This is a genomic window from Albirhodobacter sp. R86504 (assembly GCF_042466415.1).
In the GTDB taxonomy this organism is placed as follows: domain Bacteria; phylum Pseudomonadota; class Alphaproteobacteria; order Rhodobacterales; family Rhodobacteraceae; genus Albirhodobacter.
In genome coordinates this window covers 742209-1660864 of record NZ_JAXHCH010000002.1, presented here as the reverse complement: position 1 = coordinate 1660864, position 918656 = coordinate 742209, and the positions used below count along the sequence as shown (strand labels likewise).

At 59.4% G+C, this 918656-nt stretch carries 838 protein-coding genes, 14 tRNA genes, 1 other RNA gene and 11 pseudogenes (1 of these 864 only partly in view); 455 read left to right on the top strand and 409 right to left on the bottom strand.

What is annotated here, in order from left to right:
* Positions 1–41: 41 nt before the first annotated feature.
* From SJY32_RS09955 to lipB, 4 genes are all read right to left on the bottom strand, one after another.
* The gene (locus tag SJY32_RS09955) at positions 42–710 is read right to left on the bottom strand and encodes a DUF2244 domain-containing protein (protein ID WP_376874391.1); all 669 of its coding nucleotides are present in this window, start codon (positions 708–710) and stop codon (positions 42–44) included.
* A 32-nt stretch (positions 711–742) separates the two neighbouring features.
* On the bottom strand, positions 743–2422 hold the full coding sequence (gene ctaD / locus SJY32_RS09950) for a cytochrome c oxidase subunit I (RefSeq protein WP_376874389.1): 1680 nt from the start codon (positions 2420–2422) through the stop codon (positions 743–745).
* A gap of 252 nt (positions 2423–2674) precedes the next feature.
* Positions 2675–3094 carry a c-type cytochrome gene (locus SJY32_RS09945; protein WP_376874387.1) on the bottom strand — a complete coding sequence of 140 codons (420 nt, stop codon included), beginning with the start codon at positions 3092–3094 and terminating at the stop codon, positions 2675–2677.
* A gap of 344 nt (positions 3095–3438) precedes the next feature.
* The gene (gene lipB / locus SJY32_RS09940) at positions 3439–4095 is read right to left on the bottom strand and encodes a lipoyl(octanoyl) transferase LipB (RefSeq protein WP_376874385.1); all 657 of its coding nucleotides are present in this window, start codon (positions 4093–4095) and stop codon (positions 3439–3441) included.
* Positions 4096–4413: 318 nt separating this feature from the next.
* Between lipB and SJY32_RS09935 the strand changes: the two genes are divergently transcribed.
* The 5 genes from SJY32_RS09935 to SJY32_RS09915 all read left to right on the top strand — a co-directional run bounded on the left by SJY32_RS09935 (position 4414) and on the right by SJY32_RS09915 (position 9761).
* Positions 4414–4500 (top strand) — tRNA-Leu (locus SJY32_RS09935).
* A 456-nt stretch (positions 4501–4956) separates the two neighbouring features.
* On the top strand, positions 4957–6060 hold the full coding sequence (locus SJY32_RS09930) for an ABC transporter ATP-binding protein (RefSeq protein WP_376874383.1): 1104 nt from the start codon (positions 4957–4959) through the stop codon (positions 6058–6060).
* Positions 6061–6181: 121 nt separating this feature from the next.
* Positions 6182–7255 (top strand): ABC transporter substrate-binding protein, encoded by a 1074-nt coding sequence (locus SJY32_RS09925; RefSeq protein ID WP_376874381.1) that lies wholly within the window; start codon positions 6182–6184, stop codon positions 7253–7255.
* 216 nt (positions 7256–7471) lie between these two features.
* Positions 7472–8725 (top strand): ABC transporter permease, encoded by a 1254-nt coding sequence (locus tag SJY32_RS09920; protein ID WP_376874379.1) that lies wholly within the window; start codon positions 7472–7474, stop codon positions 8723–8725.
* A gap of 76 nt (positions 8726–8801) precedes the next feature.
* A complete protein-coding gene (locus SJY32_RS09915; protein ID WP_376874377.1) occupies positions 8802–9761 on the top strand; it encodes an ABC transporter permease in 960 nt (319 codons plus the stop codon).
* 36 nt (positions 9762–9797) lie between these two features.
* On the opposite strand, the gene SJY32_RS09910 is transcribed toward SJY32_RS09915, so the two are convergent.
* The 7 genes from SJY32_RS09910 to SJY32_RS09880 are packed head-to-tail and all read right to left on the bottom strand — an operon-like array spanning position 9798 to position 16337.
* Positions 9798–10745, bottom strand: coding sequence for an AEC family transporter (locus tag SJY32_RS09910; protein ID WP_376874375.1), 948 nt, complete (start codon positions 10743–10745; stop codon positions 9798–9800).
* Positions 10742–11539, bottom strand: a complete 798-nt coding sequence (locus tag SJY32_RS09905) for an MBL fold metallo-hydrolase (RefSeq protein WP_376874373.1) — start codon at positions 11537–11539, stop codon at positions 10742–10744. The genes SJY32_RS09910 and SJY32_RS09905 overlap by 4 nt, the downstream gene beginning before the upstream one ends.
* The gene (locus SJY32_RS09900; protein ID WP_376874371.1) at positions 11536–12387 is read right to left on the bottom strand and encodes a TatD family hydrolase; all 852 of its coding nucleotides are present in this window, start codon (positions 12385–12387) and stop codon (positions 11536–11538) included. The genes SJY32_RS09905 and SJY32_RS09900 overlap by 4 nt, the downstream gene beginning before the upstream one ends.
* Before the next feature lie 25 nt (positions 12388–12412).
* Positions 12413–13528, bottom strand: coding sequence for a DNA polymerase III subunit delta' (locus SJY32_RS09895; protein WP_376874369.1), 1116 nt, complete (start codon positions 13526–13528; stop codon positions 12413–12415).
* On the bottom strand, positions 13525–14157 hold the full coding sequence (tmk, locus tag SJY32_RS09890; RefSeq protein WP_376874367.1) for a dTMP kinase: 633 nt from the start codon (positions 14155–14157) through the stop codon (positions 13525–13527). The genes SJY32_RS09895 and tmk overlap by 4 nt, the downstream gene beginning before the upstream one ends.
* A gap of 5 nt (positions 14158–14162) precedes the next feature.
* Complete coding sequence (locus SJY32_RS09885; RefSeq protein ID WP_376877671.1) at positions 14163–15356, bottom strand: D-alanyl-D-alanine carboxypeptidase family protein; 1194 nt, start codon at positions 15354–15356, stop codon at positions 14163–14165.
* 54 nt (positions 15357–15410) lie between these two features.
* Positions 15411–16337, bottom strand: coding sequence for an SPOR domain-containing protein (locus tag SJY32_RS09880; RefSeq protein ID WP_376874365.1), 927 nt, complete (start codon positions 16335–16337; stop codon positions 15411–15413).
* 203 nt (positions 16338–16540) lie between these two features.
* Between SJY32_RS09880 and SJY32_RS09875 the strand changes: the two genes are divergently transcribed.
* Positions 16541–16630: transfer RNA gene (locus tag SJY32_RS09875), tRNA-Ser, on the top strand.
* 195 nt (positions 16631–16825) lie between these two features.
* On the opposite strand, the gene SJY32_RS09870 is transcribed toward SJY32_RS09875, so the two are convergent.
* Positions 16826–17683 carry a hypothetical protein gene (locus tag SJY32_RS09870; RefSeq protein ID WP_376874363.1) on the bottom strand — a complete coding sequence of 286 codons (858 nt, stop codon included), beginning with the start codon at positions 17681–17683 and terminating at the stop codon, positions 16826–16828.
* 239 nt (positions 17684–17922) lie between these two features.
* On the opposite strand from SJY32_RS09870, the gene SJY32_RS09865 reads away from it, so the two are divergent.
* Positions 17923–18249 (top strand): hypothetical protein, encoded by a 327-nt coding sequence (locus SJY32_RS09865; protein ID WP_376874361.1) that lies wholly within the window; start codon positions 17923–17925, stop codon positions 18247–18249.
* A 107-nt stretch (positions 18250–18356) separates the two neighbouring features.
* Here SJY32_RS09865 and SJY32_RS09860 read toward each other — a convergent pair whose 3' ends face one another.
* Together SJY32_RS09860 and SJY32_RS09855 are read right to left on the bottom strand one after the other, a co-directional pair.
* The gene (locus tag SJY32_RS09860) at positions 18357–19130 is read right to left on the bottom strand and encodes a hypothetical protein (protein ID WP_376874359.1); all 774 of its coding nucleotides are present in this window, start codon (positions 19128–19130) and stop codon (positions 18357–18359) included.
* A 28-nt stretch (positions 19131–19158) separates the two neighbouring features.
* On the bottom strand, positions 19159–20451 hold the full coding sequence (locus SJY32_RS09855) for a hypothetical protein (protein WP_376874357.1): 1293 nt from the start codon (positions 20449–20451) through the stop codon (positions 19159–19161).
* A 144-nt stretch (positions 20452–20595) separates the two neighbouring features.
* Here SJY32_RS09855 and SJY32_RS09850 point away from each other — a divergent pair, with 144 nt between their 5' ends.
* A complete protein-coding gene (locus tag SJY32_RS09850) occupies positions 20596–21738 on the top strand; it encodes a 2-dehydro-3-deoxygalactonokinase (protein WP_376874355.1) in 1143 nt (380 codons plus the stop codon).
* A 70-nt stretch (positions 21739–21808) separates the two neighbouring features.
* Complete coding sequence (locus tag SJY32_RS09845; protein WP_376874353.1) at positions 21809–22315, top strand: GNAT family N-acetyltransferase; 507 nt, start codon at positions 21809–21811, stop codon at positions 22313–22315.
* A 17-nt stretch (positions 22316–22332) separates the two neighbouring features.
* Here SJY32_RS09845 and SJY32_RS09840 read toward each other — a convergent pair whose 3' ends face one another.
* A complete protein-coding gene (locus SJY32_RS09840; protein ID WP_376874351.1) occupies positions 22333–22800 on the bottom strand; it encodes an Lrp/AsnC family transcriptional regulator in 468 nt (155 codons plus the stop codon).
* Between the two features lie 111 nt (positions 22801–22911).
* Between SJY32_RS09840 and putA the strand changes: the two genes are divergently transcribed.
* The gene (gene putA / locus SJY32_RS09835) at positions 22912–26403 is read left to right on the top strand and encodes a bifunctional proline dehydrogenase/L-glutamate gamma-semialdehyde dehydrogenase PutA (RefSeq protein ID WP_376874349.1); all 3492 of its coding nucleotides are present in this window, start codon (positions 22912–22914) and stop codon (positions 26401–26403) included.
* 77 nt (positions 26404–26480) lie between these two features.
* Here putA and SJY32_RS09830 read toward each other — a convergent pair whose 3' ends face one another.
* A complete protein-coding gene (locus SJY32_RS09830; RefSeq protein WP_376874347.1) occupies positions 26481–26906 on the bottom strand; it encodes an Lrp/AsnC family transcriptional regulator in 426 nt (141 codons plus the stop codon).
* A 220-nt stretch (positions 26907–27126) separates the two neighbouring features.
* Here SJY32_RS09830 and rocF point away from each other — a divergent pair, with 220 nt between their 5' ends.
* From rocF to SJY32_RS09795, 7 genes are all read left to right on the top strand, one after another.
* On the top strand, positions 27127–28089 hold the full coding sequence (gene rocF, locus SJY32_RS09825; protein ID WP_376874345.1) for an arginase: 963 nt from the start codon (positions 27127–27129) through the stop codon (positions 28087–28089).
* 113 nt (positions 28090–28202) lie between these two features.
* Complete coding sequence (locus SJY32_RS09820) at positions 28203–29297, top strand: lipid A-modifier LpxR family protein (protein WP_376874343.1); 1095 nt, start codon at positions 28203–28205, stop codon at positions 29295–29297.
* A gap of 137 nt (positions 29298–29434) precedes the next feature.
* Complete coding sequence (locus SJY32_RS09815; RefSeq protein WP_376874341.1) at positions 29435–30520, top strand: Hint domain-containing protein; 1086 nt, start codon at positions 29435–29437, stop codon at positions 30518–30520.
* A gap of 302 nt (positions 30521–30822) precedes the next feature.
* Complete coding sequence (gene rpsD, locus SJY32_RS09810; RefSeq protein WP_376874339.1) at positions 30823–31443, top strand: 30S ribosomal protein S4; 621 nt, start codon at positions 30823–30825, stop codon at positions 31441–31443.
* 229 nt (positions 31444–31672) lie between these two features.
* Positions 31673–32770: a histidinol-phosphate transaminase gene (gene hisC / locus SJY32_RS09805; protein WP_376874337.1), complete on the top strand. Its 1098-nt coding sequence runs from the start codon at positions 31673–31675 to the stop codon at positions 32768–32770.
* Complete coding sequence (locus SJY32_RS09800; protein WP_376874335.1) at positions 32770–33708, top strand: prephenate/arogenate dehydrogenase family protein; 939 nt, start codon at positions 32770–32772, stop codon at positions 33706–33708. The genes hisC and SJY32_RS09800 overlap by 1 nt, the downstream gene beginning before the upstream one ends.
* On the top strand, positions 33705–34487 hold the full coding sequence (locus SJY32_RS09795; protein WP_376874333.1) for an extensin family protein: 783 nt from the start codon (positions 33705–33707) through the stop codon (positions 34485–34487). The genes SJY32_RS09800 and SJY32_RS09795 overlap by 4 nt, the downstream gene beginning before the upstream one ends.
* A gap of 43 nt (positions 34488–34530) precedes the next feature.
* Here SJY32_RS09795 and SJY32_RS09790 read toward each other — a convergent pair whose 3' ends face one another.
* Positions 34531–35490, bottom strand: coding sequence for a DUF2125 domain-containing protein (locus SJY32_RS09790; protein ID WP_376874331.1), 960 nt, complete (start codon positions 35488–35490; stop codon positions 34531–34533).
* Between the two features lie 60 nt (positions 35491–35550).
* On the opposite strand from SJY32_RS09790, the gene SJY32_RS09785 reads away from it, so the two are divergent.
* The 3 genes from SJY32_RS09785 to SJY32_RS09775 all read left to right on the top strand — a co-directional run bounded on the left by SJY32_RS09785 (position 35551) and on the right by SJY32_RS09775 (position 38721).
* Positions 35551–36084: a gamma-glutamylcyclotransferase gene (locus SJY32_RS09785; protein ID WP_376874329.1), complete on the top strand. Its 534-nt coding sequence runs from the start codon at positions 35551–35553 to the stop codon at positions 36082–36084.
* A 66-nt stretch (positions 36085–36150) separates the two neighbouring features.
* A complete protein-coding gene (locus SJY32_RS09780) occupies positions 36151–37365 on the top strand; it encodes a biopolymer transporter ExbB (RefSeq protein ID WP_376874327.1) in 1215 nt (404 codons plus the stop codon).
* 3 nt (positions 37366–37368) lie between these two features.
* A complete protein-coding gene (locus tag SJY32_RS09775; RefSeq protein WP_376874325.1) occupies positions 37369–38721 on the top strand; it encodes a peptidoglycan -binding protein in 1353 nt (450 codons plus the stop codon).
* A 9-nt stretch (positions 38722–38730) separates the two neighbouring features.
* On the opposite strand, the gene SJY32_RS09770 is transcribed toward SJY32_RS09775, so the two are convergent.
* Both SJY32_RS09770 and clpA read right to left on the bottom strand, forming a co-directional pair.
* Complete coding sequence (locus tag SJY32_RS09770) at positions 38731–39651, bottom strand: M23 family metallopeptidase (protein WP_376874323.1); 921 nt, start codon at positions 39649–39651, stop codon at positions 38731–38733.
* Positions 39652–39713: 62 nt separating this feature from the next.
* Positions 39714–42047 (bottom strand): ATP-dependent Clp protease ATP-binding subunit ClpA, encoded by a 2334-nt coding sequence (gene clpA / locus SJY32_RS09765; protein WP_376874321.1) that lies wholly within the window; start codon positions 42045–42047, stop codon positions 39714–39716.
* Between the two features lie 394 nt (positions 42048–42441).
* Between clpA and SJY32_RS09760 the strand changes: the two genes are divergently transcribed.
* Complete coding sequence (locus SJY32_RS09760; RefSeq protein ID WP_376874319.1) at positions 42442–43812, top strand: chloride channel protein; 1371 nt, start codon at positions 42442–42444, stop codon at positions 43810–43812.
* 11 nt (positions 43813–43823) lie between these two features.
* Here the strand turns inward: SJY32_RS09760 and gloB are convergent, their stop codons facing one another.
* The gene (gloB, locus tag SJY32_RS09755; protein ID WP_376874317.1) at positions 43824–44591 is read right to left on the bottom strand and encodes a hydroxyacylglutathione hydrolase; all 768 of its coding nucleotides are present in this window, start codon (positions 44589–44591) and stop codon (positions 43824–43826) included.
* 63 nt (positions 44592–44654) lie between these two features.
* On the opposite strand from gloB, the gene SJY32_RS09750 reads away from it, so the two are divergent.
* From SJY32_RS09750 to SJY32_RS09720, 7 genes are all read left to right on the top strand, one after another.
* Positions 44655–45434, top strand: coding sequence for a methyltransferase domain-containing protein (locus SJY32_RS09750; RefSeq protein ID WP_376877668.1), 780 nt, complete (start codon positions 44655–44657; stop codon positions 45432–45434).
* Positions 45435–46104: 670 nt separating this feature from the next.
* The gene (locus tag SJY32_RS09745; protein ID WP_376874315.1) at positions 46105–46665 is read left to right on the top strand and encodes a F0F1 ATP synthase subunit delta; all 561 of its coding nucleotides are present in this window, start codon (positions 46105–46107) and stop codon (positions 46663–46665) included.
* On the top strand, positions 46665–48194 hold the full coding sequence (gene atpA / locus SJY32_RS09740) for a F0F1 ATP synthase subunit alpha (RefSeq protein ID WP_376874313.1): 1530 nt from the start codon (positions 46665–46667) through the stop codon (positions 48192–48194). The genes SJY32_RS09745 and atpA overlap by 1 nt, the downstream gene beginning before the upstream one ends.
* Positions 48195–48214: 20 nt before the next feature.
* Positions 48215–49087, top strand: a complete 873-nt coding sequence (locus tag SJY32_RS09735) for a F0F1 ATP synthase subunit gamma (RefSeq protein ID WP_376874311.1) — start codon at positions 48215–48217, stop codon at positions 49085–49087.
* Between the two features lie 19 nt (positions 49088–49106).
* The gene (gene atpD, locus SJY32_RS09730) at positions 49107–50528 is read left to right on the top strand and encodes a F0F1 ATP synthase subunit beta (protein ID WP_376874309.1); all 1422 of its coding nucleotides are present in this window, start codon (positions 49107–49109) and stop codon (positions 50526–50528) included.
* A gap of 11 nt (positions 50529–50539) precedes the next feature.
* Positions 50540–50938 carry a F0F1 ATP synthase subunit epsilon gene (locus tag SJY32_RS09725; RefSeq protein ID WP_376874307.1) on the top strand — a complete coding sequence of 133 codons (399 nt, stop codon included), beginning with the start codon at positions 50540–50542 and terminating at the stop codon, positions 50936–50938.
* A gap of 196 nt (positions 50939–51134) precedes the next feature.
* Positions 51135–51485: an H-type lectin domain-containing protein gene (locus tag SJY32_RS09720; protein WP_376874305.1), complete on the top strand. Its 351-nt coding sequence runs from the start codon at positions 51135–51137 to the stop codon at positions 51483–51485.
* Positions 51486–51567: 82 nt separating this feature from the next.
* Here the strand turns inward: SJY32_RS09720 and SJY32_RS09715 are convergent, their stop codons facing one another.
* From SJY32_RS09715 to SJY32_RS09705, 3 genes are all read right to left on the bottom strand, one after another.
* On the bottom strand, positions 51568–52827 hold the full coding sequence (locus tag SJY32_RS09715; RefSeq protein WP_376874303.1) for an EAL domain-containing protein: 1260 nt from the start codon (positions 52825–52827) through the stop codon (positions 51568–51570).
* Positions 52828–53041: 214 nt separating this feature from the next.
* Positions 53042–54688, bottom strand: a complete 1647-nt coding sequence (gene groL / locus SJY32_RS09710) for a chaperonin GroEL (protein WP_376874301.1) — start codon at positions 54686–54688, stop codon at positions 53042–53044.
* Positions 54689–54772: 84 nt separating this feature from the next.
* Positions 54773–55060, bottom strand: a complete 288-nt coding sequence (locus tag SJY32_RS09705) for a co-chaperone GroES (RefSeq protein ID WP_376874299.1) — start codon at positions 55058–55060, stop codon at positions 54773–54775.
* Between the two features lie 382 nt (positions 55061–55442).
* Here SJY32_RS09705 and SJY32_RS09700 point away from each other — a divergent pair, with 382 nt between their 5' ends.
* From SJY32_RS09700 to SJY32_RS09670, 7 genes are all read left to right on the top strand, one after another.
* Positions 55443–56525 carry a TraB/GumN family protein gene (locus tag SJY32_RS09700; RefSeq protein WP_376874297.1) on the top strand — a complete coding sequence of 361 codons (1083 nt, stop codon included), beginning with the start codon at positions 55443–55445 and terminating at the stop codon, positions 56523–56525.
* 109 nt (positions 56526–56634) lie between these two features.
* Entirely contained in the window at positions 56635–57555 is a 921-nt protein-coding gene (locus SJY32_RS09695) for a manganese-dependent inorganic pyrophosphatase (protein ID WP_376874295.1), read from the top strand.
* 236 nt (positions 57556–57791) lie between these two features.
* On the top strand, positions 57792–58670 hold the full coding sequence (locus SJY32_RS09690) for a TIGR01459 family HAD-type hydrolase (RefSeq protein WP_376874293.1): 879 nt from the start codon (positions 57792–57794) through the stop codon (positions 58668–58670).
* A 208-nt stretch (positions 58671–58878) separates the two neighbouring features.
* Positions 58879–59322, top strand: coding sequence for a MaoC family dehydratase (locus SJY32_RS09685; RefSeq protein ID WP_376877665.1), 444 nt, complete (start codon positions 58879–58881; stop codon positions 59320–59322).
* 30 nt (positions 59323–59352) lie between these two features.
* Entirely contained in the window at positions 59353–60327 is a 975-nt protein-coding gene (locus SJY32_RS09680) for a bifunctional riboflavin kinase/FAD synthetase (RefSeq protein ID WP_376874291.1), read from the top strand.
* On the top strand, positions 60320–60784 hold the full coding sequence (locus tag SJY32_RS09675; RefSeq protein ID WP_376874289.1) for a YcgN family cysteine cluster protein: 465 nt from the start codon (positions 60320–60322) through the stop codon (positions 60782–60784). Before SJY32_RS09680 ends, SJY32_RS09675 begins: the two co-directional genes overlap by 8 nt.
* A 9-nt stretch (positions 60785–60793) precedes the next feature.
* Complete coding sequence (locus tag SJY32_RS09670) at positions 60794–61849, top strand: threonine aldolase family protein (RefSeq protein ID WP_376874287.1); 1056 nt, start codon at positions 60794–60796, stop codon at positions 61847–61849.
* Positions 61850–61968: 119 nt separating this feature from the next.
* Here the strand turns inward: SJY32_RS09670 and SJY32_RS09665 are convergent, their stop codons facing one another.
* Both SJY32_RS09665 and SJY32_RS09660 read right to left on the bottom strand, forming a co-directional pair.
* Positions 61969–62796, bottom strand: a complete 828-nt coding sequence (locus SJY32_RS09665) for an alpha/beta fold hydrolase (protein ID WP_376874285.1) — start codon at positions 62794–62796, stop codon at positions 61969–61971.
* Complete coding sequence (locus SJY32_RS09660) at positions 62796–63422, bottom strand: 2-hydroxychromene-2-carboxylate isomerase (protein ID WP_376874283.1); 627 nt, start codon at positions 63420–63422, stop codon at positions 62796–62798. Before SJY32_RS09660 ends, SJY32_RS09665 begins: the two co-directional genes overlap by 1 nt.
* Before the next feature lie 117 nt (positions 63423–63539).
* Here SJY32_RS09660 and SJY32_RS09655 point away from each other — a divergent pair, with 117 nt between their 5' ends.
* Together SJY32_RS09655 and SJY32_RS09650 are read left to right on the top strand one after the other, a co-directional pair.
* Positions 63540–64559 carry a ribose-phosphate pyrophosphokinase gene (locus tag SJY32_RS09655; RefSeq protein WP_376874281.1) on the top strand — a complete coding sequence of 340 codons (1020 nt, stop codon included), beginning with the start codon at positions 63540–63542 and terminating at the stop codon, positions 64557–64559.
* A 152-nt stretch (positions 64560–64711) separates the two neighbouring features.
* Complete coding sequence (locus SJY32_RS09650; RefSeq protein WP_376874279.1) at positions 64712–65563, top strand: DMT family transporter; 852 nt, start codon at positions 64712–64714, stop codon at positions 65561–65563.
* A 74-nt stretch (positions 65564–65637) separates the two neighbouring features.
* On the opposite strand, the gene SJY32_RS09645 is transcribed toward SJY32_RS09650, so the two are convergent.
* The 4 genes from SJY32_RS09645 to SJY32_RS09630 form a co-directional block, all read right to left on the bottom strand.
* Complete coding sequence (locus tag SJY32_RS09645; RefSeq protein ID WP_376874277.1) at positions 65638–66636, bottom strand: YHYH protein; 999 nt, start codon at positions 66634–66636, stop codon at positions 65638–65640.
* 170 nt (positions 66637–66806) lie between these two features.
* Positions 66807–67871, bottom strand: a complete 1065-nt coding sequence (locus SJY32_RS09640) for a 5-(carboxyamino)imidazole ribonucleotide synthase (RefSeq protein WP_376874275.1) — start codon at positions 67869–67871, stop codon at positions 66807–66809.
* Positions 67872–67873: 2 nt separating this feature from the next.
* The gene (gene purE / locus SJY32_RS09635) at positions 67874–68359 is read right to left on the bottom strand and encodes a 5-(carboxyamino)imidazole ribonucleotide mutase (RefSeq protein ID WP_376874273.1); all 486 of its coding nucleotides are present in this window, start codon (positions 68357–68359) and stop codon (positions 67874–67876) included.
* 81 nt (positions 68360–68440) lie between these two features.
* Positions 68441–68659, bottom strand: coding sequence for a YdcH family protein (locus SJY32_RS09630; protein WP_376874271.1), 219 nt, complete (start codon positions 68657–68659; stop codon positions 68441–68443).
* Positions 68660–68938: 279 nt separating this feature from the next.
* On the opposite strand from SJY32_RS09630, the gene SJY32_RS09625 reads away from it, so the two are divergent.
* Positions 68939–69352: an Hsp20 family protein gene (locus SJY32_RS09625; RefSeq protein ID WP_376874269.1), complete on the top strand. Its 414-nt coding sequence runs from the start codon at positions 68939–68941 to the stop codon at positions 69350–69352.
* Positions 69353–69362: 10 nt separating this feature from the next.
* Complete coding sequence (locus tag SJY32_RS09620) at positions 69363–69638, top strand: DUF1150 family protein (protein WP_376874267.1); 276 nt, start codon at positions 69363–69365, stop codon at positions 69636–69638.
* A 90-nt stretch (positions 69639–69728) separates the two neighbouring features.
* Here the strand turns inward: SJY32_RS09620 and trxB are convergent, their stop codons facing one another.
* Complete coding sequence (gene trxB / locus SJY32_RS09615) at positions 69729–70670, bottom strand: thioredoxin-disulfide reductase (protein ID WP_376874265.1); 942 nt, start codon at positions 70668–70670, stop codon at positions 69729–69731.
* 317 nt (positions 70671–70987) lie between these two features.
* Between trxB and SJY32_RS09610 the strand changes: the two genes are divergently transcribed.
* Positions 70988–71488, top strand: a complete 501-nt coding sequence (locus SJY32_RS09610) for an Lrp/AsnC family transcriptional regulator (protein WP_376874263.1) — start codon at positions 70988–70990, stop codon at positions 71486–71488.
* Between the two features lie 82 nt (positions 71489–71570).
* On the opposite strand, the gene SJY32_RS09605 is transcribed toward SJY32_RS09610, so the two are convergent.
* Both SJY32_RS09605 and SJY32_RS09600 read right to left on the bottom strand, forming a co-directional pair.
* On the bottom strand, positions 71571–72548 hold the full coding sequence (locus SJY32_RS09605; protein ID WP_376874261.1) for a Gfo/Idh/MocA family protein: 978 nt from the start codon (positions 72546–72548) through the stop codon (positions 71571–71573).
* A gap of 162 nt (positions 72549–72710) precedes the next feature.
* Positions 72711–72953 (bottom strand): accessory factor UbiK family protein, encoded by a 243-nt coding sequence (locus tag SJY32_RS09600; protein WP_376874259.1) that lies wholly within the window; start codon positions 72951–72953, stop codon positions 72711–72713.
* A 248-nt stretch (positions 72954–73201) separates the two neighbouring features.
* Between SJY32_RS09600 and lgt the strand changes: the two genes are divergently transcribed.
* The 5 genes from lgt to SJY32_RS09575 all read left to right on the top strand — a co-directional run bounded on the left by lgt (position 73202) and on the right by SJY32_RS09575 (position 77572).
* Complete coding sequence (gene lgt, locus SJY32_RS09595) at positions 73202–74104, top strand: prolipoprotein diacylglyceryl transferase (RefSeq protein WP_376874257.1); 903 nt, start codon at positions 73202–73204, stop codon at positions 74102–74104.
* Between the two features lie 26 nt (positions 74105–74130).
* Positions 74131–75216 (top strand): class I SAM-dependent methyltransferase, encoded by a 1086-nt coding sequence (locus tag SJY32_RS09590; protein WP_376874255.1) that lies wholly within the window; start codon positions 74131–74133, stop codon positions 75214–75216.
* Between the two features lie 77 nt (positions 75217–75293).
* Positions 75294–76070: a peptidoglycan editing factor PgeF gene (gene pgeF / locus SJY32_RS09585; RefSeq protein WP_376874253.1), complete on the top strand. Its 777-nt coding sequence runs from the start codon at positions 75294–75296 to the stop codon at positions 76068–76070.
* A 169-nt stretch (positions 76071–76239) separates the two neighbouring features.
* Positions 76240–76401, top strand: a complete 162-nt coding sequence (locus tag SJY32_RS09580; protein WP_376874251.1) for a hypothetical protein — start codon at positions 76240–76242, stop codon at positions 76399–76401.
* A 295-nt stretch (positions 76402–76696) separates the two neighbouring features.
* A complete protein-coding gene (locus SJY32_RS09575; RefSeq protein ID WP_376874249.1) occupies positions 76697–77572 on the top strand; it encodes a Hint domain-containing protein in 876 nt (291 codons plus the stop codon).
* Between the two features lie 49 nt (positions 77573–77621).
* Here SJY32_RS09575 and SJY32_RS09570 read toward each other — a convergent pair whose 3' ends face one another.
* Both SJY32_RS09570 and SJY32_RS09565 read right to left on the bottom strand, forming a co-directional pair.
* Complete coding sequence (locus SJY32_RS09570) at positions 77622–78620, bottom strand: hypothetical protein (protein WP_376874247.1); 999 nt, start codon at positions 78618–78620, stop codon at positions 77622–77624.
* A 4-nt stretch (positions 78621–78624) separates the two neighbouring features.
* Positions 78625–80463: a M3 family oligoendopeptidase gene (locus SJY32_RS09565; protein WP_376874245.1), complete on the bottom strand. Its 1839-nt coding sequence runs from the start codon at positions 80461–80463 to the stop codon at positions 78625–78627.
* 357 nt (positions 80464–80820) lie between these two features.
* On the opposite strand from SJY32_RS09565, the gene SJY32_RS09560 reads away from it, so the two are divergent.
* From SJY32_RS09560 to SJY32_RS09545, 4 genes are read left to right on the top strand one after another with little or no spacing between them, the layout of a single operon-like run.
* Positions 80821–82227, top strand: coding sequence for a circularly permuted type 2 ATP-grasp protein (locus tag SJY32_RS09560; RefSeq protein ID WP_376874243.1), 1407 nt, complete (start codon positions 80821–80823; stop codon positions 82225–82227).
* Positions 82228–82233: 6 nt separating this feature from the next.
* A complete protein-coding gene (locus SJY32_RS09555; protein ID WP_376874241.1) occupies positions 82234–83187 on the top strand; it encodes an alpha-E domain-containing protein in 954 nt (317 codons plus the stop codon).
* Positions 83184–84017, top strand: a complete 834-nt coding sequence (locus tag SJY32_RS09550) for a transglutaminase domain-containing protein (RefSeq protein WP_376877662.1) — start codon at positions 83184–83186, stop codon at positions 84015–84017. Before SJY32_RS09555 ends, SJY32_RS09550 begins: the two co-directional genes overlap by 4 nt.
* A gap of 42 nt (positions 84018–84059) precedes the next feature.
* Positions 84060–84791 carry a peptidase gene (locus SJY32_RS09545; protein WP_376874239.1) on the top strand — a complete coding sequence of 244 codons (732 nt, stop codon included), beginning with the start codon at positions 84060–84062 and terminating at the stop codon, positions 84789–84791.
* Between the two features lie 37 nt (positions 84792–84828).
* On the opposite strand, the gene SJY32_RS09540 is transcribed toward SJY32_RS09545, so the two are convergent.
* The gene (locus tag SJY32_RS09540) at positions 84829–85200 is read right to left on the bottom strand and encodes a DUF6476 family protein (RefSeq protein WP_376874237.1); all 372 of its coding nucleotides are present in this window, start codon (positions 85198–85200) and stop codon (positions 84829–84831) included.
* Here SJY32_RS09540 and SJY32_RS09535 point away from each other — a divergent pair.
* Together SJY32_RS09535 and rpoH are read left to right on the top strand one after the other, a co-directional pair.
* Complete coding sequence (locus tag SJY32_RS09535; RefSeq protein WP_376874236.1) at positions 85190–86239, top strand: RluA family pseudouridine synthase; 1050 nt, start codon at positions 85190–85192, stop codon at positions 86237–86239. The genes SJY32_RS09540 and SJY32_RS09535 overlap by 11 nt on opposite strands.
* A gap of 340 nt (positions 86240–86579) precedes the next feature.
* Positions 86580–87479, top strand: a pseudogene (gene rpoH, locus SJY32_RS09530) (RNA polymerase sigma factor RpoH).
* A gap of 92 nt (positions 87480–87571) precedes the next feature.
* Here rpoH and SJY32_RS09525 read toward each other — a convergent pair.
* Complete coding sequence (locus SJY32_RS09525; RefSeq protein WP_376874234.1) at positions 87572–88540, bottom strand: alpha/beta fold hydrolase; 969 nt, start codon at positions 88538–88540, stop codon at positions 87572–87574.
* A gap of 3 nt (positions 88541–88543) precedes the next feature.
* Positions 88544–88831 carry an SCP2 sterol-binding domain-containing protein gene (locus SJY32_RS09520; protein WP_376874232.1) on the bottom strand — a complete coding sequence of 96 codons (288 nt, stop codon included), beginning with the start codon at positions 88829–88831 and terminating at the stop codon, positions 88544–88546.
* Between the two features lie 87 nt (positions 88832–88918).
* Between SJY32_RS09520 and SJY32_RS09515 the strand changes: the two genes are divergently transcribed.
* The 5 genes from SJY32_RS09515 to SJY32_RS09495 all read left to right on the top strand — a co-directional run bounded on the left by SJY32_RS09515 (position 88919) and on the right by SJY32_RS09495 (position 94301).
* The gene (locus SJY32_RS09515) at positions 88919–89590 is read left to right on the top strand and encodes a hypothetical protein (RefSeq protein WP_376874230.1); all 672 of its coding nucleotides are present in this window, start codon (positions 88919–88921) and stop codon (positions 89588–89590) included.
* 40 nt (positions 89591–89630) lie between these two features.
* A complete protein-coding gene (locus SJY32_RS09510) occupies positions 89631–92462 on the top strand; it encodes a helicase-related protein (RefSeq protein WP_376874228.1) in 2832 nt (943 codons plus the stop codon).
* A gap of 3 nt (positions 92463–92465) precedes the next feature.
* Positions 92466–92840 (top strand): RNA-binding S4 domain-containing protein, encoded by a 375-nt coding sequence (locus SJY32_RS09505; protein WP_376874226.1) that lies wholly within the window; start codon positions 92466–92468, stop codon positions 92838–92840.
* A gap of 194 nt (positions 92841–93034) precedes the next feature.
* The gene (fdxA, locus tag SJY32_RS09500; protein WP_376877659.1) at positions 93035–93373 is read left to right on the top strand and encodes a ferredoxin FdxA; all 339 of its coding nucleotides are present in this window, start codon (positions 93035–93037) and stop codon (positions 93371–93373) included.
* Positions 93374–93785: 412 nt separating this feature from the next.
* Positions 93786–94301: a CarD family transcriptional regulator gene (locus SJY32_RS09495; protein ID WP_376874224.1), complete on the top strand. Its 516-nt coding sequence runs from the start codon at positions 93786–93788 to the stop codon at positions 94299–94301.
* A gap of 79 nt (positions 94302–94380) precedes the next feature.
* On the opposite strand, the gene SJY32_RS09490 is transcribed toward SJY32_RS09495, so the two are convergent.
* From SJY32_RS09490 to SJY32_RS09470, 5 genes are all read right to left on the bottom strand, one after another.
* The gene (locus tag SJY32_RS09490; protein ID WP_376874222.1) at positions 94381–96243 is read right to left on the bottom strand and encodes a monovalent cation:proton antiporter-2 (CPA2) family protein; all 1863 of its coding nucleotides are present in this window, start codon (positions 96241–96243) and stop codon (positions 94381–94383) included.
* A 178-nt stretch (positions 96244–96421) separates the two neighbouring features.
* Positions 96422–100381 carry a hypothetical protein gene (locus SJY32_RS09485; protein ID WP_376874220.1) on the bottom strand — a complete coding sequence of 1320 codons (3960 nt, stop codon included), beginning with the start codon at positions 100379–100381 and terminating at the stop codon, positions 96422–96424.
* Between the two features lie 241 nt (positions 100382–100622).
* Positions 100623–101906, bottom strand: coding sequence for an O-acetylhomoserine aminocarboxypropyltransferase/cysteine synthase family protein (locus SJY32_RS09480; protein ID WP_376874218.1), 1284 nt, complete (start codon positions 101904–101906; stop codon positions 100623–100625).
* Between the two features lie 106 nt (positions 101907–102012).
* Positions 102013–103116: a hypothetical protein gene (locus SJY32_RS09475; protein WP_376874216.1), complete on the bottom strand. Its 1104-nt coding sequence runs from the start codon at positions 103114–103116 to the stop codon at positions 102013–102015.
* A 327-nt stretch (positions 103117–103443) separates the two neighbouring features.
* Positions 103444–103527, bottom strand: a tRNA-Tyr gene (locus tag SJY32_RS09470).
* Between the two features lie 203 nt (positions 103528–103730).
* Here SJY32_RS09470 and rlmB point away from each other — a divergent pair.
* Both rlmB and SJY32_RS09460 read left to right on the top strand, forming a co-directional pair.
* Positions 103731–104513: a 23S rRNA (guanosine(2251)-2'-O)-methyltransferase RlmB gene (gene rlmB / locus SJY32_RS09465; RefSeq protein ID WP_376874214.1), complete on the top strand. Its 783-nt coding sequence runs from the start codon at positions 103731–103733 to the stop codon at positions 104511–104513.
* Between the two features lie 239 nt (positions 104514–104752).
* Positions 104753–105190, top strand: coding sequence for a CoA-binding protein (locus SJY32_RS09460; RefSeq protein ID WP_376874212.1), 438 nt, complete (start codon positions 104753–104755; stop codon positions 105188–105190).
* Positions 105191–105234: 44 nt separating this feature from the next.
* Here SJY32_RS09460 and SJY32_RS09455 read toward each other — a convergent pair whose 3' ends face one another.
* The 8 genes from SJY32_RS09455 to SJY32_RS09420 all read right to left on the bottom strand — a co-directional run bounded on the left by SJY32_RS09455 (position 105235) and on the right by SJY32_RS09420 (position 112832).
* Positions 105235–106548: an NAD(P)/FAD-dependent oxidoreductase gene (locus tag SJY32_RS09455; RefSeq protein ID WP_376874210.1), complete on the bottom strand. Its 1314-nt coding sequence runs from the start codon at positions 106546–106548 to the stop codon at positions 105235–105237.
* Between the two features lie 6 nt (positions 106549–106554).
* Positions 106555–107913, bottom strand: coding sequence for a glutamine synthetase family protein (locus SJY32_RS09450; RefSeq protein WP_376874208.1), 1359 nt, complete (start codon positions 107911–107913; stop codon positions 106555–106557).
* 30 nt (positions 107914–107943) lie between these two features.
* Positions 107944–108636 (bottom strand): type 1 glutamine amidotransferase, encoded by a 693-nt coding sequence (locus SJY32_RS09445; protein ID WP_376874206.1) that lies wholly within the window; start codon positions 108634–108636, stop codon positions 107944–107946.
* A 93-nt stretch (positions 108637–108729) separates the two neighbouring features.
* Positions 108730–109566, bottom strand: a complete 837-nt coding sequence (locus SJY32_RS09440) for an ABC transporter permease (RefSeq protein ID WP_376874204.1) — start codon at positions 109564–109566, stop codon at positions 108730–108732.
* Entirely contained in the window at positions 109563–110444 is an 882-nt protein-coding gene (locus SJY32_RS09435) for an ABC transporter permease (RefSeq protein ID WP_376874202.1), read from the bottom strand. Before SJY32_RS09435 ends, SJY32_RS09440 begins: the two co-directional genes overlap by 4 nt.
* 41 nt (positions 110445–110485) lie before the next feature.
* Positions 110486–111199, bottom strand: a complete 714-nt coding sequence (locus SJY32_RS09430; protein ID WP_376874200.1) for a transporter substrate-binding domain-containing protein — start codon at positions 111197–111199, stop codon at positions 110486–110488.
* Between the two features lie 120 nt (positions 111200–111319).
* Entirely contained in the window at positions 111320–112090 is a 771-nt protein-coding gene (locus tag SJY32_RS09425; RefSeq protein WP_376874198.1) for an ABC transporter ATP-binding protein, read from the bottom strand.
* A gap of 295 nt (positions 112091–112385) precedes the next feature.
* A complete protein-coding gene (locus SJY32_RS09420) occupies positions 112386–112832 on the bottom strand; it encodes a TerB family tellurite resistance protein (protein WP_376874196.1) in 447 nt (148 codons plus the stop codon).
* A gap of 231 nt (positions 112833–113063) precedes the next feature.
* Between SJY32_RS09420 and secG the strand changes: the two genes are divergently transcribed.
* Both secG and SJY32_RS09410 read left to right on the top strand, forming a co-directional pair.
* A complete protein-coding gene (gene secG, locus SJY32_RS09415) occupies positions 113064–113411 on the top strand; it encodes a preprotein translocase subunit SecG (RefSeq protein WP_376874194.1) in 348 nt (115 codons plus the stop codon).
* Positions 113412–113595: 184 nt separating this feature from the next.
* Entirely contained in the window at positions 113596–115239 is a 1644-nt protein-coding gene (locus SJY32_RS09410) for a CTP synthase (RefSeq protein WP_376874192.1), read from the top strand.
* Positions 115240–115423: 184 nt separating this feature from the next.
* On the opposite strand, the gene SJY32_RS09405 is transcribed toward SJY32_RS09410, so the two are convergent.
* Positions 115424–116794, bottom strand: a complete 1371-nt coding sequence (locus SJY32_RS09405; RefSeq protein WP_376874190.1) for an L-serine ammonia-lyase — start codon at positions 116792–116794, stop codon at positions 115424–115426.
* Positions 116795–117049: 255 nt separating this feature from the next.
* Between SJY32_RS09405 and rpiA the strand changes: the two genes are divergently transcribed.
* The 5 genes from rpiA (at position 117050) to SJY32_RS09380 (ending at position 123173) form a co-directional block, all read left to right on the top strand.
* Positions 117050–117835 carry a ribose-5-phosphate isomerase RpiA gene (rpiA, locus tag SJY32_RS09400; protein WP_376874188.1) on the top strand — a complete coding sequence of 262 codons (786 nt, stop codon included), beginning with the start codon at positions 117050–117052 and terminating at the stop codon, positions 117833–117835.
* 209 nt (positions 117836–118044) lie between these two features.
* Positions 118045–119400 (top strand): glutathione-disulfide reductase, encoded by a 1356-nt coding sequence (gorA, locus tag SJY32_RS09395; protein WP_376874186.1) that lies wholly within the window; start codon positions 118045–118047, stop codon positions 119398–119400.
* A gap of 104 nt (positions 119401–119504) precedes the next feature.
* Positions 119505–120623, top strand: coding sequence for an FtsH protease activity modulator HflK (gene hflK / locus SJY32_RS09390; protein ID WP_376874184.1), 1119 nt, complete (start codon positions 119505–119507; stop codon positions 120621–120623).
* Positions 120623–121492 carry a protease modulator HflC gene (hflC, locus tag SJY32_RS09385; RefSeq protein WP_376874182.1) on the top strand — a complete coding sequence of 290 codons (870 nt, stop codon included), beginning with the start codon at positions 120623–120625 and terminating at the stop codon, positions 121490–121492. The genes hflK and hflC overlap by 1 nt, the downstream gene beginning before the upstream one ends.
* A gap of 196 nt (positions 121493–121688) precedes the next feature.
* Positions 121689–123173 carry a DegQ family serine endoprotease gene (locus tag SJY32_RS09380; protein ID WP_376874180.1) on the top strand — a complete coding sequence of 495 codons (1485 nt, stop codon included), beginning with the start codon at positions 121689–121691 and terminating at the stop codon, positions 123171–123173.
* Between the two features lie 127 nt (positions 123174–123300).
* Here SJY32_RS09380 and SJY32_RS09375 read toward each other — a convergent pair whose 3' ends face one another.
* The gene (locus SJY32_RS09375; protein ID WP_376874178.1) at positions 123301–123831 is read right to left on the bottom strand and encodes a hypothetical protein; all 531 of its coding nucleotides are present in this window, start codon (positions 123829–123831) and stop codon (positions 123301–123303) included.
* Positions 123832–123959: 128 nt separating this feature from the next.
* Positions 123960–124535, bottom strand: coding sequence for a peptidoglycan-binding protein (locus SJY32_RS09370; RefSeq protein ID WP_376874176.1), 576 nt, complete (start codon positions 124533–124535; stop codon positions 123960–123962).
* A 187-nt stretch (positions 124536–124722) separates the two neighbouring features.
* Between SJY32_RS09370 and SJY32_RS09365 the strand changes: the two genes are divergently transcribed.
* From SJY32_RS09365 to purU, 3 genes are all read left to right on the top strand, one after another.
* The gene (locus tag SJY32_RS09365; protein WP_376874174.1) at positions 124723–125046 is read left to right on the top strand and encodes a 2Fe-2S iron-sulfur cluster-binding protein; all 324 of its coding nucleotides are present in this window, start codon (positions 124723–124725) and stop codon (positions 125044–125046) included.
* The gene (locus SJY32_RS09360) at positions 125046–125732 is read left to right on the top strand and encodes a hypothetical protein (RefSeq protein ID WP_376874172.1); all 687 of its coding nucleotides are present in this window, start codon (positions 125046–125048) and stop codon (positions 125730–125732) included. Before SJY32_RS09365 ends, SJY32_RS09360 begins: the two co-directional genes overlap by 1 nt.
* Before the next feature lie 213 nt (positions 125733–125945).
* The gene (gene purU / locus SJY32_RS09355) at positions 125946–126839 is read left to right on the top strand and encodes a formyltetrahydrofolate deformylase (protein WP_376874170.1); all 894 of its coding nucleotides are present in this window, start codon (positions 125946–125948) and stop codon (positions 126837–126839) included.
* A gap of 121 nt (positions 126840–126960) precedes the next feature.
* On the opposite strand, the gene purD is transcribed toward purU, so the two are convergent.
* The gene (gene purD, locus SJY32_RS09350) at positions 126961–128223 is read right to left on the bottom strand and encodes a phosphoribosylamine--glycine ligase (RefSeq protein WP_376874168.1); all 1263 of its coding nucleotides are present in this window, start codon (positions 128221–128223) and stop codon (positions 126961–126963) included.
* A gap of 202 nt (positions 128224–128425) precedes the next feature.
* Between purD and SJY32_RS09345 the strand changes: the two genes are divergently transcribed.
* Together SJY32_RS09345 and xseA are read left to right on the top strand one after the other, a co-directional pair.
* Positions 128426–128626 carry a hypothetical protein gene (locus SJY32_RS09345; protein ID WP_376874166.1) on the top strand — a complete coding sequence of 67 codons (201 nt, stop codon included), beginning with the start codon at positions 128426–128428 and terminating at the stop codon, positions 128624–128626.
* Between the two features lie 106 nt (positions 128627–128732).
* On the top strand, positions 128733–130310 hold the full coding sequence (xseA, locus tag SJY32_RS09340) for an exodeoxyribonuclease VII large subunit (RefSeq protein ID WP_376874164.1): 1578 nt from the start codon (positions 128733–128735) through the stop codon (positions 130308–130310).
* A 73-nt stretch (positions 130311–130383) separates the two neighbouring features.
* Here xseA and SJY32_RS09335 read toward each other — a convergent pair whose 3' ends face one another.
* Both SJY32_RS09335 and SJY32_RS09330 read right to left on the bottom strand, forming a co-directional pair.
* On the bottom strand, positions 130384–131022 hold the full coding sequence (locus SJY32_RS09335; RefSeq protein WP_376874162.1) for a hypothetical protein: 639 nt from the start codon (positions 131020–131022) through the stop codon (positions 130384–130386).
* Positions 131023–131194: 172 nt separating this feature from the next.
* Complete coding sequence (locus tag SJY32_RS09330; protein WP_376874160.1) at positions 131195–132622, bottom strand: fatty acid desaturase; 1428 nt, start codon at positions 132620–132622, stop codon at positions 131195–131197.
* Between the two features lie 208 nt (positions 132623–132830).
* On the opposite strand from SJY32_RS09330, the gene ftsY reads away from it, so the two are divergent.
* From ftsY to SJY32_RS09295, 7 genes are all read left to right on the top strand, one after another.
* A complete protein-coding gene (gene ftsY, locus SJY32_RS09325; RefSeq protein ID WP_376874158.1) occupies positions 132831–134084 on the top strand; it encodes a signal recognition particle-docking protein FtsY in 1254 nt (417 codons plus the stop codon).
* Between the two features lie 31 nt (positions 134085–134115).
* On the top strand, positions 134116–135015 hold the full coding sequence (locus SJY32_RS09320) for a DMT family transporter (protein WP_376874156.1): 900 nt from the start codon (positions 134116–134118) through the stop codon (positions 135013–135015).
* Between the two features lie 17 nt (positions 135016–135032).
* Positions 135033–135662, top strand: coding sequence for an inner membrane-spanning protein YciB (locus tag SJY32_RS09315; RefSeq protein WP_376874154.1), 630 nt, complete (start codon positions 135033–135035; stop codon positions 135660–135662).
* Between the two features lie 82 nt (positions 135663–135744).
* Positions 135745–136947 carry a multidrug effflux MFS transporter gene (locus SJY32_RS09310; RefSeq protein WP_376874152.1) on the top strand — a complete coding sequence of 401 codons (1203 nt, stop codon included), beginning with the start codon at positions 135745–135747 and terminating at the stop codon, positions 136945–136947.
* A gap of 156 nt (positions 136948–137103) precedes the next feature.
* Positions 137104–138282 carry an aminotransferase class I/II-fold pyridoxal phosphate-dependent enzyme gene (locus SJY32_RS09305; RefSeq protein ID WP_376874150.1) on the top strand — a complete coding sequence of 393 codons (1179 nt, stop codon included), beginning with the start codon at positions 137104–137106 and terminating at the stop codon, positions 138280–138282.
* A gap of 197 nt (positions 138283–138479) precedes the next feature.
* Positions 138480–139574 (top strand): GTP cyclohydrolase FolE2, encoded by a 1095-nt coding sequence (gene folE2 / locus SJY32_RS09300; RefSeq protein ID WP_376874148.1) that lies wholly within the window; start codon positions 138480–138482, stop codon positions 139572–139574.
* A gap of 125 nt (positions 139575–139699) precedes the next feature.
* Entirely contained in the window at positions 139700–142090 is a 2391-nt protein-coding gene (locus SJY32_RS09295; protein ID WP_376874146.1) for an ATP-dependent helicase, read from the top strand.
* A 130-nt stretch (positions 142091–142220) separates the two neighbouring features.
* Here SJY32_RS09295 and SJY32_RS09290 read toward each other — a convergent pair whose 3' ends face one another.
* Positions 142221–143276 (bottom strand): Mrp/NBP35 family ATP-binding protein, encoded by a 1056-nt coding sequence (locus SJY32_RS09290; protein ID WP_376874144.1) that lies wholly within the window; start codon positions 143274–143276, stop codon positions 142221–142223.
* Between the two features lie 260 nt (positions 143277–143536).
* On the opposite strand from SJY32_RS09290, the gene SJY32_RS09285 reads away from it, so the two are divergent.
* From SJY32_RS09285 to recN, 23 genes are all read left to right on the top strand, one after another.
* Entirely contained in the window at positions 143537–143752 is a 216-nt protein-coding gene (locus SJY32_RS09285; RefSeq protein WP_376874142.1) for a DUF1127 domain-containing protein, read from the top strand.
* A 701-nt stretch (positions 143753–144453) separates the two neighbouring features.
* Positions 144454–145230, top strand: a complete 777-nt coding sequence (gene rlmJ / locus SJY32_RS09280) for a 23S rRNA (adenine(2030)-N(6))-methyltransferase RlmJ (protein WP_376874140.1) — start codon at positions 144454–144456, stop codon at positions 145228–145230.
* Between the two features lie 761 nt (positions 145231–145991).
* Positions 145992–146507: a division/cell wall cluster transcriptional repressor MraZ gene (gene mraZ / locus SJY32_RS09275; protein WP_376874138.1), complete on the top strand. Its 516-nt coding sequence runs from the start codon at positions 145992–145994 to the stop codon at positions 146505–146507.
* A complete protein-coding gene (rsmH, locus tag SJY32_RS09270) occupies positions 146507–147496 on the top strand; it encodes a 16S rRNA (cytosine(1402)-N(4))-methyltransferase RsmH (protein WP_376874136.1) in 990 nt (329 codons plus the stop codon). Before mraZ ends, rsmH begins: the two co-directional genes overlap by 1 nt.
* The gene (locus SJY32_RS09265) at positions 147496–147876 is read left to right on the top strand and encodes a cell division protein FtsL (RefSeq protein ID WP_376874134.1); all 381 of its coding nucleotides are present in this window, start codon (positions 147496–147498) and stop codon (positions 147874–147876) included. Before rsmH ends, SJY32_RS09265 begins: the two co-directional genes overlap by 1 nt.
* Complete coding sequence (locus SJY32_RS09260; protein ID WP_376874132.1) at positions 147873–149660, top strand: peptidoglycan D,D-transpeptidase FtsI family protein; 1788 nt, start codon at positions 147873–147875, stop codon at positions 149658–149660. The genes SJY32_RS09265 and SJY32_RS09260 overlap by 4 nt, the downstream gene beginning before the upstream one ends.
* Positions 149661–149853: 193 nt before the next feature.
* Entirely contained in the window at positions 149854–151368 is a 1515-nt protein-coding gene (locus SJY32_RS09255) for a UDP-N-acetylmuramoyl-L-alanyl-D-glutamate--2,6-diaminopimelate ligase (protein WP_376874130.1), read from the top strand.
* Positions 151368–152780 (top strand): hypothetical protein, encoded by a 1413-nt coding sequence (locus SJY32_RS09250; RefSeq protein ID WP_376874128.1) that lies wholly within the window; start codon positions 151368–151370, stop codon positions 152778–152780. The genes SJY32_RS09255 and SJY32_RS09250 overlap by 1 nt, the downstream gene beginning before the upstream one ends.
* Positions 152780–153862, top strand: a complete 1083-nt coding sequence (mraY, locus tag SJY32_RS09245; protein WP_376874126.1) for a phospho-N-acetylmuramoyl-pentapeptide-transferase — start codon at positions 152780–152782, stop codon at positions 153860–153862. Before SJY32_RS09250 ends, mraY begins: the two co-directional genes overlap by 1 nt.
* A gap of 148 nt (positions 153863–154010) precedes the next feature.
* The gene (locus SJY32_RS09240) at positions 154011–154691 is read left to right on the top strand and encodes a DUF2161 domain-containing phosphodiesterase (RefSeq protein ID WP_376874124.1); all 681 of its coding nucleotides are present in this window, start codon (positions 154011–154013) and stop codon (positions 154689–154691) included.
* Positions 154692–154793: 102 nt separating this feature from the next.
* On the top strand, positions 154794–156209 hold the full coding sequence (gene murD, locus SJY32_RS09235; protein ID WP_376874122.1) for a UDP-N-acetylmuramoyl-L-alanine--D-glutamate ligase: 1416 nt from the start codon (positions 154794–154796) through the stop codon (positions 156207–156209).
* Between the two features lie 166 nt (positions 156210–156375).
* On the top strand, positions 156376–157539 hold the full coding sequence (ftsW, locus tag SJY32_RS09230) for a putative lipid II flippase FtsW (RefSeq protein WP_376874120.1): 1164 nt from the start codon (positions 156376–156378) through the stop codon (positions 157537–157539).
* Complete coding sequence (locus tag SJY32_RS09225; protein ID WP_376874118.1) at positions 157539–158648, top strand: glycosyltransferase; 1110 nt, start codon at positions 157539–157541, stop codon at positions 158646–158648. Before ftsW ends, SJY32_RS09225 begins: the two co-directional genes overlap by 1 nt.
* Positions 158645–160063 carry a UDP-N-acetylmuramate--L-alanine ligase gene (gene murC, locus SJY32_RS09220; RefSeq protein ID WP_376874116.1) on the top strand — a complete coding sequence of 473 codons (1419 nt, stop codon included), beginning with the start codon at positions 158645–158647 and terminating at the stop codon, positions 160061–160063. The genes SJY32_RS09225 and murC overlap by 4 nt, the downstream gene beginning before the upstream one ends.
* Positions 160064–160297: 234 nt before the next feature.
* Positions 160298–160543, top strand: coding sequence for a DUF2484 family protein (locus tag SJY32_RS09215; protein ID WP_376874114.1), 246 nt, complete (start codon positions 160298–160300; stop codon positions 160541–160543).
* A 255-nt stretch (positions 160544–160798) separates the two neighbouring features.
* A complete protein-coding gene (locus tag SJY32_RS09210) occupies positions 160799–161905 on the top strand; it encodes a Hint domain-containing protein (RefSeq protein ID WP_376874112.1) in 1107 nt (368 codons plus the stop codon).
* A 93-nt stretch (positions 161906–161998) separates the two neighbouring features.
* Positions 161999–162919, top strand: a complete 921-nt coding sequence (gene murB / locus SJY32_RS09205; RefSeq protein ID WP_376874110.1) for a UDP-N-acetylmuramate dehydrogenase — start codon at positions 161999–162001, stop codon at positions 162917–162919.
* 328 nt (positions 162920–163247) lie between these two features.
* Positions 163248–164792: a cell division protein FtsQ/DivIB gene (locus SJY32_RS09200; RefSeq protein ID WP_376874108.1), complete on the top strand. Its 1545-nt coding sequence runs from the start codon at positions 163248–163250 to the stop codon at positions 164790–164792.
* Positions 164789–166111 (top strand): cell division protein FtsA, encoded by a 1323-nt coding sequence (ftsA, locus tag SJY32_RS09195; protein WP_376874106.1) that lies wholly within the window; start codon positions 164789–164791, stop codon positions 166109–166111. The genes SJY32_RS09200 and ftsA overlap by 4 nt, the downstream gene beginning before the upstream one ends.
* A gap of 256 nt (positions 166112–166367) precedes the next feature.
* Complete coding sequence (ftsZ, locus tag SJY32_RS09190; RefSeq protein WP_376874104.1) at positions 166368–168092, top strand: cell division protein FtsZ; 1725 nt, start codon at positions 166368–166370, stop codon at positions 168090–168092.
* A 356-nt stretch (positions 168093–168448) separates the two neighbouring features.
* Entirely contained in the window at positions 168449–169432 is a 984-nt protein-coding gene (gene lpxC, locus SJY32_RS09185) for a UDP-3-O-acyl-N-acetylglucosamine deacetylase (RefSeq protein WP_376874102.1), read from the top strand.
* Between the two features lie 139 nt (positions 169433–169571).
* The gene (locus SJY32_RS09180) at positions 169572–170414 is read left to right on the top strand and encodes an outer membrane protein assembly factor BamD (protein ID WP_376874100.1); all 843 of its coding nucleotides are present in this window, start codon (positions 169572–169574) and stop codon (positions 170412–170414) included.
* A gap of 9 nt (positions 170415–170423) precedes the next feature.
* Positions 170424–172073 carry a DNA repair protein RecN gene (recN, locus tag SJY32_RS09175; RefSeq protein ID WP_376874098.1) on the top strand — a complete coding sequence of 550 codons (1650 nt, stop codon included), beginning with the start codon at positions 170424–170426 and terminating at the stop codon, positions 172071–172073.
* Between the two features lie 24 nt (positions 172074–172097).
* Here recN and SJY32_RS09170 read toward each other — a convergent pair whose 3' ends face one another.
* Positions 172098–172484 (bottom strand): SgcJ/EcaC family oxidoreductase, encoded by a 387-nt coding sequence (locus tag SJY32_RS09170; RefSeq protein WP_376874096.1) that lies wholly within the window; start codon positions 172482–172484, stop codon positions 172098–172100.
* On the opposite strand from SJY32_RS09170, the gene SJY32_RS09165 reads away from it, so the two are divergent.
* A complete protein-coding gene (locus SJY32_RS09165) occupies positions 172483–172611 on the top strand; it encodes a hypothetical protein (RefSeq protein ID WP_376874094.1) in 129 nt (42 codons plus the stop codon). The two genes, SJY32_RS09170 and SJY32_RS09165, sit on opposite strands and share 2 nt — an antisense overlap.
* A 56-nt stretch (positions 172612–172667) precedes the next feature.
* On the opposite strand, the gene SJY32_RS09160 is transcribed toward SJY32_RS09165, so the two are convergent.
* The 4 genes from SJY32_RS09160 to cobS form a co-directional block, all read right to left on the bottom strand.
* Positions 172668–174494, bottom strand: coding sequence for an aminopeptidase P family protein (locus SJY32_RS09160; RefSeq protein ID WP_376874092.1), 1827 nt, complete (start codon positions 174492–174494; stop codon positions 172668–172670).
* Positions 174495–174564: 70 nt separating this feature from the next.
* On the bottom strand, positions 174565–176442 hold the full coding sequence (cobT, locus tag SJY32_RS09155) for a cobaltochelatase subunit CobT (protein ID WP_376874090.1): 1878 nt from the start codon (positions 176440–176442) through the stop codon (positions 174565–174567).
* A 173-nt stretch (positions 176443–176615) separates the two neighbouring features.
* The gene (locus SJY32_RS09150; RefSeq protein WP_376874088.1) at positions 176616–177074 is read right to left on the bottom strand and encodes a hypothetical protein; all 459 of its coding nucleotides are present in this window, start codon (positions 177072–177074) and stop codon (positions 176616–176618) included.
* Positions 177075–177385: 311 nt separating this feature from the next.
* Positions 177386–178357, bottom strand: coding sequence for a cobaltochelatase subunit CobS (gene cobS, locus SJY32_RS09145; RefSeq protein ID WP_376874086.1), 972 nt, complete (start codon positions 178355–178357; stop codon positions 177386–177388).
* 233 nt (positions 178358–178590) lie between these two features.
* On the opposite strand from cobS, the gene SJY32_RS09140 reads away from it, so the two are divergent.
* Both SJY32_RS09140 and SJY32_RS09135 read left to right on the top strand, forming a co-directional pair.
* Positions 178591–179553: a DUF808 domain-containing protein gene (locus SJY32_RS09140; protein ID WP_376874084.1), complete on the top strand. Its 963-nt coding sequence runs from the start codon at positions 178591–178593 to the stop codon at positions 179551–179553.
* An 8-nt stretch (positions 179554–179561) separates the two neighbouring features.
* A complete protein-coding gene (locus SJY32_RS09135) occupies positions 179562–180260 on the top strand; it encodes a TetR/AcrR family transcriptional regulator (protein ID WP_376874082.1) in 699 nt (232 codons plus the stop codon).
* 81 nt (positions 180261–180341) lie between these two features.
* Here SJY32_RS09135 and SJY32_RS09130 read toward each other — a convergent pair whose 3' ends face one another.
* From SJY32_RS09130 to gatB, 3 genes are all read right to left on the bottom strand, one after another.
* Positions 180342–180968, bottom strand: a complete 627-nt coding sequence (locus SJY32_RS09130) for a J domain-containing protein (protein WP_376874080.1) — start codon at positions 180966–180968, stop codon at positions 180342–180344.
* Positions 180969–181175: 207 nt separating this feature from the next.
* Positions 181176–181571 carry a DUF4177 domain-containing protein gene (locus SJY32_RS09125; RefSeq protein WP_376874078.1) on the bottom strand — a complete coding sequence of 132 codons (396 nt, stop codon included), beginning with the start codon at positions 181569–181571 and terminating at the stop codon, positions 181176–181178.
* Positions 181572–181738: 167 nt separating this feature from the next.
* Positions 181739–183253 carry an Asp-tRNA(Asn)/Glu-tRNA(Gln) amidotransferase subunit GatB gene (gene gatB, locus SJY32_RS09120; RefSeq protein WP_376874076.1) on the bottom strand — a complete coding sequence of 505 codons (1515 nt, stop codon included), beginning with the start codon at positions 183251–183253 and terminating at the stop codon, positions 181739–181741.
* A gap of 356 nt (positions 183254–183609) precedes the next feature.
* Between gatB and SJY32_RS09115 the strand changes: the two genes are divergently transcribed.
* Positions 183610–184443 carry a transglycosylase SLT domain-containing protein gene (locus tag SJY32_RS09115; protein WP_376874074.1) on the top strand — a complete coding sequence of 278 codons (834 nt, stop codon included), beginning with the start codon at positions 183610–183612 and terminating at the stop codon, positions 184441–184443.
* Positions 184444–184467: 24 nt separating this feature from the next.
* On the opposite strand, the gene SJY32_RS09110 is transcribed toward SJY32_RS09115, so the two are convergent.
* Positions 184468–184893 carry a hypothetical protein gene (locus SJY32_RS09110; RefSeq protein WP_376874072.1) on the bottom strand — a complete coding sequence of 142 codons (426 nt, stop codon included), beginning with the start codon at positions 184891–184893 and terminating at the stop codon, positions 184468–184470.
* Between the two features lie 169 nt (positions 184894–185062).
* Positions 185063–187651 carry an aminopeptidase N gene (gene pepN / locus SJY32_RS09105; protein ID WP_376874070.1) on the bottom strand — a complete coding sequence of 863 codons (2589 nt, stop codon included), beginning with the start codon at positions 187649–187651 and terminating at the stop codon, positions 185063–185065.
* Between the two features lie 178 nt (positions 187652–187829).
* On the opposite strand from pepN, the gene SJY32_RS09100 reads away from it, so the two are divergent.
* Together SJY32_RS09100 and SJY32_RS09095 are read left to right on the top strand one after the other, a co-directional pair.
* A complete protein-coding gene (locus SJY32_RS09100) occupies positions 187830–188105 on the top strand; it encodes a hypothetical protein (protein ID WP_376874068.1) in 276 nt (91 codons plus the stop codon).
* A gap of 281 nt (positions 188106–188386) precedes the next feature.
* Positions 188387–189160: a gamma-glutamyl-gamma-aminobutyrate hydrolase family protein gene (locus SJY32_RS09095; protein WP_376874066.1), complete on the top strand. Its 774-nt coding sequence runs from the start codon at positions 188387–188389 to the stop codon at positions 189158–189160.
* A gap of 22 nt (positions 189161–189182) precedes the next feature.
* On the opposite strand, the gene SJY32_RS09090 is transcribed toward SJY32_RS09095, so the two are convergent.
* The gene (locus tag SJY32_RS09090) at positions 189183–191480 is read right to left on the bottom strand and encodes a molybdopterin cofactor-binding domain-containing protein (protein WP_376874064.1); all 2298 of its coding nucleotides are present in this window, start codon (positions 191478–191480) and stop codon (positions 189183–189185) included.
* A 71-nt stretch (positions 191481–191551) separates the two neighbouring features.
* Positions 191552–192013: pseudogene (locus SJY32_RS09085) on the bottom strand ((2Fe-2S)-binding protein); the annotation flags it as partial.
* 259 nt (positions 192014–192272) lie between these two features.
* Here SJY32_RS09085 and aroQ point away from each other — a divergent pair.
* From aroQ to ilvN, 7 genes are all read left to right on the top strand, one after another.
* Complete coding sequence (gene aroQ, locus SJY32_RS09080) at positions 192273–192713, top strand: type II 3-dehydroquinate dehydratase (protein WP_376874062.1); 441 nt, start codon at positions 192273–192275, stop codon at positions 192711–192713.
* Positions 192714–193156: 443 nt separating this feature from the next.
* Positions 193157–194728, top strand: a complete 1572-nt coding sequence (locus SJY32_RS09075) for a Re/Si-specific NAD(P)(+) transhydrogenase subunit alpha (protein WP_376874060.1) — start codon at positions 193157–193159, stop codon at positions 194726–194728.
* A 15-nt stretch (positions 194729–194743) separates the two neighbouring features.
* A complete protein-coding gene (locus tag SJY32_RS09070; RefSeq protein WP_376874058.1) occupies positions 194744–196192 on the top strand; it encodes an NAD(P)(+) transhydrogenase (Re/Si-specific) subunit beta in 1449 nt (482 codons plus the stop codon).
* A 155-nt stretch (positions 196193–196347) separates the two neighbouring features.
* On the top strand, positions 196348–197475 hold the full coding sequence (gene tgt / locus SJY32_RS09065; RefSeq protein WP_376874056.1) for a tRNA guanosine(34) transglycosylase Tgt: 1128 nt from the start codon (positions 196348–196350) through the stop codon (positions 197473–197475).
* Between the two features lie 144 nt (positions 197476–197619).
* On the top strand, positions 197620–197946 hold the full coding sequence (locus tag SJY32_RS09060) for a hypothetical protein (RefSeq protein WP_376874054.1): 327 nt from the start codon (positions 197620–197622) through the stop codon (positions 197944–197946).
* A gap of 415 nt (positions 197947–198361) precedes the next feature.
* Positions 198362–200116 carry an acetolactate synthase 3 large subunit gene (locus SJY32_RS09055; RefSeq protein ID WP_376874052.1) on the top strand — a complete coding sequence of 585 codons (1755 nt, stop codon included), beginning with the start codon at positions 198362–198364 and terminating at the stop codon, positions 200114–200116.
* Between the two features lie 79 nt (positions 200117–200195).
* The gene (ilvN, locus tag SJY32_RS09050) at positions 200196–200756 is read left to right on the top strand and encodes an acetolactate synthase small subunit (RefSeq protein ID WP_376874050.1); all 561 of its coding nucleotides are present in this window, start codon (positions 200196–200198) and stop codon (positions 200754–200756) included.
* A gap of 169 nt (positions 200757–200925) precedes the next feature.
* Here ilvN and SJY32_RS09045 read toward each other — a convergent pair whose 3' ends face one another.
* The 9 genes from SJY32_RS09045 to SJY32_RS09005 all read right to left on the bottom strand — a co-directional run bounded on the left by SJY32_RS09045 (position 200926) and on the right by SJY32_RS09005 (position 209705).
* On the bottom strand, positions 200926–202686 hold the full coding sequence (locus tag SJY32_RS09045; protein ID WP_376874047.1) for a TRAP transporter large permease subunit: 1761 nt from the start codon (positions 202684–202686) through the stop codon (positions 200926–200928).
* Positions 202683–203279, bottom strand: coding sequence for a TRAP transporter small permease subunit (locus SJY32_RS09040; protein ID WP_376874045.1), 597 nt, complete (start codon positions 203277–203279; stop codon positions 202683–202685). Before SJY32_RS09040 ends, SJY32_RS09045 begins: the two co-directional genes overlap by 4 nt.
* 312 nt (positions 203280–203591) lie before the next feature.
* Entirely contained in the window at positions 203592–204335 is a 744-nt protein-coding gene (gene tpiA / locus SJY32_RS09035; RefSeq protein ID WP_376874043.1) for a triose-phosphate isomerase, read from the bottom strand.
* A gap of 139 nt (positions 204336–204474) precedes the next feature.
* Positions 204475–204834, bottom strand: coding sequence for a HesB/IscA family protein (locus SJY32_RS09030; RefSeq protein ID WP_376874041.1), 360 nt, complete (start codon positions 204832–204834; stop codon positions 204475–204477).
* A gap of 124 nt (positions 204835–204958) precedes the next feature.
* Positions 204959–206035: an alkene reductase gene (locus tag SJY32_RS09025; protein WP_376874039.1), complete on the bottom strand. Its 1077-nt coding sequence runs from the start codon at positions 206033–206035 to the stop codon at positions 204959–204961.
* Between the two features lie 224 nt (positions 206036–206259).
* Complete coding sequence (locus SJY32_RS09020) at positions 206260–206646, bottom strand: SUF system Fe-S cluster assembly protein (RefSeq protein WP_376874037.1); 387 nt, start codon at positions 206644–206646, stop codon at positions 206260–206262.
* Positions 206647–206805: 159 nt separating this feature from the next.
* Positions 206806–207912 carry a TRAP transporter substrate-binding protein gene (locus tag SJY32_RS09015; protein WP_376874035.1) on the bottom strand — a complete coding sequence of 369 codons (1107 nt, stop codon included), beginning with the start codon at positions 207910–207912 and terminating at the stop codon, positions 206806–206808.
* Between the two features lie 251 nt (positions 207913–208163).
* Entirely contained in the window at positions 208164–208994 is an 831-nt protein-coding gene (locus tag SJY32_RS09010) for an arginyltransferase (protein WP_376874033.1), read from the bottom strand.
* Positions 208995–209216: 222 nt separating this feature from the next.
* Complete coding sequence (locus SJY32_RS09005) at positions 209217–209705, bottom strand: DUF2852 domain-containing protein (protein ID WP_376874031.1); 489 nt, start codon at positions 209703–209705, stop codon at positions 209217–209219.
* Positions 209706–210026: 321 nt separating this feature from the next.
* On the opposite strand from SJY32_RS09005, the gene SJY32_RS09000 reads away from it, so the two are divergent.
* Positions 210027–210677 carry a Crp/Fnr family transcriptional regulator gene (locus tag SJY32_RS09000; protein WP_376874029.1) on the top strand — a complete coding sequence of 217 codons (651 nt, stop codon included), beginning with the start codon at positions 210027–210029 and terminating at the stop codon, positions 210675–210677.
* Between the two features lie 359 nt (positions 210678–211036).
* On the opposite strand, the gene SJY32_RS08995 is transcribed toward SJY32_RS09000, so the two are convergent.
* Positions 211037–211876 (bottom strand): AAA family ATPase, encoded by an 840-nt coding sequence (locus SJY32_RS08995; RefSeq protein ID WP_376874027.1) that lies wholly within the window; start codon positions 211874–211876, stop codon positions 211037–211039.
* A gap of 346 nt (positions 211877–212222) precedes the next feature.
* On the opposite strand from SJY32_RS08995, the gene dksA reads away from it, so the two are divergent.
* From dksA to SJY32_RS08970, 5 genes are all read left to right on the top strand, one after another.
* Complete coding sequence (gene dksA, locus SJY32_RS08990) at positions 212223–212645, top strand: RNA polymerase-binding protein DksA (RefSeq protein ID WP_376877656.1); 423 nt, start codon at positions 212223–212225, stop codon at positions 212643–212645.
* Positions 212646–212793: 148 nt separating this feature from the next.
* Complete coding sequence (locus SJY32_RS08985) at positions 212794–213996, top strand: FAD-dependent monooxygenase (protein WP_376874025.1); 1203 nt, start codon at positions 212794–212796, stop codon at positions 213994–213996.
* A 229-nt stretch (positions 213997–214225) separates the two neighbouring features.
* Positions 214226–214780, top strand: a complete 555-nt coding sequence (locus SJY32_RS08980; RefSeq protein WP_376874023.1) for a fasciclin domain-containing protein — start codon at positions 214226–214228, stop codon at positions 214778–214780.
* 114 nt (positions 214781–214894) lie between these two features.
* A tRNA-Gly gene (locus SJY32_RS08975) sits at positions 214895–214968 on the top strand.
* 169 nt (positions 214969–215137) lie between these two features.
* The gene (locus SJY32_RS08970) at positions 215138–215497 is read left to right on the top strand and encodes a RidA family protein (protein WP_376874021.1); all 360 of its coding nucleotides are present in this window, start codon (positions 215138–215140) and stop codon (positions 215495–215497) included.
* A gap of 166 nt (positions 215498–215663) precedes the next feature.
* On the opposite strand, the gene SJY32_RS08965 is transcribed toward SJY32_RS08970, so the two are convergent.
* A complete protein-coding gene (locus tag SJY32_RS08965; protein ID WP_376874019.1) occupies positions 215664–216089 on the bottom strand; it encodes a SufE family protein in 426 nt (141 codons plus the stop codon).
* A gap of 241 nt (positions 216090–216330) precedes the next feature.
* Here SJY32_RS08965 and SJY32_RS08960 point away from each other — a divergent pair, with 241 nt between their 5' ends.
* Complete coding sequence (locus SJY32_RS08960; RefSeq protein WP_376874017.1) at positions 216331–216816, top strand: hypothetical protein; 486 nt, start codon at positions 216331–216333, stop codon at positions 216814–216816.
* Positions 216817–217025: 209 nt separating this feature from the next.
* Positions 217026–219059 (top strand): ASKHA domain-containing protein, encoded by a 2034-nt coding sequence (locus SJY32_RS08955; RefSeq protein ID WP_376874015.1) that lies wholly within the window; start codon positions 217026–217028, stop codon positions 219057–219059.
* A gap of 134 nt (positions 219060–219193) precedes the next feature.
* Here SJY32_RS08955 and xth read toward each other — a convergent pair whose 3' ends face one another.
* Both xth and SJY32_RS08945 read right to left on the bottom strand, forming a co-directional pair.
* Positions 219194–219973 carry an exodeoxyribonuclease III gene (gene xth / locus SJY32_RS08950; RefSeq protein WP_376874013.1) on the bottom strand — a complete coding sequence of 260 codons (780 nt, stop codon included), beginning with the start codon at positions 219971–219973 and terminating at the stop codon, positions 219194–219196.
* Positions 219974–220022: 49 nt separating this feature from the next.
* Positions 220023–220352, bottom strand: a complete 330-nt coding sequence (locus tag SJY32_RS08945) for a HesB/IscA family protein (RefSeq protein ID WP_376874011.1) — start codon at positions 220350–220352, stop codon at positions 220023–220025.
* Positions 220353–220481: 129 nt separating this feature from the next.
* Here SJY32_RS08945 and SJY32_RS08940 point away from each other — a divergent pair, with 129 nt between their 5' ends.
* Positions 220482–221678 (top strand): deoxyguanosinetriphosphate triphosphohydrolase, encoded by a 1197-nt coding sequence (locus tag SJY32_RS08940; protein ID WP_376874009.1) that lies wholly within the window; start codon positions 220482–220484, stop codon positions 221676–221678.
* A gap of 71 nt (positions 221679–221749) precedes the next feature.
* Positions 221750–222172: an OsmC family protein gene (locus SJY32_RS08935; protein ID WP_376874007.1), complete on the top strand. Its 423-nt coding sequence runs from the start codon at positions 221750–221752 to the stop codon at positions 222170–222172.
* Between the two features lie 302 nt (positions 222173–222474).
* Here the strand turns inward: SJY32_RS08935 and SJY32_RS08930 are convergent, their stop codons facing one another.
* Both SJY32_RS08930 and SJY32_RS08925 read right to left on the bottom strand, forming a co-directional pair.
* Entirely contained in the window at positions 222475–224070 is a 1596-nt protein-coding gene (locus SJY32_RS08930; protein ID WP_376874005.1) for a peptide chain release factor 3, read from the bottom strand.
* A 100-nt stretch (positions 224071–224170) separates the two neighbouring features.
* A complete protein-coding gene (locus SJY32_RS08925; RefSeq protein ID WP_376874003.1) occupies positions 224171–225187 on the bottom strand; it encodes a Hint domain-containing protein in 1017 nt (338 codons plus the stop codon).
* Positions 225188–225579: 392 nt separating this feature from the next.
* On the opposite strand from SJY32_RS08925, the gene SJY32_RS08920 reads away from it, so the two are divergent.
* A complete protein-coding gene (locus SJY32_RS08920; protein ID WP_376874001.1) occupies positions 225580–226716 on the top strand; it encodes an ABC transporter ATP-binding protein in 1137 nt (378 codons plus the stop codon).
* A gap of 47 nt (positions 226717–226763) precedes the next feature.
* On the opposite strand, the gene SJY32_RS08915 is transcribed toward SJY32_RS08920, so the two are convergent.
* From SJY32_RS08915 to ccmI, 3 genes are read right to left on the bottom strand one after another with little or no spacing between them, the layout of a single operon-like run.
* A complete protein-coding gene (locus SJY32_RS08915) occupies positions 226764–227000 on the bottom strand; it encodes a DUF1289 domain-containing protein (RefSeq protein WP_376873999.1) in 237 nt (78 codons plus the stop codon).
* Positions 226997–227473 carry a Holliday junction resolvase RuvX gene (gene ruvX / locus SJY32_RS08910; protein ID WP_376873997.1) on the bottom strand — a complete coding sequence of 159 codons (477 nt, stop codon included), beginning with the start codon at positions 227471–227473 and terminating at the stop codon, positions 226997–226999. The genes SJY32_RS08915 and ruvX overlap by 4 nt, the downstream gene beginning before the upstream one ends.
* A complete protein-coding gene (ccmI, locus tag SJY32_RS08905) occupies positions 227470–228738 on the bottom strand; it encodes a c-type cytochrome biogenesis protein CcmI (protein ID WP_376873995.1) in 1269 nt (422 codons plus the stop codon). The genes ruvX and ccmI overlap by 4 nt, the downstream gene beginning before the upstream one ends.
* Positions 228739–229050: 312 nt before the next feature.
* On the opposite strand from ccmI, the gene SJY32_RS08900 reads away from it, so the two are divergent.
* From SJY32_RS08900 to SJY32_RS08865, 8 genes and pseudogenes are all read left to right on the top strand, one after another.
* On the top strand, positions 229051–230295 hold the full coding sequence (locus SJY32_RS08900; protein ID WP_376873993.1) for a sarcosine oxidase subunit beta family protein: 1245 nt from the start codon (positions 229051–229053) through the stop codon (positions 230293–230295).
* A 154-nt stretch (positions 230296–230449) separates the two neighbouring features.
* On the top strand, positions 230450–230596 hold the full coding sequence (locus SJY32_RS08895) for a hypothetical protein (RefSeq protein WP_376873991.1): 147 nt from the start codon (positions 230450–230452) through the stop codon (positions 230594–230596).
* Positions 230597–230647: 51 nt separating this feature from the next.
* On the top strand, positions 230648–230971 hold the full coding sequence (locus tag SJY32_RS08890; RefSeq protein WP_376873989.1) for a sarcosine oxidase subunit delta: 324 nt from the start codon (positions 230648–230650) through the stop codon (positions 230969–230971).
* The gene (locus tag SJY32_RS08885; RefSeq protein ID WP_376873987.1) at positions 230968–233922 is read left to right on the top strand and encodes a sarcosine oxidase subunit alpha family protein; all 2955 of its coding nucleotides are present in this window, start codon (positions 230968–230970) and stop codon (positions 233920–233922) included. Before SJY32_RS08890 ends, SJY32_RS08885 begins: the two co-directional genes overlap by 4 nt.
* Positions 233915–234466 (top strand): sarcosine oxidase subunit gamma, encoded by a 552-nt coding sequence (locus SJY32_RS08880; protein ID WP_376873985.1) that lies wholly within the window; start codon positions 233915–233917, stop codon positions 234464–234466. Before SJY32_RS08885 ends, SJY32_RS08880 begins: the two co-directional genes overlap by 8 nt.
* A 144-nt stretch (positions 234467–234610) precedes the next feature.
* The gene (locus SJY32_RS08875; protein ID WP_376873983.1) at positions 234611–235210 is read left to right on the top strand and encodes a superoxide dismutase; all 600 of its coding nucleotides are present in this window, start codon (positions 234611–234613) and stop codon (positions 235208–235210) included.
* Between the two features lie 125 nt (positions 235211–235335).
* A pseudogene (locus SJY32_RS08870) lies at positions 235336–238110 on the top strand (glutamine-synthetase adenylyltransferase).
* Positions 238111–238149: 39 nt separating this feature from the next.
* Complete coding sequence (locus tag SJY32_RS08865; protein WP_376877653.1) at positions 238150–238419, top strand: hypothetical protein; 270 nt, start codon at positions 238150–238152, stop codon at positions 238417–238419.
* A 117-nt stretch (positions 238420–238536) separates the two neighbouring features.
* On the opposite strand, the gene eda is transcribed toward SJY32_RS08865, so the two are convergent.
* Positions 238537–239181, bottom strand: a complete 645-nt coding sequence (gene eda, locus SJY32_RS08860; RefSeq protein ID WP_376873981.1) for a bifunctional 4-hydroxy-2-oxoglutarate aldolase/2-dehydro-3-deoxy-phosphogluconate aldolase — start codon at positions 239179–239181, stop codon at positions 238537–238539.
* Positions 239182–239291: 110 nt separating this feature from the next.
* The gene (edd, locus tag SJY32_RS08855; protein WP_376873979.1) at positions 239292–241106 is read right to left on the bottom strand and encodes a phosphogluconate dehydratase; all 1815 of its coding nucleotides are present in this window, start codon (positions 241104–241106) and stop codon (positions 239292–239294) included.
* Between the two features lie 539 nt (positions 241107–241645).
* On the opposite strand from edd, the gene SJY32_RS08850 reads away from it, so the two are divergent.
* The 6 genes from SJY32_RS08850 to pgi all read left to right on the top strand — a co-directional run bounded on the left by SJY32_RS08850 (position 241646) and on the right by pgi (position 248115).
* Positions 241646–242293, top strand: a complete 648-nt coding sequence (locus tag SJY32_RS08850; RefSeq protein WP_376873977.1) for a DUF6778 family protein — start codon at positions 241646–241648, stop codon at positions 242291–242293.
* A gap of 105 nt (positions 242294–242398) precedes the next feature.
* Positions 242399–243640, top strand: coding sequence for an RSP_2647 family RNA methyltransferase (locus tag SJY32_RS08845; protein ID WP_376873975.1), 1242 nt, complete (start codon positions 242399–242401; stop codon positions 243638–243640).
* Positions 243641–243651: 11 nt separating this feature from the next.
* Positions 243652–244194 carry an RSP_2648 family PIN domain-containing protein gene (locus SJY32_RS08840; protein ID WP_376873973.1) on the top strand — a complete coding sequence of 181 codons (543 nt, stop codon included), beginning with the start codon at positions 243652–243654 and terminating at the stop codon, positions 244192–244194.
* 172 nt (positions 244195–244366) lie between these two features.
* Positions 244367–245836, top strand: a complete 1470-nt coding sequence (zwf, locus tag SJY32_RS08835; protein WP_376873971.1) for a glucose-6-phosphate dehydrogenase — start codon at positions 244367–244369, stop codon at positions 245834–245836.
* Complete coding sequence (gene pgl / locus SJY32_RS08830) at positions 245833–246504, top strand: 6-phosphogluconolactonase (RefSeq protein ID WP_376873969.1); 672 nt, start codon at positions 245833–245835, stop codon at positions 246502–246504. Before zwf ends, pgl begins: the two co-directional genes overlap by 4 nt.
* The gene (gene pgi, locus SJY32_RS08825; protein WP_376873967.1) at positions 246505–248115 is read left to right on the top strand and encodes a glucose-6-phosphate isomerase; all 1611 of its coding nucleotides are present in this window, start codon (positions 246505–246507) and stop codon (positions 248113–248115) included.
* 159 nt (positions 248116–248274) lie between these two features.
* Here the strand turns inward: pgi and SJY32_RS08820 are convergent, their stop codons facing one another.
* A complete protein-coding gene (locus SJY32_RS08820; RefSeq protein WP_376873965.1) occupies positions 248275–249492 on the bottom strand; it encodes an MFS transporter in 1218 nt (405 codons plus the stop codon).
* Positions 249493–249604: 112 nt separating this feature from the next.
* On the opposite strand from SJY32_RS08820, the gene SJY32_RS08815 reads away from it, so the two are divergent.
* The 3 genes from SJY32_RS08815 (at position 249605) to SJY32_RS08805 (ending at position 251723) form a co-directional block, all read left to right on the top strand.
* On the top strand, positions 249605–250231 hold the full coding sequence (locus SJY32_RS08815; RefSeq protein ID WP_376873963.1) for a DNA-3-methyladenine glycosylase family protein: 627 nt from the start codon (positions 249605–249607) through the stop codon (positions 250229–250231).
* Positions 250232–250273: 42 nt separating this feature from the next.
* Positions 250274–250930: an alpha/beta hydrolase gene (locus tag SJY32_RS08810; RefSeq protein ID WP_376873961.1), complete on the top strand. Its 657-nt coding sequence runs from the start codon at positions 250274–250276 to the stop codon at positions 250928–250930.
* A gap of 196 nt (positions 250931–251126) precedes the next feature.
* Positions 251127–251723: an HNH endonuclease gene (locus SJY32_RS08805; protein ID WP_376873959.1), complete on the top strand. Its 597-nt coding sequence runs from the start codon at positions 251127–251129 to the stop codon at positions 251721–251723.
* A gap of 7 nt (positions 251724–251730) precedes the next feature.
* Here the strand turns inward: SJY32_RS08805 and SJY32_RS08800 are convergent, their stop codons facing one another.
* From SJY32_RS08800 to SJY32_RS08775, 6 genes are all read right to left on the bottom strand, one after another.
* Positions 251731–252417, bottom strand: coding sequence for a DUF1638 domain-containing protein (locus tag SJY32_RS08800; RefSeq protein WP_376873957.1), 687 nt, complete (start codon positions 252415–252417; stop codon positions 251731–251733).
* Between the two features lie 21 nt (positions 252418–252438).
* Entirely contained in the window at positions 252439–252597 is a 159-nt protein-coding gene (locus tag SJY32_RS08795) for a hypothetical protein (protein WP_376873955.1), read from the bottom strand.
* A 92-nt stretch (positions 252598–252689) separates the two neighbouring features.
* A complete protein-coding gene (locus tag SJY32_RS08790) occupies positions 252690–253379 on the bottom strand; it encodes a corrinoid protein (RefSeq protein ID WP_376873953.1) in 690 nt (229 codons plus the stop codon).
* 160 nt (positions 253380–253539) lie between these two features.
* A complete protein-coding gene (gene bmt / locus SJY32_RS08785) occupies positions 253540–254571 on the bottom strand; it encodes a betaine--homocysteine S-methyltransferase (protein ID WP_376873951.1) in 1032 nt (343 codons plus the stop codon).
* A 251-nt stretch (positions 254572–254822) separates the two neighbouring features.
* Entirely contained in the window at positions 254823–257063 is a 2241-nt protein-coding gene (locus SJY32_RS08780) for a phosphatidylglycerol lysyltransferase domain-containing protein (protein WP_376873949.1), read from the bottom strand.
* A gap of 262 nt (positions 257064–257325) precedes the next feature.
* The gene (locus SJY32_RS08775) at positions 257326–257640 is read right to left on the bottom strand and encodes a DUF1476 domain-containing protein (protein ID WP_376873947.1); all 315 of its coding nucleotides are present in this window, start codon (positions 257638–257640) and stop codon (positions 257326–257328) included.
* Positions 257641–257900: 260 nt separating this feature from the next.
* Between SJY32_RS08775 and purC the strand changes: the two genes are divergently transcribed.
* A complete protein-coding gene (gene purC / locus SJY32_RS08770) occupies positions 257901–258662 on the top strand; it encodes a phosphoribosylaminoimidazolesuccinocarboxamide synthase (RefSeq protein WP_376873945.1) in 762 nt (253 codons plus the stop codon).
* 105 nt (positions 258663–258767) lie between these two features.
* On the opposite strand, the gene SJY32_RS08765 is transcribed toward purC, so the two are convergent.
* The 8 genes from SJY32_RS08765 to SJY32_RS08730 are packed head-to-tail and all read right to left on the bottom strand — an operon-like array spanning position 258768 to position 267779.
* Positions 258768–259742 (bottom strand): hypothetical protein, encoded by a 975-nt coding sequence (locus tag SJY32_RS08765; RefSeq protein WP_376873943.1) that lies wholly within the window; start codon positions 259740–259742, stop codon positions 258768–258770.
* Complete coding sequence (locus tag SJY32_RS08760) at positions 259739–261091, bottom strand: DUF3131 domain-containing protein (protein ID WP_376873941.1); 1353 nt, start codon at positions 261089–261091, stop codon at positions 259739–259741. The genes SJY32_RS08765 and SJY32_RS08760 overlap by 4 nt, the downstream gene beginning before the upstream one ends.
* Positions 261088–262920, bottom strand: a complete 1833-nt coding sequence (locus SJY32_RS08755) for a glycosyltransferase (protein ID WP_376873939.1) — start codon at positions 262918–262920, stop codon at positions 261088–261090. Before SJY32_RS08755 ends, SJY32_RS08760 begins: the two co-directional genes overlap by 4 nt.
* Positions 262917–264068: an acyltransferase family protein gene (locus SJY32_RS08750; protein ID WP_376873937.1), complete on the bottom strand. Its 1152-nt coding sequence runs from the start codon at positions 264066–264068 to the stop codon at positions 262917–262919. Before SJY32_RS08750 ends, SJY32_RS08755 begins: the two co-directional genes overlap by 4 nt.
* Entirely contained in the window at positions 264065–265801 is a 1737-nt protein-coding gene (locus tag SJY32_RS08745) for a DUF3131 domain-containing protein (RefSeq protein WP_376873935.1), read from the bottom strand. The genes SJY32_RS08750 and SJY32_RS08745 overlap by 4 nt, the downstream gene beginning before the upstream one ends.
* A 49-nt stretch (positions 265802–265850) precedes the next feature.
* Entirely contained in the window at positions 265851–266258 is a 408-nt protein-coding gene (locus SJY32_RS08740) for an ATP-binding protein (RefSeq protein WP_376873933.1), read from the bottom strand.
* Positions 266255–266599: an STAS domain-containing protein gene (locus SJY32_RS08735; protein ID WP_376873931.1), complete on the bottom strand. Its 345-nt coding sequence runs from the start codon at positions 266597–266599 to the stop codon at positions 266255–266257. The genes SJY32_RS08740 and SJY32_RS08735 overlap by 4 nt, the downstream gene beginning before the upstream one ends.
* A complete protein-coding gene (locus SJY32_RS08730; protein WP_376873929.1) occupies positions 266577–267779 on the bottom strand; it encodes a PP2C family protein-serine/threonine phosphatase in 1203 nt (400 codons plus the stop codon). The genes SJY32_RS08735 and SJY32_RS08730 overlap by 23 nt, the downstream gene beginning before the upstream one ends.
* Positions 267780–268240: 461 nt before the next feature.
* Between SJY32_RS08730 and SJY32_RS08725 the strand changes: the two genes are divergently transcribed.
* Together SJY32_RS08725 and SJY32_RS08720 are read left to right on the top strand one after the other, a co-directional pair.
* Positions 268241–268780, top strand: coding sequence for a heme NO-binding domain-containing protein (locus tag SJY32_RS08725; protein WP_376873927.1), 540 nt, complete (start codon positions 268241–268243; stop codon positions 268778–268780).
* Between the two features lie 14 nt (positions 268781–268794).
* Positions 268795–270561 carry an ATP-binding protein gene (locus SJY32_RS08720; protein ID WP_376873925.1) on the top strand — a complete coding sequence of 589 codons (1767 nt, stop codon included), beginning with the start codon at positions 268795–268797 and terminating at the stop codon, positions 270559–270561.
* A gap of 27 nt (positions 270562–270588) precedes the next feature.
* Here the strand turns inward: SJY32_RS08720 and SJY32_RS08715 are convergent, their stop codons facing one another.
* From SJY32_RS08715 to SJY32_RS08635, 17 genes are all read right to left on the bottom strand, one after another.
* Positions 270589–272295 carry a hypothetical protein gene (locus SJY32_RS08715; protein WP_376873923.1) on the bottom strand — a complete coding sequence of 569 codons (1707 nt, stop codon included), beginning with the start codon at positions 272293–272295 and terminating at the stop codon, positions 270589–270591.
* Positions 272296–272598: 303 nt separating this feature from the next.
* A complete protein-coding gene (locus tag SJY32_RS08710; protein WP_376873921.1) occupies positions 272599–274077 on the bottom strand; it encodes a mannitol dehydrogenase family protein in 1479 nt (492 codons plus the stop codon).
* 94 nt (positions 274078–274171) lie between these two features.
* Positions 274172–274945, bottom strand: coding sequence for an L-iditol 2-dehydrogenase (locus SJY32_RS08705; RefSeq protein WP_376873919.1), 774 nt, complete (start codon positions 274943–274945; stop codon positions 274172–274174).
* A complete protein-coding gene (locus SJY32_RS08700) occupies positions 274942–275946 on the bottom strand; it encodes an ABC transporter ATP-binding protein (protein ID WP_376873917.1) in 1005 nt (334 codons plus the stop codon). Before SJY32_RS08700 ends, SJY32_RS08705 begins: the two co-directional genes overlap by 4 nt.
* A gap of 10 nt (positions 275947–275956) precedes the next feature.
* The gene (locus tag SJY32_RS08695; protein ID WP_376873915.1) at positions 275957–276787 is read right to left on the bottom strand and encodes a carbohydrate ABC transporter permease; all 831 of its coding nucleotides are present in this window, start codon (positions 276785–276787) and stop codon (positions 275957–275959) included.
* Between the two features lie 12 nt (positions 276788–276799).
* The gene (locus tag SJY32_RS08690; protein WP_376873913.1) at positions 276800–277666 is read right to left on the bottom strand and encodes a carbohydrate ABC transporter permease; all 867 of its coding nucleotides are present in this window, start codon (positions 277664–277666) and stop codon (positions 276800–276802) included.
* A 156-nt stretch (positions 277667–277822) separates the two neighbouring features.
* Positions 277823–279139 carry an ABC transporter substrate-binding protein gene (locus SJY32_RS08685; RefSeq protein WP_376873910.1) on the bottom strand — a complete coding sequence of 439 codons (1317 nt, stop codon included), beginning with the start codon at positions 279137–279139 and terminating at the stop codon, positions 277823–277825.
* Positions 279140–279250: 111 nt separating this feature from the next.
* Positions 279251–280288 carry a LacI family DNA-binding transcriptional regulator gene (locus SJY32_RS08680; protein ID WP_376873908.1) on the bottom strand — a complete coding sequence of 346 codons (1038 nt, stop codon included), beginning with the start codon at positions 280286–280288 and terminating at the stop codon, positions 279251–279253.
* Positions 280289–280448: 160 nt separating this feature from the next.
* Positions 280449–281354, bottom strand: a complete 906-nt coding sequence (locus SJY32_RS08675; protein ID WP_376873906.1) for a LysR family transcriptional regulator — start codon at positions 281352–281354, stop codon at positions 280449–280451.
* 187 nt (positions 281355–281541) lie between these two features.
* The gene (locus SJY32_RS08670; protein ID WP_376873904.1) at positions 281542–282918 is read right to left on the bottom strand and encodes an NAD-dependent succinate-semialdehyde dehydrogenase; all 1377 of its coding nucleotides are present in this window, start codon (positions 282916–282918) and stop codon (positions 281542–281544) included.
* A 182-nt stretch (positions 282919–283100) separates the two neighbouring features.
* Positions 283101–284285: a sn-glycerol-3-phosphate import ATP-binding protein UgpC gene (locus SJY32_RS08665; protein WP_376873902.1), complete on the bottom strand. Its 1185-nt coding sequence runs from the start codon at positions 284283–284285 to the stop codon at positions 283101–283103.
* A complete protein-coding gene (locus SJY32_RS08660) occupies positions 284285–285127 on the bottom strand; it encodes an ABC transporter permease subunit (RefSeq protein ID WP_376873900.1) in 843 nt (280 codons plus the stop codon). Before SJY32_RS08660 ends, SJY32_RS08665 begins: the two co-directional genes overlap by 1 nt.
* Positions 285128–285130: 3 nt before the next feature.
* Positions 285131–286123, bottom strand: coding sequence for a carbohydrate ABC transporter permease (locus SJY32_RS08655; RefSeq protein WP_376873898.1), 993 nt, complete (start codon positions 286121–286123; stop codon positions 285131–285133).
* Between the two features lie 73 nt (positions 286124–286196).
* Entirely contained in the window at positions 286197–287495 is a 1299-nt protein-coding gene (locus SJY32_RS08650; RefSeq protein WP_376873896.1) for an extracellular solute-binding protein, read from the bottom strand.
* Between the two features lie 215 nt (positions 287496–287710).
* Complete coding sequence (locus SJY32_RS08645) at positions 287711–288928, bottom strand: ABC transporter substrate-binding protein (RefSeq protein ID WP_376873894.1); 1218 nt, start codon at positions 288926–288928, stop codon at positions 287711–287713.
* Positions 288928–290463 carry a sensor histidine kinase gene (locus tag SJY32_RS08640; RefSeq protein ID WP_376873892.1) on the bottom strand — a complete coding sequence of 512 codons (1536 nt, stop codon included), beginning with the start codon at positions 290461–290463 and terminating at the stop codon, positions 288928–288930. The genes SJY32_RS08645 and SJY32_RS08640 overlap by 1 nt, the downstream gene beginning before the upstream one ends.
* Positions 290464–290553: 90 nt before the next feature.
* Positions 290554–291225, bottom strand: coding sequence for a response regulator transcription factor (locus SJY32_RS08635; protein ID WP_376873890.1), 672 nt, complete (start codon positions 291223–291225; stop codon positions 290554–290556).
* Between the two features lie 300 nt (positions 291226–291525).
* Between SJY32_RS08635 and SJY32_RS08630 the strand changes: the two genes are divergently transcribed.
* From SJY32_RS08630 to SJY32_RS08620, 3 genes are all read left to right on the top strand, one after another.
* On the top strand, positions 291526–292515 hold the full coding sequence (locus SJY32_RS08630) for a Bug family tripartite tricarboxylate transporter substrate binding protein (protein WP_376873888.1): 990 nt from the start codon (positions 291526–291528) through the stop codon (positions 292513–292515).
* Between the two features lie 191 nt (positions 292516–292706).
* Positions 292707–293138, top strand: coding sequence for a tripartite tricarboxylate transporter TctB family protein (locus tag SJY32_RS08625; protein WP_376873887.1), 432 nt, complete (start codon positions 292707–292709; stop codon positions 293136–293138).
* Between the two features lie 12 nt (positions 293139–293150).
* On the top strand, positions 293151–294683 hold the full coding sequence (locus SJY32_RS08620; RefSeq protein WP_376873885.1) for a tripartite tricarboxylate transporter permease: 1533 nt from the start codon (positions 293151–293153) through the stop codon (positions 294681–294683).
* Positions 294684–294759: 76 nt separating this feature from the next.
* Here the strand turns inward: SJY32_RS08620 and SJY32_RS08615 are convergent, their stop codons facing one another.
* The 8 genes from SJY32_RS08615 to SJY32_RS08580 form a co-directional block, all read right to left on the bottom strand.
* Entirely contained in the window at positions 294760–295092 is a 333-nt protein-coding gene (locus SJY32_RS08615; RefSeq protein WP_376873883.1) for an AzlD domain-containing protein, read from the bottom strand.
* Positions 295085–295927 carry an AzlC family ABC transporter permease gene (locus tag SJY32_RS08610; protein ID WP_376873881.1) on the bottom strand — a complete coding sequence of 281 codons (843 nt, stop codon included), beginning with the start codon at positions 295925–295927 and terminating at the stop codon, positions 295085–295087. Before SJY32_RS08610 ends, SJY32_RS08615 begins: the two co-directional genes overlap by 8 nt.
* Before the next feature lie 90 nt (positions 295928–296017).
* Positions 296018–296779 (bottom strand): SDR family NAD(P)-dependent oxidoreductase, encoded by a 762-nt coding sequence (locus tag SJY32_RS08605; RefSeq protein WP_376873879.1) that lies wholly within the window; start codon positions 296777–296779, stop codon positions 296018–296020.
* 102 nt (positions 296780–296881) lie between these two features.
* On the bottom strand, positions 296882–297832 hold the full coding sequence (locus SJY32_RS08600; protein WP_376873877.1) for a 2-hydroxyacid dehydrogenase: 951 nt from the start codon (positions 297830–297832) through the stop codon (positions 296882–296884).
* Between the two features lie 143 nt (positions 297833–297975).
* A complete protein-coding gene (locus tag SJY32_RS08595) occupies positions 297976–299412 on the bottom strand; it encodes a mannitol dehydrogenase family protein (RefSeq protein WP_376873875.1) in 1437 nt (478 codons plus the stop codon).
* Positions 299384–300160 (bottom strand): 2-dehydro-3-deoxy-D-gluconate 5-dehydrogenase KduD, encoded by a 777-nt coding sequence (gene kduD / locus SJY32_RS08590; RefSeq protein WP_376873873.1) that lies wholly within the window; start codon positions 300158–300160, stop codon positions 299384–299386. Before kduD ends, SJY32_RS08595 begins: the two co-directional genes overlap by 29 nt.
* Positions 300157–300981 (bottom strand): 5-dehydro-4-deoxy-D-glucuronate isomerase, encoded by an 825-nt coding sequence (gene kduI, locus SJY32_RS08585; RefSeq protein ID WP_376873871.1) that lies wholly within the window; start codon positions 300979–300981, stop codon positions 300157–300159. The genes kduD and kduI overlap by 4 nt, the downstream gene beginning before the upstream one ends.
* A 71-nt stretch (positions 300982–301052) precedes the next feature.
* Entirely contained in the window at positions 301053–301358 is a 306-nt protein-coding gene (locus SJY32_RS08580; RefSeq protein WP_376873869.1) for a cupin domain-containing protein, read from the bottom strand.
* A 437-nt stretch (positions 301359–301795) separates the two neighbouring features.
* Between SJY32_RS08580 and SJY32_RS08575 the strand changes: the two genes are divergently transcribed.
* Together SJY32_RS08575 and SJY32_RS08570 are read left to right on the top strand one after the other, a co-directional pair.
* The gene (locus tag SJY32_RS08575) at positions 301796–302494 is read left to right on the top strand and encodes a GntR family transcriptional regulator (protein WP_376873867.1); all 699 of its coding nucleotides are present in this window, start codon (positions 301796–301798) and stop codon (positions 302492–302494) included.
* Positions 302494–303363 carry a sugar kinase gene (locus SJY32_RS08570; RefSeq protein WP_376873865.1) on the top strand — a complete coding sequence of 290 codons (870 nt, stop codon included), beginning with the start codon at positions 302494–302496 and terminating at the stop codon, positions 303361–303363. The genes SJY32_RS08575 and SJY32_RS08570 overlap by 1 nt, the downstream gene beginning before the upstream one ends.
* Before the next feature lie 48 nt (positions 303364–303411).
* Here the strand turns inward: SJY32_RS08570 and SJY32_RS08565 are convergent, their stop codons facing one another.
* From SJY32_RS08565 to SJY32_RS08530, 8 genes are all read right to left on the bottom strand, one after another.
* Positions 303412–304950, bottom strand: a complete 1539-nt coding sequence (locus SJY32_RS08565; protein ID WP_376873863.1) for an MFS transporter — start codon at positions 304948–304950, stop codon at positions 303412–303414.
* Positions 304951–305209: 259 nt separating this feature from the next.
* A complete protein-coding gene (locus SJY32_RS08560; protein ID WP_376873861.1) occupies positions 305210–305953 on the bottom strand; it encodes a TspO/MBR family protein in 744 nt (247 codons plus the stop codon).
* Between the two features lie 301 nt (positions 305954–306254).
* On the bottom strand, positions 306255–307547 hold the full coding sequence (gene serS, locus SJY32_RS08555; protein ID WP_376873859.1) for a serine--tRNA ligase: 1293 nt from the start codon (positions 307545–307547) through the stop codon (positions 306255–306257).
* A gap of 126 nt (positions 307548–307673) precedes the next feature.
* Positions 307674–308051: an ArsR/SmtB family transcription factor gene (locus SJY32_RS08550; RefSeq protein ID WP_376873857.1), complete on the bottom strand. Its 378-nt coding sequence runs from the start codon at positions 308049–308051 to the stop codon at positions 307674–307676.
* A 4-nt stretch (positions 308052–308055) separates the two neighbouring features.
* Positions 308056–308580 carry a hypothetical protein gene (locus SJY32_RS08545; RefSeq protein ID WP_376873855.1) on the bottom strand — a complete coding sequence of 175 codons (525 nt, stop codon included), beginning with the start codon at positions 308578–308580 and terminating at the stop codon, positions 308056–308058.
* 52 nt (positions 308581–308632) lie between these two features.
* A complete protein-coding gene (locus SJY32_RS08540; RefSeq protein ID WP_376873853.1) occupies positions 308633–308905 on the bottom strand; it encodes a hypothetical protein in 273 nt (90 codons plus the stop codon).
* Positions 308906–309043: 138 nt separating this feature from the next.
* Positions 309044–309625 (bottom strand): TIGR02281 family clan AA aspartic protease, encoded by a 582-nt coding sequence (locus SJY32_RS08535; protein WP_376873851.1) that lies wholly within the window; start codon positions 309623–309625, stop codon positions 309044–309046.
* A gap of 74 nt (positions 309626–309699) precedes the next feature.
* Positions 309700–310329: a MarC family protein gene (locus tag SJY32_RS08530; protein ID WP_376873849.1), complete on the bottom strand. Its 630-nt coding sequence runs from the start codon at positions 310327–310329 to the stop codon at positions 309700–309702.
* A 275-nt stretch (positions 310330–310604) separates the two neighbouring features.
* On the opposite strand from SJY32_RS08530, the gene tatA reads away from it, so the two are divergent.
* From tatA to SJY32_RS08510, 4 genes are all read left to right on the top strand, one after another.
* On the top strand, positions 310605–310820 hold the full coding sequence (tatA, locus tag SJY32_RS08525) for a twin-arginine translocase TatA/TatE family subunit (RefSeq protein ID WP_376873847.1): 216 nt from the start codon (positions 310605–310607) through the stop codon (positions 310818–310820).
* A gap of 117 nt (positions 310821–310937) precedes the next feature.
* Positions 310938–311582, top strand: a complete 645-nt coding sequence (gene tatB / locus SJY32_RS08520; protein ID WP_376873845.1) for a Sec-independent protein translocase protein TatB — start codon at positions 310938–310940, stop codon at positions 311580–311582.
* Entirely contained in the window at positions 311579–312445 is an 867-nt protein-coding gene (gene tatC, locus SJY32_RS08515; RefSeq protein ID WP_376873843.1) for a twin-arginine translocase subunit TatC, read from the top strand. The genes tatB and tatC overlap by 4 nt, the downstream gene beginning before the upstream one ends.
* 47 nt (positions 312446–312492) lie before the next feature.
* Positions 312493–313290 carry an ATP-binding protein gene (locus SJY32_RS08510; protein ID WP_376877650.1) on the top strand — a complete coding sequence of 266 codons (798 nt, stop codon included), beginning with the start codon at positions 312493–312495 and terminating at the stop codon, positions 313288–313290.
* A gap of 77 nt (positions 313291–313367) precedes the next feature.
* Here SJY32_RS08510 and SJY32_RS08505 read toward each other — a convergent pair whose 3' ends face one another.
* From SJY32_RS08505 to gltX, 6 genes are all read right to left on the bottom strand, one after another.
* Positions 313368–314564 (bottom strand): peptidoglycan DD-metalloendopeptidase family protein, encoded by a 1197-nt coding sequence (locus tag SJY32_RS08505; RefSeq protein WP_376873841.1) that lies wholly within the window; start codon positions 314562–314564, stop codon positions 313368–313370.
* A gap of 85 nt (positions 314565–314649) precedes the next feature.
* On the bottom strand, positions 314650–315348 hold the full coding sequence (locus tag SJY32_RS08500; RefSeq protein ID WP_376873839.1) for a protein-L-isoaspartate(D-aspartate) O-methyltransferase: 699 nt from the start codon (positions 315346–315348) through the stop codon (positions 314650–314652).
* Positions 315345–316133, bottom strand: a complete 789-nt coding sequence (surE, locus tag SJY32_RS08495; RefSeq protein WP_376873837.1) for a 5'/3'-nucleotidase SurE — start codon at positions 316131–316133, stop codon at positions 315345–315347. The genes SJY32_RS08500 and surE overlap by 4 nt, the downstream gene beginning before the upstream one ends.
* Before the next feature lie 141 nt (positions 316134–316274).
* Positions 316275–316979 carry an SDR family NAD(P)-dependent oxidoreductase gene (locus SJY32_RS08490; protein WP_376873835.1) on the bottom strand — a complete coding sequence of 235 codons (705 nt, stop codon included), beginning with the start codon at positions 316977–316979 and terminating at the stop codon, positions 316275–316277.
* A gap of 265 nt (positions 316980–317244) precedes the next feature.
* Positions 317245–318537, bottom strand: a complete 1293-nt coding sequence (gltA, locus tag SJY32_RS08485) for a citrate synthase (protein ID WP_376873833.1) — start codon at positions 318535–318537, stop codon at positions 317245–317247.
* Positions 318538–318614: 77 nt separating this feature from the next.
* Entirely contained in the window at positions 318615–320015 is a 1401-nt protein-coding gene (gene gltX / locus SJY32_RS08480) for a glutamate--tRNA ligase (RefSeq protein WP_376873831.1), read from the bottom strand.
* Between the two features lie 82 nt (positions 320016–320097).
* Here gltX and SJY32_RS08475 point away from each other — a divergent pair, with 82 nt between their 5' ends.
* From SJY32_RS08475 to trpE, 4 genes are all read left to right on the top strand, one after another.
* Positions 320098–322539 (top strand): ComEC/Rec2 family competence protein, encoded by a 2442-nt coding sequence (locus SJY32_RS08475; protein WP_376873829.1) that lies wholly within the window; start codon positions 320098–320100, stop codon positions 322537–322539.
* A gap of 197 nt (positions 322540–322736) precedes the next feature.
* Positions 322737–323921, top strand: coding sequence for an aminotransferase (locus SJY32_RS08470; RefSeq protein ID WP_376877647.1), 1185 nt, complete (start codon positions 322737–322739; stop codon positions 323919–323921).
* 189 nt (positions 323922–324110) lie between these two features.
* Positions 324111–325964 carry a SurA N-terminal domain-containing protein gene (locus SJY32_RS08465; protein ID WP_376873827.1) on the top strand — a complete coding sequence of 618 codons (1854 nt, stop codon included), beginning with the start codon at positions 324111–324113 and terminating at the stop codon, positions 325962–325964.
* A 10-nt stretch (positions 325965–325974) separates the two neighbouring features.
* Positions 325975–327480 (top strand): anthranilate synthase component I, encoded by a 1506-nt coding sequence (gene trpE / locus SJY32_RS08460; protein WP_376873825.1) that lies wholly within the window; start codon positions 325975–325977, stop codon positions 327478–327480.
* A 76-nt stretch (positions 327481–327556) separates the two neighbouring features.
* On the opposite strand, the gene SJY32_RS08455 is transcribed toward trpE, so the two are convergent.
* Positions 327557–329146, bottom strand: a complete 1590-nt coding sequence (locus SJY32_RS08455) for a divergent polysaccharide deacetylase family protein (RefSeq protein WP_376873823.1) — start codon at positions 329144–329146, stop codon at positions 327557–327559.
* A gap of 312 nt (positions 329147–329458) precedes the next feature.
* On the opposite strand from SJY32_RS08455, the gene SJY32_RS08450 reads away from it, so the two are divergent.
* From SJY32_RS08450 to lexA, 6 genes are all read left to right on the top strand, one after another.
* Complete coding sequence (locus tag SJY32_RS08450; protein WP_376873821.1) at positions 329459–330052, top strand: anthranilate synthase component II; 594 nt, start codon at positions 329459–329461, stop codon at positions 330050–330052.
* 11 nt (positions 330053–330063) lie between these two features.
* On the top strand, positions 330064–331083 hold the full coding sequence (gene trpD / locus SJY32_RS08445) for an anthranilate phosphoribosyltransferase (RefSeq protein ID WP_376873819.1): 1020 nt from the start codon (positions 330064–330066) through the stop codon (positions 331081–331083).
* On the top strand, positions 331080–331871 hold the full coding sequence (gene trpC / locus SJY32_RS08440; RefSeq protein WP_376873817.1) for an indole-3-glycerol phosphate synthase TrpC: 792 nt from the start codon (positions 331080–331082) through the stop codon (positions 331869–331871). Before trpD ends, trpC begins: the two co-directional genes overlap by 4 nt.
* Positions 331868–332344, top strand: coding sequence for a cyclic pyranopterin monophosphate synthase MoaC (moaC, locus tag SJY32_RS08435; RefSeq protein WP_376873815.1), 477 nt, complete (start codon positions 331868–331870; stop codon positions 332342–332344). The genes trpC and moaC overlap by 4 nt, the downstream gene beginning before the upstream one ends.
* On the top strand, positions 332341–333510 hold the full coding sequence (gene glp / locus SJY32_RS08430) for a gephyrin-like molybdotransferase Glp (protein WP_376873813.1): 1170 nt from the start codon (positions 332341–332343) through the stop codon (positions 333508–333510). The genes moaC and glp overlap by 4 nt, the downstream gene beginning before the upstream one ends.
* A gap of 121 nt (positions 333511–333631) precedes the next feature.
* On the top strand, positions 333632–334384 hold the full coding sequence (lexA, locus tag SJY32_RS08425; protein ID WP_376873811.1) for a transcriptional repressor LexA: 753 nt from the start codon (positions 333632–333634) through the stop codon (positions 334382–334384).
* 95 nt (positions 334385–334479) lie between these two features.
* Here lexA and gpt read toward each other — a convergent pair whose 3' ends face one another.
* Genes gpt through fabI form a run of 3 tightly spaced genes read right to left on the bottom strand, consistent with a single transcriptional unit; the run spans position 334480 to position 336476 of the window.
* Positions 334480–334989: a xanthine phosphoribosyltransferase gene (gene gpt, locus SJY32_RS08420; RefSeq protein ID WP_376873809.1), complete on the bottom strand. Its 510-nt coding sequence runs from the start codon at positions 334987–334989 to the stop codon at positions 334480–334482.
* 10 nt (positions 334990–334999) lie between these two features.
* Positions 335000–335620, bottom strand: a complete 621-nt coding sequence (locus SJY32_RS08415; RefSeq protein WP_376873807.1) for a LysE family translocator — start codon at positions 335618–335620, stop codon at positions 335000–335002.
* 19 nt (positions 335621–335639) lie between these two features.
* Positions 335640–336476: an enoyl-ACP reductase FabI gene (fabI, locus tag SJY32_RS08410; protein ID WP_376873805.1), complete on the bottom strand. Its 837-nt coding sequence runs from the start codon at positions 336474–336476 to the stop codon at positions 335640–335642.
* A gap of 168 nt (positions 336477–336644) precedes the next feature.
* Here fabI and pdxH point away from each other — a divergent pair, with 168 nt between their 5' ends.
* From pdxH to SJY32_RS08365, 9 genes are all read left to right on the top strand, one after another.
* A complete protein-coding gene (pdxH, locus tag SJY32_RS08405; protein WP_376873803.1) occupies positions 336645–337274 on the top strand; it encodes a pyridoxamine 5'-phosphate oxidase in 630 nt (209 codons plus the stop codon).
* A 132-nt stretch (positions 337275–337406) separates the two neighbouring features.
* Positions 337407–337940: a cold-shock protein gene (locus SJY32_RS08400; protein ID WP_376873801.1), complete on the top strand. Its 534-nt coding sequence runs from the start codon at positions 337407–337409 to the stop codon at positions 337938–337940.
* 95 nt (positions 337941–338035) lie between these two features.
* Positions 338036–338536 (top strand): DUF192 domain-containing protein, encoded by a 501-nt coding sequence (locus SJY32_RS08395; RefSeq protein ID WP_376873799.1) that lies wholly within the window; start codon positions 338036–338038, stop codon positions 338534–338536.
* 127 nt (positions 338537–338663) lie between these two features.
* Positions 338664–338740 (top strand) — tRNA-Pro (locus SJY32_RS08390).
* A gap of 186 nt (positions 338741–338926) precedes the next feature.
* Complete coding sequence (locus SJY32_RS08385; RefSeq protein ID WP_376873798.1) at positions 338927–340234, top strand: glycosyltransferase; 1308 nt, start codon at positions 338927–338929, stop codon at positions 340232–340234.
* A gap of 183 nt (positions 340235–340417) precedes the next feature.
* Positions 340418–341149 (top strand): MotA/TolQ/ExbB proton channel family protein, encoded by a 732-nt coding sequence (locus SJY32_RS08380; protein WP_376873796.1) that lies wholly within the window; start codon positions 340418–340420, stop codon positions 341147–341149.
* A 45-nt stretch (positions 341150–341194) separates the two neighbouring features.
* Positions 341195–341575: an ExbD/TolR family protein gene (locus SJY32_RS08375; RefSeq protein WP_376873794.1), complete on the top strand. Its 381-nt coding sequence runs from the start codon at positions 341195–341197 to the stop codon at positions 341573–341575.
* Entirely contained in the window at positions 341572–342036 is a 465-nt protein-coding gene (locus SJY32_RS08370) for an ExbD/TolR family protein (protein ID WP_376873792.1), read from the top strand. The genes SJY32_RS08375 and SJY32_RS08370 overlap by 4 nt, the downstream gene beginning before the upstream one ends.
* Positions 342033–342866: a TonB family protein gene (locus tag SJY32_RS08365; RefSeq protein ID WP_376873790.1), complete on the top strand. Its 834-nt coding sequence runs from the start codon at positions 342033–342035 to the stop codon at positions 342864–342866. The genes SJY32_RS08370 and SJY32_RS08365 overlap by 4 nt, the downstream gene beginning before the upstream one ends.
* A gap of 62 nt (positions 342867–342928) precedes the next feature.
* Here the strand turns inward: SJY32_RS08365 and SJY32_RS08360 are convergent, their stop codons facing one another.
* Complete coding sequence (locus SJY32_RS08360) at positions 342929–343552, bottom strand: YitT family protein (protein WP_376873788.1); 624 nt, start codon at positions 343550–343552, stop codon at positions 342929–342931.
* Positions 343553–343691: 139 nt separating this feature from the next.
* Complete coding sequence (locus tag SJY32_RS08355; protein WP_376873786.1) at positions 343692–344210, bottom strand: YbjN domain-containing protein; 519 nt, start codon at positions 344208–344210, stop codon at positions 343692–343694.
* Between the two features lie 383 nt (positions 344211–344593).
* On the opposite strand from SJY32_RS08355, the gene SJY32_RS08350 reads away from it, so the two are divergent.
* On the top strand, positions 344594–345691 hold the full coding sequence (locus tag SJY32_RS08350) for a Hint domain-containing protein (protein ID WP_376873784.1): 1098 nt from the start codon (positions 344594–344596) through the stop codon (positions 345689–345691).
* Between the two features lie 293 nt (positions 345692–345984).
* Positions 345985–346998: a tRNA dihydrouridine(20/20a) synthase DusA gene (dusA, locus tag SJY32_RS08345; RefSeq protein ID WP_376873782.1), complete on the top strand. Its 1014-nt coding sequence runs from the start codon at positions 345985–345987 to the stop codon at positions 346996–346998.
* Positions 346999–347005: 7 nt separating this feature from the next.
* On the opposite strand, the gene mazG is transcribed toward dusA, so the two are convergent.
* Positions 347006–347878, bottom strand: coding sequence for a nucleoside triphosphate pyrophosphohydrolase (mazG, locus tag SJY32_RS08340; protein WP_376873780.1), 873 nt, complete (start codon positions 347876–347878; stop codon positions 347006–347008).
* Positions 347879–347945: 67 nt separating this feature from the next.
* Between mazG and SJY32_RS08335 the strand changes: the two genes are divergently transcribed.
* The 10 genes from SJY32_RS08335 (at position 347946) to SJY32_RS08290 (ending at position 355809) form a co-directional block, all read left to right on the top strand.
* Entirely contained in the window at positions 347946–349109 is a 1164-nt protein-coding gene (locus SJY32_RS08335) for a M20 aminoacylase family protein (RefSeq protein ID WP_376873778.1), read from the top strand.
* Positions 349110–349349: 240 nt separating this feature from the next.
* Entirely contained in the window at positions 349350–349679 is a 330-nt protein-coding gene (gene yajC, locus SJY32_RS08330; protein WP_376873776.1) for a preprotein translocase subunit YajC, read from the top strand.
* A 120-nt stretch (positions 349680–349799) separates the two neighbouring features.
* The gene (secD, locus tag SJY32_RS08325) at positions 349800–351464 is read left to right on the top strand and encodes a protein translocase subunit SecD (RefSeq protein WP_376873774.1); all 1665 of its coding nucleotides are present in this window, start codon (positions 349800–349802) and stop codon (positions 351462–351464) included.
* Positions 351465–351476: 12 nt separating this feature from the next.
* Positions 351477–352481, top strand: coding sequence for a protein translocase subunit SecF (gene secF, locus SJY32_RS08320; protein WP_376873772.1), 1005 nt, complete (start codon positions 351477–351479; stop codon positions 352479–352481).
* Positions 352481–352855 (top strand): Mth938-like domain-containing protein, encoded by a 375-nt coding sequence (locus tag SJY32_RS08315; RefSeq protein ID WP_376873770.1) that lies wholly within the window; start codon positions 352481–352483, stop codon positions 352853–352855. Before secF ends, SJY32_RS08315 begins: the two co-directional genes overlap by 1 nt.
* Before the next feature lie 123 nt (positions 352856–352978).
* Positions 352979–353659, top strand: coding sequence for a heme ABC exporter ATP-binding protein CcmA (ccmA, locus tag SJY32_RS08310; RefSeq protein WP_376873768.1), 681 nt, complete (start codon positions 352979–352981; stop codon positions 353657–353659).
* Positions 353656–354312 (top strand): heme exporter protein CcmB, encoded by a 657-nt coding sequence (gene ccmB / locus SJY32_RS08305; RefSeq protein ID WP_376873766.1) that lies wholly within the window; start codon positions 353656–353658, stop codon positions 354310–354312. The genes ccmA and ccmB overlap by 4 nt, the downstream gene beginning before the upstream one ends.
* Before the next feature lie 54 nt (positions 354313–354366).
* Positions 354367–355095, top strand: coding sequence for a heme ABC transporter permease (locus SJY32_RS08300; RefSeq protein WP_376873764.1), 729 nt, complete (start codon positions 354367–354369; stop codon positions 355093–355095).
* Positions 355092–355283 (top strand): heme exporter protein CcmD, encoded by a 192-nt coding sequence (ccmD, locus tag SJY32_RS08295; protein WP_376873762.1) that lies wholly within the window; start codon positions 355092–355094, stop codon positions 355281–355283. The genes SJY32_RS08300 and ccmD overlap by 4 nt, the downstream gene beginning before the upstream one ends.
* Entirely contained in the window at positions 355276–355809 is a 534-nt protein-coding gene (locus SJY32_RS08290; protein WP_376873760.1) for a DsbE family thiol:disulfide interchange protein, read from the top strand. Before ccmD ends, SJY32_RS08290 begins: the two co-directional genes overlap by 8 nt.
* 37 nt (positions 355810–355846) lie before the next feature.
* Here the strand turns inward: SJY32_RS08290 and SJY32_RS08285 are convergent, their stop codons facing one another.
* Positions 355847–356167: an NINE protein gene (locus SJY32_RS08285; RefSeq protein ID WP_376873758.1), complete on the bottom strand. Its 321-nt coding sequence runs from the start codon at positions 356165–356167 to the stop codon at positions 355847–355849.
* Positions 356168–356420: 253 nt separating this feature from the next.
* Positions 356421–359111, bottom strand: coding sequence for an aconitate hydratase AcnA (gene acnA, locus SJY32_RS08280; protein ID WP_376873756.1), 2691 nt, complete (start codon positions 359109–359111; stop codon positions 356421–356423).
* A gap of 371 nt (positions 359112–359482) precedes the next feature.
* On the opposite strand from acnA, the gene SJY32_RS08275 reads away from it, so the two are divergent.
* Complete coding sequence (locus tag SJY32_RS08275) at positions 359483–360604, top strand: DUF1223 domain-containing protein (RefSeq protein WP_376873754.1); 1122 nt, start codon at positions 359483–359485, stop codon at positions 360602–360604.
* A 58-nt stretch (positions 360605–360662) separates the two neighbouring features.
* On the opposite strand, the gene SJY32_RS08270 is transcribed toward SJY32_RS08275, so the two are convergent.
* Positions 360663–361625: a lysophospholipid acyltransferase family protein gene (locus SJY32_RS08270; protein WP_376873752.1), complete on the bottom strand. Its 963-nt coding sequence runs from the start codon at positions 361623–361625 to the stop codon at positions 360663–360665.
* A 143-nt stretch (positions 361626–361768) separates the two neighbouring features.
* Complete coding sequence (gene tkt / locus SJY32_RS08265) at positions 361769–363787, bottom strand: transketolase (protein WP_376873750.1); 2019 nt, start codon at positions 363785–363787, stop codon at positions 361769–361771.
* Between the two features lie 232 nt (positions 363788–364019).
* Between tkt and SJY32_RS08260 the strand changes: the two genes are divergently transcribed.
* Together SJY32_RS08260 and SJY32_RS08255 are read left to right on the top strand one after the other, a co-directional pair.
* A complete protein-coding gene (locus tag SJY32_RS08260) occupies positions 364020–364652 on the top strand; it encodes a hypothetical protein (RefSeq protein ID WP_376873748.1) in 633 nt (210 codons plus the stop codon).
* The gene (locus SJY32_RS08255) at positions 364645–365022 is read left to right on the top strand and encodes a cell division protein ZapA (RefSeq protein WP_376873746.1); all 378 of its coding nucleotides are present in this window, start codon (positions 364645–364647) and stop codon (positions 365020–365022) included. The genes SJY32_RS08260 and SJY32_RS08255 overlap by 8 nt, the downstream gene beginning before the upstream one ends.
* An 84-nt stretch (positions 365023–365106) precedes the next feature.
* Here the strand turns inward: SJY32_RS08255 and purF are convergent, their stop codons facing one another.
* The 11 genes from purF to pyrC form a co-directional block, all read right to left on the bottom strand.
* Entirely contained in the window at positions 365107–366588 is a 1482-nt protein-coding gene (gene purF / locus SJY32_RS08250) for an amidophosphoribosyltransferase (RefSeq protein ID WP_376873744.1), read from the bottom strand.
* A 211-nt stretch (positions 366589–366799) separates the two neighbouring features.
* Positions 366800–367390, bottom strand: a complete 591-nt coding sequence (locus SJY32_RS08245; RefSeq protein WP_376873742.1) for a CvpA family protein — start codon at positions 367388–367390, stop codon at positions 366800–366802.
* Positions 367391–367427: 37 nt separating this feature from the next.
* Positions 367428–368798, bottom strand: coding sequence for a DNA repair protein RadA (radA, locus tag SJY32_RS08240; protein WP_376873740.1), 1371 nt, complete (start codon positions 368796–368798; stop codon positions 367428–367430).
* A 58-nt stretch (positions 368799–368856) separates the two neighbouring features.
* Positions 368857–369342, bottom strand: coding sequence for a paraquat-inducible protein A (locus SJY32_RS08235; RefSeq protein ID WP_376873738.1), 486 nt, complete (start codon positions 369340–369342; stop codon positions 368857–368859).
* Between the two features lie 48 nt (positions 369343–369390).
* Positions 369391–370191, bottom strand: a complete 801-nt coding sequence (locus SJY32_RS08230) for a DNA repair protein (RefSeq protein ID WP_376873736.1) — start codon at positions 370189–370191, stop codon at positions 369391–369393.
* Between the two features lie 123 nt (positions 370192–370314).
* Entirely contained in the window at positions 370315–371061 is a 747-nt protein-coding gene (locus SJY32_RS08225) for an ABC transporter ATP-binding protein (protein ID WP_376873734.1), read from the bottom strand.
* Positions 371058–371870, bottom strand: coding sequence for an MlaE family ABC transporter permease (locus SJY32_RS08220; RefSeq protein WP_376873732.1), 813 nt, complete (start codon positions 371868–371870; stop codon positions 371058–371060). Before SJY32_RS08220 ends, SJY32_RS08225 begins: the two co-directional genes overlap by 4 nt.
* Positions 371867–372949, bottom strand: a complete 1083-nt coding sequence (gene alr, locus SJY32_RS08215; RefSeq protein WP_376873730.1) for an alanine racemase — start codon at positions 372947–372949, stop codon at positions 371867–371869. The genes SJY32_RS08220 and alr overlap by 4 nt, the downstream gene beginning before the upstream one ends.
* Before the next feature lie 340 nt (positions 372950–373289).
* Positions 373290–374768, bottom strand: a complete 1479-nt coding sequence (locus tag SJY32_RS08210; RefSeq protein ID WP_376877644.1) for a replicative DNA helicase — start codon at positions 374766–374768, stop codon at positions 373290–373292.
* A gap of 424 nt (positions 374769–375192) precedes the next feature.
* Positions 375193–375873, bottom strand: coding sequence for an orotate phosphoribosyltransferase (locus SJY32_RS08205; RefSeq protein ID WP_376873728.1), 681 nt, complete (start codon positions 375871–375873; stop codon positions 375193–375195).
* 102 nt (positions 375874–375975) lie between these two features.
* Positions 375976–377016 (bottom strand): dihydroorotase, encoded by a 1041-nt coding sequence (gene pyrC / locus SJY32_RS08200; protein ID WP_376873726.1) that lies wholly within the window; start codon positions 377014–377016, stop codon positions 375976–375978.
* Between pyrC and SJY32_RS08195 the strand changes: the two genes are divergently transcribed.
* Both SJY32_RS08195 and SJY32_RS08190 read left to right on the top strand, forming a co-directional pair.
* Positions 377000–377581, top strand: a complete 582-nt coding sequence (locus tag SJY32_RS08195) for a hypothetical protein (protein WP_376873724.1) — start codon at positions 377000–377002, stop codon at positions 377579–377581. The genes pyrC and SJY32_RS08195 overlap by 17 nt on opposite strands.
* A 327-nt stretch (positions 377582–377908) precedes the next feature.
* Entirely contained in the window at positions 377909–378133 is a 225-nt protein-coding gene (locus SJY32_RS08190; protein WP_376873722.1) for a hypothetical protein, read from the top strand.
* Between the two features lie 132 nt (positions 378134–378265).
* Here the strand turns inward: SJY32_RS08190 and SJY32_RS08185 are convergent, their stop codons facing one another.
* From SJY32_RS08185 to SJY32_RS08170, 4 genes are all read right to left on the bottom strand, one after another.
* Positions 378266–379243, bottom strand: coding sequence for a phosphoadenosine phosphosulfate reductase (locus SJY32_RS08185; protein WP_376873720.1), 978 nt, complete (start codon positions 379241–379243; stop codon positions 378266–378268).
* A 210-nt stretch (positions 379244–379453) separates the two neighbouring features.
* Positions 379454–380497: a glycosyltransferase family 2 protein gene (locus SJY32_RS08180; RefSeq protein WP_376873718.1), complete on the bottom strand. Its 1044-nt coding sequence runs from the start codon at positions 380495–380497 to the stop codon at positions 379454–379456.
* A gap of 57 nt (positions 380498–380554) precedes the next feature.
* The gene (locus SJY32_RS08175) at positions 380555–381136 is read right to left on the bottom strand and encodes a DUF1190 domain-containing protein (RefSeq protein WP_376873716.1); all 582 of its coding nucleotides are present in this window, start codon (positions 381134–381136) and stop codon (positions 380555–380557) included.
* 52 nt (positions 381137–381188) lie between these two features.
* Positions 381189–382415, bottom strand: a complete 1227-nt coding sequence (locus tag SJY32_RS08170; RefSeq protein ID WP_376873714.1) for a glutathionylspermidine synthase family protein — start codon at positions 382413–382415, stop codon at positions 381189–381191.
* Between the two features lie 202 nt (positions 382416–382617).
* Here SJY32_RS08170 and SJY32_RS08165 point away from each other — a divergent pair, with 202 nt between their 5' ends.
* From SJY32_RS08165 to SJY32_RS08155, 3 genes are all read left to right on the top strand, one after another.
* Positions 382618–383070 carry a PACE efflux transporter gene (locus SJY32_RS08165; protein ID WP_376873712.1) on the top strand — a complete coding sequence of 151 codons (453 nt, stop codon included), beginning with the start codon at positions 382618–382620 and terminating at the stop codon, positions 383068–383070.
* 159 nt (positions 383071–383229) lie between these two features.
* Positions 383230–384501: an SLC13 family permease gene (locus tag SJY32_RS08160; protein ID WP_376873710.1), complete on the top strand. Its 1272-nt coding sequence runs from the start codon at positions 383230–383232 to the stop codon at positions 384499–384501.
* 9 nt (positions 384502–384510) lie between these two features.
* On the top strand, positions 384511–385086 hold the full coding sequence (locus SJY32_RS08155; RefSeq protein ID WP_376873708.1) for an SLC13 family permease: 576 nt from the start codon (positions 384511–384513) through the stop codon (positions 385084–385086).
* Positions 385087–385168: 82 nt separating this feature from the next.
* On the opposite strand, the gene SJY32_RS08150 is transcribed toward SJY32_RS08155, so the two are convergent.
* Positions 385169–386521 carry an esterase-like activity of phytase family protein gene (locus SJY32_RS08150; protein ID WP_376873706.1) on the bottom strand — a complete coding sequence of 451 codons (1353 nt, stop codon included), beginning with the start codon at positions 386519–386521 and terminating at the stop codon, positions 385169–385171.
* A gap of 277 nt (positions 386522–386798) precedes the next feature.
* On the opposite strand from SJY32_RS08150, the gene SJY32_RS08145 reads away from it, so the two are divergent.
* Entirely contained in the window at positions 386799–387458 is a 660-nt protein-coding gene (locus SJY32_RS08145) for a class I SAM-dependent methyltransferase (RefSeq protein WP_376873704.1), read from the top strand.
* Between the two features lie 231 nt (positions 387459–387689).
* On the opposite strand, the gene SJY32_RS08140 is transcribed toward SJY32_RS08145, so the two are convergent.
* Together SJY32_RS08140 and SJY32_RS08135 are read right to left on the bottom strand one after the other, a co-directional pair.
* Positions 387690–388382 carry a methyl-accepting chemotaxis protein gene (locus SJY32_RS08140; protein ID WP_376873702.1) on the bottom strand — a complete coding sequence of 231 codons (693 nt, stop codon included), beginning with the start codon at positions 388380–388382 and terminating at the stop codon, positions 387690–387692.
* The gene (locus SJY32_RS08135; RefSeq protein WP_376873700.1) at positions 388358–389980 is read right to left on the bottom strand and encodes a HAMP domain-containing protein; all 1623 of its coding nucleotides are present in this window, start codon (positions 389978–389980) and stop codon (positions 388358–388360) included. The genes SJY32_RS08140 and SJY32_RS08135 overlap by 25 nt, the downstream gene beginning before the upstream one ends.
* Before the next feature lie 220 nt (positions 389981–390200).
* Here SJY32_RS08135 and SJY32_RS08130 point away from each other — a divergent pair, with 220 nt between their 5' ends.
* From SJY32_RS08130 to SJY32_RS08120, 3 genes are all read left to right on the top strand, one after another.
* The gene (locus SJY32_RS08130) at positions 390201–390842 is read left to right on the top strand and encodes a DUF3047 domain-containing protein (RefSeq protein ID WP_376873698.1); all 642 of its coding nucleotides are present in this window, start codon (positions 390201–390203) and stop codon (positions 390840–390842) included.
* 215 nt (positions 390843–391057) lie between these two features.
* Entirely contained in the window at positions 391058–391372 is a 315-nt protein-coding gene (locus SJY32_RS08125) for a hypothetical protein (protein ID WP_376873696.1), read from the top strand.
* Between the two features lie 59 nt (positions 391373–391431).
* Entirely contained in the window at positions 391432–392148 is a 717-nt protein-coding gene (locus tag SJY32_RS08120) for a L,D-transpeptidase (RefSeq protein WP_376873694.1), read from the top strand.
* A 61-nt stretch (positions 392149–392209) separates the two neighbouring features.
* Here the strand turns inward: SJY32_RS08120 and SJY32_RS08115 are convergent, their stop codons facing one another.
* Both SJY32_RS08115 and SJY32_RS08110 read right to left on the bottom strand, forming a co-directional pair.
* Positions 392210–392878 carry a glutathione S-transferase family protein gene (locus SJY32_RS08115; RefSeq protein WP_376873692.1) on the bottom strand — a complete coding sequence of 223 codons (669 nt, stop codon included), beginning with the start codon at positions 392876–392878 and terminating at the stop codon, positions 392210–392212.
* 220 nt (positions 392879–393098) lie between these two features.
* Complete coding sequence (locus SJY32_RS08110) at positions 393099–393869, bottom strand: IclR family transcriptional regulator (protein WP_376873690.1); 771 nt, start codon at positions 393867–393869, stop codon at positions 393099–393101.
* A gap of 210 nt (positions 393870–394079) precedes the next feature.
* Between SJY32_RS08110 and SJY32_RS08105 the strand changes: the two genes are divergently transcribed.
* The 10 genes from SJY32_RS08105 to SJY32_RS08060 all read left to right on the top strand — a co-directional run bounded on the left by SJY32_RS08105 (position 394080) and on the right by SJY32_RS08060 (position 402709).
* Positions 394080–394916 carry a cyclase family protein gene (locus SJY32_RS08105; protein ID WP_376873688.1) on the top strand — a complete coding sequence of 279 codons (837 nt, stop codon included), beginning with the start codon at positions 394080–394082 and terminating at the stop codon, positions 394914–394916.
* A 68-nt stretch (positions 394917–394984) separates the two neighbouring features.
* On the top strand, positions 394985–395335 hold the full coding sequence (locus SJY32_RS08100; protein WP_376873686.1) for a cupin domain-containing protein: 351 nt from the start codon (positions 394985–394987) through the stop codon (positions 395333–395335).
* Complete coding sequence (locus SJY32_RS08095) at positions 395332–396141, top strand: SDR family NAD(P)-dependent oxidoreductase (RefSeq protein WP_376873684.1); 810 nt, start codon at positions 395332–395334, stop codon at positions 396139–396141. Before SJY32_RS08100 ends, SJY32_RS08095 begins: the two co-directional genes overlap by 4 nt.
* Complete coding sequence (locus tag SJY32_RS08090) at positions 396141–397070, top strand: 3-hydroxyacyl-CoA dehydrogenase family protein (RefSeq protein WP_376873682.1); 930 nt, start codon at positions 396141–396143, stop codon at positions 397068–397070. The genes SJY32_RS08095 and SJY32_RS08090 overlap by 1 nt, the downstream gene beginning before the upstream one ends.
* A gap of 54 nt (positions 397071–397124) precedes the next feature.
* Entirely contained in the window at positions 397125–398402 is a 1278-nt protein-coding gene (locus SJY32_RS08085; protein WP_376873680.1) for an ABC transporter substrate-binding protein, read from the top strand.
* A 59-nt stretch (positions 398403–398461) separates the two neighbouring features.
* Positions 398462–399190 (top strand): ABC transporter ATP-binding protein, encoded by a 729-nt coding sequence (locus SJY32_RS08080; RefSeq protein ID WP_376873678.1) that lies wholly within the window; start codon positions 398462–398464, stop codon positions 399188–399190.
* Positions 399183–399890: an ABC transporter ATP-binding protein gene (locus SJY32_RS08075; protein ID WP_376873676.1), complete on the top strand. Its 708-nt coding sequence runs from the start codon at positions 399183–399185 to the stop codon at positions 399888–399890. The genes SJY32_RS08080 and SJY32_RS08075 overlap by 8 nt, the downstream gene beginning before the upstream one ends.
* A gap of 1 nt (position 399891) precedes the next feature.
* Positions 399892–400755 (top strand): branched-chain amino acid ABC transporter permease, encoded by an 864-nt coding sequence (locus SJY32_RS08070; RefSeq protein ID WP_376873674.1) that lies wholly within the window; start codon positions 399892–399894, stop codon positions 400753–400755.
* Complete coding sequence (locus SJY32_RS08065) at positions 400752–401774, top strand: branched-chain amino acid ABC transporter permease (protein ID WP_376873672.1); 1023 nt, start codon at positions 400752–400754, stop codon at positions 401772–401774. The genes SJY32_RS08070 and SJY32_RS08065 overlap by 4 nt, the downstream gene beginning before the upstream one ends.
* Before the next feature lie 2 nt (positions 401775–401776).
* Complete coding sequence (locus tag SJY32_RS08060; RefSeq protein ID WP_376873670.1) at positions 401777–402709, top strand: 3-keto-5-aminohexanoate cleavage protein; 933 nt, start codon at positions 401777–401779, stop codon at positions 402707–402709.
* A 65-nt stretch (positions 402710–402774) separates the two neighbouring features.
* Here SJY32_RS08060 and SJY32_RS08055 read toward each other — a convergent pair whose 3' ends face one another.
* On the bottom strand, positions 402775–404010 hold the full coding sequence (locus SJY32_RS08055; RefSeq protein ID WP_376873668.1) for a multidrug effflux MFS transporter: 1236 nt from the start codon (positions 404008–404010) through the stop codon (positions 402775–402777).
* Positions 404011–404141: 131 nt separating this feature from the next.
* Here SJY32_RS08055 and SJY32_RS08050 point away from each other — a divergent pair, with 131 nt between their 5' ends.
* Positions 404142–404720, top strand: a complete 579-nt coding sequence (locus SJY32_RS08050; RefSeq protein ID WP_376873666.1) for a TetR-like C-terminal domain-containing protein — start codon at positions 404142–404144, stop codon at positions 404718–404720.
* Positions 404721–404733: 13 nt separating this feature from the next.
* Here the strand turns inward: SJY32_RS08050 and SJY32_RS08045 are convergent, their stop codons facing one another.
* The gene (locus SJY32_RS08045; protein WP_376873664.1) at positions 404734–405651 is read right to left on the bottom strand and encodes a LysR family transcriptional regulator; all 918 of its coding nucleotides are present in this window, start codon (positions 405649–405651) and stop codon (positions 404734–404736) included.
* A gap of 122 nt (positions 405652–405773) precedes the next feature.
* On the opposite strand from SJY32_RS08045, the gene SJY32_RS08040 reads away from it, so the two are divergent.
* The 8 genes from SJY32_RS08040 (at position 405774) to SJY32_RS08005 (ending at position 412616) form a co-directional block, all read left to right on the top strand.
* Complete coding sequence (locus SJY32_RS08040) at positions 405774–406328, top strand: carboxymuconolactone decarboxylase family protein (RefSeq protein WP_376873662.1); 555 nt, start codon at positions 405774–405776, stop codon at positions 406326–406328.
* Positions 406329–406339: 11 nt separating this feature from the next.
* Complete coding sequence (locus SJY32_RS08035; protein ID WP_376873660.1) at positions 406340–407542, top strand: MFS transporter; 1203 nt, start codon at positions 406340–406342, stop codon at positions 407540–407542.
* A gap of 204 nt (positions 407543–407746) precedes the next feature.
* Positions 407747–408865: a DUF6152 family protein gene (locus SJY32_RS08030; protein ID WP_376873658.1), complete on the top strand. Its 1119-nt coding sequence runs from the start codon at positions 407747–407749 to the stop codon at positions 408863–408865.
* A gap of 60 nt (positions 408866–408925) precedes the next feature.
* Positions 408926–409384 carry a hypothetical protein gene (locus SJY32_RS08025; RefSeq protein WP_376873656.1) on the top strand — a complete coding sequence of 153 codons (459 nt, stop codon included), beginning with the start codon at positions 408926–408928 and terminating at the stop codon, positions 409382–409384.
* A 12-nt stretch (positions 409385–409396) separates the two neighbouring features.
* Positions 409397–409894, top strand: coding sequence for a DUF6644 family protein (locus SJY32_RS08020; RefSeq protein WP_376873654.1), 498 nt, complete (start codon positions 409397–409399; stop codon positions 409892–409894).
* Positions 409878–410609 (top strand): HupE/UreJ family protein, encoded by a 732-nt coding sequence (locus SJY32_RS08015; protein WP_376873652.1) that lies wholly within the window; start codon positions 409878–409880, stop codon positions 410607–410609. The genes SJY32_RS08020 and SJY32_RS08015 overlap by 17 nt, the downstream gene beginning before the upstream one ends.
* Positions 410610–410622: 13 nt before the next feature.
* Positions 410623–411267, top strand: coding sequence for a hypothetical protein (locus tag SJY32_RS08010; RefSeq protein ID WP_376873650.1), 645 nt, complete (start codon positions 410623–410625; stop codon positions 411265–411267).
* Positions 411268–411389: 122 nt separating this feature from the next.
* Positions 411390–412616, top strand: a complete 1227-nt coding sequence (locus SJY32_RS08005) for an MFS transporter (RefSeq protein ID WP_376873648.1) — start codon at positions 411390–411392, stop codon at positions 412614–412616.
* Between the two features lie 41 nt (positions 412617–412657).
* On the opposite strand, the gene SJY32_RS08000 is transcribed toward SJY32_RS08005, so the two are convergent.
* On the bottom strand, positions 412658–413629 hold the full coding sequence (locus SJY32_RS08000) for a sodium-dependent bicarbonate transport family permease (protein ID WP_376873646.1): 972 nt from the start codon (positions 413627–413629) through the stop codon (positions 412658–412660).
* A gap of 117 nt (positions 413630–413746) precedes the next feature.
* Here SJY32_RS08000 and SJY32_RS07995 point away from each other — a divergent pair, with 117 nt between their 5' ends.
* From SJY32_RS07995 to SJY32_RS07985, 3 genes are all read left to right on the top strand, one after another.
* The gene (locus SJY32_RS07995; protein WP_376873644.1) at positions 413747–414664 is read left to right on the top strand and encodes a LysR substrate-binding domain-containing protein; all 918 of its coding nucleotides are present in this window, start codon (positions 413747–413749) and stop codon (positions 414662–414664) included.
* A 154-nt stretch (positions 414665–414818) separates the two neighbouring features.
* Positions 414819–416054, top strand: a complete 1236-nt coding sequence (locus SJY32_RS07990) for an efflux RND transporter periplasmic adaptor subunit (RefSeq protein ID WP_376873642.1) — start codon at positions 414819–414821, stop codon at positions 416052–416054.
* On the top strand, positions 416047–419172 hold the full coding sequence (locus SJY32_RS07985; RefSeq protein WP_376873640.1) for an efflux RND transporter permease subunit: 3126 nt from the start codon (positions 416047–416049) through the stop codon (positions 419170–419172). Before SJY32_RS07990 ends, SJY32_RS07985 begins: the two co-directional genes overlap by 8 nt.
* 64 nt (positions 419173–419236) lie before the next feature.
* Here the strand turns inward: SJY32_RS07985 and SJY32_RS07980 are convergent, their stop codons facing one another.
* The 5 genes from SJY32_RS07980 to SJY32_RS07960 all read right to left on the bottom strand — a co-directional run bounded on the left by SJY32_RS07980 (position 419237) and on the right by SJY32_RS07960 (position 424799).
* Positions 419237–420256, bottom strand: coding sequence for an ABC transporter ATP-binding protein (locus tag SJY32_RS07980; protein ID WP_376873638.1), 1020 nt, complete (start codon positions 420254–420256; stop codon positions 419237–419239).
* Entirely contained in the window at positions 420253–421221 is a 969-nt protein-coding gene (locus SJY32_RS07975) for an oligopeptide/dipeptide ABC transporter ATP-binding protein (protein ID WP_376873636.1), read from the bottom strand. The genes SJY32_RS07980 and SJY32_RS07975 overlap by 4 nt, the downstream gene beginning before the upstream one ends.
* A 9-nt stretch (positions 421222–421230) precedes the next feature.
* The gene (locus SJY32_RS07970) at positions 421231–422148 is read right to left on the bottom strand and encodes an ABC transporter permease subunit (protein ID WP_376873634.1); all 918 of its coding nucleotides are present in this window, start codon (positions 422146–422148) and stop codon (positions 421231–421233) included.
* A gap of 10 nt (positions 422149–422158) precedes the next feature.
* Positions 422159–423082 (bottom strand): oligopeptide ABC transporter permease OppB, encoded by a 924-nt coding sequence (oppB, locus tag SJY32_RS07965; protein ID WP_376873632.1) that lies wholly within the window; start codon positions 423080–423082, stop codon positions 422159–422161.
* A gap of 97 nt (positions 423083–423179) precedes the next feature.
* On the bottom strand, positions 423180–424799 hold the full coding sequence (locus SJY32_RS07960) for a peptide ABC transporter substrate-binding protein (protein ID WP_376873630.1): 1620 nt from the start codon (positions 424797–424799) through the stop codon (positions 423180–423182).
* A 457-nt stretch (positions 424800–425256) separates the two neighbouring features.
* Here SJY32_RS07960 and SJY32_RS07955 point away from each other — a divergent pair, with 457 nt between their 5' ends.
* Together SJY32_RS07955 and SJY32_RS07950 are read left to right on the top strand one after the other, a co-directional pair.
* Complete coding sequence (locus SJY32_RS07955) at positions 425257–426183, top strand: LysR family transcriptional regulator (RefSeq protein WP_376873628.1); 927 nt, start codon at positions 425257–425259, stop codon at positions 426181–426183.
* A gap of 78 nt (positions 426184–426261) precedes the next feature.
* Entirely contained in the window at positions 426262–426495 is a 234-nt protein-coding gene (locus SJY32_RS07950; protein WP_376873626.1) for a hypothetical protein, read from the top strand.
* 2 nt (positions 426496–426497) lie between these two features.
* On the opposite strand, the gene SJY32_RS07945 is transcribed toward SJY32_RS07950, so the two are convergent.
* Entirely contained in the window at positions 426498–427397 is a 900-nt protein-coding gene (locus SJY32_RS07945; RefSeq protein ID WP_376873624.1) for a LysR substrate-binding domain-containing protein, read from the bottom strand.
* A gap of 136 nt (positions 427398–427533) precedes the next feature.
* Between SJY32_RS07945 and SJY32_RS07940 the strand changes: the two genes are divergently transcribed.
* Positions 427534–428547, top strand: a complete 1014-nt coding sequence (locus SJY32_RS07940; protein ID WP_376873622.1) for a zinc-binding alcohol dehydrogenase family protein — start codon at positions 427534–427536, stop codon at positions 428545–428547.
* A 45-nt stretch (positions 428548–428592) separates the two neighbouring features.
* Here SJY32_RS07940 and tcuB read toward each other — a convergent pair whose 3' ends face one another.
* From tcuB to SJY32_RS07925, 3 genes are read right to left on the bottom strand one after another with little or no spacing between them, the layout of a single operon-like run.
* Positions 428593–429675, bottom strand: coding sequence for a tricarballylate utilization 4Fe-4S protein TcuB (tcuB, locus tag SJY32_RS07935; protein ID WP_376873620.1), 1083 nt, complete (start codon positions 429673–429675; stop codon positions 428593–428595).
* Entirely contained in the window at positions 429665–431086 is a 1422-nt protein-coding gene (gene tcuA / locus SJY32_RS07930; protein ID WP_376873618.1) for an FAD-dependent tricarballylate dehydrogenase TcuA, read from the bottom strand. Before tcuA ends, tcuB begins: the two co-directional genes overlap by 11 nt.
* Positions 431087–431758: a GntR family transcriptional regulator gene (locus SJY32_RS07925; RefSeq protein ID WP_376873616.1), complete on the bottom strand. Its 672-nt coding sequence runs from the start codon at positions 431756–431758 to the stop codon at positions 431087–431089.
* A 72-nt stretch (positions 431759–431830) separates the two neighbouring features.
* Between SJY32_RS07925 and SJY32_RS07920 the strand changes: the two genes are divergently transcribed.
* On the top strand, positions 431831–432862 hold the full coding sequence (locus SJY32_RS07920) for an AbrB family transcriptional regulator (RefSeq protein ID WP_376873614.1): 1032 nt from the start codon (positions 431831–431833) through the stop codon (positions 432860–432862).
* Here the strand turns inward: SJY32_RS07920 and SJY32_RS07915 are convergent.
* The 4 genes from SJY32_RS07915 to SJY32_RS07900 form a co-directional block, all read right to left on the bottom strand.
* Positions 432843–433799, bottom strand: coding sequence for a D-2-hydroxyacid dehydrogenase family protein (locus SJY32_RS07915; RefSeq protein WP_376873612.1), 957 nt, complete (start codon positions 433797–433799; stop codon positions 432843–432845). The two genes, SJY32_RS07920 and SJY32_RS07915, sit on opposite strands and share 20 nt — an antisense overlap.
* A gap of 11 nt (positions 433800–433810) precedes the next feature.
* A complete protein-coding gene (locus tag SJY32_RS07910; RefSeq protein WP_376873610.1) occupies positions 433811–434905 on the bottom strand; it encodes a 4-oxalomesaconate tautomerase in 1095 nt (364 codons plus the stop codon).
* A 61-nt stretch (positions 434906–434966) separates the two neighbouring features.
* On the bottom strand, positions 434967–436964 hold the full coding sequence (locus tag SJY32_RS07905) for a tripartite tricarboxylate transporter permease (RefSeq protein WP_376873608.1): 1998 nt from the start codon (positions 436962–436964) through the stop codon (positions 434967–434969).
* Between the two features lie 119 nt (positions 436965–437083).
* Positions 437084–438184, bottom strand: a complete 1101-nt coding sequence (locus SJY32_RS07900) for a tricarboxylate transporter (protein ID WP_376873606.1) — start codon at positions 438182–438184, stop codon at positions 437084–437086.
* A gap of 133 nt (positions 438185–438317) precedes the next feature.
* On the opposite strand from SJY32_RS07900, the gene SJY32_RS07895 reads away from it, so the two are divergent.
* The 5 genes from SJY32_RS07895 (at position 438318) to SJY32_RS07875 (ending at position 442017) form a co-directional block, all read left to right on the top strand.
* Positions 438318–438989, top strand: coding sequence for a response regulator transcription factor (locus SJY32_RS07895; RefSeq protein ID WP_376873605.1), 672 nt, complete (start codon positions 438318–438320; stop codon positions 438987–438989).
* Positions 438989–440008, top strand: coding sequence for a sensor histidine kinase N-terminal domain-containing protein (locus SJY32_RS07890; RefSeq protein WP_376873603.1), 1020 nt, complete (start codon positions 438989–438991; stop codon positions 440006–440008). The genes SJY32_RS07895 and SJY32_RS07890 overlap by 1 nt, the downstream gene beginning before the upstream one ends.
* Positions 439980–440360, top strand: a complete 381-nt coding sequence (locus SJY32_RS07885; protein ID WP_376873601.1) for a sensor histidine kinase — start codon at positions 439980–439982, stop codon at positions 440358–440360. Before SJY32_RS07890 ends, SJY32_RS07885 begins: the two co-directional genes overlap by 29 nt.
* Positions 440361–440450: 90 nt before the next feature.
* Complete coding sequence (locus tag SJY32_RS07880) at positions 440451–441002, top strand: YaeQ family protein (protein ID WP_376873599.1); 552 nt, start codon at positions 440451–440453, stop codon at positions 441000–441002.
* A 76-nt stretch (positions 441003–441078) separates the two neighbouring features.
* Positions 441079–442017: a LysR family transcriptional regulator gene (locus SJY32_RS07875; protein ID WP_376873597.1), complete on the top strand. Its 939-nt coding sequence runs from the start codon at positions 441079–441081 to the stop codon at positions 442015–442017.
* 89 nt (positions 442018–442106) lie between these two features.
* On the opposite strand, the gene SJY32_RS07870 is transcribed toward SJY32_RS07875, so the two are convergent.
* Positions 442107–442592: a RidA family protein gene (locus tag SJY32_RS07870; RefSeq protein ID WP_376873595.1), complete on the bottom strand. Its 486-nt coding sequence runs from the start codon at positions 442590–442592 to the stop codon at positions 442107–442109.
* A gap of 283 nt (positions 442593–442875) precedes the next feature.
* On the opposite strand from SJY32_RS07870, the gene SJY32_RS07865 reads away from it, so the two are divergent.
* The 8 genes from SJY32_RS07865 to SJY32_RS07830 all read left to right on the top strand — a co-directional run bounded on the left by SJY32_RS07865 (position 442876) and on the right by SJY32_RS07830 (position 451220).
* Positions 442876–444267, top strand: a complete 1392-nt coding sequence (locus SJY32_RS07865) for an amidase (RefSeq protein WP_376873593.1) — start codon at positions 442876–442878, stop codon at positions 444265–444267.
* A 136-nt stretch (positions 444268–444403) separates the two neighbouring features.
* On the top strand, positions 444404–445393 hold the full coding sequence (locus SJY32_RS07860; RefSeq protein WP_376873591.1) for a TRAP transporter substrate-binding protein: 990 nt from the start codon (positions 444404–444406) through the stop codon (positions 445391–445393).
* A 21-nt stretch (positions 445394–445414) separates the two neighbouring features.
* Entirely contained in the window at positions 445415–445924 is a 510-nt protein-coding gene (locus tag SJY32_RS07855) for a TRAP transporter small permease (protein WP_376877641.1), read from the top strand.
* A 10-nt stretch (positions 445925–445934) separates the two neighbouring features.
* Positions 445935–447209, top strand: coding sequence for a TRAP transporter large permease (locus SJY32_RS07850; protein WP_376873589.1), 1275 nt, complete (start codon positions 445935–445937; stop codon positions 447207–447209).
* 236 nt (positions 447210–447445) lie between these two features.
* Complete coding sequence (locus tag SJY32_RS07845; RefSeq protein ID WP_376873587.1) at positions 447446–448249, top strand: prephenate dehydrogenase/arogenate dehydrogenase family protein; 804 nt, start codon at positions 447446–447448, stop codon at positions 448247–448249.
* A gap of 177 nt (positions 448250–448426) precedes the next feature.
* On the top strand, positions 448427–449401 hold the full coding sequence (locus tag SJY32_RS07840; RefSeq protein ID WP_376873585.1) for an LLM class oxidoreductase: 975 nt from the start codon (positions 448427–448429) through the stop codon (positions 449399–449401).
* An 11-nt stretch (positions 449402–449412) separates the two neighbouring features.
* Positions 449413–450201: an SDR family NAD(P)-dependent oxidoreductase gene (locus SJY32_RS07835; RefSeq protein WP_376873583.1), complete on the top strand. Its 789-nt coding sequence runs from the start codon at positions 449413–449415 to the stop codon at positions 450199–450201.
* A gap of 32 nt (positions 450202–450233) precedes the next feature.
* On the top strand, positions 450234–451220 hold the full coding sequence (locus SJY32_RS07830; protein WP_376873581.1) for a zinc-dependent alcohol dehydrogenase family protein: 987 nt from the start codon (positions 450234–450236) through the stop codon (positions 451218–451220).
* Positions 451221–451327: 107 nt separating this feature from the next.
* Here SJY32_RS07830 and SJY32_RS07825 read toward each other — a convergent pair whose 3' ends face one another.
* Positions 451328–451993: a FadR/GntR family transcriptional regulator gene (locus SJY32_RS07825; RefSeq protein ID WP_376873579.1), complete on the bottom strand. Its 666-nt coding sequence runs from the start codon at positions 451991–451993 to the stop codon at positions 451328–451330.
* A 225-nt stretch (positions 451994–452218) separates the two neighbouring features.
* Here SJY32_RS07825 and SJY32_RS07820 point away from each other — a divergent pair, with 225 nt between their 5' ends.
* The 4 genes from SJY32_RS07820 to SJY32_RS07805 all read left to right on the top strand — a co-directional run bounded on the left by SJY32_RS07820 (position 452219) and on the right by SJY32_RS07805 (position 455936).
* Entirely contained in the window at positions 452219–453133 is a 915-nt protein-coding gene (locus tag SJY32_RS07820) for a fumarylacetoacetate hydrolase family protein (protein WP_376873577.1), read from the top strand.
* Positions 453134–453232: 99 nt separating this feature from the next.
* Positions 453233–454264 (top strand): ABC transporter substrate-binding protein, encoded by a 1032-nt coding sequence (locus SJY32_RS07815; protein WP_376873575.1) that lies wholly within the window; start codon positions 453233–453235, stop codon positions 454262–454264.
* Positions 454264–455073, top strand: coding sequence for an ABC transporter ATP-binding protein (locus SJY32_RS07810; RefSeq protein ID WP_376873573.1), 810 nt, complete (start codon positions 454264–454266; stop codon positions 455071–455073). Before SJY32_RS07815 ends, SJY32_RS07810 begins: the two co-directional genes overlap by 1 nt.
* Positions 455070–455936, top strand: a complete 867-nt coding sequence (locus SJY32_RS07805; protein ID WP_376873571.1) for an ABC transporter permease — start codon at positions 455070–455072, stop codon at positions 455934–455936. The genes SJY32_RS07810 and SJY32_RS07805 overlap by 4 nt, the downstream gene beginning before the upstream one ends.
* A 335-nt stretch (positions 455937–456271) precedes the next feature.
* On the opposite strand, the gene SJY32_RS07800 is transcribed toward SJY32_RS07805, so the two are convergent.
* Positions 456272–458674, bottom strand: a complete 2403-nt coding sequence (locus tag SJY32_RS07800; protein WP_376873569.1) for a beta strand repeat-containing protein — start codon at positions 458672–458674, stop codon at positions 456272–456274.
* Positions 458675–459227: 553 nt separating this feature from the next.
* Here SJY32_RS07800 and SJY32_RS07795 point away from each other — a divergent pair.
* A complete protein-coding gene (locus SJY32_RS07795; protein ID WP_376873567.1) occupies positions 459228–461609 on the top strand; it encodes a response regulator in 2382 nt (793 codons plus the stop codon).
* Between the two features lie 188 nt (positions 461610–461797).
* Complete coding sequence (locus SJY32_RS07790; protein ID WP_376873565.1) at positions 461798–462427, top strand: LuxR C-terminal-related transcriptional regulator; 630 nt, start codon at positions 461798–461800, stop codon at positions 462425–462427.
* A 98-nt stretch (positions 462428–462525) separates the two neighbouring features.
* On the opposite strand, the gene SJY32_RS07785 is transcribed toward SJY32_RS07790, so the two are convergent.
* The 7 genes from SJY32_RS07785 to SJY32_RS07755 form a co-directional block, all read right to left on the bottom strand.
* Positions 462526–463497: a response regulator gene (locus SJY32_RS07785; protein WP_376873563.1), complete on the bottom strand. Its 972-nt coding sequence runs from the start codon at positions 463495–463497 to the stop codon at positions 462526–462528.
* A gap of 335 nt (positions 463498–463832) precedes the next feature.
* On the bottom strand, positions 463833–465242 hold the full coding sequence (locus SJY32_RS07780; RefSeq protein ID WP_376877638.1) for a BamA/TamA family outer membrane protein: 1410 nt from the start codon (positions 465240–465242) through the stop codon (positions 463833–463835).
* A 92-nt stretch (positions 465243–465334) separates the two neighbouring features.
* Positions 465335–466504 carry an HlyD family efflux transporter periplasmic adaptor subunit gene (locus SJY32_RS07775; RefSeq protein ID WP_376873561.1) on the bottom strand — a complete coding sequence of 390 codons (1170 nt, stop codon included), beginning with the start codon at positions 466502–466504 and terminating at the stop codon, positions 465335–465337.
* Positions 466501–468636: a type I secretion system permease/ATPase gene (locus tag SJY32_RS07770; RefSeq protein ID WP_376873559.1), complete on the bottom strand. Its 2136-nt coding sequence runs from the start codon at positions 468634–468636 to the stop codon at positions 466501–466503. Before SJY32_RS07770 ends, SJY32_RS07775 begins: the two co-directional genes overlap by 4 nt.
* Before the next feature lie 53 nt (positions 468637–468689).
* Positions 468690–469988: a TolC family protein gene (locus tag SJY32_RS07765; protein WP_376873557.1), complete on the bottom strand. Its 1299-nt coding sequence runs from the start codon at positions 469986–469988 to the stop codon at positions 468690–468692.
* Positions 469985–470968 carry a hypothetical protein gene (locus SJY32_RS07760; protein ID WP_376873555.1) on the bottom strand — a complete coding sequence of 328 codons (984 nt, stop codon included), beginning with the start codon at positions 470966–470968 and terminating at the stop codon, positions 469985–469987. The genes SJY32_RS07765 and SJY32_RS07760 overlap by 4 nt, the downstream gene beginning before the upstream one ends.
* 348 nt (positions 470969–471316) lie before the next feature.
* A complete protein-coding gene (locus SJY32_RS07755) occupies positions 471317–473404 on the bottom strand; it encodes a hypothetical protein (RefSeq protein ID WP_376873553.1) in 2088 nt (695 codons plus the stop codon).
* A 301-nt stretch (positions 473405–473705) separates the two neighbouring features.
* Between SJY32_RS07755 and SJY32_RS07750 the strand changes: the two genes are divergently transcribed.
* A complete protein-coding gene (locus SJY32_RS07750) occupies positions 473706–475223 on the top strand; it encodes a catalase (RefSeq protein WP_376873551.1) in 1518 nt (505 codons plus the stop codon).
* Positions 475224–475351: 128 nt separating this feature from the next.
* Here SJY32_RS07750 and SJY32_RS07745 read toward each other — a convergent pair whose 3' ends face one another.
* The 6 genes from SJY32_RS07745 to SJY32_RS07720 form a co-directional block, all read right to left on the bottom strand.
* Positions 475352–476992, bottom strand: coding sequence for an FAD/NAD(P)-binding protein (locus SJY32_RS07745; RefSeq protein ID WP_376873549.1), 1641 nt, complete (start codon positions 476990–476992; stop codon positions 475352–475354).
* Positions 476993–477227: 235 nt separating this feature from the next.
* Positions 477228–478004 (bottom strand): MetQ/NlpA family ABC transporter substrate-binding protein, encoded by a 777-nt coding sequence (locus tag SJY32_RS07740; RefSeq protein WP_376873547.1) that lies wholly within the window; start codon positions 478002–478004, stop codon positions 477228–477230.
* Positions 478005–478043: 39 nt separating this feature from the next.
* The gene (locus SJY32_RS07735) at positions 478044–478718 is read right to left on the bottom strand and encodes a methionine ABC transporter permease (protein ID WP_376873545.1); all 675 of its coding nucleotides are present in this window, start codon (positions 478716–478718) and stop codon (positions 478044–478046) included.
* A complete protein-coding gene (locus SJY32_RS07730; RefSeq protein WP_376873543.1) occupies positions 478708–479778 on the bottom strand; it encodes a methionine ABC transporter ATP-binding protein in 1071 nt (356 codons plus the stop codon). The genes SJY32_RS07735 and SJY32_RS07730 overlap by 11 nt, the downstream gene beginning before the upstream one ends.
* A gap of 274 nt (positions 479779–480052) precedes the next feature.
* A complete protein-coding gene (locus SJY32_RS07725) occupies positions 480053–480436 on the bottom strand; it encodes a thiol-disulfide oxidoreductase DCC family protein (protein ID WP_376873541.1) in 384 nt (127 codons plus the stop codon).
* 256 nt (positions 480437–480692) lie between these two features.
* Positions 480693–481025, bottom strand: a complete 333-nt coding sequence (locus SJY32_RS07720) for a DUF2322 family protein (protein WP_376873539.1) — start codon at positions 481023–481025, stop codon at positions 480693–480695.
* A gap of 305 nt (positions 481026–481330) precedes the next feature.
* Between SJY32_RS07720 and rlmF the strand changes: the two genes are divergently transcribed.
* A complete protein-coding gene (rlmF, locus tag SJY32_RS07715; protein WP_376873537.1) occupies positions 481331–482266 on the top strand; it encodes a 23S rRNA (adenine(1618)-N(6))-methyltransferase RlmF in 936 nt (311 codons plus the stop codon).
* Positions 482267–482290: 24 nt separating this feature from the next.
* On the opposite strand, the gene SJY32_RS07710 is transcribed toward rlmF, so the two are convergent.
* The 6 genes from SJY32_RS07710 to SJY32_RS07685 all read right to left on the bottom strand — a co-directional run bounded on the left by SJY32_RS07710 (position 482291) and on the right by SJY32_RS07685 (position 488333).
* Positions 482291–483133 carry an alpha/beta hydrolase gene (locus SJY32_RS07710; RefSeq protein ID WP_376873535.1) on the bottom strand — a complete coding sequence of 281 codons (843 nt, stop codon included), beginning with the start codon at positions 483131–483133 and terminating at the stop codon, positions 482291–482293.
* A gap of 5 nt (positions 483134–483138) precedes the next feature.
* Complete coding sequence (locus tag SJY32_RS07705) at positions 483139–484758, bottom strand: AMP-binding protein (RefSeq protein WP_376873533.1); 1620 nt, start codon at positions 484756–484758, stop codon at positions 483139–483141.
* A 215-nt stretch (positions 484759–484973) separates the two neighbouring features.
* The gene (locus tag SJY32_RS07700; protein WP_376873531.1) at positions 484974–485672 is read right to left on the bottom strand and encodes an ABC transporter ATP-binding protein; all 699 of its coding nucleotides are present in this window, start codon (positions 485670–485672) and stop codon (positions 484974–484976) included.
* Positions 485663–486430: an ABC transporter ATP-binding protein gene (locus SJY32_RS07695; protein WP_376873529.1), complete on the bottom strand. Its 768-nt coding sequence runs from the start codon at positions 486428–486430 to the stop codon at positions 485663–485665. The genes SJY32_RS07700 and SJY32_RS07695 overlap by 10 nt, the downstream gene beginning before the upstream one ends.
* Positions 486427–487413: a branched-chain amino acid ABC transporter permease gene (locus tag SJY32_RS07690; protein ID WP_376873527.1), complete on the bottom strand. Its 987-nt coding sequence runs from the start codon at positions 487411–487413 to the stop codon at positions 486427–486429. Before SJY32_RS07690 ends, SJY32_RS07695 begins: the two co-directional genes overlap by 4 nt.
* On the bottom strand, positions 487410–488333 hold the full coding sequence (locus SJY32_RS07685) for a branched-chain amino acid ABC transporter permease (RefSeq protein ID WP_376873525.1): 924 nt from the start codon (positions 488331–488333) through the stop codon (positions 487410–487412). Before SJY32_RS07685 ends, SJY32_RS07690 begins: the two co-directional genes overlap by 4 nt.
* 688 nt (positions 488334–489021) lie before the next feature.
* On the opposite strand from SJY32_RS07685, the gene SJY32_RS07680 reads away from it, so the two are divergent.
* The 3 genes from SJY32_RS07680 (at position 489022) to SJY32_RS07670 (ending at position 491986) form a co-directional block, all read left to right on the top strand.
* Complete coding sequence (locus SJY32_RS07680) at positions 489022–490260, top strand: flavin-dependent oxidoreductase (protein WP_376873523.1); 1239 nt, start codon at positions 489022–489024, stop codon at positions 490258–490260.
* A 25-nt stretch (positions 490261–490285) separates the two neighbouring features.
* Positions 490286–490729, top strand: coding sequence for a cupin domain-containing protein (locus tag SJY32_RS07675; protein WP_376873521.1), 444 nt, complete (start codon positions 490286–490288; stop codon positions 490727–490729).
* An 81-nt stretch (positions 490730–490810) separates the two neighbouring features.
* Entirely contained in the window at positions 490811–491986 is a 1176-nt protein-coding gene (locus SJY32_RS07670) for an ABC transporter substrate-binding protein (RefSeq protein WP_376873520.1), read from the top strand.
* Between the two features lie 164 nt (positions 491987–492150).
* On the opposite strand, the gene SJY32_RS07665 is transcribed toward SJY32_RS07670, so the two are convergent.
* The 3 genes from SJY32_RS07665 to SJY32_RS07655 all read right to left on the bottom strand — a co-directional run bounded on the left by SJY32_RS07665 (position 492151) and on the right by SJY32_RS07655 (position 494757).
* Positions 492151–492696, bottom strand: coding sequence for a hypothetical protein (locus SJY32_RS07665; RefSeq protein WP_376873518.1), 546 nt, complete (start codon positions 492694–492696; stop codon positions 492151–492153).
* An 11-nt stretch (positions 492697–492707) separates the two neighbouring features.
* Complete coding sequence (locus SJY32_RS07660; RefSeq protein WP_376873516.1) at positions 492708–493901, bottom strand: DUF3500 domain-containing protein; 1194 nt, start codon at positions 493899–493901, stop codon at positions 492708–492710.
* A 259-nt stretch (positions 493902–494160) separates the two neighbouring features.
* Entirely contained in the window at positions 494161–494757 is a 597-nt protein-coding gene (locus SJY32_RS07655) for a TetR family transcriptional regulator (protein ID WP_376873514.1), read from the bottom strand.
* A gap of 77 nt (positions 494758–494834) precedes the next feature.
* Between SJY32_RS07655 and SJY32_RS07650 the strand changes: the two genes are divergently transcribed.
* The 3 genes from SJY32_RS07650 to SJY32_RS07640 are packed head-to-tail and all read left to right on the top strand — an operon-like array spanning position 494835 to position 500467.
* Positions 494835–496007 (top strand): efflux RND transporter periplasmic adaptor subunit, encoded by a 1173-nt coding sequence (locus SJY32_RS07650; protein WP_376873511.1) that lies wholly within the window; start codon positions 494835–494837, stop codon positions 496005–496007.
* A 3-nt stretch (positions 496008–496010) separates the two neighbouring features.
* Entirely contained in the window at positions 496011–499118 is a 3108-nt protein-coding gene (locus SJY32_RS07645) for an efflux RND transporter permease subunit (protein ID WP_376873509.1), read from the top strand.
* The gene (locus SJY32_RS07640; RefSeq protein WP_376873507.1) at positions 499115–500467 is read left to right on the top strand and encodes an efflux transporter outer membrane subunit; all 1353 of its coding nucleotides are present in this window, start codon (positions 499115–499117) and stop codon (positions 500465–500467) included. The genes SJY32_RS07645 and SJY32_RS07640 overlap by 4 nt, the downstream gene beginning before the upstream one ends.
* Positions 500468–500736: 269 nt before the next feature.
* On the opposite strand, the gene SJY32_RS07635 is transcribed toward SJY32_RS07640, so the two are convergent.
* The 3 genes from SJY32_RS07635 to SJY32_RS07625 all read right to left on the bottom strand — a co-directional run bounded on the left by SJY32_RS07635 (position 500737) and on the right by SJY32_RS07625 (position 504586).
* Complete coding sequence (locus SJY32_RS07635) at positions 500737–502149, bottom strand: UdgX family uracil-DNA binding protein (protein WP_376873505.1); 1413 nt, start codon at positions 502147–502149, stop codon at positions 500737–500739.
* Positions 502149–503384 carry a putative DNA modification/repair radical SAM protein gene (locus tag SJY32_RS07630; RefSeq protein ID WP_376873503.1) on the bottom strand — a complete coding sequence of 412 codons (1236 nt, stop codon included), beginning with the start codon at positions 503382–503384 and terminating at the stop codon, positions 502149–502151. Before SJY32_RS07630 ends, SJY32_RS07635 begins: the two co-directional genes overlap by 1 nt.
* Before the next feature lie 122 nt (positions 503385–503506).
* Positions 503507–504586, bottom strand: a complete 1080-nt coding sequence (locus SJY32_RS07625) for a LuxR C-terminal-related transcriptional regulator (protein WP_376873501.1) — start codon at positions 504584–504586, stop codon at positions 503507–503509.
* A gap of 265 nt (positions 504587–504851) precedes the next feature.
* On the opposite strand from SJY32_RS07625, the gene SJY32_RS07620 reads away from it, so the two are divergent.
* On the top strand, positions 504852–505376 hold the full coding sequence (locus tag SJY32_RS07620) for a hypothetical protein (protein ID WP_376873499.1): 525 nt from the start codon (positions 504852–504854) through the stop codon (positions 505374–505376).
* 54 nt (positions 505377–505430) lie between these two features.
* Here the strand turns inward: SJY32_RS07620 and SJY32_RS07615 are convergent, their stop codons facing one another.
* The 12 genes from SJY32_RS07615 to atzF form a co-directional block, all read right to left on the bottom strand.
* Positions 505431–506177, bottom strand: coding sequence for an aspartate/glutamate racemase family protein (locus SJY32_RS07615; RefSeq protein WP_376873497.1), 747 nt, complete (start codon positions 506175–506177; stop codon positions 505431–505433).
* Positions 506168–506809, bottom strand: a complete 642-nt coding sequence (locus tag SJY32_RS07610) for a flavin reductase family protein (RefSeq protein ID WP_376873495.1) — start codon at positions 506807–506809, stop codon at positions 506168–506170. The genes SJY32_RS07615 and SJY32_RS07610 overlap by 10 nt, the downstream gene beginning before the upstream one ends.
* 38 nt (positions 506810–506847) lie before the next feature.
* Entirely contained in the window at positions 506848–507342 is a 495-nt protein-coding gene (locus SJY32_RS07605; RefSeq protein ID WP_376873493.1) for a nucleoside deaminase, read from the bottom strand.
* A 9-nt stretch (positions 507343–507351) separates the two neighbouring features.
* Entirely contained in the window at positions 507352–508470 is a 1119-nt protein-coding gene (locus SJY32_RS07600) for an ABC transporter ATP-binding protein (protein WP_376873491.1), read from the bottom strand.
* Positions 508467–509261: an ABC transporter permease gene (locus SJY32_RS07595; RefSeq protein WP_376873489.1), complete on the bottom strand. Its 795-nt coding sequence runs from the start codon at positions 509259–509261 to the stop codon at positions 508467–508469. The genes SJY32_RS07600 and SJY32_RS07595 overlap by 4 nt, the downstream gene beginning before the upstream one ends.
* The gene (locus tag SJY32_RS07590; protein ID WP_376873487.1) at positions 509258–510169 is read right to left on the bottom strand and encodes an ABC transporter permease; all 912 of its coding nucleotides are present in this window, start codon (positions 510167–510169) and stop codon (positions 509258–509260) included. Before SJY32_RS07590 ends, SJY32_RS07595 begins: the two co-directional genes overlap by 4 nt.
* Positions 510169–511293, bottom strand: a complete 1125-nt coding sequence (locus tag SJY32_RS07585) for a PotD/PotF family extracellular solute-binding protein (protein ID WP_376873485.1) — start codon at positions 511291–511293, stop codon at positions 510169–510171. The genes SJY32_RS07590 and SJY32_RS07585 overlap by 1 nt, the downstream gene beginning before the upstream one ends.
* 229 nt (positions 511294–511522) lie before the next feature.
* On the bottom strand, positions 511523–512245 hold the full coding sequence (locus tag SJY32_RS07580; RefSeq protein WP_376873483.1) for a GntR family transcriptional regulator: 723 nt from the start codon (positions 512243–512245) through the stop codon (positions 511523–511525).
* A 165-nt stretch (positions 512246–512410) separates the two neighbouring features.
* Positions 512411–514381, bottom strand: a complete 1971-nt coding sequence (locus tag SJY32_RS07575; RefSeq protein WP_376873482.1) for an ABC transporter permease — start codon at positions 514379–514381, stop codon at positions 512411–512413.
* A gap of 2 nt (positions 514382–514383) precedes the next feature.
* Positions 514384–515397: a glycine betaine/L-proline ABC transporter ATP-binding protein gene (locus tag SJY32_RS07570; RefSeq protein WP_376873480.1), complete on the bottom strand. Its 1014-nt coding sequence runs from the start codon at positions 515395–515397 to the stop codon at positions 514384–514386.
* 79 nt (positions 515398–515476) lie between these two features.
* Positions 515477–516418, bottom strand: a complete 942-nt coding sequence (locus SJY32_RS07565) for an ABC transporter substrate-binding protein (RefSeq protein ID WP_376873478.1) — start codon at positions 516416–516418, stop codon at positions 515477–515479.
* Positions 516419–516841: 423 nt separating this feature from the next.
* The gene (atzF, locus tag SJY32_RS07560; protein WP_376873476.1) at positions 516842–518638 is read right to left on the bottom strand and encodes an allophanate hydrolase; all 1797 of its coding nucleotides are present in this window, start codon (positions 518636–518638) and stop codon (positions 516842–516844) included.
* Positions 518639–518799: 161 nt separating this feature from the next.
* On the opposite strand from atzF, the gene SJY32_RS07555 reads away from it, so the two are divergent.
* The 9 genes from SJY32_RS07555 (at position 518800) to SJY32_RS07515 (ending at position 527266) form a co-directional block, all read left to right on the top strand.
* On the top strand, positions 518800–519705 hold the full coding sequence (locus SJY32_RS07555; protein ID WP_376873474.1) for a LysR family transcriptional regulator: 906 nt from the start codon (positions 518800–518802) through the stop codon (positions 519703–519705).
* Between the two features lie 158 nt (positions 519706–519863).
* Complete coding sequence (locus SJY32_RS07550) at positions 519864–520985, top strand: BMP family ABC transporter substrate-binding protein (RefSeq protein ID WP_376873472.1); 1122 nt, start codon at positions 519864–519866, stop codon at positions 520983–520985.
* A 1-nt stretch (position 520986) separates the two neighbouring features.
* Positions 520987–522090, top strand: a complete 1104-nt coding sequence (locus SJY32_RS07545; RefSeq protein WP_376873470.1) for an ABC transporter permease — start codon at positions 520987–520989, stop codon at positions 522088–522090.
* Complete coding sequence (locus SJY32_RS07540; RefSeq protein ID WP_376873468.1) at positions 522090–523016, top strand: ABC transporter permease; 927 nt, start codon at positions 522090–522092, stop codon at positions 523014–523016. Before SJY32_RS07545 ends, SJY32_RS07540 begins: the two co-directional genes overlap by 1 nt.
* Before the next feature lie 25 nt (positions 523017–523041).
* Positions 523042–524052, top strand: a complete 1011-nt coding sequence (locus SJY32_RS07535; RefSeq protein WP_376873466.1) for a formamidase — start codon at positions 523042–523044, stop codon at positions 524050–524052.
* Positions 524049–524729: a cysteine hydrolase family protein gene (locus tag SJY32_RS07530; protein WP_376873464.1), complete on the top strand. Its 681-nt coding sequence runs from the start codon at positions 524049–524051 to the stop codon at positions 524727–524729. The genes SJY32_RS07535 and SJY32_RS07530 overlap by 4 nt, the downstream gene beginning before the upstream one ends.
* Positions 524726–526255, top strand: coding sequence for an ABC transporter ATP-binding protein (locus SJY32_RS07525; protein WP_376873462.1), 1530 nt, complete (start codon positions 524726–524728; stop codon positions 526253–526255). The genes SJY32_RS07530 and SJY32_RS07525 overlap by 4 nt, the downstream gene beginning before the upstream one ends.
* A 2-nt stretch (positions 526256–526257) precedes the next feature.
* On the top strand, positions 526258–526923 hold the full coding sequence (locus SJY32_RS07520) for a cysteine hydrolase family protein (protein ID WP_376873460.1): 666 nt from the start codon (positions 526258–526260) through the stop codon (positions 526921–526923).
* Entirely contained in the window at positions 526916–527266 is a 351-nt protein-coding gene (locus tag SJY32_RS07515; RefSeq protein ID WP_376873458.1) for a cupin domain-containing protein, read from the top strand. Before SJY32_RS07520 ends, SJY32_RS07515 begins: the two co-directional genes overlap by 8 nt.
* 73 nt (positions 527267–527339) lie before the next feature.
* On the opposite strand, the gene SJY32_RS07510 is transcribed toward SJY32_RS07515, so the two are convergent.
* From SJY32_RS07510 to SJY32_RS07490, 5 genes are all read right to left on the bottom strand, one after another.
* Positions 527340–528848, bottom strand: coding sequence for a tripartite tricarboxylate transporter permease (locus tag SJY32_RS07510; protein ID WP_376873456.1), 1509 nt, complete (start codon positions 528846–528848; stop codon positions 527340–527342).
* Positions 528849–528858: 10 nt separating this feature from the next.
* Positions 528859–529401 carry a tripartite tricarboxylate transporter TctB family protein gene (locus SJY32_RS07505; protein ID WP_376873454.1) on the bottom strand — a complete coding sequence of 181 codons (543 nt, stop codon included), beginning with the start codon at positions 529399–529401 and terminating at the stop codon, positions 528859–528861.
* 66 nt (positions 529402–529467) lie between these two features.
* Positions 529468–530463 (bottom strand): Bug family tripartite tricarboxylate transporter substrate binding protein, encoded by a 996-nt coding sequence (locus tag SJY32_RS07500; protein WP_376873452.1) that lies wholly within the window; start codon positions 530461–530463, stop codon positions 529468–529470.
* Positions 530464–530496: 33 nt separating this feature from the next.
* Positions 530497–531339: an SDR family NAD(P)-dependent oxidoreductase gene (locus SJY32_RS07495; RefSeq protein WP_376873450.1), complete on the bottom strand. Its 843-nt coding sequence runs from the start codon at positions 531337–531339 to the stop codon at positions 530497–530499.
* Between the two features lie 107 nt (positions 531340–531446).
* On the bottom strand, positions 531447–532631 hold the full coding sequence (locus SJY32_RS07490; protein WP_376873449.1) for a mandelate racemase/muconate lactonizing enzyme family protein: 1185 nt from the start codon (positions 532629–532631) through the stop codon (positions 531447–531449).
* A gap of 144 nt (positions 532632–532775) precedes the next feature.
* On the opposite strand from SJY32_RS07490, the gene SJY32_RS07485 reads away from it, so the two are divergent.
* From SJY32_RS07485 to SJY32_RS07455, 7 genes are all read left to right on the top strand, one after another.
* Positions 532776–534422, top strand: coding sequence for an SMP-30/gluconolactonase/LRE family protein (locus SJY32_RS07485; RefSeq protein WP_376873447.1), 1647 nt, complete (start codon positions 532776–532778; stop codon positions 534420–534422).
* Positions 534423–534435: 13 nt separating this feature from the next.
* Complete coding sequence (locus SJY32_RS07480; protein WP_376873445.1) at positions 534436–535314, top strand: SMP-30/gluconolactonase/LRE family protein; 879 nt, start codon at positions 534436–534438, stop codon at positions 535312–535314.
* Between the two features lie 255 nt (positions 535315–535569).
* Entirely contained in the window at positions 535570–536193 is a 624-nt protein-coding gene (locus SJY32_RS07475) for an ImuA family protein (RefSeq protein WP_376873443.1), read from the top strand.
* Positions 536108–537574, top strand: a complete 1467-nt coding sequence (locus tag SJY32_RS07470) for a Y-family DNA polymerase (RefSeq protein ID WP_376873441.1) — start codon at positions 536108–536110, stop codon at positions 537572–537574. Before SJY32_RS07475 ends, SJY32_RS07470 begins: the two co-directional genes overlap by 86 nt.
* Positions 537571–540900 carry an error-prone DNA polymerase gene (locus SJY32_RS07465; RefSeq protein ID WP_376873439.1) on the top strand — a complete coding sequence of 1110 codons (3330 nt, stop codon included), beginning with the start codon at positions 537571–537573 and terminating at the stop codon, positions 540898–540900. The genes SJY32_RS07470 and SJY32_RS07465 overlap by 4 nt, the downstream gene beginning before the upstream one ends.
* A gap of 276 nt (positions 540901–541176) precedes the next feature.
* Positions 541177–541761, top strand: coding sequence for a 3'-5' exonuclease (locus SJY32_RS07460; RefSeq protein ID WP_376873437.1), 585 nt, complete (start codon positions 541177–541179; stop codon positions 541759–541761).
* Between the two features lie 424 nt (positions 541762–542185).
* The gene (locus SJY32_RS07455) at positions 542186–542536 is read left to right on the top strand and encodes a RidA family protein (RefSeq protein ID WP_376873435.1); all 351 of its coding nucleotides are present in this window, start codon (positions 542186–542188) and stop codon (positions 542534–542536) included.
* Between the two features lie 605 nt (positions 542537–543141).
* On the opposite strand, the gene SJY32_RS07450 is transcribed toward SJY32_RS07455, so the two are convergent.
* A complete protein-coding gene (locus SJY32_RS07450) occupies positions 543142–543363 on the bottom strand; it encodes a DUF2061 domain-containing protein (RefSeq protein ID WP_376873433.1) in 222 nt (73 codons plus the stop codon).
* Between the two features lie 117 nt (positions 543364–543480).
* Between SJY32_RS07450 and SJY32_RS07445 the strand changes: the two genes are divergently transcribed.
* Entirely contained in the window at positions 543481–544329 is an 849-nt protein-coding gene (locus tag SJY32_RS07445; RefSeq protein WP_376873431.1) for a helix-turn-helix domain-containing protein, read from the top strand.
* A gap of 105 nt (positions 544330–544434) precedes the next feature.
* Entirely contained in the window at positions 544435–545430 is a 996-nt protein-coding gene (locus tag SJY32_RS07440) for a 2-hydroxyacid dehydrogenase (protein WP_376873429.1), read from the top strand.
* A gap of 92 nt (positions 545431–545522) precedes the next feature.
* Here SJY32_RS07440 and SJY32_RS07435 read toward each other — a convergent pair whose 3' ends face one another.
* The 4 genes from SJY32_RS07435 to SJY32_RS07420 form a co-directional block, all read right to left on the bottom strand.
* Complete coding sequence (locus SJY32_RS07435) at positions 545523–545963, bottom strand: hypothetical protein (protein WP_376873427.1); 441 nt, start codon at positions 545961–545963, stop codon at positions 545523–545525.
* On the bottom strand, positions 545964–546167 hold the full coding sequence (locus tag SJY32_RS07430; RefSeq protein ID WP_376873425.1) for a ParD-like family protein: 204 nt from the start codon (positions 546165–546167) through the stop codon (positions 545964–545966).
* Between the two features lie 354 nt (positions 546168–546521).
* On the bottom strand, positions 546522–547598 hold the full coding sequence (locus SJY32_RS07425) for a rhamnan synthesis F family protein (RefSeq protein ID WP_376873423.1): 1077 nt from the start codon (positions 547596–547598) through the stop codon (positions 546522–546524).
* Between the two features lie 314 nt (positions 547599–547912).
* On the bottom strand, positions 547913–549016 hold the full coding sequence (locus SJY32_RS07420) for a Hint domain-containing protein (RefSeq protein ID WP_376873421.1): 1104 nt from the start codon (positions 549014–549016) through the stop codon (positions 547913–547915).
* Positions 549017–549398: 382 nt separating this feature from the next.
* Here SJY32_RS07420 and SJY32_RS07415 point away from each other — a divergent pair, with 382 nt between their 5' ends.
* Positions 549399–549602: a hypothetical protein gene (locus SJY32_RS07415; protein ID WP_376873419.1), complete on the top strand. Its 204-nt coding sequence runs from the start codon at positions 549399–549401 to the stop codon at positions 549600–549602.
* A gap of 705 nt (positions 549603–550307) precedes the next feature.
* On the opposite strand, the gene SJY32_RS07410 is transcribed toward SJY32_RS07415, so the two are convergent.
* A complete protein-coding gene (locus tag SJY32_RS07410) occupies positions 550308–551216 on the bottom strand; it encodes a LysR family transcriptional regulator (protein WP_376873417.1) in 909 nt (302 codons plus the stop codon).
* A gap of 96 nt (positions 551217–551312) precedes the next feature.
* Here SJY32_RS07410 and SJY32_RS07405 point away from each other — a divergent pair, with 96 nt between their 5' ends.
* The 5 genes from SJY32_RS07405 to SJY32_RS07385 all read left to right on the top strand — a co-directional run bounded on the left by SJY32_RS07405 (position 551313) and on the right by SJY32_RS07385 (position 554898).
* Positions 551313–551603 (top strand): DUF2218 domain-containing protein, encoded by a 291-nt coding sequence (locus SJY32_RS07405; protein ID WP_376873415.1) that lies wholly within the window; start codon positions 551313–551315, stop codon positions 551601–551603.
* A gap of 109 nt (positions 551604–551712) precedes the next feature.
* On the top strand, positions 551713–552555 hold the full coding sequence (locus tag SJY32_RS07400; RefSeq protein WP_376873413.1) for a nuclear transport factor 2 family protein: 843 nt from the start codon (positions 551713–551715) through the stop codon (positions 552553–552555).
* A 59-nt stretch (positions 552556–552614) separates the two neighbouring features.
* Entirely contained in the window at positions 552615–553109 is a 495-nt protein-coding gene (locus tag SJY32_RS07395) for a nuclear transport factor 2 family protein (protein ID WP_376873412.1), read from the top strand.
* A 26-nt stretch (positions 553110–553135) separates the two neighbouring features.
* Positions 553136–554149, top strand: coding sequence for an MBL fold metallo-hydrolase (locus SJY32_RS07390; protein WP_376873411.1), 1014 nt, complete (start codon positions 553136–553138; stop codon positions 554147–554149).
* A gap of 152 nt (positions 554150–554301) precedes the next feature.
* A complete protein-coding gene (locus tag SJY32_RS07385; RefSeq protein ID WP_376873409.1) occupies positions 554302–554898 on the top strand; it encodes a sulfite oxidase heme-binding subunit YedZ in 597 nt (198 codons plus the stop codon).
* A 575-nt stretch (positions 554899–555473) separates the two neighbouring features.
* On the opposite strand, the gene SJY32_RS07380 is transcribed toward SJY32_RS07385, so the two are convergent.
* Complete coding sequence (locus tag SJY32_RS07380) at positions 555474–556424, bottom strand: SDR family oxidoreductase (RefSeq protein WP_376873407.1); 951 nt, start codon at positions 556422–556424, stop codon at positions 555474–555476.
* A 160-nt stretch (positions 556425–556584) separates the two neighbouring features.
* Between SJY32_RS07380 and SJY32_RS07375 the strand changes: the two genes are divergently transcribed.
* The 3 genes from SJY32_RS07375 to SJY32_RS07365 all read left to right on the top strand — a co-directional run bounded on the left by SJY32_RS07375 (position 556585) and on the right by SJY32_RS07365 (position 559265).
* On the top strand, positions 556585–557469 hold the full coding sequence (locus SJY32_RS07375) for an AraC family transcriptional regulator N-terminal domain-containing protein (RefSeq protein ID WP_376873405.1): 885 nt from the start codon (positions 556585–556587) through the stop codon (positions 557467–557469).
* A 271-nt stretch (positions 557470–557740) separates the two neighbouring features.
* Complete coding sequence (locus tag SJY32_RS07370) at positions 557741–558331, top strand: TetR/AcrR family transcriptional regulator (protein ID WP_376873403.1); 591 nt, start codon at positions 557741–557743, stop codon at positions 558329–558331.
* Between the two features lies 1 nt (position 558332).
* Positions 558333–559265, top strand: coding sequence for a DMT family transporter (locus SJY32_RS07365; protein ID WP_376873401.1), 933 nt, complete (start codon positions 558333–558335; stop codon positions 559263–559265).
* A gap of 590 nt (positions 559266–559855) precedes the next feature.
* Here the strand turns inward: SJY32_RS07365 and SJY32_RS07360 are convergent.
* Positions 559856–560878 (bottom strand): alpha/beta hydrolase family protein, encoded by a 1023-nt coding sequence (locus SJY32_RS07360; RefSeq protein ID WP_376873399.1) that lies wholly within the window; start codon positions 560876–560878, stop codon positions 559856–559858.
* A gap of 133 nt (positions 560879–561011) precedes the next feature.
* Between SJY32_RS07360 and SJY32_RS07355 the strand changes: the two genes are divergently transcribed.
* Positions 561012–562103 (top strand): helix-turn-helix domain-containing protein, encoded by a 1092-nt coding sequence (locus SJY32_RS07355; RefSeq protein WP_376873397.1) that lies wholly within the window; start codon positions 561012–561014, stop codon positions 562101–562103.
* Between the two features lie 216 nt (positions 562104–562319).
* Here the strand turns inward: SJY32_RS07355 and SJY32_RS07350 are convergent, their stop codons facing one another.
* Positions 562320–562520, bottom strand: coding sequence for a hypothetical protein (locus SJY32_RS07350; protein WP_376873395.1), 201 nt, complete (start codon positions 562518–562520; stop codon positions 562320–562322).
* Positions 562521–562600: 80 nt separating this feature from the next.
* On the opposite strand from SJY32_RS07350, the gene SJY32_RS07345 reads away from it, so the two are divergent.
* The 4 genes from SJY32_RS07345 (at position 562601) to SJY32_RS07330 (ending at position 565315) form a co-directional block, all read left to right on the top strand.
* A complete protein-coding gene (locus SJY32_RS07345; RefSeq protein ID WP_376870856.1) occupies positions 562601–562984 on the top strand; it encodes a transposase in 384 nt (127 codons plus the stop codon).
* Positions 562981–563328 carry an IS66 family insertion sequence element accessory protein TnpB gene (tnpB, locus tag SJY32_RS07340; protein WP_376870854.1) on the top strand — a complete coding sequence of 116 codons (348 nt, stop codon included), beginning with the start codon at positions 562981–562983 and terminating at the stop codon, positions 563326–563328. Before SJY32_RS07345 ends, tnpB begins: the two co-directional genes overlap by 4 nt.
* Before the next feature lie 62 nt (positions 563329–563390).
* Positions 563391–565019: an IS66 family transposase gene (locus SJY32_RS07335; RefSeq protein ID WP_376870851.1), complete on the top strand. Its 1629-nt coding sequence runs from the start codon at positions 563391–563393 to the stop codon at positions 565017–565019.
* Positions 564974–565315 (top strand): hypothetical protein, encoded by a 342-nt coding sequence (locus SJY32_RS07330; protein WP_376870849.1) that lies wholly within the window; start codon positions 564974–564976, stop codon positions 565313–565315. Before SJY32_RS07335 ends, SJY32_RS07330 begins: the two co-directional genes overlap by 46 nt.
* Here SJY32_RS07330 and SJY32_RS07325 read toward each other — a convergent pair.
* On the bottom strand, positions 565304–566311 hold the full coding sequence (locus SJY32_RS07325; RefSeq protein ID WP_376877635.1) for an MFS transporter: 1008 nt from the start codon (positions 566309–566311) through the stop codon (positions 565304–565306). The two genes, SJY32_RS07330 and SJY32_RS07325, sit on opposite strands and share 12 nt — an antisense overlap.
* Positions 566312–566420: 109 nt before the next feature.
* Between SJY32_RS07325 and SJY32_RS07320 the strand changes: the two genes are divergently transcribed.
* From SJY32_RS07320 to SJY32_RS07295, 6 genes are all read left to right on the top strand, one after another.
* Entirely contained in the window at positions 566421–567317 is an 897-nt protein-coding gene (locus SJY32_RS07320) for a LysR family transcriptional regulator (protein WP_376873393.1), read from the top strand.
* Positions 567318–567451: 134 nt separating this feature from the next.
* Positions 567452–567727 carry an ArsR/SmtB family transcription factor gene (locus SJY32_RS07315; RefSeq protein ID WP_376873391.1) on the top strand — a complete coding sequence of 92 codons (276 nt, stop codon included), beginning with the start codon at positions 567452–567454 and terminating at the stop codon, positions 567725–567727.
* Positions 567724–568722: a permease gene (locus tag SJY32_RS07310; RefSeq protein WP_376873389.1), complete on the top strand. Its 999-nt coding sequence runs from the start codon at positions 567724–567726 to the stop codon at positions 568720–568722. Before SJY32_RS07315 ends, SJY32_RS07310 begins: the two co-directional genes overlap by 4 nt.
* 11 nt (positions 568723–568733) lie before the next feature.
* Entirely contained in the window at positions 568734–568961 is a 228-nt protein-coding gene (locus SJY32_RS07305) for a thioredoxin family protein (protein ID WP_376873387.1), read from the top strand.
* Positions 568958–569365 (top strand): OsmC family protein, encoded by a 408-nt coding sequence (locus tag SJY32_RS07300; RefSeq protein ID WP_376873385.1) that lies wholly within the window; start codon positions 568958–568960, stop codon positions 569363–569365. The genes SJY32_RS07305 and SJY32_RS07300 overlap by 4 nt, the downstream gene beginning before the upstream one ends.
* A 238-nt stretch (positions 569366–569603) precedes the next feature.
* Positions 569604–570611: a YHYH protein gene (locus SJY32_RS07295; RefSeq protein WP_376873383.1), complete on the top strand. Its 1008-nt coding sequence runs from the start codon at positions 569604–569606 to the stop codon at positions 570609–570611.
* Positions 570612–570996: 385 nt separating this feature from the next.
* Here SJY32_RS07295 and SJY32_RS07290 read toward each other — a convergent pair.
* From SJY32_RS07290 to proC, 3 genes and pseudogenes are all read right to left on the bottom strand, one after another.
* A pseudogene (locus tag SJY32_RS07290) lies at positions 570997–572184 on the bottom strand (IS3 family transposase).
* Between the two features lie 852 nt (positions 572185–573036).
* A pseudogene (locus tag SJY32_RS07285) lies at positions 573037–574323 on the bottom strand (glutamate-5-semialdehyde dehydrogenase).
* 37 nt (positions 574324–574360) lie between these two features.
* Positions 574361–575140: a pyrroline-5-carboxylate reductase gene (proC, locus tag SJY32_RS07280; protein ID WP_376873381.1), complete on the bottom strand. Its 780-nt coding sequence runs from the start codon at positions 575138–575140 to the stop codon at positions 574361–574363.
* Between the two features lie 273 nt (positions 575141–575413).
* Here proC and proB point away from each other — a divergent pair, with 273 nt between their 5' ends.
* Positions 575414–576574 (top strand): glutamate 5-kinase, encoded by a 1161-nt coding sequence (gene proB, locus SJY32_RS07275; RefSeq protein WP_376873379.1) that lies wholly within the window; start codon positions 575414–575416, stop codon positions 576572–576574.
* Between the two features lie 194 nt (positions 576575–576768).
* Here proB and SJY32_RS07270 read toward each other — a convergent pair whose 3' ends face one another.
* The 3 genes from SJY32_RS07270 to SJY32_RS07260 all read right to left on the bottom strand — a co-directional run bounded on the left by SJY32_RS07270 (position 576769) and on the right by SJY32_RS07260 (position 579295).
* Entirely contained in the window at positions 576769–578112 is a 1344-nt protein-coding gene (locus SJY32_RS07270; RefSeq protein WP_376873377.1) for a DUF6538 domain-containing protein, read from the bottom strand.
* Between the two features lie 121 nt (positions 578113–578233).
* Positions 578234–578308 (bottom strand) — tRNA-Asn (locus tag SJY32_RS07265).
* 69 nt (positions 578309–578377) lie between these two features.
* Positions 578378–579295 (bottom strand): MBL fold metallo-hydrolase, encoded by a 918-nt coding sequence (locus SJY32_RS07260; RefSeq protein ID WP_376873375.1) that lies wholly within the window; start codon positions 579293–579295, stop codon positions 578378–578380.
* 58 nt (positions 579296–579353) lie between these two features.
* Here SJY32_RS07260 and SJY32_RS07255 point away from each other — a divergent pair, with 58 nt between their 5' ends.
* The 9 genes from SJY32_RS07255 (at position 579354) to SJY32_RS07215 (ending at position 587703) form a co-directional block, all read left to right on the top strand.
* On the top strand, positions 579354–580814 hold the full coding sequence (locus SJY32_RS07255; RefSeq protein ID WP_376873373.1) for an ATP-binding protein: 1461 nt from the start codon (positions 579354–579356) through the stop codon (positions 580812–580814).
* A 746-nt stretch (positions 580815–581560) separates the two neighbouring features.
* Positions 581561–583975, top strand: coding sequence for an endopeptidase La (lon, locus tag SJY32_RS07250; protein WP_376873371.1), 2415 nt, complete (start codon positions 581561–581563; stop codon positions 583973–583975).
* 310 nt (positions 583976–584285) lie between these two features.
* Entirely contained in the window at positions 584286–584714 is a 429-nt protein-coding gene (locus tag SJY32_RS07245) for an HU family DNA-binding protein (RefSeq protein ID WP_376873369.1), read from the top strand.
* Between the two features lie 19 nt (positions 584715–584733).
* Positions 584734–584808: transfer RNA gene (locus tag SJY32_RS07240), tRNA-Val, on the top strand.
* Positions 584809–585056: 248 nt separating this feature from the next.
* Positions 585057–585132: transfer RNA gene (locus SJY32_RS07235), tRNA-Val, on the top strand.
* A 265-nt stretch (positions 585133–585397) separates the two neighbouring features.
* Positions 585398–585931 carry a hypothetical protein gene (locus tag SJY32_RS07230; protein WP_376873367.1) on the top strand — a complete coding sequence of 178 codons (534 nt, stop codon included), beginning with the start codon at positions 585398–585400 and terminating at the stop codon, positions 585929–585931.
* A gap of 181 nt (positions 585932–586112) precedes the next feature.
* A tRNA-Asp gene (locus SJY32_RS07225) sits at positions 586113–586189 on the top strand.
* 58 nt (positions 586190–586247) lie between these two features.
* A tRNA-Asp gene (locus tag SJY32_RS07220) sits at positions 586248–586324 on the top strand.
* A 119-nt stretch (positions 586325–586443) separates the two neighbouring features.
* Positions 586444–587703 carry a glutamate-5-semialdehyde dehydrogenase gene (locus tag SJY32_RS07215; RefSeq protein ID WP_376873365.1) on the top strand — a complete coding sequence of 420 codons (1260 nt, stop codon included), beginning with the start codon at positions 586444–586446 and terminating at the stop codon, positions 587701–587703.
* An 83-nt stretch (positions 587704–587786) separates the two neighbouring features.
* On the opposite strand, the gene SJY32_RS07210 is transcribed toward SJY32_RS07215, so the two are convergent.
* Positions 587787–588482, bottom strand: a complete 696-nt coding sequence (locus tag SJY32_RS07210; protein ID WP_376873363.1) for a histidine phosphotransferase family protein — start codon at positions 588480–588482, stop codon at positions 587787–587789.
* A 32-nt stretch (positions 588483–588514) separates the two neighbouring features.
* On the opposite strand from SJY32_RS07210, the gene SJY32_RS07205 reads away from it, so the two are divergent.
* From SJY32_RS07205 to SJY32_RS07195, 3 genes are all read left to right on the top strand, one after another.
* The gene (locus SJY32_RS07205; protein ID WP_376873361.1) at positions 588515–588694 is read left to right on the top strand and encodes a DUF3553 domain-containing protein; all 180 of its coding nucleotides are present in this window, start codon (positions 588515–588517) and stop codon (positions 588692–588694) included.
* A 224-nt stretch (positions 588695–588918) separates the two neighbouring features.
* Entirely contained in the window at positions 588919–589701 is a 783-nt protein-coding gene (locus SJY32_RS07200) for a GNAT family N-acetyltransferase (protein WP_376877632.1), read from the top strand.
* Between the two features lie 15 nt (positions 589702–589716).
* Positions 589717–590592, top strand: coding sequence for a lysophospholipid acyltransferase family protein (locus tag SJY32_RS07195; RefSeq protein WP_376873359.1), 876 nt, complete (start codon positions 589717–589719; stop codon positions 590590–590592).
* A gap of 18 nt (positions 590593–590610) precedes the next feature.
* Here the strand turns inward: SJY32_RS07195 and SJY32_RS07190 are convergent, their stop codons facing one another.
* From SJY32_RS07190 to SJY32_RS07165, 6 genes are all read right to left on the bottom strand, one after another.
* The gene (locus SJY32_RS07190) at positions 590611–590841 is read right to left on the bottom strand and encodes a ribbon-helix-helix domain-containing protein (RefSeq protein WP_376873357.1); all 231 of its coding nucleotides are present in this window, start codon (positions 590839–590841) and stop codon (positions 590611–590613) included.
* The gene (locus SJY32_RS07185; protein ID WP_376873355.1) at positions 590838–591035 is read right to left on the bottom strand and encodes a DUF4169 family protein; all 198 of its coding nucleotides are present in this window, start codon (positions 591033–591035) and stop codon (positions 590838–590840) included. The genes SJY32_RS07190 and SJY32_RS07185 overlap by 4 nt, the downstream gene beginning before the upstream one ends.
* 210 nt (positions 591036–591245) lie before the next feature.
* A complete protein-coding gene (fumC, locus tag SJY32_RS07180) occupies positions 591246–592640 on the bottom strand; it encodes a class II fumarate hydratase (RefSeq protein ID WP_376873353.1) in 1395 nt (464 codons plus the stop codon).
* A 151-nt stretch (positions 592641–592791) separates the two neighbouring features.
* Positions 592792–593253: an SspB family protein gene (locus SJY32_RS07175; protein WP_376873351.1), complete on the bottom strand. Its 462-nt coding sequence runs from the start codon at positions 593251–593253 to the stop codon at positions 592792–592794.
* Between the two features lie 240 nt (positions 593254–593493).
* Positions 593494–593853, bottom strand: a transfer-messenger RNA (tmRNA) gene (ssrA, locus tag SJY32_RS07170).
* A 140-nt stretch (positions 593854–593993) separates the two neighbouring features.
* The gene (locus SJY32_RS07165) at positions 593994–595037 is read right to left on the bottom strand and encodes a PotD/PotF family extracellular solute-binding protein (RefSeq protein WP_376873349.1); all 1044 of its coding nucleotides are present in this window, start codon (positions 595035–595037) and stop codon (positions 593994–593996) included.
* 196 nt (positions 595038–595233) lie between these two features.
* Between SJY32_RS07165 and SJY32_RS07160 the strand changes: the two genes are divergently transcribed.
* The 7 genes from SJY32_RS07160 to SJY32_RS07130 all read left to right on the top strand — a co-directional run bounded on the left by SJY32_RS07160 (position 595234) and on the right by SJY32_RS07130 (position 603229).
* On the top strand, positions 595234–596727 hold the full coding sequence (locus SJY32_RS07160) for a cryptochrome/photolyase family protein (protein WP_376873347.1): 1494 nt from the start codon (positions 595234–595236) through the stop codon (positions 596725–596727).
* Between the two features lie 102 nt (positions 596728–596829).
* Positions 596830–597324 carry a TrgA family protein gene (locus SJY32_RS07155; RefSeq protein ID WP_376873345.1) on the top strand — a complete coding sequence of 165 codons (495 nt, stop codon included), beginning with the start codon at positions 596830–596832 and terminating at the stop codon, positions 597322–597324.
* Positions 597315–598466 (top strand): NUDIX domain-containing protein, encoded by a 1152-nt coding sequence (locus tag SJY32_RS07150; RefSeq protein WP_376873343.1) that lies wholly within the window; start codon positions 597315–597317, stop codon positions 598464–598466. Before SJY32_RS07155 ends, SJY32_RS07150 begins: the two co-directional genes overlap by 10 nt.
* Before the next feature lie 94 nt (positions 598467–598560).
* Positions 598561–599592, top strand: a complete 1032-nt coding sequence (locus SJY32_RS07145) for a cysteine synthase A (RefSeq protein ID WP_376873341.1) — start codon at positions 598561–598563, stop codon at positions 599590–599592.
* Positions 599589–602111 carry a DUF3772 domain-containing protein gene (locus SJY32_RS07140; protein ID WP_376873339.1) on the top strand — a complete coding sequence of 841 codons (2523 nt, stop codon included), beginning with the start codon at positions 599589–599591 and terminating at the stop codon, positions 602109–602111. The genes SJY32_RS07145 and SJY32_RS07140 overlap by 4 nt, the downstream gene beginning before the upstream one ends.
* The gene (locus tag SJY32_RS07135) at positions 602108–603037 is read left to right on the top strand and encodes an alanyl-tRNA editing protein (RefSeq protein ID WP_376873337.1); all 930 of its coding nucleotides are present in this window, start codon (positions 602108–602110) and stop codon (positions 603035–603037) included. The genes SJY32_RS07140 and SJY32_RS07135 overlap by 4 nt, the downstream gene beginning before the upstream one ends.
* A gap of 102 nt (positions 603038–603139) precedes the next feature.
* Positions 603140–603229, top strand: a tRNA-Ser gene (locus SJY32_RS07130).
* Between the two features lie 331 nt (positions 603230–603560).
* Here the strand turns inward: SJY32_RS07130 and SJY32_RS07125 are convergent.
* From SJY32_RS07125 to SJY32_RS07100, 6 genes are all read right to left on the bottom strand, one after another.
* A complete protein-coding gene (locus SJY32_RS07125; protein WP_376873335.1) occupies positions 603561–603893 on the bottom strand; it encodes a hypothetical protein in 333 nt (110 codons plus the stop codon).
* A gap of 13 nt (positions 603894–603906) precedes the next feature.
* The gene (locus SJY32_RS07120; protein ID WP_376873333.1) at positions 603907–604419 is read right to left on the bottom strand and encodes a hypothetical protein; all 513 of its coding nucleotides are present in this window, start codon (positions 604417–604419) and stop codon (positions 603907–603909) included.
* Positions 604409–604675, bottom strand: coding sequence for a hypothetical protein (locus SJY32_RS07115; RefSeq protein WP_376873331.1), 267 nt, complete (start codon positions 604673–604675; stop codon positions 604409–604411). The genes SJY32_RS07120 and SJY32_RS07115 overlap by 11 nt, the downstream gene beginning before the upstream one ends.
* Positions 604672–604989: a hypothetical protein gene (locus SJY32_RS07110; RefSeq protein ID WP_376873329.1), complete on the bottom strand. Its 318-nt coding sequence runs from the start codon at positions 604987–604989 to the stop codon at positions 604672–604674. Before SJY32_RS07110 ends, SJY32_RS07115 begins: the two co-directional genes overlap by 4 nt.
* 12 nt (positions 604990–605001) lie before the next feature.
* Positions 605002–605184 (bottom strand): helix-turn-helix transcriptional regulator, encoded by a 183-nt coding sequence (locus tag SJY32_RS07105; protein ID WP_376873327.1) that lies wholly within the window; start codon positions 605182–605184, stop codon positions 605002–605004.
* A 433-nt stretch (positions 605185–605617) separates the two neighbouring features.
* Entirely contained in the window at positions 605618–606796 is a 1179-nt protein-coding gene (locus SJY32_RS07100; RefSeq protein WP_376873325.1) for a tyrosine-type recombinase/integrase, read from the bottom strand.
* A 524-nt stretch (positions 606797–607320) separates the two neighbouring features.
* Between SJY32_RS07100 and SJY32_RS07095 the strand changes: the two are divergent.
* The 7 genes and pseudogenes from SJY32_RS07095 to SJY32_RS07065 all read left to right on the top strand — a co-directional run.
* A pseudogene (locus SJY32_RS07095) lies at positions 607321–607515 on the top strand (hypothetical protein); the annotation flags it as partial.
* A 53-nt stretch (positions 607516–607568) separates the two neighbouring features.
* A pseudogene (locus SJY32_RS07090) lies at positions 607569–607787 on the top strand (DUF2793 domain-containing protein); the annotation flags it as partial.
* Between the two features lie 310 nt (positions 607788–608097).
* Positions 608098–608817 (top strand): site-specific integrase, encoded by a 720-nt coding sequence (locus SJY32_RS07085; RefSeq protein ID WP_376873323.1) that lies wholly within the window; start codon positions 608098–608100, stop codon positions 608815–608817.
* Positions 608818–609063: 246 nt separating this feature from the next.
* Positions 609064–609264: a transposase gene (locus SJY32_RS07080; protein WP_376873321.1), complete on the top strand. Its 201-nt coding sequence runs from the start codon at positions 609064–609066 to the stop codon at positions 609262–609264.
* 84 nt (positions 609265–609348) lie between these two features.
* Positions 609349–609675, top strand: coding sequence for an IS3 family transposase (locus SJY32_RS07075; RefSeq protein ID WP_376873319.1), 327 nt, complete (start codon positions 609349–609351; stop codon positions 609673–609675).
* Positions 609672–610156 (top strand): annotated as a pseudogene (locus tag SJY32_RS07070) (integrase core domain-containing protein). Before SJY32_RS07075 ends, SJY32_RS07070 begins: the two are co-directional and overlap by 4 nt.
* A 662-nt stretch (positions 610157–610818) precedes the next feature.
* The gene (locus SJY32_RS07065) at positions 610819–613350 is read left to right on the top strand and encodes a Hint domain-containing protein (protein WP_376873317.1); all 2532 of its coding nucleotides are present in this window, start codon (positions 610819–610821) and stop codon (positions 613348–613350) included.
* A gap of 90 nt (positions 613351–613440) precedes the next feature.
* Here the strand turns inward: SJY32_RS07065 and SJY32_RS07060 are convergent, their stop codons facing one another.
* Positions 613441–613569, bottom strand: coding sequence for a hypothetical protein (locus SJY32_RS07060; protein ID WP_376873315.1), 129 nt, complete (start codon positions 613567–613569; stop codon positions 613441–613443).
* Between the two features lie 253 nt (positions 613570–613822).
* Between SJY32_RS07060 and SJY32_RS07055 the strand changes: the two genes are divergently transcribed.
* Both SJY32_RS07055 and SJY32_RS07050 read left to right on the top strand, forming a co-directional pair.
* On the top strand, positions 613823–613960 hold the full coding sequence (locus SJY32_RS07055; protein ID WP_376873313.1) for a hypothetical protein: 138 nt from the start codon (positions 613823–613825) through the stop codon (positions 613958–613960).
* A gap of 507 nt (positions 613961–614467) precedes the next feature.
* Positions 614468–615621 (top strand): IS3 family transposase gene (locus SJY32_RS07050; protein WP_376870199.1). Its coding sequence is split into 2 segments (ribosomal slippage): positions 614468–614735 and positions 614735–615621, totalling 1155 coding nucleotides; the frame shifts between segments, so codons are not numbered across the junction.
* A gap of 196 nt (positions 615622–615817) precedes the next feature.
* Here the strand turns inward: SJY32_RS07050 and SJY32_RS07045 are convergent.
* Together SJY32_RS07045 and SJY32_RS07040 are read right to left on the bottom strand one after the other, a co-directional pair.
* Positions 615818–616531 (bottom strand): hypothetical protein, encoded by a 714-nt coding sequence (locus SJY32_RS07045; RefSeq protein WP_376873311.1) that lies wholly within the window; start codon positions 616529–616531, stop codon positions 615818–615820.
* Positions 616532–616661: 130 nt separating this feature from the next.
* A pseudogene (locus SJY32_RS07040) lies at positions 616662–617175 on the bottom strand (transposase); the annotation flags it as partial.
* A gap of 511 nt (positions 617176–617686) precedes the next feature.
* Here SJY32_RS07040 and SJY32_RS07035 point away from each other — a divergent pair.
* Together SJY32_RS07035 and SJY32_RS07030 are read left to right on the top strand one after the other, a co-directional pair.
* Complete coding sequence (locus tag SJY32_RS07035; protein WP_376873309.1) at positions 617687–618148, top strand: GDSL-type esterase/lipase family protein; 462 nt, start codon at positions 617687–617689, stop codon at positions 618146–618148.
* A 43-nt stretch (positions 618149–618191) separates the two neighbouring features.
* Positions 618192–618638 (top strand): HGGxSTG domain-containing protein, encoded by a 447-nt coding sequence (locus tag SJY32_RS07030; RefSeq protein ID WP_376873307.1) that lies wholly within the window; start codon positions 618192–618194, stop codon positions 618636–618638.
* Between the two features lie 445 nt (positions 618639–619083).
* Here the strand turns inward: SJY32_RS07030 and SJY32_RS07025 are convergent, their stop codons facing one another.
* The 5 genes from SJY32_RS07025 to SJY32_RS07005 are packed head-to-tail and all read right to left on the bottom strand — an operon-like array spanning position 619084 to position 626270.
* Positions 619084–622185 (bottom strand): HsdR family type I site-specific deoxyribonuclease, encoded by a 3102-nt coding sequence (locus SJY32_RS07025; RefSeq protein ID WP_376873305.1) that lies wholly within the window; start codon positions 622183–622185, stop codon positions 619084–619086.
* Positions 622178–623410: a hypothetical protein gene (locus SJY32_RS07020; RefSeq protein WP_376873303.1), complete on the bottom strand. Its 1233-nt coding sequence runs from the start codon at positions 623408–623410 to the stop codon at positions 622178–622180. Before SJY32_RS07020 ends, SJY32_RS07025 begins: the two co-directional genes overlap by 8 nt.
* On the bottom strand, positions 623411–624538 hold the full coding sequence (locus SJY32_RS07015) for a restriction endonuclease subunit S (protein ID WP_376873301.1): 1128 nt from the start codon (positions 624536–624538) through the stop codon (positions 623411–623413).
* Positions 624535–626082: a type I restriction-modification system subunit M gene (locus SJY32_RS07010; protein ID WP_376873299.1), complete on the bottom strand. Its 1548-nt coding sequence runs from the start codon at positions 626080–626082 to the stop codon at positions 624535–624537. The genes SJY32_RS07015 and SJY32_RS07010 overlap by 4 nt, the downstream gene beginning before the upstream one ends.
* On the bottom strand, positions 626079–626270 hold the full coding sequence (locus SJY32_RS07005; protein ID WP_376873297.1) for a helix-turn-helix domain-containing protein: 192 nt from the start codon (positions 626268–626270) through the stop codon (positions 626079–626081). The genes SJY32_RS07010 and SJY32_RS07005 overlap by 4 nt, the downstream gene beginning before the upstream one ends.
* A 94-nt stretch (positions 626271–626364) precedes the next feature.
* Here SJY32_RS07005 and SJY32_RS07000 point away from each other — a divergent pair, with 94 nt between their 5' ends.
* From SJY32_RS07000 to SJY32_RS06985, 4 genes are all read left to right on the top strand, one after another.
* A complete protein-coding gene (locus tag SJY32_RS07000; RefSeq protein WP_376873295.1) occupies positions 626365–626658 on the top strand; it encodes a hypothetical protein in 294 nt (97 codons plus the stop codon).
* A 96-nt stretch (positions 626659–626754) separates the two neighbouring features.
* A complete protein-coding gene (locus SJY32_RS06995) occupies positions 626755–626982 on the top strand; it encodes a hypothetical protein (RefSeq protein ID WP_376873293.1) in 228 nt (75 codons plus the stop codon).
* A 5-nt stretch (positions 626983–626987) separates the two neighbouring features.
* Positions 626988–627497 (top strand): metallophosphoesterase, encoded by a 510-nt coding sequence (locus SJY32_RS06990; protein WP_376873291.1) that lies wholly within the window; start codon positions 626988–626990, stop codon positions 627495–627497.
* Between the two features lie 24 nt (positions 627498–627521).
* Positions 627522–627791 carry a hypothetical protein gene (locus tag SJY32_RS06985; protein WP_376873289.1) on the top strand — a complete coding sequence of 90 codons (270 nt, stop codon included), beginning with the start codon at positions 627522–627524 and terminating at the stop codon, positions 627789–627791.
* Positions 627792–627988: 197 nt separating this feature from the next.
* On the opposite strand, the gene SJY32_RS06980 is transcribed toward SJY32_RS06985, so the two are convergent.
* From SJY32_RS06980 to SJY32_RS06950, 7 genes are all read right to left on the bottom strand, one after another.
* The gene (locus SJY32_RS06980) at positions 627989–628162 is read right to left on the bottom strand and encodes a hypothetical protein (protein WP_376873287.1); all 174 of its coding nucleotides are present in this window, start codon (positions 628160–628162) and stop codon (positions 627989–627991) included.
* A 21-nt stretch (positions 628163–628183) separates the two neighbouring features.
* Positions 628184–629884: a hypothetical protein gene (locus SJY32_RS06975; protein ID WP_376873285.1), complete on the bottom strand. Its 1701-nt coding sequence runs from the start codon at positions 629882–629884 to the stop codon at positions 628184–628186.
* The gene (gene mobC / locus SJY32_RS06970; RefSeq protein WP_376873283.1) at positions 629881–630237 is read right to left on the bottom strand and encodes a plasmid mobilization relaxosome protein MobC; all 357 of its coding nucleotides are present in this window, start codon (positions 630235–630237) and stop codon (positions 629881–629883) included. The genes SJY32_RS06975 and mobC overlap by 4 nt, the downstream gene beginning before the upstream one ends.
* A gap of 318 nt (positions 630238–630555) precedes the next feature.
* The gene (locus SJY32_RS06965; protein WP_376873281.1) at positions 630556–631374 is read right to left on the bottom strand and encodes a hypothetical protein; all 819 of its coding nucleotides are present in this window, start codon (positions 631372–631374) and stop codon (positions 630556–630558) included.
* Positions 631375–631791: 417 nt separating this feature from the next.
* Positions 631792–632490 carry a hypothetical protein gene (locus SJY32_RS06960; protein ID WP_376873279.1) on the bottom strand — a complete coding sequence of 233 codons (699 nt, stop codon included), beginning with the start codon at positions 632488–632490 and terminating at the stop codon, positions 631792–631794.
* Entirely contained in the window at positions 632483–633676 is a 1194-nt protein-coding gene (locus SJY32_RS06955) for a tyrosine-type recombinase/integrase (protein WP_376873277.1), read from the bottom strand. The genes SJY32_RS06960 and SJY32_RS06955 overlap by 8 nt, the downstream gene beginning before the upstream one ends.
* Positions 633677–633825: 149 nt before the next feature.
* Positions 633826–633915, bottom strand: a tRNA-Ser gene (locus tag SJY32_RS06950).
* Between the two features lie 277 nt (positions 633916–634192).
* Here SJY32_RS06950 and SJY32_RS06945 point away from each other — a divergent pair.
* Complete coding sequence (locus SJY32_RS06945; protein ID WP_376873275.1) at positions 634193–635125, top strand: hypothetical protein; 933 nt, start codon at positions 634193–634195, stop codon at positions 635123–635125.
* Between the two features lie 30 nt (positions 635126–635155).
* On the opposite strand, the gene SJY32_RS06940 is transcribed toward SJY32_RS06945, so the two are convergent.
* From SJY32_RS06940 to SJY32_RS06910, 7 genes are all read right to left on the bottom strand, one after another.
* Positions 635156–635767: a TetR/AcrR family transcriptional regulator gene (locus SJY32_RS06940; protein ID WP_376873273.1), complete on the bottom strand. Its 612-nt coding sequence runs from the start codon at positions 635765–635767 to the stop codon at positions 635156–635158.
* Positions 635760–636650 (bottom strand): polyphosphate kinase 2, encoded by an 891-nt coding sequence (gene ppk2, locus SJY32_RS06935; RefSeq protein WP_376873271.1) that lies wholly within the window; start codon positions 636648–636650, stop codon positions 635760–635762. Before ppk2 ends, SJY32_RS06940 begins: the two co-directional genes overlap by 8 nt.
* A 72-nt stretch (positions 636651–636722) precedes the next feature.
* Entirely contained in the window at positions 636723–637664 is a 942-nt protein-coding gene (locus tag SJY32_RS06930) for an alpha/beta fold hydrolase (RefSeq protein WP_376873269.1), read from the bottom strand.
* Positions 637639–638559 carry a homoserine O-succinyltransferase gene (gene metA / locus SJY32_RS06925; RefSeq protein ID WP_376873267.1) on the bottom strand — a complete coding sequence of 307 codons (921 nt, stop codon included), beginning with the start codon at positions 638557–638559 and terminating at the stop codon, positions 637639–637641. Before metA ends, SJY32_RS06930 begins: the two co-directional genes overlap by 26 nt.
* 164 nt (positions 638560–638723) lie before the next feature.
* Positions 638724–639587, bottom strand: a complete 864-nt coding sequence (locus SJY32_RS06920) for an ATPase (RefSeq protein ID WP_376873265.1) — start codon at positions 639585–639587, stop codon at positions 638724–638726.
* Positions 639588–639645: 58 nt separating this feature from the next.
* Positions 639646–640650, bottom strand: coding sequence for a DMT family transporter (locus SJY32_RS06915; RefSeq protein ID WP_376873263.1), 1005 nt, complete (start codon positions 640648–640650; stop codon positions 639646–639648).
* An 88-nt stretch (positions 640651–640738) separates the two neighbouring features.
* Entirely contained in the window at positions 640739–641620 is an 882-nt protein-coding gene (locus SJY32_RS06910; protein ID WP_376873261.1) for a DMT family transporter, read from the bottom strand.
* 312 nt (positions 641621–641932) lie between these two features.
* On the opposite strand from SJY32_RS06910, the gene SJY32_RS06905 reads away from it, so the two are divergent.
* Both SJY32_RS06905 and guaB read left to right on the top strand, forming a co-directional pair.
* The gene (locus tag SJY32_RS06905) at positions 641933–642955 is read left to right on the top strand and encodes a tellurium resistance protein (protein ID WP_376873259.1); all 1023 of its coding nucleotides are present in this window, start codon (positions 641933–641935) and stop codon (positions 642953–642955) included.
* 149 nt (positions 642956–643104) lie between these two features.
* On the top strand, positions 643105–644556 hold the full coding sequence (gene guaB, locus SJY32_RS06900) for an IMP dehydrogenase (RefSeq protein WP_376873257.1): 1452 nt from the start codon (positions 643105–643107) through the stop codon (positions 644554–644556).
* Positions 644557–644631: 75 nt separating this feature from the next.
* Here the strand turns inward: guaB and SJY32_RS06895 are convergent, their stop codons facing one another.
* Both SJY32_RS06895 and SJY32_RS06890 read right to left on the bottom strand, forming a co-directional pair.
* Positions 644632–644775, bottom strand: coding sequence for a hypothetical protein (locus SJY32_RS06895; RefSeq protein WP_376873255.1), 144 nt, complete (start codon positions 644773–644775; stop codon positions 644632–644634).
* Between the two features lie 415 nt (positions 644776–645190).
* A protein-coding gene (locus SJY32_RS06890; RefSeq protein ID WP_376870199.1) for an IS3 family transposase occupies positions 645191–646344 on the bottom strand; the annotation gives its coding sequence in 2 pieces (ribosomal slippage) (positions 645191–646077 and positions 646077–646344; 1155 coding nt in all).
* A 130-nt stretch (positions 646345–646474) separates the two neighbouring features.
* On the opposite strand from SJY32_RS06890, the gene SJY32_RS06885 reads away from it, so the two are divergent.
* A complete protein-coding gene (locus SJY32_RS06885) occupies positions 646475–647029 on the top strand; it encodes a hypothetical protein (protein WP_376873253.1) in 555 nt (184 codons plus the stop codon).
* 165 nt (positions 647030–647194) lie between these two features.
* On the opposite strand, the gene SJY32_RS06880 is transcribed toward SJY32_RS06885, so the two are convergent.
* Positions 647195–647518 (bottom strand): hypothetical protein, encoded by a 324-nt coding sequence (locus SJY32_RS06880; protein ID WP_376873251.1) that lies wholly within the window; start codon positions 647516–647518, stop codon positions 647195–647197.
* A gap of 209 nt (positions 647519–647727) precedes the next feature.
* Here SJY32_RS06880 and SJY32_RS06875 point away from each other — a divergent pair, with 209 nt between their 5' ends.
* Complete coding sequence (locus tag SJY32_RS06875; RefSeq protein WP_376873249.1) at positions 647728–648936, top strand: RsmB/NOP family class I SAM-dependent RNA methyltransferase; 1209 nt, start codon at positions 647728–647730, stop codon at positions 648934–648936.
* A 107-nt stretch (positions 648937–649043) separates the two neighbouring features.
* Positions 649044–651392: an ATP-binding protein gene (locus tag SJY32_RS06870; protein WP_376873247.1), complete on the top strand. Its 2349-nt coding sequence runs from the start codon at positions 649044–649046 to the stop codon at positions 651390–651392.
* On the opposite strand, the gene SJY32_RS06865 is transcribed toward SJY32_RS06870, so the two are convergent.
* A complete protein-coding gene (locus SJY32_RS06865) occupies positions 651389–651883 on the bottom strand; it encodes a hypothetical protein (protein ID WP_376873245.1) in 495 nt (164 codons plus the stop codon). The two genes, SJY32_RS06870 and SJY32_RS06865, sit on opposite strands and share 4 nt — an antisense overlap.
* 310 nt (positions 651884–652193) lie before the next feature.
* Between SJY32_RS06865 and recA the strand changes: the two genes are divergently transcribed.
* The 4 genes from recA (at position 652194) to SJY32_RS06845 (ending at position 657211) form a co-directional block, all read left to right on the top strand.
* Positions 652194–653261 carry a recombinase RecA gene (gene recA, locus SJY32_RS06860; RefSeq protein ID WP_376873243.1) on the top strand — a complete coding sequence of 356 codons (1068 nt, stop codon included), beginning with the start codon at positions 652194–652196 and terminating at the stop codon, positions 653259–653261.
* Between the two features lie 130 nt (positions 653262–653391).
* Entirely contained in the window at positions 653392–656043 is a 2652-nt protein-coding gene (gene alaS, locus SJY32_RS06855; RefSeq protein ID WP_376873241.1) for an alanine--tRNA ligase, read from the top strand.
* Position 656044: 1 nt separating this feature from the next.
* On the top strand, positions 656045–656332 hold the full coding sequence (locus SJY32_RS06850; protein WP_376873239.1) for a DUF1330 domain-containing protein: 288 nt from the start codon (positions 656045–656047) through the stop codon (positions 656330–656332).
* Positions 656333–656410: 78 nt separating this feature from the next.
* Entirely contained in the window at positions 656411–657211 is an 801-nt protein-coding gene (locus tag SJY32_RS06845; protein ID WP_376873237.1) for a class II glutamine amidotransferase, read from the top strand.
* A 167-nt stretch (positions 657212–657378) separates the two neighbouring features.
* Here SJY32_RS06845 and typA read toward each other — a convergent pair whose 3' ends face one another.
* The 4 genes from typA to SJY32_RS06825 all read right to left on the bottom strand — a co-directional run bounded on the left by typA (position 657379) and on the right by SJY32_RS06825 (position 661584).
* Positions 657379–659199, bottom strand: a complete 1821-nt coding sequence (typA, locus tag SJY32_RS06840; protein WP_376873234.1) for a translational GTPase TypA — start codon at positions 659197–659199, stop codon at positions 657379–657381.
* Positions 659200–659269: 70 nt separating this feature from the next.
* Positions 659270–659614 carry a DMT family transporter gene (locus SJY32_RS06835; protein ID WP_376873231.1) on the bottom strand — a complete coding sequence of 115 codons (345 nt, stop codon included), beginning with the start codon at positions 659612–659614 and terminating at the stop codon, positions 659270–659272.
* Between the two features lie 12 nt (positions 659615–659626).
* The gene (locus SJY32_RS06830; protein ID WP_376873228.1) at positions 659627–660247 is read right to left on the bottom strand and encodes a YitT family protein; all 621 of its coding nucleotides are present in this window, start codon (positions 660245–660247) and stop codon (positions 659627–659629) included.
* Positions 660248–660369: 122 nt separating this feature from the next.
* Entirely contained in the window at positions 660370–661584 is a 1215-nt protein-coding gene (locus tag SJY32_RS06825; protein ID WP_376873225.1) for an NADP-dependent isocitrate dehydrogenase, read from the bottom strand.
* Between the two features lie 168 nt (positions 661585–661752).
* Between SJY32_RS06825 and SJY32_RS06820 the strand changes: the two genes are divergently transcribed.
* On the top strand, positions 661753–662457 hold the full coding sequence (locus SJY32_RS06820) for a hypothetical protein (RefSeq protein WP_376873222.1): 705 nt from the start codon (positions 661753–661755) through the stop codon (positions 662455–662457).
* Between the two features lie 21 nt (positions 662458–662478).
* Here the strand turns inward: SJY32_RS06820 and SJY32_RS06815 are convergent, their stop codons facing one another.
* The 4 genes from SJY32_RS06815 to SJY32_RS06800 form a co-directional block, all read right to left on the bottom strand.
* A complete protein-coding gene (locus SJY32_RS06815) occupies positions 662479–662835 on the bottom strand; it encodes a hypothetical protein (protein WP_376873219.1) in 357 nt (118 codons plus the stop codon).
* Entirely contained in the window at positions 662832–663434 is a 603-nt protein-coding gene (locus tag SJY32_RS06810; protein WP_376873216.1) for an HD family hydrolase, read from the bottom strand. Before SJY32_RS06810 ends, SJY32_RS06815 begins: the two co-directional genes overlap by 4 nt.
* 99 nt (positions 663435–663533) lie before the next feature.
* Positions 663534–663758 carry a hypothetical protein gene (locus SJY32_RS06805; RefSeq protein WP_376873213.1) on the bottom strand — a complete coding sequence of 75 codons (225 nt, stop codon included), beginning with the start codon at positions 663756–663758 and terminating at the stop codon, positions 663534–663536.
* A complete protein-coding gene (locus SJY32_RS06800) occupies positions 663758–664417 on the bottom strand; it encodes an alpha/beta hydrolase (RefSeq protein ID WP_376873210.1) in 660 nt (219 codons plus the stop codon). Before SJY32_RS06800 ends, SJY32_RS06805 begins: the two co-directional genes overlap by 1 nt.
* Positions 664418–664627: 210 nt before the next feature.
* On the opposite strand from SJY32_RS06800, the gene SJY32_RS06795 reads away from it, so the two are divergent.
* From SJY32_RS06795 to SJY32_RS06750, 10 genes are all read left to right on the top strand, one after another.
* Positions 664628–665086, top strand: a complete 459-nt coding sequence (locus SJY32_RS06795) for an Rrf2 family transcriptional regulator (RefSeq protein WP_376873207.1) — start codon at positions 664628–664630, stop codon at positions 665084–665086.
* A gap of 88 nt (positions 665087–665174) precedes the next feature.
* Entirely contained in the window at positions 665175–666254 is a 1080-nt protein-coding gene (locus SJY32_RS06790) for a cysteine desulfurase family protein (protein ID WP_376873204.1), read from the top strand.
* A gap of 97 nt (positions 666255–666351) precedes the next feature.
* A complete protein-coding gene (sufB, locus tag SJY32_RS06785; RefSeq protein ID WP_376873202.1) occupies positions 666352–667860 on the top strand; it encodes a Fe-S cluster assembly protein SufB in 1509 nt (502 codons plus the stop codon).
* The gene (locus SJY32_RS06780) at positions 667860–668036 is read left to right on the top strand and encodes a hypothetical protein (protein WP_376873199.1); all 177 of its coding nucleotides are present in this window, start codon (positions 667860–667862) and stop codon (positions 668034–668036) included. The genes sufB and SJY32_RS06780 overlap by 1 nt, the downstream gene beginning before the upstream one ends.
* A gap of 7 nt (positions 668037–668043) precedes the next feature.
* Positions 668044–668358 carry a YbjQ family protein gene (locus SJY32_RS06775; protein ID WP_376873196.1) on the top strand — a complete coding sequence of 105 codons (315 nt, stop codon included), beginning with the start codon at positions 668044–668046 and terminating at the stop codon, positions 668356–668358.
* A gap of 9 nt (positions 668359–668367) precedes the next feature.
* The gene (sufC, locus tag SJY32_RS06770; protein ID WP_376873193.1) at positions 668368–669138 is read left to right on the top strand and encodes a Fe-S cluster assembly ATPase SufC; all 771 of its coding nucleotides are present in this window, start codon (positions 668368–668370) and stop codon (positions 669136–669138) included.
* The gene (gene sufD, locus SJY32_RS06765) at positions 669138–670358 is read left to right on the top strand and encodes a Fe-S cluster assembly protein SufD (protein WP_376873190.1); all 1221 of its coding nucleotides are present in this window, start codon (positions 669138–669140) and stop codon (positions 670356–670358) included. Before sufC ends, sufD begins: the two co-directional genes overlap by 1 nt.
* Before the next feature lies 1 nt (position 670359).
* Complete coding sequence (locus tag SJY32_RS06760) at positions 670360–670854, top strand: Yip1 family protein (RefSeq protein WP_376873187.1); 495 nt, start codon at positions 670360–670362, stop codon at positions 670852–670854.
* Complete coding sequence (locus SJY32_RS06755) at positions 670854–671471, top strand: YIP1 family protein (protein WP_376873184.1); 618 nt, start codon at positions 670854–670856, stop codon at positions 671469–671471. Before SJY32_RS06760 ends, SJY32_RS06755 begins: the two co-directional genes overlap by 1 nt.
* A gap of 3 nt (positions 671472–671474) precedes the next feature.
* The gene (locus SJY32_RS06750; RefSeq protein ID WP_376873181.1) at positions 671475–672695 is read left to right on the top strand and encodes a cysteine desulfurase; all 1221 of its coding nucleotides are present in this window, start codon (positions 671475–671477) and stop codon (positions 672693–672695) included.
* A 71-nt stretch (positions 672696–672766) separates the two neighbouring features.
* On the opposite strand, the gene SJY32_RS06745 is transcribed toward SJY32_RS06750, so the two are convergent.
* The 4 genes from SJY32_RS06745 to SJY32_RS06730 form a co-directional block, all read right to left on the bottom strand.
* Positions 672767–674065, bottom strand: coding sequence for an HlyC/CorC family transporter (locus SJY32_RS06745; protein WP_376873178.1), 1299 nt, complete (start codon positions 674063–674065; stop codon positions 672767–672769).
* 93 nt (positions 674066–674158) lie between these two features.
* Entirely contained in the window at positions 674159–675103 is a 945-nt protein-coding gene (locus SJY32_RS06740; protein ID WP_376873176.1) for a site-specific tyrosine recombinase XerD, read from the bottom strand.
* Entirely contained in the window at positions 675100–676761 is a 1662-nt protein-coding gene (locus SJY32_RS06735) for a hypothetical protein (protein WP_376873173.1), read from the bottom strand. Before SJY32_RS06735 ends, SJY32_RS06740 begins: the two co-directional genes overlap by 4 nt.
* Positions 676748–676888: a hypothetical protein gene (locus SJY32_RS06730; protein ID WP_376873171.1), complete on the bottom strand. Its 141-nt coding sequence runs from the start codon at positions 676886–676888 to the stop codon at positions 676748–676750. The genes SJY32_RS06735 and SJY32_RS06730 overlap by 14 nt, the downstream gene beginning before the upstream one ends.
* 330 nt (positions 676889–677218) lie before the next feature.
* Here SJY32_RS06730 and SJY32_RS06725 point away from each other — a divergent pair, with 330 nt between their 5' ends.
* Together SJY32_RS06725 and aroB are read left to right on the top strand one after the other, a co-directional pair.
* Positions 677219–677809, top strand: coding sequence for a shikimate kinase (locus SJY32_RS06725; RefSeq protein ID WP_376873168.1), 591 nt, complete (start codon positions 677219–677221; stop codon positions 677807–677809).
* Between the two features lie 83 nt (positions 677810–677892).
* The gene (gene aroB, locus SJY32_RS06720) at positions 677893–679002 is read left to right on the top strand and encodes a 3-dehydroquinate synthase (RefSeq protein ID WP_376873165.1); all 1110 of its coding nucleotides are present in this window, start codon (positions 677893–677895) and stop codon (positions 679000–679002) included.
* 41 nt (positions 679003–679043) lie between these two features.
* Here the strand turns inward: aroB and SJY32_RS06715 are convergent, their stop codons facing one another.
* Positions 679044–679571 carry a component of SufBCD complex gene (locus tag SJY32_RS06715; RefSeq protein WP_376873163.1) on the bottom strand — a complete coding sequence of 176 codons (528 nt, stop codon included), beginning with the start codon at positions 679569–679571 and terminating at the stop codon, positions 679044–679046.
* A 254-nt stretch (positions 679572–679825) separates the two neighbouring features.
* Here SJY32_RS06715 and hemB point away from each other — a divergent pair, with 254 nt between their 5' ends.
* Entirely contained in the window at positions 679826–680824 is a 999-nt protein-coding gene (gene hemB, locus SJY32_RS06710; RefSeq protein WP_376873160.1) for a porphobilinogen synthase, read from the top strand.
* A gap of 173 nt (positions 680825–680997) precedes the next feature.
* On the top strand, positions 680998–681555 hold the full coding sequence (locus tag SJY32_RS06705) for a YSC84-related protein (protein ID WP_376873158.1): 558 nt from the start codon (positions 680998–681000) through the stop codon (positions 681553–681555).
* Positions 681556–681631: 76 nt separating this feature from the next.
* Here the strand turns inward: SJY32_RS06705 and SJY32_RS06700 are convergent, their stop codons facing one another.
* Positions 681632–682243, bottom strand: a complete 612-nt coding sequence (locus SJY32_RS06700; protein WP_376873155.1) for a lytic transglycosylase domain-containing protein — start codon at positions 682241–682243, stop codon at positions 681632–681634.
* A gap of 283 nt (positions 682244–682526) precedes the next feature.
* On the opposite strand from SJY32_RS06700, the gene ssb reads away from it, so the two are divergent.
* The 3 genes from ssb (at position 682527) to SJY32_RS06685 (ending at position 686946) form a co-directional block, all read left to right on the top strand.
* Positions 682527–683045, top strand: coding sequence for a single-stranded DNA-binding protein (gene ssb, locus SJY32_RS06695; protein WP_376877629.1), 519 nt, complete (start codon positions 682527–682529; stop codon positions 683043–683045).
* A gap of 174 nt (positions 683046–683219) precedes the next feature.
* Positions 683220–686744: a transcription-repair coupling factor gene (mfd, locus tag SJY32_RS06690; protein ID WP_376873153.1), complete on the top strand. Its 3525-nt coding sequence runs from the start codon at positions 683220–683222 to the stop codon at positions 686742–686744.
* A 125-nt stretch (positions 686745–686869) separates the two neighbouring features.
* Positions 686870–686946 (top strand) — tRNA-Arg (locus SJY32_RS06685).
* A gap of 233 nt (positions 686947–687179) precedes the next feature.
* On the opposite strand, the gene SJY32_RS06680 is transcribed toward SJY32_RS06685, so the two are convergent.
* Together SJY32_RS06680 and SJY32_RS06675 are read right to left on the bottom strand one after the other, a co-directional pair.
* Positions 687180–687326, bottom strand: a complete 147-nt coding sequence (locus SJY32_RS06680; protein ID WP_376873151.1) for a hypothetical protein — start codon at positions 687324–687326, stop codon at positions 687180–687182.
* A gap of 91 nt (positions 687327–687417) precedes the next feature.
* Positions 687418–687576 (bottom strand): hypothetical protein, encoded by a 159-nt coding sequence (locus SJY32_RS06675; RefSeq protein ID WP_376873148.1) that lies wholly within the window; start codon positions 687574–687576, stop codon positions 687418–687420.
* Between the two features lie 356 nt (positions 687577–687932).
* On the opposite strand from SJY32_RS06675, the gene SJY32_RS06670 reads away from it, so the two are divergent.
* The 5 genes from SJY32_RS06670 (at position 687933) to SJY32_RS06650 (ending at position 691045) form a co-directional block, all read left to right on the top strand.
* Positions 687933–688154, top strand: coding sequence for a hypothetical protein (locus SJY32_RS06670; RefSeq protein WP_376873145.1), 222 nt, complete (start codon positions 687933–687935; stop codon positions 688152–688154).
* A gap of 67 nt (positions 688155–688221) precedes the next feature.
* Positions 688222–689049: a hypothetical protein gene (locus tag SJY32_RS06665; protein WP_376873143.1), complete on the top strand. Its 828-nt coding sequence runs from the start codon at positions 688222–688224 to the stop codon at positions 689047–689049.
* A gap of 81 nt (positions 689050–689130) precedes the next feature.
* A complete protein-coding gene (locus SJY32_RS06660) occupies positions 689131–689295 on the top strand; it encodes a hypothetical protein (protein WP_376873141.1) in 165 nt (54 codons plus the stop codon).
* Between the two features lie 448 nt (positions 689296–689743).
* Positions 689744–690013 (top strand): hypothetical protein, encoded by a 270-nt coding sequence (locus tag SJY32_RS06655; RefSeq protein WP_376873138.1) that lies wholly within the window; start codon positions 689744–689746, stop codon positions 690011–690013.
* Between the two features lie 6 nt (positions 690014–690019).
* Positions 690020–691045, top strand: a complete 1026-nt coding sequence (locus SJY32_RS06650; RefSeq protein ID WP_376873136.1) for a sensor histidine kinase — start codon at positions 690020–690022, stop codon at positions 691043–691045.
* A gap of 86 nt (positions 691046–691131) precedes the next feature.
* Here the strand turns inward: SJY32_RS06650 and SJY32_RS06645 are convergent, their stop codons facing one another.
* Positions 691132–691692: a YcbK family protein gene (locus SJY32_RS06645; RefSeq protein WP_376873133.1), complete on the bottom strand. Its 561-nt coding sequence runs from the start codon at positions 691690–691692 to the stop codon at positions 691132–691134.
* A gap of 107 nt (positions 691693–691799) precedes the next feature.
* Positions 691800–692039 carry a hypothetical protein gene (locus SJY32_RS06640; protein WP_376873130.1) on the bottom strand — a complete coding sequence of 80 codons (240 nt, stop codon included), beginning with the start codon at positions 692037–692039 and terminating at the stop codon, positions 691800–691802.
* Positions 692040–692066: 27 nt separating this feature from the next.
* Here SJY32_RS06640 and SJY32_RS06635 point away from each other — a divergent pair, with 27 nt between their 5' ends.
* The 4 genes from SJY32_RS06635 (at position 692067) to SJY32_RS06620 (ending at position 696377) form a co-directional block, all read left to right on the top strand.
* Positions 692067–693674, top strand: a complete 1608-nt coding sequence (locus SJY32_RS06635) for a murein L,D-transpeptidase (protein WP_376873128.1) — start codon at positions 692067–692069, stop codon at positions 693672–693674.
* Positions 693675–693801: 127 nt separating this feature from the next.
* Positions 693802–694893, top strand: coding sequence for a UDP-3-O-(3-hydroxymyristoyl)glucosamine N-acyltransferase (locus tag SJY32_RS06630; protein WP_376873125.1), 1092 nt, complete (start codon positions 693802–693804; stop codon positions 694891–694893).
* A gap of 12 nt (positions 694894–694905) precedes the next feature.
* Entirely contained in the window at positions 694906–695169 is a 264-nt protein-coding gene (locus SJY32_RS06625) for an acyl carrier protein (RefSeq protein WP_376873123.1), read from the top strand.
* On the top strand, positions 695169–696377 hold the full coding sequence (locus SJY32_RS06620) for a beta-ketoacyl-[acyl-carrier-protein] synthase family protein (protein WP_376873120.1): 1209 nt from the start codon (positions 695169–695171) through the stop codon (positions 696375–696377). Before SJY32_RS06625 ends, SJY32_RS06620 begins: the two co-directional genes overlap by 1 nt.
* A 101-nt stretch (positions 696378–696478) precedes the next feature.
* On the opposite strand, the gene SJY32_RS06615 is transcribed toward SJY32_RS06620, so the two are convergent.
* Entirely contained in the window at positions 696479–697111 is a 633-nt protein-coding gene (locus SJY32_RS06615; RefSeq protein ID WP_376873117.1) for an invasion associated locus B family protein, read from the bottom strand.
* Between the two features lie 536 nt (positions 697112–697647).
* Here SJY32_RS06615 and SJY32_RS06610 point away from each other — a divergent pair.
* Entirely contained in the window at positions 697648–699246 is a 1599-nt protein-coding gene (locus SJY32_RS06610; RefSeq protein WP_376873114.1) for a helicase HerA-like domain-containing protein, read from the top strand.
* A gap of 71 nt (positions 699247–699317) precedes the next feature.
* Here the strand turns inward: SJY32_RS06610 and SJY32_RS06605 are convergent, their stop codons facing one another.
* Positions 699318–699623 carry a DUF6477 family protein gene (locus SJY32_RS06605; RefSeq protein ID WP_376873112.1) on the bottom strand — a complete coding sequence of 102 codons (306 nt, stop codon included), beginning with the start codon at positions 699621–699623 and terminating at the stop codon, positions 699318–699320.
* 254 nt (positions 699624–699877) lie between these two features.
* Here SJY32_RS06605 and SJY32_RS06600 point away from each other — a divergent pair, with 254 nt between their 5' ends.
* Positions 699878–701011, top strand: a complete 1134-nt coding sequence (locus SJY32_RS06600) for a DUF6456 domain-containing protein (protein WP_376873110.1) — start codon at positions 699878–699880, stop codon at positions 701009–701011.
* An 86-nt stretch (positions 701012–701097) separates the two neighbouring features.
* Here SJY32_RS06600 and SJY32_RS06595 read toward each other — a convergent pair whose 3' ends face one another.
* Positions 701098–701646 carry a peroxiredoxin gene (locus SJY32_RS06595; RefSeq protein WP_376873108.1) on the bottom strand — a complete coding sequence of 183 codons (549 nt, stop codon included), beginning with the start codon at positions 701644–701646 and terminating at the stop codon, positions 701098–701100.
* A 245-nt stretch (positions 701647–701891) separates the two neighbouring features.
* Here SJY32_RS06595 and lipA point away from each other — a divergent pair, with 245 nt between their 5' ends.
* Complete coding sequence (gene lipA / locus SJY32_RS06590; protein WP_376873105.1) at positions 701892–702845, top strand: lipoyl synthase; 954 nt, start codon at positions 701892–701894, stop codon at positions 702843–702845.
* Positions 702846–702873: 28 nt separating this feature from the next.
* On the opposite strand, the gene SJY32_RS06585 is transcribed toward lipA, so the two are convergent.
* A complete protein-coding gene (locus SJY32_RS06585; protein ID WP_376873103.1) occupies positions 702874–703056 on the bottom strand; it encodes a hypothetical protein in 183 nt (60 codons plus the stop codon).
* A 126-nt stretch (positions 703057–703182) separates the two neighbouring features.
* Here SJY32_RS06585 and SJY32_RS06580 point away from each other — a divergent pair, with 126 nt between their 5' ends.
* A complete protein-coding gene (locus SJY32_RS06580) occupies positions 703183–703650 on the top strand; it encodes a type II toxin-antitoxin system RatA family toxin (RefSeq protein ID WP_376873101.1) in 468 nt (155 codons plus the stop codon).
* 63 nt (positions 703651–703713) lie between these two features.
* On the opposite strand, the gene SJY32_RS06575 is transcribed toward SJY32_RS06580, so the two are convergent.
* The 4 genes from SJY32_RS06575 to SJY32_RS06560 form a co-directional block, all read right to left on the bottom strand.
* Positions 703714–704892 (bottom strand): ammonium transporter, encoded by a 1179-nt coding sequence (locus SJY32_RS06575; RefSeq protein ID WP_376877626.1) that lies wholly within the window; start codon positions 704890–704892, stop codon positions 703714–703716.
* A gap of 165 nt (positions 704893–705057) precedes the next feature.
* On the bottom strand, positions 705058–705549 hold the full coding sequence (locus tag SJY32_RS06570; RefSeq protein ID WP_376873098.1) for a CinA family protein: 492 nt from the start codon (positions 705547–705549) through the stop codon (positions 705058–705060).
* Positions 705546–706028 carry a phosphatidylglycerophosphatase A gene (locus SJY32_RS06565; protein WP_376873095.1) on the bottom strand — a complete coding sequence of 161 codons (483 nt, stop codon included), beginning with the start codon at positions 706026–706028 and terminating at the stop codon, positions 705546–705548. Before SJY32_RS06565 ends, SJY32_RS06570 begins: the two co-directional genes overlap by 4 nt.
* A 1-nt stretch (position 706029) precedes the next feature.
* Positions 706030–707178, bottom strand: a complete 1149-nt coding sequence (locus tag SJY32_RS06560) for a bifunctional 2-C-methyl-D-erythritol 4-phosphate cytidylyltransferase/2-C-methyl-D-erythritol 2,4-cyclodiphosphate synthase (RefSeq protein WP_376873093.1) — start codon at positions 707176–707178, stop codon at positions 706030–706032.
* A 272-nt stretch (positions 707179–707450) separates the two neighbouring features.
* Here SJY32_RS06560 and dusB point away from each other — a divergent pair, with 272 nt between their 5' ends.
* The 11 genes from dusB to tsf all read left to right on the top strand — a co-directional run bounded on the left by dusB (position 707451) and on the right by tsf (position 721617).
* A complete protein-coding gene (gene dusB / locus SJY32_RS06555) occupies positions 707451–708464 on the top strand; it encodes a tRNA dihydrouridine synthase DusB (protein ID WP_376873091.1) in 1014 nt (337 codons plus the stop codon).
* On the top strand, positions 708461–709525 hold the full coding sequence (locus SJY32_RS06550; RefSeq protein WP_376873088.1) for a nitrogen regulation protein NR(II): 1065 nt from the start codon (positions 708461–708463) through the stop codon (positions 709523–709525). The genes dusB and SJY32_RS06550 overlap by 4 nt, the downstream gene beginning before the upstream one ends.
* Before the next feature lie 14 nt (positions 709526–709539).
* Positions 709540–710919: a response regulator gene (locus SJY32_RS06545; protein WP_376873086.1), complete on the top strand. Its 1380-nt coding sequence runs from the start codon at positions 709540–709542 to the stop codon at positions 710917–710919.
* A gap of 129 nt (positions 710920–711048) precedes the next feature.
* Positions 711049–713319, top strand: a complete 2271-nt coding sequence (locus SJY32_RS06540; protein WP_376877623.1) for an ATP-binding protein — start codon at positions 711049–711051, stop codon at positions 713317–713319.
* Positions 713312–714715, top strand: a complete 1404-nt coding sequence (locus SJY32_RS06535; RefSeq protein ID WP_376873084.1) for a sigma-54-dependent transcriptional regulator — start codon at positions 713312–713314, stop codon at positions 714713–714715. Before SJY32_RS06540 ends, SJY32_RS06535 begins: the two co-directional genes overlap by 8 nt.
* 136 nt (positions 714716–714851) lie before the next feature.
* On the top strand, positions 714852–716228 hold the full coding sequence (gene trkA / locus SJY32_RS06530) for a Trk system potassium transporter TrkA (protein WP_376873081.1): 1377 nt from the start codon (positions 714852–714854) through the stop codon (positions 716226–716228).
* Positions 716228–717814 carry a TrkH family potassium uptake protein gene (locus SJY32_RS06525; protein ID WP_376873078.1) on the top strand — a complete coding sequence of 529 codons (1587 nt, stop codon included), beginning with the start codon at positions 716228–716230 and terminating at the stop codon, positions 717812–717814. Before trkA ends, SJY32_RS06525 begins: the two co-directional genes overlap by 1 nt.
* Positions 717815–718068: 254 nt before the next feature.
* A complete protein-coding gene (hfq, locus tag SJY32_RS06520) occupies positions 718069–718302 on the top strand; it encodes an RNA chaperone Hfq (protein ID WP_376873076.1) in 234 nt (77 codons plus the stop codon).
* A gap of 56 nt (positions 718303–718358) precedes the next feature.
* The gene (gene hflX, locus SJY32_RS06515) at positions 718359–719630 is read left to right on the top strand and encodes a GTPase HflX (RefSeq protein WP_376877621.1); all 1272 of its coding nucleotides are present in this window, start codon (positions 718359–718361) and stop codon (positions 719628–719630) included.
* A 229-nt stretch (positions 719631–719859) separates the two neighbouring features.
* Complete coding sequence (gene rpsB, locus SJY32_RS06510; RefSeq protein WP_376873074.1) at positions 719860–720615, top strand: 30S ribosomal protein S2; 756 nt, start codon at positions 719860–719862, stop codon at positions 720613–720615.
* Between the two features lie 123 nt (positions 720616–720738).
* Positions 720739–721617, top strand: coding sequence for a translation elongation factor Ts (gene tsf, locus SJY32_RS06505; protein ID WP_376873071.1), 879 nt, complete (start codon positions 720739–720741; stop codon positions 721615–721617).
* 516 nt (positions 721618–722133) lie between these two features.
* On the opposite strand, the gene SJY32_RS06500 is transcribed toward tsf, so the two are convergent.
* The 4 genes from SJY32_RS06500 to rpe form a co-directional block, all read right to left on the bottom strand.
* Entirely contained in the window at positions 722134–723030 is an 897-nt protein-coding gene (locus SJY32_RS06500) for a helix-turn-helix transcriptional regulator (protein ID WP_376873068.1), read from the bottom strand.
* A 209-nt stretch (positions 723031–723239) separates the two neighbouring features.
* Entirely contained in the window at positions 723240–723677 is a 438-nt protein-coding gene (locus SJY32_RS06495) for a TIGR01244 family sulfur transferase (RefSeq protein WP_376873066.1), read from the bottom strand.
* 104 nt (positions 723678–723781) lie between these two features.
* Entirely contained in the window at positions 723782–724483 is a 702-nt protein-coding gene (gene gph, locus SJY32_RS06490; protein ID WP_376873063.1) for a phosphoglycolate phosphatase, read from the bottom strand.
* 11 nt (positions 724484–724494) lie between these two features.
* The gene (gene rpe, locus SJY32_RS06485) at positions 724495–725199 is read right to left on the bottom strand and encodes a ribulose-phosphate 3-epimerase (RefSeq protein ID WP_376873060.1); all 705 of its coding nucleotides are present in this window, start codon (positions 725197–725199) and stop codon (positions 724495–724497) included.
* 249 nt (positions 725200–725448) lie between these two features.
* Between rpe and SJY32_RS06480 the strand changes: the two genes are divergently transcribed.
* On the top strand, positions 725449–726417 hold the full coding sequence (locus tag SJY32_RS06480) for a quinone oxidoreductase family protein (protein ID WP_376873057.1): 969 nt from the start codon (positions 725449–725451) through the stop codon (positions 726415–726417).
* Positions 726418–726603: 186 nt separating this feature from the next.
* On the opposite strand, the gene SJY32_RS06475 is transcribed toward SJY32_RS06480, so the two are convergent.
* Both SJY32_RS06475 and SJY32_RS06470 read right to left on the bottom strand, forming a co-directional pair.
* Positions 726604–728244, bottom strand: coding sequence for an alpha-D-glucose phosphate-specific phosphoglucomutase (locus SJY32_RS06475; RefSeq protein ID WP_376873055.1), 1641 nt, complete (start codon positions 728242–728244; stop codon positions 726604–726606).
* A gap of 123 nt (positions 728245–728367) precedes the next feature.
* Complete coding sequence (locus SJY32_RS06470; RefSeq protein ID WP_376873053.1) at positions 728368–729402, bottom strand: ATP-binding protein; 1035 nt, start codon at positions 729400–729402, stop codon at positions 728368–728370.
* Positions 729403–729679: 277 nt separating this feature from the next.
* Here SJY32_RS06470 and SJY32_RS06465 point away from each other — a divergent pair, with 277 nt between their 5' ends.
* Complete coding sequence (locus tag SJY32_RS06465; protein ID WP_376873051.1) at positions 729680–730099, top strand: hypothetical protein; 420 nt, start codon at positions 729680–729682, stop codon at positions 730097–730099.
* 19 nt (positions 730100–730118) lie between these two features.
* Here SJY32_RS06465 and SJY32_RS06460 read toward each other — a convergent pair whose 3' ends face one another.
* The 4 genes from SJY32_RS06460 to SJY32_RS06445 are packed head-to-tail and all read right to left on the bottom strand — an operon-like array spanning position 730119 to position 732191.
* On the bottom strand, positions 730119–730637 hold the full coding sequence (locus SJY32_RS06460) for a gamma carbonic anhydrase family protein (RefSeq protein WP_376873048.1): 519 nt from the start codon (positions 730635–730637) through the stop codon (positions 730119–730121).
* A complete protein-coding gene (gene gmk / locus SJY32_RS06455) occupies positions 730634–731269 on the bottom strand; it encodes a guanylate kinase (protein ID WP_376877618.1) in 636 nt (211 codons plus the stop codon). The genes SJY32_RS06460 and gmk overlap by 4 nt, the downstream gene beginning before the upstream one ends.
* A 24-nt stretch (positions 731270–731293) precedes the next feature.
* Complete coding sequence (locus SJY32_RS06450) at positions 731294–731737, bottom strand: endoribonuclease YicC domain-containing protein (protein ID WP_376873046.1); 444 nt, start codon at positions 731735–731737, stop codon at positions 731294–731296.
* The gene (locus SJY32_RS06445) at positions 731724–732191 is read right to left on the bottom strand and encodes a YicC/YloC family endoribonuclease (RefSeq protein ID WP_376873044.1); all 468 of its coding nucleotides are present in this window, start codon (positions 732189–732191) and stop codon (positions 731724–731726) included. Before SJY32_RS06445 ends, SJY32_RS06450 begins: the two co-directional genes overlap by 14 nt.
* A 232-nt stretch (positions 732192–732423) precedes the next feature.
* Here SJY32_RS06445 and SJY32_RS06440 point away from each other — a divergent pair, with 232 nt between their 5' ends.
* Positions 732424–733197 carry a PAS domain-containing protein gene (locus SJY32_RS06440; RefSeq protein ID WP_376873041.1) on the top strand — a complete coding sequence of 258 codons (774 nt, stop codon included), beginning with the start codon at positions 732424–732426 and terminating at the stop codon, positions 733195–733197.
* A gap of 88 nt (positions 733198–733285) precedes the next feature.
* On the opposite strand, the gene SJY32_RS06435 is transcribed toward SJY32_RS06440, so the two are convergent.
* Positions 733286–734647 carry a class II 3-deoxy-7-phosphoheptulonate synthase gene (locus SJY32_RS06435; RefSeq protein ID WP_376873039.1) on the bottom strand — a complete coding sequence of 454 codons (1362 nt, stop codon included), beginning with the start codon at positions 734645–734647 and terminating at the stop codon, positions 733286–733288.
* 228 nt (positions 734648–734875) lie between these two features.
* On the opposite strand from SJY32_RS06435, the pseudogene SJY32_RS06430 reads away from it, so the two are divergent.
* From SJY32_RS06430 to SJY32_RS06390, 9 genes and pseudogenes are all read left to right on the top strand, one after another.
* Positions 734876–735883: pseudogene (locus SJY32_RS06430) on the top strand (GlxA family transcriptional regulator); the annotation flags it as partial.
* Between the two features lie 340 nt (positions 735884–736223).
* Positions 736224–737405, top strand: coding sequence for an ABC transporter substrate-binding protein (locus SJY32_RS06425; protein WP_376873036.1), 1182 nt, complete (start codon positions 736224–736226; stop codon positions 737403–737405).
* A gap of 126 nt (positions 737406–737531) precedes the next feature.
* Positions 737532–738314: an ABC transporter ATP-binding protein gene (locus SJY32_RS06420; protein ID WP_376873033.1), complete on the top strand. Its 783-nt coding sequence runs from the start codon at positions 737532–737534 to the stop codon at positions 738312–738314.
* A 52-nt stretch (positions 738315–738366) separates the two neighbouring features.
* Entirely contained in the window at positions 738367–739071 is a 705-nt protein-coding gene (locus SJY32_RS06415) for an ABC transporter ATP-binding protein (protein WP_376873031.1), read from the top strand.
* 2 nt (positions 739072–739073) lie between these two features.
* The gene (locus tag SJY32_RS06410; RefSeq protein ID WP_376873028.1) at positions 739074–740084 is read left to right on the top strand and encodes a branched-chain amino acid ABC transporter permease; all 1011 of its coding nucleotides are present in this window, start codon (positions 739074–739076) and stop codon (positions 740082–740084) included.
* On the top strand, positions 740081–741400 hold the full coding sequence (locus tag SJY32_RS06405) for a branched-chain amino acid ABC transporter permease (RefSeq protein WP_376873026.1): 1320 nt from the start codon (positions 740081–740083) through the stop codon (positions 741398–741400). Before SJY32_RS06410 ends, SJY32_RS06405 begins: the two co-directional genes overlap by 4 nt.
* A gap of 55 nt (positions 741401–741455) precedes the next feature.
* The gene (locus SJY32_RS06400; RefSeq protein WP_376873024.1) at positions 741456–741815 is read left to right on the top strand and encodes a DUF1304 domain-containing protein; all 360 of its coding nucleotides are present in this window, start codon (positions 741456–741458) and stop codon (positions 741813–741815) included.
* 95 nt (positions 741816–741910) lie between these two features.
* Positions 741911–743476 carry a glutamine-hydrolyzing GMP synthase gene (guaA, locus tag SJY32_RS06395; RefSeq protein WP_376873022.1) on the top strand — a complete coding sequence of 522 codons (1566 nt, stop codon included), beginning with the start codon at positions 741911–741913 and terminating at the stop codon, positions 743474–743476.
* Between the two features lie 67 nt (positions 743477–743543).
* Positions 743544–744305 carry a GNAT family N-acetyltransferase gene (locus SJY32_RS06390; protein ID WP_376873020.1) on the top strand — a complete coding sequence of 254 codons (762 nt, stop codon included), beginning with the start codon at positions 743544–743546 and terminating at the stop codon, positions 744303–744305.
* Between the two features lie 57 nt (positions 744306–744362).
* Here the strand turns inward: SJY32_RS06390 and SJY32_RS06385 are convergent, their stop codons facing one another.
* Positions 744363–745229, bottom strand: a complete 867-nt coding sequence (locus SJY32_RS06385; protein WP_376873018.1) for an NAD(P)-dependent oxidoreductase — start codon at positions 745227–745229, stop codon at positions 744363–744365.
* A 159-nt stretch (positions 745230–745388) separates the two neighbouring features.
* On the opposite strand from SJY32_RS06385, the gene SJY32_RS06380 reads away from it, so the two are divergent.
* From SJY32_RS06380 to SJY32_RS06365, 4 genes are all read left to right on the top strand, one after another.
* Positions 745389–747860: a penicillin acylase family protein gene (locus tag SJY32_RS06380; protein WP_376873015.1), complete on the top strand. Its 2472-nt coding sequence runs from the start codon at positions 745389–745391 to the stop codon at positions 747858–747860.
* An 87-nt stretch (positions 747861–747947) separates the two neighbouring features.
* Positions 747948–748874, top strand: coding sequence for a PfkB family carbohydrate kinase (locus tag SJY32_RS06375; RefSeq protein ID WP_376873012.1), 927 nt, complete (start codon positions 747948–747950; stop codon positions 748872–748874).
* Positions 748871–749761, top strand: coding sequence for a pseudouridine-5'-phosphate glycosidase (locus SJY32_RS06370; RefSeq protein WP_376873010.1), 891 nt, complete (start codon positions 748871–748873; stop codon positions 749759–749761). The genes SJY32_RS06375 and SJY32_RS06370 overlap by 4 nt, the downstream gene beginning before the upstream one ends.
* Before the next feature lie 174 nt (positions 749762–749935).
* Complete coding sequence (locus tag SJY32_RS06365; RefSeq protein WP_376873007.1) at positions 749936–750652, top strand: DUF502 domain-containing protein; 717 nt, start codon at positions 749936–749938, stop codon at positions 750650–750652.
* A 3-nt stretch (positions 750653–750655) separates the two neighbouring features.
* On the opposite strand, the gene SJY32_RS06360 is transcribed toward SJY32_RS06365, so the two are convergent.
* Positions 750656–751723: a patatin-like phospholipase family protein gene (locus SJY32_RS06360; RefSeq protein WP_376873004.1), complete on the bottom strand. Its 1068-nt coding sequence runs from the start codon at positions 751721–751723 to the stop codon at positions 750656–750658.
* 95 nt (positions 751724–751818) lie between these two features.
* The gene (locus SJY32_RS06355) at positions 751819–752613 is read right to left on the bottom strand and encodes a 3-hydroxybutyrate dehydrogenase (RefSeq protein ID WP_376873001.1); all 795 of its coding nucleotides are present in this window, start codon (positions 752611–752613) and stop codon (positions 751819–751821) included.
* Between the two features lie 660 nt (positions 752614–753273).
* Here SJY32_RS06355 and SJY32_RS06350 point away from each other — a divergent pair.
* Both SJY32_RS06350 and SJY32_RS06345 read left to right on the top strand, forming a co-directional pair.
* Positions 753274–755163 (top strand): extracellular solute-binding protein, encoded by a 1890-nt coding sequence (locus SJY32_RS06350; protein ID WP_376872998.1) that lies wholly within the window; start codon positions 753274–753276, stop codon positions 755161–755163.
* 385 nt (positions 755164–755548) lie between these two features.
* Positions 755549–755869 carry a hypothetical protein gene (locus SJY32_RS06345; RefSeq protein WP_376872995.1) on the top strand — a complete coding sequence of 107 codons (321 nt, stop codon included), beginning with the start codon at positions 755549–755551 and terminating at the stop codon, positions 755867–755869.
* A gap of 108 nt (positions 755870–755977) precedes the next feature.
* On the opposite strand, the gene SJY32_RS06340 is transcribed toward SJY32_RS06345, so the two are convergent.
* On the bottom strand, positions 755978–756601 hold the full coding sequence (locus SJY32_RS06340) for a helix-turn-helix domain-containing protein (RefSeq protein WP_376872992.1): 624 nt from the start codon (positions 756599–756601) through the stop codon (positions 755978–755980).
* A gap of 85 nt (positions 756602–756686) precedes the next feature.
* Here SJY32_RS06340 and SJY32_RS06335 point away from each other — a divergent pair, with 85 nt between their 5' ends.
* From SJY32_RS06335 to SJY32_RS06325, 3 genes are all read left to right on the top strand, one after another.
* A complete protein-coding gene (locus tag SJY32_RS06335) occupies positions 756687–758321 on the top strand; it encodes a class I adenylate-forming enzyme family protein (protein ID WP_376872989.1) in 1635 nt (544 codons plus the stop codon).
* An 84-nt stretch (positions 758322–758405) separates the two neighbouring features.
* Positions 758406–759080, top strand: a complete 675-nt coding sequence (locus SJY32_RS06330) for a DsbA family oxidoreductase (protein WP_376872987.1) — start codon at positions 758406–758408, stop codon at positions 759078–759080.
* A 193-nt stretch (positions 759081–759273) separates the two neighbouring features.
* Positions 759274–760497 carry a multidrug effflux MFS transporter gene (locus SJY32_RS06325; RefSeq protein WP_376872985.1) on the top strand — a complete coding sequence of 408 codons (1224 nt, stop codon included), beginning with the start codon at positions 759274–759276 and terminating at the stop codon, positions 760495–760497.
* Between the two features lie 51 nt (positions 760498–760548).
* Here the strand turns inward: SJY32_RS06325 and SJY32_RS06320 are convergent, their stop codons facing one another.
* Positions 760549–761199, bottom strand: coding sequence for a thiamine diphosphokinase (locus SJY32_RS06320; RefSeq protein WP_376872983.1), 651 nt, complete (start codon positions 761197–761199; stop codon positions 760549–760551).
* A 143-nt stretch (positions 761200–761342) separates the two neighbouring features.
* Between SJY32_RS06320 and SJY32_RS06315 the strand changes: the two genes are divergently transcribed.
* On the top strand, positions 761343–764096 hold the full coding sequence (locus SJY32_RS06315) for a hypothetical protein (RefSeq protein WP_376872980.1): 2754 nt from the start codon (positions 761343–761345) through the stop codon (positions 764094–764096).
* Positions 764097–764186: 90 nt separating this feature from the next.
* Here SJY32_RS06315 and SJY32_RS06310 read toward each other — a convergent pair whose 3' ends face one another.
* From SJY32_RS06310 to SJY32_RS06275, 8 genes are all read right to left on the bottom strand, one after another.
* Entirely contained in the window at positions 764187–764411 is a 225-nt protein-coding gene (locus SJY32_RS06310) for a DUF2842 domain-containing protein (RefSeq protein ID WP_376872977.1), read from the bottom strand.
* Positions 764412–764513: 102 nt separating this feature from the next.
* The gene (locus tag SJY32_RS06305; protein ID WP_376872974.1) at positions 764514–765806 is read right to left on the bottom strand and encodes an adenylosuccinate synthase; all 1293 of its coding nucleotides are present in this window, start codon (positions 765804–765806) and stop codon (positions 764514–764516) included.
* A gap of 177 nt (positions 765807–765983) precedes the next feature.
* Positions 765984–767546: a trimethylamine methyltransferase family protein gene (locus tag SJY32_RS06300; RefSeq protein WP_376872971.1), complete on the bottom strand. Its 1563-nt coding sequence runs from the start codon at positions 767544–767546 to the stop codon at positions 765984–765986.
* Positions 767547–767638: 92 nt separating this feature from the next.
* Positions 767639–768724, bottom strand: a complete 1086-nt coding sequence (locus SJY32_RS06295; protein ID WP_376872969.1) for an ABC transporter ATP-binding protein — start codon at positions 768722–768724, stop codon at positions 767639–767641.
* Positions 768725–770353: an alpha-amylase family glycosyl hydrolase gene (locus SJY32_RS06290; RefSeq protein WP_376872966.1), complete on the bottom strand. Its 1629-nt coding sequence runs from the start codon at positions 770351–770353 to the stop codon at positions 768725–768727.
* Positions 770354–770357: 4 nt separating this feature from the next.
* A complete protein-coding gene (locus SJY32_RS06285) occupies positions 770358–771488 on the bottom strand; it encodes a carbohydrate ABC transporter permease (protein WP_376872964.1) in 1131 nt (376 codons plus the stop codon).
* On the bottom strand, positions 771485–772483 hold the full coding sequence (locus SJY32_RS06280; RefSeq protein ID WP_376872961.1) for a carbohydrate ABC transporter permease: 999 nt from the start codon (positions 772481–772483) through the stop codon (positions 771485–771487). Before SJY32_RS06280 ends, SJY32_RS06285 begins: the two co-directional genes overlap by 4 nt.
* 85 nt (positions 772484–772568) lie before the next feature.
* Positions 772569–773921, bottom strand: coding sequence for an ABC transporter substrate-binding protein (locus SJY32_RS06275; protein ID WP_376872959.1), 1353 nt, complete (start codon positions 773919–773921; stop codon positions 772569–772571).
* A 403-nt stretch (positions 773922–774324) separates the two neighbouring features.
* Here SJY32_RS06275 and SJY32_RS06270 point away from each other — a divergent pair, with 403 nt between their 5' ends.
* From SJY32_RS06270 to SJY32_RS06230, 9 genes are all read left to right on the top strand, one after another.
* Positions 774325–775446, top strand: a complete 1122-nt coding sequence (locus SJY32_RS06270; RefSeq protein ID WP_376872957.1) for a LacI family DNA-binding transcriptional regulator — start codon at positions 774325–774327, stop codon at positions 775444–775446.
* 85 nt (positions 775447–775531) lie between these two features.
* Positions 775532–776965, top strand: a complete 1434-nt coding sequence (locus SJY32_RS06265) for a GH1 family beta-glucosidase (RefSeq protein WP_376872954.1) — start codon at positions 775532–775534, stop codon at positions 776963–776965.
* Positions 776966–776973: 8 nt separating this feature from the next.
* Positions 776974–777933, top strand: coding sequence for an ROK family protein (locus SJY32_RS06260; RefSeq protein WP_376872951.1), 960 nt, complete (start codon positions 776974–776976; stop codon positions 777931–777933).
* A gap of 227 nt (positions 777934–778160) precedes the next feature.
* Positions 778161–778436, top strand: coding sequence for an STAS domain-containing protein (locus tag SJY32_RS06255; protein WP_376872948.1), 276 nt, complete (start codon positions 778161–778163; stop codon positions 778434–778436).
* Positions 778433–778798, top strand: coding sequence for a response regulator (locus tag SJY32_RS06250; RefSeq protein WP_376872946.1), 366 nt, complete (start codon positions 778433–778435; stop codon positions 778796–778798). The genes SJY32_RS06255 and SJY32_RS06250 overlap by 4 nt, the downstream gene beginning before the upstream one ends.
* A 10-nt stretch (positions 778799–778808) precedes the next feature.
* Positions 778809–781088, top strand: a complete 2280-nt coding sequence (locus SJY32_RS06245) for a chemotaxis protein CheA (protein WP_376872944.1) — start codon at positions 778809–778811, stop codon at positions 781086–781088.
* The gene (locus SJY32_RS06240) at positions 781085–781552 is read left to right on the top strand and encodes a chemotaxis protein CheW (RefSeq protein ID WP_376872941.1); all 468 of its coding nucleotides are present in this window, start codon (positions 781085–781087) and stop codon (positions 781550–781552) included. The genes SJY32_RS06245 and SJY32_RS06240 overlap by 4 nt, the downstream gene beginning before the upstream one ends.
* Positions 781549–782421 carry a CheR family methyltransferase gene (locus SJY32_RS06235; protein WP_376872938.1) on the top strand — a complete coding sequence of 291 codons (873 nt, stop codon included), beginning with the start codon at positions 781549–781551 and terminating at the stop codon, positions 782419–782421. Before SJY32_RS06240 ends, SJY32_RS06235 begins: the two co-directional genes overlap by 4 nt.
* Positions 782421–782807: a response regulator gene (locus SJY32_RS06230; protein WP_376872936.1), complete on the top strand. Its 387-nt coding sequence runs from the start codon at positions 782421–782423 to the stop codon at positions 782805–782807. Before SJY32_RS06235 ends, SJY32_RS06230 begins: the two co-directional genes overlap by 1 nt.
* 1344 nt (positions 782808–784151) lie before the next feature.
* On the opposite strand, the gene SJY32_RS06225 is transcribed toward SJY32_RS06230, so the two are convergent.
* From SJY32_RS06225 to SJY32_RS06180, 10 genes are all read right to left on the bottom strand, one after another.
* Positions 784152–784679, bottom strand: a complete 528-nt coding sequence (locus SJY32_RS06225) for a chemotaxis protein CheD (protein WP_376872934.1) — start codon at positions 784677–784679, stop codon at positions 784152–784154.
* The gene (locus SJY32_RS06220) at positions 784676–785872 is read right to left on the bottom strand and encodes a chemotaxis response regulator protein-glutamate methylesterase (RefSeq protein WP_376872932.1); all 1197 of its coding nucleotides are present in this window, start codon (positions 785870–785872) and stop codon (positions 784676–784678) included. The genes SJY32_RS06225 and SJY32_RS06220 overlap by 4 nt, the downstream gene beginning before the upstream one ends.
* Positions 785873–785951: 79 nt before the next feature.
* Positions 785952–789131, bottom strand: a complete 3180-nt coding sequence (locus SJY32_RS06215) for a methyl-accepting chemotaxis protein (protein WP_376872930.1) — start codon at positions 789129–789131, stop codon at positions 785952–785954.
* A 115-nt stretch (positions 789132–789246) separates the two neighbouring features.
* A complete protein-coding gene (locus tag SJY32_RS06210; RefSeq protein ID WP_376872927.1) occupies positions 789247–790062 on the bottom strand; it encodes a squalene/phytoene synthase family protein in 816 nt (271 codons plus the stop codon).
* Positions 790059–791711, bottom strand: coding sequence for a citramalate synthase (gene cimA, locus SJY32_RS06205; RefSeq protein ID WP_376872925.1), 1653 nt, complete (start codon positions 791709–791711; stop codon positions 790059–790061). The genes SJY32_RS06210 and cimA overlap by 4 nt, the downstream gene beginning before the upstream one ends.
* The gene (cysS, locus tag SJY32_RS06200; RefSeq protein WP_376872922.1) at positions 791708–793102 is read right to left on the bottom strand and encodes a cysteine--tRNA ligase; all 1395 of its coding nucleotides are present in this window, start codon (positions 793100–793102) and stop codon (positions 791708–791710) included. The genes cimA and cysS overlap by 4 nt, the downstream gene beginning before the upstream one ends.
* A gap of 182 nt (positions 793103–793284) precedes the next feature.
* A complete protein-coding gene (locus SJY32_RS06195; protein ID WP_376877615.1) occupies positions 793285–794361 on the bottom strand; it encodes an ABC transporter ATP-binding protein in 1077 nt (358 codons plus the stop codon).
* Positions 794362–794423: 62 nt separating this feature from the next.
* Complete coding sequence (locus tag SJY32_RS06190) at positions 794424–795242, bottom strand: ABC transporter permease (RefSeq protein ID WP_376872919.1); 819 nt, start codon at positions 795240–795242, stop codon at positions 794424–794426.
* The gene (locus SJY32_RS06185) at positions 795239–796123 is read right to left on the bottom strand and encodes an ABC transporter permease (protein ID WP_376877612.1); all 885 of its coding nucleotides are present in this window, start codon (positions 796121–796123) and stop codon (positions 795239–795241) included. Before SJY32_RS06185 ends, SJY32_RS06190 begins: the two co-directional genes overlap by 4 nt.
* Before the next feature lie 142 nt (positions 796124–796265).
* Positions 796266–797705 (bottom strand): PLP-dependent aminotransferase family protein, encoded by a 1440-nt coding sequence (locus SJY32_RS06180; RefSeq protein ID WP_376872917.1) that lies wholly within the window; start codon positions 797703–797705, stop codon positions 796266–796268.
* A gap of 87 nt (positions 797706–797792) precedes the next feature.
* Here SJY32_RS06180 and SJY32_RS06175 point away from each other — a divergent pair, with 87 nt between their 5' ends.
* Positions 797793–797999, top strand: coding sequence for a DUF1127 domain-containing protein (locus SJY32_RS06175; RefSeq protein ID WP_376872915.1), 207 nt, complete (start codon positions 797793–797795; stop codon positions 797997–797999).
* Between the two features lie 174 nt (positions 798000–798173).
* Here SJY32_RS06175 and SJY32_RS06170 read toward each other — a convergent pair whose 3' ends face one another.
* The 4 genes and pseudogenes from SJY32_RS06170 to SJY32_RS06155 all read right to left on the bottom strand — a co-directional run bounded on the left by SJY32_RS06170 (position 798174) and on the right by SJY32_RS06155 (position 800791).
* On the bottom strand, positions 798174–798428 hold the full coding sequence (locus tag SJY32_RS06170) for a hypothetical protein (RefSeq protein WP_376872912.1): 255 nt from the start codon (positions 798426–798428) through the stop codon (positions 798174–798176).
* A 113-nt stretch (positions 798429–798541) separates the two neighbouring features.
* Complete coding sequence (locus tag SJY32_RS06165) at positions 798542–799177, bottom strand: M10 family metallopeptidase C-terminal domain-containing protein (RefSeq protein WP_376872909.1); 636 nt, start codon at positions 799175–799177, stop codon at positions 798542–798544.
* A 22-nt stretch (positions 799178–799199) separates the two neighbouring features.
* Positions 799200–800480 (bottom strand): annotated as a pseudogene (locus SJY32_RS06160) (IS3 family transposase).
* A 29-nt stretch (positions 800481–800509) separates the two neighbouring features.
* On the bottom strand, positions 800510–800791 hold the full coding sequence (locus SJY32_RS06155) for a hypothetical protein (RefSeq protein WP_376872906.1): 282 nt from the start codon (positions 800789–800791) through the stop codon (positions 800510–800512).
* A gap of 243 nt (positions 800792–801034) precedes the next feature.
* On the opposite strand from SJY32_RS06155, the gene SJY32_RS06150 reads away from it, so the two are divergent.
* The 6 genes from SJY32_RS06150 to SJY32_RS06125 all read left to right on the top strand — a co-directional run bounded on the left by SJY32_RS06150 (position 801035) and on the right by SJY32_RS06125 (position 808078).
* Entirely contained in the window at positions 801035–802063 is a 1029-nt protein-coding gene (locus SJY32_RS06150) for an N-acetylneuraminate synthase family protein (RefSeq protein ID WP_376872903.1), read from the top strand.
* The gene (locus SJY32_RS06145) at positions 802060–803250 is read left to right on the top strand and encodes a capsular biosynthesis protein (RefSeq protein ID WP_376872900.1); all 1191 of its coding nucleotides are present in this window, start codon (positions 802060–802062) and stop codon (positions 803248–803250) included. Before SJY32_RS06150 ends, SJY32_RS06145 begins: the two co-directional genes overlap by 4 nt.
* 2 nt (positions 803251–803252) lie before the next feature.
* On the top strand, positions 803253–804014 hold the full coding sequence (locus tag SJY32_RS06140; RefSeq protein WP_376872897.1) for a glycosyltransferase family 92 protein: 762 nt from the start codon (positions 803253–803255) through the stop codon (positions 804012–804014).
* 290 nt (positions 804015–804304) lie between these two features.
* Entirely contained in the window at positions 804305–805426 is a 1122-nt protein-coding gene (neuC, locus tag SJY32_RS06135; RefSeq protein WP_376872894.1) for a UDP-N-acetylglucosamine 2-epimerase, read from the top strand.
* A complete protein-coding gene (locus tag SJY32_RS06130) occupies positions 805419–806741 on the top strand; it encodes a 3-deoxy-D-manno-octulosonic acid transferase (RefSeq protein WP_376872891.1) in 1323 nt (440 codons plus the stop codon). Before neuC ends, SJY32_RS06130 begins: the two co-directional genes overlap by 8 nt.
* Positions 806738–808078, top strand: a complete 1341-nt coding sequence (locus SJY32_RS06125; protein ID WP_376872888.1) for a 3-deoxy-D-manno-octulosonic acid transferase — start codon at positions 806738–806740, stop codon at positions 808076–808078. The genes SJY32_RS06130 and SJY32_RS06125 overlap by 4 nt, the downstream gene beginning before the upstream one ends.
* Before the next feature lie 3 nt (positions 808079–808081).
* Here the strand turns inward: SJY32_RS06125 and SJY32_RS06120 are convergent, their stop codons facing one another.
* The gene (locus SJY32_RS06120) at positions 808082–808780 is read right to left on the bottom strand and encodes an acylneuraminate cytidylyltransferase family protein (RefSeq protein WP_376872885.1); all 699 of its coding nucleotides are present in this window, start codon (positions 808778–808780) and stop codon (positions 808082–808084) included.
* 75 nt (positions 808781–808855) lie between these two features.
* On the bottom strand, positions 808856–810058 hold the full coding sequence (locus SJY32_RS06115) for an acyl-CoA dehydrogenase (protein WP_376872882.1): 1203 nt from the start codon (positions 810056–810058) through the stop codon (positions 808856–808858).
* Positions 810059–810156: 98 nt separating this feature from the next.
* Here SJY32_RS06115 and SJY32_RS06110 point away from each other — a divergent pair, with 98 nt between their 5' ends.
* The 4 genes from SJY32_RS06110 (at position 810157) to SJY32_RS06095 (ending at position 815057) form a co-directional block, all read left to right on the top strand.
* Entirely contained in the window at positions 810157–811047 is an 891-nt protein-coding gene (locus SJY32_RS06110; protein WP_376872879.1) for a LysR family transcriptional regulator, read from the top strand.
* Positions 811048–811212: 165 nt separating this feature from the next.
* Entirely contained in the window at positions 811213–812994 is a 1782-nt protein-coding gene (locus SJY32_RS06105; protein ID WP_376872876.1) for a sugar phosphorylase, read from the top strand.
* 53 nt (positions 812995–813047) lie between these two features.
* Complete coding sequence (locus SJY32_RS06100; protein ID WP_376872874.1) at positions 813048–813833, top strand: HAD-IIB family hydrolase; 786 nt, start codon at positions 813048–813050, stop codon at positions 813831–813833.
* A 9-nt stretch (positions 813834–813842) separates the two neighbouring features.
* Entirely contained in the window at positions 813843–815057 is a 1215-nt protein-coding gene (locus SJY32_RS06095) for a glycosyl transferase (RefSeq protein WP_376872872.1), read from the top strand.
* A gap of 460 nt (positions 815058–815517) precedes the next feature.
* Here the strand turns inward: SJY32_RS06095 and SJY32_RS06090 are convergent, their stop codons facing one another.
* The 5 genes from SJY32_RS06090 to SJY32_RS06070 all read right to left on the bottom strand — a co-directional run bounded on the left by SJY32_RS06090 (position 815518) and on the right by SJY32_RS06070 (position 820248).
* On the bottom strand, positions 815518–816612 hold the full coding sequence (locus tag SJY32_RS06090; protein ID WP_376872870.1) for an L-idonate 5-dehydrogenase: 1095 nt from the start codon (positions 816610–816612) through the stop codon (positions 815518–815520).
* A 13-nt stretch (positions 816613–816625) separates the two neighbouring features.
* Complete coding sequence (locus tag SJY32_RS06085) at positions 816626–817903, bottom strand: TRAP transporter large permease (RefSeq protein WP_376872868.1); 1278 nt, start codon at positions 817901–817903, stop codon at positions 816626–816628.
* Positions 817903–818403, bottom strand: coding sequence for a TRAP transporter small permease (locus SJY32_RS06080; protein ID WP_376872865.1), 501 nt, complete (start codon positions 818401–818403; stop codon positions 817903–817905). The genes SJY32_RS06085 and SJY32_RS06080 overlap by 1 nt, the downstream gene beginning before the upstream one ends.
* Positions 818404–818511: 108 nt before the next feature.
* Positions 818512–819489: a TRAP transporter substrate-binding protein gene (locus SJY32_RS06075; protein WP_376872863.1), complete on the bottom strand. Its 978-nt coding sequence runs from the start codon at positions 819487–819489 to the stop codon at positions 818512–818514.
* Positions 819490–819513: 24 nt separating this feature from the next.
* Positions 819514–820248: a GntR family transcriptional regulator gene (locus SJY32_RS06070; RefSeq protein ID WP_376872861.1), complete on the bottom strand. Its 735-nt coding sequence runs from the start codon at positions 820246–820248 to the stop codon at positions 819514–819516.
* Between the two features lie 138 nt (positions 820249–820386).
* Between SJY32_RS06070 and uxuA the strand changes: the two genes are divergently transcribed.
* Positions 820387–821598 (top strand): mannonate dehydratase, encoded by a 1212-nt coding sequence (uxuA, locus tag SJY32_RS06065; RefSeq protein ID WP_376872858.1) that lies wholly within the window; start codon positions 820387–820389, stop codon positions 821596–821598.
* A 60-nt stretch (positions 821599–821658) separates the two neighbouring features.
* Here uxuA and SJY32_RS06060 read toward each other — a convergent pair whose 3' ends face one another.
* Positions 821659–822696 carry a nickel/cobalt transporter gene (locus tag SJY32_RS06060; protein WP_376872855.1) on the bottom strand — a complete coding sequence of 346 codons (1038 nt, stop codon included), beginning with the start codon at positions 822694–822696 and terminating at the stop codon, positions 821659–821661.
* On the bottom strand, positions 822684–823400 hold the full coding sequence (locus SJY32_RS06055) for a DUF1007 family protein (protein WP_376872852.1): 717 nt from the start codon (positions 823398–823400) through the stop codon (positions 822684–822686). Before SJY32_RS06055 ends, SJY32_RS06060 begins: the two co-directional genes overlap by 13 nt.
* Before the next feature lie 199 nt (positions 823401–823599).
* Here SJY32_RS06055 and SJY32_RS06050 point away from each other — a divergent pair, with 199 nt between their 5' ends.
* Complete coding sequence (locus SJY32_RS06050; RefSeq protein WP_376872849.1) at positions 823600–824316, top strand: ZinT family metal-binding protein; 717 nt, start codon at positions 823600–823602, stop codon at positions 824314–824316.
* Between the two features lie 51 nt (positions 824317–824367).
* Here the strand turns inward: SJY32_RS06050 and ade are convergent, their stop codons facing one another.
* Positions 824368–826062 (bottom strand): adenine deaminase, encoded by a 1695-nt coding sequence (gene ade, locus SJY32_RS06045; protein WP_376872847.1) that lies wholly within the window; start codon positions 826060–826062, stop codon positions 824368–824370.
* 361 nt (positions 826063–826423) lie between these two features.
* On the opposite strand from ade, the gene SJY32_RS06040 reads away from it, so the two are divergent.
* Together SJY32_RS06040 and SJY32_RS06035 are read left to right on the top strand one after the other, a co-directional pair.
* The gene (locus SJY32_RS06040) at positions 826424–826909 is read left to right on the top strand and encodes a hypothetical protein (RefSeq protein ID WP_376872844.1); all 486 of its coding nucleotides are present in this window, start codon (positions 826424–826426) and stop codon (positions 826907–826909) included.
* 1 nt (position 826910) lies between these two features.
* On the top strand, positions 826911–827498 hold the full coding sequence (locus tag SJY32_RS06035) for an NTP transferase domain-containing protein (RefSeq protein WP_376872842.1): 588 nt from the start codon (positions 826911–826913) through the stop codon (positions 827496–827498).
* Between the two features lie 9 nt (positions 827499–827507).
* On the opposite strand, the gene SJY32_RS06030 is transcribed toward SJY32_RS06035, so the two are convergent.
* The 6 genes from SJY32_RS06030 to SJY32_RS06005 all read right to left on the bottom strand — a co-directional run bounded on the left by SJY32_RS06030 (position 827508) and on the right by SJY32_RS06005 (position 840556).
* A complete protein-coding gene (locus SJY32_RS06030) occupies positions 827508–830030 on the bottom strand; it encodes a Hint domain-containing protein (RefSeq protein ID WP_376872840.1) in 2523 nt (840 codons plus the stop codon).
* 295 nt (positions 830031–830325) lie between these two features.
* A complete protein-coding gene (locus SJY32_RS06025; protein ID WP_376872837.1) occupies positions 830326–831081 on the bottom strand; it encodes a Hint domain-containing protein in 756 nt (251 codons plus the stop codon).
* 193 nt (positions 831082–831274) lie between these two features.
* Positions 831275–833083 carry a Hint domain-containing protein gene (locus tag SJY32_RS06020; RefSeq protein WP_376872835.1) on the bottom strand — a complete coding sequence of 603 codons (1809 nt, stop codon included), beginning with the start codon at positions 833081–833083 and terminating at the stop codon, positions 831275–831277.
* Positions 833084–833530: 447 nt separating this feature from the next.
* Positions 833531–838306, bottom strand: coding sequence for a Hint domain-containing protein (locus SJY32_RS06015; protein ID WP_376872833.1), 4776 nt, complete (start codon positions 838304–838306; stop codon positions 833531–833533).
* 1005 nt (positions 838307–839311) lie between these two features.
* Positions 839312–839395: transfer RNA gene (locus tag SJY32_RS06010), tRNA-Leu, on the bottom strand.
* A 309-nt stretch (positions 839396–839704) separates the two neighbouring features.
* The gene (locus SJY32_RS06005) at positions 839705–840556 is read right to left on the bottom strand and encodes a neutral zinc metallopeptidase (RefSeq protein ID WP_376872831.1); all 852 of its coding nucleotides are present in this window, start codon (positions 840554–840556) and stop codon (positions 839705–839707) included.
* A gap of 251 nt (positions 840557–840807) precedes the next feature.
* On the opposite strand from SJY32_RS06005, the gene SJY32_RS06000 reads away from it, so the two are divergent.
* From SJY32_RS06000 to gluQRS, 6 genes are all read left to right on the top strand, one after another.
* Positions 840808–841392, top strand: a complete 585-nt coding sequence (locus SJY32_RS06000) for a YqaA family protein (RefSeq protein WP_376872828.1) — start codon at positions 840808–840810, stop codon at positions 841390–841392.
* Between the two features lie 7 nt (positions 841393–841399).
* Positions 841400–841891 (top strand): disulfide bond formation protein B, encoded by a 492-nt coding sequence (locus SJY32_RS05995; protein WP_376872825.1) that lies wholly within the window; start codon positions 841400–841402, stop codon positions 841889–841891.
* Positions 841892–842024: 133 nt separating this feature from the next.
* Positions 842025–844832 carry a DNA gyrase subunit A gene (gene gyrA, locus SJY32_RS05990; protein WP_376872822.1) on the top strand — a complete coding sequence of 936 codons (2808 nt, stop codon included), beginning with the start codon at positions 842025–842027 and terminating at the stop codon, positions 844830–844832.
* A gap of 210 nt (positions 844833–845042) precedes the next feature.
* Positions 845043–845789 (top strand): hypothetical protein, encoded by a 747-nt coding sequence (locus SJY32_RS05985; protein WP_376872820.1) that lies wholly within the window; start codon positions 845043–845045, stop codon positions 845787–845789.
* A 130-nt stretch (positions 845790–845919) separates the two neighbouring features.
* Positions 845920–847272, top strand: coding sequence for a methylenetetrahydrofolate--tRNA-(uracil(54)-C(5))-methyltransferase (FADH(2)-oxidizing) TrmFO (gene trmFO / locus SJY32_RS05980; RefSeq protein ID WP_376872818.1), 1353 nt, complete (start codon positions 845920–845922; stop codon positions 847270–847272).
* A complete protein-coding gene (gluQRS, locus tag SJY32_RS05975; RefSeq protein WP_376872816.1) occupies positions 847251–848099 on the top strand; it encodes a tRNA glutamyl-Q(34) synthetase GluQRS in 849 nt (282 codons plus the stop codon). The genes trmFO and gluQRS overlap by 22 nt, the downstream gene beginning before the upstream one ends.
* Here the strand turns inward: gluQRS and polA are convergent.
* Together polA and SJY32_RS05965 are read right to left on the bottom strand one after the other, a co-directional pair.
* The gene (gene polA, locus SJY32_RS05970) at positions 848096–850957 is read right to left on the bottom strand and encodes a DNA polymerase I (RefSeq protein WP_376872814.1); all 2862 of its coding nucleotides are present in this window, start codon (positions 850955–850957) and stop codon (positions 848096–848098) included. The two genes, gluQRS and polA, sit on opposite strands and share 4 nt — an antisense overlap.
* Positions 850958–851097: 140 nt before the next feature.
* Complete coding sequence (locus SJY32_RS05965; RefSeq protein ID WP_376872811.1) at positions 851098–851283, bottom strand: zinc-finger domain-containing protein; 186 nt, start codon at positions 851281–851283, stop codon at positions 851098–851100.
* Positions 851284–851361: 78 nt separating this feature from the next.
* Here SJY32_RS05965 and SJY32_RS05960 point away from each other — a divergent pair, with 78 nt between their 5' ends.
* Positions 851362–852318, top strand: a complete 957-nt coding sequence (locus SJY32_RS05960; protein ID WP_376872808.1) for an ABC transporter ATP-binding protein — start codon at positions 851362–851364, stop codon at positions 852316–852318.
* A 76-nt stretch (positions 852319–852394) separates the two neighbouring features.
* Here SJY32_RS05960 and hisI read toward each other — a convergent pair whose 3' ends face one another.
* On the bottom strand, positions 852395–852760 hold the full coding sequence (gene hisI / locus SJY32_RS05955) for a phosphoribosyl-AMP cyclohydrolase (protein WP_376872805.1): 366 nt from the start codon (positions 852758–852760) through the stop codon (positions 852395–852397).
* Between the two features lie 65 nt (positions 852761–852825).
* Here hisI and SJY32_RS05950 point away from each other — a divergent pair, with 65 nt between their 5' ends.
* A complete protein-coding gene (locus SJY32_RS05950) occupies positions 852826–853263 on the top strand; it encodes an iron-sulfur cluster assembly scaffold protein (RefSeq protein WP_376872802.1) in 438 nt (145 codons plus the stop codon).
* Positions 853264–853435: 172 nt separating this feature from the next.
* Here SJY32_RS05950 and SJY32_RS05945 read toward each other — a convergent pair whose 3' ends face one another.
* The 5 genes from SJY32_RS05945 to SJY32_RS05925 form a co-directional block, all read right to left on the bottom strand.
* Positions 853436–853558: a hypothetical protein gene (locus SJY32_RS05945; RefSeq protein ID WP_376872799.1), complete on the bottom strand. Its 123-nt coding sequence runs from the start codon at positions 853556–853558 to the stop codon at positions 853436–853438.
* Between the two features lie 126 nt (positions 853559–853684).
* Entirely contained in the window at positions 853685–855781 is a 2097-nt protein-coding gene (gene recG, locus SJY32_RS05940) for an ATP-dependent DNA helicase RecG (RefSeq protein ID WP_376872797.1), read from the bottom strand.
* The gene (gene ligA, locus SJY32_RS05935; RefSeq protein WP_376872794.1) at positions 855778–857913 is read right to left on the bottom strand and encodes an NAD-dependent DNA ligase LigA; all 2136 of its coding nucleotides are present in this window, start codon (positions 857911–857913) and stop codon (positions 855778–855780) included. The genes recG and ligA overlap by 4 nt, the downstream gene beginning before the upstream one ends.
* 62 nt (positions 857914–857975) lie before the next feature.
* On the bottom strand, positions 857976–858689 hold the full coding sequence (gene ctrA / locus SJY32_RS05930; protein WP_376872792.1) for a response regulator transcription factor CtrA: 714 nt from the start codon (positions 858687–858689) through the stop codon (positions 857976–857978).
* Between the two features lie 95 nt (positions 858690–858784).
* Positions 858785–859063, bottom strand: coding sequence for a DUF1153 domain-containing protein (locus tag SJY32_RS05925; protein ID WP_376872789.1), 279 nt, complete (start codon positions 859061–859063; stop codon positions 858785–858787).
* Positions 859064–859225: 162 nt separating this feature from the next.
* On the opposite strand from SJY32_RS05925, the gene mnmA reads away from it, so the two are divergent.
* Complete coding sequence (gene mnmA / locus SJY32_RS05920) at positions 859226–860365, top strand: tRNA 2-thiouridine(34) synthase MnmA (protein WP_376872787.1); 1140 nt, start codon at positions 859226–859228, stop codon at positions 860363–860365.
* Positions 860366–860401: 36 nt separating this feature from the next.
* Here the strand turns inward: mnmA and lpxB are convergent, their stop codons facing one another.
* The 14 genes from lpxB to pyrH form a co-directional block, all read right to left on the bottom strand.
* Positions 860402–861544 carry a lipid-A-disaccharide synthase gene (gene lpxB, locus SJY32_RS05915; protein ID WP_376872784.1) on the bottom strand — a complete coding sequence of 381 codons (1143 nt, stop codon included), beginning with the start codon at positions 861542–861544 and terminating at the stop codon, positions 860402–860404.
* Positions 861541–862410: an LpxI family protein gene (locus tag SJY32_RS05910; protein ID WP_376872782.1), complete on the bottom strand. Its 870-nt coding sequence runs from the start codon at positions 862408–862410 to the stop codon at positions 861541–861543. The genes lpxB and SJY32_RS05910 overlap by 4 nt, the downstream gene beginning before the upstream one ends.
* Before the next feature lie 26 nt (positions 862411–862436).
* Positions 862437–863258 (bottom strand): acyl-ACP--UDP-N-acetylglucosamine O-acyltransferase, encoded by an 822-nt coding sequence (gene lpxA, locus SJY32_RS05905; protein WP_376872780.1) that lies wholly within the window; start codon positions 863256–863258, stop codon positions 862437–862439.
* 1 nt (position 863259) lies between these two features.
* Positions 863260–863730 carry a 3-hydroxyacyl-ACP dehydratase FabZ gene (fabZ, locus tag SJY32_RS05900; RefSeq protein ID WP_376872778.1) on the bottom strand — a complete coding sequence of 157 codons (471 nt, stop codon included), beginning with the start codon at positions 863728–863730 and terminating at the stop codon, positions 863260–863262.
* Positions 863731–863765: 35 nt separating this feature from the next.
* Positions 863766–863936, bottom strand: coding sequence for a hypothetical protein (locus tag SJY32_RS05895; protein WP_376872775.1), 171 nt, complete (start codon positions 863934–863936; stop codon positions 863766–863768).
* Positions 863937–864093: 157 nt separating this feature from the next.
* A complete protein-coding gene (locus SJY32_RS05890; protein ID WP_376872772.1) occupies positions 864094–864789 on the bottom strand; it encodes an OmpH family outer membrane protein in 696 nt (231 codons plus the stop codon).
* Between the two features lie 4 nt (positions 864790–864793).
* Positions 864794–867190 carry an outer membrane protein assembly factor BamA gene (gene bamA, locus SJY32_RS05885; protein ID WP_376872770.1) on the bottom strand — a complete coding sequence of 799 codons (2397 nt, stop codon included), beginning with the start codon at positions 867188–867190 and terminating at the stop codon, positions 864794–864796.
* Positions 867191–867366: 176 nt separating this feature from the next.
* Complete coding sequence (locus tag SJY32_RS05880) at positions 867367–867537, bottom strand: hypothetical protein (RefSeq protein WP_376872768.1); 171 nt, start codon at positions 867535–867537, stop codon at positions 867367–867369.
* Between the two features lie 123 nt (positions 867538–867660).
* Positions 867661–869013 carry an RIP metalloprotease RseP gene (gene rseP, locus SJY32_RS05875; RefSeq protein ID WP_376872766.1) on the bottom strand — a complete coding sequence of 451 codons (1353 nt, stop codon included), beginning with the start codon at positions 869011–869013 and terminating at the stop codon, positions 867661–867663.
* Positions 869014–869064: 51 nt separating this feature from the next.
* On the bottom strand, positions 869065–870234 hold the full coding sequence (gene dxr, locus SJY32_RS05870; RefSeq protein ID WP_376872764.1) for a 1-deoxy-D-xylulose-5-phosphate reductoisomerase: 1170 nt from the start codon (positions 870232–870234) through the stop codon (positions 869065–869067).
* A 2-nt stretch (positions 870235–870236) separates the two neighbouring features.
* Positions 870237–871013, bottom strand: coding sequence for a phosphatidate cytidylyltransferase (locus SJY32_RS05865; protein ID WP_376872761.1), 777 nt, complete (start codon positions 871011–871013; stop codon positions 870237–870239).
* Positions 871013–871801 (bottom strand): polyprenyl diphosphate synthase, encoded by a 789-nt coding sequence (gene uppS / locus SJY32_RS05860; RefSeq protein WP_376872759.1) that lies wholly within the window; start codon positions 871799–871801, stop codon positions 871013–871015. The genes SJY32_RS05865 and uppS overlap by 1 nt, the downstream gene beginning before the upstream one ends.
* Before the next feature lie 15 nt (positions 871802–871816).
* Positions 871817–872380 (bottom strand): ribosome recycling factor, encoded by a 564-nt coding sequence (gene frr / locus SJY32_RS05855; protein WP_376872755.1) that lies wholly within the window; start codon positions 872378–872380, stop codon positions 871817–871819.
* Positions 872381–872578: 198 nt separating this feature from the next.
* On the bottom strand, positions 872579–873313 hold the full coding sequence (gene pyrH / locus SJY32_RS05850; RefSeq protein WP_376872753.1) for a UMP kinase: 735 nt from the start codon (positions 873311–873313) through the stop codon (positions 872579–872581).
* Positions 873314–873484: 171 nt separating this feature from the next.
* Between pyrH and miaA the strand changes: the two genes are divergently transcribed.
* Together miaA and SJY32_RS05840 are read left to right on the top strand one after the other, a co-directional pair.
* Positions 873485–874372, top strand: a complete 888-nt coding sequence (gene miaA, locus SJY32_RS05845; protein ID WP_376872751.1) for a tRNA (adenosine(37)-N6)-dimethylallyltransferase MiaA — start codon at positions 873485–873487, stop codon at positions 874370–874372.
* Between the two features lie 143 nt (positions 874373–874515).
* Entirely contained in the window at positions 874516–875481 is a 966-nt protein-coding gene (locus tag SJY32_RS05840) for a helix-turn-helix domain-containing protein (protein ID WP_376872749.1), read from the top strand.
* A gap of 15 nt (positions 875482–875496) precedes the next feature.
* Here SJY32_RS05840 and SJY32_RS05835 read toward each other — a convergent pair whose 3' ends face one another.
* The 6 genes from SJY32_RS05835 to SJY32_RS05810 all read right to left on the bottom strand — a co-directional run bounded on the left by SJY32_RS05835 (position 875497) and on the right by SJY32_RS05810 (position 881487).
* Entirely contained in the window at positions 875497–875841 is a 345-nt protein-coding gene (locus SJY32_RS05835) for a DUF779 domain-containing protein (protein WP_376872747.1), read from the bottom strand.
* 83 nt (positions 875842–875924) lie between these two features.
* A complete protein-coding gene (gene adh, locus SJY32_RS05830) occupies positions 875925–877451 on the bottom strand; it encodes an aldehyde dehydrogenase (RefSeq protein WP_376872745.1) in 1527 nt (508 codons plus the stop codon).
* A 196-nt stretch (positions 877452–877647) separates the two neighbouring features.
* The gene (locus SJY32_RS05825) at positions 877648–878604 is read right to left on the bottom strand and encodes a helix-turn-helix domain-containing protein (RefSeq protein ID WP_376872742.1); all 957 of its coding nucleotides are present in this window, start codon (positions 878602–878604) and stop codon (positions 877648–877650) included.
* Between the two features lie 447 nt (positions 878605–879051).
* Positions 879052–879843, bottom strand: a complete 792-nt coding sequence (locus SJY32_RS05820) for an RlmE family RNA methyltransferase (protein WP_376877609.1) — start codon at positions 879841–879843, stop codon at positions 879052–879054.
* A 152-nt stretch (positions 879844–879995) separates the two neighbouring features.
* A complete protein-coding gene (locus SJY32_RS05815) occupies positions 879996–881114 on the bottom strand; it encodes a Ppx/GppA phosphatase family protein (protein WP_376872739.1) in 1119 nt (372 codons plus the stop codon).
* 166 nt (positions 881115–881280) lie between these two features.
* Positions 881281–881487 carry a hypothetical protein gene (locus tag SJY32_RS05810; protein ID WP_376872736.1) on the bottom strand — a complete coding sequence of 69 codons (207 nt, stop codon included), beginning with the start codon at positions 881485–881487 and terminating at the stop codon, positions 881281–881283.
* Here SJY32_RS05810 and SJY32_RS05805 point away from each other — a divergent pair.
* The 11 genes from SJY32_RS05805 (at position 881486) to SJY32_RS05755 (ending at position 891846) form a co-directional block, all read left to right on the top strand.
* Positions 881486–881794 carry a virulence factor gene (locus SJY32_RS05805; RefSeq protein ID WP_376872734.1) on the top strand — a complete coding sequence of 103 codons (309 nt, stop codon included), beginning with the start codon at positions 881486–881488 and terminating at the stop codon, positions 881792–881794. The two genes, SJY32_RS05810 and SJY32_RS05805, sit on opposite strands and share 2 nt — an antisense overlap.
* 32 nt (positions 881795–881826) lie before the next feature.
* Entirely contained in the window at positions 881827–882741 is a 915-nt protein-coding gene (locus SJY32_RS05800; protein ID WP_376877606.1) for a methylenetetrahydrofolate reductase, read from the top strand.
* Positions 882742–882743: 2 nt separating this feature from the next.
* The gene (locus tag SJY32_RS05795) at positions 882744–883727 is read left to right on the top strand and encodes a methyltetrahydrofolate cobalamin methyltransferase (protein ID WP_376872732.1); all 984 of its coding nucleotides are present in this window, start codon (positions 882744–882746) and stop codon (positions 883725–883727) included.
* Between the two features lie 607 nt (positions 883728–884334).
* The gene (locus tag SJY32_RS05790) at positions 884335–885990 is read left to right on the top strand and encodes a DUF2927 domain-containing protein (protein ID WP_376872730.1); all 1656 of its coding nucleotides are present in this window, start codon (positions 884335–884337) and stop codon (positions 885988–885990) included.
* 102 nt (positions 885991–886092) lie between these two features.
* Positions 886093–886257, top strand: coding sequence for an apolipoprotein acyltransferase (locus SJY32_RS05785; protein WP_376872728.1), 165 nt, complete (start codon positions 886093–886095; stop codon positions 886255–886257).
* Complete coding sequence (locus tag SJY32_RS05780; protein WP_376872726.1) at positions 886257–887438, top strand: VWA domain-containing protein; 1182 nt, start codon at positions 886257–886259, stop codon at positions 887436–887438. Before SJY32_RS05785 ends, SJY32_RS05780 begins: the two co-directional genes overlap by 1 nt.
* 4 nt (positions 887439–887442) lie before the next feature.
* Positions 887443–887784 (top strand): hypothetical protein, encoded by a 342-nt coding sequence (locus tag SJY32_RS05775; RefSeq protein ID WP_376872723.1) that lies wholly within the window; start codon positions 887443–887445, stop codon positions 887782–887784.
* Between the two features lie 43 nt (positions 887785–887827).
* A complete protein-coding gene (locus SJY32_RS05770) occupies positions 887828–888493 on the top strand; it encodes a DedA family protein (protein ID WP_376872721.1) in 666 nt (221 codons plus the stop codon).
* A gap of 33 nt (positions 888494–888526) precedes the next feature.
* Positions 888527–889210 (top strand): M48 family metallopeptidase, encoded by a 684-nt coding sequence (locus SJY32_RS05765; RefSeq protein WP_376877603.1) that lies wholly within the window; start codon positions 888527–888529, stop codon positions 889208–889210.
* A 54-nt stretch (positions 889211–889264) separates the two neighbouring features.
* On the top strand, positions 889265–890479 hold the full coding sequence (locus SJY32_RS05760) for a hypothetical protein (protein ID WP_376872718.1): 1215 nt from the start codon (positions 889265–889267) through the stop codon (positions 890477–890479).
* Positions 890476–891846, top strand: coding sequence for a cytochrome P450 (locus tag SJY32_RS05755; protein ID WP_376872716.1), 1371 nt, complete (start codon positions 890476–890478; stop codon positions 891844–891846). Before SJY32_RS05760 ends, SJY32_RS05755 begins: the two co-directional genes overlap by 4 nt.
* Positions 891847–891922: 76 nt before the next feature.
* On the opposite strand, the gene SJY32_RS05750 is transcribed toward SJY32_RS05755, so the two are convergent.
* The 3 genes from SJY32_RS05750 to SJY32_RS05740 form a co-directional block, all read right to left on the bottom strand.
* A complete protein-coding gene (locus tag SJY32_RS05750) occupies positions 891923–893392 on the bottom strand; it encodes a carboxypeptidase M32 (RefSeq protein WP_376872713.1) in 1470 nt (489 codons plus the stop codon).
* A 27-nt stretch (positions 893393–893419) separates the two neighbouring features.
* Positions 893420–894610 (bottom strand): heme A synthase, encoded by a 1191-nt coding sequence (gene ctaA, locus SJY32_RS05745; protein WP_376872706.1) that lies wholly within the window; start codon positions 894608–894610, stop codon positions 893420–893422.
* 183 nt (positions 894611–894793) lie between these two features.
* Entirely contained in the window at positions 894794–895621 is an 828-nt protein-coding gene (locus tag SJY32_RS05740) for an RNA methyltransferase (protein WP_376872705.1), read from the bottom strand.
* Positions 895622–895745: 124 nt separating this feature from the next.
* Between SJY32_RS05740 and SJY32_RS05735 the strand changes: the two genes are divergently transcribed.
* Positions 895746–896363: a thiamine phosphate synthase gene (locus tag SJY32_RS05735; protein ID WP_376872703.1), complete on the top strand. Its 618-nt coding sequence runs from the start codon at positions 895746–895748 to the stop codon at positions 896361–896363.
* Positions 896364–896394: 31 nt separating this feature from the next.
* Positions 896395–897099, top strand: coding sequence for a nucleoside/nucleotide kinase family protein (locus tag SJY32_RS05730; protein WP_376872701.1), 705 nt, complete (start codon positions 896395–896397; stop codon positions 897097–897099).
* Between the two features lie 186 nt (positions 897100–897285).
* Here SJY32_RS05730 and SJY32_RS05725 read toward each other — a convergent pair whose 3' ends face one another.
* The 6 genes from SJY32_RS05725 to SJY32_RS05700 all read right to left on the bottom strand — a co-directional run bounded on the left by SJY32_RS05725 (position 897286) and on the right by SJY32_RS05700 (position 904242).
* The gene (locus SJY32_RS05725) at positions 897286–898674 is read right to left on the bottom strand and encodes a TRAP transporter large permease (RefSeq protein WP_376872698.1); all 1389 of its coding nucleotides are present in this window, start codon (positions 898672–898674) and stop codon (positions 897286–897288) included.
* A 3-nt stretch (positions 898675–898677) separates the two neighbouring features.
* Positions 898678–899361, bottom strand: coding sequence for a TRAP transporter small permease (locus SJY32_RS05720; RefSeq protein WP_376872696.1), 684 nt, complete (start codon positions 899359–899361; stop codon positions 898678–898680).
* Positions 899362–899436: 75 nt separating this feature from the next.
* On the bottom strand, positions 899437–900447 hold the full coding sequence (locus SJY32_RS05715) for a DctP family TRAP transporter solute-binding subunit (protein WP_376872694.1): 1011 nt from the start codon (positions 900445–900447) through the stop codon (positions 899437–899439).
* 230 nt (positions 900448–900677) lie between these two features.
* A complete protein-coding gene (locus SJY32_RS05710) occupies positions 900678–901901 on the bottom strand; it encodes a sigma-54-dependent transcriptional regulator (protein WP_376872692.1) in 1224 nt (407 codons plus the stop codon).
* Between the two features lie 4 nt (positions 901902–901905).
* Positions 901906–903663, bottom strand: coding sequence for a sensor histidine kinase (locus tag SJY32_RS05705; protein WP_376872689.1), 1758 nt, complete (start codon positions 903661–903663; stop codon positions 901906–901908).
* Positions 903664–903780: 117 nt separating this feature from the next.
* Positions 903781–904242 (bottom strand): Lrp/AsnC family transcriptional regulator, encoded by a 462-nt coding sequence (locus SJY32_RS05700; RefSeq protein WP_376872687.1) that lies wholly within the window; start codon positions 904240–904242, stop codon positions 903781–903783.
* A gap of 147 nt (positions 904243–904389) precedes the next feature.
* Here SJY32_RS05700 and SJY32_RS05695 point away from each other — a divergent pair, with 147 nt between their 5' ends.
* The 5 genes from SJY32_RS05695 to SJY32_RS05675 all read left to right on the top strand — a co-directional run bounded on the left by SJY32_RS05695 (position 904390) and on the right by SJY32_RS05675 (position 908584).
* On the top strand, positions 904390–904689 hold the full coding sequence (locus SJY32_RS05695) for a DUF2849 domain-containing protein (RefSeq protein ID WP_376872684.1): 300 nt from the start codon (positions 904390–904392) through the stop codon (positions 904687–904689).
* Complete coding sequence (locus tag SJY32_RS05690; RefSeq protein WP_376872681.1) at positions 904689–906353, top strand: nitrite/sulfite reductase; 1665 nt, start codon at positions 904689–904691, stop codon at positions 906351–906353. Before SJY32_RS05695 ends, SJY32_RS05690 begins: the two co-directional genes overlap by 1 nt.
* Positions 906328–907164 (top strand): phosphoadenylyl-sulfate reductase, encoded by an 837-nt coding sequence (locus tag SJY32_RS05685; RefSeq protein WP_376872678.1) that lies wholly within the window; start codon positions 906328–906330, stop codon positions 907162–907164. The genes SJY32_RS05690 and SJY32_RS05685 overlap by 26 nt, the downstream gene beginning before the upstream one ends.
* On the top strand, positions 907161–907532 hold the full coding sequence (locus SJY32_RS05680; RefSeq protein WP_376872675.1) for a DUF934 domain-containing protein: 372 nt from the start codon (positions 907161–907163) through the stop codon (positions 907530–907532). The genes SJY32_RS05685 and SJY32_RS05680 overlap by 4 nt, the downstream gene beginning before the upstream one ends.
* Positions 907533–907768: 236 nt before the next feature.
* A complete protein-coding gene (locus SJY32_RS05675; RefSeq protein ID WP_376872672.1) occupies positions 907769–908584 on the top strand; it encodes a ferredoxin--NADP reductase in 816 nt (271 codons plus the stop codon).
* 320 nt (positions 908585–908904) lie between these two features.
* Here the strand turns inward: SJY32_RS05675 and SJY32_RS05670 are convergent, their stop codons facing one another.
* Positions 908905–909762, bottom strand: a complete 858-nt coding sequence (locus SJY32_RS05670; protein WP_376872669.1) for a translation initiation factor 3 — start codon at positions 909760–909762, stop codon at positions 908905–908907.
* 251 nt (positions 909763–910013) lie between these two features.
* Between SJY32_RS05670 and infC the strand changes: the two genes are divergently transcribed.
* Positions 910014–910553: a translation initiation factor IF-3 gene (gene infC / locus SJY32_RS05665; protein WP_376877600.1), complete on the top strand. Its 540-nt coding sequence runs from the start codon at positions 910014–910016 to the stop codon at positions 910551–910553.
* Positions 910554–910677: 124 nt separating this feature from the next.
* Positions 910678–911088: a YqaA family protein gene (locus tag SJY32_RS05660; RefSeq protein WP_376872666.1), complete on the top strand. Its 411-nt coding sequence runs from the start codon at positions 910678–910680 to the stop codon at positions 911086–911088.
* A 213-nt stretch (positions 911089–911301) separates the two neighbouring features.
* Here the strand turns inward: SJY32_RS05660 and SJY32_RS05655 are convergent, their stop codons facing one another.
* The gene (locus SJY32_RS05655) at positions 911302–913536 is read right to left on the bottom strand and encodes a hypothetical protein (protein WP_376872663.1); all 2235 of its coding nucleotides are present in this window, start codon (positions 913534–913536) and stop codon (positions 911302–911304) included.
* A 287-nt stretch (positions 913537–913823) separates the two neighbouring features.
* Here SJY32_RS05655 and SJY32_RS05650 point away from each other — a divergent pair, with 287 nt between their 5' ends.
* The 3 genes from SJY32_RS05650 to SJY32_RS05640 all read left to right on the top strand — a co-directional run.
* The gene (locus SJY32_RS05650; protein WP_376872660.1) at positions 913824–916427 is read left to right on the top strand and encodes a glycosyltransferase family 2 protein; all 2604 of its coding nucleotides are present in this window, start codon (positions 913824–913826) and stop codon (positions 916425–916427) included.
* A gap of 343 nt (positions 916428–916770) precedes the next feature.
* Positions 916771–917706 carry a siderophore ABC transporter substrate-binding protein gene (locus tag SJY32_RS05645; protein WP_376872657.1) on the top strand — a complete coding sequence of 312 codons (936 nt, stop codon included), beginning with the start codon at positions 916771–916773 and terminating at the stop codon, positions 917704–917706.
* 193 nt (positions 917707–917899) lie between these two features.
* Positions 917900–918656, top strand: partial view of an ABC transporter permease gene (locus SJY32_RS05640; RefSeq protein WP_376872654.1) — the 5' portion only. The gene runs 263 nt beyond the window's last position; only the first 757 of its 1020 coding nucleotides appear in the window; its start codon is at positions 917900–917902; its stop codon lies off the right edge, out of view.

Sequence of the window (918656 nt, the reverse complement as noted above, 5' to 3'; positions counted from 1 at the left end):
CAGATTGAAATAGTGTGGGCGCCGCCCGTTGGGGCGGCGTTTTACGTTTCGGGGACAGCGCCCTGCCGCGCGGCTTTGAGAAGAATCGCGAGTTCAGCGCTCAGCCTGCGACGTTCCCCGGGGGTCAAAAATGCCCCAAGTTCGACGGAACGCGACCCGCCCTCAAGGGTGAGGTAATCTGGCAGGGGTTTTTCATGGGTGCGAATGCGGACCCAATAGGGATTCGCCTCCCAATTCTGGGCCGGAATCGCGCGGCCCCGTTGCCGCCGTGCCACGCGGCGGCTGAGATGCATGTCACCATGGCTGATGCGCAAAACTTCCAAGATCTCGCCGTCGCGGTAGCTGCGCTGTAATGCGAACCAGATCGCCCAAACCGCAGCGGCCAGAAACGGCAAGACCACCCAAAGCGCGGTGAGGCCAATCAGCGCCGTGAGTGGCAGCGCGAGGAAGGAGCAGGTCAGCCCGATGAAGATCACAAACCCACTGCGCGGGAGCGACCGATACGGCCACAGGTGCACTTCAGCGGGCAATGAGAGCGGTGCGTCGCGCAGCCGCTCCGCCTGCAGGGGAGGCGCGGTGCGCGGGGCGTCAGGCGTGTCGCGAACGGTTCTTGGGGTAACCCATTCATAGGGCATAGCGGGCTCGGGATTGGTGATGCTGCGCTCAAGATAGAGCCATAGCGCAAAAGCAAAACCCCCCGATGTTGCCATCGGAGGGTTTTTTTATCAGTCAGGCAATCGCCTTAGTGCTTGTGGGCGTGATCCCAATCCGACTGCTTGGGGAGCTGCTCGAAAGTATGCTCCGGCGGCGGGCAGGGAAGTGTCCATTCCAGCGTATCTGCGTATTCGTTCCAGTAGTTGTTTTCTGTCACGCGCTTGCCGCGGGTGATCGTCCAGAAGACAACGCCGATGAAGAATACGAAGGACGCGAAGGAGATGAATGCGCCGATCGACGAGATATAGTTCCAGAAGGCAAAAGCCTCGGGATAGTCGATGTAGCGGCGTGGCATACCTTGGCGACCCAAGAAGTGCTGCGGGAAGAAGATCAGGTTCGAGCCGAGGAACATCGCCCAGAAGTGCAGCTTACCTGCCCATTCCGGATACTGACGGCCCGACATCTTGCCGATCCAGTAGTAGATGCCCGCGAAGATCCCGAAGACGGCACCCAAGGACATCACGTAGTGGAAGTGTGCAACGACGTAATATGTGTCGTGGTACACGCGATCCAGCGGAGCTTGGCTGAGAACCACGCCGGTTACACCGCCGAGGGTGAACAGGAACAGGAAGCCGAACGCCCAGAGCATCGGGGTTTTGAACTCGATCGAGCCGCCCCACATCGTAGCGATCCACGAGAACACCTTCACGCCCGTCGGGACGGCGATGACCATGGTGGCCATCATGAAGTAGCTCTGTTGGGTCAGCGACATGCCCACTGTATACATGTGGTGCGCCCAGACGACGAAGCCCAGAACACCGATTGCGACCATCGCGTAAACCATTGGCAGGTAGCCGAAGACCGGCTTGCGCGAGAAGGTTGCGATGATGTGCGAGATGATCCCGAAGGCTGGCAGGATGATGATGTACACTTCCGGGTGCCCGAAGAACCACAAGATGTGTTGATACAAGATCGGATCGCCGCCGCCAGACGGATCGAAGAAGGTGGTGCCGAAGTTACGATCCATTAGGAGCATCGTGATCGCGCCTGCAAGAACCGGCAGAGCGAGCAAGATGAGCCATGCCGTCACGAAGATCGACCAGCCGAACAACGGAACCTTGTGCATCGTCATGCCCGGTGCGCGCATGTTGAGGAAGGTCGTGATGATGTTGATCGCGCCGAGAATCGACGATGCGCCCGAGACGTGCACTGCGAAGATCGCGAGATCCATCGAGATCAGTTCAGCGTTCTGCGTCGAGAGCGGCGGGTAGAGCACCCAGCCGACGCCGGAGCCGAGCTGACCATCCGACGAGCCTGGCGTCAGCATGGAAGCAACCCCGAGCGCGAGGCCCGCGACATACATCCAGTAGCTGAGGTTGTTCAGGCGCGGGAAGGCCATGTCCGGAGCACCGATGTGCAGCGGCATGAAGTAGTTCCCAAAACCACCGAACAGCGCGGGAATCACGACGAAGAACATCATGAGCACGCCGTGATACGTGATCATCACGTTCCACAGGTGACCGTTCGGGGTACATTCCTGCGCGGCATCCGCGATGAAGCGGGCGCCCTCGAGGCACATATATTGGACACCGGGCTCCATGAGCTCGAGGCGCATGTAAACGGTGAACATAACCGACAAAAGCCCTGCGGCCCCTGCGGTGAACAGATAAAGGATACCAATATCCTTGTGATTGGTGGACATGAACCAGCGGGTGAAGAACCCGCGCTCGTCATGTTCCCCAGCCGCGTGATGGGCTGCGTCGGCCATGCTAGTCTCCCTAATACCGTACTGGCGCACGATCTCCCGAGCGCGCGCCTGCATGGGTAAACAATAGAGAGCAAACGCAGGAACGGCAACTCATCAGGACACGGCAATTTGAAAAATAACGGCGCTTTTGGGGTCTCTTGCGGGTTGTTTTCAAAAGAAAAGCCCCCGATCCGGCGGGATCGGGGGCTGGCGTTGCGCGATTTGTCGCAGCCACGAGAGGCTCACGCGCGCGTAAGCCGCGCGGTGACTCGCTTACTGGCTCAAGGATGCGATGTAGGCGACGACGTCCTCGGGCACTTTGAGGGACTGCTTCACCATGCCGGATTTGGCCGAGCTATCACCGAGCTTGTCCTTGAGGAAGCCGTTGGGGTCGACGACATATTCGGCAATCGACGCCTCGTCCCAAACGAATCCGGTCTCGCCCAGAGCAACGATCGAATCCTTGTAGCGGAACCCTTCAACCGATCCTGCCGTACGGCCGACGACGCCGTAGAGGTTCGGGCCGGTCTTGCCGCCCTTGACCAACGCCTCGCCCGAGTCGTCAACGATGGAGTGGCAGGCTTTGCATTTGCGGAAATCCTTCTCACCGGCCGCGATGTCCCCTGCGATGGCGGGGGCGGAAAGCGTGGCGAAAGTCAGGGCAGTCAGAGTGGCGATTAGGCTGGTCTTCATTGCGTGTCTTCCTTTTGTCTCAACGAAACTGTGTTGTCGCGCCGTTGCGCCGCTGGCGCGCCGGCGGCACTGGTAATAACGTGTCGGGCCTGCGTGTCGTGCCTACGTTTCAGGCCGGATCTTAGCTTTTGCCGTCGGCCTTGGCTTTGTGGCGGCTTGTCGCAGCGCGTGTGGTGCGGCGTGGTGCGCCGCCTCGAACATCTCCGGCCTCACGCTTTTAGATATAGGGCGCGGAGCGGCGGCGAAAAGGGCGTGAGCAGGGTTTGACGCGGCGTGACGCCTCAGTGCGGGCAGGGGCGTGCCAGCGCGCGGGCCGCCCGCGCGCCCAGCTTTCAGAGGTCACCTCACGGCGCTTCCGGGAAGGCTTGATCAAACTCGCGCATCAAGGCGATGTCCAGATCGGCCAGCGTGACGGGCAGCCCAAGGTCGACAAGGCTCGTGACGCCATGTTCGCGCAGCCCACACGGAACGATGCCGTCGAAATGGCTCAGATCTGGCTCGACATTGATCGAGATGCCGTGGAAAGACACCCATCGCCGGAGCTTGACGCCGATCGCGGCGATTTTGTCCTCGCGCGGGCTTCCGTCAGGGCTGGCGGGCTTGTCGGGCCGCGTCACCCAAACGCCGACGCGTCCGGTTCGGCGCTCGGCGGTGATGTTGAACTCTTTCAGCGTGCCGATAACCCAATTCTCTAATGCGCAGACGAACTTGCGAACATCCCGCCCGCGACGGTTTAGATCGAGCATCACATAGATCACGCGCTGACCGGGGCCGTGGTAAGTATACTGGCCGCCACGCCCGGCCTCAAAAACGGGAAACCGTTCGGGGTCCATCAGATCACTGGCCTGCGCTGACGTTCCGGCGGTGTAGAGAGGGGGGTGTTCGAGCAGCCAGATCGTCTCTGGCGCGTCACCCGCCGCGATCTGTGCGACTCGCGTTTCCATGAAACGCAACGCCTCGTCATAGGGCACGAGATCGGTTGCGGTGATCCATTCGACCATTGATGTCTCCCCCGTCGTAAGAATGTCCGGCCCGAGCGTTCACGGCCCGCGCCTGCCCGATCTAAGCCTGAACCGTGCGATACTTCGCTGCGCCCGGCATCTTGCGAGTCATAAGGCGGCGGAGGGGGGCAGATCAAGCGCGTGCCTCAAAATGAGGGCATAACGCCGGTTCGCGCCTGATAGACGCCAACACCTTTAAAATAAGGCCGCTTTTTAGCGGGGTGCAGCGCGCGTGAAAAATTTTTAGAAAACTCGCAAATAGCCTCTTCACATCCCCAAATCCCTCGGCTAGAAGCCCCCTCACCAAGTCAAGACAGTGCGGTCGTGGCGGAATTGGTAGACGCGCAGCGTTGAGGTCGCTGTGGGGTAACACCCGTGGAAGTTCGAGTCTTCTCGACCGCACCAACTCTTCTCAAGAGGCTCAGCCTTCGAAGAGTTAGACAAAAAATCCTCAAATATCACAAAGACGCAAGACCGGCAGAGATGCCGGTTTTTTGGTCTTTGGAATAGCGCGTTTTAGCCCCTTTCTTGTCTGGCTTTCGAAGCGATTGCGCGAGTCGGTTGTGGGCGCGGGACGGGTAATTCTCGCGAGATCGAGCACCGCGAGGCGTTGAAAAAATCCGCGATTGCCCGCCCGATTTATAATCAAAAATTATGCCGTTACGCCAAAATGCACGAAATTTTGCGCGAAATGGCGAAAAGCTGCGCGGCATATAGCAACTTGCGCCGAATTATTTGGCGAAATGAAGCCACATCGAACTGCGCGCACCGCCCTCCGTTTTATTGCTTGAAACTTCGAAACGCATTCGTTTTGATGTGATCACGGGAAAACAATGAAAAAATAAATCTGGGGAGCCCGCTTTGACCAACGCCGCCACTAATGATGGCTTCGTCACATTCGATCGCGTTCAAAAGAGCTACGACGGGGAAACGCTTGTTGTAAAAGACCTTAATCTTTCGATCGGAAAAGGCGAATTTTTAACCATGCTCGGGCCTTCAGGTTCTGGCAAAACCACCTGCCTGATGATGTTGGCAGGTTTCGAGACGGCCACCAATGGTGAGATCCGTCTGGATGGACAGCCCATCAACCAAGTCCCGCCGCACAAACGCGGAATCGGTATGGTTTTCCAAAACTACGCTTTGTTCCCGCATATGTCGGTGGGGGAAAATCTTGCTTTCCCTCTCGAAGTGCGCGGAATCGGCAAATCAGAGCGCGAGGAGAAGATCATGCGCGCTCTGGATATGGTGCAGATGGGTGACTTCGTGAATCGCCGCCCCGCGCAATTGTCGGGCGGCCAGCAACAGCGGATTGCGCTTGCGCGGGCACTGGTGTTCGATCCCAAGCTTGTTTTGATGGATGAACCGCTGGGCGCGCTCGATAAGCAACTCCGAGAGCACATGCAATTTGAGATCAAACATTTGCATGAAAGCCTTGGGATCACAGTGGTTTACGTTACCCACGATCAGGGCGAAGCGTTGACGATGTCGGATCGTGTGGCGGTCTTTAACGATGGCCGTATCCAACAGCTTGCGCCCCCTGACGAACTCTATGAGCGCCCGAAAAACAGTTTCGTGGCGCAGTTCATTGGCGAGAATAACAAGCTACCGGGCAAGGTTGAGACCCTATCGGGTGATCGTTGCACGGTGCGCTTGGCCTCGGGCGAGTTGATTGATGTGACGCCTGTCAATGTGCGGTCCGTCGGTCAGGAAACGCTTGTGTCGATCCGGCCGGAACGGATCGAGTTCAAGCCCGAGATGATGCCCGAGGGAGCTCACATGATCAGCGCCGAGGTGTTGGAGGTCGTCTATATGGGCGATATTTTCCGCACACGGATGCGCGTGGCAGGGTCTGATGATTTCGTCATGAAAAGCCGCAATACCATCGGCCAGACGAAGCTCACGCCGGGCGAACGGCTCAAAATCGGCTGGCATCCCGAAGACGCGCGCGCGTTGAATGCCAACTGACATCGCTATTTGGCGCGGCCCAAAACTGCGCCCGATCAAAACCTGACAGCCCATCTTGGCGCTAGATCGGGAAAAATGACGCAAAGTCATGAACATAAGTAAACAACAACGGGAGTTACCTATGAAAAAGACACTTATTCTGACCACGGCGCTGACCAGCGTAGGCTTCGCCGCAGTAGCTCAGGAACTTAACATCGTTTCTTGGGGCGGCTCTTACACAGCGAGTCAGGTTGAGGCGTATCATAAGCCGTTCACCGAGATGACCGGTGTCAAAATCAACTCGATCGACGCAGACAATCCTGCGACGCCGCTCAAGGCGCAGGTCGAAGCGGGCAACGTGTCGATTGACCTTGCGGATGTCGAGCTGTCCGATGCTATCCGGCTGTGCGATGAAGGGCTGTTGGAAGTGATTGATGCGTCGATCCTGCCCGATGGTGCCGATGGCACGCCTGCGGCCGAAGATTTTGTGGATGGTGCGCTGCAAGATTGCGCCGTTGCGAATATCGTGTGGAGCACGGTGATCGCCTATGACAAATCCAAATTTACCGATGCCGCCCCGTCGACCCTCGCTGATTTCTTCGATCTCGAAGCGTTCCCGGGCAAGCGCGGTCTGTTGAAATCCGCAAAGCGGTCGCTCGAGATGGCGCTGATGGCGGACGGTGTCCCTGCGGATGAAATCTACGATATGTTGGGCACAGATGAGGGCGTTGCACGGGCGATGGCCAAGCTCGACACGATCAAGGATTCGGTCGTGTGGTGGGACGCCGGAGCGCAGCCGCCGCAGCTTTTGGCGGATGGCGAGGTGGTTATGACCACCGGCTATAACGGCCGCTTCTTCAACGCGATGATCGCGGAGGAAAAACCGTTCGAGATTATCTGGGATGGCCAATACCTCGATTATGACCTCTGGGTCATTCCGAAGGGCGCACCGAACCTTGATAACGCGATGGAATTCCTGAAGTTCTCGACCGATACGCAGCGTCTCGCGGATCAGGCGAAATACATCTCCTATGGTCCCGCGCGTAAATCGTCGGCGGCTCTTGTCGGGATGTATCAAGACGGCAAAACCGAGATGGCGCCGCATATGCCGACCAATCCGGCGAATATGCAAAACTTCATCGCAACGGATCCGATCTTCTGGGCTGATCATGATGTCGAGCTGTCCGAGAAGTTCAACGCTTGGCTGGCAAGCTGATCTAATGTGGCGCGGGACTGTCCCGCGCCACACTTTCCCCGATCTGAGCGATGATCTGCGTTGGGCGGCCCTGCCGCGCACGGTCTTGTGCCTTCCTACGAGGGCGGGGGCCCGCGTGCTTGATTGCCGTGTCGCACCCCTCTCTCGCGTACTGATCGGGTGCCTGAAGGACTGCCTCTTAAGACAAGCCGCGCTCTTGGCCAAAAGGACCGATAGATGACCGACGCCACCGCCCAACCCATCGTTACCGCCGATGGCCAGCCCCTCAAAGCGGCGCTGGTCAAGTCGCAAAAACTGGCACGCCGTCGCGCCTTTCTTCTCGTCGCGCCTCTATTCCTATTCGTGTTAATCACCTTCATCGTGCCAATTGGCAAAATGCTGGTGCAATCGGTCTATAATGATGGGTTTTCCAAATCGGCGCCGCATCTGGCGGTTTGGTTCGATGAAAACCCCGCCGGCTCCGAGATAACAGAGGAGGCCTATGCCGCTCTCGCGCTCGACCTGATCCAGATGAAAGAGGATCGCACGGCGGGCGAGGCGGGCACGCGGATCAACTATGATGTCTCGGGCACGCGGTCACTCTTTACGGGGACGGCGCGCAAGGTCGACAAATTCGAGCCGCCCTATAAGGAGGCTTTCCTCGATGCGGATGAAGAATGGGGAGAACCGATCATTTGGCGCGCGATGCGCTCGGCCTCCAATCCGGTGACGATCGATTTCTATCTGGCGGCCCTTGATATGACACGCGACGATTCGGGTGCGATCACGGGCGTATCGGAGGGGCAGGCGGTGTATAAAATGCTGTTCGGGCGCACGTTGATGCTATCCCTGACGATCACCGTTCTGTGCATGTTTCTTGCCTATCCGATTGCGCATCTTCTGGCGACCCTGCCGATGGCCAAGTCCAACCTGCTGATGATCTTCGTTTTGCTGCCGTTCTGGACGTCGCTGCTCGTGCGCACAACGTCATGGATGGTACTGTTGCAATCGCAGGGCGTTTTAAATGATGTGATGGTCTGGCTCGGCGTGATCGGCGAGGATGGGCGCATTCAGATGATGTATAATCAACTGGGCACCTTGATCGCGATGACGCATATTTTGCTGCCGTTTATGGTGCTGCCGTTGTATTCCGTGATGCGGCAAATCCCACCCGCCTATGTGCGTGCGGCGCGCTCGCTCGGAGCAACATCTTGGACAGCGTTCCGCCGGATTTACCTGCCGCAGACCCTACCGGGGATCGGCGCGGGGGCGATGCTCGTGTTCATTCTCGCGGTTGGGTATTACATTACGCCCGCGCTTGTCGGCGGGGCGGATGGCCAGCTGATCTCCAACTTGATCGCGTTCCACATGCAAAAATCGCTGAACTGGTCCTTGGCCGCTGCATTGGCGTCTTTGCTGCTCGCTGCGATTTTAATCCTCTATTGGGTCTATGACCGCGTTGTCGGCATCGACAACATGAAGCTGGGCTGACCGCGCCCGATACGACAGGTTTCGAAGCAGCGCAGGCCCTGCCGCGCCCCGTTCCAAGCAGAAAAAGAGATCCGATATGGCCCTACCCACCTACGCTGATCCGATTGAACGAATTTGGCACTACGTCTACCTCACGCTTTGCGGCGCGATTTTCCTGTTCCTGATCGCGCCGATTTTGATCGTGATGCCTCTTTCGTTCAACGCCGAGCCGTATTTCACCTTCACCGAAAAGATGCTGGCCTTCGATCCCGAGGGGTATTCCACACGCTGGTATCAAAGCTTGCTGACGTTCGGCACCGAGATCGAGGAAGGCACGCGTGGCGGGGCGTTTTGGTCGGCGGTCTGGGCGGATGCAACTTGGGTGAAGGTTGCAAAAAACTCGATTATCATCGGGTTCTTCGCGACAATCCTCGCGACGGTCTTGGGGACGATCGCAGCCTTGGGGCTTGCCCGTTCGGAAATGCCGTATCGTCGCCTGATCATGGCGATCATGATCTCACCGATGATTGTGCCGATCATTATCTCCGCGACGGGCATGTTTTTCTTCTATTCCTCCGTCTGGATTCCGTATCCGGCCTTTGATGGCGGATTGCATATGGAATGGACACGCCTGCAAGGCACCTATATTGGCGTCATCATGGCGCATGCGGTTTTGGGCATTCCCTTCGTTATTATCACGGTCACGGCGACGATGGTCGGTTTCGATCAATCCCTGATCCGTGCCGCGGCGAGCCTTGGGGCGGATGCGCGCACGACTTTCTTCCGCGTTGTGATGCCTTTGATCTTGCCGGGCGTCATTTCCGGCGCGCTTTTCGCCTTTGTCACGTCATTTGACGAGGTTATCGCGGTTCTGTTCATCGCGGATTTCGATCAGCAGACCATCCCGCGGCAAATGTGGAACGGTATTCGCGAACAAATCTCGCCCGCAATTTTGGCCGTGGCAACGATCCTTGTGATTTTGTCGATCTGCTTGCTCACAACCGTTGAGTTGCTGCGCCGCCGGTCGGAGCGGCTGCGGGGGGTCTCGCCTCGGTAAGACCAAAATAGGGAGGGGCTCACCGCGCCTCCCCGTTTAGGGCAGAATTGCGAGCCACGCCCAGATCGACAGGATCGACAAGGCCGTTGCCATCAACACGGCCGAGGCGGCGACCCTGCGCCCGACGCCGTAAATATTTGCGAAAATATAGGCATTCACGCCGGGAGCCATTGCGGCCGTGATAACACCGGAGCGCAAAGCGGGGGTTCCAAGATTGAACACCCAATGCCCCAAGACGTAAGTGATGGTCGGGTGGATGACGAGAGACAGCACCGTTACCATCACGATTGCCCTCAGATCCCCCTCGGGACGATACCGGAACAAGATACCGCCGAGCCCGAAGAGGGCCGCGGGAAGGGCGGCGCGGGCGAGCATATCCATTGCGTCCGTGATGGCCGTGGGTAAGGGCGCGCCGCTTATGGCGGTGAAACCTTGAATGGCAAAGCCCGCCGCAATGCCGATCACCATCGGCGTGCGCACCACCCCCGTCAGTGCATTGAGCGCGACCCGACCCAGAGAAAGCGATTGTCCCCGCGCACGCACGGCCTCCATCACGACGATTCCCGCCGTATAGAGAAGGGGGGAGTGGACCGAGATGATCGTGAAATTCGCCGTCAACGCGTCCGGCCCGTAGGCCCGTTCCGTGATCGGAACGCCCAACAAAAGCGAGTTGCCAAACAGGCAGCAAAAGCCGATCGCGACGGCCTCTTGCCCTGTGCGCCCCATGAGCCGCGCGCCGATGATACCCAAGCCAAAGGCAATAAACGCGCCGCTGTAGAAGCTCGTCATCAGGCCCATATCGTAGCTGACGGATAGGTCGAGGTTGGCGATGGATTTGGCGAGCAAAACGGGCACGGCGAAGGTTTGTGCAAATCGCATTAAGCCGTCGACGGCGGATTCTGAAAACATCCCGCGCCAACTGACAAGATACCCGAACCCGATGATGAGAAAGACGGGAAGGATAACGTCAATTAGCGTGCTCACGCGGTTTCCAATTCCAAGATCATGCCGTCATAGGCGGGGTGGATATGTGGGGGCGTTTCGGCGGCGACGGCGTCATAGTCGAGGTCGATATGCATATTGGTCAGGACTCCGGCCTTGGGGGCGGCGCGCTCCATCCATTCCAACGCCAACGCGAGATGCGCATGGGTCGGGTGTGGCGCGCGGCGCAGCGCGTCGAGCACCCAAATATCCAGACCCGTCAGATGCGCCCAAGCAGCCTCCGGAATTGCGCTGACATCGGGTAAATACGCCAAGCCTTCAATGCGAAAACCGAGCGCATCGATATTGCCATGCTCCACGGTGAAGGGCTGGAACGCGATCGTCCCGCCTGCGCCGTTGATCTCGAACGGGCCCTTGATGCTGCGCAGATCACAGATCGGGGGATAGTTACTGTCCGGCGGCTGCACGAACGCATAGCCAAAGCGCGAGAGTAGCGCATCTTGCGTTTCGGCATCCGCCCAGACGGGCAGTCGGGCGCGGGTGTTAAAGGCGATTTGGCGTAGATCGTCGATCCCGTGCACGTGATCGGCGTGCGAATGGGTGTAAACGACCGCATCCAGCGCCCCGATGCCCGCCGTCAAAAGTTGATCGCGCATATCCGGCGATGTGTCGATCAGCGCACGGGTGACGCCGCTCGCGCCAATTCGCTCGACCAGCATGGAGCACCGGCGGCGGCGGTTCTTCGGGTTTTCGGGGTCACAATCGCCCCAGTTGCCGCCAATGCGCGGCACACCACCTGAGGAGCCGCACCCCAGTATCGTAAACCGCAGCGTCATGCGCGCGCCGCAAGCGAAATTGCGGCACTTTCGGTATGCGCGGCGGCTTTGCTGAACAGACGGTCGAAATTGGCGGAGGTCGCGGCGGCAAAATCGGCATAGTCCAGCCCGAAGACCTCCGCTCCTTTGCGTGCGGTATGCGCGGTATAGGCAGGCTCGTTGCGCTTGCCCCGGAACGGCGGCGGCGCGAGGTAGGGCGCATCCGTCTCAACCAAAACGCGATCAAGCGGCGCTGCGGCGAAAATGTCGCGAATTTCTTGCGATTTAGGGAAGGCAGCGATGCCCGACATGGATAGATAAAACCCGAGATCCAGCGCCGCGCGCGCAAGCTCGGGAGACGATGAGAAGCAGTGCATCACGCAAGGATAGGCGCCATTGCGATGTTCCTCGGTGAGGATCTGCGCCATATCCTCATCGGCGGCCCGTGAATGGATGATCAAGGGCAGGCCCGTCTCGCGCGCCGCGGCAATATGATTGCGCAGCGACGTCTTTTGGATCTCGGCGCTTTCAGCGGTATAATGATAGTCGAGCCCGGTCTCGCCAATGCCGACAAATTTCGGGTGCTGGCTCAGGGCGATCAATTCGTCCGTGCTCACGAGCGGCTCATCTGCGGCGGACATCGGATGGGTGCCGGCGGCGAAAAACACGCCGCTATGGGCCTCTGCGATGGTGCGAACAGCGGGCAAGTTGCGCAGTTTGGTGCAGATCGTCACCATCCGCATGACGCCGGCCTCTTTTGCGCGGGCGACAACCTGCGGCAGTTCCTCGGCAAAATTAGGGAAGTCCAGATGGCAATGGCTATCGACGATCTGCGGGGGGGTGGTGATCGGTGCGGCGGTCTCGGTCATCGGAAATCCTGCGGTTTGGCCCCGTCTACGCGGAGGCCGAGAGTTCTAGGAACATATCCATGACCAAAGCGGCAGGGTCAAGGTTGACGGCCCGCCCGTGACGCACACGTGCGCCCATGGATTGATGCAAGGCGGCCCATTTTAGAGCGCTGGCGTGATCTGGCGAAAGCCGTGCGAGCAGGGCGGATTCGCGCGGTGCGGCTTCGGGTTGGGGCGGCCCTGCAACGCCCGCGCGCGCGAGCCGCGAGAGTAACAGATCCATCAACCCCAGCATCAGATCATATTGGGTTTCGCGGCCCTTTCCGGCCACCGATTCCGCCAGTTTGAGGGCCGCCGGACGATCAAGCTTGGGAAGGGTTGAGGCAAGCCGCACAAGATCGGCATAGGCGTCCAGCCCGCCCAGATTAACCAACCGGAGCGCCTCACCCACCGATCCGCCCGACAAAGCCGCCAGCGCGCCGGCGTTTTCGGCCACTTCCGCGGGATCTGCGCCGGCTGCGGCGAGCGCTTCCGCGATATCCAGTGGCTCCAACCGGCCTAGCCGCAACTCCCTCACCCGTGAGCGGATCGTGGGCAGGAGACGCGCGGGTTGATGGGCGACAAGCAAAATGATCGCGCCTGCCGGAGGTTCTTCGAGCAGCTTCAAAAGGGCATTGGCGGCGTTGGAATTCATCTCATCCGCGCAATCAATGATCGCAACGCGGCGACCACCATCCGCGGAAGAAAGTTGGAAAAAGCTTTTGAGCTTACGGATTTCCTTCACGGTGATTTCGGTTGGAATCCGCTTTTTTTCCTCGTCATATGCCCGCCGCACAAGCGCCAGCCGCGGCTCCGCCAGCGCGCGAATACGGCGCGCGACCGGCACTTCGGGATCGATGTCGAGGCTTTCGGGTTTGGGGGGCGCGAACATGCCGCCATCGTCATCGGGCGTGGCCAGCAAAAACCGCGCAATGCGCCATGCGAGTGTCGCCTTGCCAATGCCGCGTGGCCCCGTGAGCATCCAGCCATGATGTAGCCGGCCGGTGTTGAACGCCGTCAGGAAGGTTTCCTCCGCGCGCGCCTGCCCGATCAGGGCTTCGGTTTCGCGCGGATGGGGGGCGCCGTCGACGCGGTCGGTTTCGACCTCGGCCAGATCGCTCATTGACGCGCCTCATTGGCGCGCGTGGTGAAAGTCGTGAGAACATCTTGCGCCACCGATTGCGGGTCGCGCGCCCCATCGATCACCCGAAAACGCGGCGCGAATTCTTGCGCGAGGGCCAAAAAACCCTCTCGCATCCGCGCTTGCATCGAGACACCCATATCCTCAAACCGTTCCTCATGCCCTTCGCGCCCCTTCGCACGCGCAAGGCCGACGGAGGGATCAATGTCGATCAGCATCGTCAGATCGGGCTCGCGCTGGATCACGGCTGCGTGCAGCTGATCGACGAGCGGTCGCAATCCCGCGCCGCCATCGCGCGACAGGCCTTGATACATCCGCGTGCTATCGGCAAACCGGTCACAGATAACGACCGCGCCACGTTGCAAGGCAGGGTCGATCAGCCGTTCGATATGATCACGCCGCGCGGCGGTAAACAGCAAAAGCTCCGTCATCGGCGACCAGCGATCGGTGGCCCCCTCCAGCACAAGCTTCCGGATTTCCTCGGCGCCCTGAGAACCACCCGGTTCGCGCGTCAAAACCACCTCACGGCCTTGCGCCCGAAGCGCATCGGCCAAAAGGCGGGCTTGAGTTGACTTGCCCGATCCGTCGATCCCCTCAAACGTGACGAACATCCGCCTTAGCCGTTTACAGCGCTGAGCGCTTTGCTCGACAAGCGATTGAAGGCGGCTTTTGCCCGCACACCAAAGCCGCCTTCTTCAACGGCTTCGCTTGCGACCAGCGGCACACGCTTCTCGCCCACGCCTTCGATCTGCAACACGAGCTCGCCAAGCTGCTGTCCCGCCTCGATTGGCGCCGCGATAGGGCTGTTGAACACAGCCGCGCCCTGAATTGTTTTCGTCGCCGCACTTGGCACCAACAGCTCAAGATCCTCTGCCGCAACAAGATTGACACTTTCCTTCGCGCCCAACCAGACCGGCGCCTGCGTCACGGTTTCGCCCGCTTTCACTGGGTTGCGGAGCTGAAAGTTGTTGAAGGCCCATGTCGCAACATTGCCCGCCTCCTTTGCGCGGTTCGCATCGCTGTCGATGCCGGATACGACAAACACGATCCGGCGGCCGTTTTGCACCGCCGAGCCCACAAGCCCGTATCCCGCCTCATTCGTGTGACCGGTTTTCAGACCATCCGCCCCGATATTGAGCTTGAACAAAGGGTTCCGGTTGTTGGCATTCGCAGGCGCGCGATTTTGATAATCGTATTTCAGTTGCGAGAATACCGGATAAAGGTCTGGATATTCCTCGATAAGATGCACGGCAAGGCGGCCGAGATCCGCCATGCTCATGCGCTGGTTCGGGTCCGGCCAGCCGCTGGAATTGGCGAAGGTGGATTGATCGAGACCCAACTCGCGCGCCCGTGCTGTCATCTTTGCCGCGAAGGCCTCCTCCGAGCCCTCAAGCCCTTCGGCAACCACGACGCACGCGTCATTTCCGGAATTCACGATCATCCCTTGGATCAGCTCTTCCACGGTGGGGCGGTCGCCCGTTTGTAGATACATCGTCGAGCCGCCGCGCGCGGTGAAACTGACCGCATGGGGTGAGACGCCGAATGTGGTGTCCATCTGGACGCGGCCTTCTTTCAGCGCCTTGAACAATAATTCGATGGTCATCAGTTTCGACATCGAGGCCGGAGGCAACGCGACATCGGCTTCTTTCTCCAGCAAAACCGTGTGCGTCGTCACGTCAAACACCCAAGCCGACTGAGCGCCGGTATCAAACGCGAAGGCAGCCGAGGCGCCACCAAGCGCGGTCGATAGCGCCAGCAGACCGCCGATCAAACTGCGGCGCAATTGGGCACGCAAGCGTGGATGGCGCATGAAAGTGGCGGTCGAGAGGCGGGGGGTATGGGACATCAGATCTCGTCTCTTCGGTTATTTGGAAACAGCATAGGAATCGGGGAAGCCCATGCCCTTGATTTTGGTGAGCAGCGCATCGCGATCGGCGTTGGAGGTGGCGGGGCCGCCTAGGACACGCCAGAAGGTCTTGCCCTGCCAGTCTTCCTTGACCAGCTTTGCGCCGATGCCCGCTTTTTGCAGGCTCGCTTGCGCGCGGGTCGCATTTGCTTCGACCGAGAAGATACCAAGCTGGATAAACGGCTTGGAAGGGCCGCTGCCGGAGGGCGCCGCCTGACTTGGGGCTGGGGCGGCGGGTTTTGCGGCGCTTGTGTTTGCGGGTTTTGCGGCGGGCTTGGTTTGCGAGGTGGTCTCGGCTTTCGCGATGGCAGCGCTCGCGGAGGCGGCAATGTCGCCCGCAGGTTTGAGCGGCGCCGTTGCAATTGTTTCCGCGCCGATTGCGCTGGCCGGCGCGGTGGCAGCGTCGGCGACCGGCGCATCCACCAACAGCGATTGCGCGGCTGGGGCTTCTTCGCGCTTCAGGGCGATCACGGAAAGCTCGACCGGCGCGCCCGCCAACATCCCGAGCGCCTCGGCCGCGTCGGAGGATACCTGAATTTTCGGCCCGGGCGTTGCACGCTCCCGACGGAAGAGGGCGCCGACGACAAATTTATCTGATCCGGCGTTGCGGATGATGACCCGTTCGGGGTCTTTGACATCCGGATGCGCGACCCATACCCCGCCCAGCGATGGCCGCCCGTCCCATAGGCCGGGGCCGGTTTCGCTGAAAATTTCTGGGGCCTCTACGTCCCGCTCCACAGTTTTCGACGCCGGCGCGGTCGCGCTCGCGTCTTCGCCCGTGCTCGGTGCCGTCAAGAACGAGAGCGATTGCCCTTCCTCACATGCCGCGAGAGCGACGACGCCCCCCAGCAAAAACACCGTTCGGATCACAGACTGCCTTGCCATCTTGCCCCTTTCGCGCGGTTTAAGCCGCGTCTGCTATACCTCGTTGCCCGTCTTGATCCACAATCGGGACCAGCGTCGGGCGAAGATTTGCCGCGACTTTATCGGAGCCGCGCCCTTAAGAAAAGTGCGCCACGCATTTGATAGCGGAATTATGCGGAGATGGGCTTTCAGAATCGCGTGATCCGGTCTAAGTGGCGGCCCATGGAAGTGTGGCCGAGTGGTTTAAGGCTCTAGTCTTGAAAACTAGCGTAGGGGGAACTCTACCGTGGGTTCGAATCCCACCGCTTCCGCCAATCGCCCATTGTGCAACTTTATTCGCCGCCGTTTACTCCCGCACACTTGCTGTTTAGTGCGCCTTGGGGCTGGCGCGCCGCGCCCTTAATTTGCATTGCAACGTATCACGGATTGCGCGGCTGTTTTCGTGTTGCTGGGTAGGCTCCGCCCGTCTCGGCTCGTCTCGGCTCGGCTCGGCTCGCGGCGTGCGCCGCTCACGTCAGTTGCGCGGGAGGTAAAAACGATGCTTTCTCAGTATCGAATGCAGAGGAGAGCGCGGCGAGTTTTTCGGCTTGCCAGAGCAGGTAATCTTGCGCGAGCTGCGCGTTGAGCCAGCATTCGCCGCGTCGCATCGGGCGGGACCACCCGATGGCCCCAAGTGCGCAGGCTCGGGTTAATAATCTGGCGATATGAGCGGGTGAAACCTGATAGCGCGCGGCCAATGATCTGGCCGAGAACGCGCCGATCCAAAGTCTTCCGTCCTCACTGGGCTGATGGGAACGGGTGGAGAGCACAAGCTCGTGCAATATGCTGCTGCCAGAGGCGCTATTGGTGAAACATTGTATCGCTTCGGGAGGGCTGTACCACGCGACGGACCGACAAATCCGCTTGGCGAAGGTCGGTTGAAGATAGCCTAAAAAGTCCGGGTTTTGTTGTAAAAAGGCAGAACGATGAGAGCCGTCGATTGTGTCGAGCGCGCGCAGGTGGATATCCAGATACACCCGCATCAATCGCTCGCTCTTGGCTGACGCCCTCGTCACACGTTGGCGGATGGCATTGGGGGCGGACGCTTCGATGAATTTCACGCGGGTCAGTTCGCGTAAGAAAGCCTGCACGGTGTTGCGACTGACGATGCGACTCTCGGCGAGCGCCGTCGTGAGGGATTTGGGCGAAGGGGCGGGATTGCTGGGGGACAGACTGTGATCAAAATGCAGCGCCAGCGCCATTTGGATCATCATCCAGCGACGTGTATCCGCGAGATAGTGCACCTCCGCGGGGATTGATGTGTGCACCGTGAGCAAATCCTGTGTCTGACGCATCATTGCCTGCCAAAATTGCGGGGCGATGACCAACTGCGCGGCATCATCGGTGCGGAGATCCTCGCATAGCATGGCTAATGTCTTTCTAAACAAAGGATTGGGCGAAACAAAGTTTGGAGCAAACCTATGCGCAGCTTACTGGCATCGCCATCTCATATTTGGGCTTAACGTAATATTTCTATGCATGTTTGCGGCTGTGTGTAACTTCGTTGCGTGAAGCCGTTTGGATTGATGCGCTAAGGGCATCAGCGGTTTAAGGGATGAGAACTCAAATGAATGTAAAATTTATTGCAAGCGTCGCGTTTGTATTGGCGCAGCTTGTCGCGACAGCATCACATGCTGCTGATCGCACGGTCACGATCGTGAACAAATCTGGCTATGCGATTGTGATGTTCCAAGGGTCGAATGTGGGGACGGATTCTTGGGAGGAAGATATCCTCGGTCAGGACATCTTGGCGCATGGCCAATCTGTTGACATCAATTTTGACGATGGCACAGGGCACTGCAAATTCGATTTTCTCGCCACTTTTGAAGATGGCGATGAGTTGAAGGAAGAAGATATCGACGTGTGCAGCATCGGCACGTTTACAATCGAATAAACGGCGTTTTGTATTTCTCCAGCTTGAGCGGATTTCCTGCTCAAGCTGGCATTGCTCGCCCAACCGCGCAGGTGCCACAGACGCGTGAAGATGTCGAAAATACTAGCCTAATCAGAGGTTTGATCGGCCTGCGCATCAGGGGTGAAGATCATCCGGTACTCTGTTAACTCCTCTTGCATCAGAACGTAAATCTCATCGGGAGGGGTGATCAGGGCATGCTGCATGATCAGAGGATCGATCCCCATCTCATTGAGGTAAGCCATGACCGCGCCTTGCCCGCGTTGAATATCCTCAACGGCAAGGAAGGCGGGTAGGACGGTATTCACGTCGAAGAAATGCTGGTGGACGCCGACTTGCGCATCGATATCGACCGCGCGCGACACACCTGCGGCAAGAATATAAGGGCAGGCGGAGAGGCAAATGTCGCCTTCCTGCAAGGCCGTGTTGATCTCCTCTTGGCGCAGCCGTTGGCCGATGGCCAAGGCGTCCGACACCGAACCGCCGGGCGAGTTAAGGCGCACCGTCTCAAAGTCGGTTCCTTCCGCGTCCAGAAATGCCTCAAAGCGGTCTGCATCGCCCGGGGAAATGGTGCCGGTCATCGTCAGGCTTGGGCCGTCTTTGCCAAACACCAAACGGCTCGGCATATCGCTTGTGGACGTGAACGGACGGCGCGGATTTCCATCGCGCGCGGGCGCAAGTGGCATATCTGCAGGTCGATAGCGCCGTGTCTGGTCGCCAGGCTGCACGGGTTGGTCAAACCGTGGCTGGTTTGACGGCAATCCGATGCTCGGGAAGGCGCGCCATAAATCCCCGCCCATGAGCAAGCCCGCCAAAACCAGTTGAATGGCGAGCACCCCGTAGATTGCCGATTTGACCGTCATCTTACGTCGCTTGTCTGGCCTGATTGCATCAGGCATTGGCGGGCTTGTCCAGCTCGGATGGGGCGGTCTGGGCGGGGGCGCTGGGCGTCTCTTGCGCCAGACGCAAAGCGCCGTCCATTTCGGTCACCGCACTCAGCGCGGCGCGCAATTCGGCAATGGTCATCGTATCCTCAACCCCGACGCGTGACTTACCGGACCGGATGGCGGCGTGCGTAATCGCGAGGATGAAGACCAGCACTGCTGGCAGGAGGTCGATCGCGATGGCGCCCGCCCAGCTGGGCGCAAAATTGCCAGCGTAGCGGATCACCGCATCGGCCGTGCTGATCGGGGTATACATGATTTCATTGGGCGGAGGCATCGCAATCACCGTATCAGCCGCGCGGCGCAGTGTTTCCGCCCGTTGGCCGAGCACCTGCAAAACAGACCGGATCGTCGATTGCTGTCCCGCGCGGGTTTCTTCGGTGCGTCCGTCAAGCTCAGGCAGCACGACCGATGCGCTGAGATCTTCCGCCGCGCGATTGACGAGTGGGGCCACGGAGAGCTGGCGCAGCTGTGTGATCACACCCGATAAACGGACCGCTTCCTCGCTAAACTGTACCGAGCGCACCTCGATCGGGCCGGGTTCAACGGTCAGCGCCCGCATGCGGCTCAAGATCTGATTGCCCTCGATAAAGGCCGCGGCAACGAGGGGTTGCTGTGTCGCGATCTGGGTCTCCAAACTTTGCAGCTCATCCGACTTTTGGCGCAAGACACGGAAGACCGCCCCCCGACCCGCAAGGCCCGACAGATCGCCCGTGGCTTCTTGCTCGGACAGATCTTCAAACGATTGACGAACGCGCGAGACATCGCGTTCCAAGCCTTGGGCGCTGACGGCGATCTCGTTTGCCCGCTCAAGGGCGGTTTGATACTCTTGGACGGTCGTTGCGAGATGCTGCTCCACCGCCGCAGCGCCCGCCAAAGCGGCCGCATTGAGCCATGATGACATCGCGATGATCGCTGCCGAGCCTAAGAGCATCGACACGAATAACCCCAGCCGCGCGCCGACCGTGCGTACGGCCGGTAGCAGTCGCATGAGATAGGACCAGAACACGAAAATGCCCACCGATACCGCAATGGAATAGCTGATCGCGGCGAAAAAGCTCAACGCGCCATTGTCGTCCAACAGCGACGAGACGCCGAGGTAGGTGTAGATCCCCGATGCAACCGCAAGAACACCGAGCGCCGCCGCCGAGAAGCTATCCAGCCAGCGAATATGGGCCTCAAGCTCTGCCGCATATCGCACGCCCTGCGCCTCGGCGCGCGTCAGTTTCTCGTTATCCATACAAATCCCACCCTATTCCGACATCCAGAATATGGAATTTTAGGCGGCTGTTTCCAGTAACAGTCTTATCAGGTTTTCGTCAGAGAGACGGCAAAGCGGTGCGGCGGCGGCTCTTGGACGCGCGCAACGCGGTCTCGGCGTTGCATGTCTGCCCCTGAAAACCGCGCCTTTGGTGAGAGCCCGCGCGCGTTGATCGCGTGGTCGATGACGCCGCAGACGACCTCGCAGGCGTCTTCTCTCGCAGGTTTGGCTGCGCGCGGAGCATTCAATTTGCCGCAGCTCTTTGGTAGGGAGGGGCGAAGCGGACGTTTTGGGGCGAGGGGCGAGGCGATGAGCAAGGCGGAATGGTTCGGGGCGCAATGGGACGGCGCAGGTTTGCGGCTCTGGGCGATGCGCGGGACTGATGTGATCGCGCAAGGGGATCGGCACATCGACCTTCGTTCGGCGAAAGACCAGGGATTCGCGCAAGTCCTCTCGGCCGAGCAAGGTCTTTTGATCCGTAAGATTGAAGAAGGGGCCGCCTATCCGGCCGAGCAATGGGGCGATGCGCCCACGGTTATGTGCGGTGAAATTGGCGGGCGAGAGGGGTGGCTGGAGACGCCGTTTTCTGACGTGCCGACAAAGGCCTACGGGCCTTTGATGCAAGTGCGCGGCGCCCGCGTGTGGATCGCCTGCGGGATGCGGCAAGCCGACCCTGCGGATGTGATGCGCGGCAATGAGACACGGATTTCGGGGTTGCTCGCCGCGCGGCCAGAGTTTGATGGCGTCGTGTGCCTGACCGGCGCACAGACACAATGGGCACGCATTTCGGCGGGTGAACTGTGTTATTTCCAAAGCTTTATGACGGGCGAGCTGTTTTCCTTCATGGCGCAAGCCTCGTCACTGCATCCGTTGATCGCGCAGGCGGCGGGTGACATGGCCGATACCGCAGGCGCAGAGGATAGCGTTGCCTTTGATCGCGCGGTTGAGGAGGGCATGACCCAGCCACACCGCGCCTTCGGGCGATTGGCGCAGTTGCGAGCGAGCGTCTTGGTGGGCGATCTCACCCCCAAGGCGGCGGCTGCGCGCCTATCGGGTTTGTTGGTCGGGTTAGAGCTGGCCAGTGCAAAGCCCTATTGGCTGGGCGAGGAGGTCGTCTTGATGGGCGCGCAGGCCGGTCGCATGGCGCGCGCACTTGAATCGCAAGGCGTGGTGACGCGTCAGGCCGATGCGGAGGCTGCCTTGTTGGCGGGTTTGCACCGCGCTTGGATGGGCCTTGACGCGGTCGCATCCGGCGCAAGGGGCTAACCCGTCGCAATGGGGCTTGCTGCGGCGCGCGGGGGGCGGCAATCTACACATCCCAGTCAGGAGAATTGCCATGGAATTGCGAGCGGCCAACGCGGCGGATGCAGCAGGTATCACGTTGATCTACAACGATGCCGTCACGAATACGACGGCGATCTGGAATGATTTCACCGTGGATGCCGCCAACCGGATCGCATGGATGGCGGACCGCGAGGCGCAAGGCTTTCCGGTGCTGGTGGCGATGGAGGCGGGGGAGGTTCTGGGCTATGCCAGCTACGGCACGTGGCGGGCGATTGACGGCTTCAGGCGAACGGTCGAGCATTCGGTCTATGTGAGTGCGCAGGCGCGTGGGCGCGGGGTTGGGGTTGCGCTGATGGAGGCGCTGATCGCGGAGGCGAAAACGCGCGGTGTGCATGTCATGGTCGCGGCGATTGACGCTTCAAATGCGGTCTCGATTCGCCTGCACGAGAGGCTGGGCTTTCGCCAGACAGGCGTGATGCCGCAGGTCGGGATGAAGTTCGGGCGCTGGCTTGATCTGGCGTTTTTGCAATTGCAGCTCGACGATGCGCCAAACCCGTAAGCCTTTGCCCACGCGGATCAGCTGATCGCGAAGGCGCCCTGTTCAATCACGGCTTCCATCGCGACATAGGTTGCGGTGGCATTGACATAGGGCAGGGCGGAGATTTTCTCGCCCATGATTTTGCGGTACTCGGCAATGTCACGCGAGCGCACCTTCAGCAGGTAATCAAATCCGCCGGCAATCATGTAGCACTCCTCAATCTCCGGCACGAGCTTCACGGCGGCGTTGAATTTCTCCAACGCGGCTTGACGTGTGTCGGTCACGCGCACCTCAACATAGGCGACGTGGCTTAGACCCATTTTCATCGGATTGAGCACGGCGCGGTATCCTGTGATCAAACCGATTTCTTCGAGATACTTGATCCGTGCCGCGACGGGCGTTTTTGACAGCCCGACGCGCCGCGCGATCTCCGCGACCGGTTGGCGCGCATCCGATGTCAGTTGATCGATAATTTTGTAATCGATCTGATCTAATGTATATGTCATCGGTCTGTTATTTCCAAAATCTACGCTCATATCGACTGTCATAATCATCATATTTGGTCAATCGGACTAATTGCTTTTCGCTAAGAAGGGCTATCATTCACGGAGTTCCAGATGCCCCACGCGTTGCCTTCCATGTCGAAATTCCCCACGCAAACCGCCCTGATTGAGGATCTGATCCGGCAGGCGGATATGAGCGCCGAGCTGCGCGCGCAGATATCGACCCGAGCGGCGACACTTGTGCGGCGCATTCGCAGCGAGGCTGAGCCCTCGATGATGGAGCATTTCCTGAGCGAATACGGCCTTTCCACGCGCGAAGGTGTGGCGCTGATGTGTCTGGCGGAGGCGATGCTTCGGGTGCCTGATAAAGGAACGATTGACGCGCTGATCGAGGATAAAATCGCGCCCTCCGATTGGGGGCGCCACTTGGGTGAGGCGTCCTCGCCCTTGGTCAATGCCTCGACTTGGGCATTGATGCTGACGGGGCGGGTGCTGGAGCAGCCGGAACGAGGCATCGCGGGCACGCTTCGCGGCGCGATCAAGCGTTTGGGGGAACCGGTGATCCGCGCTGCCGTCGGGCAGGCGATGAAGGAGATGGGCCGCCAATTCGTTTTGGGGCAAACGATTGAGGGCGCATTGACGCGGGCGCGGAAAACGGAAGCGCAAGGCTATACCTATAGCTACGATATGCTGGGCGAAGCGGCGATGACGCAAGCGGATGCCGACCGCTACGCGAAAGCCTACGCCGATGCGATCACCGCGATCGCAGGGGCTTGTAACAAAGGGACAACCGCGGCCAATCCGGGCATCTCGATCAAGCTTTCCGCGCTGCATCCGCGCTACGAACTCGCGCAAGAGGCCCGCGTTATGGCAGAGTTGGTGCCGGTTGTGCGCAATCTCGCGCGCCAAGCCGCGAAAGCGGGCATGGGTTTGAACATCGACGCCGAGGAACAAGCCCGTCTGACAGTGTCGATGCGGGTGATTGAGGCGGTGCTTGAGGACCCGCAGCTGACGGGTTGGGCAGGGTTCGGCGTCGTGGTGCAGGCCTACGGCAAGCGTGCGGGGGCGGTGATCGACTGGCTCAACGATACCGCCCTGCGCCTTGATCGCAAGATTATGGTGCGCTTGGTGAAGGGCGCTTATTGGGACGCGGAGATGAAACTCGCGCAGGTCGAAGGCCATCCCGATTTCCCGCTGTTCACGTCAAAAGTCGCGACGGATATCAGCTATCTTGCGAATGCCAAAACACTGCTGGGCTATGCGGGCCGGATCTATCCGCAATTTGCGACGCATAACGCCCATACCGTCGCGGCGATCTTGGAGTTGGCCGCCGATATGGGGATAACAGGGCGCGACGCGTTCGAATTCCAACGCCTGCACGGCATGGGGGAGCGTTTGCACGATATGGTGCTGCGCGACTCGAAAACACGTTGCCGCATTTACGCGCCGGTGGGGGCGCACCGTGATTTGCTGGCCTATCTGGTGCGGCGCTTGCTGGAAAACGGAGCGAATTCGAGCTTTGTGAACCAGATCGTGGATGAGGATGTCACGCCAGAGGAAATTGCCGCCGATCCGATGACAATGACGCGCGAAGCGCCGACGGGTCTCTTGCCGCCTGCGATGATCTTTGGCGCGGACCGCGTGAACTCGAAAGGGTTCGATATCACGGATGAGGACACTCTGGCCGAAATCTACGCGGCGCGCGAGGTCGCATTGCCCGAGGCCGGCCCGATTGTGGCGACAGCTGGCGCCGTTGGCGCTGCGGTTGCGGTCACGAACCCTGCAACGGGCGCACAAATCGCCTCGGCGCAGCAGGCGGATCTCGACTGTGTGGCGCGGGCGATCGATGCAGCCGCGCCGTGGGATGCACCCGTGGCCGAGCGCGCCGCCGTGCTGCGCCGTGCGGCGGATCTGATGGAAGCCGATTTCGGCCTGATCTTCGCGACATTGGCCCGCGAAGCAGGGAAAACACTGGCCGATGCGGTGGGTGAGCTGCGCGAAGCGGTTGATTTCTTGCGCTATTACGCAAGCGAGGCCGAAACGGCCGACCCCACACCGCGCGGCATCATGACCGCCATCAGCCCGTGGAACTTCCCGCTGGCCATTTTCTCGGGGCAGATCTCGGCGGCTTTGGCGGCGGGGAATGCCGTGCTTGCCAAACCGGCCGAACAAACGCCGATCATCGCGGCCATCGCCGTGCGGCATTTCCTTGCGGCAGGGGTTCCGGCGCGGGCGTTGCAGCTTTTGCCCGGCTCGGGTGCGGTTGTGGGCGCGGCGCTCACCTCCGATCCTCGCGTTTCAGGCGTTGTGTTTACGGGGTCGACAGCGACCGCAATGCGCATCCGGAACACCATGGTCGAGAACCTGCCCGCAGGTGCGCCGCTCATTGCGGAGACGGGTGGCCTCAATGCGATGATCGTGGATAGCACCGCGCTGCCCGAGCAGGCGGTGCGGGATATCGTCGCCGCATCCTTCCGCTCGGCTGGGCAGCGCTGCTCGGCGCTGCGGTGCCTCTATCTGCAAGAAGACGTGGCGCCCCACGTGATCGAGATGATCAAGGGCGCAATGAACGAGTTGCGTGTGGGAGATCCTTGGGATCTTGCGACCGATGTCGGCCCCGTCATTGACGAGCAGGCCCGCAGCCAGATCGCCCAATATGTCGACGCTGCACGCGCGCAGGGGCGTGTAATCCACGAGGGCAAACTCCCGCAAGGTGAGGCTTTGCAGGCAGGGCATTACATTGCGCCCGTGATGCTGCGCGTGGGCGGGATCGCGGAGATGGAGCGCGAAGTCTTCGGGCCGGTGCTGCATGTTGCGACGTTCAAAACGGGCAAGGTCGCAGAGGTCATCGAGGCGATCAATGCGACCGGCTACGGCCTGACATTCGGCTTGCACACACGCATCGACACGCGCGTGCAAAAGGTGTTTGACGCGGTGAATTGCGGCAACATGTATGTGAACCGCAACCAAATCGGGGCCGTCGTCGGCAGTCAGCCGTTTGGTGGCGAGGGTCTTTCGGGGACAGGCCCGAAGGCGGGCGGCCCGCACTATCTTGCGCGGATGTGCGCGCGCCCTGCGCCACAGCTCGCAGCGGATAAGCCTTTTGCGAAAGAGGCCTCACCGGTGGATCTCGCCGCGCGGATCAAATCGGCGCAGCCGGCGGCGATCATTGTGTCAGAAACCTTGTTGCCCGGGCCCACGGGCGAGTTGAACCGCCTGACCGCGCGGCCGCGCCCGCCGGTCTTGTGCCTCGGCCCATCGGAAGCGGCGATGCGCGTCCAGATCGCTCTGGTCGAGAGTTTGGGGGGCTGCGCTGTCGGTGCGCAAGGTCGGGTAGATCCTTCGCTCCTTACGACCCTGCGAGGGATTTCCGCCGCGATCTGGTGGGGAGATGCGGAGCAGGGCCACGCGTTTGGGAAGGCGCTCGCAGCGCGGGAGGGGGCAATCGTGCCATTGATCACGGGCGCGCCGGATGCGGCACATGTGTTGCTTGAGCGCCATATTTGCGTGGATACGACCGCCGCGGGCGGCAATGCCGCGTTGCTGGCGGGCGAGGTCGAGCCTGCGACACCTGTCGATGAGGTGGATGCCGGGCCCGCCCTCTGAGGCACCTGCAAACACGCATTTGAAGGCGGGCCACTTGGCCCGTCTTTATCATTGACCGCGCCGGGTTCACGCCATGTTTAAGAGACGGGGCTGAGCAGCAGCGAGGTTTCCGAATTGAGCACGCCCGGAACTTCGCGAATCTCGCGCAGGACGCGATCAAAATCAGGCAGCGAGGCGGCATTCAGTTCGACCACGAGATCCCAAGCTCCATTGGTTGAGTGAATCTCCGTGACCTCGGGGATCGCCCGCAACGTGCGCACCACACCGCGCGACATCCTGCCTTGCAATTCAATCATCGTAATGGCCCGCACCTCGCCCGCCACATCGGTATCGGTCTCGATCGTAAATCGCCGAATTCGTCCCTCCGTGACCAGCGTATCAAGACGGAGCTTCGCGGTCGTGCGCGATACGTTCGCGAGTTGCGCAAGTTCGGTAATCGAGGCGCGGGAATTCTCGCGCAGGGCTGCGATGAGGCGTCGATCCGTGGGAGAAAGCTCGGGCATTCAAGATCTTTCGTAGGGAAGGATGGTTGTGCAATTTGCGAACATACCGTGACAATTTGCAAATACATATGTCTGAATCGACCAGTTTTATCCGCGACAAATGCGCACTTTTAAGGAATGCTTGCGGCGAAGGGCCTTTGGCGCCATCATCGAGCGTGATTGACCCCGCGCGCCCCGTATTCCGTGCGTGCCGGTGCGCACGCCCCCGCAAGGAGCTTTCATGTCACACGTCTTCTCCTCCCAAGACACCGCCCGCACTTCCCGAACGACCCGCCTGATTGGCGCCCCTGTCCAGACGGGCGCTTCGCAAGGCGGGTGTTTGATGGGGCCAGATGCCTTGCGCACTGCGGGGCTCGCCAAGGTTCTGGCGGAGCTCGGCTGGGCCGTCGAAGATATGGGCGATGTCGCGATCGAGCGTCAAACCCCGCGCGCCCATGCCAACCCTTCGTTGCACGACCTTGCGGAGACCTGTGCTTGGATTGAGGCGTTGGAGACGGCGGCGTTTGAGGCGGCGCAGGCTTGCGATCTGCCGATCTTTATGGGGGGCGATCACTCGCTCTCCGCTGGAACCGTGGCAGGGATTGCGCGGCATGCCCAAACACAAGGCCGACCGCTTTTCGTGATATGGCTCGATGCGCATCCTGATCTGCATACGTTGGACAGCACGACCAGCGGCAATCTGCATGGCACGCCGATGGCGTATGTCACGGGGCAGAACGGGTTTGACGCTTACCCCCCGCTGAAGGCGTCGGTCGCGCCCGAAAATGTGTGCTTCATGGGGATTCGTTCGGTTGATCCGGCAGAGCGCGCGTTGATTTCGGCGCAAAGCTTCGAGGTGTATGATATGCGCGCGATCGACGAGACGGGGATCCTCGCACCGCTGATGACATTTTTGGACCGTGTGCGCGCGGCGAACGGGCTGTTGCATGTCTCTTTCGATGTCGACTTTCTTGATCCCGCGATCGCGCCGGCGGTTGGCACAACGGTGCCCGGCGGGGCGACCTTCCGCGAGGCGCATCTGGTGATGGAGGCGCTGGGCGATAGCGGCTTGGTGTGCTCGCTTGATCTGGTGGAGCTGAACCCGTTTTTGGACGAGCGTGGCCGCACTGCGACCTTGCTGACAGATCTCACGGCGAGCTTGTTTGGCCGTCGCGTGTTAGGGCGGATGACAACCCGCTTTTGACGGGGGCTCTTGGCGAGCCAATTCGGCGCGCCGCAAAGTTGCCTTAATTCATAGGGTGTTATCGGAGAACTGTGGCGCATCTGCACTATCCCGCGCCCGCGGATCAAGGTTACATGGCACAACTCTTTGTGACAGGAATTTCCATGCGCCTTGCTCCGATCTTCGCCCTTTCGACCCAAGCCCTGCGCGCGGCGCGCGCGCGCTTGGCTGGTTTTGCGCTGCTTGGGGCGGCGGCGTGCGTGTCGACCACGGCCGCCGTTGCGGACACGGTGGACGCGTTTGGGGGCGAGGCGCGTCAGGTCTCGTCCCCCGTGATCGCGTCGGCGCCCCAAGCACCGCAGCGTTATGAGGCGCCAAGCTTTACGGCGGGGCGGCGGAACTTGGGTTGGGCGCATATGTTCACCAACGATTATCTGGGGGACCGGAAGGATCGTTGGCAAACGGGGTCTTACATGGTTTCGGTCCTCCGCGGGCCGCATTGGAAGGGCGCTTTGCCCGAGGTTCCATTCGAGATCATGGAATACCGGATGAGCTTCGCGATTACCTCGCCCACCGATTTGTCGCGCGCGCCTGACTGGGATCGTCGCTACGCGGGGCGCGCGCAATTTATGGCCGCGACGCATTGGCAAGCCCACGCGTTGGAGGCGATGGCGGGTATTGGCCTGACGAGCACGGGCGAGGATAATGGGGTGGGCCAACTGCATAACACATTGCACGAATGGGTCTCCGCGCCGGCGGTGCGTGTGCGCGAGCAGCAGATCGGGAATGGCGTGCACCCCTTTATTACCGGCGAGATTGGTCACGAATTCGCTTTGGGTGCGAGTGTCGTGCGGGTTTTCTCCGCCGCGCGGGCGGGCGATGAAACGTGGATGCGGGCAGGGTTTGATATGCAATTCGGGGCGCGTGAGCTGGGCGCGCTTTGGGTGCGGGACGAGATCACGGGCCACCGTGTTGTTGGGATTTCGGGCAACTCTGGCCCCGGCGCGTGGTTTACGATCGGGGCCGATATCGGTCATGTCTGGTCGTCGGTCTACTTGCCAGAGGAAGAAATCGAGTTGAGCGAAACCCGTGCGCGTCTGCGCGCTGGCGTGAATATCCGCCATGGCGATATGGGGATATTCTACGGTCTGACCTATCTCTCAAAGGAATTTGAAGCCCAACCCGAAGGCCAGGTTTTGGGAAGTTTGCGCCTGCGTCTGAATTTCTAACGGCGGTCAGTTAGCCGCGGCGATGGTCGCGGCAGATGGCCATTTTCCTTTACGGTAAGGGGCAAAAAGTTAACGAACAGGTTTTCAAGTCGGATTCCCCATGTTAGCGTCAAGCCAAGGGCCAAAAGAGCCCATGTATGAGTGGCAGGATCGAGACAGGGATGAAAACGGGCTATCAAGGCACGTTCGTGGTCGCATGGACGCAGACCGAGGTTGATGGTGTGGAAAACGCGCCGGTCAACTCCTTATGCGTTGGTGCGTCATGGCGATATAGTGGCGAGGTTGTCCAAGTCGACGGGCCACGCGATCTTCTTATTTTGACCGACGCCCAAGGCGAGACTGAACGCAGGCAGTCGGCGGCGCGCAAGGTTCGCAAACTCCTCGGGGCGGCGGTGTCGGGGCAGCCCATCGCGAGCATTGAGGCGGGCGATGACCTGCCGGATCAGAGCTTTACCGTTACGAACGGGTTTGATGCTTTTGTCATCACCGTTGTCGATTTGCCCGATAACAGTGCGCGGCTTTTGATGTTTGCGGGGCGCGTGCCGCCCGCGCAAACCGATCTTTGGATCGTGGATCGCACCGTGGATGTGCGGCCAGCGGTGCGCAATGCCTCTGACTTGGGGGTGATTTGCTTCACGCCTGCGACGATGATTGATACACCCACCGGAAAGCGCCGCGTCGATGCGTTGCGTCCGGGTGACAAGGTGACGACCCAAGATGATGGCCCGCAAGAGCTTCTGTGGATCGGATCGCGACAAATGACGGGCGCGAGACTTTATGCGATGCCTGCGCTTCGGCCTGTGCGGATACGGGCAGGGGCCTACGGGATCGGGCGCCCGGATGACGATTTGATCGTCTCGCCGCATCATAGGATGGTGCTGCGCGGGGCAGCGTCCGAGGCTTTGTTCAATACGCCGGAGGTTCTGGTGCGGGCGTGCGATCTGGTCAACGGCGGGTCCGTGCGGGTCGACGACCGCCTTGCACAGACGCAGTACATTCATTTGATGTTCGAGCGGCATCAAGTGATCCGCGCGAACGGATTTGAAACCGAAAGCTTCCATCCAGGAGCGGCCGCGCTTGACATGATTCCGTCGGCGCAACGCGATGCCCTTTGGTCGGCGTTTCCCGAGTTGGTGGATGATCCAATGCGCTACGGCAGCCACGCGCGCCGCACGCTTTCGGCCTCCGAGGCGGCGATTCTCTTGCATCGGCTGGCGGCCTGACCCCTGCGGCCCGATCAGATGGCGCCGCGGATTTCTTCTGGTTTTCAATGCTCTGCGCGGTGGGCTTTCGGCTCTTGTTTGGGCGTTGACACCTGTATGTCACCCTCCTATAAGCCCGCATCCGGTAACGCATGTTGCCGCGATATTCATTGGTGTTGGTGGACCCCGTGAGGGGAACCCTGTCGCCCGAAGATGTTAGCCGCGCAATCGGTCGGGTATTTGCCCAAAACATCGGGGGAAAGGACAACGCCCTTCTATGCCAAGGCTTCGGCCGCGGCAGATTTTAGTGAAGGAGATCAGCCGTGACCAAACGCACGTCTGCCAAGTACAAACTCGACCGCCGCATGGGCGAAAACATCTGGGGCCGCGCGAAATCGCCGGTCAACAAGCGCGAATACGGCCCGGGCCAGCACGGTCAGCGCCGCAAGAACAAGCTGTCGGACTTCGGTACACAGCTGCGCGCTAAGCAAAAACTCAAAGGTTACTACGGCGACCTGACCGAAAAGCAATTCCGCCGCATCTACGGCGAAGCTGAGCGCGTCAAGGGCGACACCGGTGAGAACCTCGTTGGTCTGCTCGAGCGCCGTCTCGACGCTGTTGTGTACCGCTCGAAGTTCGTACCAACCGTGTTCGCTGCACGTCAGTTCGTGAACCACGGCCACGTGACCGTAAACGGTCAGCGCGTGAACATTGCTTCGTACCGTGTCAAAGAAGGCGACGTGATCGCTGTTCGTGACCGTTCCAAGCAACTCGCGATCGTTCTGGAAGCAGTTGCATCGTCCGAGCGCGACGTTCCGGATTACCTCGAAGTCGACCACTCCAAAATGACCACGACGTTCGTGCGCACCCCAACACTGGGCGACGTACCGTATCCGGTCGTTATGGAACCGAACCTCGTTGTCGAATTCTACGCAAAGAACTGATCTTTCAGTCTTTGCCGATCCAAAGAAAGGTCGCCCGCTCGGGCGGCCTTTTTTCATGTCTGGCGCGGGCGCGTCTCAAGGCGGGTGCGCCTGCTGCCGATTGTCACAGTTTCTTTTTGCCGCGATTGATCGCGCAACTTGCGCTAGTATTACCCAATCGTGACCGCTAGAAAGCGGCAAGCCCGTGCGGTCTTGAGCGTGCGCGGGATAGGCTCAAGAGGATAGAACGATGTCTGATCTGATTTCTCCGCAACCCGGGATCATGGATATTGCGCTTTACGAGGGCGGTGCCGCGCATGTTGCGGGGCGCACAGATGCGGTCAAACTCTCCTCCAACGAGAACTTTGCAGGGGCCTCCGACAAGGCGCGTGAGGCTTTCGCCCGCGCCGTGCATTCAATGCATCGCTACCCCAACACCGATCACGCCTCGCTGCGCGCTGCGATTGGTGATGTGCATAAGATCAACGCGGATCAGATTATCTGTGGCGTCGGATCGGATGAAATCATTCACTTCCTCGCGCAGGCTTATGTGGGGCAGGGCGATGAGGTCGTGTTCACCGAGCATGGCTTCTTGATGTATAAAATCTCGACAATGGCGGCGGGGGGCACTCCGGTATCGGTGAAGGAACGCGATCGCGTCACCGATGTGGACGCGATCTTGCAAGCCTGCAATGAGCGCACAAAGCTCGTCTTTATCGCAAATCCAAACAATCCTACCGGCACGATGGTGCCTCTGGCGGAGCTGGAACGGTTGGCGTTGGGCCTCCCCGCGCAGGCTATTCTAGTTATTGACGGCGCCTATGCCGAATATGTCGAAGGCTATGATGGCGGCGCAGAGTTGGCGACCCGCCTGCCCAACGTCTTCATGACGCGCACCTTCTCGAAAATCTACGGTCTGGGCGGTTTGCGGGTTGGCTGGGGCTACGGCCCGAAGGCGATCATTGATGTGCTGAACCGGATCCGTGGCCCGTTCAATCTCTCGACCGTTGCATTGGAAACCGCAGAGGCTGCCGTGCGCGATCAGGATTACGTGGATCGCTGCCGCAACGATAACATGCGCTTGCGCACCCTGTTGGCCGAAGGTCTGGCCGAGCGCGGTGTTCCGTCCGATACGTCGACGGCTAATTTCGTGCTGGCGCGGTTCGCCTCGCCCGACGAGGCGGCGGCGTGTGACGAGTTTTTGAAGGCGGAGGGGCTGATCGTGCGTCGCGTCGCCAGCTACGGCTTGCCGCAATGTCTGCGGATCACTGTTGGGGATGAGCCCTCGTGCCGCCGTGTTGCGCATGTGGTAGGTCAGTTCAAAATTCGCGGTAAGGCAGTGGTTTGATGGCTAAGGCGGAGGCGCCCGTTTTCAATCGCGTGGCTTTGATTGGATTGGGGTTGATTGCATCGTCGATGGCGCATGCGATGCGGTGGAAGGGGTTGGCCGGCGAGATCACCGGCCATGCGAGATCCGCCGAGACGCGTGCGACGGCAACCGAAATCGGGCTTGTCGATCGGGTCTTTGAAACCGCCGCCGAGGCCGTGAAGGGCGCGGATCTGGTCGTGCTGTGCGTGCCGGTTGGGGCGATGGGCGCGATTGCGGCGGAGATTGCTCCGCATCTCGCGGCAGGCGCAATCATCACGGATGTCGGCTCTGTCAAGCAAGCGGTCATCGCGGAAGTTGCGCCGCATCTTCCTGACACTGTGTTGTTTATTCCCGGCCACCCGTTGGCGGGGACGGAGCATTCCGGCCCGCGTTCTGGGTTTGCGACGCTATTTGTGAACCGTTGGTGGATTTTGTGTCCGGTCGAGGGGACGCCGCCCGAAGCGACAGCCAAGCTCCGCGCGCTTTGCGAGGGGATGGGGGCGAATGTCGATGAGATGGATGCGCCGCACCACGACGTCGTTCTGGCCGTGACGTCGCACACGCCGCATTTGATCGCCTATACGATGGTGGGTGTGGCTGATCACGTCCGCCGCGTATCGCAATCCGAAATCATCAAATACTCAGCCTCGGGCTTTCGTGATTTCACACGGATCGCCGCCTCTGATCCGGTGATGTGGCGCGATGTGTTCTTGACGAATAAAGAGGCCACACTCGATATCCTTGGCCGCTTCACTGAGGAGCTTTTTGTCTTGCAGCGCGCGATCCGTATGGGTGATGGCGCGTATTTGCAGGAGTATTTCACCCGCACTCGTGCGATCCGCCGCTCGATTATCGAGGCGGGGCAAGACACCGCAGCGCCGAATTTCGGGCGCGGGGTTTCGGAACCCGACGCGTGAGGCGGGCATCCGTCGCGCCGTTGCTGTTGGCGCTTTTGGGATCGGGTGCGCTGGCTGTGCCGCTCGCTCAGTCGCCGCGGCCACAGGCCAACCCGCGCGCGGCGATGCAAACGCAAAGCCTCGATATGCACGCCGAGGCGGCGCCTATATCGCAGGCGGCGATCGCGGTCTCATTGCGTCCCGCGCCACGCCCCGTTTCCCTTAACACCTCCATCCCCTCCTCCACGTCTCCCGCACCCGCCGTGCGCCGTGCGCCTGTCAAAGGCCAGCTCTGCGGCGTGGCGGGGATCGAGGGCAAGCCAATCGCGCCCATCTCCGGCGCTGCAAAGGGCTGCGGCTTGCAAGACGGTGTGCAGGTGACGGCCGTATCGGGCATCAAGCTTTCGATACCGGCGCAGGTTGATTGCCCGACGGCCAAGGCCTTAAAAAACTGGGTTGATACCGGGATTGTCCCGAGTATCGGGAATACGGGCGGCGGGGTGAAGCGTCTTGAGATCGCCGGTAGCTATGCGTGCCGCCCGCGCAATAACCAACGCGGCTCGAAAGTGTCCGAACATGGTCGCGGGCGCGCAGTTGATCTGGCGGGGATAACGCTGAAGGACGGTAGAACGTTGACCGTTTTGCAAGATTGGAAGCGTAATCCGAAGATCATGCAGTCAATACACCGCGCCGCCTGCGGAACATTCGGGACCGTGCTTGGCCCGAAATCGGATAGTTTCCACCGCGATCACTTCCACGTCGATACCGCCCGCCACCAAAATGGTGCCTATTGTCGGTGATGTGCGCCTGCCGCGACTGTGTCAGCAGGCGCCGTTGAAAGTGTCACGGCAAGCGCGGCGCAGGCCCGATGCGGAACAGGCCCGCCAACATGGTTTGCCCGCCCGCAAATCGTAACGGCACCGAGACCGACCCATCGCCGCGCCCAATCGCGCGCAGGGCGCGGTCAATCAGATCAATCTGCGACGCGGGCATGATATTGCTCTCGCGCAGCAAGGCGATGACCTGATCGATGTTTTGTAACTCCAGATCGACAGGCCCGTCGAGATAGCCCGAAGGCAGGACGGTCAATTGACCCGACGCGGCCACAGACGCACCCGCCCAATCAATGGTGAGCTTTGTCAGATCAATGCTTTGCGCCCTTGGCAGGACGCCAGATTGTAGCATCACGCGGTCAATCGGGGCGGGGAGGGCGATCTGTGCGTCCCACGCCACATTTGCGGGCGTCACCGCATCGGATGTCAGACTTTCGCTCCGAACATTCGTCAGCGCCCCGCCGATGCGATAACGGGCGGAAGCTTGGGTCGTTTCGTCAGCACCGTCCGGAATGGATTGCAACGCCAGCCGCGCTTGGTCGGCCACAAGCCCGCTGACCTGCGGGGCCTCCATCACGGCGATGACTTTTTCCAGCGGCAACGAACCGCGCGCCGCAAAATCGACATTGGCGCGCATGTCCTGCGCGTTGATCTCGAATGTCTGTCCGTAGACGCTCAGCGTTTGCGGCACACCCGCCCAGACAATCAATCGCGTCGGGGCCCATGCCATCGCCATGATTTCAGCCTGCGGCACGTCCCACTGCCAGTTTGGCCCGCGCAGTTGCGCCTCGCGGATATCGATATCGAACCGCGAAGGGAAACCTTGCGCGGACCAATCACCTAGCGTGACCCGATCAGGGATTTGCGCGAGCCCCTGCGTGACGGCGCTGCGCAATTGGGTGATGCCAAACCACCAGTATCCGGCCCATAGACCCGCAAACAGCACCACCACCGTCATCAACCGTTTCATCGCAACCCCTTTTCATCGCGCCACAGGACCCTTAGGTGACACTCAAAGAGGAATTGCGCAATGACGACACCGCTTTGGATCTTCGGATACGGCTCACTTCTGTGGGATCCGCAGTTTACACCCGTCGAAACCTGCCGCGCGCGGTTGTCTGGCTGGCACCGCTCGTTCTCGATGCGCTCCATACATTACCGCGGGACGGAACAAAATCCGGGCCTTGTTCTTGCGCTGGATGCGCGGGAGGGGGCGGCTTGCGACGGCGTCGCAATGCGCGTTGATCCGGTGGACGAGGCGGATGTCATGGCGATGTTGCGTGCGCGCGAGTTGGTATCGGACGCCTATCTCGAGGTGCGCCTTCAGGTGCGGTGTATCAAGGGGCGAGAGCTTGACGTCGTGACCTATGTGATTGATCCGCAAGGACCGCAATATTGCGACCTTTCCTTGGAGGAGCAGGCGCAGATCATCGCGCAGGCATCGGGCGCACGCGGGGCGAATGCGGATTATCTGCGCAACACGACCGCGCATCTGTTGCAAATGGGTGTCGAAGACCCTGACCTTGTGTGGTTATGCGCACGCGTTGGTGAGATTAACGCTTAGCACTTGGCAGGGGGGGCGTTGCGCGGCTAGAGTTCGGGCAAACAGGTAGACAACAGGCCTCCCCCCATGAAACCGTCGGCCAACGCGGCACGTCCGCAATTTTCGCAACCCGTGCGCCAGATTACCTTGATGCTGATCGTGATCGGTCTTGTCGCGGCGGGCGGCACATTCGCCTATGCGCGGATCTTCCCGATTTTCATCGCAAATCCATGGCTTAACGGCCTGATCCTGCTTGTCTTTGCGGCCGGCGTTCTTGCGTGTTTCTGGCAGGTTGTGCAGCTTGTCAAAGGCGTCAGCTGGATTGAGAGCTTCGCCTCCGCACGGCCGGGCCATGAAATTGGCCTGAACCGCGCGCCGCAGATGCTCGCCCCTCTGGCGGCGCTTTTGTCAAACGGCGCGCAACGGCGGACAATCTCGACATCGTCCTCTCGCTCCATCCTTGAGTCTGTGGCGACACGGATCGATGAGGCGCGCGATATCACACGCTATCTGGCCGCCTTGCTCATTTTCCTCGGGCTGCTCGGAACGTTCTACGGGCTGGCGACAACCGTTCCCGCGGTGGTTGATACGATCCGCGCCCTTGCCCCCCAAGAGGGCGAGAGCGCGATGTCGGTCTTTGACAAGCTCATGACAGGTCTCGAGGCACAATTGGGCGGCATGGGCACGGCATTCTCGAGTTCGCTCCTTGGCCTTGCCGGCTCGCTTGTCGTGGGGCTCTTGGAGCTGTTCTCGACCCATGGCCAGAACCGTTTTTACCGTGAGCTCGAGGACTGGTTGTCCTCGATCACGCGGCTGTCCTTCACGGGAACAGACGGGGAGGGAGTCGAGCAGGGCTCTGTTGTGGGCGTGCTCGATCACATGGCCGAACAGATGGAAGTCTTGCAAAATATTTACATGCAATCGGACATATCGCGTGCGCAGACTGATGAACGAATGGCGCAAATGGTGGCGTCCGTTACGACATTGACCAAGCGCCTCGACCAGATGGCGAGCGCGGAGCAAAACGACGCCACCGCTTTGACGCATGCACTGACGCGGATTGCGGAGGGGCAGGAGCGCCTCGCGCAGGCGTTCGAGACAAAGCGCCTGATTGTGCCAGAGGATAGCGAGGCGCGGATGCGGCTGCGGTCGATCGACGTGCAGCTTTTGCGCCTGTTGGAGGAGGTTGCGGCCGGACGACAAGAAAGCATGGCCGAAATCCGTGGCGATATCGCGGCGCTCATTCGCGCGACGATGGCCCGCGAGGGAATTTCCGCCGCGCGTCATAATCGCGAGGGTTGATCGATGGCACTTGCGCGACGTGGTTCCGGCCAGAGGTTCTCGGCCAATATCTGGCCCGGGTTTGTGGACGCGATGACGGCGCTTTTACTGGTGCTGATGTTTGTTCTAACCATTTTCATGGTGGTGCAATCTGTGCTTCGGGAGACAATCACGACGCAAGATGCCGAACTCTCCTCTCTCTCGGCGCAGATTTCGGGCCTCGCGGATGCGTTGTCGTTGGAGCGCGCAAAGGTAGGCGAATTGCAGACGGCGCTTGAAGGGTCCGAGCAGGCCCGCGAGACGCAATCGCAACTGGTCGCCTCGCTCACATCACAGATCGCCGCGCAGGCCGCCGCATTGGGCAAGGCCAATGACCAGATTTCCGATTTCGAGGCGCGCTTGGCGGCTTTGGTCAACCAAAAGCAGGCATCCGATGCCGAGATTGAGGCTTTGCGGGACAAGCTTCTGTCTTCGGAGGATGAAGTTAAGGCGATGACACTCGCTTTGGAACAAGCGCGGCAGGAAGCGGAAGATACGCTGACATTGCTGGCCGCGGCGCAGGCAGCGAAGGAGGGGCTCGAGGCCTCGGCCCAAGTGCAATTGACCGAGGCGGAGAAGCAAGCCGCCCTTCTGGCGCTTGCCCAAAGCGAACTCGCCAAACAAGAGACCGCCTCCGCGGAGGCCGCGCGGAAGGTTGCCTTGCTCAATGAACAAGTTGCGGCGCTGCGTGGTCAGTTGGCGTCGTTGCAAGCTGTTTTGGATGAGGCGGCGGATCGCGACGAGCAGGCGAAGGTGCAAGTCGATGCTCTTGGCACACAGTTAAACGCGGCGCTGGCGCAGGTCGCGGCCGAGCAGCGCGCACGTGCGCAGCTCGAAGAAGCGGAAAAGCTTCGGGCGCAGGCAGAAGCCAAGGACTTGGAGCGGTATCGTTCGGAGTTCTTCGGACGGCTCTCGCAACTTCTCGCGGGACGTGAAGGTGTCCGCGTGGTGGGCGATCGGTTTGTGTTCTCGTCCGAGGTGCTCTTTGATCCGGGTCGTGCGAGCCTTGCGGGTGAGGGGCGCGCGCAAATCGCGTCCGTTGTGCAAATTCTCAACGATGTCGCGGGAGAAATCCCACCAGAGCTCGACTGGATCATCCGCGTGGATGGCCACACTGATGACGTGCCGCTCTCGGGTTTAGGTGAATATGCGGATAACTGGGAATTGTCTCAGGCCCGCGCTCTATCGGTTGTGCGCTTCATGATGGATGATCTGGGGATGGACCCAAAGCGCCTCGCCCCCACCGGTTTTGGGCAATACCGTCCGGTTGCTGAGGGCACTTCGACCGAAGCGCGCGCGCAAAACCGCCGGATCGAATTGAAGCTGACCGAGCGGTGAGCGGCGCGTTTACTGCGCGACTGCGGTGAGGGACCGGCTGGCAAGCGTCTCACCCTCTCGGGTCAATGTGACGCGCGCGTTGTAGCGGCCTGCGGGCAAACCCGCCTTTGCGAAGCGCTTGCCGATGTAGCGCATGGCGATGGCTTGGTCTTTGTCGAGAACCTGTGTTGCGTTAATCGCGAAATCATCGGGGCCAAGCAGGTCAAAGACCAATTGATCACCGGCGCGAAACCCCCAGCCATACGCCACGAGGTGAATTTGGCGCGCCCGTGAGATCAGCGCTTCCGCGGCGCCGCCCTGCCTAAGTGATTGATAATCAGGCGTATCGACCGTCAGGCCGACCGAAATCAGGCCAGCAGGCTGATAAGGAATAGGCTCCCGCCAAAGACTTTGCGCGACGAAGTTTTCCACCGCGGTGCCATGGGCGTTCGTTTGATCGCATGTCGCCCCTCCGGACGGGGCGAAGGGATCAACGTCGAGGCCATCGCGGCGAACCGCGAGGTGCAGATGCGGGAATTGTGTGCGGCCCGAAAGCCCGATGAGGCCGAGCGGCGCGCCTTGCTCGACTTGGTCCCCCACATGCACTTTCAGGGAGCCGGACCGCAGGTGACAATATTGCGTCTGCCAGCCCTCTCCGTGATCTAGCAAGACGCCATTGCCGCAATCTTGCCCGTGAAGATCCGCCTCGGCTGTATATATTTTGTCAGTCACATCATCTCGCACGCCAACCACCGTTGCTTTTGCAACAGCCGTCACCGTGACACCGCTTTCCATTGCGAATAGGTCAGGTAGGGCGAAATCCGTGCCGCGATGGCCGTCATAGGCGAGATCACCGTACGCAAAATCTGCGACTGCGGCGGTTGGGTCGTGGTCCATATATTGCTGGATATAGCAAGACTGGCCCAAAACACAGTCGACTGGGAGAGCCATCGTAAAATCATTCGCGGCGGCCGTTGGGGCCGCCGCGATCAGGAGTAAAGGCAGACGCCACATTAGTCCGCAGTCAGGAGCGGCGGCTTTTTACTCGAAAGCCGTGCTTTTTGCGGCTCTTGCACCTCGATTTTGAGTGCGTCGTCCTTCACGGTAATCTTCGCAACGCCGCCCTTCATCAATTTGCCGAACAGCAGCTCCTCCGCGAGCGGCTTTTTGATGTTCTCTTGAATGACGCGTCCGAGAGGCCGCGCCCCCATCCGCGCATCATAGCCTTTCTCGGCCAACCATTCGGCCGCTTCCGGCGTCAAATCAATATGCACGTTGCGATCAATCAGTTGCGCTTCGAGTTGGAGCACAAACTTATCGACAACTTTCAAGATGACCTCACGTGGCAGAGGCCCGAAGGAAACCACCGCGTCCAGACGGTTGCGGAATTCGGGTGTGAAGGTCCGCTCGATCGCGGCGGTATCCTCGCCTTCGCGACGGTCCCGTCCGAAACCGATGGCCGATTTGGCTTGCTCGGCCGCGCCCGCATTCGACGTCATGATCAAAATCACGTTCCGGAAGTCGACTGTACGACCGTTATGATCCGTCAGCTTCCCGTGATCCATCACTTGCAACAAAATATTGTAGACGTCCGGATGGGCTTTTTCCATCTCGTCCAGCAAAAGAACGCAGTGCGGATGCTGGTCAATGCCATCGGTTAACATGCCGCCCTGATCAAACCCAACATAGCCTGGAGGCGCGCCGATCAGGCGAGAAACCGCGTGTTTCTCCATGTATTCCGACATATCGAAGCGCAGAAGCTCAACGCCCAATGTGTCGGCCAGTTGTTTGGCGACCTCGGTTTTGCCGACGCCCGTTGGCCCCGCGAACAGGTAGTTTCCGATGGGCTTCTCCGGCTCGCGCAACCCCGCCCGTGCGAGCTTGATCGCTGACGAGAGCGCCTCAATCGCCTTATCTTGTCCGAAGACAACACGTTTGAGCGACTTCTCAAGATCGCGAAGCACCTCGGCATCGTCTTTCGAAACATTCTTCGGCGGAATCCGCGCGATTTTCGCGACAACAGCCTCGATTTCTTTCGGCCCGATCGTTTTGCGCTTACGGCTTTCGGGCAGGAGATGTTGCGCGGCGCCAGCTTCGTCAATCACGTCAATTGCCTTATCGGGCAGTTTGCGGTCATGCACATAGCGCGCGGCCAACTCTACCGCAGATTTGATCGCATCATTCGTGTACCGAATATCGTGATGCTTCTCGAAATACGGTTTCAACCCCATAAGGATTTTGACGGAATCCCCGACAGAAGGCTCGTTTACGTCGATTTTCTGGAACCGGCGAGCAAGCGCGCGATCCTTTTCGAAATGCTGACGGAACTCCTTGTACGTCGTCGACCCCATGCACCGCAGCTTGCCGCCCGACAACGCAGGCTTGAGCAGGTTCGACGCATCCATAGCGCCGCCGGATGTCGAGCCCGCGCCGATAACTGTGTGGATTTCATCGATGAACAGCACCGCATCAGGGTGATCTTCAAGCTCTTTGACGACAGCCTTCAAGCGCTCTTCGAAATCGCCCCGATACCGCGTACCCGCCAACAGCGCGCCCATATCGAGGGAGAAGATTGTCGTCTTTGACAAAATCTCGGGCGTCTCGCCGCGCGAGATTTTCAGGGCCAAACCCTCCGCAATTGCGGTCTTGCCCACGCCCGGGTCGCCTACGAGAATCGGGTTGTTTTTACGCCGACGGCACAGAACCTGAATCGCGCGCTCGACTTCCTCCTCGCGACCAATCAGCGGGTCGATGTCCCCCTTGACGGATTTGGCATTCAAATCGACGCAATATTTCGACAGCGCGGATTCTTTTTCCTCGCCGCCCGACCCTGCTGCGCCGCTTTTATTTTCGGAATGCGTTTCATCCTCCGCGCCCAAGACGGGGCGGGCTTCGCCGAATTCCGGATCTTTCGCGACACCGTGCGCGATGAAGTTGACCGCGTCATAGCGTGTCATGTCCTGCTCTTGCAGGAAGTATGCGGCGTTGCTTTCACGCTCTGCGAAGATCGCGACGAGCACATTTGCACCCGTCACCTCGTTCCGACCAGACGATTGTACATGGATGGCGGCACGTTGGATCACGCGCTGGAATGCGGCTGTAGGCACCGCCTCGGACCCCTCGACGTCGGTAATCAACGTCGCGAGATCTTCGTCAATGTGATCCGTCAGCGTTTTGCGCAGTTCCTCAATATCAACGGAACATGCGCGCATGACGCGGCTGGCATCGGGCTCGTCGATCAACGAGAGCAAGAGATGCTCAAGCGTTGCGAGCTCGTGGCGCCGCGCGTTGGCGAGCGCGAGAGCACCGTGGATTGCTTGTTCGAGCGAAGTCGAAAACGAAGGCATGGCGGCTCCTTTCCTTACGGGGGCGTTTCACCCGTCATCGAGCGTGACCCCATATGGTTAAAGTTCGGTGGATTGGGCGTAGGTTCAAGGGGAAATCGAACATTTTGTGTTCGCGACCGCGTGAACGCACCAAGTTTCTTGTTCTGGATCAATCTAAGCACGCGAGAACGAGACCAAAAGAGGGGATGCATAAATTTTATGCAAATAGGGTTTGGTCGCCGGATGCGGTGGGAGCGTGGTGCAGGATTTGGGCGCCGGACCGTGATGCAAGCAAGCTGCCGCTGAAAACCCGAAAGAATCCCGGTCCCGCGGGTTGAAATGTGGTGGCTGAGGGTCCAAGGGGGAGGGGTAGCGATAGGCAGGGAGCATCATGGGCCCGTTCAGGATTTCTCGCATGGCAACGGTGCGCCGCTCGCGTGCACTCATGCGGTCGCCACGGCTGTGGAAGTCTCGCTTGGTGTTCTGGATTGGTGCATTGGCCATTGGCGCGATTTCGGCGGGCTTTGCCCTTGCGGCCGACGAGGCGCAGCATTTCTTTATGCGGATTACCACGGGTTCGGGGCGCGCGTGGCTCCCCTTGCTGATCACGCCGATCGGATTTGTTCTTTTGGCATGGGCGGCGATCCGCTGGTTTCCCGGGGCCCAAGGCTCAGGTATTCCCCAAGCGATTGCCGCGCGACATATTGGGATCAAGGGTGATCTCTCGAAGCTGCTTTCGCTAAAGCTTGCCGTCGGTAAAATCGTGATGACGGTGTTCGGCATGGGGTGCGGCGCATCGATCGGCCGCGAAGGCCCGACCGTACAAGTCGCGGCGGCGATCATGCTGCAATCTGCCAGCCTCGGCGGTATGAAGCACGCGCGCGGCCTCATCTTAGCAGGATCGGCGGCGGGGGTATCAGCGGCGTTCAACACGCCCCTCGCGGGCATCGTGTTCGCGATTGAAGAGTTGAGCCGCTCGTACCATGTGCGCTCGAACGGGGTGGTCTTGTCGGCGGTTGTGATCGCGGGCGTCTCCTCGCTCTGGTTGTTCGGAAGCTACACCTATTTCGGGGTTACGGATGTGCAAGTGACCTTCCCTGATAACGGGATCTTGGTTCTCGCCTGCGGGCTGTTGGGCGGGCTGTTGGGTGGATGGTTCTCGCGCTGGACGATCGCGCTTACGCGCCAGTTCCGCCGCTGGCGCGCCGCTGATCCCTTGCGTCGTTCGCTTTTGATCGCATTCGGTGCGGGCGTGATTTCTGCCGTGATCGGCGTGGCTTACGGCGGCGCGACCTTCGGGACGGGGTACGAGCAGGCCCATTCCGTCATTGAGGGCGACGCCGCGCCTGTGACCCTGTTCATCGCCAAACTGATCGCAACACTCGCTGCGACTGTTTCTGGGATTCCGGGCGGTTTGTTTGCGCCCTCTCTTACGGTCGGGGCGTCGCTCGGTTCCTCCATCGGCGTGCTGCTGAATGAGGATATCGCGATGGCGGCTTTGTTGGGGATGGCGGGGTATTTCGCAGGCGTGACGCAAGCACCGATGACCGCCTTCGTGATCATTTTTGAAATGACCGGCAATCACGACAATGTCGTGCCGATTATGGCGGCGGCGATGCTGGGGCATGGCGTGTCGCGCTTTGTTGCGCCCGAGCCGCTCTACCACGCGCTTTCGCGTCTGTTCATCGCGGATGCGCTGCGCCAAAAACGCGCGGCAGAGGCGCAGGCACGCGAAACTGAGGCCAATCAGGGCGCCGCGCCGCCGGCGCCCCCTGCGACGTCCTAAATCTCTCGCGTTTAGAACCGATCCTTGCGCGCGCGCGTCTCCGTGAACACCTCAAGCGGTGTCGCGCCTTCCATCCCAAGCGCCGCTGCGAGGGCGGGCTCGTGGCAACGCAGGTAAGGGTTCGTCGCGCGCTCTTCTTTCAGCGTGACCGGGACCGTCGGCTTTCCCTGCGCGCGCAGGGCTTTCACGCGGTCCATCCGTTCGAGAAGGGCAGGGTTATTCGGCTCAATCGACAAGGCGAACCGGCCGTTGGCTTCGGTATACTCATGGCCTGAGCATATCACCGTCTCATCGGGCAGGGCGCTCAGGCGCCCCAGTGCGGTGAACATATCCTCCGGCGTGCCTTCAAACAGACGCCCGCATCCCCAACTCATCAAACTATCGCCCGTGAAGACCAAGCCTGCGCGGGCGAAATGGTAGGCGACATGTCCCAATGTATGGCCCGGCACATCCACCACCTGAACCTCATCCATGCCGACGTGGAAAGCCTCCCCCACAGTGACCTGTTCGGTCAGGGGCGGTAAGCGATGCGCATCCGCCGCCGCGCCGATCACACGTGCACCGGTGGCTGCCTCCAACATGGGGACGCCGTCGGTGTGATCGCTGTGATGATGCGTAATGAGGATATGGCTCAGCTTCCATCCCCGCTCGAACAAGACGGCGAGAATAGGGGCCGCTTCCGGCGCATCGATGAGCGTGACGGTTTCAGTGCCGCCATCATGGATCAGATAGGCGTAATTGTCCTTGAGGCAGGGGATCGTGACGAGTTCGACAGGCATGGTCTTCCGGATTGTTTTGCGTATGGTGGAGAGCAACCTTCACCTATGGAACCCGCGCGCGCAATGCATCTCGACGTTCTGGACCTGAGAAACTTCTATTACCGCACACAGCTGGGCCGCGCGGCGCAAAAGGCGATCCGCGATCAGGTCGTGCGAATGTGGCCTGCGGGGGCGGGGGATGTTGCGGGGCAAACCATCGCGGGATTCGGGTTCGCTGTGCCGCTTTTGCGGCCCTACCTTGCCCATTCCCGCCGTGTCATCGGGCTGATGCCCGCCCAGCAAGGGGTTATGCCATGGCCCGCAGGGATGCCCAACGTTTCGGTTCTGTGCGAGGAGGCAAGCTGGCCTTTGGAGACGGGCTTCGCGGATCGTCTCATCATGATGCACGGGTTGGAGACCTCCGAGCAATCGGATGATCTGATGGCGGAGGCCTGGCGGGTGCTGGGGCCGGGGGGGCGCGCGTTGATCATCGTGCCATCGCGCACGGGGCTCTGGGCGCCGCGGGAGACGACTCCGTTCGGCTTCGGGCGGCCCTATACCCTTGGTCAGCTGGACGCGCAGGCGCGAAGGGCGGGGTTTGTGCCTGAACGCCAAGCGGCGGCGCTGTTCATCCCGCCATCGCAGCGCAGGTTCTGGCTACGCTCTGCCGCGCTTTGGGAAAGCATTGGCCAGAAGATCCCCGCCTTCCTCGCCGCAGGTGTCGTTATGTTGGAGGTGTCCAAGCAAATCCACGCGCCACGCAGGCCGGGGCTTGGGGTTTCGGTGCGCTCTCCGCTATCCGTCTTGGAGGGGATGGCCAAGCCACGCCCCGAGGCGGGTTTGTCAGGGTCGCGCCGGACTTGAGGGCGTCCGCGCTGCGACGCGCCGGTTCTCGCGCGTCGACGATGCAGCACTGCGCGACTCTCTCGCGCGTCTGCTCCGATGAGCGCCTGCAGGCATCCCCCTGCGCAGCCCGTCGCGGGCGGCCATGATCTCCGGCTTTTTGCGCGTAAGTCGATAGCCCTGCGGCGAAGTGACGCAGGTCACGGTGGGGCGGGGTTGCTGCAGGTGCTCGGCACGCCCGCCCTGCCACGTCAGTGATCGGGGACGACGCAGAATCGTCGTGTAAATGTTGGGCTTTTCCCACGAAGCGATTCTGCTCGTCGGGCGGAGGATCCGGGCCGAGATGCCGTAAACTCCGCCGAGACGCCCGCCTCATGCGGCAGTGCAGCAAGTTTACACCTCTCGACAACGTTCCATTTCGCGCGTTTCCTCCCCTCAAATGCGCGTTTTGGCGCCCCGACTGCCTATTTCCCGTCCCCAGTGCCCGATCTTGTCGCCTGAAGTGCGATTTGAGGGTGTTCAGTTCACATTCTGTTGTCTGAGAGTGTTGCGAGGCATTCATACCTCTGCTACATGCTCCCCCGATTGACGCGTTCGGAGGCCCCGAACGTCATTGGGGGGCCTTCGGCCTGATGCGAGGAAGAGTCTTCGTCTCGGGAGCCTTAGGCAAGATGATATCGGAAGGGTGGACGTGTCCGAACCAGCTTCGATTTCCGCAAGCATCGCCGCGCGCTATGCGACGGCTGTTTTTGAAATTTCGCGTGAGGCCAACGGGCTCGACGCGCTTGAAAAGGATCTCGACGCATTGCGTGGAGTTGTCTCAAGCTCGTCCGAACTTCGTGATCTGATGACATCGCCGCTTTATTCGCGCGATGATCAATCGGCGGCTATCGGCGCGATTGCTGCCAAGATGGGGCTGGGCGATACGCTCGCCAGCACGCTTCGTCTCATGGCAAGCAATCGCCGCCTGTTCGCGCTTCCTGCGCTGGTGACAAGCCTGCAAGGGATGATCGCGGATGCGAAAGGCGAGGTGACCGCGGATGTCACTGCCGCCACCGAGCTGACTGCGGCACAAGCCGACAAGCTCGCGGGCGTACTCGCAAAACAAACGGGTAAAACTGTAAAACTTAACCTTGCTGTTGATGAATCTCTCATTGGCGGCATGATTGTAAAGCTGGGCTCGAAGATGGTCGACACCTCGGTCGCTTCGAAACTGGCATCACTCAAGAACGCCATGAAAGAGGTCGGATAATGGGCATCCAAGCAGCCGAAATTTCTGCTATCCTCAAGGAGCAGATCAAGAATTTTGGGCAGGACGCCCAAGTCGCCGAAGTGGGGCGTGTGCTCTCCGTCGGTGATGGTATCGCGCGCGTTCACGGGCTCGATAACGTCCAGGCCGGTGAGATGGTCGAATTCCCCGGTGGTATCCGCGGGATGGCACTCAACCTAGAGACCGACAACGTTGGTATCGTTATCTTCGGCGCCGACCGCGACATCAAAGAAGGTGACGTTGTTAAGCGCACCAACTCGATCGTGGACGTTCCGGTTGGTCCGGGCCTTCTCGGCCGCGTAGTTGACGGTCTGGGTAACCCGATCGACGGCAAAGGCGCAATCGAGTCGACCGAACGCCGCGTGGCAGATTCCAAAGCACCAGGCATCATCCCGCGTAAATCGGTGCATGAGCCAATGGCGACCGGCCTCAAGTCGGTTGACGCAATGATCCCGGTTGGCCGTGGCCAGCGTGAATTGATCATCGGTGACCGTCAGACAGGCAAGACCGCAATCGCGCTCGACACCATTCTGAACCAGGCATCGTACAACAACGCGAACCCTGACAACAAACTGCATTGCTTCTACGTTGCAATCGGTCAAAAGCGTTCGACGGTTGCTCAGCTTGTGAAAAAGCTCGAAGAAACCGGCGCAATCGCCTACACCACCGTGATCGCCGCAACCGCGTCCGATCCGGCACCGATGCAGTTCCTCGCGCCTTACTCCGCGACTGCAATGGCGGAATACTACCGCGACAACGGCCAGCACGCTTTGATCATCTATGATGACCTCTCGAAGCAAGCTGTGTCTTATCGCCAGATGTCCTTGCTTCTGCGTCGCCCGCCGGGCCGTGAAGCTTACCCAGGCGACGTTTTCTACCTTCACTCGCGGTTGTTGGAACGTTCGGCAAAGCTCAATGAAGAATACGGCTCGGGCTCGTTGACGGCTCTGCCGATCATTGAAACCCAAGGCGGCGACGTTTCCGCGTTTATTCCGACCAACGTGATCTCGATCACCGACGGCCAGATCTTCTTGGAAACCGAACTCTTCTACCAAGGGATCCGTCCCGCAGTGAACACCGGTCTGTCGGTTTCGCGCGTGGGTTCGTCGGCTCAAACCAACTCGATGAAATCGGTTGCTGGTCCGGTGAAACTGGAGCTCGCTCAGTACCGCGAGATGGCTGCTTTCGCTCAGTTCGGTTCGGATCTCGATGCCGCAACGCAAAAGCTGCTGAACCGTGGCGCACGCCTCACCGAGTTGATGAAGCAGCCGCAATACGCGCCGCTCACCAACGCGGAAATCGTCGCTGTGATCTTCGCAGGCACCAAGGGCTTCCTCGATGCTCTGCCAGTTAAAGATGTTGCACGTTTCGAGCAGGGCCTTCTGGCGCACCTGCGCGGCGCACGCAAAGACATCCTTGAGTGGCTGACCAAAGAAGATCCGAAGATCAAGGGTGAAGCTGAAGACAAGCTGAAAGCTGCGATCGAAGAATTCGCCAAGACCTTCGCGTAATCGCCTGAAAGGACGGGGACATGCCTAGCCTTAAGGACCTAAAAAACCGGATCCAAAGCGTTAAAAATACGCGGAAGATCACGAAAGCGATGCAAATGGTCGCGGCGGCTAAACTCCGTCGCGCCCAAGAAGCCGCTGAAAACGCTCGGCCTTACGCCGAGCGCATGACGGCTGTCATGACGGGGCTTGCTGCCTCGGTTGGCGGCTCTGATAGCGCGCCCCGGCTTTTGGCCGGGACGGGCTCGGATCAGACCCACCTTTTGGTGGTCATGACCGGTGAGCGCGGGCTTTGCGGTGGCTTTAACGGCAACATCGCGAAACTGGCAAAGGCACGGGCGACCGAGCTGCTGGCGAAAGGAAAAACGGTGAAAATTCTCACCGTCGGCAAGAAGGGCCGTGATGCTCTTCGCCGCGATTTTAGCCAGTATCTGGTCGGCCATGTCGATCTCTCCGAGGTCAAACGCATTGGCTATGTCAACGCGCAGGATATCGCTCGCGATATCTTCACGCGCTTTGATGCCGGTGATTTCGATGTGGCAACGATCTTCTTTGCTCGCTTCGAAAACGTGATCTCGCAGATCCCGACCGCGCAGCAGATCATTCCTGCGACGTTCGATTCCGCGGCGGCATCTTCCGATGCCTCCTACGAATACGAACCGAACGAGGAAACGATCTTGGCAGACCTTCTGCCACGCGGTGTTGCGACGCAAATCTTCGGCGCGCTTCTGGAAAATAACGCCTCCTTCAACGGGGCCCAGATGTCGGCAATGGATAACGCGACGCGCAATGCGGGTGACATGATTGACAAGCTGACGGTCGAGTACAACCGCTCGCGTCAGGCCGTGATCACCAACGAGCTGATCGAAATCATTTCGGGCGCGGAAGCGCTCTGACGGAACCGGAGAAACGAACATGGCACAAGCAAAAGGCAAAGTGACGCAAGTCATCGGCGCCGTCGTGGACGTTCAGTTTGAAGACGCCCTCCCGGCGATTCTGAACGCTCTCGAAACGGACAACAACGGCAAGCGTCTCGTGTTGGAGGTTGCGCAGCACCTCGGCGAGAACACTGTCCGTACAATCGCAATGGATTCGACCGAAGGTCTCGTCCGTGGCGCAGCAGTGAGCGACCTCGGCGCACCGATCTCGGTACCCGTTGGCACCGGCACTCTGGGTCGTATCCTGAACGTCATCGGCGAGCCCGTTGACGAACAAGGTCCGGTCAAATCGACAACACAGCGTGCGATCCATGGCGAAGCGCCTGCTTTCGACCAGCAGTCGACCGCTACGGAAATCCTCGTCACCGGCATCAAGGTCATCGACCTTCTCGCCCCCTACACGAAAGGCGGCAAAATCGGCCTCTTCGGCGGTGCGGGCGTGGGTAAAACCGTTCTGATCATGGAATTGATCAACAACATTGCAAAAGTGCACTCGGGCGTGTCCGTGTTCGCTGGTGTTGGCGAGCGGACCCGTGAAGGTAACGACCTCTACCACGAGATGATCGAATCCGGCGTTATCGTTCCTGATGACCTCGAGAAGTCGAAAATCGCACTGGTTTACGGCCAAATGAACGAGCCTCCGGGAGCACGTATGCGCGTCGCCCTGTCGGGTCTGACCTTGGCAGAGCAGTTCCGCGACGATACCGGTTCGGACGTTTTGTTCTTCGTGGACAACATCTTCCGCTTCACCCAAGCAGGTTCGGAAGTGTCCGCACTTCTCGGCCGTATCCCGTCCGCTGTGGGCTACCAGCCAACGCTGGCAACCGACATGGGCGCAATGCAAGAACGCATTTCGTCGACCAAATCGGGTTCGATCACCTCGGTGCAAGCCGTGTACGTTCCCGCAGATGACTTGACCGACCCCGCGCCGGCAACCTCGTTCGCCCACTTGGACGCAACGACGGTTCTCGACCGCTCGATCTCGGAAAAAGGCATCTACCCGGCTGTGGATCCGCTCGGCTCGACTTCGCGCCTGCTCGACCCGCTGGTGATCGGCGAAGAGCACTACAAAGTTGCAACGGACGTTCAACAGATCCTTCAGCGCTACAAATCGCTGCAAGACATCATCGCCATCCTTGGCATGGACGAACTGTCGGAAGACGACAAAATGACCGTGACGCGCGCTCGCAAAATCGAGCGTTTCCTGTCGCAGCCGTTTGACGTTGCAAAAGTGTTCACCGGCGCAGACGGCAAACAGGTTCCGCTCGAAGACACCATCAAGTCGTTCAAGGCTGTGGTTGCTGGCGAGTATGACCACCTGCCGGAAGCCGCGTTCTACATGGTTGGTGGCATCGACGAAGTGATCGCCAAGGCTCAACGCCTCGCTGACGCAGCGTAAGGGGTAGGGTCATGGCCGATACGATGCAATTCGATCTCGTGTCCCCTGAACGGAAGCTCGCTTCTGTTCAGGCCCTCGAGGTCCGTATTCCGTCCGCGGAAGGCGACATGACGGTGATGCCGGGCCACACGGCCCTCATCACCACCCTGCGCCCTGGCGTGCTGACGGTTGTCGGCTCTGACGGCACACATGACTATGCAGTGACGGGTGGCTTTGCCGAAATCAGTCAGGAAAGCGTAACCGTGCTCGCTGAGCGCGGTTTGCCGACCAAGGAACTGACTCGTGAAATCCATGCGGAATTGGTCGCGTCCGCGAAAGAGGCGCATGCCTCGGCAGCGTCGGATGCGGTTGCACATGCTGCGAAACTGCTGGCGGATATGGAAGCCTTGGGCGACCACATCACAGTCTGAGTGCGACATCTTCAAATTTGAAAAGCCCCGTGCCCAAGGCGCGGGGCTTTTTTCATGCGGCAAGGCGCCATGTCAGAACGTTTTGTTCTGGGCGCGCAGCCTCACCACCGACCTTTTTGCGCAACCCTTACGCGAATTCGGGGTTTTCTTTTAAGACATCGAGGTTAAATCTTTCCTTCAAGTTTCAGGGGGCATTATGCAGCGATTAGACAGTTTGACGGTTGGGGTTGATCAAGGATCGCTCGTCCTGTTTTCAGATTACCAAGATGGCGGCACCATGTGGACGGGGGAGGGCCCGCGCGAGCTGCGCCGGATCGTCGAGTTCGCCTCGCGCTATCGCACCCCACCCGCCGTGCATGTGTCGCTCTCGATGTGGGATATCGATCAAAAGGCCAATAGCCGGATGGATATCAGCGCAGATATGATCACAGAGGAAGGCTTTGTTATCGTTTTCCGGACTTGGGGCGACACCCGCGTCGCGCGGGTCCGTGCAGATTGGATGGCGATCGGTGGATTGCGCCACGATGATGATTGGGACGTTGACTAACTTTTAAACGACTGCCGCCGATCCCGTGTCGTCGGGACCATTCCAGAGGCTTGAGCGCGGTCAAATGCCGTCCAGGGTGGGGTCAGCTAGCCATTTGTGCGACTGGGGGCGTCACGCGCTCTTGCTTGGCCGCAGGGAGGGATGCGGGGCGCCCGAGAAGGAAGCCTTGCCCCATCGATGTCCCCAAGCCCCGCAGGATATTCAGCTGCTCGGAGGTCTCGATTCCCTCGGCGATGATCTCGCAATCCGTCTGCGCTCCGTAGCTGTTCAAGGCCGCCATCATCGCGCGGCTGGCCGTATGGGTCTCAATCCGCGCTGTGACCGAGACGTCGATTTTGATGATATCGGGTTCCAGCATCAAAATATGCCGAAGGCCAGATTGTCCCGCGCCGACGTCGTCGATTGCGATCTTCAGGCCGGCCTGCCGCATACGCACCAAGGCTGTGCGCAGCTCGCAGAAATTCTCCACCGCTTCCGCCTCGGATATTTCGACAATGTAACCGTTCTTGGGAACGCCTTCGCAGCCGCGCTCATATAAGACTTGGAGCGTCTCCATCTGCAACACGGACTGTGAGAGGTTGAAGGAGACGAATCCCAATTCATCGAGGCGGTCGTGCGTTTGCGTAATCAGTTGGCGCACGGCTTGGATTTCCAGTTCGGGTCCGAGGCCTGATCGATGCGCAGCGTCGAAGACTGTCTGCACGTTTTGCTGCCGTAAGGCGGGAAAGCGCGAAAGCCCTTCGAAGCCGCGGGTCTTCATATCCTGTAGCCCGATAATCGGTTGAAACAGCGGGGTGATATTGTTGTGCGCCAGTGTGAGGGCGATGTCCTTGCTCTCATCAACGGGGGGGGCGGCTGCCGTTTTTTTGAGGGCGGGCGGGGCCGAGGCGGGACGCGAGGGCGATGTGGGGGCAGGGGCATCGTCTGCGTCGCCAAGTGCCTCAATGACGGAGATCTGCGCTGCGATCAGTTCTGAGACTGCGCGGAGCAAACGGTGATTGGAGTCTGTGATCGTAGGCAACCCCGCGTAAAATGCGCCGTAGATCGTACCAAGCTGTGCACCGTTTGGATGTTTGATGGGCAGTCGGATATGGGGCAGAGGGTCATCTTGCGTGGCGATTGGTGGTGAGGCGCCGATCGTAAGCTCTGGCAGGAGCGTTCCGGTGTCATGGAAGCATATGATCCGTTCGCCGGCATCGCGTACCTGCGCGATATACATGGACTGCAGGGAAAGATGTGCGGTTAAGACATCCATGCATTGTTGCAGCATCGATGAGAGGTCTTCAGCGGAGCGGCACGTAACGCGCATAAATAAATTATGAATATCAGATTCATCTAACATAAATTGCTCCAACCAATGGTTAGGTAACATTGTCGTCATTATGACAATATCAACCTGAGATTGTGCAACAAAATTTATCAGATCAGCTGATTATTTAGCGCAATTGGATATTTCGTATATCCGTTCGGGGAGTTTCTAAATGTTTTATCACGTTGGATGAGAAAAGGGCGACCCAACCGGGCCGCCCTTCCGAATCGTTCGGCGTGGCCGATGATTACATCATGCCGCCCATGCCGCCCATGCCGCCCATATCGGGCATGCCGCCGCCTGCGCCTTTTGGCTCTGGCTTCTCGGCAACCATGCATTCGGTGGTGATCAAGAGGCCTGCAACCGATGCCGCATCTTCAAGAGCGGTGCGGGTGACTTTCGCCGGATCGATAACGCCGAAGGAGAACATGTCGCCATATTCTTCGGTTTGTGCGTTGAAGCCGAAGGTCAGGTCGTCGGATTCACGAACTTTGCCCGCCACAACTGCGCCGTCGACGCCTGCGTTGTCAGCAATCTGACGCAGCGGTGCTTCGAGTGCGCGACGAACGATAGCGATGCCTGCGTTCACGTCGGAGTTCGCGCCGGTCAGACCTTCAAGGATCTTGCCAGCCTGAACCAGAGCGACGCCGCCGCCAACGACGATACCTTCTTGAACAGCAGCGCGAGTTGCGTTGAGAGCATCGTCCACACGGTCTTTGCGCTCTTTAACTTCAACTTCGGTCATGCCGCCAACGCGGATCACAGCAACGCCGCCTGCGAGTTTCGCAACGCGCTCTTGCAGCTTCTCTTTGTCGTAATCCGAGGTGGTTTCTTCGATCTGGGTGCGGATCTGTGCGACGCGCGCTTCGATCTCGGCCTTGTCACCAGCGCCATCAACGATGGTGGTGTTTTCTTTGGTGATCGTGATTTTCTTGGCCGAGCCGAGCATGTCCATCGTGACATTTTCGAGCTTCATGCCGAGATCTTCGGAGATCACTTGGCCGCCGGTCAGGATCGCAATGTCTTGCAACATGGCTTTACGACGATCGCCGAAGCCCGGTGCTTTGACTGCTGCGATTTTGAGGCCGCCGCGCAGTTTGTTCACAACGAGAGTTGCCAGCGCTTCGCCTTCAACATCCTCAGCAATGATGAGGAGCGGCTTTTGCGACTGGATCACTTGCTCCAACAGCGGAACCATTGGCTGCAGCGACGAGAGTTTTTTCTCGTGCAGCAAAACGATGCAGTCTTCGAGATCCGCGATCATTTTGTCAGGGTTGGTCACGAAGTAAGGCGAGAGGTAGCCGCGGTCGAACTGCATGCCCTCAACGACTTCAACTTCCGTTTCCATGCCTTTGTTTTCTTCGACGGTGATCACACCTTCGTTGCCAACACGCTGCATCGCGTCTGCGATTTGACGGCCGATGGAAGCTTCGCCGTTTGCCGAGATGGTGCCGACTTGCGCAACTTCGTCAGTGCCCGAAACAGGACGTGCAGCCGCTTTGATCGCTTCAACGACTTTGAGGGTCGCTTGGTCGATGCCGCGCTTGAGATCCATCGGGTTCATGCCGGCGGCAACCGCTTTCATGCCTTCTTTGACGATCGCTTGTGCGAGAACAGTCGCGGTTGTGGTGCCGTCGCCTGCTTCGTCATTGGTGCGCGAGGCCACTTCTTTGACCATCTGCGCGCCCATGTTTTCGAACTTGTCGGAAAGCTCGATCTCTTTAGCGACCGAAACACCGTCTTTGGTGATCCGCGGTGCGCCGAAGGATTTTTCCAAAACGACGTTACGGCCTTTTGGGCCGAGGGTCACTTTAACAGCATCTGCGAGGATGTTGACGCCGCGCAACATACGGTCGCGGGCTTCAGTCGAGAATTTTACTTCTTTAGCTGCCATGATTGAGGCTCCTAAATAGAGTTACGTTTGAAAGAGGCTAGATGAGGGGGCAGAGGGTCATCCCTCCGCGCCGCATCGGCTGGATCAGCCGATGATCCCCATGATGTCGCCTTCTTTCATGATCAGAAGTTCTTCGCCGTTGAGCGTCACTTCGGTGCCCGACCATTTGCCGAACAAAACGATATCGCCAACTTTTACGGAAGGTGCGATCAGCTCGCCCGAGTCCTTGCGTGCGCCTTCGCCCACTGCGACGATTTCGCCCTCAGCCGGTTTTTCTTTGGCGCTATCGGGGATGATCAGGCCGCCCTTGGTTTTCTCGTCCGATGCGACGCGCTTAACCAGCACACGGTCATGAAGCGGTTTGAATGCCATCTGGGTCACTCCCTAAGGTTCCAGGTTGTTGGATTTAGCACTCACAGGAGGCGAGTGCTAACGATGCGGGAGTTAGTCACTACACACCGTCACTGTCAACACCTTAGCGCGGCAAAATTTATGAATTTTTTGCGGCAGGTTCTGATGCGTCGCTTCACCGGAAATACCAAAGGAAATTGGGCGTAAACGCGGTATAGGCGGGTTACATAGTCACGATTTGATCAAGTTAAACCCCCGATGGACAAACCCGCAAATTCTCCGCGCGCAGGATGCCGCCGATGGCTGGTCAAGGCGCCATGAAACTGCGAGTGTCTGGGGATCACACACCGTCGCCTGCGCTGTCGTGGGACGGGCGCGGCGATGATGCACGGAGGGTTTGAGGATGCGGATAGGTTTGATCGGGCGACTGCGCCGGTTTGGTTTGCCAAAGCGCCGTTCCGGCCTCGCCGCGTCAGTTTTCTCATTGGCGGTGGGTTGGGGATTGGCCGCCGACGCCAACGCGCATTGCGCAGGTGTGAACTTGATGGATCAACTCCCGCCTGCGGAGCTCGCGCAGATCCGTGCTGCCGCCGATGCGGCGCCCTATGCCAAAGGGCTGGTGTGGCGCGCCACAAAGGCCGCGCCTCTGGGTTCGGCGGCGTCTAAAGAGCAAAGCGCGATCATCATTGGCACATATCATCTGGATGATCCGCGCCACGCCGCACTGCTGGCGCGTATCGCTCCTGTGCTTGATCAGGCCGCGAGCCTTCTTGTCGAGGCGGGCCCGAAAGAGGAGTCGCGGTTGCAATCCGAACTCGCGAGTCGCCCTGATCTGATGTTCGACCTTGATGGTCCGACGCTCCCCGAGCTGCTCGATCCGGCGGATTGGGAACGCCTCACAGTGGCGTTGGAGGCGCGCGGTATCCCGCCGATTTTCGGCGCGAAGTTCAAGCCTTGGTATGCGGCAATCGTGATTTCGATGAGCCCTTGCGCAATGCAGGCGATCGCTGAAGGTGCGGAAGGCTTGGACAAACAGATCATGCATGCCGCGCAATTGCGGAACCTGCCAATCCGCGCGCTCGAATCCTACGACACGGCCTTCCATCTGTTCGAGGACCTCCCCGAGGCGGAGCAGCGCGATCTGGTCGTGGGGGCGCTGGCGGTTGAGGGCAAGAATGACGACATGACGACAACCCTCGCGGATGCCTATTTCAAAGGCGAGACGCGGTTGATTTGGGAATTTTCCGATTGGCTGGCACGTCAGGATACAACGTTGCCGCCAGAGGTGATTGAGCGGCAATTGGCGCTTTCAGAGGATCAACTCATGGTGCAGCGCAATCATGCATGGGTTCCGGTGATTGAGGCGGCAGCGGCCACGGCCGCAGGCAAACCTGTGGTGATGGCGGCGGGCGCGCTGCATCTGGCGGGGGAGGACGGGGTCTTGAACCTGCTCGCGCAGCGCGGATGGACGATTTCGCCTTACTGAACGGCCATCAGGGGGTTGTCGGCCCGTTGCGTAAGCGTCGCGAGGCGTGACAAGGATGAACGGCGCGCCTATAAGGCAGCAAACCTGTCTTTGTTAAGTGAGAGCGCATATGACCATCAAGGTTCTGGGCCATAAATCCCCCGACACCGATTCCACCGGCTCCCCTATTATTTGGGCTTGGTATCTCAGCGAAATCAAAGGCGTGAAGGCCGATCCGGTCTTGCTGGGCGAGCCGAATACCGAGGCCGCTTTCGTGCTTCAACATTGGGATCTGCCAAAACCCGCGATTATCGCAGATCTGGGCGCGGGCGAGCAGGTGGTCATCGTTGACACCAACAATCCCGCTGAATTGCCCGCAGGCATCCACGGCGCCGATATCCTTGCGATCATCGACCACCACAAACTGGTTGGTGGCTTGGAAACCAAAGGCCCAATCGATATCACGATCCGCCCTCTGGCTTGCACCGCAACGATCATGTTTGATCTGATCGGCGACGATTTGGCGAAGGCGCCGCGCGGGATCAAAGGCGCGATGCTGTCGTGCATCCTGTCCGATACGCTGGAATTCCGCTCACCGACAACGACGCCGCACGATAAGGAAGTTTGCGAAATTCTCGCAAACGATCTGGGCGTGTCGATTAATGAATTGGCGAGCGCGATGTTCGAGGCGAAATCAGATGTTTCGGCGTTCTCGGATGCGGAGCTTTTGCGGATGGATTCGAAAGAATACACCGTGGGCGCGACCGATCTGCGTGTCTCCGTTCTGGAGACGACCGCGCCGAAGCTTCTTTTGGACCGCAAAGACAGCTTGATGGCGTCGATGCCTGCTGTGGCAAAAGAAGACGGGGCCCAAGAGGTCTTGTTGTTCATTATCGACATCTTGAAAGAAGAAGCCACGTTGCTCGTGCCGAATGAAACCGTGAAAATGATCGCGGAATCGTCGTTCGGGTGCACGGTCACTGGCGATACGGTCGTGTTGCCGGGCGTCATGTCGCGCAAGAAACAGATCATGCCTGTCCTCAAGGCGTAAGCGTCTCAGCCTTTAACGACGTGAAGGGCGGGGTTATCCTCGCCCTTTTGCTATTCGGGCGCGCAGGCGGGGGGCTTCCCTCGGCGTCATCGCGCAAAAGGTGCTCGTAGACTATGACGCGCCCCCGAAAATCGATGCGCGCGCGCGGCTGCGCCTCTGTTGTGCGTTGGTAATTGTTATGCGCCTGTCCTATATCTCTGCCAAGCAGGGCGCACCGCCGCATTGAGAGGACCGATATGACCCAGATTATCCAATCGCTAGAAGATGTTTCCGCCCATTACGACGCCGTACTTTGTGACCTTTGGGGATGCTTGCACAATGGCGTGGAGGCTTTCCCCGACGCCGTCAAAGCGTTGCAGTCTTACCGTGCGCAGGGCGGGACTGTTGTGCTGCTTACCAATGCGCCACGTCCGGAAATGTTTGTCGCCGAACAGTTGGATGCGATGGGCGTACCGCGCGATGCATGGGATTTAATCGTCACATCAGGTGACGCGGCGCAAGACGCGATGCTCGCAGGCGCTGTGGGGCGCAAGGTCTGGCATCTCGGGCCAGATAAGGACGAGGGATTCTTTACCGCGATTCCGCAGGCTTGGGCGGGGCAGGAGGGCGTTGAGCGCGTAAGCTTTGAGGAGGCGGAGGGGATTATTTGCACGGGGCCGTTCGATGAGGTGAACGAGGTTCCAGAGGATTATCGCCCTAAATTGCTCGCAGCGAAAACGCGCGGCATGCCGTTGCTCTGCGCAAATCCCGATATCGTCGTGGATAAGGGCGAGACGCGGATCTACTGCGCGGGCGCGATCGCGGCGCTGTACGAGGAAATGGGCGGCGTATCGCTGTATTTCGGCAAGCCTCACCCGCCGATTTATGACATGGCGCGGCGCAAACTGGCCGCGCATGGTTTGGCCGAAGGCGTGACGCTTCTCGCGATTGGCGACGGGATCAATACGGATGTCGCCGGAGCGGCGGGCGAGGGGATGGATGTTTTGTTCGTGACGGGCGGTTTGGGGCACGATCAGTTCGGGCCGGATGTTCAGAACCCCGACACCGCTTTGTTGGAGCCTTGGCTCGCCATGCGGCAACAAAATCCACGCTATTCGGTCGGCAAGCTGCGCTAAGCGCGCCTGATTTGACGGTTCATCGCGACATTTTAGCTAAGAAGGGGGGCAAGCTGCCTCCCTTTTTCTTTGGGTGTGCATTTTCCGCAGGGCTAGTATTGGGGGAAATAATAATACAACATACGGCCATAAATCGTAAATAACTTGCGCGGTGGATTTTTTGCGTGCTATGCTGCAGTGCAACATGAACCCAAGGGACGCCATGACCATGCTCGATAATTTCCCGCGCGGCACGATTTGCATCGAAGATCTTGAAATTGGGATGCTGCGATATCTCCGCAAGGAGATCACCGATCGCGATATCGAGCTGTTCGCGGAAGTCTCGACCGATAGGAACCCTGTCCACCTCGATGATGCCTACGCCAAGGATACAATTTTCGAAGGGCGCATCGCGCATGGGATGCTGACCGCCGGCCTGATTTCAGCGGTCATTGGCGAGCAACTCCCGGGCCACGGCACGGTGTATCTCGGGCAGTCGCTTAAGTTCATGGCGCCGGTGCGTCCGGGCGATATCGTCTATGCAGAGGTCAAGGTCGTCGCAATTGACCATTCCCGGCGGCGCGTGACCCTTGAAACCCACTGCGCGGTGGGCGATACCGTGGTCTTGAAAGGCGAGGCGCTGGTTCTGGCACCCTCGCGTAAATTCGACTGATCGGCGGCTCCGCCGACAAAGGCGGACCCTATGCAGAGCTTTACCGATTGGCGAAATATTCCGACAGATGCGCGCGGCGCATCCGTTGCAATGGGCAATTTTGACGGGGTCCATCGCGGGCACCGATCCGTAATTGATCTGGCGCGGAAGGTGGGCGAGGGCTTCGGGCATTTGCCGACGCAGCCGCTCGGGATTATCACGTTTGAACCCCATCCCCGTGCGTTTTTTGCGGCGGCTGCGGGCAAAGAACAGTCCCCCTTCCGCTTGATGAACGCCCAAGCCCGCGCACACCGCTTCGAGATGCTCGGGGTTGAGCGCCTGTTTGAATTGCAATTTGACGCGGCCATGGCTGCGATGTCTGCGGAGGATTTTGCCCGCGACGTTCTGGCGGGCGGCCTCGGGGTGGCGCATGTCACCGTGGGGGCCGATTTCCGGTTTGGCGCGGGTCGCAAGGGCGGCGCGGAAGATCTGATGCGGATGGGCAAGGAGTTCGGCTTCGAAGTCACGATCGCCGATCTGTTGCATGATGGACCCGTCGAGGTCTCCTCCACCGCGATCCGTGCGGCTCTAACGGAGGGCCGCGTTCAGGATGCGGCCTCCATGCTGGGGCATTCCTACCGGATTGAAGGGCCTGTCTTGCACGGTGAAAAGCGGGGCCGTGATCTTGGATATCCGACGGCGAATATGTCCGTCGCGGGGCTCCATTTGCCGCGTCTTGGCGTCTACGCGGTCAAGGTCGATGTCTTGGATGGGCCACATGCAGGGACATATAATGGCGCGGCGTCCCTTGGCGTGCGGCCTATGTTTGGTGAGAACGCGCCCAATCTGGAAAGCTACCTGTTCGATTTCGCGGGCGATCTTTACGGCGCACAGCTCTCTGTCGCTTTGATCGAATTCTTGCGGCCGGAATTGAAATTCTCCAACCTCGATGCCTTGATCGATCAGATGGCGGCGGATTGCGATCGCGCCCGGGGGATTTTAGGGCGGAGCGCATTGCATGGCTAAACCTGCTGACGAGACGAAGCGCCCCGAATTCTGGCGATTGCCAATACGCTCGCTCAACACCACCGAATGGGAAGCGTTGTGCGACGGATGCGGGAAATGCTGTCTCAACAAACTCGAATATGAGGACACAGGCGAGGTCGAGTTTACACGCGTCGCCTGCCGTCTCCTTGACGGGGAAAGCTGCCGGTGCGCGAATTACGAAATTCGCCATCAGTTCGTGCCCGAATGCGTGCGCCTCAGCCCGAAAAATATTACCGAAATCGCCTATTGGATGCCCGCTACATGCGCCTACCGATTGCGCTTTGACAACAAGCCGCTGCCGGAATGGCATTATCTGATTTCCGGCGATCCCGAAACGGTCCATGCGGAGGGCCATTCGGTGCGTGGCTGGACTGTGCCGGAGTTCGAAATTCCCGAAGACGAATGGGAAAACTACGTGATTGAGGATCTATCCTGAGAGGCTCCCATGGAATTCGCATCCGATAACGGCTCGGGCGTGGCGCCCGAGATCATGGCCGCTTTGTTTGAAGCCTCCAACGGGCATGCTTCGGGCTATGGCAATGACGAGATCACAAAGCGCGTGGTCGAGCGCCTGCGTCAGGTGTTTGAGGCGCCGATGGCCGCGGTATATCTCGTCGGCACGGGCACCGCGGCCAACGCTCTCGCATGCGCGACGCTCACCGATCCGTGGGGCGCGATTTTTTGTCACCGTCACGCCCATATCGAGGCCGATGAATGCGGCGCGCCGGAATTCTTCTCGGGCGGCGCGAAACTGGTGCTGATCGATGGCGATCATGGGAAAATCGATCGTGACGCGGCGCGGGCCACGATCTCGGCGACGGGTCAAATGGGGGTGCACGGCGTGCAGCGCGGGATGCTGTCGCTCAGCAACACGACCGAGGCCGGCACAATCTACACCGCCGATGAGGTTGCGCAGTTAGCGTCCATCGCCAAAGACTTCGACTTGCCAGTCCACATGGACGGTGCACGGTTTGCCAATGCCTTGCTGACGTCTGGCGCGTCACCTGCGGATCTGACGTGGCGCGCTGGCGTCGACTGCTTGTCGTTCGGGGGCACGAAGAACGGCTGTATGGGGGTTGAGGCGGTTATCTTCTTCGATCCGGCAAAAGCGCAGGAATTTGAGTTCCGGCGCAAACGCGGCGGCCACCTGTTCTCCAAACATCGCTACCTCGCGGCACAGATGGAGGCTTATCTTGCTGACGATCTGTGGCTCACTCTGGCAGCGAAAGCGAATGCGCGCGCAGCGCAGCTCTCAGCGGGAATTGCTGCGCTCGAAATGTGCCATCTGACCCATCCGACCCAAGCAAACGAGGTCTTCGCCCATCTGCCGCGCGGCACACACCGCGCGTTGCATGAGGCGGGCGCTCATTATTATCTGTGGCCATTTGATGCGCCGCTCGACGGTGACGATACCGAGCTTCTAGGCGCGCGCTTCGTCTGCTCATGGTCAACCACGGAAACCGAGATCCAAGCCTTCCTCAGCGCCGCCCAGCCGAGATAAACCTTCCTCGGTCCGGGCTTCCGGTTGCCCTAAATATCCCGGGGGGAGGCCGCAGGCCGATGGGGCAGAGCCCCCCTTGCGCGGTGAAGGCGCAGGGGAAACTCGATAGATCAGGCGGCTCAACTGCGCTCGATATTCATCGCGATGAGGTCCGTGAGAATACTTTGATGCGTGACGGGCAACATATGGCCCGCGTCCGGAATGGTCGCTGTCGCAACATCCTGACAGCGATCCGCGATTGCGGCGCAGACCTCTTGTGTGATCGGCGGTGATTGATCGCCTTGCAAAATCATAACCGGAGCATCGATCATCTCGATCCCGCCATCGCGCAGGATATTCCCGTTATCCGCAAAATTCCCCTTGGAGCAATTCGCGACCATTGGCATCTGCGAGATAAATCGTGCGCGGCGCTGTTCGTCCCAACTGTCCCATGATCCGCCCGCTCCCCATCGTTCGATAAAGGCGCGTGCGGCATCCTCGGCCAAGCCTGCGTGCAGCAGTTCTTCGAACCGCGTCTGCTCGCGGCGAAGATCATCCATCACGGCGCTCTCTTGCGGCGCTGCGGCGAAGAGCACGGGCTCGATCAAGGTCAGCGATCGGATCGCCTCGGGGGCCGCCACAGCGATACGCAGCGCGATAACGGCGCCGAGGCTATGGCCGATCAGATCAATTGGCCGATTGATGAAACTGGCGGCGATTTGTGTCGACAATCGTTGGCAATCGGGGTGTGCGGCGGGGTCCCACATCGCGGATTTGCCATGGCTTGGCAGGTCCGGCGCGGTGACATCAAGCGCCAGATCGCCCTTTAGCGGCGCCAGCACAGGCTCCCACATCGCGCTTGACCCGAGCGTGCAATGGATTGCGATCGCGGGGCGCGCAGCGGTGGCCCCGCCTGTGGTGAACTGACGGAAATGGGTTGCGTGGCCTGCGCGTGTCTCGACTGGCATCAGGTGTCCGCCCGCGCGAGCTCATCAAGCGCATCCGCGAGCAAATCCAGACGATCCTGCCCCCAGAACCGCTCATCCGTTTCGCGCAAGATATAGAAAGGCGCGCCAAAGACGCCGCGCTCGACCGCTTCTTCCAGATTGCGCTCATAGGTCACGGCGCCGTCGAACAGGCCGGTTGTGACAAGTTTGGGGTCGAATCCGTAGCTTTCCAACGCGCCGCGCAGAACGTCATCGTCAGCAATGTCGCGTTCCTCGGCCCAAACGGCCCGGGTAATCGCATGACACAAACCGCCCAGATCGCCCGCGCCCGTTTCGGCCTTCGCCTTTTGCGCCGCGATAATCGCATAGGCCGCAGGCGCGGGGTTGGGTGGATAGCCAGTTGGGGCGAAGTTCATCGGCATCTCCAGATGCTTTGCCCAGCGCTTGAGCTCTTGCATCCGGTATTCCATCCGGCTGGGGTGGCGCGCGGCCGGACGAATGCCGCCCGTGCGATCAAATAGCCCCATCAGATCGAGTGGTTTATACGTGATGGTCGCGCCGTATTTTGCGGCGATTTTTTCCAACCGTTCGCCTGCCAGATAGGTGTAGGGCGAAAATGTTGCGAAAAAATAGTCGATATGGGCCATTGATAGCGCTCCCGTGGTGATCAAAGTTTGCGGGCAAGCTAGCTGGGTGTTAAGGCGGGTGCAATCACGCGAATCCGGCCGCAGGTTTCCCTCGGCCCTGCCTTGAGGACCCAATCCATGGCCGCCATGACCGAACCCAAACTGATTTCCGGCAATGCAAACCGCCCGCTTGCAAACGCCATCGCCCGCCGGATGTCGATGCATCGCGGCATGTCTGTGGGGCTTGTCGAAGCCCGCGTCGAGCGTTTCAACGATCAGGAAATCTTCGTCGAGGTTTACGAAAACGTGCGCGGCGAGGATATGTATATCATCCAGTCGACGTCCAATCCCGCGAATGACAACCTTATGGAATTGTTGATCATGACGGATGCGCTCAAGCGCTCGTCGGCGTCGCGTATCACGGCTGTGATCCCCTATTTCGGCTATGCGCGCCAAGACCGCCGCGCGAAGGCCCGTACGCCGATTTCTGCAAAGCTGGTGGCAAACCTGCTGACCGAGGCGGGCGTTGACCGCATCCTGACGCTTGATCTGCACGCGACGCAGATTCAGGGCTTCTTCGATATTCCGGTGGATAACCTCTATGCTGCGCCTGTCTTTGCGCTTGATATCTTGCATCATTTCAAAGGGGCGACGGACGATCTGATGGTGGTGTCGCCCGACGTGGGTGGCGTGGCGCGTGCGCGTGAACTGGCCAAACGGATCAATGCGCCGCTGTCGATCGTCGACAAGCGCCGTGAAAAAGCCGGCGAAGTCGCGGATATGACGGTGATCGGGGATGTGTCGGGCAAGAAATGTATCATCGTTGACGACATGTGCGATACCGCCGGGACGCTTTGCAAAGCGGCCGAGACATTGATGGAAGCGGGCGCAACCGAGGTTCACGCCTATATTTCTCACGGCGTCATGTCCGGCCCGGCGGTTGAGCGGGTGATGAACTCGGTGATGAAATCTTTGGTGATTACCGACTCCATCGAGCCGACACAGGCCGTGAAAGATTGCCCGAATATCCGGATCGTGCCGACCGCGCCAATGTTTGCGCAGGCGATCTTGAACACATGGAACGGCACATCTGTGTCGTCCTTGTTCGAGACGGATACGCTGATGCCGATTTATGAGGGCATGTATTCGGCAGGCTGATTGGCCACGATCAAAAGCTTTGGCGGAGGGGGCTGCGGCCCCCTTTTTCGTATCTCGAGGGACCGTTGATCGACGTTGTGACGAGGGGCCGTGTGTGAGCGGCGGTGACACGGGCTCTTGCGGCGGAATGTGCCATGTGTATGCCTTGCGCCATGCGTATTTTTCTCCTCACCGCCCTCACCATGGTCGCCTTCGCGGCCAATTCTGTTTTGAACCGCATGGCGGTCAGCACGGCGGGGCTGGACCCGGCCTATGTGTCGCTGTTGCGGCTGGGGTCGGGGGCGGTGGTGCTGCTGATCCTGACGCTCATGCTGCGCGGCGCGAAAGCGCTCCGTGTTGCGCCGCGCATCCCCCTCATCGGGATGGCGACGCTCTTTCTCTATGTCTTCGGGTTTTCCATCGCGAGCGGTCTGATTGACGCGGGGACTGGCGCGCTGACTTTGTTCGGATCGGTTCAGATCACGATGTTTGCAGGCGCTTTGGTGATGCGCGAGAGGATCACGCGCTTGCGCTGGATCGGGGCGGTGCTCGCCTTCTCGGGCCTGTTCGTTCTCGTTGCGCCGATTGGCACGCAGGGCGCTTCGGTGGCGCAACTCTCAACGGCAGGGATCGCAATGATGGTCATCGCGGGGATCGGCTGGGGGCTTTATTCTCTCAACGGGCGTCGGGCACATGATCCGTTGGCGCTCAGTGCGTTGAACTTTGCGCTGGCGACTGTGCCCGCGCTGATATGGTTTGTCGTCGCGAATGCGCCGCAACAGGGGGAGGCGTGGGGAATATGGCCTGCGCTTGCATCGGGTGCAATCACGTCGGGGTTGGGCTACGCGTTGTGGTATCAAATCCTGCCCAAATTGCAGGCGTCCATCGCGGCCGTCTCGCAACTCACCGTCCCGCTGCTGGCGGCTGCGGGGGGGGCGCTGGTCTTGGCGGAGACGCCCGATCCGCGCTTTTGGATCGCTTCCGCGTTGGTTCTGGGCGGTATCGGGCTAAGCTTGAAAAAGTAGACGCGACGAGCACTTACCTCCCCCGCGGCCTTCTTCTCGGCGCGGGGGAATGCGGGCGTCTTGTCGGCGTGGTGTTACGGGCGCGCAGGGCGGGCCGATGCATCACACACGGCGTCAGGATCCTCAGAAACACAGCCGGCCTGCGCGGTCATGCAGCCAAGGATGGCGTTCGATCCCGCCTCGCCCGCATGGTAGTGATACCCTAGCCCCTCTACCTCGTGGCCGCCGCACATATCGAGCCCCTCAGGCGCGGTGCCATCGGCCATCAAGTTTTTGAAAATACCATACCCGTCCATTGCGATGCCAATCTGCGCGGGCTCGTTCGAAGCCTCCTCGCTGGCCTGAAGACCCGTCAGACAGTCGGTCGCCGCGTGGTAGTGATAGCCGACGTGGATGTTCACATGGCCGCCGCAATCGTCGAAAGGCGCGATTGTTTTCGCGCCGAGAATTGCGTCAACGGGGGCGGGGCCGTCCAGACGGATCCCGTTATAGGCAACGCCGGACCCTGTCATATTCGTCGGTGCGGACCCCTCAGCGGCCTGTGGCTCAAGGGGGATGACATAGGTCACCGATGCGCCTTCCTCCATGTATTCCGGCAAACATTGGACGCAGTAGTTTTGGTACTCAGGATCAACATCGGGCCGCGCGGCAGCCTCGCAGGCCGATTTGCTATCCGTGACGCGGATCTTTCCGGTCTCGGCATCATACATCTGCCAATCGCCGTCTTTGTAAAACGCCGAGAGGTTGGCGACAAACGCGCCATCAACGTCATTCACTTTGCCATCTTGCAGCCAAATCCCGCCCTTGTCGGCGCCGTCAGTGATCGACGTCGGGCACCATGGCCCCGGGGTATAGGCCTTAGGCTCGGCCTTCACTGTGATCGAGAAACATTCAGTCTGTGCCCCGCCCGAGAGCGTGCAATCGACGATGGATGGCCCTGAAATCACCTGCGCTTCCTCAAAGAAATGCGCAATTTCATGCAGTTTATCGGAGGCTTGAGCGTGATCTGTCGCATCGTGATCCGCGAAGGCAGGGGCAGCAAGTACGCAAAGCGCGAGAGTCGTACAACGCATCAGACATCCGATCATTTTAGGTAGAAACATGTGATCTGTATCATACGCGAAAATGCCGCATTTCCGTCGGCATTTTGAAAAGAAATTTGCTGCACAGCGTGGAATCGCAACAAGGGGCCGCATGGCCCCCTGTTTTGAACGGTTATTTCAGACGCTAAAGGGGGGTGCCGTTAGACGATCTTGTTCACGTGGCCCATTTTGCGGCCCGCTTTTGCTTCGGCTTTTCCGTAAAGATGGATTTGCGTGTTCTTGGCTTTTGCAAGCTCGGGCACCGTCTCGACGTCATCCCCGATGAGGTTGAGCATCTCGACATTCGCATAGCGCGTCCCGTCACCCAAAGGCCAACCTGCGACGGCGCGGATGTGCTGCTCAAACTGATCAACCGCGCAGCCCGCCTGTGTCCAATGGCCCGAATTATGCACGCGCGGCGCGATTTCGTTGACCAGAAGCCCCTTCGACGTGACGAAAAGCTCGACGCCCATGACGCCGACGTAGTCCAAAGCGTTCAGGATTTTTGCCGCGGTCAGGACAGCATCCATTTGCTGCGCCGAGGTGATCTGGGCAGGGACGGTTGTGGTGTGGAGGATTCCGTCCTTGTGAACATTTTCGCCCGGATCATAGCACGACACCTCGCCAGACGGGCCCCGCGCCGCAATCACCGAAATCTCGCGGCTGAAGTCGACGAACCCCTCCAACACGCAGATCGCCCCCTGCATCGACGCCAAGGCCGCAGAGCCCTGATCGGGTGACATGATCCGCACCTGACCCTTGCCGTCATACCCGTTGCGCGTCGTTTTCAAGATCGCGGGGGTTCCGACGGAGGCCATTGCCGCCTCCAGCGAGGCCGCGTCCGTCACTTCGGCCCAAGGCGCGGTTGTCAGATCGAGATCATTTAGAAACGTCTTTTCGATGATCCGGTCTTGTGAAACGGCCAAGGCGCGTCGGGCAGGGCGGACCGGCGCGATGCTTTCCAGCACGTCGAGCGCGGAGGTCGGGATATTCTCGAACTCGAAGGTAATCACGTCGACACTGTTCGCGAAGGCGGTGAGCGCGGCCGTATCGTCATATCCGGCGGTTGTGACCTGATGCGCCACGTCCGCGGCTGGCGGATTGGGCAGCGGCTCGAAAATGTGGGTTTTGAACCCGAGGCGTGAGGCCGCAACCGAGAGCATCCGACCCAATTGACCGCCGCCGAGGATTCCGATCGTCGCGCCGGATTTGAGGGCGTTATCCATGTTTATTCGTCCTTCGGCTCGTCTGGGATCGACGCCGAAAGCGCCTCGCGCCATGCATCCAAGCGGGCAGCCAGAGCATCATCTTGCAGCGCCAGAATGCCCGCCGCCATCAGGCCGGCATTCGCAGCCCCCGCAGAGCCGATCGCCATCGTTGCAACGGGAAAGCCCTTGGGCATCTGCAAAATCGAGTAAAGGCTATCCACGCCGGAGAGCGCGCGCGTTTGCACAGGCACGCCGACGACGGGAACACGGGTTTTTGACGCCATCATCCCGGGAAGATGCGCCGCGCCGCCAGCACCGGCGATGATCACCTGCAAGCCGCGCCCGACTGCTTCCTTGCCATATGTCCAAAGACGATCTGGCGTGCGATGCGCGGAGACGATTTTCGTTTCATAAGCGATCCCGAGCTCATCCAAGAGAAGAGCCGCCTCGCGCATGGTTGGCCAATCAGATTGGCTGCCCATGATGATTCCCACTTTAACGCCCATATCGGCCCCCTTGATATCAAGCGCTTATCATAGCGGGCGCGGGGCGGGGTGCAACGGGGCGGCGCTACGTGCTGGGCGAATTCAGGCGATAATATCGGGTGTCAGCAGGTCTTCCAGCCGCGCGATGTGATCTTTCAACGACAGCTTTTGCTTTTTCAGGCGCCTGAGCATGAGCATATCATTGCGCCCTGAGTCCTGAAGCGCGGCGATCGCAGCATCAAGGTCGCGGTGCTCGCGACGGAGCACTTCAAGCCGCACGCGGGCGACTTCCTCGGGATTCATTTCGCAATGGGCATTCATATTCTGACCGAACCGTCTGAAAACGCGGGGTGAATCGCCCGCTCATGGTAGTATAGCAAACTTCGGCGCCTTTTGGTGGAAAATCGCGCAGTCATATCGGCGCTCTTCAAGGCGCGTTCACATGGCGGGTGTCGGCGAACTTGTGATGTCTGCCAGCATCGTGATGCGCGGGGCGGTTGGGGGCTTGCGGCGCGGCGATTGGCTTCCCATATTAACATTACGGCCGCCAGAGATCGGGGCCGATGACACCCGCATGCTGCTTGTGAGAGGGCTTGCCTGATGACGAAATTGACTTTTGGCGCGCATCCCCATCTGCTGGGATTTGATCAGCTCGAACGGCTGGTCGAGCGCACCGCTAAAACGGGATCGGATAGCTATCCGCCCTATAATATTGAGCAATCCGCACCCGATGCCTTCCGCATCACGCTTGCCGTGGCAGGGTTTTCGCAGGCGGATCTGTCGATCACGATAGAGGACCGAGCGCTTGTCTTGCGCGGTCGTCAGAGTGAGGAGCCGCAAGACAGGATCTTTTTGCACCGCGGAATTGCGGCGCGTGCCTTCCAACGCAGCTTTGTGCTGGCGGACGGGGTCGAGGTTGTCGGCGCGGCATTGGAAAACGGCTTGTTGCACGTCGATTTGACGCGACAGAAGGCCGATCCAGTGGTGCAAACCATTGAGATAAAACGCGGATAAGGAGAGCGAAATGGACAGTAAATTCGATTTTGAATCATCCGATATTGAGGGCGTCGAGGCGTTGAACGAAGATCAGGCGGGCGCTATGGCCCAGCGCCGGATCGTCTATGTGCGCCCAGTCGAGACGGCGTCGCTTCCTGATGACGTGCGCGCGCAAGTCGGGTCTGTGGCGACGCTCTATGCGGTGCATGATGCGGCGGGCGAACGATTGGCCTTGGTCAACAATCGCAATCTGGCGTTCGCTCTCGCACGGCAACATGATCTTGCGCCCGTAAGCGTGCACTGACGCGCCACTGGATTTGTGGCCCGATTTGTGGTCATGACATAAAAAAGGCGCCCGTTCGGGGCGCCTTTTGTTTGACGGGGGGGGCGAGGCTTAGGCCTGCTCTGCCAGATACCGCTCCGCATCCAAGGCCGCCATGCAGCCCATACCTGCGGAAGTTACGGCTTGACGGTAGACGTGATCCGTCAAATCGCCCGCGGCGAAGACACCCGGAATGGAAGTGCGGGTGGTGCCGGCTTCTACCTTCACATAACCACCATTGTGCAACTCGAGCTGCTCTGCGACGAGGCTGGAGGCAGGCGAGTGGCCGATTGCGACGAAGAAACCTTCGCAAGGGATGACTTTTTCCTCGCCCGTGTTCACGTCCTTTGTGCGCACGCCGGTGACGCCGAGCGGATCCGTATCGCCCAAGACTTCCTCGACGGTGACATTCCAAACGATCTCGACCTTCGGGTGCTTGAACAGTCGATCTTGCATGATTTTTTCGGCGCGGAGCGTGTCGCGACGGTGCACCAAGGTCACTTTCGAGGCGAAATTGGTGAGGAACAGCGCCTCCTCCACGGCCGTATTGCCGCCGCCGATCACGACGATTTCCTTGCCGCGATAGAAGAACCCGTCGCATGTCGCACAGGCCGATACGCCGAAGCCTTTGAACTTTTCTTCTGACTCGAGCCCGAGCCACCGCGCCTGCGCACCCGTTGCGAGGATCACGGCATCGGCAGTGTAAACCGTGCCCGAATCGCCGATTGCGGTGAAGGGGCGGTTTTGCAGGTCGAGGGAACTGATATGGTCCGAGATGATTTCCGTGCCCATCGCCTTGGCGTGCTCTTCCATTTTAACCATGAGGTCGGGGCCTTGCACATGGGTCTCGCCCGGCCAATTCTCGACCTCGGTTGTGATGGTCAGCTGGCCGCCCGGTTGGATACCTTGCACGAGGATCGGTTTCAGCATCGCGCGGGATGCGTAGACGGCGGCGGTATAGCCCGCAGGCCCCGAACCGATGATCAGGACGGGTGTGTGTTTGGTCTCTGTCATGACTGTCCCTCAGGTTGGCCGGCCCATACGCGCGGCCTTGGTGAACTGCCGTGCGGGTATCGGCCCGACGGAGTGAACTGGATTGGGAGGGGATATAGGCATGATGAGGCAGGGCGAAAACCCCTAAGCGCTGCGCCGTTGGGGAAAAGCGCCCCGTTGAGCAAAAGCTTAGGAAGGCGGCGGCCGTGCCGGTAGGGATCTGCGGCGATGTTCTTGGCGTTTAAGCCGATTGCGTTGCGGGAATCTGCGGAGTTGCGAAACATTATTGCGCATTTTCCGCAAGGCGGGTAAGTTCCGTCGAAACGCGGAGAACAAGCATGGCCGGAAATAAACTCGACGAAATCGATCGCAAGATCCTTGCAGAGCTGCAGGCCGATGGCCGGATGACCAATGTCGAGTTGGCCAAACGCGTGGGGATTTCCGCGCCGCCATGTCTGCGCCGTGTCCGCACGCTGGAGGAGGCGGGCTATATCCGCGGGTATCACGCCGATGTAAATCCGCGCGAATTGGGCTTTGAAGTTCAGGTTTTCGCGATGGTGCGATTGCATTCGCAGGCGGAGGTTGACCTTTCGGCATTTGAAAAGCGCTGTCAGGAATGGCCTTTGGTGCGCGAGTGTCACATGCTCAATGGCGAGATTGATTTCGTGCTCAAATGCGCGGCCCCCGATCTCTCGACCTTCCAGAGCTTCCTGACGGGGCATCTCACTGCGGCTGATAACGTGGCGAGCGTGAAAACAAGTCTCGTGATCCGTTGCGCGAAGGACGAGCCGGGCGTGCCGTTTGATGTCCTCGAAGAACGGCTTGCCCGCCACGCGTGAGACAGTCAAAGGCCGGTTCACTGCATCGATGTTGAGCGGGGGAACGGGGCATGTCTGCCCCGTCTCACATTTGAAGGGCGCTTTAAATCTCCGAGGCGAAGACCTGATCGATCATCGCTTGCGTTCCGCGGGAATCCTCCAATGTCCACGGATACGCCTTACCGTCGCGGATTGAGGCGCAGAACGCTTCGACTTGGTTGATATATTGCCGCGCGCCGTTGAAGCGGTGGACTTGGATCGGCTCGCCCTTGCGGATCAGGTGCAACTCCGGCTCGGCGTAGACTTCTGCGTTGAACGGAGCGGTCATGCGGATCGTGCCGTCCGATCCTTGGAAGGTGATTTCCTGCCGGTTCGACAGGCGGATCGCGGTTAGCGCGCCGTAGGTGAACCTGTGCCCGTTGCCCGCCATCTCTCCGATTACGGTGCAATGAACATCGATGCCATTTTCCCAACGGATGATGGATCTCAACGTGTCTGGTTCCGCGCCCGTCGCGAAACGCACACTGGAATAGGTATAGACGCCGATGTCTCGCACGCCGCCGCCACCGGTTTCAGGACGGTTGCGAATGTTGTCGGGTTCATCGCCTTTATCAAACGTGAACGCCGTATCGACATGGCGCAGCGCCCCGATCGCGCCCTCCGCAATCAGGCGGCGGCACGTATGCCATTGCGGGTGGTGCACGATCATATAGGCCTCGGCGGCCAGTTTCCCCGTGGCGTCGCGCAGGGCGATCAGCGCGTCAATCTCCTGCGCGTGCATAGCGATCGGCTTTTCGGTGAGAACATGCTTCCCTGCTGCGAGTGCCTTCTTTGTCCATTCAACATGCAACATATTGGGCAGGGGGACATAAACCACGTCAATGGCGGGATCTGCCAGTAGGTCGTCATAGGATTGATACACGCGCAGATCGGGGTTGATTGCGCGGAACGCATCGGCTTTCGCGTCTTGTGACGTCGCCAATGCGGCAAGGCGCGTGCCCTTGGCGGCATGGATTGCCGGACCCATGTGATCGCGCGCGAAAGCTGCGGCCCCAAGTATCCCCCAATTGATTGTCTGCATCTTGGCCTCCTCACCATGATTATTCGGGCGGAGCCTAGGCGGCGGGATCGGCGGCGGCAAGGGCGCGAGCCCCTGAACGGGGACATCCCGAAAATAGATCAGGCGCGCAATGGCGCGCGCCTGATCCAGCCATTGGTTTACGCCGAGACGTAGAAAAGGGGCTTACTTCTTGGTTTCCAGCGCCGCAAGACGGGCTTCCAGCGCGATATTTTCCTCACGGGCTTTCGCGGCCATCGCGCGCACAGCGTCGAATTCTTCCCGCGTGACGAAATCGCGTTCAGCCAGCCAGCGGTCCATCCAGCTTTTCATGGCGGTCTCTGCCTCGGTTTTCGCGCCTTGCGCGACGCCCATGGCATTGGTCATGATCTTGGACATCTCGTCGAACAGCTTATTTGGGGCGGTCATGGCAATCTCCATCGGTAGGCGCGGGCCGCAGATGCGGAGGAACGCGGTGCTTTGCCCTTATATGGGCGCGGTTTGGGTTGGGGGCAAGGGTGGCGTGGCGGGTTCATTGTCGCACCAATGCACCCGATGCGCACGCGCCGCGTCGCAAGGCCCCCGCGCAAATGTGAGCGCCGCCGCCTGCGGAGCGGTTGACAGTGTCGCGCGCGAAGGGTCTTTGTAACGCCAACAAACCGAGCAGCGACAGGCCCATGGCAATCCCATTTCCCAATATCACTCCCGAAATCCTAACGATTCCGCTCGGCCCGATGAGCTTGACGCTGCGGTGGTATGCTTTGGCTTATATCGCGGGTCTGGTGATCGGTTGGCGGGTGATTATGGGGCTAATGCGCCGCCCGAAAATTTGGGGCGGGCAGGCGCCGATGTTGGCGGAGGGGGTCGAGGACCTTCTGTCGTGGGTGATCCTCGGTGTCATCGTGGGCGGGCGCCTTGGTTTCGTCCTGTTCTATGAACCGGCCTACTACCTCGCCAATCCGGCCGAGATCGTGCAGGTTTGGAAGGGGGGCATGGCGTTCCACGGCGGGTTGATCGGGGTTGTCGTGGCGGGGCTGCTCTACTGCCGTAAACACGGTATCGCGCCGCTGAGCATCGGGGATTCCTTTGCCTTGGTCGCGCCCTTCGGGCTGGCGCTTGGGCGTGTGGCGAATTTCATTAACGCCGAGCTTTGGGGCCGGCCGACGGACGTGCCTTGGGCGGTTATCTTCCCTGGCGAGGCGGCGCAGACCTGTCTGTCGATTGCGGGTCAGATTGACGGGCAATGTGGCCGCCATCCCTCGCAACTCTATGAGGCGGGATTGGAGGGCATTGTTCTGGCGTTGATTTTGTGGGGCTTGCTGAAGGCAGGCGCCTTGATGCGGCCTGGTTTGATCATGGGCGTTTTCATCGCGGGTTACGGTTTGGCGCGGTTCGCGGTTGAGTTTGTCCGGCAGGCGGATGCGCGGTTTATTACCTATGACAACCCGATGGGGTGGGTCGTTCACCTTGGCGGGTTTGGTCTTTCGATGGGGCAGGTGTTGTCCTTGCCGATGATCGCGATCGGGCTTTGGTTCGTGTGGCGCGCAAAACGCGGGTCTGTCGTCGCCTCGCGCGGCTGACGGGATCATAGGGGGACGGGGCCGATATGTCGCTGACCGACTATCTCATCGCGCGGATTTCTACGGATGGTCCGTTGTCGATTGCGGATTATATGACAGCCTCTTTGCTGCATCCGGAATTCGGGTATTACGCAACGCGTGATCCCTTTGGCGCGGCGGGGGATTTCACGACCGCGCCAGAGATCAGCCAGATGTTCGGTGAACTCGCGGGGCTGTGTCTCGCGCAGGCTTGGATGGATCGGGGCGGCGCGGCACAAGGCAAGATGTTGCTCGTCGAGCCAGGGCCGGGCCGAGGCACTTTGATGGCCGATATGTTACGCGTGCTCGCCAAAGTGCCAAATCTGACGCCGGAGGTTCACCTGATCGAGGCCTCCGCGCATCTGAAAGCTGTGCAGCGCGCAACGCTCAGCGGCGTTGATGTGACGTGGCATGACACCGTTTCCAGCCTGCCCCAAGGCCCCGTTTACATGGTTGCGAATGAGTTTCTCGACGCGCTGCCGATCCGGCAATTCGTGCGCGAGGGCGAGATGTGGCGCGAGCGGCAGGTCGGTGTGGTTGAGGGCAAGCTTGCCTTCGGGTTGGCGCCGCCCAGTTTCAACACCGGCCTGCGCCACGTCGAGGGGATCACGCCGCAAGGGGGGATGGTCGAGCTTTGCCCCGCCGCATCCGGTTTCGCCTCCGACATCGCAACGCGCATCGCAGCCGCTGGCGGGGTTGCGATCTTCATAGATTACGGCGGGTGGGTCAGTCAGGGCGATACGCTGCAAGCATTGCGCGACCACGCGCCCGTCGACCCCTTATCGGATGCCGGATCGGCCGATCTCACGGCGCATGTCGATTTTGAACGGATCGCCGCGGCCGCGTCGCATGCGGGCGCGCAGGTCTCGCCGCTTCTGACGCAGGGGGCTTGGTTGAGGCGTTTGGGGATCGATCATCGCGCGCAGGCTTTGGCGGCGAAGTTGCAAGGCGACGCCCGCGCGGACCATCTTGCGGCGCATCACCGATTGACCGATAGTGCCGAAATGGGACAGCTGTTCAAAGTGCTCGCGATCCACGCGACAGGCACGCCGCCCGTTCCGGCATTCGAGACCCCGGATCCGGCTTTTGATTGATGGCGCCAAGCGGCGTAGATGTTACTTTGTTGTCCAGACTGTCACCTGAGACCGAAATAAAGCGAGAGTTGATCACCGTGCCCCATTCCCAGCCCGCGTCGCTCGATATTTTGACTTCTGATGCGCTGCACGGGGCGCGCCACGGCTTCTTCACGCGGCGGGGCGGCGCATCCTCGGGGGTGTTTCAAGGCTTGAATTGCGGTGGCGGGTCCTCGGATCAGGCGGAGGCGGTCAAGATCAATCGTGCGCGGGTGGCGCAAGCGATGGAGGTGGAGGCGGATCACCTGATCGGTGTGTATCAAGTGCATTCGCCCGATGTTGCGGTGGTGACGGGCCCTCACGCGGGCGATTTGCCTAAAGTTGACGCGCTGGTGACGTCAACACCCGGGCTTGCGCTGTCGATCCTGACGGCCGATTGCCAGCCGGTGTTGTTTCACGACGCGCAAGCGGGGGTCATCGGGGCGGCGCACGCCGGATGGCGCGGCGCGCTTGACGGCGTTTTAGAAGCTACGCTCGATGCGATGGAAGGGTTGGGCGCACAGCGCGCCCATATCTCCGCGGTGATTGGTCCGTGCATTTCGCAGCGCGCCTATGAGGTCGGGGATGATTTCATGGAGCGTTTCCTCGCCGAAGATCGGGACTCAAGCCGCTTCTTCGCCGGTGGCCCTGCGGGGAGGCCAATGTTCGATTTGCCGGGCTTCGGACTTGCGAGATTGCGCGATGCCGGTGTCGGAAGCGCCGAATGGACAGGCCATTGCACATATGGTGATGCGGATCGCTTCTATTCCTACCGCCGCACCACCCATCGCAACGAAGCCGATTACGGGCGTCTGATCTCGACGATCCGTCTGTAACGGGGCGCCGGCGTTGCGGGGTCAGCGTAAGGCACTTACGATCTCGTGATCGTCTAACTTCTTCACGAGTTTCGCCGCATCCATGCCGCATTGCGCGCCGATAAGGGGGCATCAAACAGTCATCCCGCCGCGCGGGCCTGTACAAAAAAAATCGATGAGGAGCACTCGCATGGCAGAACAGATCAAATCACGTCGCTGGATGAAATCCATGCTCGCACAGGCCGATCAGCAGCATCCCGCGCTGCCTTGGGCGCGCGGTTCTGCGCGCGCAGCCATGATCGCGCGCCGTGAAGATACGCAAAGCCAAGACGCTGAGCGCCGCAGCGCATAATCGCGCATTTATCGAATTGAATAAGCACAGGCCCGCCCGCGTTTCGACGCAGGTGGGCTTTTGTCTTTTTGCGTTTCAGGCCGTTGCGCGACCGATTCGCGATGTTGCAAGCCCTGATCCTTTCGATTGTTGAGGATGGCATGCCAATCGTATCGGTCGCCCGCGCATTGGTGTGTAAGAGCCCATCAATCCGGCGAAAAAATTGACTTCAGCTATTTGATAGGCCATGAAAAGTGATCGATCTGCATCGGTGGGGGCCAAGCAGTCGTGACCAGACCTGAAGGGGGCTGATCGCATGAATATTACCCACCGTCTCTCGGCGCAGGACTCTGCGCCAAACTCCGCCTATCAGTCTGCGCGCAAGCGCTTGAAATCGGCTCCAAGCTTCGGCGGTCTTGCGCAGCAACCAACGCGCCTGCGTGGGTCGCCCGCGACTGCGACACCCCATTCCCCGGTGCTAGAACAGGTTGATGCGCGGCCCAAAGCCTTAATGCGGCGCTACAACACCCTATGGTTGTCCGCCTCAGGCGATATCGAAGACAGCACACGCATCGCGCCCGCAACCCCCTTGTTTGAGGAGGCCTTCTCGGCGCTCGCGAGAGGGTCGGTTTTGCAAACCGAGGAGGGGCGCATTGCGATTGAGGATATCGTGCCGGGGATGCGGGTTTTGACGGCTGAAGGCGAGGCGGTCCGCGTGATGTGGATCGGATCGATGATGGTCTATTCCGGCGCGGTTGCCGAGGGGCTTGATCCGGCGAAGCTCACGCGGTTCACCGCCGATGCAATGGGCCACGGGCGCCCGATGCAAGACGTCATCTTGGGGCCGCGCGCTCGGCTCTTGCTGCGCGATCAGCGCTGTGCCGCTTTCACCCAATCACCCACCGCCTATGTTCCCGCCCGCAGCTATCTGGACGGGGTTTCGGTCATCGAGGTCACACCTGCCGCGCCGATCTGCGTGTTTCATCTTGCGCTGGAGCGGCACGGAACGCTTCGGGTCGGGGGGCTGGAAGTTGAAAGCTACCATCCGGGCACAGGGCTCGAGGCGATGATGGAGCCAAGGATGCTCTCGCTGTTCAAAGACCTGTTCCCGCATGTGGGCGGTTTGGAAGGGTTCGGAGAGGCCGCGCATCAGCGCCTCACGAAGTTCGAAGTCGATCAGCTTATCGGGTGAGGGGCGGCGGGCGACTGAAGTGTCGTCCCCCACACACATACTTAGGCGCCTATCCGTCAGCCTGAGGCAGGTTGAAGCGCGCGGGGTCAATCCCGCGTTGCGCGAGCTTTGAGGCGACTTGAGCGCCCAGATCCTCGCGCCAGAAATTTAGCATATGCTCGTCAAACAGCCATGAGAGGAAGGCCCCATAGGGCCAATCGGTTTGCAAGGCGGTCTCTCGCGCGGCAGGCCAGTCTTGCGCGCGCGTCACCGAGGTTGCGCAGTGATGGAAATCCGTGCGGCCAAACACAATCGATGGCTTCTCGTGGATCATCCCCTCAACACCCACCGATGAGCACACCGAGACCGTCATGGCGCAGGCATCAAGGATGTCATGTATATTCGCGAAGGTGATGGTCACATCGGGGCGGTCTGCCAAGGCCGCCAGCCTGTCGAATGTCTCGATGTCTCGCGTATTGGGATGCGGCTTGATGATGACAGGGCGGCCGCCCGTGTCTTTGAGGACCGCCGCAAGCATATCTTCCTCGGAGACGTATTTGAGGCGCTCGACAGGGCCTGAATAGCCTTGAAGAAACACCGCGATGGCATTTTTCGGGAAGGTTTCGGTCTCTTGCGGTTGCGGGATGCGGCTCTCGCGCTTGTCCTTGAAAAACCGTTTCAACATCCGCATCCGCGCTTGTGCTTGCTGGGCGGGAACGTCGCTTGCTTGAAACGCTTTTTGCGCGAGACTCGAGGCGCCGTAGACGCCTCGCGGATCAAAGTAACAAAAGGGCGGCAGGTAGGCGGGCGCGAGGTTGAACGCGCCTGTGGTTGGTGCGCTGACATCCCAAACGAGGTCGAGCGCGCCCTCAGCCAAGGCGATGGGCGTTTGCGGCACGGTGACGCGCTCGACCACGCGGTTGCCTGCGGTCTCGAACAGGGTGTGAAGTTTACGAAAGGCGAGAGGGCGTTCCGCAAAAGGTTTTCGCAAAACGTAGCTGGAGAGGTGGAAAACCACCTCTCCAGAAGCGCGTCCGGTTGGGGTCACGGAGGCGTCGCTGCCCGCCACGGGATCAGTCCTCCATCGCTTCCAATTCGTCGATGAAGCCCGAGATCATATCGAGCCCCTTGTTCCAGAACGCCGGATCGGACGCATCCAGGCCGAACGGGGCCAGAAGCTCCTTGTGATGCTTCGATCCGCCGGCCTTGAGCATATCAAAATACTTGGCTTGGAAATCGGGCGTGCCTTCCGCATAGGCCGCGTAAAGCGCATTCACCAGTCCGTCGCCAAACGCATAGGCATAGACGTAGAACGGGGAGTGGACGAAATGCGGGATATAGGCCCAGAACGTCTCATACCCGTCCATGAATTCGAACACCGGCCCCAAGCTTTCGCCCTGAACCGACATCCAAAGCTCGTTGATGGCTTCAGGTGTAAGTTCGCCTTGCGCCCGCGCGGCGTGAAGTTTGCATTCGAAATCATAAAACGCGATCTGGCGGACCACGGTGTTGATCATGTCCTCCACCTTCCCCGCGAGGAGGGTCTTGCGTTCGGCCTTGGTCTTGGCCTTGGCAAGCAGGGCGCGGAAGGTCAGCATCTCGCCAAAGACGGAGGCTGTCTCGGCCAAGGTCAGGGGCGTGGACGACAGCATCTCGCCTTGATCCGCGGCGAGCACCTGATGCACCCCGTGCCCCAGTTCATGCGCCAGCGTCATCACATCACGCGGTTTGCCCAAGTAATTCAGCATTACATAGGGGTGCACCGTGGTCACGGTCGGATGCGCAAATGCACCGGGCGCTTTGCCGGGTTTGGTTGCGGCATCAATCCAGCCTTTCTTGAAGAACGGTTCCGCGATGGCAGCCATCTCGGGCGAGAAACCGGCGTATGCGTCCATCACGGTGCGTTCTGCTTCCGCCCAGTCAATCACGCGCGGTGCTTCGGTGGGCAGGGGGGCATTACGATCCCAGACCTGCATTTTCTCCAACCCCAGCCATTTCGCCTTGAGCGCGTAATAGCGGTGCGATAGGCGCGGGTAGGCCGCCACGACCGCATCGCGCAACGCTTCGACGACTTCGGGTTCGACGTGGTTGGACAGGTGGCGGCCCATCTGCGGCGATGGCATCTTACGCCACTTATCCTCGATTGCCTTTTCTTTGGCGAGGGTGTTGTGCACGCGGGCGAAGAGCTTCACTTGTTTTTGTAAGCCCGCAGCAACCGCGCGCGCGCCGGTTTCGCGCTTGGCACGGTCGTGATCCGACAGCATGTCGAGGGTGGATTCGAGGTTTTTCATCTCGCCATCGACATCGAACTCCATCGCTGCGGTGGTTTCGTCGAACAGACGGTTCCACGCGGCGGCGCCAACGGTGGATTGATCGTGGAGGAACTTTTCCAACTCGTCGGAAAGCTGGTGCGGGCGCATGGAGCGCATCCGGTCAAACACGGGCTTGAACCGCGCGACGCGCGCATCTGCGAAGACGGCCTCATATTGCGCATCGGGAATGCGGTTGAATTCGAGCGAGAAGAAGACGAGGGGCGTGGTGAATGTCGTGATTTTGTCTTGCGCGTCCGCCATGAATTTGGCGATCCCGCCATCAACGGTGTTCTGATAATAGCGCAGGCCGGCGTAGGACATGATCCGCCCTGCTGCGGTCTCGATGGCTTCATAGCGTCCGATACATTCAGCCATACCTGCCGCGTCGAGTGACGCGAGCTTACCCTCATAGTCGCGCGCGAAGGCGGCGCATTCGGTTTCGACGAAGGCCATATCGGCGGCGAATTCCGGTGCGTCGGGGGCGGGGTAGAGGTCGGTCAGATCCCATTCCGGCAACTCTCCGAAGGCACCTGCGCCGCCGGATGCTGTCGCGTCGAATGTCGGTTGAATGCGGAGCGGGAGGGAGAATGACAGGGGCATAGCGGTCCTTTTGATTGGCTTGCACCAGAGGTAAGGGGGCGGGGGCCGTGAAGCAAGGGGGTGGCCGTGAAGCAAGGGATCACTCGCCTCTATGCGATCCAGCTTTTGAGTGCGCTCCCGATTGCCCTAGCGTCATTTGTTGCGGGGCGGCTTGCAGAATTTTGTAGAAATTTCGCGCAGCTTCTTGGCAATGCCTAATTTCTATGCGCTTGATTGCGGAACGGGCAAAAACGATCAGGCGCTCGGGCCGGACCCTCGAAGTTTCTTTGGGAACGCACGGCCTCCCTTCCATCTCGCGGATCGTGTGCGCAAACTTGTGTTAATGGCGTCCTATTATTGCGCCAAACCGGAGGGATAATGACGTTCAACGAGATGTATGATGCCGGTAAAGTTCGCGAACCCTACGCGCGGCTTGAGGATTGGACACGGTCGATGCCTGCCGAATTGCGGCAGATGAAGCAGGCCGAGGCGGAGGCGCTGTTCCGACGTATCGGAATCACCTTCGCGGTTTATGGCGAGGGCGGTGATCCCGATCGGTTGATCCCGTTTGATATGTTCCCGCGCGTTTTCGCGCAGGCGGAGTGGCGCAAGTTGGAGCGAGGCGTCAAACAACGTGCGCGCGCGCTCAACGCGTTTTTGGCAGATGTTTACGGGCGCGGGGAAATCGTGCGCGCGGGCCGTATTCCGGCGCGGCTGGTCTATGACAATGAGGCGTATGAGCGGTGCGTCGCGGGGTTCATGCCGCCGCGCGGCGTGTTCAGCCATATCGTCGGCGTGGATCTGGTGCGCACCGGACCTGATGAGTTTTTCGTATTGGAAGATAACTGCCGCACGCCCTCTGGCGTGTCGTACATGCTTGAGAATCGCGAGATTATGATGCGGATGTTCCCTGCATTGTTCCGCGAGAACCGGATCGAGCCTGTCGATGGATATCCGCAATTGCTGCGGCGCACGATGGCTTCTGTCGCGCCCAACAAATGCGAGGGGGAGCCGACGGTGGTGATCCTCACGCCTGGACATTTCAATTCCGCCTATTACGAGCACAGCTTCCTTGCCGATCTCATGGGGGTCGAGCTGGTCGAGGGGCCGGATCTTTATTGCGAGGGCGGATTTGTCTGGATGCGGACGACGGAAGGTCCGAAGAAGGTTGATGTCATCTACCGCAGGCTGGACGACGCCTATCTTGATCCGTTGTGCTTCCGCCCCGACTCGATGCTCGGTGTGCCGGGATTGATGGATGTTTACCGCTCTGGCGGGGTGACGATCGCGTCCGCGCCGGGGGCGGGGGTGGCCGATGATAAGGCCGTTTACACCTACGTGCCCGAGATGATCCGCTTCTATCTCGGCGAGGAGCCTATCTTGAATAACGTGCCGACATGGCAATGCTCAAAAGAGGACGATCTGAAATATGTTCTCGATAAACTGCCTGAGCTGGTCGTGAAGGAAGTCCACGGGTCGGGTGGCTACGGGATGCTGGTGGGGCCTAAATCGACCAAAGAGCAGATCGAGGCCTTCCGGCACAAGATTACGGAAGATCCCGATAACTATATCGCGCAACCGACGCTGGCGCTGTCGTCGACGCCGACCTTCGTCGAGGAGGGAATTGCACCGCGGCACGTCGATTTGCGGCCCTACTGCCTTGTTGGGGAACGCATTGAATTGGTGCCGGGGGGGCTGACGCGGGTCGCCCTAACGGAGGGGTCGCTCGTTGTGAACTCATCGCAGGGCGGCGGCGTAAAAGACACTTGGGTTTTGGCGGAGTAACACATCATGCTTAGCCGGACGGCGGATAATCTTTTCTGGATCGGGCGCTATATGGAGCGCGCGGAAACTATGGCACGGCTTTTGGAGGTTGGGTCACGGATCACTTTGATGCCCTCGGCGGGCGAGGGGTATCGATCCGAATGGGACAGCTTGCTGAAAGCCTCTGGCACGGCGGCGGGGTTTAAAGCGAAGTTCAAGGACCCTGTGCAGCGCAATATCGAGAGTTACCTATTCTTTGATCGCGACAACCCGTCCTCGGTGGCGTCTTGTCTGGAGCGTGCACGTGAGAACGCGCGGATCGTGCGCACCGCGCTCACAACCCAGGTTTGGGATGCAATCAATATGGCGTATCAAGAGATGCGCCAGCTGGAGCGTCGCCCCCGCTCGGAGTTGCAACTCACCGAGATGACGGAATGGACGATGCGGCAAGGGGCCTTGATGCGCGGCGCGGTCGAGGTTTCGATGCTACGCAATGACGGGTATGATTTTCTCGGCTTGGGCTATGCGTTGGAGCAAGCCGATAACACGGCCCGCTTGATGGACGTGAAATACTACGTTTTGCTCCCGAAGGTGGAATTCGTGGGATCGGGGCTTGATAACTACCAGTGGGAAACACTGTTGCGCGCGATGTCATCGCACCGCGCCTTCCACTGGGCCTATGGCGGCGATATCACCGCCAAAAAGGTCGCGCATTTCCTGATCTTGAACCCGCAATGTCCGCGCTCTCTTATCTCATCGGTGCGTGCGGCGATGAACCATCTCGAGCGATTGGGGCGCGGGTATAAGCGCACAGGCACGCCGCAGCTTCTGGCGCAGGGTTTGGTATCCAAGCTTGCTGAGCTCGAAGTAGATGACGTTTTCGACGAGGGTTTGCATGAATTCCTTGGCCGGTTTGTCGGAGAGGTGAGCGTGCTTTCCGCAGCGATCGGCAAAACATATTTGAGCGGGGAGGCGGCCTGATGCTGAAAGTGTCTCATGTAACGACCTACCGCTATGAATTCGCGGCGCGGGGAACCATCCAGAGTTTGCGCATGTTCCCATCGGTGTTTGACGGGCAGATCGTCCATGACTGGTCTGTCCGCGTCACCACGCCTTCGGGCGACGGGATTCGCGGGGGATCGTACCGCGACGGGGCGGGCGATAAGGTTGAGGGCTGGTCGGTGCGCGGCCCGGTGACGGAAGTCTCTGTGATCGTGGAGGGCACAGTCGAGACCAAAGACTTGGCAGGTGTGTTGAGCGGGCACCGTGAGATCGTCCCACCAGGGGTTTATCTGCGTGACACGGGCGCCTTCACCCGCGCAGATCCGCGGATTTCCGAGTTGGCGCATGAGGCGGCGGCGGGCATCTCGGGCCCGCTGGATACGGCACATGCCTTGGCGCAGGCCTGCTCGAAAGCGATTGCCTACCGCGCGGGCGTGACGCATGGCAATACCACCGCGGCAGAAGCAATCGCGCTGGGCGGCGGGGTATGTCAGGATCATGCGCACGCTTTGATCGCGATGGCGCGGGTGATGGGCCTCCCTGCGCGCTATGTCTCTGGGTATCTCCATGCGTCTGAGGATGGAAATCTGCACGAGGCGGCGCATGCGTGGGGTGAAATCTTCATAGATGCGAAGTTAGGGTGGGTCGGATTCGATCCTGCGAACAACTGTTGCCCTGATGATCGGTATATCCGCCTCGGGTCAGGCTATGACGCGCAGGATGCGGCACCGGTAAAAGGGCTAGCGCTGGGCGCAATTGGTCGTGAAACGATGGATGTGGCAGTTGCCCTTGACGCGGTGCAGCAATAAGAAGCGCGGTAACTAACGAGGCAAGGCACCTCAGGAGCTAACATGACCTATTGCGTTGGACTGATGTTGGAAGCGGGCATGGTTTTGCTCTCTGATACGCGCACGAATGCGGGGCTCGATAATATCGCGACCTATCGCAAGATGTTTCACTTCGAGCAGCCCGGCGAACGGATCATCACCGTTTTGACAGCGGGATCGCTCTCGGTCACGCAGACGACTCTGGCGCGCCTGCAAGAGGCGATCGATGATCCTGACGCGACGCATGAGACATCAATCCTGATGGCGCCGTCCCTGTTGAAAGTGGCGGAGATCATTGGCGATACCTTGTCGACCGTACGACAAGATATCGTGCATAAAATGAATGCGTCGAAAGTGTCGACCGCCGCGTCGATGATCGTGGCGGGACAACGCGCAGGCGGGTTGATGCGGATGTTCCTCGTCTATCCAGAGGGCAACTTCATTGAGGCCACCGAGGACACGCCTTATCTTCAGATCGGTGAACATAAATACGGCAAGCCGATCCTTGACCGTGTTGTGACGACCAAGACCTCGCTTGAAGACGCGCAGAAGGCGGCGATCTTGTCTATGGATTCGACGCTGCGATCCAACCTCTCGGTGGGGATGCCGCTGGATCTGGCGGTCATCAAATGCGACGATTGCAAAGTGACGATGCAACGCCGCATCGAGGCCGGCGATGAAGACTTCGCGCGCATGTCGAACGCTTGGTCGGAGGCCTTGCGCGACGGATTCTCGCAGATTCCACTAAAAACCTGAGGTCACGCGCGGTTTCGCGCAGGCTTTGGGCGACGGGTCAGGGGGTCAGCGTGAGTGCGAAGGCCCCGATCGACTCGCCCGTGTGGTCAAACACCAACACATCATCATCCGTCGTCAGGATCACAATCCGGTTCGCGCTATAGCTGACAGATTGCGCGGTTTTGCCCTCCGGAAGGAGGAGGCTCTCGGGCAGGGTAAGAGCTTGCGAGCCGCTCAGCCCGGCGGGGAGCGCTTGCTGCGGGTTATTTTGTGGCCCCAGCCGGATGACAAGCAGCGCAATCACCGCTATGAGACCGACAATCATCGTGCCGGCCAGCACCGTCACAAGCGTTTTAAGAAATTTGAGTTCCGGCAGCGGTGCGGTATCCGCCTGCGGTTCGGTTCCATCGGAAGGCATCATGTCGGACATTGAACAGCAGATCCTTCGGGTCGTTATCGGGGAAAACCCGCCTGATCGCCTTGATAAGGCGCTCGCGCAGGAAGTTCCAGAGGAAGCAGCCCTTTCGCGCTCGCGTCTGGCCAAGCTCTTGGCGGATGGCATGATCACCCGCAACGGTGTGGTCGAGACCAACCAGAAGGCGCGCGTTGAGGAGGGGGATGTTTTCGAGATTACGGTCGAGGTTGCCCGCGCCGTGGCAACTGTTGCCGAGGATATCCCGCTGACAGTGCTGTGGGAAGATGAGGATCTCATCGTGATCGATAAGCCCGCCGGGATGGTTGTGCATCCCGCGCCGGGCACCCCGGGCGGAACGCTGGTCAACGCGCTTTTGCATCATTTCGGCGGCAAGCTTTCCGGTATCGGCGGCGAGGCCCGTCCAGGCATCGTTCACCGCATCGACAAAGAGACCTCTGGCCTTTTGGTCGTCGCAAAATCCAACCGTGCGCATCACGGTCTGGCGAAGCAATTCGAGAAACACACCGTGCACCGTCATTATATGGCGGTGGTCCACGGCGTTCCTGATGCCGCTGATCCGCGGCTTTTGGGGACGCGCGGAGTTTCGTTCGAGGCGGGGAACATCTTGAAGGTGCAATCGTTCCTCGCGCGTCACAAATCGGATCGGCAGAAGCAGGCCGTCTATTTCGATCAAGGGCGTCATGCGATCACGCGCGCGCGCATCGTCGAAGGGTTCGGCACGCCCGCCTCTGCGGCGCTCATCGATTGCTGGCTAGAAACGGGCCGCACGCATCAGATTCGCGTGCACATGGCGCATGCGGGGCATGGGCTGATCGGCGATCCGACTTACGGCGGACGGCGCAAGATGAACGAAAAGGCTCTCGGTGCGCTGGGCGTGTCAACCGCGGAAGGCTTCGCACGTCAGGCCTTGCATGCGGCGACATTGGGTTTCACGCATCCGGTCACGGGCGAGGAACTCTCTTTCACCTCTGATTTGCCCGAGGATATGCAAGCGTTGATCGCAGCCCTGCGCGGCGAGCCATCAAGCGACTAAGCCGCACTCCGGTATCGAGCGGGTTTGCTCGGAAAGCGCGTAAAATTGTCACATCACCGTGAGGTGGTGACGGATAGGCATTTACCATACGTTAAGCTAGTGTTGCGACAGTCAAGCAGGTGTCGGCGGCTCACCGCTGGCGGCCCTCCGAGATTAAGGTGTCGTAATGCAATGTGATGTGCAGTGGCGCGAAATCGTGCGGTAATTGCGGGTGTTTTGTGTGAATTCGCACATCTACCACCCTTGAACCCGTACTGGCCGCACGCCATCTTGAGTAGGTACGGGGGTTTGTCCCCCAATCCGCGGCATCTGGCCTCGGAACAGGAGAGATCAGGACGAGATGACGAGTTACACCAATCTTCCCGCACCCAGCCCCGAACAAGGGTTGAACCGGTACATGCAAGAAATTCGCAAGTTTCCGCTCCTAGAGCCGGAAACCGAATACATGCTGGCGAAGCGTTGGGTGGATCATCAAGACACTGCCGCCGCGCATCAGATGGTGACGTCACACCTGCGTTTGGCGGCGAAGATCGCGATGGGGTATCGCGGTTATGGCCTACCGCAAGCCGAGGTTATCTCGGAGGCGAACGTCGGTTTGATGCAGGCCGTGAAACGGTTTGATCCCGAGAAGGGCTTCCGCCTTGCGACCTACGCAATGTGGTGGATTAGGGCGTCGATTTAGGAATATATCCTGCGCTCGTGGAGCCTTGTTAAGCTTGGAACGACGTCTGCGCAGAAGAAACTGTTTTTCAACCTGCGCAAGGCAAAATCCAAGATCGGTGCCTATGAGGATGGCGATCTGCATCCCGATCACGTTGCGCGCATCGCCAAAGATTTGTCGGTGACCGAGGATGAGGTGATTTCGATGAACCGCCGCCTGTCGGGCGGGGATGCTTCCCTCAATGCGCAAGTGGGCGCGGCGGATGGCGATAGCTCGGCGCAGTGGCAGGACTGGCTCGAAGATGAAAGCGCGGATCAGGCCGGCGATTATGCCGAGGCGGACGAATTGAGCGCGCGGCGCGAGATTTTGGAAACCTCGATGGAGGTTCTCAATGAGCGCGAGCGCGATATTTTGCAAAAACGCCGCCTTCGGGATGAGCCGCTGACACTCGAGGATCTCTCGAGCGAGTATAACGTGTCACGCGAGCGCATTCGTCAGATCGAAGTGCGCGCGTTTGAGAAATTGCAAGAACGCATGACGGAGCTCGCGCGTGAGCGGGGAATGCTTGAAACAGCCTAGGATATCGGGGCCGCACCCTGCTAGGTAACGGATGATAGAGGTGCGGTTTGTCCCGCGCCTCTTTTCCTTTTCAGGACGCGTGAACGGGGCGCTTACTTAAGCTGTGCGATGAAAAGCTCGACCGTGCGCTTCAAAAACAGGTCACGTTCGGCTTGTGGGCCCATCATCACCTCATGCTCGCCGGCCTCAAATTCGATGAGCGTCCCCAGCGGCCATGCGGCCATGCGCGTGCGGATCGGCTGCGCGTCGACGATGCGTTCATTCCCGCCCAAGGCTGTCAGTGCCGGAAGATTGGGGGAGGGAAGGGCTTTGAGGGTAGCGCATTCCGCCAGCGCAGTGGAGATCCATCCGAAGGTCGGTCCCGCGAGCGTAAGCGCGGGTTGTTCCGAAAGATGCGTGATCATCATCGCCCACATCTCGGGCGCACGGGTCAGCATGTTCTGCTCGAAGGCGGCGCCGTGAGGGTAGGGTGTCTTGCCCGTACCAAGCGCATATCCCTCGCGCAGGGGTGTTCTGGCCAGACTATGCGCCATCGCGCAGGCTATCGGCGCCGCGGGGAGGGCAATCCCCCACATCGGGGCGGAGAAGGAGGCGGCTTTAAACGCAGGGCCAGCCTCAGCTTGGCCAGCGGTCTCGGTTGCCTCCGCATCGATCAGGTGCCGCAGGGCGATTGCACCGCCCATCGAATGTGCGAGCACAAACCACGGTTGCTGCATGCGCATCCCCGCAGCGTAGGATCGCATCGCGCGCAGATCAGTTTGATAATCGGCCATATCATTGACGTGCCCTTTGTGCGGATCCTCCAGCGCGCGATCGGACAACCCTTGACCGCGCCAATCTATGATCAGCGTCTCAAAGCCTGCTTTTGCGAGCTGGCGCACTGCATCGCCGTATTTTTCGATATATTCTGTGCGACCGGGCAATAGGAACACAGTGCCCTTCGCCGCGGTCACATTCCAATGTGCAAGACGCAAACGCACCCCGTCCGATGTCGTCACCCATTGCGCCTCGCCCCCTTCAGGGACGAGCGCGAGCGTTTCAAAGAGCGGGGCGCCCTGCATCGCTTACGAAAGCGCCGCGCCGAGTTGCATCGCGAGGCCCATATTGCCGTCAACCGATAGCTTGCCGGTCATGAAGGCGGCGGTTGGGTTCACGTCGCCCGCGAGCATTCCTTGGAAGGTTTCAGCGGAGGCGGTCAGGGTCACTTCGGCTTCGTCGTCGCCTGCGCGTGCGCCATCGGAATCGATGATGATCGAGCCTTCATCCTTGATGATGAACTTCGCGGTGGACGAAAAGCCCTCAGGCATTTTCGCGTTCAGGGCGGCGACGGCGGTATCGATTGCGGTGCTCATGTAGTGTCCTCCGGTAGGATGGCGATGATGGCTGGAAAGTGAGAAAGCAACTCTCGCAATCTCCGGCCTATGGGTTACAACATAGTTATGATGAAGCTTCGCGCCCATAACAAATGTGCCGTCACGGCATTTTCGGTTTTGCTCTCGCTGGCTGCGCTTGCGGGCGGGCGGGGCGCTGCGCTCGCGCAGGAGGCCGCGCCCCGAAATGAGGCGCCGCAAATCGAGGTGGAGGCCGAAAACCCTGCATCTGATGCGGGCGACCTTGCTAATCAAGGGTCGCTTTCCGCGCGGATGGAGAGATGGTTCGCGGAACTCGCCGACCCCGATTACGCAGGCTGGGCGCGTGCGCAGACAGATATTGAGCGCGAATGGTCCAAGTCAGGATCGGCGGCGATGGATCTCTTGCTCATGCGGGGCGAATTGTCTCTGGATGAGGGGGATCTCGCCGGGGCGATTGACGACCTCACGGCGCTCACGGATCACGCGCCTGAGTTTCCTGCCGGATTTGCCGCGCGCGGTGTGGCGTTCTATATGGCGGGGGAGCATGGTCCGGCTTTGGCGGATCTTGCGCAGGCCGTCGCATTGGAGCCACGCCAGTTTGCAGCGCTTGCGGTGATCGGCCAGATATTTGAGGAGATGCGTCAAGATGCACGTGCGATCGCGGCTTATGAGGCGTCTTTGGCACTGAACCCACATCAGGCAGATGTATCCGACGCCATCGCGCGGCTGAAAAAAACGCAAGAGGGGATCGCGCTCTAGGCGTGAGTCTCGAAAGACATCAGAAAAGTCGAGGCATGGAATGACGGGGCGGATTACGGCCGTTTTGGGGCCGACCAACACCGGCAAGACGCATTACGCGATTGAACGGATGCTGGCACATCGTACGGGGGTGATCGGCCTGCCGCTGCGGCTTTTGGCGCGCGAGGTCTATGACCGGATCGTCAAGGCGCGGGGGCCGTCTTGTGTTGCTCTCGTGACGGGCGAGGAGCGTATCGTGCCCGAACGCACGCAATATTGGGTGTGCACAACGGAGGCCATGCCCGAAGGGCTGGGCGCTGATTTTGTGGCGCTCGACGAGATCCAGCTCTGTGCCGATCCCGAACGGGGGCATGTGTTCACAGACCGGCTCTTGAACAAACGCGGCTGGCACGAGACGTTGTTTCTCGGGTCGGAGACGATGCGGCCGACGATTGCGGCGCTTGTGCCGGGGGTGCAATTCACGCGTCGCGAGCGATTCTCGGAATTGACGTGGTCGGGATCTAAAAAGACATCCCGCATGCCCGCGCGATCCGCCATCGTCGGTTTTTCTGTCGATAATGTCTATGCCATTGCCGAATTGCTACGCCGTCAAAAGGGCGGCGCGGCAGTGGTGATGGGGGCGTTGAGCCCGCGCACCCGCAATGCGCAGGTCGAACTCTATCAAAATGGCGACGTGGATTACCTTGTGGCGACCGATGCAATCGGTATGGGGCTCAATCTGGACATCGAACATGTTGCATTTTCAGCAACATCCAAATTTGATGGGCGCCGTATGCGGCCGCTGTTTCCGCATGAACTAGGCCAAATTGCCGGCCGTGCAGGGCGGCATACGCAAGATGGCACATTCGGCGTGACGGGCGAGGCGCGGCCCTTGATTCCGGAGGTTGTGGAGGCGGTTGAAAACCACCGGTTCGCCCCCATCCAGCGCTTGCAATGGCGTAATCCTCGGTTGGAATTCGGAACTGTTGCGCGGCTTATTGCCAGCTTGGAGGATAGCCCAAGCCACGAGCTTTTGACGAAAGGTCGCGAGGCTGATGACCTTATCGCCTTGAAAACATTGTCTGAATATCCAGAAATTGCCGATCGGCTCCACCATCCGGCGGATGTGAAGCTGCTTTGGGATGTGTGTCGTATCCCCGATTTTCGCTCGATTTCCGGCGCGGAACATGCGACGCTTCTGTCGCGGATTTTCGGATTTTTACAAAGCGGAAAAGGGGTCCCCACGGAATGGCTATCTGGCCAGATCGCGCGGATCGACAAAGTGCAGGGCGATATTGACGCGCTGTCAAAACGCCTCGCCTTTATCCGCACATGGACCTACGTCGCCCAACGCAAAGGTTGGGTCGATGACGAAAGTCATTGGCGCGGGGAAACTCGCGCGGTAGAAGATCGCCTGTCAGATGCGCTTCACGGCGCGCTGACCCAACGATTTGTGGACCGGCGCACGTCAGTGCTGTTGCGGCGGCTCAAGCAGAAGGAGACCCTCGTGGCCGAGGTGAACGATAAGGGCGAAGTGACGGTAGAAGGCGAATTTGCTGGCCGTCTTAAAGGGTTCCGGTTCCAGATGGACGGAACGAATTCGCCCGATGAGGCGAAAATGCTGGCGCGTGCAGCCTATGAGGCGCTCAAACCAGAGCTAAGCCTCAGGGCTGACCGATTCTATAACGCGCCCGATACGGAGATGGATTTCACCGAACAAGGTGGCCTGATGTGGGGCGAGATCGCGCTTGGCAAGCTGGTTAAGGGCGGTGATCCGCTCAAGCCGGTCGTCGAGGCGTTCGTTGATGAGGAAGCGGGACCGGAGGTGGCCGAGAAGGTCAAACGCCGTTTGCAGCACTTCATCGACCGAAAGATCGCCGCTCTGTTCGAGCCATTGCTCGCGATGTCTCGCGACGAGGCGTTGACGGGTCTGGCGCGCGGCTTTGCGTTCCGACTGGTCGAAGGGATGGGCATCTTGCCGCGCGAAGGCGTGGCGAACGAGGTCAAAGAGCTCGATCAAGAGGCCCGTGGGAGCCTGCGCAAGCATGGTGTGCGGTTTGGTCAATACACGATCTTCCAGCAACAGTTGTTGAAGCCGGCGCCGACACGCTTGCGCCTCGTGCTGCATTCGCTTTGGGCTGGTTTGCAAGAATTCCCCGAGAGCCCGCCTCCGGGCTTGGTGACAATTCCGAACATCACGGAAGTTCCTGCGATTGCTTACACGCTGTCTGGCTATCGTCAGTCTGGCGCGCGTGCGATTCGCATCGACATGCTGGAACGTCTCGCGGATCTGCTGCGCGGTCAGGATAGCCGCGGCGGGTTTGAAGCCGTTCCCGACATGTTGTCGATCACGGGCATGACGTTGGAGCAGTTTGCTGATCTGATGGGCGGTCTGGGCTACAAAGGCGAGCGCGGCGAGCGGGTAAAAGTCAAGGCAGAGGCCGTTGTTGCGCCAAAGCCTGCGGACGACTCCAACGCCAATCCGATTCCGGAGGAAGCCTCGCCCGTCGCTGAGGACGAGGCGGCTAAGGCAGCTGCGGCGGCCGAGGCGGCCGAAGCAGCCCCTGAGATGGAAGTTTTCTATACCTTCACTTGGGCGCCTCGCCCGCGTGGCGGTCAGGGCGATCGCGGCAACCGTCGTGAGGGTAGCCGCGAGTCCAACCGTGAAGGCGGCGAGCGCAAGCAAGGCGGCGCGCCGCGCGGCGACAAAGCCGGCGGAAACCGTGGTGAGAAGGGCGATCGGAAAGGTGGCGGCAAGCCGCGCGGCAAAGACAACCGCAAGCCGAAAACCGAGAACACCTATCACTTTGAGGCCCGCCCGCCGAAAAAGGAAAAGCCAATCGATCCTGACAATCCATTCGCTGTGCTGATGGCATTGAAAGACAAAAAATAAGCGATGCGAGAGCGTCTGCGAAATCGAAAAGCCGCGCCCAAATCGGGCGCGGCTTTTTATATGCCGGACACCGAGGCCGAGCGAATCCGCCTCGATAAGTGGTTGTTTTTTGCACGTTTCTTCAAATCGCGCGGTCTTGCAGCGGGTGCGATTAGCGCCAATGCCGTGCGTGTGAACGGTGCCCACGCTGGCCGTGCGTCGAAAATGGTCGGGGCGGGGGATGTCTTGACCTTTGTGATGGGGGGCGATGTTCGCGTGGTCAAACTGCTGGCGTGCGGGGCGCGTCGGGGGGCACCATCTGAGGCGCAAAAGCTCTACGAATGGCTGTCGGACGCGCCAAGCGATTGGGGGCGCGCGGCTTGGGAGGATACCGACTGAACGTGCGGGCGCGCGGGATCGATCTGTCCGGCTTCGATGTGCCGTTCGTCTGTTCTACGGCAGTGGGCTAAAGGCGAACAGATGTCGCCTCCGCGTCCAGATCGTCACACGGTTTCCTTTGTTGCACTGCCACGCTTGAATGATGACGCTTGCGCGGCTACTTAGACCCGAACAACCTTCAGACGGGTATGAAAATGACCTATGTCGTGACCGACAATTGTATCGCCTGCAAATTCACCGATTGCGTGGAAGTTTGCCCCGTGGATTGCTTCTACGAGGGGGAAAACACGCTGGTGATTTATCCTGACGAATGCATCGATTGCGGCGTCTGCGAGCCGGAATGCCCTGCCGACGCAATCCGCCCGGACACTGAGCCGGGTATGGATGTGTGGGTCGAGTTCAATCGGAAATATTCCGAGCTGTGGCCGGTCATCACGCAGAAGAAAGATCCGTTGCCCGATCATGAGAAGCATGATGGCGAGGAAGGCAAATTGGAGAAATACTTCTCCGAGAAGCCGGGTGCTGGCGACTGATCAGGCCGGTTGCCACGGCTTGCGCTGCGGCGTTGCCTCGCCTCGGCGAATCACAGGCTTCCCTCCCAGACCGATTCGCGAATCGGTCTGGTGTTTTGCGTGTTGGCGGGGCTCGCCCTGCGGTGGCGCGTTGAAATACCCCACACCATCATGTGAAAAGGTGTAATTCCGGCTTGTTTTTCGACGGTTATCCCCTGCGCGAGGGGCGCGGCACGATGGCTCTGCTTTAAATGGCTCGTTTTTTGTGCTATATATCCGTTACAAAGGAATACGGACCTGCTGACCCTTGCGGACGCTGCTCGCCCGCGTAGGCACTCAATCGGACACTTTTGACACCGAATTCGGCAACCAATCCTGCCGAACGGGTGTTTTTGCGTCTGATTGTCGGGTTCATTCGTGAGGATGCGACTGAATGACCAAGACTAAGAAATCCGATTTCCACCCCGACCAATTCGTAGTTTACCCCGCGCATGGCGTGGGCAAGATTCTGCAAATTGAGGAGCAGGAAATCGCAGGGCTGCGTATGGAACTCTTTGTTATCTCGTTCGAGAAGGACAAGATGACCCTTCGCGTGCCAACTTCCAAAGCGACCGAAATCGGGATGCGCGAGTTGAGCTCGCCCGATGTCGTCTCGAAAGCGTTAGACACGCTGAAGGGCAAGGCGCGGGTTAAGCGCGCCATGTGGTCGCGTCGCGCACAAGAATACGAGCAGAAAATCAACTCCGGCGACCTTCTCGCGATTGCGGAAGTCGTGCGCGATTTGCATCGTTCGGATGATCAGCGCGAACAAAGTTATTCGGAACGTCAACTCTACGAGGCAGCGCTTGAACGGCTGACGCGTGAGGTTGCGGCCGTTTCTGGCACAGACGAAGCGGGCGCGCAAAAGCGTGTTGGCGATGTCCTGGTCGGGCGCGCTGCGGCGGCCTGAGGCTGACCGAGACTAATTTTAAAAGGCCGCGCATAAATGCGCGGCCTTTTTGCTTAGAACGTCTTCAATGCGAGGGCCGTTAACTGCGGCCTACATCGCGCTCGTCGTCGTCGGACTCGCCGCGGCGGCTTGCCATCAGCGCGCTTTCCATCTCGCTGTTGAGCTTGTGCGAGAGCGCTACGTATTCCGGATTTTGATCCAGTGGCACACGAGGTTTCCAGACCTTGGCAAGGTCACGAACCCCTTGGCGATCCATTTTGAAAAACATTTTCTCCGCCTCGGCCGCCTCAAATTCCGACAGGCCGACATTCTCCAGCACATAGCGCGCAGCCCGAAGCGAGCCATCGAACATCTCGCGGATAATGTCATCTGCGCCCGCCGAATAAAGCTCGAAGACGTGCAGCCTGTCGCGCGCCCGTGCGATGATATGCAAATCAGGCCGTGTGCGGCGGGCATATGCCACGAGGCGCGTGATTGAGGCCTTGTCGTCGAGGCAAACCACGAGGACGGTCGCCTTATCGATCCCTGCCGCGGCGAGAAGGTCGGGGCGCGTTGGATCACCGTAATACCCTTTAAACCCGAATTTCCGCATCAGCTGGATCGTTTGCAGGTTGTTGTCGAGGACGGTGGTTTTAAACCCCGACATCGTCACCATGCGGTTCACGACCTGCCCGAAGCGTCCAACGCCGGCAATAATCACCGGTTGCTGGTCGTCGATCTCGTCGGCCTCTGCGCTTTCCTCGTCGCTCAGGTGCCGCGCGATGAAATCTTGCAGTAAGAACAAGAGGGGGGTGATGAGCATTGAGAGCGCGATCACGAGAAGGACGACCTCCGCCAGATCCCGCGGCAAGATGTATTGAGCGGCGGCGAACGACACGAGGACGAAGCCAAATTCGCCCGCTTGAGCAAGTGAGAGCGTAAACAAAACACGGTCGCGCGGCTTGAGGTTGAAGGCGACCCCCAAGCCGTAGAGAACCCCTGCCTTGAGGCCGACAAGCGCGATGACCATGCAAATAACCAGGGCCGGTTCCGCCGTCAGGGTGGCAAAATTCATTCCGGCGCCGACGGTGATGAAGAATAGCCCCAACAGCAGCCCCTTGAAGGGCGCGATATCGCTTTCGAGCTCATGACGAAACTCGCTATCGGCCAGAACAACCCCCGCGAGGAATGTCCCCAAGGCGGGTGACAAGCCGACGAGCGTCATGAGAAAGGCGATGCCAACAACGATCGCCAAGGCGAGCGCCGTATTTACCTCGCGTAGGCGGGCCGTGTGGACGAAGCGAAACGCGGGCTTGAACAAGTAGTGCCCCGCGAGGACAACGCCGATCACCGCGCCAATGGTCACGAGCGTCACGCCCCACCCGGGGAGGCTTTCGATCAAGCGCCCTGCGGCGGTTTCGGGCGTCGATTTTGCCAAAGCGCGTGCACCGGGGGATGCGAGCAATGGCATCAGGGCAAGCATCGGGATCACCGCGATATCTTGCATCAAAAGCACGGAGAACGCAGATCGCCCGCCGCTCGTGGTCATAAGTTTCTTCTCGTCGAGGGTTTGCAATACGATCGCGGTGGAGGAGAGCGCGAAGATCATCCCTATGGCCAGCGAGACGCGCAGATCTTCCCCCAACGCCATAGCCAGCCCCGTGACGAGGGTCATCGTGATCACGACCTGCGCTCCGCCCAGCCCGACGAGTTTGTCACGCATCGCCCAAAGCGCGCGCGGCTCAAGCTCCAACCCGATCAGGAACAGCATCATCACGACGCCGAATTCGGCGAAGTGCTGCAGATCGTGCATCTCAGAGCCTACAAATCCGAAAACTGGCCCGATCAGAATGCCTGCGCCGAGATAGCCGAGGACAGACCCAAGCCCGAGGCGTTTGGAAATCGGCACCGCGATGACCATAGCCAATAGATAAAGTGTGGCTTGAGAGAGAAATCCGTCCATCGTTAAACTTGCCCTTACATTCGCCGGAGAGACTTTGTGACCCGCCGTCACCCCATGCTAAGCGCCGCGGCGCGAACCGCCAAGCCCTCAGCCGTGGATCGGCAATAAAACTACGGTGTGGTCGAAGGTTAACGTCGTTGGCACGGGCGCGATGCGCGCGCGTCAGAGGGGGCTGGGATTAACCGCCCGCCAGCAATTGCAGGGTCACATCGCGGCTGCCTTTACGGTAGCTGAGCTGTGCATCACCGATCGCCGTCACCGTTCCGCCGTCAAGACGATCCCCCACTTGCACGCGCGTGAACGAGCCATTGGGCATCCGCACGAGGGCGCGCCGATTGCTTTTCGATCCGAACAAGCCGATCAAATTAACCTTGCCGAGGTTGATTGCGTTTTTTTCTGTCGCTTGCCCTGCAACGGTTGCGGTGGTGCTGCCGCCGCGAGTGGGCTGGGTGGGCTCCGGCTCGTCGAGCTCGTCGATTGCGGCGCTTTCCTCTGGAGCAGAGGGCGATTTCATAACTGTGGGCGCAGGCGCGGGCGACGGGGTGCGCCGCGTGGGCGTTGCCGCGGCGACTTGGACTGGTGCAGTGGCGACAGGTGCGGCCACAGGTGCGGCAGGTGCCGCGACAGCGGGCGTTGCGGCGGCTTCGCGCGCGGCGCTGGCCACGGCGGCGGCGACTGCGGCGTCAACCGCGCTTGCGAAATTGCGGGGCTTGGTTGAGGGGCGGCGCGATGTTTCCACGGCCTGCGCGGTTGCATCGGCAAAACGCTGTGCCTCGGCTTCTGCGGCGGCGCGGGCGGCCTCCTCGGCGAGTTGCGCCGCCTCGGCCTCGGCGCGTGCAGCCTCTGCGGCGCGGTCGGCGGCGGTGGTAATCGCGGTTGGGCGGGTTTTAGGGCGCGTCGCTAGAAGTGTGGCAATCTCGGCACGTTCTTCGTCGCTAAGCGCGGGCGTTTCCGGCGCTTCGGCCACATTTGGTGCTGTGGCGTCGTCAGTTGTCGTTTGACCCGCAGGTTGCCCTGAGGCTTGATCCACTGCCTCCGGCTGCGCCTCTGCGGTCGTTACGTTTGCCGTGTCTAGCGGTGCGGGGGCAGTCACCTCTGCACGATCGTCTGCGGCGGCGGCGGCTTCTGAGACCGAAGCAGGGCGCGCGCGCGGCCGACGGCCTGCTAAAGCCGGATCGGCATTCGGGAACGCGGCTTTCGCGGCGGCCTCGGCCGCGGCACTCTCGACCGATGTCGGGCGCGCAGGAGGCACGACGCTCGGGCGACCTGCGTAGATGATGGTTCCCGTCGGCGTGACGGTGCCGCTGACGGTCGGGATGACGGGGGGCGCGTTTTGCTCGGGCGTCGGCGCGGCCGTCGTGGGGGTGGTCGTTTGAGCAGGCTGCGGCGCGGTGTCCGCGGGCGGTGATTGCGCGCCGTCGACGGCGGGCGGGGTCGCGAGCGCGGTCAGCCTGTCTTCTTGCAATGGCGAGACGGGCAGGGCCGCCGGCGGGGTTTCCGGAGCGGCGGAGGCCATTTCGTCGGCCTCGCGACGCGCCTCTTGCTCGGCCGCTGCCTCAACGGCAGCAGCATCGGCATCGTCGCTTGTGTCTCGAGGGACGGCCTGAACCGGGGCGCCGGTCTGCGTATTTGCGGCAGGCACGGCATCCACGACGGCGACTGGAAGTGTGGCCGTGCCGGAGGGCTCGTCAGATCCGAGGTAGCTTTCCCAGACCAAAACGCCGCCCATAAACAAGACCAGCGCCCCGACCAGCTTTGCCATCAGGTATTTTGATCTGGTCGCCGGAGCTGCCGCCGCGGTGGCGGATTTTGCGGCAAAAAAGCCGAAGATGTTGCGCTTGCGGCGTGCGTCTTGGGGTGCGAACCCTGTCCCGCGCCCTTGGGGTGTGGGCGCGCTCGGCAGGGGCGGGAGCGGCTCGACATCGGCGGCGAAGGGGGCCTCATCGTAGACGGTGTCGGAGGGCTCGTCTGCGGCAAAGGCGGCGTCAGATGTTTCATCACCCAAAGGCGCATCATAGACCGTCTGGGTGACGGGCTCCACCGACGGATCGCGCGCGTCCGACGCCGGCGCGGGGGGAATGGAGGAAGGCTCCTGCGGCGCGTGATGAACATCATGGCTAACGATGTCGGCCTCATCGAAGGCAGGCAAATCGTCGGGCGTGTCCGCAAACGCATCGTGTGCAATCGTTGCTTGCGCAGGCGCACTGGCGGCTAGCGACACTGCGGGACGGTTCATTGGCGGCGCATCACGGCGCAAAAGTGGTTGCGATTTAGCCGCATCGCGCGGTGCGCTGACGGGGCTCGCCGGATCGCGGCGCTTGAATTTCTCGCCAAGGCGAATCGCGGATTGCGCCGTTTTGGAGAGGGCCGCGCCCGATGTGGCGAGTTTGGCGGCTGCACCGCTCAGGCGTTGCGTGATCAGTTGCGCGACGCGTTCAGGCGCCGTTGCGACCGCGTCTTTCGGAGCGCGCTCGCCTGTTTCGCCAATCTGCGGTGCGGGCAGTTTCGCGCGTGGCAATTCGATCCGCGGCGGGGTTGGGGAGAGGCGCGGGATTGCTGCACGTGCGGCCTCGGACAGGCTTTGCTCGGGCGGAACGGCCAAGGATGGATCGGTCGCGGATGTATCTTGCGCCGTTGCGGCCTCATCGGCCGTCGCGGGCGAAGCAACTGGCGCAACGGTGGAAGTTTGCTTGCGTTTGGCGAAGGTCGGACGCGCCAGAACAGGCGCGGCGGGTTCGACGGCGGGTTCGACGCCGGGTTCGATGGCGGGCGCAACCGACGCATCCGTCGTGCCTGTATCGATCCCGAATTCCGCGATCAGATCCGCCGTGAGGTCGTCTTGTGTCGGCGTTGCGTCCGTTACCTCAATGGGCGCAGTCGGTGCGGGGAGGGGCGCGGCGGGCGAAGGAAGCTGCGCATCGTCATCCTCCGCAGCGTCTGCTGCGATCTCCTCGGCGACAGGCGTCTCGAACGACGCGCGGTCGAGCCAGTGCTGGCTTTCGGCCTCTGGTGCTGCGCTCAGGCTTTCATCCACTGGCGTGGCGGTCTCGGATGGCGCATCCTCAAGCGACGGGATGTCGTCGAAGGAAAGCTGGTCAACGACCGTGCCCATCACATGCGGGCTCTCCTCGGTTTCCGGCGCGCTCGCGGTATCCTCATCGGGATGTTGCGCCGCGTCCGCTGCCATGATCGCCGGATCAGCATCGAGCGTCACGATCGACGGGCTGTCGACCGAGGCGGCATCGGGCTGGTGATCTGCAAGGCGATCAAAAGGCTCCGGCACAATTGCGGTGGGGGCATCGATATCATGAGCCGGCGGCGCTGGGTCTTCTTGCGGGCTACCCTCGGGCGCGGCGTCCTGAATGACGTCCCCGCGTTCCGCAACGGCCGGTATGTCAATCGGCGCCGCCGCGACGTCCGGTGTTTCGGATGGTGGGCTCATCTCGCCGGACGTGGTGTCGCTGAACGCATCGTCGCTGATTGGCTCTGATGTGGGGCTCTCATCGATCGGTTCGGCTGCTGGCACCGCCGTTGCGATTGCCGCTGCAATTGACGTCTCTGGCGCACGATCTTCATCGGCAAGATCCGTCACTGTGCCCGAAACTTGGACAGGGTCTTGATCTCGCTCGACGCGCTCGCCCTCATTGAGGTATTGCGCGGCCATCGCGGTGGGGCCGAACCAAGGCTCGCCTGCAAATTGATCGGCCTCGGGTTGCGCAACGAAAGCCATCGCGGCAAACCCGTAGGTGCGGGCGAAGTCCTCGGCCTCCGCGAGGGTTTCCTTCGCGACGACGGCGACCATGACTTCAGCCCCCGTGCCGGACCAATCGAATTTCAGATCGGAGACGGCATAGGGCGTCACGCCGTCGAGCGCGTGCGCGATCTGGCGTTTGCGTTGTGCGGCGGAGGGGCCGGGCGCGTGGACGCGGGTGTAAAGCACCTGCGAGGCGGGGATGATGAGTTTGGCAAAGACGCCTTTGGGGCTGCGCCGTTCGGCGGCCCGGCGCAAGGCAGCAAGGTCGCCGTCCAGATCCGCGCTTTCAAGCGAGACCGAGCCAAGCGTCAACCATTGCGCTCCAGCCCTCTCGAAGAGGTCGATCCCGTGATGGGTCATATTCAGCGCGTAATTGGGCTTCATTAGCTTGGCCTTGCACAAATCGAACATACGCCCTGTCGGGCGCTTGGGTGCGACATTGCTACCGCAGATTTAGGGTAGATAAAAGCCAAAGCCCCCCAATATGGGCGGGCGATTGCCGAAATGTGAAGCGGGCCGCCCGCCTTTGAAAGGGGCGCGCGCGGCGGGCTCGTCCGGCAGGGGATGGGGCAGGAGATTGGATGTGGCGCGGGCCGGATTTCGTCGGCGCGCGCCCATTCGTTTCTTACGCCGTTGCGGCGGTCAAGGCTTGGTCAAGATCCGCGATCAGATCGTCCGCGTTCTCAGTGCCAATCGACAAACGGACGACGTTTGGCGCCGCGCCCGCTGCCTTTTGCTGTTCCTCCGAAAGCTGGCGATGGGTGGTCGAGGCCGAGTGAATAATCAAGGATCTGGCGTCGCCCAAGTTGGCCACATGCGAGAAGAGCTTGAGATTATTGACCAATTTCACGCAAGCGTCATACCCGCCTTTCACGCCAACGGTGAACAAGGCCCCTGCGCCCTTCGGGCAGACGGTTGCTACGCGTTTGTTCCAAGGCGAGCTTGGCAGACCGGCGTAAGTTACGAAGTCGACGCGCGGATCAGCCTCAAGCCATTCCGAAACCGCTTTCGCATTGGCCAGATGTTTTTCCATCCGCAGGCTCAGCGTCTCGATGCCCATCAGTGTGTAATGCGCGCCCTGTGGGTTCATCGTCATGCCCAGATCGCGCAATCCGATTGCGATCGAATGGAAGGTGAAGGCCATCGCGCCCAAGGCCTCGTGGAACTTGAGGCCGTGATAGGCCGGTTCCGGCGCGGACAGCGACGGGAATTTATCGGAAGCGGACCAATCAAACTTGCCTGAATCCACAACCACCCCGCCGGTTACGGTGCCATTACCTGTCAGATATTTTGTGGCGGAATGGACAACCAGCGTCGCGCCGAGCTCAATGGGGCGGCACAGATACGGCGTCGCAAGGGTGTTGTCGACGATGAGCGGAACCCCCGCTGCATCTGCGATCTTCGCGACCGCAGGAATGTCGGTGATGTAGCCACCCGGGTTCGAAATCAACTCGCAAAAGATCGCCCGAGTATTGTCATCAATCGCGGCCTTCAGCGCCGCTTCATCGTCAAAGTCGACGAATTTTGCGGACCAGCCGAAGCGCTTAAACGTTTGGGAAAACTGGGTAATCGTGCCGCCGTAAAGGCGTGTGGAGGCGATCACGTTGCAACCGGGCATCATCAACGGGAACAGGGCCATGATCTGGGCCGCGTGCCCGGACGAGCAACAGATCGCGCCAGCGCCGCCTTCAAGCGCGGCCATACGCGAGGCGAGCGCCGAAATCGTCGGGTTGGTGAGGCGCGAATAGATGTATCCAACTTCTTGCAGGTTAAAAAGCCGAGCCGCATGATCGGCGTCTTTAAACGCATAGGCTGTGGTCTGGTAGATCGGCACTTGCAAAGCGCCCGTCGCGGGATCGGGCTCTGCGCCTGCGTGGATTTGCAGCGTATCGAAAGCGTGGTCAGTCATGGTCATCTCCCTAATTTCGGAGGGACCGTAGCGCGCCTAATTTAAAAGGGGAAGTAGGCGCGGCCGCGCGGAGAAACGCAAAACAATCCGCGCCGGGCCTTGGCATTTAGCGCATCCAGAAGCCCGCGCGTTTGATCGTATTGCGCAAGACGCGTTCGCGCTTTGGCAAATCGTTCTGATCGAACAGCGCCCTCACGCGCTCGCCCTTGCGTTGGAGAACAAGCTTCTTGATCGGTTCATATTCTTTGATCACGCGTTTTACGGGGTTGGGCGCGACGACCTCTTGCATCATGGCAATCGCGGCATCCGACTCGCGCGCGTAGAGCAAGGGGATGAAACGGTAATGGCATGTGATCGCGCCATCGAGCCCGTCGAGCCCCGCGTCGGGACGACCGCCGCCGAATGAATGGATGACCAGCGGCAGGGCGACTTGATCAAGCCACGGATCGAGGCTCTGACACGCCAACTCGTCCGGCGGGTCGTTGCGGATCGAATTTGCAAAGCTCAAGAAGCGTTCCCCGAATTGTTTGGGGCTTTCGCCGAAGAACCATCCGGCCGAGAAGTAGATATAGCGCTCCCAATATTCGTCAGGTTTGCTCAGATCGAGCGTGCTTTCGAACTCCAGATCAAACCGGTCGTAGAGCGATTTCCAGATGCCCGCATATCCCGGACCGTAGAGCGGGGGTTCGGGCCACGTGCCTTCGCGCCGCATCGAGGCGGAGGGGCGCGCAAAATCGATCTTGAGATCCGCGAGTGATCCCATGAAAATCGTATCGGTGTCGAAGAAGATGAACGGCTCATCGGGCAAGGCGGAGAGCATCTCAATCTTGTTTCCATGCGGATAGCTTTGGCCGAAATGCTTGTTTTCGAACTCGACGAAGGTGACGCCCTCGGCGCTGAGAAGCTCATGGATCGCTGCGGGCAGGGCGGTGACCCCGTTCCATCGTGCGCCGGTCGGCGTTGCGACGATAAGCTTGCCTTTGAAATCGGGGTTGGTGGCGCGGAAAGATCGAACGAATATCACCGCCTCATAAGCCAGCCGCCCCGCTTGCGCGACGCAGACGACATTAAATAGTGGCGTGCTCTGGTCAGGTTTTTGCTGTCGCGCGGCCGTCGTTTTGGCGCCGGTTTTGTCCGCAGTCGCCTTGGCGGAGGGCTTGCGGCTTTTCGCGGTCGCTGATCCAGCGGTGTTTTGCGGCAATTTCGTCATGACAATACTTTCGTAACGCGCCCCGCGCGAGCGCCCCTGAGGGCTAGGCGGTAAAAAGACCATCCACTCGCGCCGTGTGAGTCTAATGAGGTGGGTCAGGTTTGATCCGGTAAGTATGTGCCTAAATCTTTGATAAGAAAAGCTTAGACAATGGGGATTGTGCGCATTTTGGAAACGCAACGCCGATGCGCCAAGCCCTATCCGGCGGGATAGGTCAGCGTCGATGACGCTATCTATTTGATCTTACTAAGAACTGCCGAGTTTGATTAAGGAGATTGCATCGGCCTTATCAGGCAAAACACCAACCCAGCCTCTCAAAGGGGGGTATGGTGGGCGACCCTGGAATCGAACCAGGCGTGGGTCTCCCCGGCGGAGTTACAGTCCGCTGCCGCACCTTGCAGCACGTCGCCCTGACGCTGAGCGGGGGAATACCCAAGGGGGCGGGGGGCGTCAAGCGGATATTCTGAATTATTTTCAACGATCCGTTTTGAGGCACCCCGAACCCGCACGTTCGCCCAATATTTGCAGGCAAATGCGGACAAACAAGGTGAAGGGCTTGCAAAATCCCGCCAATTGCGCGCAGGAAAGGACAGGATTTTTGGAAGGCCGGATCAATGGAAAAACCGAAATGGGTTGTCGATAAAGAACGCGCGAAACGTGCGGCTGCTGCGGAGACCGTCTGGCTGTTCGGCCTGCACGCTGTTCGTGATGCGTTGATGAACCCTGCGCGTGAACGGATGCGCTTGGTGGTGACCAAGAATGCGGCGGATAAGCTTTATGATGCGATCATCGCCTCGGGGATGGAGCCTGAGATCGTCGACCCGCGTAAGTTTGATAAAGCGGTCGAGATTGATACCGAATCTGTCCACCAAGGGGCCGCGTTGCATGCGCGCCCGTTGAGCTGGGGATCGGTGGAGGATGTGTGCCTCACGGGGGCAGGTGCGCCTTTGGTGGTTTTGCTCGACCGTGTGACCGACCCACATAACGTGGGCGCAATTTTGCGATCGGCGGAAGTCTTTGGCGCGCGCGCCGTCATCGCGCCCGCGCGCCATTCTGCGCCAGAGACGGGTGCATTGGCGAAAACCGCATCGGGCGCGCTGGAGCGCCAACCGTATCTTCGTGTGCAAAACCTCGCGGATGCGATGGAAAGCCTGCGCGAGATGGGATTTGAGCTGATCGGGCTGGACGGTAAGGCGGAATTGACCATCGCGGAAGGCGTGGCGCAGGCGGGGACACGCCCGATCGCGTTGGTGCTGGGCGCTGAGGGGCCAGGACTGAGAGAGAAAACGCGTGAGACCTGTGATCGCTTGGTGAAAATTCCTTTCGCGACCGATTTCGGGTCGCTCAATGTCTCGAACGCGGCGGCAATCTCGCTTTATGCGGCGGTGAACCGGTAAGCTGGCCTGTCCTCACGTGGCCTCACATCCGCGCGAGATAGGGGGCGGCGGGGTTTAACGGGCGCTTAACGAGCCTATGTTATCAAGTGAAGCCGGTGACGGAACTGCCGGTTTCACGATCACTGTCCCTCGTTCCGCACTTTGCGCCCAAGCCATATGGCTTTGGGCGCTTTTTCTTTTGTCCACCCCCTTGGAATTACCGGCCATGACGCGCAGGTTAGGGAAAAAGGGAGACTGCTATGACTGATGGATTGTCCGACGACCAAATTGAGGATGTGTTGGATACGATGCATGTTATCGCGCTGGTCGGGTATTCCGAGAAGGAAGAACGCCCATCGAACCGCGTGGCGAAGTTTCTCAAATCGCGCGGATACCGCGTGATTCCGGTTAATCCCGGTTTGGCGGGGCAAGAAGCGCTGGATGAGGAAATCGTCGCAAGCCTGAGCGACATTCCTGCTGAATTCGGCGTTGATACGATTGATATTTTCCGCGCATCCGATGCTGTGCCGGGGATCATCGACGAGGCGCTCACAGCGTTGCCTGCCTTGCAAACGGTCTGGATGCAGCTTGGCGTGATTTCCGAGGAGGCCGCGCAAAAGGCGCGGGCGGCAGGGAAGGTCGTTGTGATGGACCGCTGCCCGAAAATCGAGATCCCGCGCCTCGGCTTAATGGGGTAAAAAATGGCGCTCCGTTGCGAGATTGGCGGGGCGCTTTCGCATGGCTAGCGGCCGAGTTTGTCGCGCAGGGAATACCATGTCATCGCGGCAACCAAGAGCGGCCAGCGCAGGGCGACCCCACCAGGGAAGCGCGCTTGCGGCAGGCTGGCCATCAGGTCGAACCTTTCCGCCTGGCCCGCGATCGCATCCGCCATCATCTTGCCTGCCAAGGTTGCCATCGCAACACCGTGGCCGGAAAAACCCGATGCCGAGAGCGCATTGGGGTGCGGGCGCATGAGGCATGGCATACGGTTCATCGTGATGGCTAAAGTGCCGCCCCAAGCGTGGGTAATTTTCACATCCCTTAGGCTGGGGTAAACCTCAAGCATCGGTTTCATAACGGTTTTTTTGATGTCGGGGAACCGATACCCATAGCTTTCACCGCCCCCAAAGAGCAATCTTTGATCCGGTGTCATCCGCCAGTAATTCACGACGAATTTTGTATCTGCGACGGCAATATCCGCGCGCAAGACCTCTGCTGCGCGCGCGCCAAGCGGCTCTGTCGCGATGATGAAATTGTTAATCGGCATGACGCGCGCGGCGACTTGCCCCTCTAACGCGCCGAGATATCCGTTCGCGCTAATCACGACATGGTTGCACGTGACTTTGCCTTGGGGCGTCGCGACGGTTGATCGCTGTCCGCTCGCACCGTGATCGATGCGGTGCACCTCCGCGCCCTCAAAAATCTGGACGCCCGCCTCTAGCGCGGCTGACGCCAAGCCGAGCGCATAATTGAGCGGGTGCAGATGCCCCGCGCCGCTATCTATATCGCCGCCCTGATACGCCTCCGACGGGAGAATCTCGCGCAGGGCGGATTTATCGAGCGGGGTGATTTTGTCGTAATTGTAATGCTTTGCGAGATGATCGGCATAATGGTGCGCGTGCTTCACCTCCGCCGCTGTCCAACAGGCATGTGCGATGCCGGCGCGGTAGTCAGCGGGAATCGTATGGCGGGCGATACGGTCTTGCACCAACGCTTTCGCGGCCTCGCCCATCTCCCAAAGGGCCAGCGCGCGGGTCTTCCCGACGAGTTTTTCAAGTTCGTCTTGCTCAAGGCGCTGGCCCGACCCGACTTGCCCGCCATTGCGCCCGGAGGCGCCAAAACCAACGCGTTGCGCCTCCAAAAGGACGACGCTAAATCCGCGTTCTGCCAGTTCAAGCGCGGCTGAAAGGCCAGTGTAGCCGCCGCCAATTACACAAACATCGGCGCTCACCTCCCCGCGCAGGCTCGGTTGCGCGGGGAAGGGGGTGGCCGTGGCCGCGTACCAAGAGTGCGGATATGCGCCGTTCGTGTCGTTTGCATGCAGCAGATTGAGCATGAGCTATCAGACGTTGAGCAAGAGGTGCTCACGCTCCCACGGGCTGATGACTTGTAAGAACTCTTTGTATTCGTTGCGTTTTACGGCTTCGTAGACCGAGCAGAAATCTTCGCCCAGAACCGCGCGCACCGGATCGGAGCCGCCCATCAGATCCAGCGCGTCGCCCAAGTTATAGGGCAGATCTTCGGCGCTCATATAGGCGTCGCCCTTGCATTCAGGGTAGGGCGCTTTTTTCTCTTTGAGGCCGAGATAGGCGCAGGCCAAGGAGGCGGCGATGCCGAGGTAGGGGTTGCAATCCATCCCCGCGAGACGGTTCTCGATCCGGCGCGCCTCGGGGCCGGAGATCGGCACGCGCAGGCCGGTGGTGCGATTGTCCCGGCCCCACTCGAGGTTGATCGGCGCGGCGAAATCAGGAACGTAGCGCCGATAGCTGTTCACATAGGGCGCAAGCAGGGCGATCACGGCGGGCAGGTGGTTTTGCAGGCCAGCGATGCAATGCATGAACGCATCCGTCTCGCTCCCGTCCGGGTTTGAGAAGATGTTCTTACCGGTTTTTGTGTCGATCACCGATTGGTGGATGTGCATCGCCGAGCCGGGCTCGCCCTCAATCGGCTTTGCCATGAAGGTCGCGAAGCAATCATGGCGCAACGCCGCCTCACGGATCAGCCGCTTGAAGTAGAAGATCTGGTCCGCAAGATTAACGGGATCACCATGCGCGAGGTTGATTTCAACCTGTCCAGCGCCTCCCTCTTGCAAAATCCCATCGATTTCCAAGCCTTGCAGCTCGGCAAAATCATAAATGTCGTCAATGACTTTGCCGTATTCATCCACGGCAGACATCGAATAGGCCTGCTTGCCCGCCACACGGCGGCCAGAGCGGCCCATCGGCGGGATAATCGGCTGGTTCGGGTCGATGTTGCGCGCGACAAGGAAGAATTCCATCTCCGGCGCGATGATCGGCTTCCAGCCTTCCGCCTCGTAGAGCGCGACGATTTGCTTGAGCAGGTTACGCGGGGCGAGGGGGACGGGATTGCCCTGCTGATCGTTAACGTCATGGATGACTTGCAGCGTGATATCTGCGGTCCAAGGCGCTGCGGTCGCGGTGGTGAAATCCGGCGTCAGGATCATGTCCGGCTCGGTGAAGGCCCCCATCGGGTTATCCGTCCACTCACCGGTGATGGTTTGCAAGAAAATGGAGTTGGGGAGGAAGAACTGCTCCTGAAACGCGAATTTGGAGGCAGGCATAGCCTTTCCCCTCGCCACGCCTGCAATATCTGCGACGATGCACTCGACCTCGTCGAGCCGCCGTTCTGCGATATAGTCACGGGCAGCTTGCGGAATTTTATCGTGCCAAGCGTGGGACATGGGAACCTTCAAAGTTATGAGCTTACAGGATTAAACGGCAGCGGTGGGGGCGTGAGCGCGGAAAAACGCGCCAATCCGGTCCGCGATTTTGGCGTCTAAATTGGGGATGCCGAGACGCTCATTCGCGGCGTCGAGCAAGTCGTCGGGAACAACGCCGCGACCGCGGGTCTCCATCAAGCCCTTCACAAAACCATCCTTAAATTCCGGGTGCGCTTGCACGGTGAAAACCGTATCGCCGTAGACCAGCGCCGCATTCGCACAAAACGCGTTTGTGCCAACCACGCGCGCCTCTGGTGGCAAGGCTGTGACCTGGTCTTGATGCCATGCGTTGAGGGTCACGGTATCGCCCTCGAAATCGTAGGTTTGCGGACCGACGGCCCAGCCTTGCGCGAATTTCTCGACTTTGCCGCCAAGCGCTTGCGCGATGATCTGATGGCCAAAGCAAATTCCGACGATCGGGCGTTGCGCCGCATAGGCCGCGCGGATGAAATCCTCGAGCGGCGGTATAAAGGCGTGATCCTCGTAGGCGCCGTGGCGTGATCCGGTGATCAACCAGCCGTCGCACGCGTCGATTGAGCTGGGGAACTCCATCTCCTCGACAAGATAGGTTTTAAATTCAAGACCTTGCTCACTTAGAAGACGAGTGAACATGTCTGGGTAATCGCCAGCCTCCGCCCGAAGGATATCGGGGGCTTGACCGGTTTGCAGGATGCCGATGCGCATAGGGCCTCACATAAGAGAATGTCTGAGCCTAGACCGCGCCGCAGGGCGGGGCAAGGGGGGCCGCGCGTCTGCCCCCGCCTGCCGCCTTCGCGTTTATCGCACCAGCTGTGGGCGGATTCTCAGGCGCGGCGCTGCACTCGGCAGGTGGCGGTTCAGACGGCGGTTCGCAGCGCTGTAAATTCCGATGACGGCGAGGGTGAGAATCACGAAATAGGCGGCGACAATCGGGTATGCGATGAACGGGTTGAACGTCTTTTCGGCAAAATATTTGGCGTAGTAGAGCGCGTCACCCTCTTGGCGATAGGCCGGGAAGCCCGAGAAAAACACCAAAGTCGTCGCATGGAACAGGAAGATCGCCTCATTGGTATATGCGGGCCACGCGAGGCGCAGCATCGTCGGCCATTGGATCCGGCGGAATTTCTTCCAGCCCCACAGCCCGTAAGCGTCGGCGGCCTCCAGATCTCCCTTCGGGATGGTTTGAAGCGCGCCGTGGAAAATCTCGGCCGAATAAGCCGATGTGTTGAGCACCAGAACAAGAAGCGCCCCCGCCCAAGCACGCGTCATCCATGCGGTATCGAGATGGATGGTGCCGAGCCCGACCCACAGATCAACGCCGCCGCGCGGTAGCATCGAGAGCGCCTCGTAAGCAAGGAAGAACTGGATAAAAAGCGGCGATCCGCGGAACAGATAGATGAACCAATCGGCGGGTTTTGATAGCCACACGGGCCCTTGGAATTTCGCCACTGCCAACGCCTGCGCAAAGAAGAACCCGATGATGAGGGCCAATGCGCCGAAATAGACGTTCCAGATCATGCCTGATCCGATCAGTGTTACCTGTTCGCATAGCGAGATGTCGGCCTTTGGCAGGGCGCGCTCGCCAATGCCGATTGCCCGCAATCCGTATGCTTGAATGGTTTCAAAGCAGCTCATTGCGCGGCCTTTCGTTGCGCTTCGCCCAGAGCTGTCGCCTGTCCGCGCGAGAGTTTAACCGTCAGACGCGACAGGACGCGTTCGGAAACGGAGGTCATCGCGAGATAGAAGCACAAGAGGCCAAGGAAATACCAAAGGCGCCAATCGGGGTGGGGATAGGCGTAGATATTTGATTTCGTCGCGCCCAATTCACGTGCCCAATAGACGATGTCCTCGACACCGAGCAGGAACAAAAGCGGCGTCGCTTTAATCAGGATCATCCACAGGTTCGAGAGACCGGGGAGCGCATAGCTCCACATCTGCGGGATCAAGATGCGGCGGGTGATCTGGCGCTGGCTCATCCCGTAGGCCTCCGCGGTCTCGAGCTGCGCACGCGGCACGGCGTTCATCGCGCCGCTCAGAACATTGGCCGCAAACGCGCCAAACACCAAGGCAAAGGCGATCACGGCGAGGGTGAAGCCGTAAATTTCATGGTAGACTTGCGGCGAGGACGACAAGGGGAGCTTTGCTTGGGAGCACACGAGGAAATCTGCGCCTTGGCGAATTGGTTGATCCCAATCGGGGCATTTCACCTTGTGACGAAGCCATTCGAACCCTTGGTCAAGCGCCACCGGCACGAATAGGAAGAACACGATGTCCGGCACACCGCGCACCATCGCCGTGTAGCCTTTGCCGAGCCAACGTAAGGGCGCGTTGCGCGATCGCGAGGCCAAAGCGCCGCCGAATCCGAACAGCAACGAGACAGGCGCCGCGATTGCGAGCAGCAAAAGCACCGTCAGGAACGAGGCATAAAACATCAGGTGCTTGCCTGTGAACAGGTAGCACATGAGCCATGAAAGCCCGTTGAGCGAGGAAGGGTCAGCGCAGGATGCGAACATGGGGGGGATCGGGCGCTTTCACGCCCGACCTTTCCTGTAGATCAGAATGTTTTTGCTTCTTCACCGAACCATTTGGTGATCGCGGTGTTGAGCGTGCCGTCATCTTTCATCGATTGGATCGCGGCGTTGAGCTTCTCTTTCAGCTCGCTATCGGATTTGCGCAGACCGAGGCCGATACCATCGCCCAGCGGAACGTCATCGCCAGCCCAGACCAGATCCTGACCTTCTGCGAAGGGCGCGAGCGCGTCTTTATCTGCAAAGACGGCGTCTGCTTCGCCCGATTTAACGGCCGCAATCGTGTCGTCAAGCGTTGCGAACTCGATCAAGGTCGCGCCTGATTTCGCTACGTAATCCGCTTGGATCGTGCCGGTTTGCGCGGCAACTGCGCCCATCAGATCGCTATCTTCGCCCGGTGCGAGATAGGCCGATGCGGCTGGCGGGAAGTAGTTTTGCGTGAAATCGATCGTTTCCTTGCGCTCGTCTGTGATCGACATGCCAGCGATGATCGTATCGTAGTTGCCGCCGGTAAGGTTGGGGATGATGCTGTCCCATTCGTTGGTGACCCACTCGCAAGTCAGCTCGGCGCGCTTGCAAAGCTCGTCGCCCACTTCGCGCTCGAACCCGTCGACTTCCCCTTTATCATTGATGAAGTTGTAGGGAGGGTAGGCGCCCTCGGTGCCCATGCGAACAGTGTCTGCCATTGCAAAGCCAGCCGTGAGGGCAAATGCGGCCGTGGTCAGGATCAATTTTTTCATTGTTTACGTCCCTGTCGTTAAGGTTGGTTCTCGAAGTGTTACGCCTAGTTTGGCGCGGGAATGAAGCGCGGGCGTTTGGGCCTGTCGCTTCCTACGCCTCCGATTTTACGGCACTTGTCGTCAATGTGCCATGGAGGCGGATAGAAACTGTTGCAGACGTTCGGATTTTGGCGCGCCGAAAAGGGCTTCGGGCGCGCCTTCTTCCTCGATCCTGCCTTGATGCAGGAAAATCACATGCGACGACACGTCTGCCGCAAGTCGCATGTCATGCGTGACGAGAATCATCGTGCGGTTTTCCGCAGCGAGATCCTTGATCACCTTAACCACTTCTTGCTGCAACTCTGGGTCGAGCGCGGATGTTGGCTCGTCAAACAAGAGCGCTTCCGGCTCCATGCACAGCGCGCGCGCGATCGCGGCGCGTTGCTGCTGCCCGCCCGATAGCTGCGCGGGGAAGGCATCGGCCTTGTCACCAATACCCACCTTGGCGAGCAAGGCGCGGGCACGCGGCTCGACCAGCGCAGGAGATTCGCCCAAGACCTGCACAGGCGCTTCCATCACGTTTTGTAAGATCGTCATATGCGACCACAAGTTGAACTGCTGGAACACCATCGCAAGATTTGTTCGGATCTTGCGGATTTGGTCGCGGTCGGACGGGCGGCGGGCGAGGCCTTCGCCCGTCCAGCGCACCGGCTTGCCGTTGAACAGAATCTCGCCGCTTTGGCTATCTTCAAGCAGGTTGCAGCAGCGCAAAAGCGTTGATTTCCCAGAGCCCGAGGACCCGATCAGCGAGATGACCGACCCTTTTGGGGCAGAAACCGAGACGCCTTTGAGGACCTCAAGCGGGCCGTAACTTTTGTGGAGATCATGAATTTCAATTACAGGTGTCGTCACGTGTTACTTTCATACAGATCTCTAGGCGCGGTGCGTCGCGCGGGCGGCGTCGGTTGAGAGCTTTGATGCGTCAAGCCCGACGCATCTTGCATTCTTGCGCACAATTTGTCCCGAAATCGCAGGCCTTGGCAACCAGATCGTCGCCATGACGCGTCGTGATGAGGGCATTCCGCAGGGTAAAGCCTGTTTCAAAGGCGGTCTTTGTACGGCGCAGCCGCCCCAAAGGTTGGGCACTGGCGCGGGGGCGGCGTGACGGTAGGCGGCATAACGGGGCGGCGTGCGCGGTTGGCGGCGTTTATACGCCCATATCTTTGGCAACCTTTTGGCGTGCATGGGCCGAATCGCGGTCGCTGACCCCCAAAAGAGAGGCTGCCAGCCGAATTAACGCCTCCTCATTCGCCTCACGCGTTCCATCCGCCAAAGCGACTTCCCAAAGCGCCTCGATGACGCCGGTGCGATCCTCATAGGCGACCTTCTCCTTCAGCGCGCGCGTGAACCGAACGGTGTCGGGGGCTTCGGCCTCAACAGCCTCGGCGCGCTGGCGCAGATCGGCAGCCTCCTCGGCGCTCAACCCGCGGCGAACGGCGAGAACATGCTCAATCCGCATCTGCTCGGCAGAATCGTAGTCATCATCGGATTTCGCCAGACGCACCAACAGCGCCGCGAGGGCCAGTTCGGCATCGGGCGCGGTGAGAGGGGCAGGGGACGGGGCGCTGAGTGCGCGCATGAGAGAAGCAAACATAAGGGTAAGCTAGCGCGGTGTCCCCCGCGCGCCAAGGGGGAAGGCGAGATGAGGTGGGCTTGATTGAACCACGGTTGCGTGATCGCGCGCAAAAGCGGGGTCGGTCACATCTGACGGGCCTTCGGGGGGCGCAATGTGAGAAGTAATCGTATCCTTTTCCCAAAACGCCTTGCACGTTTGGGCGCATCCGCCTAATTAGGCGCGTCATTCGTCAAAAAGGCCTCAAGGTTCATGGAAAACGTCATTCTCACCGTACACCTGATCCTCGCGCTGCTGCTGATCGGCGTCGTGCTGTTGCAACGCTCCGAAGGCGGCGGCCTCGGTATGGGCGGCGGCGGCGGTGGTGGCGCTGGTGGTGTCATGACCGGTCGTCAGGCCGCCAATGCCATGACGAAGCTCACATGGCTGTTCGCTGCGGCATTCATCGGCACATCGATCGCGCTGACTGTGATCGCCGCGCAAAAAGCTGATGGTGGTTCGGTTGTCGATATCGCGCCTGCGGAAGTTACCGCGCCGGCAGAAGCCCCCGTCACACCGCCAGCGCTTGATGCGCCTGTCACGCCGCCTGCGGCTGAATAAGCGCCGCGCCGCGCGGGATTGAGCGCGGCCACAAGTTGTAGCGGGTTTACGCTAAACTAACCCAAATACTTGCGGTCCGGTTGCGGGCCGCATTCGAATCTGTTATTTCTCAAATCCCGTGATGCCACGCATTTTGCGTCGGCAGATCTTTGGATTTGTATTCACTCACGGGAGCACTCCGCTAATGGCAAGATATGTTTTCATCACCGGCGGTGTGGTGTCCTCGCTGGGAAAAGGCCTCGCGTCTGCGGCGCTTGGCGCGTTGCTGCAAGCGCGCGGTTTTTCCGTTCGGTTGCGCAAACTTGATCCCTACCTGAACGTCGATCCGGGGACGATGTCGCCGTTCGAGCATGGCGAAGTGTTCGTGACGGATGACGGCGCGGAAACCGACCTTGATCTTGGGCACTACGAGCGGTTCACCGGCGTATCCGCGCGCAAGACCGATTCCGTTTCATCAGGCCGGATCTATTCGACCGTGTTGGAGCGTGAGCGCCGCGGCGAATATCTGGGTAAAACCATTCAGGTGATTCCGCATGTCACCAACGAGATTAAAGATTTCATCAATGTGGGCGATGACGAAGTCGACTTCATGCTGTGCGAGATCGGCGGAACGGTGGGCGACATTGAAGGTCTGCCGTTCTTCGAGGCGATCCGTCAGTTCGCGCAAGACAAGCCGCGTGGCCAATGTATCTTCATGCATCTCACCTTGCTGCCGTATCTCGCGGCCAGCGGTGAGTTGAAAACCAAGCCGACACAGCACTCGGTGAAAGAGTTGCGCTCGATCGGCTTGCAGCCTGACGTTCTGGTGTGCCGCTCCGAGCATGAGATCCCGGAGAAGGAACGCGCAAAGATTGCGCTGTTCTGCAATGTGCGGCCTGAGGCGGTGATCCCCGCTTACGATCTGAAGTCGATCTATGAGGCGCCGCTCGCGTATCACCGTGTTGGCCTTGATCAGGCGGTGTTGGATGCGTTTGGCATTTCACCCGCGCCCAAGCCGGATATGAGCCGCTGGGAAGATGTGATGGACCGTCTCAATCATGCCGAGGGCGAGGTTCGTGTCGCCATCGTCGGGAAGTATGTCCAGCTTGAAGATGCCTATAAATCGATCGCGGAGGCTCTCACCCATGGTGGTATGGCGAACCGCGTTAAGGTGAAGGCGGAATGGATCGACGCGGAGATTTTCGAGAAAGAGGACCCATCGGCCCAGTTGGAGCGGTTCCATGCGATTCTCGTTCCGGGTGGCTTTGGTGAACGCGGCACGGAAGGCAAAATCCGAGCGGCGCAATTCGCGCGCGAGAAGGGGATCCCCTATCTCGGCATTTGCCTCGGGATGCAGATGGCGGTGATTGAGGCCGCGCGCAACCTTGCGGGCATTTCGGATGCGGGTTCCGAAGAATTCGATCATGAGGCGGGCGGCAAGCGCTTTACGCCCGTGGTCTACCACCTGAAGGAATGGATTCAGGGCAACCACCGCGTCGAGCGGAAAGTGGGCGACGACAAAGGCGGCACGATGCGTCTGGGCGCCTATTCGGCCTCGTTGAAAGAGGGCACGCGCGTTGCCGAAGTCTACGGCGCGGCTGACATCGAGGAACGTCACCGTCACCGTTATGAGGTTGATGCGAAATACATGGAACAGCTGGAAAGCTGTGGCCTTGTGTTCTCGGGCATGTCACCTGACGGGCGTTTGCCTGAGATCGTGGAGCACAAAGGCCATCCGTGGTTCATCGGTGTGCAGTTCCATCCGGAGCTGAAATCCAAGCCTTTCGCGCCGCATCCGCTGTTCTCGGGCTTCGTGAAAGCGGCGCTGGAGCAAAGCCGTTTGGTCTGACCCTGTAGGGGCGGGCCCCCTCAGTCGGCTCTGCCATTAGGAGATCTGATATCGAAAACGCCCGCAGGAGACTGCGGGCGTTTTGTGTTCCAACGACTGCAAGGGGGGCGGGCCGTCTCTGAGCGCAGGCCCTCCGCGCGATCTGTTGCAGGGCGGTCCCCCCCGGGGGCGGGGATCAGCAAAGTCAGCAGTTCGGGATGTTGACCGCCAAGCCACCGAGAGAGGTTTCTTTATATTTTTCGTTCATATCGGCTCCGGTCTGACGCATAGTCTCGATCGCACTGTCGAGAGGGACGAAATGTGTCCCGTCGCCGCGCAGCGCGAGCGAGGCGGCCGAAACGGCCTTGATCGCGCCCAAGCCGTTCCGCTCGATGCAGGGGACTTGCACCAAACCGCGCACCGGATCGCAGGTCATCCCCAGATGATGTTCCAAGGCGATTTCGGCGGCATTCTCGATCTGCGTCGGCGTGCCGCCCATCACGGCCGCGAATCCCGCCGCCGCCATCGCTGCCGCCGATCCCACCTCTGCTTGACAGCCGCATTCGGCGCCAGAGATGGAGGCGTTGTGTTTGATCAATCCGCCGATCGCCGCCGAAGTCAGCAAGAAATCCCCGATCAGGCGATCAGAGGCATCAGGCACATGATCGCGCCAGTATCGGATCGTGGCCGGTAGAACGCCCGCCGCACCATTCGTGGGCGCGGTGACGACTTGCCCGCCGGCGGCGTTTTCTTCATTCACCGCCATCGCGTAGGTTGAGATCCAGTCGTTGATGATATGGGGCGCCACGTAGTTCAATCCGCGCTCGGCCTGAAGCCGCTCGTAAATCGCGAAGGCGCGGCGCTGGACCTTCAGGCCGCCCGGCAGGATACCACCGGTCTGCAAGCCGCGATCCATACAGTCGCGCATCACTTGCCAGATGCGCGCAAGGCCCGCGTCAATCTCTGCGTCATTGCGCAGGACGCGTTCATTCGCGCGCTTCATCTGCGCAATCGTCAATCCGGAAGCTGCCGCCATCTCAAGCATCTGCGCGGCGGATTTGAACGGGTAGGGGATGTCAGGGCCCTGCGCCTTGCTTGCATTGGCCTGTTCGGCAGGCGTGAGGATAAAGCCGCCACCGATTGAGAAATAGGTTTCCTGCGCGATAATATCGCCCTGTTTATCGAGCGCCATCAGCACCATGCCATTGGCGTGACCGGCCAAGGGCGGCCCGTAATCGAAAATCAGGTCGGTATCGGGCCGGAAGGCGAGGGCGTTGCAATCAGGAGGCGTCAAAAGGCCGGTTGCCGCGTTTTGTTTCAAGATCTCCTCGGCCTGATCCGCGTCATAGGTCTCAGGCTCCAACCCCGCGAGGCCGAGGATCACGGCGCGGTCTGTCGCGTGACCCTTACCGGTAAAGGCGAGCGAACCATGCAGGCGCGCGCGAAGGCCATGTGCCGCGAACGGGAGGGCGCGCACGATCTCCAAAAACCGTGCGCCTGCCAGCATTGGCCCCATTGTATGCGATGAAGACGGGCCGACCCCGATTTTGAACATATCGAAAACGCTTAGAAACATCGCATGGCTCCCTTTTTGTGCAACATGCCAGAACCTGCGCGTCAACTATATGCGAAAACGACATTTTCCGTGCAAATGCGCCGCGGCAACCGCATGACGCCCGAACCCGCGTAAAGTGATCCGCAGATATATCAAAGCAAATAGCGTGACGGCGGCCGCGTTTTTTGCACCTTCGCACCCAAGGGCGAGCGGATTTATCTCGCCTCATGCGGGCGAAGTTCGTATAAGCCACGCGAACATATGAAGGAGCTTCCCATGGCCGCCGAACTCTCCCCTATCGACAAAGCAAAATTCGCCGCTGCGAAAAGCGCGGTGAGTTATATCGAGGACGGGATGCGGGTCGGTATGGGGACGGGATCGACGGCTGCGTGGATGGTGCGCTTGCTCGGCGAACGGATCCGCGAGGAGGGCCTCAAAATCACGGGCGTTCCGACTTCTTCGCGCACCGCCGACCTTGCGCGCCAAGTCGGAATCAATGTGATCGGCCTCGACGAAGCGAAGTGGCTGGATCTGACGATCGACGGCGCGGATGAGTTTGATGACGAGCTGAACCTGATCAAAGGTGGCGGCGGGGCTTTGTTACAAGAGAAAATCGTGGCAACGGCTTCGGACCAGATGATCGTGATCGCGGATGCGGCGAAATCGGTGAAGGCGCTCGGCGCCTTTCCGTTGCCGGTCGAGGTCGTGCCGTTTGGTTGGCAAACGACGCGCGCATTGATCGAGGAGATGCTTGTGTCGCTCGACGTGTTGGGGCGCAACACGACACTTCGTCTCAACGGCTCGCAGCCCTATGTGACGGACGAGGGTAATTATATCGTCGATTTGCATCTCAACCGCATTGGCAGCCCGCGCCAGCTTGGCCTTGTCCTGAACCAAATCCCCGGCGTGGTGGAAAACGGTTTGTTCATCGACATCTGCGATATCGTGATTATCGGCGGTGGCGACGGTAAAATCGAAATCCGCGATATCAACGCGGGCAAGGTGACCCATGACCAGATTGATTTTCTGGAGGATGAGAACATCTTCAAAGATCTGGACTAAGATTTGACAGACGCAGAAGATCGCGGGAAGCCTCGCGCTTCCCGCTTCCAATCCGCCCATCCTTCCTGTTCGGGCAGTCCCGATGGGGAAGGGTGGGCGCTTTCATATGGGGCTTGCCGTTAGGGCAGGGCCTTTGATCCGTGAAATCAGCGCGCCGCGCCCCTATGTTGCGCAGAGCAGTTTGACTAGGCAAAAAAGCGAGAGACAAGATGTCCTTTGATTATGATCTATTTGTCATCGGCGGCGGTTCGGGTGGCGTGCGCGCGGCCCGTATTGCGGCGTCCGAACATGGCGCAAAGGTCGCGTTGGCGGAAGAATACCGCATGGGCGGAACCTGCGTGATCCGGGGCTGTGTGCCGAAAAAACTCATGGTATTTGCCTCGTCCTTCCCGGCAGCCATTGCCGAAGCGCAGGCCTACGGTTGGGACGCGCAGATCGGCGGCTTCGACTGGACAGCGTTCCGGGGCAAGCTCGATGCGGAGCTGGACCGGCTCGAGAAAATCTACCGCGCTGGTTTGAATGGCGCAAATGTCACCGTTTATGACACGCGCGCCACCATCAAGGATGCGCATACCGTATGTCTGGCCAGTGGCGAGGAGGTCACCGCGAAGCACATTCTCGTCGCGACGGGCGGCCGACCCTTTGTGCCGGAGTTTGATGGCTGCGAACATGTTCTGACGTCTAACGACATCTTTAAAATGGAGAGCCTTCCGAAATCGGTTCTCATCGTCGGTGGCGGCTATATCGCATGTGAGTTTGCTTGTGTCCTCAACGGGCTTGGCGTGGAGGTCACATTGATGAATTGTTCGCCCCTGCTGCGCGGGTTCGACGCGGGGGCGCGCGACCTCGTTGTGGCGCAGATGGAGGCGTCGGGCATCAAGATTGTCACCGGTATCGTCCTTGATAAGGTCGAGAAAACCGATGACGGCTTCGCGGTGCATGGATCGGATCTACGCGATGCACAATTTGGCGCGGTAATCTACGCGACGGGCCGTATTCCGTTGACGGAAGGTCTGGGTCTTGAGGACGCGGGTGTGACCCTCAACCGGAACGGCTCGGTTAAAGTGGATGAATGGTCGCAAACCAACATCCCGTCGATCTATGCGGTGGGGGATGTGACTGACCGGATCAATCTGACGCCTGTCGCAATCCGCGAGGGCCATGCCTTCTCCGATACCGTTTTCGGTGGCAATCCGCGTCATTTCGATCATGAAATGGTGGCATCCGCCGTCTTCACGCAACCCGAATTCGCGAGCTGCGGGATTACCGAGGAGCAGGCGCAAGAGCAAGGCGGGGCGGAGATCTATTGCTCGGCGTTCAAACCGATGCGCTCCTCCTTCGCAGGGGCGCAGGACCGTGTGCTGATGAAGCTGGTTGTCGATAAATCATCGCGCCGCGTTCTGGGGTGCCATATCGTCGCACCTGAGGCGGGCGAGATGATCCAGATGGTCGCGATTGCGATGAAGATGGGCGCCACGAAAGAGCAGTTTGACGCAACCTGCGCAGTGCATCCGACAATGGCGGAAGAACTTGTGACCATGCGCAAACCGTCGCGAAGCTACTGATCTTTTTTGTGGTGAAAGCATGGGCATTTTCCCGCTGGGACGCTTGTAATTCGGCGGGATAATGCCCATTTTTGCCTAGGAACTCTTAAGTGTAAGGAACGAGCATGAGCAATCAGGGCCCCTGGGGTGGCGGCGATGACGAGGATAAGGGCAAGCGCGAGCGGCCAAACAACCGTCCGAATGGCGGCGACATCCCCGAGATCGACGAAATCATGAAACGGGGCACAGAACAGCTCAAGGTTTTGATGGGCGGGCGTCGGGATGGCGGTAAAAATGGCGGCGGTCGTGGACCATCGTCGTCGCAAGGTCCCGCGTTCAACGGCGTCACGCTTGCAATTGCCGCGGTCGCAGGACTTGCGCTGTGGTCTTACGCCTCATTCTACACGGTCAAACCGGAAGAACGCTCGGTCGAATTGCAGTTCGGGAAGTTCTCGTCGATTGGCGATCCGGGCCTGAATTTTGCGCCTTGGCCGATCATCACGGCGGAAAAACTGCAAGTTACGCGTGAGCGCAACACCGATATCGGCATGGGGCGCGCAGGCGTCGAAGACACCGGCCTGATGCTGACTCGCGACCAGAATATCGTGGATATCGAATTCCAAGTCGTGTGGAACATCTCCGATCCGCAGAGCTACCTGTTCAATCTCGCGGACCCTGAAGATACCATCCGCGCTGTGTCGGAATCTGCGATGCGTGACATCATCGCGCGCTCCGAGCTTGCTCCGGTTCTGAACCGTGACCGTGGCGTGATCGCCGCTGACCTGCGCTCCGCGATCCAAGGGACGCTTGATAGCTACGGCGCAGGCATCAAAGTTGTCCGTATCAACTTCAACCGCGCCGACCCGCCCACCGAAGTCATCGATAGCTTCCGCGAAGTTCAAGCCGCGCAGCAAGAGCGTGACCGTCTGGAGAAAGAAGCCGACGCCTACGCCAACCGTGTAACGGCGGGCGCGCGCGGTGAAGCGGCGCAGGTGCTCGAAGAGGCGCAGGCCTACCGCGCCCAAGTTGTGAACGCCTCCGAGGGTGAAGCGGCGCGCTTTACCTCCGTTTACAATGAGTATGTCAAGGCACCCGAAGTGACACGCCGCCGCATGTATCTGGAAACGATGGAAAAAATTCTCGGTTCTGTCGATAAGGTGATCCTTGATGGCACCACGGGCGAGGGCGGCGTTCTGCCGTATCTGCCGCTCGAAGGCCTGACATCGCAGGGGAGCAAAAAATAATGAAAAGTCTCAATATTCTGATCCCCGCCGCTATTATCGCGGGCGCTGTCGCGCTATCGGCCGCCTTTGTTGTGGACGAGCGTGAGAAGGTTCTTGTCTTGCAGTTCGGTCAGGTAAAGGCCATCCGCGAGACGCCGGGTCTCGCGTTCAAAATCCCCTTCGTGCAAGACATCGTGCGCTATGAAGACCGGATTTTGTCGTTGCCGACAGAGCCGATCGAGGTGACGCCGCTCGACGATCGCCGCCTTGTTGTGGATGCGTTCGCGCGGTGGCGGATCACTGATCTGCGCGTCTTCCGTGAATCGGTGGGTGTGTTCGGGGAGGCCGCCGCGCGCGACCGTCTCGACAGCATCATCAACGCGTCAATCCGCGAAGTCTTGGGGTCCGTCCCTTCGACAACCGTGCTTTCGGACGATCGAACCCCGTTGATGAACCGGATCCGCGATCTGGCGCGGCGCGAAGCTGCATCCTTGGGGGTCGAGGTGATCGATGTGCGCTTGACGCGCACCGATCTGCCAAAGCAAAACCTTGCATCGACCTACGCCCGTATGCGCGCAGAGCGGGAGCGCGAGGCCGCAGACGAAATCGCGCGCGGTAATGAGGCGGCGCAGCGTGTGCGTGCCGCAGCCGACCGAACCGTTGTGGAACTGACGTCCGAGGCGCGCAAGAACGCGGATATCATCCGCGGTGAGGCCGATGCCGAGCGCAACGCGGTCTACGCAGAGGCCTATGGCCAAGATGCCGAGTTCTTCGCCTTCACGCGTTCGCTGACGGCATATGAGCGGTCTTTGCAGGCGGGCAACACGTCGATGGTGATGAAGCCTGACAGCGAATTCTTCGACTATCTCAAAAGCGATTCCGCGCGTTGAGCAGAGGGCAACCTCTCAAAAATTAACGAAAAAGGCGGCTTTCGGGTCGCCTTTTCTTTTGCGTCCTCGGGGGGAGTGTGCTCACATCGAAGTGAGGCGCCGAGATCGGGGTTTCATTTGCGCCAGCGCCGCTGGAGGTATCTAAAGAGTGCCATCATGCCTCCGGTGCATGAAGAAGACTAAACGGGAGTTTGCGATGTCGCACCAAAGCCAAACTATGGCCCTGTCCCAGCCCGCCACTGCGCGCGGATTGCTTCGGGCTTTATCCATTCTCACCCTGTCAGCGATGGTTGCGCTTGGCGCGGCCCAGTCCGAGGCGCGCGCCGCCCCCGAGAGCTTCGCTGATCTCGCGGAACGGGTCAGCCCGTCTGTTGTCAATATCACGACCTCGACGACCGTGGCCGCCCCCGTCAATCGCGGGCCTGTTTTCCCTGACGGGTCTCCGTTTGACGAATTGTTCCGCGACTTCGGCCTGCCGAGCCCTGGCCAACAGCAGGGCGAAACCCGCCCGCGCCGCTCGAACGCATTGGGGTCGGGCTATGTTGTCTCTGAAGATGGCTATATCGTCACGAACAACCACGTGATTGAGGGCGCTGACGAGATCGAGATCGAGTTCTTTGAGGGCCAACGCCTTCCGGCGAAGCTGATCGGCACAGATCCGAAAACCGATGTTGCCGTGTTGAAAGTCGAAAGCGACAAGCCCCTGAAATTCGTCAAGTTTGGTAATTCCGACGAGGCGCGTGTGGGCGAGTGGGTTATGGCGATGGGCAACCCGCTCGGGCAGGGCTTCTCGGTCTCGGCGGGGATTATTTCCGCGCGGAACCGCGAGCTGTCGGGCACTTACGATGACTATCTGCAAACCGATGCGGCCATCAACCGTGGCAACTCGGGCGGTCCGTTGTTCAACATGAACGGCGATGTGATCGGGATGAACACCGCGATTTTGTCGCCCAATGGTGGCTCCATCGGGATAGGCTTCTCGATGACGTCGAACGTCGTATCGAAAGTTGTCGCGCAGCTTAAAGAATACGGCGAGACCCGCCGCGGTTGGCTGGGCGTCAAAATTCAGGACGTCACCCCTGATATGGCGGAGGCCATGGGGCTAGGCGACACGAAGGGCGCCCTTGTGTCCGAGGTTCCCGAAGGTCCTGCGATGGATGCGGGTATGAAGGCGGGTGATATCATTACCTCCTTCGACGGCGGCGTTGTGTCTGACGTGCGCGAACTGGTGCGCCGCGTTGCCGATGCGCCTGTGGGCGAGGCGGTTCGTGTGACTGTGCTGCGGGAAGGAAAGTCGCAGACGCTGTTGGTTACCTTGGGGCGTCGCGAATTGGCCGAGGGCGAGCCTGTTCCGGCGGCTGTGCAAGCGCCACAAGAATCCGAGGGCGAGATCCTTGGGTTGACCGTAACGCCGGTTACGCCTGCGCTTGCAAACGAGCTTGGCTTGCCATCTGGCACGGCAGGTTTGGTGATCAAGGAGATCGCAGAGGATAGTGATGGTTATGAAAAGGGCCTGCGCGCGGGCGATGTCATCACCGAAGCGGGCCAGCAAACGGTTACTCAGGTCTCCGATTTCGAAGATCAGATCTCCGCGGCAAAGGATGCGGGGCGCAAATCCTTGCTTCTGTTGATCCGCCGTGGCGGCGAGCCGCGCTTCCTTGCGCTTCCGATCGAAGACTAACTGACGGTTTCATGACGTTGGCAAAGGGCGCTTTCGGGCGCCCTTTTTCGTGGCGCGCGCGCAAGCTACTGGCCTGTGAGCTGTGCTTTGCGGCGGGTTCAGTCGCGCGCCTTGCGTTTTTGCGCCCTCATCTGGCGCGCTGCTGCTCGGTGGTATGGTCGACGGGGATGGCGGGGGAGCCGAACATGCCCGCCTCAAAAATTGCAAAAGCGATTAAGCACATCGTTGCTACCGCCAAGACGGCCCAGATCCTGCGCGAGTGGGGGGCTTCGGCCTCGTGCTCGCCGGAATTGCGACGAATCCACGGATAGGGCGAGCGCCGCGGCAGCGCGGAATGCGCCGCAGGAGCTACGGGCGTGTCGCAAAGAGGTTGCTCGGGGGGCGCCGCCGCTGTCGGGGCGAGATCGGGCTCCTCCCGCATCGTCATCGCGCAGACGGGCGCTGCGAGCGTGTCACCCACCTCGATCATCACGCGCAAAATCCGGCCGGCGATCGGCGCCCGCATCACGCGCACCCGACCATCCGCATCACGGAAGGTCATCATCGGCTCGCCCGCAGTTATGAGGGCGGCCGACACAATCGACACGGTTTCAATCGTGATCGGGTAGAGCGAGGCTGGTTCGGGGGTGAAGAGCCGCTTTTGCTTCAGGCGAGGCATTCTGGAGTTCCTCTGCACAGCACGCGCACCGCGCCGCAGGTTTCATCCCGCGACAGTAGGCAAGATGCCCAGATACGACAACTGGACTTCGGGGGCGATGTCTTTTGCGCGCCGTCAGCCACCCCGCCTTACGGCGTTTCCCAGCGCAAAAGCCCGAGGATCTTCGCGCTTTTCAAGGATAATGTTGCGCTGTCCAAGCCGCGCGGGCGTTGCCAGTTTCGGATCGCAGAGTTGGTATTGCGGTCCATCACGCCGGTGGCGCTGCCTTTATAGAGACCGCGTGCCGCGAGCGCGCGCTGCAATGTGGTGATGAAATACTCGGAGAAGACATCTTCGCAGGGCGTGCGAAAATATTCCATCTCGCCATCGCCCAAGATCCGCTGGCGCGTGTCGCTGCGGTAGGTGGGGGGCGTGATGGTGCCGTCCTCGGCGACGATCTGTGGGGTGAGTTCAACTTGTTCGGTGACGGTTTCGATCACAGCAGGTTTCGATTGGCTGGCCCAGCACAAGCCAGAGATCGTTTCTGGCGGCGCTTGATTTGTGATCTCGTCGCGCAACACCAATTCGGGCGCGATGGTCGTCAATGTCTGCGCCTCGACGCAGCCTGATACGAGCGTCGCCCCTATGAGCGCGCCGATCGCCCGCATCTTGAGACGGTATGCCACCTTGTTACAGCCCATCAACGCCCTCGCTTTCAGCGTCACGCTTTAATCGTTTCTGCCGCTTGGTGGTTTGCCGTCGGGCAGTCCGGTTCTCCATACAGGCAAAATCTGCGGCATTAAAGCGCCGATCCCCCACTGGAATTGCGCTGCACTTTGGCCTAATCCTATGCGAAGCCCACCCTGTGGCGCCGCATAAGCCCTGAGGAGGGCGCAGATAAGGAGCCTGACCTTGGCCAAAATTACCTACGTAGAGCATAACGGCACGAAGCATGTCGTGGACGTCAAGACGGGCATGACCGTCATGGAAGGTGCGCGTGACAATGGTGTCCCGGGGATTGATGCGGATTGCGGCGGCGCTTGCGCCTGCTCGACCTGCCACGTGTATGTGGCGCCGGACTGGGTTGAGAAAATCCCCGCGAAGGATTCGATGGAGGAAGATATGCTCGATTTCGCCTATCAGCCCGATCCTGAAACATCGCGCCTGACGTGCCAGATTAAAGTGACGGATGCGCTGGATGGACTGGTCGTGAACCTGCCAGAAAAGCAGATTTGATGCGCCTCGGTCGCGTGTCGATCAAAAGCCTCGCCGTTGCGGCGGGGCTTTTTATGTTTTCAAAAGGTGCGGTCTTCGCCGCCGATCCAGCCCCCCGTTACGTTCAACCGGATGCATCCTACGGCCACGGCGCGGTTGCAAACGGGGAATGGGCGTTTTTGGAACTGGCGAATGGAGCGCGGATCGCGCCGCCTGCGGGGGCTGTGTTTGAGGGCATTGCGCCGCTTATCGCCCCGGATGGCACTCTTTACGCCGTCGAAAGCAGTCAGTCTGAAGGCTCGCGGATCGTGAAGATGTCGCCGCAGGGGGCGTTGATTGCCGCAGGCGATTGGATCGGCACGCGCCACCGCTGGCTGTCGCTGGCGGGGTGGGGCGTCGAACAGGGCCAGACCTATGTCATCGCGGTGGACCGCCCGCATCTTCGCGGCGATTTGCTCAGCGTGCGGCAAGACGGCGATCGCCTGATCTCGCAGGTGATCTACCAAGGCGTCACCAATCATCAATATCGCTCCGCAACGCTATGGGGCGGGATGCGCGATTGCCCGCAAGGCGGCAATTTCGTCTTTGCGACAATGGATTGGCAGACTGCTGTGCGGTTGGAGGTCACGGCGTTCTCTGCGCGTGCCGTCGGCCAAGTGGCGGGGGCGGGGCCGCGTGCGCTCTCGGCTGCGATGGCCTGCGATTAACCGAATAGATCGGGTGTGAGGAGGCTGCACCGGATCGGGGCACGGTGCCACTATCGGAAACCTTTGTCGCAATCGGCTCCCTGTCGTCTTTAATTCTTTCCGCGTCGTATCCGTAGCGGCGCATTTGGGCCCAAGCGCGGATTGTGAGGTCTGTCGCTGCGCGCTAGGCATTTTTCAAATGCTCCATGCCAGATGTAAGAAGAAGGAAAACAGATGACTGCGCCCTCTTATGTGTTGACTGTTAAATGCCCCTCCACGCGCGGGATCGTTGCCGCTATTGCGAACTACCTCTCGGATCTGGGGTGCAACCTCACGGATTCGCACCAGTTTGATGACCCGTTGACGGGCCAGTTTTTCATGCGTGTGACCTTCGCCTCTGAGGGCGGGGCGTCTTTGGACAAGATCGTAGAGGGGTTTGCCCCTGCGGTTGGGGACGGGTTCGCGATGGAATGGGCCATCCGCCCGAGTGCGGAGAAGATGAAGGTCATCTTGATGGTGTCGAACTTCGGCCATTGCCTGAACGATCTGCTCTATCGTTGGCGGATCGGGGCGTTGCCGATTGATATTGTCGGGGTGGTGTCGAACCATCTTACCTACCAAAAGGTCGTGGTGAACCACGATATTCCGTTCCATCACATCAAAGTCACGAAAGAGAACAAGCCCGAGGCCGAGGCCAAGTTGCTGTCTGTGGTCGAGGAAAGCGGAGCTGATCTCGTCGTGCTTGCGCGCTATATGCAGATCCTGTCGGACGCGCTTTGTGCCAAGATGTCGGGGCGGATCATCAACATCCACCACTCGTTCCTGCCGTCGTTCAAAGGCGCAAACCCCTATAAGCAAGCCTATGAGCGCGGCGTGAAACTTATCGGGGCGACGGCGCATTATGTGACTGCGGATCTGGATGAGGGTCCGATCATCGAACAGGACACTGTGCGCATCACCCATGCCCAATCGCCAGATGATTACGTGTCGTTGGGGCGGGATGTGGAGGCGCAGGTCCTCGCGCGCGCGATCCACGCGCATATCCATCACCGGACATTCATTAACGGTAATAAAACCGTGGTCTTTGCCGCCTCGCCAGGTGGCTATGCCTCGGAACGTATGGGCTGACGCTCGTCCCGTTTACGCGGATGGTGGCCGCTGACGGTGACTTGAAAATGGTCTGATCTGGCGAAGCGATCTAAAAACTAAAAGAGGGGGCTGAATTGCCCCCTCTATTAATTCGCGTGCTTTAAAGTGCCCGCCAACCGATGTCGCGGCGGCAGAAGCCCTCGGGCCAGTCGATCGCATCGACCATCGCATAGGCGCGCTCTTGCGCGTCTTGCAAGGTCGCCCCGCGCGCGGTGACGTTCAAAACGCGCCCGCCATTCGACGTGATCATACCGTCTTTCAGCGCGGTGCCTGCATGGAAGACCATCTCGTTCGAGCTCTCGTTGAGCGCGTCGAGGCCTTTGATCACGGTCCCTTTTGCGTAGTCGCCCGGATAGCCGTTCGCGGCCATGACGACGGTCAGCGCGTGATCCTCCGCCCAATTGACCTTGATCTGATCCAGACGCCCCTGCGCGCAGGCAAGCAGCAAATCGAGGATCTGCCCGCCCAGACGCATCATCAGAACCTGACATTCCGGGTCGCCGAAGCGGACATTATACTCCACCAGACGCGGTTGCCCGTCTTTGATCATCAGGCCGGCGTAGAGAACGCCTTTAAACGGCGTGCCGCGCCGCGCCATCTCGTCCACGGTGGGCTGCACAATCTCGCGAATGGCAATTGCCTCAATCTCGGCGCTGAGCACGGGGGCGGGGGAATAGGCGCCCATACCGCCGGTATTTGGGCCGGTATCACCTTCGCCAACCCGCTTGTGATCTTGTGCGCCGCCAACGGTGAGGACGTTTTTACCGTCCGAGAGGATAAAGAGAGAGGCTTCCTCGCCTTCCATGAATTCTTCGATGACGACCTCTGTGCCGGCCGCCCCGAATGCGCCACCGAAGATTTCATCAATCCCGCCGAGCGCCTCATCCATGGTCATCCCCATGATGACCCCTTTGCCCGCAGCAAGCCCGTCGGCCTTGATGACGATGGGCGCGCCTTGCGCGCGGACATAGTCCTTCGCGGCTTGTGCATCGGTGAAGCGGGCATAGCCAGCGGTCGGCGCGTTGCACGCATCGCAAATTGCTTTGGTGAAGGCTTTGGAGGCCTCTAGTTTTGCGGCCTCGGCCGAGGGACCAAATGCGGGAATGCCGGCATTTTCCAACGCATCTGCAACACCCGCTGCCAAAGGTGCTTCCGGCCCGATCACGACGAAATCGACGGCATTCACTTCGCAGAAGGTGACGACGGCCGCGCCGTCATTGATGTCAAATTGCGCACATTCCGCCAATTGCGCGATTCCCGCGTTGCCGGGCGCAACGATGAGACGGTCACATTTCGGGTTTTGTTTGATTGCCCAAGCCAACGCATGTTCGCGTCCGCCGCTGCCCAATACCAGAATATTCATTCGCGTCGCCTCTCGGTTTTTTGTGCGCATAGGGAAAAAACCCGCGCCTGTCTGTGTCTTGCCTCTTAAAACCTGCTTTCCCGCGCGGCAAGCATTCCTGCGCGTTTCCAAAAATTTGCCACAATTATGTAGGAGATTGGCGTCAATCGAGGCTTGCTTCGGTGATTGTTGAGCAAACGCGTAACCAGTGTTGGAGTTAATTATGATCCGCATGATGTCCATTTTGATGGCGTTGTCCCCGCTGTGCTTGATCGGGCCTGCGGACACGCACGCGCCTGTTACCCACATCTGGGAGAGCACGCGCGCCGATGCGTTTGGGTTCAGTCTGGGTCTTGGATCCGTCGATCCGGTTGAAAGCCTCCTTTACAGCATCGAAACCTATAGCCACGGCGCAGCGATTTGATTTCATCAGCCATGCACGACGAGCACGCGAGACGCGCGGATGTGCTGGGGCGGGCCTGTCGTGATGGGGCGCTTGCCCTGACAACTGGCTCTGATAGAACGCTGTTATGGACCTATTAGATGATGAGACGCCCGAGGGCGCGCCGAAATCCAATGCGCATGAATTCACCGTGTCGGAGATTTCCGGCGCCGTAAAACGCGTGATTGAGGACCAGTTCGGGCGGGTCCGTGTGCGCGGGGAGATTGGTCGCGTGTCGCGCCCATCGTCGGGGCATATGTATTTCGATCTCAAGGACGACCGCTCGGTTGTTGCCGCAATTTCTTGGAAAGGGCAGGTCTCCAAGATGCAGATCCGCCCTGAGGAAGGGATGGAGGTCATCGCCACGGGGAAGATGACCACATTCCCGGGGCAGTCCAAATACCAGATGATCGTCGAGACGATCGAGCCTGCGGGGGCGGGCGCGTTGATGGCGATGCTGGAGGCGCGTCGGAAGGCTTTGGCGGCGGAGGGGCTATTCGCGCCCGAACGCAAGCGGCCTATCCCGTATCTGCCAAAGGTGATCGGGGTCGTGACATCGCCGTCCGGCGCGGTGATCCGCGACATCTTGCATCGTTTGCGCGATCGTTTTCCCCGTCACGTGGTGATCTGGCCCGTTGCGGTTCAGGGGCAGGCCTGCGCGGGCGAGGTTGCGCGGGCTATTCGCGGGTTCAATGCGCTGCCATTTGATGGCCCGATTGCGCGTCCTGATTTGCTGATCGTGGCGCGGGGCGGTGGCTCGTTGGAGGATCTGTGGGGCTTTAATGAGGAAATCGTGGTACGGGCGGCGGCGGAAAGCGAGATCCCGCTGATCTCTGCCGTGGGTCACGAGACCGACACCACGCTGATCGATTTTGCGTCCGACAAACGCGCGCCCACGCCCACCGCGGCGGCGGAGATGGCGGTGCCGGTGCGTGCGGATTTGATCGCTTGGCTGCGCGAAGGTGAGGCGCGTATGCAGCGCTCGACACGCGCAAGGATGGAGATGCGCGCCCAGCGTCTCACCGATCTCGCGCGCGGATTGGGCCGCCCAGAGGCGCTCACCGCGCAAGCGCGGCAACGTTTTGACGCCAGCGCAGATCGACTCGGCCCCGCGCTTTTGGGCTTCACACAGCGTAAGCGGACGCGGTTCGGGCCCGTGGCGGCTTTAATCCGGCCACAGCTTTTAAACAATTTCTTGCGCGACGAGCGTAAGAAACTCGCCGGTCTGACGGATCGTGTCACCTCCGCCTTAACACGCAATCGCGTCGATGCGCTGCGCAAGATCGAGGCGGACCGTGCCAAGCTGACGGGTCTGACCGACCGGTTGCGCGCGGCACCGCAGATGCGGCTTAACGCGCTGGGGGATCGGCTCGACGGGTTGGACCGGATGCGACAAACTCTCGGCTATACCGAAACGCTCCGTCGTGGCTACGCGGTCGTGCGTGCCGGGGCCACAGGCGCGGACGGGCTGGTGACAACCGCTCAAACGGCAAGCGCCACGGCGAGCCTGCAGATTGAATTTGCAGATGGCCGGCTCAGCGTAGCGCCCGAAAACGGGCAGGGAGGGCAGCAGTCCTTGCCCCCCGCGCAAGACACGCCGCCGAAGCCCAAATCTGCGCCACGTGCAGGAAAGAAGAAAGCGCCAGAGCAGGGGAGCTTGTTTTAACCGCCCGCGCCGCCGTACCAATAGATAGCGGCGCGGAATGCTATCCCGCGCCGCAACTCAGTTCCCTCAGATTTTAGACGCCGAAATCGATCATCTCGCAATCAAGAGGCACAGTCGTCTCTGATGTCGAAATCAGCGGCGTATCCGCAAGGTTGCCCTTAAACCATGCCATCAGACCTTTGGGTTGATCCGCGAAAATCCAGCATTGGATTTCCTCGTCGCCGTCATATTCAAAGCAGATCTGGTTACCGGCTTGATACCATTCCCCCATCTTGCACTTTCCTTCGGAGAAGATCCATTTGACCTTGTTTCCGGGGAGATATTCCTCAACCCCGTAATCGACGCCGTTGGATTGGAAATGGATCGTGCGGCCTTGCGTGCGGGCGTCAAATTCCTCCCCCGTCATCGGCGTGATCGCAACCTTCGTTGCGGCGGCCGTTGTTGGTGCGGGCGGGGTCGTTGCGGCGACGCGAGGGGGCAATGCAAGCGGCGGGAACCGTTGGGTTTGCGCGTCTTGCGTCGTGGGGATATCGGTTGAGCGGGCGAATGTTTCGGGCGCCGCGATAAGCAAACCGCCCGCCACGATCGCGAGGCCGAGCAACTGACGCGCCCGCCCGTGTGACGCGCGACGGGACATGCGACCGATCTGTGATGAATTCGTTTCAAGATCCGTTTTCGAGACGGATTGGGGCCGTGATTTAAAGCCACGCATTGTAAACTCCCTACTGTCGCGGGCCTAGCTACATTGGCTTTGGCCCTGCTGATTGACGTCAGCTTGGCAGAGGTCTTTCGAGAGTTCCAGTCACATTTTTAGCGCCTGCCGTAAGGGAGATTGCACGGCGTAAACGCGTTGCGGGCAAGGGCAGCGGCCATGATGCCTGCGATCACGCGCGGTGGGGGGCGGCGGTTTCGGGCGCTGGCGGCACGCCTTTGGAGACGGTCTCGGCGGCGGCTTGGCGTGCTGCGCGCAGCGCAATCACCCGCTTGTCCATGACCTTGCGCCAGAGTGTCGGCATGAGCGCCAAAGTCGCCATCACCGGCAGGGAGCGGGGTAGGATCGCACGAGTTGAGTCGATCTCTCCCAAGCGCAGCGCGGGATAGGCGCGGTTTGGGTTGGCGTGGTGATCCGAATGGCGGGGCGCGTTCATCATCCAAAGCGACGACAGCGGCGCGCGCGCATCCCATGAGTGACTTGCGTTGACGGGCTCGTAGGTGTTGGGGCCGATTGGCGCGCGTTCCAACCCGTAATGTTGCACGTAATCCGATAGCATCAACTGAACTTGGGCGTAAAACGCCAAGGCGAGATAGGCGAGCAGGCCAAGGAAGCCTGTCAGGGAAAAGACGATCACGATGATGGCGAAGCTGCCCAAGATATAGACGAAATACGGATGGACGGCGCGTTTTCCTGCGTCTTTGCGCTTTTGCGTGCGCGCCTCCTCCATCTCGTATCCGCTGACGAAACTGTCCGCCCAAGCGCGCGGGAAGAACGCGTAAAAGCTTTCGCCCAAATCGGCGGTATTGGGATCATAGGGCGTCGCGACGAAGCGGTGGTGCACAAGGCGGTGCGCGGAGGTGTGATGCCCGAACAGGAGCGAAATGTAGATCCATTTGCCCAAGGCAAAGAGGCGCCTGTTCTTACTATGGATTAATTCATGCGCGGTTGAATTGGAGACTTGGCCGAAGAACAGGCCAAAGCCGAGGAAAACCGCCAGTTTTGCGCCAAAGCTGAGGCCCGTGCCGCCCGAAATCGCGACGATGGCAAGCGCAAGCGCCGCGAAATGGGCGATGCCGATGGCGACCAGTAGGCGGTCTGCGGCGGGAAATTCGGCCCCTTCGGGCGCATCGGGGTAGGCGCGGCTTGCGAGCTCGTCGAACAGCGCGGAGAGCACCGTGACGTAGAGTAGGGCCGCAATTGCGAACACCCCGCCGAACATCGCCGCGAGGGCGAGAAGTGCCAGCGGCGCTAAGGTCGCCAGCGCAAAGAACGCAACCGGCGCGCTCGGCTTCGCGGCGGGTGTTGCCTTGCCACCGTGATCTGCGGCGAGCGATTGGAAGGCGGATTTGACGCGGTCGCTGCGTTTGTTGTGCGCCGGCGCTGCGGAAGGTGACGGTTGCGAGGCAAGTGAAGGCTTGGGGGAAGGGGACGCGGTCGAGGAAAGGGTTGCAGTCTTCGAGACGGACTGGGCTGATCGCGGCGACGGCGCGACTGGCGCAGAGAGGGGACTTTGCGATGCACCTGTTTTGGGGGCGCCATTCCTCGGTTCGCTCTCCCTGAGCGCCGCCCGAACGGCGTTTTCAATCGCTTCACTCACGTTCACATTCCTTCACTTCGCAGCATTGCATCCCGTATGCTTTACCACGGCGCAAATATTCGCGCCCAATCGGGCACATTCAAGCCACTAAAATACGGCAGTAGTGAGGCCAAGCCCATGCCTGAGGGGCGCAAACCCTTCCCATTGGCGGTGCGATTGATTAGGTGGGGAAGTATCACATCTTTCTGGCGGCTTATCAGGAGCGCTCATGTCGTTTTTCAACAAGCTGAAATCTCGTTTGACGCGGTCCTCATCCAAGCTTGAAGAGGGGCTTGAGGCGATCGTTGACGAGGCGGTGGAAAACACACCGCAAGATGATATTGCGCAAGACGCCTCCCGTCACGATCAGTCCAATCAAGACGGGCCCAATCAAAACGGGCCCGATCAAGACGAACCAAGTCTGATGGCCGAGGTCGAACTCGCGCCCGAGCCGGATACCGCATCGGGTGGCGGGCCGCAGGCCGCAGCGCTGGAAGCGATGCGTGCACAGTTGCAGGCCGACGGCGAGGCCAGCGATGCGCCTACGGTGGCAGAGACCCCGAAGAAGACGAGCTTCTTAGGGCGTCTGATGGGGCGCGGGGCGGAGGATGCGGCCACATCGCCGTCAACGGCCCGCGATGCACCGCGCCGCGCGTTGGACGATGCGATGGTCGAGCGCCTCGAGGAGTTGCTGATCGCCTCCGATATGGGGGTCGAGACGGCGCTGCGCGTGGCGGCGAATTTGGCTGAGGGGCGGATGGGCAAAAAGCTCTCGGTCCGCGAGATCCAGTCGCTGCTGGCGGATGAGGTTGCGCAGATTATGGAACCCGTTGCCAAGCCGATGCCCATTTTCACCAAGACACCGCAGGTCGTTTTGGTGGTTGGCGTGAATGGATCGGGGAAAACGACGACGATCGGCAAGCTCGCCAGTCAGTTCCGCGCCGCGGGGAAAACTGTGATGGTTGCGGCGGGCGATACCTTCCGCGCGGCCGCGGTCGAGCAGCTTAAAGTGTGGGGCGAGCGCGCCGGCGTGCCGGTCATGACCGCGCCCGAGGGATCAGACCCCGCCTCGCTGGCATTTGACGCGATGACGCGCGCCGAAGCGGAAGGCGTCGATCTGTTGTTGATTGATACCGCCGGCCGCTTGCAAAACCGTAGCGATCTTATGGAAGAACTCGCGAAAATTGTGCGCGTCATCCGCAAGAAGGATGTCACCGCGCCGCATAACACCTTGTTGGTTTTGGATGCAACGACGGGTCAAAACGCGTTGAATCAAGTCGAGATTTTCACCAAGATCGCATCGGTCTCGGGTCTTGTTATGACGAAGCTCGATGGGACAGCGAAGGGCGGCGTGCTCGTCGCGCTGGCCGATCGTTTCGGCCTGCCGATCCATGCGATCGGCGTGGGCGAGCAGATAGACGATCTGCAAGCCTTTGATCCGCAAGATTTCGCCCGCGCCCTTGTCGGGCAAGAGGCCAGTTGATGCGAGCTGACCGCGTCAGGGAGGCGCTGGCGTGAGTGGATATCTCGCCGCGCTGGAGGGAACGGAAGCGGGGCATACGGCCGCGCTTTTCCTCGCCCTCATGGCGGCGGTATTGCATGCGATTTTCGGTGCGTTGCAAAAGGGCAAGCACGATCCATGGCTTTCACGCGCGGCGATTGATGCGTGCTACGGCCTGATCGCAGCCCCGTTCGCGCTGTTTGTTGTGCCGTGGCCCGAGCCGCATATGTGGGCGATCTTCTTTGGCGCGTGGGTCATTCATGTGGGCTACAAGCTCGCGCAGGCAATGACCTATGATCGCGGCGCTTACACGGTGGTCTATCCGGTGGTGCGCGGCACAGGGCCTTTGTTCACCGTAATCGGCGCGGGATTCGTCTTTGGCGAGCATTTTTCCCCTGCGCAATGGTTCGGCGTGGTGGTTTTGCTCGCGGGGATTTACGGGCTTGCGGTTTACAACCTGCGGACCATCACATTGGACCGCGCGAAAATGCCCGCCGCATTGGGGTTTGCCGTGCTCACGGGGTTGTTCGTAGCACTTTACACCACATATGACGCATATGGGATCCGAGCGACCCAAGACCCGTTCACCTTCCTTGCGTGGTTTTTCTTTATCGACGGGGTTTTCATGCCCGTTATCACGCGCAAACGCTGGCTTGCCTTGCCGCGCGCCGATTTCGTGCCTTTGTTCAAGCGTGGCTTGCTTGGGGCATTCGTTGCCTTCTTCTCCTTCGGCTCGATCATGATGGCAACACGTCTGGATAAGGTCGGGGAGGCGGCCGTGCTGCGCGAAACATCGACCGTGTTTGCGGCGCTGATCGGGTGGCTGGTTCTAGGAGAGAAGGTCGGCCCGCGCCGCACGGCCTTAATGGCGTTGATTGCGCTGGGCGCAGTGATTGTTGAATTCGCAGGATAGGCAGAGCAGGATTGACCATGGCTAAGAAACTACCGACCGGCTTGAAACTCGCGCTGGAATACGGGCCATTGGCGGTTTTCCTTTTGGTGTTTACCAAGTTCAAGGAAAGCGGTGTGATGGTAATGGGCGCGGAATACTCCGGCTTCATTCTTGCGACGGCGGTGCTTGTGCCGTTGATGGTGATGGCCACGGGTATTCAGTGGAAAATGACGCGCCACGTGTCACCGATGCAAATTGTGACGCTGGTGCTGGTGGTGGGGCTGGGCGGCCTGACGGTCTGGCTCAATGATCCGCAGTTCATCAAGATGAAACCGACGCTGATCTATCTGTTGTTTGCGGTGGTGTTGGGGATTGGCTATCTGATGGGGCGCAATTGGGTGCAAATGGCGGTGGACGGGGTCTTGCCGCTGACGCCGAAGGGTTGGGATATCCTGACGCGTCGCCTGATCGTTTTCTTCGTGTTCCTCGCCGTTGCCAACGAGGTGGTTTGGCGCAATTTTTCCGAGAGCACATGGGTCTATTTCAAAATTTTCGGCCTGACCGCGCTTTTGTTCGGCTTCTTGATCGCCCAAGCAGGGATGATCTCGCGCAATTCTATTCCCGAGGGGGCAGCGTCTCCCTCCGACGATACGCCGCCAAGCGTGTAATCGCGCACAATTTCATAACATGAGGCGAGGCGCATACCGCACGACAGGGGTGCGCCGGTCTATTTCAGGCAGGATAATTTAGATGAACGTTGAACAGCCGAAATTGGGTCAGCGCGGGACGCTCTTTTTATTGATCGTTTTAGGCGCCTTTCCGCCCCTCACAATGGATCTCTACCTGCCTGCCTTGCCGCAAATGGCGACGACATTCGCCACCAGCCACGCCAAGATCAACCTCACGCTGGGCGCTTACATGGCGGCTTTTGCGGTGGGTATGTTGTTTTGGGGGCCACTCAGCGAACGCACGGGGCGCAAGCCGATCTTGTTTTGCACCATCGGAATTTACACCGTGGCGAGCCTTCTGTGTGCGATGGCGTTCAGCGTGGACAGCCTGATTGCGGCGCGCGTCCTGCAAGGCCTCGCCGGAGGCGGGGTGACGGTCGTCGGGACGTCCATTGTCAAGGATCTATACGACGGGCGCGCGCGCGAAAAAATTATGGCGACGGTGATGTCGCTCGTGATTATCGCGCCGATGGTCGCGCCGGTTTTGGGGGCGTTTCTGCTCAAAGTCGGCTCGTGGCACATGATGTTCGTGGTTCTCGCCTTGTTCGGGGTCATCGCGGGTTGTTTGGTCACGCGATACAGCGAGACGATGATCGACAAATCCACAGCGCCGGTGTGGCGTTCATGGAACCGTCTGGGCGTCGTGTTAAAAAACCCCCGTTTCGCGTCGTTGCTATTTTTGTTCTCGCTGGTGCCAATGTGTCTCTTGGCCTTCATCGGGATCGCGGCCTATGTCTATGTCGATAGGTTCGGCCTGTCCGAGCAAGCCTTCAGCTTCGTTTTTGCCTTCAACGCGCTGTGCGCCATGTCGGGGCCGACGCTGTATCTGCGGCTCTCGCGGATCATTCCGGTGCGGTCGATTATTCTGGGCTGCTTTGTGGTGATCTTTGCGGCGGGTGGGGCGATGTTGATATTCGCGGCCCAGTCGCCTTGGCTCTTTGCCGCCTTCGCCGCAGTTACCACCGTATCCGTCATTATTTTGCGCGTGCCGGGGGCCAACCTGCTTTTGGATCAGCAGGCCAAGGACACCGGGTCGGCCGCGGCTTTGATCCAGTTCAGCGGAACGATGATGGGCGCGACGGCGGTTCAGCTCGTCTCGATCAATTCGGACGATCTCATCCGCAATTATGGCCTGTTGTTGGTTGTGATCGGCGGGATATGCGCGGTGCTGTGGCTTTTGGTGCGCTCACGTCCCTTTGTTGATGATAACCTGAGCAGACCGTGACGGGCGGGGCGGGCGATTGTCCTATTTGAGGGGCTCGGGGTAGAAAACCCGTCCGATCTGGCACGGCGGGGACCCACAGGCGGTCCTTGCAATTGACCCGCAAGCGGGCAGGGGGTAGGGCGGAGAGGACCGTTTCTTGAATGACCGAGGCCGCCCATGAGCACCGATTGGAATACCCGCACGAAACTTGTCCATGAGGGCGTTCGCCGCTCGCAATATGGCGAGATGGCCGAAGCGATTTTCATGACCCAAGGTTTCGTCTACCCATCCGCAGAGGCCGCCGAACAGCGGTTTGTGGCGATCGGCGAGGATGAATTCATCTACGCGCGCTACGGCAACCCCACCACCCGCATGTTCGAGGATCGGATTGCGGCGATTGAGGGCACAGAAGATGCGTTCGCCACAGCCTCCGGCATGGCGGCCGTTAATGGGGCGCTGACGTCCTTGGTCAAAGCGGGCGATCACGTCGTCGCGGCCAAGCAAATGTTCGGGTCATGCCTTTATGTGCTCGAAGTTCTTGCGCGCTTTGGCGTCGAGGTCACCTTGATCGACGGCACCGATCTGGATGCGTGGCGGTCTTCGGTGCGGGAGGGCACAAAATTTGTCTTCTTCGAGAGCGTCTCCAACCCGGGTCTCGAGGTGATCGACATCAAGTCGGTCGCGGAGATTGCCCACGCCAAAGGCGCCATGGTTGTGGTGGATAACGTCTTCTCGACACCCGTTTACACACGCGCTGTGGCGCTGGGGGCGGATGTCGTGATTTACTCGACAACCAAGCATATCGACGGCGGTGGGCGTGCTTTGGGCGGTGTGGTGTGCGGCACTAAAGAGTATATTCGTGGCACGCTGGAGCCCTATCTCAAGCATACCGGGGCAGCGATGAGCCCGTTTACCGCGTGGATCATGCTCAACGGTTTGCAGACGCTTGATCTTCGGGTGCGTGCGCAGACGGAGAATGCGGCAAAGGTCGCGGAGGCTTTGATGGCCTCCGACAAGATTTCCCGCGTGAGCTATCCCGGTCACGCATCGCACCCCCAGCACGCCTTGGTGATGGATCAGATGGGCGCGGGCGGCACGATGGTGACGTTTGAGGTTGCGGGCGGCAAAGAGGCTGCGTTCAAGATGCTCAACGCGATGGAAATTATCAAGATTTCCAACAATCTGGGCGACTCGAAATCCATCGCAACCCACCCTGCCACAACAACGCACCAGCGTTTGCCGCAGGATCAAAAAGACGAGCTGGGGATCACCAGCGGGTTGATCCGCCTGTCTTTGGGCATCGAGGATGCGCGCGATTTGGTGGCCGATATCACCAAGGCGTTGGCGGCAATCTGACGGTCTTATGCCTGAAATCCGAGGGCGACGTCGCGTGATGTGGCGCCCTCGGGTGCGGCCCGCGCGCAGGCGGGTGCGGATCGCTTTACGCGCAGACTTGGGCGCATCTGGCCGTCGAAAAATATGTTGGAGCAACGTGGACTTTTCAACCGCCAACTCCATATGATCGACGACAAGCGCAATGCGTTGGGGGCACAATGAACGTTCACGATAAGGTCGATATGCCAAATTCACATGAGGCCAAGGCTGCGCTGAAGATTTTGCGCGCTTGGGCGGCGACGGCAACGCCGACAGAGGTCGCGCAGCTCGATCCCGCGATTTCGCGGCTTTTGCCCGAGCGGCCCTTGGGGAACTACCCCGATCTGAGGCGTCAGTATGATGCCGCTTTTACGGTAGATGAAGCCTATAAAGCCTCCATGCCAGATCTTCAAAACGGCCCCGCGTCGCTGATCGTTGGGGCGCGCACGCGGATCGAGCATGTCGGGATTTCGAACTTCCGCCTGCCGCTTGGCCTGCGCCGGCGTGGCGGCGGGGATGTTACGGTTGATGCCTCGGTCACTGGCACAGTGAGCCTTGAGGCCGAAGCCAAAGGTATCAACATGTCGCGCATCATGCGCAGCTTCTACGGCCATGCCGAAAGCAGCTTCTCGTTTGAAGTGATGGAAGCGGCGCTGGAGGATTACAAAAAGGATCTGGGCGCATTTGATGCGCGGATTCAGATGCGGTTCTCCTACCCCGAGAAAGTAAAGTCGCTGCGGTCTGGTTTGATGGGCTGGCAATATTACGAAATCTCGCTGGAGCTCGTCGAGGCGGCGGGTGAGCGTTTGCGGATCATCCATCTTGACTATGTCTACTCCTCAACGTGCCCTTGCTCGCTTGAGCTTTCCGAGCATGCCCGGATGACACGCGGTCAGCTTGCAACCCCCCATTCGCAGCGGTCCGTCGCGCGGATTTCGGTGGTGGTGGAAGACGGTGTATGCCTGTGGTTCGAGGATCTGATCGAGATGGCGCGGCTCGCCGTCCCGACGGAGACGCAGGTGATGGTCAAGCGCGAGGACGAGCAGGCCTTTGCCGAACTGAATGCCGCAAACCCGATTTTCGTCGAGGATGCGGTCCGCGCCTTCGCGCAGCCTTTGCTGGCCGATCCGCGCGTGGGCGACTTCCGGATTGTGGCGTCCCATCAAGAAAGCCTGCACAGCCATGATGCGGTTGCGGTCTTGACCGAGGGGCCGCGTTTTGCGAATGCGTCGTTGGAACCGCGCTTGTTCTCGACGCTTATTCATCACGGCTGACGGCTGCTGTTTGATCGCTTGGAGAGTATGACGCAGCGCAGGGCCTCTTGCGCTGCGTAAATATTTGCGCGAACAATAGTGGAACATCCCTTGGCCTTTGGCCTTCGGCCCGTTAGGGTAAAGCAATGAGCGATTTTGACGACGAGAGCGCCTTTGGCGCAGCCCTTTCCTTATCGCAGCGCGCAATGGCGCAAACTGCGATGTCTCCGCGTGGCACAGCGTATCTCGACGGGTTGAATTCCGCGCAGCGGGAAGCCGTTGAGGCGATGGATGGCCCTGTGTTGATGCTGGCGGGCGCGGGGACGGGCAAAACCAAGGCGCTGACGTGCCGGATTGCGCATATCTTGACCACTGGGCGTTCGCGCCCCGATCAGATTCTCGCTGTGACTTTTACAAACAAAGCCGCGCGAGAAATGCGTTTGCGGATCGGGGGCTTGCTGGGCGAGGCCGTGGAGGGAATGCCGTGGCTTGGCACATTCCATTCGGTTTGTGTGAAATTGCTGCGCCGTCACGCCGAATTGGCGGGGTTGAAATCGAACTTTACCATTCTTGACACGGACGATCAGGTGCGGCTGCTCAAGCAGTTGATCGTGGCCGAAGGGATCGACGAGAAGCGCTGGCCCGCGCGGCAGTTGGCGGGGATTATTGATGCGTGGAAAAACCGTGCGCTGACGCCGGATCGGGTGACGGGCGGCGATACATCGGCGTTCAACAACCGCGGATCAGAGCTCTACGCCGCGTATCAAGAGCGCCTGCGGACGCTGAACGCCGTCGATTTTGGCGATTTGCTTCTGCATATGGTCACGATTTTCCAAGCGCACCCCGATGTGCTGGCGCAGTATCAAAATCGGTTCAAATATATCCTCGTCGACGAATACCAAGATACCAACGTGGCGCAGTATTTGTGGCTGCGGTTGTTGGCGCAAGCGCATAAGAATGTGTGCTGCGTTGGCGATGACGATCAGTCGATCTATGGCTGGCGTGGTGCGGAAGTGGGGAATATCCTGCGGTTCGAGAAGGATTTCCCGGGCGCTGTGGTCGTACGTCTGGAACAGAACTACCGCTCCACGGAACATATTCTGGCCGCAGCGACGCGCTTGATTGCGGGCAATGAAGGACGTTTGGGCAAAGAGCTCTGGACGGCTGAGCATGGCGGCGAGATGGTGCGTCTGATCGGCCATTGGGATGGCGAGGAAGAGGCGCGCTGGATCGGGGACGAGGTCGAGGCGCTGGCTGCGGGGGTTCGCCCCGTGGGGCGCATCCCGTTGGATCAGCAAGCTATTTTGGTGCGCGCCTCGCATCAGATGCGCGCGTTCGAGGACAGGTTCCTGACGATTGGCTTACCCTACCGCGTCGTGGGCGGGCCCCGATTCTACGAGCGTTTGGAGATTCGCGATGCGATGGCTTATTTCCGCCTCGCGGTGTCGCCCGACGATGATCTCGCGTTTGAGCGCGTGGTGAATACTCCCAAGCGCGGCCTTGGCGACAAGGCCCAGCAAGCGATCCAGCGCAAAGCCCGCGAACTGGGCATGAACCTGATTGAGGGCGCAAAAGCAGTTCTTGCCGCTGGCGAGATCGGTGGGAAGGGTGCAGGGCAACTTCGCAGTTTTATCGAAGGGCTGGGGCGCTGGCACGGCGCGGTTCTTGCGGGAGAGGATCACGTCCGGTTGGCGGAGGTGATTTTGGAAGAAAGCGGCTACACTGCGATGTGGCAGGCCGACAAAACCCCCGAAGCGCCGGGCCGTCTGGAAAACCTCAAAGAGCTTGTGAAGGCGCTCGAAAACTTTGAGAATTTGCAGGGCTTCTTGGAACACGTCTCGTTGATTATGGACAATGAGGGCGACGAGTTAGAGCCCAAGGTTCTGATCATGACACTTCACGCGGCGAAAGGTTTGGAATTCCCTGCGGTGTTCTTGCCGGGCTGGGAGGATGGATTGTTCCCCTCGCAGCGCTCAATGGATGAGAGCGGCAAGAAGGGTTTGGAGGAGGAGCGGCGGCTTGGATATGTCGGGATCACCCGCGCCGAGAAGCTTTGCACGATCTCTTTTGCCGGTAACCGCCGCGTTTACGGGCAGTGGCAAAGTCAGCTGCCCTCACGGTTTATCGATGAATTGCCCGAACAGCATGTCGACGTGATGACCCCGCCCGGGCTCTACGGCGGGAATTTCGGTGCGGCGGGTGCCTTCGGTGGCCATGGCAATTTTGGATCGGGCGGCGAGAGCCAGATCGAATCGCGCGCCGCGAAAGCTGATGTCTACAATTCTCCGGGTTGGAAGCGTTTGCAGACGCGAACCACGTCGACCCCGCGCAACCAGCCAAAGGCGAAAGTGATCGATCTGGAGGCCGTGTCGAAGTTCACGGTTGGGGATCGGGTTTTCCATCAGAAATTTGGCTATGGGCTGATCGAGGCGATCGAGGCTGATAAGCTTGCGGTGATGTTTGAACATGCTGGTGCAAAGCATGTCGTCGCGAGTTTCGTGAAAGTGGCGGGTGAGGAAGACGATCTGCCATTTTAAGGCAGGGCGTAGCTTGGGGCGGGGTCTTTAAGCGGGCAGGGGCGAGATGGCCACCCCGCGAAAACGCCCCCCCACTATTTTTGTGGGCTGCGCGCGATCACCGCGCAGCCCGTTGGTTTTAGGCGATTTTTCAGACCGTGCCGGCTTTGATCAGCTTTTGCGCGAGCAGCGCGTAGGCATCGGCCATCGCTCCATCGCCCGCGGCGACAGGCGTGCCGCTGTCGCCCCCCAAGCGCACCGAGAGATCCAAAGGCAGCTCGCCCAAGAACGGCAGGCCCAGTTTTTGCGCCTCCGCACCCACGCCACCATGCCCAAACAGATGCGCCTCATGTCCGCAGTTAGGGCAGACGTAGCTCGACATATTTTCGATCAACCCCAAGACGGGCGTGTTGAGGCGTTTGAACATATCCAAAGCCTTGCGCGCATCCAGCAGCGCGACGTCTTGCGGCGTCGACACGACAATAGCCCCGTCCAGCTTGGTTTTTTGACACAAGGTGAGCTGCACGTCGCCCGTTCCTGGCGGCAAATCGATGATCAGAACGTCAAGCGGCCCGTATTCATCCCATTTCACTTGCCCCAACATCTGCTGCATGGCGCCCATCAACATTGGCCCGCGCCAGATCACGGCTTCGTCTTCTTTGAGCATCAGCCCGATCGACATCATCGTCACGCCGTGAGCCATCAGGGGAAGAATTGTTTTCCCATCGGGCGAGGCGGGGCGGCGGTTAACGCCCATCATCCGCGGCTGGGACGGGCCGTAGATATCGGCATCCAGCAAACCCACACGCTTGCCCGCGCGTGCCAAAGCAACCGCGAGATTGGACGAAACCGTCGATTTGCCAACACCGCCTTTGCCTGATCCGACGACGATGATCTTATCGACGCCCGCAACCCCTAAAGGGCCGGCCTGTGGCTTGGGATGCCCGCCGATTTGCGGCCCTTGCATGGACAGTGTGTTGATCGTGACGGATGTCACCCCGGGAATTGCTGTGACGGCCGCCATGGCTTGAGGCTTCAACCCCTCCAGCACACTGACCTCGGCCGCATTGGCCCCCTCAAGGACAAATCGCACCGATCCCGCATCGATTCCTATCGCGCGCACCTTATCTGCGCTCACGAGATCGCTACCTGAAGGGATTCGAACCGCTTTGAGGGCCTCTAAAACGGCATCTTTTGTCACACTCATGTCATCTCCGCAGGTTGGTTGTGGGGGACTGTGCCGCTTTTGGCGCGCAGCGCAAGCCCGTAAAGCCCAATAATTGTTGCACAAACGCGTCGCATCGGGGGCCGGTGCGTGGGGCAGGGAATAGGTCAGTGCTTGTTATGCGCTTTCTGCATGGCAGCATTGAGGGAAAAGTGGATTGTGCAGTTGCAGCGAGGACGGCATGTTAGGGACAACAGCGAAGACAAAGACACTTCGCAAAACAGATAAAGCTAGGCACCGAAATGGCACTCGTTCAAAACACTCAGCTCGTTGACGCAGGCATCATTGCTCGCATTTCCGCAGCAATGGCAACGCTCTCGGACGCATTCCAGCGCCGCCGCGTTTACCGTCAAACTCTTCGTGAGTTGAACGCATTGACCTCGCGCGAACTCGCAGACCTCGGTATGCACCGCTCGATGATCACCCGCGTCGCTATGGATGCGGCATACGGCAAATAAGAATTCCTAAGGGCTCTCCTCCTCCTCCCTGAGCCCTTCGGATTAGCGGCACTCTCCTCCTCCTCCCTGAGGGTGCCGCACATATACCGGCCTCAATCGCCGGACACGAAAGCGAAGACCTCCTCCTCCTCCCTGAGGTCTCGTGTTGAAGGCGGCGCCCTCCTCCTCCTCCCTGAGGGTGCCGCACATATACCGGCCTCAATCGCCGGACACGAAAGCGAAGACCTCCTCCTCCTCCCTGAGGTCTCGTGTTGAAGGCGGCGCCCTCCTCCTCCTCCCTGAGGGCGCCGCACTTCCCCTTCCTGCTGCGATTAGATCGCCGGGCTGGGACGTGTTCAAAGATTGAAGCCAAACCGAGACGCGAAAGGCCCTCTCCTCCTCCCTGGGCCGATCGTTTAGCGCCACCCTCCTCCTCCTCCCTGAGGGTGGCGCACCATATACCGAAGGCCTCCTCCTCCTCCCTGAGGCCAACGGCTAAAAAACGGCGGCACCCCTCCTCCTCCCTGGGTGCCGCCGTTTTGCTATTCAAAGCCTTAAATCTGGATAATCGACGACCTCCCTACATGTGGATCGCAGTGCGGTCTTTGGGGGAAAGGCGCGATGTGCCATATTGGCGGGGTAGGGGGTGCCCTTGAGACTTGCTTTTTTATGATCCCTGCCGCATGGGGGCGGGGTGATCAATTCCAGAACCGGAGGCTGAAATGCTGTCCTACCAACATATCTACCACGCCGGAAATCTGGCCGATCTCCATAAGCACGGGCTTATTGCGCATATGCTCGAGTATATGACCCGTAAAGATAAGCCGATGTCGTATCTTGAAACGCATGCGGGGCGCGGGCTTTACCAGCTCGACGCGTTGGAGGCGATCAAGACGGGCGAGGCCGCGCAGGGGATGTCGAAGCTCGCGAAGTTTTACCCACCCGAGCATCCCTATACCAAGGTCGTTGCCAAGACTCGCGCTGAACATGGCGCGAGTGCCTATCCTGGGTCGCCGCTGATCGCTGCGAATATCTTGCGCATGACTGACACGATCCATTTGTGTGACCTGCACCCGCAAGAATTTGCGGCTCTGCGCGAGTCGATGCGCCCGTTCGGCGGGATCTTCCATCAGAAGGATGGGTTGGAGATGGCGCTTGCGCTCACGCCGCCCACGCCGCGCCGCGGGATGATGGTCATTGATCCGTCTTACGAGATGAAATCCGATTACGCGGTGATTCCGCGCGTGTTGTTCCAGATTTGGCGCAAGTGGAACGTCGGCACGGTGGCGGTGTGGTATCCGGTTTTGGCAAATGGTGCCGAGCGGGAGATGGTCAAGGTTCTCAAGGATTGCTTCCCGATCGGTTTGAGTTCCGAAGTTCGCTTCCCGCCCGCGCGCGAAGGGCACGGAATGATCGGTTCGGGCATGTTCATTCTCAACGCGCCCTATGGCACCGACGAGGAAGCGCGCCGCATTGAGGGGCATTTCCGCAAGCTTTAACGGGTAGGGCTGCGGTCGATACCCCACGGTTCGCACGGTTTAGCGCGCTCTCATCGCAAGATGGGAGCGTGTTTTTGTTTGCACCGGCAGTGTCCGGGAAATCACGGGACTGCGGGCGACGGGCCTGCTGCGCATGGGAATTTATGGGAGAGGCTGGGGCGCGAGCCGATTTACGCCGAATCACCGCCGCGTGAAGCGGCGTGAATCGCGCGTGAATGCCGGGATTCGGCTCAGTTTCCGGAGGGGCGGGCGCTTGGCTCGCTCTAATTGCGCAGAAAAATTGGGAATTTATGGCCCCGCTGTGCAATTGGGGTTTGGCCTATCCGTTGGTCTATATCTGGTGTGTTTCTTGAAAAGTTCTTGCTAGACCTGCTACTTCGCGCCATTTCGTGATCAGTTTACCGTCGATTTTGTCGGCTTTGAGAGGGCAATGTGACGCTTTGGTGGCGAAAATTTCCATTGCTTCCCATGAAATCCCATGGCATCCCTAACTCATCGAGAAGACGGGCTCACGAGGCGGCAAGACCTCGAAGGCGAAAATAGCAGGTATCATACAGGCACCCGCTTCACGACAAAGAGATCCGGCGCGCGAGCGAGCAGACATCCCCCCAGGTGGCGCGCGTAGTCGGACATAGCCCAGCATTGGGCCCCAGAGATGGGACAGAGAGCGGCGGATCGAGCAGTGGCAGCAGCTCGATCCGCCCTTTTCCATTCCAGGGCATGGGCTTTGGAACGAGTAGAGTGAACTGAAGGAAGCCAACGTGGCACGCAGGTTCAGAGGATCGGAGACCTTTAAGGTGGACGCGAAAGGTCGCGTTTCCATCCCGGCTTCGTTCCGCCGCGTGATCGAGGCTTGCGACCCTCACTACCAGTCAGGCTCCCGCCCCAATATCGTGATCGTTTACGGTGGCGCCGATCGGAACTTCCTTGAGGTCTACACAATGGAAGCGATCGAAGAAATCGACACACAGATCGACTTGATGCAACGCGGTTCGGTTGAGCGCGCGGAGATCGAAGAACTGATGTATGGCCAGTCTCATGAGGCCAATATTGACGATGACGGCCGTCTTGTTTTGCCGCAAAAGCTACGTGAAAAAATTGGTCTCGATAAGGAAGCCTTCTTTGTTTCCTCGGGGACCTCGTTCAAAATTTGGGACCCGGCCGTTTACGAGGCCGAGCAGGCCGAAGTGGCGGCGGCGCGCGCCACCGTTCGGCCCAAGGGCTACGATCCGCTGGTGAACCTTCCCAATCCCGCAACCAACGCCTCGGGGGCCTGATGTCTGACGAAAACCGCCCTCATATTCCGGTTTTGCTACGGCCGCTCCTCGGGGCGGTTTCGCCTATTTCCGGCCTTTGGTGTGACGGCACATTCGGGGCAGGGGGCTACACGCGCGGCTTGCTTGACGCAGGCGCTGCGCGGGTGATCGGCGTCGACCGCGACCCTAGCGTGTTCGAGATGGCGAAAGCGTGGCGCGATGCGTACGGGGATCGCCTGATCGCGGTCGAGGGCACGTTTTCGGAAATGGATACCTATGCCCGCGAGATCGCGCCCGAGGGGCTTGATGGGGTGGTGCTGGATCTTGGCGTCTCCTCGATGCAGCTTGATCAGTCCGAGCGCGGCTTTTCGTTCATGCGCGAAGGGCCTCTCGATATGCGGATGGGGAACACGGGCCCGACCGCGGCCGATTTGCTGAATACGGCCGATGAGGGTGAGATCGCGGATATCTTGTATCACTACGGCGAGGAGCGCGCGTCGCGCCGGATTGCGCGGGCGATTGTGGCCGCGCGCCCGTTGGAAACAACCAAGCAGCTTGTTGCGGTGATCGAGAAATGTCTGCCGCGACCAAAGCCGAACCAGTCGCACCCCGCGACGCGCTCGTTCCAGGCGATCCGCATTTGGGTGAATGATGAATTCGGGCAATTGATCGAGGGGCTCGAAGCCGCAGAGCGCGCTTTGAAACCCGGCGGTCAGCTGGCGGTTGTCACCTTCCACTCTTTGGAAGATCGCGTTGTAAAACGCTTCTTCCTTGCGCGCTCGGGGCGCGCTGCAGGGGGGTCGCGTTACGCGCCCCAGCAAGACGCCGTGGAGCCCGCATTCGAGTTGCGGACGCGGAAATCCGTCGGCCCCGACGAACAGGAACTGCAAGATAATCCGCGTGCGCGTTCGGCAAAGCTGCGCGTCGCGATCCGCACAGAATTCAACCCCGCCCCGACCCCGCGTGAGGGTCTGGGCCTGCCTGCTCCCGTTTTAAAAGGAGATCGTTGATGCGTAATTTCGTGTACCTGCTGACCGCTTTCGCCGTGATGGGCTTGGCGTTTTGGGCGTATCGCGAAAACTACCGGACGCAAGACGAACTCTCGAAGATGTCGCGCCTGCAATCGGAAATTGCCGGCCTGCGCGATGGCCTGTCGGTGATGAAGGCGGAATGGGCTTATTTGAATCGGCCCGATCGCCTGCGCGAATTGGCGAACCTGAATTTTGAAAGCCTGAGCTTGTTGCCCATGGCGCCAGAGCAATTTGGCGCGGTCAATCAGATCGCCTTCCCTGTGCCCGATGCCGAGGCTGCATTGGAGGGCGAAATGCCTATCCTCGATCCGATTGATCTCGCCGCTGACACCGGTTCCGTTGAGGAGGCCGCCCAATGATCCGCACCCCGCTACGCCCCTTGGCCCGTATCCTGAACGCCCGCGAGAAGGGCGAGAGCCTTGAAGCGATCGAGCGCGAGAACATCCGGCTGCGGGGCGAGGTCGTGCGCGATAAGGTGCGGGCGCGTGCGCAGGGGCGTTTGCTGATCCTTGGCGTGATCTTCTTGGGGTCGTTTGTGACGGTCGGCGCGCGGATGGGCACCTTGGCCGCCTCCGCGCCGCAAGAGCCGCAAATCGCGACCGCGGGGCAGGCGATTGTCGCTGGCCGTGCAGATATCACGGATCGCAAGGGCCGTATCCTTGCGACCAATTTGCTGACGCATTCCCTTTACGCGCAGCCGCGTCTGATGGTTGATCCCGAACGCGTCGCGCTGGAACTGGTCAAGATTTTCCCGGATCTGGATGCCGAGCGCCTCAAAAAAGATTTTACCGGCGCACGCAAGTTCTTGTGGATCAAAAAGAAACTCGCGCCCGAGCAAATGCAAGCGGTGCATGATATTGGTGATCCGGGCCTGTTGTTTGGTCCGCGCGAGATGCGGCTTTATCCAAATGGCCCGATTGCGTCCCATATTCTGGGCGGCGCGCGTTTTGGGAATGAGGGCGTGTCATCGGCCGAAGTGCTGGGGGTTGCGGGCGTCGAGAAAGCCTTTGATGGCTGGCTTCGTGATCCGGCCAATGGTGGCGCGCCTTTGCAGCTTTCGATCGACCTGACGGTTCAATCGATCTTGGAAGAAGTCCTCGACGGCGGCATGAAGCTGATGAATGCCAAAGGCGCGACGGCGGTGATGATGGAGGTCGACACCGGCGAGATCGTTGCCATGGCGTCGTTGCCTGACTTCGACCCGAATGATCGCCCCACCCCGCTTTTGAAGGGCGATCCGTCCGATAGCCCGCTGTTCAACCGCGCGGTGCAGGGCCTTTACGAGCTCGGTTCCTGTTTCAAGATCTTTGCCGTCGCTCAGGCGTTGCAGCTTGGCCTCGTCAACCCGTCGACGATGGTCGCTTCAAAGTCGCCGATGCAATACGGCCGCTTCAAGATCCGCGATTTCCACGATTACGGTGATCAGCTTTCGGTGACTGACATCATCGTTAAATCGTCAAACATCGGCACGGCGCGCATCGCGCAGATGATCGGGCCGGAGCGCCAAAAAGAATTCCTTGGATCGCTTGGCTTCTTGGAGCCAACGACCGTCGAGATGATCGAAGCCCCGACGGGCCGCCCGCTTTTGCCGCAAAAATGGTCTGAGATCTCGTCAATGACGATTTCATATGGTCATGGCCTGTCCGCCTCGCCGCTCCATTTGGCGAGCGCCTATGCGACCCTCGCCAATGGCGGGCGCAAAGTGTCCCCGACACTGGTGCATTCCGAGGATCCCGAGGTGCTCGCCGCGCGGGTTGGCGAGCAAGTGGTCTCGCCTCTGGCGGCGCGCGAAAGCCTCGATATGATGCGCGCCGTTGTGACGCGCGGAACGGCGTCTTTCGGTGACGTTCCGGGGTATGAGGTCGCGGGCAAGACAGGATCGGCGGATAAGCCAAAGCCGACAGGTGGCTATTACAAAGACAAGGTCATCGGCACATTTGCGGGCATGTTCCCCGTGTCTGATCCCAAATATGTTCTGGTTTTGACGCTTGACGAAGCGGTGGAGACGTCTGGCTCGATCCCGCGCCGCACCGCAGGGTGGACCGCGGTTCCCGTGGCCGCAGAAGTGATCCGTCGTACGGCGCCAGTGCTTGGCTTGCGCCCGATTGAAAGTCTTGAAGGCGTCACTTTGGTCAATAATTAAACGCGCATCGGGTGTTGACGAGGCCCGCATATAAACGCGCGCCCATACCCGCCCGCAAGGTCGTCGGCGCAGGCCTGCGGGATGCGCGGAAGGGTGACCACAAGGCGGATTACGGCCGCAGGGGTGGCTCTGCAATTGACGTTTAAAGCCCTGCGCGAGATAACCGCACGAAACAAGTCGAGGAATATGAACTATGGCGTTGGGCGTGAAATCCTTGGGCGAATTGGGCCTGCGCGCGCAGGGTGGGCGCGAGGCGCAGATTACAGGATTGTCCGTCGACAGCCGCTTGACCAAGCAGGGGCATCTGTTCGCGGCCCTGCCGGGCAGCCATGTTCACGGCGCGGAATTCATCACCTATGCGTTGCGCATGAAGGCGGCTGCGATCCTGACGGACCGCGAGGGCGCGCAGATTGCGGCGCAAGAGCTTGCCGCACATCAAGATGTCGCGTTGATTATCGCCGAAGACCCGCGCCAGACGCTGGCCTATGCGGCGGCGCTGTTCTTTGGGGCGCAGCCTGTGCATATGGTCGCCGTTACGGGCACGAACGGCAAGACCTCTGTGGCCAGTTTTACCCGCCAGATCTGGCAGTTGATGGGGCTCGAGGCGGCCAATCTCGGCACGACAGGTGTTGAGGGCGCCTTTACCGCCCCCTCGAGCCACACGACGCCAGAGCCGATCACCTTGCACCGCTTGCTGGCCGATATGGCGACCGCGGGAATTACCCATGCCGCGATGGAAGCCTCCTCGCACGGGCTCGCGCAGCGTCGGTTGGACGGGGTGCGCCTTGCTGCGGCCGCCTTTACCAATTTTACGCAAGACCATCTCGATTATCACGCCACGTTTGCGGAGTATTTTGACGCGAAGGCGGGGTTGTTCTCGCGTGTTCTGGGCGAGGACGGTGTCGCGGTTATCAATCTGGATGATCCCAAAGGCGCGCAGCTTAGCGAGATCGCCGCCACGCGCGGGCATAAGCTGATCGGTGTCGGGACGTCGGAGGCCTGTGATCTACAGATCCTCGGGCAGCGGTTCGATGCCACGGGGCAGGATTTGCGGTTCGCATGGAAAGGCGTGCCCAAGCTGGTGCGCCTGTCGTTGATCGGCGGGTTCCAGGCGTCGAACATCATGGTCGCGTGCGGTTTGTGCATCGGCGCAGGGGCCGCGCCCGAGGATGTCTTTGCCACACTGCCGCATTTGGTGACCGTGCGCGGGCGGATGCAATTGGCGGCGACCCGTGCGAATGGCGCGGCGGTGTTCGTCGATTACGCGCATACGCCCGATGCGGTTGAGACCGCGCTCAAAGCGTTGCGGCCGCATGTTATGGGGCGTCTTGTTGTCGTGATGGGCGCGGGGGGCGACCGCGATACATCAAAGCGTCCTTTGATGGGGCGCGCGGCGGCGGATTTCGCGGATCAGGTGTTCGTGACGGATGACAATCCGCGCACCGAAGACCCGGCCGCAATTCGCGCGATGGTGATGGAGGGCGCGCTTGAGGCGGGCGGTATCGGCGCGCGCGGAGTTTCGGTGATTGAGGTGGGGGACCGCGCCGAGGCCATTTTGCGCGGCGTGGATGCTTTGACGGCGGGTGATGCGCTGTTGATCGCGGGCAAAGGGCATGAGAGCGGGCAGATTATCGGCACCGACGTCTATCCCTTTGACGATGTTGAACAAGCCTCGGTTGCGGTGGCGGCATTGGACGGGCGGATCTGATGGTGATCTGGTCCGCCAGTGACGCAGCGCGCGCCACAGGCGGGCGGGCGACGCAGGCGTTCAACGCAACGGGTTTGTGCGCTGATCTTTCCCATCTCGCAGTGGGTGAGATGTATATCGCCTTTGATCCGATCCTTGCACGGTCCGCCTTGGATTCGGGGGCGGGGGCCGTGCTTTGCACCGATATCCCCCCTGATTGCACCGAGGGAGACCCACTTCTTGTGGTGGAGGATTTGACGGCGGCGCTGTGCGCGATGGCGCGATCCGTGCGCGGCGCGATGACGGCGCGTGTCGTCGCGATTGCCGGAAGTTTGGGGAAATCCACGGCGCTCTCGATGCTGAGCGCGGTTCTGCGGCCTTGTGAGGCGCCTGTTGAAACGATCGAGGCGGTGACGCTAAATGGGCTTGCGTTGCGATTGGCGCATATGGGTGCAATCTCGGGTGTGCTCGCGGTTGAGCTCGATCCGGTCGATCCTGCCGAACTGTTGCCGCTCGCAAGGCTGCTCGCGCCCGATTATATCTTCTTGACTGCCACGCCCGGCGCGCATGTGGAGGAGCTCGCGGCTTGCGCGCGCTGCGCGATTTTACCCGCCACATCAGGGACTTCGGCCCCGCGCGATGTGACCGCACCCGATCCGACAGGATGCGGTCAGTCGGCGGGCGGCTGCAGGGTCCGTTACGGCAGCAGCGACGGGTGCAACCCGCAACTGATCTCCACGCGGCTGTCGCAAGATGTGACGGTGATTGAGGCGCGGATGCGCGTCAACGAGATTGAGGTGCCTCGCTTTTTGATGAAAGTCCGCCATCCGGCGCCGCAGATCGGCCTGATTGCGCTCGGTGTGCTGGCGCTGGCGCAGATGTGCGGCGCGGATCTGGCGACGGCTGTCCTTGATCTGGGGCAATGGGAGCCGCCCGAAGGGCAGGGCGCACGCGACCGGATTTACATGGATATCGTTGATGCGAATGCGACCTTCGATCTGTTTGATGTGACATCCGAGCATAACGAAAGCCTGGCCGCGATGGTGTCCGATCTCGCGACGCTTTGTGCGGCGCGCCCGCGTGACGGTGTTGGTCGCGTGCGGCGCGGGCGCAGGATCGCGATCTTGGGCGGGGATGCGCCGCTGCCGGTAGCGTTGGCCGCGCATCCTGTCTTGGCGCGGATCGACCGTGTGCATGTTTTCGGCGCCGGAGGGCTTGCACTTTGGGAAGGGCTGGGCAATTCAAAGCGCGGAGAATGGCGCAAGGATGTCGTCGATCTCGTGGACCGGGTGCCCCATCTTCTTGACGCTGGAGACGTGGTGATGGTGCGCGGGACGGGGCACTCTCGTGCCGGAAAGATTGTAGATGCGCTGCGAAAGCTGGGACAATCCGGCGCAGCGGAGGCGCATGGCGCCAAATTAGGGAAAGAGTAATGCTTTACTGGCTGACGGGCCTCTCCGACGGGGGCGATTTCTTCAACCTATTTAGGTATATCACCTTTCGGGCGGGGGCCGCGTTTTTCACGGCTCTCATTTTCGGCTTTCTCTTTGGGCGACCGCTCATCGATCTTTTGCGCCGCAAGCAAGGCAAAGGCCAACCGATCCGCGATGATGGCCCGCAAAGCCATATGGCAAAGGTTGGCACGCCAACGATGGGCGGTTTGCTCATCCTCTCGGCGCTTTTATTCTCCACCTTGCTCTGGGCGCGCCTTGATAACGGCTACATCTGGATCGTCCTTGGCGTGACCTACGGGTTCGCGCTCATCGGGTTTGCGGATGATTATGCAAAGGTGACCAAGCAAAATACCAAAGGGGTCTCGTCGAAGATCCGGATGCTTTTGGGCCTTGCGATCGCGGCAATCGCGGCGATTTTGGCGGCGTGGCTTCACCCTGCCGAGCTGGCGAACCAGCTCGCGATGCCCGTGTTCAAAAATTCGCTCATCAATCTGGGCATCTTCTTCGTGCCCTTCTCGATGATCGTGATTGTGGGCGCGGCGAATGCGGTGAACCTGACGGATGGCTTGGACGGTTTGGCGATTATGCCGGTGATGATCGCGGCGGCGACATTGGGGACCATCGCCTATATCGTTGGGCGGGTCGACTTTACCAATTATCTCGGTGTCCATTTCGTGCCCGGCACGGGCGAGATTTTCGTCTTCACCGCGGCGCTCATTGGCGGTGGCCTTGGATTCTTGTGGTATAACGCGCCCCCTGCGGCGGTGTTCATGGGCGATACCGGCTCGCTTGCGCTGGGGGGGGCACTGGGCGCGATTGCGGTGTGCACCAAGCACGAGATCGTCCTTGCGATTGTCGGCGGGCTATTCGTGGTCGAGGCGCTCTCGGTGATTATCCAAGTGCTCTATTTCAAGAAAACCGGCAAGCGCGTGTTCCTCATGGCGCCGATCCACCATCACTTCGAGAAAAAAGGCTGGGCCGAGCCGCAGATTGTGATCCGGTTCTGGATCATTTCTCTGATCCTCGCGCTCATCGGGCTCGCGACATTGAAAATTCGCTGAGGCTTAGGGACCAGTTAGGGACCAGTTGAGATCTGAAAAGGGGGGCAGTCGTGCTCCCCTTTTTCGTTTTGGGGCGGCTTGATGGCGGCGATGCTTGCACGCTTGGCGCGGCTATCTTATCCCGTTCTAAACCGTTGCCGGAGAGCCCATGCGCGAGGCCGATCTTTACCCGCCCGTTAAAGCCTATCTCGAAGCTCAGGGCTACGCCGTGAAATCCGAGATCGGAGCTTGCGATGTGATGGCTGTGCGCGGCGACGAGCCGCCGGTGATCGTGGAGCTGAAGACAAGTTTTTCGCTGGCTTTGGTGTTCCAAGGAATTGAGCGGCAATCGCTCACGCAAACCGTCTATCTTGCGGTGCCGGTCTCGTCGCAAAAGGGGTGGCGGTTGCGTTATAAGGATATCACCCGCTTGTGCCGCCGTCTGGGGCTTGGGCTTTTGGCGGTGGATGTGGGGCACGGAACGGTTGAGGCGCATCTTGACCCTGACGATTATATGCCGCGCAAAAACACGAAACGGGCGGGGCGTTTATTGCGGGAATTTGAGCGCCGCGTGGGCGATCCGAATGTGGGCGGGACGACGGGCACGAAACGGATGACCGCCTATCGTCAGGATGCGCTGCGGTGCGCCGCTTACTTGGGCGCGCAAGGGAAGGCCGCGCCCAAGGATATCGCCAAAGCCGCGGCGGCCCCGCGCGCGGCGGCGATTTTGCAAGCCGATCATTATGGTTGGTTTGAGCGTATCTCGCGGGGGATCTACTGTTTGACACCGCAAGGTGAGGCGGCGCTCACAGCCTATCAAACCGAGATCGCGGCCTTGACGGCGAAATAAATCTTCCTTCTTCGAGCCGCTTCAAATATCCCACCAAAGAGCATCGCAAAGCATATCCGCCGCGCGTTTCCCCGCCAACCCAATGTCAGAACGAGGCCCAGCATGATCCCTGTCCAAGGCTTTGAAGGCCATAAAGTCGCTGTTTTGGGCCTCGGCCGATCAGGTCTCGCGACGGCTGCCGCGCTGAAAGCAGGTGGGGCAGAGCCTTTGCTCTGGGATGATAGCGTCGAGAGCCGCGCGCGGGCCGAGGATTTGGGCTATGACTGCGTTGATCTGGCGAAGCACGGCGCGTTTGATGGCGTGAGTCTTCTGATCACGTCCCCCGGAATTCCGCATCTCTACCCGACCCCCAACAAAATCATCGCGCTCGCGATGGCGGCAGGGGTGCCGGTCGACAATGATATCGGCTTGTTCTTCCGCTCATGGTCGACGCAGGATTGGGACGCGTTCGATGTGACCCCGCGCACCATCGCGGTGACGGGATCGAACGGCAAATCGACCACGACCGCGCTGATCCATCATATTTTGCAGCATGTCGAGCGCCCGACCCAGATGGCCGGCAACATCGGGCGCGGGGTTCTCGATATCGAGCCGGCCGTCGACGGCGAGGTCGTGGTGCTGGAGTTGTCGTCCTATCAAACCGATCTCGCCCGCGCCCTGACACCCGATATCGCGGTGTTCACCAACCTGTCGCCCGATCATCTGGATCGTCACGGTGGAATGGGGGGGTATTTCGCGGCCAAGCGGCGGCTTTTCGCGGAGGGCGGGCCGGATCGCGCGGTGATCGGCGTCGACGAAACTGAGGGCGCGTATCTCGCCAACCAGATCGCCACGAACCGCGAAGATGACCGCGTCATCCGCATCTCGTCGGGTCAGAAACTGGGCGATTACGGGTGGTCAGTGTTCGCGCGAAAAGGCTTCTTGACGGAATGGCGCAAAGGAAAGCAACTTGCGTCGATTGACTTGCGCGATATCGCGGGCCTGCCGGGGGCGCATAATCATCAAAACGCCTGCGCTGCCTACGCCGCTTGTCGCGCTTTGGGCATCGCGCCGCGCGTGATTGAGGCTGCCTTCCATACATTTCTTGGGTTGCCCCACCGCTCGCAAACGGTTGCCGAACAAGGTGGCGTGCGGTTTGTGAATGATAGTAAAGCGACCAATGTCGACAGCGCCGCAAAGGCCCTGCAAGCGTTCAAGAATATCCGTTGGATCGCGGGGGGCTTGGGCAAGGATGGCGGGCTTGCCGGTCTTTTGCCGCATCTGGCATCGGTGAAAAAAGCTTATCTGATCGGTCATTCCGCGCGGGATTTCGCGCTCGAACTCGGTGAGCTTCCCGTGGAGATCTGCGAAACCATGCAAGTGGCGGTGGCGCGGGCTCGCGCAGAGGCCGAGGCAGGCGACACCGTGCTTTTGGCGCCGGCCGCAGCCTCATTCGATCAATACCCCAATTTCGAAAAACGTGGCGAGCATTTCACCGATCTCGTCTTGGGTGCGGCCGCGGAAATCGTTCCAGACTGATCGCTTTTCCGCCAAATGCGCGACCGGCACGCGGCGCCCCAGCTAAATGGGGGGCACGCGTGCCATCGTGCAAACTATCTCTAGCGTGTTGGCCCTCGTTAAGTTAGACTAGCCCTTAGACCCAGTAAATGGGCGTTTTCGAGGCAGTATCAAACGGCGGTGGACCATGACAGAGATGGTTTTCGGCACTGCGCCCGTTCGGGCCGGTGAACCTATTCTTCCAAAGTGGTGGCGGACGATCGATAAATGGTCGCTCTCCTGCGTGCTTGGCCTGTTTGGCGTGGGGCTCTTGTTGGGGCTTGCGGCATCGGTGCCTTTGGCGGAGAAAAACGGGCTCGACCCTTTCTATTACGTTTTGCGACAAGCCTTCTTCGGCACGCTTGCGATTGGCGTGATGATCGGCGTGTCGATGATGCCGCCGAACCAGATCCGCCGTCTTGGCACGGTCGGATTTGCCATCGGCTTTGTCGCGATCGCGCTTTTGCCGTTCTTCGGCACTGACTTCGGGAAGGGCGCCGTGCGCTGGTTCTCGCTCGGTTTTGCATCGGTGCAACCCTCCGAATTTCTCAAGCCCGGGTTTGTTGTCTTCGCGGCATGGCTGATGGCCTCCTCCTTCGAGGTCGCGGGGCCTCCGGGTAAGCTTTATTCGTTCATCGTGGTAATGGTGGTGAGCTTGATGCTCGCGCTTCAACCCGATTTCGGTCAGGCTTCCTTGGTTCTGTTTAGCTGGGGTGTGATGTATTTCGTTGCCGGCGCTCCTTTCACCTTGCTGTCGATCATCGTCGGGCTTGTCGTGACGGCTGGCGTCTTCTCCTACAATATGTCCGAGCACTTCGCGCGTCGGATCAACGGCTTCTTGTCGACCGAGATCGACCCGCGCACCCAAATCGGCTACGCGACGAACGCCATTCAGGAAGGCGGGTTCTTCGGGGTTGGCGTGGGCGAGGGCACTGTGAAATGGTCGCTTCCCGATGCGCATACCGATTTTATCATCGCGGTCGCGGCGGAAGAATATGGCCTGATCCTCGTTCTCATCATCATCGCGCTTTACGCAACGGTTGTCGTGCGCTCGCTCTCGCGGCTGATGTCCGAGCGTGATCACTTCACGCGGCTTGCGGGCTCTGGTCTGGCATGCGCGTTTGGCGTTCAGGCGTTGATCAACATGGGCGTTGCGGTGCGCTTGCTGCCTGCCAAGGGGATGACGTTGCCCTTCGTGTCCTACGGCGGCTCGTCGGTTATTGCGTCGGGCATCGCGGTCGGGATGTTGCTCGCGTTGACGCGCAGCCGTCCACAACATCAACTGCACGATATCTACCGGAGGGGCCGCTAATGGCCTCGGGCGCGGATAAAGCGCCATTGTTGCTCATCGCGGCGGGAGGCACGGGGGGGCACATGTTCCCTGCGCAAGCTTTGGCCGAAGCGATGATCGCGAAGGGCTGGCGGGTCAAGTTGTCGACAGACAAACGCGGCGCGCGCTACGCGACGGCGTTTCCGGACGGGGTGGTAATTGAGGAGGTGTCCTCGGCGACTTTCGCACGCGGCGGCCTGCTCGCAAAGCTTCTGACGCCCTTTGCGATTATGGGCGGCGTTGTGACGGCCTGCCTGCAAAACCTGGCGGATCGTCCGAAGGTGGTCATCGGCTTTGGTGGCTATCCGACGATCCCCGCTCTCTCGGCGGCTTGGGCGATGCGGCTTCCACGGGCCATCCATGAGCAAAACGGCGTCATGGGGCGGGTGAACAAGATTTTCGCGCGGCGCGTTGATGCGGTTGCCTGTGGCACATGGCCGACAGATCTACCCCAAGGGGTTGAGGGGCTGCATACGGGCAATCCCGTTCGCGGCTCTGTTCTCGCCTGCACAGCCGCGCCTTACCGCGCGCCGAGCGCAGAGGTGATGTCCGTGTTGGTCATCGGCGGCTCGCAGGGTGCGCGTATTTTGTCTGATGTTGTCCCGCAGGCGTTGGCCTCCTTGCCCGAGGCGTTGAAATCACGTTTGCGGATTGCGCATCAGGCGCGTGGCGAGGACCACGCCCGCGTGGTCGAGGCCTATGCGCAGGCAGGTTTGGTGGCGGAGGTGGAGCCCTTCTTTGCGGATGTGCCGCGCCGCTTAACGGACTGCCAACTGGTCATTTCGCGCTCTGGCGCCTCATCCGTGGCGGATATTTCGGTCGTCGGGCGCCCTTCGATCTTGATCCCATTCGCCGCCGCGACGGGCGATCACCAAACCGCGAATGCGCGTGGATTGGTCGACGTCGGTGCGGCAACGGTCTTTGCGGAAGGCGCGCTTGATGCGCGTACCCTTGCGTCCGAAGTGGCGCGCATACTGGACAATCCCGACGTAGCGGTGCAGATGGCCGCCGCCGCAGCATCCTTTGGTCGCCCCGATGCGACCGATCGTCTGTGCCGTTGTGTCGAAGAACTTGTAAGGAAATCGAAATGAACGCCGCGACAAAATTGCCCGTAGAACTGGGCCCCATCCATTTTGTCGGCATCGGCGGCATCGGCATGTCTGGCATTGCTGAAGTGTTGATGACGCAAGGTTTCGCCGTTCAGGGATCGGATGCGAAAGCGTCCAAAATCACGGACCGTCTCGTATCTTTGGGCGCGACCGTGTTTGAGGGCCAGCGCGCGGAAAATATCGGCGCGGCGGCTGTTGTCGTGATTTCGACGGCCATCAAACCGGGCAATCCCGAGTTGGAGGAGGCGCGCCGCCTCGGCCTTCCGGTTGTGCGCCGCGCGGAGATGCTGGCGGAACTGATGCGGTTGCGGTCCAATATCGCCGTTGCAGGAACGCATGGCAAAACGACGACCACAACCATGGTTGCGACCTTGCTTGATAAGGGCAACTTTGATCCGACCGTGATCAACGGCGGCGTGATCCATGCTTACGGATCGAACGCGCGCGCGGGGGCGGGGGAGTGGATGGTGGTTGAGGCCGACGAGTCGGACGGCTCGTTCAACCGTCTGCCCGCGACGATTGCGATCGTGACCAACATCGATCCCGAACATATGGAACATTGGGGCAGCTTTGATGCGCTGCGCAAAGGGTTCTATGATTTCGTCTCCAATATTCCGTTCTACGGCTTGGCGGTGTGCTGCACCGATCATCCGGAGGTTCAGGCGCTGGTGGGCAAGATCTCGGATCGCCGTGTGGTGACCTTCGGGTTTAACCCGCAAGCGGACGTGCGCGCGATCAACCTGACGTATAAAGCGGGCGTCGCCCATTTTGATATCGCATTGCAGGGCGAAGGCGAGGGGGCGGTTATTGAGGGCTGCTCGTTGCCGATGCCGGGCGATCACAACGTCTCGAATGCCTTGTCGGCTGTTGCGGTTGCGCGGCATCTGGGCATGAAGATGGAAGAAATCAAATCGGCGCTGGCGGCCTTTGGCGGGGTTAACCGTCGGTTTACCAAGGTTGCGGAGGTCAACGGCGTCACGATCATCGACGATTACGGCCATCATCCGGTCGAGATTGCTGCCGTATTGAAGGCAGCACGGCAGGCGACCTCTGGCACGCCGAATGCGCGCGTGATCGCGGTGCACCAGCCGCATCGTTATTCGCGCCTTCAATCGTTGTTTGAGGATTTCTGCACCTGCTTCAATGACGCCGATGTTGTGGGCATTGCCGAGGTTTATGCGGCGGGCGAGGAGCCGGTGGCAGGCGCCTCGCGCGATGATCTTGTTGCGGGGTTGATCCGGCATGGCCATCGCCACGCGCGCGCACTTCTCAATGAGGAGGATCTCGCGCGTCTGGTGCGCGAGCAGGCACGCGAGGGCGATATGGTTGTTTGCCTCGGTGCGGGCACCATTTCGACTTGGGCGCATGGGTTGCCTGCGCGTTTGAGCAAGGATTAAACGTCGATCTCCCCGCCGGCTTTGCCGCTGGCGGGCGCGTCCCCCGACGGGATCGTCGCGCCGTTTGAGGGCTCGACACAGAAAATGTAGAGATTGGCGGAAATCCGCTTGTTTTTTCAAGGCTGGGGTCGTCAAATACCCTCGGCCTTCGTGCTTTCCGCGACCCCATTTTTACGGGCGCGTCTATTTTCAGAGCGTTCACGCTCACCCCACCTTGAGAGACCAAAGACCATTATGACCTATGCCCTCATCACCGCCTGCCTTTGGGCGCTATGCGCCACTGTCATCGCCCTCGCTCCGCGGCGGTTCCATTGGCGCGGGGCTTGGGCACTGATCATCAGCGGCGTTCCGTTGATTGGCTGGGTCACTTTGGATCACGGGCCGCTGATCGGCCTTTTGTGCCTTGTGGGGGGGATATCGGTTCTGCGCTATCCGGCGCGGTATCTGTTTCGCAAAATGTGGCAAGATCGCGCCGAGTAATCGGCCCACCCTTGCGCATGGATGTGGGCGAAATCCCTTGCTGCATTGATTTCTGACCCAAGGTCACCTGAGGTGATCAACTCATAGTGGTATGCCCCGCTCAGGGCACAATAGGTCTTATTTGAGACAAATTGAGCACAAAGTCTTCGGGTACTCCTTAGTTAACAAATCGTTGCCTGCGGCCTCGCGATGGGTTCAGAGACATCTCTTGGATCTTTTGCACGCCGGCCTCGACCCAACTCAGGAGACCCAAGGATGGCAACCACATTTACCGTGTTCTCGCTCGGCAATCTGACCGATATCGATACGACCGAGGGCAATACAACGGCGGAGAATGCCAACGCGCTTGTCGGTATGACATTCGGCTCCGAGGGGGATGCCTTGGTGAATCAGGCGCAAACCTTCTCGGTTGGCAGCACCGGGTACACGGGCGGCACGTCAACGGCCTACGATCAAGATAACTCTCCGGCGGAGACCTTCCGGATCAATGGCGGGGCGAACCAGACGTTTGATTCCTCTGTCGTCTATAATGCGACCATTACCTATGTTGATGGTAGCACAGCCTCCATCACAGCCGTGGTTTTCCAAGATACCAACGGCAATACCTATTGGGCGCCCGAGTTCTCAGCCAACGCCGACCAGACCGCAATGGAGGCGCAGGGGATCCGTTCGCTGTCGCTCGATAGTTTGTCGGGGGCGAGCTATGCAGGGATGACGGGGGACCGGCAGGCGTGGGATTACGTTACCTGTTACGTTCGCGGCACCTTGATTATGACCGATCAAGGCGAGCGTCCGATCGAGCAACTGGCAGCGGGCGACGTCGTGCAAACGCGTGATAACGGCTTGCAACAAATCCGCTGGATCGGATCGAGCGCCGCGATTGGGATGGGCAAGCTCGCGCCCGTTCGCATTGCGCGCGGTGCGTTGGGGGCGGATCGCCCGATCCGCGATCTTTACGTCTCGCGCCAGCACCGCATGCTGTTGCAATCCAAAATCGCGGAGCGGATGTTCGGATCGCGCGAGGTTCTGATCCCGGCGATCAAGCTCACCGCGATCGAGGGGATCGACGTCCAGCCCTCGCCCGGCAGTGTGACCTATTTCCACCTCATGACGGACCGCCACGAGATTATCTTCGCCGATGGCTGTCAGAGCGAAACCCTCCTGACCGGCCCGCAGGCCCGCAAGGCGATGGGGCCCGAGGCGGTAGAGGAGTTGGAAGCGCTGTTCCCCGAGGTCATGGTAAGCACGCCAGAGCCCGCGCGACCGATTTTCCAATCCGGCCGCTTGCAGCGCCTGTTTGATCGTCACCTGAAGAACGATGTCGCGTTAACCTCGGCGCAAGGGATGGATGCGGGGCGTTAAGCACCCGCATCGTGCCGCGGGGCGAGCATAACGCGGCTGCGCATAGGCGGGCGGGCTCTTGCTCCGCGCGGTGTCTGGCGTTACTCACGCCGTATGATCCAGTTGTCCTACACCCCCCGCGGAACCCTGACCCCCCAACGTCCCCTAGCGGATCTGACTTGGCTGCGTGTTGGCGGCCCTGCGGATTATCTATTTCAACCGGCGGATCTTGCGGATCTGCAAGCGTTTCTGGCGGCATTGCCAGAGACAGTCGACGTGTTCCCGATGGGCGTCGGCTCAAATCTGATCGTGCGCGATGGCGGCATCCGCGCGGTGGTTATCCGGTTGGGGCGCGGGTTTAACGCAATCGAAGTCGACGGCACGCGCGTGATTGCGGGGGCCGCGGCACTGGATGCGCATGTGGCGCGCAAAGCGGCGCAGGGCGGGGTTGATCTGACATTTTTGCGCACGATCCCGGGCTCGATTGGCGGCGCTGTGCGGATGAACGCGGGATGCTACGGGGTTTACGTCGCCGACCATCTCGTTGAGGCCCACGCCGTGACGCGCGAAGGGCAGTCGGTTGTGATCCCCGCGAAAGATCTGGCACTGGGCTACCGCCAGTCGACCCTTCCGGAAGGATATGTTCTCACCGCGGCAGTGTTTGAGGCACCGCTGGGTGATCCCGAGGTCTTGGAGGCACGGATGCTCGATCAGCTCGCAAAGCGCGATGCGAGCCAACCAACCAAGGAACGCTCGGCCGGATCGACCTTCCGCAATCCGGCGGGGTTCTCCTCCACGGGTAAGGCCGATGATGTGCATGATCTCAAAGCGTGGAAGGTGATTGACGAGGCAGGTATGCGCGGCGCGACGCGTGGCGGGGCACAGATGTCGCCCATGCATTCGAACTTCATGATCAATATCGGCGGCGCAACGGCGCGCGATCTTGAGGAGCTCGGCGAAGACGTGCGCAAAAAGGTTTTGCAGACGCAGGGAATTACGTTAGAATGGGAAATTAAGCGTATCGGTGATTTTTAAGTCGATTTTTCAGGTCTTCCGAAAAATACGCAGGCTGGCGGCTTAAATCCGTTGCCAAGTTACGATAATCCCCTGACAAACAGGGAAAGCGCCTGTTTTATGGCGCAATACTCTCCGAAAGCAGGAGAGAAAATGATCCCGACAAACGGGAAAACGCCCCAACGCGGGCACAGGCGAAAGTGGCGGGTATGTCGAGCAGGATGTCCCACCGGATGGCGGTAAGTGTTTGTGGCGTGGGAATTTTCTCGGGCCGGAATACCCAGATGCGCGCAAGCGCGGCTCTCTTGGTGGCTCAACACGCGGAAATTTTGCGCGCAGGGTGGCGCGGATGATCGGGCAGAGCCGGATCACAGCGCTTTTTGCGCGATCGATGGTGTGTGCGCCAGAGTTCGGTCGTGGGTCGGGGGACGTGCGCCAAGAGCCCGTGATGCGCGCCTACCGTCTGCAAGCGCCACATCCCGCACCGCAACCGGCCCAAAACACCGCGCCGGTTGATCGCGACTATCCGTCCGCACCGGATGCTGAGGCGGTATGGGGCCATGGATGGGCGCAAGATGATTTGCCGCCGCCAGCCTACGGGGCGCAGCAGCGCCCGCAGCTTGCGGCCGGACCCTCACAGAAGCTGACAGCGTCCAAAGCAGGTCTCGCCGCGCCGCAGCGGTCAGGGGCTTACGCGCCGCAAGTGCCGCGCAATTCCGAGCCGGCTGTTTCCAAAACCGCGCAGCTCGCCCTCAAAGCCGACCAGCGTGCCCTCGCCGCGCAAGCGGCGGCCCAAGAGGCAGCGCGCAAGGCAAGCGAGAAGGCGGCCGAGAAGGTCGCGTTGAAAGCGGCGAAATTGGCGCAGAAAAAAGCCCGCAAATCGGCCGCTCAGACGAGTTCGCGCAAGTCGTTTGTGCCGCTCGGTGAGGCGGCGCCGCGCGTGGGCGGTGTGTCGAACGCGGAGGCCCCGCATTCCTTCGGGATGCGCGTCGCGGCCTCTCCGTCTGCCGGCGCGCCGCGTACGGGGCAGGCGCATTTGAAACGCGACCCCGCCCCCTCGCGGATGGCTTATCGTCTACAGCGTCTTTGGTTGACGCCCGTGTTCCGCGGTTTCGCGCGAATTGGCGCGCCAGTGTTTTGCGTTGTGCTCGGGCTCGGTCTTTGGCTGGGCGATGACGGGCGCCGCGCGGAAGTGTTCGCGCGCTACGACGAGCTTGTGCGTCAGGTTCAAGAGCGCCCCGAGTTCATGGTGTCCTTGATGAAAATCGAAGGCGCCAGCCCGGAGGTCGATCGCGCCATCCGCGCGATGATGCCGGTGTCTTTGCCCGCATCCTCTTTCCAGATCGATCTTGAGGCCCTCCACGAGGTGATCACGCGCTTGGATGCGGTGGCCGAGGCGCGCTTGGTGATCCGCGATGGCGGAACCTTGGATATCTCCGTGACGGAGCGCGTGCCCTCTCTCCTTTGGCGTCATGCGAATGGCATCGAGATGCTGGATGCAGAGGGTCACCGCGTAGCGACCCTGCTGGATCGCACGGTGCGGCCGGATCTGCCGTTGGTTGCGGGGCGCGGGGCGCAGTTGATGGTGCCTGAAGCGCTTGATATTCTGGCTGCGGCCTCCCCGATCCTGCCGCGTGCGCGGGGATTGGTGCGCGTGGGGGAACGGCGTTGGGATATTGTGCTGGATCGCGGGCAGCGGATCATGTTGCCGCAAGATCAGCCTGTTCTCGCGGTTGAGCGGTTACTGGCGATTGACGCCGCGGAGGATCTGATGGCGCGTGATTTCACGCATCTCGATCTTCGCAATCAAGAGCGTCCGACGATCCGACTGTCGCAAGCGGCGTTGGAAGCGTTCCAGACGATTAAAGGCTTCGAGACGAGGGTTAAACAATGACCGATCTTTATCAATCCCAACGGATGATGCGCAACATGCGGCGCGCCGCGATGCAGCGGGGCGTGATCGCGATTTTGGACGTGGGCACCTCGAAAATCGCCTGTCTGGTGCTGCGGTTTGAGGGCGAGCGCTTGGCTGAGGGCAATCCGGCGTTGTCGGGGCAATCGGCGTTTCGTGTCATCGGCGCCGCCACGACACGGTCGCGCGGGGTGCGCTTTGGCGAGATTGATGCCATGGCTGAAACCGAGCGCGCGATCCGCACGGCCGTTCAGGCTGCGCAGAAAATGGCGAATACGCGCGTGGACCATGTGATTGCGTGTTTCGCAGGCGCAGAGCCGCGGTCGTACGGTTTGGTTGGCGAGGCCGAGATTGAGGGTCAGGTCGACGAGCAGGATGTGGGACGTGTGCTCGCGGCTTGCGATGTGCCTGACTACGGCGATGGCCGCGAGGTGTTGCACGCGCAGCCGGTGAATTTCGCGCTCGATCATCGCACGGGCCTCTCCGATCCGCGCGGCCATGTCGGCAATCAGCTTGCTGTGGATCTTCATCTTTTGACGATCAACTCGGCGGCTGTGCAAAACCTGATCTACTGCATTCGCCGGTGTGATCTGGAATTGGCGGGGATCGCCTCGGCGGCTTATGTCTCGGGGATATCGTCGTTGGTCGAGGACGAACAGGAGTTGGGATCGGCCTGTATCGATATGGGCGGCGGTGCCACGGGCGTATCGATCTTCATGAAAAAGCACATGATCTTCGCGGATTCTGTGCGGCTCGGCGGGGATACGGTGACGCGCGACATCGCGGCAGGTTTGCAAGTGCCGATGGCGGTGGCTGAGCGGATCAAGACCTTCCATGGTGGCGTCTATGCCACGGGGATGGACGACCGCGAGCAGATCGAGCTTGAAGGTAACTCGGGCGATTGGGAGAAGGATCGCCGCACCGTGTCGCGCACAGAGTTGATCGGCATTATGCGCCCGCGCGTCGAGGAAATCCTCGAAGAAGTGCGCGCAGTTCTGGACGGGGCGGGGTTCGAGCATTTGCCCTCGCGCCAGATCGTGTTAACAGGTGGCGCGAGTCAAATTCCGGGCTTGGACGGGTTGGCGGCCAAGATCTTGGGGCAGAATGTGCGTCTGGGGCGGCCATTGCGCGTGCAAGGCTTGCCGCAAGCGGCCACGGGTCCGGGCTTTTCATCGGCCGTTGGGCTATCGCTCTTCGCGGCCAATCCGCAGGACGAGTGGTGGGATTTCGAAATTCCCCTAGACCATTCCGCAGTGCATCCGTTCCGCCGCGCGTTCCGGTGGTTCCGCAATAACTGGTAAGGTAGGGGGACCAACCTCGCTTAACAGGGATTGACGCACACGTTGCAGATTACCCACAACTGGTAAGGGGCCGGCCTGCTTCTTCCACCATATTCAGCGTGTTGCGCGAAATGCCGCCGAAAGGTTGGCGTTTCGCGCTATATTTTGTTGTTTCATTGTGTTTTTTAGGTGACGTTTCTGCGGAACACAGGTAGAATCTAATGAATTTCGGGGAATTCGGTCGAAAAGACTGATCACAATAAACAGGCGGAAACCAATGGCACTCAATCTGATGATGTCGGAACGCGAAGAGCTCAAACCGCGGATCACCGTGTTCGGTGTGGGCGGTGCTGGCGGCAATGCGGTCAACAACATGATCGAAAAGGCACTGGAAGGTGTCGAGTTCGTCGTGGCGAATACCGATGCGCAAGCGTTGCAGCAATCCAAATCCACGGCACGTGTCCAGATGGGTGTTCGGGTGACCGAAGGTCTCGGCGCGGGGGCTCGCCCGTCGGTGGGGGCCGCGGCGGCGGAAGAAACCATCGAGGAGATCGTCGATCACCTTGCGGGCGCACATATGTGCTTCATCACTGCCGGTATGGGCGGTGGCACGGGCACGGGGGCTGCGCCGATCATCGCGCAAGCCGCGCGCGAGCTGGGCGTTCTGACCGTGGGTGTTGTGACCAAGCCGTTCCAGTTTGAGGGTGCCAAGCGGATGCGTCAGGCCGAGGAGGGCGTTGAGGCCCTGCAAAAGGTCGTCGATACGCTGATCATCATTCCGAACCAGAACCTGTTCCGTCTGGCCAATGAAAAAACCACCTTCACCGAGGCGTTCGCGCTGGCGGATGACGTTTTGTATCAAGGCGTTAAAGGTGTGACCGACCTTATGGTCCGTCCGGGCCTGATCAACCTCGACTTCGCAGACGTCCGCGCTGTGATGGATGAGATGGGTAAGGCGATGATGGGCACCGGCGAGGCTTCGGGCGAAGACCGCGCGATCCAAGCGGCCGAAAAAGCCATTGCCAACCCGCTGTTGGACGAAATCTCGCTGCGCGGTGCGAAGGGTGTTCTCATCAACATCACCGGCGGCGACGATCTCACGCTGTTCGAATTGGACGAGGCGGCGAACCGTATCCGTGAAGAAGTCGATCCGGATGCGAATATCATCGTCGGCTCCACGATGGATCCGTCGCTCGGCGGGATGATGCGCGTGTCGGTCGTTGCGACCGGTATCGATGCGGCTGCCGCGACGACTGAAGTGCCTGTTGCGCGCCGTCGTCTGGCAGAGCCGCTGACCTCGGGCGCGCCCGAGGCAGAGCAACCTGCTCCTGTCGCGGCTCAAAAGCCTGCATTGACTGTGTCTGTCGCGCAAGCGCCGGCACAGCCAGCCGCCGCGCAACCCGCGCAGCAGCCTGCCGCTCAAGCATCGCAGCAAGAGCGCATGATGTTCGATGACGCCTCCGATGATGCGCTGCCGCCGCCGGCCTACAAAACGCGACAGCAGCCGGAAAGCTTGCATGTCGAGGAAGACGCGTCGGCGTTCGTCGCACCGCGTCCGCGTGCGCCGGGGACACCTTCGCCAGAAGCGCTCGCGCGGTTGCAAGCGGCCGTTGTGAAGGCACCGGGCCAGCCACAGCAGCCGCGCCAAGCCGCGCCGCAAAACTACGCGCAGCCTCAGCACAGCGCGCCGCAGCACGGGCAAATGGCCGCGTCGCGTCCCGCACAGCCCGCCGCACCGGCACGTGCGCCGCAACCTGAGAAAAGCCGTTTTGGTCTGAACACATTGATCAACCGCATGACAGGTCACGCAGATGCCGACCAGCAGCCCGCGCGTCAGCAACCTGCACCGCAAGCGCATCACCAGCAAGAGCGTCAAGCCTACACTGGCCGCACGCAACATGCGCCAGCGCCTCAACCGCAGGCATATGACGATGAGCAAGAAGCGCATAGTGATCAGGACCGGATGGAAATTCCAGCCTTCTTGCGTCGCCAAGCGAATTAAATTGTTCACATAATTTTTGCAAAAGGGCCAGTTTCGACTGGCCCTTTTTGTTTTGTATCAATGGCTTGCGCATGTTCTGGCGATATTTCGCCCCCAGCAGCGGCTATTGTTTCAGGCCGTTACAATGTGTGAATTGTAGTGTGAGCCCCGCCCCCCTAAATCAAACTCAACGCAGCCGCCTATCGAAATATCAGGCAGCATCGCGCCGCGGAGCAGGGGAGTATCCCCGATGATCCCTCGCTAAAAAGGGAACCGCCGCAGAGCCAGCAAGGTTAATCCCTTGTCATAGTTTCGCCGCAGGTGCGGCCCCGCAAAGAGAGAGACGTCGATGAGACGTCCGCAGAAGGAGGCATAAGGTGCAAACCACGATCGCCAAATCCGCAACGTTCAAAGGTGTCGGCCTGCATTCCGGCGCGCCAGTGACCATGACAATCCGTTCCGCCTCTGCGGGCAACGGTATCGTGTTCCTGCGTACCGATCTTGCCAATGGTCACTCGGCTGGAATCGAAATTCCCGCCCGCTGGGATGTTGTAACTCCTTCCAAGCTTTGCACCTTGATTGAAGCGCATGGCGCGACCGTTTCGACGATCGAGCACGTGATGGCCGCCTTGGTTGGCACGGGTGTTCATAACGCCCTGATCGAAATCGACGGCCCGGAAGTTCCGATTCTTGATGGTTCGGCAGCGCCCTTCGTTGAGGGGATCTTGCGCGCGGGCGTTCGGGGGCTCGGCGCTCCTTTGCGCGCTTTGCGGATTCTCAAGCCGGTCGAATATGTCGAGGGTGAGGCGGTTGCCCGTCTTGAGCCTGCCGCGACGCTGGAGATGGAATTCACGATTGATTTCGTCGATGCGGCTATCGGGCATCAGGAAAAAAGCCTCGTTCTGTCCAACGGCGCGTTTGTTCGCGAGTTGATGGATAGCCGCACGTTTTGCCGCGAAGAAGATGTCGAGATGATGCGGGCGAACGGTCTCGCCTTGGGCGGCACCTATGAGAACGCCGTCGTCGTGAAAGGCGCGGATGTTTTGTCGCCAGGCGGTTTGCGCCACACCGATGAAGCTGTGCGTCACAAAATGCTCGACGCCGTCGGAGATTTGGCGTTGGCGGGTGGCCCGATCCTTGGCCGTTACGTCGGCAATCGTGCCGGTCACGCGATGACGAATAAGCTTTTGCGCGCCGTTTTTGCGGATGAAACCGCTTGGGAATGGGTCGATTGCACCCCGTCGCAGGCGCATTCGTTGCCGGGGGCCGGAGTTGTCGCGTTGCGTAGCAAACCCGCCAAAGCCCTTATTTCGCGCCCTGCGCCGCGTCCTCGGATGCAGGCCGCTTTGGCTGCGCATTAAACCTCGCGTATAATTCATCGAAAAACTGGGGCGTCAGCGTCGATTGGCGTTTTGCGCCCCAGATTTTTCTGTGATAGGACATGCCAACGGATCCCGAATTGGGGATCACTCAGAGAAACGAAGCGGGATAGGGCAGCACATGGCGCGGGTTATTTCGGCGGCAAAACTGGTCGGCCCATTTGTTTTGGCGGCCGCCATCGCGGGCTGCGCGCCCCACGGCAAAAAAGAGATTCCGCTTGATACATTCACCGCGGAAGAAATCTACAAGCGCGGCGAATACGAGCTTGAAGCCCAGACCAAACCAGATGACGCGATCCGCTATTTCTCCGAGGTTGAGCGGCTTTACCCGTATTCGGAATGGGCGAAACGCTCTTTGATCATGCAGGCCTTTGCGCAGCATAAATCGGGCGATTACGAATCTGCGCGCGCATCGGCGCAGCAATTCATCGATACCTATCCGGGCGATGAGGATGCAGGATATGCGAAATATCTCCTCGCGCTGTCCTATTATGACCAGATTGACGAAGTCGGCCGCGATCAGGGCCTGACATTCCTCGCGCTGCAAGCCCTGCGGGACGTGATCGAGCAATATCCGGAAAGTGAATATGCTCGGTCTTCGATCCTGAAGTTCGATCTCGCCTTTGACCATCTCGCCGCGAAAGAGATGGAAATCGGTCGCTACTACCTCAAGAAGGGCCATTACGCGGCCTCGATCAACCGTTTCCGTGTGGTGGTGGAGCAGTTCCAGACCACGACCCACACTCCCGAGGCGCTCGAGCGTCTGGTGGAGGCCTATCTTGCACTGGGGCTCACGGATGAGGCGCAAACGGCTGGCGCGATCTTAGGGCATAACTTCCAGTCGTCGCCGTTCTATCAAGATGCCTATAACCTGCTGACGAAGCAGGGGCTGGATATGAACGCGCATGGTGAAAACTGGCTGACCACCGTCTATCGGCAGGTGGTCAAGGGTGAATGGTTGTAAGGCGCACCGATGCTCCGCACGCTCGACATTCGCGATATGCTGATCATCGACCGGCTTGAGCTTGGCTTCGCTGACGGGCTCAATGTTCTCACGGGTGAAACCGGCGCCGGTAAATCCATTTTGCTGGATTGCCTCGGCTTTGTGCTTGGTTGGCGCGGCCGTGCGGAACTGGTGCGCCAAGGGGCGGATCAGGGCGAAGTGACTGCGGTTTTCGAGCTTCCCGAGGGGCATCCGGCCCACGGCATTTTGGCCGAGGCCGGCCTGCCAGACGGGGCGGAGCTGATCTTGCGGCGCGTGAACGCCCGCGATGGCCGTAAGACCGCCTATATCAATGATCGTCGCGCATCGGGCGAGGTGCTTCGCGCGCTTTCCGCGACTTTGGTCGAATTGCACGGGCAGCAAGATGACGGCGGGCTTTTGAACACGCGCGGGCACCGTGTCATGCTCGATTCCTTCGCTGGGCTGGAGGCGCAAGGCGAGGCTGTGCGCGCGGCTTGGGCCACACGCAGCCGTGCGGCGAAAGCGCTGGCGTTTGCGCAAGCGGCTCTGGCGGAAGTGCGCGCCGAGGAAGACTATTTGCGGCATGCCGTCGCCGAGCTGGATGCGATGGACCCGCAAGCGGGCGAAGAAGCCAAGCTCGACGCGTTGCGTCGTCAAATGCAAGCGGCAGAGAAAATTCGGGGCGATGTCTTGCGGGCACGCGATGCGATTTCTCCGAGCGGTGCGGAGGGAATCCTGCGGGATGCGGATCGCTGGTTGCAAGGGGCCGCGGACCGGGCGGAGGGGCGTCTCGATCCTGCGCTCGCCGCGCTTGATCGCGCAATGATCGAGCTTGGCGAGGCGCAGAGCAGTGTTGAGGCCGCGCTCGACGCGCTCGCCTTTGATCCTAACGAGTTGGAACGGGTCGAGGAACGCCTCTTTGCGATCCGTGCTTTGGCGCGCAAGCATGATGTGTTGGCCGATGATTTGGGCGCTTTCGCGGAGGGGCTGCGGGAGCGGCTCAAGGCGCTGGACGCGGGCGAGGGCGACCTCGCGCGGCTTAAATCGGAGCTGTCTGCCGCCGAGATCGCCTATGTCCGCGCGGCTGACGCGATTTCCACCGCCCGTAAATCTGCGGCAGGGCGCTTGGATGCCGCGATGTCGGCGGAGCTTGCGCCGCTCAAAATGGAGCGCGCAGTTTTCACCACGCAGGTCACGCGCGCCGAGGCGGGGCCCGAGGGGCACGATTCCGTCGCGTTTACCGTGGCCACCAACCCTGGCGCGCCCGCAGGGCCGCTCAACAAGATTGCGTCGGGCGGCGAGCTTTCGCGCTTTTTGCTTGCGCTTAAAGTTGTGCTCTCGCGCGGGATGGATGCTTTGGTGATGATCTTTGACGAGATCGACCGCGGTGTCGGCGGGGCCACCGCCGATGCTGTCGGGCGCCGTCTCGCCTTGTTGTCGCAAGGGGCGCAGGTGCTCGTTGTGACGCACAGCCCGCAAGTTGCGGCGCGCGGAGGTCATCACTTCCGCGTCCAGAAACAGGTTGCGAACGGGATGACGACGTCGACTGTTGTCGCGTTGACCGCGCGTGAGCGCGAAGATGAGATCGCGCGGATGATCTCCGGGGCGGAAGTTACTGAAGCCGCACGTGCCGCCGCGAACGAGTTGCTGGCCGGCTAATCCAAGCGGCCGCGCTTTGCCCCTTTAAGGTTCGACGACGAATTGGGCGGAAACAATCCGCCAACCGGCATTGGTCTGGGCCATTGTGGCGGCAAACACCGCGCCAATGCGGCCCGCGTCGGCGCCATCGGCATGGACCAATCCGCTCAGAACAAAGCGCTGTGTCACCACCGCGACATGCTTGCCCAATGGGCGCACGCGGGTTTTGCCCGTCACCAAGCGCGCGCGAGAGAATGCGCCTGCAAGCTCCCCCGCGAAGATCTCCTCAATCTGTTTGCGGCTTTCGGCCACGCCTCCGGTGAGCGAGATAAAATCGGCATCCTCGACGAAGAAATCGGCAAGGCCCATCGCGTCGCGTGCGCCCCATGCATGTGCAAAAGCACGGGGCAGGTCGGAAGGGGACTCAATCATGGGATCTCTCCGCTTGGTCTTGCTCAAAACTGTGGTGACATCGGGGTCTGCGGAGGGGCGGCATGACACCGGCCCCCAGCGTATCCGATCCGATACCATGGCCGCAGGTGATCACGCCACCCAATAGCGCGACCGCATCGGCCAAGTTTTGCGCATTGGGCGGGGCGGCATTGGGGCGGGGGGCTAAAGCGCCGCGCAAGCCGCCTCAAGCCATGCACGGGTAGGCGCGTCGACCAGCGGTTTGAGCGCGGTTTCCACGCGGCGGTGATAGGCGTTGAGCCAATGACGTTGGTCCTGCGTCAGCAGGTCAGGATCGATCAGACGCTTGTCAATCGGGCAAAGCGTCAGTGTCTCAAATGCCAGCTGGTCGCGCAGATCCCCGAGATCGGGCGCTTTAACGACGCGCACGAGGTTCTCGATCCGGATGCCAAACAGGCCTTCGCGGTAATAGCCCGGCTCGATCGACAGGATCATGCCCTCAAGCAAGGGAATGTTTGAGGCGCGAGAGATCCTTGCCGGACCTTCGTGCACGCAGAGCGCGGCCCCCACCCCGTGACCCGTTCCGTGATCGAAATCGAGCCCTGCGCGCCAAAGCGGGGCGCGGGCCAATGCGTCAAGATGCGCCCCCGCCACACCGCGGGGGAAACGGGCAGTCGACAGATCGATCATGCCCTGCAAGACGCGGGTATAGGGGGCAACGGCGTCTTGCAGCACCTCGCCAACGGGCACGACGCGGGTGATGTCGGTCGTGCCGTCGGGGTATTGCCCGCCGCTATCAATCAGTAAAATATCGCCTGTTCGCGTCGCGCGGTTGGTCTCGTGGGTGACGCGGTAGTGCACGATCGCCCCGTTCGGGCCCGCGCCGCAAATCGTATCGAAGGAGATATCAATCAACTGTCCGGTGGCAATGCGCGCCGCCTCAAGCCGCGTGACAATCTCGATCTCGGAGAGCGGATCGCCAGCCTCGGATTGGAATTGATCGGCCTCCATCGATGCAAGGAAGGTCACCATCGCCGCCCCGTCGCGCAGATGCGCGGCCTCCATCCCCGCGATTTCTGCGGGGTTCTTAACGGCTTTGCGGATCACGCAAGGGTCTGCGCCCCATATCAAGGGGGTTCCGGCCGCGGCCAGTTCCACGCCGATTTGCAAGGGCGCTGTTTCCGCATCCACCCGCACGGGCCCCGTCAGTGATCGTAACGCCGGAGCAAAGGCGCTGAGCGGGTGCAGGGTGACGGCGGAGCCGAGATGATCGATTACGTCCTCGAATTTCGTGCTCTGTGCGTAGAGGCTAACCTCGCCGCGCTCGTTCAAAATGGCGAGGGCCTGTGCGATAGGGTTCCGCGCGATATCGGCACCACGAATATTCAGAAGCCAGCAAATAGAATCCGGCAATGTCAGGACACACGCCCGCGCAGGCCCGATATCCGCGGCAATTGCGGCGCGCTTTTCGGCCGCGGACTGGCCGGCAAATTCGGCAGAATGGCGGCGCACGATTGCGCTTGGCGGGGCAGGGCGATCAAGCCAGACGCGATCGACAAGATTGTCGACGGCGCGCAGGGAAATGCCCTCAGGCAGGTCCGCTTGCAGACGATCTATTTCGCTTTTGGTGTGAAGCCACGGATCGAACCCGATCTCGCCGCCACTCAAGGCTTTGAAATTCTGTCCATCTTTCCCGCTGATTTGCGCCGCGATCCACGCCGCAGGCTGGATTTCGGGCCAAGCCACCGGCGTGAAGCAATCGGCAACCTGTGCGCGCACCTGAACACGGTAGCGCCCGTCGATAAACACGCCCGCGATTTCGGGCAGGACGATGCAAAACCCGGCCGATCCCGTAAAGCCCGTAAGCCACGCAAGGCGCTCGTCACAGGGCGCAACATATTCGCCCTGGTGCAAATCGGCGCGCGGAACCATGAACCCGAGTAATCCTTCCTGCGTGATTTGTTCACGCAGAGCTTGGAGGCGCGCAGGGCCGTGTTCGGGGGTGGTCGGGGCGGTAAAGCTCTGGAACATGGGGCCTCAATCAGAATTGGGGGAGAGGCGTCAGGTCATCCTGACGGCAGACGACACGTATCAAGCGCCCTCAGGAGGCGCGCTTGATCCCCTTGAAACGGGCGCGCGCGCGCGGATTGGAATCGAACAGCGCGGCGAGTTGCTCGGTCATCGCGCCGGCCAATTGTTCGACATCGGTGATCGTCACCGCGCGCGAATAATACCGCGTCACATCATGCCCGATCCCGATTGCGAGCAATTCGACCTGACGGCGGCGCTCGACCATCGCGATCACATCGCGAAGATGTTTTTCCAGATAGTTCGCGGGATTGACCGAAAGCGTGCTGTCATCCACGGGGGCGCCATCAGAAATCACCATCAAGATTTTGCGCGCCTCATGCCGCGCGACCATCCGCCGGTGCGCCCATTCCAGCGCCTCGCCGTCGATGTTTTCCTTCAGCAACCCTTCCTTCATCATCAAGCCAAGATTGGACCGCGTCCGCCGCATTGGCGCATCGGCGTGCTTGTAGATGATATGACGCAGATCATTGAGGCGGCCAGGCTGCTGCGGGCGACCATTCGCGAGCCATTTCTCACGGCTCTGCCCGCCTTTCCATGCGCGCGTGGTAAAGCCAAGAATCTCGACCTTGACGTTGCAGCGCTCCAATGTGCGGGCGAGAACGTCGGCGCAAATCGCCGCAATCGAGATCGGGCGCCCGCGCATGGAGCCAGAGTTGTCGATCAGCAATGTCACAACCGTGTCGCGGAATTCGGTATCTTTCTCGACCTTGAACGACAGCGGCGTCGTCGGATTCGCCACGACACGCGCCAGACGGCCCGCGTCCAGCGCCCCTTCTTCGCGGTCGAATTCCCAGCTGCGGTTTTGCTGCGCCTGCAAGCGGCGCTGCAATTTGTTGGCCAGACGCGACACCGCGCCTTTCAGCGGTTCCAGCTGTTGATCGAGATAGGCGCGAAGGCGTTCCAATTCGACGGGCTCTGCAAGATCCTCCGCCCGAATTTCCTCATCAAATTCCGTCATATAGACAGTATAATTCGGATCGGCGGAGGAATGCGGCGCAGGTGCGGGCGGCTCGATCGGCGCATCCGCTTCGGGCATCTCGACTTCCTCGGCCGTTTCTTGATCGGCAAGATCATCAAGGCTCGCGGTGGCGGTGGTCTGGTCGGAGCGCTCCTCCGAGGATTGCTCTGACTGCGCGTCGGACTCGTCCTCGTCGCCGCCTTCCTCTCGCGCTTGGTTATCCTCGATCTGCTCCTCGTCGTCGGTCTGTGCGCCCTCGTCTTCCTCCTCCTCGCCGCGATCAGGATCATCGCCAAGCTGATCGGCATAGCCCAGATCCGCAATGATCTTGCGCGCAAGGCGCGCGAAGGCCGCCTGATCGTTCAAGGCGTGGTCAACGATATCGAGATCGTCGCCTGTGCGGGTTTCGAAATAGTCGCGCCATAGATCAAGGGCTTGATTGGCGTTCGGGGGAAGTTTGACGCCCGTTGCCCGCTCGCGGATCATCAGGCCCGCCGCAACGGACAACGGGATATCCTTGCGTTCTGTCACCTGCGCGTAGCCTTTACGCGCGGCCTCGTGTTCGATCTTGGCGTTGATATTGCCCAATGTTCCGGGCATGTCGCGCGCGCCCAAAGCCTCGCAGCGCGCTGTTTCCATCGCGTCATAGAGTTCACGCGCGATCTCGCCGGTCGGCGTGTAACGCGATGAAATCGCCGCGTTATGGTGACGCATCCGCAGCGCAAGCGCGTCTCCCGTGCCCCGTGCCAACAAGACCTCCTCGCGGGTCATGCGGCGCGAGACCTGCGGCAGGCGCATGGTGTCGCCAGAAATGCCCGCCGGATCAACCGAATAGGTCACCGAAAGCTCTTGCGCATGGGCAAGGGTTTTGGTGGCCTCTGCGAGGGCCTTTTTGAACGGGTTGGCGGGGTTGTCTGACGGTTTGCTCATGTGTTGATAAATGCCCTGCGCGGCGCAAGATGCAAGGGTAAATCCGGCAGGAATTTATCTCAACGCGCCGCTTGTCGGGAAAGTGCTGTGCTGATGGGGCGCGCGAGGGCGTGGGGGAGCCGAAAATCGACGCGATTTCCGTCCCCCCCCGCGCAAAGGAGAGGGGTGACTGGTCAGGCTGACAGGGCGACGCAGGCTGCGATGTCATGCGCCAAAGCAGTCTTGCGCGAAATCGTGACGTTCGCAGTCGGGTCCATCCGGATCGAGCGCAGCAATTCGGCCATTTTGAACTGGGTGATTTCACGATCGCTGGCGAACAGCTCGGCGTCGAAATCATCCATCTTCGAGGCGGTTGCCTCAAGCTTGCGGCTATCTTTGTCCCAGTCCCCGCGATCATCGGCCGTCGAATAGGCGGTCATATAATCCGAGATTCCAACACACCGCGCGTAGCTGCGCATGTCCGGCTCGGGCGAGGCGATTTTGCTCGCGCGCGTCATCAGCGACACCATCATCGTATCGGCCGTGTCATCGGGGCGGATCGCGTCTTGCGCGATCGTCAGGCCCGTGCCTTTGCCCGCGCCATATCGCGGCGCAGTGAGCGAAACGCTGTCATTCGCGCTCATAAGTGCCATGTCTTCGTTATTGGTAGCGCACGCGCCCAGCGTAAGCGCCATAGCAACTGCACTGAGTTTCTTGATTGCCCGCATCCTAAACACCTCATGCTCGGCGCTTCTTTGAGCGCGCTTTTCTGCGCTCGTTTTCGGGCGCTTGGCCTCACATTGCGGGAAGCGGCGCGAAATCTCAACCTTTATTGCGCGCGCATGGGCAAGCAGCTGCGCCGAAGGGGCATCCGCATTCTCCCGCATTTCCCCCGCGCGGGAGAAAACGAAAACCGCCCGCAGGATGCTGCGAGCGGTTTTGGATTTTGCGTTTTTTGCGGCGATCAGCGCGCCATCATCGCGGCCGATTCCGGAAGCTCTTGATCAAACAGCCTTTGGTAGAATTCCGCCACGGTTTGGCGTTCCAACTCATCGCATTTGTTGAGGAATGTCAGGCGGAAGGCGTAACCGATATCGTTGAAGATACGCGCGTTTTGCGCCCATGCGATGACGGTGCGCGGCGACATCACCGTGCTCAAATCGCCGTTCATGAAAGCGGTGCGCGTCAGATCCGCAACATGCACCATCTGGCTGATTTCCTTGCGGCCTGCTTCGGTGTTGTAGGCGGGATTTTTGGACAGAACGATTGCCGCTTCCGCATCGTGGCTGAGGTAGTTCAACGTCGAGACGAGCGACCAGCGGTCCATCTGGCCTTGGTTGATCTGCTGGGTGCCGTGATAGAGGCCCGTCGTGTCGCCAAGCCCAACGGTGTTGGCCGTCGCGAAGAGGCGGAAGGACGGGTGAGGCGTGATGACTTCGTTCTGGTCGAGCAACGTGAGCTTGCCATCCGCCTCCAGAACACGCTGGATCACGAACATCACATCCGCGCGGCCCGCATCATATTCGTCGAAGATGATCGCGGCCGGATTGCGCAGCGCCCAAGGCAGAATGCCCTCGTGGAACACGGTCACCTGTTTGCCATCAACCAGCTTGATCGCGTCTTTCCCGATCAGGTCGATGCGACTCACGTGGCTATCGAGGTTGACGCGAACGGTTGGCCAGTTCAGCCGCGCAGCGATTTGCTCGATATGGGTGGATTTCCCCGTGCCGTGATAGCCTTGGATCATCACGCGACGATTATACGCAAATCCGGCAAGGATCGCGAGCGTCGTGTCACGGTCGAATTTATATGTGCTGTCTACATCGGGAACGCGGTCGGAACGCTCAGCGAAGCCCTTGACCTTCATATCGCTGTCGACACCGAAAACTTCGCGGACGTCAATATCTTCGGTCGGTTTTGCTGTCTGGTCGGTCATCGTCGCGCCTTTTCCTCTCGGGCGGCCCTATGCAGCCCCGTTTGCAGGTTTTGTGAAACATATTGCGCAGGGCTGCAAGGGCAAGTGGATTTCGTTGTGATCTATCGCAACATCTGCGTGGCGCGATTGGCGGTGTAATCGGGGCGGCAGGGAGCGGGAACATGAGCGTTGGGCGCGCGTTGTCACTCGCGTGCGGCTTCGGTAGAGTGACGCAAACCAAACGAGGTGACATTATGAGCGGACTTCTCGCGCTACTGGACGATGTAGCGACGATTGCCAAAGTGGCGGCAACCAGTATCGACGATATCGCAGCGGGCGCGGCCAAAGCGGGGGCGAAGGCGGCGGGGGCGGTGATCGATGACGCCGCTGTGACGCCAAAATATGTCGCGGGGTTCTCACCGGCGCGCGAATTGCCAATTGTGGGCAAGATCGCCATCGGCTCAATTCGTAATAAGCTTTTGATATTGTTGCCTGCCGCGCTTTTGCTATCGGCCTTCGCGCCTTGGTTGATTGTGCCGCTGCTTATGTTGGGGGGGAGCTATCTTTGTTTTGAGGGGGCGGAGAAAATCTATCACCTGTTCAAGCCTCACGCGCCCTATGCCGACGGTCATTTGCCCGCCACGGACGATGCGGAACATCTTGAAGCGAGCAAAATTGCGGGCGCGGTGAAAACCGATTTTATTCTCTCGGCGGAGATCATGACGATCGCGCTTGCGGCGTTGCCCGCGGGCCAGCCGGTCTGGATGCAGGCGATTGCACTTGCGATGGTGGCGGTCGGGATCACGGTTATTGTTTACGGCGGTGTGGCTTTGATTGTGAAGGCGGATGATGTCGGGCTGTGGCTTGCGCGCGTCGGACGTCTGGCGGCGACACGGGCGTTGGGGCGCGGGATCGTTCAGATCATGCCGGGATTCTTGGCCGCCTTGATGGCGGTGGGCACGGCGGCGATGATCTGGGTCGGCGGCTCGATCTTGCTGCATGGCTTGGGCGAGCTGGGTTTGCACGCGCCCTATGACTGGATACATCATCAGGCGGTGGCGGCGGCTGCGGCATTGCCGGAGTTCGCGGGGATCGTTGAATGGGCGGTTACGGCGTTCTTTGACGGGGTGTTCGGGCTGATCATCGGGATGATTTTGATCCCGATCGTGGCGAAGATTATTGATCCGGCGATCCATGCCGTGACACGCAAGGCATGATCGGATCGATGACGCAGCTCTCCCACCCAGACGCCGAGGATCTGTTTCCGGTCAGCCTTTCGGAGCGCGCAGCCGCGGCTGCCACCGCGAAAGATGCGCGCCGGTCAGAATTTTTGCAGGCGGGAATCGAAGTTCTGGCCGAGTCGGGCTGGCAAGGCACGACGATGACCAAGATCGCCCAACGCGCGAGCGCCTCGAAAGAGACGATATACGCGTGGTTCGGGGATAAATCGCGGTTCTTTGAGGAGCTTGTTTCGCTGCGTTCGGCACAGTTGGACGAAGCTTTGGGCAAGAGTTTGGAGGCGAATGACGGCGATCTCTCCGCGGGGTTGACGGCATGGGGCGAGGTGATGCTGGCGCTTTTGGTGGGGCCACAATCCATTGCTTTGCACCGTGCCGCAATCGCCGAGGCGGGGCGGGCGGATCTTGGCGGGCATTTGGTGTTGGGGGGGCGCGGGGCGTCTTTGCCGCGCCTCGCGCGCTGGCTCGAAGCGCAGACGGGGGTGGAGATCGCGCAGGAGGGTCACCGCGGGCGGCTGACGCTTCCCGATGGCGCTTTGGAGGCCGCCGAGGACTATCTTGCGCTCCTCAAGGGCGATACCCAACTGCTCTGCCTTCTTGATGCTGCCGCGCCCCTTCCGCCGAGCGAAATCGAGCGCCGCGCGCGGCGGGCAACACGCCTGTTCTTGATGCTATACGCCGCCTAGGGACGTCACACACGCGCATCACAAAAAAAAGCCCCGCCAGAGCGATCTCTGGCGGGGCTTTTAACTTCGAGGCAAGCGCGATCAATCGCGGAAGCTTTTGCTTTCCTTGATCTGATCCCATGCCCAGACGACTTGTTGCAACAATTCTTCCTGACTGCGGTCGCCGCCGTTCATATCGGGATGCAGAACCTTGATCAGGGCCTTGTATTGCTTGCGCAGTTCCGGCTTGGTCATGGTGTCGCGGCCCTCGAGAATCTCGACTGCGCGGCGCTCGGTGGGTGGCAACTTCCGGCCCACCACCTGACGGCCCGGGTTTTGCGTCGCGTTTTGCCCCAAAATTTCCATCGGGTCGGAAATCCCATGCCGCGACCAGCCGAGTTTTTCATCATTGGCGCGGTTGAAGGGCTTGGTGGGGCGTTCCCAAACGGTTGCGTTATCGAGGAAGGCTTGGAATTCCTCCTCGGACTGACCTTGGAAGTAATTCCAGTTCAGATTGTATTCACGCACGTGATCTTTGCAGAACCAGAAGTAGTCATCGAGGATCTTCGGGCTCTTGGGCGCGCGATATTGGCCGCGCTCCTCACAGCCCGCACGGTCGCATTGGCGTGTCGAGGTTTCGAAAGCGCCGGACATGCCGCGCTTCCCCTTCTGACGTTTCTTTTTGTCAGAGGCCGCGGAGATGTTAAATCCGAAGGGATCGTTTTGCATTTTGACCTTCTTTTCACTGCCTGTCTGACTCGGGGGGTGCAGTCTATGCGATTTGCGCGAGATGGATAAGGGGCTGCGCGAAAAATATCGTTCAAATCTGACTAGCTCATTGAAAACAAAATATTTCTTTACGGCAGGATTTCCATCCTGCCCTGCGGCGTGCCAGAGCGTGTTGTTAAGAGCGGGAGCGGGAGAAGGACCGCGGGGTTACTCCGCTGGCCCCAAACGGGGCGCCAGGCCTTCGTTGCTCGCGGTCGATAGCGAGCGTGCCACCGGTTTCGCGCTTTCCGAGGTCGTCACAGGGCCGTTCGCATTTGCGATTTGCATCGCATCGCCCGTCGCAGTGAGCGTCGCTTGCTGCTTTGAGGCCGGTTTCTCGCGGCGGAAGACCATCAGGTTGTGGATGACGGTCGTGCGCGATGTCAGGCCCGAGCGCTCATCAGCGGGCAGGGCCTCAACCCCTTGGAACTCCCAGCCTTCGCGCGCCAATTCGTTGATCGCATCGGTGAGCGTCTGCGCGAATTTGTCGGCATTGGTTTTCAGCGTCCGATGCTTTTCGGCGCGTGTCGGCGCAGGGCGGAGCGTATATTCATACTGCGGCATGGGTCACCTCGTTTTGCCAAAGTCGTTTAGGCCTTTGAGGCGTTGGGGTCAATTGACGAGAGTGTGACAGCGTGCACAAGCCCGCGCACTGTCGCCAGATCGACGCAAAAGGCGCCCCGCGTCGAGGCGCCTTCGCATGATTGGGTCTTTGGGGTCCGAGGCGTCGATCAGAAACCAAGTTTCTTGGCGACGATCTCGTTGACCGCTGCCGGATTGGCCTTGCCGCCCGAGGCTTTAAGAACCTGTCCCGTGAACCAACCCGCAAGTTTCGGGTTTTGCTTGGCTTTTTCGACCTGCTCGGGATTGGCTGCGATGATCTCGTCAACCTGCGCCTCGATCGCACCGAGATCGGTGACCTGTTTCATGCCGCGCTCGACCACGATTTGCGCCGGATCACCGCCCTCGGTGTAGACGATTTCGAACAGGTCTTTCGCGATCTTGCCCGAGATGTCGCCCGATTTGATCAAGGCGACGATCTGGCCGAGTTGCTGGGGCGAGACAGGGCTTTCGTTGATGCCTTTATCGTCCTTTTTGAGGCGACCAAAGAGTTCGTTGATCACCCAGTTCGCGGCGATTTTTCCGTCATTGCCCTCTGCGACCTTCTCGAAGAAGGCCGCGTTCTCGGCCTCCGCCGTCAAGACGTTCGCATCATATTCCGACAGACCGAATTCCTTGACGAACCGGATCTTTTTCGCATCCGGAAGTTCCGGCATTTTGGCGGCGATGTCGTCCACCCATGCCTGTTCGATTTCCAGTGGCAAAAGGTCAGGGCAGGGGAAGTAGCGGTAATCATGCGCTTCTTCCTTTGATCGCATCGAACGGGTCTCGTTCTTGTCGGCATCATAAAGGCGAGTCTCTTGTTTGACCTCGCCGCCGTCTTCGATGATCGCGATCTGACGGCGGGCTTCGTAGTCAATCGCGAGCTGGATGAAGCGCATCGAGTTCATATTCTTGATCTCGCAGCGCGTGCCGAGATGTTTGAAGTCACCCGTCTCGCGGAATTTCTCGTATTGGCCGCGCTTGCACACCGAGACGTTCACATCTGCGCGCAAATTGCCGTTTTGCATGTTGCCATCACAGGTGCCAAGGTAGCGCAAGATCTGGCGCAGCTTCACGACATAGGCCGCCGCCTCCTCCGGCCCGCGGATATCGGGGCGCGAGACGATCTCCATCAGCGCAACGCCGGTGCGGTTCAGGTCGACGAAGGACATATTGGGGTCCATGTCGTGGATCGATTTACCGGCGTCTTGCTCCAGATGGATCCGCTCGACCCGCACCAGCCGCGCAACGCCCGGCCCCATATCAACGAGGATTTCACCCTCACCGACGATCGGATGGTAGAGCTGCGAAATCTGATAGCCTTGCGGAAGATCGGGGTAGAAATAATTCTTGCGGTCGAAGGCGGAGAATAGGTTGATTTGCGCGTTGAGGCCAAGGCCCGTCCGCACGGCTTGCTCGACGCAATATTCGTTGATGACGGGCAACATGCCGGGCATCGCGGCATCGACAAAGGCTACGTTCGAGTTTGGCTCGGATCCAAACAGGGTGGATGCGCCAGAGAACAGCTTTGCGTTGGTGGCGACCTGTGCGTGGATCTCCATCCCGATCACCAGTTCCCAATCGTCTTTCGCTCCTGCGATGACTTTTGGTTCGGGCGAGGTATAGGCGAGATGGTCGAGCATGTGCTGCATCCTTTGCGCGTCGGGCTTTGGGGGCCGGCTGTCTCAATCGGCGGGCCGGAACGGGCCTGCGGGTCGGGCTCTGTAATAGGGCAGGGATCAGGGCTGGGCAAGAGGGGGAGCGGTTGGGATCATGTCCGCAAATCGTGCGGGCAAATCGCGTTGGGGCGGGGTGTCTTGCGCAGGAGGCATCGCATGACAATCCGGGCCTTGATTGGTACTGATGGGCGGCGCTCCGCCTGAGCCCGTCATTAAGACTTGCCGCGCTGGGCGGGTGGCGGCATCATTGGGGTGAGAATTTCGCGCGCGCTACCCGCGCTGTTGACGAGATAGAACGGGTTTATTGCGAGGGGCGCGACATGGGGATCAGGCCGAACGGCATCGCTTTTGCCCGCCGAAAGCAGATCGCCCATGGCGTTGTGGCGCCGCTTGTTTGCGCGCTCATGTCTTTCACTATCGCGGGGCATGGTGCCGTGGCGCAGCCGCTTGCCGTGACGCTTGAGGCGGCCGAACCGGCCATTACGCCCGCCCCTCCAACCCCCGAGATCACGGCGCTGGCTTGGGCGGACCGTGCGCAGGTGGCGCATCTTGGTCTTCAGATTGACCGCTACAAGACGCCCGCCGCGCCTGCGCGATCGGATCGGCCCGTTGAACGTCCATGGGAGGGGCCGCGCATCCCCAAGCTGCGCTGGGACGGGCGACAAAATGCTGGCGCGTGGAGCTATGCCGCCATCAGCGCGATCGAGCGCAACAGCGGCACTCTCACGGGCCAGATCCCGAGCGATATCGATACGTTTTGCCCCGCGTATGCGGGTGCAAGCGATTATGAGCGTGCCGCATTTTGGGCGGCGCTCGTGTCCGGCATCGCGCGGTTTGAAAGCCATTTCAAGCCACGAGCGGCTGGCGGCGGCGGGCGTTGGATTGGGTTGATGCAGATTTCACCCGCGACGGCGCAGCATTATAATTGCAAGCTGCCGGAGGATCAGACGGCGGACGGGCTCAAAATTGGCGCGGCTAATGTGAGTTGCGCGATCAAGATCCTCGCGCGCCAAGTGGGGCGCGACGGGCAGATTGCCGGCAAAGCGGGTGCATGGCGCGGCGCGGCGCGGGATTGGGCGGTGATGCGCAAGCCGGAGCTGCGCGAGAATATCGCGGCCTGGACGCGCAAGCAGCCCTATTGCCAAGGGAAATAAACAGGGCGCACTCGGACGCGCGGATCAGGTAGCGATGATCCCGCGGCGCAAAAATTCAGCACGAAGCTTTTTGATCGGCGGCAGGGCATCTGGCGGCAGGGCAATGCGCGGCCCATTGGCCATCACCAGCACACATTCGTCATCCGAAAAAACGCCGGTTCTCAGGCGTGCGGACCGGATATCGCGGAACGGAAAATGTCTGATCTCGCGGTGGTCGAACACCTCTAACGCAAGGGGCGTGAATCGCAGCCCTGCGGTCGGGTTGCGCACCAAGCGCCACAAAACAACGCCGATATAGGCTGTAACCGGAATAGCGGCGAGGAGGGCGTTCGCGAAGATGACCGTATATCCCGTGATCATGCCAACGCCGAGCGCGGCATAGGTCGCGGGGCGTCGGGCTTGAAGACGGTACTCGTAAAACACGTCAGAGGACTGGTGAAGGGATGTCATTCGCCTCTAAAGCAAGCTTAATGTGGCGGAAATAGGGCGCCCAGACGCTTGATTTCGGGATCGGTGACCAGATTGAAACAGCAGGTGCCTTCCGCGCGGATTGATCTGTGCGGCGCACTCAATCCGAGGGAGGTCCGGCCCGCGCAATGACGCGCGGGCCCCGACTGTTTTAGCCTTTTGCGAGCCGCTCAACCATCTCGCCCAAATCGCGCGAAAGGGACGGCGTGCCGAGGAGTTTCGCAAAGACCATCTGTGCCTGTGCGCGGCGGCGATCGTCGAACTGCGACCATGTCTGGAACGCGGTCGACATGCGCGCGGCGGTCTGCGGATTTTTCGGATCAAGCGTGAGAAGCCAATCACCGTAGAACCGGTAGCCTGCGCCATCCGCGCGGTGGAACGCGGCGTGATTTGCGGCGAGCCCGCCGAGCAACGCGCGGAATTGATTGGGGTTTTTCCAATCGAACAACGGGTGGCCTGCCAATTCCTCCGCGCGTGCGACGGCCTGATCTTTGGGCGCGTAGGCCAGCTCGACGCTGAACCATTTGTCCATCACCAGCCGCTCCCCCTTCCATTGCTCATAGAACGCGGCGCTGGCTTGGGCGCCGATGCCATGGGCAATCAACAGGCCGAGTGCCCCGATCTGATCCGTCATATTCTGCGCGTTGGCAAAGGCTTGCTGCGCGCGCACGCCTTTATCGATATGGGTCAGATGGGCCAAAATTGCACGTCGGAGCGCGCGCTTGCCCGTGGGCTCCGCATCGGGCGAATACGTGCCCGCAATCTCCGCCGCATCATAAAGCGCTACGAGAGCCGTTTCGTGACGGCTGGCGATCGCGGCAGAAAGGGTGTTGCGCGCACCCTCAATCGCATCCGGATCAGGAAGGTCGCCCTGCGTGCACAGCAATTTGGCGATTTCGTCATCCGAGGGCAGTTGCAAGCACAGCGCGCGGAACGCGGGCGCGGGGAGGGGATCGGCCAGAAAATCGCCCAAAGCCGAGAGATAATCCGAAGCCGCCGCCAAAGGCGCGCCGTTCGACAAGGCCGCCAGCGCCGCCAGCGCGAGATCGCGACCGGCTTCCCATCGATTAAACGGGTCGGTGTCATGGGCAAAGAGGAACGCACGGTGATCAACCGTCGGATCAAGCCGCAGCATCACCGGCGCGGAGAAACCCCGAAGGATCGAGGGGTGCGGGCGCTCGGCCAAGCCGTCAAAGCAGAAGCTCTGCTCGGGTTGGTCCATTTCCAAAACCTGTTCCGTACCCAGCATTTTGGCCGAAGGATCAAACAGCGCGACACGAATCGGAATGACGCGGGCAGGTTTGTCGGGTTGGTTGGGTGTCGGGGCGGTGCTTTGGGTAAAGGTCAGGGTAAAGCGCCCATCTTCCCAAGTCTCGCGCACGCTGACCTCCGGCGTGCCCGCGTCCGTGTACCATCGCTTGAATTGCGACAGATCACGGTTGGAGACCTCCGCGAAGACCGCCAGCCAATCTTCAATGGTGCAGGCCTGCCCGTCGTGGCGGTCAAAATAGAGCGCGGTGCCTTTGGCCCAAGCCTCCTCGCCGATCACGCTGCGCAGCATCCCGATGATTTCTGCGCCTTTCTCGTAGATCGTGGCGGTGTAGAAATTGTTGATCTCGATATAGCTATCGGGGCGCACGGCGTGCGAGAGCGGGCCTTGATCCTCGCGGAACTGGCGCGCGCGCAGGGTCATCACATCGTCAATCCTCTTCACCGCGCCCTTGCGGACATCGGCGGTGAAGGTCTGGTCGCGGTAGACCGTCAGCCCCTCTTTGAGGCAAAGCTGGAACCAGTCGCGGCAGGTGATGCGGTTGCCGGTCCAGTTGTGGAAATACTCGTGCCCGATGACGGCCTCGATACGCTCATAATCCAGATCTGTCGCGGTCTCGGGCGAGGCGAGAACCAGCTTGGAGTTGAAAATGTTCAAGCCTTTGTTTTCCATCGCGCCCATATTGAAGTCGTCGACGGCGACAATGTTGAAAATGTCCAAGTCATAGGCGCGGCCCCAAACACGCTCGTCCCACTCCATTGAGCGGATCAATGCCTCCATCGCGAAGCCGCAGCGCCCTTCATCGCCCGGCCGGACGTAAATATTGAGCGCGACGTCGCGGCCCTCGGAGGTGGTGAAGCTGTCCGAGATATGGCGTAAATCCCCCGCAACCAGCGCGAAGAGATACGCAGGCTTCGGCCAAGGGTCGGACCATTCCGCCCATCCGCGCCCGTCGTCATCCTTGCCTGACGCGACGGGATTGCCGTTTGAGAGCAAGACAGGCTCCCTGCCCTCAATACGCACATCAAAGCGGCTCATGACATCGGGGCGGTCGGGGTAGAAGGTAATTTTGCGGAAGCCTTCCGCCTCACATTGCGTGCAATACATGCCATTGGACATATAGAGCCCCTCAAGCGCGGTGTTGCTCGCGGGTGCGATCTCGACCTCCGTCTCGAGGACGAACGCGGCGCGCGGCAGCCGCTCTGCGGGGATCGTCAGGACGGTGTCGGTGAGGTGATATCCCGTCACAGCCACGCCGTCGATTTCAATCCGCTGCAGCTTCAACCCTTCGCCGTCGAGAACCAGATCCGCGATCTGACCGTGCGGCGTCAGATGCAGGCGGGCGATCACGCGGGTGGCGGTCGGCGCAAGCGCGAAGCGAAGCTGCGTGCGCGAGAGGTCGAAGGGGTAGGGTTGGTAGTCGGCCAACAAGGTAGGTGTCGGGGCGAGCGGGGAGATTTGGCCGTCCATCAAGCGGATCCTTTGCTTTGCGCGCGGAACATATCGCGCCGTCAGACGTTAGGTTTATGAGCGCGGCGCTTCAAGGTCGCCGCACATTAAAATGTTCTGCGCCGAGCGCGCCGCCCCTAAAACCCTCAATGCGGCGCCGTTCACATTTTCGCAGATCCCATTCGAGAGGAGAGAATGAATGTCCGCTCCAGATACCAATATTCACAAGGAAACCCGCCGCCACCGCCCTGCGTTGCTTGGCATCGGCGCGGCTGTTCTATTCGGGTTGTTGATGTTCTTCGCAGTCGGATTTGAGGCTGCAGAGGATGCCGATGCGCCGGCGGTTGTTGCGCCGCAAGGGGAAAGCGGTGTGACGACCGATGCGACAGGGACAATTCCGGGTGCGACTGAAGGGTCCGCCGACACCGCGAACCCCGATGTGTCTGTAGAGGAGGGCGCGCCCGCGGCACAATAATACGCGCCAAAAGGCTCTGATGCCCGCGCCTTCGCGCGAGGTGACACGATCAGGCCCGCCGCAGCTGGTGACGGAAACCAAAATTGGTTCCCTCGCGCAGATGCGGCGGGTCTGTGCATATGCGCACCTTCAACCCACTGTTCGCAATGATATGCGCGCTATATGATAGGGTCAAAGCGCTTCTAGCCGCGACTGCCGACGCGTGACCGTAGGGTCTCACAGCGGTATTCGTTATCCCTGTTTTTAGGGCGGGCTCGCGCACCGAGTTACAGGAGAGCCACATGACAAGGCCAATCGTTGGCATTATCGGCAATTTCGATCTGCTGAATGACGAATATCCCGTTCATACGTCGGGCGTTATGAACTCCGAGGCGCTGACCCAAGCTTCCGGCTGTTTGCCCATCGTTATCCCCGCTGACCCGAAGCTTGTGAGCGTTGAGGAAGTGATGGAGCTATGCGACGGGTTCTTGTTCACGGGGGGGCGCCCGAATGTGCACCCGTCCGAATATGGGCACGAGGAAACCCCCGCGCATGGCACGTTTGACCGCGCGCGCGACGGGCTTGCGCTGCCGCTGATCCGCGCCTTGGTCGAGGCGGGGCAGCCGTTTTTGGGCATTTGCCGCGGCTTTCAGGAGGTCAATGTCGCGATGGGCGGTACGCTTGCGCCCGAGATCCGTGATTTGCCCGGCCGGATGAACCACCGGATGCCGACAGAAGGTACGCTGGAGGATCGTTTCTCGCGCCGCCATAAGGTCACGCTCACGCAAGGGGGGGCGTTCGCGAACCTGTTTGGGGCGGAGAAGATCGAGACCAACACCCTTCACGGTCAGGGAATTTGCACTGCGGGACCGCGGGTGATCGTGGAAGGGCGCGCCGAGGATGGCACGGCCGAGGCGATCCGCATCGATGGCGCGCCGGGCTTTACCCTCGCGGTGCAGTGGCACCCCGAATTCAAAGCGGCGCAAGACCCGATCTCGAAGCCGTTGTTTGAGGCCTTTGGCGAGGCGTGCCGCGCTTACCACGCCCAGAAGATGGGCAAAGCCCGCGCGGCCTAGCTAGGCCGCGCGGGCCCTCTTATTACACGAAATCAATGGCTTGCACGAAAGGAAGATCGCGCAAGCGCTGACCCGTCAAATCGAAGATAGCATTCGCGAGCGCGGGCGCTGCGGGCGGTGTGCCGGGCTCGCCGACGCCCGTGGGTGTGTCGCCCGACGATAGGATAACCACCTCGAAAGGCGGGCAATTTGGCATCCGCACCGCCTCAAAATCGGGGAAATTCTGCTGAATCACGGCGCCGTCTTCCAAGGTAATCTCGCCATAAATCGCGGCAGACAGGCCATAGACCATCGCGCCTGTCATCTGCGCTTCGATAATCATTGGGTCCAGCGCGACGCCAGGATCGCAGGCAATGACGGCGCGGGTGATCTTCACGCTGCCCTCTACCTCTTGCACCTCGATCATCTGCGCGACGGGCGTTCCGAAAGAGTGACAAAATGCGACGCCGCGTCCGGTTTTTACCGCGCCCGATCGTCCATCTGACGCGGCCTGCGCCCAGCCAAAGCGATCGGCGCAGGCTTCAAGAACGGCGCGCGATGCAGGGTCGGAAATCTGCGCCAGCCGGAACGCCAGCGGATCGGCCCCTGCCGCATGGGCGAGTTCGTCGATATAGCTTTCCATCACGAAGCTGCCGATCGAATGGCCGACCGACCGCCAAAACCCGACCGGCACCGGCAGTTCGGCCAAGTATCCCTCAACCCGCAGATGTGACAGCGCGTAGGGCTGGTTCGCAATCCCGTCCAGATGCGCATGATCGGGCCCCACGGTAAGCGGCAGGCCGAGCATCCGCGAAGCCGCCGCACGTGTCACCGATTGCGCCGCCAGTTGGATATGCGCGGCGGCGACGGGCGCGTCACTGCGTATCGGCATCGCCCAGCCGCGGGCGCGTGCCACCGCGGCGGGCCGATAAACGTCATGCGTCATGTCCTCCTCGCGTGACCACATGAGTTGAACGGGTGTCCCGGGCATTTTGGCTGCAAGCTCGGCCGCGGGCGTCACGTAATCTGTCTCGATTCGCCGCCCGAACCCGCCCCCGAGGAACATCGTGTGGACGGTGGCAAAACGCGCCCCCGCGTCGCGCACGCCTTGGGCCTTGAGTGCGGCGTCTTGCGCCACGGAAGGGCCTTGAACCCCCGCCCAAATCTCGATCTGGTCGTCATGCAGCCAAGCGGTCGCGCTCATCGGTTCCATCGTCGCATGCGCGAGATAGGGCAGGCGGTAATCGGCCTCCACAAGCACGGCGCCTTCTGGCGGGGTGCCCGTCGCATCGCCTTCGTCACGCGCGGTGAGATTAGCCGAGCCATCCAACGCCGCGGCCAATGTGTCCCAAACGGCGGTCATCTCCAAGCCGGCGCCGGATGTCGGGGCCTGCCATTCGGGCGTCAACGCCTCGGCGCCCTGCATTGCGGACCAACTGTTGCCCGCCACCACGGCAAACCCGTCGCCGATCCGGTGGACGGCCTCGACGCCCGCAATCGCCAAAGCCGGCGCGGGATCAAGCGCGGCAAGGGTCGCGCCGAATTGCGGGGGCTGGCGCAGGGTCGCAAACCGCATTCCCGGCAACCGCACATCCATTCCGTATTGCGCCGTGCCCGTGACCTTGCCGACCATATCCGTGCGGGGGAGCGATGTGCCGAGCAATCGCCAATCGGATTTGGGCCGCAGCGCGATCTCGCCGATATCGATCTGGGCGGCTGTGGTGGCGAGTGTGGCATAGGGCAGAACGCGCCCGTCAGCCGTTACCACCGCGCCGTCCTTTGTCGTCAGCCCGTCGCGCCCCTCCGTTTGGGCGGCCGCCTGAAGCAGCGCCTCACGCGCCGCGGCGCCCGCGATCCGCATCCGTGTGAAGGCATCGCGCGTGGAGCTTGATCCGCCAGTGACTTGCAGGCCGATGGCCTTGGGCAAGAGCGCCGTGCCTTGCGCGACCGTGTCGAGCCAGCCGGTGCGTTTCCATGAGGGAACCGGAAAGCCACCCTCAATCAGCGCACCGTTATAATAGGCGCGCGCGGCGGGGCCGTGGATGACACGAATGTCCTCCCAGGCGAGATCCAGTTCTTCTGCGACCAATGCGGCGAGTGTGGTACTCACGCCTTGGCCCATCTCGGCGCGCGGCACGACGATGGTGGTTTCCTCGCCGATGATGACGAAGGGGTTGAGCGCGCCGTCGAAGCTATCCTCCAACGGGTTCTCAAACTCGCGCTTCGCAGTGTAGACGCCGAAGGCCGCACCGCCCGCGATGAGGGCAGAGCCAACCAGAAAGCTGCGTCGTGTGAGGGTTTTCGCGGCGTTGAGCGCGCGATTGCTGTGGGGGCGGCTCATTGCGATGTCTCCGGTGTGGGCTGGCTGGCGGCATCGGTTGGCGCAAGCGGGGCGCGCTGGGCGAAGGGTTTGGCCTTCTCAATCTCGGCAGCGGCCGTGTGGATCGCAGCACGGATGCGCGGATAGGTGCCGCAGCGGCACAGATTGCCCGCCATCGCTTCGTCAATTTGCGCGTCGTCAGGGTTTGGCACCTCTGCCAGAAGGGCGGCTGCTTGCATGATCTGCCCCGATTGGCACCAACCGCATTGCGCGACCTGATGCGTAATCCAGGCCGCTTGAATCGGCGCGAGAAGATCCGGCGTGCCGATGCCTTCAATCGTGGTGATCTCGCCCTCAACGGCCTCGATCGGCAACTGGCACGACCGCCATGCGGTGCCGTCCATCATGACCGTGCACGCGCCGCATGCCGCCACGCCGCAGCCGTATTTCGTGCCCGTCATCCCGAGAATATCGCGCAAGACCCAAAGCAGCGGCATGCCCTCGGGCGCGTCGACGAGATGTGTTTGACCATTGATCGTGACGGGGTAGGGCATTGAAATCTCCTGCTGGTTCGGCGGTAGAGTAAACTGAGCGAGAGGCGAAATCCAAAGGATACTGCGCGGCGTTTCGCAACGGCATTTTAATGCGCTCGATCTGATCGGGCGCCGACGCGCGTTGTGAGAGACGGAAGTGGGCTTGTGCAGGCGGATTTTCAATAGGGGACTGATCAGCCAGCGATTTTCGCGTATCAATGGGTTGAGAGAACGGGATTCGGCGCGCCGCGCGTCTTTGCCCGTCGAACAGCGAGGCGATATGAGCAAACTCATCTACATCCTGAACGGACCCAATCTGAACTTGCTGGGCCAGCGCCAGCCCGAGATTTACGGCCACGCGACGTTGCAAGATGTCGAGCACGCATGCGCCGCGGTTGCGCAGGCGCAAGGGTTTGACGTGGCTTTGTTCCAATCGAACCATGAAGGGGTCATTATCGACACCATTCATGAGGCGCGGCTGAAAGCGGCGGCTATTGTCATCAATCCGGGGGCGTTCACGCATACATCGGTGGCGATTTTGGATGCGCTCAACGCGTTTGAGGGGCCCGTCTTTGAGGTCCATATCTCGAATGTTCACAAGCGCGAGGCGTTTCGCCATCATTCTTATGTTTCGATGCGGGCCGATGGGGTGATGGCTGGCTTCGGTGTCGAGGGTTATTCGCTGGCAGTTCGACGCGTCTGCTCGATTTTGACAAAATAGTCAGCATTGCTTACCAATCGACGGGTGAGGCGGGGCATTCCCGCCTTTCCTCACCCTTGCCGCAGGGTAAGCCCCTCATCTTCCGAGTATCAAAATTATCTACACCCCCTCCTTCTGGCACTTTTGTTACCGTAGTGACTGGTTTTCGCGGATCGAGACACAAAAAATATCGCGCTAGGCACCGCGGTGTCGAAAATTCCGCTTTTACGGATGATGTGATTAACCATCTGATAATAAACGTTTATTATTAATTTGTAAGACTTATGGTCAAATTATTGGTAAGCATTGCTTACTCATAATTGATATTTCCGGGCGCGCGTTGAGGTCAAGCGTCTTGTGAAACTTTACAACTGAATGTTATGCAAAACGCGCACAATCGTCGGCCCTCGTCGGTTCGCGGAGGAATCTGCTGTGTTTCGGGGGCGCTATGAGGGGGACTAACAGTGAAAATCGGAGCTCCAACGGAGATTTTCGAGGGCGAGGCACGGGTCGCGATGACGCCCGAGAGCGCAGCAATGCTGCAAAAGCTTGGCCATGAATGCTTCATCCAATCGGGGGCGGGCGTAAAGGCCGGCTTCTCGGATGCGGCTTATGAAGCGGCGGGGGTGACCATCACTAAATCCGCGCCCGATCTGTTCAAGGCGGTCGACGTCGTCGCGAAAGTGCGTCCTCCTGTCGATGCAGAGATCAAACGGCTCGGCGCAGGGCAAACCTTGATTTCGTTCTTCTACCCAGCGCAAAACACCGCGCTGTTGGAGGCCGCCAAAGCGACCGGCGCCAATGTCATCGCGATGGATATGGTCCCTCGGATTTCGCGCGCGCAGAAGATGGATGCATTGTCCTCCATGGCCAATATCGCGGGCTACCGCGCGGTGATTGAGGCGGGCAACAACTTTGGGCGCTTCTTCACCGGTCAGGTGACAGCGGCGGGCAAGGTGCCGCCGGCGAAAGTTCTCGTTGTGGGGGCGGGCGTGGCCGGCCTTGCTGCGATCGGCACGGCGACGTCGCTCGGCGCGATCACCTATGCGTTTGATGTGCGCCCCGAAGTGGCCGAGCAGATCGAATCCATGGGCGCGGAATTCGTCTATCTTGAGTTTGAGGAAGCCCAAGACGGCGCGGCAACGGGCGGCTATGCGGCCCCGTCGAGCCCGGAGTTCCGCGAAGCGCAGCTTGCCAAATTCCGCGAGTTGGCACCCGATGTCGATATCGTCATCACCACCGCTCTGATTCCGGGGCGCGACGCGCCGAAGCTTTGGACCAGGGATATGGTCGAGCTGATGAAGCCCGGATCGGTGATCGTTGACCTTGCCGCAGAGCGCGGCGGGAACAGCGATCTGACCGTGATGGATGAAAAGATCGTGTCAGATAACGGCGTGACCATCATTGGCTACACCGATTTCCCGAGCCGGATGGCCGCGCAGGCTTCCACGCTTTATTCCAACAATATCCGTCATATGATGTTCGATCTGACCCCCGCCAAAGACGGCGTGATCCATCATAACATGGAAGATGACGTGATCCGCGGCGCGACGGTTGCCCATGCGGGTGAGATCACCTTCCCGCCGCCACCGCCGAAAGTGGCCGCGATTGCCGCCGCCAAACCGAAGGAAAAGGTCAAGGAATTGACCTCCGAGGAAAAACGCGCGGCAGAGATCAAGGCGTTCAAGGCGCAGACCAAGAGCCAAGTCATGTTGATCGCCGTGGCGACCGTGCTGTTGTTGGTCGTGGGCGGGTTTGCGCCCGAGGCCTTCATGTCGCATTTCATCGTCTTTGTGCTGGCCTGCTTCATCGGCTTCTCGGTGATCTGGAACGTGTCGCACTCATTGCACACGCCTTTGATGGCCGTGACCAATGCCATCTCGGGGATCGTGATCCTCGGGGCGCTTCTCCAAGTCGGCTCGGGCTCATGGCTCGTTGTCTTCTTGGCCGCGATCTCGGTGTTTATCGCCACGATCAATATTGTCGGCGGGTTCCTCGTCACACGGCGCATGCTCGCCATGTTCCAAAAATCGTAAGGGGAGGGTGCTGACATGACGATCGGTATCGTATCCGCCGCCTATATCGCGGCTGCTGTTCTCTTCATCCTCTCGCTGGGCGGGTTGTCGGGCCAAGAAAGCGCGAAACGCGCCGTTTGGTATGGCATTGTGGGCATGGCGATGGCCGTGATTGCCACCGTGTTCGGGCCGGGCGTGGGCAATTGGTTCATCATTTTGGTGATGATCGCGGGCGGCTCTGTGCTGGGGTATTATGTTGCCTCGCGCGTTCAGATGACGGAGATGCCGCAGCTTGTCGCGGCGCTCCATTCCTTCGTGGGTCTGGCGGCCGTCTTTATCGGCTATAATGCCGAATTGGAACTGGGCCGGATTGAGGCGATGCGCTTGGCGGGTGATGAGACCGCGCTTGCGTCGCTCAAAGGCTTCGCGGAGAAACTCGCGCATAAAGACGCGGTGGAAATCGCGATTTTGAAGGTCGAAGTCTTCCTCGGCGTGTTCATCGGCGCGGTGACATTCACGGGCTCGGTGATCGCGTTTGGTAAGCTTGCGGGCAAAGTCTCGGGCACGGCGAAGAAGCTGCCGGGCGGGCATCTTCTCAATGCGGCCGCGGCGATTGGCTCGTTGATCCTGTTGGTGATGTTCTTCAACGGCGCTGGCATGTGGACGCTGGTTCTGATGACGCTGCTTGCGTTCTTCATCGGCTACCATTTGATCATGGGCATCGGCGGCGCGGATATGCCTGTCGTGGTGTCGATGCTCAACTCGTACTCGGGCTGGGCTGCCTCCGCGATCGGCTTCTCGCTGGGCAATGATCTGTTGATCGTGGTCGGCGCGCTGGTCGGCTCCTCGGGTGCCATCCTGTCCTATATCATGTGTAAGGCGATGAACCGCTCGTTCATCTCGGTGATCTTGGGCGGCTTTGGTGGCGGCGCCACCGGTCCGGCGATGGAGGTCGAGGGCGAACAAGTGGCGATTGATGCCGAAGGCGTGGCCGCCGCGCTCAACGATGCCGATAGCATCGTGATCATCCCGGGCTACGGCATGGCGGTCGCGCAAGCACAGCAATCGGTGTCCGAACTGGTGCGCAAACTGCGCGCCAAGGGTAAAAACGTCCGCTTCGCGATCCATCCGGTCGCTGGGCGTCTGCCGGGGCATATGAACGTGCTGCTGGCCGAGGCGAAAGTGCCCTATGATATCGTGCTGGAAATGGACGAGATCAATGACGACTTCCCGAGTACGGATGTGGCCATCGTGATCGGCTCGAACGACATCGTGAACCCTGCCGCGCAAGAAGATCCGAACTCGCCAATCGCGGGGATGCCGGTTCTTGAATGCTGGAAGGCGAAACAAGTGTTCGTGTCCAAGCGCGGCCAAGGCACCGGCTATTCGGGCATCGAGAACCCGCTGTTCTACAAAGAGAACACGCGGATGTTCTACGGCGATGCGAAGAAATCGCTCGATCAACTGCTGCCGATGATCGACTGATGGCGGCTTGAAGGACAGGAAAAGGCCTCGCTGGATGCGGGGCCTTTTTCGTTTTGCGGGGAGACGGTGGGCCGGTCTGATCCGTCAAAATCACGTGATGCCTTGAGCGGCGGACCAAAATGGCCCAAAAGGGCGCAAATATCAGGAGAGATGGCATGACGCGGTTCGGGTTCAAAGTGCAGGCGACTGACGGCAAGGCACGCAAAGGCGTGATCTCGACGCCGCGCGGCGAGATCCGTACACCGGCGTTCATGCCGGTTGGCACGGCGGCGACAGTGAAGGCGATGATGCCCGAATCCGTGGCCGCGACGGGTGCGGATATTTTGCTTGGCAATACCTATCACCTGATGCTGCGCCCGACTGCCGAGCGCATCGCCAATCTCGGTGGTTTGCATAAGTTCATGAATTGGGACAAGCCGATCCTCACAGATTCCGGCGGGTTCCAAGTGATGTCTCTCGCGTCGCTGCGCAAGTTGACGGAGGAGGGGGTGCGGTTCTCGTCGCATGTCGACGGATCGAAACATATGCTGACGCCAGAGCGCTCGATGGAGATCCAGAAGCTTCTGGGATCTGATATTGTGATGTGCTTTGACGAATGCCCCGCTTTGCCCGCGACGGATGCCGAGGTGGCGAAATCCATGCAGCTTTCCATGCGCTGGGCGCAGCGATCCAAAGATGCCTTCGGGGATCGGCCAGGCCATGCGCTGTTCGGGATCATGCAAGGCGGCGTGACGCGGGATCTGCGCGAGGAAAGCGCGAAGGCGCTGGTTGACATCGGGTTTGACGGCTACGCGGTGGGTGGCCTTGCGGTGGGCGAGGGGCAGGAGGCGATGTTCGGCGTGCTCGATTACGCGCCCGATTTTCTGCCGCAAGACAAGCCGCGCTATCTGATGGGGGTTGGCAAGCCAGATGATATCGTGGGCGCGGTCGAGCGCGGCATCGATATGATGGATTGCGTTTTGCCGTCGCGATCAGGGCGCACGGGGCAGGGCTGGACCCGTCGGGGACAGGTGAATATCAAGAACGCCCGCCACCAAGATGATCCGCGGCCGCTGGATGAGGAATGCACCTGCCCGTGCTGTTCCAATTACTCGCGTGCCTATCTGCACCACGTGTTCCGCTCGCAAGAGATGATCTGCGGGATGCTACTTACGTGGCACAACCTGCATTATTATCAGCAGTTGATGCAGGGGCTGCGCGACGCGATCGAGGTGGGTCAACTCGCAAGCTTTGTTGCCGATTTCCACGCGCTACGGGCACAGGGCGACATCGAGCCGCTTTGATCAACGCGCCCCGTGCCGGCGGCCCCGTGTCGGCGGCCTTGATCGATGGCTGCGGTAAGATTTTGCGGCGGGCGCGACGGAATAGGTTCAGGGTCGCGTTTAACTCACACCTTCCGATGAGAAGGACAACGTGAGGAAATACCTATGATGACTCGGAAATCCAGCCTCTTGACGGCGCTTACCTTTGCCGCTTTCGCAATTCCCTTCACCGCTTCCGCGCAACAAGGCCAACCGCCTGCGATGCCAACAGCGAAAATGGCGACTGCGCTTGGCGTGTCGGAGAAAGCTGTGAAAGCATGCCTCCCAGCTGCGCCGCAAAAAGCTGAGGCGGGCGATAGCAACGCCAAGCCTGAGCGTCCGGACGCCACGAAAATCGCGACCTGCCTGAAGGCCGAGAACAAAAGCCTCACCAAGGCGCAGGTCGAAAAAGTTTTGCAAGAGTTCGCGCCCGCGCCGCCAAAGCGCGATTGATCTGATGGCAGGGCCGTCCGTTGGGTGGCCTGTGATCTATCCTAGGATCGAACGGGGGAGGGGCATTCATGCCTCTCCCTTTTTCGTTTCCGGTTGAACTGATCCGCGAGCGCGAGAGATTCGGGCACTCAGAGGGAATAATGCAGCCGAAAATTACAATAAGGAGGCAATCATTGTAATTTTAGGAAAGAAAAATGCCCCCTTTGGACATAAAACATGGTTTTTTGGCGTTGACGCCCCCCTGCGGCCTGCCTAATGTCCCCAAAGATACTAGCAAGGAGCGCATGATGCGTGGTGTCCTCGTAATTTTCAGGTGTTGGCGTATGGGCCGGTGACGGTTGACCATTTTGGTTCCCATGCGCCCCCGCCAAATTCGGGGGCTTTTTCTTGGCTAAAGGGCTGATGGAGTAAGATGATGTCACGGCAGATGACGGGCGCGGAAATGGTGGTTGAAGCTCTGAAAGAACAGGGCGTGGATACGATCTTCGGCTATCCAGGGGGCGCTGTGCTTCCGATCTATGATGCGATTTTCCAGCAAAATGAGATCCGCCATATTCTCGTACGCCACGAACAGGCGGCCGTTCACATGGCCGAAGGGTATGCGCGCTCGACCGGTAAGCCGGGCTGCGTGTTGGTGACATCGGGGCCGGGGGCGACCAATGCCGTAACGGGCCTGACGGATGCTTTACTCAATTCCATCCCGTTGGTCGTGTTTTCCGGTCAGGTTCCAACGTTTATGATCGGCACAGACGGTTTCCAAGAGGCCGACACCGTGGGGATCACGCGGCCTTGCACCAAGCATAACTGGTTGGTGAAAGAAACCGACAAGCTTGCCGAGACAATCCATCAGGCGTTCCATATCGCAACGTCCGGCCGTCCGGGGCCTGTGTTGATCGATATTCCTAAAGATGTTCAGTTCGCGACCGGCGAATACCGCTCGGCGAAAACGGCGAAGGTCGATCACTACCAGCCCCGCGTGAAAGCAGGGCAGGATGAGGTTACCAAGCTCGTCGAGATGATCGAGACCGCAGAACGCCCTATCTTCTACACGGGCGGCGGCGTTATCAATTCCGGATCGGCGGCGTGTCAGTTGCTGCGCGAATTGGTGGATGCGACCGGCTTCCCGATCACGTCGACCCTGATGGGCTTGGGCGCCTATCCTGCATCTGGCAAAGGGTGGCTTGGCATGCTCGGGATGCACGGGCTTTACGAGGCCAATCTCGCGATGCATGGCTGCGACGTGATGATCAACATCGGCGCGCGTTTCGATGACCGGATCACCGGCCGGATTTCCGATTTCTCCCCAACCTCACGTAAAGCGCATATCGATATCGACGCGTCGTCAATCAACAAGGTCATCCGCGTTGAATTGCCGATTTTGGGGGATGTCGGGCATGTGCTTGAAGATGCGCTGAAGATTTGGAAGGCGCGTGGCCGCAAGGTCAACAAGGAAGCCTTGTCGCAGTGGTGGACGCAGATCGAGGAATGGAAGGCAGTAAAATGCCTGAATTACGCGACGTCCGAAACCACGATCAAACCGCAATATGCATTGGAGCGTTTGCAGGCGCTGACCGCAGATAAAGATCGCTACATCACAACCGAGGTCGGCCAGCACCAGATGTGGGCCGCGCAATTCCTCGGCTTTGAAGACCCGCATCGCTGGATGACGTCGGGTGGCTTGGGTACGATGGGCTACGGCTTCCCCGCCTCGATCGGTGTTCAGGTCGCGCACCCGGACGCGCTGGTGATTTGCGTTGCGGGCGAAGCATCTTGGTTGATGAACATGCAAGAAATGGGCACCTGTACGCAGTTCCAAGCGCCGGTTAAGCAGTTCATCTTGAATAACGAACGTCTCGGCATGGTCCGTCAGTGGCAGCAATTGTTGCACGGCGAGCGCTATTCGTCGTCGTGGTCCGAAAGCCTGCCCGATTTTGTGAAACTGGCGGAAGCTTTTGGTTGGAAAGGCATTTATTGCGATGATCCGGCCAAGCTCGATGCCTGCATTCAGGAAATGATCGATCATCCGGGCCCGGTTCTCTTTGATTGCCGCGTCGAGAAGCACGAAAATTGTCTGCCGATGATCCCGTCAGGCAAGCCGCATAACGAGATGATTTTGGGCGACGGCGCGATTGCGGATGCGATCCAGTCGAGCGGCGCAGTTCTGGTATAATCACGGCCCGATCACGGGGCTCGGCCCTCGGTGATCGGGTTTCACGCAAGTGGCGACATTCGAGAAAAGGAGAGAGGCAATGGCCGCTCTGAATATCAAAAAAGGCTCCACCAGCCATTCGGCCTACGATCTGCGCGACAGCAATTCCGACGTCGAAAGCGCGCATACGCTTGCCGTTCTCGTGGATAACGAGGCGGGGGTGCTCGCGCGGGTTATCGGGTTGTTCTCGGGGCGGGGGTATAACATCGACAGCCTCACCGTTGCTGAGGTCGACCATAAGGGCCACCGCTCGCGGATCACGATTGTGACGCGCGGCACGATGGCCGTGATTGAGCAGATCCGCGCGCAATTGGGCCGGATCGTGCCTGTGCATGAGGTTCATGACCTCACCGTCGAGGGGGCTTCGGTGGAACGTGAGCTTGCGCTGTTCAAAGTTGCTGCAACGGATGAAAAGCGCGTTGAGTCCCTGCGTTTGGCCGATATTTTCCGCGCGAATGTGGTGGATAGCACCTTGGAGAGCTTCGTCTTCGAGATCACGGGGACGCCCGAGAAGATCGACGCTTTCGCGGATCTAATGCGCCCGCTCGGCCTCGTTGATGTCGCGCGCACCGGCGTTGCAGCCCTCTCGCGCGGGGTCTGATCGTCGCGCCGACGGCGTGAAAGGCAGTATTCCAGATAGATAGATCCCGAGGCCTCCCTTTTTAAAAGGGGGGCCCTTTGTTACTGCGGCCGGCCAGCGTCGCGAGCTTTACATAAAAAGGGCCGCGGTTTGATCCGCGGCCCCTTCAGAACTGTCTTGCGGTTAGGCTTTATTGGAAGCTGGGAACACCCATTCCCAGACCAAGGCCACCCGTCGCAGGCGCCACCGTCTCGCCATTGGCGGCCCCGTTACCGGGGGCAGGCGCTTGACCACCAGCGGGTGCGCCAAGGCTCAAACCGCCCAGACCGCCCAACCCGGGCATGTCTGGAAGCGTGAAATCAACCGTCGAGGGGTCAATCGGCTTGCCCTTGTAATGCATCACCATGCCTGGGAACAGGATCACGATCCCGATCATGAGGATCTGGATAAACACGAACGGCACGGCGCCCCAGTAGATTTGCGAGGTTTTTACAGGATCGGTCAGCTTGCCGGTCACCTTGTCAAGATAGGGAACCTTGGGCGCGACAGAGCGCAGGAAGAACAGCGCGAAGCCGAACGGGGGATGCATGAACGAGGTTTGCATGTTCACTCCCAAGATCACCCCGAACCAGATCAGATCAATTCCGAGGCTTTCAGCCGCAGGGGCCAGCAACGGAACGATGATGAAGGCGAGTTCGAAGAAGTCGAGGAAGAACGCAAGGAAGAACACCAAAAGCGAGACCACGATCAAGAAGCCAGTCTCACCACCCGGCAAGGATGTCAGGAGATGCTCAACCCAGATATGCCCGTTCACACCGTAGAACGTGAGCGAGAACACGCGCGCACCGAGCAAGATGAACATCACAAAGGCCGAGAGGCGCGTTGTGGCCGCCAAAGCTTGGCGCACAACATCAACCGTCAGGCGCTTCTTGAGGAAGGCAAGGATCAACGCCCCAACAGCCCCCATCGCGCCCCCTTCAGTCGGCGTAGCAACGCCGAGGAAGATCGTGCCAAGCACAAGGAAGATCAACGCCAATGGCGGGATCAGCACGATGATGACTTGCTGTGCCAAGCGCGACATGATGTTTATCTTCGCCGTCTTGTCGATCAGCGCCAGCACGTAGAGCACCGATACCGCCAACGCCGCGGCCAGAATACCGGCATCGGCAGGGTTATGATTAACCGTCAGGTAGCCTTTCGCGAAGATGAACAGCCCCGCCGCCGCCGCCAGCGCGATGAACAGTGAGGTGACGCCCGATCCCAAGGTCCGCGCCTCAACCGGCAGAGCCGGCATCGATTTGGGGCGGATGACAGACATCAAGGCGACATAGCCCAGATAGATGAGTGTCAGCACCAGACCCGGGATCATCGCGCCCTTATACATATCTCCTACCGACCGGCCGAGCTGGTCGGCCAGCACGATCAGCACGAGCGATGGCGGGATAATTTGGGCCAGCGTACCGGAGGCCGCGATGACGCCCGAGGCGATTGAGCGATCATAGCCATAGCGCAGCATGATCGGCAGTGAGATAAGCCCCATCGCGATCACGGATGCCGCCACAACGCCCGTCGTTGCCGCCAAAAGCGCGCCCACGATGATGACCGCATAAGCCAGACCGCCGCGCACCGGGCCAAAAAGCTGCCCGATCGTATCCAGCAGATCTTCCGCCATGCCGGATTTCTCCAGCACGATGCCCATAAAGGTAAAGAAGGGGATCGCAAGCAATGTCTCGTTGGACAAAACGCCCCAGAACCGTTCTGGCATCGCGTTGAGCAATGGCCAAGAGAGGTTGATCGCCCCTTCCGACAGCGGCGCAAGTTCAACGCCGATCACAAAGAACAACAGGCCGTTCGCCGCAAGGGCAAAGGCCACGGGATAGCCGACTAGCAAGAAGAAGATCAGCGAAAGGAACATGATTGGCGCCATGTTCTGCGCAATGAGTTCCATCATGTGCGTGACCCCGTGTCATCTGCGCCGCCCAGCGACGTGTCCTCCAATGCCGCTGCCGCCTGATGAGGCACAAACGGGGTGGGGTCCTCGATCAGCCCCTGCATCACCGCGATTTTCTTGACGATCTCGGAGATGGCCTGCGCAAGAAGCAGAATAAATCCGATCAAGAGCAGCATCTTCGCCGGCCAGATCACCAGCCCGCCCGCGTTTTGCGAGACCTCGCCCGAATTCATCGACAAAGTCACGTAAGGCACGAGGAAATAAAGCATAACAAGAACATAAGGCAGCAAGAACGTCAGATGCCCCAACAGATCGATCCAATGCTGTTTGCGGCGCGATAGGCTGCCGTACAGGATGTCGATGCGGATATGTTCGTTTTGCTTGAGCGTGTAGGCCGCAGCGCCCAGAAAAGCCGCCCCGAACAAATACCACTGCAATTCAAGCCACGCATTCGATGATATGTTCATCGTTTTACGCAAGACCGCGTTGGACGCGCTGACGAGCACGGCCACGAGAATCAACCATGAAACGGCTTTGCCGATCCATTCGTTAATTCGGTCGATTGCCCCTGAAAGGGCTAGCAATCCACCCATGAGTTTCTCCCCTGAAAAAGAAGGCAGTCCCGTTCTAGCTTGCGCCCTTCGTATCGGGGCTTGTTCAATGGCGGGTGTCTGCCGTTCGCGTTATTACGAGGAGGCGGGCGCGCCGGTCAATCTGTTTGCTAAGAATTGGTTCGGAAATTAGACCATAATTTGCGGCCTATCGCTAAGCGATTGCATCTAAATAAATTTTGGAAAATCACGCGCCGGGTTTCGCGGACCCGAAAACGGTTTTCGCCCTTGTGACATTGAAAAAAGAGGGCGCTGGGGCCCTCTTTCATACGCGACATGTCGAAGGTGATGGAATCAGATGCTTTCGAGCGCGGCGATGATCGGGCCGAAATCGGCCGCTTTGAGAGAGGCGCCGCCAACCAACGCCCCGTCGACATTCGCAACTTGGAAAATCTCGGCGGCGTTTGAGGGTTTCACCGATCCTCCATAGAGCAGCGAGAACTCTGTCGCTTGATCCGCGCCGAAGCGTTCGGCCAGTTCCGCGCGCAAGAAATCATGCACTTCCGCAATCTGTGCGAGGGTTGGCGTGCGGCCCGTGCCAATCGCCCAAACCGGTTCATAGGCGATAATCGTATTCGCGCCCGTCGCGCCCTCGGGCACCGAAGCCGAGAGCTGTTCCCCGATGACGGCCAAGGTCGTGCCCGCATCGCGCTCGGTCTCCGTCTCACCAATGCAGATCACCGCTTGCAGACCGGCCGCCCACGCAGCTTGCGCCTTGGCTTCGACTTGCGGATCGGTTTCGGCATGATCCGCTCGGCGTTCTGAATGGCCCAAAATAACGTAGCTCGCGCCCGCATCACACAGTTGCTGCGCGGAGATATCGCCCGTATGTGCGCCCGACGGCTCGGCATGGCAATCCTGCCCACCTACCGCGATCGGGCCAGCGATCGCCTTCATGGCGCAGATCAAGGTCGCGGGCGGGCATAAAATCACGCCCACACGCGGGGCAGGGTGGGCGTTCACAAGCGCCTCGACCTCCGCCAGCGCGGCACGAGTGCCGTTCATCTTCCAATTGCCTGCAGCGATTTTGCGCGCCATTAATGTGCCTCCCTCTAGGTTTGCGGCAGCTTAGGCGCTTGCGCTGCCCCGTGCAAAGACAAAGCGCGCCGGAGGGGCGCGCTTTCGTCATGCAAAACTAAAGTCAGGGGCGCCCTTATCCAGCGCCTACCTGCGGTGATCAGGCCTCGGGCATGTCCTTGAACTTGATCGACTCTCCGCAGCCACAAGCTTCCGATACATTGGGGTTGTTGAACTTGAAGCCTTGCTCCAACAGCGAGGTCTCATAGTCGATCTCGGTGCCAAATAAGAACATCTGTGCCATAGGCGCGATCAGAACGCGTGCGGCGCCGTCCTCGACGACCTCGTCCATCGGCGCTGCTTCTGCGGCGACTTCCATCGTGTATTCCATACCCGCGCAGCCGCCCTTTTTCACGCCGATGCGTAGGCCTGCTGCATTTTCACGTTCCATTAGCGCCGCAATTTGCTTGGCGGCGCGGGGGGTGATGGAAACTGGCGGTTTGCCGGGAATGCCGAACATGATGTCTCTCCTAGGCTCTGTCTTCTTAGATAGGCTTGGGGCGCGCCCTATGCAAGAGCGCGCCCCCGTTGTTGACGATCGTCACCTTCGCCAGATCAGCCACAGTTTACTGGGTTTTGGCGGATCAGTCGTTTAGGAACGGATAATCCGTATAGCCATCGGGCCCGCCCCCATAAAGCCGGTCCGCGTTCAATTCATTGAACGGGCCACCTGCCTTCAGGCGCTCCACCAGATCTGGATTGGCGATGGCCATCCGACCAAACGCCACCGCCGCGACGCCTTTGCCTTCCTCAACGGCTTCCTCGGCAAGCTCGAGGTCGTAGCCGTTATTGGCCATGTACGGCGCTTTGATCTTCGCGATCAGGCGCTTCATGCCCTCCATATGGTCGCGCTCGCCACCTGTTTGGCCTTCGATCCCGTGCACATAGGCAAGATCGAACCCGTTGAGCACATCGATGAATGCACCGAACAAGCCTTCGGTGTCGCTATCCAGCCCGACGTTATTGGCGTTCGAGAAGGGGGAGATACGAATGCCTGTGCGGCCGGCTCCGATTTCCTCGGTCACAGCTTCCACGATTTCTTTCGCAAAGCGGATGCGGTTCTCAATGCTGCCGCCGTAATCGTCGGTTCGGGTGTTGGAGGTGTCGCGCAAGAATTGATCGATCAGATAGCCGTTAGCGCCGTGAATTTCGACCCCGTCGAATCCGGCATCGATCGCGATTCGTGCGGACTTACGGAACTCGTCGACGATGCCCGGAATTTCATTGATCGCGAGCGCGCGCGGCGTTGGCGTCTCCACGAAGCCTTCGCCGTCGAATGTCTTCGCGCCGCTGGCGATGGCGGAAGGGGCGATCGGGTCAGCACCCTCGATCAACGAGGGATGCGAGATGCGCCCCACGTGCCAAAGCTGCGCGACGATCTTGCCGCCTTCTTGATGCACCGCATCTGTTATCTTGCGCCAGCCCTTGGCTTGGTCGTCGTTCCAGATGCCCGGTGTCCAAGCATATCCCTGACCGAGGAGCGAGACTTGCGTCCCTTCGGAAATAATCAGCCCCATGCTTGCGCGTTGACGGTAGTAGTCAACCATCATGTCATTGGGGATCGAGTCCGGCGCGCGGTTGCGGGTCAACGGCGCCATAACGACGCGGTTTTTAAGTTCGATGTCGCCGAGTTTGGTTGGCGTGAAAAGCTGGTCGGTCATAGGGACTCCCAATCATCATTGCGGGGAGGGGCCGTGTGACCCCTTTGCTGATACAACAAGTATGACGGATGTTTGTTCCCGCAAGCGCATAGGAGCGCCCACAGATATGCGCAAAAACGCACATAAGTTTACGCAACGTCGCGGCTTCCCTGCGGCAGTGCACAAAGTCGGGCAATAAAAAACGGCCCCAATTGGGGCCGCTACCTGTCGCGATTTAGATCAGCTTACATGAAGCCCAATTCCAATCGCGCCTCGTCGGACATCATATCCATGCCCCATTGCGGATCGAAGGTCATATCGACATTGACGGATTTGACGCCTGGCAAAGGTTCCACGGCGTCCACAACCCATCCCGGCATCTCGCCCGCGACGGGGCAGCCTGGCGCGGTGAGCGTCATCGTCACATTCACATCGTTTTCCGCATTGATATCAATGGTGTAGATGAGGCCGAGGTCGTAGATGTTCACGGGAATCTCTGGGTCAAACACCGTGCGGCAGGCGTCGACGATATCCTCATAAAGCGGGTGATCTGTCGATGACGGCCTGATCAGAGGCTCGCCCTCTACAGGACCGATATCGTTTTCTTGCGGGGCTTGGTGTTCGGAATTCATGGCTCTCTCGCACATATTGTCGAGAGTTTATATAGGGATTTTCCACCAAAGGTCCAGAGCACGCGGCGCAGATCGTCGTTTGTGCGTTTGGCGCGGGGCCACCCCGCAAAGCAAAAGGCCCCGCAGGTGATGCGGGGCCTCTCGTGTCTTTTCGCGATCTTAGAGCGCGCCGTTGCGCTGTTGGATCATCATAAACGTATCGTAGTTGTATTCGGACAGCTGCGCCCAGACATAAGCATCGCGCTTGAAGGCGAGCTGGCTGTCGTAGATCTTTTTGAAGGCCGCGTTTGTCTCCAGCAGCTCGTCATAAACCTCTTGCGCCGCGTTGTAGCAGGCGGTGAGGATTTCTGCCGAGAACGGACGCAACTGCGCACCATTCGCCATCAGGGTTTTGAGGGCTGTCGGGTTCTTGTAGTCATAGGATGCCAGCGTGTTGGCGTTCGCCGCTTCGCAAGCCGCGTTGAGAACGGCTTTATATTCCTCCGGCAGGGCCTCATAGGCTTCCTTGTTGAACATGGAATGCAGCGCCGCGCCGCCTTCCCACCAACCTGGGTAGTAGTAGTAAGGCGCGACTTTGTAGAAGCCGAGCTTCTCGTCATCATACGGGCCGACCCACTCTGTCGCGTCGATGGTGCCTTTTTCAAGCGACGGGTAAATGTCGCCGCCTGCGATTTGCTGTGGCACAACGCCAAGCTTTTCCATCACTTTGCCGGCGAAACCGCCAAGGCGCATTTTCAGGCCCTTGAGGTCGTCTACGGTGTTGATTTCCTTGCGGAACCAGCCACCCATCTGCGCGCCGGTGTTGCCACATGGCAGGGCGTGAATGCCGACATCGGCGTAGAATTCGTTCATCAGCTCGTTGCCGCCGCCGTAGTAGAACCAAGCGTTTTGCTGGCGCGCGTTGAGGCTGAACGGCACTGCGGTGCCGAGCGCGAAGGTCGCGTCTTTACCCCAGTAGTAGTACGAGCAGGTGTGGCAAGCCTCAACGGTGCCGTTCGATACGGCGTCCATTGCTTGCAGGCCCGGCACGATCTCGCCCGCTGCGAAGACTTGGATCGTGAACTTGCCGCCGGTGGCCGCCTTCACGTAATCCGCCATGGTCTCGGCCGCGCCGTAAATCGTATCAAGCGATTTCGGGAAGGACGAGGTCATACGCCAGGTGACGGTGGGCATATCTTGCGCGGCGGCTGGTGCTGCGATTGCTGCGGTCGCGGCAGCGGCGGCGCCACCGAGCGCGCCTTTGCGGATAAATGAGCGACGGTCCATTAGGATCCTCCCTTGGATTGTTAATTTTGGCATCAAGGCTCCACTCCCTGACGCGATATGTGGTCACTTTACTTGACCGGATAGGCCTGTCTAGTGCGACCTGCCGCAGAAACGGAATATTTTTTGGGAAATTGGGATAGGTAGGCCGCGTCCACAAACCAAAATTGCGCGTTGAGGGCGATCGAGGTCACATCACTGCAATATAAACGGGCGATTGCGCAGTTTTATATCGCAGCGCTTGGTTGGGCCGCTTAGATCTGGCGCGTATCGGGCAGGGTGATCTGGGCGACCTGCTCTGCGATGGGGGGAACGGCAATCGGGGTTGCCTCATCGGCGTGATCATTGGGATCACCCAGATCAACCCATTGACCGCCCTTGAAAATCTCGACCGCCGAGAAATTCGCCTTATACCCCATCTTGCGCGATCCCGGCACCCAGTAGCCGAGGTAGACATAGGGAAGGCCCGCGCGCCGGGCAATTTCGACGTGATCGAGGATCAGATAGGTGCCGAGGGATTGATCCTGCTTCATGGGGTCGTAGAACGAATAGACCATCGACACACCATCATCGAGCACGTCGGTCAAACACACCGCCGTCAGCGGGCGCGCCTTGTTACCGGCGGTGGCGGGGCTGCGATATTCGACGACGCGGCTCTTGATCGGTGTCTCCTCGATCATCGCGGCGAATTCGAAGATGTCCATATCCGCCATACCGCCGTCGGCGTGTCGGCTATCGAGATAGGTGCGAAACAGTGCGAATTGTTCTTCCGTCGCCCAAGGCGAGGTGGCGGCGCGCTTGATCTCGATGTTGCGGTTCAACACGCGGCGCTGGCTACGGGACGGGGTGAAATCCGCGACACGGATACGCGCGGACAAACACGCGGTGCAATCCGCGCAAGACGGGCGGTAGAGCACGTTTTGCGAGCGGCGAAACCCTTGCCGAGACAGGGAATTGTTCAGCTTTTCCGCGCCGTCTCCTTGCAGGGCGGTAAACAGCTTCCGCTCCGCCCGACCGGGAAGGTAGGGGCAGGGTTGGGGCGCTGTTACGTAGAACTGCGGGGAAAGGGGGAGGGAATGTCGCATGATTACAAATGTCCTAGGCAAGGACACGCTAACAAGAGAACGCTGGCGCGCCAAGCCTGATTTTCCAAGCAATCTTGTCACATCACGCGCAGTGCAGGTGTGAACGAGGTCGGCGCGCGCGCCACGCCGCCCAAAGAGAAAGCCGCCGCAAGGTGTGCGACGGCTTCCGACGGTGTTGATCAGGTGGCGCGCAGGGCGTCATTGCGCGCCGCGTGCGCCCATTCAGTAAGAGCCGCGCGAAGGATGATCCTGATCCTGCCCGGATGCCCCATCGTCATGACCTTCTGCCGATGCCTCTTTGGCGCGCTGCTCGAGATATTGATCGAACTCGGCTTTGTCGCGGCTTTCACGCAGGCGGATCAGGAAGGACTCAAACTCGGCCTGCTCGCGCTCCAACCGGGCGATTGTATCGGCCTTGTAGGCGTCAAAGGCGAGGTTGCCGGAGGCGCGGCTGATGTGATGCGTGGCGTGGCGCGTCCGGAAGGTGCAGCCCGTGGATTGGGCCGAGCGCGGATAGCTCGATCGCTTGAAGCGCCCCGTGCCAAGCATAAAGGCAAGCACGACGAGACCGAGCGGGCCGGCGAAGATGAAGGACAACACCATCAGCGCGATCCATGCTTTGCGGCCGTATTGATCCAGCCATGCGAGAGCGTTCGAAGCCCAATTGCCGCGAGGTTGATTGAGTGCGGCGCCAGAAGTGAAATCAGACATGTTATCCTCCTCAGGATATGTGTGTGCGTTCAGGCATCCGCTGCACCGCGCCTTGCGGTATGTGAACGCCATTTACATCACCTAGATCGTGATCCCCCATCGGCATTGCAAGAGGGGTATGTGAAAAAGATTTACATTTTCGAGCCGGCCCCGCTGTCGCTCGCGTTTGCTGGCCCAATCCCGCCCTATGACGGCGTTCAAATGGGCCAAAACTCCTGCAAGACGCTTGACGCAAAGGGGGTGGGGGCAGATACCTTGTCGTAGTTGCACTCCCTGTATTTCAAGACTTCACAAAATTTGGCCGCTTGCATGAAAAACTCGGTGAGATTTCCACATCTGAAAGCGTGCTTCCTGTTTGACGGGTTGGGCGAGCACGAGGCGGCTTCGTTCCTCGATGGCTGCGCCATGCGCGTATACCGAACGGCGCAAGAGGTGTTGATGCAAGGCGTCCTACCCGAAGGCGTGTTCATCATCGCCTCCGGATCGGTTGAAATTTCTTGCGACAATGAGGCGGGGGACCGCGCGATCATCACCCATCTCACCGAAGGGCAAACCGTAGGCGAGCCCGAAGTCATCGCGCAAATGCCCTGCGTCGGAAACGCGCTGGCGCGGCCTGATACGGTGATGCTGTTTTGCCCGGAGGCGTCTTTTCTCGCCTTTTTGCAGCATGATGTGGTCGTGCGGAACATCATGCGCGCCTATGTCGAGCGCTTGCGGCGCGACAATTGGCTTAAAGCGGTGGATCAGTTTCAGCCCGTCGAAATGCGCATCGCGAGCTACCTCAAGCATCTCTCGCAGTCAGGGCCGGTCATACGGGTGAGCCAAGCCTATCTTGCCACTGCGGCGGGCTGTTCACGCCAGACGGTGAATAAGGTTCTGGGGCGGTTGAAGGCGAACGGGGTGATTGCCCTGCGCAAGGGGGAGATCGAAATCTTGCTGCCCAGAGGGCTGGAGGTCATGTTCTCGGACTAGGGCATTGGGGCCCAAGATCGGGCACGTGGACGCACGAGCCGTGCAGGCGAACCCCGACCATGTCACGATTTTTTGAGGGGGAGAGGTAGAGTGCGAGCATTCGTAATTGCGAACGCTCGCCTCCAATTCGACCGGCACGAAAATAACGCCGAAGATGACAAATACACTCGTTAAAACAAGCCGTTCAGGGGAATTAGAGAAGGGGCGAAGCCCAGTCTCTCCTGCGCAATGCCCCTGCAGCGTAGAACAGCTTTCAGGGCGCGTGTGTCGCGTGCGCGACTTTCGGTGCATTTTATAGGCATGTTTTTACGCCCCTAAGGCCATGATTGCGCAAACATCGGCGCAGCTCGGGCGCAGGCCTATCTTTCGCGGCGCGCCATGAACGCCAGACGCTCGAATAAATGCACATCCTGTTCGTTTTTCAGCAGAGCTCCGTGCAGCTTTGGCAGGAGATCCGCCCCCTTACGTGTGAGATCTTCGGGCTGCAAATCCTCGGCGACGAGGAGTTTCAACCAATCAAGAACTTCAGATGTGGAGGGCTTTTTCTTCAACCCTGGCGTCTCGCGGATCTCGAAGAACTGCGTGAGAGCGGTTGCCAAAAGCGCCTCTTTCAGATCGGGGAAATGCACGTTGATGATTGCCCGCAGCGTTTGTGCGTCAGGAAACTTGATGTAATGGAAGAAACAGCGCCGCAAAAACGCATCCGGCAGCTCTTTTTCGTTGTTCGATGTGATGATGATGACGGGGCGGTGACGCGCGCGAATGGTTTCGCCTGTCTCATAGACGTGGAATTCCATCCGATCGAGCTCTTGCAACAGATCGTTCGGGAACTCGATATCCGCCTTGTCGATCTCGTCGATGAGCAAAACAACCTTTTGATCCGCCTCGAATGCTTGCCAAAGTTTCCCTTTGCGAATGTAGTTTTTCACGTCATTCACGCGTGGATCGCCCAGCTGGCTATCGCGCAGGCGCGAGACGGCATCGTATTCATAGAGCCCTTGCTGGGCCTTCGTGGTGGATTTCACGTTCCACTCCACCATCTCCAGCCCGAGGCTCTGCGCAACTTGCCGCGCAAGTTCGGTTTTCCCCGTCCCCGGCTCCCCTTTCACCAGCAACGGGCGTTCCAGCGTGACAGCGGCATTGACCGCCACGATCAGATCGGCGGGGGCGACGTATGAGCGGGTCGATTCAAATTTCACGGCTGGGCTCCAAAGATGGATAGGGGCATGTGTCTGATCCCGTCGGTTGGGTCCCCGAAGGCCCGCGTAGATCGGATCGTGCAAGATTGCGCGCAATCATAGCGGGCTGCGCTGTAACGGCAAGCTGTGCGGCGCCTGCTATTTAGCCTGCTTTCGGGCGGGTCTGCCGCGCACGCGTGCGCGAAAGAAAGGAAAACTGCAAGACTGCGGCGTTCATATCTCATCGTTAATAAAATCACAAAGTCGCGCGTGACATCCATCATTCGTTGCGCTATTGCCTGCGCCGAGGCCGTCAGCTCAGCCTTTGGAGCTTTCCATGCGGCCTATTCCGGATAAGGAAGAAGTTATGAAAGCCGAAGTTATTCTTCCCGAAGAATATCGCCCGTCCGAAGACGAGCCATTTATGAACGAACGGCAAGTCGAGTATTTCCGTCGCAAGCTTTTGACATGGAAATCCGAACTGCTCGAACAATCCGCAGAAACACTCGAAGGTCTCCAGGATTCGGCGCGCAATGTGCCCGATATCGCGGATCGTGCCTCGGAGGAAACAGATCGCGCGCTGGAATTACGCACGCGGGATCGCCAGCGGAAACTCGTGAGCAAGATTGATGCCGCCCTGCGCCGCCTTGATAATGGCGACTTCGGGTATTGCGATATCACGGGTGAGCAAATTTCGCTCAAACGGTTGGATGCGCGCCCGATCGCGACGATGACACTTGAGGCGCAAGAGCGTCACGAGCGCCGCGAGAAGGTGCACCGCGAGGATTGATCGCGGCACAGGCCACAAGCTGTTCTTGCACGGACCCGTTGCAAGGCGCGTGGCTTGTCACACCATTGAAACGTAACGGTGCCGGATCTCTGAGAGGAGTTCCGGCATTTGTCTTGGCCCGTGAGGGCGGGGCCTGTGAGGGGACAAGATGATCGGGCGTGAGGTGACAGTTTTGGGCGCCGGTATCGCAGGGCTGGCCGTTGCGCGTGCCCTCGCGATGCGCGGCGCGCGCGTGACCGTGTTGGAGCAGGCGGAGGCGATCCGTGAGGCGGGTGCGGGCATCCAGATCTCGCCCAATGGGGTAAAGGTTCTCGCGGCGCTGGGGCTTGGGGCCGAGCTGGAGGCCGCGAGCCTTCCGTCACAAGCGGCGGAACTTTTGAACGGCGAGACGGGCAAGCGTGTCGTGTGGCTGCCGATCGGTGCGACGGGGGCCGAGGGCGGGCAGGGGGGCGCCGATTACCGGCTAGTTCACCGCGGCAAGCTCATCTCTTTGTTGGAACAGGGCGCGCGCGAGGCGGGTGTTCAAATTCGTCTGTTGCAGCGCGTCTGCGAGGTGGATCTGGGTGGTGAGGCTCCGCGTGTGGTGATGGCGACGGGGGCGGAACTGGTCACGGATCTGCTAATCGGCGCGGACGGGTTGCACTCAAAGGCGCGCATTGCGCTCAACGGGGCGGCGTCACCGTTCTTTACGCGGCAGATCTGCTGGCGCGCGACGATTGCGGATGACACCGCGCGCGCGGACACTGCCCGCCCCTACGTAGCGCAGGTGTTCATGGGCGCGGGGCGGCATCTCGTGAGCTATCCGCTGCAAGGCGGACTTCGCAATATTGTCGCGGTTGAGGAGCGGAATCGCTGGGTCGAGGAAAGCTATGCTCTGCGGGACGATCCGATGCGTCTGCGCGAAGCGTTCGCCGATTTCTGTCCGCTGGTTCAGGGATGGCTTGCGCAGGTTGAGGCGCCGATGTTGTGGGGGTTGTTCCGTCACGAGGTGGCAGAGCACTGGGGCGCCGCGATGCCGAAAGGCGCGGTCGCGATCCTCGGAGATGCCGCGCATCCGACCTTGCCGTTTCTTGCGCAAGGGGCATCAATGGGTTTGGAAGACGCTTGGGTTCTTGCGGATCTTCTTGCGTCAACAGAGGCGGAGGAGGCGATCCGTCTCTATCAGGCGCGGCGCAAACCGCGTTGCGCGCGGATCGTTGCTGCTGCGAATGCCAATGCGCGCAACTACCACCTGTCTGGGCTAAAGCGCACGGTCGGGCATTTGGGCCTGCGTGCGATCGGGGCAATTGCGCCGCGTCAGTTCGTAAAGCGGTTTGACTGGGTTTATGCCCATGACGTCACCGGCGGTTGAACCCTGATCGGGCGGCATTCTCGAAGTTGCTGACTTTTTCGGAATAAATGTATAAAAAAATTCTTTCCCTAACTAATTGATAATGTATATTAAAATACGACTATCACGCGTCCGTGTCTCGTCGTGATGTCTTCGTGATGCATTTTTTGCAACTTAACTCAGCGCAGGCCCGTCTCTCCAATACACAGCGCGTGGATGACCACCGCTTTAACAACACCGGAGACGACACATGAAAAACGCAACGATCTTTACGACTTTTGCTGCTTCCGCCATGCTCGCCACCACTGCATTCGCTGAAACCAACCCGATGGTCGGCGGCGCAGAAATGTTCCCCACGAAAAACATCGTTGAAAACGCCGTGAACTCGGCGGACCACACGACGCTCGTCGCAGCTGTGCAAGCCGCTGGCCTCGTCGAAACACTGTCGTCCGAGGGCCCGTTCACCGTTTTCGCACCGACCAATGACGCGTTCGCAGCCCTGCCAGAGGGCACCGTCGAGACGCTGTTGAAGCCGGAAAACAAAGAGACCCTGACCAAAATCCTGACCTGCCACGTGGTTGGCAAAAAGGTCATGGCTGATGCGCTGCAAGGCATGATCGAGGACGAGGGCGGTATGCACCCGTTCACGACGGTCGGCGGCTGTGAGTACACCGCGAAATATGCCGATGGCATGATGATGATCGAAGATGGCCAAGGCAACACCGCCACCGTCACGATCGCGGATGTCGAGCAGTCGAACGGCGTGATCCACGTGATCGACACGGTTCTCCTGCCAGCAAGCTAATCCACCTGCGGGACACCCGCGGTGAGTTATACATCTGAACTTGAGGGGGGAGGAGCACGTACGCTCCTTCCCCCTCTTGACCTTACACCGTTTCAAGATTAATCAGCCCCCAACGCGGGTGTAGCTCAATGGTAGAGCAGCAGCTTCCCAAGCTGAATACGAGGGTTCGATTCCCTTCACCCGCTCCAAGCCTCCCGATAATTTGCGCTGAGCTCCGGTCTTTCACAGGCGACGAGTTTGCCCGCGGGTTTTGCCTGTTTGTGGGGCGATTGCGGTCGAACGCCACTGGTATGCGCTGCGCGAAGACAGTATCAAATCGGCATTCAAAATCCCCAACAGGTCCGGAGGCCTTCTGATATGTCCGACAAAAATTCCGACATCCAACGTATCGAATGCGGCGCACGTATGAGCGGTTGCGTCGTGCATGGCGGCATCGCGTATCTGGCAGGCCAAGTCGGCGCGCCGGGCGAGAGCGTCACAGCGCAAACCACGGAAATTCTTGCCGAAGTTGATCGCCTTCTGGCGCTCGCGGGCACCGACAAGACGCGCGTTTTGAAGGCGCAAATCTGGGTCGCCGACATGGCCGATTTTGCGGAGATGAATGCCGTCTGGGACGCTTGGGTTCCCGCAAGTCACACACCCGCGCGCGCGACTGGCGAATCCAAACTCGCAACGCCTGATTACAAAGTCGAGATCATCGTCACCGCGGCGGTCTGATCAACAAGGCCCGGGGGGGCTCGTCCCCCCGGGCCTATGACGTTACTTCGGCGCCTGTCGGTGCAACCGCCCCCCAACATGCGCCGTATAGGCCCGGTCTGCGCGCCCCCCAGTGGGCGAGAACGCGGTTTTCAAGCGAGGCGGGAAATGCGCCCTTGCAACCGCGTTACGCAGCCATCGCCGCCGAGGCCTGCTGGCCAATCCGCTCCACCATTGCGCGTAGGCCATTTGAGCGCTGCGCCGACAGGTGATCATTGAGCCCGAGCCGCGCCAGCTCCTTGCCCGCGTCGATCTCGAGCACTTGCGCAACCGTCAGCCCAGCATAAAGCGCATGCAGCACCGCGATCAGCCCGCGCACGATCATCGCATCCGATTCACCTTGAAAATCAAATACGGCATTCGCACCACTGCCCGAAATCTCGGGCTTGATCCAAACCTGACTTGCGCAACCGTCCACTTTAAGTGCGGGCACTTTAAACGCATCGTCGAGAGGCGGCATCGCGCGGCCCAGCTCGATTACGTGGCGATATCTGTCTTCCCAATCGTCGAGAAATTCGAATGTGTCCGCAAGGTCTTCAAACGCGCTGGTCATATCACTCTCCTAGCCTTGCACATGACCTAGCGCGTGAGGGCGGGCGCGTCCAGTTGGGTTGATGGGGCGGCCCCCCTACCCCCCGTCCGCGCAGGGCAACGGTCGCGCAACTGTGTCCCGCAGCGCGGGCTTGGCCTGCCGCCCGTGGCGCGCGCGGTCTTTTCAAACGCCGCGTGTTGCGCTACCCAAGGCCGGAGGGGGGGCTTTGCCACCCAGAACGCTCCAACCCGTCGGGGGATCCATGTCCAAGCCGCTGTTTTTCGCGCTCGCCTTTGTTACCACGCTCTCGGGCTGCGGTTTTTCCGAGAGCCGGATCAACCCGATGAACTGGTGGGGCGGTGGTGCGCCTGACGTTACGACGTTGGAGCCTGAGGAAGGCTATGCCGAAGCGCCAAACGACAACCGGATTGAGATCGCGCAGCTCACGCAGTTGGATCTAAAGAAAGTCCACGGCGGCGTCATGGTGGTGGCAAAAGGCCTGCCGCCGACCCAAGGATGGTGGGACGCGGAATTGATGCCCGTGGGGGATGGCGAGCCTGTTGAGGGCGAGTTGACATTCCGCTTCGTCGTCTCCGAGCCGTTGCCTGACACGCCAGAGCGCACGCGCGTTCTCAACGCGGGCTCACGTGAGATCACCGTGGCAACCTTCGTGTCGATCTACAAGCTCGACGGCGTGCGCACGATTACCGTCGCGGCCGCGAACGGCACACGGTCGGTTCGCCCGTAACCGGCTTTAATCGCGGCTTTTTGCCACGCGTGCCGCCGCGTTCAACCTCCGCAATTTTTGACAAAGCGCGCCAAACTGTCGCCCGGGCGGCCTGTCTTGGCCTGCCCCCCGTCCTCAATGCCGCAATGAGCGGGAAAGAGGTCGCGCGGAGGCTTTGATTTCTGGCGCGCAGGCCCTAAAACAGCGCTATCGCAGGATCGGAGACCGCTATGGATGATGCCCTCGTAATTTTTACCCCATCGGGAAAGCGTGCGCATGTCGCAAAGGGCACAACCGTGCTTCAAGCCGCACGCCAGATGGGGGTCGATCTCGATTCGGTCTGCGGCGGGCGGGGGATCTGCTCGAAATGTCAGGTTTCAGTCGGGCAGGGCGAGTTTGCCAAGCACGGGGTGACGGTTTCCGCCGAGGCGCTGTCGCCCGTGAATGCCGTTGAGGAACGTTATGAGCGCGTGCGCGGCCTGAAGCCGGGGCGGCGGTTGGGCTGTCAGGCATGTATTCAAGGCGACGTGGTGCTCGACGTTCCGCCCGAGTCCCAAGTCCATAAGCAGGTCATCCGCAAATCTGCCTCCGAACGGGTGATGCAGATGGATCCGGCGGTTCGGGTCTATTTGGTGGATGTGCCAGAACCAGACATGCACGAGCCGCTGGGGGACTTCCAGCGCCTCGCAAAAGCATTGGAGGACGGGTTCGGCGTGACGGGGCTTCAGGCTGATCTTCCCGTTTTGTCAAAATTGCAGCCCGTCCTCCGCAAGGGCAATTGGCAGGTCACGGCCGCCGTCTGGCAGGGCGATGCCGCGCAAGCCCCTCGTTTGGTTGCGACATTCGCAGGCCTGCGCGAGGCGCCGCTCTACGGGCTGGCGATCGATCTGGGGTCAACCACGATTGCGGGTCATCTCGTCTCTCTGACGGACGGATCGGTTCTGGCTTCATCGGGGCTGATGAACCCGCAGATCCGTTTCGGGGAAGATCTGATGAGTCGCGTCTCCTACGTCATGATGAATCCCGGCGGCGATGTCGAAATGACGAGCGTTGTGCGGGAGGGATTGAACAATCTGGCGAAAGCCTTGGCAGAGGAGGCGGGGGTGGCGACCGCCGAAATCGTCGAGACGGTCGTTGTTTGTAATCCGGTCATGCACCATCTGTTGCTCGGGATTGATCCGGTCGAACTGGGGCAGGCGCCGTTTGCGCTGGCAACCTCCGAAGCAATCACCTTGCCCGCGCGCGATCTCGGCTTGGATCTCGCGGCGGGGGCGCAGTGCTATCTTCTGCCCTTGATCGCGGGCCATGTCGGGGCGGATGCGGCGGCGGTCGCACTGTCGGAAGCGCCCGAAACAAAAGACGAATTATCGCTCATCGTCGATGTCGGGACGAATGCCGAGATCCTTTTGGGCAACAAAGCGCGGGTGTTGGCATGTTCCTCCCCGACAGGGCCAGCCTTCGAAGGGGCGCAAATTTCATCAGGCCAGCGCGCCGCGCCAGGCGCGATCGAGCGTATCCGCATCGATCCGGTGACCAAAGAACCCCGCTTCCGCGTCATCGGCTCGGAGGTCTGGTCGGACGAGGAGGGCTTCGCCGATGCGATCGCGACGACTGGCGTGACAGGGATTTGCGGATCCGGAATCATTGAGGCGGTCGCGGAGATGCGCATCGCGGGCCTCGTCGATCCGTCGGGCTTGATCGGCTCGAGCGAGCAAACAGGCACCCCGCGATCAATGCCAACGGGGAGGACGCATGAATACGTCATCTATGATGCCACCCATGAGGGGGGGCCGCGCATAACCGTCACGCAGGGCGATATTCGCGCGATCCAGCTTGCAAAATCCGCGCTCTACGCGGGGGCGCGCTTGCTCATGGATGAGCTTGGCGTCGATCATCTTGACCGCGTCGTGCTGGCGGGGGCTTTTGGTGCGCATATTTCCCCGTTGCATGCGATGGTGCTGGGGATGATCCCTGATTGTGAGATCGGGCAAGTGACCTCGGCTGGCAATGCTGCGGGCACGGGCGCGCGCATGGCGCTTTGCTCTGTTGCGGCGCGCCGGTCGATCGAGGCGCAAGTGAAGCGGATCCACAAAATTGAAACCGCAATCGAGCCGCGCTTCCAAGAGCATTTTGTCGCCGCGAACGCGATCCCGCATGCGACGGCCGACTTCCCGCATCTCGCAACGCTTGTGACGCTCCCTGCGGTGAGCTTCAACGTCGCCGGCGGGGGAGACGGCGCAGGTCGCCGCCGGCGTCGCGGTTAAAATAGGGCGGCGCGGAGCTATCCCCGCCACCCTTCCGCGTCACAATTCGGGCAACCGGCAGGCGCATCGTGCCTTTCCGGTTGCCAAAAATATCCCGGGGTGAATGCGTAGCAGAGGGGCAGAGCCCCTTGGCTTCAGGCGTCCAGCTGTGCCCACACAGGCACATGGTCGGAGGGCTTGTCGCCTGCGCGCGTGTTCTTATCGATCCCTGCATCGATCAGAAGATCCGCAGCTTGCGGGGATAGCAGAAGATGGTCGATCAAAATCCCGTTGTTCTTCTGCCACGCGCCGGCCTGATAATCCCAAAACGAGTAGAGCCCCGCTTCGGGGTGTTTGGCACGAAGCGCATTCGTCAAGCCGAGCGCCGCAATTTTACGGTATGCCGCGCGGGAGGTCGGCAGTGCGAGCGCATCCTCGCGCCATAGCTCGGGTTTCGCGGCATCCGTGTCTTGTTCGATAATATTATAATCGCCCGCCATCACGAAGGGGATCTCCTGCACGAGCAGCTCTTTCGCGCGGGCATGCAGCCGGTCCATCCATGCGAGCTTATAGTCATACTTGGGGCCGGGAACCGGATTGCCATTTGGCAGATACAGACAGCAGAGCCGGACGGCGGTCTTGCCAATCACCGTGGCTTCAATGTAACGCGCTTGCTCGTCTGTATCGTCGCCCGCCAGCCCTCGGGTTACATCCTCAAGCGGCAGGCGCGACAGGATGGCGACACCATTGAAGCTTTTTTGGCCATGCGTCTCAACGCGGTAGCCCATGTCTTCGAAGATCTCGGACGGGAAACCTTCATCGACGGATTTGATCTCTTGCAGCATCGCGACGTCAGGCTTGGCGATTTCGAGCCAAGCCGGCAGCGCCTCGATCCGGGCTTTGATGCCGTTGATATTGAAGGTTGCGATTTTCATTGGAGCCTCCGCTTTTCGCCTTTGTAGGGGGGGGAGCGGAGGGCGCAACTTACATCGAGAACGAGGTCCCGCACCCGCACGAACTTGTCGCATTGGGGTTTTCGATCGCGAAGCGCGCGCCGATCAATTCATCGGTGAAATCAATCACCGCGCCGGTCAGGAATGGTAACGAGACCGGATCGATCAGCACCTTCTGGCCCGCGCCTTCCAAGATGATGTCGTCGGAGGCGGGGGTGTCGAGTTTGATCTCGTATTGGAATCCCGAACAGCCGCCACCTTCCACCGCCACGCGCAGGGCTTGCGGGGTGTCGCTGCTTTCGTTGATCTCTTTCAAGCGGTTAAACGCGCGATCGGTCACTTTGGGCGGCAGGGTGAGCATTTTGGCCTCCGAGGATGGCCTGCGCAAAGGGCGAGGCCTGTTCATCCGTTACAAAGACTATATAGAGTTGAGGGGAGGCGGCACAAGAACCCGCGCCGATGATCTTGCTTAAGTTGATAAGGAGCCTTGATGCTCAAACCCTATGCCTGCCAGCCCGTGGATAGCCGTGGACGGTTGTTTGATGAGAGTATCTCGACATTTCGGTCGCCTTTTCAACGTGATCGCGACCGGATCATCCACTCCTCCGCGTTCCGTCGTCTCAAACACAAGACACAGGTGTTTGTCGAACACGAGGGCGACTATTACCGCACGCGGCTGACGCATACGATCGAGGTCGCGCAAGTGGCGCGCACCATTGCGGCGGCGTTGGGTCTGAACACCGATCTGGCGGAAGCTGTCGCGCTGGCGCATGATTTGGGCCATCCGCCTTTCGGCCACACCGGCGAGGATGCCCTGCACGAGCTGATGGCCCCCTATGGCGGGTTTGATCACAATGCGCAGGCGCTGAGGATTGTGACGAAGTTGGAAAAACATTACGCAGGCTTTGACGGCCTGAACCTTACGTGGGAGACGTTGGAGGGCATCGCCAAGCACAACGGCCCCGCCATCTCCGATCATGGTGGCTCGCATTCGGCGCCCTCGCGCGATTTGCTGCCCTACGCGTTGATCGAAGTTGATGACATGTGGGATCTCGAACTCGCGACGAATGCCTCTGCCGAGGCGCAGGTTGCGGCCGTGGCAGATGACTGTGCCTATAACCACCATGATTTGCATGACGGTTTGCGCGCAGGGCTGTTCACCGAGGATGATCTTTGCGAATTGCCTGTGATCGGGGAGTGTTTCGCGGAGGTGGATCGTTTGCATCCGGGGTTGGAACCGATGCGCCGCCGCCATGAGGCGTTGCGCCGTGTCTTCGGCGTGATGGTGGAGGATGTGATTGCCGTCGCGGAGAACCGCCTCGCCGCCCTTCAACCACAGGCGGCGGATGATATTCGCTCGATGGACGGGCCGATTATCCGGTTCTCGAAGCCGCTTTACCAGAATTTGAAAGCGATTAAGGGCTTTTTGTTCACACGGATGTACCGCGCGCCCTCGGTTGTGGTGGAACGCGAGCGGGTCACGGGGATGGTCAATGCGCTGTTCCCTTTGTTCATGGAGCGCCCCGAGCTTTTGCCCGAGGATTGGCATGACGATGTTGCGGCGGCACTGGCGCGCGACGACAATCGCCAGCAAACTCTGGCGCGGATCGTTCTGGATTATGTGGCGGGGATGACGGATCGGTTCGCGATTCAGGAATACCAGCGCTTGATCGACCCGAACGGTTAAGCAGCGAGCCCGCGCAAAGGAACAAACCCGCGCGCACCGCGTTTTATGAATGACTCATTTAGGAGAAGATCATGATCAAGAAATCCGGCACAGCAAAATGGACGGGCGATCTTAAAGACGGCGGCGGCGAAATTTCGACCCAATCGGGCGCGCTCACCGCGCAGCCCTACGGTTTCAACACCCGATTTGAGGATAAATCGGGCACGAATCCGGAAGAATTGATCGCCGCGGCCCATGCGTCCTGTTTCTCGATGGCGTTTGCGAACATGCTATCAGGGGCCGAGATCACGGGTGTTGCGATTGAGACGCAATGTGTGATCGTCATGGATAAGACGGCGGCCGGGTTCTCAATTCTGAAATCCGAGTTGACCTGCACCGTAAAAGCCGATGCGGATGAGGACGATATTCGTGAGGTTGCCGAGGCCGCCAAAGAGGGATGCCCCGTTTCGCAGCTTCTGAATTGCGAAATCACGTTGGATCTGAGCGTCGCCTAATCCGCGCATATCGGCACCAGCTGAAAAAATTTGCGGCCGGTCAGGGGGGGAGGACCCTTGACCGGCCGTTTCACATCCCGTGCCGGGATGAGATCGCGTCGGCCTTGCGGGGGGACAGGGAGGAACCCCGTGCAAGCTGCGTCGCTCAACTTGATTTGGGATCTGCGCAGATGATTGCAAGAGACCGATGATAAAATCTCGAAGCATCGAGAGAAATTGACATTCTCGTTGATATGAAAAGCGCGGCATCTGGCCTATTCGCCACATGCCGCGCCGCAGGTCTTGCGATGAGGGGATGGGGGTTAAACCATCATTTCCTTCGTCGCGGTCAGTTTTAGCTCCGGATAGTCGCGTGCAACGCGGTCGATGTCCCATTGCAGCCGCGTCAGGAAAACCATGTCGCCGTCGCTATCGGTGGCGATATGCTGCTTGTTGATATTGACCATCTTCTCGACCTCCGCCTTCGGACCGGAGATCCAGCGCGCGGAGGTGAACTGGCTCTGCTCGAAGCGGACCGGAAGACCGTATTCGATTTCGATCCGGCTTGCGAGAACCTCGAACTGCAACGCGCCAACAACACCCACGATAAAGCCCGAACCAATCATCGGTTTGAAAACTTTGGCGGCGCCTTCCTCGGCAAATTGCAAAAGCGCCTTATCCAGATGCTTGGCCTTCATCGGGTCAAGCGCGCGCACCGTGTTCAACAGCTCGGGCGCAAAGCTCGGGATGCCGGTGAACTGCAGCGGTTCGCCCTCGGTCAGCGCATCCCCGATCCGCAATTGCCCGTGGTTTGGAATACCGATGATGTCGCCCGCCCAGGCTTCCTCGGCCAGTTCACGGTCCGCGGCGAGGAACAAAACAGGGTTGGTGATCGCCATCGGCTTTTTCAACCGCACATGGTTCAGCTTCATGCCGCGCTCGAAATGCCCCGAGGCGAGGCGAACGAACGCAACGCGGTCGCGGTGTTTCGGGTCCATATTGGCTTGAACTTTAAAGACAAAACCCGTGACGGGGCTTTCGGCCGGGTCAATGGTGCGGCCTGCGGATTTTTGCGGCTGTGGAAGGGGGCCGAACTCGCCAATCCCGTCCATCAATTCGCGCACCCCGAAGGAATTGATCGCAGAGCCAAACCAGATCGGCGTCATATGCCCCTCGAGGAAGCTTTGGCGATCAAACGCCGGCAGCAATTCGCGCGCCATCTCGATTTCTTCGCGTAGCTGCGCCAATTGTGCGGCGGGGATATGCTCGGCCAGCTTCGGATCGTCCAGACCGGTGATTTTCACCGTCTCCGCCACGCGGTTACGATCCGCCCGATCCATCAATTCCAGACGGTCGTGCAGCAAATCATAGCAGCCAAGAAAATCGCGCCCGACCCCGATAGGCCAAGACGCAGGGGCCACGTCAATCGCGAGATTCTCTTGAATTTCGTCAATGATCTCGAACGTGTCGCGGCTTTCGCGGTCCATCTTGTTACAAAATGTCAAGATCGGCAAATCGCGCAGCCGGCATACCTCAAACAGCTTGCGCGTCTGGCTCTCAACCCCCTTCGCCCCGTCGATCACCATGATGGCCGCATCCACCGCCGTTAGCGTGCGGTAGGTATCCTCGGAGAAATCCGAGTGGCCGGGCGTGTCGACGAGATTGAACAGATAGTCTTTATATTCGAACGACATAGCCGAGGCCGAAACCGAAATCCCGCGATCTTGCTCCATCTTCATGAAGTCAGAGCGCGTGCGCCGCGCCTCGCCTTTGGCCCGCACCTGTCCGGCCATCTGAATAGCGCCGCCAAATAGCAGGAACTTTTCAGTGAGCGTGGTCTTGCCCGCGTCAGGGTGCGAAATGATCGCGAAAGTCCTGCGGCGGGCGATTTGAGCGGGGAGTTGAGCGGTCTGTGTCATGCGCGGGATTTACCCGACAGCGCGGTTTTGGGCAATGGGGATTGCTACGTCGCGCGCGGAAGGCAATCTGCCGCGGGGTCACGCGCGCACGGCGGCCATTTTACTCGTCGCGTCGCCTGAAAATCTTATCACGGCCAACGCTATCGAGCAGATCACGCCCCGCTTCCGTTCCGAAATGGGGGCGGTGGGTCAGACCGGGAAGACGGTCGCGCACCTCCGCGGCGAGGTCTTGCGGCAAAACCCCCAAGGTCGCCTCCGAAACCATCAGGCTTTCGCACGGAATGCCTTCGGCATAGATGATCTCGTGGCGGTCAAAGACCAAGGCGTAGTAATCGACATATCCCCCTTCGCGCTGCCAGACGTTCTCGCCGTCCACCAGATGCTTGGCCTGCACCAATGTCTCGGATGTTGTGCCAATTCGGCGCTCGCCACGGCGATATAGGAAGATGCGGTGATGGGGCGAGACGACAAGATCGCCCTCGTTCCCCAAAGTGCCCGATGAGATCACGACCGGCGCGAATGTCCCCAAGGCGCGCAAGGTTGCCTTCGCGACCAGCCGCAGCGGTTGCGGGCCGGAATCGCGGGTTAGAATACGGTCGCCCGCCTGCAAAGATTCGATTGGCCGTTGGGCACCGCCAGCGAGTGTGATCATCGTGCCGGTTGTGAAGGCGACGCATACCAGATCCGCCAACTGCGTCGTGCCGGGATCTTCATGCGCCTCAATCAGCATATAATCGACGCGCGGCGCGATCGGCGACAGGGGCAGGGCAAAGCGATGTCCGCTTGGCTCATGCCGGATCAGCAAGAGATCCACCTTGTCGCTATCGGGGGCCATCATCACATATCTCGCGGTCAGGGTGATTTGGTCGCCCTGCGTGCCGATTTCCGAACCTTCGGCGATGATTTGCTGGCCGTCGGCATTGGTGCTGAGCATCAGGCGAAGCGGGGTCGCATCACGCTCCAACTGGTAGGTATCGCCCGGCTCGCATTCGAACGGGTCTCCCAAAGCATCGCCCTGATTGGCGCCCGAAATCACCCAAATATCCTCCACGTCATAGACATGGGTCGCCTGTGCGGGAGCAGGGGAGATCGGGGTCGGGGCGAATTCGGTGCTCATGGATACTTTCGGGATCAAGGATCCTACCTCCTACGACTGTCTGGGGAGATCGTGGTTCTCTCCCCTTGCGTCAAGTCTTCGGCGGTAAATGGGGCATTTGTTTGAAGATTGGGTGCAAATCGCGGGGCGGACGGCGTGGGATCTATGCTTGGCGGACGGGGCGCGGGCGCGGCACGCAGGCGGGCGATCCGGTCAACGCACTGGGATGGGCAAAGGATGTGCGCGCGAAAATCATATCGGGGAGGCTCGGCAGGCGTGTCGTGATGGATACGCGTTCAACATTAACCCCTTACCGATGAGTTACAAGGCGTCGCGGCATGGTGACGCGCTTGCGTCGCGGGGCGGTGGCTGGTATCGCCAATGTCGACCAAGTAAATTGATCGGATATCGCGATGCCCCTGCGAACCGCCCCCAGCGCCCAGTCCCACGCCCCCGACGAGGCTACAGCGCCCGCCGCGCCTGCGCGGTTGGAGGTGCAGGGATTGATGCGTGAATTCGATGGGCGTTGCGTGGTGGATGATGTGTCCTTCGCGATTCCGGCGGGGCAGGTGACATGTCTTTTGGGGCAATCGGGCTGCGGTAAGTCGACGACGTTGCGGATGATCGCAGGCGTCGACATGCAAGATTCCGGCAAGATTTTCGTCGATGGCAAACTTGTCTGCGACACCGTGTTCCGTATCCCGCCGGAACGTCGGTCTATCGGGTTGATGTTTCAGGATTTCGCCTTGTTTCCGCATCTCAGCGTCGCCGAGAATGTCGCGTTCGGGTTGACGGGGACCAAGGCCGAAAAACGTGCCCGCGTCATGGATCTCCTCAAACGCGTGCACCTTGCGCGCCATATCGACAGCTTCCCGCATGCGCTATCGGGCGGCGAGCAACAGCGCGTCGCCTTGGCGCGGGCCTTGGCGCCCAGCCCGCGTATCCTTTTGATGGATGAACCTTTTTCGGGCCTTGATGAGCGACTGCGCGATGATATCCGCGACGAGACGCTCGCGCTTTTGAAAGAGGAGGGCACAGCCGTCTTGCTCGTCACCCACGAGCCGCATGAGGCGATGCGGATGGCGGATCAAATTCTGCTCATGCGCGGCGGTAAAATCGTGCAGCGCGGCGCGCCCTATAACCTCTATAACGCACCGGTTGATCGTGCCGCGGCGCAGTTCTTCTCGGATGTAAACATCCTCACCTCGACTGTTCAGGGGGCGCTGACCGCCACGCCCTTCGGGGACTTCTTGATGCCGGGCCAGCCCGACGGAACGGAGGTCGAGATTGTGATCCGGCCTCAGCACCTGAAAATCGATTTCGATCGCGCGGGGCGCGGCCCGAACCCGACACCGCAAGACGGCACGGCGGCGCGCGGCGTCGTTCAGCGCGCCCGCTTTATGGGGCGAGAGAGCTTGGTTGAATTCAAGATGGATTTCGACGGATCAACGTTGAAGACCACCGTTCCCAACGTTTTCCTGCCCAAAACCGGAACGCCTATGTGGCTCATGATCCGGCGCGACAGGTGTTTTGTATTCGCAAAGCGGTAAAACTGGCGCGGGACGCCTCGCCCTGCGTGCCGCCCCGTGCGGGCGGGTTACTCTTTCACCCGCGCCATGCGCCCGCCGCGTCGCTTTGACAAGCGCGGCGCTCTTGCCGATAGGTCGTCAAGGATCGCTTGCCGCTCCGCCCGCGCCATCTGGCCCCATGTCGCGATTTCGGGCAGGCTGCGCAAGCACCCCACGCAGAGACCCTCGACCGGATGCATGACGCAAATTTTCACACAAGGGCTTTGCGGCTCGTCGCGTTCCCAAATCGCGGTATTCGTCGTCATATTGCCCTCTTGATATGTGCCAAACGATCCAATGCGCCTTGCAAAATATAGCCCGCGGCGACGTGGTCGATCACCTCTGCGCGACGTTTTCGAGACATATCCGCCTCAAGCATGGCGCGTTCGGCGGCTACCGTCGACAGGCGCTCATCCCAAAAAGTGATCGGCAGAGGCGTGAGCTTTTCCAGATTCCGCGCAAAGGCGCGGGTCGATTGGCAACGCGGTCCTTCCGATCCGTCCATATTTCGGGGCAGACCGAGAACAAGCCCCTTGATCTCGCGCGCCGTCGTGATTTTGAGGAGCTGTGCGACATCCAGCGTGAATTTTTCGCGCCGGATTGTGGAGAGGGGGGTGGCTACCGATCGCATGCTGTCGGAGACGGAGACGCCGATCGTTTTCGTGCCGAGATCCAGCCCGGCGATCGCGCCGAATGCGGGCATGAGCGGCGCGAAATCGTCCATCGTTTCACAGATCATTGCGAGGCTCCTTTAGCAGCTTGATCGAACAAGTCAGCCTGACCGGGATAGGCCGATTTGGCCGATGTAATCGCCGCATCACGGGTTGGAATATCACCCAAAACGGTGAGGGCCGCGATAAGACGTGCCCATTCTTGCGGGTTTCCGCCTTCGGCTTGCAAGCGCGCTGCGAGTTGGTTGACCATGCCTTGCACCATCTCGTCCCGCTCGTCTTGGGTCAGGTCGGATGCGGCGGCGACGGCATCGGCGTCAGGGCCCGGCAAGGGGGCCATGCTCCCCCCGGCGGGCGGCGCGATCGCGGGGGGAGCGATATAGTTGGGCTCGCCCGCAAGCCACGCCAGCTCGTTGATACTGCTGCGAATGGGCGCGATCCACGGCGCGTTTTCCGGCCCTTCTGCGAGCAATTTTGACCACAATGCAAAGCTTTGATCGGGGCGCCCGTTCTGGATCATCATCATGCCCGCGTAAAAGCGTGCGGGGGGATTGTTCGGGTCGAGGTTGAGGGCGTTGAGGAGCGCACCTTCCGCCTCTGGGCTCACGAAACCACCGGCAGAAATAATCATCAGATCGGCCAAGCCTGCGTAATCATCCGCCGTTGGATCGGTATCGGGCGCGGCCTGTTTGGCGGCGATCAGGCGGTCTTGGGCCTGCCATGCTGCGCGATAATTCCCGAGGATTTCTTCATTCTGTGCAAGGAGTTGCAGCCCCTCAATCGCGTCTGGCCGCTGTTCCATGGCTGTGCGCAATTGTGCGACGAGCGCTTCAAGTTCGGGATTTTCGGGCGGTGTCCCACGCGTCTTCGCGGCCTCGCGCTCGGCAGTCTCCTGCGATGGGCGGCTTGCGTAGAGGGCTTGGGCGCTCGCAAGGCGACTGGCGATCGGTTGATCCGCGTATCCGGCCGACCCCAACCGCGCGTAAAGCGCAAAGCTGCCTAAAAGCAGAGCGGCGATCAGGCCGCCTCCCGTCAGCAGGGCCGCGCGCGGAGCGGTGCGCGGACGCGTGGATTTCCGGGCGCTGCGGTCTGCTTCCAGAATGCGGCGCTTGATTTCGGTCCGGCTACGCTCTGCCTCGGCTGGCTGCAAAATCCCCCGCGCGAGATCGCGGTCCACTTCCGCCAATTGCGCGCGGTAAACGCCGAGATCGCTGCGATCGGGGTGAGGCGCATCCCCCTCATCGCGATCCGCGCGCAAGGCACGCAAAGCGGCGAGCGCGAGCGCAGCCGCGATAATCGCTGTGAGGGCAGCAGTGACGATCCAGAAGAGCATATTGGTTCCCGAAGTCAGAGGGCGGATCATTCCGCGCGCGATGCCTATTTAGGGTGGATGGGCGCGCGGCGAAAGGGCGAAGGGGCGCAGGACGAGAGAGGCGGGGCGAATGGTCGCGGGCAAAACCTCCCTTTTTGGCGTAGTTTCAATCCGATGTCGCAATTTTGCTTTTGAATGCCGCATCAATCGGGCTTGGCGGGAGGATCAAGGTCCATCACAAGGGGGTGGGCCGTTTGGCGCGGCTTCCGGATTCGGCTCGCCGATCGGGTAGGGCGCGACGAGCGTAAGAAATTTTTTGCGAAGGAGTGGCGGATGCGGCGCTATTCGATGTTTGCAGTGGCGCGGGAAGCGTTGCGGTTCCATTCCGGTTGGGAGCGCGCTTGGCGCTCGCCTGAGCCGAAAAAACGCTATGATGTGATCGTCGTCGGCGCGGGCGGGCACGGTTTGGCGACGGCCTATTACCTCGGCAAGGTCCACGGTATCCGCAATGTGGCGGTGATTGAAAAGGGCTGGCTCGGCGGCGGCAACACGGGCCGCAACACAACGATCATCCGCTCGAATTACCTGCAAGATCCCTCCGCCGCGATCTACGAAAAAGCGCGCTCATTGTACGAAGATCTGTCGCAAGATCTCAATTACAACGTGATGTTCAGCCCGCGCGGCCTCCTGATGCTGGGCCAGACCGAGCACGAAGTTCGCGGCTATAAACGCACCGTTTACGCCAATAATCTGCAAGGCGTGGAGACCCGCTGGATCGGGCCGGAGGAGGTCAAATCCCTCGTGCCGATCATCAATATCGACGGGCCGCGCTATCCCGTTCTCGGCGCGCTCTATCAAGAACGCGGCGGCACCGCGCGCCATGATGCGGTGGCCTGGGGCTATGCGCGGGCGTGCTCGGATATGGGCATGGACATCATCCAGCAAACCGAAGTGACCGCCGTGCGTACCGAGGGCGGCAAGGTCGTCGGGATTGATACCTCGCGCGGCGCGATTGACTGCGGCAAACTGGCGATGGTGGTGGCGGGGCATTCCTCCGTTCTGGCCGAGAAAGCCGGTTTCCGCCTGCCGATTGAATCGATGGCGTTGCAGGCATGGGTCTCAGAGCCGATCAAACCCTGCATGGATGTGGTGGTCATGGCCAACACCGTCCACGGCTATATGTCGCAATCGGACAAGGGCGAGATGGTGATCGGCGGCGGTACCGACGGGTTCAACAATTACACCCAGCGCGGATCATGGCACCATGTCGAGGAAACCACCCGCGCCCTGATCGAGACCTTCCCGATGATCTCGCGCCTCAAAATGCTGCGCCAATGGGGCGGGATCGTCGATATGACGGGCGACCGCTCGCCGATCCTGTCCAAAACGCCGGTGGACGGCATTTTTGTCAACTGCGGCTGGGGCACCGGCGGGTTCAAAGCGATCCCGGGATCGGGCTTTGCAATGGCCGAACTGATCGCCAAAGGCCACTCGCCGCTCACCGATGAGTTCGGCCTCAACCGCTTCCGCGAGGGCCGCTTCATCGACGAGAGCGTCGCGGCGGGGGTGGCGCATTGATGGCCGGCTTCGTTTCCCTTTCCGGTTGCCCCAAATATCCCGGGGGTGCGGGGGCAGAGCCCCTGCATCGCGCCAAATCCAACGCGATGCGCGGGAACTCTTCGCGCTTATGTGACGTTATCTTTCTGAAACGAATTCAGAAGGATAATCGATCATGGCTGAACCAAACGGCTCCGGCATCAAAAGCTTCATCATCGGCGCGCTCATTGTTATCGTTCTGGGCGGCGGCTGGTACATCTATTCGGGCGGCGATGTGCCCGCGGCGGACGAGCCGGAAATCCAGATCGACCTGCCCAACTAATCTAACTGGTCACGACCTCATGGCGCGGACCTCAACGCAGGAGTCCGCGCCATGCTGACGCTCCAATGCCCGTATTGCGGCGTTCAGACCGACGAGACAGAGCTGACACCGGGCGGTGAGGCGCATTTGAAGCGCTTCGGCCCCGACAGCTCGGATGAGGATTTCGAGGGCTATATGTTCGCCCGTAAAAATCCGAAGGGCGTGCATTTCGAACGCTGGCGCCACGCCTATGGCTGCGGCAAATGGTTCTTAGCCGCGCGCTGCACCGCCACATTGGAAGTGTTCGGGACGTATAAGGCCCAAACCTCTGCCCCCACAGAAGATATTATCAAGGCTGTAAAGGCCAAGCGTCCCGATTGGGAGGGTTTCAAATGAGCACCCGTTTGTCGCAAGGCGGCCGTCTGATCGACCGCACCGAGCCGATGACCTTTCAGTTTAACGGGAAGGCGATGACGGGCTTTAGGGGCGATACGCTGGCCTCGGCGCTTTTGGGCGCGGGGCAAGTGCTCTTGGGGCGGTCGTTCAAGTATCATCGGCCGCGCGGCTTGGTCGGATCGGGCGCGGAGGAGCCAAATGCGCTCTTGATGCTCGGGGAGGGCGCCCGGTTTGAGCCAGACCAACGGGCGACGACGACCGAACTGTTTGAAGGGGCCGTCACGCGCAGCCAGAACCACTGGCCGTCCCTCGAATTCGATATCGGCAGTGTGAATAACCTCTTCGCGAAGTTTCTTCCTGCGGGATTCTACTACAAAACGTTCATGTTCCCGCGCTTTGCTTGGAAACATCTGTTCGAGCCGGTCGTGCGTCATTCGGCGGGGCTCGGCGCTGCGCCGACTCAAGCGGATGCCGACCGGTACGAGCAGGCTTATGATTTTTGCGATGTGCTGATTGCGGGTGGCGGGGTTGCGGGTCTGCTCGCGGCGCTCAAAGCGGGCCGCGAGGGCAAGCGCGTGATCGTACTGGAACAAACGCCGCATTGGGGCGGCCGCGCGCCGGTAGACGGCGGGCAGGTGGACGGGGCGGAAGTCTCGGATTGGATCAAGACCGCGCTGGAAACTCTCACATCTATGCCGAATGTGTCGTTGCGCAAGCGCACCATGGCGGCAGGCGTGCATGATCATGGCTATGTTATCGGGTATCAATCGGTTGCAGATCACGCGCCGCTTTCCGATGCGCCGCGCCACCGCCTGTGGCGCATCCGCGCGCGTGAGATCATCACCGCGACCGGCGCGATCGAGCGGCCCTTGTCCTTTGCGGGCAATGATATTCCGGGCGTGATGCTGGCGGGGGCGGTGCGTGATTACATCGTGAATTTCGCGGTGGCGCCGGGACAGAAAATCGTTGTCGTCACCAATAATGACGATGCTTATCGCACAGCATTGGTCGCGTTGGATGCGGGGCTTTCGGTGGCCGCCGTGCTGGATGCGCGGCCCACCGCCACCGGCGAATTGCCCGATCTGGTACGGGCGCGCGGAGTTCGCGTGTTACCCGATCACGCGATTGCGAAGGTTAAGGGGGGCAAAGCGGTCACCTCCGTTGCGATCTGCCGGCAAGAGGGCGATGGCACGGTGCATGACGAGATTGCCTGCGATTGCGTGGCGATGTCGGGCGGTTGGTCGCCGGTCGTCCACCTGTGGTCGCATACCGGCGGCAAGCTGGTGTGGGACGAGGCGCGCGCGATGTTCCGCCCCGATGCGGCCCGGCCGCCGCTGGGCGATAAGGGGCAAGCGATGGTCCGCGCGGTCGGTGCGGCGAATGGCGCGATGACCTTGGATGAGATCGGCGCGGAGGCGGGCATTGGCGCGGCCTCGGCGGTGGAAACCCCGATGGCGGCGGTCTGGTCGATGCCTGCGCGCGCGCCCGAGGCGCTGCGGGCAAAAGCGTTCTTAGATTATCAGAACGATGTGAAAGTCTCAGACGTGCAACTGGCCGCGCGCGAAGGCTATGAAAGCGTGGAACACACCAAGCGCTACACCACGCTTGGCATGGCCACGGATCAGGGAAAGCTGTCCAATATCAACGGCTTGGCGGTTCTCTCCGATGCGCTGGGCCAGCCGATCCCCGCAACCGGCACCACCACATTCCGCCCGCCCTACACGCCGATTTCCTTCGGCGCGATCACCGGCGAAGCCCGCGGCGAGGTTTTCCAACCGCTGCGCCGCACCCCGATCCATGGCTGGCACGAAACTCAGGGCGCGCATTGGGAGCCGGTCGGCCTCTGGCGCCGCCCCTATACCTATCCCAAATCGGGCGAGAGCCACCGCGATGCCGTCAACCGCGAGATCGTGAACACGCGGACCAATGTCGGGCTGTTGGATGCCTCCACTTTGGGCAAAATCCTCGTGAAAGGCCCCGATGCGGGCCGGTTCCTCGACATGATGTACACCAATATGATGTCCAATCTGGCGGTGGGCAAATGCCGCTACGGGCTGATGTGTTCGGAAAACGGGTTCCTGTCGGATGACGGGGTTGTGGTGCGGATGTCGGAGGATAGCTGGCTGTGTCACACCACATCTGGCGGCGCGGACCGGATCCATGCGCATATGGAGGATTGGCTGCAATGCGAATGGTGGGATTGGAAGGTCTACACCGCCAATCTGACCGAACAATACGCGCAGATCGCAGTGGTCGGCCCCAAGGCGCGGATGCTGCTCGAGGCGCTCGGCGGGATGGATGTCAGCAAAGAGGCGCTGCCGTTCATGACCTTCGCGGAAGGCCAAATCGGCGGGTTTGATGCGCGGGTGTTCCGGATCTCGTTCTCGGGCGAACTCAGCTACGAAATCGCCGTTCCCGCCTCGCAGGGCCTCGCATTCTGGGAGGCGCTTCATGCGGCGGGGCAGGCGTTTGGCGTCATGCCCTACGGCACCGAGGCGCTCCACGTCATGCGCGCGGAGAAGGGCTTCATCATGATCGGCGACGAATCTGATGGCACCGTGATCCCGCAGGATCTCGGCCTGTCATGGGCGATTTCCAAGAAGAAAACCGATTTCCTTGGCAAACGCGCGCAGGAGCGCAGCTTCATGGCGAGCGCGGATCGCTGGCAACTTGTCGGGCTTGAGACGCTCGATGGATCGGTGCTGCCGGACGGGGTTTATGCGGTGGAGGAGGGCTTTAACGCCAACGGCCAGCGCAAAGTGCAAGGCCGCGTCACCTCGACCTATTACTCGCCGATGCTGAAAAAGGGGATCGCGATGGGTCTTGTGCGGCAAGGGCCAAGCCGGATGGGCGAAGTGCTTGATTTCCCCGGCGATAACGGCGCGGTCCACAAGGCGCGAATTGTCGATCAGGTGTTCTATGACAAAGCAGGGGAGAAGGCCGATGTCTAAATCCGTATCGGCTCTTGAGGGTCAAAGCTACACTGGGTTCGCGGATGTCGCGGAGCTTGGCCTTTGCGGAATGGTCGCGATCCGGTGTGATTTGTCGTCCAAAACACTCGCTAAAGCGCTGACCGTTGCCGGGCTTTGTGTGCCCGACACGCGACAGATCGCGCTGGGCGCGGAGGGTTCTACGGCATGGATGGGGCCAGACGAGCTGTTGATCATGTGCGATTACGCCCAAGCGGCGGCGTTGCAGGGCAAGCTGGCGAACGCATTGGCGGCGGAACACGCGTTGGTCACCAATGTTTCCGACGCGCGCGCCGTGTTCCGCGTATCGGGGGAGAAAGCGGATCAGGTGATCCAGAAGCTCTGCCCCGTTGATCTTGCCGCGCTGAAGACTGGAGAGATCCGGCGCACGCGTGCGGCGCAGGTCGCGGTGGCGCTGTGGCGCTCCTCGCAAGACGAGATTACGCTGATCTCGTTCCGATCTGTTGCGGGCTACGTGATGGGGCTTCTTGAACTCTCGTCGCGCAAGGGCGGTGAAATCGCATAAACGTAATATGTGCAAAGCCTTAGCGGCGAAGGGTCGGCATGGTTTTGCCGCGAAAAGATGAAAATCGGGCTTTGCCCTTGACCTGCCGCGCCTGCGCCCTTCTATAGAGTGCAGAACAGGACCTTCAACCTAAGGACATTTCAAATGGCTTTCGAACTTCCCGATCTCCCTTACGCTCATGACGCCCTTGCCGCCCATGGCATGTCGGCCGAGACGTTTGAATATCACCACGACATCCACCACAAAGCCTATGTCGACAACGGCAACAAGCTGATTGCTGGCACCGAGTGGGAAGGCAAATCGGTTGAGGACATCATCAAAGGCACCTACGCGGCCGATGCTGTTGCGCAAAACGGCATTTTCAACAACGCATCCCAACACTGGAACCACACCCAGTTTTGGGAAATGATGGGCCCGAACGGCAACGCGATGCCGTCCGAGTTGGAAAAAGCGATCACCGAGTTGTTCGGCTCTGTCGCGAAATTCAAGGATGACTTCGCTGCTGCGGGCGCAGGCCAGTTCGGCTCGGGCTGGGCATGGTTGGTGAAAGACACTGACGGCGCGCTGAAAGTTACCAAAACCGAGAATGGGGTGAACCCGCTTTGCTTCGGTCAGACGGCTCTCTTGGGCTGCGATGTTTGGGAACACTCCTACTACATCGACTTCCGCAACAAGCGCCCTGCCTACCTCACGAACTTCCTCGACAAGCTCGTAAACTGGGAAAACGTGGCATCGCGCCTCTAATTTCCCTCAACATGACCTTGAAAAGGCCGCGCCGAGAAGGTGCGGCCTTTTTTATGGTCGGCATTGCTTCTCACGTCGCGCGCGCGGGCCGTTGACGGTGTCATGGCCGTGTGTAGGGTGACGCTATGACATTCACATCCTCACTCACCCGTTCGCCCTTGCCCTATGATATCGACCGCGCGCGCGAGGTCGAGGAGCAGTTCCGCGATCTTCCCGATGCACTGCGTGAGCTTATCGCGAATAGCGCTTCGGCGAGCCCGTATTTCTACGATCTGATCACGCGCGAGGCCGATTGGTTGCGCGGCGCGCTGGTGAAAGAGCCGGATGCCGTGATCGCGGAACTGCTGGCGGCGGTGCGGGATTTGGCACTTGGCGATCTGGTCGCGGGGCTGCGCGCCGCCAAGCGGCGTGTTGCCATCTACGCGGGGCTTGCCGATTTGGGCGGGGTTTGGTCCTTGATGGAGGTCACCGGCGCGCTCACGCAGCTTGCGGATGCGGCCGTCCACGCCTGTCTCACGCGGTTGGTCGCGGATGAAATCCGGCGCGGCAAGCTGCCCGGCGCCACACCCGAAGACGCCGATCGCGCGGGGGGCATGGTGGCTTTGGCGATGGGCAAGATGGGGGCGGGTGAGTTGAATTACTCCTCTGACATCGACCTCATTTGCCTCTACGACGAAACCCAATTCGCGCCGGATGATCGGAACGAGGCCCGCGCGGCCTTTATCCGCGTGACGCGGAAAATGGCGCAGATCATGAATGACACGAGCTCTGGCGGATATGTGTTCCGGACGGATTTGCGGCTGCGGCCGGACGCCAGCGTGACGCCAGTGTGCATTTCCATGGCCTCGGCCGAACTTTACTACGAGGCGGAAGGCCGGACATGGGAGCGCGCGGCCTATATCAAAGCGCGTCCCTGCGCGGGGGATCTGGCGGCGGGGGAGCGTTTCCTCATGACGCTCAAACCGTTCGTCTGGCGCAAACATCTGGATTTTGCGGCGATTTAAGATGCCCACGATATGCGTCTTCGTATCCGTGATCATAAGGGCCTCAACGGCAAGATCACGGTCGCGGGCCATCATATGAAGTTGGGGCAGGGTGGCATTCGCGAGATCGAGTTTTTCACTCAAACGCGGCAGTTGATCGCCGGAGGGCGCGATGAAAGCCTGCGAGACCGCACGACACTCGGTGGTTTGGCGCAGCTTGCAAAACAAGGATGGGTTCCGCCCGAGATCGCGCAGGAGCTGAGCGCGCATTACATCGCGCATCGCGAAGTCGAGCATCGCATCCAGATGGTGCATGACGCCCAGACCCATCTCGTGCCCACGACGCAAGACGGAATGGACCGCCTCGCGCGGATGATGGGTGCGCCCGACACGCAAGAATGGGCGGCGCAGATCAAGGCGCGCCTTGAGCGGGTGGAGGAATTAACGGGCGGTTTCTTCCAGCCGGGTCAGGCCCAACCGCGCCCCGAACTTTCCGAGGCACAAGAAGCATTGGTCGAAGGGTGGCGCGGTTTGCCGGCCCTGCGATCGGCGCGCGCGGCGGAGGTGTTTGGCCGTGTCGAGCCCGAAATCCTGACGCGGATGATGCGTGCGGCCAACCCTGACGAGGCGTTGTTGCAATTTGATCGGTTTCTGGCGGGGCTTCCTGCGGGGGTACAGGTGTTTTCCCTTTTTGAGGCCAATCCACAACTCATTGATCTGATCGTCGATATTTGCGGCACGGCCCCCGCACTATCGCATTATCTATCGCGCAATGCGGCCGTTTTGGACGGTGTTTTGGGCGGCAGTTTCTTTGCGCCTTGGCCTGAGTTGGCGGTGTTGCAAAGCGAGCTTTCTGCCAAGCTTGAAGCGGCATCCGATTACGAGGCGAAGCTCGATCTTGCGCGGCGCTGGCAGAAGGAATGGCATTTCCGCGTGGGGGTGCATCATCTGCGCGGGCTGATTGACGCGCAAGAGGCCGCCAAGCAATATTCCGATCTTGCGGATGCGACGATCCGCGCGCTTTGGCCTGTCGTGCGGGCAGAGTTCTCGCGCAGGCATGGCGCGTGCCCCGGGCGCGGCGCGGCGGTGATCGGGATGGGCTCCTTGGGGGCGGAACGCCTCAATGCGGCCTCTGATCTCGATTTGATCGTGATCTATGACGCGCAGGGCGACGAGGAATCGGACGGCGCCAAGCCATTGCCTGCGCGCACCTATTTCGCCCGATTGACGCAGGCTTTGGTCACGGCGCTTTCGGCACAGATGCCGGAGGGGCGGCTCTACGAGGTGGATATGCGATTGCGCCCATCGGGGCGAAAGGGGCCCGTCGCGACAAGTTTCGAGAGTTTCCGTAGCTATCAATTAACCGAAGCGTGGACGTGGGAGCATCTCGCCTTAACGCGCGCACGGGTGATTGCGGGGCCGGATGCTTTGGCGGCGGATATCGAGGCGGTACGATGCGAGGTGCTGGCGGCAAAGGGCCGCGCGCCCAATGTGATGACCGAATTGGGCGAGATGCGCGCGCGGATTTTCGCGGCAAAGCCCGTGGACGGCGCGTGGGAGGCCAAGCTCGGCGCGGGACGGATGCAGGATATTGAATTGCTGGCACAGAGCTTCGCCTTGCGCAGCGGTGCCCCCGCCCGCAAGATGGAGGCGCAGTTGCGCCTTGGTGCGAAGGGTATGTTTGTGTCCAAATCCGAGGAGGCGGCGCTGGCGTCGGCCTACCGGTTCTTCTGGCGTTTGCAAGCGAGCGGACGGCTTTTGACGGAAAACCCGATTGATATGGATGCAATCGGAGAGGGGGCGCGGGCGTTTTTACTGCGTGAAACGGGATGTGAGACACTCAAAGATTTGTCGGCGCGCCTTCAAGAGACAACCGCGCAGATTAACGAGATTGTCGAGCGCAGCTTGGCCGGTTAACGATGCCGAAGGGCGGATCAAAAGTTGGGATATGCGATTATGGATATGACGGTGGCGGATCCAAAAGGGTTGATCCGCGAAAGCTACAAAATCGAGGGTATTACGGCCGAGGAATGCCGGTCGATCTTCGTGGATTGGGCGCTGAGCCTGCCCGAAGGCGTGGAGAGCGTCGCCGCCATGCGTGCGGCCCTTGCGCAATACGGTGCGGATGCAGACCATCCGATGAGTAAGATGCTGACCGAAGGGATGACGGCAGGGACGATGGTGCCGCAGCGTCGCGGGGGGCGCGCGGCGAAATTCGCGAGCTAACGTTGACCCCATCTGGGGCAAGGATTGACGACAAAAAAAACAGGCCGCTTGCAGATGCGAGCGGCCTGTTGGTTTCGGCGGGGTTCCTTGCGGCGTCCCCAAGTCGTTTTCGTGCGGTCAGGCTTTCAGCGCCGCGACCGCTTCTGCCGCGAGCCGCTCAATGCCGGCCCAGTCGCCCGCCTGCACCAAAGCATCCGGCGCGACCCACGATCCGCCAACGCAAAGGGTATTGGCGAGTGAGAGATAGTCCGGTGCGTTCTTCAAGCTGACGCCGCCCGTGGGGCAGAAGGAAACCTGTGGCAAAGGCGCGCCGATCGCTTTGAGGGCAGGGGCCCCGCCATTGGCTTCGGCAGGGAAGAACTTTTGGACCGTGTAGCCGCGCTCCAACAGATACATGACTTCGGTGGAGGTTGCCGCGCCTGGCAAGAGCGCAAGCCCTTCATCCTCGCAGGCCTTCAAAAGCGTGTCGGTGACGCCGGGCGACACGCCAAATTTCGCGCCCGCCGCCTTGGCCGCTTTCACATCCGCAGGGGTCAGCAACGTGCCGGCGCCAACAACGCCGCCCTCGACATCAGCCATCGCGCGGATCGCCTCCAGCGCGCAAGGCGTGCGCAGCGTGACTTCCAGCGCAGGCAGGCCGCCTGCGATCAGGGCTTTCGCCATGGGCACCGCATGGGCGACATCGCGGATCACGATGACCGGCACGACAGGCGCCAAAAGGCAGATCTCACGGGCGGCGGCGGATTGTTGGGTCGGGGTCATTGTCTCTCCAGTTATGCAAAGCGCAAAACGCGCGGGCAAAATAGGCCCCGCGGCGCAGAGATGCGCTGGGCGTTTGCCCGCGCTGTTCTCTCTCGCCGCAGGGCGAAACCTTAAACGACGACGGCCGCGCCCTCAGTTGCGTTGCCGACGGAACGGCGGAACATCTCGAACATTTCGCGCCCCATGCCGTGGCCGTTGGCCGACAAATCGGCCGTGACGGGGGTGCGGGTGGCGAAATCTGATTCGAGGCATTCTAGAATGCCAGTTGCCGCGTCGAGCCGCACCATATCGCCATCGCGCAGACGCGCAAGGGGGCCACCCTTGGCCGCTTCGGGCGAGACGTGGATGGCGGCAGGGACTTTACCCGATGCACCTGACATCCGCCCGTCTGTCACAAGCGCGACCTTCAGTCCGCGATCTTGTAACACGGTGAGTTGCGGCGTGAGCGAGTGCAGTTCGGGCATTCCGTTGGCGGAAGGGCCTTGGAAGCGCACGACCACGATCGTGTCAGACGTGAATTCCCCCGCTTGGAAGGCCGTTTTGACGTCCTTTTGATCGTGGAATACGCGTACGGGGGCCTCGATCACATGGCGTTCGGGCGCAACGGCGGAGATTTTGATAACGCCGCGGCCCAGATTGCCCTCAAGCTGTTTCAGCCCGCCGTTCTTGGCAAAGCCCGTCGCGGTGGGGCGCAGGATTTTGTCGTTCAGTGTCTCTTGCGCGCCCTCGACCCACTCGAGCTTGCCGTCGATCAGCTTCGGCTCTTGGGTGTAGTCACCAAGGTTATTGCCGCCAACAGTCAAGGCGTCCGCGTGCAAAAGCCCGCTGCCGATCAGTTCGCGGATCATGAATTGCAAACCGCCTGCGGCATGGAAGTGGTTCACATCGGCCAGCCCGTTCGGATAGACTTTTGCCATCAACGGGACGACATCGGAGATCGCGTCGAAGTCTTCCAGATCCAGCTCGATACCCGCAGCCATCGCCATCGCTGGCAGGTGCAAGACAAGGTTGGTCGACCCGCCCGTTGCCATCAAGCCGACAAGCCCGTTTACGAAGGCGCGCTCATCAAGCACGTGGCCTGCGGGACGGAAATCATTCCCCAACGCGGTAATCTCGGCGGCGCGACGCGCGCCTTGCAATGTCAACGCATCGCGCAGCGGGGTGTTGGGGTTCACAAACGAGCTGCCTGGGAGGTGGAGGCCCATAAATTCCATCAGCATCTGGTTGGTGTTGGCGGTGCCATAGAATGTGCAGGTGCCCGGCCCGTGGTAGGAGGCCATCTCGGCGGCCATGAGTTCTTCGCGGCCGATCTCGCCGGTTGCGTATTTCTGGCGGACCTTGCCCTTTTCATCGTTGGGCAAGCCCGAAGTCATCGGCCCCGCAGGCAAGAACACCGCAGGAATATGGCCGAACGTCGCCGCCGCCATCACAAGGCCCGGCACGATTTTATCGCAAACGCCGAGGTAAAGCGCCGCGTCGAACGTGTTGTGCGACAGCGCGACACCGGCGGCCAGCGCAATCACATCGCGCGAGAATAGCGACAACTCCATGCCCGCTTGGCCTTGCGTGACCCCGTCACACATCGCCGGAACGCCGCCCGCAACCTGCGCCGTCGCGCCGATTTCGCGCAACGCGGCTTTGATCTGGTCGGGGTAGGTCGCGTAGGGCTGATGCGCGGAAAGCATATCGTTATAGGCGGTGACGATGCCGATATTGGGCGCGCGTTCGGCAACGAGCGCATCCTTGTCTTGCCCCATCGCGGCATAGGCGTGGGCTTGGTTGCCGCACGCCAGATGCCCGCGGGCGGGGCCTTTGTTGGCTGCGCTATCGACGCGCGCGAGGTAATCGCTGCGCCGGGCTTGTGAGCGTGCACGGATTTTATCGGTCACGCGGTCGATTGCGGAGTTCAGGGGCGTATGTGTCATCGGGGCCTCGATGTTTCTATGTATGACATGCAGAGCCGATTTCTCGGTCGCTTGGAAGACGCGCATCGGCACTATGTGGCCACGTCTTGGGCGCGGCGATCAAGGGCCGTAAGCGTCAAAGGATTAATTTCGGACGCGGGCTGGTGGGCCGATCGTCAATGTTGCTCGGCGCAACAGATTTGCGAGCGGTCACCGGATTTGCCGCGACTATACTCCGTTAGCGCTAACGGATCAATCCTAAACCGCGTTCACCTGAACCGCGCAGGATATCGCCCCGGGATGAGGCCAGACCTGAGGGACTGGCGTCTCACATCATTGGCGAGAGGGTCGCGCGAAGCGATACATCTTATGCGTGTGCGGCTTTGGCCCCAGACGCTTTTTCGATGCTAAGTCTACGTAAGGTAAGCGGAATTACCCCTTTAGCGGCGCGGTTTCGGCGCTTTTTTGACATGTTTCACCACAAAAACTGCTCACATATTAATGACGTTGCGGGGAAACGCCCCGTGACATGTGCTGTTACCAACCGAAAGGTTCTCCCCATGTCTATGTTCCCTCTCCCGAAACTGCGTTTGATATGTGGCGGCGCTGCGATCTTGCTGATGGCGGCCTGTGGCGGTGGCGATCTCGCGACCCGAGCGGCCTCCGACCCTGCGCTATTTGCGGCGGGATCGGGAGCGATTGCTGTCGATTATGCCGTGAAGGACATTAATGTGACCGTGCCCGAGCACCTGAAAGTATCGGAAGCGAACATGTATTATCCCATCGCGGATATCGTGTGGCGTGGCGATCCCCGCGGTGACCGGTATGCGCAGGTTGATGCGATCCTGACCGACGCGTTCAAAAGCGCGACATCGGGCATGAAAGCGGGCGTGCCGGTGACGATCGAGGCGGAGGTGGTACGGTTCCATGCTCTGACCGAAAAGACGCGCTACATGATGGGCGGGACGTTTAGCACGAAGTTTATGATGACGGTGCGCGATGCGCGCACGGGGGCGATCATTGACGGACCGCGCTTGGTTGTCGATGACACGAAAGCGGCAGGGGGCGAGCTGGCCTTGCAAGAAGAAGCGCGGGGCCTGACGCAAAAAATCGTCGTGACTCAGGCGCTTGCGGCGCGGATCGCGATGGAATTGCGCCGCCCTGCGGTTGTGAGCGCGCCCCAAGGCGAGGCTATGGCAGGGCTTTGATCCGCATAGGCTTGTAGGCCGCCGATGCGGTGCGGCTTTGCAAGTGCGCTTAAAGCGGATAGAGGGGGCGCAACACGCCCCCTTTTTTCTATGCCCGAGGCCGCCATGACCGATACTCCGCATCTCCCCGACACCGATGATCAGCAACCTGCCTCGCGCCACGGCTTGCCCGTCGTCCGCCTGCGGCCAAAGGCCGAAGCGCGCGCAATCCGCCACGGGTTCCCATGGGTTTATGCCGATGAGCTGGTGACAGATCGCCGGACGGGCAAGCTGGCTGCGGGCGCTTTTGCGGTGTTGGAAGATGCCGACCGCCGAGAAATGGGCTTGGTCACGGTCAACACGGCGTCCAAGATTATTTGCCGGATGATGGATCGCGACGTGATGGCGACAATCGACGCCAATTGGATCGCGGCGCGGCTGACCAAAGCCCTGGCGATGCGCGAGCGGCTGTATGACGCGCCGTTCTACCGTCTGGTTCATGCCGAGGCGGATGGTTTGCCGGGGGTGATTATCGACCGGTTCGGGGATACGGCCGTCGTGCAGCCCAACGCTGCATGGTCGGAGACTGCGATCGACGCGATTGTTGACGCGCTCAAATCCGTCACCGGGGTCACGACCGTGATCAAAAACGGCTCGGGCCGCGCGCGCACCTTGGAGGGGCTGCCGGAAGAGACCAGCGTCTTGTGCGGCGGCGTCGATGCGCCGATTGCCGTTCCGATGAACGGCGCTGTTTATATGGCGGATGTCGTTGGCGGCCAAAAAACCGGCCTGTTCTTCGATCAACGCCCGAACCACGCCTTTGCGGCAACGCTGTCGAAGGGGGCGAGGGTCCTTGACGTCTTTAGCCATGTCGGTGGCTTTGGCTTGGCGGCTTTGGCAGGCGGGGCGGTTCATGCGACGGCGGTGGACGGGTCCGCACCTGCGCTGGAACTGGCGACGCAAGGTGCTGCGGCGATGGGGCGCTCGGATGATTTCGAGATCCGTCAAGGCGATGCGTTCGCAGTGATGGAGGCCTTGGCCGAGGAGGGCGCGCAGTTTGACGTGGTCGTTTGTGATCCGCCCGCTTTCGCACCCGCGAAACCTGCGCTGCAGGCGGGGTTGCGGGCGTATGAGCGTGTCGCGCGCCTCGCGGCAAGCTTGGTCGCGCCCGGCGGATATCTGGTCTTGTGCTCATGTTCTCACGCGGCAGATCTGAGCAGCTTCCGAAATGCCTCCGCGCGCGGGATTGGCCGTGGCGGTCGCCGTTCGCAGCTGATCTACACCGGTCAAGCGGGGCCTGACCATCCGATGCTGCCGCAGCTGGCGGAAAGCGGCTATCTGAAGGCGCTGGCCTTCCGCCTCGACTGAAGGCAGGTGCGATGAAACTGTTGCTCGACGCTTGTGTTCTTTATCCGACGGTTTTGCGTGAGATCCTGATCGGATGCGCGCGGGAGGGGCTTTACACACCTCTCTGGTCTGAACGGATTTTGGAAGAATGGGCGCGGGCAACAGTCAAGCTGGGGCCGCAGGCCGAGGTTTTTGCGCGCGGTGAGGTTGCCATGTTGCGCGCGGCCTTCCCGCAGGCGTCGGTGGCACCCCATGCGGGGTTGGAGGCGCGCCTCCACCTCCCCGATGAAAACGATATTCACGTTTTGGCGGCGGCGATTTCCGGCGGGGCGGATGCGATCGTGACCTTTAACGCCTGCGATTTCCCGCGCGGCGCCTTGGCGCAAGAAGGGCTGGAGCGGCGTGACCCTGACGGACTTCTTTGGGAGCTTTGGTCCGGCGCACCTGAGGCGGTCGCACGGGTTTGCGAGGCTGTGCGATCTGAGGCGGAGCGCCTGTCAGGCGCACCACAACCGATGCGCAGCCTGCTGAAGCGCGCGAAACTCCCACGGCTTGCAAAAGCCCTCACGCAGTAACCCTCATCACATCCCGCGCCACCGTTTCCCCCGCAGGCTGAGCCATAGGAAACCGCCAGACGATGCATGGCGCCTCTGGTTGCATCCTCGCGACGGTGCTAGACTTTTCTCCGAAAACTGGATAAACCGCGCCCGTTAGCGCTAACGAAGTAATGGATCAAGGAGTTGCATAATGGTCTCGCGCGTCATTCCCGTGGATGAATTTGACCTCGTAATCTTCGGGGCGACAGGCGATCTTGCGCGCCGTAAGATCCTTCCCGGCCTCTATCGCCGGTTTTTGGCAGGGCAGATGCCCGAAAACGCCCGCATTATCGGCGCCGCACGGTCCGAAATGGATGACGCGGGCTTCAAAACGCTCGTGCGCGAGGCGATTGATGAATTCGTTGACAAGAGCAAGCGCGACGCCGAGCAGATCGACTCTTTCGTCTCGCGGCTCGCATATGTGCCGATCGATGCGACCGGCGAGGGCGGTTGGGATAGCCTGAAACAGCTCGTGCGCCAAGATGTTGTACAGGCATTCTACTTCTCGGTTGCGCCGTCGCTCTTTGGTGCCTTGGCCGAGCGCTTGCACTCCAACAACATCGCAAATTCGCTCGCGCGGATCGTCGTCGAGAAGCCCTTCGGGCGCGATCTTGCGACGGCCAAGGCCCTCAATGCGACGTTGGCCGAGCATTTCCACGAGACGCAGATCTACCGGATTGACCATTATCTCGGTAAGGAAACCGTGCAAAACCTGATGGCGGTGCGCTTTGCGAATATCCTGTTCGAGCCGCTTTGGAATAGCCAGTATATCGACCACGTCCAAATCACTGTCGCGGAAACCGTCGGGGTTGGCGGGCGCGGGGCCTATTATGATCGCTCCGGCGCGATGCGCGATATGGTGCAAAACCACCTGATGCAGCTTTTGTGCCTGATTGCGATGGAACCGCCGTATCACTTTGATCCGAATGCGGTGCGCGATGAGAAGCTGAAAGTGATTCGCGCTTTGCAGCCTGTTCCCGCCGATGACATCGTGCGCGGCCAGTATCTTGGGCACAAGCGTTCCGACGGGACGGGCGTGCCTGGGTTTGTTGAGGATGCCGAAAACCCGACGACCAAAACCGAAAGCTATATCGCGATGAAGGCAGAAATCGCGAACTGGCGTTGGAAGGGCACACCTTTCTACCTTCGCACAGGCAAAAAGCTGCGGGCGCGGACATCCGAGATCGCGATCACGTTTAAAGAGCCTCCCCATTCGATTTTCGACGCTGCCGAAGGCTGGCGCGAGAATGTTTTGGTCATCCGGTTGCAACCTAACGAGGGTATGAACCTCAAGGTGATGATCAAGGAACCAGGGCCGGGCGGGATGCGTTTGGTGCAAGTGCCGCTGGATATGTCCTTCGCGGAAGCGCTGGGCGAAGGGGGGACGGATATCCCCGACGCGTATGAGCGCCTGATCATGGATGTGATCCGCGGCGATCAGACCTTGTTCATGCGCGGCGATGAGGTTGAGGCGGCTTGGGAATGGGCCGATCCAATCATCAATGGTTGGGAAACACGCGGCGACAAACCGCAGGGCTACGACGCAGGCACATCCGGGCCGGAAGATGCGTTGATGCTGATGCACCGTGACGGGCGCCGCTGGCGGGAGATTAAGGAATGAATTTCGAGATTTACCAAGATCGCGAAGCTCTGATGATGCGGCTTGCCGATCAAATCGCAAGCCAGTTGGGGCAAGCCCTGCGTGCCCGTGGCAAAGCGGTGCTGAGCGTTCCGGGTGGCACAACGCCCGGCCCGGTGTTTGATCTGCTCAGCGAGGTCGACCTCGATTGGGGATCGGTTTACGTGATGCTCAACGACGAGCGTTGGGTGGATGAAAGCTCCGAGCGTTCCAATACCGCCCTGCTGCGTCGCCGCTTGTTGCGCGGCAAGGCGCGCGCGGCGCATCTGGTGCCGCTCTATGCGCCCGCAGATCAGCCGGAAGATCAGCTGGAAGCCTTGTCGAAGGGGATCGAGCCGCATCTCCCGATCGATGTTTTGCTGTTGGGCATGGGCGCGGATATGCACACCGCCTCCTTGTTCCCGGAGGCCGATCAACTGGCCCAAGCGCTTGCCGATGACGCGCCCGTTTTGATGGCGCTACGGTCGGAGGCCGCGGGTGAGCCGCGCATCACTTTGACCGCCCGCGTGCTCAAGGATGCGATGAACACGCATGTTCTGATCATTGGGCAGCAAAAGCGCGACGCGTTGGAGCGTGCGAAAACCTTGACACCGATGGAGGCCCCGGTGGCCTGTATCCTTCCCCACGCAACCGTTCACTGGGCCGAGTAAATGCAAAACATCTTTGACGATCTGATCGCCTACCAAAAGACCGTTGCCGACCGTTCCATTCTTGACTTGTTCGAAAACGATAAGCGGGCTGGGGGTTTCACCGCCGAGGCCGGTGGTTTTGTGTTCGATTACTCCAAGACCAACATGGACGAGCGCGCCCGTGAGCTGCTCCTTGGCTTGCTGGAAACCCAAGGCGTCGCCGCGAAACGCGACGCGATGTTCAGCGGTCAGCCGATCAATGAAACGGAAGGCCGTGCGGTGCTTCACGTTGCGCTGCGGGATTTGGACCGTGAGATCCTTGTGGAGGGGGTCAACGTGGTTGCGGAGGTTCGCGCGACGCTCGACCGGATGGAGGCCTTCGCGGAGGATCTGCGCGCCGGGCGTTACACGGGGCAGGGCGGCAAAATCACCGATATCGTGAATATCGGCATTGGCGGATCTGATCTTGGGCCGGCGATGGCAACAATCGCCATGGCGCCGTTCCATGACGGGCCGCGCTGTCACTTCGTTTCGAACGTCGATGGCGCGCATATCGCGGATGTTCTCAAAGGTCTGAACCCGCAAACCACGTTGGTCATCGTCGCATCCAAGACCTTCACGACGATCGAGACGATGACGAACGCGGAAACCGCGCGCGCGTGGATGGCGAAAGACGTCGCCGATCCGGCCAAGCAATTCGCCGCGCTCTCGACATCGGCAGATAAGACATCCGCCTTCGGGATCGATGCGAGCCGCGTGTTCGGGTTTGAGGATTGGGTCGGCGGGCGCTATTCGATGTGGGGGCCGATCGGCCTTTCGCTGATGATCGCCATGGGTGCAGATAATTTCCGCGCGTTCCTGAAGGGCGCTGCGGATATGGATGCGCATTTCATCTCTGCCGATTGGGCGGAAAACCTGCCCGCGCTCCTTGCCCTGACGGGCATCTGGCACAACCAGATTTGTGGTTACACGACTCGCGCCGTGCTGCCTTACGAGCAACGCCTCGCGCGCCTGCCGGCCTATCTCCAGCAGTTGGAGATGGAGAGTAACGGTAAGCGTGTTTCGATGGACGGCGGCGATTTGCCCTACCATTCCGGCCCTGTCGTCTGGGGCGAGCCGGGCACGAATGGCCAACATGCCTTCTATCAACTGATCCACCAAGGGACACGCGTCATTCCGTGCGAGTTCCTCGTCGGCCTGCGCGGTTTCGAGCCGGACTTGGCCCATCAGCATTTGCTCCTCGTCGCCAATTGTCTCGCGCAATCCGAGGCGCTGATGGTGGGCCGCTCGCTGGCTGAGGCGACACAGATCATGCGTTCGAAGGGTCTCGAGGGCGACGAATGCGACCGTCAGGCCCGTCACCGCGTCTTCCCGGGGAACCGCCCGTCCACGACGCTGGTGTATGATCAACTGACCCCGCATGTGCTTGGCGGGATCGTGGCTCTCTATGAACACCGTGTCTTCGTCGAGGGCGCGATTTTGGGGATCAATAGCTACGATCAATGGGGCGTGGAGTTGGGCAAGGAACTGGCCTTGGCCCTGTCACCCGTCTTGGAAGGTGCGGCGGAGGGCGCGGGCAAAGACCCATCGACCTTGTCACTTGCGGCGCGCTTCAAAGCCGCCAACGCCTGATTGTCTGTCGGCTGATCTATGAGCAAAAAGGGGGCCTTCGTGCCCCCTTTTTTGATGTCAAAGCGTGTGAACCGCGCATCGTGGAAGACCACCTATCAAGACGCACAGGAGGGGGATGAAATACCCCCCTGTTCGGTGTTGCTTCGCGGGTCTTGCGCCTCAGCGCGTCTCTTTAGGGCGCATCACCAGCCAGACAAGACTGCATCCGGCCAAGATCAGGAACGGGATCATCGCAAGGTTGACAGCCTGCCAGCCGGCCTGTGCAGTGCCGCCTGTGGTGCAATTCATCAGGCTTCCAGAGGACAGCGACGCCAGAAACACCCCGCCAAAGACCGCGAAATCGTTGATGCCTTGCACCCGTCCGCGTTCTTCGGGGCGGTGCGCTGTGGCGAGCATTGCTGTCGACCCGATGAAGCCAAAGTTCCATCCGATCCCGAGAAGAACCAGCGCGGCAAAGAAATGGGTCAGCTCGACGCCGCTGATTGCGACGGCGCCTGCGCCTGCCAAAATCACAAGACCCGTGCCGATGATCTTTGCATGGCCAAAGCGCGCGATGAGGTGACCGGTGAAGAACGAAGGCACGTACATTGCCAACACATGCGCCGAGACAATATCCGCCGCCGCAGCTGGGCTAAACCCGCAGCCTACGACGGCCAGCGGCGTCGACGTCATGACAAGGTTCATCAGCGCATAGGACACCATACCCGTCACCATCGCGACGATAATCACCGGTGCGCGTAGAATTTCGCGCAACGGTCTGCCTGCCTGCGGAGCGCCCTTCGGGCGGACGGGCGGCGTCGGGATATCGAGGAAAGCAAAGAGGATCGGCCCTGCGAGGTTGATCACGATGATCGCCAGATAGGTCGCAAGGAACGGGATCGCCATGGATTGCGCGGTGAGCTTCATCATCTGCGGCCCGAGAATGGCGGCCGCCAGCCCGCCTGCCATTACGTAGGAGATCGCTTTGGGTTGGAACTCTGGCGAGGCTGTGTCTGTCGCGGCGAAGCGGTAAAAGCCCTGCGCTGACATGTAAACGCCGGTCGCAAGCGACCCGAGCAGTAAGAAGGCAAAGGAGGCGGTATAGAGCCCGTAGGCGGAGATTGCCGCGCCCAAGGCGCCGAAACCTGTCGCGGTGATGAACCCCACGCGCCGCCCGAACCGCGCCATCAGATGTGATAAGGGCTGTGCGGCCAGCATCGACCCCAACACGATCATGGAAATCGGCAGCGTGGCCCAACAAGGGTTCGGCGTGAGCGATTGCCCCGCCAAGCCACCCACCGTGAACAGCATCGGCATTTGCGCGCCCAACAGTGCCTGCGCGAGCACGAGGACGATAACATTGCGCTTGGCGCGGTTCGGGGATTCGGTCAGGCTCATACTGGTCCTCTTTTTTCCCTGCCTAACGCGGTGGGGGCGCATCATAAAGCATTGCATTGTGCCGTTACATAATGAGGCTGGGCCAAAGCTTTGATTTGGGGGGCGTATTCGGATGAAGGTGATCGAAACCGAGGCAGATCTTGCGGCGGGCTTTCAAGCGCTCATCGCCATTGAGCCGCGCTTTCACGATGTGCGCGCCTGCGTGGGGGATTTGCCGCTGCGACGCCGAACGGATGGGTTCGGCGCATTGCTCGATGCGATTGTTGGCCAACAGGTTTCCGTCGCCTCCGCCACGGCCATTCGCGGGCGGGTTGTCGCGGCCGGATTTGGTGAGCCTGCCCCGATTTTGGCCGCGCCAGAAGACGACTTGCGAGCCTGTGGCCTATCACGACAAAAAGTTAGGTATCTTAGGGCCTTAGCGGAGGCTGATGTTGATTTTAACGCCCTGCGCACCGCACCTGATGCGACGGTTTATGAGACGCTTGTTGCGATTTCCGGTATTGGGCGGTGGACGGCGGAGATGTATTTGTTGTTCGCTTTGGGACGGGTCGATGTCTTTGCGCCGGACGATATGGCGTTGCAAGAGGGGGCGAAGCTGCTCTTTGATTTGCCCGAGCGCCCAAAAGGCAAAGCGATGGGTGTGATGGCGCAGGCGTGGTCGCCGTGGCGGTCGGTTGCAGCGCGGGCTTTGTGGGCCTACTACGGTCACACCAAATCGCGGCAGGGCGAGACATTATAGGCGCGACCTTTTGGCGCAGAAGCAATGAGACGGGAGAAAAAGATGCGGGAGTTGAATGACGGGCGCCGTGCGCCGCTATCGGGCCAGATCAAATCTATCGTTGTGCTGGTTCATGGTTACGGCGCGGATGGGGCCGATCTGTTGGGGCTGGCCGATCCATTGGGGCCGCATCTGCCCGATACATTATTCACCGCGCCCGATGCGCCCGAGCCTTGCACCGGAAATCCGTTCGGGCGGCAATGGTTCCCGATCCGGTGGCTTGACGGCTCGTCCGAGAGCCAGGCGGCGGATGGTCTTGCGGCGGCGGCGACAGATCTGAACGCCTATCTCGATGCGCTGCTCGCAGAAACGAATCTGCCGCCTTCGAAGTTGATTTTGCTTGGTTTTTCGCAAGGCACCATGATGTCTTTGGAAGTTGCGCCGCGCCGCGATGCGCAGATTGCGGGCGTTGTTGCCTTCTCGGGGCGGTTGTTGCGGCCCGAGGCTTTGGCAGCGGAGGCGAAGGTCAAGCCGCCGGTTCTGTTGCTGCATGGAGACCGTGATCCGGTCGTCCCGTTTGAAGATATGCGCAAGGCGGGAGATGCGTTGGTGGCGGCGGGGTTTGACACCTTCGGCCATGTGATGAAGGGAACAGAACACGGGATCGCGCCTGATGGCTTGTCGGCGGCGCTCGGGTTTATCCGGCAGCAACTCGGTTAGTGCCGCCTTTTAAGGCATTGGCGTCATATCATCGTCACCGCAATGGGCTAAGGGATTATTGAGGATCAAATTTCGCACCCCAATATCAAGGGACTTGTCAGCTTTGATCCGCGATATATAGTTAAACCGACGGGAAGGTCAGATCGGGGCAAACACCCGCCCTGCAACGGCCCAACCGCCGGAAGCGGAGGCGGGAATGCTTGATGTAGCGAGATCCGATTTCAGAACCCAGTTCGTGCGCGAACCCAGTGCGGTGCGGCACCACCCTGCATTGGTGCTCAACGCTGATTTTAGGCCGCTGAGTTACTATCCTCTCTCTCTATGGCCTTGGCAGGAAACGATAAAAGCTGTTTGCCTTGATCGCGTCACCATCCTCGCTGAATATGACGAGGTGGTGCATTCGCAACGGACCAGTTTCAAAATACCGTCTGTTGTTGTGCTTAAAGATTATGTTCAACCGAAAAAGCGCGTGGCCTTCACGCGCTTTAATTTATTTTTGCGGGACGAATTCCATTGCCAGTATTGCGGTTCTAAGGGGGATTTGACGTTCGACCATGTGATTCCGCGATCAAAAGGCGGGGTGACGAGTTGGGAAAATGTCGTGGCGGCGTGCTCGCCCTGTAATCTGAAAAAGGCGAATAAATCGCTGCGCCAATCGGGGATGCGTTTGGAAAAACCAGCGCGCCGCCCCACCGCGATGGAGATGCACGCGATTGGACGTCGTTTCCCACCCGGCCATCTGCACGAGAGCTGGATCGATTTCCTTTATTGGGATGCCGAGCTCGAGGCTTAGCGCGCCTTCAGAGCGCCGCGAGCGCGGGTTCTAAATCCCCGTAGCCGGTGAAGCGCCGCTCATAGCGTAGCCCAAGCCGCGCCGCGGCCTCGCGCGCTTTTTGATCCAGCGCGGGGTCATTTGTTTGGGCCTGATAGATCAGCCGATCATAATTCCCGAAATAAAGATCGCGGAGTTCTGGATGGCGATCCAATCCCATCGGTTTCCAGACAAATGCATCGAATTGACGAGTCAGAAAATCGGTCAGATAGAAGGCTGTGAACTCCTCATCTGCCTTTTGCGCAAAGGCTTCGTTGCCCTCAAAGAACGCGTAGCAATGCGGGCCCTCCACCATTTTCACGCCCAACGCTTCGCATTTCGCCTGTAAAAGCCCGCCCGTGCCGCAATCCGCGTAGACGACGAAGATCTCGGCATAGTCCGCGCGATGCTTAAGCACACTCGCTTCAACAGCCGCCGGAATTTTGTCTGGCCAGAGATGCAGATTGGCCGGAAGGCAGGTGAGGTCGAGGTGATCCCAGCCGTTGGCCATTTTCAAATCAAGGATTTCACGCGCGAGGGCGCCGCAAGCAATCAGAAGAATTTTCTCTTGAGCGCCATCAACAGGCCCGTTGCTCGCGAGATCAAGCCCTGCATGCGCGAGGATGTCGTCGCTTGGAACGTGTGTCATCGGGCGGTGAGATGAAGTGTCTGACATCTGCGCGACTTTCAGGTCTGCCTATTCAATGCGTGTCATCAGCCGTATCACGCCTGCACCGATCAGACCGCCGACGGCGATATACGCGATTGGTACACCCGAAGCGGTCAGTGTCCAAAGTGTGACGGCCGCCGCGATGAGGACCACTACAAGCAAGGTCAAGAAATGGGGAAGGGGCATTATAGTCTCCGTTCGTCCTTAATATGGGGGCGAGCGGTATGAATTCCAAGCCCCCTGATCCGCTAGATCGGGGGCTTGGCAAGATTTTGCGCTTAAGCTTGGTTGTGCTTGCGCGCGACCATCGTCTTCGCGGTTTCCACCGCCACGGCCGCATCACGACAATAGGCATCGGCGCCGATCGCCTTGCCAAATTCTTCATTCAAAGGCGCGCCGCCGACCAGAACGATGTAGTCATCGCGCAAACCTTTTTCGACAAGCGTGTCGATAACGACCTTCATATACGGCATGGTCGTCGTCAGCAAAGCGGACATGCCGATGATATCGGCCTGCTCGCGGGCGGCGGCTTCTAGGTAATTCTCGACGGGGTTGTTGATGCCGAGATCGACAACTTCAAAGCCCGCTCCTTCCATCATCATTGCGACAAGGTTCTTACCGATGTCATGAATATCGCCCTTCACGGTGCCGATCACCATCTTGCCCATGCGCGGCGCGCCGGTTTCGACCAGAAGTGGCTTGAGGATCGCCATGCCGCCCTTCATTGCATTCGCGGCCAGCAGAACTTCCGGCACGAACAAAATTCCGTCGCGGAAATCGTTGCCGACGATGGTCATGCCCGAAACGAGTGCCTTGGTCAGGACGTCATATGGTGTCCAGCCGCGCTCGAGCAGGATGTTAACCGCCTCCTCGATCTCTTCCTTGAGACCGTCATAGAGATCGTCGTGCATTTGCAACGCGAGCTCTTCATCATCAAGCTCCGAGAGAATGATATCGTCGTCGGCCATGGTCTATGTCTCCCTGACGGTCTTTAGATTTTAATGACGCGCGATGACGCGCTGCACTATGCGAATTGCGACATGCGCGCGGTGGTTTGCGGCGCTGTGCGTTTTTTCAAGTGTAAACTTGCTGGATGAAACGCATTTTGAACACGTGTCATCGCAAGATTTAGCGTCGGCCGCGACGGGCGCGGGGCGCGGGGCCCAAGTCATCCGTGCCATCCGAAGCGGAGGAGAACCCGCCGAGCGCTTCTGAAATCTCCTCAAGCGTGGGGCGTGCCCCGCGTGGTCTTGTTTCAAGCGCCTCGCGCATGGCGCGAAGGTGTACGGGCATTGTGCCGCAGCATCCGCCAATGATTGTGGCGCCCGCATTGCGCGCGAGGCAGGCATACTGCGCCATCAACTCGGGGGTGCCGTCATAATGGATGGCCCCGTCAACATATTTCGGAATGCCCGCATTCCCTTTCGCGATGATCGGAATGTCCGTACCCGTCGCCGCGAACCCAAGGATTGTGCGCATCAAATCAGACGCGCCGACGCCGCAGTTTGCGCCGAAAGCCAGCGGCGGATAGGTGAGTTTTTCGACTTGATTCACAAATTGCGCCGAGGTCACGCCCATCATTGTGCGACCTGCGGTGTCAAAGCTCATGGTGCCGCACCACGGCATCCCCGCGAGCCGCGCGCCTTCGGCCGCCGCTTTGTATTCCTCAGGTGCAGAGATCGTCTCGGCCCAGAGCACATCGGCGCCGCCAGCTTTCAGGCCTTCTGCCTGTTCGTGAAACATCTCGACGGCAATTTCATGGGTCAATGTGCCCATTGGCGCGAAGATCTCGCCTGTCGGGCCAACCGATCCGGCGACGATCACAGGGCGACCAGCCGCATCCGCGATTTCGCGCCCGAGCTCCGCGGCGAGCTTATTGAGCTCGAAAACGCGGTCTTGCGCTTGGTGCAATTTGAGGCGCGATGCGTTGCCGCCAAACGTGTTGGTCAGAAACAGGTCGGACCCGGCTTCGACCGCGCCGCGATACAAGGCGCGGATCTTTTCCGGCTCGTCTGCGTTCCACAGTTCCGGCGCATCGCCGGAGGACAGGCCCATGTTGAACAGATTGGTACCTGTCGCGCCGTCAGCGAGAATCCAATCGCGCTCCGCTAACATGCGGGACAGGGCGTTATCGGGTGCTACACTCACGGTTTGGGTCATCTCTCACCTTATTTTTGCTCGCTCGCGGCGGGTGCCACGCTTTCAGGTCGCATTGCTAAATTCGCAACAACCTGAGCGAATCATTTCCTATTCGGGACGCGTGAAAGCGTCCTCAGATTTCGTCGATTGGACCAATGACAGTTTGCACAGACAAGAGCAAACGCGCTTTTCTCATGAAAATAATAAATCAGCTTCATAATCTTCCGAGTTAATATGAATGGACCGAGGTTCGGCAGTGTCCCCGCGCGGCGCTAACTCGGCTTTGGCGGTGGGCGCTTGGCGGGCAGTCTCGCGTGGGGCAACCGCGCATCTGTCGGCTCTGACCGTGTGCCGAGGTTCTCGCGCGATGCCTGCGGCAGGGGCGGTGGGCGGTGAATGGCATGTGCGATGCTGATGCTGGCGACGGCGATGTGGAGGGGCGAGGGGGCGGCGAGATATAATGTCTGCCAGTTTGGCGCGAAGCTGGATTTAAACTGGCGCAATCCCGCGATCCCTTTGACGGCGTTCAGGTGGCGCCAAACCTGTGCGGCGATGCCGCGCAGTGTGGCTGCCTCCGGCGGTAGGGCGGCCAATGTCAGGCGGCGGATCTTGAACGCGCGGGCGTCTTGCAATGCGGCGTGAAGCAAGCTGTGCATTGTGCCATCAGGCGCTTGCGGCGCGGCGCGCATGAGGTCCAAGGCCCATTCGCGCGCGCCGGTATGGAAGGTTGCGAAGGCGATGAGCGTGTCGCCTTGATACGCAAGATAAACGCGCTGAGCCGATACGTATTGCGCGGCGAAACGGCCCATCGAAAAACCGCGCTCACCGCGATGCGCGCTCACCCACTCCTCCGAAATCCTCTGCATCTCGATGAGCGGCAATGGCCCCTCTGCGCATAGGGTTCTGACGCCGGATTTTTCGGCCTTTCGCAATTTCCGGCGCAACGCGGCGCGGTTGGGCGTTTCACATTTATAGGCGAGGGGGGCGATCCATGCTTCCGTTGCCACGGGCACAATTGCCCATCCTGCCCTGCGTGCTTGGACAGCGACGCGCGGCGAGATTTTGTAGAGGCAGGCCGTTCGGGCGTTGCGTTTGGCGAGCGCGTGCAATCGGGGCAATAATGCGGAGGCGAGGCCTCGCTGCGGCGTACCGAATGGATCAAGCAGCCCCACGATGCACGCGTTGGTCCGCGCGACGATCCATCCTGCGCGGGTGTTTCCGGTCGTGAGCACGCCGTGCTCCCCTTGGCGCAACAACCCCGTTTCAGCGCGCTGTGAATGTTCGAGCAACGCTTCGAGCTGTGGGGAGAGCGTTGATGCGGCAGGTAAAAGATAGGATGATGCGCTGTGAGCCAAGGGCGCGGCCTCGCTCGGACGCTCTGGGATCTGTCCATTCAGGAGGGCCGCCTGCGCCTCGCGATGTCCTGCGCCTTCGGGGGAAGCACCGTTAGCGCGCGTTGCGCTGTGGTAAATAATATAGAGGGCAGCGAGGCAGGCCGGCGCCGCAAAATAAACCCCGCGCCACGCCACCACGGCCGCAAGAAGATGTGTCTCGTGATGGGCTGGCAACATCGCGAGCAACGTGATTTCAAACGGGCCAATCCCGCAGGGCGTTCCTGCAAGAAATCCGGCGCCCAAGGCGAGTAAAAAGGCGGGCAGCAGGACGACAAACTGCGGCCCCAAACCATCGGGAACCAGCGCCCAAAGGGCAAACGCCGCCGCGAGCGTATCAACGCCGGCTAGGAAAATAATCCGCAGTGTCACGTGCGTCGGTGGCATTCGGAGACGGCTTTTGAGGAGAGGGATTGCGGGCGTAAACTGCGGTGCGATCACAACGGCGGCCCCCAATGCGATCCCCGCCCAACCCAGCATTTGCCTTGCCGCAGGCGTGCCGGCGAAGATCAGCCCATCGCTCGTCTCTGGCGGGAGGGCGATCAGGACAATGCCGAGAATGACGAACCATCCCAGCAAAAACGACGTGGCGACGACGGCGGTGATTTTTAAACACTGCGCGAAGCTCAATCCCGTGTTCAAGTGCCATCGGACCAAAGCGCCCGACACGAGCCCTAATCCTACCGTTTGGGAGATGGCAATTGCGGCGATCCCAGTGCGCGCGGCGGTACGCGGCGCGATTGGCGTGTCGGTCAGACGGTGGATCACCGCGTCATACCGCCCCAAAGACCAATAGCTTATGAGGGTTGCCGCGCAGGCCAAAGCCCATTGCTGCGCGTTGATGCTGCCCACGGCCGCCCAGATCGCCGCAACATCTAAGGCCGCGATCCGCGCGCGCAGGAGCACGCCGACGGCAATCACGGCGATGAGAGGAAGCGCTTGTCGCAAGAGGGCGCGTCGAATGACGTTTTGGTCCGCATTCTTGGTAGGAATGAGGCGGCGCTTTGAGACAGGCGTCGGGTTTGGGGCGGCATCGCCCAAAGGGTGGCCATGGGGGCCTCGCCTGATGCGCGCGCCCGCGCCCAAAGGGCGGTCGATCCGCGTAATCCTCTCATGACGCATCACCGTCTCCCCACGCATGGTTCGGGTTTGCGCCCGAAAAAGCGCCCCCGCGGTATCCTGCCGAGGGCTGCGCTATGCGTTTGGAATAGGGGGTGAGCGTTCAAGAAGGTTTAACGTCACGACAGTTCTACGCGAAAATGTCATCGTTAGCGCCTTCGCGAGGCGTGCCCGCGCGCGAACGAAAAAAGGCCGGACCAGCGCCCGACCTTCTCAAGACTGTGGTAGAAGGGCCGGGGGTGTTGGCCCCGATCCCTAAATCAGCTCACAAATCAGCGGAAATTTGCGCTTTCGCCTCGATCAGGCACTCTGCCATTTTCGCTCGAATATCAGCGTCAGTCGCCTTGGCGCCCAGATCTGCGGTGAGCTTGCGCACCACATCCTCATGGCCGGCTTCCTCGAAATCGGCTGCAACGACTTCTTTCGCGTAAGCGGCAGCCTCATCACCCGATTTCCCGAGCAAGCCCGCCGCCCAAAGGCCGACGAGTTTGTTGCGGCGCGCATCCACACGGAATTGCAGCTCGGCGTCATGGGCGAATTTTGCTTCAAAAGCGTTTTCGCGATCGTCGAAGGTGGTCATGGCGCTTTATCCTCCAGATTGGTTTCCCTTCATATGCCCCTCTCTCGCCCGCGCTGCAAGGGTGTTGCGTGTAAGTAGCATGAAGGTTTTGCATCGATTTCAAAGGCCGTATCGCGCGCTCTTGCCTTGCAGGGCGGGGGTTGTTGCCCTATGACACGACAATCGCCGCCCCTTGTCTCAAAGGCGCGGCCCCTGTTGTCTGTTTTCATCCGTTGGGGGAAACCCTCGCGCGAGGGGAACCTAAAGCTTACGGAGAGCCCATGGCACCGCGGCGCAAGAAGATTTACGAAGGCAAAGCAAAGATTCTGTATGAAGGCCCGGAGCCGGGAACCTTGGTGCAGTATTTCAAGGACGATGCCACTGCTTTCAACGCGCAAAAGAAAGCGACCATCGAAGGCAAGGGTGTGTTGAACAACCGCCTTTCCGAGTTCTTCATGAACGGGCTGACCAACATCGGCGTGCCGAACCACTTTATCAAGCGCCTCAACATGCGTGAGCAGTTGATCCGTCAGGTAGAAATCGTGCCGCTGGAAGTGATCGTGCGCAACTTTGCGGCGGGTTCGATTTCGAAGCGTTTGGGGATCGAGGAAGGCACGGCTTTGCCACGGCCTATCGTTGAATATTCCTATAAAAACGATGACTTGGGCGATCCGCTCGTTCCTGAGGAATATATCGTGGCCTTCGGCTGGGCGAACCAGCAAGACCTCGACGATATCGTCGCACTCGCTTTGCGGGTAAACGATTTCCTGTCGGGTGTGTTCTTCGGTGTCGGTATCAAACTCGTCGATTTCAAGATCGAAATCGGTCGCGTCTGGGAAGGCGATTTCATGCGCCTGATCGTCGCGGATGAGATCAGCCCCAATTCGTGCCGTCTTTGGGATATCAAAACCGGCGAGAAGTTGGACAAAGACGTGTTCCGCCGCGATCTTGGCTCGCTCACGGATGCCTATACGGAAGTGGCGAAACGTCTTGGCGTGCTGCCGAGCAACACGACCACGATCAAGCCGACGTTGATCAACTAAGCACATCTTGCGCGGTCGTCAGTCGATCGCTGCACCGTGAGATAAAAAGCCCTGCCGCAGAAGCGCGCAGGGCTTTTTATATGCGATTCGGAGGCGAGATCGCCGTTATTGCGCGGCGGGTGTCGCAGGCGTGCACAAGAGATCGTCAAGGGCGACGATGGCGTCACGATTGGTCAGGGATGCCCCCGCCGCGCCGAGGACCTGGATCAACGCATCACGCGTGCGCGCGCCAGGGAAGCCATCGATCGGGCCGGGATCGCCTCCTGCAAGCTGGATCATCCGCTGGAGAGTTTCCCCTTCGCTCAGCGAGGGGAGCGTTACCAAGCCGCACGTGGCAGGGGGGGAAGCGGGAGGCGTTGTCTCCTCGGGTGCGGCGGCTTGATCGGCGGGCGGCGTCACCGCGGTGGCGGCCGGAGTGTCTTGTTGAGGGGCCGCGGGCGTCGCGTCTTCGGGGCCGCTTGGCGGGGCTGTCTCGGTGGGACCGCCCACGGGGGCTTGGGTTGCTCCGTCACTGGGCGAGAGCGCCCATGTTTCCGCGCCTTCGTCTAGCGCGGGGCCCGTGGTTTCGGGCAACGGCGGGACCGTCGAGCCGCCGGTCGCGGCAGCGGCTGTCGCGGCGGCGGCCTCGTTGATCTCGTCCTCGGCTGTGGCCGCTGCTGTGACCTCGGGCGGGGCGGGGGGCGGTGGCGGCGCGCTCACCGGCCCTAAAAGGCACCGCGTCAGCATCGTCAGCCCCGCCTGACCCTCGGGCGAAAGAGCCCCTGTCACGTCTTGCGCGCAGGTTTGCGCGGCGCTGTCACACACGAAGGTTGCGGACCACGCCGCATCCGTTTCGCTCGCTTGGAAGCTGCCCTCACCATTCGCGTAGATCGCATAGGGGTAGCCGTTCAGATAGCCTTCCTGCCACAGGCCTGGAAATTGCGGCGAGGGAACGTCGACTTGGCGCGTGACGACATTGGTTGCCGTCGGCACGGGTTGATCAAAAGCGTCACCGACGCAGGGCGCGGCAAGGGCGCCATGCGCGGCGCAAAGCGCGATGAGCGCGCCCGCGTAAGGGATCTGACGGCGCGCCACGCTCACGGTTCGGCCCGAATGAGCGGCCCGTAAGCCTTGAACGCGAGCGATGCGAGAACCACGGCGTTTGTATTGGTGGTGACAGAGCCATTGGTAGACCCGTCCGCCTCGTAAATTCCTTCGGGCCAGCCGCGTTCCGGATCGCCCAAAGGTGCAAGATTGGTGATCAATTCGCGGGTGTAATCCGTGCCGAACAAAGCATCCCACGCGAAGGCGGTTTTGGTCGTGATCGTCCGCTTGCTGTCCAGTCGCTCGCCTTTAAAACTCATCACAGCCCAAGGCGCGCCGCCCCCCCAAACCGAGGAATAGGCGAAATAGGGGGCTTCATCGAGGTGCGATTCACTCACGGCGGTGAGGATGCCGGTGCTTTGGAACCGTGCCTCTTGCGCCTTGTAGATCGCAGTGGCAAAGCGGTGCGAGCGGGCATCAAACCCGAATTCCAGCCCGTCGAACACATAGGGTTCGCTCACGGTGAAGGCGGGGGTGATGTTGCGGTGCAGGCGGTTGTCGACCGGCACGGGGAAGCCTTCGACCTCGCGCACCATCAAGGTTTCTTCCGTGTGATAGGCGCGGTACATATCATAGCCAAACAGCATCATGGCCTTTGCGGCGTATTGCTCGTAGCCAACGCGCCCTTCCTGATCGTAGCGCAGCTTGTCATCCGCGATGTTGCCGCCAATCAAGCGCCCGTCGTTAACCATTTGATCGAGATCCCAGATCTCCATCAAACCCGCCACTTGTGGCGCGAGATCGGGGAAATGATGCTTGACCTGACCAAGGGCCCCAACCATGCGCGCGATATCAAGTGCCGACCATCCCAACCCGCGATCTGTTGGTTTGTTGGAATAGTCGACCAGCTCGCCGGTTTGCACGTTATAGGCTTTGTTCGGCAAAATGCCGTCAAACAGTCGCATCTTCGTCAGCGTGTCAATTGCCAGTGAAATCCGCGCCTGCGCCTCGTCGCGCTCGATCAAACCCAGAAGATCGGCCGAGATGACGGCGATGAAATACGACCCCGTCTCCCACATAGTTGTGGAGGGGTATTTATCGGCCGAGTTGACCAGCCCCGTATCCGCATTGGTATTGTTCGCGAAATACCGCCACGCGATCTGCGCGAAGGCGAGATCTTGCGCGGTCGTCTCGCCGGTCACCGCAAGGGGGAGCGGGGCGATCGCCTCGAAAGCGGCCATTGCCGAGAGGTCTTCGAGGGCTGCGTTTTCTTGCGGCGGGGCGGCAATATTTGTCGCCTCCACGTCCTGTTTTTCCAATGCCATAACAGTCACAAGACCACATCCCAAAGCCGCCAGAAAGATCAAATGGCTCCGCGCCTTAATCAGATTTTCACGAAAGCTCATGCTGTCTCACTTTCTTCGTCATTTGCCGGCACCCAAAGCGCCGCCCTGATGATGCCCGCCATGGCGAGGCAGTTATTAATTCCCCAAAGCGTGTTTGCGACAACGCCGCTGGCTGAATGTGGGGTATTACCGAGGATCAATGCGCCCAGTCCCCAGATGATCCCGATCGCTGTCAGAACCAGAACGGCGATCTGCGGGCGCACCAAGCGCAGGAAGTTGCCCGATTGCCGGACCTTCGGCGTCACGGGGAAGGAAATTTTCTCGCCCTTCGCCACCGCCCAAATCGCACGCAAGCCGAGAGGGAAGAACGACAGGTAGCTGGCCTTCGCCGCATAGCCTGAAATTCCCCAGGTGCCGACCATCATCGCCAGTTCCAAGGTGACGAGGAAGGGGATGAGGTGGAGGAAGAACTCGTTCGAGTATGACGCGACCGGCGAGATGCCGGTGAACAAATAGACGACCGGACCGAATAGGAACATGATGTTCCAAAGCGGCGCGAGATAGGAGTAGAAGGTCGTCGCGTACATCAGGCGCTGGGGCAGGGACAGGCCGCGCCGGAACAGCGGGTTATCATTCACAAGAATATCCAAGCTGCCGCCGGCGTATTTGTAGCGCTGCACCGTCCATGTCAGAAGATCCTGCGGAGAGAGCATCTTGCTTTCCACGATCGGGTGCATCTTCGATTTCCAGCCCCGCTCGGTATCCGAATGCAGCACGATCGAGGTGAAGATATCCTCGGACACGTGGAAGCGGTAGGGCGTGAGCAGTTCGGTCGTTGCGGCCTGCGTGCGGATGGCCTCCATCAAATCGGAAGACACTTCACGCTCTTTACTGGAGACGGTGATTATTTCCTCGGCCGCATGGGTGCGGCTGCGGACCTGCTTCCCGAAGCTGCGCAGGGCGGCCTCCATCACCGCATCGCGCCGGTGTACCGAGCCCGCGCCACAACAAAACGAGGCGTGAGCCCAGTTCCGGCGACGCAAGATGATATCGTAGAACATCTTGGGATCATTCACGAACGGGTCGGCGCCCACGGTGACGGGGCCGAACCACTTCTCGATGCGCTGACCGAAATCTGCGCCTTTGTCCCCGAAGCGTTTTGCAAGTTTGGCGGTCAGGCTTTCGCCTTCCGGCAGATCATAGAACCACTGCGGGGTTTGCACCCAAGCCATTTTCGGATCGCGGAAATAGCCCAGCGTATGCTCGAGGAAGGTCGGGAACGGGCGGGTGTCGGCGTCACAAATGACGAGGAAATCCCCGTAGGTCTGCTCCATCGCGTTGCGCAAATTCCCGGCTTTGAAGCCTTCGTTCGTCGTACGGGTGATGTAGTTGACGCCTTCTTCCTCGGTGACGGCGCGCATTTCCTCACGGCGACCATCGTCGAGAATATGGATGCGAATATCGATCGGATGCGGATAGGTCATCCGTTTCGCATCCTGAATCCCCAAGCGAACAAGCTCGGGATCCTCATTATAGGTTGCGAACATAACATCGATCGAGATCGGTCGCTCGCCTTCGGGATGGGTCGGTGCGACATCCCTTAATACGGTCGGCGGGGTCTCCAATTTGACGGGATCATCGCGCCACAGGTTAATGACGAACAAGATCATCCCGATATAGGCGCAGGTCTCCGCCACGACGAGCGGCACAGCGAACCACATCGCGTCAGGGTTCAAAGAGGCCGTCCAGCGCCACCAGATATACCAAGCCCCAATCACCAAGGCGAATGTGGCAAGAAACTGCCAGATGCTTTCGCGCAACGCCGAATACGGCAGGGGCGGAGGGGGCGTGCGATCCTCGAATTTGAGGAAATAATCGTCCGTAATCATGCGCCTGCTTTCTTGATGGGGCGACGTGCCTCCCACGGGGTCGGGCCGAGGCCAATCGTCCATGCGAGGGGCTTCATCTTGGAAAGCCCGACAGCGAGAAGGAACGAGAGCGGCAGGGCCAGCGCAAAGCGCATCAGCACGAGCTGCCCAGGAGAGACGGCAGCGCCAGTGCCGGATTTATAGAAGAGGATGTCGAGCAAATCGATCACCAGCGGATGCACGAGATACACGCCGAAGGTGAACTTCGCCAAATGCGACCATTTTGACGACCACTCGAGAAACTGCCCGCCCATGAAGAAGAACAGGATGAAAACCGGCATCAGGAAATGGCCGTAAAAATCCCACCCTTGCCGGACGCCCCACGCGCCCGTCTCAACCGCGACGGCAAAAAACGGCAGCGTGGCGACATAGGCGAGGGCCGCGAAATAGAGCGCACCACGCCGCAGCAGACGGGATTCCCCGCGCGGAATGCCGTCTTTCCACAAACCGTACACCGCGAAAGCAGCAAACCCGTAGCCGACATAGCCAAAAATCTTTAGTCCGCGGATCAGGTAATCACGGATCGAGGGGTCGATAGCGAGCCCCCATACGAAGCCCTGCGTGCTGTTCATGACCCCAAGCGTGAAGAACACCGTCAACCCGAAGACCGGATAGCGCGTCGCGACCCGCATCAGCGGGAAGAACAGGAACAGCGCGAACAGCGTGGGCAGGAAGTGCATATGGTATTGCACCTTCCCGAGCATGAAATACCCGACCCAGTTAGAGGGTTGGCTGAGTTGCTCCAGAATATAGGAGGTATAGCCGAATGCATCCGCCTTCACGAGCCGGAAGAACGCGTAGAACACGACCCAAAATGCAAACGGCACAAGTAGCCTTTGCGCCTGCGTGCGAATAGCAGACCCGTAAGCGGGCATCTTCGTGTCGACCCGCATCGCCATCAGGAACAGCGAGAACAGGAAGAACATCTCCGATCCCGAAAACTCCCCGATGGAGCGTAAGAATACCGGCAAAAGCCGCTCTGAGGGTTCGGCGGCGGCGAAAGGCTGGCCGCTGAAATCCGTTGAGGAGTGGATCAACACGACACCGATGGCCGCGAATACGCGGTTGGCATCAAACCAGACCATTCTGGGCTTGGCGCGTGGCGTCATGGCTGCACGCTCGGCGCGGGGCAGGATTTGGGCAGAACCATACGCGGCTCGGGCGGCGCGAGGTTATGCTTTTCGGGGCTGCATTCCGTTGCGCCGATTTCGCCGTCTCCGACCACGGGGCGGCAGTAGATGAATTCGGTCACCGGAATGACAGGCGGAATCTGCGTCGGGTTTTCACACGCGCAGCAGGGCACTTCAACTTCCATCATGTTGGGATGGCATTTGTTCGCGCGGATATCCGTGCCCGCAAACGCAGTGTCCCACACTTGGGTATTGGTGTTGACCTGCTGCAAGATCGGGCCTTGCACCTTGTAGAGCAGCGCGGCGAGGATAATCCCGTTGTTGTTCGCAGTTTGCAGCGGGATATAGCCGTTGCCATTCTCATAGAGCCCCTCATAGAAGCCCAAATCAGGCTCCGAAAGATCGGCCACGCTATCAAACAGCAAATCCGTGTAGTCCGTATCCCAAAGGGCCCAAAGGCCGACCGCCGCCTTTGCCGCAATTGCGGCGCGGTCGGGTTGGTATTCGCCCGTCGGATCGAGGGTGTTCCACGGGTAGCCATCCGCAAAGATCGAGTCGTAGACGAAATATGGCTTGCCGTTGACCTGATGCTCGGAACGCGCCGTGATCACGCCGGTTTGCTCGAAGCGGCGCTGTTGAACGAGATAGACGCGGTTGGCAAATTCCGCGCGCCAGCCGTGGCTCGCGATCATGCCGTCATTGCTGCGGTCGGTCGGCAAATCCCAGCCCATTTCCAAGCCGTCGAGGATATAACCCTCAGTCAGAACGTAGTTCTGGTTTTTGAACACGCGCGGATCGCGCCCGTCATAGGGCAGCTTTACATCATAGATGTTGATATAAGACAGCGGCTCTGGTGACATCGCCTTGGATGTATCAAAGCCCCAAAGCGCGAAGCCCTTTGCGGCATATTCTTCATACCCCAAACGCCCCTCTTGCACATATTGCGTCGTGCCGTCGCCTTTGGTGAAGGACCCGAACATCCGCCCGTCTTCATTCACCAGATTGCAGAAGTTCCAGCGCATCGGAACGTTGTCGACGCTATTTGCCAGATAGGGGTGACGCTCTTTCAGGATCTTGAGCCAGACAAGCATCCGCCCGATGTCGAGGGCGGACATGCCGACTTCGCCCGATTTGTTGGCGTAGTTAACCTTTTCGCCCGTCGCCGCATTATACACTTTGTTGGGGGCTTCACCGCGATAAAGATCGAGGTTTCGCAACGTGTTGATCAGCTTGGTCGCGCGCGTGTCGAATTCGCGCTTGTCGATCACACATAGCTCGTAGGCGGAGACTAGGGCGCTGAGGTAGGAGGCGGTGTCCCACAGTGTCGTTGAGGGGAACGAACCCACCGCGTTCACGAGGCCGGTTTCGGGTTGGAAACGTTTGACGAAATATGCCCACGCGGTTTGCGCCATCGCAAATTCGCGGTCTGTGAGCTGGCCGTTGCGTCCGAAATGCGGCGTCGACATGGAGGCGCCGCCGCGGTTGCATTGCGCGCGGCCTTGCATCGCCTGATCGGAAAACTCAACCGTCAGGGGCGTCTCGGAGCGGATCGTCACGCTATTATATTTCGCGCCGTTCAGGGTCACATCGTCGATCGTGACGGCGAGAGGATCTGCCGGACTTTCGGTCGACTGCGCGTATGATGCCATAGGGATGGCCGCACAGATCGCGGCAACAGAAGCGGCGGTCCGCCAAATTGAGATATGTTTCATGCGCAGTTTCCCGTATTTATTCCTAAGCGCGTCGCGATGTGGTCTTTCATCACGGTCGCGCGGCAAAGGAGATTTGCAGTCGTTGCCTTCCGCCGACAGCGCCGTAAGTTACGCCGTCGGAACATGCGATAATCAAGCCCAAGCCGCGCCCATTTTCGGCGAGCAGCTCGACCGTTTCGAGGGCTTTTGCATGGGCGGTAATGTCGAACGGGCTGGCGCCGTCTGGATCAAAGATCTCGATCTGCACCGCACCAGCTTGCGCCTTCAACCGGATGTCGATCGGGGCTTTGCTCGAGGTGCCATGGATCACCAAATTCGACAGGGCCTCACTCACCGTGAGTTCGAGCCGGAACAAGGCTTCTCCCGCCAAATACCCTGCCGCCTCTGCTTTGAGAGCCAGGACCATGTCATCGACGTCGTCGATACACTGGGGCATTTGGAAGGTTTTCTCGTTCACGGGCGTTCGCTCATTGTTTGGAGTGTTGAGGCAACATCAGGATAGATATTGAACACGTGATCCATCCGGCAGATGCGGAACATCTGTTCGACTTCGGTGTTGAGGCCGCACACGGCGACTTCTCCGCGGTTGCCGACCTTTTTCAAAACCCCGACAAGGGCGCCAAGACCCGAGGAATCGAGGAACGAGACTTCCGAAAAGTCGATGATCAGTTGCGCGGCGCCTTGTTCGATCAACGCGACGGCCTCTTCTTTAAAAGTCTTGGCATTTTGTGCCGTCAGCCGTTGAACGCCCGGTCGGATGACCGTGATGTCGGGCTCATATGACGTTGTGTGTATCATTTGGCGTAGTCCTTTCGAGAGCCACAATTGTCAGGTCGTCTTCAAGTTTCTTTCCACCGCGCCAAGCACTTAGCGCGATGGTAATTTTTTCGGGCAACCCTGCGATTCCGGTCGTCGGGATGGTCGCGACAATCTCTTGCAGGCGGTCTGTTCCGAATTGCTCATTGCGTTTGTTCTCCGCCTCCGTCGCGGCATCCGAACACATCACAAGCGTGCTACCATATTCCATCGTCAGTGAGGCATTGTCGTAACTTGCGACGGGCAACATGCCGACGGGGAACCCCCCATCGCCGATCATTCGCGTAACGCCGGTGTGTTCAACGTAAAACGGCGCGGGCGATCCTGCTTGGCAATATTCCAGATGGCCGGATTTTGTATCCAATACGCCACAGAACATCGAGAAATAGTCGTCATTCTCGGCCGCGCTGAATCGTTTGTTCAGATCCGTCACCAATGCCGCCGGATCAGGGGACCCGTCCTTGCGAATGGCTTTCGTGCGGAAGAATTCCGGCGTGATAAGATGCCCGATGGCGACTGACAAAAGCGAGGCGTGAACCCCGTGGCCCGAAACATCCACCGCGTAAAATCCGAGCATTCGCGAATCCAGCGCGAAGCATCCAAACATATCTCCCGATACGTAGGACGAGGGTGCGAAGGCTGACGCAATGCGCATACCGAGGATTTTTTTGCCGATTTTGGGCAAAAGTTGACGTTGTGCATCGGCGGCGGCCCGCAAATCTTCTTTGATGCGGTCGTTTGACTCTTTGAGGATCCGTGTCCGGTGCGCCAGTTCCATCGCGTGATGAATAAGTCGGGTCGCAGCACGAATCCGCGCCTTGAGCATCACCGGGTTATGCCCCTTGCTCAGGAAATCATCGACGCCTGCTTCCAGCGCCTCCGATCGCACGTCGTCCTCGCCGCTGCCGGTAATCATGATGACATGCACGTAGTGATCGAGTTCGAGCTTGCGCACTTTTTGCGTCAGCTCGATGCCATTGAGATGTGGCATGGCGTAATCGCTGATGAGGATCTGCGCTTGGGTTTCTTGGATCAACCGTAAGGCCTGTAAGCCGTCTTCCGCGGGAATCGGATGGAAGCCAAGCTTGTCAATGAGTTGCGAAAGATAGACCCGCTGGATCGGGTTGTCTTCGGCAACGATGATTTTCAGACGATCACTCACATCTGCCTCCTAACCACGACGTCAAGAGCGCGCTCGCCGCGCGACGGTTCTTGAACGAGCAGATCGGATTGGACGAAGTGGATATGCTTCTGCATGGCGTTCTTTACTATGAATTCGATCGAACGAGCGGTTTCGCGCGAGGGGGGTGCGGGTCTTAAGGACATCACACGTCCCTATCTTGTCGATTTAAAGGCATAACTGCAACAATCTTGGGTTGTGAAAGCCAATCTTTGATCCGTTAAGCTATTTGACCTACCCCAAGCAATAGGTCTTGGTTAAAGCTTATATGAACAGATGTAATTCATGATTTTGCCGTCTTTCACGGCTATGGCTAGGACACGTATTGCGTGCGTGCTGGCGGGTCGCGGAGCTGCGATAAAAACGCGAAAACAACGCGGTGGGATGATCACGGCCGGATGGCGGCCCGAAAGCCACCGAACATGGATGAGGAAGGGAAGATTATGAAGGGTGTTATCTTTGTCGAATTGATCAAGATGGCTGAGGATGCCTTTGGCGAAGACACGGTTGATCTGGTGCTCGACAAGGCCAACTTGGAAAACGATGGTGCTTTCACGACCGTCGGCAACTACCCTTGCTCGGAATTGATTAAGGTTGTCATGGCCTTCAGCGAGCATTCAGGCCTGAGCCCAGTCGTGCTTCAGCGTAAATTCGGGCATTGGATGATGGATCACTTTGTTAACAATTACCCTGTATTCTTCGAGGGTAAGACGGATACGTTTTCCTTGCTGGAGGTCGTCGATGGTGAGATCCACGTTGAGGTCCAAAAGCTCTACCCTGAGGCGGAACTTCCTGTTTTCAAAACCGAACGTCTCGCGCCAGATCATTTGCTCATGACCTATTCCTCGCCGCGCCCGTTGGGCGAGTTTTGCCACGGGATGATCGAAGCCTGCCTCACGCGGTTCGATCAGACCGCGGACGTGACGCATGCCGCTGTGGCAGGCGTTGATAATGCTATTGCCTTCGATATCCGCCTGACCTGAAGACTGTTTGAACCATGACCGACCAAGCCGATGACCGCGTCTCGCGACGCAGATACCAGCGCGAACAGATGGCACGTGCCGAGGCAGAAACTCTGCTGGAGCAAAAAAGCCGACAATTGTTCGAAGCCAACAAGCAGTTGAGTGAGCAGTCATCGCGCTTGGAACAGGCGGTTTCGGAACGCACGGCGGAATTAAGCTTGGCATTGAACCGCGCGGAGGCGGCATCCACGGCGCGCAGCCGCTTTGTCGCGACGATGAGCCACGAGATCCGCACCCCGCTCGGTGGGATGCTGGGGATGATTGACCTGCTGAGTATTGATGAGCAAGATCCCGAAAAGAAAGAACTTCTCGATTACGCGAAGACGGCAGGGCTCGGCCTGAGCAGGATCGTCAACGATGTTTTGGATTTTTCGAAAATGGAGGCGGGCGTCTTCGTTTTCGAGGAGGAGCACGTTGACATTCGCGCCTTGGTCGAGAGTATTCGTATCCTCGCCGCGTCGAGCACCAATGGCAAAGATCGTCCGATCACGACGAAAGTAGATGCCAGCGTTCCCAAGCTGTTCTTGGGGGATGCCACGCGCATTCGTCAGGTGATTTCGAACCTGACCAATAATGCGCTGCGCTATTCGCTGGACGGGCCGATTATCCTTAAGGCCAAGGCGAGCCCGCATCCGAAAGGGGCTTTGCTACGCGTCGAGGTGGAAGATTTCGGTGTTGGCATCGCGCAGGAGCAGATCGGAAATCTTTTCAAAGATTTCTCTCAGATCGCAAACTCCCTGACCGCCGCCGCGCAAGGAACGGGCCTTGGGCTCGCGATTTGTAAGCGGATCATGGAAGGGTGCGGCGGGGAGATCGGCGTCGAGAGCGCCGTTGGCAGCGGTTCGACCTTCTGGTTCGAGTTGCCTGTGGAGATCGTCGAGCAGACGACCCAGCTTGCATCGCATTCCGCGATGCAGCCAGAGGCCGCGATGGATACAATCTTGCAGGGCAAGAGGGTTCTGATCGCGGAGGATAACATCATCAACCAGAAGCTTCTTTTGACCTATGCAAAGCGCATGGAGCTGGTGCCAGAGCTGGCAGAAAATGGCCGCATCGCGTTGGAGCGGTTCTCGCCCGATGACTTTGATTTGGTGCTGATGGATGTGGCGATGCCCGAGATGGACGGGCTTGAAGCGACGCGCCGCATTCGGGAAAAATGGGCCGGTCGTGACATGCCGCCGATCCTGATCCTCACGGCGCATGTGATGGATGCAATTGAGACGGAAGCAAAGCTCGTCGGGGTGGATGTTGTGCTGTCCAAGCCGATCCCATACGACGATTTGAAACATGCTTTGCAAATCGCGATCGCGGGGAGCACCCATCAGTCAGTCGCCCCCAGCAATGATCCAGTCGCAGCGCCCGAAACAGACGACGATCTCTCTGGATTGTCCGATGACGCGAACAAGCACGACGCGTTCTTGGGGTTGATGTCGCCGGTGAGTGCGGATGAGCTTGTCTCCATGTTTGGCATGGATGAGCTTATTGATTTTGCTCGAAAATATGTCGTGGATTCGTCCGATCGATTGGTCCAGATCGAAACTGCCCTCGTCAACGAGGACTGGCGCCAGATGTCAGAGCAGGCGCATTCGATCAAAGGTGCCTCGCTGGTCTTCGGCTTCGCGGATATTCCCGGCTGGGCGGAATTTATCGAGAAAGCCAAGCCCGCTCAGGATCTGGAGACTGTCCGGCGCTACATCGAGAATATACGCGAACGGCTCAGCCGCATCACCGCGACGCTCTAACCTGCGCGGGTTCCAAAACTCACCGCACTAGAATTTCAGCGCATATGTGACCGACAGGCTGCCATCGAGCAGCCCGTCGCTCTCGTTACCGTTGCGATTCCAAGGGAAGCGGTTGTTCGCGTAATTGCTATACGAAATCAGCCAGTCTTCGGAGGGCCGGTAGCTTGCCGTGTAGCTGTAATCCGGATCGTAATCGCCTTGCTTGCCAGGCGCGTAGAGCCTTGCGGTCCCGCCGATGCGGAATTTGTCGGTGACGGCGTAACCGCATGAAAGGTTTAGACTTTCCGCCAAAACGCGCGGCAGGCCGAGGCTCGCGGAACATGCCGCCGATTTATCATTCGGCAGGGTGATCGTGGGCAGGGCATAGCTGCCCCTCAAACTGCCCGAGAGAAGCGAGTTGATAAAGCCGCTAAATCCGCCGTCAAAGCGCGCGGCGTAGTTTGAGTAGCTCAGATTGATCTTCTCTGAAAAGCGGTAGGAGAAGGCATAGGTGAAATCGGGATCATCGGCGCTTTGTTCGGACGCGTCTGCATACCCTTGTAGAGACGCGCGAAGGGAAAGCTTTTCGGTCAAATTCGCACTACAGCCAAGGCTTGCGCGGGGCTTTCCGATCGATTTACCCGATCCCCCAGAAGCATAGCCCAAGCTGGTTGTTGCGGTGATCGAGCATCGCAGGTTCATGCGCTCCCAATAGGTTTTCGGAGCAGCTTTTTGCGGCGTTCTGGTGGTGGTCGCGGTGCGGGCAGTTGGTTGCGTGCGCGCAGGCGATCCCCGTGCCGCAATATCTGTCTCGCCGATATCGCCAACCGGCGTGAGCGTATCCTCTGAAGGGCCTTCAGTCTCTGCCGCCTGTGTCTCTTGTTCCGCTGAAATCGGTACGGATGGTTCGGTCGGTTGGGCGCAGGCGCCGGGGATAACCGGATCTGGTTCAGAGCAAAGCGCGACCTCGCTCTCCTGCTCGGGTATATCGTCTTGGGGGGGCGTCTCAGTCTCTGGCAAATCAGCTGTGATCTGATCCGAAGTGACCTCGGGATTACTATCGTCCAAGAGTTGCGCCGCGCGCGCGTTGGTCGCATCCGATGCAGCGGCGCTGACGGCCTGTGATTGCGGGACAGGGGGTTGCGGGGGTTGACGGTACGGGTCGAGAACCGGCAGACCTTCCAGCGTCGGCGCGGTGCCCGACCCCGCCAAGACCCATTGTGCGAGGTAACGGGCAACCGTTTCGCCGTCGAGAGCATCGCCCGCCGCTGTCGGCAAGGCGGGGCGCGGAGCATTGATCGCAGGGATGCGGAAGCTCGTGCCATCCGGCCGCAAGATGTCGCAAGCTGTCGCCGCGACGCATGTCATTGTGAAGTCGGCCGTCCGTTCGGGATTTTCGCCGCGCGCGGCAACGGTGCCTTCCGTTGACGGCGCGGATGGTTGCGGCGCACGCAGGATCTTTGCGCTTCCGTCTGGGAAGACGGAGTATTCCCAACCGTCTACGTAGCCTCGCTGAAACCGTGACCAATAGAGGGCGCTGGGCACATCCACGATGCGCTCCTCTGCGCCAGGGATCGCCGGATCGGCAGTGTTGACGATAGGCGCACGGGTGGGGGAGGTTGCGATGGGGAATTCATCTTGGGCATAGGCGGTGAGCGCGCCGAGCACACCGATAGTTGCCCCCAACACCATCGCCGCCTTCTGTGTCGCCGCCTTCTGTGTCCCCGCCTTCTGTGTCGCCGTGCGATGTCTCATCTGTTTTGCCCGCGCGCGGCGTCCTGCCCGCAAAACGATCTGCGCGTCTGCGCACCAGACCGCATGACATCGCGCAGCGGGGAGGGGGGCGTTTTGCGCATGGGTTTGACGTTTCGCCTCATTCGACTGGGTCGCTGATGCGGCCGCGTGAAACAGCGTGCAGGCACCGGCGAATTTCAAACAATCGTAAGCGAATTCTCGACTTGGATAAAGTTCAGAATGAATTGGCGGGATGGGTCCAGAACCCACCCCGCCAAATTTATCACGGCCCGTCGCCATGTCAGATTATGTTGCGCAAAGATTTCAAGCGTTTGCGGTGTAGCGCTCCATTGCGGCTTGCGCACCTTCCGCCCAGATCAGTGAGAGCCACGCGTTGAACGCCTCTTTGAACGCGGGCACCTGCGCGAGATCGCCGTAAATCTGTTCTTGCTCCAACCAAGCTTGCGGACGGGCTTTCGCCTCGGTCGCCACGGCTTGCAGCTTGCCCCAGATAGGGTCGTTCGCAGCAATGACTGTGCCATCTTCGCGGGTGCCTTCACACATCCGCGCCCAAAGCGCCTCAACCAGCGCGAGGCCGCTCAAAGGCTGACCCGCCTTCACCGCATCACGGATGATCGGCAAGATGAAGCCAGGATGACGCGACGCGCCGTCAAACGCAACGCGGCGGGTTGTGTCGAAGATTTGTTGGTTCGAGAAGCGGCTCTCGATCAGATCAACATAGGCAAGCGGCGTCATATCGGGGACGGCATGCACATGCGGCACGATTTCGCGGGTCTCGACCGCACGCCAGAAGCCCTTGATCGCGCTATGCTCCATACAGCCGGAGATCGTCTCGACGCTGAGAATTTCGCCGACATTCGCGATGACCTGATGGCCGCCATTGAGGATGCGGATTTTCATCGCTTCAAAGCTGTGGACGTCATTTGTGAAGGTGGTGCCGACTTTATCCCAATCAGGCCGACCGGCGCAGAAGCTGTCCTCGATCACCCACTGACGGAAGTTCTCATGCGTGACGGGCGCGCTATCTGCGACGCCAAACTCGCGCGCCAACGCCAGCTCTGCCGGGCCTGTCGCGGGCACGATGCAATCTACCATCGAGTTGGGGAAGGTGCAGGAGGTGTCAATCCACTCCGCGAGAGCCGGATCAGAGAGTTTTGCCAAACCAAGGATCGTCTGGCGCAGAATGTCGCCATTGCCTTGCAAATTGTCACAGCTTTGGCAGGTGAACGGGCCGTGGCCCGCATCGCGGCGCGCTTTAAGTGCGGCAATGATCGCGCCAAATGCGCTGCGCGGTGCCTCAGGATGCGTGGCATCGTAAGCCATATCGGGGTGGGCTGCGTCAAAGCCGGTCGCCGCGCGGTAATAACCGCCCTCGGTCAGCGTCATCGCAACGATGCGGATTTCGGGACGCGACATGGCTGCGATCAGCGAGGCATTGGTTTCCTCGACCGGAATAAATCCGATCATCGATCCTGTAACCTCGGCGGATTTGCCCGCAGGATCAAGTTCGATCAGCGTTGTGAGGCAATCTTGCGCCAGCATCCGCTCGCGCTGCGCCGCATCCGCAGGGCGCACACCGGCACCAAGAATTGCCCAATCGCGGGCGAGACCCTGCTCCATCAAGCGGTGCAGATACCACGCCTGATGGGCACGGTGGAAGTTGCCAAGGCCGATGTGCACGATCCCCGCGGAAAGATCGTCGCGCGCATAGCTGGGCACGCGGATCTCGGCGGGCAAATCTGCAAGGGTCGAAAGCGAAAGCGAAACGGGCGATGTAGACATGGCGGGACTTTCTAGAGAAACAAAAATGCGAGGCGCGGTCACACGTTGACGGGAAAACGTAGCGGTGACCGTGGCGCGGCGGGGCCGCGGTGGCTCAGCTCATCCACTGGCCGCCGTCGACGTTGTAAGTCTGCGAGACGATATAATCTGCCTCTGACGAGGCGAGGAACACGGCCATTCCTGTGAGATCAGCGGGAACGGCAAAGCGGCCAGCGGGGACGCCTGCGGCGACTTCGGCCTTCTTCTGGCCCAAGGGTTTACCTTCGAGCTTGGCAAACATGGAATCTACGTGATCCCAATGTTCACCATCCACCACACCGGGGGCGATGGCATTGACGTTGATGCCGTGCCGGATCAAATCCAGCCCCGCCGATTGCGTCATTGAGATCACGGCGGCTTTGGTGGCGCAGTAGACCATCACCAAAGCTTCGCCGCGTCTGCCCGCTTGCGAGGCCATGTTGATGATCTTGCCGCCGTGGCCTTGCTTGATCATCTGCTTGGCTGCCGCTTGCAGAGTAAAGAGGCTGCCTGACACATTCACCGCGAAGAGCTTCTCATAGCTTTCGCGCGTGATATCGACAGTTTCGGAGGCATCGAACAGCGCAGCGTTATTGATCAGGATATCGAGCTTCCCCGCTATGCGCTCGACGGTCGCCATCGCGGCATCGATGCTGCTTTGGTCCGTCACATCAAGGTGCACAGGGTAGGCCGCAGGGCCCAAAGCGCGCGCAGTCTCCTGCGCGGCTTCCAGGTTGATATCCGCAATTGCGACGCGTGCGCCCTCATCGACAAAGCGCTCTGCAAAACCCCGCCCGATTCCTCGAGCGGAGCCTGTGATCAGGGCGGATTTGCCGATCAAGCGTGTCATGCGATGCGAAGCCCTTTGTCGTCGAAGCGGTGGATCTTGTCGGCTTGTGGCTTGAGGTGGATTGTATCCCCATGCTTGAGGCCAACTTCGCCGCCTGCGCGAACCGTCATCGGCTCTTTCATTTCGGGAATATGGACGTGGAAGAACGTGTCCGACCCCAAATGCTCCGAGACGCCAACACGGCCGACATAGGTGCCACCGCTCTCGACAACGTCTATGTGCTCGGGGCGGATGCCGATTGTGGCCGCGTTATGCTTTGCCGCTTCCGCACCCGTGAGCAGGTTCATCTTCGGGCTGCCGATAAAGCCAGCGACGAAGACGTTGCGCGGGGCGTGGTAAAGCTCGAGCGGGCTGCCGACTTGTTCGATGTGGCCTGCGCGCAGAACAACGATCTTGTCCGCCATAGTCATGGCCTCGACCTGATCGTGCGTCACGTAGATCATCGTGGTTTTCAGCGTTGCGTGCAGCTCGCTGATTTCCATCCGCATCCCGACGCGCAAAGCGGCGTCGAGGTTCGACAAAGGTTCGTCGAACAAGAAAGCGGAGGGCTCGCGCACAATCGCGCGGCCAATCGCAACCCGCTGACGCTGGCCGCCCGAAAGCTGGCCCGGGCGACGATCGAGATAGTCGGTGAGATTCAACGCCTCTGCCGCTTTTGCGATCCGGCGATCCTGCTCTTCCTTATCCATGCCGGCCATTTTCATCGGGAAAGCGATGTTCTTGCGCACGGACATATGCGGATAAAGCGCATAGCTTTGGAACACCATCGCCAACCCGCGCTTGGCAGGGGGGAGGTCGGTGGCCGGGTTGCCATCGATGCGGATTTCGCCGCTGGTGACATCTTCCAACCCTGCGATCAGGCGCAGCAATGTGGATTTGCCGCAGCCCGACGGGCCGACGAAGACAACGAATTCACCATCATTGATCGTCAGGTCCAGCGGCGGGATGACTTCGATATCACCGAACTTCTTTTGGACTTTATCGAGAGTAATGCGTCCCATGGTGGTCTCCTTATTTGACCGCGCCGAAGGTCAAACCCCGGACTAGTTGTTTTTGGCTGAACCAGCCCATGACAAGGATCGGCGCGATAGCCATAATCGAGGCTGCGCTGAGTTTTGCGTAGAACAGGCCTTCAGGGGCCGAGAAGCTTGCGATGAACTTCGTCAACGGCGCGGCGTTAACGGTGGTCAGCAAGATCGTCCAGAAAGCTTCGTTCCATGCGAGGATGATATTGAGCAAGATCGTCGAGGCGATGCCAGGAACGGCCATCGGCGTCAGCACATAGATGATCTCGTTTTTGAGGTTCGCACCGTCCATCCGCGCGGCTTCCAAGATCTCGCCCGGAATTTCGCGGAAGTAGGTGTAGAGCATCCAAACGATGATCGGCAGGTTGATGAGCATCAAGATGACCACCAACAGCAGGCGGCTGTCGAGCAGATCGAGATATTTCGCGATCAGCACGAGCGGATAGAGAACACCCACCGCCGGCAACATCTTCGTTGAGAGCATCCAGAGCAGAACGTCTTTGGTCTTTTTGCCCGGAACGAAGGCCATCGCCCATGCCGCAGGCACCGCGATCACGATACCCAAAAGCGTTGAACCGACCGCGATGATGATCGAGTTCATCAGGGCGAGAGGGTAGTTCGACCGTGCGAGCACATCCGTGTAGTTTTGCGTCGTCCAGTCGAAGAAGAACCAGACGGGCGGATCGGAAATCGCCGCACCTTCGGTTTTGAAGCTGGTGAGGAAGGTCCACAGGATGGGGAAGAAGATCAGCAAGCCGATCGTTCCCGCAAGAGCCGTCCACATCACTTTTTTACGTTGAGAAATTGCGCGTGCCATAGGTACAGCCCCTTAGTTGTCGAGGTTCTTGCCAACGATGCGCATCAAGAAGATGGCAACGATATTGGCAAGGATGACGGCGACGATCCCACCGGCAGAGCCGAGACCGATATTCTGGCTTTCCAGCACGCGCTGATACACGAGGTAGGTCAGGCTGCGGGTGCCAAAGGCGCCGTTGGTTGTCACGAAGATCTCTGCGAAAATCGACAGAAGGAAGATCGTCTGGATCAGCACAACAACGGTGATTGCGCGGCTCAAATGCGGCAGGATGATATACCAGAACCGGCTAAGAGCAGGCGCGCCGTCCATTTCGGCCGCCTCGAGCTGCTCGCTCGAAAGCGATTGCACGGCTGTCAGCAAAATCAGCGTCGCGAAGGGCAACCATTGCCATGCGACGATCACGATGATCGACATCAAGGGCGCCTGGCTGAGGAAATCGTAAGGCTGGGCGCCGAAGAACTTGAACAGGTAGGAGAACAACCCGTTGTCAACGTTAAAGAACATGTTCTTCCACACGAGTGCGGACACTGTCGGCATCACGAAGAACGGCGCGATCACGAGGATGCGGATGATGCCTTGGCCGAACATCGGGCGATCGAGAAGCAAAGCAAGCAACACGCCGCCGCCGATGGTGATCGTCAGAATACCGCCGACCATGTAGAGCGTGGTCCAGACCGAGGTCAGGAAGGACGAGGACGACAGGAACGACACGTAGTTCTGGAAACCGATCCAGGCGTCGAATGTCGCGCGCAGCGGGCGATAATCCGCGAAGGAAAAATACAAGGTCATGCACAAAGGCACGAGCATCCAGACCAGCAGCACGAAGACTGCTGGCGCGATCATGAGCCGCGCGGATGATTTGGAATGTTCTGTCGCCATGACGGGCTCCTTCCGACGAGCGGGGACGATAAAAGCAGGGCCTTTCGAAGACGCGTTTTAAGCGGTCTGCGAAAAGGCCTGCTGGACGAATAGACATAGGGGAGGGGCGGAGAAAAACAGGGGCGACTCCGTCGCCCCTGTAAAGGATAGCACAGATTAGTAACCTGCTGCTTCCATTTCTTCGGTGGTCAGGTTCTGTGCAGCAGCAAGCGCTTCATCAACGGTCTTGTTGCCTGCAAGCGCGTCAGAGAACTGCTGGCCGACTTGCGTCGCAATGCCTGCAAACTCTGGGATCGCTACGAACTGAACGCCGGTGTAAGGCACTTCTTTGATCGAAGGGTTCTGTGGGTCAGCGGAGTTGATGCTGTCCAAAGTCATCTTCGCAAACGGTGCCGCAGCAAGGTAGTCTGCGTTCTCGTAGAGCGAGGTGCGCGTGCCCGGAGGAACGTTCGCCCAGCCTTCATTTTCAGCAACCAAAGCGGTGTAATCTTGGCTTGTGGCCCAGCTTACGAAGTCTTTAGCAACATCTTGCTTTTTGGAGGACGATGGGATCGCGAGCGACCATGCCCAGAGCCAGTTGCCGCGCTTGCCCAAACCATTGTCAGGTGCGAGTGCGAAGCCGACTTTGTCCGCAACAGTCGAATCCATCGGGTTGGTCACGAAGGACGCCGCAACAGTTGCGTCGATCCACATGCCGCACTTGCCTTGTTGGAACAGCGTCAGGTTTTCGTTGAAACCGTTGTTCGCCGCGCCGCGTGGGCCGGATTCGTTCATCATTTCGAGGTAGAAAGTCAGTGTCTCTTTCCACTCCGGGCTGTCGAACTGGGCTTTCCAATCCATATCGAACCAGCTTGCGCCGAACGAGTTGGACATCGCGGTGAGGAACGCCATGTTCTCACCCCAGCCAGCTTTGCCGCGGATGCAAACGCCGTTGATTTCGTTTGCGCGGTCGGTCATTTTCGCCGCAGCTTCACGGATGAAGGCCCAAGTCGGCGCTTCCGGCATGGTCAAGCCAGCCGCTTCCATGAGGTCTGTGCGATACATGACCATCGAGCTTTCGCCGTAGAACGGCGCAGCGACGAGGTTATCTTCGACGGTGAGACCGCCGCGGATCGCCGGAAGAATGTCATCCGCGTTCCAGCCTTCAGCCATACCGTCATTCAACGACACGAGCCACTTGTTCGCACCCCAGATCGGCGCTTCATAGGTGCCGATCGTCATGACGTCGTATTGACCGCCACCCGTCGAAATGTCGGTGGTGACGTTCTGACGCAGGACGTTTTCTTCAAGAACAACCCAGTTGATCTTGTTGCCGGTCTTGTCTTCCCAAGCGGTGGAGAGACCTTGCATGCGCACCATGTCGCCGTTGTTCACGGTTGCGATGGTGATCTCCTCTGCCATTGCTGCAGATGCGAGACCTACAGCGAGGCCGAGCCCGACAGCAGTGCCGAGCAAACGTTGTTTCGTGTCCATTAGAATCCTCCCAGAAACTTTTTACACGTGTCAAATGTAAATCGTGGAAGTGGTGGGCGTCAATCGATATTTAGTGTTGAGGGTAAATTCCACGACCGATTTGAACTTATGTCACGCGGATTGACGAATTCGGAGCACCCCTTTAGCCAAGCTAATAACATGATCTTCATGTGAATTTTCAGAGTGCAGTTTTGCGATCAATCGATCCATTGCAGCCTGACCGATGGCGCGAACATCCTGCGCCACGGTGGTGAGAGTGGGGCTTGTGAATGGGCACAGCGGGTAGTCGTCGTGTCCCGCGATTCGCAACCCACCCTTGCGTCTGGCGCCGGGCTCAAGCCCATGCTGCGCCGCGGCGCGAAGCGCGCCGATTGCGACGCGGTCGTTGGCGCATAGGATCGAAGTCTCCGTGAACTCGCCTGCGGAGAAATGTGCATCGAGTGCGGCGAGCCCATGGGCCTCGAAGTGATCCAGCGGTGTGATCTCCTCGGTCCCGATAACGCAGGGCGGCAGGCCCAGTTCCGCCATTTTGGCGAGATAAGCATTCTCCCGTTCCATCGCGTTGAAGTTGCCGCGCGGCATCGCGAGGAAGACGGGGGGTGGCCCTTTCCGGCTGAGGTATTCCGTGATGATGCCGGTGCTCTGAACGTGATCGGAGCCAACGAAATCTACATCCGCAAGGGCGGTGGGGCGCGAGTCCATCAGCACGAAGGGCAGTCTGGCGTTCAGCCGGTGATAGGCGGTCATGTCACTGTCATTGCCGAGCGGAGCGACGATTGCCCCATCGACATTCATCGAAAGCAGGGTCTCGGCTGCGCGCTGTTCGATTTTGGGATCGGAGTGCGAGCATTGCGTGATGATCGTGTATCCCGCCTTGAGCGCGGCGAGTTCGACGGATTCCAGAAGGCGGGTGAAGAACAGATCGTTGAGGTAGGGGATGATCACGCCAATGATTCCGGTTGTCTTCCGGTTCATGCGGGTGGCGAAGAAATTTGGCGTATAATCGACCTGTTCCAGCCCCCGACGAATCCGTTCTGCCGAGGCGGGGCTGACGTTTGCGGGGTCTTGGAAATAGCGTGAGAGCGTCGGGCGCGACACGCCGATCGCGGCGGAGAGCTCCATCATTGTGAGGATCTGAGGTTTGGCCATTTTCGCACCCGTGAGAACATTTGGTCTGGCGACCTTATCGCAGGTTTTACAAACGTGGAAACTTTTTTACACGTGGAAAGGGCCTGTAACACTAGACGGGGAATATGACCTGCGCATAACACTCACTTGCCTCCGTGGTTTGCGCGCTACGATCAAATCCTCACCAGATGGCTTGGATCACCTCGAACAGGGCCGCGATGCGCGGGGCGGCACGATTGCGCTCAAGCGTGATGAAATTGAGGCGTGCGGGCACCGCGAGATGGGGGCAAATCGCTAAGCCTGCGGACTGGTGTTGATGCAGGGCGATTGACTCACGGCAAAGGCTCAACCCAAGGCCCGCGCGCACCATCTCCAGCATCGAGGGCTCCTGATCAACGAGGGCTACCATTTTAGGTGGGCTCGCGACGCCGGAGAAAATCCCTTTTAACAAACGGTTATGGGCTGAGGATGGCGGTGTCCCGATCCAAGGAAGCTGCGCGAGATCATCCCACTCCGCGCGATTGAGGCGGTCTTGCCACCCCGCAGGCCCGATGACGCGGTAGGAAAAATCGGCTAGCGCTTGGCAATGAATTTGCGGCTCGGCCATGTCCTCGTCGACCTTGTCGGGCGCGCTGAGGTAGAACCCCGCGTCCAACTGGCCACGTTTGAGCCGCGCAAGGATTTCTCCGCTCACACCGTGGGAGAGTTCAGGCTCGATCTCGGGATACTCCGAGCACAAACTATGCAACAGCTTTCCAAGGCGGGTGAATTCGGGATCAACAATCGTGCCGATCTTCAGCTTACCACTTAACTTGCCCGTGCGTTTATGGGCGACGCGGTGAAATTCCCCCATTGCGCGCAAGACCTGCTCGGCTTTCGGCAACAAAGCGGTGCCGTCCGGTGTGATCTCGACGCCGGATGTGGTCCTGCGAAACAGCGCAACGCCCGTTTCCTCCGCCAAACGCTTGAGTTGGTGGCTGATCGCGGGCTGGGTGAGGTTTAAAACCTCAGCAGCGCGCGACACATTCCCCTCGCGCGCGACCGTGACGAAGGCGAGGAGGGTGTTAATGTTCGAGAACCTGTCCATATGAACGATTGTAATAAGGGCGAGGGCATTTTGCTATTTTTTAAGCGGCCCTATGCCCGATCTGCGGCTATTTCTTAACGTCAGGCGGCGCCCGCGGGGCGCGCCATAACGGATATTTATAGTGTTGACCCTCTGGGTCGGATGAAATCGCCTCGCCCGTCCCAACTGACAGGCGAGGCGCATCGAGTTAAGGCCGGAAGATGGCCTTCACATTCACAAATTCCTTCATGCCGAATCCGCCATGCTCGCGGCCAAATCCGGAATCTTTCACACCGCCAAACGGCATGTTGGGATCTGCCGCGCCGAAGGAATTGACGCGCACCATACCTGTATCGAAGTGATCACGGGCGAGTTGCACGGCGCGCTCCTCGTCTTGCGAGAAAATTCCGCCGCCCAACCCATACCGGCTGTCATTGGCGATCCGCATCGCGTCCTCATCATCCTTCGCGCGGATGATCGCGGCAACGGGGCCGAAAATTTCGTCGTCATAGGCCGGCATGCCCGGCGTCACCTCGGCGAGCACGGTGGCAGGGTAATAGGCGCCTGTCTGATCCGCTGGCGCCCCGCCGCACAAAACTTCCGCTCCGCGCTTGACGCTTTCGTTGACCTGATCGCGCACGGTGTCGCATTGGTCTTGGGAGGAAAGCGGCCCTAGCTGGGTATCGTCCTGCAATGGGTCGCCCATCTTTATGGCCTTCATCTGTTCAACGAAGGCGGTGGTGAACGCGTCATAGACCTTGTCCGTGACGATGAAGCGCTTGGCGGAGACACAGGTTTCGCCGTTGTTGTAGAGACGGCCCATCACAGAAAACTTCACCGCAGTCTCGATATCTGCATCCTCCAGAACGAGGTAGGCATCGTTCGAGCCGAGTTCGAGAACCGATTTCTTCAACGCCTTCGCAGCCGCCGCGCCGATATGACGACCCGCGACGTCCGATCCCGTCATCGTCACACCGCGCACTAGCGGCGCCTCGATCAAGTCGTCGCTGACATCATGATTGATCAGCAGAACTTGGAACAAATCGTCGGGCAGGCCTGCCTCGCGGCACAATTCGTTGAACCGCAGCGCGGTTCCGGTGCAGATGCTCGCATGTTTCAAAACGCAGCCGTTCCCCGCCATCAAATTGGCCGCGAGAACGCGGGTGGGCTGATAGAGCGGGAAATTCCAAGGTTGGATCGAATAGATCACGCCGATCGGTTGATAAGTGACCAGCCCGCGCTTCTCGCCGCCCGTATGCGTCCGCTCCTCATCCGCCAGAAGATCGGGGCCGTTTTCCGCGGTGTAATCGAAGATAGCGGCGCAGATATCGACCTCGGTTTTGCCATCGGCGAGTAGTTTCCCCACTTCGCGCGTCATCAGCTCCGCCAGCTCGTCGCGGTGTTCGCGCAGCTTGGCCGCGATCTTCACAAGGTAGGGCGCGCGCTCGGCGTGCGACAGCTTGCGCCATTCCAGATGGGCGTTGTGGCAGGTCGCAAGTTTTGCCATCGCCTCGTCCTTCGTCATAAGGGCGTAGGTTTCGATGTCGTCGCCAGTTGCGGGGTTAACAGTTTTAAACGTGGTCATGCTCGCTCCTCAGTTTGCTGTGAGGTCAACGAACGAGGGAAGGGCAGGTTCCGTTGGAACCGCCCGTTGCGGCCTTTCACATGGTCCCGTTTTCGTGATCGCGCCCGTTTAGATGGGCGGGGTGGCGTGTGATCGGGCAGGGTGTTGCGCCCGATCACATCCCTCATGGCTTGCGCGCGCGGTCACGCGCCGACGGACATGCCTTCGATGACCCTTGACGTCGGCGCCGCGGCATCGGTGCCCAAACGCTTCCCCGTCAACGTGTCGAACAGGTGCCACATTTCGGAGGGCGCGGTAATGGCGATCCGGTCCGGCACGGGGGCGGCCTGCGTCGCTTGCGCAGTGGCGGTCTGTGTGCCCGAACGATTGGGCAATGAGAAGGCCAAGGGTTGGCCGTCGACATGCCCGTTTACGATCCGGCCCGATCCCAATTCCTCCACAAACCCGACATCAAGTGGCAACGCATGCGCCGCGTTAGGATGTGAAGCGAGCATCATCGCCTCCGCGCGCAACCCCAAAGTTACGGGCCCCTCTTTCACCCCGTCGGTCGACGCGCTCGCGTGACCGCGCAGCCTGTCGGGCAGGGGGCCAAGGTCAACCGACCCTACCCAAAGATGGCCTTGCGAGATCGTCGCATCCAAAAGGTTCATCGCGGGCGCGCCGATGAAGCTTGCCACGAAGGTCGAGGCGGGGCGGTGGTAAACTTCGAGGGGCGTGCCGATTTGCTCGATCCGGCCCGCGTTCAACACCACGATCCGGTCGGCCAGCGTCATGGCTTCCAATTGGTCATGCGTCACGTAAAGCGCGGTTGTTTTCAGGCGGCGTTGCAAGGCGCGGATTTCGGCGCGCATGCTTACGCGGAGCTTGGCATCCAGGTTCGAGAGCGGTTCGTCAAACAAAAACGCGGCGGGCTTGCGCACAATCGCACGCCCCATTGCGACCCGCTGGCGTTGCCCCCCTGAGAGCGCGCGGGGCTTTCGGTCGAGATAGGGGACCAGTTCGAGCATCCTTGCGGCTTGGGCGACCCGCTCCTCGATCTCCGGCTTGGGCGTGTTCCGGTTTTTGAGGCCATAGGCCATATTCTCGCGTACGGTCATATGCGGGTAGAGGGCATAGTTCTGGAAGACCATCGCGATATCGCGCTGCGCCGGATCGAGTTCGTTCACGACGCGGTCGCCAATGGAAATCTCGCCCTCGCTGATCTCCTCCAGCCCTGCGACCATCCGCAGTAGCGTTGATTTTCCGCAGCCAGACGGCCCGACGAGGACGACAAATTCGCCGTCCGCGATTGTGATATCGGCGTTATGGATCGCACGCACGTCGTTGCCATAGTCTTTGCCAACAGCGTTAAAGGTTATCTGTGCCATTATTTATCGCTTTCCGTCAGGCCCTTGATGAACATGCGCTGGAAATAGACGACCAGCGCAACAGGCGGGATCATCGCCAACACGGCAAGGGCAAAGGCTTCGTTATAATCGGGGATTTGGCTGCCGATCCAAACTTGCAGGATTGACTTGATGCCGCGCATGAGGGTGAAGAACCCTTCCTCGGTCGTCATCATCATCGGCCAGAGATACTGGTTCCAACCGTAGACGAACATGATGATAAACATCGCCGCCATCATCGGTTTCGACAACGGGATCAGGATATCGAGGAAGAACTTCACCGGCCCCGCGCCATCAATACGTGCGGCCTCCAAAATCTCGTCCGGTACGGCTTTGAAATACTGCCGGAAGTAGAATGTGCCCGTGGCCGAGGCGAGAAGCGGCACGATCAGGCCAGTGTAGCTGTTGAGCAAGTGGAGATCTGACATCACTTGGTAAGACGGCATGATCCGCACTTCGAGTGGGAGCAAAAGCGTGGTGAAGATCATCCAAAACAGCGGAACCGCAAAGCGGAACCGGAAGTAGACCAGCGCATAGGCCGCCATCATCGATAGCACGATCTTGCCCACAGCAAACCCGACGCCGAGGATCATCGAATTCATCATCATCCGCGTGCCGGTGACTTGGCCGGTGAAGCCCCCCGCCTGCGTGAGAACCTTCGCGTAGGTGTCGATCCCGTCCGAACCGGGCAGGAATTTGAGGCCCTGCGTATGGATTTCCACCGCTGAATGGGTTGAGGAGGCGAGCGCCATGATCACAGGGATCAAAAGGAACAAAGCGCCGAGGATCAGGATCAAGTGATCGAATGGTTTCATTTTATACATGGATCACCCGTAATGAACGCGACGCTCGAGGAAGCGGAATTGCACGATGGTCAGCGCCGCGACGACCAGCATCAAGATCACCGATTGCGCGGAGGAGCCGCCGATGTCGTTGCCTTTGAAACCGTCGAGATAGACTTTGTAGACGAGGGTCATTGGGTTGTTGGCGGGCTTGTCTTTGACCATCACATCGATAATCGCGAATGTGTCGAACAGCGTATAGGTGACGTTGATGATCAGCAGGAAAAATGCGGTCGGTGCGAGGAGGGGCAACGTGATATCCCGAAACCGCCGCCAACCCGATTGCGCGTCAATCAAAGCGGCTTCGCGGATTGAGGCGGGAACAGATTGTAGACCCGACAGGAAGAAGATGAAGTTATAGGGGATCTGCTTCCACACCGCGACAATGGTCATCGCGGCGGCGGTATCCCAATAATTGATCCCCACGCGCAGGTCATATCCGAAAAATGCGGCGAGATCCTTGAACGGGCCGATATGCATATCAAAGAACATCATACCGACGAGCCCCGCAACCGGTGGCGCAATCGCATACACAGAAATCAACGCGGTTTTATAAGCACTTGCGCCGCGGATCACCTTGTCTGCCTTGACCGCCAAAAGCAATCCGATCGACAGGGCCAGTGTCGTTACAACGACGCAAAACAGGGCCGTGAACGCGGCAATGGACCGGTATTCCGATCCGCTCACAACATCCTCGTAATTCTCCATTCCGACGAAGGTCGAACCGAACCCGAACGGGTCTTCGAGGTAGAATGAGGAGGTGACGGCCTGCACCGAGGGCCAGTAGAAAAACACGGCGACAACCATTAACTGGGGCAAAACAAACGCCCACGGTGTCACGCCGCCCTTGAATTGCACGCGCTTTGCGGGCGGGGCGGGGAGGCGTTTGCGGACGCGGGGCGTTTTGGCCAATCCGATCGTCGATCCCGCAGGAAGCGGCAGTGCGGACGTGGGCGGCACGGAGGAGGGGTGGGACATTCGGGAGCCAATTCAACAAAGGAAGGGGGCTCCCGACAACAGCCGGAAGCCCTGAAATGTGCGAGGGGAGGCGTTAGCCCGCGGTTTTGGAGAACCGGTCAAGCAACTGGTTGCCTTCGGTTTCGATCGTCTCAAACGCTTCCGTAGGGGTCACTTCGCCCGAGAAGATGCGGTTGAATTCGCGTTCCATCACCGAACGGATTTGCGGGTAGAAGCCCATCCGGTAGCCTTTCGACCAGTCACCGCCCGGCAGCATCAGCTGTTGAATGCCAATCTCCGCGACGGGTTGTTCGTCGTAGTAGCCCTCCGATTTGGCCAATTCATACGCGGCCTCGGTGATCGGAACATAGCCGGTGGCTTTGTGGTAATACACTTGGACTTCCGGCGATGTCAGGTAGGAGAAGAACGCCGCGGTGCAGGTGTTCTCTGCTTCGGATTTCCCCGACATCGCGAACAGGGCCGCGCCGCCAATGAAGGATTGTGTGCCTGCGCCCTCGATCGAGTCCCAATAGGGCATGAAGGTCGCGGAGAACGGCTTGGTTGCGGTTTGCTGCAACCCGCCGAACGAGCCGGACGATCCGATCCACATTGCGGCTTTGCCTTCCTCGAACGGCTTTTGGTTATCGGCCCAACCCGCACCGTAGAAGCCGTAAAGCCCCGCATCCGCCCATTCCTTGAGCTTGTCGAACATCATCACCTGATTGGCGTCGGTCACCATCATTTGCGTGCCGTCAAAGCCGTCATAGCCGTTGTTATTCGTGGCGAATTGCTGGTTGTTGCGCGATTTGAAGTTCTCGACCATCATCCAAGTCAACTGCGACGCGGCCAAGGGAATGTAGCCCGCGTCTTTCAGCTTCGGCGCAATGGCTTCAAACTCTTCCCAGGTTTTCGGCGCTTCAACGCCAGCGGCCTCAAGCGCCTCGGTGTTGAAATACAAAATCGGCGCGGAGGCGTTGAACGGCATGCCGATGAACTTGCCATCCGCATCGGCGTAGAAGTTCCGCACGCCCGCAATGAAATCCTCGCGCTTGAAATCGGCACCTGCGTTCAGCAACAGATCCTCAGCGGGCACGGTTGCGCCTTTCGCGCTGATGATCGTTGCAGCGCCGGCATCGAATACCTGCAGGATGTTTGGTTGTTCGTTGGAACGGAAGGCCGCGATCCCCGAGGAGAGAGCCTCCTCATAGGTGCCCTTCGACAGCGGCGTGATCGCGCATTCGCTTTGGGCGTCGTTGAACATTTTCGAGATTTCGTTCACGACCTCGCCATTGCGCCCGCCCATACCGTGCCACCAGCTGATGTCGGTTTGTGCAAGTGCCGCGCCAGCTGTCAATGACAGTGCGAGAGTGGAAACTGTTGCAAGTTTGAGCATGGATATCTCCGCCAAAAAATCTGCTTCATGAAAAATCCGGAAGGCGTTTTGCCTGCGGATTTCAGGTCGGTTGAACTGGGTGCAGATGTGATGGAGGACCGTGACCGTTCAGTGACGGTTCGTTAAAGCTCTTGCGACAATGGCGCCTGGCGAGACGGGGTGACGCAAGGTTATCGTCGCGCGATCCGACGCGACGGGGGGGGCTCCGTTACGGGTCAGTTCCTGTCGCGTCGGCGTTCAGAGGGATCTTGCGTGAATGTGTCACGCCAGCGCGCAATGAATTGGCCGCGAGTCAGGCTATCGCGGGCCACGAGAAGCGTTGGCAGCAATTCAATAGGGCGCAATGTGGAGGGCGAAACCGAAAATTCGGCCGCGCCCTGATCCGATAGAACGGGGCTCATGAGGTGAACGCTCGTCAGTGCATCGCGCCCTTGCGCCGATAACAAGAAATCGAGAAGCTGCGTCGCCCAGCGTTGTGTTTGGGCGCGTGCAGGATCTTCCGCATCCGGCGCATCCCCCGCTAAACTGTTCGTGTGACGCGGCATGATAAAGGCGCGCGAGAGCACCAATGTATAATCTTGCGGCAGAATGATGCCGACGCGCGGATCTTGCGCGGCCAAGGCGTAAGAGCCCAGAACGTTGTACGCCAGCAGATAGCGCCCCTCGCCAACCCCGTCGATGATCTCTGCCGAACAGCAGGTTGCAATCGCGCCGCTGCGATCAAAACTTTCCAAAAGCGCGCCGAAAGTGCTCGCCTCCTGACTGTCTTTAAACGCGAACAGATAGCCAAGGCCCGAGGCCTCTATATCATAGGTCGCAACGCGCCCCTCATAAGGGGTGCCAATCGGGCGCATCAGATCGAGCAACGCGAAGCGCGTTGCGGGGATGTCGCTCTGCGGCACCAAGGCGCGGTTATAGATGATGACGGCTGCCTCGCGCGTGATCCCCCAAACCTCGTCGCGCCAGCGCAGCGCATCGGGCAGGGCCTCCGTCTGCGCGGACCGGTAAGGCGTCGCGCAACTCAAATTGACCAACTCCACCATCTGATGCACGGCCGAGGATATCACGATATCCGCACGTTCATCGGGGCGTAGGGGGGATGCGACATCCTCTAGTGACTGGCATTCGTTCAAGGTGCGCTCATGCAGCGCGTTGGAGCCCCATTGCTCGTACCGGATCGTGATATCGGGGTGGGTCCGCAAAAACGTCTCCAGAACGGGCGCGAAGATCTTGAGATCGGTGGTGGATCGCACCACCAGCGGGCGCGGAATATCCGGCCCGAAGCTCTGCGTCATCTCCTGTGCGGTTGCGATCGGCGCACCAAGGCACAGGGCGAGCGCGGGGCGCGCAACGAGGGTGAGCGTCGCACGCGCGAACGCCCGAAGGGTGAGCAGGCATCGCCAGATCCGGCAAGCGGGGGTGATCTGGGGCATCATAACCCTCCGGTTTGGTGACGGGGCGGCGTTGCCTCGTTGGCATCAAGGGCTGCGTCAATCTTGGCGGGGGGCAATCGCAGCGATGCGCGAAAACCACCCGACGGGGGGCGTTCAAAGGTCAGCGTGCCGCCAAACGCCTGCGCGACGGCATGCCCGATCGATAGCCCCAGACCTGCGCTCTCGCCGCGCGAGGCTGCGGTGCGCGCGAACCGCTGGCCGAGCAAGGCAAGAACCTCGTCGCTGGGGCCGTCGCCCTCATCATGCACCCAAAGGGTTGCTGTGACCTGTGTCGCATCCGTCGCATCCGGCTCAAAGCTTGCGCCAAGTGTCACCGGCGCGCGCCCGTGTTTGAGGGCATTGCTGACGAGGTTTTTCGCGGCCTCGCTCAAAGAAACCTCATCGGCCAGAACCATCACCGGGAGGTCATCAATCTTGAGTTTCAGCTCCGCCGTGGGGGCCAAGAGCGCGTGATCGCCCGCATCAAGGATATCAAGCGCGATTTCGCGCAGATCAATCGGGGTCGGGCGAATGCTATCGGTACGGTGGATGACCAACGCGCGCGAGAGCATCTGATCAAGCAAGCGCCCCAAGCTCAGCGAGCGGCGGTGGATGCGGTCCACAATCAACGCGCGCCGGTCGGGGTCTCGCTCCTCGGCGGCAAGATCCGCTTGCGCCCGCAAGGCCGCGACAGGGGTGCGCAACTGATGCGCGGTGTCGGAAATCAAATTGCGCATCGCGCCGATCTGACGATCCAACCGCGCCATAAACCCGTTCATCGCCTGCATCATCACCACCGCTTCGCGCGGAACTGGCGTGGTCATCGGCGTCAGATCATGCGGATCTCGGGTGGCGAAAGCGCTTGCAATCGCCTCAAGCGGTTGCATCGCATGGCGCACCATCAGGGCGGCGAGGATCAACATGAGAACCCCCGCAAGGCCAAGCGCGATCAATGCGTTACGCGTGATGTCGAGGGCGAGCGCATTGCGCGCGCGCAGCGTTTGGCCGACGACGATCTCAACGGTTCCGGCCAGATCACGTTCCGAAAACCGTTTGCTGACCGCGACAAACCGCGCGGGCTCATGGGCGAATTCGGCATCCATGAAGGTCGGGCGTGGCGTTGTGCGGCGCGGCGGCAGGTCGAGCTCGTAGCCCGTCAGCCGCGCGCCATCGATGCCGCTGATACGGTAGGCGATGCGGTCCTCGGGGGCCAGGGCAAGAAGTTGAAACGCCGAGATCGGCAGATCGACCGAGAGCGCACCGTCCACGACAATGACAGAGGCGGCGATGTCGTTCGCGGCGCCTAGCAAAAGCCTGTCATAGGCCTCGCGCGCGGCTTGGCGGCCATAGGCGAAGGCCGCCAGTGAGGTCAAAATTCCGCCCACCACCAGAAGCGATATCACCCCCAGCGACACGCGCGCCGAGAGTGAGAGGGTGGAGGCGGGCGCGATTGCGTGCCCTGCGGTCGGCCTTGATACCACGCCGCCGCGCCGCAGTAAGGACAGCCAGTGGCGCGCAGGCGAAGGGCGGCTCATCGCGCGGGTCCGTTATACGGGGGGGCGGGCAATGGGGGGGCGGGAAATGGGGGGACGGGCAATGGGCCGCGCGCGCGCAAGGGAAAATGGTCAGCCATCGAGATCCAACCGATAGCCCAATCCGCGCTGCGTCTCGATCACCACGCCCGCATGAACGAGCTTTTTGCGCAGCCGTGCGATGTAGAGCTCGATTGCGTTCAGCCCGACATCCGCATCATTGAACGAAAAAAGCCCCTCAAACAGCCGCTCCTTGCTCATGATTTTCCCGCGGTTGCGTATCAGCATCGCCAGCAACGCAAATTCCCGCCGCGTCAGATGCAGCGGCTCCTCGCGTACGCTCGCCGTTTGGGCGGTGGGGTTAAAGCACAACTGACCAACCCTGATCTCCTCGCCTTTTTGGGCGGATTCACGGCGGTGAAGTGCTTGAAGTCTTGCCTCCAACTCTCGGTGATCAAATGGTTTTACGAGATAATCATCCGCCCCGAGATTGAGCGCAGTCACGCGGTCATCGACAGAGAAAAGCGCCGTCAGCATCAACACAGGCGTGCGATCTTGCGCCGCGCGCAGCTCCGCTAAAAGATCCGTGCCCAAGCCATCGGGGAGGTTGATATCTAAAATGATCACATCATAGCGTTGAACATCCAAAAACCCCCGCGCTTCATCCAAGCTCGCGGCCAGATCGCAAGCCATGCCCGACCGCGCGAGGCGGATCATCACAGCCTCCGCCATGTCTTGGGCATCCTCAACGAGCAAAAGCCGCACTTGTCGTTCCTCCAACCGATCCTGAGTGCCTGATAGGTGGCAAAGCCTCATCGCGCAACACGTGGGGCGCGCGCTGGTCTCTTCAATGTGCCGCCGATAGGCCCCGACGCGCAAGTCCTTGCATCACAGGGAGCAACGGCGCGGGCGCAAGAGGGGCGCGCAAAGGGGCGGGTGGTTTGACAGGTTCATGACAGGTTCCGGCGCTATCACATCTACGGCACCTCATCGGGAGGAGACCGCGCGAGCGGACCGGTGATGGCCCTAGCGCCCGAGGGTGCCTGAAATCTTAAGGAGGAAACCATGAAATTTTTGAACACCCGCACGACTCTCGCGGCTGCTTTGTTGGGAATGACGGCGCTGTCCGCTGGCGCGCAGGGCTATAACCCGACGTCGCCCGAGTGTATCGCCCCCGCGAACCCCGGCGGCGGTTGGGATTTCACATGCCGTCAGGTTGGCAAGACGCTGCAAGATCTCGAGTTGATCGATAAAACGATGCAGGTTGTGAACCTCGCCGGCGGCGGCGGCGGTGTTGCCTTCGCCGAAGTCGTCAATAAGCGCAACGATAGCAACGATCTGATCGTCGCGGCATCGACCGCGACCGCGACACGTCTCGCGCAGGGGGCTTATCCGGGCAATACGCGTGACCAAGTGCGCTGGATCGGTTCGGTCGGCGCGGATTATGGCGTCGTTGCCGTGGATGCGGATAGCGAGATCACCACGCTGCCACAACTTCTTGATGTAATGAAAAACGACCCCAAGTCGATCGCGGTTGCGGGGGGCTCTGCGGTAGGTGGTTGGGACCACCTGAAGGTTCTCATCGCGGCAAACGCTTACGGAATCGATGATGTTCGGGCCGTTCGTTACATCGCGTTCGATGGGGGCGGCGAGGCTGTGACCCAGCTTCTTGCAGGATCGGTGCAGGCGTTCACGGGCGATATGTCGGAAGCCAAAGGCTTCGTCGATTCCGGTGATATCCGCGTTCTCGCCGTCTTGGCGCCCGAGCGTCTGAGCGGTGAGTATGCCGAATTCCCAACCGCGAAAGAGCAAGGCGTTGACGCGGTCGGTGCAAACTGGCGCGGGTTCTACGGCCCGGGCGGGATGTCTGATGATGCCTATGCCGCATGGGTTGAGAAAATTGGCGCGCTTTACGAATCCGATGAGTGGAAAGCCACGATGGAAGCGTCCGGCCTCGCACCGCTGAGCTTGCAAGGCGCCGAGTTCCAGACCTTCGTTGACGAGTCGGTGATGCAGATCGAAGCAATCTCGAAAGAAATCGGGATCATCAAGTAACCCAAGCCCCCGCCCGCTCTCTCCGCCTAAGTTGCGGCGTGGGCGGGGGACTGGATGTGTCAGGGTTGGCGTGCAGCGGTCGACGGGCGAATTGCGCTCCGCCTGCCGAAAAACCCCTTGAACGACCCCGCATCCGTACCAAGACCTTTGATGCCCCCGCCATCGAAGGCCGTTTTCACAAAGGACAAGCTATGAGCGACCGCATCTTTGGTGTGATCGGGCTGCTACTCGCGATTGGTTTCGCATGGGCGGCGTTGATCATCGAGGAGAGTTTCCTCTCCGACTCCGTTGGGCCGAAGGCCTTTCCTCTTATCATCGCGACCGTGCTAGGCATCTCCTCGCTCGTGATCGCCCTCAAGCCCGATGCGGAACCCGCGTGGCCGCCGCTGATGCGTTTGGTCGAAATTGGCGCGGCCGTCGTGGCCTTGATGCTCTACGCGAGCGTTTTGCCAAGCTTTGGCTTTGTCATCTCGACGGCGCTCGCAGCTTCCTATCTCACATGGCGGCTCGGCACGGCACCGTTGCAAGCCGTTCTCGTCGGGGTTCTGACCTCGGTCGGGATTTACGTTGTTTTCCATCTGGTTCTTGGCTTGTCGCTTGCCAAGGGCCCGCTCGGGTTCTGAGGAGGGCTGCGAATGGATACGCTATATTCTCTTGCGGACGGTTTTGCCGTCGCCTTGACGTGGCAAAACGTTGGCCTTGCCTTGCTGGGGTGTTTCCTTGGCACGCTGATGGGGGCGCTGCCGGGTCTTGGGCCGTCGAACGGTGTCGCGATCTTGATCCCGCTGGCGTTCTCGTTGGGCTTGGGGGCGACGCCCTCGCTGATCTTGCTGACATCGGTCTATTATGGCGCGATGTATGGCGGGCGGATTTCGTCGATCTTGCTCAACATTCCAGGTGATGAACCCGCCATGATGACCTGCCTTGACGGGTATCCGATGGCACAGGCGGGCCGTGCAGGCGAGGCGCTGGCCTTGTCGGGCATTGCCTCCTTCATTGGCTCGTTCCTTGCCACGATCGGCCTTGCGCTCTTGGCTCCGCAGCTGGTCAAAATCGCGCTTTTGTTTGGACCGGCGCAGTATTTCGCCCTGTTCGTGTTGGCCTTTGCCACGCTGGGCGGGATCTCCTCGACCAATCAAGCCAAATCCGCCTTCGCTGCGGCGCTGGGCCTTGGGCTTGCGATGATCGGGGTCGACAGCCAAACGGGTGTGCCACGTTTCACCTTCGGGGAGACGCATCTTTACGACGGGATCGACTTCCTTGTCGCGATCGTTGGCCTGTTTGCCCTGTCGGAAGTGTTCGTGTTCCTCGAGCATCGCCACGGTGGCGCGAACAAAGCGGCGATGGACATTGGCCGTCTCACACCGGCGCCGGGCGTGTTGAAGTTCACCTTGCCGACCATGCTGCGCTCGTCGGGTCTAGGCTTCATCGCGGGTGTCTTGCCGGGGGCAGGGGCGTCTTTGGGGTCCTTCCTCGCTTATTCCACGGAAAAGCGCCTTGTCGACAAAGAGGGCACATTCGGGACGGGCGATCCGCGCGGTGTCGCGGCACCTGAGGCGGGCAATAACGCAGCCGCAGGCGGCGCTTTGGTTCCGATGCTCGCGCTGGGCGTTCCCGGATCGGGCACGACGGCGGTGTTGCTCGCGGTTTTGTTGTCGCTCAACATCACGCCGGGGCCGCTTTTGTTCACGCAGCAACCCGATGTGGTCTGGGGCCTGATTGCGGCACTGTTCATCGCGAACTTCATGTTGCTGGCGATGAATATCCCGATGGTCGGCCTGTTCACCCGCCTCTTGCTGATCCCGCCGCGTATCTTGATGCCTGTGGTGGCGATGGTGAGCTTCGTGGGGATCTACGGGATTTCCGGCTCCACCTTCGATCTGATGGTGATGATCGGCTTCGGTGTTCTGGGTTGGGTGTTGCGCAAGTTTGACGTGCCGCTCGTGCCGATTATCCTCGGGACACTGCTTGGCAACGCGATGGAGAACAACCTGCGCCGTGCGATCACGATCGACAACGGGAATTGGGGCACATTGATTGACAGCCCGCTTTCAATCACCCTTTGGACGGTTGCGATCCTTGGTTTTGTCGCGCCTGTGATTTTCGGCAAGGTGCTCAAGCGCCGGATGAAAATGGCGGGAAGCGACGAGAGCAGCACGCAAGACTAAGTCCTCGCCTTTTTGACATCAAAAAGCCCCGCCGGTTCGCCGGTGGGGCTTTTTCATTGCGATGTTTTGCAGACGGTTACCCGAGAGAATTGAGCGCCCATTGCACGCCGTAAAGCGTGGCCATTCCCAAGATAATCGCCGTGGTCACGCGTCCGGTGCGGGCCACAAGAAGCGCAACAACCGCCGCCACGATCCGCGCGGGGTCGATCTCGCCCTCCGTGGCTTTGGGCCATAACAGCGCGGGCAGGATCAGCGCCGGAAACACGGAGGCGGCGACATAGCGCAGATGCGTTTGCGCCCAGTCCGGCAATTGCCGATCCCCCCAAAAACCAATGAACGAATAGCGGATCAAATAGCTGCCGATGCCCAAAAGCGCGGTCACGATCCAGAAGGTTTTGGGATCAATCATGGGTCACTCCCTCATGGTGCGCCTGTGCCGCGATGCGCCGCGCACGCCAGTATTCGACCTGTGCGCCAACCACCATGCCGACCGCCGCCGCGATGAGCAGCGCGAGGTTCCACGGCAGCCCCGCGAACACCACCGTCACGATGCTCGATGCGAGCGCGGCGGCGATATGGGGGAGGCTGCGCAACATCGGCGCGACCACGGAGATGAAGCAAATCGGAACCGCGAAATCGAGCGAAAGCTCTGGCGGGATTGCCTGCCCCATCAAAGCGCCCGCAAAACAGCCCAAATACCAAAGCGGGCAGATGCACGAGACACATCCGAAATAATAGCCGATCTTCTCCGGCATCGTCATCTCGGGGCGCGCCTCATAGGTTTTGACGGCGACGGCGAATGTCTGATCGACCATGGCATAAGCCATCAACATCCGCGCCTTGCGCGGCGCCTTGCCGACATGCGGCTGCAAGGCCGCCGAATACATCGCCATCCGCAAATTCACCGCCAGCGATGCAGCGAGGATGATAAGGATCGGCGCGTTTTCTTGCAGCAACGCCACCGCCGCGAATTGGGCTGAGCCTGCAATGACAACGATGCTCATCGCCATCACTTGCAAAATATCGAGCCCGGCATCCTTTCCCACAACCCCGAACAGGATCGAGAATGGCACCATTACGAGGATGAACGGCAGGCAGGCCACATAGCCATCGCGCCAGCCGCGGCGGAACAGCGCGCGATCGGGGAGCGGGGGGCGGTGTCCGGCGATGTCCGGAGTGTCCTGCACGGCGATGTCCTGCACGGCGGCGTTCTGCGCGGCAGATGTCTTGAAAGAGGCCGACATGGCGATCCTGAAGATTGAGGGGAAGAAAACAGGCGTTACAGATACATGAAATAAAGGGTGCGAAACGCGTGGGGGGCGTTTGCGACGGGCTTAAATCGATCCCGCTTCCACCATGAAATTACTGGCCGTGCACATCATCGCGTCATCCGAGGCAAGAAACAGCACCATCCGCGCAACATAGACCGGCTCGATCAAATCGGGCAGACACTGACGTTTTTGATGCGCGTCCAGCGCCTCGGGTGTCGCCCAAAGGGTCTTTTGTCGCTCGGTCATGATCCACCCCGGAACGACCGTGTTGACGCGGATGCGGTGCTTGCCCAAATCGCGTGCCATCGTCCGAGTCAGGCCGTGGACTGCGCCTTTCGCGGTCGCATAGGCAGGGAAATTGCCCACCGCCTCCCACCACGAATTCGATCCAATGTTGATGATCGACCCGCCCCCATTGGCGATCATATCGGGCGCAACGGCTTGGATCGCAAAGAACATGTGCCGCAAATTGGTATTCATCCGCTCGTCCCAATACTCGGGCGTTACATCGGCCCAATCATGGCGATCATCGCGCGCGGCATTGTTCACCAAAATATCGGCCGGACCCAATTGCGATTTGAGAGATTGGATCGCTTCGCGCAGCCCCTCGATATCGCGCAGGTCGCAATTGGCATGGACGATGCCCGCCGCCGCGCCGCCCAATTCTGCCGCCAAAGCCGCGCCGCGTGTCGCGTCGAAATCGATAAAGCCGACCCGCGCGCCTTGGCCCATCATCGCGCGCACGATTTCCTCACCAATGCCGGATGCGCCGCCGGTGATGACCACTGTTTTGCCGTTCAAGGAGGGGTAGTGCGCGAATGTCATCGGGGCCTCGTTGTTGATGGGTGCTTTGATCGAATGGTTAAATATGATGTAGCCTAAAGTCCCGCTCACGGTGAGCAAAATGCGCGCGCAGGGTGAGGCCGGTCAATTCACCGGCGTTACCAAAGGCTCGCCCGCCAACTGCGCATCGATATTCGCCCGTTGCAGCGCACTCATGATTTTGCGCGTCTCAACAGAGCCTGAGCCCTGATGGGGCTGCAAAATCACGTTGTCCAACTTCAAAAAGCGGGGATCGACATTGGGCTCGTTGCGGAACACATCCAGGGCTGCGCCGCGGATCGCTCCGGTTTCCAACGCGGTCAGAAGCGCATCCTCATCGACCGTGCTGCCGCGCGAGATATTCACAAGGATGGACTCCTCGGGCATGGCTTGGATCACCGCGCGAGAGACATAGTTTTCGGTTTGCGCGCCGCCTACCAAAGCAACAACCAGCCAGTCGACCGCCGCTGCAAGGCTCTCGGGCGTGGCATGATAGACCCAATTTGATGGGGCGTCGGGCTTGGGTGCGCGCGAATGGTAGTGAATATCCATTTTGAACGCGACAAGACGATCCGCGATCTCGCGACCGATCCGCCCCAATCCCATAATCCCCGCAACGCCGCCCGAGAATTGGCGATTGAGCGGGAAGCGTTGGCCGCTTTGCCACGCGCCGGTCTGGATATGTGCATGTCCTTGCGGAATTTGCCGTGTCAGCGCCAGCATCATCGCCAAGGCGGTATCGGCCACATCGTCGTTGAGAACGTCAGGGGTATTCGTGACCTTGATGCCGCGGGCCGAGGCCGCCGCGTCGTCAATCGCGTCATAACCAACGCCGTAATTCGCAATGATCTCAAGGTTCGGCAGGGCGTCCATATGCGCGCCAGTGAGGGGCTTATGCCCAATCAATGCGAGCGCGCGCAGTCCCGTGCGGATCTCCTGCGTCAGGTCTAGAATGTCGTCAGGGGTTGCGACTTCGGTCAGCTCATACCCCTCGCGCATCGCGTCCTGATCCCAAGCCGGATAGGTTCCGACGGCGATGACATTTGCTTTGCTCATAGGAAAATCCTTTGCCGGAGGTCCGTTTAGCGGGATCAATGCGCGCACCAATGCCCGTGCCGTAAGATCGGCCTGTGTTTCAAGATTGGTAGGTGATGCGCCCCGAACCCGCAAGTTCGGAGTGCACATGGAACGTCCATACTTTACCCTGCGATCTCCGCCATTGCGGCGCGCGCGCCCCGCGCGAGCAGCTCGCTATAGGCGCGGGTCACAGGGCCCGTGAGGGCTTGCGCCATCTCCTGTGAGAAAATCTCGCGCACACGGAGGATCGCCCCGACCTTATCCTCGGGCGTTTGCGCCGCGTCCAAAATCGTGCGCAGACGTTCCGCCATCGGGTCTCGCACATCAATCGGCGCGCCCGCCTCGTCAACCCCGCCGACATAGCGGATCCACGCCGCGACCGTGAGCGTCAGGCGCGGGCAGGGCGATGTTGCTTCTGCAAGCGTGCTCAAAATGCGCTGCGGAAGCTTCTGGCTGCCGTCCATGGCGATTTGCCATGTGCGATGCGCAATTGCGGGGTTGGAGTACCGCTCAAACAAGGCATCGGCGTAGTCGGGCAGGCTGGTGCCCTCGGGCGCTTGCAAGACGGGGATGATTTCATCGGCCCACAGCCCTTTCACGAACCGCGCAAAAATAGGATCGGCCACGGTCGCGGAAATCGTTTCATGCCCCGCGAGATAGCCCAAGTAAGCGAGGGCGCTATGCGTGCCGTTGAGCATCCGGAGCTTCATGTGCTCGTAGGCTTTCACGTCTTTCACAATCTGGATGCCAACGGCGGCATAGTCTGGCCGCTGCCCGCAGAAGTGATCCTCAATGACCCATTGCCGGAATGGCTCGTGGATCACTGGCGCGGCATCATATCGACCCAAGGTCGCCGCCACACGGGCAATATCTTCTGGTTTCGTTGCGGGCACGATGCGGTCAACCATGGTCGAGGGGAAAGCCGCATTTTGCGCGATCCAATCGGCCAGCGCCGGATCAATCAGCTTTGCCAGCGCCAACGTGACGCCCTCCAGAACCTGACCGTTTTCGGGCAGGTTATCGCAGCTCATCGCGGTGAAGGCGGGCAGGCCCGCTTGCATCCGGCGTTGATAGCCGCGCACCAGATAGCCGATTGCAGAGCGCGGTTGCGGATTGGCGATATCATGCGCGATGTCGGGGTGATTGAGGTTCAGCGCCCGCGTTGAGGGATCATGGCAATAGCCCTTTTCCGTCACGGTCAGGGAGACAATCTCGACACTTTCCTGCGCCATGGCCACCAAGACCGCCTCAGGATTTGCGCGGGCATTGAGAACATCGGTGATGATGGAGATCTCGCGCAGTGTCTCGCCGCGCGCGCCAAGTTCCAATGCGCTGTAACATCCGCCTTGGGGCGAGAGGGCGTCGCGCATGGTGGGAGACATCAAGGACACGCCGATAATACCCCAATCGGGATCTGCCTCCTGTGTCCAGATTGCGCCATGAGCGCGGAAGAACGCGCCGAGGCCCAAATGGACTTGCCGAACGGCGGGGGCTGGCGTTGCGCGGGTGAGGCGGGGAAGGGTCGTGGTTTCAGCGGGCAAGCCAGCCTCCGTCAACATTGAGAATTGCTCCGTGGATGTAGCGCGCGGCGGGCGAGGCAAGGAACACGGCCGTGCCCGCAATATCGGAAGCCTCGCCCCAACGCCCTGCGGGGATGCGATCCAGGATCGCTGTATTCCGGACAGGATCGGCGCGCAGGGCTTCGGTATTGTTCGTCGCGATATAGCCGGGCGCGATGGCGTTGACGTTGAGACCCCTCGCGGCCCACTCGTTTGCGAGCAATTTGGTAATCCCCGCGACGCCGTGTTTTGACGCGGTGTAGGAGGGAACGCGTATGCCGCCTTGGAAGGATAAAAGCGAGGCGATGTTGATGATTGAGCCGCGATGGGATGGGCGATCTTCAGGCATCGTGGCCGCTGTCAGGCGCGCTTTGGCGAAAGCCTGACAGGTGAAGAAGAGCGCCTTGAGATTGGTGTCCATCACCGCATCCCAATCCTCCTCGGTGAAATCGAGGCTCTCATCACGGCGGATGATGCCTGCGTTATTCACTAAAATGGAATAGTCGGCATCCGCGAATACGTCGCGTGCGGCCAACGGGTCGCTGAAATCCAACAGCAGGCTCTCACCGTGCCCCCCTGCCGCGTCAATCGCGGCGACGGTTTCGTCGCACCGGCGCCGCCCTGCGCAGGTGACACGCGCGCCGGCCGCCGCCAAGGCAACGGCGATCGCCTGCCCGATGCCCGTATTCGCCCCCGTCACCAAAGCTCTCTGGCCGCGGAGCGAGAAGTTCGTTTCGACATAGGTCATTTTAAATCAGCCGTTTCCTGAAAATCCATATCGGTGAAATCGGTGTTGTCGCCCGCCATCGCCCACACGAAGCTATAGCTCCCCGTGCCCGCGCCCGCATGGATGGACCAAGGGGGCGAAATCGCGCCCTGCTCATTGCCGATCATCAAGTGTCGCGTCTGTTGCGGCTCTCCCATGAGGTGCACAACGCGCGCGGCGGGGTCCATGTTATAGTAAAGATAAGCCTCCATCCGCCGGTCATGCGTATGTGTCGGCATCGTGTTCCAAACCGATCCCTCCAGCAGCGTGGTATAGCCCAACACCAACTGGCAGCTTTCCATCACGAGCGGGTGGATAAATTGGTTGATGACACGCTTGTTAGAGGTCGTCGCATCGCCCAAACGCACTTCTTTACTGTCTTGCGGGCGGATCAACCGGTTGGGATAGGGCTTATGCGCGGGCGCACTCACGATATAAAAGCGCCCCAATCCGTTCATGGTGATCGGCCCCGCGCCCATGCCCAGATAAAGCACATCGCCGCGCTCCATCGTCCAGGCGTCGCCCCCGGCCGTAATGCGACCGCTGCCGCCGAGATTGACGATGCCCATCTCGCGGCGTTCCAAAACCGTTTTGGTGCCGCATTCGGCCACATAATCCAGCGTCAAAGGTTCGCCCGCAGGCACCGCGCCCCCGACAATAAGACGGTCGTAATGGGTGTAGATCAGATTGATTTTGCCGTCCTCGAACAGGCCCTCGGTCATGAAATTCGCGCGTAGAGCGTCGGTATCCATGGTTTTGGCATGATCTTGATGAACAGCGTGACGGGTAATGACGTTGAGCAAAACGCACTCTCCTTAACGTATTTTAGGAAGACATGGCGCCAAACGGGGCGTGATCGAACAAAACGGTAGGTTTACAAAAAATCGTCGCGGCGCGGGGTGAAGCCGTCAATCAGCTCGCCCGCTTCAAGGCAGGTACATCCATGGATGACATTAGATGGCATCACCAAGCTCTCGCCGGGCCCGACCTCGACCGTGTCATCGCCGATCGTGAAGCGGAAACGCCCTGATTTGACATAGGTTGATTGCACATGCGGATGCGAATGCAACGCGCCAATCCGGCCTGTCTCGAAGGTGAAGACAACCGTCATCATCTCGGGCACATGCGAAAGCACCTGACGGGTAATGCCATCGGCGGTTTCAACGATTGGAAAAGTCATGGGAACCTCGGTTGGTTAAGGGATTGCGCCGCTGTCGCGCGGGGGAGTGCGCGACAGAGGGGCCGCGTGCACAGGGGCGCAACGGGTTGGTGAAGAGAGAAGGATACGACCGCACCCGCCCGACGATCGGGGCGGAGCAGGACTGGACGGTTGGTCGATTGGACCTGCATCTGCGCGTCTCTCCCCCCCGAAGCTCTCGCAGTTAACTCTATGTCGGTGTGTTCGCGCAAGATCGATCAAACCGACATGATGCGCTTGAGGCTCCCCAGACCTCACCGAATTTCGCCCACGCCCCGATACGAAGATGTCTGGACGAACGGCCTACTGATAATCTAATATGCCAGTTGAAAAACCGTGTCAACGCGCTCGCGCCCGCAGATCGGCGATGCGGATGTTGCGGCGCGGGGCGCGTGTAAAGAGGGCCGATGGACAGGATGATGAGCGAGCTATCGCAGCTGCCTTTGATTGATCAGCAGCCGCGACCAACGGTGACGGACCAGATCTTCACGGAGATTTACCGTCAGGTGCTGACGCTTGAACTTTTGCCGGGCACGAAGATGTCGGAGATCGACGTCGCCAAGGCGATGGGGGTCTCGCGCCAACCCGTGCGCGACGCGTTTTATCGTTTGTCCAAAATGGGGTTTTTGTTGATCCGGCCGCAACGCGCGACGACCGTCTCCCTGATCTCGCCGCGCGCGGTTTTTCAAGCGCGGTTCATCCGATCGGCCTTGGAAAAGGAGACGGCGCGGATTGCGGCGCTTAAATTCAAGCAAGATGACCTGCGCGCCCTGAAAGCATTGATCGATGCGCAGGACGCGGCGATCATTGAGGCGGATAAGACGAAATTCCACCAACTCGATGACTTGTTCCACCGCGAGATTTGCGTGCGCTCGGGTTTGGAGTTCGCGTGGGAGCTGATCTACGAAAATAAGGGGCATATGGACCGCGTGCGGATCTTGTCGCTTGAATTTGCGCTGCGTGAAGCATGGGACGACCATGTGCAGATTTTTAACGCGATCGCCGCGCAGGAGCCCGATCAGGCCTCTGAGGCGATGCAGACACATATGGCGCGGATATTGGGGCAGATAGACCGTATCCGCGCGGCTCATATAACACTTTTCGAGGAGGAAGTTTGATGCGGGTTCTGGCAATCGGTGAATGTATGGTGGAGATGGCACCTACCGGAGTCGATGCGCAATTCTCGATGGGATTTGCGGGCGATACAATGAATACGGCTTGGTATCTGGCACGGATTTCTCCCTTCGAAATCGGCTATTTCACGGCCATCGGCACGGATGCCGTATCCGACCGGATGGCGAATTTCCTGCAAAATGCGGGTATCGGCACGCAGAGTATTTTGCGCCGCCCCGATCGCACGGTGGGGCTCTATCTGATCGAGTTGAAAGACGGCGAGCGGAGCTTTGCCTATTGGCGCGGGCAAGCAGCGGCCAAGCTTCTGGCGAGCGACGAGATTGCCCTGCGCGCGGCCTTGAGCGAGGCGGATGTTGCGTATTTTTCGGGAATTACGCTGGCCATCTTGTCGCCCGACGACCGCGTCAAGTTTTTGGAGGCGCTGAAAGCGTTCAAGGGGCGGGTGATTTTCGATACCAATTTGCGACCACGTCTTTGGGCATCGCTGGACGAAATGCGCGATGCGATTTCCGCGGCGGCGGCGGTCGCGGATCTGGTCTTGCCGTCTTATGATGACGAGGCGGCCTATTTCGGGGATGCAGATCCCGAGGCGACGGCGATGCGCTATACCGCCGCCGAGGTAATTGTCAAAAACGGCGGTGACGAGGTGCTGGCGCGGGTGGGGGACGAGATCACGCGGCACAGCCTGCCCAAGCTCGACGCGCCCGTCGACACGACAGCCGCGGGCGATAGCTTCAACGCAGGTTTCCTTGCGGCGCGGTTGGCGGGACAACCTGTCGGGGAGGCGATTTTGAACGGTCACGCCGTTGCGTCGAAGGTGATTATGGCGCGGGGCGCTTTGGTCGATCTTTAACGCGGACCTTGGGCCACGATCTTATCGGCGGGCTTTTCAGGCCCGCCTTTACTCCGCGAGGGGTGCTGGCACCGAAGGCGATGCAGCGCTTGGCGGTGTTCCGTGGCGGGGCGGTTTTTGGAGCGCCCTCACACCATGAACGAGCGCGATTATTGTGAACGCACCCATGGGGAACAACGCTGCCATTGCGGCCGCATGTTTGAACGTCTCCGCGGTGCCCAGATCGTTACCCTGCGCCGTCGCGAGGCTGCCAAAGAAAATCTGCCCGATGAGGGCGATCCCAAGTGCCGCACCAACTTGCTGAAAGGCCTGCATCGCGCCCGCGCCAGAGCCCGCATCGCGCGGCGGCACATTGAGCAGTACCGATTGAAACATTGCCGAAATCGCATTGCCCATCCCGAACCCTGCGATGGCGAGCGGCGCTATGAAATCCGTTGTCTCAAGTGTCGCGCCTGTGCCGCGGATCGCCCATTGCAAAAGCCCCATCCCACACGCAACGAATAACGCCCCGATCGAGAGCCGCGCGCTGAGATACCTTTCGCCAAAGCGCGAGGTGAGGCGCGACGCCAGTAAAATGCCGATCGGGAAGGGGGCCGTCGTCAGGCCTGATTGCAGGGGAGTCAGATCGAAACCCGATTGGAAGAAGACGGCGAGGATGAAAAACAGCCCGGGAATGCCAGCGAAGAACAAGGTAACCGTCGCCAGCCCCAACATGAAACGACCATTCGCCATCAATCGCGAGGGCAGGAGCTCGGTCAGGCCCGCTGCCTCGCGGTGGCGTTCCACACGCCAAAACGCGTAGGCTGCGGGAATGCTCACCATCATCAACGCGCTGATCCACCAAGGCCACCCCAAGGCGCGCCCTTCAATGAGCGGCAACACGAGCAGAATAATTGCGAGAGTAAACAAGGCCATCCCTGCCCAATCCACCCGCATCCGGTCCGAACGCGGCAGATCAGGCACAGAGCGCAGCGTGCCGATCAGCGCGAGCAGGCCAAGGGGCAAATTGATCAGAAAAATCGGCCGCCACGACAGCCCCGCGATATCGGCCGAAATCAGCGCGCCGCCGATAATCGGGCCAGCGACGGACCCCAAGCTTGCCACAGTGCCGAAGATCCCGAAAACGCGGCCTTTTTCGGCTGCGGGAAAGATGACGTGGACGATGGCCATCACTTGGGGGACCATCATCGCCGCGCCGATCCCTTGGGCAAGGCGTGCCGCAATCAATGTGCCGATCGTAGGGGCGAAACCGCAGACCGCGGACGTGACGGTGAACATCGTCAAACCGATCAAAAACAATTTGCGGCGCCCGAAAATATCGCCAAAGCGGCCGCAGGGCAAAAGACCCGCCGCGAAGGTCAACACATAAGCCGCCGCGACCCATTCCAGCGCCTCAGGCGTGGCGCCAAGGTCCGCCTCAATCGACGGGAGCGCCACATTGACGATGGTCACGTCCAGCAGGTTCATAAAATTCGCGATCAGCAAAACTGCAAGCGCGGCCCAGCGGTTGGGATGTGCGGGCGTCTCATGTGGCGGGGCGGCGTGGCGCGATACGGGGTCGGGGGCCTGTGCGGTGGAGTGAGTCATGGGGCCTCAATATTGCGCGCGGGATGTCCGGCACGCTCACGGCGAAAATATCAATATCGAGCACATAAAGTGGCGCGGAGCGCACCAAAGGCAAACTGATCAAAAAGAGATAAGGCCGGCCTCGCCGCGCCTCAAAGCGTCATTGCGGAGTATGTCGCGGCAGAAAGTGGCCCTTTAGCGCCTCGCCTGCAAGAGGCGAGACAAGGATTTTCAGGTTTGAAAGGTTTTTGAGCGCGCAGCAAATGTGCGGGCGAGGGCCTTATCGCGCGTTGCGCCCCGTCAGAGCCACAAGCGCAATCGCGGAAATGGCCAAACCTGCGAGGCTCGGGATCATCATCCCGTTGTCAATATTGGCCATCAACACGCCGAAGAATGCCCAAGACACCGCCAGCGGATATCCACGCGGCGTGTGGCTGAAGGAGATGACCACGACCGCGACAACGCAGATCAACAGAAGGCAGAAGATCGCCGCCGCATCAGGCTTCATGACCCCGTATCCTGTAAGAACGACGCAAAGCGAGACGCCCGCCGCCGCCGTCACCCATCCAGCGTAGAGGCCGATCGGCTCATCGAGAAGGGCGCGGCGCTCGATTGGCAATCGCAGCACAGCCCAAATCGCCGTGCCCGCCATCGCGAAAATCTGCACCGTGGCCCAAACGGGCGCGGATTGCGCCACTTCGAGCCACGTCACCCCCAACCCGACCGACAGGATCATCGGCACACGAATGCGGTCCCACGCGTCATCATTGGCTGCTTTGAATACGCCGTAAATGGCCGACACGATGAGGCCAACGTAGATCACGCTCCAGATTGAGAAGGCCCATCCAGCGGGCTGACCGGGGAGATCAACGATCGAGTTGGGAAAATCTTCCTGCGCATAGCCGCGGAAGGACGTGGCAAAAATTGGCGCAATTACGAACAGGGACGTGACGAGCAAGAGACCCCACGCCCGCAGGTTCTGGCCGGTGCGTGGCGCGTGTTTCGCGTCGGTGGTTTTGGTCATTATCAGTGCCTGTCTCTTCAAGTCTCGGTCTATTGCGTCAGCAAGATTTCTGAATGGGATCTGGGCCGCGCATGATGATGGGAAAAAATACCCTGTGACTAACGCTTGTGTCGGCCGATGGTTCCCTCAAAATTCAAATTAATTATTTTTTTGCTGGGGCGTCGGTGACGTAAACGCATCGAAGTTCAAGGATCTGGACCTTGCCGATACCGGTATATGGGCCATTTTCTGCCGCTGTCATCGGACGTGAGCCAAAAAACCGGAACGGCGCGCACCGGCTGGCGCGCGCCGACCGTCTTATTTAAGCGAGCTTGCCTTCTGCGGTGAGGCGGGTCTTGCCGCCCAGATACGGGTGCAGCGCGGATGGCAGCGTGACCGATCCGTCTTCTTCCTGACCGTTTTCGAGCACTGCGATCAAGCAACGCCCGACGGCGAGGCCCGACCCGTTCAGCGTGTGAACGAATTCTGGTTTGCCGCCGCCGGCCGGTTTGAAACGAGCATTCATGCGGCGCGCTTGGAAGTCCCCGCAATTGGATACGGATGAAATTTCGCGGTAGGTGCCTTGGCCGGGCAGCCAAACTTCCAGATCGTGGGTTTTGATCGCGCCAAAGCCCATATCGCCCGCGCACAAAACGATCGTGCGATAAGGCAGGCCGAGACCTTCCAAAATGGCTTCGGCGCAGGCGGTCATCCGGTTATGTTCCGCCTCCGAGGTGTCGGGATGGGTGATGGATACCATCTCCACCTTCTCGAATTGATGCTGGCGCAGCATTCCGGCGGTATCGCGCCCCGCCGAGCCTGCCTCCGAGCGGAAGCATTGGGTATGGGCGACCATCCGCTTGGGCAGGGCGCTTTCGTCCAACGTCTCCCCGTTAACGGTGTTGGTCAGCGGCACTTCTGCCGTGGGAACAAGCCACCAGCCGTTCGTGGTTTGATAGCTGTCCTCACCGAATTTCGGCAATTGGCCCGTGCCGACCATCATATCGGTTTTGACCAGAACGGGAGTCCACATTTCGGTTAGGTCGTGTTTGTCGATATGCGTATCGAGCATGAATTGCGCCAAGGCGCGTTGAACGCGCGCGACCGCGCCCGACAGCACGACAAAGCGCGCGCCCGAAAGTTTCGCAGCCGTCTCGAAATCCATTCCGCTTTTCACGGCGGGAATTTCGTAATGCTCTTTGGGCGCGAAGGCCAGCTCACGCGGCTGCCCCCAAGTTTTGATCTCGACATTGTGGGCCTCATCCGTGCCGTCGGGAACATCAGACGCGGGGATGTTGGGCAACGTCATGAGCAAGTCTTGAAGCTCCGCATCCTTCGCGTCCGCTTCGGCTTTCATAGACGCGATCGCGGCTTTCTTCTCGGCCACCAAAGCGCGCAGGTGCTCAAACTCGGCGTCGTCGCCGGAGGCTTTTGCGGCGCCGACCAGTTTGGAGGCGGCGTTTTGCTCTGCTTGGGCCGTTTCGGCCGCATGGATCAGGGCGCGGCGCGCCTCGTCCAGTGCCAGCACGGTGGCCGACATCGGCGCAGCTGAGCGGCGTGCGAGCGCGGCGTCAAGCAGGGCGGGGTTTTCGCGGATGGCGCGGATGTCGTGCATAGGAAACCTCATCTAATGATTGCGCAGGGTTTAGCCGATTGCGCCTCAGCAGAAAAGGGGGCGTTGCGCGCGCAGAGGGGGCGCGTGTCACATTCACGCGCCATGTGGTCGCCGCAAGCGCGGGAGTTAGTGAGCGCCGTCTTCGCGGCCGCTGAAAATTTCGCATAAAGTTTCGAGAAGGCGTTTGGTTCGCGGATCTTCAATTGCGTAGAAGATCACCTTGCCTTCGCGGCGCGTGGCCACCAGCCCATCGCGCCGTAGACGGGCGAGTTGCTGGCTGACGGCCGCTTGGCGCAAGGCAACCAGGCGCTCAAGTTCCGAGACCGATTTTTCGCCCTCCGACAATTGGCATAAAATCATCAGCCGGCCGTTATGCGCCATTGCCTTCAACAAGGCCGCCCCCTCGGCGACATCGCTTTTGGGAAAAAGCTTCTCGGGTTTGAGCGAGCAGGCCGAAACGTGCGGCGTGTCAGGGTCGGTCATCGGTGGATCGTGATCGTCCATAGGCCTATGCCTCTTGCGTAACGGCGTCTTGAAGCGCCTGCCAAAATCTCTTTTTGCCAGAAAATCCGAAAATCCGTCTTGTTTCAATGCCGTCTCGCAGGACAAGGAATGTCGGTGTGGCATTGGGGCGCGCGCCGATTACAATTCCCTCCGGCCAGTTGCCTTGATGGATATCGACGCGGATGAGAGGGATTTCTGGCGCGGTTTGCGCGTAAATCGGGCCGACCTCCCGCAAGAAACTGGCGCAGCCCGCACATCCGCGTTGTTCCACCATAATCACCTGATAGGCGCCGCCGGGCTTGGGCGTGATGACAGGCGGCGTGACGAGAGGCGCTGCCGCCGCGTGCAAGGGTTTGAGCACAACCGCCCCAAGCGCGAGCGCCAATGCGCCGAGCGCCGACCTGCGCCGGATGAGACCGGACCCTGTGAGCGGGCGGATATAAACGTTTTTATCTGCGCAGATGTTATTTTTATCGACTTTTTCAATCATCATGGAAGTCAGCGTATCGCGCGCTTTTAAACGCCGCAAATCAGCGATCCGTGATCAATATAAAAAACGCCGAAATGGGAGGGGGTGGTGTTTAGGCCGCCGATCGGTCCGAGGTGTTTGCGGTGACCTCTCGCGCCACGATGGGGGTTTCAGGGGCGGTGAACGGCGCCGGTGCTGAGGTGTGGACGCCCTCGGATAGGCCGCCCAATGCGCGTTCCTCTGCAAGGCGTCCGGCTTCGGCCATGGCTTTGGCCTCGACACGCGTTAGGGGCTGCCCCGCCTTGGCTGCGCCACTGCGATGATAGACCTCGACAACGATTGCGACGGTGATAACCGCGAGGGCGAGCATATCGAAGCTGGGCATGGTCTGGTCATCCTTCCGAGAATCCAAGGGTCTAGGTTTTAAGTCTCGTCAGTAAATGTGGCGCAATCAAGGCAACCTTAGGTTGTTTTGCCGTCCGCAGGCGCGGGACGGCTGCGCGATACCGCTTGCGCAGTTGGGCTAAGGTTCGAGAATTAAGCGCCCTTGCTCGAAAGACACTTTGGCAAAGCGCTGCAAATACGCCATGCCCAAAAGCGATCCGCCCATCTCACCCTCATTCACCATGGCCCGAATGTTGAGCGCGGTATCCTCGCCCAGTTCAAACCGGTCGATTCGGACGGGCGCGATTGCGACGGTGCCATTCGCGGTTTGCGCGCGGCCAACGTAGACGAGGCCGCTCGGGTCGAGCCCGATGCGCTCGGCGTCGCGCGCGCTCATCACGATGTCGCTCGCGCCGGTGTCGACCATGAAACGCACGGGAACGCCGTTTAGTTCGGGCGTCACATAATAATGGCCGTCGCGCGCCATCGGAATTTCGATCCGCCCGCCCTGCGCGACACTCGCCTGCGGTGAGAGCATCCCGCCCTTCATCTGATCCCAAAGCGCGGCGCCAGCAGCGACTGCGAGAAAAATCAGACCCCAAGCGATAAGATTGCGCGTGCCGCGGGCCGGCGAGCGCACCACTTCCACGACAACATAGCCGCCCAATGCGATCAGAAGCACGACGAAGTAAATCAGGCTCGGGATTTGGTCATTGGTCACGGGAACGCTCTCACTTGTGGCGATATGCGTTTTAGATAGGGGCGCGGGGGCGGATTGTCACCCTCGCGGCGCGATCAGGCCGCACCGCCCCAAAGCCCTGTGCCCATCAACCCGTCGATCACAAACTGAATCGCGAGCGCGGCCAGCAACATGCCCAAAAGCCGTGTCACGACCAAAGTGCCGGTTCTGCCCAAGGCGCGCTCAATTCCGTTGGCCATGAAAAACAGGGCCAGCACGCAGGCGAGAACGAGGAGCATCACGCCTTGCACCGCGAATTGCCCTGCGATGCCTTCTGCCTTGTCGCTCAACAGAATCATCGTCGCGATTGCGCCCGGTCCTGCGATCAGGGGCGTCGCGAGCGGGAAGACCGAAGGGTCATCGTGGTGATCCGCGTTCGCGCCTTGCTCCTCGCGGCGCTCGGTGCGACGTTGGAATAGCATATCGAGCGCGGTCAGGAATAACAAAACGCCGCCCGCGATGCGGAACGCGGGCATCGAGATCCCGATGGCGCGCAAAAGGCCGTCCCCGAAAATCGTAAAGATCGAGAGGACAATCGCGGAAATCACAACCGCCCGAACACCGATCCTGCGCCGTTCTTGGGCCTTCATCCCCTGCGTGAGCGCCACGAAAATCGGCGCGAGACCAATCGGATCAACGATCACGAAAAGCGTCGCAAAAGCGGTGACGAAGCTTGCTAAATCCATGGGTCGTCGCCTTTTGTGTCACTCGGAGAAGCGGGGGATCGCGCAAAGCGACGCCCTGCGTATCGTGAAGTTTGCGGCGCTACACTACCGTGCAATCGGAAGCCTCGCCATAGGGGCGAGCGGTGGTTTTCTCGGTTTTCCGAGGGAAATTAGCGCAAATTTCCCGTGATCTCGTCGAATCGGGCTTTGAATGCGGCGCAGACACGCTTACTTGTTAGACGGAATGTAGAGCGCTGGCCCGCGCAGGGCGGCTATGCGCGTTTCTGGAGTGGACAATGCTGAACAATATCGGCCTTCCTGGCCTTCTTCTGATCGCCGTCGTGGTACTCGTGCTCTTTGGGCGCGGCAAGATTTCGTCTCTCATGGGGGAAGTCGGCAAGGGAATCACCGCTTTCAAAAAAGGCGTGAAAGAGACCAATGACGAGATCGAAGACGGCAGCGCAACGAAAGCGCAAGACGTCACCCCCGCAGCAGAAAAAGACAAAGCCTGACGGTATCGGGTCCGGTGCGATACCGGACCCTTTGTTTTCCTGAATTCTTTGTTTCCATCGACGCGCGGCGGCGCGTTTCAGGCTGTTGACGCTATGCGCGTCTGAGGACGGAACCCCATGTTTGACATCGGTTGGAGTGAGCTTTTGGTGATTGGCGTGGTGTCGCTGATCGTGGTGGGTCCGAAGGATCTGCCCGGAATGTTCCATTCGCTCGGGCGGATCACCGCCAAGGCGCGGTCGATGGCGCGGGAGTTTTCGCGCGCCATGGAAGACGCCGCCGATACCAGCGGAATGCGGGACGCTGCCAAAGATTTCAAGGATTTGACCTCGAAGAAATCCTTGGGTCTCGACAAGCTCGAGACGGTTGCCTCCAATTTCGAGAAATGGGAGCCGAAACTCCCGTCAGGTTTGAAGCCGCCAGCGGGGGCGCCCACGCTTCAGCCTGATCCGGATGCGCCAAAGCCCCCACCCATCGCGGATGAGGCCGCTGCGGATGCGGCGGACGCTGCGTCGAGCGCGCCCGAACCGACCGCCGCCGCGACCAAGACCGACACCGTGAAAGCTGCGGCCCCCAAGGCGGCCAAGACGTCCGAGACAAGCACACCGAAAGCGGCCGGCAAAGCCTCCATCAAGCCCTCGGCCAAGTCATCCGCTAAGCCCACCGGAAAAGCCGCGACCAAGAGCGGCGCGAAAGCGGCCGCAAAACCATCCGCGAAAGCCTCTGCCAAAGCAGCGGCCAAGACCTCTGGGGATAAAGAATGAGCGCCGAAAATATGGACGATAGCGCCGCGCCGTTGATCGAACATCTCACCGAATTGCGACAGCGGCTGATTTATTCGGCGATCGCCTTCATCATCGCGATGGTCTTTTGCTATACGTTTTGGAAGCCGGCTTTCTTCTTCCTGACTGAACCTGTCTGTGACGCTCTCGCGACGCGCGGACAAGATTGCGCGCTATCGCTCATCAAGATGCAAGAAGGCTTCTTCACGGCGATCAATATATCCTTCCTCGGCGGTTTCGCGTTGTCGTTCCCCGTCATTGCCTATCAGCTTTGGCGGTTCGTCGCGCCGGGCCTTTACCGCAATGAGAAGGGGGCGTTTTTGCCATTCCTGATCGCATCGCCCTTGATGTTTCTCGCGGGTGCGGCCTTTGCGTATTACGTTATCTTGCCGCTTGCGTTTAACTTCTTCCTCAGCTTCCAACAGGGTCCCGTCGCCAATGGCGCTAGCCCGACTGAGGCGGGGCAGGAATTGCAGCGCGTCGGCATTTTGTTCCAAGGCTCGATGGAGGAATACCTCGGCCTGACAATCAAATTCATCATGGCGTTCGGCCTGTGCTTCCAGCTTCCGGTTTTGCTCTCCTTGATGGGCAAGGCAGGCTTGGTGTCGGCGCGTGGTCTTGGCAGCGTTCGCAAATATGCGGTTGTGGCCATCTTGGTCCTCGCCGCTCTGGCCACGCCGCCCGATGTCATCTCGCAAGCAATTCTCTTCGTTGTGGTTTACGGGCTTTATGAGGTGTCGATCCAGATCGTTCGCCGTATCGAGATCAACCGCGAGGCGCGGATGCGCGCGGATGGCACTTGGGTGGATGAGGACGAGGATGAAGATCCGGAGGTCAAGCCGTGAGTTCGCTTGACGACCCGCTGATCCGTATCGCGCAGGCTTTGGAGCGGATGTCCCCCGCGCCGGAGCCTACCCCCGATCTGACCAAAGCCGATGCATTCATCTGGCACACGGGGCCGGACAGGCTGGAACCGATCGCGCAGGTCTCGCGCGTGGATATCGAGGTGTTGCACGGTATTGACCGCGCTCGCGATACGCTGATGGCAAATACGTTGCAATTCGCGCGCGGCGCTGCGGCGAATAACGCGCTGCTTTGGGGCGCGCGCGGGATGGGGAAAAGCTCGCTGGTGAAGGCGGCCCATGCTGCGGCCGTGGCGGAGGGCTTACCCCTGAAATTGGTTGAGCTTGCCCGCGAAGACCTGCCGTCGGTTGCGCGGCTTTTGGCGCATCTTCGCAACGCGCCCACGATGCGATTTGTGCTGTTTTGCGACGATTTATCGTTCAGCCATGACGACCAGCATTACAAATCGCTCAAAGCCGTTTTGGACGGCGGGATTGAGGGGCGCCCGTCGAATGTCATTCTCTACGCGACCTCCAATCGTCGTCACTTGATGCCGCGCGACATGATCGAGAATGAACGTTCCTCTGCGATCAATCCGTCAGAGGCGGTTGAGGAGAAGGTGTCGCTTTCGGATCGGTTCGGGCTTTGGCTCGGGTTCCACCCCTGCACACAGGACGAATACCTCACAATGATTGATCGGTATTGTGCGGCTTACGGTGTGCAGGTTGACCCAGAGGATCTGCGCGCGCAGGCGATTGAATGGCAAGCGACGCGCGGATCGCGGTCCGGCCGTGTCGCGTGGCAGTTCTTCACCGATCTTGCAGGACGTCGCGGGATCGCCGTCTAGGGCGCGCGCGACAGGGACCACAAACGCAAAACGCCCGCTTTTGAAAAGCGGGCGTTTTGTTATTCAAGTAGCGTGTTTCACTGAAGATATGGCATCGGATCGACGCTTTCGAAGCCCTTGCGCACTTCGAAATGCACGAAGCCCGGATCGCTGGCGCGGGCTTTCGCAATGGTCTGGCCTTTGGTCACGCTCGCGCCTTTGGCGACCGTAATTCCGTCGATATTCGCATAGACCGTCAGCAAGCCATCGGAGTGACGCAGAACAAGAATTGGCACTTGTTCGGTATCTTTGGTGATGGCGGCCACGGTTCCGGCCTCGGCGGCTTGCACGGCTGTGCCTGCGCTCGCCGCGATATCGATCCCATCGTTTTTCGATTTCACGTAAGGCCGGATGATCGAACCTGACACGGGCATCTGCATCCGGGCGGCGGTCGTCGCTTTGCTCACCGAGGCGCCCAGATCGGGGGCGGGCGGTGTGGCGACGGGCGTCGCGGCGGAGATGGTTTTCTCATCCGGCAGGGGGGTCGCGGCGGAGGGCGGTGTCGGCGTGACGCTGGCCGATCCGGGGACATTCGCGCTGGCGATTGCATCGGTGTTGCGCGCGGCGAGCGGGATCAAAAGGATCTGCCCCTCACGGACGCTAAGATCCTGTGGCAGCCCGTTGTAATCCGCAATCGTCTTCACGTTCACATTGTAATAGCGCGCGATGGAATACGCAGTCTCGCCGCGTGCGACAGGGTGTTGCACGGGTTCGTTGCCCGTCGGCGCGGCGGCGATTGGCGTTGCCGCACCTCCCTCCGCACGGTTGATCGCATTGCCTGCGAGGGTCGTGATATCGATGGATTCCGTCGCGATCGCCGAACTGCCCGCAACGCCGCCCGCGATAGGCATCGTGCCGCCGCCCACATTGGTTGGCAGGACAAGGATCTCGCCCTTCGCCAAGGGCGTGTTTACGTCGAGTGCGTTCTTCGCCGCCAGCGTGGCGGGCGCGATGCCCAGACGCTGCGCGATGGCGCCGACGGTCTCGCCGCTGCGCGCTACGGCAACTTGATACGTCGGATAGGTGATCACGCCACGCGCATCGGGCTCGGGGCGCTTGCTCGCGGCGTTTTGCGCAGCGGAGCTGGTATCAAATCCGATCTTGGAGAATTTCCGCAGGTCAAGATCCACACCGCCATCCGAGCAGCCCGCCAAAGCGAGGGCGGTGAGGCCGAGCGCCGCGAATTTCACAGCGCGACGGGAAGGCTGGGGGCGCGGGAAACGGGTGGGTGTCATGGCTCTATCCTCTCGGTTATGTGCGGGGCCTGTTGCTGTCGGCCCCTTCAGTCTCGTCATCAAAATGCCCCACGGCGGGGCGGGGTCATTCAGTTGCAGTTCCCTCGACCAGCGGCACGAACCGCACCGGACGAAGCTCCTCATAGTCGAGCCCGCTTTGGGTTTTGCGGACACGGATCAGGCTTTGCACGGTGTCGGATTGCCCGACAGGCACCACCATAATACCGCCGATCTTGAGCTGCGCCAAGAGTGGCCCCGGAGGATCTTCGGCGGCGGCGGTGACGATTATGCGATCAAACGGCGCTTGATCGGGCAAACCATGCGACCCGTCCCCCGCAAGCGTCACGATATTGGTCAAATTCAGCGCGCGGAACAGCGCATCCGCATCCCGCACAAGGCGACGATGCCGGTCGATCGTATAGACCCGCCGCGCGATCTGGCTCAATATCGCGGCCTGATATCCAGATCCGGTGCCGATCTCCAGCACCGTGTCACGCGGCCCAAGTTCCAACGCCTGCGTCATGAGGCCAACAACGGAGGGTTGCGAGATCGTCTGCCCGCAGCCGATCGGCAGGGGCATGTCCTCATAGGCGCGCTCGGCAAAAAGTCCCTTCACGAATAGCCCTCGATCGACGCGCTCCATCGCCTCGAGAACCTTCGCCTCGATCACGCCTTTTGACCGTAGCGCGAATAAAAACCGCATCTTTCGCTCGGCGAGATCCTCGGCGTTCAAGGGGGGTAAGGGCGTTGCATCCCCTTGCGACGAAGGGCGGCGTTCGGTCATGTGAGGCGGGCCTCAAGATCGCTGAGCACGTCATGCGCCGTAAGATCGGCGCGCATCGGCGTGACGGAGATATACCCGTCGAGATTCACGGCCGCGTCAGTGCCCGGCGCGGTGGGCGCGTGCTGATAGCCACCCTTCACCCAAAGGAACTTGCGCCCCGAAGGGGAGAGCTGCGCCTCGATGCCGAAATTCGTGTCGCGGCGATACCCTTGAGCGGCGACCTTCGTTCCCTTCACCTCCGACGCGGGGAGCGGCGGGAAATTCACATTGTAGAACACGCGGTAATCGCCATCATCCCAAATGCCGTGATCGAGAAGTTTGCGGATCAAAGGCGCCCCGTGCACCTTCGCGGCCTCAAACATTGTCGCTTCATCGGCATTGTTCTTGGGGCCGATATAGGCCGAGAGCGCGATCGCGGGCAGGCCTTGTAAAGCCGCCTCCATCGCGCCGCCTAACGTGCCCGAATAAAGCGCGTTTTCCGCTGAGTTATTGCCCCGATTGACGCCCGACAGCACCAGATCAGGCCGGTTGTCTTTCATCACGTCGTACAGGCCCGCCAAAACACAATCCGCAGGGCTCCCCTCGGCGGCGAAGCGGCGGGGGCTCAGCTCTGCGATCATCGTGGGGTGGGTGTAGGAAATACAATGCGCGACGCCCGATTGTTCAAAAGCAGGCGCCACAGTCCAGACTTCGCCGGAGGGGCCTGCGATCTCGGTCGCGATGGCGTGGAGGATGGCAAGGCCGGGGGCGTTTATGCCATCGTCATTGGTGATGAGAATGCGCATGGATCCCTCGGAATTACCTGTTTATCCGTGCTTACCTTGCGCATCGTCAGGCGTAAAGCTCTGTGCCACAATTCCTCGGGTTACGGCGCATCTTTCCCCCTCGAAGGCCCAAAATTCGTGCCGCTTGCGGCAGCATCGGACTTATATCAAGGCCGCCAAACGGGCCGCCTCGTCGCGGCACGGCGTCAGCGGCGCGCGATCTTCGCCCGGGAAGAACCGCGCTCGCACAGCCGTAGCCATCGGCGCGGGTGTCTCGATCAACACCCGTGGCCCGACTTTTACCGCCTCTGCCTGCCAGCTGCGCGCGAGGGCAATCTGGGCGGCTTTGGTTGAGCCATAGGCGCCGAAGAATTTCTGGCCGCCGCGCGGATCGTCAAAGAACATCGCCGTGCCTTTTGCGGCGAGCAACAGAGGTTCCAGCACACCCACAAGATGCATCGTTGCCTTGATGTTTGTGTCGGTTGAGCGATTGATATCTTTTTCCGCCAAGTGCCCAGCAGGCGAAAGCGGCGCAGCATAGACTGCGGTATGAACCCAAAGGCCCAAACCGCCCCAGCGCGCATGGATGGAGGCCGCCAGATGCGCCATAGCGGCGGGATCGGTGACATCCATCGGCGCAAGCGTGGCCGAGCCGCCCTTGGCTTGGATGCGGTCATCCAATTCTTCCAACGCGCCGGTGGTGCGCGCAACGCAAAGCACATGCCAGCCGCGCGCGGCGAGCTCTTCTGCCATCGCAGCCCCAAGTCCGCGCGACGCACCCGTGATCAATGCGAGACGTTCTGGCGGAACGCTGCTTGATGGAGAGGTCTGTGGCGCGGCGGCGGGGGGGAGGTGATCGGTGCTCATGCGCGAACTCATGCCAGAGCCCGAGACCGCGCGCAAGTGACTCGAGAGCGCATCGGGCGCCGGTGTCGAGCTTGCGGCGGCCCGATTTTCCCGGCCCATAAAGACGAAGCTCCGGCACGATCCCCCGACCTTACCCTCTGTGACCTTGCCCGCCCTGATAGTGCCCGCCCTCATGCGCGCCCCGTCATGCGCCTGACGTGATGCCCCTATGGCAAAAAGGCCGGAGGTTTCCCCCCGGCCTTCCTAAAATACTTCAAGCGAAAACTTAGCGCTTGGTAACATCCGTGTATTCGCGCGCGGTCGCACCCGCGTAAAGCTGACGCGGACGGCCAATTCTGCCTGTCGGATCGCCGATCATCTCTTTCCACTGCGAGATCCAGCCAACGGTGCGCGAGAGCGCGAAGATCGGCGTGAACATCGATGTCGGGAAGCCCATGGCTTCCAGGATGATGCCCGAATAGAAATCGACATTCGGATAGAGTTTCTTCTCGACGAAATACGGATCCTCGAGTGCGATTTTCTCGAGCTCTTTCGCGACTTGCAAAAGCGGGTTGTTGTGAACGCCGAGCAGTTCGAGAACCTCGTCCGCCGACTCTTTCATCACCTTCGCGCGCGGGTCGAAGTTTTTGTAAACGCGGTGGCCAAAGCCCATCAGACGGAACGGATCGTTCTTGTCTTTCGCGCGCGCAACAAATTCCGGAATGCGGTCAACCGACCCGATTTCACGCAGCATTTCCAAGCAGGCTTGGTTTGCGCCGCCATGCGCAGGGCCCCAAAGGCAAGCGATACCTGCCGCGATGCAAGCGAACGGGTTTGCGCCCGACGAACCCGCCAAACGCACTGTGGAGGTGGATGCGTTTTGTTCGTGATCGGCGTGCAGCGTGAAGATCAGATCCATCGCTTTGGCGAGCGCGGGTTCGACTTTGTATTGTTCCGCGGGAACCGAGAAGCACATGTGCAAGAAGTTGGATGCGTAATCCAGATCGTTGCGCGGGTAAACGAAGGGCTGACCCACCGAATACTTATACGCCATCGCCGCAATCGTTGGGAGTTTAGCGATCAGACGCATGGAGGCGACTTCGCGCTGCCACGGATCGGTGATGTCCAAGCTGTCGTGGTAGAAGGCCGACATCGCGCCAACCACGCCCACCATCGTCGCCATGGGGTGGCTGTCGCGGCGGAAGCCGCGGAAGAAGTTGTGGACTTGTTCGTGCAGCATCGTGTGGCGCGTCACGCGGTTTTCGAAATCGGCCAGCTCGTCAGCCGTTGGCAATTCGCCGTTCAGCAACAGATAGCACACTTCAAGGTAATGCGAATGCTCTGCCAGTTGCTCGATCGGATAGCCCCGATACAGCAATTCGCCCTTGTCGCCGTCGATATAGGTGATCGCGGATTCACATGCCGCGGTGGAGGTAAAGCCGGGGTCGTATGTGAATACGTCGCCTTGCGCGTAGAGTTTGCGAATGTCGATGACATCCGGGCCGACGGTCGGGGAAAGGATCGGAAGTTCGATCGTTTTCCCGTCAAAGGTAAGCGTCGCGGTTCTGGTATCAGCCATTGCAGTCCCTCATATTTGATCCGGCGAGGCCACGCCGGGAATGTTCCAGCCGGTTTCCCGGGGAAGGCGGCCGGGCCTCAGGCCGCCTGATCTGTGATACGGGCGAGGGTCTCCTCCCTGCCCAAAACCAGCATCATATCGAAGACGCTAGGGGTCGCGGCACGCCCTGCCAGCGCCGCACGAAGCGGGCCCGCAAGCTTTCCAAATCCGATGCCATGGGCTTCGGCGACACTATTGGCAACAGCCTCCAGCGCGTCACGGGTCCAGCTAGCACTTTGCAGCTGCGGCGTCAATTCTGTCAGTATACCACGGGATACATCGTCGAGCGCCTTGGCCGCTTTTTCATCAATGTCCAGCGGACGACGAGCCAAAGCAAATCGCGCCTTTTCAAGGAGTTCCGGGAAAGTCTTCGCGCGTTCTTTGAGGCAATAGAGACCATCGGCCAAATATGTGCGCTGCTGCACATCCAGCGGCTCTGCGTGCGTCGCAGCAAGAAACGCCTCAATTTCAGGCAGCAGATCCGAGTCCTGCGCCGCAGCGATATGTTGGCCACAGATATTTTCGAGCTTTTTGAAATCCAGTCGCGCCGGTGAACGGCCGATTCCATCGAGGTTGAACCACTCCAAAGCCTGCGCATCGGTGAAGAATTCGTCATCACCGTGCGACCAGCCAAGCCGGTTCAGATAATTGCGCATCCCTGCGGCGGGATAGCCCATGAGTTGATATTCTTCCAAGCCGACCGCGCCGTGACGTTTGGAAAGCTTTTTCCCATCCGGCCCGTGGATGAGCGGGATATGCGCAAAGACCGGCACATCCCAGCCCATGGCGTTATAGACCTGCACCTGCCGCGCGGCATTGGTGAGGTGGTCATCCCCGCGGATGACGTGGGTCACGCCCATATCGTGATCATCAACGACGACAGCCAACATATATGTCGGCGTACCATCGGATCGTAAACAAACCATGTCATCGAGCTGGTCGTTTTTGAAGGTAACGTCGCCTTGCACCTGATCGTGGATCACGGTCGCGCCCTCGGTTGGGGCTTTTAGGCGGATGACAAAAGGCGCGTCGGGATGGGTTGCGGGATCGGCATCGCGCCACGGGCTTTTGTACATCGTCGATGTGCCGGCCTCGCGGGCGGCTTCGCGGAAGGCTTCGATCTCGTCTTGCGTCGCAAAGCACTTATAGGCGTTGCCACGTGCGAGCATCTCGCGGGCAACTTCGGCGTGGCGCTCACGGCCTTCGAACTGGCTGACGGGCTCTCCGTCGTAATCAAGGCCGAGCCACGCCAGACCTTTCAAGATTGCCGCGGTCGCGGCGGGGGTGGAACGTTCGCGGTCGGTATCTTCGATGCGCAGCAAGAATTTCCCGCCGCGTCCGCGCGCGTAGAGCCAGCTGAACAGCGCGGTGCGCGCGCCGCCGATATGAAGATAGCCGGTGGGCGAGGGGGCGAAGCGGGTGACGACTTGCTGGGTCATAGGGGGGCGTTAACCTTTCGGAAACCATGTTGGGCGTAGGGTTCGAGCCGATGCATAAGGCGCGGATGGCGGAGAAACAAGCGTGGCGAACGGGCGTGAGGAGGAGGAGGACGATCTTTGGCGCGGGATTGCCCCGCTGAGCCTGTCGCACGCGGGGCATGAACCCGCGCTAGGTTTGCCCACGCCCGCCGCGCAGAGTGGGGCGCAAAATGGGCCGCACAGTGGGGCGCATTCGCACGGGATGACATCGCAATGGGCGCAAGCGATTGGCGGGCCTGCACTTGCCCGGATGCGCGCGGCCGCCCAACGCCTCGCGCCTCGTGCCCTGACATCCGTCTTTGGCGGGATCATGGCGCCCGCGCAGGCCCTGCAAGCGGCGCGTCGCGATCTCATGCTGTGGTTGCCGATCTGGCTCTCGGTTGGGATCGGTTTGTGGTTTGCCGCGCGCGCAGAGCCAACCGCCGAGCATTACTGGACCGTGGCTGGGGTAGGTCTCGCGAGCCTCGCGTTTTGTAGCCTGCGCGCGCGGGATGCCCAGTTTGTGTGGCTCGCCTTCGCGGCGCTTTGCGTTGGCTTTTTGCTGACGGGGTGGCGCGCGCATCAGGTCGCGGCGCCCGCGCTTCAATTTAGATATTACGGCGCGGTTGAAGGCCGGATCGTGGCGGCGGATCGCTCTGGCTCGGATAAGATCCGGCTTACGCTGGATCAGTTGCGGATTGATCGGATCGCGCCGGAAAATACACCTGAGCGGGTTCGGATATCGTTGCAAGAACCGCCCGGCGAGGGCGCGCAGGCGTGGCTATCGCCCGAGCCGGGCCAGCGCGTGATGCTAACCGCGCATCTGATGCCATATAACGGGCCCGCCCAGCCGGAGGGCTATGATTTTCGCCGTCACGCGTGGTTCGAGAGGATCGGGGCCGTCGGCTATACCCGTACACCTGTTTTATTGGCCGCGCCTCCCGACGCGCAAGATTGGCCTATGGCGGCGCATCGGTTCCGCATGTCGATTTCGCGCGCGATCCAAGAGCTGCATCCAGATCAGGCGGGCGCGATGGCGGCGGCGCTTCTTGTGGGCGATAGGGCGGGCATCACATCCGCAACCAATGAAGTTATGCGCGCGTCCAACCTTTTTCATATTATCGCCATCTCAGGCTTGCATATGGGGATGCTGACAGGGTTCGTCTTTGCTGCGCTCAACGCGGCGATTGCCCTCATTCCCTGGCTCTCGCTGCGCGTTTCAGGCCGCAAGGTCGCGGCATTCGGCGGGATTGTCGCGGGCACGATTTATCTCTGGATTTCTGGCGGATCTGTTGCGACAGAGCGCGCGTTTGTTATGACGACTGTCATGCTCTTGGCGGTGCTGCTTGATCGACGCGCGCTGAGCCTTCGGACGGTTGCGATGGCGGCCTGCCTGATTTTGATCTTTACACCGGAGGCGCTCGTCTCGCCTGGGTTCCAGATGTCTTTCGGCGCGACAGTGGCGTTGATTGTGATGGCGGGGCCTTGGTCGAGACGGGCGCGCAAACTGCCGCCCATCCTGCGGCCCGTTTTGCTTTTGATTGCGACCTCTTTCATCGCCGGATTGGTGACCGCGCCGATTGCGGCGGTGCATTTCAATCGCATGGCGGAATACGGCGTGCTGGCCAATCTTTTTGCGGTGCCTGTGATGGGCACAATCGTCATGCCTGCTGGCGTGATTGCGGCGGTGCTTGCGCCTGTTGGCCTCGCGGCGCCTGCGCTTTGGGTGATGACGAAGGGGACCGCGTGGATCATTTTCGTCGCACAAACGGTTGCGGGGTTTGAGGGGGCGGTGACGGCAATCCCGACGCCAGCAGGGTGGGTGTTGCCGGTGATGACGATGGGCGCTCTGATGTGCATCCTTGCGCGCGGTTTCGCGCGGAGCTGCGGTGTTGCGGCGCTGGCGGTGGCGTTTTTCGCCTGCTCGCAGGTCACGGTGAATGCGGTGTTGATTGCATCAGAAGGCGAGCTTGTCGGGGTCATGACGCCTCAGGGGCGGGCGTTGTCGAAGAACGGTGCGCAGTTCGTAGCGACAAGTTGGCTTGATGCGGACGGCGATGCGAGCCCCGTCGACCTTGCGGCGGCGCGCGATGGCTTTACGGGGCCAAACAGCGCGCGCAGCATCCGCTGGCGCGGGCATGAGATTGTGCATCTTACGGGGAAATCCGCGCCAGAGCGCCTCGCGGAGATCTGCACGCGGGGCCGGATTGTCGTGATTAAAGCGCGGATCGCCCGCGAGGATCGCGCCGGTGACTGCTTGCTCGTCGATCAAAACCTGCTGCGTGAGACTGGGTCAATTGCGCTCAACCCGTTGCGGGGGGATGCCGAAAGTGGTGAGGGCGATGCGCGCCAAACCGGCCCTGCGATGCCGCCCCGCGATGGCGGTGACCGCAGCGAGACCAGTGATGCGGCGCAATTCGCTGAACATGCGCGCCGCGCGGGATTTTCCGTTACGACAGCGAAGGACGCGGTGGGGGCGCGTTTGTGGACGGGGCAGAGCAATTGAAGCAGGGCGGGGTGGCTACTGTCCGTCCGGCGCGATCTTCGCTCGGGCGCGATGTCCGGTTGGCGCGATGGGGGTGAAGGGCGCTTGCAACCGGCGAAGGTCTCTGGTGATCTACGGCCAACCAAGGAGACAAAATGCTGCCAGACACCCCTCGCGACCCCGCTCACCCGCGCAATGAGACCGCGGGTGCGCCGCAAATGCGCGCCCTCCGGCCGCTCAATCCTGCAATGGCGGAGACATTCTTGCCGCCCGTGATGGAGGCGCGTCGCTGGCTCGAGGGGGTGACATTCACGCCTGAGCGCCCCTTGATCAATGTCTCGCAAGCAGCGCCGGTCGATTCGCCGCCATTGCCGTTGCGTGAAGCGATCGCAGATGCGGCGCTGAACGATCCGCAGGCGCATCTTTATGGCCCTGTCTTGGGGATGGGAGAGTTGCGCGCGGAGCTCGCGGCGCAGTGGTCAACCGCTTACGGCGGCGAGATCAGCGGCGATCAGGTCGCGATTACGCAAGGTTGCAATCAGGCATTTTGCGCGGCTTTGTCGAGTTTGGCAGGGGCGGGGGATGAAGTCATTCTGCCAAGCCCTTGGTATTTCAATCATAAAATGTGGCTGGATATGGCGGGGGCGAAAACGGTTCCGTTGAAATGCGGTGAGGGGATGATCCCCGATCCGCAGGCTGCCGCCGCGCTGATCACGCCCAAAACCCGTGCGATCGTTCTGGTGTCGCCGAACAACCCCTGCGGTGCGGAATACCCGCCTGAGATCATGCGCGCCTTCCTTGAGCTGGCGCGCGCCCACGGGATTGCGTTGATCGTCGACGAAACCTACCGCGATTTCGATAGCCGTTCGGGCGCGCCCCATGACCTGTTTGCGGACCCCGATTGGGCGGATACGTTGATCCATCTCTATTCCTTCTCAAAGGCTTATCGTCTGACGGGGCACCGTGTGGGGGCAATCGTTGCAGGGCGTGAGCGTCTGATGCAGGTGGAGAAGTTCCTCGATACGGTTGCCATTTGCCCCAATCAGCTTGGCCAGATCGCGGCGCTATGGGGGTTGCGGAATTTGGGCGATTGGGTCGCGGGGGAGCGGGCCGAAATCCTTCGGCGCCGAGCCGCGATGATTAGGGGCGTTGAGGGGCTGGAGGGGTGGAAGCTTCTGGGCTGCGGCGCGTATTTTGCGTATCTTCAACATCCCTCTGCGCTCGCATCCAACGCGTTCGCACGCAGTTTGGTGCGTGACGCGGGCGTTCTGCTGCTGCCGGGGACGATGTTCACGCCCGCGGGTGATGCGGACGGCGCACGGCAGGTGCGGGTCGCATTTGCCAATGTCGATACGGATGGCATTGGCGCGTTGATGGGGCGTTTATCCCAGATCCAAAGGTAAGCGGCGCGGGGTCTTGCGGCGAGCGGCGGTGAGGCCCTCGCACGCCAGACGCGCTCGCGGGCGAGGCGGGCGGGGGGAACCACGCTGCGCTCACGCGATCGCGTCACGCTGTGGGCGCGGCAAGCCTTGCCCACACCTGTCATTCCGCCTAAACACACGTTCAAACGCCTATTCTCGGGAGGAAATCCGATGTCGAGCAGCCTGCGCAGCCATGGCAAGAAAACGGTCTTTTGGATCTTGATGGGGATGTTGATCCTCGGGCTTGGCGGCTTCGGCGTGACCAATTTCGGCGGCAGCTTGCGGTCAATCGGGTCAGTCGGGGAAACCGAAGTGTCGGTCGATCAGTTCGCGTCCTCATTGCAGGGCGAAGTACGCGCCCTGTCGGAACGCATGGGCCAGCCGCTGTCCATGGCGCAAGCGCGTGAGTTCGGCGTGGACCGTCTTGTGCAGGCGCGTTTGTTCGCCGCCGCTGCCGTCGACGAGCAGGCACGGATCATGGGCGTATCTGTCGGCGACGGGGATGTGCGCGACCAGATCCTCGCGACGCCGAGCTTCCAAGATCCGACGGGGAAATTCGATCGCGAAACCTACAAGCTCGCGCTGCGCCAGCAGGGCCTCACCGAGGCGGAATACGAGGCACAGATTCGGGCAGAGTCGGCCCGCGCGATTGTGCAAGCGGCCGCGATCGGCGGCGCGCCAGCCCCCAAAGCGATCATTGATCGCTACATCGCCTATATCGGTGAGGCGCGCGGCGTCACAACTGCCCGTATTACGGCGGCTGATCTGACGGACGCGCTGCCCGAGCCGCAAGAGGCCGATTTGCAAGCCTATTACGAGGCGCATCCCGAGGATTTCACCAGCCTTGAGACCCGCAAAATTACCTATGCCTATGTGACGCCAGAGATGATCGTCGATACGATTGAATTGGACGAGGCCGCATTGCGCGAGGTGTATGAGGCGCGCAGCGCCGAGTTCCAGCAGCCCGAGCGCCGCTTGGTCGAGCAGCTCGTCTACCCTGATGCAGATAGCGCGGTTGCCGCTAAAGCCGCCTATGATGCGGGTGAGAAAACCTTTGCCGAGCTTGCGGCGGATCGTGGTCTTGCGCTGACAGATGCTGATCTGGGCGAGGTGACCAAAGAGGAGTTGGGGGGCGCCGGTGAGGCGGTCTTCGCCCTTGAGGAACCTGAAGTTGTTGGCCCGATCGATACGGATCTTGGCCCTGCGCTGTTCTCGATGAATGCGATTTTGGAAGCGCGCAACGTGACCTTCGAGGAGGCGCAAGAGGAGCTCGCAGGGGAGGCGCGGATGGACCGCGCGCGCCGCGTTATTCTGGATAATTCGTTGATCTATGAGGATGAATTGGCCGGCGGCGTGACGTTGGAAGAAATTGCGGATCAGACCGATCTCGTTTTGGGCACAATTGATTACACCGCCGAGACGCAAGACGACATCGCCGCCTATCAAGCCTTCCGCGAAGTCGCGGATGAGGTGACGGCCTCCGATTTCCCTGAGTTGAAAGAACTGGAGGACGGCGGCGTCTTCGCTTTGCGCCTCGATGCAATTGAGGAGCCAAGCCTTTTGCCGCTGGAGGATGTGCGCGAAGACGTTATCGCGGCGTGGCGGGCGAATGCCTTGCAAGAGGCGCTTTTGGCCCAAGCCCAAGTCGGGATCGCCGCGTTGGAAGGCGGGGCGAGCTTTGCGGACGCAGGCTTTGGGGACACCAAGGACTACCAGCTAACGCGCGGGATCTTCATCGAGGATCTGCCCGATACTGCAATTACGGCGGCCTATTCGCTGTCGGGCGAGGGGAAGGCTTCGGCGGTTGCGGATGGCACGAATGTGGTGATCGTCCAACTCAACGCGATCATCCCCGCAGATCAAAATGACACCGTCGGCGAGCAATTGACCACATCGGTCAAGGACCAGTTGAGCCAAGGGCTTGGTCAGGATCTGTTCGAATATTACGCGCGCGCCGCACAAGCAGAGGCGGGGGTCAAACTTGATTCCGCTGCTGCTGAAGCGGTGATGACGCAGCTTCAGTGAGGGCGTCGAAATGGTCGCGTTGAAACCATCGTTTGAGGCGTTCGAGAAGGCATGGGCACGCGGGGAGAATCAGCTTGTCTACGCCCACCTCGCCGCGGATCTCGATACGCCCGTGTCGTTGATGCTGAAACTCGCGGATGCGGGTAAGAATGCGTTCATGTTTGAATCGGTCACGGGCGGTGAGCTGCGCGGGCGCTATTCGATGATCGGGATGAAGCCCGATGTGATCTGGCGTACCCATGGTGAACAAGCCTCGATCAACCGTCAGGCCCGCTTTGACGAGACTTTCACCGATCTGGAGGGGCATCCGTTCGAGAGCCTGCGTGCGCTGATCGCTGAAAGCCGGATCGATATGCCGGAGGATCTCCCCGCCGCGGCGGCGGGATTGTTTGGTTATCTTGGCTATGACACGATCCGTCTTGTAGAGAATTTGCCCAATGTGAACCCCGATCCGCTCGGGGTGCCGGATGCGATCTTGATGCGGCCAACGGTGGTGGCGGTTCTTGACGGGGTGAAGGGCGACGTGTCGCTCTGCTCGCCCGCGTGGTTTGTCGAGGGGCTTTCGGCCCGCGCGGCCTATGCGCAAGCTGCGGAGCGCGTGATGGATTCCCTGCGCGATCTTGATCGTCAGCCCAGCGAGCCGCGCGAGCTGTCGGAAACCGCGCAAGTGGGCCCGATGGTGTCGAATTTCACGCCCGACGGCTACCGCGCCGCGGTGGAGAAGGCGAAGGATTACATCCGCGCGGGCGACATTTTCCAAGTGGTCCCCGCACAGCGTTGGACGGCAGATTTCCCTGTTCCCCCCTTTGCGCTCTACCGCAGTTTGCGCCGGACGAACCCGTCCCCCTTCATGTTCTATCTGAACTTCGGCGGGTTCCAGATCGTGGGCGCGAGCCCCGAGATCCTCGTGCGTCTGCGCGAGAACGAGGTGACGATCCGGCCCATCGCGGGCACGCGCAAGCGGGGCGAGACGGAGGAGGAAGACCGCGCGTTGGAGCGCGATCTGTTGTCCGACAAGAAGGAACTGGCTGAGCATCTCATGCTGCTGGATCTGGGTCGCAATGATGTGGGCCGCGTGGCACGCATTGGCACGGTGCGGCCGACCGAGAAGTTTATCATCGAGCGCTATAGCCATGTGATGCATATTGTCTCGAACGTCGTCGGGCAGCTAGCGTCGGGCGAGGATGCCTTGTCGGCCTTGCTCGCAGGGTTGCCGGCGGGCACGGTTTCGGGCGCGCCAAAGGTTCGGGCGATGGAGATCATCGACGAGCTGGAACCTGAAAAGCGCGGCATTTACGGCGGTGGTGTCGGCTATTTTGCGGCCAACGGCGAGATGGATATGTGCATCGCGCTGCGCACGGCGGTCGTGAAGGATGAGAAGCTCTACATCCAAGCGGGCGGCGGTGTCGTATTCGATAGCGATCCGCAGGCGGAGTTCGAGGAAACGGTCAATAAATCAAACGCCTTGCGCAAAGCGGCGGAAGATGCGGGACGGTTTGTGCGCCGCAATAGCTGAGCCAGTCAACGCAATCTAAAACCAAAGGCGGACCGCGAGGCCCGCCTTTTTCATGCGTCAAACCGCAGGCCGCAAGCTACATCCCGCTCAGCGCCAAAGCAGACACGGGCGCGAGGGCGATATCCTTATCGCGCGAGGGCTCCCATGTGAGTAAGCCCGAGAGGCTTTCAGGCCAAGCCGAGAGCATCACAGCAACTGCGCCGTCTTTGCTGGCCTCAAAGCCGGCGCGGCCCAACATCCGTTCGATGACGGGGGCTTTTTCGCGGCCATCGTCAATCACACGCCAGATCTTTGTATGCGGCACGCCTTCCTTCTCGGCGAGTTGCTCCGCCGCGTTCAGACCGCCCGATTGCGTGATAAGGCCGAGCCCTTCGCGCGCGAGGATCTTGACCAAGCCTTGCGACAAAAGCCGGTTGGTTTGCAAAACCGGCTGCGCGGGCTCAACGATTGCGATTGCTTCGGGGATGATCTGCCTCCATGCCTCAACGGCGACTTCGAGATCCTGTTCGGTCGCGCCCTCGGGCAGGCTGGAGGCGAGGATCGCGACTTCAAACCCCGCCGCGCGGTAGGTTTCTGCATCGGCTTGGGCATCAGGACGGGTCGGATCAATCGCGAGCGTGACGGGAAAGCCGATGGTTTTCAATGTTGCGGGATCGAGGCCTCCGGCCTTCGCCCCTGGATCAACGAGCACAACCGAATAAAGCGGCGTGCTGCCCGTGACTGCGAAGGGCAGGGCATAGGCTTGAACGGGCGGTAGGGCCTCGGGAGAAAGAACATCAATCGTGGCAGGCGCGTCAGGGGTGCCAGCCTCGCCGATGCTGGGCAGACGCCCCAAAGTGACATTGCCCGAGTTTTGGAAGCCCGTCGCCGGGCGACCGGCAGGGGCGCTCGGCTCATCCAAAACGATAACGGCAGGGGCATCGGGCACCGTGGGAGCATCGGGCGGGGGCGCATCTTGGGGCATCATGCTGTCAGGCGCGGTGGCGCCATCCGCGACAATCGACGATTCCGGCGAGGGCGAAGGTGGGGTTATCACTGGCGGAGCATCGGCGCGTTGGGGCGCGGTCTCGGCTTGGGCCGGCGGTGCGGTCGTTGGGCGGGCAGATTGTGACGGCGCGGGGAGCGCCGCAATCTGATCGGGGGCAAGATCGGTGTCTGGCGCAGGGTCAACAAAAGTTCCGTCCGCCGAAGGCAGACCCAGAGCAGGCGCGATCGCCTCGCCAGGAGGGGGGACGGGGATCGGGGATTCGCCCTCGATCGGGTGTTGCAAGGCGGCCGTCGCCGCAGGGGGCGCGGTGGGAGTCTCAGGCGCATCGGACGCGTTGGGTTTTGCATCCGGGTCCGTTTCAATCGCGGGGCTTGCCTCTTTCACAGGCGGCTTGACCGCCACAGGGCCGGTCGGGGTTCGCAAAGGTTCGGTCGTTTGGGGGGGGACCACTGCCGCGCTCGGCCCCTTGCCAAATTCGCTATCCTCTGGTGGCGGGGTGATCGCCGCCTCCAGTCCCTGTGTTGCGGACGTTTGGGGGGCGCGCGATGTTTCGGGCGGCGGCGCCATCAGCGAGACGCCGCCCAAGGCCAGCGCAGAGACGACAAGCCCTGCGCCCAAGCCGCCGACGATGCCGCCAGCCGTGCCGCCAGCGTTCCTGCCGATACTTGATTTCGTCATTCTGCCCGACCTCATAAATTCTTATCACGTTTATCTTTGACGGTGACGCGCGCTTCGCCTTTTGAAAAGCTCTCAGGGCAGCACCCGCGCCATGGCCCGCTAATACTCTGGAAACATTACCCCCCGCGATGATAATTGTCCAAACCCATCGCAGCAGTCCCATCCCCGTGCAGCAGGGCGCGTCCGATCCACATCTTGCGCGCGATGCGCGGCCATCATGCCTTGACCCGCCTGAGCTCTCAGCCCATGTATAGCCGGATAAAACGCGCGGTTCATCCCTTTTAATCCGCGCAAAAAGCGGGAATCCGGCCGATGCTACTCTTGATCGATAACTACGACAGTTTCACTTACAACCTCGTTCACTATTTCGGTGAACTGGGGGCGGATGTGCGGGTGGTGCGCAATGATGCGATCAACGTGCAAGAGGCGATGGGGATGGGGGCGGAGGCGATTGTGCTGTCACCAGGGCCCTGCGATCCGGCGCAGGCTGGCATTTGCCTGCCCCTGACCATGGCCGCGTTTGAGGCCGATGTGCCGCTCTTGGGCGTTTGCTTGGGGCATCAAACGATTGGTGAGGCGTTTGGCGGCAAGGTCGTGCGCGCGGGCGAGATCGTGCATGGCAAAATGGGCCAGATCCATCACGCCAATCAAGGTGTCTTCAATGGCCTACCAACCCCGTTCGAGGCGACGCGTTACCATTCCCTGATCGTCGAGCGTGCGACACTGCCCGATTGTCTGGAAGTCACGGCTTGGTTGGAAGATGGCATGATCATGGGCTTGCGCCACAAAGAAAAATTGATCGAAGGCGTGCAGTTCCACCCCGAATCGATCGCATCCCAGCACGGTCATCAGATGATCGGCAATTTCCTCAAGGAGGCAGGCGTCTCTTTGAAGACCCCTGCGTGAAGGAGATGCACATGAGCGACAAAATGAAAAAGCTGATTTACGCAGCTTCCGAAGGCCCCCTGTCGCGGGCGCAGGCCGAACAAGCGTTTGAGATTTTGTTCAACGGCGAGGCGACACCGGCGCAAATCGGCGGATTGCTGATGTCGATGCGCGCGCGCGGTGAGGCGGTGTCTGAATATGCTGCGGCTGCGGCGGTCATGCGGGCCAATTGCATCCCTGTTCGCGCGCCCGAGGGCGCTATGGATATCGTCGGTACGGGGGGCGACGGCATTGGTACGTTGAACATCTCGACGGCGACCGCATTCGTTGTGGCGGGCGCGGGTGTGCCGGTGGCCAAGCATGGCAACCGCAACCTCAGCTCGAAATCCGGCGCTGCGGATGCGTTGAGTGCGCTCGGGATTGAAGTTATGAGCGGCGCCGAAACGGTGGAGCGCGCGATTGCCGAGGCAGGGATCGGTTTCATGATGGCGCCCGTGCACCATCCGGCGATGAAGCATGTGATGCCTGTGCGCACGGAGCTGGGCTGCAAGACGATCTTTAACATCCTTGGTCCGCTCACCAGTCCCGCGGGTGTGAAGCGTCAGCTTTCGGGGGCATTTGCGCCTGATCTGATCTTCCCGATGGCGGAGACGCTGCTCGCGCTGGGGTCTGAGAAGGCTTGGCTTGTTCACGGGGCGGATGGGATGGACGAGGTGTCGATCACGGGCGCGACGTCGGTTGCCGCGCTCGAGAATGGCAAGATCACCGAGTTGGAAATCCATCCCGAGGATGCGGGCCTTCCGGTGCATAAATTGCGCGATATCCTAGGCGGTGAACCGGCGGAAAATGCGGTGGCGTTGCGCGCGGTTCTGGCGGGGGAGCAGGGGGCATATACGGATGCGGTTTTGCTGAATGCGGCGGCGGCGTTGGTGATTGCGGATAAGGCATCCGATCTGAAAGGCGGCGTCGAGATGGCGCGCGAAAGCATCGCATCGGGCGCGGCAATGACGGCGCTTGTGCGTCTGGCGAAAATCTCGCAGGGGGCTGCATGAACATTCTCGATAAGATCAAGGCCTACAAGCTCGACGAAATTATCGCGCAAAAGGCATCACGGTCTTTGGCCGATGTCGAGGCAGAGGCCAAAGCCGCCTCTGCGCCGCGCGGCTTTGCCGATGCGTTGAGCGCGAAGGTCGCCTCTGGCTATGGGTTGATCGCGGAAATCAAGAAAGCGTCGCCCTCCAAGGGTTTGATCCGCCCTGATTTCCGGCCTGCCGAGTTGGCACAGGCCTATGAGCAGGGCGGCGCGGCGTGTCTTTCGGTTCTGACCGACGGGCCAAGCTTTCAAGGGGCGCCCGAGTTTTTGCGGGAGGCGCGTTCGGCGTGTAGCCTGCCCGCATTGCGCAAGGATTTCCTATACGACACCTATCAGGTCGCCCAGGCGCGCGCATGGGGGGCCGATTGCATCTTGATTATCATGGCTTCGGTTGACGATAGCCTTGCCGCCGAACTGGAGGATGCGGCCTTCGGTTGGGGGATGGATGTTCTCATCGAAGTGCATGATGCGGAGGAGTTGGACCGCGCGCTGAAAGTGACCAAATCGCCGTTGATGGGGGTGAATAATCGCAACCTCAAGACCTTCGAGGTGACGCTTGATGTGACGCGCGCCCTCGCGCCCGTGATTTTGGCCGAGAAGCGCGATCTTGTTTGCGAAAGCGGGATCTTCACGCCGACCGACCTCAAAGAGATGGCCGATGTTGGCGCGAAGCGGTTCTTGATCGGCGAAAGCCTGATGCGGCAAGACGATGTGGCGGGCGCGACGAAGGCGCTGCTGTCCCTATGAGCCTGTCGCATTTCGATGAGGGCGGGCAAGCGCATATGGTGGATGTGTCTGGCAAGCCTGTGAGTGACCGTATCGCTGTCGCGCAGGGCACTGTCGTCATGGCGGCCGAGACCTTGGCGCATGTGATGGCGGGCACCTCCAAAAAGGGCGATGTGCTGGGGATTGCGCGGATTGCGGGGATCATGGGGGCAAAGAAATGCGCCGATCTGATCCCGCTGTGCCATCCGCTGCCGATTACCAAAGTGTCTTTGGATCTCACGCCTGACGTTGATTTGCCGGGGGTGCGGATCACCGCCACCGTGAAAACGTCGGGGCAGACGGGAGTGGAGATGGAGGCGCTAACGGCGGTCTCGGTCGCGGGGCTGACGGTGTATGATATGCTCAAGGCGGTTGATAAGGATATGCGCCTTGAGGGGCTCCGCGTCATGCTGAAAGATGGCGGAAAATCAGGGCGTTACGAGGCGAATCCGTGATTTCGGTTGAGGAGGCGCGCGCGCGGGTTCTGGCGCTGGCAAAGCCCCTCGCGGGGGAGCTTGTGCCTTTGCGGCACGCGCGCGGACGGGTGATGGTCACAGATGCAATCGCTCGTTTGACACAGCCCCCCTTTGCGGCCTCCGCGATGGATGGGTATTGGCTCGCCGCGTCTGATCATCAACCGGGCGCGCGGCTTGATGTTATCGGCGAGGCCGGCGCGGGGCATCCGTTTAGCGGCGACGTGCCTGCGGGGGCCTGTATCCGGATTTTCACCGGCGCGCCCGTTCCGACATCCGGCGGGGTGGTTGTATTGCAAGAGACCGTCACGCGCGCGGGCGAAACGATTACGCTCGCGCAGCAGCTTTCCGCCAACGATAATATCCGCCCTGAGGGCCAGGATTTCCGTCAGGGCGATACATTGCGCGCGCCGCGCGTTTTGACGCCGCGTGACATCGGCCTCTTGGCTGCGATGAATGTGGCGCAGGTGGAGGTTGCGCGACGCCCTGTCGTGGCGGTCATCGCAACGGGCGACGAGCTGGTCATGCCCGGCGAGACCCCCGCCGAAGGGCAGATCATCTGTTCCAATTCCTATGCACTTGCCGCAATGATCGAGGCGAACGGTGCCGAGGCGCGCATATTGCCGATCGCGCGCGATAGCGAGGCGAGCCTGCGATTGGTCTTCGACCTTGCGAAGACAGCGGATCTGATCGTCACGTCGGGCGGGGCTTCGGTGGGGGATCACGATCTTGTCGGAAAGGTCGCGGCAGATCTCGGGTTGGAGCGCGCGTTTTGGAAAATCGCGATGCGCCCGGGAAAGCCACTGATGGCGGGGCAGATTGACGGCGTGCCGATGCTGGGCTTGCCGGGGAATCCCGTTTCGGCGCTGGTGTGTGCGGAGTTATTTCTCAAGCCGCTTTTGGGGGTCATGCTGGGGGTTGATCTGTCGCCCGTGCCGATGACCGCGACCCTGGGCGAGGACGTCGGCCCGACGGGCCCGCGCACCCATTATATGCGCGCGCAAGTCTCGGCGGGTGTCATCCGCCCCTACCGCAATCAGGATTCGGCGCTGCTGGGGATCATGACGGAGGCCAACGCGCTATTGATCCGCGAAAAGGATGATGTCGCCCGTGAGGCGGGGGAGACCTTGCACTATCTTCCGCTGTAAACGGGGCTTTGCCGTGCGCTGATGGTCTAAACTGTACGATTGACACAAAGCGGGAACGCGGGTAGAACCGAGAGTGAACATCTCGACTATGTTCAGTCGATTCATCGCCGGAGATCAGACTATGCTGACGCGTAAACAGTTGGAATTGCTCGAATTCATCCAAAAACGCACGCAGCGTGATGGTGTTCCTCCGTCATTTGACGAGATGAAAGATGCTTTGGATTTACGGTCGAAATCGGGCATCCACCGCCTGATTACGGCGCTGGAAGAACGCGGGTTCATTCGCCGCCTCGCACATCGCGCGCGCGCGTTGGAAATCATCAAGCTTCCTGAATCGATGGAACGCGCCGCGCGCGAGAAGGCGGCGCAAGAGAGTGAGGCGCTTGCCGCGCCTGCGGCCAAGTCGGGGACGTCGGGCTTCGCGCCGCGCGTGATCGAAGGCGATCGCCCCGAAACGCCGCCCGCCGCCTTGCCGATTGAGACGGTCTATGCGCGCGAATTGCCCGTGATGGGCCGCATCGCAGCAGGTGTGCCGATCGAGGCGATCTCGGAAGTGTCGCATCATGTGGCTGTTCCGGGCTCGATGCTCTCGGGGAGGGGCGAGCATTACGCGCTGGAGGTCAAAGGCGATTCCATGATCGAGGCCGGCATCAATGATGGCGATATCGTTGTGATCCGCGAGACGAGTACTGCCACCAATGGCGAGATCGTTGTTGCACTGGTTGAGGATCACGAGGCCACGCTGAAGCGCTTTTATCGCCGTGGCAATATGATCGCGCTCGAGGCCGCGAACTCTGCCTATGAGACGCGGATGCTGCGCGATGACCAAGTGAAGGTGCAGGGCAAACTGGTTGGTCTCATCAGAAGCTATTGATATCTCGAAGAATATTAAAAAACGGCGCGCCGAGTGGCGCGCCGTTTTTATGTGAATGAGAAACGATAGGCCGTAAGCCTGACGCCGCGACTGGATTAATCCTTGCCGCGGAAAGGTTGGACATATTGCAGCGCCATATCCCACGGGAAGAAGATCCAAGTATCTTGACTGACTTCTGTAACATAGGTGTCCACGAGCGGATTGCCCTTCGGTTTCGCATAAACTGTCGCGAAATGCGCGTTGGGGTAGAGTTGCCGCACGAGTTCTAGTGTCTTTCCGGTATCGACCAGATCATCAACGATCAAGATACCGGTGCCATCGCCCATCAAATCAGCCTGAGGGGATTTGGTGACGCGCGCTTCGCGTTGCGCTTGGTGCGAGTAGCTCTGGACGGAAATCGTATCCACAACACGCACATCAAGCTCGCGCGCCACGATCATCGCGGGCACTAACCCGCCGCGCGTGATCCCTACGACAGCTTTCCAAGCGCCGTCATCCGGACCTTTTCCGTCCAGACGCCACGCGAGGGCGCGGGCGTCGCGGTGAAGCTGATCCCAGCTTACATGAAAGCCTTTTTCGTGGGGCAAGCGGTCATCGGTGGTCATTGTGTTGTCCTCAGGTGAGTGCGATTTTCAGACCGAGAAGGGCGAGGAGGCCCCCGAAGGTCCGGTCAATAATAGTTTTCAGGCTCAAATACCCCTTACGGGTGCGTTCGAGCGAGAAGATGCGGCTGACAATGACGTTCCAACCGGCGTCATTGACGAAGATGATCGCGAGGATCACGGCGACGGCCCAAATCGGCGGGTGCGGCGGCACAAAACCGACGAAAATCGCACCGAAAAATACGGCCGGCTTGGGATTGGCGAGCTGTGTTGTGATCCCCAGCATGACCATTCCGAAGTTTGATCGCGGCGCTTTGCCGGTCTCTTTCAGGGTCATTTCCAGTGGCTCGGCGGCGTGGCGCCACATTTTATACGCGAGATAACCCAGATATAGCGCGCCGACGACCTTCAATACGGTGAGCAAGATCGGTGCGATCTGAAACACAACCGCAAGGCCGAACAGCGCCGCCAAAGCCCAGATGCAAGCGCCTAGGCCGATCCCGATCGACAGGTAAACCCCCCGCGCCATCCCTTCGCGCAGCGAGGTGCGCGCCGCCAGAAGCACAGCAGGGCCGGGCGAGATCGCCGCCGCCAAATGGACGAAATAGATCGCAATGAAGGCGGCGAGCGTCATGCTCTTACTCCTGATAGGATTAGTCTTTGCGGCCCGTCACAACGTCGATATCGGGCGCATCAACAGCTTTCATGCCGACGACGTGATAGCCGGCGTCCACATGAAGGTTCTCGCCCGTCGTGCCCGAGCCCAGATCGGACAGAAGGTACAGGGCGGCTTTCCCGACTTCTTCTTGGGTGACATTGCGGCGCAATGGCGAATTGAGCTCGTTCCATTTCATGATGTAACGGAAATCGCCAATCCCCGACGCGGCCAGGGTTTTGATTGGGCCTGCGGAGATCGCGTTGCAGCGGATCCCGTCTTTGCCGAGATCTTCCGCGATATATTTTACAGAAGCCTCCAATGCCGCTTTGGCGACGCCCATCACATTGTAATGCGGCATGACTTGTTCGGCACCGTAATAGGTGAGGGTGAGCAGCGAGCCGCCGTTCGGCATCAGCTTCGCCGCGCGCGCGCAAACGGCGGTAAAGGAATAGACGGAGATATCCATCGTCATCTGGAAGTTTGCCGAGGAGGTATCAACGTAGCGTCCGCGCAGCTCTGCCTTGTCGGAGAAGCCAATTGCGTGAACGACGAAATCGATCGTGCCCCATTTGTCCTCAAGTGCTTTGAACAGCGCGTCCATGGAGGCGTCGTTGGTGACGTCGCATTCGACCATGAGATCGGAGCCGATGGAGGCGGCAAGCGGCTCAACGCGCTTTTTCAACGCTTCGCCCTGATAGGAGAACGCCATTTCAGCCCCCGCATCAGCGCAAGCTTTCGCAATGCCCCATGCGATGGATTTGTCATTTGCGAGCCCCATGATCAGCCCGCGTTTGCCGGCCATCAGATTGCTTACGTTTGCTTGGCTTGACATGTCTGCCCCTCACGCTTTCTTTGTAGAGGAAAGCATTAGGCGAATGCCGAGGGCGTGACAATAGCGAGCGATGGAAGCGGAGCGAAACGCGCAGTCTCTTGGTGCGCTTTTGCGGGGCGGACGCACGTGACCATGAGGCAGGGAGACTGCTTCGGAAGGATGATGAGTATGAGTGACCGGGACGGAATTTTTGTGGGGGCGGACCCTTTTGAAATCGCGCAGCGCTGGCTGAAAGAGGCTGAGGCAACCGAGATCAACGATCCCAATGCGATCGCGCTGTCGACGGTAGACTCGGACGGGATGCCCAATGCGCGGATGGTTTTGCTCAAAGAGATCGAACCGCAACCGGCTGAAAACAACCCCTTTGGCGGTTTCGTTTTCTATACAAATTACGGCTCACCCAAGGCGCGCGAGGCCGAAGGGGCGGGTAAGGCCGCTTTCGTTATGCATTGGAAATCACTGCGCCGTCAGATTCGCGTGCGCGGGGTCACCTCGCGTGAGGAGGGGCCGCAAGCAGATGCCTATTACATGTCGCGCTCGATCAAGAGCCGTCTAGGCGCATGGGCGTCTGACCAGTCACAGCCTTTGACGTCGCGCACGCATTTGATTGCCGAAGTGGCAAAAATCACAGCGCAAAAAGGCGCAAATCCCAAGCGGCCACCGTTTTGGGGCGGTGTGAGGATACAGCCTTTAGAGATAGAATTCTGGGCGGATGGGGCTTTCCGGTTGCATGATCGCTTTGTTTGGAGAAGGTATAGCCTAGAATCCGACTGGGACGTAACGCGGCTAAATCCATGATTTTAAAAAAGTCTTGCAAATCACCTACCCAAAAGGACAGGGTGGCAGTATGGAATACCTTACTTTTGCGCTTGCACCCTCACGTAGCTCTATGAGAAGCGAGTCTGGCTGGGGAAGAACAGGACGGGAAGAATGAGCGGAGAGCAATCCGACCTCAGACAGGCGAGTGGCCGTGTCAAATGGTTCGATCCTACCAAGGGATTTGGCTTCATCTTGGATGATGAGGGCGGTCCTGATATTTTGCTGCATGCAAATGTCTTGCGCAATTTCGGGCAGGGGTCCATCGCGGATAACGCGTTGATCGATGTCGTGATCCAAAGCACGCCGCGCGGCGCTCAGGCGGTTGAGGTTCTCACCATCACGCCTCCAGAAGGTGAGGAAGGCGCGCCGATTGAGGATTTGAGCGAGGCCGATATGGCCGAGATCAATGCGCTCCCTCTCGAGCCTTCGCGCGTCAAATGGTTTGATAAGGCGAAAGGCTTCGGCTTTGCGAATGTCTTTGGCCGGCCCGAAGACGTGTTTATCCATATCGAAGTTTTACGTCGCTCCGGTTTTGCGGATCTCGGCCCGGGCGAAGCAATTTGCTTGCGGATCATTGAGGGCAAGCGCGGGCGCATGGCGGCGCAGGTGTTGTCGTGGGAAGCTGCGTTGCGCAGCGGTCGCTGACCATGGAGCGACGAGCGCCATCGAGGTCGGTTGATCAGCGCTCGGTCCGGAGCGTTGGCCTGCCGCAGATTTCCTCTTTAGTCGGTGGCGGGCTCATGCTCGCCGTTTTGCTTTTGGGCGGTCCGGTGGCCGCGCAATCGGCAAACGGCGTGCCTGTTCAGGAGTCGCCCCGCGCTGCCCCGCGTTGCGATTTGGACGCCGCGGTGATTTTGGGGGCGGACGGGCGCAAACGCGCGCAGTTTCGTATCGAGATCGCCGATGACGAGGCGGAACGCGCGCAAGGGTTAATGTTCCGCGACTCGATCTCGTCAAGCGCGGGAATGCTGTTTGTCTACGAAACCGAGGCGTCCCGCGCGTTTTGGATGAAGAACACGCTTATCCCCTTAGATATTATGTTCTTCGATGGCGCGGGGGAGTTGCTCAACATTGTGGCCTCGGCGCAGCCTTTGCGCGAGGACGCTTTGCCCTCCGAAGGGAAGGCGCAATTTGTCTTGGAAATTCAAGGCGGACTTGCTGCAAAGCTCGGCCTCACAGCCGGCGACGTCTTGCGTCACCCCGATGTTCCCCAAGACAAAGCGCTCGCACCTTGCGCGTAAACGGGTCGATTTTTTGCCTCACGTACGGCGAAAAAAGCCTGCCGCTAAAAATAATTTCATTCTTCGTCGATTTCTTGTCGAATGGGTCTTTCCCTCCCCAAAACAATACTCTAGAGACACGCTTAGTCGGGGCGTAGCGCAGCCTGGTAGCGCATCTGGTTTGGGACCAGAGGGTCGTAGGTTCGAATCCTACCGCCCCGACCATTTAAGAAGATCAAACGCTTAGCGCACTTTCGGGTGCGCTTTTTGCATTTTGCCCCTCGCTTGTGTCACGGCTGGCGGATGCAGCCAGTTGCACGCCCTTGCGAAGCTGTCGGCGCAAATTTATGGTTTGCGTGCCAACCCGCCGCGCCTTGCTGGCGGACCACACCCCATAAGGATTACCTGCCCGTGGCCAAACCCGTCATCGTTTTCGTTGGTGCTGTCTATCCCGGTCAGTTCGGGCGGCTCTGCGCCTATTTGCGCGAAACGGGGCAGGCCGAGAGCTACTTTCTGACCACGCCGGGGCATTGCGCGAACAATCCGCAACACGCCGATCATCTGCTCAGCTTTACGCCGGATGGAAAGATCATCGGGCCGCAGGGATATTATTATTCCGCCAAGGTCGAGCGGTCGGCGCGGATCGGGCGGGGGGTGCTAAAGTCGCTACTGGAATTCCAGAAGACCAAGAAGATTGACGTGATTGTCGCCCACTCGCTCTGGGGCGCGCCGCATTTCCTCTATGACGAAATTGACGCGGCCATCGTGAGCTACATCGAATTCCCGAGCTATCAGGCGCACGGATGGGATCCGAAGTATCCGCCCGATCTCGCCCAACGGATGGGCGATAAAAACACCGAGATGCTGAACCTGCATCAGGCGCTGCGCAGTGATCTGGTGATTTGCCCGAGCCGTCACGCCAAACAGATGTTTCCCAAGGCCTTGCAGGGCAATATCGAAGTACAGCTTGAGGGATTCGAGTTCGGCCCCGATCCCGTGCGGATTTCGCGTGTGCAGGGGGCTGCGAGCCTCGGTGGATCTGGGGCGGAGCCGCCAACCGATGCGGATGACGCGGCGCTTGGGAGCGCGAGGGAACGGCCCTTCACCATCGGGTTCTCGGCGCGCGATTTGTCGAGTTCGAAAGGGTTCGAAACCTATGTTCGGCTGGTAGACCGTCTGGTCACGTCGGGCACAGATGCGAAATTCGTCGCTCTGGGCGGTGCGGGTGTCACGACTTACGGATTTGAGGCGCAATGGGTTCAGCGGAAATACGGGACCGAGAGCGTTAATTTCTGTGATCATCTGATGCGCTGCTACCCTGCGGCGGCGGACGTGATCGAGTTTCCCGGGCCGCTTCCCTATGATGAATTCGTCAAACGTATCAAAGCGATAGATCTGTTTCTTTATCCGTTGAAATTCGGCGTTGCGAATTGGGGTTTGGTCGAGATTCTGGGCCGTGGGGGCTGTGTTCTTGCGCCAGATCGCGGCTATACGGCCGAGCTGATCATGGACGACGTCAACGGCCAGCTTTTGCCGGATGATGATGACGCCTGGATTGAAGCGGTGCACGCCTTGCAGGCCGATCCCGAGCGCCGCGCACGGTATAGTAGGGCGGCGAGTCGTCTCGCGCGGGCGCACTATAGCTTATCGGCTGTCGCGCCGCGCTACATGCAGCTCTTTCGTCAGGCGCAAGACAACCGCAAGGCCCGCCTTCGGTGATCGGGGCGCGGCATTGCGCGAGTATATCCGTAACTCATTGTAGTTATTGTCAGTATTGAAAATCTATCCGGTGTCTAGATCCGCCAAACCGTGCCTTTGCGCGATCAATTGGCATGCCATCAGGGTTGACAGTCGAGGCGCGTCAAAATACTTGAGTAAAACAATCAATTTTAAAGGTGCGCCGTGCCGAATTTATCCTTCTCTGATGGTTTTGAAAAACTGACCGGATTCGTCACGATGGGCGGACCCGCGATGTGGGCGATTGCAGCCTTGTCGGTTCTGACGGTGGCGGTCGCGCTTTGGAAGGTGCTCCAGCTTTTGTGGTTCGGTGCTTGGTCGGGCGGGGCGCAAACGGATCGCGCCTTGGTGCTTTGGGCGCGCGGCGCGCGGGCCGAGGCGGTTGCCATCGTCGCCAAGCGGCGATCATTGCGCGCGCGTCTCGCGCATGCGGCGATGCTTGCCGCGAGTGATCCTGGACTTACCAATGAGGCAGCGCAATCCGAGACCTTGCGCGTGGCGCGAAACCTGTTGGAGCGCGCCCGATCCGGCCTGCGCGCCTTGGAGCTTTTTGCGACGATCGGCCCTTTGCTTGGTTTGTTCGGGACGGTAACGGGCATGATTTCAGCGTTTCAAGCCCTACAAGAGGCCGGAACCCGTGCCGATCCCGCGACGCTTGCAGGCGGTATTTGGGAGGCCCTTTTGACCACCGCTGCAGGGATGGCCGTCGCTATTCCGGCGCAGATTGCATTGGCTTGGTTCGATGCCATCATCGCGCGGGTGCGTCACGACATGGAGGATTGCGCGACTCGCGTGTTTGTCCCGCGGCCGCACAGCAAGCTGCCGGATGTCTCGGCCAACGCTGCATCGGTGGTCCGCGGCGATCCGTCGGCCAATGCGCCCGCGCCATTGGCGTGACGCTGCGCAGCGTCCTCCCTTTTCAATGCTTTGCGAGATGAAAATATGTTCGTGATCGAAGCCCCGACACGCCGCCGCCGTCCCGATTTGACGCCGATGATTGACGTGGTGTTTTTGCTTCTCGTATTTTTCATGCTGTCCTCGCAATTCTCCCGCGATGTCTCGATCCCGTTATTGACGGGCGGTGGCGCGGGTGCTGCGTGGGAGGGCCCTTTGCGTCTTGTTGACGTGGGTGAGGGGGGCGCGGTCAAGCTGAATGGATCGACATTGCCGAGCGGTGACCTGGCGCCGCAGCTACGGATGTTGATGGCGGGTGATGAAGATCCGGTGGCGCTGCGCGGGCGCGGGGCGAGCACGCAGGATCTGGTTAATGTTATGGATCACTTGCGCGCCGCGGGCGTGACGCGATTGGTGGTGGTGGAATGATGCAGATCGTTGATGACGAGCCGCGCAGGGGCGGCGACACTCTACTGCCGATGATTAATGTCGTGTTCTTGCTGCTGATTTTCTTTCTGATTTCGGCGGAGATGACTCCCCCCGCGCCGATGGAGGTCGAAAGCCCCGAGGCTATTTTGGCCGAGGAGGCGAATGGCACATTCACACTCTTTGTCGATGCGCAGGGGGCTCTCGCGTATCGGGATGTTCTGGGCGCAGAGGAGGCGGGGCGCGCGGAGGTTTTGGCGGCGTTGCGCGCTGCGCGGGAAGCATATTGTGGAACTGACGACTGCGAGGCGCGTCCGCCAGAGTTGCTGGTTCGGGCGGATGCAGGGCTTGCGGTTCCCGATCTCGCGCGGTTGATCGGGGCGCTCTCGATTGCGGGTTTTGTCGATGTCGCTCTGGTGACGCGCAGTGCGGATGCGGTTGCGCCGAATGAGGGCGGGATATGAGCCGCGCAGTGCAGGGCAAGTTGATCTTCGGGGGCTGTGCGGCGGTCTCGCTCGCGCTCCACGCGGCGGCTTTCGGGTTTGGCGCGGTAGAAGGTTCTGCGATGTCGTCGGGGGAGGGCGGCGAGGCGCTCGTATCTGTCGAAGCTGGCAATGCGACGCTGACATCGATGATCGAGGCGTTTGATAGCCCGCAATTGCCCGATCAGGCCCTCGATTTGCCGCAATCTCCGCCGCAGATTGACCTGCCCGCGCCAGCCGTGCCGATTGAGGCCCTGCCGCCGATGCCTGATCTGGCAGTGTTGCAATCTGCGCCCACGATTCCGCAGGTGGCAACGATCAAGCCGCCCCCCAAGCCCGCCCGCAAAGTGACCCCGCCCAAAGCCACCCCCAAGCGCGTTGCGCAACCGCCTGCGCCGAAAGCCTCCGCCCCGAGCCGTGTGCAACAGGCGGGCGCGCAGGAGCAACGGGCCGCCGGATCGGGCGGGGGGGCATCTGCCGGCGCAGGCGGCGCGGCGCAGGCGGCGACGGTTTCCAAGGCGCAACAAAACGACCTGCGCGCGAGTTGGGGCGCATCGATCCGCGCGCGGATTGAGCGGCGCAAACGCTACCCTTCTGCGGCCGGTCGCGCGTCCGGTCGTGCGGTCGTGCGGTTGACGGTGACCTCGTCAGGGGCGCTCGCGGGGGTCTCTTTGGCGCAATCCTCTGGAAATGCGGCGCTGGATGCGGCGGCGCTCGAGTCTGTGCAGCGCGCGGGCAACTTCCCTGCTGCGCCAAAAGGGTTGGGCGGGGGCAGCTTCAGCTTCTCGCTCCCGATCAGCTTCGCGCGCTAAATCGCCCCGACATATCGGGGAAGCTCGGCGTGCCTTGCCATCCTGACGCGCCGAATACGCGCTTACGGGGCGAGGTAGCGGTCACGCCGATGGTTGAACGCGATCACCCCGTTCAACACAAGCGCGCCAAGGAATGAATACGCGACAACCGATGCAGGGAATATGAACATCGCGATCGTGAAAATCACCACATCAACGATGATCTGCGTATAGCCCGCCTTGAACCCCGTGCTGTCTTGAACAAGCAGCGCAAGCACCCCCATCCCGCCAAGTGATCCCTTGTGACGGAAACAGGCGAGCAGGCCGAGGCCGACGGTGACCCCGAACACCAGCGTGCCGATGATCGGATCGAGACGCTCAAAGACGATAAATCGCGGCAATTGATCCGACAGCAGGGAGACAGCAGTCACGCAAAACACGCTTTTAACCGTGAATTCGAGGCCTAAGCGTTTGTATGCGAAGAAATAAAACGGCACGTTGATGAGCGAGAATACCAACCCGAATGGCCACCCCATTGGATAGGCGATGAGGAGGGCGATTCCAGCTGTTTGCCCCGTCAGAAAGCCAAGCTGCGTGAGGAAAACCAGCCCGACAGATGTCAAAAAACAGCCAATCGCCAGCCCTTGAGCATCTTCAAGGGGCGTGTGGGCAACGGCATTGGTGTTGATCGTCATCGGTGCTGGCATGGTGTCACGCTACGCCGCGCTGCAGTATTAGCAAGTCAAATTTCAGGGCATGCGGCCTGATTTTCGCGTTTTGATGCGGGAGAGGGCACGGCCGGTTGTGTCTCAGGTCGAGTGTTGTGATCCCGCCCCCGCAACAGGCCTACCAGCCGATATGTTCTTTGTATTCGGCCAAGACAATGTCCCAAATGCGGAGGTTCTCGGCAAAGAGATCGGCGCTGATCCCGCCGGTCATGCTCATATCCATCTCGAGAAAGGGATCGCGTTCGCTGTCGAGATAGGCCTTCCCGTAGCGGTTATTCTCATTCCACTCATTCGCAACGGACAAATCACGACCGTCGTCCGTATCAAAACCGGATGAAAACTGAATCGAAGTGCATGATTGCCCGTCCTCGCAGCCATAGAAATAGACCGCAAAATTGCTGCCTGCGGCGGCGGAGAGGATCTTCGGATCGCCGTATTCGTCGGTCGTCAATTGTGCGCGGTACCCGAGGCGTTGCATCTCGTCCACGAGACGGTCGGGATTATCCGCCCCGATCAAGCCTTCCGTGTCGGGGATCGCGTTCGGTTGGGCAGTCTCGGCGGGGGTGAGCTCAACGGTCTGGGAGATCGCCGAAAGCGGCGGGAGAAACGCGAGCAGCGACAGGCATAAAACTTTCATCGAAAACCTCATTGGGTCTTAAGTGGGTTGCTCGGATGACAATAACCGAACTCTCTTATGCGTATTTTGTGGTGCGAAACTATCGGGGAAACAACACCTATATGCCGCGCTGCGGTGAGGGTGCTGCGGAGCATCACGCGGATGGTGCATCACGGATGTTTGATCGCGCGCAAACGTCACGGCGTTGGGCGGGGCGCATCAGTTTTGCGTGCAGTCCCCTGTAATTTACGGGTTTTTAACCTGCGGACCTGACAGTGCGCGCGATGGCCGTCGCGCTTAGGCCCGACCTCGGTCTAATTTGTAACACTTTGTTAAGTATGTAATGACCCTCAAAGCGACCGCGCTTGGCGGTGGTGCGATATTCGTTCGTGGAGTGAGATCCTATGGCTGCTACCCAGTTGATATTAAACGGTGACTTTTCAGACAGCACGAATACGAGTGCCGTGAGCTGGACCGGAACAGACATAGAGACGCGCGAGTCTGACGTCTACTTGGCTGGCACGACCGCAGAGTACGGGCGGGTCGCAGAGATGAACGGGGGACAGGGCCAAGTCACCGTTGTGCAACAGACCTTCACCGTCGATGCTGCACATACCGGAAGTTTGAGCTTCGATTTCGCCTTGCGCAGCAGCAACGGCGGGGCCACTGCAAATGTCGACGGTTTTCGTGTCGAGATTTTGGATAGCTCGGGCAACGTGCTGTTCAAGCAAAATATCTATCCGACAGAGGCCGCTTATCAGACATTTACCACCAGCGTCGAGTTTCCGTCTGACGGGGATTATACGATCCGCTTCACCGAGCTGGGTGATAACGCGGACGGGCTTGGCGCAGTCTTGGACAATGTGTCCTTGCTGGTGTGCTTCACGGGGTCGACGGGCATCGCAACGCCGAACGGGTCGGTTCGGGCCTGTGATCTCGCGATTGGCGATCTTGTGACGACGGCAAACGGGCCAAAACCGATACGTTGGATTGCGCGGCGGCATGTGAGCGCGGCCGATATCAAGGCGAACGCGCTCTACGCCCCGGTTTGCATCCGGCAGGATGCATTGGGGAGCGGCCTTCCGCACAAAGACCTGTGGCTATCGCGCCAGCACCGCCTCCTTGCCAGCTCAAACGTCGTGCAGCGAATGTTCGGGGTGACGGATGTGTTGCTTCCTTCCATCCGGCTGACCTGCTTGAACGGGATCTATGTGGACACGACGGTCGCGGATTTCGATTATATCCACATCCTGCTCGACGATCACGAGGTTCTCTATGCCGAGGGGGCACCGGCGGAGTCGATGCTATTGGGGCAGATGGCGCTCGATAGCCTGACGCCGGCGGCGATTGACGAGCTGAAGTTGATCTTCCCCGATGTGATGGAGGCGAATATCTCGGTCCGCTCGGCCTGCCATATCCCCGATGCCGCGCGGCAGAAAAAGCTGGTCGAACGTTTGAAGAAGAACGATCGTCCGGTGCTCGAAAGCTACACGACGTCTTGAGCTTGCGTGCAAAGCACGACGTGCGTTTGCGTGCAAAGCAAGGATCGCTCCGAGATCAAAACGCGGCGGGGTGACGGTCCGCGGCGTCGGTCTGTGACAAGGGTTTGCCCGATCAAGAGACTCGGTGGACGATCGGGCGTCAAAACCCTATAGAGATGCGCGCGCGGGCTGGGCATGCCTTGCCTGACCGTGTTCTACGGGGTGACCCTGTTTGGATCACCGTGGGACGGAGGGCCTGACTCTGGGCTGACCGCGCACATGAATTGATCACGGCCGAGAGAGACCCGCACAAGATGACTGATGTAGCAGTGAAAAACGCAGCTCTCGAGGCGCGCCGTCTATCCGTTGCGCCGATGATGGACTGGACAGATCGGAACTGCCGGTTGTTTCACCGAGAGATTTCGCGTCACAGCCTGCTTTATACCGAGATGGTCACCGCACCGGCGGTGATCAACGGTAAACGCAATCTTTTGCTGGATTATCACGAGGCGGAGCATCCCATTGCGTTGCAGCTTGGCGGCTCTGATCCGCGCGAGCTGGGGGAGGCTGTCCGTATCGCGGGCGATTGGGGGTATGACGAGATCAACCTGAACTGCGGCTGCCCGTCCGACCGTGTCCAATCGGGCGCGTTCGGGGCCGTTTTGATGAAGACGCCGGATCTTGTCGCGGACTGTGTCGCGGCAATGCGGGCGCAGTCGGATGTCGCGGTGACGGTCAAATGCCGGATCGGGGTGGACGATCAAGAACCGCGCGATATCCTACCGCGCTTTTTGGAGACGGTCGCGGCGGCGGGGGTCAATCGGTTCACGATCCATGCGCGTAAGGCGTGGCTTCAGGGGCTTTCGCCCAAAGATAACCGCGAAATTCCGCCTCTGGATTACGAGCTTGTGAAAGACATGAAGGCGGAGTTTCCGCATCTCGATCTGTCGATCAATGGCGGCGTGGCCACGCTTGATGCGGCGAAAGAGCTGCTCGCGCAGGGGATGGACGGTGTGATGATCGGGCGCGCGGCCTATCACGAGCCGTTCAACATTCTAGGCGAGGCGGATGCGGTGTTCGGGGTTGATGGTCTGGCGCGGGATCCGTTCGAAATCGCGGATATCATGCGCGCGCACATTGCCCGTCATATGGAACGGGGCGGCAAGCTTCATCAATTTACGCGGCACATGCTCGGGTTGTTCCACGGCCGACCCAATGCCCGCCAGTGGAAACGGATTTTGTCGGAGCGCGCGTCGGGTGGTGATTTGAGCGATTACGACGCGGCTTTGCAGGCGGTGCGCTTGGGCGCACAGGCGGCTGAGGGCTGAGGGCAGGTTATACCAGCCCCTTATCAATCCGCTTGGCGGCGTTCCAAAGCGCGTCCATCTCCGCCAGATCACTTTGGCTCGGGGAGGAACCTTTTTCGCGAAGTTCGGCCTCTATGTATTTGAAACGCCGCGTGAATTTGTCGTTCGCGCCGCGCAGGGCCGCCTCCGCGTCAACACCAAGGTGACGCCCGAGATTGACCATAACAAACATCAGATCCCCGAATTCTTCCGCGATTTCATCAGGCCCTAAGCTGTCGCGCGCCTCCACCAATTCGCGCGCTTCCTCTTGAACCTTGTCGAGCACCTCATCGGTCGACGGCCAATCAAACCCCACCCGCGCGGCCCGCTTTTGCAATTTCAGCGCGCGCAGCGCGGCAGGCAGACCTAGGGCCACCCCGTCGAGCACCCCGACCGGCGCCGCATCTTTGTCCTCTTGCGCGGCGGCGCGCTCTTGCGCTTTGATCGCCTCCCAATCCGCGGTCTGCTGCGCGGCCGATTTTTCGCGGCTCTCATCGCCGAAAACATGCGGATGGCGCGCGATCATCTTGTTTGAGATCGCGGCGGCGATCTGCGCGAAGGTGAAATGGCCCGCCTCGGTACCGATTTGCGCGTGATAGACGACCTGTAGCAACAGATCCCCCAACTCGCCGCGTAACTCCTTCATATCGCCGCGCGAAATCGCATCGGCAACCTCATAGGCCTCCTCGATTGTGTAGGGCGCGATCGAGGCAAAATCCTGTTCGATATCCCAAGGGCAGCCGTGATCGGGATCTCGCAGCGCCTCCATGATCGCCAAAAGCCGCATCATCTGATCCGCGCCGGAGGTGGATGTGTCGAACACAGTTGCGGGGAAGTTTGGCCGGGCGGGCGATTTGGACATTGCGAAACCTCTAAAGCAGGGCGATTGTGGCGCGACCCTACCTTTCGCCTCATAAAGAAGTCCAGCCATGCCCGTTCTGAACCGTATCGCCGCCCTCGCTCCCCAAATGACGGAGTGGCGCAGGACGCTGCACCGGATGCCGGAGCTGGAATTTACCCTGCCAAAGACCGCGGCTTTTGTGGCCGAAAAGCTGCGCGAGTTCGGCGTGGACGAGCTGCATGAGGGCATCGCCGGCAGCGGCATGGTTGCATTGATCCACGGTCGTGACGGCGCGAATGGCGCGGTGATCGGGCTGCGCGCGGATATGGATGCCTTGCCGATCACCGAGACGACGGGCGCGGAATATGCGTCTGAGCATGAGGGGAAAATGCATGCCTGCGGGCATGATGGCCACACGACAATGCTCTTGGGCGCGGCGGCCTATCTGGCCGAGACGCGTAATTTTGCCGGAACAGCGGCGCTCATTTTCCAGCCTGCGGAAGAGGAAGGCGGCGGCGCGGATGTGATGGTGCGCGAAGGGATTATGGATCGCTTCGATATCCGCGAGGTCTACGCGATTCATAACGCACCCAATATCGAATTTGGCGAGTTCGTCACCCGCACCGGCCCCTATATGGCGGCGGTGGATACGGTGTGGATTGATGTCACGGGACGCGGTGGTCACGGGGCCATGCCGCAAGATTGCATCGATCCTGTGCCGGCCATGGCGATGATGGTCAGTGCGTTGCAGACTATCACGTCGCGCAATATCTCCACCAATGACGCCCTTGTGGTGACGGTGACGCAGATCCATGCGGGCACCGCGACGAATATCATTCCTGAGACCGGCCAGCTTTGCCTGACCGTGCGCAGCTTCGATCCCGCGATCCGCGATCTGGCCGAGACGCGCATCCGCGACATCGTTGCGGGGCAGGCGGCGGCTTTTGGCGTGACGGCGCAGGTGCGGTATGATCGTCTCTACCCACCGACGGTGAATGACGCCGACTCGGTCGCTTTTGCGGCCGAGGTAGCGCGGGATGTGTCGGGCAAAGTGGATGCGGACGGCGCGCGCGAAATGGGCGCGGAAGATTTTTCCTATATGCTTGAGGCGCGTCCCGGGGCCTATCTGTTCTTGGGAACGGGGCCGGGCGCGGGGCTGCATCATCCGGCGTTCGATTTCAATGACGAGGCTGCGCCGATCGGGGCGAGCTTCTTTGCGCGGCTTATCGAGCGGGCGCTGCCTGCGGGCTGAAACATCGCGGCGGCAGGCGTGCTCGGCTGCGACGATTTGCCCTTTAAACCGCCTGTCGTGCAGATAAATCGTTGAAATGCGCGGGGCAGGCCTTGCACTTCGCCCCCGCGGTCATAGCTGCAAATCACGTGAGCCTGCCTTGCCTTCGCTGTGAGGCGCGGATAGGGTTCGCGGCGATATTTGGGGGGTTCCCCCTATAGGAAACAAAGGCCCAAAAGAGGCCATAGGAAAGGACCTTAAATGTTCGTCACGCCCGCATTTGCGCAAGCTGCATCCCCTGTTGGAGGCGCTGGTGCGCTTGGTCAGTTTATCCCGCTGATCCTGATCTTCGCGATCATGTATTTCCTGATGATCCGCCCACAGCAGAAAAAAGCCAAAGAGCACAAGGCGATGGTCGAAGCACTTCGTCGTGGCGATGACATCATCGGTCAAAGCGGGATCATGGGCAAAGTGTCCAAGGTCAACGACGACGGCTCGATCGAAGTCGAAATTGCAACCGGCGTTAAGGTCAAGATGATCAAATCCGCCGTTGCTCAAGTTGTTTCGCGCACCGAGCCTGCCGCGAACTGATATCTCCAGCCTCGATCCTTGGGTCGGGGCTGATTTGTCTTGGTGCGGCACCGCCTTGCGAGGTGGGCCGCACCGCCACCAAGATTGCGCCGCCGTGCGCCAACGCCAAATGAGGCAAGCATGATCCAGATGCCGATGTGGAAGCGGGTGATCGTTCTGGGGCTCGTTGCCCTTGGAATTATCACAGCCGCTCCGAACCTGTTTTATGGCCGCGTCGAGACGCATAATGATGCGATCGCGCAGGTCGAAAAGACGGGTTTCGAGACACCAGAACAGGCGCAAGCGCGCGCACAATGGCCTGACTACCTTCCGTCAGGGCTTGTCAATCTGGGTCTAGATCTGCGCGGCGGGGCGCATCTTCTGGCGGAAGTTCAGGTCGCGGATGTTTACAAATCGCGGATGGATAGCCTTTGGCCGGAACTGCGCCGCGTGCTTGCCGCCGAGCGTGCCGTCATCGGCGCCGTGCGCCGCGCGCCCGGGCCGCAAGACGAGTTGCGGATTCAGATTGGCGAGCCAACGCAGATGGCCCGCGCGATGGAACTTGCCCGCACTCTTGCCACGCCGGTCGTGTCGCTGACCGGTGTCGGCCAGACCGATTATGAAATTACGTCGACAAACGGCGAATTGGTCGTCAAATTGTCAGAGGCCGAACGCACCGCGACCGATACGCGCACGATCCAGCAATCGCTCGAGATCATCCGCCGCCGTGTCGATGAGGTCGGCACGCGCGAACCCACGATCCAGCGCCAAGGCGAAGATCGCATTTTGATCCAGGTGCCGGGTATCGGTTCGGCTGCCGAGCTCAAAGCCCTCATCGGGACAACCGCGAAGCTGACCTTCAACCCTGTCGTGAGCCGCGGATCGAACCCCGATGCCGCGCCGGGTTTGGGCAATTTCATCGCACCCTCCGTGGATGAAGATGGCATTTACTATACCCTCGAAGATACGCCCGTCGTGACGGGCGAAGAGTTGACCGACGCCCGCCCTGAGTTCGACCAGAACGGCCGTCCGGCAGTCGGGTTCCGGTTCAACGTGTCAGGCGCGCGCAAGTTCGGGGATTATACCGGCGCGAATGTGGGCCAATTGTTCGCGATCGTGCTGGACGGAAAAGTCATCTCCGCACCGCAAATCCAAGCGCATATCACGGGCGGATCGGGCATCATCACCGGCAATTTCGATGTTGAAGCCTCGACCAACCTCTCCGTCTTGTTGCGCGCGGGCGCCTTGCCGGCAGAAATGACCTTCCTCGAAGAACGCACCATCGGCCCCGAATTGGGGCAGGACAGCATCGATGCGGGGCGTTTTGCGTCTGTTATCGGGTTGGGCCTTGTCGTGATCTTTATGATCGCTTGCTATGGCTTGTTCGGGGTCTTCGCTTCTGTCGCGTTGCTGGTGAACGTGGCTTTGATCTTCGGGATCTTGTCGATGATTGGCGGTACGTTGACCCTTCCTGGCATCGCCGGCATTGTGTTGACGATCGGTATGGCGGTCGACGCGAACGTGCTTGTGTTCGAGCGTATCCGCGAGGAATTGAAGACGGCGCGAGGGCCTGCGCGGGCGATCGAGATCGGCTATGAAAAGGCCATGTCCGCCATCGTCGATGCCAATATCACCACTTTCATCACGGCGATCATTTTGTTTGTTTTGGGGTCTGGCCCCGTGCGCGGGTTCGCCGTCACATTGGCAATCGGGATCATCACCTCGGTCTTCACCGCGATCTATGTCACGCGTCTGATGGTCGTGATTTGGTTCGCGCGTAAACGCCCAAAAACGATCACCGTATAAAGGGGAAAAGCTATGGCATTCCGTCTTCGTCTCGTCCCCGATGTTACCAATTGGGACTTCTTTAAACACCAAACGCTGACGCTTGGCGCGTCGGCGCTCATGGTGATCGCGTCACTGGTCTTCGTCCTCACGATGGGGCTGAATTTTGGTATCGATTTCCGCGGCGGCACGACGATCCGTACGGAAAGCACGCAGGCCACCGATGTCGGAGAATTTCGCGCGGCTCTCGCGCCCCTCAATCTGGGGGATGTCTCGATTACCGAGGTGTTTGATCCTGCCTTCGGGGCCGACAAGCACGTCGCGATGATCCGGATTCAGGCGCAAGATGGCGATGAAGCCATCACGCCAGAGATCACGCAAGCGGCTGAAGAGGCGTTGAAATCGGTGGATCCGACGGTGGTATTTGCCTCCGTGGAATCCGTCGGGCCGAAAGTCTCGGGTGAGTTAATCTCGACCGCGGTTTATTCGGTGCTCGCCGCGACGGTGGCCATTTTGTTCTACATCTGGCTCCGGTTTGAGTGGCAATTTGCGGTGGGCGCGGTCGCTGCGCTGGTGCATGACGTGGTTGTCACGGTTGGGATCTTTGCCGCCTTCCAGATCAAATTCGACCTGACGATCATCGCCGCTTTGCTGACGATCATCGGCTACTCAATCAACGACACGGTCGTCGTATTCGACCGTCTTCGCGAAAACCTGATCAAATACAAGATGATGCCGCTGCGCGAGGTGATGAACCTCGCCGTGAACGAGACCCTCTCGCGCACGATCATGACTTCGGGTACAACCTTGATCGCTTTGATTTGCTTGCTCGTTTTGGGCGGTGACGTGATCCGTGGCTTTGTGTTCGCGATGACGTGGGGCATTGTGGTGGGCACCTATTCGTCGGTCTTCGTGGCCAAGAATATCGTGCTGATGATCGGGCTTGACCGGAACAAGAAACCCAAAGACGGCGGCTCGGCCTTCTTCACCGAAGACCCCGAAAAGCAAGCCGCCGAGGCTGCGAAAGGCACGAAGTAATGCCCTTACTCGACACGGATTTTGGCAATGCGCTCCCGATCGATGGGTACGGGCCGGGGTTTTTCCGCGTGGGCGGCATCGTTCGCGCGGGCAATCTCATCATCCACTCTGGCGGTTCTCAAAGCTGGGGGGGGTATGGTGACACCGACCCGTTGTTGCAATTCGGATCGGATCTCGAAGTCCTGTTCTTGGGAACAGGGCCTGAGATATCCCATCCGCCCGCAGAGTTCCGCAGAAGGCTGGAGGCGGCAGGCGTTTTCCTCGAGCTGATGTCGACGCCTTCGGCTGCGCGCACCTACAATGTTTTGTTGTCGGAGGGGCGCGGTGTTGCGGCGGCACTTCTGGCTATGCCGGGTGATATCCCAACGGAATAAGACTTGTCAGGCCCGCAGTTTTTCACGGCAGGGCGGTTGGCCTGACATATATCAAAGCCGTCGCGCTTTGCCCTCGATAGGTCTTTGCGCAACACCCCAACCGTCTCCTGTCAGGATGTTTCTTTGAGCCCTTCGCCCCAACCCTCGCCAGCCTTGAGATTGCGGTCCGTTGCGGTGGCGCGCGGCGGGATTGCGTTGATGGAGGGGTTGGATCTTGTCGTTGGGGCGGGGCAGGCGCTCATCGTGCGCGGGGCGAACGGGCTTGGAAAAACCACGCTTTTGCGAACGATTGCCGGATTACAACCGCCGCTCAGCGGGGAAATCACCGCGTTTGGGCACGAGGGGCAAGCCGCCACGGCGAGTGAGTTGATCGCATATGCCTCCCACTCGGACGGGCTCAAACCCACTTTGACCGCCAGAGAAACCTTGGCGTTTTGGGGGGAAGTCTACGCGACAGACCGAGTGGATGATGCGCTTGATGCGATGAACCTACGCGGGTTGGAGCATCGCGCGGCCATGACCCTTTCTGCGGGACAAAAGCGCCGCCTTGGCCTTGCGCGGCTCAAGGTTACGGGGCGCCCGATTTGGGTTCTGGACGAGCCGACAGTGTCGCTTGATGCGGACTCGGTTGCGCTTTTCGCGGCTGCCGTGCGCACCCATCTCGCGCAGGGCGGCTCCGCATTAATCGCCACGCATATCGATCTCGGTCTGCATGATGCGCAGGTTGTCGACCTCACACCCTTTAAAGCGCGCCCGCCAGAAGCGGGCGGCTTGGCGGGCGGATTTGACGAGGCATTCATATGATTGCCTTATTGATCAGGGACTTACGGCTTGCGATGCGGGCGGGCGGCGGCTTTGGCCTTGGGCTTGCTTTCTTCTTGATCGTCGTGGTGTTGATCCCCTTCGGGGTTGGGCCTTCCGGGGCGATATTGTCGCAGATCGCGGGCGGTGTGCTTTGGGTGGGCGCGCTTTTGGCCTGTCTGCTCTCGCTCGATCGTATCTTTGCGCTCGATTATGAGGATGGGTCGCTCGATCTTCTGGCAACATCGCCTTTGCCGTTGGAAGGGGTCGTCGCGATGAAAGCCTTGGCCCATTGGATCACGACGGGTTTGCCGCTGGTGCTGGCCGCGCCGCTGTTTGGTGTTTTGCTGCATCTGGAGGGGGAGGCGGCGGCTTGGCTTACGCTTTCGCTCTGCTTGGGGACGCCGGCGCTCTCAATGCTCGGGGCGTTTGGCGCTGCGCTAACGGTCGGGTTGAAACGGGGGGGGCTTTTGCTGTCGCTGCTGGTCTTGCCGCTCTATATGCCCAGCTTGATTTTCGGCGCGGAGCTGGTGCGGCGCGGTGCGGCAGGGTTGCCGGTCGGGGTGGCCTTGGCGATGTTGGGGGCGATTACCGCGTTTTCCATCGCGGCGATCCCGTTTGCCGCCGCCGCAGTAATCCGCGCCAATCTGCGCTAGAGATTTGCGTTCGCACCGTGATAAACGGGCGACGAAACAGGAGATGTCGGGTTCATGTCGATCTGGGAATATGCCAATCCAAAGAAATTCATGCAGACCTCGGATCGGGTTCTGCCTGTTGTCGTGCCTTTGGCGATCATTGCCGTGGTGGCGGGGTTGATTTGGGGCTTTTTCTTCACGCCCGATGATTACAAGCAAGGCTCAACGGTCAAGATCATCTATCTTCATGTGCCGGCCGCGATGATGGCGATCAACATCTGGGTCATGATGCTTGTTGCTTCGCTGATTTGGCTGGTCCGGCGGCATCACGTGTCGGCGTTGGCGGCAAAGGCCGCAGCGCCGGTGGGGATCGTCATGACGCTGATTGCTCTGTTGACGGGGGCGATCTGGGGCGAGCCGATGTGGGGCACGTGGTGGGAGTGGGATCCACGGCTGACATCGTTCCTGATCCTGTTTTTGTTCTATCTGGGGTATATTGCGCTTTGGTCCGCGATTGATGATCCCGATACGGCGGCGGATTTGACGGGGGTTCTGTGCCTTGTGGGATCGGTGTTCGCCATTCTCTCGCGCTATGCCGTCAATTTCTGGAACCAAGGTCTTCACCAAGGGGCCTCCCTTTCGCTGGATAAGGAAGAGCATGTCGCAGATGTGTTCTGGCTGCCGTTGATGCTGTGCATTGCCGGATTTATTCTGATGTTTGTCGCATTGGTGCTGGTGCGGACGCGCACGGAAATCCGGTTGCGCAGGTTGGCGGCGTTGCAGGCACGGGAGCGGATGGCATGATGGTGGATTTGGGGAAATACGCAGGCACTGTTCTGGCGGCTTACGGCGTCTCGATCGTGCTGATCATCGGGCTTGTCGCGCAGACGTTGATGGCATCGCGCAAGGCGCAGGGGATGCTGGACGCGCAAGAGACGCAGGCGAAAGCGGCGGCGAAGCCCGCGGTGAAGAAGGATCAGATGAATGGCTAAATGGGGAATGATCGCGCCTCCGGTGGTGTTTGCGGGATTGGCGGGGATGTTCCTCTGGGGCATGTCGCGTGAAAATCCGAACGATTTGCCTTCGGTCTTGATCGGTCAAGCCGCGCCTGCGGTGATTGTTGAACCGATGGCGGGGCAGGCACCGTTCAGCAGCGCGATGCTGTCGCAAGACGGCGTGAAGCTGGTGAATTTCTGGGCGTCTTGGTGTGCGCCTTGTCGTGTCGAGCATCCGAATTTGCAAGATCTCGCGGATGAGGGGCTGGCGATTTACGGCGTCAACTACAAGGACGACGCGCAAAAAGCGCAAGGATTCCTCGATGAGCTGGGTTCGCCCTATGCCGCGATTGGCACGGATGCGAAGGGCAAGATGGCGCTCGAATGGGGTGTTTACGGCGTGCCTGAAACCTTTGTTCTCGATGGAGAAGGCCGCGTTCTGGCACGCTTTGCAGGCCCTTTGACGAAGCGTCTCATTGAGGAGAAACTGCGCCCTGTGATGCAAGAGGCGTCAGGGGAGTAGGGCCACACCCCCCGGTATGGCATGCGCGCGAGGGCGATCAGTGCCACGCACGGTTGTTCGCGCGCGTGGCGGCGCAGGCCATGATCGGCGCGTCACGGTGATTGACCCTGCGGATCATGGTCGGCATCACGGCTAGGTCATAGACCAACCACAGCCCGATCAATGACAAAAACGCTGCCCCGGCGCCGGTCGCCAAGCTCAGCAATCCGATCAATGTCACGACAAGCTGTGTCGCGGCGGATGTGCCATATCCCAAGTAGAAACGGTGCGCGCCGAAGGCCCCCAAGCACAGGCAATAAAGATAGGCGCGCTGCAGGGATTTCTCCTCGGAAATTTGTGCGTCACTCAACCCTAGCATGCATTGATTCCTTTTCTTTCGCCTCAATCTTTTGGCGTTTTCGCAAGGCTGAGGGGCGGATTCAGGGGAAGAATGTGACCCTTTTGTGCGTCGTAAATAGGCAGTGAACAATGCGATAGGGCGCGGTAAATTACGCCCGAAAAAACTGGACACCTGTTTAGGATGACCCGTGGCGCTTTGTCATAAGGCCCGCCGATAAACAAAAGGCCCCGTCGCGAGGACGGGGCCTTTCTCGTTCAGTTGAGGTCGTTGATTACGACTTAGCGAGGTTCCGCAGCACGTAATGCAGCACGCCACCATTTTCCAAATATTCGATCTCGACCGCGGTATCTATCCGCGATTTGAGTTCGATTGTTTTGGTGGTGCCGTCTTTGAACGTGATGTGGCACGGCACGATCGACAGCGGAACGATATCGCCTTCCAAGCCCTCAATCGTCACCACTTCATCGCCCGTCAAACCAAGCGATTTGCGGGTGTCGCCACCGGTGAATTCGAACGGAACAACGCCCATCCCGATCAGGTTGGAACGGTGGATGCGCTCGAAGCTCTCCGCGATCACAGCCTTAACGCCGAGCAGGTTGGTGCCCTTCGCCGCCCAGTCACGCGAGGAGCCTGCACCGTATTCTTTGCCGCCAAAGATCACGAGCGGGGTGCCATCGGCCTCATATGCCATGGCCGCATCATAGATCGATGTTTCGGCGCCATCCGGGCCCTTGGTATAGCCGCCCTCAACGCCGTCCAGCATCTCGTTCTTGATCCGGATGTTGGCGAAGGTGCCGCGCATCATGACTTCGTGGTTCCCGCGGCGCGAGCCGTAGGAGTTGAAATCTTTCGGCGCAACCTGACGCTCTGCGAGGTATTTCCCTGCTGGCGTCGTCGGTTTGAACGACCCTGCCGGCGAGATGTGGTCGGTTGTGATCATGTCGCCCAAAATCGCCAGAACGCGCGCGTCGCGCACGTTGGAGATCGTGCCAGCTTCTTGCGACATACCACGGAAGTAAGGCGGGTTCTGGATGTAGGTCGATGTTGCGGGCCAGTCGTAGGTTTCCTCATCCGAGGTCTCCACGGCTTGCCACTTTTCGTCGCCTTTAAACACGTCAGCGTATTTCGACAAGAACGCCTCACGGGTCACGGTTCTCTCAACGAGTTCCGCGATTTCCGCATTGGTTGGCCAAACGTCCTTGAGGTAGACGGGCTGACCATCCTTGCCGATGCCCAAAGGTTCGGTGGTGATGTCGATGTTCATATCACCGGCCAAAGCATAGGCCACGACGAGCGGGGGCGATGCGAGGTAGTTGGCGCGAACGTCCGGCGAGATCCGGCCCTCAAAATTGCGGTTGCCCGAGAGCACAGCCGTTGCAACAAGGTCGCCCTCATTGATCGCGGCCGAGATTTCCGGCTGAAGCGGGCCCGAGTTACCGATACAGGTCGTGCAGCCGTACCCAACAAGGTTGAAGCCGATCGCGTCGAGATCCTCTTGCAGGCCAGCGGCCTCTAGATATTCCGACACAACTTGGCTGCCGGGTGCGAGCGATGTTTTGACCCAAGGCTTGCGATCAAGGCCAAGTTCGCGCGCCTTGCGGGCAACGAGGCCGGCGCCGATCATCACATAGGGGTTCGAGGTGTTCGTGCAGGAGGTGATCGATGCGATCACGACTTTGCCCGAGGTCATCTCGTAGTTTTCGCCTTTGACCGGAACCGATTTGGACAGCTCGCGCTTGAATGTCTCGGTCATCTCTTTTGCGAAGGCCGATTTTGCCGCCGTGAGAGCAACGAAATCTTGCGGGCGCTTGGGGCCCGAGATCGCCGGAACGATCGTTGCCATGTCGAGTTCGAGTTGCGACGAGTAGACGGGTGCGTAATCCGCGCCGCGCCAGAAGCCGTTTTCCTTCGCGTATGCTTCCACCAGCGCGATGCGATCTTCGTCGCGGCCGGTTTGACGCAGGTAGCGCAGGGTCTCGTTATCGATCGGGAAGAAGCCGCAAGTCGCGCCATATTCCGGTGCCATGTTGGCGATGGTGGAGCGCTGTGCGATTGGCAGGGAATCGAGGCCTTCGCCGTAGAATTCGACGAATTTGCCAACAACGCCGTGTTTGCGCAGCATTTCGACCACTTTAAGCACGAGATCGGTGCCGGTGGTGCCTTCCATCAGTTCGCCGGTGAGCTTGAAGCCCACGACTTCCGGAATCAGCATCGAGATCGGCTGACCAAGCATTGCGGCCTCGGCCTCAATGCCGCCGACGCCCCAACCCAGAACGGCGAGGCCGTTGACCATGGTTGTGTGGCTGTCGGTGCCAACAAGCGTATCAGGATAGGCGACTTCTTCGCCGTTCTGATCCGTGTCGGTCCAGACTGTTTGTGCGAGATATTCGACGTTCACCTGATGGCAGATGCCGGTGCCTGGCGGCACAACGCGGAAGTTGTTGAAGGCACCTTGGCCCCATTTCAGGAACTGGTAGCGTTCCATGTTGCGCTCGTATTCGAGATCAACGTTCTTTTGGAATGCGCGCGGATTGCCGAATTCGTCGATCATCACCGAGTGGTCGATCACGAGGTCGACCGGCACCAGCGGGTTGATCTTTTTGGCGTCACCGCCGAGAGATTTGATGCCGTCGCGCATAGCAGCCAAGTCAACAACGGCGGGAACGCCGGTGAAATCCTGCATCAAGACGCGGGCAGGGCGGTAGGCGATTTCGCGCGGGTTCTTGCCGCCTTGTTTCGCCCAATCAGCAAATGCTTTGATATCGTCGACGGAGACGGTGAAGCCGTCATCCTCAAACCGGAGCATGTTCTCCAGCACAACTTTCAACGAAGCGGGAAGCTTCGTGAAATCGCCCAGACCGGCGTCTTGCGCGGCGGGAATCGAATAATAAGCGATGGATTTGCCACCAACCGTTAGCGAACGGCGGGTCTTGGCACTGTCTTTACCTGTGACGATAGTCATTGGGGGGAGCCTCCCTTTGGCATGATAGGGGTGTCGCTGCCATGCTTTTGCCTGATCGGGAGGAGTCGTTCAAGGGGGGAGATTGGCATTTGTATGCAAATGTATACTGTTTTTGATCGAAACCGCCTGCGAAGTCGCGGCGTAGGTGGCGTGAGGCGACACTGAGCGCGTTGCCACTGAAATACTCGGATTTATTTTTTGCAGTTTAGGGGCCGAGCGCGCCGCCGTTGGCGGGCGGATCGTCAATCGCTGCCATCTGTGACATTTTGGCCATGCTCAGTGGCGCGTGTAACACTGGCTCGCAAAACCTTGATTGGTAAAGCGGCATGGTGAGGGTTAGGAAACTCTAACCCGAGCAGTGAGACCGATACATGCAAGCTTCCGCCACAGCCGATTCCATCCGCGCGAACACCTTCTCCCCCCTCAAGGAGAGAACGGGTCAGGCGCGCGTCGGGACGATTGGCTTTGGCAAAATTGGCGGTGTGCAGGTTTTGGCACCTGTGGTTTTGGCGTTGGCGGTTTTGCTCGCGCCGACGGCCGGTATGGCCCAAGCCGCGGGGGGGGGCGGAGCGCGCCCTGCGCCGAGTGCGGGCGGGTTTGCTGGCGCGCCGATGGTCCAGGTTCCGCGTATTATTTCGCCAGATGCCGCCCCGTTGGGCGCGGCCACCGGTCAAATGGCCCAAGACAGCGGCCCGTCGCCCGCGATCCGTGAGTTGATGGGCCCGAGTGGCGTGCGTGAGGTTGCCGCGGCCGAAGTCGGAGAATTGCTGCGCGCACTCGATGCGGCGCTCTCCGCGCAAGATCCCGCAGACCCAGCCCTGATCCCGACACAACCGGTGGAGTCCGGCGTGCTGTTGGAGCTCTACACCTCGCAAGGATGCGCGGCTTGCCCACCTGCCGATGCGTTGATGGAAATTCTGGCCGAGCGCCGCGATGTTTTCCCACTCGCGCTGCATGTCGATTATTGGGATTATTTGGGCTGGAAAGATCCGTTCGCCATGCCCGAATTTACAGCCCGCCAGAAAAATTACGCGCGTCTGCGCGGTGATCGCACAATCTACACACCGCAGATGATCATCGCGGGCGAGACCGAAATCACCGGTCCGAGCGCCGAGTCGGTTGATGCTGTCATTCGCGCGGCGCAGGCCGAACTGGGGCAGGTAAAGATGCGGCTGGGCCGCGATGACACGGGATTCCGTGTTGAGATGAGCGCCGAGCCACCGTTGCAAAACGGGGCGATTGTTCAGATCGTTCGTTATGTCCCTGATAGCCAAGTGGAAATTCTACGCGGCGAGAATGCGGGTAAGGTCATGGATTACGCCAATGTCGTGACCGCGTGGCATGCGGTTGCCGAATGGGATGGCGCCAAACCAATGGGGATGAACGTCACGCTCGATGGAAACAGCCCTGCAATCTTGATCGTGCAAGAGGCCATAACGGGCCGCAAAAAGCCCATGCCCGGTGCCATCAAAGCGGCGATCCGGTTGCAATAATAGCCTCGGAATGGGGGATCGGTTTGACAGCGGCGCGATTTCTCGCGCCGTTTTTATGTCAGGTGTCTGCTGCCACCGGAGATTTTCGGTTTTTCCACCGCCGATGAATCCAGAACCACTGCTCGGGATGCGCGCGCACTTGCTGCTCCAAGCTGTCGTTGAGGATCTGTGTCATCTCCTCCGGCGTGCTATGGGGGACGGGGGGCTCCACATGGAGCGTATAATGCCCGTCATCATCGAGCCTGCGGCCATACATCGGCACAAGAAGAAGCCCGTATTTCAACGCCATATCCGCCGCCGATGTCGCTGTGCGCGCGGGGCGGCCGAAGAAGCTGAATTCTGAATATTTCGACGAATGCACGTCGATCAACATGCCCAAGATCCCACCTTTGCGCAGGAAACGGATCATATCCGCCAAGCCTTTTCGATCATCCGCAGGGATAACCGGTTCGGAAATCTCGGCGATCGCGCGTGTGTAATGCGCGTTGAAATAGCGATTGCTCATCGGGCGATACAGGCCGCCGACTTTAAACCCGCGGGCGTCGAGAACCGCGCGCGGGATATCGTAATTTCCGAAATGGCCGGAGACGAGAATGACCCCTTGGCCGCGCGCGACGGCCTCTTGCAAAATCGGCCAGCCTTCGCCTGTGATCTCGGCCTTGGCAGCGCGGGCTTTGAACTCTTTACCGGAATAGATTTCGATCAGGGTCCGCCCCGCGTTCGCGGGAACGACACGCATCATCGATCGGACCTCTGCCTCGGGCATGTCGGGATAGATCATCGCGAGGTTGTCGCGCACGCGTTTATCCCATCCCGCAACAGGGGCGATCACGCGGCTGGTGAACCAACCGACGGCCTTCAATCGCGTCCGCCAAGGGAGAAGCTTTGCACCCTCCACAACCCCGCGCAAAACGATGTTAATCGCATATTCACGGGCGGAAAACTCCGGCGCGTGCGCAGCCTGCGTCTTCGCCGCCGCCTTGGTGGTATCTTGTGGGGCTTCAGGGGTGGGTTTGGTCACGTGCGGTCCTTTTGCTCCCTCACAAATAAGCGCGCGGGGGCGTAATCTCAAGCCTCGGCCGATTGGCTCGCGGAAAAGAAACGGCCCCGTCAATCACGACGGGGCCGATCATTCAGGTCAGGCGGGCAGGGCCGCAGAGACGATCAAAGCAGAGCTTTGACTTTTTCAACAATCGCTTCCGGCGTAATGCCAAACCGCTCGTACAGCTCATTGGCGGGGGCGGAGGCGCCGAAATCATCCATGCCCACGAAGGCCGATTTCTTCTCCGAGCCGCGTTCGCCCATCAAGAAACGATCCCACGGCTGGCGAACGGCCGCCTCGACCGCAACCCGAACCGCACCAGCAGGCAGAACCTTGCGGCGATAGGCTTCGTCTTGGGCGGAGAACAGCTCCATGCACGGCATCGACACGACACGTGTCCCGATCGCCTGCGCTTGCAGCAGATCGCGCGCTTTCATCGCGATTTCCACTTCCGAGCCCGTCGCCATCAAGATCACCTGACGCTTGCCATCCGCCTCTTGCAGCACATAGCCGCCTTTTGCGGTGAGATTTTGTGCGGTGAACTTGGTGCGCAGCAACGGCAGGTTCTGACGCGACAGCGCAAGGACGGACGGCGTCGTTTCCGTCGTCATGGCGAGTTCCCATGCCTCGGCAGTCTCGATGATATCTGCTGGGCGGAACGTCCAAGTGTTTGGCGTTGCACGACAAATCGCGAGATGCTCAACCGGCTGGTGGGTTGGGCCATCTTCGCCAAGGCCGATGGAATCGTGCGTCATGACGTAAACCGTCGGCACTTCCATCAGCGCAGAGAGACGCATCGCGCCGCGGGCATAATCCGTGAAGCAGAAGAATGTGCCGCCGTAAGGGCGAACGCCGCCGTGCAGCCACATCCCGTTCATCGCTGCCGCCATCGCGTGTTCGCGGATGCCGTAGTGGATGTAACGGCCTGCGCGGTTTTCGGCGTTGAATACGCCCATGTCTTTGGTTTTGGTGAGGTTCGAGCCGGTAAGATCAGCCGAACCGCCCAAGGTCTCGGGCACCGCGCCATTCACCGCGCCCAAAACCATTTCGGACGCTTTGCGAGTTGCAACCTTGGGTGCGGCTTCGGTTTGCTCTTTTTTGAAGGCACGAATTGCTTGCGCGAGTTTCTTAGGCGCGGTGCCCGTCATTTGACGGTCGAATTCGGCTTGTTTGGTGGCCGACAGGGTCGCGAGGCGGGCTTCCCATGCGATACGGGCGGCTGCGCCGCGGGCGCCGATGGCCTCCCATTCCGATTTCACATCCGCAGGGATGTCGAACGCGCCGTGCTCCCAGCCGTAAATCTCTTTTGTTGCGGAGATTTCGCCGTCGCCCAGAGGCGAGCCATGCGCGGAATAGCTGTCGGCTTTATTGGGCGACCCAAAACCGATGATGGTTTTGCAATCGACCAAAACCGGACCCTTGGCCTTTTTCGCCTCGGTCAACGCGCGGTCGATATCATCCGGATCGTGGCCATCACAATGCAACACCGTCCAACCCGACGCCGCAAGGCGAGCGCGCTGGTCGGTTTTATCGGCGACCGATACGCGGCCATCGATTGTGATGTCGTTATTGTCCCACAACACAACGAGGTTGGACAATTCCTGCATTCCAGCAAGCCCGATCGCCTCTTGGCTGATGCCTTCCATCAAGCAACCATCGCCGCAGATGACCCAAGTGCGGTGATCCACAACACGTTTGCCAAAGCGCGCCTGCAGCGACTGCTCGGCCATAGCGAAGCCAACAGCGTTCGCGATCCCTTGGCCGAGCGGCCCGGTTGTGGTCTCGATCGCGTCGACGAGGAAGTTTTCCGGATGGCCCGCAGTCAGCGCGCCCGACTGGCGGAAGTTCTTGATCTGATCGAGTGTGATCTGCTTGTCACCCACAAGATAGAGCAGGGCATAGATCAGCATCGAGCCGTGGCCCGCCGAGAGGATGAAACGATCCCGATCCGCCCATTTCGGCGCAGCGGCATCGAACTTGAGGTGGTTGCGGAACAAAACCGTTGCCACATCGGCCATGCCCATGGGCATGCCCGGGTGGCCGGAATTCGCGGCTTGCACAGCATCCATCGCGAGGGCGCGAATTGCAGATGCGAGCTTCCAATGTTGGGGGTGCTGGGCACGGAGCGTAGCGATTTCCAAGGGGCTCTTCCTCTTTCTGAGCTTTTAGGTGATCTACCGCGGTTAGGCGGTGACTTTTGTCGATGCTTGCTCTCTGATAACAGGCTCTCGCCTAAGATCAAGCGCGCCACCCAAGTGGTTGATCGAAAAGGCGGGCGCACCGAGGGGGAAATGCGTAAACTGGCGCAAGATAGGCGGGGCAGGCACGATTCGCGGCCCTCAAACGCAACCGGCTGAACCGGAGGCAGGCAGAATGAACGAGATTGCCGAATATGAACGGCGGATTAGCGAGGCGCTGAGCCGCATCGCGTATGGATTGGAAACGTTGCAGGCGCAAAACGCCGAGGCGGCGCAAACGATTGTGGCCCAACAGACATGGGCGACACAATCGTCCGGCGTGGATGCGGTCGCGGAGGCGGCGCCAATTGCGCGGGCCTATGCGGACGAGTCGGGCGAAGGCGCCGACACGCAATCGGGTGAAAGCGTCGAGACGCTTCGCGCGGCCTTCGAGAGCGAACGCGCGGCCAACCAGCAATTGTCCGAACGGGTCCGTATGATCCGCGAAAAGCACGAGGAAACCGAGGCCGCGTTAGAGCGTAAGCTGGGCAAAGCAACGCGCCTTGCGGAATCAGCTACATCCGAAATTGCTCGGTTAAAGCGCGCAAATGCGGATCTTATCGATCAAAACGCGGCGCTTGTGGCGGCGGCGGGGGCGGTTGAGCCGCATCTGGTAAATCTATCGATGCAAGCCGAGCTGGAGGCGTTGCGTGCGGCGCGCGCGGCCGAGGCCATCGAGTTGGCTGAATTGATCGCAGCACTTGGTCCGCTTGCGCAAGATGATGCAACTGCCCCCGTGACCGATTATGAGGAGGCGACCGATGCCTGAGTTGAAAATCACCATCGGCGGGCGCGATTTCGAAGTCGCATGCCAAGAGGGCGAGGAGCATTTCCTGCGCTCGGCAAGTCAGATGCTCGATAACGAGGCGCAGGTCTTGATCGGGTCGATCGGTCGGATTCCCGAAGCGCGGATGCTTTTGATGTCCGGCTTGATGCTGGCCGATAAAACCGCCGGGCTTGAGGATTCGTTGCGCGCTGCCGAAGCGCGGGCGCAGGCCGCCGAGGCCGCCTTGGAGGAGGCGCGCGCCAATCCGGCGGTTGTCGAAGTTGCGGTGATCCCGCCGCATGTGAATGACACGATGGCCGAATTGGCGGCACGGGCCGAGGCGATAGCGCAAAAACTCGATGAGATCGACTGACGCCTGACGCGAACATGACATGATAAAACAAAACGCGCGCCGGATTGGCGCGCGTTTTGCTTATCATCTTCGCCGTGCGGCGCCTTATTCGGCAGCTTTCATCTCGAACCCTTTGTCGATCTGATCTTGCGGCGCGATCGGGTATTCTCCCGAGAAGCAGGCATCGCAATACTGCGGGCAGGCATTGTTCCGGCCACCGGATTCGCCCGCGGCGCGGTAAAGCCCATCGAGCGAGATGAACTTCAGGCTGTCGACGCCAATCCACGCGCGCATCTCTTCCTCGGTCATATTCGCCGCAAGAAGCTTATCGCGGTTGGGTGTATCGACGCCGTAGAAGCAAGGCCAGGACGTGGGCGGAGAGGCAATGCGGAAGTGAACCTCCGCCGCGCCGGCGTCCAAAATCATATCCTTGATCTTGCGCGATGTCGTGCCGCGCACAACCGAGTCGTCGACAAGAATGACCCGTTTCCCTTTGATCAGCGCGCGGTTCACGTTGAGCTTGAGGCGCACACCCATGTTGCGGATGTGCTCGGTCGGCTCGATAAAGGTGCGGCCCATGTATTGGTTGCGGGTGATGCCAAGGGCGAAGGGGATACCCAATTCTTGGCTAAATCCGATGGCGGCCGGGGTGCCTGAGTCGGGGACGGGGCAGACAAGATCCGCCTCGATAGGCGCCTCGCGGGCGAGTTCGACACCGATCTGGTGACGCGTCTCATAGACCGAGCGGCCGCCGATCAGGCTATCTGGCCGCGAGAAATAAACATGCTCAAAGATGCAGAAACGGCCTTTGGAAGGGCCGAAGGGGCGCGATGTCTCGACCACGCCATCCTGAATCACGACCATCTCGCCCGGTTCGATCTCGCGCACGAATTGCGCACCGATAATATCAAGGCCGCAGGTCTCGGACGACAGCACGTAACCGGTCTCGCCGATCCGGCCAAGCACGAGCGGGCGCACGCCCAACGGGTCGCGCACGCCAATGAGTTTGGTGCGGGTCATGGCGACCACGGAGAACGCCCCCTCAACACGGCGTAGCGCATCCGCGATCCGCTTGGCGTGGGCCTTTTGGATCGAGCTGGCCATGAGGTGAATGATACATTCCGAATCCGAGCTGGATTGGAAAATCGCACCGCGTTCAATCAGTTCCCGCCGAAGCGCATCGGCATTGGTCAGGTTGCCGTTATGCGCGATCGCCGCGCCGCCCATCGAGAATTCCCCGAAGAAGGGCTGCACATCGCGGATCGCGGCCGCTTTGGACCCTGCGGTGGAATAGCGCACATGCCCGATGGCGAGCGAGCCGGGCAGGGTCTCCATCAGGGAGGCTTTGGTGAAATTGTCGCGCACATAGCCGAAGCGGTGGGCCGAGTTGAACCCTTTTTCCGCGTCATGGACGATGATGCCGCCCGCTTCTTGGCCGCGGTGCTGCAACGCGTGCATCCCGAGGGCGACGAAGTTGGCCGCATCGGCAACGCCGATCACGCCGAACACACCACATTCTTCCTTGAGTTTATCGTCATCGAATGGATGCGACAGAAACTTGGGCTGCGAGTGCAAGCACGACGTCATCGGCGGCTCTCCTAGGGCTTGAGGATATGGCGCCCGTTTACCGGATGCGCGGCGCAGTGTCACGCCCTGTCAGACCCAATTCGTCATCAATTCGTCATTCATCTCAAACTGTGAACTGCGAGGCGCCCTCCCAGAGCGCCCAAACGAGAAAAGCCGCAACCCGAGGTCGCGGCTTTAACAAGGTTATGTATCGGACGCGGGCCCCTGCGCGTTAGTTTGCGCTAGCGGGGGCTGATACGGGCGTTGCCGGAGCTTCGCATTGCGAAATCAACTGCTCGTAACGCGCGACGATCCAGCCCGGTGCGTCGTCTGGCATGGTGCCCTCAACGCGGTCGCCCACGCGGGAAAATACTTTGGCCGAACGCGACGCATCCACCATCTCGACAGAATTGGCGCCAATCACCTGATCGTAGAGTGCAAAAGCCACCGCGATGATCAAAACACCGCGCACGACACCGAACAAGAACCCCAATCCCTGATCGATCGCCGAGAGCGCGGAGCGCGAAATGATCGATGAAAACAGCGGGGTGATGAGGCCCGCAATCACGAGCGCGATTGCAAACACTGCAGCAAATCCGCCAATGGTTCCCAATTCGCAGCTATCGCCGATCACTTTGTTGATCACTGGGATCTGCGCAATCAATGGGCGCGCCGCATCTGCGAACACAAAGCCGACAATTGCCGCCGCAACCCAGCCCAAGATCGAGAGTGCTTCGCGCACGAAACCGCGGCTGTAGGCGAGAATCGCGGAGATCACGATGACCCCTGCGACAATCGCGTCGATAATGGTGAAGCCGTCCATGCGTATCTCTCCCCGAGACGGGGCCGCACAACACGGATCACCCCGCGCCGAACATATCCCCAACAAAAGTCACGAGATCGGGCAATTTGGTAATGCCCATTCCCGGTCCGCCTTCGGCTTTTGTGCCATCGGGCGCGATTGCCCGTGAGAAACCAAGTTTTTCCGCTTCTTTCAACCTGTTTTCCGCCTGTCCCACGGGTCTAAGCGCCCCTGAGAGCGAAATTTCCCCGAAAATGACCATCTCGCGCGGCAAAGCGACATCTTCTCGGGCGGAAAGGAGTGCGGCGGCGAGGGCGAGATCGGCGGCGGGCTCCAAAACGCGCATCCCTCCGGCGACGTTCAAAAAGACATCGAGGCCCGTAAAGGGGATGCCGCACCGCGATTCCAAAACCGCGAGGATCGTCGAGACACGGCCCGAGTCGAGGCCGACGACTGTGCGGCGCGGAGAGGAGAGGGTGGAGGGCGCGACGAGAGCCTGGATTTCTGTCAAGACAGGCCGGGTACCCTCAATGCCCGCAAAGACGGCGGAGCCGGGCTGGGGCTGCGCACGTTCCGACAAGAAAAGTGCGGAAGGGTTCGCAACCTCCGACAAGCCACCGCCCGTCATTTCGAACACGCCAATCTCGGAGGCGGGCCCAAACCGGTTTTTCACCGCGCGCAGGATGCGGAACTGATGCCCCCGCTCGCCCTCGAAATAAAGGACCGTATCGACCATATGCTCGACCACGCGCGGCCCTGCGATCTGGCCCTCTTTGGTCACATGCCCAACCAAGACGACTGCCGTCCCGCGCGTTTTCGCAAAAGTCACCAATTCATGTGCACAGGTCCGCACCTGCGAGACCGAGCCGGGGGCGGCCTCCACCATATCAGCCCACATCGTTTGGATCGAATCGATGATCACCAGATCCGGGCTTTCCGCCTCCAGCGTGGTCAGGATATCGCGCAGGTTCGTCTCCGCGCCGAGCATCACAGGCGCATCTGCAAGCCCAAGGCGTTGGGCGCGCATGCGCACCTGCGCAGAGGCCTCCTCGCCGGAAATATACATAGATTTCAGCCCGCTGCGCGCAAAGCTCGCGGCCGCTTGCAGTAAAAGCGTTGATTTCCCGATGCCCGGATCGCCGCCAACCAAAATCGCCGACGCCGCCACCAGACCTCCGCCCAAGACGCGGTCCAACTCGGGCATACCCGATAGGGTGCGGGGCGGCGGGGCTTCCTCATGCGCCAGCGACGAGAGCGCGATGCGCTTGCCCTTATGCGCGCCGAGCGATTTTGAACCAGGACCCGCCGAAAGCGGCTTTTCCTCGACGATGGAGTTCCATTCCCCGCAGGCATCGCATTTGCCGCTCCATTTTTTATGGGCGGCGCCGCAAGCGGAACAGGTAAATGCTGAGGTAGGTGATTTTGCCATGATGCTTTGTGTAAGAACAAGAGGGGAACGTCAAGGGGCTTCCTGACGAGATCCGGCCCTACCGCGGGGCCATCGCGCGTTTGGCGACGCGCGAGAGGGACAGGGAGGCGAGCACGCAGCCCGTGAAAAGATAAAGGCCCCATCCCGTCTCGACCCGCCCGACGCCCGCACCTTTCGCGACAACAATATAAAGCGCGATCAGGAAGATATCGGCCATGGCGAGACGCCCGATCAGGGAGATCGCGGGCAAGAGCTTCGTCGAGCGGCGCCCGCTGAGCACCATCTCAAGTGCAAGGATTTTAGCGATCGGCGCGACTAACGCGAATAGGGCGATGACCAGTGCGAGGAAGGGATCGGCCTGCCAAACTGCGCCCACGCCCGACAAAACCGAAATCGCATCGAGATCAAAAAAGGGCAGCAGGCCCGCACGCAGCAAAGGCGCCGCCCATGCGACGGGAAAAGCCAGCAGCAGCATGAGGTTGAGCCCGCGCAGCACCGTCAGAGACCCACGATCAATGGGAAGCCTTGTGAGAAACTGCGGCATTGGGAACCTCCTGAGGCCAGCGGGGGGGATGCGTGGCTTAGGGATGGATCACTTTGTTGGCTTGGTCAATTGCACCACATTCGCCTCGCGCGGGTCTTCCAACTCGTAGCCGAGCGATGGCAAGACCGACTTCAGATCCCGTTCAAGCATTTGAAACTGCGAGGAGAGTCGGCGCTCATCTGCCTCAACATCGGTGAGCCAATTGCGGATTTCATCGCAGGCATATCGGGCGATGCGGATTTTGTCCTCGGTGGCTTGGGCTTCTTGCTGGCGTTGGGCCAGAAACGCCTTCGCGCGGGCAACCTTTTCGTCCGAATAGATTTTCGCGAGATCGCGCGATTGCAGGCTCATTTGGGCGGCGAGTTCCAGTAACTCCGCCTCCAGCGCGGCCAGATCCGGATGGCGGCGCATGTGGTTGAGCCGCTCGCGCATGGCATCAAATTCACCCGACAAGGTGAAGGCGCCTTTGCGATCTTCCTCATGGGCCAGCCGGTAAGCGCGCGCGACATCTTCCATGCCAATCTGGAACGAGCGATGCGATTTTTCCAAGCGCGCCACGCGCGCATGCGTCGGGAGATAGAGGGCGATCAGCAGCGTGAGCGCCGCGAAAATGGATTGCAGCCAGATGCCAGCGTGCTCGATCGTCGTGCCGCCAAAGCTTGCGTCAACCTCCAGCCATGGCGCGAGGCCGAGCAGCGCAAGCGCAACCGAACCACAGGTCACCAAGGCAAAACACGCCACCGCAACCGCGAGAAGGGGGCCGATGCTCTGATGGAATGCCTCCCAATAAGCCCTAAACTCATGCGACCGCACAGGCGTATCGCGAAACGCTTTATTCAAATCACTCATGAAACCATCCCCCAGAACGGTATAGGCAGGGTCCCGCCTATTCACCCTAAATGCAAGGAAGTTGTGCGGAAACACTCTGTTTCACACCATAAAAGCGCCCAAAGGCCACATGAGCGAGTGGGGTTAGCGCAGGGCCTCGATCGGGCCTTCGGCACGACCGTGGATGAATTGTTGGATGTAAGGGTCTGAAGTTGTGTCTAAATCCGCTATCGGGCCCGTCCAGCGGACTTTCCCTGCGTGCAACATCGCGACATTGTCGGAAATTGCGCGAACGGAGGACATATCGTGGGTGATGGTCATCGCGGTTGCGCCCATCTCGGAAACAATCTCGCGGATTAGCTCGTTGATCACGCCCGACATGATCGGATCGAGGCCCGTTGTGGGCTCATCGAAGAAGATGATTTCAGGTTCCGCGGCGATGGCGCGGGCCAAGCTCACGCGCTTTTGCATGCCGCCCGAGAGCTCTGCTGGAAACTGATCGGCCACTTGCGGGCCAAGCCCGACACGGCGCAGCTTTTCAATGGCAATCTCGCGGGCTTGCTCTTTGGGGAGCTTCTTGGGGCCGCGCATGAGACGGAACGCAACATTTTGCCAAATCGACAGGCTGTCAAACAGCGCACCACCTTGGAACAGCATCCCGAATTTTGCCAAAAACGCCTCGCGCGAGACTTTGGTGACGTCCTCGCCCGCCACCTTGATCACGCCGTGGTCGGGCGTGACAAGGCCAAGGATGCATTTCAGCAAAACCGACTTCCCCGTGCCGGAGCCCCCGATGATGACCATCGATGTGCCCTTGGGAATGGTTAGATCAACGCCGCGCAAAACGGAGTTGGAGCCGAATGTCTTTTGAACGCCGGAAAGCTCGATCATGCGGAGAAGAACACCTCTGTCAGCAGGTAGTTTGCGGCCAAGATCATCACCGATGCCGCAACCACAGCGGATTTCGTTGCGCGGCCAACACCTTGTGCGCCGCGACCCGAATTCATTCCGGCGTAGCAGCCCATTAGGGCGATAATGAAACCAAAGACCGCGCCTTTAACGAGGCCGGAGCCAACATCCCATGCCTCCAAGAAGTCATAGGTTGTCTTCAGGTAAGCGGCGGAGTTGAAATCGAGGCGGTTCACGCCGATAAGCCAGCCGCCCATGATCCCGATGGTGTCCCCCACCGCGACGAGCACAGGAACGGTCACGGTCGCCGCCAGAACACGCGGCACGGTCAGGTATTTGATCGGATTGGTCGACAAAGTTGTCAGCGCGTCGATCTGCTCGGTAACTTTCATCGTGCCGATTTCAGCCGCGATGGACGACGCCACGCGCGCCGCAACCATCAAGCCGCCCAAAACGGGCCCAAGTTCGCGTGCCATGCCGATGGCCACGATCGACGGCACAACGGATTCCGCCGAGAAGCGCGCGCCCCCCGCGTAGATTTGCAACGCCAAAGCCGCGCCTGTGAAGAAGGATGTCAGGCCAACGACGGGGAGCGAGAGCCAACCGATCTGGACGCAGGCCGCGAAGAACTCACGCCCGTAAAACGGCGGACGGACGATATGCGACACGGTTTCGCCTGCGAATTTGGCAAAACGGCCCGTGGCCGCCAAACCGCCCAAGACGGGACGGCCAATCCCCGCCAAAAAGCCGGAGATCAACCCGGCTGGTTTTGACCCTTGCGAGCTGCTCATGCGCCCGAAACTCCATTGCTGCGCGGATCGGTGGGAAGTCCGCCTTGATAGTGGCGCGCGTAACGCTGGCCCAGTGAGGTCAGAACCTCATATCCGATTGTGCCGGTGACATCGGCCAGATCATCGACGCCCTGATGCGGCCCCAACAAATCGAGCGATTTGGGAACCTCGTCGAGATGCGTGATGTCGACCGTGATGAGATCCATCGACACGCGACCAACAATCGGGCAGGGAATATCGCCCGCCCAGAGCGTGCCTTTTGACGATAGGTGCCGCGTGATCCCGTCGGCATAGCCTGCGGCGACGGTTGCGGTGCGGCTGTCGATCTCGGCTTCCCATGTGTTTGAATAGCCGACCGTTTCGCCTGCGGAAACCTGATTGGTCTGGATTACCGGCAAGCTAAGCTGCACGACAGGGCGGGCCTCCTCAAACGGTAGACCGCCGTAGAGGCCGATGCCGGGGCGGGTTACGTCGAAATGGTATTCGGGGCCGAGCAAAATGCCGCCCGTGGCCGAGAGCGAGCGCGGGAATCCCAAGCCGTCGGTCATATATTTGAACGCATCCAATTGCTGGCGGTTCATATCGTGATCGGGGTCATCGGCACAGGCGAGGTGGCTCATGATCAAGCGCGGATTGGCGCTTAAAATCAGGGGTGCGACAGCCTCCCATTCGGGCAAACCCATCCCGAGCCGGTTCATCCCGCTGTTGAGCTGGATCCCGAAAGGCGCATTTTGCAGCGCTTCAAAATGGCGCGTGACCTGATCAAGCGAGTTCAGCATCGGAATGAGACGCAGATCGTTGATCATATCGGTATCGCCCGCCATATGGCCGGAGAACACATGGATATCAACGCCGTCACCGAGCGTTTGGCGCAGCTGCGCGCCTTCTTCTGTGGCGGCGACGAAAAACTTTCGGACCCCCGCCCGCGCAAGCGCGAGCGCAACGCGGTCAGCCCCCAGACCGTAAGCGTTGGCCTTAACGACCGCGCCGGTTTGGGTGGAGCGTGAGGAACATGCGTCCAAGGCACGCCAATTGGCGAGGACAGCGTCGAGATCAATACGGAGCGATGAAGTAGCCATAGCGGTCGTTTTGACAGCCACGCGCGCGGCGTCAAGAGAAATACGCGGTCGAGCAGGGGCAAAGGCGGAAACTTGCGGGGAAGTGATCGCGCGGAGGAGGCTTTGTGCTTGGGCAGGTCTCGTTGGTGCCGCGGGCCAAAAATGAGCGGCGGGACGCAGGCGGATCGCCGGATATGCCGAGATTGCCATGGAAGGGGGCGACCGGTCGCGTTTGATCGGGCGGGGCGCTTGTGGCTTTCAAGATGCTTAGACTAGGGCGCGCGACGTGAGGGCGCGCGCCATTGATCTTTCCGTGCAATCTTTCCGTGCGCTTTTTTAAGGCGTGTAAAAGCCAGCGGCGTTAGAAGCCGTCGCTGCCGTCGCCTTGCCAAGGTTTCACCAGATCCGAGAAGCGCGTGAAGCGGCCCTCAAACGCCAGCTCGACCGTGCCGATCGGGCCGTGACGTTGCTTGCCGATGATGACCTCCGCCTTGCCGTGGACCTGCTCCATGACCTGCTGCCACGTCGCCATTTTATCCAGTTCGTGATCCCCCGGCTTTTCGCGCTCCTTATAATATTCGTCCCGGTAGACGAACATCACGACATCGGCGTCTTGCTCAATCGATCCCGATTCCCGAAGATCGGAGAGTTGGGGGCGTTTGTCTTCGCGGCTTTCCACATTCCGCGACAGCTGCGAAAGCGCCACGACGGGAATTTGCAGCTCTTTCGCGATGGCCTTGAGCCCCATCGAGATTTCGCCGATCTCTTGCACGCGGTTATCGCCGCGCCCCGAGCCGCGCAAAAGCTGCAAGTAGTCGACCATCACAACATCCAGCCCATGCGTCCGTTTGAGGCGGCGACACCGTGCAGCGACCTGACTGATCGGCAGCGCGGGCGTGTCGTCGATGTAAAGCGGGCAGGTTTCCAATGTTTTGGCGGCCTCAACAAAGCGGCGGAATTCGGCCTCGGTCATGTCGCCGCGCCGGATTTGCTCGGAGGGCACCTCGGACGCCTCGGACAGAACCCGCGCCGCCAATTGTTCCGAGGACATCTCCAGCGAGAAGAAGCCGACAACCCCGCCCTCGATCGCGCCTTCCGAGCCATCGGGACGAAGGCCCTTTTTATAGGCTTTGGCAATGTTGAAGGCGATATTGGTCGCCAGGGTCGTCTTCCCCATCGAGGGGCGACCGGCGAGGATCAAAAGGTCGGAGGGATGTAGCCCGCCGAGCTTTTTATCGAGGTCTTTCAAGCCCGTAGAAACGCCTGCCAGCCCACCATCACGTTGATAGGCGGCATTTGCGTTAACGACAGCCTCGGTCACTGCGGTGAGGAATGACACGAAGCCTTTTTCGGTTTTGCCCGTCTCGACCATTTCATAGAGGCGCGATTCCGCCTTCACGATCATCTCGTCGGGGGCATAGGCGACATCGAAGGTTTTGGCCTCTGACGCAATATCGAGGCCCAGCTCGATCAGCGACCGGCGCAGCGCCATATCATGGATCATCTGTGCGTAATCTTTTGCCGCGTGCGCAGAGATCGCCGCACCCGCAAGCCGCGCGAGATACGCAGGCCCGCCCAATTCGCGCAGGCCCTCATCCTCCTCAAGATAGGTCTTCAACGTGACGGGGGACGCGAGCATGTTCTTCTGGATTTTCGCCACTGCTGTCTCGAAAATCCGTTTGTGCACCGGCTCGTAGAAGTGATCCGCCTTTACCGTGGCGGCGATGCGATCGTAGATGTCATTGTTGGTCAGCAAGGCGCCCAGAAGTTGCTGTTCGGCCTCGATATTGCACGGCACGGCGTCCATCGACATTGTGACGGGGGGCGTGATGTCACCCATGGCTGTCCGCACGGGCGTCATCGCGCCGCCGGAATCTTGCGCGTCTTGGTGGCGGGAATCGGGCGTCATATGGTCGTCCATGCGGTATCTGCCTTTATGGGTCCTGCGCTTGTCCTGCGCGGTTCGGCGTCGCCGTTTGGCGAGCGGTCTGTCATGCGTCGTAGCGGCAGTCTTACCTGATCGAGAGGGGAAAAGGCTATCGGGATAACTATGTGGATAACGCGCCTTTGGTCCGTTGCCGCCCTACTACCTTTGGTAGCTTGTGTGCATTTGCCCACTTTATCAGGTGGGCGGTTGTGTGAAAACCGCCGTGTAGGCGATTCCCGTTCACATTTGCCCACATGCCGCCCACAGTGTTATCCACAAAAAAACATGCGGCGCGACCTGCATCGCGCCGCATGTTCAAAAATCCGCCGAGAGGGGATCAGTCCTTCTTATGGGCGTTTTGCCACGGGCGGGGATTGGTGAGGAAAACCTCCACCTCATCCAGCGTCTCTTTGTCAAAGCTTCCCTGTGCGCGGGCCTCGGCCAGCACATCCCACCACGTGCACAGATAATGCAGTTGCACGCCGTGTTTATCCAGCGTCGGGACGGTTTCGGGGAAGATGCCGTAGTAGAAGATCACCGCCGTATGCGCGCAGGTCGCGCCTGTCTCGCGGATCGCGTCGACGAAGGAGAGTTTCGATCCCCCATCTGTCGTGAGATCCTCAACGAGCAAAACGCGCTCGCCCTCGCTCATCGCGCCCTCAATCCGTGCGTTGCGCCCGTACCCTTTCGGCTTTTTGCGCACATAGGTCATCGGCAGGGCGAGGCGCTCCGCGACCATTGCCGCGAAGGGGATGCCGGCTGTTTCGCCGCCCGCAATATTGTCGAACGCCTCAAACCCTGCGTCGCGCATTACGGTGATCGACAGGAAATCCATCAAGGTCGACCGGATGCGCGGGTAGGAGATCAGCTTGCGGCAGTCGATATAGGTGGGCGAGGGCAGGCCGGACGCCAGTGTGAAAGGCTCGGCCGCGTTGAAATGCACGGCTTTGATTTCCAAAAGCATCCGCGCGGTGAGGCGGGCGATTTCGTCGCGGGTGGGGTAGGAACTGGGGATCATCGTCTTTTCCTTCTCAAGGGCCGAGCGCGCCCCGCTTTGCCTTGAGCACGGTCGCCGTTCGTGATCAAGGCAGCGCGGGTGAGGCGGGCGCGATTTTTAAAGTCAGGGTTGAACGTGCCAATACACGGGGAAGCCGGGGTCGAAGACGGTCACGGGGCCGGCCTCTGTCATGATTTTGTCGGGCCATTGCGCGGCTTCATCAGTTTTCACCAATGTCATCTGCGCGGTGTTTTCAGGCAGGCGGTAGAACGCGGGGCCGTTTTGCGACGCAAATTTCGCGAGCTCATCGAGCTTGCCTTGCGCATCGAACACATGGGCGAGGAGTTGCATCGTGTTCGTCGCGGTGAAACATCCCGCGCACCCGCAGGCATGTTCTTTGAGGTGATCGGCATGGGGGGCGCTATCGGTGCCAAGGAAGAAACGCGCATCGCCAGAGGTCGCGGCCTCGACGAGGGCAAGGCGGTGTTCTTCGCGCTTGGCCACCGGCAGGCAATAATAATGCGGTTTGATGCCGCCCACGAGGATGTGGTTACGGTTGATGATCAGGTGATGCGTGGTGATCGTGGCGGCCAAAGTGTCCCCGCCCGATCGCGCATAGTCGACGCCTTGTTTTGTGGTGATATGTTCCATCACCACGCGCAGATCTGGCGTTTTGCGGCGGATCGGATCGAGGATCGTCTCGATAAACACCGCCTCGCGGTCGAAGATATCAACCTCCGGCGTTGTGACTTCGCCGTGCATGCACAGCGGCATGCCGATCTCTGCCATTGTCTCGAACACAGCGCGGACTTTGTCGAAGTCGCGCACGCCGCCGTGGGAATTCGTCGTCGCGCCCGCCGGATAGAGTTTGACGGACTTCACCAGCCCCGTGGCATGGGCGGCGGCGACATCGGCGGGGTCGGTGTCTTCCGTCAGGTAGAGCACCATCAGCGGATCAAACTGCGCGCCCTCGGGCAGGGCCGCCAAAATACGCTCGCGGTACGCCATCGCATCCGCCGCCGTCACGACCGGGGGGACGAGGTTTGGCATGATGATCGCGCGGGCGAAATGGCGCGTGGTTTCGGGCAAAACACCTTGCATCATCGCGCCATCGCGCAGGTGCAGGTGCCAATCATCGGGGCGGGGGATGGTGATCTGGGTCATGCAGATGGGTTACACCCTCGCGCAGATCCTTTCCAGTAAATTTGCCCCTCGCTGGCCTGCTTTATGCGCCCTTTGTCCCGCATCGTCTTATGAGGGCTTTCACGCGCTCGTGACGCGCTCGCGGCATCGCGCCATTGCGCGGGGCGATGGTGCGCTGCAAATATGGGGCCTAACGGCGCGGCGCGGCGGGCGGGCGATTGTGCCCCCCAATGAGGTGCCAAGCGCCGCAACCATGCGGGCAAAACGGGCAGGTAAGACAATGCGAATGAATGTGGCGATGATGCTGGCGGGGGTTATCGGGCTGTCTGCGTGCAATGATCCGGGGTTGCGGGCGGCCTCGGGTGTTGTTGCGGTGGAGGCCAACGAGGTCGCGCAATGCCGCTTTTTGACGAATATCTCGGTGGAACCGCCGCTATACGGGCCGTTCGCAGGGCAGGGCACGCGGTATGCGCGCAATCAGGTTCTGGACGAAGCCAAGCGCTCGGGCGGCAACCGTGTCGTATTTGAGCGCGTCGAGCCGGGGGTGCCTGCGCTGCAGATCCGGGCGCGGGCCTATGCGTGCTGACAAAAGCGGGCGGATCGGCAGGGTTTGATCTCTCGGGTTTAATCGCACCCGTTTAATCGCACCCGTTTAATAGCGCGGGCGCGATGATCTGATCGGCCGATTGATCCGATTGGCGTGCATCGAATGAGGCGGATGCGTTTGGGGGCGGGGCAGGAAACTGTCGCCGCCCTTTATCGTGAAAGTTTTAAAACTGCCTAAATGCTGCGCTGCAAAATATGCATAGCCGCAATGCGGCATTGTCAGTGGTTACGTCACCTATCCTGTCCTATGTTGATCTCAACAGGGGAAAGACAGCCCCACCCAACATCCTCATCTGGAGAGATTGACATGGCATCCGTATCCTACACAGCTTCCAATACCGCTTCGGGCAATTCGTTCTGGGCAAGCCTCAAAAGCGCAATCGTTGTCGGCCTCGATATCTACATGACGCGCCACAGCCGCACCCGCGAGATCGAGCGTTTGAACGCATTGTCGGACGAGAAGCTTGCAGAGCTCGGCGTAAAGCGTGACGATATCGTCTACCACGTCTTCCGCGATCAGTTTTACATCTGATCGATAAGATAGCGGCTTTAGGTCGTATGAGACATGAAAAAGGCGCGGCGCTTCGGCGGCCGCGCTTTTTCATGCGCCGATGATAACTATGGGCGATGTCTCGGATGGCGTTGTCTTGGCGAGCTCCGCGCGTCAGGCCGTTTCACGAAGCGGTGGCAAAACGAGTCCATCCTTGGCCAACTGTTCCTCCAACTCCGCCAGTCGACTGCGGAAGCGGGGCCCGTTCAGGCGCTCAACAACGTTACGGCATAAGATCGCCGCCAGAAGCGGGCGGCCTTTCTGGTCGAGAACGGCCGTCAAACCACGCAAATATCGCGGGGCATTGCGGCGGGCGCGGTAGAGCTTCCAAAAGGTCAGCGCGTCGAACGTGCCCGCGCAAGCTGCCTCAAGGCAGGGTGTCAAAACATCCATCTCGGTCAAGATCTGTTCGATTCGCGGTCCGAGATACGGGCAAGATAATTTGGTGACGTAGGGCCGCGTGAACAGCGCGGCATGCATCGCGTCCATGGTCTGCGAGGGGTCGAACACGACAAAACCTTGCCCCGCTCCCTCTAGCATATCGGGTGCGAAGCCATAGCGATCCGCGAAAGACGTGCGGCGTTGATCGAGAAAACGCTGATCCCAGCCCGCAATTTGCGGATCAAGGGTTGCTTGCGGTTGGACGGCGATGACCGTCGCACCCGGCGCGGTGACCGAAAATGCCGCCGCCGCATACCCGCAAGCGCCCGCGCCGTAAAACACGACCCGCTCAAAATCCTCAAAGAAGGCATCATCTACGAGGCGATCAAAATAGGCATAGACCGCGGGATCGCGGAACCAGGTGTCGCCGTCGCAAATCAGGGTGAGCGACGACCATCCGTGCGGTTTTGTCAGGCCAAAAGCCATCGGCAACTGATCGGGATTGGTGCCACGGATATCTTCCGCCCGCTCAAATGTGACGAGCAAGGTTGTGCCTTGATCAGAGAAAAACGCGCCGTGGCGTTGGCCTAAGGGCTCGTAATATCCGGCGTCATCGCCGATCAGCTCCAAACTATCCCACCATGCCAATTCGTTTGCGTCACGCTCCGGCGCAGCATCGGCGGCGTTGGGGGCGGGCTTGGTCATTGGCATGTCGTCCTCCGTCGGCTTCGTCAGGTCACGTGCCGCGGAGAGCTCCGCTCGCATGGCTGATTTTGAAATTATATCTTCCCCAATCTGGGCAGAAATGTGCAGTCGACAAGATATTCCTAAGATTTATCTTTTTATCTCGCATCAATCCCGCGGATGGGCGTTCAGTGTTGCGTGATCGACGACAATCGCGCGGCGCATCGCACAAACCGTCTAGATATCCGCCGCGCGCGCTAGCAGGCCGTACTGCATCATCTGTCGTGCCGCATGGGGCGACAGAGGTTGCGAAGGCGGGCACAGTAGCAAGCGGCCGAATAATGCGCGGAACGGCTCCTCCAACATCAGCGCCTCGAACCGTGATCGCCGCCAGTCCACGGCGACCGCGTGGAGATCGCGCAAGACCGGATCGCCCCTCAATTCGGCGCGAAGGGGGGCGGCCAACTCGGTCATGCGATGGATGGTCGTATCCTGTTGTGCGCAGAAATTCCGTTCAACCCAATAGGACATATCGAACGTCGAGGCTGACCGATTGGCCCGCCCGCGATCGCATTTGAGGATATAGCTTTGCATCGCGCCGAGGGCATAATGGTTCAGCTGTGCGATCTGGTAGTTGTCCCGCCCGAAATCGGAGAAAATACGCGACGTCAAGAATGGCCCGTCGAGGGCGCGACCTGACCCGTCAAACCAACGGGCATTGGCCAATTTATCCCGATCGGGCGAGCGGGGGCGATGGACGCCGAGCTTGCGATATGTCCCATCGTTCCGAAACAGCGTTTTGAACAAAGCCGCTCGCCATGGCCAACCCATCTCCTTTGGCGCCGCGAGAGTGAACTGCGCGGTGATGGGGGTATCGGCCATCTCGATCACGCCCGCATTCCCGAAAAGCCGCCATGTCAGGGGAATCGCCGTGGCGTCGGGCAGGGCCTCAAAGAGCGCAGGCAGGCGACCATCGCCGGCGTGAATATTGACGAATTCGTCGATATCGCAGACTAAAATCCAATCCGCTTGCGCCACCAGATCGTGCTTGTCCGCCGCTTTCAACGCGCACCACTGCGGGCCTTCCTCAAACGGGCCACTTTGGCGGATGTGCGTGAGCCACCCCAATGTTTGGAGCCGGTCCAGCATCGCATCGGTGCCATCCGTGCAATCGTTGGAGAACACGAGAAAATCCGTGAACCCGATCGCACGATGATGCGCCAGCCATTCGATCAGGAACGGCGCTTCATTCTTGACGGTGAGGACGGCGAGAATACGCATGGTATTAGTCCTGACAGCTTGCCGCGGTGAACTCAAGCGGGCGCGCGCAGGGCGAGGTTAACCGCCAAAACCGGTGCGGGTGCCGCCCGCCTTCCCGAATCCGCCGCGCGAGGCGGCCGTGGCTTTCGTCATGGGGGCTTTGCCTGCCGTGGCAGCGGGGCGCGTGAACTGGGACGCGCCCAGTTTCGCCGCGCCGCTATTGCTCGAATAGGTGCTGGTGCGGGCGGCATTGGTAAATTTACCATCGGGCGTCTTGTAGAGGGGCTGCGCGCCCGCCATCCCGCTCCGCCCGCCGAGCATATTACCGATCAGGTAGCCTGCGAGCAAAGGCATGAAGATGCTGCCCGATCCGCCCTGCTGCGCGGCCGCTTCAGTGCCGCATGCGCCCTCACCATGCTGTTCTTCGCACACTTCGACACTGTCATAGCGCGGCGCGGCTTCGACATGGAGGGTTTCGGCCTCCGCGAAGGACGTGCGGCAATCCTCAACGGAGAATAGCCCACCCTTTGAAGCCGCCTCTGTGCAGCTTTTCAGATCGGGAAAGGCTTGCGCATCCACCTGTTCCTCTTGGCAGCCCGCAAGTGTGAAAGCAGCGGCGCCGAGGATCGCGATCGCAACCCGTTTGGAGCGTTTTGTCATGACGGTTCTACCTTGTGGTTGGGTGGTTCGTTTGAAATTCACGGCCTGATCGCTAGGCTTTGATGTAGTGCGGTTTGAAACGCGACAGATCCTGCGTGATCCGCGATTTGTCCTCGCGGATCCCGATGCCCGCACAGCTATCGCCCACGATCCATGCGCCGATCACGGGCCGGAAACCGTCGAATTCGGGTAAGGGGGCATAGGCTTGGATAACACGCGGATAATCGGAATATTCGGAGTTTTTGGCCTGTTCCAGAAGGGCGCCGTCCTTGAAGATATCCACCGATGCGCCCTCGCGCGACAAGATCGGTTTGCGGACGTAGCCTGCGTTGAGCTGGGCCTCGGCGCGAGAGAACGACTGCACGACATCTTGCGCGACCGGCCCATCTTGCGTCATTCCGCCGCCGAGATCGGCCTCGAAAAACGCGGGCAGGAGGTTCGGGTGCCCCTCGAACATCTGCCACAAAACCGGCAGCAGGCCCTTGTTGGACACCACAGCCTTCCATGCCGGTTCAAGCATCAGGCAATTGGAATCCCGGATGTATTTTGCATAATCATCCCGAAGTAAATCTTCCCACGGGTAGAGTTTGAACAAAACGCCCATGACGCGGTCTTTATCGTCGAGGAACTGCCCCTCATCGCTGATCGCGATGCTTTCAAGATCGCAATAATGCGCGCCCAGCCCAGCCTCGCGGGCGGCCCAACCGAGAGCCTCGACCGTTCCGTAATCCTCGGGATTTCCGGCAACGGCGGTAAAGTGGAGCTGGCTTTTGGGGGCGAACACGGCGCGGAACCGCGCGGCGAGCGCCTCGTGAATGCCGTTGAATTGATCCGACCCGTGCGGCAAGACGCCCGCGCCGACCTGATCTTCAAGCCACTGCCACTGAAATGCGGCGCTCTCATAGAGCGATGTCGGCGTATCAGCGTTGTATTCCAATAGCTTGGCGGGCGATCGCCCATCATAGGCGAAATCGAACCGCCCGTAGATTTCGGGGTCCTGACGTTGCCAGCTTTCCAAAACCAGATCGCGATGCGCATCGGGAATTGCCAAACGGTCGAGCAGGGCTTCGCTTTTGACGATGTGATCCACCGCTTCACGGCACATGTCGTGCAATTCAGTTGCGGGATCTTCAAGGTCGGTTTCGATTTGCTCAAGGCTGAATTCGTATGCCGAGCTTTCATCCCAATAGGGCTCACCGTGCATATCAGCAAAGGTAAAACCGACCTCTTTGGCATACGCGCGCCAATTTGGGCGCTCGGGTAGCGCGATTTTGTGCATCCATCCTCCTCAAGCCGCAATCTGCAGCCTCCGGCAAAGGGTTTAATCGGTTTTTACGTTGGTTTCCAGTGGCGGATTGCCGCGCGGGCGGGGGCTTTTGCTTGTGCCAGGCAATTTCGTCGCCTACGCTCCCGCATCGTTAAATCATTGTTTCGCTTGCCTGTAAAAACAACGACTCTTTGGCAGAAAGACCAGACATTCCATGCGCACGACCGCCGACCGTATCCGACAGGCTTTAAGTTTTGAAATTCTCGGGTTGATCATTGTGACGCCGCTGTTCGCGGTTTTATTCAAACATCCGATGTCGGATATGGGTGTGGTGGTTCTCGTCGGCGCAACGGCCGCGACCTTTTGGAACTACGCCTACAACCTCCTGTTTGATAAAGCGATGCTACGTTGGCGGGGAGATTTGCGCAAAACTGTCCCGCTGCGGATCGTCCATGCGGTGCTTTTTGAGGTCATCTTGCTTCTGATGCTGCTTCCGTTTTTCGCGTGGTGGCTGGCAATCCCGATCCTTGACGCCTTGATGATGGATATCGCGTTTGCCCTCTTTTATATGGGATACGCCTTTGTCTTCACATGGTTATACGAGTTGATCTTCCCACAGGCGGCCCCTGTCACGGACAAGGAAACGGACAAGGCGCAGCATGTTTGACGCCATCTGAACGGGGCTTGGCAGCCCCCGTCATGCGCCCTCCCGGGACGTTAGCGTCGCGCGGCAAGTGATTGTTTTGATTAATTTCCTACCGCTTAGGTCTTTTGCGCGCTACATTTGAGGTGTTCGGGCGCGATGTCCGGAAGGATTGGGGGGCGCATGGCGTATTTCGACGAGCAAACGCAGATGTTTGTACTGTTTACAATGATCTTTGTCCTGCTTGTGTGGGGCAAAATCCGGTACGATCTGGTCGCGTTCGGGGCGCTCATCCTTGCCGCCGCATTGGGGTTGGTGCCGTCCGAAGACGTGTTCTCGGGATTTGGCCATTCTGCTGTCGCGATTATTGCGTTGGTGCTGATTGTCTCGCGCGGCTTGTCCTCGTCGGGGGCGGTTGAATTGGTTGCGGCGCGCATCGTGAAACCTGATCGCCCCTTGCCGCTGCATATCGCGATGATCGGTGGGGTCGGGGCGGTGCTCTCCGCAATCATTAACAATGTCGCGGCGCTGGCGTTGTTGATGCCGTTGGATATTGAGGCCGCCAACAAGGCCAAACGCGTCGCAGGGCAAAGCTTGATGCCTTTGTCCTTTGCGACGATCCTCGGCGGGATGGTGACCCTGATCGGCACGCCGCCCAACATCGTAATTTCCGAGTACCGGCAGGATGTTTTGGGCGCACCCTTCGGCATGTTCGATTTCACGCCGGTCGGTTTGACGGTCGCGGTGGCGGGCATTGCGTTCGTATCGCTGATTGGGTGGCGTTTGCTGCCCGATCGTGCGGGAAGCGCGCAAGAGGGGCAGGAAATTCGGCAAGGGCGCTATGTCGCTGAGCTTAAAGTGGGCGAGCTAAAGCGCCCCGGTTCCTCCAAGGACGCTTCGAAAGACTCCGCTAAGGCGGAGGAGTCGGCGGACGCGAAAAACACGAAAGAGCCAGAGGATATCCGTGTCGCGCAGCTTTATTCGGTGGCCGATGAGGTCGATGTCCATATCCTCGGCCTGATCCGCGACGGCAAGCGTCGCCCCGGTTTCGCGAGTAAAGAGATCTTGCGGGCGGGCGATTTCCTTGTCGTTGAGGGCGAGCCGAAGGCCATCGAGGCGTTCATGGGCAAGACGGCGCTGGAATTTGCGGGATCGGAAAAGCATGAAGGCGGCGTGATGGCAAAGGGCCTGACCCTGCAAGAGGCGATCGTCCCCGATACGGCGCGGATTTCGGGACGCACAGCGCGCAGTTTGGGCTTGCTGCACAGGCATTCTGTCACACTGCTCGGGGTTGCGCGCGAGGGGCACAGATTTCGCGATCGCGTGCGGCTTTTACCCATTCGCGCGGGCGATGTTTTGTTGTTGCTCGGTACGCCTGAGCGTGTTGCGAACGTGGTCGAATGGCTGGGCGTTTTGCCCATCGAGGGGCGCAGGACGGAGGTCATCCAACGTTGAAAAGCAGGAATGTCGATCGGGATTTTTCTGGCCGCAGTTGCGCTTGCGGTGGCCGGATTGATGCCGCTTGCGGTGTCTTTGGGGATCGCGGTGATAGCCTTTGTCGCATTGGGCCTTGTGAGCGGGCGCGAAGTTTACACCTCGATCGAGTGGAAGGTCATCGTTTTGCTCGCCTGTCTGATCCCGCTTGCGGAAGCGTTCGAACGCACGGGGGGGGCGGATTTGATCGCTCAGCAAATTCTGGCGGTGACCCAAGGCAGCGCACCTTGGGTGACATTGGTCGTCTTGATGGCCGTGACGATGACGATGTCGGATTTTTTGAATAATGTGGCCACCACGCTGATCGCCGCGCCGATTTCGCTGTCGATTGCGACGGCGCTGGATGCCAACCCGGACACGTTTTTGATGGCGGTCGCGGTTGCGGCTTCTTGCGCGTTTTTGACCCCGATCGGGCATAAAAACAACACGATTATCTTGGGGCCGGGCGGATATCGTTTCGCGGATTACTGGCGGATGGGGCTTCCGCTGGAGTTGCTCGTCATCGCGGTGTCGGTGCCTGCACTGCTCTTTTTCTGGCCGCTCTAAATAGAGTTCCCGTCACCGCCGATGACTTACGTCAGGCCGCGCATCTGCGCGCGGCCTGACGCCTTGTCGGGTTTGCCGAAGGTTATTGGGCGTTCAAAAGCTCTGGCACCGAGAGCAAGATGAATTCGTTATTCGCAGCGACCCCCGGAACGCGCCCGCCGGAGAAGGGCAGGTTGTTATCATTGGCAACCATAATATGCGTCTCGTCGACCCGCGCGACATCTTCGATTGTGAAGAACGGGAAGGTGAAATTCCCCTCCGCTGGCGTCATTCCTTCACGAGCGACGCCGTCCGGATCTTGAATATCGAGCAAGTCGATATGGGCGATGCGGCGCAATGTGCCATCCTCGGCAGGGTTTTGCGTGTCGATCAAGACGATGTTCTTGACCTTCGCGGGGATCGGATAGCAAGCGGATGTATCTTGCGCGCCCTCAGCGCAAGCATTGGCCAGATCGCCTTCACCATTGTCGCGCTCAATAACAAGCGCCCGTGTGGCATCAATGAAGTTGAAATCGCCAATCGCCGTCGCGCCTTGCGACAGCGTGAACTTGTAGCTCTCGCCCGTCCACGCCTTTGCCTGCGTATCAAACGTCATGACACGCAAATAGTCCCCCTCGGTCTCGCCGCCTTCGACCAAAAGCGGCTTTTCGAGCATCGCCCAAAGCAGCGCGCTCTCGGGTTGTAACGCCATACCCTCATATCCGCCCGAACGCTGAACGCGGAAATCCTTGCCCGCTTCGGCCGGAACACGCACAGATGCCGTATCCGGACCCGTGAGAACTTCGCCGTCAAGCTTGGTTTCAATCACCCCGAGCACGCGGCCATCCATCGCGACATGGATCAAATAGGGGCCGAATTCCTCGCCGATCCAGATCTCGCCATCGACCAGCTGGATGCTTTCGGGGTCGAAATCGGCACCGGTCAGGTAGCGCGTATCGGTCGCCTCATTCGCGATGCGGAAGGGAATTTTTTGGTCAGGATCGTGCAAAAAAACCGTCTCGTTCACCGCGACAGTACCCGTTTCGAAATCAATCTTCATACGGTGAAAAAACAACATCGCATCGGGGCTGTTGACCTTCGATCCAAAGCCATTGTCCGTCAGAACGAGCCAATTGCCATCCGCATCGCGGTTCATCGCGAAACCCGACATCCCTTGCAGGGGCTGCCCGATAAACGGCATTGCTATGCCTGTGTCATGGGCGCCGTAAGAGTTGCCCGTGTTTCCCATCACGCTCAAGGGTTGGACGTTGCGGGCCGCGCCGGTGAATTTCCCCGAGATCCAGAGATCTTGCGGGGCGTCTTTCGGCGGCGCAACAAGCGAGAGGGCGGGCAGATAAGCGTGACCCTTCAACGTGGCGGGCAGCGTGTCCTCCGCATATGCGCCGGTGGCGGCAAAAATCGCGCAGGTCGCGAGGAGGGGGCGGTTTAAAAGCATCGGATATCTCCATTTCCAAGTCCGGTCACCGTTACGCCCAACATATGACGGGCAGATCACGCGCGGGTGGCAATCGCGTAAGGGTTTGTTGACGAACCCGATGGCGGTGAGGGGGCGGCGACGCCTCTAAGAAGGGCGCCCAGTCACGCGCCCAGTCACGCGCCCGGCAGGCCCGCGAACGACAGATTCGCGAGCGCAGTCTGGGGCGCAGGGGACTGCGAGGCTTGACACTTCGCAACGCGCGGCCCATCTGGCGCTACCCGCGTTGAGGTCAGACATGCATCAATCTCCATACGAAGCTCCCGATTTTTATACCGACGCGATCGCTGCCGGTCGGCACCGCGATATCGTGGGGGGGCGTTGGGATGAGACGGGGCGCGCGCAGATGGCCGCTTTGTTGGCGGCGGGTTTGGCGCCGGATCATCACCTTCTTGATATCGGGGCGGGGTCTTTGCGGCTGGGGCATAGGGTGGTGCCCTATCTGGCGCAGGGGCATTATTGGGCAACCGATGCGTCTCGTGCGTTGATGATGGCGGGATATCGCCTCGAGCTGGAAGATGCATCGCGTCTCAACCCGAGGCAGTTGATCCAAGATGCTCGTTTCGAGTTTCCGCGTATCTCGTTGGCAATCACCCATGCGATTGCCTTCGCCGTGTTCCCGCATTTGCCAATGGCGTACCTGCGGCGCGCGTTCGTTAATCTTGGGAAGTTTGAGGCTTTGGAGCAGTTCCTCTTTACGGTGTTTCTTGCCCCGAACGCCGAGTTGGGCGCGCGCCCTTATCGTCAACCCGATGGCGTCGTCACCCACGACATCCGCGCGCCGTATCACATGCTGGAAAGCGATGTGCATCACCTTGCGCAGGGCTGGGACGTGACCCGCATGGACCAAATTCTGCCGCGCGGACAGGTTTTGTTCGTCGCGCGCCCGGTGCGCTGAGGCCCGCAGGAGAGGGAGGACCTTTTGATGCCTCTCGCCCGCGCGTCGGCGTCACATCGGTGACGGAATGGTCGGCCAAGGCCTCACCGCGAAGGCCACATTGGAATATTTTGACGGTAGATGCGCCGTTAGACCCGCGCTGACATTTTGCCAAAGTGGGGAACTCGCGGAGGGCTTTGTCCTGCACATCCCGTTGTTCCGTTTGAGAGTGCGGGCCCACCCCACGCGAAATTAGGCCGCGTCCTGATCATCTTCCTCCTCCCATGCGCTTTCCTTGATTTGGAATTGCGCAACTAGATCGGACAATCCTTCCGCCTGTTGATCGAGGGTCATGCACGAAGCGGTCGTCTCCTCGAAGGATGCTGCATTTTGCTGCTGTACGCGGTCGAGTTGCGAGACCGCCGTGTTGATTTCGGAAATACCCATCGCCTGTTCGTCGGCAGAGGCGGCGATATCTCCGACATGCCGTGCAATGACGCCGATTGATTGCAAGATCCCGTCCAAGGCTTCGCCAGTGCGTCCGACAAGTGCGACGCCATTGAGGACTTGCGAGCTTGAATGGGAAATCAATTCGTCGATCTCGCGCGCAGCGGCGGAGGATCGTTGCGACAGATCCCGCACTTCGGACGCAACGACAGCGAAGCCTCGCCCAGCTTCCCCCGCCCGAGCGGCCTCGACACCCGCATTCAAGGCTAGCAAATTCGTCTGGAATGCGATGGTGTCGATCACGTCAATGATCTTCGCAATCCGCTCGGAGGAGGATTTGATCTCCTCCATCGCGGTGACGGTTTCGCGCACGACGCTCGTCGTTGAATTGGCTTTGCGCGATGTTTCACGGACGATCTCGTCAGTGCTGCGCGAGATTGTGGCCGCGGATTTCACCGAGACGGTTAGCTCGTTCAGCGCCGCGGCCGTTTCCTCCAATGTGGCGGCATTTTGTTCGGCCTGCCGCGACAGATCAGTGGTGGAGCGGCTGATTTCTTGGGTTCCGCTCGCGATTTCCTTGGTCGCGATGCTGATCGACGAGACAAGCTCGACGAGGTGGTGGACCGTGTTGTTGAAATCGACACGGAGCGGTTCATAGGCGGGGGGAAGCCTGTCGCGATTGCAACGTCGAGGTCACCCTTGGCGACACCGCGTAGGCCTTTGGCGAGGCTTTCAATGACGTCTGAAAGCTCTGCCGCGCGGCGGTCGTTTTCGGCTTCCTGCTCGCGGCGGAGCGCTTCGCGGTCTTCCTGCTCTTTGAGTTCGCGCGCGTGATCGGCGGCGCGGCGTGCTTCGCGTTCCTGACGGGCGCGCGCTTCCTCGGCGTTTTGGCTTTCTCGGGCGGCTTCCGCTGCTTCGCGCAGCAAGACCTGCTCGGCCTCCATCTCGTCTTTCTCGATCAGGTTTTCACGCAGAGTCGATACTGATTTCGCCATCGCACCCATCTCGTCGCGGCGTTGGGTATCGGGCAGCGAAATATTATAATTACGTGCAGCGAGTGCGTTGATCGCGCCCAGCATCTGGAGAAGAGGCCGTTTCACCACGCGCATCGTGGCGAGATAAAGCGCCCCGATTACCAGCAGAAGGATCGTCAAGCCGGCGATGACGGAAGTCACAAATTCGGCATAGACTGGCGCGTCGAAGACTTCGTCGGGCACATCGAGAATTGTTGCCCATGTCCGGCTCATTCCGTCGACGGTGAAAGGGTAGACGATGCGGGTTCGCTCGTCGCCAAATCCGGTGATGACGCGCGGCTCACCATCCGCGAGTGCGAGGCGCACCTGGTCCTCGCCAAGGTCGCTGTAGGGCTTGGCCAATTGCGCAGCATCGGGATTGGCGGCCCATTTGCCTGCGTTGTCGACAAGCATCATCTGCCCGCCTTCGAATGTTTCGATCTCCGCCATCAGCGCGACCATATTCGCCAAGGTGATGTCCACCCCTGCTAGCGCGACGATCTCGCCTTTGTGCCGCACCGGGATGGAGATCGACGTCATCATAATGCCTTCGCTGGTCATGTAAGGCTCGGTCGCGAGGCTCTGCCCCGTCTTGAGTGGCACCGCATACCATTCCTGATCCAACGCGATATCAAACGATGTGAAGTCCACGTCGTCTGTCTCGTTTCGGGTCCAATAGGGCGTGAAAACACCCGCAGCATTGTTGCCCTCTTGGCCTGCGAGAAGGCCGTTGAGCACATTGTTTTCTAAGCCTGACATCCACGCGGAATAGATATTCTTATACTTTAACGTCACATGCTCGAGCATCTGGATAACGCCAGATTTTGTCGGTGTTTCCGTCTCCATATATCCTTCGAGCACACCGCTGAGCGCGGCGCTGGCGGCGATCGCTTCGGTCATTTGCAGGCCAACTTGACTGGCCGCCCAGCTCGACTGTTGCTCCGCAACGGCCATGGTTTGCTCATAAACGCGGGTTTGGGTGCGCCATGCGCTGAAGCCCGTGTAAGTCATCATAATCAAAGTGATTGCGACCCCAGCCGCAAGGATAAGCTTACCGGAAACACTGTTGTAATATGACTTCATAGCATTCGCCCTCGGGATGTCGTTGATTGATCCTTCGCACAAGGGAACGAACAATTCGTAAATTTTCCCAAGCCTCGCGATGCCTCGCCCAAATTGCGCAGTGTTCGAAAGGCGGCTGGGGGTGGATCACGCCTTCTGACAAATGCGTCAAGTTCACTTGGCGGGCCTATGAATTGTGTGAAAGCGGTTTATCCTAAGATACGGCTTGAAAGGAAAAACCATGCGTTCTCTTACCGTTGCAGCAGTGTTACTCGCCCAGATTTCCGTGGCTTCGGCCGCACCCGTTGCGTTTTCCACGGGCTGGCAAGAGCAGAGATTGTCGTTGTTCAGTTCAAATGATTACAGTTTCGGTAAAACTCTCGGATTAACATCGGAGGGCGCGGTTTCCCTGGCCTGGACACGTGTCGGGCAAGGGGATTGGGGCGCATCGGGGGCCACTTGGGATTGGACGGTGGATCAATCTGTTCCGGCAACCAATCTCGCGCAAAAGGGCGGGGATGACCGAAACATCTCGCTTTATTTCGTGTTTGTGCCCGAGGCCGAGGCGCCGAAATTGCAAGGCGCGAATATTCGCAGCCTGCTTGGCAATAGCGATGTGCGGATTATCCAATACGCGTGGGGCGGCAATCATGCTGCGGGGCAGGTGATAGCCTCGCCCTATGGGCCTGCGGGGCAGGGCGTGACGATCGCGTTGCGACAAGCGGGGACGGGGGCTTATCGCGAGGCCGTTGATCTCGATGCGGATTACCGCAAAGCATTCGGCACCGAGCGCGGGGCATTGGTCGGGTTGGCCGTGTCGGGGGATAGCGATGACACGAAATCCGTTATTCGCGCGGCCATCGGCAATTTGAGTTTGAACTGACCGCAGCGAGGGGCGCGAGAGCTATGACGCCGCGCGCGCCGCCTCGCGCTCGCATAGATGTGAGGCGCGGGCGGCGCGGCGATGATTGACCCTGCCCAGTCTAGCTTGCACAAGGGGGTATGACTGTTTTCCGCAGCCTTCTCAGGCTCCTCCTTATTGTGCTGATCCTTCCGTGGGGCGCCTATAGCCCCGCCCACGCGGCGCAAACGAGGGCGATGGCGCGCCCCTTGATTGGGGCGGTCACCGCGAAAACGCCGGATCAGCGGCCCGCACTTATATCGGAGATGCAGGTAATCATCGGCATCAGCAGCGTGATCGCGCGCGCGCCTGTCGCCACGATTGAGCCGCGTCCCAAGCATTGCCGCATTGCGAGCCTGTTTGGATCGACCTGCGGGCCCGACATTGCGCTGGCGGGTGGGCTTAGCTTGCCCGCGCGCGGAGTCTCGCACCTCCCCCTGATCGCGCAAGATGAGGTGCCATTGCGGGGCTATGCGCCTTTAGGGGCGCTCGACCCGCCCAGACAAAGCTGATCTCGAGGCCGCAGCTATGCGGTGCACCTTTTGATGTCAGCTACCAAAGGATCACTCCAATGATGACCCGCCGCGCCTTCGCTTGTGTAGGCTCCATCGCGCTGCTTTCGGCTTGCGCGCAAAAACAACCGCTGGCTGCGCCCGAACCGCCAGCCCCCGTAATCCCGCCGTTGCCGGCCCATTACGGCGCCATCACCGATGAACCCTATCCGATTCCCGCCGTTCCAGAGGGCGTCGTGCCGGAACGTTTGTGGCGGCAAGAGGTCGATAACCCTTATCCGGACGAGGCGGAGGGGAATATCGTGATCGATCCTGATGCAGGGTATTTGCATCTGATAGGCGAGTCCGGTCGTGCGATGCGATACGGCGCAGGCACGGGCGCGGCGGCTTTCCAATGGAACGGAACGGCGCGGATGCAATTCCGCCGCGAATGGCCGCGCTGGAAAGTGCCCGAAACCATGATTGCACGGCGTCCCGAACTCGAGCCGTTCTCGGTTGCGAATGGTGGAATGGGGCCGGGGCCGGATAACCCGTTGGGCGCGCGGGCGCTTTATCTGTTCCAGAACGGTGTTGATACGCTCTACCGAATTCACGGCGCCTGCGAGCCGGAATATCTCGGGCAGGCGGTGTCTTCGGGCTGTATCCGTTTGCTGGATCACGATGTGATCGATCTCGACAAACGCGTGCGCCACGGGGTGAGCATTCGCGTTTTACCCTCGCGCACCGTTCCCGCGCAGCTTTCCAACGAGACGGGCTTGGCCACGGCGGAACTCTAACGCGGGCGCGTTCTTTAAGTGGAAGGCCCGCCCGCGCAACCTCGCGCGGGCGGGAATCAAATCAATAATTGCTGGGGAACAGAGCGCGCAGCGAGTCCTCATCGCCCGGGGTCTTGAACCCGTGATCCTTGCCGATGTTCTGCGCGACCTCGACCGCAGGACGCGCATTAATCGCGTTGAACCAACGCTCAACCTCGGGGAAGCGCGCCAGACCGTCGCCGCCCAACACGCGCGGCGCGCGGATCGCCCAACCCCAAGCCGAAATATCGGCGATGGAATAGCTTCCCCCGACGATAAAATCGCGACCTTTCAGATGATCGTTCAGGACTTGGTAATGCCGTTCGGTCTCGCGCATGTAGCGGTTCTTCGCATAGGGCAGATCTTCCGGCGCGCTATGATGGAAGTGGACGCTTTGCCCCGAGAAGGGACCCAGACCCGAAGCGATGAACATCAGCCATGAGAGCATCGCACCACGATCTTCCGGCGCGCCGCCGAGCAGTCCGGTCTTATCCGACAGGTAAAGCAAGATCGCCGTGCTATCAAAAACGGTCGTGCCGTCGTCATCAATCGCAGGAACCTTGCCATTCGGATTGATCGCGCGGAACGCGGGCAGGTGCTGTTCCCCTTTGGCGGTATCCACGGGCACCAATTCGAAGGGCAGGTCGGTTTCCGCAAGGAACAGCGCGATTTTGAGGGGATTGGGGGTCGGGTGATAGTAGAATTTCAACATGTGATATGCCTTTATCTCATTGAAAAGTTATCAAAAAACGGGGCGGCTTAACGTTCGGTGCGCGGCCCGCTTTGGTCCGCAGGACGCTAACACGACCCACGTTTTGACGCCGCAGGTCAGGCAACTGATACGTCTCAACAACATACGACAGACCGTCTCACCCCTCGTTCGGGGCAACGCTAGCGATTCTTGAGCATCCGTTCAACAACATTCGCGCCGCTTACGGGGCGGCGTTGCTAAACATCTTTTCAATATTGCCCGCCGTTTTCAGCAAGGCCGTCTCAACAGCGGTTTTGGTCAGGGCATAGCGCGTTGTCGGCACGGGCACTGAGATCGCATGCAAATCGCCCGACCAATCGCGAAACGCCAAACCGATTGCCGAGATGCCCGCAGTGTGTGTGTCGAGATCATAGGCAAGGCGGGTCTCGCGGATGGTTTGCAAATCAGCCATAAGCTGGGGCAAATCTCCCTGAATGCCGTTGCGATCCCATTCGTTGACCGCAAGTTTGCGCGCCTCCTCGGGGGGCAATTGCGCGAGACAGGCGCGGCCGTTTGCGGTGGAGGTGAGGGGAAACACCTCACCGACCGAGGACACCGTGCGCAAGCGATGTGTGCCCGGCACTTGATCGAGAAAAATCATCCCCGCGCCGCGTAGCACCGATAGATCCGCCGTCTCGCCGGTCTTTTGGGTCAACTCGGTCAGGAGCAATCTGCAATGCTCGACGATGTTATACCGCGCGGCCTCCGCCAGAGCGTGCAACTCCGGCCCCAACCGCAGCCCGCCGCCGGTCGAGTCGCTGATCACGAGGCGTTCGGCCTGAAGCGCCGCGACGATGCGCTGCACCGTGGAGCGCGCGAGCCCGACGCGTTCAGCGATCTGCCCGAGGCTCATGCCCGTTTGCGTATCGCGAAGAACACGCAGGATCGAGGCTGCGCGCGCAATCACTTGGATCCCGCCGCGCTCAGCTTTGTCCTCTTTATCGATCACCATCTCGCCCTGCCTCACATATTCAATGTGTCGTATCTAACGATATCTCACCCGCAGTAAACCGCATTGTGATACAGGTATATCGATTTTTTCAAAAATCTTCTTGACCGTTATGCGATGCATGTGCATCCCTATGTGGGACAGGTGGAGGAAGCCCTGACAGTTTTGCACGCATTAACATCGGCTTGCCGATGAACGGAGGAGGTCTATCAAATGGTCAAAGTTCGTGGAATCGAGTTCCAAGGAAATCTTGATAACGACATGGGATTGGAGTTTTACAACCTGAGCCATCGGTTCGGGTTCCAAAACCCCAACTGGCCCTATTTCCAAGACACCAAAATCGAGCGCATCCATTACATGGCGAAATCGGGCGTGCTGTCGCAGCGCATCACCACCACGATGCATGCAACCACCCATATCGACGCGCCCGCGCATGTTGTCCAAGGCACACCGTTCATCGACGAAGTGCCGCTGCCGCATTTCTTTGGAACAGGGATCGTCGTGTCGCTGCCCAAAAAGAAATGGGAGCCGATCACCGGCGAAGATCTGGAGAAAGCATGCGGGCATGTCATCCGCAAGAATGACGTGCTGATCATCAACACCGGCTGGCATCACGATTACGAGGACGGCGATTACTTTGCCTATTGCCCGGGCTTCGTGGCCTCGGCAGGGGAATGGATGGTGGAGAAGGGCGTTAAGGTTGTCGGCCATGATACCCAAGCCAATGACCATCCCCTCGCGACAGCCATCGGCCCCCAGCGCAACGGTCCGTTACTGCCGCATCTTGAGCAGGAATATAAGGAATGGTCGGGCGGCAATGATTGGAAAGACGATTTCCCGGATTGGGAGCCGGTGCATCAGATCCTGTTCAAAAACGGGATCTTGGGGATCGAGAATGTCGGCGGCGATCTGGATGCGGTGACGGGCAAACGCTGCACCTTCGCATTCTTCCCGTGGAATTGGGATCGCGGCGATGGCTGCATCATCCGTCTGGTCGCCATGATCGACAAAAACCAGACCTTCCGCATCGACGACGGCGCCGAGTTCTAAGCTGCACCTAAACCTGTGGCGCGCTGCTGTGTGGCGCGCCGTGACCGCATATTCCTGGGGAGGAGATTATGCATATAAAACGCTTCGACGAGGCCCAGCCCTATGAGGCGCCAAACCATTTTGGCTGCTACGGCCTGCGCTTGCAGGGGTTCGAGGAGGGCGGTCCGACCAATCAATGGATCGGATTCAGCCAATTCCTGCCCAAGGGCGGCGCAGGGCCGGATTCAACGCCGTTCGAAAAAGTCTACGTTGTTTTGGAGGGCGAGATGACGGTCATCATCGACGGCGCCGCCACTGTTTTGGGGCGGTTCGACAGCTGTACGATCCCTGCCCATGAAATCCGCACGCTGGAAAACCGCAGCAACGAGACCAGCAAAATGCTCGTCGTCATCCCTTATCCGCCGGAGCCGAAACCATGAGCCTGTCAAACCCTCTCACCATGTTTGAAGTCGCGGGCCAGACCGCGTTGATCACGGGGGCCTCGGGGGCGTTCGGGATGGTTGCCGCACGCATTCTGGCGGGGGCCGGATGCAATCTCGTGCTGGCGGCGGGCAATCAAAGCGCGCTGGAGGAGATCGCAGAGGACTGTCGGGCGATGGGCGCGGCTGTCACGGCGCTCAACGCGCGGCCGTCTGATGAGGCGGCCTGCGCGTCGATGGTTGCGGCGGCGGTCAAAGCCTATGGCGGGCTGGATATTCTGGTTGTCGCGTCGGGGATGAACAAGGTTGCGCTGATCAACGATATGGCGCCCGAGACGTTCACCGATGTGATGGATGCCAATGTCACGCAGAGCTGGCTTTTGGCGCGGGCGGCGGCGGGTCAGATGAAGGCACAGGTCGCGGCGGGCACGCATCAGGGCGGCAAAATTGTGCTGGTGTCCTCGGCGCGGGGGCTCTTGGGCCATCCGGCCGGATATACCGCCTATTGCGCCTCTAAGGCCGCGACGGACGGTATTGTGAAGGCGCTGGGATGCGAGTTGGGCGCGACGGGGATCACGGTCAACGCCATCGCACCCACGGTGTTCCGGTCGCCGCTGACCGCGTGGATGTTCGGGGAGGATGATAGGGCCAAAGCCGTGCGCGCAGGGTTTCTCGCGCGGGTGCCGAAGGGGAGATTGGGCGAGCCGGAAGATCTCGCGGGGCCGCTTTTGTTTCTCGCGTCCAAGGCTTCGGATTTCTACACCGGTCATATTCTGTATGCCGATGGCGGCTACACGGCGGGGTGATGCATATGCAAAATCGCACAATCGCCGTGATCGGCGCGGGGTTGATGGGGCACGGTATTGCGCTGACGTTGGCGAGGGCAGGGCATCCCGTGGCCATCACCGACCCGATCGATCAGGCGCGGCAAACGGTCAAAGACCGGATCGCTGCGAGCCTGACCGCGATGGGCGTCAGCAAGTCGGATGCGGCGGGTATTCTCAAACGCGTTCAGGTGGTGGACACCACCGCCGAGGCTGTCTCGCAGGTTGGGATTGTGTTTGAAGCGGCGCCCGAGAAACTTGACCTCAAACGCCAGATCTTCGCGCAGATCGAGGATTTCGCGCCAGACACGGCGATCTTGGCCTCGAACACATCCGTCATGCCGATCACCGCGATCATGGCCAATCTGAAGAACAAGGCGCGTGCGCTGGGCACTCATTGGTGGAACCCTCCGCACCTCATTCCGCTCGTTGAAGTCGTGAAAACGGGATGGACGCAGGGCGATGTTGCGACGCAGATGATGGCGATCTTGGAGGGGGCGGGAAAGACGCCCGTTCTGGTCGCCAAAGATGTGCCGGGATTTATCGGAAACCGCCTTCAACATGCGCTCTGGCGTGAGGCGATCAGCCTCGTTGAAAACGGCATCTGCGACGCGCAGGCGGTTGATACGGTGATCAAATCCAGCTTCGGGCGCAGGCTTGCCGTTCTGGGGCCGTTGGAGAATGCAGATCTCGTGGGCACGGATTTGACCCTCGATATCCATGAAAACGTCCTGTTCGATCTGGAAAGCCGTAAGGGCCCGTCGCCCTATCTCGAACGGCTGGTGGCGGAGGGGAAACTGGGCATGAAATCGGGCGCGGGGTTCCGCAACTGGAGCGAGCCCGAGGCGGAAGCCACACGGGCCCGCGTGGCGCAGTATCTGAGAAAACTGGACGGGATTTTGCCACAGTAGCGTATCACAAAAACAAACGCTCGGCGGGGAGGCCGCGCGGATAGGGAGGATATCATGACTAAGTTCACCAAGTCGCCATCACGGCGCGGGTTCATCATGGGCGGTGTTGCCACTCTGGCAGCGCCTGCGATCTTGCGCTCCACGCGGGCGTATGGGGCAACGCCCACCTTGCGCATCGGCCATGTCAGCCCGCGTACCGGCCCCTTGGCCAGCTTCGCAGAAGCCGATGACTACGTGCTGGATGCGATCACCAAAACCTTTGCAGGGGGACTCGAGAATAACGGCAAACAATGGGCGGTTGAGGTTATCTCGAAAGATAGCCAATCCAACCCCAACCGCGCAGCCGAGGTCGCCGCGGATCTGATCTTGGGCGACGAGGTCGATATCATCGTCGCCGCCTCGACACCTGATACCGTCAATCCTGTGTCGGATCAGGCGGAAATCAACGAAATTCCCTGCATCACCACGGATTGCCCGTGGCAGCCCTATTTCTTCGGGCGCAACGGCGTGCCGGGCGAGGGGTTCCAATCCACCTACCATTTCTTCTGGGGGCTGGAGGATGTCATCGGCACCTTCCTCGATATGTGGGGGGGGACGGGCGTTGGGAAATCGGTCGGTGGGCTGTTCCCCAATGACGCGGATGGCAACGCATGGGGGGATGCGGAAAACGGCTTGCCCAAACCGCTTGCCGCCGCGGGCTATACGCTGACCGATCCGGGCCGCTATCAACCCCTATCGGATGATTTTTCCAACCAGATCGCGGCGTTTAAAGCGGCGGGCTGCGAAATTATCACCGGCAATATGATCACGCCCGATTTCGCGACCTTTTGGGCGCAATGCGCACAGCAAAACTTCGCGCCCAAGATCGTCACCATCGGCAAGGCGCTCTTGTTCCCCTCCGCCATCAACTCTCTGGGCGCGCGCGGTGACGGGTTGAGCTCTGAGGTTTGGTGGTCGCCCAACCATCCGTTCGTCTCATCCCTCACCGGTGCCACCTCGAAGGCCTTGGCCGATGGCTACACGACGGCCACGGGCCGTAGCTGGACACAGCCCATCGGGTTCAAACATGCGTTGTTTGAAGTCGTTGCGGATGTGATCAAACGCGCCGAAGATCTGGAGGACGCAGCCGCGATCGTATCGGCCATCGCATCCACCAAACTCAACACCATCGTTGGCCCGATCGACTGGTCCAACGGCCCGATCAACAATGTCACGAAAACGCCGTTGGTTGCGGGGCAATGGCAACGCGAGGGCGACACATTCGATCTGAAAATCGTCGCCAATAGCAGCGCACCCGACATTGCGACCACGGGCGAGATGAAACTCCTGTGAGGGTATCGCGGGCGGCGTGCAGACGCGCCGCCCGCATTTTCGGTGGGAAGGGGGCTGGTGTGACGGCGTTTTTGAAACTCGACAATATCTCGAAATCCTTTGGCTCGGTAACGGTGGCCGAAAATATGAGCTACGCCTTGCAACGGGGCGAGGCGCTGGGCGTGATCGGGCCGAACGGAGCCGGCAAAACCTCGATGTTCAATCTCATCACAGGCACGCTTTCTCCCAATTCGGGGGCGGTGATTTTCGACGGGCGGGACGTCACGCGCATGCCTGCGGCGGGGCGATGCCGCGCGGGCATGGCGCGGAGTTTTCAGGTGCCCCAGCCGTTCTCGGGGATGACGGTGTTTGAAAACGCGATGATTGCGGCGACGCAAGCGGCGGGGCTGCGCGGGCAGGCGGCGGAGCGGCTTTGCCTCGATGTGCTTGAGCAAACGCAGATGATTGGCAAGGCCAATACACTGGCGGGGGGGCTGACGTTGCTCGATCGCAAACGCCTCGAACTGACGCGGGCGCTCTGTGCGAAACCCAAGCTATTGTTGCTCGACGAGATCGCAGGCGGGTTAACGGAAGGGGAATGCCGGTCGCTCGTGCAGACGATCAAGGACATCCACGCGGCAGGCACATCGATCATCTGGATCGAGCATGTCGTCCATGCCCTTTTGGCGGTGGTTGACCGGCTGATTGTCATCGATTTTGGCAAGAAGATCGCCGAGGGCGAACCCGCAGCGATCATGGCCAGCCCGCAAGTGCAGGAAATCTATCTGGGGATTGAAGCAGATGCATGATGCGATGTTGGAAATCAGCGGGCTGAACGCGCATTATCGCGATTTTCAGGCGCTTTACGGCGTCGGAATGCATGTGAAAGCGGGTGAGGTCCTAGCGATTATTGGCGCGAACGGGGCCGGGAAGACAACCTTGATGCGCTCCATATCAGGGTTGATGGCCAATGGCGCGGGCCAAATCCGTTATAAAAACCAAGATATCAGCGCGCTGCGCGCAGATCAGGTCGCGGCGCTGGGTATCGCGCTTGTGCCGGAGGGGCGGCAGCTGTTCCGGTCGCTCTCGGTGGAGGAAAACCTCGTGATCGGTGGCCAGATCGGGCGTAAGGGGCCGTGGCATCTGGAGGCAGTGTTCAATCTGTTTCCGATCCTGCGCGAGCGCCGTGCCGTGCCCGCCACATCGCTTTCGGGCGGACAGCAACAGATGGTCGCGATTGGCCGCGCGTTGATGGCGAACCCCGACATGATCTTGTTTGACGAGATCAGCCTCGGGCTCGCGCCGATCATTATCAAGGACATTTATGCGGCCCTGCCGGGGATCATCGGCGAGGGGATGAGTGCGATGATCGTGGAGCAAGATATCTCCAAAGCGCTCGCCGTATCGTCGCGGGTGTATTGTTTGCAAGAGGGGCGTGTCTCCTTGGAAGGGGCCTCTGGGGCCGTTTCGCGCAGCGATATTTCGCGCGCCTATTTCGGGATTGAATAACATGGACTGGCTGAATGCAGTGGTGCAAGGCAGCTTGCTGGGCGGGCTTTACGCCTTGTTTGCGGCGGGATTGTCATTGATTTTCGGGGTCATGCGACTGGTGAATATCGCGCATGGCGATCTGATCGTGCTGGCGGCCTATTTGGGGCTTACGGTGGTAACGATGCTGGGGCTTGATCCGTTTGTGGCGTTGCTCATCGTCGTGCCGGTGATGGCGGGGTTTGGGTATGCGTTGCAGCGCATCGTGTTGAACCGCACGCTGGGGGATGATCTTTTGCCGCCGCTTTTGGTGTCGTTCGGGCTCTCGGTGATTTTGCAAAACGGCTTGCTGGAAGTGTTCAGCGCCGATCCACAAAAAATCAGCGCGGGCGCTTTGGAGACGATGAGTGTTTCGGTCGCGGGGCTGTCACTGGGGGTTCTGCCGCTTTTGACATTCGCGATTGCGATCGGGGTGATCTGGGGCCTGCAATGGGTGTTTTACCGCACAGCACTTGGCCGCGCCTTCCGCGCCGTCTCCGATAATCAAGATATCGCACAGCTGATGGGCTTGAACCGCCGCCACATCTTCGGGCTTGCGATGGCGCTGGCCTTAGCGGTGACGGCTATTGCCGGAATTTTGTTGGGCATTCGCACCAGCTTTGATCCCTCGATTGGCGGCGGTCGCCTGATCTTTGGCTTCGAGGCGGTGATTATCGGCGGGCTTGGGAATTTGTGGGGCACTTTAGCGGGCGGTATCATCCTTGGCGTGGCCCAAACCGTCGGCGCGAAAATTGATCCCGGATGGCAATTGCTCGCAGGGCATATCGCCTTCCTCGTCATCCTTGCCATCCGTCCCAACGGCCTGTTCCCGAGGATTTCCGCATGAACACCTTGTATGTCACACGCTCCTCCAAAGCCGCGCAAATCGCGGGGATCTGCGCCGCACTCGGGATGATCTGCCTGATGTCCGCGCCTTGGTGGGCGGGCAGCGCAACGCTGCGGTTGATGGGCGAAGTTTTCCTCTATCTTGCGCTCGCCAGCTTGTGGAATCTGATGGCGGGCTATGCGGGGCTGGTCTCGGTCGGGCAGCAAGCCTTCGTGGGCTTTGGCGGTTACATGCTGTTTGCGATGACGCTTTCGGGGGGGCTTTCCCCGATTGCCGCGATTGGCGCGGCGGGTGTTTTGGGGGCTTTGATTGCGGTGCCGGTTGCGCTTTTGATCTTTCGTCTACGGGGCGCCTATTTCGCGATTGGGACTTGGGTGATCGCGGAAGTTTTCCGCCTGTCTTTCGCGCAGGTCACATCTTTGGGCGGTGGATCGGGCACATCGCTGCCGGTCACCATCGTGCGCGCGCTCGCGGCGTCAAAATCAGGGCGCGAGGCGCTGTCTTACTGGCTGGCGCTGGGTGCGGCGGCTCTGGTGATCGGCGTCGTCTATCTGTTCTTGCGATCGCGCAGTGGTCTGGCGCTCATGGCGATCCGCGACAATGAACTCGCGGCGGGCTCGCTCGGGATCGATATCTGGCGGTTGAAATTCGGGGTCTACGTCGTCACCGCCGCCCTCACATCCATGGTCGGCGCATTGATTTTCCTGCAAAAACTGCGGATTTCGCCCGATGCCGCCTTCAGCGTGAACGATTGGACGGCCTTTGTCATCTTCATCGTGGTCATCGGCGGTATTGGCACCGTGGAAGGCCCGATCATCGGCACGCTCATTTTCTTTCTTTTGCGTGAAACTCTGGCGGATCTGGGCACGACCTATCTCATTATTCTCGGGTTTGTCGCGATCATCGTGATGCTCAAAGCGCCCAAGGGCGTGTGGGGCCTGATCCGCGCGCGCTTCGATCTGCAACTCTTTCCACTCGGATACCGCGTCTTGCAACGCGATGAAAAGAAAGGTGCCTGAAAATGGCCAAGCAAACGAAAACGATTATCACCTGCGCAATCACCGGTGCGATCCATACGCCCACCATGTCAGATGCGTTGCCTTACACGCCCGATGATATCGCCTCCCAAGCGCTTGCGGCGGCGGAAGCGGGGGCGTCGATCTTGCACCTGCATGCCCGGCGCGCGCATGACGGCGGCGTTTCAGTCGATGTGAACGATTTTGCGGCCTTCCTGCCGCGGATCAAACAGGCGACTGATGCGGTGGTGAATATCTCGACGGGGGGCAGTTTGACCCTGTCGATCGCGGACCGCGTCAAGCCCGCAACGACCTTCTCGCCCGAGATGTGCAGCATGAATATGGGGTCGATGAATTTCGCGTTTCATCCGTTGGCCAAGCGCTACACCGACTGGAAGTTCGACTGGGAGAAGGATTATGTGGAAGGCTCGGAAGGCAATATTTTCCGCAACACTTTCCGCGATATCCGCGAGGCGGCCGAAACACTGGCGCCCCATGACATCAAGTTCGAACATGAGTGTTACGACGTCGGCCATCTCTATAATCTGAAATTCTGCATGGATATCGGGTTGTTCAAAGCCCCGATTTTCATCCAGTTCATCTTTGGTATTTTGGGCGGGATCGGGCCGGAGGTTGATAACCTCGTCTTTATGAAACGCACGGCCGATCGGCTGTTTGGCGAGAACTACCGCTGGTCGGTTTTGGGGGCGGGTGGCGCGCAAATGGGGCTGGCCACAACGGCGAGCCAGATGGGCGGGAATATCCGCGTGGGGCTGGAGGATAGCTTGTTCATTCGTCGCGGTGAACTTGCCGATAGCAACGCCCAGCAAGTCGCAAAAATCCGGCGGATCGTCGAGGATCTGGGCTGCGCGGTGGCAACCCCTGATGAAGCGCGCGAGATGCTGGATCTGAAGGGCGGTGACCGCGTGAACTTCTAGGTTCGGCGTCGCAACCGCCCCGCGCAAGGATGATCTGCTTGCGCGGGGCGGTTGAACTCAATCCGTTACGCGCCGATGTTAACACCCATGCCGTCGGCTGGTGCCGGTTGCGCGAGGCGCAGAGACAGGCCGAAACCGATCAAAGCCGGCCCCAAAAGGCCCAATGCCATCGGCAAGGGCGATCCCGTGCCGCCCATCGCAACGAGGCTTGAGACGCCAAATGCCAATCCGAATTGAACCGCGCCGAGCAGCGCTGATCCGATGCCCGATCCGATATTTTTCACGCCGCGCAGCGACGCCATAGCGATATGCATCGAATTGGCGCTCAGCACCCCGACCGCGCCAATCGCGAGCCACAAGGGTACAACAATCAGCCAAAGCGTTTGCATCGCGCAGACCGCCACAAGAATTGATGTGACTGCGACATAAATCGGCAGGCCGTCTTTCAAGATACGGGCGGGGGAATACTGATTCAGGAGCCATGTGTTGATTTTTCCCGAGACGAGAAGGGCGGTGGCGATGCCCGCAAACAGCAGCCCGTAAGCGACCGAGCCGAGGCCGAAGACGCCCTGAAACACACCCGAGGATCCTGTGATAAACGCGAACAGCCCGCCTTGCACACAGCCTGTGATGATCGCAGGCAACATAAAGTCGCGGTGTCTTATCAGTGCCGCGGCCGATGTCGCGCCGGTTGCGAACGGGGTTGCAACGCGGTGTGCCGCGGGGAGCGTTTCGGGCACCAAAAGCATGGACAACACGAGGGCGAGGGCGCCAATCAGTCCCATCACCATGAAAATCGACTGCCAGCCAAACCCGCCGAGCATGAGGCTGCCCAGTGTGGGGGAGACAATCGGCCCGATGGTCAAAAGTGTGACCAAAAGCGTCATCGCTTTCGCCGCGCTTTTGCCCTCGTACAGGTCATTCACCACGGCCCGCCCGACAACCATACCACCACATGCGCCAAGCGCTTGCACGAAGCGCAAGCCGTTGAAAATATAAATATTATCGACCATTGTGAGGGCGATAGATGTGCCGACGAACACGGCGGTTGCGATCAGCAAGGGGCGCTTGCGGCCAAAACCGTCGATCATTGGGCCCATTACGAGCTGACCCACGCATAGGCCAAGGAAGAAGATCGACAGGGACAGTTCTGCCCCTGCATGGGTGGTGTGCATCGCATCTGCGATATCGCCGAGTGCGGCGAGATACATATCTGTTGCGAGCGGCGGAAAGATGGACAGCAGGCCGAGAACGGCAGTAATCTGCGCCGCTTTTCGGGCGCTGGGAGGGGAGGAGGTCATTGGGAGGAACCTTCGAGAGAGGGGGAGGGAAGAACTTCAAGGTGACTTAGTAGACCGCAGTCTTTATATTGTAAATGGACTTGAGTCTAAAAATGAGAGATGAGGGGGCACAGGCCCGTTAGGAGGCACTTATGACTGAGGTCAAACAGGCAAGCGGACGGCCGCGTGATGCGGAGGCGGCCAGCGCGATCAGGGCGGCGACGCTGAAGCTGATCAATGAGCATGGCTACGGCAATGTGAGCATTGCCGCGATTGCTGCCGAGGCGAATGTTGCGCGCCAGACGCTGTATAACCGCTGGAACACAAAGGCGGATCTTGTCCTCGACGCGCTATTTGAGACCGCAGGCGAGCAAGCGGCGGCGCCGGTGCACGACCCTGACAAAACCTGCCGCGAACAGCTTGCGATCTTTTTGAGGCGCGTTTTTTCGCATTTGACGGCGAATGGCGGCCCGATCCGGGCCTTGATCGCGTCTGCGCAGGAGGATCTCGCATTCCGAGACGTGTTCAAGGCGCGTTTCGTCAAGCCGCGCGAGGTGATGGTGACGGATCTTCTGCGTGATGCGCAGCACCGCGGCGAACTTGACCCAAACCGCGATCCTGAAATGCTGTCGCGTTTCGTTCACGGGGCGTTTTGGTATGCGCTGTTGACGGGCGATCCGGTCGATGACGATTTGGTCAGAGGCATCGTTGACGGGATCTTCTACCCGTAGTTTCGCGCGGGGGCTAAAGCGCCATCTGCGCGCGGATATCGTCGCGCGCGGCCATCACCAATGCTTTGAACGCAACCGTTGGCGGTTCGGGGTGATCGGCACGCGTGTGAAGTTCGAACGGAATTGGGCCCGCGTCGACCGCGAGGGGGCGACATACGCAGCCCGTCATATTGAGGGCGCGAATACAACCCGGCGCGAGCGACACGCCCAACCCCGATCCGACGCCCGTCAAGACGGCCTGCATTGAGTTGGGTTGCGCGGCGATCGTGGGGGAAAACCCCGCACTGCGGCAGGTGCTGATAATGTGATCGAATAAATCCGGCGCGCCGCCACGTTCGAAGAATACGAAAGGTTCGGCGGCGAGGGCGTCCAGCGCGATACTTTGCGCCTGCGCCAGCGCGTGACCGCTTGGCATGAACGCCATGAGGCGATCGGTATAGAGTGCAACACTGTCGATATCGGGGAGATTGGCCAAGGGGCGCGTGATCGGCCGCGAGAGCGAGACATCGAGCTGCCCCGCGTTCAGGGCCTCGATCTGTTCTTGCGCCGTCATCTCCGAGAGCGAGACCGCAACATCGGGGAATTGCGCGCGAAAGCTGCGGATCAAACGCGGCAAGAACGCCTGCGCGGCAGAGCTGATAAAGCCGATCCGCAAGCGGCCGGATTGGCCGTGGCCCACGCGCCGCACGAGATCGCGCGCGCGCGCCTCGAGGGCGAGAATGTCGATCGCCTCTCGCAACAAGGTTTCGCCCGCGGCGGTGATGCGCACGTCGCGCGTTGATCGCCAGAACAGAGCGACGCCCAGTTCGCTCTCCAAATCGGCAATCTGGCGGCTGATTGCGGGCTGGACAGTATTCAACGCGCGCGCGGCGGCGGAGAACCCTTTGAGCTGCGCAACCGCGACAAAGGTTTTTAAGACGCGAATTTCCATGCCGATTGATAGCAGTTCGCTATCACTGGAATCAATTTATAATATTTCATTTTTCAATCGCGCGGCGGTATCCCCGCCCCTCAACCCCGCCCCTTAACCCCGCGCCGCTTACAGGAGCCCCCATGACCCAGAAACTCGATTTGCCCGTTCAAACGCTGGAAACCGCCTCGCAAGAGGTGGCGCCACTGCTGGAGGCTGTTTATGCCAAATTCGGCAAAATTCCGAATATTATCGGCACGATGGCCAATGCGCCTGTCACATTGCAAAGCTATCTCGCGCTCGGGGGCAACTTCGCCAAAGCCGGTTTCACCCCGTTGGAGCAACAGATAATCTTCCTGACGATCAGCCTTGAGAACGGATGCGACTATTGCACCGCGGCGCATTCCACCGCGTTAACCGGCGGGTTGAAGCAAACCAAGGACCGCATTGACACGATCCGCAGCGCCGAGCCGTTGGAGGATGCGCGGCTGGAGGCATTGATCACGACTGTGCGCGAGTTGGTGCGCCGCAAGGGATATCTGGCCGCGCCCGCCCGCGATGCGTTCTTTAACGCAGGCTATAGCCAAACGCAGCTGATTGACCTTCTAAGCGCTATGGCGATGAAAACGCTTACGAATTATCTTGATCATCTGGCGGATATCACCATCGATCCGGCCTATGCCGCCCAAGCCGTATGAGCGTGTCGCCCATGCCCCACACCCCCGTCCCACCCGCCTTGCCAAAACCGCTTTTGCTGCTCATGGCGGTTGCCATCGCCGCGACGGCGGCAAATCTTTATTACAACCAGCCGCTTCTGCCCGAAATTCGCGCCGAATTCGGGCTGGATGAGGGGGCAGTGGGTCTGATCCCATCCGCCACGCAACTGGGATATGCTGCGGCGATTTTGCTGATTTCGCCATTGGGCGATGTGATGAACCGGCGTCAGCTCATCGGGATGTTGTCGGTGTTGCTCACCCTCGCTTTGCTGGCGGTGTTTGTGGCCCCGAATTTTACCGTGTTGATCGCGGCTTTCATCGTGGTGGGGATGGGGGCGAATATCACGCAGCAACTCCTGCCGATTGGCGCGTCCCTTTCGGCGCCGGCTCTGAAAGGGGCGACGATGGGGGTGTTGATGACGGGGCTGACGGTTGGCATTTTGCTCTCGCGCACGATCAGCGGAACGGTTGCGCAGGCGTTTGGTTGGCGGGCCGTGTTCTTGATGGCGGCGGGCATGGCGGCGGCGATCGGATTATTGCTGCGCGCCAATTTGCCTGACAACAAGCCCAAGGTTTCGCTGCCTTATCCCGCGCTGATCCTGTCGCTGTTGGGGTTGATCCGGAAACATGCGTTGTTGCGTGAAAGCGCGTTGACGGGGGCGTTATGGTTCGCGGCGTTTAATGCGCTTTGGGCCACGCTGGCGCTACATGTCACCTCCTCGCCATTTAATTATACGGTGCAGCAGGCGGGGCTGTTCGGGCTGGTCGGCCTGTCGGGGATCTTGGGTGCGAAGGTCGCGGGGCGTCTGGTGGATCGTCACGGCGCGGGCCGGATCATTGCGCTGGCACTTGGCGTGACGGTGTCGGCCTTCCTCGTTCTGGCGATTTGGGGCGATAGCCTCATCGGGCTGATCGTGGGGGTCGTGTTGTTGGATCTGGGGGTGTTCGGCGCGCAAATTCCCAATCAGGTGCGCGTATTCAGCATCGATCCCGAGGCGCAAAGCCGGATGAATGCGGTTTATATGCTGAGCTATTATCTCGCGGCGGCGCTTGGATCTGCGCTGGGGGTGCACATGATGAGTTTGGGCGGCTGGCACGCAATGGTCCTGTTCGGGCTGGGGCTTGCGGTGGCGGGATTGGTCCATCACCTCATCCGCCAGAGCCTAGCTGCGCGCGCAACCGCCCGCGCGACCTGAGGCGACGCGGCGCGCCTTTGTCACGCGCGCCGCGCCGTGTGGGCGCGGCCGCTTTCATTATGGTTGCCCCAGTGCTTCGCACCCCACATGCCAGCAAAGGTCTTTCTGCGCGGATCGATTTCGACGGAAACCCGATCCGCGCCCGTAAAATGATCAAAAGGCTGCGCATGAAGCCGGTTGTGACGATCAAGAAGGACACCGCAAATGACAAATCTCCGCAGTATCGGGCTCATCGCAGCTCTGATGGCAGCGCCGCTCCCAGTCTTCGCCCATCATGGCAGCAGCGGGCAATTTGACACCAGCAGAACCGTTGAACTCTCGGGGGAGATCACCCGTGTGCGCCTCGTGAACCCGCATGCCTATGTCTATTTTGATTCCGTCAACGAAGACGGCGAGTCGGTCAACCTGCGCTGCGAGTTGCAATCAGGGTCTTTGCTCAAACGAAATGGCTGGACAGCGGAGATGTTCGAGATCGGTTCGAAAATTTCCATCAAAGGCTCACCGGACCGCACAGATCCGACCACCTGTTATATGAGCGAAGTCACCTTTGAAAACGGCGTCGTCGCGACACGCTATAGCACGTTTGACAATTCTGGCATGATCGAGGCCGAGGAACGCCAGACCGAACGTGACAATGGCACGCCCAATATCGATGGCAACTGGGCGATGGTCCGTGAGGAAAATGCGCCTCCCGGGGGCGGCGGCCAATCGGAAGTTATCCTGACGGCGGCGGGTGCTGCGGCGGTTGAGGGCGCAACTGCGGACGAAAATCCGCGCTACCAATGCGAGCCCACGAATATCGTGCTTGATTGGTGGTTCGACCAGATGGTCAACAAGATCTCCCAAAGCGATGACAAGATCGAGATCAGCTACGGCTTTATGGATCTCGAGCGGACAATCTATCTCGACGGCACAGAGATGCCATCGGATTACGTGCCAAGCCGCGCTGGCTTCTCGACGGGGGAATGGGATGGTGACACGCTTGTTGTCACGACGACCGGATTTGACGAAGGTTGGATCAACGCCCCGATGAGCGAGGGCGAACGCCCCGCGCGCCCTGAGGGTGCCGATCGTCCTGAGGGTGCCGATCGTCCCGAAGGTGCTCGCGGTGGCCCGCCAAGCCCCGTCAAAAATAGCGCCGAGATGGTTGTGATCGAGCGTTTCACCCTCAACGATGATGGCACCGTACTGAACCGTGCTTACACGATCTCTGATCCGGTGAACCTCGAAAAGGCCATCTCTGGCGAGGATGCTGTGACTCTGACGGCAGACGCCTTTGAAGACTATGCCTGCGATGATTTGACCGAAGAACGCGCAAACTGATCGGGTGGGGGTCGCCCCGGCGGCCCCCATGATCATGCGCCATAAGCGAGGGTCTATCGCATGGATATTTTATTTTGGCTCGAAGATTCCTTCATCGGGATGGTCGTCTCTAGCACACAGTGGGGCTACCCGATTATCTTGTCGCTGCACGCTGTCGGGATGGCGACATTGGTGGGGGTGGCCTTGATGCTGACCGCCCGCGTTCTGGGCTATGCGCCTGCGGTTCCGGTGACCTCCATGGCGCCTTACTGGCGGGTGGCGGTGGGCGGGTTCGTGTTGAACCTGTTGTCGGGCAGCGCACTTTTCGCGGGGAACGCGTCGGAGCTGTTTTTCAACTGGGCGTTCCGGATCAAGATCGTTTTGGTGTTTATCGGCTTGGCGCTCACGTGGCGGCTTGTTGCGATCTGCGTGCGGCGCACGGATGACGTCTCGCCCCTGCACCGTTTGCTTGCCGCGGTCGCGATGTCGACTTGGATCATCGCGATCATTTTCGGTCGCCTGATCGGCTATTGGTCTTGAGGGGATAGGTTGATGGATACGCTTCTTGCTTGGGTTATCACCACCCTCAATTCGACTGCGCTGAGCGGCTTTGTGATGGGCAATGCCTATCTCTTTCCGATCTTGGAGATGGCCCATTTTATCGGTCTGTGCCTGTTGTTCGGCTCTCTTGTTATCGTCGATCTGCGGGTTGTCGGCTTTGCGCCCGCAGTGCCGATCACCAGTGTTGACCGCTTCGTGCGCTTTGCGCTGATCGGGTTTGCGATCAATCTGACATCAGGCGTGTTGTTTGTGATCGGGGATTCCGACCGCTACCTTGTCAATATCGCCTTCTGGTCGAAGATGGTATTGATCGGGATTGCGGGGCTGAACACGGCCTATTTCGTGCGTCGGGTCAAACCGCAGATGGATCAGGGCGTTGCCTCGCGCGATCTGACGAAAGATGCGCATGTGGTTGCGTGGCTGTCGCTGACGCTTTGGACGTGCGTCATCATCCTCGGTCGCTTCATCCCGTATGTCGAAGACCTTTAACCTCCTGCCGCTTCTGCCGTCCCGATTGCGGGGCGGCGGCCCGCGCCGCGTAATGATCGTGCTCGCGGCGGTGGTGATCGTCCTTCTTCTCACAATAGTGCCGTCGCTGGCGCACGGTGTTTCGGCGCGAGATCAGAGCTTTCTTGCCCGCGCCGAGGGGCAAAAGCTCGCCCCCTTCGTCTATCTGGGCGCCAAGCATATGGTGACGGGGGTTGATCATCTGCTCTATTTGCTTGGCGTGATTTTCTTTCTCGGCAAGCTGCGCGACGTGGTGCTCTTTGCGAGCCTTTTCTCGCTTGGTCATTCGATCACACTGCTTACGGGGGTTCTCGGGCAGATCCAGATGAATGCCTACTTGATTGACGCGGTGATTGGCCTGTCGGTGAGTTACAAGGCGTTTGAAAATCTGGGCCATGTGAGGGGCATCAATCCCAAGCTTGCCGTCTTTGCCTTCGGCCTGATCCACGGCTTTGGTCTGGCGTCGAAATTGCAAGATCTTGGTCTGTCGCGCGATGGGCTCGTGGCCAATATGCTGGCGTTTAATGTCGGGGTCGAGATGGGGCAGGCGATCGCGCTGCTCGGTCTCTTTGCGGGGCTTCAATGGCTGAGAGCGTGCCGCCCCTTTGCGACGATCTCTCGGGCGGCGAATTGGGCGATCTTTACCTGCGGACTGGTGTTGATCGGGATGCAGGCAACCGGATATTTCATCGAATAAGGAAGACAAAATCATGAAACTAAAGACGAAACTGACCTTGGCGGGCACCACCGCAAGCGCAATCTTGATGATCGCTGTTCTGCCCGCCGAATACGGGATCGACCCCACCGGAGTGGGCGGAGCATTGGGCCTCACGGCGATGGCGCAGACCGTGCCCTCAGGCGATACGTCCTTTGAGGGCACGATGCATTTCAATATCGGCGACTATGACCCCGCCGCCGAGTTGATAGACCAATCCGTGCAGGGCCTCATCCATCTCGAAGATGCGCCCTTCCACAGCGAGGTAATCGACATCGACATCGAGGATCTGGGCGAGGTCGAGCATAAGTTCATCATGCCGAGCGATACAACCTTCGTGTATTCATGGGAGGTGCTCGACCCCAAGGGGGACGGCGTTTATTATGATTTCCACGGGCACCCGTCCTCCGAGGATGCCGCCAACTACCCCGAAGGGTTCGAGATGGCCTATGCCAAAGGCGAGGGCCACGCGCAGAGCGGCTCGTTCACCGCGCCTTTCGGCGGCTATCACGGGTTTTACTTCATGAATATCGAGGAAGGCCCGATCACCGTGCGGCTCACCGTGAGCGGCTATTGGGAGGAGCATAAGGAAATGTTCCGGTCGGTTGAGGGCGAGGTTATCACCAACGAGGCCTTCTGACGCGGTCGCGGCCTGTGTCGGGGCGCGCGCGCGGGGACGCAAGGCAGCGAAGGCATCGGGGTTTGACGCGGCAAAGCTTTGCCTTATCTGTGGCTCACGACATAGCGTAAGGCGGGACCGCGATGCATTACCCTCAAGTGAGCCTTTACGCGCTGATGCTGGCCGCCGCGGGCATCCCGCTTTATATCCACCTGCCGCAATTTGCCGCCGTGGAGTTGGGCATGGGGCTGGGGGCGCTTGGGGTCGTTCTGCTGGTGATCCGGCTGGTTGATCTGGTGCAAGATCCGTTAATCGGGTGGGCGATTGACCGCTGGCCGCGCGCGCAGGGCGTCTTCGCGATCGCGGCGGCGTTGGGGCTTGCGATTGGCTTTCCGGCGCTTTTCACCTTGGACGCTGGGCCGAATGTGGCGCTGCGCCTGACGGGTGTTTTGGTATTGCTGTTTACCGCCTATAGCCTTGGCTCGATCTTGCTCTACGGCCGCAGCGCGACCTTGGCCCTGCGTCCGGAGCCGCAGGCGTTGATGACGCTTGCCGCGTTTCGGGAGGGTGGCATGTTAGCGGGGGTCGTGCTGGCCGCGATTGCGCCCGCGGTCGCTACGGCTTTGGGCGCGCAGGGGCAGGGATACGGTGCCTTCGGTTGGGGTCTTGGCCTTTTGGCACTGTGCGTCGGAGCCGCCACGGTTCCAATGTGGCGCCGTCCGGCGATCATTGGCGCGGCAGTCTCGGTGAAAGGGCTGGGTGACGCGGGGGCGTTACGGCTCTTGGGGCTGGCACTGGCCAATAGCTTGCCGGTTGCAATGACCTCGACGTTGTTTTTGTTTTTTGTGCAAGACAAGCTTATGCTGCCGGATGCGGCAGGCCCCTTGCTGATGCTGTTTTTCATCAGCGCGGGGGTGAGCGTGCCGTTCTGGACGCGGATCAGCGGGCGGATCGGCCCCAAGCGGACGTTGCTCATCGCGATGCCTTTGTCGATCGTCGGATTTGGGGCGACGGCGTTCTTGTCGGCGGGCGATCTATGGCCCTTTGCGGCGGTATGCATCGCTGCGGGGGCGGCATTGGGCGCGGATACGGTGCTCTTGCCTGCGATGTTTTCGGTGGCGTTGACGCGGGCGCGACTGAATGCGTCGCTGGCCTTCGGCATCTGGGCGTTTGCGGGCAAGCTCGGTTTGGCGCTTGCCGCGTTTTTGGTAATGCCCGTGCTGGAATGGAACGGGTTTAACCCGTCCCAATCCAATGATGCGCAGGCGCTGGGCGCGTTAACGGCGGCTTATGCGATTGTGCCGTGTTGCCTCAAACTCATCGCGTGGTTTTTGGTCGCGCGTTTGCCACAGGATGAGACGGCGGGATGAGGCGGCGAGATGGGGCGGCGGGGGCAACCGCATAGGCGCCATCACCCGCCAAGCCCCGCAAGCCAGAGATAGACCGGAAGGCCGACGGTGATGTTGAACGGAAAGGTCACCCCGAGCGCCAGTGTCAGGTAAATCCCCGGCGTGGCCTTGGGCAGCGCGATCCGCATCGCGGCGGGCACCGCGATATAGGAGGCGGAAGCCCCAAGCACCATCAGCAAGAACAGGCTGCCGGTTTGCAGACCGATCAACGCACCGGCCCCCCAAGCCAGCAAAGCGCCAGCCATCGGCATCACCACGCCAAACCCGAACAATCCTGCCCGCATCAAATGCCGGTTGTGCATCAAGCTGCGCCCCGCCGTCAGGCCCATGTCGAGCATGAAAATGCACAAGATCCCCGTGAACGGTGTCACCACAAACGGCGCAATCATCGCCATCCCGTTTTCGCGCGTTACCGCCCCGATCCCGAACGCCCCCACCAAAAGCACTACCGACCCATTGGTCAGCAACTCCCGCATGGGCACACACGCGGTTGTCGTGTCGCCCGAGAACCGCCGCGCAATCCACAGCGCAGACAAGATCGCGGGCACTTCCATACTTGCCGCAACCGCCACCATATAACCGTCAAACTTGAGGTTCGAGAGCTCAAGAAGGCTGGTCGCGGCGACAAATGTCACAATCGAGATCGACCCGTAATGCCCTGCCACCGCCGCGGCATTCACGGTATCGAGCGAGGTCATTACGCGCAGCAACACGAAAGCAAGAAACGGCAGCGCGAAAGACAGCAGTATGCCCGCCGCGAGCGCCTTGAAGATGTCCGCGCTCAGCCCGTATTGCGACAGGCTGTGCCCGCCCTTGAACCCGATTGCGAGGAGGAGATAGAGCGACAGAAACTTCGCCGCCCCTTCCGGAATGGATAAATCGCTGCGGAGGGCGGCGGCAACCAAGCCGAGCGCGAAGAACAGGATGGTCGGCACGATCAGGTTGCCAAAAAGCGTTTCAAAGACAGGCGGCATGTGAGGTCTCCAGTGCAATGATATTGCAAGCTGCGTTGCGGTTCGCGCCTGTTGCCAGCTTTCCTGTTATAATTTAAATACTTTGTATGCCGATTTTAGATAGCTTGGAGCTATGTAATGCGCCCGACCCTTCGCCAGCTGCAATATATCGTCACGGTGCATCAGCTCGGCGGGTTTGGTTTGGCGGCGGATGTCTTGCATGTCAGCCAGCCCAGCTTGTCAAACCAGATTGCTGCGGTGGAGGCAGATCTGGGGGTGGTGTTGTTCAAACGTGGGCGCGGCGGGGCGGTTGCGACGGCGAAGGGGCTGGAATTCGTGCTGCGCGCGCGGCGGATTTTGACGGATGTCGAAAATCTGCGGGGGGTCATGCAATCGGCCTTGCCGTTTGCGGGGCGGTTGCGGCTCGGGGTGTTGCCGTCTATCGGGCCCTATCTTTTGCCGCAGGTGATGCAATCATTGCACCGCGAGCAACCCGATCTGCGGGTTATTGTGCGCGAGGAAAACACGATGCACCTTGACGAGGGGCTGCGGGCAGGCCGGTTTGATGCGATCATCTCGACGCCCGAGGATCATCCCAACACGTGGCAGCGCCCCTTATTCACCGAGTCGCTTTGGGTGGCGGTCTCCAACGACCATCCCTTGGCCATCTTGCCGCATATCACGGAGTCCGATCTCGCGGGGCAACGTCTTTTGACGCTGGATACGGGGCACCGGTTGGCGCGGATCGTCTACGGTTTGGCGGGGGTCAGTGGGGGGACCGTCTCGGATGATTATGAGGGCACCAGTCTCAATTCCATCGTTTTGATGGCGGCGACGGGGGCGGGGGTTGCGGTTTTGCCCGATCTGTTCGCGCGGCGACAGGCGATCCACCGCGAGGAAATCACGGTCCGGCCCTTGCGAATGGCGGAGGCGCATCGCGGCATAAGTCTGTTGTTTCCCTCCGGCCAACCTGTTGACGACAGCCATGACAGGTTGACGGCGACGCTGCGCGCGGCCGCAAAAGCGCTCGCTCTCGATGTTTCGGCGCAAGCGTGATGCTTAGGCTAGCTGAAATTCTATGAATGAGGGCTATGTTTAACAATCATTGCGTGTCGGCTAGGGTCCGGCAAGCGTGAAGGCTTGCGGTGGACGGTGGATTGGCGGTCTGGATGCGAGCGGATGTGCGACGGTGGAATGAGGAGATCTAAGGATGATGGACGCGCCCCGACAGCCCGATGATGCGGCGCTGACATTTGCGGATGATGCGGGGGCTTCGCGGTCCAAATGGGTGGCGGGCGGTCTCGCGCTCGCGATTGTCGCTTGGATGGGCAGCGGCTATCTCATCCCGTCCGCGCATGACGACGGGGAGGCGGGAGGAGCGACCGCCGCCATGCGCCAACCGGTGAGCGTTGCCGTGATGGCATCGCAAGCGCAAACCATCCCGAGGATCTTCTCGGCGGAGGGGCAGGCGCTCCCGGATCGTGATACCTCAATCCGTGCGGAGACATCGGGCCTGATCGCGGAGATCCTCGTGGCAAAGGGGGCCGATCTTGCATCGGGCGAGCCGATTGCGCGCTTTGCACCTGCCGCGCGGCAATCCGATCTCGCGCGAGCGGAGGAGGAATTGCGGCTTGCCCAGCGCGAGTATGAGAACGCGCAGGCGCTCTTGGCGCGCGGTGTTGCCACCGCTGATCGTGTGGCGCAGGCGCGGGCCGCATTGGCCTCCGCACAGGCGGGCGTAACGGCGGCCAATGAGGCCGTGACGAACACCGAGATCCGCGCGCCCTTCGCGGGGCGGTTGGAGGCGTTGGAGATCAACGAGGGCGAATATATCACCATAGGCGACGATATCGGCCGGATTGTGGACAACGCGCCCTTGACCGTCCGCATCCAGATCCCGCAGCAAGCAATCCGCGACATCCGCCAGGGCCAGACCGCGCAAGTAGCGTTCATGACAGGCGAGAGCGCGGCGGGCGTGGTAACCTTCATCGGGTCGAGCGCGGACGCGCAGACGCGCACCTTTACCGCAGATATCGACATCCCGAATGAGGACGGGGCAATTCCCGCAGGCATCAGCGCGCAGCTTCAGATCCCGACAGGCGAGATCACCGCGCATTTCATTTCGCCTGCGATTTTATCCCTCGATACGGACGGAGCTTTGGGCGTCAAAACGGTCGACGCCCAGAACAGTGTCGTTTTCCATCCCGTCGAGATCGTGCGCGCGCAAACCGATGGAATTTGGGTGTCGGGCTTGCCCGACGCCGCGCAAATTATCACGATAGGTCAGGGCTTTGTGAATGACGGTGAGACTGTCGCTCCCACAGTGCAAGAGGGTGATCCGGAAGCGCTCGTCGATCCTGCCGAGGCCGGATTGGTGGCCTCTCCTGACGTCACGACTGGCACCAGTGTCGGGGACAATCCTGAGGCGGGCTTGCTGAATGAATAAGCTCATCGACGCCGCTTTTAGCCGGACGCGGGTCATCATGATGGCGTTGGCGATGATCTTGATCGTCGGCGCGTATTCCTATGTCACCATTCCCAAGGAAAGCTCTCCCGAGATCCCGATCCCGATCTTCTACGTCTCGACCAGCCTCGACGGCATCACGCCGAGCGATGCGGAGAGATTGCTGATTGAACCGCTCGAAACGGAGCTCAGCGCGTTGACGGGCCTCAAACAGATGAAGGCGAATGCGGGTGAGGGCTACGCGAGTGTGCAACTGGAGTTCGAGCCGGGGTTTGATGCGCAAGCGGCGCTCGACAAGGTGAACGAGGGTGTGGACCGCGCGAAATCCGACTTGCCCGACGATGCGAGCGATCCTGTGGTGACGGAGATCAACACCGCGCTCTTTCCGATCCTGACGGTGATTTTATCGGGGCCGGTGCCCGAGCGGACGTTGAATCGCCTGTCGCAAGACCTCGCGGACGGGATCGAGGGGCTCTCGGGCGTGCTCGAGGTTGATATCGGGGGTGAGCGCGACGAGCTGTTGGAGGTGCTCATCGATCCGACCGTGTTTGAAACCTATAATCTGAGCTTTGAGGAGCTGATCAGCCAGATCACCCGCAACAACCTGTTGATTGCCGCGGGGGCGATCGAAAATGGCGCAGGGCGGATCGTATTGAAAGTGCCCGGCCTGATCGAAAACGTGAGCGATGTCATGTCGTTGCCGATTAAAGTGCGCGGCAACACGGTTGTGACCTTCGCCGACGTCGCCCAGATCCGAAGCACGTTTGAAGATCCGACAGGCTTCGCGCGCATCAATGGGCAGCCCGCTTTGGCGTTGGAAATCAAGAAACGTGCAGGCGCGAACATCATCGAAACCGTCGCCGCCGTGCGCGGTTTGATCGAGCAATCGCAGGCGGATTGGCCCGCCTCGGTGCAAGTGGATTACATGCAAGACGAGAGCGAGCAGGTCACGTCGATGCTGCGCGATCTGGAGGCCAATGTCATCGCGGCGGTTATCTTGGTGATGATCGTGATCGTTTGGGCGCTGGGCATTCGGTCTGCCTTGCTTGTCGGGCTGGCGATTCCGGGCGCCTTTCTGGCCGGGGTCACGGCGCTGTCGATGATGGGTTATACGATGAACCTTGTGGTCTTGTTCTCGTTGATCCTCGTGGTGGGGATGCTTGTTGACGGCGCGATTGTGACGACCGAACTCGCGGACCGTCGTTTGCAAGAGGGCGATACCCCGCGCAAGGCCTATATTTATGCTGCCAAACGAATGGCTTGGCCCATTGTTGCCTCGACCGCGACGACGCTTTGCGTGTTCTTTCCGCTCCTGTTTTGGGAAGGAACCGTGGGCGAATTCATGAAGTTCCTGCCGATCACGGTGATCCTGACCTTAACCGCGTCGCTGTTTATGGCGCTGGTTTTCATCCCCGTTGCGGGGGCCTTGATTGGCCGTAAACCGCCGCAATCGGCGCGCGATAAGGCTACGCTCCATGCGGCGGAAAAGGGCGATCCACGCCTGCTTAAGGGGATCACTGGCGGGTATGTAAAGGTGCTGCAATTCGCAATTCTGCGCCCTTGGGCCACGTTCATCATGGCGGTTGCGTTCTTGTTGGCGGGGTTCACGGCCTATGGCCAGTTCGGCAATGGCGTTACATTCTTTCCCTCCATCGAGCCTGATTTCGCGCAGGTGCAGGTGCGCGCGCGCGACAATTTCTCGATCTTTGAGAAAGACGCCTTGGTGCGGCAGGTTGAAACCCGTCTATTTGAATATGACGAGATTGCCTCTGTTTACGCGCGCACCGGCGGCTCCAATCAGGACGCTGCGGATCTGATCGGCACGGTGCAGATCGAATTCACGCCGTGGGACACGCGTCGTCCGGCGGCGGAAATCGGTGAGGATATCCGCGCCGATATGGCCGGCATTCCGGGGGTGAATGTTCAGGTGCAAACAGCTTCCGAGGGGCCGTCGGCGGGCAAGCCGATCTCGTTGCGCGTGATTTCAAACGATTTTGAGGCACAGGCGGCCGCGGTTGAGGGAATCCGCGCGCGAATGGATGACATCGGGGGATTTACCGATATTACCGACACGCGCGCCTTGCCGGGGGTGGAATGGCGCCTTCGGGTGAACCGATCGGAAGCAGCACGGTTCGGGGCGGATATCTCGACTTTGGGGCAGGCGGTCCAGCTTTTGACACGCGGGATCACCGTTGCCGATTACCGTCCTGCGGGGGCTGATGGGGCGGTCGATATCAACGTGCGGTTCCCATCCGATTCACGCACGCTGGACGCGCTGGAATCGCTGCGCGTCCCCACCAGCGCGGGGCTCGTCCCGATATCGAACTTCGTCACCTTCGAGCCTGCGCCGCGCAGCGGGACAATCACCCGTGTCGATCAACGGCGTGTCGTGACGATTGAGGCGAATGTGGGATTGGGCGTTTTGGTCAACGATCAGGTCGTGGCGCTGCAAGCCGCGATCAACGCGATGGATCTGCCGCCCGGCGTCGAGGCAAGTTTCGCGGGCGAGGCCGAGGATCAGCGCGACTCGATGGTGTTTTTGATCGGTGCGTTCATTACCGCGATCTTCCTGATGTTCGTGATCCTCGTGATCCAGTTTAACAGCTTCTACCAAGCCTTTGTTGTGATGAGCGCAATCGTCTTTTCTGTTGCGGGGGTGTTGCTGGGGTTGATCGTCACGGGCAGGCCGTTTGGCGTCGTCATGGGGGGGATTGGTGTGATTGCGCTGGCAGGGATCGTGGTCAATAACAACATCGTTTTGATTGATACCTACAACGATCTAAGGGGCGCGGGGATGTCGCCGTTGGAGGCGGCGCTGCGCACGGGCGCGCAACGCCTTCGGCCTGTCGTGTTGACGTCCGTGACGACGGCGTTGGGGCTTTTGCCGATGGTGATCGGGATCAATCTCAACTTCTTCACGCGGGAGATCGTCTACGGCGCCCCGTCGACGCAGTGGTGGACGGAGCTTTCCTCCGCCATTGCGGGCGGGTTGGTCGTGGCAACCGTTTTGACGTTGATCGTCACCCCCGCCATGCTGATGTTGGGGGAACGCAAGGCCAATCGCGCGCGCCCCTCCGTAGATCGGGCCGCCTCCGCGTAAACGGACCTCGCCGCGATGCCGCCTCGTTGCCCGCCCCGATGGGATCAGGGGGCGGGCCGTGATCTTATACGCCCAGCGGCGCGGGCTGTGCCACGGTGTGGAAGTGGCACGCAACGCTATGCCCCGGCGCGGGTTCTTGCAGGGGCGGGCGCGTGGTGGCGCAGATGTCCTGCGCTTGCGGGCAGCGCGTGCGGAACGGGCAGCCTGATGGCGGCGAGAGGGGCGAGGGCAGATCGCCATCGAGCATCATCGCCGCACGGTCCGCGGGGGCGGGGCGGTCAATATCGGGAACCGCCGCGATCAATGCGCGCGTGTAGGGATGGGCGGGGTTTTCATAGATGTCATCGCTGCTCGCGAGTTCCATGATCGAGCCGAGATAGAGCACCATCACACGGTCCGAAATATGTTGCACCACGCTCAAATCATGCGCGATGAACATCAAGGACAGATCCATATCCTTTTGCAAGTCAACCAGCAGATTTATGACCTGCGCCTGAATTGACACATCGAGCGCCGAGACCGGCTCATCGCAGATCAAAAGCTTTGGTTCCAAAATCAGCGCGCGCGCGATGCCGATCCGTTGGCACTGGCCGCCCGAGAATTCGTGCGGATAGCGGTTGATCATATCGGGCAGCAAACCCACCCGCGTCATCATTTTCGCGATCCGCTCGTTCATTTCGGCTTTGCGCATTTTGGGGAAATGCGTTTTCAGCGGCTCGGCGATGATCTCGCGCAGGGTCATGCGCGGGTTGAGCGAGGCGAGCGGATCTTGGAAGATCATTTGCAGGTCTTTGCGCTGCAATCGCATCTCGGCGGCTTTCATCCCGACCAGATCCTGCCCCATCCACAAAACGCGGCCCGCATGGATCGGCACCATCCGGATCACCGCCCGCGCCAGCGTGGATTTGCCACTGCCGCTTTCCCCGACAATGCCCAGCGTTTCGCCGCGCTTGATCGTGAAGCTCACGCCGTCAACGGCCTTGATATACTGCGCCTCTTTGCGCGAAAAAATCGAATCTTCAGCCGTGTAGGGGAAGTAAACCTTCACCCCGTCGACGTGCAAAAGCGTGTTGTCATCGGTCATGTGATGTCCTGTAGCGACTGGTGGCAGGCGCGGCTGCGCATGTCTGCGAACGCGATCAGAGCGGGTTTCGTGCGGCCGCATTCGGCGTCTGCAAAGGCGCAACGCGGTGAGAACGGGCATCCGGCGGGCGGATGCATCATATTGGGCGGATTGCCGGGGATCGTTGCCAAGCTGGCCGATTTCGCGCCCAGACGCGGCACCGCTTGCAGCAAGCCGCGCGTGTAGGGGTGGGTCGGTTCGCTGAAAAGCTGCTGCGTCGGGCCGGTTTCCATCACCCGCCCGCCGTAGAGCACCAGCGTATCCTCGCAGCTGCCCGCAACCACGCCCAGATCATGGGTGATGAGGATCAAACCCATGCCGAAATCGCTTTGCAAATCGCGCAGCAAATCCATGATCTGCGCTTGCACCGTCACGTCGAGCGCGGTCGTCGGCTCATCCGCGATGATCAGCCGCGGATGGCACAACAGCGCCATCGCGATCATCACGCGTTGCCGCATCCCGCCCGAAAACTCATGCGGATACATCGTGATCCGGCGCTTGGCATCGGGGATTTTCACCGCGTCCAGCATCTTGACGCAATCCTTGATCGCATCCGATTTGCTTAAGCCTTGATGCAGCATCAACACCTCGGCCATCTGATCGGACACGCGAACATAGGGGTTCAACGATGTCATCGGATCTTGGAAGATGATCCCGATCTGGGCCGCGCGCACGGCGTTCAGGCGCTTCTCGGGCATATTGAGCAGCTCTTGCCCCTCAAACATCACCGATCCGCCCGCGCGCCCGTTTTTGGCAAGCAAGCCCATGATCGCGAAGGCGGTTTGGCTTTTCCCCGATCCGCTTTCCCCGACAATGGCGAGGGTTTTGCCCGCCTCCAACGTAAAGCTGATATCATCGACGGCGCGCACGGTGCCGTCTGGCGTATCAAACCCGACAGTCAGGTTTTTGACCTCAAGTAAGCTCATAATCTGGTCCTATCTGTCCTTGGGGTCTAGCGCGTCGCGCAATCCGTCACCGATGAAGAAGAAGCAAAACAGCGTGACGACGAAGAAGATCAGCGGGAACAAAAGCTGCCAATAGGTGCCGTATTGCAAGGTGGAGGCGCCCTCCGAAATCAGCGCGCCCCAGCTGGTGTTGGGCTCTTGCACGCCCAGCCCGAGGAACGAGATGAAGCTCTCGGTCAGGATCATCTGCGGCACCAGAAGTGTTGCGTAGATGACGATCACGCCGAGCAAATTGGGGATGATATGGCGCAGCACGATGGTATGATGCTTGACGCCAATCGCAAGCGCGGCCTCGACATATTCCTTGGATTTGAGGGCCAAAGTCTGCCCCCGCACGATCCGCGCCATCTCCAGCCAAGAGATCATGCCAACCCCCGCGAACAACAGCCACATCGAGCGCCCGAACACCACCAACAGCAGGATCAGGACGAACATATACGGGATCGACATCAAAATATCGACGGCGCGCATCATGATGTTATCGGTGCGCCCGCCAATATATCCGGCCGTGGCGCCGTAGAGCGTGCCGATGATCACCGCGATGGCCGATCCGATCAGCCCGACCATCAACGACACCTGCGTGCCTTGCACCACCCGCGAATAGAGATCGCGGCCCAGATCATCGGTTCCGAAGAAATGGCCGGTGGTGAAGGACGGCGCGCCGAGCGTCGCGATATCGCCCAAAACGCCCCAATCAACGGTTTCATTATCCCACACGGCGAAGAGTGGCCCCAAAAGGGCGATCAGAACAATCACGGCCAATACGATGACGCTGGCCAAGGCGGCGCGGTTTTTCAAGAACCGCCGCCGTGCATCTTGCCAAAGCGAGCGACCGGCCTTGGCCTTCGGGGGCGAGATTTCTGCGCTTTGCAGGGGTGTCGATGTCATGCGCGCCTCCTTACAATTTGATTTTCGGATCAATCCACGCGTAGAGAATATCCACGAGCAGGTTGAACACGATGGTGAGCGCGCCGATCAGGATCGTGATCCCCATCATCACCGCATAATCGCGGTTGAGCGCCGAATTCACGAAGGCCTGACCGATGCCGCCTGTGGTGAAATAAAGATCGATCACGACAGAGCCGGTGATCATCACAACAAATGTCGGCCCGAGGTAGGAAATCACCGGCAGCATCGCGGGTTTGAGCGCGTGGCGGAACAAAATCGCGCGCGCGGGCAGGCCTTTGGCGCGCGCGGTGCGGATGTAATTGCTGTGCATCACCTCCAACAGCGACGAGCGCATGATCCGCGCGATCGAGGCCATGAAACTGGTCGAGAGGGCGATCACGGGCATGATGAGATAGGGCCATTGCCCGCCGTTCCACCCGCCGCCCGGCAACCAGCCCAGCCAGAGCGTGAACACCAGAACCAAAATCGGCGCCATCACGAAATTCGGCAAAACCTGCGCCCCGATCGATGTGCCTACCGCGAGATAATCGAGCCATGTGTTCTGGCGCATCGCCGCCGCAATCCCGAGCCCGCAGCCAAACAGAACCGCCACGACAAAGGAAATCGCCCCGTAAGTCAACGTCACGGGGAAGCCCTGCGCGATGATCTCATTCACGGTGCGATCTTTGTATTGGAACGACGGGCCAAAATCGAACCGTGTGACCACATCCACCACATAGCGCCCGATTTGTTGGGGCAGGGGATCGTTGAGATGATATTTCGCCTCCAGATTGGCCATCACCTCCGGCGCGAGCGGGCGATCGGATGTGAACGGGCCGCCGGGGGCGGAATGCATCAGGACAAACGAGAAGATGATCAAGAGCAAAAGCGTGGGGATTGCGTAGAGCAGACGCTTGAAAACGAAGGTGAGCATGAGGATCCTATCGTTTGGGATCTGATGTGAGAAAGGCGCCGCGCCGCAATGACTGCGGCACGGCGCGGAGAGTTAGGGCCGGTTGGCCCCCGCGAGGTTACTCGGCTGTGAAGTAGAGATCGCGCGAGTACCAGTTTTGCTGCACGTTCTCGACGGGCCAGTTCTGAAGGTTTTTATCCATCATGTAAGCCTCGGCATAGTGATAGATCGGCAGGATCGGCACGTCTTTCGCGATGATTTCCTCGATTTTGGTGAAATCGGCGGAGGGATCGGGGTTCACGCGGGCATCTTCCAACAGGGCATCGACCTCTGCGTTGGAATATTTCGCATCGTTATACTCATGCCCGCTGCGCATCAGATCGAGGAACGCGGAGGCCATGTTATAATCGCCGCACCATCCCGCACGACCGATATCGAATTGCTGGCTGGAACGGGCCTCAAGGAAGGTTTTCCATTCCATATTCTGCAATTCGGTGGTCACGCCCAGCTTTTGTTTCCACATCTGCGATACGGTGATCGCGATTTTCTTGTGCTGGTCATCTGTGTTGTAGAGGAGCTTGAGAGTGATCGGCTTGTCCGGCCCGTAGCCTGCCTCGGTCAACAGCTCAATCGCGCGCGCGTCGCGGTCTTTTTGCGTCATCGCCTCGGCTGCATTTTCCGGCGCGGTAAACCCGGCCGTCGCCTCAGGCGTGAAGCCGAAGGCCGCCGTCTGCCCGCCTTGCAAAATCGAGCCGGTGATCACATCGCGGTCAATCGCCAGCGACAAAGCCTCGCGCACGCGCTGATCTTTCAACGCAGGGTTGGCGCTGTCGGACATGTTGATGAAATAGTAATAGGTGCACAGCGTCGGGATGCTCAGCGCCTCGTCAGGGTTGCTCGCGCTGAGCTTTTTGAACTGGCCTGCGGGGACTTCCGTGCGGTCCAACTCGCCCGAGAGATAGCGGGTGAGAGCGGCGTTTTCATCATTGATAACAAGCGCTTCGACGCGCTCGATGATCGTCGCGTCATTGTTCCAATAGTTCGTGTTGCGCACGCGGACGGAGCGTTCCTGCGGGATCGCTTCGGTCAGAACATAGGCGCCGTTTGAGACGATAAATTCGGGCTTGGTCCAATTGGTGCCATGTGCCTCGACGACCGATTTGGGCGAGGGCGAGAGGGCGGCATTGGTGGTCATCTGCGGCATATGCGCGACGGGGCGGTTCAGGCGCACCTCGAACGTGTGATCATCAATCGCCTTCACGCCCAGATCGGAGGTCGGGAGTTTCCCCGCGACAACATCCGCGACATTGACGATGCCCATTTCCTCGGCAAACCACGCGTAGGGCGAGGCGGTGGCGGGATCGACGAGGCGCTTCCACGAATATTCGAAATCAGCGGCCGTGACCGGCGTTCCGTCCGACCATTTGGCGGTATCGCGCAGATGGAAGGTGTAGACGGTTTTGTCTTCGCTCAGGTCAAAATCTGTCGCCACGCCCGGCGCAAGATTGCCGTCTTTATCTTGCGTCATCAGCCCTTCAAACAGATCGCGCACCACGGCCGCGCCATCGACATCCTCGGTATATTGCGGATCGATCGATGGGGAATCGTCGCCAACGCGGTACACAAATACCTGCTTTTCGGCGAGCGGCTCATTGGTGACGGGATGGTTCTGCGCGAACGCGAGGGTCGCGGTCAGGCTCAATGCCGTTGTCATCGCGAGTGCATAAGATCTTTTCATTTCAGCTCCTTAGCGCCTGTTAATCGGCGTCTTTTTGAAATCAAACCCTGTTAAATCAACCGCCGGAAAGGAACATGCAGGCAATGTTGACGCTTATGTGACGACGTTAATGTCTCTCACGGCGGTGGAGTCGTGCTAAAAACTCCTGATTGGTGACAATCCCGCATGGCTTGTAAAAATAGGTAAGAATTTTGGTGGCTTAGTGGATTTCCCGCGCTGCTGCTCAAGACGGGTTGTGTGACGGTCTTTGGGGTTTTGCCTTAATTTTGTGCGAAATGCGTAAGTTTGGTGCGATTTTGAGCCGGTTGATTTGTGCTGTGGGGATGCTATCTGAGCGATCACGGCGAAGGTTGGTCATGGGGATTGATCCGAGGGCTACCCACCGAGCGGTGCGATATCTACCGAAATCGGGATCAAAAAGCGCCATTGAAGTGGCAAGTAAGTCGGGGCGGCGGGAATGACATTCAGACAACTTCAGGCGTTTTTGCTTGTCGTCCGCACGGGCACCTTGGCATCGGCGGCGGATACGATGGGCCTCACGCAATCGGGCGTCAGCCGCCTGATCGCGGAGCTCGCGCGCAATGTCGGCTTTGAGCTGTTCGACAAGGCGGGGCGGGGCGTGCGCCCGACGGCGCGCGGATTGGCGTTTTTTAACGTCGCTGAGGGGGTCTATGACAATGCCCAAACCTTGCAACGCGTCGCCGCAGAGATCCGCGAAGGGGTGAATGATCGCATCCGGCTTGCGTGCATCCCCACGATCGCAACGGCGGTTCTTCCGGCGGTTTTGGAAGGGTTCCACCTGAAATACCCGAATGTTTTCATCGACATCCTCGCCCAGCAGCCGCCAGAGATGATCGCCTCCTTCGGCAGCCGCAAACTGGATTTCGGGGTGACGGTCGGGTTTTGCCAGATGGACGGTGTGCAGACATTGCCCTTCGCGCAGGCCGATTACATCGTGGCGGTCCATGCGGAACATGTGCTGGCCAAGATGGATGTCGTGACCAGCCGCGATCTGGCGGGGCATAGTTTGATCGGGTTCGAGAACGATTCCGTTCTCCTGCCCAATGATGACGAAACCCGTTTGCTCGCGGGGGAGAAGGCGTCAAAACGGATCTGGTGCCAATCCTCGTGGGTGCGCTACGCGCTGTTGTCCAACAAGCGCCATGTCAACATCGCGGAGCCGTTCTCCTTCCCGCTGTTCGCGCCGCATAATGTCGTGGCGCGCCCGTATCTGCCCAAGGTCGCGGCGGATTTGCGGTTTGTTTTACCGGCCGAGCATATGTTCGTGCCGATGTACCGCGATCTGTGCGAGGGCTTCCGCCGCGCCACAGTGGCCTTCGCGGCGCAGCATGATTTGCCGATCCGCGTTGCGCAGGAGCCGTAATCCACGCGTTTATCGCGCTTGCGGCAGCGGCGATGATCTGGATACTGGCCCCATGCGGATCAAGGAGTGCAGGAGCCTATGACGTCACGGCCGGTTTTGTTTCGCCATTTGCGTTTGCTTGCGATCTTGTTCCTCGTAGTCACGGTGATAATCCATCTCTACGCGGATGACGCGGACCCGATGCCCGTCAGCACCCTGACGCGGCTTTTGATCGCGGCGGGGATTCTGATCGTCGTAAACCTGCCGTTTGTGAAGGCCATCGGGCGCATCTTTCTCAACACGACGCCGGATGATGGCCCGCTGGACGATTGACGTTAGGCCGATGTGGTGAGGGTAAAATTCTCGCGCAGGAAGTCGATAAACACCCGCACCTTGGCCGTCAGGACGTTCGATTTCGGGTAAACAAGCCAAAGCGCCGTCTGCTGATCCAAGACGTACTCGGGAAGCACGCGCACCAAGCGTCCCGATGTGAGGTCTTGGTGCACACTCCACAGCGAATTGATCGAGATGCCCGCGCCCGCCACCGTCGCGAGTTTCTGGCTCAACCCGTCATCAAACACCAACCGCGCCCGCGCCGCCTTTGGGTCAAATAACGCGGTCTCGCCGCGCAAGTTGATCAGCCGACGCGTCGATAAATCACGAAACGCGATGAGCTGATGCGCGATGAGCGCTTCGGGCGTTTGCGGCGTTCCGTGCGCGGCAAGATAGGCGGGCGATGCGCACAAAACCCGCGTGTCATCGGCCAGTTTTCGGCCCTTCAAGCTCGAATCCGTCATGACCATATTGCGCAGCGCAAGATCAAAACTGCCTTCGATCAGGTTGAACTGGGTATCTGACAGGCGCAAATCTAGTGTTATATCAGGGTATTGAGCGATAAATTTCGGCAGGATCGGCGCGATGTAGAGCTGTGCGAAGGTGCTCGGCGCGGCGAAGCGCAGGGTGCCGCTGATATTTGGGGTTGCGCGTCCCAATGCGGCGAGGGCGGCATCCTCTTGCGCAAGGATCTCACGCGCGAAGGGCAGAAAATCCGCGCCCTCCACAGAGAGGGACACTTTGCGCGTGGAGCGCCGGAACAGATCGGCCCCGAGCAATTCCTCCAGCTTGGCAAGCTTCGCGCTGGCGACGGCGGGCGCCATGCCCAATTCGCGGCCCGAGGCGCTGATATTGAGCTTATCTGCGCAAAGAACAAATAGTCTGACGCTTTGGGTGTCCATTGGATTATCTCCGTAATCCGAATTTTGAAATCTATTTTGTCTAACTGACATTAATTTAGAATATAATCTACACTCTCTTAGACCGCTCCGTCAAAGGTGACGCGAGCCCGAATTTGCGTTGATCGAGGAGAGTGAGATGAAAGCTGTTGGATATAAAACCGCAGGCGCGTTGGACCGTGAAGATGCGCTGCTTGACCTGACACTTGATAAGCCAAGCGCGTCTGGCCGCGATCTTTTGGTGCGTGTGCAGGCGGTATCGGTCAACCCGGTTGATTTTAAGATCCGCCAGAACCGCCCTGCACCGAGCGAAGCGCCGGCAGTTTTGGGCTGGGATGCGGTCGGCGAGGTGGTTGAGGTCGGGGATGCGGTTTCGCTCGTTAAGGTAGGCGATCTTGGTTGGTATGCTGGGGCGATCAACCGGTCGGGCACCAATGCCGAATTCCATTTGGTGGATGAGCGGATTGTGGGCCATGCGCCCAAGTCGGTGGTCTTGTCCGCGGCGGCGGCGCTGCCACAGACTGCGTTGACGGCTTACGAGATGTTGTTTGATCGCTTGCGGGTGACGGACCCTGTGCCAGGGGCTGCACGGGCGGTTTTGATCATCGGCGGCGCGGGCGGCGTCGGTTCCATCGCGATTCAGCTTTTGCGCGCAAAAACGGATTTGACGGTTATCGCCACGGCGTCGCGTCCGGAGACCCGCGATTGGGCGCTCGCCTTGGGCGCGCATCACGTGATCGATCACACGCACCCCCTCACGCCACAGATCGAGGCGCTCGATATCGGTCAGCCGGGCTACGTGTTTTCCACGACGCACAGCCACCAATATGTCGAACAGGTGGCCGCGTTTATCGCCCCGCAAGGCCGGTTTGGCCTGATCGACGACCCCGATACGCTCAACATCATGCCTTTCAAAGCTAAAGCGATTTCAACGCATTGGGAGCTGATGTTCACGCGATCCTTGTTCCAAACGGCAGATATGTCGCATCAACATGAGATCCTCAATGAGGTCGCTGATCTTTTGGATGCGGGCACCATTCAATCGACGGCGACGGAGGTTCTGGGTAAGATCGATGCGGCGACGCTCAAACGCGCTCATGCGATTTTGGAGACGAACAAGGCCAAGGGGAAGCTCGTGTTGGAGGGGTTCTGACCCATCATAACAGGGCGGCGCGGTATGCCCGCGCCGCCCGATCTGTCATGCGCGGCGCTTGATCGCCTCCTCGGCGATCAGAGCGGTCAGACGGAAGAACCCGTGCACCATTTTCGTGTAAGGCAGGAGCAAAAAGCACGTCGCGACAGCCCCCAGATGCAGCGCGAGGATCACCGGCATGAGCGCCGTCCCCGTCGCCGCGTAGAGCGCAAGGCCCGAGCCGCCCGTGAACCCGAGCAGGGCGATAAAGCCCATTTCGCCGCCCCAAACCCGTTTCGCGCCCAGCTCGGGATCGGCTTGTGTCTTGAGCCAGCCCAGACCGATTGTGCCGATCACCAAGGCAATCCCGCCCGTCACACCCAAGAGTTTAGGCGGGCTGAAGACCGGATAGGGCGCGGGCATGTTGAACAGGTAATGCATTAATGTCGCGCTGGAAGTGGCTGCAAAGCATAGCAAAAAGCCGTACATAACCGTTTGGTGCAAAATGCGGCGCGTGTCGGAATACCGATCCTCTTTCTCGAAGTTACAGCCCTGACCTTGTCCGCGGTTCAAGTTCTTGAGGCTGGCGGCCTGCTTCAGGGCACCGTGCCAATCCGAGAGGGCCATGCGCGGCGCACCCGTCTCACGCCAGTAGCGCCGGAGCCCCATCGCGACAGCCACGAGCGGCAGCAAGAAAGCAGGCGCGAAGAGCGCGACCATCAGATTATGCGACATTTCGGCGTAGAATCCTTCGCCGCTCGCCGGTTCAATCATCGTGATCAGCGCCATAACGGCGGCAAATCCAACAACGAGGGTTGCTGCGATGGCCGTGCCGCTCTTATGGAACGCGCGCGCGAGGCGTTGCGGGCCGACGAGACGCTCCCAACTGTCTTGGCGCACCTCGGCAAGCGCTGCGGGAAGGTTAAGCGCGAACTCATGCGGGGCGGTGTATTGGCACGAATACTGACACCCGCGGCAGTTGTGGCACAGGTTTGCAAGATGCGTAAGATCCCCGTCCGCAAAGGATTTCTCGCGGGTCATCGCGGGGAAGACCGAACAGAACCCTTCGCAATAGCGGCACGCGTTGCAGATCTCGATCTGGCGGCGGGCCTCCTCATGGGGGGGCGAGCTTGGGAGGTCAAACGACATGGGGCATCTCCGAGGTCTTTGCAAGGTCGATAAGTTTGGCGGCTTCACGGCCCGCAATCCGGCCGAATACGGTGCCGATCGTCATGCCAAACCCCGCCAGATAGCCTTGGCCAAGAATGGAGCCGGCCATGATCTCGCCAGCGGCAAACACATTCTCGATCGGTCCTTGGGGGCCTTGCACGCGGGCATCCGCGCCGGTCTTTAGGCCCAGATAGGTAAATGTCACACCGGGGCGCAGTTGATATCCGTAGAAGGGCGGCTGGCTGATGGAGCGCGCCCAGTTGGTCTTGGGCGGGGTCAGTCCGGTGGTGCTCAACCCGTCCAACTCCGTCGGCGTGAAGGCCCCTTCAGAGCAGGCAGCGTTGAACTGGGCGACGGTTCGGGCGAGCGCGTCGCCATCAAGGCCCAGCTTGTCGCCCAACGCCTCAATCGTGTCCGCCTGCACGGGCGGAAAGACCGAGGGCATAAACAGATCGCGGGCGCGCGCGTCAATGATAGCAAAGCCGACCTGATCGGGTTGCGCCGCCACGAGCCGCCCCCAAATTGCGTAGCGTTTGGGCCAGACGTCCTCGCCCTCGTCGTAGAACCGCTCGGCGTCGCGGTTCACCACGATCGAGAAGGGCACACAATCGAGCCGTGTGACGATGCCGCCGTCAAATTTTGGCGCGCGTCCGTCGATGGCGACCGCATGGCACTGGGTCGGATCACCGACGCTTTGCGCGCCTTGATCAAGCATGTCCCGCAGGACCACGCCGCGATTATAGGGCGTGCCGCGGATCAAGAAATTTGCCGCCGCCGGGCCCCAAGCGTGGGTCAGCCAGTCGATATCCGATTGGAACCCACCCGAGGCTAAAACGACGGCGCGGCCTGGGATTCGTTGGCTCGGCCCGCCGTTGATGCAGACGTCGACATGGGTAAAGCGTCGGCCTTCGAAGCCGATGTGGCTCACCTGCGCATCATATTTAATCGTAATACCAAGGTCTTGGGCGGTATTGTAATAGGCGTTTACCAACGCCTTGCCGCCCCCCAGAAAGAAGGCATTGGTCCGCGACAGCGACAGTGTCCCCGAGAGAGATGGCTGGAAGCGCACCCCGTGCGCCTTCATCCACGGCAAGCAATCCTCGGAGGCGCGGATCGTCAGACGGGCCAAGTCTTCATCGGTTTTACCCTTGGTCACCAGCATCAGATCTTTAAAATACTCATCCTCATGATAGGCATCGGTCAGAGGCGAGAGCGGGCCTTGATGCATACAGCGGAAATTGCGCGTGTGGCGCGAATTGCCGCCGCGATAGGTCTTTGGCGCACCCTCCAAAATCAGCACACTCGCGCCCGCTTCCGCCGCCGTGATCGCCGCGCAAAGCGCCGCATTCCCGCCGCCGACGACGATCACATCCCAATCACACTGTGCCATTCACTCCTCCTCCATCGCACGGTCGCGCGCGCGCAACCCCTTCAATCGTGCCCGTTGCGCGGCCTCGATATGGCCGCGCATTTCGGTTTCGGCCTGTGCGCCGTCGCGGGCGATCAGCGCGGCGAGGATGCGTTTATGCTCCTGCGCGGCGCCGTGGGCACGATCGACATCCAGAAGGGTCGTCGGGCCGAGGATCATCATCGTCTTTTGCAAACTGATGATCGATTTGATCAAAAACCGGTTCTTCGCGGCGTCTTGCAAGATCAGGTGAAATTGGCGGTTCAGTTCCGCCGCCTTATCCTGATCTCCGACTGCGGCGCAAAACTCATCGTTGAGCGCGGATAGCTCGGCAAGTTCCACCTCGGATGCGGCACGTGCGGCGAGGCGTGCGGCCGTGCCCTCGAGAACGGCGCGCATCTCGTAGAGCTCCATGATTTCCGCATAGTCGAGGGTGCGCACGGTGGCGCCAAGGCGCGGCTGATGCACGACCAGCCCGTCCGCCTCCAGCAGGCGCATTGCCTCCCGGATCGGGGTGCGCGACAGGCCGAGGCGCTCTGCGATCTCAACTTCGCGCAACCGTGTGCCGGGCGGTAGGGCACCGGACCGGATTTCATCGAGCAGACGACGATAGGCGCTTGCGCCTTGAGGGATTTCATCTGTCGGGTGGGTCATCGGGGCCTCTTGCCTTATTGTATCCAAGCGTATACAACTGGATTCATAAACCTGTCAACCATGAGAACCGTCATGATATCGACTCTGCCGCGCCGTGCTGCCACCCTTGCGATTGCGCTTGCGGGGGCTTGGGTTTTTTGGGGGCTCGGGCTGCCGCTGCCGTTTTTGTTCGGGCCACTTCTCGCCTGTCTGGGGGCGGCCCTTGCGGGGATGAAATTGCAGGGGATGGGGCAGGTATCTGTCGCCGCGCGCACGATTTTGGGCGTGGCGGCGGGCGCATCGATCACGCCGGATGTTGTGCACGCCCTTCCCAAAATGATGCAAACAGTTGCGCTGGTGCCGGTGTTCGTCGGCCTTATCGCGCTGGTTGGCTTGCCGTATTTTCGCGCGCTCGGCTATGACCGCGTGACGTCGTGGTACGCGGCGATGCCGGGTGGTTTGCAAGACATGGTGGTCTTCGGGCAGGAGGCGGGCGGCGATGCGCGGGCCCTCTCCCTGATCCATGCAACGCGGGTTCTTATTATCGTCACTCTCGCGCCCATCATCGCGGTGCATCTTTACGGTGTTGGCTTGGGCAATCCGATCGGTCTGCCGGCGCGGGATTTGCCGCTTCATGAAATCGCCCTGATGATCATCGCGGCGCTTGGCGGGTGGAAAATCGCGGAGCGGTTGCGTTTGTTTGGCGCGTCGATACTGGGGCCCATGATTTTGGCGGCGACCTTTTCGCTCACGGGGTTGCTGCACATGCGCCCGCCCGCAGAAGCTATCTTGACGGCGCAGTTGCTGATCGGATTGGGGATCGGGGTGTGTTACGTGGGGGTGACATGGCGCGAGCTGCGGCGCTTTGTGGCGACGGGTGTGGTGTTCGTCGTGATCCTTGCGGCGCTCTCGGCGCTGTTTACGGAGGCGGTCACGCTCTTGGACCTTGCGCCGCCGGTTGATGCGTTTCTTGCCTTCGCGCCGGGCGGGCAGGCGGAGATGACGGTGCTCGCCATCGTCACCGGCGCGGATTTAGGGTTTGTGATTGTGCACCACCTGACGCGGGTGATTTTGGTCATTCTCGGCGCGCCGGTCGTCGCGAAATTTATCTTACGACGAGATTGACGGGCGAGCCCGCGGCGAAAGCGTTGATCTGGTCGTATATTTCCCCGAATTGCAGATTGAACTCGTCTTGTGTGACAAAGCCGATATGGGGCGTGGCAATCACGCGCGGGTGGGTGATAAGCGGATCGTTCGGGTCGGTGATCGGCTCGACATCAAACACATCGAGCGCCGCCCTCGAAGGTCGCCCCGCAGCCAGCGCGGGCAAAAGCGCACCGGGCTCGATCAGCCCCGCGCGCGAAGTATTCACCAAAATCGCGTCCTCGCGCATCGCGGCGAGATCGTCGGCGCGGATGATCCCGCGCGTTTCGGGCGTGAGGCGAAGATGCAAGGAAATCACATCCGCGCCGCCGAAAAACGCCTCACGGCTGGGGGGCACGGTTTCGCCGCGGGCGATCAACTCTGCCCGCCGGGCCTCGCTTCCCCACCAGATCACCTGCATCTCGAAGGCCCGCGCATAGCCCGCGACGAGCTGCCCGATCCGCCCCGCGCCGTACAGCCCGAGCGTGCGACCGCGGAGCGACCGACCCACGGCGGCTTGCCACTGTCCCGCTGCAAGGGCGGCCATTTGCGCGGGCAAATCGCGCAGCGCCATCATGATCAGCGCCCATGTCAGCTCCGCCGCCGAATGGTTGGGCGCGGCGTCGGATTTTTGCGAGCAAAATGTGATGCCCAGATCGGCGCAGGCCTGTGTGTCGACATGCGGCCAAGCGCCCCGCGCCGAGATCAGCCTCAGGTTGGGGAGGGCTTCAAGCAAGCTACGGGTGATCTGGGTGCGCTCGCGAAACAAAACGAGCGCCTCCGCATCGCGAAGCCGCGTGATCAGCGCATCGCCCTCGACATGATCTGTCCAGACGGTGGTCTCATGGCCGGCCAGCTTCGCAAAAGAGGCCAGCCCTCGCAGCGTATCCGACCAATCGTCAAGAATATGCACCCGCATTCGGTTTTCCCTTAGGTTTTGCCCGACCAGATGGAGGAAGGCACGAAAACCTCGCCGCGCGCAAGCATCCTTGCGGTGCGCAAAAGTCCGGCCGACCGGGGATGGAAACCTGTCTCATCCATCTCGTAATCCACGGTTACATCAATCTCGCCGCCCGCATGTTCAATCCGCACCAGCGCAGGCGCGCCTTGCGGCGCTGTGTACAGGCCTTGCGCGACAGTACCCGGCGTCAAAACGCAAGAGGCAAGGCATTGCGCGCCGGTGACGGCCATCGTCGGGTGACAACTCCACGGCATGAAATAGCGCGCGGTGATCGTGCCGCCGTGGCGGGGCGGGGCGAGCAGGGCGAATTTCGGGGTGACTGATTTGGTGACATCCCCCAACCCCATCAAAGCGCCCGCCTTGATCCGGATCGGCTCGATTTTGGCAAAGAAGTCACGGTTCGCGTCTAAGCTTTCGGCGCTTTCATATCCGGTGAGGCCAAAGTCGGCGGCGCGCGCGATCACGATTGGCATCGCGACATCCATACAGGTGACCTCCACGCCCTCAATCACATCGCGCACCGCGCCCGTAGGCAAAAGCGCGCCGGTGGACGAGCCGACAACCCCCATGAAATTCAGATAAATCGGCGCAGAACTTCCCGGTACACCGTCAACCTTGGCGGGGCCCTCATAGCTCACCGTGCCATTCGGGGTGGCGACGATGGCTTCGACCACGGCGCCGGTATTCACGGCGCGAATGCGCACGCGGGTTGTCTCGCCTTGCGGCGCAATCAATCCCATTTCGATTGCGGCAGGGCCGACGCCCGATAAGATATTGCCGCAAGTCGGTTTGAAATCAACGAGTTGATCTTCAACGGACACCTGCGCGAAGAAGTAATCAATGTCGATGTCTGCCGCGTCGGATTTCGACAGCATCGCGACCTTGGTGGTCACCGCGGCGCCGCCGCCGATGCCATCGATATTGAGCTTTTGCCCCGATCCGAGCGCCGCGATCAAGACATTGGCCAAGGTGTCGCGATCGGCGGGCAAATCCGCGCGGTTGAAATAAGGCCCGCGCGAGGTGCCGCCACGAAACAGGTGATAGGGAATTGCGGTTTGGGTCATGGTGTGAGGTCCGATTTTAGTCGAAAAAGCCCCCCCGACAGGATCGGGAGGGCGCGCGTCATCAGCGGAAGGGCCAAGGCAGATCGAGATAGGATTGCAGCACGCCAGACGGGAAATTCAGCGCGAGCATCTTTGCGATCAGCAAGATGAACGCCGCCGCCGCCGCCGTCATAAGCGCGGTTTGCAACCAAGTGGCGCGCGCCCGCAGACGCAGGAAGGCAAGGAAAAAGCCGATCATCGCGAGGTAGAAACCGATAAGCGCCGAGACCACGACCAAGCCGCCGATCCACAGCGCGCCGTCCCACAGCCCGCCAATTCCCGATTGCCCGACATGCGCGCCGTCGCGCTCGCTATCGTAATGCGCGACATGCCCGCGATGCCCGCCGATGAGTTCAGGCAGCAGCCAAAGCCCCATCGCAAGCCCAACCACCGCGACGGATGCAGGGAAGACGAGCGCGAGCTGGCTCTGCCCCAAAGCGTCGTGCAAGCCGAGGCCGAGCAAGCCGAGCATCAAAATGCCAAAGGCGATCTGCGGAAGGCGTGTTGCCCAGCCCCCTTCATGCTCGGCCACATCATCAGATGCCGCCACCACATGACCGGTATCGTCAACGCGTTTGCGCAGCCCAAAGAGCACAGAAGCCAAAGCAAGCAGGCCGATGATGATAACGCCGGGGCGGGTGACAAAGCCCCAATCGTAGAATTGCAACGCTTGGTAAAGATAGGTTTCCGCTTGCGGTGCAAGAACATAGCCGATCAGCATCGCAGGGCGCGGCCAAGCAAAGCGTTTCATCAAAATGCCCAGCACGCCGAGCGAGATCAATGCCATCAGATCACCGATATCGCGTGTCGCTTGGAAGGCGGCAAAGCAGATCAGCGCGATCATGAACGGCGCGAGAAGGGGGAAGCGGATCTGCGTCAGTTTCGAGATTGGCAAAGCCAGCATCAAGCAGATGCCCGCGCCCATCACATTCGCCAATGCGAGCGACCAGATCACCGAATAGGTGACGTCGAGATTGGTGGTGACCATCGCCGGCCCCGGCTCGATCCCCAAAAGGACCATCCCGCCGAGAAATACCGCCATTGATCCCGAGCCCGGGATCCCGAACAGCATCGTGGGCAGCAAAGCGCCGCCTTGCATCGCGTTATTTGCGCTCTCTGGCGCGACAACGCCGCGCGGATCGCCCTTGCCGAACGTTTCGGGGTTTTTGCAGGTTTGCACCGCATGCCCGTAGGCGATCCAGTCAACGACCGAGCCGCCAAGCCCCGGAATGGCGCCAATCATGCAACCCATTCCCGAACAACGGATCGAAAGCCAGATGTTGCGATACCAGTCACGCAGACCCATGATCCAACCCGCGCCAAGGGCTGGCCGATCCGAGATCGCGGCATTCTTGCGCAACAGGTCAGAGATTTCAGGAATTGCGAAAAGTCCAAGGCCCACAACGACTAACGGGATGCCGTCATAGAGATAGCCAAGCCCGAAAGTCATACGGAATTCGCCCGTTGCGGGCGCGCCGCCGATCGACCCCAAGAGCAACCCCACCGCACAGGCCGCCAAGCCTTTGGGCAAGGAGCGCCCCGCCAAGACCGCAACCATCGACAAGCCGAACAATGCCAGCATGAACAATTCCGCCGATCCGAACATCAAGATCAGCGGCCGCGCGATGACGACAAAGCCCGTCAGGACAATAGCGCCAAACAACCCGCCAAACATCGACGAGATGAACGCGGCCGATAGCGCGCGCGCAGCTTGGCCTTGTCGGGCGAGGGGGAAGCCGTCGAGGACGGTCGCTTGCGACGCCGAGGAGCCCGGAATCCCCATCAGGACGGAGGAGAACGTATCAGATGTCGGGATCACCGCGACGAGGCCGATCAGCATCGCCAGCGCGGAAATCTCGTCCATTCCGTAGAGGAAGGGCATCAACAGTGACAGGCCGGCGATGCCGCCCAAGCCGGGAATCACGCCGATCACAAGCCCGACAGAAACGCCGACGAGCATGTAGAGCAGGTGTTCGAAAGTCATGAGCGCAGAGAGCGCTGCCAATAGGGTATCGGCCACGGGATTGTCCTCCGAGGGGAATTCAGGTCAATTTTTGGGTAGGGTCAGGCCAGATATGGGGGGTAGGATGGGGTGACGGCTGGCCTGCCATCACCCCGGCGTATCAATCGGTAATGAGGTTATTCACCGAGTTTGACGCCATAGTTTGCGCTGAGCATCTCAACGACGCTGCTGCGTGTCTCGGGGGTGATCGTGGTCCCTTTCTCGAACAAGGCTTGGGCGGCTTTGCCGGTCACCTGCTGATAAGTGCCCAGAACTGCTTCCTTATTCGCGAGATAGTCAGGATCTTCCTTCATTGCCTCAAATGCGGCTTGGTAGGTTTGCACGATCTCGTCGGGGGTATCTTTGGGCAAGAACGCCATCTTTTGCGCAGGGAAACCTGCAATGAAGAACGCGGCATAAGCCTCGAAGTCCGGGCCTTCAGGGGCCTTGCCGGTCATCGTCTGATACGCCTCGGGGAAGCTCGGAAGATCTGCGAAATTCGGATCGCGGATGATATTGCCATCCTCATCCAAAACGCCCCACGAGAACAGCGGGACCGCTTGCCCTGCGTCGACAAGGGGTTGCACGTTTTTCATGTAGGCGGAGGACGTCTGATAGTCGATGTTGGTCTCGCCGCGCTCAAACGCCAAGCGGCCATCTCCGCGACCTTTGAAGCCGAAGACGTGTTGAACCTCAAGATCCATCAAGCCAAATCCCAAAAGCGGCACAAGGTCGAGCGAGGTCGCGCCTTGGCTGGCATAGGTCAGCTTTTGGCCTTTCAGCTTGGCGATATCCTCGACCGATGTCACCCCCGTGGAGGGCGAGACATAGACCACGCCGCCCGTTGGAGCCGCCATCGCGATCTTCCAATCCTTATATTCGTATTTCACGCGCGGATCACCCAGCAGATAGGGGAACTGCGTTGAGCCGGACGTGCCGAGCAAGGTCAGCCCGTCGGCTTTTGCGCGCACAGCAAAAAGGTTCGCGCCTTTGGTCGAGCCGCCGCCAGGTTCATTGACGACAACGACCGTCGGATTGCCCGGCAGGTATTTGGAGAGCATCGGCGCGTTGAAGCGCGCCCATGTGTCAGAACCGCCCCCCGCCGAGAACGGGATGATCCATTCGATCGTTTTACCGCTGAAATCTGTTTCCGCCCATGCAGGGGCGCTCGCCAGCGTCGCGGCGGTTGCCAAAGCGATGCCGATCGCCTTGCGGCGGGTCATTTTAGTACTCGTCATTGTATCTCCTCCCGTGTCAGTTCTTTCCGACAACTGTCTTCATAGTCGTCGTAACGCGCTTGATTTCTCCCCCCAAGCGCGCCTTGAATGAGGGTATAGCGGCTGAACCTGTCCAAATCCTGTCCGAGGCAAAATGCGTATCGTAATTATCGAAGATAACGAAATTCTGGCGCAAGGTGTCAAAAATGCACTTGAAGATCAGGGGCTTGGCGTAAACTGGATCGCGAATGGCAAGGATGGCGCAGCATTCCTGCGGCAAGAGAAACCCGATCTTGCGATTGTGGATGTCAACCTTCCGGGCCTCGATGGCATGTCAATTGTCCGCGAAATGCGACGCGATGGAGATATGACGCCGGTGCTGATTCTGACGGCGATGGGAAAAACATCCGAACGCGTCGCGGGGCTGGAGGCGGGGGCGGATGACTATCTCGTCAAGCCGTTCGAGATGGCCGAACTGATCGCGCGGGTGCGGGCACTGGCGCGGCGGCGGCCCATTCTGCAATCGTCCTCCATCGAGATCGGATCGCTAAGTTTCCATCGACAAAGCCGCGTCCTGACGGGTGTTTCGGGGCCGGTGGACTTGCCGCGCCGCGAACTGGCGTTGTTTGAATGTTTGCTCGATAACCGTGGGCGGATCGTTTCGAAAGACCGGATATCGGATACGCTCTACGGCACGGGAGCGGAGATCGAGGCGAATGCGATCGAGCTTCTCGTCTCGCGTTTGCGACGCAAATTGGAGGGGACGGGCGCCACGATCCGCACCGCGCGCGGGCTCGGCTATATGCTGGACGAGGAGAAAACGTGATGCGGCTGCGTCTGTCGCGTCTGGCCCTGCGTGAGCGGTTGTTTTTAATGATCGTTGGCCCTCTGGTCGTGGTGGCCGTTTTGGCCAGCCTCGCGCGCTATATTCAATTCGCGAAATTGTCTCGCCAAGTCTATGATAACACGCTTTATTCCATCGCATTAACCATCTCTCGCGATGTCATGTTCTCGCAAGGTGATATGCTGACGGATCAGCTTTTACAGGCGATGACACAGGCGTTGGGCGACGAAATTTACTACCGAGTCACGGGGCCTGAAGGAGCTTATGTCACCGGCTATTCAAACGCACCGGCGCGCGGCGATGTCGGCCCGTTGGAAACCAATACGCCCATGTTCTACGATAGTGTGGTTGCGGGGCAGCCTGTGCGGGCTCTGATCATGGAAGATTACGTGATGGATGTGGGGCCGGCAGGGGTGGCGACTGTCGAGGTTTGGCAGACGGTGAACCAGCGCAACGCCTTGAGCCGAAATCTGATTTTCCAGACGATCTTGTATTTCGCGGCATTGGTGTCCACCGCGGCGCTATTTGTTTGGTTCGGGATTACGTTTGGCCTTCGGCCGCTGCGCGAATTGGAAAATGCGATCTTGGCGCGCACGCCGGATGATCTCAAACCGATCCGCCGTTGGGTGCCGCCGGAGCTTGCGACCTTGGTGCAGGCAATGAATGCATTGTTCGGACGCCTGACGACAGCCTTCGCGTTGCGCGATGCGTTCATTTCCGACGCGGCGCATCAGGTCCGCAACCCGATCGCGGCCATTCAGGCGCAGGCAGAGGCGGCGATGACCTCCCCCAATGAGGAGGTGTTGCGCGCGCGTGGCGGAAGTCGCCGCCGTTGCCCGCCGCACGGGGCGTCTGACGAACCAATTGCTGTCGATGGAGCGGGTACGCGGACGGCATTTGCGCAGCATCGCGCAGCCCGTCGATCTTGCACAGGTGATCGAAAGCACCACCCGCGCGTTCGCGGAGCGCGTCTTGTCGCAGGGCGTTTCCATTACGTATGACGTGATTGGAACGCCGCGTGACATCACCGGAGACGAGATTTTAATTGCCGAGATGTTGAGCAATCTCCTCGATAACGCGATGACTTACGCGGGAGAGACACCGTTGATCACTGTCACGCTTCGCTTCGCGCCGGATGTCGTTTGCCTTGATGTTGCGGATGACGGGCCGGGGATTGCCGAGGACATGCAAGACCGGATCTTCGACAGGTTCTTTCGTGCCGATCCGGATACGTTGCAAGGCTGTGGCCTTGGGCTCGCGATTGTGCGCGACATTGCGCAAAGCCACGGCGGCACGGCGCAGATCCGACCGACGCCCAAAGGATGCACGGTTCGCGTAACGCTGAGCGGCTAGCGCGCGGGCAGGGTGTCTTGCGCCGATTTGCCTTTCACAATGGCGCGCGAGGCTCTAAGCATCCCAATCTTTGCTTTTTCGGGACGTATCATGGCGCAAAATGCCACTATTTATAAAATCGAGCTGTCTGTTTCGGATATGGATCGCCACTATTACGAAACCCATAAGCTCACCGTGGCCAAGCATCCCTCGGAGACGGATGAGCGGCTTATGGTGCGTTTGCTTGCGTTTGCGTTGAACGCGCATGAGCATCTCGAGATGACGAAGGGGCTTTCCACCGATGACGAGCCGGACATCTGGCAAAAAAGCCTGAGCGGCGAATTGGATCTTTGGGTCGCGCTAGGGCTCCCGAGTGAAAAGGTGATCCGTCAATCTTGCGCGAAGGCCAAGCAGGTGGTGATTTACACCTACAATGGCAATCCCGCAGATGTGTGGTGGGAAAAGACCAAAAATAGCACGCATCGTTTCGATAATTTGCAGGTGGTAAACCTCGCGCAGTCCTCCGTTGCGGAACTGGCGGCGCGTGCGGGGCGGTCGATGCGCCTTCAGGTGAATGTGCAAGACGGTGACGTCATGGTGAGTGTGGATGACGAGATCATCTATCTCACGCCAACGACCTTAAAGTCTTCGGGTAAGGCGTAAGGGCGGCGCGGGGCGCATAGCGTTTGTGTGAAAACGCAGTATGCTGGCGCATCTGTTGCCTTGACCGGAGACTTCGATGCTTAATCTTGCTGCGTGTCGGTATTTCGCGGAAGTTGCGCGCTTTGGGTCTTTACGTGCGGCGGCGGATCGGCTGCATGTCGCGCCATCCGCGATCAGCCGACAGCTTGCCAAGCTCGAACACGAGTTGGATGTGCAGCTTCTGGAGCGTCATTCAAACGGCGTGCGCCTCACAGAGGCGGGGGCGTTGCTGCAACGGCATCTGACGACGGTGTTTGATACGATTGATTTGGCGCGGGGCGAGATCGCGGATCTCAAAGGGCTGAAGCGGGGGCAGGTGTCTCTTGCGACGGTTGAGGGGATCACGCGGCCGTTCCTCTCCGAGAAGATCGCAGCGTTCCGGCGTGACTTCCCTTCGATTGAGATGCGCGTGCGGATCAGGGGCCGCGAACGGGTGCTTGAGGCGCTGGAGCATCACATCTGCCAGATCGGCATCTTGTATGACCATTTCTCCCATCCCGTGATCGAAACCGTTGGCAAATGGCATCAGCCCTTGCTCGCCCTCGTGCCGCAAGATCATCCTTTTGCCGATGGTCGTCCGGTTGATTTGAACGATATCAAGGATTTGCCTTGCGTTATGCCCGATGACAGCTTCGGCATCCACCATCTTGTCAATCGCGTTTACGCCAAGATCGGCGCGGTGCCCAATGCGGTGTTGATGGCGGATCAGTTCCATTTTCTGATCGATCACGCGTTGCGGACGGGGGCGATTGTGTTTTTGCCCCTGCAAGGTGCGCTGACGGAGGTGCAATCGGGGCAGCTGGTGCCGCTCAACCTGACATGCAAGGATTTCGAGTATCGCTATATCTACGCGGTGACCCGCCGCGATCAGCAGTTGCCCCCTGCGGCGGCGGCCTTTCTGCGCTATATCTTGTCGGAGTTTAAGGCCAGCGAGGCCTCCGATATCGCGCTTTTGGCGAAAATACGCGGGGCGTAAACGGCGCGCGTGGCAGGCTGGCGGATTGGGCCGGCGGTTTGGGCCGGCGGTTTGGGCCGGCGGGGACTGTTTCCCGCCAGCCAATGCGTTCAGCCGTGCAATTCAACAATGATATCCGCCTCGATCGGCGCATTCAGGCCCAATTCATGCTGCGTCAATGCGGCGCGCGCGTGGCGGCCATTCTCCTCGCCCCACAAGGCGACGAACAGGTCGGACACACCGTTGAGCACATGATGCGGCTCGGTGAAACCGGGCGCGCATGAGACGTAGCCGATCATTTTGACGATCCGTTTGACGCGATCAAGATCTCCCAAAACCGCCTTCATCATGGCGAGATGGTTGATCGCCATCAGCCGTGCCGAGGCGTAGCCTTCCTCAATCGTCAGGTCCGAGCCGAGCTTTCCGACATAGGGCAGAACGTCGTTATCATTCTCGTCAGGCCGCGTGCCCAGCGTACCGGATGTGAACAAAAGGTTGCCCACGACAACGCCCGGAACGTAGTTGCCAATCGGCTTGGGCGGACGGGGCAGAATGATGCCCATGTCTTTCAGGCGGGCTTCGATCAAATGTGGCATGTTGTATATCTCCGTTGTTCGCCTACGAAACTAGCGGGAAGTGAACGCAGGTGGCGTGAGTAAACGGCAACGCTCCTTTGCCGTAACGGCACTGTTCAACTCTGAGTTTCGCGCGCAATCCTATTAAAAGCAATTCTCGTTCAGTGGCTTAGATGGTAGCGCTGCGGCGTTGCCAAATGGGGAGACGCAATGAGCCCGCACAGATCAACGCTGGCGTATTCATAATCTGCCCATAAGGATCAGGATAAGATTTCAAGTTGAAAGGCACCTCGTGACCCATTCCGTGACCCATCAATCACTCCACGAAATCGCGCAGTCGCTGCGCAGTGGCGCGATCCGTGCCAGCAGCTTGGCGGCCGCGTCCAATGCGGCCTATGACGCCTCCGAGCCACGTCTGAACGCCTATAAACATTGGGCAGGGGCGCAAATGACGCAGCAGGCGGAGGCGGTCGACGTCTTGCTTGACGCGGGCAGTGACACCGGTCCGCTGATGGGGATTCCGGTGTCGGTAAAAGACCTCTACGGCGTTCCCAACATGCCGGTTTTTGCGGGAACGGATGCCGCTTTGCCGGCGCGCTGGCAGGCGGCGGGGCCAGTTGTGCAGGCCGTTATGGGACAGTTGGGGATGGTGTGCGGCAAAACGCATACGGTTGAATTCGCCTATGGTGGCATGGGCACGAACGCGCATTGGGGGGCGCCGGTTAATCCTTGGTCTGCAATGGGCGCGCCGCGTGCGCCGGGCGGATCGAGCGCGGGCGCGGGCGTCTCCTTGGCGCAAGGCACGGCCTTGGTGGCACTGGGCACAGATACGGCGGGATCGGTGCGGGTTCCGGCGGCTTTGACGGGGCAATGCGCGCTGCAAACCTCGCGCGGGCGCTGGTCGCGCGAGGGGATCGTGCCGCTTTCACCCTCGCTGGATTCTCCGGGGATCTTGTGCCGCACAGTCGAAGATCTGGCCTATGCTTTCGGCGCGATCGACCGCGCAAAGCCGATGGCCGCGCAGGGGACGCCTGTCAGCGGCCTACGGATAGGGATCATCGGTAACACGGTGTGGGACGGGGCGGATGCGAGCATTGCGCAATCCACACGTGATGCGCTGGGTATGCTCGAGCGCAAGGGCGCGGTTCTGGCCGATATCACGCTGCCGCATCTTGAGACTGCGCTGGAGATTTTCGGGCTGGGCGGCTTGGCGGCAGTGGAGTTGCGATCGTTCATGGAGATGAATTTCCCCGAGCGCATCGCGCGGCTTGATCCGATGGTGCGGGCGAGGGTCGAGACGGCGGATCAGGTCACTGCGATCGAGTATCTGCGCCGTGCGAGCGTTCTTGCCGGAGCGGCCTTGGACGCCGTGCGTGTCTTTGACGAGGTCGATGTTTTGATCACGCCAACCGTCGCGATCAGCGCGCCGCCTCTTGCTGATCTGGTGGAGCCGGGGGCCTACCGTCAGGCGAATATGATGACACTGCGCAACACCGCGTTTGTCAATTTGTTCGGCTGGTGCGCGCTCTCGATGCCATCGGGGCTGGATCACAACGGTATTCCTGTCGGGCTGCAAATGATCGCACCAGCCCGCCATGAGGAGGCGCTCCTTGGCATGGCGCTTGGTGTGGAGGCCGTGATTGGCCGCGCGCCGGAGTTGCTGGGCCGTGCGCCGCTTGCGCCGCATGTCGCGTGACACGCGGAGAATGATTTCGGGCGCGCGCTGCTTGGTGCGCCCGATTGCCATAGGTCTCAACTCTTAAGGCGACACATTAAGATCGTCGGTTACGAGACTGAATAAATTACAAAATCAAAATCCAACGGGAGACACCATGTCTATCAAAATGCTCAAACTTTCCGCCGCAACACTCCTCGGTCTTGCGGTTACCACGGCCGCCTACGGGGCTGATTTCACGCTGACCTTCGCGCATGTTTTGACGGAGGATACGCCCAATGCCCGCGCTGCGGTGAAGTTCAAGGAGGAGGTCGAGGCGAAATCCGACGGCCGCATCGAAGTTCAGATCCGCCCCGCCGCGCAGCTTGGCGGCGATGTCGAGATCATCGAGCAAACGCAGATGGGGCTTGTGGATATCGCGATCCCGCCAACCGGCAATCTCGCGAATTTCAACGAGAAGATGTATCTTTTCGATCTGCCGTTCTTGATGAATGACAACGCCGCAATGGCGCGTGTTCTGGACGGGGAAGTCGGCACCGAGCTTTTGGGAACGCTGGAGGCAAACAACCTGCACGGGATCGCGATGTGGGGCGCGGGGTTCCGCCATATGACCAACAACTTGCGTCCGATCAATGGCCCCGAGGATCTCAAAGGCATCAAGATGCGCACCTTGCAAGCGCCGACGATCTTGTCGACCTACCGCGCATACGGCGCCAACCCGACCGCGATGGCCTATGTTGAGGTCTATAACGGCTTGCAACAAGGCGTCGTCGAGGGTCAGGAAAATCCGCTCGCCAATATCGCCTCGATGAAGTTCTACGAGGTGCAGAAATATATGACGCTGACGGGCCACGCCTATCACACCTATGCCGCCGTGATGAACAAGGCGAAATGGGAGAGTCTGCCAGAGGATCTGCAAACCATCGTTTCGGATGCGATGATTGTGGGCCGCGATGCAGCGCGCCAATACACCGATGAGGATGAGGCCAATATCATCGATATGATCAAAGACCAGATCGAGATTCAGCCACTGTCCGAGGAAGGGCGCGCAGCCTTCATCGAGGCTTCGAAGCCTATTTATGAGGAATTTGCGCCCAAGGTGACGCAAGAGCTTCTCGATAAGGCGATTGCGGCGGCGAAGGGCTGATCCAACATGGGGGCCGGTGTGATGATTGAAGGCGTGAACCGCATCATTGACTGGGTGGAAAACATCCTTGTCACGGTGCTGATCCTGACTGCGACCTTGACTGCGATCGGGCAGGTTATTGCGCGCTATGTGTTCAATAACTCGCTCTACTGGTCGGAGGAGTTGATCCTCTACGCGTTGATTACCATGAGCTTTTTGACCATGGGGATGGGCGTTCGCTACGCCTCCCATATCAGCGTCGAGGCGATCTATGCCATCGCCGGCCCCCGCACCGCTCGCGCCCTCCAGATCGGGGCCGCGGGCCTTGGTCTGGTCTTTGCTTGTGTGCTGGTCTTCTACGGCATCAAGCTATCGTTCAACACGATGAATATGGGGCAGTTGTCGCCCGCGATGCGGATTCCGGTCGGGTATATTTATCTGGTCATCCCGATTTCGGGCGGGCTTATGGCGCTGCGATATGTGTTGGTGTTGCGCTCCATCGTGACCACGGGCGCATATGTCGCGCCGCAGGTCGATATCAAAACAAGCTGAGGGCGCATTCATGGTTTCCGCACTGGTTCCGGCCTTTTTCGGGCTGCTTCTTTTCGGCCTGCCGATCTTTGCCGCGCTGGCGATGTCGGTGGCGCTGGTGTTTTACTTTATTGGCGGGATTGATCCTGTTGTCGTGCCGATGCGGATGTTTTCGGGCATGAACAATTTCTCGCTCATGTCGATCCCGTTCTTCATTCTGGCGGCGGAGTTGATGCGCATTGGCGGGCTGTCAGACCGGCTGATCGGGTTGGCGCGGGCGCTGATCGGGTGGTTGCCGGGCGGCCTTGCGGCAGCGGCGGTGGTTGCCTGCCTGATGTTCGGCTCGATCTCTGGGTCGTCGCCCGCAACCGTGATCGCGATTGGCACAATCATGTATCCTGCGATGGTGGCTGCGGGGTATGATAAGTTCTTCTCGATCGGCCTGATCACTACGGCGGGCACTTTAGGGCCCATTGTACCCCCGTCGATCGCGTTGATCATCTACGGCTCGGTGACGGGGACATCGGTGGGCAAGCTGTTTGCGGCGGGGTTGCTGCCTGCTGTGTTGATCGGGGGCATCCTCATCGCCTACGCCTGCTGGTATTCCGCGCATAAAGGCTACCCGCGCGACACGTTCCCTTCCATTCGCTCGGTCCTGCATGCGGTGAAGCGCGCGGCTTGGGGGCTGGGGTTGCCGGTGATTTTGCTCGGCGGGATTTACTCGGGCGTCTTCACCCCCACGGAATCCGCCGCGACAGCCTGCCTTTACGGCTGGTTTGTGGGGGCGGTCGTGTATCGCAGCATCTCGATGCGCGAAATGCTGCGGGTGTTGCGCAACACCGGATTGATTTCCGGCCCTTTGCTGCTGATTACGGCGGGGGCATCGGCCTTCTCATGGTTGCTCGCGAGCACCGGCGCGCCGTCGGATCTGGCAAGCTACATTCTCTCGGGCACCGATAACCCGATTGTCGTCGTTGCGCTGTTCAACCTGATCTTGCTGGTTGCGGGATGCTTCCTCGATAGCGCTTCCGCGATCATCATTCTGGGGCCGCTCATGCAACCGATTGCCGCGCAGGTGGGGGTTGATCCGATCCACTTCGGGATCATCATGCTGGTGAACTTGTCGGTGGGGATGCTGACGCCGCCTGTGGGGCTGAACCTGTTTGTTGCGATGGGGGTGGCGAAGATGAGTTTGTTCGAGATCTTCCGCGCGTCCCTGCCGACAATTGTGTTGATGCTGATTGCTCTGATCGTCCTGTCCTATGTTCCGATCATCAGTATGCTTGTGCCGTCTTTGATGTTCTAAACGATCCTCCGCCTGTCGCGCCGTTATCCGGCGCGGCGGGCGGATTTGAGGCCGGGGCCATTGACGTGCGCCGGTCGATCGGCCTAGAAACCGGCATGATGACTTTCGCAAACCCGTTCTCGACCGCGTATTATCCGCTTCCTTAGGGGGCGGAACATATGTGTTCACCGCTGCCTTACGCCAGCGGTCGAGCCTCACTTGCGCATCGCCCTGGCCCCTTTTTCAGGATCAGGACTATGCTCTCTCCCACGTTCTCGCACGCTCTCCCGCCGTCTCCCAATCCGTCTCCCAATCCTTCTGTGACCATCGTTGGATTTGGCGCATTCGGTGCGTTTATTGCCGGTCATCTCGCGCCGTTGCTGCGGGTGTCTGTTTTTGATCCCGCCGTCCCGAGTGTGATCAAGCGGGAGGGGGGCGCGCGCCTCACTGCGGGCGGGGACATGATCTTGTGCTGTCTGACGGATTTGGCGCAGATCGACAGCGAGATCATCATTCTCGCCGTGCCACCACAGAGGATGGAGAGTGTCCTGCGCCAGATCGCGCCGCATCTGCGGGCAGGGCAAATCGTGATAGATGTCTGTTCGATCAAGGAAGACCCCGCGCGTCTCATGGAGGCCATCTTGCCTCCATGCGTCGATATTGTGGGAACGCATCCCATGTTCGGCCCGCAAAGCGCGCGTGACGGGGTTGCGGGGCATCAGATTGTGCTTTGCCCCGTGCGGGGGGATGGCTGGCGGCGCGTGGCGTGGTTTTTGCGCCGGTGTCTCAAGCTGCGCACCGTGGTCACCAGCCCTCACGACCACGACCAGCAAGCGGCGATGACGCAAGGGCTGACGCATCTGCTTGCGCGCGCCTTTTTGGAGTTGGGCGAGGCGCCCAAAATCCGGACGCGCAGCTATGATCTGTTGTCGGAGGCCTTGGCGATGGTCGCGTGTGACGCGCCGGAGGTGTTTGACGCGATCACGCGCGGCAACCGTCATGTCTTTGCTTTGCGCGAGCGCTTCACAGCGGCGCTGAACGCGCCCACGAGGATTGGCTGATCGTAACGGCTTGGGCCTTCGTGGGGTTTATTATATTCATAATCCGAAAACTGAACTCTGATATGTCCCGTTTATATAAAAAATAGTTCTTTTATATTGCATGGCACGACCCCTCCTCGTGATGGTCATCCCTCGGGATAACCGGATCGCAGGATCGTTCATCTACAAGGCGTGCCAATGCTCGATCACATCACCGAGACCTTCTCAACTATCAATCGCGGCTTTGACTCCACCTTTCAGGCGGGCCGTATGAGCCTCGGCCTTGTTGCGCCGATTGCCGCATATCCTGATTGCCCTGTGCCGGATATGGCGGGGCATATCGCGCGGGTCCAGCAAGCCGAGGCGCTGGGGTTTCGGGCGATCTGGCTTCGGGATGTGCCGTTCAATGTGGCTTCCTTCGGGGATGCGGGGCAGGGATACGACCCGTTTACCTATCTGGGGTTCCTTGCGGGGCAGACCACGCAGATAGCGCTCGGTGTTGCGAGCCTCGTCCTACCGCTGCGCCACCCTGCGCATGTCGCAAAAGCGGCGGCGAGTGTTGATGTCCTCTCGCAGGGGCGGTTGATCCTTGGGGTCGCATCGGGGGATCGGCCTGATGAGTATCCGGCAATGAATATTGATTTCGATGGCCGCGCCGCCGCGATGCGGGATGCGGTGGCATATATTCGCGCAATGGCGCACCCGTCGCCGCGCATCCATAATCGCTTTGGCCAGATCGATGGCGCGATTCAGGGCCCTATGGAGATGCTGCCCAGACCCCATGCCGCGCGCTTGCCCTTGTTGATCACCGGCTCCAGCCGTCAATCGCCCGATTGGATCGCCCGCAACGGGGACGGATGGATCACCTATCCGCGGCCTGCCTTGGCGCAAGCGCAGGCGATCAACCAGTGGCGCATGGAGCTCACGGCGGCGCAGGAGCCTCTGAAGCCTGTCTTGCAACCGCTCTATGTCGATCTCGCGGATGACCCGGATGAAGGCCCCACGCCCATTCACCTCGGTCTGCGCACGGGGCATCGCTATCTGACTTCTTACCTCAAAGACCTCGAAGCCGCCGGCGTCAACCATGTTGCGCTGAACCTTCGGTTTAACCGCACACCGATCGACCAAACGTTGGACCGTTTGGCGCGCGATGTGCTGCCGTATTTCCATTGAAAGGATTGGGCATGAAAAGGATTCTGATTACCGGCGCCACCGATGGTTTGGGCCGCGCGACGGCGCAAGCCCTTGCGAAGGCGGGCCATGCGTTGATTATCCATGGGCGCAACGCCGAAAAACTGGCCGCGACAGCGCAGGAGTTGCGCGCTTTTGGCGGGCCGGTGAGCGTGGAGCGCGCCGATCTCTCCGATTTGGCGCAAGTCGCCGCATTGGGGGACCGGCTTGCGGCACGCGGCCTGCAAATCGATGTGCTGATCAACAATGCGGGTGTGCTCAAGACGGCGCAACCGCAGACCCCCGACGGGATGGATGTCCGCTTCACGGTTAATACATTGGCCTCGGCGATGCTGGCGATGTTGCTCCTGCCCGTAATCCCGCAAGATGGCCGGATCATCCATCTATCGTCCGCCGCGCAAGCTCCGGTGAATCTGCGCGCGCTTGAGGGACATGAGACTTTGAAGGATATGGAGGCCTACGCTCAAAGCAAGCTGGCGATCACGCTATGGAACCAGTGCTTTGCTGACACCTATCCAGAGGGGCCAGTATCGATTGCGGTCAATCCGGGGTCGCTGCTGGCGACACGGATGGTGCGCGAAGGGTTTGGCACCTCGGGGAATGATCTCAATATCGGGGTCGATATTCTGACCCGCGCGGCCCTTTCGCCAGAGTTTTCAGGCGTTTCGGGGCGGTATTTTGACAATGACGCCCGCTCTTTGGCCGCCCGCTATCCCGTGGCGCAAGCGCAGATCGTTTCGCGCGGCATCAACGAACTTGTGACGCCCGTCGCGTCGCTCTGATCAAACACACTTAACGTTATTAAGGATACATCATGAAAACCATGACCCTCACCTCCTACGGCCCGGATGCACCGTTCATCGAGACCGACACCCCGCGTCCCACCCTTCAGGCCGGCCATGTGATCGTCCGCGTGAAGGCAACGAGCGTCAACACAATCGACACGATGATTAAAGATATCGGAAATGATCTGCCGCTGTCTCCGGCGCTGCCTGCGGTTTTGGGCATGGATTTCGCGGGGGTCATCGAGGAGGTCGGCGAGGGCGTCACGCAGTTCTCTGCGGGGGATGAGGTCTATGGCTGCGCGGGCGGTCTCGCGGCGCTTCAGGGCGCTTTGGCGGAATTCATGCTGGCCGATGCGCGGCTGATCGCCCTCAAGCCGAGCTCTCTGACAATGCGCGAAGCGGCGGCTTTGCCTTTGGTCGGGATCACGGCGTTTGAGGGGCTGACCCGCGCAGGCGTCAAGGCGGGGCAGTCGGTGCTCGTGCAGGGCGGCGCGGGCGGTGTGGGGCATCTTGCGGTGCAAATTGCGCGTCACTTGGGCGCGCAAGTGTCCGCAACCGGCACGGGCGCGGCGCAGCTCGCGGTGATTGAGGGCTTTGGTGCACGGGCAATCGATTTCGCATCCGAGAGCGTGGAAGCCTATGTGGCCGCGCAGACGGGCGGGGTCGGGTTTGATGCCGTGTTCGATACGGTTGGTGGCGCGAATATGACGAATTCTTTCGCCGCGGCCGCCACCAACGCGCAGATTGTCACAACCGTCGCCTTGTCCGAGATTGATCTGAGCCCTGCGCATTTCAAAGGGTTGTCCTTGCATATCGTGTTTATGCTTTTGCCAATGCTGCAAGATGTGGGCCGTGAGGTGCACGGAAAAATCCTGTCGGACCTTGCGGCGCTGGTCGATGCGGGCGCGGTGCGGCCCTTGCTCGACACCGAGCAGTTCGGTTTGTCCGAGGTCGGCGCGGCCTATGCCCGTTTGAAAAGCGGCAAAGCGCTGGGCAAGGTTGTCGTAGAGGTCTGATGGCTCTCGCCCCTGATGCGCGTTTTCGGCGCGTATCGGGGGCGTCCGCCGTTGCGTGCGAGGTCGCTTGCGACTGCGGGGCGCGGCGATATGGTTGCCCGATTGGCTTAGCGAGAGAGGGTCGGCAGAACGCGGTCGCGCACCGAAATGAGATGGTCACGCATGTGGGATGCTGCGCGCTCACCATCGCGGGCCTCGATCGCGGTGCAAATCGCCTCATGCTCGGCGAAGCTGCAATAGCTTTCGGACGGGCGCGTTGTGCTGCGCGACTGTCCCCAGACGGTCGAGCGGCGAACGATGTTGAGCGTTTCAAATAGGTAAATCAGAAGCTTATTCTGGGTGGCCCGCGCGATGATGGAATGCAGCGTGTTATCTTGCGCCTCATAGCTGCGCCAGTCGGGCGCCGCGCGGCACCGGTCATTGCAGGCGCGCATCGCGATAAAATCGGCCCGCGTCCCGGAATGCGCGGCAAGGCGGGCCAGTTCCGGCTCAATTGCGAGGCGTGCGGAGATCACTTGCACGGGGCTTGCGAGCTCGCCCAAGAAGGCAATGTCGTTGAGGTTGTGGACAGGGCGTGCCCCGACGAACGTTCCGCGGCCGACGTGACGCCAGATCAATCCGTCTCTTTCAAGAAGCGACAAGGCTTTGCGCAGGTCCCCGCGCGAGGTCGAGAATTGTTGTGCAAGCACGCGTTCGGGCGGCAGGCGGTCATTGTGTTGAAAGCCGCCGGTCATGACAAACGCGCGGATGCGGTCGGCGAGGGGAAGGGGCATGATGATCTCCTCTCTTAACCAATGCTCTAATTGGTTAAACGTCAAATCTATGCAGACCGCAAATTTATGTTAGCGTAATCCCATAGCTGGCAGAGTTTTCCGTCAAAATCTACCCATGACCGCAGCGCGAACGATTTAACCAATCACGGATTGGTTGCCTGCTTGGACATGTGGTTTCACCTGAAACGACACACGCGATGGCGTGCTTCAAAGGATCAACACGCAATGCGTTTTGCAACGATTTCGACCCCGTCCGGCCCTGCTGCGGCCGTTCAACTTGAGGATGGCGGGTTCCTTCCCATCGCACCGCTCGCGCAGGCGGCAGGCGTGAGCGATCCGGCGCTGCTTGATGGGGGGCTGCAGGCGCTGATTGAGGGCGGCGACGCGGCGTTGGCCAAGCTGGCCGAGATCCTCAAAGGCGCGCATGGCGGCGCGGTCGTCAGCGCGCAAGAGGTTCAGCTTCTCGCCCCGCTGCCAAAGCCCGCGAAAAACGTATTTTGCGTCGGTCGCAATTATGCAGATCACATCGCCGAGGGCGCACGGGCCCTGAAAGCGGACATCAAGGTCACCGAGGTGCCGGTCTTCTTCACGAAGCCGTCGACCACTGTGATCGGCCCGAATGCGGAGATCCCGATTTTCTTGTCGGTTTCTGATAAGATCGATTACGAAGTTGAACTTGCTGTTATCATTGGAAAATCCGGACGCAATATCGCCGCGGATGGCGCCATGTCGCATGTTTGGGGCTATACCGTCTTGAATGATATCACCGCGCGGGACGTTCAGCGCCGTCACGGCGGGCAGTTCTTCAAAGGCAAGGCGCTCGACGGGTCCTGCCCGATGGGGCCGGTGATTGTGACGGCCGACGAGATCGCACAGCCGCACAACCTCGCATTGCGGACCTATGTGAACGGCGAGATCCGGCAAGACGGAAATACCGGCCAGATGATTTTTGATATCCCCACGCTCATCGCCTCCCTCTCGGAGGGGCTGACGTTGAGCGCGGGGGATATTCTCGCCACGGGGACACCGTCTGGCGTGGGTTACGCCATGGAGCCGCCGTGCTTTTTGACGGAGGGCGACGAGGTGATGTGCCAAGTCGAGGGGATAGGAGAGCTGAAAAACACCCTACGCAATATCTGACATCGAACGGCGCGGTGGCTCAAGGGAGGCCCTCTTTGAAAAGATGGGGCGAAAGGATGAGGCACCGCGATCATAAAGCTGAACAATCTGGGAGGATAGATGATGCTTAAAAGACGGACATTCGCGGCCTTGATGACAAGCGCCGTAGTTTTAGCCCCGCTCGCAATCGCGGGATCAGCGGCGGCGCAAGAGCTGACCAAAGTCACATTCGTGTCGCCGAGCGCGTCTGCGATCAACTCATTTGGGATTTATACAGCGATTGGCGAGGGGTTCTTTGCGGAGGAGGGGCTCGAAGTCTCGCCGCAGGCGATCAATGGATCGGGGGCGGTCTTGCAGGCCCTGTCTTCAGGGCAGGCGCAGTTCGGTCGCCCTGGTCCCGGGCCGGTGCTCGCCGCGCGGGGGCGCGGGGTGGATGCCGTGTTCATCTATAACCACGCGGCCAAGAACAACTTTAGCCTTGTTGTTCCGCAAGATAGCGATGTTCAGGTCCCGAAGGATCTGACGGGAAAAGTTGTTGGCACAGGATCTGCCGATGGTTCGGAGGTCGGGTTTGCGCGCAACGTGCTATCGGGCGCGGGCATGACGGAGGGCACGGATTACTCGTTCCTGACGGTCGGCGACGGCGGTCCAGCCTCGGCGGGATTGGCATCGGGCGAAATCGCGGCCTATTCCTCCTCTGCGGCAGATGCGGCGATTTTGAATTTCCGCGGCGTCAAAGTCCGCGACATCACCCCGCCCGAATTCGTGCGCTTCTTTGGCAACGGCTTGGTGACGATGGGCGATACCATTCGCGACAATCCCGAACTGGTCGAGAAATTCGTCCGCGCGGTGTACCGCGGTCATATGTTTGCGCTGGATGAGGCCAACCGCGAAAAAGTCATGGATCACATGGCGGCGGGCAATCCGCAAGAAAGCGAGGATCGCGCCTTCGCGGAAGCTCTACTCGAGGCGATTTTGGACAAATCCGTGCCAACAGATCTGAGCAACGGCTATGGCTATCAACCCCCCGAGGTTTGGGAGGAATGGCAAACTGTCCAGATTGAGGGCGGCGAGTTGGCCGAACCACTCCCCGATCTGACGGCCGCTTACACCAATGAATTTACCCTCAAAGTGAACGGGAGCGCGCAATAATGTCACCCGCCGCAGCCCTATTATCCGTTCCCACCCCAGTTCGAGAGCCGGTCTATCAGCTCAGCAACGTCGGCAAGACCTACGCCCGCAATGCGATCACTGCCTTGGAGGGCGTCAATCTCACGCTCACCAAGGGCAGTTTCTCGTCGGTCATCGGATCAAGTGGCTGCGGCAAATCGACATTGCTGAAAATCATGTCGGGATTGATCTCTCCCTCTCGGGGGCGGGTGATGTTGCAAAACAAACCCGTGAAAGGCCCGCGACGCGATATCGGCATGATGTTCCAGCAAGCGACATTGTTTCCTTGGCGGACGACGTTGGAAAACATCGTCCTGCCGATTGAAATTCGTGATGGTAAGGCGGCCGCAAAAGCGGCGGAGGTTCAGGCGCGCGAGCTGCTTGAGCTTGTCGGGCTGAAAGGATTTGAGGATACCTACGCAAACGAGTTATCCGGCGGGATGGCGCAGCGGGCGTCGATCTGCCGGATGTTGATCACGGAGCCGGCCGTTTTGCTGCTGGATGAACCGTTTAGCGCACTTGACGAGTTGAGCCGCGATTTCATGAATATGGAATTGCAACGGATCTGCACATCGCGCGATGCAACGGCGTTTTTGGTCACGCATTCGATCCCCGAGGCCGTGATCTTGTCGGATATCGTCTATGTCATGAAGCCACGACCGGGCCGCGTCGCGGAGGTTGTCGAGATTGATCTCCCGCGGCCGCGCACGCTGGATATGATGACCACGCCGAAATTCGGGGCATTGGTTGAACACATCCGCAGCCGTTTGGACAAGGAGGCCTTCCTATGACGATCGAATATATCGCAGATACCGATCCGCAAACGCTGGAGGATACGGTGTGGGATGCCGAGGGTGGTTGGCTAGAAACCGTGCCGCGTTCGGTGCAAATGATCTTCGTGTTTATCGTTTTTGTCGCGATTTGGGATGGGCTGACGCGCTTTGGATTTGTGAGCCCGATCATCCTGCCATCCCCGAAGGAGACCCTGCTCGACCTGATTTTCGTTGGTAAAAACGTGCTGACGGGCGGGTATATGCTGGGGGCGCTTTGGATCACGTTGCAGGAGGTTTTCTATGGCTTCTTGCTGGCGCTTCTCATTGGGGTGGCGCTTGGGGTCTTGGTGGGTGAAACCGTCTTTGGCGAGCGCGCGATCATGCCTTATCTGGTGGCGATCGATACGATGCCGAAGGTCGCTTTTGCGCCTTTGTTCGTGGCATGGCTTGGGTTTGATATCGATAGCAAAGTGGCACTTGCCGCTTTTATCGCCACATTCCCGATCGTTGTGGGCACTGCGGCAGGGCTTCACGCCGCCGATACGAACAGCCGCAACCTGTTCAAAACGATGGGCGCATCGCGGCTGCAGACGCTCTTCAAACTGAAGTTGCCGCTGGCTTTGCCGCAGATGTTCACGGGGCTGAAGATTGCCTCTGTCGGGGTTATGGCGGGGGCGATCACGGGCGAGTTTCTCGGCGGTGGCAAGGGGCTAGGCGAGCTGATCCGCACCGCCGCGAGCCAGTTGGATACGCCGCGCGTGTTCTCGTTGATCTTGTACCTGTCGATTATCGGCCTCGGTCTCTTTGCTTTTGTCTCATGGGTGCAGCGCCGCTTTGTGTTTTGGCACAAGGAACGCGTCGCGGCGGGCGCGGAGGGCTAGGCCCGTCTGCGCGTCCCCGCGAACCAATCGCCAATGCAATGGCCCTGCGGCGCGCGCGGGGCCATTGCCCTTTTGACGGCGCGCGACGGGCGTTGGGGGAAGGCGATGGGCACATGGGCGGTCTCTTCGCGGCTTTCCACGATGACGCGAGCACCAGCATCATCGCGCGAAGGGGGGCATCCTCGCGCGAAGGGGGGCAACATCTCTCAAACACGGGCATCATCTCGCGAAGGGGGGGGCGACGCTGGCGCGCATGAGGCGCGGATAGCAACGCGGTTGATCAATGAAAAACGCCCCCGCGTGACTGCGGGGGCGTTGATGTGACTAGGTTCTTTTTAGATAGCTTGCTCGTCTAACCCACCGAGGAGATCGCTCGCCCCTCCGAGGCCGCCGAGCAGATCCGTGACGCCGTCGCCACCCAACAGGCCTCCGTCCAGCAATCCGCCACCCAGCAGATCGCCGCCCAAGAGCCCACCCACGGTGTCGAGGGTCGTATCCACAACGCCGTCCTCGCCGATGACTGTGTCGAGCAGATCATCCAGCAGGCCGCCCGTCACGCCATCAAGCGCGCCAGTCACCCCGTCGAGGCCGCCGAGCAGATCGGAGGTATCGCCAAGGCCGCCGAGCAGATCCGTGACGCCGTCGCCGCCCAGAAGGTCGCCGTCGAGCGGGGTGCCATCACCCAGCAGGCCATCCACCAGACCACCCACGGTGTCGAGGGTCGTATCCACAACGCCGTCCTCGCCGATGACTGTATCGAGCAGATCATCCAGCATGCCGCCCGTCACGCCATCAAGCGCACCAGTCACCCCGTCGAGGCCGCCGAGCAGATCGGAGGTATCGCCAAGGCCGCCGAGCAGATCCGTGACGCCGTCGCCGCCCAGAAGGTCGCCGTCGAGCACTCCGGTGACGCCGTCGAGCGGGGTGCCATCACCCAGCAGGCCATCCACCAGACCACCCACGGTGTCGAGGGTCGTATCCACCACGCCGTCCTCGCCGATGACTGTGTCGAGCAGATCATCCAGCAAGCCGCCCGTCACGCCATCAAGCGCACCAGTCACCCCGTCGAGGCCGCCGAGCAGATCGGAGGTATCGCCAAGGCCGCCGAGCAGATCCGTGACGCCGTCGCCGCCCAGAAGGTCGCCGTCGAGCACTCCGGTGACGCCGTCGAGCGGGGTGCCATCACCCAGCAGGCCATCCACCAGACCACCCACGGTGTCGAGGGTCGTATCCACAACGCCGTCCTCGCCGATGACTGTGTCGAGCAGATCATCCAGCAAGCCGCCCGTCACGCCATCAAGCGCACCAGTCACCCCGTCGAGGCCGCCGAGCAGATCGGAGGTATCGCCAAGGCCGCCGAGCAGATCCGTGACGCCGTCGCCGCCCAGAAGGTCGCCGTCGAGCACTCCGGTGACGCCGTCGAGCGGGGTGCCATCACCCAGCAGGCCATCCACCAGACCACCCACGGTGTCGAGGGTCGTATCCACCACGCCGTCCTCGCCGATGACTGTGTCGAGCAGATCATCCAGCAAGCCGCCCGTCACGCCATCAAGCGCGCCAGTCACCCCGTCGAGGCCTTCTGTGACACCATCGAGTCCGCCGAGCGGGTCTGTCGTGCCGCCCAATCCGCCAAGGAGACCGTTGACGCCTTCAAGGACGCCATCAAGCGTTGTTTCTACGTTTCCGATCAAGCCGTTCTCCTCAACGGGCCCGTCACCAAGCAACGGGCGGTCGCCCAAGAGCCCGTCAAGCAGGCCGTCGTCGCCGACAATATCGCCCAGAAGGCCATCGGAACCCGTCACGCTACCGAGCGCAGCATCATTGCCAGTAATGGCGCCGAGCACCCCACCGTCAGCGAGAAGCGGATCGAGGATACCAGCCTGCTCGGTTCCGTCGGTCGGATCTGTTCCATCGGTCGGGTCGGTCCCGTCGGTTGGATCAGTTCCGTCGGTCGGGTCGGTGCCGTCAGTCGGATCGGTCCCGTCGGTTGGATCAGTTCCATCGGTCGGGTCGGTGCCGTCGGTTGGATCAGTTCCATCGGTCGGATCAGTTCCGTCGGTCGGGTCGGTGCCGTCGGTTGGATCTGTTCCATCGGTCGGGTCGGTGCCGTCGGTCGGGTCAGTTCCGTCGGTCGGGTCGGTGCCGTCGGTCGGGTCAGTTCCGTCGGTCGGGTCAGTTCCGTCGGTAGGATCGGTCCCGTCGGTTGGATCAGTTCCGTCAGTCGGGTCGGTCCCGTCGGTCGGGTCAGTTCCGTCGGTAGGATCGGTTCCGTCGGTAGGATCGGTTCCGTCGGTTGGATCAGTTCCGTCGGTAGGATCGGTTCCATCGGTTGGATCAGTTCCATCGGTCGGATCAGTTCCGTCGGTAGGATCGGTCCCGTCGGTGGGGTCAGTTCCATCGGTCGGGTCGGTGCCGTCAGCCGATCCGCTCGACCCACTGCCGAGCAGCGCTGCGAGGCCGATACCGCCCATAGCCACAGCCGCCGCGATGTCTTCGTCCGATAGGCCGGCGCCAGCGCCGACGGCAGTCTCGTCGATGACGGTGCCATCGCTGAGCCGCAAGCTATGCAGCGAACCGCCTTCTGCAGGCGTGTAGAAATCAAGCACCGTAATCGTGTTGCCATCTTTCAACGAGACAATCAGATCATCCCCGTTTTTGGCATAGTTCGCGATGTCGGTTGCGGCGGCATCGATCGGAATACCGATCTCGGTGCCTGCCTGAATGGTGGTATTGGCCATTTTGTAAACTCCTCAGTCTGACAGTGCGCCCGTTGGTGCGTCACGTATAAAGTATGTAGATATAATCTAAAGTATGTATAACACATACAGTATAGGTTGATGTCAATACGAAAGAGTTGTTTCTAATGTTATCGAAGGGTGCATCGACTGGCGCTGCTTGCGCGAAGGCGGCGCCCAGTTGCGCGCATTGTCTCGTGCAAAGCGCCATTGAGCGCATTGTATAGAATTGATTATTCGAGATTGAGCACTGCTGACCTGACCGTAATACTCCTATTTTTTAGGGCGGATACGCGTCGGGGGCTTAGGCGGCCTGGCCTCATGCAGAGGGTGGACAATCAAGATACACATCTTGGAGTTGCGAGCCTTGAGGGGGCTGAAGTCAACCTGTGACAATTTCCTTGTGGGATAAATGCAGAAGATCCATACTAAAGTTGTAACGCGATGACCAAATCGGAGTTCTGCGCGGCTTTTTGCAAGAAATCTCCGATTGACGCTGAAATATGAGCGTATCGTTTCTCAATCAGCGGGCGCGCCAGACAATAAGGGGCTAGGTATGGATCACACCACGTCATCGGATGCAAACGGCGCCGCGCAGGTCGGGGGCGCGCAGGTCGGGGGGGCGCGCGACCTTGGGTCGAATCGCGATGCGACTATGGCGACCTACCGTCCTGTGCTTCAATCGATCGCGCGGATGATTGGCACTGATCGGCGCGCGGCGGTACTGGCGACGGAGTTTGGGGAGGTTCTTTTGGCCAACTTACCCGCGCGGCGGCTCGGCCTTGCGGGGGAGGCGCTGGGGACTGCGCTGGCCAGTGCAGACCTGAACTGGCCTGATCTTTGCACGCGGGCGCAGCGCGCCGGCAGTGTGCGGATCAAGTTGCGTTTTGGGGAGTGCGATGTCGAAGGCGAACTGGTTCATTTGCCGCTCGGGCAGGCGGAGAGCTTTTTGCTACGGCTTTCGGAGACAGATCAAGAGGCGACTTGGCTGCGAAATCGCGCCCGCGCGGCGACGTTGATGCGTGTCGCGCATGATCTTCGCACCCCGATCCAATCGCTGCTCGTCGCTGCGGAGACCGCGCTGGATGCCCTTGAGGGCGGGCAAACTGGCGATGGCAGAACGATCCAGCGCCTTCAATTGCAGCGTGCCGCGGCGCTCGCGCTTGATCACATCAGCAATGTGTTGGGCGTTATCCGCGGGGAGCAGGGCCTGAGTGGATTGCGACCCGACGAAGATTTTTGCATCTCGAGTGAAATGCGCGGTCTGTTGGCCATGGTCACGCCGATCGCGGAGGCGCGTGGGGCGACGATTTCGCTATCGATGACGCCGTCGGAGGATATTTGGGTGCATGGTCCTGTCCGCTTCGCGCGCGCCTTGTGTCAGAATATGATTGATAACTCTGTGAAATATGGCGGTAAGGAAATTAGCGTCGCGCTTCGCTGTCGGCCGCTGTCGCCCATCTTGGACGGGATGACGGCCCCCGTGACAGCGCCGGACGGGGGGGGCACGGACGGGGGGGCGCCGGACGGGGGTGCGACGACTATCAAGAGCCACCCTGCCGCATCCGCCCACGGGATGGCGGGCGCACCGAATGACTTGCAAGAACCCACGCCGCACGTCATTGGCGCGGAGCCTGCCTATGCAATTTGCATTGAGGTCTGTGATCAGGGCGGCGGTATGCCTGATGCGCAAAAAGAGCGTCTTAACAAAGCTTTGGATCAGGCCATGGAGGGCCGTGAACAAGTCTCAAGGGCCGGCGGCACAGCGGATCGCGCGTCCTCCGGACTAGATGTCCTCGCACATGCGCTACGACAGCTAGGGGGGCGCTTGGAGATCCGTGATCGGGGGATGGACGGTGAACTCTTACCCGAAGATGCCGCGAGATCACCGGGGGAAGTGCTCGGCGCCAGTCTTCGCGCGACGTTTACCCTCAAGCGCGGCCTTGCGCGGGATTACCTGAACGCGAGTGGCGGCGACATGATCGCACCGCCCAAAGGCGCCCCGTCTTTGAAAGATGTCGGTATTTTGGTCGTCGAGGATAGCCCGTCGAGCCGTGATTGGCTTGTGCAGATGCTGCGCAGTGCGGGTGCGCGTGTGCAAGGGGTAGAGAACGGCATCGAAGCGTTGGAGATTTTACACAGCGATAAGGCGGCGCAGATCGACGTGATGTTGTCAGATATGACCTTGCCGTTCATCAGCGGCGTGGAGTTGGTCCGCCGGATCACACGCGCCCAAACCGATGGGACGCTGGGGTGGCGCGGGAAAATGCTGGGGTTGACCGCGCATGTTGATCATCGGTTGACGGATGCCTGCGTGCGGGCGGGGATGCAGCGTGTCCTTGAAAAGCCCATTCTTCCGGCGACGCTTTGTCACTCCATTCTCGACGCCCTAACCGCCGATGCAGCACATGTCCCGCCGGTGACAGCCGCAGATGCGCAACCTGTCGCGGACGTCACCGTGCCCCAAGACGCGGGAACAAGCGCAGCCAAGGACGAGCCGAGAAAACCGGCAAATGCCGCAAAGCGGACGGCTGTGAGGCGCGCAAACTCCTTGACGCTTATTGGTAAGGGAGGGCAGGGAGACGAGGAATATCAAGTTCTTGCGCAGAATGTTGTCTCTGAGCTTGTCGAACATCTGGGGCTGGTCGGGTCCGAGCGATTCATGCGACGTGCGCAAATCGAGGCGCAGTCGGTCCTTGCTGATATCGCAAGGGAGGGGATTGTCGCGGATACGGGGCGTTTGCTGCATGCGGCGACGGGGGCATGCGGTCTTGCGGGGTTGAAGCGCCTTGAGAGAAGTTTACGGGCGCTTGAGCTCGCGCTCAACGAGCCTGATGTCGATTTGGCCCCGTTAATTTGGGGCGTTGAAATCGCGCTCACCGACACTGCACGCGCCACGGAGGCCCTCACGGCAACGCATAATGTGTCAGACAGGTAGAGACCGCCGCTATGCCAAGGCGCCAACCTGCATGAGGATCGTGGCTTGCCACACACACCAAGTTTCCCACATATAGTCGCGTGAGGCGGGGAACTTGGGGCGGTTATCTCATCCAATGAGGCTTTCTGGTTGCTTGATTTTTTAAAATGCGGAATTAGCTGCTGCCGATCAAAGGGATACACCGCACAATGTCTAAACTGCTGAAAGTCCTCATCGCGGATGACCATGCGATGGTGATCGAGATGTTCGAGCACTTCTTGTCGAGCCTGCCGGATTTCGAAGCGACGACCGCTTTGGATTTGGAGGGCGCTTTGGTGAAGATCGAAAACGAGGGACCCTTCGATCTTGTCCTTCTGGATTTGAACATGCCGGGAATGAACGGCGTATCAGGCATGGGCAAAGCGCTGGAAAGCAACGGCGGGCAGCCTGTTGGAATTTTGACGAGCAATCCGTCGTCTCAGATCGTCTCGGAAATCTTGTCCGTCGGCGGGGCAGGTGTGATTTTGAAGACCGCTTCTTTGAAAGAGCTCGCCAATGAGATCAGGTTCATGGCGAATGGCGGGCGGTATGTGCCTGTCGAGTTGATGGACGCGCACCGAATTAAGGCGCGCGAAGCGGGAAACACGTTCTCGCTCTCAGACCGCGAACTGGGCGTGCTCGCGCTGTTGTCGGAGGGGATGCCCAACCGCGAGATCGGCGAGGCTTTGTCACTCGCAGAAGCGACGGTAAAAATGCACGTTAAATCCGTTTGCTCCAAGCTCGGGGCAAGCAACCGCACGCAAGCGGTGATTGTGGCGCGCGATATGAACATCATCTGAGACGAGGATCGCGCAAATCCTTAGAGTTGCGCGATGTTTATGCACGTAATGCGCGCCCGCGGGGTATGATCCCGCCGCAGCAGGCTCAAAACGCCACCCTATTGCGCGAGGGCAACCGTTTGAGGGGCGGCCATATCTCGGCGCGGCTTGAGGTCATAGCGGGTCAGAGCCCTCGAAATCGCTCGATCAAATGTGAGCCAAGCGGTTTCGCCGCCGGTCAAATGGGGCTGGATGGGGTTTCCAATCGATACCTCCAACCGCATCGGCGTGCCGTCATCATACTCGCTTTCCTTCATGTCGATGAAGGAATGAATCTCATCCTCGAGTTCGCTCGCGAGGCTGATGGAGCCTTTCCCCATCACGATCATGAACTGCCCGTCGCCCTTATAGGCCATCATATGGCCTTGGGTTCTCAACGCGGAGCGGATTGCATCCGCGACTTCGCTTAGCGCGTATTGGAACTCGTCTTCGGTGGCGCGCTCAAAGATGGTTTCGATATCATCTATCTTGACGACGAAGACCTGCGAGCAACTCAAGCCCACCGCAGACATTTGCATCAGGTAGTTCCCGAGAGAATGGTATCGGATAATATCGGGGAAGCCGGGAAGCGACACTTCTTGCGCGAGGGTGCGGGGCGGCATGTCGCGCCCAGCGTCATGTGTCTGGCGGGCGCGGGTCACCTCACTGTGGCGGGCCGCGATATGCTCGGCGGCGGTCGTCAGGCGCGCCCCTAGATCTGATACTTTAAAAGGCTTGGTCGTATAATCCGTTGCACCGGCCTCAAACGCCCGTTCAACATAATCGCGCGTTCGCATCGACGTGAGCATAATGATGGGGCAAGTGGCATAGCGCGGCATGGACCGCGCGTGGCGGCACAGCTCGATACCATTCATCCCGACCATACTTATGTCAAGCAACAGGCAATCGAAGGTCAAGCTTTCATCCATCAGCAGGGTGAGGGCCGCCTCGCCTGACCAAGCGGTAACAATGTCAGGATATCCCAGTCTCGTGCACATCGCCGCCATCATATCGCGCACGATCGCATCATCATCCACTGCAAGTATTTTCATACCCTATTTCCCGTTTGTGCAGGGGGTGCGCCCCCGTTTCGGATGCACGCATCCGCGGTCATGCCGCGCTGCGGATCTGATGGCTGCGATGATCAATTGTGTTTGCGATCTGGTCGCGTTCTGCGCCGTGTGGGGCGCCCTGAACACGTGCCCATGATCGGTTTATCCGATGGGAGGGGCGAAAGAGGCAAATCGAGATCCCGCAGTTTGGTTAGACTGTCATATATCTTTCGATAACACGACATACTTTAGAATGCATCTTCTTTTTGGGCTTTGCGGCGTCTTTGTTGCGGGCAGGAGGTCGGCGGCCCAACTCCCGCCAACATGTGCGTTTCTCAGAAACTCAGGCCGATTGAGAGGCCCAAGATCTGTGCATCATCGGTTACCTCTTTTTGAAATGGGTGGGCGACATAGAGGCTTACGGGTGTTTGTTGAACGTCAAAGGTCAACGATGCGCCGACGCTGCTGCGCAGGTGGAAGGCGTCGTCGATCTCGCCACCAAGCGTATCGTCGAGCCCCCAAGCCGCGCCCGTATCAATGAAAAGGCCACCTCGCATTGGCGTTTTCCAAGTCTGGCCGAAGTCTCGTTGCACCTCAAAGCTTGCGACGACATAGCTGTTGCCGCCGAGATAGTCGCCGCTATCTACGGGGCCAAGGCCGCGCGGTGCAAACCCGCGGAACCGGTCGGCGCCGAGGTAAGTGCGATCAAGCGCTCTGGTTGCGTTGCCATCGATGCCGTGAACCGTGCCCGCCTTAAGCCCTGCGAGAAAGCGGATATCGGGGGAGAGCGGGACCTGACTTGCGGCACTCAGGCGGGTGTCCGAAAGAGCATCAGGCGTGCCAATGTTCCAGATATATTGGTTCAGCGTGACACGGTACCCAAAGCGCGCCCCACCGCCTTGGGAACGGGGCCTGTCGCCGTCCGGCGCAAGATCGCCGCCAGCGTGTTCGACCCCGAAACGAAGGTAAGCCGCGGTAATTGCATCGCTATCTTCTGCCCGCAATAGGGCACTGGCGTCCGGATCAACGTCAAATATCTCTTGGTCCCTGACGCCGAGCGCTGCCTCCAGCCGCAGGTCGGGGCGGGGCGTCCACGCGAGATAGGGTTCGATCTGGAACAGATTTTGGGAGTAGCTGCGGTCATCATACTCGGCCTGACCAAGAATGAGATCGATCCCGAGATCAAACTGCGTGTCAAAAATCTCGGTGTGGTAGAGCGCGGCAGAAAGGCTCTGGATCTCCGAGTTATAGTCAAGGCTGACCGATCCGTAGGTTTTGGGAAAAAGATTATAGCGTTCAAACGACACCCGGGCGGTCGGCCCGTCTTGCGAAACATAGCCGATGCTTGCTTCGATGCGGCCCGGGCGCGTGTTGAGTTCTTGCACGGTAATGACAAGTGTTTGGGCCTCGCGCGAAAGCGCTACCGTTTCAAACGCGTCAGTCGACAGCAAACAGTCCTCAATCGCGCGCAAATCGTAATCGCTATAGGCGATGCCCACCTCGGCGCCGCAGGTCATTTGAATCTGATCGGCAGGAATAAACTCTGCGCCTCGCACCTCGACATTGCGCACGATGCGCGTCTCCTGCGCCAGACCTTGCGTGACGGGAAGGGCGGCGATGCCAAGTCCCAAAGTCAGACGAAGCGCGCGCGCGCGGGCGGAGGCAGTATCGCGCGGCGGAGCCAACCGGGGATCGGAGCGTGTCGGGAGTTTGGTCTGAGTGGGCACGGGCAGGGGAGCTTTCACAGTCAAAAAAGGATCATCGCAGCGCAGGGCGGGGGCAGGTTGGGGGCAGGGCGCATAGTTGGAGGGGCGCATGTAGGACGGGCGCGGGCCGCTTACCGCAGCCGCGCCTTGATGAGCGGCCGCGTGAGATAGCTCAAAACCGATCTATCCCCGCTTTCAATATCGACCTGCGCCAGCATACCGGGGCGGATCATGAATTTCTCGCCGAACCGCTCGAGATAGCTGCGCTCGGTCCGGATCATCACGCGGTAGAAATCCTGCGGGCCTTGGGCGGTATCTTCCTCGACGGTGTCCTCGGATATTTGCGTCACAGTGCCGGTCAGATCGCCGTAGGTCGAGAAATCATAGGCGGTGATTTTGACGGATGCGGGCATTCCGGGCGCAATAAAAGCGACATCGCGCGGCAAGACCTTGGTCTCGATCATCAGTTGATCGTCAGCGGGCGAAATTTCCATTATTTTTTCGCCCGGCTGGATCACGCCGCCAAGAGTGGTGATGTCAATGTTATTGACCCGTCCCGCAACAGGTGAGCGGATCTCCGTGCGCGTGAATTCATCCTGCTTTTGCACCAGTTCTTGTTGCAAAGCCGTCAGTTTCGCGCGGCGTTCGGCAAGGTCTTTATAAGCATCTTGCACGTAGACGTTGCGCGTCTCTCCGAGTTTTCCTTCGAGTTCGGCGCGCTTTTGTTCGAGCTGGAGGAGGTCGATCCGGCTGACGGAGCCGTTTGCCGCGAGCGGGCCGACGATGTCGAGTTGCTCCTGAATGGTGCGGTGCTCGGCTTCGAGGGCTTTGATGGAGGCTTCCAATTTCGTGCGGCGCGCGGTGAATAGGCGTAGCTCGGTCGCTTGAGCTTCGTTCGGGGTGGGGCCAAAATCGAGCGCGGGCCTTTCGAGAACTTCGGCTTCGAGGCGCGCGACCTCGGCTTGCAGCGAAATGATTTCGGATTGGGTCGCGCGGAATGCGGATTCGGACCGCGTGGGGTCGAGTTGGGCAAGGACTTGACCTTCCTCAACGATATCCCCTTCTTGCACCTGCAAATTGGCGAGAATGCCACCTTCCAAACTCTGAATTGTTTGCATCCGCCGCAAGGGCACCACCCGGCCGTCACCCCGCGTGATTTCATTGATCTGCGCGATGGCCGCCCAAGTGACTGCGATAATCAGGGTCAGAACGATGGCTTGAATAACCAGCCGCGCCTGTTTCAGCGCCTTGCGGCGATAGCTGCCGTCGATATGACTTGTGAGCGCGTAGTCCGTGTTCATGTGACGGCCTTAACGGGATGTTTTTGCGCGGAATTCGCACGTGCCGTATTCAGGATTTTCAGCAGATCGCCGTCGCGCGCAACGCGCCCGTCCTTCAAAACCACCGCGCGTTCCGTCAAGGATAACAGCTCGCGTTTATGCGTCGAGATGATCGTTGTGCGGCCCTTTAGCCAGGTTTTGAGATGCGAGATCACCTGCGCTTCTGTGACATGATCGAAGGCGGCGGTCGGCTCGTCCAGCAACACGATACGAGGGTCCTGCAAGAGCACACGCGCAAGGCCAATGGATTGGCGCTGCCCGCCCGAGACATTCGCATTTCCGTGGATTTGCAAATCCAGCCCGCGCACATGCCGACGCACAAACGTGCCCAGACCAACCGCATCAAGCGCGCCAAGAAGTTCGTCGTCGCTGTGCAACCCGTGATCGAGCAAAAGATTATCGCGCAAGGTTCCTTGGAACAGCGCAACGCTTTGGGGCAGGTATCCGATTTGCCGCCGACGGTTGATCGGGTCAATCTGGCTGAGGGACAGATCGTCGACAAGAACGCTGCCCGATTGCGGATCGGTCAATCCCGCGAGCAGGCGCAGCAATGTGGATTTCCCCGCGCCGTTGCCGCCCAGCAACGCGATATGCTCGCCCGCAGCGATTTTGAGCGACGGAATCGAGATAACGGGAGGGGCTTGGGGGTCATGGCGGTAGACCACATCCTCCAAGTGATAGGTGCCGTCGAGATGCGATTTTCGAACGAAATGTCGGTCATTCGGGCGTTCGACGGGCAGGTCCATGATCCTGTCCAGACCTTCCATCGCGGCGCGCACATGCTGCCAGCGCGCAAGCAAACCAGCAACTTGCCCCATCGGCGTCATCGCGCGGCTCGACAATAGGGTGCACGCAATCAAGCTACCGACCGTCAGCTCCCCCGCACTGATCAGGTAAACGCCAGCGATAATTACCCCAGCGTAAGCAAGCTTTTGAACGGAGCTGACAAGCTGGGTCATCAGATTGGTCAGCCCGCGTGTGCGCAGCGATGTTGTCGCCATTGTTGCGGTCAAATGAGCATGGGCCCGCTGCAATCGCCCCTCGGCGCGGGCGGCCTTCACCGTCTCTAAATTGCTAATCGTTTCAAGGAGCAAACCATTGAGGGCGGCGGCCTCGCGCGTGTTCTCGCGTGACGCGCGCCCCAATCTTTTTTGCATCAACAGGCCCGGCAAAATGGTCAGGATCACCCCCGCCAGCACCACAAGGGCAATCGGCCCACCGATCGACCAGATCACCGCGACAAAGATCAAAACGAATGGCAAATCGCAAATCGCCGTCACAGTGCCGGACGTGAAGAATTCGCGCACGGTTGCAAAATCGCGGACTTGGTTGGCGAAGACACCCGTTGAGGCGGGCTGTGCCGATAGCCGCATATTCGTAACTTTGTCAAAGAGTTGCGATGACAACCTCAAGTCAAGATCGCCGCCTGAAACATCAATCAGCGAGGCCCTCATGAGGCGCAGCATCAATTCGAGCAAGATCGCAATGCCCACGCCGCTCGCCAAAATCCACAAGGTGTCAAACGCGTTGTTGGGCACGACGCGGTCATAGACTTGCATCGAGAATAGCGCCGTCACAACAGCCAGGAGGTTTGCGGCGAAAGAGGCGAGCATGACATTGCTATAAATTCGCCAGTTCCCCAGCACGGGGCCCAAAATCCAGTGCCGGTCATCTTTGCTGCGCGCGTCCAAGCGGTCCGCGACAATATCCAGCGGCTTTGAAATCAGCACCCGCCCGTCATGGGCGGCTAAAAGATCTTGCAGATCCCAAAGCGCCCGCCCACCGCCCGTCTCGGGCAGGATGAGTTTTGCCTTGTGTTGGGAGATTTCCTCCAGCACGACACAGCGCCCATCCGTCAAGAACACCAGCGCCGGAAGGCTGTGGATGGGAAGCTTTTGCACAGGCTCCCGACTGATCCGGCAGCTCATATTCGCGCGCCGCAAGGCTAGGGGCGCAAGCGCCGCCGTCAGAGGCTCGCCGGTCGCGCGCGGTAGGCCGTCCGTCAATTGCGTCGGATTGGTCGCCACCCCTTGAACGCGGCAAAGCTCGACGAGGCCGGCAACGAGCGGATCTGAATGTGGGTCGTCCATCATTTACACTCCTTGCAAGGTGTCGTCTGAGCGGTCTGGGGTGGGGATCAGGGGCATCAGTTCGAGCTCGTGAAAATGAGTGTCCCAAGCACGCCAAGATCGCGGGCGGCGGTGTATTCGGTGCGTTTGCGTTCCTCAGAGGTTTCGATCTGGTCAATTTCTGCGTCGTAAAGATCGCGCCCCGTGGTCAACAGGTCGAGAAGCTCGCGCTGGCCGCCGATAAATTGCTTCTCATAGGCGTCGAGTACGTTGGCGGCCTCATTGAGCTGCGCTCTGCGCGATGTCTCACTGGTGCGCAGGATTTGGAGCTGTTGCAGGGCGCTGGTGGCGGTATTCGTCAATTGGCGTTCGGTCGATACCAAGGTGGCCTCGGCCGCTTGCAGATTGAGCTGTGCCGATTGGATCTTGCGTTTGCCAAGCCCGCTAGAGCTGAGGTCAACACCCGCCGACAGGCCCAAAGCCGTCTTCGTCGCGCCACCGTTCAGGTCGGCGCGGGCCTGCGCCTGAAGATTGATCGTCGGGTAACGGGAGGCCCTCGCAATGTCGATCTGGGCGGCCGCCTCGGCTGTGCTCGCGCGGGCGGCGATGTAATCCGGAGCGATCCGGACGGCGGATCGGATCTTGGCAGGGTTTGCGTAGTGGCGATCAAAGTTCAGGGCAGGGGGCGGCGCCAACTGCGTCACTTCGGTGCCGGTCAGAAATCCGATTTGCGATAAGGCGATGCTGCGATTGGCGACAAGCTGGGCCAGTTGATCATTCGCCCGCGCAATCTCCAGCTGCGCGCGCGCCACCTCACCGATATCACTCAAACCGGCGCTTGCCCGATCCTGCGCCTGTTTGGCGATGCGTTGCGTGAAGGCGTAATAGGTTCGTGTGCTTCGGATTTTTTCATCGATCGCTTCGGTGTCGAGATAATACTCCGCGACCTGAAGCGTCATATCCTCGACCGCCATCTTTAGATCCGATACGGCCTGCACGCGCACCTGCGAGGCGGCGGAGATCGTGTTGCGGATCAGCCCCCAATCGTAGAGCACCTGCGTCACGGTGAGGGTGATGCCGGGGCCATCGGTTGACGTGGTCGAACTGTCGCCCGAGAGGCTGATATTGGGGTAATAACCGTCGCGCGCGGATTGGATGTCAATTGACCGGCTGGCGACTTGGGTGCGGAGGGCCGTGACATTTGCATCCCGTTCGACCGCGCTCAGCACGGCCTGTTTGAGGCTCATCTGTGCCGTGGCGGGGGATGTGGTCAATGCGAGCAGCGCGGCGATGAAGACGATGCGTTTGCGCGGCTGGGTGCGGATCTTAGGCGTGGGGGCCCTGAGGGCGTGAGAGAGGCGCGGGCGGCGGATCATAGGTCGGACTCCAAGATGAACTCCGACAGAAGATCGGAAGGCGCGGCGAGGGTAAGGACTGTGTGGTCTGCGATGCCATGGGCGTTCATCACATGCGCGCCCGAGAGATCGGTGGTCTGTGCGCCAAAATAATCAGGCTCACTGGTCGTCACAGGCACGAGATCATCAGGCGACCTCTGAGATGCGCCAAAATCTTCGGCATCTTCCTGCGTGCTCTTAAATGCTGCGGCATCGCCTTCATCGTCTGATGCGCGCATCTCGGCAAACGCGCCCCTGTCGGACGGGGACGCAGAACCGCCGGCTTGGGAGGCGTCATCGTAGAAATACGCCATGTCATCCGAGCTCGCATCGGGCGCGCCGACAAAGCGATCCACCTCCGCCGCGAGTTCGGCCTCCTCGGTTGCGCCCTCGATTGGGGTGACGGCTACTGGCTCGGCATCGGTGCTGAGGGCCTCGGTGTCGAGAGCTTCGTCCTGCGATGTTGTGGTTGAAGCGACGGGCGAGGCGCTTGTCGCCTCATCATTATTGGCGAACAAAACTGTGCCCGATGAGAAGCCCAGCCCTGCAAACAGGGCTGGCTTTGCCCATGCGCCACCGAAATTGCCCGTCTCTTGCGTGACGGCCTGCATCGATGATCCGCCTGGCTCTCCCGCATCAATCGGCGCGAAGCTCTCGGTGGGCGAGAGTGTGTCGTTGGGTTCGGGCGCGAGCAAACCCGTTACAAGGACTTCGCCATCCGCTGCGACAAGCCGGCTGAAATCACCAGTCTCGCCAATGACAAAGAAATTTGTGGCGATAAGCGTTTCACCATCCGCGAAGGTCACAATCAGGTCGGCGCCAACTTTGTCATAGCTTTGGACGGCTGCGTTGCTTTGAGTGAGGCGAATATCTGTTGGATGGGAAATCTTCAGGGGCGACAAAACATACTGGGGCGATGGGATCGGGGCACCAACATTTTGCGTTGTGATCTCGATAGCCATTTTGTTGATCGCCCCATGTGTTTATTTGACTGGCACCGTAAAAAACCTTCAGATTTCTCGCGAAACAACTCGGTTCGCAAAGGTATTAAGGCTCGCACCAAACATATACGTCACAGAATCTTTATCGAATTTTTGATATGAATAATCAAGGCCTTCGTGCGTCAGATGGGGGCGTTAACGCAAAGAATTAAAAATATTCGAATTGAGTGGCGCGCGATTTTTATAATTCAACTTGATATACCTAGGATAAGATCGTGTCTGTGTGGTGAATAAGCGCGATTGGCCGCGACATTTTAGATAATGCGCGCCTCAAAAATGAGGGGTCAAATATTGGACAGATTACGAATATTATGCTTCGTCATCGCCAGAGAGGCCCGAGCCGAGGCCGCCCAACAATCCGCCAGTCGTCTCCAGCGGAGCCTCGAATAGGGTGTGGAGCGCGTCTTCGATAGCAGCGTCGCCCAAAAGGTCATCGGTCGTCGAAAGGCCGTCCGAGAGGGTGCCCGACAGCCCGTCGCCAAGCGCGCTTGGATCGCCTTCTCCGAGTAGCGCTTCAAATTCGGCGGCTGTGCCGTAAATCGTCTCGCCACTTTCGCCCAATAGGTCGTTCAGGAGGCTGTCGATTTCTGCATCCGGTGCGAAGCCGCTGTCATCTCCCGTATGAGCGGAGAGAATTTCGTCCTCGCCAGTGAGTGCAGAGATGAGATCATTCACGCTCAGGTCGTCGTGCTGGGCCGCATCCCCTGCGCCAAGGCCGAACACATCAATGTCGCCCAACAAATCCGCCAAAAGCGTGTCGGGCGCGAGATCTAGGGGCGCGGCGCCACCGGTGAGGGTTTCAATTGCGGGCGCCCCAGTCACGCCTCCTGCGGCAGATCCGCCGAGAAGCCCGCCCAAAAGATCATCAAGCTCGGCATCAGACTGGACGTCGAGGGCCTGCGCCTCTGTCTCCTCCGGCAGATCCGCCGCAAGAAGCGGGCCGGGAATAAGCGATCCAAGCGCAGTGCCCCCTAAAAGCCCGCCCACAAGCCCCTCGCGGCCCAGAATTGATCCGAGCGGCCCGCCAGCAAGTGAGCCGGTGAGATCCGTCACAGGTGTCAAAACATCGGCCACGGTGTCGACGACAGGGGCAAGCGTATCAAGGACGGGGTCAAGCACATCCGTCGCTGTATCGACGACGTCCGTGACGGTATCAAGGACAGGGTCGAGCACATCCGTCGCTGTGTCGACAACATCGGTGACGGTATCAAGGACAGGGTCGAGCACATCCGTCGCTGTATCGACAACGTCGGTGACGGTATCAAGGACAGGGTCAAGCACGTCGGTCACTGTATCGACGACGTCCGTGACGGTATCAAGAACGGGGTCAAGCACGTCGGTCACTGTGTCGACGACGTCCGTGACGGTATCAAGAACGGGGTCGAGCACGTCGGTCACTGTATCGACGACGTCCGTGACGGTATCCAAAACAGGGTCAAGCACGTCGGTCACTGTATCGACGACGTCCGTGACGGTATCAAGAACGGGGTCAAGCACGTCGGTCACTGTGTCGACGACGTCCGTGACGGTATCAAGAACGGGGTCGAGCACGTCGGTCACCGTGTCGACGACGTCCGTGACGGTATCAAGAACGGGGTCGAGCACATCGGTCACCGTGTCGACGACATCCGTAACGGTATCCAGAACAGGGTCGAGCAAGTCGGTCACTGTGTCGACGACGTCCGTAACGGTATCAAGAACGGGGTCGAGCACGTCGGTCACTGTGTCGACAACGTCCGGCGCGGGCGACACTTCGGGGACGGGGGTATCGGGGAGCGTGGCGGGAGTGTCCGCAGGGCCATCCGTAAGAACGGGAGCCGTTGGAAGCGGGTCTGTGGCGTCGGGCTCCTCCGTCAAGATCGAGGCCGGCCTTGTTGGTTGCAGAGCGGTGGGGAAGGTTGTTGTTGATGTTGAATGGGTCGAGGCAATCGTCTGCGAGGCGGCCTCGACGTGGAGATGCGCATTGGGCGTCTCGACATAGCTGCTGCGCTCGGTTGCACTGCCTAAGCGGCCTATCTCTGCGTTTGCTGTCTCAGTCTCGGCTGGCTGGACCTCGCTTGTGAGCGAGGGCGCTGCCGCCCCTTCCGGCAGTGGCGCGGCGCCAGAAGCCGGCTCCATCGCCTCGACGCCCTGCGTCGCAGCGGCGCCTTGCTCGGACTGCGCGGCAGGGTCGGCCGTGGTGGGGGTCAGATTGGCGGCGTGGGAGAGAACGGCTTGGGTGTCTGGCGATGCGGCTTGCAAAGCCAGCCCCATACCGATCGCGCTTGCGCTCGCATGAAGGCCGGATTTCCCTGTCGTATCCTCACGATCAACGCGCACGGCCTGAGTGAGGCCATGCGCGTTCTCTTGAACGTCAGGGCGCGTTTGGGCGCCGTTTTGGGTATTCTTGTTCGCCAAGAACTTTGCTCCAAATCGCTGCGGTCTTATTTCGCCATCGTTTGGCTAGGGGGTGACATCAAGAAGGTCGTGCAGTGTCGAAAGGTGGTGTCGTGTGGTGGTTGCATACATTAGTATGGATATTCCTGTGGGTTTGCAAACGAAATCGATAAGCGCCGACGATCAGACACGCCCACGTGGGCGCGCACAACGGGGCAAGCCCGCCAATCGCGCGGATAACCCGCCTTCGGGAACTTTCCTGCCTCTCGCGTGTTGGGTCTGTGCAGAGCATTCCTCAATGACTTGACCAAAGAGGCACAGCATGACCACTAAAAAAGATACCCCGCCGACGACGACCGATGCGGGGATCCGCGTTCAGAGTGACGAGCATTCCCTGACAGTGGGCCCTGATGGGCCGATCGTGTTGAACGATCACTACCTTCTGGAACAGATGGCGAATTTTAACCGCGAGCGTATCCCTGAACGCCAGCCTCACGCCAAGGGCTCGGGCGCATTCGGCACGTTCAAGATGACGCAGGATGTCTCGAAATACACTAAGGCCAAGATTTTCCAGCCGGGTGCCGAATGTGATGTCGTCATGCGGTTCTCAACCGTGGCAGGCGAGCGGGGCAGCCCTGACACATGGCGCGATCCGCGGGGTTTTTCGGTGAAAATGTACACCGAGGATGGAAATTTCGACATGGTCGGGAACAATACTCCCGTGTTTTTCATTCGCGACCCAATGAAATTCCAGCATTTCATCCGCAGCCAGAAGCGTCGCGCGGATAACAATTTGCGTGACCATGACATGCAGTGGGACTTTTGGACGTTATCGCCCGAAAGCGCGCATCAGGTCGCTTATTTGATGGGGGATCGTGGCATCCCGCGCACGTGGCGCGAGATGAATGGCTATTCCAGCCACACCTATTCTTTAATCAACGCGCAGGGTGAGAAATTCTGGGTGAAGTTCCATTTCCATACCGATCAGGGAGATGGCAATGCATATTTCGGACAGGAGGAAGCCGATAAGATGGCAGGGGCAGATGGCGATTTCCATCGCCGTGATCTGTTCAACGCCATCGCTGAGGGCAACCATCCAAGCTGGACGTTGAAATGGCAGATCATGCCGTTTGAGGACGCGAAAACGTATCGGATCAACCCGTTCGATCTTACGAAAGTCTGGCCTCATAAGGATTACCCGTTGATTGAGGTCGGCAAACTGACGTTGACCCGCAATCCGACAGATTTCCATACGGAGATTGAGCAGGCTGCGTTTGAGCCCAATAATATGGTGCCAGGAGTTGGGCTCTCGCCCGATAAGATGCTGCTTGCGCGCGGATTTTCCTATGCGGATGCGCACCGTGCGCGGTTGGGCGTGAATTACAAGCACATCCCCGTCAACACGCCCAAGTCGCCAGTCCATAGCTATTCAAAGGATGGCGCCGGGCGCACCGTGAATGTTGCGGACCCGGTCTATGCGCCGAATTCCTACGGCGGTCCCGCCGCCCAACCTCAGGCGCATGACGAGGCGGGCCTGTGGCATTCGGACGGCGATATGGTCCGCAAGGCCTACACGTTGCGTGAGGACGATGACGACTGGACGCAGGCGGGCATTTTGGTGCGCGAAGTGATGGACGATGCCGCGCGAGAGCGGCTCATCGCCAACGCGGCGGGGCATTTGGCGGACGGGGTGAGTGAGAAAGTCCTGCTCCGCGCGTTTGACTACTGGCGCAACATCGATGCAACGGTCGGCGCGCGCATCGAGGCGGCTGTGCGCGACAAGCTCGGGGGGCCATCGACCGCGCCGGGGCTTGCCTCAGCCAAAAGCATCAGCGGATGATCGCCAACCGACGGTGACATCTGATATCGGGGCGGCGATCATCGCGATTGCCGCCCCATCGCGATTGCCGCCCCATCGCGATTGCCGCCCCATCGCGATTGCCGCCCCATCGCGTCAACCGCGCCGCGTTAACCGCGCCGCTCTAAGAGGCCCTGCGCCCAGCGATCGGTGGATGCACCAAAACAGTCATGCAGGGAATCCGCCGCGATGACGCTGCCCAATGAAAGACGCCCCAGCAAACACGCGGATCCGGCCCCTGCCAAATTGCGCTGGTTGAGGGATCCATCCGGACCGGTCTGCGCGCCCAACCCTTCGTCGAGCGGTAGAATAAAGCCGCCCTCAACCGCCCTGCGGATAAGTGGGTCGGTTACGTGGTCCAGATCGGGGCTTGGCAAAACCGCGTCGATCATGGCGGTTGCCAGCATCTCATCCTCGCCCTCAACCAATTGCCAGCCTTGCGCGCATAGCGCGATATCGGGATCTTCCACGATCCGCAGGCTCACCAGACCGTCTTTAATCAGCATCTCCAATTGCTCGGAGGCGACAACGTTGGGGCCGTAGCTAAACCGCTTGAGCCCTTCGTCGAACTTGATCACGGCTTTGGCGGTCGCGGGCGAAATTTCGGCGCTATTGAATGCCGCGCGGATCTCGTTTTGCAGCTTCCGCCAGATTTGCCCGATCGTGTAATCAATCGCCGGAGGGGTGCGGCCACGCGCCATCGCGATTGTGCGGCGCAACTCCTCCAGCGTATCTCCGTGCTCATGCGTCGCATCCGCGCAGCGCTCGATCTCCAGCCAGTGCGCGATGTCATCCTCACATGTCGTCGCGCCGCAGTGATTGAGGATACGCGAGACAGGCGAGATCAGCGCGGCGCTGATGGTTTCCAGCGCCGTCGCGCCAGCTTGGGACAGGGCGCGCGTCATTGCATCAGTGAACGCGCTGATCTCTGCTGTCGTCAGATCGAACTGCGCGTCGATCTCGGCCGTGGCGGGTTTGGGGGCGGGGGCGAGCCCGTTGAACGAGAAGGGAATGATCTTCGACGGCTCCGCGCCGGATCTGATGTAGCGCCCGCCTTCAAACCGCCCTTTAAGGCCGAGGGTGAGCCCCCGCAGCACATCATGCGTCGACAGCCCCAAACCACGAATGGCCACCACGCGGCCCTGCCACGCCTGCGCATGTGTTAACAGCGCCGTAACGGGGTAGGCGGGGCAAAGATCGAGGCCCCGATCCTGCGCGTGATTTTGCCAGCGCTGCAATTGCGGATCGGGAGCGGTCGCGGGCTGGCCGACACAGATCAGAACCTCGTCATAGGGACCGTGCGGCGCGTCTTCGGACAGGATCCACCAACCCGTAGATCGACGCTCCAACGCGGTTGCGCAGGCGGCATGATGCGCAATTTTCAATGTCGCGCTGGCGGCACGCAACGCGGCAAAGCGTGCCTCCAAATAAGCGCCAAGCGCGCGGCGCGGCGGAAAGGTCTCGGGGGTCGAATTTTCATCCCACCAAATGTCAAACGGCGCGATATGGGGCCGCAAAATATCGGGCGGGGTGATCTCCAACGCCCGCACGGGGATATTCAGTTCGCATAGGTCATGCTCGTCAGGATGAAAATTCGGCCCCGCGCCGAGCGCGTCTGTCGGGTCGAAAATGTCGATCGTAAACAGATAGTCGCGGTCTTGAGCCGCCGTCGCCAAAGCCTCCAGCGCGCCCAAGCCACGCGGGCCAAATCCGATGATGGCGAGTTTGCACTCGCTGTGGGGACGGGGCATCGTGCTATCCTTTGCGCAGGGTGGTGGTTTTGTGAGGCCTGTCCGCAAGTGGCCAGCACATCGACAGACTGTAAACCAAGATAGGCGCAGGGCAATGCGGTGATCCGTTTTTCATGCCGCAGCCTTGCGACAGGGGGCCGGAAGACCAAAATGGCCTAGGCACCCGAAACGTCCTTTGAAACGCAAAACGGGAAGGAGTTTCCCCCCTCCCGTTTCCCGTCAGCTGGTCAAGCGATTACCAAGAGGTAATCACAGCACCTTCATAGCTATCGTCGATAAATTTCTTCACCGCGTCCGAATGGTATGCCTCCACGAGGGTTTTCACCCAAGGCTGGTCCTCGTCGCCTTTGCGCACCACAATCACGTTTACATACGGGCTTTGCGCCTTTTCCATCGCGATGGAATCCGTTTTCGGGCTCAGCCCTGCCGCGATGGCGTAGTTTGTGTTGATGATCGCGATATCCGCATCGGCCAATGTGCGCGGAAGCTGCGCCGCGTCGAGCTCGAGGAACTCAAGGTTCTTCGGGTTCTCGGAGACGTCGAGCGGGCTCGGGATCAGGCCCGTGCCCTCAGCCAAGGTCAGCAGACCGAGGTCTTGCAACAGCAGCAGCGCGCGGCCGCCGTTGGTCGGATCATTCGGGATCGCCACTTTCGCGCCGTCGTTGAGCGCGGCCATATCGGTGACCTTGTCGGAATAGATCCCCATTGGCGTGGTGATCGTATTGCCCACAACCACCAGCTCGAACCCGCGATCCTTCATCTGGTTTTCAAGATAGGGCACGTGCTGGAACGAGTTGGCCTGAATATCGCCATCCGCAAGCGCGGTGTTCGGGATCACGTAGTCGGAAAACTCGACGACATCGATATCGAGGCCCATCGGTTCTGCCACTTTGGCGACTTCTTCCATGATCTCGGCATGCTCGCCCGGCGAGACGCCGACTTTGATCGCATCGGCCATCAGGGCCGTCGCGGCGAGAGCGAAGATCGACGTAAGGGTTGTGAGACGCAACATTGCATGTTCCTTCAAAGACATAGTGTAGGGAGGGAGGTGTTATTGACCGCGCCCTTTGGGGGCACGTTTATCGACGCGCGCGGCCAGACGTTCGCCAATCGACTGAACGAGCTGGACGAGCACAATCAAGATGATGACCACAGCCGCCATGACGGAGGGCATGAACCGCTGGTAGCCATAGCGAATACCCAAATCGCCCAGCCCTTCGCCGCCGACCGCGCCGACCATGGCCGAATACCCGATCAGGCTGACGACCGCGAGCGTAAGGCCAAGGGTGATCGCGGGGAGGGCTTCGGGGATCAAGACTTTGCGGATAATTTGCAACGGGGTCGCCCCCATCGCGCGCGCCGCCTCGATCAACCCGCTATCCACTTCGCGGATCGCGTTCTCAACGAGGCGTGCGATGAATGGCACTGCCGCGAGCGTGAGGGGGACGATGGCCGCCGTCGTGCCGATGGAGGTGCCCGCAATCGCCCGCGTGAACGGGATGATCGCGACCACGAGAATTATGAAGGGCACCGAGCGTGTCGCATTCACAATAAGCCCTAATACCTTGTTAAGAAAAGGCTTTGAGAGCATCTCGCCGCGCTGGGATGTGGCCAGAAACACCCCGAGCGGCAGGCCCATGAGCGTGCCGATGACGGTAGAAACGGCGACCATGTAGAGGGTCTGAAGGGTCGCCTCCATCAGCAGGTTGAAAATATTAGCCGACATAGCCAAGCACCTCCGTGACGAGCCCGTGACGTTCCAGATAGGCGCGCGCCTCGACACCGCGCGCGGCATCAAGTGACACGAGCAGGTTGCCGAAGGGTTGCGTTCCGATTTCTTCAACCGCACCGGCGAGGATATTTACCGCAATGCCCAGATCGCGCGTCAGCAACGCAAGCATCGGATCGGTCGCATGCTGGCCCGCGAAGGTCACCCGCAGGACTTCTTCGCTGGCGCCATCGGGGCGGTGATCGAGCATCTTGCCTTTGATAAACGCAGGCAGGGTGGTGCCAATCACCCCCGACAGGAACGACTGAGTGGTCGGGTGTTTGGGGGCTACGAACACATCATATGTGCGCCCTTCTTCGACAATTTTCCCGCCATCGATCACGGCCACATGGCTCGCGATGTCGCGCACAACCGCCATCTCATGGGTGATGAGCAAAATCGTCAGCCCAAGATCGCGGTTAATGTCGCGCAACAGCGCCAGAACAGTTTGCGTGGTCTCCGGATCGAGGGCGGATGTCGCCTCATCCGACAGCAGAACCTTGGGTTCCGTGGCCAGCGCGCGTGCAATCCCGACGCGCTGTTTTTGTCCGCCCGACAGCTCGGCCGGGAACCGATCGCGCTGCGCGCCAAGGCCGACGCGCTCAATCAGATCGTTGACCCGCGCGGTGATATGTGTCGCGCCGACCCCTGCGATTTCCAAGGGCAGAGCGATGTTGTCAAACACGGTCCGCGAGGAAAGCAGGTTGAAATGCTGGAAAATCATCCCGACATCGCGCCGGATCGCGCGCAAATCGCCGCCTGTGGCCGCGCCGACATCCCGTCCGGCCACGATCACGCGCCCGCCGGTTGGCCGCTCCAAGCCGTTCACCATCCGCAACATCGTTGATTTGCCCGCGCCAGAGCGCCCGATGATCCCGGTGATGGCGCCGGCGTCAATTGTCAGCGACACGTTATCCACCGCAGAGACGGTTTTCCCGTTCGGCGCGGTGAAGGCTTTGCTTGCGGCCTCGAATTGGATGGCAGCCCCCTTGATGGAGGCCTCGTCAGGAAGTGACATCGCTAGGTCCATATTGCTATGCCCCAAGAATGCGGGGCCAGTTCAGGGCGGATAGATAGGACGATGGCGCGAGGGTCAACCCGTCTCACGCCCTCAAACTGTCGGAACGCGTGCGGAACCGGCGGGTTCGGCGCACTGGGGCGCAAGCGCAAGGCCGCAGGGCGGGGCCGTCAGCGGTCGCGGATAAGGTCCGGATTTATCCGATGTATCCGGTGTATCTAATTGGAACGTCGGCAAAAACAGGTGGCGCGCGCGATTATCAACGCCTTTGCCGTTATGCTGCGCGTTGCTTGCGCAGGCGGTGCAGATGCCAGCGGTAAATGAGCGGAGCGAGGGCGTAATCATAAAGCGTTGAAGCAACCGAGCGCACCACCGGAAGGCCTATGATCCGCGCGAGCCACCGATAGCGCGGCATCTGCGACCAAAGAACGATGAAGGCAGGAATCCCCGACGTGCGCGCCCCCTCATGCAAGACATATAGGCGCCGCGCCGCCGCATCCGCATCAATCCCCCACCGTGCGCGGGCATCGGTGTTCAGATCATCAAACCGGATCGGCAATCCCTCCCGATCCGCGTAGCGCGCATATTGCGTGATCTCGAAATTGCACACCGGGCAATTCGCATTGTAGAGAACGGAAGTGGGGGCGTCTTTTTCCATGATCAGAACCTAGGCCGCGGGAACGGTAAATCAACGCTCGCCTTCGCTTTCCCGTTGCTTTTTGCGTTGCGCGTAAGGGCGCGACCTCAAGCGGAGGCTGGCTCTCGATATGGATGGTCGGTTCGCGGGGGCGGTGTCGATTTGAGGCGCCCAAATTAAGAGCGCGCATCAAATCGACTTGCCCGCGTCGCGGGCTGTTCGGGCCTCCTTTGTCGCGGGCAAGACGATGCGGCAGGCTCGGAAAGCGGCACAGACCTTATGCAGCCTTGGTCACTTTCAGGCGCAAGCTTGCTGCGCCGCGCTGGATATCGAGCAGCCGGTCGATATTCGGATGCGCACCGGGGCGATTTTCGGCATCGGCTGTGTGTTCGGCAAAAAGGGTCATGCCATAGGCGGCGGCTTCGGCATCCAGCGTGCCAAACTGACCGGCAAGGTATTGATATACCGCGAGGGACCCTTGCTTGCCGGGTTGGTTTTCAATGGATGCGACAACGTTGTCATTTTGATCGATCAGATCGATGCGGGCGAGGGTCTCGATCGAGGGCAGAAGGGCGAGGTTGTCTTTGAATGACGCGGTGGGCTTTATCATCATGTATTTCCTAGTGGTAAAATCGAGCGCAGTATTAACAAGCTTCGAGCTGTTTTGCTATCGCCTTCGGCATGGGCTGTCGTGGGACGCGCGATCCGCCAGAGAATATCCCTTCGAGCGCGACCGGCCCTTGCGAGACCTCAAGACGCCGCAAACCGGCAAGATAGGATCGCGGCGCGTGTGAGGGCGGGGACGCGGCCGATTTCCCGAATGACGGCGTAGGGCGGTTCGTGTATTCCGTTCGCGGTCGGGACGGTCTAGGATCAGCCCGGCGACAGACTTCCAAACTTTCAGAAGGCTTTCTCATGGCCACCAAGACGATGCTACACCCCCGTAACCAACATCGGGAAGGGTATGATTTTGCGCGTTTGATTGCGCAAATGCCGGATCTTGAGGCCTTCACGATGCGCAATCCGCTGGGCCAGACGACGATCAACTTTCAGGATGCGCGCGCGGTGCGCATGCTCAATCGCGCGCTGTTGAAGACGCATTACGCAATCGATTTTTGGGACATCCCGCCGACCTATCTCTGCCCGCCTATTCCCGGTCGTGTCGATTACGTCCATTCGCTCGCGGACCTGCTTGCGCAAAGCAACGGCGGAGAGATTCCGCGCGGGCGCGACGTCAAAGTTCTGGATATCGGCACCGGCGCCAGTTTGGTGTATCCTTTGATCGGTCAAAGTGAATACGGATGGGATTTCACCGGCGTGGATATCGATCCGCTGGCGATCAAATCTGCTAAGGCGATCTGCGAGCTCAACGATCTCAATATCCGCCTGAGGCATCAAGCAAACCGCGAGAATATCTTTAGGGGCGTGATTGACCCGCGAGACGTTTTTCACCTCACGATGTGTAACCCGCCGTTTCATGCTTCGCTTGAACAAGCGAATAGGGGCACACAGCGGAAGTGGCAAAACCTCGGCAAGGGGCAATCTGACACGCTTAACTTCGGCGGCCAAAACGCGGAGCTTTGGTGCCCTGGGGGCGAGATTAAATTCATTGCGAGCATGGTCGAACAGAGCATCGATTTCGCGCCGCAATGCTTGTGGTTCACCTGCTTGGTGTCAAAGAAAGACAATCTCAAGCCTCTCAGCAGGATTTTGGGATCTGCCCGCGTGGCCGATTACACGGTTTGCGAGATGGCGCAGGGGCAGAAAACAAGCCGCTTCGTCGCGTGGACCTATATTCGACGCAATCACAGAGCCTCGTTCCTGGCCAATGCCGCAAAACGCGGCGCGTGAGGCCCGTGCGCAAGCCGGCCTCTGTTAGGGCGCGCAAAGCGTCAGTGACATGGGGTGGTGAGGGTCGGTCAGCCCGTCCAAGATATTGAAATGGTGCCGCATCGGCTCCTCCACGCAGCTTGTCGCGCTTCCCAAACCGCGCCAGATATTTGCGAGCAAAGCATTCTGGCGCAAGAATTCCGGAGTTTCCATCGCGCCCGCCCAGCATGTCAAACGAACGCCGGGCTGGGGTGCGAGCAGGGCGGGGCTTTCGCGCACAGCTTCAGTGAGATCAAGGTGAAGCGTCTTGTTCCGCCAGTATTTGAGCATCGGGCGGAGATCATGCAGCCCCGAGACAGACAGCACCTGCTTGATGCGTCCGCTCACTTCCGGTGCCAGCGGGCCGTTCTCGACGACCATTCGCGTGACCAGATGCCCCCCTGCGGAATGCCCGCACAAATGTATCGGGCCGGCAATATCACGGGCCGCATGGGAGATTGCCTGCGCGATTTCGCGCGTCATCTCGGAGATCCGCGCCTCAGGGGCGAGGGTATATGTCGGCACCGCAACCGCAAACCCGTGCGCCAGCGGACCTTGCGCGAAATGTGACCAGTAACTTTCATCAAGCCCCATCCAAAAACCGCCGTGGACGAAGATCACAACGCCCCGCGGCACGTCGTCGGGCAGGAAAAGATCATAACGGTTGCGCGGCCGGTCGCCGTATTTCACACCGATTTTTGCCCGCCCCGCCGCAAGAAATGTCTCGCGCGCAGTTTGGGCGGGGTCGACCCATCTTTGCGGCCATTCGTGGCCTTTGGGGATTGCGGGCGCGTTGTCATACATCGCATCCCAATCCGTGATCGCAGGCCATTGAACGTTGGTAAACATGGCAGTCAGACGCTCTCTTTCAGGCGGAATCTTTGGATTTTACCGCTCTCGGTTTTGGGTAACGCTGTCTCGAAGATGACGGAGCGTGGGTATTTATAGGGCGCGATGGTTGCTTTCACAAAGTCCTGTAGGGCCTTGGCGGTCTCGGGCGTGGCGGGAACCCCTTCGCGCAGGACGATATGCGCCTGAACGATAATGCCCCGAGCGTCATCTTGCGCGCCGACGACGCCGCATTCCACGACATCCGGATGCGCGAGAAGGGCGGATTCAACCTCGGGGCCCGCGATATTGTAACCGGAGGAGACGATCATATCGTCGGAGCGCGCAGCGAAGTGAAAGTACCCGTCTTCATCTTGGATGAAGGTGTCGCCCGGCAGGTTCCAGCCGTCTTTGACAAAGACCGACTGTCTCTCGTCGGCCAGATAGCGGCAGCCGACAGGCCCTCTGACGGCGAGATGACCGGCTGTGCCGCGCGCGACCTCGTTCATCTCGTCATCGACAATTTTGGCTTCGTACCCCGTTAGGGGTTTGCCTGTGACGCCCGCTTTCGCGTCGCCAAAGCGATTGGAAATATAGATGTGAAGCAACTCGGTGCCGCCGATCCCGTCCAGGATCGGTCGCCCCGTCTGTTTCATCCACGCATCAAAGACCGGCGCGGGCAGGGTTTCGCCGGCCGATACCGCGCATCTGAGAGACGAGAGATCCGCGCCGTCCTCCATGGCCAACAGCATCGCACGGTAGGCCGTTGGCGCCGTGAAGCAGATGGTCGCCTTGTGCTGTTCAATAATCTTGATCAACTCGGCGGGTGGCGCGTATTCCAGCAACACTGCCGATGCGCCAAACCGCAATGGAAAAATCGCGAGCCCTCCCAAACCGAAGGTGAAAGCGAGCGGGGGGGAGCCGACGAAAATATCCTCGGGTTGGACGTCCAGCACCTCTTTCGCATAGGCATCGGCGATGATGAGGAGATCGCGGTGGAAATGCATCGTCGCTTTGGGAATGCCCGTTGAGCCGGAGGTGAACCCCAAAAGCGCAACATCATCACGGCCTGTCTCCACCCAAAACGGCCCCTCACGTTTGGCGGAGGCGGCACGGTCCAATTCCGCGTCCAGTGTCGCGGTGCCGTCAAAGGCCACGATACGCTGTAGGGAGGGGCATTGATCGAGGCAGGGAAGCAGTTCCTCCATCATCCGCGCATCACATAATGCGAGTTCGACCTCCGCCTTGTCGATATGTTGCTTTAGCTCCTTCAGGCGCAGCAATGGCATTGTGTTGACGACAACAGCGCCCGCCTTGGTGGCGCCGAGCCAGCAGGCGACGAGCGCGGGCGTGTTGGCGGAGCGTATCAGGATGCGTGCGCCGGGTTTGATGCCGTAGTCTTCCACCAAGGTGCGCGCGATGCGCGACGTCCAATCCGCAAGCTCGCGGTAGGTTCGGGTCCGGCCTTGACCGACAAGCGCCACGCGGTCGCCAAACCCCTTTTCAACCATGCGATCTGTCAGTTCGACAGCGGCATTCATCACCTCGGGGTAACGGAAGGCGGTGAGGTTGAACACGGGCTGTGTCTCGATCGGAGGGAGGTTGTCGCGCGCGAATGTATCCATGTGGAGGCTAGGGCCGAGCATGATAGGTCCTTCGTTTTTTGGATCTTCCTTCGACTAGACCTTTTGCGCCCATAAATTTCAAGTTTAAAACTTATTATGCTAAACTTCATTCGCCTTCATGCTTAAAAATCAATCATAAAGCGATAAATAGCCTATTTCTGCGCGTCTTGGTGTTGCGTGAGAATTTAAGCTTGAAGCTGTTTTGCCCCGATGGGGGCGCTGGTGTACCGCTTTCGTCAGACTTTCAGGTAGCGATCCTTGATGGCGGTGTCCGCCCGTAGCATCTCGCTGCTGCCTTCCCAAACGACGCGGCCTTTCTCGACAACGTAATGGCGATCGGTAAAGCGACAGAGCGCGTCGACGTTTTTATCGATGACGAGGATGGCTTCTCCTTCGGATTTGAGGTGGATGAGGCAGCTCCAAATCTGGTCACGAATGATCGGCGCCAATCCTTCGGTTGCCTCGTCAAGCACGATGAGTTCGGGATTGGTCATCAACGCGCGGCCAATCGCCAGCATCTGCTGCTCTCCGCCAGACAACTGATCGCCCATATTGCGGCGACGTTCTTCGAGCCGTGGAAAAAGCCCGTAGATTGTTTTCAATGTCCATTTGCCTTTGCGGTCTGTGCTGCGCGCGGTGGCGATCAGATTTTCCTCAACCGTCAGGTTCGGAAAGATAATCCGCCCCTCGGGCACCAGGCCGAGCCCCGCGCGCGCAATCCGGTACGGGGCAGCGCCAGACAGATCGTGGCCGTCAATATTGATGCGGCCCTGTGTCGGGCGGACAAGTCCGAACATGGAATTCACCGTGGTGGTTTTGCCCATCCCGTTGCGCCCGAGCATCGCGACCGCTTCACCGCGATCAACCCGAAGATTCATTCCGAACAAAACCCTGCTTTCGCCGTAGGCGGCATGCATATCCTCAATCAGCAGCATCGGGAGTCTCCTTCTTCTTCGCCCAGATAAGCGGCGCGAACTTTGGGGTCATTGCGAATATGGTCGGCGTTGCCTTCTGCGACGACGCGGCCGTAGACCAGTACCGAAATACGGTCGGCCAGCTTGAAGACGGCGTCCATGTCGTGCTCGATCAAAAGCATCGTCACGCGACCGCGCAGCCTGCGCATCACATCGATCAAGATCTCGGCCTCCTGCGGCCCTGTTCCGGCGAGCGGCTCGTCCAGAAGCAACAGGCGCGGCTTTGTGCCAAGCGCGATTGCGATCTCCAGCTGGCGTTTTTCACCGTGGCTGACCGCCCCCGCGAGCCGGTCGGGCGCGTCCGCCAGCCCGACCTCCTTGAGGTAGATCATAGCTTCATCGTTGAGCGCGGCGTCGCGTGCGGCGGGTCGGAAGAACTGGAAGGACGATCCCGAGCGCGCCTGCACGGCGATGGCCACGTTTTCAAGCAGGGTCAGGCTGGGCAAAATACTGGTGAGCTGGAACGACCGCGCGAGCCCGATTTTGACACGGCTTGGCATTGAGAGATGGGTGATCTCCTTGCCATCATAAATGACGTGACCGCTATCGGGCGTGAGTTGCCCTGATAGCTGGCTGATCAGGGTGGTTTTTCCGGCGCCATTGGGGCCGATCAGGGCGTGAATGCTGTTTTGGGCAACGTCAAGGTCGACGCTATCGGTCACATTCAAGGCGCCGTAAGATTTGCGCAGATCACGGACTTTCAAAAGGGGGGTGCTCATGAGTTCCGACCTCCGCGGCCCAAACGTTTGGTGAGGCCTGATAAACCGCCCGGTGAATATAAAACGACCAGAAGAAGAATGAATCCGAAGATCAGCCGCCAGTGATCCCAAAGGCGCGCGAGCCCGTCTTCCAGCCCGATGGTCGCCAATGCGCCCGTCAGTGCGCCGACCAGTTTGCCCGGTCCCCCCAGGATGAGCATGATGATCAGCTCCCCAGATCTGTGCCACGTCATGAGATCAGGCGAGACATATTTGGTGGTATTGGCCAGCAAAACGCCCGCAACCGCGCAAATCGCGCCCGAGAGAACATATGCCGTCAGCTTATAGGGAAACGGCGTGTACCCTACCGCTTGCAGGCGCGTCTCATTCTCCGATGCGCCAATCAGCACCCGCCCGAAGCGCGACAAGGTTATCATGCGCAAAAGGGCAAAGACGCCGATCAAAAGCATCAAGGAGACGTAGAAGAGGGTGACGTCGTTTTGCAGCCACGGCGCGCCGAAGATGGTCGAGCGGTCAGGGATCGCGATGCCATCATCCGCACCCCAAGCCGACAAAGAGGTGAAGAAGAAATACGCCATCTGCCCGAAGGCGAGCGTAATCATGATGAAGTATATGCCGCGCGTGCGCAGAGAAATCGCGCCTGTGACCAGGGCAAATAGGGCGGAGATCGTCATGCCGGTCAGGATCTGGATGGAGATATCGGTAATACCCATCCGCGACAGCGCCACGACTGAATACGCGCCGAACCCCAGATAGGCCGCGTGGCCAAAGCTAACCATCGCGCCGTATCCCAAGATAAGATCGAGCGAGAGCGCCGCGATGGCATAGGCCAGCATCCGCGTCGCAACCGATGTCAGGAAGGTTTCGCCCGTCAGGATGAAGATCGGTGGAAGGATCGCCAGAACGGCGAAGATGGCAACGGCCAGTCGCATGTTCGACGACATTGGAGCTCTGGCGGAGGGGGTGTGTTTCATATCGCTCATTTCGCATGGCTCCGACCGAATAATCCGGCGGGTCGGAAAAAGAGAACCGCCGCCATCAGGATGTAGATAAGCATCGGGGCAAGGGTTCTACCAAGCTGCGCGGCCGCTGCGGGTTCCATGATTTCGCGCAACACGATTGGTCCAAAAATCCGGCCGACGGTATCGATGATTCCGATCATCAAGGCGGCAATGAAAGCGCCCTTGATCGAACCGACGCCCCCCACCACGATCACGACAAAGGTCAGGATGAGAATGCTGTCCCCCATGCCGGGGCTCACGGATAGGACGGGGGAGACGATCGCGCCGGCAAAACCTGCGAGCATGGCGCCGAACGCAAAGACCAGCATGAACAGTTTCGAGATATCAACCCCAAGCGCCGAGACCATATCGCGACGCGACGCGCCTGCGCGCAGCAGCATTCCGATCCGCGTGCGCTGAATGACGAGCCATAAAAACAGCGCAACGCCGAGCCCTGTGCCGATGATTGCAAGGCGGTACACGGGAAAGCGCATTGGCCCGATCAGGGGGATTGATGCAGAGAGACTATCGGGCATCGCGACGTTCATCGGCGCGGCCCCCCAGATCATCCGGACGACTTCGGAGATCATCATCATCAGGGCCATCGTCGCGAGCACCTGATCGAGATGCGGGCGATCATAGAGTTTGCGAAAGACCGTCACCTCGAGAAAAACGCCCAAAACGAGAATGCTCGGGATTGTCAGCAAAAGGCCGAACCAGAAGTTTCCCGTCATCGCCGCGAAGCTTGCCATCAAATAGGCGCCAACCATGTAGAGAACGCCGTGCGCGAGATTGATGAAATCCATGATCCCGAACACGAGCGTCAGCCCCGCGGCGACCAGAAACAAAAGGACCCCGAACTGTGCGCCGCCGATAACTTGGAGGATGAAGAGGTCTAGCATGTCGGGCGCTCCGGTGTCGTGGATCTGAGGCAGGGTGGGTGGGAGGTCATGAATGTCATCCTATCGTCTGGGCCGGAATTGCGCTCGTCTAAATGTTTCAAGGGTAAAGTATTTAGGCAAGGGTAAATTGCGCCGGCCGCGCCGTTGTCGCATCAGGAACGCCAGAGTTTTCAATGGCGGCGCAATCGCCAGTAATTTTGTCATGACTGTGCCGCTAGTTTGGGCGTTTGTGAAAGGCATGGGGTCGGGCGGCGATTTATATGCAAACGCGCGGCTATACACATCGCCGGATCACGAGCGCGTCTTCTTCATGCGTGGTCGCGCGATGTGGCTGCCGCGCTTGGGTTGGGTGCGTAACGGATTGTCTGACGGTGCTTTTCCTTGCGAAGTTTGCATCCGCACGGGCATAGCGAATCTTCGATGAAGATTTAGCCTTAAAGGGATTTTGATCCGCAGGGGGGTTATTTTCGTGGAAGAAGATCGGATTTCAACGATGCCGTATTAGGCAAGGAACCCTGTATCGCCACTTTACTGCACTTTTTTTGTGCGCCCGCAAAAAAATTTTCGGTTTTTCCAGATGCGCGTTAGGGTTCACCGCTTTTGTTGGCGCAAGGTTCTCACAGTGAAAAGCTTTAAGTCCGAACAGCTTTACGTTGTGGGGCCTACGACAGGAAAGAGGAGGGCCGCTATGAAAGTCGTCATTAATGGTGCTGGAATTGGCGGATTGACGGCCGCGTTAATCCTGAATGCACGCGGAATCGACTGCGAGCTTCATGAAGCTTCGAGCCAGATTCGGGAGCTCGGGGTGGGGATCAACGTATTGCCCCACGCAATCCGCGAACTGGCGGAGATCGGATTGCTGCCGGAATTGGATAAAATCGGGATCCGCACGCGTGAACTGATTTATGCCAATCGCCAAGGTCAGGAGATTTGGCGCGAGCTTCGCGGCATGGATCAGGGGCATGCCTATCCCCAATTCTCGATCCACCGTGGCCGCTTGCACGCCATGCTCGCCGCTGCCGTGCGAGAGCGCTTGGGGGAAGAGGCGATCAAGCTCGGGTCACGTGGCGTCGGGTTTGAACAAACCTCCTCAAGCGCGCGGCTGTTGATTGCGGGCGGGGGCGTTGCTGAGGGTGATGTGCTGCTGGGCGCTGACGGCGTTCACTCGGCGCTGCGCGCTCAGATGTTTCCCGATGAGGCAGGTTTGCGTTGGAACGGAATTATGATGTGGCGCGGTGCGACCGAAGCCGAGCCATTCGCGGACGGGCGCACGATGCTTGTCGCGGGCGGGTTCACGTATAAACTCGTTCTGTATCCGATCGGGCCTGCTACAACGCCGGATAAAGTTCTGATGAACTGGGTTGTTACCTACCGCGCAGGCGCGCCGGGCGATCCCGCTCCACAACGTGAGGACTGGAACCGCAAGGGGACACTTGCAGAACTCGCGCCTCATATCGATGCCTTCAACGTGGACATTATTGATCTTATGGGGCTCGTCCGCGCGACACCGGAATTCCTCGAATATCCAATGTGCGATCGCGATCCTTTGCCGCGCTGGTCTGACGGCCGCGTGACGCTGCTCGGGGATGCTGCACATCCGATGTATCCTGTGGGGTCAAACGGCGCGAGCCAAGCGATCTTGGATGCGCGCGCTTTGGCGGATGCGTTGGCGGGCGGGGCCAATCCTGTTGACGCGCTTGCCGCGTATGATGCGTCGCGCCGTCCTGCCACGGCGCAAGTGGTTGCGTTGAATCGCGAGGGCGGACCGGAGGGCGTGATTGACGAGGTCGAACGCCGCGCGCCGGAGGGCTTCAAGACCCTCAATGATGTCATCAGCTTTAGCGAGCGCCAAGCGATCGTGGGCGGTTACGCCTCGACCGCGGGGTTCGCGGCAGACTCCACCCAGAAAAGAGCCGTGACGGGCTGATAAGCGAGTGAAAGGAAATCGACCTATGACTGATATGGTAGCTTCATTGACACAAAAGGACGGATCGATCGAGGATCGCGTCTGGAATATTCTGGGCCAGATCTACGTGCCCAAGAGCCGGTCCGAGACATCGACATCTTGGCATGCGACATTGCCGCCGGGCACGTTCGTCCCGCCGCATATTCACCCAAATCAGGATGAATTCGTGTATATCCTGACGGGCGAGCTGGACTACGTTCTTGATGGTCAGGAAGGGACAGCGAAGGCGGGGGATATGCTTTGCATGCCGAAGGGACTTCCGCATGGATTGTTCAACCGCTCGGCAAACGAGGTCACGACGCTCTTTTGGGTGTCGCCATCCGACAAAATTTGGGAGCTTTTCGAGACACTCCATAACATGAGTGATCCGGAGGAGGTCGTGAAGGTCTCGGCCAATTTCGCCGTGAATTTCCTGCCGTCGCCCGCATGAACGATGAGACGCCGCGCGGTCCCTGAACGCGGCCCTGCGAGCGCTTCCAACCCTTGGTTCAAATAGAAGAAGGAAACCGGAATGAAAACGATTTATACCACTGTCGCTGCTGCTGCGTTGATCGCTGGCCTCTCTAACCCTGCCAGTGCCATGTCCGAGGATGGGAAGGTTCGTATCGGTTTGATCTACACCCTTTCAGGGTCCGCAGCCATCTTGGGCGAGCATTCGCGCGACGGGTTTATGTTGGCGGCGGAAAAGTTGGGGAATAAATTTGGCGGCCTCGACGCCGAGATCATCATCATCGACGATGAGCAAAAGCCTGATCTCGCGGTATCGCGCGCCCGCGAGCTGGTTGAGAGCAATAAGGTCGATTTCGTGGTCGGTCCGGTCTTTTCAAATGTTCTATACGCGATCTTGCCGACGGTGACCGAGGCAGACACATTCCTGATCTCGACAAACGCGGGCACATCGCTTTTGGCGGGGACGGAGTGCAATGAAAACCTGTTTGTGACCTCCTATCAGAACGATCAAATCCATCAGGTATCGGGCGAATTCGCGCAAGAGCAGGGCTACCAAAACGTATTTTTGCTCGCGCCGAATTATCAGGCCGGAAAAAACTCGATGGCGGGTTTTAAGCGTTCGTACACAAATACCGTGGCGGGCGAATTGCTGGTCCCGCTTGGACAGCTTGATTACTCGGGCGAACTTGCCCAAATCGCGGCAATGCAACCAGACGCCGTGTATGCGTTCATGCCGGGGGGGATGGGCGTGAACTTTGTGCGGCAATTCAAGCAGGCCGGAATGGATTACATTCCGTTCCTATCGGCGTTCACGGTCGACGAATCCACTCTGCCCGCACAAAAAGAAGCTGCTTTGGGGATGATGTCGGGCTCGAACTGGGCGCCCGATTTGGATACCCCGCAAAACGCCGAATTCACCAAAGAGTTCACCGCGAAATACGACCGCGTTCCCGCAACTTACGCGTTCCAAGCCTATGATGCCGCCATGCTTATCGACAGCGCGATCAAAGCGGTCGGGGGCGATTTGAGCGACCGAGGCGCGGTGCGAGATGCGCTGAAACAAGCCGATTTCACCTCGTTGCGCGGAGATTTTAAATTCTCGGACAACCACTTCCCCGTGCAGGATTTCTACCTCACCCAAGTTGTGCAGCGCGAAGATGGTCGTTTCGCGACGTCGCTGGTGAAGAAGATTTTCGACGATTACGCCGATCCTTACGTCGGTGACTGCAAGATGTGATCTGATGCGAGCACAGATCTGCTCGGAATAAAATCATCATTGCCCCGCGCAACCCTGAGGGCGGCGCGGGGCTTATTTTGTGGTGATGACAAGCGGGCAACGCGCCGTTTGTGCCGTGCGGCCATTCGGCGATAATGTTGAGGATTATATTACATTTCATAGGTTTAATCGGATTTTGGCGCGAGTTTTATCCCGGTGTTAGCGCTGAAAAATCCGTACTCTGCCAAGTTCTGCGTGGTGCCTCTAGAGGACACCCATTCCACCGTGGCGCGATGGTTGCGCACTTCGTGCATGACCGCATCATAGGTTAAGATCGCGGCCTCGGACGAGGTCTGGGGGTGGGGCGCGCTCCAGTCGCTGATGACTTCAATGAAGTAGCCGAGGTGGTCGTCCTGCACGGGGTGCAGGCGCGCTTGCGTGAGGGTCAATGGCAGGTCGCTGCCTCCGGCGGCGAGGGTGATGTGCTGATCCAGATAGCGTTGCAATTGCGCGACCATATCGGATGGCAAGGGCGCGTCAGTCGGCAAATCGGCCATTGCGGCAAGTTCGGGCGCGACAATGACGAGATCTTGCAAGGGAAATGAGGCCGTGATGTGCAGCGCATCGCCGAAGTGTTCCACCCGTAGGAGGCTACCGGGCAAGGCATGTGCCAATGCCCCGCCCAGCCTTGCCGCCCAAAGCGCCAAGGCCGTCATGCCCGCACGCCACATCCGCCTCACCTTCACTCGGTCTGACCGCCATAATCATCCGTCAAATCGCGCCAGACGGAATGCGGATGGTTGCCGACTTTGTCGGTCGATTTATTCGACTGCAGCGAGAACTCGATCCACAGCGACGGGCCGTGCACGCGGACATAATCATCCTCTGCGCTGATCTGTGGCGTGCCCGAGAAACCGAGATAGGTCTCGGGGAGTTCGGCGGTATACTTGGCCATATACGCATCGGCTTCCGCCGTTGAAATATCCCCGACATAGGTCTTGATCGCGGCGAGCAAGAGTGCGGTCTGCGCGTCGTCGAGGTCTGCGACGGGCAAACCCTCAAACGTATCAGGGATTGCATCATCCGCTTGCGGTCCCGCAAGAATATCGCGGTAGGTTCCCTCCAGCGTCGCCGCCGCGCTCTGATCGTCGGACAACGCTGACAGCAGCGTCGCAAAGGCATCGCGTTCTTGGGTAAGCGGGGCGTTCACGCGGCCGTTCATCTCGAAATAATCAAACGGCTCGACGCCGCGGAAAGACGGTGTGGCCCCGGCGAGCTTGCCGTCAACATAGGTATTGGCGAAGGCCATATGATGCCCGCCGTAATACAACTCCCAAACCCCAGTTGCGGAGGGCGTGCCGAGGAAGGCGAATTTGGTGTTATAGGAGGAATACCCTGCCTTGTAATCGGTACTCACCGTGTTGATGTAATCGTCGGCATTGAGGGTTTGGACCATCTCGTCCCAGCCCTCATTGGTCTCGCCGCTCATCGCCTCCATCATGATCGCCTTCACCAAGCCGCGCTGCTTGGTATTCAACTCGCCCAGCAAAACGCCGGGGCGTTTGGGGAAGGCGCCCGCGGGTAGGTTGCTCCAATATTCCGCCTCGGTGCGCGAGTACTCAAGTTGCAATTGCGCGAGCGTATCTTCGGACACGGCAGCCTTCAGCAGATCAATCAGACAGAGCATCCGGTCGTAGCTCGCGCTCGCGTCGCAGCTCAAAGCGCTCTCGGGGATCGGCACGGTTCCCATCAAGGTGCTGGTATCGCCCATACGCTCTTGCAAGGCGGCGCTGAGCGCCTGATCGGCCTCCGACATCGGCGGCGGACCGCCATGCGCGCCATCGGCAGGGCCATCAGCAGCTTGCTGTGCCAAAGCCGGCGCGGCGAGTAGCGCCAGAAGCGCGCCCCCTTTCAAAACACTATTCCGATGCCGCATGACGGCTTGTTCCTTCGCAATTAATGACAGATCGCCGCGCCAAGCTCCGGGGGCCATCCGGATAGTGCGTGCGCAACGTTATTCTAAGTTGTTGAAGCGGTTAGTATTCCGGATGGGGCAAAAATTAGCAAGGCATCGCGCGGGCACGGGTGGGGGGCACGGGAGGCCACGGGGTGGGGCACAGGGCCTGCGTGACGCGGGCGAGGCTTGCGGGACGTGCCCGCGCGCGGCTTTCTACGCGCCAGACGAGGAGGCTGGTCTAGGGCGCAAGGCGTTCGGCATCGGTGAGCAATCGCGCGGCGGCGATCTGCCCTTGCCACACGATATCAAGCGCCTCGGTGAGAGAAATGCCCGGCGTTTCTTCCCACAGTTGGATCGCGCGCGACGTGCAAGAGACCGCGTTACTCGCAAGGGCCATCGCGATATGCGCGTCATCAACCCGCTGATTTAGGCACTCGGTCAACTCCTCTCGTTCGGCCACATGGAACTGCTCGAGGACGGAATTCGCCTTTATATTATGGCGGATCACGTCACGGACCATGCGCAAAGTCGCATCATCTTGCGCTAAAGAGGTCATGTGCTTGTCGAGAAATGTCTTGATGTCGCTCGCCAGTGCGCCGCGCCCCTCGCAAAGCGCGGCTTTGTCGGCGGGATCAAATCCCGGCGGAATGCCTATCGCTGCGGATTCCTTGTTTGGGAAGTAATTGAAAAACGTTCGCGTGCTCACCCCTGCGGCATCCGCAATGGCTTCTGTCGTGACCGCATCAAGCCCGTTTTCCACCGCAAGCTTTAACGTCGCTTGCTGGATGTCGCGGGTCGTCATGTGTCGGCGTTTATCTCGTAACGTAAGTGTCATTTTCACATTCATTGCATAATGTGCATGTTCTGCATATTACGTAGGATATCTGTCGAATAGTCAAGAGGTGGTGAGGAATGCGCGATCGCGGTCGGAGAATTACGGGGGTTGCATTGGCGCTGTCGATTGTGGCGTCGATGGCATCCGCGCAGGGCGCGCCGATGCCGCCGGCAGGGCCGATGGAGGTGGGCGTTGTTGAGCTCACGCGCCAAGACGTGCCACGTGCCGTGACATTGCCGGGGCGCGCGGTTGCCTCGCAAGAGGTGCTTTTGCGCCCGCGCGTCGGCGGTGTGATCGAGGAAATCCTCTACACGCCGGGTCAGCCCCTTGACGTTGGCGATCCGCTGTTTCGTATTGATGACGCGGCTTACGCGGCCGCGGAAGCCTCCGCCCGCGCGACGTTGGCCACGGCCGAGGCGAACCTGCCGGTTGCACAATCGGCCTATGACCGGGCTACGCAGCTGGCTGGGCGGGGCTTTACCGAGGCTGAGGTGGAGCAAGCGCGCGCCAGTTTGGCCGAGGCCGAGGCCACATTGGAGGCCGCGCAAGCCGCATTGGATTACGCGCAAACGGAGCTGTCATGGACCACGGTGACAAGCCCGATCGCAGGGCGGGCCGATGTTCCGACCGTCTCTGTCGGGGATCTCGTGACCGCAGGGCAAAGCGATGAATTGACGACAATCGTGCGCGCTGATCCGATTTATGTCGATATGATGGAGGCCAGTGCGCGCATTTTGTCGTTCCGCAAGGGCATCGACGAAGGCAGCATCACCCGCAACGATGATCTGGAGGCAACGCTGCGGCTCGAGAACGGGGATGTTTACCGCGGCACTGGCAAAATGGTGACACCGGGCAATTCGGTTTCCACCACCACCGGGACGGTCACGGTGCGTTTCCAATTCGATAACCCCCATAACATCGTCATTCCGGGCATGTTCCTGCGCGGCGAGATCGTGATCGGGACGATTCAAGCGTATCTGGTGCCGCAACGCGCCGCCGTGCGCGATAGCGCGGGCAAGCTCACGGCCTATCTCGCGGGCGAGGACGGGACAGCACACCAGGTCACTTTGACCGAGGACGGTAGCTACCAGAATTCTTGGATCGTGCGGGAGGGCGTGAACGAAGGGGATCAGCTTATCATCGACGGGCTTTCCAGTTTGAAAGCAGGGCAGGCGGTGGTGCCGATCACCGCCACAATCGACGCGGATGGCAATGTGCAAGATCTTGACAGCCGCGGCGCAGAGGACTGATCCATGGCATCGTTTTTCATTCATCGCCCCGTTTTCGCGTGGGTTCTCGCGATCGTGGTCATGCTGGTCGGTGCCTTCAGCGTCACCAGCCTCCCGATTTCCCAATATCCAGATATTGCGCCCACCACTGTCCGCATTAGCGCGACCTATAGCGGCGCGTCAGCAGAGACGGTCGAAAATTCGGTCACGACCGTGATTGAAGACGGTTTGACGGGGCTCGACGGGATGACCTACATGACCTCGTCTTCGACCGAGGGCTCGGCCAGCGTTTCATTGACCTTCGATGACACGGTCGATCCTGACATGGCCCAAGTTCAGGTTCAAAACAAACTCCAACTCGTCGACTCCAAACTGCCGGAAAAGGTGACAACGGCAGGGGTGTCCGTGACACGCTCGACAAGCTCGATCTTGATGGTCGGCGCGCTGGTGAGTGAGGACGGCCGCTACACGACGCTCGAGTTGGGTGACATCCTGAGCAGCACCATCCAAGATGCGGTGCAGCGCACCGAAGGTGTCGGCTCTATCAATATTTTTGGCAGCGAATATGCGATGCGCATTTGGCTCGATCCCGAGCGTCTCTACCAGTATCAGCTGACCGCCGCCGATGTGACAACCGCCGTCTCCGAGCAAAATACCAATATCACCGTCGGCAGTCTTGGCGATCAGCCGGTCACGCAGGGGCAAGAGTTCACGGTGTCGCTTTCGGCGCAATCTCAGTTGCAATCCGTCGAAGATTTCCAAAGCATCTTGTTGAAAACAAACACGGATGGTTCTGCTGTTTATCTAGGGGATGTCGCAACGGTCGCGTTGGGCGCCGAAGATTACGGCACATCCAGCCGCTTCAACGCTCACCCCGCGGCAGGCTTTGGCGTGAACCTCGCGACGGGCGCCAATGCCGTTGACACGGCAGAGCGCGTTCGCGCGGTGGTCTCAAATCTGGCGGCGTCCCTGCCTGAGGGCGTTAGCGTTGAATATCCCTTTGACACATCGCCCTTCGTGGAAGAGTTGATCGAGCAAGTCTACCACACGCTGATCGAAGCTGTGATCTTGGTGTTTCTGGTCATCTTGCTTTTCTTGCAAAGCTGGCGGGCGACCCTCATTCCCACGATTGCGGTTCCGGTGGTTTTGCTGGGCACATTTGGCGTTTTGTCTGCGTTTGGGATGTCGATCAACACCCTGTCCATGTTCGCACTGGTCCTCGCCATCGGGTTGCTCGTCGATGACGCAATTGTTGTGGTCGAGAATGTCGAGCGCGTGATGGAAGAGGAGGGGCTGGATGCGGTCGCGGCCACCGAGAAAAGCATGGGAGAGATCTCAACCGCGCTGATCGGGATCGTGATGGTTCTGTCGGCTGTGTTCCTGCCGATGGCGTTCATGTCGGGCTCGACGGGCGTGATCTATAAGCAATTCTCCGTCACGATTATCTCTGCAATGGTCTTGTCGTTGTTCGTGGCTTTGATCCTCACGCCGGCTATGTGTGCGCAGCTTCTCAAACCCTCGCACGGCAAAACGAGCTTTGCACCCTTGCGCTGGTTTAACGGCGGTCTGGATAAGCTGACCAACGGCTATGGCGGGGCGGTGACGCGGCTGGCGCGGCGCCCGTTGCGTGTGTTGATCGTGTTGGCGGGCGTCGTCTTTGCGTCGTGGTGGGTTTATGACCGCCTGCCCAGCTCATTCCTGCCGACGGAAGATCAGGGGGTTTTGATGACGATTATCGAGCTTCCGCAGGGCTCGACGGTTCAACAAACCGAGCGCGCGGTCGCATCGCTGGAGAACCACATGCTGACCGAGGAGACCGAGATGGTGCAAAGCGTGTTCTCGAACGTGGGCTTCAGCTTCAGCGGAAGCGGTCAGAACTACGCGATGATGTTCACCAAGCTTAAGGATTACGATGATCGCCCGGGCCTGAGCTCGACCGACTTGATGAACCGCACCAATAAGGCCTTTGCGCAATCGCGGTTTGGCAAATTCTTTGTGGTGCAACCGCCCGCCATTCCGGGCCTTGGGTCGTCGTCCGGCTTCACCATGTATCTGGTGGATCAGGGCGGCGCGGGCCAGGCGGCGCTGAGTGTTGCGGCCGATGAGCTGGTCGCGCTTGGCACCGCAGACGGACGTGTGAGCAATATGCGAGGCAATGAAGATGCCAGCCAGCCTTCGCTCAAAATCAACATCGACCAGCAAAAAGCCGAAGCACTTGGCGTATCGCTCTCGGATGTGAACGCGATGCTCTCCACGGTGTTTTCGGGCTCCTATGTCAATGATTTCCCATTGGGCAACGAGTTGCGGGAGGTGATCGTGCAGGGCGATGCCACGGCGCGTATGCAGCCCGACGATATCAACAAATGGTATGTCCGCAGCGAGAACGCTGAGATGGTCCCGCTGTTATCCTTCGTCACGCAGGAGTGGGAGACGGTCACCCCGAAATTGGCGCGCTACGGCGGGACGCGCGCGCTGGAAATCTCTGGCGCGGCGGCTGCGGGGCTCAGTTCGGGGGACGCGATGACGGCGATGGAGGAGCTGACATCGGACCTCGATGGCGGGTACGGCGCCGCTTGGACGGGGTTGAGCTACCAAGAGCGTCTGTCGGGGAACCAGGAAATGCTCCTCTACAGCCTCTCTGCGCTCGTCGTCTTCCTGTGTCTCGCGGCCCTGTATGAAAGCTGGACAGTGCCGTTCGCGGTGATGCTCTCGGTTCCGGTGGGTATCCTTGGCGCGATGGTTGCCACGTGGATCTTCGGTCAATCCAATGACGTTTATTTCAAGGTCGGGCTGCTCACGACCATCGGACTTGCGGCGCGAAACGCGATTTTGATTGTCGAATTTGCCGAGAGCTTGCGGGCGCGGGGGATGGGCCTGCTGGAGGCCACTGATGCGGCGGCGCGTCAACGTTTGCGCCCGATCCTGATGACGTCACTCGCCTTTGGATTTGGCATTACACCGTTGGTGTTGGCGTCGGGCGCGGGGGCAAATGCGCAAAAATCCATCGGCACGGGGATGCTGGGCGGGATTATTTTCTCTGCCGTGATCGGGATCGTGATGGTTCCGTTGTTCTACATCGCCGTCATTCAATCCACGGCCATGCTGCGTGCAAAAAAGGAAGTCTCCAAGTGAAATCATATTCTCTACTGCTCGCGCTGGCCGTCGCTGGATGTGCCGTTGGGCCCGAGTATCAACGCCCCGACCTATCTTTGCAGGCCCGCTTTATTGGCGGAGATGCGCAGGCCGTCGGCGCGGTGGCGATGCAGACGTGGTGGCGCGATTACAAAGACCCCACCCTCAATCAGCTCGTAGATCGCGGATTGGCGCAGAACCTTGATGTTTTGACCGCGACGGAGGCGATCCGGCAGGCGAGAGCGGAATTGCGCATGACGGGGGTGAATTCTGCGCTTGATGGCTCGCTATCGGCCTCTCGCACGCGCAGCGGCGGCGAGGACATCGCCTCAACATCAAGCTCCTCGGGGGCGCTCACGGCAAGCTTCGTCATTGATCTGTTTGGCGGCATCCAACGGGAACGCGAAGGCGCGCTTGCTGCTGTGACTGCGGCGCAAGCGGATGTCGAAACGGTCCGCCTTGCGTGGCTGGCAGAGCTGCTTGGCGCATATGCGGACGCGCGCTATTATCAAGAGGTTCTGGCCCTGACGCGCGATACGATCAAGGCGCGTGAGGAAACCGTCGACATCACGCGCAGCCAATACGAATCCGGCGCTGCGACAGAATACGAGGTGGCGGAGGCGCAGGCGCTTTTGTCGACGGCGCGGGCCGCATTGCCGCAATATGCCGCTTTGTTTGATGCGGAGGTTTATACCATTGCGACATTGTTGAACGAACCGGCCGATCCGATCATGAAGCAGCTCCAAAAAGGGGCGGCTCAGCTGCGCACGCCGAGCGGTGGCGCGACGGGCGTTCCGGCGGATGTGTTGCGCAACCGTCCCGATGTTCGCAGCGCTGAAGCCGAATTGGCCGTTGCCCTCGCGCAGGTTGGGGTTTCCGAGGCGGCGCAATACCCGTCGCTGTCGCTGAGCGGGGCAGTTGGACGGTCGGAGAGTTCGAACACATGGAGTTTTGGCCCCGATCTGTCTCTTCCGATCTTCAACCAAGGGAAGTTGAAAGCGGCGAAAGAGGTCGATGTCTCAGTCGCGAAACAAGCTGAGATCGCTTGGCGCGCCTCGGTTATGGACGCGGTCGAGGATGTGCAAATCGCCCAATCCAATCTCGCGCGCTACCGCCAGAGATCGGGGCTATTGTTTACTGCGGCGAATGATTACCGGCACGCCTTATCACTTGCGCAGGACAATTATCGCAGCGGCGCAATCACGCTTCTTGAACTGCTCGAAACGGATCGGAACACCGCAACGGCGCGGATTTCGGCGGCATCGGCGGTCAACGATGCGGCACAGGCATGGGCGGTTTTGAAAATCGCAACCGGTGCTGGCGCTGCTGCCACATCGTTGGGCGAGTGAGCGGTCACGCGTTGTTCTGATCGGGGCAGGGTCTGCTGTCAGATGGCTGACGTCGTGTGGCTGACGTCGGGGGTCTCGCATCGATCGGCAAGCCAGCGATTGCCGCGTGGAGCCTTTCAGGCGCGCGATCGCTGGCTTACGGGCGGATCGGCGCCCCCCTAACGCGCGACATTCTGCGTCTTAGCTGGCCCTGAATGAGTTGGGCGGTCAGGGGCAGGTCGGACGTGTCAGACGAATGATCTCGGGCCAATGACTTTGGGCCACTGATTTCAGGTCACAATCCGGCGCAAATCCTCGGCAAAAAGCGCCGTCGCATCGCGGCGTTTGTTGAGATCGGGCAGGCGCAACAGGTATGAGGGATGCAGCGTGATGAAAACGGGCTCGCCGTCGAGAGTGCGCTCAATCTTGCCGCGCCTTGCCAGAAGGTCTTTTCCGTTCCCCGTCAAAGCATAGGCGGCCGTCGCCCCCATGGCGAGCAGGCGCTTGGGTTTTTGCTGTGCGCGCTCCGCGTCAAGCCACCAACGGCAATGCTCGATCTCCGAGGTGCTGGGGCGTTGATGCACACGCGTCTTACCACGCGCCTCGAATTTGAAATGCTTCACGGCATTGGTGACATAGGCGGAGGTGCGATCCAATCCGGCCTGCGCGGCAATCTGATCGAATAATTGACCCGCTGGTCCGATGAAAGGCTTACCGTTGAGATCCTCAAGATCACCGGGTTGCTCCCCCACAATCATCAACTCCGCGTCGCGCGGCCCTTCGCCCAGCACGGCCTGCGTAGCGTTTTTGTGCAAGGGACAGCGCTGACAGCCGGAAATCGCGGCGGGCAGGGCCTCTTTGGGGCCATCCCACGCCGAGGTGCAGCGGGCAAGTTGGGCTTGCACCTGCGCGATGCGGGGCGGGGGGAGTGTGGGGGCGGCCTCGGCCATTGCCCGCGCGCGGGACGGCGCGCCGGCAATCATCTCCGCGATCGAGGCGGCTTCGGGCAAGTTTTTCCAGTATTTCTTCGGCATCTCGGATTGCATCGCGCTAATCTTGAGGCGCGCGGGGTTAAAGATGTTCTGGAAATAGGTGATCCACAGCTGCTCGCCCGCGTCCTCGGGCAGGTCGGGCTTTGTTTGTCCGTCCGAGAAGGTGAGGCGACGGTTTTCATAGGTTGCGGTGACATCGGGCGTCACGATCCGCCAATCCATATCGCCAAACCGCCGGACGAAGAAATCGGCGGTCGGCTCTACGGTGTGATGCGTGGGCTCGAACCACGCAGCGAAGGATCGGCGCGGCGCATCGGAGGCGCCGATCTCGCGAAAGCGCACAAAGGCTTTCATCTTGTGCTGGCATCGGTGAACGCCTTTTTCCATCTGGCGCAACCGCGCGAGGTCGCGATCCGCGCGGTCCGTCATGAGGTGGGGCGCATCCCGCAGCCGCCACAAAAAGGCGTAGAGGCGGGCGAAGCGTTCGGGATCACTGTGCCACACAACGGATTGCGCCAAGGCAATGAAGCTCCGCGGGACTGTCACCGCGGCGCCAGCGCGCGGCGCGGCTTGGGTCGCGAACAGGTCGGGGGCGGCGGCCGGACCGCCCCATAAAATATCTTGCGGTGGCACACCAGCGGCCAAGAAGTCCCGCGCCGCATCGCGCCATGCCACATCGGTCCCGATTGAGGGGATCGTCACCCGTTCCATTAGAACAACGTCAGTTGCTCTGGCGGCGGGGCAAACCGCGCCCGCAGATTGGCGCTATCGGTCAGGGCGCCCGGGCTCCACCCGCCTGCGGTGATGAAGGCGCGCGATTTGGTCATGCTCGCCCCCATGCGCAACAAATCCTCATATCGCAACACGCGGTGGCGGCGGGTGGCGAGGATACGGTTGACGGTCTTGACGCCAAACCCCGGCACCCGCAGCAGCATCTCGCGGCTTGCGCGGTTCACATCCAGCGGGAAGATGCCGCGATGCAACAACGCCCAAGCGAGCTTGGGATCAATCTCCAGATCGAGATTGCCGTCGCGGGTCACGGAGGTGATCTCGTCGAGTTGAAAATCGTAAAACCGCAACAGCCAATCCGCCTGATAAAGGCGGTGCTCGCGCTGTAGCGGCGGTTTGATCAGCGGCAGCTTGGCCGTGCTGTCGGGGATCGGCGAGAAGGCGGAATAGTAGACGCGTTTCAGCTTGTAACTGGAATAAAGCCGCGTTGACTGGCCCAAGACGGTGGCGTCATTCGATCCGTCCGCGCCGATAATCATCTGCGTGGACTGGCCTGCGGGGGCAAAGCGTGGCGGGCGCTTGCCGGTGAAGGAGGCATCCTTCCCCGCCTCTTTGCGCAGGCGCACATCGGCCATCACTTTGCGGATTTGGTCGGGTTTCTTCTCGGGGGCGTATTGTTCGACGGCGGAATCGGTCGGCAATTCCACATTGATCGACAGCCGATCCGCCAATAGCCCCGCCTCCGCTATCAATTCCGGCGCGGCATCGGGGATGGTTTTGAGGTGGATATAGCCACGGAAATTCTCCTCATGCCGCAATCTGCGCGCGATTTGCACCATGTCGGACATGGTCGCATCGGGCGAACGGATCACGCCAGAGGATAAAAATAGCCCCTCAATATAGTTTCGGCGGTAAAACTCGATGGTGAGTTTGACGACCTCATCCACTGAAAATCGCGCGCGATCCACGTTTGAGGAGGCGCGGTTGATGCAGTAAGAGCAATCGTAGATGCAGAAATTCGTCATCAGGATTTTGAGCAAGCTGATGCAGCGCCCGTCCGGCGTATAGGCGTGGCAAATGCCGCTGCCTTCATTCGAGCCTAACCCCTTGCCATCGCGAGAGGAGCGGGTCGTCGAGCCTGAGGAGGCGCAAGACGCGTCATATTTTGCCGCGTCGGAGAGGATTGCCAGTTTCTGATCGAGTGTTTGCTTTGCCATGTGTTCATTATATGTTCTCACATAGAGCATGTCATCGGGAAAAAACCGTGGCGGATGAAATTTCGCTTCACGTCGCGGTGAGCGTGCCACGCTTGCGCCTCGCTCGTTTGGCGTCCCGCAGGCTACAAGACGCCTGCTTTGAAGGCATTGGCGATGGCCTCCATCATCGTATTGGCGCCGAGTTTGCGGCGTAGATTGCCGCTGTGCAGATCCACGGTGGGGATTGTCACCCCCAGATCATGCGCAAGCTGATCGCGCCTGCGGCCTTTGATCAAGCCGTTGAGGATGTCGCGCTCTCGCGGTGTGAGCCGGATCTTTTCCTGCGGATCGTCGAAAGCGTTCCCAATCCCTCGCGTGTCTTCGGTGGTCACAATCACGAGCACGCGCCGCCCGCCAGTATTTTGGGGCAAGAAGTTGAGCCGTAAGCTCGGCAACACGCGTCCATCATCTGCGCGCGTCTGCGGTAGGTCGAGCCAGTTGGCCTGTGAATGTTCAACATCCGTCGCGCGGGCGACGGCGGCGTGGAAGGATCGCATTTTGGGCCCGCCAAGCGCGAGGATGCCGCTGTGCTGCAAGATCAAGAACGGGTGGCGCAGCAGCAATCCCTCCGCCAGCCCGTTGAGCCGCTTGAGCCGCCCCTCAAAATCGAGCTCAAAGATCGGGACCTCGCCTTGCAACGTGCGGTCGGTCGCCGCAAGGTCATGGATGTTGCTCCGGATCAGCTCGCGCCGGATCGAATGCAGTCGCGCGAGATCGCGGGCGTGACGGTTCACGAAGCTCACCTCAGGGTCCGAGAAGTCGCCCGCGTTTTTGCCTTTGTGAAAGGCGGTCACCACGCGACCATCACGGGTATCTTGGATCATGCCGAGACACCAGAACCTGTCCAGCCCGTGTTTGAGCGTAATCTCGTTGTACATCGCGCTCCTCTCGAACGCGTCGGCGCTGACGTGATTTGAAAGACGGAAGGCGCCGATATTGGCGTGTTCGTCCTTGACCTCGGCCATCCAAGGATCTTGATCGAGGATTTCGATGTAGTCGGCATTGGCCTCGGGCTGTGTCCCCGCCGAGATTTCCTGCATATTTCCGGGATGAAGCCAGAAGAATATGGCCGAGGGAACATCCATCTCCTGCGCCAAGCGTTGCGGGAGCGTATCGAAGAGCGACTTGTCCAGCGCTGCATCGTAGATGTCATGATGAGACAAGGTGTCAGTTATGAGAAACCCTAGCATGGGATGAATTTGGGGAAGGTTAACCTAATTGTGTAAAATGGTTCAACCTTTTGCGGTATGCCCGCGTGTGGCGGTGCAAGCGGGCCTCACCCGCGCGGGCAAGGAGCCAAGGAGCGGGTCGAGAAAGCGGCCCATGCCAAATCATCGCGCGCTCCACCTTGTAGCCAACCCGAGTTTTGCGGGATATATCCCCGAACAGCCCACCCTGATGGGCGCCACGTTGCACTCGGATGTTAGAATGTCTCAGCCTGATCGCCTGAAAACAGATTGCTCGCGCTGCGCCGCGCTTTGCTGCGTGATGTTGGCATTCGACAAAGGCGAGGATTTCGGGTTTGACAAAAACCCGTGCGAGCCCTGTCGGAACCTCGATACGCACAAGTGCAAAATTCACGACACGCTGGCGCAAGACGGGTTTCGTGGCTGTGTCGCCTATGATTGTTTGGGGGCGGGCAACCGTGTCATTCAGGAAGTCTTCGGCGGAACATCATGGCAAAGCGAGCCACGCTTGATGCCGGTGATGATGGAAGCCTTCTCCGCGATGCGCGAGGTTCACAAGCGCATCGACCTTCTGCGCGCCGCCGCAATTTTGTCGCTCGATCCGGATGAGGAACAACGGCGGCTGGAGTTCCTGGCCCAGCTCGAGGACCACCCCTGGACCGCTTCCGAGCTCAACGCGTTCGAGTTTGGTCTGGCGTTGGAGATCGATGTCTATTTCCACGGAATGGAAAAACACTTGAACGAGCTGGTCTCGGCCGCGCGGTGACGGGCGCTTTGGACATCGCGGGACTGGGGCGTGATGCGCGCACCTCTCACGCGGTCAGAGCATCACGCGGTGAGCGAACGCAATGGGCGTTTTCATGCGCGGCGGGGCGTAGGTCGCAATTTTCGATGTCATAACACCGCCCCCCGCCAACGCTTGCGCAAGACGGACCGCGCAGGAAACACCGTCTAGAACGGGGATGTCATGGCGCGCGGCGAGCCGTTCGCCCAGTGTCACCATGCCGGCACAGCCAAGGATGATTGCCTCGGCGCGGTCTTGCACCTTCGCGCGCGTGATCTCGGCGCTCATCGCCTCAATGGCAGCTTCGGGGTTTTCTTCGAGGCCAAGAACGGGGCAGTCGATTGCGCGCACACCCGCGCAGGTCCGGCCAGCGCCGTAGCGCGCGGCGAGGTCTTCGATACGGGGAATGGCGCGGGGAAGGGTGGTGATGATCGTGAACCGCCCCGCCAAAATCATCGCGGTCTGGATCGCGGCTTGGCACAGGCCAATCACCGGCCTCGTCGCGATCTCGCGGGCGGCATGCAGGCCGGGATCGTCGAAACAGGCAATCACATGCGCCTGCGCGCCCTCAAGTTCGGCGGCGGAAATAGCGGCCAGCATGGCGGGCACGGCCAATGCCTCGTCGGCGGCGCCCTCAAGGCTGGGCGGGTTGTCTTTTGGATTTTGCACCAACAGACGCGTACCGGGCGCGGCCGCACCACGCGCGGCATTGGCGATAGCGTCGGTCATTGAGGCGGTCGAATTCGGGTTGATGACGTGGATCAGCATGTCTGTCATCCGCATGTTTGCGCCAAGGCGGCTTTGAGCACCGCATCGCGGTCGGGTGCGACCAACTCAAACTGGCGATCCGCGACGATATAGTTATCGGCATGAAGACGCGCGATCGGCTGGAATGTCTCGGGGTTTGCATATCGCCCGCCCGGCGCGAAGCAATCGGGGCGAATATGCATCGAGACGACTTCCCCCAGAATGATCGCACGTTCGGGCCACTCGATCATACGCTCGACGCGGCACTCCATCGCAACTGGTGCCGTCTCGATAACGGGCGCGTTGGTCTTCTCGCCGCTGCGCGAGGCGAGGCCGGCCGCGGCCAGCTCGTCGATTTCGGGCGGCAAATCGAGGCCACAGATCAGCATCGCCTCCGCCATTGGCAAATCAACCATATGCGCGGTGAATTCACCCGTCGCCCGCAGGTTGGCCATCGTATCTTTCGTGCGGCCATCGGGGCGATCTTGAATGCCAACTGCGACAATCGCGGGATCATGGGAGAAGACGTTGAAAAAACTCATCGGGGCGGCATTGGCGCGGCCCTCGGCATCGCGCGTGGTGATCAGGGCAACAGGGCGCGGCCCCACGAAGTTAGAGAGCAGCCGGTATCGATCCTGCGAAGGCAGGTTACTGAAATCATAGATCATTTTATGCTCCGTTGGGCCGAGGCCCGATATATGCGGCCTTAGCCGTTACTTTGTTGCGCGGCCCATGCCCGCAGCACATCAATCGCCGCATCGGGCAGTGCTTGCTCGGACGGCATATGGCGCGCGCCTAACGTGTGACCGCATTCGTGCCGCAGAAGGCTGACATCGATCGGAAAACGGTTGGATTCGGGCAAGTTTTGCAGCGCGGCGTCGCTTTGGCTCAAGTTGGCGGCGTAATACATTTTGCTGATCCCCGCGATGGCCATTGCGGCCACACAAAGCGCACAGGGCTCGCAGCTGGTGTAGATCTCACATCCGCGCAGATCGACGGTTTTCAGGCGCTGGCAAGCATCGCGGATCGCCTCCGTCTCGCCATGCGAGGTCGGATCGAATTTCTCCAGCGATCTGTTGATCCCTTCACCCACGATCCGCCCGTCTTTGACAACGACTGCGCCGAACGGTTCGGTGCCTTTGGTTTCAAGGGCTTGTGCGGATATTTCAATCGCGCGACGCATGAAATGTTCTTGATACATCTGATATCCTTAACTGAGGCGCGGCAAAAGCCAGGCGTGATCGGGCGACCATGTCAACGCGACGCGGCTGCCGAGTTGGACGGGAAAAACCTCTGACGCATGTTCCAATCGTTGCACGCGGAATTCTGTGCCGGCATCGGAGGCGATGAAAATCGTCTGGGTCGAGCCGACAAAATCCATCCCCACCACGTCGCCCGTGACCAAAGGATCTTGGGGGAAAGATGTTTGGTCAGCGGGGGCCTCAACCGGCCTCATCGTGATGCGGTCTGCGCCGATGACGAAGCCGGCTGTCGCGCCGATTTCGGGCGGCGTTTGTCCTGCGCCAAGCGGCACGCGCATCTGTCCTTCCCTTGTGTCGATGAGGGCGTGGTCGGCTGTCACCGCACGCACCGACCCTTTGAGCAGCGTGTTCATCCCCATGAATTCGGCCACAAACGGCGTTTGCGGGGCGCGGTAGACCTCGCGCGGCGGGCCGGCTTGCTCGATAATCCCGTCCGACATCACAACGATCCGGTCGGCCAGCGCGAAGGCTTCGGATTGCGAATGGGTGACATAGATGAAGGTGATCTTTAGCTCTCGGTGCAATCGCGCCAGCTCGGTTTGCAAATGGATCCGCAAATGCGCGTCCAGCGCCGAGAGAGGTTCGTCCAGCAAAATTATCGAGGGTTGGGTCACCAAAGCGCGCGCGATTGCGACACGCTGGCGCTGGCCGCCCGAGAGTTGCGAGACGGCGCGTTTGCCCATCCCGTTCAGGTTCAGACGCTCCAACCAGTCATTCGCGCGCAGGCGGGCGGATTTCGGCGGGACGCCCTTCATGCGCAGCGGGAAGGCGACATTGTCCTCAACCGAGAGGAAGGGAAATAAAGCGAGGCTTTGCCAGACCATCGGCGTGTCGCGCTCCGCAGCGGAGACCTCCGCCATATCGCGCCCGCCAATGGTGATCTTGCCACCGGTCGGGGTCTCCAGCCCTGCGATCATCCGCAAGGTGGTTGATTTTCCGCATCCCGAGGGGCCCATGAGCGCAACGAATTCGCCTGCCTCGATGTCAAGGTTGATGCCTTTGACGGCATGGTGGCCGGGGTAGCGCATGTCGATATCGCGCAAGCTGACATAGGATTGAGAGGTCATCGGGTTTCCTTTCCGCTGCGTGCGAGCCGCTGCGCGAGTATGACAAGCGTCAGACTGATGATGAGGACGACTGTGCCAATGGCGTTGATTTTTGGATTAACTTGGCCCTGTAACATATTGAGAATACGGACAGGTAAGGTCTCATTCACGCCGCCGACAAACCACGCCACCATGAATTCATCAAACGAGACCGCCGCAGAGAGAAAGAAAGCGGCCAAGATCGACGGGCGACAAAACGGCAACACAACGCGCCCGATCGCCTGCAATCTGGTTGCGCCCAAATTCCACGCCGCCTGTTCCAGATCGGGGCCGAGTTCGGTCAGGCGCAGCCGGATCAGCGCCATTGAGAAGGAGGTCGCAATGGCCGTGTGGCTGACGATGATCGCGCTCACGCTGCCGAAAATCGGGGTGCGCGAGAGGAAGGCAAGCATTGCCATCCCCAAAATCGCCACCGGAACCGCAGGGGGAATTGCCACGGCAATCATCAGCGTCCGTTTGCCGAAAAAGCTGTAGCGGTAGTCGAGATAGGCGGCGCAAAAGCCCAGAGCCGTGGCGAGCGAGGCGGTGCCCAGCCCGACGATGGCGGAGTTTTTAAGCGCGGCAAGGATCATCGGGTCGGCGAGGGCTGCGATGTGCCACTCAAGGCTGAAACCGCCCCAAGGCAGGGTTGGGAACCGGTTTGCATCAAAGCTGAACGCGATGATGACGAGCATTGGCGTGGCGATGAAAAGGGCGAGGCAGGCGAGGTAGAGCGTGCTCATCACGGCGCCGAGCGAGGGAAGATGTTTCATGGCTGGCCCTTTTTCAAAAGGCGCCGCGCAAACGCCAAGCCGAGAAAGGCGAGGGCAGGGAGCGCGAGCATCATAACGCCGATCACCGAGGCGCGCGGCCATTGTGACCCTGATTTGATCGTATCAACGATCAGGATCGAGAGGGTCGGCGGGTTTGATCCGGTCAGAAAAACAGGGCTGCCGTAATCGCCAAACGTGAGCAAAAACGCGGTGCTGGCGGCGAAGACTATGCCGGGGCGGGTGGCGGGGATCAACACGGAGGTGATCAGTCGTGGCCCGTTACACCCCAAGTTCCGCGCGGCCTCAATCAGGCTGCGATCAAGGCCGATGAGGGCGAAGGTCAGGATGAGGATCACGATCGGGAGGGTTAGGGTCATATAGCCGATCTGCAACGAGAGCGCGCCGCCCAAGAGATCTTGCGCAGGCAAGCCAGATGCGATCAGCAGGCTGTTGAGGATCCCTTGGGGCGAGAGCACCACCTGCCATGCGTAGATTTTCAGGATGTAGCTTGAGAAGACGGGCAGGATGAGAAACGCGATCCAGCGGTCGCGCGCGCGCGGGCTCAGGCGCAGGGCGATCGTTTGCGCGGCGGGCCATGCAAAAACCAACGCGAGCACGGTCGCGGTGGAGGCCACGCTAAAGGTATGGATGAAGGCGCGCTGAAAGGCCGAAGACCCGAGGATGCGTTCCCAATTATCCAGAATGAACGCAGGTTGAAGCCGATAGTTGCGCACTTGCCAGAAGGTGACCACCCCCAAAAATCCGAGGGGGAGGACGAAAAAGCAAAGCTGCCAGAGAGCGACAGGCAGGCCCAATGCCACTGGCCCGATCGCGCGCCGCAGTGCTTTGGCGGCGGGGAGGCGGCCGCGCGATGGCGGCCGTCTGGTGGTGGTTTGGGGCGCCTGCATCATGCGCTCTTGAAATCGGACCACAGATCGTTCCAATCTTCAATCGGCTGCATCGAGGGCAGTTGGCGGTAATGGATGCGGCCCTTCTTATATTCGTCCATCACATTGGGCTGATCAAACTGCATTCGCAGAATTTCCGCCTCTTTCGGCATCGTATCATTGAGCAATTTCCAACCCGCCATCGAGGGGATCGATTTCTTGTTGTCCACCTTGGTCGCTTGCAGAACCTGCCCGCGCGGGGAGGTGGTGTATTGAATAAACTTCCGCGCCAGATCGCGCTTTTTCGTGCCTTTGAGGATCGAGAGGCTTTCCGTCCATTGCAGGCCGCCTTCTTCGGGCAAGACCGTATCGACGGGGGCGCCGTCCATCCGTAGGCCGAGGGTGATCCATTCGCCGATCCCGGGGATCAAATGCGCCTGACCGTTGCGCAGGCTGGAGAAGATATCGGCAATTGTGTAGAATCCCGAGGCCTGATCGCGCAGCGAGAACAGCTTGTCCTTCATCGCCTCAAACCCATCCTCCGATAGATCGAATGGCGGCGTGTTTCCGGCCGACAAGCTGACGCAGCCCATGGACGGCAAATACCAATCAAGGAAGCCGACCTTACCCTTCGCCTTATCCGACCACATCACATCGTAGGAGGCGACCTCCTCGGGGCGGTAGAGGTCGGTGTTGTAGGACAGGCCCAGATACCCGAAATCGGTCATCACGCCGTAGAGCTTGTCATCGAACCGATGCAGGGGGAACTTTTGGAATTCCGGCCAAAAATCGTTGAGCGCGTAATCGCTCGGGTCGAGTTCCTCCAGATAATCCGCCTCGTGCAGCAGGTGCATATATTCCGCATCCGCCATCACCATATCAAACGATCCGGCGGGCGATTGGTTCAACACGGCGAGCATCTGATCGCCGCCGACATATTCCTTGATCATGATCTTGCAATTGTTCTCTTTCTCGAATTCTGAGACGAGATAGGGGTCTGCATTGCCGGGCCATGAGAGATAGTTGAGCACTTCCGGCTCTTGCGCATGGGCGGGAGACCACGCGGAGGTTGCGGCCAGCGCGGAAGCAGCAGCGCCGGCGCGCAAGAAACCGCGGCGGCTGAGATCGGTGGGGCGGAAAGACATTGTCGAAAGCTCCTGTCGGGATGGGTGCATATAAATTGCATGCACTATGGCCTTCGATTTCTGAGAATTAACTGCCTGAAATGCGCCGATATGGCGGTGTTTTTTAATTTCGTCCAATGAATGGTCGCTTTTCGGGGCAAAATGCTGACGGTTTGGGCGTATCTTTCCTGTATCGTGCAATAAATAGCATGTGGTTTGTGGTCAAATTGCATGCAATATTTACGCTGATCTACGAATCTAGCATGCCCGCGAAGCTCGATAGTACATCCTGCAAGCTCTCGGTTTTGCGTGGCTCCAAGAGGGCGCGGCCCGCGACTTCTTCGAGATGATGTTCCATCAAACCTGTCGACCGCTCGACATCGCCCGCAATGAGGGCCTCAATGATCTGCCTGTGTTCCTCGATCCCGCAATCCACCGAATGGGGCCGACCATACATCGCCAAAACGAGCGAACACCGCGAAATTGTTTCGGTCAGATAGCGGATCAACAGATGGTTATGCGTCATCTCCGCGAGCTTCAGGTGAAACTCGCCCGCAAGACGGATTGCCATGGCCTCATTTTGTGCTGCGGCGAGCTCTTCTTGATGGAGCATCTCGCGGAGTGTCTTAATTTGCGAGGGCGTGAGATTGCCCGCGAGGTGCCTGACAACCATTCGTTCCAAGCCATGCCGAACGACAAAAACATCGCGCCCTTCTTCAAGGGACGGATTGGCGACAAATGCGCCGCGGTTGGGGCGCAGTTCGACGAGCCCCTCAACCGCGAGGCGTTGCAAGGCCTCGCGTGCGATGGTCCGGCTCGTGCCAAATGACTCGCCTATGGTGTCTTCGGGGAGGCGCATCCCGGGTGCTAGGCGTTGCTCGATGATTGCCTGCCTGAGCGCTTCTTGAACCTTCACCGTGCGGCTGAGGCTTTTGGTTTTGTCGGGGCCCTTGGCTGACTCGGCGGGTTTCATCTCGTCTCCGAACGTTTGTATGCGATGTTGTGATAATCGCGTATGCAGTCCTGCCGTCAATGGGGTGTGGTGGTTGTTTGCGCGATATCATGTTGGTTTCACGCATTTTGACAGGCGGAGAGCGGACCGAGCCTTGAGAAGGGGGGCGGAGACAAGGGTGTCAGGCTACAACCCCAATTTCTTTTTTTTCGTATTGGACCATTTCATGATGATCATATCGAAACTCAGCGCCATCAAAGAGACGCAGATTCCCAGCACGAAGTTTTTGCCCATATCCGCGCCCGCCAACGTTTTTTGCAACTCCTGGCCGAGATCTTGCGTGCCGATGAAAGCCGCGATGATGACCATAAAGAATGCGAACATGATGGCCTGATTAAACCCGACGGCCATCGTCGGCAAAGCCAGCGGCAACTCCACATTCCACAGTTTTTGACGCCGCGTGGCACCCGACATATCTGCCGCTTCGCGCAGTTCTTCGGGCACATTGCGGAGCCCTTCAATCGTGTAACGAACCAGCGGAACCATCGAGAAAATCAGGATGGATAATACCACCGAGGTCGCGGTGATCCCAAATAGCATGATGGTGGGGATGAGATAGATGAAGCTCGGGAAGGTTTGCGCAGTATCGCAAACGAGGACCATCCGACGGGCTGAGACCTCGTTTCGGGCCGCGAAAATCCCAAGAGGAATCCCGATGATTAACGCGATAAAGACCGCTGCCAGCACAGAATACAGCGTGATAATCGAGCGATCCCACCAGCCGGACAGGGCAATCAGGCCAAAGAACGCCATGACGGTGATCGCTTGCAATGTGCCCGCAACCGTCAAGGCCAAGGCCCCGATGATAAGGATAAAGGCCGAGGTCGGGATGCTCAGCAAAGCATCGCGGAACGGGATGAGGATCCAGACGTTAAGGACATAGCGCACCGCGCCGGTTGCGGATTGAATCCATTCGATCGCCAATAGACCTTTGATCATCCGATCGATTTCGGTGCCTTTCGACAAGGCGCTTTGAGGATCAATCTCTGACAGAATGGGCATCACACGTGACAGAGCCAAGGCTCCGACAAATGCGACCAAGGCCATCACGCTATACCTATGGCGACTGTAAAGCGGTGTGCCGCGGTCATGATGCTGCGGTAATTTGGCCACCCACGCCTTTGACATGCGGTCCAGCGTGATCGCTAGCAGCACGATTGTGACGCCGATTTCGAAAGACCGACCGATTTTGAAGCTGCCCATCATTGCCAGTAATTTCGCGCCAAGGCCCGGCATGCCGATGAACGCCGTCAAAACCACCATTGACAGGCAAAGCATGATCACTTGGTTCACGCCGACAAGGATTTCGGTGCGGGCCGCCGGAATGTAGACATGGCGCAGCATCTGCCAGCCCGTGCAGCCGTTCATTTTCCCGGCTTCGACAATTTCGGATGAGACTTTTTGTAAGCCAAGAGTTGTCATCAAGATCATCGGCGGAATCGCGAAAACCGTTGTCGCGACCGCGCCCGCCGTTGGTCCGACTTTGAAGAAGATGACCGCAGGGAGCAGATAGGTGAAGAATGGCAGCGTTTGCAAAACTGCGAGAAGCGGCCGGATCAGGCGGTAGAACAGGGGGGCTTTCCAAGCGAGTATCCCCAAAATAAGCCCGATTGCGGCCGCCAAAGGCACGGCGATGATCAGCACCGACATTGTCTCCATCGCGATATCCCATTGCCCGATGAGCGCCGTCCACACGAATGTCCCGCCCGCCAAGGCGGCGATCCGCCAGCCTCCCAAGTAATAGCCCGCAATCGCTGCGCAGGCCGCGATCGCGCTCCACGGAATAGGCCCAAGGAAGGGCCAGCGGCGTTTGCCGTAGAGAAGGTTTCCCGTCATATCGAGAACAAACTCCAATCCGCCCGTCAGGAAACGCGTGAGCGTAAGCAGCCCCAGATCATCTTTCACGTAGTTAAACACCGTATCCAGCCAGATCGCGAAGGGAGGGATTGCGGTTTCGGGCACACGGTGCAGCCATGCAGGCAGGGCCCCGGAGGCGTGGAGACTGGAGAGAAGGATCGCGAGGGCGAACAGGCCAAGTCCGATCTTCTGCCGCGCTGGAAGGGTGCCGAGACGGGCGATGCTGGGAGCTGTTTTCATCTTCAGCGCGCTTTCAGCAAGATATCGAGGGCGTCGTGACGGGCCATGGCGCCGATCAGGTTTCCCGCTTTCATCACCGGAATCGCATCTCGGGTGTCATGGACGAGCAACCTCGCCAGATCTCGAATGGTGGCATCAAATAACACGGGCTCGCCCGAGGCCGCCAACTCCGGACGCACCAGCCCTCCCGCATGCACGACACGGGCCTTATCAATTTCCTCAGTGAATTTGGCGACATAGTCGGTGGCCGGATTGAGCACGATCTGATCGGGTGTGTCGCATTGCTCGACAGCGCCGTTTTTCATAATCGCAATCCGATCAGCGAGGCGCAGCGCTTCATCGAAGTCATGCGTGATGAAAACGATCGTCTTGCCCATCATCTGACGCAGTCGCAAAAACTCGTCCTGCATTTCGCGGCGGATCAACGGGTCCAATGCCGAAAACGGCTCATCCAGGAACCAGATGTCAGGTTCAATCGCGAGGCTGCGGGCAATGCCCACCCGTTGTTGCTGGCCGCCTGAGAGCTCGCGCGGGAAATAGTCTTCGCGCCCTTCAAGCCCGACAAGTTTGATCACCTCCATCGCACGTTCGCGACGACTGTGGCGGTCTTGTCCGCGCATCTCCATTGGAAAGGCGATATTCTCCAAGACGGTGCGGTGAGGGAGCAGGCCGAAGGATTGGAAGACCATGCCCATTTTATTGCGGCGCAGCTCGATCAATTCTTTTTCAGACAAGGCCCCGATATCTTGCCCGTCGACTTCAATCGTGCCGCTCGTGATGTCATGAAGCCGCGAAAAGCACCGCACAAGCGTTGATTTTCCCGATCCCGATAGCCCCATGATGACGAGGAGTTCGCCGCGTTTCACATCAATCGACACGTCGCGCACACCCGGAATGTAGCCATCCGCGCAGATCTCAGCAAAGCTACGATCCTTATCCATCTTTTTGAGATAGCTGACAGCGTCGTTCCCAAAGATTTTCCAGACATTTTTTGCTGAAATTACCGTGTCGCTCATGGGTGAACCTTCATTTTGAGGGAGCTACGCCCGGCCCATTTGGCCGGACGTAAATTTTGGCTGTCAGTCACTGGCCTGATTATTGCGCGGTCCACGGGCGCCAGATGGACTCATTCTCGCTGATCCAAAGCCGTGCAGCTTCTTCAGGCTCCAATTCGTCCACATCCACCGATTTCGCCATCAATGCGATTTGCGGATTGGTAAATGAAATTTTCTGAAGCGTTGCGTAAGCATCGGGCCATTTTTCTGCCATGCCATCCCATGCCGCTTTCTTGAGGTAGCCCGTCGCGGGATTGCCGCAATCATACGGCGCATCGGGGTTCGGGCCTTTGGCAGGATCCGTGTCGCAACCTTCCTCCCATTCGGGGAACTCGACGAATTCTCCCGGCCAAACCGCCTCTGCAAAGTTAGGCGTCCAGTTGAACACTACAACAGGACGCTTTGCGGCTTCCGCGGCCCCGATCTCCGCCCAGATTGCTGCGGCGGATCCTGCGTTGATAACTTCGAAATCCATGCCCAATGCATCGACCCGCTCTTTGCCGTGTTTCAGCCAATCGACGGGCCCGTCGAGATAGCGACCCTTGCTTCCGGTTTCAGGCGTTGCAAAAATGGCCGCGCATTCGTTGAGGGCTTTCCAGTCGGGCAATCCGGGGCAGGCTTCTTTTGTCCAAAGCGGATACCACCAATCCTCGCGTGTGACCGCGTCATGGTCGCCGGCATCGACGATACCGCCCTTGTCCGTGGCCGCGCGGTAAGAGGCCCCGAAAGCGCCCTCCCACACTTCCATTTCCAACGTGACATCGCCCAAGCGAACCGCTTCATAGACCGCTTGGCTATCGGTGGTTACGTATTCGACATTGAGGCCCATTTCCTCGAAAATTTGCCCGACGACATTCGACATCACAATTTGTGACGACCAGTTATGGATCGGAATTACGATCGGATCTTCACTATCGGCAAAGCTCATAGCGGGAGCAAACCCGATTAGCCCTGTTGCGAGTGCGGTTGTCAGATATTTCATGTGGTCTATCTCCCAATGTGATTTCAGGCATCAAATGAGGTGGTCGCCGCCTTGAAACCGGCTGTACTCACCGTTTTGTGATGTTTCCTTACAGTCAATAAAATTTCTCAAAAATATTTCTTCTGAGAGGGGGAATTTGGAAGATCTGTTAATTATTCAGCAATTATCTCGCAGGCGGCCGTAAATGATGCGCTGGGAATAAGCACTCTTGCGAGGCGGCGATTGAGCACAGTTGGCCTGTGCTACCGGGCTTCGGGTATCAAGCCGTTGTCGCTCTTGTCCGTGAGGGCTAGCGACTTAGCCGTGAAAATACGTGTTTGATCAGGCAGCGCGTCAACGACGCCCTGCCTGTCATGTCGGGTCAAATATGGTTATCCCGCGTAGGCCGCGGCTTGGACGATAGGGCTATGGCTCGAGAGCGTGTTATTTGTCGCTGCGCGCGAGATAGCTCCGCCAATCGCCTAATGCGGTGATGTCTGTCGCATCGCTGGTTGCAAACGCTTCGCAGAGGAAACCTTGCACCTGCCCGCCATCGGCAAGATCGATCGTGCCAAGGCCTAAGGGCGAAGGGATGCCGCTCAAGAAACTACCGACATGTTCAAACGGCAGCGACCAAAGCTCGACCGCGATGCTCGCGCCTGATCCGGCCTCGCCGCGCACCAATCCGGGGCGGGCGGGCGGCCCTCCTGCAAGCGCATAGAAGCGATAGCTGTCGTTGGTTTGGGCCGTCCCGAGATAGACCGCGTTCCGGTCGGTGAGCTGATGGTTCAGGGGCAAACCCGTCATATGCGCGCCGCAAACCGCAAGGGTCAGGCCGGCTTGATGCGCATTAGGGAGAGGGGCTGGCGGTTTGAATTGCCAAGGCGTTGCGCCGAGAGTGCGATGTCCGGCCGCCTCCAAAGTCAGGGCGAGGGAGGCGATTTCGGCGTCTTGACCGGCCTTGGCCAGCAGGGTGACGCTTCCCGGACGTCCATCGGCGCGACGCGGCACGGGGACCGCGATGCCGCACATATTGAGCAGGTTCACGAAGTTTGTATAGGTCCCGAAATCGGAATTTGGCCCGATCGGATCGGCCTCCAATTCTTTGACGGTGTGGAAGGTCGGGATCGTGGGGACACAGAGCAGATCGACCTCCGCTAACACGGGCTCCGCCACGCGGGCGAGCTCTTTAAGCCTGTAGATCCCCCGAAAGGCATCGGCGGCTGATAGGCCCTCGGCCTTGCAAATCACCTGACGGGTCACAGGCAGGATCGCCTCGGGGTCGTTTGCGAGCAAATCCTCAATCACCGTATAGCGTTCGGCGACCCACGCGCCCTCATAGAGCATGGAGGCGACATCGTAGAGCGGGGTGAAATCGATCTCTCGGATCTCCGCCCCTTGCGCGCGCAGCAGTTGAACGGCGGCGTCAAACGAGGCTTCTTGGAGGGTGTCGCCGGAAAATCGAATGGTGTCGGGGGAAGGGATGCCGATGACCGGATTGGGTTTGGGGGCGCGCAGTTCAGGCGCGATCACGGCGCGCGCGAACGCATCGCCCGCGTCATACGCGCAGGCCACGCGAAACGCGGCATAGGCATCCGAGACGGTCAGGGCGAAGATCGAGATCGTCTCAACTGACCTGCACGCGGGGACAACACCGCTGGCAGACAGCGCGCCGAGGGTGGGCTTCAGGCCCACGATATTGTTCAGGGCGGCGGGCACACGGCCCGATCCCGCGGTGTCCGTGCCCAGCGAGAAAGCGACGATCCCATGTCCCACTGCGACGCCCGATCCGCCCGAGGATCCGCCCGGAACGATGTCTGGATCAATCGAGTTGCGCGGTGCGCCGTAGGGCGTGCGCACCCCGACGAGGCCGGTGGCGAATTGATCGAGGTTGGTTTTGCCGATGAAAATTGCGCCCGCCGCGCGCAATTGGGCGATGACAAACGCATCTTTTGACGGGGTATAGGCGTAGGCGGGGCAGCCTGCGGTCGTTTCAAACCCTGCCACATCGATATTGTCTTTGACGGCGAAAGGCACACCCCAAAGCGGCTTGGACGGATCAAACGCCCCTAAAGCGCGCGCCTCCTCCTGCGCCAGCTCTTGCGTTTGCAGGGCCAGAAAGATGCATGGATCGTTGACCGAACGAAGGCGTTCATAGGCCTGCGCAACGACGTCGACGGGCGACACGCCACGCGCGTAAGCTGCGTGCAAGTCGGGAATGGTCATTGGAATATCTGACATCTTTGGGTTCTTCCGCAAATAGCTCGGGGCAAAACTGGCGCATGACGCTGTGTCATCCGCTCGCTCCTTACTGGTCGGATGTTGTGCTGCGCATTTCAAATGCTAAGAATTCACAAAACCGCTGCAAAAAATGCAGCGCTAAGTTTAGGGGCGGGCAAACTATGAAACATCTTCAGACATTCCGGTATATTGAGGGCGTCGCGCGGGCAGGCTCCATTCGCAAGGCGGCGGATGATATGAACATCACCGCCTCTGCGCTCAACCGTCGGATTCAGCGGTTTGAGGAGGAATTCGGCGGCGAAATTTTTGAGCGCTTGCCACGCGGGGTGCGCCTCAATCCGGCCGGCGAGCTTTTGATGCAGCATTTTTTGATGCAGGAGTCAGATCTGCGCCGCGTGCGCAGCCAAGTGGCGGATCTGTCTGGCGAGCGGCGCGGCCATGTCACCGTCGCGTGTTCGCAAGCGCTCATCCCGTATTTCCTGCCCGCACATATCGCGGCCTATCGCCGTGAGCATCCGGGAGTGACGTTTTCCGTGCAGGTGCGGGACCGTGAGGCGGCGGAGCATGATCTTGCCACCTTCAAAAGCGATCTCGCCCTGGTGTTCGAGCCTGTGCATCTCGTTGATCTGGATGTTTTGATGCGCATCCCGCAGGTTATTCATGCGATTATGCGGCGCGATCATCCGCTGGCCGCGAAATCTGAAGTGCGCCTGCGCGAGTGCCTTGATGAGCCGCATGTGATCCCTTCGCGGCGGTATGGCGTGCGCGCAATGCTGGATGATGCGGCCGCGCGGGGATCGCGCCCGATGCGCCCTATTGCGAAATCCGACAGCTTCGAATTCATGCGCCACTACGTGCGCCATGAGAATGCGATTGCGTTCCAGATCCCGATTGGTCTCGACATGACAGGATGCGTCGACCTCACATCGCGGCCGATCTCTGTGCGGGATGTTGCGGCAGGGAATCTGGTGCTGTGCCAATTGCGAGGGCGGACGCTTCCGGTGGCCTCCGCGCGATTTGGCATGACGTTATCACGTGCCTTGGAGGGATTGGCGGCCGAGGCTTGACCCTGAGTTAACCGCAGCCCCGATCCGACCGCTGCATTTTTTGCACCGCTTTGTCGAAAATTAAGCAGACGTAATCACCGCTCAAACTTCGTAGCCTCTGATTCATCGAAACCGCATGCTCACCTGTCAGAGCAGCGCATCAGCCGTTGGAGCAACGAATGACCAATATGACCTCCCTCAATCGTCGGCGATTCCTTGGCACATCCGCCGCCGCCTTTGGCGCAGCCACGCTCGGTGGTTTTGCACGCCCCGCAATGGCGGCTGATCCGCTGACGGTTGGATTTATCTATGTCGGCCCGAAAGATGACTTTGGCTACAACCAAGCCCATGCGGAAGGCGCTGCGGCGGTGAAAGCGATGGCGGGTGTCACCGTTTTGGAAGAGGAAAACGTGCCCGAAAGTCAGGACGTGCAGAATTCCATGGAGTCGATGATCAATTTCGACGGCGCGAAGCTGATCTTCCCGACCTCGTTTGGCTATTATAACCCGCATGTTCTTGAGGTCGCGCCCAAGCATCCTGATGTCCGGTTCGAGCATTGCGGTGGTTTGTGGTCCGAGGGCAACCCCTCGAACGCGGGATCATATTTCGGCTATATCGGCATGGGCCAATATTTGAACGGCGTTGCAGCCGGTCATGCGACCAAGACCAAGAAGATCGGCTTTGTCGCGGCGAAACCGATCCCGCAAGTCTTAAACAACATCAACTCGTTCTTGCTGGGCGCGCGCTCTGTTGACCCGACAATCGTCTGTCAGGTGATTTTCACGGGCGAATGGTCGTTGGCGGTTAAAGAGGCGGAGGCGACGAACGCTCTTGCGGATCAGGGCTGTGATGTTGTGACCTGCCACGTTGATGGCCCCAAGGTCGTCTGCGAGACCGCCGTTGCGCGCGGGATGTATGTTTGCGGATATCACGCCGATCAAACGCCGATCGCGGGCGACAAATATCTGACCGGTGCCGAATGGAATTGGGCAAATGTTTACACCGATATGGTGGCCAAAACCATTGCAGGCGAGCCGATCCCGAACTTCGTGCGGGGTGGTTTGGCGGATGGTTTCATCAAAATGAGCCCGCTTGGCCCCGCAGTAAGCGATGCCGCACGTGCCCAGTTCGAGGCCGTCAAAGCCGAGATCATCGCAGGCGGGTTCGCCGCGATCAAAGGACCGCTTAAAGATAACAAGGGCAATGTGGTTGCAGCGGCAGGTAAGTCCTTCGTTGAAACCGATGTCGCGATCGAGAGCATGGATTACCTCGTCGAGGGCGTCCTTGGGTCGACGAGCTAACATGGCTGTCGATCTCGCCATGAAGCCGAGCGCATCCGTAGCTCAGACCCTTCGGGGTCTGATGCTGCGGGCAGAGGCCGTCGTGATCCCGATTGGCGCTTTGTTGGCCGGGTTCGCGGCTTTCAGCCTATTTCTGCTTTTGCTCGGCAAATCGCCCGTCGAATTCTACCAACTTGTTTGGAAAGCTGGGTTCTCATCGGCGTTCTCTTGGCAAAACACGCTTTCGCGTGTGGCACCTTTGGTTTTGGCCGCGCTTTGCGTCGCGCTTCCCGCGCGGCTGGGCTTGGTTGTGATCGGGGGCGAGGGGGCGATTGTGTTGGGGGGGCTTGCGGCTGCGATGACGGGGACGGCGGTTGTCGGTCTGCCGGTCTGGTTGGGCATGTCGGCGATGGCTGTGAGCGCGATGATCATCGGCGGGATCTGGATCGGTGTGGTGGGCGCGCTGCGGATCAAACGTGGCGTGAACGAGACGATTGCATCGCTCCTGATGGCCTATATCGGTATTGCTCTGCTTAATCATTTCGTCGAGGGCCCGTTCCGTGATCCGGCGTCGATGAACAAGCCCTCGACCATTCCGTTAATCGACACGTTGCGTGTTGGGACGATGCCAATCCTCCCGTCGCATTGGGGTATTTTGGCAGGGGTGCTCGCGTGCGTGTTTGCTTGGGTGCTGATTGAGCGGACAACCCTTGGCTTTGCGGCGCGCATCGCGGGGGATAACGTGCGCGCGGCGCAGGTACAGGGATTGCCGGTCAGCCGTCTGGTGATTGGTTTCACCGCGCTCGGCGGGGCGTTCGCGGGCTTGGCGGGCTATTATGAGGTTGCGGCGGTGCACGGCTCTGCGAATGCATCCCTCATTGCCGGTTATGGATATACCGGCATCCTGATTGCGTTCCTCGCGCGTCACAATCCGATCGCGATTTTGCCCGTCGCGGTGTTGTTCGGCGGTTTTGAGGCCTCCAGCGGATTGGTGCAGCGGCGCATGGAGTTACCGGATGCGACCATTCTCGTCTTTGAGGGGATCGTGTTTCTCATCATCTTGTTGAGCGAGACACTCTACGGCCGCATGCGCATTTTCACAGCCGCCTTTGGGGAGAAACGATAATGGAACCCGTTGATGTTGGACTTTGGGGTGTGCCGATCGCCATTTTGGGCGGGGCGATCCGTGTGTCGACACCGTTCATCTTCGTCTCTCTGGGCGAGGTGCTGACCGAGCGATCGGGTCGTTTCAATCTGGGTCTGGAAGGCACGTTGGTCTTTGGCGCGATGAGCGGCTATGCCGTCGCCTATGAAACAGGCAGCGCTTTTGCGGGGGTGTTGGCGGCGGCGCTCATCGGCGCTTGCTTTGGCTTGCTGCATGGTTGGATTTGTAAGTTCAAAGGCGTCAACGATATCGCGGTGGGCATCGCGATGATGATGCTGGGCATGGGGCTCGCGTTTTTCTTTGGCAAACCCTACATCCAGCCCCAAGCGCCTGACCTGCCCGCGATCAACTTCGGATTTTGGTCGGATATTCCGCAGCTCCGCGCGGCGCTACAGGTGAATATCTTGTTCATCGTGGGCGGGCTGCTCGCTGTCGCAATGGCGTGGATGCTGCGTTCAACGAAGATCGGCCTGACGCTGCGCGTTGTCGGGGATAGCACGGATGCGGCGCGGGCGATGGGGATCAATCCTGACCGCGTGCGACTTTTGGCGACAGGAGCGGGCGGCGCGCTGGCCGGCGTAGGGGGCGCGTATCTTTCGCTTTATTATCCGGGCAGCTGGACGGAAGGCATTTCGTCGGGGCAGGGCCTGATGGCGATTGCGCTGGTGATCTTTGCACGCTGGAACCCGATCAATTGTTTCTGGGCTGCCTTGCTCTTTGGCGGCGCGGGTGCGCTTGGCCCTGCGTTGCAATCCGTCGGGGTGTCCGAGGGATATTACCTGTTTTTCGCAGCGCCTTACGCGCTCACGCTCGGGCTTTTGATCGTCACGAGTTCGCTGGATCGCGCCGTGCAAGGCGCACCGCTTGCACTGACACTGACCAAATAGTCGTTGGTAAATAAGGAGACGCAAGATGAATGGTTTAGGTGGTTTGAATAAGTCCGATCAGGGCGTTGTCATCGGGATGGTGCAACTGCAACTGCCGGTCGTTGAGACCAAGGCACAGCTGACTGCCCAAACTGCGCGCGTTGTGGAACTGGTTGCTAAAGCGCGCCGCAATATGGCGACGATGGATTTGGTCGTCTTCCCCGAATATATGCTGCACGGGTTATCGATGGATACGAACCCCGAGATCATGTGCAGCATGGACGGGCCGGAGGTTGCCCAGCTCAAGCAAGCCTGTATCGATAACGCTATCTGGGGATGCTTCTCGATTATGGAGCTGAACCCGGGCGGCTATCCTTACAACACGGGGCTGATTATCGACCCGCAAGGCGAAGTTCAGCTTTACTACCGCAAGATGCACCCGTGGGTGCCGGTGGAGCCGTGGGAACCGGGCGATGGCGGCATTCCGGTCTGTGTCGGCCCGAATGGTGCTAAGATCGGGTTGATTATCTGTCACGACGGTATGTTCCCCGAGATGGCCCGCGAGGCCGCCTATAAGGGCGCGGAGATCATGATCCGGACGGCCGGATATACCGCGCCGATGCGCGAGGCATGGCGTTTCACGAACCAGACCAACAGTTTTTGCAACCTGATGATCACGGCCAATGTGTGCATGTGCGGATCGGATGGCACGTTCGACAGCATGGGCGAGGCGATGATCATCGACCATGAAGGCACGGTGATCGCGCATGGGAAAACGGGGCGTGTCGATGAAATCATCACCGCCGAAGTGCGTCCCGATATCGTTCGCGAAGCGCGGATCGGCTGGGGCGTCGAGAACAACCCGTATCAGTTCGGGCATCGCGGCTATGTTGCGGTGAAAGGCGGCGCACAGGATTGCCCCTATACATACATGACCGATCTGGCAAAGGGGGAATACCGCCTGCCATGGGAGGACGAGGTCAAGGTGACCGATGGTACAAGCTGCGGCTTCCCACGACCAAACCGCAAATTCGGCGAGCGGGAGATGGACCAGTGACGAAAATCCAGAGCCACCCTTACGCGTGGCCCTACAACGGTGACCTGCGCCCTGAAAACACGGCGTTGATTATCATTGATATGCAGACAGATTTTTGCGGGGTCGGGGGCTATGTCGATCACATGGGATACGATCTTTCCCTGACGCAAGCCCCGATCGCGCCAATCAAAGCTCTGCTCACGGATATGCGCGCGAAAGGGTATCACATCATCCACACGCGCGAGGGGCATCGCCCTGATCTGGCGGATTTGCCGCCCAACAAACGGTGGCGCAGTCAACAAATGGGCGCGGGGATCGGCGATGCGGGCCCCTGCGGCAGGATCTTGATCCGCGGGGAGGCGGGGTGGGATATTATCCCCGAGCTTTATCCTTTGCCGGGCGAGTGCATTATCGACAAGCCGGGGAAGGGGAGTTTCTACGCAACGGATCTGGAATTGATCTTGCGCACCAAGGGGATCGAAAACTTGATCCTGACGGGCATCACCACCGATGTCTGCGTGTCCACCACCCAACGTGAGGCGAATGATCGCGGGTTTGAATGTCTGGTGGTGGAGGATTGTTGCGGCGCTACCGATCCGGCGAACCACGCAGCGGCGATCAAGATGGTGACGATGCAAGGCGGCGTCTTTGGTGCGGTCACGACAAGCGACGATCTGATCGCGGGGCTGCCCAAATGAGCGCGCTCAAAGTCACGAAGGGCGGGGCGATCAGCGTCGAAGCCATCGGAATGACGATGCGCTTTGGCGATTTCACCGCGCTTGACAACGTCTCTTTGAAAATTCCGGCGGGCACATTTCACGCCCTTTTGGGGGAGAATGGCGCGGGCAAGTCGACGCTGGTGAAATGTTTGATGGGCTTCAACCGCGCGACGAGTGGCGAGATGCTCGTCGCCGGATCGCAGGTGCATATGACTGATCCCAAAGCCGCGCAGGCGCTGGGCATGGGGATGGTGTATCAGCATTTTACCTTGGTGCCGGCCCTGACGGGGGCTGAAAACCTCGTTATCAGTCGCGCTGATACGCCTCATATGATTGATTGGGCGCATGAGCACCGCGCGCTAGCGGCCTTCATGGAGACAATGCCGTTTCAAGTCCCCCTGACCGTGCCGGTCCGGCAACTGGCGGCGGGTGAGAAGCAAAAGCTGGAGATCGTAAAACAGCTCTATCTCGGGAACCGGTTCCTGATCTTGGACGAGCCGACATCGGTTCTCACACCCGCCGAGGCGGATGAGGTTCTTGGGCATGTGCGCGCGATGACGACTGCGGGCGCGCTCACGGTGTTGATGATCTCGCATAAATTCCGTGAGGTGACGGCCTTTGCCGACGACGTAACGATCTTGCGGCGCGGAAAATATGTCGCGGGCGGATCGGTGGCCACGATGTCGATTGAGGAGATGAGCAGCAAGATGATGGGGGCGGCGCCGGTAATCAGCAGCCGTAAACGTGTCGATACGCCCAGCAACCCTGTTTTGAGCCTGCAAAGGATTAAAGCGCAGGATCGCAGCGGTCTGAAAACGATTGAGATCGACGACATGACGCTTAATTCCGGCGAGATTTTGGGCATCGCCGGAATTTCGGGAAACGGGCAGATGGAGTTGATGGAAATTCTGACGGGCCAGCGCCGCTATCAAGACGGCACTATTTTGGCGCATGGCGTTCCTTACAAGGCCACACGTGCCGAGGCGCGCGCCCACAAAATCAGGTATCTTCCCGAAGAGCCGCTGCGCAATGCTTGCGCGCCTAAAATGAGTGTCGCTGAAAATCTGGCGTTCAAAATGTTCGATGCGGGCAAGGATGGGAAACCGGTGTTTTGGCGCAATCGCCGCGCGATGGCACGCAACGCCGTCGATTTGATCGCAGAGTTTCAGGTCAAAACAACTTCGCCTGAGGCGCGCATCGCGTCTTTGTCGGGCGGTAATGTCCAGCGCGCGGTTTTGGGGCGAGAACTCACGGGAGAGGTAAATGCGTTGGTCGTGTCAAACCCGTGCTTCGGTCTGGATTTCGGGGCGGTTTCGGCCATCCGCGACAGGCTCATGGAGGCGCGCAACAAAGGGACGGGCGTACTTTTGATCAGCGAGGATCTTGACGAGATCATGGAGCTTTCGGACCGCATCTTGGTGATGTCCGAAGGCAAGATCACCTATGAGACGACGGGTGCTGCGGCCGATGTGGCCGAAATCGGCAAACATATGGCGGGTCATTGAGCATGGGATCGATAAAGGCGGCACCATTCGATTTTCTGCTGATCCCGGATCACGTGGCATTGGTCGTGATCGATATGCAGCGGGATTTCATTGAGCCGGGCGGGTTCGGCGCAAGTCTCGGCAATGATGTCTCGCGGGTGCAAGCGATTGTGCCAACGGTTGCGCGGCTGCTCAACGGGTTTCGGGCGCGGGGCCTTCCGGTGTTCCATACCCGCGAATGTCATCTCCCCGATTTGTCGGATTGCCCGCCTGCGAAGCGATCTCGTGGCAATCCGTCGTTACGGATCGGGGACGAGGGGGCGATGGGGCGGGTGCTCATCAAAGGGGAACGCGGCGCGGAAATCGTCCCGCAACTTGCGCCAATTGCAGGCGAGTTGACGATCGACAAGCCGGGGAAAGGCGCGTTTTACGGGACATCGTTTGGTGAGGCGCTTGCGTCAAAAGGGATCACCCAGCTCGTTTTCGCGGGCGTGACGACCGAGGTCTGCGTGCAGACGACGATGCGAGAGGCGAATGATCGCGGGTTTGAGTGCCTCCTCGCGACGGATGCAACGGAGAGTTACTTTCCTGCGTTCAAGGCGGCCGCGATTGAGATGATTGTCGCACAAGGCGGCATCGTCGGCTGGGCGGCAACCACGGATGCGATTTTGGAGGCGTTGGATGTCTGATGCGAACATAAGTCTTCCGAGGGTTTTCACCAACCTTCTGCCTGACGGCTGGGCGAACATGACATACGAGCCTTTCCGGGAGGGGGTTGAAATCTGCCATTTGTGGCGCGGTGGGCCGGATGTCGCGCTGCTGCGCTATGCGGCAGGCGCCTCCGTTCCGCGTCATCGTCACCTCGGGCTTGAGACAATCATCGTCTTATCGGGAAGCCAGAGCGATGATCACGGCCGCTACAAGGCTGGATCGGTTGTGTTCAACCCTGCTGGCAGCGAGCATGAAGTCTGGTCAGAGGACGGCTGCACCGTATTGATCCAGTGGGAACGACCCGTGGAATTCTTGGGTTAGCTGCTAGCTCCCTCATCGCCTGATCAAAGAGCCTTTCTTCGCATGGTGATATGCCGTGTTGTCCGGGCGCACTCTACCGCCTGACTTGTGCAAATCCGGCGATACGGCGCCAGAAAGAGGTGGGGGTGCAGGCCATGATCAGCACGAGCAAATCAATTGCCAGAATGGTCGTTGCAATCGGGCGTTCAAGGATAAACCATGCGCCGTCATCGGAGAATAGCAGTGTCCTGCGGAAGTTGCCCTCCGCGATTGGCCCTAAAATTAGGCCGATGACAATTGGCGCGAGCGGGTACCCATAGCGCCGCAACGCGAACCCGAGCACGCCGAACGCCAGCATCGCCCAAAGATCATCCACGCTCGCTTGCACCGAGTAGACACCGATAATAGACAAGAGCAGAACCGTAGGCACCAGATATTGTTTACGCAATTTCAGCACCGCGACAAACAGAGGCGTCATCAGGATGCCGACGAAGAGCAAGATGACGTTTGATGCCAGAAACGCGAGGAAGATGCCGCCCACCGCATCCCCGCTGAGCGCGAACATCTGTGGCCCAGGCACCAAGCCAAGCAGTAAGAGCGCCCCCAGCAACACCGCCGTTGCCGCATCACCTGGGATGGCAAGCGCAAGGGTAGGGATCATGGCCCCCCCACAGGCGGCGTTATTGGCGGATTCGGTTGCGACGACGCCGCCCTCGGCGCCCTTGCCAAAAGGCGCGTCCCCCTCGACAGGTCGGCTCCGCGCCACTGCATAAGCGGTGAAGGATGCGATGATGCCGCTTGCGCCTGGTAAAACGCCAAAGAACACTCCGATGGCGCTCGACCGCAGCATATTGGGCCAGTGGCGCATCACGAGTTTGAGCGAGCGGAACGAGATCCTGACGGGCTGCACGTCCGGCTTTTTACGGAAGCCTCCCTCCAGTATCTGGAACGCGGCTTCCGAAATCGCAAATAAGCCGACGATGATCGCGACAAGGTTGATCCCGCCCGACAATGCATTTGATCCTAAGGTGAAACGGGCGGCGTTGGACAGCGGGTCGCTGCCGACCATCGCGATCAAAATACCCAAAGCCCCCGTCATCAATCCTTTAACGGTGCTTTCTTCCGATACCACCGAAATCGACAGAAGTCCGGTGAGCGCGAGCGCGAAGTATTCCGGCGGCCCGAAATTGGTTGCTACGCTGGCGAGCATCGGTGCGCCGAGGATCATCACAATCCCGCCGAGAACACCGCTGATCGCGGAGGCGGAAATCGCCAGCCCAATTGCATCCGCTGCGCGCCCATTTCGCGCCATCGGATAGCCGTCCAGCAGGGTCGCGGCGGCCAAGGGTGTGCCGGGGATGCGCAGCACGATCGCGGAGATCGCGCCGCCACACGATCCGGCGACGAAAATCGCCATCAGCATGCCCATGCCAGCCACCGGCTCCATATGGAATGTCACGGGCAGCATCAGAATGATCCCAATCAACGGGCCGAGGCCCGGCAGAACACCGACGATCATGCCTATGATGGTCCCGAAAATGACCCCGCCGATGACTTGCCAAGATTGAAAACTATCAAGTCCGGCCAACAGAATGTCGAACATGTGGGGCTCCTTACAAGGATAGGTCGAACAGGCCGCGCGGCAGAACGATGCGCAACAAGTCTTCGAAGACATAGCCCACAGCCAGTGTCAGAATGATCGCAACAAGGGCGGCGAACCAAACAGGGCGTGCTTTCAGGAGGACAAATAACCCCAACAGGAAGATCGAGGTGGCCGGGTAAAACCCGAGATATGGAAGCGCGAGAAGATATGCGACGAGCATTCCCGACCCTGCGAAACAGCGCCAAACGTTGTCCCGAAGTGGCTCTTGCATGAATTCTACCGTCACCAACACTCGGCGGCGCAGCAGTTGCACAAATTGCAGCGCACAGAGAAACAGGATGAGGTTCGCGATCAAACGTGGAAAGAGGGCGGCGTCATTGACCGCATCGCCGCTGGCGTAGCCCTGATCGGTGAGCGGCCCCAAGATCTGCTGATACACGAACATCGCAATGCCCGCGAATGCCGCAAGCACAAGCCATTCCCCAAGCGCAACGCGTGCGACGATAGGGGTTTGGGATATATGGCCGGTTTCGGGTTTCTTATGGGTAGTCATCCTGCGCCCCCTATCATCATGGCCGCACCAGATGCACTGGGGCGGCCTTGCGTCTCGTTATGCAGACTACTTTTTCAACTGCTCGGCTTCCCAAGTGATGGCATCCTTTGCCGCGGCGATTTGATCACCAATCGGCCCGACAATTTCTTCATATTTCTCAGGTGGATACATCGTCGGCAGGAAGCCTGCGGCTTTCAGTTTGTCTTGAACCTCAGGCCGGTCTAGTGCCGCTTTCATCGCGGTATTCAAGGTTTCCACAATCTCCGCTGGCGTGTCTTTGTGCACGAGGAACCAATTCCAACCCGAGGGCGCCAGGCCGGTGAGGCCGATGTCGAGGCCCAGATCATCGAGAGATTTGGTCTCGGCGTCATATGCCGCCGCGACATCTGCCTCATTGGTGAAGGCAACGAGTGTTTTGAACGCGTCCTTGTTACTTTGGAACGTGATCGGATCGTTGAAGCTGAAATCGAGTAGACCCCCGCGAAGATCTTTGAACGCATCGCCGTCTTGGGGGTAGGGGATATTGCGCGCGTAGACGTCTTCGGTCTGCAACAGCTTGGCGATCACCATATGCGGAATATTTCCGATCGAGCCGCTGGAATAGCGCGCTTTGCCCGGGTTATCTTTCAGATATTGGATAAAGGCTGCGTAATCGGGGAAGCGCTCATCGTCTTTGCGCACCACAATTGCGAAGGGGACGCGCGTTGCGGACCAGAGCGGCGTGAAATCTTTGTAGGTGAATTCGGTATTGCCATCGAGCGGTTGCAAAACCAACGGAGCGACCCAGCCATCAATCAGCGTGTAACCGTCAGCCGGTTTTTCCAGCGCTGTGTTGAAGGATTTGACCCCCGCCGCGCCCGGTGTGGAGACAACCGAGATGTTGGTGTCCAATTCCTCGCCCATTGCATTGGTGATGATCTGGGCCATCGCGAAGGCGGAGCCCGGCCCCCAAGGGAACATCATTTCGATGTTGCGCGATGGGTAGTCATCTGCGAAAGCCGCGCCGCCGAGTGGGCTTAGCAGGGCCGCCACAGCGGCGGTTTTGATGAAGTTGGTAAACATAGATCCTCCCTGGATTATATTTTCTGGTGAAGCTCAGGAGGCGCTGCGCAATGCGGCTCCCAAGTCTGAACCGGCGTAGACGCCGGGTTGCGCAATCTGCGCCGCGCCAGCCACATAAATTGTTGTGCCGCTGGTAAACGTATTGTCGGGGGCCAGCAGGAATAAAGCTGGCTTTACAATGTCTTCTGGAATTCCCGCGCGTCTGGCCGGGTTGGCGCTGCGGGCAAATTCTTCCCAGCTCGCGCGATCCTCACGGCGGAACGCATTGCGATCTGTCTGTATCAAGCCCGGCGCGATATTGTTAATTATGACGTTGTCACTCGCGCATTGCACTGCAAGGTTTTCGACCAGATTGCGCAGCGCGGCTTTTGTCATCGCATAGATTGGCATCTCCGAACTCGGGGCAATTTCCTGCACCGAGCCTATCGTCAATATCCTTCCATACCCATCCGCCTGCATCGCGGGCAAGATTGCTTGCAGAAGGGCGATATTGGACGAAATATTTACCTGTAGTTGCACGGCAATATCGGAGGGTGTTTGGCGCCAGAACGGTTTGTTGATTTGCGCGCTGGCGGATAATACCACTGTGTCAGGCGTCCCGATCAGGCCGCGACACGCCTCAATCAGCCGCGTCGCGGCGTTTGGCTCTGCGATGTCGCTTTCAAGTGCCACGGCGTGGCCGCCCGCCGCAACAATGTCATCCACGAGGCGATCGGCGGCACCCGCATGACCCGCGGCCGCGTCCGCTTTCGCCGAGTAGCTGATCGCGACTTTCGCACCCGCCATTGCCAATCCACGTGCAATCGCCGCAGCAATCCCGCGGCTTGCCCCTGTGACGAGGGCTGTTTTTCCAACAAAGGAGTGATCGGATGTCATGGCGGTCCTATCTGCGGTTTGCTGGGGGGCGCCGGAGTGGGCGGTTGTGGCGTTTGGAGGTGTTTTCGGCGGCGATTGGGGCGCGCGCGATGGAGGCGGGGCGTGTGTCATGCATCAGGCCCTGCGCCGGCGGTGCCGGTGAAACTGGCAAGCCGTTCCTCGATCCCCCCGATTGCGGGGGTTAAAAATCCCATGTCCGGCGCGAAACCAAAGCCCGCACTGCCCGACGTGGCCACGCGTCCGTTTTGCACCATCGGCGGATTTGGGCGGATTTGGGCGGTCACTTCGGTTTCACCGATCTGGCGTTCCAAAATAAGGAAAGCGGGCAGGCTGGCAGCGACCTCGACCGAAATCGCATCGAGAACTGGCCCCACGGGGTTGTGCAAGCTTGTGGCAAGCCCGGAGGCGGCCGCGAGACGCAGCATCGCGATCCCTTCTTGCAGCCCCGTGAGCCGCAGATCAGGTAGGACCACATCATGTCCGCCCTGCGCGATGAACTCCGCCATCTGCGCAGAGGTCACCAACGCTTCTCCGCCCGCAAGCCTCGCGCCCCCTGAGTGGCATGCCGCGCGCAAGCGGCGCTGATCCTCAGGTGCGATCAAGGCCATCGCGGCCGGATCTTCGATCCACACAACCCCGAGCCGGCAGAGTTCTGCCGCAACAGTTCGCGCGCCCTTCAGATCAAAGCGTTCATGGCAATCGACGAACACATCCGCATCAGCGTTGAGTTCAGCCCGCACGGCCGCCACGCGCGCAAACCCCAATTCCATGACCGCGCGCTGATCCAACCAATCAAGGCGGTCCCAACGATACCCGTCGAACGGCGCGATTTTAACGGCACAAGCGCCCGTCGCATCAACAATATCGCGCGCCCGTTTGGCAAATCCCTCGGGGCTGCGGTCCGAGATACCGCGATTGATATTGGCGTAAAAGGCAACCGAGGCGTGGCGTGCGCCGCCAAGCATATCTGCGAGCGGCAGATCCGCGCGCCGTGCGGCAAGATCGAGCCCCGCCTGTTCGATCGCGCTGAGCAGAGCGCGACGGCCGGGGGCAATTTCTACTTGATGGAGGGCGTCGATCAGGGGGGGCGCGCCGTGAATGGGCGTTTGCCGCACGCGATCCGCAAGAGAGGAAGCGAGGGCTACGATTTCGACTTCATTGCCAAAGCTGGTGGCTTCGCCCCAGCCTTCGCGACCCGCGCCGTCGCGCAATCGCAAGAACAGCCATGTCGTTTTTGCAGACACATGTGCCTGCCATAGGGTGACATCGGTGATCAGTTTGGCATGGGTCATTTTTTCCTCCGTACCACAATGTGAAACGATTTTTTATATGTGTCAATATGTGATGTATTGTGCAAATAGGCCCCGATATGCGATACGTTTGGGATGTGGCGCGGCGCGTTGGCTGTGGCAAAGGACGAGAAAGGTCGTGTTTGTATGGAGATAGAGCCCCCTCTCGATGGCAGCGAAGATGTGCAAGGCGCGCAGTCGCTCACGCGCGGGATAGATCTTTTGCTTTTGCTTGGGCGTTCTCCACCGTTGAATTTTCGACAAATTCAGGACCATCTCGATCTCTCCAAAGGATCGCTGCACCGGCTTTTGGCGGCGCTGCGATCCCGCCGATTGATCCGGTATGATCGCCAGACACGCCGCTATGCGATTGGCGCAACGGTCATGTCCTTAGCCCGCAGTGCCTTGGACCGCGATGCAACCGTTCGCGCGTGCCAAGCCGAAATGGCGCGGATGTCGCAGCTTTTGCGCGTACCTTGCTGCCTGTATGTGAGCGACGACGATTCGGTCTTTGTGCTGGACGCATCTGATCCCGCGGGGCGCACGGTTCGCGTCTGGCCGAGGCTTTCCCTATCGGACAGCGCGCCGGGGCAGGCGATGTTGGCGAGCCAGCCGGCGGGGCAGAAGACTGACTGGTCGCCTAGCTTGCAACGCGTGATCAGTCAGGCGCGTGCTCTTGGCTATGTCGCGAGTGCTGGGGATACGCTGGCCGTCGCGGCGGCTGTTCTGGACGATGAGGGAACAGTGGTCGGGGCGTTGTGCTGCCAGTTCGATGCGGCGGGAACCCACCGTGATGCGTTGCATGATGCGGGGCAAACCATCCGTGAGGCTGCGCGCCGCGCCTCGCATCATGTGGGGGTGGCGCAACGCCTGAACCAGCAGGTAATCGCGGCGCGTCCGGATGCACCGTTTGAGGGAAAAGTGCTGAGCACTGGCCGCGATTATGTCGGGGAGAGCCCAAGTTGGTGCGCAGCGACAGGTCGGCTTTGGTGGCTCGATGTTTTGGCGCCTGCTCTGCGCTGGTTGGATGTGGCAAGCGGCGAGAGCGGGCGTAGCTTGCTTGCGGGTTTGACGGGGGGGCTTGCGTTGACGTCTGGGGAGGAGTTGTTGCTCACGGGTGAGAACGGCCTGTCACTCTTCAATCCGGTCACGGGTGTGCAATCTCCTTTGATTGATCCGGAATCGCACCGCCCTGAGAACCGGTTCAACACGGTAGGTGTGGATGCCGCGCAGCGGATGTGGACCGGCACGATGCCACTGGATAACCTCGAAAAAAGTGGCACGCTTTACAGAATCCATCCCGATTTGCGGGCAGAGATCATCGTACCTGAAATTTATCTACCCAAAAATACGGTGTTTAGTCGGGACGGGCGTCGGGCCTATCTGACCGAACAGGATCCGGTTCAGGGGCGGGCTGTTCTTATCGCCTTTGATCTGGGGGAGGACGGCCTCCCCACCGAACGCCATGAGCTTCTTTACGGATCGGATGAGGTTGGACAACCGGCGGGCCTCGCCATTGACGCGGAGGATTGCCTTTGGGTCGCGATGCGCGGCGGTTGGTCCGTCATCAGAGTGGATGCGCAGGGCCACCAGTTGGCGCATCACCCGTTGCCGGTGCCGATGCCGACGGCGTTGACCTTTGGCGGCCCCGATTTGCGTAGCTTGTATGTCACATCAACCTACCTGCGTTTGCCGCCAGGTTATAACGATATCGCACCGCTTTCCGGACGTTTGATCGAACTTCGGCCCGGTGTGTCCGGCCTCGCGCCGGTGCGCGTGAATTTGGGTGCCTGACATGGGAGCAGATATGACCGATTATACTTTCACCCCCCGTCAAAGCGCGATGGCCTTAACCGGAGAGACGCCCCTTTGGGACGCAACGCGGGGCTGTCTGTGGTGGCTTGATATTCAAGGCCAACGCTTGTTGCGCCATAGTCCCGATGGCGATGACAGTGCAATCGCGCTGCCTGCCCAGTGCGGGTTGATTGCTCTCGCGCAAAGCGGGCGGCTGGTTTTGGGGTTGGAAAACGGGTTGGTTGCGCTTGATCCCGAGTTGATGGCGTGGGAGCATCTCAGCGATACTGAATCCGATGCGCCCACACGTCGGTTGAATGACGGCAAGCCCGATCGGCAGGGGCGGTTGTGGTTTGGCTCGATGGATATGTCGGGCCGCGGCATTCCGACTGGCGGTCTGTTCCGGCGCGATGCGGATGGGGGGGTCGAAAAGGTTTTGAGCGATATCGCCATTCCAAATGCAATCGTGGGGGATCCCGACGCGGATGCGATCTGGTTTACCGATACGCCAAGCCGGAAATTGGAGCACCTGACGCTTGATCCGGACGGTCGTGTCGCCAGTCGCACGACGGTCCTCACGCTGGCGGAGGGCGATCATCCTGATGGGATGAGCATGGATGGCGAGGGTATGCTCTGGCTTGCGGTTGTCGGCCCGGGGGAGATCATCCGGATTGACCCCAAGCGGCGCGAAATTTTGCAGCGTGTCCCCGTGCCGGTCCGTCGCCCGACCATGCCCATTTGGGGTGGCGAGACTGGCGACACTCTGTTTGTCACCAGCCAGCGTCGTTTCTTGACCAGTGAGGGGCTTAAAGACCAGCCTTTGGCGGGCAATCTGATCGGCGCTGCGGGTACCTGCGGCCTCGGCCCTGTATTCCGTGTGGCTGGTGTGTAAGGTATTACTTCGCAAAGGTGTCTTGCGGGCGTACTCAAAATCCCTGCGTGGTCTGTCTTTGCGTGCGCGACGGCAGTGCTGATCTAACGGTCCTCAATGGGCTCGTCGCGCTAAAACGGGCATCTTCGGCTTCACAAAGCGCATAACGGTAAAAAGCAGGTTGGCGTTTGGTTTTGCCTTTGCTGAGGTCCGGGGATTCCGAGTTTTGGCGGGAGGCGCAAAGAGTGATATCGGCCTCAAGGCGCGCGTCGGGAGTTGGAAATCGTACCGATCTGCGGTAATCTCATCCGCATGCGACCAGATATATCGAGCCTTTTTCCGTTGCGCGTGGGGCGTGTCCACGAAGTCTATGGCCCTGCGGCCACGGGGTTTTGTGCGATTGCGGCGGCGTCCTGTGCGGGGGTGAGTTTATGGATTCGCGAAGGGTGGTTATCGGAGGCGCTGAACCCGTTGGGGTTTGCGCCGTTTCTTGATCCGGGGCGGGTGCTTTTGGCGCGAACGGATCAACAGATCGATAGTTTGGCGGTTGCGGAGGAGGCGCTGCGCGATGGGGCGCTGTCTTGCGTTGTGTTGGAAATCACCCGCCCATTGAACCTGCGCGAGGGGCGGCGGCTGCAACTGGCGGCGAAATCTGGCGGGGCGGTGGGGCTTTGTGTGATACCCGAGGGGATGGGATCGAACGCCGCCGAGACACGCTGGCATGCGGCCCCGTTATTCGATCCGCAAAGGGAGGACTCGACTCTGATGCGTTGGGAAATTACTAAGAACAAATCAGGAACAATTGGGTCTTGGGATGTTCGTTGGTCACAAAAAGCGCATCGTGTGCATGTGGTTCCCGCGGTTGGCCTCCGACCGGGCTTTGAAGGTGCGTCCGGTTGACGGCCCTTTCGCGCTGACGCTGAGCCAACACAACACCGATCGGATTTATTGCCTGAACCATCAAGCGGAGGCGCTTGGTTTGCACCGGGGGATGAGTTTCGCGGATGCCCGCGCGTTTTGCCCCAGCTTGATCAGTCAACCCGCGCGCCCTGATCTGGATGCGCGATTTTTGACGGCCCTGCGGCGGTGGGCGACGCGCTATTGCCCTTGGGTCGGGGTGGATGGCGAGGATGGCTTGGTGCTCGACATTTCTGGATCGGCGCATCTGTTTGGCGGCGAAGCAGGGCTTTTGGAGGATATGCGCGCACGGGCGGAGCGGGCGCGGATGGGGGTGCGATTGGGGCTGGCGGAGACCCGCGGCGCGGCTTGGGCACTGGCGCATTACGGGCAGACAACTGGCGAGATCAATGGCTTGCCCGTCGCCGCATTGCGGTTGGAGCCGACAACAATCACCGCGTTGCAGCGCCTTGGCTTGCGCAGTATTGGCGATTTGGCGGTCACCGCGCGGGCCCCGTTGGCACGAAGGTTTGGGGCAGGGCTTCTGCACCGCCTCGATCAGGCGATGGGCCGAATGCCCGAGCCCATCAACCCCGATCCCGAGCCCCCGCATTATGCCGTGCGTCTGACGTTTCCAGAGCCAATCGGGATTTTGTCCGATGTTATGGCGGCGATTGCGCGGCTTTTGGCGGCACTTTGTGCAAAACTACACGATCAAGATGCGGGCGCGCGTAAACTTGTGCTGACGCTGCGCCGCGTGGATCGCGGCAGCCAGCAGGTCGAGCTGCGATTGGCCAGCGCGATGCGCGATCCCGCCCGTATCCTGCCGCTGTTTGATCGCGGCGTGGCCGAGGTAGATGCCGGTTTTGGCATTGATGTGATGCGGTTGGAGGCGGTGATCGTGGAGCCGATGCTCGCCTGCCAAATCGGTACGCAGACGCATCAACCCGACCGGTTGAACGATTTGATCACGCGGATCGGGACGCGGATCGAGTTGGAAAACGTGCAACGGTTTTTGCCCGCCGATAGCCATATCCCCGAGCGCAGCTTCACCATCGCCTGCGCCGCATTCAGCGACCCGGCGCAAGATTGGCCGGGTCACCTGATAAGCCATCGTCCGCGCCCGATCCGCCTATTCGGGCCCGAGCCGATCACCGCGCAGGGGCCGCAACCGCCCCAAAGGTTTCGCTGGCGGCGGATGCTGATGACCACAGGCCGCGCCACGGGGCCGGAACGGATCGCGCCGGAATGGTGGTTGCAAGATGACACCTGGCGCAGCGGCTTGCGCGATTATTGGAAGATCGACACCCGCGAGGGCCGCCGTCTGTGGCTGTTCTACACGCCGCAAAATCCGGGCTGGTTTGTCCATGGAGAATTCGCATGAGCTATGCCGAACTTTGCGTCACCTCGAATTTCACTTTTCTCAAAGGCGCCTCGCATCCCGAAGAACTGATGCTGCGCGCTGTTGAGGTGGGGTTGGAGGCTATTGCGATCACCGACCGCAACAGCCTCGCGGGGGTGGTACGGGCGTATTCTGCGCTCAAAACGCTGCGCAAAGAGGTGCGCGAGGTGCTACGGGTGCGATCAAGCCAGCAGGTAGATAGCTGTTCGCGCCAAGAGATCGGCACGCCGCGCGATTTGCCCGTTGCCAAGACGGGGGAGGATGCATTTGTGCTCCCCAAACTGATCGTTGGCACGCGCCTTGTGTTGCGCGATAGTCCGGTGGAGTGGATCGCTTTGCCGACCGACCGCGCCGCCTATGAACGGCTTTCGCAGCTTTTGACCCTTGGCAAGCGTCGCGCGCAAAAGGCGGAATGTCATCTGGATTTGGCGGATCTTGTGCGGGGCTGTCGGGGGATGATCCTGATTGCGGTGCCGCCTGAAGATCTGTCCCATGCACGCGTCGCGATCCAGACTTTGGCGCGGCATTATCCCGGCGCGGTGTTTACGGGGGCCGCGCCGCGCTATGACGGTTCGGATCAGGCGTGGTTTAACGCCTGCGCGGCGCTTGCGCTGCGGGCCAGCGCGCCGATGGTCGCAATTGGCGATGTGTTGATGCATAGCGGATCACGCAAACAATTGGCGGATGTGCTGACCTGCCTGCGCGAGGGGATCACGATTGATCGGATCGGCACGCGCGCCTTGGCCAATTCAGAGCGGCGTTTGAAAGGCGCGCCCGATATGGCGCGGTTGTTCCGCCATCATCCCGCAGCATTGCGCCGCACAGTGGAGATTGCGAACCGGTGCAGTTTTGATCTTTCCGAGTTGAAATATGAATACCCGCATGAGGGCAGCGAGGGCGAGCCGGCGCAGGCGCGGCTGGAACGGTTGGCGCGCGAGGGGGTGGCGCGCCGGTATCCGCAAGGGGCGGATGCGCGGGTGCAGGGCCTGCTGGAAAAGGAACTCATCCTTGTGCGCGATCTGCGTTATGCCGCCTATTTCCTCACCGTCTACGATATCGTGGCGGAGGCAAAATCGCGCGGGATATTGTGTCAGGGGCGCGGATCAGCGGCCAATTCGATTATCTGTTATCTTCTTGGAATCACGGATGTTTCACCGGATATGATCGGCATGGTGGTGGAGCGGTTCATCTCGCGGCACCGTGACGAGCCGCCCGATATCGATGTCGATTTTGAACATGAACGCCGCGAGGAGATTATCCAGTGGATTTATGAGAAATACGGCCGTGACCGCGCAGGGCTGTGCGCCACCGTGATCCATTTTCGTACCCGTGCCGCGATCCGTGAGGTCGGCAAGGTGATGGGCTTGTCGCAAGATGTCACGGCGAGCTTGTCGGGTCAGATTTGGGGGATGTCGAACCTCGGCGCGGACCCTGACCGGATCCGGGAGTTGGGATTGAACCCTGAGGATAGGCGCCTCGCGCAGACGATTAAGTTAATCTCGGAAGTAATTGGTTTTCCTAGGCATTTGTCACAGCACGTCGGCGGATTTATTATCACTCAAGGGCGGCTGGATGCGCTTTGCCCGATTGAAAATGCGGCGATGGAGGCGCGGACGGTCATTGAATGGGATAAGGATGACATTGACGCACTGGGAATTCTGAAGGTCGATATCCTTAGCCTTGGCATGTTAACTTGTCTTCGTAAGTCTTTTGATTTGCTAGATAAACATGAGCGCCGTCGATTAACGCTGGACACCGTGCCGCAAGAGGACAAACCCACCTATGATATGCTCACCCGTGCCGATGCGGTGGGGGTGTTTCAGGTGGAAAGCCGCGCGCAGATGAACTTTTTGCCGCGTATGAGGCCCAAGACGTTCTACGATTTGGTGATTGAGGTGGCGATTGTGCGCCCCGGTCCTATCCAAGGCGGCATGGTCAAACCCTATATCCGCAGGCGTCAGGGGATCGAGGCGCCGGAGCCTTTTGGCCCCGCACTGATGGAGGTCACGCGCAAGACCCTCGGCGTGCCTTTGTTCCAAGAACAAGCGATGCAAATTGCGGTGGTCGGCGCGGGCTATTCGCCCGAGGAGGCCGACCAGCTTCGCCGCTCGATCGCGTCGTTCCGTCGGATGGGCACAATCGGCGCGCACCGCGACCGGTTCGTGAACGGGATGAAGAATAACGGGTATTCCATTGAAATCGCAGAACAATGCTTCTCGCAGATTGAAGGGTTTGCGGATTACGGCTTCCCTGAAAGTCACGCGGCCGCCTTTGCGATGCTGACCTATGTGTCGTCTTGGCTCAAATGTCATTACCCCGCGATTTTCGCCTGCGCGCTCCTCAATTCCCAGCCGATGGGCTTTTACGCCCCCGCGCAAATTGTGCGTGATGCGCGCGAACATGGCGTGGAACTTCGCCCGATTTGCGTCAATCACAGCGGTTGGGACAACACGCTGGAGCGGCGCGCGGATGGCACTTTGGCGCTGCGGCTCGGGTTCCGGCAGATCAAAGGTTTCCGTGAGGAAGATGCCGGCTGGATCGTCGGCGCGCGCGGCAATGGCTACCCCGATCCCGAAAGCTTATGGCTGCGCGCCGGCGTTGCGCCCGCCACGTTGGAGCGGCTGGCCGAGGCGGATGCGTTCACCGGTATGAACCTGACGCGGCGCGATGCGCTTTGGGCGGTGCGGGCGATCCGTGCGCCCAAACCTTTGCCGCTCTTTGCGGATCCGCTGGATGGTGAGGGGCTGTGTGAGCCCGAGGTGACGTTGCCCAATATGCATTTGGGCGAGGAGGTGGTGGAGGATTATGTCGCCCTGCGCTTATCGTTGCGCGCGCATCCGATGGAGCTGTTGCGGCCGATGCTTTCGGGCCTGACGCCGCATGACCAACTTGTCACCGCGCCGTTGCGCCGGACGACCGTGTGCGGATTGGTGATCACCCGCCAACGCCCCGGCACGGCGTCGGGCGTGGTGTTCCTGACGTTGGAGGATGAAACGGGCGTGTCAAATATCGTCGTTTGGCCAAAGGTTTACGAGCAGTTTCGGCGGATCGTGATGGGGGGCCGGTTGCTGCGGGTGACGGGGCGGTTGCAACGCGAAGGGACGGTCGTGCATCTCATCGCGGAGCAGGTGGAAGACCTTTCCTATCGCATCGCAGATCTCGGCCATCCGATGGAGGAGGTGATCGGCATCACCCAACCCGCCGCCGATGATGCCCCGCGTCCCCCCCGTCCGCCGCGCTATCCGCCCCGTGCTCACCACCCGCGCGAGCAAGCTAAACGCCTTTTCCCAAGCCGTGATTTCCATTGATACGGGCGCTCGGTCCGGAATGCTCGGCACCGTGCCGGTTGTCATGCCGCGCGCGCGGGGCGCCGTCGCGCTCCAAGGGTTTATGATCTGCTGGGTTGGGCGAGTGCAGCTCATAAATCGCTGATCTGACACGCGATTTTCGATCTTGCGCGCTCGATTGGGATACCGGTGCAGGGCAACTTGTACCACGCATCGCTAGGTCAGACTGTTGCGGAGGGGCGCTCGACCTCCTACATGCTCTTCAAGAGTGTTGAAGCCCGATGAAGGATCACCCGAATGAGGTCGCCGTTACCAGAGGGGAATTTCCAGTTCATCGCACTGGATGTCGAAACAGCAAATAGGGACAGCGCCAGTATCTGCCAGATCGGGATTGCCTGCGTTGGCTATGATGCGAGCATCCAAAGCTGGTCGACCTATGTCGATCCGCAAATGCCCTTTGCCCCTTTCAATATCGAGTTGCACGGGATCGGCCCCGAGACAGTGCGAGGTGCGGGAAACTTTTCGCAGGTTTGGCGCAACATGCTGCCGTTGTTGTCGCGTCATTCGATGGTGCAGCACAGCAGGTTTGATGAATACGCAATCAACGCCGCGTGTCGCATGCATGGCCTTACCCCCCCACGCCTGAGTTGGCACGATAGTGTCGTGATTGCTCGCGCTGCTTGGCCCGAGCTGAAGGGGAACGGCGGACATGGTCTGGCCAATCTGAAACAGTTTTTAGACCTAGACTTCCACCATCACGACGCGGGCGAGGATGCTCGGGCTGCGGCGATGGTCGTTCTAAAAGCGCGCGCCTCAACGGGGGAGCAGGCAGCGAAGCCTCCCTTCCGGTTCAAACCCCTCCAATTATCGCTTCCGCTGTAGCTTGCGTGGCTGCGGGACATGAGCGTGACCTTTCGCGCAACACGGTCAAGCGATGTGACGACGACGTTCCCCGCGCGACGGTCTTTGCGACGTCATCGTCCCATTTGAACGAGGGGGACGACAGGCGCGGCTATCTGATGGGCGCTTACCTGTGGCACGCCCCACTTTCGCGCTGTTCACAGCGGATGCGTTTAAGCCAAACCGATCAATGTTATTCGCCATCCGGCGGGCTTTAGGGACAGGCGCGCGATCCTGATGTGTCAATAAAACCAACAAAATGGCCGAATTGATCGCGACCGGGAGCACGCAAATCTCGCTTGCGCCGTTCTCGATTGCTCGCTTCGTCGGATGAAACCGACGTTAAATCCTGCGCGGTTTCGCGACAGGTAAACCCAAGCCTAAAGCTTACCATAAGGACTATAAAATGACCGAGCTAAAACGTTTTGTGCAAACTCGTATCAATCACCGTGTCGTCGAGGCTGGCAGGTTGCTGCATTTCGGCGGCTTGATTGCGGGCGATTTAACCGCCGATATGGAAGGCCAGACCGCGCAAATCTGCGCAAAGCTTGACGCGCTTTTGGCAGAAGTCGGCTCATCGAAAGAGAAGTTGGTGTCGGCGATGTTATATATCACCGACTTTGATCAAAAAGAGGGGATGAACAGCGCTTGGTTAGACTGGATGCCCGCCGAGCACTTGCCCGCGCGCGCGACGATTGGCGTCGCAGAGCTCGGTAAAAACGTTCTGATCGAGGTTGTGGTGGTTGCCGCGCGCTAACGCCTAACGCGCCAGTGCTTGGGTCGCCTTGTCGGTGGTCCAAGCAGTGGCGGGAGCGCCGTAGACGATACCAATAGGTCTCTCTGGTGATACGCAGACGTCTGCGCGCGTTGCACGGGTGGGAGGCCAAACATCTGCCTGCCGAGGGGATTGACGTCGGCTGATCGCAGGCGGATGGGACTACCCCTTTTTCATAAAGGGCTAAGTATGCGGCCTTTCTATACGCTGTCTCGGAGTTTGCAGGGATTGCGTCTGGTGGCGGGATGACAATTTTCGCGTCGCATAACGCCTATCGCCGCAGCCTCCGTTGGCGCATGATGAGCGACGAGATATCGTGCCGATTTTTCCGCCGGTTTGGAGGGGCGGTGGAAATCGGGTCACAATATCAGTTCCTTTGCTGCGCGACCTCATTCATCCCGCGCCTGAGGCACAGACTTCCACTTTCGATAACGACAGACCTTACGGGGGCCAACCTCAGCGTCTTCAGCTCCGACTTCAGGCGGGTTGAAAGGGCAGAAAACCCGACGCAGTCGCCATGGGGACCCCCACTTTCCCGAGCCAAAATGCGCGGCAGATGTCCCTTCGCGTGCCCGAACATTGGCGTCTCACTGTTTTGCGACGACATCTTTGCTGCGGCCCCATGTGACATGCGACCAGACGATCTCGTGCAGAAAATACGCGACGAAGCCGGTGATCGATCCGGCGATTGCGATGCCTCCGCTTGCGGTGACGGAGCCTGTGAACACGAAGCCAATCAGCATCATTGAGAAAAATCCTGCGACTTGCCATGTGACTGCCTTGGCTAAAAGTTTGGTTTTACTGTCCATTTTGGGCCTCTCTACGCGATTTTCCATTCATCTAGCAAATGAGTGCTCGGGTGGACATTATGTCAATTTGCTGCCCTAATGCCATTTTGGTGTTTTAAATCAACAAAGTGAATATCAATGGACAAGCGTATTCGGGCTGATCTTTTTCGGAACCGCCTAGAGCAAGCGATGTCTCATGCCGGCATGACGCGAAGTGCGCTGGCCCGTGCAACCCATGTGGACCGCTCAACCATCGGGCAGCTTCTCAAAGATGACCATCCGCGGCTGCCAAACGCACAGTTGACGGCAGATGTCGCGCTCGCATTGCGGGTCAGCACGGATTGGCTTTTGGGGCTGACGAATAAACCCGAGACGCCGGGCGATATTGTGGCCGCGGCGCTGGCGCTGAGCCCTGCGGAGCGCACCTCCGCCGACGCGCAACTTCTTGCATGGCACCATGAAGCCGCTGGCTACAAGGTGCGCCATGTGCCCGCGACTCTGCCCGATATTCTCAAAACCAAGGATATGCTGGCGTGGGAATATGGATCGGCGCCGGAGAGCCGCTTGCCTGAAGCCTTCAATGCGATGCAGGATCAGCTCACTTGGTTGTCATCGGGTGTTTCTGACTATGAAATCGCCCTCCCAATTCACGAAATCGAGTCCTGCGCGGCGGGAACGTCCTATTATAAAGGCGTGAGTGAAAGCATCCGCTATGAACAATTGAACTTTATCGCAGATCAATGCGATCAGATGTTCCCGCGATTGCGCATTTTCTTGTTTGACGCGCATCATGTGTTTAGCTCCCCGATCACGATTTTCGGCCCGAATTTGGCGGTGATTTATGTGGGGCAATGCTATCTTGCCTTCCGCGAAATCGAGCGCGTCAAATCCCTGTCGGGTCACTTTGACTGGCTTGTCCGGGAGGCCGCCGTCGACGCCCGCAATGTTGCGTCCTTCATACGCTCCTTGATCCGCGTGTCGTCATGATCTTGGGCAAGGGCGGCTTGGCTGCGGGGCACCTGTTTGATGTTGCGCGCGTTTGGCGTAGAGTGCGGGGGAAGCCTGCCTGATCCGAACAGCAAGGATACTCGAATGCAAATAGCCGTATTCAGTAGCAAACCCTATGACGAGCGCTTCTTCACGGCCGCCAACGCCCCCGGCTTTGATCTTGTCTTCCACGAAGCGCGCCTGTCCGCCGAAACGGCGCAGCTGGCGCATGGCTCCGAGGTCGTCTGCCCGTTCGTCAATGACCACCTCGACAGCGTTACAATCGAACGGCTTGCCACCTTAGGGGTGCGACTGATCGCATTGCGCTGCGCGGGGTTCAACAATGTCGACCTTTCCGCGGCGCAAAAGCATGGCATCTTGGTCGCACGGGTGCCCGCCTATTCGCCCTATGCGGTGGCGGAGCATGCTGTGGCACTGGCGCTGACGCTCAATCGCAAGCTTCACCGCGCCTATAATCGCGTGCGCGAGGGCAATTTCGCGCTTGAGGGGATGGTCGGCTTCGACATGCACGGCAAGACCGTCGGCATCGTCGGGACCGGTGAGATCGGAACTGTCGCGGCGCGTATTTTGTCAGGGTTCGGGTGCCGAGTGCTGGCATTTGATCCGGTGGAAAATCCGGACTGCGTCGCGCTTGGCGTGCGCTACACCGATCTTGCCACTCTGTTTCGCGAGAGCGACATCATCTCGCTGCAATGCCCGCTGACCGAGCGGACGCGCCATCTGATCGATGACGCAGCCATTGCGATGATGAAGCCCGGCGTGATGATCATCAACACAAGCCGCGGCGCGGTCGTTGACGCGCGCGCGCTGATCGACGGGCTAAAGAGCGGTCGCATCGGGAGCGTCGGGTTGGATGTTTATGAGGAGGAGGCCGATCTGTTCTTCCAAGATCGCTCGAGTTCGTTCATCGCGGATGACGTCTTCGCGCGGCTGATCAGCTTCCCGAATGTGCTGGTAACCGGCCATCAGGGGTTCTTTACGCACGAGGCGCTCACCGCGATCGCACGCACCACGATCGCCAATGTTTCGGCCTTCGCTGCGACAGGGCAGCCTGTCCATCCGGTTGCGCCCGCGGGCTGACCTTTCTCGCGTGTTGTGCTGCATTTTAGGCTTTCGAAGGCCGGATATGCGAGACACACCAGCGGTCAGGTTGCCCGGACGTAGCTCCGCTTTTAAAGTTCCGCTCGGGCGGCTGCCCAAGCGGCCATCTCATCATCTGCAAGTGTCATTGAGACGCGCCATTGGTCGTTCGTCTTGCGCAGAATATAGACATGCTCCCATGTCGCGACAGCCGTTCCATCCGAGCCGAGCATTGCGTAGGCCATTCGTGCCTGAGCAACGCCGGGGAACAACTCCTGTGCCGATAGCAACGCACCGGTGGGCTCCGCGACGCCTTGTTTTCGATAGAAGTCCAGCAGTGTCACACAGTGATTGCGGAACGCGTCTCGATCCATCGAGAAATTTCCAGCGGGTGAGGGAAACAAGCCGACCTCGTCCCACAGCTCACTGATCGCGGAGGCATCGTGACGCTGAAAAGCGTTTAGATATGCGCAAAAGAACGCCTCAACTTCCTTGTTGAGGATCGACGTGTCGCACGTTGCTTTGGTGGTCATTTATGCGACTTCCGCGTTGGCTTCGGTGGAAACCATCTGAAGCTGCATCTTCACAATATCGATGAAGGAGAGTGTCGGATTGGCCTCAGCCAGCATGCCGATCTTCATCCAAAACTCAGCTTGAGCATTAATGGATCGACACATAACCGCGCTTGCACGCCTAATATCCTCGTGCAGATTGTCGTCTATCTTTACCAAGCCCATCGTTTCACCTCGCCTACAATATACGAATCGTATATGATTCGTATATATTGTAGGCGTGACTGATGAAAGAGGGCAAATACAACGTTTTCTGGAGCGCCCCGAACGTTGGCTCTTTGGCACGGTGTAGGGTTTCACTCTCGGGGCTCGAACATGCCGTTCAGATCAACCCGCAGCGGGGGACTGAGGAGGGGGGGCAAATCTGGTAATTCAGATGAACACCGAAAAGGCGGCTGTCCCAACATCCCACCATCCAGGGCCACGCCTAATGAACGGGTTGCCTCTCGACATCCCGCTTTCTGAACATCCGTCTTTTCGGGGGAAGCCTAAATGCAACGCGCCCAAGGCTTGGAAAGCTCAATCAAGCCTCGGGTAACCGTCAACGCGCACTGTCACCTCGTCCAGTGTATGCTGCATCGGGTGTGGTAACGCCCCCGCCGCTACGGCGCGAAGGTAGGCGCCATGCATCTCCTTAAACAGGGGCTTTGGCGTGCGCTTCATAAAGCCCAAGCCGAATGCACGTTCTGAACCGTAGGGGAAAACGCCGTAGAACGGGTCCAGTCGAACGGCGCTGCAAAGATGTGCGTGAACCTGTTGTCTCCAGTCGTCGCCCGCCAAACTCTCGAGTAACCGCTGCCCCTCTTGACGCAGGTTTGCGCTCGGATAGGCCGCATAGCGCAACACGTCGCGCAGCTCCTCATCGGAGAGACGCTTCATAGCATCAAGAAACGTGCGCCTTGAGGCGATCGTATAGAGTTTTTGTCCCGATTTCGTATAGCTGTAAGATACCTTGCCTTCTTTCAGATAGTCGCGCCCTGCGGTCAGCTTTAAGTTCGTCCAGAACCGATCCCACCATGCCAAAGTTGCCGCATCCTTGAGGTTCGCAAGATAGAAATAGGCCTCGATGAACCCGCTTGGTTCTTCGCTGCGACTGTTGTCTTGGCTGGCTTTGGTTTTGCGAACCAAGCCGTTCAACCCATGCCCGCTTTCCTCCAGTCGTGCGATCGCCGTGTTGTCGGCACAAAGAGGGAACCAGATGCTGTCATTCATTAAAATCACATGTTGGGGCCGCACATCTCGTCGGCGCAGCAACCACACCCCGTCGCGATAGGCCCCCAAATCGTAACCGTAATTGGGGCGCTCACACATCTTCCACACATGGGGTTTCAGCGCGGCCTGATCCGCCTCGGATAGCGGGGCGTTGGATACCGCAAGCACGCTATACCCGTTTTCTTTCAGATGGTTAAGCGTTTCAAAGAAACTGTCACGTAGGCCGGTGGGTTGATAAAGGACCACAATCGCAATCTTGGAGCAAAGCGCTTGTTCACCCGCAATGACACGGACGTTGTTGTCCCAATTCGCATCGTATTTCCGCTGTGCTTTGAGAAAGCCTATCCAAGCAAACAGCCCCGTGACGGATCGCTTAACACGCATCAATTCGCGTAGGACTTTCCGAGGCTTTGTGATGTTACGCTCTTTAAAAATGCTCACTGTCGTTAGGCCCAATCCTGCCGCTGTCCTTTTCATGGCCCTATCGACCACGAATGCCCCGTCTTCGATGGTTTGCAAAATCCCGTGCGCGCGGCCCCGAGTTACCCCGCCAGTGGCGCTGAACGTTTGTGCTTTGAGCGTGATAGCAGACATTGGCCGCGATGCAATAAATCCGCGACGTGGGGCGCAAACACATCTTCGCGTGCAAGTTTGCCCCTCGTTGGCGCAAAGCGGGGCGATGCTTTGGGGATCAGCACCTACGCCGCGATCGTTCCAAGATTATGTCCCGCTCTGGGTTCGAACAGGGGGCGCTGGTTTTTGAGGATGCGTGACACAAGTTGCTTTGCCATTTTTCTATCGACAATCAGGCGCGCGGACACGGCGCTCTTTCGATCGCCTAACTCTGTGCCGTTGATCTTCGTAGTGACGTGATCCGTCAGCATCAGGCTTTCGACCAGCGCACCTTCGGCTGCGATCAATTCGTGCCGCTCAAAAAGGATATGGACAAGGGTGACGCCGTCGCCCGGGGCACTCGGGTCAATCCCCGCCACATCCAGCAGTTTCACCGCGGGCACCAAGACTTCGAACTCGCCCGTCATGCGTTCGGCAACCGGTGACGAGATCAACACACGATGTTGTCTTGAAACAGTCAGATCCGCTTGCGGAAAGCCCGGAGCGAGGCTGTCTTTCATCAGCGTGATCGGCTGCTGCTTTGGGTTTTTTGCTAAATAGTCCGCGGAAAGCTCGGTCTTGCCCAGCCACTGGATCGGCTGAAAGCCATGGTCGGCCGTCCAAACCATGTCGCCTAATTTCAGGTCATGCGCGCGCAACGGGCCGCGTTCGGTTTGCACGCGCGTACCGCCCGCGAGACACAGAACGGAGTCACCCGGATTGATTGTCTCAAAGGTGAGATTTCCGAATATGTCCCATTGATAGCTTTCGCCCTGCGCAACATCCGTATGCTCTAAAATGGCCTCAGAGGTCGCCCCAGCCGCCGCACCCTCCGTCGCGGTGAAGGCCGAAATATTGTCGGCACTATAAAAGCTAATGACCGTATCCGTTGCGACATTTGTCAACGCGATGCCGCTGCCTTCATTGGCGTCACTCGTCGCGTTCCGCAGCCCGACAGAGATGGTGTAGATGGTATAGTCAGGATTGTCCGGATGTGGCGTGCCGACCAACGTGGCAAGGTTAACCTCGCCGTCGGTAATGCCTGCACTCAAATGCAAGGTCCCGTCATCATCGTAAACCGAGACGACGAAGTCGGCTGGATCATCTCCGGGGCCAAGCGTGATCTCGACAAACTCTCCTGAACTTGCAACGCCGGTTCCACGAAAGTTCACTTCTGATACGAACGCCATAACCACTTCCTCGTCAATTCTAACCCATGCTGGATTTGCTTTTAGGCGTAGCAATCTACACAATCAGGCCCAGCTTTACCAATAATTAACGATGAATTATGTTGATTTCTTGGCGAGACGCGTTCGACACTGCGGCCGGGTATCTCGAGACCTGCATCAGCAGCCGGTGCACTAACTCGCCAAGTCTGTCACTTCTCCTCACGCGCGCAGCCCAGTCCCGCGATCCGCTCTTGGGGTTGAGGAGGGCGATGATCTCCCGTCCTCTCGCGACTTCGAGCAAGGGATCTGCACTGCGCCATCCGCAGCCCTTTTAGCCGTGCGACGGAAGCGACCGCGTGCTGCGTAGAAGGCATACGGACTACCTTTACATTGGAGATCGAGAATGTTCCAAAAATCGCTGACCACCATCGCTGCCATCGCCCTGCTTTCAGCGCCGCTGTCTTCCTATGCTCAACCAGCTCCGGTGCTCGCACCTCCCCCGCAAGCACAAGGCCCTGCGGCCGCGCCTCGCGGTCCCGGGTTGGAAACCGCGATTGTCGTTGGCGCCCTCGTGGTGCTGGCAGGGCTTTTCGCACGCCGTCACTGACGTGAAAGGCTGACCGTATTGTGTTTGAGGCTGGGCGCGCGTCCTCGAAGGGCGCTGCCTCGCCATCAAACGGCTTGCGCGCGCGGCCAATTATACCCCGCCTCGCACACCTGCCGTTGACCGCATCTGGAGTTAAAAATGCGGCCAACGGCAGGCTTGAGGGGGGGCAGCGCGGCGAAGGACGGCAACCCGAGCATAGAGAGCCACGAGACGATACCTCAGACCTCTCGCCGTGACCCATTCGCCGATCACGCTTGCGGCCATGTTTGCCGGTGGTCGGGCCGCGCAGTTGGATGAGGGATAGGTCTCGACGCGTGGATCTGCCTTAGGCTTGAACGTTGGCGGGCGGGCAGGGGGTGAGGCGACCCGTCCCGGATCACGCGGCGCAACCCTTTTGTTACATCTGTGCGAGCGTAAAAAACCGCGCAGAGATAACCGTTTGTGCCTCACGCATATGTATCGGCCGAGGCTGAAATGCCAATTCTACAGGCTCGCGCGCAGCCCTGAAAATACCCCAACCGATGCGTAGAGCGGGGCCGTCTCGCCTGACACTTTGGATGGAGAGCTGGTTTTTGCGGCGCTCAGGATGAAGCTCCGCAAAACTCGGGCACGCGACACTGCAACGTCGTGATGGCCGTTCAGCAATGCGTAAGGCGCCACTCAACATCGCATTTCGAGCGCTGAAATCGAAATCTCAAAGCAGGGTTAACCTCCCCGCAGATGTTGCGCGCTTTTCGCTTCCCAGTCCGCGATAAATCGCACGAAAAGCAACGTGAGGCTCTCGCGGCGGGAAGTATCGGGCCAGACCGCATAGATGCCGAGCGGCCGCAATTTCCAATCCGGCAACAGCCGTATCAGCGTCCCCGCAGCCTCCCCCCGCGCGACAAGATGCTCCGGCAGGACCGTGACGCCGAGGTTTTGCACGGTGAAATGATAAAGCGCGTCGATGCTATCGGCCTCCAGCCGCGACTGGCCCAGCACCTTCACCGTGTCGCCCGCAGGCCCGATCAGCGTGGTCATATCGGGGCGGTGCTTGTAGCGGATCCTGTCCCAATCCTCCAAATCCGACGGATGCAGCGGGCGCGCGCGGGTGGCCGCATAGCCCGCGCCCGCCACCAACGCCCGTTCGCTTTCGCTCAATTTACGCGACATCATGGAGCTATCATCAAGCCATCCTGCACGGATATTCACATCGAACCCGTCGTTCAGCAAATCAGTGCGTGCATCGCTGAAACTGACAGAGAGTGCCACCTGCGGGTGACGCCGGCTGAATTCGGCAATCGCCGTCGCCAAGGAGGAGGACGACATATAGGCGGGCATCGATAAGCGCAGCGCGCCGACCGGTTCCAGCGACAGCGCGTTGAGCTCATTCAAGCCGGTCTCCGCGCTGCGCAGCATCTCCGTCACGCGGGCGAAAAACATACGTCCCTCGTTGGTCAGCGCGATCTTGCGCGTGGTGCGATAGAGCAGCGTCACGCCGAGATAGGTTTCAAGCTCCGATACCGTCTCGCTGACACGCGAGGGCGCGATGCCGATCGCCTTGGCCGCCGCGCGAAATGACCCTTCGTCCACCACCCGCGCAAAGATCGCCATGTGACGCAGATGCTCAATCATTGTTCCGCTCTCCCGAACTATGACTTCTATAATCAATGGATACCCCGATCAATGCCGCGGGGATAGATGTTCCTTGCAATATGAGGAGACGACATCATGCAGGCGAACACAGTCTTCACCACGCAAAACGCCCCGCGCTACCTCGGCACGCTTTGCAAACATTTCGGCCACAAGGTACCCGTCACTTTGGACGCCGGTTCCGGCCGGATCGAACTGCCCTTCGGCATTTGTATTTTGAGCGCGGACGAGGTCGGGCTGCGCCTGACAGTCACCGCGTCTGAGACGCCCGCGCTGAATAAGACGATCGAGGTGATCACCAGCCATCTGGAGCGATTTGCCTTCCGAGAAAACCCGCAATTGACGTGGGGCTTCAGCGAAGACGCCTGACCCAAACCCCGCCAATCCAACGAAAACCCTGCCCGAATGCGCCCCCGAATGTGCCCTTGAGGGAGCGCAAACGGGACAGGCATGCCCACCCAAATCAAAGGAAACCACCATGAACCTGAAGCCCCTTCTTGCCTCGGCGGCGATCATCACGGCCCTGCCGCTGACCGCGCTCGCCGACAGCGCCGGGACCAAAGCCTTCGTTCTTGAGGCGCTGGAAAACACCCTGCTCGCGGGCGATGTTGAGGCCGTTGATCAATATTTCGCCGCCGATATCATCCAGCATAATGAGATGTTCGCGAGTGGCGTTGAGGCCCAAAAGGGCGTCGTCAGCTTCCTCAAAAGCAGCGGCGCTTTTAAGGCGGAGTATCTGCGCGTCATCGCGGAAGGTGACCTCGTTGCTGTCCATGCCCGCTATGAGGGCTTTGGCGACACGCCGATGATCGGCTTTGACGTGTTCCGCGTCGAGAATGGCAAGATCGCCGAGCATTGGGACAATCTGATCGTGGAGCAGCCGGTGAACCCCTCGGGCCGCAGCCAGATCGACGGCGCGACCGAGATCACCGATCTGGACAAGACCGATGCCAATAAAGCGCTGGTGGAAGAGTTCATCACCAAGGCGCTGATCAACCACGAGCAGGTCGATTTCACCCAATACATCAACCCGACCAACTACGCGCAGCACAATCCGATGGTCGCCGACGGCTTGGAGGGCTTTGGCGCGTTCATGGCCCAAATGGCCGAAAAAGGCATCACCATGGACTACGCCGAACTCCATCAGGTGATCGGCGAGGGCCATTTTGTGCTGACCATGTCGGAGGGCGCTTTGGGCGGCGCGCCGACCTCGTTCTATGACCTCTTCCGCGTCGAGGACGGGCTGATCGTTGAGCATTGGGATGTGATCGCGCCGATGCCCAGCGCCGATGCTCCGCATAATGAAGCTGGCAAATTCTGATCAAACCCTGACCTCCGAACGATCATGAGGGCCGTTCGGGGGCCAATCCGGAGCACAACATGAACCGCAGAACCCTACTGAAAACCTCGCTGGGCGCATCGCTCGCGATCATTCTTGGACAACACGCAGGAGCACGAGAGATGGACGAAACGACACAAGCCAGCTTTAACACCGTCATGGCCTTTATGGGCGCGATGGGATCGGGCGATATGGAAACCATGGGCAAACTGATGGCCGATGATATGGTCTGGCACAATGAAGGCGACGCAACCCTGCCGTGGATCGGCGGCGCGACTGGCAAAGACAACGTCTTCGCCTTCCTCGGCGTGTTTGCAGCGAACCTGCAAACCACCATGTGGGAAAACACCGATGCCTTCGCGTCGGGCGATACGGTGGCTGTGTTTGGCAAAATGAACGGCATCACGACACATTCGGGCAAGGAAATCGGCGCATTCACCTTCGCCCTGCGCGCCAAGGTCCGCGATGGCCAAGTGGTGCTCTGGCACTGGTTCGAAGACAGCTTCGCCGTCGCCCGCGCCTATCACGGCCAGTAACGCCCCCCCAGAACTGGAGACCGGACATGAGAAAATATCTGAGCGCCATGACCTATATCGGGGCCTGCATCGGGCTCTTGCCCGGTCTTGCAAACGCGCAGGACAGTTTCGATGTCGAGACTGTCAAATCCACCTATAGCACCCGCGATTATGCCTACGCGGCCCTGCCTGAGCGCGGTTACAATTATTACCAGATCGCCGAAAACGCATGGCTCGTGCATGACGATTTCGAGAACATGGTGTTCTTTGTCACCGAAGACGGGGTCGTCGTCTATGATCCCAAACCCGATGTCTCGCCCTTCGTGCTGGAGGTGATCCCACAGGTGACGGACAAGCCGATCACCCATGTCATCTATTCCCACCACCACCGCGATCACAGCCAAGGGGCTCATCTGTTCCCCGAAGCGGCGATCCTGATCGCGGAGAAGGAAACCGCCGATCTTCTGGCAGTCGCGCAGGACCCGATGCGCCCGCAGCCCGATCTGGTGTTTGAGGGGGATTATGTGTTGGAGACCGGTGGCTTCCGGCTGGAACTCACCAATCTCGATCGCAACTGGCACAGCCAAAGCGACATGATCGCCTGGGCTCCCGAGCAGAAGATCCTCTTTGCCGTCGACATGTTCCACCCCGATGCAGCCCCTTGGATCCATTGGGGAGAAAGCACCGATCCGTGGTTCGCATTTGGCCTGCCCGATCTCCTGCTGGCCAATTACGATTTCAACTTCGTGGTCACCGGCCATGAACGCTTTGCCGGCACGCGGGAGCATATGCAAACCTATCAGGCTTTCATTGGCGATATGAAACAGACCCTGATGGAGGTGGCGCAAAGCGAATGGTACGCGACCTTGATGGCGGAGGGCGCGCGGCATTACCAACAAACCTCGACCCATTACACCTACAAGCATGGGATCAGCACCGCATCGGACGCCTGCGCCACGAAGATGATCGAAAAATGGGCCGGCAGGCTGCGCAATGTCGAGCTGAACATGGCCGAGAACTGCCAGACCATGTTCATGCACCTGATCGTCTTGGATCCGTGAGACAACCCAAAAAGGGGGCACCTCTGGGCGGCCCCCCGCCTCACGCAGATATTTTTCCATGTCATACGATTGCGCGCGACAGTAATGCTGCAATGCGGCGTAAGACGAACACCTCCTCGGCCTCACCGATCTCCAGCTGAAAGGCGACGGACATGCTGTCACGATACTCTCCCTACTGGCTCTGGGCGCTTTTGGCGTTGCCCGGACTTCCGATCACGATGGGCATGATCAACGCGACCGGTGGCGAAGCGATCCACGCCGCCCTGCATCCCACCGGCGAATTCGCCGCGCGTTTCATGATCATCGGCATGCTGGCCTCGCCGCTGGCGCTGGTGTTCAAGGGCTGGCGCGGGCCGCGCTGGCTGCAAAAGACCCGGCGCTACTTTGGCGTCGCGGCGTTTTTCTACGCGCTGGCGCATACGGTGCTGTATCTGATTGACCTTGGCACCGTGGAAAAGGTGATGGCGGACGTGCCGAAATTCTACATCTGGACGGGCTGGATCGCCTTCGGGATCTTCGTGCCGCTGGCCGTCACCTCGTCGGATTACTTCGTCCGCAAGATGGGCCGCCGTTGGAAGACGCTGCAACGCACCACCTATGCCGCCGCGGTTCTGACCCTGCTGCATTGGGCCGCGCTGCATGAGTGGGGCGGCATCGGCCCTGCGCTGGTGCATTTCGGGCCGCTTGGTGTGCTGGAGGCTTACCGCCTTTGGTATTGGTATCTGCGCCCCAGACCCCACGCCGCTTAGAAAGATACGGGCGGCGCGTGTGCGCTGCCCGTATTTCCCGAGGGGGGCCAGCACCTCAACGCGGTTTGGCGAAGACAGCCAGCCTATTTTTCTAAACAGACCGCCGATGGCCGCAGCTCGGAGCGGCCACGCAGAAGTCAAAGTGCGAATGGCCGCTTCTTTGATCGGGGTTTAGTCCAACGCGTCTTCTTGCAGCTTTGGATCCGTGTCACTCATCTGGATCGCGCATCTCCCCACATCCGGCGGAGCAAGACGGCGAATGTGCGCGCGAACCGTCCTTGATCGTCGGAAACGTGTCGGATCGCCGACAGCGGTTTTGAAAATATGTGAAGCGATTTGCCAAACGCTCCAAGCTTTCATCCTGCGCATAGAGGCCTCGTCTTGGCTGGCCGCGCGTTTAACCTGCGATCGTGTTCCCAAAACCGCTGATACAAAATCACGCGCGCGCCCATGAACGGCACCAAAGCATAGGCTAGAGCGTCGTCCATCTCGATCAACGGTCGGACAACACCGTCATGACGGCCGTGTTTTGCGGTCTGCTAACGGGTGCGAGTATCGCCTCGCTGGTTTGCGGCTCATAGGGCCCATTTGAGCTTTGTATCACGTTCTGACCGCTCCCACAGCTTGACCATGACCGCCTTGTCATAGGCGTGCGCATTCAGTGTGCCTTGGCCAACCGGTCCAACGACTTCGAGGCGGCCTGTGGGGCCATAGAGAGCACGTTGCGCCAAGCCGTCTTCGGTCGCGCACATAACCTCTGGATAGGAGCCTTTTTCCGCAGTCTGGACCAACGGAGTCTTGGTCATGATGTGGAACATGGCACGCATCAACCAATTGCCGCTTGTTGTGATCAGTGACGTCGCAGATGAGCCGGGGTGGCTGACATAGACCTCGACGTCGTTGCGTCCCGCAGCGGCCAGCCGATCTTGCAACTCATAGGCGAACATCATCTGCGCCAGCTTGCTTTGAGAATAAGCCGCGTTCGCGCCGTAACCCTCATCCCAGTTCATGTCTTCGAACTTGATGGTCTTGAGGCCCATGTTATAGCCGAGGCTTGCGACGACCACGATGCGCCCCTTGCTTCGCGCGATGCGGCCTAACAGCAGACCATTGAGCAAAAAATGCCCGTAGTGGTTGGTGCCAAGCTGGCTTTCAAACCCGTCGACGGTCATCTTGCGCGTCGGCACCTGCGCGATGGCTGCGTTGTTGATCAAAGCGTCAATCTGCGGTGCAACCTCCAGCAAATCTTCTGCCGCCCTGCGCACGCTGGCAAGGTCGGACAGGTCCATGCGGATAAAATCGACGGCGGCGGTCGCGCCAAACTCGCGTTTAAGCTCCGCAATCGCCGCGGTCGATTTCTCGGCACTGCGGTTAAGCATCACGACCCTTGCGCCTTTTGACAGAAATATGCGTGTGGCCTGAAATCCGGTGCCCGCATTCGCGCCCGTAATCACGTAGGTTTTGCCAGCAAGGGTGCCAAGGCGTTCGGGCGGCCAGCCCTGCGGGCCGAAGGGTGTCTCAGCCATTATTATCTTCCTTTCGCGTGGCAGGAGATCCGCCAACTCAACTTGATGAAATGGAAATAAGTCGCCGCGCGTCGCAAAAATAGGCAAGATCATCGCGAATACTTGCCTGATTGTATCAGGGCGCTTGTCATCGGGGTGGGTCCTACGCTTGAATAACGCTATGACCCAACACCAGATCAAACATATCATCGCCCGCAGGATCGACCAAGACGGCCTGTTTGAAACAGGTGTTGCGGGGGTAAAGCTATTCCGCGCCACACAGGGCGTGCCTTGTGCGCCTGCGGTCTATGAACCCAGCGTAATCGCCATTGTCGCGGGCTCCAAAGAGGCCGTGCTGGATGGCACGCGCTACGTTTACGACAACAGCCAGTATATGTGCTGCCCGATGTCGATGCCCGTAAAGGCGGGCACGCCAGCCGCCTCCGAGGAAGATCCGCTTTACGGTGTTTATATCTCGTTGAACCCGCGCGTGATGAGCGAGCTGGCGACCGTGATGGACAACGCGGGCAGGGCGCTTCGTTCTGCGACGGGGCATCGCGCTGGGCAAGGCATCAAGCTCGCGCGGTGGGATCAGACTTTTTCCGATGCGCTGCTGCGGCTTTTGCAAATTTGCGACAACGAAGCCGATGCAGCCGTGCTGGGCGAGAGCCGTTTGCGGGAGCTGTATTACGCGATTTTGAAAGGCGAGGCGGGCCCTTTTGCGCGGCAGGCGTTCGGGGCGGGCAATGCGATCGCGCGCGCAATTGCGCATTTGTCGTCCAACCTGGACAAGCCGGTTTCAATTGACGACATGGCGTCGCGCGCGGGCATGAGCCGCGCCGTGTTTCATCGCAAATTCAAGCACGCGACTACGATGTCGCCCCTTCAATTTGTGAAATCGATGCGCCTTGGTGATGCGGCCGCGAAAATCGCCGAAGGGATGACCGTCAGCGAAGCCGCGATGGGTGTCGGATACGTCAGCCCATCCCAGTTCGGCCGCGAGTTCCGGCGCATCTACGGTCAATCGCCACGACAATGGGCCGATACACAGCATTCCCTAGCTTGAGAGAGTTTATGCCATCGGTCTTTTGAACCGAGGTTGATTGCGAAGAAGATGTGGTCCGGCGCGCGACAGCGCCAGCCCTCCCGCCTGCCGAATGACTGCAAAACCGCTCGCATATCACGACACGGTTGGGAAACCCCCTCAATTCCGGCGGCTGAGGTCACAGCCGATGGCGGCTGAGTTGGGCTACAAAGGCGGCGCGCGAGCACGCCGTAGCCTCTTGCGGCTTCCCGGATGAAAGTATACCGATCTACCTACACGTGGGAGATCCAGCATGGCTGCGCCAAACAAGACACCAAAAAAATCGGCACATGATCGCCTCATGCAGGCAGCCATGATCCTGTTTTACAACCACGGCATCGGTGGAACTGGCATAGATGCGATCGTGGAACGCGCAGGCGTAGCGAAAAAGAGCCTCTACAACAACTTTGCATCCAAGGCCGATCTCGTTAATCAATATCTCGAAGCGCGGCATGCAGAATGGTTGGCGCTTTATGATCAACGGGTGGCGACGGCTCAGGCGCCCGTCGAACGTCTCCTTGCGGTGTTCGATGCGTATCAGGACCATGCCGAATTTGCCTACGAGCGGGGGTTTCGCGGCTGCGGGTTGTTGAATGCGGCGGCGGAGCTTGAGGCCGGCGATGTCGGGCGGACCGCTGTGAGACGCCACAAGGAACAAGTCGAAAGCATTCTCCAGCAGCATCTCTTGGAACTTCTGCCTGCGCAACCTGATCGTGCGGCGGCTTTAGCAATGCAGATTGCGTTTCTTCTGGAAGGCGCGATGGCGCGGGCGGGACTGGAAGGCAGCAGCGCGCGGGTGATCATTGCAAGATCGATGGCTTACGACATGGTGAAGGCGCTGTGACATGATGCAGGGGCAAACTTGGGGCGTGGTCGCAATCGTGTTTGCGGCTATCGTATGGGGTACGACTGGCACAGCGGCAACGTTTGCGCCCGACGTCAGTGCCGCCGCGATCGGTGCGGCGGCAATGGGCGTTGGCGGTATCGCACAAGCTTTGATGGCCGCACGCGGCATCGCGCGATCCCGCTCGACCCTTTGGAACCAGCGTGGGCTTTTGATGGTTGGCGCGCTTTCGGTGGCGATTTATCCGCTGGCTTTCTACGGAGCGATGAGGCTGGCGGGTGTGACGGTCGGAACTGTCATTGCCATCGGGTCTGCGCCGCTACTCTCGGCGCTGATCGAATACCTGCTAGACCGAAGCAATCTGACCTTGCGGTGGTCCGTCGGGGCGTTTGTGGGGCTGATCGGCATGGTGCTGATATGCGTCGCAGAACATCTCTCCCATGGCGATGGGGGCGGTGGAGCCTTTGTGCCTGTGGGGGTTCTTCTGGGGCTGCTTGGCGGGCTGACCTACGCGCTCTATTCTTGGAGCGCGCGGAAGATGATGCTGCTCGGCACGCGGCCGTCAGTCGCAATGGGTGCTACATTCGGCCTTGGTGGCCTGTTGTTGATGCCGGTCCTGATCCTGACGGGAGGGGCATTTCTGGCATCTTGGACGAATGCGGCCGTTGGGGTCTACATGGCCGTAGTGCCCATGTTCCTTGGCTATCTTGCTTACGGGTTCGGACTTGCTCGTGTGCAGGCGAGCATGGCAACTGTCATCACCCTGCTTGAGCCCGTCGTGGCGGCCGTTTTGGCCGTTTTGATTGTGGGGGAGCGGCTGCCGCCCCTTGGTTGGATGGGTGTGGCTCTGGTTGTCGGGTGCCTTGTCATCATTGCGATGCCTCGTCCGCTCGGCGCGCGGTTCCGTGCCCGCTCGGAATGCGAGCAACGCTGAACGACTGGTTAGAACGCAAGCGGTCAATTGTGAGCGGGGCCAAGACAGGCCGCTTTGTCCCGCATTTCTGACGTCTGCGCACGGCAAGGCAAGGCACGGCACGGCACGGGGCATCTGTGGTCTCCGCCCTTGCGCCGATCAACACGAACGGCCCAAACCAGCCGCGGGCCAGATATCCACGCGATGCGTTATGGTTTCCCCGAAGCACACGTTCGATCCATATCGCAGCATCTTTGGTTGCCAAAAGCCTGCACAGCCCACGCCGCGCGATTTCGCGGCACGCGCGCTAATGGCTGCTAGAGGAGAGCCGAATGATCCGCAAACGGTGGAGATGGGTGAGACCCTCCTTTGAACTCAACCTCTGCCCGCTAAAGCTTCGCCGCGATCTGGTCCCCAGTTCTTTGCGCCGCAGATGACGAGCGGTCTGATACATGAGCACGAGACGATTTTGACAACACGGGCGAGCATTGGGGATGGGCGAGTTTTCACCCCGTGTTTGCGGGATCCAGACGGGCAGGGCGGACATGCGCGGACCCGAGCAGAGGTGGCGCCGTGACCACCTCTGCGATTGGTGTCAAACGAGACGTGGATCACAGTCCGAGTTGCGTGGCGATCTGCGCGATGATCGCTTCATGGACGTCCGACCGATCTGATCCTTCAGGAGTATCGCAAACGGGATCATCGCCCTCTTCCTTGAGGATCTCAGCCCCCATAGGCTTACACGGCAGCAAGGCGGAAAAGTGGTTTGCGGGCGCGATGTGTTCGATTTTTGCATCCGGTACCAAGGCCGCGAAATGACTTCCCTCAGCGCTGAAATCCGTCGCGAGCAAACGGTCACGTCCATCGCCCAACCCAATCAAAAGCACATTGCGACCCAAGCCCACCACATTGCGCTGGGTCAGCCCGTAATGTAGCGCCGGATCGATTGCGGCGACCATCGTGATCCTTGTGTCCTTATAGGACGCGTCCCATGTGGCGGCATCCAGACTGTGCAGGTTGATCCCGCCTTCAGCAAGGTCGCCGCAATGCGACGATGCCGCGCCGACGGTATCGCAATGTGCCGCATAGCCCGCAAGGTCGCCGGTTACTCCTGCCATAGAAAGCGCGGTCCAACCGCCATACGAGAAGCCCGTGGCCATAACACGTGTCATATCGAGCTGTCCGGCGAAGCGCGGGTTGGCTTGTAACGTGTCCAATGCCGTTTGAAGATCCTGAACACGGGTCCAATGATCCAACCCTTGGCGCAAATCAAAGTCGGCGGTTGTGCTGTTGGGGTGATCAACACTGACAACAACCGCGCCCCGCGCCGCGAGCCCCGCCGAAAGCCAGCTCAACGTGCGGATGTTGCCGCCCAAACCGTGCGACAGCAGGACGACGGGGAACGGCCCCTCGTCGATTGTGCCGCCCTCTTGCACCGGCGTGCCGTGGAACACGCCGTTTTCGCCGATGCTTACCTCTGATCCGCCACCTGTCGTTGGGTACCACAGCGCGCCGGACACCGGCGCAGCCTGATAGGCGACTGGAAAGGTGACCGGTTCATAGCCTGCCAGGCCGTCTGCCAGTGCTGATGTGGCGGTCAGGGCAAGCACGATGCTCAATGCTGTCGATTTCATTTGGAAAACTCCCGTTCCAAGATTGCGATGGCCTTGACTTGGCAGCGCGGAGAAAGTCTGGCGTCCTAAAACCGGTTTGAGGTCGCGCAGAACCCGTTCTAGGATGTCGCGTGGCCGACGAAGGACACCCGAAATGCCAACACTTCCCATCCCTATGTGCGGATCTATCGTTCTGATATTCATGCTGATTGCGTTGCTAAGGCGCGAAGGGCAAAGCCGCATCTTGCCCGTTTTGCTTGGCACTTGTGCAGCGCAAGGCGTCATTATCTCACTGGCCCAACATTACGACGTCGCACTCTTTCGGAACATACAGCCAGTCAGCGCAGCCGTTATTCCGGCTTTGGCATGGGTCACCTTCCAAGGCACGGCCATTCGCGGGCCACGTTGGCGGTTGGATATCTGGCACGCAATTGGCCCCGCTTTTGTTGTGTTCTGCCTTATTAACGCCCCCGCATGGCTCGATGTATCCATTCCTGTTCTCTACGTCGGATATGGCAGCGCTATTGTTCTCACCTTGATGCAAGGGGCAGACGCATTACCCCGACTGCGCCTTGGAACAGGAGACGTGCCAACCAAAATCTGGCGTATTATGGGGCTGTGTCTGATTGGGTCAGCTTTGAGCGACGTCCTTATCGTCGTGGCCCAAATCGCCGGATTGGCCTCTTGGCAGCCTTGGATCATTAGCCTGTTTTCGACCGGCACGCTGATCTTGCTGGGAAGTTTGGCCTTGTCGGACAGCCTGACGGACCCGGATCAATCCGTGCCATTGCCCGCAGCGCCGGTTGATACGCAATTGGATGAGACTTTGATGACGCGGCTCGATCAGCTGATGGCCACACATCACCTCTATCTCAACCCTGACCTGACTTTGACACAGCTGGCGCGACGGTTGCACGTTCCTGTCAAACACCTATCCGTGGCGATCAACCGCAAGACCGGCGAAAACGTCTCTCGCTACATCAACTCACACCGCATCAACGCCGCCTGCGAAAGCCTGCGCCGTGGCGAAACAGTGACCTCTGCAATGCTGTCTGCGGGGTTCAACACAAAATCAAATTTCAATCGAGAGTTCTCGCGCACGATGAAAATGTCGCCAAGTGACTGGCTGCGGATAAATGGTAGTCCGCATGAGATTATGCCAGCCAGAGCAAAAGCCCTTATCTTCGATACAAACGTAAATCGTATCGTTCCATGTGGCCACAAACTCAGGCGCGGGACCCGTTGATTTGACGGCGCAGCACGGGGCATCGTTCGACACCTGAGCGGTGATAGTCTGATCTTGTCTGGACGGACCAACACAAGATCCCCGTCAAAACTGAAACGTGCCGCCCCTCACGCCGCAACGGCTACGAAGATCGGGACGTTTGTGCCATTCGCCCCGCGTGTTTTCGGGGGCGCCAAACGCCCTGCCGTATCGATGATGCGGCAGGGCAATCGGGGTCTATTCGGCAGCCGCCATTTGGGGCGCCGCCGCGTTCAGCCGTCCCGAGAGGCGGACCAGAGCGATCCCGACAGCAACCACTGCGGCGGCGATGTAGGGCGCGGCGGCCAGTCCAATGCCTTCCACAACAAGCCCACCGGCCCAAGCGCCACCGGCAATCCCGAGATTGAAGGCGCCAATGTGTAACCGCCCGATTGCCACCGCCTGCCTGAATTTTCGCTGATCTGATATGGCACGTTCATAGCGACGTCGTTTGCGACGTGTCTTATGCGGGGTTTGCGATGCGTGGCGATATTCTGGGACTGGAACGGCGACGGCGGTGGAGCGACGAGGCGAAGCTCGAGATCGTATTGTCGGTTGGGGCGGACGGCGCGACGGTGACGCAGGTTGCGCAGCGGCATGATGTGACGCGCCAGCAGATCTATTCTTGGCGGCACGAGATGAAGAGGAAGGGGTTGCTTTCGGCGTTTCCGGAGGCCCTGTTCCTGCCGGTGGAGCTGGAGATGCCGGCAGATCTTGCCGTGCCTGCGCCGAGTGTAGAGCCGGCGGCGGCGCCCCCTTCCAACATCGAATTGCAACTGGCCAATGGCCGCTGCCTGCGCTTCGACCCGGCTCTGGATACGGGCACGCTGACGCGTCTGATCCGCATTGTAGAAACCGCATGATCGGGCCGGGCACCGGGGTTCGAGTTTATCTGGCCTGCGGCGTGACCGACATGAGGAAGGGGATCGCAGGCCTGGCGGCCTTGGCGCAGGATCACCTGCGGCAGAAGCCCACCAGTGGTGCGGTCTTCGCGTTCCGCGGGCGTCGGGGCGACAGGCTGAAGCTGCTTCATTGGGACGGTCAGGGGTTTTGCCTCTACTATAAGGTGCTGGAGAAGGGCCGCTTTCCGTGGCCCGCGCGCGGTGACGGCGCAGCGCGGCTGACTTCGGCGCAACTCGCCATGCTCTGGGAAGGGATTGACTGGCGCAGGCCGGACTGGGGTGCGCCACCGGCTCGCGTAGGCTAAGAAATGGCGTTGAAACGCCTTGTTTTTATGGTCTTTCTTGGGGCCTTGTGGTATCAGGGCGCATGTCGAAAGCGGCCCAAACTCTTCCTGATGATCCGGCGCTTCTGAAGGCGCTGGTCGCGGCCTTGCAGGCGGAGAACGCGAAGATCTCGGCCACGTTGCGCGCCCATGACGCGCTGATCCAGACCCTGCGGTTGCGCATCGCCAAGCTGAAGAAGCAGGTCTTCGGCCAGTCCTCGGAAAAGATCGAACGCGAGATCGAGCAGCTGGAGCTGGCACTGGAGGATCTGCTGATCGCCGCGGCCGAGAGCGAGACGGCGCTCATGGAGGACGGCCAGGACAAGGGCGCGCTGGAAACGGCTGTCGCCGGCGAGGTCGCCGATCGCCCATCCCGCCGTCGACCCCGGGTCTCGGACAGCACGCCGCGCGAGCGGCAGGAGCTCGACCCTGGCAGCTGCTGCCCCGATTGCGGCGGCGACCTGCGGATGGTGGGTGAGGATGTCAGCGAGATGCTGGATCTGATCGCGGCGCAACTGAAGGTCGTCCAGATTACCCGCCCCAAGAAATCCTGCCGCCGCTGCGAGCGCATGGTGCAGGTGCCTGCGCCCAGTCGGCCCATCCCGGGCAGCATGGCCGGTGCTGGCCTGCTGGCCCACATCCTTGTCTCCAAGTTCGACGATCACCTTCCCCTCTATCGCCAGCACGAGATCTTTGCGCGCATGGGGGCCGATATCCCCGACAGCACGCTGGTCGACTGGTGCGGCCGCGCCATGAAGGTGCTCCAGCCGCTGATCGAAAGGATCGAGGCGGATGTCATGGTCAGCAACCTGCTGCATGCCGATGATACACCGATCCGGGTGCTGGACCGGTCTCAGCGCGACAAGGGGCTGGTCAAGGGCGTGAAGAAGGGCCGGATCTGGACCTATGTCCGGGATCAACGCCCTTGGGCAGGCACGTCGCCACCCGGCGCGGTCTATGCCTTCGCGCCGGACTGGAAGGAAGAACACGTCCATCGCCATCTCGCCCAGACCCGCGGCATTCTGCAGGCCGACGGATACAAGGGCTATGCCAAGCTATACGGCCCGGACCCTGACGGGACGCCCCGTCTGCGGGAGGCCGCCTGCTGGGCTCACCTTCGGCGCGACTTCCATGATGAATGGGGCAAGACGAAATCCGCAATTGCCCGCGAGGCGCTCGACCGCATCGGCGCGCTCTATGACATCGAGCGGGAGATCAACGGCTGTTCGGCCGAAATCCGTCTCGCCGCCCGCCAGAAGCTCAGCGCCCCGAAGGTTGCGGCCTTCTTCGCCTGGTCAGAGCAGCAGCTCTCGCTGATCCCCGGCAAGGGTGATCTGGCCAAGGCGTTTCGCTATGGGCTCAGCCGACGGGGCGCCTTCAGTCTCTTCCTCGAAGACGGCCGGGTGGCCGTCGACAACAATCCGGCCGAACGTGCCCTGCGCCCGATCGGCATCGGCCGGAAAAACTGGCTCTTCGCAGGGGCCGACACCGGCGCTGAAACGCTGGCCCGCGCCATGACCATCATCGAGACCGCCAAGATGAACGGCCTCAATCCGCAGGCCTACCTCGCCGACATACTGGCCCGCATCCACGATCATAAGATCAATCGGATCAATGATCTGTTGCCATGGAACTGGTCGCCGCTGACCACGCCTCAGGCGGAGGCCGCCTGATGGCAATCGTCAGCCACGTCTGCACCCTCGACCATGTCACCAAGATGCTGGGTGAAGACCCCGAGCTTCTGGAGGCCATCGTCTACAAGGACGACAATCTGAGCTATGGGGCAATCATCAGCGTCTATACCGGCCCAGACGAGACTATCACCGCCTTGACCGATGACGGTATCGATGAACTGAAAGATATGCTCAGGGACGCGCGCGTAACGACCGAAACCTGGCATACATTCCTCGACGACTTCGTCGACGACGAAGACCTCGTCGCTCGCATCAAGGCCCAGTCACCGCGGTAGCAACCGGTTGGTTACGCCAATGTTCAGGCCGGAGGCGACATCAATGGCACCCGGTGACACCTCGCGCGCGATCTGCACAACGTAGGATTGCAACGGCGGCACATTGGCGAAAGCAAAGCCGCCCCAGAACGCCGCAACCGCGATGGCTGCAATAGGGCTGGTAAGGAACACACCAAGCGCAACCAGTGATATCGCAAGGCCAGCAAAGATCACCGTCAGAGAAGCGACTGCACCGATACGGTCAGCCAGTTTGCCGCCTGCGATGTTCCCCACGGCGACAGATGCACCATAAAGCAGCAGCACGAGGCTGATCGCACCTGCCGACAGACCAGTGACTTCGTTCAGCATTGGCGCAAGGAAGGTAAAGGCGATGAAGTTGCCGCCATAACCGACAGCCGTGATCAGATAGACCAGCAGCAGGCGCGGGGACGTCAGCACCTGCAATTGCGCCTTGATCCCTGCCGAGGCAGTCTTGGTGAGATTAGCCGGCACCAAGATGGCAGATGCGATGAAACCGATCACGCCAAGCATGACAACGCCAAGGAACGTGGACTGCCAGCCGAAGTTTTGGCCGATCAAGGTTCCCAAAGGCACGCCCGTGACCAAAGCCACCGTCAAACCAAGGAACACCAAAGCAATGGCCGAGCTTTCCTTTTCAGGCTCGACCAAATCCGTCGCGATGGTCGAGGCGATTGCGAAGAACACACCGTGCGCGAGGCCGGTGATAAAGCGCGCGGCGACCAGACTGTTATAGTCCGGCGCAAAGGCGGCATAAGCATTGCCAAGCGTGAAAAGCGCCAGCAAGAGAAGCAACAGCGTTTTGCGCGGGACGCGGTCCGCCATGGCCGTCAGCACCGGCGCGCCGATGGTCACGCCGAGGGCGTAAAGGCTGACCAATAGGCCAGCTGACGGGATTGAAACGCCAAGATCGGCGGCGATGGTGGGAAGCAGGCCAACGATAACGAACTCGGTCGTCCCAACGGCGAAGGCGGCGATTGTCAGCGCTCATAAAGCAAGTGGCATCGGTTTCTCCATGAATTAGATGTCGACGCCGTATATGCCTGCGGTTATCTGTTGCGATAATAGGCATGTTTGGAATGGATCATTGCAGAAACTGCACGAATTACTTCGCATGGAAGACTTGGCCGCCTTTGTCGGGATCGTCGATGATGGGGGCTTTGCTGAGTCAGCACGGCGCCGAGGATTATCGGCCTCTACGCTGAGCCGCTCAGTCACGCGGCTGGAAGGGCAACTGAAGGTCACATTGCTGCGCCGGACCACGCGGTCCATCGAGATCACGCCCGAAGGTGCTGCCATTCTGGCCGAGGCCCGAGAGATTTTGGACCGCAGCGAAAGCCTGCAAGAGATCGCGACAAGCGGGCAGGCCCCTGCTGGGCCTTTGCGGGTGAACGCGCCCGTGCCATTCGTGCTGCATGTGCTTGCGCCGCGCTTGGCAGAGTTTCACGCGCAATACCCCAATATCCAGCTATCGATCGACATGACCGACACGCTGGTCGATCTGATCGGAAGCCACGCCGATGTTGCCATTCGGTTGGGCCGTCTGCCTGATAGCGACATGCTGCATCGCCCGCTGGGGCGAACGCCGTGGAAACTGGTTGCCACGCCGGAGTATCTGGACCGCCACGGCTGGCCCGAGACGCCAGCGGATCTCGTAAGGCTGGAACAAGTGCGCTTCGCGTCGCCAGACCACATCAACACGTTGCGTTTTGCAGGCCATGCCGAACCGATTGCAATGCCCGCCGCGATCACCGCCGGCAATGGCGAGGCGGTGCGGCAACTGGTGCTGGGCGGCTTGGGGATCGCCCGTTTCTCCGATTTCATGATCGCAAAGGATATCGCCGCTGGCCGTCTGGTCGAACTCTTTCCGGATCAGCTGCAATCCGAGCCGCTCGACATTTCCGCCCTATACCTGACCCGCATCTCCGGCCTGCGCCGTCTCGGGGTGTTTCTGGATTGGCTGGGGACGTTACGGTCAGGCTGAGGTCCGCTTAACGACGCCGAAAGCTCCGCTACGGGGCGTTTCTGAGTGCTCCGTGAAGGCGTTCAAATCGGCTGATCCAAATCAAGGCGCCCTACATCGGCTTATGCGCACATGCGCAAAAGAGAGGTGTCCTGATGATTCATGCCGCCCTGACTGCTCTTGCTGAACCGACCCGCCTTGCCGCGATGCGTGTCCTGATGGACGGTGAGGAGCATTGCGTTTGCGATGTGATGCGGCGTCTTGGGGCCACGCAAAGCCGGATGTCGCGTCATATGCAGGTGCTAAAACAAGCGGGTCTGGTGGTGGATCGGCGCGATGCGCAATGGGTACGCTACAAGATCAACCCCGACCTGCCGCCGCCTCTACGCGCGCTTTTGGATGCGGCGCTGGTTGACGAGGTGGTGGCATGACCTTCTTTGGGTGGATGAATGATCAGCTGCTGCAGATGCAATGGCTGTCTGATCTGGTCACGTCTGGCGTACAGGCCATAGGTTTCGATCCCGCCTCACGCCTTGGCGGATCGGTGCAGTTCTTTGTTTATGACGTGATCAAAATCTTCATACTGCTTTCGGTTCTGATCTTCGTAATCTCATATGTGCAAAGCTATTTCCCGCCCGAGCGCACGCGGCGGATCCTCGCTGGACGGTCGGGCATCGGGGCGAATATCCTTGGCGCTTTGCTGGGCACCATCACCCCGTTTTGCTCCTGTTCCTCCATCCCGCTGTTTATCGGGTTTACCGCGGCGGGTCTGCCGCTGGGGGTGACATTTGCCTTCCTGATCTCGTCTCCTCTGGTGGATATGGCCTCGGTCATCCTGCTGGCCTCGATCTTTTCTTGGCCCATAGCGCTGGCCTATGTGGGCGTCGGCCTGCTGGTTACAGTGATCGGCGGCACGCTGATTGCAAGGCTGGGGATGGAAGATCAGGTCGAGAGCTTTGTCCGCTCTGTGCCAGTGACCGACACCGAAGACGTTATGACGCGCGCCGAACGTCTGGCGTTTGCCCGCGATCAGGTGCTCGATATCCTGAAAAAGGTCTGGCCCTATGTCATGATCGGCGTTGGCATTGGGGCCGCGATCCACAACTGGGTGCCGGCCGGGACGATTTCCGCGCTGCTGGGGCAAGATAAATGGTGGGCTGTGCCGGTGGCGACCCTTGTCGGTATTCCGATGTACGCGGATATCTTCGGCACCCTGCCGATTGCCGAGGCGCTGGTTGGCAAAGGCGTCGGGCTTGGCACCGTTCTGGCCTTTATGATGGCGGTCACGGCGCTGTCGCTGCCCTCGCTCATCATGCTCCGGCGCGTGGTCAAGATGCCTTTGCTGGTCGTGTTTACCGGTGTGGTGACGATCGGCATCCTGACCATCGGCTTCACCTTCAACGCCATCACTCACCTGTTCATCTGAAAGGATATCCTGTGATTATCAAGATTCTCGGGTCCGGCTGCAAAAAATGCGTCACCTTGGCCGACAACGCCAAAGCAGCGGTAGAGGCGGCGGGCAAGACGGCGGAAATCGTCAAGGTCACCGACTTTGCCGAGATCGCGGGTTACGGCGTGATGTCCACGCCTGCGCTGGTGGTGGATGAAAAGTTGCTGTGTTCGGGCAAGGTTCTGAGCGCGGTCGAGATCGGCCATTTGCTATGACCGACTACCGCGTTGAGGCCCGCCGCGTTGATCATCACGGCAGCCTTGCCATCGCGAAAGAGGCCGAAGTTGTGCTGGATACCGATATGGCGGGCCAACTCGATGCGATGAACCCGGTCGAGCTTCTGCTGGCAAGCCTTGCCTCCTGCATTCTGAAAGGGACCGAGCGCGTCATCCCGATGCTGCACTTCGATCTGCGCGGCGTTGAGGTTTCGCTGCGGGGTGTCCGGCACGACCGCCCACCCAAGATCATAACTATCCGCTATGAAATCACCGTAGACACCGATGAAACCGATGCGCGGCTGGCTTTACTGCACAAAAACCTCCAGAGGTTCGGCACCATTTACAACACTCTGGCAGGGACGACAGATCTTTCCGGAACCATCCGCCGCAAACTCTGCTAAGCTTCATGCCTGCACGCCGTCAAAGTCTTGATGCCTATGAATCTCCTCGGTTTTTGCTTTTAAAAGCCCAGCAAGACGACGTCTTTCGTGCCGCCCGCCGGCCATAACCTGTCCTTACCTGAGGCATTCCGATTTCGAGATCGTAATGCGCGAGCAGTCCCGTTACTTTGGTATCAACCGATGCGCCGATAGTCTCAACGCATGCGCACAAACAGGGAATATCGAACTCATGAGAGCGATGATTAGGTTACTATTCACGGTATGCGCATTCGCTTCGCCGGCGTTTGCCCAAACGCAACAAGAACAGGATCGGTTTGACGAACTGGTTTCGCTGTATCAAGCGGCCACTGTTGTCGGAGAGCCCACTTTTGAGCCCTGCGTCCTATCCCAAGGGGCTGAGGCCAACTGCTTGAAAATAACGGTGGTAGCTGCCCCCTCTGATCACATCACGGGCCCTTATTGTCCGCTCAATATCAGCGATACTGCCGAAGCTGGTGGCACTTGGTTTGTCGACGGGGAAGTTCGCGATGTGGATGGTGATTTCATCGCCAGATTGTCAGAGATCTATCAGAACGATGCTTGGCAGATGTTTGATCCCGAAACGGGCGATATCTTTGTGCGTAACAATGAAATCGGCTGTATCGTTGCGGGTGACCCGACCAATTCCACGGGCCAGCCTGACAACATTTGTGTCGATTGCAGTCTTGGTTTTATCGGTAAAACCGTGACACGGACGTATTTCATTCCTCTCACTCCCGTCGCATCGGAGGGCGACGTCGGCGATGTGCGTGGCGGCGTTGGTCTTGCGTTGAACGGGGTTAAAGTGGAAGGGCCGGCCCCGCTTGAGTTGATCCTCGGCGGCATCACGATTGGCCCGTTTGACGATTGTGGTGGGCATATCAACCCCAGCGAGGGCTATCATTACCACGGGATTTTGGAGGGATGTGGCGCGCGCGCGGCCGCCGTCACGGAAGGCCACGCTGCGCGCCTCGGGGTCGCGATGGATGGGCATGACCTTTACGATCAGCTGGATTTGGATACTTCCGAGCCCGCTGATCTGGATGCCTGCCGCGGGCACGAGGTTGAAGGGCTGGGCTATCATTACCACGTGTCGGCCACGGCTACGAACCAGATTTTGCCATGTTTGACCGCGCAAACGGGATGTAGTTTGGAGAGTGCTGACGCAAATTGTGACGCATCGCTCCAAAGCCGCGAGCAGGGGGGGCCACCCCCGCGTGAGAATTGAGCGTTGATAGGCAAGGGGATTTAAGCGCACCTTGCCCGGGTTCAAAGCGGAAGGGCGTATGAGGGAGAAGACGCTCTCTCATGCGCAGTTGGCTTTTGCCGGATTTTCAATGGCATAAAACGGCGGGACTGCGGGCTAGGGCGGCAGTCTCGCGATTTAGGATTGGGTATTTTTGTTGGGCCGGCGGAGAAAACGGCCCGTGTTTTTAGCGTGGGATGGCTCACAGGGTGGCGCGTGCATCTTCACGCTCTGCGCCAAGGCATTTGACGCTGATCTCTATCTGAGTATGGCCAACAGCATCTGCAGCGCCGTTAGAGCGCCCAATATCATACCCTTGTCCGCCTCAACGCGTGGTCTGCCCCCACCGAGTGGTCCAGTTTGAATGTTAGTGCATGGTCGGCCTCTGGTCTATCGGGACGATGCTTTTGGGCGCTGGCGGACGGTACCCTAAGGCGCTGTGAGGTCTGACGGTGTTGTAGTGACGACGCCATCTCTCGATCAGGACCTGGGCCTCGCGCAATGTGGTGAAGACCTCGCCGTTCAAAAGTTCGTCCCGGAACCGTGCGTTGAAGCTCTCGCAATAGCCGTTTTCCCATGGTGAACCCGGCGCGATGAAGGCGGTTTTCGCGCCTACAGCTCCGATCCATGCCCTCACCTTCTTGGCGATAAATTCGGCGCCATTGTCGGACCTTATGTATTCCGGCGGTCCGCGGAGAATGAACAGGTCGGTCAATGCGTCGACCACGTCTGTAGAATTCAGCTTGCGTTTGACACGGATCACCAGAGCCTCCTTCGTGAACTCCCTCTCGGCATTTGCTGCGCAAAAGCCTGCCAGGCAGCGCATCGATGATATTTAGCGTGCGGAAGATCCGCCCGTCATGGGTTCGGTCTTGGACGAAGTCGTAGGACCAGACATGGTTCGGACGCTCCGGCCGCAGCCGCACGCAAGAACCGTCATTCAGCCAAAGCCGACACTTCTTAGGTTGTTTTTGCGGGACTTTCAGCCCCTCCCGCCGCCAGATCCGTTCGACCCTTTTATGGTTCACATGCCAGCCGCTGTTGTTCAGCATTCCAGTGATCATGCGATACCCATAGCGTCCGAACTCTCGCGCCAGCGCGATGATGTCCTCGGTCAGCCGTTCTTCGTCGGGCAGACTGATGGGCACCTTGCGCTGGGTCGAGCGATGCTGTCCCAAGGTGCGGCAAACTCGGCGCTCTGATACGCTGAGAGTTTGCCGCACATGGTCGATACATCGACGACGGCGGGAAGGGCTTAGAAGTTTCGCTGACGCGGACCTTCGGTTCCCCGGGCGGCCTCGGTCAGGATCATCTTGTCCAGCGTCAGATCCGACACGGCGCGCCTCAGCCGGGTATTCTCGGTCTCCAACTCTTTCAGCCGTTTGAGCTGATCCCGGCTCATGCCACCATACTCTTTGCGCCATCGATAGTAGGTCGGCTGCGTCACGCCAATCTGACGCACGGCATCGGCAAGCGAGCTGCCTTGCCCCTGCAACACTTCAACCTGCCGCAGCTTCAGCACGATCTCTTCGGGCTTGTCTCTCTTTCCAGCCATCTCTAGTCCTCCTGAAATGGGATTATACTATCCCAGTTGGTGGACCACTTCAGTGGGGGCACTCCACGCGGGCGTGCGATAGGCGCTCACCCCCAGACCGATAGGTGCCCCCCCTCATGTACGATCTGGCGGATCGAGGCGGGAGGCGGCGCGCGAAAGCGGTGAGGCCGGTGGAATTGTGATCCAAGCTTAGGCGGCACCCGTCATCACCGGTTGCGGGATGTAAGTGTGCCTTCGGGCAGCTTGCAACGCCGACGCTCGGGGACCTTTCTCACAAGATCCGATCCGCGCTTCATGATCTGGCCTGACGCCATGGCATCGACCAGCTTCCTCCCCACGAGATCACAGCCTAGGGGCCCAGCTAAACCTCAGCTGCGCAGACGTAGGTAGGCGTGAGCGGCCTTTTCTCGCCCGCGATCCGGCCTCTGGTCCAAGCAGGGCGCGATGCCCGAATGGCAGGTAGGGCTGGTGCCGCCATGCCGGATCGCCCGATCCACCTCATATCGTCCACCCGACATTGACAAGACATCAAGTCACATACTGCCGCGTTGCAGCCAAGCTCGGCGCGCCGCGCGCCGCGTGCCGCCGCTTTTCGTGAGCCGGCCAAGGCCGTAGCGCGGCTTACTCACGACCATTCGCACACCGCGCCGATCACTGTGCCCTTCGCGGCTCGCGAGGGAGTGCTTGCCTTTCAAGACGTCGGCGCGTGCCCGCAGAACGTGGACGAGACGATGTTTGTGGCTGGTCGACACAAATGATCGCGCGCTCTAGCCCGAAGCTTGCAGTGCTCTAGTCGCGAGAGTTGCCAACATCTTGGCTGTGAGCCCGCGCATGTAGGGGTGTCTGCCGCGTTTAGGGTCGTTGCTGACCGTTTCCAAAGACGAGATACTTGAAGCTTGTCAATTGCTCCGCCCCGACCGGGCCGCGTGCGTGCATTTTACCTGTGGCAATGCCAATTTCCGCCCCCATGCCAAACTCGCCGCCATCCGCAAATTGGGTTGACGCGTTGTGCATCACGACGGCTGAATCGATGGCCGACATAAAGCATTTTGCCGCCGCCATATCCTCGGAAATAATCGCGTCCGTATGACCTGACGAATGGTCTTGCACGAATGCGATGGCCTCGCGCAAGTCACCTACAATCTTTACGGATATGATATTGCTCAGATATTCTGTGTCCCAATCTTCGTCAGTCGCGGCATTGATGCTCGGCACGATACTTTGTGCTTCTGCGTCACCGCGCAGCTCACAATCCCCGAGGCTTGCCACCAAGAGCGGCAACACCCGTGCCGCAATCTTACGGTCGATGACAACACATTCAGTCGCCCCACAGATCCCCGTCCGGCGCATTTTCGCATTCCGGACGATACCCACGGCTTTTTCCACATCCGCGCTTTCATGGATGTAACTATGATTGTTACCATCCAGATGCAGCAATGTGGGCGCGCGGGCCTCTCTTTGGACCAAAGAGACCAATCCGCGCCCCCCCCTTGGGATGGCCAGATCAACAGTGTCTGTGCTTTGCAACAGCAGTTTAACGGCGTCACGATCGCGGGTATCGACCAATTGCACGGCATCCTCAGGCAGGCCCGCGGCCTTGAGGCCCGCGACCAAACACGCAACCATAACGCGCTAGGAGTGCAGGCTTTCAGAGCCGCCGCGCAGAATGATCGCATTTCCGGATTTCACGCAAAGCGCACCCGCATCCGAGCCGACGTTGGGTCGCGATTCATAGATCATAGCAATGACACCGATCGGTACACTCACGCGCTCGATCTTCAAGCCGTTGGGGCGATCGAAACTTGCGAGGGTGCGGCCCAGCGGATCGGATTGGTTTGCAATGGCGTCGACGGCGTCCGCCATGGCAGCCACGCGGTCCTCAGTCAGGGTGAGGCGATCAATAAACGCGGCATCCTTCCCACTGACGCCATCCAAGTCAGTGGCGTTCGCAGCCACAATCTCGCTCGTGCGTGCGCGCAATTCTTTTGCCGCTTCGCTCAAAGCCTTATTGCGCTGTTCAGCCGTCGCCAAGGCAAGCGTTTGCGCCGCGGCTTTGGCGCGTTTCCCAAGGGTCGCAATAACGGTTGCGAGGTCGCTCTGGTTTGTGTCGGCCTCTGTCGCCGTGCCCATATCGATCATCATGTGTCTCCTGTTCGCTGGCCTTGCGGCGCGGCATTTATTTCAATTCGGCGGCGCGGTGATATGCGGCCTGCACGGTGTCATTCAAAAGGGAGTCGAGTTGCCCGTTGCGGCGCAGCTCGTCCAATCCCGCCTGTGTCGTGCCGTTTTTACTGGTCACCGAGTTTCGCAACTCCTCCAGCGAGGCATCTGATTGTCGGGCGGTTTCCACCGTGCCGGAGATGGTATCAAACACCAGCGCGCGGGACGTCTCCTCGTCGAAACCCAAGCGCTTGGCCGCCTCAACATAGCTCCGCATGATTTCGAACACATAACCCGGCCCGCTTCCGCTCACCGCTGTGAGGCGGTCGATTTCATCCTCGCTGGCAAGCGGAACGCAGCGGCCTGTCTGGGCGATGAACGCGGTGACCTCGTTCACCTGCTGTTGGGTGCATGCGTGGTTTGCATAGAGCCCCGAAACCCCCATCCCGACCATGGCCGCCAGATTGGGCATGACGCGGATAATCGCGGTTTCGCCGACGATCCCTTCCAACGTGGCAATGCTGCACCCTGCCGCAATCGAGACGAAACACCCGCCAGGGTTTAACGCGGGACTATAGGCAGGGAGGAGGTCGGCGATCATCTGGGGTTTGATCGCGATGACAATTACATCGAATTCTTCAGACGCGAGCGATGATGCTTCCGTAACATGCGTTATGCCCTCTGGCAGGTCTGTGGCCGCGGGGTCCGCGACGGTAAATTGATTGCCATCGTGACGAACCCATTGGCGCAACATCGCCCCGCCCATCTTGCCGCAACCGATCAAAAGTATCTTCAATGTCGAACTCCCTATCTTCGGAAAAATCCGCACGCATCGTATTGCACACCCATCCGAAAGGACGTTGGATTAACCGGTGAATTTTATCGGCCTTATGCCGAGCGATTGCGCAGGAAATGGCGCTGCATTGCAGCAACCTGTTTGCATCCGCTTAGGGGCTACGTGTTATACGTTACCCAACCGCCTGAATGAGGTATTGCTATACGGCGGCGTCCCAAGACGCAAATCGTTAGTATTTTTCCTCTTAAAACAATTAGATACCGGAGATGCCACATGTCGACGAAGAAAAAGATCGTTATCAAAATTGGATCGAGCCTGCTCGCCAATAGTGAAAATCTCACGCTGCGCTATGCTTTCATCAACGGCCTTTTGAGCGATCTCGCGCAGCTTCAGAGAGAAGGGCATAATATTATTTTGACGTCGTCGGGTTCAGTTGCTCTGGGCTTGAATATGATTGGAAAACGCCCCGAGGACGCAGGCGTTTTGGATAAGCAGGCCGCCGCCGCCTGCGGTCAGCCGTTGTTGATGAATGCCTATCGTCAGGTCGCGTCAGAATATGATCTCGACGTCGCACAGATGCTTGTGACGGTCGAGGATATGGAAGACCGCCGCCGCTTTCTGAACATCAAAAACACGATGCTGAGATTGTTCGAAAACAACATTATGCCGATCATCAACGAGAACGATTCCATCACGACCCGTGAGCTGCGTGTGGGTGACAATGACCGCTTGTCGGCCAAAGTGGCCCAAATGGTCGAGGCGGATGAACTGATTATTCTGACCAGTGTCGAGGGCCTATATGATCGGGACCCATCAGATCCGGACGCAACTTTCATTCATGAGATCGAGGATGTGAGCGAGCATCTGGAGTCAACGACGGGTATTAGCGCATTGGGCAGCGGTGGTATGCTCACAAAAATGCATGCGGCGAATATGGCGCAAAATGCTGGCGTCGAGACGATTATCGCTGAGGGCATCATTGAACGGCCCGTATCTTCCGTCCTCAATAACGAGCGACGCTTCACGCGCTGTCTTGTGCGTGGTGAAACCGCCTCGCCATTGAAAGTTTGGCTTAGCAACCGGTTGCAGGTCTCCGGTACACTCGTCGTCTCCAATGATATTGCGGAAGGCATCGCAAAAGACAAACGCGGGATACGTCGAATGGATATTATCTCGATTCAAGGCGATTTCATGAAGGGCGATGTGCTGCACGTGTATAACGAAGACGGCGACGAAATTGCCCGCGGGCTGACGAATTTCTCATCCGAAGAAACAATGATTCTGGCCCGTAATCTGGACATGTCAGTCGAGAGTGTCATTGGCTATAAGACGAAGAGCGATATTATCGGCGCTGAAAATATTCTTGTGCTTGAGGACAACCACCTTCAGCTTGAGGCCCCCGAACATAATCAGAAAATCGTTCATCAGGCATAAGCCAGAGCACTCAAGCGTGCATGGCTATTCTTGCGCGGGGGCCAAAAAATGAGGCTGCAACGTGGCATCCAGGGAATGCGAAAATGGAGAACGCATTTTACGCGATCTTCTCAAGCAGGAATGAAAGCGGCGGCAGAACCCCGCCATTTTTCGACCGTCGCTGATCCGAATGGATATTTAGCTGAACCTTAAAATCAGCGAGCGTCTGCCGCTTTTTTGCGCCAGCGGCGTTGTCTCGGTGTAGCGCTCCGAGGTGATCGGCCCATGATGTCCTTTCGGACGGCCTCGGACAGGTTGGGTATCCGGCCAAGCTGCGTGGCCGTGTAATGCCTCAAGCTGTGGAAGACCTTGCCATCCGGATTACCGTCGAGCTGGGTCTGCACCACCTTCCGGAACCGGTAGTCGCGCTGACCTCCAAACCTCGAGCCTTCGCGGGGCCGCAGGTCGGGGAAGAGGTCCGCTTGCGGTCCGTGTCGGGCGATCTGGCGGGCGGCGTGGTCAATGAGCCCGAGATCCACCAGCTGCGGATGCAGGGGCAGATCGCGTTTGGCCGTAAGCGACTTGAGGCCGCGATTGGCGTTCGGCGCGATAATCAGGGCGGACAGGCCGTCGATCACTGTGATCTCGGCGGCTTTGAGGGCTGCGATTTCCTCGCGCCGCGCGCCCGTCAGCGCGGCGATCAGCGGGGCCGAGTATAAGCCATCTTGCATTAGCCGCAATCCCGGCTCCTGCCAACGGATCTTATCCTTCCACCCGTGCCAGACGGGATGGGCGAACAGCTTTTGCACATCCTGCGCGGTAAAGGCGGGCCGTTCGTCACGCTCGCGCAGCGTTTTGCGCTGGCGCAGCGCGCCGAGGTCCAGATTGCCGACGGATGGCACGCCTTCGGCCCGCGCTTTGGTGAACAGCTGGCCGAGGTAATCCAGATTGCAGTTGATTGTTGTGACCGACAAGCGCCTGACCTCAGGCCCTTTGGCGTCTGCAACGATCTGGCGGATCGGCTTGTTCCGGTCCTTGGGCGATTTGCGATAGCTTTGCGGCAATTGCTCCATAACATCGACGAAGGCCGCCAGATGGTGCTGGCGCAGCAAGCGCATGTCCTGAACGCCAGTGATCTCGCGGAAGAGATCAAAGACCTTGGTCATTTGTGCAATCATTGCCTCGGACATACCAGCCTTGCGCTTTTGCGCCATGAGACGGGCGGCAATGGCCTTGATCGAGGTCGAATAGACCTCAACGGTCGGCTGCGCGTCCGGTTTAGGCTGTGGCTTTGCCTGTGGCGGGCGACGGAAGGGCAGGGGCTGGCCCAGTTCAGCTTGGATCACCACCCGAAGCCGATCAACTGTGCCCGCGTGATCGCAGCGGCCCTCAATCATGTCTTGGAACGCCCGCGCGCTCTCGGCCGTCATCAGCGCTGCGGTGTTCGGGTCAGGGGTTTGGAGGCTTATGAGAATTGTCTTTCCACCGAGTGCAGCGGGGGAACGACGGCGCCAATAATACATAGCGCTGCGTCGGACGGTATGAGCGGCAAGGGCCATAGGTAACTCCTGTAAGAGCGCCCAAAAAACCGTGCAAAAATAACCGTTTGTGTATCACGCATGTGTATCAGCCGAGGCTGAAATGCCAATTCCACAGGCTCGACAGAGACTTAAGGGGAATTGGCTCCGGCGGTAGGGATCGAACCTACGACCAATTGATTAACAGTCAACTGCTCTACCGCTGAGCTACGCCGGAACACAAGGGGGTGTATAGCTATGGTGTTTGGGGGCCGCAAGAGGGTTATTTGAGATTTTTTGCAGAAATTTATGTCAGTTGAAATTCAGTCAATAAATGCAGGGGTTTTTGATGTGATATTTTGTTTTTAAGTGCCAGATCAATGAGATGCGCTAAGGTGTTTCGCGTGGCCGCGGCGAGAATTTGTGGGGGAATCTCCGCATATAGCCGCTTTGCGAGCAACTCGGCGGTCGCGGGGCCGTCTTGTAGCGCGGCTAGAATCTGCCTCGTTCGGGTTTCGCGATGGGCGCGCTGTTTGCGGATCAGCGCAACCGGCGCGTCAACGGGATCGCCGTGCCCTGGATAGAGTATGACAGGCGAGAGCGCTTCGATTTTATCGAGAGAGGAATAATAGTCGGCGAGGTCGCCATCGGGGGGCGAGATCAGCGTCGAAGACCACCCCATGACGTGATCGCCTGAAAATATCGCGCCATTCCATGCAAAGCACAGGTGGTTGCAGAAATGACCGGGCGTATGCAGCGCCGTCAGGCCCCAGCCGTCGGACGCGATATGCGCACCGTCGGCCATGACGACATCGGGTTCGAACGCGTGATCAACACCTTCACCGCCGCCGATGTCGATATGGTCGGCCTGCGTTGCAAGCATCCTCATTGTAGCCGATCGACCGGCTTTGGCATTGCCGAACGCGAAGATCTCCGCGCCGGTCGCCTCGGCCAGGGGGCGGGCGAGCGGCGAGTGATCGCGGTGAGCGTGGGTGACAAAAATATGGCTGATGCGTTCATGTGCATGTAGTGCGCCGAGAATTGCATTAAAATGCAATTTGCCAGCAGGAGAGGTGATCTCTGGCCCGGGATCAATCAGCGCAAGTTTGCTGCCCGACCCGCGACCGATCAGATAGCTGTTGGTGCCCGAGAATGTCATCGGGCCGGCATTTGGCGCGCGAAGCCGGATCAGCCCGTCCGCCAGCTCATCAATCTGTGTCGTCATTTTGCTTTTCTCCTCAGGCCCCCGTAGATAGGGTTCCGCATCTTCGAAAGGGTTTGCCATGAATTGGAGTTGGATCAAACGTTTGATGCCACGCGGCCTCTACGGGCGCGCGGCGCTGATCCTGATTTTGCCGATCGTGACGGTTCAGATCGTCGTCTCGGTCGTCTTTATCCAGCGCCATTTTGAGCGCGTCACCGAACAGATGACCGATACAATGCTGCGCGAGATCAACTTTCTGATCGAAGTGGTGGAAAGCGCCCCTGATTTGGAGGTAGCGCAACAAGCCGCGGATGTGATTGCGCGGCCGCTTGGATTGAGCGTCGATCTGCCGGCAGATGCCGCCTTCGCAGATGTGATCGTCGGTCCGAACCCTGCGATTGATGAGGGGCGCGCGTGGGACACTGCGGGCGCGCGCAACGATGAGCCTGCGCCGATAGATCAGCGCCGTTTTTACGATCTGTCTGGCAAAGTCGTGATTGAGGCTTTGCGCGCAGAGGTTGCCGATGTCACCACCATTGATCTGGAGAATATGTCGACGGTCCGAATGATGATCGGCACGGCGCATGGCCCGATGCGGGTCGAATTCGACCGGTTGCGCGTCTCGGCCTCGAACCCGCATCAGCTTTTGGTGCTGATGGTCGCGGTGAGTTTGTTGATGACACTGATTGCGTTCATTTTCTTGCGCAATCAACTGCGTCCGATCCGGCGTCTCGCCCATGCGGCGGAGGGGTTCGGCAAGGGGCAGGTCTTGCCCTACCGCCCGCAAGGGGCGACCGAAGTTCGGGCGGCGGGGGCTGCATTTTTGGAGATGCGCGCGCGGATCGAGCGGTTTTTCGAGCAGCGCAGCTTGATGCTATCGGGTATCAGTCATGATTTGCGGACACCTCTAACGCGGTTGCGGTTGGGGTTGTCGATGTTGCCTCCCGACGAAGACGTTGAGGCGATGGAGCGTGATGTCGCGGAGATGGGCACGCAGATTGATGCGTTCCTAGCCTTCATGCAGGGCGATGCGCAAGACAGCCCGGCGCAAATTGGCGATCCGGTGAAATTTGTGCGCGATATTGTCGAGGACGCATCGCGCGGCGGGCAATCTGTCGTGTTGCGATCTGTTTTGGGCGCGGAAGGGTATAGCGAGACGGGGGAGGCGTTGGAGGGAGACGAGGATGCTGCATTGCCGCAAGCCAGCTTCCGTCCGGTGAGTTTACGGCGCGCGATTGAGAACCTTATCGGGAATGCGGTTCGGTACGGGACGCATGCCGAGGTCAGCTTGGCGCTATCGGACCGTCATTTGCGAATCATTATTGAGGACAACGGGCCGGGAATTGCGCCTGATCAGCGCGAGACGGCGCTGCGTCCGTTCACACGGCTTGATCCGTCGCGCAATCAAAATAAGGGGCAGGGGGTCGGACTCGGTCTCTCGATCGCGGCCGATATTGCACGAAGCCACGGCGGCGTTTTAAAGCTTGGCGAGAGTGCGCGTCTGGGCGGTTTGAAGGCGGAGCTGTCCCTCGCACGCTGACCCGTTAGGCGCGGGAGTGAACGTTTCTGGCAGAATATGCTTTATGCGTTTGATTCTAAAGGTATTTCTGTGCGCTTTGGCAAAGGTATGTCGCGCGAAGGGTGTATCCTTCGCGCCGACCCTTAGAAGATCAATTTGAAGATCAGCGCCCAAGCACCGAGGGAGACAACGAGAGCAGGCGCGAGCCACCACCCAGAAGGCAGCTGCTGCCTTGGTGAGCGCGGTGTTGCAGGTTTACGGATGTGAACTGCTTGCATTGGTCTCTCCCTCAAAGTCTCTGTGACTGGCTCGTCTTTCGTTTGTAACTTCCGATGTCTTAATTTTCCGTTATGGATTCATTTTAGGGCATTTTTTAGGCATGGCTAACAAAATATGACGCTTTCGTAAAAAAGTTACGCCGCATCGCAGAAAGCTTTACCAATATTTCGCCAAGATTTCACAAAATCGCGATTTTCGGTGACCTTCGCGTAAACCTCGCTGCACCTGCGGACCCACGAGAGAAATGCCAGTTTTTCGATAAAAATCCGTAAATCGATCGGCAATCCATGAAGCTTTGCAGGGTTCGTGATGTCAAAAGCGCGGAGCCTTTGGGTAAATTTCGAGGGGGCTAGCCGCCCACACCCCCACGATCCTTCGGACGAATGGTTGAACACATGCCCTTGCAGCCATAGATATGACCTGAAGGGGAGAGTTGAGGTCGCCGCGATCCAGCGGGGCGAGGACTTTCCTGCTAATGAGGAAAAAGAATGAGCGATATTTTGGACACGAGCTTCCCCGTCTTGCCGCTGCGCGACATCGTCGTGTTCCCGCATATGATCGTCCCGTTGTTCGTCGGGCGCGAAAAGTCCGTGCGGGCGTTGGAAGAAGTCATGGCGAATGATCGCCAAATCCTGCTCGCCAGCCAGATCGACCCTGCGCAAGACGAGCCGGACGAAGACGGCATCTACCGCGTTGGTGTTCTGGCCAATGTTCTCCAGCTTCTGAAACTGCCGGATGGCACGGTGAAAGTCCTCGTTGAAGGTAAATCCCGTGTGACAATTACCGATTTTATCGCCAACCCGCGGTATTTCGAGGCGCTTGCGGATACGCTGGACGAACAGCCCGGTGATACGGAAACGGTAACTGCCTTGCTGGGCTCTGTGGCCGAGGAATTCGAACGCTACGCAAAGATCAAAAAGAATGTGCCTGAGGAGGCGCTTGCCGCTGTGGGCGAGACGCGCGAGCCTGCGAAACTCGCAGATTTGGTATCGGGTCATTTGGGCCTTGAGGTCGCGCAAAAGCAGGAACTGCTTGAGACGCTCGACGTCGGCCAGCGTTTGGAAAAAGTTTACGGCCTGATGCAGGGCGAAATGTCGGTTTTGCAGGTCGAGAAGAAGATCAAATCGCGCGTCAAAAACCAGATGGAGCGCACCCAGCGCGAATATTATCTGAATGAGCAGATGAAGGCCATTCAGAAGGAATTGGGCGACGGTGAGGAGGGCTCCAACGAGCTTGCCGAGCTGGAGGAGAAAATCTCCAAGACCAAATTCTCGAAAGAGGCGCGTGAGAAGGCCGAAGGCGAGCTGAAGAAGCTCAAGAACATGAGCCCGATGAGCGCGGAAGCGACCGTCGTGCGCAACTACCTTGATTGGCTGACGGCGCTGCCGTGGGGCGTGAAGTCGCGTGTGAAGAAGGATCTTCTGGCGGCGGAAAAGGTTCTGGATGCCGATCACTACGGTTTGGAGAAGGTAAAAGAGCGGATCGTGGAATATCTCGCCGTGCAGGCGCGCGCGACGAAGATGAAGGGCCCGATCATGTGCCTCGTCGGCCCTCCCGGGGTCGGGAAAACCTCGCTGGGTCGTTCGGTCGCGAAGGCAACCGGACGGGAATTCATCCGCATCTCCCTTGGGGGCGTGCGCGACGAATTTGAGATCCGCGGCCACCGCCGGACCTATATCGGCTCGATGCCAGGCAAGATCATTCAGGCGCTGAAAAAGGCGAAAACCACGAACCCGCTTATTTTGCTCGATGAGATCGACAAAATGGGGCAGGATTTCCGTGGCGATCCGGCCTCGGCGATGCTGGAGGTGTTGGACCCTGAACAAAACGCGACCTTCGTCGACCACTATCTGGAGGTCGAATATGACCTCTCGGACGTGATGTTCCTGACAACGGCGAACAGCTACAATATGCCTGGCCCGCTTTTGGACCGGATGGAGATCATTTCGCTGTCGGGGTATACCGAGGACGAGAAGCGCGAGATCGCGAAAGGTCACTTGATCGAGAAGCAGATCAAGGGACACGGTCTGAAGAAGGGCGAGTTTGAAGTCACGGACGGCGCGATTTCCGACGTCATCCGGTACTACACCCGAGAGGCGGGGGTTCGCTCGCTTGAGCGTGATATCGCGAAGCTCGCGCGCAAAGCTGTGACCGAGATCATCAAATCCAAGGGTGCTGTTAAGCATGTGAAGGTCGATGAGGCGAAGGTTGGTGAGTATCTCGGCGTCAAGCGCCACCGGTTCGGCTTGGCCGAGGCGGAAGATCAGGTCGGGGTGGTGACGGGCCTTGCGTGGACATCGGTCGGCGGTGATCTTTTGCAGATCGAGGCGCTCAAGCTTCCGGGTAAGGGGCGGATGAAGACCACCGGCAAGCTCGGCGATGTGATGAAGGAATTGATTGAGGCAGCGAGCAGCTATGTGCGCTCGATCAGCCCCGAAATCGGGGTAAAACCGCCGAAATTCGAGGCCGTGGACATCCACGTTCACGTGCCCGAAGGGGCGACGCCGAAGGATGGCCCGTCCGCGGGGATTGCGATGGTGACGTCTATCGTCTCGGTTTTGACGGGGATTCCCGTGCGCCGCGAGGTTGCGATGACGGGTGAGGTCACGCTGCGCGGGAATGTGTTGCCGATCGGTGGTTTGAAAGAAAAGTTGCTGGCGGCGCTGCGCGGGGGGATCAAGACAGTGATGATTCCGCAAGAGAACGAGAAAGATCTTGCGGAGATCCCCGAGAACGTGAAGCAGGGGTTGAAGATTATTCCTGTCAACCACGTGCGCGAAGTGCTTCCTGTGGCTCTCTCCCGTATGCCTGAGGCGGTGGAGTGGGACGAGGCGGCGGAGGAAGCGGCGGCGCTTGCCGCGCGGGCCAATGCCGGAAATAGCGCGCCCGCAACGACGCATTAATGCCGATTGAGATGAAGGAGAGGGGCGTCGGTCATCCGGCGCCCCTTTTTTATGCGTCGGGCGCTGTTTAAACTCAGGGCGCCCATAACACATGCAGGGCGGTGTATCTTTTGGTGGTTTTTGCCGCGATGAAGTGCAATTTCTGCCGCGCGCGCTATAGTGCGTGACTATCCCCGAACGAGCTGGGCGCAACGCGAGCAAGCAAGCGGGGCAAGATTCAAGCTTTGCGAGAGGCTTGGGAATGAGAGTTGTGGATTGTTTACAAAACCTTGCGTAATCTGTTCTCGACTCGGAAACAAATGGAGCCATCATGGCCACGACCAAGAAATCAACAAAATCCACGACTGCAGCGGCCACCGCAGAGCCGGTTGTCGCTGCGCCGCAGGAAATTGCCGCAGAGCTTCCTGAGACGCCTTTGGCGACGGGGGCTGTCACCGGCGAGACAGATGACGACATCAATGTGATGATGCGCAAGAAAGAGTTCATCGAGCGGATCGTTGCAGAGAGCGGCGCGAAGCGCGGCGATGTTCGCACCATTTCCGAAGCCGCTTTGAAGGTTCTGGGGGATGCTTTGTCGAATGGCGAGGCCGTCAACTTGCCGCCGTTGGGGCGGATGCGGATCACGCGGTCGATCGATAAGAATGACGGCGAAGTTCTGGTGATCAAGCTGCGTCGCAACACTCCGAACACCGATGCGGAGAAAACCTCGCCCGAGTCACTTGCACAGGATGATGAGTGAGGCTAAAAGCCGCGCCAACGGGTGATTAGCTCAGTGGTAGAGCGCTTCGTTCACATCGAAGATGTCAGGGGTTCAAATCCCTTATCACCCACCATAATCTCAAAAGCGCGCGCCCGAGGGTGCGCGTTTTTTGTTTCGGGGGTTGAGGTTAGGGAGCATGTCCGTCGATTTCGCCGCGCGAGATGAATGCGCGCGCTGGCGCATCAGGCCCTCGGGTTGAGTGACTTTGATCGGGCAGGGCGAGGGGGGCGCCGCACAGCTCTACGTCCATAAAATAATTTGCGAAGAAATCAAAAGAGGCTCTTGCACGCGCCGAAAACCCCCGTTAGAAGCGCGTCAGTTGGGTTGTTAGCTCAGTTGGTAGAGCGTCTCGTTTACACCGAGAATGTCGGCGGTTCGAACCCGTCACGACCCACCATCCCCCCCCTATTCTCGTAAATCATTGCGCTCTAAATCGAGACTTCTCTCGTTGCTCTTGATTTAGCGCGAAGCGCTGATGCTACTCCCTCCCGCATTGTTAAAATCCCGTAGAATTTTTCGCGGGGAATCGCGCCTGACGCGGGCCGCAAACCGGTGCGGTAACCGGATCTTAGGCCATCGCTGATTATCTGCCCTTGTCGTGAGAGGGGTCTCGACGACCAGTCGCCCAGAATGGCGACCTCATCAATCCAGGGGTGGATTCCATGATCGGTCGAAATATTGTGCATGCGCCGCTGGCGTATGCGAAACCGCGTTTTGCGGTGCTGAAATCTATTTTGAATCGCGGAGCAGTGGCGGCGGTTTTTATTGCGCTTCTCGCGACGCCTGCGGCGCACGCGCAAAGCCAGTTCCTCGCCGCGCAAAATACACTCATCGTTCGGAATGATCCCGGTGGCGTCGTTGGCACGCGTGCGCAGGAGATCGCGACTTTGCGCGAGCAGGGGATTCGTGTCGAATTGCGCGGCGAAGTTTGTTTGTCGTCGTGCACGATGTATCTTGGCCTATCGCGCACCTGTGTTTTTCGCGGCACGACCTTCGGCTTCCACGGCCCGTCTTATTACGGTGCAAAGCTGAGCGATGCCGAGTTCGAGTATTGGTCGCAGGTGATCGCCGTGAACTATCCCGCGCAGCTGCGTGACTGGTACATGAAAACCGCGCGTTACAAGATCAACGGCTATTACCGCGTGAAAGGGGCTGAATTGATCCGTATGGGTGTCCCCGAGTGCCAAAAAGCGTGACGTTGTCAGGGCTTGGGGCCCGGTCGGGGCAGGGGAGACGTGAGGGCGAGGCGGGTCGATTTTGAAAAAAATCGAAAGAATGTCATCTCAGTGCATTTTTTCGCATTCGGCCGCTTGACGCCACCCGCGTGTCCTCATAATAAGCCCACACGCTCTTGGAACGATCCGGAGTGGGAGAGTTGCGGTTGTAGCTCAGTTGGTTAGAGTATCGGCCTGTCACGCCGAGGGTCGCGGGTTCGAGCCCCGTCAACCGCGCCACTCTCCCCTCGGATCGTCCGAAGCGTATGTTGCTTCGTTTGAAGTGATAAGAAAATGCGCGGTTGTAGCTCAGTTGGTTAGAGTATCGGCCTGTCACGCCGAGGGTCGCGGGTTCGAGCCCCGTCAACCGCGCCACTTCTTCTCTAAGAAGAAGCCCTCAAAAACGCCGTCCCTCGGGGCGGCGTTTTGCATTTCATCGTCTTGCCGCCCTCGCGGGCCTCTCCTATACCTTGGAGAAACATGAGGATGATCCAATGACCCAAGATGCACTCGCTTTGATCGAAACTCTCGGCGCTGCAGCCCGAGCGGCGGCGTTGGAGCTTGCGTTTGCGGACCCTCAAGCCAAAACTGATGCGCTGAACGCTGCCGCCGACGCCGTCTGGGAGCGGCGGGCGGAGATTATCGCCGCAAATGCGCAAGATCAGGCCTTCGGCGTCGAGAAGGGGCTGACCAGTGCGATGATGGATCGGCTGGTGCTCGACGAAGAGCGGATTGCGGGTATTTGCAAAGCGCTGCGCGAGGTGGCGGCGCAGCCTGATCCTGTGGGGCAGGTCATCTCGGAGTGGGATCGCCCGACGGGCCTGCATATCCAGCGCGTGCGGACGCCGATTGGTGTGATCGGTGTGATTTACGAATCTCGGCCGAATGTGACTGCAGATGCGGGCGCGCTTTGCTTGAAGGCGGGGAATGCTGTGATTTTGCGCGGCGGATCAGAAAGCTTCAACTCCTCGCGCGCAATTCATGCGTGTATGGTCGACGGTCTACGGGCGGCAGGTTTGCCGGAGGCTGCGATTCAGCTTGTTCCGACACGCGACCGAGCCGCGGTATCGCAGATGCTGCGGGCGGTTGAGTATATCGACGTGATCGTTCCGCGCGGCGGCAAGGGCCTTGTGGGGCTGGTGCAATCAGAGGCGCGCGTGCCTGTGTTTGCTCACCTCGAGGGGATTTGTCATGTGTATGCCGACGGGGCGGCGGATCTGGAGAAAGCGCGACGTGTCGTTCTAAACGCCAAAACCCGCCGGACTGGAATTTGCGGCTCGATGGAGTGCCTGTTGATTGATCGGGCCTTCTACGCGGCCCACGGGGCGATTTTGATCGAAGATCTCGTGAACGCGGGCGTTGAAGTGCGGACGGAGGGCGACCTTCTCAAGGTTGTGGGCACCGTTGAGGCGCGTGCGGATGATTTTGGGCATGAGTTTCTGGATATGATCTGCGCGGCAAAAATCGTCGACGGTGTTGACGGGGCGATCGCGCATATTCAGAAATTCGGTTCGAACCACACCGAGTCCATTCTGACGGAAGATGATGCGGTTGCAGCCAAATTCTTCCAGCGGATCGATTCTGCGATTCTGATGCGCAACGCATCGACGCAGTTTGCCGATGGCGGCGAATTCGGGATGGGCGGCGAGATCGGGATCGCGACGGGCAAAATGCATGCGCGGGGGCCGGTGGGCGCCGAGCAGCTGACCTCGTTTAAATATCTCGTCACGGGCGATGGGACCATCCGCGCCTAACGGCCGCCTGATAGACGTTCGGGAGCCCTGCGATACGTCGCGGGGCTTCTTTGCTTTACGAGGCTCCTTACATCGCGCAATTCTCAGAATGTGATGCGTAAGGTGGTCTCCTCCATGTGCCACGCTATGGATTTTCCATACCGAGCCGCCTCCTTCGGCAGTAATGCGAACTGGATCTGTGCGGGGGACACATCCTGCGCCGATCCCTGCAGCACGGACCAGATGTCGGGGTTGCTTTTCGTCTTTTTGGTCTCGCCCTCAACGAACCACCGCCCGCTGTCCTCCCGCATCCGAACGGTGCCGCCCCAAGGCATCGCGGTCTCTGCGCAAAGCAATGCGAGGAAACAAAGTTTAACCATCTGGCGAGATTGATCGCCAAGGGGCTGCCAGTCGTAGGCAAGCCGGCCCGTGGCGGCCATATCGCGAAGCAGATTGCGCACCTCAGTTGCGTCAAGCCGTTGATCCGGCGCGGCTTGTCCGAAGGCAACGCGGAAAAATTTCAGGCGTGCGTTGGCCGCGTTCACACTCTGCGCGATCAACTCCAGCTCGGGGCTCATCGCGTCGCCCGACATCGCTAAAAGTTCCACCCCGTTCCCGATCGCCCCCATGGGCGAAATCAGGTCATGGCACAACCGCGATCCTAGCAGGGCGACAAGATCCAGATCGGAGGCCTGATCAACGGAGGTCGCATCGTCGCCGACCTCTCCTTGCGCAGCGGAGCTTGATTTGGCTGTGCTCTGGTCAAACGGATTGCTTTGCGGCATGAGATAGGACGACATTATAAAACTTCCCCGATAGAAGCAGGCTCAATATGAACGAAATTCTTGAACCCGGTATGATCGTGCGTAACCCAGCCGCCCCGGATTGGGGTTTGGGGCAGGTTCAGTCGCGGGTCGGGTCGAAGATCACTGTTAATTTCGAACATATGGGTAAGCAGGTGATTGATGGAGATCGCGTTACGCTTGATTTAGTCATCGGTGATGAAGGTTAATAAAGTCTAAAGCTTTCAGTCTCGCTTGTCTCCACCCGCGTGAAACGGTGCAAATTTGCATCCAAGGGGGCTTTGTCACTCGCATGTCACGTCCCCGTGCGATCTGCGTCACGAACCGGTCACGCAAGGAGAACGCGATGCAGGTCTTCCGTCACGCAGCCACAAGCTTGGCAACCGCCCAGCCACTTGGTAAACCCCTGCCAACAGCGCAGGAACGCAGAGCGATGGTCCTTGATACCAGCCATTACGAGACCCGTTTCGCTAGCACGGAACAAGACCGTCTGGCGGCGCAGCGTCTGCGGTATCGTGTTTTCGTTGAGGAGCTCGGTGCGGGCGGCGAGATGGTCGATCACGCCGCACGTTTAGAACGTGACGACTTCGACGCGGTGTATGAGCATCTCCTACTGGTCGACACGCGGCGCGATCCATCGACGCTTGATCATGTCGTTGGGGTGTATCGCTTGCTCAAGGGCGAAACCGCCGCCGAGTTCGGCCGATTTTACTGCGATTCCGAATATGATTTGTCGCCGCTGCGCGCGACAGGGCGGCGCTTGCTCGAACTGGGGCGCTCTTGCGTCCATCCCGATTATCGCGGCGGGCCGGCGATGTATCTGCTGTGGCAGGCATTGGCGGATTACGTGCTTAGTCAGGGAATCGAAGTGTTGTTCGGGGTTGCCTCTTTCCACGGCACGGATCCGGAAGCATTGGCGGTGCCGCTCTCGTGGTTGCACCACCATCACCTCGCGCCACAAGCCCTGCGCGCCCGCGCGCGGGATGCGCAATATCAATCGATGGATCTCATCCCGCCACAGGATTTGAACCGTGCCGAGGCGCTCGCACAGATGCCGGTGTTGATCAAAGCCTATCTGCGGGCGGGCGGCTATGTTGGCGCAGGCGCGTGGATCGATCATGACTTCAACACGACCGATGTGTTGGTTATGATGGATACTGCACAGATGAGCAGCAAGCATCGTGGTTTCTATGCCCGACGGATGCGAAACCAATAGCCCTAAGGAGATCATATGAGCACTTGGCGCGGGGTTGAGCCGCCCGTTTACCCCCCGCTAGGGGTGATGGGGTGGGTGCGCGCGGGGCTACGTTTGGCTCTGATCTTGTGCTTGGTCTACGCGGGGCTTTTGATGTTCTGGCTCGCGCGGTTTATCGAGCTGTGCGCGGCACGCAGGCCCAAATCGGGTGGGCCTCGGTCGGGCGGGGGGCGCGATCAATCCTATGGCTCGGCGCAGATCGTGCGCCTCGTATCGCGCGGATTTTTTCGACTGATCGGGATGGGCTACCGAGTCACCGGAACGCCCATGCGCGCAAGAGGCGCTGTCGTGGCGAACCATTCAAGCTGGCTCGACATCTTCGCACTCAACGCCTGTCAGCAAGTGATTTTTGTGTCCAAGGAGGAGGTAGCGCGCTGGCCCGTGATCGGCGGGCTCGCGAAAGCGGTCGGAACCGTGTTCATCAAACGCGATCCGAAGGAGGCGCGCGCGCAGCAAGAGGTGTTTGAAACGCATATTGATGCGGGCAATCGGTTGGTGTTCTTTCCCGAGGGGACGTCTTCGGATTCAAAAAGAGTTTTGCCATTTAAATCAACGCTTTTTGCGGCATTCTTCACGCATCACCTTAAGTCCGTGATGCATATTCAACCGGTCAGCGTGGTCTATCACGCTCCCCCAAATCGTCCTGCCAGCTTCTACGGATTCTGGGGGGATATGGGGTTTGCGCCGCATTTCGCGCAAGTCCTCGGCGCGGGAACGCAAGGCTCGGTGGACATCATCTTCCATCCACCGGTCAAGGTTGAAGATTTCGCGTCGCGCAAAGATCTTAGCGCACATTGCGAGCATCAGATCCGGATGGGCTTCGATCACGCGCAGCAGGCAGCGCCGCAGTAACATCCAACGACGGACAGATCACCGTTTGCGGTAATAGGCCAGGACATACAGCCGGATCGCAGTCGCCAGACCGGCGGTCACGCCGGCGCTTGCTGTCCCCCGTGCAGCGTCGATCTCTGCGGCAAGCGCATTGAGCCCTTTGCCCTCAGCCTCGGCAATTTCGCGAAACGCCTGCCAGAATTCATCCTCCAGCGTGACCGAGGTCCGGTGTCCGCCAAGCGTAAGGGAATGCTTCGCAGGGCGGCTCATGGCGCGTCGTCATCCTTTGGCGGCGCGATCTCGTGCCCGTCCAGACTGGATCTCGCACGCTGTGACTGCGCCTCCTCAAGCGCGCGCTGCGCTTTCGTGCGGCCAAATTTCGTGGCATTGGCATCAGCCGTCACGCGCTTGTCTGCGCGTGCTTTCGCTTTGCGAAACTGATTGAGGTTGGTCACGTTGCTCATGCCGCATTATCGCATGTTTACGAGGCTGCGAAAAGAGGGGCGCGCAAAAGTCAGCGCCTGTTGCGATGCGACCCTCCAGTTCCGGTTGCTTGAAATATCCCGGGGGTGAATGCGAAGCAGAGGGGGCAGAGCCCCCAAGCCCCGCTCCCGCAGGGGGGCGCGCAGCAAAAAGGGCGACCCGAAGGCCGCCCTAAAATGAATTTAGCTGACTCAGCCTTTTGGGCCAACCATATCTTCCGGCCGCACAATGCGATCAAACGTCTCCGCATCCACAAAGCCGAGCGCGATCGCCTCATCCTTGAGGTTCGTGCCGTTTTTATGCGCGGTTTTCGCGACTTTGGTGGCGTTATCATAGCCAATCGTCGGGGCCAGCGCCGTCACCAGCATCAGGCTTTCCTTCATCAGCTTGTCGATCCGCGCCACGTTGGCCTGCGTGCCCACCACCATGTTATCGGTGAACGATCCCGCCGCGTCGCCCAAAAGCTGCATGGATTGCAACACGTTATAAGACATCATCGGGTTGTAGACGTTCAATTCGAAATGCCCTTGCGAGCCCGCAAAGCCCACCGCCGCATCATTGCCCATCACATGCGCGCAGACCATCGTCAGCGCCTCCGCCTGCGTCGGGTTCACTTTGCCCGGCATGATCGACGATCCCGGCTCGTTCTCCGGCAAGATCAGCTCGCCCAGACCCGAGCGCGGGCCGGAGCCCAATAGCCGCATGTCGTTAGCGATTTTGAACAGCGATGCCGCCACGGTTTTGAGCGCGCCCGAGAACATCACCATCGCATCATGCGCGGCGAGCGCCTCGAACTTGTTTGGCGCGGTGACGAAGGGCAGGGAAGTGATCTCCGCGATCTGCGCCGCCACACGGCTATCCCAGCCAACGCGGGTGTTCAGGCCGGTGCCGACGGCCGTGCCGCCCTGCGCCAGCTCGTAAATATCGGGCAGGCAGGCCTCAACCCGCGCGATGCCTTTCGCGACCTGATGCGCGTAGCCGCCGAACTCCTGGCCCAGCGTCAAAGGCGTCGCGTCTTGCGTATGTGTGCGGCCGATCTTGATGATATCTTTGAACTCTTCCGATTTCGCCGCCAGCGCCGCGTGCAATTTGCGCAGGCCCGGCAGGAGTGTATCGCGCGCCATCATCCCGATGGCGACATGCATCGCGGTCGGGAAGGTGTCATTTGACGATTGCCCCATGTTGCAATGGTCATTGGGATGCACAGGCTTTTTCGAGCCCATCACGCCGCCCATCATCTCAATCGCGCGGTTCGAGATCACCTCATTCGCGTTCATGTTCGATTGCGTGCCCGAACCTGTTTGCCACACGACCAGCGGGAAGTTGTCATCGAACTTGCCGTCGATCACTTCCGTCGCGGCGGCGGCGATCATGTTGCCGATCTCGGCATCCATATCGCCTTGTGCGACGTTTACCAGCGCGCAGGCTTTCTTGATCACGCCGAGTGCGCGAATGATCGCAACGGGCTGGCGTTCCCATCCGATGGGGAAGTTCATGATCGAGCGCTGCGTCTGCGCGCCCCAATATTTGTCGGAAGGAACCTCTAGCGGGCCGAAGCTATCGGTCTCGGTACGGGTGGCGGTCATGTTCAAGCCTCCATAAAAGATTTGCAGCTTTCATAGAGGCTTGGGGGGCTAATGGCAATTAGTATGCGGCGGTATACAGCGTTTTCATTGTGTTAGCGCTCGCAATTTGGAGCGAATTTACGCCTTGGCCGCGATCCGGCCAGTTGCGGTTTTATTTCCGCCACTTATCGAGGCTGACCACTTCCGCTGCGCCGCGCGGGGGCTCGGGCGTGTCGTCGTCGTCCTCATCATCGAAATCTTCATCATCGTCGTCATCATGCTCATGCGATTCAAACCGCAATCCGAATTCGACAGAAGGATCGACAAAGGTCAGAACAGCGTCGAACGGGATTTTCAGAGCTTCCGGATTATCGCCGAAATTCAGGGTGATCTCAAAACCGTTCTCATCCACGATAAGATTGTCGAACCAGTTTTGGACGACAATCGTGAGCTCCTCGGGGTAGCGTTCCCGAAGCCAATCCGCGATCTCCACACCCTCGACACGGGTGTTCAGCGTGATGAAGAAGTGGTGGTCGCCCGGCAGGCCATTCGCCGCCACATCCTCCAAGACGGATTGGATCAACCCGCGCATCGCGCGGTGCATGAGGCTGCCGTAATCAATGCCGCGCGACATGGGATCTTCCTTCTTCCGCCCGCAATCGGGGTCGTGACTCTGTCTGCGCCCGTCTGGGCCACTTATCCTTAGCATAAGGGATTCGTTGTAGATGGAAAGGGGGGCGTTGTGGCTGCGAAGGCGGCCCGTGACATCCGATCAGCTGTGGCGCGAGGATGGGATATTCCAGTCACCGCAATATGTTATGGCCAGCGCCGCACTGTCGGGCGCTGGAAACGGCGCGCCTCATGATGGGGGGAAAGTGGAGGTTTCTGTTGCCAGGTACCTCCGAACCCCGCCTTAGGCTGCTAAGCGTAAGGACTTAGTTTCGGCGACCCGAACTGCTTACGCAGCCAGAGCCATTGCCGGAGCACGGTTGTCATTTGCAACTGTACGATTTGCACCGATAACGGTAGTAGCTCACCGAGACAAAGCATAACCCCTTTAGACGTTCGTCGATCCTATTTCGACCCCGCTCGCCCCAAATGAAGGACTATTGGTGGAGTCGCCGGGTACCGCCCCCGGGTCCGATCCGCTTATTACGAGCGCGTTTATGTCCATAGTCCGAAGCAAGCCCCGAACACCCCCTATATAGGCGGGCGCTCGGTCGGCTTCAAGCGGCAGATCCCAAGATTTCGCCCCGCATGCAGCGCGACGGGGGGAGGCCCGCGATGCGCGGCGGCCGCGCGCGCGGTGCGAGATGGCGCTTGTGCACGAAAAAAGGCGCCCGAAGGCGCCTTTTCCAATCGTGTGAGGACGGATCAGTATCCGGCTTTGATTTTCTCGAACTCGGCAAGCTGTTTCTCGCGCAGCTCAGGATCGTTCGGTGTTTGGGCGAGGATCGGTGCATCGATCGGGCCAACGCCCGCAACGTCCAACTCTTCGTCAGAGATCAACTCCATCGCTTTGGTATTGGTGTGACCATAGCCGATCGCGTCTTTCAGCGCCGGACCGGACGACGGAGCAAGCCACGCGTTGATGAAATCATAAAGCTTTTCTTCCGACCCGGGGCCATCTTTCAGGTTCACGAACCCGCAGAAGAACGTCGAGGAGCCCTCAGTCGCTTCACGCTGGAAGGCGACCGGATAGTCGTCATCGCGCAGATAGGTCACGCCGTCGTTCCACGACCACGAGATCAGAACTTCGCCCGATGCCATGGTTTGTGCTTGTTCGGAAGGATCGGCCCAGTAGCTTTGCACGTTCTTATGCGCCTCGCGCAGCCATGCCGCCGCCGCATCAAACTGCTCTTGCGAGACCTCTGTCCAATCCGTCACGCCCGTCGCGAGATAGGCCAGCGCCCAGACATCGTCCGAGCTGTCAGGCAAGGAGATCCGGCCCTCATAGTCGGCATTCAAAAAGACGTTCAGCGAAGCCACGTCTTCCGCAGGTACTTCCTCAGGGTTGTACGCAACCGCAGTGGCGCCCCAATCCGTCGGGATGAACCAAACGCCCGTGTCATCTTGGAAGATTGGGGATTTCAGGAATTTCGGATCGATATTCGCAAATTCCGGGATTTTTGTAACATCCCAAGGCTCAATCAGGCCCGCATCGCGGTATTTAGAAACCATTTGCGAGCAAGGATGCGCTGTATCGGCCTTGAAGCCCGAAGCGAGCTTTTGATAGGCCTCGTCATCGTCGCCGTAGAATGTGTAGCTCGGGCCATCACCGTGCTTTTCGGTGTAGCTCGTAAACAGGCCCGGCTCCTCAAAGCCCGCCCAATCAAACACCAAAAGATCAGGATCGGCCGCATGGGCAGGCAAGGTAAGGGCGATCAGGGCGGAGGTAGCGAGCAGAGCGTTTTTCATCGAAAACCTTTCAACTTGGCGTTAGTTAAGCAAGAGGCTAGTCGCGGGATTTTTCTGCGGCAAGAGGAAATTTCGGATGGGCGGGCCTGTGGTTGAGCTGGATGTGTGAAGGGCCGCGGCAAACGCTGGTCAGATGCAAACCCTGCCCTAAATCGCGGCACTCAACCGGACGGGACGATGTTTAAAGGAGCTGTTGATGACCACGAGTGAGCGCGCGCCCAAGACACAAGACGAGAACGGTTCAGGGAAGGCGGCAGGGGCCGCGCCGGTTCTGGTGTGGTTCCGGCGGGATTTCAGGCTGTTCGACCATCCCGCACTTCATGCCGCGATGGCGACAGGGCGGCCCGTCATCGGCGTGTTTTTGTATGATGAGACGGTCGAGGATTTGGGGGCTGCGGCGCGGTGGCGCATGGGGCTCGGGCTGGCAGAGTTCGCGCGGAGCGTCGCGTCGATCGGCGGGCGGGTGATTTTGCGGCGCGGTGCGGCGCGTGACGAAATCGCGCGATTGGTCGATGAGACGGGCGCAAGCGCGGTGTATTGGACGCGTCTTTACGATCCTGCCTCGGTCGCGCGCGATACGGCTATTAAATCGATGCTGATCGAGCGCGAGATCGAGGCCAAAAGCTTCAACGGCCACGTGATTTTCGAACCTTGGGACGTCGAAACCGGGCAGGGCGGCCCCTACCGCGTTTACTCGCCCTTCTGGAAATCTGTGCGCGGCCGCGATGTGGCGCCCTGTCTCGCGGCGCCCGCAACATGGCCCGCGCCCGATCAGTGGCCGTCGAGCGACGATCTGGACGATTGGCGCATGGGCCAGGCAATGCGGCGCGGGGCAAGCGTTGTCGCCAATTTTACGCGTGTGGGCGAGCCCGCCGCGCGCGCGCGATTGGGTGATTTTCTCGCATCGCAGGCCGAGAGTTATAAAACCGACCGAGATTTCCCCGACAAGATCGCAACATCAGGGCTTTCGGAAAACCTGACCTATGGCGAGATCTCGGCGCGTGAAATCTGGCATGCGGGATGGGCCGCGATGGAGCGCGCGGGCTTCGCGGGGGAAGGTTCGGAAGGGGTCGAGCATTTCGTAAAGGAACTCGTTTGGCGCGAATTCGCGTGGCATCTGCTGTATCATTATCCCGAACTCGCAACCAAATGCTGGAAGCCGGATTGGGAGAATTTTGCCTGGCTTCAGGAAAATAAGGCGGCGGAGGCGTGGCGTCGGGGGCGCACAGGCGAGCCATTCGTCGATGCCGCAATGCGCGAGATGTTTGTGACGGGCACGATGCACAATCGCGCGCGGATGATTTGCGCCTCTTATCTGACCAAGCATCTTCTCACGGATTGGCGGATCGGGCGGGCGTGGTTTGATGATTGCCTCACCGATTGGGACGCGGCGTCGAATGCGATGGGTTGGCAATGGGTTGCGGGGTGTGGCCCTGATGCCTCGCCCTATTTCCGCGTCTTTAACCCTTCGGGCCAAGCGGAGAAATTCGACAAATCCGGCGCCTATCGCGATCGTTTCATTGCCGAGGGCCGCAGCCGCCCGCATGAAGATGCCCTCGCGTATTTCGAGGCAATTCCGGTCTCGTGGGGGATGTCGCCAAAAGATCGTTATCCCGCGCCAATCATCGCGCTCGATCATGGGCGCCAGCGCGCTTTGGAGGCGCTGAAGGGGATGAAGAAGGCCGAGTGACGCGGCCTCTTGATTACCCGCGCGCGAGCGGTGAAACTAAGCGCGGCCCGATCAGGGCTGTCGCAGTGACAAAGCTCCGCCCGCCGCCGTGAAGGAAAACCGATGTCCCAGCCCAAAATGCCCACCGCGGGAAAGCTCGTTGCCTGTATCGGGCTTGGAGGATTGGGATATTACTGCGGCGGAGAGGCGATGTTGATCCTGAAAGATCACTCGCGCATGGGGTATCTCGTTCCGCTTTGCGCGGCGATCGGCGGCTTCGTAGGGTGGACGGTGATCGGCCCCGATACGATGTCGCTCAACCTCGGGCATGGCAAGCGAAGCACCGGCGAGGGCAGCGTCAGCCGCGGTATTTCCACCGGTCTCAAGGGGGCGGTGTTCTTCACACTTTATATTCTGCTCAGCATTGGGCTTGTGCAAATGTTGCGCGGCTCGGTGCGCGGGCAATATGACGGCCCGATGGAGGCTGTCACCGATATCGTCGGGCAGGCGCTCAGCTTTGCGCAGGATCTGGCGCAGCCTGAATTGATCGGCGCGGTGGCGGTCGGGGCCGCGCTGATCGGGATTGTGGCCTCTTGGGCCGGAGCAAAATGGCAATGAGCGCAGTTTCGCAAGACGTCCTTCTGTCAGGCTGGCTCGCGGATCCCTCCCTGCGCGCGATTGTGTTCGCGCAGGCCGAGGTGGGCCCCGCTGAGGCGATTTCGCTCAGTGGTTACGCGGTGCAGGGCGATGTCATTCCGGCTATTGTCGCGCAGACGGGGAGTTCATGCCCCGCGATTAAGGTGAGCGGTTCTGCGCAAGTGATTGAAAGGCTGGAATATTTATCCGGAGGCGGTCAGGCGGTTTCGGTGGGTGGTCTCCCCGCACGGGCCTATCTCGGGGCGGGTTTGCCGGAACAGTGTGACAGCGATGCGCCTTGGGATCTCGCCTCTGCTTTGTCGCGGCACGGGGCGTTGATTCGTGACGCGATAACGCGGCATATGGACGGTTTAGGGGATGTGGATGCCGCGCAGGCGCAAGCGCGCTGGCCAATGGTTTTGGTGCGGGCGTCCTCCAGCTTGCGCGCGCGGTCGCAAGAAGCCCCCGCAGAACTTCGTCGCCGCGCACGTCCGGATGACGTTGAGCTTCGCCGCGTAAGTCAAGGATATACAAAGTTTTTTGCGGTTGAAGATTATGTTCTGGCTCACCGCCGGTTCACGGGTGGAATGAGCGCCGAGATCTCACGCGCGGCTTTCATCTCGGGCGATGCGGTGGTGATCTTGCCATATGATCCTGCCCGCGATCAGGTGCTGTTGGTGGAGCAATTCCGCGCGGGGCTGTTCGCGCGCGGCGATCTCAATCCTTGGTCGCTTGAGGGCGTCGCTGGGCGCATTGACGCGGGCGAGACCCCGCAAGAGGCAGGCCGTCGCGAGGGCGAGGAGGAGGCCGGCGTCACGTTTTCCGATCTGCTTCAGGCGCCCTCCTATTATCCGTCTCCGGGGGCAAAGGCTGAATTTCTCTATAATTTCGTGGGCCTTTGCGACTTGTCTATCCTGCCGTCAGGGGGCGGCGGCTTGGAGGAAGAAGGCGAGGATATCCGGTCGCATATCATTTCGTTTGATCGGATGATGGCTTTGATCGCGAGTGGCGAGATCAACAACGGACCCTTGGTCGTTCTGGCCTACTGGCTTGCGCTTGAGCGGGACAAAATCAGAGCAAATGCCGCAACCCGCGAACGCTGTCCCTTTCCCGCGCAGCCGTGATGCGAGAGGGGTTGAGGCCGCCGCGCGTTGCGCCTAAGTCTTGGTCAAAGCCCTGCCAGATATGATCTGACGGCACGACATTGAGGAGAGCATGATGCGCATTTGCAGCGATTTGGCCAATACGGTCGGGAACACACCATTGATCCGGCTTAAGAAGGCCTCCGAGCTGACCGGATGCGAGATTCTCGGCAAGGCGGAATTCATGAACCCGGGTCAATCGGTGAAGGACCGCGCGGCGCTCTACATCATCAAGGACGCGGTCGCGAAGGGCTTGCTGCGCCCGGGCGGAACGATTGTGGAGGGCACTGCGGGCAACACCGGCATTGGCCTCGCCCTCGTGGGCGCCTCGATGGGCTTCCGGACGGTGATCGTGATCCCCGAGACGCAGAGCCAAGAGAAAAAAGACATGCTGCGTCTGGCAGGCGCCGAGCTCGTGCAGGTGCCTGCGGCGCCTTACTCGAACCCTAATAACTACGTGCGCTATTCGGGCCGTTTGGCGGCAGAGCTTGCTCAAACCGAACCCAATGGCGCGATCTGGGCCAACCAGTTCGACAACACCGCCAACCGTCAATCGCATATCGAGACGACGGGCCCCGAGATTTGGGAGCAAACCGCTGGCAAAGTGGACGGGTTTATCTGCGCGGTCGGTTCGGGCGGCACCCTCGCGGGCGTCGGGATGGCCTTGCAGTCGAAGGGGGTCAAAATCGGTTTGGCTGATCCCGAGGGTGCGGCGCTGCATTCGTTCTATACGGAGGGTGTCCTGAAATCCGAGGGCTCGTCGATCACCGAAGGCATTGGCCAAGGCCGGATCACCGCGAATTTGGAGGGGTTCACGCCGGATATGAGCTTCCGTATTCCGGATTCCGAGGCGTTGCCGATTGTGTTCGATCTGCTGGATGAGGAAGGCTTGTGCTTGGGCGGGTCGTCCGGGATCAACGTTGCGGGCGCTATGCGTATGGCCCGCGCGATGGGGCCGGGGCATACGATCGTGACGATCTTGTGTGATTACGGAACGCGCTACCAATCCAAACTCTTCAACCCTGAGTTCTTGCATGAAAAAGGCCTGCCTGTGCCGCATTGGCTGGATGCTGGCGGCCGTGTGCTGCCGGAGGTTTTTGAGGGATGATGTGTTTCCTGCGGGTTTGGTGTGCGGCGCTTGTCTTGGGAGTTGCGCTGATCGCGCAGCCATTGGTCGCGCAGGAAGCAACGACAGATTATGCGGCTTGGGACACCTTCGCGAGCCAGGCCACCGAGACAACTGCGCAAGACAGCACGTCCGATACGGCGCTGTCGACCTTGCGCGCGCAGGCGGTGAAATGGCGGAATGAATTCATCACCCTGCAATCGAGCAACAGCGATCAGATCGAGACGACAAAAGATCAGATCGCAGCGCTCGGCGCGGCCCCCGCAGAGGGCGAGACGGAGGATCCGTTGATCGCGCAGCGCCGCGAGGAATTGAACGCGACGCTCACCAAATTGCAGGCGCCCGGCATCCAAGCGGGCGAGGCCGCGAGCCGCGCGGACGGGCTCATCCGTAATATCGATAAAGTCACGCGTGAACGGCAAGCTGATAAGCTTTTGCGGCTGTCGCCTTCGGCGGCAAATCCGGTGAATTGGCCGGCGGCGGTCTCGCTGTTCCGGTGGATGGGCGCATGGATTTATGAGGAGACGGTCTGGCGGTTCACGCAACCGATAAACTTTGACACGTTGCGCAACAACGCGCCCTTGATCGCGGGGCTGCTCGTTGTCGCGGGGATCTTGCTGTTCCGCGGCGGGCGTTGGATGGGGCGTTTGACGCAGTGGATGCTGACGAAAACAGCGATGCGGGGCCGTGATCTGATCTCGGGTCTGGTATCGCTCGGGCAGGTTATTCTTCCGGTGACGGGGGCTTTTCTTCTGACCACCGCGATTGGTCGCACGGCGCTATTCGGCCCGATTATGATGGATTTCTTCGGGCATCTGAATTTTGTCTTGCTCACGATCCTTCTGGCTTGGTGGCTCGGCGGGCGGGTGTTCCCGACGCGCAGCGGTATCGAGAGCGCGCTGAGTTTGGCGGAGGAAGGGCGCGCCGAGGGTCGTTTCCACGCGCTGATGATGGGGCTTGCTTTGGGGCTCCAACAGCTTTTGGTCAATTGGATCATGCCTCGCGCCGAATCCTATCTCGGCGGGACGGAGACCGCTGCGGCGGAAAAAGCTGCCGAGGCTGCATCGCGGGCGGATGCGGCGATGTCGGTTTTGTTCGTGCCGTTGCAGATTTTTGCCGCGCTGGTGTTGTTCCGCATGGGGCAATTACTGCGTCGGCAGTTGAAGTTGAGCGGCGAATCCGGCGAGGATGTAGCGTTCCGCTACGGGCTGCTGAAGCTTTTGGGCAATGCCGCCATCCTGATCGCGATTGCCGCCCCGACCCTCGGCCTGATCGGCTATGTCTCGGCGGCGAACGCCTTGATCTGGCCCGCACTTCTCACCCTTGCGGTCTTTGCAGGGGTGGCGGTGTTGCAAGAATTCCTGACCGAGTTCTACGTCGCGCTCTCGCGCACGCAAGAAGGGCGCCGCGAAGGGTTGATCCCTGTTCTTGCGGGCTTTGCCTTGGCGCTTTGTGCCCTGCCTGTTCTGGCGTTGATTTGGGGCGCGCGCGTCGAAGACCTATCCGACCTATGGACGCAAACCGTGCAAGGCTTCGCGGTTGGCGGCGTGCGGATCTCGCCCGCGATCTTCCTGACCTTCGCGATTGTATTCGGGATCGGCTACGCGGCGACGCGCGGCCTGCAAGGGGCTTTGAAATCCACCATCCTTCCCAAGACGCGCTTGGATAAGGGCGGTCAAAACGCGATCATTTCGGGCGTCGGCTATATCGGTATCTTCCTCGCCGCACTCATCGCGATTTCGTCCGCGGGGATCGATCTAAGCTCCCTCGCGATCGTCGCAGGGGCGCTTTCAGTCGGCATCGGCTTTGGCTTGCAAAACATCGTTTCCAACTTCGTGTCGGGGATCATCTTGTTGATCGAGCGCCCGATTTCCGAAGGCGATTGGATCGAGGTGGGCGGCCAAATGGGGACGGTGAAATCCATCTCCGTGCGCTCCACGCGTATCGAGACGGCGGATCGTACCGAGGTGATCGTGCCCAACGCTGATTTTGTGTCGGGGCAAGTCACGAACTGGACGCGCGGCAATAAAACGGGGCGCGCGCAGGTGCCTGTGGGCGTCGCCTACGGGACGGATACGCGGCAGATTGAGGCGATCTTGCTCGAGATCGCGAAGGATCATCCGCTGGTGATGATGAGCCCTGAGCCGCAGGTTTTGTTCATCGGATTTGGAGCGGACAGCCTTGATTTCGAGATCCGCGCGATTTTGGCGGATGTTTTGTTCCGACCCAAGGTCATCTCCGATATGAACCACGCGATTGCTCAGCGGTTCGCGGCGGAAGGGATCGAAATTCCATTCGCGCAACGTGATTTGTGGCTGCGAAATCCGGAACTTTTGCCAGGAGCGAAGCCTGTGCCCAAGCACTCCTCGGCGACTGAACCAAAGACGGTCGAGACACCCGATGCTAAAAAAATGACGCCCGAGGAAGCGCGCGCGCTTTACGGCGACGACGATGGCGATTCCGGCGGCGAAATGGACGGCTACGGAGGTCACACTTCGTGATTTTCACCCAATCGCTCTACCTCGACGCGCCCAATTTGCGCGAGGCAGACGCTATTGTCTTGGGGCGCACCGCGGAGGGGGGGATCATCCTTGACCGGTCGATCTTCGCGCCCGCGCAAAGCGGCTATCCGGGGGATTCAGGGCGGCTCGCTTGGTCCATCGCGAAGCCTTACGGTCCGCCCGAGCGAATGGAGACGATCATCGCGACGACGTTGCGCAGCGAGGGCAGGGCACCGATCCTCCTGAGTGCCGAGCCCTATGCGCTACCGCCTCTCGGTGCACGGGTTGTCCAGCATCTCGATTGGGAACGTCGGCATCGCTTGATGCGGATGCACACGGCCTTGCATCTCCTGTCCATCACCCTGCCAAGACCGGTGTTGGGCGCCAAAATCGGCGCAAAGAGCAGTTGGATCGAGCTCGGTGACCTCCCCGAGACGGCGCACGCTCGCGTGGTGGCGCCCGTTGACATCAGCGAGTTAGAAGCAGGGATGAACCGCCTCGTCGCGATGCAATTGCCGGTCGCGAGCCTTTGGAAGGGGCGCGAGGTTGCGCCCAGTCTAGCGCCCATCTACGCGCATCTCACGCGCGAGAGTCTCGGCCCCTCAACGCGCGTTCCGGCGACGGTGGACGAGACGCAGGCGCGCGGCGGCGTTGGTTTGCTGCGCGCGCGGAGCGAACACGTCACGCGCGCGCAGCACGCGTTGCGATTGGTCAGAATCGGCGCGCAAGACGCCCCGCTCGATGTCCAGCCCTGCGCAGGGCCTCATGTCAGCAACACAGCCGAAATCGGCCGCATCCACGTCCAGATTAAGCGCGCCGCGCAAATATCTCGCGCGGAGGATGAACGGTCGGCGGATCATTTGCGCGGGTTTGGTCGCCTAAAAACCGGCGAGACATCGCTGCGCCTTTGGATAAGCCTCGCCTGATCGAGCCACCGCCGGAGAGCGCTTTAAAAAAGCGTCCCATCACGCATTTTTTTCGCATCCAAGCCCTTGCAACCCACGTAACTCAAATATAAACCCGCCCACGGACAGGTGGCCGAGTGGTCGAAGGCGCACGCCTGGAAAGTGTGTAGGCGGGGAACCGTCTCGAGGGTTCGAATCCCTTCCTGTCCGCCACTTACCCTTGAAATCATGAGATAAATCAATAACTTGGGTGAGGCGAGCCTCTAGCTGTCCCCCAGTTTGTCCCCCTTCGTGATTTTGTGAGGACTCCGAGAGCCTGTCTCGGTTTTCGGCTGGCAAAGCCAATGCGACCCAAAGCAAATCGGCTGGAACGCGCCGCCTGCCTCGCGCGCGCGTTACGTGCTTTGAATGATGTTGCTTTTATAAACCCGCTTTCTCGCGCGCAGCGTGGAAAGGTCACGGAATTGCGCGCACAGGGTCAAACCTTTTGGCGTGGTGGCTGGGCAATGTCTCCGCTGCCCAGCGCCGTTGATGTTGCGAAGGGTCAAAGCTGCGGGATGACGCCGCCTGCCTTCGTAAAGATCCAGAACCGAACAAAGACCCATATGCAGGCAATCAAGGTCACCTTGTCACCCAATGACGTGCCGCCCGCGTGGATCTGCCCGATGACGCCAAACCCGATCAACCCGAACAAGACAGAGGCCCCGATAGCCCAGCCTTTGAAGGTCCATGCGCAGAGAACCCCGAGGATTGCCCAAGGTGAGATCTGGCCCAAAAGGTCGGAGGCATCCGTGAAGGCGTGAGGGGCTGGGCCGCTGAGAATGGCCGCGATGATCCAGACGCCTATGGCTAAATGTATAATTGTCCTGATTTTCATGACGCGCTTTTCGTCACCCCCGTAAATGCGTCATAAAATTGATGACGGCGGGGCAGGGTGGCGAGGTGATTTCATCGCTTGCGTCACGGTTTTGCGGACGGGGTGTCACAGATTTTGTGCGGGGCTTTCTATTTTCGATCACGCGAGGCGCGGACCAGCTTCTAAACGCTTGCCGTGCTGGCGTCGCATCCACCCTCATTTCATCGAAGGCCCATTTGGTCGTCTGCCCTATGCCGCTCGGGCCAAGGTGCGGTTCGGATGTGGCATGAATAAAGCCGTGATCGACAAGTTCGTTGAAAAACTTCCCGAGCGAATTGCGATGCAGATTGAGGAGCGCCCCAGCTTCGCGATGACTGAGCATGATCTGCCCGTTGTTCTTGCCGTTGAAACGCGCTTTGAGTTCGACGTAGAGCGCGCGCGCGGTTGGTGACAGGTCTTGCCACGCCGGTGTTTTCATAATGCCGTGGAACACTTGAACAAATTTCGAGCCGCCGCCTTTGCCGAAACGATTGTTTCTATTCGCCATGGTTTGACCTCCCTTTGATGTTGGGCAAGCGGTTGAGGACGGGCGATGGTGCTTCATTTAAGCCGGACCAGAGGCGCAGAAGGGTCTTTTTGCATCGACAATGCGCGAGAGAAAGCCAGCGCCCCCCGTCCCCTCCTTTCTGGCGCTGGATGATCCATTGCATGTCGTCTTTGCAGGCGATGACGCGGTGCGTGGATCCGCGTGTGATGACGCCGCCATAGGCGCAATCTCGTTCGCTGTTGGTCGGGATGGTCATGGGCGAGCCTCCCTTGCGCAGCGTGTCACTTTGCTCATCAGGGTGAACCGCCCGTGACGCCCCTTAAACTCGCCTCCGTTCGGCTCGTATTCGGTGCTGATAAGCAGACCTTTCATCCGCAGGTCTAAGACATGCGCGGAGATGCGGACGCCGGGGAATTGCGCCGTCACGAGTCCTTGGGGCCCCGCGTCGATCAATTGGTTCAGCATCCAAGCCGCCCGACCTTTGAGCGATAGGGTGCGCCCGGCTTCGTCGCCTTGCGCAAGGATAAAGCTGGACCATGCCCCCGGAAGGGGTTGTGAAATTTTTGACATGTGACTGAATCCTTACTTCGCGGCGCGTTGATTAAGCCACGCATCCACTTCGGACGCGCGCCAAGCAACGGAACGGAGGCCAATCTTGAGGGCAGGGGGGAAGGTGTTTGCCTTCATTGCCGCGTAGATTGCGCTGCGGCTGAGCCCCGTGAGATGTTCGACTTCGCGGCGTCGGATCATTCTGTTTGTCGTCATAAAAAAACTCCTCTCGCGGGTGCGCACATTTTTTGTGATGCGAACCGGCGTAGTTCTGATAACAAAGGAGTCGGATCTCTTATCCATTTCAGCTTTTGAGGAGGGCAATCCTCTCGAGCAACTCCTAGGGTGTCCTTCTTGGGCGCCCTAGGAATCATTGAGCCCCTGTTGGTGGCCCAAAGCAATAGTAATGACCGGCCGGTGTGAATTTTCCCGCATGTTTATTGCTCGAGTGTCGCTCGCACACCACTACATCTAGTGTCTGCGCGGATCTGGACCCTACATAGTGTACACAATGTACATAATGTGCATTCTGCTCCATAAGGACTCCCTAGACGTCGATAAACTGCCTGTCATAGTAGACATAACCCTTGGATGATGTGTTCTATCGACGTGCATCAATCCGAAATGTTCACCCTTCGTGCGCGCGGCCTTACTGCCCCGCCCGTGATTCGGTCAGTTCGATATATGCCGCCCAGCGCGACATCAGTTTGCGGCGCAGCGCGAACAATTCGGAGCGCGCATAAGCCGCTTCGGTTTTGTTGGTCAACTGATGCGCCAGTGCCGCCTCTGCGACCTCGCGTGAGCCTTGGCAGTTCTCTTGAGTGCAAACGCGGAAGGATGATCGAAAGCCGTGAATATCCACTTGGAAGCCAAGGCTCTTGATCAGCTTCGACATCGTCGCGTCGGAGAGAGGACGCCCGAAACGTGCGCTTGGAAACACGAGGTCGGATCCGTCCGACACTGCTTTTGCCGCGCGAAGAACCCGCATTGCCTTCGGTGGCAACGGAACACGGTGATCGACCTTGGCCTTCATGCGTGACGCGGGAATCCGCCATTCGCGGGCTTGCATGTCGATTTCGGACCAGAGCGCCCCGCGCACCTCGCCCGACCGCCCAACGGTGATCAGTAAAAACTCAAAAGCCAGTTTCGTCGTCGCGCCCGCGTTGCTGGCCTTCACGGCTTTGAGGCATGTCCCGACATCTGCATAGGGCAATGAGAGGCGATGCGCGGGCCGCTTGTCGTGCTTGGGCAGGGCCTTCGTTGCATAGAGCGCCGGATTGTCCGTGCGCCAGCCTTTCACCACAGCCCAGCTTAAGACACGGCTGATGCGCTGATGGACGCGGCGCGCGGTCTCGGGCTTGCTGTTCCAGATTGCGACCAGCGCCGTTTGCACGTCGTCGGATGTGATTTCGGAGACCTTGCGTTGCCCGAAATGCGGGAAGGCGTAGGTTTCCAAGGTGCTGAGGAATTGCGCGGCATGTTTCGGGTTGCGCCATGTCGGACGGTGGATCCGGTAGACCTCTTGCGTCGCCTCGCAAAATGTCATCACGGCGGCATCCGCGCGTTTGATTGCCAGAGGGTCACCGCCCGACCTTGCGACCTTGCGATTGTGAGATGCGGCCTCGCGCGCCTCCGCAAGTGTCACGAGATCCGCAGAGCCTAGGCCGATTTCCGTGCGCTTGCCGCGAACCATGATCCGCTGAACCCAACGGCGCGACCCACTTGCTTCGACCCGCAGGAAAAGCCCGTTCCCGTCGAAGTGCTTCCCCGGCTCTTTCACCGTTCGCACGAATGCCGCCGTGAGGGCTTTCTTAGGGGCGCGTGTCATGTGGCCTCGCATGGTTCGAAAGATCCATTCTGTCCCCCAGATTGTCCCCCATAAAATACAGGAACATGTGAGTCCTCGCAAGACACTGTTGGACGTAAAGGCCCTTATTTTGTTGGGCTATTGTGGCGTCCTTGGTCTCTGTTGGATGCCGGAACGGTAGACTTCCTGTCCGCCATTTGAACATTGCAAACCCGAAAACAGGTCCCTCGCGGGGCCTTTTTCTTTATGTGCCAAAGGGGTTTGCATGGACCATCCGCCCTTCAGAGACTGGCCTGCCGCGCGATATCGGTCTCCGAACGCCCAGCGTCTCTTTCCACCCGCCCCTCGCTCCCGGCGAGACGGGTTCAAAAAATCCATGCATTTCAAGGGACTGGCGGGGTGGCATTGCGCCCGTGTTTCTCTGGTTCCGGCTTGTTTCGATGAAGTCAGAGGCGCGACACGGGCGGCGTGGTCGTTGGTGTGTCTTGGGAGTTTTGCGCGAAGTCTCTGATGACAAACGCAGTTTCCACCCCTAGCCTGGCGCAATGCCGAACGGGGCCTGGACCGATCAAGAGAACGACCTGATCGTTGCGGATTACTTCGCGATGCTGGCAGACGACGTCTCTGGCCGCGCCTACAACAAAGCCGAGCACCGGCGCGGGCTTCTGCCGTTGTTGAATGATCGGTCTGAGGGATCGGTCGAGTTCAAGCACCAGAACATCAGCGCCGTGCTGAGGGGCTGGGTGTGGTCTGCCCCCACCGAGTGGTCCAGTTTGAATGTTAGTGCATGGTCGGCCTCTATGGATCGACGACAGCGCTGGCGACGACCCTGACGTTGTCGGCCGTCGTCAACTGCATCGGCATCGGTTTCCAGCGCGGCACCCATACCAACTGGCAACTGGTCCAGAACGACGCCTCCGGCGCGCCGACGCTCACCGATCTCGGGGCGAGTTTCCCGGTGACGAGCACGACGAACGTCTTAACCCTGACGCTCCTCGCTGCACCTCGCGGCGATCCGTCAATTTGAGCGGTTTGTGGGGTTCAAGGACTTCCGAAACGTCACGGCGGAGGATGTGAACGGTTGGCGTTCTGAGCTGGTCGCCCGGGCGGCTAAGCGTAAAGAGGACGGCGGACTGAGCCGGTCCTCGGTGCGCCATCTCGCGTCTCATCTCAAAGCGTTCATGGCTTGGTTGATTAATCAGCCCGGGTTTAAGGATCTCGCAGGGCTCGAGGCGTATTTCGCGCTCCCCCGAGCGATGCAGGCGCAAAACGGATGCGAAAGACCGCGCGCCTAGAGCCTGAGCGAGGCAAAGGAGATGCTTTTGGGCCTTCCTCACGGCACTCTCAAAGAGCGCCGAGACCGCGCCATTTTTGCGGCCGCTTTTGCCTCAGGCTTTCGCGAGCAGGCATTGATTTCCCTGCGATTGCGTCATGTTAATCTCGCAAAAAAGCAGATGCATCACGATGGGGAAACCCTGCGGGCGAAGAACGGCAAGAGCTTTATCGTAGAATGGTTCCCGCCAACCGAGGCGTTCCAAGAGATATTTTCGGCTTGGGTGCAGGAAATGCGAGGCTTTGGTCTTGCCGAGGACGAAGCCGTTTTTCCGGATATTGGTGATTTGGCACAACTGGCCACAAATGGTGAAACGCCCCGTGCAAAATTCCTTCCCTTAAAGAGCGCATCAGCTGTCGACGCGGTGTTCCGTACCGCAAGCGAAGGGAGGCCGACACGCTACACCCCCCATTCCGCGCGCCACTGCCTCGCGCAACTCGGCGATAGGCTTTGCCGGACAGTCGAGCAACGAAAAGCATGGTCGCTCAATTTTGGCCATGAGAATGAGGGGATTACGTGGAAGCATTACGGAAACGTAAGCGCCACCCGCAAGGCAGAGATTTTTGAGGAGTTCGACGTGGTAGACCGCTGGCAAGACGACGATATGCGCCTGATGCTTGACTATCACAGCCATAGGCTTGATCGCGGCACCCCAGAATTTGAGCGCGCTCAAACGCTGTGTGAGGAGTACAATGCGAAATCAGGATGATGTACCCGCCGCGTCTGGCTGCGGACCTGGTCGCCTTTGATGCAGCTAAACTAGCATTGCTCTGTTAAGTTTTTTGTCCTCAATGAGCCGGTCAGGCCAACGAGCTTTGTGTGGGGGAGACCTGCCCCCCGAAAAATCCCTCACCTTGGTGTAGAACCTGCCCAATATTGAAGGAGCAGACGAACGCGAAAGAGCCGTGTCACCGAGGCGCAGATTATCGGGATGATCAAGAAGCAGGAAGCAAGTATGCCGACGGCCGAGGTGTGCCGCAAGTATGGCCTCAGCCCGGCGTCGTTTTACAAATTCAAGTCTAAGTATGGCGGCATGGAAGTCTCCGAGGCGGCCAGGCTTAAGGCCCTCGAGGACGAGAACGCCAAACTCAAGCGCCTGTTGGCCGATACCATGCTGGACAACGTCGTGCTGAAAGACCTGCTGGGAAAGACCTGACGACATTGACCAAGCGGCGAGAGGCAGCGCTCCGGGCGATGCTGAATTACGACATCTCGCAGCGCCGGGCCTGCAGGCTGGTCGGTGTCGATCCAAAGACGGTCCGGCGCGAACGCCCGCCCGATTGCCTCGATCCGCAAGGAAATGCAGGTGATTGCCAGCGAACGGCTTCGGTTCGGCTACCGCCGCATCGGCATCGTGCTGGACCGAAAAGGCATGAGCATGACCCACAAGAAGCTGTATCGCATCTACCGCGAGGAAGGACTTTCGGTGAAACGACGGCGCGGCCGGAAACGGGCGCGTGGCACCGCAACACCGATGCCGTCGGCCGAGGGCGTCAACGCGCGCTGGTCGCTCGACTTCGTGTCCGACAGCTTCGGCGCCCGCGCAAGTTCCGGATCCTCGCCGTGATCAACGATTGCACACGAGAATGCCTGCGCCTCGTGGCGGACACCAAGTTTTCGGGCGCACGGGTTGCCCGAGAACTTGGTGTCCTCATCCGAGTCTATAGCAAGCCTAGTTGCATTGTCAGCGACAATGGGACCGAGTTCACCAGTCGGGCGATCCTGAAATGGGCAGATGAGACCGATGTGCCGTGGCACGACATTAACCCAAGTAAACCGCAGCAGAATGCCTTTATCGAGTCGTTCAACGGCAGCCTGCGCGACGCGTTATTAACGAGGAGATCTTTGACACCTTGGACGATGCCCGGCGAAAGCGAGCGCTATGGCGATATGACGACAACGCTGGCAGGCCGCATTCGTCGCTCGGAAACCAGACGCTACTGCAAGCGCGCCGAGCGCTTGAGCAATTTGAGGGCTCCGCGCCCGTCGCGCTCGCCCAAACCGAAACTCAGGATTATCAAAATCAAACCCAAAGGCTCTCATTATGAACGCGGGATCAGGGGGGGCTGGTCAACCAATAATGCGCCCCTTATTCCAAGCGGGGCGAAGTGCGTGAATGGCCGGTAAGTTTGGTCTTTGCATGGTAGATCCTCCGATCCGGCATACCCTCCCACATCGACAACCCGACGTTGCCACTGCATCTCATCACAAAATGCTGCGCTGCATCCTAGGTCGGTTGTGAGCCCCTCGTCGCTCTGCGCCCACTCGCGTCCACGGCGCCGCCTTTTCCCTCACCCCACCCCAAACTTGCCGATCAGCCGCTCAGGGCGCATCTGCGCGGTCGGGTTTACTCCCCACGGTATAGCTCTCGCGGACCCCCATTCGCTGCGCCCAATCGAACAGCGCGGATCTACGGCGCGTCGTAGACCGACTGGGTAAACGGAGGCCCCTTGAAATCGCCGCGATCCGTTTGAAATCGTCCTGCGAGAGCTGCTCTTTGCCATCGGCGCCTGCCGCAGGCCCTCACTTTCGCGCTAAGCCCTGCCGCCGTTAACGGCGGCTTGGTGTTTTTGTCGCAGGATCGGCCTGTTGGCCAGAACGGCTGTTCAGTTTTCCCGAGAGAGGCTGCGGCGCATATCCCCCTGCCATCCGACCAGAGTGCCATTGACCCTCGGGCCGGGAAGCTCAAATTTGGCGGCAGGAGCAGGAAATGGCGACGTATAACGGCACCACGGGCAATGACACGATCAACGGCAGCAATGATTCCGGCGACAGCATCGACGCAGGCGCAGGCAACGACTCAATTCTGGCTTACGGCGGCAATGACACCATTGTTGCGGGCGACGGCGCGGATACCGTGTGGGGCGGCGGCGACAATGACCTGATCTACGGCAATGGCGGCAATGATAGGCTGAATGGCGATGCGGGCGATGATACGGTCTACGGGGGCGCGGGCGCGGATTACGCCAGCCTCGGATCGGGCAATGACCACTTTGGATCGACCAACGGTGAGGGCGGCGCGGACACGGTATATGGCGGCACCGGCAATGATAGCATCAACGGCGGCGGGGAGAATGACCTGCTCTACGGCGAGGCGGGCGATGACACGCTGCGGGGCGGCACCGGCAATGACACTTTATCGGGCGGCGACGACAAAGATACCTTCCTGATCGATGAGGGCGACGGGACCGATAGTATCGACGGCGGCACGGGCTGGGACAGGGTCAGCTTTGGCGACGGGGGCGGCACCTCCGGCGTCAACGTAGTCTTCAGCGGCACGGATCAGGGCAGCTATGCCTTCGGCAGCGGTAACGGAAGCGGCACGTTCACCGCGATAGAGACGATCACCGGCACCAGCTATAACGACACGATCAATGCAAGCGCCGATACCAATGGCATCGTGGCCAATGGAGGCGCGGGTAATGACAGCATGACCGGCGGCTCGGGCGACGATGAGCTTTACGGCGCGGACGGCGATGACACGCTGGCGGGCGGCGCGGGGGCGGATGATCTCTACGGTGGCACGGGCGATGATGTCATCATTGGCGGCGCGGGTGATGACACGCTGGTGGGCGAGGATGGCAATGATTGGTTTATCATCGACGCCAATGACGGAAATGACACGATCGACGGCGGCACGGGCGCCGACGTCCTGCAATTCGTCAACACCAGCTCCACCTCCGGCGTCAATGTCACCTTCACCGGATCGGAGGCGGGCACCTATTCCATCGGCACCCTTGGCTCGACCGGCAGCTTTAACGATATCGAGATCATCTTCGGCTCCGCCAATGCCGATACCCTCGACGGCAGCGCCGGAACGGTGGGCGTCACGCTCGACGGGTTGGACGGGAACGATATCATCACCGGCGGATCGGGGGCCGACAGCCTGAAGGGCGGCGATGGCAATGATACGCTTGCGGGCGGCGCGGGCGATGATGTGCTGACCGGCGGCGGCGGCAATGATGTGATCGACGGCGGCGATGGCAACGATATCGCGGTCTATAACGGGCCGTTTGAGAATTACAGCTTCACCCTCGCAGGCACGGATTTGATCGTTGCGGATACGGTGGGCGGCGAAGGCACGGATACGCTGTCGGGGATCGAGCGGATCCAGATCGATGGCACGGTCTATGGGCTGCGTCTGGGATCGGCCGCGGCGGAGACTTTTGACGACGACTCGGCGAGCGGCGCGCCGCTTTTGGTGGTCGCGGGGGACGGGGCGGATGTCGTCATTCTCGGGGCCACAGATGACATTGCTCTGGGCGGCGAGAGCGATGATACCCTGAATGGCGGCGCGGGCGATGACACGCTTTCGGGCGGGGACGGCGCGGATCTGTTCGTGTTTGACGCGGGCGGCGGCAGCGATGTCATCATTGATTTTGACACCACGCTGGTCACCGGACGCACGCAGGACCAGCTTGATGTAAGCGGTCTGCGCAATCTTGCTGGCGATCCGGTCACGGCAAACGATGTCTCGGTCAGCGATGATGGCAGCGGCAATGCGTTGCTGACCTTCCCCAATGGCGAGACGGTGCTGCTACGCGGGGTGGATCCCGCCTCCGTCGATAGTAAATTGGCGATGGCAAGGATGGGGATCCCGTGCTTTGCGACCGGAACAATGCTGCGCACGCCGTCCGGGTGGCGCGCGGTGGAGGGCTTGCAGGCGGGTGATTTGGTGATGACGCGGGACGGCGGCGCAGTTCCGGTTCTCTGGGCGGGAGGGCGGGAATTTAACCGACAGGATCTGCTGGCGCATCCGCATTTGCGGCCTGTTTTTTGTGAGACAGGCAGTGTGGGAAACCAAGGGCCTGTCTTGGTCTCGCCGCAGCATAGTATTTGGATGGCGCTCGGCGGCGAGGAGGTCTTCGTCCGCGCCGTGCATCTGGCCCGCGCGGGCTTTGCCGGTGTGCGGGTGGACGTCGACCGCGTGCAGATCGGATATCATCATATCTTGTTGCCCCGTCACGCGATTTTGGACGCACAGGGCGCCGCGATGGAGAGCTTCTACCCCGGACCGATGGCGATGGCGTCCCTGATCCCGCAAGCCCGCCGCGCGGTGGCACAGGTGATTGCGGGATCAGGGTTACAAGACGATCTTCAGCCCGTCTATGGCCCCCGCGCTAGACGCGATTTAACTGCTCGGGAGGTGAGCCAGGCAGTGAGGCAAGGCCGTCTGCTTGCTCTGAGCGCTGATCTGCGCGAGGAGCTGGATCAAAGACAGGCCTGTGCCGCCGCAGGGTGAGGCCGGCTGCGGCAAAAGGCGCCCAAGCGGGGATGAAGAACCAGACCAGCTGGCCGCTCCCGTCTTGTGCCCAACGCTATCTTTGCCCGCCTAGAGGCCCGGCAGCGGGCTAAATTTCAACCTCGAGAACGTCTCCTCCCAGCTCGAGCTGACCTGATCGTGGGTGGCGAGGCTGAGTTTCTCGAACGGGCCGATGTCGATATCGCCGGTACTGGTCACGCAGCTCAAAGGAAGCCGGATGCCAAGCTCGCCCTCAGAGCGGCGGAACGCATTCGTTGTTTAGTCCCGGCATTACTGAACTGGCAACTGTTCCGGAGTTTCTGCGCGCCGATGACGAGTTGGTTATCCATCGTCTTGATTGGCTTGGTCGCTCGACACGCGACTTTCTGAAACGGGTGCATAAACGTGATGCCAAAGGGGCGGCGCGGCGCGTTTCGGAACCCGAAGTCACACCGGTGGGCGATAGGGCCGCATGGGTATCACCGGTCTCGGCATGGTGGCCGGCATCGAACTGAAGTTCATCCGCGACCGCCAGCGGGCCGGCGTCGAAGCTGCGAAGGGCAGGGGGGCTACACGGGGCGACAAAAGCATGTGGATCATGATGCGATAAAGCGCCTTGCTGCCGACAATGCCTCCCAAGCGCAGATTGGGCGCGCTCTGGGTGTCAGTCTACCGTGCGTTGGAGACCTCATCGGCAAAATAGGCCTTCTGACCCGAGTAAGGTGTTCGACTGGGGGGCAGATTGAACAGCGTGTGTGAGATCACTCGCAGTTGACCCACGCCCGCTTTCCGAGGCGTAGGCGGGCGGGGCGGGTAAACCTTTTCATATTTGATGGTCCTCCACAGGCTCTCCAAGAAGACGACCTCATGCCACGCTCCTGTGCCATCCATGCTGATCTTAATCTCCCAGCTTGCCAGAGCCTTTATGAATTTGGCCGAAGTTAATTGGCTGCCCTGATCTTCTCTGCTCGCTCTCGCTGCAGTTGCCGCGCGTCAGGTGGTGCCAGATGCAACGCTTACTTTATTTTGCGCACGGTTGAGCTACCCCCTAAAATTAGGACACTGACGTAAGCTGCGATTTGTTGTCTGTTGATCTTCAACACGAAGGAGATCGACGATGTCGAAACGGAAGCAACATCATCCAGAATTCAAAGCCAAGGTAGCGTTGGAAGCGCTGAAGGGCGAAGAGACGGTCAGCGAGCTGGCCAGTCGGTTCGGCGTGCATCCCACGATGATCCATCAATGGAAACGTGCTCTGCTTGAAGGTGCGTCTGGCGTATTTGAGCGTGGCGGCCGGAAGGCACCGGAAGTCGATGAAGAGCAGGTCAAAGACCTGCACGCCAAGATTGGGGAGTTGGCCGTCGCCAACGATTTTTTGGCAAGAAAGCTCAAACCCTGGACCGACAAATGAGGTGCAAGATGGTTGAGCCCAATCTGCCTGGGCTGTCTGTTGGGAAGCAATGCGCGTTGCTGTCGATCTCTCGATCCTCGTTCTATTATGAGCCGAAAGGCGAAAGTGAAATGAACCTCGACCTGATGCGGCTGATTGATAAGCAGTTCCTGGAAACCCCGTTTTACGGCGTGCGCCAGATGACTTGGCACCTGCGAAATGAGGATCACGTCGTAAACGAGAAACGGATCAGACGCATTATGCGGCTGATGGGCCTCATGCCCATCTATCAGAAGCCGAACACCAGCAAGGCGGCAAAGGGGCACAAGATTTATCCTTACCTGCTGCGTGGGTTGCGGGTAAATCGGCCCAACCAAGTCTGGTGCGCCGACATTACCTATCTGCCAATGCGGCGCGGATTCTTGTATCTTGTGGCAATCATGGACTGGCACACACGCAAGGTGCTGGCTTGGCGCATCTCAAACACGCTGGAGGCAGAGTTTTGCGTCGATGCGTTGAACGAAGCGATCCACAAGTTCGGCCCGCCTGAGATTATGAATACCGACCAAGGCTCACAGTTCACATCGTTTGCATGGACAGACCGACTGAGCCGCTCAAATGTCCGCATTTCAATGGATGGCAAGGGCCGCTTCCTTGACAACATCTTCGTCGAACGACTGTGGCGGTCCCTGAAGTATGAATGCGTCTACCCGCATGCTTGGGAAACCGGATCGGAGGCGAAAGCAGGCATCAGAAAATGGATCGAGTTCTACAATCACAAGCGACCGCATTCCTCGCTTGGCGGCAGGCCACCTGCCGTGGTCTATTGGCAGAGAATTAAAACAACCAACCCCGATCAGCAGGTGCAAAGAGTAGCTTAATTTACGCCAGATCCTGTCCAACAAATGGGGAGTAGCTCACGGTAGACGTTTTGTACGCGCGCTTCATCTTTCTAGATTGAGTTGCGATTATTGTTATATGGCTGTTTTCATTTGGTAAAATGGATATGTGATGGTGGTGTTGAAATTCAATTTTACGCACACTTCCGCGTTTTCTGACGGATGTCTTTCGTCTCTATTACAGTGACGACTCCGTCGACGTTTCAAGGAGCCTGTCGTCTATTCCGCGAATGGAAGATACCGCCCATTTAGGCAGCGCATTGATCTTCCCTGTAATTAGATTTGGCATGAACCTTGAAAGAAGCCCAGCCTGCGCCATTGCGCCCAAGGGCAAGTGGCCGACACCAGGCAAGGTTAAAAGGTGCATGTCTTTGTATCGTGGTCCGACATACTGAAAAACGAACCGAGAATCCCGTAAATGGAGAGGATCAAAGATAATAACTGGGGGCTGGCTCGAAAGCGGTTCTGGAAGTTCACGTTCATGAAAAAAGTCGATATTGCTATATCTGTTGTGCGGAAAGGCCGGATGGTTTGACAACCGGGGTGACGCAGCCACTATCCGTGCAGATATGCTGCCACCGAAGTAGAGTGCTGCGTATCCGCCCAAGCTGGCACCGTAGCACACAACGCGGTCGTAGGCCGAGCACACTTTAGCAACCGACTCTGTAAATTGTTCGCGTGATAAGAGTTGGTATTGTGAAAGTCGCTGTTGGGCCACAAAAATTGTGTCATACCCCTGTTTGAGCGACCATTCGGTGCCAAACCCTTTCTGGGCAATGCCACTTTTTATTCCGTCAAATGTGATAACGAGCGTTCGTCTTTGTCGTCTGTGCCTATGGGCATAAATGCCATACCCATCATCTTCGGCGATTACTTCTGATTTAACGGGCATTGTTTCTCTTTTGAGCGATAATAAGGCCCTGCATATCTTATTCTTAGTCCAATGTTAAACTATGTGCGGCGCATTTTGGGGAACAGGTTGGGGTTGTTGCATAAACGCGACTGGCCCTTGCCCTTTAGGGTCAGATGATGCGGATGATCTCGGGGTGGCAGAGGCCAGCAAAGCGGTTGATGATTGCGACCAAGATATGGGTTTCGGCGCGCGGCCACTGGTTGGCGATGCGCTCCAATGGCTGGATCAACCACGCGGCGGGGTCGACACTGTTCATCTTGTAGGTCTGCCGTCGGGTGGCGATAGTGGCCCACGTGCAACCTCCGCCATCGGATCCGGCAAACAGGCTGTTTTTCCTCGTGATTGTCTGGCGCTGATGGCGCGCTCGACGATGTTGGACCCTAGCTCGATGCGGCCGTCACTCAGAAATCGTTCGAAGATGTCGCGGCGCGTTATGCCATAGCGTAGCGCCTCTGCCAGCGTCGACTTGCCCGCGATACGCGGCAGGCTTTTCTCCCAGAGGGCGAACAGTTCCGTAACGATCGGAGCCGAGACAGCTCGCCGTGCGAGAGGCGGGCTTCAGGGCTTTGACCTCGCACATCTGTCTCAAGCTTCCAGAGATCTGCTGTGCGCTCGACCGTAGTGGTGACGACCTGGCTGACCTCGGCCTTCTGGGCCTAGTCGTTCAGGGTCTGGGGTGGGCAGCCGATCTTCGTCGCAATCGACATAATCATCTGCCAACGCGACCCGTTCTACCCTTCACTATACTCCTGCCGGTGCCATGGATGCGTGGCATCGGCAGCTTCGTCCGCGAACTAGCCCTTCGCGCTGCGCGCGGCAAACGGCCGCTTCGAGCCCTATTTACCGATTTTCTGCATTGCAACGAATGTCCACTGCCACGTGAAGGCCAAAAGCCCCGGCCATGTCCGGAAATCGCGTTGGCAGGCCCAGCATCCGTCCTTATGGCACGTTTTCAAAACCAAAAGACCGAACGACTTGACGGTCTTTGAATTGTGTTTGATCCTATGGTCGTTACCTCCATTCGCACGACTTCCTCGTCGCTTGATCCCGCGGCACTTGATGGCGAGAATTCGGGACCATCTTCTATGGCCTGAACACAAGACGCGTTTGATCAATTTGTAAAAGGAACGATCAATGCCAGAGAAACGTATCATGTGCTTTGGCGACTCCCTCACTTGGGGCTGGGTGCCTGTAATCGAGGGCGCGCCAACGAGCCGCTATCCAGCGGATGTGCGTTGGACTGGATTGCTACAAAAAAATCTGGGCGAGGGCCATGTCATCATCGAAGAGGGTCTGGGCGGACGCACCACATCGTTAGATGACCCCACGGATCCGCGTCTTAACGGCAGTGCCTATCTGCCGTCTGCGTTGGCCAGTCACCTACCGCTCGATCTCGTGATCCTCATGCTCGGGACCAATGATACGAAGGCCTATTTCCATCGCTCAGCGTTCGAAACCACGGTTGGGATGTCCAAGCTGGTTGGCCAAGTGCTCTCATGTGCCGGTGGCGTCGGGACTGTCTATCCAGCGCCACAGGTTCTCATCATTGCGCCGCCCCCCTTAACGTCGATGCCACACGCCTTTCGCATCGCGTGACGTATTTACCGACTATTACGCGCGCGCGGGGATGGGGTTTTAGATGACGGGGGCCGAACTCGCCGCCCTGCGCCGCGCCGCGTCCCTCTCGCAAACCGATCTGGGTAGGCTGGCCGGATTGGGGCGGCAAACGGTGAGCTATTGGGAGCGCAAGCCAAAGGTGGATCTGCGCGCCCATGCCTTGCGCCAAATCGGCATGATTCTTGCGCTACCCCCGCCAAACCGACCGATCCGCAAACTCTGGGCGCAAGCGTTCGAGGAGCCGCCCCTGCGCCTCATTGGCCCATTGACGGGGCAACGGGTGCGCTGCGGTGCAAAAACCCGAAAAGGCACCCCCTGCGCCGCGATGAGCCTGCCAAACAAACGGCGGTGCAAATTTCATGGCGGAATGAGCACGGGACCGAAAACGCAAGAGGGCCGCGACCGTATCGCACAAGCGCAACGCGACCGATGGGCCAAACGAAAAGCAGATCAACCCAACGGGCAATAGCGGTTTAAGCGTTTTGGGTTTGGCGGGTTCTATGGCGGGTAAGCCCGCGCTAACCTGAAATAATCTAATGATTTCAAAGGGAAGTGGCGGAGAGACAGTCTTACTCACTTATATGGTAATCATATGATAAAATACAAAAATATTTAAAGCATGCGGAGTAATACCACATTTTATACCACACCGTTCCGCCGAGGACGTGAGAAACCGTATTTCTCTCGACGCAGATAAAACGCCGCCTCGCTGCCTGCCAAGACGCGCTTGATTGCGTCTCGCACGACAGGCATATCTTTCGCGCCTTCTCCAGCAACCTTGTCACCCGATTGGTCTCCGGCTTTACGATAATCGCACCAAGCCACCAACACCTAGGAAAACAGTTCGAACGATGGACCCATATGTGCGACAAGGATGCCGACTTAAAACAGGATAAGTCCAGGCTAGCCGATGCCTAAATTTTTCCGCCGACACCTTTAAACTTCTCAACGAAAGCAGAGACTTGCTGGAACACATCACGTTTCTTGGTCAAGTATTGTGGATTGAGGGGACTCATTTTCGGTAGGATCGAGTTCAACTCAGTGCCGTTTTCACTCGCATACTCTCGCTTGATAGAAGTTGCGATATAACGCTTTGCGGCATCCACATTCAGTTTTTCATCAGAAATGAGCTCTTCAGCTTCACAACTTTGCGCCGCTTGTGCGAAAGCGAAGAAGGCTTCAATCACACCGGCTTTGTCCCCGAGTTCGTCGAGGTGTGTTTCATTGATGAAATCAACAATCAGGCTCTCCTTCGCCCGGTTGCCAATACTGGCGCGGATGACGCGGCGAATTTCTTCGACAAGCTCCGATTTGTTTTTCGTATTTTTGCCATGCTCAAAGATCAGTTCAAGAATATAATCCAGATTGATTTCTTGTGACTTCAAGAGATCGACCTCGAAGATCACGTCATCCCAGTCGATCGTTGAATTGATTTGCTCCGCGCTGGCCTTCTCGCGACGAAGCCAATCCCTGATATCATTATAGGTTGATCGGTAGTCCTGTATCTTACGGTCAGCTGGCATGTGGACAGATTTGAGTTCGGCGACATCGTCGTCGCTCAAATGGCGCTGTTCTTTAAACTCAGCGAGCGCTTCCGCATCGCTTTCACCGATCTCTTGGAGTTCTCTCAGGTTAGAAAACTCATCATAGTTCTGCAGGATATTCTCGACTCGGAGATACTCACCAAACAGCTTTGCAAAGGCCTTCTTGTCAGCCTCTTTTTCAATGGCTGCAGGGTCTGAAAAACGCTCTTCAAGCTCACTGACCACGTCAATGAAGCCGCGCCGAGTTTCTCCCGTCGTCTGATCAGTAAAGCCTTCCATGTACTCCGAGTAACTTTTTTCAAGAACGACGTTTTTCGTGTTCGCATTGCCAAAAAGTGTGATCGCTTTAATGGTAGGGTCTTCCAGATCGCGGAAGGTCACGATGTTGCCGAAGGACTTGGTCGCATCGTAGATGCGGTTTGTGCGAGAATAGGCTTGGATGAGGCCGTGAAAACGTAGGTTCTTGTCAACAAAAATCGTGTTAAGCGTAGGCGCGTCGAAGCCCGTCAGGAACATACCCACCACGATAAGCAAATCGACTTCCTTGGACTTCACTCGTTTGGCCAGATCCCGGTAGTAGTTCTGAAAGCCCTTGCTATCGACGCTGAAATTTGTTCGGAAATAAGCGTTATAGTCAGCGATCGCGGCGTTCAAAAATTCCTTGGCGCTGCTGTTCAGCGCAGAGACCTCAAAGCTCTCGTCGGGAATATCGCCAATTGCATCCTGCTCTTCATTTGCTGCGAATGAAAAGATCGTCGCAATCTTTAGCGGTTTGCCATTGCTCGCCTGCAGCTTGTTCAGGCTTTCATAATAAAGCTTTGCAGCCTCAACGCTGCTGACGGCGAACAGAGCGTTAAAGCCCTTATTGTCCCCATAAAGACGATGTGTCTTTCTGCGGAAGTTGTCCAAGATGTACCGAGAAATCTCAGCGATACGTTCAGGATGCAGCAGGGCTTGCCTGTTCTCAGCGGCGGTGAGTTTTTTCTCATCCAGTTCGATCTCAATCGCCTTAAACTGTGGCCGGACGTCATTATAATCGACCTTGAACTTGAGCACCTTTTCATCGCGGATAGCGTCGGTGATCACGTAGGAATGAAGTTCGCTTCCGAACACGTTAGCCGTTGTTTCAGCCCCCGAAGCATTTTCTGGGAAGATGGGCGTGCCGGTAAAGCCAAACTGGCAGAAGTGCTTGAACTTCTTCTTGAGGTTCTTCTGTGCCTCACCAAACTGGCTGCGGTGACACTCATCGAAAATGAAGACGACACGCTGTCGATAGACCGGCAGGTCGCCCTCACTCTTCATCAGATTGTTAAGCTTCTGGATCGTGGTGACGATGATCTTGTTGTCGTCCTTTGAGAGGTTCCGCTTTAATCCGGCGGTGCTGTCTGACCCATTGACGCTGTCGGGCGAGAATCGCTGATACTCTTTCATCGTCTGGTAATCGAGGTCTTTGCGGTCCACCACGAAGAAGACCTTGTCGATAAAATCAAGCTCGGTGGCGAGGCGGGCCGCCTTGAAGCTGGTCAGTGTCTTGCCTGAGCCCGTCGTGTGCCAGATGAAACCACCGCTGTCCGTCTTACCCAGCGTTTTGTCCTCGTAGGAACTTCTGATCTTCCGAAGAATGCGTTCTGTTGCGGCGATCTGATAGGGTCGCATCACCAACAGCGTGTCGCTGACGTCGAAGACGGAATAGTCAAGCAACACCTTCAATAGAGTGCGCTTCTCGAAGAAGGTCGAGGTAAAGTCCTTGAGGTCTCTGATCGGGCTGTTATCCGCCTGCGCCCAGTTCATCGTGAAGTCGAAGCTGTTCTTGTCGCGCTTGGTCGTATTGGCGAAATAGCGCGTGTCCGTCCCATTGGAGATCACGAAAATCTGGAGATATTTGAAAAGCGAGCTGTCAGAGTTGAAGCTCTCTTTGCTGTAGCGGTGTATCTGGTTGAACGCTTCGCGGATGGCGACGCCGCGTTTTTTCAGCTCGACCTGCAACAGCGGCAGACCATTCACCAAGATCGTAACATCATAGCGGTTCGCATGTGCTCCGGCCTGCTCGAACTGCTTGATGACCTGAACCTTGTTGCGGCAGACATTTGTTTTGTCGAAAAGATAGATGTTCTGAATGCGCCCGTCATCGAAGACGAAATCAAAGATGTAATCGTCATGGAGCTTGCGGGCCTTGTCAGTGGCGCTGTCACTGGGGCGATCCAGATAGGTCTCAACAAACCGCGTCCACTCCTTATCAGTAAATTGAACATCATTGAGAGCTTGTAGCTGTGTACGCACATTCGCGAGCATGTTGCCCGATGATTTCAGAGTGTCCAGAAACTCATATCCCTGATCGCGCAGGTCTTGGACAAGCTCGCGCTCCAGGTCGGCCTCAGACTGATAGCTGTCAGCCGCTTCCCAGGCGCGCACATATTTGTCGAGAACGATGAAGCGATTGGTCTCTGCGACGGGAGTGGTTTGCTCAGTCATTGGGCGCGCCCTCCTGCCAATAGCTGTAATTGTTACTTAAATGCTCCAGCAGCAGCTTCACGGTCTGCTTCTCCTGTGGGTTGGGTTCGACAACAGCCTCATTGGAAAGCGTGCTATGGCTCGTGAATTGGATGATGCGGTTAAGATAGAGTTGCTGGTCGCCCGGCAGCAGCTCAGACCACCGTGGGTAGCCCAGAAAGTTTGACGTCTTTTCATAGAGGTTACGCAGCAGGGTGAAGTGATATCGTTCGATCTTGTCCGCCGCGATCGCCTGCTCCAGCGTTTGCTTAAGGTAAAGGTGGTAGGAGAAGCTCTGGTTTGAATCGCCGTTCTTGGCCGTAAGATCGAACATGCCGTCCTCAAGCCGGTTCAGCATGTAGCACGTTTTGTTCTTCAGCTCGTTGAACAGCACATTGAAGAAAAGCGGGCTGTGCGTCGTGATGATGAACTTCAGGCCATTCGTTGTCTCGCTTCTCTTGATCAGATCGGCGACATCGACAGCAAGCTGAATCAGATGGTTTTCATCGAGTGAGCTGACCGGGTCATCGATGAAGATATATTCAAGGTCATTGAACTGATCGGTCTCACGCTCTTCGACCTCGGCGACATTGCGAGTGCTGATGACCTGATCTAGCAGGCAGTAGAAAACGCTCCAGATGAAGTTGCTCTCCTCGCCCTTCGAGATTTTGAGACGTTCTGGGTTGGTCTCCGGATCCTGCCCGAACGTGAATATCACTTCGGAAAACGCCGGAATGGTGACCTCCTTGCCTTCCTTGTCCGTGGTTTTGTATTCTTCGTTAAATCGCGGGGTCAGATTAGGCTGGGTATAGCGCTGGAACGCGGTAATGACCCTCAAATCGAGCCCGAGGTCTTCAAAGGCAGATTTGGTGAAGGCGTTTGGATGAATGCGAAGCTTACGTTCCCTATCGCCGTCCAGATCATTGTCCCAATAGAACAGGTCTTCGGTGAACGCATTATAATAAAGGACTTTTGGGCGCTGATCATCTGGCCGCGCTTCTGTCTTCGGATCAATTAGGTCCCTGAATTCGCGGGACAGTCGGGTCTTGCCTGAAGCGTTGAACGCATAGATCAGCTGCACTTTGGGGACAGGCGCTTGTTCCTCCACCTCTTTAGGCGCAATCTGCTTGGTCTCTTTGGTAACCGTTCTGCGGGTTACCTGAGGTGTACGCAGACTGTTCGCAATTTCTTCCAACGTCTGTCCCATTTAGGCCGCCATGTCATGAGGTTTGGGAAAGCTCAGTAGCAGAGCGCGATAGTAGGCATATTGCTTTTCGCGCAGTTCGATTTCGCGTGGCAGACCTTCGCTCAGCGAGGTCGTCAGCGTGTCGAATTTGTCGAGGATGGTGGCGATGCGGATTTGTTCTTCTAGGTTGGGCAAAGGAATGGTCAGGTCAACGAGATTTCCAGCATTGAGTGCAGGAATCCCGTCGTACGTGCACAGCTGCTTAATCTGGGGCTGGAATTGCTCCAAGGTGTGATACAAAAAACGTACGTTCAATACTTTTGGCTCCTTGATGGTGACAGAGTAGTTGAGGTTTCCCCGGAAGTATTTGCCGTCTCTCCATGTGACAGAACCAACGCCAGCCCCTCGGCTCGTGATACCAATAGGATCGTTGTCTGTGTTCCATTGGTCGAAGTAACCCAGTGGCTCACGACCACTATTTATAACGGGGTATTTGCCAGGATTGGCCGCAATCATGGTTTTATTGATTGATTGGCCCGTTCGTATTCTCGTGATCTCCCCCAGCGTTTTCCACTCCACCACATCTTCGCAAAAAGTCAGGAGCTGGTCGCGGTAGTGTTTGTATTGTGTTTTGCGGGCGGTGAGCTCGGCGGTAAGCTCGGCGGTAAGCTCGGTGAAGGTGTCGAGTATACGGACAATCTCCCGCTGTATCGCCAGCGACTTCTCCGGATCATTGGGACACGGGATGGGGATTTGAATCCGGTTCAAAATGGCCTGAGTTAGGCTAGGTCTGCCCGAGCCCGTATCCAAGGACATCATGTCGATCGTGCAAATGAAATGATAGAAGTATTTTGGAAGCATCTGAGCTTCATCAATTTCGGTGTAATAAATTGTATCGACATTCCAGAGCGGCGTCTCAACATAGAAAATATTGGTGATGGAACCTTTTCTAGGGATCAGGACGGTAGGTTTGTCGTAAGAGTAATCATCAACATAGCCCATAATTCCGCCAGAGCCGTAAACGGGAATATCCCCCTCGTTAAGATGCTTCCAATCTCGACCGTGTTTAATGGTGGCAACTTCTTCGAGCGGCACACACTCAAGCTCAGCCCCATCCAGTAGCTTGTCCAAAAAGTCCGCCGTGCTCATGTTTCAATCCCCGCAATGATGGCGTCGATGTCGGCACGCAGCAGATCGATCTTCTCAACCGTGGTTCTAATCTCTTCATTCAGCTCATCAATGTTCACAAGCTCGCGTGTATCGCGCGGCTCGACATAGGAACTGACCGAAAGGTTGTAGCCCCGCTCCACAATGGTCTCATAGGGCGTCGAGGCCGCGACATGGGGCACGTCTTCCTTAGCATCGAACATCTCCATCAACTTGGCGATGTGATCGTCCGTCATCAGATTGGTGTTGGTGGCCTTCTTGAAAAACTCATCTCCCGTGGCGTCGATGAATTGGATGGCCGTGTCGGTCTTGTTCTTGGCCAATACCAGTATCGTCACGGCGATTGTCGTGCCGTAAAAGAGGTTGGACGCAAGGGCTATCACCGTTTCGACATAGTTGTTATCGACCAGATATTGCCTGATCTTCTTCTCCGCCCCGTCACGATAAAAAATCCCCGGGAAGCAGACGATCGCCGCGCGGCCCTTGGCTGACAGATAGCTGAGCGCATGGAGCACAAAGGCAAAGTCGGCCTTAGATTTCGGGGCGAGCACACCGGCCGGTGCGAACCGATCGTCATTGATCAGTGTCGGATCATCCGAGCCTATCCACTTCACCGAATAGGGCGGGTTGGAGACGATGGCATCAAAAGGCTTATCGTCCTGAAAATGCGGCTGGGTCAGCGTATCGCCGCGCTGGATATTGAACTTGTCGTAATTAATGTTGTGCAGAAACATGTTCATGCGAGCGAGGTTGTAGGTCGTGTGGTTGATCTCCTGCCCGAAAAAGCCATCTTCGATAATGTGTGCGTCGAAGTGCTTCTTGGCTTGCAGCAGCAGGGAACCGGAGCCGCAGGCCGGGTCGTAAATCTTGTTGACCTTTTCCTGCCCATGCATGGCGAGCTGGGCGATGAGCTTTGAGACATGTTGCGGGGTGAAGAACTCCCCGCCGGACTTGCCCGCATTGGCGGCGTAGTTCGAGATCAGGAATTCATAGGCATCGCCGAATAGGTCGATTTGGCTGTCATGGAAGTCCCCGAAATCGAGTTCTGCCACACGCTTCAGCACTTTCGCGAGGCGGCCGTTCTTGTCCGCGACCGTATTGCCCAGCCGCGTGCTGGTCGTGTCGAAGTCAGCAAACAGACCCTTGATATCCAGCTCAGAGGGGTAGCCATTAGCGGAGGTTTCGATCGCCGCGAAAACTTGAGCCAGATCGGTGTTCAGGCTGTCGTTCGTGTTTGCGTTCTTCGCGATGTTGGCAAAGAGCTGGCTAGGGTAGATGAAATAGCCCTTGGTCTTGATTGCGTCATCCTTGATGTCATCGGTGACGACATTGTCGGGAAGAACAGCGTAGTTGATGCTCTCGTCATCGGCCTCGATATACGCAGCGAAATTCTCGCTGATAAAGCGGTAGAAGAGCGTGCCGAGGACATATTGCTTGAAATCCCAGCCATCGACCGAGCCGCGCACATCGTTCGCGATGTCCCAGATTTTCCGTTGTAGCGCCGCGCGTTGTTCCTGGCCGGTCATATCTTTTTTCCCTTCTTCGGGCTGGCTTCACGCTCGATCCAGTCCTCAATATCCACGCGCCGAAACCGCCAGGTGCCGCCAACCTTGAAGCCGGGCAGCTTGCTGTCGGCCGCAAGGCGGTAAGCAGTTTTCTTGTTGATTCTGAGATAGTCGGCGACTTCATCAATGGTCATGATGTCAGCTGCCATGCGAAGCACTTTCCTAAAATCATCATTTCTGAGATTATTAGGGAAAGTTGCGGGTTCCTACAAGGCGGGAATTCCAAGCAATTTCGGAGTTCTGATGAGATCGAGCTGGCTTTTAGCGTGTTGGTTCTTGTTTTCGGGTGTGTCGCTGTCTTCGATGTCCGGGCACCTGAGCCGAGCCACCGCCTATGCCTTAGTTCTGCCCACGGTCCAGTCGATACCGCCACTGCGCGCATATCTGACGTTCCGGATAATCGGCTTAAAAAAGCTGCTATACGGACAGCAAAATGCCGTTCACATCCTGCGTGAACTTTTCCAAGATGCTGGCGAGCAGCATACTCTCGATGAAATATCCCAACACATCGCTGCAGCGGAAGAAATAAACAGGTAATTTTGCTGAATTGCGCACCTACGATTATGTGCCGGCAGCGCGTTCCGGTGAACAAGCATTGGGCGGATGTCGAGCACAAGGCGACGGAGTTTTGAGATGTCCCGGTCCTACCGAAAAACCCCGATCTGCGGGATGAGCACCGCCGCGAGCGACAACGTGTTCAAGAAAAGCGAGCACAAGCGCGCCCGCAGCGCCGTGAATGCGCGCGACCTGACGCTGGATGACGCCCCGATGGGCAAAGAGTTCGGCAACCCATGGGGCGCACCCAAAGACGGGAAGCAATGGATCGACGCCAGAGGCTTCCCTGAGATCATGAAGATGTAAAAGCTATGGCGAGGTTTCTGGTTTGGAGCGACCTGCACGACGAATTCTGGGAAGGCTTCGATCTGCCCGATCTGTCGGTGCCAGTGGATGGCGTGTTGATCGCGGGCGACACCCATACGATGGGCCGCTATCTGGAAATCCCTGCACGCGCCGCGCGCAAGTATGGCTGCCCGGTCGTGGTGATCTGGGGCAACCACGAACCCTATGGCTCGATCTGGTCGGAGCTTCTCGCCGAAGAAGAGCGCCAGCTTGCTGACCAGCGTGCCCAAGGCCTCGATATTCGCGTGCTCCATGGCGCGGCTACCGAGATTGCGGGAGTGCGTATCATCGGCGCGCCGCTCTGGACGGACTTGAAGCTCTTCCCGGAACTAGAAGTCGCCGCACGGGGCATTGTAGGGAATTCCCTGGTGGACTACCGGCGGATCCGCGTCACGCCGAAGCGCAAGTTCTGTGTGCACACGATGCTTGACCAACATGCGAGGGACAAAGCGGCGATCTGGGACGCTCTGCGCTAGCCTCACAACGGTCCGACCATCGTCATGACCCACCACATCCAGGTACGCCAACTGGTCCACCCCGCCCGCGAAATCGGAAATGACAGCAAACGCGCCCTCTGCGCAGGTTTCGCCAGTGCTCTTTGGGCCGAGATCAGGGGCTTCGACATCCACACTTGGATCTGCGGCCACAGTCACGACAACGAGGCCTGGATTTGTGAAGGCAAACACGGCCCCATCCGCTTCGTGATGAATGGGCGCGGATATCCGCACGAAGAGGTCGAGTTCGATCCAGCTTTCGTGCTGGAGGTATGAGCGTCGCGGAATAGGACGATAGTGCCTTTGCACGATCGCTCTACACCGGCTCGCCCAAAACCCTCAATCACGCGATGCTTGGCGTCTCGCTCATGTGGAATTTCCAGCTCCCTTTGCACATCCGGCCCCGCCTGACATCGCCCCTCATAAGGCAGGGGAAGGCGGGTCCGGTAGCGCGCCCTAATAGGATGGCCATCTCAAGATTTATCGTGCGGGTGGTCCACATCTGGATCTCTGGGCGTTTTTCTTTCCTCTTTCTCCGGTGCTTTCACCTTCTCGGGCAGTTTTGCAAGCTCATCAAAAAAGCCCGTGTCTTCCATTTCGCCCAAGATGCCCTGGATCTGATCGACGATGCTTTTTTTGTTGCTCATGATTGGGTCCTCTTCGTTTGTTTAGAATTTTGGTCCGGATGAAAAAGGCACGGGGACCGTGCGTCTCGGCTCGGGTTTGCTCTGCTCCGCTTCTTCCCGGCGCGCAGATCGCTGGGTCAGCCAGTCTCCAACAGCCGTCGCAATTCCGCCTGCTGCCGCTCCAACGCGGTCAAGCGTTTCTCCAAGTCGGTCGCGAATCGATTGAATGCGCGATGCAAAGTCTCGAACTCGTTCGGTGAAGCGCTGGCGCTCTTCAAGCCAGCCTCGAATGTCGCGTTCAGTTCTTCGACAGCGCTGAGTAATGCGGTCTCGAACGGCGTCAATTGCGGGTGTGACATGATTTACCTCGTGGCGTGGGTTTCGACGCAAACTTCGCCGCCGTTCAGATTGGGGATTGGACAACTTGCGAGAGTGACGCCGCGCGGCAAGCTCAGAACCCGGCCTAAGCCGCCAGGGCCATGTGTCACAACTGATCCGTCGAGACCGAACCTCGTCAACCTCGACTCTGGTGCTGTTCTCTGTGGTTCGGGAAATGATAGCTGCACCGCCATCAAGAGCACCCACAAGGTCAGCAAGACCCCCGCTAGATAAGCTGGCAGCATCGTTTTCCATGTCGCCGTACGCCATTCCGTCCGGCTCTCTTCCAGTTCTGCCGCTGTTTGCCGTATCTTGCGGGCCTGCTCCTGGAGATGATCGGCGGTCCGGATTTGGATCGCCTCGCTCAACTTTTCGAGGCCGCGCATATCGTGTGCGATTTTTTGCTGTGCGGCGCTCAACGCCTGCATTAAATGCTGCTCGAAGTCGTCCAACAATTTCTGGGTCTGCGCTTCGGTCGCGTGGGTTTGTGTCTCGACCTTCGCTTGCAGGCTTTGCAGCAAAGTATTCATTTGCGGTCCAGTCTTCATGGAAAATTCGATCCTCTAATCGGAACGTGTTCTGGCTGTCCGAGGTGCCCGCGACGCGCATGGTGATACGGGTGTCGCGCTTGCGAGACTTGCCGCCGCGTGCCTCTTCCTCATCTGCCTGGCGGCGTTTCCGGAGTTGTGTTTCGGACAGCGGTTTTAATTCGAGGCCATCAAGTTCGGTGAGAGCCGCGCGAACATCGGCATGGTTGCGGATCTCACCTGCCTCGATCTGTTGAACGATAAGCGTCTGGATCGTTTCCTTGACCTGCTTCCGGTCGCCGATATCGAACACCGGCTTGACCATGCGCTTGCGAACAGGTTCTTCCGGGCTGACCCAGCCCGCGCGGGCATTCCAGTAGTCTCGAAAGGAGTTGAAATAGGCCTCAGACCCCGGAGGCGCGGGGTTGAACGAGCGGTTCCCGTAGAGTTCCACGCGCGGGATCAGGAAATGCAGTTCTACGTTGCCCATATGCCGGTGGCACACCCAGAGGATACTGGCCTGATCCCTCTCCAATCCTGCGAAGGCGGCTTTTTCGAAATCGACCATCACAGCCGCCTGATCCGCTTCGGAGGGATTATCGTCGGAATGAAAGGCCAGCACGCCCGACGTGTAACGCCATTTCCGGGTGTTGCTGTCGATTAGGGCGCGGGTCAGTTCGGGGTCGCCTGACAAAACCTCTGGCAACACATCCCGACGGACGGTCTGACCCGCGATGCGCTTCCGATCTTCGGTATATGCGGCGACCTCCTCGGCCAGCAGGTATTCCACCGCCGCGCGGCCCGAGCCATCACCATGAGCAAAGAAGCGGACGATCATCTGGAATGCTCCGCGACGATCTCAGCAAGCTGCCGGTCCAATGTCATCAAGAGTGTGCACATCGCGAGCAGGTCGATAGCGCGCCCCGCCTTGCGGTCTGTGTTGATGGCGCGGGCGATCTGGTTCAAATTGCTGCCTGCACGCCCAACCGCCGCCAACAGCACGGGATCGATCTCTGGAGGTCGCGCCCGCCGCTGCATCGGTTCAGTGGACAGAACATGGCGGGCGTAGTCGGATAAAGACCGTTCCTGCGCGCGGGACTTGCGAAGCCAGGCAGCACGCTCATCCGCAGTACAGCGCACCCGTAAGACCAGTTCCCGCACCACACGCGACTTCGGCTCTCGCTTATTCATGCCAGCCACCTGACGCGCTCTGCGCGCAGGGCTTGGGGTCGAGGGGAAAGGGCCTGCCCATTCCCTCGCAAGGTGCATGTCGCGTAGCCACATGCGTAACCTTGCTCCTACACATACAAGACACGACGCACCTCGCGCCCATCCTCCTCCAAGCATTCCCCCGATACACCGGCCAGCACGTGCAGGGGCAAGGATGAACCGCACCGGTCTCTTTCACGTGCCGCTTGAAGGCACTCCAGAGATCATACCCGTCCGCGCTAATGCCTGCTCCCATCGGCGGCAACGCCAAGAGATCAAGAGATTTGAAACCTGCATCCCTCATTGTACACCAATTCCTCGAACTAGGGGGCTATCCAAGGTGACTTGGAGGGGCCTCGTAATGTTTTTCGGAGCGGTCAGGCAGGTTTCTTTTTCTTTTTCTCTTTCTCTTTCTCTTTCTTTTTGTGGCCGCACTGTGCCGTCACCCTCCCGGCAGGGTGCTGACAGGGTGGCGACACCCTGACACACCTGTTCCGGCCACCTCCCAGCGGCCTCGTTCTTTGCAAGTCGCAAAAGTTCGTCTCCGCGTCCACGCAGGTGTTGCCAGGTACTTTGTCCATTCTGATAAAGTTCACGTTCCAACGCCTGCGGCAAACCAGAAAAAAGCTGGGAAGCATTCCGGATGAATCTTTCCAAAACGTGATAGACCGCCTCAGCGTGCCTGCTGTCCTCATGGAAGTTTCCGGCCCGTCGCAGCGTTCCTACGACAAACTCCGCGACCGAATTTGTTGCCAGATCAGATTGTGGAAACTGGTGTTCAAGGTAGAAGCGACTCCACTTTTTGACTTTGCTCGCATTTTCCGGTGCATATGTCCCGTAGTACCAGTTCTCGATCCGAACCCAGCCACTGGCATGATCATACTCAATTAGCCTTTCGCTAATCAGCCGATTGATAATGTCGGGAAGGTCTTGTTCGTTGATCCTAGTTTCATATGAAAGCAATGACAGGGGGTAGCGATAGCATCCCGCATAATTCAGCCGTGTGCTGGTCCTGATGATCAGATAGGTATATCGCGCCGACAAGCTGTCAGACATAGCACGCCACTCCACCCTGTCGTGTAAAGCCTTTTCAATCATGGCAAATTTCATTTCAGACATCGGGTGAGTTCTCCCGTTCGCCCACGCGATCGGCGGCGGGCGTTTTTCAGTTTCAGATTGCTTGAGCGGGAGCTTTGACCTATGATGAAGGTGCGACGATCATCTGATCAAGGCCCCGCGAAAGCGGGGTTTTTTCAATTGAAGGTCATGCGTTTGGAGCCGTCTCTACACGGTTCGCTGCTATCCATGCATTCAAGTCAGCGCCATGATATTTCACGCGCCGCCCCATCTTTAGGTAGCTGGGTCCAACATTCCTGTGCCGCCATTGGGCACGGCGGGCGCGGTCGGCGATAAGGTCAAGCTCCTGATCGCAATCGTCATAGATTCGGTCTGGTTCAAAGATTACACACACGGCTCAACCTCCTGCCATTGCATCGATGTTGAATCCATGCAACTCGGCATCACCGAAAGCTAGCGTCAACTGCGTGGCGGAATCTCAGGTAGGTGTTTTTGAAATTCCTCGTCTGTGACGAAACGTAAGAAAATCGGCTCTGGGATGCTCATTTGCTTAGTCGTAGATACGGCATCTACCGCGCTCATTATTTGCCCCCAGACCTCTCGACCATTTTCATAAGTAACTGCCTCTATGCCAGACATTTGGCGTATTTGGTTAATCGCTCTCAGCCAGGCGTAATGCGGCACTTCTAAATATTTCTTCCAAATGCGTTCTATCGTTCGCTTGCTAAGGTTCTTGCCACCTTTTGGTAGCTCCCGAAGACCCTCATAATACCCGTTTCTGTATGAAAGCATGTCTTCTGCTTCCGAGATTGCTTTTTCCTTATTGGAGCCTGAAACTATTTGGTGGATTACGGTCGAGATTGGGATAATTTCATCACTTAAGATTGAGATGAAGTTATTTCCCTCTTGATTGAGAATGAATCTGATGTGTTCAGTTCGATTGACCAATTTGAACAAGTGCTGAAGATAATGCTTTTCAACTTGATCACCATTGTCCTCAATCCAAGCTTTCAAATGAAATGAGACAAGGCCATAGTAGGCGTCGTAGAACCTAACGCCACGCCCTTTGGATAGAAGGAGCGCCTCCACTGCAAACAGTCGGGCATCTTCTGGACTGCAGTAGACAATGTCTTCTGTCGCAACAAGCAATTCAGTCATAAGTGCCCCCATTTTCGTTTCCGCAGGCGAAATCGCACCACCTTTCCATCAACTGCCGCCGCTTTTCCAACAGATCTGACCGCGCATAGGCGCGCTCGACATCCGACCCAACCTTGTGGGCCAAGCTCATCTCGGCCACTTCGCGGGACACATCAGGCCGCTCTGCCGCCCAATCGCGGAAGGTCGAGCGGAAGCCATGGACGGTGACCCCATCGATCTTCATGCGCCGCAGAAGCATCAGCATAGCCATGTTCGATAACGGTTTATGGCGCTTCTGACCCTCGAACACCGCTTCTGATCGGAGTGCCTTCAATGGCTCCAATATTGCGATCATCTGGGGCGTCAGCGGCACGCGGTGTTCCTCTCCAGCCTTCATCCGTTCATGCGGGATCGTCCAGAGCATCGCATCGAAATCAAACTCCTCCCAACGGGCCTGTAAGACCTCGTTGGTCCGGCTTGCGGTGAGGCAGGTAAACATCAGCGCCTTAGCCGCTGTGGCGTCCCGCGTGGCGAGGACAGCATAGAAGACGGGTACATCTTGCCAGCGCATCGCCTTGTGGTGCTGTACCTTCTGTTTGACGCGCGGCAAAACCTTTGCATCGCGGATCGTGTTGACGGGGTTTTCGCCATCCCGAAAACCCTTAGATTTGGCCACGTCCAAGACGGCTTTGATGCGCTGCGCCAGCCGCTTGGCTGTTTCGTGCTTTGTCGTCCAAATGGGTGACAGCACTTGCATGATTTCTGGCTGTTCGATTTCTGAAACGGGCAGGCGGCCGATCTTGGGGAAGGCGTACTCGGCCAAAGTGTTGATCCATTGCTGGCCGTGTTTGGGGTTCTTCCACGTTGGCAGGCGTTCGATATGAACCTGCTGCGCGATTTCTTCAAATGATGGAATTTCCTGCCGTCCATTGAAGCGGGGGTTGATGCCCTGCTTTGCCATGCGTCGATATTCAAGGGCTCGGTCGCGAGCTTGGGTCAGGGTGACGATATCCGCACCGCCAAGGCCGAAGTCTGTGCGCAAGGGCTTCCCCTCGCGATTCCGTTGACCCTTTACCGTGACGCGCACGATCCAACGCCGCGCGCCTGATGGATCAACCACGAGATATAGCCCATTGCCGTCGCCGTGTCTGCCAGACCCGAGAGCTCGGACGAGGTTTTTAGTCAGTTTTCCACTATGGTAGCTCATCGAAAAATACCACGTTCCATACCACGCAATGAACAGAAACGAGTCTAATCGAAGAAAAGTCTACGTCAACAATGAATGCAAATAATCAAACAAAAACAGCCCCGTATGGGGCCTAGCGACATCCAGCGGTATTGGGTGAAAATGGATATTGGCGGAGAGACAGGGATTCGAACCCTGGGTCGGCTCTCACCGACAACGGTTTTCGAGACCGCCGCATTCGACCACTCTGCCACCTCTCCGCGTCAGGGGTCTTCTTGTGGGCGGATTTAGCTAAGGCGGCGGGGGGTTGCAACCGCTAAATTGCACGACTTGGAAAAAAGTCGAAAAAGTTTTCACGACATGCGGGGTGGCGTTACGCGGGGCGCGCGGATTTGCACGTGCCAGCGCGCGCTTGGGCGGTATTTCGCGGGAAATAAAAGGCTTTAGAGCGGTCGGCTTGGCAAAGGAAGCGGGGCGGCGTAGCGTGGATAGAACAGGGCTCGCTGGTTCGAGCGTGAAATTGATGTGAGGGATGCGATGGGCATCGCGGGAAATGAGCGCGCTTTTTGCCTTGGGGCGAGGGCGATACGGTCCACGGGTGTGGCGTTGCTCTTGTTGGGGGGCGTGATGGCGGGGGCGGTGGGTGCCCAGACAGCGGGCGCGCGCGGGGCGGGGGAGCCGCCTGCGCTTTTGAGACAGGCGCCAGAGGCATCCCAGACCGCGACGGCGTTGGCGGAGGCGATCAGGATCGATGATCTGATTGCGGTGCTCGTCGAGGAAGAATTACTGTTTGGCGACGATTTACGCAGCGATATGTTGCCCGAGCTTGATCCGCAGCGTTGGCGGCGATTGATGAGCGGGCCGATCGACGCTGTGCAGCTCACGCCGGTGTTTCTCGATGCGCTCAACGGTGCGCTGCCAACGGCTCCGGATGATCTCGCCCCGCTGGTGGCTGTGGCGCGCGCGCCGGTCATGGCGAAGGCGATTGATTTCGAACTCAAGGCGCGCCAGCTGCTGCTTGATATTGATGTCGAGGATGCCGCGTTTGAGCGCGCCGATGCTGCGCGCGGATCAAAGCGATATGAGGCGCTTGCGGATTATGTCGCCGCGTTGGACCTTGTCGAGCTGAGCGTAAGCGGCTCGTTGAACAGCAATCTGACCCTCTACCGTGCGATGCGCGATGGTGGGGCGTTTCCGTTCGATGTGACGGAAGAGGACATGGTGAGCGATGTCGCGAGCGAGGCGGATGCGCTGCGGCAAGATATCGGCGAGTGGATCATGGCCTATCTCTATATGGCCTATACGCCACTGTCGGATGCGGAGTTTTCCCAATTGGTGGAGTTGGGCACGTCGCAGGCAGGGCGAGATCTCTTCCGAGCTGTTGATCAAGGGTATGAGGCGGTCTTCACCCATAATTCCAAAGCTTTAGGTGGCTTGGTTGCGGCGAGATTGGCGGGCGAAGATCTCTGATCACTTACCGATCTTCGGCGGCGCTTTAGGTCATTGATCTTGCGCGATGAGGCCCAAGCCGCGCAGGTAGACGCCGATGCCGCTTTCCAACAACTCCTCGGGCGAAAAGGGCGAACTGGTGGGCGTGCGTGCGTATAGCTCCACGACTCCGTGGCTGAGCGCGCGGATATGTGCCGCGAACATGGCCACGGGGGGGCGGCGGTCGCTGGGGATATGGGCCATCAAAGCGCTCGCTGCGCGGTAGGTGATGTCTTGCGCGCGCGCGGCGGCCTCGGCGATATTGGGTGATCGGTTCGGCAAGATCCCCGACTCGAACATTGCCATGTAATGGCCCGGGAATTGCCGCGCGAAGGCGAGATAGGCGCGGCCAGTTGCGCTAAAGGCGGCGAGGGCGGAGGGTTTCCCGTCTGCCCACGCATGCGCCATGACGTCCGCGAATATGGCATAGCCCTGCCGCGCGCATTCCGCGATCAGATCCTCACGCCCCTCAAAATGGCGATAAACGGCGGCAGGCGTCACGCCCGCCCGTTTTGCCGCCTCCGACAAGGTGAAACCGGTTGGGCCTTGCTCCGGAATGAGTTCCAGCGCCGCTTGAATGAGGGCCTGCCGGAGATTGCCGTGGTGATAGCCTTGCTTAGACATCGAGAAGCTTAATTCCCCCGGCGATCTTTTTGTCAATCTCGCCAATGGCTTTGAGGTCTTTCTTCGCGTAGTCTACCGCGTTCAGAACGGTTTGGATCGCGGCGAGGCGCGCACGCTTTTTATCGTCCGACCGGATGACGGTCCAAGGCGCGTGTTTGGTATCGGAGCTTTCAAGTGTTTCCTTGATCGCGTCGGAATAGGCGTCCCATTTCTTGAGGCCCTCAACATCGATCCACGAAAGCTTCCACTGTTTGAGCGGATCTTTTTCGCGGTCGAGAAACCGCTTGAGCTGCTCCTCACGGCCGACATTGAGCCAGAGTTTGACGAGGATAATCCCTTCCTCCACCAGCATTTTTTCAAAGTCGGGCAATTGGCAAAAGAAATGCTCGCGCTGAGCGGGGGTGCAAAAGCCGAAGACATGCTCGACAACGCCCCGGTTATACCACGACCGGTCAAACAGCGCGATTTCGCCCGAACTGGGCAGCCAATCCACATAGCGTTGGAAATACCATTGTCCCGCCTCGCGCTCATTGGGTTTGGGAAGCGCCACGATATAGGCCGAGCGTGGATTGAGGTTTTCGCGCATCCGCTCGATCGTGCCGCCTTTGCCGGCCGCATCGCGCCCCTCAAACACGACGACAAGCCGTTTTCCCGTCTCGCGCAAATCCCAAAGCATCTTCACAAGCTCAATCTGAAGCGCCTCCATATGCGCTTCCACATCCTCGTTCTTCAGCTCTTTATCGTAAGGATATGTGTCCGAGAGAATTTCACGTTTCCCTGCGTTTTCAATTGTTTCTCGGACAGATTTCGGGGCTTCCTCTTCCAGAAATTTGGTAATATCGCCGACATACGGAATGTCTTCGGGGAATTTTGTCTTGCCCATCGCGCTCTCCAAGTCTGGGGTCGGTTGCCTGTCTTGCCTTGCCTAGCACGGGGTTTGGCAGGGCTGAAAGCTCTAGTTTGCGCTGCGCTTTGCGGCGCGGTCAATCGCCGCTTTGAGGTCGTCGGCGGCGGTGTGCTGGATCATATGGCCTTGCCCTTCCAAAACCGCAAGGCGTGCCGAGGCCACCTCATTGGCAAGCGCGCGCGAATGAATGTCCAAGTAGACGGTTTCATCGGCATCCCCGTGCACCAATTCGATCGGCAGGGTAAGATCGGCGTAGGTGGGAAGAAGGGTCGCGATTTCTGACTTGATATCAAGTCGTTGACGCGCGTTCACGCGCATGGTTTCGCGGCGCAATGTCATCTCGGGCCCGAAATGTGCGGCGTATCCTTCTGGCACGGGCTGCGGCGCGAACGCTTGCGCGATCGCGTCTTCGACCACGCTATCGGGCGCCCAAGCTGTGATCAGCGGGGTGATCAGTTTTTGCCCCAGCCATGGCCCGGTAACCTGATACAGGAGGGGCGGCGGACCTTCCCAAAGGTGGGAGGGGGCGGAGGCCAAAACCATCGCGCGCAGGCTTGCAGGCGCCTGCGCGGCCCATGCCAAGGCCACCGCGCCCCCATAGCTATGACCAAACACGATTGGTGTGCGCGCGCCGGCTTTCTCCACCGCGGCGCGAATTTGCGCGGCCTGCGCGCGAAGGCTCACATCCTCCATCGCGTCGGAATAGCCAAAGCCGGGCCGATCCACGGTAAAGACGCGGTAATGATCCGTTAGCAGAGGCGTCAAGCGGAATGTCATATCACGCAGGCTGCCCGAAGCGCCGTGGATCAGCACCAAATCAGGCCCCGATCCCGCGATCTCCATATGCACTTTTTTCCCTGCCACATCGACGAACTGTCCCGTGGGCGGATAGGCGGCCTCGGCGGCGGTTTCACGCCATGCGGCGCGTGTGCATCCCGCCCCGATCAGGACGACAAGCGCAATGCTACTTGCCAATTTCCATGATATCATAAGGAGTTGCCTGATATATTTCATTTACCCAATTGCCATAAAGCAAATGGGCATGGGACCGCCAACGATTGAGAGGCGGCTGCGACGGATCGTCGTTGGGATAATAATGGGAGGGCACGTTAATTGGCACACCCGCCGCGATATCGCGGTCGTATTCTTGCTTCAACGTATCGCTATCATATTCGAAATGATTGAAAATATAGAGCGCGCGGTGATCGGGATCTTCAACGAGACAGGCGCCCGTCTCATCCGACGACAGCATCGGCTTCATCCCCGCCGCCACAAGCTCGGCCTCACGCATCTCCGTCCAGCGCGAGACAGGGATCAACAAATCATCCGAGAACCCGCGAAGATAGGGCGAGGCAGGCGCAAGGTTGTTCTGGCGGAAACATCCGAAAGCTTTGGCCGAGAGAGGATGTTTTTGAACGCCGTGGAAGTGATAGGCCATCGCCATCCCCCCCCAGCACACACCGAAGGTGGATTGCACGTGGGTTTGCGTCCAATCGAAGACGCGCTGCAATTCGTCCCAATAGGTGACGTCCTCAAATTCGAGCTGTTCGATGGGCGCACCGGTGATGATCAGCCCGTCGAATTTCTCACCCGTCGCGGCAACTTCGTTGAAGGGGCGATAGAACTCCTCCATGTGCTCGGCGGCGGTGTTTTTTGTCTGATGTTCGCTCATGCGGATCAGATGGAAGTTGATCTGGATCGGGGTCGCGCCGATGAGACGGGCGAACTGGTTCTCTGTCTGGATTTTCTTGGGCATCAGGTTCAACAACCCGATCCGCAGAGGCCGAATTTCCTGCGTCGCCGCCCGTCCGGGCGACATGACCATAACACCCTCACGCGAGAGGATATCATAGGCGGGCAGCGACTCGGGCAGGGTAATCGGCATTATCAGTCCTTCACGATAACTAGGGTTCGAGATAGGCGGCTTGGCCAGTGTTTCAAGCGGAGCTCAAAGCCGACGCATGGGAAAGGACCAAACCGGATGGTTTTGTGACGGGGTCTAGGACGCAAGCGCGCGTTTAAGATGCGCCAGCGTGTTACGCGCGGCGGTCAATTGCGGCGGTCAATTGCGGCGCCAATCAGCGCGATGAGATCGGCCTGATCGCGGACGGTTGCGACATCCTCCGCTTTCAAGGTCACGCCCCAATTGCGCGCCATCGCCGCGTAGCGTGGCTGGCGATGCGCCAAGGCCTGCGCATAGGTCCAGCGCACGAAATTATCGGGGTCGACGTCGCTCTCGGTAACGCCTTTGATCTCTTGATAGCGTTGCCACGCGGGTTCCAAAAACGCTGGCTGATAGTACATTGGCTTGGGCGCGCGATCAAACCGCCGGACCAACTCGTCCGTATGCGCGTCAGACCCTTCGATCCACACCATCAGAAGTTTCGACGAGAGCTCTTTCAAAATCACGTCGTTTGGATCGTCCGGCTCCACGACTTCACAGATTGATCCGCCTGAATCGCACACAAAATGTGGGATGTCGTAGATCTCTTTCGCGCGGGTGATGAACGGAACCGTATCCATCAGGGCCGCTTTTTCCGCCACGCAATGCTGGGTCTGGCGGCGCATATATTCCGCGAAGGGCAGGCCGCCCAGCGATTCATTGCCGGGCTTGCCGAGATAGGTCGAGAGGGGCGCGAGGTTCTCGAACGTGATATTGGATGCGATATAGACGCTATCTGAGAGCAATAGCTCACGCAGGAACGGATTTTTCATCGCTTCGCGCTTGAAGTTATCCGCGATATATTCGCCCATGTAGCGCGTGCCGATCCGGTAATCGATCGAATAGTGGAACCAGTCCCGCGTATCGCGCAGCATGGCGCTGACGTAGGTTTTGCCCAAACCCGACATCCCGAAAAACAGAACCTTACGCGCGCTGGCGTCTAGCCAGTCTTTACCACTGTTGTAAATCATAGCACCCTCAATCGCTTGGCGCAGGTGTAGCGCGCGCGGGCGGGGGCGTCACGAGGTTTTATGGGCGCTTTGGGGTGTTCTGCGCTTTAGGGTGCGCGATACCCGTCGGGGCTTGCGGGTTCGAGGCCAGCGGTGCGGTCGGCGCGGCCCGCGGCGCGAGACCGGGGAGTTTGACCTTGCCGTTGAGCACCAAAAGACCCAGCGCGAGGAGCGCGAACCCGCCGTAAGCCGAAAGCGGTAGCTTTTCACCATAGGCCAGCGCGCCCAAGGTGATGGCGACAGGCGGGATCATCAAAGTCACCATCGAGAAATTCCCCGCGCCAACATCGGCCAGAACCTTATAGTAAATCATGAACGCGAGCGCGGAGGCGACCACAGAGAGCCAGAAAATCGCCCCCCATACCGGTAGGGAATACGTGAAATCTGGCAAGCCATCTTGCCAGATTGCGAAGGGAAGAATCCACGCGCTTGCCCCCGCGAGCATTCCCGCGGCGGAGACCTGCGGGTTCAAATCGCGCACATAAAGCCGCGTGTACACGCTGCCCATCGAGTAGGAGACGGCCGCCCCCAGAACCGCCAACTGGCCCAAGGATGACGGGTCAAAGCCATGTAGGGCATCTGGTCCGACGCAGAGCACCACGCCGATAAAGCCGATCAAGATGCCCAGCGCCTTGCGCCGCGTGAGGCGTTCGTCGCCCAAAAACAGTGCCGCCGTCAGCACGCCGAAAATTGCAGTCGAGGCGTTGAGGATCGAGGCCAGTCCGCTGTCGATATGTTGTTGGCCCCAAACGATCAGCGAGAAAGGCAAGGCGCAGGCCGTGAAGCCCATGATTAGGAATTGGCCAATCCGGTGCAGGCCCTTGGGGCGCGGCAAACCCATCGCGAAGATTGCGATCCATAGCACAATCGCCCCGCCCAAAACCCTAAACCCCACAACCGATAGAACGCCGATCTCCCCCAAAGCCACACGATTGGACAGAAACGAGCCGCCCCAGATCACCGCCAGCAAGGCCAAAAGCGCCATCGCTTTGGGGGTCATCTGTTTTTGATGCGTGTCGGGCATTGGAAAATCCTTGTTTGGCGTATGGTGTCTGGCGGTCGCGCGATGGGGCGGGCGTTTCAAGATTGCGGTTTCAGCCTTGTCGGAGGCGTTAGAGCATCGGTTTGACGCGCCTGCCGGCCTGAATGTTGATCCAGTTGGCGATTAAGATCACGGCGCCGCCCAGCACAACCGGAAGACCGATTTCCTCGCCGTAAACCGCCCACGCGAGGATCGCAACCAAAGGCAGACGCAAGAAATCGACGGGCGCGCAAACGGAGGCAGGGGCGATCATAAACGCCCGCGTCATGCAGCTATGAGCGCCCAAACCAGCAAGGCCGACGATCACGAGATAGGGTAGGCTTTGCATCGTCGGGGCCGCAATGTCACCGTCGATCCCCGCACAAACGAGCCCGAAGATTGCCTGCATCACCGAGAGCCAGAACATGATCTCCGTCAAGGGCGCGCGCGTGGTCAGGCGCTTGGTCGCGAGGGCCGATCCGGCAAAGCCGAAGGCGCAGCCAATCGCGAGCAGGGTGCCTGTCTCCAATCCGCCCACCGCCCAAGGCCGCGTTACAATCAAGATCCCGGCAAAGCCGAGGGCGACCGCCACCGCGCGCTGTCGCGACATTGCCTCGCCCAAGACAAACGGCGCGGCGAGGGCGACCCAGAGCGGATAGGAAAACTCCATTGCAAAGAGCTGCGCGAGCGGGATCATCGTGAGCGCGGCGAACCAGAGATTTTGCCCTGTGAAATGCGACAGGTTGCGGATCAGGTGCAGGCCGAGGTTGCGCGCCTTGATCTTGTTCGACGTGCCTGCAAACCGCGCCGCAATTACGACAGTGATGATCCCGACGACGGATCGCCAGAGCATGATCTCGAACGTGTCATGCATCCCGCCCAGTTGCCGCCCCGCAAAGGCCATCGAGATGAACCCCGTGACGGCGCCGAGCATCCAAAGAGCGGCGCGAACATTGGCAGGCAGGGTGAGCATGGCGGGCCTTCGGGTGGGGGCGCCTCAGGGGCGCGGGGCAGAGAAGCAAGATCGCGAGACCTTTGATGCCGCGCCAAAATTTGTCCAGTCGGGAAAAGATACCGATACAATATTGAACCGCTGTATCGAGGTTCGGTCGCGCTTGGCTGGCGGTGTTCGCGGTGCGCGCCCAACGCGGCATCGGGCCACAGGGCAAGAGCTCGCCTATCGTTTCACGGCGCTTGCGCTCGGCCCCCCTTTGGGCGCAGTCTTGCGCGAGCGCAGAACGTTGAGGCTATTTCTTTTCAGACGGCGCGTAGCTGAGGAGTTTTCATGACCCGTCCAAACCCGTCTGTGCCGCCAATTGGCCTGTTCACCAAGCCGCGCAAACTGCCTGCCTTCTCGCGGATGCCAGTGGCGATTTTTCCTGTGCTTTTTGGCGCGATGGGGGTGGTTTTAGGGTGGCGCAAAGCGGGCGATCTGTCGGATAGCGGTGCGTTGACGGCTTTAGCCGATGCGGTTTCCGGCGCGACGATCCTGCTTTTTGGTTTTGCGCTGGTCGGTTACGCGGTAAAGCTCATCCGGCGCCCTTCGGTTGTTTTGGACGAGCTCACAATCCTTCCCGGCCGCACAGGCTTGGCTGCGATGGTGCTTGGCGTTTATCTGGCGGGGATGATTTTCTCGCGGATTTCGACCACTGCGACGACGGCATGTCTCATCCTTGGTTTGATCTTGCACGCCCTTTTGATCGGGCTTTTGATCCGCCAATTCGTTTTCGGCGCCCGCGAACAGGCCCGCGTGACGCCAGCTTGGCAACTCTCGTTCACGGGGCCGATTGTGGGCGCGTTGCTCGCGATGGAGCTGGGCATGCGCGATCTGGCGTTGCCGCTGTTTTGGGCAAGCTTCGCGAGCGCGGTGATCTTGTGGCTGATCTCGGCAGATCAATTCCGGCGCGCCTCGGTGCCCGCGCCGCTGCGGCCGCTTTTGGTGATCCATCTTTCGCCGGCGGCGCTCTTGGGCATGGTCGCGCTGGCGCTCGGGTATACGGGGCTTGCGACGGGCTTCACGGCCTTGTCGATGGGGTTTGTGGCGATGTTCGGCGTCGGCGGGCGTTGGTTGACGCAGGCCGGCTTTTCCGCGTTCTGGAGTGCCTTCACCTTCCCGCTGGCGGGCACAGCGTCGCTTTGGCTTGCGATGGGGGCTGCACAGCCTGCGGCTTGGGGCGAGGTGCTGATCGCGGCGGGCGGGTTGCTCCTCGTTGCGGCGACGCTCATCACGGCTCCGATTTTGGTGCGGCTTTTGAAAATGTGGGCCAAAGGCGACCTCGCGGTCAAATCAAACGCGGCGACGGCTTAAGAGGGTAAATCGCCACCTGTGCACGCATCGATATTAAGTTTTTGTAAATTCGCGCCTCCCTGCGCCCGATCTCGGCGTTTGCCCCTTGCCAAACTCCGCGCCGCGTGAAACAGGGAACCGCCAAACGATCACTGCCAAGGAGCTCTCCCATGCAGATTCGCGAGGCACTCACTTTTGATGATGTCCTCCTCGTGCCGGCCGCCTCATCGGTGTTGCCGTCGGAGGCAGATGTCTCGACCTTTGTGACCAAATCGATCCGCCTGAATATCCCGCTTTTGTCTTCCGCGATGGATACCGTCACGGAATCCCGCATGGCGATTGCCATGGCGCAGGCCGGTGGCATGGGGGTGATCCACAAGAACCTCGATGTCGCCAAACAGGCCGATGAGGTGCGCCGTGTGAAGCGCTTCGAGAGCGGTATCGTGTTCAACCCGATCACGCTGACGCCGGACCAGACTTTGGCCGATGCAAAGGCGCTGGTCGCGCAATATAACGTCTCGGGTTTCCCTGTTGTGGATGCCACGGGCCGCGTTGTGGGGATCGTGACAAACCGCGATATGCGCTTTGCCTCGGATGAACGGACGCCGGTCTCGACGATGATGACGACCGATAATCTTGCGATTCTACGCGAGCCTGCCGACCGCACCGAAGCGATGAACCTGATGAAATCGCGCCGGATCGAAAAACTGCTCGTCGTGGACGGGGCAGGGAAGCTCACCGGCCTGTTGACGTTGAAAGACAGCGCGCAATCGGTTCTGCATCCGCTCGCGTGCAAGGATGACAAGGGCCGTCTTCGGGTCGCGGCGGCAACGGGTGTTGGCGATGCAGGGTTCGATCGCTCCTCGGCTTTGGTCGAGGCGGGCGTCGATATCATCGTGATCGATACTGCGCATGGTCACTCGTTGGGCGTCGTTGAAGCGGTTGCGCGCGCGAAGAAAGCTTTTGGCGACCGTGTTCAAGTCATTGCCGGTAATGTGGCAACTGCATCTGCCACGAAGGCCTTGATCGACGCGGGTGCGGATGCGGTTAAGGTTGGTATCGGTCCGGGCTCGATCTGCACCACGCGGATCGTGGCGGGGGTTGGCGTTCCACAATTGACAGCAATCATGGACGCGGCCTCGGGCGCGGGCGATGTGCCGGTCATTGCAGATGGCGGGATCAAATTCTCGGGCGATTTCGCGAAAGCGATTGCGGCTGGCGCGAGCTGCGCGATGGTCGGCTCCGCGATTTCGGGCACGGATGAGGCCCCTGGCGAAGTTATTCTCTACCAAGGGCGCTCCTATAAGAGCTACCGCGGGATGGGGTCGCTTGGCGCGATGGCGCGGGGATCTGCTGATCGATATTTCCAAAAAGATGCCGCCTCTGACAAGCTGGTGCCTGAAGGGATTGAGGGCCAAGTGCCGTATAAGGGCGCTGTGGGCACTGTGTTGCACCAGATGGTCGGCGGTTTGCGTGCGGCAATGGGTTACACCGGTTCCCCGACGGTTGCGCAGATGAAGGGCGGATGCGAATTCGTGCGGATCACGGGCGCGGGGCTTAAAGAAAGCCATGTGCATGATGTTCAGATCACCCGCGAAAGCCCGAACTACCGGATCGGCTAGGCAGCCCATTCAGGATTGAAGACAGGCCCCACGATGTGTGGGGCCTTTTTCATGGCTGCTGTGTCGCGCGCGGGCTCAGAGGTCGTTTTGGACCTGCTGCGAGCCCGAGGTGATGACTTCGCCGGTATACTCAACATCGCGGCCAACGCCTTTAACGGTTTCGCATGCTGTGAGAACGGTGAGGGCAAGGATAGGGAAGATATACAGTTTCTTGCGCATCGGATTTTCCTTTCCGGTTTCTTTATGGAGGGTTAACGCCGCGCGCGGGATTTGGTTCCGTCAAAACATGGTGATCGTGTAGGGGTGTGCATGCGGCAGGCCGTGCGGATGTCAGAGTTCGCCATTGCGCGATGCGGTGGATCGCGTGTATCGGTTTCGCCGTAAACGGTCCTTGATGAAAATGTGAGCCTGCCAACATATATAATCTACCGTCCTATGCCGTCTCGATCGCGCTGTTTCTATGTATGCTATTTGCGATGGCGCTCGGCGGGCTCACCGGCAAGCGGATGCAGGCTCGGGTAAACGAGGATGCAAAGGCGCAGGCGAATGCGGTGCAGGGGTCGCTTTTGGGTTTGCTGGCATTGTTGCTGGGTTTTGAGCTACTCCCCATTTGTTGGACAGGATCTGGCGTAAATTAAGCTACTCTTTGCACCTGCTGATCGGGGTTGGTTGTTTTAATTCTCTGCCAATAGACCACGGCAGGTGGCCTGCCGCCAAGCGAGGAATGCGGTCGCTTGTGATTGTAGAACTCGATCCATTTTCTGATGCCTGCTTTCGCCTCCGATCCGGTTTCCCAAGCATGCGGGTAGACGCATTCATACTTCAGGGACCGCCACAGTCGTTCGACGAAGATGTTGTCAAGGAAGCGGCCCTTGCCATCCATTGAAATGCGGACATTTGAGCGGCTCAGTCGGTCTGTCCATGCAAACGATGTGAACTGTGAGCCTTGGTCGGTATTCATAATCTCAGGCGGGCCGAACTTGTGGATCGCTTCGTTCAACGCATCGACGCAAAACTCTGCCTCCAGCGTGTTTGAGATGCGCCAAGCCAGCACCTTGCGTGTGTGCCAGTCCATGATTGCCACAAGATACAAGAATCCGCGCCGCATTGGCAGATAGGTAATGTCGGCGCACCAGACTTGGTTGGGCCGATTTACCCGCAACCCACGCAGCAGGTAAGGATAAATCTTGTGCCCCTTTGCCGCCTTGCTGGTGTTCGGCTTCTGATAGATGGGCATGAGGCCCATCAGCCGCATAATGCGTCTGATCCGTTTCTCGTTTACGACGTGATCCTCATTTCGCAGGTGCCAAGTCATCTGGCGCACGCCGTAAAACGGGGTTTCCAGGAACTGCTTATCAATCAGCCGCATCAGGTCGAGGTTCATTTCACTTTCGCCTTTCGGCTCATAATAGAACGAGGATCGAGAGATCGACAGCAACGCGCATTGCTTCCCAACAGACAGCCCAGGCAGATTGGGCTCAACCATCTTGCACCTCATTTGTCGGTCCAGGGTTTGAGCTTTCTTGCCAAAAAATCGTTGGCGACGGCCAACTCCCCAATCTTGGCGTGCAGGTCTTTGACCTGCTCTTCATCGACTTCCGGTGCCTTCCGGCCGCCACGCTCAAATACGCCAGACGCACCTTCAAGCAGAGCACGTTTCCATTGATGGATCATCGTGGGATGCACGCCGAACCGACTGGCCAGCTCGCTGACCGTCTCTTCGCCCTTCAGCGCTTCCAACGCTACCTTGGCTTTGAATTCTGGATGATGTTGCTTCCGTTTCGACATCGTCGATCTCCTTCGTGTTGAAGATCAACAGACAACAAATCGCAGCTTACGTCAGTGTCCTAATTTTAGGGGGTAGCTCAGTTTTACCTTCTCGCTGTCGCTGGGCCGCTTTGATCAACGCTCCGGCGAGGTGGTCAATGAGGCCAATGCGATCGGTACAGCATGGCTGCGCAGCGATCTGATCGGGGATGAGCGGCGTGACGCGGCGAAAGCATTGTTGCAGCGCTATGTTGCGATCAGGGCAGAGGCCTCCACCATTTCCGCCGCCGAGACGCAAGCGCGCGGGGCGCTGATCGAAGAGGCGAATGATGTGTTTGCCGAGCTGTGGCAGGTCGCGGTTGCGGAGGCACGTGCGGCGAGTAACCCTGTCACGATGTCCTTTGCCGCAAGCTTGAATGACATGACGGATGCCCTCGCGAGCCGCGATGCCGCGATCAACCGCCATGTGCCGGAGCTCGTGTTGATCCTGCTGTTTGGAACATTCATCTTGCTGGGCGGTGTTGTTGGCTATTCATCGGGCATTTCGCGCATTCGGCCCGGCGTGCCGGTTTATGCAATGATGTTGCTGATCGTGGTTCTTGTGTTCTTGATCATCGACTTGGATCGTCCGCGGCGCGGCTTGATCGAGGTGGATCAAACCAATCTTTCCTCCCTCAACGAGAGTATCGCGCAGTGGCGCCCCTGACCGAGGGCAGTCATCCCCGTTCGCAGCGGGCGACCTGAACGCAAAAGGCGGGCCATTGGCCCGCCTCGCACAGAGAAAGAAACGAGCAATTAGGCCGCTTTTTTCAATGCTTTTTTAGCTGCTTTGAGCTTGCTTTCTTGCTTGGCAACTTTTGCCTTGCGCGTTTTAACTTCTTTTTTCAGCTCTTTGATGTTTGCTTTTGCCATCTGGTTTAAGCTCCTCTTTAAACTTCATTTCGGTGGTCGCTGTTGCGATGTCACCTTCGGCGTGTTGCAAGATGAACTCGCGCATGAACCTGCGGATTTCGCGTGCGGCGCTTGTATCGAGCGCCTCGCATAAGTCCACAAAAGCATCCCTTTCAGTGCCCTTCACACGGATAATCAGCTGGCTGTCCTTGCGATCAAGCTTCGCCTTGCGGGGTTTCTTGATCTTGTCAGACGCGCCGTCTGGTGTCCGTTGGGCCTCCGTCAGGGGGGCGTTTTTATCCATCGCATGTCTCCTTGCTCGTTCTGTATATACACATTGTCATTGCTTTGTATATACATTGTATTAAATTTTCTGCCTCGAGCGCGGTTTTGAAGTGTGACGAGTTTTTACGCGCAGGCAAAACCGACAGTTCCCACCCTTGATCTGCTGCGAATGATTGCGCAAATCGTCAACACAGGCTAAGCCCGCGCCAACCCTATAGGAGCCTGCCCATGACCCCCGCCGCCCGTATCCAAGCCGCTATCGAAATCCTTGACCGTGCTTTGCGCGGGGAGGCGGCAGAGGCCGTGCTAACGGGCTGGGCGCGGTCCAACCGGTTCGCAGGGTCTGGTGACCGCGCGGGGATACGCGATCTTGTCTATGATGCGCTGCGGTGTCAGGCCAGCTACGCGCATTTAGGCGGGGCAAGTGCGACGCAGCTTGCCGATACCTCGATGACGGGCGGCGGGATCACGGGGCGGATGCTGATGCTCGGCCTGCTGCGCGCGCAAGGTGTTGATCCTACGACTTTGTTTACCGGCGAGAAATTCGCGCCCGACGCCCTGAATTCCCTTGAGGAGATCGTGCCGCAAGCCCCGACCGGGCTCACTGCGCTGGATTGTCCGGCGTGGTTGGAAACGTCGCTTCGGGCCAATCTCGGGGCGGAGTTTGAGGCGGTGATGGGGGTCTTGCGGACCCGTGCGCCTTTGTTCTTGCGGGTGAATATCGCGAAAGCCAGTGTGGCGGAGGCGATGGCGGCTTTGGATGCGGAAGGCATTGTCACGCAGCCGACAAGCCTCGCGAAGAACGCATTGGAAGTTATTGAGAACCCGCGGAAAGTTGCGGGGTCACTGGCTTACACTCAGGGGCTTGTCGAGGTTCAGGATGCCGCGTCGCAAGCGGTTATCGAGAGCTTGGAGATCACGGCCGGCATGAAGGTGCTCGATTATTGCGCGGGCGGTGGCGGCAAGGTTCTTGCGATGGCGGCAATGGCGCCGAAGGCCAAATTCGTCGCGCATGATATCGACGCAGGACGGACGGGCGATATTCCTGTGCGTGCCAAGCGCGCCGGCGCAAAGATTTCGATGGCCGCACCCTATGAGGCGGAAGCCCAAGGCCCGTATGATCTGGTCGTGATCGACGCGCCATGTTCGGGCTCGGGCACATGGCGGCGGACGCCGGAGGCTAAATGGCGTTTGACGCCTGAGCGCTTGAAAGAATTGGCGGGGATTCAGGTCGAGATCCTTGCGGCCGTTGCACCGATGGTCAAATCGGGCGGGCATGTCGCCTATATGACGTGCTCTTTGCTAGATGTTGAAAACTTTACGCAAATCGAATCCTTCCTTGCGGCGAACCCCGATTGGACGCTGTGCAGCGAACGCAGCATGACCCCGCTGGAAGGCGGCGACGGCTTCTACACTGCAGTTTTACGCAAGCCGTAAGCCGGAAGCATCGTAAAATACAGGGTATGTCACTTCGAATGAATTGACACACCCATAGGTTGCATATCTCATAGCCATTAATCGTGCTTTAACCATTTCTCCGCCTTATGGGGGGGATCGTTTCACGGAAGGGCTATGGGGTGTTCAAAACCGCGCAATCACATGAACCGCTTGGAAAAGTGGCGGTCGCGCTGTCGCCGCGCGTGGTCTATCTCATCATGGCTGCGGGCTTGGCCTTGATGGCGGGGTTTCTGGCGTCGGACACACGGGTGGCGCTCGTTGCGGTGTCGGTCGCGGTGACGCTGACCTGCCTCGCGGTTTTGCTAAAACTTGTCGCCGCGCGCGCGCAAGGGTCACGCAAAGCGGCGCATGCACAGATCGCGGCGTTTATCGCCGAAGACGCGTCGCCCTCTTTCGCGACAGATCTTGATGGCGCGGTCGGCTATCAAAACCGCGCCGCGTTGGAGCGGTTCGGGGTGCGGAGCGGACAGACATTGACGCGAGCGTTTGGCGATATCTTCGCCAATCCGGCCGCGGTTCTGACGCGTCTTCAAAACAAAGCGCAAACCCTTGGGGCGGCGCGCGAAGATCTGGTGACGCGGCGTGGGCATATGCGCCTCTCGGTGCACCGCATCGCGGAGGAGGGGTTCTTGTGGCGCCTTGAAGAAATGGCGGAGCGCGTGTCTGGGCGCGGTGCGGATGGCATTTCCCTGCCGATGATGACGGTGTCTAAAACGGGAACGATTTTGTTCATGAACGAGGCCTTGCGGCGGATCGTGGGCGAGCGTGTTCGGACGTTGGACAGGATTTTTACCGAGCTTCCTTTGCGATCGGGCGAGGAACACGATGTGACGACGCCAACGGGGCCGATGCGCACCGTCGTCGCGGAGCTCTCCGGCCCTGGGGGGCGCACGGAAATCTACCTCGTGCCGATGACGACGGGGCGCATTGCGTCGCATGATCCGACGGCCTTTGAAACGCTGCCCGTGGCGCTCATGCGGTTGGCGCGCAAGGGCGAGATATTGGCGACCAATCGTGCCGCGCGGACCTTGGTTGGTGATTACGATGAGGGCACCTGCCTCTCGGATATCGTGGAGGGGTTGGGCCGTCCGGTGAATGATTGGCTGCAAGATGCGCTCGCGGGACGGGCGGAGCGCAAGCCGGAGGTGCTGCGCGTCAAATATGGCGAGCGCGAGGTTTTCTTGCAGGTGACGCTGTCGCGCGTGGTCGAGGATGGCAGGGCGGGTTTGATTGCGGTGTTGTCGGACGCGACACAGCTCAAGACGCTGGAGGCGCAATTCGTCCAAAGCCAGAAAATGCAGGCGATCGGCCAGCTTGCGGGCGGTGTTGCGCATGATTTCAACAATCTTTTAACTGCGATTTCAGGGCATTGCGATCTGCTGATGATGCGTCATGACAAGGGCGACCCCGACTTTTCAGATCTCGATCAAATCAGCCAGAATGCCAATCGCGCGGCCGCGCTCGTCGCGCAGTTATTGGCGTTTTCGCGCAAGCAAACCCTTAAACCTCGGGTGATTGATCTGCGCGACACGCTCGCGGATCTGACGCATCTCCTGAACCGTCTGGTGGGGGAAAAAGTACAGCTGACCCTGCACCACGATCCTGATCTTCGGCTTTTGCGGGCCGATAAGCGGCAGTTGGAGCAGGTGATCATGAATCTCGTGGTAAACGCACGCGATGCGATGCCGGGTGGCGGCGAGATCAGGATTGAGACCGAGAATGTTTCGTTGACATCCCCGATGAGCCGCGACCGTGTCGAGCTTTCGCAAGGTAACTATGTCGTCGTGCGGGTGATTGACGAGGGGGTCGGCATTCCGCCAGATAAGATCGGCAAGATTTTTGAGCCGTTCTACACGACGAAGCGGACAGGCGAGGGAACGGGTCTCGGGCTTTCGACCGCTTACGGGATCGTTAAGCAAACTGGCGGCTATATCTTTTGCGATTCAGTTCAGGGGTCGGGCACCAGCTTCACATTGTTTTTCCCCGCGCATGACTTGATGGATCAAGAGCCAGAGCCCCCCGTCGCCGCGTCGGTAAAGATGGAGCCGAGTGTGAAATCCAACGCAACAGTCCTGCTGGTGGAGGACGAAGCGCCGGTGCGGGCCTTCGCGTCGCGCGCGCTGAAGCTACGGGGCTACACGGTCTATGAGGCGGAAAATGGCGAGGAGGCGCTCGGGCTGCTGCAAGACGAGGCGCTCGGCGTCGATATCTTCGTGACCGATGTCATTATGCCGGGTATGGATGGGCCAACATGGGTGCGCGAGGCGTTAAAAACGCGGCCGGAAACGAAGGTTGTATTTGTCTCGGGCTATGCTGAGGATATTTTCCAAGATGGCCGCCCGCCGGTCAAAAACTCGATCTTCCTACCAAAGCCGTTCTCACTGACAGATCTCACGGCAACGGTGCACAACCAACTGGTCTGTGAGCCGAGTTAAGATGCGAGCCCGGCGTAGAGGTCGAAATCTTCGTGCATCGCGGCCCGCAAATCCTGTTCGGTTGCACTTGATAGGGCAACATCCACCGCCGGCGGCACATTGAGCCGGGGCAGGGTGACGATGCAATCGAGGCGGTCCTCAAGGTAGCGCACGAAATCGTCGATCATCTCATATCGGAAAATCCGGTCAACCAAGGGGCTGCCGGACGGATCGCACAGAAATTTATGTTGTGCGCTGATCGGCGCAAGGCTGTCGTGTTGGTCGATGTAATCGCGCACAAAGGCCTCGAACCCGCGTGTGCGAAGCGTCAGCGCGTAATCGTCCAAGGCGTCACGCAGATAAAACCGATACCATGACCGAAGCCAGTCGATGGGATCGCGCATCATCGCAAGCGATGTGAAGTTCTCATCCGTTTGCGCGCGCAAGAGCGGTGCCAGATGTGCGCAATATTCCTGTGCTGTCAAATGCCGCATTGAGGTAGGGCGCAGCATAGACATGCTCGATAACGGTTCGAGCGCAGTCTCAATCGCCGTCGAACCCGTTTTTGGTGTCGCCAAGAACGTTAATCTTTGATCCCAAAATACCAGCATATACACCCATCCTTTGTGACTTCACTACACCGCACGACCGGCGCCGTAAACCAGTCCTTGGTCGCCGAAAAATCGACTGTAGCGGAAGATTTTGCTTGAAGTGTTCTGGTTTTGTGCTTATCAAATTAGAACAAGATAGGAACATCTGCACGGCGATGCTTTGGGTTGGATTGCCCATCTCTCTGGCCTGTGGAATAAGGGATCTGAAACCATGACAGCGGCGAGCCTTTTTGACATGACAGATAAACGCAGTGCGGACAAACAGAAGGCGCTCGATTCAGCGCTTGCTCAAATCGAACGTCAGTTTGGTAAGGGCTCTATCATGCGGTTGGGCGTCGATAGCCCGATTGTCGAGATTGAAGCAACGTCAACGGGGTCGCTTGGGCTTGATATCGCCCTTGGCATTGGTGGCTTGCCCAAGGGCCGTATCGTAGAGATCTACGGCCCGGAAAGCTCGGGTAAGACGACTTTAACCCTTCATGCTGTCGCGGAAGAGCAGAAGAAAGGTGGCGTTTGCGCCTTTGTTGATGCCGAGCATGCTTTGGATCCCAGCTATGCGCGCAAACTCGGGGTGAACTTGGACGAGCTGTTGATTTCGCAGCCAGACACAGGTGAGCAAGCCCTTGAGATTGTTGATACTTTGGTGCGCTCTGGCGCCGTGTCTATGGTTGTCGTCGACTCGGTTGCTGCGTTGACGCCAAAGGCCGAGATCGAAGGCGACATGGGAGATGCAACGGTTGGTGCGCAAGCGCGTCTGATGTCGCAAGCGATGCGTAAATTGACCGCGTCGATCGGGCGTTCAAATTGCATGGTTGTGTTCATCAACCAGATCCGGATGAAAATTGGCGTAATGTTCGGCTCGCCGGAAACGACGACGGGGGGACATGCGCTCAAGTTTTACGCCTCTGTGCGTCTCGATATCCGGCGCATCGGATCGATCAAGGATCGCGATGAGGTCGTCGGCAACAGCACGCGGGTGAAGGTCGTCAAGAATAAGGTCGCGCCGCCCTTCAAGCAGGTCGAGTTCGATATCATGTACGGCGAAGGTATCTCTAAGACGGGTGAGCTCGTTGATCTCGGTGTGAAAGCGGGCGTGGTCGATAAATCGGGCGCGTGGTATTCCTACGGGGATCAGCGGATCGGGCAAGGGCGGGAGAATGCCAAAACATTCTTGAAAGACAATCCTGACGTCGCCAAAGAAATTGAAGATAAAATCCGCGCATCGCACGGCCTCGATTTCGCAGGGGATGATAACGATCCGGACATGGTTGAAGATTGATTTCTTCGAAATTTCGAAAGTTTTCGCGGCCGAGGATTTCCTCGGCCGTTTTGCTGTGTGGACAGGGGCGAGGCGGGGCGTTAAACGGGTGCAAATGGCCTGAAACGGCCCGTAAATCAAAGGCCCCGACATGCCCAGCTTGAATGAAATTCGCTCCACCTTCCTCAATTTCTTCGAGAAGAATGGTCACCGCATCGTGGATAGCTCTCCGCTCGTCCCGCGCAATGACCCGACCTTGATGTTCACCAATTCGGGCATGGTCCAATTCAAGAACTGCTTCACCGGGTTGGAAAAACGCGATTATGTGCGCGCCACCACAGCGCAAAAATGCGTTCGTGCGGGCGGCAAACATAATGATCTTGATAACGTTGGTTACACCGCACGCCATCACACGTTCTTTGAAATGTTGGGCAATTTCTCCTTTGGCGACTACTTCAAAGAAGGCGCAATTCCCTTCGCGTGGGAGCTGTTGACGAAGGAATTCGACATTCCGAAGGACAAGCTTCTCGTCACGGTTTATCACAACGATGACGAGGCTGCCGATCTTTGGAAAAAAGTCGCGGGTCTGTCGGATGATCGGATCATTCGCATCGCGACGAATGACAATTTCTGGCAGATGGGGCCGACTGGCCCATGCGGCCCGTGCACCGAGATATTCTTCGATCACGGAGATAAAATCGCCGGTGGCCCTCCGGGTTCGCCCGATGAGGATGGAGACCGTTTCATCGAGATCTGGAACAACGTCTTCATGCAGAACGAGCAGTTCGAAGATGGCTCAATGCGCGCTCTCGATATGCAATCCATCGATACCGGCATGGGATTGGAGCGGATCGGCGCCTTGCTGCAAGGCAAACACGACAATTACGACACCGATTTGATGCGCAACCTGATGGAAGCCTCCGCGCATGCGACATCGTCGGAGATCGATGGTCCGGGGAATGTGCATCACCGCGTCATCGCCGATCACCTGCGGTCGACTTCTTTCCTGATTGCGGATGGCGTGATGCCGTCGTCGGATGGCCGCGGTTATGTTTTGCGCCGCATCATGCGCCGCGCGATGCGCCACGCGCATCTGTTGGGTGCGAAAGATCCGGTCATGCACCGCCTCGTGCCTGCGCTCGTGCGTGAGATGGGTGCGGCTTATCCGGAACTGGGTCAGGCGCAGGCGCTGATCGAAGAAACACTCCGTCTGGAGGAAACCCGCTTCAAGACGACCTTGGATCGTGGCCTGAAGCTTTTGGATGACGAGCTGTCGGGGCTGCCGGACGATGCCGCGCTGCCGGGCGAAGTCGCGTTCAAACTTTACGACACTTACGGTTTCCCGCTGGATCTCACGCAAGATGCATTGCGTGAGAAGGGCCGCGAGGTCGCAACGGACGGTTTCGACACCGCAATGGCGGAACAAAAAGCTAAGGCACGTGCGAGCTGGGCGGGATCGGGCGAGGCGGCCGATGCGACCGTTTGGTTTGATATCGCTGAGAAAAACGGCGTCACAGAATTCCTAGGCTATGATACCGAGGCGGCGGAGGGGCAAATTCTCGCGCTGGTTGTTGACGGCGCTATTGCCCCGAAAGCGGATGGAAAAGTGTCGATCGTCGTGAACCAGACGCCGTTCTACGCGGAGTCTGGTGGTCAAGTCGGGGATCAGGGCGTGATCGAGACGGAAACCGGCTCGGCGCGGATTACGGATACGAAAAAGGTCGCCGGTGTCTTCATTCACATCGCAGAACTGACCTCCGGCGAGATCACCAAGGGGCAGGCCGCGCGCCTGATCGTTGATCACACGCGCCGTTCGGCCATTCGCGCGAACCACTCGGCGACGCATTTGTTGCATGAGGCGCTTCGCCGTGCACTGGGTGATCACGTTGCGCAGAAGGGCTCTTTGAACGCGGACGACCGTTTGCGCTTCGACTTCAGCCATTCGAAGGGTCTGACCGCGAACGAGATCACGCGCGTTGAGGCAGAGGTAAATGACTTTATTCGTCAGAATACGTCGGTGGAAACACGGATCATGACGCCGGATGACGCGCGCGGTCTGGGCGCGCAGGCGCTGTTTGGTGAGAAATACGGCGACGAAGTTCGTGTGGTGTCGATGGGGCGTTTGGCCGGATCGAACAAGGGCGCCGATAAAGCAACTTATTCGCTTGAACTCTGCGGCGGCACCCATGTGAAGCGCACCGGCGATATCGGTGCATTTGTCGCGATTGGCGATAGCGCGTCTTCGGCAGGGGTGCGGCGCTTCGAGGCTCTGACGGGGCAGGCGGCGCTGGACTATTTGAACGCTCAAAATGCGCGTCTCATCGAGACGGCAGCGGTGTTGAAAACCGCGCCGTCCGATGTCGCAGATCGCGTGCGTGCCTTGGCGGAGGAGCGCAAGGCGCTTGCCAATGAGGTTGCACAGTTGCGTCGCGAACTGGCGATGGGTGGCGGTGCGGCAGGGGCGCCCGAGATCAAAGAAATCAACGGTGTGAAATTCCTCGCGCAAGTTGTTTCGGGCGTGACGGGGAAAGACTTGCCCGCCTTGGTTGATAGCCTGAAAGAAAAAATCGGCTCCGGCGCGGTTTTGGTTGTTGCGGATACGGGCGGAAAGGCCGCCGTTGCGGCGGGCGTTACCGCCGATATGACGGATAAGGTTTCTGCTGTAGATATCGTTAAAGCGGCGGCGACGGCGCTTGGCGGCAAAGGCGGCGGCGGGCGCGCGGATATGGCGCAGGCTGGCGGTGCGGATGCTTCGAAGGCTGCGGAAGCGATTGCAGCGGCAGAAGCCGCGATTGGAGCTTGAGATGAGCGCACTTTGGATCGCCCATGTGACCGTCACGGACCCTGATGCTTACGGCAAATATGCCGAGCTTGCAGGCCCTGCGATCGCAAAGCACGGCGGGGCTTTCATCGCGCGTGGCGCGCGGTATGTGCAGCTCGAGGGGAAGGAGCGTCCGCGCAATGTCGTGGCACGTTTTGCATCCGTTGAGGATGCGGTTGCCTGCTACCATTCGCCTGAATATCAGGCGGCACTTGCTCACGCGATTGGCGCTGCAAAGCGCGAGTTGGTGATTGTCGAAGAAAACCTCTGACCTTTCGCCCCGATTGGGCTATGATGGCTTTGTTCATTTATTACAATCGGGGCGGAAACAACCGCCTGTGAGGTCACTATGTGTCGCTGGGCTGCCTATATCGGGCGCGAAATCTACCTTGAGGATATTATCAGCAGGCCTGGGCATTCGCTGATCCATCAGTCGCAATGCGCGACGAAATGCCATACGGCGATCAACGCGGACGGGTTCGGGTTGGCTTGGTACGGCGATCGGGAAACGCCGGGGCAATACCGAGACGTTTTGCCGGCGTGGTCGGATCCCAATCTCAAATCGTTGATCGGGCAGGTGAAATCCTCGCTCTTTTTGTCCCATGTCCGCGCGTCGACCGGCACAGCGACATCGCGCAACAATTGTCACCCCTTCACTGTTGGCCGTTGGAGCTTCATGCATAACGGGCAGATTGGCGGGTATGATGCGTTTCGCCGCGATGCCGAGATGATGATTTGCGATGCGCTTTACCCGCAGCGCAAAGGCGCGACCGACAGCGAGGCGCTTTTCCTCGTCGCGCTTGGTCTGGGTTTGGATGCTGATCCGAAAGCTGCGATGGAACAGGCTGCCGCACAATTCGAGGCCTTGTCAAAGGCGCGCGGCGCGGCGCCGCATATGCGCCTGACATGTGCGTTTTCGGATGGGAAGCGCCTCTATGCCATTCGCTATGCCTCCGACGATCAGGCCCCGACTTTGTTCCATCGCTGGTCGAGTTCGCGGGGTGGGCGTGCGGTTGTGTCCGAGCCATTGGAGACGGGGCAAGCGGATTGGTGCTCGGTTCCTGCCAATTCGTTCTGCACGTTTGAGGGCAAGGATATGACGATCGAGCCATTCACGCCGAGCTGCGAGGAAGCGCTCGCGGCGCAATAAGCCTCGGTTTTAGAGTTTCGGAACGCGCGGGAAGGGTTTTCCCGCGCGTTTTCTTATGCGTCGATGTCGCGCGTTAGCGTCATGCGCTCCGGCGAGCCCCCGGAAGATGGCCGCACAAACGAAAACGGGGGACCGATTGGCCCCCCGTTTCCAGATAAAGAATCGAATTATGCTTCGACTTTTGCCATGCGCTTGCGCTCATGCGGATCGAGGTAGCGCTTGCGAAGACGAACGGCCTTCGGCGTTACTTCTACCAACTCGTCGTCGTCGATATAGGCAATCGCTTCTTCGAGCGACATCCGGACCGGCGTTGTCAGGCGAACGGCTTCATCCGTGCCCGAAGCGCGCACGTTGGTCAGCTGTTTGCCCTTGAGCGGGTTGATTTCCAGATCGTTGTCGCGGTTATGCTCGCCCAAGATCATGCCTTGGTACACAGCTTCCTGCGCGCCGATGAAGAACTTACCGCGATCTTCGAGCTTCCACAGTGCGTAGGAGACCGAAGTGCCGTTTTCCATCGAGATCAGAACGCCTTGGCGACGACCCGAGATCGGGCCTTTGTAAGGCGCCCAGTCATGGAAGATCCGGTTCAACACGCCGTTGCCGCGCGTATCGGTCATGAATTCGCCTTGGTAACCGATCAGGCCGCGCGACGGGACATGTGCGACGATGCGGGTTTTGCCCACGCCAGCCGGACGCATTTCCGCCAGATCGCCCTTGCGGTGACCGGTCAGTTTCTCGATCACAACGCCCGAGTATTCATCATCCACGTCGATGATGACTTCCTCGATCGGCTCCATGCGCACGCCGTTTTCTTCGCGGAAGATCACGCGCGGACGCGAGATCGACAATTCGAAGCCCTCACGGCGCATGTTTTCAATGAGAACGCCCATTTGCAATTCGCCACGGCCCGAGACCACGAAGGCTTCGCCGCCCGGTGTATCTTCGACGCGGATTGCGACGTTGGTTTCAGCCTCTTTCAAGAGACGCTCACGGATGATCCGCGATTGCACCTTGGAGCCGTCCTTACCCGCGAGCGGGCTGTCGTTGATCGAGAAGGTCACAGAGATGGTCGGCGGATCAATCGGCTGCGCGTCGATTGCCTTGTCGACGTCGAGCGCACAGATTGTGTCGGCCACGGTCGCTTTGGTCATGCCCGCGATTGACACGATGTCGCCTGCTTCTGCTTCTTCGATCGGCTGTTGCGACAGGCCACGGAACGCCAGGATCTTGGTGATCCGGAATTGTTCGATTTTGTCGCCTTTGCGCGAAAGAGCTTTCACGCTGTCGCCAACCTTAACGCGGCCAGCTTCAACGCGGCCGGTCAGGATCCGACCGATGAACGGGTCGGCGCCGAGGGTTGTTGCGAGCATCTGGAACGGCTCGTCAGCGCGCTCGACCTGCTTTGGTGTTTTGACGTGATCAACGATCAGATCGAACAGCGCGTCGAGGTTCTCGCGCGGGCCGTCGAGGACGTTGTCAGCCCAACCGCCGATACCCGATGCGTAAACATGCGGGAAGTCGAGTTGCTCGTCATCCGCGCCCAAGTTGGCGAAGAGATCGAAGACTTGGTCAAGCGCACGATCCGGCTCTGCGGCGGGCTTGTCGACCTTGTTCAAAACGACGATCGGTTTGAGACCGAGGGCGAGGGCCTTCGAGCAAACGAATTTCGTTTGCGGCATCGGGCCTTCAGCCGCGTCGACCAACAGGCAAACGCCGTCAACCATCGAGAGGATACGCTCCACCTCGCCGCCGAAGTCGGCGTGGCCTGGCGTGTCAACGATGTTGATCCGCGTGCCTTTCCATTCAACGCTCGTACACTTGGCAAGGATGGTGATCCCGCGCTCGCGCTCGATGTCGTTGTTATCCATGGCGCGTTCGGCCACGGCTTGGTTCTCCCGGAATGCGCCAGACTGGCTCAGGAGTTTGTCAACGAGGGTGGTTTTCCCGTGGTCAACGTGTGCGATAATCGCGATATTGCGAAGGTCCATTTTATCCGCCTATTCGTGCTTTGTGCCGCGCATAGCGTGAAACGACTCCAAAGACCAGCCTTATGCGCGCTTAATGCGTGCCAGACTTGGAAAACAGGTTGATGACAACGATCCCTGCAATAATAAGCGCCAATCCGAGCATCGCGGGGGCGTCCAGCTTTTGCCCGAAGATGATGCGGCCGGAGGCGGTGATCAGGATCATACCGATTCCGGACCAGAGCGCGTAGGTAATACCCAAAGGCAGATCGCGCAGCACGAGCGTGAAGAAGTAAAACGCGCCCGCGAACCCAAACAGCACCCCGAGAGACGGCATGAGTTTGGTGAACTGCTGGCTCGCTTGAAGGCAGGTCGAGCCGAAGGTCTCAAACAGCACCGCAATCAGCAAATAGACATAGGTCATGTAATTGGGCGCCATGAGGCCTCCGGATTATGTCGCGATATAGCGATCCCTGCGGTGATTCATCATGATCACCATATTGAGGACAAGCGCGCCAAGGAAGGACCAAGCGACCGTGAGCGGATCGCGCAAGAGAAGCGCTACGGCAAAGACCACGACATCGAACAAAAGCTGTGTCTTGCCCGCCTTGAACCCGGTTTTATCCTGAAGATAAATCGCAACGATCCCGACGCCCCCGAGGCTTGCGCCGTGTCGGAACAGCGCGAGAAGGCCCGCGCCAGAGGAAAAGCCGAATAAGATGGCCGCGAAGGCGGGGTTCAGCGCATCGAAGCTGATGTAGCGTGGCATGATCGCGGAAAATAACGACAATAATCCGACCGCGGCGAAGGTTTTGAGGACGAACACACTGCCCAGACGTTTGTAGCCGAGCCAATAGAACGGCAGGTTGATCGCGAAGAACACCGCGCCGAACGACCATCCCGTCGTATAGGAGAGCAGCACCGCAAGCCCGGCGGTCTGACCGGTGACAAACCCCGAATGGGTCAGGATCGTGATGCCGAAGGCCGCCATAAAGGCGCCGAAAACAATCCCTTGCGCATCGTCACTCAAAGAATGTGAGGCGGGAGGTTTTGGCGTTTTTGGGGGCTTCATATTGGTGCTTTCGGGCTAGGCCAGTCGATCCCCTCTGGCCTAACGCGTCACGATTGAGCGCGCAAGAGAAAGGGCGGAGAGGTCTCCGCCCTTTATAATCCTTTGCGCGGACGCGGGCGGGCTTAGCCCTTAAGCGCCTTGTTGAGGTATTCGTCGACCTTCTCGAGATAGCCCATCGTGGTCAGCCACTTTTGATCAGGGCCAACGAGCAGGGCGAGATCCTTGGTCATATGGCCATCTTCGACCGTCTGGACGGTGACTTTCTCGAGGGTTTCCGCAAACCGCAGCAGCTCGGCGTTGTCATCGAGCTTTGCGCGATGCTTCAAGCCGCCCGACCACGCGAAGATCGACGCGATCGAGTTTGTTGAGGTTTCCTTGCCCGCCTGATGTTGGCGGTAATGGCGCGTGACGGTGCCATGCGCGGCCTCCGCCTCGACGGTTTTTCCATCGGGCGTCATCAACACGGAGGTCATCAGACCGAGCGAGCCGAAGCCCTGCGCGACGGTATCCGACTGCACATCACCGTCATAGTTCTTACAGGCCCAAACATAGCCGCCCGACCATTTCATGGCCGACGCCACCATATCATCGATCAGGCGGTGCTCGTATGTGATGCCTGCGGCTTCAAACTGTTCCGCAAATTCTTGATCATAAACCTGCTGGAACAGGTCTTTGAAGCGACCGTCATAGGCCTTCAAGATCGTGTTCTTCGTCGAAAGATAGACGGGCCAGCCTTTGGTCAGGCCGTAATTCATCGACGCGCGGGCGAAATCAAGGATCAACTCATCGAGATTGTACATCGCCATCGTCACGCCGGCGCCGGGGGCGTCGAACACTTCACGCTCGATCGTCTCGCCGTCTTCGCCAACGAATTTGATCGTCAGCTTGCCCTTACCCGGGAAGCGGAAATCGGTCGCGCGGTATTGATCGCCATAGGCATGACGGCCGACGACAATCGGTTTCGTCCAGCCCGGCACGAGGCGCGGCACATTTTTGCAAATGATCGGCTCGCGGAAAATCACGCCGCCGAGGATATTGCGGATCGTGCCATTGGGCGAACGCCACATCTGCTTGAGGCCGAATTCTTCAACGCGCTGTTCATCCGGCGTGATCGTTGCACATTTGACGCCCACGCCATGCTCTTTAATGGCATTGGCCGCGTCGATGGTGATCTGATCGTTCGTGCGGTCACGCTCCTCGATGCTGAGGTCATAATATTTCAGGTCGATGTCGAGATAGGGCAGGATCAGTTTTTGCTTGATGAAGTCCCACATGATGCGGGTCATTTCATCGCCGTCGAGTTCGACGACGGGGTTAGCTACCTTGATCTTGGTCATAACGGCCTCATTGTTGGGGTTACTCGTCTTGCGGCTTCTTTACCCGATCTATGGGCGCTTGGCTAGTAGTGTATACCGATGTATACCGAGTGAGCGCATACGTCTTTGTGTTTGGACGCGCGCATGCCCGCCGCTTAGCAGGTCTTCACAACACAGGATGATGATCACATGGCTATAGTCCCGAAGTCTCGGCCCGTTCGCGCTCTGCTTAAAGCGATGGCGTTCGCCAATCTTGCTGCATTTGTCTTTATAACGCCCTCACACGCACAATCTTTGCCGGGCCTGGCGCAGGGCATGTCGCAAGAGATGCGCGGAATCTGGATCGAAACCGGCGTGCGCGAGGCGGAACGTAAAGCGATTTTGGGGCGCATCGGTGCCGCGCAACAGGCGATGCGGCAGATCTTCGGCGGGCTATACGCAACCCCGCAGTGGCATATTTGCGCAAGCCCTGCCTGTGATCAAAATAATAATATGACAAGCCGTGCAATGACTTACGGCGTTTTCCTCATCACGATGTCTTCAAAGGCTGTTGCTGATCCTACGACCTATGTGCATGAGCTTACCCATGCGCAGATGGCGTCCGCGATGCCTTTGTCGCTTGGCGGTGCGTCGCGCTTGCCGGCTTGGTTTGATGAAGGGATTGCGACGCTGGCTTCGAAGTCGGTGGGCTATCCCGCGCAGAGCACTGCCTGCGCCGCCGAGAAGGGAAAGCCGCTTCCTAAAAATCGTGAGGAATTTCAAGCGTTTTCGCGGCAAAGTGGTGGCGCGGGGCCGGTCTATACGCGCTCGGCTTGCGCGGTTAACGACTGGCTTGCCGGTCGCCCGTTACGCGCGGCGCGGGATCATTTGGCGAAGGTCGGGCAGCTCCCTTAACGGAGCCGCCTAACGCCTTAATTAGGCGTATTCGCCCATCCAAACACGCATCTGGAATAGTTTAGATTCCTCACGCATCATCTTGATTTTGCTTTTTAAAACCTCACGCATCCGCTTGGGCTCGAGAGGGACATCCCAGTCATCCTCACCGTCCAAGCCCAGCATCGCGACATCCAGCCGCCCTTTAGGTTTGCCATCCACGATTTCATCGACTTCCATCGTGTGAACCCATTCGCCTAACCCCTCCAAACGCTTGAAGAAATGCCCGAGATCTTGCAGCGACGAGATATAAATCGGGGCCGCATGTTCCAGCAGCTCTTTGAACGCTTCGGGATCCAGAGTTTGTTTGTAGGTCGCGTTAACGGTTTGTTTGCTCATTGTGAGATCTTCCTATTGATAAACCAAGCTTTCGCTCGTTGTGCGACCCAATCCCAGACGCGCGGCGCTCCGCGGGCGACTTTGGCGCCGACACGGCCCTCCAACTGGTCATAGGTCACGTTATACTCGATCCATGATCCGCCGCCACAGGCCAGATTTTGCAACACCGGCTGAACGCGGTCCAAGGATTTCGCGAAGATTGCGTCCGCTGTCTCGGCGCGTTCAAACTCTTCCCATGTTGATCTAAGATCGTCCGCCAAGTCACTGGGAAGAATTCCAAAAATTCGATTTGCTGCGGCGGATTCCGCCGCCTGAATATCGTGTGATCCATGGGCCAAACCGTTTTGCGAATGGAGCGGCACATCGCCCACGTCAATCTCCACCAGATCATGCAGCAACAGCATTTTGATCACGCGGTTGATATCGACGCCCGCCGGAGCCTGATCGGCAAGAACCAGCGCGTAGAGCGCGAGATGCCAGCTATGCTCGCCCGAATTTTCGCGCCGCGATCCATCCGCGAGCGTTGTCGCCCGGAGGACGGATTTCAACTTATCGGCCTCGGTTAGAAAGGCCATCTGTTGATCTAATCGCTGGGTCATGTCTTCATCCTATAGATCAATATTGCCACGCAACGCCTTGAAAATAAAGAAGGGGCGCAGGCGCCCCTTCGTGATATTCGGTGTTGCTTTCGCAATGTCTTACCCTTCGCCTCGAAATGCGGCGAGTTTGCCGTCAAGAAGTGCGTTGGCCCGCGCGTTGGCGCGGCGCACCCGGAACGCCGTCATGAAGCTCTCTTGCAAGGATTGGGATGTCGCGCCCAGAAGCTTGCTGATGTCATTGACGAGGTCCTCGTTGCCGGTCTCCGCGATCGCTGCGATACAGCGTTGCGCAAGCTCGTCCCCGAGATCGTCAATGTAGCTCATTAGCGCGACCCTTCCGTCAGGCGGCGTTTCACATAATCCTGCACGGTGTTGATCATAGGCTTCATATGCGCTTCGTCGTCTTTGAAGAAGTGATCCGCGCCCTCAATCTCCTCATGCGTCACGGTGATGCCTTTTTGCTCGCGCAGCTTGCCTACCAGCGTGTGCGTGTCTTTGGGCGGCGCAACGCGGTCGGCTGTGCCATTGATGATCAGACCCGATGACGGGCATGGCGCAAGGAACGAGAAATCATACATATTCGCCGGCGGGGCGACCGAAATGAAACCTGTGATTTCCGGACGACGCATCAAAAGCTGCATGCCGATCCAGGCGCCAAACGAGAATCCCGCAACCCAGCAATGTTTGGAGTTCGGGTTCATCGCCTGCAAGTAATCAAGTGAGGAAGCCGCATCCGACAATTCGCCGATGCCCTGATCGTATTCGCCTTGCGAGCGACCGACGCCGCGGAAGTTAAACCGCAAAACGGTAAACCCGAGCTTATGGAACGCGTAATGCAGGTTATAGACGACGCGGTTGTTCATCGTGCCGCCGAATTGCGGATCGGGATGCAAAATGATCGCAATTGGCGCATCCGGCATCTGCTGCGGATGGTAGCGGCCTTCGAGACGGCCTTCAGGACCGGGGAAAATGACTTCGGGCATCGGGTTGCCTCTTACTGTTGCGGGCCGCTAAATCTTGTCGGACTTACGCGGATACCCTAGAGCATTTACGATCACGGGCGGATGGCCCATATTAGTTGACCTGAGTTAAGCGGCAAGGCGCGCCGCGTCAATGCTCATGACTGTAAGATGACTTGGTGTTGTAGCGGATCCTCGGGCAAAAGAGCCCCGCAATCCGGTTAAGGAGTGAAGATGAAGCTTTCGACCAAAGGCCGGTATGCAATGGTGGCGCTTGTTGATCTGGCGATGGTGAAGGATGGTGAGCTGACGTCGCTTGCCGAGATCTCCAAACGTCAGGATATTTCGCTGCCGTATCTGGAACAGCTTTTCGTCCGCCTTCGCCGGTCTGGCTTGGTGACCTCGGTGCGCGGCCCGGGGGGCGGGTATCGTCTTGCGCGCGACCCCAAAGAGCTCCGGATCAGCGAGATTTTTGAGGCGGTCGACGAAACAGTGAGCGCATTGCACGTCGGCGCGGGCGCTTCGGGCGGGATCTCGGGGTCGCGGGCGCAGTCCTTATCTAACCGTTTGTGGGAAAGCCTTTCGGCGCAGGTCTTTGTATTCTTGCATCAAACCACCTTGCAAGATGTGGTAAAGAACGGGTTGAAACCCTGTCCTGCTGTGCCGTCGCTCTTTTCTGTCGTGGATGAGTGATCTGTAAATTCTTAACGATAAATCAGATGCTTGCATCGCTCTCCTGTGATGGGTGAGGGGCGGGCACGCTGGTAAAGCGGGGGTGGATATGCGCCGGACCTATCTCGATTGGAATGCCACGACGCCGCTGCGGCGCGAGTCGAAAGAGGCGATGATTGCGGCGATGGAGGTGGTGGGGAACCCGTCATCGGTCCATGCGGAGGGGCGCGCGGCCAAGAACGTGATCGAGACGGCGCGGGCGCAAATCGCGGCGGCTTTGGGGGCGGACGGGGCCGATATCATCTTCACATCGGGCGCAACCGAGTCGGCGGCTTTGGCCCTACAGGGGCGTGCGATACAGTGCGCAGACGTGGAGCATGAGGCGGTCAGTGCGTGGTGCACGGCTGATTTGGCGGTGTCGCGCGCGGGCCAAGTCGATGTGGTCGACCCAACGCGATCGGCTTTGCAACTCGCCAATTCCGAGACGGGCGTTGTGCAAACGCTGCCGGAAGGGCTGTGGTTTTCTGACCTGACGCAGGGATTCGGAAAAATTCCGTTCTCGTTCAATTGGCTCGGCACAACCTGCGGGGCGATTTCGGCGCATAAGCTCGGCGGGCCGAAGGGAATCGGCGCATTGGTCGTCAAACGCGGCACAGATATTGCAGCGCAGCTGAAAGGCGGCGGGCAGGAGATGGGGCGGCGTGCAGGCACGGAAAACCTGATTGGAATCGCAGGGTTTGGCGCGGCGGCCGAGGCGGCGGCGGCCGATCTGGCGTCCGGCGTTTGGGATGAAGTGTCGGAAATTAGAAATATTCTAAAATCAGCTCTGGAAAGCCTTAGCGAAACGCTCTATTTTGCGGGTTGGGACCCCAAGAGCCACGCAGCACCCGGCATCGATCATGTCGCAGCCCCGCAGCTATTGCCCAACACCCTCAACGTGATCAGCGAGGGGTGGAAGGGCGAGACGCAGGTGATGCGGATGGATCTGGCCGGATTCGCAGTCTCTGCCGGATCTGCCTGTTCATCGGGCAAAGTCCGCGCGAGCCGTGTGCTCAAGGCGATGGGGTATAGTGAGATGGAAGCGGCCTGTGCGCTGCGGATATCAATTGGGCCGGATGTGACGCGCGAGGATGTTTTGCGTTTTGCCGAGACTTGGGGCAAGGCGCGGCAAAAGGCACTGGCGCGGTAACGGGCGGAGACGGGACGGGGGCCGAAAGGTGTTTGTCCTTCGCCACCGGCGGGACGATGTTGCGGGGCGCGATGCGCCCTGATGAAAGGGAATTGACGTGGTAGATGATCTCGAAGTCCGTGAAGGTGTCGATCGGGAGACCGTAGAGGCCGTCCAGAATATGGGCAGCTACAAATACGGCTGGGATACCGATATCGAAATGGAATACGCGCCCAAGGGCGTCTCCGAGGAGATTGTGCGCCTTATCTCTGCTAAGAATGAGGAGCCCGAATGGATGTTGGACTGGCGTCTCGCGGCGTTCCGCCGTTGGCAGACAATGTCCGAGCCGGATTGGGCGATGCTGGATTATCCGAAGATCGATTATCAGGATATCTACTACTACGCTCGCCCCAAGAGTATGGAAGTAAAGCCGAAATCTCTGGATGAGGTTGATCCCAAGCTTTTGGCGACCTACGCAAAACTTGGTATTCCGCTGAAGGAACAGATGATCCTCGCGGGCGTCGAGGGCGCGGAAGAGGCCGGCGAGCGCAAGGTTGCGGTTGATGCTGTCTTCGATTCCGTGTCGGTCGGCACGACGTTCAAAGACGAGCTGAAAAAAGCGGGCGTCATCTTCTGCTCGATCTCGGAAGCAATCAAAGAGCATCCGGAGTTGGTGAAGAAATATATCGGGTCGGTCGTGCCGCAGTCCGATAACTATTTCGCTACGCTCAATTCCGCTGTCTTTTCGGATGGCTCGTTCGTGTATATCCCTGAGGGGACCAAGTGCCCGATGGAGCTGTCGACCTATTTCCGCATCAATGCGGAAAATACAGGCCAGTTTGAGCGTACCCTGATCGTGGCCGAAAAAGGAAGCTATGTCAGCTACTTGGAAGGTTGCACCGCTCCCAAGCGCGACACGGCGCAGCTTCACGCGGCCGTCGTCGAGATCGTTATTCTCGAAGACGCCGAGGTGAAATACTCGACCGTTCAAAACTGGTTCCCGGGCGACGAAAACGGCAAGGGCGGTATTTATAACTTCGTGACCAAGCGTGCTGATTGCCGCGGCGACCGCGCGAAGGTGATGTGGACGCAGGTGGAAACCGGCTCCGCGATCACGTGGAAATATCCGTCGTGCATCTTGCGCGGCAATGACGCGCAGGGCGAGTTCTATTCGATCGCCATCGCGAACAACATGCAGCAGGCCGATACCGGCACGAAGATGATCCACCTTGGCAAAAACACCAAAAGCCGGATCGTCTCGAAAGGGATTTCGGCCGGCAAAGCGCAAAATACCTACCGTGGCCTCGTGTCGATGCACCCTAAGGCGACGAATTCGCGCAACTACACACAATGCGACAGCTTGTTGATCGGCGATCAATGCGGGGCGCATACCGTGCCGTATATCGAGGTGAAAAACAATTCGAGCCGCGTCGAGCACGAGGCAACAACCTCGAAGGTCGATGATGAGCAGCTGTTCTATTGCCGCGCGCGTGGCATGGGCGAGGAAGAAGCCGTGGCATTGGTCGTTAACGGGTTCTGCAAAGACGTATTGCAAGCCTTGCCGATGGAATTCGCAATGGAAGCACAGGCGCTTGTTGCGATTTCGCTCGAAGGGTCTGTTGGCTGATGCGCGCGCTCGTCTATCAAACCGCGTTTGTGACGTTGCTGTGGGGCGTGGGGATGGTGTTCATCTTCGACTGGCCGCGCGCCACGATCGCGGGGCCGATGGCGGCATTTGCGCTCCTGTATTTCTGTGGCCTCGCCGTTTGGCGGTTCCTGCGCAAGCAGCGCAAAGCGGAATGAGGGCGCAATGATCTGCACGACGACAAACGGAATTGAAGGGCATAATGTGCTCGCCTACCACGGCATCGTGACGGGCGAGGCAATCATGGGCGCGAATGTCGTGCGCGACGTTTTCGCCAATTTCACCGATTTCTTCGGAGGACGTTCCTCCGTTTATGAATCCAAACTGGCGGATGCGCGCGAAACCGCGCTCAAAGAGCTGGAAGCCCGTGCCGCGCGTTTGGGCGCGAACGCGGTCATCGGCGTCGATCTCGATTATGAGGTCGTCGGGAAATCCATGCTGATGGTGTCGGTTTCCGGCACCGCCGTCACCATCGACTAAGGAAAAAATATGCTTGAGATCAAGAACCTGCACGTCAAACTTGAAGAAGAAGATAAAGTCATCCTTAAAGGTGTGAACCTGACCGTCGAAGACGGCAAGGTGCATGCGATCATGGGGCCGAACGGCTCGGGGAAGTCGACTTTGTCCTATGTATTGTCGGGCAAAGATGGCTATGAAGTGACCGATGGCTCGGCGCTTCTTGAGGGGGAAGAAATCCTCGAGATGGACCCAGAGGAGCGCGCTGCGGCAGGGTTGTTCCTCGCGTTCCAATACCCGGTCGAGATTCCGGGCGTTGGCAACATGACCTTCCTGCGCACCGCAGTGAACGCACAGCGCAAGCTGCGCGGCGAGGAGGAGATGTCGGCAGCAGAGTTCCTCAAAGTCGTGCGCGCGAAGGCGAAATCGCTCAAGATTGATGCGGATATGCTCAAGCGTCCGGTCAATGTCGGGTTCTCCGGCGGTGAGAAAAAGCGCAACGAGATCCTGCAAATGGCGATGCTCGAGCCCAAAATGTGCATCTTGGATGAGACCGATTCCGGCCTCGACGTGGATGCGATGCGGCTTGTTGCGGATGGCGTGAATGCGCTGCGCGATGCGGGGCGGTCGTTCCTCGTGATCACGCATTATCAGCGTCTTCTGGATCACATTAAACCGGATGTCGTGCATATCATGGCGGATGGTCGCATCATCAAAACGGGCGGCCCCGAGCTTGCGCTTGAAGTCGAGAAGAACGGCTATGCCGAGATCCTGAAAGAGCATGGGATCGAGGGGGTTCTTTAATGACGGAGGAAACGCTTCAACAGGCGCGCGCGCAAGCCGCCGAGCGGGCGGCGATCCTGCCCACCAAGCGCGATGAATATTGGCGCTACACCGATCCGCGCGACCTCGTATCCGCCGAGGTAGCGAAGGCTGCCGTGTTCGATGATGGCGGCGAGACACCGATTTTCGACACCGTCGATAGTTTGAAAATCGTGTTTAACGACGGCGTCTTTGACGCAGCAGCCTCCGGCGATCTGGCGATGGCGGGGATTGAACTCTCGCGTCTCGCTGATGGCTTGCCCGCATGGGCGGATGAGATCTACGGTGCGTTGGAAAAAGACGGCCAGACGCCGGTAAAGCGGCCGCTTGCGGCGCTGAACACCGCATCTGCAACCGACGGTGTCCTGATCCGCGTTACCGGCAAGGCCGAGAAACCTGTCGAGTTGATTTATCACCATAAATCAGAGGTTTCCGACCCGATCCTCCATCATTGCATTAAGCTGGAAGCGGGGGCCGAGCTCACCTTGTTGGAGAGCGGGCCAGCCGGCGCGCGGTTCAACAACGTGCTGGAAGTGGATTTGGGGGCGACATCGCGTTTCCATCACATCCGCACCCAAGGACGCGATCAGGAGCGGCGGGCAATCACGCATATCTTCGCGCGTGTGGCGAGCGAGGCTTTGTTCAAGAGCTTCACTCTCACGGCGAACGGCGCACTGACCCGCAATGAATGTGTGATTGATATCGTCGGCAGCGACGCTTTCGCGCATGTCGCGGGCGCGGCTTTGGGCGACGGGCTGAAAGATCCGTTCCACCACGATGATACGATCTTCATCACCCACCGCGGAGAGCGCTGTGAAAGCCGTCAGGTTTTCAAAAAGGTGCTCAAAAACGGGGCGACGGGGGTTTTCCAAGGAAAAATCCTTGTCACGCAGGGCGCGCAAAAGACCGATGGCTATCAGATTTCGCAATCGCTTTTGCTCGATGATAACGCGCAATTCCTCGCGAAGCCCGAGTTGGAAATCTATGCAGATGATGTGAAATGTTCGCATGGCTCGACGACTGGCGCGATTGACGAGACGGCGCTGTTCTACCTTCGCTCGCGCGGCGTTCCGATGGAAGAAGCGCGTGCGCTGCTCGTTCTGTCCTTCCTCGCGGATGCGTTGGAGGAGATCGAGGAGGAGTCGCTGCGCGATCTGATCGCCGAGCGTCTTGAGGCTTGGCTCAACCGGCACAAGAGCTAACATGGCGGCGGTCGACGACATCCGTCGCAGCTACCGCACCCCGCGTGCGGTGATGCGTGAACATCTCTCGCGGCTTAAATCCGAGCCGCGAGCGTTGACCTTCTTGCTTGCGGCGCTGATCGTGATTTTCATCGGCCAGTGGCCGCGTTTGTCGCGAGAGGCGTTTCAGGCCGATCAACCGCTCGTTGGTCTGATGATGGGGACGGCGCTCGCGCTTTTGGCGATGGTTCCCGTTTTCTATCTGATTGCCGCGGTCAGTCATCTCGTCGCCAAAATCCTCGGGGGGCGGGGAAGTTTTTACCGCGCACGGCAGGCGTTGTTCTGGTCGATGCTGGTGATTTCGCCGCTTATGTTGTTGCATGGCTTAGTGGCGGGCTTTATCGGCGCGGGCCAGCAATCAAGCCTGCTTGGGCTTGCGATTGCGGCGATCTTCGCACTGATTTGGGGGGCGTCCTTGCGCGTGGCGGAATTTGAACAAGGAGCGGAAGCATCATAATGTGGCAACAGATCGCGACCCTCATGCGCGCGGCGGTGCGTGAACCTGCGAAAACCGTGCCCGCAATCCTTGGCTTGAGCATCCCGCGTGAGGCGCGCTGGCTCGGGCTTGCGGCGGTGGTGGTGATTTCGGCGCTGGCAACCGCGCTTTTGACGATGATTTATGGCACGCCAACAGAGGGCGCATCGCCTTTCAGCGCGTTGATGTCATCCCCGCTGCGCATGGCTTTCGTGCAAGCGGCGGGTATTTTGTTCATCGCAGCGACAATGGCCTTCGTCGGCCGCAGTTTTGGCGGCAAAGGCCGGTTTGAGGATGCATTGCTCCTCGTCGTCTGGATTGAGGCAACGCTCCTCGTGATCCAACTTGCGCAGCTTGCCTTGGCGCTATTTGTCTTTCCGATCTTCCCGAGCGGCTTCGTCGTTCTGATCTCCTCGCTGCTAGGGATGATTTCGATCATTTTGCTGTGTGTGATGCTTGTCGGCTTTGTGAAGGGGCTGCATGGATTCACCAGCACGCCCGCCGTCTTGATCGGAATGATTGCCACGCTGTTTGGCGCGGGGACGGTCTTTATGCTTTTACTTTCGGTGCTTGGCATAGCGCCCGTAGCAGGGGTTTAAACTATGTTCGATATCCAGAAAATCCGCGCTGACTTCCCGATTCTTTCGCGCGAAGTGAATGGTAAGCCTTTGGTTTACCTTGATAACGGGGCATCGGCCCAAAAGCCCCGCGTCGTGATCGATGCGATGACGCGGATGTATGAGGAGGATTACTCCAACGTGCATCGCGGTCTTCACACGCTGTCGACGATTGCGACCGAGAAATATGAGGCCGTGCGTGGGATCGTCGCACGCTTCCTGAATGCCGCGTCGGAGGATGACATCATCTTCACCACGGGCTCGACGGAGGGGATTAACCTCGTCAGCTACGCTTGGGCTGCGCCGCGGTTTGAGGCGGGCGACGAGATTGTGCTTTCGGTGTTGGAGCACCACGCCAATATCGTGCCGTGGCATTTCTTGCGGGAGCGGCTTGGTGTTGTGCTGAAATGGGTCGAGCCGGAGGCAGATGGCAGCTTGCCCGCCGAGAAGGTGCTGGCCGCGATCGGGCCGAAGACGAAACTTGTCGCGGTGACGCATATGTCAAACGTGTTGGGAACGTTGGTCGATGTGAAATCGATTTGTGCAGGGGCGCGGGCGAAGGGCGTTCCGGTGTTGGTTGACGGATCGCAGGCTGCGGTTCATATGCCGGTGGATGTGCAAGATATTGGCGCCGATTTTTACGCGATTACCGGTCATAAACTCTACGGTCCGAGCGGATCGGGCGCGATCTATATCCGCCATGAGCGTCAGGCCGAGATGCGGCCTTTCTTGGGCGGCGGCGACATGATTAACACAGTCACCCGCGATAGCGTGACCTATAACACCCCGCCAATGAAGTTCGAGGCGGGCACGCCAGGGATTGTTCAGCAATACGGGATGGGTGTTGCCATCGACTATATGATGGGCGTCGGCATGGATAATATCGCGGCGCATGAAACCCGTCTGCGCGATTACGCGACCGAGCGGTTTGCAGGGCTCAACTGGTTGAACATTCAGGGGAATACGCCGGACAAAGGGGCGATTTTCTCGATGACGCTGAGCGGTTCCGCGCATGCGCATGATATTTCAACGATCCTCGACAAGCGCGGCGTTGCCGTGCGGGCAGGGTCGCATTGCGCGATGCCGCTGATGCAATTTCTGGGCCTATCGGCCACGGCACGCGCCTCGTTCGGGATGTATAACACGGTCGAGGAAGTCGATGCGCTGGTATCGGCGTTGGAGCTTTGCCATGAGCTTTTGGGCTAAAACGCGCACCGTTTCGCAAGTAAGGTACGGGCCTCGGCGGATAGTCTCCCCGAGGCCCGTATTTTTTAGCGTTAGAGCGGCCTGATTTTCAGGGTGGTTACGCGGTTGTCCTTGCGGCCTGTGACTTCAAACCGGAACCCGTGGAACGAGAAGACCTGACCTTGTGACGGGATCAGCTGTGCTTCATGAATGACCAGACCTGCAACGGTGTTGGCCTCCTCGTCAGGCAGGGACCAATCCATCATCCGGTTCAAATCGCGAATCGTCATCGCGCCTTCTACAAGATAGTCGCCAGCCTCCGATCGCTTGAGCGGCACCGGCGCTGCCGGGTCGTGTTCGTCCGTGATCTCGCCCACGATCTCCTCAAGGATATCCTCCAACGTGATGAGGCCCTTGAGATCGCCGTATTCATCCACGACCAAGGCGAAATGCGTGCGGCGTTTAAGAAACTCGCGCATTTGCTCGTCTAAAGGGGTGGTTTCCGGCACGAAATAGGGCTTCATTGCCACTTTCATGACATCGACCTCCGCCACGGAGGCGAGATTGCCGTCCTCGCGCCGCGCGACTTTCTCGACCGCGCGCAACAGGTCCTTCGCATGGATCACGCCGACGACATTCTCGCGCTCGCCTTTGTAAAGCGGCAGACGGGTATGGGGCGAGGCGAGCACCGCGCTCAAAATCTCGCCGGAGTCATCCTCCACGTCGATCATCTCGATCTGGCTGCGGTGGCGCATGATTTCTTCGACGGTACGATTGCCCAAATCAAGCGCGCCCAAGAGGCGGTCGCGATCTTCTTTCTGGACGGTGCCCTCCGACGTGCCGATCGCCAGTGCGCCGGCGATTTCCTCATGGATGCTGAACATATGGGCGTCTTTATCGGTGCGCATCCCGCAGACCCACAATATGCCCCAAACGATCATGCGAACGATGGCGACAACCGGAGAGAGAAGGAAAATCAAAACCTTGATGAGGCGCGAGACCTTTGAGGCGACTTTCTCAGGGTTGGAAATGGCATAGGTTTTGGGCAGCACTTCGGAGAAAATCAGGACAAGGATCGTCATCCCCAACGTCGCCACAGCGACACCGGACGGGCCGAAGATCTTGGTGAGAACCGCCGTCGCGAGCGAGGCGGCCGAGATATTTACAACGTTATTGCCCAACAAAAGCGCGCCGATCAGGCGCTCGTTATCCTCGGTGATATCGAGCGCAGCAATGGCGCCCGCATCGCCGCGATCCGCCTTCGCGCGCAGCTTGGCGCGGCTGGCGGCGGTGAGTGCGGTCTCCGACCCCGAGAAAAATCCCGAGAGAGCGAGCAGAAGAACGATCGCCCCGGCGGAAATCCAAAAGGCGGCGTCAAGCGTGGTGGTCATAGCGTCTTTCCAAATGAGATCTGCGCGGATGGATCGCGGCGCAGGATCGCGCGTGGTCAAATAGTGGTGGTTTTGATGCCTGACATCAAGGGATTAAGGCGATTTATGCGCAAGCGGATGGTGCGTCAGAACCAGTTCTTTGAGGCGTTGATCCAGAACATGCGTGTAGATTTCGGTTGTCGAGATATCGGCATGGCCCAAAAGCATCTGGATCACGCGCAGGTCAGCACCGCCATCCAGCAGATGCGTTGCAAAGGCGTGACGTAGCACATGTGGCGTTACGCGGTCGGGCGAGATGCCCGCGGCAATCGCGATATCTTTCAGCACCTTGTGAAATACGATCCGGCTCAAATGGCCCTCTTTTCCCTTCGCGGGAAACAGGAATTTCGACGGCGGTGCCTTCAGTTTCAGGCGCGCTTCCTCCTGCGCCGCGTCACGCACCCCGAGCCAGACCGAAAGCGCCGCGCGCGCGGGGGACGACAGCGGCACCATGCGCTCTTTTCCGCCTTTTCCACGGATTAGCAGGACCTGCGGATCGCCGCGCGTGGCGGAGACGGGCAGGGACACGAGCTCGCTCACCCGCATCCCGGTAGCGTATAGGAGTTCCATTAAACAAGCATTGCGCGCTTGAGCCGCCGCAGTGCGCCCTAGGTTGCGCCCCGCCGCGAGCAGCGCCTCCACCTCCTCCAAGCTTAGAACTTTCGGGAGTGATTTTACTTTGGACGGGCCGGAAATCTGGATCGCGGGATTTTCTGTCCGAAGGCCGTCGTCATAGGCAAACCGGTAGAGCTGCTTGATGGCCGAGAGACGCCGTGCACGGGTAGAGGCCGCCAGCCCCTGCGCCTCGCACGAGATCAGATAGGATTCGATATCGGCACGGCTGGCGGTATCAAATGCGAGATTGCGGTGCATAAGATAGGCCTCGAAGTCCTTGAGATCCTGACCATATCCCAACAGAGTATTTTGGGAGGAGCCAATCTCGGCGGCGGATGCCTCAAGGAAAGAGGAAATCCAATAGGCGCAGTCTGATCCGCTCACCCGCGCCGCTCCAATAACATGAGTTGCAACGCGGTTTGACGGGCCGTGTTTTCCAAACCCGCCGCACGCAGCATGATCAGACCGTTGGTGATATCGTCAAACCCACCACGCGCGCCCTCGGTGATATCATCCACGGCGCGTAAAATCGCCTCACCGAGGCGGTCGCCCTCAATCAACTCCGCGTAGAGTTCGGGCACTTGCGGTGGCGTGTCGAACGCGGCTTTGAGGGCGCGTCCCAAGGTATCTTGCGCGCGCAGCCCCGTGGTGCGTCCTTTCGCGATGCCGATCAGGAGCGCCTCATCGGCGCTGCGAGGCTTGCGTGCTTTGGCGACGATCTCGTAGCTGGGGCTGAGCATCCCGATGCGGAAGGCCGCGTCGGCTGCCGATCCGGATAGGGCGAGCTCGGAGAGGGGTTCGCCGTAGAGATTGGCGAGGATCACCTCGAGTTCGGCTTGCTCCATCTCCGCGATCGCGGGCTCCAACGCGAGAGTCACCGCTTGCGCATCACGCGATTGAACGGCGCGGTCGAGCGCTGTCATTGCGCGGGCACGCTCCCAAATACCGCCCGAAGCGGCGGCGGATTTTTCCGTATACAGGCCAAGCATTTGATTGGGATCGACCGTGCCCGCTCGCGCGAGGCGTTCGGCCGCCTCTAGCCGCGACTTCCATCCGGTGTTCGCGCGCAGATCAGCCTGCGCAAAGGCCAGCGGCAGGTAGGTGGTTGGCATCGGCTGGCCAATGGCTTCCATCATCCGAAACACGAGGGGCGAGGGATCGCGGGGCGGCGTGAGCTCCTCGGCGGTGTCGACCATCTCGTCATCCATAAACCGCTCGATCAGGGGGATGACCTCCTGCGGTATCTGGTCCAAAGCCTGCGCCGAGGTAAACATCACCTCTGCTGCGGGCCAATCGCCGCCGCGCGCGAGGCAGAAGATGCGCGCGGTCAAGGAGGGCGCGAGGGCGGAGCGCCTTGAGAGCAGATCGCAAGCCTCGTCCTCTTGTCCGAGCAAGAGCGCGATATCAAACAGCCTGCGGAATCGCTCTGGCGTGCTGGGGCCAGCGAGTTCGAGCATCGCATGGGCGGGCTCTAACGCGCCAAGCTCCATCAGCCGATCGATGCGCGCGAGAAACAGGCTTTGTCCGGGCGCAATTCCTGTGGCGGAGGGATTGGCGGGCGGGTCCAGTTCGGCCAGCATCAGCGTGAACAGCAACGATTGCAGCGCCGGCAAAATATCCGTGCGCTCATCGCGTAGAATTTCGGTTAGCTCGGATTCGGGTGTTTTTCCCCAAAGTGTCGCGGGCAATCCCGTGCGGGCGGGCGGCAGAAGACCCAACGATTGCGATGGCATCGGCGCGCCCAAAGGCGCCATACTGACCGCATCGACGCCAACGGCGCTGGCCACGGGCGGCTCGTCAATCGGCACGTCCATAACGGCGCGACTACCTTGCGTGCCTTGCAGCGCTGGCGGCGCGAGCGGCGTAATCACCCCCACAGAAGGCTCTTGCGCGACTGACCGTGTAAGCCAGTCGATTGTGCTCAGGGGCTGCGTGTTTTGCGCGAGAACGGCGGCGGACGTGACGGCCAGCAACACGGTGCCCGCAATCACGGAACCGATTGAGGTTCGGCCCAAAAGACATGCGCGATTATTGCGTGGCATCGAGCTCCACCGGAACTTCGGTTTGGGTGGCATCGGCCGACATATCGCCAAGATAGGCGTAACCGGCAATGCAGATCCCTGCCAAGAGTGTCAAAATCACGATTGCTTTGAGTGCAAAACCTAACATCGTCCTGTCTTCCTCATCCCGCCTGCGGAATGTTCCGGCCTTTGGCCTCGTTTAAACCTGCCCGTTTTCGGACCTTGCGGCGATATTACACCGATAGGCCCAGTTGATCCAGCCGCCGCGCGAGCGCAAGGGCGTGTGCGAGGGGGCGACGCGCGGATTATCCTGTGGCAAAATCCTCGCACTTGCCGCGCGGGCGTTATATATGGCATTGCAAGCTGGCTTGCGTCACAGATTGATGACGGCGGCGGATATTTGCCAACGATCGGCGATAACGAAAAAATGACCTGAATACGCCCGCTTACGGGCGATAATATCGGTCTGATACGACGAATGAGGGGCGGAAGCGCGGTGAGTGAACAAGGCATAAAAGGGCCCAATGGCGCGGCGTCGCGTCTCAAAAGGCCGATTGTGCTTGTGGGCATGATGGGCGCGGGTAAAACGGCTGTCGGAACCCAACTTGCCAAGCTGTTGAATGTCCCCTTCGTCGATAGCGATGAGGAGCTGGTGCGCGCGGCGCAGCGGTCTGTCGCGGAGATTTTTGCGCGTGACGGCGAGGCGTTCTTTCGGGCGCGCGAATTGGAAGTGCTCGCGCGGTTGATGGCGGGGCCGGCGGCGGTGATCTCCACGGGTGGCGGGGCGTTTTTGTCGCAAGCCAACCGCGATCTGATCGCGCGCAACGGCGTGTCTGTCTGGTTGAAGGCGGATCTGGAGCTTCTGTGGCAACGGGTGCGCAATAATTCGGCCCGTCCCTTGCTGCAAACCGACGACCCGAAATCCACGCTACGTGCTTTGCTCAATGGGCGGGAACCGATCTATGCGCAAGCCGCCCTCATTGTGGAGGCGCAATCGGGGTTGGGGATTGAGGCGATGGCGCAAAAGGTGATCGCGGCGCTTCAGGCGCAGACAGATGTCATAGTATGAGCTTCACGTAGAACGTGAGAATTCTGCCGTAACGTGCTGAATACGTGATGTAAAAGTTTTCGAGATATTGGGAGAGAATTGGGATGCGCGATACTGTGCGGGTTGAACTAGGGGCACGGGCCTATGATGTGCGCATCGGAACGGGGCTTGTCGCTGATGCGCATGCGCAAATAGCGCCTCTCCTGCGTCGGCCGCGTGTGGTTGTTGTGACGGATGAAACTGTGGGGGCTACGCATCTCGAGACGCTTCGCGCGGGGCTTGGCGCAATCGAGATGGTGTCGCTTGCCTTGCCTGCGGGGGAAAGCACCAAGGGTTGGCCTCAGTTCGAGCGCTGCGTCGAGTTTTTGCTGGAGCAAAAGGTTGAGCGCAAAGATATCGTGATCGCTTTCGGGGGCGGTGTGATTGGCGATCTCGTCGGTTTCGCGGCTGCCGTCTTGCGGCGTGGCGTGCGGTTCGTGCAAATCCCGACAACGCTGCTGGCGCAGGTCGATAGCTCGGTCGGTGGCAAGACCGGCATCAACACCGCACAGGGCAAGAACCTCGTCGGGGCGTTTCATCAACCGTCCCTTGTTTTGGCCGATATAGGACTTCTCGAGACCCTCAAACCGCGTGATTTCCTGGCAGGCTACGGCGAAGTAGTGAAATACGGTCTGTTGGGCGATGCTGTGTTCTTTGACTGGCTTGAGAAGAACGCCCCCGCAATGGCGGCGGGGGATCTGGCCGCACGCCATCACGCAGTGAAACGATCGGTCGAGATGAAGGCGGAGATCGTCGCGAGAGACGAAACCGAGGAGGGCGACCGCGCGCTGTTGAACCTTGGGCATACGTTCTGTCACGCTCTGGAAAAAGCGACCGGTTACTCGGATCGCTTGCTACACGGCGAAGGGGTTGCGATCGGTTGCGCGCTGGCGTTCGAACTCTCGGCGCGCATGGGTCTGTGTTCGCAAGAGGACCCAAGCCGTGTGCGGGCGCATCTCAAGGCGCTCGGGATGAAAGTCGATATTCGCGATATCGCCGGGGATCTACCAGATGCAGAGGGGCTTGTTGAACTTATGTCGCAAGATAAAAAGGTTCTGGATGGTAGGATGCGGTTTATTCTGGCGCGCGGGATCGGGCAGAGTTTCGTGACATCTGATGTTGATCGCGCGGTTCTGAAAACGCTTCTTGATGAGGCGCTTGCGGGGCGTAGCTAATCTGGTGCGTTAAGGTGCGATTTTGAACGTGCGATTTTGCGTCAGTGCAAAATCGAGGCCTGCAGGTTTTGAAACATCCCCCAAAACGCGGAGGATGAAATCGCGAATAGGCCGATGATTTGCACTGCCATCCGGTGCCGTGCCAAAACCTGCGCCAGCGCCTCTGTCTGTCCTTCGCAATCGCCATAGAGACGCTCGATTTTTTGCGCTGTGCGGAGGCTGAGAATACCAACGCCGCTGAGCGGGAATACCATCAGAAAGATCGCCTGCGCGATTTCGATCCGGTAAACGAACCCCAACACCGCAAGCATCGTGAGGAGAAAGCTGATCAAAGCCGTCAAGGTAATGCCAGCCTCGCGCCCCAGATACAGCAAGCGGGCGACGTTGATCCGCGTAATTTGTTCAAATTGTTGCGCCGCATTGCCGCCTTTGCGCCGCGCCCGTAACACCATGTCATAGGGCACGCCCAAGACCCAGTGCGACGCCGAAGACCACGTGACGGCAAGCGCTATCCAATACCACAGGTTCGAAAAAGACCGCATGTCGATCAGGTCAAAAATCAGGTTCACGCGGTCGCTCCGGCGATGGCGGGTTTGGGATTGCCCGCACGAATTGGTTTACGGGGAGGAACTTAGGCGAGAAAATCGGGAATAGGAACCGCAAAGCGCGCGGCCATTCATCGCCGCACACGATCCCGCGTGCGACATCCCGCGTCTTTTTGGCACGTTTGCTGTGCAAAGACTTGAGCGGCCTTCAAATCCATGGCACCCCGATGCGACTGCGGCAGGCGTGATCTGCCCCTTTGACCCTCAAGGAGCCTGCCATGACGCCGATCACCCCGTCCTTTCCTGCTGCACGTTTTCGCCGGATGCGGTCTACTGCGGCCCTGCGGGATCTGGCGCAGGAGAACCGTCTGTCGGTGAAAGATCTCATCTGGCCGATATTCATCACCGATGTCGCTGGCGCAGATGTCGAAATCCCGTCGATGCCCGGGGTTGTGCGGCGCAGTTTACATGGCGCAGTGGACGCCGCGCGCGAGGCGGCCGATCTGGGGATTCCGGCGATCTGCTTGTTTCCCTATACCGATCCGGTCTTGAAAACCGAAAGCTGCGAGGAGGCGTGGAACCCTGACAATTTCTACAATCAGGTGATCCGAGCCATCAAAGCAGCCGTGCCTGAAATCGCGATCATGACGGATGTTGCGCTCGACCCGTATAACGCGAATGGTCATGACGGGTTTGTGCGCGACGGTGTTATCGTGAATGACGAGACCGTCGAGGCGTTGGTGAAGATGACTTTGGCGCAAGCGGAGTCGGGCGCCGATATCATCGGCCCCTCCGATATGATGGATGGACGGATCGGGGCGATGCGTGCGGCGCTTGAGGGGGCCGGGCACCGTGACGTCACGATTTTGAGTTACGCTGCGAAATATGCCTCGGCGTATTACGGGCCGTTCCGCGATGCGGTCGGGGCCTCGGGGGCGCTGAAGGGCGATAAGAAGACTTATCAGATGAACCCCGCCAATTCCGACGAGGCGATGCGGCTTGTCGCGCGCGATCTGATGGAGGGCGCGGATATGGTGATGGTCAAGCCGGGGATGCCGTATCTGGATATTTGTTACCGTGTGAAGACCGAATTCGGGGTGCCGACATTCGCGTATCAGGTCTCGGGCGAATACGCGATGATTGCGGGTGCTGCGCGCAACGGTTGGATCAATGGCGAGGCGGTGATGCTGGAGAGTTTGATGGCTTTCCGCCGCGCGGGATGTGACGGGGTGCTGACCTATTTCGCACCGGAAGTTGCAAGGATCCTAAAAACTTAACAGGCGTCTGTGTCTGATCACGAAAGATCACAGGTTTTCGCACGTATCTGTGAAGGGTTCGCGAGATTGGTGCGCGAATAGAGACATTCGCAGGATGACATTCCCGGATTTAGGGCGTATAAATCGGGCCAACGGGCCATAATAAGGCCTGATCTACATGACGGAGCGGAACCATGACACAGTATTCCCGACGCGGGCTTATTCTTTCGGGCGGCGCGCTCGCGGCCCTCGCGGCCTGCGGTAACGGTATTGGCGGCAATAAAGCGGCACAGCTTGATGCTCGCGTTGACGCGACCCATGATTACCTGATCAATCAATATCCGGGCACAAACGACCTGATCGCGAAATCGGTTGGCGTGCTCTACATGCCTTTGATGACCGAAGCGGGCTTCGGCATCGGCGGTAAATTCGGGCGCGGTGCATTGCGCATCAATGGCGTCACGGTGGATTACTACTCTGCCGCCTCGGCCTCGTTCGGGTTCCAGATTGGCGCTCAGCAATATGCGCATGCGCTGTTCTTCATGACGGAAAACGCGCTTGCCGAGTTCCGCCGTGCGGATGGTTGGGCGGTCGGTGCGGATGCGCGCTATGCTTTGCCTGATCGCGGGGGCGCGATTGGCGCGGCGACGACGACATCGCTTGCGCCTGTGATTGCGCTTGTGTTCGGGCAGGCGGGTCTGATTGCCGGCGCCTCGCTGGAAGGCACGAAATATACGCGGATCATTCCGTAAATTCACGCGATTCCCATAAATTAGGCCGCAAACCTCATCAAGGTTCGCGGCCTTTTTTAGTCATTTTCTGAGGGCGTTAACCGCCGTAGATGACCTTCACATAGTTGGTCGTTTCTTGATACGGAGGAATGCCGCCGTATTTTTCAACCGCGCCGGGGCCTGCGTTATAGGCCGCAAGAGCGAGGCGCCAGTTGCCGAATTTTTGATACATCATCTTGAGGTAGCGCGCGCCGCCCTCGAGATTTTGATACGGGTCGCGCGGATTAACGCCGAGCTTCGCCGCCGTGCCGGGCATCAACTGCGCGAGGCCAAGGGCACCGGCGTGTGATTTCGCGTTGGGGTTCCAACCGCTTTCTTGCTGCACAAGGCGCAAGAACAGATCCTCTGGAATGCCGTGTTTCGCCGCCGCCGATTTCGCGACAGGAAGATACTCGCCTTTATACCGTCCCGAATACCGCAACGAGCTGCCTGAGGCATCCAAGGTCGCCTCAATGGCGGATTTGGGTTTCAAGCGCGTTGAGGAAGAATATTGCGTTGAAAGCCGTGAATCGAGAAGAGAAGTTTGATTTCTAAACAATGAGTTGCGGGAAGAACTGCTGCCCTTACCTAAAACCAGCCCTTCGGCCAGTGCGGGCGCATTCGGGGCAGCCATCCCCAAAGCGATGGCGCAAACCATAACAAACCGCATCCAAAACCCCTTTTACGTTTTCCGTTCAACGCGAGCGTCGCGCGGCACATTTCGAAGTGTCGCGAGACTATATGAGCAGATTTCGAGAAATTCTAGTGAGCGCGTGTGCACAAGGGGTCGTTGGGGGATGCGCAGTCTCGGGATGAGCGGTGGATTGCCGATGCGCGGCATCCGAGGGAAAGGGGGCCGCTGGTCCACCGCTTTCCCCGCGGAGCGCCTCGCGCCGCTTTCGCCGCGCCGCGCGATGGTCTATCACAGATCGAAATTCAAATTCGGAGGCACCATGGCGGGTTCGGTCAATAAGGTCATCATCATCGGCAACCTCGGGCGCGATCCCGAAGTGCGGTCTTTCCCTAATGGCGGCAAAGTGTGCAACCTGCGCATCGCAACCTCGGAAACTTGGCGCGACCGCACCACGGGCGAGCGCAAAGAGCGCACGGAATGGCATTCGGTGGCGATCTTCTCCGAGCCGCTTGCGAAAATCGCCGAGCAATATCTGCGCAAGGGATCGACGGTTTATATTGAGGGCCAGTTGGAAACCCGTAAGTGGCAAGATCAATCGGGTGCGGATCGCTATTCGACCGAGGTTGTTTTGCGGCCGTATTCCGGAACGCTGACGCTCTTGGGGGGGCGCAATGATGGCGGTCAATCGGGGGGTGACTCCCGTGGCGCGCAGAACGATTCCTATGGCGGTGGATACAACTCTGGCAACCAAGGCGGTAGCTTCGGTCAAGGCGCGCCGTCGAGCTCGGGCAGCACATCGGGCGGCCGCGCGGATTTCGACGACGATATCCCGTTCTGATCCCTGCCTGATATCAGTCCCATCACGCGCTGAGGCCCGCCCAATTGGAGCGGGCCTTTTTGCCCTTCGCGCGAGGTTAGGATTGCGGGCAATCCGCGTAGAATTTTTAGCGCAACAGACGCATAAACCCGCAGCGCCCTTGACTTTTGATCGCCACAGGGTAGCTCGGTTGGCATGAGCGAGCATTACATTTATTCGGGCGCCCCTGAGGGCTATGATGCGGATCTTTTGGCGCGAGAGCTTGCCAAGGGGCGGTCTGTTTTGCATGTCGCGCGCGATGATCGCCGTGTCGAGGCGATGCGCGCTGCTTTGGCGTTTTTCGCGCCGGATGCTTTGGTGGTGCATTTTCCGGCTTGGGATTGCTTGCCCTATGACCGCGTCTCGCCCAATCCGGATGTGTCTGCCACGCGGATGGCGACATTGGCGGCCTTGGCCGCAGGGTATCCGGCGCCGGTAATTGTGCTCACGACGCTGTCGGCTGCGATGCAGCGCGTGCCGGCGCGGCAGGTTCTGCGCGCCTCATTCTTCACCGCGAAGGTCGGCGGGCGGATCAATGTGGACGAGCTGCGGGCGTATCTCGTGCGGATGGGGTTCAGCCAGACGCCGACCGTGTCCGAGCCTGGTGATTACGCGGTGCGCGGCGGGATTATTGACATTTTCCCACCCGGTGAGGGTGGCCCCGTGCGCCTTGATCTGTTCGGTGATGTTTTGGACGGCGTGCGTCGCTTCGATCCTGTGAGCCAGCGCACGACCGAGAAGCTGGCCGCGGTTGAGCTCGCGCCGGTCTCCGAGGTGATCTTGGATGAGCCGTCGATCAGCCGGTTCCGTCAAAACTACCGCGTTGAATTTGGCGCGGGTGGTGCGGGCGATCCGTTGTACGAGGCGGTGTCTGCGGGCCGCAAACACGCCGGCATGGAGCATTGGCTCGGCTATTTCCACGAGCGTTTGGAAACCGTGTTCGACTATCTCCCCGATGCCTCGGTCATGCTCGATGATCAGATCGGGTCGATCTTCGAGAGCCGATGGGAAAGCCTCGCAGATCAATACGATACGCGGGTCGAGGCGCTCAAACGCAAGGACCGCGTGGATTCGGTGTACAAACCCGCCGCGCCGGACCTTCTATATCTTGATGCCGCGCAATGGGGGGCGGCGCTGGATGCACACCGTGTCTTGAAACTCACAGTGCTTCCGCATCCGCCCGGTCCGAATGTGTTGGATATGGGCGGGCGTTTGGGACGCAGCTTCGCGCCGGAGCGTCAGCTTGAGACCGTAAGTCTTTTCAGTGCCTTGAAGGATCATGTTAACGCAAAACTTCAACGCGGTGCGGTTGTCGTGGCGTCGTGGTCGGAGGGCGCCCGCGAACGGCTCAAGGGCTTGATGGAGGATGAAGGTCTCATCGGCGCCAAACTGATCAAGGATGCGCGCGATCTGCCCAAGCAAGGGTTGGGTCTGGCGATCTGGCATCTGGATCAGGGCTTCGAGATTGATGCGAAAGATCGTCAGCTCACCGTGATCTCCGAGCAGGATGTTTTGGGCGACCGGTTGATCCGCAGCCCGAAAAAGAAGCGCAAGGCGGATAATTTCCTGACCGAGGCACAATCGCTCTCGGTGGGGGATCTGGTGGTCCACGTCGATCACGGGGTTGGTCGCTACAAAGGGTTGGAGACAATCAACGCGCTGGGGGCGCCGCATGATTGCGTGCTGCTGGAATATGCGGGCGGCGACCGTCTGTATCTTCCTGTTGAAAACATTGAACTTCTTTCGCGCTACGGCCACGAGGAAGGCTTGCTCGACAAGCTCGGCGGCGGCGCATGGCAGGCCAAAAAGGCCAAGCTCAAAGAACGTATCCGCCAAATCGCGGACAAGCTCATGCGGATCGCGGCGGAGCGCTACCTGCGCAAAGCCGCAGTTTTGGAGCCTGAACATCACGAGTGGGAGGCTTTCTCGGCGCGCTTCCCCTATACCGAGACCGACGATCAGATGACCGCGATTGAGGATGTCGCGACCGATCTCGCCTCGGGCACGCCGATGGATCGTCTCGTTGTCGGGGATGTCGGCTTTGGCAAAACCGAGGTCGCGATCCGTGCGGCCTTCATTGCGGCAAGCTGTGGACAGCAGGTTGCGGTAATCGCGCCAACCACCTTGCTCGCACGGCAGCATTACAAGAACTTTGCCGAGCGCTTCCGCGGAACGCCGTTGAACGTCAAACCACTGTCCCGTTTCGTAACGCCCAAAGAGGCTAGCAAAACGCGCGAGGGCTTGGCCGATGGCACGGTTGATATTGTGATCGGCACGCATGCAGTTCTCGCCAAGGCGGTGCGGTTCAAAAACCTTGGTCTGCTGGTCATCGATGAAGAGCAGCATTTCGGGGTGCAACATAAAGAGCGCCTCAAGGAGATGCGCTCGGAGATCCACGTGCTCACGCTTACGGCGACGCCAATCCCGCGGACGCTACAGCTTTCGCTCACGGGGGTTCGCGATCTGTCGGTCATCGGCACGCCGCCCGTCGACCGTCTGGCGATCCGAACGTATGTCTCCGAGTTTGATGCCGTCACCGTTCGCGAGGCCTTGCTGCGCGAGCATTATCGCGGCGGACAATCTTTCTACGTCGTGCCCCGAATTTCCGATCTCGAGGAAATCGAGGCGTTCTTGCGCGAGCAGGTGCCCGAGGTGACGTTCATGGTCGCGCATGGGCAGATGGCGGCGGGCGAACTCGACGACCGGATGAATGCCTTCTACGACGGCAAATACGATGTGCTGCTGGCGACGACGATTGTGGAGTCCGGTCTCGATATTCCGACGGCCAACACGATGATCATTCACCGCGCGGATATGTTCGGGTTGAGCCAGCTTTACCAAATTCGGGGCAGGGTCGGGCGTGCCAAAATGCGGGCGTTTTGCTACCTCACAACGAAACCGCGCGCGCCCCTCACACCGCAGGCGGAAAAGCGTCTCCGTCTGCTCGGGTCGCTCGATAGTCTTGGCGCCGGTTTCTCTTTGGCGTCCCAAGATCTTGATTTGCGCGGGGCAGGGAACCTGCTGGGCGAGGAACAATCGGGCCATATCAAAGAGGTTGGCTACGAGCTCTATCAAGCGATGCTGGAGGAGACGATTGCGAAGCTGAAATCGGGCGAGTTGACCGAGGCAGATACTGACGGGCAATGGGCGCCGCAGATTAACCTCGGCGTGCCGGTCATGATCCCGGAATCTTACATCACCGATCTGGATGTGCGTTTGGGGCTGTACCGTCGTCTTTCGGGCCTGACAACGAAGGTCGAACTCGAAGGATTTGCGGCAGAGTTGATCGACCGGTTCGGGACTTTACCAAAGGAAGTCAACACGTTACTGCTTGTGGTGCGGATCAAGGCGATGTGCAAACGTGCCATGATTGCGAAGATGGATGCCGGTCCCAAAGGGGTCACGTTGCAGTTCCACAATGATAAGTTCCCTAATCCGGCAGGGTTGGTCGAATTCCTGACGGAGCAGCGCGGGCAGGCCAAGATCAGCAACAACAAGATCACCGTGCTACGCGATTGGCAGACCGAAGCCGATAAGATCAAGGGCACGTTTGCGATTGCGAAAGAGCTCGCGGCAAAGGTGCGCGCGGTGCAAGGAGAGGTGAAAAAGCCGGAGGCTGCCGTCTCCAAGCCCAAGCTTTCCGCGAGCGCTAAGTTGAAAGGCGCCACCCCGAAGCGATGAGAGGGCGAGAATTCGTCGGCTTCCATAGCGTCGCTGTGCGCGGAGATCTTTTGGCGCGCGAAAAACCCCGTCGCACGCAATTGCCCGTTGCAGCGCCCGCGCCCCTCGTCTATATCCGCCTCACGGCACCCGTAGCTCAGCTGGATAGAGCGCTGCCCTCCGAAGGCAGAGGTCACAGGTTCGAATCCTGTCGGGTGCGCCAATCTTCCCAACATGTTACGCGTTTTTTATTTTGGCAGAAGTCCGTTTTAAGTCCTGAAATATCAGGCGCGGCGAGCGATTGCGGCGCGTGCGGCCTGTTGGTGGTTGGGACTGTGATGCCCGTAAGTCTTCTCGATCGTCTGAGGGCTGGTGCCAAAATAGCCGGCCGCATCCCAGATTGACGCGCTTTTTCGCAACGCCCAAGTGATTGCTGTGTGTTGAGCGTGTGCGGCGTCACGTCAGCATGAAAATTTCAATCCAGAGCACCGCGCCGATGATGAAGGCGGGAATGAGCCACCAACCGGAAGGCCAACGCCTTGGATCGGGCGGTGTGTGGTCTTCTACAATGCGGGCGAAGCGGCCTTCGTTACCGTTGGCCAATAGCGCCACTCCTTGAAAATGCAATAAGCGCCCACTGTCCACGGGACTGCAATCAAGGGGATGCTCGCTCAGTGCCGGATATCTCGCGCCATCACGCGACCTCCCGCTTGGGGCCAAGCACGGCGGCGAATTTGGCGCGCAGCGCACGATTCTCGACCTCAAGCGCCTCGCGGGCGTCAATCTCGGCTCGCAGCATGCCCTCGGCGCGGACGCAGCGGGCGGCAATGCCACGGATCGGGCGGGCGGTCATTGGTCTCGGCCTTCGCTTTTAGCTTCGCGCGCGGCGGGTTCGAGTTTCGCGACCGCCATGATGGGTGGCGGGGGCAGACCGTCAACGCGCGCTGACGAAATGGGGTCTCGGCCTTTTTCCCGACGCGCCGGACTTTGAGGCGACACCCGATGCGTTTCAGCGACCGGAGTGGCGCGGGGCTCGGGATCGCAGGGACGTTAACCCGCGCTGCATTGCACCCGGCTCATAAGGCTAAGTCTGCCGCGCCTGCGACCAAGGTCGCGGAGCAAACGCCGATCATCACCTCATCCCTCACATCCCCGCGCCCATGGTGGGCCGCGCTTTTCGGCGTGTTCTGCATTTTGAGAGGATAAACCATGCTTGATATCATCACGGCGCTGATCGACGGCGCCATGTTCGAGATCGCGCGCTGCGGGTGGACGACTGGCGTCAATCAGGGGGCGATGGTCGCGGAGGCGGTCAACTACGCCAAGGCAAGTGTGCCCGATGCGATCAAGCGGCTGTGGCCTGTGGGGACGGTGCTGGCGGTGGCGAAGATTGAGGGAGGGGGCAATTTAGTGACTAGTAAATTTAATTAAAACACCTGATATCTGATGAGATTTCATCACTGATTTATACCTAATTTCTAAATGTACGAGACTTAATATGAAAGAATTCTCATCAGGAGATTTTGTTAAATCTACTCACATATATGCATCTCCTGGAACTAAACGCGGTCCGGTAGAACTTCATGTAGATTTTTATCTTCCCAAAAATGCTAAGGGTCCGTGGCCGTTAGTCACTTGGTTGCATGCTGGAGGCTTCCGTACAGGAACCCGCCGTAATCGAAAGCATGCGTTGATAGCTGACGCGTTTGTTAAGCAGGGATACGCGTGTGCCTTTCTCGACTATCGGTTGGCTCGCCCTCCCGCTGTTTTGGCACTTGCTTCGCGGAGGCTATTGCCTAAACTCATTGAAGACGCAGAACTTTCCGGCGAAGAGATGCAAGAGAGCTTTCGACGCCGGCGACCTATTGCCGTGGTCGAGGATGTATGTAATTTCTATTCGTGGCTCAGTACTCGGGAATCCGAATTTAATCTAAGTGGATCCCATATTCTGGCGGGGTCTTCTGCCGGCGGTATCTCAGTGCTAAATACTTTGATGCTGTATGAAAAATTAGAAAAAAGCCTGCCTAAAATTCGTTCGGCTTTTGTATTCTCGGGCGGGTTTGCCTATCCGTCCTTTTGGAGAGATACCGGCACTCGGGTGTTGGCGTTGCATAACCCTTCAGATGCTCACGTACCGTTCTCTTCCATTCAGCGGGTAGCAAAAATTGCTAAGCGAAACTTCACGTTATTAGTATCCGCGCAGCAAGCTCATGGCTCTCCCTGTATCAATTCCGAAGAGAGCTACGCGGCCTCAGTTGCTCGGCTTATAGCATTCGATCAAGATACGGGGACGCCTGACGAGGTATTATGCGTTAGCCAATCTTGAGATTGGGCCGAAGCCCCGACAGGGGCGGAGTTCGATGGCGGTGCCTGCGGCGTGCTGCAATCGGCGCTACCCACCGGCGCCATGCTCGCGATCGCACGTTACGGGCGGACGACTGGCGTCAATCAGGGGGCGATGGTCGCGGGGGCGGTCAACTACGCCAAGGCCAGCGTGCCCGATGTGATCAAGCGGCTGTGGCCTGTGGGGACGGTGCTGGCGGTGGCGAAGATTGAGGGGGGGAACACCTAGTGTGGACCTACCGGACACGGTCAACGTCTCTGCAATCTCCGAAGTCAAAGAAGCTTTACCCATAAATTGTAGCGCAGTTTAAATCCATTCAACGCGGTTGCCGATCCGACCGAGCTATTCGCGGCATGTCTCCAAATGTTCATTTCTCTACGACGCTTGTCTGAAATGCGCTGGGGGGAGCACCTCGCAAGTCGACAACTCCCTATGTAGTCGTCTCGCGCCCGCTCGTGCGGCGCTTGTCTCGCGTGGTATCAAAATACCTCGGGCCACCGTGCCCTAATTTTATTCTTTTTGTCACATCGAAGTGATAATACCGCATTCCGTTGGGGGAGCGGTTGACGTGGTGGCGCTATCATATACAATCATGAGTTGAGTTTTCGTCACTTTAATCGCGAGACCTTACGCTCGGCCCTTGCCGGGCGTCTTCCACATTAGGAGAGATGGTTTTTTGGGTGCCCCAATTCCGTTTAATGAGCCTGAAAGGCTGGCTTTCGTAAAAGGTCTGCGCGTTGGTCCGACTGATGTGTTTGAGGAGATCCAAGGCCTTTGCGAACTCGCTTCGGATATCTCCGGGGCGCCAATCGCGCTTGTCAGTTTGATAGATGAGCAAGATCAGGCCTTGCTCGCAAGTGTTGGGCTTGGTGACTTGAGGCGATCCGACCGCGAGAACTCGTTTTGTGCCCATGCGATCATGGGGGCCGAGCAGTTCGAGATTTAGGATGCTTTGCTGGACACTCGCTTCTCCAACAACCCGCTTGTGCTCGGGTGGCCCAGCATTCGCGCGTATTTCGGGACTGTGCTCGAGCCGGCGCCCGATATGCGGTTGGGGGCGCTTTGTGTGATTGATACCAAGCCCCAAACCTATCCGGAACCTGTCAAGGCCAGCCTGAAGAAAATCGGCAAGGCGATTGCAGCTCTGCTCGTTTCTCATCGCGAAAAACTTGAGTTGCGGGATGCGTCGCGAGAGGCGTCGCGTCTCGCGGATGACGTGATCGAGATGAACGCCCACTTGCAAAACTCTATGGCGCGCACGGCCTCGGCGGAAGCGGCAAAGAGCGAATTTCTCGCCACGATCACACATGAATTGCGCACGCCGCTCACCTCCATCAAGGGGGCATTGAGTTTGCTGAACGGCGGTGTCGATCCCGCGTCGGGCGATAGCGCCAAACGTATGATTGCGATCGCGATGGATAATGCCGAGCGCCTGCATACGATGATCGACGAAATCTTGCTGTTGCAAACGGCCACCGCGGAGGAGCGTCCATCCTCTAAAACGCAAGGTGTCGATCTGGGAGATTTGAGCCGCGCCGCCACGGAAAATTTTGAGGCCCTTGCTGCGGGGCGGGATATTTCGCTTACGGTAACGGATGAGGCTTCGCCCTGTTGCGTGAAGGGGGATCGCAAGCAGCTCGAACGTGTCATGGCAAATTTGCTTTCGAATGCTGTGAAATATTCGAAAGTGGGCGGGCATATCAATGTGCAACTGACCCGTTCGGATGACGGTGTGCAGGTGGATGTCATCGACGACGGTGAAGGCATTCCGGACGAGTCGGAGGATAAAGTTTTCGGTTTGTTTTCACAGGTCGACGGCTCTGCAACGCGCGCGCATGGCGGATCGGGGATCGGGCTTTATATCTGCCAAAAAATCTTAAAAGCCCACGGGGCGACGATCGGTTACACGAGTGCGATCGGGCGAGGGACCACGTTTACCGTTAAATTCCCCAAACTGGTTCTCGAGCCTTGCGCGTAGATACAAAAAAGCCCGCGCGATGATCTGATCGGGACAGGCATGTCACACCAGATCATCGCGCGGGCTTTTTCAAACAGTCTTGCGTTTTAGCCGTTCCAGTGACGGACCGGGCCGCAATCCATATGCACAAAGTTGGACCGGTTGTATTTTCCTACACCGCCCGCGTTGCAAGTTTGAGCCGCCTTGAACATCTGCCCGACGGAGCGCGACTTGAGGCGAAGATCGGCAGCTTGGCCGACCATGTGCAGCGAGTGCTTGGCAACGCCGCTCGAGCGCGAGCGGAGCATCGCGTTGGTTTCAGGCGAACGGTAGCCAGAAAGCATCATATAGGGTTCGTTAACATCCATCAGATTATGCGCAGCGGCGGCGATGTCGATATTGCGGACGTCATAGTTGATCACTTTGTTATTCCGCCAATCGCGCATGAAGTGATTAATCTCTTTCAGCGCATCGGGGATATATTTCCCCTCGATCCAGTAAACCGTATCGATGCTTTCGCCCGTCCGGCCGGAATACATGCGGATGCGGCGGATGTCGCCTGCGCCGCGTAAAATGCCGAAGGCGTTGGAGGCTGTGGGGGCTGCGGCGACCATGGTTGCTGCGAAAGCACCGAGAAGTCCGCGCCGTGTCATGGAGGGTGTTGTCATGTCAGATGCCTGTCCTGCTCTGTCTGTCGATTTGAACGCGCCGATTTTACGATACGGCTTGGGAATTCATTAACCGCGCAACTAGGTAACTTTATGACACGAAAGCGCTAGCAGGCCAACTGCGGATTCGCACCCATGTCGCGGCGATCAAAAATATCGGCAAGAATCTGCGCACCACGTCTATGTGTTGCAACTCTGCCGCAAAGATTAGCGTTGCGCGACATCATGGCCACAAGATCTGCCGAAAGGGCCACAGGGCCCGTCGCGGCATAGACTTCACTGAAAAACTCAAGATAACTTGTGTTAACTTTTTTATAGATTTGGGGCTTGTTATGGGCATTGGACACGGGCGCATCGCCACATTTGGACGCGGTATGATCGTTGGCGGTCTGGCGGCCTTATTGGGAACCACGGGGATCAATACCGCCGCGTTGGCGCAAACCGGTGTGGGGCCTGTGCAAACGTCGCAGACACAGGTTGCGACGATTTCAGGTTTCAAGCAAGCGATTGCCGAGGCCGCCGCGGTGGATACGGCGCTGGCCGATTTCTACGCCGCGCGGGATTACCAACCGATTTGGACGACTGCAGAGGCCGCCGATCGTCGTGCGGCTTTCTTCACGGCGCTTGACCGCGCGGGCGATCATGGCTTGCCGCTGTCGCGCTATGATGCCGAGGGCCTGCGGGCGCAATTCGCCGCCGTTAATTCGGAACGCGGTCGCGGTAAACTCGAGGCGCAGATGTCGCTGGCCTATCTTGCCTACGCGCAGGATTTGAGCTCGGGCGTTTTAACGCCCGCGAAAGTTGATCCGACGATCGTGCGTGAAATCACGCCGCGCGATCATGGCGAGTTGATGACGGGGTTGGCGGGGGCTGATCCTGCGCGGTTCCTCGCGAGCTTGGGGCCACAAACACCGCAATATGCCCAGCTTCAAAATAGCAAGATGCAGCTTGAGGATGTTATCGCGCGCGGCGGTTGGGGGCCGGAGGTTCCGCTCGGAAAACTTGCGCCCGGGGCGCAAGGGAAGGCCGTCGTTGCGCTGCGTAACCGGTTGCAGGCGCTGGGATATTTGGGCCGTTCGGCCACGGCGGAATATAGCGGCGAAGTGCAAAGCGCGGTGCAACAGTTTCAGATTGATATGGGGCTTACATCCGACGGGATCGCGGGCGAGAGCACGTTGCAGGCCCTGAATGTGGGGCCGCAAGAGCGACTGCAATCGGTTTTGGTCGCGATGGAGCGCCTGCGCTGGATGAACGGCGCGCAGATGGAGGGGCGCTACATTTGGGTGAACTTGCCTGACTTCAATGTCCGTATTTTTGACGATCACAAGATGTCGTTTGAGAGCGTGACGGTCATTGGGCAAAACCAAGGTGACCGCAAAACGCCCGAGTTCTCCGACGAGATGGAAGTCATGGTGATTAATCCGACGTGGCATATCCCGCGGTCGATCACGGTGAAAGAATACCTGCCGATGATGCAGCGCAACGCAAATGCGGCGGGGCATTTGAAAATTTACGACAGCAAGGGACGGGAAGTCTCGCGCGGCAACATCAATTTCGCGCAGTACAGCGCGCGCACATTTCCCTATGTCATGAAACAACCGCCGAGCGATGGGAATGCGCTGGGGCTGGTGAAGTTCCTGTTCCCGAACAAGTATAACATCTACCTCCATGATACGCCGTCGAAATCGCTGTTTACGAAAGAGGTTCGGGCGTTTTCACATGGCTGCGTTCGTGTGCAAAAGCCGTTTGAGTTTGCTTATGCTCTGCTTGGAAAACAAAGTGATACGCCGGAAAAGGACTTCACGACTTGGTTGAACAGCGGCCGCGAAACAACTGTAAAGCTTGAACAAAAAGTGCCCGTGCATATCGTTTACTTCACGGCTTATCCCTCGGTCTCGGGCCGTATGGAATATCGCCGCGATATCTATGGGCGTGACGCCATGTTGTGGGCGGCGCTTAACAAGGCCGGTGTAGAACTTTAATGCCAGCGCCGCGCGCGGGTCAGACGGCAACGTGATCGACCTGCGCGCGTGATCGCTCTGGCAACTGCGCCGTGCGCCCTTTAGATCTGTGCGGGAGCATTTCGCCCTTGGTATCGGAGGATCTTCTATGTCCGCAACACTTGCCCAAATCGCACAAGCCCTTGGCGCACGCGCCATTGGCGATTTGACGATTGAAGTCTCGGGCGCGTCCGAACCCGCAAGCGCCGGACGCGATCAGATTGCCCTTGCTATGACCGAAACCTATGCAAGCGGCCTCTCGAAAGGCAACGCCCGCGCGGCGCTTTTATGGGAGGGTGCGGATTGGACGGCTTACGGTTTGGAGGCGGCGATCTTTGTCGCGCGGCCGCGTCTTGCAATGGCGGGCTTATCGAAAGCTTTCGATAAGGGGCCAGAAATTGATCCGGGCGTGCATCCAACCGCAGTGATCGATGCGAGCGCCGAGATTGGCGAGGGGGCCGCGATTGGCCCGTTCGTTGTGATCGGCCGCGATGTGAAGATCGGCGCAGGCGCCCGCATCGCCTCGCATGTCACCATTGCGCATGGATCAACTATTGGCGATAACGCGTTGATTATGCACGGCGTTCGTATTTGTCATGCTGTTACGATCGGTGACGGATTTATTGCAAACCCAGGCGCAGTTATCGGCTCGGACGGATTTTCATTCGTCACGCCAGAGGAATCCGGCGTCGAGGAAATCCGCAAGACGCTCGGACAGCGCGATGAAATCCGCGAACAGCACTGGACGCGGATCCATTCGCTTGGGTCTGTGCAGATTGGGGATGACGTCGAGATCGGCGCCAACGCGACCATTGATCGCGGTACGATCCGTGCGACCAAAGTCGGGCGCGGGAGCAAGCTCGATAACATGGTCCACATCGGGCACAATGTTGAGGTCGGGGAGGATTGCTTGCTGTGCGGGCAGGTCGGCGTGGCGGGCAGTTCAAAAATCGGCAATCGCGTCGTGCTTGCCGGGCAGGTCGGTGTGTCTGACAATATTTTCGTGGGCGATGATGTGATTGCGGGCGGAGGCACCAAGATTTTCACCAATGCGCCTAAGGGCCGCGTGTTGCTGGGAAGTCCGGCGCTGAAGATGGAAACCCATGTGGAGGCGCAAAAGAATATCCGCCGGCTGGGCAGATTGTTTGCGCAGGTCGCAGAGCTTCGGGAAACTGTTACAAAACTGGGTCAAAAGAGCTGAGACGAGGCAAAAATGAGCGACACCGTGAAAGACCGTATTATTTCGATCATCGCTGAAGAAGCGGTGATGAGCCCGTCCGATCTTCGGATGGATATGACGCTCGACGAGCTCGGCGTCGATAGTCTGGGATTGGTGGAGAGTATCTTCAAGATCGAAGAAGCTTTCGATATCTCGGTTCCCTTCAATGCCAATGAGCCGGGCGAGTCAGATTTCGATATCTCCTCGATCGGGGCTATCATCGCGGGCGTTGAACGCTTGGTCGCGGCGCGCGCGTGATGCGGCGCGTTGTGGTGACGGGCGCGGGGGCGGTTTCTGCCCTCGGGCTTACGGCGCGGGAGACGATGGCGGGCATGGCCGAGGGCAAGAATGGCATAAGCCAGCTTGCCTTTGATGATGTCGAGCGGTTGTCGATTCAGATTGGCGGTCAGATCCATAATTGGGATGGGGCGGCGCTGTTCGAGAAGGGCAAACTCGCGCTTTACGATCGTTTCACGCAGTTCGCGTTGAAAGCGGCGCAGGAGGCGATCACTCAATCAGGCTTGGAGCTAAGCGATGAGGCGCGGCTGAAGGCCGGATGTATCATGGGAACGGCAGGCGGCGGAAATTCCACCATAAACGACAGTTTCAAAACGGTCTTTGAGGAGGGTAAGAACCGTGTTCACCCCTTCGTCGTCCCGAAATTGATGAATAACGCTGCGTGCTCGCATATCTGTATGGAGCAAGGCTTGATGGGGCCGAGCTTTTCGGTGGCGACGGCCTGCGCAAGTTCGAACCATGCGATCGGCCTCGCGTTTCAGATGGTCCGTTCGGGCATGGCGGATGTCATGCTGGCGGGCGGGTCTGAGTCGATGTTGAACTTTGGCGGCCTGAAAGCTTGGGAGGGCTTGCGTGTGATGTCGAAAGACGCGTGCCGCCCGTTCAGCCTTGGCCGGAATGGAATGGTGCAGGGCGAAGGCGCGGGCGTCTTCGTGCTGGAAGATTATGCGAGCGCCACCGCGCGCGGGGCGGAAATTCTTTGCGAAATCAAGGGATTCGCAATGAGCTCGGACGCAGGCGATATCGTCATGCCGTCCGTCGCGGGGGCGGGACGCGCCATTTCCGGCGCGCTGCGTGATGCGGGCCTGAACGCAGATCAAATCGGCTATATCAACGCGCATGGAACGGCCACCGCCGCCAATGACAAGACGGAAGCTGCTGCGATCCATGCTGAATTCGGGGTGGCTGCGGAGCGGGTGATGGTCTCGTCGACCAAAGCGATGCACGGGCATTGCATCGGCGGAACCGGCGCGATCGAACTGTTGGCCTGCATTCTTGCGCTACGCGACGGTGTGATTGCGCCGACGATCAACTTTGAGGCGGCGGATCCGGATTGTGCTTTGGATGTCGTGCCGAATATTGCGCGTGAGGCAAAGGTTGATTTTGTTCTCTCAAACGCGTTTGCCTTCGGTGGCCTGAACGCTGTTTTGGCAATGGGTCGCGTGTAATCAGGGGCTTACGCTGATATCTTAAAGTTCTTGATGAAGTTGAAATAGAAAACGCCGCCCGTCGTATGAGGGGCGACGTTTATCATTCATCTCGTCTGAGATTATTTCGCGTTAGCGGCTTTGACGGCATCAAAAGCGGCGGTGAAACCGTTCAATGAAATATCGACCGATACGCGCTTATCGGGTGCTGCCACGGGGATCAGCGTGACCGTCGCCTTATTTCCCTTTTTGAGGGCTGCAAGCTCCTCGCCGGTAAAGCCGATCCGTGCAAAACATCCTGGCTGTGCGCAGAAGCTGAACTGATAGGCGCGTGGTTTTGCGCTATCAACGGCAATCGCGAGGCCAGGCGTCAGCAACGTTTCAAGCGGAACCATCACGGTCGCGCCAGCGACGGCTTCGCTGCCGTCCGGTAGGGCGAGAAGGCTGATATCGGCGATGGTCTGGCCGGTTGTATCCTTCAAAACTTGGTAGATTTCGCACGGATCGTCGCCGTCCTCTGTGCGAATGCATTGCAATTGCCAATCCCCGAAGGTTTCCGCGGTATAGGCCTTGCCGATATCATCTGGTCCTTGATCGGCGGGAGTCTCGGTGGCGGTGTCCGCTGGCGTTTCCGCGGGTGTCGCGGCGGGCGTTTCGGTCTCGGCGGCATCAGGGGCCGGAGCATCTTGAGCGAGCGCGGGGCCAACCAATGCGAAAGACAGCGCAACAGCAAGCGGTTTGGTCAAGTCAATCATCTATCCGTCCAATCAGAACAATGTCTAAGCGCCTTCTAGCATGCAGCTTTTGGGATGTCAGGGGGGCATCGCGCGCAAGAGTTCGTCATAAAGATCACATTGCGGGCGCGTCGGCGCTTCTTCGCTTGTCTGCGACATGACGGGAAACTGGACGTCGGCGCAACCGATCTCGGCGCTGAGCGAGGCGCGTGCCATTCGCGGCGGGGTTATCACAAGGCATTGATCTGAAATGGAAAAAGGGCCGCGATGCGAACCCTTTTTCTCTTATTTTCCCTGTCAGACCGGCCGACTTGTTGTGTCTTCACGCTAGGCAGGGTCGCGGTGGACGTCAACGAAAATGTGAAAACCTATCCTTTTGCGCCGCATCACTCGGAGAAAAAAACCGCACCCGAAGGTGCGGCCAGTTGACAGGGAGGAAAACCGACAGGGGCAAGGAAATCTCCTCGACTCTCGCCCGAGGCTGTCGATGCATTCAGTCTGGCACATAAGGGTTAATGAAGTATTGTGGGGCAAAGTGTTAAGTGTAGGGAAGTGTAATGACCTCGGTTCTGACCCAAGATGGAATTTTCGTAGGCGGCGGTGGCGAGGGATATAGCGCGCCACAAGAGATGCTGCTGAAATATGGCAACCGGCATGGATTGATCGCCGGCGCTACAGGAACAGGTAAAACCGTTACACTTCAGATTCTTGCGGAGGCTTTCTCAACGGCCGGCGTGCCGGTATTTATGGCTGATGTGAAGGGCGATCTGTCTGGTATGGCGGTCGCGGGATCGGCGGATGGCAAGCTGCACGAGCCGTTCATGAAGCGCGCGCAGACGATCGGCTATACGCTGGATTACGCGGCCTTTCCTGTCACATTTTGGGATATGTTCGGCGAGAAGGGTCATCCTGTTCGCACCACGATTTCTGAAATGGGGCCGTTGCTGCTGGCGCGGTTGATGGATTTGACAGAGGCGCAAGAGGGCGTTCTCAATATTGCATTCCGCATCGCCGATGAGGAGGGTTTGCCGCTTCTCGATCTGGAAGATCTGCAGGCGATGTTGCTGTTCGTGGGGCAGCAAAAGGAGGAAATCTCGCTGCGTTACGGCAATGTTGCGACGGCGACGATCGGCGCAATTCAACGCCAGCTTCTGGTTCTCGAGAATGAGGGCGGTGCGAATTTCTTTGGCGAGCCGGCCTTGGATCTGAAAGATCTGATGTCGCACGCGCCCGATGGACGCGGCCGGATCAATGTGATGGCAGCGGATCGGCTGATGTCCAGCCCGCGGCTGTATTCGACCTTCTTACTTTGGCTATTGTCCGAGTTGTTCGAAGAATTGCCGGAAGTTGGCGATGCCGATAAGCCAAAATTCGTTTTCTTCTTCGACGAGGCGCATTTGCTGTTTGATGACGCCCCCAAGGCGCTGGTCGACAAGGTGGAGCAGGTTGCCCGGTTGATCCGTTCCAAAGGGGTGGGGATCTATTTCATTACCCAAAACCCCGCGGATGTCCCCGACGGCATTCTGGGGCAGCTCGGCAACCGCGTGCAGCATGCGTTGCGGGCGTTTACTGCGAAGGATCAGAAAGATCTACGGCGCGCAGCGGAGAATTATCGCCCCAATCCGCGCTTCGAGACGGAGGATGCGATCAAGGAAGTGGGGACGGGCGAGGCGGTGACATCCTTCTTGCAAAACAAAGGGGTGCCGGGCGTTGTGGAGCGCACGTTAGTGCGTCCGCCGATGTCACAATTAGGGCCACTGAGCGCGTCAGAGCGGCAAGAGATCATGGCGGGCTCCTCGTTCGGCGCAAAATACGACGTCACCATCGATCGCGAGTTGGCCAGCGAATTGCTCGCAGCACGGGCGGCGGCCGCGGCCCGCGATGCCGCCGCAGCGGAGGACGCGCTTACGGAGCGCGCCGCGCAGGATGCGGAGAAAGCCGAAGAAGCGCGTGAGTTCAACAAGGCTCGCCGTTTCGAGCCGATCGATTTTGATCGCTCCTCAAACACAACGCGGAAAACCTCCAAGCGCAGCAGCGCGTCGCGATCGGATAGTCTTGCGACGACATTTGGAAAAAGCCTCGTCAGGCAACTTGGAACCAAAGCCGGGCAACAGCTGGTGCGCGGGATTTTGGGTTCTTTATTCAAAAGTCGTTAACAGATTATTGTTTCCATCTAATAAACAAAGGGGCGCCCGTTTTGGGCGCCCCTTTTTCGAATGTCGGGGTGTTAAACCGCCCCAGTGCTTGGCCCCTTGCGGGCGGGCAAAAGGCGCGCCTCCGCCAAAATTGCGATAAGAATCTCAATATGGCGGTTCAATGAATAGGTCGTCTCCCCCGATTGACGGACCTCCTCAAGCTGCGCCTCCTCATCGATTAGCCGCGCCAATGCGGCCTCAGGGCCTGGGGCATCCGTGCCGCGCAGCAAGCGCCGCAGGTCGCGCTTGCGGTTATATTGCGCAATCCCGAGGCGGGCTGCGCGCACCAAAAGGCGCGGACGTTTGAGTTCAGCCAACAAGCTATGGATATCGGTCATGTGTTTTTCCTCTCGCTTCCACCGCACGGGAGAAAAACACACCCCAAGCGGGTGTTGCGCATTTTAACAAATCAGCGAACGCCGCGCTTTCGATTATTTATGATTTGTCAACAATTCTGAGTTTCCAAGACGTTTATTAACCAACAGGTAATCAATGCAACTCACGGTTGTTACTGCAAAACTAAGCGCAGGAGTGAAACTCCTGCACCGATCCGGGGGAAGATATGACTCTGTCGCCACGGCCAGGGGAAGAAATGCCCGGCTGGCTGCCGCATTATGCCCGTCTGTATCTGCGCCACGTGCAACAGGGGGTCTCGATCCGTGCACTCGCGCGTTCGGAGGGGTGTCATCCATCGACGATCTCGCGCCGCATGCGCCGTATCGAACAACGGCGCGATGATCCGCTGATTGACGAGCTGCTGACGCGTTTGGAGGATGGGGATCCTCTGACAGCGTTCCGGATATCCAAAGCTGATGTCCATTTTTCTGGGGAACTTGAGGGAGTTACAAATATGACTGCACCTATGCGCCGCAAAACAGCGGAAACCTTTGATGAAACATCGATCCACAATGAAGCGCGCCGGATTTTGCGCCGCCTCGCAGAACCGGGCGCGTTGCTGGTGGTGGCGGGCGATTTGGGCAAGGCGGTCGTGCTAAAACGTCAGGTGCGCACGGCGGTGATGGATCGTGACATCGCGCAGGCCTTCGCCGTCAAGGATTGGATCACCGTCGTGCATTCGGGGCGTGTTACGACCTATGCCATCTCGAATACGGGGCGCGCGGCCTTGAAGCGGATTTTGGCGATCGATGCGGGCATGCGCGAAACGATGGACGAGCCGTTTGATCCCGCCGATGAGGGGTTTGACGACACATTCGCCAACCAGCACCGCTTTATGGGCGAGCGCGAGATCCACGAGGTGGAGCGGCAGACGCCCAAACGCGTTCGGATGAACTTGGCGGAAAGCCCTCTTGGCGTTTTGGCGCGGCGGCGGGACAAGGGCGGTGATCCGTTCCTGACGCCGGATCTGGTTGCTGCGGGCGAGCGGTTGCGCGAGGATTTCGAATTGGCTCAGATGGGGCCCCGTGTTGCGCAAAACAGGGAACGGTTTATGACCGGCGGAGATCGCGGCGGGTTCAATCCGAATGGCGGTGGTTCGGGTGGCTCGGAGCGTGCGCGCGACCGCGTTGCGCTTGCCCTGCGGGATTTGGGGCCGGGTTTGGGAGATATGGTCTTGCGCTGCTGCTGCTTCTTGGAGGGGCTGGAGGCTGCGGAGCAACGCCTTGGCTGGTCGGCGCGGTCAGGTAAAATTGTCCTGCGGATCGCATTGCAGCGCCTGAAGCGCCACTACGATGAAACCTACGGTGGCGCGTCGCCTTTGATCGGGTGATCATGAGAGACTGAAAAAAATGCAAAACGCCGCCCGATGGTACGGGCGGCGCCTAGGATCGCGCACAAACGCTTTGTCGACGTCGATTAGGCGGCGACTTCTGCGTTTGCTTCGACAAGCCAGTTCAAAACAGTTTCCGGCGAGGAAACGCCGTAAGGGTCTTCGCCGTGGTTATCGGCAAGGCCCGGTTCTTCGAACCACGCCTCGATTTTCCCATCATTGACAATGGCCGCATAGCGCCACGAGCGCAAGCCGAAGCCGAGGTTGTCCTTGCGCACGAGCATCCCGACGCGGCGGGTAAATTCGCCCGAGCCATCAGGGATGATTTTCACATTTTTCAGGCCCTGCGCCTTCGCCCATTGGTTCATCACGAATGCGTCGTTGACCGAGAGGCAGTAGATTTCGTCGATCCCTTGCGCTTGGAAATCGGCAAAGCCGTTCTCGAAGCCCGGAAGCTGGAAGGTCGAGCAGGTCGGGGTGAATGCGCCCGGCAGTGCAAAGAGCACCACGCGTTTGCCTGCGAAGAAATCAGCCGTGGTTTTTACGTCCCAGCGGAACGGGTTATCGCCACCGATTGAATCGTCGCGCACGCGTGTCTGGAACGTAACTTGGGGGAGAGTTGCGCCGGTTTGCATCTAAGGCTCCGTGTTATGTGAATTCCGCGCTAGTTTAAGCGCCCCGCCGACGGGTCACAACTGCTGACCTTGCATATGCGGCATGATTTTGCTGCAACGCAGTGATGCAAAACGGGCATGAGCCTCCGCGTGATGGCTTGCTGTGCAAGGGTAATTCCCGCCTGCGCCGCGTTGCATGCCGTCCCAAAACGGCCTATGAGTCGCATAAGGCAAGGCCCCGATCGGCCGAGGCAAAGGAACATGCGATGCGCGATCTCAAACTTCCCGAACAGCGTCACCCTGAAAAGGCCCGCAAGCCGGATCAGGCGCAGCCAAAAAAGCCCGAATGGATTCGTGTAAAGGCGCCGACCTCGCAAGGCTATAAAGACACGCGTGACATCATGCGCGAGCACAAGCTGACGACTGTGTGCGAAGAAGCAGGATGCCCAAATGTGGGCGAATGCTGGTCGCAAGGCCATGCGACAATGATGATCATGGGCGAAGTTTGCACGCGCGCCTGCACCTTTTGCAATATCGCGACCGGCAAGCCGCCTGAGGCGCTCGATGTGTTCGAGCCGGGTCGCGTGGCGGATGCGGTGAAAAAGCTGGGGCTGAACCACGTCGTGATCACCTCGGTGGATCGTGATGATGTTGAAGATGGCGGCGCGGAGCATTTCGCGCAAACCATCCGCGCGATCCGTCGCCAAGCGCCGCAGACCACCATCGAGATTCTGACGCCGGACTTTATCCGCTGTGATCCCAGTGTGTTAGAGATCGTTGTTAAGGCAAAGCCTGATGTGTTTAACCACAATTTGGAAACCGTCCCCGGCCTCTATCCGGAAGTGCGCCCCGGCGCGCGATATTTCCATTCATTGCGTTTGTTGCAGCGCGTGAAGGAGTTGGACCCGACGATGTTTACCAAATCGGGCATCATGGTTGGCTTGGGCGAGGATGCGCAGGGCGTCAGGCAGGTGATGGACGATATGCGCGCCGCCGATATCGATTTCCTGACGATCGGCCAATATCTCCAGCCCACGCCGAAGCATCACCGCGTTGACCGGTTCGTGACCCCAGAGGAATTCAAGAGCTATGAGAAGGCCGCCTACGGGAAGGGCTTCTTGATGGTCTCGGCCACGCCGCTGACGCGGTCATCCTACCACGCGGGCGATGATTTCGAACGCTTGCGCGCCGCGCGGTTGGCGCGTCACGCTCACGCCTGACCGGCGCATGCCGAGCTGCGCTCGTGCCTCATTCGGGGCGCCAGCGCAGCTTGCGGGTCTCGCCCTGCGCCCAATCAGGCCAAAGACCGTAGCGATCCAGCACAACGATCAAAACGCACACAGCAACGACCCCAAACACGAGTTTGATCCGCCCCATTGAAGGAGGATTGCGCACCCATTTTGTCATTCGCAGGAACCAAATCGGGTTCATTGTGTCGCACCTCCTCCGTGAGCGGGGCTTGGCGGGCCAGTTGCCCTTGATTTCTGCCGCCCGTTTTTCCAAAAGGGGGCGCGGCCTGCATCATGGCACGGATCGCAAGCCGAGCAAAGGAACGCCATGCCGCAACATTCCGAGACCCGCGCAATGCCTTACACGGCGCAACAGATGTATGACCTTGTGGCCGATGTCGCGCGCTATCCCGAATTTTTACCGTGGAATTCCGCCGCGCGAATCCGTTCGCGCAAGGATGGATTGCCCGATGAAACGGGCGCCGTTCCCGAGGTGATGGAAGCCGATTTGGTGATCTCGTTCAAAGTGTTCCGCGAACGGTTCGGCTCGCGTGTGACGCTGTGGCCAGATCGCCCGCAAGTGGATACGGAATATCTTGATGGGCCATTCAAGTATTTGAAATCCTATTGGAAATTTGCGGACCGCGAAGACGGCGGCTGCACGGTCGAGTTTTTCGTCGATTTCGAATTTAAAAACGCGCTTTTGCAGGGCGTTATCGGCATTGTCTTTGACGAGGCTATGCGCAGGATCGTGAAGGCGTTCGAGACGCGGGCGGCAAAACTTTACGGCGCATGAGGGCGGAAAAATGCCAAAACGGCGCGATGTCTCGCGCCGTTTTCGTTTAGAATCAAAGCGTTATTAGCTGTTTATGTCGTAAGCGCGCTCTCCGTGCGTGGAAAGATCCAAGCCGTTCGTCTCGGCTTCCAGATCGACGCGCATCGGCGTGATCCACCCGATCAGCTTTGCCAGGATCCAGGTCATACCAAGCGTATAAACCCCGACGATCACCAGTGCGCCGACTTGCGCGATAAAGCTGCCTTGGCCAAAAATCGCGATCATCACTGTGCCGAAAATGCCGCCCACGCCGTGCACGGCGAAAACGTCGAGCGTGTCGTCGATCTTCAGGCGCTCGCGGATCAAGTTGACGGCCTCTTGGCACAGAACCCCTGCAACCAGCCCGATGATCACCGCCTGAACGGGCGTCACAAAGCCCGAGGCGGGGGTGATCGAGGCAAGGCCAGCGATCGTGCCGGTCACGATACCGATCAACGAGGCGCGTCCGAATTTGATCTTTTCCCAGACCATCCACGAGAGCGACGCCGCCGCCGCAGAAAGATGCGTCACAGTGATCGCCATCGCCGCGTTTCCATCCGCCGCAAGCTGCGATCCGCCGTTGAAACCGAACCAACCGACCCAGAGAAGCCCTGCGCCGATGGCCACCATGCCGGGATTGTGCGGCGCGGTATGGCGGTTTTTACGTGGGCCGATCATCACCGCGATGAGAAGGGCGGCCAGCGCTGCGGTTTCGTGGACAACGATTCCGCCCGCAAAATCTTTCGTGCCAACCGCGCCGAAGATCCCGCCGTCGGACATCATCCCGCCGCCCCAAATCCAATGCGTCACTGGCGCGTAAACCAACAGCATCCATGCCGCCGAGAAGCCCATTACCCACCAGAAGTTTACGCGCTCCACAAATGCGCCCAGAATCAGCGCAGGCGTGATGATCGCGAAGGTCATTTGAAACGCGAAGAACAGGATTTCGGGGAGGGTGCCTTTCAGCGTACTTGCGTCAATGCCGATGAGCATCGCTTTGTTCAGGCCGCCCCAGATCGCATTGGCCTCGCCAAACGCGATTGAATAACCGACCGCCATCCAAAGCAAGCTCATCAGCGCCGCAATGGCGAAACATTGCATAAAGACCGACAGCACGTTTCGTGCGCGCACCAAACCGCCGTAAAACAGGGCGAGGCCCGGAAGTGTCATCAGCAGAACCAAAGCCGTTGCGACCATGATCCATGCGGTATCAGCTGCGTTCATCATTACCCCTCCAATTGTTACGGCGGAGGGATAATCATGCCGGGAATGACGGCGAAAGAGGCGCTAGCGGTTTTCGGCGTCGTTTTTATGGGCGTTTTATGGAGAGAGCAAAATATAATCGGTTTTTAGTAGCCTGTGATATAAAATTGGGCGGCATAAATATGCCTAAGCTTTTATCAATGCTGCATTTAAAATCATCATTAAGGCGTGGTCGCATGCGGCTGCGCGGACTGCGGCGCGGCCTCGCGCACCAAATTCAACCGTCTCGCTCCACAGGTCTATCGTCGCATCAAAAGACTTGGTCGCGATGGCAAAGCAAACGCGGCCCTCAGGTTTGTGATCCGATCCGCCTGGCCCCGCGATCCCGCTGATAGAGACCGCGATCTGGGCGCGCGCCGCCTCCAGAGCGCCGCGCGCCATCTCGCACGCGACCGCCTCGGATACCGCGCCAAAGCTTTGCAGTGTGGCGGGAGAAACGTTGAGCATCTCCGCCTTGGCGGTGTTGGAATAGGTAACGAAGCCTCGCTCAAACACCGCTGAGGAGCCTGCGATATCGGTCAACGCGGCGCTGACCATGCCGCCGGTACAGCTTTCGGCCGTCGTAATGCGAAGACCCAATGATCTTGCGATTTCAATGATCTGCGCGGCGATACTCATAGGAAGATGATATGATAGATGATGCCGAGAACGAGCGTCGAGACGCCAGCAAACACGCCCGCCCACAGATCGTCAAGCATGACACCAGCAGGATCGTGGCGCGCGTCGGCGCGGCCCACCAACCAAGGCTTGGTGATGTCAAAGAGGCGGAACAGAACAAAGGCCGTGATGGGCGCAGGCCAAGCCATCGCAAGATCCTTTGAGAAGAAGGCAACGGCCGGAAACAGCATCGCCAGCCATTGGCCCGCAACCTCGTCGATCACGATCTCGGAAGGATCTTCCCCGGGCCGGTCTTTTAGCGCCACGTTGATGGACCAAAACCCGAGGGCTGTGACGGCAAGCGTTGCGATCAGTAAGGCAGGGAAGCCGACGTAGCGCTCCAAGCCCCAGCCGATGAGCAGCGCCGCGAGCGAGCCCCAAGTGCCCGGTGCGGGGCGCATCAGACCTACGAAGCCGAAGGTATTGATAAATCTAATCATTTCATGCGCCTTTGATAAGTGTGGCTGTGGCGATGGAGGCGATACCTTCTTCACGGCCGGTAAATCCTAACCGCTCGGAGGTGGTCGCCTTGACAGAAACGCGGCTGACCTCAATGGCGAGAATATCCGCAAGCCTCGCCATCATCACCGTCGCATGCGGCCCAATCTTGGGGCGTTCGCACACGATGGTGACATCTACATTCGAAATTGCAAAGCCCATTTCGCGCGCCAGATTGCCGGCGTGGCGAAGGAATATGTCGGAGGAGGCGCCTTTCCACTGCGGGTCGCTGGGCGGAAAATGACGACCAATGTCGCCTTGCGCGAGGGCACCGTAGAGGGCGTCCGTCAGCGCATGCATCGCAACATCGGCGTCAGAATGCCCCAAGAGCGCTTTATCGTGGGGGACTTCGATGCCGCATAAGATGACCTTATCGCCTTGGCTGAAGGCGTGGACATCGTAGCCATTGCCTAATCTGATATCCATTTTCGAGCTCCTTGCGATCATCTTTTCGCCGCGCACGAAATCGTCGGGCCATGTGATTTTGATATTGTCTTCAGACCCTTGTACGATCTGGGTGATGATACCTGACGCGCGCGCGATTTCAACGTCATCGGCCGCGTTTTGTTCGGGGTCATACGCGCGGTGCGCGTCCAGGATGGCGCGCAGATCGAAGCCCTGCGGCGTTTGCGCCCGGAAAAGGCCCTCGCGATCAGCACTGTCGCGCACAACGCCATTGTCGCCGCGCCACAGCGCGTCTGTCACTGGTAGGGCTGGTGCGGCGGCTGGTGCGGCTTTGAGCGCATCGATCACCCGCTGAATCACCGCCTGATCAACGAATGGGCGCGCGCCATCATGGATCAGAACTTTAGAAATATTATTAGGATCAATAAGTTCTAGTGCATTCCTCACACTCGATATGCGCGTGGCGCCGCCCGCGACCAAGATTACATCCCCTCCGAACAGGGTAACGCCCTGCGCCATATCGTCAGGGTGCAGCACGACGATGATGCGTTCGATATCGGCGCGTCGGAAACATGCGACACTGCGCTCGAGCACAGTCATCCCGCCCAATTGACGCCACTGTTTTGGCGGTCCTTCGCCTGCGCGCGTGCCGCGCCCTGCGGCCACGATAATTGCTGCGATCGTCATGTCGGGTCCGTCTCTTGGTGAAGTCTAGGCTGGTTTATCCTGACCCGTGGGCGGGCGCAATCAAAGGGGGATAAAGGTATGTGATTAAAAAATGGGCATATGCATATTTATAGCGCCGGAAAAGCGCGCTATGCATTGGAATCTTGGGGGTTGGCGGCTATCACATAGGCAAGCGCTGCTGAAATATGCGGCTTATGGCTTCTTTAGCAGGTCGGTCGCCCTGATCCATTTGATCGACCTGCGCATAAATGACGGATTAAGTTGGCAACCTGATGATCAAGATTGGTCCATATCTTCTCGACCCTCCGGTGTTCTTGGCGCCGATGGCAGGGATTACCGATCTGCCGTTTCGCAAGATGGTGGCGCGTTTCGGGGCTGGGTTGCTGGTCTCCGAGATGGTGGCCTCAGGCGAGATGCTGACCGCGAAGCCTTCGGTGCGCGCGAAGGCAAGAACGGATCTCGGGCTGGATATGGGGGGCGTCATCTCCTCGGTGCAGCTTGCGGGCCGTGAGGCAGCGCCAATGGGCGAGGCGGCGCGAGCAGTTGCCGACATGGGGGCCAAGATTATTGATATTAATATGGGGTGCCCCGCGAAAAAGGTGACGGGCGGGGCGTCCGGCTCGGCTTTGATGCGGGATCCTGATCACGCCCTGACATTGATTGAGGCCGTGGTGGAGGCGGTCGATTTGCCGGTGACGCTCAAGATGCGTCTGGGCTGGTGTGATGAGAGTTTGAACGCAGCCGATATTGCGCGGCGCGCCGAGGCGGCAGGCGTGCAGATGATCGTCGTGCATGGCCGCACCCGGATGCAGTTCTATAAAGGTGCGGCGGATTGGAAAGCGATCGCGCAGGTCGTTGAGGCGGTTGATATCCCCGTTGTGGCCAATGGCGATATCATCGACGCGGCCTCGGCCAGACAGGCGTTGACGGACTCGTCGGCGCGCGGGGTGATGGTGGGGCGCGGCGCTCAGGGCGCGCCGTGGCGGTTGGCGCAGATTGCGCATGAACTCCACGGGTCAATCGCACCTGAAATTCCCAGCGCAAATGCGTTAAGTGACTTTATATCAGAACACTACGAGGCGATCCTCATGTTTTACGGTAAGGATGTCGGGCTGCGCCTCGCGCGCAAGCACTTGGGTTGGTACGCGGATGAGCTGGAGGCGCCCCTCAAAGCGCAGATGCAGACCTCAAGTCAAACGGATGAGGTTTTCGCGCTGATCCGTGAGGCATTTTCCTCCCCCGAAATCGGCGCGCGCGGGGCACGATCGGTGGGGGCCGCAGCATGAGCCTTCCTGATGTATTCGCCCTTTGGTCCAGCCTGCCGATGCCCGCCATTTTGATTGACGGTGAAGATCGCATGGTTGAAATCAACCCCGCCGCGGAAAGCTATCTGAACCTGTCGGCCAAATCCCTGCGCGGTCATTCGATCTTGGAGCGCCTCGCAATTTCCGCGCCGCTTGAGGATGTGTTTGAGCGTGTCCGGACGAGCCGCGCGGATGTGTATGTCTCGGAGGTCGATCTGACCACGGGCGAGCGCGCGCCGGTGATGTGTTCGTTGCAAGCCGCGCCGGTGGGCGATGATCCGCATGCGCTGCTGATTACTTTCATCCCGCGCGAGCGGGGATCGGTTCTCAACCGTGCGGGATCGGTGAAATCTGCTGCGCGGTCCGCGATTGGCATGGCCGAAATGTTGGCGCATGAAATCAAAAACCCGCTCGCGGGGATCGCGGGCGCGGCGCAACTTTTGTCGATGAACTTGACGGGGGATGATCTGGAACTCACCGATCTCATCGTTGATGAAACACGCCGTGTCGTGAAGCTCCTCGAACAGGTCGAACAGTTCGGCAATGTGCGCCCACCCGAGCAGCACGAGGTGAACATTCACGATGTGCTGGATCGTGCACGTAAATCTGTCGCGATCGGTCACGGGGCGCATATGCGCATTTCGGATGATTACGATCCCTCCTTGCCCGCTACTTTGGGCGACGGGGATCAGTTAACGCAGGTATTTCTCAACCTGCTCAAGAACGCGTCCGAGGCGACACGCGGTGCACCGGGCGAGATCAAGCTGCGCACCTATTACGATCATGGGCTGCGTGTGCGGGGGGCGGACGGCAAGTCGCGCGCGCTTCCGCTTCAGATCGAAGTGATCAATTCCGGCCCCGGCATTCCGCCGGAGATTGCGGGCGAGCTCTTCGAGCCTTTCGTATCTGGCCGCGAAAACGGCACGGGGCTTGGCCTCGCGCTCGTCTCAAAAATCATTTCGGAGCATGGCGGTTGGGTCTCGGTTGACTCAAAGCCCGGCCGCACCTGCTTCCGCATTTCTTTACCCGTTGCGCCTAATTAACTGGAGACACACGAATGGATGGCACTGTCCTTGTTGCAGATGACGACCGCACGATCCGCACTGTTTTAACGCAGGCGTTGACGCGTGCAGGCTGTAAGGTCCACGCGACGGCGTCTCTCAACACGCTGATGCGCTGGGTTGAGGAAGGGAAGGGCGATCTGGTCATTTCTGACGTTATGATGCCCGACGGAAACGGCCTTGAGGCGCTGCCGCGCATCGGGCAGGAGCGGCCCGGCCTTCCGGTGATCGTGATCTCGGCGCAAAACACCATCATGACGGCGATTCAGGCAGCCGAGGCGGAGGCGTATGACTACCTGCCCAAGCCCTTCGATTTGCCTGATTTGATGAAACGCGCCGCCAAGGCATTGGAACAAAAGCGCCGCAGCCAGCCAGCCCGCACGGGCGAGCCGAGCTTGCCTGAGGCGGCGTCTGATCTGCCATTGGTTGGGCGCACGGCTGCGATGCAAGCGCTCTACCGTCTCGTTGCGCGGGTGATGAACGCGGATCTGACAGTGTTGATCACGGGCGAAAGCGGGACGGGTAAGTCCTTGATTGCGCGCGCCATTCATGACTTTTCCGATCGTCGGACGATGCCATTTGTTGTGGCGCAAGCGGCCGAGTTGCAGGGCGCTGACGGGCCATCACATTTGCTGAGCAAGGTGAAGGGCGGCTCGCTGGTCTTCGATGAGGTTGGCGATTTTGATGAGGAAACTCAGGCGCGGATCGTGCGGATGTTGGATGCGCTGCCTGAACAAGCGCCGCGGATCATGGCGACAAGCCAGATTGATTTGAAGGCCAAGATGGAGGCCGGCCATTTCCGTCAGGATCTTTACTACCGCCTCGGCGGCGTCGCGCTGACGGTTCCATCATTGCGTGAACGGGTTGAGGATATTCCGCTTCTGGCCGAGCATTTCTTGGGCCGTGCCGAACGCGATGGGCTTGGCCTGCGTCGCTTCTCCAACGATGCAATGGCACTTGTGCGCGCGTTTAGCTGGCCCGGAAACGTGCGGCAGTTGGAAAACACCATCCGCCGTCTGGTCGTGACCTCGCCCGAAGAGGAAATCACCCGCGCCGAGGTCGAGGCCGTTTTGGGCAACCAGCCGATGATGGAGCCGAGCCGCGGTGCGTTGGGCGCAGATGCAGAGAAACTCTCCGCTTCCGTGGCCCGTCATCTCAAACGCTACTTCGATCTTCATGGCGGCAATCTTCCGCCAGAGGGGCTTTATGATCGGATTTTGCGCGAGATTGAGGCACCCTTGATCGAGATTTCCCTCGATGCAACGGGCGGCAATCAAGCAAGATGTGCTGATCTGCTCGGGATCAACCGCAATACGTTGCGCAAAAAGATCACCGATCTGGATATCCAAGTGACACGCCGCCGTAGACTGATGTAAGAGAGTGATGTAAAAGCGCAACAGGGGCGTTGCGTTTCGGTGATCGGGATTCGCGCTGACATGATCGCGCTTTGATCGGTTCGGGGGACGTGAGTGAGAGTAGCGCTGAATCAGACAATCTGGGATCGGATGAATCGCTTGCGGCGGATGCGGCGTTTCCAAAACGTCGCTACGTTATCTCTGGTGGTTCTTGGGCCGGTTTTGGCGGTCGTAACCTATCTGATGCTCGGTCCGCTCGCCCAAGGGGGCGGATCGACGGCCTTGCGTCTGACGCTTCTCGCGGATTTTATCTACTTTTTACTGTTAGCGACCATGGTCTTGTCGCGGCTCTTACGGATCGTGGCGGCCCGGCGGTCTCGTTCGGCGGGCTCCCGATTGCATGCGCGTCTGACGGGGGTGTTCGCGGGCATCGCGCTCGTGCCGACGGTGCTCGTGGCGATATTTGGCGGGCTGACGGTGAATATCGGGCTGGAGGGCTGGTTCTCGGACCGCGTGCGCGAAGTTGTGGGCACCTCGCTCGCCACTGCCGAAGCCTATCAGCAAGAGCACCGCGATGACTTGACGCAGGATATTCTCGCACTCGGCGGGTATCTGGATTTGCGGCGCCAAGCGTCAACGTTTATGCCCGACGGCGATCTGCGCGAATTGCTGACCGAGGGACAGAGCAAGATCCAGCGTGGGTTGCGTGAGGCCTATGTCATTGACGGGGTCGGCGAAATTCGCGCGCGCGGTGAGCGCAGCTATCTGTTCGACTTCGAGAAACCTTCGCCAAGCGATATCGCAAGCGCGAAAGCAGGTGAGACGGTTTTGATCGAGGATTGGGATGCCAGCGAGTTTCGCGCGCTGATCCAGCTGGATGCATTTGTTGACCGCTATCTCTACGTGTCGCGGCTGGTGGATGGCGAGCTTTTGTCACTGTTGGATGACACCCGCGAAACCGTGGGCCTGTATCAACAATTAGAGGCAACCCGCGGTAAGGTGCTTTTTGAATTCGGCCTTGTGTACATCGGCTTTGCTCTGATCCTGATCCTCGCGGCGATCTGGTTGGGGCTGTGGTTTGCAGAACGGCTGTCGCGTCCGATTGGGCGCCTTGCGCTCGCGGCGGAGCGTGTCGGTGCTGGCGATTTGGATCAGCGGGTGGTCGAGGATGACGGCGATGACGAAATTGCGACTTTGGGTCGTAATTTCAATACGATGACGCGTCAACTTAAAGGGCAGAGATCCGAGCTGATCGAGCATAACCGCGAAATTGAGGAGCGTCGGCGGACGTTTGACTCCGTGCTGTCGTCGGTCACGTCTGGTGTGATCGGGCTTGATGCGGAGGGGCGGATCGACTTCGTTAATCGTTCTGCGACGCGTTTGTTGGAACTTCACGCCGTGATGTCGCATAACCTTCTTCTGGAGGAGGCAGTGCCTGAGTTTTCCGGCCTTATCAAACGGTTACAGTCCGGCGTTCATGAGATGGTTCAAGAGGAAATCCGCGTCTCACGGGGGGGGAGGTTGGAAAGCCTCTTGGTGCGAATGGCCTTGCGGGAAAGCGGAGACGGCGCTCCCGAAGGATATGTGGTGGCGTTTGATGATGTCACGGAGCTTGTGTCGGCGCAGCGCATGGCAGCATGGGGCGATGTTGCGAGGCGCATTGCGCATGAAATCAAAAACCCGCTCACGCCAATCGCGCTTTCGGCCGAGCGTATTAAACGGAAATTCGCGAAGTCGATGACCGCTGAAGATGCTGAGGCTCTGGATCAATACACTGGCGTCATCATACGTCAAACCAATGACTTACGGCGCATTGTTGACGAGTTCTCGAAATTCGCAAGGATGCCCGAGCCTGATCGACGCGATAGTGATTTGACGCAAATCTTGCGCGATGCGATCACCTTGCAAGAAACCGCGCTACACGACGGCGTGTTGGTCGGTACGGTGTTGAGTACAGATCTGCCGCAGGGGCCTGCGACGGTCGAGATAGACCCGACGATGATCGGACAAGCCTTGACCAATCTCATCAAGAATGCGGGGGAAGCCATTGAAACGCTTTTGGAAAAAGGCGCTCCTGAAGGCTATCAGCCCGAGCTTCGCATTCAGATGGCCGAACGCGCGGATCACGTTTTGATCCGTATCAGCGATAACGGCATTGGCCTTCCACTTGACCGCGCGCGCCTGTTCGAGCCCTATGTTACGACGCGCGAAAAGGGCACGGGGCTTGGCCTCTCAATTGTTAAGAAGATCATCGAGGAGCATGGCGGAACGCTCGTGCTTCATGATGCACCCGCTTTTTCACCCGACGCCCATCATGGCGCTCTGGCGGAAATTCGTCTCCCGCGGGCGCGCATTGCGCCGCGAGCGATCAAAGACCGCGAACCGGTCGTAAACACGAACTTATTGGCAGGCCATGAGTGATATTTTAATTGTTGATGACGAACGCGATATTCGTGAGCTGATTTCAGACATTCTTAAAGATGAGGGATTTTCCACCCGTCTGGCGGCGAATTCCGATGAATGCATTGAGCACATCAATCAGGAACAGCCTGCGCTGATGATCCTCGATATTTGGCTGAAAGACAGCCGGATGGACGGCATCGATATTTTAAAACAGGTCAAGCGGAACAATCCGGACGTCCCTGTGGTCATCATTTCAGGCCATGGGAACATCGAAATCGCTGTCGCGGCAATCAAGCAAGGTGCTTATGATTTCATCGAAAAGCCCTTTAATATCGATCAGTTGATGGTTGTGATTTCGCGCGCAATGGAAACGTCACGCCTTCGGCGTGAGGTGACGACGCTCAAGCGTGGGGATGGGGGCTTGGGGGAAATGCAGGGCGCATCGGTTGCGTTCCGTAAGCTCAAGGAGTTGCTCGATAAGGTTGCGCGCTCAAACGGGCGCGTGATGCTGTCGGGTGAGCCCGGTTCGGGCAAAGAAATGGCGGCGCGCTACATCCATGCGGGCTCGGCGCGGGCAGCGGCCCCGTTTGTGACAGTCACATCCGCGACGATCGCGCCGGACCGGATGGAGGAAGTTTTGTTCGGCTACGAGACGGCCGAGAAGGGCGCCGAGAAAGGCCTTTTGGAACAGGCACATGGCGGCGTTATCTACTTTGACGAAGTTGCGGATATGCCGCTTGGGACGCAAAGTAAAATCCTGCGCGTTCTGACCGAGCAACAATTCACGCGCGTTGGCGGCACGGACCGCGTGCGGGTCGATCTTCGCGTGATCTCCTCAACAACGCGCAACCTCGCCGAGGAGATTGCTGCGGGTCGCTTCCGTCAGGAACTCTATGATCGCCTCAATGTGGTGCCTGTCGTAGTTCCGGCCCTATCGGAGCGGCGCGAGGATATTCCGTTGCTCGCGTCGTATTTCATCAACCATTTCAATCAGGTGCAGGGCCTTCCTGCGCGCCAGATTTCGCCTGATGCTGCGGCGATGATGCAGACGATGGAGTGGCCCGGCAATGTGCGTCAATTGCGCAATGTGATTGAGCGGATCTTGATATTGGGCGACGACAGCAGCGTGATCGAACCTGCGGAGCTCCAAGGCGATGCCGCGCCATCGGATGACGGTCGTTTGCTCTTGGGCGGCCAATTGGCGACATTGCCGCTGCGCGAGGCGCGGGAATTGTTTGAACGCGAATATCTTCTGACGCAAATCAATCGGTTTGGCGGGAATATTTCGCGGACAGCGAATTTCGTCGGCATGGAGCGTTCGGCGCTGCACCGGAAGTTGAAATCATTGGGCGTTGTCACCTCCGCGAAGGCGGGGGGGCGCATGGTCAATGCGGATGAGGATTTTGACAGCTAAACAAGTGGTTGCGAGATGTTTCTCACGTTTCGCTTCAGGTTTGTGAAAGCGCAGGGCATTGCCCTATCTCTCGCGCGAATTGACCTTCGGGCGGCAAAATGCGATGTGAAGTCTTTGACCCTTTCGGGAGAGTGGCATGAAGGTGATCATCTGTGGCGCGGGTCAGGTCGGCTGGCAAATCGCGCGGCATCTCTCGGGGGAACGAAACGACGTAACGGTCGTTGATCACAATCCTGAATTGGTGCGCCGAGCGACAGATACCCTTGATGTTCAAGGGGTTACCGGATTTGCTTCACACCCCGACGTGTTGGAGCGGGCAGGGGCGCGCGATTGCGACCTGTTGATCGCCGCGACCCATTCTGACGAGGTCAATATGATGACCTGCCAAGTCGCGCATTCGGTGTTCAACATCACCCGCAAGATCGCGCGGGTGCGCAATCAAAGTTATATGTTGCCGCAATATGGCGATCTTTACCGCCGCGACCACCTGCCGATTGATGTTATCATCAGCCCCGAGCGCGAGGTCGCTGAGGCCGCTTTGCAACGTCTCGCCGCGCCCTCGACCTTCGATACCGAGAGCTTCATGGGCGGAAAATTGCAGTTTCTTGGCATCTCTTTGGAAGATGAATGTCCGGTTCTCAACACGCCTTTGCGTCAGTTGACGGAGCTCTTCTCGACGCTGCGCGCGATCGTTGTCGGCGTCCGGCGCGAGGGCCGTTTGTTCGCGCCAGAGCCAGGCGATCAATTGTTCGCGGGCGATCAGATCTACGTCTTCTCGCATTTTGAAGATGTCGGCCGGACACTTGAAATCTTCGGTAAGGCGTCGAAAAAGCAAGAGCGCGTGGTGATTATCGGGGGGGGCAATGTCGGCCTCGCCGTTGCGCGCGCCTTGGAAGCACGCACGGATCGGGTGCGCGCGAAGATGATCGAGAAAAACCGCGATCAGGCCGAGCGCGCCGCCGATGAGTTGGAGCGCACCATCGTTTTGCACGGCGACGGGATGTCAGCAGAGCTGCTGGAGGAAGCCAATATCGAGCGCGCGGATGCGGTGCTGGTGGTGACTGATGACGACAAAACGAACATTCTCGTCGCGGTGCGTGCCAAGCAGGCGGGCTGTCCAATGGCGATCAGCCTTGTGAACGATCCGACTTTGGTCGGGCTGATGGGGCCGCTTGATATCGATGCTTATATCAACCCGCGCGCCACAACCGTGTCGTCGATTTTGCGCCACATCCGTCACGGCAAAGTGCGTGCGATCTATTCGGTGGGCGATGCGGAGGCGGAAGTCATCGAGGCGCAAGTCTTGGGGACGTCGCCAATTTCGGGCCGGCTGGTGCGCGATATTCCGTTCCCCGAGGGGGTTTTGGTCGGGGCGATCCAGAAGGGCGACCGCGTTGAAAAGCCGCGCGGCGATCTGAAGGTGGAGGAGGGCGATGTCATCACGCTCTTCGCGTTGAGCGCCGATGTGCCGGAGGTAGAGCGCCTCTTGCAGGTCTCTATTGATTTCTTCTAATGCGGAAGCTTGCTGATTTTCCCCTCGTGGTGATCTTGATGGCGCTTGGGGCGATCTCGATGATCGTCCCCGCGATCCATGCGCTTGCGGTTGATAACATTGTTATTGCAAGGCATTTTTTCTACGGCGGCATTTTGCTTTTGTCGATTACCGTTATTTTCGGCCTCGCTGCGGCCTCAAACCCGAGCGGCCCTGCCGCACGCAGCCATCTTTTGGCGATGGTGTTCTTCTTCACGATTTTACCGCTGATGTTCGCGGTGCCGTTCAACGAAAGCCTTCCTGATACCGGCCTTTTGAACGCGTGGTGGGAGATGGTCTCGGCGTTGACGACAACAGGCGCCACGCTCTATTCGCCCGATCGCCTGCCCGATACGCTGCATCTTTGGCGCGCGCAGGTGGGCTGGATGGGCGGGTTCTTCATCTTAGTCATGGCGATTTCGGTGCTGGCGCCCCTGCGGATCGGTGGATTCGAAGTGTTCTTCTCGGCGCGCGGTACGACGGCGGGCCATAATGCGGCCTCCGATACGGCCCAGCGAGCGACCGAGGCGGCGTCGCGGGCGGCGGGTTTTTCGGGCGCCGCGGCGTTGTCGGGGTTTGAGCGCGCAGCGCATCCGGGTGAGCGGATCTTGCGGTACACGCGGATCATCGGCCCTGTTTATCTGGGGTTAACGGCGCTTTTATGGGTCGTTTTGCTGATAGCAGGGGATACGCCCCTGATAGCGCTGTGCCATGCGATGTCGACGCTTTCGACGTCAGGCATTTCCCCGATCGGCGGCCCGAGCATGGCGCCGTCGGGGTTTGGCGGGGAGGTCATGATCTTCATTTTCCTCGGCTTTGCGCTAACGCGGCGGTTTTGGCCGGGGGGCGGAGAGCTGCGCGTGTCGGAAAAGATCACACGCGATCCCGAACTCAAGCTCGCGGTGGGCATAGTGATCTTCGTCCCTGCGGTCTTGTTCTTGCGCCATTTCATCGCGGCGCTCGAAGTGGCCGTTGAGCCGTCCGTGACGATGGTGCTTTCATCGATTTGGGGTAGCATGTTTACCGTCCTGTCCTTCCTGACGACAACGGGTTTTGAATCGGCGGGTTGGAACGAAGCGCGCAGTTGGTCTGGCTTGGGCACGTCGGGCCTGATTTTGGCGGGGTTGGCGATTATCGGGGGCGGTGTGGCGACGACGGCGGGCGGGGTGCGTTTGCTGCGCGTCTACGCCCTTTTGCGCCACGGAGAGCGCGAGTTGGAACGCATCGTTCATCCCTCCTCCATTGGCGGCGGCGGTGAGATGGCGCGGCGGTTGCGGCGCGAGGGCGCATATATGGCGTGGATCTTCTTCATGCTGTTCGCGCTGTCTGTCGCGGCAGTGATGATGGCGGTGTCCGCGACAGGTTTGCCTTTCGAGCCTGCGACGATCCTGTCGATTGCGGCTTTGTCGAACACCGGGCCGCTGGCGGTTGTCGCGGGCGATGCGCCATTGTCTTGGGCCGATCTATCGGATCTCACGAAGGCGGTGCTGGCTTTGGCGATGGTCTTGGGGCGGCTGGAGACGCTGGCGCTGATTGCGCTCTTTAACCCTGATTTCTGGCGCGCCTGACGGCATTTGGGGGTCACGCGGGGCGCTTCGCAAACCGGTCGCCGTCGCAGATGAGCGATGCGAAAGCGGCACAGGTTTGCGATGATTTATGTCGGTCCGCCATATGTTTTATTTTTAGGGCTGGAAACTCCGGTTCCATTCGGCATAGTTAGCACGTGGCGGTACGGTCTCCCGCCACAAGCTGCCGTCTGGCCCTCTGCCAGACATCTCTGCTGGTAGTCGCGAAAGGGCCGTCAAGAACAAGGCTAAGACAAATGGCTGCAGATAAACAAAACCTTCAGGACGCTTTCCTTAATCACGTCCGCAAGACTAAAGTTCCGGTCACGATTTTCCTGATCAACGGCGTGAAGCTTCAGGGCGTTATCACGTGGTTTGATAATTTTTGTGTGCTTTTGCGCCGTGATGGTCAATCGCAGCTTGTCTACAAGCATGCGATCTCGACGATCATGCCGGGCGCACCGATTTCGCTCTATGAGGGCGAAGAGTAACCTTGACGCATTCTTCCGAGGCAGAGCCGACCCGCGCTTACGTGCTCCATCCTGATATGAAGGGGGGGCTGCACCGTCGTATGCCAGAACATGGCTTGGCGGAGGCGGTGTCATTGGCGGCGGCGCTGCCCGGAATCGATGTCTTGGGCGGGGAGGTTGTGCGCCTGCCCAAAGCCCATGCGGGGCATCTGTTCGGCACGGGTAAGATGGCCGAGCTGAAAGAAAAATTGAAATCAGACCATATCGAGTTGGTTTTGGTGGATGGGCCGGTGACGCCCGTTCAGCAGCGCAACTTGGAGAAGGAATGGGGCGTCAAGCTGCTTGACCGGACCGGCCTGATTTTGGAGATTTTCGCTGACCGTGCGCGCACGCGGGAGGGCGTCTTGCAAGTTGAGCTTGCGGCGTTGCTGTATCAGCGCACGCGGCTCGTGCGGGCATGGACCCACCTTGAACGCCAGCGTGGCGGGTTGGGGTTTGTCGGCGGGCCGGGCGAAACACAGATCGAGGCCGATCGCCGCGCCATTGATGATCAGGTCATTCGCATCAAGCGTCAGCTCGATAAGGTCGGCAAGACACGCGAGCTGCACCGTGCGGCGCGGCGCAAGGTGCCGTTCCCTGTGGTGGCGCTTGTGGGGTACACGAACTCCGGCAAGTCGACGTTGTTTAACTATGTCACCGGCGCGGATGTGATGGCAAAGGATATGCTGTTTGCCACGCTGGACCCGACGATGCGCGGGCTGACCTTGCCGTCTGGTCGCAAGGTGATCTTATCGGATACGGTCGGGTTTATCTCGGATTTGCCACACCAGCTCGTTGCTTCCTTCCGCGCGACGCTTGAAGAAGTGCTGGAGGCGGATCTCGTGCTGCATGTGCGCGACATTTCGCACCCCGAGACGGAAGAACAGGCAGCGGATGTGGGCGAGATCCTCGAATCTCTCGGCGTCGACGAGGATGTGCCTTTCGTTGAGGTCTGGAATAAAATTGACAGCCTGTCCGCCGAGATGCGTCAATCGCTTTTGGGCAAAAACGATCATAGCGCAGATGTGCAATCGATCTCGGCGCTCACAGGGGACGGAATTCCGACGCTGCTCGCGGCGATTGAGGCGCATCTGACCCAAGCCAAAGAGCGGGCGCGGTTGGAATTGACCTTTGCGCAGGGCGACAAGCGCGCCTGGCTGCATGAGGCCAATGTCATCGTGGCCGAGCGCCAGACGGAAACCGGCTGGACGATTGACGTTCTTTGGACGCAAGAGCAGGCCGGCCGCTACGGCATCGCGCCCCCCGAGAAGCCGGAAGAGCCGCCAAAACAGGGCGGTTGGCAGCCCTAAATCGCGGCCCCTCACACGGATTGGGCGGTAAACCGACATAAAAGCCGCTTTGCGCGTGTTTTGATCCAAAACCCCGCATTTCATCCTTGCAGCACAGGCAAAACCGCGTTATCTCGCGCGCACTTCACAGGCGGGGGCGGGCTCTCAGGGGAGAAATCCTTGAACAGTCCACCGGTTGGGTTATGCCCTCATCCCCCGCTCAGGCTTAAACCGGAAAAGGACCAATATAATGGCGCTTCCCGAATTCTCGATGCGTCAGCTCCTCGAAGCTGGCGTTCACTACGGTCACCAAACGCAACGCTGGAACCCGCGCATGGGCGAGTTCATCTACGGCGAGCGTAACGGGATCCACATCCTCGACCTCACCCAAACCGTGCCGATGCTGGACGCTGCTTTGCAAGCTGTCCGTGACACCGTCGCAAAAGGTGGCCGCGTTCTGTTCGTCGGCACCAAGCGCCAAGCGGCAAAGCAAGTTGCTGAAGCTGCTGAGAAATGCGCACAGTACTACATGAACCACCGCTGGCTCGGCGGCACGCTGACCAACTGGAAAACCGTTTCCCAGTCGATCGCGCGCCTCAAGCAAATCGACGAAGTGATGGCAAGCGGTGCAGAAGGCCTCACCAAGAAAGAGCGCCTCGGCATGGAACGCGAGCAGATCAAACTCGAAGCGTCCTTGGGCGGTATCCGCGACATGGGCGGCCTTCCTGATCTGCTGTTCATCATCGACGTGAACAAAGAAGATCTCGCAATCTTGGAAGCTCAAAAGCTGGGTATTCCGGTTGTGGCTGTGGTTGACACCAACTGCTCGCCAAAAGGCGTTGATTACGTGATCCCAGGCAACGACGATGCTGCTCGCGCAATCGCACTCTACTGCGACCTCGTTTCGCGCGCCGCGCTCGACGGTATGACCGCGCAAATGGGCGCTGCTGGCGTTGATCTCGGCGCGTTGGAAGACGCACCGGAAGAAGAAGCCGCTGAAGCCTGATTGATTTGAGAGGCGCCCGATATGGCGCCTCTCGTCACGCTAAGACGTGCATCTTGGATGTCACATCTTTGATACCGGGCAGGGGTAACCCTGCCATAGGCATTTCATTCGAGGAGAGCCAATATGGCAATCACCGCAGCTATGGTGAAAGAACTGCGCGAATCCACCGGCGCAGGCATGATGGACGCTAAAAAAGCGCTGACCGAAAACAATGGTGACATGGAAGCCGCTGTTGACTGGCTCCGCACCAAAGGTCTCGCGAAAGCCGCGAAAAAATCGGGTCGCGTTGCTGCTGAGGGCCTCACGGCTGTTGCAGTTGAAGGCGGCGTTGGCGTTGCGGTTGAAGTGAACTCCGAAACCGACTTCGTTGGTAAGAACGCTGACTTCCAGAAAATGGTTGCGGGCATCGCGACTGTTGCACTGACCGTTTCGGATATCGATGCGCTCAAAGCGGCTGATCTGAACGGCAAAACCGTTGAGACGGTTGTGACCGAGGCTGTTGCTGTCATCGGCGAGAACATGACCATCCGCCGCATGGAGCGCGTTGAAGGTCCGGCAGTTGTGTCCTACGTGCACAACGCTGCTGCGCCGAACATGGGCAAAATCGGTGTTCTGGTGGCCATGTCGGCCGAGAACGAAGCTTTCGGGAAGCAAGTCGCGATGCACATCGCTGCGACGAACCCTGCATCGCTGTCGGAAGCTGACCTGTCGCCAGCAGTCGTCGAGAAAGAGCGTCAAGTTCAGATCGACATCGCGCGCGAGTTGGGCAAGCCTGAGGCCGTGATCGAAAAGATGATCGTAGGCCGGATGCAGAAATTCCTGGAAGAAGTTACGCTTCTCAACCAGAAATTCGTCATCAACCCGGACATCACTGTCGGTCAAGCCGCTAAAGAAGCTGGCGTGGAGATCCTCTCCTTCGCACGCGTCGAAGTTGGTGAAGGCATTGTTGTCGAGAAAGAAGATTTCGCAGCTGAGGTCGCTAAGACCATGTCTGGCGCTTAATTTTCTTAAGCACTGTTATGAAGCGCCGCCCTTCGGGGCGGCGTTTTTCATTTTGGGGGCATACAATCCTTACGTTCACCGCCCAATGACGACGGCGCCGTACATCACGACGACGATCCGGATAGTACATCACATCTGGGATGACTTGATTGGGGGATGACTTGATTTAGGAGAACCGGCTGTGATCTGCAAATTACACAACACACCACACTAAAACGCGCAGACCACATCCCGGTTTCCCGATGGGGCGAACCCCTGTTCCCTGGCCGAAGCCACCACTCATGGAACTGTTGGATACTGCCCTACTTCGTGCTCGTAATCTAGTGAGGGATTCCAGAAGTTACCATTAGGTAAGCTTTTTTATCACGTCGAAGCAAAAACCGCAGATTGTTCGGTCATTATATAACTCTTAGGCGATGCCACAAGCACGATTATACTCATGGACGCACGTCTAAGTTGTCTAATATGCATGTAAAATTCGCGTTTAAGTCTCGTTTAACGTGAGATTCGTCGCTTTTATTGCTGCGCGTCCGAGGGATCATTGGATGCATCCTTCCGCACGGCGCTCGCGTTCGGCGTCATCTCTCGCGCGCCGTGCTGGGGATCCGACGCGGTCCTGACGCAGTGGGGGTGAGTGGGCAGGTGAATGTCGTCTGGCAGAGTAGGGTGCGGCAAGACATAGATCTGTTTCTGGATTGACGCCTTCAACACTGCCTGCGCGGTGGTTTCAACATCCAGGGCTTCACGCGCCAACCGAAGGTGCTTTTCAACAGTGGTGGGCGTGAGCCCCATAATCGTCGCGATGGTAGCGGTTGTCTTGCCATCGCCGACCCATTCGAGCACTTCGCGTTGACGCTTCGTCAAAACTTGCCGAACGCTCGGATGGGGCATTTGGTTCACCCGCATATGGAAAACGGATGCGAGGATGAAGACCTCTTGCGCGATGTCGTTCCACATCTCATCCAGCGCAGGCTGGCTGATTGGCAACTCGGCGCAAAGGTTCATCATACTGAAGGATCGGGCGGAATTTTCCGGAAACGCGAGCGAGACCCCCGAGCGTAAACCATACGACTGGTTCAAGGCATGAAGCGACATCTGAACCTCGGAGAGGCTATTGGTGCGGGCTTGCGCATCGAACCAACTCCACATGCAGCTTCGGCTATGGGTCTGCGCGCCGCGGATGATGGGCTCGTGCTCAAACAGGCGTTGGCCGATATAGTTGTCGATATAGGCCGTGGGCAGATTGCTTAGCACCAGCATATCATCAATCTGGCCGAGGTTTTTTTCCGTGCGAAATCGTGTGGACCAGTAGGTCACACAACTAAACCCGTATGACCGCATCCAAGCGACGTGACGGTTCCAAAGTGAGTCAACTGTTGTCGCCTGAAAGAGATCGTCCAGATGATTTAGCATATCGCGTCCGTGATCAGATCGTTTCACCGGAGCTAAGCCTTGGTCCTCTAATCACCAACACTTATCCCAGTTTGAAAGCTTGCATGATCGAATAGATTTGTCGAGAAAGTGAAAATATGTCATTTAAATGCGTGATAAAGGCGATTTTTGAAAGCAAAATGCGGCACAAATTGCGCCGCATTTTCGTCTTTCGGGAATTGGATGCCGCGTTATTTCGCGCTGCGCTGCGCGCCGTGGCTTTCCAATAGTCCGGCCATTGCGCGATTGTCGTAACCCGCCTCAGCCGCAAGCGAGAGGATCTCTTGTGTGGGCCGATGGCCCGCTTGGCTCATCGCCCACAAATGGGATGAGCGCGTGCCGGAGCGGCAATAGGCAAACACCGGGCCGTCAATGGTCGCGAGGGCAGTTTCAAACTCCGCAACCAGTTCAGGCGTCATCGCGCCCGGATAGTATGGGAGATAATGAAACGCGAGCCCTGCCTCCGCCGCATGTTGCGACATCATTTGCGAGTTGAGATCCCCGCCGACCTCGTCATCAGGACGGTTACAGATCACGGCGCGATAGCCTGCGTTTGCAAGTGCCTGTAGGTCCTCCGTCTCGATCTGAGGGGCAACCGCGAAATCGGGTGTGATCTGCCGCAGGTCCATATGATTTTCTCCATTTTCTAGCGCCGGATCTGCATGCAGATCAGCTTTGGGTCTATATTTACGTGCATCCCGCGCGTGTTCAAGCGTGGCTTGCGCGCTTTGCATCAAGGGGCCGTGATGGGAGGAGTTTTGGTATCGATAAAGGCCGTGAGTTCGGTGAAATCATCGAAAATCAACGCGCAGCCAAAGCGCGATGCGATCTCGGCGCAGCTCGATTTCCGGTACCCGTGCGCGTAAAGCGCGAATGAAACCCCCGCAGCCTGCGCAGTTTGCGCGTCGACTTCGCTATCCCCGACATAAAGCGCGTTTGCAGGATCGCATGAAAGCGTCGCCAGCACAGCGCGCAAAGGGGCCGGGTCGGGTTTTTTGGTGGTCAAACTGTCGCCACCAATCACCGGCTTAAAGAAATCAGAGATCCCGAGATGTGCGAGGATTGACTGCGTCGGCTGCACAGGTTTGTTCGTGCAAATCGCCAAAGGATGGCCGTTGTCCATCAGGTGTTGCAATGCTCCGCGCACATTGGGGTAGAGATGCGTGAGATCGACCGCCTGATCATACGCGCGCAGAAAATCGTTCAGAAACGAGGCCTTCATGTCCGCATCGAGCGCATTCGGGAGCGTCCCGATAACGCGCTCGATCAGATGCGGAGCCCCGTGCCCGATGAAGCTGCGCACCTGCGCGAAGCTCAAACCACCGTAGCCATAGGCTTGGAGCGTCCGGTTTACGGTGGCGTGAATATCGGGCGCGCTGTCGATCAAGGTGCCGTCAAGATCGAAGATTATAGGGCAGGGCGCGGAGATCGTCATCGCCTTTGCTCTTACGCGCAGGCGGCTTCGGCTGCGGCACGGATCGCGCGGATATTCTCGCCGTAAGGCGCGGGGTTGCTGACGGAACCGCCTTTGAACACCGCCGATCCGGCAACCAGAACATCCGCACCGGCTGCCGCAACAAGCGGTGCGGTCTCGACCGTGACGCCACCGTCGATCTCGATATGGACGGGACGATCACCGATCATCGCGCGCAAATCACGAACTTTCTCGACCTGCGAGTGAATGAACTTCTGGCCGCCAAAGCCTGGGTTAACTGTCATGATGCAAACAAGATCAACCATGTCGAGCAAATGCTTCACATCGTCGAGCCCCGTTCCGGGATTGATCGCAAGACCGGCCTTCGCGCCTGCGCCACGGATGGCTTGCAATGTGCGGTGAATATGCGGGCCAGCCTCAAGATGTGCCGTAATCACATCGGCACCGGCCGTCGCAAACGCGTCAATATAGGGATCGACGGGGGCAATCATCAAATGCACATCCATCACCCCTTTGATATGCGGGCGAATTGCGGCACAGGTCGCCGGTCCGAAGGTGATATTGGGAACGAAATGGCCATCCATCACGTCGACATGTACCCAGTCACAGCCCTGCGCCTCAATCGCCTGACATTCCGCGCCGAAATTCGCGAAATCGGCGGACAGGATCGACGGAGCGATTTTGATTGAACGGTTGAACGCTTGAGTGAAGGCCATGTGCGGTTCCTTTGCCAAATGTCCGCGGCGCAGCGAACTGGTGGGGTCAATCTCTATTGGCCAATCTGCCAGCCAATGGCAAGCGTCGTGATGCCGCTATGACCGCCTGACGGAATTGACGCAGGCGCAGACGAGTGCAAAGGTGTCGCGGGGAGATGCCATCGCACCGTGCATGGCCGTTCTTTTGTATTCATTTTAGACATATTTCGCAACGTGTTACGCGCGAAAGTTAACCAACTGGGAGGCTCAATGCCATATAAGATCGTTGTGAAAGAAGCAGGCGGCACAGACCAGCTCGCACGGGTAGAAATTGATTGCCCCGAACCCGCCGCAGGCGAGATTCTGATCCGGCAGACGGCTGTGGGGCTGAATTTCATCGATATCTACCAACGCACCGGTCTTTACCCTGTGCCACCAAATTTCGTGGCCGGCGGCGAAGCGGCTGGCGTGATTGAGGCGGTTGGGCCGGATGTCACGCTAAAAGTCGGTACGCGGGTTGCGTATGTGATCGCGGGCGGAGGCGCGTATAGCAGCCATCGCGTCGTGCCCGAGGCGTCCGTTGTCGTTCTGCCGGACGGGATTTCAGATGAGATTGGCGCTGCGGTCATGCTGAAAGGATTGACTGTCAACTACCTGATTACGCATAGCTATCCCGTTTCACGGGGTGACACGGTATTGGTTCACGCGGCGGCTGGCGGCGTTGGACTGATCGCGGGTCAGTGGCTAAAAGCGATGGGCGTCACGGCGATCGGTACGGCTGGCGGCGCAACGAAATGTGCGCTCGCTCGGGCTCATGGCTATGCGCATGTCATCGATTATCGGAGCGAGGATTTCGTTGCACGTGTCATGGAGATCACGGGCGGCGAAGGCGTTCCTGCGGTATACGATTCCGTTGGTGCGGATACGGTGATGCGTTCGCTCGACGTGTTGCAGCGGTTCGGAACACTTGTGTCCTTCGGGCAAAGCTCCGGGCCGAGCAAAGAGTTCACGATCAACGACCTGACGCGAGGGTCCTTGCGGCTTACGCGACCAACGTTGTTCCATCACACCGCAAAGCCAGGTTGGATGGCGCAGGCGGCTTCCTCTTTGTTTGATCTCATCGAGAGCGGCGCGATCAAGATCACGATCTCTGGGCGCTATGCATTGTCAGAGGTAGGTCAGGCGCAAGATGCATTGGAGGCACGTCAGACGACAGGTTCGACGATCCTCATTCCGTAAGTCTTTTTGCGTTCAATTCCATAGGGATACGCGTGGAAGCTCATGTTTCCTCGCGTATTTCTATCTAGTATAGTTACATAATACTGATTATAGGAGTTAAACTGATCTTATTTTCAAGACGCTCTCTCCTTAGCGCAGACCCCGCTCGTAACGTCGTTTTCAAAGGACGCTACGAGCGGTCTTCTTTTAGGTGATCACGTCAGGCGCAACGCGCCCCGTCCGTTTGGTGATCTCGGCAAGCATCTCGGCCGCGTCGATCATGGGCTTGAGTGCCAGCTGCGGATCGAGCGATAGATCGCCCTCTGGTCCAACGTAACGCTCAAGATAAAGTCGCAACGTCGCGCCCTCGGTCCCCGTACCCGACAAGCGTAGAACGATCCGCGACCCGCCTTCAAACAGGATACGCAGGCCCTGCGATTGCGATTTCGAGCCATCAACCGGATCCAGATAGGCAAAATCATCCGCATCCGCGACCACAAGATCACCGATCTGTTGTCCCTTCAACTCTGCGAGTTTGGCGCGCAGATCGCCCATCAGGCTATTGGCTTGATCAATGGGCAGTGCCTCGAAATCATGGCGCGAGTAGTAGTTCCGCCCATAGGTTTTCCAATGATCTTCAAGCAATTGCGAGACGCTCTTACCAGTTGACACGAGGATGTTGAGCCACATCAAAACCGCCCAGAGACCGTCCTTTTCACGGACGTGATCTGACCCGGTTCCGAAACTTTCTTCGCCGCAAAGCGTGACATGTCCCGCGTCGAGGAGATTTCCGAAGAATTTCCATCCCGTTGGCGTCTCGTAGCACGTCAAGCCCTTGGCTTGCGCAACGCGGTCCACCGCGGCTGACGTCGGCATCGAACGCGCAACACCCTTCAACCCTTGCGCATAGCCCTTCGCGAGATGCGCATTCGCGGCGAGCACGGCAAGGCTGTCGGAGGGCGACACGTAGCATCCCGCGCCCAACACCATGTTACGATCCCCGTCTCCGTCCGAAGCTGCGCCGAAATCAGGCGCATCTGCGCCCATCATTTCTGCCATCAACTCATGCGCCCATGTCGGGTTCGGATCAGGATGCATGCCGCCGAAATCGGGCAATGGATCACCGTGGACGACCGTACCCGACGCCGCGCCGAGACGATTTTCAAAGATTTCGCGCGCATAGGGCCCTGTGATCGCGCACATACTATCCATACGCATCTTGAAACCTGATTTAAATGCGCCCTTCAAGACGTTGAAATCGAAGAGAGTTTCCATCAGATCTGCATATGCGTGGACAGGATCGACGACTTCGACAGTCATCCCCCCCATTTGAACTTCTCCGCAGGTTTGCAGATCGGCATCTGCGCAATCGAGCACGAAATACTGGGTGATGTCTTTCGTGCGCGCGAAAATTGCATCGGTCACGCTTTCAGGCGCGGGTCCACCATTGGCCATGTTATACTTCACGCCGAAATCTTCTTCCGGTCCGCCCGGGTTATGGCTGGCCGAGAGGATCAGCCCTCCGTCAGCGCCGCGCAACCGGATCAAATGCGAGGCCGCCGGTGTCGAGAGCCAAGCGCCCTGCCCGACGATCACCCGTTCGGCCCCGTTTGCGGCCGCCATCTTCAAGATGATCTGCGCGGCCTCCACACCGAACCAACGCCCATCACCGCCCAGAACCAGCGTCTTTCCCTCAACGCCGCCAAGTGCGTCGAACGTCGCTTGGATGAAGTTTTCGAGATAGGGCGCGTTCGCGAAGACTTTGGCTTTTTTGCGCAGGCCCGATGTGCCGGGCTTCTGGCCTTCAATGGGCTGGGTTGGGGTGGCGGATATCGTGTGGCGGGTCATAGACCTCTCCCGAAAAATCAATAGGTTGGCACTAGAGTAACGCTTAAGTTGCGCAAGTCTAGCGGCTTTCCATAGCCGCATCTTAGACAGGCAGGCAACCGCCCGTGGGATGCATCGTTCGGATCAGGATTCGGGCAACAGCACCGCGAAACAAGACCCTACCCCTTGTTCGGAGGTTATTTTGAGCCGCCCGCGATGGCGTGAGATGATATGTTTTACGATGGCAAGGCCCAAGCCCGTGCCGCCTTGCTCGCGTGAGCGGTGCGTGTCGACGCGGTAGAAGCGCTCTGTCAGGCGCGCGATATGCTGCGGCGCAATACCCTCGCCGAAATCGCGCACCTCAACCGCAATAGCGGGCCCGCGCAGAACCGGCTCATGCGCGATCCGGTGCAGCTTAATCTCGACACGCCCTCCGCTTCCGCCGTATTTCATCGCGTTTTCAATGAGGTTGGTCAGAACTTGCGTGATTTGATCGGCATCGGCGGGCACTTTCAACGGGCCTGTTTCTCCGATGCGGTCGAACGTTACATTGGCCGTTTGCGCGTGCGGACGAAGCGACTGCATCACGGATTGGACAACAAGCGAAAGATCGACGGGGTGCTCGGGGCGACGACGTTCTTCGGCCTCCACGCGGCTGAGCGACAGAAGATCACCCACCAATCTGTTCATTCTGAGCGCTTCGCGCTCCATAATCGACAAGAACCGCTCGCGAGCGGCCGGATCATCCCGCGCAGCCCCGCGCAGCGTTTCGATAAAACCCATCAAGGCGGTCAGCGGCGTACGCAGCTCGTGGCTCACATTGGCGACGAAATCGCGGCGCATGGCTTCCGCGTCTTCAATGCCGGAGAGATCTTCGAACACCATCATCACGTAAGCTGAACCCGTCAACGGTGTGACGCGAACGAGCATCGGGGTGTCGATCCGCGCGGCGGATGTCGAAACGATCCGCAATTCGCGCGCGCCCTCGCCCGAAAGCGCCCCTGACAGCGCCTCAATCAATCCCGGGTTGCGCAGCACAGTCACAAAGCTGCGCCCGGCCACGGCGCCGAAATGACTATCCGCCGCGGCGTTTGTTTGCGCAATCCGCTCGTTCTTGTCGATAAGCAGTGTCGGGCTAGGAATCCCTGCCAAAACTGCGTCGGTTGAAATCATATCCATGGCGCCTCCCGCGGCACGATTGCCGCTTCTTTAATATGGAATCAAGGTGATGAACGTGACGAGAGCGTGACAATGCGGATTTCACTGAAAATTCTGGTTAAATTGACGCGTGGCGGCATAAACGGACGGGGTTCAGGCATTTTATAAATTATTTATTTACGTATTTGCGCGAACAATCACGGGTTGAAACTTGTCGCTGGGGTAGGAGGTTGTTAGAATTAACCACCGAGCGACGAAGTCGTTTGTCCCGCGTCGTCGGGTAGATTCAGGATGAATTATGGCAATTATGCCCTTTGGGAGTGCAGTTCACTCGTCAATTGCCGCGCAATTTGCGCGCGAATCTTACGCGATCCGTCGCGTACTTCTGATTGACCCTACCCACGACATTCCCGCTGCCCTGCGCAGCTTGATCGGCGCCAATGTCGTAACCTGTACCGGCGAGAGCGTGTCGCGGAAGTTTTTGGAACAGGTCGCGCCTGACGTTGTCATGGTGCCCTTGATTGGATCAGGGCATGATGTTTTTGACCTGACCAATCGTCTTATCAATTATGGGTATTCTGGGCGCATCCGAGCTTTTTCGCGTCCGGTTCCCAACGCGCAATTGATTTGTAAAGAGGTTGAAAACCGGTTTCCGCGTCTGGATTTCCGGCTGATCGAAGTGCCTTGTCCCAACCGGAAATCCGATCTCTCGCGGTAGCCTGCCGCGTCCCGTGCGATCACAAAGGGACGAGTGTCTGTGCGAAGCGTCGCGCATTGGCACGGTAGCCTGCCGCCGACGCTTTTAGTTTCTCACGTGCGGCCTCGTCCAATTGCCGAACGACTTTGGCAGGGCTTCCCATAACAAGGCTGCAATCGGGAATATCCTTGTTTTCCGTGACCAGAGCCCCTGCCCCGATCAAACAACCCCGCCCTATTTTAGCCCCGTTCAGAATGATCGCGCCCATTCCAATCAAAGACCCATCACCGATAATACACCCGTGCAACATCGCTTTATGCCCCACCGTGCAATCCGCGCCAATGATCAGGGGCGAGCCCATATCGGTGTGCAACACGCAGTTTTCTTGCACGTTTGATCCCCGTCCAATCCGGATTTCCTCATTGTCGCCGCGCAATGTGCACCCGAACCAGACCGAAGCCTCATCTTCCAAAACAACTTTGCCGATGAGATTGGCATCGGGAGCGACCCAAGCGTTTGGCGCGATCTGCGGTGAAATGCCGTCGAGCGAATAGATCATCGGGTTTCAAACTCCGTGTTCAGGGCGCGAACAAATTCGTTCAGGCCAGGTTGGCGATCCGCCCGCGCGCGCTCGGCTTGCAAGATGGTCTTCACCTCCTCCTCGGCCGCGTCGACGTCTCGGTTTACGATGACATAATCATATTCCGCCCAATGACTTATCTCGTCCCTCGATTTTGCCATCCGGCCGGCGATCACCTCCTCGCTATCTTGCGCACGGCCGCGCAGGCGCGTCTCAAGCTCGGCGATCGAGGGCGGAAGGATGAAGATCGAAACGACATCCTTCCCCAAACTGGAACGACGGATTTGTTGACCACCCTGCCAATCAATATCAAATAACGTGTCGCGCCCAGCCTGCATTGCCGCCTCCACAGGCGCCTTTGGCGTGCCGTAGAAATTTCCGAAGACTTGTGCGTGTTCAAGCATCTCTCCGGCCGCGACCATGGTTTCAAACTCGGGTTTTGGTTTGAAGAAATAATCGCGGCCATCAACTTCGCCCTCCCGCGGGCTGCGGGTTGTCGCGGACACGGAGAAGGACAGCGTTGGATCCCACGCCATCAATCGCTTGGCCAGCGTGGATTTCCCCGCGCCCGACGGCGAAGACAGGATAATCAGGAGGCCCCGGCGCTGCATCGAGTCAAATTGGCTTAGCATGATTTACTCCACGTTCTGGATTTGCTCGCGCATCTGGTCGATCACATGCTTGAGGTCAAGCCCGATCGCCGTCAATCCAGTTGACGCGGATTTGGCGCATAGAGTGTTTGCCTCCCGCAGGAACTCTTGCGTCAGAAATTCGAATTTGCGCCCGATCGGCCCGTGATCCGCGAGCAAAGCCCGCGCCGCTGCGAGATGGGCGCGTAGCCGGTCGATTTCCTCTGTCGCATCCGATTTCATCGCCAGGATCGCGAGTTCTTGTGCAATCCGTTGCGGGTCAAGACCGTCCGCGCCCCCGATCAAACGTTGGGTCGCGGTGACAAACGCCCTATGGCGCCCGGGGATATCGCGCTCAGCCTGAATGACCGCCGCCTCGATGAGGGCCTCGATCTTCAAGAGCTGATTGGTAAGCGCCTCGGCGAGCTGCGCGCCCTCAAAGCGTCGCATCTTGGTAAATTCTGTGAGCAAATCCGGCAGTGATTCGAGCACTTGCGCGCGCAGTTTCTCGGTTGAACTGCTCTCGGAGGGAGAAGAGTTCGAGCACTCCGCGAACGTTAAGCAAATCGAAACTTGTTAACGGCGCGAGGGATAAACCCGCTGTGGATGCCGTTTTTTGGACATTCAAAAGCGCGTCAATCGCCGCCTGCAACCCCTGCTGCGATACGCGCAAACCTGCCGTTTCGTCACTCTTTTTGACCCTTAAGGAAATCGCGATATTTCCACGGGCCACGGCATCCGAAATCGCTTTGCGAACAAGGGGTTCTAGCCCTTCAATCCACTCCGGAAACCGCGCCCTTATGTCGAGGGTTTTGCCGTTCACCGAACGGATATCCCACGCCCATTCATAGCCCGACGCGGCGCCTTGCGACGACGCAAAGCCCGTCATGGAATTAACGCGCATTTTCCCGATCTCCTTAACCATTTAAGAGTTTAGTACGCATAAATTCGTTCAAAACGCGTATATTAATTTCAAGGTAAGATTTTGAGTGCATTGGTTAACACACGCCACCTAACGCCACCACCTTCCAGCGCCCTGACAGGGTGCGGGAATAAGTGTTTTTGGCAGGGTCGGCCCCAAAGCGCGCTACATTCTAGATAACGGTCGCCTGAGGGAGACTGGGAAATGGACGCAGATGGAACATGATGAAACGAATTCGGGCACTGTAATTTCGGTCGCTGACTTTGGACGCGGGCTCGCTTCGCGCGTTTGCAATGACATGCGCAGCTATTGGGATGGGTTGCGCAAGGGCCGCGCGGTTCCGATGCGATCCGATGTCGATCCGCGCGGAATCGGCGGGAATTTGGAATATGCGTTCATTGTTGAGCGTGTGGCGCCCGGGATGGTTCGGATGCGGATCGCGGGCCTGCATTTGAACGATTTGATGGGGATGGAAGTGCGCGGAATGCCGATGAGTGCGCTCTTTGCGCCGTCAAGCCGTAAGCCCTTGGCCGAGGCGCTCGAGGCCTGCTTTGCGGGGCCCAATGCGATTGAGATGGATCTCGTTGCGGAGACCAGCATCGGCAAACCAACATTGACGGCGAAACTGGTGTTACTGCCGCTGACATCGGACCTTGGCGATATGAACCGCGCTCTTGGATGCCTTGTGAGTGAGGGCGAGATCGGGCGCAAGCCACGCCGTTTCGATATTGCGTCGCACATGATGACTCCGGTCGATGCCGGAAAACCGATGGAGCAAAGTCTACCGACGCCGATCATGCCACAATTTGCGGAAGGATCGCCGTCGCCTGCCGAGCGTGGCCTTGCTAAAGCGCGTTTGCAAAAGGCGCAAACGTCGTTGCCCCAAGTGACCGCTTCGCAGCCGCCCGCGTCCCCCGCGCCCGAGATCAGCGAGCGGATCGCGCGTATGACGCCGGAAGAACGGCGCGCCATGATGCGGATCGTGTGAGAGGTTTAAACTAAAAAAGGCGCCCCAATCTTGGGCGCCTTTTCAATTACTTAAACGTCAAAGCTCACCCTTTGGGTGAAGAACAATCTCACGCGATTGCGCGACGTTCCTTGCGCAGTGCGGTGAGCTCTTCGGCAACGAGGAAGGCCAGCTCCAGCGATTGCGACGCGTTCAAACGCGGATCGCAAGCGGTATGGTAACGATCGGAGAGATCCTCGTCCGTGACCGCACGCACACCACCCGTGCATTCGGTAACGTCTTTACCGGTCATTTCGAAATGCACGCCGCCCGGAATGGTGTTTTGCTCGCGGTGCACGGCAAAGAACTCGCGCACCTCTTGCAACACCGCGTCGAACGGCCGTGTTTTATAGCCAGACGCCGATTTGATCGTGTTGCCATGCATCGCATCGCAGGACCAGACCACATTCGCGCCCTCGGTTTTCACCGTCTCGACGAGGCGTGGAAGATGATCACCGACCTTGCCCGCCCCAAACCGCGCGATCAGCGTCAAACGACCCGCTTCATTCTCGGGGTTGAGCTTTGCCATCAGGACTTTGAGGTCCTCCGCTGTTGTCGTCGGGCCGCATTTCAAACCGATCGGGTTTTGCACGCCCGAACAGAATTCAACATGCGCGCCGTCCGGCTGGCGGGTGCGATCCCCGATCCAAAGCATGTGCCCCGATCCCGCAACCGGCAGACCGGACGTCGAGTCGACACGGCACAGCGCCTCCTCATACTCCAGCAGGAGAGATTCATGCGAGGTGTAGAAATCAACCTGCGCAAGCTCATGCGCGGTGGCAGATGTCACACCAGCAGCAGACATGAAATCGAGTGAATCTTCAATGCGTTGCGCGATGTCTTTATAGCGCGCCGCCGCAGGTTCTTCCGCGAAGCCCGAGATCCAGGATTGCACACGGTGAATATCGGCATAGCCACCGGTCGAAAACGCGCGCAGTAGGTTCAGAGATGCCGCGGCTTGCGTGTAGGCTTGCAACATGCGCGCGGGTTCCGGCAGGCGCGCTTCCATCGTGGCGTCGAACCCGTTGATGATATCGCCGCGGTAGCTCGGGTATTCCACGCCGCCGATGACTTCGGTCGGTGCCGACCGCGGTTTGGCGAATTGCCCTGCCATCCGGCCAACCTTGATGACAGGAACTTTCGCGCCCCACGTCAAAACGATCGCCATCTGCAACATGACTTTGAATGTATCGCGGATATTGTCGGCAGAGAATTCTGCAAAGCTTTCCGCGCAATCACCGCCTTGCAACAAGAACGCGCGCCCCGCGCCCGCCTCGGCAAGCTGGGCTTTCAGGCGACGTGCTTCACCCGCAAAAACGAGCGGCGGCATCTTGCCCAATTGCGCTTCGACCGCGTTCAGGGCCGCTTGATCCGGATAATCGGGCATCTGTACCCGCGGTTTTGCGCGCCAGTCAGCTTTTGTCCATGCCATGATCTACTCCCGAACTACCTTAGAAAAACGTGTGGGATTACCTATAGACGCGCCAATTGGCGCTTACAAACCCTCTTTTTCGAATGCTTAAAAAGGCAGCGACTCTATCCCTAGCGTCAGCACATGTGTTTACCCCAATGGATAGGCCAGCCATGCGCGCCTCAATTTCTCTTGCGCCGCCGTAAATTCCTCGTTTATCTCGCCAAATCCGACATCAACAGGTCGCAAATGCCTCTCACGCCTCCCCCCAGCGCCACACGGCGTGCCACCAACATCCAGCCGTCCGATCCCAAGCCCTATCGGTTTGTGTTCCTTTTGCTGGATCGGTTTACGATGATGTCCTTCGCGGGCGCCGTTGAACCTTTACGCCTCGCCAACCGTGTATCGGGGCGGCAGCTGTATTCATGGGTTTTGGCGGGTGAAGGCGGCGTTGAGGCACGGTGCTCGAACGGGGCGCGGATCCGGCTTGATCTCGGTTTGGAGGAAATTTCGCGCGATGATACCGTCATGGTGTGTGGCGGGGTCGACGTGGCGGAGGCAACCAGCAAGCCGATTTTGAACTGGTTGCGGCGCGAAGCGCGACGCGGCGCGGGTGTCGCGGGGTTGTGCACGGGGTCTTGGGCGGTCGCGAAGGCGGGCCTTCTGGACGGCAAACGCGCGACGATCCATTGGGAAAATCAGGATAGTTTTTCCGAACAATTCGAGGATGTTAACCTCACAAAATCAGTGTTCGTTATCGACGGAAACCGGATGAGCACGGCGGGCGGCACAGCCTCAATTGATCTGATGCTCAAGTTGATCGCGCACCAACAGGGCGATCAGCTCGCCTCGAGCGTTGCAGATCAGCTGATTTATAACTCGATCCGGTCCGACAAAGACAGCCAACGCCTGTCCATTCCCACTAGGATCGGCGTGCGTCACCCGAAGCTTGCGCAGGTCATCGGACGGATGGAGGCCAATCTCGAGGAGCCGATCAGCCCGTCGGTGCTTGCGGAAGAGGTCGGCATGTCAACCCGTCAGCTCGAACGCTTGTTCCGGCGCTACCTGAACCGCAGCCCGAAGCGGTATTATATGGAAGTCAGGTTGCAAAAGGCGCGTAACCTTTTGATGCAAACGGAAATGTCGGTGATAAATGTTGCCTTGGCCTGCGGTTTTGCATCGCCCTCGCATTTCTCCAAATGCTACCGCGCGCATTACCAGACCACCCCCTACCGCGAGCGTGGAACGCATGGCGCGGGGGATGGCAATTACGAGGCCGGCTCCGATCTGATTGAGGATGCGGTAAACGAAAGTCCCGTCTCGGATGGTGCCTTCACCAATCTTACGGTGGAGGGCCCGCCGTTGGAGGAACCGCTTCCGCTCTTTGATCCCGAGCTGGACGACTTCGATGATGACTCGGATGCGGATGACTTTGACGATGGGGCGGGCAATTAACCATCAAGCGCCGCAGCCCCCTCGCGCGCCGCAATTTCGCAATATCCCCTGTTTCAGACGGCTTCCCTTTTTTCGAGGCAAGCTCTAGCGTGTGAGGCAGGACAAAGATCCAGACACTGGACTAAACCTTGGGAGACTACGTATGAAAAAGCTGCTTCTTGCCACGACCGCAATTATGCTTGCCGGGATGGCGAATGCCGAAGAAATCAAAATGGGGATTTCGCTCGGGTTTACCGGTCCGCTCGAATCGATGTCGCCTGCGATGGCATCGGGCGCGGAGCTTGCAATGAAGGAAGTCTCCGACTCGGGGATGTTGCTCGACGGTAGCACGGTTGTTCCGGTGCGCTCGGACTCCACCTGTGTTGACGCGGCTGCCGCGACCGCAGGCGTTGAGAAATTGATCACGTCCGACAAGGTCAAAGGCATCATGGGCGGCATGTGCTCGGGCGAGACGACCGCGTCCTTGCAAAACGTTGCGATGCCAAACGGCATGGTCATGATTTCGCCTTCCGCGACATCGCCAGCGCTGTCGGATCTGCCGGATGATGGACTGTTCTTCCGCACCTCGCCATCTGATGCGCGCCAAGGCGTCGTGATGACCGAAATCCTGATGGAGCACGACATTAAATCCGTCGCTCTGACCTATACAAACAACGACTACGGCAAAGGTCTGGCCGATAGCTTCGCCGCCGCCTTCGAAGCTGCGGGCGGATCGGTCACGATCAACGCGGCGCATGACGACGGCAAAGCGGACTACTCCGCCGAAGTTGGCGCTCTCGCGTCGGCTGGCGGTGATGCGCTGGTGATCGCGGGCTACGTTGACCAAGGCGGCGCAGGCGTTCTGCGCGGCGCGCTTGATTCGGGCGCATTTGAAACCTTCGTCTTCCCGGACGGGATGGTCGGCCAAGCGCTCGAAGACAACTTCGCCGCAGAGCTCGAAGGGTCGTTCGGCCAAATGCCGTCTTCCGAGGGCGAAGGCAAAGACAAATTCGTGGCATTGGCAACCGAAGCCGGTTTCGATGGCACGTCCGTTTACGCCTCCGAGGCTTATGACGCGGCCGCTTTGATGTTGCTCGCGATGCAAGCCGCAGGCTCGTCGGATCCTCAGGTATACAAAGGCAAAATCATGGATATCGCCAACGCACCGGGCGAGCCGATCTTGCCAGGCGAGTTGGGCAAAGCCCTCGAATTGATCAAAGCAGGCACCGATATCGATTATCAGGGCGCGTCCTCGGTTGAGTTCATCGGGAACGGCGAAAGCTCGGGTACGTTCCGTGAAATCGAGATCAAGGACGGCAAGATCGAGACTGTTCAATACCGCTAATTTGCGGCACATCGTGTTTTGCAGCCCGGAGCAATCCGGGCTGTCTTTATTCCGGAGACTAAAGCCGTTAAACGGCGCGCTTCACACAATGTGAAGACTTCGGAGCCTTACAGGGGACAAAGGCGAATGATCAGGGTTGAGAACCTGCATAAAAAGTTCGGCGGTTTCAGCGCCGTCGACGGCGCCAGTATTGAAATTGGCACCGGCACCATAACCGGACTCGTCGGCCCGAATGGGGCCGGAAAATCCACGCTTTTCAACGTGATCGCCGGGGTTCATGAACCGACGTCAGGTCGCGTTTTGATGGATGGCGAGGATATCACCGGCCTTCCGCCACATGAGCTATTCCATAAGGGATTGCTGCGGACCTTCCAGATCGCACATGAGTTTTCCTCCATGACCGTGCGCGAGAATCTGATGATGGTTCCTGCGGGGCAAACTGGCGAAAGCTTGTGGAAGACTTGGGTGATGCGCGCGCGCATCGCGCAGGAGGAGGCAGCCCTTCTCAAAAAAGCGGATGAGGTCCTCGATTTCTTAACGATTTCGCATCTGCGCGACGAAAAGGCAGGCAATCTCTCGGGCGGGCAGAAGAAGCTTCTGGAGCTTGGCCGCACGATGATGGTGGATGCAAAGATCGTTTTCCTTGATGAGGTCGGCGCAGGCGTAAACCGCACGCTTTTGAACACGATCGGCGATGCGATTATCCGCCTTAACAAAGAGCGTGGCTATACGTTCTGCGTCATTGAGCACGATATGGATTTCATCGGCCGGCTCTGTGATCCGGTGATCGTGATGGCTGAGGGGAAAGTCCTCGCCAAGGGGCATCCCGATACGATCATGCAAAACGAGGCCGTGATCGAGGCCTATCTGGGCCGCGGGTTGAAAAATAAAGACAAGGTCGGTATGTGATGCGATTTTCGCTTTTGTATCATTGCCTTATGGGCAAAACCGGAGGTAACGCATGAGCTATCTTGATGCCTCCAATATGACAGGCGGCTATGGTGCTGCCGATATCCTGCATGGCTGCAATCTTGCCGTTGAGAAGGGCAAGATCGCGGTGATCGTGGGCCCGAATGGTGCGGGGAAATCGACGGCAATGAAGGCCGTTTTCGGAATGCTCAAATTGCGCGGCGGGTATGTAAAGCTTGATGGTGAGGATATCACCGCGCTTTCGCCCGAGGACCGCGTGAAAAAAGGGATGGGCTTCGTTCCGCAGACCGACAATGTTTTCCCGACGATGACCGTGCAGGAAAACCTTGAAATGGGTGCGTTCATCCGCAAGGACGATTTCCGCGCGACGATGGAACAGGTTTATGACTTGTTTCCGATCCTCAAAGACAAGCGCGACCAGAACGCGGGCGAGCTTTCGGGCGGTCAGCGCCAGCAGGTCGCGGTGGGGCGTGCGTTGATGACGCAGCCGAAACTTCTGATGCTTGACGAGCCGACCGCAGGCGTCTCGCCAATCGTAATGGATGAGCTTTTTGACCGGATTATCGAAGTGGCCCGCACGGGCATCTCGATCTTGATGGTCGAGCAAAACGCCCGTCAAGCGCTTGAAATTGCAGACACCGGCTATGTTTTAGTGCAGGGCGCGAATAAATACACCGACACTGGCGCGGCCTTGATGGCCGATCCCGATGTCCGCCGCACGTTCTTGGGGGGCTGATGATGGACCTGCTCAACGCGCTCGTCGCGCTTTTGAATTATGTCGTGATCCCCGCCTCCGCCTACGGCGCGCAGCTGGCGCTCGGCGCGCTCGGGGTTACTTTGGTGTATGGCATCCTGCGCTTCTCCAACTTTGCGCATGGCGATACGATGGCCTTTGGCACGGCGATGACAATCCTGGTGACATGGGGTTTCCAAGCCATGGGGATCAGCTTTGGCATCCTGCCAACCGCTCTGCTCGCCCTGCCCGTCTCGATCGCGCTGACGGCGGTTTTGGTCTTGGCCACTGACCGCGCCGTGTACCGCTTCTACCGCAAACAAAAGGCCGCGCCTGTCGTTTTGGTCATGGTTTCGGTCGGCGTTATGTTTGTTATGAACGCCCTCACACGGTTCGTCATCGGCGTGGATGATATCAACTTTGCCGATGGCCAGAGGTTCTTGATTTCTGTGCGTGATTTCAAGGCGATGACCGGTCTCGAAGAAGGGCTCGCCCTGCGCACGACCCAAGTCATCACATTGGTGACGTCGGCGCTGGTGGTCTGGGCCTTGTTCCACTTCCTCAACAAAACCCGCACCGGAAAATCGATGCGCGCCTTCTCCGACAACGAGGATCTCGCGCTATTGTCTGGCATTGACCCCGAGCGCGTCGTGCGGATCACCTGGATCATCGCGGCCGCCTTGGCAACCATCGCCGGCACGCTGTACGGGTTGGATAAGTCGTTCAAGGCGTTCAACTATTTCGAACTTCTTCTGCCGATGTTTGCGGCCGCGATCGTTGGTGGTCTGGGCAATCCACTCGGCGCTATCGCGGGCGGGTTTATCGTATCTTTCTCGGAGGTTGCGGTGACCTATGCGTGGAAAAAGGTCGTGACCTATGTCCTTCCCGCCAGCCTCGCGCCTGATGGTCTTCTCCAACTCATCTCGACCGAATATAAATTCGGTGTGAGCTTCGCGATCCTCGTGATCGTTCTTTTGTTCAAGCCAACAGGCCTCTTCAAAGGGAAATCGGTATGAGTGCGACACGTCAACCGACAGCGGGTAAGAACCGCGCGCCGCTGTATTTTGCGCTGATGCTCGGATTGTTCGCTTTGGAGGCGGCGACGGGCGGCTGGAATACGGCGCTCGGCCTCCTCAACATGGGGCTGATCTCGGCGATTATGGCGCTGGGGGTGAATATCCAATGGGGCTATGCGGGCCTCTTTAACACGGGCATCTTGGGCTTCGTGGCGCTCGGCGGGCTTGCACCTGTGCTCGTCTCGATGCCCCCTGTTCCGGGCGCTTTCGCGGCGGGCGGCTGGCGCTTGCTGGGCGCGTTTGCGCTTGCGGGTCTGGTCATCGCGCTTGCGGTGCAAATCAAACGCCGGATGCGCGGCCGTCCGATGGCGCTGGCGCTGGTCGCTTGGTTGATCGCAGGCTTCTTCGCCTACCGGGCCGTTCTTGATCCCGCGGTCGCGATGATCGAGGCGATCAACCCGTCGGGCGCGGGCTATCTGGGCGGGCTTGGCCTTCCTGTGCTTTTGTCTTGGCCGGTTGGCATGGTTTTTGCGGCCGTCGCGGCATGGGCGGTTGGCAAGATTTCTCTCGGCCTGCGGTCGGATTATCTCGCGATTGCCACATTGGGGATCGCACAGATCATCGTCTTCGTTTTGCGAAACGAGGAATGGCTCGCGCGCGGCGTGAAAAACGTGAACGGCATTCCGCGACCTGTGCCCTACGAGGTCGATCTGCAAGCCGATCCCTCCTTTATCGAGCGCGCGGCCAGCTTCGGGCTCGACCCGATCACCGGATCGACCATCTTTGTGAAGCTTTGCTATGCGGCGCTGTTTATTGTGGCGACCTTGCTCGTGATCTGGCTGTCGGAGATGGCGCTGAAATCGCCTTGGGGCCGAATGATGCGCGCGATCCGCGACAACGAGACAGCGGCCCGCGCGATGGGGAAAGACGTCACCCGCCGCCATTTGCAGGTGTTCGTGCTTGGCTCTGCGGTGTGCGGCCTTGCGGGGGCGATGCTGATCACGCTCGATGGGCAGGTCACGCCGACCTCTTATTTCCCGCTGCGTTTCACCTTCCTGATCTGGGTCATGGTCATCGTCGGCGGCTCGGGCAACAATTGGGGCTCGGTGCTGGGCGGTATGCTGATCTGGTATCTCTGGATCAAGGTTGAGCCGTGGGGCAATGGCGCGATGCAATTGCTGACATCCGGCTTGTCGGATGGCGCGGTGAAGGCGCATCTCATCGACTCGGCGGCGCATATGCGGATGCTGGTGATGGGATTGGTGCTCCTCTTGGTGCTGCGGTTTGCCCCGCGCGGGCTTTTGCCTGAGAAATAAACAGATAAAAGGCCCCTTCGGGGGCCTTTTTCATACCCCTTCATTGCGAGTGCCCATGCCCCTTTTTGCCCAAGTTCTCATCGTGCTGATCGCCGTTTTGCACGCCTATATCTGCTGGTTGGAGATGTTCGCATGGGAGCGCCGTGGAAAGGCGATTTTCCCCGCTTTGCAGCCCGATCTGTTCGCTAAAACGAAGGTGATGGCCGCAAACCAAGGGCTCTATAACGCGTTTCTCGCTGCGGGTTTGATCTGGTCGCTCTTGATCCAAGATCCGGATTGGGCGCGACATGTGGCGTGGTTCTTCTTGGGCTGCGTTGCTATCGCGGGGCTTTACGGGGGCGTCAGCGTCAGCCGAAAGATCATCGCCGTGCAAACCGTACCGGCCTGCCTTGCCTTCGGTGCGACCCTGCTTTGAAAGCGCTCACGCTTGGCGGCAACCTCGGGCGACAAATCCATCTCCGCGCGCGACTTTCCCTTGCGCAACACGGCAACCTCAAATAATTCGAACCCATGACCCAGCATCAACGCCTACTCATCATCGATTTCGGTTCCCAAGTGACGCAGCTGATTGCGCGGCGCCTGCGCGAGCTGAATGTTTTTTGCGAAATTCGCCCCTATCAGACGGTCACCGAGGCCACCATCCGCGAGATGGCGCCCAAAGCCGTGATTTTGTCAGGTGGCCCTGATAGCGTGACGCGCGAGGGCTCCCCCCGCGCGCCGCAAGCCCTGTTCGGCATGGGCCTCCCGATCTTCGGGATCTGCTATGGCCAACAGGTCATGATGGAACAGCTCGGCGGGAAAGTCGAAGCGGGCCACCATGCCGAATATGGCCGCGCCTATGTTGCGCCCGCTGCGGCCCATAAATCCGATGGGATCTTCGCTGGCCTGTTCGGCACCGCCGACGGACGCGAGCAAGTGTGGATGAGCCACGGCGACCGCGTGACAGAACTGGCCCCCGGCTTTGAAGTCATCGGCACATCCCCGAACGCGCCCTTCGCGATCACGGCGGATGAGGCGCGCGGCTTCTACGCTGTGCAATTCCATCCCGAAGTGCATCACACGCCCAACGGCGCCCAGATGCTGGCGAACTTCATAAAGATGGCTGGCTTCACCGGCGATTGGACGATGGGCGCCTACCGCGCGGAAGCGATTGCAAAAATCCGCGAGCAAGTTGGCACGGATCACGTGATCTGCGGCCTGTCCGGCGGCGTCGACAGCTCGGTCACTGCGATCTTGCTGCATGAGGCGATCGGGGACCAACTCACCTGTGTCTTCGTCGACCATGGCCTCTTGCGTCTCAATGAGGCGGAAGAAGTCAAAAAGATGTTCAGCGAGAATTACAATATCAAGCTGATCGCGGCGGACGAATCCGATCTGTTCATCGGCGCGCTCGAAGGCGTTTCCGATCCGGAAGTGAAGCGTAAAACCATCGGTAAGCTCTTTATCGATGTGTTCCAGAAATACGCCAACGAGATCAAGGATGCGAAATTCCTCGCGCAAGGCACGCTCTATCCTGATGTGATTGAATCGGTTTCCTTCTCGGGCGGCCCTTCTGTCACGATCAAATCGCACCATAACGTGGGCGGTTTGCCGGAAAAAATGGGCTTGAAGCTCGTTGAACCGCTGCGAGCATTGTTCAAGGACGAAGTGCGCGCCTTGGGCCGTGAGCTAGGCCTGCCACAAAGCTTCATCGGGCGGCATCCGTTCCCGGGCCCAGGCCTCGCGATCCGCTGCCCGGGTGAGATTACCCGCGAGAAGCTGGAAATCCTGCGCAAGGCAGATGCGGTCTATATCGATCAGATCCGCAAACACGGCCTCTATGACGAAATCTGGCAAGCATTCGTCGCGATCCTTCCTGTCAAAACGGTTGGCGTGATGGGGGATGGTCGCACCTATGACTACGCCTGTGCGCTGCGCGCAGTCACCAGCGTCGATGGCATGACCGCCGATTATTACCCGTTCACCCATGAATTTTTGGGCGAAACGGCGACGCGGATCATCAACGAGGTCAAGGGCATCAACCGGTGCACCTATGATATCACGTCAAAGCCCCCCGGCACGATCGAGTGGGAATAAGCAGCCTCTCACGGGCGCGGCGCATCAGTGCCGCGCCCGATTTCTAACTGACCGATGGGATTGCGTGATGCCTCTTGTGACTGTCGAAGGCCGTTTGATCTGCAAGAACGAGGCGGAGCGCGCATCGATCCTCGCGCATCTTCCCGCGCATATGCGCGCAACGGTGGGCGAAGAAGGCTGCCTGTATTTCGACGTCCTGCAAGATCCCGTCGACACGATGCTGTGGCATGTGTCGGAAGCTTTCATCGATCGGGCTGCTTATCGGCACCATCAAACGCGAACCGCTGCCTCGCCTTGGGCGCAAGCGACGTCCGGCGTGCGGCGTGACTATAAGATCGCCGATCAACGCCCTGATATCATGGATGAAACGGCGAAAGACATCGCAGAGATCTCACATCTGATCACCACGGCTTTCGCGCGCGAGGATGAAGCAAGGCTGGTCAATTCGCTACGCGTGGCGTTTGATCTGCCGATCTCGCTGGTTGCGAAAATCGGTCGTGCCTATCTGGGGCATATTGCATTCTCGCCCATGACGGCCCCGTTCAAGGCGCTGGCCCTCGCGCCCTTGGCGGTCCGTGAAACGATGCGTCGTCAAGGGCTTGGCGGCGATTTGATCCGCGCAGGCCTCTTACAAGCGCGTGCCAAAGGGTTCGAAGGGGTGTTCGTATTGGGGGACCCCGACTTTTATAGCAGGTTCGGCTTTCAGCCTGCGACCGGGTTCACGGGCGCGTTTGCAGGCGAGCATCTGATGGTATTGGATCTGACGCGGCAAGGGCTTGTTGATCGCGGTGAACTTACTTGGGCGCCAGCCTTCAACGCTTTAACATAAATATATCAATGGAATAGAGATCGAAGCTCACCTTATGGATGAGATTCGATCCCAAACTTACTTGCGCAGCCGCGCGATGAGCGACGACGTATCCCAGCGACCGCCCCCAAGTCCTTGGACGTCCTTGTAAAACTGATCGACCAGCGCGGTAACAGGCAGGCTGGCGCCCGTTTCATCCGCCGTTTTCAAACAAATCGCGAGATCTTTGCGCATCCAGTCGACCGCAAACCCGTGGTTGAACTCATCCGCTTCCATTGTCTTGTGACGGTTGGCCATTTGCCACGATCCGGCAGCGCCTTGTGAAATCACCTCCACCACATCCGAAATCGACAGCCCGGCTTTCTCCGCGAAGTGCAAGCTTTCGGCCAAGCCTTGCACCAAGCCGGCAATCGCGATCTGGTTGCACATCTTGGTCATCTGCCCCGCGCCGCTCTCGCCGAGGCGACGACAAATCTTGGCGTAGGCGGCGATAATCGGCTCCGCCGCCTCATATTGAGCGGCATCGCCCCCGCACATCACCGAAAGCACGCCGTTTTCAGCGCCCGCCTGACCGCCAGAGACCGGTGCATCGATGAAACCAATGCCCTGATCGGCCGCAAGCGCATGAAGTTCGCGCGTCACCGCCGCCGAGACAGTGGTGTGATCAACAAAGGTCGCGCCCGAAGACATCCCGCCAAACGCGCCGTTCTCGCCCAAACACACGGCGCGCAGATCGTCATCGTTTCCAACGCAAGCCATGACAAATTGCGCATTTGCGGCCGCCTCGCGGGGTGTGGCGGCGAAAGACCCGCGGTGCTTTTGCGCCCATGCTTCGGCTTTTTCCTGCGTGCGGTTGTAAACCGTCACGTCATGGCCTTTCGCCTTCAGATGCCCCGCCATTGGTGCGCCCATGACGCCCAAGCCCAAAAATGCAACTTTTGCCATATGTTAGCCTCTTTCCCAAATGCGGTCTGATAGGCGGCAGTCCTTTGCCGCGGGCCGCGCGCGCGTGTAAAGGCGCGTTGAATATTCCTCTGGCCTGACTTAGTAACCTCTCGCGTCTTCCCGTCAACCGTGCGGGGATGCGGATGGCTTGGGGGTTTTATGCTGACCTTGTTCAAATGGCTCGTTCGGATCGTCTCCGGCCTGTTGCTAACCGCTGTCGCGATTGGCGCGCTGATGTATTATTTCGCGGCGCGATCCCTGCCTGATTATGACGCGACATTCGAGGTCGAGGGGCTCTCGGCCCCTGTCGAGATCGTGCGCTCCACCGAAAACGTGCCCCATATTTTTGGCGCCAATGATGCGGATGTTTATTTCGGGCTCGGGCTAGCACATGCGCAAGATCGCTTATGGCAAATGGTCATGGCGCGCCGGACGGTTCAAGGACGGTTGTCGGAGGTGTTTGGCGCGCAGACATTGCAAACAGACGAGCTGATGCGCCGCCTTGATCTATACGGCGCGGCGCTCGCCTCCGTCAGCGCCCAAGATCCCCAGACGACGATCGCACTGGAGGCCTATGCCAAGGGTGTTAACCAGTGGATTACACAGGTGAATTCGGGAGCTTTGGGACGCGGCGCACCGGAATTTTTCTGGTTTACGAATGAAATCGCCTATTGGACTCCCGCAGACTCCATCGCGATTTTGAAGCTGATGGCCCTTAAAAACACCAGCCAGATCGAGGATGAGGTCTTGCGCGCGCGGCTTAGCAAGCTTTCGCCCGATCTGGTGCGCGATGTGATGCCGGATGTCGCCACCTCGGGGCAGATCGCATTGCCGGACTACGCGAGCCTCTTTAACGCGCCCGTGCCCAACGCCCATTCCGATCTCGCCTTGCCTGCGCTTTGGCCCGCGCCCTCGCGCAATTCGCAAGGGGCCTCGAACGCCTTCGCCGCCGCGCCCGAACGCTCGGCGGCGGGAGGATCGTTGCTCGCCAATGACCCGCACAGCCAGTTCGCCGCCCCGACGCAATGGTATCTGGCACGGTTACAGTTGCAATCGGGGGGGGTCATTGGCGCGACCATTCCCGGATTCCCCGCCATCTTGGCAGGGCGGAATGCGCATCTGGGATGGGGCCTCACGACGACGTTTGCAGACGACCAAGACGTGGTCATGGAGGCGCTGAACCCTGATGTGACAGGCGAATACCTGACGGATGAAGGCTCCAAGCCTTTCGCCACGCGCCGCGCGATCCTCACGGTGAAAGACGCCGCGCCGATTACCCTGATGCTTCGGTGGTCCGAAAATGGCCCGATCTTGCCCGGCTCGCATTTCGATCTCGCGGATGTCACGCCGCGCGGCCATGTCGCCGCGTTGCAATGGACGGCGCTCGAGCCCGCCGATACCTCCAGCTCGGCCGCCATTGCCTTGATGCAGGCCCATAGCATGGAGCAGGCCGTGCAAGCCGGTGAGGCCTTTGTCGCGCCCGTGATGAACCTCACTTTGGCGGATCAGACCGGTATCGGCATGGTCACGGTCGGTGCCTTGCCCGCGCGTGATGCCTTGCATGAGACCAAAGGGCGGATGCCGGCGCCAGGGACCAACCCGAGCAACCTCTGGCCGCAAGAGCGCGCCGCCCGCTACCTTCCCTACGCCCAGAACCCGCAAAGCCTGCGGCCAGTGGGCGGGATTGTCGGCAACACGAATAACAAGATCACCGATCGCGCGTTCCCCGATCACGTGTCCTACGCGTGGGGCGACACGCAACGCATCCAACGCCTTCAACTGTTGTTGGGTGAGCGCGAAGTCCACACCCGCGAAAGCCTGATCGCGGCGCAGCTTGATACTGTCTCCCCTGCGGCGCGCGGCCTTTTGCCGCTCGTGGGGGCGGATTTGTGGTTCACTGGCGCCGATGCTGCCGAGGGCACGGCTGAGCGCAAACGCCAGCGCGCGCTCAAGCTTTTGGCGGAATGGGACGGAGAAATGAACGAGCATCTGCCCGAGCCGTTGATCTATGCGGCATGGATGCGCGCGCTTCAGCACCGTTTGATGCAAGACGAGCTCGGTCCGCTGGCGGACTCCTTCAGCCAGCTTGAGCCCGTGTTCATTGAGCGGGTGTACCGCAACATTGAGGGTGCGTCGAAGTGGTGTGATGTGATTCAATCAGCCCCAATCGAGACCTGCACCGATATCGCGCGAACCGCGCTTGACGACGCGCTCTTGGAGCTTAGCCAGAAATACGGCGACACTGTCGAGAGCTGGCGTTGGGGTGACGCACATGAGGCGCGTCACGATCATGCGGTTCTCGGGCGTGTTCCGGTTTTGCAATGGTTTACCAACATCCGCCAATCCACCTCGGGCGGCGACTTCACCCTGAATCGTGGTGGGTTGATGGGCACAGGCGATACCCCCTACGCCAATGTCCACGGCGCGAGTTATCGTGGCGTTTATGATTTTGCCGACCCCGACAGCTCTGTCTTCATTGTGGATACAGGGCAATCGGGCCATCCGCTTTCGCGCCACTATGATGATATGGCCGAGCTGTGGCGACGGGGCGAATATGTGCCGATGTCGCTCGATCCCGCTTTGGCACGGGGCGCGGCGGCGGGCATTACCAAGCTACGTCCCCTGAACTAAAGCCTTTCCCTTGCCGTCACGACCCCCTTGCGCATCACGCGTGAACGCGGCACCTGCCCAATGACCCAACCACGGAGCCAGCCCAATATGAGCGATACGCTGCCCTCGCCGGATCACGTCCAGACGTCCACGCCGGAAATCCTCTGCATCGGGTCGGTGTTGTGGGATATTATCGGGCGGGCGCCCGCCCATATGCGGGTGGGCGCGGATGTGCCGGGCCGGATCACCCGCCTGCCGGGCGGTGTTGCGATGAATATCGCGATGACGCTGGCGCGCTTCGGGATGCGACCGGCAGTGTTGACGGCGATCGGGCGCGACACGCAGGGCAAGGAATTGATCACCGCGGCTGAGGGCTTGGGCGTTGATTGCCGCCATGCCTATATCTCCGAGGATCTTCCGACCGACCGCTATATGGCGATTGAAGGGGCGAACGGCTTGATCGCGGCCGTTGCGGATGCGCATTCATTGGAGGCGGCGGGCGACAAAATCCTGCGCCCTGTCACGGAAGGCGCACTGGGCGATGCCTCCGCGCCGTGGCGCGGACCGATCGCCTTGGATGGCAATCTTACGACTGCGCTCTTGGGGGAAATCGCCCGTGCCGCCGCCTTCGCGCAGGCCGATCTTCGCGTCGCCCCCGCAAGCCCCGGCAAGGCGGAGCGTCTGGGCGTGTTGATGACCCACCCAAGAGCGTCGCTCTATGTCAATCTGGAAGAAGCTGGCATCTTGTGTCAGTCAGAGTTTAACGATGCCCGGAGTGCCGCCGAAGGGCTTTTGTCGCGCGGTGCGCGGCGCGTATTGGTGACAGACGGCGGCAAAATGGCGGCGGACGGCTCGTCCGAGGGCGTTATCTGCGCCGCACCGCCCCCTGTTCTCGTGACGCGTGTCACGGGCGCTGGGGATACATTCATGGCCGCGCATCTCGTGGCCGAAACCCGAGGCGCGCCGCGCAGGGAGGCGCTGGAGCGCGCCCTCACTGCGGCCGCCCGATATGTGTCCGGAGATATTCACACATGATCTTTTCCCCCGAGGTTGAGGCCGCACGTGCCTCTGGCGCGGCGCTCGTTGCGCTGGAATCTACCATCATCACCCACGGCATGCCCTTCCCGCAAAACGTGGAGACTGCGCGCAAGGTCGAGGCCGAAATCCGCGCGCACGGGGCGGTGCCGGCTACCATCGCCGTTCTCGACGGCGTGTTGCACATCGGCTTGACGGACGCGCAACTCGATCAGCTTGGCCAAGCGAAGAACGTCATGAAACTCTCGCGCGCCGATTTGGCCGTGTGCATGGCGCAGGGGCGCACGGGGGCTACGACCGTTGCGGCAACGATGATCGCGGCAGAGCGCGCAGGGATCCGCGTGTTCGCAACAGGCGGCATCGGCGGCGTTCATCGCGGAGCGGAGGAGACCTTTGATATTTCCGCCGATCTGAATGAACTCTCGCTCACGGCGGTGACGGTGGTCGCGGCGGGGGCGAAAGCAATTTTGGATATTCCGAAAACTATGGAAGTGCTTGAAACCAATGGCGTTCCCGTGATCGCCTACGGTCAGGACGAGATCCCTGCCTTCTGGTCGCGCAGTTCCGGTTTGAAGGCGCCACTGCGGATGGACAGCGCGCAAGAGATCGCGGCGGCGATGAAGCAACGCCTCGCGCTTAATCTCGCAGGGGGACATTTGATCGCGAACCCGATCCCGGTCGAGCATGAAATTCCGCGCGCCGAGATTATGCCCGTGGTTGAGGAGGCCCTCGCCGCCGCCGCCGCGCAAAGCATCGCGGCAAAAGACGTGACGCCGTTCTTGTTGCAACGGATCTTTGAGGCGACCGAGGGCAAATCGCTCACGGCCAATATCGAGTTGGTGTTGAACAACGCCCGTCTGGCCGCGGCCATCGCCCGCGCCCTCTAAGGCCATCCGATGAGGCGGTTCGAGCCGCCTCATCGCCTCAACATCCCATACCCGTGCCGCAAATCTGACCAAACCGATGCCATCGGTCACTTTGTTCCTCCACAACGCCGGTTCGACATTGCAGCGCCCCTGCCGCGCGCCTAAGTTCATGTGAGCAGGGAGCTTTAAGCAATTATGACTGAACACGACACGATCCAGCCGCCCAAGAAACGCGGAATGTTTGCCAAGTTGCGAGGGTCGTTCCTCACGGGGCTGGTTGTGATCGCCCCTATCGGCTTGACGATTTGGTTGATGTGGACGGTGGCGGGATGGGTTGATAGCTGGGTCCTGCCGATGGTGCCTGCGCGGTGGCGGCCCGAGCAATATATCGGGGTGAACCTGCGCGGGGTTGGTGTTCTCTTCTTCCTGATCTTCACGGTGATCATCGGTTGGGGCGCAAAAGGCCTGATCGGGCGTTCGCTGTTGCGCTGGGGGGAGCGTGTCGTTGACCAGATGCCCGTTGTGCGTTCGATCTATAACGGATTGAAACAAATTGCGGAAACGGTGCTGTCTTCGTCCGACGAGGCGAAGTTTGATCGCGCGTGCTTGATCGAGTATCCGCGCAAGGGCATCCGCGCAATCGGGTTCGTATCCACCCCTGCGAAAGGCGAAATCGCGAGCTATTCCGAGGAAGGCGATCCGCTGATCTCGGTTTTCTTACCCACCACGCCAAATCCGACATCTGGTTTTTTGCTTCTCGTGCCCAATTCCGAGCTGATCTACCTTGATATGACGGTTGAGGACGCGGCGAAGCTGATCATTTCGGCAGGTCTCGTCTACCCGGGACAAAAGACGCCAGGGGACATCGCGAAGCTGGCCGCAAAGGCCAAGAAACTCCCACCTGTCGCGTAGTCTTCAGGAAAACATCGCCCGCAGATCAATGGTGGAGCGCTGCCCCAGATCATCGGCATGGGCGGTGAGGAACCTGTCCGCCGCCGCTTGGCCCGCCGTCATCAGGCGGGTCATGACCTCCTCATCGGGCAGGATTTTTGTATCTGTTCCCAAGGCGGTCATCACCTCGTCATCTCCGACAAGATGTATGCGGACATCCTTCATCGCGCCTTCGGGTATCCGCCCTTCCGCGATAAGTCGGTGCACAAAGTCGATCGCGCGCAACTCGCGCAGCAGCGACGAGTTGAACGAGATTTCATTCACCCGATCCTCAATCTCCACCGGCGACGTCGGTACCGTCTCGCGGATCATCGGGTTGATGTGGACGATCATGATATCGCTGGGAAGGCGCGGCTCGAACAGGGGGAAAAGCGGGGGATTTCCGGTAAACCCGCCGTCCCAATAGGCCTCCAAAATCCCCGTCTTCGGATCCTCGATCTCGACCGCTTGAAACACTGTCGGCAGACAGGCGGAGGCCAAAACCGCGTCAAGCGTCACCTCCGCACCGCCAAAGACACGGATCTTTCCGCTTCGGACATTCGTGGCTGCGACGAAAAGCTCGGGCCCCTCTTGGCTGCTGATTGCTTCAAAATCAAGCGCTTGCGCGATCGGGGCAAGCGGATTTGAATAGAAAACGCCGCTATCGTAGGGCGAGTAGACGCGGGTCATCTGGTCGAGCCATGCCGAGGGTGAGAAGGCTTCAATGATCCGGTTCATGCCTTGGGGCACGGGGAACAAAGACCCCATCCAGCTCGTCAGCCGCTTGTCCGTGTGCGACGGAATAGATCCCCACAGCTCACGCAGGATGACTTGCGCGTTATGGCGACGGTTCGGCCTGCGCCGTGTCTGCGCGGGCTTGCCCCCCGCCAGACCGGCCTTCAGCGCCGCCCCGTTCAGCGCGCCCGCAGACGTGCCCGAAATCGCGTCAATCTCGATCCAATCCTCATCCAACAGCCGATCCAACACCCCCCACGTGAAGGCCCCGTGCGCGCCGCCACCCTGCAGCGCAAGGTTGATATGTTTCGTCTGCATCTACGGCGATCCTTATGTAGCGACCTATTTTTGGCGGGGGCCCTCGAGGCCGGGTGATCCCGTCTCGAGGGCGCGTCTTGAAGGCGGCGGAGGGGTTAAATTGCGGTCCAACCACCATCGATGGAAATCGATGTTCCGGTAATTTGCTTGGCTGAGGTTGAGCATAAGAACACCGCTGTGCCGCCGACCTCCTCTACGGTCGCAAATTCCTTTGACGGCTGGCGCTCCAGTAGGATTTCGCGAATGACTGTGTCACGATCCATATTGTATTTCTTCATCGTGTCGGGGATTTGCGATTCCACGAGCGGTGTCAAAACATATCCGGGGCAGATCGCGTTGCAGGTGATCGGCTCCTCGGCGGTCTCGAGTGCGACGGTTTTGGTCAAACCCAAGACGCCGTGTTTGGCCGCGACATAGGCCGATTTATAGGGCGATGCGGTCAAGCCATGCGCCGAGGCCACATTCACGATCCGGCCCCAACCGCGTTTGCGCATATGCGGCAATGCGGCGGCGATCGTGTGAAACGCGGAGGATAGGTTGATTGCGATAATCGCATCCCATTTTTCGGTCGGAAATTCGTCGATACCGGCGACATATTGAATGCCCGCATTGTTGACGAGGATATCGCATCCGCCTGCGGCCTCGATAAGGTTGCGACAATCCTCACCCTTCGACATATCCGCCTTGATATAGCGCACCTCAACCCCGTGCTGCGCCGCCATATCTGCTGCGAGCTTGTGGTCTTCCTCACGATCGGTGAAAGAATTCAAGACGATAGACGCGCCAGCCTTCGCCAGCTCATGGGCCACGCCCAATCCGATGCCCGAATTTGATCCGGTGATAATCGCCGTTTTGCCGTGCAGCGGTGCGTTTGAAGATGGGGTGCTCATGCGTGCCTCCGATGGGATATTTCATATAGCCTAGCCGATGCGGGCCAAAACGCTAGCGATCAGTTGCGCCGCGCGCACTGACCCCAGCAAGGTTACCCGTCATAGAAGGACAAGTCGCCGCAGCGTGCAGAGTTCCCAAAAATTCGCCGCATTGCAGCATGCGCGCAGAAATGTGATCAAGAGAGAGCTGGCGGGAGGCGGATAAGGACGTCATGAGAGCCCCTCGCGGCCCATTTGCCCGACTCTGCGCCCGGAAATCTTGCCGTCACGGGGGCTCACCTCTCGGCGGAGAATCGCCCATTCTGCGATCGGCCTCTTGCGAAACGCCGCACGCGCAGAGGGGTGCGATACAGTCTGACGACGCCATGCCTGAATGTTCAATTTGGGCAAATAAACAGCGGTTTTCGGCTAAAAACCGCATTTTTGGGGCGAAAATGAATAACACTCGTCGCGCCGTGATGATTTTCGAGCAAAAAAAAACGCCCGCACGAGGCGGGCGCTAAGTCATGAGGCAGGTTTCATACAGGCAAGAAACCTATCGAGCAGTGAGTTATGTATAAGCCTTTCCACGCCTAGTTCCAAGCTAAAAGTTTGCTCTTTGACGTTAGCTTCGGTAGCTTGCCCCCTGAAATCACAGATAAACTAGGGATTGTAGCGCGCATGGCATCGGAGTTTTTCCATCGAATATCGGCAGTCACTGCGCTTGTTTTGCCCGTTTTGATCGCGTCAGGCACGGGCTTTCCGGCAATTGCACAACAGAATCGGGGAATCACCCCAGAGGCGAGTGCAGCGATAGCGGGCACGCCGCGCCCGAGCCCGCAAAACGGTATCGCGATGTATGGCACCCCAATGCTGCAGGAAGGCGATTCCCTGCCCTATGCCCGCCCTGATGCGCCAAAGGGCGGCGAGATCCGGATAAACGCGCAAGAAGGCTTTGATTCCCTCAATCCGTGGATTTTGGCAGGACGCGCGCCCGAAGGCATCGCGCCATTCGTATTTCAAACACTGATGATCCGCTCCATCGATGAGCCCTTCTCGCTTTACGGGTTGCTGGCGTCCGGGGTCGAGACGGATGAGGCGCGCAGTTACGCCGAGTTTACGCTGCGCCCCGAAGCACGCTTCTCCGATGGCACGCCGGTCACGGTAGAGGATGTCTTGTGGTCCTTCGAGACTTTGGGAAATCAAGGGCATCCGCGCTACACCGACGCATGGGCAAAAATCGCCAAGGCCGAGATCACCGCGCCTGATAAAATCCGCTTCACCTTCAAAGAGCCCTCGCGCGAACTGGTGCTCCTCCTCGGGCTGCGTCCCGTTTTGAAAAAAGCGCAATATGAGGGCAAGGATTTCTCCGCCTCCACAATGGACATCCCGATCGGGTCGGGCCCCTATACGGTCGAGGAGGCGATCCCGAACCGGAAGGTCGTCTACCGGCGAAATCCCGATTTTTGGGGAAAAGACCTACCGATCCTGCAAGGTCTTTATAACTTCGATAAAATCACCCACGCGTATTACAGCGACCAAAACATCGCGTTCGAGGCGTTCAAGGCGGGTGATCTCGACACTTGGCGCGAGGGCAATGCCGCGCGTTGGAACACCGGATATACCTTCCCTGCCGTGCAAGATGGCCGGATCCTTCGCACAGAAATACCGCATCAACGACCGTCAGGGATGCAAGGCCTCGTCTTCAACACCCGCCTGCCCGTTTTCCAAGACTGGCGCGTGCGTGAGGCGCTGACCTCTGTCTATAATTTTGAATTCATCAGCAAAACCATCAATTCGGATGCGGAACCCCGCATCCAATCCTACTTCGACAACTCGACCCTCAAAGCTGGCAAGGGCCCTGCCGAAGGCCCCGTGGCGGCCCTCTTGGAGCCGTTCAAGGACACGCTGATCGACGGCACCTTGGAGGGGTATACCTTACCGCAGGGGGACGGATCGGCCCAGAACCGCAAAAACACCCGCAGCGCGATGCGCTTGTTGAACGCGGCGGGTTGGTCGGCCGATGATGCGGGCGTCTTGCGAAATGAGGCCGGTGATCCCTTCACCTTCGAAATCGTTTTGCAGCAGGGCGATACCGAGATTGCCCCCGCCGTGGATATCTTCGTCGAGAGCCTCAAGCGGCTTGGCATCGTCCCGCAGGTGACGGTGATCGACGCCGCTCAATACCGCGAACGCACCAACCGCTTCGAGTTTGGAATGGCATGGATCCGCCGCGCGCTCTCGCTATCGCCCGGGAACGAGCAGTATCTTTATTGGGGGGCAAGCGGCATCGACACGCCCGGCTCGCGCAATTGGATGGGCATGAATTCCCCCGCGGCGGAGGCCATGATCGCCACCATGCTAGAAGCGCGCGAAACCGAAGAGTTCACCTACGCCGTGCGCGCGCTCGACCGTATCTTGACGGCAGGTCGCTACGTGATCCCGAGCTGGTATGCGCAGTCTTCACGACTTGCTTACAAGGCGGAACTTCACTTCCCGCAAGACGTTCCGCTATACGGTGACTGGCCCGGCTTCCAGCCAGATGTTTGGTGGTACGAAGCCGCGCATTGACCTGCGCAAATTGCGGCGCATATTGGAGGGAGAGTGCTCCCGCAACCAAGCTGCATAAAGCAGCAAGAAAGCGGTCGAATGACCGGATGAAAATGAGGCAGTGAAATGAAAAAGATTGTTGTTCTACTGGCGCTTGCCTTGGCGGGCTGCAACACGGTTGCGGGCGTTGGCGAGGATGTCACGGGAAGCGCGCGGACGGTTCAAGGCTGGTTCTGATCCCACTTTACAGGCCGCAGGCGCGGGCCCGGATTGATACCAGCTTCGCGCGAGCGTCCCTACACGTCCGTTTGGAACGGGGCGCAGGCATACGACTTTTGTGATGAAGCCGCGCGGGGCGCGTGCTGGGCCGTGAGAGCGGCGTTTTTGTGAAACGAGGAGACTTCAGATGAAATGGCACCATGTTGAAGAAAACTGGCCAGCATTTTTTGAAGCCATCGCGGAGCGGTGGCCCGAGGCGGACGAGAGCGAGTTGGAAGATATCGACGGCGATCAGCGCCAGTTTATCGCGTATATAGCCAAAATCTCCGATCAAGAGCCTGCCGAAGCGCGTGATGATATTCGGGAATGGCTGATGGGTGAGCTGCCCTCCGACGTGGTCATGGACCCGCGCCACGACAATCACTCGATCAAGTTGTCCAAGAAATACGTCTCAGAGGACGGCGATGAGTATGACGACGACGCAGCCTTTGGTGACGATAGCAAATAAGTCGAGCGGGGGCCATTGTGCCCCCGTTTTGCTACGCCCCCGTTTCGCTAGGCACCCGGTTCGCTTTGCCCCGGTTTTGCAGAGCTAGGATCGCTGCCGCCCTGTCGCTCAGTCGAGCGATGTCACCCAAAGCACGGTCGCATCCTCTTGCGAGGTCGAAATGACATTGTGCCCTTGGCTCGCATCGTAATAGGCGCTGTCACCGCGTTTCAGGTCAACCGGTGCATAATATTCCGTGAAAAGACGGATCGTGCCGGTCAACACGTATAGAAACTCTTCCCCGTCATGGCGCACCCAACCGCCGAACTCCTCGAACGATCGCGCGCGAATGCGTGCGCGGTAGGGCAACATTTTCTTGCGGGTCAGCGGGCCGGCGAGCAATTCATGCTCGTAGGTTGTTGTGATTTGCGCGGCCCCTTCGCCCGATTTGGTGACCGCCATTCGCCCTGTAATCTGACCGCTCGACGGCGGCGTAAACAGCTGCGGCACCGAAATCGCCAAGCCCTCCGCGAGTTTCTTCAACGCGTCAAACGTCGGAGACATCTGGCCATTCTCGATTTTCGAGAGCGTCGATCGCGCAAGCCCCGCCTGCTTTGCGGCCTGTTCCAGTGTCCATCCGCGGGCCTTACGCAGATCGCGGACCCGCGACGCCAGATCAAGCGGCTCAGGTCGGTGCTCGGGCATAGACTCACGTTCGATCCGTAAGATTTTTGGCTGTTGGCTGTCGGTCATCTGGCAAGCTAACTCTGCAAGGGCGCACAGCCTCTCGCGCGCGCAAGAGGCTTGATTGCGTATCCGTGCAGGGGTAGCAGGGGCAATGCAAACTGTCCACCTCGCCTCTCATCCCGCGCCCTGCCCCGAACCGTTCAATCTGGCGGCCTATGTGCTCGCCCATGCGGATCGTCTGGCGGATAAAACTGCGCTGCAAATTCTCCGGCCGACGGGGGCGGAACGTTGGTCTTATGCGAAACTTCAATCGACCGTGCGCGGCACGGCAACCGGTTTGTTGGCGTTGGGATTGCCGCAAGGCGCGAAGATCTTGCTACGGCTGGGCAACGGGCCGGAATTTCCGGTTGCGTTCCTTGGGGCAATTGCGGCGGGCTTCGTCCCCGTTCCGACCTCCGCCGAGCTGACCCATGCGGAAATCACGCGAATGGCGGCATCGCTGGCGCCTGATCTGGTGATTGCGGAGGATGGGATCGCCGCGCCCGATGGCATCCACCTTCTGAGCGCGCAAGATCTGCGGAGCTTTGCCGATTTACCGCCTGCGCCTTATGACTTGGGATCGCCAGAGCGGCTTGCCTATATGGTCTACACCTCCGGAACCTCCGGCCAGCCCCGCGCCGTGATGCACGCCCATCGTGCGGTGTGGGCGCGCCAGATGATGCACCGCGATTGGTACGACCTGCGCGAAAGCGACCGTGTGTTACATGCAGGCGCCTTCAACTGGACCTATACGCTGGGCACTGGTCTGCTTGATCCATGGAGCGTCGGCGCAACCGCGTTGATCCCGCAATCAGGTGTCGAGACGCGCACGATTCCGCTTTTGCTCAAACGCTTTGATGCGACGATCTTTGCTGCTGCACCAGGGGTTTACGGGCAAATCCTGAAGCATCACACGAAGATCAGCGCGCCGAAATTGCGCCACGGGCTCTCGGCAGGTGAAACGATGTCGGCGGGGTTGAAATCCGCGTGGGAAACCGCGACCACGACGCCGGTCTATGAGGCTTTGGGACTGTCGGAATGCTCCACTTTCCTCTCGGCCGCGCCCACGCGCCCCGCGCCAACCGGCATGACAGGCTGGCCACAAAGGGGGCGCAGAATTGCTGTCTTGCTTGAGGATGGCGAAATTTCCGAACTCTCCTCGGATGTTAGTGCGGCGTGTGACGTAACTGGGGCGCGTGACTTATGTGGCGAATTGCTTGTCCATGAAAGCGATCAAGGCCTGTTCCTCGGCTATCATAATGCCGCCGACGAGACCGCGGCGCGGCGACAGGGCGATTGGTTTCGAACCGGTGATACCGTACGCATCTGCGCGCAGACGGGCGCTGCGCAAGTGCTCGGTCGCCAATCAGATTTGATGAATGCGGGCGGGTTTCGGGTCTCTCCTTTAGAGGTCGAAAGGGCCTTTGAGACGCTCGCGCAGGCGGGAGACTTTGCCGCGGCAGAGCTGCGACTGAATGAGGACGTCAGCATCATCGCGCTCGGTTATACGGGTGACGCCCCGCGTGAGGCGTTTGAGGCCCGAGCAGCGCGCGATCTCGCGCGGTATAAACAGCCCCGCGCCTATCTGCGCCTCGACGGTCTTCCCAGTAACGCGAACGGCAAGCTGAACCGCGCCCGCCTTGCGGCGAAACTTGCCCAGCTTTTGCGGGCTCCCACTGAGAGTCCCGATCCTGACGCCCGCGCCGCGCCAAAGTCCAGCTTTGAAAATCCCGACGCAAGCGGGTAAACCCCGCAACGAAGGCCGGGCCAATACGCGCCCCCGAAGACGAAACGAGCCGCTGCGAACCCTTGCAGGCATGAAAGGAACACCATGATTTCCCTCGATATTTTTGCTGATCCGGTGTGCCCGTTTTGCTATCTCGGGTATGGAAATTTGCGTCATGCACTTAAATCCGTGCCGGTAAGCCCGTTCGAGATCCACTGGCACCCGTTCCAGCTCAACCCGCAAATTGCCAAAGGCGGGATCGACCGGCGCGCCTATGTCGAGGGGCAATATGGATCGAAAGCAAAAGCCGTCGAGGCACATGTCCCCGTTTTGAAAATGGCCGCAGAGATCGATCTGCCGCTGGATCTGGGGGCGGTAAAGCGCACGCCCAATACGATGGATGCGCATCGCCTTGTTTATTGGGCCGGGCTTGATGATCGGGCGACGCCGATGATGGAGGTGTTGCTCGCCGCATATTGGGCCGAAGGGCGCGATATCGGTGACACGGCAACGTTGATCGAGCTCTTTGAGCGCGCAGGCGGCGATCCCAAACTCGCCGAGCGTCTTCTCGCGGGGGATGCCGACTGTGATGCGATGCGCGCGCGCGAAAGCCATGCGCGAGAGCGCGGAATTTCGGCCGTTCCGACTTTCATTCTTGATAACGCCCATGCTATTTCCGGAGCGCAGCCGGTAACCCTTTGGCGGCAGGTACTTGACGATTTAGCTGGTTTGACTTTCGAAGAAGGTGACGCGGAAGATCGCGAGCCCCCGAACGCCTAAGGCAGGGCGGCGGGATATCGCGCCGCAGCACCCTCGCCCGACTTAACATTTGAAACCTTAGCTACGCGTCATCCGATAGTTACACGCGCAAGCCAGACATCCTTTTGAGGCTTTGTCCTCACATATCTCGGCGCTGTTTTATCATGCGCCGACCTGCCCGCGCACGCGCCGGCTTATGAATGAAAGCGACCTGATGCGATCCTTTTTCTCTTTGCTCCCAAGCCCGCGAAAGCCGCTCGGGCTGGCCGAATTCACGGCATTGATGGCGTTGATTTCCGCGACGGCGGCCTTGTCTATCGATGCGATGCTTCCGTCTTTGCCCGATATCGCGGCCGAGTTTTCCCCCAATGATGTCAACCGCGTTCAGCTCGTCCTGACGATCTTCGTCCTTGGCATGGGCGCGGGCGTTCTGTTTGTCGGGCCGATTTCCGATGCGATTGGCCGAAAGGCGACGCTTGCGTGGACATTGGGTCTCTATTGCATTGGGTCGATTTGGGCGGTTTACGCCCACAGCCTCGAAGCCCTCTTGCTCGCGCGCTTCGTGCAGGGCTTGGGCGTGGCGGGCCCGCGGGTGGTATCGGTGGCCTTGGTGCGCGACCGGTTCTCCGGCCGTGAGATGGCACGGGTGACGTCCTTCATCATGATGGTTTTCATGCTTGCCCCCGCTGTGGCCCCTTCAATTGGCAAGCTGATCGCGAGCTTTGCCGGATGGCAGGGTGTGTTTTGGTTCTTTGTGCTGATCGCTTTGGTCACGATGACATGGCTAGGGGTGAGACAGCCCGAAACGCTTGCGCCCGAGAACCGTCGCAAGCTCGAGTTCGCGCCCCTTCTTGCGGCGGCGCGGGAGGTCGCGCGCAATGGGGATGTGCGGCTGTTTACCTTGGTGATGACACTCGGGTTCGGGCAGATGTTCGCCCTTCTCTCCTCATCGCAGCAAATATACGGCGAGGTCTTCGGTATGGCCGATAGCTTCCCAGTGTGGTTCGCGCTGATGGCTTTGCTCGCGGCGACGGCCACCGTGATTAACTCGATGACGGTTTTGCGCTTCGGAATGCGGCGTTTGGTGACATGGGCCTATACCGGGCAAATCGCGATCGTGACGCTCTATCTCGTACTTATGCTCGGGGACCTGCTGCCCGAGGCCCTCAAATTCCCCGCCTTTTTCATTTGGTCGGTCTCGGTGTTCTTCATGGCGGGAATCACATTTGGCAATTTGAACGCTCTGGCGATGCAATATATGGGCCATGTCGCAGGGATGGCGGCATCGATTATCGCGGGCCTCTCGACGGTCGGCGCGGTGATGATCGCAGCCCCTGTCGGCTTGATGTTCAACGGGACATCGATCCCTGTCGCCTGTGGCGTCCTCGGATGCTCGGTCATAGCATTGCTTTTGATGCGGCGAACAACGCCCTCCTGACGGCGTGTAAATCAAGGTTCTCGAGGCGCATCGCACCTCGGGAGCGCGCCCCTAATCCGCGAGCGCTTTAAGCGCCTCGAACAGATATTGCTTATCAAGCATCACCAGCATCTCCCCCTCAACATCGAGCGTCACAGGGCCAGTCGCGGCGTTTGAGGTGCCGATCCGCGCGGCGGGCGCCATTTGTAACCCGTCGATCGGCCATGTCAGGCCAGATGATCGCCCAACACACGGCCCCATCGGAAACAACGAGACCCGCGCGCCCGAAGGCACATCCAGATTGCACCGCGCGGGCGCTCGGAAAATCACATCCTCCTCCGCCACGATAACAACGCGCCGATGCGCGTGCGACACCACCGCATTCATCGCCGCCAAGGTATGATCAAGCCGCCTGCCGGTGAAACCCACCGCAAGATAAAACGGGGCATCGATATGGATCAGGCATTTCTCGAAATCAGTGGTGTCCTGTTCGGCGATGACATGAATGCGCTCGCCCCAAATCGCGCGGACGGCATCGCTACAGGAATCCATATCTCCCAGAATCACCTTTGGCGTGTATCCAAAGGCCAAAGCGTGATCCGCGCCCCCGTCCGCACAGATCAAATCCTGCGCATACCGCTGCGCGAGCGCGAGATCGGACCCGTCAACAGCCCCACCCCCCAATAAAATCACGCCATAGTTTGATTGGACAATCGTTTCCATATCAGCAGAATTACCTTTGATTGCGGCAACTGACCACAGTGAAATACCTGAAATTGCCTCGGTATCGCCGCAATTCGTTCACGCTAAAGCACCAGTTAAGGACGAATGTAGCGACACTGGGTTTAACAGAAAGAGAGCGTTCCATGGTTGGTGGAAGTAATATTCTCACCGTGTCTTACGGGACATTTTCCTGCACGTTGGAAGGGTTCGACGAGCCGTTCTCGACGATGAAGGCCATTGCGGAGTATTTCCGCGATCTGGCGGCGGATGATCGGTATTTTGGTGCCGAGCCCCCGACCCCGGACGCCGAAATGCTGCACCGCATTGCGGAACGCGAAATTCATCGCCGTGTTGAGGCGAAGATCAACGCGAATGGCAACGGCGTCGTGCTGCGGCCCGAAGGAGCGCAAGATACGCTCACCGGAGCGCTCATCGATGCCGGATTGATGGATCAGACAAAACCGGATGCGCGCGACATTACCGTGAGCGGCGCCACCGACGAGGAGCTCAGCGCACGCGGGATCCCAGCCCGTTCCGTGCCCACAGCCCGCAGCACCGCGCCTATGCCCGCAGACCCGAGCGCCGATGAGCCCTTGATCGCGGCACCAGCCGCCGCCGCAGGTATCGCAGCAGGCGACCTGCCCGACGTGAGCGAGACCGTCGCCGCCAAATTGCAACGCATCCGCGCGGCCGTCGTGGCAGCCCGCGAGCGCGAAGCCGCTGATTTCGATGAAGACCAGCATGCCGAAACAGCACCAACGATCACCTCTCAGGGGGACGCTGTGACAGCGGAAAGCGACTTCGGGTTCGATCTCGATATGTCGGGCCCGATTGGCGAGGATGAAGATCCGGCGCTGGAGCCGTCAGACGCGGCAGCGGTCGAGATCACACAGTCTGTTCAGACGCCGCAACCCGTTGAGGATGACGCAATACCCGAGGTTCAGGATTTGGCCGAGGATCAGGATTTGGCCGAGGATGACGCCTTGGTTCACCTGGCGCAGGTCGATGCCATTGCGGATGAGCAAGCCGACGCGACCCGCAGCGACGAGCATGCGGAGGCTGCAGCGGCTTTGCTTGAAGAAACTGCGCAGGAAGCGGAGCGCGCTGCATCGGGGAAAGCCGCCGCAGAGGAAGCCGCAGAGGCAGCCGCAGAGGTAGAGGCAGCCGCAGAAGCGGAGGCAGAAGCAGAGCGCGCCGCCGAGCAAGCCGTGCAGGAGCGGATCGCCCGCCGCACCGCCCGCCGCGCAGCACGTGCAAAAGCCGCTGCGCAAGCCGAGGCTGAGCTTGAGGCGCAAGCGAAGGCACGCGAAGCGGCTGAGGCTTCTGTCGAAAGCATGGAGGCGGTTGAGCAAGATCCTGCTGCAGAAGCGGTCGAAGAGCCGACTGAAGAGCTGACCATGGATGCGCCCGCCAAAGACGCGCCAGACATGGGAGAAGATACGGCCGAGAGCGCCGTCGACGCGAGTGTCGAGGAGGCCCAGACCCCGGTTGAGCCGGTAGTAGAGTCGCAGGCTGACACGATTGGCGAAGACCCCGCCGAGGATATCTTGGCCAAAATCTCGGACGAGCTTTCCGAGGGCAATGAAACCGATGCGGCCACAGATACCGCGATCGAGATGCCTGCACCCGCAGCGCCCCGCTTGCGCGCCCGCGTGATCAAGGTGCGCCGCGCGGAGACGACAAACCTCTCCCGCGACGCCATTGACGACAACGATCCGACCGAAGCCAGCATCAAGGCCGTCCTCGATGCGTCGGGCACACATCAAGTTACGCGCCCCGTGGTAGAGGCCGCCACCGATGGCGCGATCGAGATGCCCGCCCCGCAAGAGCAGGACGAAGACGTCTTGCTCGCGTCGATCAGCGCCCAAATGGGCACGGATCTTGAGGATGACCTCGCCCTCACAACCGATGAGGCGTTCGAGACGCCCACTGAAGCCGTCGAATTGACCCAAGATGATGAGCAAGAGCTCAGCGACGAACTCGCCGCACTTGAGACCGATTGGGACGGCAAAGCCGAGGATGAGACCGCAGCGTCTGATGTGATCCCGCAACCTGATGGGGCGCCGATCGCACAGATGGACGATACGCCACGGGTTGAAGCGCCTCTCGAGCCGAAGCGTCTGGTTATCGATGAAAATGACGCGGATGTTTCTCGCTTGATGCAAGAGGCGAACACGAAGATTGAGGGGCCGGAGAACCGTCGCCGCTTCTCCGCGATCGCGCATCTCAAAGCAGCCGTCGCTGCCACCGTTGCGGATCGTAAATTGCGCGCGGCCGAAGGAAAAGACGACGCGCCTGTGGACACGACCGAGGCTTACCGCGCGGACCTCACGCGCGCGGTGCGCCCGCGCCGCCCCGAAGCGAATAGCCTCGCGACACCCCGCCCCGATACGGCTTCGCTCAAGCCTGCCCCGCTCGTCTTGGTCTCGGAACAGCGCGTGGATGATGTCCCCGCCCGCACCGTTGCCCCCGTGCGTCCGCGCCGGATCTCATCCGCCGATCTGGCCGCCCGCGTTGAAGCCGCGCAAGACGAGACCGATGATCAGTCGGGTGCGACAGGCCGCGCCGCCCCCAAGGCGCAGGCCGATGCGCATACCGATGCCCCGTCCGCCTTCGCAGACTTCGCGGAGAAACTCGGCGCATCTGGCTTGGCCGATCTTCTGGAAGCCGCCGCCGCCTATTCGGAAGCGGTTGAAGGGCGCCCGCATTTCTCGCGGCCACAGATCATCAATAAGGTCGCCGCTTTGACGGGCAAATCGCGCTATGACCGTGAGGCTGGCCTTCGCTCGTTCGGCGCTTTGCTGCGCGAGGGCAAAATCGAGAAGGTGAAACGTGGTCAATTCGCGATCACCGAAACCTCGCGCTTTTACAATGAGGCGCGTCGGTCAGTCGGATGACCCCTCGCGTAAGGTAAAACATCAAAAAGGCGGCGTAACCTACGCCGCCTTTTGTCATTTTTAAAGATCTACAAAGTTGGAGAGCCGCACTTACGCGTCAGGATCTTCTTTGCCGACACCCTTGAAAACGGGTTTGAGCGGATAGGCCCAAAGCACCCCAAGACCGCCGTAAACAAGCAGCTCCAACAAGATCGGCATCCGACCCCATTCTTGCTCCATCCAGTTCACAACCGTCACTGAAACGACGATGTAAAGCGGCAGGCCAACGACCAGCGCCAAAATGGAAAGCCTGCGACGGGTTTTGTAAGCCAGCATCTCGTTCTCCTGAAACAGTTGGCGCAGATCGGTAAACCTCTCTGCGCCTTCTTTATTATCAGACACTTATCGCGCGATGTTCACGTGGCGCGCGAGGTTCGATCAATCCGCGAACGGGTCCGTCACAAGAATGGTATCGTCACGCTCTGGCGAGGTCGAGAGCAAGGCGACGGGGCATTGAATCAACTCTTCGATGTGGCGCACATATTTGATCGCCGCAGCCGGCAAATCATTCCACGAGCGCGCACCCTCGGTCGATTCCGACCAGCCTTCCATCTCCTCGAAGATCGGCTTGCAGCGCGCCTGTTGATCGGCGGCTGTTGGCAGGTAATCGAGGCGCTGGCCGTCAAGCTCGTAGCCGACGCAGATCTTGAGCGTCTCGAACCCGTCGAGCACATCCAGCTTGGTCAGCGCGATGCCGTTGACGCCCGAGGTTGCGCAGGTCTGACGAACCAAGGCAGCATCGAACCAGCCGCAGCGGCGCTTGCGCCCTGTGACCGTCCCGAATTCATGACCGCGCTCGCCCAAGCGCTGGCCGTCAGCATCATGCAACTCCGCAGGGAATGGGCCTTCGCCCACGCGGGTTGTGTACGCCTTCACGATGCCCAACACAAAATCAATCGAGCCCGGCCCGATCCCGACGCCGGTTGCGGCTTGGCCGGCGATCACGTTCGAGGAGGTGACAAACGGATAGGTGCCAAAATCGATATCCAGAAGCGCGCCTTGCGCCCCTTCAAACAAGATACGCTTGCCAGCTTTGCGCTGCTCATTCAGCACTTTCCAAACTGGTGCAGCATATTCAAGAACCGACGGCGCGATGGCTTTGAGATCCGCAATCAGCTTGTCGCGGTCGACAGGCTCCATGCCGAGGCCCGAGCGCAGCGCATTGTGATGCACCAAGGCCCGATCAACGCGCAGCTCAAGCGTCGCCGCATCGGCGAGATCCGCCACACGGATCGCCCGACGACCGACTTTATCTTCATACGCAGGCCCGATACCGCGACCGGTCGTGCCGATTTTGGCAACATCCGTCTGGCCTTCGCGCGCACGATCCAGTTCGCCGTGGAGCGGCAGGATCAGCGGCGTATTTTCCGCAACCATCAGCGTTTCTGGCGTGATGGTGACGCCTTGACCGCGCAATTGCTCGATTTCTTTGACAAGGTGCCACGGATCCAGGACGACGCCGTTCCCGATGACGGACAGTTTCCCCCCGCGCACAATTCCCGAAGGCAGCAGCGAGAGCTTGTAGACCTTGCCATCAATGACCAACGTATGGCCCGCGTTGTGGCCCCCTTGGAAGCGAGCGATGATATCGGCACGCTCGGACAACCAGTCTACGATCTTGCCTTTTCCTTCATCGCCCCATTGGGCACCGACGACGACAACGTTGGCCATGTTCTTCTCCTAGAAGCAGTGAAACCGTGCACCCTATAGCTGTCCCTGCCGCAACAGGGAACCGCTTTTTCGGAAAAAACGGGGAAACAAGCTGAAAAAACGGGGGAAATTTGCGATGACCGCTCTGCGGGCGCGGGTGCGTTGCAAAAAGCCCGCCGGATCGGCGGGCTTTGGAAATTACATGAACGCGTCCGGTTCGGAGGCCTTCTTCTTGGCGACATATTCGGCCAATGCTTCCGAAATCGCGGGATCCATCGGCGGGGCCTGATATTCCGAAAGCATCTTTTCGACGCGCACTTTCGCCAAGGCGACCGTATCGCGCGCGCCTTCTTCGTCCCATGTCTCGAAGGGTTTGTAATCAAACAGTTGCGTGCGCCAGAATGCGGATTGGTAATTGGCTTGCGTATGCGCACAGCCCAAGAAATGCCCGCCAGGCCCGACCTCGCGCAGCGCATCCAAGGCCTGACCGTTTTCGGACATATCCACGCCCTTCGCCAATCCGTGCAAAACGCCAAGCTGATCCGCATCCATCACATATTTCTCGAACGAGGACACGAGGCCCCCCTCCAACCACCCGCATGAATGGAGCATGAAGTTCACGCCCGAAAGCAGCCCCATATTGAGCGAGTTTGCAGATTCGTATGCCGCCTGCGCATCGGGCAACTTGGAGCCACAAAAAGCCCCTGCCGAACGATACGGAAGGCCCAAACGCCGTGCCAATTGCCCCGCGCCGTACGTGATCAGCGAGGCCTCGGGCGTGCCAAAGGTCGGCGCGCCGGAATTCATATCAATCGAGGTCACAAAGGCGCCGAAAATCACCGGCGCGCCGGGGCGGATCATTTGGCTATAGGCCACGGCCACCAGCACTTCCGCCAAAACTTGCGTCAACGTGCCGGCCACCGACACCGGCGCCATCGCACCGCCCACGATAAACGGCGAGACGATGCAGGCCTGATTGGCCGCGGCATAGACCTCCAGCGCGTCCATCATGATCGGATCAAAGGTCAGCGGCGAGTTGATATTGACCAGTGAGGTCATCACCGTGTTGTCGTCTACGAACTTGTCGCCAAACAGAATTTTCGACATCTCGACCGAATCCACGCAGCGCGACCGCTCCGTCACCGAACCCATGTAGGGCTTGTCCGAGAGGGTCATATGCGCGTGCAACATGTCGAGGTGACGCTTGTTCACGGCGACATCAGTCGGCTCGCACACGGTGCCGCCGGAATGGTGGATCCATTTCGACATCTGCCCAAGGCGCACGAAATTGCGGAAATCCGCGATGGTCGCATAACGGCGGCCACCATCGGCATCGCGCACGAAGGGCGGGCCGTAAACCGGTGCCAGAACAAGGTTTTTTCCGCCGATCTCGACATTGCGCTCGGGGTTGCGGGCGTGCTGGGTGAACATGGCGGGCGCCGTCGCGCAAAGCTGCCGCGCGAGCCCTTTGGGCAGGCGCACGCGCTCGCCCTGAACATCCGCGCCGACATCGCGCCAGCGCTGCAACGCCGCCGGATTATCGACAAAATTGACGCCGATTTCCTCCAACACGGTCTCCGCATTGGCTTCGATGATCTGCAAAGCCTCCTCATCGAGGACTTCGAGATTTGGGATATTACGCGTGATGAAGCGGTTGAATTCCTGCTTCACGCTCGTGCGCTCCGCGCGGCGTGCAGCACCGCCGCCGCCCCGTGCGCGCCGACCACCTGCCGCCGCCGTTTGCTCCACTACGTCATCCATCGCCCGACCTCCAAGATGTTCCTCAGATGGATTTACCCCGTTGAACACGGCGAGGGCGGGCGGATTACGTCATTTGCCGCGCGTTTGCGACATTAGTGATAAAGAAGCGAACGTCCGTGCGAGAAGATGTGAATTTTATCGGGATCGGCTGTCAGGGTGATTTTCCGGTGCCGCAATCCGGTGTGGATGCCCGGTAACTTGGCGATCACGCCCTGCGCAGCCCCGTCTTTTTGGAAATAGAGCAAAGTGACCTCGCCCAAGGCCTCAACGATATCGACCTCCCCAGAATAGAGGCCCTGCCCGTCTTCGGTCGGAACCATGTCCTCGGGCCGCACGCCGACGTTGACCTTGAGCCCCAAATCATCTGCGCGCGTGGGCACCGATGCGGTAATCTCGCCGCCCGCCACGCGCAGCGTCGTGGTTTCGCCGGTCTTGATCACCTCGCCCGCAATCAGATTCATGGCGGGAGAGCCGATGAATTGCGCAACGAACTCCGTCTCCGGGCGCTCATAAAGCTCCAGCGGCGTGCCCACTTGCGCGATGCCCTTATCCGCCAGAACCACGATCCGGCTCGCCAAGGTCATGGCCTCCACCTGATCATGCGTCACATAGATCATTGTGCGATCCGGCATCGCCTCTTTCAATTGCGCGATCTCGATTCGGGTCGCCACACGCAGCGCCGCATCCAGATTTGAGAGCGGCTCGTCGAACAAAAACACCTTCGGATCGCGCACAATCGCACGGCCAATGGCAACGCGCTGGCGCTGTCCGCCCGAGAGCGCCTTGGGGAGGCGATCAAGATAGGGTGTGAGCTGCAAGATATCGGCGGCTCTGGTCACGGCCTTGTCGATCTCGTCTTTCGGCATTTTGGCGATCTTCAACGCGAAAGCCATATTGTCGCGCACCGTCATATGCGGATAAAGCGCGTAGCTTTGAAAAACCATCGCGATGCCACGTTGCGCAGGCGGCACGTCATTCACCCGCGCGCCGTCAATTTCCAACGTGCCTCCGGTGATACGCTCCAGCCCTGCAATCATCCGCAAGAGCGTCGATTTCCCGCATCCGGATGGCCCGACGAAAACAATCAACTCGCCGGTTTTGATATCAAGATTGATATCTTTCAGGACGGAAACCTTGCCGTAGGATTTTGCGACATTGGTCAGCTTCAAACCCGCCATTTATGCGCCCTCCCTCATGATCGCCGGTTGCCACGGGCCCAAATGTATAAACCCGTCCGCCCCGCGCGCAATTGATCCGACCTCCGCACCAATTTGATGCCACACGCCAGATGGCGCGTCGATCGTCGCAGGCGTGTCGCTCAGATTGATCGCAATAAAGATGCGCTCATCGTTCAGCACGCGTTCAAATTGCAAGACATCGTCATGCGCTTTCATGCCGCGCTGGTGGCCCGCGCGTAGGGCCTTGATCTCATGGCGCAACGCGATCGCCCGCCGGTAGTGATGGATCAGCCCTGCCGGATCATGCTCTTGCATGTCCGCAGCGAGTGCTACATGCGACGCGGGGACGGGAAGCCAAGGCTTCTCGGGCGAGAAGCCCCCGTGCAACGCATTGCCCTCCCAGACCATCGGCGTGCGGCATCCGTCGCGGCCTTTAAACTCCGGCCAGAATTCGATGCCGTAGGGATCTTGCAGCTCTTCAAACGCAATCTCCGCCTCCGGCAAGCCGAGCTCCTCGCCTTGATATATACACACAGAACCGCGCAGACACATCAGAAGTGTCGCGTAAGCTTTTGCCGCAGCGGGAGAAAGCGACCAACGCGAGATATGGCGCACGACGTCATGATTGGAAAACGCCCAACAGACCCAACCTTCGCTCGCCACACGGTCAACCTCGTCGAACACCTCTTTAATCTCTTGCGCGGGCATCGCATCGCCTGACAGAAATTCGAACGCGTACGACATCTGCATCTTGTCGCCACCCGAGGTATACTCGCCCAGAATCTCCAACCCTTTCTGGCTATCCCCCACCTCGCCCACGGCGGCGGCATTGTAGGGCTCCATCACGGCGCGGAGTTTCCGAAGGAAATCAAGGTTTTCCGGTTGGTTCTTATCATAGATGTGCAATTGGTGGTTATAGGGGTTCACCGCTGGCGCAGTTTTTGCGTTGCGTTCTTCAGGTGCAAGCGCAGGATTGTCGCGCAACGCCTTGTCATGGAAATAGAAATTGATCGTATCGAGGCGGAATCCATCCACGCCGCGATCCAACCAGAAACGCGTCACATCCAGCAACGCGTTTTGCACCTCCTCATTGTGGAAGTTCAAATCAGGCTGCGATGTCAGGAAGTTGTGCAGGTAGTATTGTTGGCGGCGCGAGTCCCAATGCCATGCCGAGCCACCAAAGATCGACAGCCAGTTATTGGGCGGGTTCCCATCGGGCTTGGGGTCAGACCACACGTACCAATCTGCCCGCGGGTTCTCGCGGTTCTGACGGCTCTCGATAAACCACGGATGCTGCGCCGAGGTGTGCGACATCACCAGATCAATCATGACTTTCAAGTTCAACTGATGCGCGGTCTCGATCAACGCGTCAAAATCCGACAGCGTGCCAAACATCGGATCTACGTCGCAGTAATCGGAAACATCATACCCGAAATCCTGCATCGGGGAGGTGAAAAACGGCGAAATCCAGATCGCGTCGACACCAAGAGAGGCGATATGGGGCAAACGCTGTTGGATGCCCTTCAGATCCCCGACCCCATCGCCATTGCTGTCTTGATAGCTGCGCGGGTAGATCTGATAGATCACTGCGCCGCGCCACCAATCCTGAGACTTATCAAACGTATTCATGTGGTTATCCACCCTTAACGGAACCCGCCAGCAAGCCGCGGACGAGGTATTTCTGCATTGCGAAAAAGACGATGAGCGGCACCGCAATCGAGATGAACGCGGAGGCGGCAAGGATTTCCCAGTTCCCGCCCCGCGAGCCCAAAAGCTCGCGTAGAACGCCCGTCATCACGAGTTCTGATTTGCGGTTGCCAAGGAAGACCGTCGCGACGAGCAAGTCGTTCCACACCCAAAGAAACTGGAAAATCGCGAAGCTCGCGAGCGCGGGGAACGACAGCGGCAAGATAATGCGGCGGAAAATCGCGAAATCGGACGCGCCGTCGACGCGCGCACTCTCGATAATCTCGCGCGGCAGGCCGACCATATAATTGCGCAAGAGATAGATCGCCAGCGGCAGCCCGAACCCCGTATGCGCAAGCCATATCCCCAAATATCCCTTCCCCAAACCGATATCATTATGCAGCTTGAGAAGCGGGATCAAAGCCAGTTGCAGCGGCACAACCAAAAGGCCGACGACCGCCGCGATCAAGAGCGCGCGGCCCGGGAACTCCATCCATGCCAAGGCGTAGGCCGCGAATGCCGCGATCAGGATCGGGATAACGGTGGCGGGGATTGTGACCGTCATTGTGTTGAGGAACGCCTGCCCCAAGCCCTGCGCCTTGATGACGGAGACGTAGTTTTGCGTCGTGAATTCGGGTTGGGTTTGAGCGGTCACAAAAAGCCTCACGCCGCGCGTGAACTCGAACGCGGTGTCAGAGGTCAGGCGGTATGTTCCATCCTGCGCCACGCTCAAATCGCCCTCATCGATCTGTGTGCTCTCGCCCGCGGCAAAGGCATCGGGCGCGCGTGAGGATGTCCCCCAAGCGCGCAAGGTCTGCCCCTCGGTCAAGACATTGCCGGTGATGGCATAGCCGTCGCCGTCAGGGACCTGATCCGCCGCGGTTCCGCTGCGTACAAAACCGGTCTGCTCGGAGGCAAACGGCGCCTTCCACCACCCCGATGTCGCGATCTGGTCGCCCGTCCGGAAGGACGTCACCAACAGGCCCAGCGTCGGGATCGTCCACAACACGACAAGCACCGCCGCGGCCAAATTGACCACCCAGACCAGTGTCGATTTCTGACCGGCATACCCCGTCATTCCGAATGTTCCTTCCCCGCGTTGCGGATGTTCCAAACCATAATCGGCGTCACCAGCAACATAATGACAATCGCCACCGCCGAGCCGCGGCCATAATCGGGCGTGCCCTTAAACATCCACGAATACATGAGGTTCGCGAGCACTTGCGTCCCCGTCTCGCCATTGGTCATGACAAAAACGATATCGAAAACTTTGAGAACGGTGATCGTGATTGTCGTCCAGACGACGGCGATGGTGCCCCAAATCTGCGGAACTTGGATTTTGAAAAACACCTGCCAAGGGCTCGCCCCGTCAAGAACTGCGGCCTCGATCGTCTCCTCCGGTATACCGCGCAGCGCGGCCGACAAGATCACCATCGCAAAGCCCGTTTGAATCCAGATCAGCACAACCATCAGCAAGAGCGAATTCCACATCGGAATTTGCAGCCAGGTCTGCGGCGTGCCGCCCAAACTTACGACAAGGGCGTTGAGCAGGCCGATTTGATCTTGGGCCGCGTCGCGGTAATCATAGACAAATTTCCAAATCACGCCCGCCCCGACAAAACTGATCGCCATTGGCATGAAGATAAAGGCTTTTGCAATCGCGCCCCACCGGATGCGATCTGTGATTTGCGCCGCAACAAGACCAATCAACGTCGAGAGCGCGGGAACGATCAAAAGCCACATCGCATTGTTGCGCAGGCTTTCGTGGAATTTCGGATCGTTGATAAGCCAGAGGTAATTCGACATCCCGACGAAGTCGCGCCCGTCACTGTCATAGACAGACAGCCAGAGCGATTTGAAGACCGGGTAGACGAGATAGATCCCCAACGCCAAAATCGCGGGGAGTAGAAACAGCCATGGACGCACCGAATTCGTGATGGCGATGTTCCGGCCTGCACGCGGACCCCGCGCGGGAAAGGCCGTATCCAATACCCAGTTTGCGCCCCAGAACCACGTCACGCAGCCGAAAACGCCCGCAATGATGGTGCCAAGCGCGAAGCTCACCTGTTCCATAAAATCCCCGTCAAACTCTTTGTGCGACGCCTCATGCGGCACGGGGCTAAAACACGAGGCCCCGTGCCGCATGGATGCGGATGGATTACTTCAACGTGTCCCACGTCGATTGGATCGCCGCGCCAACTTCGGTGGCATCCTTGCCATTTGCGAAATCGACCATCCCCGTCCAGAATGCGCCAGCGCCGATGGCACCTGGCATCAAATCGGATCCGTCAAAACGGAAGGTGGACGCGTTGAGCAAGATATCCCCCATTTTCCGAACCGTCTCATCGCCATAAACCTCTGGATTGACGCCTTTATGCGGCGTCACAAAGCCGGTTTGAGCCATCCAGACTTCATGGGCGATCGGCGCCTGAAGGAAGCTGATAAACGCATCCGCCACCGCGTTATCTGTCATTTTCGCGAACATCGTGCCGGCCCCCAAGACGGGCTGTCCAAGATCTTTGCCCTCATAGGCGGGGAAATAGAAGAAATCGGCATCTTGTCCGACAATTGTTCCCTCAGGGAAGAACGACGGAATGAACGAGGCCTGTCGGTGAAGGTAACATTGGGGTGGTGCGCTAAACAAACCCTTGGGGCTGTCGCGGAAATCGGTGGCCACGACCGCGCCCGACCCGCCCGCCACATAGGCGTCATTGCGCGCGAAATACCCAAATTCCTCAATCGCTTCAACGACTTTCGGGTCATCAAAACGCAGATCGTTCTTCACCCAAGCATCGTAATCCTCCGGCGTCTGGGTGCGCAGCATCATATCCTCGACCCAATCCGTCGCGGGCCAGCCCGTTGCGCCGCCCGATCCCAGACCGATACACCATGGCGTTTCGCCATCCGCGACGATCTGGTCGGTGAGCGCTTTGAGCTCCTCCATCGTTTGGGGAACCTCCAAGCCCGCATCCTCGAAGTTTTCCGGCACATACCAAACCAAGGATTTCACATCCGCCTTGAAGGGGAAGGCGTATTGACGCGTCTCGCCATCAGCGCCGGCGTAGCTACCCAAGGCCGCCCAGCTTTCGCCAGCGGCGTAATTTTCAACCAACCAAGCATTCGTCCCCTCCGCCAAAGGCTGGAGATGACCCTTGCGCGCCATATCGGCTGCGAGGCCGGGCTGCGGGAAAATCGCGACGTCAGGCGGAGAGCCGGCCTCCGCATCAATGACCACCTGCTGCTCGAAACTATCGGAGCCGGTGTACTCGACCTCTGCGCCAGTGGCGGCTTCAAAGTAAGCGATCACGCTCTCGATCAGAACCTGATCATTGGTAATCCAAGGCCCGAAGACGCGCAGTTTTTGCCCCGAGAGATCCATCGATTTGAGCGCCTCATAAGACGCCCAATTAAACCGCGCATCCTCACCGGGCGCGAATTTCAGGTCCTGCGCCTGTGCCCCTCCGGCCAAAAGCGCGAGCGTCGCGACGCCCAGATAAAGTGATTTCACCATTCCAGTCTCCCTTAAAGGCAACGCCTCCCGCGTTGCGATTGAAAGCGATGCTCGCATCTCGTTTTGCCCGAAACCGCGTTGAACATGGCGGGCATCCGACTCGCGTCAAAGCGCTTTGAATAGGCAGACAGTCCATTATGGTTGCGGGCTTGTCAATCAATGCAACATAAAGTTGCCGCCAAATAACGGGAACTTAGCCAAGAAGGCCAACCATAGCTCGTAGATAGAAGCGCCACGCGGCCCTCCGATATCGAATTGACAGAGGCTTTTCACCTTCGGTAACATCCCTAAAATTCAAAGCGCTTTGAGCGTCACCATCCGCCTTGAGCGCACGCGCTGTGTCAGGGCGGCCGATCCATCTGTGATTGCGCTGTGATGCGCGCTATTTTTGAAAAGTAGGCCTATGAACCTGAAAGACCTATCCGCCTTGCTGAAGTTGTCACCGACAACGGTCAGCCGCGCCTTGAATGGCTATCCGGAGGTCTCGGAGGCGACACGTATGCGCGTGCAAGCGGCGGCGCAGTTGCACAATTACCGCCCGAACGCGCAGGCAAAGCGTTTGGCGACGGGGCGCTCGATGGCGATTGGTCACGTCATTCCGATCACCACCCAGCACGAAATCGTAAACCCCGTGTTCGCAGATTTTATCGCGGGCGCGGGCGAGGTGTATTCGGCGCATGGCTACGATATGATCTTGTCGATCGTGCCGGACAATCACGAGGAACGCGCCTACCGCGAGGTGCATGCGAAGGGAAATGTCGACGGGATCATTGTCCACGGGCCGCGCCACTCCGATCCTCGGATTGCGCTTTTGACGGAGCTGGACCTCCCCTTTGTCGTGCATGGGCGCTCCAGCGGGGTCAAACAGGGGTATAACTGGGTCGACGTCAACAACGCTCGGTCTTTCGAGCGGGCGACCGGTTTGCTGATGGACTTGGGGCATGAACGAATTGCGCTGATCAACGGGTTGGAGACGATGGATTTCGCGGCGCGGCGGCGGGCGGGGTTTGAGAACGCGCATGTTGCGCGCAATCTTGCGATCAATCCGCAGTATATGACCCAAGGCGAGATGACCGAGGGGCAAGGTGCGAAATATGCGCGGCTCATGTTGGGCCTGACGCAACCGCCGACCGCATTCGTGACGTCTTCCCTGCTCTCCGCGATGGGGGTGCGTCGCGCGGTTGAGGAGGCAGGCTTGAAGATCGGTCGCGATATTTCGATTGTGACGCATGACGACGAGCTGGGATATCTGCGCAACGGGGAGGCCGAACCGGTCTTCACGGCGACACGCTCCTCCGTGCGCGAAGGCGGGCGCAAGGCGGCGGCGATGCTTTTGGCCCAGATCGACGCGCGCCATGCGGGCCAACCCTTGGATCAACATCAAAGCATCCTCATGGAGGCCAGCCTTGTGCTGGGCCGCTCTACGGGACCCGCCCCCCATAGCCTCGGGGCAGACAGAACGCTCCTCCCGTTAGATGGTGCGCCCCGCGTGGCCCTTATCACCCAATCAGTCGCGCGAGACTGATCCTTTAAGTTCATCCCTCACTGTGCCGCGCGCCGACAGCCACACCGCGCGAACTCATGAAACATCTTTTCTGAAAGTGTTCCTTATGGATATCTCCACCCTGCCCCGCCGCAGCGATTTCCCGCAGGGATTTCTATTCGGCGCGGCCACCTCTGCTTATCAGATCGAAGGCCATAAATACGGCGGCGCTGGCCCCACGCATTGGGATGCGTTTGCGGCGCAAGAAGGCCGTGTGGTGCGAGGCGAGAACGGCGCCGTCGCCTGTGATCATTATCACCGCTGGCCCGAGGATCTCGATCTTCTGGCGGATGCGGGTTTCGATATCTACCGCTTCTCAACGAGTTGGGCACGGATCATGCCCGAAGGGCGGATCGGCGTTGCGGGATCGTGCATCAATAGCGAAGGTGTCGCATTTTATGACCGCCTGATCGACGGGATGCTGGAACGCGGCCTTAAACCTGCGCTGACGCTGTATCATTGGGAATTGCCGCAAGCGCTTGCCGAGCAAGGCGGATGGCGTAACCGCGATATTGCGGGGCGGTTCGGAGATTACGCCGAGTTCATTGCCACGAAATACGGCGACCGGCTGTGGTCGACGGCTCCGATCAACGAGCCGTGGTGTGTGGGCTGGCTCTCGCATTTTGACGGGCACCATGCGCCGGGTCTGCGCGACATCCGCGCCACCGCTCCCGCGATGCACCATATCATGCTCGCGCATGGCACGGCCATCCAAGCGCTGCGCGCAAGCGGGATGGATAACCTTGGTGCTGTGTGCAACTTCGAATATGCCATTCCCGCGGATGACAGCGAGCCTGCGCAAAAAGCAGCGGAGGTTTATGATGCAATCTACAACCGGTTCTTCCTCAGCGGCCTGTTTAAGGGGGAATATCCTGATCTGGTGATGCAGGGCTTCCAAGATCACATGCCGGCGAACTGGGAGGATGATTTCGAGATCATCCAAAGCCCGATCGACTGGCTAGGGCTGAATTACTATACCTGTAAGCGGGTGAAGGCCGCGACCATGCCAAATGACGCCACCGGAAAAGGCGCCCTCATTGCCGGAGATCCTCTGTGGCCGCATTATGAGGAAGCCCCCGCACAAGGGCCGCTCACCGCGATGGGCTGGGAGATTTATCCGCAGGGTCTCCACGAGTTCCTCACCCGAACCGCCCGCGAGTATACTGGCGATCTCCCGCTCTACGTTACCGAAAATGGCATGGCGGCCCCGGACCAGATTGGCAGTAAGGCCGCAGCACCAGCCCCCCGCGGCGCCCCAAATCAGAATTTTGTAGCGGATAGCGTGCGGATCGACTATTTCGCTCAGCATCTAGATGCGTGTCTGACGGCAATTCATGCGGGCGTTCCGCTCAAAGGCTATATTGCGTGGTCGCTTTTGGACAATTACGAATGGGCGCTCGGTTACGACAAGCGCTTCGGACTTGTCCACGTCGATTTTGAAACCCAAGTGCGCACGCCCAAGGCGTCGTGGCACGCCCTCGCCGAGGCGCTCGGCTGTTGAGACCTGATATGACCCTGACAAAAACCTCGTTTTCGCTTCTTGCCGATGTAGGTGGCACCAATAGCCGGCTCGCGATTGCACGTGATGGTGTGATGGATCAAAAGACGATCCGGCGCTATGCGAACCGCGGGCATAGCGGTTTTGAGGCGATTGTGACGCAGTATCTTGCCGAGGAAGGCATCGCGGCATGCGACGATATTTGCGTCGCGGTTGCAGGGCCGATTTCCAACGGTGTGGCGCGGATGACCAATCTCGATTGGGAAATCAAGCCAGAGGCTTTGGCCAAGGCCAGCGGCGCGTCGCGGGCCGCTGTTCTCAATGATCTGCAAGCGCAGGGTCAGGCGTTGGGGCATATCTCGAAAAACGCCTTGCGGTTGCTGGTTGATGGCCAAACAGCGGCCACCGATGCGACCCGGCTCGTGATCGGGATCGGGACGGGGTTCAATTGCGCGCCCGTGCACGAAACGCCCAAGCTGCGCTATGTCGCACCCTCCGAAAGCGGCCACATTACGCTTCCCGTGCGCGACGAGGCTATGCTGCGCCTCGCAAGGGCGCTCGCAGGTTCAGACGGATTTGCCTCAGTTGAGGATGTCTTGTCGGGCCGCGGATTGGTGCATGTGCACACCCATTTGCACGGCCCCACGCGGATGAAGGGCGAGGACATCATGGAGGCGCTCGATCAGGGCGATTCTCACGCGAAGGAAACGGCGCGTCTCGTGGCGAAAATCCTCGGTGTGGTGATCGGGGATCAGGCGCTGGTTCACCTGCCGTTTGGCGGTATTTATCTGTGCGGATCGGTTGCGCGCGCCCTCGCGCCCCATCTCGTCGCCCTTGGTTTCATTGATGCATTCCGCGACAAAGGGCGTTTTTCGGAATTTCTGGGCTCTTTCCCGATCTCGGTGATTGAGGATGATTTTGCTGCGCTGACGGGGTGCGCGGCGTATCTTCGCGCGCTACGAAACGCTTAACTGACGAAAACATAAAGACAAAATAGGCCGTCCGCATGCGCGGGCGGTCTTTTTTTATGCTTCATCCCGTGCGTTTCGGGCGGCCGGACTTTGAAATGACAGACGGCGATACGAAAAGTGATCCGCGTCAAGCCATTCTTAACAGCTAGGGCTTATCCCTCAGTCATGTTCGAAAGAAAGGGAATGAAAGTGCGCCTTTTCGTAAAATCAATTCAAGCGGGTGTCGCATGATGGTGATCGCCCTTCCGCAACGGATCGATCTGTCCAACGTGGCGACGGTCGCGGCCGATATTCGATCGGCCTTGGGCGCGAATCTTCAGGTGGATGCCTCGCACGTCACCCATCTGGGGGCGCTCGGCGTTCAGGCCCTGATTGCAGCTAACCATGCGGCGGGCCTCTCCGGACATACATTCGAGATTTATCCTCGTTCTGAGGCATTTGACGAAACCATCGCGCAGTTCGGCCTTGAGATCGATGCGTTGCAAACGGAGGTCGAGGCATGAGCCTGACAGTGCTCGCGGTAGATGATAGCCGCACCATTCGAGACATGCTGAGGCTGACACTGATGGAGGCGGGGATCACGCTCCATCTCGCAGAGGACGGGATGCACGGGCTCGAAGTGCTCGAAGGCATCGCGCCCGATGCAATTATCTCAGACATCAACATGCCTCGGCTCGACGGGTTCGGCTTTATGGAGGCGGTCCGTAGCCAAGAAAAACACCGCGCCACACCGATCCTTGTTCTCACCACCGAATCCGCCCCCGAGTTAAAGGCGCGCGCACGGGCGGCGGGGGCGACGGGATGGATTGTGAAACCGTTCGACCCTGTCAAACTCGTTAAAGCCTTGCATATGGTCGCAGGATAAGGGGGCGGCCATGGCATTGGACCCGATGGAAGAAATCCGCGCATCGTTTTTCGTTGAATGCGACGAGCTTCTGGAAAGCCTCCAAGACGCACTTTGCCTGATGGATGAAGATGCGCATGACAATGAAACGATCAATGTCGTGTTTCGGGCGGTCCATTCGATCAAGGGGGGCGCCGGCGCTTTTGGCCTCAACGCACTCGTTGCCTTCGCGCATCGCTTTGAGACCGTACTCGACGAGCTGCGCGCGGGGCGATTGGATCTCACGCCGGAGCGCGTAAAACAGTTTTTCCACGCGGCAGATTTCTTGCAAGACCACGTTCGCGCCGCGCGCGATTCAGGCCCGGGCCCGGAGGGAGCGGAAGAGCTGCTGCAAGAGATGGAAAAGGCGCTGAACAATGGCGAAGGCGCGGCCGCAGAACCAGAAGACGAGGTGAGCGACTTCGTGCCAATGACGCTGTCGTTCGACTTTGAGGAGACGGCCGACGACGCGATAAGTTTGCCCGCGCTTCCAGAGCATTCAGATGAACAAGCAGGCACAATTTCGGCCGACGCGGCGTCTTCACTGCCCGAAGATGAAGCAGGCGTTCCGTCGCGGCCTTGGCGCGTGCAGTTCGTCCCGCAAGAAGGGCTCTACCGGTCCGGAAACGAACCGCTCTACATCCTCAAGGGGCTCGCGGGCCTCGGCGCCACGCAAGTTACCTGCAACGCGCGAGAGATCCCCCCCCTCGACGAGTTGGACGTTGAGACATCCCTTTTGTCGTGGACTGTTAGCGTGCCAGCGACTGTCACCGAGGAAGAAATCCGCGAGATTTTCATCTTCGTTGAGGACGTCTGCACGCTCTCGATATCGCATGAGGTGGATGCGCCCGAGCCGCCTACCTTTCCCGCGCCGAAAGAGTCCATCCAGTTGGTCCAGCTGGCAAAGATTGAGCCCATTCCCGATATCGACGAGATCACAAACAGCGATATGATGCAGCAGGCCGTGATCGCTCCCCTTGAAACGGACACTCAACCCGTCGCCGCAGCCTCCAGCCCTGCCCCCTTGAGCGAGCAGGCAGCGAGCCCGCGTGGCGCGCAAAAACCTGTAACCTCGGAAACAGTGCGCGTTGACATCGAGCGGATCGACAGATTGGTCAATCTTGTCGGGGAACTGGTCATCAATCAGGCCATGCTATCGCAGAGCGTTGCAGAAGCGGGCTTGCCACCGAATTCGACGGTAATGACCGGCCTCGAAGCCTTTATGATGCTGACGCGCGACATCCAAGACAGCGTGATGATGATCCGCGCACAGCCCGTCAAACCTTTGTTCCAACGCATGGCGCGGATCGTGCGTGAAGCTTCGGCGGCAGTGAGCAAAGACCTACGCCTGAAGACCGAAGGCGAGGCGACAGAGGTGGATAAAACGGTCATTGAACGGCTCGCCGATCCCCTGACGCATATGATCCGCAACGCGGTTGATCACGGTCTTGAAACGCGAGAGGAGCGTATCGCATCGGGCAAACCCCCCGAAGGCGTTATCACGCTTTCCGCGCAACATCGCTCGGGCCGTGTCGTTATCGAGATTTCCGATGACGGTGCTGGGATCAACCGGCCTCGTGTCAAAGAGATAGCAGAGTCCAAGGGATTGATTCCTAAAAATTCGATGCTCAGCGATACCGAGATTGATAATCTGCTGTTCTTGCCCGGATTTTCGACCGCTTCGACGATATCGGCCCTGTCCGGCCGCGGCGTCGGTATGGATGTGGTCAAGCAAGCGATCCAAGGATTGGGTGGCCGCATTACTATCACCTCGGAGCGCAACAAAGGCACAAAATTCTCGATTTCTCTGCCTCTGACGCTCGCCGTGCTCGACGGGATGGTGGTGAGCGTTGCGGATCAAACACTGATTGTGCCGCTCAATTCCATTTTGGAAACCGCGACTTTAGGGCCCGACGACATCCGATCACTCGGGCCCCAGACCAACGTTGTTCATGTTCGTGGTGAATTTGTCCCGCTGTATGATCTTGGCGCTGAGCTCGGCTACCGCACAATTAAGGAAAACTACGAGGGCGGCGTCGTGCTTCTTACCTCCAAAGAGGACGGCAGCCGCAGCGCCTTGATTGTCGACGCGATTATGGAGCAGCGGCAGGTCGTTATTAAGGGCCTGCAACAAAGCTACGGCGTCATACCAGGCGTCGCGGCCGCCACAATTCTCGGGGATGGGCAAATCGCCTTGATCCTCGATCCCGCGGACCTCGTATTGAATGCATCGGGGTGCACGAAAACCGCCACACTTCCCCTAGCAGGATGACACTCATGGAAAACCACACTCCCAACGCTGAAATCGAGTTGCTGTCGTTCCGTTTGGCTGAACAAGAATATAGCGTCGACATTATGTCGGTCCGTGAGATCAGAGGATGGACACGGGCGACTCCCTTACCGCATGCGCCCGCATATGTGCGCGGGGTCATCAATCTTCGCGGGACGGTCTTACCCGTCGTTGATCTATCGACACGCCTCGGTATGGCGCCCGTGGCCGGAGATGCGAGGAACGTCATCATCGTTGTCCAAGTCGGCAACCAATCAGCAGGCCTCCTTGTAGATGCTGTCTCTGACATCCTCGCCTTACCGATGAGTGACCTGCAAGCCCCCCCGGAACTTGCGGCGGACACGGCGCACAGTTTCATCAGTGCGTTGACGATTGTTGATGGCGGTATGATCCGTGTTCTCGACCTCACGGCAGTCCTTCCAGAAAGCCGAGTTGAAGCAGCATGACGCAACACGCACTTTCCGGACTCACTGCGGGCCCACCGACGGATTCCGAGTTGGCCTCGATCGCACGGATTCTTCATCAAGATTCGGGCATTGTCCTTGCAGAGGGCAAGGCTTCAATGGTGCAGTCTCGGTTGGCCAAGCGTCTGCGCGCGTTGAAAATTCAAGATTATCAGGGCTATATCGATTTCGTGCAGACGGGTGACGGCGCATCCGAACGAAAGCAGATGATTTCGGCCCTGACGACGAACGTGACGAATTTCTTTCGCGAAAACCACCACTTCGACTTTTTGCGGGAGCAAAGCTTGCCGCCGCTGATTGAACACGCACGCGCAGGCGGCCGTGTCAGGATTTGGTCGGCCGGCGCATCGAACGGGCAGGAAGCTTATTCGATCGCGATGACATTAGCGGAACTTGCACCGGATGTAGAGAAACTCGACATCCGCATCCTCGCGAGTGATATCGATCCGGTCATGGTCGCTTACGGTGCCGAGGCGCGGTACAATCAGTCAACGGTTGAGGCAATTCCTCAGGCCTTGCGCCACAAATATTTTTTGTCCGATGACGACCAATATCGAGCGGTGCCAAAGCTTCGCAACATGATCACGTTCCGTGAGCTAAACTTGCACTCGCCATGGCCGATGCAGGGCAAATTTGACATTATATTCTGTCGAAACGTCGTGATCTACTTTGATACGGAGGCCGAAATCACACTCTGGCGGCGCTTTGAGGCCGCTCTCATTCCTGGCGGGTATCTGCATGTAGGTCACTCAGAGCGGGTTCCGTTGGAGCAAGGGTTCAAGCTCATCACCGCAGGCATCACGACCTATCGCCGCCCCCTACAAATCGCCTCTGAAAGCGGAGAATTCTAATGGCTCTAAGAGACCAGCTACGGGTAATGGTTGTCGATGATATGTCCACAAGCCGCGGCCTGATCATTCAGGCACTTGATGCAATGGGTGTTCGTCAAGTGAGCTATGCGGCCGATGGGCAAGCGGCACTTGCCGGCATCGCGAAATCGCCCGTTCATCTCGTGATATCGGATTACAATATGCCGGGTATGGATGGCCTTCATCTCCTTCACGCACTCAGAAGCGACGCGAAAACGAAAGGAGTTGGGTTCATTTTGATCACGGGGAGAGCCGATAAAGAGATTATCGATACCGGAAGGAAATTCGGCATGAACAATTTCATTAAAAAGCCGTTTGCCACTCAAGATTTGAGAACCTGTATCGAGGCAGTGGTTGGCCGGTTATGAGCATAGGATCGAAGATCATCCGGTCACCCGCCAGTTGCAAAAATGAAGCGGGCCCTGAAACCCGGTGGGCGGCAGAAATTCAAACGGCGCCGCTCACACATCATGGAACTTGCGGCGCGCAGGTACGCGTTGACGCGTCGTCAGAACACCTTGACCTTGCCGTTCTGACCCATCAAGTCTCAGACGAGCTTGGCCTTCTCGCGCATCTGGCTGGCGATGTTCAGATAGCTTTATCGATGTGCCAGTTTGATCCGGCCGGCAGTCAGGCAGCCATTAAGGGTCTACAGCAAATTGATCGCCTGACCCAAACACTAGAAGACCTTTCGCGTTTGACTGGTGTGCTTGCAACACTTGTGCCAAACGATTTAGCGGTATCGAAAGACGCTGTTCTCGCACCGGTTGTTTTACGAGACCTTGTTTCAAGGTTTGACAAGTCGACTGGCGCGACATCATCCCCTCTCCCAAGTGATGAGGTCTTGTGGCTCTGATCTGCCCAATCGACGCAACGCTGCCCTTTCAGGCACCAGTGAGATTGAAAAGTATGAGGGATTAGACCCAATCGGTTAGATGATGACAAATTGGTTATCTCCAATTTGATTATTTTATATTCTCAGCTTTGCATGACCGAAAGCTTTGTGGCTCTGATTTGGCCCTATTATAGTTGATCACGAGTTCCCGTGCCGCGAACGAGGGCGCAACTGCTCAGAGTTACCTCGGCCGCTTCCCTTGGTAACGACGGAGAAGATATTTTCGCCCCCCCCTTAAGAACCAAGGTTCACGATCGCGCTGCTTAGCTCTGAAGGCCGGATTCACATAATGAATTGCATGAAACTCGTTTTCACACGACAAAAAATTAGTATTTTCAAACCTACACAACCGCCCCACAATGCGTTCATCGAGGCGTAAAATGGCAGACCAATCCCGGAATGACCGCATACGCACTGGTTAGTGTGACGGGAGGATTGCGCCCAAACGTGGAAGATTTGGCCCATCCAGATCATCGTCAGAGCGCCGACAGTTTGTGTCGGAGTGGGTCAATGCAGCAGAGTGCCACGACGCAGCTCGCCCGCCCCCATTTTCAAAGAAAAAAGCTGCGAACCGGCTATTTTCTAAATCGAAACCGAACAAACTCGCCCTCCACGGCAATCTTGGGGCACAAAATAAGTCAGCGGACGTCGTTCGAAACGTCGACAAAAACTGTTTGCCCTTGTAGCCCCGTCAAGGTCGGGGACGAACAGGAACATTGTAAGACGACGCTAGGATGGCCGCAGTCTTTCGTCACACCAAACGTCTCTCCCCTACACCGTTGAGGAAGACCGTTGTGAGGAAGGTACCCTCGTAACCTTAAAACAATTCAACGTCATTCGCGCGCAGGACGTGCTGCACGACAGGTTGGATGGCTGCTTCACCAAGGAATTTTTGCCGCGCGCGACCAGTTTCCGGCCAAAACTCAACCCGTCTCGCTTGCGTGCCGCCCAAGCTATGCCCTGTGCATTCGATCGACTCTCGCTTCAGAAAGTTCATCACAAACTCACCATTCTTAGCGCCGATGTCGGTTAATCCGGCGATCATTCGGGCCCCCCCAAACACCTTCGCTTTAAGCCTGCTCCGTGTCGCGCCGAGTTTGATTAAGTCATTGATCAAAAGCTCCATCGCATGCACGCCAAAGCTGGCGGGTGGCGCGTTGCTATCGCTAGAATCTGGGACTAGGAAGTGATTGATCCCGCCAAAATTCGAAACTGAATCGTAGAGACAGGCCGCAATGCACGATCCCAATATCGTGGTGATCGAACCGCCATCGCCTTGACCAACCCTATATTCGCCTTGGGTAATGTGATGACGCACCGGAGCTGCTGGGATGACAGAATTCATGATATTCTCCGGGGTTCGCGCACAGGTTTCGGGACGCGGCAAAGCGATAGAATGTGCTTTGCAACCGCTTCAAGTGGCAGCGCGCATTCCGCACCACCGCTTTCGAGTGCCGCGCGCGGCATCCCGTATATCACCGAGCTTGCCTGATCTTGCGCGAAGCATCGTGCACCTGCTTGGCGTAGCGAATAGAGTTGCTGCGCCCCATCGCGGCCCATGCCCGTCAAAACGATACCGATTGCACGGTCTTTTAAAACGCAGGCGCTTTCAAATAATATGTCGACCGAGGGGCGATGACCGTTACGTGGGCCAGCCTCAAGAAGGCGACAAACTGGGCGATCGGCCCCGCCCTCGATTTTAAGGTGATAGGCGCCACCCGGGGCCAACTGAACAACACCTTGTCGTAAAGGGCTACCGTCACGTGCCAATTCGACTGTGGGTTTGGAGCGCTGATTTAAGCGATTGGCAAAGCTCGCAAGAAATGTCTCAGGCATATGCTGGACAATTACTGTCGGAGGACAGTCTTCGGGATACCCCTTCAAGACGGTCTCAATGGCTTCAACGCCACCCGTCGATGCGCCCAGAAAAACAAACATACCATTCCAAGGATAGGTTTCCGTGTGAGGTGAGGGGGAGACCAAGCCTTTCCTATTTGCGCCAGCAATTATGCTTCCTGCCCGCCCGCTCGAGCTCAGAACATCCGCGTGGTTCAGGCGGTCGTCCGCCGTCGCTCGCGAATATACAGCACTCAGCCGTTCCGTTGTTTTCTCAGGTGCGAGGCTCCTTTGACGTGTAATATGAGGATTTGCCCGCGCTGCCATTACAATGATTTCCGGTAAGTTGTCGAAGTTGCCTTCAACTGAAGACGCGCCAGGTTTTGCAACACATTCGACCGCACCTAAAGACAGTGCCTCGATGGCAATTGCAGACCCTGCTTTCGTCATCGACGATAACATCACAACAGGCATCGGACGCAAGCTCATGATCTTACGGAGAAATGACAGACCGTCGAGTCCGGGGAGTTCGATGTCCAATGTTAATACATCGGGGCGCAATTCGTTTATTAGTTTTCGCGCCTCAAAAGCGTCCGCGGCCTGACCAACGGTCTCAATACGGGGATCGGTATCCAGTTTGGACCTGATCAGAAGGCGCGAGGTAATTGAATCGTCTACGATCAAAACACGTATAGGCTTCATGATAATCTGCCTCGCTGGCTAGGAATACAAGACACGCTCGGCGCAAACCCCTTGCCGCGCCCCGACCAGAACAACGGTGTCAAAAATCTTCCCAGCCATCGTCGTTGACGACACTGACCTCGACTTGTGCTTGCGATGCCGCAACGGCTTGCGCGATGGGGGTATTGACGGTTTTGGGTCGCGTCCGCACCTTCGCAAGCGCTCTTGGCGCCGCCGTTGCTGGCGCAGCCGGCTTGGTCCCCGCGACCACCCGCGAACTCGGACGTAATCCGGGCTTCAAACTTAATGCCCCGGCTTGGTCCTTCTCGACTGAGGAGTTAACCTGTTGTGGGGTGTGCAAGCTGAACCGAGACATCGTCTTCGAGAGCGATTGCGCGCCGCGCGTGAGGGAATGACTCGCTGCGGTTGTCTGCTCAAACATGGCCGCGTTCTGCTGTGTCACCTGATCCAAATTGATCACCGCAGAGTTAATCTCCGCAAGGCCGGCCGATTGTTCTTGGGAAGATGACGCGATCTCGGTGACACGGGCGGAGATATCGATCACGGATGTCAGAATGTCGTTCAACGCAACCCCGGCCTCCCCGACCAATCCGACACCACGCTTTACATGCCCAGACGATGCGGAGATCAAAGCGTCGATTTCGCGCGCCGCTTCAGAAGAGCGCTGGGCAAGCGCCCGCACCTCCGATGCGACGACTGCAAACCCCCGACCGGCCTCCCCTGCCCGCGCGGCCTCTACGCCGGCATTGAGAGCGAGCAGATTTGTCTGAAACGCAATATCATCAATTACCGCAATGATTTTCGAAATTTGTTGAGATGAATTTTCGATCTGCCCCATTGCGTCAACAGCCTGACGCACCACGGACCCCGATGATTGGGCCTGCTCTCGTGCTTCCACAACGACACGGTTCGCCTCATTCGCACCAGCTGACGCTGTCTTGACCGATTGCGTCAGAACATCGAGTGCCGCCGCGGTCTCCTCTAAGGTCGCCGCCTGCTTTTCGGTCCGACGGCTCAAATCCTCTGCCGCACCGGAGATTTCCTTCGCCTCATTTTCAATCTCGAGCGAATTGCCCAAAACGAGTTCCATCGCCTCGGCGAGATTCTGTGTCGCCAAATTGAAATCGTTTCTGAGCTGCTCATATTCGGGGCCGAATGTCTCGTTGATGCGCACTGACAAATCCCCGCGAGAGAGTTTGGTCAGGTTGGTGCGCAGTGTTTCAACAACAGCCTGCTGCGCCGCTTGCGCAGTTACACGCAGCTGTTCTGCCTTTTCAATCTCTTGCTGCGCCTCGGTTATGTCGCTCGCAATCAAAACGATTTTAAGAGTGGATTGATTGCGATCCAGCACAGGCGTTATTGCGCCTTGCAAGATCCGCGCTGCACCCTGCGCAGGCTTGAGTGTAAACCGTCCCGATACGGGCGTTCGACCTTGAAGCGTCGCCCAAATATTGTCGGAACTCTGTTCGTTTCCGCCCAAAAGCGACCGCAAATCCTTGCCCAGCAGGGTATCGGCACTGACGCCGAGCGCATGACAAACATTTTCATTGGCCGTAATGAGATGCCCTTCAGGCGCGAACTCGATCATCATCTGATTCAGGTCTATCGACTTCAAAATGGCCATATTCATCTGGGTATCGGTGACATCGCGCCACTCCAAGACAAACCCGATCCGACCTTGCTCGGGCATGACGACCTCTGCCACATCGAGTGTGAAACGCGCGCGTCCCAGCGCGATATTCGTAGAGAATGGCATCGCGGCTTCGCCCTCTAAGATCGCACGAATCTTTTCGGGATTTGGATGGAAAATCTCGATCGGCTGACCGATGATTTGCTCAGGATCGAGGTTTGGGAATTGCGTGTGAAATGCATCAATCCGGTTCTGAATGAGGCTCACCAATGCACTATTCGCATATAGTATGTTGAAATCAGGGTCCGTCATGAGGACCGCCGACGAGCCCGCTTCGAATGCGGCCCCTTTTAAGCGCGCATCACGCGCCACTGCCTCACCCTGCGAGAGTTGGTCACTGAATTCGCCAAGCGAACGCGCGATCTGCCCGATTTCATCCTTGCGAGATTTGTCTTTAATGACAAAGCCATAGATGCCTGATCCGATACGGCGCATAGCATAATCGATACGCTTCAACGGCATCGTTACGGACCGCGCAATCAAGATCATAACACCAGAAAACAGAAGGATTACGATGCTTCCGAGCATCATCATCAAAGAGTTGTAGCTATCGTTTTTTGCCAATAGCTCTTCAACAGCCTGCTCTACGACAAGTGCATGCGGCAGGCCGAGGATTTGCGCGGGACGATAAGCCATAATGCTATCAATCCCGAGGATCCCTTGGCCGTCATAAACTCCCGTCTCCCCCCGTAACGCGGCCGTGATCGCCGGCGAGTCGAGGAAAATTTCGGGTTTATTTGACCCTTGCGCCAAACGAAGCGCCGAGGCGAGATGTCCTTCGTCATTCAAGATATAGCTTTGCCCCGACGCCCCCAAACCATGCGGTTGCAGCAAAATCGAATTGATTGACGAGAGAGACACTTGATAGGCTAAAACGCCGAGTAGAACACCGGATTTGCTCTGAATACCCACACCCAGATAGGCCTGTGCATCGGGATCTGCGCGCAGATCATCGCGCGGCTCCGATGGCGCGAAATCGGATACAAAAACGCTTCCGCTTTTGCTTTTAGACGCCATCGCAAAGATTTCCGTGAGCCCCGGCCGCACGTTTGCACTCGTATTGACGTTTTCCCCGAACTCGGCAAGCTTCTTGACCGAGTAGATGATGTCCCCGTTGGGATTGATGAGCAATATGTCAGTATAGGCTTTGGCCTGCATCTGCCCCACGAGGCCCGTATGGTAACGGCCGTGGACGGTGCTATAATTCGAGCCATCGGTTGCGGTGGTCATCTTCTCGCGCGCATCGGCAGAATTGGGATTATTGCCAACGTATTGCGTGACGATCTCTTCACGAGCGGTCGCACCGAGGGAGGTCCAACCGACTTGGAAATCGCGCAGCATCCGTGCCGCACTCTCTGACTGTGCCGTCGCAGAGACGTCAGAGAAAATCGTCTCATTCCAGAGTCTTAAGTCACGTTCACGTGCTTCCAAAACGAGAGAAAGCCGTTCAATACCTTCTTTCTTGAAGGCTTTCTCGCTTTCCACATTGCCAAGTTTCCCCATGATCCCGAAACTCAGAATGAGCGTCGCGACGAGGATAAGCGGGAGCTTCACGCGAAGCTGGGACATCCACTGAATGATCATGTACAAGGTTCCGAATTGTCTGGGCGACGCTTCGGGCCTGTCTAGGCCGTTGCGACACGATCACCATCGCGCGCAATGTTGAAGATAGAATTAAGGGCGTTCAAAAACCAAATATCGCCGCGCGCAAAAGGCGCGCACGGCGTTGGAATTCGGACGGTTTGAGGGCATCTTGTGCGATGAGCTGCGGCGATTTACGCGCGCGCTCCAATATCCCCTGGGCTTGCCATCCTTGCAAACAAGCGATTTTGAGCGCCTTTTGGTCCGCCGTGCCACAGGAACGCGCGGCTGCGCGGCTCGCAGCGAGACGCGTGAGCGCAGTATCCGCCAGCGCCGAGAGCGCAGTCGGCCGACCATCCGTGACGGGGTAACGCTTTCGGCTCTCCAACTCGGGGATCGCCAAGAAAAGATTAGCTATTCCAAACGCATAACCGGCATCACGCGCTGGACTTTCGCCATGATCCGATGCGCCGAGTGCCTTTGCCGTGGCCCAAATCATCCCGCCCGAAGTTGCGCCAATATAGGCATCGAACGCGGCATCATCGGCGAAAGGCTCTGACCAACAATCCCACCGCCGCGCCTCGGCCGCTGTGACAAGATCTGCGACGGGGGCCCCGGCCAGCAAGGCCATTTGTACCGCCGGGCCGATCTCGTGCGGGATCGGCGCGCCGCGCCCTTGCAATTCGCCTGCCTTCTCCAAGGCGTCGATCCACCATTGCAAGCGCATTTCCGCAACCATCGGCTCACTTGACGCCCACGGCGCGCGCGCCAATTCGAGATTGAGTGCGCCAAGTGCGATCAACACCGGCCGCGCCGAGAGCGGTGCGGCTAAAACGGCCGACCATCGTGTTGGATCACCCGCCGCCAAACGCTCGGCCGCGAGTGCGATATCGGGATCAGGACCTTGCCGCGCGCTCATACCGGCTTGGCGCCATCCCGCGCCAGTTTCCAGATCAACGCATCCAACAGCGCCTCAAACGAAGCATCCACGATATTCGCAGAAACCCCGACCGTCGACCAACGACGCCCCTGCCCGTCTTCGCTATCAATCATCACCCGCGTCACGGCTTCCGTACCGCCTTGGGTGATCCTTACCCGGAAATCGACGAGCTTCAAATCGTCGATAAAGGATTGATAAGGCCCAAGATCTTTCGCCAACGCTTTGGAGAGGGCATTCACCGGACCCCCGTCTGCGCCGCCGTTCGCCGCCCCATTCACCCCGTCCTCAACGATCCCTTCCGAAACCGAAAGCGTCCGCTCTCCGCCAATATTGACTACGACGACGGCTTCGGAAAGATGTGTCATTTTGCCGGAGGCCGCGCGCCTACGCTCCACCGTGACACGGTAGCGCTCGACCGAAAAATAATCGGGCAAAAGACCCAACTCACGCCGCGCGATGAGCTCGAAACTCGCTTGTGCACCATCATAGGCGTAACCTTGATCCTCACGTTCCTTGATGACATCGAGGATGTGCGCAAGCCTTGGATCTTTTGGATCAACATTGATCCCCGCCGCCGCAAGCCGCGCGCGCAGGTTCGATTGACCCGCCTGATTGGACATCGGGATGATACGCTCGTTGCCCACAACGGAGGGATCAATATGCTCGTAAGTGGTTGGATCTTTTAGGATCGCAGAAGCATGCAGCCCGGCCTTATGCGCAAACGCCGAGGCCCCGACATAGGGCGCCGAGCGCAGCGGCACGCGGTTGAGCATATCGTCAAGTTTGCGCGACAAGGCCGTCAACCCGCCAAGACGCTCGCGCGCGACGCCAATCTCCAGCTCGCTGGCGAAGGGCTCTTTCAACAGCAATGTCGGGATCAACGTCGTCAGATTTGCGTTTCCGCAGCGCTCGCCAAGGCCGTTGAGCGTCCCTTGAACCTGCCGTGCGCCCGCAAGTACCGCCGCGAGGGAACAGGCCACCGCGTTACCCGTGTCATCATGCGTATGAATGCCAAGATGCGCGCCAGAAATCCCCGATGCGATAACCTCACACACGACCCGCCCAACCTCGTCAGGCAAGGTTCCACCGTTTGTATCACACAGCACGATCCACCGCGCCCCCGCATCAAACGCCGCGTGGATACATTGGAGCGCGTAATCGCGATTGGCGCGGTAGCCATCAAAGAAGTGCTCGGCGTCGAACAAAGCCTCGCGCCCTTGCGCCTTGAGATGCGCGATCGACGCACGAATGTTCTCAATATTCTCGTCAAGCGTGATGTTGAGGGCGGTCAAGACATGGAACTCGTGGCTTTTGCCAACAAGACAAACAGCCGGCGTGCCTGCCTGCATGACTTGCGCAAGCACATCGTCATTTGCCGCCGAACGCCCCGCACGTTTCGTCATCCCGAATGCGGTGAACGTGGCCCGGGTTTGCGGACGCGCGTTGAAGAAATCGCTATCGGTCGGATTTGCACCCGGCCAGCCGCCCTCAATATAATCCACACCCAAGGCATCCAGCGCAGCCGCAATCGTTTGCTTTTCCAACAAAGAGAATTGCACGCCTTGCGTCTGTTGCCCGTCGCGCAAGGTCGTGTCGTAGAGATAAAGGCGCTCGCGGGATGCCGTCATTTCAGCGCCTCCAGCTTCGACGGGTCAAACCCCGCTGCTGGCAAAAGCTCGACACCCGCTTTCGACATCCGAACCTCGACGCCCGCGTCCTGTAAAGCCGATTTGTAGGCATCAACCGGCGCGAAGTCTTTCGATGCCATAGCCGCCGCGCGCAACTCTGATAGCGTCGCAGCAAAGCTCGCCAGATCAACCGTCGCCGGAGCATCGACCCAATCACCCAACTCGGGCGAGAGCAAACCAAGCAACTGCGCCGACGCCAGTAAGGTTGCGGGATCAGTCATCTGGTGGAGTTCTGCAATCGCCCCTGCGGTGTTCAAATCATCCGCAAGCGCAGCAACCACGGATTCTGAGGGCTGCCCAGCCACAACGCCTTTGGTTGCCTCACGCCACTTGCGCAAGGTTTTCTCTGCCTGTTCGGCGCGCGCGGCCGTCCAATCCATCGGCTTGCCGTAATGCGTGCTCAGGAACACAAAGCGAATGACCTCGCCCGCGATGCCCTGATCCAGCAAATCGCGCACGGTGAAGAAATTGCCCAACGATTTGGACATCTTCTTCCCCTCAACCTGCAACATCTCATTATGCATCCAAACGCTGGCAAACCCGCCCTCGGGATGCGCGCAGCAGCTTTGCGCGACCTCATTCTCGTGATGCGGGAATTGCAAATCAATCCCGCCGGCGTGGATGTCAAAACTCGCGCCCAAAAGCTCGAATGACATCGCGGAGCATTCGATATGCCACCCCGGGCGGCCACGTCCCCACGGGCTCTCCCAGCCCGGCAAATCGCCGGAAGATGGCTTCCACAGGACGAAATCCATCGGGTCGCGCTTATACGGCGCGACTTCGACGCGCGCGCCCGCGATCATATCATCGACGGAACGACCCGAAAGCGCGCCATAGTCTTTATAGGAGCGCACATCAAACAGAACATGGCCTTCGGCAGCATAGGCATGGCCCTTTTCAATCAGACCTTCGATCATTGTGACCATCGCCCCGATATAATCGGTGGCGCGCGGCTCATGATCGGGGCGCAATGCCCCCAGCGCGTCCATATCGGCATGGTACCAACCGATTGTTTCCTCGGTGCGCTCTTTGATCAGGTCTTCCAACGTCCCCGCCGCGCCCGCCTCTTTGCGCGACAGCGCGGTGGCGTTGATCTTATCGTCCACATCCGTGAAATTGCGCACATAGGTCACATGCTCGGCCCCGTAGACGTAGCGCAGCAGCCGATAGAGCACATCGAACACAACGACCGGACGCGCATTGCCCAGATGGGCGCGATCGTACACGGTGGGTCCACACAGATACATCCGCACGTTATTCGCATGCAAGGGCGCGAACGGCCCTTTCTTACGCGTTTTGGTGTTGGTCAACTGAAGGGTGGGATGCGTCATGGCTGCCTCGCGGAATTGTCCATGCGGGGTCTATCAGGTTCCAAAGGGCTGTCAAACTGCGCGCTTTGGAAAAAGGACGCCTGCGCGCCATTGGCAAGGCCAACGCGGCCCGAAATAGGCACCGTAAACGGAGTTAAGATCGGCTTGCGGCGGCGAACACGCCGCCACCGCAAGGCCTGATTTTAGCGAAACAGCACCAACGCGCCCGCCGACCACGCCACCCGCGTGCGCGCGCCGATATCAAGGACGGGACGCCCAAAGACGTTGCGCATCGAGATCCGCACGGGCGATGCGACACCGTCGAGCCGCACATCATAATAGGTCATATCGCCGTAATAGACGACTTCCTCGATCAAGGCTTCGGTTTCACGGTCGGTGGCGGTCTGCCCGTCGAACAAGATGGTCAGCGTCTCCGGGCGGAACCCGACAACGGCGCCGGCGCCTGAGGGGGCGGCGGGCGCTTGATCTTGATCGATCTCCACCGCGCCGAGGCCCGCGACGTCGAGCTGGATTTTGTCGGACGTCTCCCCTTTGATATCGGCGGGCAGGAAATTCATGACCCCGATAAATTCGGCCACCTTGCGCGAGTTGGGACGGCGGTAGAGCGTTTCAGGGTCTGCGAGTTGCGAGATATTGCCCTCAAACATGACCGCGATCCGATCTGACATGACCAAAGCTTCTTCTTGATCATGGGTCACGAGGACGAAGGTGATCCCAACCTGACGTTGAAGCCGGATCAATTCGACCTGCATTTGTTCGCGCATTTTCTTATCCAGCGCCGAGAGCGGCTCGTCGAGCAGCAGGACCTTCGGCTTCAAGATCAGCGCGCGGGCGAGCGCGACACGTTGACGTTGCCCCCCTGAAAGCGCATGCGCGGCACGGTTGCCGTACCCCGCAAGCCCCACCATGCCGAGCGCTTCCTCGACCAGCACGGCCTTTTCGGCGGGCGTGCGCGGATCGCGGCGCAGACCAAAGCCGACATTCTGCGCAACCGTCAGGTGCGGGAAAATCGCATAGCTCTGGAAGACCATATTTGTAGGGCGCTTATTTGCGGGAACGCGGGCCATATCCTTGTCATCGACCAGAACCACGCCAGACGAGATTCCCTCAAACCCCGCGATCGTGCGCAAAAGCGTTGTCTTGCCGCAACCCGATGGCCCAAGCAGCGAGAAAAACTCGCCCTCTTTGATCTGCGCCGTCACCCCGCGCAGCGCGTGATACTCGCCGTAGTATTTATGAACATCGCGGAATTCGATCATCGGCTTGCGCGATGCCGGTTTGGCGGCTGCGTGCTCTGGGGTGGTGTGGGTGGGTTGAACAGTCACAGGAAACCTCCGGTATCCTTCCCGCCGGTTTTCGCGATGCCGCGACGGCGGAAATATTCAGCAATGGTTAGCAAAATCACCGATAGCGCGACAAGGCATGTGCCAAGCGCCATGATCATCGGGATCGCTTTAGGGAAGCGCAGTTGCGAGAAAATATAGGTCGGCAAGGTTGGTTCATTGCCGGCTAGGAAGAACGCAATGATGAATTCATCAAGCGAAATCGTGAAGGAAATCAACACCGACGAGATGATCCCCGGCACCACGAGCGGCAGTGTCACGAGACGGAACGTGCTCCATTTCCCCTCGCCCAAATCATAAGCCGCTTCCTCAAGGCTTTCATCAAGCGAGGAGAAGGCTGTGTTCAAGATCACAATCGCATAGGGCGTCGCGATCAAGACATGCCCCATAATCACTGTGAAAATCGAAAGCGACACACCCATCCCCAGCAGAACAACCAAAAGCGATACCGCAACGATAATCTCGGGCAAGACCAGCGGCAGCATGATCAGCCCCATGATCCCGCCCTTCCCCGGAAACTCGAAACGCGTCGCGGCGCGCGCAGCAAAAATTCCCAAAGTCGTCGACAAAACAGCCGTCGACAGGGCGATGATCATCGAGTTTTTGACGGCGCGGCCCAATGTATCATTCGCGAACATCTGCGCGAACCAATCGGTCGTGAAACCCTTGAGGGGAAACGCAATGATCGTCCCCTCGTTGAACGCAAACATCGGCAAAAGCAAAATCGGCGCGTAGAGGAACAGCAGGTAAACCAGCGTATAAACCTTGAGCGCGGGAAGCGTGCGAATGAACTTCATTTGCGCCCCCGCAAGTAGCGCGCGTTGAGCGCAAGGAACACCACTGACACCAACGCAACCACCACCATCGCGGAGACGGCAATCGCCGAGCCCATCGGTTTGTTATCCAGCGGCAGCATCTGCGCCTGGATCATATTGGCAACCATAGGCAATTTCCCTCCACCGATCAGTTCCGGCGTCACGTAATCCCCGATTGTCGGGATGAAGACGATCAAAACCGCGCCAACCACCCCCGGCATCGCGAGCGGCAGGGTCACTCGCATAAAGGTGCGCAGCTTGCTTTCCCCCAAATCCTGACCTGCCTCGAGCAGCGAGCGGTCAATTTTCTCAAGGCTGACAAAAATCGGCAAGATCGCGAAGGGCGCATAAGCATGGGCCAAGGTCACCGCAATCGCGCCGACCGTGTTGAGCATACGCAAAGGATCATCAATGATCCCAAGACCTTCCAAGCCGAAGTTCAGAACCCCGTTATACCCCAAAATGACTTTCCAAAGGAAAACCCGGATGAGATAGGACGTCCAAAACGGGATGGTAATAAGGAACAACCAACGCGATTTATGCTCTGATTTCACGACGAAGGAGAGGAAGTAGGCGACCGGAAACGCAAGCGCGACGGTGATAAACGTCACCAATGCCGAAACCAAGAGCGAGCGTAATAAAATCGCGCGGAAGATCGGATCGGACCACGTTGCGATGTAATTCTCGAACGTAACCTCGCGCACGATCGTCAGATATCCGTCTTTGAAAAACGAATAGGCGAGAATTGTTAACAATGGCGCGGCGAGCATCAGCATCGCGTAGGACGCCGTCGGAGACACCAAAGCATAGCCGCCAAATGCCTCGGACCGCCTGATCCGTTCCCAAATCTGTCGCAATTCGATCCCCGTGCGTAGCCAATTTCCCCACCCTACGCATAGAGTTTGGGCGGTGAAAAGGGGGGAAGCGCGCGCCGCTTGGGCAATGGCGCGCGCAGGACAGACGCGCCGCTATAAAATAAGGCGGCGGCGCGTTGAATTTAGGCGGTTAGACAGGCAGGTCATCAGGCGGGTTGCGCAACAGATGCGCCAAGCGCGCCAATGCCGCCTCGAACCGCTCTTGCGAAATCCCTCCCGCGATCGCGATGCGCACAGCATTTGGCGCCGCCGCATCGTGCAGCGCATATTCATCCGCCGAGCGCACCAAAATACCTTCGCTCTCTGCCATCCGCGCAAAGGTCGACGCCCGCCAGCCAAGCGGAAGCTTGAGCCACAAGAACGACAGCCCGTGCTGCCAGAACACTTCAAAGCCGTTGAATGCCTCGACCACCAGCATCAGGCGCCGCCCCATCTCGGCGTGAACCATCGCAGACAGGCGCTCCACCTCACCCGACCGGATCATCCGCTCCGCGACGTCAACCACCAAACGCGAGACACCAAAGAAGCTATGCTGCGCCGCAAGGCGGCCCGTCTCGCCCATGCCCGTGGGGCAAACTACGGCGCCGAACCGAAGTCCGGCCGAAATGGTCTTGGAAAGCGATACAATTTGCCATGTTCGCTCGGGCGCCAGATGGCGTATCGGTACAATCGAGTTGTCCGGCGTTTCGTAGCAATCATCTTCCAAGATTTGAAGATTGTGCCCCCGCGCGACCCGTACAATTTCCTCTCTGCGCCGCGCTGACATCCGCGCTGTTGTGGGGTTTTGCGCCTCGGTTGTCAGGCACAGAACCTGCGCGTTCAAGCGACGACACGCCAATTCCAGCGCATCCGCCCGCAGGCCTTCCGCGTCGATTGGCACGCCGACGACCTCGGCGCGCATCAAACGCGCCGCGTGGCGAAATCCTGGATAGCTAAGCTCCTCCGTCAACACGACGGGACGCTCCCCGCGCAGACAGCAGGAGAAAACGAGATGAATCCCGTTTTGCCCGCCATTTGTCAGGACGATATCATCTGCATCCGCGCGCGACGTCGTCCGCCCACCAAGCCATTGAACCACCGCCTCTCGCGCGGGACGATCTCGTCTCATGTCGGGATAATGCAGATATTCTGGACCGAGTTGTTTTGAAACATCGTTTAGAATGGCGGAGATAGACTCGAGCTGGCCAAGATTGGGTAATTGCGGGGATCGCAAATCGACCGGACCGGAGGCCGCATCCCGATCGCGCACGCGGTCGAAATCGGGCAAGCGGTCTTCGTATAAGGGCTGCGTGGGGCCCAATCGCGGCTGACTGCGGGCAACAAAGGTTCCGCGGCCGACAACAGCCTCAAGCAAACCCTCTTGCGTGACGATTTGATAAGCGCGCGCAACCGTGCCCGGCGTAATTTTAAGTTGCCACGCCAATTCACGCACGGGCAGCAAGCGAACACCGGGTTCAAGCTTCCCCATCGAGATCGCCTCGCGCAGGACGCGCGCCATCGTCAAATATTTCGGCCCCGCGCCTTCCTCAAACGCCGAGGCGAAAAGATCCGGCCAATTTGTACCTGCCACAATGTTTTCCTAGACCTGATTGTGCACCGATTGTATTGCTTCACATATCAGATAACAGATGATTGTATCAACGCAAAAGGTGACACCATGACGACCTTATCGCTTCCTCGCCCCGCCCGCCGCGCCACTGCGCAGTTTGGTCTGCGGACGGTTGCGAAGCTGGTCGTAACTTGGTCCGCGCGTCGAAAAATGCGCAGTGATCTTTTGAAGCTTGATGAAAGCCAACTTGCCGATATCGGACTGGCCAATCACGAGATGCGCAATGAGGCGGACAAGCCGTTCTGGCGCGCGTAACGCGCCGCTGCGCAGAATTTTGAGGCCGCAGCCTCACATGTCAAAGGTTCCGCAGTCCCCTGTCGGCACCTCTTCCTGGCCGGGCGTTATGCTCGGCCCTTTTTTTATCGATTGGCTCACCCCTCAGGCACCAAGCGCATGAAGGGCAAGCCGAAGAACGGGGCGCCGAAACTATCAGCCGTGAACGGCTTCGATCAAGATCGAGCGTTTTTTGAGTTCGGTGTAAAGCGCCGGCAGAACGCGGATTTGTGACATTGCGCGCGAGAGAGCGGCATCGATATGCGCCATATTCGCCTCGCCAATCACGCGCCAAACGATCCGCCGTTTAACGCCGTCATCATACACGATTTCCATCGCGCCGCTCCGGCCTTTTCGAAGGCCAAGAAAATCAAATCCGCCGAGGCGGTTATGGTAGGTAATGGGTGCCATTTTGACTGCTCAATTTATTGTTTTTTCCAGCTTTTAGCGATTCTCTTGATCCGGTCAATTCACGGATTCGACATCTCGAAATCAGTCCGCAAAGAATGCAGGCGCGCCACGGGTTAAAGAAGAAAATCGCTGATGCCGAGGCTTGGCCCACCCTCAAAGAAGATCTCGAAATCCGCGATCCGGTCCCCGTTGAGATCGGCTTGCAACAGGCCAATACCATCGACGACCTGATAGCGCAGGGCGTTCGTGTCACCCTGTGCAAATGCCGCCCCCGCAACCCAGTGAAGCGTCAGCGCGCGCAGATCGATCAGATCGATGCCTGTGGTGAAGTCGGCAACATAATCTCCCGCCCCCTGTGCGGGCGAGTCGCTGGCCCCGAGGAACACAAACACATCCGCCCCCGCTCCGCCGTATAAAATATCTCTTCCAGCGCCGCCTATAAGCGTATCACTCTCCAAGCCGCCGTAGAGTGTATCGTTGCCATCGTCGCCCCACAGGATGTCGTCTCCACTGTCCCCTACCAGCAGATCGCCCTCCGTGCCCCCCGCCAGACTGTCGTTTTGCTCGCCGCCGTAGAGTGAATCACTCCCCGCTCCGCCCCGCAAAGTATCGGCGCCGAGCCCGCCGATCAGCCGATCCGCGCCAGCTCCACCATCCAAAACATCCTCGCCCGCGTCTCCGGTTAAGGCGTCGTCCCCGTCCTGCCCGAAGAGGGTATCGTTGCCCTCTTGTCCGTATGGTCTGACCACACTGAGTGGTCCGATGTAAATGTTAGTGCACGGTCGGCCTCTGGTCTATCGGGACGATGCTGTCGGGCGCCGGTGGACGATATCCCAGAGCACTGTGTGGCTTGACCGTGTTGTAGTGGCGACGCCATCTCTCGATCAGGATCTGTGCCTCGCGTAGCGTGTAGAAGACCTTACCGTTCAGAAGTTCGTCCCGGAGGCGGGCGTTGAAGCTTTCGCAGTAGCCATTTTCCCACGGTGAGCCGGGCGCAATGAAGGCTGTTTTAGCGCCTACTGCGTCGATCCAGGCGCACACCTTCTTGGCAATAAATTCCGCGCCATGGTCAGATCTTATGTATTCTGGTGGGCCGCGCAGGATGAACAAGTCGGTCAAGGCGTCGACCACTTCGACGGAATTGAGTCCGCGTTTCACACGCATCACCAGCGCTTCCGTGGTAAACTCCCTATTGGCATTTGCTGCGCAAAAGCCTGCCGGGCAGCGCATCGATGATGTTAAGCGTGCGGAAGATTCGCCCGTCATGGGTTCGGTCCTGAACAAAGTCATAGGATCCCGTTGCCCGACAGACGATGTTCACATCGTCGAGAGGGAGACATGGCTCGGACGCTCCGGTCGCAGTCGGAAGCACGACCCGTCGTTCAGCCAAAGCCGTCCCTTCTTGGGTTGTTTTTGTGGGACGTTCAGCTCTTCCCGTCGCCAGATCCGTTCAACACGCTTGTAATTCCCATGTCAGCCGCTGTTGTTCAGCATCCCGGTAATCATGCGATATCCATAACGCCCGAACTCTTGCGTCAGCTCGATGATGCCCTCAGTCAGCCGCTATTGGTCCGGCAGACCAGCGGGCACCTTGCGCTGCGTCGAGCGATGCTGCCCCAATGTGCGGCAAATCCGGCGCTCGGATACGCTGAGGGTTTGCCGCACATGATCGATACATCGCCCCCTCTCGGCAGATTGCTTCGCAATCGCCTGTCGGGCAATGGGCGGCGGGAAGGGCTTAGAAGTTTCCCCGGGCCGCCTCAGTCAGGATCATCTTGTCCAGCGTCAGATCCGATACCGGACGTCGCAGCCGGGTATTCTCAGTCTCCAACTCCTTCAGCCGCTTCAACTGATCTCGGCTCATGCCACGCTCGCCATTGTCCTCGGACCAATGGAGGACAAGGCTCGCTCTTTGCGCCATCGGTAATAGGTCTGCTGCGTTACGCCGATCTGTCTGACCGCGTCTGCGATCGAGCTGCCTTGTCCTTGCAGCACTTCAACCTGCCGCAGCTTCAACACAATCTCTTCGGGTTTGTCTCGCTTTCCAGCCATCTCTTGGTCCTCCTGAAAATGGGATAATACTATCCCAGTTGGTGGACCACTTCAGTGGGGGCACTCCAACAGTCTCGGTCCCCCGCGGACGAGAGCACACCTTGGAACGTATCGCCAGCGGACATTGTCGCGGTGGTCGCGGTATCGCCCCGTGCATCGCCCGTCTCAAAACGGGCGGCGTAGATCTCGCCCGTGCTGACGTCTATGCCCGTTGAAACCTCGGCCACAACCTCCTCGGGGGAATAGGTCGCATCAATCGGCGACCCGCAGGCCGCGATTTTGCGTTGCGCCATTTCACACATAAAACACATAAAAATTCCCCCTTAACACCGAACCGAATTCCCACCGGCCACGCTCGTATTTTTACGCAGCGTTATCCTCTGAGGCAAGCGTTACATCTGCGCCGACCGCCCTCACGCGCTTGTCACATGCGCTTCACTGCGCCGTTACCCTTGCCCCCTCCCACCGCGAGTAACATTGACAGTTGCTCCGCGCTGGGCGAGACCGAGAGCGCAACGAGGCAAAATCGCGCCTCAAATGTCAAGGAACCCGTCATGAAACTCGGCACTCGCACAATCGGTTACGACCAACCACCGCTCGTTATTGCAGAGATCGGCATCAACCACGGCGGATCGCTCGACGTCGCCAAAGAGATGGTGCGGCTGGCGGCGGGGGCGGGTTGTGAATGCGTCAAGCATCAAACCCACATCTTGGAAGACGAGATGACGGATGAGGCAAAGCAGATTTTCCCGCCCAACGCGGATGTGTCGATCTGGGAGGTGATGGCCCGCTGCGCGCTCTCGCAAGATGATGAAGTCGAGTTGAAAAAATACACCGAGAGCCTCGGGATGATTTACCTGTCCACGCCGTTTTCGCGCGCGGCGGCGGATTTCTTGGAAAGCATCGGCGTCGTGGGCTATAAAATCGGCTCGGGCGAATGCGATAACCTGCCGCTGATCCGCCATATCTCGCGGTTCGGTAAGCCGGTGATCATGTCAACCGGTATGCAAAGCATCGAGACCTTGCGCGCGAGCGTTGAGATCTTGTCGACATCGGGGATCGATTTTGCCCTGTTGGAATGCACAAATCTCTACCCAAGCCCCCCCGAAATCGTCTCGCTCAAAGGCGTGACAGAATTGCGCAACGCCTTCCCCGGCGTGCCCGTCGGATTTTCCGATCACTCGATCGGGCCGGATATGGCGCTTGCCTCCGTCGCGCTGGGCGCCTGCATATTGGAGCGTCACTACACCGATACGCGCTACCGCATCGGGCCGGACATCATCAATTCGATGGACCCTGCGGAACTGCGCCATATCGTTGATCGCTCAAAAGAAATCTGGATCGCAGCGAACAATCCCAAACAGCGCACCGAAGCCGAGGAGCCGGTTTACAAATTCGCGCGTGCGTCCGTCGTTGCAGATGCGGATCTCCCTGCCGGTCATGTGATCACAGAAGCCGATATCTGGGCGCGCCGCCCCGGTTCGGGCGAAATTGCCGGATATGATTTCGATAAGGTCGTGGGCAAAACGACGACACGCGCGCTCACGCGGAATACTCAGTTGAAGTGGTCTGATTTAAAGTGATCGCTGCCCAAGAAACCTTTGTTTGCCTCGAAGAACGCCGGTCAAAACGCCCACTGATCGGTCGTATCCTGTCGCAACTTGGTGAGCCTCTCTGGCTTAACATGCCGCCCCTCGGGTGGCGTGCTTACGCGGAGACATCGCAGCGCGCGTCCGAAGCCTATCTGCGTGGAACAGATCCGGCGAGCGACGGGGTAAAACGCTCCCTCAAGCTCAAGTTGCTGGCTTGGCAATACAATGGCGCGCGGCGATATTTCGAGACCCATCCACGCCACATCGCAGTGGCGTGGAACGCGACCGCGGGGCCTCGATATGTCTTTATGCAGGCCGCTAAGGACGCGGGGGCGAAATGCCTGTTTTTGGAACTCGGGCCGTTCCGCGGCACGTTGACCGCGGATCCGAAGGGGGTCAACTTTCTCAACGGCTTGCCGCGCGCAATCGACCCCTACGTGAAATGGTCGCAAGACACGCCCGCCGATGAGGGCGTCAAATCTTGGCGCCAGATCGGGCAAGAGATCACCCAACGTGCCGCACATAAACCCCGCGCCAAGGCCGACATAAATCCGCCCCCCAATCCGCTTGCTGAAGGCCCGTTTCTGTTTGCGCCCCTCCAGTACCCCGGCGACAGCCAGCTGCGTATTTTCGGCGGTGCTTACCGAACTGTAACGCAGTTTGTCGAAGGGTTAATCGCGGCCAGCTCCGCGTTGCCCGAAGGTTGGCACATCCGGATTAAAGAACATCCCAGCGCGCCTCAAACCGCGACGGACGGCCTCACGCGGCTTTGTGCGGGAACCCGCGTGATCTTAGATAATACGACCGATACTTTCGCGCAGGTCCGCGCCGCGCAAGCGGTCGTGACGGTGAACTCTTCGGTCGGGCTGGAAGCGATGCTGCTTGAAAAACCGGTGATCGCTTGCGGCGAATGCTTCTGGGCTATCGAGACGATCGCGCATCATGCTGCCGATACCGAAGCCCTTGCAACCCACTTCAAACATCCCCAAACACTCACGTTTTCCGCTGAAAATCGCGATGTTTACCTGCGTTTTCTGACGCAAACATACTATCCGCGCGTCAACGACCCGACAGTGTCGGATCAAGCCTTCGCCGCGGAATGCGCCAAGATCGCAGATCGCCTGTCATCGGCGTCAATCAGCCCGATCTGGGCACCTGTGTCGGGAGTTACCGTTTAAATATGCTGCGTTTATTCCGACGAAAACTTCGCCGCGCGGATCGAATTGATATAACTCCGCCGCACCCCGCACCGGATCGCAAAGGCCTAGCCATTGTCGTCATCGCGAAGAATGAGGCCGAGCATATTCTCGATTGGCTGAGTTTTCATGCCCTCGCCGGCGTGTCTGAAATCATTTTATACGACAATATGTCCACAGATGCGATGGCGCAGATCGCGCGATCCTTCACCGGATGTCCGGTGACTGTCATACCCTGGCAAATCACCGCCCAGACGGCGCGCACGCCAATGATGCTCCCGCGTCAGTCACTGGCCTATGTTCATGCGATCTGCACGTTTGGCGGAAAATTCTCACGCATGGCGTTCATAGATGTCGACGAGTTTCTCGTCCCGCAAGAGTGCGATACCATTGAGGCCGCGCTTGCAACACTCAACGACGCTCCGAATATTTCGCTACCTTGGGTCATGTTCGGGCATAATGGCCATGAAACACCGCCGCGCGAGGCAATGCCCTTCGCTTACACACAGCGGGCGCCAAAAACGATCGGTCCGCTCTTGCGATGGAAATGCATCGTCGATCCTTGCGAGGTGACGCAAGTGTCCCCGCATAAATTCCATACGAGGGATCATGGGTCTCGCACCATGAACACCGAAGGAAAGACGACGAGCAACAAGTTCCGAAACGAAGCCTTCGTGACATTCAAGCACCTCACCGTAAATCATTACTATCTGCGCTCCAAAGCGGAGACAGAAGCCAAGATTTAAGGCGGGGCCGTATCCGGCGTGACGGAAGCACAGCGCCGCGGGGCGGTTGAACGCAAGGCCACCCTGATCGAAAGCAACGTGATGCAAGATGTGTCAGCAATCGAATTTCTCGCACGTCACGGGATTGCGGACACTGACGCTTTGCGCCAAAGATTTGTCGGGCCGCGCCAAAAAATAGATTTAAGCGCAAGTGCTTAGGCGTAGTATCCGGACAAAATCGTAGATCTCGAAGGGCGCATTGTGATGCGGCGCGCGACGCAGTAAACTAAGCACGGAAAATGAGTAGCGATATGACCCAAAAGATCCTTTTCGTCACCGGCACGCGTGCTGATTTTGGCAAGCTCGAACCCCTTGCCATTGCCGCACGAGATGCGGGCTTTGCGGTGTCGTTTTTTGTGACCGGCATGCATATGCTGGATCGCTACGGGCTTACGAAACTTGAGGTTCACCGGATGCCCGGCGTTCAGGTGCACGAGTTTCTCAACCAGCGTCCCGGCGATCCGCAAGATATGATCTTGGCGAAAACGGTGATCGGGTTCTCCGATTTCGTCACCGAACATGCGCCCGATTTGATCGTTGTGCATGGCGACCGTGTCGAAGCCCTGGCCTGTGCGCTGGTGGCGGCGACGAATTACATCCGCTCCGCCCATGTCGAGGGCGGCGAGGTGTCGGGCACGATTGACGAAATTTTCCGGCACTGTAACTCGAAACTCGCAGCGCATCACTTTGTGAGCTCGATCGAGGCCGGAAAAAGGGTCGCGAGTCTTGGTGAACCACTTGAAAACATTCACCCTATCGGCTCTCCGGAACTCGATTTCCATGCCTCCTATTCGGGTGTAACGCTGGATGAAGTCCGCCAGCGCTATGATATTCCGTGGGCGGATTACGGTATTTCGGTGTTCCATCCCGTGACTTCCGAAGCCGCGAGCATGGGCCAACAGGCCTCCGATCTCTACCGGACACTGCAAGCGTCGAAGAAAAACTTCGTGCTCATCGCCCCAAATAATGATCCCGGATCGGATGCAATTTTCGACGTGATCCGCGCGCTTCCCGCCGATCAGTTCCGCCTCATCCCGTCGATGCGCTTCGCGCATTTCTCGGAGCTTATGAAAAATGCCGCGATGATGGTGGGAAATTCTTCGGCTGGCGTTCGCGAAGCGCCATTCCTCGGGATTCCGTCCCTCGATATCGGGACACGGCAGACCAACCGATCCTCGGCGCCGTCGATTTGCGCGGTAAAAGCATCCGACAGTTCCGGAATTTCAGAATTCATTGAAAGCAACTGGGGAAAGCGCTTCGCCCCTCATACCGCTTTTGGAGAAGGTCGCGCGGCAGATCGCTTCGTCGAAGTGATTTCGACACCGACATTCTGGGATCGAGGCCTCCAAAAAGAGTTCCAAGATCTTGATTGATCGTCACGGTCAAACCGTCGCCGCACAGGTCCCCGCCGCCGCCGTGCGCAGCGGATTTTTGCTACGGCTCTATCTTGCGGCGACGTCCGTGCTCGCGCCATTTGCGCCACGACTGTTACTTAAACGTGTTGAAAAAGGCCGCGAGGACCCGATCCGGTTTCAAGAAAAGCTTGGAGTTACGAGCGGTTGGCGACCGGCGAACACCGCACTTGTGTGGATGCACGCCGTCGGACTGGGGGAAGTGATGGCCTTGCGGGGTTTAATCACCGCGATGCAATCGATCCGGCCCGATCTCCACATCCTTGTGACGTCCTCCGCACGTGCCTCGGCAAAAGTATTTGCCGAAAACTGCCCGCCGCAGACGCAGCATCAATTTTTGCCACTGGATGCGAACCGCTTTATTCAGCCATTTCTGAATTATTGGAAACCTGATCTCTCGATCTGGGCCGAACAGGATATTTGGCCAAACCTGATCACCAAAAGCTATGATCGCGGCATACCGATCGCGCTCGTGAATGCGCGCATCGGCGAGAGCTCCTATCACCAGCGCCGGAAGATCCGCTCGCTCTACCGCGATGTCCTCTCGCGCTTGAGCCTGATCTCCGCGCAAGACCAGATGACGGCGGACCACCTGCGGGCGCTCGGCGCGCAAGCCCCTGTGCAAACGCACCCCTCGCTGAAGCTTATCGCGCCGGCGCTTGCCGCCGATCCCGCGAAGCTGCGCGACCTGCGCGCAGCCCTGAAAGATCGCAGCGTCTGGATGGTGGGGCCATCGCATTTCGACGACGAACAGATAGCGCTGAGCGCTCATAAGAGCGTCCTGACGCAAAGGCCTGACGCGCTGTTGGTGATGGTTCCGCGCTATCCCGAACGCGGGGCGATGGTTGCGCAAACGGCGCAGGCCGCAGGTCTTCGCGTCAGCCTACGCAGCGCAAACACCCTGCCCGATCTTCAAGACCAAGTCTTTGTCGCTGATAGCTTTGGCGAAATGGGCCTGTGGTATCGCCTCGCCTCCACCGCTTTGATCGGCGGCAGCTTTGGCGACGTGAACGGCCACAATCCTTGGGAGGCCGCGAGATTGGGCGCTGCAATCTTACATGGCCCCCGTTGGACCAATTTTCGCGACGATTATGCGATGCTTGGCGCCTACCGAGCCGCGAGCGAGTGCACGACCCCAGATGAAATCGCACGCGCAGTTCTCTCCGATCTGAGCGCGCAAGCCGCGAGGGCGGCCGCCTGCTGCGCCGAAAATAGCGCCGCAATCGACGATCTGGCGCAAGCCTTGGTCGAGATGATTCCGGAGGCCGCAAGGTGAGCCAGTTTCCATCGCCCCGACTTCGCCTCGCGCTCGCGGGCTACACTGCGCTTTGGTATCTGGGGCTGCCGGCGGTTCTGCTGTACCTGCGCAAACGTGCAAAAAAAGATCCGGCCTACGGCGCTAATTTGCGCGAACGCTTTGGCCACCATGCCCCGTGGCCCGCAGGCCCGCGAACGATTTGGATTCATGCGGTGTCCTTGGGCGAAATGCGCTCCGCCGTGCCGCTGATCCGTGCAATTTTGGCCCGCGGTGACCGCATCGTCACCACCCATTTCACCCCCGCCGGCCGTAAAGAGGCCGAGACTGTTTTCGCAAAGGAAATCGCGGAAGGTCGCCTGCGATCTGTGTGGGTTCCCTTCGAATTCGGCTTTGCTTTCAGACGTTTTTTCAAGACATTCACCCCGGCCTTAGGCCTCGTGATGGAAGTGGAAATCTGGCCAAAAATGATCATGTCGGCGCGCCGCGCAGGCATCGGGCTTTATATGTGCAACGCACAATACCCATCCAAAAGCTACGCGCGCGACCAAGCCGGAAGCGGACTGCGCGGCGAAATCATGCAGGGATTTGCCGGCGCTTTGGTGAAATCCGATCTGCAAAGGCAACGCTTCGCGTCGGTTGGCGTTCATCCCATTGAGATCACTGGTGAGCTCCGCTTTGATCAACCCATTCCACCACATCTTGTCGCGCGCGGTGAAGCGGTACGCGAACAGATCGCGCCCAAAAGGCCCGTGCTTGTTCTGACGAGTGTGGTTTCGGGCGAGGATGCCCTCTACATTTCGGCGATAAAGAAATGTATTGCAAAGGGTTACAACCCTCTCTTCATCTATGTACCACGCGCACCCGAACGGTTTGATGAGGTGTCCTCGATGCTGAAGGACGCCGGCCTGCGCGTCGTTAGGCGCTCAAAGGTATTGGCCCCTGATCTGACCCTGACCGCCCCCTTTGAGGCGGATGTTTTACTGGGTGATTCAATGGGCGAGATGTATTTTTATCTTGCGATCGGCGATGCGGCACTTGTCGGCGGCGGATTTATTCCCAAGGGCGCGCATAACATTAGCGAGCCACTCGCGCTGCGGAAGCCCGTCATCGTTGGGCCCGAAATCTTCACAATCGAATACCCCGCGATGGAGGCCATCGCAGCGGGTGTTGTGACCTATGTCACCACACCCGATGCGCTCGATGAGGCCATTGAAACCTTCATGCAAAACATCAATCTCGCCCTGCAATGCGTTGAATTAAAGAACAATTCTAAGATCGATGCGTTTCTTGACGCCCATGCAGGCTCCGTCGACAAAACACTTGCTGCGCTCGACCGGCTTGCGCCGCTCGGCTAGGTTTTACCGGCCTGCCAACCGTTCAGACATTAGAAATTCCGCAATTTTGAAATCGATCGGGCTATCGATATCAACACTGCGCTCGCTTGGCACAATATGCGGCAAGACGCGCCCCTCAAACAAGCCGGACGCGCGCTTGAGATATGCAGGGTCAAGCACATAGGTCGCGGCCGCATGTTCAAAGACTTTCGGCGCCTGCTGGCGTGCGACAACCCCGCCGGGAAGCGATTTGGAGACGTGCAAAGCGCCTGAGGCATCGGCCTCTAACAAATTGAAATACGGGTTTTTTTCCGCTTCTGCGACATTCATAACCATATCGGGGCGTTCCTTGAGAAACAAATCAAGCGCCCCGTCAATATCGGCCATGATCCGCATGGGAGAAGTCGCATCGATGTCTATAAACACCTCCGCCGCGCCGCATTTATCCTCAACGACCCCCAAAGCATGTTTCCATACGCCGAATTTACCAGCAGCGTCTGTCGCAAGCTCATCAGGGCGCAGCCCCATATCAAACGCCCCGCGCTTGACCGCATGCGCAAGAATATCGGCATCATCTGTTGAGACGACGACGCAATCAATCCGTTTATTTTCAAGAAGTTGATCGAGCGACCAATCAATCAGCGGTCGTCCGCAGAATGACTTGAAGTTCTTTCCAGGAACACCTTTTGATCCTTTGCGCACTCCGATGTGACCGATAATCATGCCTGCCTCCTGAGGTTTGATGCCTATGTCGCGCGCCGTGCGGATGCGGTCAAGTCGTGGCGTTTTTCAATTACCTCAGAAGAACGCCTGAAGGCCCGTCTGCGCGCGCCCCAAAATCAACGCATGAACATCATGCGTGCCCTCATAAGTGTTCACTGTTTCCAAATTCATCGCGTGGCGCATCACGTGGTAAGCGGCTTGGATACCATTGCCGCCATGCATGTCACGCGCCGCGCGCGCGATGTCCAACGCCTTGCCGCAATTGTTTCGCTTTATCAATGAGATCATCTCAGGTGCGGCAGCGCCTTGGTCCATCAAACGGCCGACTTGCAATGCCGCTTGCAGCCCCAAAGCAATCTCGGTTTGCGCATCGGCAAGCTTTTTCTGGAACAGCTGCGTCCCTGCCAAAGGCTTGCCGAACTGCTTGCGATCCATACCGTAATCGCGTGCCGCGAGCCAACAGTCCTCGGCGGCCCCCATCACACCCCACGCAATGCCATATCGCGCGCGGTTCAAACACCCGAACGGCCCCTTGAGACCTGAGACCTCCGGCAAGATCGCCTCCTCGCCGACCTCAACATCCACCATTGAGATCTCGCCGGTGATCGACGCGCGGAGCGATAGCTTCCCTTCGATTTTTGGCGCGCTCAGCCCCTTCATTCCTTTCTCCAGAATGAAACCCTTGATCGCACCGCCATGCGCATCCGATTTTGCCCAGACAACAAAAACATCGGCAATCGGCGCGTTCGAAATCCACATTTTGGAGCCCGTGATGCGATACCCGCCATCGATCTTCGTCGCGCGGGTTCTCATCCCCGCCGGATCGGACCCTGCCTCGGGTTCGGTCAGGCCGAAACACCCGATCCATTCGCCCGAGATGAGCTTGGGCAGGTATTTTTGGCGCTGCGCCTCGCTTCCGTAAGCGTAAATCGGGTATATGACGAGCGAGCTTTGCACCGACATCATTGATCGATAGCCGCTATCCACCCGCTCGATTTCACGCGCGACAAGCCCGTAAGTGACATACCCAGCCCCGAGCCCACCGTAAGATTCTGGAACGGTGATCCCCAGGAGCCCTTGCGCCCCCATTTTGCCAAACAGATCGGGATCGGTGGTCTCGTACAAGAACGCATCCCCCACCCCCGGCGCGAGATGCGTCGCAGCGAAAGCCCGCGCGGATGCCGACATCATCCGCTCCTCGTCCGTCAACTGTCCAGCCAAGCGGAGCGGGTCTTGCCAGTCAAACGGGCTCAATTCGGGGCGATCTGTCGCAGCCATCGGACGTTCCTTTCGCTTTGGGCTAGGGTAGCGTCAATCATCGCGCTTGCCCAACAACAAATTGCGCGAATATTATGAGAAAAACGCATAGGACGGTGATGAGAAAAGCGCATATCCCCAAACTCGGAGAGCTTCAGGCCTTTGTTGTCTGCGCCAAGCTTGGCACGACGACCCTCGCCGCCCAAGATCTAAATCTAACGCAAAGCGCGATCAGCCGCGCCGTGGCTTCCCTCGAAAGCAGGCTCGGCGTTGCATTGTTTCGCCGCGCGCGGCAACGCCTCTCACTCGCCCCCGCAGGCGCGGCATTTCTGCCCAAAGCGATTGAAATTCTGCAATCACTTGAAGAAACCTCCATGGGTATCATGGCCTTTGGTGGCGAAACCTCGGTGATCCGGATCGCAACACTCCCGTCTTTCGGGCGCAGGTGGCTGATGCCACGGTTGACTGATTTCGCCCTTCACCACCCGATGATGACGGTGGATCTGCAAGTCAGATTGGGGCGGATTGATTTTATACGAGATGCGCTGGATATTGCGGTCATGCGCAAAACGCATGAGCCTGCGGGCGCTCAAAGTGATCTTCTGGTAACGGAGACGCTCATCACTGTCGCCGCGCCGTCCCTCATCGGGCACGACATGGAGCCGCTCGAGATCGATCTCCTAACCCTGCCGCTGTTGCAACAATCGACGCGGCCAACGCTGTGGCTCGATTGGTTTGCTGCATCGAAGATCGATCCGCGCCAAGTTCTGCGCGGGGCGCGCGCGGATCACTTCGATATGGTGATTGATATGGCCGTCGCGGGGATGGGCGTGGCGATTGTTCCGGAAATTCTCGTGCAGGCAGAGCTTCGCGACGGTCGCTTGCGCCCCGCAAACCCACACGGGATGCGCAGTGGCGAAGATTACGTTGTGATCACGCCCGCCGGCATACTCCGCCCCGAGGTTGCCACGCTGCGCGACCGGCTGTTGGCAGGCCGCGCGCCTAAATAGGTCTTTTGAATGTCAATTTTAGATCTCGAAATTTCGTCCATATTCTGACCAATAATCAGGCGAGACGAGTAAATTTCAGACATCATAGCATCCTATTGAGCGGAAATAACCACCGTGCTCCGCCCAATTCTTGATGGATTTGTACGACGATCGCAGGCTGTTTCTATGACAAACCCAGTTGTTCAAGCGCCCGACCCAGTATCTTTTCCCAAAAAGCTCCGCGATGGCGTCGGCCTTTACATGGCATCGCTTTATCCTGAGGCCGACCAAGAGGCGCTCGTTGAACGTGTGCTGCGCGCGTTTTGGCCGCAGCCTCATACGCCGAGAGGCCGCGCGCGCGCCTTGGATCGCCCCCCTTGGGATCAACGCAGCGCCTATGTCATCACGTATGGCAACACGATTGAGGACGGCACGCATAAGCCTCTGGATCTGCTGCGTGATTTTGCTCAAACCCATCTGAAGGGCACATTTACCGGCCTTCATATCCTTCCCTATTTCCCCTTCACATCGGACGATGGCTTCGCCGTTACCGATTACTTGTCGGTCAATTCGGCCCTAGGCGACTGGCCCGATGTTGAGCGGATCGCCGAGCAATTTACGCTGATGTCCGATCTGGTGCTCAACCATGGGTCCTCGGGGTCGCAATGGTTCGCGGATTATTTGCAAGGCCACGAACCCTACGACAAATTCTACTTCGAAGCAGATCCCTCCGACGATCTCTCGATGGTGGTCCGTCCGCGCGCGCACGACCTGTTGCGCCGTGTGGAAACCGCAAAGGGCGTGAAACATCTTTGGTGTACGTTCTCGCATGATCAGGTGGATTTCGATTTCTCCAACCCGGAGGTTTTGCTCGCCTTCATCGAAATTTTGCGAGCGCATATTGATCACGGCGTGCGGACATTGCGTCTCGATGCGGTTGCCTTTCTTTGGAAAGAGCCCGGGACGACCAGTATTCACCTGCGACAAACGCATGAAATTGTGAGGCTATTCAGGCTCCTATCTGACTTCTCCAAAGAACCTCTGACGCTGATCACAGAGACAAACGTTCCGAATGCCGAAAATCTCAGCTATTTCGGTAACCGGAACGAGGCGCATGTCGTCTATAATTTCCCGCTCCCGCCGCTCATTCTTCATGCACTGCTCTTTGGCACGGCGCGCTATTTGAAGGCGTGGCAAATGTCGATGCCGCCTGCGCAATCAGGGTGCTGCTATTTCAACTTCACCGCATCGCATGATGGGATAGGCCTGCGTCCCGCGGAGGGATTGATCCCCGATGAACAGCTGGCGACAATGATTGAAACCGTGCAAGGCTTTGGTGGGCGGGTGAGCTTGCGGAGCCTGCCTGACGGCTCTCGCAAGCCCTACGAATTGAACGTCGCTCTCTTTGACGCGCTGAAAGGCACGGTCGAGGGCGAAGACGCGCATCAGCTCGCCCGTTTCATCTGTTCGCAAGCAATCGCCTTGGGTATGGAAGGCATCCCGGGCATTTATATTCATTCTCTTTTGGCCACACCGAACGACGTCGAGGGCGTTGAGCGCATGGGGTATAATCGCGCGATCAACCGTGCGAGGCTCGATTACCCCACCTTGCAAAAGGAATTGGCCGACCCGTCAAACGCCCGTGCGATTGTACTCAACACGTTGAAACATTTTATGAATGTTCGCGCCAAACAGCCAGCCTTCCACCCCGATGCAACGCAATTCACCCTACAGCTCGACGATGGCTTGTTCGGGATCTGGCGCCAGTCAACCGATCGCAGCCAATCAATCTTCGCGATTTCGAACCTGACGGCGGCGCCGGTTACCCTCCCGACGTTAAGTCTTAACTTGATTGAGGGGCGCAATTGGGTTGATCTCTTAACGGGAGAGCCTGTTCCCGCCGGAATCGGAGACATCGCCCTCGCACCTTATCAAACGCGTTGGATCAGCAATCTAGGTGTCACATGAACGACCCCACATCCGGCCCTTTGCCGGTACGGACTGGCGAAAATGAGCGTTCATTGAGCACTCATCCCGCATTAATCGTGTTTTCAGATCTCGACGGAACCTTACTCGATCATGATACCTATTCATGGGAGGCGGCGCGCCCTGCGCTAGAGGCACTCCGCAGGCGCAATATTCCGTTGATCCTCGCCTCGTCCAAAACAGCGCAAGAAATTGCCCCATTGCGCGAGGAAATGGGCTTTTCGCACTGCCCCGCGATCGTCGAGAATGGCGCAGGATTACTACCTGAAAACAACACCTTAGACACTGAAACTACCACCTCGGGTGATTATGCCGATATCATTGCGGCGCTAAACCGTATTACGCCGTCAATGCGCACCCTTTATGAGGGGTTTAATGATCTCGACGATGCCGGCGTGGCACACTTGACGGGCCTGTCGGTGTCGGGTGCGCGCGCCGCGAAAGCGCGGCAATTCTCCGAGCCCGGGATTTTTTCGGGAACTCCTTTTGAGCGTGCGCGTTTCATTGCAGAACTGGCAGAGCAAGGAGTGTCGGTAACACAAGGCGGGCGGTTCTTAACTCTCTCAAAAGGCGCGACGAAGGCTGACCAAATCGCGACGATCAAGGCGCGTCTTGCGCCACAAGCGCGCAGCATCGCGTTGGGCGATGCCCCGAACGATCTCGCGATGCTGGGCGCTTGCGATATCGGGGTAATTATCCCCAACCCCGCCCAAGCGGATAACTTGGACATGAAGACTCAAGCTTTTCAGCGCGCCCCGTGTGAGGGCCCCGAGGGGTGGGCGAAATTCATGCTCGACCACCTCGAACATTTGACAGATTAGGAGGCTTTCATGGCCGATTTCCATCAAAACGGCAGCGTAGCAACGCTGCATTCCCTCAACCAGACCGACCCGCGCGAGTTGGAACGCAAACTTGAAGTCATGTCTGAAACCCGCCGGACGACCTTGATCCTTCCTTCGCTCTACTCCGAACTGGAGACCGATGCCTTGGCCGGAATTGTCGAGCAGCTCAAAGGCGCGAAGTTCCTCAATCACATCGTCATTGGTCTAGACCGTGCAGATGCCGACCAATACCGCCATGCGAAGCAGTATTTCTCCGTTTTACCTCAGCGACACGACGTCTTGTGGAACGACGGTGCGCGATTGCGGGCAATCGACGCCGATCTTCAGGCGGCGGGGCTTTCCCCAACCGAGCCGGGTAAGGGCCGAAATGTTTGGTATTGCATGGGGTACGCGCTCGCGTCACGGAACTCCGAAGTCATTGCCTTGCACGACTGTGATATCAAAACCTACACGCGGGATATGCTTGTCCGATTGATCTACCCAGTCGTTCATCCCGGATTCCCCTATCAGTTTTCCAAGGGCTACTACCCTAGAATTGCCGACGGAAAACTTAACGGGCGCGTCACACGCCTTTTGGTCACGCCCCTCTTGATCTCGCTTTCCAAAGTGTTGGGACAGCATGATTATATCGATTACCTCCACGCGTTCCGCTACCCGCTCGCGGGCGAGTTCGCGATGCGAACTTCGATCGTTCCCGATATGCGCATCCCGTCAGATTGGGGGCTCGAAATTGGAGTTCTCTCGGAAGTCTGGCGGAATTTGTCGCGCAATGCCGTTGCACAGGTCGACATTTCTGATCGATACGACCACAAACACCAGCCTGTCTCGGAAGAGGATGCCACAACCGGCCTGTCGCGCATGTCGACGGATATCTCAAAAGCGATCTTCCGCAAACTCGCGACGGATGGTGTGGTTTTCTCGAATGAAACCTTCCGCACATTGAAGGCGACGTATTTCCGTTGTGCGCTGGATTTGATGGAGATGTATTATAACGACGCACGAATGAATGGTTTGAGCGTGGATCGTCACGTCGAGGAACGCACTGTCGAACTTTTTGCGCGCAACATCGTAGAGGCGGGCAATCTTTTCTTGGAAAACCCTATGGAAACGCCGTTCATCCCGAACTGGAGTCGCGTGCAAGCCGCAGATGCCGATCTAATGCCGCGTCTTGCTCAGGCGGTCGCAAACGACATGGCAGATTGATCGCCAAATGCCCTCGTCCTTCGCGTAGCCCCTCAGGCTGGCGGCTCAAGTGATCAGGCGCGGACGAGGGCGCTTGCATTTGTTTGGTGGCTCCATCTTGGCCAAATGAGGCGCTACGCTTGCAGCGATCCATTCCAAGTCAAGCATTGCCTCGTCATCGAGGCTTATGCCGTTGACGCGGCCATATTGAACAACAACTCCCAGCTTCGCCTCGCGCCACAGCAGGAGGCTCGCATTGGAGTAACGTGAGATTTCGGGCGCTTGCGCGAGATGTGATTGGGTCATGAGGCGAAGATGACCGTCTAGGGTTAAGGCCGCGTTACCAATTCACAAAGGGCGATTGGAAATTTGCAGCCATTCTTAATATGCCCCTAAAAAAACCCGCATCGTATTGATTTTATTAACGAAAATACCCACCCCAAATTCCTAAAATTGTAGGAATCTGGGGTGGCTTGGTCGGTCAGAAGTTAATCTGAACTTTCACTGCCTGCGTGCGATCAGACGCAATCGCAATGGCCTCATCCGCTTGATCGACACGCATCACATGGGTGATCATCGGCGCCAACCCTTCCGCGCCCCCCAGCGCGGACGCGTTGATCAGCGCGACCGCCTGCCCGAACTCTTTATCAAAGCGATGCGTTCCAATCAGATTGATTTCCTTTGCCACAACCATATTGAACGGCAAAGGCGTATCGCCCATCACGCCAACCTGTACGATCGTCCCCATGGGCCGCGTCGCACTGATCGCCATCCGCAAGGCCGGCTCGGCCGCGGAACACTCGAACACGAGATCGAACTGCCCTTTCTCCGCGCTATACTCCGCCATGCGATCCGCATCGCGCGCGACATTCACGACTTTTGTCGCCCCTAGGGCGCCCGCGACAGCGAGCGGCGCATCTTGCAAATCGGTGACGACGACCTCAAGTGCCCCGAAATGCCGTGCGAGGGCTGCGCAAAGAACACCGATAGGCCCGGCTCCGGTCACCAAAACACGTTTTCCCGTGATCGGTCCTGCGATCTCCATCGCGCGGGTCACAGCGCGCCGACAAACGGCCAGAGGTTCGGCCAAGGCCGCTACCGTTGCTGGCACGCCCTCCGCGATTTTGTAACATTGGGCCGCCTCAATCGACAGGCGGCTTCGCATAAACCCTTGTTCGTGCGGCAAAAACATCGCGGACCCTTTGAACCGCATCGCCGTGCAATGATGCGGCGTGCCGGCTTTGCAAAACCGACACTCATGGCAAGGATGCGACGGGTTAAGCGCGACAAGATCGCCCACTTGCAACGGCGTACCATCCGCGCCCGTCGTCACCCCGTCGCCCAATGCCAGCACCCTGCCCGAGGCTTCATGCCCCAAGATAATCGGCTCGCGCACGCGGATCGTCCCGATGCCGCCTTGCGAGTGATAATGCAAATCGGACCCGCAAAACCCAACGGCCTCAACCCCAATGAGCACTTCGCCAGCAGACACCGTTTGCGGCGCCTCCATCTGCTCAATCCGCAAATCATTTTGCTGATGCAGACGCACGATCTTCATCTGGTCTTCAGATTTCATCGATACGCTCCAATTAATTCGACAAGAGATTAGGGAGCCAAGTGCTGAAGAACGGCACGTAAGACACCAGCATCAAGACGGCGATATTGGTCAGAATGAACGGCCAGATCGCCCGCGTGATTTGGACAAGCGAGATCCGCCCGATCCCAGCACAGATGAACAGGCAAACCCCAACAGGAGGTGTGGTCAGACCGATCATCAAGTTGAGCACGGCGAAGGTCGCGAAATGCAGCGGATCAATGCCAACGCCCTGCGCCAATGCAAGCAGAGGAACAAACAAGATGATCAACGCGGCGATCGTTTCCATAAACATGCCGACGAACAAAAGAACCAAGTTAATCAGCAAGATGACGAGGAACTTGTTGGTGGTGATCGACAAAACACCTTCGGCAATCATCTGCGGAATTTTTTCGGAAACCAAAATCCAACCAAACACATTGGCAAGGCCAACCAAAAGCAAGATCGCGGCGGCGGAAACTGCGCTGTCCATCAGAATCTTCGGGACATCCTTCAGCCCCAAACCGCGATAAACAAACACGCCAACTACGAAGGCATAGACCGATGCGACGATTGCCGTCTCCGTCGGTGTCGCAAAGCCCGAAAGCATCCCACCGATGATCAAAACGGTCATCATCACCGCCCAGAACGACCCCATGAAGGCGCGCACCAACTCGCCCCAGCCCATCCAAGGCTGACGTGGGAAGTTACGACGCTTTGCAATCACCCATGCCGTCACCATCATCGCGCCGCCCATCAAAAGGCCAGGAATGGCGCCTGCGATGAACATCTTGCCGACAGAAATTCCCGACAGTGTGCCCACGATAATCATCGGCACAGAGGGTGGAATAATAGGCCCGACAGTGGACGAGGCTGCCGTGATTGCAGCAGAGAAATCAACGGGATATCCCGCTTTCTTCATCCCAGGGATCATCATCCCCCCGATCGAGGCCGCATCCGCCGCCGCCGTGCCCGAGATGCCACCAAACAACATCGAGGCCGCGACATTCGTCAGGCCCAAACCGCCGCGCATCCAGCCCACCATCGCTTGCGCCAGACGCACGATCCGTGTGGTGATGCCGCCAGCATTCATCAGGTTCCCGGCCAGAATGAACCCCGGAATGCACAGCAGAACGAAGCTATCCATCCCCGCATACATCTTTTGCGGGATCGTCACCAACGGGATCCCCGCGAACCAAAGATAGGCGGCCGAAGACACGCCAAGCGTCACCGCAACAGGCAGACCAATGATCAGCCCAAGGACGAACAGGCCCAAAAGTATCGTCAATCCCATTAGAAATCCTCCGGCCCGCGATGGGGCAATCCGTCTTCATCGCCTGTCAGCATCGCAACAACTCTCAGCGCGGCGAAAACGCCGAGCAGCAAGAGGGCAACCATCGACGAGGCATGAATCCAATCCATTTTGATCCCTAAAGCAGGCGCGGTCTGTCGCGCCCCAATCGAGGTATAAAGCCATGCAGGCGACACCAGCATCAGCCCGAACACCGCCGTCACCGCCGCCGCGATAAGACGCAAAATCCACGGGCCGCGCTTGGGCAATGCCTCGCAGACCAAATCGACATTCACCAAATCGCCGGATCGCAGCCCAAGCCCCGCGCCGAACGCGACCAGCCAAAGCAACGCAAACCGCGTTAATTCTTCGGTCCAAATCACACTCGGGATCACCCCAGACCGGCCAAGAAGTTGCAAAATCACGGCGATGATGATCACGCCAAAACAAAGCCCCGTCGCGATCCGCGCGGCGCTGGTTAGTATCGAGATGAGCCGCGTCATGGCGCCCGCCTTATGTTGTACGATCGAAATCAAAGCGTGCATGGTCACATCGCACGCTCGCAAAACGCATCGGGGCAGCACCCTCGCCGCCCCGATGACCCTTACGCCTTAGCGGTTAAACAGGGCTTCAACATCGGGCTTGATATCATCAGCCACCGAGGACAGAACTGCCTCTTTCGCAGCAGCAGCAAAGGCTTCGCTGTCGACTTCGACGAACTCAACACCCTTGCCCTCAAGCTCGGTTACGAGCTCTGCTTCTTCCGTCATAAACGCTTCACGCTCAAAGGCTTGCGCGCGCGATGCCGCCTTCATCACCGCCACCTGATCTTCCTCAGACAGCTTTTCCCACGACATTTCAGAGATCGCGAGGTAGATCCAGCTCCGCACATGCTCCGTCTTGTTGATATATTTCTGCACTTCATTGAAGTTGGCCGATTTAATCAGGGCGAGAGGATTTTCCTGCGCCTCAATCGTGCCGTTTTGCAACGAAGTGAAGACCTCCGAGAAGGCCATCGGCGTCGGGTTTGCCCCGAGTGCCTTCCAGACGTTCAAGAACAGCGGCACATTCGGAACGCGCATTTTCAAGCCGTTCAGATCGTCCGGCGTCGTGATCGGACGGTTCGAGGTCAAATTGCGTGGACCGCGGGCGAAATAGGTGATGGGACGAATTCCGACCGTCTCCACGATCTGCGCCTCGATCCGCGCGCCCAAGTCGCCGGAGGCTTGGGAATCCATATCTTCCAAGGACTTATATCCGTAAGGCACAGCCAACAAAGCCGCCATAGGCGCCCAGTTTTGCAAAGACTCACCCGTGATCGTCAGATCAGCGGTGCCAAGTTGCATCCCGTTGATCACGTCCATTTCCTTACCCAAAGTCTCGTTCGGGTAGACCTGCACTTCTACACGCCCGTCGGTCAGAGACGCGACTTCCTCGGCAAATTTTACCGAAGCGAGATGCCATGTGTTATCCTCATTCGCCGGATGGCCCAGTTTGAGCGTCACATCCGCCGCGAAGCTTCCCGTCGTCATCGCGGCCAAAGCGATCCCCGACAAAAGCAGCGTTTTCATCTTAGTGGTCATAGTCATGGTTTCCTCCCTATTGACTTAAATTCAGCGCGGCTCGTTTGCCCCGCCCATCGTACTTCCCTCAAAATATTGAGGAAAAGCGGCGCGGATTGCCGGGAGATCGGTCAAGATCATCTGCAAATGCCCGCGCATTGCTTTCTCTGCCTTCTCGGGATCGCGCGCCTCAATCGCATCAACAACGGCTTGGTGTTGTGCAATCAGCGGCCCCAGATCAGTCGCGGCGACGGCCAATTGCCGCACACGGTCCATCTGGCTTTTCATCCCGTCAACCACCGCCCAAGCGTTGGCACGCCCCGCGCCCTCGGCCAAACTGCGGTGAAAGAGATCATCAAGGGGCACAAACCCATCGCTGCGCGCCTGCGGATCATCGCTCCGCGCAACTTTCCGCTGCGCCTCGATCTGCTCGCGCAACGTCGCGATGAGCGAAACAGGCGCCTCGACGGCGCAAAGTTTGACGATATCGGCTTCGACCGCCTCTCGCACAAACCGGGCATCCAAGACGGCCTCCATCGACACTTTGCGTACAAATGTGCCGCGCTGGGGGCGTACTTCAAGTAAGCCCTCCTCCGCGAGCTTGATAAACGCTTCGCGAACGGGCTGACGGCTCAATCCGAACCGCGCGCCGATTTCAGCCTCGGAAATCCGGGCCCCGGGGGAGAGTTGATTGCGAATAATCGCCGCCCGCAACGCCGCAAGAAGTTGCGGCCCCACAGGGCCTGTCAGATCTACCGTTTCTGTTGTAATCCAATCGGCCTGCATCGCGTCCTCCCCTTGGTGAAAATCGGTAGCATTCAACTTCCATACTAGTCAACCACGAAGTCGCATGATAGTTTTCATCAGCCCGAGAGGGAAATACGAGGCAACCCGCACTGGGCAGGCTATCAAAGGAGACAATTTATGCGGCAGACATGGCGTTGGTTCGGCCCGAAAGATCTCGTCGGAATCGACGATATGATGCAGGCGGGCGTAGAGGGCGTTGTTTCGGCGCTACATCATTTGCCCACGGGCGCGATCTGGTCGCCGCAAGACATTGCGCAGCGCAAGACAGAAATCGCGACCCGCGCTGATGGACGTCCCTCGCCATTGACTTGGGATGTCGTCGAATCCCTGCCCGTCTCGGAGGACATCAAAAAGCAGAAAGGCGATTGGAAAACCCATATCGCTCACTGGAAGACTTCGATGAAAAACCTCTCGGATGCGGGAATCGAGGTGATTTGCTACAATTTCATGCCTGTGCTCGATTGGACTCGCACCGATCTGTCGTGGGAACGCCCGACTGGTGCGCGCTGTATGCGGTTTGACCTGATCGATTTTGCGGCGTTCGACATCCACATTCTGCAACGCAAAGGTGCGGCGCATGATTTCCCTGAAAGCGTTGTCGCCGAGGCGGCTGCGCGATTTGCTCGGATGGATGATGCGGCGAAACAAAAGTTGGCGGGCAATGTCGTCTTCGGCTTGCCTGGTGCGGCCGAGCGCTTCACCTTGGACGATGTGCGCGCCCATCTGGCCGAGTATGATACGATCAATGAGGCGCAACTTCAGTCTCACCTCATTGATTTCCTGTCAGAAGTTGCTCCGATGGCGCAAGATCTCGGGATGCGTCTTTGCTGTCATCCGGATGATCCGCCCTTCCCGCTTTTGGGCCTTCCACGGATCATGTCGACGCAGGCGCATTACGAGACGATCCTCAATGCCGTCGATTTGCCCGCCAATGGCGTAACCTTGTGCACAGGCAGCCTCGGCGCGCGGCCCGATAACAACCCTGTCGACATCATGAAGGCCTTGGGTGACCGCGTGCATTTCTTGCACCTGCGCAATGTTGCGATCGAGGGCACCGAAATCATGAACTCGCTTTACGAGGACGAGCATCTTTCGGGTCATACCGATATGGTCGCGATGGTGGCGCAGATCGTTGCGGAGGAAGCGCGTCGCAAAGCGGCAGGCCGCGCCGATTGGTCGATCCCGATGCGCCCTGATCACGGTCAGGATATTCTCGACGATATCGGCCGTGCAGCGCAACCTGGCTATCCGGCCATTGGTCGGCTGAAGGGCTTGGCGGAATTGCGCGGACTTTACCGCGCCTTCGAGCATCCGATCTCGGCGCGCTAAATCCCGAAACATAGGCGACGGGCCGCTCCACGCTCGGCCCGTCGCAGACTAAATGTCTGACTATGGCAGCAAATAAAGCGCCACCAACAAACCGCCAATCGCGAGCTGCGCCCCTCCGGCCGCAAAGCGCAACGGGAAGGCCAGCGCATCTGCCCCCGAGAACAGACTTCCCCCCATCTTCGCACTGAGCAACGCAATAATCAGGGTGATCAGCGCGGTCCCAAGCCCCATCGCCATGACCGACAGCGCCCCCGCAACCGGAGCGCCGATCAGCAAGGTTAACAGCATCACGAAAACCGCCCCCGTGCAGGGCCGAAGCGCCACCCCCGCGATCAGCAAGATCGCTTCGGGTAAGTTCGCCCGCGCGGCCTTTTCCGGCGATGGGATATGCGCGTGACCGCATCCGCATTGTTCAGAATGGGAATGAGGGTGCCCGTGCTCACCGTGTCCGTTCTCACCGTGCCCGTGCTCCGCGTGCCCGTGCTCCGCGTGCCCGTGCTCCGCGTGCCCATCCTCATCCTCTTGATCATCCGCAAGATGATCGGCCTGCGCAGCCTTCCGCTCGCGCAGCGCGCGCAGCATCGCGAACCCGCCGCGCATCATCAGCCAAACGCCCAACGCCGCCAGCATGAAATAGCCCGCGCGCGTCACCGGCCCCTCCGCCAGATCTGTCAGCTCTTGCCGCCCCAGATTGAACAAAGCCGCCCCGCCGAGAACCAGACCAATCGCGACTAGCGATTGCGCGAGGCTCGCGGCCAAGGTGATGCCCGCCACGCGGAGCAGTTTCGCCTTGGCAGAAAAGGCCCAAGCGCCCAAAACAACCTTGCCGTGCCCGGGCCCGATCGCGTGCAGCACGCCGTATAAAAATCCGAGCCACGCAAGATTGGCAACCGCCCATGGCTCGCCCGCTTTCAGCGCGCGCACCCCGCCCGCGAGTAACGATTGGAAAGACCGTTGCGCCGAAAACACCGCATCATGCAACGCTGCGAGCGCATCATTGCCCCAACCAGAGACCCATAGCACGGCCAGAACACAGGTGCCGCCCAGTGCAAGCGCCCTCCACCGCGCGGCCGATGCGCCGCGTATCACGGCCCGCATGTTGCACGAACCTCCTCGGCATACATCTCGCCCACAGCGGGAAGGCCATTGCCCAGAGAATCGGCGATACCGCTCTCCGAGATCAAGACATCTGCGCTCAATTCCGCGATTGCGTCGCGTAGCTCGCTCGGTATGGCCTCGATGTCGGGCCCGAAAATCTGACCCGAGCAATCATCGCGGCCCGTAAACTTTGGCGCTTCCGTGATGGTATAGGCGGTGTAGTAATCAGGATCGAACGCACGGATGATGACCTCGCCCGTCACGGGCTGCGGCTTGGACAGGACACGCGTGTGCATCGATATCGCGCGCCCGTCCTCCCATGCCGCTTCCCAATCAGTGGGCCGCTCCAACGACACCGCAGTGCCGCCGATTTCAACGACCATATCACCCGCGAAATCATCAGGCCAATCGGCATCCCACAACCGGAACTGCGGCAACTCCGCCGCATCGATGGCGCCGTTGCCATTGGTATCAAACCCGCCATCCTCGACCATGAGCAAAGTGAACATCTCGTCATATGCCCACCGCGCCCGAACGGCGCTTAAGCGGCCTTGGTCGTCGAAGATCAATTCCTGACCTGCGTTGATGAAAATATGCGGGTGGGCCTGTGCGGCGCGCGTGCCGCCTAGGAGGCCCGCAATGCATAGGAACGCAAGCCCCGAGAGGGCCGCGCGCGATTTGGACGAAGTTTGATCATATGCCATCGCGTGATTTAGGGCGCGCGCGCGCCTGAACGCAAGCCCTTGGGAACGCGCTCGCAAAACTGTTATAGAATTACATTTTATCGCCGACAGCGATTGCAATTCCCGCAAGTCAGGGCTAATCCATGCTTTGTTATATTATAACACTTAATTTCTGTGCGTCCTAACACAAGCGCACCGCGTCACATATCAGGAGACGATTATGACTTCCCGCCTCAATCACCGCTTCGCGCCCCGCCGCCTGTTGCTTGTCGCTCTCACGGCGACCCTCATCGCGCCGCTCACCCCGTCAGGAGCAGCCTTCGCGGATCACACACCCTCCCAAACCCATAATCACGATAGCCACGACCATAGCGCACATGATCACAGCCAAGATGAAGCGGCGACGCAGATCTATAAGGGCTATTTCGACGACGCCGCCATTCAGGATCGGACGCTGCAAGATTGGGCGGGCACGTGGCAATCGGTCTATCCCTATCTCCTCGACGGGACGCTCGCGCCCGTGATGGAGAAGAAAGCCGCGACGGGCGAGAAAACCGTGGCCGAGTACACAAGCTATTATGACACGGGCTATAAAACGCCTGTGGAGACGATCACGATCAACGGTGACGAGGTCTCCTTCGTCGAGGGCGGCAATCGCGTGACCGCGACTTATACCTCCGACGGGTACGAAGTGCTGACCTATGCGAAAGGCAATCGTGGCGTACGGTATATTTTCGCAAAAACCGATGGCTCCGAGGCCGCGCCCCAGTTCATCCAGTTCAGCGATCACCGCATTACGCCTTCAAAATCAGATCACTACCATCTGTATTGGGGAAATGATCGGGCCGCATTGCTGAAGGAAGTGACCAACTGGCCGACGTATTATCCGGCCTCGCTCACCGGCGACGAGATCGTTGACGAGATGCTCGCGCATTAACCGCCTGACATCGGGGGCCCTACGCGGCCCCCGAAATGCGCGGCACGGCCGCTAGCTGATAATCTCGAATTTCGTGACATCGACCATCCCGCGATCCGTAATTTTCAACGCCGGAATGACCGGCAAAGCAAGAAACGCCAGCTGCAAGAACGGCTCCTCCAAGGTGACGCCCAGAGATTTTGCAGCGCGGCGGAGCGCTGTGAGGCTATCGCGCACATCCTCGAAACAGTTCAGGCTCATTAGGCCCGCAACCGGCAGGGGCAATTCCGCCAGCACTTCGCCATCTTTCACCACAACAAACCCGCCCTCAATCTGCGACAGGCGGTTCGCCGCCAACGCCATATCGTCGTAATTCACCCCGACACACGCGATATTATGATGATCGTGGCACACCGTTGACGCAATCGCCCCCGCTTTGAGACCGAATCCGCGGACGAAACCGCTCGCAATATTTCCATTCTTGCCATGGCGCTCGATGATGGTGATGCGAATGAGGTCGCGCGTCACATCCGGCGCCTTATCACCTGCAACGATCGGTATATCCTCAAGCAAATGATCCGTGAGAATTTGCCCCTCACGGATACCAATCACATCGGTCTGCTCGCGGTTTGCGCGGGTGCGGAAGCTCGCGGCCTCAAGATGCGGCGCGTGGACTGACCTGCGCCCGACCGGCTCCATGATGTCGCGCGCGGCGAAAGCCTCCTCCGTCACACGGCGCCCCGCCGCCCAAACGATCTGCGCGTGACAGCCCGCCAGACTATTAATCGCGACGATATCCGCGCGTTTGCCCGGCGCAATCATCCCGCGATCCTTCAACCCAAACGCCTCCGCCGCCGAGAGCGACGCCGCGCGGTAGGCCGCAACCGGTTCCACCCCAAGTTCGATCAACCGCCGGATCATGTAATCGAGATGCCCGTGCTCGGCGATATCGAGCGGATTTCGATCATCGGTGCACAGGCACAAGTAGGGGCTTGTAAGTGGCGTCAGGAGCGGGGCGAGCGCCTCAAGATCCTTGCTCACCGAACCCTCGCGGATCAATACCCGCATCCCCTTGCGCAGCTTCTCGCGCGCCTCCTCCACGCTGGTCGCCTCATGCTCGGTGCGAATGCCCGCCGCAATATAAGCGTTCAGATCCTTGCCCGACAAAAGCGGGCAATGGCCGTCAATATGCCCGCCCTCAAACAGCGCGATCTTCGCCATCGCAGCAGGGTCGCGATGAATGACACCGGGATAATTCATAAATTCGGCAAGCCCGATTTGCGACCGATGCCCCATCAACCCCTTGATATCTTGCGCAGTAAGCTCCGCGCCGGCAGTTTCCATATGCGTTGACGGCACACAGGACGAAAGTTGCACCCGAATATCCATCAAGCAACGCTCAGACGCCGCCTGGAAATATTGAACCCCGGCCGCTCCGATGACATTTGCGATCTCATGAGGGTCACAAATCGCAGTTGTGACGCCGCGCGGGGTTACGCAGCGGTCGAATTCAAACGGCGTGACCAGCGAGCTTTCGATATGCAAATGCGTATCGATAAACCCGGGCACAAGGGTTAGCCCGGTGACATCCACCACCTCGACGCCCTCATAAGACCCCATGATTCCGACGATCGTATCGCCGCAAATTGCGACATCGCCTTGCAGCATCTCGCCCGTCATCAGGTCAAACACCTGCCCTCCGCGCAACACCAGATCGGCTGGCGCATCGCCACGGCCCTGCGCAATTCGGGTTTCAAGATCGGCCATGACATCGTCCTTCACATCAATTTGTAGGATGCGCCGCTGCTGCATCCGTGGGATCTATGGTATGATGCGACGGTGAGCAAAGAAAGACATATTGTTCAAAGGTTTGTGCGCGCTCTCCATGAGACATCGCGATCGGATCGGCAATTCTTTGCGCGCCGTCCGCACCGCACGCGCGTTCCCGCGCATACGCAGAGTTCGGAAGGTGTGACGGGTTGAAGTGGCGGGTGTGAGTGATAGCTTGGCGCAAGGTTTTTGCATCGGCGTCCGGCCTGACGGGCTTGCGCCAACCGTTTGCTACACGCGCATGTTACGCGCCACCATGATAACTTATACTACAAAAACAAGAGAGTAGGACGCGGCGATGACAGCAGATATTCCAAGCTGGATGACACAGGGCAACCGCCGCGTGGGACTTGGCGAGATTGATCCGAAAAAACCTAAAGATGCGCGCGAGGTGCTTTTGGTTGAAGAAACCGAATTGGATGCCCCCTATCTGGAGATCGCATCGGAGGTGAGTGATCCCGAGGCAGAAGCCGCCCAAGACGTATCTGCGCCGACCGAGCGCGATGCGCCGTCGGCTACCGCGCCGGACGAGACGGATGCCTTCAGTCAGGAGGCCCTCGCCGTTGTATTGCCCAAGCTCAAAGGCGTGCGCTCGGTGACAATCCGTATTTACGGGCCCAACGCCGAGGCAGGGCCCGCCCTTCAAAACTTGCTGCAACGTCGGGGAATCGGCGTGAAGATCAGCTCGATAACGCAGATTGTTCCCGCGCCCCTTTCAAAATTTTCTGTTCGTTATCAAGGTGCTGACGCTACGCTAACGGTCGCGCCGGATCTGGATCTGTAGCTTGCACGTCGTCGTCGCGCTCATGGCTGCTGGCGCAAGCCGGCGGATGGGCGGCACGGATAAGCTCTGCAAGGTGTGGCGCGGATCACCTTTGTTGGCGCATGTGGCGAAAACCGCAAAACGCGGCGTCACGGCATCGCGATCGGGACGCGTTGAGATGATCGCTTGCCTCAGCACCGCACGCTTTTACCCCCGCGCGGCGTGCTTGCGCGGGCTGGGTGTCAAGAAACTACACGTGCGCGACGCGACAAAAGGCATGAGCGCAAGCTTGCGTGCGGCGGTGACCTACGCAAATCGGCGCAAAGCAGACACGCTGATCATCATCCCAGGCGATTTAGCTGGGCTCGCACCCGCATCCGTCCACGCAATCCGGAGCGCAATGTCACGCGCCCCGTCACAGGCGCTGCGTGCATTTGACGGAACAGGTGTCGGGCATCCAACCGCCCTACCCCGTGTCCTGTTTCCAAAACTCATGCATCTTCAAGGAGATGAAGGCGCGCGATCCCTGTTGGGAACCGCGCGCAAGATCCGATTGAAAGGTGCCCGATTGGATTTCGATCGCCCCGAGGATTTCACGCGACCCACCTAGGCCAGGATCTCAGGCAGACATCAAAACGCGCACTTCATGGGCTTTCAAGCTCAGCCGTGCGCAAGGGTACTTGGACCTGCCCGTGCCATTGGTGAGTTCGGGGAAAATCTGGAACAACTCGTCGCGCGCCGCTTGCGTCATCGCGCCAACATTACGATCCCCCGGTTGGAAGCTTTCGGTCCATGCGCCGTCTGAGCGGATGATCTCGTGCTGCTCAAACATAATGTGGATATATTCGACCCCCATCGGAGGCAGTCGCGTAACACCTTGAATTCCAACAAGATGCACCGCCGCGGCCAGAACTTCACTCTCTCCGAACAGCATCTCTGCCGAAGGACCGGTCAGCATAATGCGATGCTGCGGGCTAACGATCAGATCGGCCTCCGGCAGCCCCATGCCGAGCGCCCCCGCCGAGATGCGCACAGGACAAAGCTGCGGCGCAAAATCGAGATCGGCGGCCGTGAACGTGCGTCGCCCGATCCAGCGGACCTCCTGATACCCGTTATCGCGCGTCAAAACGCGGTGACCGACTTCGATATCTTCCACGCGCATCTGCCCGAACCGGGTCTCGATTATCGTGCCCCGTGTGAAGCACGGAACATGCGTAATCAATTCAATATTGGTGAAACGCGTCGTGTCACCATTCGCCCAAAGGATCGTGCCGCTCTCATTATCGTTCGCATCATAGATGATTTTGGCACGACCATTGACGACCAAACGATCTATCGCTGTGTCCAGCGACTCGTTGGAATTATCTTCACCGCCGTCGATGTAATCATTGTTCGACTCGCCCGCATTGAGGACGAACACATCCGCGCCGGTGCCACCAAAGACGCTGTCAGCGCCTTTCCCGCCAAGGATCGTGTCATTCCCAGTGCCGCCGTAGATCGTATCGTTGTCGTCACCGCCATCGATATAATCATCGCCCGCATCCCCGAATATGGAATCCGCGCCCGCGCCACCTTCGATCGTGTCGTTTCCGTCGCCGCCATACAGCGTATCATTGCCTGTGCCGCCGGAGATCACATCATTGCCGGTATCGCCAAAGATGGAATCGTTGCCTGAGCCGCCAAGCACCGTATCGTTTCCGGTGCCGCCGTAGACCGTGTCATTGTCATCGCCCGCGTCGACGTAATCGTCGCCAGCGCCCGCATCGATCGAATCCGCACCGGTACCGCCGTTGATCGTGTCATTCCCGTCGCCGCCGTAAACCGTATCGTTTCCAGCGCCTCCTGAAATCACGTCATTGCCCGCGCCACCCGTGATCGAATCCGTGCCATTGCCGCCGTCGATCGTATCGTTGCCATCGCCACCGATAATCGTGTCGGTATCGTCGCCGCCGTTGATGGAATCGTCGCCCGCGCCACCATCAATCGAGTCAGCCCCCGTGCCGCCGTCGATGGTGTCATTTCCATCGCCGCCGCTGATTGTGTCATTGCCCGCGCCGCCGGAAATCAGATCGTCGCCCGTCCCTCCAGAGATCCAATCCGTGCCGTTCCCGCCGTAAATCGTGTCATTCCCGGTGCCGCCAAGGATGGAGTCATTATCGTCGCCGCCGTCGATGTAATCGTCGCCCGCGCCGCCATCGATCGTATCATTGCCCGTGCCGCCAAGGATGGAGTCGTTGCCATCCCCGCCCGAGATGGAATCGTTCCCCGCACCGCCGTCGATGGTATCGCGCCCCACGCCACCGTCGATGGTATCGTTCCCCGCCTCACCAAACAGCAGATCCTCATCCGTACCGCCATAGATCAGATCGTTGCCATCGCCGCCGTAGATCGTGTCCATATCCTGACTGGTCGCAACGAATTGCACATCAGAGATCGTGATAAACTGCTGGTTAGACTGGCCATTGGCATAGGTAATTTCGATGCGCGCGACGGGGCCAGAAATGGAAACGAGAACTGACCCCGATGAATCGTAGGTGTTATCCGTGCTCAGCGAGGCCGTAATCGTGTTGCCAGAAACCGTATCCGCGCCGGAGGGCGTCATCGTCACCGGAACGATATTTCCGGCAGCATCATAGGCCGTCACGGTGACAATATCTGTCCAGCCGTTCGCATAGCCGTCGACATCGTTGATACGGAACGACACATCCGTGACTTCGTCTTGGTAGGAATATCCAGACGCATTGGCGAAATCCAGTGTGACGGCGGAATTCACGCCTGTGCCGGTCGATTGGATATAGGCGTTCGAATAGGCGTCAAACGTCTCGCCGCTGGCGACATAGCCACGCGCATTCGAGGAGGTTTCAACTTGGAACGCCTGCGCTGGTCCGTAATCGGTATAGCCGACGGTGACATTGATGCCGCCGGTGTTCTGCGTGAAACCATTGGCGAGATTCGTCCCGTCGCTGCCTTGGTTTTTCCAGTTCAGGTCGAGCTTGGTCGTTGTGACGGTGCCCGATCCGTTAATCGTGTCGTTGCCGCCCATCCCGTAGAGCAAATCATTGCCGGCATTGCCCGTAATCGAATCGCCACTGCTGCCGCCGGTGTAAGTATCGTTGCCGCTCGTACCTTTATAGGTCGCCATGATCGCACTCCAGAGAATCAACCGACGACTCCACGCTCAGCGGAAGGCTCGGCAGAGATCCAATGCTGTGCAATTTAGGCAAAATCACGACAACTCGACGTGAGTCAGAAGAATTTTTGCCGCGGCGCGGCATATATACGCCACATCCCCCATTCTGGGGATCCGCCGAGACGGCACGTCGCCAACAACCTACGCAAAAAGATATAAAAATTGGGTTTCTGAGGGCGGCACATCGCAGCATCAGACCGCAACCGATCAGGGTGCGTCTGAGGTCACATCTCGCCTCAAAACGCTCTCAGACGAGCGCCAGATCCAAACGCACCGGCGTATAGGAGTCCCGGTCCGCAAGAAGCGACGGCAGAAGTTCTTTCAGCTCGCTGCGCGCAATCTCATCGAGCGCGCTCAAACCGGAAAGGCAAGGTCGATAGCTTTCCGACCAGCAGTTATCTACGAGAAGCAATTCATGTGCCTCGCACATGACCTGATAATAGCAAACCTCAGGCCTCGCGAGCCGCGTGACCCCCGCATTGCCCAAGAGCGACGAAGCCGCGATCAAGCGCTCGTCCCCGTTCGTCGCGATAAGCAGCTTATGATTGGGCGAGACGATCAAATCGCGATCAGGCGTATTTGACGCGCCGATGGCGCCAGCCGCGATGCAGATCGGGCGCAGCATAGGGTTAAGCCCCAAGGCACGCCAACCGAACCGACGCCGGCCGACCCAGCGAACTTTCTGCAATCCGTTATCGCGCGTCAGTACTTCATCTCCCGCAGCGAGTTCAGAGACCAACTTTTGCCCTGTTCTCGTAGCGATCGCGCTACGCTCGGTGAAACAAGGGATAGCGGCGCTGTAATCAGCCATATTCCCCGCAAAAACCAGGCCTTCTTCACGCGTGTAGGCTGATAACTTGCCAGCGGCCTCGTTGAAATCATCGAACCGAACCCGCAAAATCCAAGGCGCATCTTGAGATGTCTCCAGATAGCTCGCATCCGGCAAAATACGACCCGCAGTTTGCAAGGACGCCGCCATCAGTTTCATATCGGATTGTGTCATATCCCTTACTCCTCCGCAGCCTACGGATGCTACGCGCCCTGAAGGCCTCCCCCAGTAGACACGATACGAGTAAATGACACATTAATGCCACAAAAAATATGGCATCGGGCGCAACTTAGTGTTTCCAACTTTAGAACAGCCAGAATTCGCTCACTAAGCTACGCCCGTATAACAGTTTTTCCGCGCCCTAAGATCAGGCGATCAGCTGCGCCTCATGCTTGCGCAGGGATTTGCGCGCCGCAACATAGGCGTCACGGCCCTCTTTATGCGCCAATTCCGGGAACAGACCGTAGATCTCGTCACGCTGCGCGCTCTTCATCGATGCAAGGGTCAATTCGCCCGGTTGGAAGCTTTCTGACCATGCGCCATCCGCCAAAATCACCTCATGGCGCTCGAACATCAGGTGGACATACGTCACCTCGCCCGCCGCAAGCTGATCGACGCCTTCAAGATGCGTCAAATGTTTCGCCGCGACGAGCACTTCACGTTCCGCGAACATCAGTTCTGCAAGATTGCTCGTAATCAACATCCGGTGCTGCGGGCTAACCAGAAGATCACGCGACGGCATGCCATTGCCCAGCGACCCCTTGCGGAACCGGACCGGACGGAACTTATCAACCATCTCATGCGCTTCCAAATGGCGCGACCCTGCCCAGCAGATCGTTTGGATTCCGTTATCACGCGTAAAAACTTTATCCCCCACGCGCAGATCCTCGACGGGCGTCTCCCCTGACGGGGTCGCAATCAGGCTGCCTTTGGTGAAGCATGGGACGTGTTCGATATCGGTGAAATTGATATTTACTGTTTGGCCCGTCGACGCATTATAAAGCGTGATCTGACCGTTGAATCCCGCATTCCCGTTGTTTTCGGGATTTTTAACGAGGTTCGTGATTTCAAATCCCTGCGCCTGCAAGGCCGAGATGTCGAGCGTGTCGTCGTCGTTGCCGCCCGAGCCACCGTCGACGGTCGTATTGTTCACACCGCTATCGCTCAACTCGTCGACATAGATCGTATCGGCATCGTCGCCACCGCTCAAGACATCGTTATCGCCGCCGCCGTGCAACTCATCATTGCCCGCGCCGCCCTCAAGCCGATCCGTGCCCGCGCCCGCGACCAAGGTATCATTTCCGGCGCCACCGATCAGGTAGTCATTGCCGCCTTGACCCTCAATATAATCGTTGCCATCGCCGCCATCGATCGTGTCATTCCCCGGAATGATCGGCGTCACGACCTCGTCAGTGATCGTCGAACCCGACAGCGTATAGCCTGAGCCGCCGCTGCGCGCGGTGACAGTGAATTCAATGCTTTCGCGGTTTTCAAACTGTGCGGAGAACCAATCGTTTTCGTCTGTCGGGTTTGTGTTTGTGCCGCCCGATGCCGTCACAACCCCGTTGGATTGCGTGACGCTCAGATTGCTTGTCGAGGTGGTCGAGAAGCTGGTGAAGTTGCTGCCGTTAACGCTGACCTGCTCCGTGCCATTGCCGATGCGATTGCCGGTGACTTTGTCGATGTCGTTGAACGTGGCGACAGAATTCAGCGCAACTGCCTCGCCGGTCGCGGGATCAAAGAACTCCAGACGGAAGGTCGCCGTCGCACCCGTCGCGGCCGAGCTGTTAACCCCGTTGAGCAGAATTTCCGCACCCGTGGCGCCGGTCATATCCACCGAGAGGTTGGAGCTGGATTTCGAGACGAGAACAAGACGGCCCGACACAGAGGTACCGTCGTCGAGAGTGGCGACATTCGAGTATACGACACTGTCGCCCGCAACAGCCGAATTGTTGCCCGACGCGGTTTCCGAACCGCTAACGACATTGTTCAACGACAACGTCAGTGGCGTCGCATCTGATCCAGGGGTCAATCCGCCCGGAGCGGCATCGCCCAAAAGAACGTCGTCGCCCGCAAGGCCGTTGATGCGGTCATCACCACCCAAACCGTAAATCGTATCCGCATCAGCGGACCCATTCAGAGTGTCATTATTCGCCGAACCAAACTGCGTCGCCATCTCGTAACTCCCCTACTCAGTCATCAAATCCACAGCGCGAGAAGAGGCAGACCCCCTCGCAGGGCTATATTTTTATACCACATTAAGCGTTTCATCATAACAAGCGACGCTACGTTATCGCGCAAACCTACCCGTTATTCCCGCCACTATCCCCCTTGGCACATGGGACAATCCCATTGGCCGTCGGTTTATCCAAAAATGGTGCAAATTCTTCGCGAATTTTGGCAATTTCACGTCTGTAAATCGGTGCTTTCTCCCGACTTATTCAAGGTACGGGTTTTACCCGTGTAAAGTTTCAAGCCGAGAGAAATAAACTTCTCCGGTATGTCGTCCATTTATCCCGTTTTCACCCGTGCAACACTTCGGGGAGCGCCGCGATTCGAAACGCCCCCCGCAGACCTGATGCTGCGGGGGGCGTTGCTTAACTTGATCACACGACTTACGCGATCACTTGCGCAAGAGGGCCGCTTCGTGGCGCTTGAGCGTTTTACGCGCCGATTGGAAGTCTTCCAAACCTTCACGCGTTTTCAACTCGGGGAACAGTTCGAAAATCTCGGCGCGCTGTGCGCTCCCCATCCCGCCCAGTGTCATATCACCCGGCTGGAAGCTTTCCGTCCACGTGCCATCCGCCAAAACAACCTCGTGACGATCGAACATGAAGTGCAGATAGCTGGTCCCGAGCGTCTCAACCACTTGCACGCCCGCGTTGCCGACCAGATGCTTCGCCGCGATCAGCACTTCGTGCTCCTCGAAGTAAAGCGATGTCTTGTCATTTGCCACCAACATCCGGTGGTTCGGCGAGACGATCATATCGCGTTCGGGAAGACCATTGCCCAGCGCCCCGGCCTTGATCAAGACCGGCTTGAGATGCTCGGATTTCAGCAGGTCACCGCGTGTCAAATCGCAGCGTCCCGCCCAGCGGATCTCCTGGATACCGTTGTCACGCGTGATGACCCGATCTCCGACGCGCAATTGCTCCACCGGCTTCTCACCCTTGGGTGTCGCCACCAAAGTGCCCGGCGTGAAGCAAGGGATGACACGCTCGATATTCGAAAATTCCAGCGTGCCCGTGACATTGCCATCATCATCGAGGAACTCAACCGTGCCATTCTCATGGTTGGCGGCATCGAAATAGATGTTGGTATTTGCACGGCCCACCGCCGAGAGATCCAGCGTGTCGTAATCGTTGCCGCCTTCGCCGCCGTCGATCACCGCACCATCGATCCCGTCAGCCGAGCCGATCGTGATCGTATCGCGATCATCGCCGCCATCGACCGTATCGGCGCCCGTGACAAAAATCTGATCCGCGCCGGTGCCGCCAGTGACAACGTCATTGCCGAGGCCACCGTCTAGAACATCCGCGCCCGCATCCCCCGCAAGCACATCATCGCCCGCGCCACCCAAAAGCGTATCCGCCCCAGAGCCACCGATCAGCGTATCATTGCCCGCGCCACCGTCCATGACATCGGCTTGCGGTCCGCCTTGCAAACGATCATCGCCGTCTTCACCGTAGAGCACGTCGTTGCCCTGACCCGCGTCGAGCGTATCGTTTCCGGCGCCGCCGTAGATCGTATCGTCGCCCTCGCCGCCCGACAGGCTATCGTCACCGTCTTCGCCAAAGAGAACGTCATCGCCATCCTCGCCGTAGACGAGATCGTTGCCGAGCCCCGCATAGACCGTGTCATTACCGGCACCCGCCGTAACGATATCATCTTGCGGGCCCTCGCCCGGCAAAAGCTCATCGTTATTGTCGATCATATCGCCTTCGGGATCGCCGGTGTAGCTGACGTCGATCAGGTTATCGCCCGCGTCGCCCTCAACAATCCCGTCGCCCATACCTTCGTCGATGATCACCTTCTCGATGTTGGTGAAACCGAGCGTGCCCGTGACATTGCCATTGGTATCGAGGAACTCGACCGTGCCGTTCTCGGCGTTTGCCGGATCGTAGGTGATATTGACTGGGCCGACACCGGTCAGATCAAGGACGTCGTAATCATCCCCGCCTTCTCCGCCGTCAATCGTGTCGCCTGCGCCTGCTGTCGCGGTTGAGACGATGAAGGTATCACGGTCATCGCCGCCCTCCATGACGTCCGCGCCGTCGCCGCCAAGCAGCGTGTCATTGCCCGTTCCGCCAATCAGCGTGTCATCATCAATGCCGCCGTCGAGGTAATCATTCCCCGCATCGCCGTAAATCAGATCGTTGTCGTCTTCGCCGTAGATGACGTCATCGCCGTTGCCGCCGTGGATCGTGTCATCACCGTTGTTTTGAACCGGATCGACCGAGTCAGGCAGGTTGATCGCATCGGGATAATCCGGCCCGGCGCCACCGTATATGGTGTCATTGCCGTCGCCGCCATCAACCACGTCATCGCCTTCGCCAGCGATGATGTAATCATCCCCGGCGCCACCATAAACCGTGTCTTGATCGAAGCCCGCGCTGATCGAGTCGTTGCCGTCGCCGCCCTCAATGTAATCATTGTCATCGCCGGTGATGATCGTGTCATTGCCCGCGCCGCCGTAAACGGTATCGCGGTCATTATACGGATCGCTATCGGCCGACCAGAGACCCGGGAAGGCAAGGTCAGGACGCGCGGCAGTGCCGTTCGAGGTGTCGATATAATCGTTCCCCGCTTCGCCATCCACATAATCATTGCCCGCGCCACCGATCATGGTGTCGTTGCCCGAGCCACCCGTCATCGTGTCGTCGCCGGTGCCGCCGTCCATGAAATCGGCCACAGGTCCGCCTTTGAGAACATCATTCCCTGCGCCGCCATACAGCTCGTCCTGGCCTTGCCCCGCGTCCAGCGTGTCATTGCCATCGCCGCCGTAAAGCGTGTCATTGCCCGTGCCGCCCGAGAGGCTGTCATCGCCCGCCTCGCCGTAGAGAACATCGTCCCCCGCCTCGCCGTAGACCAAATCATCGCCTTCGCCTGCGAAGACCGTATCATTGCCCGCGCCCGCGTAAACGATATCGTCCTGCGGCGCCTCGCCAGCCAAGATCGCGTCGTTATTGTCGATCATATCGCCTTCAGGGTCGCCCGTGTAGGTGACATCGATCAGGTCATTGCCCGTTGTGCCTTCGACAATCCCGTCGAGTGGCGCTTCGCCCACCGCGATGGTGACTGTCGCCGTATCGGTTCCGCCATTTCCATCGGAAACGGTGTACTCCACGGTCGCCTCGCCCTCAAAACCGGTGGTCGGGGTAAACGTGATCGTGCCATCCGAATTGATCGTCACATCGCCATTTGCCGAAGTCGCCGCCGTCACGGAGAGCGCATCGCCATCGATATCGGTGTCATTGGCGAGCACATTGATCACGACCGCAGTGTTGTACTGCGTTGACGCCGTATCATCCACCGCATCGGGATCGAAGTTGAAATCATCCCCGATGATGTTCTCGATATTGGTATAGGCCAACGACCCTGTCACAATGCCGTCCGCGTCGAGGAATTCGACCGTGCCATTGGTGCCGTTGCCGTTTTCATCCGCAGTCTGATCGACCACACGGTATGCGCCAAGGCCGGTCAGGTCGAGCGTGTCGTAATCATCGCCGCCCTCCCCGCCATCGATTGTCGCGCCGTGCGTATCGGTTGCGCCCGTGTAGACGATCGTATCGCGATCATCACCGCCCGACACGACGTCATATCCGTCCACGGTCAAGCTGTCGTTGCCTGCGCCCCCCGACAGCGTATCCGCGCCGTCGCCACCCGTTAGCGTGTCATCGCCATCGCCACCGTCCAGAACATCATTGCCCGATCCGCCGAGAAGCACATCATTGCCGTCCTCGCCGTAGATCGTGTCGTCGCCGTCTCCGCCCGACAACACATCATCGCCCGCCTCAACTTCCACGGTCTCGGTCGTGTCGAAGTAGATATCGGTGACATTGATGCCCGAGTTATTCGCGCCGTCCTGATCATGCTCCAGAACGATCCGCGCAACCGGACCCGCGATCGACACGTTGACGGTATAGGTCGACGTATTCGCATCCGCGTAACCGCCCTTGCTGTCGGCCGTATCTGCGCCCGCCACACTATCGGTATCGCGCAGCGTCAAGCCACTGCCCCCCGTCAAAGTGACTGGAATTTTATTTCCGTCGGCGTCATAGGCGGTGATCCGCACCAGCCCGTCACCATCGATGTCATTGACGTTGAACGACACATTCGAAACTTCTTCCGAGAAGCTCCAGCTAAAATCGCCATCATTGCCTTTGCCGTTCGTCTCGGAATAAAGCGAGCTGTTGTTATCAACCGTCTCGCCCCCCGAATTGATACCGCTGGTGTTCAGGGTCGTCGTGCCGACCGACGAGACATGCTTGCCAGTGTCGGTGATACGGTCATAGGTGACGGTGACACTGCCGGTGTTTACGCTAAACCCGTTGTCGATCTCGCTTTCCGAATGACCTTCCCAATTGAAGGATTCGCGCGTTGTCGTCGTGGTGGACGTGGCCCCAGTGCCCGCATCCCCGTAGATCACGTCATTGCCCGTGCCGCCGTCGATCGTGTCATCGCCCGCGCCGCCGGTCAGCTCGTCATTGCCCGCCTCACCGTAGATGAGATCATCACCAGTTCCGCCGTCGACTTCGTCGCTGCCCTCGCCCGCGTAGACCGTATCATTGCCTGCGCCCGCAACGATGCGATCATCATTTCCCGATTCACCGGACAAGATTGCATCATTGTTATCAACACGGTCTCCTTCCGGATCGCCCGTGTAAGACGTATCGATCAAATCCGCGCTATCGGTGCCCTCAACAATCCCGTCGAGCTTGGGGTAGCTCGCGAGATCGGAGTAAGCGATCGACGGGCAGTTATCGATGCATTTCACAACCGTGTATTCAACGCCTGGCACCAGCGGTTGATCCGACACGATGCCCACCGCATCATTGTCCGACATCTCGAACACATAGACTTTGATGATCTCGTTCGATCCCGTCGCCTTCACCGAATACGAATACTCCGGCGTCACTCGCCCGTCAGAGCTATCGTAGGTCTCGCCCTCCAACTTAACCGTGGAATTGAGCGTCTGCGAGCTATCGCCATCGTTAAAGTATTTGTCATTGTCGCGGACCGTCAAATCCTTGACCGATGATCCCGAAGAAATCGTAAATGTCTGCCCCGCAGCGTTCGACATCCCTGTTGCGCTATCGGCAAACAATTTCGAGGAGGACGCCGAGACATCCGAGAGGTCCCAAGCCTGAACATTATAGTTTGTATAAGAAGACGTCATTTCACACCTCTTTCACCGCGATCCCGAGAGACCACGTGCACAGATAAAAACCGACGCGAACGGCAGCGTCTGATAAAATTTAAGGGCTCCCCGCAGAAGGGAGCGCAGATGATTTTCTCTGGCTACGAAAGACTGCAAGATATCAAAGCACATGCGATACGAGCGCCCTCTGGCAGAGAGCGATCGAGGGCTAACCCTCGCAAGCACAATCAAATCGGCAGTATCTTGCGACACCAACACTTCCGACCACCCACATGGCCGGTAAGCCCCCCAGACGGGCATACAAATCGATACCTTGCCGCCTTGGTTACTCAAAGGACTATTTTGACCACTCCCGCTCAGGTTGATCCGTGATAACGCACGGATAAGGCGCAAAACTGGCTATTTCATGCCCTTTTTGGAAAAATTGTTTCCCTCAGGTGACCCTCTGAAAACATGACAATTTAAGCTGAATAGATAATGAATTATAAGGATTTCACCTGCCCCTTACGTCAACCGACCGTTCCACAGACCGCTGAAAAAGGCATCTGATTGTCGCCATATTGGAACTAATCAGCGCAGATTAAGGATGTTTTAAGATTCACATTTTTACCAAAGCAGGCGCCCAGAATTGTTGCCGAATATCGCTCAAATGCAGATAAACGCGGCAACTGTCGCATCGTTCAGGCAAGACGTCACGAATCAATGGGCCAGCAATTGCCTTGAACATGCGTGTAGTTTCACCCGAAATTAGGCATATTCGGGTCATAAACGCGAATATATGAGGGAAACAGACAACAGGGGCTTCCCCGGCTTCAAAGACAATCCGCGCGGAGCGCACCGCGACCAAGGGAGAGCGCGTCTAGCGTTCTGATCGCAGCCCCCGCGGGGCGCAGCCCAAAACGCAAACGGGCCCGAAGGCCGTTTCCGACCTTGGGATATAAATCGTAAGGTGGTTTGCGATGCGGACCATTTCTGCCCCGACATGTAGAAATTCTCGGGTGGAGAGAATTTCAAAGTTTAAACTGGTGCCCGAGGCGAGACTCGAACTCGCACGCCTCGCGGCGGCGGATTTTGAATCCGCTGCGTCTACCATTCCACCACTCGGGCCAGTTGAGGGTGAATTAGACAATCTTTTTGACCGAGGCAAGCCCATTTTCGCGGATCTTTTTACTTTTCTTTCATGTGCCTCGTCGCCTCAAGCGGGACGCGCCCTTCCCGCCTTATGTCACAGGGTTTTGCATTGCTCGAAGACCACCGCTTCCTTCCGCAACACACACCCACCCGAAGGAAATGAGGTGGGCTGGCGCGCAGGGCACTCTACCGCCAAGCCCCGGCCTTGCATAAAAGTTCCCGGAAACGCGCAAGAGAACGGGCCGCGTACCGCAGCCGATCTCTCCGCCTTGTCTCGCCACTGACTTAGAGGTTGCGCACTGAGAACGTGTCGCAGGCCGCGACTTCGCCCGTCTCGAGCCCGACACCGAACCAACGCTGCCGTTGCTCTGAGGTGCCATGCGTAAAGCTATCAGGCATCGGGTGACGCCCCGCGTTGCGTTGCAAGGTGTCGTCCCCGATTTTCGCCGCCGCGTTCATTGCCTCCTCGACATCCCCCTGCTCGATGGAGCCGAAATTGGCCGCTGCGTGATAGGCCCAGACCCCCGCAAAACAATCCGCCTGCAACTCGGTGCGCACAGAGAGCGCATTGCTATCGGCTTCAGAGGAGCGCGCGCGCACTTCGTTGACCTTCCCCAAGATCCCCAATTCATTTTGAACGTGATGCGAGATCTCATGCGCGATGACATACGCGGCCGCGAAATCGCCGCTCGCGCCAAGCTGCTCGGACAATGTGGTGAAGAATGCCGTGTCGAGATAGGCTTTCTTATCGCTCGGGCAATAAAACGGCCCCGTCGCCCCGGACGCATTCCCGCAAGCAGATCCGGTCACATCCTTGAACAGAACGAGCGTCGCGGGCGTGTACTCGCGCGAGAGCTGCTGGCCGAAGATCTGATACCAAACCTCCTCCGTATCGGCCAAGGTGACGGATACGAAATCCCCCATGGCGCGATCATTGGCGGTAAGCTCGGTGCTGCTGGTGCCGCTGACCGGACCACCCGATTGCAACAAGGGGGTCACATCGACGCCGAGGAAATAGCCGATCACCAAAACGGCGATCGCCGCGCCGCCCCCAAGCCCGCCAACACGCGCCGCGCCCCCGCCCGAACGGCGCCGGTCTTCCACATTCGCGCTCTTACGCCGCCCTTGCCATTTCATCGACTATCCCTTCAAAAATTCGCACTACTCAAAACGCCATCGTTCACAAACGCGAGAGTAACCATGCCAGTTCCGCTGTGAAAGCGGTTTTACGCGTCCCGCCCCCGTGCAGGTCTAACGAGCTAAAAATCGGGCAGTTCCCGTTGTCATTGAATTTTTACCTGAAATTCCGCAGGCAAGTGTTGCGCCATGGGCCTTGACGCCCCCCGCCCACCGCGCGATGACTTGCCCATCACAACCGAGGGCACGACATGCTGCGCAAGCTTTACTACTGGACAATGAGCCTCGCCGCGCACCGCCGCGCCAGCACCGCCCTTGGCGCCGTCAGCTTTGTTGAAAGCTCGTTCTTTCCAATCCCCGCTGACGTTCTTTTCGTGCCAATGTGCCTCGCAAAGCCCGAGAAAACATGGCGCTACGCCTTGATCGCGTCAGTGACATCCGTTCTGGGCGGGATTTTCGGCTGGCTTTTGGGGCATTACGCCTTTGATCTAATTGCGCGCCCGTTGCTCGAAAGCATGGGAAAGATGAGCACCTTCGATGCGCTGTCGGATGGCGCGGGGGAAATGGCGATCCTGATCATGCTCGTCACATCTGGCCTTGCGCATGTGCCGCCGATGAAAGTCGTCACAATTCTTGCCGGAGCTTTGAGCTTTGATCCCGTGCTGTTCATCCTGTCCGCTATTGTTGCGCGCGGCGGTCGGTTTTACGGGCTGGGGTGGCTCCTGAGCCGGTATGGCCCGCAGATGGTCGCCTTCATTGAGCGGCGGATGATGTGGGTCGCGGGCGGTCTCGTCGTGCTGATGGGGCTCGCAGTCCTCTACTTACAGTCGCATTGAGGTGAGAATGCTAGTCTCTCTTTCCACCCGCGCCCTCTCCGCGCTCGCCGGTTTCGGCTCGGCTGCGGTCCTGATCGCCGCTTTGGGATTTCAATTCGCGGGCGTGGCCCCGTGTGATCTTTGCATTTCGCAACGCTGGCCGCATCTTTTCGCGGCCCTCCTTGGCGCGCTGATCGTCGCCGTTCCGAAAGCTGTTGTGCGCCGCACTGCGCCGCTCATCGGCGCGGCCTTGATGATTTGGAACACGGGGCTGGCGCTCTATCACTCAGGTGTCGAGCGCGGAATTTTTGAGGGGCCCGATAGCTGCACCTCAAACGGCGTCGCCGGAATGGAGGCCAGCGCCCTGCTCGCGCAGATCCGCAACGCGCCGCTCATCCGGTGTGACGAGATCGCGTGGGATCTGTTCGGCGTCACCATGCCCAATCTCAACGTCGTCGCCTCGGCCGTGTTTGCCGCGATTTGGATCTACACCGCCCTGCGCGCCCGCCGCGCCGGTTGATTTCTCGCCCCGATCGGCGCGGATCGGCGTTTTGCCTGTCGATTGCCCCGCGATCAGCGGCCAAGCGCATTGCACCCAAGCCCTTGCATCGTTTATACTGCGCGATAACAAAATCTAGAATTGCGAGCCAAGCGTGACCGATACCCCTGAGCAGCCTGAATCCACCGACACCAAGCCGGAACGCGCCATCCATTTGGGGCCGACCGTCTCTATCGCAGATGAGATGAAGACGGCTTACCTTGACTATGCCATGTCCGTGATCGTTTCGCGCGCGATCCCCGATCTGCGGGACGGATTGAAGCCGGTGCACCGCCGTATTCTCTACGCAATGCACGAAACCGGTAACAGCTACGACAAGCCCTATCGTAAATCCGCGCGCCCAGTCGGCGACGTCATGGGTAAGTATCACCCCCACGGCGATGCGGCGATTTATGATGCGTTGGTGCGGATGGCGCAGCCCTTCTCGATGTCGCTTCCGCTGCTCGACGGGCAAGGCAACTTCGGCTCGATGGATGGCGACTCTGCTGCGGCGATGCGCTACACCGAAGTGCGGATGGACAAGCCCGCCGCCTTCCTCTTGGCCGATATCGACAAAGATACCGTTGATTTCCAAGACAATTACGACGGCAAAGACCGCGAGCCAACCGTTTTGCCGGCGCGGTTCCCCAATATGTTGGTGAATGGCGCGGGCGGCATTGCTGTTGGTATGGCCACGAACATCCCGCCCCATAACCTTGGCGAAGTGGTGAACGCGACCCTCGCGATGATCCAAGACCCTGACATTTCGGACGAACGTTTGATGGAGTTCGTCCCTGCCCCCGATTTCCCGACAGGCGGCCAGATCATGGGCCGTGGCGGCGCGCGCAAAGCCTATCTCGAAGGGCGCGGCTCGGTCATCATCCGCGCGAAAACCCGCGTCGAGGAAATCCGCAAGGACCGCTTTGCGATCATCCTCGACGAGATCCCCTATCAGGTCAACAAAGCGACGATGATCGAGAAGATCGCGGAGCTTGTGCGCGACAAAAAGCTCGAAGGCATCGCCCATATCCAAGACGAATCCGACCGCGTCGGCGTTCGCGTGGTGATCGAACTCAAGCGCGATGCGACGCCGGACGTTGTTCTGAACCAATTGTTCCGCTTCACGCCGATGCAAACCTCCTTCGGGTGCAACATGCTCGCGCTCAACGGCGGCCGTCCCGAGCAGCTTTTGCTCCGCGATTTCTTGCGCCATTTCATCACCTTCCGCGAGGAAGTTGTCGCGCGCCGCACTGCATACGAGCTGCGACGCGCGCGGGAACGTTCGCACATCCTGTGCGGCCTTGCGGTGGCCGTGTCGAATGTCGATGAGGTCGTGCGCACGATCCGCGCGTCGAAAGATGCCGCCGAGGCGCGCGAAAAGCTGATGACGCGTCGCTGGCCTGCGCATGATATCGTCGAGTATCTCAAGCTGATCGACGACCCGCGCCACCCTGTGAACGACGACGGCACTTACAATCTTTCGGAAGTTCAAGCCCGCGCCATTCTGGAGCTGCGCCTCCAGCGTTTGACCGCGATGGGTGTTCTCGAAGTCACCGACGAGCTGCAAGAGCTGGCCGCCAAAATCCGCGAATATCTCGAAATTCTCGCCTCGCGTGAACGGATCATGGCAATCATCTCCGACGAGCTGATCGAGGTGCGCGATCAATTCGCCGTGCCACGCCGGACCGAGATCATCGACTGGGCTGGCGATATGGATGATGAAGACCTCATCGAGCGCGAGGATATGGTCGTGACCATCACCTCGGGCGGCTATATCAAGCGCACCAATCTGGCAGAATTCCGCGCGCAACGCCGCGGCGGCAAGGGCCTGTCCTCCATGGCGACAAAAGAGGATGATGTGGTCACCACATTGTTCGTCGCCAACACCCACACGCAACTGCTGTTCTTCACCACGGACGGCATGGTCTATTCGCTCAAATGCTGGCGCTTGCCGCTCGCAGGGCGGACAGCCAAAGGCAAGGCGATCGTAAACATCCTTCCGATTCCGGTCGGCGTCTCGATCGCGGCTTTGATGCCCGTCGACGCACCGGAGCTGGAATGGGATAACTATCAGGTCTTCTTCTCGACGACCGATGGCAATGTGCGCCGCAACGCGCTGTCTGATTTCGCCAATGTCAAACGCAACGGCAAAATCGCGATGAAGCTCCCGGAGGGGGTCGAACTCGTCAATGCGCGGATGTGTACCGAAGACGACGATATCATGCTTGTGACAGCATCAGGCCGCGCGATCCGCTTCCCTGTGCCAGAGGTGCGGGTGTTCAAGGGGCGCGATTCAACCGGTGTGCGCGGTGTGCGCCTGAAAGACGACGATTCCGTCGTCTCGATGTCGGTGCTCGGGCATTTCGACGCTGAACCGTGGGAGCGCACGGCCTTCCTCAAACGCTACCGTGCAGAACGTGGCGCGGATGAGGTCGCCATTGAAGATGCGGTTGAGGGTGCGGACGACGATGCCGAAGAGGGCGTCATCATTGATGGCCAGCTCTCGGATGATCGCTACGCAGAGATGCTTGCGGCCCAACGGATGATCCTCACGATCACCGCGAAAGGCGTTGGCAAGCTCTCCTCCTCGCATGACTACATCGTGCGCGGTCGTGGCGGCCAAGGCATCACCGCCTTCGAGAAATCGATGCGCGGGGGCGCCCTTGTCGCGAACTTCCCCGTCGAGACCAGCGACCAGATTATGCTGGCCACATCGACCGGCCAATCGATCCGTGTGCCTGTGGATCAGATCTCGTTCCGCTCCCGCTCGGCGGGTGGCGTCAAAGTCTTCGACACCGCCAAGACGGAATTCGTTGTCTCTGTCGCGCGCATTGCCGATCAAGGGGATGACGAGGCGGCGGTTGTTGAGGGACCGGAGGCGCAAGAAGGCGCACCCGACATTACGCCGACCCATGAAAGTTAAGATCAAGGGGCCTTCGGGCCCCTTTTTCGTCTTTATATCAATTCATTAGACCGCGAAATTGAAGCAACCCAGTGCGCGCCGCATATTGCATTTTTACGCCACTGCGCGCCCAAAAAACGGGCAATCCCCGAAACAGATTGACCAGACGATCTTGAGGCGGCAGTGCTGAAAGACGGTTCTATCCAAAAACAAAAAACCTTGAGGCTGATCATGAGCACTACCTTGACCCGCGCAGCAATCGCTGGCGCCGTTTTCGTCGCAACAACATCCTTCGCAACAACCACCGCAAGCGCGTTTGAATTCACCGGCGCGCGCGTCGGCGTTGAATACTCCCGTTTCTCGGCGAAAGCAGATGACGGCCTCGGCGGAGACGTCGTCGTTGAGCGCACCTCGCTCGACACCGGCGCAGAGTTTGCGATCACCCCGCGCTTTTCTGCACAGATCGACGTGATGCATCACGAATCCACCTATGACGACTCGCAAGCGCTCGGCCTGCACGGCATTTATATGATGCAAGACGGCGCCGCCTTCGGCGCTTTCGTCCAGCGTGAGGCCGCGCACGGCGAGCATATCGATGGATACGGCGTTGAATACGCGCGCACCATGGGCGCAGTTGACTTTGAGCTGTTCGTCTCGACCTTTGACGGCGGCGTTGATGCGGACGCGACCGCGTTCGGCGGCAGCGGCCGGTATGACTTGGGCAACAAATTCGGTATCGTCTTTGACGCTGCCCGTGTCGACCTCGGCGACGGCGTGAAATTCACCCGCTTGGCTTTGGGCACCGATTACCAAGTTTCCGATACCGCATCGGTCTACTTCTCGGGCGGCACGGCCCGCGTCTCTGCCGAGTCCGCGTCATCGTCGGAAGGCTTCATGGAAATCGGGGCGAAGTTCAATCTGGGCAACGGCACAACCTTCGCCAACCGTAGCCTGATCGACCTGTTCCCGGGCCTGTAATCCCGCGCCATTTGGCACAAACAGCGCACCACCGCCGGACCCTCGGCGGTGGTGTTGTCATTTGCGGCGTTTTCGCCACGCGACACTGCGACCGCTTGCGCGAGCGTCACGCGGGCGCTATCACGCGCTCATGACACAAACATCCCCCCACACACTCCATATCATCGGCGGCGGAATGGCCGGATCGGAAGCCGCTTGGCAGGCCGCGAACCTTGGCATTCCCGTCGTCCTGCACGAAATGCGCCCGCATGTCGGGACCTTCGCGCATCAAACCGGCAATTACGCGGAAATGGTTTGTTCCAATTCCTTCCGGTCGGATGATGACGAACGCAATGCGGTAGGGCTTCTCCATTGGGAGATGGCGGCGGCTGATGGTGTGATCATGGCGACCGCGCGCGAGCATCGCCTGCCCGCAGGCGGCGCATTGGCCGTCGACCGCGAGGCCTTTGCGGAAGCGGTCAGTGCCAAGTTGAAAGCGCATCCGCTCATCTCCTTTGAGCATGGCGAGATCACCGAATTGCCGACCGACGGGCATTGGATCATCGCGACAGGCCCGCTGACCTCAGGCGCTTTGGCGGACTCGATTGCGCAAGAGACCGGCGCGGATAGCCTCGCCTTTTTTGATGCCATCGCGCCAATCGTCTATGCGGAAAGCGTGAATATGGACGTGGCGTGGATGCAATCGCGCTATGACAAGGGCGAGACGCTTGAGGAGCAGACCGCCTATATGAACTGCCCGATGACGAAGGACCAATACGAGGCCTTCATCGACGCTTTGCTCGCGGCGGAAAAGACCGAGTTTCACGAGGGTGAGACCGCAAAATACTTTGACGGTTGCTTGCCGATCGAAGTGATGGCCGAGCGCGGGCGCGAAACGCTGCGCTTTGGCCCGATGAAACCCGTTGGCCTGACCAATGCGCATCAGCCGGACGTAAAACCCTATGCGGTTGTCCAGCTGCGCCGCGATAATGCCTTGGGAACGCTCTATAATATCGTCGGTTTCCAGACCAAAATGAAATACGGTGCGCAAACGGATGTGTTCCGCATGATCCCGGGGCTGCAAGACGCAAGCTTCGCGCGCTTGGGCGGCATACACCGCAACACCTTCCTGAACTCTCCGACGATGCTCGACGATCAGATGCGCCTCAAATCGCGCCCGAATATTCGTTTTGCAGGGCAGATCACCGGCGTTGAGGGCTATGTCGAGAGCGCAGCGATGGGCTTGCTGGCAGGGCGCATGGCGGCGGCGGAAATTTTGGGGCGTGACCTTCCGCCCCCGTCGAACGAAACCGCGATGGGCGCGCTGATCCACCACATCACGGGCGGTGCCGAGGCAAAAACATTCCAACCGATGAACGTCAATTTCGGCCTGTTCCCGCCAATTGACGCCAAGGGAGGTCGGCGCGGACGTAAGGATCGGTATAAAGCCTATACTGATCGCGCAAAAGAGGTGTTCGGCCAATGGCTTGCGGGGCAAAGCTAAAGCGAACACGCTTCGCACCAAGCCCGACAGGGCCGCTGCATCTAGGCCATGCCTATGCGGCCCTGATCGCGCAAAACCGTGCGGACAAAGGCGAGTTTATCGTTCGGATTGAGGACCTTGACCAATCACGTGCGCGCCCTGAATGGGAAGCGCAGATTTTCGACGATCTCGCTTGGCTTGGCCTGACGTGGCAAGAACCGGTGATGCGCCAGTCTCAGCGTACCGAGGCCTATCAGGCCGCGCTCAAGACGCTCGCAGATCAGGGGCTGACCTACCAATGCGCCTGCACGCGCGCCGATATCCGCGCGGCTTTGAGCGCCCCGCAAGAAGGCGCGCCGATCCTCGGACCGGACGGGTTGGTCTATCCCGGAACCTGCCGTGACAAACATCTGCGGGACGCGCCAACCATCCGTCTCAATCTGCGCGCGGCGCTGGCGACCTGTGCCGCCTCGCCACAGTTTACCGAGACGGGGCTGCGCGCAGGCCCCCATCAAGCAGATCAAGATTGGCTGCTAACCCATTGTGGTGACGTCATTCTATCGCGCAAAGACATGGGGGCCGCCTATCATCTCGCGGTGGTGGTCGATGATGCTGCGCAAGGCATCACGGAGGTCACACGCGGTGATGATCTGTTTGAGGCGACCTTCATCCATGTGCTGCTGCAATCGCTGCTGGGCTTGCATACCCCGACCTATCACCACCATGCGCTGATCCGCGATCCGCAAGGCAAACGCCTTGCAAAACGCGATGATGCGCGGGCAATCCGGTCTTACCGCGAGGCGGGCTTGACCCCCGCCGAGGTCAAGGCCCTTATCCCGACGCCTTAATGGGCCTCGGCCCAGCTTGCGCCTTGCCCCGCGTCGACATCAATCGGCACGGTCAGGTGCACCGCAGGCTCCGCCGCGCCTTCCATCACGCCGCGTGCAACCTCGATGAGCTTGTCGACAGAGCTTTCTTCAACCTCGAAAATCAATTCATCATGCACCTGAAGCAACATCGTTGCGGGCAGATCCTTGATTGCCTCGGGCATCCGGATCATTGCGCGGCGGATGATATCGGCAGCAGCACCCTGAATCGGCGCGTTGATCGCGGCGCGCTTGGCAAATCCCGCACCTGGCCCCTTCGCGTTGATCTCCGGCGTATTGATTTTGCGACCAAACAGGGTTTGCACGTAACCATGATCTTTCGCGAATTGGGTCGTCGCGTCCATATAGGCTTTGATTCCGGGGAAGCGCTCGAAGTAGCGATCAATAAAGCCCTGCGCCTCGGCCCGCGGGATGCGCAAGTTTCGGGCAAGACCAAAACCGGAAATTCCGTAGATGACGCCGAAGTTAATGGCTTTTGCCTGACGGCGGATCATCGGATCCATCCCCTCAAGCGGGACATTGAACATTTCGGACGCTGTCATCGCGTGAATATCCACGCCATCTTTAAATGCTTGTTTTAGCGCCGGAATATCGGCCACATGCGCGAGGATGCGCAGCTCGATTTGCGAATAGTCAAGCGAGACGATCTTCATACCTGGCCCTGCGACGAACGCTTCGCGGATCCGTCTGCCTTCCTCCGATCGCACGGGAATATTTTGCAGGTTGGGATCAGTCGACGCCAAACGCCCCGTATTCGCGCCCGCAATGGAATAGGAGGTGTGAACACGTCCCGTCTCGGGGTTCACATGAGTTTGCAGCGCGTCCGTATAGGTCGATTTCAGCTTCGCGATCTGCCGCCAATCGAGGACACGGCCCGCCAATTCGGCCGCTTTAGGGTGATCTTCCGCCATCAACGTGATGTCTTCCAAAACATCCGCCCCCGTGGAATACGCGCCCGTTTTTCCCTTTGTCCCCCCCGGCACGCCGAGCACATCATAGAAGATCTCGCCCAGTTGTTTGGGCGAGCCGACATTGAACGGCTGCCCCGCCAACTCTTGAATCTCGGCCTCTAGCCCCGCCATTTTTTGCGCAAAAGCATTGGACATCCGCGACAGCACCTGCGCATCCACGCGCACACCTGCCATCTCCATATCCGCCAAAACAGGCACGAGCGGCCGCTCCAACGTCTCATAAACCGTGGTGACGCGCGCGGCGCAGAGCTGTGGCTTGAACAATTGCCACAGGCGCAACGTCACATCAGCATCCTCGGCGGCGTATTTCGTGGCGGTGTCGATGGCGACTTTGTCGAAGGTGACCTGCGACTTGCCAGAGCCAATCAATTCCTTAATCGGAATTGGGGTGTGGTTGAGATAGCGCTCCGACAGCGCGTCCATCCCGTGGTTATGAAGGCCCGCATGCATCGCGTAGCTGAGCAGCATCGTGTCATCAATCGGCGCGGTGCGGATACCGCGGCGCGCAAAAATCTTGTAGTCATACTTCATATTCTGGCCGATCTTCACAATCGAAGGGTCTTCCAGAACCGGTTTGAGAAGCGCCAGCGCCTCCTCCATATCCATCTGACCCTCGGCCCGCGCCGTGCCGCCAAAGAGATCATCGCCCCCCGTGGAATGGCCGAGCGGGATATACGCCGCCTCGCCCGCCTCAATGCACAGCGACACACCAACCAGATCCGCCTGCATCTCGTCGAGCGATGTGGTCTCGGTATCGACCGTAACCCACCCTCGCGCACGCGCCTTACCCAGCCAAGTCTCCAGCGTCGTCGCATCGCGAATGCAGACATATTTTTCCGCGTCGAACGGCACATTCACCGCCGCGACCGCCTGATGCGCGGGCGTGGGGGCTGCGCCAGCGCCCCAAGCCTGTGCGGCCTTGCCATCGGTATCAACGCCGATCTGCGGAACCGGCATGCCGAAGCGCTCCGCCGCGCGTTTGGCGAGTGTACGGAACTCCATCTCGCCCAAAAACTTGAGCAATGGCTCCGCTTCCGGCTCCCGCACTTCTAGCGCCTCGATCGGCATGTCGAGCGGCGTGTTTTCATCAAGCTGCACAAGGCGCTTTGACATACGGATCTGATCCGCAAAATTGATGAGGGTCTCGCGGCGTTTGGGCTGTTTGATTTCGGCAGCGCGTTCCAAAAGCGTTTCCAGATCGCCGTATTCGTTGATCAGCAGAGCCGCCGTTTTGATCCCGATGCCTGGCGCACCCGGTACGTTATCGACGGAGTCCCCCGCGAGGGCCTGCACATCGACGACGCGGTTCGGCCCGACGCCGAATTTCTCCTCAACCTCCTCAACACCGATCCGCTTGTTCTTCATCGCATCGAGCATCTCAACGCCGCCGCCGACAAGCTGCATCAAATCCTTATCCGACGAGATGATCGTGCACCGCCCGCCCGCTTCCCGCGCGACGCGCGCGTAGGCGGCGATGATATCATCGGCCTCGAACCCTTCAGTCTCGATGCAGGCGATATTGAAGGCACGCGTGGCTTCGCGCGTCAGGGGGAATTGAGGGCGCAAATCCTCGGGCAATTCCGGACGGTTGGCCTTGTATTCGGAAAAGATTTCGTTGCGGAACGTCTTGGAGCTATGGTCGAAAATCACGGCCGCATGGGTCGGCGCATCATCGCCTTTGGCTTCCTCGACATAGCGATAAATCATATTGGCAAAGCCCGCGACCGCGCCAATCGGCAGCCCGTCGGATTTGCGCGTCAGCGGCGGCAGGGCATGGTAAGCGCGGAAGATAAACGCCGAACCATCGATCAGATGCAGGTGGCATCCCTTCCCAAAAGCTTCCGTCATCTCGCGCACTCCCGTTCAAATTCGTTGGACGGGTTGTGCCATGTTCCACGCCGCGCTTCCAGTCTTTCAGCGTAAAGAAAAGGGCGGCTAGAAAGCCGCCCGTTCACCGATTGTGCCTTGAAAGCGCGTGACTGCGCCGATCAGTGATCGTCATGCGCATGGGCGCGATCAATCACGAATTTCTTGTCGCAATAGCCGCACTCGACCTCGCCCGTTTCTTTCGATAGCGACAGCCAGACGCGCGGGTGGCCCAACGCCCCCTCGCCGCCATCACAGGCAACTTTCCAGCTGGTGACAACTTGGGTCTCGGGTGCGGTGGCGGTCATGGCTGGCTCCGTATATGGTGCGCGCGAATGCGGGCGCTCGTTTGGGCGTATGATAGCGAAAGCGTGAGGCGGGGCAAGATGGAACGGCAAGCAATCGAGATCAAAGGTTTGACAAAAACCTATGCGGCGACGGCGAAGACGCAGGCAAAACGCGCGCTAAAGGGCGTCGATTTGACGATTCCGGCAGGATCTATCTTTGGCTTGCTCGGTCCCAATGGCGCGGGAAAATCAACGATGATCAATATTCTCGCGGGTCTGGTGAAGAAGACAACCGGCGAGGTGACGATTTGGGGCTTCAATCAGGACGCAAATCCCCGTCAAGCGCGCGCCGCCATTGGCGTGATGCCGCAAGAACTGAATATGGATCCGTTCTTCACGCCGCGCGCCGCCTTGGAAACCCAAGCGGGGCTTTACGGGGTGCCCGCGGATGAGCGTTGGACCGACGAGATTCTCGCCCTTGTCGGCCTTACCGAGCAGGCGGATTCCTACGCGCGCAACCTTTCGGGCGGCATGAAACGGCGCCTTTTGCTGGCGAAAGCGCTTGTTCACCGCCCCGCGGTTCTGGTGCTGGATGAGCCGACGGCGGGCGTCGATATCGAGCTGCGCAACATGCTTTGGGCGAATGTGCGCAAGCTCAACGAGCAAGGCATGACGATCATTTTGACAACGCATTATCTGGAGGAGGCCGAGGAGATGTGCGACGAGATCGCGATCATCAACCACGGCGAATTGATCGTCCGCGATACGACCGCGAAACTGCTCGGCAGGATGGACGGGAAATCGCTTGTCGTCGAACCCGCCACACCGATGACGCCGAACCGATCCGCCGAACTTGCCCAGACATTGGCCCTGCCCGAGGGGGTGAGCATGGATCACCGCCCCGATGGCCGGCTCGCGTTCACCTATCACCGCACGAAAACCTCCGCCGATACGGTATTGGACGCGATTCGCGCAGCAGGGATCGAAATCAAGGATATCGCATCCGAACAACCCGGGCTCGAGGATGTGTTTGTCGCTTTGACCCGCAAAGCCTGAATCGGCATCAAGCTGCGCCGATACGCCGCGCAGCTTGACGGGATGTCTCATAACAGGGCTTGGAACCCTGCCTTACTCAATCGACCATCGGCGTCATGATTTCCACTTCTACCCCGTCCCGAACGGCGGTGTAGAAACAGCTTTTGCGGTTCGTATGGCATGCGGGGCCGGTTTGCTCCACCACAAGCAACAAACAATCGCGGTCGCAGTCGACACGCAACTCGATCAGCTTTTGCATATGGCCCGAGCTTTCCCCCTTCGCCCAGAAACTCTGCCGTGAACGCGACCAATAGGTGACATGTCCGCTGGCGAGACTGCGCTCAATGGATTGCGCGTTCATCCATGCCATCATCAGCACCTCCCCCGTTTCATGATCCTGCGCGATTGCGGGGATCAACCCGTTGGAATCGAATTTCAGCGCCTTTGGATCAAACTCAGTCATGCTCGCGGACCTTTTCATAAGCGGGAATGAAGGCTACATAACGCCAAACAAGATGCGAGGAAACCATGAGCGATCCCGATCTGATCAAACTCTATACCGAACGTCTTTTGGCGCTGGCCGCCGATATTCCCCTGACAGATCCGATCGATGCGCCGCAAGCTATTGCCAGCAAGCGCGCGCCGATGTGCGGATCGGAAGTTACGGTCGCGCTTGACCTTCAAGACGGGCGCGTCTCGCGCTTTTCGCAAGATGTGCGGGCCTGCGCCTTAGGACAGGCGGCGGCGTCGGTTTTGGGCGGTCTGGTGATCGGCAAGACACCCGACCAATTGCAACGCGCGCGATCGGAGCTGGCCGCGATGCTCAAAGGCGGTGAGGCGCCCAACGCGCCCTTTGAGGGCTTTGCCGTCTTGCTCGCGGCGCGCGATTACGCCAACCGTCACGCGTCGATTTTGCTCGCGCTCGACGCGACATTGGCCGCCAGTGACGCCGCCCAAACACAGTAGCAGCAGCGCCGCGCCCTCCGCCTCATCCGACCGACAAACAAGAAAAAGCCGCCATCCGAAGATGGCGGCGAGTAACGCTTTTGGCGAGCCGGAGGCTCAGGACAGGCAGTCGCTGCAGGGGTAAGCAGCATCAAAAGCGCGAAGCAGTCTCGGGTGGCCCGAAGGCCGAATGTCAAAAGAACAATGGAAGATTAAGGCCGATCACCAGCATCACAATCAAAGAGCTCGCGCCCAGCACATCTTGCACGATCGTGGCTGCATTCTCATTCAGGGTCGTTTTGATTTGGTCGATCATTCTACGGCTCCTTATTGGATCTGAAGTCATTCCTGTTGCCCCTTTGTTCTCACAAAGTTAACAATCAGTAAAGAACTAAATGAGAACAAATGCGAACAAACGGGGCAAAACGACCCTGAGCAGCCCTTAACCTACTGAGATTAAACGAATGGCGCGGTCTTGTTCCATTAGCCATAATAGAACACGCGCCGCCTTACCGCGCGGCGATATCAAGGTCGGGTCCTGCGCGAGCAACGTCCTCGCATCGGATTGCGCGATCGCCATCAGCCCTGCCTGACGTTCCACATCGGCGATTCTGAACCGGGGAAGCCCTGATTGCGCCGTCCCGATCACATCCCCGGCGCCGCGAATGGCCAGATCCTCTTCCGCGATCTTAAACCCGTCTTCGGTCTGTCGCAGGATCTGCAAGCGCCGCTCGCCGCTCTCGGTCAAGGGCGCGCCGTACATCAGCAAGCACGTAGACTCCGCCGCCCCCCGCCCGACCCGACCGCGCAGCTGATGCAATTGCGCAAGCCCGAATGTCTCGGCGCGCTCGATCACCATGATCGAGGCGTTGGGAACATTCACACCGACCTCAATGACCGTCGTCGCCACAAGAACCTTCGTGCGACCCGCGGCAAAATCCGCCATCGCGGCGTCTTTTTCCGCTGGCGGAAGCTGCCCGTGAACCAGCCCCACAACCCCTTCGCCCAATGCGGCCCGCAAGGTCCGAAAACGCGCCTCCGCCGAGGTCAGGTCAGACACCTCGCTCTCCTCGACCAAGGGACAAACCCAATAGGCCTGGCGCCCCTCGGCAATCGCCCGTTTGAGATGCGCGACAACCTCATCGCGGCGCTCAATGGCAATCAGGGCGGTCTTCACCGGCGTGCGACCCGGCGGCTTCTCGTCAATAATCGAGATATCCATATCGCCGTATTGCGCAAGGCTGAGCGACCGCGGGATCGGAGTTGCCGTCATCACCAGGACATCAACCGCCGTTCCCTTCGCCCCAAGCTCCATGCGCTGCGCAACACCAAACCGGTGCTGCTCATCAATGATCGACAGTCGAAGATCATGGAAATGAACGTCTTTTTGGAAAACAGCATGTGTGCCGACCAAAATATGGATCGCACCAGAGGCCAGATCGTTCAACTTTTGCGCGCGCTCACTGCTGCGATCGCGCCCCGTCAGAACCTCAACGCGCACCCCCGCCGAAGCCGCAAGAGGCGCAAGGCTTTCCATATGTTGGCGCGCCAGAATTTCGGTGGGGGCCATCATCACGCCCTGCCCGCCCGCCTCCACCGCAATCAATAAAGCCATAAAGGCGACAAGCGTTTTGCCTGCCCCCACATCGCCTTGCAGCAAGCGGTTCATCCGACGCTCGGCCGCCATATCGCCCGCGATTTCCGATATCGCGCGGGTCTGCGCATTGGTGGGTCGATACGGCAGAGACGCGAGCACCGTCTTGCTTAGGCGCCCATCCCCCACCGTGGCGAGGCCGCGCGCGCGCCGGACCTGCGCCCGAGCAAGCGCAAGTGTCAACTGATGCGCAAAGAATTCGTCATAGGCGAGCCGCGCGCGCGCTGGCGCCGTCGGCGCGAGATCTTGCGGCCCCTCGGGATGATGCGCTTGCTCCAGCGCGCTGCGCCAGTCCGGCCAGCCCTCGCGAACCAAAAGTGCCCCGTCCGCCCATTCTTCCAAGGGCTCGGCCCGCGAAATTGCGGCCTTCGCCGCCTTCGCAATCACGCGCTGCGAGAGCCCCGCGGTAAGGGGATAGACCGGCTCGAACCGCGGCAGATCGCCCGCGTCTTCCGGCTTCAAAATATAATCGGGGTGGACCATTTGCGCCGTGTTATCAAAGCGTTCCAACTTACCCGAAATCACCCTGCGCTCTCCGACAGGGAGTTGCTTTTCTAACCAATCGCCGCGTGCGTGGAAAAATACGAGGGAGAATTCCCCCTCCGTATCCGCGACCAAAACCCGCGCGGGCGCGCCGCGTTTACGCGCGGGGTAATGGGCGACAATCTCGACCTCCACCGTCACGATCACGGGCGCAACAACCTCCGAAATTGATGCCACCGGACGCCGATCCACCACGCTATGGGGCAATGTGAGGATCAAATCGCGCGGGCGTTCGACCCCCAACTGCGCGAGAAGCTGCGCAGTTTTCGCGCCGACCCCCGCCAGAGAGTTGACCTGCGCAAAAAGCGGAAACAGAACCTGCGGACGCCCAGAGGAAGTCATGCGCCCTCAACCAAGGCAAGCCAAGCGTCCTCGTCGATCACCTTCACGCCCAAATCGGCCGCTTTCGTCGCCTTTGATCCAGCCCCCGGCCCCGCGATCAAAATGTCTGTTTTAGCCGACACCGATCCCGCAACCTTTGCGCCCAATGCCTCTGCGCGCGACTTCGCCTCCGCGCGTGTCATCTTCTCCAGCGTGCCGGTAAAGACCACCGTCAGCCCCTCAACCGGACTTCCCGTTGGCATGCGGCGTTTCGCATCCTGAACGTTAAGCTCTGCGATCAAACGATCAATCGACGCACGCTCATTTTCCTGATGGAACGCCGTGATGACCGAGGTCGCCAGAACCGCGCCAATCCCGTCAACCGCGAGAAGATCCTCCCACCCCGCGCCCTCACCCAGCCGCGCATGGGTCATGGCACTCTCGAACGCCGACCAGCTCCCGTAGTGATTGGCCAAAAGCGCGGCGCTTGCCTCCCCAACATGGCGCAGCCCGAGCGCAAATATCACCCGCGCGAGCGAGATATTGCGACGCTCATCAATCGCCTTGAACAGGTTCTCAGCCGATTTCGGCCCCCAACCCTCCCGATTTTTCAGTTGTTGCAGGCCCGCGCCGTAGCGCGCGCGCAATGTGAAAATATCAGCAGGCTCTCGGATCCAGCCATCTTTATAGAATGTCTCAACTTGCTTTGCGCCCAAGCCCTCAATATCGAACGCCCCGCGCGAGACAAAATGCTTCAGCTTTTCAACTGCTTGAGCGGGGCAAATCAAACCGCCCGAACACCTGCGCACCGCATCCCCCTCCTCACGGATCGCATCCGATCCGCATTCGGGGCAGGTTTGCGGGAACCGGAAGGCAGCGCTGTCATCGCCGCGTTTTGTCGGATCCACATCCTTGATTTTCGGGATTACATCCCCGGCGCGGTAGACCTGAACCCAATCACCCTCACGGATGTCTCGACCCTCGCGGATCTGCTCGCCCTTCGAATCGCGCCCCGCGATATAATCCTCATTGTGGAGCGTGGCGTTCGACACCACGACCCCGCCGACCGTCACCGGCGTGAGCCGTGCGACAGGGCTCAACGCGCCGGTGCGGCCAACCTGAATTTCGATTTTCTCCAAACGTGTCCACGCCAATTCGGCCGGAAACTTATGCGCAATCGCCCATCTGGGCGTTGTGGAACGGAACCCGAGACGTTTTTGCAGCGCAAGATCATTGACCTTATAAACCACGCCATCGATGTCATATCCAAGCTTTGCACGCTGCTGCTCGATATCATGGTAATGCGATATAAGCTGTTGTGGGGTCTCGCAAAGCTTCGTGAGAGGATTGGTCGAGAAACCAAATTCACGCAAACGTTCGATGGCCAAAAACTGCGTCTGCGCCAAAGGTGTCGAAAGCGCGCCCCAAGCATAAGCAAAGAACTTGAGCGGACGCGCAGCGGTGACGCCCGCGTCCAATTGGCGCAAAGATCCCGCCGCAGCATTTCTTGGATTTGCGAAGGGCTTTTCGTTTTTCTCGACTTGCCGAAGATTGAGCGCCGCGAAATCGGCGTGGCTCATATATACCTCGCCGCGCACTTCCAGCACCTCTGGCGCGCCCGAAATTTCCCACGGGATATCTGCGATCGTGCGCGCATTCTCCGTGACATTCTCGCCCGTCTCACCGTCGCCGCGCGTCGCGGCATGGATCAACCGGCCATTTTCATACCGCAAGCTCAGCGACAAGCCGTCAATCTTGGGCTCTGCCGTAAAGGCGATCACATCAGAAGGCACGCCCAGATATGAGCGCACTCGTTCATCAAAATCTGTAACGTCCTCGTCCGAAAACGCATTGCCGAGGCTCAGCATTCTGATCTCGTGGGTGATCTTGCCAAAGCCCTCGCCAAGCGGCGCGCCGACCTGTTGGCTCGGGCTGTCGGGCGTTTTCAGCTCCGGAAATTCCGCTTCCAATGCAAGCAAACGCTGTTTGAGACGATCGTACTGCGCATCCGTGATTTCGGGCGCATCATCCGTGTGATAGGCACGATTGGCGGTCGCGATCTGTGCTGACAGCGCACTGATCTCGCTCCGCGCGGTTTCAACGGCGCTTTGACGGTCATGCGTCGGAATGGATTCGTCTTTCTGGCTCGTCATAATGCCTCCCGGTCTCGCGCCTCGCCAAACAGATAGGCGCGAGAAGCCGTGAGGTCCAGAGACTAGGCCCCGATCGCGATGCGGCGGCCCATCTGGCCCGCATCCGGATCGCGCAGGACGTAACCACGCCCCCAAACCGTCTCGATATAATTATCGCCGTCGGTAACTTCCGAAAGTTTCTTGCGCAGCTTGCAAATAAACACGTCGATAATTTTCAACTCGGGCTCGTCCATACCGCCGTAAAGATGATTTAAAAACATCTCCTTGGTCAAGGTGGTGCCTTTACGTAACGAGAGAAGCTCCAGCATCTGATATTCTTTGCCCGTCAGATGGACCGTTTTACCCCCCGCCTCAACGGTCTTGGCATCGAGATTTACCGAGATTTTGCCCGTGTTGATAATCGACTGCGCATGGCCTTTCGACCGGCGAATAATCGCATGAATCCGCGCCACCAATTCTTCGCGGTGGAAGGGCTTCGTCATGTAATCATCGGCTCCGAATCCGAAGCCCTTCACTTTGTTCTCAGTGTCATCCGCGCCCGTCAAAATCAGGATTGGTGTTTCAATCCGCGCAAGGCGCAATTGCCGAAGAACCTCGTGCCCGTTCATATCTGGAAGGTTGAGATCCAGCAAAATGAGATCGTAATCATAGAGCTTGGCGAGGTCGATTCCTTCCTCGCCAAGATCTGTGCAATAGACATTCAAATTCGCATGGCTCAGCATCAATTCGATGCTACGCGACGTTGTGGGGTCGTCTTCGACCAATAAAATCCGCATCGGCAGTTCTCCGCATTAATCCCTCGATCACAAATAACTTTGATCGTAATTGGTTAACTACAGATTACCTTCGCGAGATTTATTAAGATTACAACCTAAAGTTGTCGATATTTCTGAATTGCCGTCACTTTCAACCCACTCTCACCGTGTTTGGTGATCGCCTCCATCCAGATCTCGAATTCTTCCTCAGAGAGGCCATACCGCTCCAACACCTCCGACAAAGGCATCAACCCGTAGGCAACCGCACGCACAATCAAGGCCTTACGGCTCGCCACCCATCGCCGCGTGGTTACCGGCGGCAGGTTCGCCCGTGTGAGAACCGTCCCATCAGGAAGCGTCACGGATCGCGGCCCGTCAACTTTTTTCAGATACATTTCAACTCACCCCTTCTCAAGTCACCGCTCCAAAATGACGAAGATGCCTTAACGTGCGGTGAAACTTGCTGCGCGATGCGGGGTTGAGATACAGAGCATTTTCCCTATATTCCGAAGGCTGCGCACCCGTGCGCCCCTCCTCAGTTCGAAGACAGGCCCCCAATGACCCTCCCTACCAACCTTAATTCCTTGGGGTTCGCCAAGCCTCCCTCGGAAACCCGCGTTGTCGTTGCGATGTCAGGCGGGGTCGATAGCTCTGTCGTCGCCGCAATGCTGAAGGACGAGGGCTATGATGTCGTGGGCGTCACATTGCAACTCTACGATCACGGCGCGGCTCTGGCGAAAAAGGGCGCGTGCTGCGCGGGGCAGGATATTCATGATGCGCGGCGCGTGGCAGAATTGATGGGCTTTCCCCATTACGTGCTCGATTATGAAAACACATTCCGCGAGGCCGTGATTGACGAATTCGCGGATGCCTACCTTGCGGGGGCGACGCCCGTTCCCTGCATTCGGTGTAACGAGCGGGTGAAGTTCAAGGATCTGCTCGAAACCGCCAAGGATTTGGATGCCGATTGTATGGCAACGGGCCATTATATCCAGCGCATGCAAGGCCCTGCCAAGGCCGAGCTTCATGCCGCAGCCGATGGCAATCGCGATCAAAGCTATTTCCTGTTCTCGACCAAGCAAGACCAGCTTGATTTCTTGCGGTTCCCGCTGGGGCATCTTCCCTCCAAGGCCGAGACGCGCGCATTGGCTGCGAAATATGGGCTGGCGGTGGCGGATAAGCCCGACAGTCAGGACATTTGCTTTGTCCCCAATGGGAATTATGCCGCCGTCATTGAGAAGCTCCGTCCCGGTGCGGCCGATCCGGGCGAAATCGTGGATATGGAGGGCACTGTTTTGGGCGCGCATCGCGGGGTGATTCACTACACGATCGGCCAGCGGCGCGGCTTGGGGATCGGCGGACTGGGCGATCCTCTCTATGTGGTCAAACTCGACCCCGATGCAAAACGGGTGATTGTGGGCCCGAAGGAGGCGCTTTCGACCCGCACCATTCCCTTGCGCGAAATCAACTGGCTTGGCGATGCGCCGCTCACCAGCCAGCCGGAATGGCATGTGACGGTCCGCGTCCGCTCGACCCGCCCGCCGCGCCCCGCGATCATCCGTCCGATCTCGGAAACAGAGGCCGAGGTCGAACTATTGACGCCGGAAGAAGGCGTCTCGCCCGGTCAGGCATGCGTGTTCTACGACCCTGACAGCACACGCATTTTCGGCGGCGGATGGATCTGGAAAGGCAAATAAGGGCGCACTGCGCGCGCGGCACCGAAGACGGGTGATTTACAGATGCGCGAGCACTGACCGCGCGGCCCGCAAACCGGGCGCTTCGCCGCCCTCGCCCAACCGCTCCATCGTCGTCTCCATCGCGGCAAATTGCGCGGCACGGATTGCGGGATCTTCCAAAAGGGCCAAGAGCGCTTTTGATATCGCGGACGGTTGGCAACCCGTCCCGATATATTCTGGGATGGCCCTTGTTTCCGATACCAAGTTGACCAATGTCACCGTATCGATTTTGAGCATTTGCGCGATGATCATCCGCGATATCGGCGCCATATCATAGGCAATCACCATCGGCGTCCGATTCGCGGCGAGTTCCAGAGAGACTGTCCCCGATGCGGCCAAGGCGATATCGGCGGCCTTGAAAGCAGCAGCCTTATCGGCGGCCTCTTCAACGACAATTGGCGCGACCGGCCAGCGCGCCGTCATCGCGCGCACCATTGGCGCGACGCCGCGCACCGTGGGCACCACCACGCGCAAACCCGGCTCGCGGTCGCGCAGTTGCATCAACGCTTCGTCAAACCGCCCCGCCAAACGCTTAACCTCGCCCTTGCGTGACCCCGGAAGGCAGAGTGCTAGCGGTTGATCGGGCGCGATCATATGCGTTTCGCGGAAAGCCGCGGCCTCGGCCTCCGTCGCGCGGTGCTCGGCCACCACGGGGTGGCCAACGAAATCGCATGTCATCCCTGCCGCCTCCATATAGGGCGGCTCAAATGGCAAAAGTGCGAGAACATGATCGATGTGACGCGCCATTTTCTCGGCACGCTTGGGGCGCCACGCCCATACGGAGGGCGCAACATAATGGATCGTCCGCAGCGCCGGCCGGGTCGCCCGCGCCAGTCCCGAAACACGCAAACAAAAATCAGGGCTATCGATGGTAATCAAAGCCGCCGGCTGCACCCGCGCGATCGTCTCCGCCGTCTCGCGGATGCGCGCCTTGAGCGCACGGTATCTGGGGAGAACCTCCCACAAACCCATGATCGAAAGTTCTTCCATCGGGAACAGGCTCTCAAGCCCCTGCGCCTCCATCAGGGGGCCGCCAATTCCGATAAATTCAACCTCAGGAGAAAGCGTCTTGAGCCCAGCCATCAGCGCCGCACCGAGCTTGTCGCCCGAAGGTTCGCCCGCGATGACAAAAAGCTTCATCGCGCATCCCCCGTCGCGGCCGCGGATGTGGCGAGACTATCATCGGCGTTCTCATCGCGTGCCCATAGGAACAAGCCGGCGTCTTGCGCCGCTTTCACAACGCCCTCACGATCCAGCAGCATCACACCGCCAGCTTGCCACGCAATCCCCGCCAGCCCAGCCTCGGCCGCATTGACAACCGTCTGCGGACCAATGGCAGGCAAATCGATCCGGTGATCCTGATCAGGTTTAGGCGCTTTGAAAAAAACGCCCTTGGCGCCCTGTTTCATTCCCGAATGCACCGCCGAAAACGCAAGCATCGCATCCGTTCCGGGTAAGGATTCCGTCGCCAGACATAACCCTCCCGCAACAACCGCCCCTTGCCCGACATCCGCCGCGCCGAGCGCCTGCACAATCTGCGCCGCGCGTTTTACATCGGCCGCATCAACGGGCGAGACCGTGCCACAAAGAACGCCAGCCTCGGGCACGAGATCGGGCGCGATCTCATGCGCGCCCATAACCTCCAGATCCCATTCCTCGAAAATGGCAATCACCGCGCGCAAGGTTGCATCATCCCCCGCCTGCATCGCGCCCAAAAGACGCGGCACCAAGCCCGCCGTCGCCCGATCAAACAGCGCCGGATCAAGCGTTGGGCGCTGCATCGCGCCCGCAAAAACAACACGTGTGACGCCCCTGTCCACAAGGCTATCGAGAAACGGCACGAGCCGCTCAACGCGGAAGGTTTCAACCGCCCCCCCCGCACAAGGCACACCCTCCAGCGCCACGTCAAAGCCCTCAACGCCGCAAACGAAAGCATCGCCCGCAAGCGCCTCAAGCACCAGACGCGGCAAAGCGCCCGTGCCAGCAATAATCGCGATATCGGGCATATCTGACCCTCCTTATCCGTTCAGGTCTAGTGCCCTTTATGGGGTGTCAGGAAGGAACGATCCGACGGGCCGAGGATGAAATCGAGCACCTCTTTCGCCAATGCCCCGTCCTCACCCGCGCCGACGCCCTCCTCCGAGAGTTTGCGCGCGCTGTCGCGGAAATTGCCCTCCGACAGTGCCGTGAAAAGATGGCGCAACGCGTGAATTTGTTCGCGCGGCGTGCCGCGGCGCTTGAGCCCGACGAGGTTCAACCCCTCCAAGCCCGCGCGCGGCCCCGCAACCAACGCATGCGGAATCACATCGGATGTTACCATCGACAGCGCGCCGATAATCGCGCCGCGCCCGATCCGAACCCATTGGTGGATGCCCGACAAGCCACCGATGATCACATCATCCTCAACCACGCAATGCCCCGCCACCGCGACCGAATTCACGATCACAACACGGTTTCCAATGATCGCATCATGCGCGATATGGCACGACGACATGAACAGCCCGTCATCCCCAATTCGGGTGACCCCGCCGCCGCCTTCGGTGCCCGAATTCATCGTCACATATTCCCGAATCCGGTTGCGCGCACCGATCACCAGCTGCGTCTTCTCGCCCTTGAATTTCAAATCCTGCGGGATCTGCCCTAGGGAGGCGAACGGAAACACCGTCGTCTCCTCACCGATTTCGGTCTGCCCCGCGATCACAACGTGGGATTTCAACTCCACCCCGCGCTTGAGCGTCACATCCGGCCCGACATGGCAAAACGGCCCGATCTGGCAATCGGCGCCGATGCGCGCGCCCTCCTCAATGACACAGGAGGGATGAATCTTGGCAGTCGGATCAATCAGCGTGCTCATATCAGCCCTTCAAATCCATCATCGCGGTGAATTCCGCCGAGGCCGCAACCTCGTCGCCAACCTTCGCCACGCCTTCAAACTTCCAGATCTTACCGCCCGAGCGTTTCGCCGTGACGTGCAATTCCAACGCATCCCCGGGCACCACCATGCGGCGGAATTTGGTTTTGTCGATGCCCATGAAATAGGTCAGCAAATCCTTGCCGATGATATCCATCGAGATGCCCACCAGAACCGCCGACGTCTGCGCCATCGCCTCGATGATCAAAACCCCCGGCATGACCGGCTTTGACGGGAAATGCCCTTCAAAATGCGGCTCGTTGCTGGTCACCATCTTGATGCCCACGGCCGTCTCGTAGGGGACGATATCGCGGACCTTGTCGATCATCAAAAACGGGTAGCGATGGGGGATGATCTCTTTGATCAGCGCCAGGTCGGCTTGCGTATGGGGCGCGGATTGCGGTCTCTCGGACATCTGTTTTCCCTTGTTCAAACGCCGTCACGGGCGGGTCAATCGTCATAGGCTTGGCGCGGATCGAACCATTCCAAGCGGAGTGTGTAGGCGGTCTCAGCACGAAGATGGGCTGGCCACCACAAAACATGCGGGCATTGCGCCACTTGAAACCGGATCGTTGACGCCTTGCTACCAATGCCCGCCGTCCTTGGCAAGCGCGCCGCCATGGAACACCGATCGGCGCCGCAGGCCGAGAAAATGAATAAAACATTTTAATTCAAATGGATACAGACATGTCTTAACGCGAAGATTTCAGGCGTGAAGATCGCACGATCGGTGTAGCCGATCTTTGTGCACGCGAAGGCCTCGCGCGCGGGTCACGCGTCAGGGCGTGCCCGCAGGCTCCTGCGCGGCGTCGGGGATCGTATCGACCGCCTCCGGTTCCGCCGTCGCGCCCTCTGTCTGAACGCCCTCTATCCGAGACCCATCGCCCAAAGCCGCGTCAACGCGCTCGACCATCTCCGCCGTGACATCCACCGCACCCGCCCCGCGAATAATCGCACGGCGGTCGATCACCACGACGGCGCCGCGCGCCTCGATCATCCCATCGAGCAAACCAATTGCGGCGGAGACAAAGCGGCTCCGCTCCGCTTCGGCCCGCGCGGCAAGGCTGCGCGCTTTGGTTTCCTGCGCTCGGCGGATGCCCACAACACGGTTGTCGAAGGCGTCCGCCTCGGCACGAAACGCCTCCGGCTGCATCGAGGCCCGACGATCCGTCAGCGAGCGCTCATCCGCCACCAGATCCTCCGCAATCCTCGCGTTTTCCTGCGCCAGCGTGCTCGACTCGGCCTCGATCTCTGACGTGACCCGAAGACCCCAAGCCGATTTCGCGTAAAGATCTTCCCAATCCAGCGTCAAAATCGGGCTTGGCACCTCGATAATCTGTTTTGAAGAGGCGCCATTTGCTCCGCCCAAGGTCTGCGCAACTGCCCCGTCAGCGCCATTGATCACCAGCGCCGCGATAAGCAAGCGCGCGCCCCAAGGAGCGCGCGCAATTCTTGTGCCGTCTAGAAACCGCATCACATCAGAACTTCGTGGAGACAGTCAGATCGAAGGGCTGTTCCAGATCGTAGTCCTCTTTGAGCAAAGCCTTCGAGAAGTTGAGCCGCAGCGGCCCGATCGGCGTCGTCCAGTAGATCGAGAAACCAACCGCGGACCGCCAGATCAAACTGTCATCAACGGTCTCGTCGCCCGCCGTGTCATCCAGCCCCCAAACCGAGCCGATATCCCAGAACAGACCCCCCGTAACGCCGTATTCTTCGGGCAGGCCGATGGGAAATTGCGCATCAAACTTGGCGGAGGCGAAATATTTGCCCCCCAGCGCATCCTCATTATCGGCCGCGTTATCGCGCGGGCCATAGCCGTTCGATTCAAAGCCGCGCACATAGCTGCTGCTGGCGGCGAACCGGTCAATCACGCGCGACGTGCTATCGCTCAGCATATGCAACGCGCCCAGTTGGAACTGGCCTGTGAAGGTCACGTTTTCTTGGAAGGCAGAGGTCTGCGCCGTCAGATCCGCTTTGCTGACGATCGATTTGATATCGCCGCCCAAGCCATTGAAGTCTTGCCCGAAGGACAGCTTGTAATTGGTGTTGGGATCAAGCGCGTTGATGCGCGTGTCGTAGGAGTAGGTGTAGCCGACACCCGAGGTATACAGCGACCCGAGATCTGCCTCGCGTTCGAGAATGGGCGACGAGCCATCGTAGACGCCATCGTCATCTTCATCCTCGTCCTCATCATCATCGCCATCATCATCCGTGCCGACGTTGAACAACTTATTGTTTTTCAACGAATAGCGCAGCGCAAGACGACCCTGCTCGGAGACCGGGAACTCGATCCACGGCGCGATTGAAACCGACCGCGTGTCATAGGACGCGCTGGAATCATCCGTTTTGGATTGCCCCAGAGCAACCCCGAATTTCAGATCGCGACCAAACAAATAAGGCTCAACAAAGGTGATCGAGTTATCTTGCGTATCGCCCGTTGTCGCAATCGAGATCGCCATACGCTGACCGCGCCCGAGGAAGTTATTCTCCTCAAGCGTGATGCTTGCACCGATACCCGAGCTCACGCCGTAGCTTGCGCCGATCCCGAACGAACCCGTCGCCTGCTCCTCAACGTTGACGTCCACGACCACCTGATCGGGATTGCTGCCCTGCTTGGTGTCCACTTCCGCATTCGCGAAATACCCCAAGGCGCGCACCCGCTCGGCCGCGTTGCGGATTTCACGCGGATTGAACGGATCGCCCTCAACCGTATTGAACTGGCGGCGCACAACGCGGTCGAGCGTGGTCGTGTTGCCCTCGATATCGATCCGCTCGACGAAGACCTTGTTGCCACGCTTGATGACAAACTCGACATCCAATGTGAGATCGCGATCGTTTCGCACGACACGCGGCTCGATGGTGACGAAATTCAGCCCCTGCCGCAACGCAACGCCTTCCATCCGCGTGATCGTCGTATCAACGGCATTGGGCGAATAGGTTGTGCCGGAGCGGATTTTCAGCTGTTCTTGATAGTCAGCAGGATCGACGCCCTCGATTTCGGAAACGACGGAGGTCTTCCCGAAGTTGAAGCTCTGACCTTCGGAGATGTTGAACGTCACGAAGAATGCATCGCGCTCACGCGTGTAATCCGACGCGATCCCCTTCACCTCAACATCCACGAAACCGCGCGAACGATAGAAATCTGTCAGCAATTGCGTGTCGTAATCCAGACGTTCCGGCACCAGCGTATCGCGCTGGATCAAGGCGCGCAGAAAGCCCGCCTGTTTGGTGTTCAAAACGTTGCGCAGGCGGCGATCCGAATAAGCGCGGTTGCCCGTGAAGGACAAACGCTCGATTTCCGTCACCTTGCCCTCGGTGATCTCGAACGCGATATCGACCCGATTTCCATCGCGGCGAATAACCTTTGGCGTCACGGTCGCGGCCATGCGGCCCATTTCCGAGTAGCCCTTCGTGATCAAAGCCGCGTCGGCCTCAACCATGGCCGGCGAATAGATCTTGCGCGCCTGGGATTGGATAAGCCCTTGCAGCACATCGTCTTTCATCCGGTTGTTGCCTTCAAAGGCAACCACATTCACTGTGGGGAATTCTTGCACGGCGATGACAAGCGTCCCGCCTTGCGGTTTGAGTTCGACGCGCTCGAACAAACCCGAGCCTTGGAGACGTTGATACGCATCGTTCAACTCCCCCGCCGACACCGCCTCGCCACGACCGATTCCGGCGAAGGTCAGGATCGTCCGCGGTTCAATGCGTTGATTGCCCTCGATCGTAACCTGATCAAAGCGGTAGGATTGCGCCTGAGCAATCTGCGGAGCAACAAGGTAAGTTGTTGCGGCTAAGGCGAAAATCGCGCTGCTATGAACCATGCGCGATGCACGTGCCCCTTTGCCATTACCGCGTTTTGCAAAGACCGTCATGTTCCGCTCCCGAGCCGATGTCAGTCCCCGCGCGAGGTTAGGCGCGAGGTGTTGAATCTGACTATAGGCAAAGCGCTAAGATGTCAAAAGCGCGCGGGCGAAAACCTGTCGCTTCTCGCTATTTGTCATCAATATGTAGTGTAGAGACGTCGCGCGGTTCGCGAAGGTCGCGCGGCTTAAAGCTGATATGCGCCGGTATTACTCGGCACCCAAATATCGACCAGCTCGGAGGCAATCACGGCCGCGCCCATCAAGGCAACGATCACCGCAACCGGAAACAAGAGACGCTCGCCCGCGACCTGCAAAACCACGGAAATACCGCGATATCGTTCTAAAATGAGGTCCATGGTGACGCCCTTCTTCAAGATCACTGCGGCGTTACCTAGCGGGTGAATCGGGCACAAATAAGGCGGCGCGAGACCCCTCGCACCGCCAATCACAGTCCCTCTGCCGCCGAACGCCCGAAAGGATCAGGGGCAGAAGATATCGTTCGACAAGCCAAACAGCATCAACGACAGGATCAAAACAAGTCCAATCCCCATCATCAGCCCGTAGATTTTCTCCGACGGGGGCTTGCCCGCAATCGCCTCATAGGCGTGGAAAATCAGGTGGCCGCCATCCAGTACCGGAATAGGCAGGAGGTTCAGGAACCCGACCGCCGTCGACAAGGCCGCGATGAACCAGATGAAATTTTCGATCCCCGAGGAGGCCGCGACCGCAGAACTTTCCGCGATTCCGATCGCTCCGCGCAAATTGCAGCTGTCGATTTCGCCAAAGATCATCGCCCGAAGTTGCGTCAGTGACCCCGTGATAATCGCGCCCACCTGCCCGACCGCGCTGCTCACAGCTTCCCAAACGGTGGTTGGACGGGTTTCGGGCTCAAACACGAAACCGCCCGTCGCACCAATCAGCCAACGTGTCTCGAAACCACCATCCGCCGCCGGCAAATCTGTGCGCTTGGGTTGCAATTCAACATCAAACTCGCGCGCCGCATCCGACCCAGAGGCAGGGCGCCAGACCTTCAGCGCAATCGGCGCGCCGTCAGAGGCTTTCACCGCCTCTTGCAACTGCGTGAAGCTGTAAATTGTCTCCTCATTGGCGCGGATGACGACGTCGCCAATCATCAGCCCCGCCTCAACCACCGCCGAGGATGGCGCAACCCCTGCGAAACGTGCGGGGAACAGATGCGGGCCCTTGATGGCGATTTCTTCGCCATTGCGACGCACGACCATGTCAACGACACCACGATCCGGCAGCGCCTCAATCGCAAGCCGCAAACCATCCCAATCGGGCGTCTCAACGCCGCCCGCCGATAGAATTTCGTCGCCTACCCGCAGATCCGCGACGCCCGACGGCACCGGCTCGATCTTGCCAATGACCGGCATATTCGTCGCCGTTCCCGCCCAAAGCATGACCCCCGCGAACAACACCGTCGAGAGGATAAAGTTGAACACCGGCCCCGCCGCCACCGTCGCCGCCCGCGCCCAAAGCGGCGCGCCGTGCATCGTTTCGCGCTTTTGCTCGGGCGTCATCTCCGCCAGCGCCGCCTCATCCCCGCCCGCGGAGGCCGCGTTCGCATCCCCCCGGAACTTCACATATCCGCCCAGCGGGATCAGCGCGAATTGCCACCGCGTGCCGTGCTTGTCGACACGCGAAAACAGCTTTGGGCCGAAGCCCAACGAGAACACATCCGCCTTGATCCCCGACCAGCGGCCGACGATGTAGTGACCGTATTCATGCACAGCGACAATCACCGACAGTGCCAGAACGAAGGCGCCAACCGTATAGAGAAGGTTGCCAAAATCAGGGAATAGACTGCTCAAAACCGGATCCTCATGATCAATTACGGGGGTATTCACCCCTCTTTTCCGCGATCAATTGCTTGCGCGCGCCCATCCGACACTCAGCGCACGCGCCTCCGCATCGGTTTGCATCACGTTATCAAGGCTAATCGCGACATTTCCAAGACCTTGGCGCGATGACATCTCCGAGATCACATCCTCAACAAGGGCCGACATGTCCAAAAATCCGATCTCGCCCGCGATAAACCGGTCAAGTGCGGCCTCTTTTGCCGCGTTAAACGCCGCGCCCGCCGTGCCGCCCATCGCCATAACCTCGCGCGCGATCCGCAGCGCAGGAAAGCGCGTCTCATCAGGCGCGTTAAACGTAAGCCGCCCCAAAGCCGCAAGATCCAGACGCGCGACCGGCAGATCACGCCGCACAGGCCAGTTGAGCGCATAGCCAATCGCATGGCGCATATCCGGCGCGCCCAAATGCGCCATCAGCGCCCCGTCCTTGAACCCGACAAGCGCATGCACAATGCTTTCCGGATGCACCAGCACTTCGATCATTGAGGCCGAAACGCCAAAGAACTCTTTTGTCTCAATGACTTCCATCGCCTTATTGAACATGGAAGCGCTATCAATCGTGATCCGCTGCCCCATCGCCCAATTGGGATGTGAGGAGGCATCGCGGACCGTCGCCTGCGCCATCCGCTCCAACGGCCAATCGCGCAGCGCGCCGCCCGATGCCGTGATGATGACCCGCTCAACCGCCGAAAGCTCCTCCCCCGTCAGCGCTTGGAACACCGCCGAATGCTCGGAATCGACAGGCAGGATCGTCGCCCCATGCGCCCGCGCCTCCGCCAGCAACAAAGGCCCCGCCGTCACAAGGCTTTCCTTATTGGCAAGCGCAAGCGTGGTGCCTTTGGAGAGCGCATGGAACCCCGGTGCGAGACCCGCCGCGCCGATGATCGCGCTCATGACCCAATCCGCGTCGCGGTCGGCCGCTTCGTTCAGCGCTTCGGGCCCCGCCGCCGCCTCAACACCCGTTCCCGCCAAGGCCTCCCGAAGGTCGGGAAGACAATCGTCGAACGCCGTCACCGCGAGCTCCGCCTTCAGCGCAATCGCCTGCTCTGCCAGCCGCGCGATGTTGCGGCCCCCCGAAAGGGCAACGACATGATAAGCATCGGGCGCGCGTGCGATCAGATCATAGGTACTTTCCCCGATCGATCCGGTTGCGCCGAAAATCGAAACCTTGCGCATCGTCAGCCCGCCGCGACAGGGAGAGGCAAGGGGAAGATCATCGATAAAACCATCAGGGCTACGATCGCCGCGACCAATGCATCAAACCGGTCGAGAACGCCGCCATGGCCGGGGATCAGGTTGGAGCTATCTTTGATGCCCGCGCGGCGCTTCAAGTAGCTCTCCAAGATATCGCCCAATTGACCCGCAAACGCGATCACGATCGAGACGATGGCCAGCCCGATGCCCCCGAAGGCAAAGCCCCAGATCGCCGCGCAGATCCATCCCGCAGCCGTGCCGGACCAAGTTTTCTTCGGGCTGATGGCGGGCCAGAACTTCGGTCCCCCCAACATCCGCCCCGCGAAATAGCCGCCGATGTCGCACAAGATCACGACGCCAACCAGCCAGACCACAGCCTCGATGCCCACACCGATGCGCAGGCTCACAAGGCCAAATCCGGTAAGCATCACCAGCACGGAGTAAAATCCGAAAATCCCGCGCGAGCCCTTTGCCGTCAGCGCCATCCCGAACATCGCGGGCAAAAACATCGCCAGCAAGCTCGGCGGGATCATGACAAACACCATCGCCGTCGAGGCGAGCGCCGCAACGCCGCCCAAGGCGCGCGCGCGCAGGTCTGTCGCCCCGCACAAGCGCGCGAGCTCCCAAACCATCAAACCGCTGACAGCAATCGCCAATGCTTTGATCGCGAATCCGCCCAAGAAGATCGCTCCGAAGCCGATCACAATCATCGCCACCGCAGACAAGCTGCGCGCGCGCAGATCGGACCAGTCACGTGCCATTAAACGCCTCCAAACCGACGCTCGCGCCCGCCGAACCCATCGAGGATCTCAGCCAGCTTTTCCGGCGTGAAATCCGGCCAGAGCGTGGGGGTAAATTCATATTCCGCATAGGCTGCTTGCCACGGCAGGAAGTTCGATGTGCGGCTCTCGCCCGAGGTGCGGATCACCAGATCCGGATCGGGCAGACCCGCCGTATCCAGATGCGCTTCAAACGCCTCCGCATTGATCGCCTCAGGCGACACCTCGCCCGACGCCACCCGCAGTGCAAGCGCCTTGGCGGCCCGAACGATCTCGTCACGGCCGCCGTAGTTGATCGCCACTGTGAAGTTGATCCGCGTATTTGCGGCGGTCCGCTCCTCAATACCATCCATCAGCTTGCGAAGCTTTGCATCCAGCTTCGAGCGATCTCCGATGAACCGCATCCGTACCCCGTCTTTAGACAGGGTCCCGGCCTCTTTCTCGATGTAGCGCGCAAAAATGCGCATCAACCCGAGGACTTCCTCGGTCGAACGTTTCCAGTTCTCGGTCGAGAACGCATAGACCGTGACCCATTTCACGCCCATCGCCGGACAGGCTTGAACGAGCGTTTTTACCCGTTCAGCCCCTTTCCGGTGTCCGACAAGCCTTGGCCATCCCCGTTCCACAGCCCAACGCCCGTTGCCATCCATGATGAAAGCGACGTGATTGACGCCGTAATCAGTCTGTAACGGCGCCGCAGTATCGTCGCGGGCCTCCCCTTTGGGGGATGCGGCATGATCTGCCGGAACGGATGAACCAAAGCGCGCCATAATGCTTGCGGGTCGTTAGACCTGCATGATCTCCGCTTGCTTGCCCTCAAGGGACTTGTCGATCATCGCGATATATTTCTTGGTCAGATCCTCGACCTCGGATTCCCAAAGTTTCGCATCGTCTTCCGACATGCCCGCCGCTTTGGCCTTCTTGATCTGGTCCATCCCGTCGCGACGCACGTTGCGCACCGAGACCTTACCGTGTTCGGCGTATTGCGCAGCCACCTTCGTCAGCTCACGGCGACGTTCCTCGTTGAGCTCAGGGATCGGCAGCATGATGATTGTGCCATTCGTCTGCGGGTTGATCCCAAGCCCCAATTCGCGCAGAGCCTTCTCAACCTTGGAGACCAGACCCTTGTCCCAAACGTTCACCGTCACCATCCGCGGTTCGGGGACGTTCACAGTCCCAACCTGATTGATCGGCGTCATCGAGCCATAGGCATCGACCATCACCGGCTCCACCATTGACGCGGATGCACGGCCTGTGCGCAGCGACGCGAATTCGTTTTTAATTGCTGCGATCGCCCCGTCCATGCGGCGCGTCAGGTCATCGAGATCAATATCAAGGTCGTCTGACATAGTATTTTTCCGTTCATTTTACCGCCGGCTCCCCGTCATAACGGGTTCGCCTCACGAAAGATAGTTGTGCGCGCGAGGGAAATTTACGCCTAAGCGCCCCTTTGCCCATTGAGAGAGGATTAACCGCCCGCCGCGCGATTTGGTAGTATTTTATGCGACAAATTTGGCGCGAACGCCCACATCAAGATGCGGCCGACCTCAGCCTTCGACGCGTGTGTAGGTGCCCTCACCCGCCAGAATGCCGCGGAACCCACCCGGCTCATCCAACGAGAAGACGATGATCGGCAGGTTGTTATCACGCGCCAATGCGATCGCGGATGCATCCATGACACCCAAATGCTTGGCGAGCACCTCATCATAGCTCACCGTCTCGTAACGCTTTGCGTCGGCGTGTTTTTTCGGATCTTTGTCGTAAACACCGTCGACTTTCGTGCCCTTGAAGATCGCCTGACACGACATCTCGTTGGCACGCAAGGTCGCGGCGGTGTCGGTCGTGAAATAGGGGTTCCCTGTGCCCGCGGCGAAGATGCACACGCGCTTTTTTTCCAAATGGCGCACGGCGCGGCGACGGATATAGGGCTCGCACACCTGATCCATCGGAATGGCGGAGATGACGCGCGTATGGATGCCCTCGGCCTCCAAAGCCGCCTGCATTCCCAGCGCGTTCATCACGGTCGCAAGCATCCCCATGTAATCCGCGGTCGTGCGCTCCATGCCTTGGGCCGATCCGGCCAACCCGCGGAAGATGTTGCCACCGCCGATCACCATGCAGATTTCGACACCCATATCATGCACGGTTTTCACCTCCCGCGCGATGCGGGCGACGGTCGGCGGATGCAGGCCGAAGCCTTGATCGCCCATCAGCGCCTCCCCCGAAATTTTCAGCAAGACCCGTTTATAGGTCACTTTCGGAGTGTCGATTTGAGCGCTCATGGTCCACCGTTCGGTTTATTGGCTTCGGGATGTTGGTTTCCGCCGCAAAATGTCGGAAAAGAGAGGCAGGTTCAACCTCGCCGTGAGGCCCTTTTTGCGCTGACGTGCATCAATTGCGGCGCTGACGGGGAAAACCGATCACGTTCCTAGATTAAGGTCGCGCCGCAAGCCATGGAAATACCTTCCGAAATTGATCGCAACACGCCCATCTTGATTGCCGGCCCGACCGCCAGCGGAAAATCGGCACTTGCCTTGGCAATTGCGGAGTCCTCGGGGGGCGTTGTGGTAAACGCGGATGCGCTGCAAATCTGGTCGTGCTGGCGAGTTCTCTCGGCGCGGCCGAGTCTGGCCGAGGAGGCCCGCGCGCCGCATCATCTTTACGGTCACAAGCACATCGGGGAGAGCTACTCCGTCGGGCATTGGCTGCGCGATGTGGCGCCCCTCCTGGCCGCCCATCGCGCGGGCGGGCCGCGCCCGATCATCGTCGGCGGCACGGGCCTGTATCTTACCGCGCTGACGCAAGGCCTTGCGGAGATTCCCGCAACCCCGCCCGCCCTTCGCGCCTTGGCCGATGCGCGGATGAAATCTGACGGCCATTCCGCGTTGCTCGCGGAGCTGGATGCCGCGACGCAGGCCCGCGTCGATCCTCTCAACCCGATGCGTGTTCAGCGCGCGTGGGAAGTCATGCGCGCCACAGGTCACGGGCTGGCGCATTGGCAAGATCAAACGCCGCCGCCGCTGCTCGGGCTGGACGCGTGCATCCCGTTCGTTCTTGAGGCCGAGCGTGATTGGTTGGCCGAGCGGATCGATCGGCGATTTGATCTGATGCTCGCGCAAGGGGCGATTGACGAAGCCCGCGCGGTGATGTCGGTTTGGGATCAAAATGCGCTCTGGGCCAAGGCCATCGGCGCGCCGGAATTGATCGCATATCTGCGCGGAGACTGTGATCTGGATACTGCAAGAACCCTCGCACAGGCGGCATCGCGCCAATATGCAAAACGCCAACGCACATGGTTTCGCAACAGAATGGGCGCATGGCACAAGATCTCGTGTCCCTAGGCGCATCGTCGTTGTTTTTACGACTTTCTGTCTAATTCCCCTCCCCGAAAGGGTTTTTTCGGCGTAATCTGCGCGCGGATGACGTCCCGCGTGGCTTACGCGTCGGGGGTGTAAGGCCGCGTTTGGCGCAAAGGGACTTTGACATGAAGCTTTTCAACGGACCATCCCTGAGCGACCTGAACGCCACCCTGAAATCCGCCGCCGTACAAAACCACCGCGCCGCCGCCCAAGTGCAAGCCGCCCAATTGCAAGCCACCCGCGCACAAGCCACCCGATCGCAGATCTCTCACCCCGCGCCGCAGTCGCGCGAGGCGAGCCTTCCATCCGCGCCGGAGTGTTTGCGGATCATCCCAATCCCCCGCCTTCTAGCCAGCAATCGCTGGCAGTTTGAGGGGATGCGGGCGCAAGCCGAAGCAGTGCTCTTGTGGATCACCCGTGGGCAGGGGCGCGTGACGATGGCGGGCCTGACGCGCGGCTACGGCGCCCATAACGCGCTGTTTATCCCGGCCGGCGTGATGCACTCCCTCGATATCGGCGCGCAAACGCAAGGCATCGCGATTTTCTTCGGCCAGAATTCCGATGTAACGTTGCCGCAATCGGTTCAGCACCTGCGCATCCGCGAGGCGACGCCGCAATCAGAAGTGTTGGGCATTATCGAGCAGATTCAGCGTGAAATGACCTCGGACAAGATCGGCGCCGATCGTGCTGCGCGTCACCACATCGGCCTTCTTGGCGTCTGGTTGGAACGTCAGGTCGAGGCCGCGCGCGCGGATGCCCCGAAGCCCTCCGCCGCAAAACGCCTCGTCGCGCGCTTCTCCGCCTTGCTTGAGCGTGACTTCCGCACCGGCCACGGAATCGCGGATTACGCGCAGGCCCTCAACGTGACCCCCACGCATCTCACCCGCGCGTGCCGCGAATGCTGCGGGCGTTCGGCCTCGGACGTGTTGCAAGACCGCCGCCATTTCGAAGCCTGCCGCCTGCTCACCGAAACTCAAGCGCCGATGAAAGACATCGCGACCAGCTTGGGATTCTCAACGGCCGCCTATTTCACCCGCACCTTCCAGCAGCGCTCCGGAAAAACCCCCAGCGCATTTCGCAAGGGCATGTGACCTCGCGCTGGGATATCAAATGTCACATATATCCGAGCGCGTCAGAAACCGCCTCTCGCGCCCGTTATCGAGGCTGAACATCCCGCCGCGCCCCTTGATCACGTCGATCAGCAACTCCGTATGCTTCCACACCTCGTATTGGCTTTGCGAGATATAAAACGGCATGCCGCCGATCTCGCCCAGCTGCACATCCTGATCGGTAATAAGCAAATCCCCCTTTGCATAGCACATGGGGGACGAGCCGTCGCAGCACCCGCCCGATTGGTGAAAGATGACGGGTCCATGATCCGCCACGATCTGCGCCAAAAGTTCGAGCGCTTGGGGCGTTGCACGCACCGCGTCTTTATGACCTTGTTCCATCCTCACCCTCCTAAAATGACGCGTTGCCCACGCGTTATGAAAACGGCCGCCGCGCCGATAGGCACAGCGGCCGCGCGTGTGGCTTAGAAGAACCCGAGCTTTTGCGGGGCGTAGCTCACCAGCATATTTTTGGTCTGCTGATAGTGATCAAGCATCATCCGGTGGTTCTCGCGGCCAATCCCCGATTGCTTATACCCGCCGAACGCCGCATGGGCGGGATAGGCGTGGTAACAATTCGTCCAAACCCGTCCCGCCTGAATTGCCCGCCCAAACCGATAGCAGGTGTTCGCATCGCGCGACCAGACGCCCGCGCCCAAGCCGTAGAGCGTATCATTGGCGATCTCCAACGCCTCCGCTTGGTCCTTGAAGGTCGTTACCGACACAACCGGCCCGAAAATCTCCTCTTGGAACACCCGCATCTTATTGTGCCCCTTCAAAACGGTCGGGTTCACGAAATATCCGCCCGACAACTCGCCGCCCAGATCCGCCGCCGATCCCCCGATCAACACCTCTGCGCCCTCTTTGCGGCCAATGTCGAAATAGGACAGGATCTTTTCTTGCTGCTCGGAGGACGCCTGCGCGCCGATCATCGTCGCCCCGTCCCGCGGATCGCCCTGTGTGATGGCGGCCACGCGTTTGAGGGCGCGCTCCATGAACTCGTCGTAGATATCCTCTTGGATCAACGCGCGCGACGGGCAGGTGCAGACCTCCCCCTGATTGAGGGCAAACATCACGAAACCTTCGATTGCCTTGTCGAAGAAGTCGTCATCCTCGCGGCAGACATCCGAGAAGAAGATATTCGGGGATTTTCCGCCCAGCTCCAAGGTCACAGGAATCAGATTGGCCGATGCGTATTGCATGATCAACCGCCCCGTGGTCGTCTCGCCGGTGAACGCAATCTTGGCGATCCTGTTTGACGAAGCCAGCGGCTTACCCGCCTCAAGGCCAAAGCCGTTCACGATATTCAAAACCCCCGCAGGCAAGAGATCCGCGATGAGTTCGGCAAGCACCAAGATAGAGGCAGGTGTCTGCTCGGCGGGTTTCAACACCACGCAATTGCCCGCCGCCAAAGCCGGCGCCAATTTCCAAACCGCCATCAACAGCGGGAAATTCCACGGGATAATCTGGCCCACGACGCCCAAGGGCTCTTGGAAGTGATAGGCGACGGTATCCTCGTCGATCTGCGACATCGAGCCTTCTTGCGCGCGAAGACAGCCCGCAAAATAGCGGAAATGATCGACCGCGAGCGGAAGATCTGCCGCGCGCGTCTCGCGGATCGGCTTGCCATTGTCCCAGCATTCCGCCACGGCGAGCAGTTCCAGATTGGCCTCCATCCGGTCAGCGATGCGGTGCAAAATCAACGCGCGTTCGGCCTGCGATGTCTTCCCCCACGCCGCCTTCGCCGCATGCGCCGCATCAAGGGCCGCCTCGACATCCGATGCGTCAGACCGCGCAATCTCGCCAATCGCAGCGCCGGTGATGGGGGTGGTATTGGTGAAATACCGCCCCGCTTTTGGCGCAACAAACTCGCCATTGATAAAATTGCCATAGCGCGCGCGGAATGGCGAGACCATCACGCCTTGGAAACCCGATGCCAGATCATTGGCCATAGTCATATCCTCCCAGATGAAACGATGTGATCCGCGCCCTCCTCCGGCCGCGGTTAAGACAGCCTGCACTGCGGGCGGAGGTCGCGCCTATCCCCCGCCAACTGTTGAGTGGCGGCAGTGTCTCACCCTTGCGACAGGTGCAAATGCAGAAAAACCGATGCTGCGCGCGCGAAATTCATCTACGTTCATGCGTCTTTCATGCGTCGGTGAGTTTGAGCGCCTTCGCTTTGCGATAGAACGTAGCGCGCGAGATCCCCAACTCGCGGGCAGCGGCGGACACATTGCCGCCCGCGCGCGCCAAGGCGCGGCTCATCACGGCGCGCTGGGCCGCATCTAGCCCGTTGACCGCCCCCGTTTCCAACACATCGGCCGCAGGCAAGCACCCCATATTCGCCGCCGTAATCCCCAGATGGCGCCGTGCTGCGCGGGTTGCACCGATGATCAGATCGTCACGATCAATCGCAAGCAACATGACCCCTTGCGGTGCAGATTCGCCCGCGCCTGTCGATAAAATGCGCGCCGCGCCAAACTCGGCGCGAAATATCTCCGCCTCGATGCGATGCGCTGCATCCTGAACCGTCAACGCGATGAGCCGCGCATATCCCTCCGACATGTCATGCCGCACGGAGGACACATCAATCCCGCCCGCGAGGTCTCCCTCGGGGCCGAACACGGGCGCCCCCATACAGGTCAGGCCAGTGTTCGTGCTCCGAAAATGCTGATCGCGCCAGACCACAACGGGGCGCTGTTCGACGAGGCAGGTGCCGATCCCGTTTGTGCCTTGCGCGCCCTCCGACCAATTTGCCCCCGGTGCAAGATTGGCGGTGTGAAAATAGGCCGTGTCGCCGTCGCGCATCCGCTCGTCTAAAATGACCCCCTCCGCGTCGGACAGCAGCACCGCACAGCCCGCATCACAGGCCGCGCGGGCAAGCCGGTCAAGCACGGGTGACGCCACACTCAACAGCCGCCCCGCCGCCTCGCGCCGAACGAAAGTCGCCGCAGATTCGAGCCGCGGCGCGCCGGTTTGCACCGCCGCGGGATCAATCTTGTGATGAATGAGCGAGCGCCGCCACGAGGCCGCGAACCCCGCCTTGCCCAAAGCATTGGGCGATCCCGCCACGCTGCGCACCGTTTCCGCGTGATTGCGCGTCATATCGCACGCACCCAAAAGCGACGCCCGTTAGCCCAAGCGCCCCTCTCGCCGCCGCCAATGCGCGTGGCGGCTCCCGAACACAATCTGTCCGTAAACATGACGAAAAGCCTCCCCTCTTTTCATCCGTATTTCAGCCGTTCTAAACCGATGCGACGCGCCTCCGCGCGCGCCCTGCGGCCCAATCCATCACGCCTACTCGCGCGAGCTTGCAAACACAGTGCAAGGCCGATTGGCACATCTCCAAGACCCCGTCCGAGAAGCCTACCGCAAATTCAACGTTTGTCTACGATTGTTGCAAAGGCAGCGAAAAGACCAAAGGCCGACGGCGGACAGACGGCGGACAGACGGCGGACCGATTGCCCAAACGGCGCGAATTCAGCGCCGCCCAAAACGCAAAATGCGCGCCAGTTCGGCGCGCATATCAGTTAGGAAACAATGCCTTGCAGGTTATTCTTCATCTTCGTCGCTGCGATTGCTCTGCTTGCCGCGGAACCCCATCGCAACGACGAATTTCTCCGAACTATCCGCCCTCGATGCCGGCGGCTTCACGTTCGCCACCTTATCGAAGTTCTTTTTCAACACGCTCAGCAACTCTTGCTCGGCGCCGCCAGCCAGAACTTTGGCGACAAATGTGCCGCCCACTTCCAACACGTCGAACGCGAAATACGCGGCCGCTTCGCACAAGGTAATGATCCGCAAGTGGTCAGTCGCCTGATGGCCGGAAGACGAGGCCGCCATATCCGACATCACAACATCTGCCGTGCCGCCGAGCCAGCCCTTCACCTTGTCATCCGCCCCTTCTTCCAAGAAGTCGAGCTGATGCAATTCGCACCCTGCAATAGCCTCGATCTCTTGCAAATCCACGCCGAGAATTGTCCCGACTTTCTTGCCGCGTTTCTCGCCAAGCGCATTGACCCGCGCGACCGCAACCTGACACCACCCGCCCGGCGCACAGCCCAAATCGACGACCCGCGCCCCCGGCACGAGGAACCGGTATTTATCATCGAGTTCCATAATCTTGTAGGCCGCGCGCCCGCGATAGCCCTCTTTGTGGGCCCGAACCACGTAAGGATCATTGAGCTGGCGTTCCAACCAAAGGGTCGAGGACAGCTTGCGCCCTTTCGCGGATTTCACCCGCACCCGCAGATCGCGTTGCCCGCGACCGGAGGTATTCTTACCCGTTGGTGCCGCGCCGCCCCCCGATTTGCCCTCGGATTTGAAGCGCGGCGAGGATGGCACCTTTTCCGCAGGCGCCGTGCGCGGGCCGGATTGGCCGTTGCCCAACCCTTTGCCGCGCGCCGGTTCGCGCTTGCGCTCGGTTTTGATCGCCGCCTTGACGGGTTTCTTACCTGTTGGGCCTTTTGGGCCGCTGGGGGTTTTAGGAGGCTTGGTCATTGAATAATTCCGTCTTCGGTGAACACGCCATCGGCGGCCATCTGTGCATAAAGGAGCCCTTCGCGCAGGCCGCGATCCGCCACGGACATCTTATCCGTTGGCCAGACGCGCATCAACGCCTGAAGGATCGCCGCGCCCGACATGATGAGCGTGTGGCGGTCACGGCCGATGCGCGGATCATTCCTGCGCCCCTCCGGCCCGAGAGTGAGGTAGGTGCGGATCACCGCATCAATCTGTGTTGAGGACATGGTCAGCCCGTCAACTTTCGTGCGGTCATACCGCTTGAGGCCCAAGTGGCAGGCCGCAACGGTTGTGACGGTGCCGGACGTCCCGACGATCTGGAAGCCTTCACGGGGCGAGCCTGCCGAATAGGGCGAGAAATCGGCCAGTTTTTCCTCAAAGAACCACGACATCAGCGCAAAGCGCGCCGCATCATCATCAACATCGGAGAACTGGTCTTTGAGCGTCGCGACACCCAAAGGCACCGAGATCCAATCGACGACTCGCGCCGCGCGGGCCGATCCATCCGCGCGGGTGAACCCGTCCGAGAGCCGCATGATGGCGCGGACGCGTTCTTCCGGCGCAACTTGCGAGACGTCGATCCACACAAGCTCCGTCGATCCGCCGCCGATATCGACAACCAAAAGCTGTTCTGTTTTCGGCTCGACCAGCGGCGCGCAAGCGATGACCGCCAGGCGGGCCTCCTCCTCCGCCGCGATAATCTCCAACGGCAGCCCAGTCTCACGCCGGACAAGCCGCATGAAATCGCGGGAGTTTTTGGCGCGGCGACACGCTTCGGTTGCGACGAGCCGCATCCGCTTCACACCGTGTTCCTCAATCTTGCGACGACAGATTTGCAGGGCTTGCACCGTCCGTGAGATGGACGCGCGCGAAAGCCGGCCAGAGGCTTCCAAGCCTTGGCCGAGCTGGACAGCCTTCGAGAAGCTGTCGACCACATGAAACTGATTGCCCACCGGACGGGCAATCAACATGCGGCAACTATTGGTGCCAAGATCGAGCGCAGCATAAAGCTCGCCCGCCTCAGCGGTTTGGGTCGCGGTCGGCTCTACCGATTTTGGGAACGCGCCCGCAGACCTGGGACGCTTGGGCGCCATGATCGCGCCCTCCTTTTCAAGTTATCCCCAAAGTAGCTGTTGTGTCCGACAGGTTCAAGGGAGGAAGCGCGCAACCGTCTTCGCGTCACCGCACAATCCCCGCGCGAGGGCGCCAAACGCCTGCGCGCTCCAGATATCGCAGGCCCGACGCCGCCTTTCATAATCTTCATGCAAAGTTTTCACGCGCAGCAGCGTCATCGCCCGTGGCCCCGCCACCCGTCGCCGCGCTATACACCCAGCCAAGACGCGGCCCGACAGGACGCCATTGAAAACCAGACCAGCCAAGGTCGCTACCTCGCACTGATATGTCGAAAACCGTCATCGGGCATGTCGCATCTGCGCGTAGCATCACATGAGAGAAGGATTCGAGCATGGCAAACATCACAATCGTTTTTTGGCGTGATATCCCCGCGCAAGTCATTGCTGGCGCAGGGCGTCGCGGTGTCAAAAGGCCTTTGCCTGAACGGTTTGAACAGGCCATCGACCGCTGCGCGATGAAAATCGGCGCGAAAGATGCTGACGCCTATCTTGCCGAATGGCGCAAAGTCCCGATGGGCGAGCGCGAAGGCGACGATACGGCGGCGGCGGATGCGGAAGTCGAGCGGATCCTCTCTCACTACGGGCAGGAGAAAATCCTCGCCCTCATCGCGAATGACGGCTGGGAGACACCGCAGCCGTGATCGACCCTTTTGGCGTGACGGAGAAACTGAAAATGGCGCTTTTGAACTTCCGCCGTGAGGCGAGCCCTGCCCCTGCTTCCCATGTGGTTGGCTATAACACGGCGCATATGGCCGCGTTTTTAGAAGGGCTCTCGATCGAAGTCATGCCGCGCACAGCCGAAAAGGTTGAGGATTTCCGCCCGCTTTTGCCCAAAGGCACCCGTGTCTATATCGCCCATATCGAAGGCACGCCGATTGAGGAGATGATTGCGACCGCCAAGCGCCTGCGCTTGGAAGGGTTTGAGCCAATGCCGCATTTTCCCGCGCGTATCATTAAAGATGCCGCAACGCTGAACGATTGGGTTATGCGCTATCAAGGTGAGGCCGATGTGCGCGAGGCACTTTTGCTCGGCGGCGGCGTTAAAACCCCGCATGGCGATTTTGACAACTCGATGCAGCTTTTGGAAAGCGGCGCCTTCACGGGCTTTGCGCGCCTGCATGTCGCGGGCCATCCAGAAGGAAACCGCGATATTGATATCAATGGCGGCGATGCGGCCGTCATGGAGGCGCTGCACTGGAAACAGGCTTTCTCGACGCGCACCGATGCCGATATGGCGATTGTGACGCAATTCGCCTTTGAAGCAAAGCCGATCATCGCATGGGTTGACCGGTTGCAGGCCGAGGGGATTAAGCTGCCGGTGCATATCGGCATCGCAGGCCCCGCAAAACTGCAAACGCTGGTCAAATTCGCAATCGCTTGCGGGGTTGGCCCATCGCTGAAAGTGCTGCAAAAGCGCGCCAAAGATGTCACGAAACTTCTCCTGCCGTTCGAGCCGACAGATCTCGTCGCGGACCTTGCCACGCATAAGGCCGCGAACCCGAATTTCGGTATCGAATCGGTGCATTTCTTCCCCCTCGGGGGCATCAAGACCAACGCGACATGGATCGCGGAGCATTTGAAAGGCTGACCATGACACGGACTATCATCGAGTCAAAAACCAAAACCGTTGTGATCGGCTTTGACGAACCCTTCTGCGTGATCGGCGAGCGCATCAACCCGACGGGCCGCAAGAAGCTGGCGGCAGAGCTGGAACTGGGCGATTTCTCCACCGTGGAGCGCGACGCGATCGAACAAGTCATGTGTGGCGCGACCGTGCTCGACGTGAATTCGGGCGCCGTTTTCTCCAACAAAATGGCCGAAGATCCGCGCTACGCCGATAACAACTTCGTCGAGCCGCCCTTGATGCGCGAATTGATCGCAAAGATCCAAGCGATCGTTGATGTGCCTTTGTGCATCGATAGCTCGGTGCCTGATGCCCTGAAAGCGGGGCTTGAGGCGTGCGAGGGGCGTCCGCTTTTGAACTCGGTGACAGGCGAGGAAGAGCGGCTCGAGCTCGTCCTGCCTCTGGTGAAGAAGTATAACGTGCCGGTTGTGGCGATCTCGAATGATGATACCGGCATCTCCGAAGACCCCGACGTGCGCTTTGAAGTCGCGAAGAAGATCGTGCAGCGCGCCGCCGATTTCGGCATTCCTGCGCATGATATCGTCGTCGACCCACTGGTGATGCCGGTTGGCGCAATGGCGACGGCGGGCCGGCAGGTCTATACGCTTGTCGCGCGCTTGCGTGACGAGCTGGGGGTGAACACGACCTGCGGCGCATCGAACATCTCGTTCGGTCTCCCCAACCGTCACGGCGTCAACGCGGCCTTCTTGCCGATGGCGATTGGCGCGGGCATGACCTCCGCGATCATGAATCCGGTGCGCTCCCAAGAGATGGAAGCGATCCGCGCGGCAAACTTGCTGATGAACCATGATGCCAACGGCGCGGACTGGATCAAGTTCTCCCGCGTTCTCGATGCGATCAAGGAAGGCGCAAGCTTCGCAGAAGCCGCCGCCGCCTCGGCCGCCTCGGGCAGCTCGCGCGGTCGCCGTGGCCGTGGCGGTCGCGCTTAACCGCGCCTGATGCACCTGCGCGCCCCAATCGCGCGCAAAGCCAACCTGCGCCCCGCCGTCATCGCGGGGCGTTTTGCTTTTGAGCGCCTCTTGATCATGCAAAGCGCGCGCGCGTCCGGCGCCCGAAACAACCCGCCCCGGAGACCGCGCTGTCTTAACAGGTCGCGCCACATTTCCCCCAAAACACCGCCCGTCCTATCCGAAAGAACCGCCCCGTCCCGCGTTTGCGCCGCAAATTCGGGGTGGTTTACCTGAAGATCACGCGCTAAATCGCGGAAATATGGCAAAATTTGACACCAGCCCCCGGCCAATCTTGCGATCCCCGCTGCAGCGCGACTGTTTCCGCACCCGCGATAATCCGTCAGCAGCCCCAAAATTAGCGCCTGATTCGGGCTTTACGTCCTCAAATCTCCGCGAAATCGGCCGATTCGCGTTGCGTTGGCGTTTTGCGCTTTCGAAATGTGGCAACAACAAGGCGCGTGAAAGGCCTTGATTTGCTACTATATTTAGCGTGCCACAAAAAAAATCTTATTGAGTCATAAGAATTTACTCGGTGAAGTTCATGTTGGGCGGTATGAATAGGAACCAACCTTGGGAACGCACTGCCATGCGTATATATCGTCTGCTCGCCGCAGCCTCACGCAGATCACATCTGCGGGAGGCTGGGCACCCGCGCCTGCCAGCGCGGTCGCTGCATCATACCCCGCTCGAAGAGCAGGATGGGTCCGCCTTGCATATGGGTGTGGATCTGCGCCACGTCAGCGGCGTCTTGGGACATGCGCATTCCAGCGCAGATACCCATGACGTCGCCGGTGACGGGCGTTGGTTCGCAAATGCACCGCTATCGCTGCCCTGCCAACATGCGCCGCCCACGCGGGGGATCAAATTCCTTCCCGTGTTCCTCGGCGCGTTATCCCTAGCGGCCTGCACGACGATGCCGTTAGAGGAGCCCACCGCGCGGGCCTCAACCTCCACCATTGATCTGCCCGCCACGCAAACGCTGGCCATGCCCTTCGCCGCGGTTCCGAGTTCGCGATTGGGCACAAACTCCGAGCTTGCGCGTGATTTCACCGAGCTGTCCTTCAACCTTGAATCGGGCCGCACTTTGCCGTGGTTTTCGCGCTTCGAGGGGCCGATCAAGATTTCCATGAAGGGGGCGGCCCCTGCGGGCGCGGCCCAAGAAATGCAGAGCCTTGTGTCACGGCTTCGCAATGAGGCGGGCATCGATATCACCGCCGTCAACGGCGCGAATGCCGATCCCAATAACGCAATTTTCATCGAGTTCGTGCCGAAGCGCGCGATGAATGCGGCCGTGCCGAATGCTGCGTGTTTCGTCGTTCCAAACGTCGTCTCGTGGGAGGATTACAAAGACAATCGTCGGGGCGACAAGGTTGATTGGGCCGGCATCCGCCAGCGCACCCATGCGACCGTGTTCATCCCCGCAGAGGCGGCGCCGCAAGAGTTGCGCGATTGCCTCCATGAGGAAACGGCGCAGGGTCTTGGCCCGCTCAACGATCTGTTCCGCCTGCCCGACACAGTCTTCAACGACGATAACTTCCACACCGTCCTGACCCGCTTCGACATGATGATCCTCAAGGCGACCTACGCGCCCGAATTGCGCTCGGGGATGAGCCAGCCGGAGGTGTTCCACGCCCTCGCCAGCGCCTTGCCACGCCTCAATCCGGCAGGCGGCGCAGTGGGCCGCGCGGCGGATGTCGGCGCCACACCAAAAGGGTTCGTGGCCGCCTTGCAACGCGCGATCGGCGCGGGCTCTTTGGGCAGCCGCAAAGCCGGCGCGCGCGAAGCGATCGCAATTGCCGCATCGCAAGGCTGGAATGACACACGCATGGCCTTCGCGTGGTTCGCATTGGGGCGCTTGTCGGTAAATGACGAACCCGCCATCGCCGTTCAGGCCTTCACACGCGCCAGCGCAATCTACCGCCAAATCCCCGGCGCAGGCATTCAGGCCGCGCATGTGGATATGCAACTTGCCGCCTTCGCGCTCTCCACAGGACAGGCGCAAGATTCCATCGCGCTCGTCAACCACGCGCTCGACGCGGCACTCAAAGGCCAGAATGCCGCGCTGATGGCCACGCTCTACCTGATCCGCGCCGAAGCCTACGCACAATTGGGTCAAGAGCTGCAAGCACAGCAAGCACGTCTCGACAGCGAAAACTGGGCGCGCTATGGGTTTGGTTCTGATGCCGCGATGCGTCAGCGCGCAGCCGAGGTCGCCTCACTCGCGCGTCAAGGTCGCGGCTAAGCGCGCCAAACGGCCCGCCGAACCGAAATCCGGTGCCCGCCCGCCCATGGTTCGCCATGCGGCGGGCGGTTCCACCCGCAGACCAGATTGGACGAGAGCGTCATGCTTCCTTTGCTCGCTGCCCTCACGGGCGCCCTATTCGGCTATCGCCGCGCAAAACTTCGCGATGGAAACCGCTTTGACCGCGCGCAATACGCCGCCGTCTTCGCCATTGCCTTCGGCCTTATCGGATTGTTCGCAAATATCGTGATCCTGCGGGCGCTGTAATGTTCCTGCCCTTTTTCGAACGTCTGCGCCAAGCAGGCATTCCGGTCAGCCTACGCGAGTATCTCGCGTTTCTCGAAGGGCTGTCGAAAGGGCTAACGACTTACGATATCGACGGTTTTTACTATTTTGCACGTGTCGTGATGGTCAAGGATGAACGTCATCTTGACCGTTTCGACCAAGCATTCTCCGCAAGTTTTTCGGGCATAGAGTCCCTCTCGCCCGAGGATGTGATCAGGGCTCTGGACCTCCCCGAAGACTGGCTGCGTAAACTCGCGGAGAAAACCCTCACCGAGGCCGAAAAGGCACAGATCGCCGCTGCGGGCGGGTTTGAGCAGTTGATGGAGATGCTCAAACAACGCCTTGAGGACCAAAAATCGCGTCATCAGGGTGGATCAAAATGGATCGGCACAGCCGGCACTTCGCCCTTCGGCGCTTACGGGTATAATCCTGAGGGCGTGCGGATCGGGCAGGATAAATCACGTCATCAACGCGCTGTAAAAGTCTGGGATAAAAGAGAATTTCGAGATTTTGATGATAGCGTTGCGCTCGGGACGCGAAACATCAAAATCGCGCTGAAACGGCTTCGGGCGTGGGCGCGCGCGGGGGCGCAAGACGAGCTGGACCTCCCCGCGACGATCCGCGCCTCTGCCGATGCCGGCTTTATCGATGTGCGCACTCGCCCCGAACGCCATAACGCGGTGAAAGTCTTACTCTTTATGGATGTTGGCGGATCGATGGATGCGCATGTCAAGCTGGTGGAGGAGTTGTTCTCCGCCGCCCGAGCCGAATTCAAACATCTCGAACACGTGTATTTCCACAACTGCCTTTATGAGGGTATCTGGCGGGAAAACCGTCGTCGTTGGGATGCGCGAACCCCGACTTGGGAAATACTTAACCGCTACGGATCTGATTATAAATGCATTTTTATCGGAGACGCCGCGATGAGCCCCTATGAGATCTCGCATCGTGGCGGGGCGAATGAACATTGGAATGAGGAGGCCGGATCTGTGTGGTTGCAACGCGCGCGCGTCACATGGCCGCATCATGTCTGGTTGAATCCAGCACCGCAGGAGCATTGGCACCACACCCAGTCAACGCAGATGATTTCCGATATTTTTGAGGGTAAAATGCATCCACTCACGCTCGCCGGTATCACTGCCGCGATGAAAGAACTCGGGTAACAGCATGTCGATGACCAGACTTTGGGAAACGCAAAAACCTCTCGTGATCGTCTTTTCCGTCGCCTGCGCGTTGGCGTTGTTTTTTGCGGGGCAAATGATTGCCCGCGCGCTGTATTGGGCCGATCCGGCGCATGTCGAGATCCTGCCCGAACCGTGGATGACGCCTGGCTATATCGGGCGGAGCTGGGGCGTCTCGCGCGCGCAGATGGTCGAAATTCTCGACTTGCCTGAATTGAGCAAGCCGCCCAAAACATTGGAAGAAATCGCCGATGAGCGTGGCATTCCCGTTGAGGATCTGCTGGATGATCTGATGCGCGCGCTGCCGCAAAAGGCTGCGGCGCAATGAGCGCGCACCGCTCGAATCGTGTCAACCGCGACTGCGCCCGCCGATGAGCGGCCTCACCGATACCATCCTCGGGCTTTTGCCCGTCTGGGGGCCATGGCTTTTGGCGCTGACGACATTTCTCTCGTGTCTCGCGCTGCCCATTCCGGCGTCGCTTTTGATGATTGCGGGCGGCGCATTTGTGGCCTCCGGCGATCTTTCTCCGGTTTGGGCGATCCTTGGCGCGCTCACAGGGGCGATTGTCGGGGACCAGCTTGGCTACCTTCTTGGCCGCGGCGCGGGCGCCTTTTTGGAGCGCCGCCTGCCCAAACGCAGCCTGCTCCATGCGCGCACCAAGCTTGAGTCCTCGGGAACGCAGGCGATATTCCTGTCGCGCTGGCTGTTTTCGGCCCTTGGCCCCTCAATGAACCTCGTCGCGGGCGTGATCAGCTTCCCGCGTAAACGCTTCACCATAGCGGCAATCGCCGGCGAGGTGGTTTGGGTGGTAAGCTATCTGGGAATCGGGATCGTTTTTGGCAGCAATATCGAAGCGGCCGCCGAACTCGCGTCAAACGCGCTGGGGCTTTTGGCCACTGGCACCATCGCCATCCTTCTGGGCCGCTGGCTTTGGAAGCGCGCGCGCGATGGCGCCCCCAAATCGCGCCCCGTCTATGAGGCATCCACCTCGTCATTCCCCAAAACACTCCCCGCGACGCGTTCATCGCGCGATTGAAACGCGGACCGAAAGCCCCATATTCATCCCATGTTGTTGCGCTTATTGCCCTTCCTTCTGATCCTCGGCTACGGGCTCGTCCTGTGGCTGTTTTCGGCACGCCGGATGGGCGCGCAGCTTGAACAAAAATCGCGCCCCTTGGCCGATCCCGACCTCCGAGAGGCGCTCATCCCGCTGGCGAAAGCACTTGATTTAAAACGAATTCCTGTCGGGATTTTACAAGATCCCGCGATCAACGGCCTCGCCGCGCCCGACGGGAAAGTCTACCTCACCCAAGGTTTCATTCAAAAGTTTCGCGCCCGCGAAGTCACCGCCGAGGAACTCGCCTCCGTGGTCGCGCATGAGTTGGGGCATGTGGCGCTCGGCCATTCGCGGCGCCGGATGATCGATTACACCGGCCAGAATGTGCTTCGCCTCGTTTTAATGGGGGTCTTGGGGCGCATTTTGCCGTTCATCGGCATCTGGATTGCAAATGCGATTGCCTCAGCCTTCGCCGCGCGCCTCTCACGGCGCGACGAGTTCGAGGCGGATGAATGGGCCTCCGCCTTGATGATTAAAGCTGGCTACACGACCGCGCCCCAAAAATCCCTGTTCAAGAAGCTGGACGCCCTGACAGGAGCGAAAGGCGCGCAAATCCCCTCGTGGCTGCGCACCCATCCCCATACCCCGCAACGGATCGCCGCGATTGAGGCGAATGAGGCGCGTTGGGGCGTATAAACCCTTACTTTTGCCCAGATTTTCCGGCAGTCTGGCCCGAAGTAAGAGGGTTAGATGCGCGCCAGTTCTCAAATTCGTCGTCGTCGGGTGTTCTACATTCCCGGCTATGATCCGATCCATCCCCGACGCTACCGTGAGCTTTACCGCAAGGAGGGCGCGGAGCAGGCTGGGATATCGGGCTATAAGATTGATCTGAAACCCAAAACCACTCAAGGGGCCTACGGCTGGCATGTGACTGGCACCTTTGACACGACGCAGGTCGAGACGGATGTCGAGGTTTTGGTCTGGTCCGATATCGTCAAGGCGTCGATGGGACAGTCCATCCCCGCGACCTACCTGCAACTGATCCAGACGGCCTATGCCTATATCGGATCAGGGGCGCTCTTCCGATTGATGCGTCTGCGAAAAGGTCCAATGATTGCAGCGCTTTATCCGGTGTTCTTCTTGCTGGCGCAGCTCGCGGTCGCCCTGACGGCAGGGTGGTTCGGGTACCGCGCTCTTCATGCGCTCACTCCCCAGCCGGTCGGCGCGGCGCTGGGGGGCGTGGCTGCGATCGCGATTGCGGCCCTGATCCTGCGGTGGTTTCGACGGCATGATAACAAGGTCTTCGCCTATTATCTCATGCATGACTACGCCTATTCCGCGAAATCTTTGGGGGAAAATTCGCCGCAGCTTGAGGCGCGCATGGCCGATTTCGGCGCGGCGATTATTGAGGCCCTGCAACAAGATTGGGATGAGGTGCTGGTGATCGGCCATTCTTCGGGCGCGCATCTGGCGGTCTCGATCCTTGCCGATGTGATCCGCAAGGAAGGCGTCCCCACGGATAAAGCCCTTGGTTTCCTGTCACTTGGCCAAGTGGTTCCGATGGTGTCATTCTTGCCGCGCGCGCACCGCCTGCGCCGCGACCTCGCCTATCTCAGTGCCCGAGACGAGCTCGCTTGGGTCGACGTCACCGCCCCCGGCGATGGCTGTGCCTTTGCGCTGTGCGATCCGGTTTCGGTCTCCGGCGTGGCGCCGGACAACAAACAATGGCCCCTCGTGATTTCGGCCGCCTTCACGCAAACCCTGTCGCCACAGCGCTGGAAGGCCCTGCGTTGGCGCTTTTTCCGGCTGCATTTTCAATATCTTTGCGCCTTTGATACGCCCAACGGCTATGACTATTTTGAAATCACCGCAGGACCTCAAAGCCTGCGCGCGCGGTTTGCAGATAAAAGCCCCTCAAAAAGCCGCATCGAGCGCCCCGAAAACCGATACACGGACACGTTATGACCTTGCCGCCCAAACCCCCCTCACGGGCAGATAAAGTGTCCCTCTGGCAGTATTTCAAACTGTTTCGCGCCGATATTCTCTCGGCACAACCCGCGCGCCTCTACCGCGCGTGGATGGCAGAATTCCGCACGCCGTTTTTTCGATCCTTCCTTTGCAACGACCCGCAACTTGTTGATCTAGTTCTCAAAAAGCGCCCTCAAGATTTTCCGAAATCCGATCGGATCCGCGAAGGGCTGGTGCCGCTCCTCGGCAATAGCGTGTTTTTGACAAACGGGGAGACTTGGAAACGACAGCGCCGGATCATTGATCCCGCCTTTGAGGGCGGACGCCTGCGCGACACGTTCCCCGCCATGTGGGACGCGGGCGAGGCCTGCGTCAGGCGTCTACGCCTCCATGCCAATGCCGACCCAATCGAGATCGAGGGCGAAACCTCCCATGCCGCCGCAGATGTGATCTTTCGCACGCTGTTCTCGATCCCGATCGAGCATAAAGTGGCGGGCGCGGTGTTTTCGGAATTTCGAGAACATCAACGCGCGCAACCCCTCCTCAATCTCGCCGCGCTGCTGCCCATACCCGCATGGATGCCGCGTTTTCATTCCGCGAAAACCAAACGCACCGCCGCCGTTATTCGCGCGCTCATCACAGACCTGACCACCAGCCGCGCCGCGCAAATCGCGCAAGGCAACGCCCCCAATGACCTCGCAACCAAGATTATGACCACGCCCGATCCCGAAACCGGCGACACGTTCGGGACGGAAGAAATGGTAGATCAGGTCGCCATCTTCTTCCTCGCGGGGCATGAAACCTCCGCTTCCGCCTTGGCATGGGCGCTCTATCTGATGGCCACCCATACCGACTGGCAAGAGAAGGCGGCGGCCGAGGCCACGACGATCTTGAGCGCACAAAACCCAGACTTTTCAATGCTGAGCGGGCTGAAGCTCAACCGCGCAATTTTCCGCGAAACCCTGCGCCTATACCCACCCGTCCCGATGTTCGTGCGCGAAAGCCGCTGCCCCGAACAGTTCCGCGACCGCAAGGTGAAAGCGGGCTCGCAGATCGTGATCTCGCCTTGGCATTTGCACCGCCACGAACGCCTGTGGGATGATCCGGATGCCTTCGATCCGGCGCGGTTCGAGACAGAAAACGGGAAAGCTTGCCTGCGCTCCGCCTATATTCCCTTCTCCACCGGCAGCCGCGTCTGCCCGGGCGCGGGGTTCGCTATGGCTGAGGGCCCGTTGATCCTCGCGATGATCCTGCGTGCCTTCAAGATCGACCCTGTCGCGGAGCGCCCCGCGATGCCGGTCGCGCATCTCACGGTGCGCGCGAAGGATGGCATCTGGTTGCGGCTCACCCCGCGCGAAAACTAAGCCCCGCGCGAGGGTTCCGGTTGCGTGAAATATCCCGGGGTGAATGCGATAGCAGAGGGGCAGAGCCCCTGCCCGATCATGCAGGATAGAGCGCGGTGAACTTCGCCTCGAGATAGTCCAAAAGCGGCTCCTCGCTCGGTGCGAAACCACATGCTCTCTCAATCAAATCAACCGGTTGATACAGCCCGCCGTGGCGTTGCACCTTCTCGCGCAGCCATGCTGTCGCAAGATGCGTCTCGCCCCGTGCAAGCCCCTCGTCGATCCCTGAGACCTCGGCGCGCATCGCCTTGTTGAGGCAGCCCGCGTAGACATTTCCCAACGCATAGGTCGGAAAATATCCGAACAAACCCACCGACCAATGCACATCTTGTAAAAAGCCCTGAGAGGGCTTGGGCACCCGCGCGCCGAAATCTTGCAAGAAGCGCTCGTTCCACGCCTCCTCAAGATCAGCGGCCTCCAGGCGTCCGGCGATCAAATCGCGCTCCAGATCAAAGCGCAACATGATGTGGAGGTTATAGTGAAGCTCATCGGATTCCGTGCGAATAAAGCCTTTGCCGACACGGTTCACCTGCGCGTAGAAGGCCTGCGCATCCGCCACACCGAATGCGCCGAAAAGCTCTGTCATCTTGTCAAACAGCCATCCCGTGAACGCGCTCGAGCGGCCAAGCTGGTTCTCGTAGATCCGGCTCTGGCTTTCATGCACCCCCATCGACACACCGCCCCCCAAAGGCGAGAGCGCATAGGCCGGATCAATGGATTGCTCGTAGCAGGCGTGACCGGTTTCATGGATGGTTGAATAGAGGCAATTGAACGGATCATCCGCCGCGACGCGGGTGGTGATGCGCACATCCGATCCGGAACCTGACGAGAACGGATGAACCGCGAGATCCAATCGCCCGCGCGACCAGTCATATCCAAAAGCCGTCGCCGCCTGACGCGCCAGAGTCATCTGTGCCTCAGTGCCAAACTTATGGGCCAATGCCGCGGGTTGCGGCGCGACACTCGCCCGATCGGCAAGAGCTTTCAGGCGCGGTCGCATCCGGTCAAACATCGCGCCGATTTGTGCGGCCGAGGTGCCCGGCTCGTAATCCTCAAGCAGCGCATCATACAGATCGCCGCCCTGCGCGAGCGCCGCGGCCTCCTCACGCTTGAGGGCCAACACCTCGTTGAGCACGGGAAGAAACGCTGCCGCATCTTCATTGGCCCGCGCCTCGGCCCACTTGCCTTGCGAAAGGGAGGTGACGCGCGCAAGATCAGCCGCCAACTTGGCGGGAATGCGCGCGTTGCGGTGATAACTTTTGGCGATCAAGGCAAGGCTACGCGCTTCTTGCGGGGTCTGCGCCTCGGCCTGCGCCAACCACGCGCCGATGCGCGGATCGGTACGCCGCGCATGGAGTACGCCCTCTAGCGCCTCGCTTTCAACCGCACGCTGTTCGGCGGCGCCGCGTGGCATCATCGTTTCCTGATCCCATCCCAGACGGCCGGAAATCTGCGCCAGCGCCTCTGTTTCCCGCTGAAACGCGGCGAGCTGTTGGTAAGCGGTCATTGTGACAAATCCTTTTCCGTCAAACGGTTATTTTGTTGCTCGCAGGCTTTGTTTCAACGGGTAGAGCGCACGGTGCCGCGCGCGGAGCACCAATGTCATCACCAAGACCGCGCCAAGCTGGTGCGCCACGCCCAGATGCAAAGGCGCGCCGTGCATCAAGGTCGCAATCCCGAGTAGAACCTGCCCGCCGATGGCAACACTCGCCGCCGTAAACGCGCCGCGCGTCTCAAACATCGCAGAGCGCCGCCCCTTGAGATAGGCAACCACCGCCATCGCCGCCAGCACATATCCCACCACGCGGTGCATGAATTGGACCAAGGCCGCGTTCTCGAAGAAATTGCGCCACAGCGGCAGTTCCGAGAACGGATCGGGCGGCAGGATCTGCCCGCCCATCAACGGCCAATCGGTATAGCCCCGCCCCGCGTCGATCCCCGCAACCAAAGCGCCGAGCAGGATTTGCAAAAACGCCAGATGCAGCAAGCCCGCCGCGAGCCCGCCCAGCTTCCGGTCGCCCGCGCGTTTGGCTTGGATGATGTCGGCGCTGCTGCGCGAAAGCATCAAAACATACCAAACGATGAGCCACAGGATCGCGAAAGCGAGGCCCAGATGCGTCGCGAGACGATAGGACGCAACACTCGTCATCTCTCCGGTGAGGCCCGAGGCCACCATCCACCAGCCAATCGCGCCCTGCACTCCGCCAAGCGCACCGATCCCCAGAAGGCGCCCGTGCCAGCCCTTCGGAATTTGTCGCGCCGCCCACAGCCCAAAGAACCCGATCGCCCAAACGAGACCAATCGTCCGGCCCAGTTGCCGGTGCCCCCATTCCCACCAATAGATGCCCTTGAATTCTGCCAAGGTCATGGTGGAATTCATAATCTCGAATTGCGGCGTCGCCTGATATTTCGCGAACTCCTCAAGCCAGACGGCGTCGCTCATGGGGGGCAAGGCGCCCGTGACGGGCTTCCATTCCGTGATCGACAGGCCGGAATTGGTAAGCCGTGTCATCCCGCCCACTGCGATCATTGTGACGACCATCACAAACAAGATAATCAGCCAGCCGCGCACGAGTTTGCGCCCGCGCGAGACGGCCGCAAGCCGCCCTTCCGCCGCGCCGCGCGCCTTGGGTGCGACCACATCCCCGCCGCGGCTTGTCTCGCCAACCTCCTCAAAGATAGAGCGTTTCTGCCCGGTGGGTTGGTTTACGGGTGGCTTGCTCATCGAGTTCTCCCTCAAGAGTGACGGTCTTCGCATTGCTCTGTCTTGCGCGTCAGGATCTGGCGCGCTTTTATCTCAGGCGCCGAGATTAGGCCGCGCCTCACAGCAGTTCAAGGGCGGCAATTGCGCACAGGGGGCCCCACGCCGGAGGCCGAATAAGCGGCGAAGCGCAGGCCGCAGCGCGCCTCACTCGGCGCTGTCCTCTTTGCTCGGATCCTTGCCGCGCAACACTTGCCGCAAAATCCCGTGCAAGGTCTGAACCTCCGCGCGTGTCATCGCAAAGCGCGTCCACATATTGCGCAGGTTCATCTTCATATGCGCGATTTTGGTTTCGGGGAAAAAGAACCCCGCCTCCTCAAGCCGCATCTCCCAATGATCGCCAAGCTTCTCCACCTCGACAGCGCTCGCTGGCTCCTGCCCCGCCAGCCCCTGCGCAATCGGCGCAACCTCAACCGTCTGACGCGAAAATTCATAGGCGGTCAGCAACACCGCCTGCCCGAGATTGAGGCTGAAAAACTGCGGATTAACGGGCACAGTGATGATCGCATTGGCGCGGATAATGTCGTCATTCTCCAGCCCCGTGCGCTCAGGCCCGAACAGAACGGCAACTTTTTGCCCCTTTGCAATCCGCGCGCGCGCCTCCGCCATGGCGGCCTCGGGCGTGTAGATCGGCTTGGCCAACTCGCGCCCCCTCGCCGTTGTGGCAAAAACGAAATCGCAATCGGCAATCGCATCAGCCGTGGTCGCAAACACACCCGCATGATCCAGCACCTGCGCCGCCGCCCCCGACGCCAACGCCACCGCGCGCGGATTAGGCCAGCCGTCACGCGGATCCACCAGACGCATCCGCGAGAGCGAGAAATTCAACATCGCCCGTGCCGCAGCCCCGATGTTCTCGCCCAATTGCGGCTGCACCAGAACGAAAACCGGTTTTTGATCGGGCGCGCTGAAATCGATCCCCTCAGCGGGTGCCTCATTTTGCGGGAGGGTTTGGGGCGCGGCGTGATCGGTCATGGTCGTCTCCGTTTTCATCCCTCCCCAGTATCGGCGCGCGCCCATGCTTTCAAGGCCGTGCAAGACCTCTGGCAAGCGCGCCTCGCTTAGGGTAGATGGACATAAATCTGAGAAGGAGCCGATCATGGCCGAAGACCGTCCGCAAATCTACCTCGTCACCCCGCCCGCATTTGAGCTGGACATCTTCCCCCAACGCCTCGCCGCGGCCTTGGACGCGACCGAAGTCGCCTGCGTCCGTCTGGCCTTGGCCAGCAAGGACGAGGATTTGATCGGTCGCGCGGCCGATGCGTGCCGCACCGTGACGATGGAGCGTGATGTGGCATTGGTGATCGAGAACCATCTCCTGCTCGTGGATCGCCACGGGCTGGACGGGGTTCACCTGTCGGATGGCGCAAAGCAGATCCGCTATGCCCGCAAGGAATTGGGATCTGATGCGATCGTGGGCGCCTCATGCGGCGCATCGCGCCATGAGGGGATGTCGGCGGGTGAAGCGGGCGCGGATTACGTCTGCATCGGTCCGATCGGAGAAAGCCCCTTGTTCACGGGCGAGCGCGCGGAGTTCGACCTGTTTGAATGGTGGTCGGATGTGATCGAGGTTCCGATTGTGGCGGAAGGCGCTTTGGATGCCGCGTTGATCGCGCAATTTGCAAATGTCACCGATTTCTTTGCGCTTGGCGACGAGATCTGGCGCGAGGACAATCCGGCGGCAGCGTTGCAACGCTATGTCGCGGCGATGGGCTAACACGAGTAAGACACCAAATTGGAGCCAACCGATGCGCGAGGGTGATAAGACAGGCTGGGTCGATCCGGATGGCCCGATGGGAGATGCGGGCGCGACCATGCCTGGCGAATTGCGGGTACCGCGTGCCGATCTCGCCTCGCATATCGAAAGCCTTCCCGGTCCGCGGTCGATCACCGCGATTGTCGGTGCGCCGGGATCGGGGAAATCGCGGTTGGCGAACGAGATCGCGCAGGCATTAAACGCGCGGCGCGCGGGATCGGCGATGGTTGTGCCGATGGATGGATTTCATTTCGACGATGATATCCTGACGGCACGCGGCCTGCGTCAGACCAAAGGCGCCCCCGATACCTTCGATGTGGCGGGGCTATTGGCGCTGATCAAGCGCCTGAAATCAATCGAACCCGAGACCGCCATCCCCGTCTTTGACCGGCAGCTTGAACTGAGCCGCGCGGGGGCCGCGATTGTGCCCGCCACCGTCCGTCATATTTTGTTGGAGGGCAATTACCTACTGCTCGCCCGCGATCCGTGGCGGCAATTGGCGCAAGAGTTCGATCTGAGCATTCGGTTGAATGTGGCGGAAAGCGACCTGCGCGACAGGCTGACGCGACGTTGGCAGCAGTTGCAAATTGCGCCCGAGGAAATCACCCGCCGCGTCGAGCAAAATGACCTGCCCAACGGGCGGTTGCTTTTGACGCACGCGCGGGCGGCGGATCTCGTAGTGGATGAGTTTGCCTGACACCGTCTGCGGTCCTGCAGGGATCACGGAATATAGGGGGCTTTGCCCCCTCATTTTTCTGCGAAAAATTCACCCCCAGGATATTTAGGGCAACCGGAATAGGCGGCGCCGCGAGACACCGAGCGCGGCTATGAAAACGGGCGGCCCGATTGGGACCGCCCGTTTCAAGTTTCAGATCGCCGTAGATTACTTGGTGATCAATTCCGGCCCCATGACCATCGTCGGCAGCCATGTCGAGATGAAGGGCACATAGGTGACCAAAATCAGGAAGGCGAACAGAACGGCGAGGAACGGCAGCGCGGCGCGCACGACCCGCAGGATAGGCATCCCCGCCACGCCCGAGGTAACAAACAGATTGAGCCCCACCGGCGGCGTGATCATCCCGATTTCCATATTCACCACCATGATGATGCCCAGATGGATCGGATCGATTCCAAGGTTGATCGCAATCGGGAAGACGATAGGTGCTACGATCAGGATCAGGCCCGAAGGTTCCATAAACTGGCCGCCGATCAGAAGGATGACGTTCACGATCACCAAGAACATGATCTTGCCCAAACCGGCCGACAGCATCGCCTCCGCGACTTTTTGCGGGATTTGCTCGTCTGTCAGGACATGTTTTAAGATCAAGGCGTTTGCGATGATGAACATCAGCGTAATCGTCAGCTTACCTGCCTCGAACAGCGTCGTTTTGGTATCTTTGTGCAAGAAGACCGTCAGGATCGCTTTCGGCTTTTGCCACAACGAGAGTTGCTTGCCCTCATTTTCCAGCGGCCCCATGTCGCGGTAGATGAAGTTTGCGACAAAGAACGCGTAGACAGCAGCAACCGCGGCAGCCTCGGTCGGGGTGAAGATGCCCGCCGTGATGCCCGGAATCCCGTAGAGACCCACCATGATGATCACGATCAGCATCAGGCCCCAGAACGCATCGCGGAAGGACTCCCAGATCTCGCCCCAGCCGGCCCATTCACCCTTTGGCAGTTTTTTGTAGATCGCGATCACGAGGATCGTCGCCATCAACGCAAAGCCCGCCAAAAGGCCCGGGATGACGCCCGCGAGGAACATCCGGCCGACCGACACATCCGTCGCGGAGGCATAGACCACCATCACGATCGAGGGCGGGATCAAGATGCCCAAGGTGCCGGCGTTGCAGATCACCCCTGCGGCGAAATCTTTTGAGTAGCCCACTTGCCGCATCGCCGCGATGACGATGGAGCCGATGGCCACCACAGTCGCGGGCGACGAGCCCGAGAGCGCCGCAAACAGCATGCAAGCAAAGACACCGGCAATCGCGAGACCACCCGGCAAATGGCCGACGCAGGCAATGGCAAACCGGATGATGCGCTTTGCCACACCGCCCGTCGACATGAAGGTCGACGCGAGGATGAAGAACGGGATGGCCAATAGGGTGGCATGGCCCTCCATCGCTTGATAAAAGGTCTGGGCGACCGAGGCGAGCGAGGCATCCGAGTAGACAATCAAGAACAGGATCGACGAAAGGCCAAGCGAGACCGCAATCGGCACACCGATCAGCATCAGGCCGATGACCATCAAGAAAAGAATAACGATATCCATTGCTTAGTCCTCTTTGTTCAAGTGGCGGACATCGTCGATCGCGTCCTCGGCTTCGTGGCTGACGATCAAGGCCGAACGCTCACCGCGCCAGATCTCGATGCTGGCCTGAACCAGTCGCAGCAAGAAAAGCGCCATGCCGAAGGGCAGCATCACATAGGGAATAAACCGTGGCAGCTTGTCATAGGTATCGCCTTGGTTCACCGCATCCTCAAGGAACGAGAGGAACGCAGGGAACGGGATCTGTTCGGTCATGTAGAAGGCGCGATCGCGCGTATTCGCATCGATGCCGGTCGGGAAAACACGGCCCGTGGTTTGGTTCAGCCCTGCGAAGGGCGCCCAGTAGTCATAGGCGCCTTTGAGCATCAGGACCGCGTATATCAAGCAGGCAAGCGCCGACAGAACCGCCAGCACGCGCTGACCACGCGACGGGAGAGCGCCAATCACGGCATCCACGCCCAGATGGGCCGTCACTTTAACAGCATAAGAAATGCCGAAGATGACCAGCCACGCAAAGAGAACCAGAGTTGCCTCCAGACCCCAAATGATCGAATGGTTGAACACATACCGCAGCACAACATTGGTGAAGGTCAGCACCGTCATCAGGCCAAGAATGACGGCAATCACCGTCTCCTCAGCCGTATGGATGGCCTGCCCGAAAGCGCCCTTCGGCGCATATTTCGCGCTCATTTTTATCCCCCGACATGGTTTGAGAAGACGCGCGCGAACCGGTGTCGCGCGCGTCGAAGTTAGGTTTGAACCGGTTTAGTGCTTGGCGTTAATGGCCTGCGCATCGTCGATGTTCTCTTGGCCGACGCCGTCGACGAACTTATCCCAAACAGGCATCATCGCATCGACCCATGCCTGACGTTGCTCCGGTGTCAGCTCGACGATCTTGCCGCCCGCATCGAGGATGGATTGACGTGCGGCCATCTCGACATCGACCACGGCCGCGTTCCGCTCAACCGTGACTTCGTTCATGATCTTTGCGATATCCGTCGCGAGGGCCGGATCGAGGCTGTCCCACCAATCGACGGAGGTCACGACGAGGTAATCCAGAACGCCGTGGTTCGTTTCCGTCACGCCGTCTTGCACCTCAAAGAACTTCTGGCCGTAGGTGTTCGACCAGGTGTTTTCCTGCCCGTCCACAACACCGGTTTGCAACGCGCCGTACACTTCCGAGAACGCCATCGGCTGCGGGGATGCGCCGAGTGCTTCCATTTGTGCAACGAGCACATCAGACGGCTGCACGCGGAACTTCAGACCCTTCGCGTCAGATGGCAGAACCAAAGGCTTCTTCGCGGAGAATTGCTTCATCCCCGAATGCCAGAATTCCATCCCCTTCAGGCCGCGACGCTCCATTGCGCTTTTCATTTCCTGACCGGTTTCCGAATTTTGGAACTCATCCACGGCAGGCATGTTTTTAAACATGAAGGGAAGATCGAAGATGTTGAAAACCTTGGTGAAGGTTTCGAATTTCGAGAGGGACGGCGCGGCCATTTGCACATCGCCCTGCAGCATTGCCTCAAGCACCTGATCATCATCATAGAGCGTCGAGTTCGGGTAGACTTCGACGCAGGCGCGGCCTTGCAATTCTGTGTTCACACGCTCCGCGAACAGCGACGCCGCGATCCCCTTGGGGTGCTTATCGGCATTGGTCACATGCGCGAATTTGATCGCGACCTCGCCCGCGTCACAGGCGGCTTGTGCGCCGGTTGCTGCGACCATCGCGGTGGATGCAAGTGCGAACGCCTTTACGGCATTTGAAAGTTTCATTCGTCTTCCTCCCTTGAGGGATGCTCCTCTCGCATCCCGATGACGGAAACGTCATCCAGCCATGCGCAATGCGCAAGCGTGCCATGCAAATGAATTTTTCATGCTATTTATCAGATAGTTGTGACGATATTTGCGAATGACACCCATACGCGTGTGCGGAAATCCGCACAGATGTTAGCGCCCGATATGCGATATTCCGCACAGTCGATCCCTCATACGCACCATCAGCGCTAAAGTTCGCGAAACACGTCGGGGCGGATATTGTGCCGCGCGAGCTTGTCGTAAAATGTTTTACGCGGCAGCCCGAGCGCCTGCGCCGCCTCGGTCGCGTTGCCCTGCGCCCGCGCCAAAGCCTCGCATAAAAAACCGCGCTCGACAGCCGCCATGCGTTCGGTGAGGCCCTGTTCAGGCGGCTCCACCTCCGCAACCAGCCCCATCGCAAAGCGCATCGCCTCGGACATGAGCGCGCGCGCGTTTCCCGGCCAGTCCTGCGCCATGAGGCGTTGCGTCAATTCGCTGGGGATTTCAGGCAGCGGCAAGGCCGATTGCTCGCATGCGATCTGCACGAAATGGCGAAACAGGGCGGGAATATCCTCGCGCCGTTCGGCCAGCGCGGGCAGCCGCACGCGCATCACATCCAGCTTCCAATACAGATCGGCATGGAAGCGCCCCGCGTCACGCTCTGCCGAGAGATCTCCGTAAGTGCCCGCAATCAAACGCGTTGCCGGCTGGGCTTCCAACAATTCGAGCAGCGCAAATTGCGCAGGCGCCGGTAGGCTCGCCACCTCATCGAGATAAAGCGTGCCCTCGTCGGCCCGCGCAAACCCCGCCTCCAAGGCCTCCGGCGTAAGCCCTGCCGCCGCGAGTTTGACAAACGGGCGCTGTGCCGCCGCCGACATCAAGTGGATGACTTCCGCGACTTTGGATGTCCCCGCGCCGGGCGCGCCCGCAATCAAGACCTCCGCGCCTGATTTCGCCGCCAAACGCACGGCCCCGCGCAAGCTCTCGGCAATCGCCGATTGACCGATCAGCAAACGCGAGGCGGCATCGCCCTTGGTAATCTCGCGCCGCAGCGCGCGGTTTTCCAAAACCAACGCGCGGGTTTTGACCGCCTTCTCGATGACCGCGAGCAGGTCTTTAGAGGCACAAGGTTTCTCCAGAAAATCAAATGCACCACCCGTCATCCCGCGCACCGCCGATGGCACATCCCCCTCACCCGTCAGCAAGATGACCGGCAAATCACTATCAATCTCGCGCACATGATCCAAAAGATGGAACCCGTCACGCCCCGGCATACGAATATCAGAGACGATAATGCCCTGAAAATTTGGCGCAATGTGATCCTTCGCCTCGATAAATGATCCGACAGGAACCGGCGAATGCCCCGCGAGTTCAACCGTCTGTGACAAGGCCTCGCGGACCGCCCGATCATCGTCCACCAAAAGAACTTTCAAGACGTTATCCTTTCTTGTCAGAGACGTGCGATGCAAAGCTCACATCCGGCGCCGCCTGTAGCTCAACCGTGAACATCGCGCCGCCCGCGACATTCTCCCCGCGCAGTTTTCCCCCGAACCCCTGCACCAACCCGTAAGAAATCGAGAGGCCAAGACCCATGCCTTCCGCCGACCCAACTTCCTTGGTCGAATAGAACGGATCAAAAATCTTGGACGCGTCCGCAATACCCGGCCCCGTATCGCGCAGTGTCAGAGCAATCCGCGCAGGCCCATCTTGCGCGTCGGGCCGCACGCGCGCGATGCGGATCGTGATGCACCGCTCCGCCCGGCCCTCCATCGCATCACAAGCATTGGTAAGAAGGTTCACGACGACCTGACTGAGCCGAACCTCGCCCCCCATCACGACAGCCGCGAAATCGGGGCGTTGCCAGACGATACGAACCCCGTCCCGCTCGAGCCGCAGCGCGACGATTTCGAGGGCCGCCTCGACCACAGCCGCCAAGCCCACCCGCGTCGCGGGCTCGGCCTCCTGCCGCGCAAAGGCCCGCAAATTCTTGATGATGCGCCCCATCCGGCGCGCGAGATCGGAAATGCGCGCGAGGTTCTGGCCAACCTCAGCCGTGCGCCCGCGCTCCAAAAGAACCTCCGCATTCTCGGCATAAGACCCGATCGCCATGAGCGGTTGGTTCAACTCGTGGCTGATCCCCGCCGACATTTGGCCCAAGGCGGATAATTTACCCGCCTGCACCAAATCCGCCTGCGCGCGGTGGAGACGCGCATTCGCCTCTGAAAGCGCGGCCGTGCGTTCCGCGACGCGGCTTTCCAAGGCGACATTCGCCTCCGCCAAAGCCCGCCTGCGTTCGCCCAACCCGAATAGAATTGCGCCAAATGCAAGGATCACCGCCCCCGCGCCCAAGCCCTGCGCACGGGCCGCGCGCAAAACGGGAACTGCGTCGATCAAAGTATGCGCCGTCAAGCCGACCACTGGCAGATCCCGATCAAGCTGGAGCGCCAATGGCGGCAGATAGGCCGTTGATGATCGCGCGAAACCCAGTCCCGCCACCCAATCAACCTCCATGGGTTTTTCCGTCGACAAAACCATCTCCGAACGGTTCGCGACAAAGATAACGCCCTGCGGATCGGTAAACCAGACGGGCGTAGGGTCGGCGCGCGATGCGCTTTCGACGCGGTCGGCCTTCAACCGCAAGACCAACGCCGCAACGACAGGCCCGCCCGCCGCAAACACGGGCGCGGCGAAGGAAAAATAGCGTTGGCCGCCCGATAGGAAGTGATGCTGGCCCGTCGCCCCTTGGCGCGCGCGCGTCAGATCGGGCGTGGTCGCCATACGCGTGGGGATCGCGGGGCCGCCACTGGCCTCATCGTCCCGCGCGCCCCCGCCGAAAATCGGTCCCGCCAGCACATAGCCCTGTGCATCCACCAAAAACATCTGCGCCGCGCCCGCTTGATCGGCCATGCGCTGCAAAACCGCCGATACCGCGCCCGCAGTTTCAGGCTCGGGGAAGGCGCCAACGGCCGAGGCCCGCGCGAGGGCGACAACCGAGGGGTGATCGGCCGCGAAGACCGCAACTTCGCGATATTGCACCAGCGCGGTTGCGAGTTGGTCTGACGAGAGCCGCAAATCCGCCTCGCCGCGCGCCGCCAGCTGCGCCACGCCCTCGGCCAATGTGCGGTGCCACAGGCCATACCCGCTGGCGAGAGCCACCGCGACGAAGGCAAAAATGAAGGCTAGGCGGCGAAACATACGCGTATATGCGCAAATACGGCGCGGTCAGGCAAGGGGCTCTGCCCCTCGTCAACTGCGTTGACGTCACCCCGGGATATTTCGCGCAACCGGAAACGGGCGCCCGAGGCCCCGCCCTCAAATCGGCAGTAAGGTTGTCGCTTTGATTTCCTCCATCGAAAGGAGTGCTGTCACGTTGTGAATTTTCACTTCTTTAATGAGGGCTTGGTAGAACTGATCATAGGCGCGCGCATTGGGAACGCGGACCTTCAAGATGTAATCGATATCACCCGCCAGACGATGCGCCTCCAGCACTTCAGGGCGCGCACGGAGCGCGCCGAGGAATTTTTGTTGCCAGTCGCTTTCATGTTCCGCCGTGCGGATCAACACAAAGAAACACGCATCAAGCCCGAGCTTCTCGGCATCCAGAATTACCGTCTGCCGACCGATCAGCCCCGCCTCGCGCATTTTGCGGATACGGTTCCAAACCGGCGTCTTCGACGAGCCCACTTTTCGCGCGATATCGTCCAGAGACTGGCTCGCATCCTCTTGGAGCTGGATAAGAATTTTCCGATCCATATCATCGAGCCGGACATCCATTCGCTTATCCTTCCAAAAACGAAACGCTTGTTCTACCGCACTGACGGATACGAACAGTAGTCCTTATCTGCAAGGGGCTATGGCGCTGGAGAGGGATAATTTCCTATATAGAGACAGAATAACTCACGAGCCAGTCAGGAGCCCGCCATGAGCAAAGCCTATCAGCCAAAAGTCGTGACGGCGAATGCCCTTCGCGAAGGGGATGCCGTTTATTTTCGCGCGGATGGGACGTGGTCGCGAGCGCATGAGGAGGCGCTTTTGCTTGAGGATGCGGACGCGGCAGAGGCCCATCTCGCACGTGCGGCAAAAGACCAGCACCTGATCGTGGGCGCCTATCTTGCCGATGCGAAAGCGGGCGAGAACGGGCCGGAGCCGGTGCATTTCCGTGAAGTGTTCCGCACCAAAGGCCCGTCGAATTACTTCCACGGCAAGCAGGAGGCCAACTAATGTATAGCTATTCCGATTTTGATGAGGCTTTCGTTCGCAACCGTGTTGCCCAATTCAGCGGTCAAGTTGCGCGCCGCCTCGATGGGTCGCTGACAGAGGAAGAATTCCGTCCGCTGCGCCTCATGAATGGCCTCTACTTGCAACTGCACGCCTATATGTTGCGCGTGGCAATCCCTTACGGGACGATTTCGGCCAAGCAAATGCGCCAACTCGCCTATATCGCGGAGACGTTCGACAAGGGCTACGGCCATTTCACGACCCGCCAGAATATTCAGTTCAACTGGCCCAAGCTGGAAGATGTGCCTGTGATTCTCTCTGCGCTGGCGGATGTGCAGATGCACGCAATCCAGACTTCGGGGAACTGCATCCGCAACGTAACGGCCGATCACTTCTCGGGCGCTGCGGCGGACGAGATTGCCGATCCGCGCCCGGTCGCCGAATTGCTGCGCCAATGGTCCACAGATCACCCGGAATTCCAGTTCCTGCCGCGTAAATTCAAGATCGCCGTGACAGGATCAGAGGCGGATCGCGCCGTCATCCGCGCGCATGATGTCGGCATCCAGATCGTGAAAAATGACGCTGGCGAAATCGGATACCGCGTGTTTGTGGGCGGCGGTTTGGGCCGCACGCCGATGATTGGCCAGGAAATCGCGCCCTTCGTGCCGCAGGCCGATCTGTTGCCCTATCTCGAGGCGATCGTCGCCGCGTGGAACATCTTTGGCCGCCGCGACAACAAATATAAGGCGCGCATCAAGATCACCGTCTTTGAAAACGGGCTGGAAACCTTCCGCGATATGGTCGAGCAGGAGTTTGCCCGCACAAAGCGCGATTTCACCGGAATTGACGCGAGCTTCCTGTCGGAGATTGAAAGCTGCTTCACGGCGCCTGCGTTCAAAAACGCGGACCCTGCCCCGTTTGACGCCGCCCTCAAGGTTGATCCTTTGCTACGCGCTTGGGCCAAGCAATCGCTGGCCGAGCATAGCAAGGACAACCACGCGATTGTCACCGTATCGATCAAAGAGCACGGCGCGACGCCGGGCGATGCTTCGGCCGATCAGATGCGCGTTCTGGCCGATCTGGCCGAGCGCTACGGCTATAACGAGCTGCGCATCAGCCACGAGCAAAACGTGATCTTGCCGCATGTGGCCAAGGCAGACCTGCCGCAGGTTCATGCAGAGTTGCTGCGCGCCGGTCTCGCGACGGCGAATGTCGGCTTGTTGTCCGATATCATCGCCTGCCCCGGCATGGATTATTGCGCCCTTGCGACGGCGCGCTCGATCCCTGTTGCGCAAGAACTGGCAGAGCATTTCAAGGCGCTCGACCTCGAGCATGAGATCGGGAAAATCCAGATCAAGATTTCCGGCTGCATCAATGCCTGCGGGCATCACCATGTCGGCCATATCGGGATTTTGGGATTGGACCGCGCAGGCGTGGAAAACTACCAGATCACCTTGGGGGGCGACGCCACCGAGACCGCCGCGATTGGCGAGCGGATGGGGCCGGGTTTCGCCTATAACGAGGTGACCCCTGCAATCGAGCGGATCGTGCGGACCTATCTCGCGCAGCGCGAGACGGATCAGGAGCGGTTCATCGAAACCTACCGCCGCATTGGCGCGCAACCGTTCAAGGAAGCGCTTTATGGCGAGGCCAAAGATGCCGCTTGATCGCGACATAGCTGGCCGCGTCGAGGGGCTCAATCAGCGCTATAAGCACCACGCGGCGACCGCCGTGATGGAGCGCGCGCTGAAAGACCCCGACGTGGGTGATGTTGCGCTGGTGTCGTCTTTTGGTGCGGAATCGGTTGTGCTGTTGCATATGGTCTCGATCATTGCGCCCAGCACCCCGATCCTGTTCATCGACACGCTGATGCTGTTTGAAGAAACACTGCAATATCAAAGTGATGTCGCGGAAAAGCTCGGGCTTTCCGACATCCGCGTGATCACCGCGGACGCGCAAACACTCGCGTTTGAAGACCCTGACAACACATTGCACCAGTTCAGCACCGATAGCTGCTGCGCGCTTCGCAAAACTGTGCCGCTGGAAAACGCGCTCTCGAAATTCGATGCATGGATCACGGGCCGCAAGCGGTATCAGGGCCAAACGCGCGCCGATATCGATTTCTTCGAGGTGGAAACCCCGACACGGATGAAAATCAACCCGCTGGCGCATTGGGGGCGCGAGGATCTGCAAGAATATATGATCCAGAACCGCCTGCCCAAGCACCCTTTGGTTGCGAAGGGCTATCCGTCAATCGGATGTGCCCCTTGCACGAGCCCTGTCGCCGAAGGGGAAGACCCGCGCGCAGGTCGTTGGCGCGGCGCGTCGAAGACAGAATGCGGGATTCATTTCATCGGCGGTAAAGCCGTGCGTGGGCCTGTCGGGGATGCCGCTGCGGCGCCCGACGGCCCTTCAGATCAGACAGGCGAGCGCGGCGACGCGCCCGCGTCCCAATTGAATAAGGATAAAGTCGCATGAGCGTGATTGTTACCGATACAGGCTTTAACGCCGATAGCTTCACCGGTGCTGTCGTCGATCTGCCATCCGATACAAAGCCCGATGCGCTGGCCGCCTTGGTGGCAGGCGCGGAGTTGGTGCGGATCGAATTTCCGGCATTCTCCGACGGGCGCGGGTTTACCTTGGCGCGCATTTTGCGGGCCGAAGGCTTTACTGGCCGCTTGCGGGCAAAAGGCCACGTCATCGCGGACCAATATGCGATGGCGCGCCGTTCGGGGTTTGACGAGGTAGAAATCTCCGACGATCTCGCCGCCCGTCAGCCGCAAGACCAATGGCTCGCACGGGCCGATTGGAAGGCGTTTGATTACCACGCCCGCCTGCAAGGCTAACAGGACGCCCAAGCGGGGCGGCTCCTTGCGCCCCGCCTTCGAGGCCAATGCTCAAAGACGGGCGAAATCGGCTTTTCGCGAACCGCGTTCCGCCTTAAAACGGGCCCAGCCGCTAAATGCCACATCTTGCGCCCGATCTGCGGCGCGATGAAAGCGCCGCCAAGTCCGAAAGGCGGCACGACCCCAATTCGCCCGCGCGCGCCCTATCGCAACGGCCCCATGTACAGAGACGCCAGATGGAACAGACAGAAGCCAAAGCTCCCGCCCCCAAACACCTGCCGGACGCGCAAACCGTCACCGCTGTGACCCATTGGACGGACAGTTTGTTCTCGTTCCGTGTTTCGCGCCCGCAGACCCTGCGCTTCCGCTCGGGGGAGTTCGTGATGATCGGCCTGATGGGCGACAATGGCAAACCTTTGCTGCGTGCCTACTCCATCGCCTCGCCGTCGTGGGACGAAGAACTGGAGTTCTACTCGATCAAAGTGCCGGACGGCCCGCTGACCTCGAAATTGCAGCATATCAAAGTCGGGGACGAGATCATCTTGCGCCCCAAACCCGTCGGAACGCTCGTGCATGACGCCCTTTTGCCGGGCAAGCGCGTGTGGTTCCTTGCCACGGGCACAGGTTTCGCGCCTTTCGCCTCGCTGATGCGCGAGCCGGAGACCTATGAGAAATACGACGAAGTCATCATGATGCACACCTGCCGCACTGTGGCAGAGTTGGAATATGGCCGCAAATTGGTGGAAGATCTGGAAAACGATCCGCTCATCGGTGAGATGGTCGCGGGCAAGTTGAAATACTACCCCTCGACCACCCGCGAAGAATTCCCGACGATGGGCCGGATCACCGATAACCTCGCCTCAGGCAAAGTGTTTGCCGATCTTGGCTTGGAACCGATGAACGCGGAAACGGATCGTGCGATGGTATGTGGGTCGCTGGCGTTCAACAAGGATGTGATGGCGGTTTTGGAGAGCTTCGGCCTTAATGAGGGGGCGAATTCCGAGCCGCGCGAATACGTGGTTGAGAAGGCCTTCGTCGGCGAAGGCGTCTGACAAAAGCGAAGGCGTTGACGAAAGCGAAGGCGTTGACGAAAGCGAAGGCGTCTGGCGAAGGGCGCCGCCCACTTCCGATGAAAGCCGCGCAGGGGTGACCTTGCGCGGCTTTGGCGTGACCTTTTGAGGGATCTGCAACCTAAGGCCACTTCAGGGAGGCGTGCTTAGCAAGGGGGGCTCTGCCCCCTGCGCGTTTGCAGGCAAACGCTCCCCCCCGGGATATTTTGGGCAACCGGAAGATGGGGCCGTGATGACGCGCGAGGGCGCAGAGATGAAAAAAGCCGCCCCGAAGGGCGGCTTTCCAACGCGCGGAGGGGCGATTACATCCCTAGCGCGGATTTCACTTGCGCGATCACCGATGGGATCAAGGCAGGGTTCTGCCCAGCCAAATCGACGGCGGATTTCAGCGTGGACTTCACATCGTCGCCCAAGGGCGCTGTGTCGATCATTGTCGAGAGGGTCGTAGCATCGAAGCCCTCAACCGTCAGCGCGCTCATATCCGTGGCAGCGGCCGCATCCGAGGCCGCTTGCGCCGCGGACTCTGCCGCATTGGCAGCCGAATCCGTTGCTTTGGCGGCGGCGCTCGCAGCGTCCGAGGCCGCCTCCGTCGCCGCTTGCGTGCCTGCTGCGGCCGCATCGGTGGTGGCTTCCGCCGCGGCCTCAGTGGCCTCAGTCGCCGCGGTTGCGGCATCAGAGGCCGAGGTTGCAGCCTCTGACGCAGCGGCAGTCGCGGCCTCAACCGCACCAGTCGCAGCCGCGCCAGCCGCCGCAGCGGCATCCGTTGCCGCATCGCCGGCAGCGGTCGCGGCATCGTTAGCAGCTTGCGTTGCATCAGCCGCAGCCTCCGCAACGGCTTCCGCCGCATCTGTCGAAGTTTGCGTCACAGCGTCCGTGGCCTCGGTTGCGGTTTCCACAGTGGCATCAACCGCTGCGTCAACCGTTTCCTCAACGGTTGCAACCGCGTCAGCCGCCGCCTCACCCGCCGCGTCAGCCGTTGCGGAGACCGCCTCGTCAGCCGCATCTACCGCGTCTGTCGCGGCTTGCGACGCTTCGCTTGCAGCCTGCGTTGCCGCATCCATCGCCGCTTGTCCGGCCTCATTCACGTTTTTTCCGCCTGCCATGAAATAGCCAATCGCAGCAACGATCGCGACAACAACGATACCTAATACTTTCTTCATCTCCCACTCCCTTTGTTCGGAGATTAATCTTAACGTAAACCTTTTGTCAGAAATTGACCTAAAAGAAAAGCTAGCCACCGGAAAAGCGCCAGAAGAGCCCCCCATAAGCCACCCAAACGGGGCCCGTTAACGGGGTTTTAGCCCCCATCGCCTGCATTTATGGGGTAAATGCCGATTGTGGTTGAAAGCCGCAGCTTTGCGCTCTATTTTGCGCGCCATCTTGCCTCTTTGGCCATATAAGGAATTCCACCATAGCCCGCAGACCCCATAATGCCCCGCCGCAACGCGACACTGGCCCTCGTATCAACGATCGTATCCGCTCCCCCGAGATCCGTCTCATTGGCGCTGACGGAGAAAACGTTGGTGTGGTCACCCCTGCACGCGCAATGGCCATGGCCGAAGAGGCCGGTCTCGATCTAGTGGAAATCTCGCCAACGGCGGTTCCGCCCGTTTGTAAGATCATGGATTTCGGCAAATTCAAGTATGAGCAGCAAAAACGCGAGGCTGAAGCCCGCAAGAAGCAGCACATCATCGAGATCAAGGAAGTCAAATTCCGTCCGGGTACGGATGTGCATGACTACGAAGTCAAAATGCGCTCCGTGATGAAATTCCTGGAGGGCGGCGACAAGGTGAAGATCACCCTGCGCTTCCGTGGTCGCGAAATGGCACACCAGCAGCTCGGTCTTGAACTGCTCAACCGCGTGAAAGACGACGTGGGTGAGGCCGGTAAGGTCGAATCGATGCCGAAGCTCGAAGGCCGCCAGATGGTGATGATGATCGGGCCCAAGTAAGCTTGGCGCCGACAGATCGCGGGCCGTATCATTCGGCCCGCATTTCAAAGCCCTCCCCCAACGGAGGGCTTTTTGAGTCTTTGCGCGCGGCCCCTTACCATCGCCGCCCCTCAGGATGACGCCCATGCTTCTCGCCTATGCGACCCTTGCGGCCACGGCCTTCATTGCCGCGACGATTTTTCCCGCCGGATCGGAGGCGGTTGTCGTCGCGATGCTGATCAAAGGCGCGTCGCCGGTCATGGTGATCGTGGTCGCCAGCGTGGGAAATGTTTTAGGGGCGATGACAACTTGGGGCGTGGGGTATTGGGCACGTAGCCGCCCGCAAATCCGTATCCCCCAGACCGCGCAGGCTTGGTATGACCGTTGGGGGCGTTGGAGCTTGTTGCTGAGCTGGATGCCCGTCGTCGGTGATGCGCTGGTCTTGATCGCGGGGGTGATGCGGGAGCGGGCGTCGACGGTTTTCATTCTGGTGAGTATCGCGAAAGTGGCCCGCTATGCGCTTTTGGCGGCGGCCACTCTCGCCCTTGCGGGGTAGGAAGGCGGGGAAGAGAAAACGCCGCAGGTCGGGAGCCTGCGGCGTCTGGCGCTTGATGCGGGAGACATCGCTGCGCGGGCGCGGACCCGTCGCTAAGCGGTGCTCGGGACGACCGCCGGGAAGGTTCGGGAGAACCGGATCCGCGCGTCTATCTCTACTTGCCCGTGCGCGCCCTGACTTTGATGCAAATCAACTGTTGATTGCGGCGCGCCGTTAAAGTTTCGCCAACTCCAGCCGGATCGCGCGATTATCCCCTTGTGTCAGCACTTGCTTGCCATAGGCTTTCGCCAGCTTGAAATGGCCACGATCCACGGCGCGTTTGAAGAGCTCGCGCTGATAGCGCGGGAAGGTGCGGCGCGCGCGCAGGCGTTGGTAGAAGCTGCTCTGTGTCAACGTGCCGTCCAGTGCGCCCAAGATAATCGGCGTCAAAATCCCCATTTGATGCAGCGACGAGCCGAGGCGGTGCCCCAAAAGCGGCGTGCGCAGTTTGACGACATTCGCGCCGTTGAACCGCGCTACGTGACCAGAATCGAGGGGCTCGTAGGGGTCGTAGAGAATCGAAACGCGCCGCGCCGTGCGGCTCGCCTCGGCCGCATCGCCGTAGGGGCCAGAGAAATCACGATCCCATGCGACTTTGTAGCGCGTCTCCCATGGCACGATGGTTTTATCCAAGGTTGATTGCGGTGAGATAATCACCACATCCGCCCCCGGACATGCGGCAGAAAAGGCCGCCGCCGCATAGCCCCCCATTGACGCGCCGTAGAACACAACCCTCTCGAATTGATCGAAAAATCCATCATCCCTGAGACGATCGAACTCTTGCGCAACCCATGGCTCGCGGTACCACGTCCAGCCGCCCGCCAACACGCCCAGCATCGACCAGCCCTGTTTCTCGATGAACGAAAACCCCCACGGGCGGCGGTCTTCGCGTTTGTTCATGGCGATATCGAGGTTGTCGAACGTCACCACGAGGGTCTTTTTACTGCGCGGCATATACAAGAAGGAATGGCCCGCCGTGCCTGCGCGGTAGAACCCCTCCGCGCCAGCAAGACCGCGCGCGATCTCCCCCCAGCTGCCCTCCTCAGCCGCGTCTTCCTCGGGGGGCGGCGCCGGTGTGAACACGCCACGCGTGATCTTGCCGCCGCCGCCATCCTCGCGTTCGGACAAGATCTCCGTCGAGCCAAACCCGCGCAGGAAGGGAAACGCGCCCGAGCCTTTGCGAATATCCAAAACCATCCGCGAATCTGCATGAAGGGCGGCCGTCAGAACCGGCTCTAGGTATTTGACTTTGTTCACATCGCCGAAACCGGAGACATTCAGCAATAGATCGACCGGCCGCAAATCCTGCGCCCGTGCGACATATTTCACCCGCGACGCATCTATCCCCGCAGCCGCAAGATGTGCGCGGTAACCCGCCACCCAATCGGATTCGGTGTCAGGCCACGCCCCTTCCGGCGTCAGATCAATCAGCACGATATCGCAGTCGAACCGGTTATGCGCCGCAATCGCAAGCTGCGGCGCAGTGCCGCCCAAATCGGCCAAGACGCCGATATCGGTCACTCCTGTTTGTTCCAGCACCGCCGCATCTTGCGCGGGGTCGGCCTCAAAGACCAAACGCCCACGGCTTTTGATCGGCGCGTCGAGGGGCGCGATGCCATGCTTGGCGAGGATTTTGTCGAGATAGCTCCCCGCGCGCGGCACCCCGTTAAACCGCAAACCCAGTTCCCGCTTGTTCGACGCCCATAGATGCACAGCCGTTGTCGCCTCGGTGAACAACGCCTCGACCTTTTCCGCCTTGCGGATCATCCGCGTGCGGTCCGGAAATGGCACGGGATAGAACGCCTCCATCGGCTGCACCTTATCCAGCAGCCCCAGTTTATGCACAAAATAAGTGACCATCATCGGCCCCCAAACGCCCCAAGGCTGGGCACTGACATGCACGGGCTCACCGCGTGACTTGGCGGCACGGTACTCCTCTTGCAGCTTTGGCTTGATGAATTCGGGGACGGCGTAGTGATCATCGGTGAAGGCGATCATCGCTTTGAGGAGCGCGCAATCCGCAGGCATCCCGAGGATCGCATTGTTGACGCGCTTGCTGTCGGGCAGCTCGAAGCCGAAAACATAATCGCTCTCATAGGTCATCGGCTTGTGACAATACACATCCGTATCGATCCAGATCATCCCCGGACAGGCTTTGATCATATGCAGGCGGAACAGATCAGCAAACAGCGCGAAGCTGTCTTTCTTCTCATATTTCATGAAGTTATCGGTGTCGATAATCTCGCGGCCATCGCGGCGGATCACCCCTTCGGGCACGTTGGGGATGTCTTCATAGGAAAACAGCGTGATCTTTTGCCCCGCATCGACAAAGCTTTTGAGGCAAAGGATTTCCATCCAGGAGAGCGCGCCCCCGATCCAGAGCGTGCCCACTTCGCGTGTCCGTGCCATACTGCCTCAACCTTTCACTGTTGGCGCATTGTGCCAAAGCGTGGTCACGTTTCCAATGAAAATCGTGCGGTTAGCGGGGTGGGCATGAAATATCACCAGAACGCTTGGCGCGAAGTTTGGTTAAGAATGCGCATCCCTGCCCCGTGCTCGCTTTGACGTTGGGGCGCGCTATGCTAGGGATTGGGCAAGGCACCTTTTTTGAGGGGTGCAGGCAGGGCCACCGATCAAAACAGGCCAGACCGGATCGGCAAAACAGGCCGACGCGATGCGATTTAGAAGGATTTGGGATGTCGGGCACGAATGGCGGGACTTCGGGAGTCCAAAATAATGGGGGAGGCCAAAATAAGGGCGCGGGCCAAAGTAAAGGGGGAGGCCAGAACAAAGCAAAACGTCGCAAGGCGGCGCGCTTTGAGGGGCAGGACGCTGGCAAGGTCACGCTATGTCGTTTGAGCGGCCCCGCGCAATCGCGGAGCCTCGCGCAAAATGCGCCGGATCATCCCCATCACCCGCTGCTCGAATGCCTCGTCTGGCCAAGTGGTGCGCCGTTCGGCGGCCCACTGGCGTCGGACGCCGAGACTTCCTCGCCGCGCCGCGAAATTCGTCTATTTTTCGCCAATCCGACCCGCGCGGAGGCGATCGCGATGGATCAGCCCGAGGATGCGGCGGCGCTGGGGATGATGCGGATCACTGAACTGCGCGAGATTTCCTCCGGCCTGATGGTGTCGGGATACGATATGTTGCCGCTGGAGGCTCCGGTTAAACTGCTGATGGCATCGGATCACGCGGCCCCCCCCCAAACCGAGGCGGTTTGCGCGTTTCAACCGACCCGCCCGCAAGTCGATCTGTTCCAAGGGCGCAACACGCTTTTCGCGCAACGGCTGGAAGAGCCGGCCGAGACCGTGCTCGAATGGCTGGCCTTCCACGCCGAACATCACGCCGCCCAAGCCGCATTAATTTTGAACCGCGCCCCCGATCCGCAAGAGCGCGCCGCGTTCCACGCCAAGCTTGAATCGGGCGTCGCGGACTGGGGCCTGCCGATGCAGATCACCGTGGTTGAACCGGATGCGCCGCTTGGCAAAGCGGATATGGGGCCGGAGAACCATCCCTTCCTCGCCCCCGACGCCCCCGGAAAAGATCGCATGACGCCCCCCGCGCCCGATGCATGGCGTAGCCCCTTGGGCACGGGCATCATTTTCGAGCTCGCAAAATGGATGTTTCTCGCCCGCGCCCGTGCCGTCCTGACGCTGGATGTGTCGGATTTGCTCACGCCGCCATCCGTTCTCACGACAATGCGCGCGGCGCAGCATCTTGAGGCAACGGGGGAGATCTTTCCCGAGGAAGCGACCCCGGCCAATGCGTTCGACCTGTGCACACAGGCGAAATCCGGCGTGGTGATGTTGGTGGGCCGGCGCATCTATCCGTGGCGCGTGCGCAAAGATCAGCGCGAGAGCTTTGGCGATCATATCTGCCGCCAGTTCGATGCGCGGCGCGGCTTTGCGCGGTGGGGCTGTGCGCCCGAGGCGGCAGGGCTGATGAACACCTGGCGCCCTGTGCGTGTGGCTTACGCCAAGCCCGATCTGGGCGTTGTCGTGCCCTTCATTCGCGCGATGGCCGTGCGGGTTGCGGGGCGCGCGGCCTCAGAGCTTGCGCCCAAAACCTCGCTCATCGAAGATCCAGCGCTTTTGATGATCGCATCCGATATTTTCGGCTTCAAACCGATCCGCCCGCCGGTCTCCAAACTCAAGGCCGCGCCCAAAAAGGCGATCAACGCGGGGCGGACTTGTATCGTGACCACGATGAAAAACGAGGGGCCGTTCATCCTTGAATGGCTCGCCTATCATCGCGCGATCGGGGTGGAGGATTTCCTCGTCTACACCAATGATTGCACCGATGGCACAGATACGATGCTCGACATGCTGCAAGACAAGGGGTTCTTGCAGCACCGTGTGAACCCTTGGGTGCCGGGCGGCGAGTTAAAGCCGCAGCACGCCGCCTTGCAAGCCTCGGAGGCCGAGCCGATCATGCAAAATGCAGGTTGGGCAATTTGCATGGATGTGGACGAGTTTATCGATATCAAAATCGGTGATGGCACCCTCAACGCCCTCTACTCTGCGATGGGCGAGGCCAATATGATCTCGCTGACGTGGCGGCTTTTTGGCAATTGCAACGTGCATGAATATCAAGACGCGTTTCTTCTCGATCAATTCACCACCTGCGCCCCCGAAATCGTCCGCAAGCCGCATCAGGCTTGGGGGTTCAAAACACTGTTCCGCAACATCGATATTTACAAAAAGATCGGGGTTCATCGCCCCAAGGGCCTCGTGCCAGATCTTTGGGACCGCGTGAAATGGGTCAACGGATCGGGGCAGCCGATGCCCCGCGAATTGTTCCGCAACGGCTGGCGGTCGACCTTGGAAACCTACGGCTATGACTGGGTTCAGTTGAACCATTACGCCGTGCGCTCGGCCGAGAGCTTCCTTGTGAAGCGCGACCGCGGGCGGGTGAACCATGTGGACCGCGATCAGGGGCTGAATTACTGGTTCCGGATGAACCATAATGCGGTGACGGAAACCTCGATCCAGCGGATGATCCCCGCGCTGCGCGCCGAGTACGAGCGCCTCATGGCCGATCCCGAGATCCGCGCGGCGCATGAGCATTCGGTGAAATGTCACGTCGATAAGATCAAGGAACTGCGCGCGACGGAGAATTACGAAAAATTCTACGGCGAGCTCTGTTCGCACCGCTTCGAAAAGCTCTCGACGATGCTGCATATGTTCGGATCGAACGTGTTTGGCGCGGGGCCGAATGTGCTCCCCGATGATATTCACCTGCGCGATCTTCCGCCCGATTTCTTCTTCACCGTCGAACATCAAGGCGAGGCAGAGCACTAGCGCTGCGCCGCGGTTGGCGCGCTCATCTGCGTCGGGCAAGGACCTCGCGCGGATATGATCTCTCGCCCGCGCGGGCGAGAGGCAGGGCGGTGCGGGTTCAGGATTTCACCGCAACTATATGATATTAAAACGCTAAAATTCCGCCCGCGGCTATGGCGGGGGCGGCGTTTTAACACGCATGACCTGCGCAAGACTGCCGCCACTAAAAACCTACTATTTTACTATGACATTTTTCTGGACGTTTCGGACCCCACCCGCTAAGCAGCAAAAAGCCCCGCGCGATGCTCTCGAGCCGCGCCGGATTGCGAAACCGCGGCGCGTTGCCGCCTTTGGGACGATTGACATGATCCAGCTGACCCGCACCAAAACCGCAGCCCCTCGCAAAGCGCGCCTGCGCGCCCTGCCCGCCTTGATCGCCGCATTGATCGCGCTGCAAACCGCGCCTGCCGCCGCGCAAGAAATCACCGTATCGACCGCCCGCGGCGAGGCGACAGTGTCGATGGCCCCCGAAAATGTCGCCGTCTTTGATATCGCCGCGATCGATACCCTCACCGCGATGGGCGTCGATCTCGCGGGCGTGCCCGACAAGCTTTATGTGCCCTATCTTTCTGGCGTGAACGCGCCGCAGGTCGGCACATTGTTCGAGCCGAATTTGGAGGCTCTCGCCCAGATCAACCCCGATCTGATCGTCATCGGCGGGCGTACAGCCGTTCAATATGACGCTGTGTCCAAGCTCGCGCCGACACTCGACATGACAATTTCGCAAGACACAATCAACGATGCCCGCAGCCGGATCGAATCTTACGGCGCGCTTTTCGACAAGCAAGACCAAGCCACCGAGATGACGATGCGCTTCGACGCCTCGCTCAAAGCCGCACAAGATGCCGTCGCAGGCAAGGGCAACGGTTTGATTTTGATGACAAACGGGCCGAAAGTATCGGCTTACGGCGTGGGGTCGCGGTTCGGGTGGATTCACAGCGCGTTGGGCCTCCCGCAGGCGTTTGACAAGCTCGTGCCCGAGACCCACGGCGATTCTGTGTCGTTCGAATTTATCGCAGAGGTGAATCCCGATTGGTTGATCGTGATTGATCGCTCTGTCGCGGTCGGTGAGGCCGCATCCGCCGACACAACCTTGGATAACCCGCTCATCAACGGCACAACCGCGGCGCAAAAGGGCCAGATCGTCATGCTCTCGCCTGCCCCGCTCTATATCGCGGGCGGCGGCTATACCGCGATGACGCAATCCTTTGACGAGATCGCTACGGCCTTCACCAAATAAGCGTCGAGATGCAGGGCGCGCGTTGCCTCAACAGCGCCCTGCATAGCCCTTGCGCCTCGGGCAAAGGCCTTCCCCGCCCGACCATAACGACGCCCAAAAGGCTCGCGACGATGACACCGACGCCACCGCCCCGCACCATTTTCTCGCGGCCAAGCCCCTTCGCCCGCCATAATAAAAGCCAGTCGCGACTGATATGACCCTCCCTAACCTCACCTCCGCACCGCAAAACGCGCCCGCCCGCCCCGCCGCGCAAGACGGGCGCCGCGTTGCGCTGGCGCTTGCGGCGCTGCTCCTCCCGCTGGCCTGCGCAAGCGTGTTGATCGGCGCGGCCGGCATCGGCTTTGCGGCACTGCGGGATGATCCTCAGGCGGTGATGATCCTGACCGTATCGCGCCTTCCGCGCACGCTTGCGGTCATCTTGACGGGCGCTGCGCTCGCCGTAGCGGGCGTCGTCATGCAACAGCTCGTGCGCAACCGATTTGTCGAGCCCGGCACCACCGGCACATCCGAAAGCGCGGCGCTCGGCTTGCTCGCGGTGACGATCCTCGCGCCGAACGCATCGATTTTCCTCAAGATGGTGGTCGCCAGCGTGAGCGCGATGCTTGGCACTGCGCTGTTTATCAAACTGATCCGTCGCCTGCCCCCGCGAGAGGTTTTGCTCGTGCCGGTGGTAGGGATCATCTTGTCGGGCGTGCTGGGCGCGGTTGTGACCTTCATCGGCTGGCAAACCGATCTGCTGCAACTCATCTCGGTCTGGCTGATGACGGGTGAGTTTTCCGGCGTGATCGCGGGGCGGTTCGAGCTTCTCTATATCGCGGGCGCCGCGGCGGGGTTGGCGTGGTTCGCGGCCGACCGGTTTTCCATTCTCGGGCTGGGGCGCGAAACGGCAACGGGCTTGGGGCTCAATACGGATGCGGTGATGCGCCTCGGCCTTGTCGTGGTGTCAATCG

Coding starts and splice junctions, on each gene's coding strand:
- SJY32_RS09955 (WP_376874391.1), bottom strand. CDS start 710: ATGGCAACATCGGGGGGTTTTGCTTTTGCGCTATGGCTCTATCTTGAG.
- ctaD (WP_376874389.1), bottom strand. CDS start 2,422: ATGGCCGACGCAGCCCATCACGCGGCTGGGGAACATGACGAGCGCGGG.
- SJY32_RS09945 (WP_376874387.1), bottom strand. CDS start 3,094: ATGAAGACCAGCCTAATCGCCACTCTGACTGCCCTGACTTTCGCCACG.
- lipB (WP_376874385.1), bottom strand. CDS start 4,095: ATGGTCGAATGGATCACCGCAACCGATCTCGTGCCCTATGACGAGGCG.
- SJY32_RS09925 (WP_376874381.1), top strand. CDS start 6,182: ATGAAAAAGACACTTATTCTGACCACGGCGCTGACCAGCGTAGGCTTC.
- SJY32_RS09920 (WP_376874379.1), top strand. CDS start 7,472: ATGACCGACGCCACCGCCCAACCCATCGTTACCGCCGATGGCCAGCCC.
- SJY32_RS09915 (WP_376874377.1), top strand. CDS start 8,802: ATGGCCCTACCCACCTACGCTGATCCGATTGAACGAATTTGGCACTAC.
- SJY32_RS09905 (WP_376874373.1), bottom strand. CDS start 11,539: ATGACGCTGCGGTTTACGATACTGGGGTGCGGCTCCTCAGGTGGTGTG.
- SJY32_RS09900 (WP_376874371.1), bottom strand. CDS start 12,387: ATGACCGAGACCGCCGCACCGATCACCACCCCCCCGCAGATCGTCGAT.
- SJY32_RS09895 (WP_376874369.1), bottom strand. CDS start 13,528: ATGAGCGATCTGGCCGAGGTCGAAACCGACCGCGTCGACGGCGCCCCC.
- tmk (WP_376874367.1), bottom strand. CDS start 14,157: ATGTTCGTCACGTTTGAGGGGATCGACGGATCGGGCAAGTCAACTCAA.
- SJY32_RS09885 (WP_376877671.1), bottom strand. CDS start 15,356: ATGCGCCATCCACGCTTGCGTGCCCAATTGCGCCGCAGTTTGATCGGC.
- SJY32_RS09880 (WP_376874365.1), bottom strand. CDS start 16,337: ATGGCAAGGCAGTCTGTGATCCGAACGGTGTTTTTGCTGGGGGGCGTC.
- SJY32_RS09865 (WP_376874361.1), top strand. CDS start 17,923: ATGAATGTAAAATTTATTGCAAGCGTCGCGTTTGTATTGGCGCAGCTT.
- SJY32_RS09860 (WP_376874359.1), bottom strand. CDS start 19,130: ATGACGGTCAAATCGGCAATCTACGGGGTGCTCGCCATTCAACTGGTT.
- SJY32_RS09855 (WP_376874357.1), bottom strand. CDS start 20,451: ATGGATAACGAGAAACTGACGCGCGCCGAGGCGCAGGGCGTGCGATAT.
- SJY32_RS09850 (WP_376874355.1), top strand. CDS start 20,596: ATGTCTGCCCCTGAAAACCGCGCCTTTGGTGAGAGCCCGCGCGCGTTG.
- SJY32_RS09845 (WP_376874353.1), top strand. CDS start 21,809: ATGGAATTGCGAGCGGCCAACGCGGCGGATGCAGCAGGTATCACGTTG.
- SJY32_RS09840 (WP_376874351.1), bottom strand. CDS start 22,800: ATGACATATACATTAGATCAGATCGATTACAAAATTATCGATCAACTG.
- putA (WP_376874349.1), top strand. CDS start 22,912: ATGCCCCACGCGTTGCCTTCCATGTCGAAATTCCCCACGCAAACCGCC.
- SJY32_RS09830 (WP_376874347.1), bottom strand. CDS start 26,906: ATGCCCGAGCTTTCTCCCACGGATCGACGCCTCATCGCAGCCCTGCGC.
- rocF (WP_376874345.1), top strand. CDS start 27,127: ATGTCACACGTCTTCTCCTCCCAAGACACCGCCCGCACTTCCCGAACG.
- SJY32_RS09820 (WP_376874343.1), top strand. CDS start 28,203: ATGGCACAACTCTTTGTGACAGGAATTTCCATGCGCCTTGCTCCGATC.
- SJY32_RS09815 (WP_376874341.1), top strand. CDS start 29,435: ATGAGTGGCAGGATCGAGACAGGGATGAAAACGGGCTATCAAGGCACG.
- hisC (WP_376874337.1), top strand. CDS start 31,673: ATGTCTGATCTGATTTCTCCGCAACCCGGGATCATGGATATTGCGCTT.
- SJY32_RS09800 (WP_376874335.1), top strand. CDS start 32,770: ATGGCTAAGGCGGAGGCGCCCGTTTTCAATCGCGTGGCTTTGATTGGA.
- SJY32_RS09790 (WP_376874331.1), bottom strand. CDS start 35,490: ATGAAACGGTTGATGACGGTGGTGGTGCTGTTTGCGGGTCTATGGGCC.
- SJY32_RS09785 (WP_376874329.1), top strand. CDS start 35,551: ATGACGACACCGCTTTGGATCTTCGGATACGGCTCACTTCTGTGGGAT.
- SJY32_RS09780 (WP_376874327.1), top strand. CDS start 36,151: ATGAAACCGTCGGCCAACGCGGCACGTCCGCAATTTTCGCAACCCGTG.
- SJY32_RS09775 (WP_376874325.1), top strand. CDS start 37,369: ATGGCACTTGCGCGACGTGGTTCCGGCCAGAGGTTCTCGGCCAATATC.
- SJY32_RS09770 (WP_376874323.1), bottom strand. CDS start 39,651: ATGGCTCTCCCAGTCGACTGTGTTTTGGGCCAGTCTTGCTATATCCAG.
- clpA (WP_376874321.1), bottom strand. CDS start 42,047: ATGCCTTCGTTTTCGACTTCGCTCGAACAAGCAATCCACGGTGCTCTC.
- SJY32_RS09760 (WP_376874319.1), top strand. CDS start 42,442: ATGGCAACGGTGCGCCGCTCGCGTGCACTCATGCGGTCGCCACGGCTG.
- gloB (WP_376874317.1), bottom strand. CDS start 44,591: ATGCCTGTCGAACTCGTCACGATCCCCTGCCTCAAGGACAATTACGCC.
- SJY32_RS09750 (WP_376877668.1), top strand. CDS start 44,655: ATGCATCTCGACGTTCTGGACCTGAGAAACTTCTATTACCGCACACAG.
- atpA (WP_376874313.1), top strand. CDS start 46,665: ATGGGCATCCAAGCAGCCGAAATTTCTGCTATCCTCAAGGAGCAGATC.
- SJY32_RS09735 (WP_376874311.1), top strand. CDS start 48,215: ATGCCTAGCCTTAAGGACCTAAAAAACCGGATCCAAAGCGTTAAAAAT.
- atpD (WP_376874309.1), top strand. CDS start 49,107: ATGGCACAAGCAAAAGGCAAAGTGACGCAAGTCATCGGCGCCGTCGTG.
- SJY32_RS09725 (WP_376874307.1), top strand. CDS start 50,540: ATGGCCGATACGATGCAATTCGATCTCGTGTCCCCTGAACGGAAGCTC.
- SJY32_RS09720 (WP_376874305.1), top strand. CDS start 51,135: ATGCAGCGATTAGACAGTTTGACGGTTGGGGTTGATCAAGGATCGCTC.
- SJY32_RS09715 (WP_376874303.1), bottom strand. CDS start 52,827: ATGTTAGATGAATCTGATATTCATAATTTATTTATGCGCGTTACGTGC.
- groL (WP_376874301.1), bottom strand. CDS start 54,688: ATGGCAGCTAAAGAAGTAAAATTCTCGACTGAAGCCCGCGACCGTATG.
- SJY32_RS09705 (WP_376874299.1), bottom strand. CDS start 55,060: ATGGCATTCAAACCGCTTCATGACCGTGTGCTGGTTAAGCGCGTCGCA.
- SJY32_RS09700 (WP_376874297.1), top strand. CDS start 55,443: ATGCGGATAGGTTTGATCGGGCGACTGCGCCGGTTTGGTTTGCCAAAG.
- SJY32_RS09695 (WP_376874295.1), top strand. CDS start 56,635: ATGACCATCAAGGTTCTGGGCCATAAATCCCCCGACACCGATTCCACC.
- SJY32_RS09690 (WP_376874293.1), top strand. CDS start 57,792: ATGACCCAGATTATCCAATCGCTAGAAGATGTTTCCGCCCATTACGAC.
- SJY32_RS09685 (WP_376877665.1), top strand. CDS start 58,879: ATGCTCGATAATTTCCCGCGCGGCACGATTTGCATCGAAGATCTTGAA.
- SJY32_RS09680 (WP_376874291.1), top strand. CDS start 59,353: ATGCAGAGCTTTACCGATTGGCGAAATATTCCGACAGATGCGCGCGGC.
- SJY32_RS09675 (WP_376874289.1), top strand. CDS start 60,320: ATGGCTAAACCTGCTGACGAGACGAAGCGCCCCGAATTCTGGCGATTG.
- SJY32_RS09670 (WP_376874287.1), top strand. CDS start 60,794: ATGGAATTCGCATCCGATAACGGCTCGGGCGTGGCGCCCGAGATCATG.
- SJY32_RS09665 (WP_376874285.1), bottom strand. CDS start 62,796: ATGCCAGTCGAGACACGCGCAGGCCACGCAACCCATTTCCGTCAGTTC.
- SJY32_RS09660 (WP_376874283.1), bottom strand. CDS start 63,422: ATGGCCCATATCGACTATTTTTTCGCAACATTTTCGCCCTACACCTAT.
- SJY32_RS09655 (WP_376874281.1), top strand. CDS start 63,540: ATGGCCGCCATGACCGAACCCAAACTGATTTCCGGCAATGCAAACCGC.
- SJY32_RS09650 (WP_376874279.1), top strand. CDS start 64,712: ATGCGTATTTTTCTCCTCACCGCCCTCACCATGGTCGCCTTCGCGGCC.
- SJY32_RS09645 (WP_376874277.1), bottom strand. CDS start 66,636: ATGCGTTGTACGACTCTCGCGCTTTGCGTACTTGCTGCCCCTGCCTTC.
- SJY32_RS09640 (WP_376874275.1), bottom strand. CDS start 67,871: ATGGATAACGCCCTCAAATCCGGCGCGACGATCGGAATCCTCGGCGGC.
- purE (WP_376874273.1), bottom strand. CDS start 68,359: ATGGGCGTTAAAGTGGGAATCATCATGGGCAGCCAATCTGATTGGCCA.
- SJY32_RS09630 (WP_376874271.1), bottom strand. CDS start 68,659: ATGAATGCCCATTGCGAAATGAATCCCGAGGAAGTCGCCCGCGTGCGG.
- SJY32_RS09625 (WP_376874269.1), top strand. CDS start 68,939: ATGACGAAATTGACTTTTGGCGCGCATCCCCATCTGCTGGGATTTGAT.
- SJY32_RS09620 (WP_376874267.1), top strand. CDS start 69,363: ATGGACAGTAAATTCGATTTTGAATCATCCGATATTGAGGGCGTCGAG.
- trxB (WP_376874265.1), bottom strand. CDS start 70,670: ATGACAGAGACCAAACACACACCCGTCCTGATCATCGGTTCGGGGCCT.
- SJY32_RS09610 (WP_376874263.1), top strand. CDS start 70,988: ATGGCCGGAAATAAACTCGACGAAATCGATCGCAAGATCCTTGCAGAG.
- SJY32_RS09605 (WP_376874261.1), bottom strand. CDS start 72,548: ATGCAGACAATCAATTGGGGGATACTTGGGGCCGCAGCTTTCGCGCGC.
- SJY32_RS09600 (WP_376874259.1), bottom strand. CDS start 72,953: ATGACCGCCCCAAATAAGCTGTTCGACGAGATGTCCAAGATCATGACC.
- lgt (WP_376874257.1), top strand. CDS start 73,202: ATGGCAATCCCATTTCCCAATATCACTCCCGAAATCCTAACGATTCCG.
- SJY32_RS09590 (WP_376874255.1), top strand. CDS start 74,131: ATGTCGCTGACCGACTATCTCATCGCGCGGATTTCTACGGATGGTCCG.
- SJY32_RS09580 (WP_376874251.1), top strand. CDS start 76,240: ATGGCAGAACAGATCAAATCACGTCGCTGGATGAAATCCATGCTCGCA.
- SJY32_RS09575 (WP_376874249.1), top strand. CDS start 76,697: ATGAATATTACCCACCGTCTCTCGGCGCAGGACTCTGCGCCAAACTCC.
- SJY32_RS09565 (WP_376874245.1), bottom strand. CDS start 80,463: ATGCCCCTGTCATTCTCCCTCCCGCTCCGCATTCAACCGACATTCGAC.
- SJY32_RS09560 (WP_376874243.1), top strand. CDS start 80,821: ATGACGTTCAACGAGATGTATGATGCCGGTAAAGTTCGCGAACCCTAC.
- SJY32_RS09555 (WP_376874241.1), top strand. CDS start 82,234: ATGCTTAGCCGGACGGCGGATAATCTTTTCTGGATCGGGCGCTATATG.
- SJY32_RS09545 (WP_376874239.1), top strand. CDS start 84,060: ATGACCTATTGCGTTGGACTGATGTTGGAAGCGGGCATGGTTTTGCTC.
- SJY32_RS09535 (WP_376874236.1), top strand. CDS start 85,190: ATGTCGGACATTGAACAGCAGATCCTTCGGGTCGTTATCGGGGAAAAC.
- SJY32_RS09540 (WP_376874237.1), bottom strand. CDS start 85,200: ATGTCCGACATGATGCCTTCCGATGGAACCGAACCGCAGGCGGATACC.
- SJY32_RS09525 (WP_376874234.1), bottom strand. CDS start 88,540: ATGCAGGGCGCCCCGCTCTTTGAAACGCTCGCGCTCGTCCCTGAAGGG.
- SJY32_RS09520 (WP_376874232.1), bottom strand. CDS start 88,831: ATGAGCACCGCAATCGATACCGCCGTCGCCGCCCTGAACGCGAAAATG.
- SJY32_RS09515 (WP_376874230.1), top strand. CDS start 88,919: ATGATGAAGCTTCGCGCCCATAACAAATGTGCCGTCACGGCATTTTCG.
- SJY32_RS09510 (WP_376874228.1), top strand. CDS start 89,631: ATGACGGGGCGGATTACGGCCGTTTTGGGGCCGACCAACACCGGCAAG.
- SJY32_RS09505 (WP_376874226.1), top strand. CDS start 92,466: ATGCGAGAGCGTCTGCGAAATCGAAAAGCCGCGCCCAAATCGGGCGCG.
- fdxA (WP_376877659.1), top strand. CDS start 93,035: ATGACCTATGTCGTGACCGACAATTGTATCGCCTGCAAATTCACCGAT.
- SJY32_RS09495 (WP_376874224.1), top strand. CDS start 93,786: ATGACCAAGACTAAGAAATCCGATTTCCACCCCGACCAATTCGTAGTT.
- SJY32_RS09490 (WP_376874222.1), bottom strand. CDS start 96,243: ATGGACGGATTTCTCTCTCAAGCCACACTTTATCTATTGGCTATGGTC.
- SJY32_RS09485 (WP_376874220.1), bottom strand. CDS start 100,381: ATGAAGCCCAATTACGCGCTGAATATGACCCATCACGGGATCGACCTC.
- SJY32_RS09480 (WP_376874218.1), bottom strand. CDS start 101,906: ATGACTGACCACGCTTTCGATACGCTGCAAATCCACGCAGGCGCAGAG.
- SJY32_RS09475 (WP_376874216.1), bottom strand. CDS start 103,116: ATGACGAAATTGCCGCAAAACACCGCTGGATCAGCGACCGCGAAAAGC.
- rlmB (WP_376874214.1), top strand. CDS start 103,731: ATGGAAAAACCGAAATGGGTTGTCGATAAAGAACGCGCGAAACGTGCG.
- SJY32_RS09460 (WP_376874212.1), top strand. CDS start 104,753: ATGACTGATGGATTGTCCGACGACCAAATTGAGGATGTGTTGGATACG.
- SJY32_RS09455 (WP_376874210.1), bottom strand. CDS start 106,548: ATGCTCAATCTGCTGCATGCAAACGACACGAACGGCGCATATCCGCAC.
- SJY32_RS09450 (WP_376874208.1), bottom strand. CDS start 107,913: ATGTCCCACGCTTGGCACGATAAAATTCCGCAAGCTGCCCGTGACTAT.
- SJY32_RS09445 (WP_376874206.1), bottom strand. CDS start 108,636: ATGCGCATCGGCATCCTGCAAACCGGTCAAGCCCCCGATATCCTTCGG.
- SJY32_RS09440 (WP_376874204.1), bottom strand. CDS start 109,566: ATGAGCTGCTTTGAAACCATTCAAGCATACGGATTGCGGGCAATCGGC.
- SJY32_RS09435 (WP_376874202.1), bottom strand. CDS start 110,444: ATGTTCGCATCCTGCGCTGACCCTTCCTCGCTCAACGGGCTTTCATGG.
- SJY32_RS09430 (WP_376874200.1), bottom strand. CDS start 111,199: ATGAAAAAATTGATCCTGACCACGGCCGCATTTGCCCTCACGGCTGGC.
- SJY32_RS09420 (WP_376874196.1), bottom strand. CDS start 112,832: ATGTTTGCTTCTCTCATGCGCGCACTCAGCGCCCCGTCCCCTGCCCCT.
- secG (WP_376874194.1), top strand. CDS start 113,064: ATGGAAAACGTCATTCTCACCGTACACCTGATCCTCGCGCTGCTGCTG.
- SJY32_RS09410 (WP_376874192.1), top strand. CDS start 113,596: ATGGCAAGATATGTTTTCATCACCGGCGGTGTGGTGTCCTCGCTGGGA.
- SJY32_RS09405 (WP_376874190.1), bottom strand. CDS start 116,794: ATGTTTCTAAGCGTTTTCGATATGTTCAAAATCGGGGTCGGCCCGTCT.
- rpiA (WP_376874188.1), top strand. CDS start 117,050: ATGGCCGCCGAACTCTCCCCTATCGACAAAGCAAAATTCGCCGCTGCG.
- gorA (WP_376874186.1), top strand. CDS start 118,045: ATGTCCTTTGATTATGATCTATTTGTCATCGGCGGCGGTTCGGGTGGC.
- hflK (WP_376874184.1), top strand. CDS start 119,505: ATGAGCAATCAGGGCCCCTGGGGTGGCGGCGATGACGAGGATAAGGGC.
- hflC (WP_376874182.1), top strand. CDS start 120,623: ATGAAAAGTCTCAATATTCTGATCCCCGCCGCTATTATCGCGGGCGCT.
- SJY32_RS09380 (WP_376874180.1), top strand. CDS start 121,689: ATGTCGCACCAAAGCCAAACTATGGCCCTGTCCCAGCCCGCCACTGCG.
- SJY32_RS09375 (WP_376874178.1), bottom strand. CDS start 123,831: ATGCCTCGCCTGAAGCAAAAGCGGCTCTTCACCCCCGAACCAGCCTCG.
- SJY32_RS09360 (WP_376874172.1), top strand. CDS start 125,046: ATGCGCCTCGGTCGCGTGTCGATCAAAAGCCTCGCCGTTGCGGCGGGG.
- purU (WP_376874170.1), top strand. CDS start 125,946: ATGACTGCGCCCTCTTATGTGTTGACTGTTAAATGCCCCTCCACGCGC.
- purD (WP_376874168.1), bottom strand. CDS start 128,223: ATGAATATTCTGGTATTGGGCAGCGGCGGACGCGAACATGCGTTGGCT.
- SJY32_RS09345 (WP_376874166.1), top strand. CDS start 128,426: ATGATCCGCATGATGTCCATTTTGATGGCGTTGTCCCCGCTGTGCTTG.
- xseA (WP_376874164.1), top strand. CDS start 128,733: ATGGACCTATTAGATGATGAGACGCCCGAGGGCGCGCCGAAATCCAAT.
- SJY32_RS09335 (WP_376874162.1), bottom strand. CDS start 131,022: ATGCGTGGCTTTAAATCACGGCCCCAATCCGTCTCGAAAACGGATCTT.
- ftsY (WP_376874158.1), top strand. CDS start 132,831: ATGTCGTTTTTCAACAAGCTGAAATCTCGTTTGACGCGGTCCTCATCC.
- SJY32_RS09315 (WP_376874154.1), top strand. CDS start 135,033: ATGGCTAAGAAACTACCGACCGGCTTGAAACTCGCGCTGGAATACGGG.
- SJY32_RS09310 (WP_376874152.1), top strand. CDS start 135,745: ATGAACGTTGAACAGCCGAAATTGGGTCAGCGCGGGACGCTCTTTTTA.
- SJY32_RS09305 (WP_376874150.1), top strand. CDS start 137,104: ATGAGCACCGATTGGAATACCCGCACGAAACTTGTCCATGAGGGCGTT.
- folE2 (WP_376874148.1), top strand. CDS start 138,480: ATGAACGTTCACGATAAGGTCGATATGCCAAATTCACATGAGGCCAAG.
- SJY32_RS09295 (WP_376874146.1), top strand. CDS start 139,700: ATGAGCGATTTTGACGACGAGAGCGCCTTTGGCGCAGCCCTTTCCTTA.
- SJY32_RS09290 (WP_376874144.1), bottom strand. CDS start 143,276: ATGAGTGTGACAAAAGATGCCGTTTTAGAGGCCCTCAAAGCGGTTCGA.
- SJY32_RS09285 (WP_376874142.1), top strand. CDS start 143,537: ATGGCACTCGTTCAAAACACTCAGCTCGTTGACGCAGGCATCATTGCT.
- rlmJ (WP_376874140.1), top strand. CDS start 144,454: ATGCTGTCCTACCAACATATCTACCACGCCGGAAATCTGGCCGATCTC.
- rsmH (WP_376874136.1), top strand. CDS start 146,507: ATGTCTGACGAAAACCGCCCTCATATTCCGGTTTTGCTACGGCCGCTC.
- SJY32_RS09265 (WP_376874134.1), top strand. CDS start 147,496: ATGCGTAATTTCGTGTACCTGCTGACCGCTTTCGCCGTGATGGGCTTG.
- SJY32_RS09260 (WP_376874132.1), top strand. CDS start 147,873: ATGATCCGCACCCCGCTACGCCCCTTGGCCCGTATCCTGAACGCCCGC.
- SJY32_RS09255 (WP_376874130.1), top strand. CDS start 149,854: ATGGCGTTGGGCGTGAAATCCTTGGGCGAATTGGGCCTGCGCGCGCAG.
- SJY32_RS09250 (WP_376874128.1), top strand. CDS start 151,368: ATGGTGATCTGGTCCGCCAGTGACGCAGCGCGCGCCACAGGCGGGCGG.
- mraY (WP_376874126.1), top strand. CDS start 152,780: ATGCTTTACTGGCTGACGGGCCTCTCCGACGGGGGCGATTTCTTCAAC.
- SJY32_RS09240 (WP_376874124.1), top strand. CDS start 154,011: ATGCGCGAGGCCGATCTTTACCCGCCCGTTAAAGCCTATCTCGAAGCT.
- murD (WP_376874122.1), top strand. CDS start 154,794: ATGATCCCTGTCCAAGGCTTTGAAGGCCATAAAGTCGCTGTTTTGGGC.
- ftsW (WP_376874120.1), top strand. CDS start 156,376: ATGACAGAGATGGTTTTCGGCACTGCGCCCGTTCGGGCCGGTGAACCT.
- SJY32_RS09225 (WP_376874118.1), top strand. CDS start 157,539: ATGGCCTCGGGCGCGGATAAAGCGCCATTGTTGCTCATCGCGGCGGGA.
- murC (WP_376874116.1), top strand. CDS start 158,645: ATGAACGCCGCGACAAAATTGCCCGTAGAACTGGGCCCCATCCATTTT.
- SJY32_RS09215 (WP_376874114.1), top strand. CDS start 160,298: ATGACCTATGCCCTCATCACCGCCTGCCTTTGGGCGCTATGCGCCACT.
- SJY32_RS09210 (WP_376874112.1), top strand. CDS start 160,799: ATGGCAACCACATTTACCGTGTTCTCGCTCGGCAATCTGACCGATATC.
- murB (WP_376874110.1), top strand. CDS start 161,999: ATGATCCAGTTGTCCTACACCCCCCGCGGAACCCTGACCCCCCAACGT.
- SJY32_RS09200 (WP_376874108.1), top strand. CDS start 163,248: ATGATCGGGCAGAGCCGGATCACAGCGCTTTTTGCGCGATCGATGGTG.
- ftsA (WP_376874106.1), top strand. CDS start 164,789: ATGACCGATCTTTATCAATCCCAACGGATGATGCGCAACATGCGGCGC.
- ftsZ (WP_376874104.1), top strand. CDS start 166,368: ATGGCACTCAATCTGATGATGTCGGAACGCGAAGAGCTCAAACCGCGG.
- SJY32_RS09180 (WP_376874100.1), top strand. CDS start 169,572: ATGGCGCGGGTTATTTCGGCGGCAAAACTGGTCGGCCCATTTGTTTTG.
- recN (WP_376874098.1), top strand. CDS start 170,424: ATGCTCCGCACGCTCGACATTCGCGATATGCTGATCATCGACCGGCTT.
- SJY32_RS09165 (WP_376874094.1), top strand. CDS start 172,483: ATGGGATCTCTCCGCTTGGTCTTGCTCAAAACTGTGGTGACATCGGGG.
- SJY32_RS09170 (WP_376874096.1), bottom strand. CDS start 172,484: ATGATTGAGTCCCCTTCCGACCTGCCCCGTGCTTTTGCACATGCATGG.
- SJY32_RS09160 (WP_376874092.1), bottom strand. CDS start 174,494: ATGTTCCAGAGCTTTACCGCCCCGACCACCCCCGAACACGGCCCTGCG.
- cobT (WP_376874090.1), bottom strand. CDS start 176,442: ATGAGCAAACCGTCAGACAACCCCGCCAACCCGTTCAAAAAGGCCCTC.
- SJY32_RS09150 (WP_376874088.1), bottom strand. CDS start 177,074: ATGGCACTTATGAGCGCGAATGACAGCGTTTCGCTCACTGCGCCGCGA.
- cobS (WP_376874086.1), bottom strand. CDS start 178,357: ATGACCGACCAGACAGCAAAACCGACCGAAGATATTGACGTCCGCGAA.
- SJY32_RS09140 (WP_376874084.1), top strand. CDS start 178,591: ATGAGCGGACTTCTCGCGCTACTGGACGATGTAGCGACGATTGCCAAA.
- SJY32_RS09135 (WP_376874082.1), top strand. CDS start 179,562: ATGACGCAGCTCTCCCACCCAGACGCCGAGGATCTGTTTCCGGTCAGC.
- SJY32_RS09130 (WP_376874080.1), bottom strand. CDS start 180,968: ATGCAAAACGATCCCTTCGGATTTAACATCTCCGCGGCCTCTGACAAA.
- SJY32_RS09125 (WP_376874078.1), bottom strand. CDS start 181,571: ATGCCGCAGTATGAATATACGCTCCGCCCTGCGCCGACACGCGCCGAA.
- gatB (WP_376874076.1), bottom strand. CDS start 183,253: ATGCTCGACCATCTCGCCTATACCTCGCCCGAACCAAAAGTCATCGCA.
- SJY32_RS09115 (WP_376874074.1), top strand. CDS start 183,610: ATGGGGATCAGGCCGAACGGCATCGCTTTTGCCCGCCGAAAGCAGATC.
- SJY32_RS09110 (WP_376874072.1), bottom strand. CDS start 184,893: ATGACATCCCTTCACCAGTCCTCTGACGTGTTTTACGAGTACCGTCTT.
- pepN (WP_376874070.1), bottom strand. CDS start 187,651: ATGGACGGCCAAATCTCCCCGCTCGCCCCGACACCTACCTTGTTGGCC.
- SJY32_RS09100 (WP_376874068.1), top strand. CDS start 187,830: ATGTCCGCTCCAGATACCAATATTCACAAGGAAACCCGCCGCCACCGC.
- SJY32_RS09095 (WP_376874066.1), top strand. CDS start 188,387: ATGACAAGGCCAATCGTTGGCATTATCGGCAATTTCGATCTGCTGAAT.
- SJY32_RS09090 (WP_376874064.1), bottom strand. CDS start 191,480: ATGAGCCGCCCCCACAGCAATCGCGCGCTCAACGCCGCGAAAACCCTC.
- aroQ (WP_376874062.1), top strand. CDS start 192,273: ATGAGCAAACTCATCTACATCCTGAACGGACCCAATCTGAACTTGCTG.
- SJY32_RS09070 (WP_376874058.1), top strand. CDS start 194,744: ATGACGATCGGTATCGTATCCGCCGCCTATATCGCGGCTGCTGTTCTC.
- tgt (WP_376874056.1), top strand. CDS start 196,348: ATGACGCGGTTCGGGTTCAAAGTGCAGGCGACTGACGGCAAGGCACGC.
- SJY32_RS09060 (WP_376874054.1), top strand. CDS start 197,620: ATGATGACTCGGAAATCCAGCCTCTTGACGGCGCTTACCTTTGCCGCT.
- SJY32_RS09055 (WP_376874052.1), top strand. CDS start 198,362: ATGTCACGGCAGATGACGGGCGCGGAAATGGTGGTTGAAGCTCTGAAA.
- ilvN (WP_376874050.1), top strand. CDS start 200,196: ATGGCCGCTCTGAATATCAAAAAAGGCTCCACCAGCCATTCGGCCTAC.
- SJY32_RS09045 (WP_376874047.1), bottom strand. CDS start 202,686: ATGATGGAACTCATTGCGCAGAACATGGCGCCAATCATGTTCCTTTCG.
- SJY32_RS09040 (WP_376874045.1), bottom strand. CDS start 203,279: ATGGGTGGATTGCTAGCCCTTTCAGGGGCAATCGACCGAATTAACGAA.
- tpiA (WP_376874043.1), bottom strand. CDS start 204,335: ATGGCGCGCAAAATCGCTGCAGGCAATTGGAAGATGAACGGCACTCGT.
- SJY32_RS09030 (WP_376874041.1), bottom strand. CDS start 204,834: ATGTTCGGCATTCCCGGCAAACCGCCAGTTTCCATCACCCCCCGCGCC.
- SJY32_RS09025 (WP_376874039.1), bottom strand. CDS start 206,035: ATGACCGACCAGCTTTTCACGCCAACCAAACTCGGCGACATCGAACTT.
- SJY32_RS09020 (WP_376874037.1), bottom strand. CDS start 206,646: ATGAATTCCGAACACCAAGCCCCGCAAGAAAACGATATCGGTCCTGTA.
- SJY32_RS09015 (WP_376874035.1), bottom strand. CDS start 207,912: ATGGACCGTCGCTCATTTATCCGCAAAGGCGCGCTCGGTGGCGCCGCC.
- SJY32_RS09010 (WP_376874033.1), bottom strand. CDS start 208,994: ATGCGACATTCCCTCCCCCTTTCCCCGCAGTTCTACGTAACAGCGCCC.
- SJY32_RS09005 (WP_376874031.1), bottom strand. CDS start 209,705: ATGTCTGATTTCACTTCTGGCGCCGCACTCAATCAACCTCGCGGCAAT.
- dksA (WP_376877656.1), top strand. CDS start 212,223: ATGAAAGCCGAAGTTATTCTTCCCGAAGAATATCGCCCGTCCGAAGAC.
- SJY32_RS08985 (WP_376874025.1), top strand. CDS start 212,794: ATGATCGGGCGTGAGGTGACAGTTTTGGGCGCCGGTATCGCAGGGCTG.
- SJY32_RS08980 (WP_376874023.1), top strand. CDS start 214,226: ATGAAAAACGCAACGATCTTTACGACTTTTGCTGCTTCCGCCATGCTC.
- SJY32_RS08970 (WP_376874021.1), top strand. CDS start 215,138: ATGTCCGACAAAAATTCCGACATCCAACGTATCGAATGCGGCGCACGT.
- SJY32_RS08965 (WP_376874019.1), bottom strand. CDS start 216,089: ATGACCAGCGCGTTTGAAGACCTTGCGGACACATTCGAATTTCTCGAC.
- SJY32_RS08960 (WP_376874017.1), top strand. CDS start 216,331: ATGTCCAAGCCGCTGTTTTTCGCGCTCGCCTTTGTTACCACGCTCTCG.
- SJY32_RS08955 (WP_376874015.1), top strand. CDS start 217,026: ATGGATGATGCCCTCGTAATTTTTACCCCATCGGGAAAGCGTGCGCAT.
- xth (WP_376874013.1), bottom strand. CDS start 219,973: ATGAAAATCGCAACCTTCAATATCAACGGCATCAAAGCCCGGATCGAG.
- SJY32_RS08945 (WP_376874011.1), bottom strand. CDS start 220,352: ATGCTCACCCTGCCGCCCAAAGTGACCGATCGCGCGTTTAACCGCTTG.
- SJY32_RS08940 (WP_376874009.1), top strand. CDS start 220,482: ATGCTCAAACCCTATGCCTGCCAGCCCGTGGATAGCCGTGGACGGTTG.
- SJY32_RS08935 (WP_376874007.1), top strand. CDS start 221,750: ATGATCAAGAAATCCGGCACAGCAAAATGGACGGGCGATCTTAAAGAC.
- SJY32_RS08930 (WP_376874005.1), bottom strand. CDS start 224,070: ATGACACAGACCGCTCAACTCCCCGCTCAAATCGCCCGCCGCAGGACT.
- SJY32_RS08925 (WP_376874003.1), bottom strand. CDS start 225,187: ATGAGCACCGAATTCGCCCCGACCCCGATCTCCCCTGCTCCCGCACAG.
- SJY32_RS08920 (WP_376874001.1), top strand. CDS start 225,580: ATGCCCCTGCGAACCGCCCCCAGCGCCCAGTCCCACGCCCCCGACGAG.
- SJY32_RS08915 (WP_376873999.1), bottom strand. CDS start 227,000: ATGACGACGAATACCGCGATTTGGGAACGCGACGAGCCGCAAAGCCCT.
- ruvX (WP_376873997.1), bottom strand. CDS start 227,473: ATGATCTGTGAAACGATGGACGATTTCGCGCCGCTCATGCCCGCATTC.
- ccmI (WP_376873995.1), bottom strand. CDS start 228,738: ATGCTCTTCTGGATCGTCACTGCTGCCCTCACAGCGATTATCGCGGCT.
- SJY32_RS08900 (WP_376873993.1), top strand. CDS start 229,051: ATGCGGCGCTATTCGATGTTTGCAGTGGCGCGGGAAGCGTTGCGGTTC.
- SJY32_RS08895 (WP_376873991.1), top strand. CDS start 230,450: ATGGCTGAACCAAACGGCTCCGGCATCAAAAGCTTCATCATCGGCGCG.
- SJY32_RS08890 (WP_376873989.1), top strand. CDS start 230,648: ATGCTGACGCTCCAATGCCCGTATTGCGGCGTTCAGACCGACGAGACA.
- SJY32_RS08885 (WP_376873987.1), top strand. CDS start 230,968: ATGAGCACCCGTTTGTCGCAAGGCGGCCGTCTGATCGACCGCACCGAG.
- SJY32_RS08880 (WP_376873985.1), top strand. CDS start 233,915: ATGTCTAAATCCGTATCGGCTCTTGAGGGTCAAAGCTACACTGGGTTC.
- SJY32_RS08875 (WP_376873983.1), top strand. CDS start 234,611: ATGGCTTTCGAACTTCCCGATCTCCCTTACGCTCATGACGCCCTTGCC.
- SJY32_RS08865 (WP_376877653.1), top strand. CDS start 238,150: ATGGATATGACGGTGGCGGATCCAAAAGGGTTGATCCGCGAAAGCTAC.
- eda (WP_376873981.1), bottom strand. CDS start 239,181: ATGACCCCGACCCAACAATCCGCCGCCGCCCGTGAGATCTGCCTTTTG.
- edd (WP_376873979.1), bottom strand. CDS start 241,106: ATGACACATACGCCCCTGAACTCCGCAATCGACCGCGTGACCGATAAA.
- SJY32_RS08850 (WP_376873977.1), top strand. CDS start 241,646: ATGTCTATGTTCCCTCTCCCGAAACTGCGTTTGATATGTGGCGGCGCT.
- SJY32_RS08845 (WP_376873975.1), top strand. CDS start 242,399: ATGACCGATACTCCGCATCTCCCCGACACCGATGATCAGCAACCTGCC.
- SJY32_RS08840 (WP_376873973.1), top strand. CDS start 243,652: ATGAAACTGTTGCTCGACGCTTGTGTTCTTTATCCGACGGTTTTGCGT.
- zwf (WP_376873971.1), top strand. CDS start 244,367: ATGGTCTCGCGCGTCATTCCCGTGGATGAATTTGACCTCGTAATCTTC.
- pgl (WP_376873969.1), top strand. CDS start 245,833: ATGAATTTCGAGATTTACCAAGATCGCGAAGCTCTGATGATGCGGCTT.
- pgi (WP_376873967.1), top strand. CDS start 246,505: ATGCAAAACATCTTTGACGATCTGATCGCCTACCAAAAGACCGTTGCC.
- SJY32_RS08820 (WP_376873965.1), bottom strand. CDS start 249,492: ATGAGCCTGACCGAATCCCCGAACCGCGCCAAGCGCAATGTTATCGTC.
- SJY32_RS08815 (WP_376873963.1), top strand. CDS start 249,605: ATGAAGGTGATCGAAACCGAGGCAGATCTTGCGGCGGGCTTTCAAGCG.
- SJY32_RS08810 (WP_376873961.1), top strand. CDS start 250,274: ATGCGGGAGTTGAATGACGGGCGCCGTGCGCCGCTATCGGGCCAGATC.
- SJY32_RS08805 (WP_376873959.1), top strand. CDS start 251,127: ATGCTTGATGTAGCGAGATCCGATTTCAGAACCCAGTTCGTGCGCGAA.
- SJY32_RS08800 (WP_376873957.1), bottom strand. CDS start 252,417: ATGTCAGACACTTCATCTCACCGCCCGATGACACACGTTCCAAGCGAC.
- SJY32_RS08795 (WP_376873955.1), bottom strand. CDS start 252,597: ATGCCCCTTCCCCATTTCTTGACCTTGCTTGTAGTGGTCCTCATCGCG.
- SJY32_RS08790 (WP_376873953.1), bottom strand. CDS start 253,379: ATGGCCGACGACGATATCATTCTCTCGGAGCTTGATGATGAAGAGCTC.
- bmt (WP_376873951.1), bottom strand. CDS start 254,571: ATGACCCAAACCGTGAGTGTAGCACCCGATAACGCCCTGTCCCGCATG.
- SJY32_RS08780 (WP_376873949.1), bottom strand. CDS start 257,063: ATGCGTCATGAGAGGATTACGCGGATCGACCGCCCTTTGGGCGCGGGC.
- SJY32_RS08775 (WP_376873947.1), bottom strand. CDS start 257,640: ATGACCACCTTCGACGATCGCGAAAACGCTTTTGAAGCAAAATTCGCC.
- purC (WP_376873945.1), top strand. CDS start 257,901: ATGGCACCGCGGCGCAAGAAGATTTACGAAGGCAAAGCAAAGATTCTG.
- SJY32_RS08760 (WP_376873941.1), bottom strand. CDS start 261,091: ATGAGCTTTCGTGAAAATCTGATTAAGGCGCGGAGCCATTTGATCTTT.
- SJY32_RS08755 (WP_376873939.1), bottom strand. CDS start 262,920: ATGATTACGGACGATTATTTCCTCAAATTCGAGGATCGCACGCCCCCT.
- SJY32_RS08750 (WP_376873937.1), bottom strand. CDS start 264,068: ATGACGCCACGCGCCAAGCCCAGAATGGTCTGGTTTGATGCCAACCGC.
- SJY32_RS08745 (WP_376873935.1), bottom strand. CDS start 265,801: ATGAAACATATCTCAATTTGGCGGACCGCCGCTTCTGTTGCCGCGATC.
- SJY32_RS08735 (WP_376873931.1), bottom strand. CDS start 266,599: ATGATACACACAACGTCATATGAGCCCGACATCACGGTCATCCGACCG.
- SJY32_RS08725 (WP_376873927.1), top strand. CDS start 268,241: ATGAAGGGTGTTATCTTTGTCGAATTGATCAAGATGGCTGAGGATGCC.
- SJY32_RS08720 (WP_376873925.1), top strand. CDS start 268,795: ATGACCGACCAAGCCGATGACCGCGTCTCGCGACGCAGATACCAGCGC.
- SJY32_RS08715 (WP_376873923.1), bottom strand. CDS start 272,295: ATGAGACATCGCACGGCGACACAGAAGGCGGGGACACAGAAGGCGGCG.
- SJY32_RS08710 (WP_376873921.1), bottom strand. CDS start 274,077: ATGTCTACATCGCCCGTTTCGCTTTCGCTTTCGACCCTTGCAGATTTG.
- SJY32_RS08705 (WP_376873919.1), bottom strand. CDS start 274,945: ATGACACGCTTGATCGGCAAATCCGCCCTGATCACAGGCTCCGCTCGA.
- SJY32_RS08700 (WP_376873917.1), bottom strand. CDS start 275,946: ATGGGACGCATTACTCTCGATAAAGTCCAAAAGAAGTTCGGTGATATC.
- SJY32_RS08695 (WP_376873915.1), bottom strand. CDS start 276,787: ATGGCACGCGCAATTTCTCAACGTAAAAAAGTGATGTGGACGGCTCTT.
- SJY32_RS08690 (WP_376873913.1), bottom strand. CDS start 277,666: ATGGCGACAGAACATTCCAAATCATCCGCGCGGCTCATGATCGCGCCA.
- SJY32_RS08685 (WP_376873910.1), bottom strand. CDS start 279,139: ATGGACACGAAACAACGTTTGCTCGGCACTGCTGTCGGGCTCGGCCTC.
- SJY32_RS08680 (WP_376873908.1), bottom strand. CDS start 280,288: ATGGCCAAACCTCAGATCCTCACAATGATGGAGCTCTCCGCCGCGATC.
- SJY32_RS08675 (WP_376873906.1), bottom strand. CDS start 281,354: ATGGACAGGTTCTCGAACATTAACACCCTCCTCGCCTTCGTCACGGTC.
- SJY32_RS08670 (WP_376873904.1), bottom strand. CDS start 282,918: ATGACCACGTTTAAAACTGTTAACCCCGCAACTGGCGACGACATCGAA.
- SJY32_RS08665 (WP_376873902.1), bottom strand. CDS start 284,285: ATGGCACAGATAACCTTTAACGCTGTTGGCAAAGACTATGGCAACGAC.
- SJY32_RS08660 (WP_376873900.1), bottom strand. CDS start 285,127: ATGTATAAAATGAAACCATTCGATCACTTGATCCTGATCCTCGGCGCT.
- SJY32_RS08655 (WP_376873898.1), bottom strand. CDS start 286,123: ATGTCCCACCCCTCCTCCGTGCCGCCCACGTCCGCACTGCCGCTTCCT.
- SJY32_RS08650 (WP_376873896.1), bottom strand. CDS start 287,495: ATGCTCAAACTTGCAACAGTTTCCACTCTCGCACTGTCATTGACAGCT.
- SJY32_RS08645 (WP_376873894.1), bottom strand. CDS start 288,928: ATGCCCCAGATCACCCCCGCTTGCCGGATCTGGCGATGCCTGCTCACC.
- SJY32_RS08640 (WP_376873892.1), bottom strand. CDS start 290,463: ATGAGCCGCCCTTCGCCTGCGCGCCACTGGCTGTCCTTACTGCGGCGC.
- SJY32_RS08630 (WP_376873888.1), top strand. CDS start 291,526: ATGAAATTTTTGAACACCCGCACGACTCTCGCGGCTGCTTTGTTGGGA.
- SJY32_RS08625 (WP_376873887.1), top strand. CDS start 292,707: ATGAGCGACCGCATCTTTGGTGTGATCGGGCTGCTACTCGCGATTGGT.
- SJY32_RS08620 (WP_376873885.1), top strand. CDS start 293,151: ATGGATACGCTATATTCTCTTGCGGACGGTTTTGCCGTCGCCTTGACG.
- SJY32_RS08615 (WP_376873883.1), bottom strand. CDS start 295,092: ATGATTGATCCCAAAACCTTCTGGATCGTGACCGCGCTTTTGGGCATC.
- SJY32_RS08610 (WP_376873881.1), bottom strand. CDS start 295,927: ATGTCGGCCTCTTTCAAGACATCTGCCGCGCAGAACGCCGCCGTGCAG.
- SJY32_RS08605 (WP_376873879.1), bottom strand. CDS start 296,779: ATGACATTCGCGCACTACCCCTCCTTGAACGGCAAAACAGTGGTCATC.
- SJY32_RS08600 (WP_376873877.1), bottom strand. CDS start 297,832: ATGAGCAAAGCAAATGTCATCGCCGTCGGAACCTATCCGGCTTGGGAT.
- SJY32_RS08595 (WP_376873875.1), bottom strand. CDS start 299,412: ATGTTGACGGAGGCTGGCTTGCCCGCTGAAACCACGACCCTTCCCCGC.
- kduD (WP_376873873.1), bottom strand. CDS start 300,160: ATGACCTATGTCGAAACGAACTTCTCGCTCCGCGGCCAGAGAGCTTTG.
- SJY32_RS08580 (WP_376873869.1), bottom strand. CDS start 301,358: ATGACTTTTCCAATCGTTGAAACCGCCGATGGCATTACCCGTCAGGTG.
- SJY32_RS08575 (WP_376873867.1), top strand. CDS start 301,796: ATGAGCGAGCTATCGCAGCTGCCTTTGATTGATCAGCAGCCGCGACCA.
- SJY32_RS08570 (WP_376873865.1), top strand. CDS start 302,494: ATGCGGGTTCTGGCAATCGGTGAATGTATGGTGGAGATGGCACCTACC.
- SJY32_RS08565 (WP_376873863.1), bottom strand. CDS start 304,950: ATGACTCACTCCACCGCACAGGCCCCCGACCCCGTATCGCGCCACGCC.
- SJY32_RS08560 (WP_376873861.1), bottom strand. CDS start 305,953: ATGACCAAAACCACCGACGCGAAACACGCGCCACGCACCGGCCAGAAC.
- serS (WP_376873859.1), bottom strand. CDS start 307,547: ATGCACGACATCCGCGCCATCCGCGAAAACCCCGCCCTGCTTGACGCC.
- SJY32_RS08550 (WP_376873857.1), bottom strand. CDS start 308,051: ATGGACGATCACGATCCACCGATGACCGACCCTGACACGCCGCACGTT.
- SJY32_RS08540 (WP_376873853.1), bottom strand. CDS start 308,905: ATGCCCAGCTTCGATATGCTCGCCCTCGCGGTTATCACCGTCGCAATC.
- SJY32_RS08530 (WP_376873849.1), bottom strand. CDS start 310,329: ATGGATTTAGCAAGCTTCGTCACCGCTTTTGCGACGCTTTTCGTGATC.
- tatA (WP_376873847.1), top strand. CDS start 310,605: ATGCTGAACAATATCGGCCTTCCTGGCCTTCTTCTGATCGCCGTCGTG.
- tatB (WP_376873845.1), top strand. CDS start 310,938: ATGTTTGACATCGGTTGGAGTGAGCTTTTGGTGATTGGCGTGGTGTCG.
- tatC (WP_376873843.1), top strand. CDS start 311,579: ATGAGCGCCGAAAATATGGACGATAGCGCCGCGCCGTTGATCGAACAT.
- SJY32_RS08510 (WP_376877650.1), top strand. CDS start 312,493: ATGTCCCCCGCGCCGGAGCCTACCCCCGATCTGACCAAAGCCGATGCA.
- SJY32_RS08505 (WP_376873841.1), bottom strand. CDS start 314,564: ATGACACCCACCCGTTTCCCGCGCCCCCAGCCTTCCCGTCGCGCTGTG.
- SJY32_RS08500 (WP_376873839.1), bottom strand. CDS start 315,348: ATGACCGAACGCCGCCCTTCGTCGCAAGGGGATGCAACGCCCTTACCC.
- surE (WP_376873837.1), bottom strand. CDS start 316,133: ATGCGCATTCTCATCACCAATGACGATGGCATAAACGCCCCCGGCCTT.
- SJY32_RS08490 (WP_376873835.1), bottom strand. CDS start 316,979: ATGAGCACCGATCACCTCCCCCCCGCCGCCGCGCCACAGACCTCTCCA.
- gltA (WP_376873833.1), bottom strand. CDS start 318,537: ATGGCTGATACCAGAACCGCGACGCTTACCTTTGACGGGAAAACGATC.
- gltX (WP_376873831.1), bottom strand. CDS start 320,015: ATGACCCAGCAAGTCGTCACCCGCTTCGCCCCCTCGCCCACCGGCTAT.
- SJY32_RS08470 (WP_376877647.1), top strand. CDS start 322,737: ATGCGCGCCCTCCGGCCGCTCAATCCTGCAATGGCGGAGACATTCTTG.
- SJY32_RS08465 (WP_376873827.1), top strand. CDS start 324,111: ATGTCGAGCAGCCTGCGCAGCCATGGCAAGAAAACGGTCTTTTGGATC.
- trpE (WP_376873825.1), top strand. CDS start 325,975: ATGGTCGCGTTGAAACCATCGTTTGAGGCGTTCGAGAAGGCATGGGCA.
- SJY32_RS08455 (WP_376873823.1), bottom strand. CDS start 329,146: ATGACGAAATCAAGTATCGGCAGGAACGCTGGCGGCACGGCTGGCGGC.
- SJY32_RS08450 (WP_376873821.1), top strand. CDS start 329,459: ATGCTACTCTTGATCGATAACTACGACAGTTTCACTTACAACCTCGTT.
- trpD (WP_376873819.1), top strand. CDS start 330,064: ATGAGCGACAAAATGAAAAAGCTGATTTACGCAGCTTCCGAAGGCCCC.
- trpC (WP_376873817.1), top strand. CDS start 331,080: ATGAACATTCTCGATAAGATCAAGGCCTACAAGCTCGACGAAATTATC.
- moaC (WP_376873815.1), top strand. CDS start 331,868: ATGAGCCTGTCGCATTTCGATGAGGGCGGGCAAGCGCATATGGTGGAT.
- lexA (WP_376873811.1), top strand. CDS start 333,632: ATGCTGACGCGTAAACAGTTGGAATTGCTCGAATTCATCCAAAAACGC.
- gpt (WP_376873809.1), bottom strand. CDS start 334,989: ATGACCACCGATGACCGCTTGCCCCACGAAAAAGGCTTTCATGTAAGC.
- SJY32_RS08415 (WP_376873807.1), bottom strand. CDS start 335,620: ATGACGCTCGCCGCCTTCATTGCGATCTATTTCGTCCATTTGGCGGCG.
- fabI (WP_376873805.1), bottom strand. CDS start 336,476: ATGTCAAGCCAAGCAAACGTAAGCAATCTGATGGCCGGCAAACGCGGG.
- pdxH (WP_376873803.1), top strand. CDS start 336,645: ATGAGTGACCGGGACGGAATTTTTGTGGGGGCGGACCCTTTTGAAATC.
- SJY32_RS08400 (WP_376873801.1), top strand. CDS start 337,407: ATGAGCGGAGAGCAATCCGACCTCAGACAGGCGAGTGGCCGTGTCAAA.
- SJY32_RS08395 (WP_376873799.1), top strand. CDS start 338,036: ATGCTCGCCGTTTTGCTTTTGGGCGGTCCGGTGGCCGCGCAATCGGCA.
- SJY32_RS08375 (WP_376873794.1), top strand. CDS start 341,195: ATGTTCGTGATCGAAGCCCCGACACGCCGCCGCCGTCCCGATTTGACG.
- SJY32_RS08370 (WP_376873792.1), top strand. CDS start 341,572: ATGATGCAGATCGTTGATGACGAGCCGCGCAGGGGCGGCGACACTCTA.
- SJY32_RS08365 (WP_376873790.1), top strand. CDS start 342,033: ATGAGCCGCGCAGTGCAGGGCAAGTTGATCTTCGGGGGCTGTGCGGCG.
- SJY32_RS08360 (WP_376873788.1), bottom strand. CDS start 343,552: ATGCCAGCACCGATGACGATCAACACCAATGCCGTTGCCCACACGCCC.
- SJY32_RS08355 (WP_376873786.1), bottom strand. CDS start 344,210: ATGAAAGTTTTATGCCTGTCGCTGCTCGCGTTTCTCCCGCCGCTTTCG.
- SJY32_RS08350 (WP_376873784.1), top strand. CDS start 344,594: ATGGCTGCTACCCAGTTGATATTAAACGGTGACTTTTCAGACAGCACG.
- dusA (WP_376873782.1), top strand. CDS start 345,985: ATGACTGATGTAGCAGTGAAAAACGCAGCTCTCGAGGCGCGCCGTCTA.
- mazG (WP_376873780.1), bottom strand. CDS start 347,878: ATGTCCAAATCGCCCGCCCGGCCAAACTTCCCCGCAACTGTGTTCGAC.
- SJY32_RS08335 (WP_376873778.1), top strand. CDS start 347,946: ATGCCCGTTCTGAACCGTATCGCCGCCCTCGCTCCCCAAATGACGGAG.
- yajC (WP_376873776.1), top strand. CDS start 349,350: ATGTTCGTCACGCCCGCATTTGCGCAAGCTGCATCCCCTGTTGGAGGC.
- secD (WP_376873774.1), top strand. CDS start 349,800: ATGATCCAGATGCCGATGTGGAAGCGGGTGATCGTTCTGGGGCTCGTT.
- secF (WP_376873772.1), top strand. CDS start 351,477: ATGGCATTCCGTCTTCGTCTCGTCCCCGATGTTACCAATTGGGACTTC.
- SJY32_RS08315 (WP_376873770.1), top strand. CDS start 352,481: ATGCCCTTACTCGACACGGATTTTGGCAATGCGCTCCCGATCGATGGG.
- ccmB (WP_376873766.1), top strand. CDS start 353,656: ATGATTGCCTTATTGATCAGGGACTTACGGCTTGCGATGCGGGCGGGC.
- SJY32_RS08300 (WP_376873764.1), top strand. CDS start 354,367: ATGTCGATCTGGGAATATGCCAATCCAAAGAAATTCATGCAGACCTCG.
- ccmD (WP_376873762.1), top strand. CDS start 355,092: ATGATGGTGGATTTGGGGAAATACGCAGGCACTGTTCTGGCGGCTTAC.
- SJY32_RS08290 (WP_376873760.1), top strand. CDS start 355,276: ATGGCTAAATGGGGAATGATCGCGCCTCCGGTGGTGTTTGCGGGATTG.
- SJY32_RS08285 (WP_376873758.1), bottom strand. CDS start 356,167: ATGCTAGGGTTGAGTGACGCACAAATTTCCGAGGAGAAATCCCTGCAG.
- acnA (WP_376873756.1), bottom strand. CDS start 359,111: ATGACTATCGTCACAGGTAAAGACAGTGCCAAGACCCGCCGTTCGCTA.
- SJY32_RS08275 (WP_376873754.1), top strand. CDS start 359,483: ATGCAAGCTTCCGCCACAGCCGATTCCATCCGCGCGAACACCTTCTCC.
- SJY32_RS08260 (WP_376873748.1), top strand. CDS start 364,020: ATGAACGAGATTGCCGAATATGAACGGCGGATTAGCGAGGCGCTGAGC.
- SJY32_RS08255 (WP_376873746.1), top strand. CDS start 364,645: ATGCCTGAGTTGAAAATCACCATCGGCGGGCGCGATTTCGAAGTCGCA.
- purF (WP_376873744.1), bottom strand. CDS start 366,588: ATGACGTCGTGCTTGCACTCGCAGCCCAAGTTTCTGTCGCATCCATTC.
- SJY32_RS08245 (WP_376873742.1), bottom strand. CDS start 367,390: ATGGACGGCTTCACCATTATCGACGCGATTGTCGCAGGGGTCATCGTG.
- radA (WP_376873740.1), bottom strand. CDS start 368,798: ATGGCAAAATCACCTACCTCAGCATTTACCTGTTCCGCTTGCGGCGCC.
- SJY32_RS08235 (WP_376873738.1), bottom strand. CDS start 369,342: ATGCCGCAGTTTCTCACAAGGCTTCCCATTGATCGTGGGTCTCTGACG.
- SJY32_RS08230 (WP_376873736.1), bottom strand. CDS start 370,191: ATGAGTGATTTGAATAAAGCGTTTCGCGATACGCCTGTGCGGTCGCAT.
- SJY32_RS08225 (WP_376873734.1), bottom strand. CDS start 371,061: ATGATCGAGCTTTCCGGCGTTCAAAAGACATTCGGCTCCAACTCCGTT.
- SJY32_RS08220 (WP_376873732.1), bottom strand. CDS start 371,870: ATGAGCAGCTCGCAAGGGTCAAAACCAGCCGGGTTGATCTCCGGCTTT.
- alr (WP_376873730.1), bottom strand. CDS start 372,949: ATGGCTACTTCATCGCTCCGTATTGATCTCGACGCTGTCCTCGCCAAT.
- SJY32_RS08210 (WP_376877644.1), bottom strand. CDS start 374,768: ATGGGTGACATCACGCCCCCCGTCACAATGTCGATGGACGCCGTGCCG.
- SJY32_RS08205 (WP_376873728.1), bottom strand. CDS start 375,873: ATGATCCCCAGTTCCTACCCCACCCGCGACGAAATCGCCCGCCTCACC.
- SJY32_RS08195 (WP_376873724.1), top strand. CDS start 377,000: ATGGTGATCTGGGTCATGCAGATGGGTTACACCCTCGCGCAGATCCTT.
- pyrC (WP_376873726.1), bottom strand. CDS start 377,016: ATGACCCAGATCACCATCCCCCGCCCCGATGATTGGCACCTGCACCTG.
- SJY32_RS08190 (WP_376873722.1), top strand. CDS start 377,909: ATGGCATCCGTATCCTACACAGCTTCCAATACCGCTTCGGGCAATTCG.
- SJY32_RS08185 (WP_376873720.1), bottom strand. CDS start 379,243: ATGCCAATGACCAAGCCCGCCCCCAACGCCGCCGATGCTGCGCCGGAG.
- SJY32_RS08180 (WP_376873718.1), bottom strand. CDS start 380,497: ATGCGTATTCTCGCCGTCCTCACCGTCAAGAATGAAGCGCCGTTCCTG.
- SJY32_RS08175 (WP_376873716.1), bottom strand. CDS start 381,136: ATGACAAAACGCTCCAAACGGGTTGCGATCGCGATCCTCGGCGCCGCT.
- SJY32_RS08170 (WP_376873714.1), bottom strand. CDS start 382,415: ATGCACAAAATCGCGCTACCCGAGCGCCCAAATTGGCGCGCGTATGCC.
- SJY32_RS08165 (WP_376873712.1), top strand. CDS start 382,618: ATGCGCACGACCGCCGACCGTATCCGACAGGCTTTAAGTTTTGAAATT.
- SJY32_RS08160 (WP_376873710.1), top strand. CDS start 383,230: ATGGCGTATTTCGACGAGCAAACGCAGATGTTTGTACTGTTTACAATG.
- SJY32_RS08155 (WP_376873708.1), top strand. CDS start 384,511: ATGTCGATCGGGATTTTTCTGGCCGCAGTTGCGCTTGCGGTGGCCGGA.
- SJY32_RS08150 (WP_376873706.1), bottom strand. CDS start 386,521: ATGCTTTTAAACCGCCCCCTCCTCGCGACCTGCGCGATTTTTGCCGCC.
- SJY32_RS08145 (WP_376873704.1), top strand. CDS start 386,799: ATGCATCAATCTCCATACGAAGCTCCCGATTTTTATACCGACGCGATC.
- SJY32_RS08135 (WP_376873700.1), bottom strand. CDS start 389,980: ATGAAGTCATATTACAACAGTGTTTCCGGTAAGCTTATCCTTGCGGCT.
- SJY32_RS08130 (WP_376873698.1), top strand. CDS start 390,201: ATGCGTTCTCTTACCGTTGCAGCAGTGTTACTCGCCCAGATTTCCGTG.
- SJY32_RS08125 (WP_376873696.1), top strand. CDS start 391,058: ATGGCGCGCCCCTTGATTGGGGCGGTCACCGCGAAAACGCCGGATCAG.
- SJY32_RS08120 (WP_376873694.1), top strand. CDS start 391,432: ATGATGACCCGCCGCGCCTTCGCTTGTGTAGGCTCCATCGCGCTGCTT.
- SJY32_RS08115 (WP_376873692.1), bottom strand. CDS start 392,878: ATGTTGAAATTCTACTATCACCCGACCCCCAATCCCCTCAAAATCGCG.
- SJY32_RS08110 (WP_376873690.1), bottom strand. CDS start 393,869: ATGGTGATCGATAAAGAGGACAAAGCTGAGCGCGGCGGGATCCAAGTG.
- SJY32_RS08105 (WP_376873688.1), top strand. CDS start 394,080: ATGGTCAAAGTTCGTGGAATCGAGTTCCAAGGAAATCTTGATAACGAC.
- SJY32_RS08100 (WP_376873686.1), top strand. CDS start 394,985: ATGCATATAAAACGCTTCGACGAGGCCCAGCCCTATGAGGCGCCAAAC.
- SJY32_RS08095 (WP_376873684.1), top strand. CDS start 395,332: ATGAGCCTGTCAAACCCTCTCACCATGTTTGAAGTCGCGGGCCAGACC.
- SJY32_RS08090 (WP_376873682.1), top strand. CDS start 396,141: ATGCATATGCAAAATCGCACAATCGCCGTGATCGGCGCGGGGTTGATG.
- SJY32_RS08085 (WP_376873680.1), top strand. CDS start 397,125: ATGACTAAGTTCACCAAGTCGCCATCACGGCGCGGGTTCATCATGGGC.
- SJY32_RS08075 (WP_376873676.1), top strand. CDS start 399,183: ATGCATGATGCGATGTTGGAAATCAGCGGGCTGAACGCGCATTATCGC.
- SJY32_RS08070 (WP_376873674.1), top strand. CDS start 399,892: ATGGACTGGCTGAATGCAGTGGTGCAAGGCAGCTTGCTGGGCGGGCTT.
- SJY32_RS08065 (WP_376873672.1), top strand. CDS start 400,752: ATGAACACCTTGTATGTCACACGCTCCTCCAAAGCCGCGCAAATCGCG.
- SJY32_RS08060 (WP_376873670.1), top strand. CDS start 401,777: ATGGCCAAGCAAACGAAAACGATTATCACCTGCGCAATCACCGGTGCG.
- SJY32_RS08055 (WP_376873668.1), bottom strand. CDS start 404,010: ATGACCTCCTCCCCTCCCAGCGCCCGAAAAGCGGCGCAGATTACTGCC.
- SJY32_RS08050 (WP_376873666.1), top strand. CDS start 404,142: ATGACTGAGGTCAAACAGGCAAGCGGACGGCCGCGTGATGCGGAGGCG.
- SJY32_RS08045 (WP_376873664.1), bottom strand. CDS start 405,651: ATGGAAATTCGCGTCTTAAAAACCTTTGTCGCGGTTGCGCAGCTCAAA.
- SJY32_RS08040 (WP_376873662.1), top strand. CDS start 405,774: ATGACCCAGAAACTCGATTTGCCCGTTCAAACGCTGGAAACCGCCTCG.
- SJY32_RS08035 (WP_376873660.1), top strand. CDS start 406,340: ATGCCCCACACCCCCGTCCCACCCGCCTTGCCAAAACCGCTTTTGCTG.
- SJY32_RS08030 (WP_376873658.1), top strand. CDS start 407,747: ATGACAAATCTCCGCAGTATCGGGCTCATCGCAGCTCTGATGGCAGCG.
- SJY32_RS08025 (WP_376873656.1), top strand. CDS start 408,926: ATGGATATTTTATTTTGGCTCGAAGATTCCTTCATCGGGATGGTCGTC.
- SJY32_RS08020 (WP_376873654.1), top strand. CDS start 409,397: ATGGATACGCTTCTTGCTTGGGTTATCACCACCCTCAATTCGACTGCG.
- SJY32_RS08015 (WP_376873652.1), top strand. CDS start 409,878: ATGTCGAAGACCTTTAACCTCCTGCCGCTTCTGCCGTCCCGATTGCGG.
- SJY32_RS08010 (WP_376873650.1), top strand. CDS start 410,623: ATGAAACTAAAGACGAAACTGACCTTGGCGGGCACCACCGCAAGCGCA.
- SJY32_RS08005 (WP_376873648.1), top strand. CDS start 411,390: ATGCATTACCCTCAAGTGAGCCTTTACGCGCTGATGCTGGCCGCCGCG.
- SJY32_RS08000 (WP_376873646.1), bottom strand. CDS start 413,629: ATGCCGCCTGTCTTTGAAACGCTTTTTGGCAACCTGATCGTGCCGACC.
- SJY32_RS07995 (WP_376873644.1), top strand. CDS start 413,747: ATGCGCCCGACCCTTCGCCAGCTGCAATATATCGTCACGGTGCATCAG.
- SJY32_RS07990 (WP_376873642.1), top strand. CDS start 414,819: ATGATGGACGCGCCCCGACAGCCCGATGATGCGGCGCTGACATTTGCG.
- SJY32_RS07985 (WP_376873640.1), top strand. CDS start 416,047: ATGAATAAGCTCATCGACGCCGCTTTTAGCCGGACGCGGGTCATCATG.
- SJY32_RS07980 (WP_376873638.1), bottom strand. CDS start 420,256: ATGACCGATGACAACACGCTTTTGCACGTCGACGGGGTGAAGGTTTAC.
- SJY32_RS07975 (WP_376873636.1), bottom strand. CDS start 421,221: ATGAGCTTACTTGAGGTCAAAAACCTGACTGTCGGGTTTGATACGCCA.
- SJY32_RS07970 (WP_376873634.1), bottom strand. CDS start 422,148: ATGACATCGACACCCCTGCAAAGCGCAGAAATCTCGCCCCCGAAGGCC.
- oppB (WP_376873632.1), bottom strand. CDS start 423,082: ATGCTCACCTTCGTTTTCAAGCGTCTGCTCTACGCAATCCCCACGCTT.
- SJY32_RS07960 (WP_376873630.1), bottom strand. CDS start 424,799: ATGAAAAGATCTTATGCACTCGCGATGACAACGGCATTGAGCCTGACC.
- SJY32_RS07955 (WP_376873628.1), top strand. CDS start 425,257: ATGACATTCAGACAACTTCAGGCGTTTTTGCTTGTCGTCCGCACGGGC.
- SJY32_RS07950 (WP_376873626.1), top strand. CDS start 426,262: ATGACGTCACGGCCGGTTTTGTTTCGCCATTTGCGTTTGCTTGCGATC.
- SJY32_RS07945 (WP_376873624.1), bottom strand. CDS start 427,397: ATGGACACCCAAAGCGTCAGACTATTTGTTCTTTGCGCAGATAAGCTC.
- SJY32_RS07940 (WP_376873622.1), top strand. CDS start 427,534: ATGAAAGCTGTTGGATATAAAACCGCAGGCGCGTTGGACCGTGAAGAT.
- tcuB (WP_376873620.1), bottom strand. CDS start 429,675: ATGTCGTTTGACCTCCCAAGCTCGCCCCCCCATGAGGAGGCCCGCCGC.
- tcuA (WP_376873618.1), bottom strand. CDS start 431,086: ATGGCACAGTGTGATTGGGATGTGATCGTCGTCGGCGGCGGGAATGCG.
- SJY32_RS07925 (WP_376873616.1), bottom strand. CDS start 431,758: ATGACCCACCCGACAGATGAAATCCCTCAAGGCGCAAGCGCCTATCGT.
- SJY32_RS07920 (WP_376873614.1), top strand. CDS start 431,831: ATGATATCGACTCTGCCGCGCCGTGCTGCCACCCTTGCGATTGCGCTT.
- SJY32_RS07915 (WP_376873612.1), bottom strand. CDS start 433,799: ATGCGGGTGCATATTCTTGACGATTGGTCGGATACGCTGCGAGGGCTG.
- SJY32_RS07910 (WP_376873610.1), bottom strand. CDS start 434,905: ATGACCCAAACCGCAATTCCCTATCACCTGTTTCGTGGCGGCACCTCG.
- SJY32_RS07900 (WP_376873606.1), bottom strand. CDS start 438,184: ATGACGAGTACTAAAATGACCCGCCGCAAGGCGATCGGCATCGCTTTG.
- SJY32_RS07895 (WP_376873605.1), top strand. CDS start 438,318: ATGCGTATCGTAATTATCGAAGATAACGAAATTCTGGCGCAAGGTGTC.
- SJY32_RS07890 (WP_376873603.1), top strand. CDS start 438,989: ATGCGGCTGCGTCTGTCGCGTCTGGCCCTGCGTGAGCGGTTGTTTTTA.
- SJY32_RS07880 (WP_376873599.1), top strand. CDS start 440,451: ATGGCGCAAAATGCCACTATTTATAAAATCGAGCTGTCTGTTTCGGAT.
- SJY32_RS07875 (WP_376873597.1), top strand. CDS start 441,079: ATGCTTAATCTTGCTGCGTGTCGGTATTTCGCGGAAGTTGCGCGCTTT.
- SJY32_RS07870 (WP_376873595.1), bottom strand. CDS start 442,592: ATGCCACATTTGATCGAAGCCCGCCTGAAAGACATGGGCATCATTCTG.
- SJY32_RS07860 (WP_376873591.1), top strand. CDS start 444,404: ATGTCTATCAAAATGCTCAAACTTTCCGCCGCAACACTCCTCGGTCTT.
- SJY32_RS07855 (WP_376877641.1), top strand. CDS start 445,415: ATGATTGAAGGCGTGAACCGCATCATTGACTGGGTGGAAAACATCCTT.
- SJY32_RS07850 (WP_376873589.1), top strand. CDS start 445,935: ATGGTTTCCGCACTGGTTCCGGCCTTTTTCGGGCTGCTTCTTTTCGGC.
- SJY32_RS07845 (WP_376873587.1), top strand. CDS start 447,446: ATGCTCTCTCCCACGTTCTCGCACGCTCTCCCGCCGTCTCCCAATCCG.
- SJY32_RS07840 (WP_376873585.1), top strand. CDS start 448,427: ATGCTCGATCACATCACCGAGACCTTCTCAACTATCAATCGCGGCTTT.
- SJY32_RS07835 (WP_376873583.1), top strand. CDS start 449,413: ATGAAAAGGATTCTGATTACCGGCGCCACCGATGGTTTGGGCCGCGCG.
- SJY32_RS07830 (WP_376873581.1), top strand. CDS start 450,234: ATGAAAACCATGACCCTCACCTCCTACGGCCCGGATGCACCGTTCATC.
- SJY32_RS07825 (WP_376873579.1), bottom strand. CDS start 451,993: ATGCCCCTTCCCCTCGCCGACCGCATCCGCGCGTTTGTCATGACCGGC.
- SJY32_RS07820 (WP_376873577.1), top strand. CDS start 452,219: ATGCGTTTTGCAACGATTTCGACCCCGTCCGGCCCTGCTGCGGCCGTT.
- SJY32_RS07815 (WP_376873575.1), top strand. CDS start 453,233: ATGATGCTTAAAAGACGGACATTCGCGGCCTTGATGACAAGCGCCGTA.
- SJY32_RS07810 (WP_376873573.1), top strand. CDS start 454,264: ATGTCACCCGCCGCAGCCCTATTATCCGTTCCCACCCCAGTTCGAGAG.
- SJY32_RS07805 (WP_376873571.1), top strand. CDS start 455,070: ATGACGATCGAATATATCGCAGATACCGATCCGCAAACGCTGGAGGAT.
- SJY32_RS07800 (WP_376873569.1), bottom strand. CDS start 458,674: ATGGCCAATACCACCATTCAGGCAGGCACCGAGATCGGTATTCCGATC.
- SJY32_RS07795 (WP_376873567.1), top strand. CDS start 459,228: ATGGATCACACCACGTCATCGGATGCAAACGGCGCCGCGCAGGTCGGG.
- SJY32_RS07790 (WP_376873565.1), top strand. CDS start 461,798: ATGTCTAAACTGCTGAAAGTCCTCATCGCGGATGACCATGCGATGGTG.
- SJY32_RS07785 (WP_376873563.1), bottom strand. CDS start 463,497: ATGAAAATACTTGCAGTGGATGATGATGCGATCGTGCGCGATATGATG.
- SJY32_RS07775 (WP_376873561.1), bottom strand. CDS start 466,504: ATGAACACGGACTACGCGCTCACAAGTCATATCGACGGCAGCTATCGC.
- SJY32_RS07770 (WP_376873559.1), bottom strand. CDS start 468,636: ATGATGGACGACCCACATTCAGATCCGCTCGTTGCCGGCCTCGTCGAG.
- SJY32_RS07765 (WP_376873557.1), bottom strand. CDS start 469,988: ATGATCCGCCGCCCGCGCCTCTCTCACGCCCTCAGGGCCCCCACGCCT.
- SJY32_RS07760 (WP_376873555.1), bottom strand. CDS start 470,968: ATGGCTATCGAGATCACAACGCAAAATGTTGGTGCCCCGATCCCATCG.
- SJY32_RS07750 (WP_376873551.1), top strand. CDS start 473,706: ATGACCACTAAAAAAGATACCCCGCCGACGACGACCGATGCGGGGATC.
- SJY32_RS07745 (WP_376873549.1), bottom strand. CDS start 476,992: ATGCCCCGTCCCCACAGCGAGTGCAAACTCGCCATCATCGGATTTGGC.
- SJY32_RS07740 (WP_376873547.1), bottom strand. CDS start 478,004: ATGTTGCGTCTCACAACCCTTACGTCGATCTTCGCTCTCGCCGCGACG.
- SJY32_RS07735 (WP_376873545.1), bottom strand. CDS start 478,718: ATGTCGGCTAATATTTTCAACCTGCTGATGGAGGCGACCCTTCAGACC.
- SJY32_RS07730 (WP_376873543.1), bottom strand. CDS start 479,778: ATGTCACTTCCTGACGAGGCCTCCATCAAGGGGGCTGCCATCCAATTC.
- SJY32_RS07725 (WP_376873541.1), bottom strand. CDS start 480,436: ATGGAAAAAGACGCCCCCACTTCCGTTCTCTACAATGCGAATTGCCCG.
- SJY32_RS07720 (WP_376873539.1), bottom strand. CDS start 481,025: ATGATAAAGCCCACCGCGTCATTCAAAGACAACCTCGCCCTTCTGCCC.
- rlmF (WP_376873537.1), top strand. CDS start 481,331: ATGGCCACCAAGACGATGCTACACCCCCGTAACCAACATCGGGAAGGG.
- SJY32_RS07710 (WP_376873535.1), bottom strand. CDS start 483,133: ATGTTTACCAACGTTCAATGGCCTGCGATCACGGATTGGGATGCGATG.
- SJY32_RS07705 (WP_376873533.1), bottom strand. CDS start 484,758: ATGCTCGGCCCTAGCCTCCACATGGATACATTCGCGCGCGACAACCTC.
- SJY32_RS07700 (WP_376873531.1), bottom strand. CDS start 485,672: ATGCTGCTGATTGAGGATATGCATGCCGCCTACGGCGAAAGCAGGGTT.
- SJY32_RS07695 (WP_376873529.1), bottom strand. CDS start 486,430: ATGAGCACCCCCCTTTTGAAAGTCCGTGATCTGCGCAAATCTTACGGC.
- SJY32_RS07690 (WP_376873527.1), bottom strand. CDS start 487,413: ATGAGCGATATGAAACACACCCCCTCCGCCAGAGCTCCAATGTCGTCG.
- SJY32_RS07685 (WP_376873525.1), bottom strand. CDS start 488,333: ATGCTAGACCTCTTCATCCTCCAAGTTATCGGCGGCGCACAGTTCGGG.
- SJY32_RS07680 (WP_376873523.1), top strand. CDS start 489,022: ATGAAAGTCGTCATTAATGGTGCTGGAATTGGCGGATTGACGGCCGCG.
- SJY32_RS07675 (WP_376873521.1), top strand. CDS start 490,286: ATGACTGATATGGTAGCTTCATTGACACAAAAGGACGGATCGATCGAG.
- SJY32_RS07670 (WP_376873520.1), top strand. CDS start 490,811: ATGAAAACGATTTATACCACTGTCGCTGCTGCTGCGTTGATCGCTGGC.
- SJY32_RS07665 (WP_376873518.1), bottom strand. CDS start 492,696: ATGTGGCGTGCGGGCATGACGGCCTTGGCGCTTTGGGCGGCAAGGCTG.
- SJY32_RS07660 (WP_376873516.1), bottom strand. CDS start 493,901: ATGCGGCATCGGAATAGTGTTTTGAAAGGGGGCGCGCTTCTGGCGCTA.
- SJY32_RS07655 (WP_376873514.1), bottom strand. CDS start 494,757: ATGACACTTACGTTACGAGATAAACGCCGACACATGACGACCCGCGAC.
- SJY32_RS07650 (WP_376873511.1), top strand. CDS start 494,835: ATGCGCGATCGCGGTCGGAGAATTACGGGGGTTGCATTGGCGCTGTCG.
- SJY32_RS07645 (WP_376873509.1), top strand. CDS start 496,011: ATGGCATCGTTTTTCATTCATCGCCCCGTTTTCGCGTGGGTTCTCGCG.
- SJY32_RS07635 (WP_376873505.1), bottom strand. CDS start 502,149: ATGGAACGGGTGACGATCCCCTCAATCGGGACCGATGTGGCATGGCGC.
- SJY32_RS07630 (WP_376873503.1), bottom strand. CDS start 503,384: ATGGCAAAGCAAACACTCGATCAGAAACTGGCAATCCTCTCCGACGCG.
- SJY32_RS07620 (WP_376873499.1), top strand. CDS start 504,852: ATGTCTCAGCCTGATCGCCTGAAAACAGATTGCTCGCGCTGCGCCGCG.
- SJY32_RS07615 (WP_376873497.1), bottom strand. CDS start 506,177: ATGCGGATGACAGACATGCTGATCCACGTCATCAACCCGAATTCGACC.
- SJY32_RS07610 (WP_376873495.1), bottom strand. CDS start 506,809: ATGATCTATGATTTCAGTAACCTGCCTTCGCAGGATCGATACCGGCTG.
- SJY32_RS07605 (WP_376873493.1), bottom strand. CDS start 507,342: ATGTATCAAGAACATTTCATGCGTCGCGCGATTGAAATATCCGCACAA.
- SJY32_RS07600 (WP_376873491.1), bottom strand. CDS start 508,470: ATGACCTCTCAATCCTATGTCAGCTTGCGCGATATCGACATGCGCTAC.
- SJY32_RS07595 (WP_376873489.1), bottom strand. CDS start 509,261: ATGAAACATCTTCCCTCGCTCGGCGCCGTGATGAGCACGCTCTACCTC.
- SJY32_RS07590 (WP_376873487.1), bottom strand. CDS start 510,169: ATGCAGGCGCCCCAAACCACCACCAGACGGCCGCCATCGCGCGGCCGC.
- SJY32_RS07585 (WP_376873485.1), bottom strand. CDS start 511,293: ATGTCTTTCCGCCCCACCGATCTCAGCCGCCGCGGTTTCTTGCGCGCC.
- SJY32_RS07580 (WP_376873483.1), bottom strand. CDS start 512,245: ATGAAACCCGCCGAGTCAGCCAAGGGCCCCGACAAAACCAAAAGCCTC.
- SJY32_RS07575 (WP_376873482.1), bottom strand. CDS start 514,381: ATGAAAACAGCTCCCAGCATCGCCCGTCTCGGCACCCTTCCAGCGCGG.
- SJY32_RS07570 (WP_376873480.1), bottom strand. CDS start 515,397: ATGAGCGACACGGTAATTTCAGCAAAAAATGTCTGGAAAATCTTTGGG.
- SJY32_RS07565 (WP_376873478.1), bottom strand. CDS start 516,418: ATGAAATATCTGACAACCGCACTCGCAACAGGGCTAATCGGGTTTGCT.
- atzF (WP_376873476.1), bottom strand. CDS start 518,638: ATGTCAGATATTCCAATGACCATTCCCGACTTGCACGCAGCTTACGCG.
- SJY32_RS07555 (WP_376873474.1), top strand. CDS start 518,800: ATGAAACATCTTCAGACATTCCGGTATATTGAGGGCGTCGCGCGGGCA.
- SJY32_RS07550 (WP_376873472.1), top strand. CDS start 519,864: ATGACCAATATGACCTCCCTCAATCGTCGGCGATTCCTTGGCACATCC.
- SJY32_RS07545 (WP_376873470.1), top strand. CDS start 520,987: ATGGCTGTCGATCTCGCCATGAAGCCGAGCGCATCCGTAGCTCAGACC.
- SJY32_RS07540 (WP_376873468.1), top strand. CDS start 522,090: ATGGAACCCGTTGATGTTGGACTTTGGGGTGTGCCGATCGCCATTTTG.
- SJY32_RS07535 (WP_376873466.1), top strand. CDS start 523,042: ATGAATGGTTTAGGTGGTTTGAATAAGTCCGATCAGGGCGTTGTCATC.
- SJY32_RS07525 (WP_376873462.1), top strand. CDS start 524,726: ATGAGCGCGCTCAAAGTCACGAAGGGCGGGGCGATCAGCGTCGAAGCC.
- SJY32_RS07520 (WP_376873460.1), top strand. CDS start 526,258: ATGGGATCGATAAAGGCGGCACCATTCGATTTTCTGCTGATCCCGGAT.
- SJY32_RS07515 (WP_376873458.1), top strand. CDS start 526,916: ATGTCTGATGCGAACATAAGTCTTCCGAGGGTTTTCACCAACCTTCTG.
- SJY32_RS07510 (WP_376873456.1), bottom strand. CDS start 528,848: ATGTTCGACATTCTGTTGGCCGGACTTGATAGTTTTCAATCTTGGCAA.
- SJY32_RS07505 (WP_376873454.1), bottom strand. CDS start 529,401: ATGACTACCCATAAGAAACCCGAAACCGGCCATATATCCCAAACCCCT.
- SJY32_RS07500 (WP_376873452.1), bottom strand. CDS start 530,463: ATGTTTACCAACTTCATCAAAACCGCCGCTGTGGCGGCCCTGCTAAGC.
- SJY32_RS07495 (WP_376873450.1), bottom strand. CDS start 531,339: ATGACATCCGATCACTCCTTTGTTGGAAAAACAGCCCTCGTCACAGGG.
- SJY32_RS07490 (WP_376873449.1), bottom strand. CDS start 532,631: ATGACCCATGCCAAACTGATCACCGATGTCACCCTATGGCAGGCACAT.
- SJY32_RS07485 (WP_376873447.1), top strand. CDS start 532,776: ATGGAGATAGAGCCCCCTCTCGATGGCAGCGAAGATGTGCAAGGCGCG.
- SJY32_RS07480 (WP_376873445.1), top strand. CDS start 534,436: ATGACCGATTATACTTTCACCCCCCGTCAAAGCGCGATGGCCTTAACC.
- SJY32_RS07470 (WP_376873441.1), top strand. CDS start 536,108: ATGTTCGTTGGTCACAAAAAGCGCATCGTGTGCATGTGGTTCCCGCGG.
- SJY32_RS07465 (WP_376873439.1), top strand. CDS start 537,571: ATGAGCTATGCCGAACTTTGCGTCACCTCGAATTTCACTTTTCTCAAA.
- SJY32_RS07460 (WP_376873437.1), top strand. CDS start 541,177: ATGAGGTCGCCGTTACCAGAGGGGAATTTCCAGTTCATCGCACTGGAT.
- SJY32_RS07455 (WP_376873435.1), top strand. CDS start 542,186: ATGACCGAGCTAAAACGTTTTGTGCAAACTCGTATCAATCACCGTGTC.
- SJY32_RS07450 (WP_376873433.1), bottom strand. CDS start 543,363: ATGGACAGTAAAACCAAACTTTTAGCCAAGGCAGTCACATGGCAAGTC.
- SJY32_RS07445 (WP_376873431.1), top strand. CDS start 543,481: ATGGACAAGCGTATTCGGGCTGATCTTTTTCGGAACCGCCTAGAGCAA.
- SJY32_RS07440 (WP_376873429.1), top strand. CDS start 544,435: ATGCAAATAGCCGTATTCAGTAGCAAACCCTATGACGAGCGCTTCTTC.
- SJY32_RS07435 (WP_376873427.1), bottom strand. CDS start 545,963: ATGACCACCAAAGCAACGTGCGACACGTCGATCCTCAACAAGGAAGTT.
- SJY32_RS07430 (WP_376873425.1), bottom strand. CDS start 546,167: ATGGGCTTGGTAAAGATAGACGACAATCTGCACGAGGATATTAGGCGT.
- SJY32_RS07425 (WP_376873423.1), bottom strand. CDS start 547,598: ATGCGTGTTAAGCGATCCGTCACGGGGCTGTTTGCTTGGATAGGCTTT.
- SJY32_RS07420 (WP_376873421.1), bottom strand. CDS start 549,016: ATGGCGTTCGTATCAGAAGTGAACTTTCGTGGAACCGGCGTTGCAAGT.
- SJY32_RS07415 (WP_376873419.1), top strand. CDS start 549,399: ATGTTCCAAAAATCGCTGACCACCATCGCTGCCATCGCCCTGCTTTCA.
- SJY32_RS07410 (WP_376873417.1), bottom strand. CDS start 551,216: ATGATTGAGCATCTGCGTCACATGGCGATCTTTGCGCGGGTGGTGGAC.
- SJY32_RS07405 (WP_376873415.1), top strand. CDS start 551,313: ATGCAGGCGAACACAGTCTTCACCACGCAAAACGCCCCGCGCTACCTC.
- SJY32_RS07400 (WP_376873413.1), top strand. CDS start 551,713: ATGAACCTGAAGCCCCTTCTTGCCTCGGCGGCGATCATCACGGCCCTG.
- SJY32_RS07395 (WP_376873412.1), top strand. CDS start 552,615: ATGAACCGCAGAACCCTACTGAAAACCTCGCTGGGCGCATCGCTCGCG.
- SJY32_RS07390 (WP_376873411.1), top strand. CDS start 553,136: ATGAGAAAATATCTGAGCGCCATGACCTATATCGGGGCCTGCATCGGG.
- SJY32_RS07385 (WP_376873409.1), top strand. CDS start 554,302: ATGCTGTCACGATACTCTCCCTACTGGCTCTGGGCGCTTTTGGCGTTG.
- SJY32_RS07380 (WP_376873407.1), bottom strand. CDS start 556,424: ATGGCTGAGACACCCTTCGGCCCGCAGGGCTGGCCGCCCGAACGCCTT.
- SJY32_RS07375 (WP_376873405.1), top strand. CDS start 556,585: ATGACCCAACACCAGATCAAACATATCATCGCCCGCAGGATCGACCAA.
- SJY32_RS07370 (WP_376873403.1), top strand. CDS start 557,741: ATGGCTGCGCCAAACAAGACACCAAAAAAATCGGCACATGATCGCCTC.
- SJY32_RS07365 (WP_376873401.1), top strand. CDS start 558,333: ATGATGCAGGGGCAAACTTGGGGCGTGGTCGCAATCGTGTTTGCGGCT.
- SJY32_RS07360 (WP_376873399.1), bottom strand. CDS start 560,878: ATGAAATCGACAGCATTGAGCATCGTGCTTGCCCTGACCGCCACATCA.
- SJY32_RS07355 (WP_376873397.1), top strand. CDS start 561,012: ATGCCAACACTTCCCATCCCTATGTGCGGATCTATCGTTCTGATATTC.
- SJY32_RS07345 (WP_376870856.1), top strand. CDS start 562,601: ATGCGTGGCGATATTCTGGGACTGGAACGGCGACGGCGGTGGAGCGAC.
- tnpB (WP_376870854.1), top strand. CDS start 562,981: ATGATCGGGCCGGGCACCGGGGTTCGAGTTTATCTGGCCTGCGGCGTG.
- SJY32_RS07335 (WP_376870851.1), top strand. CDS start 563,391: ATGTCGAAAGCGGCCCAAACTCTTCCTGATGATCCGGCGCTTCTGAAG.
- SJY32_RS07330 (WP_376870849.1), top strand. CDS start 564,974: ATGGAACTGGTCGCCGCTGACCACGCCTCAGGCGGAGGCCGCCTGATG.
- SJY32_RS07315 (WP_376873391.1), top strand. CDS start 567,452: ATGATTCATGCCGCCCTGACTGCTCTTGCTGAACCGACCCGCCTTGCC.
- SJY32_RS07310 (WP_376873389.1), top strand. CDS start 567,724: ATGACCTTCTTTGGGTGGATGAATGATCAGCTGCTGCAGATGCAATGG.
- SJY32_RS07300 (WP_376873385.1), top strand. CDS start 568,958: ATGACCGACTACCGCGTTGAGGCCCGCCGCGTTGATCATCACGGCAGC.
- SJY32_RS07295 (WP_376873383.1), top strand. CDS start 569,604: ATGATTAGGTTACTATTCACGGTATGCGCATTCGCTTCGCCGGCGTTT.
- proB (WP_376873379.1), top strand. CDS start 575,414: ATGTCGACGAAGAAAAAGATCGTTATCAAAATTGGATCGAGCCTGCTC.
- SJY32_RS07270 (WP_376873377.1), bottom strand. CDS start 578,112: ATGGCCCTTGCCGCTCATACCGTCCGACGCAGCGCTATGTATTATTGG.
- SJY32_RS07260 (WP_376873375.1), bottom strand. CDS start 579,295: ATGACGACACAGATTGATGAGCTGGCGGACGGGCTGATCCGGCTTCGC.
- SJY32_RS07255 (WP_376873373.1), top strand. CDS start 579,354: ATGAATTGGAGTTGGATCAAACGTTTGATGCCACGCGGCCTCTACGGG.
- lon (WP_376873371.1), top strand. CDS start 581,561: ATGAGCGATATTTTGGACACGAGCTTCCCCGTCTTGCCGCTGCGCGAC.
- SJY32_RS07245 (WP_376873369.1), top strand. CDS start 584,286: ATGGCCACGACCAAGAAATCAACAAAATCCACGACTGCAGCGGCCACC.
- SJY32_RS07230 (WP_376873367.1), top strand. CDS start 585,398: ATGATCGGTCGAAATATTGTGCATGCGCCGCTGGCGTATGCGAAACCG.
- SJY32_RS07215 (WP_376873365.1), top strand. CDS start 586,444: ATGACCCAAGATGCACTCGCTTTGATCGAAACTCTCGGCGCTGCAGCC.
- SJY32_RS07210 (WP_376873363.1), bottom strand. CDS start 588,482: ATGTCGTCCTATCTCATGCCGCAAAGCAATCCGTTTGACCAGAGCACA.
- SJY32_RS07205 (WP_376873361.1), top strand. CDS start 588,515: ATGAACGAAATTCTTGAACCCGGTATGATCGTGCGTAACCCAGCCGCC.
- SJY32_RS07200 (WP_376877632.1), top strand. CDS start 588,919: ATGGTCCTTGATACCAGCCATTACGAGACCCGTTTCGCTAGCACGGAA.
- SJY32_RS07195 (WP_376873359.1), top strand. CDS start 589,717: ATGAGCACTTGGCGCGGGGTTGAGCCGCCCGTTTACCCCCCGCTAGGG.
- SJY32_RS07190 (WP_376873357.1), bottom strand. CDS start 590,841: ATGAGCCGCCCTGCGAAGCATTCCCTTACGCTTGGCGGACACCGGACC.
- SJY32_RS07185 (WP_376873355.1), bottom strand. CDS start 591,035: ATGAGCAACGTGACCAACCTCAATCAGTTTCGCAAAGCGAAAGCACGC.
- fumC (WP_376873353.1), bottom strand. CDS start 592,640: ATGACCGCCACCCGTACCGAGACCGATAGCTTCGGCCCGCTAGAGGTT.
- SJY32_RS07175 (WP_376873351.1), bottom strand. CDS start 593,253: ATGTCGCGCGGCATTGATTACGGCAGCCTCATGCACCGCGCGATGCGC.
- SJY32_RS07165 (WP_376873349.1), bottom strand. CDS start 595,037: ATGAAAAACGCTCTGCTCGCTACCTCCGCCCTGATCGCCCTTACCTTG.
- SJY32_RS07160 (WP_376873347.1), top strand. CDS start 595,234: ATGACCACGAGTGAGCGCGCGCCCAAGACACAAGACGAGAACGGTTCA.
- SJY32_RS07155 (WP_376873345.1), top strand. CDS start 596,830: ATGTCCCAGCCCAAAATGCCCACCGCGGGAAAGCTCGTTGCCTGTATC.
- SJY32_RS07150 (WP_376873343.1), top strand. CDS start 597,315: ATGGCAATGAGCGCAGTTTCGCAAGACGTCCTTCTGTCAGGCTGGCTC.
- SJY32_RS07145 (WP_376873341.1), top strand. CDS start 598,561: ATGCGCATTTGCAGCGATTTGGCCAATACGGTCGGGAACACACCATTG.
- SJY32_RS07140 (WP_376873339.1), top strand. CDS start 599,589: ATGATGTGTTTCCTGCGGGTTTGGTGTGCGGCGCTTGTCTTGGGAGTT.
- SJY32_RS07125 (WP_376873335.1), bottom strand. CDS start 603,893: ATGAAAATCAGGACAATTATACATTTAGCCATAGGCGTCTGGATCATC.
- SJY32_RS07120 (WP_376873333.1), bottom strand. CDS start 604,419: ATGGCGAATAGAAACAATCGTTTCGGCAAAGGCGGCGGCTCGAAATTT.
- SJY32_RS07115 (WP_376873331.1), bottom strand. CDS start 604,675: ATGACCATCCCGACCAACAGCGAACGAGATTGCGCCTATGGCGGCGTC.
- SJY32_RS07110 (WP_376873329.1), bottom strand. CDS start 604,989: ATGTCAAAAATTTCACAACCCCTTCCGGGGGCATGGTCCAGCTTTATC.
- SJY32_RS07105 (WP_376873327.1), bottom strand. CDS start 605,184: ATGACGACAAACAGAATGATCCGACGCCGCGAAGTCGAACATCTCACG.
- SJY32_RS07100 (WP_376873325.1), bottom strand. CDS start 606,796: ATGACACGCGCCCCTAAGAAAGCCCTCACGGCGGCATTCGTGCGAACG.
- SJY32_RS07080 (WP_376873321.1), top strand. CDS start 609,064: ATGCCGACGGCCGAGGTGTGCCGCAAGTATGGCCTCAGCCCGGCGTCG.
- SJY32_RS07065 (WP_376873317.1), top strand. CDS start 610,819: ATGGCGACGTATAACGGCACCACGGGCAATGACACGATCAACGGCAGC.
- SJY32_RS07055 (WP_376873313.1), top strand. CDS start 613,823: ATGGGTATCACCGGTCTCGGCATGGTGGCCGGCATCGAACTGAAGTTC.
- SJY32_RS07045 (WP_376873311.1), bottom strand. CDS start 616,531: ATGCCCGTTAAATCAGAAGTAATCGCCGAAGATGATGGGTATGGCATT.
- SJY32_RS07035 (WP_376873309.1), top strand. CDS start 617,687: ATGCCAGAGAAACGTATCATGTGCTTTGGCGACTCCCTCACTTGGGGC.
- SJY32_RS07030 (WP_376873307.1), top strand. CDS start 618,192: ATGACGGGGGCCGAACTCGCCGCCCTGCGCCGCGCCGCGTCCCTCTCG.
- SJY32_RS07025 (WP_376873305.1), bottom strand. CDS start 622,185: ATGACTGAGCAAACCACTCCCGTCGCAGAGACCAATCGCTTCATCGTT.
- SJY32_RS07020 (WP_376873303.1), bottom strand. CDS start 623,410: ATGGGACAGACGTTGGAAGAAATTGCGAACAGTCTGCGTACACCTCAG.
- SJY32_RS07015 (WP_376873301.1), bottom strand. CDS start 624,538: ATGAGCACGGCGGACTTTTTGGACAAGCTACTGGATGGGGCTGAGCTT.
- SJY32_RS07010 (WP_376873299.1), bottom strand. CDS start 626,082: ATGACCGGCCAGGAACAACGCGCGGCGCTACAACGGAAAATCTGGGAC.
- SJY32_RS07005 (WP_376873297.1), bottom strand. CDS start 626,270: ATGGCAGCTGACATCATGACCATTGATGAAGTCGCCGACTATCTCAGA.
- SJY32_RS07000 (WP_376873295.1), top strand. CDS start 626,365: ATGAGATCGAGCTGGCTTTTAGCGTGTTGGTTCTTGTTTTCGGGTGTG.
- SJY32_RS06995 (WP_376873293.1), top strand. CDS start 626,755: ATGTCCCGGTCCTACCGAAAAACCCCGATCTGCGGGATGAGCACCGCC.
- SJY32_RS06990 (WP_376873291.1), top strand. CDS start 626,988: ATGGCGAGGTTTCTGGTTTGGAGCGACCTGCACGACGAATTCTGGGAA.
- SJY32_RS06985 (WP_376873289.1), top strand. CDS start 627,522: ATGACCCACCACATCCAGGTACGCCAACTGGTCCACCCCGCCCGCGAA.
- SJY32_RS06980 (WP_376873287.1), bottom strand. CDS start 628,162: ATGAGCAACAAAAAAAGCATCGTCGATCAGATCCAGGGCATCTTGGGC.
- SJY32_RS06975 (WP_376873285.1), bottom strand. CDS start 629,884: ATGATCGTCCGCTTCTTTGCTCATGGTGATGGCTCGGGCCGCGCGGCG.
- mobC (WP_376873283.1), bottom strand. CDS start 630,237: ATGAATAAGCGAGAGCCGAAGTCGCGTGTGGTGCGGGAACTGGTCTTA.
- SJY32_RS06965 (WP_376873281.1), bottom strand. CDS start 631,374: ATGTCTGAAATGAAATTTGCCATGATTGAAAAGGCTTTACACGACAGG.
- SJY32_RS06960 (WP_376873279.1), bottom strand. CDS start 632,490: ATGACTGAATTGCTTGTTGCGACAGAAGACATTGTCTACTGCAGTCCA.
- SJY32_RS06955 (WP_376873277.1), bottom strand. CDS start 633,676: ATGAGCTACCATAGTGGAAAACTGACTAAAAACCTCGTCCGAGCTCTC.
- SJY32_RS06945 (WP_376873275.1), top strand. CDS start 634,193: ATGGGCATCGCGGGAAATGAGCGCGCTTTTTGCCTTGGGGCGAGGGCG.
- SJY32_RS06940 (WP_376873273.1), bottom strand. CDS start 635,767: ATGTCTAAGCAAGGCTATCACCACGGCAATCTCCGGCAGGCCCTCATT.
- ppk2 (WP_376873271.1), bottom strand. CDS start 636,650: ATGGGCAAGACAAAATTCCCCGAAGACATTCCGTATGTCGGCGATATT.
- SJY32_RS06930 (WP_376873269.1), bottom strand. CDS start 637,664: ATGATATCATGGAAATTGGCAAGTAGCATTGCGCTTGTCGTCCTGATC.
- metA (WP_376873267.1), bottom strand. CDS start 638,559: ATGCCGATTACCCTGCCCGAGTCGCTGCCCGCCTATGATATCCTCTCG.
- SJY32_RS06920 (WP_376873265.1), bottom strand. CDS start 639,587: ATGATTTACAACAGTGGTAAAGACTGGCTAGACGCCAGCGCGCGTAAG.
- SJY32_RS06915 (WP_376873263.1), bottom strand. CDS start 640,650: ATGCCCGACACGCATCAAAAACAGATGACCCCCAAAGCGATGGCGCTT.
- SJY32_RS06910 (WP_376873261.1), bottom strand. CDS start 641,620: ATGCTCACCCTGCCTGCCAATGTTCGCGCCGCTCTTTGGATGCTCGGC.
- SJY32_RS06905 (WP_376873259.1), top strand. CDS start 641,933: ATGACCCGTCCAAACCCGTCTGTGCCGCCAATTGGCCTGTTCACCAAG.
- guaB (WP_376873257.1), top strand. CDS start 643,105: ATGCAGATTCGCGAGGCACTCACTTTTGATGATGTCCTCCTCGTGCCG.
- SJY32_RS06895 (WP_376873255.1), bottom strand. CDS start 644,775: ATGCGCAAGAAACTGTATATCTTCCCTATCCTTGCCCTCACCGTTCTC.
- SJY32_RS06880 (WP_376873251.1), bottom strand. CDS start 647,518: ATGGATAAAAACGCCCCCCTGACGGAGGCCCAACGGACACCAGACGGC.
- SJY32_RS06875 (WP_376873249.1), top strand. CDS start 647,728: ATGACCCCCGCCGCCCGTATCCAAGCCGCTATCGAAATCCTTGACCGT.
- SJY32_RS06870 (WP_376873247.1), top strand. CDS start 649,044: ATGGGGGGGATCGTTTCACGGAAGGGCTATGGGGTGTTCAAAACCGCG.
- SJY32_RS06865 (WP_376873245.1), bottom strand. CDS start 651,883: ATGCTGCGCCCTACCTCAATGCGGCATTTGACAGCACAGGAATATTGC.
- recA (WP_376873243.1), top strand. CDS start 652,194: ATGACAGCGGCGAGCCTTTTTGACATGACAGATAAACGCAGTGCGGAC.
- alaS (WP_376873241.1), top strand. CDS start 653,392: ATGCCCAGCTTGAATGAAATTCGCTCCACCTTCCTCAATTTCTTCGAG.
- SJY32_RS06850 (WP_376873239.1), top strand. CDS start 656,045: ATGAGCGCACTTTGGATCGCCCATGTGACCGTCACGGACCCTGATGCT.
- SJY32_RS06845 (WP_376873237.1), top strand. CDS start 656,411: ATGTGTCGCTGGGCTGCCTATATCGGGCGCGAAATCTACCTTGAGGAT.
- typA (WP_376873234.1), bottom strand. CDS start 659,199: ATGGACCTTCGCAATATCGCGATTATCGCACACGTTGACCACGGGAAA.
- SJY32_RS06835 (WP_376873231.1), bottom strand. CDS start 659,614: ATGGCGCCCAATTACATGACCTATGTCTATTTGCTGATTGCGGTGCTG.
- SJY32_RS06830 (WP_376873228.1), bottom strand. CDS start 660,247: ATGAAGCCCCCAAAAACGCCAAAACCTCCCGCCTCACATTCTTTGAGT.
- SJY32_RS06825 (WP_376873225.1), bottom strand. CDS start 661,584: ATGACCAAGATCAAGGTAGCTAACCCCGTCGTCGAACTCGACGGCGAT.
- SJY32_RS06820 (WP_376873222.1), top strand. CDS start 661,753: ATGGCTATAGTCCCGAAGTCTCGGCCCGTTCGCGCTCTGCTTAAAGCG.
- SJY32_RS06815 (WP_376873219.1), bottom strand. CDS start 662,835: ATGAGCAAACAAACCGTTAACGCGACCTACAAACAAACTCTGGATCCC.
- SJY32_RS06810 (WP_376873216.1), bottom strand. CDS start 663,434: ATGACCCAGCGATTAGATCAACAGATGGCCTTTCTAACCGAGGCCGAT.
- SJY32_RS06805 (WP_376873213.1), bottom strand. CDS start 663,758: ATGAGCTACATTGACGATCTCGGGGACGAGCTTGCGCAACGCTGTATC.
- SJY32_RS06800 (WP_376873210.1), bottom strand. CDS start 664,417: ATGCCCGAAGTCATTTTCCCCGGTCCTGAAGGCCGTCTCGAAGGCCGC.
- SJY32_RS06795 (WP_376873207.1), top strand. CDS start 664,628: ATGAAGCTTTCGACCAAAGGCCGGTATGCAATGGTGGCGCTTGTTGAT.
- SJY32_RS06790 (WP_376873204.1), top strand. CDS start 665,175: ATGCGCCGGACCTATCTCGATTGGAATGCCACGACGCCGCTGCGGCGC.
- SJY32_RS06780 (WP_376873199.1), top strand. CDS start 667,860: ATGCGCGCGCTCGTCTATCAAACCGCGTTTGTGACGTTGCTGTGGGGC.
- SJY32_RS06775 (WP_376873196.1), top strand. CDS start 668,044: ATGATCTGCACGACGACAAACGGAATTGAAGGGCATAATGTGCTCGCC.
- sufC (WP_376873193.1), top strand. CDS start 668,368: ATGCTTGAGATCAAGAACCTGCACGTCAAACTTGAAGAAGAAGATAAA.
- sufD (WP_376873190.1), top strand. CDS start 669,138: ATGACGGAGGAAACGCTTCAACAGGCGCGCGCGCAAGCCGCCGAGCGG.
- SJY32_RS06760 (WP_376873187.1), top strand. CDS start 670,360: ATGGCGGCGGTCGACGACATCCGTCGCAGCTACCGCACCCCGCGTGCG.
- SJY32_RS06755 (WP_376873184.1), top strand. CDS start 670,854: ATGTGGCAACAGATCGCGACCCTCATGCGCGCGGCGGTGCGTGAACCT.
- SJY32_RS06750 (WP_376873181.1), top strand. CDS start 671,475: ATGTTCGATATCCAGAAAATCCGCGCTGACTTCCCGATTCTTTCGCGC.
- SJY32_RS06745 (WP_376873178.1), bottom strand. CDS start 674,065: ATGACCACCACGCTTGACGCCGCCTTTTGGATTTCCGCCGGGGCGATC.
- SJY32_RS06735 (WP_376873173.1), bottom strand. CDS start 676,761: ATGCCACGCAATAATCGCGCATGTCTTTTGGGCCGAACCTCAATCGGT.
- SJY32_RS06730 (WP_376873171.1), bottom strand. CDS start 676,888: ATGTTAGGTTTTGCACTCAAAGCAATCGTGATTTTGACACTCTTGGCA.
- SJY32_RS06725 (WP_376873168.1), top strand. CDS start 677,219: ATGAGGGGCGGAAGCGCGGTGAGTGAACAAGGCATAAAAGGGCCCAAT.
- aroB (WP_376873165.1), top strand. CDS start 677,893: ATGCGCGATACTGTGCGGGTTGAACTAGGGGCACGGGCCTATGATGTG.
- hemB (WP_376873160.1), top strand. CDS start 679,826: ATGACGCCGATCACCCCGTCCTTTCCTGCTGCACGTTTTCGCCGGATG.
- SJY32_RS06705 (WP_376873158.1), top strand. CDS start 680,998: ATGACACAGTATTCCCGACGCGGGCTTATTCTTTCGGGCGGCGCGCTC.
- SJY32_RS06700 (WP_376873155.1), bottom strand. CDS start 682,243: ATGCGGTTTGTTATGGTTTGCGCCATCGCTTTGGGGATGGCTGCCCCG.
- ssb (WP_376877629.1), top strand. CDS start 682,527: ATGGCGGGTTCGGTCAATAAGGTCATCATCATCGGCAACCTCGGGCGC.
- mfd (WP_376873153.1), top strand. CDS start 683,220: ATGAGCGAGCATTACATTTATTCGGGCGCCCCTGAGGGCTATGATGCG.
- SJY32_RS06675 (WP_376873148.1), bottom strand. CDS start 687,576: ATGACCGCCCGCCCGATCCGTGGCATTGCCGCCCGCTGCGTCCGCGCC.
- SJY32_RS06670 (WP_376873145.1), top strand. CDS start 687,933: ATGCTTGATATCATCACGGCGCTGATCGACGGCGCCATGTTCGAGATC.
- SJY32_RS06665 (WP_376873143.1), top strand. CDS start 688,222: ATGAAAGAATTCTCATCAGGAGATTTTGTTAAATCTACTCACATATAT.
- SJY32_RS06660 (WP_376873141.1), top strand. CDS start 689,131: ATGCTCGCGATCGCACGTTACGGGCGGACGACTGGCGTCAATCAGGGG.
- SJY32_RS06645 (WP_376873133.1), bottom strand. CDS start 691,692: ATGACAACACCCTCCATGACACGGCGCGGACTTCTCGGTGCTTTCGCA.
- SJY32_RS06635 (WP_376873128.1), top strand. CDS start 692,067: ATGATCGTTGGCGGTCTGGCGGCCTTATTGGGAACCACGGGGATCAAT.
- SJY32_RS06630 (WP_376873125.1), top strand. CDS start 693,802: ATGTCCGCAACACTTGCCCAAATCGCACAAGCCCTTGGCGCACGCGCC.
- SJY32_RS06625 (WP_376873123.1), top strand. CDS start 694,906: ATGAGCGACACCGTGAAAGACCGTATTATTTCGATCATCGCTGAAGAA.
- SJY32_RS06620 (WP_376873120.1), top strand. CDS start 695,169: ATGCGGCGCGTTGTGGTGACGGGCGCGGGGGCGGTTTCTGCCCTCGGG.
- SJY32_RS06615 (WP_376873117.1), bottom strand. CDS start 697,111: ATGATTGACTTGACCAAACCGCTTGCTGTTGCGCTGTCTTTCGCATTG.
- SJY32_RS06610 (WP_376873114.1), top strand. CDS start 697,648: ATGACCTCGGTTCTGACCCAAGATGGAATTTTCGTAGGCGGCGGTGGC.
- SJY32_RS06605 (WP_376873112.1), bottom strand. CDS start 699,623: ATGACCGATATCCATAGCTTGTTGGCTGAACTCAAACGTCCGCGCCTT.
- SJY32_RS06600 (WP_376873110.1), top strand. CDS start 699,878: ATGCCCGGCTGGCTGCCGCATTATGCCCGTCTGTATCTGCGCCACGTG.
- SJY32_RS06595 (WP_376873108.1), bottom strand. CDS start 701,646: ATGCAAACCGGCGCAACTCTCCCCCAAGTTACGTTCCAGACACGCGTG.
- lipA (WP_376873105.1), top strand. CDS start 701,892: ATGCGCGATCTCAAACTTCCCGAACAGCGTCACCCTGAAAAGGCCCGC.
- SJY32_RS06585 (WP_376873103.1), bottom strand. CDS start 703,056: ATGAACCCGATTTGGTTCCTGCGAATGACAAAATGGGTGCGCAATCCT.
- SJY32_RS06580 (WP_376873101.1), top strand. CDS start 703,183: ATGCCGCAACATTCCGAGACCCGCGCAATGCCTTACACGGCGCAACAG.
- SJY32_RS06575 (WP_376877626.1), bottom strand. CDS start 704,892: ATGAACGCAGCTGATACCGCATGGATCATGGTCGCAACGGCTTTGGTT.
- SJY32_RS06570 (WP_376873098.1), bottom strand. CDS start 705,549: ATGAGTATCGCCGCGCAGATCATTGAAATCGCAAGATCATTGGGTCTT.
- SJY32_RS06565 (WP_376873095.1), bottom strand. CDS start 706,028: ATGATTAGATTTATCAATACCTTCGGCTTCGTAGGTCTGATGCGCCCC.
- SJY32_RS06560 (WP_376873093.1), bottom strand. CDS start 707,178: ATGACGATCGCAGCAATTATCGTGGCCGCAGGGCGCGGCACGCGCGCA.
- dusB (WP_376873091.1), top strand. CDS start 707,451: ATGATCAAGATTGGTCCATATCTTCTCGACCCTCCGGTGTTCTTGGCG.
- SJY32_RS06550 (WP_376873088.1), top strand. CDS start 708,461: ATGAGCCTTCCTGATGTATTCGCCCTTTGGTCCAGCCTGCCGATGCCC.
- SJY32_RS06545 (WP_376873086.1), top strand. CDS start 709,540: ATGGATGGCACTGTCCTTGTTGCAGATGACGACCGCACGATCCGCACT.
- SJY32_RS06540 (WP_376877623.1), top strand. CDS start 711,049: ATGAATCGCTTGCGGCGGATGCGGCGTTTCCAAAACGTCGCTACGTTA.
- SJY32_RS06535 (WP_376873084.1), top strand. CDS start 713,312: ATGAGTGATATTTTAATTGTTGATGACGAACGCGATATTCGTGAGCTG.
- trkA (WP_376873081.1), top strand. CDS start 714,852: ATGAAGGTGATCATCTGTGGCGCGGGTCAGGTCGGCTGGCAAATCGCG.
- SJY32_RS06525 (WP_376873078.1), top strand. CDS start 716,228: ATGCGGAAGCTTGCTGATTTTCCCCTCGTGGTGATCTTGATGGCGCTT.
- hfq (WP_376873076.1), top strand. CDS start 718,069: ATGGCTGCAGATAAACAAAACCTTCAGGACGCTTTCCTTAATCACGTC.
- hflX (WP_376877621.1), top strand. CDS start 718,359: ATGAAGGGGGGGCTGCACCGTCGTATGCCAGAACATGGCTTGGCGGAG.
- rpsB (WP_376873074.1), top strand. CDS start 719,860: ATGGCGCTTCCCGAATTCTCGATGCGTCAGCTCCTCGAAGCTGGCGTT.
- tsf (WP_376873071.1), top strand. CDS start 720,739: ATGGCAATCACCGCAGCTATGGTGAAAGAACTGCGCGAATCCACCGGC.
- SJY32_RS06500 (WP_376873068.1), bottom strand. CDS start 723,030: ATGCTAAATCATCTGGACGATCTCTTTCAGGCGACAACAGTTGACTCA.
- SJY32_RS06495 (WP_376873066.1), bottom strand. CDS start 723,677: ATGGACCTGCGGCAGATCACACCCGATTTCGCGGTTGCCCCTCAGATC.
- gph (WP_376873063.1), bottom strand. CDS start 724,483: ATGACGATCTCCGCGCCCTGCCCTATAATCTTCGATCTTGACGGCACC.
- rpe (WP_376873060.1), bottom strand. CDS start 725,199: ATGGCCTTCACTCAAGCGTTCAACCGTTCAATCAAAATCGCTCCGTCG.
- SJY32_RS06480 (WP_376873057.1), top strand. CDS start 725,449: ATGCCATATAAGATCGTTGTGAAAGAAGCAGGCGGCACAGACCAGCTC.
- SJY32_RS06475 (WP_376873055.1), bottom strand. CDS start 728,244: ATGACCCGCCACACGATATCCGCCACCCCAACCCAGCCCATTGAAGGC.
- SJY32_RS06470 (WP_376873053.1), bottom strand. CDS start 729,402: ATGGATATGATTTCAACCGACGCAGTTTTGGCAGGGATTCCTAGCCCG.
- SJY32_RS06465 (WP_376873051.1), top strand. CDS start 729,680: ATGGCAATTATGCCCTTTGGGAGTGCAGTTCACTCGTCAATTGCCGCG.
- SJY32_RS06460 (WP_376873048.1), bottom strand. CDS start 730,637: ATGATCTATTCGCTCGACGGCATTTCACCGCAGATCGCGCCAAACGCT.
- gmk (WP_376877618.1), bottom strand. CDS start 731,269: ATGCAGCGCCGGGGCCTCCTGATTATCCTGTCTTCGCCGTCGGGCGCG.
- SJY32_RS06450 (WP_376873046.1), bottom strand. CDS start 731,737: ATGCGACGCTTTGAGGGCGCGCAGCTCGCCGAGGCGCTTACCAATCAG.
- SJY32_RS06445 (WP_376873044.1), bottom strand. CDS start 732,191: ATGCGCGTTAATTCCATGACGGGCTTTGCGTCGTCGCAAGGCGCCGCG.
- SJY32_RS06440 (WP_376873041.1), top strand. CDS start 732,424: ATGGAACATGATGAAACGAATTCGGGCACTGTAATTTCGGTCGCTGAC.
- SJY32_RS06435 (WP_376873039.1), bottom strand. CDS start 734,647: ATGGCATGGACAAAAGCTGACTGGCGCGCAAAACCGCGGGTACAGATG.
- SJY32_RS06425 (WP_376873036.1), top strand. CDS start 736,224: ATGAAAAAGCTGCTTCTTGCCACGACCGCAATTATGCTTGCCGGGATG.
- SJY32_RS06420 (WP_376873033.1), top strand. CDS start 737,532: ATGATCAGGGTTGAGAACCTGCATAAAAAGTTCGGCGGTTTCAGCGCC.
- SJY32_RS06415 (WP_376873031.1), top strand. CDS start 738,367: ATGAGCTATCTTGATGCCTCCAATATGACAGGCGGCTATGGTGCTGCC.
- SJY32_RS06410 (WP_376873028.1), top strand. CDS start 739,074: ATGGACCTGCTCAACGCGCTCGTCGCGCTTTTGAATTATGTCGTGATC.
- SJY32_RS06405 (WP_376873026.1), top strand. CDS start 740,081: ATGAGTGCGACACGTCAACCGACAGCGGGTAAGAACCGCGCGCCGCTG.
- SJY32_RS06400 (WP_376873024.1), top strand. CDS start 741,456: ATGCCCCTTTTTGCCCAAGTTCTCATCGTGCTGATCGCCGTTTTGCAC.
- guaA (WP_376873022.1), top strand. CDS start 741,911: ATGACCCAGCATCAACGCCTACTCATCATCGATTTCGGTTCCCAAGTG.
- SJY32_RS06390 (WP_376873020.1), top strand. CDS start 743,544: ATGCCTCTTGTGACTGTCGAAGGCCGTTTGATCTGCAAGAACGAGGCG.
- SJY32_RS06385 (WP_376873018.1), bottom strand. CDS start 745,229: ATGGCAAAAGTTGCATTTTTGGGCTTGGGCGTCATGGGCGCACCAATG.
- SJY32_RS06380 (WP_376873015.1), top strand. CDS start 745,389: ATGCTGACCTTGTTCAAATGGCTCGTTCGGATCGTCTCCGGCCTGTTG.
- SJY32_RS06375 (WP_376873012.1), top strand. CDS start 747,948: ATGAGCGATACGCTGCCCTCGCCGGATCACGTCCAGACGTCCACGCCG.
- SJY32_RS06370 (WP_376873010.1), top strand. CDS start 748,871: ATGATCTTTTCCCCCGAGGTTGAGGCCGCACGTGCCTCTGGCGCGGCG.
- SJY32_RS06365 (WP_376873007.1), top strand. CDS start 749,936: ATGACTGAACACGACACGATCCAGCCGCCCAAGAAACGCGGAATGTTT.
- SJY32_RS06360 (WP_376873004.1), bottom strand. CDS start 751,723: ATGCAGACGAAACATATCAACCTTGCGCTGCAGGGTGGCGGCGCGCAC.
- SJY32_RS06355 (WP_376873001.1), bottom strand. CDS start 752,613: ATGAGCACCCCATCTTCAAACGCACCGCTGCACGGCAAAACGGCGATT.
- SJY32_RS06350 (WP_376872998.1), top strand. CDS start 753,274: ATGGCATCGGAGTTTTTCCATCGAATATCGGCAGTCACTGCGCTTGTT.
- SJY32_RS06345 (WP_376872995.1), top strand. CDS start 755,549: ATGAAATGGCACCATGTTGAAGAAAACTGGCCAGCATTTTTTGAAGCC.
- SJY32_RS06340 (WP_376872992.1), bottom strand. CDS start 756,601: ATGACCGACAGCCAACAGCCAAAAATCTTACGGATCGAACGTGAGTCT.
- SJY32_RS06335 (WP_376872989.1), top strand. CDS start 756,687: ATGCAAACTGTCCACCTCGCCTCTCATCCCGCGCCCTGCCCCGAACCG.
- SJY32_RS06330 (WP_376872987.1), top strand. CDS start 758,406: ATGATTTCCCTCGATATTTTTGCTGATCCGGTGTGCCCGTTTTGCTAT.
- SJY32_RS06325 (WP_376872985.1), top strand. CDS start 759,274: ATGCGATCCTTTTTCTCTTTGCTCCCAAGCCCGCGAAAGCCGCTCGGG.
- SJY32_RS06320 (WP_376872983.1), bottom strand. CDS start 761,199: ATGGAAACGATTGTCCAATCAAACTATGGCGTGATTTTATTGGGGGGT.
- SJY32_RS06315 (WP_376872980.1), top strand. CDS start 761,343: ATGGTTGGTGGAAGTAATATTCTCACCGTGTCTTACGGGACATTTTCC.
- SJY32_RS06310 (WP_376872977.1), bottom strand. CDS start 764,411: ATGCTGGCTTACAAAACCCGTCGCAGGCTTTCCATTTTGGCGCTGGTC.
- SJY32_RS06305 (WP_376872974.1), bottom strand. CDS start 765,806: ATGGCCAACGTTGTCGTCGTCGGTGCCCAATGGGGCGATGAAGGAAAA.
- SJY32_RS06300 (WP_376872971.1), bottom strand. CDS start 767,546: ATGGATGACGTAGTGGAGCAAACGGCGGCGGCAGGTGGTCGGCGCGCA.
- SJY32_RS06295 (WP_376872969.1), bottom strand. CDS start 768,724: ATGGCGGGTTTGAAGCTGACCAATGTCGCAAAATCCTACGGCAAGGTT.
- SJY32_RS06290 (WP_376872966.1), bottom strand. CDS start 770,353: ATGAATACGTTTGATAAGTCTCAGGATTGGTGGCGCGGCGCAGTGATC.
- SJY32_RS06285 (WP_376872964.1), bottom strand. CDS start 771,488: ATGACGGGGTATGCCGGTCAGAAATCGACACTGGTCTGGGTGGTCAAT.
- SJY32_RS06280 (WP_376872961.1), bottom strand. CDS start 772,483: ATGGAACAGGTGAGCTTCGCGCTTGGCACCATCATTGCGGGCGTTTTC.
- SJY32_RS06275 (WP_376872959.1), bottom strand. CDS start 773,921: ATGGTGAAATCACTTTATCTGGGCGTCGCGACGCTCGCGCTTTTGGCC.
- SJY32_RS06270 (WP_376872957.1), top strand. CDS start 774,325: ATGAACCTGAAAGACCTATCCGCCTTGCTGAAGTTGTCACCGACAACG.
- SJY32_RS06265 (WP_376872954.1), top strand. CDS start 775,532: ATGGATATCTCCACCCTGCCCCGCCGCAGCGATTTCCCGCAGGGATTT.
- SJY32_RS06260 (WP_376872951.1), top strand. CDS start 776,974: ATGACCCTGACAAAAACCTCGTTTTCGCTTCTTGCCGATGTAGGTGGC.
- SJY32_RS06255 (WP_376872948.1), top strand. CDS start 778,161: ATGATGGTGATCGCCCTTCCGCAACGGATCGATCTGTCCAACGTGGCG.
- SJY32_RS06250 (WP_376872946.1), top strand. CDS start 778,433: ATGAGCCTGACAGTGCTCGCGGTAGATGATAGCCGCACCATTCGAGAC.
- SJY32_RS06245 (WP_376872944.1), top strand. CDS start 778,809: ATGGCATTGGACCCGATGGAAGAAATCCGCGCATCGTTTTTCGTTGAA.
- SJY32_RS06240 (WP_376872941.1), top strand. CDS start 781,085: ATGACACTCATGGAAAACCACACTCCCAACGCTGAAATCGAGTTGCTG.
- SJY32_RS06235 (WP_376872938.1), top strand. CDS start 781,549: ATGACGCAACACGCACTTTCCGGACTCACTGCGGGCCCACCGACGGAT.
- SJY32_RS06230 (WP_376872936.1), top strand. CDS start 782,421: ATGGCTCTAAGAGACCAGCTACGGGTAATGGTTGTCGATGATATGTCC.
- SJY32_RS06225 (WP_376872934.1), bottom strand. CDS start 784,679: ATGAATTCTGTCATCCCAGCAGCTCCGGTGCGTCATCACATTACCCAA.
- SJY32_RS06220 (WP_376872932.1), bottom strand. CDS start 785,872: ATGAAGCCTATACGTGTTTTGATCGTAGACGATTCAATTACCTCGCGC.
- SJY32_RS06215 (WP_376872930.1), bottom strand. CDS start 789,131: ATGTCCCAGCTTCGCGTGAAGCTCCCGCTTATCCTCGTCGCGACGCTC.
- SJY32_RS06210 (WP_376872927.1), bottom strand. CDS start 790,062: ATGAGCGCGCGGCAAGGTCCTGATCCCGATATCGCACTCGCGGCCGAG.
- cimA (WP_376872925.1), bottom strand. CDS start 791,711: ATGACGGCATCCCGCGAGCGCCTTTATCTCTACGACACGACCTTGCGC.
- cysS (WP_376872922.1), bottom strand. CDS start 793,102: ATGACGCATCCCACCCTTCAGTTGACCAACACCAAAACGCGTAAGAAA.
- SJY32_RS06195 (WP_376877615.1), bottom strand. CDS start 794,361: ATGATCGAATTCCGCGATGTTCATAAATACTACGGCGAGTATCACGCG.
- SJY32_RS06190 (WP_376872919.1), bottom strand. CDS start 795,242: ATGAAGTTCATTCGCACGCTTCCCGCGCTCAAGGTTTATACGCTGGTT.
- SJY32_RS06175 (WP_376872915.1), top strand. CDS start 797,793: ATGACGACCTTATCGCTTCCTCGCCCCGCCCGCCGCGCCACTGCGCAG.
- SJY32_RS06170 (WP_376872912.1), bottom strand. CDS start 798,428: ATGGCACCCATTACCTACCATAACCGCCTCGGCGGATTTGATTTTCTT.
- SJY32_RS06155 (WP_376872906.1), bottom strand. CDS start 800,791: ATGTGTTTTATGTGTGAAATGGCGCAACGCAAAATCGCGGCCTGCGGG.
- SJY32_RS06150 (WP_376872903.1), top strand. CDS start 801,035: ATGAAACTCGGCACTCGCACAATCGGTTACGACCAACCACCGCTCGTT.
- SJY32_RS06140 (WP_376872897.1), top strand. CDS start 803,253: ATGCTGCGTTTATTCCGACGAAAACTTCGCCGCGCGGATCGAATTGAT.
- neuC (WP_376872894.1), top strand. CDS start 804,305: ATGACCCAAAAGATCCTTTTCGTCACCGGCACGCGTGCTGATTTTGGC.
- SJY32_RS06120 (WP_376872885.1), bottom strand. CDS start 808,780: ATGATTATCGGTCACATCGGAGTGCGCAAAGGATCAAAAGGTGTTCCT.
- SJY32_RS06115 (WP_376872882.1), bottom strand. CDS start 810,058: ATGGCTGCGACAGATCGCCCCGAATTGAGCCCGTTTGACTGGCAAGAC.
- SJY32_RS06110 (WP_376872879.1), top strand. CDS start 810,157: ATGAGAAAAGCGCATATCCCCAAACTCGGAGAGCTTCAGGCCTTTGTT.
- SJY32_RS06105 (WP_376872876.1), top strand. CDS start 811,213: ATGACAAACCCAGTTGTTCAAGCGCCCGACCCAGTATCTTTTCCCAAA.
- SJY32_RS06095 (WP_376872872.1), top strand. CDS start 813,843: ATGGCCGATTTCCATCAAAACGGCAGCGTAGCAACGCTGCATTCCCTC.
- SJY32_RS06090 (WP_376872870.1), bottom strand. CDS start 816,612: ATGAAATCTGAAGACCAGATGAAGATCGTGCGTCTGCATCAGCAAAAT.
- SJY32_RS06085 (WP_376872868.1), bottom strand. CDS start 817,903: ATGGGATTGACGATACTTTTGGGCCTGTTCGTCCTTGGGCTGATCATT.
- SJY32_RS06080 (WP_376872865.1), bottom strand. CDS start 818,403: ATGACGCGGCTCATCTCGATACTAACCAGCGCCGCGCGGATCGCGACG.
- SJY32_RS06075 (WP_376872863.1), bottom strand. CDS start 819,489: ATGACTATGACCACTAAGATGAAAACGCTGCTTTTGTCGGGGATCGCT.
- SJY32_RS06070 (WP_376872861.1), bottom strand. CDS start 820,248: ATGCAGGCCGATTGGATTACAACAGAAACGGTAGATCTGACAGGCCCT.
- uxuA (WP_376872858.1), top strand. CDS start 820,387: ATGCGGCAGACATGGCGTTGGTTCGGCCCGAAAGATCTCGTCGGAATC.
- SJY32_RS06060 (WP_376872855.1), bottom strand. CDS start 822,696: ATGCGGGCCGTGATACGCGGCGCATCGGCCGCGCGGTGGAGGGCGCTT.
- SJY32_RS06055 (WP_376872852.1), bottom strand. CDS start 823,400: ATGGCATATGATCAAACTTCGTCCAAATCGCGCGCGGCCCTCTCGGGG.
- SJY32_RS06050 (WP_376872849.1), top strand. CDS start 823,600: ATGACTTCCCGCCTCAATCACCGCTTCGCGCCCCGCCGCCTGTTGCTT.
- ade (WP_376872847.1), bottom strand. CDS start 826,062: ATGGCCGATCTTGAAACCCGAATTGCGCAGGGCCGTGGCGATGCGCCA.
- SJY32_RS06040 (WP_376872844.1), top strand. CDS start 826,424: ATGACAGCAGATATTCCAAGCTGGATGACACAGGGCAACCGCCGCGTG.
- SJY32_RS06030 (WP_376872840.1), bottom strand. CDS start 830,030: ATGGCGACCTATAAAGGTACGAGCGGCAACGATACTTACACCGGCGGC.
- SJY32_RS06025 (WP_376872837.1), bottom strand. CDS start 831,081: ATGACACAATCCGATATGAAACTGATGGCGGCGTCCTTGCAAACTGCG.
- SJY32_RS06020 (WP_376872835.1), bottom strand. CDS start 833,083: ATGGCGACGCAGTTTGGTTCGGCGAATAATGACACTCTGAATGGGTCC.
- SJY32_RS06015 (WP_376872833.1), bottom strand. CDS start 838,306: ATGACGTCTTCTTATACAAACTATAATGTTCAGGCTTGGGACCTCTCG.
- SJY32_RS06005 (WP_376872831.1), bottom strand. CDS start 840,556: ATGAAATGGCAAGGGCGGCGTAAGAGCGCGAATGTGGAAGACCGGCGC.
- SJY32_RS06000 (WP_376872828.1), top strand. CDS start 840,808: ATGCTGCGCAAGCTTTACTACTGGACAATGAGCCTCGCCGCGCACCGC.
- SJY32_RS05995 (WP_376872825.1), top strand. CDS start 841,400: ATGCTAGTCTCTCTTTCCACCCGCGCCCTCTCCGCGCTCGCCGGTTTC.
- SJY32_RS05985 (WP_376872820.1), top strand. CDS start 845,043: ATGAGCACTACCTTGACCCGCGCAGCAATCGCTGGCGCCGTTTTCGTC.
- trmFO (WP_376872818.1), top strand. CDS start 845,920: ATGACACAAACATCCCCCCACACACTCCATATCATCGGCGGCGGAATG.
- gluQRS (WP_376872816.1), top strand. CDS start 847,251: ATGGCTTGCGGGGCAAAGCTAAAGCGAACACGCTTCGCACCAAGCCCG.
- polA (WP_376872814.1), bottom strand. CDS start 850,957: ATGACGGAAGCTTTTGGGAAGGGATGCCACCTGCATCTGATCGATGGT.
- SJY32_RS05965 (WP_376872811.1), bottom strand. CDS start 851,283: ATGACCGCCACCGCACCCGAGACCCAAGTTGTCACCAGCTGGAAAGTT.
- SJY32_RS05960 (WP_376872808.1), top strand. CDS start 851,362: ATGGAACGGCAAGCAATCGAGATCAAAGGTTTGACAAAAACCTATGCG.
- hisI (WP_376872805.1), bottom strand. CDS start 852,760: ATGACTGAGTTTGATCCAAAGGCGCTGAAATTCGATTCCAACGGGTTG.
- SJY32_RS05950 (WP_376872802.1), top strand. CDS start 852,826: ATGAGCGATCCCGATCTGATCAAACTCTATACCGAACGTCTTTTGGCG.
- SJY32_RS05945 (WP_376872799.1), bottom strand. CDS start 853,558: ATGATCGACCAAATCAAAACGACCCTGAATGAGAATGCAGCCACGATC.
- recG (WP_376872797.1), bottom strand. CDS start 855,781: ATGACTTCCTCTGGGCGTCCGCAGGTTCTGTTTCCGCTTTTTGCGCAG.
- ligA (WP_376872794.1), bottom strand. CDS start 857,913: ATGACGAGCCAGAAAGACGAATCCATTCCGACGCATGACCGTCAAAGC.
- ctrA (WP_376872792.1), bottom strand. CDS start 858,689: ATGCGGATTTTATTGGTCGAAGACGACCCCACAACGTCGCGTAGCATC.
- SJY32_RS05925 (WP_376872789.1), bottom strand. CDS start 859,063: ATGTATCTGAAAAAAGTTGACGGGCCGCGATCCGTGACGCTTCCTGAT.
- mnmA (WP_376872787.1), top strand. CDS start 859,226: ATGACCCTCCCTACCAACCTTAATTCCTTGGGGTTCGCCAAGCCTCCC.
- lpxB (WP_376872784.1), bottom strand. CDS start 861,544: ATGAAGCTTTTTGTCATCGCGGGCGAACCTTCGGGCGACAAGCTCGGT.
- SJY32_RS05910 (WP_376872782.1), bottom strand. CDS start 862,410: ATGCCCGATATCGCGATTATTGCTGGCACGGGCGCTTTGCCGCGTCTG.
- lpxA (WP_376872780.1), bottom strand. CDS start 863,258: ATGAGCACGCTGATTGATCCGACTGCCAAGATTCATCCCTCCTGTGTC.
- fabZ (WP_376872778.1), bottom strand. CDS start 863,730: ATGTCCGAGAGACCGCAATCCGCGCCCCATACGCAAGCCGACCTGGCG.
- SJY32_RS05895 (WP_376872775.1), bottom strand. CDS start 863,936: ATGGCGGCGCGCTTGCCAAGGACGGCGGGCATTGGTAGCAAGGCGTCA.
- SJY32_RS05890 (WP_376872772.1), bottom strand. CDS start 864,789: ATGCGGTTTCTAGACGGCACAAGAATTGCGCGCGCTCCTTGGGGCGCG.
- bamA (WP_376872770.1), bottom strand. CDS start 867,190: ATGACGGTCTTTGCAAAACGCGGTAATGGCAAAGGGGCACGTGCATCG.
- SJY32_RS05880 (WP_376872768.1), bottom strand. CDS start 867,537: ATGGACCTCATTTTAGAACGATATCGCGGTATTTCCGTGGTTTTGCAG.
- dxr (WP_376872764.1), bottom strand. CDS start 870,234: ATGCGCAAGGTTTCGATTTTCGGCGCAACCGGATCGATCGGGGAAAGT.
- SJY32_RS05865 (WP_376872761.1), bottom strand. CDS start 871,013: ATGGCACGTGACTGGTCCGATCTGCGCGCGCGCAGCTTGTCTGCGGTG.
- uppS (WP_376872759.1), bottom strand. CDS start 871,801: ATGGCGCGCTTTGGTTCATCCGTTCCGGCAGATCATGCCGCATCCCCC.
- frr (WP_376872755.1), bottom strand. CDS start 872,380: ATGTCAGACGACCTTGATATTGATCTCGATGACCTGACGCGCCGCATG.
- pyrH (WP_376872753.1), bottom strand. CDS start 873,313: ATGAGCGCTCAAATCGACACTCCGAAAGTGACCTATAAACGGGTCTTG.
- miaA (WP_376872751.1), top strand. CDS start 873,485: ATGGAAATACCTTCCGAAATTGATCGCAACACGCCCATCTTGATTGCC.
- SJY32_RS05840 (WP_376872749.1), top strand. CDS start 874,516: ATGAAGCTTTTCAACGGACCATCCCTGAGCGACCTGAACGCCACCCTG.
- SJY32_RS05835 (WP_376872747.1), bottom strand. CDS start 875,841: ATGGAACAAGGTCATAAAGACGCGGTGCGTGCAACGCCCCAAGCGCTC.
- adh (WP_376872745.1), bottom strand. CDS start 877,451: ATGGCCAATGATCTGGCATCGGGTTTCCAAGGCGTGATGGTCTCGCCA.
- SJY32_RS05825 (WP_376872742.1), bottom strand. CDS start 878,604: ATGACGCGCAATCACGCGGAAACGGTGCGCAGCGTGGCGGGATCGCCC.
- SJY32_RS05815 (WP_376872739.1), bottom strand. CDS start 881,114: ATGGCGCCCAAGCGTCCCAGGTCTGCGGGCGCGTTCCCAAAATCGGTA.
- SJY32_RS05805 (WP_376872734.1), top strand. CDS start 881,486: ATGGCAAACATCACAATCGTTTTTTGGCGTGATATCCCCGCGCAAGTC.
- SJY32_RS05810 (WP_376872736.1), bottom strand. CDS start 881,487: ATGCTCGAATCCTTCTCTCATGTGATGCTACGCGCAGATGCGACATGC.
- SJY32_RS05800 (WP_376877606.1), top strand. CDS start 881,827: ATGGCGCTTTTGAACTTCCGCCGTGAGGCGAGCCCTGCCCCTGCTTCC.
- SJY32_RS05795 (WP_376872732.1), top strand. CDS start 882,744: ATGACACGGACTATCATCGAGTCAAAAACCAAAACCGTTGTGATCGGC.
- SJY32_RS05790 (WP_376872730.1), top strand. CDS start 884,335: ATGCGTATATATCGTCTGCTCGCCGCAGCCTCACGCAGATCACATCTG.
- SJY32_RS05785 (WP_376872728.1), top strand. CDS start 886,093: ATGCTTCCTTTGCTCGCTGCCCTCACGGGCGCCCTATTCGGCTATCGC.
- SJY32_RS05780 (WP_376872726.1), top strand. CDS start 886,257: ATGTTCCTGCCCTTTTTCGAACGTCTGCGCCAAGCAGGCATTCCGGTC.
- SJY32_RS05775 (WP_376872723.1), top strand. CDS start 887,443: ATGTCGATGACCAGACTTTGGGAAACGCAAAAACCTCTCGTGATCGTC.
- SJY32_RS05770 (WP_376872721.1), top strand. CDS start 887,828: ATGAGCGGCCTCACCGATACCATCCTCGGGCTTTTGCCCGTCTGGGGG.
- SJY32_RS05760 (WP_376872718.1), top strand. CDS start 889,265: ATGCGCGCCAGTTCTCAAATTCGTCGTCGTCGGGTGTTCTACATTCCC.
- SJY32_RS05755 (WP_376872716.1), top strand. CDS start 890,476: ATGACCTTGCCGCCCAAACCCCCCTCACGGGCAGATAAAGTGTCCCTC.
- SJY32_RS05750 (WP_376872713.1), bottom strand. CDS start 893,392: ATGACCGCTTACCAACAGCTCGCCGCGTTTCAGCGGGAAACAGAGGCG.
- ctaA (WP_376872706.1), bottom strand. CDS start 894,610: ATGAGCAAGCCACCCGTAAACCAACCCACCGGGCAGAAACGCTCTATC.
- SJY32_RS05740 (WP_376872705.1), bottom strand. CDS start 895,621: ATGACCGATCACGCCGCGCCCCAAACCCTCCCGCAAAATGAGGCACCC.
- SJY32_RS05735 (WP_376872703.1), top strand. CDS start 895,746: ATGGCCGAAGACCGTCCGCAAATCTACCTCGTCACCCCGCCCGCATTT.
- SJY32_RS05730 (WP_376872701.1), top strand. CDS start 896,395: ATGCGCGAGGGTGATAAGACAGGCTGGGTCGATCCGGATGGCCCGATG.
- SJY32_RS05725 (WP_376872698.1), bottom strand. CDS start 898,674: ATGGATATCGTTATTCTTTTCTTGATGGTCATCGGCCTGATGCTGATC.
- SJY32_RS05720 (WP_376872696.1), bottom strand. CDS start 899,361: ATGAGCGCGAAATATGCGCCGAAGGGCGCTTTCGGGCAGGCCATCCAT.
- SJY32_RS05715 (WP_376872694.1), bottom strand. CDS start 900,447: ATGAAACTTTCAAATGCCGTAAAGGCGTTCGCACTTGCATCCACCGCG.
- SJY32_RS05705 (WP_376872689.1), bottom strand. CDS start 903,663: ATGTTTCGCCGCCTAGCCTTCATTTTTGCCTTCGTCGCGGTGGCTCTC.
- SJY32_RS05700 (WP_376872687.1), bottom strand. CDS start 904,242: ATGGATGTCCGGCTCGATGATATGGATCGGAAAATTCTTATCCAGCTC.
- SJY32_RS05695 (WP_376872684.1), top strand. CDS start 904,390: ATGAGCAAAGCCTATCAGCCAAAAGTCGTGACGGCGAATGCCCTTCGC.
- SJY32_RS05690 (WP_376872681.1), top strand. CDS start 904,689: ATGTATAGCTATTCCGATTTTGATGAGGCTTTCGTTCGCAACCGTGTT.
- SJY32_RS05685 (WP_376872678.1), top strand. CDS start 906,328: ATGGCGAGGCCAAAGATGCCGCTTGATCGCGACATAGCTGGCCGCGTC.
- SJY32_RS05680 (WP_376872675.1), top strand. CDS start 907,161: ATGAGCGTGATTGTTACCGATACAGGCTTTAACGCCGATAGCTTCACC.
- SJY32_RS05675 (WP_376872672.1), top strand. CDS start 907,769: ATGGAACAGACAGAAGCCAAAGCTCCCGCCCCCAAACACCTGCCGGAC.
- SJY32_RS05670 (WP_376872669.1), bottom strand. CDS start 909,762: ATGAAGAAAGTATTAGGTATCGTTGTTGTCGCGATCGTTGCTGCGATT.
- SJY32_RS05660 (WP_376872666.1), top strand. CDS start 910,678: ATGCTTCTCGCCTATGCGACCCTTGCGGCCACGGCCTTCATTGCCGCG.
- SJY32_RS05655 (WP_376872663.1), bottom strand. CDS start 913,536: ATGGCACGGACACGCGAAGTGGGCACGCTCTGGATCGGGGGCGCGCTC.
- SJY32_RS05650 (WP_376872660.1), top strand. CDS start 913,824: ATGTCGGGCACGAATGGCGGGACTTCGGGAGTCCAAAATAATGGGGGA.
- SJY32_RS05645 (WP_376872657.1), top strand. CDS start 916,771: ATGATCCAGCTGACCCGCACCAAAACCGCAGCCCCTCGCAAAGCGCGC.